This is a genomic window from Pseudomonas sp. AK106 (genome assembly GCF_053903055.1).
In genome coordinates this window covers 1,302,478-2,225,223 of record NZ_CP096426.1, presented here as the reverse complement: position 1 = coordinate 2,225,223, position 922,746 = coordinate 1,302,478, and the positions used below count along the sequence as shown (strand labels likewise).

Here is a 922,746-nt window from a genome sequence, read left to right as displayed (position 1 = left end):
CGTTCTTCTGCAAGCGATTGGCGAACATCTGCCCGCCCTCGCTCAGGCGCGGTTGCTCGATGACCGGCGCAGGGGCCGGCGTCGGCTTGATCGGGTTGCCATTCTTGTTGTACTGGCGCTCTTGGGGTTCGTCCGGCGCCTGATCGTAAGCGGCTTGCTCACGCTCGGCCTGACGCTGCTCCGGGGTGCGACGCTCGCCGGTGACGAACTGATCCGGCAGCACTTTGATCAACAACAGCTTGCACGGCAGTGCGCCGTTCCAGAACGCGTATTGCTTGTGGCTGCGAATGCCCATGCGCTTGCCCAGATCGGGCGCGCCGGTGAACACCGCCGCTTCCCAGTTCAGGCAGGCCTGACGCAGGCGCTCGCCGAGGTTCTGATAGAGGTACAACAGGCTCGCCTCGTCGCCAAGACGCTCGCCGTACGGCGGGTTGCAGATCACCAGACCGGTCTGGTTCTGGTCGGGACGCGGCTCGAACGTCGCCACTTCGCCCTGGTAGATCTTGATCCACTCGCTCAGGCCGGCGCGCTCGACGTTGTTGCGGCCTGGCTGAATCAGGCGCGGATCGGCTTCGTAACCACGAATCCACAGCGGCGGCTTGGCCAGGCCAGCTTGCGCACGTGCCTGCGCTTCGTCATGCAGCTTGCGCCAGATCGCCGGCACATGGCCGAGCCAGGCGGAGAAACCCCAGCGCTCGCGCTTGAGGTTGGGCGCGATGTCGGCGGCAATCATCGCCGCTTCGACCAGGAAGGTACCCACGCCGCACATCGGGTCAGCCAGCGCGCCGCCTTCAGCGGCAATGCGCGGCCAGCCCGAACGGATCAGGATCGCGGCCGCGAGGTTTTCCTTGAGCGGCGCGGCGCCCTGCTGCAGACGATAGCCGCGCTGGTGCAGGCTGTGGCCGGACAGGTCCAGGGACAGAATCGCTTCGCCCCGGTCCAGACGCAGGTGCACGCGCAGGTCCGGGTTGAGCTTGTCGACCGACGGGCGTACGCCGTCTGCCGTGCGCAGGCGGTCTACGATGCCGTCCTTGACCTTCAAGGCACCAAAATGGGTGTTGTCGATGCCCGAACCGTGACCGCTGAACTCCACGGCCAGCGTGCCTTCCGCTTCCAGATGGTCAGCCCACTCGATGTCGTGCACGCCGTGGTAGAGGTCCTCGGCGTCCTTCATCGGGAAACGCTTGAGCACCAGCAGCACCCGGTTGGCAAGCCGCGACCACAGGCACAGCCGGTAGGCAGTTTCCATGTCGGCGGTGCCGCGGATGGCGGAAGTGTGTTCGCGGGTTTCCTCGAGACCGAGGGCGGTGGCTTCCTCGGCCAGCAAGCCTTCGAGGCCTTTTGGGCAGGTGAGGAAAAGTTCGTAACGGTCCGACATGAGTATTCCAGAGCCTAAGGCTATAGCGGCCGGACAACGCATTGTCCGACCCGATTCCAACAAACGCCTTTCAAGGAGGACGCCTGCGCGGCACACAGTTTGTGCCTGTCCCTCGCACCGATACATTTCGAGTGCGACGGTCCGCCAGCACTTGAGCGCCGACGTTTTGATGCTAAAAAAACACTATTCAGCACGACAGCGGCTGCAATAAAAAGTCACATCGCTGACCCTTCGTCGTTTTTCCTCTGACCGTAAACCGCCAGTACTCTCAATTGCGAAACACTTGCACTGCGACCTGAAAGCCCCGTTTAGAAGGGGCCCCCGCAAAAAACACTGGTCAAACGAGTGATTGCTTATGGTCGTAATGCCTGAATGGTTACGTTCTTATGACAAAACGATCATTCACAGCGCATCTTTCATTGGTTAGAAATCACCCAAGGTCATCGCCGCAACGGCGATGGCATCAAGCCCGCGACGCCGGCAGCGGGCCGCTAACGGCAGAAGATTTTCTGCCGGACCTCAGCCTGAGGTCTCCAGGGACATTACAGTCAACAAACGAGGGCAATACCCTATGAGAAGACTTAAGCGTGATCCGATGGAAAGAGCATTTTCGCGCGGATACCAATATGGCGTATCCGGTAAATCCCGTGAGCTTTGCCCATTTACTCTACCGTCAGTGCGTCAAGCCTGGATCAATGGCTGGCGAGAAGGACGCGGCGACAACTGGGACGGTATGACCGGCACTGCGGGCATTCACAGACTCAACGAACTTCACGCGGTCGGCTGACGCAACCCTCACGTTACAGCCTGACCTAAAGCTTTTTCGACATTCTTGATCGCTTCACCATTACCACGCACGCCCCACCCGGGCGGCGGGCCAAGGCCCAAGAGGGGTTCCAGTCGGAACCCCTCTTTTCGTCTGGATGATCAGCGGGACATCGACGCGATCGCGTCCACCGACTGGCGAATCAACGCCGGCCCCTTGTAGATAAAGCCTGAATAAATCTGCACCAGACTCGCCCCTGCCGCGATCTTATCGGCCGCGTGCCTGCCTTCGGTAATGCCACCGGCGGCAATGATCGGCAAGCGCCCGCCCAGCTCACCGGCCAGCACCTTGACGATGTGCGTGCTCTGCTCGCGCACCGGCGCGCCCGACAGGCCGCCTGCCTCGTCGCCATGGGGCAACCCTTCGACGCCCTGACGGCTGAGGGTGGTGTTGGTCGCGATCACCGCGTCCATGCCCGACTCCAGCAGCGCACCGGCAACCAGCACGGTCTCTTCGTCGCTCATGTCCGGGGCAATCTTGATGGCGAGCGGCACGCGTTTGCCGTGGATCAGCGTCAGCGCTTCCTGACGCACCCGCAGGGCTTCGAGCAGTTGCTTGAGCGAATCGCCGAACTGCAGGCTGCGCAGGCCCGGCGTATTGGGCGAGCTGACGTTGACGGTGACGTAACTGGCGTGGGCGTACACTTTGTCCAGGCAGATGAGGTAATCATCCACGGCGCGCTCCACCGGCGTATCGGCGTTCTTGCCGATGTTGATGCCCAGTACGCCGTTGTACTGCGCGGCCTGCACCCGGCTGACCAGATTGTCGACGCCCAGGTTGTTGAAGCCCATGCGGTTGATGATGGCTTCGGCGTGGGGCAGACGGAAAATGCGCGGCTTCGGGTTGCCCGGTTGCGGGCGCGGCGTGACAGTGCCGACCTCGACGAAACCGAAGCCCAGCTGCGAGAAGCCGTCGATGGCCGCGCCGTTCTTGTCCAGCCCCGCCGCCAATCCGACCGGGTTGGGGAAGCGCAGGCCCATGACGGTCACCGGCAGCTGCATCGGCGCCTTGTTGAACAGGCCGTTGAGCCCCAGACGCCCGCCCGCTCCGATCAGGTCGATGGACAGATCGTGGGAAGCTTCGGGGGAGAGTTTGAACAGTAACTGGCGGGCCAGGTTATACATGGGCGGGGGCGGCTCGATTGCGGCTGGGATCAGCGGCGGATTATAAACGCCGGTGCAGGCGAAGCGCGAGGCATGTCGCGAACTTTGCTGACTGACCTGTTCGCCGCTGGCATATCGCTTGCTTTAAGTCCTGCATCGACTCGATCCAATGGCGGAGCGAGACACAGGACAATGACGTCGCTGTCGCCCCGGTTTCAATCGGGGCGAGGCGGCGTTTTTTTTGGACGACCGGCAGCGTTGAAAGGCGCGTCGGCCTCCACGCGGAATGGCACTCATGAATGACACGCTTACCCCCTCGCTGGCCTGGGTCAACGGCAGCGATGCACCGGAATTGGCCAGCGTCGACCTCGGCTTCATGGCGCTCACCGACAGCGCCTCGCTCATCGTCGCCGCGACCCAGGGCTTCGCCCAGCCCTATGGCCTGCACATCAATTTGCACCGGCAGTCATCGTGGGCCAACCTGCGCGACAAACTGGTCAGCGGCGAACTGCATGCCGCTCACAGCCTTTACGGGCTGGTCTACGCCGTGCAACTGGGGCTGGCCGGGCCGGCGAAGCACATGGCAGTACTGATGGGGCTGAACCAGAACGGTCAGAGCATCAACCTGTCGAGGGCGCTGCAGGACGCAGGTGTGACCACTCCTGATGCACTCGATCGACGCACGCACCAAAGCGACCCAAAACTCACGTTCGCCCAAACCTTCCCCACCGGCAACCACGCCCTGTGGCTGTATTACTGGCTCGCGAGCCAGGGCATTCACCCACTGCGCGACGTCGACAGCGTGGTGGTGCCGCCGCCGCAGATGGTCGAGCACCTGCAGGCCGGTCGCATCGACGGCTTTTGTGTCGGCGAGCCGTGGGGTGCCAGCGCCGTTCAGCAGAACCTGGGCTTCACCCTGGCGACGTCCCAGGCCATCTGGCCGGATCACCCGGAAAAGGTGCTGGGGTGCAGCCTGGAATTCGTCGAGCAATACCCCAACACGGCGCGCGCCCTGGTGATGGCCGTGCTTGAAGCCAGTCGCTTCATCGAAGAAAGCGCTGACAACCGCCGAAGCACCGCGCAGTTGCTCGGCGCCCCCGAGTACGTCAATGCACCCGTCGGCGCTATCGAATCGCGGCTACTGGGCGAGTACGACGACGGGCTCGGCAACCGGTGGCACGACCACCATGCCATCCGCTTCCATGATGAAGGCCGGGTCAACATGCCGTGGCTGTCTGACGGCATGTGGTTCATGACCCAGTTTCGCCGCTGGGGCTTGCTGCGCGAAGACCCGGATTACCTCGGCGTCGCCCGCACCGTCCAACAGCTTGGCCTGTACCGCGAGGCCGCCGAGGCACTGGGCATCGCCGTGCCGCCCTCGCCCATGCGCAGCAGCCAGTTGATCGACGGCAAGATGTGGGACGGCAGCGACCCGGCGTGTTATGCCCGCAGCTTCAAGCTGCACGCGCTGGCCGATGCCGCCCTCGCTCATGCCGATCGCTGAGGAGACGCCACCATGCTGCGAATCCTGCTGATCAATGACACCCCCAAAAAAGTCGGTCGCCTGAAAGCGGCGCTGACTGAAGCCGGTTTCGAGGTCATCGATGAATCCGGGCTGATCATCGACCTCCCCGCACGGGTTCAGGCCGTGCGACCGGACGTGATCCTCATCGACACCGAATCACCGGGGCGTGATGTGCTGGAGCAAGTGGTGCTGGTGACCCGGGATCTGCCGCGCCCGATCGTGATGTTCACCGACGAGCACGACCCCGGCGTGATGCGCCAGGCGATCAAGTCCGGGGTCAGCGCCTACATCGTCGAAGGCATTCACGCGCAACGCCTGCAGCCGATTCTGGACGTCGCCATGGCCCGCTTCGAAAGCGACCAGGACCTGCGCGCGCAACTGCACGCCCGCGATCAGCAATTGGCCGAACGCAAGCGCATCGAGACGGCGAAAGGCCTGTTGATGAAGATGAAGCAGTGCAACGAGGAAGAGGCCTACACCCTGATGCGACGCCAGGCCATGAGCCGGCAGCAGAAACTGATTCAGGTGGCGGAGCAGATCATTGCCATGAGCGAACTGTTGGGCTGAGCCCTTCCATGTCCGAACCGCGCGCGCTGATTTCATTCCGCCTGCATACCGGCGCACCTTTGGCCCATGTATTGCTAGTCACACCTCACAGGTAGCCAACGGCGGTTGCCCACTCACGACAAAGACGTCGCACCCCTTCGCGCAAGCGCACAGGGCTGCGGCGTTTTTTCGTTTTTGCCTTGAACACGTCGAGGCGGGTGGAGTGCCGGTCTGGTGCTTCGCCTGCATGACCTGACCCGTAGCGGTGCGAGCAACACCTCCACCGAACACGAATCCCTGCAGATGAGGTGTTAGATGAACACGAGTTTCTGGAAAGCCGGCCACAAACCGACATTGTTCGCAGCGTTTCTGTATTTCGACCTGAGCTTCATGGTCTGGTACCTGCTTGGCCCGATGGCCGTGCAGATTGCCGCCGACCTGCACCTGACCACCCAGCAACGCGGCCTGATGGTGGCGACGCCGATTCTCGCGGGTGCCGTGCTGCGCTTCATCATGGGCATGCTGGCCGATCAGTTATCGCCGAAAACCGCCGGAATCATCGGCCAGGTGATCGTCATCGCCGCGCTGCTCTGCGCCTGGCAACTGGGCATTCACAGCTATGAGCAGGCGCTGCTGCTCGGTGTGTTCCTCGGCATGGCGGGCGCGTCGTTCGCCGTGGCGCTGCCGCTGGCTTCGCAGTGGTACCCGCCGCAGCATCAGGGCAAAGCGATGGGCATCGCCGGCGCCGGCAACTCCGGTACCGTGTTCGCGGCACTGATCGCACCGGTGCTCGCCGCCAGCTTCGGCTGGAACAACGTGTTCGGCTTTGCCGTGGCGCCGCTGCTGCTGACCCTCATCGCGTTCTCGCTGATGGCAAAAAACGCTCCGGAACGCCCGAAAGCCAAATCCATGGCTGACTATTTCAAAGCCCTGGGCGACCGCGACAGCTGGTGGTTCATGTTCTTCTACAGCGTGACTTTTGGCGGCTTCATCGGCCTGGCCAGTGCCCTGCCCGGCTATTTCAACGATCAATACGGCCTGAGCCCGGTGACCGCGGGTTACTACACCGCCGCCTGCGTCTTCGGCGGCAGCATGATGCGCCCACTGGGCGGCGCACTCGCCGATCGCTTTGGCGGCATTCGAACGCTGTCCGGCATGTACGCCGTCGCGGCGATCTGCATCGCCGCCGTCGGTTTCAACCTGCCCAGCTCGTGGGCAGCGCTGGCACTCTTCGTCGCGGCCATGCTCGGCCTTGGTGCCGGCAACGGCGCGGTGTTCCAGCTCGTGCCGCAACGCTTTCGCAAAGAGATCGGCGTCATGACCGGCCTGATCGGCATGGCCGGCGGCATCGGTGGCTTCCTGCTCGCCGCCGGGCTTGGCGCCATCAAGCAGAACACCGGCGAGTACCAACTGGGCCTGTGGCTGTTTGCATTCCTGGGTGTGCTCGCCTGGTTCGGCCTGATGAACGTCAAGCGTCGTTGGAGAACCACCTGGGGTTCGGCCGCTGTCACCGCTGCCCGCGTTTAGATCGTGAGCGTCAATCAGCCGCTGACGCCGGTCGCGTCCACCACGAGCGGCTTGCAGCTGCGCGTTGCCGAATTCAGCGCGACCGGGCCGCGGGCGGAGAATCAGGACGCCATTCGCGTGGTGACTCCTGCTCCGACGCTGGCGGCCAGCAAGGGTTACCTGTTCGCCCTCGCCGACGGCGTCAGTCAATGTGCCGACGGCGGACTGGCGTCCCGGGCCACGCTGCAGGCGCTGGCCATGGATTACTACGCAACCCCGGAAACCTGGGGCATCGCCCAGGCCCTCGACCGCCTGCTGCTGGCGCACAATCGCTGGCTGCTGGCCAACGGCTTATTGACCACGCTGAGTGCGCTGGTCCTGCGCGGGCGCCGCTTCACCCTCGCCCACGTCGGCGACTGTCGCGTGTACCGCTGGCACACAGGGCAGCTCCAGCGCATCAGCCAGGACCACGTCTGGGAACAGCCGGACATGCAACACGTGCTGAAACGCGCGCTGGGTCTGGATCAATACGTGGTCATGGATTACCTCGACGGCGAACTGCGCCAGGGCGAGCGCCTGCTGCTGGTGAGCGACGGCGTGTGGGCAACGTTGGGCGATGAACGAATCGCCTCGATTCTCAACGAACAGGCCGATCTGGATACGGCAGTCCGAACGCTGATCAACGCCGCGCACCTGTCTGGCAGCGCCGATAACGCGAGCGCGTTGCTGATTCAGGTCGATCAGTTGGGCTCCGACAGCCTGGGCGAAACGCTGCTGCAACTTCAGCAATGGCCTGTCCCGCCCCTTCTCAAGGCAGGCCAGATGTTTGAAGGTTGGCAAGTCGAGACACGTTTGACCCACTCGCGACAGTCCCTTGTGTATCGCGTACGCGACAGCCAGCAGCAACATTGGTTATTGAAGACGCTGCCGCCTTCTCGCTTTGACGAGGCCGGCGCGGCGGAGGCTTTGCTGCTGGAGGAGTGGTTCTTGCGTCGCGTCGCGGGTCGCTTCTTTCCAGCCCTGCACCCCCTCGGCCAGCGCCAGCATCTGTACTACGTGATGCGTGAGTACTCCGGCCAGACCCTGGCTGAAATCTTCGATCAGGAAGGGCCAATGGCGCTGTCGCCGTGGCTGAGTCTGGCCCGGGAACTGATCGCTGCCGTCGGTCTGCTGCACCGGCGCAACATCATCCATCGAGACATCAAGCCTGAGAATCTGCTGCACGAGCAGGCGGGAGGTTTACGCATTCTGGATTTCGGGCTTGCCTACAGCCCGGGCCTATCAGTGGATCAAAGCGGCGATGTACCCGGCACCCCCAGCTTTATGGCCCCTGAAGCCTTCGACGGCGCAGAGCCAAGCCCAGACTTTGATCTGTATGCCGCCGGCGTCACGCTGTACTTCCTGCTGACCGGCCACTACCCCTACGGCGAGATCGAGCCTTTTCAGCGCCGCCGCTTCGGTAATCCGCTGCCCGTCAGCCGTTACCGACCGGATGTCCCCGAGTGGCTGGATCAGCATCTGCAGCGCGCCCTGCAAGCTGATCCGCAGAAGCGCTTCGAGACCGCAGAGCACTGGCTCGTGCACTTTCAACAGGGAGAGCTTTCGCCGCTGAATACACGTACGACACCACTGCTGGAGCGTGAGCCCCTTAAGGTCTGGCGCGCAGTGGCCTTGTTGTCGCTGCTGATCAATCTGGTTTTGTGGGTGTTGCTGGTCAAACGCTAGTGCGGATTTAGTCGTTTAAGTGGATCCGCTTAGAGGGATCCAGTGTGACCCCAGTCTCTTTGCTTAGACGGCCGGACAGCGAATCAGGGGGGACTGCGGGGTTAAATCGCAGGCAAAGAAAAACCCGGCCTGAGCCGGGTTTTTCGTGAAGCGAGGCTAATTACTTAGCTTGGGCTTCTACTTGTGCTTCTACGCGACGGTTTACAGCGCGGCCAGCGTCAGTTGCGTTGTCAGCAACTGGGCGGGATTCGCCGTAGCCAACCGAGTTTACGCGGTTAGCGCCAACACCGTACTGGTTAACCAGAACTTGCTTAACGGCGTTTGCACGACGCTCGGACAGCTTCTGGTTGTAAGCGTCAGGACCGACGGAGTCAGTGTGACCTTCAACAGTGGTGGTGGTCTGTGGGTACTGCTTCATGAAGTCAGCCAGGTTCTTGATGTCGCCGTAGCTGTTTGGCTTCACAACCGACTTGTTGAAGTCGAATTTAACGTCCAGCTCAACACGTACGACTTCAGCAACAGCTGGGCAGCCGTTAGCGTCAACAGTCACGTTTGCCGGGGTGTCCGGGCACTTGTCAACGTTGTCGCAGACGCCGTCGTTGTCGCTGTCGGAGCACACTTCAGCTACTGGAGCTGGTGCTGCTTCAACTTTCTTCGAACCGCCGCCAAAGTTCACACCGATACCGACGCTTGGCGCCCACTCGGTGTCGCCTTGGTCGATGTTGTACTGAGCTTCAACGCCAGCACGGGCATAGAAGTTGTCAGTGAAGTACAGCTTGGCACCGCCGCCGATGTTGGCGAAGGTGGAGCGGTTACGACCGTTGCTGCCGTTCTGATCGATGCTCTGATCGGAGAAACCAGCCGAAACGTATGGACGCAGCATGTCGCCCGGGTTGTTGAAGTGGTACAGAGCGTCCAGAGCGGTGTTCGCGCCCTTGATGTTCTGACCATTGTCGCTACGGACGTTGTGCACTTCGTCATAGCCCAGACGCAATTCAACGTCGTCGGTCAGGAAGTAGCCAACAGAACCGCCGAACAGGTTGCCGTCGTTTTTGAAGTTACGAGCGCTGTCGAACTGTTCTTTCTTGGCGAAGCCTTCGATTTCGACTGCGCCTTGGCCTTGAGCCAGAGCGCCGAACGAAGTTGCGGCAACAATAGTACCAATGGCCAAGCCCAAGGTGTTTTTCAGTTTCATCCGTTAAATCCCCATCTGGTGATTGTAAAGCAGTCCCCCTTAGCGAGAGACAACTCGTCGGCAAGTCTATCAGAACTTGCCTGCTCGTTAGAGATATTTGCACCGAGTTAAGTTTCGGTAACGCCTGCAAATTTCTCACGTAATTTATCAAGTGCCCGTTTGTAACGCATTTTCGTGGCACTCAGGCCCATGTGCATGATGTCTGCGATCTCCTGAAATTCCAGCTCTGCGACAAATCGTAGCACCAGAATTTCCCTGTCGATCGGGTTCACATGCACAAGCCAACGATCAAGCCCGCCCTTTTCTTCTGGTTTCGGCGTCTTTTCTTCCGACGCTTCCTCGAGGGGGTCAAGACTCAAAGCGTCCAGTAACCGACGCTTTCGCCGCTCCTTCCTGTACTGCGTGATGCATTCGTTGTACGTGATGCTGTAGAGCCAGGTTTTGAACTTCGATTTACCCTCGAAGTTTTTCAAGCCATACAACACCTTAAGCATCACTTCCTGACAGACATCATCAGCATCGCGATCGTTCCCCAGATACCGTGCGCAGACGTTAAAAAGTGTCCGCTGGTAACGACGCATCAGCTCTTCGTAGGCACGCGTCACATGAAACAGCTCGGCGTGCGAACGCGCAACCAGCTCCTCATCGGAGAGCTCGCGTGGGTCGTAGCGCAGAGAGGGCGTTTGAACGTTATTCAAAACAAGTCGTGCCGACAGTCGGGTAGATGTCCGCCGCGCCCGGGAATCGCCCGGGTTTTGCGGCGGCATACATTAGCAGATTCGCCGGCTCAACGGCTGCTCACTCGCTGCTCGAGTAGGACCCGGTTGGACATCGATACCAACTCGCCTTCCTCGGTCAGCAGGGTGGTCTTCACCGTGCCAATTTCTTCGATCTGCCCTTCGACCTCTCCAACGCGCACTTGTTGCCCTACCTGGTACAACTCACGTACATAAATTCCTGCCAGGATCTGGCTCGCGATCTCGCGACTTCCCAGCCCCATGGCCAGCGCAACGGCCAGACCAACGGTAATCAATCCGATAACGATCACATGGTTCAGCAGGTCGGTCTTGACCTCCAGCTGACTGATCGCCACCGAAATACTGATGATGATCACCAGCCACTGGGCGATTCGCCCCAGGCCAGCCGAGTAATCCAGGCCTACGCCTTCCGCAGCGCCGCGAACAATACCGTTGACTAACTGCGCGAGCAAGACCCCGACCAGCAGCACCAGCGCAGCGCCGAACACCTTCGGCAGGTACAGCGCCAGCATGTCCAGCGTCGCGGAAACCCGCTCCAGCCCCAGCGATTCTGCCGCCGACACCAGGAAAATCAAGAGCACGAACCAGTAAACGATCTTGCCGATCAGCGTCGATATCGGGACCTGAATACCCGCGCGGCTGATCAGCTTGGTCAACCCGGTGCCGCCCATCAGGCGATCCAGACCGAGCTTGGCCAACAACTTGGAAAGCAGGGTATCGAGCAGCTTTGCCACCACGAAACCCAGAAGCACCACGACCAGCGCGCCGAACAGATTCGGGATGAAGTTCGCGACTTTGGTCCACAACGCAGTCATTGCAGTAACCAGGCTCTGCGTCCAGAGATCCAATTCCATATTCAATCAGCCTTGTCTTGTACACGGGTCCCGGCAAACGCAGTACCGGTACCTTTCGCCTTGCGGCGGGAAACGGGTGAAACGTGGGCGGAGCCGTTATTCACGGCAATCATCAAAGCCTGCGTGCAACGACCCAGAAGACTGAACAGATCACCGGCGCCGACCTGACGGTTGGCGGTCTTCAACACTCGGCCCAGAACGGCATCATCGTCCCGGCTGCTGGACGAAGCGTTGAGCATGTCGCGCAGTGATTCTTCAAACGGGTCGTGCATAGGCACCTCACGCAATATCACTGAAAGACGCAGCCAATTCTGCTGGAGTCACACGACACTCGTGTGCGCCTTCCGTTTTTTTACACTCACACCCACCGCAATCGCTTGAACAACCACATTTGCCCCACCGCGACGGCCAGCATCAACAGGCAGGCGTACATAAATCCGTAGGGGTTTTCCGATCCCGGGATGCCTCCCACGTTGATACCCAACAAACCGGTCAGGAAGCTCATCGGCAGGAAGATGCCGGTGATGACTCCAAACCGATAGACGGTCCTGTTCATGCGCTCGTTGCGGCGTCTGTCTTCGGCCTCAAGCACAAGCCCCACGCGCTCTTTGGTCAGTTCCAGCTCTTCGAGATAGCGTGTCAGGCTGTTGTTCAACTCGTTCCAGTAATCGGCGTCATCCTCCACAAACCACGGCATCTTGCTGCGCGTCATCTGGGCGTAGATCTCCCGTTGCGGCGCCAGGAACCGTCGCAGCCCCGCCGCTCGCCGACGGATGTGCACCATGTTGCCGTGCTCGGGCAGATACCGTTCGTCGGCATCTATGCGCTCTTCCATGTCATCGACCAGTTCTGTGAGCTCGCCCACCACCGCTTGAACCTTGTCGGTGAGGAACTGAGCCAGATACAACAGCAATTCCGAGGCTGTTTTCGGGCCCTTGCCTTCATCCAATGACGCGATCAGTTCGTCGGTTGCCCGCAGCGAACGAAGGCGCAACGAGATAACGCGCTGGGCGGCGGCAAAAATACGCACCGACACCATGTCTTCGGGCTCGGCGCCAGGGTTCAGGTTGATCCCGCGCAGAAACAACAGCAATTCGTCGTCCGGCAAGGCCAGCAGCCGTGGCCGGGTGTTCTCTTCCAGCATCAGGTCACAGACAAACTCGCTGAGACCGCTGGTCTTGCGCAACCACGTCTGGGTCTGCGGATGGCTGCGGTCCCAGTGGAGCCACACACTTTCGTGGGGCTCCAATTGAAGGCCATCCAGTGCAGTGCGGGGGATTGAACGCGCCCCGCCCTTTCCGTCCAACACGAGGGCATGAACCAGCCCCCACTGCGCGTTTGTTTCGTCGAACATTCGTGTCCTTGCTGAGTGAATCGCTAACCGCGTAAAGAATAATCAGTCCGGCATTTTCAGTGCGCTGGGCGAGACGATGATGCCGTTGTTGTCGGCATAGATGAATTCGCCCGGCTTGAAGGTCACACCGCCGAAGCTCACCACCGTGTTCAGATCACCCAGGCCGCGCTTTTCAGTCTTGAGCGGGTGACTGGCCAATGCCTGCACACCCAGATCGGTCTGCGCGAGGACGTCGACGTCACGCACGCAGCCGAAAATCACCATGCCCTCCCAGCCGTTTTTCGCCGCCTTCTCCGCGATCATGTCGCCGAGCAGTGCGCAGCGCAGAGAGCCACCACCGTCCACGACCAGGACTTTGCCGTGCCCAGGCTGGTCAGCCTGCTCACGCACCTTCGAATTGTCTTCGAAGCACTTGAGCGTGACGATCTCGCCACCAAATGAATCACGGCCACCAAAATTGCTGAACATCGGCTCTACCACCTGAATCAGCTCAGGGTAGGCGTCGCACAAGTCCGGGGTGATGTAGTGCATGGGTAACTCCTGTCAGGAAAGCTCTGTGATGAGGGTAGACAGCCACTAGGATAGACGGCTACGAGAATAGACGGTCTGTTTGAACGACCGACGCTCCCCGCGCATTGCATCCTTATATAGCACCTCATGGCGCACAGAAAAATCTGACCAACGCGTCGCCACCTGCCGTTCGGCCCCGGTGTCGAAAATGGGTGCAGCTTAGCGCCAAGTCAGCGCCCAAGGAATGGGTGAAACCGCGACTATGACGGAGTTGCCATCATGTTCAGCGTTGATTCAGCCTTTGCCACCGGAACATGGCGATTCAGCCAGTCCGCCACGCGCGGCCACACCTGGGTTTGCGCGGCTTTGCTGACCAGCATCGGCACGTGGCCGAAGTCTTCGCTGAAGCCCTGTTCGCGGCCCAGGACGAGAAACGTCTTGTCGTCGCTGCCGAAGCGATCGAAGAGCTCGCGGCAGGCCCATTCCGGGTCCTGATGATCGCCAGCGCCAGCCACGCACAGCAGTGGGACCGTGACCTGTTGCAGCCCGACCCACCAGTCATCCTTCTTGTGGCCGAAGCTGCCGAACAGGCCGCGCCAGCGCATGTTCTCCAGAAGGACGCCCATGGGTTCGTCTTCCGGGCCACGCTTGAAACGCGGGCCCGAAACGTGCTCGAAGCGCTTGAGCAGCAGCCGTGCGACCCATTGCAGCGGCGGCACTTTGAGCGGCCAGTGGCTGCGGGTGACCTGACTGCCGAACAACGCCACCGACGCGGCGTCGTCCGTCGTCAGGTAGTGCCCGCCCAAAGCCGCAGCGAGGGTCGTGCCGCCCAGGGAATGGCCGATCCAGTGGGGCGCCTCGCCAGTCTGCTCGCGCACGAACCCGGCGATGGCCGGCAAGTCAAAGCGCGCATAGTCAGCGACGCCGTTGGATTTATACGCGCTGTTACGCGCCGACAGGCCATGCCCGCGCATTTCCGGAATCCACACATCGAACCCGGCACGGGCCAGATAAGCGCCCAGTCCGATGCCTTTGGGGGAGTACCAGAAGCGTCGATTGGAAAAGCTGCCGTGCAGCAGGACCACCGGCACGCCTCGGGCATCCGGGGCGGACACAAGACCCAGCCGGGTGACGGCGATTTCGACGGTGAAATCCGGGCTGTTGCCGGGCTTCAAACGGTAGACGTCCTCGGTCAGGTCGCCACGACGCTCGGCACTGATCAGGGCCACGGGGAAGAGATGACTGCTGCTTTGCATGGTGCTTTTGCTGGATGCTCTTGGTGGAGGGGGAACGGCGGTTGGGCGAGACAGCAAGTTGACGCTACCAGCGCGCTGAAAATCACCCACAAAAAAGGGCGGATTCGTTAAAAACCGCCCTCTCGGGAAACCGGCCCATGGAAACGGGCCGGCATCTTACTCGATCTGTATCAGGTTGGAGCGTCCTCTTCGGACAGGAAGAACCAGGTCTCCAGTACGGAATCAGGATTGAGGGACACGCTTTCGATGCCCTGCTCCATCAACCAGCGCGCGAGATCCGGGTGATCGGACGGGCCCTGGCCGCAAATGCCGATGTACTTACCGGCCTTGTTACAAGCCTGAATGGCGTAGGACAGCAGCTTCTTGACCGCAGGATTACGCTCGTCAAACAGGTGCGCGATGATCCCGGAGTCACGGTCCAGCCCCAGGGTCAGCTGGGTCAGGTCGTTGGAGCCGATGGAGAAGCCGTCGAAGAATTCGAGGAATTCATCGGCCATCAGGGCGTTGGACGGCAGCTCGCACATCATGATCACGCGCAGACCGTTCTCGCCACGGGCCAGACCGTTTTCGGCGAGCAGATCGATGACCTGACTCGCTTCGCCCAGGGTGCGCACGAACGGCACCATGATTTCGACGTTGGTCAGGCCCATCTCGTTGCGCACACGCTTGAGGGCACGGCACTCCAGCTCGAAACAGTCGCGGAAGTTTTCGCTGATGTAACGGGACGCGCCACGGAAGCCCAGCATCGGGTTTTCTTCTTCCGGCTCGTAAAGCTTGCCGCCGATGAGGTTCGCGTATTCGTTGGACTTGAAGTCCGAGAGGCGCACGATGACTTTCTTCGGCGAGAACGCCGCCGCCAGGGTGCTGATGCCTTCCACCAGCTTCTCGACGTAGAAACCGACCGGATCGTCGTAACCGGCGATGCGTTTGTCGACGCTTTCCTTGATGTCCTGAGGCAGGTTGGCGTAGTTCAGCAGCGCCTTGGGGTGCACGCCGATCATGCGATTGATGATGAATTCCAGACGCGCCAGGCCGATGCCGGCGTTGGGCAACTGGGCGAAATCAAAGGCGCGATCGGGGTTGCCGACGTTCATCATGATTTTGAACGGCAGGTCAGGCATGGCGTCGACGGAGTTCTGCTTGATGTCGAAGCCCAGCTCGCCCTCGAAGATGTAACCGGTGTCGCCCTCGGCGCAGGACACGGTGACGCCCTGACCTTCTTGCAACAGCTCGGTGGCGTTGCCGCAACCCACTACTGCCGGAATGCCCAGCTCGCGGGCGATGATCGCGGCGTGGCAGGTGCGCCCGCCGCGATTGGTGACGATGGCGCTGGCGCGCTTCATCACCGGTTCCCAGTCCGGGTCGGTCATGTCGGAGACCAGTACGTCGCCGGGCTGGACCTTGTCCATCTCGGACACGTCCTTGATGATCCGCACCTTGCCGGCGCCGATGCGCTGGCCGATGGCGCGGCCTTCCACCAGAACGGTGCCCTTCTCTTTCAGCAGATAGCGTTCCATGACATTGGACGAGCTGCGGCTTTTCACGGTCTCGGGACGCGCCTGCACGATGTACAGCTTGCCGTCGTCGCCGTCTTTGGCCCACTCAATGTCCATCGGGCACTGATAGTGTTTTTCGATGATCATCGCCTGGCGTGCCAGGTTGCTGACTTCCTCGTCGCTGAGGCAGAAACGCGCGCGATCGGCCAGGTCGACTTCGATGGTCTTGACCGACTTGCCGGCCTTGGCTTCTTCGCCGTAGATCATCTTGATCGCCTTGCTACCCAGGTTGCGGCGCAGGATCGCCGGGCGACCGGCTTCAAGGGTGTTTTTGTGAACGTAGAATTCGTCCGGGTTGACCGCGCCCTGAACGACGGTCTCGCCCAGGCCGTAGGCACCGGTGATGAAGACGACACCGCGGAAACCGGATTCGGTGTCCAGGGTGAACATGACGCCTGCGGTGCCGGTTTCAGAACGCACCATGCGCTGCACGCCAGCGGACAGCGCCACCAGCTTGTGGTCGAAACCCTGATGCACGCGGTAGGAAATGGCGCGGTCGTTGAACAGCGACGCGAAGACTTCTTTGGCCGCGCGGATCACGTTTTCCACCCCACGGATGTTCAGGAAGGTTTCCTGCTGACCGGCGAAGGAGGCGTCCGGCAAATCTTCTGCGGTGGCGGAGGAGCGCACGGCAACGGCGATGTCCGGGTTGCCCGCCGACAGCGCGGCGAAAGCGGTACGGATTTCGGCGTTAAGCTGCTCGGGGAATTCAGCCTCCATGATCCACTGACGGATTTTCGCGCCGGTTCTGGCCAGCTCGTTGACGTCGTCAACGTCCAGAGCGTCGAGGGCCTGATGGATCTGATCGTTCAGGCCACTCTGCTCGAGGAAATCACGGTAGGCCTGAGCGGTAGTGGCAAAGCCACCGGGAACGGACACGCCTGCGCCCGCCAGGTTGCTGATCATCTCGCCGAGGGATGCGTTCTTGCCCCCCACGTGCTCAACATCATGTTTGCCGAGCTTATCGAGGGAAACTACGTACTCTACCAAGGTGATCTCTCCACTAACCGGTTATTGTTGGGAACGCTTTTGGTGCGGGAATCGCGGCGATTGAAAACAGGTAGAATGCGGCCAGTCATGGCCCGCAAGCCGGCCTATCATATCCACAAATTGTCTTCAGCTTAAGGCCCCGGGGCGCAAATGAAACGATCCGCTTTTTTCATCTCCGATGGCACCGGCATCACCGCCGAAACCCTTGGCCAGAGTCTGCTAGCGCAATTTGAAAACATTACATTCAACAAGTTCACGCGGCCCTATATCGACAGCGTCGAGAAGGCGCGGGCCATGGTGCAGCAAATCAACAAGGCCGCCGAGAAGGACGAAGCCCGTCCGATCATTTTCGACACCATCGTCAATCAGGACATCCGCGAGATTCTCGCGACCTCAGACGGCTTCATGATCGACATCTTCTCGACCTTCCTCGCCCCGCTGGAGCTGGAGCTTAGTTCACACTCTTCGTACTCGGTGGGGAAATCCCACTCGATCGGGCACAACTCCAACTACATGGAGCGGATCGAGGCAGTGAACTTTGCGCTGGACAACGACGACGGCGCCAGAACCCATTACTACGACAAGGCCGACATCATCCTGGTGGGGGTGTCGCGCTGCGGCAAAACCCCGACCTGCCTGTACATGGCCATGCAATTCGGCATCCGTGCGGCCAATTACCCGCTGACCGAAGACGACATGGAGCGCCTGCAGCTGCCCCCTGCGCTGAAACTGCACCGGGACAAGCTGTTTGGCCTGACCATCGACCCCGACCGCCTGACCGCGATCCGCCACGAACGCAAGCCCAACAGCCGCTACGCCAGCTACGCCCAGTGCGAGTTCGAAGTGCGCGAAGTCGAGGGCCTGTTCCGCCGCGAAAACATCCCGCACATCAATTCCACGCATTTTTCGGTGGAGGAAATCTCGGCGAAGGTGCTGGTGGAGAAAGGCGTGGAGCGGCGGTTTAAGTAGCTGCGCAGCGGCAAGTTTGAAGCTGCAAGCTGCAAGTTGGCCGGAGCAGGCCATGCGCTCCGGTCAGAAGCTGTTGCCCGGCACTCGCACCCATCCTTCCATCAAGACCCGCGCGCTGCGGCTCATGATGGCTTTTTTGACTTGCCAGTCGCCGTCGACCAACACGGCTTCAGCGCCGACACGCAGGGTTCCGGAAGGATGGCCGAAGCGCACTGCACTGCGCTCGCCGCCGCCCGCTGCCAGATTGACCAGCGTTCCGGGAATCGCGGCTGCCGTGCCGATGGCCACTGCTGCGGTGCCCATCATCGCGTGGTGCAGCTTGCCCATGGACATGGCGCGCACCAACAGATCGGTGTCTGCGGTGGTGACCCGTTTGCCGCTGGAAGACAGGTAGTCCGCAGGCGCGGCCACGAACGCTACTTTGGGCGTGTGCTGACGCGTCGCTGCCTCCTCGACCGTGCCGATCAGCCCCATGCGCAAGGCGCCATAGGCCCGGATCGTTTCGAACATGCTCAGGGCCTTCGGATCGCTGTTTATTGCGTCTTGCAATTCGCTGCCGGTGTAGCCGATGTCCCGGGCGTTGACGAAAATCGTCGGGATGCCGGCATTGATCATCGTCGCCTTGAAGGTTCCCACACCCGGCACTTCAAGCTCGTCCACCAGATGGCCGGTGGGGAACATCGAGCCGCCTGCGCCCTCCTCGTCTGCGGCAGGGTCCATGAATGCCAGCTGCACTTCCGCCGCCGGAAAGGTCACGCCGTCGAGCTCGAAATCGCCGGTTTCCTGCACCGCGCCGTCGGTCATCGGCACGTGGGCGATGATGGTTTTGCCGATGTTGGCCTGCCAGATGCGCACCACCGCCACGCCGTTCCGGGGAATGCGCGCCGGGTCAACCAGACCGTTGCTGATTGCGAACGGGCCGACTGCCGCTGACAGATTGCCGCAATTGCCGCTCCAGTCGACGAAGGGCTTATCGATGGCCACTTGACCAAACAGGTAATCGACGTCGTGATCGGCTTTCTCGCTCTTTGACAGGATCACCGTTTTGCTGGTGCTCGACGTCGCGCCGCCCATGCCATCGATCTGCTTGGCGTAGGGGTCGGGGCTGCCGATCACCCGCAACAGCAAGGCATCACGGGCCGCGCCGGGGGTTTGCGCGGCTTCAGGCAGGTCGTCCCGGAGGAAAAACACGCCCTTGCTGGTGCCGCCGCGCATATACGTCGCGGGAATCTTGATCTGTGCGGTGGAAGCCATGGAACTGTTCCTTCTGATTCTTTCTTATATAGAGAGCAGAGCGCGCGTATAGAGAGCAGAGCGCGCGCCAGCTCAGGCGACGGCCGAAGATTCGAGGAAGTCCTGGGCGAAGCGTTGCAGCACGCCCCCGGCTTCGTAGATCAACACCTCTTCACCCGTGTCGAGGCGGCAGATCACCGGCACCTCCACACGCTCGCCATTCTTGCGCTGGATGATCAGCGTCAGCGTTGCGCCCGGCGTACGCGCGCCGATCACGTCGAAGGTTTCACTGCCGTCGATACCCAGGGTCAGGCGATTGGTGCCCGGCTTGAACTCCAGCGGCAGCACGCCCATGCCCACCAGATTGGTGCGATGGATACGCTCGAAGCCCTCAGCGACGATGACTTCAACGCCCGCCAGACGCACGCCCTTGGCGGCCCAGTCCCGGGACGAACCCTGACCGTAATCGGCGCCGGCAATGATGATCAGCGGCTGCTTGCGCGCCATGTAAGTTTCGATGGCCTCCCACATCCGCGTGACCTGGCCTTCCGGCTCGATCCGCGCGTAGGAACCCTGCTTGACCTTGCCGTTTTCCACCACCATTTCATTGAACAGCTTGGGGTTGGCGAACGTGGCGCGCTGGGCCGTCAGGTGATCGCCGCGATGGGTGGCGTAGGAGTTGAAGTCCTCTTCCGGCAGGCCCATTTTCTCCAGGTATTCGCCAGCGGCGCTGTCGAGCATGATCGCGTTGGAGGGCGACAGATGATCGGTGGTGATGTTGTCCGGCAGCACCGCCAGCGGACGCATGCCCCTGAGGGTTCGTTCGCCGGCCAGGGCGCCTTCCCAATACGGCGGGCGACGAATGTAGGTGCTCATCGGGCGCCAGTCGTACAACGGCGCGACTTTCGGGCCGGTGTCTTCGTGGATGGCGAACATCGGGATGTACACCTGACGGAACTGCTCCGGCTTGACCGAGGCCTTCACCACCTGGTCGATCTCGGCGTCGCTCGGCCAGAGGTCTTTCAGGTGGATTTCTTCGCCGTTGGGGCCGAGGCCCAGCACGTCTTTCTCGATATCGAAGCGGATTGTTCCGGCGATGGCGTAGGCCACCACCAGCGGCGGCGAGGCGAGAAACGCCTGCTTGGCGTAAGGGTGAATGCGCCCGTCGAAGTTGCGGTTGCCCGACAACACCGCCGTGGCGTACAGGTCGCGGTCGATGATTTCCTGCTGGATCACGGGATCCAGCGCGCCGGACATGCCGTTGCAGGTGGTGCAGGCGAACGCGACGATGCCGAAACCCAACTGCTCCAGCTCGCCGGTCAGCCCCGCTTCGTCGAGATACAACGCGACGGTTTTCGATCCGGGCGCGAGGGACGACTTGACCCAGGGTTTGCGGGTCAGTCCCAGGCGATTGGCGTTGCGCGCCAGCAGGCCTGCAGCGATGACGTTGCGCGGGTTGCTGGTGTTGGTGCAACTGGTGATGGCGGCGATGATCACCGCGCCGTCGGGCATTTCGCCCGGGGTTTCCTGCCACGGCGCCGCAATGCCTTTGGCGGCCAGATCGGCCGTCGCTACACGTGCATGGGGGTTGGACGGCCCGGCTATGTTGCGCACCACGCTGGACAGGTCGAAACGCAGCACGCGCTCATACTCGGCCGTGACCAGGCTGTCGGCCCAGAGCCCGGTGTGGCGGGCGAAGGTCTCGACCAGCTGCACTTGCTGGTCTTCGCGGCCGGTCAGCCTGAGGTAGTCAATGGTCTGTTGATCGATGCTGAACATGGCGGCGGTGGCGCCGTATTCGGGGGCCATGTTCGAGATGGTCGCGCGGTCGCCGAGGGTCAGCGCGCGGGCGCCCTCGCCGTAGAACTCCAGGTACGCGCCGACGACCTTTTGCTGACGCAGGTATTCGGTGAGCGCCAGCACCACGTCGGTGGCGGTAATGCCTGGCTGCGGACGGCCCGACAGTTCGACGCCGATGATGTCCGGCAGGCGCATCCACGAGGCGCGGCCGAGCATGACGTTCTCGGCTTCCAGGCCGCCGACGCCGATGGCGATGACGCCCAGCGCATCAACGTGAGGGGTGTGGCTGTCGGTGCCGACCAGCGTGTCCGGGAAGGCGACGCCGTTCAGCGTCTGGATCACCGGTGACATCCGCTCCAGATTGATCTGATGCATGATGCCGTTGCCCGGCGGGATCACTTCGACGTTCTTGAAGGCCTGCTTGGTCCAGTTGATGAAGTGGAAACGGTCTTCGTTGCGACGGTCTTCAATCGCCCGGTTCTTGCTGAAGGCATCCGGGTCGTAGCCCCCGCATTCGACCGCCAGCGAGTGGTCGACGATCAACTGCACGGGCACCACGGGATTGACCTGCGCGGGGTCGCCTCCCATGTCGGCGATGGCGTCGCGCAAGCCGGCCAGGTCAACCAGCGCGGTCTGGCCGAGGATGTCGTGGCAGACCACGCGCGCGGGAAACCATGGGAAATCGAGGTCGCGCTTGCGTTCGATCAGTTGTGTGAGCGAGGCCGTCAGCGTCGTCGGATGGCAACGGCGCACCAGGTTTTCGGCGAGCACGCGGGAGGTGTACGGCAGCGTGGCGTAGGCGCCGGGCTTGATCGCATCGACCGCCGCCTGGGCGTCGAAATAATCCAGCGCAGTGCCGGGCAGCGATTTGCGGTATTCAGTGTTCATCGTAAGGACTCGATCACGGAAAAGTTACGGGTGGAGAGCCCCGTGGAACTCTCCTTTGCCCATCAGCGCTGTTCGATAGGCACGAATTTGCGCTGTTCGACGCCGATGTATTCGGCGCTCGGTCGGATGATGCGGTTGTTGGCGCGCTGTTCGAACACGTGAGAGGCCCATCCGGTCAGGCGCGAGCAGACGAAGATCGGGGTGAACAGCTGGGTCGGGATGCCCATGAAGTGGTACGCCGAGGCGTGGTAGAAGTCAGCGTTGGGGAACAGCTTCTTTTGCTCCCACATGGTCTTGTCGATGGCTTCGGAAACCGGAAAGAGCACCGTGTCGCCCACCTCCTCCGCGAGCTTTTTCGACCAGCCCTTGATCACCTCGTTACGCGGGTCGTTGTCCTTATAGATCGCGTGGCCGAAGCCCATGATCTTGTCCTTGCGTTCGAGCATCGCCAAAGTGCCCTTCGTCGCTTCTTCGGCGGAGGCGAATTTCTGAATCATCTCCATCGCCGCTTCATTGGCGCCGCCGTGCAAAGGCCCGCGCAGGGTGCCGATGGCCGCGGTGATGCAGGAAAACAGGTCGGACAGGGTCGATGCGCAAACTCGCGCGGTAAAGGTTGAGGCGTTGAATTCGTGCTCGGCGTAGAGAATCAGCGACACGTCCATGACCTTGCGGTGCAGTTCGCTCGGCGCCTTGTCCAGCAGCAGCTTCAGGAAGTGCCCGGCGATCGACACCTCGTCAGTGACGCAGTCGATGCGCTTGCCCTCGTGGCTGAAGCGGTACCAGTAGCACATGATCGCCGGGAACGCGGCCAGCAGCCGGTCGGTGGAATCGAGCTGCTGGGCGAAGCTGGCTTCGGGCTTGAGATTGCCGAGCATCGAGCAGCCGGTGCGCATCACGTCCATGGGGTGGGTGTCGGCGGGAATGCGCTCCAGCACTTCTTTCAGCGCCTGGGGCAGGTCGCGCAGGCCCTGGAGTTTCTTCAGGTAGCCGTCGAGTTGCGCCTGGGTCGGCAGATCGCCGTGCAGCAGCAGGTACGCGACTTCTTCGAATCGGGCGTCGGCGGCGAGTTCACGCACGTCGTAGCCGCGGTAGGTCAATCCGGCGCCGGCCTGGCCGACGGTGGACAACGCGGTCTGCCCGGCCACCTGGCCTCGCAGGCCTGCGCCGCTCAATACTTTTGCTTCAGCCATTGCTGTCTCCAGTCTTGTAGTTGTGTGGGAATCGGCAATTCGTTTGCGGCTTTTCTACGATTTCTTCTGCGCAAACAGCGCATCAAGCTTCTGCTCGAACGCGTGGTAGTCAATGCGCTCGTACAACTCCATCCGCGTTTGCATGGTGTCGATGACGTTCTTCTGGGTGCCGTCGCGACGAATCGCCGTGTAGACGTTTTCCGCTGCTTTGTTCATTGCCCGGAACGCCGACAGCGGGTAGAGCACCAACGCCACTTCAGCGGACTTCAGCTCGTCGGTGGTGAACAGCGGCGTCGAGCCGAATTCGGTGATGTTGGCGAGGATGGGCGCCTTCACCCGGGAGGCAAACAGCTTGTACATCTCAAGCTCGGTGATCGCTTCCGGGAAGACCATGTCCGCACCCGCTTCGATGCACGCTGCGGCGCGGTCCAGTGCCGATTCCAGCCCTTCCACCGCCAGCGCATCGGTGCGCGCCATGATCACGAAACTGTCGTCGGTTCGCGCATCCACCGCCGCCTTGATGCGATCGACCATCTCCTGCTGCGAGACGATTTCCTTGCCGGGCCGGTGACCGCAGCGCTTGGCGCCGACCTGGTCTTCGATGTGCATCGCCGCCGCGCCGAACTTGATCATCGACTTGACCGTGCGCGCCACGTTGAACGCCGAGGCACCGAAACCGGTGTCGACGTCCACCAGCAGCGGCAGGTCGCAGACGTCGGTGATGCGGCGCACGTCGGTGAGGACGTCGTCCAGGCCGGTAATGCCGAGGTCCGGCACCCCCAGCGAACCCGCCGCCACACCGCCGCCGGACAGGTAAATCGCCTTGAAGCCGGCCCGTTGCGCCAGCAGCGCATGGTTGGCGTTGATCGTGCCGACCACTTGCAGCGGATGTTCACTGGCGACAGCGTCACGGAAGCGTTGGCCGGGAGTGGTGCTTGTGGTCATTGTTCACCTCGGGCAGTGGCAGCGTGAAAGCGCTGCTCAATATTGCGTTTGGACGCGGCAATGTGTCGGCGCATCAACAGCTCGGCCAGCTCACCGTCACGTTCGGCGATGGCATCGAGAATACGGTGGTGCTCGGCGAACGCCTGGCGCGGACGATTGGGCGTCGTCGAGAACTGGATGCGGTACATGCGCACCAGTTGGTAGAGGTCATCGCAGAGCATCTGGGTCAGCGTGCTGTTACGCGCGCCCTGAATGATCCGGTAATGAAAGTCGAAGTCGCCTTCCTGCTGGTAATAGCCGACGCCGGCCTGAAAGGCGCTGTCACGCTCATGGGTTTCCAGCACGCGGCGCAGTTCGTCGACCTTTTCAACGGTCATGCGCTCGGCGGCGAGGCGACAGGCCATGCCTTCAAGGGATTCGCGGATTTCATAGAGCTCGACCAGCTCGGCATGGCTCAGGGAAACCACGCGAGCGCCGACGTGGGGAACGCGCACCAACAGGCGCTGGCCTTCCAGCCGGTGGATGGCCTCGCGCAATGGCCCACGGCTGATGCCGTAGGTGCGCGCCAGCTCGGGCTCGGAGATCTTGCTGCCGGGGGCGATGTCGCCCTTGACGATGGCCGCCTGTATGCGGCGAAAGACGTTCTCGGACAGCGTCTCGGCATCGACCGGCGAAGCAGGGAGAATGTCTGCGGCATCCGACATTGTTGACACCTGAAGAGTGAATGCCAGTAAATCTAGCGAAACACGGCTATTACGTCAAAGCTAAATGGTTGATTGTCGACAATCGTCTAATGGCGACACGTTCTGGCGAAGTGTCTGACGGCACCTGTCCGCGCCGCCCCTCGGTCGCGCCACAAAAGCTTCATGCTAGAATGCAGGCCGCTCCAGCCCCCAAGGGGCAGCAAGCGGCTTTCGCAGGATCGGCACCCTTGGTCAAACCAAAACCCGATTTCGGCGTCAAAGCAGCTCTTTCACTTTTCATCGCGCCTGGACTTATGAGCCGCCACCCTCTTCTCTTCCTCTTATCCCTGTACCTGCCGGGCCTATTTCTGCCCGGGTTTTTTCTCCCCAGTCTGGCCTTAGCCGCTGAAAAGACCGTCTATGGCCTGAACGAATACGCGGAGCTTGCCGACATCGACCTGCAGGTTGCCGCCAAACTGGACACCGGCGCCAAAACCGCCTCCCTGAGCGCTCGAGACATCAAACGCTTCAAGCGCAATGGCGAATCCTGGGTGCGTTTTTACCTGGCCATCGACGATGCCCACGAACACCCCATCGAACGTCCCCTGGCCCGGGTCAGCAAGATCAAGCGCCGCGCCGGCGACATCGACGCCGATGACGACAAGAAGTACACCGCCCGCCCGGTCATCAGCCTGGATGTCTGCATGGGCGGGGCGCTGCGCACCATAGAAGTGAACTTGACCGACCGCAGCGCATTCCAATACCCGCTTTTGATTGGCTCCGAAGCCCTCAAGCACTTCGATGCGCTGGTTGATCCAAGCCTGAAATACGCAGCCGGCAAGCCTGCCTGCGTCACCGATGCTCAAACCGCAGAGTAACGACATGCGCTCTCTTACCCTCCATCTGAAAATCCTGATCGCGACCCTCGTCACGCTGGGCATCGCGATCACGGCTTACCAGATATTGGTGCTCGGCATTCCGGTGACCGAAGACGAAACCGACGATCTGTGGAACATCGACGCCAAGGTCGAGTTCGTCGCCAACCCCAAGGACACGGTCAAGGTGCAGATGTACGTGCCACCACTGTCCCGGGATTACATCAGCCTCAATGAAAGCTTCATCTCCAACAACTACGGCGTGAACGTCAATCGTGCCGACGGCAACCGCAAGGTCACCTGGTCCGCGCGCCGGGCCAACGGCAATCAGACGTTGTACTACCGGCTGGTGTTGACCAAGCGCTACAGCGGCGAGAAAGCCAAGATCAAAGGGCCGATCTTCCGCGACAGCATCGTTGTGGAAGGCCCGGAAAAAATCGCCGCCGACGCGCTGCTTGCGCCGATCCGGCAACATTCCGCCGACGTCGAAACCTTCGTCAGCGAAGCCATCAAGCGTGTCAACAATCTGAGCGACGACAACGTCAAGCTGCTGCTGGCCGGCGACACGTCGGTGCAGAACAAGGCGCGGATCACTGAAACCCTGCTGTCCATTGCCCACGTGCCGGTGGAGAAAGCCCATACCATTCGCCTGGTCGCCGATCAGCCGCAGTCACCCGAACTGTGGCTGCGCAGCTTCAATGGCAAGGACTGGCTGTATTTCAATCCGGAAACCGGTGAAGCGGGCCTGCCCCAGGACCGCCTGCTGTGGTGGATCGGCAACGACAACCTGATCTCCGTGGAGGGTGGCAAAAAAGCCACCGTGAGTTTCAGCCTGAACAACAGCGAGATGAACGCGATTCGTCTGGCCAAGCTGACCGATGAAAGCACCGACGCCGACTTCCTCGAATACTCGCTGTACAGCCTGCCGCTGCAAACCCAGCAGACCTTCATGATCATGGTGATGATCCCGATCGGCGTGCTGGTGATCCTGATCCTGCGCAACCTCGTAGGCCTGCAGACGCTGGGGACCTTCACCCCGGTGCTGATCGCGCTGGCGTTCCGCGAGACCCAGCTGGGCTTTGGCATCGTGCTGTTCACCATCATCACGGCGCTGGGCCTGTCCCTGCGCTCGTACCTCGAACACCTGAAGCTGCAAATGCTGCCGAGGCTGTCGGTGGTGCTGACCTTCGTCGTGGTGCTGATTGCCGCCATCAGCCTGTTCAGTCACAAGCTGGGCCTTGAGCGCGGGTTGTCGGTCGCGCTGTTCCCGATGGTGATTCTGACCATGACCATCGAACGCCTGTCGATCACCTGGGAAGAACGCGGCGGCGGCCATGCGATGAAGGTCGCCATTGGCACGCTGTTCGCGGCTTCCCTGGCGCACATCATCATGAGCATCCCGGAGTTCATCTACTTCGTGTTCACCTTCCCGGCCATCCTGCTGATCCTGGTGGGTTTCATGCTGGCGATGGGGCGTTATCGCGGTTATCGGCTGACCGAACTGGTCCGCTTCAAGGCCTTCCTCAAGGAAGACGCCGAGCGGGAAACCCATAAATGATCGGCTGGTGGAAAACCTGGAAGGCGCTGGAAGCCAAGGGGATCATGGGCATCAACCGGCGTAACGCCGACTACGTGCTCAAGTACAACAAGCGCAGCCTCTACCCCATCGTCGATGACAAGATCATCACCAAGGAGCGGGCGATCGCGGCGGGCATTCACGTGCCCGAGATGTACGGGATCATTTCCACCGAGAAGGAAATCGACAAGCTCGACACGATCATCGGCGGGCGCAGCGATTTCGTCATCAAGCCGGCCAAGGGTGCAGGCGGCGACGGCATTCTGGTCATCGCCGACCGATTCGAAGAGCGTTTCCGCACGATTTCCGGGCGCATCATCAGCCACGACGAAATCGAGCATCAGATTTCCAGCATTCTCACCGGGCTGTATTCCCTGGGCGGCCATCGCGATCGCGCGCTGATCGAATACCGGGTTACGCCAGACCAGATTTTCAAGAGCATCAGTTACGAGGGCGTCCCGGACATCCGCGTGATCGTGCTGATGGGTTACCCGGTGATGGCGATGCTGCGCCTGCCCACCCGGCAGTCCGGCGGCAAGGCCAACCTGCACCAGGGCGCCATCGGTGTCGGCGTCGATCTGGCGACCGGCCTGACGCTGCGCGGCACTTGGCTGAACAACATCATCAGCAAGCACCCCGACACCACCAATGCGGTGGATGGCGTGCAACTGCCGAACTGGGACGGTTTCATGAAGCTCGCGGCAGAGTGCTACGAGCTGTGCGGCCTGGGTTATATCGGCGTCGACATGGTGCTGGACCAGGATCGCGGGCCGCTGATTCTGGAGCTGAATGCGCGGCCGGGGCTGAACATCCAGATTGCCAATGACTGCGGGCTGACTCACCGGACCGTGGCGGTTGAAAAGCGGCTTGAAGAGCTGGCGGCGGACGGTGTTCAGGAGAGCCCGGAAGAGCGGGTCAAGTTTGCCCAGGGGTTGTTTGGGCACGTTTGAGTTATGTCGATTGATCAGGGTGGTCGGTGTTCGCCGATAAACTGATGGGGGATCACACCGGCCCCTTCCCGGCTGAAGCCGGTCCTACTAGGCACCGCACACATTCGTAGGACCGGCTTTAGCCGGGAAGGCGTCAGGCGGCACACCGCAAAATTCAGCCCAATATTCCCGCCCACAACCTCCTGCCAAATGAAGATTCACCCCATGCGGCATCCCGTCCCTAGAGAACATTCGCCCATCGCTGTATAGTTTTTTACATACCGAAACAATGAGCAACAGATGTCCCCTCCCAAGCTGTATTCCCCTCTGTTGCTCAGCCTCTTGGCATTGATCGTGACGGCAGCCTGCGCGCTGTTATTGGGTCGCTATCACATCTCAATCCACGAACTCAGCACGTTCATCGCAACGATGCTCGGCCTTAGCGACATGCCCGCCCAGCGCTATGACCTGCTTCACAGCCTGATCATCGAGGCGCGCCTGCCTCGGGTTATCGCAGCGGTTCTAGTGGGCGCCGGGCTTTCCGTCTCGGGCGCGGCGTATCAGGGCGTGTTCCGCAATCCGCTGGTGTCGCCGGGTTTGCTGGGGGTGTTGAGCGGTTGTGCGTTCGGCGCTGCGCTGGGGATCATCTGGCACCTGCCGCCTTTGGCCATTGCGCTGGTCGCCTGCATGACCGGGCTGATCGCCGTGCCGGTCGGTCTGGGCATCGCGCACATGTTCCACACCCCGTCGATCTTGCTGCTGGTGCTCGGCGGCATTGTCGCGAACGCCCTCTTCACCTCGCTGCTGTCCATCGCCCAATACATGGCCGATCCGGTGGATCAATTGCCGAGCATCGTCTATTGGCTGCTCGGCAGCCTCAGCGCCGTGGATGCTCAAGCACTGTGGATCATCGGCCCGATTCTGGCCGTGGCGATTGTGCTGTTGTGCCTGACGGGCCGCGCCATCGATGCGCTGTCCCTGAGTGATGACGAGGCCCTGAGCCTGGGCGTGCCGGTAGAGCAGATCCGTGGCGGCCTGATCGTGCTGACCACGCTGATCTGCGCACTCACTGTGAGTCTGGCGGGGATGGTCGGCTGGATCGGCTTGTTGATTCCGCATCTGGCGCGGCTGCTGGTCGGCCCCGGCAATGCGCGCTTGCTGCCCCTCAGCGCCTGCCTGGGCGGGATCTTCCTGCTGGCGGCCGACGGCGTCGCTCGCAGCGTGTCGGCGGGAGAGATCCCCCTCGGCATCATCACCGAACTGTTCGGCGCGATCGCCTTTGTGCTGGTGCTGCATCGCGTGCGCAAGGGTTGGCTATGAAGCGCTTGCAGGCCCGTCAACTGAGCTATCGAATCGGCGACCGCGTGATCCTCGATAACGTCTCGCTGGACATCGCTGCTGGCGACAACATCGCCCTCCTGGGGGCCAACGGCGCCGGAAAAAGCACCTTGATGAAACTGCTGCTGGGGTTGCTGACACCCCACGCCGGCGAGGTGCTGCTCGACGGCCAACCGATGCGCTCGATGAAGCGCCGCGCCGTCGCCCGGCAAATCGCCTACGTACCCCAGAGCCATGTGCCGAGCTTTCCGTTCAGCGTCGCCCACATCGTTGGGCAGGGGCGATTGCCCAGCGTGGGCCTGGGCCATGCACCGAGCCGCGACGACAAGACCTCTGTGCAGCAGGCCCTGACCGACCTGGGCATCCTTCAGTTAAGTGAACGGCCGTACACCGAGCTGTCCGGCGGCGAGCGTCAGTTGGTGCTGATCGCCCGGGCCATGGTCCAGCGCGCCAATACTATCATTCTTGATGAGCCGGTCACCGGCCTCGACTACGGCCATCAGCTGCGCCTGCTGGCCTTGCTCAAGCGCCTCGCCGCCCAAGGCATCAGCATTTTGTCCAGCACCCATCGCCCTGAACACGCTCTTGCCTCGGCCAATCGCGTCCTGGTCCTGCACGACGGCCGACTCATCGCCGACGGCGCCCCCCACGACGTCATCGACAGCGCCCTCATGGCGCGTCTTTACCAGGTCGCCGTCGAGCAGATCGACAGCAGCGGCCACCGCTTTTTCATTCCTTGCTGAGTGTTTGCATGACCCGATCCCTTTCCACGCGCCTGGCCTTCGCGCCACTCTTGTTCGGCGGCTTCGCCCAGGTCACCCTGGCCCAAGAAATGACCCTCGCGCCGCTGGACATCAGTGCCGAACAGTCGATTGCCGATCAGGCGCGGGAGAAGTCGGCGACCCTCGGCCCAATGGGTGAGCGCAGGCTGCTGGACACGCCCTACTCCATCAGCGTGCTGTCGTCGGACCTGATCGACAGCCAGCAGCTCAAAAGCTTCAAGGACATCATCCGCTACATGCCCTCCGTGCAGGCCGACGGCGCCCGGCCGCAGACCCGGGGTCTACAGGGCAGCGTGGTGCAGAACAGCCGGCTGGACGGCCTCAATGTGGTGTCGACCACCGATTACCCGGCCGAGCAACTGGGCGGCGTCGAAGTGCTGAGCGGGCTGTCGGGGTCGCTGTATGGCCCGGCGAACCCGGCCGGCACCTTCAACCTGCTGTCGAAACGCCCGACCGATTTCACCCGCAATCGGGTGACCGTCGGCGTGGGCACCGGGCTGACCTGGCTCAAGGCCGCTGACCTGAGCGGCCCGTTCGACCCGGACGGCAACATCAAATACCGCCTGAACGTGGCCGACGAACAAGGCCACAGTTATGCCCCGGGCAGCACGTTGCGCCGGCAGCTGGTCAGCCTCGCCACGGATTTCCAGATCAGTGACGACAGCGTCATCGAGACCAACGTCAGCCACTACAACTATCTATCCAAGGGCCTGCCCGGCAAGTTCGCCGTCGCCTCGGGCGTGACGCTGCCTCACGCGCCGGACCCGACCCGCAGCAACCTCGGGCAAAATTATTCCGGCGACAACAACACCACGGACACCGCCAGCGCGCATTTCAAGCATGACTTCGACGGCAACTGGAAACTCGACATCGGCGCGCTGCGGCAGATCGCCGACCGCGAGTCCACCGCGGTCACCAACACGCTGATCAACAATGCCGGCACCTATCGCAGCTCGGTGGCAAGCGCGACCGCCAGCCGCTTCACCATCAACAGCTATCTGGCCAACCTCAACGGCAGCGTCTACACCGCCGGCATTCGCCACGACCTGACCGTCGGTGTCACCGGTTTCGACTGGGACAACTACAACCCCGTGAACGGCGGCACGAAGACCTTGGGCAGCGCCTCATTAAGCAATCCGGTCGACTTCGACGAGCCTGACTTCCCCGACTTCACCGATCGCTACCACTCGGCCAACGCCCGCCAGCGTTCCTTCGTACTGGGCGACACCCTGACCTTCACGCCGAAATGGAGCCTGATGCTCAGCGGCAGCCAGAGCCGCTTGACCGCCGATAATTATTCTCAAGCAGGCGTCCACACGTCATCCCAAGACTCGGGCATCAGCACGGCGACCAGCGTGATGTACAAGCCGGTGGACGACCTGACGCTGTACCTGACTTACGCCGACAGCCTGCAACAGGGTGACAGTGCGGCGGCCGGCAGCAGCAACGCCGGGGCGATCCTGTCGCCGTACCGCAGCCGCATGTGGGAGCTGGGCGGCAAATGGGTCGCGCGCGGGGTCAACCTGTCGCTGGCAGCATTTCAGATCAAACGCCCCTTCGCCTACACCCAGCCTGATAACGTCTATGCCGTGGCGGGTGATCAGCGCAATCGCGGGCTAGAATTCCTCGCCGACGGTGATTTGACTCAAAATCTCAAGCTGTTCGGCGGCATCACCTGGCTGGACCCGAAGCTGCTGTCCACCGGCAACGACAGCACGGAAGACACGCGCATCGTCGGGCTGTCGCGGATGACGGCCAGTCTGCTGACCGAATACCGCATCGATCAGGTGCCGGGCCTCACCGTCAACCTCAACGCCCGTTATGCCAGCGCGCGCCCCACCGATGACAGCAACGATCACTGGGTGGGCAGCTACAAGACCTTCGACGCCGGCGCCAGCTACAGCACCCGGTTGATGAAACGCGACACGGTCTACCGCCTCGAAGTCACCAACCTGGCCAACGAACGCTACTGGACCAACATCGTCCCCGGCGGGCTGAACGGCTACACCGGTGCCGGGCAAGCCAGCGCAACCCCGGCCGCGCCGCGCATGGTGCAGGCGTCGATTCAGGTGGACCTGTGAGGCGGCGGCAGGGCGGCATGCGCCATTTGCTAAAAGGCTTGCTGAGCGGTGTGCTGCTCGCCGGCCTGAGTGCCTGCGCCTTCGCTGATCTGGGTGACGCTGGGCAGAACATTCAGGCCAGTCTGCTGAAACCCGGACAGGTGCAGGACGATAGCGGCCAACGTGTCAGCCTTCCCTGCGAACCCGCGCGTATCGCTGACGCCTGGTACGCCCATCACGTGCTGCTGATGACGCTCGGGGCCGGCTCGCGCATCGTTGCGACGGTCAACCATCCCGAAAGCCAACCGTGGATGTTCAAGATCCTGCCAACGCTGAACCAGGCCACGGCCATCGAAGGCACGGCGTTCAATGCCGAAACCTTGCTCGCCGAGCACGTCGATCTGGTGTTTACCGCCCTCGGCGACCGTCAGGCCATCGCCTATCGACAGCTGGGCCTGCCGGTCATGCAGATGGGCTACACCGACCTGGCCGGGTTGAAACGCTCGATGCTCAACACCGCTCAAGCCCTTGGCGGCACAGAACCCGGCGTTCGGGCCATTGCTTACAACAGGTTTCTGGATCAGCAATTGGCAGCAGTCAATCGCGTGGTCGCGGGTATCCCGGCGGAGCAGCGGCCCAAAGTGCTGCACATCGCCTCGGTCAATCCGCTGAAAGTGGACGGCGCCGACACGCTGATCGACGACTGGATCAAGCTCGCCGGAGCCCGCAATGCCGCGACCGGACTCAAGGGCAATCTGCAGATCGTGTCGGCTGAGCAGTTGCTGGCCTGGCAGCCGGATGTCGTCATTCTCGCGGCGAACGCAGGCCGGCTGGACCAAGCAGCGCAACCGCAACTGCTGAACCAGCTTGAGGCCGTGCGCAACGGGCGCGTCCTGCGCAACCCGGCAGGGGTGTTCCCGTGGGATCGGTACGGCACCGAAGTCGCGCTTCAGGTGGCGTGGGCGGCGCAGCAGTTGCATCCCGCTTTGTTCCCGGACGTGGACATGGCGGCACAGACGACGGACTTCTACCGGCGCTTTTTCGATTACCCGCTGACGCCGGAGGAGGCCCAACGAATTTTGCACGGTGAGCCGCCAGCGACTGCGCCTTCCCCCTAGGACTCGCCCTTGGGGAAGACTACAATCGCCGTCCTCGCGCACTGACTGATCCACGCCTCGCATGCCAACTTGCTCTGTACACCCACTGCCCTATTACGCCGACCCCAGCGGTTACTTCGCCCACGTGCGCGGTGCCCCGGGCGCCGTGCTGCTGGACAGCGGTCGCCCGACTGCGGACCGTGGCCGCTTCGATCTGATCAGCGCCTGGCCGCTGGAAACCCTGCAGCCGGTGGCGGACGAATCCGGTCCGGGCTTTCTCCAGCGCCTGCGTGAATCACTGGCCCGGCTCGGTGAAGCTGATCTGCCCGAGCACTGCGCGCTGCCATTCGCCGGTGGGTTGATCGGTTACCTGGCGTATGACTTCGGCCGTCTGTTCGAGCCCCTGCCCGATCAGGCTACCGATGACCTGCAGCTGCCCGCCGCGCGGTTGGGCCTCTACGCCTGGGCGCTGATCAGCGATCACCACGACCACACCAGCCAGCTGGTCTTTCACCCCGCCCTTGATCACGCCGAACGCCAGCGTCTGATCGCGCTGTTCGAGCAACCCGTGGCGCAACCGGCACCATCGTTCACGCTGACAGCGCCCTTCGCGCCGGACATCAATGCCGAGCAGTACCGGCAGGCCATCGAGCGGATTCACGCCTACATTCAGGCCGGCGACTGCTATCAGGTCAATTTCGCCCAGCGCTTTCGTGCGCAGTACCTCGGTGATCCGTGGGCGGCGTATCAAGCACTGCGGGTGGCCTGCCCCACGCCGTTCGCCGGGTATCTGGCCCTGCCAGAGGGGGATGCGGTGTTGAGCCTGTCGCCGGAGCGGTTCGTCAAAGTCAGTCAGCGTCAGGTCGAGACCCGGCCGATCAAAGGCACGCGGCCGAGAGGGCGAGATGCCGTTGAGGACGCCGCGTTTGCTCAGGAATTGCTCGCCAGCGACAAAGACCGCGCCGAGAACCTGATGATCGTCGACCTGCTGCGCAACGATCTGGGGCGAACCTGCCGGATCGGTTCAGTGAAGGTGCCGGAGCTGTTCAGTCTCGAGAGCTATCCCAACGTGCATCACCTGGTCAGCGCCGTCACCGGCGAACTGGCCGATGACAAAGACGCGCTGGACCTGATTGGCGGCAGCTTTCCCGGCGGCTCGATCACCGGCGCGCCGAAGATCCGCGCGATGCAGATCATCGACGAACTGGAGCCCAACCGTCGGGCCTTGTATTGCGGCTCGTTGATGTACCTGGACGTGCGCGGCAGCATGGACAGCTCCATCGCCATCCGCAGTCTGCTGGCAAAAGACGGCCAGGTTGCGTGTTGGGGCGGCGGTGGGATCGTCGCTGATTCGCAGTGGGAGGCGGAATATCAGGAGACCTTCACCAAGGTGCGGGTGCTGATGGAGACGCTGGAGGGGATGTGATCGGGACGGTGAACCTGTCCGTTTCGGGTGGCAGCCTTTAGGTGATGTATGGCGGGGAATGCAACCCTGTGGGAGTGACCGGGGTGGCAACCCGACAGGTTTGCCGCCCGCCAAAGCACCCGTGCTCTCCTCGCTTTCAGCCAAACGGCCCGACGTTTTTTGTTACCATCTGCGCCATTACGAGCGCTTAAGCGCCAGCCCTGATCAGGAAGCCGCCCAGATGAACCACCCTTTCGACGTCGACGACATCGCCGCCACCTTCGCCAGCAAATCCCCGTCCGACATCCTCAAGTTTGCCTTCCAGCACTTCGGCGACGACCTGTGGATTTCCTTCAGTGGCGCGGAAGACGTGGTGCTGGTGGACATGGCCTGGAAAATCAACAAGAACGTCAAAGTGTTCAGCCTGGACACCGGCCGGCTGCACCCGGAGACCTATCGCTTCATCGATCAGGTCCGCGAGCAGTACAAAATCGACATCGACATCGTCAGCCCGGACCGCGAAAAGCTCGAGCCGATGGTCAAGGAAAAGGGCTTGTTCAGCTTCTACCGCGACGGCCATGGCGAGTGCTGCGGGATCCGCAAGATCGAGCCGTTGCGCCGCAAGCTGTCCGGCGTTACCTCCTGGGCCACCGGTCAGCGTCGCGACCAGAGCCCGAGCACGCGCAACAACGTGGCGGTGGTGGAAATCGACAGCGCGTTCTCGACCCCGGAACGCACGCTGTACAAATTCAACCCGCTGGCCCAGATGAGCAGCGCTGACGTGTGGAATTACATCCGCATGCTCGAACTGCCGTTCAACAGCCTGCACGAGCGCGGGTTCATCAGCATCGGCTGCGAACCCTGCACGCGCCCGGTCCTGCCGAATCAGCACGAACGCGAAGGCCGCTGGTGGTGGGAAGAAGCGACACAGAAGGAATGCGGGCTGCATGCGGGAAATATGATCGCGAAGTCCTGAGAGCAGATCGCAACCTTGTAGGAGTGAGCTTGCTCGCGATGACGGTCTGGCACGCGCCATTCAGCGTCTGACCCGACGCATCGCGAGCAAGCTCACTCCTACAGGTTTTGCGCACGCCGCCTCTCAGTGCTCGGGCAGTTCAACCCCGGCAAACAGCTCTTCCAGTTCCTGCTTATTGTGGCACTGAATGGCTTTGGCCATGACCTCGCGGGTCAGGTGCGGGGCGAACTTCTCGATGAAGTCGCACATGAAACCGCGCAGAAAGGTGCCGCGGCGGAAACCGATCTTGGTTACGCTGGCTTCGAACAATTCGCTGGCGTCGAGCACCACCAGATCGCTGTCCAGCTTGGGGTCGACGGCCATTTTCGCGACGATGCCGACGCCTAATCCCAATCTTACGTACGTCTTGATCACGTCAGCGTCGGCGGCGGTGAATACCACTTTCGGCGTCAGCCCACGGTGGCTGAATGCTTCGTCCAGCTTGGAGCGGCCGGTGAACCCGAACACGTACGTCACGATGGGGTATTCGGCGAGAATTTCCAGGGTCAGCTTCGGCACTTTGGTCAGCGGGTGGCCCTGGGGCACGACCACGCAGCGGTTCCAGGTATAGCACGGCATCATCACCAGATCGCCGAACAACTCCAGCGCTTCCGTGGCGATGGCGAAATCGACCGTGCCGTCGGCGGCCATTTCGGCGATCTGCATCGGTGAGCCCTGATGCATGTGCAGCGCGACGTCCGGGTACTGCTTGATGAAATTGCTGATCACCGGCGGCAACGCGTAACGCGCCTGGGTGTGGGTGGTGGCGATGGACAGCGTGCCCTTTTTCTCGTTGGAGAATTCCTGGGCAATCTGCTTGATGCTTTCGACTTTGCGCAGGATCTCGCCGGCGGTCGTGATAATGCGCTCGCCTGCCGGGGTGACGCGGGTCAGGTGCTTGCCGCTGCGGGCGAAGACCTCGACGCCCAACTCGTCTTCCAGCAGGCGGATCTGCTTGCTGATGCCCGGCTGCGAGGTGTAGAGGCTTTGCGCGGTCGCTGAAACGTTGAGGTCGTGGTGCGCCACTTCCCAGATGTAGCGCAGTTGTTGAAGCTTCATATGTATCCCTCAAAGCCGGAAGACGCCACGGGCATCAGCGACGGTATATAACTGGATTATTGGTCAGGAAGGCAAAGCTAGAACTTTTTATCACTTTTATCCGGTAATGGCACGCAGCTTTTGACGCCCTTGGCACATTCCCGGAATGCGATCACCTCGGTGTGTGCCTGTGCAGCATCGGCACCATGTACACCGGCACGTCGGACAGTTGCAGGACTCGCGCCGCCGTCCGGCCAATCGGCGTATCCCCCTCCCCGCCGTGGCTGCGACTGCCCACCACAAGCAGGTCGACGCTGAGCAGGCGCGCCTGATCGAGTATCACATTGGATGGATCGCCTTGGACCACGCGAACGCTGCGAATCAGGGCAAGGTCCTCATGCCCCTCCCCCAGTTCTTCACGAAAGCTGTCCATGACCCGCGCCTCAATGCCATCGATCACCGTGTTGACGCCCTCACTGTGCAGCTCTTTGAGCACGTCGGCGGCAAGATAACTCTGCAACACGGACTCGGCAAACAGGCCCATGGGCTCCACCACATGCACAACGTGCAGCTCGGCATCGAAGGTCCGTGCCAGCACCAGCGCGTGCTGCAGGGTATACGGCGCATAAGCACCGAGGTCCGTGGCGTAGAGCATCGAGCGGATCATGGGACCCCCGGACAGCCTTTGAAGTGAAGACTTAATCAGCGTAGCAGCGCGCCGCGCACTCAGGCGGCCCGACTGCTGCTTTTCGGTCTAACGCCTCAAGGTTTTAGCTCGTTGCTGATGCCGTGGGGCACATGCCCGGTCGCCACCACTTCCCGCGCGCGCTCACAGTGGCCCGGCTGATCGTCGAAGAACACGTCCGCCGCGAAAGCTTCCAGAAACGCCGATTTGTCCAGGCCGCCGAGGAACAGCGACTCATCCAGACGAATGTCCCACTCGCGCAGTGTGCGGATGACCCGCTCGTGAGCCGGCGCCGAGCGCGCGGTGACCAGCGCCGTGCGAATCGGGCAGGACTCTTCGGGGAATTCGCGCTGCAGGGCGTTCAATGCCGCGAGAAAGGGTTTGAACGGCCCGCCGGGCAAGGGCCGTCGCGCCGCTTCGCGCTCATTGGCCTGAAACGCCTCAAGCCCTCCGGACTGATACACGCGCTCGGACTCATCGGAAAACAGCACGGCGTCACCGTCGAAGGCGATGCGCAGCTCGGCACTGGCCGCGCGACGGGCGCCACCAGAGAGAATGGTCGCGGCGGCGAAGCCGGCGTCCAGCGCGCTGCGCACGTCTTCGGCGTGGGTGGACAGGAACAGATGACTGCCGAAAGCGGCCAGATACGGAAACGGACTGCGCCCGCCGACGAACGCCGCGCGGGAAATGTCGAGGCCGTAATGCTGAATCGAATTGAATACGCGCAAGCCGGTGTCGGCACTGTTGCGCGAGACCAGCACCACTTCCACCCGGGACTGGTTCAGGCTGGCGTTCAGGCTGAGCAGTTTTTCCACCAGCCGGAACGCATCACCGGGCTCAAGGATTTCGTCCTCGTGGTCGATCTGGTACTGGCGATAGGCAGCGACGCCGCTGGCCATATAAACGTCATGGCTTTCCCGCAAATCAAACAGCGCCCGCGAGGAAATCGCCAGCACCAGCTTGCTCCCCGGGGTTTTTACGTTCAGCTGAGTGCTCATCAGTTTTCCTTAAAGCGGGAGGTGGGCAAGCGCACGGCATTGGCCGTCAACGATTGCCGCGATCAATAAACGCCAGCGCGTGATACAGGGCGCGCACCTTGGGCATGTCGCAGCCGGCGGCCAGCGCAGCCGCAAGGGGCCGGGCGTAGATGGCGTCAAGTTCCAGCGGGCGTTTTTCGGTGAAGTCGTGGTACATGCTCGGCCGGTAATCCGGCATCTGGCCAGTGACCTTGAGCAATTGCTCGGCGTAGCCCTCCGGCAGCACGTGCCCGCACGCTTCGGCGCCCTGCACCACTTCCGCCATCAAGCCCTGGATCAGCGCGCGACTGTCGGCGTCAGCCATCAGCGGCGTGGTGCTGGCGTTGAGCAGCACGGAAAGCCCGTTGTAGGGCACGTTCCACACCAGTTTCTGCCAGCGTGCTTTGTCGAGGTTGTCCATCGCCACGGAGTCAATGCCCGCCTGGTGAAACAGCGAAGCGCTCTGCTCGACCCAGTGCCCGCGCGTTGCCAAATCGGCCGGCCCGCTGTGGTAGCCGATGTTCACGGCACCAAAGGCCTGATGGGTGATCTGCCCCGGCCCTGTGCGATGCACGCAGACAAAACACAGGCCGCCCAATAGATGAAGGGAATCGGGCAGCTCTTCGCGCAATTGGTCCTCAACGCCCAACCCGTTTTGCAGCAGCAACACCTTGGCGTCTGGCGCCGAGGCTTGGACGATAGCGTTGGCCACCCCGCCGTTGCCGGTGGTCTTGGCGGCGACCAGCAGCCAGTCGCAGGGCGGCATGTCGGCCGCTGAGGCGTAGGCCTGGACATTTTCCAGCACCAACGGGCCGTGCACCTGACTGTCCACGTGCAGGCCGTTGCGGGCGACGGCCTCGAATTCGCTGCGCAGCAGAAAGTGCACATCGAAGCCGGCCCGGGCCAGCATCACACCATAGAAGCCGCCGATCGCACCGGTGCCGATGATGCCGATCCGGGGTTTGACTGCGCTTTCGCTCGCTGCACTTTCGCTCGCTGCTCTTTCGCTCATGGAAACTCCGCTTCAGGGTAATTCGTCTGGCGGCGTCGCCAGCGCGTGTGCCAGGCCCGTGACAATAGCGTCGGCTGACATCTGCGTGCGAAGGGCCCCGAAGAAGGCGCCGTCGCGTATCACAAACATCGTCGGCAGATGAAACACGCCGTAGCGCTCCACCGCGCCGCCGTTTTCTTCGGCATCGATCCAGCACAGCCGATCCAGCGGCAACGATTGCTCGGGCAAATGATGCCGGGCCCAGCGGCAACTGGAGCAGCCCAGGCTGGTGAAAATCAGCAGTGAGACGCCGGGCAGATTGAGAAGTTGCTGGTCGAGGTCGAAGTCCGTCAGTTGCAGTTGATCCACGCGCTTCTCCTCTGAATGATGTTCGGGTGACTGAAGGCCTTCGCCGCCTTTCGCAGGACGCGCTTTAGCCGGGAATAGCGGGGTATCAGTCGAGTCGGCTTTCGTCGGGAATATCCATCGTGCCATTCCTCAGTCCGAAACAGGTCAGACAATGCCGCAACCGTTGGACGAAAGCCACGTTTACCCATTGTCGAACCACCGGCTAACGCGCTAAGGTTCGGCTCCCCCGTTGCGCTCAATCATGCTCGGCTCCGCCGCACGGGGACGCTGGCGGCCAGCATCCGTGACCTGATGAGTAACACGATGGCTGATTTACCGATTGACGACCTCAACGTTGCCTCCAACGAGACACTGATCACCCCGGATCAGCTGAAACGCGAAATCCCGCTGACCGCCGCCGCCCAGGCCACTGTCAGCCAGGGCCGCGAAGTCATCCGCAACATCCTCGATGGCAAGGATCACCGCCTGTTCATCGTGATCGGGCCCTGCTCGATCCACGACCTCAAGGCCGCCCACGAATACGCCGATCGCCTGAAAGCGCTGGCGGCCGAGGTGTCCGACACTCTGTATCTGGTCATGCGCGTCTATTTCGAGAAGCCACGCACCACTGTCGGCTGGAAAGGCCTGATCAACGACCCGTATCTGGACGACTCCTTCAAGATTCAGGATGGCTTGCACATCGGCCGTCAGTTGCTGCGCGACCTGGCCGAAAAAGGCCTGCCGACCGCGACCGAAGCCCTCGACCCGATTTCGCCTCAGTACCTGCAGGACCTGATCAGTTGGTCGGCCATCGGCGCGCGCACCACCGAGTCCCAGACTCACCGGGAAATGGCCTCGGGCCTGTCTTCGGCAGTCGGCTTCAAGAACGGCACCGACGGCGGTCTGACCGTGGCCATCAACGCCCTGCAATCGGTGTCCAGCCCCCATCGCTTCCTCGGTATCAACCAGGAAGGCGGCGTGTCCATCGTCACCACCAAAGGCAACGCCTACGGTCACGTGGTATTGCGCGGCGGCAACGGCAAGCCCAACTACGATTCGGTCAGCGTTGCCCTGTGCGAACAGGCGCTGAACAAGGCGAAGATCAAGCCGAACATCATGGTTGATTGCAGCCACGCCAACTCCAACAAGGACCCGGCGTTGCAACCGCTGGTGATGGAAAACGTTGCCAACCAGATTCTCGAAGGCAACCAGTCGATCATCGGACTTATGGTCGAGAGCCACCTGAACTGGGGCTGCCAGGCCATTCCCAAAGACCTCGCCGACCTGCAATACGGCGTGTCCATCACCGATGCCTGCATCGATTGGGACAGCACCGAGAAAACCCTGCGCAGCATGCACGCCAAGCTCAAGGACGTACTGCCAACGCGCAAACGCGACTGACCGTACTGCAGAAACGACAACGCCGAGCACATGCTCGGCGTTTTACTGTGTGAAGCGCGGTTCGGTCAGATCTTCGCAGCCTGCCGCTGGTTGCGCTCCATGTAACGCTCCACATAGGAGCACGAAGGAATCACGGTGTAGCCGATCCGGTCGGCATAGTCGAGGGCCACCTTGGTCAAGGCTGCCGCTATCCCACGTCCGCGCAATTCGTTGGGAACGAACGTACGGTAGATATCCAGGGTCTCTTTACCCAGGTCCATGTACGTCAGATAGGCACGGTAGCCGTCGATATTGACTTCGAACTGGTGACCGGTCTCGTCATGGTGGATGGACAACGCCTCGCTCATCACTACTCCTCGCGGGTCTTGGAATTGGACCCTTACCTTATCGACATTTTCCCGGCGAAGGAACCTCTACAGGCAGTACGACCACTATTGGCTTCTGCAATAGGTCCTTCTGCAATAGAGCTGACTGCGCCACCCTGTGCCGTTTGGACACCGCGAAGAGCATCGCTGTTCTCAAACAATTTGAGCACAGGCGAATATAGGCGCCCCGAGCGAATGCGCTCAAGTGAATCAACTGTTAATTGCGTTGCCGCGCATCTGACTGCATGCCCCATGGAACCTGTTATCGACGACGAATGTCCATTGAGACGCCATGCCCGGACTCAAGTCACTTCAGGGCCATTTAAACGGCTCTCAAGGGTGCGCCTGCCACGATAATCGACTATATAAAAATGGTCGCCGATACGTGGATGGTAGTGGGAAATCGCCTGGGCCGGAGTCACCTGACTGACACCTGCGCCCTGGGGCTTTCTGCGTGCGAAGAAAAAGCGTGAGGAGTTCGACGGAACCCGTTCAAACCCAAGAATTTTCTGCAGATGTTGCGCGCGGTCCGTTTACTTACTACAAACAATGAGTAAGATGTACGCCGGTCGTTTTCTCACTCTCGAGAGATGACTAATTTGATAGAAGTCCTTTAAGGGGAACACGATGAACAACGTTCTGAAATTCTCTGCTCTGGCCCTGGCCGCAGTTCTGGCTACCGGTTGCAGCAGCGCATCCAAAGAAACCGAAGCTCGTCTGACTGCAACTGAAGACGCAGCCGCTCGTTCGCAAGCCCGTGCCGATGAAGCCTACCGCAAGGCTGATGAAGCTATGGCTGCTGCTCAAAAAGCTCAGCAAACTGCTGACGAAGCCAACGAGCGCGCTCTGCGTATGTTGGACAAGGCTAGCCGCAAGTAATAATCCCTCGGGATTATTGATAAGCCGACCCCTTAACGGGTCGGCTTTTTTTATTGCCCGGCGTTTGACGTCGCAGCGTTACTGCAGCGTCATTGGCGCTTCGCCCACCACGGGGGCCGCCGTGGTCGGCACGGCAATCTCGACCGGCATGCCGTCTTCGGCAGCCACTACGTCCCGCACTTCATCCCAATTGATCCGCAGGCTGTTGGCCAGGTCTTCGCGCTTGAGCAGTGCGTTGATCACGGCGGTGTGCTTGTCGACCACCGACGGCTTGCCGCTTTCGTCCAGCGGCGTGTGCGCTTCGAGGTAGACCTTGCCGCCGCTGACGCCGAACTTGTACGGCTCGCTCATGATGCGCACGGTGGTGCCCACCGGGACCATGTCCGCCATTTCCAGCACGTTGTTGTTGTACATGCGGAAGCAGCCGTGACTGGTGCGCATGCCGATGCCGAACTTCTTGTTCGAGCCATGGATCAGGTAGCCCGGCAGCCCGAGGCCGAATTTGAACGGGCCCAGGGGGTTGTCCGGCCCGGCCGGGACCACGTTGGGCAGGATATCGCCGTCGGCGGCGTGCTCGGCCTTGACCGACGCAGGCGGCGTCCAGGTCGGATTCGGTGTTTTGGCGGTGACCTTGGTGGTGGAGACCGGCGAACCCCAGCCTTCGCGACCGATACCCAGCGGGAAGGTGTACACCACGTTCCGGCCTTTCGGGTAGTAGTACAAACGGTACTCGGCGAGGTTGATGACGATGCCTTCCCGCGGACCCGGCGGCAGGATGAAACGCGTCGGCAGCACCACCTGGGTGCCTGCGCCCGGCAGCCAGGCATCGACGCCCGGGTTGGCGGCGATCATTTCCAGGTAACCCAGGTCGTAGCGCGTGGCCAGGTCGGCGAAAGTGTCTTCGTACTTGGCGGTCACGGTCTGCACCTGGCCGATGATGTCCTCACCGGGCGGCGGCAACGGAAACTCCAGGGCGGAGACGGGGCCGGCCGCGCACAGCGCAGCGAGCGACAGACAGCGGGCGAAAGCTGGAATGCGCGACAACATCCGGAGAATCCTTGGTAAACGGAAGGCTTGATTGTGCGCGATTGTACACGCACCCCTGCGCGTCCGGGAGTGTTCGCGTGGCCTTAAACGCCGGCTTCCAGTTCCGGCCAGATCGGGTGCCAGCCGCGCCGTTGCGCGTCGATGATCGCCCGGCACAGCGGGCACAGGCGCTCGTCCTGATAAACCGTCTGCTGCACTTCCGACCAGCGCGGCTGCGCCGGCAACAAGGTGCCGCACAACGTGCGGTCGGCGGAGCCTGCCAGTTCGAGCTGGCGAGCGACCAGATGCACAAGGATTTCCTGGCACGCGAACAGGTCGAGCTGTTCGTCAGGCTCGATCAGTTGATAGGCATAAAGGGACCAGGCAGGACGGCGCGGCATTGAGGGCTCCAGAGCGGGGGCGCCACATTAGCCGAAAGACCCCGTCCGGAAAAGGCCTGCAGGCCTTTAAATCAGCGGTTTTGGTCTGAGGGTCTGGAAACCGTACAACTGCCGTCGCGGCATCGGCGGTTGCCATCCGGATGAGGTAACCACGCCAGCTGGGGACGAAAGCGGCAGAACAACCGATAACCGAGGTTCAACAGGGGTCTCAACGGCCGCCATGACAGTGGCGCAGCCCAGGCACCAAGCCCGGCTGCACGCCAGCTCCAGAGCGTCGCATCCAGGCCCGTGACCCAGGTGCCATCGTCGAAACGGGCATGCAAAACAGACTGCATCTGCTCATGGGTGAATCCAAGAGCCGGTGCATCAAAGCCCTCTTCGCTCATGTCGACGAACAGCAGTCGCGCGGTTGTTGCGTCTGCGCCTGCCTCCGCGTTCGCGCAAGCGTGGGAACGCAGGAGTTTGATCTCCCGCGCGCAAAGCGGGCAGTCACCGTCGAAGTACAGCGTGAGTGGCCACTGCTCTTTCTTGTACATCCTTTGGGTCCTGTATAGGTTTGGGCCACCATAGGCGCAAACCTTCGTGCTGGCAATGAGCGGTCCCTCGCACTCGATGTTTGACCCCATCGCCGAATGCCTGATGTCTGCAGCCGCGACTAAAGCAAGGGTTTAAGGACCGGCCAGACGTTATCCAGCAAGTACGGCTGAGCCGGAACATTGGGGTGAATGCCGTCTTGCTGGGTCATGTCAGGCCGGCCGCCAACCCCTTCCAGCATGAACGGCACCAAAGACACGTTGGTCTCTTGGGCGACTTTCGGGTACACAGCGGCGAATGCTGTCGTGTAGCGCTCACCATAGTTCGGTGGGATTTTCATGCCCAGCAAGAGCACCTTGGCCCCCGCCGCCTTGGACTGCTCAACCATGTCGGTAAGGTTTTGTTGCAATTGCGCCGGCGGTTGCCCGCGCAGGCCGTCATTACCGCCCAGTTCGAGGATCACCAGATCCGGTTTGTGCTCGGCAAGCAGCGACGGCAGCCGCGCCTGGCCTCCTGCGCTGGTGTCGCCGCTGACCGACGCATTGACCACTTTTTCCTTGAAGCCTTCCTTCGCCAGACGCTGTTCCAGCAGACTGACCCAACCCAACCGGGTATCCAGGCCGAAAGCCGCGCTGATACTATCGCCAACGATCAGCACCGTGCCTGCCATCGCGCCCTGTGATACCAGCAGCAAACCCAGGCCAGCACTTAAAAACCACGCACGCATCGGATTCTCCATGAGCGAAAGTATTCTCAGTGCTCGGAACCTCAGCAAAGTGGTCCCAAGCACCGAAGGTGACTTGACCATCCTGCACGAACTCTCCCTGGAACTAAACAAGGGCGACACGCTGGCCATCGTCGGCGCGTCGGGCTCGGGCAAATCCACCCTCCTCGGCCTGCTGGCCGGTCTCGACCTGCCCAGCGCCGGTTCCGTCGTCCTCTCCGGTCGCAACCTCAGCGAGCTGGATGAAGATCAGCGCGCCCGGGTTCGCGCCGAACACGTGGGCTTTGTCTTCCAGTCCTTCCAGTTGCTCGACAGCCTGAACGCGCTGGAAAACGTCATGCTGCCCATGGAGCTTGAGGGCCGCAAAGACGCCCGCGATCAGGCCCGGCATCTGCTGAAGCGGGTCGGCCTGGGTCAGCGCCTGACCCACACACCACGGCAACTGTCGGGCGGCGAGCAGCAACGGGTCGCCATCGCCCGTGCGTTTGCAGCCGACCCCGACGTGCTGTTCGCCGATGAGCCCACCGGCAACCTGGACAGCCACACCGGCGAGCGCATCAGCGATCTGCTGTTCGAGCTGAATCAGGAGCGCAACACAACGCTGGTGCTGGTCACCCACGATGAGCGCCTGGCCCACCGTTGCCGGCGCCTGATCCGTCTGGAGGGTGGCCGACTGGTCGCCCCAATGGAGCCTTGATGGCACGCCTGCCTTTCTCACGCCTGCTCAGCCTCGCGGCGCGCCAGCTCATGCGCGATGCCCGCGCCGGCGAGCTGCGCGTGCTGTTCTTCGCACTGGTGGTGGCAGTTGCCGCCAGCACCGCCATCGGCTATTTCGGCGCACGCCTCAACAGCGCCATGCTGCTGCGCGCGACGGAGTTTCTCGGTGCTGACCTGATCCTCGGCGGCTCCACGCCGGCGGCACCTGCGCAGATCGATGCCGGCAACGCGCTGAAGCTGGATCACTCGCAGATCGTGATTTTCTCCAGCGTGGTGGCCACCGATAACGGCATCCAGCTGGCCAGCGTCAAGGCCGTCGATGGGGCGTACCCGTTGCGCGGCGAGCTGAAAAGCGCGCCTGCCCCCTACGAAGCGGAAACCGTTGGTGGTGAGCCCCAAGCCGGCGAAGCCTGGGCGGAAGCGCGGATCCTGGTGGCGCTCAACTTGAAAGTGGGCGACAGCATCGACGTCGGTTCCAAGACCTTGAAGCTGACCCGGGTGCTGACCTACGAGCCCGACCGCGCCGGTAACTTCTACAGCCTGACGCCCCGGGTGATGATCAACATGGCCGACCTTGAGGCCACCAAGGTCGTGCAGCCCGGCAGCCGCGTCAGTTATCGGGATCTGTGGCGCGGCACGCCCCAGGACCTCGCGGCTTACCGCAAGGCCGTCGAACCCGGGTTGGCGCCGAATCAGAAAATCGACGACGCCCGTGATGGCAATCAACAGATCGGCGGCGCGCTGGGCAAGGCCGAGCGTTACCTGAACATGGCCAGCCTGGTCGCGGTGCTGCTGGCCGGCGTGGCGGTGGCCTTGTCGGCGGCGCGTTTCGCGGCGCGGCGTTTCGATGCCAGTGCGCTGCTGCGTTGCCTGGGCCTGTCGCGCAATGAAGCACTGGTGCTGTTCGGTTTGCAGCTGGCGATGCTCGGCGTTGCGGCCAGTGCGGCAGGCGCCCTGCTCGGCTGGTTTGCCCAACTGGGCCTGTTTCATCTGCTGGAGAGCCTGCTGCCCGCCGCCGTGCCGCCGGGTGGCTGGCTGCCGGCAGTCGCCGGTATCGGCACCGGGCTCGTCGCCCTGGCCGGCTTTGCACTGCCGCCGCTGGCAGCGTTGGGTCGCGTGCCACCGCTGCGGGTATTGCGTCGGGACATGCTGCCGATCCCGGCCAGCACGTGGCTGGTCTATGGCGCGGCGCTGTTCGCGCTGGGCCTGATCATGTGGCGCTTGAGTCTGGACCTGGTGCTGACGTTCGCCCTGCTCGGCGGCGGTCTGATCGCGGCGCTGGTGCTCGGCGGTGTATTGCTGCTGGCCCTGAAAAGCCTGCGCCGCTTGCTGGCCGGGGCCTCGCTGCCGTGGCGCCTGGGTCTGGGTCAGCTGTTGCGCCACCCCATGGCCGCCGCCGGCCAGTCCCTGGCGTTCGGGCTGATTCTGCTGTCGATGGGACTGATTGCGCTGCTGCGCGGCGAGCTGCTCGACACCTGGCAGAACCAGCTGCCCAAGGATGCGCCGAACTACTTCGCGCTGAATATCCTGCCCAACGACAAGGATAATTTCGCTGAACGCATGGGGCGTCTGTCGACCCACAGCGCGCCGCTGTACCCGATGATTCCAGGGCGCCTGATGACCATCAATGGCGAGCCGGTGAGCAAGTTCGTCACCAAGGACTCCCGTGGCGAAAACGCCACCCAGCGCGACCTCAACCTGACGTGGGCGGCAACGCTGCCGGAAGGCAACAGCATCACCGCCGGGCAATGGTGGGCAAGCGATCAGCCGCCTGCGGAGGGCGTGGTCCCCGGCGTGTCGGTGGAAACCAAACTGGCCAACAGCCTGAACATGAAACTGGGCGACACCCTCAGTTTCGTGATCGGCGGTCTGACCCGCGAGGTCAAGGTCACCAGCCTGCGCGACATCAACTGGGACACCTTTCAGCCCAACTTCTTCATGATCTTCCAGCCCGGCACCCTCAAGGACGTGCCGGCCACGTACCTGACCAGTTTCTATCTGGCGCCGGGCAATGATCAGCAAATCGTCGAGCTGTCCCGGGCCTTCCCGGCCGTGACGATCCTGCAGGTGGAAGCGTTGCTGGAGCAGCTGCGCAGCATTCTCGATCAGGTGACGATGGCGGTGCAGTACGTGCTGCTGTTCGTGCTGGCGGCGGGGATGGCGGTGTTGTTCTCCGGCTTGCAGGCGACGCTCGATGAGCGGATTCGACAGGGCGCTCTGCTGCGGGCGCTGGGCGCCAACCGCGCGTTGCTGATCAAGGCCCGGCGCATCGAGTTCGGTCTGCTCGGGGCGGTCAGCGGTGTGCTGGCGGCGATTGGCTGTGAACTGGTGAGCTTTGCCCTCTACCGCTATGCCTTCAACCTGCAGTGGCATCCCCACGTCTGGCTGCTGGTGCTGCCACTGATCGGCGCCTTGCTGGTCGGCGGCGCAGGCGTGTTCGGCACACGGCGCGCGCTGAACGCCAGTCCCCTGCAAGTGCTGCGCGAGGGTTAGGAGCAGGATCTGACGGTGGTCGGCAATGCCCCGCCACCGTCTGCTCGAGAAGCCAGACCGGCCAGCGCAACGCTGCGGCTAGTTCAGGTATTCGATTTTAGTGATCCACCATTGCTTGCTGCCGGACGGAACCGGCACCGAGACTTCGTCGTCGACTTGTTTCTTCAGCAGCGCCCGGGCCATGGGCGAATCGATGGAGATGTAGTCCATACGGCCGTAGATCTCGTCATAACCGACGATGCGGAAACGCTTGCTCTCGCCCTCCTCGTCCTCGACCTCGACCCACGCGCCGAAGAACACCCGGCCTTCCTGCTCCGGCGAATAGGCAACCACGCGCATGTCTTCCAGACGTTTGCGCAGGTAGCGCACCCGCCGGTCGATCTCGCGCAGCAGCTTCTTGTTGTACTGATAATCGGCGTTCTCGCTGCGATCCCCCAGGGAAGCGGCCCACGCCACCTTTTGCGTGATGTCAGGGCGGTGCTCGCGCCAGAGGTAGTCGAGCTCTTTCTTGAGGGCGGCATGGCCCTCGACGGTGATTATTTTGGTGCTGATTTCACTCATTGACGCTGTCTCTGTGCGGCCAGGCCTGGGTCCGGCAGTGCTGGTCTGTGCCTGCCTGTCCTTGTCAGAACGAAGCCTACAGGGTTGGGCTGGCGGGCGGGTAAATCAAGGCGGCGCTCATTTGACCAGACGCTTTTCTTTGGAGGACCGATAGCCGAAGTAGGCGCTGTAGCATTTGCTGAAATGGCTCGGCGAGACAAACCCGCAGGCCACCAGCACCTCCACCTGGGTCAACTCGGTGTGCTGCAGCAGGCGCCGGGCCTCGGTGATGCGCAATTCCAGGTAATAGCGTTGCGGGGTGGTGCCCAACTGCTCCTGAAAGAGCCGCTCGATCTGTCGCCGCGAACGCCCGGCGTACACCGCCAGTTGCTCAAGCTCCAAGGGTTCTTCCAGGTTGGCGTCCATCAACTTGACCACTTCCTTGAGCGGTGCGCTGACTGTCATGTGCCGGCTTGGCTTGATCCGCCGATAGCGCGACTCCTCGAAAGACAGAATGTCCTCGATGCCTTCGATCAGGGCCTTGTCGTGCAGGGTCTTGATCCATTCCAGCGCCATGTGAAACGCCCCAGCAGGGCTGGCGGCGGTGAGGCGATCGCGGTCGATGACGAAGGCTTCGCTGGTCACCTCACTGACTTTGCAGATCTCCGCCAGGGCGGCGCGGTGCTCGGGGTGAATCGCGCACCGGTAGCCGTCGAGCAGGCCCGCTGCGCCAAGGAACCAGGCGCCATTCCACAGCCCGGCGAGGGTAATGCCATGCTCGGCAGCCGTGGTCAGCAGGTGAGACAGTCGCTCATCGGCCTTTAGCCCGGTGCGATAACCGCCACAGACCACCAGCAGGTCGAGGTCCTTCAGCGCCGAGACGTCGAGCCGCGCGTCGGGCCGAATGACGAGCCCCAGATCACTGATCACTTCGCCCTCGTGCAAGCCGAATGTCTGCGAGGTGAACAGTTCGGGGCGCAGAAGGTTGGCCGTGACGAATGTGTCCAGAGCCTGGGTGAAAGCCGGCAACGAGAAGTGTTCGAGCAGCAGGAAGCCGGTTCGGGTCTGGGCCGAGGGGGCAGGCTTGTTCTCATCCACGTAGCGAAGATTCTTGCCCTTCATGCCCCCGCTGAATTCTCGCCGCTCGATCAATGCCGCCTCGCTTTTGCGTCCTGCCCGGGGTGCCGATGGTTGCACCCGTTCGCTCCCCAAGGAGACTTCCTTGATCAACGACGGCCGGGTCTGCGCCATTCTAGCGGAACGGCGCCGGCGTTAAAGTTTTGTCGAGGTGGCCGATACACATCGGCCTGCGAAAAAAAGCCTGCCAGGGCTGACATTCGCCCAACCACCACCCTCCTTACCCACCAGGCTGCTTATGGCGCTCGACCCGACCACCCTGCTGACGATCACCATCGCCCTCGCTGCGGCGGCAGCGCTGTACCTGGCCGTGGAATGGCAGACGGTGCGGGGGCCTTCGTTGCTGTTCTGGAGCGCAGGATTCGCCACCATTTCGGTGGGCTCCACCCTGGCATTGCTGCGCAGCAGCGGCATTCTGGTGATTGGCATCTGGTTCGCCAACGGCTTGCTGGTCACCGCCCACTGGCTCTTCCTGCTGGGCGTTGCGCGGTTTACCGAAGCCCGGCTGTCCAAGGCCTGGTACCTGATCTTCGTCCTGTGGCTCGGGCTGTTGCTGCTGCCGGACCAGCCGTGGTGGTCAAAGGTGATGCTGGCCGCCAACTCGCTGTTGATCTCGCTGCTCATGGTCAAGGCCAGCGGGCTGCTGCGCCCCCACGGCAAGTCCCTGAGCGTCGGCGCGGTGCAGTTGCGCTATGTGCTGCTGGTCCACGGCCTGTTCTATTTTTCCAAGGCGGTCACAGCGGTGGTGCCTGGCACGCTGATCGATCTGGCGGCCTTTCGTGGCGAGATCATCCAGATTTCGCTGGTCGAAGGGACGATGGCGGTGATGCTGATCGCCCTGTCGATGACCGGCTCGGAGCGTCATCGCCGGGAAAAACGCATGGCCCGGCTGGCGGCGCGGGATCCGCTGACGGCGCTGTACAACCGCCGCGCGCTGGAAATGCGCGGGCAGCGTCTGCTGGAAAGTGTCTCGCAGGCTCGGCCGGCAGCGTTGCTGCTGATGGACGTCGACAATTTCAAACTTGTCAACGACCTCTACGGCCACAGCGCCGGCGACCGGCTGCTGGTCGCGCTCAGCGACATCATCCGTGCGGCCTTGCCCCAGGGGTCGCTGGCAGCGCGCTTGGGCGGTGACGAATTCGTGGTGTTGCTCAGTGACACGTCCAGCGAGCACTTGCTGGCCGTAGGGAGCACGCTGCGTGAGGCCTTTCACGCGACGGCCTCGGCAACCTTTTCCACGCCCCAGCCCGTGACGTTGAGCATCGGCGCCAGCCTGTTCAGCCAACCGCCGCCCAACCTGGCGGCGTTGATCGAGCGCAGCGATGCGGCCTTGTATGAATCGAAACGGGGTGGACGCAACCGCATTCAGCTGGTAGATCAGAGTGTCAACGGCAGCGATCCGCTGCCCACACAGTGAAGGCTCACCGAAGGAACACCGGCCATGCCCATGAGCAGCCCTCATCTGATCTACCGCGCCCCTGACCCTGACCCTGAAGATCTTGCCCGCCTGTTCGCCATCTACACCGATCCGCGGACCCAGTTGTTCAACCCTTCGGGGCCCATGACTGATGAGGCCCAGGCAGCCGCCATGCTGGGACGCTGGATCGAGCACTGGCAGGCGCACGGCTTCGGCTGGTGGGCGATTGCGCGCAAGGATGCGCCCGAACACATCATCGGCTTCGGCGGCATCGGGCTACATGATTTTATGGGCGAGCAGCGGGTCAATCTGGGCTATCGATTTGCCGTTGAGGCGTGGGGACGGGGGTTTGCCACGGAGATGGGCCTGGCCGCGCTGGAACACGGATTCTCGACGCTGAGGCTGGATGAGGTGCTGGGTTACGTGCGGCCGACCCACGCTGCATCGATCCGCGTGCTGGAGAAAATCGGCATGCAACGCTGCGGCGAGCTGGATGACGTACCCGGCCAGGCCCCAAGCCTGATGTTCAGAGCCGTTGCGGCGCGGTGAGGTTCAGTGAGAGGTCTGCAGTCCGCAACTGGCGTCGAGCTCATCCCAGGGGTGCGCGGATTCGCGGGCATAGCCGCACGTCGGCAAATGCACAAACGTCGCTTCCCGTTCTGCTTCGCTCTGCCGGGCCTTGCAGGTCCTGCACAACACAGTGTGGTCATTTAGCCGCCAGTGGCTGTTCCACCGGACGAGATCGTCGGTCACCATCTTACTTCCCCTCACCCTCACATACGTAACCAGTTGATTCAACTTGTCGCCGGAGGTTTCGCCCGCAAGGCCGCTGGCTGATCGGCGGTCGTTGTTTTTGCGGGTTCCGCGCAGGGATGGTATGCGTCGGGAGGCAAAACCAGAGGCCCAGGCCTGCGCCACGGGTCGTTTCGAGCTCGACCCGGGTTTACGCAACCTTTACCGATCCTAGACGTGGGTTTACACGGATCCGGTGTTTCATACGTCCATGGCGAACCCACTCTTTCGCCAAAGGAGACACCATGATGTCCAAGATGACCCAAGCCCTGATCCTGTCCGGTCTGCTCGCCAGCGCCGGTGCGGCGTCCGCCAGCGAACGCAACGTGATTGTGCCCGTCATCGCCGGAGCCGCCGTGGGTGCCGTACTGGCCGCGGTGATCAGTCAGTCCAGCCACGACCGACACGATCGCTATCAGGATTACCGCCCGCAACCGCGCTACGCGCCGCGTTATCAGCCGCAGTACCAGCAGGTTGTCTATGTGCCAGTGCGTGAGCGAGTCGAATATCGTCGCTTCGCGCCACCGCCGCCCCGTGGCTACTACGACGGCGGTTACCGCAGAGGTTTTGACCACGGTCGGGGCAATGACCGCTGGTAAGCGCTTGAGCGGCCGTTAATGTGGAACCGGTATTAGCCGGGAAAGCGTCGGATGTCACACTGCAAATCTCACGGTGTTCATGCAGGCCTCTTCCCGGTTGAAGCCGGTCCCACCAAGGGAGTTGCGTGCAGTCAATGGGACTGGCTGCGAACCTGAATGTGGGACCGGCTTTAGCCGGGAAGGCGGCCGCTGTCACACCGCAAACCCAGCGGTGTTCATGCGGGCCTCTTCCCGGCTGAAGCCGGTCCCACTAAGGGCATTGCGTGCAGTCAATGGGACTGGCTGCGAACCTGAATGTGGGACCGGCTTTAGCCGGGAAGGCCTCGGATGTCACACTGCAGATCTCACGGTGTTCATGCAGGCCTCTTCCCGGCTGAAGCCGGTCCCACTAGGGGAATTGCGTGCAGTCAATGGGACTGGCTGCGAACCTGAATGTGGGACCGGCTTTAGCCGGGAAGGCGTCGGATGTCGCACTGCAAATCTCACGGTGTTCATGCAGGCCTCTTCTCGGCTGAAGCCGGTCATACCAAGGCGTCGCGTGCAGTCAATGGGACTGGCTGCGAACCTGAATGTGGGACCGGCTTTAGCCGGGAAGGCGGCCGCTGTCACACCGCAAATTCAGCGGTGTTCACGCAGGCCTCTTCCCGGTTGAAGCCGGTCCCACCAAAGCGTCGCGTGCAGTCAACCGGCGCGCTTTCTCTGTCAAAACTGCTAACGTGTCCGCCCATCACTCGCCCATCGACGCAGGGACGGACATGTTCGAATTCATTTACCTGGCAATTCTCATCGGCATGGGCGGCACTGCGCTGCTGGATCTCTGGGCGTTGTTGCTGAAAGCGGTGCTGGGTTTGCCGACCCCGCCCTGGCACCTCGTCGGGCGCTGGTTTGCCGGGATGCCCAAGGGACAGTTCGCGCACCGCAATGGCATCGGTACTTCCCCTCCCGTCCCCAATGAACTGGCGATTGGCTGGTTCATGCATTACACCGTCGGTGTGCTGTTCGCCGCCGCGCTGTTATTCATCTGGGGCGTGCAATGGGCGCATGGGCCGACCTTCCTCCCGGCCCTGATCGTCGGGCTGGTCACCGTCGGCGCCGGCTGGTTCATCCTGCAGCCCGGCATGGGTGTCGGGGTCGCCTGCAACAAGGCACCGCAGCCGACCGTGGCGCGGCTGCAAAACGTGGTCGGGCACATAATCTTTGCCATTGGCATGTATGGCGCGGCGCGACTGGTCGGGTGATCAAGCGCGGTGTGAGGTCGCACCCGGCCAATCGCGGTGAACCTATCGACGCCGCTGCCGTTCTGAAACCTGAGGGCTGCATGATTATGAAGCCCGTTCCACTCGATCAATCAGGAGACCCCCATGACTCAAACGGCCTTGGTCGTCGGCGCCAGCGGCATCGTCGGCAGCGCAACCACTCAACTGTTGCTCGATAACGGTTGGCAGGTGGCCGCCCTTTCCCGCCGTCCCTCGCAAACGCCGGGCGTGATCCCCGTCGCAGCGGATCTGCAAGACCCGGCATCGGTCAAGCAGGCCCTCGCGGACCTCAAACCGAGCCACGTCTTCCTTACCACTTGGTCGCGTCAGGCGACCGAAGCCGAAAACATTCGCGTCAACGCGGCCATGGTGCGCAACGTGCTGGACGCCCTGAGCCCGGCGAAGAGCGTCAAACATGTCGCGCTGGTCACCGGTTTGAAGCATTACCTCGGCCCGTTCGAAGCTTACGGCAAAGGCACCCTGCCGCAGACGCCGTTCCGCGAATCCCAGGGCCGGCTGGACATCGAGAATTTCTATTACGCCCAGGAAGATGAAGTCTTCGCCGCCGCCAAGCGCGACGGTTTCACCTGGAGCGTGCACCGTCCGCACACCGTCACCGGCGTCGCGGTGGGCAATGCGATGAACATGGCGACCACCCTCGCGGTGTATGCGTCGATCTGCAAAGCGACCGGGCGCCCGTTCGTGTTCCCCGGCTCCCGCATGCAGTGGGACAGCCTCACCGACATGACCGACGCCCGGCAACTGGCCAAGCAGCAACTGTGGGCGGCGACCACGCCCGCTGCGGCGGACCAGGCGTTCAACATCACCAACGGCGACGTGTTTCGCTGGAAGTGGATGTGGGGGCAGATCGCCGAATACTTCGGCGTGCACCCTGCCGAATTCCCGGAGAAGGTTTCCCCACTGGAAGAGCAGATGGCAAACGATCAGGCCGCATGGGACGAACTGGTCCGCACTCACGGTCTGAAAGAAGCCGACATCACGCGCCTCATTTCGCCATGGCACACCGATGCCGACCTCGGCCGCCCGATCGAAGTGGTGACCGACATGTCGAAAAGCCGAGCCCTGGGCTTTAACGCGTTTCAAGCCAGCGACCAGGCGTTCTTTGACGTGTTCGATACGTTGCGGGCACAGCGCCTGATTCCGTAACGGCACCGATCACCGCCACAAAAAAACGCAGCGATGATGACCATCATCGCTGCGTTTTCGTATCCGGATCCCCTTGACAGCGAAGAAGCGAAGCTCACGCCTTTTCCAGCGCGTCCTCCTTGTGCATCGCCAGGTGGCCGGTCTTGTCACTCTTGACCTCGTACTGCGGCGCATCGGGTGAGGCATGGCGATGACGGCCCATGAACTCCACCTCCTTGGTATGCACCTTGGTCACTTTGCCGACGACGTGCCCGACTTCGGAATTCCAGCGCACGTGGTCACCGACCTTGAATGCATGAGCCATCGATTTTCTCCTTTAGTTCCAGAAGTCAGGGCTGCCAGAGGGTCTGGCTGCCTTCGAGTTTGCGGTCCAGAAAACTCGCCGCACTGATCAGCGCGAGGTGGCTGAGGGCTTGCGGCGTGTTGCCAAGATGGTGGCCGTGGGCGTCGAACTCCTCGGCATACAGACCCAGCGGGTTGGCGTAGCGCAGCAGTTGTTCAAACTCAAGATGCGCCTGCTCCACCCGCCCGGCGCGGGCCAGGCACTCGACGTACCAGAACGAACAGGCCACGAACGCGCCTTCCTCACCTTCAAGGCCATCCTGGTGGTCATCGTCATTGCGATAGCGGAACACCATGCCGTCGCGCACCAGCGTCCGTTCGATAGCCTCCAGGGTTTTCAGCCACTTGGGATCGCTGGCACCGACGAAGCGCACCAGCGGCATCAGCAGCATCGACGCGTCGAGGTTTTTGCTGCCCTTGTGCTGGACGAAATGGCCCAGGTCGGCGTCCCAGAAGTTGTCCCAGATGTCGTCATGGATGGCCTGGCGCGCCTTGTCCCAGCGATCGAAGGGTGCCGGCAGGGAACGTTTCAGCGACAGGCGAAGCGCGCGGTCCAGGGCGACCCAGCACATCAGCCGCGAATGCAGGAAATGCTGGTCGTCGCCACGCATCTCCCAGATCCCGACGTCCTTGCTGTTCCAGGTTTCGCACAACTCGTTCACCAGCCGGGTAACGTGCTTCCAGCCCTCGTGGGAAATGGCCTCACCGTATTTGTTGGCCAGGTACACCGCGTCAAGCAGCTCGCCGTAGATGTCCAGTTGCGTTTGCTTGTAGGCCTCGTTGCCGATGCGTACCGGAGATGCACCGCCGTAGCCGCTGAGGTGATCCAGTTCCTCTTCGGGCAATTCTTCGCGGCCGTCCAGTGCGTAGAGAATGCCGAGCTTGTTGGCGTCCTCGCAGCAATCGCCCATGCGGTCGCGGACCCAGTGCATGAAAGCGTTGGCCTCCTCGGTATACCCCAGGCGCATGAAGGCGTAGACGGTGAACGACGCGTCGCGGATCCAGGTGTAGCGGTAATCCCAGTTGCGCTCGCCGCCCTCTTCTTCCGGCAGGCCGAAGGTCGCCGCAGCGACGATACCGCCATGCTTGCGCGAGGTCAGCAGCTTGAGCGCCAGGGCCGAGCGGTTGACCATTTCACGCCAGCGACCGCGGTAGTTGGAGTGCCGGCTCCAGTGCTGCCAGTAGTTGACGGTGTTTTTCAGATCGCAATCGCAATTGGTCGCTTTGACCAGCGGATCGTCGGCACCGCCGAGCATGAACTCGACCACATCGCCCTGCTTCATCTCGAACTCTGCCACTGCGGCCTGGCCTTCGAGCATCAATCCGGTGGTCGCCGCCAGACGCATGGCAGGCTGGCCTTCGGCCTCAAAACGAATGTCCTCACCGTCCATCTGCGCGGTGGTGTCAGCCCGGCTGTAGTCATGGCGCACCCGGCAGAGCATGCGTACCGCGGCCTGGCCATGACGAACATGAATGCGGCGGATCAGGCGCGGCAGGCTGTCGACTTCGGACGCAATGGGCATCAGGTCAGTGACCTCGACGACCGCGTCCTTGGCGATCCAGCGTGTCATCAGCACGTTGGTTTGCGGCAGATACAGCTGCTGGCGACGGGCATCCGGCAAGATCGGCGCCAGCTGGAAAATCCCTGCGTCAGGGGTGTCCAGCAGCGCGGTGAAAATACTCGGGCTGTCGAAATCGGGCCAGCAGCAGAAGTCGATGCTGCCGGTGTCGGCCACCAGCGCGGCGCTGCGCATGTCGCCGATGATGCCGTGGTTTTCGATGGCGTTCTGGGGCTCTTGTTCATCGGGGATCGGAGAGTGTTCAGCCATTGTTGCGGAACTCCGGATAGAGGCTCATGCCACCGTCGATGAACAGCGTCGTGCCATGCACATAGTCGGACGCATCCGACGCCAGCCAGACAACGGCATTGGCGACATCATCGGCCTCGCCCACGCGACCGTAGGGGATCAGCTCCAGCAGTTTCTTCTCGGCGTCGCCACTGGTGGCCTTGGTGTTGATGGCCGTGCGAATCGCCCCAGGCGCAACGCTGTTGACGCGGATGCGCTGCTCGCCGACCTCTTGCGCAATGCTGCGCATCAACAGATCGACGCCGCCCTTAGAGGCGGCGTAGTTGACGTGGCCGGCCCAGGGGATGACCTGATGCACCGAACTCATGTGGATGATCTTGCCCCGGGCGCGGGACACCTCGGGGCGGATGTCCTGTTTGGCGAACTGCCGCACCGCAGCGCGGGCGCAGAGGAACTGGCCCGTGAGGTTAACGTTGATGACGGTGTTCCAGTCTTCGAGGGTCAGGTCGGCGAAGGCGGCATCCTTCTGCAGCCCGGAATTGGCGACGAGGATGTCCAGGCGGCCGAACGCCTTGAGGGTCTCGGCGAACAGTTTCTCCACGTCCTGCTCGTTGGACACGTCGGCGCCTATGGCGATGGCCTGGCCGCCGGCGTCGATGATTTCTTGCGCAAGCTTCTGCGCGGGTTCGGGCTGCGAGTGGTAGTTGACGACCACTGCCGCGCCTGACGCTGCGAGCCCTCTGGCCGCGCCAGCACCCAGTCCGGAACTGGCGCCAGTGACAAGGGCGACCTGGCCTTTCAAGGAAATCTGCATGGAATGTGGAGCCTCATGGTGAGCGTTTTAATGCTGACTCATGGGGTTCTGCTGAAGTTCATCGGGATGAGTACGCCCGTGGCGAAAACCCAGGAGCGGCCGGTATTGGCAGACAGAGCCTCGACGGTCACGCCGCAAAATCGAGGATGCGCACGCTGGCCTCTTCCCGGCTGAAGCCAGTCCTACAGGTGTATGTGTGCTTTCAGTAGGAACGGCTTCAGCCGGGAAGGCATCAGCAGCCATGCCGCAAAATCCAGTGCGCACACACTGGCCTCTTCCCGGCTGAAGCCGGTCCTACAATTCGCGGTCCAGCTGGTCCTACTGGGCGTACGCATACACCTGTAGGACTGGCTTCAGCCAAGAAGGCTGGACGCCGAACGACCGCGCTCCATAAACTGCGTCCATCTGTCGCAGACCTCTACAGCAGGGTGAAGAATGTCGGGTAACGGGGACGATGTATGAATCGCAATGAGCTGCGCAAGGCCGACATCAACCTGATGGTGGTGTTCGAAACCTTGATGCAAGAGCGTAACGTGACCCGCGCCGCCGAGAAGCTGTTCCTCGGCCAACCCACCATCAGCGCTGCCCTCAACCGCCTGCGTGCGCTGTTCAACGATCCCTTGTTCATTCGCGTCGGGCACCGCATGGAACCCACGGCGCGGGCCAACGAGATCATCAGTCACCTGTCGCCGGCGCTGGACGCGATGTCCGTGGCCCTGAGCCTCACGCGGGAATTCGATCCGGCCAGCAGCGACATGACCTTCCGCATCGGGCTGTCCGATGACGTCGAATACAGCCTGCTGCCGCCGATGCTGCGCGCGATCCGTGAAGAAGCGCCGGGCATCGTGCTGGTGATCAAGCAGGTCAATTTCTGGAATGTTTCGGAGCTGCTCATGTCCGGCGACATCACCGTTGGCGTCTGCCTGACCCGTGAACTGCCGGCCAATGCCAAGCGAAAAATGCTGCGCATCATGCGGCCGATGGTGGTGCGGGCCGATTCTTCGCCCGAGCCGATCACCCTGGATGAATACTGCACCCGGCCCCACGTCGTGGTTTCCCACGTGGCGAACATTTCAAGCTTTGCGGATGAGTGGCTGGCGGCGATCGGGCGCAAGCGCACCGCCGTGTTGTCGGTGCCGCAATACAGCACGTTGCCGGCGTTGATGGAGGGGACGGATCTGCTGTGCAACTTGCCGGATCACCTGACCCGTGCCATGGCCCGGACCGGTCTGCGCGGTGAGCCGCTGCCGTTCGTGACGCCGAATCTAGAGCTGTCGATGGTCTGGCTCAGCGTCATGGACACCGACCCCGCCGAACGATGGCTGCGCAGGCGGCTGGAGGCGTTCATGGGGGATTCAAGCGCTACCAGCTCTGCGCGGTAGCCCCTGACCCCTTCCCGGCTAAAGCCGGTCCCACAAAACACCCCGCGATCAACTGTAGGACCGGCTTCAGCCGGGAAGACGCCGGTTAATACACCACCAAATTTCCGGTGTAGCGGCCGACGCCTTCCCGGCTAAAGCCAGTCCTACGATGCGCGCGTGACTTAGTGGGACCGGCTTCAGCCGGGAAAGCGTCAGCGGTGACAGCACAAAATGATGGCGTTCACACCTTTCTCTTCCCGGCTAAAGCCGGTCCCACTAAAACCTTTTACAGCGCCAGCAATACCCTCAATCAGCCAAAACGACCGGTGATGTAATCCTCGGTCTGGGTCTTGGATGGCTTGGTGAAGATGGTGTCGGTGTCGCCGTGTTCGATCAGTTCGCCCATGAACATGAACGCGGTGTAGTCCGAGCAGCGCGCGGCCTGTTGCATGTTGTGGGTGACGATGATCACGGTGAACTGCTCTTTGAGCTCGGTGATCAGCTGTTCGATGCGACCGGTGGAGATCGGGTCGAGGGCTGAAGTCGGTTCGTCCAGCAGCAGCACTTGCGGGCGCAGCGCGATGGTGCGGGCGATGCACAGGCGCTGTTGCTGACCACCGGACAGGCTCTGGGCGCTCTGCTTGAGCTTGTCTTTCACTTCATCCCACAACGCCGCGCCGCGCAGGGCCTGCTCGACGCGCTCTTCCATCTCGCGACGAGACAGTTTCTCGTGGTGGCGCACCGCGTAGGCGATGTTGTCGTAGATCGACATCGGGAACGGCACCGGCTTCTGGAACACCATCCCGACATTGCTGCGCAGGCGGTTCATCGAGTAGCCCGGGGCGAGAATATTCTCACCGTTGAGCATCACTTCGCCTTTGGCTTCCTGCTTCGGGTACATCGAGTAAATGCGGTTGAACACGCGCAGCAGCGTGGACTTGCCGCAGCCGGACGGGCCGATGATCGCGGTGATGCGCTTCTCCGGGATGATCATGTCGACCGACTTCAGCGAACGCTGAGTGCCGTAGTAGAAATCGAGACCGCGTACCTGGATTTTGGTTTTTTCGTCGGCGAGGGAAAGGTTGTTCATCAGGACGCCCTATTGCGCAAAAGGAGAAGACGGGAACTGAGGCTCAGTACCAGCACAAACATGGTCATAATCAAGGCGCCGGCCCAGGCCAGGGAGTGCCAGTCATCGAACGGACTCATCGCGTACTGGAAGATCACCACAGGCACGCTTGCGATCGGTTTGAGCAGGTCACTGCTCCAGAACTGGTTGCCGAAGGCGGTGAACAGCAACGGCGCGGTTTCGCCGGTGATGCGCGCCAGCGCCAGCAGAATGCCGGTCACCACGCCGGCCTTGGCGGCACGCAGGACGATCTGCAGCGTCAGCTTCCATTGCGGCACACCCAGCGCCAACGCGGCTTCGCGCATGGTCGACGGTTGCAGCTGAAGCATTTCGTCGGTGGTGCGCACCACCACCGGGATCACCAGCAGAGCCAGGGCCAGAGCGCCGGCGATGGCGGAGAAACCCACCTGGTGGTTGGTCACGGCGCTGAGGGGCAGGATCACCGCGGTGTACACGAACAGACCGAGCACGATCGACGGCGCCGACAACAGAATGTCGTTGATGAAGCGCACCGCGTTGCCCAGCTTGGTGTTGCGGGCAAACTCTGCCAGCCAGATACCGGCCATCAAACCAATCGGCGTGCCGATCAGCAGGCCGATGCCGGACATCAGGATGCTGCCGTAGAAGGCGTTGGCCAGACCGCCGGACGAGCCCGGTGGCGGGGTCATTTCAGTGAACAGCCGCAGGTTCAGCGCTTCGAATCCGTTGACGATCGTGGTCAGCAGAATCCACACCAGCCACAATAGGCCGAAAGCCGTCGCGGCGCAACTCAGGACCATCGCGATCCTGTTCTTGATGGCGCGTGAGCGGTACAGGTTTTCGTTATCGGCCTTACTCATAGACCCTCCTTGCGCGACAGACGAGAGAGCATCAGACGGGCGATCGCCAGCACGATGAAGGTAACCACGAACAGCAGGAAGCCCAAGGCGATCAGTGCAGAACGGTGCAGGTCGGTGTAGGCCTCGCTGAACTCGTTGGCAATCACCGAAGCAATCGAGCTGCTCGGCATCATCAGCGATGCGGAGAACTGGTGCGCGTTACCCAATACGAAGGTCACCGCCATGGTTTCACCGAGCGCACGGCCCAGACCCAGGAACACACCGCCGACCACCGCCGAGCGGGTGTAAGGCAGGACGATGTCCCAGACCACTTCCCACGTCGTGCCGCCCAGGGCGTAAGCCGACTCTTTAAGGGCGATGGGCACGCTGCGGAACACTTCGGTCATGACCGAGGTGATGAACGGGATAATCATGATCGCCAGCACGATGCCGGCGGTGAGCATGCCGATGCCCAGGGGCGGGCCTTGAAACACCGGGCCGATCAGCGGCAGCGCGCCAAGGTTGTCGTTGATCCACGGGGCCATGTACTGGGCCATGAACGGGCCGAACACGAACAGGCCCCACATGCCGTAGATGATCGAAGGAATGCCCGCCAGCAGCTCCACCGCCGAAGCGATGGGCATGCGCAACCAGGGCGGTGCGACTTCAGTCAGAAAAACCGCGATGCCGAAGCTCACCGGAACGGCGATCAGCAGGGCGAGAAAGGAGGTGACCAGCGTGCCGTAGATCGGTACCAACGCGCCGAACTTGCCGTTGACCACGTCCCATTCGGTACTGGTAAGAAATTCGAAGCCAAACGTCTTGAATGCCAGGGCACCGCCCCAGAGTGTGGAGCCGGCGATACTCGCCAGCAACAGCAGCACCAACAGAGCCGCTCCCAGCATCGTGCGCCGAAACCAGGCGTCGTGTCGGTGATCGCGGGCCGCGCGTTTTTCGCTCTCGGATATTGCATCCGGAATCACAGCGGACATGTATTGGGTGTTATCAGTCATGGTAGGTCCACTCGCAAGGAAACCCTGCCATCGAGCGCTCGGTGGCAGGGGTAAGCCGGATTACGTCGAGTTACTTGGTGAACTCGGTTTTCCAGTAGTCTTCGATCTTGCTGACCAGCGATGCAGGCAGAGGTACGTATTCCAGTTTTTCAGCGGCGCTCTGACCTTTTTCCAGGGACCATTTGAAGAAGTCGAAAGCAGCCGCGCTTTTCTCGGCGTTCTTCGGTTGCTTGTACATGATGATCCAGGTGGTCGCGGTGATCGGCCATGCCGTCTTGCCCGGCGCGTTGGTCATGATCAGGTTGAAGTCTTTGGCGTTGGCCCAGTCGGCGGTGTCGGCCGCTGCGGCAAAGGCTTTGGCGTCAGGCTTGATGAACTCGCCAGCCGAGTTTTGCAGTTGGGTGAAAGCGATATCGCTCTTGGTGGCGTAGGAGTATTCAACGTAACCGATCGAGCCCTTGATCTGTTTTACGTAAGCCGCCACACCTTCGTTGCCCTTGCCGCCCACGCCCACTGGCCATTGAACGGCGGAGCCGGTGCCTGGACCGGATTTCCATGCGTCGCTGACTTTGGTCAGGTAGCTGGTGAAGTTGAAGGAAGTGCCCGAGCCGTCCGAACGGTGAACCACGGTGATGTTGGTTTCAGGCAGTTTCACGCCTCCGTTCAGTTTGACGATCTCAGGGTCGTTCCACTTGGTGATTTTGCCCTGGAAGATGTCGGCGAGGACCTGCCCGCTCAATTTCACGTCGTTGGCTTTCACGCCTTCGAGGTTGACGACCGGAACGATACCGCCGATCACGCTTGGGAATTGACCCAGACCGCCGGCCTTGAGGTCCTCCGCGGACATCGGGGCGTCGGACGCGCCGAAGTCAACGGTGGCAGCCTTGATCTGGGCGATACCGCCACCCGAACCGATCGACTGGTAGTTGACGCGATTGTCAGCAGTTTTGCTGTAGTCCTGCGACCACTGGGAGATAACCGGGAATACGAAACTCGAACCAGCGCCAGTCACATCAACGGCGTGTGCCATACCCGACAGGCACATCGAAGCCATCAGAAGCGACAGGCGTTTTTTAGTCAGCAGAATCACGGCAATACCTCAACAAGAGAATTTTGTGTGTGTGGTCACAGTTGAAGACCCGAGGCAGATTTAAAACCGGAAACATTTCTGTTTGATGACAGTCTTGAGACCGCGCGCAAAAACGGAGGCATCTGTCAGCCATTTCTTACAGCGTGTAAATCTGAAGCGCCCGGTTTTGCTGGCCGAGGCTGAAGTTGTCTAGCGGAGGGAATTTAATATCAATGCGCCATATGTCGGCGTGAGAGAAAGGCGTTTTTCGGCCATTGAGCGCGACATCGGCCGCAGCAGGACCGGCCTAAGACCAGCCCAGCGCCGTCATCGGGCGTGGGCAGAGACGACCGGTAGGCTGCGCACGGCCGATTCATCGAAGCAATGTGTATCGAGATTTTTCGGCCTGTCCCAATCCCTTCGAAAGCCAGCCTTTACATCGCTGCGGCAAGTCGCCCGATGTCCGCCATCAGCGCGTTGATCTGATCACCGTTGGCCTTGGAACCGGTGTAATAGGCCGTGACCAGCATGGGACCCCGCTCGCCGGGCCAGATGACGGCGACGTCGTTGCTGGCATTGTTGGCCCCGGAGCCGGTTTTATCGCCCACACGCCAACTGACAGGGACCCCGGCGCGCAGCTTCTTGTCCCCGGTCTGGTTGTTCACCAGCCACGCCGTCAGCTGATCCCGCGAGGCCGGCGTCAGCTTTTCACCCAGCACCAGCGTGTTCAGTGTCTGCAACATGGCGACGGGGGTGGTGGTGTCGCGCAGGTCGTCCGGCCGGTTTTCATTCAGTTCGGGCTCACGGCGGTCGAGGCGGGTCTGCGTGTCCCCCATTGACCGCAACCAGGCGGTCAACCCTTCGGGACCGCCCACGCTGTCGAGCAGCAGGTTGGCCGCGGTGTTGTCGCTCAGCGTCATCGCCGCCTCGCACAGCGAACCCACGCTCAGCCCCTGCCCGCCCGCATGCAGCTCGGTGGTCGGCGAATACGCCACCAGTTGCTCGGCGGAATAGACGATGCGCCGCGACAGGTCTTCGTGCTTTTGGTCGACCCGCGCCAGCACGCAGGCGGCGGCCAGGCATTTGAAGGTGCTGCACAGGGCAAAGCGTTCATCGCCGCGATGGATGATCAGGCGCTGGCTGGAGGTGTCCAGAATGGCGACACCCAGGCGGCCGCCGTGGCGACGTTCGAGTTCGGCAAGTTGCTGCGCAATGGCCAGGTCGGAAGACGGCCCGGCGCGACGCTCGGCAGCCAGTGAGGAAAGGCTCAACAACGTGGGCACGGCCAGCAACGACGCGCCGATGAGGGTTCTGCGGGTGATCAAGATGAACGTCCTTGTGAAGGGCAACGAGCGCCGCACGGATCATGGCACTCACCCCGATGGGATGAGTCGCCGGTGAGCCGCTGCGAACGGTGAGCAAACCGGCGCACATCATCCGACCAGACGCGGCTTCATTTCAACCGTTGGCAGCGCAAACGTCCTGTTTGCCCTACCGTTGCCATTATCGCGGCCGGTCGAATCCCGACACCGACCGCACCCACATGAACAGCCGCAGGGTCGCCGGGTTGTCGATGGGCTCGTGGTTTTCTGCAAGCTCGCCGGCCAGGGACACCAGCGACTGCGGCAACAACCAGGAAATCTCCTGCTCGGTGGCCTGATAGGGCATCGGGGTTTCATCGTTCTCGATCGCTGGCCATGGGTTCATCGCCGTCTCTCCCGCACACGCATGGGTGGTTACAGATCGAGCACCAACGGCCCTGAAGCCGGGACTGCGCAACAGATCAGCACGTGGTCCGCCACCGGCCTTTCAGCGGGCGGAACCGGGTAATGCACCTGGCCACTGACGAGCCGGGTCTTGCAGGTGCCACAGGATCCGCCGCGACAGCTGAATTCCGGGTTCAGCCCGCGGCTCTCGGCCAGTTCCAGCAAGCTACCACCACCGGGCTGCCAGCGCGCTTCCTTGGCAGAACGTTCGAACATCACCGGCACCGCTTCGGTGGCAGCGGGCGGTTGCTAAGGCGATCGCTTGGGAATCGCCGCTGCGCTTGAGGGCGGACGGGCCGAAGGTCTCGGCATGGATGCGCTCGTCGCGAATGTGCATCCCGCGCAGGCCGTTGTAGATTTCCTGGGTAAACGCGGCCGGCCCGCACACATAGAAATCGAAATCGTCGAACGGCAGCAGTGCCTTGAGCAGACCGAGGTCGATGCGGCCGGTCAGGTGAAAATCTTCACCCACACGCGCCGACGTTTCCGGCTGGCTCAGCACGCGGATCACGGTCAACTGATCGCCGGCCTTCGCAATGAGTGTGTCCACTTCTTCGCGAAACGCCAGGTCGACCAGACGACGGGCACTCTGGATGAACCAGGTCGCCCGCCCTCCCCGCACCCGTTTGCCTTCGTACATGACTTCTCGCAGCATCGACAGCATGGGCGTGACGCCAATGCCCGCACCCAGCAGCACCAACGGCCGGCGCTCTTGCGGGTCCACCACGAAACGGCCCTGGGGTGCCCGCGCCTCAAGCAGATCGCCGACCTTCACCTGATCATGCAGGTACGCCGAGGCGAGCCCGTCGCGCTTGACGCTGATGCGGAAAAATCCGTCGGACGGCGCGCTGGACAGGCTGTAGGTGCGAATTACCGGCGGCGTATGGCCTTCAAGCGCCAGGCGCAGCGGCAGGTGCTGACCGGCCTTGAACGCGGGCAACCCTGCGCCGTCGGCAGGCTCGAAATAGAACGAACGGATGCCGTCGCTTTCGTCCTCGATCCGCGTCACCCGCAGGGGCCGCCATTGATCGCGCAGGGCATCGGCCTGCAAACGGGCGGCGGTTTGCTGCCAGTTGCCGGTCATCAGGCTGTTTGGCGACCACCCCTGAAAGGCCCAGCGTGAGCGCAACGCCGCCGGCCGACGCACCACCTGTTCCACACGCACCTGCCAGAGCCGTTCGGCGCCCTGGAACGCCGCGATTTCCGGCCCTTCGAGCACCAACGTGACAGTGCCTGCCACTTGCAACAGCTCGCCGGTCTGGAAATCAACGAACAGCAGACCGGCCTTGGGATTGAGCTGGAAGTTGCCCAGCGTGTTGAAAAACAGGTTGCCGGCGAAGTCCGGAATGGTCAGCACATCGCCGTCCACCCGCACGAACCCGGTCTGGCCGCCACGGTGGGACACGTCCACCGATCGATGGGGCTGCGCGCCTTCAAGGTCGACATAGCTGGCGACGAAGAACGTGTCAGCACCACGAATGGTCGCGATGGCGGCGTCATCCAGCGCGGTCAATCGCTGCCCAGGGGGACGCTCCGCCACAGCTTTGAGCGGCACCTGCTTCAATGCCCGCAGCTGAATGTACTGCGGACAATTGCCATACGAGTGCTCGACGCTCACGGAAAAACCGTTTTCCCACACCTTACTGATGTGCCCGTTGAGGCGGTTGCGACGGCGGGTGTGCAGGTCGATACCGAGCATGCCCACCGCCGCCCCCGGCGCGAATCCGGCGCCGGCCGGGTCTTCGGCATCGAGGCGTCGGCTGATGTCCAGACGCCTGGCATCGGGGGATTGGATAAACCCTGACTGGGCGTCCAGCAGGGTTGCCCACGGCCAGCCTTCAGGGTCCACGGCGCCAATGATCAGGTACGGCAGGTGCTCGTAAAACTCACGGTGCTGATCGGGCATGTAGTCACGAATGACGCGCTTGCCCAAGGTTTCCATGCGCTCTGCAACGCCGACTTTGGCCTGCAGAGCGCGCTCGCCGGAATGCCATGGCGATGCCGTTTCAGTGCGAATCTCGTTCATGGCGCGAACTCCCTGGCATCACGGAGGGTTACTTGACCAGGCCTGCTGCCGTGCGCGGCATGGGCGTGAAGCCCGGCAGCTTCTCGATGCGCGCGAGCCATGCCTGCACGTTGCCGTAGTCGTCCAGCGAGACGTTGCCCTCCGGCGCGTGGGCGATGTAGCTGTAGGCGGCGACATCGGCGATGGTGGCGTGATCGGTGGCGAGAAAATCGCGGCCACTCAGGTGCTGATCGATGACCAAGAGCGTCTCGTGGGCCCGCTGTATCGTGTCCTGGGGATCGAAACCGGCACCGAACACGGTGATCAGACGCGCCCGCGCCGGGCCCAGATAAATCGCGCCGGAGGCGGCAGACAACCAGCGCTGCACCTGCGCCGCGCCCTCGGGATCATTCGGCAGCCAGCGGCCCGAGGGGTCGTACTTCTTCGCCAGGTACACCAGGATCGCCGTGGAATCGGCGACGATGACCCCGTTGTCGTCAATCACCGGCACTTGGCCGAAAGCGTTGATAGCGAGGAATTCCGGGTTCCGCTGCTCGCCCTTGGCCAGGTCGACGAACTGAATGTTCGGTGCAAGCCCCAGCAGCGACAACATCAACTCGGCGCGATGAGAATGGCCGGACAGCGGGAAGTGATAGAGCGTGATGGCGGTCATGGATGGGCTCCTGAGCAAGGTTCGACTCAGCGCGGGGCGGCGGTGCCGCCGTGGTTGTGTCGCGCTGGTGAAACCGATAGTGGGCCCGACCGCCGGATTGGGGAATCACCAGAATAGGCAATCCACTGTTTCACTGGGTGAAATGCTGAGGACGACATCGTGTTGCTGTGCCGGCGCGCGGGGCTGACCACCCTCTATAGGCGCCATTCAGAAACATCCCCGGCCTGCTGCGCGCAATTGCCCCGTTGATCGCGCACAGCCGGCCGGGGGAAACGGCCGAGGTTACTTCTACCTCACAAAGGGCTCACAGCCACTGCCGTGCCGTCAGCCACATTCCATAACCCACGGCCATCAGCGCCCAGGCCAGCAGCGGGTGAAACATCACCCGCCAGGCCAACGCCCGCGGCTCGAAACCGACGCCGTGGACGAACCCTCCGGCCACGCCCCACATGATCAGCATCAGCAGGCCGTGGGAATAATGGCCGTTGGCGTCAAGCATCGACGCGGGGTGAATCAGCAGCACCAGGCTCAGGGGCACGGCCATCAAGACGGACAATGTCCGGCCGACGGCGTGCCTGAAGGGCGCGTTCAGCGCTTCAGCGGTCACGGCCGCTCTCCAGCGCGTCGGCGTCGGATGACTCCAGCCACAGCGCGTTGATGATGCCGAAGCTGCAGGCCAGCAACACGCCGAGAATCCAGGCGAAATACCACATGATTGTCTCTCCTCTAAAACGCGGGTCAGTACAGGCCGTGGGGGTTGCGATCGATGTGCGCGGTGGTGACCTTGCCCCACATTTTGGCGTAGCACCACAGCGTGTAGCAGAGGATCAACGGCACGAAGATCGCCGCCGCGATCAGCATGATCATCAGGGTTTTATGGCTGGACACGGCGTCCCACACGGTCAGGCTCGACGCCGGGTCCAGGCTCGACGGCATGACGAACGGGAACAGCGCAAAGCCTGCCGTGCACAACGCGCCGACGATCGCCAGGCTGCTGCCGAGGAACGCCGTTCTGCCCTGCCCCGCACTGGCGCCGAGCAAGGCCAGCAAGCCACCGAAAATGCCCAGCAGCGGCGCGATCACCGTCAGCGGGTGCTGCTGATAATTCGCCATCCAGCCGTGGTTGCTGGCCGTCACGGTTTTCGCCAGCGGGTTGAGCGCAGCGCCCGCATCGAACGCCGAGGTGATCGCCAGGCCCTGAATGCCGCCCAGCAACAGCCACGCGCCGGCGCCGATGAACGACAGCAAAAACAACAGCGACAGCCACTGGGCCGCACGCCGGGAGCGTCGGGCAATGGCGCCTTCGGTGCGCATCATCAGCCAGCTGCCGCCGTGCAGGCCGAGCATGCTCAGGCTGACCACCCCGGCCAGCAAGCCGAACGGGCTCAGCAGTTGCCAGAAGTTGCCGTGATAACTGGAGCGCAATGTCTCGTCGAACTGGAACGGCACGCCCAGCAACAGGTTGCCGAACGCCACGCCGAAGACCAGCGACGGCACCACGCCACCGACGAACAGGCCCCAGTCCCAGCTCTGCCGCCAGCGGGTGTTTTCCAGTTTGCTGCGGTAGTCGAAACCCACCGGGCGCACGAACAGCGCAAACAGCACCAGCAGCAGCGCCCAGTACAAGCCCGAGAACGCAGCCGCGTACACCAGGGGCCAGGCCGCGAACAGCGCGCCGCCGGCGGTGATCAGCCAGACCTGATTGCCATCCCAGTGCGGGGCGATGGTGTTGATGACCACACGCCGCTCGGTGTCGCTGCGCCCGACGTAGGGCATCAGCATCGCTGCGCCCAAGTCGAAGCCATCGGTGAGGGCGAAGCCGATCAGCAGCACGCCGACCAGCACCCACCAGATCATTTTCAGTGTCTCGTAATCGAACATCGGGAATTCCTCAGGCCAGGGCCGGTTGTCTGGCGTCAGCAGCGTTGCCCTGCGCGCCTTGCTCGAAGTGGTAGCGACCGGTGTGCAGGCTGCTCGGGCCGAGTCGGGCGAACTTGATCATCAGGTACATCTCGATGATCAGCAGGACGGTGTAGAAGCCGACCAGCGCCACAATCGAACCGATCACATCCGCCGCCGACAGGGTCGAGGCCGAGAGGTGCACGGGCAGCACTTCACCGATGGACCAGGGCTGACGACCGTGCTCGGCGACCCACCAGCCGGTCTGGGTGGCAATCCACGGCAGCGGCAGGCTGAACACCGCCCACTTGAGCAGCCAGCGCTTGCGGGTCTCGTTCTTGCGCGCCGAGGCCCAGAAGGCACAGGCGAACAGCAGCAGCATGAGCATCCCGCTGAGCACCATCACGCGGAAGGTCCAGAAGATCGACGCCACCTGGGGGATCGAATCCAGCGCGGCCTGCTTGATCTGCTGCTCGTTGGCGTCGACGACCTTGTCGGTGTATTTCTTCAGCAACAGGCCGTAGCCGAGGTCTTTCTTCACCCCATTGAAGGCGTCGAGGGTCTGCTCACTCTTGTCGCCGCCGCGCAGCTGGCCGAGCAAGTCGTAGGCAGTCATGCCGTTACGGATGCGGCCTTCGTGTTCGCGGACCAGGTCCTTGATGCCGGTGACCTGTTTATCCACCGAGCGGGTGGCGATGATGCCCATCACGTAGGGAATCTTGACGGCGTAATCAGTGCGCTGCTCGGCCTGGTTGGGCAGGCCGAACAAGGTGAACGCCGCCGGAGCCGGTTCGGTGTCCCATTCGGCCTCGATGGCGGCCAGCTTGGTCTTCTGTACGTCGCCGATTTCGTAGCCGGATTCGTCACCCAGCACGATCACCGACAGGATCGAAGCCAGGCCGAATGCCGAGGCGATGGCGAACGAACGCCGGGCGAAGGCGATGTCGCGGCCCTTGAGCAAATACCAGCTGGAAATCGCCAGGACGAAGATCGCGCCGGTGACGTAGCCGGAGGCCACGGTGTGGACGAATTTGACCTGGGCGACGGGGTTGAACAGCAGGTCGCTGAAGCTGGTGAGTTCCATGCGCATGGTGGTGAAGTTGAACTCGGCGCCGACCGGGTTCTGCATCCAGCCGTTGGCGATGAGGATCCACAGCGCCGACAGGTTGGAGCCGATCGCCACCAGCCAGGTGACGCTCAGGTGCTGGACGCGGGTCAGGCGGTCCCAGCCGAAGAAGAACAGGCCGATGAAGGTCGATTCGAGGAAGAACGCCATCATGCCTTCGATGGCCAGTGGCGCGCCGAAGATGTCGCCGACGTAGTGGCTGTAGTAGGCCCAGTTGGTGCCGAACTGGAATTCCATGGTCAGGCCGGTGGTGACGCCGAGGGCGAAGTTGATGCCGAACAGTTTGCCCCAGAACTGGGTCATGTCTTTGTAGATCGGCTTGCCGGTCATGACGTAGACCGATTCCATGATGGCGAGCAGGAAGGTCATGCCGAGGGTCAGCGGGACGAACAGGAAGTGGTACAGCGCGGTCATCGCGAACTGCAGCCGGGAGAGGTCGACGACTGATTCCGATATCATTTTGGGTTTTTCTCAGAGGGTGCGGGTGGGGTGCTCAGCAGGTGCACGCCGGCTTGCACGCCGTCGTCCTTGACTTCGACCGGGGCGTCGAACCAGACGCTGCGGATGCCCATGAGCAGGACGAGTTTGATCAGGAGGATCAGACTGATGTCTTTGGCCAGGGGGTGTTTGAGGAAGTCGAAGGGGCCGGGCATGTTGAGGACTCGTCGGGGTGCGGGGTATTTTTCCTACAGGGCCTTGGTGCACCTTTGATCCAGGTCAAGGAAGCGCGTTTACTCCGGTGTGGCAGAACGCCACAGTCATTCAAAAGCATCTGCCTGGGGGCAGATTGTTTCGCCTTCGGCGAGTTACTTGGAAAAGCACCCCAAGTAACCAAGGGTGCTTGCTCTCGGTTGGGCCCTTCGTTCCTCAGGGTTCCCTCACTCCGACGACGCTCCGTGGGCCCGCGCCGAACGGACATCCATGTCCTGACGGCGCTCTCGCCGCATCCATGCGGCTCGGCCCACTCCGCGTCGTCTGCGTTCGGCCTGCACCCAAGTCGCGTTTGGCGGTGACTGGACCTTTTGTGTACGAAGATCAAAAGCAGATCAAAGGCAGATCAAAAGCTTCCCGGCTGAAGCCGGTCCTACGCACGCGACGCCCTGGTAGGACCGGCTTCAGCCGGGAAGAGGCCGTTCAGGGCAATGGGAATCGGGGGTTGGCGCGGGACTGCCAAGGGGACGGGACTGCCAAGGGGACTGATTTATTTACAGCGCTTCACCGTAAATTAATCTGTCCCCGACTCCCCGTGGCCAAAACCGGCCTGGGCCGACCACCGCCGGTAGGGCGAAGCAACTAAACCGACCGCCACCGCCTGCCCTGTTAGGATGAACGGCAGGATGCCGTCTCAAGTGGCGGATTATTCAGCCGATATTCCGGTGTGCAAGGCAGTCGGTGACGGTTGCGCCGGTGTGTTCACGGTCCGGAATCTGTCGCTTTTGCACCCCATGAGGTAGTTATCGATGACACTCCATTCGCTCATTCACACACTGGGCAGCGCACTCTGTGTGGCGCTGTTGCTGTGCGTGGGGTCTGGCGCGTCGGGGGCTGAATCGATTAACTCGAATGCGCCTCGGGTCGAGATCCATGTCGTGACCGAAGAGCTTGCGCCCTACAACATGACCCGCGATGGGGTGCTCACCGGTATGAGCACCGAGGTGGTTCGGGCGGTGCTGAAGGAGGTCAATGTGCAGGCCCCCATTCAGTCCATGCCCTGGGCGCGGGCTTACGATCTGGCGCTGCACAACCCCAACGTGCTGATCTACTCCATCACCCGCACCGCCGAGCGCGAGCGGTTGTTCAAGTGGGTCGGGACCATTGCCGCGTCGCGCTGGTTTCTGTATTCGTCCGCCCGCCATCCCTTCACGCTGCTGAGCCTGGACGACGCCCGGGGCTGGCAGACCGCAACCGTCAATGAAGACGTTGGCGAGCAGTACCTGATGGCGCGCAGATTCGAGATCGGTCATCAGCTGCAATCGAGCAACCGCTACGAATTCAATTACCAGAAACTGCAGACCGGCCACGTCGACCTGTGGATTTCCGACGAGCTCAACGCTTACTACCTGGCCCGGCAGGTCGGCGATGACCCCGCGCGGACCCTGGTGCAATCCCTGCGCATTAAAGAGCTGGAGGAAGCCGGCGGGTTCAACATGGCGTTCAGCGCCGGAACGCCCGACGCCACGGTGCAGCTGTTTCAGAAAGGCCTCGACACCCTTCGCGCCAATGGCACCTACGACGCCATCGTGCGCAAGTGGCAGTGAGCATGCAGAGCGAAACGCCTTCCGATCCACCCGGCGCACCACACCCGCCCCCGCGCAGCGGACAGCGCACCGGTTCGCTGGCGCGGCGTCTGGTGCTGGCGACGCTGGCGTTCTGCGTGCTGTTCACGGCGGCGACGGTGCTGGTGCGCACCTGGTTCGCCTGGAACACCAACCTGGCGAACATGAACGCCGAGCTGACCCTGATCGATCAGGTGTTCCAGGGCACGCTGTCCAAAGCTGTATGGGAAATGGATGATCAGGCGCTGCAAACCCAGATCGACAGCGTGGCCACGGCGGCGCCGGTGGGCCGGGTCCAGCTGAAAATCCTGCGGCCCGGCCGCGCCCCGGAAATTCTGGAGCGCCAGCACCCCGGCCACACCGGCTCGATCCGCGCCCCGACGCTGCATCGGCAGTTGACCATCGCGCCCTACCCCGGCGCCCGCGAAGTGGTCGGCGAGCTGACCATCGAAGGCGACGAAAGCCTGCTGTGGAAACGCCTGTGGAAAGAAGTCGCGGTCATCATGGTCACCCAGATCATCCAGTCTCTGGCGCTCGCCGGGCTGATCATGGGCATGTTCAACCGCTCGGTGACCCTGCACGTGCGGCGCATTGCCCGGCACCTCGAACACCTGACGCCCCTCAACCTGAAGACGCATCTGACCCTGGACCGTTGCGGCAAGGGGGGTGACGAACTCGACCTCCTCGAAGCGGGCGTCAATGACCTGCAGGACAAACTGGCCGCGCACCTGGAGCGTCAGGCCCATGACGAAATCGCCCTGGCCGCCAGCCGCGACCAACTCGCCGAACTGGTCGAGCAGCGCACCGCACAGCTCAAGGCCGCGAACACGCGACTGGAAGCCCTGACCCGCTTCGACCCGCTCACGGGCCTTGCCAACCGCCGCCATTTCGACGAGCTCAAGGAGCTGGAATTCAATCGCGCCTTGCGTCATCGCCACCCGCTTTCGGTGCTGATGTGCGACATCGATTTCTTCAAGCGTTACAACGACACCTACGGCCATGCCAGGGGCGATCAATGCCTGCGCGATGTGGCGCTGGCCATGAGCGCGCTGTTCTCGCGTTCCGGCGAACTGGTGGCGCGGCTCGGCGGTGAAGAATTCGCCGTGCTGCTGCCGGGCCAGGATGATCAACAGGCGCTGGCCTCGGCCGATCGCCTGCGCGGCCTGCTGGCCCGGCAACAACTGGTGCACAGCGCTTCACCGGTCTCGCCTTTCGTGACCCTGAGCATCGGCGTGGCCGAGCTCGATCCGGCGATCATGGAGCACTTCGATCAACTGCTGCAGAGTGCCGACCGGGCGCTGTACCGGGCGAAAAGCCAGGGCCGGGACCGCTGTGTGATCTGAACCGAGAGGGATGCCATGGGAAATAATCATTGTCAGCGCAGCGTTCTGGCCGCTTTCCTGATGCTGTTCGTGGGCCTGAACGCCAGCGCCACGACGCTGCAAGTGGTCACCGAAGACTCCTCGTACAGCGCACTTGAGGGCGACAAGGTGGTCGGGGTCGCCAGTGAAGTGGTCGAGATGACCCTCGCCAAGGCGGGCATCAGCGACTACCACATGGCGCTCTATCCCTGGGCGCGGGCCTATGACATCGCCCGGCTCGAAGCGAACGTGCTGATCTACCCGATGATTCGCAACAGCGCACGTGAGGCGCTGTTCAAGTGGGTCGGCGAGCTGGAACACGTCACACCGTCGTTTTACAAACTCCGCGAGCGCCGGGATGTGGTCGTCAACGCCCTGGAGGACGCCAGCCACTACACCGTCGGGGTCGTGCGTGACGATTCGCGGCAGCAGTACCTGGAGGGCAAGGGTTTCAACAGGATGGTGGTCTCGCCCAATAATCTGGACAACCTGCGCAAACTGATCAGCGGCCAGGTCGAGCTGATTCCCATGCCCGAGCGCGAAGCGCGGGAGCAGTGTGCCGATCTGCAGATCGCGTTCGAGGACCTTGAAAGCGTCTACACACTCGACGAACTGTCCAAAGGTCTGTACGTGGCCCTCAGCGCCAGCACGCCGGACGAAACGGTCCAGCGAATCGCCGCTGCATTTGCCCGGCTCAAGCAGGAAGGCACGGTCGACAAGGTGATCGCGGGGCAGTAGTTGCAGGCCACCGCGAGCGCATTACCGCCTGGGCAACCTGTATTCAGGCCCCGAAAGCCGCTGCCTCGGACATTTCACAAAGCCTTCACAATCGTTTTGGAAAACTCCGCGCGATCTGTCCCCGCCTCCCCCTTCCAGCAGCCATCGACTCGCGCTGCGGACGTCTCGGCACCCCGGATGGAGCGGCCTGGTGAACCCGCACACCCGGCACTGCGCGGCCCCTTATACGGAACTGAATTCGATGGTCAAACCGGTCACGTCCACCCGTCTGGTGATGCTGTTTTCCCTGTGTCTGGTGGTGTTTTACAACCTGGCGACTTGGCGCGCACTGGTTGATCTGGCGCAGCTGCAAGGCGTCAAAGCCATCGCGTTCTATGCCTCGTTTGCCTTCCTGTTGTGGGCCGCGATCACCCTGCTGCTGACGCCCTTCTCCTTCCGCCCGACGCTCAAACCGGTGCTCAGCCTGGTCGCGCTGTGCTCGGCCGCCGCCGCCTATTTCATGAACACCTACGGCATCAGCATCGACACGACGATGATGCAGAACGTGCTCGAAACCAATCCTGGCGAGGCCGAGGCCCTGTTGAGCGGCACGCTGCTTTTCTACCTGGGCCTGCTGGGCGTGCTGCCGATTGCACTGATCTGGTGGCTGCCGGTGACCTATCGCCCCGTGCTGCCCGGGCTGGTCAACAAGGTGCTGGTGTGCGTTGGCTGTGTGCTGGTGATCGCTGCCGCCGTCGGGCCCTTCTACTCGACCTACGCGCCGATCTTTCGCGATGAAGACAAGCTCACCCACTTCATCAATCCGACCAACTACCTCTACGCCATCGGCAAGCTGACCAAGCAGACCGTGGCCATCAAAGAGACCCTGAACATCCAGACCGTCGGCGCCGACGCCGCCCTCAGCCCGCAAGCGCAACAGCGGCCGAAAAAAAGCCTGATGATCTTCGTCGTCGGCGAAACGGCCCGGGCCGACCACTTCTCCCTCAACGGTTACGGGCGGGAAACCAACCCGGAACTGAAGCAGCAGGACATTCTCAATTTCACCCACGTGGCCTCGTGCGGCACCTCCACTGCCGTGTCAGTGCCGTGCCTGTTTTCGAAGTTTCCGCGCACCGATTACAGCGACAAGAAGGGCAAGACCTACGAGGGTCTGCTGGACATGCTTCAGCGCGCCGGCCTGAAGGTGCTGTGGCTGGACAACAACAGCGATTGCAAGGGCACCTGCCTGCGGGTGCCCCACAGTGACATTCCGAAAAACCAGCCGAGCCCGTTCTGCGACGGCCAGAACTGCCTCGACGAATCGCTGCTGGTGGGTTTGCAGGACTACATCGACTCGCTTCAGGGCAACGCCATCATCGTCCTCCACTCCGATGGCAGCCACGGTCCGGAATACTACGACCGCTACCCCAAAAGCCTTGAGCGCTTCACCCCCGTTTGCCACACCAATCAGCTGGGCAGTTGCACGTCCGACGAGCTGAAAAACGTCTACGACAACACCATTCTTTACACCGACCATTTCCTGTCGCAGACCATCGAGTTGCTCAAGCGCAATCAGGACAAGGTCGATGCGTCGATGATCTATGTCTCGGACCACGGTGAGTCACTCGGTGAAAACGGCATCTACCTGCACGCCGCGCCCTACGCCATCGCTCCGACGGCCCAGACCCACGTGCCGATGGTGATGTGGTTCGGCCACTCGACCCTGGAAGACGCCAGCGTCGATCGCAGCTGCCTGGCCGCCAAGCAAGACCAGCCGGACTTGAGCCATGACTACCTGTTTCATTCGGTGCTAGGCTTGCTCGGCGTCACCACCACCGAATACCAGCCGGCGCTGGACCTCTTTCACAGCTGCAAACGCGACAAGGGATGAGTTGAAATGACCTGCCAGAACCCGTTGAAACGTCTTGATCAACCGGTGTTCTGGCGGGACGCTCAGTTGCCTTTCATCGAGGCGCGGTCCATTGATGACGGCCGCAAGGTCTGCTATTCCCGTCACGCCCACGACGTGTTTTCCATCGGCGCAATCACCGCCGGGCAAAGCACCTATCTGCACGAGAAAACCACCCAGACCATCACCACCGGCACCGTTGTGGTGATGAACCCCGGCGAGGTCCACGCCTGCAACCCCATCGACGATCAGCCGTGGTCCTACCTGATGCTGTACGTCAACGCCCAGTGGCTGGGGGCGCTTCAGCGCGATTGCGGGGTCAGCAACGGCGGCGTGTTTCGAGGATATCCGGCCACCCATTGTCGTGACCCGCTGTTGTTCAACGGGCTGCTGGAGCTGCACCGGCGGCTGGTGGATGCGCAGCTGGACACGCTGGCAAAACAGGAGGCCGCTGTGAGGTTTTTCACCCTGGTCGAACAGCGCCTGGGCGGCTCGACATTGACGCCCAAACGGGCCAATCCCAAGGTCGAACGTGCGGCGCGTTACATTGATGCGCATTATCTGCAGCCGATCCGGCTGGAGGACTTGTGCGCGGTGGCGAATCTGTCGGAGGCCTACCTGATTCGTGCGTTCGAGCAGCATTACCACATGACCCCGCACGCCTGGCTGGTCAACCGGCGCATCCAGCACGGCCAGGCGCAATTGCGCAGCGGCGAGCCCATCGCCGACATCGCGCAGCAGAGCGGCTTTGCCGATCAGGCGCACTTTCAGCGGGCGTTCAAAAAGCATCTGGCGGCAACGCCGGGGCAGTACAAGCCCTGATCAGCGGTTGCTGCTCGCAAGGGAGGGTTCAGACGTAAAACAGCGACACCGCGCAGCCTGCCAACAGCGCCGCCATGCTGCGGTTGAACACGCGAATGCGCCGAGGACTGCGCAGATACGGACCGAGAAAGGCACCGGCGTAGGCCCAGCAGCCCACCGACAGGTAGCACACGACGAAGTAAATCAGCGCAAACAGACCGATCAGTCGCGCTTCGCCATCGGCCACGAATGCGCCCATCCCCGCCACCGCCGCCAGCCACGCTTTCGGGTTCAGCCACTGCATCGCCGCGCCATGGAAAAACGACGGCTCGCGGGTCGGTCTGGTGACGTCGAGGCGGCCGTCGTCCATCGCCAGCTTCCACGCCAGATAGAGCAGAAACGCCACCCCGGCCCAGCGAATGATGTCGGTCAGCATCGGGTAGCGCTGCAGCACTTCATGCAGGCCGAACCCGGTGAACATCAGCAGCACGACGAACCCCACCGTCGCGCCGAGCACGTGGCGCAAGCTGGGGATCAAGCCGAACTGCGCGCCCGAGCTGAGCGCCACGACATTCACCGGGCCCGGCGATATCGACGCCGCCAGCGCGAACGCCGCCATGGACATCATCAGGTTCATTGCACGTCTCCCACCTTATTGACTGTGGGTTGAGTGTACAAAGGGCGCACGAGCGGGCGATTGAACAAAACTGACCAATCGCTGACAGGCTGCTGGGGTCAGTCGTGGGCCTGGGACAACGGCCGCGCCACTTCTTCGAGGGATTTACCCTCGGAGGCCACGCCCCAGATCGCCTGCACCACGGCGGCCAGCACCATCAGCGCGGCGCCAATCAGGTAGCCGAAAAACACCGGGGCCCGCTCATGGGTGTCGATCAGCTCACCAAACAGCATTGGGCCGACGATGCCGCCCAGCGCCGTGCCGAACGCGTAAAACACGGCGATGGCCAGCGCGCGGATTTCCAGCGGAAAGGTTTCGGCGACGGTGAGATACGCCGAACTGGCCGCTGCCGAGGCAAAGAAGAAAATGATCATCCAGGCGATGGCCTGCTGCGTGACATCCAGAACGCCCTGCTGGAACAGATAGCCGCTAATGGTCAGCAGGACCCCGGACACGGCGTAGGTCAGGCTGATCATCACCCGCCGACCGACCACATCGAACAGCCGGCCCAGCAGCAAGGGCCCGCAGAAATTGCCCAACGCCAGCGGCAGCACGTACCAGCCGATCGAGGCCGAAGGCACTTGGTAGAACTCGGTGAGCACCAGCGCGTAGGTGAAGAAAATCGCGTTGTAGAAGAACGCCTGGGCGGTCAGCAACGTCAGGCCCACCAGGGCGCGGCGGCGGTAGGTGTTGAACAGCGTATGGAAAATCTCTTTCAGCGGCGTGTGGTCCCGTGCATGCAGACGCAGGGGCGGGCCCGTTGGCGCTGACAGGTCATGGCCCTGGCGACGCAGGCGTTCTTCGATGCCTTCCACGATCACCCTCGCCTCCTCGCCCTGGCCATGGATCAGCAACCAGCGCGGGCTTTCCGGCAGCCACAGGCGCATCAGCAGAATGATCAGGCCGAGCACCGCGCCGATGCCGAAACACAGGCGCCAGCCCATGTCCGCGCCGACCCACGGGGCGTCCAGCAGCACAATAGAGCCGACCGCGCCCAAGGCCGCGCCGATCCAGAAGGTGCCGTTGATGGTCAGGTCGACCCAGCCGCGAAACCGTGCGGGCGTGAATTCCTGGATGGTCGAGTTGATCGCCGTGTACTCGCCGCCGATGCCCATCCCGGTGAGAAAGCGGAACAGCAGGAAACTCCATAGGCTGAAGGAAAACGCCGTGGCGGCGGTGGCGGTGATGTACAGCGCGAGGGTGATGAAGAACAGCTTGCGCCGGCCCAGACGGTCGGTCAGCCAGCCAAAGAACAACGCCCCCAGCACCGCGCCGCAGATGTAGGCGCCGCCGGCCAGACCGATGTCAGCGTTGGTCAGGTGCAGGACGGGGCTGTCTTTCAACGCCCCGGACACCGAGCCCGCCAGCGTCACTTCGAGCCCGTCGAGCAGCCAGGTGATGCCCAGCGCGAAGACCAGCAACGTGTGAAAGCGCCCCCACGGCAGACGATCGAGCCGGGCCGGGAGATCCGTTTCGAACACCTCCCCTTTGCTGTCTGCCGCTCCTGCCTGCACGCCGCTGATCGCCATGACTCGTCCCCGTGGATCGGAAGTGATCTGTGGGTTCAGAGTTCGCGGGGGACGTGGGAGTTCAGCGGGGTGTTGCCCGATATCTTCGGCACGCCACCGAACCTGTGGGACCGAGCTTGCTCAGGAAGGGGCCGGAGCAGTCAGCTACTTTTTTCGGTGGGTGAGAGCAAGCCTTCGCGAGCAAGCTCGCTCCCACAGGATCGCGGCCGGCTCGGTGGCAGAGAGTGACAGAGCGAGTGGCAAAGCAGGGCAAAGGGGACCAGGGGCAAAGGGGACTGATTTATTTACAGCGCTTCATCGTAGATGAATCTGTCCCCGGCTGGACTCAACATTGAGGCCGCCGGTACTGGCGCCTTCCCGGCTGAAGCCGGTCCTACAGTCAATGCCAATCCTGCTGGATGCATGCGATGCCATCGTAGGACCGGCTTTAGCCGGGAAGGGGCCAGTGCGGGCGCTGACATTCGATCGGTACCAAGCGGCACACGCTAGATCTGCATCAACTGCTGGGCGTACGTGGCAAAGGGGACTGATTTATTTACAGCGCTTCATCGTAAATGAATCTGTCCCCGGCTGGACTCAACATTGAGGCCGCCGGTACTGGCGCCTTCCCGGCTGAAGCCGGTCCTACAGTCAATGCCAATCCTGCTGGATGCATGCGATGCCATCGTAGGAGCGGCTTTAGCCGGGAAGGGGCCAGTGCGGGCGCTGACATTCGATCGGTACCAAGCGGCACACGCTAGATCTGCATCAACTGCTGGGCGTAGGCGTGGAGGACCTCTCGCTGAATCATGAAGCTGGCGTATTTGCCCTCGCGCAGGGTGGCGATGAGGCCGGCGCGCTCGAGCTCTTTGGTGTGGTGGGAAACGGTAGCGGCGCTGACCGGATTGACCTTCAGCACCTCGGCGCAGGGCAGCGCCTGTTCGCTGTTGCCAATCTGAACCAGTATCCGGAAGCGGCGGCTGTCAGCCAGCGCCCGGGCTATCAATGCGATTTGCGACTCACTCAACGGAAACTGCTGTGCCGTGCTCTCGATCATCGTGACGCCTCAGTAAAAACCTCCTTGTCCAGAGATACTGCGGAATAAACCGACAGGCTAATGACGGTGGGCACTGGCGGTCAATACTATGGAGGCTCACGGCAAAAGATGGTTCAGCGCCGTGAGGATTCGCCTGCGAACAACCCGACGCTGCCCGCAGACCTGCGTAGCGTTTTCTGGCATCCTGCGCGCCCTTTTCCCCTGCGATCGACCGCCATGCCTGCACCCTCCGACCTCATCTACGGGCTTGAAGACCGGCCGCATTTCACCGCCGCGATCTTCGCGGCGTTGCAGCACGTGCTGGCCAGTTTCGTCGGCATCATCACCCCCACCCTCATCGTTGGCGGCGTGCTCGGGCTCGACAGCGAAGTGCCCTACCTGATCAGCATGGCGCTGTTCGTCTCCGGGCTGGGCACCTTTGTTCAGGCCAAACGCTTCGGCCCGATCGGCTCGGGGCTGCTGTGCCTGCAGGGCACCAGCTTCTCCTTCCTCAGCGTGATTCTCAGCGCCGGGTTTATGGTCAAGAGCCGCGGCGGCGGCACCGACGAAATTCTCTCGACGATCTTCGGCGTGTGCTTTTGCGCCGCGTTCGTCGAGGTGGTCCTCAGCCAGTTCATCGGCAAGTTGCGCAAGCTGATCACCCCGGTGGTCACCGGCACGATCATTACCTTGATGGGCCTGTCGTTATTGAAGGTGGCCATGACTGACATGGCCGGCGGCTTCGGCGCCAGCGACCTGGGCTCAGCGGCGAACATGGGCCTGGCCGGTCTGGTGCTGATCACCATCGTGGTGCTCAACCGGTTCAATATTCCGTTACTGCGCCTGAGCGCGATCATCATCGCCCTGACCTTGGGCTTCGCGGTCGCCTGGCTTATGGGTCGGGTGGATTTCGCGCAGATGCCTCAGGTGCCGGTGATGAGCCTTCCAGTGCCGTTCAAATACGGGTTTTCCTTCGACCTGCTGGCGTTCATCCCGATCGCGGTGATCTTTCTCGTGTCGCCGCTGGAGGCCGCCGGGGACCTCACCGCCAATTCGATGATTTCCCGGCAGCCGGTGAGCGGACCGGTGTACATCCGCCGGATCAAATCAGGGCTGCTGGCGGACGGCCTGAATTCGGCGCTGGCCGCGACCTTCAACAGCCTGCCCATGGTGACCTTCGCGCAGAACAACGGGGTTATTCAGCTGACCGGTGTGGCAAGCCGCTATGTGGCGTTTTTCATCGCCGGGATTCTGGTGCTCCTGGGCCTGTTTCCGATCATCGGCGCCGTGCTGCAACTGATGCCGAAGCCGGTGCTGGGTGGCGCGACCCTGATCATGTTCGGCACGGTCGCGGTGGCGGGGATCAAGATCCTGTCGGAGGCCGGCCTGCATCGGCGCAATATGCTGATCGTGGCGATTTCCCTGGGCATGGGCCTGGGCGTCGCTGCCGTGCCGGAAGTCTTGCGCGAGCTGCCCAAGGCGCTGCACAACATTTTCGAATCGCCCATCACCGTCGGCGCGTTCTGCGCGATCATCCTCAATATCTTCCTGCCGGAGGAGTACCAGGAGCCGGAGCTGACTGAGTTCGACCCGGAAGCCGCGACCTTGAAGGTGCTGCAGGACCCGCCCCCCGGCTCTCGCGCAGACCTTGGCGCAGAACCTGCCGGAGAACCTCTTGGGGCCCGCGAGGTCGCACAGTTGAATCGTCAGGACGTTTGAAGGGGCGTGTTGCGCCCCAGCTGCCTGCCACGGGAGTCACCGATGCCGCTACGCCCGATCCGCACCCTCCTCGCCGGCCTGGCCATGGTTCTGGCACTGAGTGCCTGCGCGCTGTTTCCCAACCGCGACCCGCTGAACATCAACGTGGTGGGCATCGATCCCCTGCCCGGCCAGGATCTGGAAATTCGCTTCGCCGTGAAGCTGCGCCTGCAGAACCCCAATGACACCGACATCCAGTACGACGGCGTGGCGCTGAATCTGGACGTCAACGGTCGCTTGCTGGCGTCTGGCGTCAGCGATCAGAAAGGTACGATCGGGCGGTTCTCCGAAGGCGTGCTGACGGTCCCGGTCACCGTTTCAGCCTTTGCCGCCTTGCGCCAGGCGGTGGGCCTCGCCGATCAGCAGGGCCTCGACAACCTGCCCTACGAACTGCACGGCAAGCTGGCTGGCGGGCTGTTCGGCACGATGCGCTTTGAGGACAGCGGCACGCTGAGCCTGCCGAAACCGGCCAGCGGCAGTTGGTGATGGCGGACTGCGTGACCGGCTTTACGCTTTTAGTGGGACCGGCTTTAGCCGGGAAGGCGTGAGGCACGACACCGCAAAAATCAGGCAAAAGTAACGTCGCCAGGACCGGCCTCTTCCCGGCTAAAGCCGGTCCTACAATGGGCGGGATCGAATGCCTCAGCCCCGCGCCGCTGCCACCTGACGATTGACCTCGGCGCGCACCATGTTGGCGTACTCCGGCGGCGACATGGCGTCGAGTTCGCCGCGCACCCACTCCGACCATTTGCCCTTGCGCTTGGCCCGCTCGCCCATCAGCCGGGCGGCGTCAGCCTTGGCCTTGCCCAGATTGCTCTGCCACAGATCGAACAGGCGAGACTTTTCGTCCTCGATGGCGGCGCGTTCCGGAAGGGTTTTGTTGGCCAGGTTGTAGCTCATGGTATGTACCTCGATGTGCAAAACGAAACGCATAAACGGAGCCGGTGGCCGGCTCGAAAAACGTCAGCATCTTACACCCGCGGACGGTGAATCCCGACCCCATTCGTTGTACTTTTTGGTCGCTGGCAGAATTGGGCTGCAACTTTTGGGGCGCTCAAAACTCCATTGCACACTGCTATAACCACTGAAAGGAAATTTGCCATGGCTCGTAAAACTGCTGCTCAGAACGCCGCTGTCGAACAGATCAAGGATCAAGCGTTCAGCGAACTGGCCGCCCTCATTGAAGAGTCCGACAAACTGCTCAAGGACAGCGCCTCGCTGGTTGGCGAAGAAGCCGACACCGTGCGCGCCCAATTGAGCCAGAAGCTCAAGCAGGCCATGGAATCGGTGGGCAGCGTGCGCGAACGCGCCAAGCCAGCCGTTGATGCCACCGAAAACTACATCGGCGGTCACCCATGGCAGACCGTGGCGATCTCGGCAGGCTTCGGTCTGGTGGTGGGTCTGCTGCTGGGCCGTCGTTGATGAGCGACGTTTGATTCTGTAGCCAGACTCGCTTTGGCCGGTGGCATCGCCTGATGCCACCGGCTTTACATCCTCAAGATCGAGGCGAGATCACTTCCAGCTGTGACAGGCGGTGGCCTTTGACCATCGCGGCATCGATCTCTGTCTTGGCCTTCTCGGCGTCTGCCTGAGACTCGAACGGCCCGATCATCACCACTTCCCTGCCATCGACCTTCACCACATAAGACGGGTAATGGTGCTCGACCAGCCAATAGGTCATGTCGCTCAGCGCTTCTTTCAAATGGACACGAATGGTCCATTGCGGCGAAGCCGGCGTCGGCGCTTCCGCGGTCGAATCAGTGCTCGGAACCTGGGCGGGCGTTGCGGGCTTGCCGCCATCACAACCCGCCAGCATCAACACCGCCACCATCATTGCCATCTTGCGCACGTCTGTCGCTCCTCGTTTGAAGTGGCGGGAGTCTACCACCGCAGGCGAGTGCGAGTTTAACGTCCAGCCGGTACACTGCTCGGCGACCGCCCTGAACGGGTCTTCAACCCTCACCGGTGACCGAGCCCCTGGAAGATTGCTGCCGGGCCCACAAATAACCGAACGCGATGATGGCACTGTGGTCAATCTCTCAAGTCTTTTCGCAGGCGCACCTTGATGACGTTCATTTCCGATAATGCCAGCCTGCGCCTCACCGACCGGGCATGGCTGCCCGCCCGCCCCACAGGCGCGCAATCGACAACAGCCGATCTATCGCGAACACGCCCATGAATTCCGCGACGCCCACGCCGATGACTGACATTTCTCACCGCCAGGCTCATGCCCCCGAGCAGCCGACCGCGCCAATGATCGCCGAGCCCCATGGCCACGGTGATCAGTGGATCATTTGCGAGCACTGCGACTCGGTCTATGAGTCCATGCCCCTGAACAAGGGCGAGGCAGCCTATTGCCTGCGCTGCGCCGCGATCCTGCGTCGCAGCCATCGGCTGACCCTCGAGCAACTGCTTGCCCTGAGCATTGCGGCCTGCATTCTGTTCATCTTCGCCAACGTATTCCCGGTCATCACCATCAGCATGCAGGGCCTGCACAACGAGGTAACGCTGTGGGGTTCGGTTCAGGCGCTGGCCCAGGGGCAGATCACGTTGATTGCGCTGGTGGCCGGGCTGGCCATCATTCTTGCCCCGGCACTGCAGATCGCCTTGTTGTTCTGGGTGCTGGCCCATGCCCATCGCGGCGAAATCGCCCCCGGCTTCAAAATGTGCATGCGCACCCTCGAACACCTGCGGCCCTGGAGCATGTTGGAGGTGTGCCTGCTGGGGATTCTGGTGGCCATCGTCAAACTGGCGGGCATGCTCGATGTGCACGCAGGCGTCGGCCTGTGGGCAATGGCGATGCTGATGGTGCTGATCCTGCTGATCGCCGGCAAGGACATCCGCCGCCTGTGGGATGAACTGGGAGTCCAACCTGAATGAACGGCATTCCCTACGCTCGGGAGTACAAGATCACCCTGTGCCACGTGTGCAGTTACGTCTGCGCGGAAGAGGCCCATGAATGCCCGCGCTGCAACTCGCCCGTGCATCGGCGCAAGCCCAACAGCCTGACGCGCACCTGGGCCTTTCTGATTGCCGGTCTGATCTTCTATATCCCGGCCAATCTGTTGCCGGTGATGTACACGACGATGCTGGGCAGCAGCAGCGAGAACACCATCATGAGCGGGGTGATCGAGTTCGCCGAAAGCGGCTCGTGGGACATCGCCATTCTGATTTTCATCGCCAGCGTGGTCGTGCCCTGTATCAAGTTTCTAGTACTGGGGCTGATGCTGGTGACCTGCCAGCGCCGCAGCACCTGGGCGATGCGCGAACGTTCGCGGCTGTTTCGTTTCATTGAGTTGATCGGCTACTGGTCCATGCTTGATGTGCTGGTGGTCGCGCTGGTGGCAGCCCTGGTTCAGTTTCGCGGGCTCAGCACCATCGAGCCGCGCCTTGGCATTCTGTTTTTTGGTTTGGTGGTGGTGATGACCATGCTTGCCGCCATGACGTTCGATCCCCGGCTAATCTGGGACGCAGAGGTTGAAGATGTCCGATAACACCCTACCCCCCTCCCCGCCGACTCGACCGCAAGTCAAAGCGCGCAAGATGCGCGTTTCGCTGGTCTGGCTGGTGCCGATCGTCGCGGCCCTGATCGGCCTGTCGATGGTGGTTCATGACTTCCTCAACGTCGGCCCCAAAGTGGTGGTGAGCTTTCTCACGGCAGAGGGCCTGGAAGCCAAGAAGACCCAGGTCAAGTACAAGAACGTGGTCATCGGCATCGTCACCGACATCGAACTCAGCGATGACCGCACCCACGTGCTGGCGAGCATCGACCTGAACCAGTCGGCCGCGCCGTTCACCCGCGCCGATACGCAGTACTGGGTGGTGCGTCCGCGCATTGGTGCCCACGGCGTCACCGGTGTCGACACGCTGTTGTCGGGGGCTTTCATCGGCGCCGACGCGGGCAGCTCGGAAGAAACCAAAAAGGACTTCACCGGTCTGGAAACCCCGCCCGCCGTGACCTTCGGTGAGAAAGGCAAACGCTTCATTCTGCACACCGACGACCTCGGCTCGCTGGACATCGGCTCGCCGGTGTACTTCCGCCGCATCCAGGTGGGCCAGGTCGTGGCCTACGAACTGGCGAAGGACGGCAAGGGCGTCGACGTCGAAATCTTCGTCGGCGCGCCCAATGATCAGTTCGTGCTCACCGACTCGCGCTTCTGGAACGCCAGCGGCGTGGACGTGACCCTCGGCGCCTCGGGCCTGAAAGTGTCGACCCAGTCCATGGCGTCGATCCTCTCCGGCGGTATCGCCTTCCGCGAACCCAAATACAGCCCCGACGCCAAGCCAGCCGACGGCAACGCCGAATTCAAACTGTTCGAAGACCAGACCACGGCACTGGCCCCGCCCGATGGCGAACCCAAATACATCCGCATGCGCTTCAACCAGTCGCTGCGCGGCCTGGTGGTCAATGCGCCGGTGGATTTCCTCGGCGTCAATATCGGCCGTGTGGTGTCGGTGGACCTCGACTATGACGCTGCCACGGGCACATTCCCCGGCATCGTCGGTGCAGTCATTTATCCCCAGCGCCTCGGTGCGGCCAATGACAAGCTCAAAGAGCAGGCAGGCGCTGGCGATGACGAAGAGCAGACCTCAAGGATTCTCGGGAAGTTCGTCGAACGCGGGCTGCGGGCGCAAGTGCGTACCGGCAACCTGTTGACCGGCCAGCTGTACGTCGCGATGGATTTCGATCCCAAGGCGGCGAAGATTTCCTACAACGCCAAGGCGCGGCCGCTGGAGATCCCGACGGTGCCCGGCAGCTTCGACAAACTGCAGGAGCAGTTGCAGGCGTTCGTCGACAAACTGGGCAAGATCCCCCTCGACGACCTGGCGAAGAATCTCAACGGCAGCCTGATCGAACTTCAGAAAACCATGAAGCAGGTCAACAGCGATGTGTTGCCGCAGATGCGCGGCGCGTTGCAGCAAGCGCAGAAAACCCTGGGTACGGCCAACGAAGCGTTGTCGGATGACTCGCCTGCGCGTCAGCAACTGGGTCAGGCCATGGACGAAGTCCAGCGCACGGCGCGCTCGGTCCGTGTGTTGACCGATTTCCTCAGCCGTCACCCTGAATCGCTGATTCGCGGTCGTACCGGCGATGCGGCGCCCGGCTCGTACAAAGGATCATCCTCTTCCCGTGAAATTGCTCCGGAGCCTGCTCAATGACCTTGCGTAACTCATTCCTCGCCCTGACCTGTGTGCTGGGTGTGACGGCCTGCTCCTCCACGCCGACCCACTATTACACGCTGATCGCGCCGGCCACTCCGACGCCTGCAAGTGTGGGTCAGACGCCGTTCCAGTTTGAAATGCAGGCGGTGCTCATGGCGGTTCAGGTCGATCAGCCGCCGCTGGTCATCCGCCAGGGCAACGGCAGCCTGGCGATTTTGGAGAATGAGCGTTGGGGCGCCCCATTGGGCGATGAGTTCCATGACGCCCTGACCGGGCAACTGGAGCGCCGCTTCGGCTCACGGGACTTGGCGGGCTTGCCCAAACAACGTGATCAGCCGGTGCTGTCGGTCCGGACCGACGTACGTCGCTTTGAATCGGTGCTGGATCAATATGCGCTGATCGATGTCGTCTGGAACCTGAGCCTGCGAGGCATCGGGGCCGAGCCCGGTACCCAGCGGCAAACCCTCACCTGCAGCAGCGTCATCAGGCAACCGGCGGGCATCGGCATGGAAAATCTGGTCATCGCGCACCAGAAAGCCGTGTCAACGCTGGCCGACACCATCGCCCGCACCGCCACGCAATGGGCGCGTCAACCCGACGCCCACTGCCCTTCCTGAGAGCATCGACGCCGGGGCTGCAGAGGCCCCGGCTGTTTACCGCCCTTCGCTCCCTCGCCCCCCCCCCCGCTCAGAACGCCGAACAGTCCACATAAAAGCACTTCATTCGGGCAGTTATCGTACAACTGTTTGAGAATAATCCTACAAACCGGTATGTTTGGATCCACATTCCAACCAGATGGTTGTATTGTCTGGCCCGGTATGAGTTGGTTAAACCTCATCAGCCGCACCCGTTTGCGTTGATCTGCTCATTCTCGCGCCGAGTCGATTCATGAATTCGCAATCAGCTGCTTAACGTCAGGGATCGTCAAATGGAGTTGATCGCATGAACGGCATAGGCCTGCGACTCAGGCAGGAACGCAACAGACTGAAGCTGTCACAGAGCGCATTGGGAGCGATTGGTGGCGTCGAGACGAACGCTCAGGGCAATTACGAGAACGGCACTCGATCACCCAAGGCCGATTATCTGCTTCGCATTGCGCAAGCCGGTGTCGACCTCAACTATGTCCTGAGCGGCAACCGATCTTCTGGGGACGTCATGAATATGGCGGCTGTGATTGATCCTGAGGGGAAGCCGGACGTCTATCCCCATCTGACCAAAGTCACCCACCAACTGCACCGTAACCTCTATGGCCTCATCGACGCCTCGTTGCAACTGACGCAACTCATTGAGGTGCGCAATCACGACGCCCGGTTCAACGAGGCCAAAGTGCAGCTGGAGACGATACGGGTTGAAGCGCAGTCGCTGGCCCAGGCGACGATGAAGTTGATCTTCGAGACCTCGAAGCTGGTGTAAGGCGGGTTCGTAGCAGGCTTGCGCTGTGTGGGGAGGGCCTCTTCCTACGCAGCGCACGCCTGAAAACTCCGAATCAGCGACGCTTCAACCGGTCGATGATCACCGCCAGCAGCAGGATCGTGCCGCGAATCACGTATTGGTAGAAGGTGTCGATGTTCTTCAGGTTCATGGCGTTCTCGATAATCGCCAGAATCAGCACCCCGGCGATGACATGGCGAATCATGCCGATGCCGCCACTGAGGGAAACCCCGCCCAGTACGCACGCGGAAATCACCGTCAGCTCGAAACCCTGGCCGATCATTGGCTGACCTGAGGTCATGCGCGAGGCCAGCACCACACCGGCCAGCGCACCAATCAAACCGTGCACGGCGAAGATGATGATCTTGGTCCGGTCGACGTGGACGCCTGCGAGCAACGCCGCTTCCTGGTTGCCGCCGATGGCCAGGGTATTGCGGCCGTAGGTGGTGTAGTTCAGCAGCCAGCCGAAGAATATAAAGCAGACGATGGTGATCAGAATCGGCACCGGCACACCGAACAGCTGACCGTTACCGAACACGAAGAAGGCCTCGTCGCCCACGCCCACGGCTTTACCGTTGGAGAAGATATAGGCCAGCCCCCGCACGATCTGCATGGTCGCCAGGGTGGTGATCAACGCATTGATGCGCAACTTCGCGATGACGATGCCGTTGATCAGCCCGACCAGCAAACCCATGGCCAGAGCAGCCGATACGCCGAGAAACACGCTGTCGGTGTCGCGAATGACGATCCCGGCAATGACCCCGGAGCATGCCAGCACCGAACCGACCGACAGGTCGAAATGCCCGGACGCCAGGCAGTAGAGCATGGTGCAGGCGGCGATGCCGACCGTGGAGATCGCCAGGCCCAGGCCGCGCATGTTCAGCGGCGACATGAAGTTGTCGATCAGCAGCGCACAGAGCACAAAAATGCCCAGGGCGGCCATGAGCATGGCCCAGTCGTCGACGAATCGACGCAAGTTCATGCCTTGGCGGGGAGCCGTCAGGCTGGATTCGGTAGACATACGCACCTCGTTCTTATTTTTCATAGCCAGTTTTGATAGCCAGGTTCAACCGCGCGTACGCGGCAATGCCAGTTGCAGAAGACGCTGTTCATTAGCCTCTTCCCGGGACAATTCGCCGGTGATGGCGCCTTCACTCATGACCAGAATGCGATCGGAAATGCCCATCACCTCCATCAGGTCGCTGGAGACCACGATGACCGCGATGCCATCGGCAGCCAGGTTATGGATGATCTGATAGATCTCGGATTTCGCGCCGATGTCGATGCCGCGGGTGGGCTCGTCCAGCAGCAGCACCTTCATTGGCATCGACAGCCAGCGGCCCAGAATGGCCTTCTGCTGATTGCCACCCGACAGGAACAACATCTGCTGCTCGGGCGAAGGCGTCTTGACGTTCATTGATTTGATCTGGTGCCGGGCGTTGTCACGCTCCCAGCGCCCCTGGATCAGGCAACCCAGGCTGAGGTGCCGAGGCCGCGCGCCGATGTTGATGTTCTCGGCGACACTGGAGAGCGGCACGATGCCTTCTTTCTTGCGGTCTTCCGGGCAAAGCAGAATGCCGGCGTCGATGGCGTCACGGGGTGAACGCAGGTTCAGCGGCTTGCCTTCCAGTTTCAAGGTCCCGGCCTGACTGCGCGTCAGCCCCGACAGCATGCGAAACATCTCGGTCCGACCGGCACCGACCAGGCCGAAAAAGCCGAGAATCTCGCCCTTCTCCACGGCAAAACTGGCGGGCTCCTGCAAGCCCGGACCCATCAGGCCGGTCACCCGCAGGCTCGGCCCCTGGTGCTGACGCGGCCGATAGTTATAGATGTCCTGAATATCGCGCCCGACCATGCAGGTCACCAGGCGGTCATGGTCCAGATCGGCCATGTCCTCGAAGGTGCGCACGAAGCGGCCGTCTTTGAACACGGTGACGGCGTCGCAGACGCGGAAGATTTCTTCCATGCGGTGGGAAACGTAAAGAATGACCCGGCCTTCATCACGCAGCCGGGTGATGATCGCCATCAGACGATCGATCTCCCGCGCCGACAGGCTGCTGGTGGGTTCGTCGAACGCGATGACGTGGGCATTGCGCGACATGGCCTTGGCGATTTCCACCAGTTGCCGTTGACCCAGGGACAGATCACCCAGGCGCGTGTTCGGGTCGATCTCGTCGGCCAGGCCTTTGAGCAGTTCCCGCGCGCGGCGGACCATCGCCCGACGGTTGATCATGCCCCAGCGATTGGGCATGTGACCAAGCAGCAGGTTTTCCGCCACCGACATTTCCGGGACCAGATGCAGTTCCTGATGAATCACCGCCACGCCGGCCGCGATGCTGTCGGCAGTGGATTTAAACGCCAGGTGCTGATCGCCGATCTGCAGATCGCCGCTGTTGGGCTGGTACGAGCCGCCGAGAATCTTCAGCAGCGTCGATTTACCCGCGCCGTTCTCGCCCATCAGCGCGTGAACGCTGCTTGGCCGAGCTTCGAAATTGATGTCCGACAGCGCCTTCACGCCGGGGAAGGTTTTACCGATCCCGTTGAAGCGCAGGCTGCCGCCGTGCTGGATCTGTTGCTGAACCGATGCCTGTTGCATGAACCACCTCCACCCCGCCCCACCCTTGTCGGGTGGAGCGAGGCCTCGCAGATATCCGCCTGATTGCCAGGCGTCCCGACTCGACTGCCGCGCTTACTTGTACAAACCGAGCGGGGTCAGCACGTCCTTGAAGTTGCCGCGATGAATCAGGGTCACGTCATCCATGGCGGTGTATTTAGGCGGTTCTTTGCCGGTGGTGACCCACTCGTACACCATCAGCGCAGTGTTATAGCCCTCTTTGTCAGGGCTTGGCAGCATCGACCCGTAGAAGCCGCTTTCCTTCTTCTTCAGTTCATCGATGGCGTCAGTGCCGTTGATGCCGATGCCGATCACGTTGGCTGGTTTGAAGCCAGCGCCCGCCGTGGCGCGCACGCCACCCAGAACGGTGTTGTCGTTCATGCCGCCGACAATGAGGTTTTTCGCCCCGCTTGGAAGCTTGGGCAGGGCAGCGCCGGTGGAATCCATGCTGCCCGGCACATCGAGGGTCTTCTGTGGTGCGAAGAGGATGTGATCCTCAGGCAGACCGGCTTTCTTCAACGCATCCACCGAACCGTCGGTGCGTTTCTTGCCGGTGTCCAGCTCGTTGTAGGTGTTGATGATCGCGTAGGTTTCTTTCCAGTCCCACTTGCGATTCTTCGCTTCGTCGGCCATGGCGGCGCCCTGTTTCTGGCCGACTTCGAACGCGGCCATGCCCAGGTACGGCACGTCTTCCATGAACTTGCCTTTGGCATCGACGAAACGGTCATCGACGGCCATGACTTTCAAGCCGTTGGCCTTGGCTTTGGCGACGATGGACGGGCCGAGGGAAACATCAGGCGGGCAGATGACAAACCCTTTGGCGCCGTTGGCGGCGAGGCTGTCGATGGCAGAGAGTGTTTTTTCACCGTCGGGAACGGCGATTTTGATGACTTCGAAACCGTGTTCTTTACCGGCCTTTTCGGCGAACTGCCATTCGGTCTGGAACCAGGGCTCTTCAGCCTGCTTGACCAGAAAACCAATCTTGACCTTTTCGGCGTCGGCGGCGGATGCACCGGCGCTCATGCCCAGAATGGCGGTGGCAACAGCAGCACAGCACAGGGAACGAATCCCGTGGCGACTCAACATAGCTAACTCCTTATTTTTATTGACTAGCTACAGCGTTCAGCAGTGAGTGTCGGGGCGGCATACAGCTGGAAACAGTGCAGGCCGCTCGACTGAAAACAGTCATATCATATTATCAATGAAGCCTATGTAACCGAGTGTCACACCCCTTGAGCACAGGGTTTGGATCATCCCGCGAACCGGTGTGAGGCCATGCCCTTGACGCCGATTTCCATCTGAATCACAGACCCGTCCAACTCCAGTGCGCCCTCCGCAGGCCGCGCGCTGGTCACAAATAAAGTGGTCATGTCGGGCCCGCCGAACACGCAGCTGGTCGGGTGACTGACCGGCAGCTCGACGATCCGGTCAACGCTGCCATCGGGGGCAAAGCGGATCAGGCAACCGCCATCCCAGCGGGCGTTCCAGACAAACCCGTCTTCGTCCATCGCCGAGCCATCGGGTGCGCCGCGAGCATGCTCATGGGCCCAGACTTCCCGCTCACCGAGGGAATGATCATCGTTGATCGGGTAGCGATAGATCACGCCGTCCAGGGTGTCGGCGGTCAGCACCGCTGAACCGTTTTCCGGCCAGACCAGGGTGTTGACGATGCCCTGACCCTGGACCAAAGGAGCGACCGAGCCATCGCCGTCGACGCGGTAAAGCCCGCCCGAGCGACGCTCGATAGGCAAGTCGCCGCCCTGCTCGTCCAGGTTGTTCTGCATCGTCCCCAGCCACAGTCTGCCGTGCCGGTCGCAACGGGCTTCATTGGCACGGTTGCCCGGCACCGGGTCGGCTGCGCACAGCAGAGAAACAACGGGCTGATGGAACGGGGAATCAAGGTCGAGACGATGGACGCCGCTGGCGAGGGTGACCAGTGCATCACCTTGCGTGGTGGGGATGAAGGCCGAAACCGGCTCGCTGAATTGCCAGTGGGACAGCGTGCCTGCATGCAGGCGCAACGCACGGAAGCCGGCGATATCGACCCAGTACAACGCCTGCTGGGCATGATCCCAGAACGGCCCTTCGGCCAATTTGAAACGCTGGTCACAGACCGGCAGCCACTTCATGAACAATTTCCTGCTTATTATTGTAGGTCCGTGAGCCACTCAAAAAGCTCACCTGTCGAACGTCAAACTGGCCTGTTCAAGACTCGCGCGCCAGCGGTTGTTCCCGTGAACGCGCAATCACTTCACCCGCGTTTTCAATCAGGCTCATGCAAGCCCAGACACCCCGCGCCGAATCCCGGTTGGCGATGGCATCCGCCAGATCCTTATGCAGCGGCAAGGTCCTGCCGAGCTCTCCGGGCACCCCCGACGACACTTCGAACGAGATCGCCAGCAAGGCGCCCAGTGCCGGTAACATCTGCTCGATGAACTGGTTATGACTGGCCGCCAGCACCGCTTCATGGAAACGTTGGTCCGCAGCGTTGTAATCACTCGGGTCCGCAACGCTGGCCGCAAGCCGCGCATAGGCCGCGTGAATCCCGGCAATCTGCTCCGGTGTCGCCCTTTCACAGGCCCAACGCACCGCCATCGGTTCTATGGCGCGCCTCAAATCCAGCAGGTCCAGCACAAAACTCTGGGGCAGGCCTTTGGCCGCCAACCAGCCCACCACTTGTGGGTCGAACAGATTCCAGCTGCGTACCGGCATGACCCGGGTACCCACTTTGGGCCCGACCTCCAGCAACCCTTTGGCCACCAGTGTTTTGATGGCTTCGCGAATCACCGTACGGCTGACCCCGAATTCTTCACCCAATGCCGCCTCAACCTTCAGCGACTGGCCCGGCGTTACATTGCCTTGAGCAATCCAGGCTCCCAGACGGTCTACCGTCGACGCGTGAAAACTGCTGCTCATTGATCCGCCCCTGTCTGCGTTGTGTCCCGCAAATCGAGGCTAATGATCATACGATTAGGAGTCAAACGCCTGTACAGACGGGCAATCCTGGGCTAGACCTTCCCGGGTCGTAACCGACACGGCCTTTCGCCAAATAGTATTACAATTTATTTTTAAAGCGAGTGCTTTTGATCTATAACTCGAAATATCAGGGCCGACCGGCTCAAATAGTATGACCAATCAGCCGTCGCTGCGCCTTCTTCGGTGGCGACGGGCTGCAGCATCCCGCGCAACAAGGGTGCTGCCCTGAGCGGGACCCGCGACAACGTCCACAGCAACATGCTCATAACTACCTCCCATAAGAAGAAAGGATCAACGCAATGAGAAAGACGCTCATACCTGCCCTAGGCCTGTCGCTGATGGCCGCCGCCCTGCAAGTGCACGCCGCCGGACTGACCACCGAACACGGTGCGTTCGGCAAACTCGCCGATGGCACCCCGGTCGAGAAATACACCCTGCGCAACAGCCAGGGCATGCAGGCGACCGTGATCACTTACGGCGGCACGCTGCAGTCGCTGCTGGTACCGGACAAGCACGGCAAGGCTGAGGACGTGGTCCTGGGCTTCGATGACGTGGACGGCTACGTCAACGGCACCGCGTTTTTCGGCGCCACCATCGGCCGCTTCGGCAATCGCCTGGCCGGCGGCAAGTTCTCCCTGGATGGCAAGAGCTATCAGGTGCCGCTGAACGACAAGACCAATTCCCTGCATGGCGGCCCGAAAGGCTTCGACAAGCAGATCTGGAAGGCAGAAGAGGTCAAGGACAAAGGCTCGGTCGGGGTCAAGCTGACCTATGTCTCCGTCGATGGCGAGATGGGTTTCCCCGGGACATTGAAAACCGAAGTCACCTACAGCCTGAACGACAAGAACGAGTTGCGCATTCAGTACCACGCCACAACTGACAAGCCGACCGTGCTCAACCTTACCAACCACAGCTACTTCAACCTGGCCGGCGCTGGCAACGGTGACATCCTCGACCAGGTGGCCGTGGTGCACGCAGCACGCTATACGCCGGTGAACGAGACGCTGATCCCGACGGGTGAGCTGGCGCCTGTGGCGGGCACACCGCTGGACTTCCTCAAGCCTGTCGCCTTCGGCAAGCGCATCCGTGAAGACAACGTGCAGCTCAAGTTCGCCGAAGCCACGCAGGGCGGCTACGACCACAACTGGGTGCTCGACACCAAGGGCAAGCTGTCGAATCTGGCAGCGGACGTGGTCGATCCGAAGTCCGGTCGCCGTTTGCAGCTCTTCACCACCGAGCCCGGCGTTCAGCTATACACGGGCAACTTCCTCGACGGCACCGTCAAAGGCAAAGGCGGCAAGATCTATCCGCACTGGGGCGCATTCACCCTGGAAACCCAGCACTACCCGGACTCGCCCAATCAGCCAGCCTTCCCTTCCACTCGCCTGGACCCGGGCAAGTCTTACACTCAGACCACTGTGTTCAAATTCCTGAACAAGTAACCATTTGAGTGTAAAAACGGTGCGGCAGGACGACTATCATCGTCGTCCCTGCCGCATCGCGTCCTGCTTCATGCCGCCATGGCGCCGCTGAAACCGCTCAACACCGGGGGTTTGCCATCCATTTGTGAGGGTGGCCGACGGTTCGCTCACCGTTCTGTACTAAAGCTAACCGTTTGGCTTAGAACGGTAATTTCGAGTGAATTTTCCCGGCGGTGACGACTCAGTTACAAAGAGAGTGACTGATAGGGAGGTTTGCAAGCGTGGCACAGTACAAGCATTTCAGAATCGATTATCTGCTGCACGGCAGTTACAAAAGCTTTTACATCAGCGCCGAAGCCATGGACAACGCATCGGCCTGGCACTGGGCCTCGGTGGATGCCGGGTTCGGTCAGATTCCAAAATACCGCTCGGACCGAGTCCCTAAAGTGACCAAGCCAAAAGCCGAGCAACTGGGTTTGACCGATGTTGAGTGGGCCGAGTCCTGATCAGCTGATCAGGACTTCTTACCCGCTAACCTGTTCGCTGAACCACCTGATTGCCCCCTACGGGAATCTGCCTTGGCAGGGCGTCATCGTCTTCGTCCTGCCGGGCATACCGTCGCCCCATCCCTCCCCCGCGTTAACCCGCTGAGTCCAGGCCTGATCCGAAGAGAATTCTGACGATTAACTCGCCCCATCGACGCCATTAGCAAACCTGATCATTAAACGACCATTGCAGCTAAAGCCTTGCAACTACAGGCTTACAGAAACTTATCCACAGAGATATTCACGCTTTCCGTGGACAACTTTTTCAACGAAATGGCGTTGACTTTATTGCCCTCTCCAGCCTAGCCAGCTTTCTAAAAAAAATCCTGTCCATCCCGACGACAGCCTGCTTCAAGCGGCGCTGAGTACCCTTGCCAGTGTGGCCTTGACCTTGCCAATCCCGTCGTGCAGCGCCTGCTCGATTTCCGCCATCGTAATGACCGCTGCCGACTTGCCGGCGGCCGGATTCACCACCAGCGCCAGGCAGGCGTATTCCAGTTCGAGCTCACGGGCCAGGGCCGCTTCCGGCATGCCGGTCATGCCAACGATGTCGCAGCCGTCACGCTCCAGACGCGCGATCTCGGCCACGGATTCCAGGCGCGGGCCCTGGGTGCAGGCGTACACGCCGAAGTCGCTATGGGCGCACCCTTCAGCGGCCAGTGCTGCAATCAGTCGAGCCCGCAGTGGCGCGCTGTAGGGAAAGCTGAAATCGATGTGGGTCACGTGCTCCAGGTCATCGGCAAAGAACGTATGTTCGCGACCGCTGGTGTAGTCCACCAGATCATGGGGCACGCAGAAATGGCCGGTGCCCATGTCGGGATGAATCCCGCCGACAGCATTGACTGCCAGAATCGCCTCGGCCCCGGCCTGCTTCAGGGCCCAGATGTTGGCGCGGTAGTTGACCTTGTGCGGCGGAAAGCGGTGCGGGTGCCCGTGACGCGCCAGAAACATCACCTCGCGGCCGGCGTATTCGCCCAGATGGATATCGCCCGACGGCGTGCCGTACGGGGTATTCACTGACAGGGACTGACGAATCGTCAGCCCGTCAAGCTGGGTCAGGCCGGTGCCGCCGATAATTGCGTAAACAGTCATGGGGATTCCTTATTCGATCAGTTGAGCAGCGCGCAGGGCACTCAGCGCCGCCAGCCAGCTGGGGTGCTGCCGGTATTCGGTGGACGCCATGCCCTGGCCGCGCATCCGGTCAAGTCGCGCCGCAGGAGGCGAGACTTTCATGCGCTGCGCCGCGCTCAACGCGAGCTCAGCCGCCGCCCGGTCGTTGCAGACCAATCCCATGTCACAGCCTGCGCCAAGCGCTGCCTCGATGCGGCTGGCAGCATCACCGACAACATGGGCGCCGGCCATCGACAGGTCATCGCTGAAGATCACGCCATCGAAGCCCAACTCGCCACGCAGGATGTCCTGCAGCCAGCGGCGGGAAAAGCCCGCCGGTTGCGAATCGACCTGGGGATAGATCACGTGGGCAGGCATGACTGCGGCCAGGTGTTTGCTCAAGCGCTGAAAGGGCACCAGGTCATTGGCGCGGATGGTTTCCAGACTGCGCTCGTCATGGGGGATGGCCACGTGAGAGTCAGCCTCGGCCCAGCCATGCCCGGGAAAATGCTTGCCCGTGGCGGCCATGCCCGCCGCGTTCATGCCACGGATAAAAGCGCCCGCCAGCATGGCAGCCCGCTCGGGGTCGCCTTCGAATGACCGGGTGCCGACCACCGCACTGCGTTGATAGTCCAGATCCAGCACCGGCGCAAAGCTGAGGTCCAGCCCCACCGCCAGCACTTCGGTTGCCATCAGCCAGCCGCAATGCTCGGCGAGGCTGTCGGCATCCGGATGAGCCGCAATGGCGCGCATCGGCGGCAGTCGCACAAACCCCTGGCGCAAGCGCTGCACCCGTCCGCCCTCTTGATCGACAGCGAGCAGCAATTCGGGACGAATGGCACGAATGGACGCGCAGAGTTCACGGACCTGCCGTGGACTTTCGATGTTGCGCGCGAAAATGATCAGGCCGCCCACTTCGGGCTGACGCAGAAACTGACGGTCTTCGGAGGTCAGCCAGGTACCGGCGACATCCACCATCAGGGAGCCTTGCAGGCCAGAACTCATAGGAAGATCCTTCAACTACCAATGCTCAGGCCGGCATGGTGAGGGATCGAAGGATGTGATGCAAATTCCGCCACTGCCAGCCGGTGACGGGCCTCAGACCTTGGCAGGCACCGGTGTCGGGGTTTTGGTCCGGGGGCGCAGTTGCGCGGTAAGCATGGCGTTGTCGGTGACGCCCGATTCGGCGCGCATGCCGGCCGCCAGAAACGGCACCATGAGGCGCATGACCTGCTCGATGGACGTGTTGACGCCGAAATCGGTCTCGGCGATGGCCCGCAGTGCTTTGATACCGGACATGCTGAACGCGGCAGCGCCCAGCATGAAGTGGACCCGCCAGAACAGCTCGATGGGGGGAATGCGCGGTGCGGCTTCATTGACCAGTAGCATGTAACGACGGAACACCTTGCCGTACATGTCTTCGAGGTAACGGCGCAAGTGGCCCTGGCTCTGACTGAACGCGAGGCCCAGCAGGCGCATGAAGATGGACAGGTCGTTGTTGCTGCGCGGCTGAACCACCAGCGCTTGTTCGACGAGGATTTCCAGCAACTCTTCAAGGGTGGGTTTGTGTTCAGGCTTGGCCTGACGGCGTTCCAGCTCGCGGTCGAGACTGACGCAGAACGGCCCGAGGAAGCGGGAGAATACCGCCTGGATCAGGGCCTTCTTTGAACCGAAGTGGTAGTTCACCGCTGCCAGATTGACTGACGCCTTGCTGGTGATGAGCCGCAACGAGGTTTCGGCAAAACCCTTCTCGGCAAACAGCTGCTCCGCTGCATCGAGAATTCGTTCAACTGTTTCCGACTGAGCCATGGTTCAACGCCTGACAAACACGTGTTTGAAACATACGTTTCATACACGGCACTGTCAACCCTGAGCGTCGCTTTCCGTCCAGTCAGTCACGGGCATTTAACCATACAAACCGGGGCCTGCAGCCATTCATGGCACGGGGCGATTACAGACGTCGCGAAAAGGATCATTGCCAAGACCCAAGCACTGTATATAATCCCAGTCACTGTATAAAAAGCCAGAGCGATGCACATGATCAAACTGACGTCACGCCAAGCCGAGATTCTGGACTTCATCAAGCGCTGCCTGGAAGACAACGGCTACCCGCCGACCCGCGCCGAGATCGCTCAGGAGCTGGGCTTCAAATCGCCCAACGCTGCCGAAGAGCACTTGAAAGCACTCGCGCGCAAAGGCGCCATCGAAATGACCCCGGGCGCTTCCCGCGGTATTCGCATTCCCGGCTTCGAAGCCAAACCCGATGACAGCGGCCTGCCGATCATTGGCCGCGTCGCAGCGGGTGCGCCGATCCTGGCCCAGCAACACATCGAAGAATCCCTCGCCATCAACCCGGCCTTCTTTCACCCGAGTGCAGATTACCTGCTGCGGGTACACGGGATGAGCATGAAAGACGTCGGCATTCTCGACGGCGACCTGCTGGCCGTCCACACCACCCGCGAAGCGCGCAACGGCCAGATCGTAGTGGCGCGAATCGGCGACGAAGTCACGGTCAAACGCTTCAAGCGTGAGGGCAACAAGGTCTGGCTGCTGGCCGAGAACGCCGACTTCGCACCGATCGAAGTGAATCTCAAAGATCAGGATCTTGTCATTGAAGGCTTGAGCGTCGGCGTGATACGTCGATAAGGAGAACGTAGATGCAGCTCCCACAGACACCGCAACAACATGCACAACTGCCACTGTTCGAAGCATTCATGGCGCCCGGCCTGCCCATGCTCGACGTCCCGCTGCTGCAGGTCCCGACGCTGGCAGAGATTGCCGAGTCGCCCTGGAGCAACGAGCCGGAAGTCTTCAGTGAACTGTCTTTGCGCGGCGCTGCCGGGAACTGCCTCAACTTGCTGGCGCCGATTCTGCGTGAGCTGAGCCAGGACACCAATGATCGCTGGCTGACGCTGGTGGCACCGCCTGCCAGTGTGACCCAGGCTTGGCTGCGTGACGCCGGTTTGAATCGGGAACGTATTATTCTGATGCACCCGCGAGGAACCCAGAGTGCGCTGGAACTGACCCGTGAAGTCCTGCGCTTGGGCCGCAGCCATACGGTGGTCAGCTGGATCAATCCGATCTCGGGCAATGCGCGCCAGCAACTGGCGAGCGCAGCACGTATCGGCGACGCGCAGAGCCTCAACATTCGGCTGGGCTGATCACGTCGGCAGCACTATTCAGGGTATTTAGAGCATGTAGGCGCTTCTTGAGGATCGAGAAGCGGGATAGCGTGTGAGCGACCGGCAGATTCCGAGGATCAATGCAGGACGCGCGGTCCGTCTTCATCCTTGGTCAACTCACCTTCGGCCAGCCGACCTGCCATCTGCACACCCACGCTGAGCATCGCCTTGGCGACTTCAACGTGTTGACCCTGCAAAAACGCCTTGGCGTCTTCGGAGAAATTCAGCGTGACGAGGGACCCTTCGTCTTCAGCGCGGCGCAGTTCGATGCGGCCGTCAGGCAGTTCAACAATTTCCAGAAACGAAGTTGGCATCAGAGCAGTTCTCCACGAAAGGCCGGCATTGTAACAGCCAGACGACTCAGCCCCTAGCCCATCGATCACTCCGTATCAGCACTCGCTCAGGCCTTCTCTGAACCGGATGGCCAGGCTTTTGATCTGCTGACGCCAGCTCTCCATCTCTTCCCGCGTCAATGGCTGCTCAGGCTCTTCTTCGGCGCCCACTGAAATGATCAAAGGCTGCGTGACATCGCCTTTCGGCTTTCGCGGCGCGCTGGGCGGCATAAACAGCGCACGGTACGAAGCCAGCAACTGCGCCAGCCACGTTTCGCGGTTGTGGGCGAGCTCGACCAATTCGCCCATTTCCGGAATGGCGATGGCTTCCAGTACCTTCGGTGACAGCAGGTCCTCTGCACGCGGCGTACTGGCCTGCGGCAGCCGGTAATAGCCGGCGATTTCATGGCACAGCCCCAGCAACGCACCATACAAATGAAAGATCGCGGACTCACGCTCGGCCTGCTCAAGCCCCTGGGCGTTCATGGCGCGACTATCTCTGGCCTTGGCCATCGCTTCCAGGGCGAGACCTGCAAAGAAAATCTTCTGATTGGTGCGGGTATAGAGTTCGTGAGCCATGACAGCGGCCTCTGTAGAGATGAGTGATTCGCAACGTGCCTGCGGCCGGTCAACCGCAGACAAAAAAATCCCTCGGAGCGCAAGAGCACGCCGAGGGATTCTTTTAACGCAAAGCGTCGGGGCTGACCAGTCGGATCGAGATCAAACGATCAACGCTTGTCCTCGACCTTCCACTTGCCGCCGTCGTAAAAAGCACGCCAGCCAGTAGGCTTGCCCTCCACTTCGGTCTGCACGTACTGCTCCTTGGATTTGCGGCTGTAGCGGATCACCGCCGGACGGCCATCGGGGTCCTTCTTCGGCGCTTCGCACAAGAAGTGATACTTCGGATCGATCTCATCCTTGTGCGGCGCAATTTCCATGACCAGGGGTGCACGGGTCTCGCGGTTTTTCGGGAACTGGCTGGCCGCCAGGAACAACCCGGAAGCACCGTCGCGCAGGATGTAGGTGTCGTCGACCTTGTCGCACTTGAGCTCCGGCATCTTCACCGGGTCCATCTTCGGCGGTGCGGCTTCACCGCTTTTCAGCAGCTTGCGGGTGTTCTTGCAGTTGGTGCAGCCGAAGAACTTGCCGAAACGGCCGGTCTTGAGCTGCATTTCGCCGCCGCACTTGTCGCACTCGACGCTCGGGCCCTCGTAGCCCTTGATGCGGTACGTGCCCTCTTCGATCTCGTAACCCGAGCAATCCGGGTTGTTGCCGCAGATGTGCAGCTTGTGCTTCTCATCTAGCAGGTACGCATCCATCGCGGTGCTGCAGATCGGGCAGCGATGCTTGCCACGCAGTACGCGAGATTCGGACTCACCCTCATCGTCGTCGGCGATTTCGTCGCCCGGCGTCAGGTTAACCGTGGCCTTGCAGCGCTCTTTCGGCGGCAGGCTGTAGCCCGAGCAACCGAGGAACACGCCGGTGGACGCGGTACGAATCTGCATCGGGCGGCCGCAGACCTTGCACGGGATGTCAGTCATCACCGGCTGATTGGCGCGCATGCCGCTGTCGGGTGCTTCGGCCACTTCGAGTTTCTTCTTGAAGTCACCGTAGAACTCGTCGAGGACGTTCTTCCAGTCGCGCTGCCCGTGGGCCACGTCGTCGAGGTTTTCTTCCATGCCGGCGGTGAAGCCGTAGTCCATCAGGTTCGAGAAGCTTTCGGACAAACGCTCGGTGACGATATCGCCCATCTTTTCCGAGTAGAAACGACGGTTGTGCAGGGCCACGTAACCACGGTCCTGAATCGTCGAAATGATCGCCGCATAGGTCGATGGACGACCGATGCCGCGTTTTTCCATTTCCTTGACCAGGCTCGCTTCCGAGTAACGCGCAGGCGGCTTGGTGAAATGCTGGCTCGGGTCGAGCTTGATCAGCTTCAGCTTGTCGCCCTGGGCCATGTCCGGCAGTACGTCATCATCGCCCGGCTTGCTCATTTGCGGCAGCACGCGGGTGTAGCCGTCGAACTTCAGGATGCGGCCCTTGGCGCGGAGCTCGAAATCGCCGGCCGCGACGCTGACAGTGGTCGACAGGTATTGCGCAGGCGGCATCTGGCAGGCCACGAACTGGCGCCAGATCAGCTCGTACAGACGCTCGGCGTCGCGCTCCATGCCGGTCAGCTTGCTCGGGTGCGTGTTGACGTCGGAGGGACGAATCGCTTCGTGAGCCTCTTGCGCGCCTTCCTTGCTGCTGTAGACGATCGGCGATTCCGGCAGGTACTTCTTGCCGAACTCGGTTTCGATGTAGGTGCGGGCCATGGCCACAGCGTCAGCCGACAGGTTGGTCGAGTCCGTACGCATGTAGGTGATGTAACCGGCTTCGTATAGACGCTGGGCCATCATCATGGTTTTCTTAACGCCGTAGCCCAGGCGGTTGCTCGCAGCCTGTTGCAGCGTGGACGTGATGAAGGGCGCCGACGGCTTGCTGCTGGTCGGTTTGTCCTCACGCTTGCTGATGCTGTAGGCCGAGGCCTTGAGCTTCTCCAGCGCCGCCATGGCGGTCGCTTCGTTCAACGGCTTGAAGGCTTCGCCTTTCTCGCGAGCGACTTCGAAGCGAACGTTGGCGCCCTTGGCGGTGCCGAGGTCTGCGTGGATCTCCCAGTACTCTTCCGGGTTGAACGCACGGATTTCACGCTCGCGCTCCACCACCAGTTTCACTGCCACGGACTGCACACGGCCGGCCGACAGACCGCGAGCGATCTTCTGCCACAGCAGCGGCGACACCATGTAACCGACGACGCGGTCGAGGAAACGGCGTGCCTGCTGCGCATTCACGCGGTCGATATCGAGCTCGCCCGGCTTCGAGAAGGCTTCCTGAATGGCTTTTTTGGTGATCTCGTTGAAGACCACACGCTTGTAGCGCGAATCGTCGCCGCCAATGGCTTCGCGCAGGTGCCAGGCAATGGCTTCCCCTTCGCGGTCCAAGTCCGTCGCGAGATAGATGGTGTCGGCGTCTTTGGCCAGGCGGCGCAATTCGTCGATCACCTTCTCTTTGCCGGGAAGGATTTCGTACTTGGCCTTCCAGCCGTGATCCGGATCGACACCCATGCGCGCCACGAGCTGGCGCTTGGCCTTTTCCTTGGGCGACAGGACGGGCGCTTCGGCCACGGCCTTGCCGCGCTTGGCAGCAGGCTCTTTGGAGGCGCTAGCCGAACCGCTGGTGGGCAGGTCTCGGATATGGCCGATACTCGACTTCACCACGTACTGGTTGCCCAGGTACTTGTTGATGGTCTTGGCCTTAGCCGGGGATTCCACAATGACCAGCGATTTGCCCATGGATCGGAAAATTCCTAATGCGAGAAAAAAGACGTCAGAGCCGTCGAGGCCCCGCTATATATAGTGGCTGAAAGGTGAGGTCAAGCAATGGCTGCTGCGAGGTCCCGCCTCAGGGCCGGGGAAAAAGATCCGGTTCGGCCTGGACCAAAGCAAAGCGCGGCACTTGCTCGCCGTCAACCTCAACTGACTGCAGAAACATGCTCAAAGGGCGTACCCACAGGCCGTATTCGCCGTACAGCGCCTGATAGCACACCACTTCTTCTTCGGTCTCCGAATGCCGCGCGACACCGATAACACGGTATTCAGGGCCTTTGTAGTGACGGTAGAGACCTGGCTGTAGCGGCATGCGGGGAACCTCGGGTGTGACAAGAAAAAAAATGGCGAAAATACATTTCCGGAAAAAAACAAAAGCCGGGGCACCAGGCCCCGGCTCGCACACTGACACCGTTTAGACGCGTTCGAATACGGTGGTGATGCCCTGACCCAGACCGATGCACATGGTGGCAACACCCAGGGTGCCGCCATTCTGCTTCATCACGTTGAGCAAAGTGCCGGAAATCCGCGCCCCCGAGCAACCGAACGGGTGACCCAAGGCGATGGCGCCGCCGTGCAGGTTAACCTTCTCGTCCATCTTGTCGAGCACTTTCAGATCTTTCAGCACCGGCAGGGCCTGCGCAGCGAACGCTTCGTTAAGCTCGAAGTAGTCGATATCGGCGATGCTCAGCCCGGCGCGCTTGAGCGCTTTCTGCGTTGCCGGAACCGGTCCGTAGCCCATGATTGCAGGGTCGACACCGGCCACTGCCATCGAGCGGATCACCGCCAGGGGCTGGATGCCGAGGTCCATGGCGCGCTGGCCGGACATCACGATCATGCACGACGCACCGTCGGTGATTTGTGACGAGGTGCCGGCCGTGACCGTACCGCCTTTCGGGTTGAACGCAGGCTTGAGGGCCGCCAGACTTTCCAGCGTCGTCTCCGGACGAATGGTCTCGTCGTAGTCGAACATCTTCAGGAAACCGTTCTCGTCGTAGCCCTGCATCGGGATGATTTCGTCCTTGAATTTCCCTTCCAGCGTGGCCTTCTGCGCCAGCCTGTGGGAACGCACACCGAACGCATCCTGCGCCTCACGGGTGATGCCGTGCATCTTGCCCAGCATTTCGGCGGTCAGGCCCATCATGCCCGAGGCTTTGGCGGCGTACAGCGACATGTGCGGGTTCGGGTCGACACCGTGCATCATGCCGACGTGGCCCATGTGCTCGACACCGCCGATGACGAAGACGTCACCGTTGTTGCTCATGATCGCCTGAGCCGCCGTGTGCAGCGCGCTCATGGAGGAACCGCACAGGCGGCTGACCGTCTGTGCTGCGGAGGTGTGCGGAATCTGGGTCATCAGCGACGCCATGCGCGCGATGTTCCAGCCCTGCTCCAGGGTCTGGTTGACGCAGCCCCAGATCACGTCCTCGACTTCCGCCGGGTCAACCTTGTTGTTGCGTTCCAGCAATTTGCTGATCAGGTGCGCCGACATGTCTTCGGCGCGGGTATTGCGGTGCATGCCACCCTTGGAGCGGCCCATCGGTGTGCGACCGAAGTCGACAATCACGACGTCTCTCGGATTCAAGCTCATATCTTCACCTGTTCGTTGGGCACTTAGCCGAAGAAGCGCTGGCCGGTCTTGGCCATTTCACGCAGCTTCGCAGTGGGGTGGTACAGAGCGCCCAGATCAGCGTATTGGTCAGCCAGGGCGACGAATTCAGCAACACCGATCGAGTCGATGTAGCGCAGCGCGCCACCGCGGAACGGAGGGAAGCCGATGCCGTAGATCAGGCCCATGTCGGCCTCGGCCGCTGTGTCGACGATGCCGTCTTCCAGGCAACGCACGGTTTCAAGGCAGAGCGGGATCATCATCCAGTTGATGATGTCTTCGTCGCTGACTTCACGCTGCTCGTAGATCACTGGCTTGAGCACTTCCAGCACGGAAGCGTCGACCACTTTCTTCGGTTTGCCCTGCTTGTCGGTCTCGTAGACGTAGAAGCCCTTGCCATTCTTCTGGCCCAGGCGATTGGCGTCGTACAAGGCGTCGACAGCGGTGCGGCGATCGTCCTTCATGCGGTCCGGGAAACCTTCAGCCATGACGTCGCGACCGTGGTGGCCGGTGTCGATGCCGACCACGTCCATCAGGTACGCCGGGCCCATTGGCCAGCCGAATTTTTCCATGACCTTGTCGATGCGCACGAAGTCGACACCGGCGCTGACCAGCTTGGCGAAACCGCCGAAGTACGGGAACAGGATGCGATTGACCAAAAAGCCCGGGCAGTCGTTGACCACGATCGGGTTCTTGCCCATTTTCTTGGCGTAGGCCACGGTGGTCGCCACGGCGACTTCGCTGGACTTCTCGCCACGGATGACTTCGACCAGCGGCATCATGTGCACCGGGTTGAAGAAGTGCATGCCGACGAAGTTTTCCGGACGCTTTAGGGCCTTGGCCAGCAAGCTGATGGAGATCGTCGAGGTGTTGGAAGCGAGAATGGTGTCTTCACCCACCTGCCCTTCCACTTCGGCCAGCACGGCTTGCTTGACCTTCGGATTCTCGACCACGGCTTCGACGACGAGGTCGACGGTGCCGAAATCGCCGTAGGACAGCGTAGGACGAATCGCGTTGAGCGCTTCGGCCATCTTCGCGGAGGTCAGACGGCCTTTTTCGACGCGCTTGCCCAGTAGCTTCGATGCTTCGCCCAGGCCCAGTGCGATGGCTTCTTCACGGATGTCCTTCATCAGGATCGGCGTGCCTTTGACCGCCGACTGATAGGCGATGCCGCCGCCCATGATGCCGGCGCCCAGTACGGCGGCCTGCTTCACGTCCTTGGCCACTTCGTCGTAGACCTTGGCTTTCTTTTTCAGCTCCTGATCGTTCAGGAACAGGCCGATCAGGCTCGCGGCGGCCGAGGTCTTGGCCATCTTCACGAAACCGGCCGCTTCCACTTCCAGCGCTTTGTCGCGACCGAAATTGGCGGCTTTCTGGATGGTCTTGATCGCTTCGACCGGAGCCGGGTAGTTCGGGCCGGCCTGGCCTGCCACGAAACCCTTGGCGGTTTCGAAGGCCATCATTTGCTCAATGGCGTTGAGCTTGAGCTTGTCCAGCTTCGGCTGACGCTTGGCCTTGAAGTCGAACTCGCCGGAGATGGCGCGTTTGATCAGGTCCAGAGCAGCTTCCTGCAGTTTGCCCGGGGCGACCACTGCATCGACGGCGCCCACTTTCAGTGCGTCTTCGGCGCTGTTGTCTTTGCCGGACGCGATCCACTCGACGGCGTTATCGACACCGATCAGACGTGGCAAACGGACTGTACCGCCGAAGCCCGGGTAGATGCCGAGTTTGACTTCTGGCAAGCCGACCTTGGCGGTGGCGGACATGACGCGGAAGTCTGCGGCCAGGCACATCTCCAGACCGCCGCCCAGCGCGATGCCGTTGATGGCCGCGAGGGTCGGTACGTTGAGGTCTTCGAAGGCGCTGAAAATCTTGTTGGCTTCGAGGTTGCCGGCGACGAGTTCAGCGTCCGGCAGCTTGAAGTTATCGACGAATTCGGTGATGTCGGCGCCGACGATGAACACGTCCTTGCCGCTGGTGACGATGACGCCCTTGATCGAGCTGTCGGCCTTGATGGCTTCGATGGCCTGACTGAGGTCGTTGAGGGTGAGACGATTGAACTTGTTGACGGACTCACCCTTGAGGTCGAACTGCAGTTCGACGATGCCACTTTCAAGAGCCTTAACCGTGATGGCTTTACCTTCGTAAATCATCAACTGATCTCCACGATATGGAAGCTGAACAATACGCATCAGACGCTGAGATCCGGCGCTATGCACGACGTTGCCGTCGAGGCGAAACACCAAACGCCAGTCACCCCGTCGACGCGATTCGAGCGTCTGTCAGAGCATTCCTACGGCAAACGCTCAATTCATACGCCCGTTTGATTTGGGTGTGGCTACCTTCTGCCATATTCCAGCAATTGTCAATTCAGCACACAGCGGGCAAAACAGGCAAATCGCAGGTAAAAAGCGCGCCTGATACGGGCCCATTCAAGGTAATGATTGCTTCAGTGACGGCAGCCGCTGATCAAGCGCTGGCGCGTGGAGAAGCTTGGCACGGAGGGAATAAAAAGCAGCACGGCAGCAGACAAATGCACCATTAAGGTCTACATTCAGCGCACTGCGAATCAAGACGGGTCATTTAAGCGTCGCCACCAAGCGATATGTGACCCCGGTCGCGGCATTGCACCGCACCGCACAGGAATTACGGCCTGCCTGGCCAACCCCGGCCCGATGTTGTTATCGGGCTTTTTAATGCCCGTGATTCGGGCATCGGGGGCGGATTACGCCAAGGCCTTCAGCACCGCTGCAATGTGCTGCAACACATCGGGTTCGCCACGTTCGGCCCAGTACAGGGCAATCAGCTGCTTGCCCGCTTCCACCTTGTAGACGTCTGCCGGCAGCGTCTTGAACTGCTCAAGCAGCCGCGGATCTTCACACGGCTCGCGCCACTGGTTAAGCCACACGCCCGGTTCCATCTGCCAGTACACCCAGACATCGGGCGCACGTGCGGTACGAGGCCGGTGATACTGCGGGCACGGGCTCGGCGGCTCGGTCGGCAACCAGTGCGGCCACTCCTGGGGGATCAACTGCATGGCCAGCCCCATTCGACGCGCCTGCATGCGCATGGCCATTCTGCCGCTCTGGGAGCGCGACGGGCGCAGCCAGACCATCGGACTTAAAACCACCGCAATGATTGACAGAACGATCCACACCGTCATATTTGTACGCCCCCCGCGGCGGCAAGCGGCGGGCGTACCACATCGGCGTGCCAGAGGCGCGTGAAAAGAGCCATAATCAAAACCATCGCAAACCTCAGAAGGAAAACCCCATGTCCTATGAACATATCCTGGTAGCCGTGGACCTCACTGAAGAGTGCGATCCGGTCATCAAAAAAGCCATGGCACTGGCGCTGGACGGCGGCTCGAAGCTTTCGCTGGTCCACATCGTCGAACCCATGGCCATGGCCTTCGGTGGCGATGTCCCCATGGACCTGTCGCAGCTGCAACAACAGCAGTTCGATCAGGCCAAGGAAAAGCTGGAAGCGCTGAAACGCAAATACCCTAACGTCAAAACCGGCGACAGCCATCTCACCTATGGCCAGCCGCGTCAGGAAATCCACAACCTGGCGAAGGAGCACCAGGTCGACCTGATCGTTGTAGGCAGCCACGGCCGACACGGTCTGTCGCTGCTGCTCGGTTCCACCGCCAATGACGTGCTGCACGGCGCACCGTGCGACGTACTGGCTGTGCGACTGGTCAAGCGCGTCGACTGATTCAGGCCCGCAAACAAAAGCCCGGTCCTTGAAAAAGGACCGGGCTTTTTTAGGGCCGCAGGTGACCGATCACTCGTCCAGCTCGGCCCAACGCTCAAGCAGCCCGTCCAGTTCGCCTTGGAGGCTTTCCAGCTGCGCCATCACGGCAGTGGTTTGCTCTGAAGGACGCTGATAGAAACCGGCCTCGGCCATCTCGGCAGTGAGCGCAGCCATTTGCGCTTCAACAGCGTCGATCTGCGCGGGCAGCGCTTCCAGCTCGCGTTGCAGCTTATAGCTGAGCTTCTTTTTCGCGACGGGCATTTCGGCCGCCGCGACGGGTGCTGCCTGAACCACGGCAGTGGCCAGCTCGGACTTGCCGGACTTGCTGTCGGTGACGCCCAGCAGACGCGGTGAGCCGCCCTGACGAATCCAGTCCTGATAGCCGCCAACGAACTCGCGGACCTTGCCCTCGCCTTCGAACACCAGGGTGCTGGTGACGACGTTATCGAGGAATGCCCGGTCGTGGCTGACCATCAGCACGGTGCCCTTGAAGGTCAGCAGCACTTCCTCAAGGAGCTCGAGGGTCTCGACGTCCAGGTCGTTGGTCGGTTCGTCGAGGACCAGCAAGTTGGCCGGTTTGCTGAACAGTTTGGCAAGCAGCAGACGCGCCCGCTCACCGCCCGACAATGCCTTGACTGGCGTCCGCGCCCGCTGCGGGCTGAACAGGAAATCGCCCAGGTAGCTGAGGACGTGACGGCTCTGGCCGTCGATGTCAATGAAGTCGCGCCCTTCGGCGACGTTATCGATCACGGTCTTTTCCAGATCGAGCTGGTGACGCAACTGGTCGAAGTAGGCGACGTCCAGACGGGTGCCGACTTCCACCTTGCCACTGGTGGGCTGGAGGTTGTCGAGCATCAGCTTGAGCAGCGTGGTCTTGCCGGTGCCGTTGGCGCCGAGCAGACCGATACGGTCTTCGCGCTGCAGGACCATGGAGAAGTCCTTGATCAGCATCGGGCCGCCCGGGTGAGCGAAGCTGACGTTGTCGAGCACCATCACCTGCTTGCCGGATTTGTCTGCCGTGTCGAGCTGAATGTTGGCTTTGCCGGTGCGTTCGCGGCGGTCGCTGCGCTCGACGCGCAATGCCTTCAGGGCGCGTACGCGGCCTTCGTTACGGGTACGACGGGCCTTGATGCCCTGGCGAATCCACACTTCTTCCTGGGCCAGACGCTTGTCGAACAGCGCGTTGGCGGTTTCTTCCGCCGCGAGCATGGCTTCCTTGTGCACCAGGAAGCTGGCGTAGTCGCCGTCCCAGTCGATCAGGCCGCCGCGGTCGAGCTCCAGAATGCGGGTCGCGAGGTTCTGCAGGAAGGACCGGTCGTGGGTGATGAACAACACCGCGCCCTGGAATTCCTTCAAGGCTTCTTCGAGCCAGGCAATCGCGCCGATGTCGAGGTGGTTGGTCGGTTCGTCGAGCATCAGCAGATCAGGCTCGGACACCAGCGCCTGGGCCAGCAACACGCGACGACGCCAGCCACCGGACAGTTCGGCGAGGGTCTTGTCGGCCGGCAGTTGCAGACGGCTGAGGGTGCTGTCCACCAACTGCTGCAGGCGCCAGCCGTCACGGGCTTCGAGGTCCGACTGCACGTGCATCAGCTTGTCGAGGTCTTCGGCAGTGACGATGTTCTGGCTCAGGTGGTGGTACTGAGCGAGCAGCTCGCCCACGCCGTCCAGGCCTTCGGCCACCACGTCAAACACGGTACGGCCGTCAGCGACCGGCAACTCCTGCGGGAGCTCGCCGATCTTCAGGCCGGGGGCGCGCCAGACATTGCCGTCGTCGGGCATCTGAATGCCTTTGACGAGCTTCAACATGCTGGACTTGCCCGTGCCGTTGCGGCCAATGATGCAGACCCGCTCACCACGGGCGATCTGCCAGGACACCTTGTCCAACAACGGCATGGCGCCGAACGCAAGGGACACATCGCTGAATTTGAGCAGGGTCATGAGCTTCTCCAAAAACCGGGCGCGCATTCTACCTGAGATAACCCGGCAGAGGGGCGGCTAATCGATGACAGGACGTCGTCCGGACCCGGTGGCCGGCCGATTGCAGGCCGGGTTTGTTTCCATCCATCACGACGGGCGAGGCAGCGCTTCAACCCGCGCGGGCAACAGGCTAAGCTAGCCGCACTTTTCACGATGCATCTGAACGGAAGTCTCATGCGCAGTCGTTTCTTCAGCCTTTTGTCCTGCCTGCTTCTGTCGGCCACCGCTGCCCAGTCCGTCCAAGCGGTCGATCTCACCACCCAGCGTCAGTATTACGATGAAGCCAAACGCGCTTTGGCCAAGGGCGACAGCGGCCCTTATCGCACCTATGCCGCCGCGCTGGCGGATTACCCCCTCGAGCCGTATCTGGCCTACGACGAACTCACCGCACGCCTGAACAGCGCGAGCGACGAGGAAGTCGAAAAGTTCTTCGCCGAGCATGGCGACCTGCCTCAAGCCAACTACATGAAGCTGCGCTGGCTGCGACTGCTGGCCTCGCGCGGTGACTGGCAGCCCTTCGTCAAGTATTACGACCCCAAGCTGAATTTCGTCGAACTCGACTGCCTGTACGGCTCCTATCAGCTCAGCCATAACCAGCGCTCGGAAGGCTATGCCAACGCCGAGAAGACCTGGATGACGGGCAAGACGCTGCCGGCAGCCTGCGACACGTTCTTCACCCAGTGGGCGGTCGAAGGGCAGCTGACCGAGCAGAAACGCTGGCAGCGTGCCAAGCTCGCCGCCCAGGGGCGCAACTACGCGCTGGCCAATCAACTGGTCAACAGCATGACCACCCTCGCGCCCCAAGGCCGTTTGCTGATCGCCGTGGCGCAGAAGCCGGAAATGGTCAACAACCAAGGCCAGTTCATGCCGGCCGACGAGGCCATGTCCGATGTGGTCGGGCTGGGCCTGCGTCGCCTCGCCAAGCAGGACCCGCAGCGGGCGATGGAGCTGCTCGACAGTTACGCGCCGGTGCTGCATTTCTCCCACGAAGAACAGGTGCAGATCGCCAAGGAGATCGGCCTGACCCTGGCCCGCAGTTACGACGGTCGCGCCCTTGAGGTCATGACCAAGTACGATCCGGACCTGCGCGACAACACCGTCACCGAATGGCGCTTGCGTCTGTTGCTGCGACTGGGCCGCTGGAGCGATGCATACGAGCTGACCCGTCGCCTGCCCCAGGACCTGGCGACCACCAACCGCTGGCGTTACTGGCAGGCCCGCTCCCTGGAGCTGGCCCAGCCCAACAGCCCACTGCTGCCGGGGCTGTACAAGGCGGTCGCAAAGGAGCGTGATTTCTACGGTTTCCTCGCCGCCGACCGCACCCAGACGCCGTACATGCTTAATAACAAGCCGTTGGCGATGAGTCAGGCGCTGATGACCAAGGTGCGCAACACCCCGGGTGTGCGCCGCGCGCTGGAGTTCTACGATCGCGGGCAGATCGTCGACGGTCGCCGCGAGTGGTACCACGTTACCCGTCGCTTCAGCCGTGACGAAATGGTTGCCCAGGCCAAACTGGCGTACGACATGCACTGGTACTTCCCGGCGATTCGCACCATCAGCCAGGCGCAGTACTGGGACGACCTCGACATTCGCTTCCCGATGGCCCACCGCGACACCCTGGTGCGTGAAGCGCAGGTTCGCGGGCTGCATTCAAGCTGGGTATTTGCGATCACGCGACAGGAAAGCGCGTTCATGGATGACGCCCGCTCCGGCGTCGGTGCCGCAGGCTTGATGCAACTGATGCCTGCGACCGCCAAAGAGACCGCACGCAAATTCAGCATTCCGCTGGCCTCGCCGGCGCAGGTGCTCGATCCGGACAAGAACATCCAGCTCGGCGCCGCGTACCTGAGCCAGGTCCATGCGCAGTTCAACGGCAACCGGGTGCTGGCTTCGGCGGCGTATAACGCGGGGCCGGGACGTGTCCGTCAGTGGTTGAGGGGCGCCAACCACCTGGCCTTCGACGTCTGGGTCGAGAGCATTCCGTTCGACGAGACCCGTCAGTACGTGCAGAACGTGCTGTCTTACGCGGTGATCTACGGCCAGAAGCTCAACTCGCCGCAGCCGCTGGTGGACTGGCATGAGCGGTTCTTTGATGATTTGTAAGGCCGCGCGGTCGTAGGACCGGCTTTAGCCGGGAAGACATCGGGCTGCACGGCGGAGATTCGCGGCGTGACTGCCGGCCTCTTCCCGGCTAAAGCCGGTCCTACAGTGCGAATCGAGTGCATTTTGTAGGACCGGCTTTATCCGGGAAAGCGTAAGAGCAAGCGCTCAACTACTCCAGCACCTCAACCTCCATCCCCACCTCGACCTGCCCCGGTCCATTACTCACCAGGTTCTGCCCAAACCAGATCTGACCCTCCCGCTCCCGATACGTCTTCAGCGTCGTCATCGGTTCGCGGTCGGCGCTACGTTCGCCGGTTGCCGGATCTATCGTCGTCAGAATGCAGCGCGAGCAGGGCTTTAACACCCGCAATTCAACGCCGCCAATTCGAATCCGCTTCCAGCCATCCTCCGCAAACGCCTCGGAGCCAGTGACAACCAGATTCGGGCGAAACCGCAGCATCTCCAGCGGGCGGCCGACCTTCTGCGATAAATCATCCAGCGAGGACTGGCCGATCAACAACAGCGGGAAACCGTCAGCAAACCCGACCTTGTCTTCGATCGCCCCGTAACCGGAAGGCAACCCGCGAGCGCGGGCCTTCGGCACATGCACCAGCCGTGTCGGCTTGCCCACCAGGGCACTGACCCAACGCGCCGCGTCTTCGCCCGCGTCCGGCACACGAAAACTATCGCGCCAGATCGTGATGCCGCGCAGATTGGCCTCTTCATCGGCTGGCACCGGCACATCCAGACTGCCCAGACCGGGGGCCGACAACGTCACGCCATCGCCCTGCCACAGCACCGACAGCTGCGACATCTGCGGCAGCACACGCTGGCTGTAAAAGCGCCCGGTGGCCTCATCCACCAGCATCCAGCGGCGATCACCACTCATGCCCAACTCATCGAAACTGGCCTGCTGCAACGGCTCGGCCATGCAGGATTTGAGGGGGTACCGATACAGTGCGCTGAGGTGAAACATGTACGCGTCCTTATGCCAGAGCGGAAAGCCACCACTCTATACGAGACGCCGGAAAACCAAGCGGTACAGATGCAAAAAAGCCCCTCCATACAGCAAGGGGCTTGAAACAGAACCGGATCAGTTGTCGAGCATGAGCCGCTCGCGGACCACATCGACCAGCTTGTCCGGCTGGAATTTGGAGAGGAAGTTATCGCAGCCGACCTTCTTGACCATGGACTCGTTGAAGCTGCCGGACAGCGAGGTATGCAGCACCACATAGAGGCCGCGCAGGCGGGGGTCGTTGCGGATTTCCGTGGTCAGGCGGTAGCCGTCCATTTCCGGCATCTCGGCGTCGGTAAACACCATAAGCAGCTTGTCGGTCATCACTTCGCCGGTGTCCGCCCAGCCCTTGAGCATGTTCAGGGCTTTCAACCCGTCACGGGCGACGTGCATTTTCACGCCGAGCTGACCCAAAGTGTCACGCAACTGCGAGAGCGCCACGTTGGAGTCGTCCACCAGCAGCACTTCGCGGCCAATGGCGCGGGTGAGGACCGGATCTTCCAGCTTGTCGCGGGAGACCTTGGCGCTGTACGGCACGATCTCGGCGAGGACTTTCTCCACGTCGATGATCTCCACCAACTGGTCATCGACCTTGCTGATGGCGGTCAGGTAGTGCTGACGCCCGGCGCTGGTCGGTGGTGGCAGGATCGCCTCCCAGTTCATGTTGACGATGCGGTCGACGCCGCCCACCAGAAAGGCCTGAACCGAGCGGTTGTATTCGGTCACGATGATCGTGCTCGAAGGGCCCGGCACCAACGGGCGCATGCCGATGGCCTGGGACAGGTCGATGACCGGCAGGGTCTGGCCGCGCAGGTTGACCACGCCGCACACGAACGGATGACGCTGGGGCATCAGCGTCAGCTTGGGCAGTTGCAGGACTTCCTGAACCTTGAATACGTTGATCGCGAACAACTGCCGGCCAGCCAGGCGGAACATGAGGATTTCCAGGCGGTTCTCACCTACCAGCTGTGTACGTTGGTCTACTGTGTCGAGAATGCCAGCCATCTGTTGCTCCTGGAGCAGGGTTCAAGTAAGTCCGCCTACCCTTTATCGGCAGCCCCATGACAGATCTTAATCGGAATAGAATGCGCATCGCGCAATTGATGTCACATTAACATCACAAAAGACCCGTCGACAGACCCGAGCGCTGGCAGACCGGCGAACGGCGTGGCTTTCAGACGCGCGGCCCGATGACGACCTGCTGCAGAGCGACACCGCGAGTAGGGGTAACCCTTAAGGGCAATCGGGGCGAACCCGATATTCGGCCTTCCCAATAGCCATTACTGTGACGCCCTTCTCGTAAATGAATGGAGTCAGGCATGCGGTTGCGCTCGCGGAAGTATCCCCCTCAGTGGCCGGCCGCCTTGCAACGGACCGTCCTCGCGAGCCCTGTGGGCAGATGATCGTCCGACGCGCTCATGCCGATTACCCCGCCCTGCCCGACCATTCGCAACAATCAGAAACGCCCTACAGACTTTCCAGTGCCTTCAACATTAACTTTGGACCACTCGCCCCACGCGACCTGACGTCGCCATTTGAGAAGAGTGGAGATTGCACATGCTGAACGGCAATGAATGGCAGCAGTTGCATGCAGAGTTTCTCAGCGATACCCAGACACTCATGTGCCGCGCCGATGAATGCCTCAGCCATCTGGAATTGATCAGCGATGATCGTGACGCGATGGAATGCCTGCTCACCACACTGCAACACATTGCCGGCGAGGCAGACACCCATGGTGTTGAAACCGTCTGTGGTTTCGCCCGCCAGTTGCGTTATCTCCTTTACTTCGCCCACGCTGCCGGGCAATTGCAGCCAAAGGCATTGCACACGCTAAAATGCTGCTTCGAGCTGATGGCCTGGCAGCTTGAGCTCATCGACCCCCAGACTGGATCGCTGGCGCTTGACGACTGCGAGCAGCGCGATTTGCTGGACGCATTCGCCTGCCAGTGCGGGGCCGGCACGCGGGCGCTCAACGTCGCCGTTAACCCGGGCTGGACGGTCAGTGGCGGGAAGTACGACGGGCTCGCACCCGAGCGTGCCGATCACCGTGAAGCGCCATGAATTGCTGCTGATAGCACCCATCGCACGCCCGTCCCGCACTTGAAAGGCTGGCTGAACGGACCCTCGGCGTTGTGATGGGTGTCAATCAGTGCTCAACCTCAGCCCTCAATAAAACCGACAATTAAGGTACTATCGGCGCGCTCGAAGGGACGCTTGAAGCAGCACTTTTTCGGTCCATTCGAACAGTCGTCTGGACGCGCTATACCCCTACACAGGAAGTTCAGCATTGGGTTGTTCGCAGTGCTCGTTCAAATGGCCTGACAGATCCGTCAGGTGTAGACATCCATTATCGATGGCTTCATTCGCTATGCATGGCAGCAGGAAATTACGTGGCGTTCATCGGATGAACCCCGGCAGCATGATTCGCTGGGCAGCCTTGCTCGGCCTGGCGACCACGGGCTGCAATGTGGTCGCGTATCTGGCGAGCGGCGCGCTGCCGCTGGGGTTGGCGCTTATCAACGGGCTGGCGTTTGCCGGCCTCTGCTACAGCCTGACCCGCCCGAACCGGACCATTCAGTTTCAGCCCAGGGAACTGGCCGAGCACATGCTGCAGGTTCAGGAAACCGAGCGGCATCGTCTGAGCCGCGAGCTGCACGATGACATCGGCCAGATGCTCACGGCGGCAAAAATGCAGAGTGACTGGCTTCAGCGCCGCGCTCCGCAGGCATTGCACGCGCAGTGCACAACGCTCATCAACACCCTCGATGAAACCCTGGCGAAGGTTCGCGACGTGTCCGCCATCCTCAACCCCCGCCAGTTGACCAGCCTGGGACTGGAAGCCAGCCTGCGCGCGCATTTGCTGCGCACGCTTTCGGCCACGTCCGTGCAGTGGAGCCTGGAATGCCAGCAGCGCCTGGACGGTATTCCCGAAGAAATCGCCGTGGCGGCCTTCCGGATTACCCAGGAGGCCGTCACCAACATGCTGCGCCACGCCCAGGCAAAAAACCTGCGCGTGCAACTGCAGCGTCGTCCGGAAGGGTTGTCGGTGAGCATTCGCGATGATGGCCTCGGGTTCGCCCCGGCGCTGAGCCCCGCTGGACAGGGACAGCGCGGTATGGCCGGCATGGCGGAGCGCGCGAGCCTGTTGGGCGGTGAATTGAGCGTCGCAAGCGAGCCCGGACAAGGCACCTCCATTCAGGCGTTGTTTCCGTGGGCGCCGCGTGTTCGCGGACGCGCCAATGGCAGCAAGCCGTGAGGGTCTGCAACGTACTGCTGGTGGATGATCACGCGCTGATCCGCGCCGGTGTTCGCGCGCTGGTGTCAGACATTCCGGGTTACGCAGTCATTGGTGAGGCCAGCGACGGCCATCAGTTGCTGGAAATGAGCCTGCAGCTGAAACCCGACATCATTTTGCTCGACATCTCCATGGGCGACAGCGACGGTCTGGAGGCCCTGCAACGCCTGCGCCGGACGCTTCCGCACAGCAGGGTGCTGATTCTGTCGATGCACACCGAGCCGTGCCTGATCATGGGCGCGCTGGCCAGCGGCGCCCACGGCTATCTTCTCAAGGATGCGACCGCCAGCGAGATCGAGCACGCGCTGAACGCCCTGCGCGATGGCGAACGCTACCTGAGCCCGGCCATCGCTCACACGGTCATCAGCCAGGCGCTGGTCAGCAGCCAAATCGCGCCTGCCGAACCCGCCGAGAACCACAACCTCACCGCGCGGCAGCTGGAAATCCTGCGGCTGGTCGTGCGGGGTACCTCCACCCGCGAGATCGCTGCCGGCCTCGGCCTGAGCGTCAAAACGGTGGAAACCCATCGCGCGCAAATCATGAAGCGGCTGCACATCTATGACGTGCCCGGGCTGGTGCTGTTCTGTGTGAGGGAGCGAATCATCAGCCTGGATGACTGACGGCGCCGGATGAGCACGCGGGCGCGGCTCATCCGACATTCCAAGGCTCAGGCCAGCTGTCGCGTCTGCCCCAGCAGCGGCGAATGCGACGGCAGGTGAACGCGCAACGCACCCGCTCGCGCCTCGAAACGGTTTGCTTCGCCGCTCAGGGGTTCGCCGTCGAGGTTGATATTCAGCCCCTGCGCCGACTTGAGCTCCACCCACGGCAGCCGCGCCCGAACGAACATGTTGTCGAGGCCCAGACCGCCTTCGAGCAGGCTCTTCAGGGTGCTCACCACCTCCTGGGGCGCTGGCAGAATGCTGATGTCCAGCAGCCCGTCATCGGCCAGGGCTTCCGGGCACAACGGATGGCCACCGCCCGCCTGACGACCGTTGCCGATCCCCAGCGCCAGCATCTCGCCCTTCCAGTGAAAGTCCGGGCCGTTGAATTCGCCGTAGGCGGCTTTCAACTCACTGAAGCGTGTGAGGCCGGTGAACAGATAGGCCGCACCGCCGAGGATCTTTTTCAGGTCTTCGGAGGTGTTGGCGGTGACCTGGCTGCCAAACCCGCCGGTGGCCATGTTGAGGAACATTTGCCCGCCCACGGCCCCCATGTCGACCGGGCGCGCCGGTACGTCCAGCAGGTCGAGGGCCTGATCGGGTTCCAGCGGCACGCCCGCCGAACGGGCGAAGTCGTTGGCGGTGCCCAGCGGCATGATCACCAGGCTGGCGTCGACTTCAGACAGCGCCAGCGCCTCCGCCACGTCCCGCAGCGTGCCATCGCCGCCACCGGCGATGATGTGCCGATGACCGGCCTCCAGCCCCTCACGTACCAGGCGCTGGGCATCCCCCGCTTCCCAGGTCACGCGCACGTCCAGTTCCCAGCCATGTTTGCGCTTGCGCTCCACCGCCTCGCGGACATCCTCGTTGAGCGCCTGCTTGCCGTGAAGAATCAGTAATGCCCTGCGCGCTGTCATATCCCTTCCTTCTACCTGTACGAATTGATGCGTGATGTGTTGACCGCGCCCGCTGCAAAAAAAGCCCGTGGGGGAAAAATCTTTTGAGCCAGTGTCCCGGATGAGAGACGTTTTAAATACCTCCGGACAGCCGTGAAATGGCAGGTCGAGAGCCCAGTGATGGCAAAAAGCCTTGCGCGGCAGGGACTTAGACAAGGCTGCTCCTCCTCTGCCCTGCGCCCCGATGCTGCCACTGCCACAGCCCTTACGGTCAGTGCCCCGCAAATAAGGGACGAGAGGCGTTAATTCTGCGTTACAGACCCTTGAAATGCATCGGAGGAAAGCGCTTAATCGACAAATAATTGGCTAATTTGACCGGCCCTGAATTAAAAGTCAGTAAATTGACTTTTAACCGATTGGCCTGGCATGCCGCCGAGTCATTGATTCACGGATCGAAAAGGCGAGAAACGACATGCAACTGATTCCCTGCATTATTGCTGGCGGCGCCGGCACCCGGCTGTGGCCTGTTTCACGGGAGGCGATGCCCAAACCCTTCATACGCCTGCCGGACGGCGAAAGCCTGCTGCAGAAGACGTTCAACCGCGCCAGCCAGCTGGACGGCGTTGGAAGCGTTCTCACCGTCACCAATCGGGATGTGTATTTCCGCACTGTCGATGACTATCGGCTGCTGAACAAGCACCAATTGGCGCTCGAGTTTCTGCTCGAGCCGTTCGGCCGCAACACTGCCCCTGCCATCGCTGCGGCGGCGCTGCACGTTCAGGCGCGCTACGGCGACGACGCGCAGCTGCTGATCCTGCCGGCTGACCAACTCATCAGTGACGTCGCCGCCTTCGAGACGGCCGTGCAAAGCGCACGCAAACTGGCCGACGAAGGCTGGCTGGTGACGTTCGGGCTGATTCCCTCCCGCGCAGAGACCGGTTTTGGTTACATCGAGAAAGGCCAGGCCCTCGGTGGCGAGGCCTACCAGGTCGCGCGCTTCGTCGAGAAACCCGACGCCGTCACTGCCCAGAACTATCTCGCAGGCGGTCTGCATTTGTGGAACGCCGGGATGTTCTGCATGCGCGTCGATGTGCTGCTGAACGAAATGGACACTCACGCGCCGGAAGTGCTGGCCGCCGTGCGCCATTGCCTGTCGCAGTGCAACACCAAGGAGGGCCGCAACGAGCTGCAGATCGAACTGGACAGCACGACCTTCGCCCAGGCACCGGACATTTCCATCGATTACGCGTTGATGGAGCGTTCGCAGAAGGTTGCGGTGGTGCCCTGCGAGATGGGCTGGAGCGATATCGGTTCGTGGCGCGCCATTCGCGAGCTGGCCCCGGCGGATGAAAACGGCAACCAGTGCAACGGCCAGGTGGTGCTGCACGACGTGACCAACTGCTACATCGACTCGAAAAAGCGCCTGGTGGGTGCGGTGGGTCTGGACAACCTGATCATCATCGACACGCCGGATGCTTTGTTGATCGCCGACGCCGATCGCAGTCAGGAGGTCAAGATCATCGCTCAGGAGCTCAAGCGTCAGGGTCATCCGGCGTATCTGTTGCACAACACCGTTACCCGGCCGTGGGGGACTTATACGGTGCTTGAGGAGGGCAAGCGCTTCAAGATCAAGCGCATCGTGGTGAAACCGCAGGCGTCTTTGTCGCTGCAGATGCATCACCACCGCAGTGAGCACTGGATTGTGGTCAGTGGCATGGCGCGCGTTACGAATGGCGAGAAGGAGTTCATGCTCGACACCAATGAGTCGACGTTCATTCAGCCCGGCCACACCCATCGTTTGGTCAATCCGGGGGTGATTGATCTGGTGATGATCGAGGTGCAGAGCGGGGAGTATCTGGGGGAAGACGATATTGTCCGGTTTACCGATGTGTATGGGCGGGTGCCTGAGGCTGCGAAAGCTTAGGCGTAGCCTCATTAGATCAAGATCAAGGGCGTCTGCCTGGGGGCAGACTGTTTCGCCTTCGGCGAGTTACTTTTAAAAAGCACTAAAAGTAACCAAAAGTGCCTGCTCTCGGTTGGGCCCGACTTCGTCGGGTTCCCTCACTCCGACGACGCTCCGTGGGCCCGCGCCGAACGGACATCCATGTCCTGACGGCGCTCTCGCGGCATCCATGCCGCTCGGCCCACTGCGCGTCGTCTGCGTTCGGCCTGCACCAAAGTCGCGATTGGTGTCGTCTGGGCATCATGTGTTTGAAGATCAAGATCAAAAGCAGATCAACAGCTTCCCGGCTGAAGCCGGTCCCACCACAGACCGCGCGCTCCCGTAGGACCGGCTTCAGCCGGGAAGCTTTTGATCTGCTTAAACGCGCCTTTGATCTTGATCTTCATACAAAAAAGGCTCAAACACCGCTAATCGCGACTTGGGTGCAGGCTGAACGCAGGTCTCGCGCAGTGGGCCGAGCCGCAGGGATGCGGCGAGAGCGCCGTCAGGACATGGATGTCCGTTCGGCGCGGGCCCACGGAGCGAGACCGGAGTGAAGGAACCCCGACGCAGGAGGGGCCCAACCAGGAGCAAGCACCCTTGGTTACTTGGGGTGCTTTTCCAAGTAACTCGCCGAAGGCGAAACCGAGGCCGTTAGGCCGACGCCCTTGATCTTTTTTACAGCGCCCCCGCGCCCTTGCCGCCCTTGACGTACTCAATAAACCTCATCACCGCCGGCGCCTTCTCGTGGCGTCGGTGGATCAGCGACAACGACGAGCTCGGCTGACAATCCTCAATCCGCCGATACACCACATTCGGCAAACGAATATGATCAACCACCGACTCCGGCACCACCGCCACCCCCTGCCCCAGACTCACCAACGCAATCACCGACACCAGCCCTCCCGGCTGCGGACCCAGCGTCGGCGCAAAACCGCCGTGGGCCGCCACCTCCAGCGTGCCGGAAATCTGCTCGGGGAGAATGAACGTCTCGTTCTGCAGATTCACCGCAGTGATGACCTTCAACTTGCCCAGCCACGAACTGTCCGGCAGCGCCAGGGCGAAACCCTCCGTCAGCAACTCCACGGCGCTCAAGGCATCCGGCAGCTGCATGGGAGAACGGATAAAACCCACGTCCAGCCGCCCCTCCTCGATCAGCCGCGGCAGCGTCGGCATCAGGTGCTCGTTGATGCTGAATTCAACCGCCCCATAGCGCTGCCGAAACTGACTGACGTGTTGCTGCAACACCCCGGAAAACACCGCTGAGGCGACGTAGCCCAACTCGATCCTGCCGGCCTCGCCACGGCCGGCGCGCTGGACGTTGTACTGCGCGGTCTCAAACTGCCGCACCGCAAGCTCCGCCTCGATCTGCAGCGCGCGCCCGGCCTCCGTCAGCCTCACCTCCCGCTGTTCCCGCAGAAACAGTCGGGTGCCCAAGGCATTTTCCAAGTCCTGAATCTGACGCGTCAGCGTCGGCGGCGCGATGCCCAACTGCTCGGCCGCGCGGGTGAAATGCCGATGGCGGGCGACCGCCAGAAAGTAGCGAAAATGGCGGATTTCCATGGAGCGTTACCTGGCAGGTAATGAAAACGCGAGGCGCGGGTAACAGAGCATAGGGCATATCCGCTTACTCTGTTGCGGCGAAGCACCACCCCGCCCCACTTCTTCACCACCCGCGTTAGTCCGCACCTAACAGCTTTCGGAGCGCCCGCCCATGTCTCGACCCAGCCCCCGCATGACCCTGCTCACGGCCTCCGGCGTGTGCGCGCTGATCGTGCTCGACACCAATATTGTCGCCGTGACCCTGCCGAGCATCGCGCGGGACCTGAATGCCGGGTTCGCCGACATCGAGTGGGTCGTCAGCGCCTACATGCTGGCCTTCGCCGCGCTGCTGCTGCCGGCGGGCAGTCTGGCCGATCGCTTTGGCCGCAAGCGCATGCTGATCACCGGGCTGGTGCTGTTCATTCTGGCCTCGCTGGGCTGCGGCGCGGCGCCGGACATTCTGTTCCTCGACATCGCCCGGGCGATCAAGGGCGTCGGCGCGGCGCTGCTGCTGACCTCGGCGCTGGCGACCATCGGCCACGTTTTCCACGATGAAGCCGAGCGCGCCAAAGCCTGGGCGTTCTGGGGCGCCTGCATGGGCGTGGCCATGACCGCCGCGCCCACGGTGGGCGGGCTGATCGCCGACCTGATTGGCTGGCGCTGGATTTTCTACCTGAACCTGCCGGTGGGGTTGGGCTTGCTGCTGATGGTGTTGCGTAACATCGAGGAGTCGCGCAACGAGCAGTCGGCGCGTCTCGATCCGTGGGGCAGCCTGTTTTTCAGCGCCAGCCTGCTGAGCCTGATCTGGGGCCTGATCGAAGCCAACCGAATCGGCTGGGACCACCCGCTCACGTCCATCCGTCTGGCAGCGGGGGCCGTGCTCCTCGTGCTGTTCGTCATCGCCGAGCGCCTGCAACGGCGGCCGATGGTCGATTTGCAGCTGTTCAACTACCCGCGCTTCATCGGCGCCCTGCTCGGGATGTTCGCATACGCCGGCTGCGCCCAGGTGATGATGACGTTGCTGCCGTTTTACCTGCAGAACGGCCTGGGCTTTAGCGCCATCGGCTCGGGACTGGGCATGCTGCCCTTCGCGATCACCATGTTGCTGCTGCCGCGCTTCGGGCCGACGCTGTCACGGCACCTGTCGCCGGCCGCCATGATGGCGCTGGGCCTGACCCTCGTCGGCATCGGCAACCTGCTGTGTGCCTGGGCTACAGGGATTGGCGGCTACCCGGCGTTCGCGGCGGCGATGGCGGTGACCGGTGCGGGCGCGGGCTTGCTCAATGGCGACACGCAGAAAAACATCATGGCCTGCGTGCCACGGGAACGCACCGGCATGGCGTCGGGGATGAGCACGACCATGCGTTTCAGCGCGATCATGCTGGCGATCGGCGTCTACGGCGCGCTGCTCGCCAGCCACACCCTCGGTTCGCTGAAAGACTCACTGGCGACTGTCGCGCCCCGTCTTCTCGATCAGGCCGAGCACATCGCCTCACGGGTGGTGGCCGGCGACATGCACGCCGCGCTGCAAACCATGGATGCCGGCGCGCGGGGCATGATTGAGCCGCTGGCCCGGGATGCCTTCGTCTCGGGCTTCGGCTCGGTGCTGTGGGTGGCAGGTCTGATCGCGCTGTTCGCGGCGGTGCTGGTGGGCACGTTGATGCGCAAACCGATTCCGCTGATGCACCTGAAAACCGCCTGATCGACGGAACCGATCAGGCCAGCGTCAACGGGCAGCGAGGGCCCACACCCGGGCGATATCCCGCGCGCGGTCTTGGAGCAACGTCGCCGCGTTGGCGCAGGCGAATTCCAGCGTCATCGGCCCGCTGGTCACCGCGAACGCGGCGCTGATGCCGTGGGCATAGAGGTCGGCGTAGCCCTCGCCCAGTGTCCCGGCCAGCACAATGACCGGCACGTTGTGGCGCTGCGCTACCCGCGCGACGCCGAACGGCGTTTTGCCGCGCAAGGTCTGGGCGTCGAAACGGCCTTCGCCAGTGATCACCAGGTCTGCACCCTCCAGCGCCTCGGCCAGCCCGGTCAGGTCGGCCACCACCTCCACACCGGGGCGGAACGACGCGTTCAAATAGGCCTTGGCCGCGAAGCCCATGCCGCCTGCTGCGCCGCTTCCCGGATATTCGCTCTCGTCGCGGCCCAGCGCCTGAGCCGAGTGCTCGGCGAAATGCCCCAGCGCTGCGTCCAGCGCCAGCACCTGTTCGGGCGACGCGCCCTTCTGCGGGCCGAATATGTGCGAGGCGCCTTGCATGCCGCAGAGGGGATTGTTGACGTCGGCGGCGACTTCGAACTGCACGCTGTTCAAGCGCGGGTCGAGCCCGGTCAGGTCGATTCGCGCCAGTTGCGCCAGGGCCAGACCACCGGCCGGTAGGGCCTGGTCGTCGTGATCAAGAAAGCGCGCGCCCAGCGCCGAGAGCATGCCAGTGCCGGCATCATTGGTCGCGCTGCCGCCGATGGCCAGAATCACCCGCTCGGCGCCGGCATCCAGAGCGGCCTTGATCAGCTCGCCGGTGCCGAATGTGCTGGTGGTGGTTGCGTCGCGCTGGTCCAGGCTCAGCAGTTGCAAACCGCTGGCCATGGCCATTTCGATGATCGCCGTGCGCGTTTCGGCCAGCCACCCCCACTGTGCCTGCACCGATTGAGTCAGCGGTCCGCTGACCTGATTGCTCATCCATTCACCGTCGCACGCCGCCAAGACCGCTTCGATGGTGCCCTCCCCGCCATCGGCCATCGGGCACTCGACCAGTTCTGCGTCTGGCCAGACATCCCTCAGCCCGCGGGCAATGGCTTGGGCGACACTCTGGGCGCTGAGGCTGTCTTTGAACGAGTCCGGGGCGATGACGATTTTCATATTGTTCTCCTTGTCTGAGGGCCGATCTTCGCACCGTGGGGCGACTTTACCGCCTTACGCATGCACAACAGGTGTCTCTCTCGGTTGTTCATACGAACAAAGCCGCGAAAGCCTCTTACCTGACCACCATCTGCGCGCCTGCCAGCTTAGGGGACTGATTTATTTACAGCGCTTCACCGTAAATCAATCTGTCCCCGCCCCCCAAAAGTCCCTCACCTGGCCACCATCTGCGCGCCGAGGTACAGGCGCAAGAGATCTTCGGTCCGGTAGGGATCACAACCGGTCAGTTCGGTGATTTTCTCAAGCCGGTAACGCAGGCTGTTGCGATGGATGCCCAGCGCGTCGGCGCAGGCCTGGCTTTCGCCGCTGTAATCGAACCAGGCGCGCAGGGTGTCGAGCAATTGCGGGTTGTCGAGCAGGCGCTGGATCGGCTCGGCGATGCCTTCGGCCAACCAGTCGTGGCGGTTGCGCCAAAACAGCAGCGCGACGCGATGGCTGCCCAGACGCAGGAGTTTGACGGCCGGCCGCAGGTGGCGTGCGTATTCGAGCAGGTCGCGGGCGGCGGTGCACGCGGCGCGCAGGGAGGGGAGGTCTGACGATGGCTCGACGGTCGCCATGCGCTGAACGGGCCAGCCCTGCTCGTCGAACAGCTCCAGCAACAAGGCGTCGTCACGGTCCTTGCCCAGCGCGCGGCACCAATAAATCAGACCCGGCTCGCACGGCAGGCACCAGCTGTTGGCGTAGCGCCCCGACAGCCACGCACTCATCGCAGCGGCATAGGTCGCGTCTTCAGGCAGTTCGAGCAACACGGCCTGGCGCGGCAACTGCGGCTGCAGACCCAACTGTTCAGCTTCGGCGACCAAGTGGGCAGCGCTGTCGCCGAGCAACAACCGCGACAGCAAGTCTTCACTGCGCTGATGCCGCCACTGCTGATCAGCCTGCTGACGTCGATGCTCCATGAGCATCTCGGCGGTCATCTTCACCAGTTCCGCGTAGACCCGCACCTCATCCGGCTCGCCGGTGATACCGAGCACGCCGATCAGTTTCTGATCCAGCATCAACGGCAGATTCACCCCCGGGCGCACGCCGTCGAGCTGCCGCGCCGTGTGCGAATCGATCTCCACCACGCGGCGGTTGGCGAGGACCAGTTGCGCCCCCTCATGCCGGGTGTACAACCGCTCCGCCTCGCCGCTGCCAATGATGATGCCCAGGTAATCCATGACATTGACGTTGCACGGCAAAATCGCCATCGCCCGGTCGACGATGTCCTGGGCGAGGGCGTGGTCAAGGGCGAACATGAGGGGTGGCTGCACAGCAAAGGGAATGAGGGTTCATACACATCAGGTCTTGTTTTTGTGGGTGGTGGGGAGTCTGCCTGAATTTTTCCAAGACTTCTCGCGCCAGTCCTGAGTGCATCGATATCCAACAGCGAGAGGCCGTGGCAGAGTGCGACCGTACCTTTATGGCCCTATCGAGTAATGCCTATTTATGTTGAGAACTGCCATCAAAAAGCTGCACCGTGTCACCCTCCTCCTCTGCGCCATGACCCTTCAGGCCTGCGCCTCCAGCGAGCCGCCTTTGGGGCAGGCGAGTTTTGCCGAGTATCGCCAGCAGACCATTGACTGGATGCAGGAGAACCGCACCTTTCAGACGACCGATCACCCTGCCGAGATCGAATGGAATGCGCCTCGGGAATGGCGACCCAAAGCGCCAGCCACACGGGGGATTCTGTTGGTCCATGGCTTGGGCGACTCGCCCTGGTCGTTCAATGACGTCGGCGAGGCGCTCGCCGCGCAGGGGTTTCTGGTGCGCACGGTTTTGCTGCCGGGGCATGGCAGCAAGCCGGCGGACATGCTGGGGGTGACGCTCAAGCAGTGGCAGCAGGTGGTGCGCGAGCAGACGCAGCTTCTTGAGCGGGAGGTGCCGACGGTGTATCTGGGCGGGTTTTCGACCGGGGCGAATCTGGTGCTGGATTACGCCTACGAGCACCCGAATATCGCTGGCCTGGTGCTGTTCTCTCCGGCCTTCAAACCTGCCAACACCTACGCCTGGGTTACTCAATACATCGGCTGGTTTCGCCCGTGGCTGGCGAAGCCGGATGATGGCGTGCGCCCGATGCAGACGCCGGTCCGCTACCTGAACGTGCCCACCAACGGGTTCGCCCAGTTCTATCGCAGCGCGCTGCTGGCGCAGAAGCATCTCGACAAAGGGGCCTACGACAAGCCGGTCTTCGTCGCCATCACCGAGCACGATTCGGTGCTGGACACCGGTTACGTGCTGGACACCTTCAACGCGCGCTTCATCCACCCCTTGAGCCGACTGATCTGGTACGGCAACGAACCGGCACCGGGGCAGAAAAACCCGAAGGTAGTGGTCCGCAACGACTTCCTGCCCGAATACCGCATCGCCCGGTTCTCGCACATGGGGCTGATGTTTTCCCCGGCAAATCCGCTGTATGGGGTAAATGGCACTCAGCGGATCTGCTGGAACGGCCAGTCATCCGCCGACATGCAAAAGTGCCTGAATGGCGAGCCGGTGTGGTATTCCGATTGGGGCTATCGAGAGCCAGGCAAGGTCTTCGCGCGGCTGACGTTCAATCCGTATTTCGAGTGGCAGTCGGGGGTGATGATGGAGGTGCTGGCGTACCCATAGTGGGACCGCGCACGCTTCGTAGGACCGGCTTCAGCCGGGAAAAGGCCGGTGTGAGCGCCACGAATTTTGCGGTGTGACGCCCGACGCTTTCCCGGCTAAAGCCAGTCCTACAGGATGACCGCGTTCAAACAGTGGGACCGGCTTCAGCCGGGAAGAGGCCGGTGTGAGCGCCACGAATTTTGCGGTGTGACGCCCGACGCTTTCCCGGCTAAAGCCAGTCCCACAGGATGACCGCGTTCACATAGTGGGACCGGCTTTAGCCGGGAAGAGGCTGGTGTGGGCGCCACGAATTTTGCGGTGTGACGCCCGACGCATTCCCGGCTAAAGCCAGTCCCACAGGATGACCGCGTTCACATAGTGGGACCGGCTTCAGCCGGGAAGAGGCCGGTGTGAGCGACACGAATTTTGCGGTGTGACGCCCGACGCATTCCCGGCTAAAGCCAGTCCTACAGGATGACCGCGTTCAAACAGTGGGACCGGCTTCAGCCGGGAAGAGGCCGGTGTGAACGCCACGAATTTCGCGGTGTGACGCCCGACGCTTTCCCGGCTAAAGCCAGTCCTACAGGACGACCGCGTTCACATAGTGGGACCGGCTTCAGCCGGGAAGAGGCCAGTGTGGGCGCCACGAATTTCGCGGTGTGACGCCCGACGCTTTCCCGGCTAAAGCCAGTCCCACTGTTTGACCGCGTTCAAACAGTGGGACCGGCTTCAGCCGGGAAGAGGCCGGTGTGAGCGCCACGAATTTTGCGGTGTGACGCCCGACGCTTTCCCGGCTAAAGCCAGTCCTACAGGACGACCGCGTTCAAACAGTGGGACCGGCTTTAGCCGGGAAGAGGCCGGTGTGAGCGCCACGAATTTTGCGGTGTGACGCCCGACGCTTTTCCGGCTAAAGCCAGTCCTACAGGACGACCGCATTCAAACAGTGGGACCGGCTTTAGCCGGGAAGAGGCCGGTGTGAGCGCCACACATTTCGAGCGATAAAGACCTTCACTCAACCGGCGCCAGCCGTTCTCGGCTGTTGCTCAGGTGCGTCCACATCGCGGCGCGGGCGGCGTCGGGGTCCTGGCGGCGGATGGCGGCGAGGATGGCTTCGTGTTCGAGGTTGGCCAGATACGCACTGTGGGTGAGGCTCGCGCCGGCCCGCTCGCTGGTGGCAATGCGGCTGCGGGGTATGACGGCGATGCCGAGGTTCTGCAGGATCTCCACGAAATAAGGATTGCCGGTCGCTTCGGCGATCAGCAGATGAAAGCGCCGGTCCGCTTCGACGCAGCTGTCCTCCTTGGCCAGCAGGTCCTGATAATCATCCAGCGCGGCGCGCATCGCCGTCAGCTGGGCCTGACTCCGGCGTTGCGCGGCCAGGGCGACGGCCTGGGTTTCCAGGCCCATGCGCAGCTCTATGATGTGCCGCACACTGAACGCCGTCTCCACCTTCAGGTGCAGCCCGCTCTGCTCCGAACGCGCCAGCACGTAGGTGCCTTTGCCCTGATGGGTCTCGACCAGCCCGGACGCCTGCAATTTGGAAATCGCCTCACGCACCACCGTGCGGCTTACGCCGTGCTCGCGGACAATCTCGCTCTCGGACGGCAGTTTCGCGCCGGGCGCAATGGTGCCCATCAAAATCCGCTGACTCAGGTCGGTGACCAGGTCCGTCGCCAGGCTGTGTTGGCGTCGCTTGGGTGGCAAGGGTCCGGTGCTGTTCAAAAAAGGTCGTCCTATAAGTATTGAAATAACGACGGCTGGCAACGCCTGCCGTCCACTTGTATTTTCCTGACACCCCAGGCTCGTCACTCGTATCAAACCACTCGCTGGAAACCCAGGGCGAAACGACCGGGGCCCTTGGAAACACAGCCACTCAGCACCCCATACCCACTCATCCAACTTGTCAGACAAGCGAGACTAGCCCGACGAAATACTTCCCGCAAGCCCCGCAAATACGGTTGCCAAGGCGATCATTACTTGTATGATGACTGGCAACAGGGCCTACACACCTTGTCACACACAACTTGCTTAATTACCCGCATAAAAATAATCAGTGGGAGTTACCAGAGTGAACACATCCTCATCACGGGCGGATGACGCCACCGATTCCGTCCTGCAATCGGCGGTCTCGAAAGTCAAACGACACATCCTGCCGCTGTTCGTCATCATGTTCATCGTCAACTACATCGACCGGGTCAACATCGGCTTCGTGCGTAGTCACATGGAACATGACCTGGGTATCGGCGCGGCCGCCTACGGCTTCGGTGCCGGCCTGTTCTTCATCGCGTATGCGATGTTTGAAGTCCCCTCCAACATCCTCCTGCAGAAAGTCGGCGCGCGCATCTGGCTGACCCGCATCATGCTGACCTGGGGCATCGTCGCGGCGTGCATGGCGTTCATCCAGACCGAAACCCACTTCTACATCCTGCGCTTCTTGCTGGGCGTGGCCGAAGCCGGGTTCTTCCCGGGCGTGATCTACTACTTCACGCGCTGGTTGCCCGGCGTCGAGCGTGGCAAGGCCATCGCCATCTTCCTCAGCGGCTCGGCCTTTGCGTCGGTGATCTCCGGCCCGCTCTCCGGCCTGCTGCTGCAGATCGACGCGCTGGGCTTCCACGGCTGGCAGTGGATGTACTTCATCGAAGGCATGTTCTCCGTCGGCCTGTGCTTCTTCGTCTGGTTCTGGCTCGACTCCAAACCCCACGACGCGAAATGGCTGACCGAGGCCGAGAAAGACGCCCTGGTCAACACCATCGACGCTGAACAGAAAGCTCGCGAAGCGGCCAACCCGGTCAAGCTGTCCATTGGCAAGCTGCTCAAAGACCCGCAGATCATCCTGTTCTGCCTGATGTACTTCTTCATCCAGCTGACGATCTACGCGGCGACGTTCTGGCTGCCGAGCATCATCAAGAAGATGGGCGATCTCACCGACTTCCAGGTCGGTCTGTTCAACTCGATCCCATGGTTCATCGCCATCGTCTGCATGTACGGTTTTGCCTCGCTGTCGGCCAAGTGGAAACACCAGCAGGCTTGGGTCGCCGTTGCCCTGTTGATCGCGGCGGCCGGAATGTTCATGTCGACCACGGGCGGTCCGGTGTTCGCCTTCGTCGCCATCTGCTTCGCCGCGATGGGCTTCAAATCGGCATCGTCGCTGTTCTGGCCGATCCCCCAGGGCTATCTGGATGCACGGATCGCCGCCGGCGTCATCGCGTTGATCAACTCGGTGGGCAACCTCGGCGGCTTCGTTGCGCCGACCACCTTCGGCATCCTTGAACAGCAGACCGGTTCGATCCAGGGCGGCCTTTATGGCCTGACCGTCACCTCGATCATCGCCGCCATTCTGGTGTTTACCGTGCGCACGACGCCCAAGCCCGGCGCGGTGCCGGTGGCCAAGGTCGACGTCACACCCAGCCACACTTGAGCCAAGCGCTTGGGCCCTGAGCTCTGAGCAATGAAGACCGTAAAGACAGCGCCCCCGCCGCGCTGGGTACTCACAAGGATTTAGACATGAACACACAGCATTCCGGCAGCACCCCCGTCATCACCGACATGCAGGTCATTCCGGTGGCCGGCCACGACGACATGCTGCTCAACCTCAGCGGCGCCCACGGTCCGTATTTCACCCGCAACATTGTCATCCTCAAGGACAACGCCGGCCACACCGGCGTGGGTGAAATCCCCGGCGGCGAGAAAATCCGCCAGACCCTCGAAGACGCCCGGTCCCTGGTGGTCGGCAGCAGCATCGGCAACTACCAGAAGATCCTCAACGACGTGCGCCGCAACTTCGCCGAGCGCGATGCCGGCGGTCGCGGCCTGCAGACCTTCGACCTGCGCATCACCATCCACGCGGTCACCGGCATTGAAGCTGCAGTGCTGGATCTGCTCGGTCAGCACCTTGAGGTGCCGGTCGCGGCGCTGCTCGGCGAGGGCCAGCAGCGTGACGAAGTGAAGATGCTCGGTTACCTGTTCTACGTCGGTGACCAGACGAAAACCAACCTGCCCTATCGCACCGAAGCCGACGCGGACAACGAGTGGTTTCGCGTCCGCCACGAAGAAGCCCTGACCCCGGAAGCCGTCGTGCGTCTGGCCGAGGCGGCTTATGCGCATTACGGTTTCGAGGACTTCAAGCTCAAGGGCGGCGTGCTCAGCGGCGATGCGGAAATCGAAGCGGTGACGGCGCTGGCCGAACGTTTTCCGAAAGCGCGCATCACCCTCGACCCGAACGGCGCCTGGTCACTGAAAGAAGCGGTGCGTCTGTGCCGCGATCAGCACAAGGTGCTGGCCTACGCCGAAGACCCCTGTGGCGCAGAGAACGGTTACTCGGGCCGGGAAGTGATGGCTGAATTCCGTCGCGCCACCGGCCTGCGTACCGCCACCAACATGATCGCCACCGACTGGCGCGAAATGGGCCATGCCATCCAGCTTCAATCAGTAGACATCCCGCTCGCCGACCCGCACTTCTGGACCATGCAGGGTTCGGTGCGCGTCGCGCAGATGTGCAACGAATGGGGCCTGACCTGGGGCTCGCACTCCAACAACCACTTCGATATCTCCTTGGCGATGTTCACCCACGCGGCCGCCGCTGCGCCGGGCAACATCACCGCCATCGACACCCACTGGATCTGGCAGGACGGCCAGCGCCTGACCAAGGCGCCGCTGCAGATCATCGGCGGCAACGTTCAGGTGCCGAAGAAGCCCGGGCTGGGGGTCGAGATCGACATGGACCAGGTGGCCAAGGCCCACGAGCTGTACAAAGGCATGGGCCTCGGCGCGCGGGATGACAGCGTGGCGATGCAGTTTCTGGTGCCCAACTGGACATTCAACAACAAGCAGCCTTGTCTGGTTCGCTGATTCAGTGATTTCAACCGGTCAACCTCCCACTGGACGGGCCGGTTAACAGATTCACCTAAACTGCCAAATGGCGACCGGCGCGTAACCCCTTGCGCGCCGTTTTTCTTCATCATCTGCTGTAGCGGCCGCGTGCTACTGTTCGCGCATCTCACTGCCGTGAATTCCTCTATGTCCCGCCTTGCCAAGACCCACCCCCGCCTGACCATCGCCACCCTTGTGGGCGTCGCTGCCGGTATCGCCAGCGCGTTCGTCGCCCCCGACATTTCAGTGATCAGCAAATGCCTGATCGGCTGGAACGTCGCCGGCTGGCTGTACATGGCGATGATCATGCGCCGCACCTTCAAATCCAGCGCGGAAGACGTGCGCCGGGTGGCCGAAATCGAGGACGAAAACGCCGGCGTGGTGCTGTTCGTCGTCTGCGTGGCGGCCATTGCCAGCCTGGCGGCGATCATCCTCGAGCTGGCCGGCATTCAGGACATGAAGGACGCCGATAAAGCGCTGCATTACGCCTTCACCGGCTTCACCATCCTCGGCTCCTGGCTGCTGATCGGCGTGGTCTTCAGCCTGCACTACGCCCGAGTGTTCTACACCTGGAACGGCGACAAGCCGGCGTTGCGCTTTGCCGATGGCGAAGAGAACCCGGACTACTGGGACTTTCTGTATTTCTCCTTCACCTTGTGCGTTGCGGTGCAGACCTCCGACGTCGGCGTCGCCACGCGCGGCCTGCGCAAAGTGGTGCTGGCGCAGTCGCTGATCGGGTTCGTGTTCAACACCTCGATTCTGGGGTTCTCGATCAACATCGCGGCGGGGTTGTTTAACTGACATTCAGCGCAGGTACCGGCACCTTCACGAGCAAGCTCACTCCCACACACGGACTTCCAGACCGCCCCGCGCAGGCGTACTGTGACCGCCACAAATCCAACATCGCTGCTGAACGAGGCCTCGCTCAATGACTCAGGATTCCGGGCTGAAGATTGCCGTACTCGACGACTGGCAATCGGTCGCCGAACACGTTGTGGACTGGACCGTATTGCAGCGGATCGGCGAGGTCAGTTTTCTCCATGACTACCCGGCGGATACCGACGCCATGGTCGCCCGCCTCAAGGACTTTCAGATCCTCTGCGTGATGCGCGAGCGCACGGTTTTCGATGACGCCCTGCTCAGTCAGCTGCCGAACCTTAAACTGCTGGTGACCGGCGGCATGCGCAACGCGGCGCTGGACCTCAAGGCCGCCGCGCGCCTGGGCATCACCGTGGTCGGCACCGACAGCTATAAGTACGCGGCGCCTGAACTGACCTGGGCGCTGATCATGGGCGTGACCCGCAACCTGGTCGACGAAGCCAATTCCCTGCGCGCGGGCGACTGGCAGATCGGCATCGGCAGCGACTTGTACGGCAGGACCTTGGGCATCGTCGGGCTGGGCAGCATCGGCCAGAAAATCGCCCGCTACGGCAAGGCTTTCGACATGAAGGTGATCGCCTGGAGCGAGAACCTCACCGCTGAACGGGCCGCCGAGCACGGCGTGACCTACGTCAGCAAGCAGGAACTGTTCGAGCAAGCGGACGTGGTCTCGGTGAACCTGGTGCTCAGCGAGCGCAGCCGCGGGCTGGTCGATGCCGATTCGCTAAACCGCATGAAGCCGACGGCGTATCTGGTGAACACCGCCCGCGGGCCGATCGTCGACGAGGACGCGCTGATCGAGGTGCTCAAACAGAATAAAATCGCCGGCGCCGCCCTGGACGTTTACAGCGTCGAGCCGCTGCCCGCCGATCACCCGTTTCGCACGTTGCCCAACGTCCTGGCCACACCCCACGTGGGCTACGTGACCGAGAACAACTACCGGATGTTTTTCAGCCAGATGATCGAGGGCATTCAGGCCTGGCACGCCGGCGCGCCGATCCGCGTGTTGGCCTGACCGCGAACCGACTCATTGCCCCAAGACTCACTGCATCAAGGACTCAGATGATGACCACGCCGCTTTTCCGATTGCCCTCCGACCCACGCGCCGCGTTGCTGGTGATCGACATGCAATATGACTTCATGCCCGGCGGCGCGCTGGCCGTGGCCGAAGGCGATGCACTGGTGCCGTTGATCAACCGCCTCGGCGCGCAGTTTCGCAACGTGGTCATGGCCCAGGACTGGCACCCGCGCGGGCATGTGTCGTTTGCGTCGAGCCACGCCGGGCGCGCGCCGTTTGACAGCATCACCCTGCCCTACGGCGCGCAAACGCTGTGGCCCGATCACTGCGTGCAAGGCAGCCACGGTGCCCGGTTGCACGCCGACCTGGACATCACCCACGCACAGTTGATCCTGCGCAAGGGCTGCAACGCCGGCATCGACAGCTATTCCGCGTTTGTCGAAGCCGACCGCACCACGCGCACCGGGCTGGCCGGCTACCTGAGCGAGCGTGGCATCGACAGCGTGTTCGTGGTCGGCCTCGCCCTGGATTTCTGCGTGGCCTGGACCGCGCTGGACGCCAGGACGGCGGGTTTCAACACCTGGGTGATCGCCGATGCGTGCAAGGCCATCGACCTGAACGGCTCGCTGGACCAGGCCTGGAAAGACATGGCCCTCGCGGGCGTCAACCGGATCGACAGTGCAGAGCTGACTGACTGACTGAATACATTGCCGACACTGGGAGCGTGACCGGGGTGGCGCTCCACTTTGCTCACGAAGAGGCCGGGACATTTAGCCACTTACTCTGTGGGCTGAAAGTAAGTCTTCGCGAGCAGGCTCGACTCCCACAGGATGGTGGACTGACTCAATATTTCGGCCCGTTCCTAGGACCTGTGGGAGTGAGCTTGCTCACGAAGAGGCCGGGTCATTCAGCCACTTTCTCTGTGGACTGAAAGTAAGTCTTCGCGCGCAAGCTCGACTCCCACAGGATGGTGGACTGACTCAATATTTCGGCCAGTTCCTAGGACCTGTGGGAGTGAGCTTGCTCACGAAGAGGCCGGGACATTCAGCCACTTACTCCGGCGGCTGAAAGTAAGTCTTCGCGAGCAAGCTCGACTCCCACAGGATGGTGGACTGACTCAATATTTCGGCCAGTTCCTAGGACCTATGGGAGTGAGCTTGATCACGAAGAGGTCGAGACATTTACCCACTTACTCTGGCGGCTGAAAGTAAGCCTTCGCGAGCAAGCTCGACTCCCACAGGATGGTGGACTAACTCAATATTTCGGCCAGTTCGTAGGACCTGTGGCAGTTTTTAACCCTCCCACATCGCAAAGCGCTTCAACCCTTCCCCCTCCATCCGGTAGCGCACCCACTCGTCCTGGGGCTCGGCGCCGATCGATTTATAGAAGTCGATCGCCGGCTGGTTCCAGTCCAGCACGCTCCATTCCAGACGGCCGCAGCCGCTGTCGTGGGCGATCCGGGCCAGATGGCGCAGCAGCTTCTTGCCCGCGCCGACACCCCGCTGCGCGGCCGACACGTACAGATCCTCAAGGTACAGGCCCTTGCGACCCAGCCAGGTGGAGTAGCTCAGGAAGTACACGGCGAAACCGATGGGCTGGCCATCCAGCAGACAGATCAGCGCCTTGGCCGGAGAGGCTTCGTCGAACAGACTGCGCTCGATGTCGGCGACACTGGCCTTGACCTCGTGCTCGGCTTTTTCGTAGATCGCAAGCTCGGTGATGAAGCCCAGAATGACGGCGGCGTCGGCACGGGTGGCGTCGCGAATGAGAAGGGTCAAAAGAGGTTCTCCCACATCAATGAAAAGGCTGCCGCCGTTGGCGAACGACGGGTAACGGATTGTGTCTCAAGCAGCAGCGCCGCGCAGCAAGCATGTGCAAGCGAACCGTCGCCTCCCGAGCACTCTTGAACCGAGCACTCTCCCAAAGAACACGTTTCAACGTGCACTGACACCCAAAGGATCGCCATGGAACACGAACCAGACGGCAAGACCCCCGGCCTGACGCCGGAAGAAGAACGCGACATCGACGAAAATCAGCCTCCCCGGGCCGCCGTCCTTCACGAAACCATCCGCATGCAGGGCGATCAGGAGCTGGAGCGCAACGTCGCTGCGCTGTTCTGGTCGGCCCTCGCGGCCGGGCTGACCATGGGCCTGTCCCTGATGGCGATGGGGTTGTTGAACTCGCGACTGCCCGATGCCGAAGGTTTCAAAGTCATTGCCAGCCTCGGCTACAGCGCAGGGTTTCTGGCGGTGATTCTTGCTCGTCAGCAACTGTTCACCGAAAACACCCTGACTGCCGTGTTGCCAGTGATGAGCAAACCGACGCTGAACAATGTCGTGCGTCTGTTGCGGCTGTGGACCGTGGTGCTGGTGGGCAACCTGTGCGGCACGTTGCTGGTGGCCTACGTCATGCTGCATCTGCCGATCTTCGACACCAAGACCGATCAGGCCTTCCTCGAAATCGGCCGCAAGGTGATGGAGAACGACACCTGGCAAATGTTCTCCAAAGGCATCATTTCCGGCTGGATGATCGCCACCATGGTATGGATGATCCCGTCCATGGAAAGCGCGAAGATCGGCATCATCGTGATGATCACCTACCTGATGGCGCTGGGGGATTTCACCCACATCGTCGTTGGCTCGGCTGAGGTGTCTTATCTGGTGTTCGCCGGCGAACTGCCGTGGAAGGATTTCTGGATGATCTTCGCCGGCCCGACACTGGCCGGTAACATCATCGGCGGCAGCTTCATTTTCGCCTTGATCAGCCATGCGCAGATCCGCAGCGAAGGCGAAACGCCGGACAAGAAAGGCAAAAAGAAAGCGCTGGACGAAAAGCTGAAGCAAGAGCTGGGTCAGCCCAAAGCAGAATCGGATCGCAAAGGCGCGTAAGGCAACTGTAGGAGTGACCGGGGTGGCGCTCCACCTTGCTCGCGAAGCGTCCGACCAGACAAAACATGGTCGCATGACGGAATGCATTCGCGAGCAAGCTCACTCCCACTAATCGACAGCACGATCAGAATTCTCCAGCGTGCCCCTCCCCTCGGCTAGCACCAAAAAGTCCCTCATGCCCTTCTTAAATTATTTTTAAGAAATCCCGACTACGTTTAAAGGCAAAATGCAGGCTTCTGTCCTCTCACGTGGCCCTGACCTCACATGACGCGAATTCTGACAATCGAAGACGATGCCGTCACCGCGAAGGAAATCGTTGCCGAACTGAGCAGCCACGGCCTGCAAGTGGACTGGGTCGACAACGGTCGCGAGGGCCTCGTCCGTGCGGTCAGCGGCGATTACGACCTGATCACCCTCGACCGCATGCTGCCGGAAGTCGACGGCCTGGCGATTGTCACCACCATGCGCGCCCTGGGCATTGCCACGCCCATTCTGATGATCAGCGCGCTGTCGGACGTCGATGAGCGGGTGCGAGGGCTGCGGGCCGGTGGCGATGATTACCTGTCCAAACCCTTCGCCTCCGATGAAATGGCCGCGCGCGTGGAAGTCCTGCTGCGCCGCAGTAATCCGGTGACCCAGGCCGAGACCATGCTCAAGGTCGCCGACCTCGAACTCAATCTCATCACCCGCGAAGCCAGCCGCGCCGGGCAGCCCCTTAACCTGCTGCCGACCGAATACAAGCTGCTGGAATTCCTGATGCGCAACAGCGGGCAGATCATCACCCGCATGATGATTTTCGAAGAAGTCTGGGGTTATCACTTCGACCCGGGCACCAACCTGATCGACGTGCACATCGGTCGCTTGCGCAAGAAAATCGATCCCCCTACCCTGACGCCGCTGATACGTACCGTTCGAGGCTCAGGTTATGTCATTGCCGAACCCGTCTAAGGGCTGGCGCTCCTCCAGCAGCCGGCTGCTGGCGCTGTACAGTTTCCTGTTTGTGGCCTGGAGCAGCATCCTCATGGGGGTGCTGTACTGGGAAGTCACCAGTTACCTCAACACCCTCGCTCGCCATTCGCTGATGCAGCGTCAGCAGTTGTTCTCGCGCTTTGAAGGCGCGCAGCTGGACGATGCGTTGCGCACCAGCGACAAATTCGACATGCGCTCGGTCGACGCCTACGGCCTGTTCGACAAGAACATGAAGCCCATCAGCGGCCCGATCCAGAGCATTCCCGACGGCCTCAAGCTGACCGGCGAAATCCAGGAACTGAACACCTGCATCGATTCCGACGACCCGGACCTGCCCAGCTCGGGCTGCGACGCCGTGGCAATCCATACGCTGGATGATCGCTGGCTGATTCTGGTGCGCGACAACGGTTCGCTGTTCGCTGTGACCACGCTGATCCTGCGCGCGCTGCTGTGGGGAATTTCGCTGACGATCATTCCGGGCATCGCCGGCTGGCACCTGCTGGGACGCCGGCCGCTCCAGCGCATCAGGGCAATCCAGGCCAGCGCCGAAGCGATCGTCACCGGCGACCTGGCCCGCCGCCTGCCGGTGTCTGACCGACGCGACGAACTGGACATGCTCGCCGACATCGTCAACGCCATGCTCGACCGCATCGAGCGCCTGATGAACGAGGTCAAGGGCGTCTGCGACAACATCGCCCACGACCTGCGCACCCCGCTCACCCGCCTGCGCGCGCAGCTGTACCGGATTCAGCAGCAGTCGCCGGAAGACTCGGCGCTGGGCGAGCAGATGGCCCAGGTGATCGCCGACGCCGACACGCTGATGGCGCGCTTTCGCGGATTGCTGCGGATTTCCGAACTGGAGGATCACCAGCGGCGTTCGGCTTTCGGTCAGCTGGACCCGCAGCCGTTGTTGCAGGAGCTGCACGATTTCTACCTGCCGCTGGCCGAAGAAGGCCGTGTCTCGTTGCAGCTGAAAGTCGCCGAGCACCTGCCGCCGATGGTGGGGGATCGGGCGTTGCTGTTCGAGGCGTTGTCGAACCTGCTGAGCAACTCGATCAAATTCACCCCGCCGGGCGGCCAAGTCCTGCTCATCGCCCGCGCCGAAGGTGACACCACGTTCATCGAAGTCCAGGACACCGGCCCCGGCATCCCCGACGCCGAACGCGAAGCGGTGTTCAAGCGCTTCTATCGCAGCGAAAACGGCAATCAGCAAAGCGGCTTTGGCTTGGGATTGTCCATCGTCGCCGCCATCGTCAACCTCCACGGCTTCAAACTGCGCATCGGCAGCAGCCCGTCCGGCGGCGCGAGCCTGGTGCTGGAATGCCGACGGGTGTTGGCGTTGGGGTAAAAAGACTGGGGCTGCAAGCTGCAAGCAAAACGACAAAGCCGCCTCGAGGGCGGCTTTGTTAATTGGGGGGCGGGGTTACATTTTCCGGGCTTGCTCGATGATCTTTTCCTGCCGCGCCCAGGCTTTCTCCATGACATCCAGATAAACCCGCTCCTTCTCCTCGAAGGTGGCGTTGCGGACGAAGTCGGAAAACGGCGTCGACTTCACTGTTTTGAGTTTTTGTGGAGTAGCCATTATTCGTACCTCCTGGAATTCAGCCTGCGTTCAAGCGATGCCCGATCATAGGTTTCGGGTATGTGGGTGTCAATTTGCTGGATGTTCTGCCGGTAAGACTTGGTAGAACCATCATGATTCTTGATAAAAACATCCACGGTCACTGCATGGCCAAACTCGTATTTCAAACGGTTCACCACCTCCCGAGCCGCAAAGTATTGATCCACGAACCCCTGCATAGGGATGTTCCGGCCCTCCACTTTCTCGCGCGCCTGAACGAACTCCCAGGCTCTCTCGGGGTTTTGATAGACATAGAGCACCAACACGAACCGACCCTGCTTGAGCGAGCGCCGGATGTTGAGTGAAACCGTGTCGAAATTCGATGCCGTGCCGTCCAGCAGAAACGATTGCTGCAGCCGCAACGCCTCATCGTGAACGGCAGACACCAAATCAGAAACCGCTCGTTGAAACAGAGAAGAATTACTTCCCGTGTAGCCGGGCAATTCGGCGCGATAGGTATCCGGGTCGATCCGCAGCACTGATCCGCCGAATCGGCCGAGAAACTCCAGGGATGCTTCGGTTTTACCAGCCCCGGGTGAGCCCGCCATAAACACCGATACAGGCGAATCCTCCGAAAGGTATATCGAAGGATCCGTCAGCCTCTTTGCAATCTCCTTCCGGTTCGCCTTGGCAAAAACAACAGCCTCTTCTGATATCCGTCGATCATCCGTATCCACAGTCACCCATCCTTTTATGAAGTCACGACAGTCCAGCGCCGCGCAGTATTCACGGGCGCTTCGACTGCGCCTATCCGACGTCACAAAACGAAACAGGATGCGCTGGCGAGCATTCACAGATGTGGATTCGGATGACGCGCCGTCTTCCCCATCACCCCGGCATACAGGTGAAATCCACGCTGTGCCCCAGGGATTTCCCTTTCGCATCTTCAAGTTTCACCCGGTATTCCTCGCCCAGGCTGGACTCCACCAGTTTGTAATGCTCGCCCGCCTGGAACTGGCTGAATTGGATACCGGTCTGGCAGTTCATCTCTCCGTTGTCGCCGCTGCGTTCGACGATCAGGTTGACGTCGAGGGTATGGGCGCCGGGTTTGACTTCGAAGAAGCGGCCGTCATTCAGCCGCTTGCCGTCCAGGTCCTCGGCCATCAGCACGTCGGCGGGCTGTTCCTGCAAGCTGATCCACGCCTCGCTCGGGTCGGCTTTTGGCATGGGACCGGCGCAGGCGGAGAGCAACGCGACCAGACTGAACATAGGAACCAGCAATAACGATTTGGCTTTCATGACACGACCTCGGCAGTTGAAAAAATCCCTGATGTGAAGGGTGGAATTTCGAGGGGCGCAGGGTGCGTGGGCCGCGGATGAACAACAAATGAATCCAGCATGAAAGCAACCTGCTCACCGCACTAACGTTTTGTTCATCTGGCTGAAAGCCGCGTGTTAGGTACGTCCACCAACACTGCGCCCATTCGAAATGGGAGGTTTACGGCATGCTCGGGCTGGTCAGGACTGCATTGCTAAAGCCGTACACGTTTATCGTGTTGGCGATTTTCATCTGCATCGTCGGGCCGATGGCGGCCCTTAAAACGCCCACCGATGTGTTTCCGGACATCGGCATTCCGGTGGTCGCGGTGGTCTGGCAATACGCCGGTCTGTCGCCGGACGCCATGGCCGGTCGGGTGATCTACACCTATGAGCGCTCGCTGAGCACGACGGTCAACGACATCGAACACATCGAGTCGCAGTCGCTGCCCGGCATGGGCATCGTCAAGATTTTCTTCCAGCCGGGCGTGGATATCCGCACCGCCAACGCGCAAGTGACCGCGGTCTCACAGACCGTGCTCAAGCAAATGCCGGCGGGCATCACGCCGCCGCTGATCCTCAACTACAGCGCCTCGACCGTGCCGATCCTGCAGATGGCCTTTTCCAGCCCAACGCTGTCGGAAGCGAAGATTCGCGACCTGGTGCAGAACAGCGTCCGCCTGCCCCTCAGCGCCGTGCCGGGGCTGGCGATGCCGACGCCCATGGGCGGCAAGCAGCGGCAGATCACCCTGGACCTCGACCCGCAGGCGCTGGCCGCCAAAGGCCTGTCCGCGCAAGACGTCGGCAACGCACTGGCCGCCGGCAACCAGATCATCCCGGTGGGCACGGCGAAGATGGGCAGCGACGAATACACTGTGCTGCTCAACAACAGCCCCAAGGCCATCGACGAACTCAATGACCTGCCGATCAAGACCGTCGACGGCGCGCTGATCACCATCGGCCAGGTGGCCCACGTGCGCGACGGTTCGCCGCCGCAGACCAACATCGTGCGCATTGATGGCCGCCGCGCCGTGCTGATGCCGGCACTGAAGAACGGCAACATCTCGACCCTGTCCATCGTCGACAACATCCGCAACATGCTGCCGCTGATCAACGAGACCCTGCCGCCCGCCCTGAAAACCTCGCTGCTGGGCGACGCCTCGGTGTTCGTCAAAGCGTCGGTGGGGAGTGTGGCCCGGGAAGGCATCATCGCCGCCTTGCTGACCAGCGTTATGATCCTGCTGTTCCTCGGCAGCTGGCGCTCGACGCTGATCATCGCCGCGTCGATTCCCCTGGCGGTGCTCTCGGCGATCGCGCTGCTTTCCGTGACCGGACAAACCCTGAACGTGATGACCCTCGGCGGCTTGGCGCTGGCGGTGGGGATTCTGGTGGACGACGCAACGGTGACCATCGAGAACATCAACTGGCACCTGGAGCAGGGCAAGGCGGTGAAGGACGCGATCATGGACGGCGCGCGACAGATCGTCGGCCCCGCCTTCGTGTCGCTGCTGTGCATCTGCATCGTCTTCGTGCCGATGTTCATGCTGCAAGGGATCGCCGGCTTCCTGTTCCGACCGATGGCGCTGGCGGTGATCTTCGCCATGGCCAGCTCGTTCCTGCTGTCGCGCACCCTGGTGCCGACCCTGGCGATGTTTCTGCTCAAACCCCACGTGCTGGAAACCGGCCCGGGCCATCACCCGGAAGACCCGTTCATCAATCACCACGAAGGCGATCAGCATGGCCGACAACGCAACCTGATCCTGCGCGGCGCGTTGAAGTTTCAGCAGGGTTTCGAGGCACGTTTCTCAGCGATTCGCGACACCTACCACGGCCTGCTGGGCCTGGCGCTGAAGCGGCACAAGTCATTCCTCATCGGCTTTCTCGCCTGCGTGCTCGCCAGTTTTGCGCTGCTGCCCAGCCTGGGCGAAGACTTCTTCCCGGCCACCGACGCCGGGGCGCTGTCGATGCATGTACGCCTGCCGCTGGGCACCCGCATCGAGGAAAGCGCGGCGGCCTTCGACCGCATCGAGCAGCGCATCCGCGAGATCATCCCGGCCGACGAACTGGACACGGTGATCGACAACATCGGCATCCCCCTGAGCGGCATCGACATGGCCTACAGCAGCAGCGGCACCATCGGACCGCAGGATGGCGACATTCAGGTCACCCTCAAGGCCGATCACGCGCCAACCGCCGATTACGTCAAACGCCTGCGCGAAGCCCTGCCGCAAAGCTTTCCCGGCAGCCAGTTCGCCTTCATGCCCGCCGACATCAGCAGCCAGATCCTCAACTTCGGCGCCCCGGCTCCGCTGGACCTGAAAATCTCCGGCCCCAACGGCGACGCCAACCGCGCCTACGCACTGGAACTGCAGCGCCGTTTGCAGCATGTGCCGGGCATCGCCGACCTGCGCATTCAGCAATCCACCGGTTACCCGTCGTTGCAGGTGAACGTCGATCGACTGCGGGCCAAGCAACTGGGGATCACCGAAAAAGACGTCACCACCAGCCTCGGCGCTTCCCTGGCCGGGACCTCCCAGGTGGCGCCGACGTACTGGCTGAACCCGAAAAACGGCGTCTCGTATTCGGTGGTCGCGGCGACACCGCAGTACCGTCTCGACAGCCTGCCGAGCCTCGAAGCCCTGCCGATTACCGGCAGCAACGGGCAGTCGCAGATTCTCGGCGGCCTGGCGACGATCAGCCGCGCCGACAGCCCGGCGGTGGTCACCCACTACAACATTCAGCCGACCCTGGACCTGTTCGCCAACGTGCAGGGCCGCGACCTCGGCGGCGTGGCGGCGGACATCCAGAAGGTCATCGACGAGACCGCGCACCTGCGGCCCAACGGCGCGACGGTCAGCCTGCACGGACAGATCGATGCGTTGCATGAAGCGTTCAGCGGTTTGAGCCTGGGCCTGCTCGGCGCGGTAGTGCTGATCTACTTGCTCATCGTGGTCAACTTTCAATCGTGGATCGATCCGTTCGTGATCATCACCGCCCTCCCCGCCGCGCTGGCCGGCATCGTCTGGATGCTGTTCCTCAGCGGCACGTCGCTGTCGGTACCGGCGCTAACCGGGGCGATCCTCTGCATGGGCGTGGCCACCGCCAACTCGATTCTGGTGGTGAGTTTCTGCCGCGAGCGCCTTGCCGAACACGGCGATGCCCTGCTCGCCGCGATGGAGGCTGGCTACACGCGCTTCCGCCCGGTGTGCATGACCGCGCTGGCGATGATCATCGGCATGCTGCCGCTGGCGATTTCCCAGGAACAGAACGCGCCGCTCGGCCGTGCGGTGATCGGCGGCCTGATCCTCGCCACCACTGCCACCCTGCTGTTCGTGCCGGTGGTCTTCAGCCTCGTCCACCGCCACTCAACACCCTTGCCTGCGAATGCCCTTGATGGAGAAACATCCCATGTCGTCTGAACACGCCCCTTCGCGCAAACGCCTGATGTTGCTCGGCATTGGCGGCCTGACTTTGGCGGCGCTGCTGGTCGCCAATGGCCTCGCCGCACGCACCCGCGAGGCACACGCCGTCGACGCCTGGACCGAGCGGCAATCGGTGCCCGTTGTCAGCGTTGTCGTGCCGACCCAAAGCGACCAAGGCAACACCCTGCGCCTGCCCGCGCGCCTCGAGGCCTGGAGCAATGCGGCGATCAACGCGCGGGTCAGCGGTTACCTGAAAGACTGGGACGCCGACATCGGCAGCCATGTGCAGGCCGGTCAGGTACTGGCCCACATCGACAGCCCCGAACTCGACCAGCAACTGGCTCAGGCCCGGGCGCGTCTGGCCCAGCAACACGCCAGCGCGCGCATCGCCCAGACCACGGCGGCACGCTGGCAGCACCTGCTGACCACCCATTCGGTGTCGCAACAGGAAGTGGATGAAAAAGTCTCCACCGCCGTCGCCGCCAATGCCGATGTGCAAGCGGCAAACGCCGACTATCAAAGGATCGTGGCGCTTGAGGATTACAAGACCATTCGCGCGCCATTCAGTGGCACTGTCACCACGCGCAACACCGACATCGGTCAGTTGATCAAAGCCGATGACGGCGGCGCCCGCCCGCTGTTCAGCCTCGCCGACACCCATCGCCTGCGGCTGTATGTGCCGATCCCGCAGAACTACGCCAGCGTGGTCCGCCCCGGCATGCAGGTTCAGCTAAGCGTGCCCGAGCATCCTGGTCAGACCTACAGGGCGACATTGCTGGGGGATTCCACGGCGGTGGATCCGCGCTCCGGCACCCTGCTGGCCCAGTTCATCGCCGACAACCCGGACGGCGCGCTGATGCCCGGCGACTACGCCGACGCCACGCTGCCGGTAAACAACGCCAGCGGCGGGCTGAGCATTCCGGCCAGCGCGCTGATCTTCCGCGCCAAAGGCACCCAGGTTGCCACCCTCGACCGCACCGGCCATGTGCACCTGCGCGACATCCACATCGCGATGGATCTGGGGGACCGGCTGATCATCGATCAAGGCCTCAAGCCGGCCGATCACGTCATCGATAACCCGCCCGATGCGCTGCGGGAGAACGATGCCGTGCAACTGGCGGACGCCGGAGGTAACCATGCGTACAAGGCTTGAAGCGCTGGCGCTGGCCGTCGCCGTGACGCTGCAGGGCTGTTCGCTCGCACCGGTTTATCAGGCGCCGGCGGTTCAACTGCCCGCGCATTTCGCCGAGGACGCCGGGCCCTGGCATCCGGCGCAGCCTGCCGATACGGTGCAAGCCCAGTGGTGGGAAGCGTTCGAGGACGCGCAACTGAATGACCTGCAACAACGGCTGCTCAATGCCAACCCGGATTTGACGGCCGCGCTGGCGCACTACGACGCCGCGCTGGCGTATGCGGCTCAGTTGCACGCGGGGCTGATGCCTCAGGTTAACGCCAGTCTGAACCCGATTCGCCAACGGCAGTCGGATCGACGACCACTGCGCAGCGGCACACAGCCCTCGATCTACAACAGCGACACCGCCGGGTTCAGCCTCAATTTCGACCCGGACCTGTGGGGCAAAATCCGCAACCAGGTGGCGGCCGGCGACGCCCAGGCCCAAGCCTCGGCGGACGATCTGGCGGTTGCGCGCCTGAGCCTGCAACGCCAGTTGGCGACGCTGTATGTGCAGGTGCGCGGGCTGGACGCGCAAAGCCGCATCCTGCAGACCTCGCTGGACGATTACACCCAGGCCCTGCAACTGACCCGCGATCGCTACGAGGGGAAGATCGCGTCGGCACTGGACCTGACCCGTGCGCAAAGCCAGCTCGCCGAGGCCCGGGCGCAGCTCGATGACGTCAACGCCCAGCGCGACCTCAGCGAACACGCCATCGCCGAACTGGTGGGCGCGATGCCCGGAGATGTTCATCTGGCCCAGAACGCGCAACCGCTGAAACTGCCCGGCATCCCCCACACTTTGCCCGGCAGCCTGCTGCAACAACGCCCCGACGTCGCCGCCGCAGAGCGCCGGGTGTTCGCCGCCAACGCCAACATCGGCGTGGCGAAAGCGGCGTGGTACCCGGACTTCAGCCTGACGGGCCTGCTCGGCGGGCAAACCCAGGGCAGCGGCAATCTGCTGGCGGCAGCCAATCGTTACTGGGCGCTGGGGCCGCTGGTCAACCTGCCGATTTTCGACGGCGGCCGCCGCAGCGCGAACGAGCGGCAAGCCAAGGCCGAATTCGAAGAAGCCGCCGCGCACTACCACAGCCAGGTGCTCAAGGCGGTGTGCGAGGTGGAAGACAATCTGGGTCAGCTGCGCGATCTGCAGCGTGAATCCGAAGACCAGCACGCCGCCGTCGACGCCGCACAAAGCGTCGAACAGATGGCGATGAGCAGCTATCAAGCCGGGGCCGCGAGTTACCTGGATGTAGTGACCGCGCAAACTGCGGCGCTTCAGGCACAACGGCGGTTGCAGGTGGTTGAGACCAGCAGATTGCAGGCCAGTGTCGGGCTGATGGCGGCGTTGGGTGGGGGGTGGAAAAGCGGGTGAGTTTGTCGGCGCCGGCGCTGATCTTCCCGCTGAAAGATCCCGGGACACGTGGGAGTGACCGGGGTGGCGCTCGATCCTGTTCACGAAGAGGCCGAGGCATTCAGCCACATTCTCTGCCGGCTGAAAGTAAGTCTTCGCGAGCAAGCTCGACTCCCACGGGATGGTGGTTCGGCTCGATATTTCGGCCAGTTCGGGGGACCTGTGGGAGTGAGCTTGCTCACGAAGGGGCCGGGGCATTCAACCACTTTCTCTGGCGGCTGAAAGTGAGCCTTCGCGAGCAAGCTCGACTCCCACGGGATGGTGGTTCGGCTCGACATTTCGGCCAGTTCGGGGACCTGTGGGAGTGAGCTTGCTCACGAAGGGGCCGGGGCATTCAACCACTTTCTCTGGCGGCTGAAAGTAAGTCTTCGCGAGCAAGCTCGACTCCCACGGGATGGTGGTTCGGCTCGATATTTCGGCCAGTTCGGGGGACCTGTGGGAGTGATCGCGGTGGAGGTCCACCTTGTTCACGAAGACTCATTGATGGGCAATGACTCAGGCAGATCATTGTTGATTCCTAATAAAAGCTTAAGAAACTCACTCCCGGACTCTCCGAACTCCACCCCTGAACCTGGCAACCCAAAGGAGTCCCATAGTGGATAATCTCCGACCCGGCTGACTAACCCTGCCCGGAGAGGATTGGCCACGATATAGCGGGCGAAGTGAATCAGATCATCCTTATGGCGTGCGGCTGCATCGTGATATCCAGGCTGCCACAGTCGCCCCTGATTGCCGGTGACCCTGTTCACCGCAATGGCGGTCTTCGACTTGATTCGCTGAACAATGCCCGCAAGAGAGCCATGATGAAGCTTCACTAACCAGTGAAAATGGTCAGGCATCACAACCCACGCCAGCGTTTTTTTCAAATCCGCACTCGTGCACCTCTCTCATTTCCTTTACGAGCAGCCGACCCACCCGCCAATCACTAAAATCATCTCTCATACGGTCAACCCGGGAGGTAACCAGATAGATCCTCCCCATTTCGGAATACCGCCCTATGCGCAAGCTGTGCGAACGCGCTTTCGTGACCATGCTGACTACCTCGACTGTGGATGCACAAACCACGGTAGCCGCTTCATGAGCCATGCCTGTGAGGGTGTATTTCACGCTATGTCCTGTTCATCCAACGCGGATGCACCCGGCCGCGCAAACAACAACGCCTCCACAAGGGAGGCGTTGGGTCTTACAGGTCGAGGGCTATGAAGCACGCACCTCAGGCAAGATCAAAGCGGTCCAGCTCCATCACTTTGGTCCACGCAGCGACGAAGTCCTCGACGAACTTCTGTTGCCCGTCCTCACTGGCGTACACCTCAGCCACGGCCCGCAACTGGGCGTGTGAACTGAACACCAGGTCGACGCGGGTGCCGGTCCATTTGACGGCGCCGGTGTTGCGGTCGCGGGCTTCGAACAGCTGGTCGCCACCCGACACGCCCTTCCACTCCACCCCCATGTCCAACAGATGCTTGAAGAAGTCGTTGGTGAGGACACCTGGCCTTTCGGTCAGGACACCGTGCTGGCTGTGGCCGGCATTGATGTCCAGCACGCGCAGGCCGCCGAGCAGGACGGTCATCTGCGGTGCCGTCAGGTTCAGCAATTGGGCCTTGTCCACCAGCAGTTTTTCCGCCGAAACGCGGTAATGGCCCTTGAGGTAATTGCGGAAACCATCGGCGATGGGCTCGAGGAAGCCAAAGGACTCGACGTCTGTCTGCTCTTGCGAAGCATCCGCACGCCCAGGGGTGAACTGCACGGTGACGTGATGACCGGCATTTTTCGCCGCCTGTTCGATACCGACGCTGCCGCCGAGAACGATCAGATCAGCCAGCGAAATCTGCTTGCCGCTGGACTGGGCGCTGTTGAACTCATCGCGGACACGCTCCAGTGCTTCCAGCACGACCACCAGATTGGCCGGCTGGTTGACCGCCCAGTCTTTCTGCGGGGCAAGACGGAGACGGCCGCCGTTGGCGCCACCACGTTTGTCGGAGCCACGGAAGGTGGACGCCGCCGCCCAGGCAGTGCCGACCAGTTGCGAAACCGACAGCCCGGACGCGATGATTTTTTCCTTCAGTGCGGCAATGTCGCTGGCGTCCACCAGCGGGTGGTTGACCTCCGGAATCGGGTCCTGCCAGAGCAGTTCTTCGCCTGGCATTTCCGGGCCGAGGTAACGGGCCAGTGGCCCCATGTCACGGTGGGTCAACTTGAACCAGGCGCGGGCGAACGCGTCGGCCAACTGGTCGGGGTTTTCCAGGAAGCGACGGGAGATCAGCTCGTAGGCAGGGTCCACGCGCAGGGCCAGGTCGGACGTCAGCATGCGCGGTTCCTGGCGCTTGGACGGGTCATGGGCATGAGGAATCCTGCCCGCGCCCTCGCCATTCTTCGGCCGCCACTGATGGGCGCCGGCCGGGCTCTTGGTCAGCTCCCACTCGAAGCCAAACAGGTTTTCCAGGTATTCGTTGCTCCAACGGGTCGGGGTCGAGGTCCAGGTCACTTCCAGACCACTGGTGATGGTGTCGCCGGCCTTGCCGGAGCCGAAACTGTTACGCCAGCCCAGGCCCTGTTCTTCAAGGCCTGCGGCTTCCGGCTCTGCCCCGACGTTGTCCGCCGGCCCGGCACCGTGGGTCTTGCCGAAGGCGTGGCCACCCGCGATCAAGGCAACGGTTTCCTCATCGTTCATGGCCATGCGGCCGAAGGTCTCGCGAATATCCCGCGCCGATGCGGCAGGGTCCGGCACGCCTTCCGGGCCTTCAGGGTTCACGTAGATCAGGCCCATCTGCACGGCCGCCAGCGGGTTTTCGAGATTGCGCTCACCGTTGGCGGTGCGGGTCTGTTCTTCGCTGTGATGCTCCGGCTCGGCAACCAGCGTGCCCTCGCCCGGCTGTTGCATGTCTTTGTGCGCGCCGTAACGGTCTTCACCGCCGAGCCAGGTGGTTTCGGCGCCCCAATACACGTCCTCGTCCGGTTCCCAGACATCGGCGCGCCCGCCGGAATAACCGAAGGTCTTGAAGCCCATGGATTCCAGCGCCACGTTACCGGTGAGCACGATCAGGTCGGCCCAGGAAATCTTGCTGCCGTATTTTTGCTTCACTGGCCAGATCAGGCGGCGTGCCTTGTCGAGGTTGACGTTGTCCGGCCAGCTGTTGAGCGGCGCAAACCGCTGCTGCCCGGCCCCTGCACCACCACGGCCGTCACCGGTGCGATAGGTCCCGGCACTGTGCCAGGCCATGCGAACGAACAGTGGACCGTAATGCCCGAAGTCGGCAGGCCACCAGTCCTGGGATTGCGTCATGACCTCAAGGAGGTCGCGTTTGACCGCGGCAAAATCGAGGCTCTTGAATGCTTTGGCGTAGTCGAAGCCCTCGCCCATCGGGTCAGTCAAGGAGGAGTGCTGATGAAGAATCTTGAGATTCAGCTGGTTCGGCCACCAGTCACGGTTTGTCGTCCCGCCTCCGGCTGCGTGGTTGAACGGGCATTTCGATTCAGTCGACATGGTCTAATCACCTTCTTGTTTACTTTTTACTTTTCAGCCATCTGCGAGACGGCTAACGCTAGCACTCGCACAAGACTAGCCGACTCGGGCCAATCGTCTAATAGGCAAATGTTTTGGCGACCATAGAGTGATTCTGTTAGCGGAGTATTTAACCCGGATGCTTGTATTTTCCGGCGCTTGGGCCTAACTGTACGTGGAGCATCACGTGCAGATTGCAGCATCAGGTGCAGAGCCGGCGTCGACCGGCGTTTTGATCACCGTGGCAACATCCAGGAGATTTTGGCATGGCCACCACCGCTTCACTGGCCCCGCTGTTCCGGCAATCAGTGGGCTTTGATCGCTTCAATGATTTTTTCGAATCTGCCCTGCACAGCGAAATCAACGCCAGCGGCCCCCCTCACAACGTCGAACGATACGGCACCGATCATTACCGAATCGTGATCGCCACGGCCGGGCTCGCCGCTGCCGACCTTGACCTGACCCTGGAAAGAAACGTCCTCACGGTTTGCGGGGGTGAGGCGCACACCGACGGCGGCGTGACCTACCTGCATCAAGGCATCGCCCACGGCCCGTTCCGGCTGGTCTTCCATCTGGCCGATCACATCGAGGTACAGGGTGCGACGTTCAAGAATGGTTTGCTGATCGTCTTCCTTCTGCGCGTCGAACCCCAAGGGGCCAAGGCGAGACGGATCAGTATCCACAGCCCGGGGGATGATCCCGACCGGCCGCACATCAGCCGGCCTTGATCACGTTGATATACCGCCTGATTTATCTGGATCAGGCTTGGATCAGCGCGAAATCAAACAGCACCCGGGGTGCCTCGATCAGCAGCGAGCGCATCAATTGGGCGGTGCAGCCCAGGGCCTGCAACTGCTCGACCACCGAGCCATAGCTCACCGCGTGTTCATGCTGAGTGTGCGGCCAGTCACTGCCCCAGACCAGCCGCTGCCTGCCGAACGCATCGATCAATAACGGCAGCGCGGCACGGGCGAAATCGAGGTTTTCCCGGGCGCTGCCTTCCAGCCGGTAAATGCCCGACACCTTCATCCACAGTTGACCGCTGCGGCCCATCTCCAGCATCTGGCGAAAGCCGGGCTGTTCGAGGCCCAGTCGGGCATCAGGCCGGCCGAAGTGGTCGATCACGATCTTCATCCCGAAGGGCATCAGCCCGGCCAGCAGCGCCGGCATATCGGCGACGTGGCGGTGCACTTCAACGTGCCAGCCGAAGGCTGCGATGTGCCCGAAAAACACCTGCCACTGCGGCTCGGAAAAGTCCGGCAGCGCCTTGCCCATCAGGTTCAGACGCACGCCGACGACGCCCAGCCTATCCATCTCGTCCAACGCGGCGCGGCTGATGTCACGCTCGACCACCACCACACCGCGCAGTTGACCCGGCGCCTGCTGAAGGGCGTCGAGCAAGTAGCGGTTATCGGTGCCGAGAAAACTCGGTTGCACCAGCACGCCATGGCTGAGGCCGTGCTGATCAAGTTGATGTCGGTACATCGCCAGCGTGGCGTCGTAGTCGGGTGAATAGCGTCGTGCCGATGCCAGGTCCAGCTTCCTGCTGAATATGTGTGCGTGACCGTCGATACCAAGGATGGACGGAGGAAGCGCGGAAAAAAGGTCGGACATGGATCTCATCTGTCAAAAGGTGCGCGACGCAACAGGCGGCGCGCGGAAGGAAAACTCAGGCGCGGGCGGTTTCGCTGCGTGTCTCTGCGGCGGCGCCGGCCATGGGGCTGGCTTCCAGGCTGCGACCGCGGGTTTCCGGCAGGCACAACGCGGCAATCACGGCGACGCCATAGGCGATCCCGGCGTCGATGCCGATGGCCGAACCCAGCGACATCGATTCGCTCATGTGGCCCACCAGAAACGGGAAGACCGATGACAGCACGCGGCCGAAGTTGTAGCAGAAGCCCACTCCTGCCCCGCGCACGTCAGCCGGATAAAGCTCGTTGAACAGCGCGCCGAGGCTGGCCGGGATGCCGGCGGCAAAGAAGCCCAGCGGGAAACCCAGGAACAGCATCTGCGTGTTGGTCAGCGGGAGGAATACGTAGCACTGCACGGTGATCACGCAGCACAGGGCGAACAGCACGATGTTCAGACGACGGCCGATGCGGTCGATGAGAAAGCCGCTGGCGATGCAGCCGCACCAGAACGCCACGATGATCACCGCCAGGTAGCCGCCGGAGTTGAGCACCGAGAGGTTGCGTTCGGTTTTCAGGAACGTCGGCAGCCAGGTCATCACCGCGTGGTATCCGCCGTGGGCGCCGAGGCCGAGCAATCCGCCCAGCAGCGTCACGCGGATCAGTTCCGGGCGGAAGATGCCGGCCAGTGACGTGAAAAAGCTCTGGGGGATGGCGTTGTCTTTTTGCAGGCGCTGGAAGCTGTCCGGCTCCTCGACGTTTCGCCGCACCCAGATGATCAGCAGCGACGGCAGCAGGCCGACCAGAAACATCACCCGCCAGGCCATGTCCTGAGGCACAAAAGAATAGATCAGGGTAAACACGCCGACGGCCAGGCCCCAGCCCACCGCCCAGGCGCTCTGCACGGTGCCCATGACCTTGCCGCGGTATTTCGGATCGATGGTCTCGGCCATCAATACGGCGCCTGCGGCCCACTCGCCACCGATGCCGAAGCCCTGCAACGCCTTGACGATCAGCAGCGAGCTGAAGCCGGTCACGAACGCCGACAGAAAGGTGAAGAACGAGAACCAGAGGATCATCCACTGCAGCGTGCGCACCCGGCCGTAGCGGTCGGACAGCGTGCCACCGACCCAGCCGCCGAGGGCCGAGGTGATCAGCGTCACGCCACTGATCAGGCCGGCGTCACCCTTGGTCAACGCGAAGGCGGCGATCAGCGCCGGGATCGCCAGGCCGAACATCTGGACTTCCAGGGCGTCCAGCGACCACCCGCCGAAGCAGGCCCAGAACGTTTTGCGCTCCCGACGGGTGACGTGGCGATACCAGTTGAACATGGTTTTTGTCCTTATGAGGGTGATGCGGCAGATGTTGTCGGGCCCGTTCTGAGTGACGGGCTTGAGTGCAGATTTCGCTTATCGACGGCGCGGCTCAGCGGATGTCGACGCGGTAGCGGAAGTGGCTGGCATGGCCGCGTGAACGGCGCCATTCCAGCGGCTCGCCGGCGTAGTTGCGCGCCAGACGCTCGATCACCACCACCGGGCTGTTGACCGGCACCTGCAGCAAACGGGCGTGGGTCTCGTTGATGGCTTCGGCGGTCAGGGTTTCTTCGGCGTAGGCCACCACCTGGCCGCATTGCTCTTCGTAGATCGGATAGAGCAGCGGGCCCTGGCGGCTGAGGTCGATTTCCAGCAGGGTCTGAAATTGCACCTGGGGCAGCCAGATTTCTTCGGCGAGCACGGGCTGAGCGTCGAGCAGCCGCAGGCGGATCAGGCGAATCACCGGCGCATCCAGCGGCAGACCGAGGGCCTGGGAAACGGCCGAGGGCGCGGTGACGGCTTCGATGGAGAGGATGCGGCTTTCGGGCATCTGGCGTTCGCCGGAAACGCTTTGAAAGCGGAAGAACCGGAACAGCGAGGACTGGAACTGTGGCCGGCGAATGAAGGTGCCCCGGCCCTGTTGGCGCTCGAGGATGTTTTCGTTGACCAGCATGTCGATGGCTTTGCGCACGGTCCCGGTGGACAGGCAGTACTCGCTGGACAGCGCAGCTTCGGTGGGGATGGCCTCGCCCGGACGCCAGCGGTTGTTGGCGATCTGTTCGGCGAGCTGGTCGCGCAGGCGTTGGTAAAGCGGCAAGCGGACATCGCTGGAGAGTCGGTTCATGGAGGCGCTTCGCTGTTGTAGTTATTTAGTCATCTATATGAATCTGCGCTGAGTATTGTCGCGTTGCAAATGGCCGTCAAGGGAGGGAATGGGGGTTGGCGGATGAATGGCGGCGTAGTGCGTTTTTGCTGGGTACGCAAAAACGGCAGAGGTCGGTCTGCCGTTAGGGTGGGGTGCAGCGGGGAGGATCGGGTGTGGGCAGATCCAGTGGCTCAATCAGGTGGGCGAGATGGTTGCCAGGGCACCGATCATGAGGGTCAGGGCGAGAAAGCCGAACAGGAAGATGGCGAGCTTGGCCATGGGGTCTCCAATGTGAGCAGGGGGTACAATGGATTCGAGCCGGGTGATAGCGTCCGGTCGGGCTCGATCGGTCGGCCGGGGTTGGAGTGATTTTGAGGGCTGACGCTGTTTCAGTACAGATTCAGGTACGGCTTATAAATACAGATCAGATGAGTCCGCACTCACGTCAAGATCAAGAGCATCTGCCTAACGGCAGATCGTTTCGCCTTCGGCGAGTTACTTTTAAAAAGCCCTAAAAGTAACCAAAAGTGCCTGCTTTCGGTTTGGCCCGACTTCGTCGGGTTCCCTCACTCCGACGACGCTCCGTGGGCCCGCGCCGAACGGACATCCATGTCCTGGCGGCGCGCTCGCGGCATCCATGCGGCTCGGCCCACTCCCCGTCGTCTGCGTTCGGCCTGCACCCAAGTCGCGATTGACGGTGTCTGGGCTGGCTGTGTAGGAAGATCAAGATCAAGAGCAGATCAAAAGCTTCCCGGCTAAAGCCGGTCCTACGGTCGGGGGTCTCCACCGCTTTCACTGAATGCACCCGCTGCTGTTAGTGGGACCGGCTTCAGCCGGGAAGAGGCCGGGATGAGCGTCACAAGATGTCCGATCGTTCCCGTGCTCCGCGTGGGAATGCATCCTGTGACGCTCCGCGTCACCCTGCGGCTGACATGACACCCCACCAATCGCGCTGCTACGCTCCCTGCCCTCTCTCCACTTCAGGCGCCAGCCATGCCCATCATCCGCCCCATGACCCTGGACGATTACGACGCCATCACCCAACTCATGCGTGACACGCCGGGTATCTCCTTGCGTGACGCCGACTCCCGCGAGTCCACCGAGCGCTATCTGCTGCGCAACCCCGGATTGAGCTTCGTCGCAGAGGAAGATTCGCGCATCTGCGGCTGTGTCATGTCGGGCCATGACGGTCGGCGCGGGTATTTGCAGCATTTGCTGGTGCTGCCTGAGTATCGGCGGCAGGGGATCGCGCAGGCACTGGTCGAGCGCTGCCTGGTCAGCCTGGAGGCGGAAGGCATTCACAAATGCCACATCGACGTGCTCAAGACCAACCCGGCGGCGGCAACCTATTGGGCGAATCAGGGCTGGCAGCTGCGGGTCGATATCCACCGCTTTTCCTTCACCCGTCCCGGCAATGAAAACGCCTGACGCCCTCTTGATACCTGATCAGAGCTGGCTCGCAGGCGCCACGGGTTGGCGTCTGGCGTAAACCATCAGGCCGCTGAGGAAGACCAGCCCGATGCCAAACATCGAGGCGGTGCCCGGGTAGTTGCCGAACAGCAGAATCCCGTAAGCCACTGCGAAGATGATTTGCAGGTAACCCAGCGGTGCAAGCACCGACGAGGACGCATAGCGATAGGACTTGGCCATCAGAAAATGCGCGCACAAACCCAGACCGCCGAGCACGAGCAACAAGCCCAGCTGCAGCCAATCGGGATCGGCCCAGTAGAACGGCACAATTGCGCTGAGGATCAGGGTGCAAAAAACGCCGACGTAAAAGCTGCACACCGACGGGCTGTCCGTCTCCCCCGCCAGTTGCGTGAGCAGTTGATAGAGCGCGAAGAACAGCGCGGTGGCCAGGGGGAACAGCATCCACAGGGAGAAGGCATCGCTGGCCGGGTTGATGATCACCAGCACGCCAATGAAGCCAAGCACCACCGAACCCCACTGCCAGCGATCCGCCTTGATGCCGAAGATCAGTGGCGACAGGATCGTAACGAATGCCGGTGCGAGGAACACCAGCGCCGTAGACTCGGCAATGGGGACGTGGGTCAGGCCGAACAGGAAAGACAGGCTGTCGGCGAGCAACACCACCGCCCGCAGCAGGTGCAGCCAGGGCCGTCGGGTGTGGAAGACTTTAGCGCCGCCGTTGCGCAGCAGCACGGTGGTCACCAGGGTCGAGTGAACGAGGTAGCGGGCCCACGCGACGAAGATCACCGGCAGGGAATAGATCAGCGTCTTGGAAATCGCGTCATGACTGGCGAACGTCAGCGCCACGCCCGCCATCAACCACATGCCGATGACTTGCCGGTGCGCGCCGTGATGGGGAGTCATTGCAAGGCCTGCCACGAAAATGATGCGCAGGAGTTAACCACAGAAGTCGGCCCAGGCGCCCCGCGCAATTTGCCTTGAGAGCGCCGCCCACTTTATCCAGGGCAATAAAAAACCCGCCTGAGCGGGTTCTTTTCTATCAACACCATTCCAACATCCTGTCAGCAGCCGTCCCGGCAAATGGTGGATCATCCATGACCTGAGAAGCACATCCAGCGCCTCCGTTGATGTGTTTAGATTGCGCTTGTCGCGGTTCGGTGTACAGGGAGACATTGCCCGATGACGTGTAAGCCTTTCGCCATAGCGCGTGTCCGGCGACCGCCGAACTTCCTGCAAGGCCCGGGTGAAGCGCCCCAGCGCAAGCCTCGCGACAAACACATGGCGTAGGCATAATGTGCGTCTCACGAATACGCCTGCCGACTTGAGCCTGCGTTGCACAGCCACGCCTCAGTCGGTTTCAAACCAGCCCGGCCCTGCCGCGCAACGGGAAGCGATATGCCAACGTTTATTCTGACACCTTGCCCTCCACTCCCCGGCTCATGGCCGTTACAGCCATGATCGAAGTCACCGAAGTCTCCATCGCGCAACTGCGCGCGGCCCTTGAAGCCGGCCAGACCACCGCCGTCGAGCTGGTCCAGGCCTACCTCGCCAGAATCGACGCCTACGACGGCGCCGACACCGCGCTCAACGCCGTGGTCGTGCGCAATTCCCAGGCCCTCGACGAGGCCCAGGCGTCCGACGACCGTCGCGCGCGAGGCGAAACCCTCGGGCCTCTCGACGGTATTCCCTACACCGCCAAAGACAGTTATCTGGTCAAACGCCTCACGGCCGCGTCGGGCAGCCCGGCGTTTGCCGAACTGGTCGCCCACCGCGACGCCTTCACCATCGAGCGACTGCGTGGCGCTGGCGCGATTTGTCTGGGCAAGACCAACATGCCGCCGATGGCCAATGGCGGCATGCAGCGTGGCGTGTATGGCCGCGCCGAAAGCCCCTACAACGCGGGCTTCCTGACGGCACCGTTTGCATCCGGATCGTCCAACGGCGCCGGCACTGCAACGGCGGCGAGTTTCGCGGCGTTCGGGCTCGCCGAAGAAACCTGGTCGAGCGGCCGTGGCCCTGCGTCGAACAACGGTTTGTGCGCCTACACGCCGTCTCGCGGGGTGATTTCGGTACGCGGCAACTGGCCCCTGACGCCGACCATGGACGTGGTCGTGCCCTTCGCCCGAACCATGGCCGACCTGCTTGAAGTACTGGACGTGGTGGTCGCCGAAGACCCGGACACCCGCGGCGACCTGTGGCGCTTGCAGCCGTGGGTGCCGATTCCCTCGGTCGACACCGTGCGCCCGGCGTCCTACGCCGAGCTCGCCGCCAGCCCGCAAACCCTGGCCGGAAAACGCTTCGGCGTGCCGCGCATGTACATCAATGCCGACCCCGAAGCCGGGACGTCCGAAGCACCAGGCATCGGCGGCCCCACCGGCCAGCGCATCATCACCCGCGCGTCGGTGATCGACCTCTGGGAACAGGCGCGCCAGGCACTCGCAGCCCAGGGCGCTGAAGTGATCGAGGTGGACTTCCCGCTGGTCTCCAATTGCGAAGGCGATCGTCCCGGCGCGCCGACGGTGTACAACCGCGGCATCGTCTCGAAGGCATTTCTGCACCACGAACTGTGGGACCTCACTGCCTGGGCCTTCGATGATTTCCTGCAAGCCAACGGCGACCCGAAGCTGAACCGCCTGGCCGACGTCAACGGCCCGCTGATCTTCCCCCATGACCCTGGCACCCTGCCCAACCGCGAGGGCGATCTTGCCGCGGGCATGGACGAGTACGTGAAGATGGCCGAGCGCGGCATCACGCCGTGGGAGCAGATCGACACACTGGCCGATGGCTTGCGCGGACTGGAACACACCCGGCGCATTGACCTCGAAGACTGGATGCAGAAGCTTGGGCTGGATGCGGTGCTGTTTCCGACCGTGGCCGACGTGGCGCCGGCCGATGCCGACGTCAACCCGGCCTCCGCCGACATCGCTTGGAGCAACGGCGTCTGGGTCGCTAACGGCAACCTCGCGATCCGCCACCTCGGCGTGCCCACCGTCACCGTGCCGATGGGCGTGATGGCCGACATTGGCATGCCCGTGGGCCTGACCTTTGCCGGCCGGGCTTACGACGATTCAGCCCTGCTGCGCATCGCTTCGGCCTTCGAATCCATCGGCAGCAAGCGCCAGATTCCACCGCGCACGCCGCCGCTGTCTTCCGCCCGTTAATCACCGTGTGGGTCGGGGCTTTCCGCCTCGATCCGTCACGCCAAAACTGACCCTCAGGAGATGTATTCAATGAGCAAGGCACCCTACGTCCCGCCTACCGTGTGGAAGCACGAAGCGCCCTCCGGCGGCCAGTTCGCCAGCATCAACCGCCCGACTGCAGGGCCGACCCATGAAAAGGTCCTGCCGGTCGGCAAACACCCGCTGCAGCTGTATTCACTGGCCACGCCCAACGGCGTCAAGGTGACGATCCTGCTGGAAGAGCTGCTCGCCCTTGGCCACAGCGGCGCCGAATACGACGCCTGGCTGATCCGAATCAATGAAGGGGATCAGTTCGGCAGCGGCTTCGTCGACATCAACCCCAATTCGAAAATCCCTGCGCTGCTGGATCGCAGCGTCGAGCCGGGCCTCCGCGTGTTCGAGTCCGGTTCGATCCTGCTGTATCTGGCGGAGAAATTTGGCGAGTTGCTGCCCAAGGACCTGGCCGGCCGCACCGAAACCCTGAACTGGCTGTTCTGGCAAATGGGCGCTGCGCCGTATCTGGGTGGCGGCTTCGGGCATTTCTATGTGTACGCGCCGGAGAAGTTCGAATACGCGATCGACCGCTTCACCATGGAGGCCAAGCGTCAGTTGGACGTGCTTGATCGCCGCCTCAGCGAAAGCGTTTACCTGGCCGGTGATAGCTACACCATCGCCGACATCGCCGTGTGGTCGTGGTACGGACAAGTGGTGCGCAACACCGTGTACGGCGCCGCCGAATTCCTTGCTGCTCACGAATACACCCACGTGCAGCGCTGGGCCGAAACCATTGCACAACGGCCAGCGGTCATTCGCGGAATGCGGGTCAACCGGACCTGGGGCGATGAAGCCACCCAAGTGCCGGAACGGCATGATGCGTCGGACCTGGATTGACGAAGATCCAGGCGGTGAGTGGCTGTTGAACCGGTCCCCTGCGAGCACCGCGTGCTCTTTGCAGGACCGGCTTCAGCCGGGAAAGCGTCGGTCGTCACGCTGCAAAATTGAGGGCGTTCACACCGGCCTCTTCCCGGCTAAAGCCAGTCCTACGAAGACACCGCATTCATCCAGATGCACCGCGTATGCTGGATGTAGGACCGGCTTCAGCCGGGAAGTCGTCGGTCGTCACGCTGCAAATCTGAGGGCATTCACACCGGCCTCTTCCCGGCTAAAGCCGGTCCCACGAGGACACCGCATCCATCCAGATGCACCGCGTAGGCTGGATGTAGGACCGGCTTCAGCCGGGAAAGTGTCGGTCGTCACGCTGCAAATCTGAGGGCGTTCACACCGGCCTCTTCCCGGCTAAAGCCGGTCCCACGAGGACACCGCATCCAGCCAGAGGCACCGCGTATGCTCGATGTAGGACCGGCTTCAGCCGGGAAGGCGTTGGTCGTCACGCTGCAAATCTGAGGGCGTTCACACCGCAAAATCGAGGGTGTTCACACCGGCCTCTTCCCGGCTAAAGCCGGTCCCACGAGGACACCGCATTCATCCAGATGCACCGCGTATGCTGGATGTAGGACCGGCTTCAGCCGGGAAGGCGTCGGTCGTCACGCTGCAAATCTGAGGGCGTTCACACCGGCCTCTTCCCGGCTAAAGCCAGTCCCACGAGGACACCGCATCCATCCAGATGCACCGCGTGCTCTGGGTAGGACCGGCTTCAGCCGGGAAGGCGTTGGTCGTCACGCTGCAAAATTGAGGGTGTTCACACCGGCCTCTTCCCGGCTAAAGCCAGTCCCACGAGGACATCGCATCCATCCAGATGCACCGCGTATGCTGGATGTAGGACCGGCTTCAGCCGGGAAGGCGTCGGTCGTCACGCTGCAAAATTGAGGGTGTTCACACCGGCCTCTTCCCAGCTAAAGCCGGTCCCACGAGGCCACCGCATTCATCCAGATACACCGCGTATGCTGGATGTAGGACCGGCTTCAGCCGGGAAGGCGTCGGTCGTCACGCTGCAAAATTGAGGGTGTTCACACCGGCCTCTTCCCGGCCAAAGCCAGTCCCACGAGGACACCGCATTCATCCAGATACACCGCGTATGCTGGATGTAGGACCGGCTTCAGCCGGGAAGGCGTCAGTCGTCACGCCGCAAAATTGAGGGTGTTCACACCGCAAAATCGAGGGTGTTCACACCGGCCTCTTCCCGGCCAAAGCCAGTCCCACGAGGACACCGCATTCATCCAGATACACCGCGTATGCTGGATGTAGGACCGGCTTCAGCCGGGAAGGCGTCGGTCGTCACCCCTCAAAATTGAGGGTGTTCACACCGGCCTCTTCCCGGCTAAAGCCGGTCCCACGAGGACACCGCATCCATCCAGATGCACCGCGGATGCTTGATGTAGGACCGGCTTCAGCCGGGAAGGCGTCGGTCGTCACAGCGCAAAATTGAGGGTGTTCACACCGCAAAATTGAGGGTGTTCACACCGGCCTCTTCCCGGCCAAAGCCGGTCCTACTGACAATAATGAATCAGGCGCCCTGGCCGTCGAGTTCGGCGAGCATGTCTGGCGGAATGACCAGCTCGGTGGCGCTTAGATTTTCGTGAAGATGCGCCACCGACGAGGTGCCCGGAATCAGCAGCAGGTTGGGCGCACGCTGCAGCAGCCACGCCAGGGCCACGCACATCGGCGAGGTGTCGAGGCGTGTGGCGACGTCCGACAGCGTCTGCGACTGCAAGGGTGTGAACCCGCCCAGCGGGAAGAACGGCACGTAGGCGATGCCCTGCTTGCCGAGTTCGGCGATCAACTGCTCGTCATCCCGGTGGGCCAGGTTGTAGTGGTTTTGCACGCAGACCACCTCGGCAATGCTCTGCGCTTCAGTGACCTGTTTCGCGCTGACGTTGCTCAGGCCCAGGTGCTGAATCAGCCCCTGACGCTGCAACTCGGCCAACGCACCGAACTGCTCTGCAATCGACTGCTCGTCCGGGGAATGCCCGGTGCCCCACGCCCTGAAGTTCACCACGTGCAACGCATCCACGCCGAGATTGCGCAGATTGTCGTGCACCGCGCTTACCAACTCCGACGGGCTGTTGGCAGCGTTCCATGAGGCGTTGGTGCCTCGCGACGCGCCGACCTTGGTGACGATCAGCAACTCGTCGCTATAAGGATGCAGGGCTTCGCGGATCAGGCGGTTAGTGACGTGAGGGCCATAGAAGTCGGCAGTGTCGATATGGTTGACCCCGGCCGCCAGCGCTTCACGTAACACGTCGATTGCAGCCGCGTGGTCTTTCGGCGGTCCGTAAACGCCCGGCCCGGCCAGTTGCATGGCACCGTAGCCCATGCGGTTGACGGTGCGACCGCCGAATGAAAACTGTCCTGCCTTGCTGGCCTGGCTCATGGGTAACGCCTCGTGATCAAGAATGTAGGACGACTATAGGCGTTGACCGATGCGCTGATAATCAGGTGCAATCGGCACGGGTTGTACGAGTGAGCGGACAATGGCAACAGACATTCAGGATTTGCTGGCCTTCGTGACCGTGGTCAACGCGGGCGGTTTTCGGGAAGGCGCACGGCTGAGTGGCAAGTCGGCATCCAGCCTCAGCGACGCGGTTCGACGCATGGAATCGAGGCTGGGCGTGCGCTTGCTCAACCGCACCACGCGCAGCGTCGTGCCCACGGAAGCCGGCGCGCGTCTGATGGAACGGATTGTCCCGGCGCTCGGGGAAGTCGAATCGGCGCTGGACGTGGTCAACGATTTCCGCGACCGCCCTTCCGGCACCCTGCGGCTTAACGTGCCGGTCAGCGCCGCCCGCCTGATACTCCCGGAGATCATCACCCCGTTTCTGCAAGCGCACCCGGACATCCGCATGGAAGTGATCACCGAGGAAAGCTTCGTCGACATGCTCGCCGCCGGCTGCGACGCGGGCATCCGCTACGACGACCGCCTGGAACAGGACATGATCGCCGTGCCCATCGGCCCGCGCGTTCAGCGTTTCGCGACGGCGGCCTCGCCGGCGTACCTCGACGCCCGGGGCCGGCCCGAGCATCCGCGTGATCTGTTGAACCACAGTTGCCTGCGCGGCAAATTCCCCAGCGGTTCTATTCCACTGTGGGAATACGAGCGTGACGGGGAAGAAGTTCGTGTCGACCCGACCGGCCCACTCACCGTGCGAATTGGCGGCGCAGTGGACCTCTCCGTGCAAACCGCCATCGACGGCCTGGGCATCGTTTCGTTGTTCGAAGACTGGTTGCGCCCCCATCTCGACAGCGGCGCACTGGAACCGGTACTCGAACCCTGGTGGCCGCGTTTCAGCGGGCCGTTTCTGTATTACCCCGGCCGGCGCTATGTGCCATCACCACTGAGAGCATTTCTGGACTTCATCCAGCGACGTGGGTAACCCTCATCGGCGCCAACGCGTAATGAGCCTTTAAATAAATAAGCGGCTGGAACACGTTCCTGGCGAACGATACAACGGAACGTTCCAGCTCAATAATCACGCAAAAAAAAAACGCTGCATTCAATGCAGCGTTTCTTTTATAGCGTTTGTAATTGAAGCCGCCAGGGCACTGGCGATTAACCATTTTGACGACCGTAGCCCATGATGGTGTAGTCAAGGCTGTGGGTCACGCCGGCGTGGTCAACATACACCATGGTGGATTGCACGGGGCCATCAACTTTCTGTGGGTCCTGAGCGTTTTTGATGCTGATCACTTTAGCGACGTCGATGCCTTTGTGACGGTTGTATTGTTCAACCTGGGTCGAGGGCTGCTGGTGGGTGGCCGGGCGTTCGCCGGCAGCGGCGAACACACTGACAAGGGACAGGGCGGCGAAGGTTAATACTTTCATGGTCATTCTCCAGAAGTGCATTCAGTCGTAATTAAGCAAAGCGCTTGTCGTTTGCTTCTGGGGCCATTCTGTTCGTGATCCGCGCCGATGATAAATACTTAAAATTGATAAAGCCCATCACCGCCATCGATGCGCATAGTTATTAGTTCAATTCCCGTAATAGTCCTTTGCATATTCCGTTACCCACAACTTTATGCGCCACTGATGTCCGCTTCGCCAACACCCTTTAGAGTGCGGCAGATCCTGGCGCTGCACTTTCCCGGAGCGCGTCATGTTGTCGCGGGTCATTTAACGGCGCCTGGGAAATATTTTTCCGCGCATTCAAACATTTCCAATGATGAACGTACTACCATTCATCCCCCTGACTCGTCTGACACCAAGATGTCCGGGCAGACCTCTATAAAGCGCTGGCCACTGGCACGGCGCTATTTTTAAAACAAACCGAAGCCTTGATGCCGCCTCACGACCCTGCTCGTGACGCAATGCGTCAACCGTGATGACCTTCTGAGGTTGCAATGCAGAAGTTGATGATTAACGGCCAGGAGCACGACCTGGATGTCGCCGACGACATGCCATTGTTGTGGGTCCTGCGCGACGTGATGGGCCTGACCGGCACCAAGTACGGCTGCGGCATCGCCCAGTGCGGCGTGTGCACCGTGCACCTGGACGGCCAGGCCATGCGCTCGTGCGTGCTGCCGGTCAGCGCCGTGGCGGGCCGCAAGGTCACGACCATCGAAGCCGTCGGCGAGCAGGCTGTGGGTCAGGCGGTACAGAAAGCCTGGCTGGACCATGAAGTCGTGCAATGCGGCTACTGCCAGCCGGGGCAGATCATGTCGGCCGTCGCGCTGTTGCAGGAACACCCCAAAGCCAACGACGAGCAGATCGTCAACGCCATGTCGGGCAACCTTTGCCGCTGCGCCACCTACACCCGCATTCGCGCCGCCATCAAAAGCGTCAGCCAGGCCTGAAGGAAGTCATCATGTCCGAATCACAATCATCTGCCGCGATGCTCTCGCGTCGTGGATTGCTCAAAGGCAGCGCGCTGCTGGGCGGGCTGGTCATTGGCACTTACCTGCCGGCGACCGTCACCCGCAGCTTCGCCGCCGACCTGGTCAAGGGCGCGGGCCTGGGCGACAACGCCGAGCAAGGCTATGGCGCTTTCGTGCGCATTGATCACAGCGGCGCCGTCACGCTGATTTCGCCGAAGATCGAAATGGGCCAGGGCGTGCAGACCGGCATCGCCATGATGGTCGCCGAAGAGCTCGAAGTGCCGTTGAGCCAGATCACCATCACCGAGGCCCCGCCCAATGCAGCGCTGTACACCGACGCGCTGTTGAGCTTCCAGGCCACCGGCGGTTCGACCTCCACCCGCTACAGTTGGGAGCCCCTGCGCAAGGCCGGCGCCAGCGCGCGCATCGTGCTGATCCAGGCCGCGGCGATGCGCTGGAAAGTCGCGCCGAGCCAGTGCCATGCCGAGAACGGCTGGGTCATCGGCCCGAACGGTCAAAGTGCCGGTTACGGCGAGCTGGTGGATGCCGCGGCGAAGTTACCGCTGCCAACCGACATCCCGCTCAAAGCCGTCAGCGAATTCAAACTGCTGGGCAAACCGGTCCAGCGACTGGATACGCCGAACAAGGTCAACGGCACGGCGAAATTCACCATCGACCTGCAAGTGCCGGGGATGCTGATTGCCTCCACCCTCACCTGCCCGGTTCACGGCGGCAAACTGCGCGGCGTGAAGAATGAAGACGCTGCGCGCAAGGTTCCCGGCGTGCGCGATATCGTACGCCTGGACAACGCGGTGGCGGTAACGGCGAGCAATTTCTGGTCCTGCCAGCAAGCGCTCAAAGCGCTGGACATCGACTGGGACCTCGGCCCCCACGCCGGTCTGGATTCCGCCCAGCTGGACAAATCGCTGTTCGACGCGAGCGCCGGCGACGGCGTGTTCGCGCATCAGTCCGGTGACATCGCCGGCGCGCTGAAAAACGCTTCCAGCCGCTTCGAAGCGATCTACGAGCAACCCTTCCTGTCCCACTCGCCGCTGGAGCCGATGACCTGCGTCGCCCATGTGCGCGCCGACGCGTGCGAGTTGTGGGTCGGCTGCCAGGCGCCGGGGATGGCCCAGGCAGGCGCCGCCAAAGTCTGCGGCATGCCGGTGGAAAAGGTGGTGATCCACAACCAGTTGATCGGCGGTGGTTTCGGCCGTCGTCTGGAGTCTGACTTCATCTTCCAGGCCGTGGACATCGCGCGCCAGCTGAGCTACCCGATCAAGCTGATCTGGAGCCGCGAAGAGGACATGACCCACGACCGTTATCGTCCGCACTACGTCGATCGCCTCAATGCGGCGCTGGACAAAGACCTGCGCCCGGTGGGCTGGGAGCATCGCATCGCCGGTGCTTCGGTGGTCGCCGCCTACATCGGCGCATTGCCGGCTGACGGCGTCGATGGCGATGCCGTCGAAGTGGCGAAGGACCCGATCTACACCCTGCCCAACCTGCAGGTGCGCTACATCCGTCACGACCCCGAGGTGATTCCGGTTTCGTGGTGGCGTGGCGTCGGACCGTTGCGCAGCACCTACGCCATCGAGTGCTTCATCGACGAGTTGGCCCATAACGCCAAGGTCGATCCGGTGAAATACCGCCTGGCGCTGATGCAGTCGCAACCCCGCGCTCAAGCGGTGCTGACCAAGGCCGCGCAACTGGTGGAGTGGGACAAGCCACTGCCTGCCGGTTCGGGCCGTGGCGTGGCGGTGACGGCGGTGTTCGGCAGCTTCGTCGCCACCATCGTCGAGCTGGAGAAGGAAGGTGAAAAAGGCCTGCGCATCAAACGGCTGGTGACGGTCATCGACTGCGGCTTTGCCACCAACCCGACCTCCGTGGCGTCGCAGATGGAAGGCGGCACGCTGTTCGGTCTGTCGGCCGCGCTGTTCAACGAAATCCTTGTCGAGAAGGGTCAAGTGCAGCAGACCAACTTCCACGAGTACCGGCAGATCCGCATGAGCGACGCGCCGCCGGTGGAGGTGCACATCGTCGAGAGCGTCGAGACCCCTGGCGGTGTCGGTGAAACCGGCGCAGTGCCCGCTGCGGCCGCGCTGGTTAACGCCGTGTACGCCGCGACCGGTGTGCGTGAGCGTCGTTTGCCGTTGAGCCGTTCTGGCTATTTCACTGTTTAAGGAGCGCGTCATGAACGTTTTCAACACTGCGCTCGGACTTGTGGCCGGTTTGCTGGCCAGCACCGTTTACGCGAGCGACACCCCGGCGATGAGCAAGGGCGAATACCTGACCCGCGCCGCTGATTGCGTGGCCTGCCACGTCGTGCCGGGCGGCAAGCCGTACGCCGGCGGGCTGGAATTCAAGTTGCCGTTTGGCAGCCTGTATTCGCCCAACATCACCCCGGACAAAGAGACCGGTATCGGCAACTGGACCGACGACGAGTTCGTCGACGCCCTGCAGAAAGGCGTGGGCAAGGACGGCAAGCATTACTACCCGGCCTTCCCTTATACCTCGTACACGCTGATGTCCCGGGAAGACATCCTGGCGATCAAGGGCTACCTGTTCAGCCTTGAGCCTGTGAAGCAGATGCCGCCAGAGAACAAGATTTCGTTCCCGTTCAATCAGCGCTGGGGAATGATGTTCTGGAACGCGATGTTCGCCGGCAACGAACGCTTCGTCCCGGACAGCAAGCAATCGCCTGAATGGAATCGCGGCGCGTACCTGGTGCAGGGCCCAGGCCACTGCGGCGAGTGCCACACCCCACGCAACCTCTTCCAGGCGATGAGCTCCGGCAATTCTTTGGCAGGTGCTGAACTGGGCAACTGGATGGCCTACAACATCAGCTCCGACGCCAAATACGGCATCGGCGCCTGGCCGGAAGACGCCATCGTCAGCTATCTGTCGAAGGGCTACGCGGCCGGTTTCGGCGGCGCGGGCGGCCCAATGGGTGACGCCGTCGAGCACAGCCTGCGCTACCTCGATCCGGCGGACCTGAAAGCAATCGCGGTGTACCTCAAGAGCACGCCGGCACGAAGCGAAGGCATCCCCCGCCCAAGCATGGTGATGAACGATGCCGCACTGCAAAAGGGTCTTGGTCAGAAGCTGTTCAACGACACCTGCGTGGCCTGCCACCAGATCGACGGCAGTGGCCGGCAGTCCCCGGCAGGCGGGTTGGCGGGCTTGAAAACCGCCAACGACCCCAAAGGCCGGAACGTGATGGCGACGTTGCTGGAAGGTCACACGCCAACGGCGGCACGGGTCGATCAGCGCATGCCTGATTTCGCCCGCAGTTACAGCGACGCTGAACTGGCCGCCGTGAGCACCTTCGTGCTGCGTCGGTTCGGTCAGAGCGACGGCGAGATCAAAGCCGAAGACGTCGCTAAAAATCGCGCCAGCGCGTTGCATTGATGGAGCGGCAGCGCGGCTGGCTCTCCTGTGAGTCAGCCGTGCTGCCGGGCCATTCGGCGGTTCAGCTCTTCAGCACCTGCGCCGCCACCGCCGCCTTGTCGATCACCGACTCGACGTTGACGATACGCCCCGCCGCAAACGTGTAGAACACGTTCTCCGTAAACTGCACCCTCCTCCCGTTCACCGGCACATCGAACAGCTCGCCCACCGGCGTGCAATCGAACGTCAGCCTTGCGGCGATGTGCGGTGGCTCTGCGATCAGCAGATCGATGACAAAACGCAGGTCAGGGATGGCGCGAAAATCCCGTTCCAGCATCTGCCGGTAGCCGGCCAGGCCTACGCGCTCGCCGTTGTACTGCACGTCCTCGCCGACGAAATCGCCCAAGGCAGCCCAATCCTGGCGATTGAGGCAGTCGATATAGCCGGTGTAAGCGTCCTTCAGTGTCTGGTTGTTCATCGTTTCTCCCGGTGTGGGTGGTTCGCATGAATGTTAGTACCCATGGATGCACGCGATGCTTAGCAGGACCGGCTTCAGCCGGGAAGAGGCCAGCGTGAACACCGTCAATTTTGCAGTGCGACGACTGACGCTTTCCCGGCTGAAGCCGGTTTCACTCGATGACTGCAGTGTGTGGTTGCCGTTGGCTGCATGTTTCAGGCCGACACTGCTAGTGTTATCCGCACTGACTTCATCAAGGCGCAATCATGTCCGTACATCCTTCTTTCTCCGGCGCAAAAGTCGCGATGCTGTGCAATGGCACGCTGCTCACCTATCAACGCGATGACAAACCCGAGATCCCCTGGCCGAACCTGTGGGACCTGCCCGGCGGCGGGCGTGAGGGCCAGGAGACGCCGGAAGAATGCGCCGTACGGGAGACGATGGAGGAATTCGGCATCGTCCTCGACCCCGCTACCTTCACTCACAAGCAGGTCTACCCGGGTCAGGGCGTCGACGGGCTCGACACCTGGTTCTTCGTCGCTGAAGTGGCCGAGGGTTTATTCGATCAGGTGGTGTTCGGCGATGAAGGCCAGCGCTGGCAAGTGATGGCGGTCGACGCGTTTCTCTCGATGGACAACGCTGTGGACCGCCTGCAACAGCGTCTGCGAGCGTTCATGGATCAGCAGCGCTGACAGGTTCAGCGCCTGAAGGCGCTCCGCGCGAGCCCCTCTGACAGAGACAAATTGACGCAGGCAATGCGTTTTTTTGCTATCGTCGCCGCAATTAACTAACCGGTTAATTACACGACGGATATGCCGTAAGCGATACGCCTGGCAGCCATCACGCTGTGAACCCTTGCCCTCAAATCACTTGATCGGTCGTCCCCGGCCCTTCTTCGCGTCAGCAGGAATGCCTCATGAATCACTCACCTTCTTCGGCAGCCGCCAGCCGCTGGCCCATTCGGGTCGTTGCGCTGGGCGTGCTGGTTTTCGGATTACTCTTCGCAGCGGGCGGCGGCTACCTCGTCACGCTGGGCGGCAGTGCGTATTTCCTGATGGCCGGCCTGGGCCTGATTGTCTCGGCCGTCCTGCTGTTCCGACGTCGCCTGTCAGGCGCGTGGCTGTTTGCAGCGGTGATGCTGCTGACGCTGATCTGGGCGCTGGTGGACGCCGGGTTGGTGTTCTGGCCGCTGGTTTCCCGGCTGTTTGCCCTCGGCGTGTTGAGCCTGCTGGTCGCGCTGATCTACCCTTCCCTGCGCAAGGCCAATGGCCACGCAGCCGGTCGCGGTGGTTATGTCGTTGGCGGCGTGCTGGCGCTGACGATCGTCGCCGGATCCTGGGGCATGTTTCAGCCCCATGCGTCAGTGTCGCCTACGGGGACTGGCCCGGGGCTGACCAAAGTCGATCCTGCCCACGCGCAAAAAGACTGGGCGCACTACGGCAACGATGAAGGCGGCAGCCGCTTCGCCGCGCTGGACCAGATCAACCGCGACAACGTCAGCAAGCTGGTGCCAGCCTGGACCTACCACACCGGCGACGTCGCCATCAGCGACGGCAATGGTGCCGAAGACCAGATGACCCCGTTGCAGGTCGGCGACAAGGTGTTTATCTGCACGCCGCACAACAACGTCATCGCGCTGGACGCCGACACCGGCAAGCAGCTGTGGAAGAACGACATCAACGCCAAGTCCGCCGTGTGGCAACGCTGCCGCGGGCTGGCTTATTTCGATGCCAGCGCCGCCATTGCGCCACCCACCGATGGCAGCACGCCTGCGGCGGCGGTCGCTGTGCCGGCTGGCGCCAACTGCCAGCGTCGTCTGCTCACCAACACCATCGACGCGCGCCTGATTGCCGTGGACGCCGACACCGGCGAGTTCTGCCAGGGCTTCGGCAACAATGGCCAGGTCGACCTCAAAGCCGGTCTGGGCAACGTGCCCGATTCCTACTATCAACTGTCATCGGCGCCGCTGATGGCCGGGACCACGGTGGTGGTTGGCGGTCGCGTGGCCGACAACGTGCAGGCCGATATGCCGGGCGGCGTGATCCGCGGCTTTGACGTGGTCACCGGGCAGATGCGCTGGGCGTTCGATCCGGGCAATCCCGAAGACAAACAGGCGCCTGCCGCCGACAAAACCTATGTGCGCAGCACGCCGAACAGCTGGGCACCGATGTCCTACGACCCGGCCATGAACACGCTGTTCCTGCCGATGGGCAGTTCGTCCACCGACATTTATGGCGTGAAACGCACCGAGCTTGACCACACCTATGGCGCCTCGGTGCTGGCACTGGACGCCACCACCGGCGTGCAGAAGTGGGTGTATCAGACGGTCCATAACGACCTGTGGGATTTCGACCTGCCGATGCAGCCGAGCCTGATCGACTTCGCCAAGCCTGACGGCAGCAAGGTGCCGGCGCTGGTCATTGGCACCAAGGCCGGGCAGATTTTCGTCCTCGATCGCCACACCGGCCAGCCGCTGACCGAGGTCAAGGAAGTCCCGGTCAAGGCGTCGAATATCCCCAACGAACCGTATTCGCCGACCCAGCCAAAATCCGTGGGCATGCCGCAGATCGGTGCGCAGACGCTGACCGAATCGGACATGTGGGGCGCCACACCGTTCGACCAGTTGCTGTGCCGGATCTCGTTCAAGAAGATGCGCTACGACGGCCTGTTCACCGCGCCGGGCACTGACATTTCGCTGAGTTTCCCGGGATCACTGGGCGGGATGAACTGGGGCAGCCTGTCGACCGATCCGGTTCACGGCTTCATCTTCGTCAATGACATGCGCCTGGGCCTGTGGATTCAGATGGTGCCGCAGCTGAAGGACGCCATCGCGGCGTCGGGCGGTGAGGCGTTGAATACCGGCATGGGCGCCGTCCCGCTGAAGGGCACGCCGTACGCCGTTAACAAGAACCGCTTCCTGTCGGTGGCGGGCATCCCGTGCCAGGCGCCGCCGTTCGGCACGTTGACCGCCATCGACATGAAGACTCAAAAGATCGCCTGGCAAGTGCCGGTCGGCACCGTTCAGGACACCGGCCCGATGGGCATCAAAATGCACCTGCCTTTGCCGATCGGCATGCCGACGCTGGGGGGCACGCTGTCGACCCAGGGCGGTCTGGTGTTCATCGCCGGCACCCAGGACTACTACCTGCGCGCGTTCAACAGCGCCAACGGCGAAGAAGCCTGGAAAGCCCGCTTGCCCGTGGGCAGCCAGGGCGGCCCGATGACGTATGAGTCGCCTAAGACCGGCAAGCAGTACATCGTCATCACCGCCGGCGGCGCCCGTCAGTCGAAGGATCGCGGTGATTACGTGATTGCCTACGCACTGCCTGACAGCAAGTAACCGCCCTCACAAAAAAAACCGCTGACGCCTTCAGGAGGGGCGCAGCGGTTTTTTGTTGCGTCAGGGGAAAGGCTCAGGCCGGATTCACCCAGTGGGACCGCGTGCAGTCTGTAGGACCGGCTTTAGCCGGGAAAGCGTCGGACTGCACATTGCGAAATTGAGGGTGATCAAACCGGCCTCTTCCCGGCTAAAGCCGGTCCCACTATCAAACCGCGTTAGGCTGGTAGGCAGCGATCAATTACTCGCCACTTCCGCCGTCTTCCCGGTGGTCACCAGCGCTTTGAGGGACACATCAAACTGCTTCAGGGCATTGACCTGCAGGTCGCGCTGCTGGTTGATCTGCGCGGCGATTTCCGGGGCGGCCTTGCCGTGGACCCACACCGAGCTCAGCTCCTGGGCGCCCAAGCCTTCAGCCTTGCCGATGTACTGCAGGTTCGAATCATAGAACGTGGCAATGAAGCGCGCTTCGACCTGAGAGTTACGCTGGGATACCAAGCGGCTGTAGGTGTCGAGCATCACCACCACGTCAGGCCGCGCCTGCATCAGCGCGTCAAGGTTGTCGTACACGGTCACTGAAGCAAACTGCTTCTGCAACGAACCTTTCAGCCAGTCCATCGCCAGCTTTGGATCGGAGCTGTTGACGAACGCCTCGCGAATGCGCGAATCCAGACCGCCATTCTTGACGCCCTTCAGCGCCACCGCGTGATAACGCTCAAGGTATTCGAGGGTGCCAACGGTGTTTTCGCTGTAGAGCACACCCACGCGTTGGGAAGACTGCAATGCCACACGGCTTTCAACCACCGGCAGCAAATGGCACGCCTCGGCATCCGCCGCCGAAACAGTGCCTGCCGCAACAGCAGAACCGGTAGCGACGAATCCGCTGGACAGCACGGCGACGAGGGTCAGCAGGGTTGAGATTTTCATCGCGTGGTGTCCTTTTAGAGCCAGTTCGGTATGGGGCCATCCTCCTCCCTTCCGGGAAAAAGAGAACTCGCCTACCGTGATGTTCACTATCGATTTCAAGAATGGTAGGCGCTTTGAGAAACACCGTTACCGATGCCTCAACAAAGCCCGCTGCCGCCCTCACCTTTCGCACTGTTCAATACACGTAGCGGCCGACTGCCCGACGCACTGCCTGCAACGCAACCCGCAACGCCTCAAGATCCACAGAACCCAACGCCAAGCGAATTCCGTGGGGGACGACGCTGGAGGTGGCGAAGGGTTCGGCAGTCGAAACCGCCACCTTGTTCGCCAGCAACTCCATGGCCACCTGGTCGGCCCTGGCGTCCTCAGGCAGTTGTACCCACAAAAAATAGGACGCCGGGTGACTGATGACGTTCAACCCGATTAACAGCGCCCGGGCGAGCGTCTGTCGGGTCCGCGCATCCAGGCGTTTTTCCGCCTCCAGACGCGCGACGGTGCCGTCTCCAATCCAGCCGCAGACCAGCGACGTCATCACCCCTGGGGTATTCCAGACCGTCGCCCGGATCGCACGCTCCATCGCCGAAACCCAGGGCAGCGGCGCAACCACGTAACCCACCCGCAGCCCGGTCGCGATGTTTTTCGAGAAACCCGAGACGTAGACGGTCAGCTCCGGTGCCAGGGCCTTCAACGGTGCGGGCGGGTCCTCGGCCAGGAACGCATACGCTGCGTCTTCGATCAACAGCACCCCATGGTGCCGAGCGATGCGCACCAAGTGTTCGCGCCACGGCAGGTCCATCACCCAGCCCATGGGGTTGTGCAGGGTCGGCATCGTGTAGACGGCCTTGATCCGCCTTCGCTGGCAGAGTGTTTCCAAGGCGTTCAGATCGGGGCCGTGATCGGTATGGGGGATCGCGAGCAATTCCAGCCGGAGGGCGTCGGCCACCACTTTGAACCCCGAATAGGTCAACGCATCCACCGCCACCACATCGCCCGGTTTGAGCAACGCCATCGCAATGACCGACAGGCCATGCTGCGCGCCACTGACGATCACCACCTCGTCGGCCTCGACGGCTAATCCCCGGGCAGCAAGGTGCCGCGCCATGCACGCGCGCTCATGGCTTCGGCCAGCGTGGGGCTGATAGCGCAGCAGCGCCTCCAGATCACCCGACAACGCCAGTTGGCGAAGGCCGTTGCGCAGCAGATCCGCCTGGCCCGGCAGCGTCGGGTAGTTGAAATTGAGGTCGAGGACGCCGGGCGTGCTGGTCTGTTGATCGACGCCATGGCTGAGCGGCAGGGCGATTTCCCGGACAAAGGTGCCGCGCCCGGTTTCGCCGCTCACCAGTCCCATGGCTTCCAGCTCGGCGTAGACCCGCGACGCCGTGACCAGCGCCAGGCCTTCAGCCGCCGCCAACTGACGATGGGTCGGCAGGCGCGTCCCGGGCGCCAGTTCACCGGCCGCAATCTGCGCAGCAAATCGGTCCACAAGGGTTTTGTAGCGGGCGCGGGGCATAGACGCTGTATCCATGACAATTCTTTGATTGCACTGATTCTGCCCCTTACGCTGCCTTGACGGCAATTGACCCGTTGGCAATTCAACCTCAATCAGCAATGGCGTCCTCACGCCTGCACCTCAGGAGTCCGAACCCCATGGAAATCTCTTCAATGGTCCAGCCCCTGGCGACAAAGCACTCCACTGCCGGATGGCTGAATGGCCTGATGGGCGTGATCATTTTCAGCGGTTCGTTGCCGGCCACGCGCATCGCCGTGCTGGAGTTCGCGCCGCTGTTTCTGACTGTCGCCAGAGCGTCGATTGCCGGCTTGGTCGCGGTCTGTCTGCTGCTGGTGTTGCGAGAGAAGCGCCCGCAGCGCAACCAACTGATGCCGCTATTCATCGTTGCCAGCGGCGTGGTGGTCGGCTTCCCGCTGCTCACCGCGCTGGCGTTGCAATACGTCACGTCGGCGCACTCCATCGTGTTTGTCGGCCTGTTGCCGTTGGCGACGGCTGTGTTCGCGGTGTTGCGTGGCGGCGAGCGTCCGCGTCCGGTGTTCTGGGTGTTCTCGTTGCTGGGCAGTGCGCTGGTAGTGGGGTTCGCCTGTGCCCAAGGGTTGTCGGCGTCGCCGGCGGGGGATCTGCTGATGCTGCTGGCGATTGTCGTCTGCGGCCTGGGTTACGCCGAAGGTGCCACGCTGTCCCGGACGCTCGGCGGCTGGCAGGTCATCTGCTGGGCGCTGGTGCTGGCGTTGCCGCTGATGCTGATGCTGATGCTGATGCTGACCCTGTTCAGCGCGCCGCCAGTCCTGGCCACCATCAGCGCACCGGCGTGGCTGAGTCTGGGCTACGTGTCGCTGTTCAGCATGCTGATCGGCTTCGTGTTCTGGTATCGCGGTCTCGCCCAGGGTGGCATCGCGGCGGTGGGACAGCTGCAGTTGCTGCAGCCCTTTTTTGGTCTGACGCTGGCCGCAACCCTTCTGCATGAACAGGTCAGCGTGGGCATGCTGGGAGTGACCGTCGGGGTTATCGCGTGCGTTGCCGGCGCGCGGCGGTTTTCACGCTAGCAGCAGGTCTCTCAGGACGGCTGAACAGTGCAGGCCTCACCCAACGTTTTTTAACCATCCCCAAAACGAAAAATGCCGGTGATCATCACCGGCATTCCCGTTCATTGCTAAGCCATCACTTGGCCTGACTGACGCGCCAGACCTTGTTGCCCACATCGTCCGCGACCAGCAATGCGCCCTGCTTGTCGAGGATCACGCCGACCGGACGGCCTTGTGCGTCGCCATCGGCGTTGAGGAAGCCGGTCAGGACGTCCACCGGCAGGCCCGCAGGTCGGCCATCCTTGAAGCCGACGAACACGACTTTGTAGCCGGCCTGCGGATTGCGGTTCCACGAGCCGTGCTCGCCGACAAAGACGCCGTCAGCAAATTTGGCCGGCATGCCGCGCGGGTCGGACCAGGTCAGGCCCAGCGGCGCGACGTGGGTGCCGAGGGCGTAATCCGGGGCGATGGCCTTGGCGACCATGTCCGGGCGCGGCGGCTGCAAACGGCTGTCGACGTGATTGCCGTAGTAGCTCCACGGCCAGCCGTAGAACGCGCCGTCTTTGACCGAGGTCAGGTAATCCGGCACCAGGTCGCTGCCGATTTCGTCACGTTCGTTGACCACTGTCCACAGCTCGTTGCTGCCCGGCTTCCACGCCAGCCCGTTGGGGTTGCGCAGACCGCTGGCGAACAGGCGTTTCTGCCCGGTCTTGACGTCCACTTCCCAGACCGCCGCACGTCCCTCTTCGGCTTCCAGACCGTTTTCGGCCACGTTGCTGTTCGAGCCAACGGTGACGTACAGCTTGGTGCCTTCGCGGTTGGCGATGATGTTCTTGGTCCAGTGGTGATTGATGCCCGCCGGCAGGTCAGTGACTTTCACCGGCGTGGCGGTGCTTTCAGTCTGGCCGTCGTTGTACGGGACCTTGACCACGGCGTCAGCGTTGGCGATGAACAGCTCGTTGCCCACCAGCACCATGCCGAATGGCGACGTCAGGCCGCTGATGAACACCTTCTTCATTTCGGCCCGGCCATCGCCGTCTGCATCGCGCAGGATGCTGATGCGGTTGGCGCTCTCGGCTTCGGCGCCGACCCGGCTCATGACGATCCCGGTAGCCGTGCGCTTGATCCATGCCATCACCCCCGGGCCGCCGTCCGTCGCGCCTTCAGGCTTCGGCGGCTTGTTGCTTTCGGCGACCAGGACGTCGCCGTTGGGCAGGCTGTACAGCCAGCGCGGGTGATCGAGGTTTTCGGCGAGTGCGCTGACGGTGAAGCCCTCGGCGGCCTTGGGCGTGTCGGTGCCCTTCCAGCCGACGGCCTTGGACACCTTGACGGTCGGAATCAGTGTGCTATTGGGCTCGGGCAGTTGCGGCTGCGCGCCTACGCCAGCCTGGAACGGCAGCTTGGCGGTTTCGCCACAGGCACTGAGCATCGCAGCAGTGGTCATCAGCAGTGCAAATCGGTGCATCGCAATCATCGTTCAACCTCGCGGCGGCCATCCATGGGCCCATTGTTTTGAGAAATCAAAGCGCTGACAAACAGGCAGCTTGGAGAAGCGCAGGCTTCGAGAGACATGACATAAGGCTGACAAGTATCGCCACGTCGACCGACAGCAAACAGCTCACGGGACGCAAATGACATTTGCCCTCAGGGCATCAATAAAACGACCCCGGCAGGGGCGTGAGGGTTCAATAATCTGCGCCGGCATCTCCCGTGCGGAGACCGAGGGGTTAGCCATGTTGGCCGATTTTAGATACGCTTCATGCCTATAACCCCCAGAGCCAGATCCGATGACCCGCCCAGAGTTTGCTTTGGATGTTGAGGCGATCCATGCGATCCCCGCCGTGCCCGTCATTCTGAGCATGGTCAAGCACATGACAGGCATGCGATTCGCGGCGATCGCCAGGGTCACGGAAAGCCACTGGGTGGCCTGCGCCGTCGATGACTCGATCAATTTCGGCCTCAAACCGGGCGGCGAGCTGGTGCTGGAATCAACCATCTGCCACGAGATCAGGCAGCATCACCAGCCAGTGGTGTTCGGCCATGCCAGCGCCGACCCGCACTTCGCCACCCATCACACGCCGCTCACCTATGGGCTGGAAAGCTACATTTCGATCCCCATCATCCTGCCCGACGACCGCTTCTTCGGGACGCTGTGCGCCATCGACTCAGTGCCTGCCGATCTGAGCGATCCTGCCATCGTCAAGACACTGACCCTCTTCGCGCAGTTGATTGCGATGAGTCTGGACACTCAGGGCCACCTGGACAGCGCCCGCGCCGAGCTGAACGACGCCAACGAAAACGGACGGTTGCGGGAGCAATTCATGGCGGTGCTGGGGCACGACCTGCGTACACCGTTGAGTGCGATTCGCATGAGCGCCGACCTGCTGGCGACCAAAACCGAGGACAAGCGCTCGCAGGGGCTGGTCGCTGCCATACGGCAGAGCTCGATCCGCATGGGCGCGCTGATCGAGAACGTGCTGGACTTCGCCAGGGGCCGCATGGGCGGAGGAATTCCGGTGAAGTGCCAGGCCACGGATGATCTTCCCGAGGTATTGAAAGCGACGGTGGACGAGATCCGCGCGTCGCACCCGCAGGCAACGTTCAACGAAGCCATCGACCTCAACGGGAGCGTCTACTGCGACCCGCTGCGCATCAGCCAGTTGTTGTCCAATCTGCTGGGCAACGCGGTGACCCATGGCTCACTCGCCTCGCCGATTGACCTGCACATCTGGCAGGAATCTGATCAGGTCATCATCTCCGTCATGAACCACGGCGCGCCCATTTCGCCACGGCTGATGCCGCTGCTGTTCGAGCCGTTCACCCGGTCCGAAGCGGGCGGGCGCGGCGAAGGCCTCGGTCTTGGGCTGTACATCGCGTCGCAGATCGCCAGCGCTCATCACGGTACTTTGACCGTGAGCTCATCGGCTCAGTTGGGCACCTGTTTCATTGCGCGCTTTCCTTACACGCAACCCGCTTGAGCGCCGACAGGTGATGTCGGCACCCCCGCGCCACAGCGTCGCGGGCACACTGATTTTCGCTATGACCCACTTTTCTGAAGCCCCCTTTTCTGAAGCCCACTTTCCTGAGGAGAGCACCTGACATGCTTCTGCACCAGTCCACATGGATCGAGATCGAACAGTTTCTCAAGCGCAGCCGCACAATTGTCGTGCCCATCGGTTCGAACGAACAACACGGTCCCACCGGCCTGCTCGGCACTGACTGGATGTGCCCGCAGATCATCGCCCACGAAGCGCAGAAGAGCGCCGATATCCTGATCGCGCCGACCTTCAACATTGGCATGGCGCAGCACCATCTGGGCTTTCCCGGGACGATCTCGCTGCGCCCCTCGACGTTCATCGCCGCCATCGGTGACTGGGCGCGCTCGCTGGCGGGTCACGGCTTTGAAAAAATCCTCTTCCTCAACGGCCACGGCGGCAACGTCGCGTCGATCGAGGCGGCGTTTTCCGAGCTGTACGCAGAAGCCAGTTTCGCCGGGCGCTCTGCCGGTTTCGCCCTGAAGCTGACCAACTGGTGGGACCTGGAGGGCGTCGGCGAACTCGCCCATCGGCAGTTTCCGGTGGGCCACGGCTCCCACGCGACGCCGTCCGAGATCGCGGTGACCCAGTGGGCCTATCCGGAGTCGATCAAGTCGGCGGACTACTCGCCGCAGATTGCCCCGACCGGTCCGATCCGCGAAGCAAAGGATTTTCGAGCGCGCTTCCCCGATGGCCGGATGGGCTCAGACCCTGCGTTGGCCACGCCGGAAAAAGGCGGAGAGCTGGTGGCGCTGGCGGCCAAGGGGCTGGTGCGCGCGGTTGATGCGTTCAGTCGCGAACCGGCGCTGCATTAACGTCACTGCGTTGACGGCCTGGCCGTGCGGCAATAGCGCGCGGGCGTTGAACTCGTCCGCCAAATGGCGGCCATAGTGGTATGCGCTTTTTCAAACGGTATGGGATCTGGGGCAGTCTGCAGCGCAACGACCTCGCCCGGTCCCCTTGGCTGACAGGTGATATGTGAATACGTTTATCCCACTGGACAAAGTTGAAGAAATCGATCTGCAGGATTACCACGAGGTCTGGCTGACCACGTCGGAAACCTGGCCACAGGACCCGGCGACGGTTCACCGCAAGTGCCTGTGGCGCCAGGATCGCGAGATGACCTCCGATGTGGAAATCGACGGCGTTTACTTTGAAAATCTACCGCACCTGTGGCTGCGTGTGGACGATCTCGATGACCAACAGGACATCGACCTCGTGATCGAGAAGCTCAAGGTACGCATTGCCGCACTGAATCTCAAAGGCGAGTTCTATCCTCCCGAGCTGCCGACTGCGGCGCCTCACAAGGACGAAGACGAAATCAAGAAAGACCTGCGCAGCTAATCCGCTTCACCCCCCCGCTTCTCCGAAGCGCGCCGTGGCTGATCTTCAGCACGGCGCCGTTTTTGTTTCTGCTGCACCCATTTCCGGTCAGTCCTACCCGGTGCACGCGCTGTATCAGTGGGACCGGCTTCAGCCGGGAAGAGGCCTGTGTGAACACTCTCAATTTTTGCAGCGTTGCATCCGACGCCTTCCCGGCTAAAGCCAGTCCTACAGGTGCACGCAGTCCGTCAGTGGGACCGGCTTCAGCCGGGAAGAGGCCTGTGTGAACGCCCTCAATTTTTGCAGTGTGGCATCCGACGCTTTCCCGGCTAAAGCCAGTCCTACAGGTGCACGCAGTCCGTCAGTGGGACCGGCTTCAGCCGGGAAGAGGCCTGTATGAACGCCCTTAATTTTTGCAGCGTGGCATCCGACGCCTTCCCGGCTAAAGCCAGTCCTACAGGTGCACGCCGTCCGTCAGTGGGACAGGCTTTAGCCGGGAAGAGGCCTGTGTGAACGCCATCAATTTTTGCAGCGTGGCATCCGACGCCTTCCCGGCTAAAGCCAGCCCTACAGGTGCACGCAGTCCGTCAGTGGGACCGGCTTCAGCCGGGAAAAGGCCTGTGTGAGCACCGCCCTTCTGAAGTCTGGGCTAGAATCGCCCGCTCAGATTATCAAGGAGTGAACCCTGTGCAGATGTCCCCGGCGATACCGCTGATTCGTATTTTTTCCGAAGCCAAGGCGAAAGAGTTCTACGTGGATTTTCTCGGCTTCAGCCTGGAGTGGGAGCACCGCTTTGAACCCGGCCTGCCGCTGTACGCCCAGGCCCGTCGCGACCAACTGGTCATCCACCTGACCGAGCACCATGGCGACGCGACGCCGGGCTCGACGATCTTTGTGCCGGTCAGCGACATCGACGAATTGCAGCGCGAACTGCTGGCGAAAAACTACGGCTATTCCCGCCCCGGCATTCAGGACCTCGACTGGGGCAAGGTCATGGACATCGCCGACCCGTTCGGCAACCGTCTGCGTTTCTGCGAGCGCTCGGAAGACTGACCACCGCCGTCACAGCCGGAAATACTGCCCGATCGCTCGACGCAGAAGGTCCACCGCGTCATCCCCGTGGGAAGCTGACGAGCGCACGACGATGATGTCGTGGTCGGCGATCGGCGGCAGGCCATCGAGGATGCGCATGCCGTCGGTGACCCGGGCGCGGTCGATCACGCTGATGCCCAGTCCTGCTTCGACACAAGCCTTGACCGCCTGATTGGACGAGCTCTCGAGCACGATGCGCATGGGGTGGCCGGCGCGCTTGAGCGACTCGACCATCGCTTGCCGGTACGAGCATTGCGCGGCATGCACGGCCAGCGGCAACGGGGTTGGTAAATCCCCCGATTGATGCGCGGCGCCGACCCACACCGGCGTGGTCGGCACCAGCAACTGATCGCCCGCGGCCAACTGGCCTTCCGGCTGGGCGATGACCGCCACCTGAAGCCGACCCCGCCGCACCTGATCGCGCAAGATGAAGCTGGGCGCGGTCTTCAGCTCCAGAACGATGTTCGGCCAGGCGGCGGTGAAAATCGGCAGCACGTCGCGAATCAGGTGCGTGGCGTATTCATCCGGCACGCCGAGGGTGATGCGCCCCGCCAGCTGCGTGCCCTGCAGCTCGGCCAGCACTTGATCGTGGGTGCTCAGCAGCGCGGCGGTGGAGGTCAGAAAACGCTTGCCCAGGGGCGTCAGCGACACCGACTGATTGTCGCGATTGAGCAGCCGCCCCCCCGCCACCGCTTCCAGCCGCTGCACGTGCACGCTGACCGCGGCCGGGCTTTTGTGCAGCTGTTCCGCCGCCGCGCTGAACTTGCCAATGCGCGCCACGGCGTGAAAGGTGCGGACCTGTTCGATATCCAGAATGGCACTCATGGTTCACTGATCCCGAAGCACTGCTGTCGTTTATTTTGATTTATTAGATTACGGCGGATGGGTACGTTGGGTCCATGAACACTTCAAACGAACTGACCAACGCGAGCCTTGCCCTTCCGTCCCCACGCCGGGCGATTCCCTTGCCGCTGCTCGAAGCCGGGCTGGTGATCATCTGGAGTTCGGGCTTCATTGGCGCGCGCTTCTCCATCGATTACGCGCCGGCCTCCCTGGTGGTGTTCTGGCGCTGCCTTCTGGTTACGCTGATTCTGTTGCCCTTCGTCGCCCGACAGCTGCGCCAGACACCGCCTGCGGTGCTGCTGAAAAACGCCGGCATCGGCCTGCTGGCCATGGCCGGTTATCTGTTCGGTGTGACCGAAGGCATTGCCCTGGGTGTGCCCGCCGGGCTGGCAGCGCTGTTCGCCGATCTGCTGCCAATCGGCATGGCTGTGCTGGCGGCCGTGGTGCTCCGCCAGCGATTGACCCGCGGCGTATGGATCGGATTGCTGATCGGTCTGGCGGGCGTGATGCTGGCGACCCACGACGCGCTGGCCTGGGGCAGCGCACCCCCATGGGCCTACGCCCTGCCCGTGCTGGGCATGCTGTCACTGGCGGTCGCCACGCTGTGGCAAAAACACTCCCCAGACCCGCAGGCGCTGGGCCTGATGCCCAACCTGTGGTTGCAGTGCTTCGTCTCGACCTTCGTGTTTGCCCTCGTTGCCGGACTGCACGGAAGTCTCGCGCCCGTGCCCAACGCAGGTTTCGCGATGAGTGTGCTGTGGACGTCGGTGTCGACGGTCGGCGGCTACGGCCTTTACTGGATGTGCCTGCGCCGGGCCACGCCGACGCGAGTCGCCAGTGTGCTTTACCTCAGTCCGCCACTGACGCTGCTGCTGGCCTGGGCCCTGTTCGACGAACCGCTGTCGTGGCTGATGGCCTTAGGCATGGTGGTCTCGGGGGTGGGCATTGATCTGGTGATACGCGGCGAGGCGCGAGAGGCTTCATGAATTGGCCGGTCCTGCGCATCGCTCATCACGCTATCGCGACAAATCAAAGCAACAGCTGGCTCGTGGTTGCCCATCAAATCAGCGACTCCAGCCCCCGCAGCAAACCTTTTAACGTCAGCGCAGCGCGCGCGGCAAGCAGCGTGCCGGCGACATAAGGCTGGGCACTGGAGCCAGCCTCGTGGCGGATGACCAGTCGCTCGCTTTCTGTCGCATGGATGCTTTCGACTGCGAGAACATAGGAAGGCAAATAGACGCTGTGCAATTGGACTGCATGACTGCCAGAACCGATTGGCACCCCCCTGCCCCCTACCAAGCCTTGCAATTTTTCGAGCGGGATCGTGGTGGGCGCCTGGCGCAGTGCGGAAAGTGCTTCTGCGAGCTCCCGACCGGTGCCCGTAGGGACGTCTTGTTTACGCGCGCTGGCGTACTCGACAACTTCTACGTCAGCCAGATAGCGCGCCGCTTCGAGCGCGAAGCGTTTCAACAGCGTGCCGCTGATGGAAAAGTTGCCCGCAGCGACCACACCAACACCGTGCTGCCGGGCCAAAGCATCCAACGCCTGGAGCTCGATTTCGTCGAGGCCACTGGTCCCGATCACAAGCGCTCTTCCCGCTCTGATGACAGCGGGCGCGTGAGTACGAACACCTTCGGTATTCGTGTAGTCGATGACCACATCCGATGGCAGGTTCAACGCTTCATCGAGCGTACCTACAATGGCAATACCGGTGGCGGGTAAGCCGAGAGCAGTACCCATGTCTTCACCGGCACGGCTGCGAGAGACGCCTGCGACTACCTCGACGCCAGGCGTTTTGATTGCTTTACGAAAAATAGCTTGCCCGACCCAACCAGTCACTCCAGCAATAACGATTTTCACAGGTCCATTCCTTTTTTTGCGCACGACACTTCTAAGGCTAGCCATGAGTCAGCATTCGGTTCCAGGCCGCTAAAGTGCCTGGGTCTTCATCGGCAACAATGGCGACGCACCGAAGATTAGAGCGCTGGTTAAGAACGAAAAAGCGCTGTAGCGTTTGAGCATCTGTAACCAGTGGTTAGGAATATGAATAAATTGCAGTCGATGCAGGTGCTGCTTGAGGTGGTAGACGCAGGCAACTTCAGTGCCGCTGCTCGCCGCCTGGGTTTGTCTGCGGTTATGGTGGGAAAGCACGTACGGCAGCTGGAGGAGTTACTCGGCATGCGATTGCTGGAACGAAGCACTCGCAGCCAACGCTTGACCCAGGCGGGCAAGGTGTATTGCGAGACAGCTCGCGGGGTACTCAACCAGATTAAACTGGCCGAAAACACCATTGAATCCATGCACGCGAATCCGCGAGGCATGATCCGCATCAGCGCGCCACACAGCGTGGGAGCCACATGGATTGCTCCGTTGGTTACCCGCTATCTACGCCTCTATCCCGCCGTGAAAATCGAACTCATTCTGAGCAACGCTTATGTGAACCTGATCGATGACCAATTTGACTTAGTCGTTCGGGTAGGGGCGCTGCCCGATTCAGAGCTGGTCGCACGCCGGCTTCCGCCCTACCAAATGGTGATCTGCGGAGCGCCGGACTACTTGTTGCAGCGGGGCACGCCGCAGTCCCCCCGCGACCTCGAGCGCCACTCGTGTCTTGGACACTTGTCTGTCTATGGCTGTATTCAATGGCCGTTACACAACGCTGACGGCTACTGCTGGACGGGAGATGGATGCTTTGCTTCCAACGACAGTCATGCTCTGCGTCAGGCCGCACTGGGCGGCGCAGGTCTGATACTGCAGCCCGAACTATCAGTGATCAATGATTTTTCCACCGGCCGTTTGGTGGAAGTGCTACGCGATCATCGCCCAACGCCGCTGCAGGTCCACCTGCTCTACCTCCCTGCGCGTAAAGAACACAAGGGATTTTCCAACTTGGTGGACTTCATTCTTGCCCAGACCCACAAGACCGGAAAATACGATTAGCGCCTCCCGGAAAAGCGATGGTCGTCCCGCGCTGAATCGATAGGGCCTGGCACTGACTTGCGGCGCCTGTAGCCCTGACGATCTTCAGGCCACCCAACGGCGCGTGACCTCCATGCGTTGGAATGCTGGGCCAATGCAGCCGTTTGTCACCCATAGCGTCGTTTTCGCCAAGACAACTGTCTCAAGGTGGGTGATACGAGTGTGCGCCGCACACCCCACCTTCTACTGGAGCGCATCCCCATGAAAATCGGCTTTTTGGGCCTCGGCAATATGGGTCAGGCCGTGGCTGGCAATCTGTTGAAAGGCGGTCATGAGCTGCTGGTCTGGAACCGTTCCCCCGAGGCCGCGCAGCCACTGGTCGAGCAAGGTGCCACGGCAGTAACCGAGCCTGCCCAGGCGTTCGCCGTCGACGTGGTGTTCAGCATGCTTGCTGACGACAAGGCCCTGCGCGCGGTGCTGCTGGATGCCGGTCTGCTCAAGCAGCTCAAGGGCCCGCTGATCCACATCAACATGGCGACCATTTCCGTGACCTTCGCCGACGAGCTGGCCGAGCTGCACGCCGCACAGGGCATCGACTACATCGCCGCGCCGGTGATGGGCCGGCCGAACATGGCCGCCGCAGCGAAGCTGAATATCATGGCTGCCGGCGCTGCCCAGGCCATCGACCGGGTGCAGCCGTTGTTCGACCTGATCGGCAGCAAGACCTGGCGGATGGGCGACAAACCTTCCAGCGCCAACGCGATGAAACTGGCCATGAATTTCATGCTGGTCTCGGCCATCGAGGCGATGAGTGAAGCGGCCGTGCTGGTCACTCGCCACGGTCTGAAATCCGCTGATCTGGTGGAGCTGGCGTCGGGGACGATCTTTCCCGGGCCGGTCTACGCCGGGTACGGCGCGCTGATCGGCGAACGCACGTACGAGCCGGCGGCATTCAAGGCAGTGCTGGGCCTTAAAGACGTGGATCTGGTCCTGGCCGCCGCCAGCCAGGTTTCAGTGCAGATGCCGAGCGCCGAGATGATCCGCGCCCACTTGCAGGATGCCATCGACCACGGCCGAGGCGAGATGGACCTGGCGGTGTTGGCCGAAGTGGCAGAGCGGCGCAATCCGCGCTGAGTGCTTTTTTGTTTGCCGTTGATGTGAGGGGCAGACGTCAGCTCATGGCCGGGCGACGTGGAGCCGGTGCAGGGTGATCTTGCGCACTTCCTGCTTGCTGATTTCGATGTGCCGCGTGAGCAACTGCTGGGCCTGCGCGGTCTGGCGACTGAGCACGGCGCCGAGAATCTGCCCATGCTCGTCGTAGGTCGCCTCAATGCGCGCCGCCTGGGTGAAATCCAGGCGGCGAATGATGCGGACCTTCTCGGTGATCTCCAGGTGCAGGCGCGCCATCTCGGTGTTGCCTGCCGCCTCCAGCAGCGCGCAATGGAAACGCTCGTCCAGCGCTGAGACCTGCTGGGCGTCTTGCAGGCGTTCGTAGGGGGTGACGAGCCAGGTGTGTTTCAGTTCATCGATGACCGGGTGTTGCTCCAGATCCAGCGCTTCAAGACGCGCCAGTGCCGCGCACTCCAGCACGATGCGCACGTCGTATAGCTCTTCGAAATAATTGAAATCGAACGCCCTCACCCGCCAACCGCTGCGGAAATACACCTCCAGATACCCCTCGCGCTCCAGCCGATACAGCGCCTGTCGCACCGGCGTGCGGCTGGCTTGCACGCGCTCGGCCACCTCGCCTTCGCTAAAGCGATCCCCGGGCAGCAGGCGAAACTCGAAGATGTCGTCCTTGAGCTGCTGATAGATCCGCTCGGCCATGTTGTCCGGGCGACGTTTGGGTGTCTGTGAAGGGATGATGGCCGGGGTGCTCCGTCGGGTGATCTTTGCGCCTGACGCGACGGTGTTTCGGGGCCGCGTCAGGCGTTGGGTCAGGCTTTTTTCAGGCTGCCGATGTACGCGCGCCAGCCACCGAACGAGGTGATGTCCAGCGCGCCGTCAATCGCCCAGGGTTCGCAGATGAAGCCCTTGACGCTGCGACCGTCCTTCAGCGTCAGGGTGCCGATGCCCAGCGGCGCAGGGATCTCGGCCACGAACTCGCCAAAGCGCGCCAGCGGGATGTCCCACAGTTCCACGATGATCGATGCACCGTTTGCGGATTTCACCAGCCCCGGTTTGGGCGGCACAGTGCCGGGCAAGGCGTAGAGCCGGTAGTCGCCTGCCGTGAGCGTCTGTTCGACGAGCACGGCGTCCCGACGGGTCAGCTGCGCGTTGAGCGGCATGCCGGTCAGGTGCGCGCCCACCACGGCAACCCGCACGCTGCCCCGCGGCGCAGTCGCTGGCGATGCCGTGGGCGAAGGAAGTGAGCGACCTGTGGCGCCCAGTGGCAAGCCGACGTTTTCCTGCCAGCGCTGGCCAAACCGGGCGAGCGCAGTGTCGTGCCAGGCCGGCGCAATCAGGGTGATACCGGAGGGCAAGCCATCGGCGCGTAGACCGGCAGGCAATGCCAGGGCCGAGAGGTCCGCCAGGTTGGTGAAGTTGGTATAGAAGCCGAACTGCGAGTTGTACAGCACCGGTTCGGCGGCCATTTCCGCCTGGGTGCGCAGGGTCGCGGACGTGGGCACGACCAAGGCGTCGAACCCGACCAGCGCGTCGTTGATCTGCCGGCTCAGCGTGGCCCGCAGGTATTCGGCGCGGTAGGCGTCACAGGCGCTGTACCCCAGGCCGCTTTCGACGATGCCACGCACCACCGGGTTGATGGCGTTGGGGTTGGTTTCCAGCATCGCGGTCAAGGCGACTGTGCGTTCGGCCACCCACGGGCCGTAATACAGCTGCTCGGCCAGGGCCTTGAACGGGGCGAAGTCGATGCGGGTGATCTCGGCGCCCATGTCGCTCAATCGGTGCAGCGCCTGTTCGAACACCGCCTGATTGTGCGTATCGCCGAAGAACTCCAGGGTGTCCGGCACGGCCAGCTTCATCGCCGCGCGAAAGCCCACCGGCGCCGTGCCCGGGTTGTGGCGGGAATAGGCGTCATCGCCATCAAAGCCTTCCGCCAGGCCGGCGACTTTCTGCGCGTCGTCTACGGTCAGCGCGAAGATGGAGACGCAGTCCACCGTCTTGCACGCCGGCACCAGCCCGGTGTTGGGCAAGCGGCCCTTGGTCGGTTTCAGGCCGACGATGTTGTTGAACCCGGCGGGCACCCGACCCGAGCCTGCGGTGTCGGTGCCCAACGAAAATGCCACCAGCCCCCGCGCCACCACCGACGCCGAGCCCGAGCTGGAGCCGCCGCTGACGTAATCCGGGTTGACGCTGTTGGGCACGGCGCCGTAAGGCGAGCGGGTGCCGACCAGGCCGGTGGCGAATTGGTCGAGGTTGGTCTTGCCCATCAAAATCGCCCCGGCGGCGCGCAGTCGGGCCAGCACCGTCGCGTCCTTGCTTGCGGTGTAGGCAAACTCCGGGCACGCCGCCGTCGTCGGCCACCCGGCGGCGTCAATATTGTCCTTGATCGCGAACGGCACGCCGTACAGCGGCAGCTGAGTGATGTCGCCGTTGACTGCAGCAAGACGCTCGGCGAGGGCTTCAAGCTGCTCGCTGATCTGCGCCTGACTGGCCCGGGCGATCCAGGCGGTGTCGGTTTGCGGGTAGGCGCTGGCGAACGACAGCAGCACGTCAGGCGACAACTGCCTAGTCTGGTAGGCCATCAGCCACTCGTTGATCGTCCAGCCGAAATGAGGGTGTTGGAGGTCATGCATGGGGGGTATCCATCTTGTATCCAAGTTTGGATTCAACGAAAGCAAAAGCCGGGCCACTGGGGTGGAAGGTCCGGATTGCTTGGGTGTAAGGCTATTTCGTATCGTTGGAAGCGCCAGCGCACGCCTCAAAAAAGCACACCGTGCAGGGTTTTGGTGCCGCCTCGCACGCCACGATCACATAGTGGGACCGGCTTCAGCCGGGAGGGCATCCGGCGTCACACCAAAAAGTGATGCGAACACGCTGGCCTCTTCCCGGCTAAAGCCAGTCCTACAAAAAGCATCGCGTGCATCCAGTAGGACCGGCTTCAGCCGGGAAGCTTTTGATCTGCTTTTGATCTTCCTACGAAGCAAGTCCAGACACCGCCAATCGCGACTTGGGTGCAGGCTGAACGCAGGTCTTGCGGAGTGGGCCGAGCGGCATGGATGCCGCGAGAGCCGCCCCCCGCCATGGATGGCGGATGGCGGCGGGCCCACGGAGCGAGACCGGAGTGAGGGGACTCCGACGCAGGAGGAGCCAAACCAGGAGCAAGCACCCTTGGTTACTTGGGGTGCTTTTCCAAGTAACTCGCCGAAGGCGAAACCGGAGGCCGTTAGGCCGACCATTGCAGCCGCACCGCGTATCCCGGGGACAGATTAATTTACGATGAAGCGCTGTAAATAAATCAGTCCCCTTCACCGAGTCCCCTTCACCGTCAGGCCAGGTATTTCCTGAACCAATCCAACGTCCGGTTCCACGCCAATGTTGCCGCAGCGTCGTCATAACGCGGTGTCGAATCGTTATGAAACCCGTGGTTGGCGCCTTTATAAATATGCGCCTCATACGTCTTCCCCGCCGCCTTCAACGCCGCCTCATACGCCGGCCAACCATCAGTGATCGGCTTGTCCAGCTCCGCGTAATGCAACAACAGCGGCGCCTTGATCCGGCTGACGTCTTCAGCCTTGGGCTGCCGGCCATAAAACGGCACCGCCGCCGCCAGCTCCGGATAAGCCACGGCAGCAGCATTTGAAACACCGCCGCCGTAACAAAACCCGGTAATCCCGACTTTCCCGGTGGACGCGTGATGGGCCATCAGCCATTCGATGCCGGCAAAGAAATCGTTCATCAGCTTCTCGGGATCAACCTTCTGCTGGAGCTCGCGGCCCTTGTCGTCATTGCCCGGATAGCCGCCGACCGATGACAAACCGTCAGGCGCCAACGCGATGAAACCGGCTTTCGCCACCCGCCGGGCGACGTCCTCGATGTAAGGATTCAGGCCGCGATTCTCATGCACCACCAGCACCGACGCGACCTTGCCGTCGGCTTTTGCCGGCCGCACCAGATACCCACGCACCTGGCCGTGACCTTTGGGCGACGGGTAGGAAATGTATTCAGCAATGATGTCAGGATCGGTGAATTCGACCTGCTCGGCGAGCGCGTAATTGGGGCTCAGCGACGCCAGAATGGTCGTCGCCGCAAGCCCGCCCACAGCGAACACGGCCGCGCGATCGAGAAACTCCCGGCGGTTGATCTTGCCGTGAACGTAATAGTCGTAGAGCTCAAGCAATTCCGGGGCGAAGTCTTTGGCGGTGAGACGGGTCATCTGTGCGCATCCTCATCGATTGTCCAACGGGCACAGGCCTAGAACCGAGCGCCTGAACGTGCCGCAGCGAGCCCTCAGTAAAGCAGTATTTCGCCAGCCTGTATCACGCCGCGACGTGACGGCACCCCACTTTCAAACGCTCCCTTTCCAACAGGCTCGATGTGGGCTAGCCTGAGCGGCGCAGTTGTACGACGACGTACAAAGCGACCTTTCTTCAGAAATGGCCGCTGCATGCCGCTTCCATCAACAATAAAAAAGGATGCACTCATGACCCGACTCAAACTGACCCTCGGCTTCTTGTGCCTGTTTTCAGGCTTCGTGGCCGCCGCCCCTTCTGCCGATGAAGAAGCCGTCGCCAAGGCCGTCGACAACATGACTCAGGCGATGCTGCACAAAGACATTGCCACCCTGGGCGCGCTGACTTCGGACAACGTCACCTACGGACACTCCAGCGGCAAGGTGCAGAACAAGGATGAATTCATTGCCGACATCGAAACCGGTCGCAGCGGCTTCAACACCCTGGAAATGAAAAACCAGACAATCAAAATGAACGGCGACACTGCCTTGGTGCGCAACCATTTCTCCGCTGAAGCCGTGAACAGTGGCAAGGTCGTCCCGACCGAGATCGAAAACTTTCAGGTCTGGCAGAAACAGAAAGGCCAGTGGCTGCTGATCGGACGCCAGGCGTTCAAATTCTGATGGCGTGACTTCAACGTCTGGGCCGACCGGGCGCCTGAGAGGGTCAGGCGCCGGTCGGCTACATGTCTGTTTTTACCGCCCGTTGAGCTACAACGCTTCCAACTCCTGCAACACCGCCAGCACATTGCGGGTCGAGCGCTCGACGCTTCCCGCACGATGCGCAATGCCCAACTCCCGCCACAACGCCGGCTGCAACGGACGCATGACAATGCGGCTTTCCGGCGGCGGCGTGGACGCCTCATGGGGCAGCAACGTCGCGCCATAGCCCGCCCCCACCAGACTCTTGATGGCGTCGTTGTAATTGAGCTGAATGCGCGGCGTCGGCTGCGGCCCCTCGCCGGCAAACCACTCCGCCACCTGACGGGACAGCCGGGTGGTGGCGTCGTTGAGAATCAGCGGCTGACCGGCAAGCCAGCTCGGCGTGATGACCGGCGGGCAATCCCAGCGCGCCGGCAGAAACGCCATCACCGGGTCGCGCCGCCACGACTGTATCGACAGGCCCTTGACCGGCGCCTGGGGCAACGCAATCACGCCAATGTCCAGGCTGCCGTCCGCGAGTTTTTGCAGGGTCTGCTGCGACGTCAGCACCGCGACCTGCACGTCGATGCCGGGGTGCAACTGCTCCAGGGTTTCCAGCGCCTGGGGCAGCAATTGCGCGATAACGCCGGTGGACGCCCCCAGTCGAACCCGCCCGGCCAGCCCTTTGACCTGACGCTCGACGTCTTCCAGCGCCTGTTCGGCGTCGGCCAATAGACGCCGCGCGCGCTCGATCAGCGTATCGCCGATGGCCGAAGGCTGAACCCGCCCACGGGTGCGCGAGAGCAACACGCCGCCCACCCGTTGCTCAAGATCGGCAATGTGCAGACTGACCGTCGGCGGCGCGAGATTCAGCACCCGCGCCGCTTCGGCAAACGAGCCGTGGTCGGCGATGGCCACCAGGGTGCGCAAACGATCCAGACTGATTTCCCGCACTGGCCCATCCTTCCTTCAGAAAAGATGAAGTGTACCGTCATCAAATTCAACTTTCGCTATCAACGATAGGGCTTGAAGATGTCAGTCATTGACGACCTTCAGCGGAACTTCAACCTCATGTCCACCCCCATTGTGTTCATCGACGGCGACCAAGGCACCACCGGCCTGCAGATTCACCAGCGCTTGCAAGGCCGCACTGAGCTGCACGTGGTCACCCTTCCAGCCGAGCATCGCAAGAATCCGGAAAGCCGCGCCGCCGCGATCAACGCGTGCGACATTGCCGTGCTGTGCCTGCCCGACGAGGCCGCCCGGGATGCGGCGGCGAGCGTTACGAATCCGGAGGTGCGGGTCATCGACGCCAGCTCTGCGCACCGCACCCACCCCGACTGGGTCTACGGTTTCGCGCAGATGAGTCACGCGCAGAAACAACGCATCGCCACCGCCCGCCGCGTCAGCAATCCGGGCTGCTACCCCACCGGGGCGATCGGTCTGTTGCGTCCGTTGCTGGAGGCGGGTCTACTGCCGCGCGACTACCCGATCAGCATCCATGCGGTGTCAGGCTATTCAGGCAAGGGCCGCGCCGGGGTCGATGAATTCGAAGGGCCGGACGCTGCCCAGGCGATCCCGTTTCAGATTTACGGCCTGAGCCTGGCGCATAAGCACGTCCCGGAAATCCAGCAGTACAGCGGGCTGAGCGAGCGGCCGGTGTTCATTCCGGCGTATGGCGCGTTTCGTCAGGGCATCGTGCTGACCGTCGCGCTGCAAACGCGCTTGCTGCCCCACGCCGTGACCGGCAAGACGCTGCATGCTGCGCTGGCTGAGCATTATCAAGGCAGCGGGTACGTCGAGGTGATGCCGATGGAGCAATCGCGCGCGCTGAGCGGGATTGATCCGCGCCAGCTCAACGACACGGATAACCTGCGGCTGATGGTGTTTGAAAACGAGGGCCACGTGTTGCTGGCCGCCGTGTTCGACAACCTGGGCAAGGGCGCGGCCGGGGCGGCGGTGCAGAACCTGGATTTGATGATTGCGGGTGGCTGAGGTGCCGTTAAGCCGCGTGGGTCATTGCCATCTGGCATCGACGCTGCCCAGTGCGCACGCCGGTAAATCCCAGTGGGTCGGCGTGCCGTCGATCTGCCCGGCGGGTTTGAGGCGCAGTGCCGGCCCCCAGGCGGTGTGCTCGATGGCGTCGGAATAATCCCTCGGATTCAACGGCGGCAGCGCTGCAGGCTGGGCCTCGGTTGGGACGAACGACATCAGCGATAACGCGGTGCGCGCCAGGGATGCCTGCACTTGCACGCCTTGTCCGGTGATACGTCGCTCGGTCAGGCCGCGCACCGCTGCCGCCGCCATCAAATACCCCGTGGCGTGATCCAGTGCCTGCACCGGCAGCGGCACGGGCCGGTCACCTCCCGCGGCGACCATGCCGGCGTCGGCGATGCCGCAACTCATCTGCACCAGGCTGTCGAAACCCCGTCGCTCCCGCCATGGGCCGGTCCAGCCGTAGGCGTTCAGCGAGACATCCACCAGACCGGGATTGAGCGCCCGACGGCGTTCAGCATCAAGGCCCAGCCGCGCGAGGGCATCGGCGCGGTAGCCGTGAACCATCACGTCCGCTTCGCTGATCAGGCCCTCCAGCACTGCGCGATCGGCAGGGTCGCGCAGGTCCAGCCGCGCGCAGCGTTTGCCCAGCACCACTTCGGGCACTGTGCCAGGCTCGTCCCAGCCAGGGGGATCGATGCGCAAGACCTCAGCGCCGAAACCGGCGAGAAACCGCGTCGCCACCGGGCCCGCCAGAATGCGCGTGAGGTCGAGCACGCGGATGCCGCGCAAGGGGCGTTCGCGTGGGGCGATACATTCAGGTCGCGCAGGTTTGGACTGATGCGGCCCACCCGGTCCCACTTGCGCTTCGGTGCGATGCAGCAAGGGTTCGGCAGCGACGGCACGGCCCTGGGGATGTTCGCGCCAGGCAAGCGCACTGCCCATCGCGGCGGCACAACCCTGGTTGCCCACTACCGCGCTTTCCAGCTCACTGGCCTTCCAGCGCAGCACCGCCTGACTCACCGCATCGCGCTCTGGGGCGGTGTTCAGCACGGCAAGCGCGGCCTGACGATGGTGCGGGGCGTTGGTGTGCAATCGAATCCAGCCATCCGCCGCGGGGTAATCCCCCGCCATCGCGTCCCACTGCGCCGGCAGCGACCAGCCTTGGGGCTGCAGAGACGTGGCGAACCAGAATGAGGCCAGGCGCCGGTCGACCGTGATCGCGGGCGCGGTGCCGTGGGCCTGATCGATCAGTTCGCCCACCGCCAGATGGGCGGCAGCGATGGCGGCGGTGGCGAAATCGGTGACCGGAAATGCCGAGACCAGCGCGCCTTCGCCGCTGATCTGAAGATGATCGAGATAGCGAGGCTCGCCACCGAGGGCCAGCCAGAATTCACGCAGGAAATGCGTGCAGGCAGTGTCGGAATGGGCAGTGGGCATAAAGCGGCGCTCTCGGAAGTGGTGAGAGCAGCCTAGCAAATGAATGTGGGAAGGGGCGTGAAGCTGGCGTATCTGCCGCTGGAGATGCAGCGGATGCAATGGCCTCTTCCCGGCTGAAGCCGGTCCTACTAAAAGCACCGCGTGCATCCAGTCAAACTGGCTGTGACCTAAAGTAGGACCGGCTTTAGCCGGGAAAGCGGTGTCTCTGCCGGTGGAGATTCAGCGGATGCACTGGCGCCTTCCCGGCTAAAGCCGGTCCTACTGACACCGCGCGTGCATTTCGTAGGACCGGCTTTAGCCGGGAAAGCGGTGTCTCTGCCGGTGCAGATTCAGCGGATGCACTGGCGCCTTCCCGGCTGAAGCCGGTCCCACTGACACCGCGCGCGCATGTTCGTAGGACCGGCTTTAGCCGGGAAAGCGGTGTCTCTGCCGGTGCAGATGCAGCGAATGTGATGGCCTCTTCCCGGCTGAAGCCGGTCCTACTGACACCTCGCGTGCATTGCAGTGGTCTAATTTCCCCGGACACCTCGATAAGTGGAAAATACATTTATCGAGGAGTTCTACATGACCAGAAAACGCAACAGGTTTGATGACAGCTACAAACTGGAAGTCGTAAAGATGGTCAGGGATCAGGGGCTGACCGTTCCGCAGGTTTGCCAGGACCAGAATCTCGGTGAGACGGCCGTACGACGGTGGATCCGCCAATACGACGCCGAGCAGTTGGGCCAGGCCGGGATAGGAAACCCGCTGACGGCTGAGCAACAGCGCATTCGGCAGCTGGAGCAGGAAAACCGGCAGCTCAAGATGGACAACGACATCCTAAAAAAGGCTACCGCCTTCTTTGCCCGCGAACTGAAGTGACGTATCGGCTTGTTCGGCAACTGCAACAGAAGGCTTATCCGGTGGCGCATGTCTGTCGTCTGCTGAACGTCAGTCGATCAGGTTTTTACGAGGCCCGTAAGCGTGCACAAGCACCTGTTCGGCTCAGTTGTCCCATTGTCGCGCAGCTCAAGGCATCGTTTGCCGTGAGCGACGGCTGCTCCGGCAGCCGCTCTTTAACCAAGGCTCTGCGGGCCAAGGGCATGGAAATAGGCCGCTATAAAGTCCGCCGCCTGATGCGAGCCCATGGTTTGCGCTCGGCGTGGAAACCTAAGTTTGTGCATACGACCGACAGCAAGCATGACCTGCCAATCGCTGAAAATGTGTTGAACCGTCAGTTTGAACCGCAGGCTGTGAATACCGCCTGGGTCGCCGACATTACCTACATAGGAACGCGCAGCGGCTGGCTCTATCTGGCCGTGGTGCTGGACTTGTTCTCGCGCAAGATCGTGGGTTGGGCGATGGCCCCAAACATGCCTGCAGAGCTGGTGTGCAGCGCGATGCAGATGGCCGTCGCGCAGCGTCAACCGCCGCCTGGCCTGATCGCTCACTCCGATCGCGGCAGCCAATATGCGAGCGCAATCTACAGATCGCTGCTGGCCAGGCACGGGATGCAGCAAAGCATGAGCCGTAAGGGCAACTGCTGGGACAATGCGGTGATGGAGCGCTTCTTCCTGAGCCTGAAAATGGAGCGGGTATGGCGGCGCAATTACGCCAACCATGGCGAAGCGGTACGCGACATCACTCAATATATCGTTGGGTATTACAACAACGAGCGGCTGCACTCAAAACTGGGGTATCTGCCACCGACCGTTTACGAACGGACGGTGGCCTTGAAACAACCTATCGAGGTGTCCGGAATTAGTTGACCACTACACATTTCGTAGGACCAGCTTTAGCCGGGAAAGCGGTGTCTCTGCCGGTGCAGATGCAGCGGATGCACTGGCCTATTCCCGGCTGAAGCCGGTCCTACTGACACCGCGTGCGCATTTCGTAGGACCGGCTTTAGCCGGGAAAGCGGTGTCTCTGCCGGTGTAGATTCAGCGGATGCACTGGCCTATTCCCGGCTGAAGCCGGTCCTACTGACACCGCGCGCGCATTTCGTAGGACCGGCTTTAGCCGGGAAAGCGGTGTCTCTGCCGGTGGAGATTCAGCGAATGCACTGGCCTCTTCCCGGCTGAAGCCGGTCCCACAAGACCCCGCAGTGCCTGAGACATTCACCCACCCAACAAAAAATTCCCCGGCCGGCTGCCCTCGCCCGTTTCCAAAACCGGCACTTGCGCGTCGTCCTTCAGGCTCACGCCGGACAATTGCCGGCGCCAGGCTTCGCGCATCAGGTACAGCAACTTGTGCGCCGCCATCGCGTAACTCATCCCCTCAAGGCGCACATTGGAAATGCAGTTGCGCGCAGCGTCGTTCAGGCCCACGCGCGGTGCGTAGGTGAAGTACAGACCGAGGCTGTCCGGTGAGCTGAGGCCTGGCCGTTCGCCGATCAGGATCACCACCATGCGCGCCTTGAGCAGTGCGCCGATTTCATCGGCAACGGCGACCCGGCCCTGTTCCACCAGCACCACCGGCGCCAGGCGCCAGCCTTGCGCTGCCGCCATTTCATCGATGCGCTCCAGCATCGCCGGGCTGTGACGTTGCACCGCCAGCGCAGACAAGCCGTCTGCGACCACCAGCGCCAAATCAAATCCTTCAGGATGCGCAGCCGCGTAATCCTTCAGTTGCTCAGCCGACGCCTCGGACAAGCGCCGCCCCAGATCAGGCCGTTGCAGGTACATATGGCGGTCGGTGGCGGAGCTTTGCACGGTCAGCGTTTCCCGGGACCGACCCGCCAATTGCTCAGCCAGCGCCCCGTGATCGAACGCCAGATGCACGGCATCGCGGGCCTGGGCGTGGGCGAACTGGAAATCCAGCTGCGCCGCTGTGGGCAGGCTGGTACCGGCATGCCCGAGGGCGATTCGCGCCGAGGTCAGCGAGCGCAACTGCTGCCAGGCATCGGCGTGTGCGGGTGATTTCTTGTCATCGCTCATGGCTCATGCCCTTGTCTGAACTGCTGATCAGCGACTAATTAAGTTGCGCCAGCGCCTTGCGAAACAGCGGCGGCACGCCCTGCCCCAGCCGCACGCCGCCGTCATCCTGGCGCAGGATGTCCATGCGCGTCAGCCATTCTTCGAACTCCGGCGCCGGGCGCAGACCGATAGTCTTACGTGCATACAAAGCGTCGTGAAACGAGGTGGTCTGGTAGTTGAGCATCACGTCGTCGGACCCCGGAATGCCCATGATGAAATTGATTCCCGCGACGCCGAGCAAGGTCAGCAGCACGTCCATGTCATCCTGATCGGCTTCGGCGTGGTTGGTGTAGCAGATGTCGCAACCCATGGGCACGCCGAGCAGCTTGCCGCAGAAATGATCTTCAAGCCCGGCGCGAATGATCTGCTTGCCGTTGTAGAGGTATTCCGGGCCGATGAAGCCGACCACGGTGTTGACCAGAAACGGGTTGAAATGCCGCGCGACGGCGTAGGCGCGGGCCTCGCAAGTCTGTTGATCGACGCCGTGGTGAGCGTTGGCCGACAAGGCGCTGCCCTGCCCGGTTTCGAAGTACATCAGGTTGTCGCCCAGAGGCCCGCGCTTCAGGCTCAGCCCAGCTTCGTAGCCCTCGCGAAGGATTTCCAGGCTGATGCCGAAACCGCTGTTGGCCGCTTCAGTGCCGGCGATGGACTGAAACACCAGGTCCAGCGGCACACCTTTTTCGATAGCGGCGACCGAGGACGTGACGTGGGTCAGCACGCAGGACTGGGTGGGAATCTCGTAATGACGAATGACGCCGTCGAGCATTTTCAGCAGTTCGCTGATGGCGCTGACGCTGTCGGTGGCCGGGTTGATGCCGATCATGGCGTCGCCGTTGCCGTACAGCAGACCGTCGAGCACGCTGGCGGCGATGCCGGCCGGGTCATCGGTGGGGTGATTGGGTTGCAGCCGGGTGGACATGCGCCCGCGCAGGCCGACGGTGTTGCGAAAGCGGGTGACGACACGAATCTTCTGTGACACCAGCACCAGATCCTGCACGCGCATGATCTTCGACACCGCTGCTGCCATCTCCGGGGTCAACCCCGGCGCCAGGGCCTTGAGGCTGGCTTCGGTGGCGTCGTCCCCCAGCAGCCAGTCGCGAAAGCCGCCGACCGTGAGGTGGCTGACCGGGGCGAAAGCCGCGCGGTCATGGCTGTCGACGACCAAGCGGGTGACTTCATCCTCTTCGTAGGGAATCAGCGCTTCGGTGAGGAACCGCTTGAGCGGCACGTCGGCCAGGGCCATTTGCGCCGCCGCGCGTTCGGCATCACTGCTGGCGGCCACTTCGGCCAGGAAGTCGCCGGAGCGCGCGGGGCTGGCCTTGGCCATGAGTTCCCGCAGGCTGTCGAAGCGCCAGACCATGCCACCGATGCTGTGGGAAAAGCTCATGCACACCTCTTCATTCGAACCGCGTGATTAACCGGTGACCGCGACCGACGCACTGCGCCCGCGCACCATTTTGCAGAACAGCGCGCCCACGGCCATCAGGCAGATGAATATGGCGCAGATCAGCAGGTTGAACCAGACCATGGCGACGAGGCACACCACCGCCAGTACCAGCGCGATGCCCGGCACGATCGGATAGCCCGGCGCGCGGAAGCTGCGCTCGAGGTTCGGTTCGCTGCGGCGCAGCTTGAACAGGCTGAGCATGCTGATGATGTACATCACGATAGCGCCAAACACCGACATGGTGATCATCGCCGCGGTCAGTGTCATGCCCTGCAGGTTGATCACGCCGTCACTGAGGATTGCGATGATGCCGATCACGCCGCCCGCGAGGATGGCGCGGTGTGGGGTCTGGAAGCGCGACAGTTTTGCCAGGCTCGGCGGCAAAAAGCCCGCCCGTGCCAGGGCGAAGAACTGCCGCGAGTAACCGAGGATGATGCCGTGGAAACTCGCCACCAGACCGAACAGGCCGATCCACACCAGCATGTGCATCCAGTTGGAGTTACCGCCGACTACCGCTTTCATCGCCTGTGGCAGCGGGTCATTGATGTTGGCCAGCGTACGCCAGTCGCCGACGCCGCCGGCGAAGATCATCACGCCGATCGCCAGCACCACCAGGGTCAGAATACCCGCCACGTAGGCACGCGGAATGGTGCGTTTGGGGTCTTTGGCTTCTTCTGCCGCCATGGCCGCGCCTTCGATGGCGAGGAAGAACCAGATGGCAAACGGGATCGCCGCGAACATGCCGCTGATGGCCGGCAGGCTGAAGGTGTCGGAACCGGCCCAGCCGCCCAGCACGAAGTTGCTGAAGCTGAAGCCCGGCGCGACAACGCCCATGAACACCAGCAGTTCGGCCACCGCCAGGATGGTGACCACCAGCTCGAAGGTCGCGGCGATGCTCACGCCCAGGATGTTCAGGGTCATGAACACGAAATACGCGCCGATGGCCGCCACCCTTGGGTCCAGGGACGGGTACTGCACGTTGAGGTAGGCGCCAATGGCCATGGCGATGGCCGGCGGGGCGAAGACGAATTCGATCAGTGTCGCAAGCCCCGCGATCATCCCGCCGGTGACGCCGAAGGCACGCAGGCTGTAGGCAAACGGGCCGCCCGCATTGGGAATCGCAGTGGTCAGCTCGGTGAAACTGAAGATGAAACAGGTGTACATCACCGCGACCATCAGCGTGGTCACCAGAAAGCCCAGCGTCCCGGCAGTGCCCCAGCCGTAGCTCCAGCCGAAGTATTCGCCGGAAATCACCAGGCCAACGGCCAGCCCCCACAAATGCAGGGTTCCCAAGGTGGGTTTGAGTTGTGAAGCAGTCATGAGCGTGTACCCCGGTAGCCAGGCGACGGTATTTGTCTGACATCGAGCATAGTCACAGCTGACGGGCGAAGGCTTGACCGTACGGCGCGCGGTTTGTCGTCTGCGGTCAAGTTTTGGGGGTATCTGCCGGGGGTGCGCCACGCTGGCGCGCGAAAATGGCCCGGTGCTTTATTGGGGGTCACGCTTGGCCTGTGTTGCTTGGCCAGCATGGCACCGGAGTTCCCAGATCCCTGGTCGCCGGATGAGTCGCCAGGTAGCACCGATACCCATGTAGGAGTGAGCTTGCTCGCGATGAGGTCGGTACATTCGCCGAGTATGCAGCAGCTGGAATGCAGTCTTCGCGAGCAAGGTGGAGCGCCACCCCGGTCACTCCCACGAAGTCGGTGACTGCAGCACGATCACGCATGCGGCTGATACAAGGTATGACATTTGCTTGCAGGGTCTGCACACCCACCGTCAGAGCCTTCACCCCCATGCTCCAGACCCTCGTCCCCGCCGCCGCATCGAACACGCCCGCCGCCAGCAATCGCGGCGTGCTGTCCGCTGCGGCCAACGGGCTCGATGGTTTTATCGTGCAGCACGGCGGTGATCTGGACCGGGTGTTCGGCCGCTCCGGCATCGACCCCGAGCAACTGCTGCACCCGACCCTGAGCCTGCCACTGACCAACTACTGCAAAGTGCTGGAAGAAGCCGCCAACCAGACCGGCTGCGACAATTTCGGCCTGCGTTACGGCCAGCAATTCCGTCCACAGGCGCTGGGTCTGCTGGGCTACATCGGCCTGTGCTCGGCGACGCTGGAAGACGCGCTGATCAACTTTTCCGCCGCCTTCCCCTTCCATCAACACAGCACCCTGATCGAACTGGTCGATCAAGGCGAGTGCTACCGTTTCGACTATCAGGTGCGCCATGGCGCGATCGCCGAACGCCGCCAGGACGCCGAACTGACCATGGGCATGGCGCTGAACCTGGTGCGCCACGTGCTCGGCCCGGACTGGGCACCTCGGCAGGTCGCCTTCGAACACGCCAAACCCCAAGGCTGGCACGAACACCGCGACGTCTTCCGCGCGGACGTGTGTTTCGGGCAGCGCTGCAATTCACTGCTGATTCCCAAGGGCGATGTCGTGGGCAAGGCCATGCCCGGCAGCGACCCAGTCTTGCTGATGCTGATCAAGGACGCGATCCGTCAACTGGGCGATACCGGCAGTGGCACAAGCAACGGCCACGAGGCCACGCTCCTCGACCGCGCCCGCCAGACCCTCCTAGCCACCCTGCACTTGGGCGAGCCGGCGCTGGACGAGATCGCCCTCACCCTCGGCCTGTCCGAATGGACCCTGCAGCGCAAACTGCGCGAACACGGCATCAGCTTCACGCAACTGGTCGACCAGATCCGTCAGGAGCTGGCACTGAACCACCTGAAACAGCAGAACCTCAGCATCACCCAACTCGCCTCGCTGCTCGGCTACTCGGAAACCAGCGCGTTCTCTCGGGCGTTCAAACGATGGTTTGGGGTGAGTCCGAAGCAGTGGCGGGGGGGTGATTGCCGGGTTTGAAACGCCGACGGCCGGCTTTCCTTGTTTTTCCAGACAGCACCGGTCATGTGGGAGTGACCGGGGTGGCGCTCCACCTTGCTCATGAAAGGGCCCAAACATTCAGCCACTTTCTCTGGTGACTGACAGGAAGCCTTCGCGAGCAAGCTCGGCTCCCACAGGTAAATCAGTTCCAGCGGGCAGCGCGGCGTCTGGATCAGAAGCGCGCTCTACTTACGCCCCAAATCCTGCAACCAGTCATTCATGTTCCCCGGCAGCAGGAGTTCGTGCCGGGCGCGGGAGCTGGCGGTGTAGAGCAGTGAACACACGCTGGCCAGTGAATGCGTCGAGCCTTCACGCGGTGGGCGCATGAGGTCGCGGGAGAGCAACACAGAGTCGAATTCCTGATTCTTCACGTCTTCGACTTTCGCCAGTTTGAGAATGGCGGCCGGGTCGTTGCAGAACCTTTGGGTGGTGTCGATGAAGTCCTGCAGCCGGTTGCCCTGGCCGAGCCACTCGTGCATCGCCTTGAATTCATGGCTGCCGCCCATGGCCGAGGCCAGCGCGTCCCAGTAGGCGAAGCGGAAGATCAGCCGGTGTTGCGGGCGCAGGTCTTCACGGTAGAGCAGGTCCAGGCCTTTGACGAACAGCGTGAGATTTTCAAGGGTGCGCGGCGGCATTTGAAAGCGCGCGCCGGCTTCGGTCAGGCGCTTGAACCAGGCAAACAAGCCCCATTCGTTGGCGACCAGAATCGTCGTGGGTTTTTCCGGAATCGGCATGACGCCGTGGCCAATGACCCGCGTCGGGTGCGGTGCGCGGCCCACGAAGCCTTCCTTGATGTCGCTGGGGTGCAACTGAATCATCGGGTTGAGCACGTCGGCCATTTGCTTGCCAGCGCGGATCGACTGGGTCATGAAACGCTGGCGAATGAAGCCGCCGTGGCGCGGGGTCTTGCCGCTGAGCTGCTGGAATTCGTCGCCCAACGTAATGACCGCCTGGGGACTGCGATCAAGGATCTGCACCATCGGCGCCGTCAGTTCGTGGCTTTCGTCGATGATGATGTGGCTGTAGTTCTCAGGGATCACTTCACTGGTCAGCGCCAGGAACTTGATCCGGTGGCTGTTGCGGATTGGCAGACGAATGTGCGGCGCCGACGGCCTGACCGTTTCGCGCCAGAGCAGGCGGCTGTATTCCAGCAGCAGGGCGATGTCCGCCTGACTCGCTGCGTGCCCCAGCGACGGCAAGTGCCGCGCTTCGATATTCGCCAGCGGCGAGAGGCTGAAACTGTGCACGGTGGCGCGACAGACCCGGGCCACGTCACGGGGCTGCAGCTTGCCCACGGCTTGCAGGTTCAGCCACTGCGCCACTTGCCGGTCATCGACCAGTGAACTGGCGCCGGTCCGCTGAATGTCGGTGTTGCGCCAGCCGCGCGCGGTCAAGTCGCGATTGAGCAGCAGGTTGGCCATGTGGCCAAACGTGCACGCGTTGATCCGCGCGTCGGGATTGGCCTGATGCACCCGCGCCTGAAGCGCGCTCACCTGGCCCGGAAAGGTCGCCATGAGCAGGGTCTTTTCCGGGACCAGGACCTCGAAGAACTTCGCCAGCAGATACGTCTTGCCCACCCCGGCGTAGGCCTGCAGATGGAACGACTCTTCGTTGCAGACCTTGAACTCGTCGAAGATCCGGCTCTGCTGATCGCTCAGGCGCAGGACATCGCCGGACGGCATCACGACCTCGCGGGTCAGGGGTTCGAGTTTGGCGCGATGGCGCAGGCCAAAGCCGAAGTCCCACTGCCCTTCCCCGTCGAGGTAATCCTGCTGCTCGATGTCAGCGTCTTCGAGCAGACTGACGCCGGCGACTTCAAGCACCGAGAGCCCTGCGGCCAAATGGTCGACTGTGAACCTGCCGCGCACCAGATCGGCAAAACGACCGCCCGCTTCTTCAACGGAAGCGGCCGCGCGCAGGACATCATCGAGCATGCGTTCGAGCTGTTCGACGGCGGTGTTTTGCGCGACCAGCGCCTTCAGATTGAGCAGCAGCATCAGCGCGGCGAGTTGCGGCCGGCCCGCCTCACTCAGGAAATCGTCCAGCGATTCGCCAGCGGCCAGGCCCTTGCACACCTCTTCGGTCAGGGGCAAAAACAACGACGGCGGGGGCGCGAAGGCAGCGGGTGATCTCATTGCGGGCGTCAGGTCCTGGGCGGCGCGTGGGCGCGGGCAGTCAAAAAGGAGCACAGCTTACTCCTGCCGCCCGATCACCGCCCACTTGCGTGTCGCCTTTACCGGCCAGCCTCAGTTGTCCCGCGGGCAGTTCTGGGCAACGGTTTCGTAGTTCAGGGTCTGCTGCTGTCCTTGGGAATCGAGGTAGCGCAGGTGGGCATTGACCACGCCGCATACCGGCGTCGAATCGACTTCGGTGGACAGGGCCTTGGCGATGTCCAGGTGATCGCCGTACATATAAGTGTGCGCTTGAGCAACGGGCTGGGCTTGTGCGGTGAGAGCGCTGAGGCTCAGGGCGGCAAACAGGGTGGCGATGCTGAGGTTCTTCCAGTTCATGATGTGCTCCGGTATTCAATGGGGTCATTCGGTTAGGGGTTCGAGGCGGTGTGCGTCTGTCGTCTCGATGGGTCCCATTGAACGCCCCGCAGGTATCTCGCTTGTGTCGCGAACGGCCGAAAAATCATCCTCACGTGTCAGAGCCCGCTGCAGATACACAGCGATACATTCGCGCCGAAAACCCGCCTTTTGCATGCGCATGTATGCCCGGCAGCGCCAGATACAGTGGAATACAAACGCCCGCAGGCAAGTCACGCGCGACTGGTTAAGATGCGCCACACATCAATGAACGCGGGAGCAGCGGCAATGGAGCACGTCGATCACATTCTGATTGTCGATGACGATCGCGAGATTCGGGAGCTGGTCGGCAACTACCTGAAGAAGAACGGCCTGCGCACCACGGTGGTGGCGGACGGCAGGCAGATGCGCGCGTTTCTGGAGTCGACGCCCGTCGACCTGATCGTGCTCGACATCATGATGCCCGGCGACGACGGCCTGCAGCTCTGCCGCGAGCTGCGCACCGGCAAGCACAAAACCACACCCGTGCTGATGCTCACCGCCCGCAGCGACGAAACCGACCGCATCATCGGCCTGGAAATGGGCGCCGACGACTACCTGGTGAAACCCTTCGCCGCCCGGGAACTGCTGGCGCGGATCAACGCCGTGCTGCGCCGCACCCGCATGCTGCCGCCGAACCTGATCGTCACCGAAGCCGGTCGTTTGCTGGCCTTCGGCAAATGGCAGCTGGACACCACCGCCCGCCACTTGCTCGACGCCCAGGGCACAGTGGTCACCCTCAGCGGCGCGGAATACCGCCTGCTGCGCACCTTCCTCGATCACCCTCAGCGTGTGTTGAGTCGCGATCAACTGCTGAACCTGACCCAGGGCCGCGACGCCGATCTGTTCGACCGCTCCATCGACTTGCTGGTCAGCCGTTTGCGTCAGCGCCTGGCCGACGACGCCCGCGACCCGGCCTACATCAAGACCGTGCGCAACGAGGGTTACGTCTTTACCTACGCCGTGGAAATTCTCGGGGATAGCCCATGAAGCTGAGCTTCGGATGGCCGCGGACCCTGGCGTCACGGCTTTCGCTGATTTTCCTGATCAGCCTGGTGCTGGCCCACGGGCTGTCGTTCGGCCTGCAATTTTATGAGCGCTACCAAAGCGCAATGACGCTGATGCTGGGCAATCTGGAACGGGACCTGAGCACCGCCGTGGCCGTTCTGGAACGCTTGCCCGCCGATGAGCGTCAGGCCTGGTTGCCACGGTTCGAGAGCCCCAATTGTCGCTACATCCTGGGTGCCGGAGAGACCGGCGCGCCGATGAATATGAGCACAGCGCCGATGTCCGTGCATTCCATGCAGCGCAGCCTCGGCCGTGATTACGCGCTGACGTTCACGGACATTCCCGACACCCGACTGCACTATCAAGCGCACCTGACGCTGAAAGACGGCAGCCCGCTGACAATTGACATGCACCCGCGCATCACGCCGCTGTCACCCTGGCTGCCGCTGCTGTTGATCGGCCAACTGGTGCTGCTGTTTGCCTGCACCTGGCTGGCCGTGCGCACGGCCATTCGCCCGCTGACGCGCCTGTCCCACGCTGTCGATAACCTGGACCCGAACGGCGAAGGCATTCGCCTGGATGAAAGCGGCCCGACCGAAGTGGCCTTCGCCGCCGTGGCGTTCAACACCATGCAGCAACGGATTTCGACCTACGTGAAGGAGCGCATGCAACTGCTGGCGGCAATCTCCCACGACCTGCAAACGCCGATCACCCGGATGAAACTGCGCGCCGAGTTCATGGACGATGGCGTCGAGAAAGACAAGCTCTGGAGCGACCTGAGCGAGATGCAGCACCTGGTGCAGGAAGGCGTGGCGTATGCGCGCAGCATGGACACATCCACCGAGACGGCGCGGCGTGTGGACATGGATTCATTCCTCGACAGCCTGGTGTTTGACTACCAGGACGTCGGCCGCGACGTGCAGTTGCACGGCAAAACCGGCGCCGTCATCGACACCCGCCCCCACGCCCTGCGCCGGGTGCTGGTCAACCTGACTGACAACGCGTTGAAGTTTGGCGGGGCGGCGGAGATTCAGGTCATTGCCCACGCCGACCAGAGCCTGTCGCTGCACGTGCTCGACCGCGGGCCGGGCATAGCCGAAGGGGAATTATCGGAAGTGCTGAAACCGTTTTACCGCGTGGAAAGCTCACGCAACCGCGACACCGGCGGTACCGGCCTGGGCCTGGCGATTGCACAGCAATTGACGATCGCGTTAGGGGGCACGTTGAGCCTGACCAACCGCGAAGGGGGTGGGTTGTGCGCGCAATTGAAACTGCCCGCGCGGATAGCGACGGGGGCGGTGAAGATCACGGATATTTAGAGGGTGGTGACGATGACCATCCCTGGTGGGACCGGCTTCAGCCGGGAAGAGGCTGGTGTGAGCGCTGAACATTCTGCAGTGTGACGGCTGACGCATTCCCGGCTAAAGCCGGTCCCACTGAAAGCACCGCGTGCAGTCAGCACGACCGGCTTCAGCCGGGATTGGACGCAGAGCGTCCGGGGCGGCGTTACCACGCGGAGCATGGGAATTACGGGAATCAAGGATGCGCATTATGCCCGACTAACTATTTGTCGAAAGATACAACCGTGATTTTTCCATTCTCAGGGTTCACGGAATAACTCACTCCATTCCAGTTGCCCGCAATAAGATCGTGGTTCTGGCCTATGTTGATATTCACATACGGCTTGTCTTCTTGAGTTCCATGGGGGCTTTCTTCTATCTGCCAGAGAACTTCGCCCTCATGGCTAATCCCATAAACATTTCTGTTGAAAATGACACCGGCTGGAGGTTCGACGCGAACGATGATTAGATCATGATAAGCAAGTGCCTCTTCTACGGGATGCGGAAGATTGAATGTTCGGTTGCCGATGGTAAGTTTTCCGTGGACTATCTCAAATGCAATGTTATTCATTGGCCAAGCCTTATGGTGTTTTTAAACGCGGAGGTGGGCAGTCGTTGAAGCAGCTCGTACTGCGTGGCGTTACCCATCCCACCAAAAACTGGATTCACCACTCCGGTCCTGATCCGGGTTCCGGCTGGAACAGATACTTCTGACATGAAGGTGGGGAGCTCAGGAAGCGCGAATTTAGACTTTATTTCCGCTGCTGTAAGCCCTTTTATGGCCTCTGATTTCATCATCCACGAGCGCGCCATATTCGTCTCTCCATGTACCCTTACATAGACGTCATCAACAGTGGATGTAAATTCTGTCACTCGGGTGCCAGGTCTATAAGGTGGCGACCAACCTTCAGGATACGTCGAGTTCACTTCAGCTGCGGAGCGAAACTCAATATCTGTTCTTTTCGCATACTTGCCAGGCGCAATGTTCTTTGATGGCTCGATATCCGGCTCTGCCACTTTCGCTGAAGGATTCGTCTCATCGACACGCAACTCGGGATTGGAAAGCATCTTTTGCTGATTTCGCTCAAGCCAAGCCGCCAGCTCTCTGTTAGGCATTCCGGCCCGCAAGCTTGCACTTCGTGTGGCGACGGTTTCCATGGTGTTGAGCACACCACCCACTATCCGCCCGCGATTGAGGTAACTGACGATAGCCGTGAAGAGAAGCAACACCAGTTGTTCCTGACCACTTGCGAGCTGCCGCGCTGCACGACCAAGGCGTTCGTCTATCATGGCTGCGGAACCACCTGTAGGATCTAACCCCGCTGGCGTTAAACCATCCTCGGCGCACCACGCCATAGTTACGCCTTCGTACAAGGCGATTACGCAAGGCATCAGTCCTCGGCAAAAGTATTCACTTATGGCTGCCAAGCCAAGAGCCATCAGGATTAGGTTGCCCACCTGCAAGCCAATGCTCCCACCAATCATGGCTCCGGGCGCCGCACCTGCACCAAACGCCACAGACCCTGCAATGCCGCCTGCAAGGGTCCCGACCGCGACGCTCCCACCCACAATCATTACGACTTCTCGAATTAACTGCATTAAGACCGGAAGAATCTTTTCAATTTCGATCGATGCCCACTTTCGCGTCAGGTCAGCATGAACAATTGGGTAGGACATGGCCACTGCGAGCCGTAAAGAGTCAATGTGGCTGCCGCCCGCGTAGCCGTAAGCCGTCGTAGCGGCACTGCCGATACGACGAGTGAATCCGTCCCAGCTATCGTTTGCGCTTTGCAAACCATGATCGATGCTCTGATTTATCTCGTTGAATCTATGATCGAGGTTTCGCTCCACGTCATCCCAACTTGGAACGTTTTTTAGAAGATCCATTTATTACCTCAGTCCTTTGCAAAGAGTGGTAGTTGCCTCCAATGCGGGTTTGAATTTACCGAAAGCCTACGCCTAAGCTAGAAAACCATTTAGCCGGAGACGTCGAATGCCTCAAGCCGCACCGATACCATAGTCATCACCCCGGGTGCATGCGGCAATTGCTCCATGCAGAGATCCTAGCCCTGCATAATGCTCCGCAGTTTAACAAGCTTTTCGAGAGATTCGAGTTTTGTGCCAAAACCGGCGCCGTCATCGACACCCGCCCCCACGCCCTGCGCCGGGTGCTGGTCAACCTGACTGACAACGCGTTGAAGTTTGGCGGGGCGGCGGAGATTCAGGTCATTGCCCACGCCGACCAGAGCCTGTCGCTGCACGTGCTCGACCGCGGGCCGGGCATAGCCGAAGGGGAATTATCGGAAGTGCTGAAACCGTTTTACCGCGTGGAAAGCTCACGCAACCGCGACACCGGCGGTACCGGCCTGGGCCTGGCGATTGCGCAGCAATTGACGATCGCGTTAGGGGGCACGTTGAGCCTGACCAACCGCGAAGGGGGTGGGTTGTGCGCGCAATTGAAACTGCCCGCGCGGATAGCGACGGGGGCGGTGAAGATCACGGATATTTAGAGGGTGGTGACGATGACCATCCCTGGTGGGACCGGCTTCAGCCGGGAAGAAGCTGGTGTGAGCGCTGAACATTCTGCAGTGTGACGGCTGACGCATTCCCGGCTAAAGCCGGTCCCACTGATAGCACCGCGTGCAGTCAGCACAACCAGCTTCGGCCGGGATTGGACGCAGAGCGTCCGGGGCGGCGTTACCACGCGGAGCATGGGAACGATCGGATTGTGGGTCCATCCGGCGAATGCGCCGTGATCGATGGCCTGTTCCCGGCTAAAGCCGGTCCTACAAAAATTGCGGTTGGCGCCGGCACCATTGGCACACCGCGCCCGCGTAGGACCGGCTTTAGCCGGGAAGGCGTCGGCCGCTGCACCGCAAAACTCGCAGCCTCACACGTCGATGTCCAGCAACGCCGCCCCCAGCGCCTTGCCGTGGGCATCGAGGGCCAGGGATCGTGTGACGCCGCCCTTCAAAATGCCCGGCAGCACAAAGTTCAGGGCATGCACCTTCGGCAGTTCATACCGAAGCACCCGAGAGGCATCGTCCCCCAGTAGCTCGGCGAAATGCGCAGCCACCCGCTCGACCGTCAGCGCCTGCAGCAACCGCGGATAGTCTTCCGCGTTGAACGCGATGACCGAAATATTCGAGGTATCGCCCTTGTCGCCGGTCCGGGAATGGGCCAGGTCGCGCAATTTCACGGCACTCACGATGCGTCCTCCAGATGAACCTGCGCCTTGACGGCATCCCGCGGCAAGAGCAGCGACGCCACTGCCACTACTTGCCGCACGCCCTTGGTCGCGCCGCCGCCGCCATACGGCCCGTTGGTGTAGAGGGTTTCCACTTCATTGCCGATGCGCACGGCCTCGGCTTTGTCTGCACAGCGAGCGGCGACTCGCAGGCGCACTTCCCATGGCTCGGCCGCTGCCCGCGAACCCAGCGCCGCACCGTGCAACGCGTCCACGCCGATCAGTTCGGCGCGCACGTCCTCAAAGACCACGCCGGTCAGCTGCAAACGCTCCAGCACCACGTCCCGCCCCAGTTGCGCACGGGCCAGCGCGCCGGGGCCGCCGTAGGAAATCTGCCCTTCGCCGATCCAGCCATCGAGATAGCCCACCGACACCTTCAGCGTCTCGGGTCGCGCACGGCCGTCGGCGCCTTCAGCCCGCACTTCGTTGGTGGCAACTGGATGGAACGACACACCGGAAAAATCCGCCGTCACGTCCGGGGTCAGGTACGCCGCCGGGTCGTGGACTTCATACATCATCTGCTCGGTGCAGGTGGCGGTGTCGATGCGCCCGCCGGAGCCCGCGACCTTGCTGATCACCGCCCTGCCCTCGGCGTCGACTTCCGCCAGGGGAAACCCGAGGCGCGCCAGATTCGGCACCTCTTTCACACCTGGATCAGCGAAGTAGCCGCCGGTGATCTGCCCGGCGCACTCCAGCAGATGGCCGATCAAGGTGCCGCGTCCCAGCCGCGTCCAGTCGTCTGCTGCCCAGCCGAACTCAAAGAGCTGCGGCGCGAGAAACAATGAAGGGTCCGCCACACGACCCGTAATCACCACATCGGCATCGGCCCTCAGCGCCTCGACAATTCCCTCGGCGCCCAGGTACGCATTCGCCGAGATCAACCGATCACCCAATGAAGCAATCGTCGCGCCGTTATCCAGTACCTGTTCAGGGCTCGCATTGAGCACAGCGAGCACGTCATCCCCCGTCACCGCCGCGACCTTCAGCCCGTGCAAACCCAGCTCAACCGCGATGCGCCGCACTTCCTGCGCCGCCGCCAACGGATTTGCCGCGCCCATGTTGCTGATCAGCCGCAGCCGGCGCTGCCCGGCCTCGCGTCCTCGGCCTACAAATGGCAGCACGCGACGCATGCGCTCGCTCAGCAGCGGGTCAAAACCGGCTTCGGGATCGCTGAGCCGCGCCTGTTGCGCCAGGGCAATGGTGCGCTCGGCCAGGCACTCGAAAACCAGATAATCCAGTTCGCCCTTCTCGGCCAGCTCGACCGCAGGCTCGATACGGTCACCGGAATAACCGGCCCCGGAGCCGATACGTAATGTCTTCATTTAAAACACTCCCAGCAGCAGTGCGGTCAGGGTCATCAGCACCGATGCGGCAAACAGAAACGGAATGGTGAAGCGCTGGTGGTCAGCCAGCTCGACCTTGCACAGGCCGACCAGCAGGAAGGTCGCCGGTGTCAGCGGGCTGACCGGGAAGCCGGTGGTGTGCACGCCCAGCAGCGACGCCTGGGCCACTTGCAGCGGGTCGACGCCGAGGGAGCGGCCGACTTCGGCGATCACCGGCATCACCCCGAAATAGAAGGAATCGGGATCGAACAGCAGGCTCAGCGGCATGGACAGGAAGCCCACCACCATCGGAATCAATTTGCCATGGCCGGCCGGAATCTGCGCCACCGCCACTTCGGCCATGGCCTTGAGCATGCCGGTGCCCTGCATGATCCCGGTGAACACCCCCGCCGCCAGAAGAATGCTGGCCATGGTCAGGGCCGTTTTTGCGTGGGCATCGATGCGCACGCGCTGGGCGTCGACGTTGGGGTAGTTGATGCACAGCGCCAGCACCGTGCCGACCATGAACATCACCACCGGATCGACCCAGCCGGAAATCATCACTGCCATCACCACGATGGTCAGCAGCAGGTTGAGCCAGAACAGACGCGGCCGGCGCAGCACCGCTTCCTGCTCGGTCAGCACCCGCTGCGGCACCACATCGATGTGCTCGGCGGTGGTTTGAAAACGGCCCAGCCCCAGGCGCTTTTCCTCACGACGCCCGAGCATCCAGGCGCAGAAGAAGACAAACGCCAGGCCGACGATCTGCACCGGAATCAGCGGCTGGAACAGCTCGGACACCGGCACGTGCAGTGCCGCCGACGAGCGCAGCACTGGGCCGGTCCACGGCAGGAAATTCACCCCCGCCGCCATCGCCGCGACGCAGGCCAGAATCCGCCGGTCGATGCCCAGCCGCGTGTACAGCGGCAGCATCGCCGGGATCGTCACCAGAAAGGTCACCGCGCCGGAACCGTCGAGGTGCACCAGCAACGCCAGCAGTGCGGTGCCAACGACAATCCGCGTAGGACGCGTGCCCACCGTGCGCAGGATGCGGTCGATGATCGGGTCGAGCATGCCGGCGTCGGTCATCACCCCGAAGAACAGAATGGCGAAGACGAACATGCCGACCACCGGGGCGACGTTCTTGATGCCGGTGATGATGAAGCCGCTGGTTTGCAGCCCGAATCCGCCGATCAGCGCGGCGATGATGGGCAAAGCAATCAGGGCGACCAGGGGCGAGAGGCGCTTGCTCATGACGGCGGCGAGCAGGCAGAGGATGGTAATGACACCGAGGGTGGCGAGCATGGTGTGATCCTTCGTCATCCCTGACCGGCGGGCGGCGGGACGAGCTGTTGTTGTTTTCATCGAGTATCGAAACGGGGGTAAGCTTTGTAAATTGAAATGTTCGGCGCCCTGCGTTCGGAAAAACCGAATCAACTGCCGTGACGAAACCGTGGAAAACAACGCCATGAAGAACTCGATCCAGCACATCCGCGCCTTTCTCACGGTTGCCCATACCGGCAGCTTTGCCAAAGCGGCGCTGGAGCTGAACCTGTCGCCGTCCGCGCTGACCGTGCAGATCCAGCAGCTGGAAGAATGGCTCGGCGTCGCCTTGCTGGAGCGCAGCCCGCGCCAGGTCAGCCTGACCGCTGCCGGCCAGAACAATCGCGGGCCCATGGAGAAACTGCTGCTGGACCTGGACAACATCGTCGGTGGCTCGCGGGATCTGGCGGCACTGCGCCGGGGCGTGGTGACCATCGCTGCCCTGCCCTCGATGTGTTCCGGCACGCTGCCGCCGCTGCTGAAGGCCTTCCGCGAGCAGTTTCCCGGTGTCGAAGTGCGCCTGCGTGATGTGGTGGCGCAACGGATCGATGCGCTGGTGCGCGAGGGCGAAGTGGATTTCGGGCTGGGGGTGCGGGCCCGCATGGGTCACGGCCTGGCGTTCGACGTGGTGATGGTGGACCGGCTGAGCCTGTTCGTGCCCGCAGATCATCCGCTGGCACGGGAGCGCTCGGTCACCCTGCAGGCGCTTGCTGGGCAGCCGATCATCCTCACCGGCCGCGACAGCAGCGTGCGCGAGCGGGTGGAACAGTTATTTGCCGAAGAAGGGCTTGTGCTGACGCCTGGGCTGGAAGCGAACTACATGTCGACGGTCATGGCGCTGGTGCGGCAGGGCCTGGGGATGACGCTGCTGCCGGAATCCGCCGACGAAGGCCGCGGCGATTTGGTGCAGGTCCGCATTGAGCATCCTGGGGTGTGTCGGGAGATAGGACTGATTACCCGAGCGGGGGTGAGCCTGAGCCCCGCCGCGCAGCGATTCGTCGAAACAATGAAAGCCGCCCTGTGAACGCCACCACCTCTTGCAGCCTGCCGCTCGCCCACCACCTGAACCCCACCTGAACACCTGCACAACAAGCAGGGTTTTGCAAAAAAACCAGTACACCCATTCAATAATGAGTATCATTATGTTACACAATGGCTGAATGCGAATGGCTACATGACGCATTCACGTCGCACACCCTATCAGATCTGCACCGGTGATAAATGCTCGTTCCTTTTTTGATCATGCTGCGCGAAGGGATTGAAGCCGCGCTTATCGTTGGCATCATTGCCAGTTACCTGAGACAGACCGGCCGTGGCGAGTGGATGCCCGCGGTGTGGATCGGCGTGTTTCTGGCCGTCGCCCTGGCGCTGTTCGTCGGCGGTGGCCTGGAAATGGTCAGTGCTGAATTCCCGCAAAAGCAGCAGGAACTGTTCGAAGGCATTGTCGGACTCGTAGCTGTGGTGATCCTCAGTTCAATGGTCGTGTGGATGCGCAAAGTCGCCCGCTCGGTCAAACATGACCTGCACCAGTCCCTGGACGCCGCGTTGGCCGGGTCGAGAAACCAGACCTACGCGCTGATCGGCATGGTGTTCTTCGCCGTCGCCCGCGAAAGCCTCGAAACCGTGTTCTTCCTGCTCGCCGTGTTCCAGCAGAGCGAAGGCATGTCCGGCCCGCTGGGTGCGCTGTTCGGCCTGATCATCGCGGTGTGCATCGGCGTCGGCATCTACAAAGGCAGCATGCGCCTGAACCTGAGCAAGTTCTTCCGCTACACCGGCCTGTTCATCCTCGTCGTCGCGGCGGGCATTCTCGCCAACTCCGTGCGCTCGCTGCACGAAGCCGGTGTCTGGAACCACTTCCAGGACGTGGTCTTCGACATCAGCGCGATCCTGCCGATGGACGGCCCGACCGGTTCGGTGCTGGCCGGCATGTTCGGTTATCAAGATGCGCCGACCGTCAGCGTGCTGGTGGCGTACCTGGCGTACCTGTTCTTTGCGCTGTTCCTGTTCTTCAAGCCTCAGGCGCGGGTGGTGAGTCTGCCTACCCGCCCGGCCCATGAACACGGCCACACTTCTTCAGTTACGAATTCAGTTACGAACAAATAAGGGCACTCATGAACTCCACTGCCAACGGCCTTCCTCCGAAGAAAGCCAAGCCCCCACGCGCCCTGCAGTTCGCCGTTGCAGGCTCGGTGATTCTGATGATCGCCGCGGGCGCCATGTTCTACTTCGCCTCCCAGGCCGCGCAGAAAAAGCGCATCGCCAACAGCGGCAATGAAACCGTCGTGACCATCAACGCGAAGAGCTGCGAGCCGAACTCGATCACCGTGCCGGCCGGCAAGAACGCCTTCCGCATCGTCAACGCCTCGGATCGCGCCGTGGAGTGGGAAATCCTCGACGGCGTGCTGGTGGTGGAAGAACGTGAAAACATCGTTCCGGGCCTGAGCCAGATCATCAACGCCAACCTGCAGCCAGGCGACTACGCGATTACCTGCGGCTTGCTGAGCAACCCGCGCGGCACCCTGCACGTGACGCCAACCGCTGAGTCGGACGCCGCCGCCAAAGCGCGGCCGTCGATGGTCGCCTTCATCGGCCCGCTGTCCGAATACCGCGTCTACTTGAGCACCCAGAGCAGCGCGCTGATCCGCGCAACGAACGATCTGCAACAAGCCATCGACAGCGGCGATCTGGCCCAGGCGCAAAAAGCCTACGCGCCGGCCCGTGCCGCCTATCAGCGTATCGCCCCTGCAGCCCAGCGCCTGTCCGAGCTGGACAACGCGATCAACGCCCGCGCCGACTACTACGAGAAACGCGAACAGGATCCAGGCTTCGGCGGCTTCCACCGCCTCGAATTCGGCCTGTTCTCGCAGAAATCCGTCGATGGCCTGACGCCGGTCGTGCAGAAGCTGCAAGCCGACATCGCCAGCCTGAAACAGCAACTGTTGGCCCAGAGCATCGCCCCGGAGCAACTGGCGAGCATGGTCGTGCGCAACATGCGCAGCATCGCCGAGGTCCGCAACAACGGCGAAGAAGAACGCTACAGCCACCTCGACGTGAACGGCTTTGCCGCCAACCTGGAAGGCACGCGCAAGGTCATCGACCTGCTGCGTCCGCTGCTGACCAAGACGTCCGGCGACGTGCTGAAAAAGATCGACACCGCGAGCACCGCACTGGATGACCAGCTGCTGATGCTCAAGACCGCCGACGGCTTCAAACCGTACGACCAGGTCAGCACCGAACAACGAAAACAAATAGCAGACAAGGCCAAGGCACTGGCCGACGCACTCGATGGAATCGATCCGGCCCTCGGCCTCTCAGGCCTGTGAGCGTGCCCGGGCGGGCGCCCCACGCGCCCGCCTGGCCTTGAAACCAGAGCGAAGACAGCATTCACATGAAAGACTCCGATTCAAAAAACGCGCCGATCTCTACTGACCGTCGCCGCGTCCTGCTGGGCCTTGGCGCTGCAGGCGCAGCGGTGGCCGGTGCCAGCCTGACCGGCAATGCGTTCGCCGCCACCGCGCCGGCGCAGGTCACCGAAGCACCGAAAAGCGAAAAGACCCAGGACCACAACGCGTTCCACGGTCAGCATCAAAGCGGCATCGTCAACCCGCGCCCTGCCGCCGGGATGATGGTCTCCTTCGACGTGCTGGCCCAGGACCGCGAAGACCTTGAGCGCATGTTCCGCACCTTGAATGAGCGGATCACGTTTCTCATGACCGGCGGGGCCGTGCCTCAGGTCGACCCGAAACTGCCACCGCTCGATTCCGGCATCCTCGGCCCGGTGGTCACGCCGGACAACCTGACCATCACCGTGTCAGTGGGTGACTCGCTGTTCGACGACCGCTTTGGTCTCGAACCCGTCAAGCCCAAGCGTTTGCAGCGCATGGTTGGTTTCCCCAACGACGCGCTGGAGGCCGAGTGCTGCCACGGCGACTTGAGCATTCAGTTCTGCTCGAACGCCCCGGACAGCAACATTCACGCCCTGCGCGACATCGTGAAAAACCTGCCGGACCTGCTGCTGGTGCGCTGGAAACAGGAAGGCACCGTGCCTGCCCAGGCCCCGCTGAAACCGGGCCAGGCCCCGGAAAGCGCGCGCAACTTCCTGGGTTTCCGCGACGGCTCGGCCAACCCGGATTCGAACAACCAGAAGACCATGAACGAGCTGGTCTGGGTGCAACCGGGCAGCGACGAACCGGCCTGGGCCGCCAATGGCAGCTATCAGGCGGTGCGCATCATCCGCAACTTCGTCGAGCGCTGGGACCGTACCCCGCTGCAGGAACAGGAAGCCATCTTCGGCCGGGTCAAAACCACCGGCGCGCCGATGGACGGCAAGACCGAAGCCGACGTCCCGAATTACCACAATGATCCGGCAGGCAAGATCACCAAGCTGGACTCACACATCCGCCTGGCGAACCCGCGCACGGCGGAGACCCAGCGCAACCTGATCCTGCGTCGCCCGTTCAACTACTCGAACGGCGTGAACAAGAACGGTCAGCTCGACATGGGCCTGCTGTTCATCTGCTATCAGGCGGATCTGGAGAAAGGCTTTATTACCGTGCAGACACGCCTCAACGGCGAGCCGCTGGAGGAGTACCTCAAGCCGATCGGCGGCGGTTATTTCTTCACCCTGCCGGGCGTGGTCGACAACAACGATTTCATCGGCCGGTCGCTGCTGGCCGCCTTTGCCCAGACAACAAAAACTGCCTGACACCCTTTACCTCACAGGAAGAGCCCTATGAAAAAGTCGCCTCTCGCGTTGTTGCTTACCTTTGGCGTATTGCAGACATCGATGTCCGCGTTCGCTGCCACCGCGCCGCTGGACCTGGTCACGCCGGTTTCGGACTACAAAATCTACGTGACTGAAAACGTCGACACCCTGGCTGCCGACACCCAGAAGTTCACCGACGCGATCAAGAAAGGCGACCTGGCAACGGCGAAGAAGCTGTTCCCGACCACGCGTCTGTCCTATGAGTCAATCGAGCCGATTGCCGAGCTGTTCAGCGACCTGGACGCGTCGATCGACTCCCGCGAGGACGATCACGAAAACGGCGTGAAGGCCGACGATTTCACCGGTTTCCACCGTCTGGAATATGCGTTGTTCTCGCAGAATTCGACCAAGGATCAGGGCGTGTTCGCGGACAAGCTGCTGGCTGACGTGAAAGAGCTGCAGTCGCGTATCGCGGACATGACGTTCCCGCCGGAGAAGGTGGTAGGCGGTGCGGCTGCGCTGATGGAAGAAGTGGCGGCGACGAAGCTGTCGGGCGAGGAAGATCGTTACAGCCACACTGATCTGTATGATTTCCAGGGCAACGTTGACGGGTCGAAGAAGATCGTCGATCTGTTCAAGCCGCAGCTGGAGCAGTCGGACAAGGCGTTCGTGGCGAAGGTGGAGAAGAACTTTGCGACCGTGGACAAGATCCTGGCGAAGTACAAGACCAAGGACGGTGGCTACGAGACGTACGATAAGGTGAAGGAGCAGGACCGCAAGGCGCTGGCAGGTCCGGTCAATACGCTGGCTGAAGATCTGTCGCAGATGCGCGGGAAATTGGGTTTGAACTGATTCCTCAGGTAATGAAGAGCCCGCTTGCCGAGAGATCGGCAGGCGGGCTTTTTTATGGGTGCGCCGTTTGTTGGATTGGAGCTCTATCCATTATTTGTGTTTGCTGAAGTTATGGTTCCGCCCTTACGGCGGGTCACTTTTGGCAAAAGCGCCCCAAAAGTAACCAAAAACGCTTTGCTCCCGGTTGGGCCCGACTTCGTCGGGTTCCTTCACTCCGGCCTCGCTCCGTGCGCCCGCGCCGAACGGGCATCCATGCCCTGACGGCGCTCTCGCCGCATCCATGCGGCTCGGCCCACTCCGCAAGACCTGCGTTCAGCCTGCACCCAAGTCGCGGTTGGCGGTGTTTGAGCCTTCTGCGTATGAAGATCAAAAGCAGATCAAGGGCTTCCCGGCTAAAGCCGGTCCTACGATGACCGCGGTGTTTGTAGGACTGGCTTTAGCCGGGAATGGACGCGGAGCGTCCTCAGATGCATACCCACGCAGAGCGTGGGCACGATCAGCAGGGTGAACGCGGTGCTTTCAGTGGGACCGGCTTTAGCCGGGAAGAGGCCAGCCCAGGCGCCAACAATTTTGCTGACCGCACCCCCTTCCTGTGGGAGCGAGCTTGCTCGCGAATGCTGCATTTCAAACACCAATTATTTGGCGGCTGTACCAATGCCTTCGCGAGCAAGCTCGCTCCCACAAGTCCCCAGTATCCTCAGACCGCAATCCGCCCTTGATCCGCTTTTGATCTGCTTTTGATCTTCATACGCAAAAAGCCCAGACACCGCAGAACGCGACTTGGGTGCAGGCCAAACGCAGACGACGCGCAGTGGGCCGAGCGGCATGGATGCCGCGAGAGCGCCGTCAGGACATGGATGTCCGTTCGGCGCGGGCCCACGGAGCGTCGTCGGAGTGAGGGAACCCGACGAAGTCGGGCCAAACCAGGAGCAGGCACCCTTGGTTACTTGGGGTGCTTTTCCAAGTAACTCGCCGAAGGCGAAACAGTCTGCCCCCAGGCAGACGCTCGTGATCTTGATCTTGATCTTGATCTTGATCTTGATCTTGCTTCAAAGATCTCAAGCCAGGCTAGATCCCGCTGAACCAGTTGTACCCCTGATCTTCCCAATACCCACCGGGATTCTCATTGCTCACCACAATCTCAACGATATGCTTCGGATTCTTGAACCCCAGCTTCGTCGGCACCCTCACCCGCAACGGATAACCATACTCCGGCGGTAGCGCCACCTCGGCGAAATCCAGCGCCAGCAGCGTCTGCGGATGCAACGCCGTCGGCATATCCAGACTCGAGTAATACCGATCCGCGCACTTGAACCCGACAAACTTCGCCGTCGTGTCCGCCCCCACATGCTCCAGGAACGTGCGCAACGGCACACCGCCCCACTGCCCGATCGCGCTCCAGCCCTCAACGCAAATCAACCGCGTGATATCACTGCGCTGAGGCAACTTGCGCAAACCCTCCAGCGTCCACGGCGCCTTGTCCCTCACCAGCCCCGACACACCCAGCTTCCAGTCCGCCGTGTCCAGCTCCGGAATATCGTCCTCGCTGTAAAACGCATTGAACGGGAACGGATTACGAACCTGATCCTTGGTGAACGTCGGCGCCAGCTTCTGCCCGCTGAACAACCAAGCCTGAACCCGATCGTTCCAGCGCGACATGCTCCACAGCACCTTATCCACCTGATCGCCGTCCTGCAGGTTGCAACCGGTGAGCATCGCCATCGCGCCCACGGTCAGGCCGCCTTTCAGGAAATGCCGACGCTGCAGGCTCTCCAGCTGGATCTGCTGGGCCGGCTCCAGTTTGATGCGCGCAATGGCGCGTTTCTTAGGCTCAATCATGCTCGACCTTCCCGCTCTCAATCCCACGCGTACCGCCGGTGATCATCGGCATCAGGGTTTTCGGCACCATCAGCACCAACGCCAGATGCACCACCACGAACGCGCCAATGAACGCCATCGCCGCAAAATGCACGTACCGGGCGAAGTCGTAGCCGCCGAACACGGCAGTCAATTCCTGCAACTGAATGGGCTTCCAGATCGCCAGCCCCGTCAGCACGATCAACACGCCGGCGGCCAGCACCAGCCAATACATCAGGCGCTGCACGGCGTTGTAGACGCCCTTCTCGTGCTTGAGTCGAAAACGCAGGGCATCGAGCATGTCGCGCTTGACGGCCTTGGGGGTGACCGGCAGGAAGTCGCGCTTGAAATGCCGGGTGAACAGGCCGTACAGCACGTAGATCAAGCCGTTGATCACCAACAGCCACATCACTGCGAAGTGCCACGCCAGCGCGCCGCCCAGCCAGCCGCCCAGGGTGAAATCCCGGGGGAACGTGAAGCTGAACAGCGGCGATGCGTTGTAAATGCCCCACCCGCTCATGAACATGCAGACCATGCCGAAGGCATTGATCCAGTGCGTCAGGCGGATGGGCCATGGATGAATTCTGGTTTTTTTCATGGTGCGAGACTCATCACGGATTCGGTGAAAGCGGCGCCGTGAGACGCCGCAACCCGCTTACATCGGCGGCTGGAAGCCGTCTTTGCCGACCGCGACACCGCGTGCGGTCTTGCCATCTTCGCCCGGGAACACGACGATTTTTGCGCCCTTGACCAGCTCATCGACCTTGCCCGACTGCACGTAGGCAATGGGCACGTCTTCCGGCACGACCAGCTGCTTCTCGCCGCCTTTGTAGCCGACGCTCAGGGTACGGCCGTTGGCCTTGCCGCTCAGCTTGCCGACGGTGCCATTGGTCATGGTGCCGGTGGTGCCGTCAGCGTTTTCCCAACCGTAGTGGCCTTCACCGCTGCCTTTCAGGCTCGGTTCGAACACCGTCACTTCCAGGGCCTTCAGCGTGCCGTCGGGCTGTGGGGTGGCGGCGGAGCCGATGAAGCTGTCCGCTTTGATCGACGCGATGTCGGTCTTGGAGACCAGACGGATGCCGGTCTTGTCGGTCAGGCCAATGCTCTGATGGGCGCCGGAACGGGTGGTGAAATTCAGGGTGTTGCTGTCGACGCTGTCGACCGTCCCGCGCAGTGGCTTGACCACCGGCATGTCACCGGCGGCCATGCCGGCGGCGGATGCCATGACGGCGGCGCTGAGCATCAGCATGCCGAACGTGGTGGTCAGGGCTGTCTTCATCTTCATCGGTGGATTCCTTCAGGCAGTTGGGGAAAGGTGAAGCTGAGGGTCATGTGTGTTGCATGACGGCCATCCTGTACCCGCAACCGGCACCCGACAATGACCGCCCGATTACATTTTTGTCATTCAAGCACACCAGCGTTGAGCGTGTCCGCCAGGGCGCAATCAATGACAAAAATGTAACCGACCGCGCGCCATCCGTTGGTTACACTCCACATCCGGCGCGGCCTGCAGCCCTTCGCGCCGCTTCTGTCCAATCTGATCACCCACCTGACAGCCCACGCCGGCGACGCTGCCAATGACGTGAAGCGAGCCTGACCGACGATGCACATTCTGCTTATCGAAGACGACACCAAGACTGGCGAGTACCTGAAGAAGGGCCTCACCGAGTCCGGTTACAAAGTCGACTGGACCCAGCACGGCACCGACGGCCTGCACATGGCCCTGGAGCACAGCTACGACCTGCTGGTGCTGGACGTCATGCTGCCGGGCATCGACGGCTGGCAGATCATTGAAATCCTGCGGGCGAAGCAGGACGTGCCGGTGCTGTTTCTCACCGCCCGCGATCAGTTGCAGGACCGCATCCGCGGCCTCGAACTAGGCGCCGACGATTACCTGGTCAAGCCGTTCTCGTTTACCGAACTGCTCCTGCGCATACGCACCATCCTGCGGCGAGGGGTGGTGCGCGAGGCCGATCATTTCCACCTCGCCGATCTTGAACTGGACCTGCTGCGCCGTCGGGTCACGCGCCAGCAACAGGTCATCACCCTGACCAACAAGGAATTCGCGCTGCTGCATCTGTTTCTGCGCCGCGAGGGCGACGTGCTGTCGAGGGCGCAGATCGCTTCGGAAGTCTGGGACATGAATTTCGACAGCGACACCAACGTCGTCGACGTGGCGATCAAGCGCCTGCGCAGCAAGGTCGACACGCCCTACCCGATCAAACTCATCCACACCGTGCGCGGCATCGGTTACGTCTGCGAGGTACGGCCATGCGAGCCCGACGCCAGCCATCCCTGACCCTGCGCGCGACCCTGGCGTTTTCGGTGGTGGCCATGCTCGCCGTCGCCAGCGCCGGCATGTACCTCTACGAGACCATGAAGGGCGCGGTGATGACCCGCAGTGACCATGCGGTGCTGGCGCGCCTGGATCACTTTCGCAAACTGCTGCAATACGACCTGACCCTGACCACGCTGCAAAGCAGCCCGCAGCTGTTCGAGAACATGCTCGACAGCGAAGACGACATTTTCATCATCGCCGAGCCGGGCAAGCCTGCGGTGATCATGGTCAATCCGCTGCATGCGCCGCTGCCGCCAATGCCGGTGGTGCCGGCCAACATGCCGCTGGGCGTGGCCGACATGCGCAGCGGCCTGCTGGAGTCCGGCGTGCCGATGCGCGCGGCGACGGTCGAAGCGGTGTCCGGCGGCAAGGTTGTGCACCTGACGGCCGCGCACATTGCGGTCAAGGAGATGGCCACCCTGGCGGGCTTCCGTAACCGCATCCTGCTCGCCGTTTCGCTCGCGTTTGTGCTGACGGCGTTGCTCGGATATGTGTTGCTGCGACGGGGTCTGCGGCCGTTGCGCAGAATGGCCAGCCATGCCGCAGCCATCACCCCGGCGCAATTGGACAGCCGCATGGACAACCGCGACACACCGGTAGAGCTGCAGCAACTGGGCGAGGCGTATAACGCGATGCTCGACCGGCTTGCCGATGGCTATCAGCGGCTGACGCAGTTTTCCGCCGACCTGGCCCATGAAATCCGCACGCCGGTGGGTTCGTTGATGGGGCATTGCCAGGTGGCCCTGCGGCAACCGCGCACCGAGGATGAGTACCAGGCGTTGCTGGCCTCGAACCTGGAGGAGCTGGAACGCATCTCGCGAATGGTCGAAAGCATCCTGTTCCTGGCGCGCGCCGATGAAGCCCAGGCCGCGCTCAATCGCCAGACGCTGGACCTGGCGGATGAAATGCAACGGGTCGCGGGCTATTTCGAAGGGTTGGCGGAAGAACGGGACATCGCCCTGCACACCGAAGGCGACGCTCGGATCGAGGCCGATCCGCTGCTGCTGCGAAGGGCCCTGAGCAATCTGGTGGCCAACGCGATTCGCTACGCCGACGAAGGCAGTGTGATTGACATTCGCGTAATCGAGAGCCGAGTGGTTGAGAACGGCAGGCAGTGCCGCATCGAAGTAGAGAACCAGGGCCCGACGCTGGACGGCGCCACCCTGGGCAAACTGTTTGACCGCTTCTATCGCGGCGACGCCTCACGGCACCAGAGCTCCGATTCCAACGGACTCGGCCTGGCGATCGTGGCCGCGATCATGCAGTTGCATGGCGGCGAAGTGTCGGTCAATCAGCCTGCGCCGGGGCGGATCTGTTTCGCACTGATGTTCCCGCGCCAGCCCGGAGCCTAGCTGCTGTAGCCCTCACGCCTTCTTGTCGTGGGTGGCCTGCAGTTTGTAGAACGTCGCCGCCCCGCCTTCGGTGGCATAGCCAGCGTTGTCCTGGGTGTACACGCCCGCCTTGAAATACAGCGGCTTGCCTTTCCAGGTCAGGTCCAGCTTGGCGCCCCACTGCATGTCGTAGGCATTGACGGTCAGGTTGCCGGCCTGGGTGAGGTGGATGGTGTAAGTGAAGCGTTGCTTGAGCAGCACGCCGGTTGCCACTTGAATGACTTCGGGCTCGGACGTCGGCGTCGCGCGATACTTCACCACGAGGTTGCCGGTCTTGGTTTTTTCCTTGTACTGGTATTCGAGCTTGAGCAGCGGCTCGGTACTGCCAAAGGCGTGGATCTGACCGATGACGATTTTGCCCGAAGAAGGCACTTGGTCCACGGTGAGCGCGGCACGCAGGAAGTTGTCCGCGTCAGAGTAGGTCCAGTTGTGAACCGCACCGTTGGCGTAGGTTTCACGCAGCTCCGTGCGGGGAAATTTGGCATTGTCAGTCCTTGACCCTGTAACCGGCGCCCAGAAGAACAGCGTGTCCCCTGAACGGAAGTAACCATCCTGGTAACCGCCGACGAGTTTCGGCGTGTCGATGGTGGCGGCTGCGATACCGACCGGTATAGAAAGATTCCAGATGGCGAGATCAATCATGGGTGCACTCATGGTGCGCGAGGCGCACAGCAAAGAAGGTGTCTGGAACAGGCCTGTCACTGCCGTTCCCGTCATCTTTGCTATCGGCTGAACCGTTTGATCTTTAGTCGCCCCCGGAGTCAAGAAACCGCCGAACCTGCAGAAGCAGCTCCCAAAAAAAGCACAGTGCCACTATTGAGGCAAAGTGGCTCATTGCCCTCATGTTTTGCCCAACCAGCGGAAACCGGGGAGAAGGGCTAATAATTTGGCGCCATTTTTTTGGAGGAGCGCTTAGACGACGCTCAGAAAATTAGTTCAGCCAGCGAGGATCCAGCCGACAGACGGTATCGGAAAATTCCTGCTTCGGGTCGTCCCGCCTTCCTACCCAGCGATCAGAGCCATCTGGCGCGCCCCATACTCTCTGTCAGACATCCGGCCAGACCGTCCTGCGACAATCCGCCCGGCGCCCCAGGACAGATTCCATTTGACGACCCCACAGTGTTACAAGATATTATTAGTTAGCAACCTAATAATGCAGCGCCTAATCATTCAGGCCCTAACCAAACCCCGTACCGTTCCAATGGCCTCTTCATGAACCCTGACACCCTGCAAATGCGCATCACCGGCGGCGTCGTCGCGGCCTCCCGGCAGTGGCGTCGTGTCTGCCAGACCACGCTGATCAACGTTGGCGTCACCGAAGCCTGCGCCGGCCCGTTGCTGATGATCGCGCGCCTGGGTGAAGGCGTGCGTCAGGTGACGGTGGCCCAGGCCTGCGGGCTGGAAAGCCCCTCACTGGTGCGCCTGCTCGATCAGCTGTGCAAGGCCGGACTGGTGCAGCGCACCGAAGACCCCACCGACCGCCGCGCCAAAGCCTTGAGCCTGACCGATCAGGGCCGGGCGTTGGCCAACGCCATCGAGGAGGAGCTGATCCGCCTGCGCCGCGACATCTTCAGCAACGTCGATCCCGCCGACCTGGAGGCGACGTTACGGGTGTTCAACGCCATCGCCCAAGCCACGCCAATGGCGCCGGAGTCGTCATCTTGAGCGGCAGGTTCAACGGCTTTTTCGACGGCGTACCGCCGGGTCGCGACTGGTTCTACGGCGTGCGCACGTTCGCGGCGTCGATGCTGGCGCTGTACATCGCGCTGATGATGGAACTGCCCCGCCCCTATTGGGCGATGGCAACGGTGTACATCGTTTCCAGCCCGTTCGTGGCGCCGACCAGTTCCAAGGCGCTGTACCGCGCCGCCGGCACGCTGCTCGGCGCCGCAGCGTCGGTGGTGCTGGTGCCGATGTTCGTGCAGACGCCGTTTTTGCTGGCCGTGGTCATCGCACTGTGGACCGGCACCCTGCTCTTCTTGTCCCTGCACTTGCGCACCGCCAACAGCTACGCGCTGATGCTGGCGGGTTACACCATGCCGCTGATTTCCTTCCCCGTGGTCGACAACCCCCAGGCGGTGTTCGACATCGCCGTCTCGCGCACCGAGGAAATCTTCCTCGGTATCGTCTGCGCCGCGGTGGTCGGCGCGATGTTCTGGCCGCGTCGGCTGGCGCCGGTGCTCGTCGACGCCATGGGCAAGTGGTTCAAGGACGCCTCGACCTACAGCGACCTGTTCCTCTCGCGCAGCGCCACGCCGGAAGCCGTCGGCGGCCTGCGCACGGCCATGGTCGGGACCTTCAACAGCCTGGAGCTGATGATCGGCCAGTTGCCCCACGAAGGCGCCCATCGCCAGACCGTGCGCAACGCCAAGGAACTGCGCGGACGGATGATTCATCTGCTGCCGGTCATCGACGCCCTGGACGATGCACTCTGGGCGCTGGAGCGGCGTTCGCCCGAGCACGTCGCCGACCTCGCCCCACTGTTGATCGAGTGCCGCGACTGGGTCGAGCAGACCGCAGAAGGTGCGCCGATCACGTATTGGAAAGCCCTGCACACCGAGCTTGATCGCCTGCAACCCACCCCTGCGCAGATTGACGATCGCCGGCACCTGCTGCTGTCGAACGCGCTTTATCGCCTGCGCGAGTGGATTGACCTGTGGCAGGACTGCCGCAGCCTGCAGCACGCCATCGAGACCGATGACCACTCGGCGTGGCGCGCGGTGTATCGCCATTGGCGGCTGGGGCGACTGTCGCCGTTTCTCGATCGCGGGATGATGCTGTATTCGGTGGCGACCTCGGTCAGCGCCATCATCGTCGCGTCGGTGCTGTGGATCTTGCTGGGCTGGCAGGATGGCGCGAGCGCGGTGGCGCTGGCGGCGGTGTCGTGCAGCTTCTTCGCGGCGATGGACGACCCGGCGCCGCAGATCTACCGCTTCTTCTTCTGGACCATGATGTCGGTGATCTTCGCCAGCCTCTATCTGTTCGTGGTGCTGCCCAACCTGCACGACTTCCCGATGCTGGTGCTGGCGTTTTCAGTGCCGTTCATCTGCGTCGGCACCCTGACCGTTCAGCCGAAGTTCTACCTCGGCACGCTGCTGACCATCGTCAACACTTCGTCCTTCATCAGCATCCAGAGCGCCTACGACGCCGACTTCGTCAACTTCGTCAATTCCAACCTGGCCGGGCCGGCGGGTCTGGCATTCGCCTTCGTCTGGACGCTGATCGTCAGGCCGTTCGGCACCGAAGTGGCGGCCAGGCGCCTGACCCGCTTCAGCTGGCGCGACATCGTCTCCCTCAGCGAAGACGCCACCCTGGCCGAGCACCGGCACATGGGCGTGCGCATGCTGGACCGGCTGATGCAGCACCTGCCGCGCCTGGCGATCACCGCGCAGGATTCCACCACTGCACTGCGCGAAGCGCGGGTTGCCCTGAACATGCTGGACTTGCTGGCCTACATGCCGCGGGTCGACCCGGCGCCGCGCCAATTGCTGCGCCAGGTCGCGACCGAAGTCGGTGCGCATTTCCGCGCCTGCCTGAAAGCCCGGGAGCGTTTGCCCGCCCCTAAAGGTCTGTTGATGACCATGGACCGCGCCCGCCGCGCGCTGGCGTTCAACGGCGAAGATGATGACGACGCGCGGCTGAATCTGCTGCACGCCCTCAGTGGCTTGCGCCTGGCGCTGCTGCCGGGTGTGGAGATCGTCGATGTGCTCGCCGAGCAGGAAGAACAACCGCCCTATGGCATCGATGGAGCGCCCTTATGATCGGTGATGTGGACATCAGCGGGATCTTCCTGCCGACCTTTCTGGTGCTGATGGGCATCGCTTACCTGATTTTTCTGGTGGTGCACGCCGTGTTGACGCGCGCCCGCTTCTACCGCCTGGTCTGGCACCGGGCTTTGTTCAACGTCGGTCTATACGCTCTGTTGCTCGGCGTCGTGGATACCCTAAGTCGATACCTGATGAAATGAAAAAACCTCTACTGACGCTGGGCCGCGTGGTCCTGACCCTGCTGGTTGTCACCCTCGCCGCGATCGTCGTGTGGCGCATGGTGATGTATTACATGTACGCGCCCTGGACCCGCGACGGGCACATCCGCGCCGACGTGATCCAGATCGCGCCGGACGTTTCGGGGCTGATCGAGAAGGTCGCGGTGAGTGACAACCAACTGGTCAAGAAAGGCCAGTTGCTGTTCACCATCGACCAGGACCGCTTCCGTCTCGCCTTGCGCCAGGCCCAGGCGACCGTGGCCGAGCGCAAGGAAACCTGGGAACAGGCCCAGCGCGAAAACCGGCGTAACCGCAGCCTCGGCAATCTGGTGGCCCGCGAGCAATTGGAAGAAAGCCAGTCCAGGGAAGCCCGCGCGTTGTCGGCTCTGAACGAAGCCCAAGTGGCGGTCGATTCGGCGCAACTGAACCTGGACCGCTCGGTGATCCGCAGCCCGGTGGACGGCTACCTCAACGACCGTGCGCCCCGCGACCGCGAATTCGTCAGCGCCGGGCGCCCGGTGTTGTCGGTGGTGGACAGCAACTCCTTCCACATCGACGGCTACTTTGAAGAAACCAAACTGGACGGGATTCACATCGGCTCCGGCGTAGACATCCGCGTGATCGGCGACAACGCCCGCCTGCGCGGCCATGTGGTGAGCATCGTCGCCGCCATCGAAGACCGCGACCGCAGCAGCGGCTCGAACCTGCTGCCCAACGTCAATCCGGCGTTCAGCTGGGTGCGTCTGGCCCAGCGGATTCCGGTGCGCATTGCCTTTGATGAAGTGCCGGCGGATTTCCGCATGATTGCCGGGCGCACGGCGACGGTATCGATCATCGATGACGCCCGCGCAGATACTCAGGGAAATGATCAAACCGTCCAGCCAGGAGCGCCCAAATGAAACACCGCGCACGCCTGCTGACCGTGGGCCTGGGCTTGCTGCTGTCGGCTTGCACCGTGGTCGGCCCGGATTACACGCTGCCCGAGAAAGCCGCCGTCAATCGCCCCGATCTGCACGGCGAGCTGGCCGGTTCGTCGACCAATGTGGTGTCGGCGCCGGTGCCGGCTGACTGGTGGCGGCTGTATCACGATCCGAAGCTTGATGAACTGGTGGGTCAGGCGCTGGTGTCGAGCACCGATTTGCGCGTCGCGGCGGCGAACCTGCAACGGGCGCGCTTTCAGATGAACGAAGCCGATGCGGCCGGCGGCTGGAGCGGCACGGCCAAAGCCGGTGCGCAGCGCTTGCAGGAGTCCGGCCAGGCCTATCTGCAGCCGGAGAAAGTACCGGTGGCGAACGTCGGCGATGTCGGCCTGACCACTTCGTATCAGTTCGACCTGTTCGGCGTGCTGCAGCGCGGGATCGAAGCGGCCCAGGCCAACGCTGACGCGACCCAGGCGGCGGCCGACACGGCACGCATCACGTTGGTGGCCGATGTGGTCCGCGCGTACACCCAAGTGTGCGCCGCCAACGAAGAACGCAACATCGCCCTGCACTCCCTGGACCTGCAGAAGCAGGGCCTGAGCCTGACCCAACGCCTGCGCGATGCCGGCCGTGGCGATGAAACCCAGGTGACGCGCTCGCAAACCCAGTTCCGCTCGCTGCGTGCTGACTTACCGCGTTATGAAGCGGCGCAGAAGTCGGCGTTGTATCGGTTGTCGATGCTCCTCGCCCGGCCGCTGAACCAGTTGCCGCAAGGAGTGGCGGAATGCGCCGAGCTGCCGCACATCGCTCAAGTCATGCCGGTGGGCGATGGCGCCGCGCTGCTCAAGCGTCGCCCCGATGTCCGTCAGGCAGAACGCCGCCTGGCGATGTCGACCGCGGCCATTGGTGTGGCGACCGGCGAGTTGTATCCGGACATCAGCATCGGCGCGACCGTAGGCACTGTGGGGATTCTCGATGAACTGGGCGATCCGTCGACCAATCGCTGGGGCTTTGGCGGGGTGATCAATTGGACCATCCCGTCCAATGGCGCCCGGGCGCGAATTCACATCGCCGAAGCGTCGAATCAGGTGGCGCTGGCGCGTTTTGATGGCGTGGTGCTGAACGCGATCCGCGAAGCCCAGACCGGGCTGTCGCAATACACCGCGCTGCTGGAACGCCGCGATGCGTTGGTTGAAACCGAGGAGTCGGCGCGCCAGGCTGCGGACCAGACCCATCGGTTCTTCCTGGCCGGCCGCGAATCCTTCCTCGCCGACCTGCAAGCCACCCGCACCTACACCGACGTCACCGCGCAACTGGCGGCGGCGAATACCCAAGTGGCAATGGGACAGATCGACCTGTTCCTGGCGCTGGGCGGGGGTTGGGAGAACGGGCATCAGTGAGTTCTCGCGGGTTGGCACGGACTGCTTTTTGTGGGACCGGCTTTAGCCGGGAAGGCGTCATGTGTCACACCGCGAGATTGTTGTCGCCTACACCGGCCTTTTCCCGGCTGAATCCGGTCCTACTGGGCTAGCAGGTCCCACTGACTGACCGCGTGTGTTGTGGGACCGGCTTTAGCCGGGAAGGCGTCATGTGTCACACCGCGAGATTGTTGTCGCCTACACCGGCCTCTTCCCGGCTGAAGCCGGTCCTACTGGGCTAGCAGGTCCCAATGACTGATCGCGTTCGTTGTAGGACTGGCTTTAGCCGGGAAGGCGTCATGTGTCACACCGCGAGATTGTTGTCGCCTACACCGGCCTCTTCCCGGCTGAAGCCGGGCCTGCTGGGCTAGCAGGTCCCACTGACTGACCGCGTTCACTGTAGGACTGGCTTTAGCCGGGAAGGTGTCGGTCGTCACACCGCAAAACTGATGTCGTTCACACTGGCCTCTTCCCGGCTGAAGCCGGTCCTACTGGGCTACCAGGTCCCACTGACTGATCGCGTTCGTTGTGGGACCGGCTTTAGCCGGGAAGGCGTCGGTGGTCACGCCGCGAAACTGATGTCGTTCACGCAGGCCTCTTCCCGGCTGAAGCCGGTCCTACTGGGCTAGCAGGTCCCACTGACTGACCGCGTTCGTTGTAGGACTGGCTTTAGCCGGGAAGGCGTCATCTGTCACGCCGCAAAACTGATGTCGTTCACGCAGGCCTCTTCCCGGCGGAAACCGGTCCTACAATAGACACGCAGTCCCGCTCACGTACTGCGCATTCGCTTGAAATTGAACCCCTGCCGGCCGGTACTGCCTGACTCTTAATCATTCAATCCTATCCGCCCGGAGGCACCCCCGATGCGCACGCTTGAACTGGCAGACAAAACCGTCCCCGTTATCGGTCAGGGCACCTGGCACATGGGTGAGGACCGCCATCAGTTCGAGGCGGAAGTCTCGGCGCTGCAACTGGGCATCGACCTCGGTCTGACACTGATCGACACCGCCGAGATGTACGGCGAAGGCGGCGCCGAGAAAGTCGTCGGCCAGGCCATCGCCGGGCGCCGCGACGAGGTCGTGCTGGTGAGCAAGGTCTACCCGCACAACGCCAGCCGCGCGGGCATTCCGGCGGCGTGCGAGCGCAGCCTCAAACGCATGAACACCGACTATATCGATCTGTATTTGCTGCACTGGCCCGGTCAGTATCCGCTGGAAGAAACCGTTGAAGCCTTCGAGCGTCTGCGTGAAGAGGGCAAGATCGGCCGTTGGGGCGTGTCCAATTTCGACGTGTCAGACCTGCTTGAGCTCGACGCGTTGGGCCTCGGCGGCGGGTGCGCCACCAACCAGGTGCTGTACAACCCGGAAGAGCGCGGCATCGAATACGACTTGCTGCCTTGGATGCAAACCGCCCGGATGCCGCTGATGGCGTACTGCCCGATCGGCCAGGCCGGCAACTTGCTGATGAACCCTGCCATCCTCGAAGTAGCCGAGCGCCACGACGCCACCCCGGCGCAGATCAGCCTGGCGTGGGTACTGCGTCAGGACGGCGTGATCGCCATTCCCAAGGCCGTCACTCCCCATCATCTGGAATTGAACGCTGCGGCGGTTGATATCGAGCTGTCCATCGAGGATGAATTGCTGATTGATACCTCATGGCCGGCGCCCTTGCGCAAGACGCGGCTGTCAATGGTCTGAACAAGATCGCTGCCGGACATAAACCGTCACAAAACTGTCAAAACCCCTTGCGATGATGCCGCTTTCGATCTCGTGCCCTGCGGGGCACTTCCCGTCTGCGAGCCTTCATGAATCAACGCATTGCCCATCACCAGGACTCGGATCTGTTTGGCTTGCTGTACGGGTTCCGCTTCCGTCCCGAGGAACCCGGCCGTGAGCTGGATTCGACGTCCGCGCTGGAGTGCCTCCGCCACCCGACCGAGCCCGACGAGTTCGTCTGGCTGCACCTGAACCTGACCCACGCCAGTTGCGAACGCTGGCTGAAAACCCACCTCGACCTGCCTGACGAATTCCTCGAAGCGCTGCACGAAGGCTCACGCTCCACGCGCATCGAACACGTCGACTCCGCCCTGCTCGCGGTGGTCAACGACGTGGTCTTCGACTTCAACCGCATCTCCACCGACATCGCCACATTGTGGGTGTGCGTGCGCAGCAACCTGATGATTTCCGCACGCCATCAGCCGCTGCGCTCGGTAGACCGGCTGCGCTCCTCGGTCAAACAAGGCGAAACCTTCCGCTCCCCCCTTGAACTGCTCGCCCACCTGCTGCGCGATCAGAGCGACGTGCTGAGTCAGTTCATGCGCAAGACCAGCCTCAGCGTCGACAAGATCGAAGACCAACTCCTCTCCCAACGCCTGAGCAACAACCGCTCGGAACTGGGCGCCATGCGTCGGGTGCTGGTGCGCCTGCAGCGGCTGCTGGCGCTGGAGCCCGGCTCGCTGATGCGCCTGCTGCATCGACCGCCGCAATGGCTGCTGGAAGACGACCTGCAAGAACTGCGGCAATCCACCGAAGAGTCGGCGCTGGTGATCAGCGACCTCACCGCCCTGGGCGAACGGATCAAACTGCTGCAGGAAGAAATCGCCGCCAACCTCAACGAACAAAGCAGCCGCACGCTGTTCACCCTCACCGTCGTGACCGTGCTAGCGCTGCCGATCAACATCGTCGCGGGTTTCTTCGGCATGAACGTCGGCGGCATCCCCCTGGCCAGCGATCCCCACGGGTTCTGGGTGCTGGTCGCGCTGGTGGCAACCTTTACGTTTATTGCGGGACGGTGGGCGTTTCGCAAGAGTCGGGATTATTGACGGCAGCATTATTGGCGCGCCCACTGGTCCCTAACCCCAGGAAATCCAGCCAAAACGTGACCCGTGTCGCATCTCTGTCACATTTTGTAATGATCATGGTCACCATCCCACCTCAACAGGATCGCGACCCATGGCAACCCCCTCACTGGCTCAACGCCCTCTGCAACAGGGGCCCGGACTGAGTGCCCAATTCGGGCGCAAGCCTGGCGTGCTGACGATGGTGATTTTCTGCGTCGTACTGGTATTGGGCCTGTTTTACACCGGCTACAGCCTCAAGCAGGACATGGACGATCTGGGTACCGTCGTGCTGACCTGGACGCCGTTCATTCTGCTCGGCGTGGCGCTGGTCATCGCGCTCGGCTTTGAGTTCGTCAACGGTTTCCACGACACCGCCAACGCCGTCGCCACCGTCATCTACACCCACTCCCTGCCGCCGAACTTCGCCGTGGTCTGGTCGGGAACGTTCAACTTCCTGGGTGTGCTGTTTTCCAGCGGCGCGGTGGCGTTCGGCATCATTGCCCTGCTCCCGGTCGAGCTGATCCTGCAAGTCGGCTCATCGGCGGGATACGCGATGATCTTCGCCCTGCTGATCGCGGCGATCCTGTGGAACCTCGGCACCTGGTGGCTGGGTCTGCCGGCCTCCTCCTCCCACACACTCATCGGCTCGATCATCGGCGTCGGTATCGCCAACGCCTTGATGCACGGCCGCGACGGCACCAGCGGCGTGGACTGGTCTCAGGCGACCAAAGTCGGTTATTCCCTGCTGCTCTCACCGCTGGTGGGCTTCACCTGCGCCGCGCTGTTGCTGATGGCGCTGCGCATGTTCGTGAAGAACCGCGCGCTGTACAAAGCGCCGGAAGGCAACAAGCCGCCACCGCTCTGGATTCGCGGCCTGCTGATCCTGACCTGCACCGGCGTCTCATTCGCCCACGGCTCAAACGACGGTCAGAAAGGCATGGGCCTGATCATGCTGATTCTGGTGGGCACGCTGCCGATGGCCTACGCGTTGAACCGCGCCATGCCGTCCGACCAGTCGGTGCAGTTCGCGGCGGTCGCCCAAGTCACCCAACAGGCCCTGAGCAAAGCGGCGCCCCTGCCCGCGCCGGCCGATTCCAGACAGACACTTTCCGTTTACATCCGCGACAAGCAGGCGACCCCTGAACTGGTCCCGGCGCTGGCCGTCATGGCCGGCAAGATCGGCGATCAGGTCGCCAGTTACGGGTCACTGGCCAAGGTGCCGGCCGAGGCCACCGCCAACGTGCGGAACGACATGTACCTGACCTCCGAAGCCATCCGCCTGATGGACAAAAACAAGGTCGGCAACTTCGACGGGGACACCCAGGCCAAGGTCGATACGTTCAAACAGCAGATTGATACCGCGACGCGCTTCATTCCGCTGTGGGTCAAGGTGGCGGTAGCGATCGCGCTGGGCCTGGGCACCATGGTGGGCTGGAAACGCATCGTGATCACCGTCGGTGAGAAAATCGGCAAGACTCACCTGACCTACGCCCAGGGCGCATCGGCGGAAGTCGTCGCGATGCTGACCATTGGTGCAGCGGACATGTATGGATTGCCGGTGTCGACCACCCACGTTCTGTCCTCCGGGGTGGCCGGCGCCATGGTCGCCAACGGCTCCGGCCTGCAGATGCGCACCCTGCGCAATCTGGCGATGGCATGGGTGCTGACCCTGCCTGCCGCGATCCTGTTGTCGGGCAGCCTGTACTGGCTGTTCACCCAGATTTTCTGATTTCGAAGAGTCTCCCGTACTCTCTTTCAGGCGCTTCGGCGCCTGTTTTTTTTGCGCGGTGCTTTTCAGTGGGACCGGCTTCAGTCGGGAAGAGGCCTGTGTCGACACCCTCAATCCTGCGGCGTGACGCCCGCCGCCCTCCCGGCTAAAGCCAGTCCCACAAAGCGCGCTCCTGCAGGTTTATTCGCCACTCAAGCATTCTTTTCCCTCTTGATAAGCAAGAAACAGGGCATATCACTAACGGTTATAAAAATATGGAATTCAGTTCTTTTACGGAATAAATCGGAGCCTTTATAACGGGTGCACTTGTCACAAGCCCACCGATTCCGCTCGAAGGATTTCTCATGGATGTTTTCTGGTTTCTACCGACACACGGCGACGGCCATTACTTGGGCACGACCAAGGGCGCGCGCCCGGTCACGCTCAATTACCTGAAGCAGGTCGCCCAGGCCGCCGATGATCTCGGTTACCACGGCGTGCTGATTCCGACCGGCCGTTCCTGCGAAGACTCCTGGGTGATCGCATCGGCCCTCGTGCCGTTGACCGAGCGTCTGCGTTACCTGGTGGCGATTCGTCCGGGGATCATTTCTCCGACCGTTTCCGCGCGCATGGCCGCGACCCTGGATCGCTTGTCCGGCGGACGCCTGCTGATCAACGTCGTAACCGGCGGAGACCCTGATGAGAACCGTGGCGATGGCAGCTTCCTCGATCACAGCGAACGTTACGAAGTCACCGACGAATTCCTGAAGATCTGGCGCCGCGTGTTGCAGGGCGAAGCCGTGGACTTCGAAGGCAAGCACCTGAGAGTGCAGAACGCCAAAGCCCTGTATCCGCCGATCCAGAAGCCCTATCCGCCGCTGTATTTTGGTGGTTCCTCCGAGGCAGCCCACGAACTGGCCGCCGAGCAGGTCGATGTGTATCTGACTTGGGGCGAACCCCCTGCCGCCGTCGCCGAGAAGCTGGCGGACGTGCGTGAACGCGCTGCGCGCAACGGCCGTACCGTCAAGTTCGGCATCCGTCTGCACGTGATCGTCCGCGAGACCAGCGAAGAAGCCTGGAAAGCCGCCGACACCCTGATCGAGCACATCAGCGACGACACCATCGCCGCCGCACAGAAATCTTTTTCCCGTTTCGACTCAGAAGGCCAGCGCCGCATGGCCGCATTGCACGACGGCCGTCGCGACAACCTGGAAATCGCCCCCAACCTGTGGGCCGGCGTCGGCCTGGTACGGGGCGGTGCGGGCACGGCGCTGGTGGGTAATCCGCAGGAAGTCGCCGAGCGGATCAAGGAATACGCGGACCTGGGCATCGAAAGCTTCATCTTCTCCGGCTACCCCCATCTGGAAGAAGCCTATCGCTTCGCCGAGCTGGTGTTCCCGCTGTTGCCCGAGCCGTATCGCAGCCTGGCAGGCCGCGGCATCACCAACCTCACCGGCCCGTTCGGCGAGATGATTGCCAACGACTTGCCACCGCAGAAGTAAGTTTCGCCGACCCCCTGGAAACACCCGTTTGCTGCGCAACCGCGCAGCGCGTGGGAAACGGTTGATCTGCCATCGCGACAACGGCCATCGCGACAAGGAGTCCTTCATGACAGCCAGCTTACCGTTCCAACCACAAGTGACCCCCATGCAGCTATTGACCCTACCGCCCTCGCCGGCCCTGGCGACTTCGATTCGTGCCACCGCGCAGGTGTTCGAAGACCCGAGATCCCAGGCGCTGCTGGCCCATATCGAACAAGTCGCGCCCAGCGATGCCAGCGTGCTGATCATCGGCGAAACCGGCACCGGCAAAGAGCTGGTGGCGCGTCACATTCACAACTTGAGCAGCCGTCGTCACCAGCCGTTCGTGGCGGTCAACTGCGGCGCGTTTTCGGAATCACTGGTGGAAGCGGAGCTGTTCGGCCAGGAAAAAGGCGCGTTCACCGGTGCCCTCACCGCCAAGGCCGGCTGGTTTGAAGAAGCCAACGGCGGCACGCTGTTTCTCGACGAAATCGGCGATCTGCCCCTGGCCATTCAGGTCAAGCTGCTGCGTGTCCTGCAGGAGCGCGAAGTGGTGCGGCTGGGCTCGCGCAAGAGCACGCCGATCAACGTGCGGGTGCTGGCCGCGACCAACGTGCAGCTGGAACGCGCGATCAACGCCGGGCACTTTCGCGAAGACCTGTTCTATCGCCTCAACGTCGTCAATCTGGAGCTGAGCACCCTGCGCGAACGGCCGGGCGACATCATGCCGCTGAGCCGGCACTTCATTGACGTCTACAGCCAGCGTCTGGGCTGCGGCCCGATCCAGATCAGCGCCGATGCCGAGCACAAGTTGCGGACCTACGGCTGGCCGGGGAATATTCGCGAGCTGGAAAACGTCATTCACCACACCCTGCTGATCTGCCGCAACGGCGTGATTCAGTCCAGCGATCTGCGCCTGTCGAACCTGCGCCTTGAGCGTCAGGAAGATTCTGCCCCCATCGTCGACAATTCAACCGAAGCGCTGCTGGCCAGGGCGTTCCAGCGGCTGTTCGAGGAGCAGGCCGGCGCGCTGCACGAAAAGGTCGAAGACGCCTTGTTGCGCGCGGCCTATCGCTTCAGCCACTGCAACCAGGTGCACACCGCGCAGTTGCTGGGGTTGAGCCGCAACGTAGTGCGTGCGCGGCTGATCAAGATCGGTGAACTGGCCGTCAACAAGCGCCGCCCCGGCGAGCAGACCCAGGGTGAACGGATGCTGCACTTGTCGGTGTGAGCCTACAGCGATGCAACCGTTGGGACTGCGCTCATCCCTGACGCGGTCCTACGATTTCCCCCGCCACTTCGTAAGCGTTGAAGATCATCGACGTCGCCCGGTGTTGACGAATCAACTCCCACAAATCCCCTTCGCCCTGCTCGGCATTTTCGAACGCGCGCTCGCAGTCGGTCTTCGACAGCCATTGCACGTGGCTCAGCACCCGCTGGCGGTCTTCACTGACCTGCACGCTGGCGCGGACAAAACCTGGGTAGGTGCAGGTGAATCGCTCGAAACGCTCGTTGAGCGCCCCGACCAGCCCGGCCTGATGGCGGGGGTCGACGGCGAACTCGACGAACTGACTAAAAGGGAGATGAGCGGCTGCTGGTGTCATGAACGTTCTCCACGGATGACGGTTGTTGCTGAACAGGATGCTGCGCAAACCGGCATGGCCCCATACGTTTCTTGCGCCGGGGCCCCACTTGCCAAGCCGGTCCGGCCAAGCGATGCTGCGCAGGATAAAACCTCCAGTTAACTGGAGGTCAAGCGTCGTTCGGCACACAGGAAGATTGCATGCTCACCCAGGACATCCCGCCCATCGCCCGCGAACTCACCGTCGGCCAGTTGTCCGCCCGCAGCGGCGTGGCCATCACCGCGCTGCGCTTTTACGAGGCCAAAGGCCTGATCAGCAGCCAGCGCAACGCCGGCAATCAGCGGCGCTACCCCCGGGATGTGCTGCGTCGGGTGGCGTTGATCAAAACTGCCCAGCGCCTGGGCATTCCGCTGGCGACCATTCAGACCGCGCTGCAAACCCTGCCCCAGGACCGCCCGCCCAGCCTTGACGACTGGACGCGGCTGTCCGAGCGCTGGAAAGCCGATCTGGATGAACGCATCAACCGTCTCACCGCCCTGCGCGACCAGCTCAGTGGCTGCATCGGTTGCGGCTGCCTGTCGATGGAGGCCTGCCCGCTGCGTAACTTCGGTGACAGCTTGAGCGAGCAAGGCGCCGGGCCGCGCCTGCTGGATCAGGATTGAAGGTGTTGCGGACTGACCCGGGTATCGGCAAGAGTCTGGTCGACCAGTGACAGATAATTGCGTCGTGGGGGACGCAATCTCCTGGTTATTCAGCTTGGCACGTTGCACACCGCCGCCAGTCGCGCCGCCAGCAGCCTGGCCTGCAACGCCACGTCGGTCACCGCGGTGCTTTCCCACCACAGCCCGCGCAAGGGCGGGCCCATGGCGTAGAGCCGCGCCGAAATCCGTCCTTCGGCGTCCATGACCGCACCACCCGCGTCGGCGGCAATGCCAAGCGCCAACGGCCCCGGCTGAATCAGGCCACGGGCCAGCAGATTGCGCGGCAAGGCCCGGTCAACCCGGCGCCAGTCGTATTGAATGCCGGTCGAGTTGATCAGCGCTGCGCCACTCTCCGTCGTGGCCATGTCCTGCCCGCGATAGCGAACGCTGATGGAAATCTGCCCGGCCTCGGCGCCCTCCACCCTGAGCAACGAGGCGGCGTGGATGTGCAGGCGCCCTTCGCCGATCAGCCGCTCCAGCAACTTCGCACTGGGCGGCGGCGAGCGGTGATGATGGCTTTCCCACCACGGCCGGACGTGGCGTACGAATTGGCGGCGCTGCAGGTCAGAGGCCTGACTCCACAGCCGTGGAATATGCACGCGCACAGTGTCGAGCGGCGCCTGCCAGTCGATGCCCTGCTCCGCCGCTTGCGCGCACTGCTCGCGCAAGGCCCTGACCAGTTGCCGGGTGCTGCGTATGTTCAGGTCGGCGGCGAGAAAGTCCGGCCATGTCGACGGTTGGCGGCGAACGTGGGGCAGCAGGCCGTGGCGGGAAAACACGTCAATGGGCCCACGGTGACCGGCTTGCTCAAGGGACACCACGGCGTCGACCATGGTCAGGCCCGAGCCGATGATCAGCACCCGGCCCTGGGGGTCGAGCTGGCCCATGGCATCGACATCCCATGGATCGACGGCAGCGGCGTTGAGGGCGTTTGAATCGCGCTGAGGCGTGCGCGCGGCGGCGAACATGCCCGTTGCCAATACGCCGAATCGGCCAGTCAGGTGTTCGCCGCTGGCGAGGGTCAGGCGCACGCCGGCTGCGTCAGTCTGCAGGTCGGTCACTTCGCCGCGCACGTGCTCGACGGTGGAACCATAGCGCTCGCCGACCACCCGTGCCTCGGCCAGACGCTGCTGAACGTACAGACCGAAAATCCCGCGGGGCGGAAACAGCTCGGCCACCGGCACGTGCTGCTGGTCAGACTCCGGCCAGCCTCCGGCAGCAATGTAGTCGGTCAGCCAGCGGGTGAGATCGTCGACGTCGTCCGGGTCGACGCTCATGCGTGCGGCGTTGCCGTTCAGCGTGTGGCCCGGCTCGGTGGCGCTGTAGGCCTCACCCCGGCCCAACTCGCTGCGTGACTCGGCGATGACGATGCGCCGTTGCCCCGGCAGGCGCAGCAGCTGCACCGCGAGCATGGTGCCGCTGAGGCCACCGCCGACGATGAGGATGTCGGCGTCAGGTCCATTGTGTTCAGCGCTCATTGCTTCCCCCTTCTCTTCGCCCCGCGGGCGCGCATGGCTGATTATGGACAGCGTGGCACCGGATTCAAACCGACGTCAGCCCTTGCGTTTCATGTCCAGCCGCCGCAGGTGGCAGGTCACTTCTTCGCGGTCGTGGTACAGCTGCTTGCAGCCGATGGCGACCTTGACGCCGCGCGCCTTGAAGCCGTCTTCGATGCGCTCCAGCAAGCGTCGCACTTCGGCGTAACGCTGCTTCATCGGCAACTTGAGGTTGACCACCGCCTCGCGGCACAAACCCTCGCCCAGCCAGGTTTCCAGCAGCGCGGCGTTGCGTGCGGGCTTTTCGACGATGTCGCAGACCATCCAGTCCACCGGCTGACGGGGCTTGAAGGTAAAGCCGTCGGCCATCAGGTGCTGCACCAGCCCGGTGTCCATCAGGCTTTCGGCCATCGGACCGTTATCAATGGCGGTGACCAGCATGCCGCGCCGCACCAGTTGGTAGGTCCAGCCCCCGGGCGCCGCGCCCAGGTCGACGCCGGTCATGTCGCCCGACAGGCGCTCGTCCCACTGATCCCGGGGGATGAAGTGGTGCCAGGCCTCTTCCAGCTTGAGGGTCGAGCGGCTGGGCGCTTCCCGGGGGAATTTCAGGCGCGGAATGCCCATGGGCCACATCGCCGAGTTGTTCGCGTCGGCCAGCCCAAGGAACACTTCGCGCCCGCTTTTGAACGTCAGCAGCAAACGCGGCAGGCTCGGGTTGTCGACCAGTTTGCCGGCCTTCTCAAGCGCCTTGCGCAATGGCGCCTCGAACTTGCGGCAGAACGTCGAAAGCTCCTTGCCGTCGTTGGTGTCGACCACTTCCAGCCACAGGCTGCCGCACGGCGCAAAGCCGGCCATGTGTTCGAGGATCACGCTGATGCGGTCGGTTTCCGGCAGCTGGACAAACACGCCACGGGCCCACTGCCGGGGGAAAATCAGCTCGCAGAACTTCAGGCTGTTCATCAGCCGCTCCGCGCCATCGGCCTCGGTGCAGATGAATTCGGCAAAGGCGGCGTCGGTCTTGGCCTTGGCGTAGCCGGACACCTCAAGGCGAGCGGCGTGCTCGCTGAGTTCCGAGCAGACCTCGCTTTCGAAGCCGGGGCGGCAATGCATGAAAAGGGTGTTCACGGGACGGTCTCCTCGCGCGCCACGAATCGAGTCGCGGCGCAAGCTGTACATGAGGATTAACCTCAATGACTCGAAAGCGGCGCATGATAGCCGAATCAGGAACCACTGGCTCAGCCGGTGGGTCCAGTACTACTCAACGATCATTTAAAGCCGCCAACCAGAGCGCTGCTGCAAGCCCTGTCTTACCGTCGATCGCCCGTCCGCGCGTGCTGCGCGGACCGTCAAGGAGTCAGTCATGCCCTCCCTCGATAGCCTGAAAAGCCTCAAAACCCTCGAAGTCAGCAACAAGACCTACCACTACTTCAGCCTCCCGGATGCCGCGCGCACGCTGGGCAATCTCGATAAACTGCCGATGTCGCTCAAGGTGCTGCTGGAAAACCTGCTGCGCTGGGAAGACAACCACACGGTGACCGGCGACGACCTCAAGGCCCTCGCCGACTGGCTGACCGAGCGCAAATCCCACCGGGAAATCCAGTACCGCCCCGCGCGCGTGCTGATGCAGGATTTCACCGGCGTGCCGGCCGTGGTTGACCTGGCCGCCATGCGCGCCGCCGTGGCCAAGGCCGGTGGCGATCCCCAGCGCATCAATCCGTTGTCGCCAGTGGATCTGGTCATCGATCACTCGGTCATGGTCGACCGCTTCGGCGACGACAAGGCCTTCGGCGAGAACGTCGACATCGAGATGCAGCGCAACGGCGAGCGTTACGCGTTTCTGCGCTGGGGCCAGAACGCGTTCGATAATTTCAGCGTAGTGCCGCCGGGCACCGGGATCTGCCATCAGGTCAACCTGGAATACCTTGGCCGCACCGTGTGGACCAAGGAAGAAGACGGCCGCACCTACGCCTTTCCGGACACGCTGGTCGGTACCGATTCCCACACCACAATGATCAACGGCCTCGGCGTACTTGGCTGGGGCGTCGGCGGCATCGAGGCGGAAGCGGCCATGCTCGGCCAACCCGTGTCGATGCTGATTCCGGAAGTCATCGGCTTCAAGCTCAGCGGCAAACTGCGCGAAGGCATCACCGCCACCGACCTGGTGCTGACCGTGACGCAAATGCTGCGCAAGAAAGGCGTAGTTGGTAAGTTCGTCGAATTCTATGGCGATGGCCTGGCGGACTTGCCGCTGGCGGACCGGGCCACCATTGCCAACATGGCCCCGGAATACGGCGCGACCTGCGGCTTTTTCCCGGTCGACGACGTCACCCTGGATTACCTGCGCCTGTCGGGCCGTCCGGACGAAACGGTGCAATTGGTCGAGGCCTACTGCAAGGCCCAGGGCCTGTGGCGTTTGCCCGGTCAGGAACCGGCGTTCACCGATGCGCTGGAGCTGGACATGGGCTCGGTGGTCGCGAGCCTCGCAGGGCCTAAACGTCCGCAAGACCGCGTCGCCCTTCCCGATGTGTCCAAGGCCTTCAGTGACTTCCTGGGCCTGGCAGTCAGCCCGAGCAAACACGAAGAAGGCCGACTGGAAAGCGAAGGCGGCGGCGGTGTCGCGGTGGGCAACGCCGCCCAGGTGGGCGAGGCTGAGTATGAATACAACGGCCAGACCTATCGCCTGAAAAACGGTGCAGTGGTTATCGCTGCCATCACCTCCTGCACCAACACGTCCAACCCGAGCGTGATGATGGCGGCCGGTCTGCTGGCGAAAAAGGCCGTGGAGAAAGGCCTGCAGCGCAAACCGTGGGTGAAGAGTTCGCTGGCGCCCGGCTCGAAGGTCGTGACCGATTACTACAACGCCGCCGGCCTGACCGAGTACCTCGATAAGTTGGGCTTCGACCTGGTGGGCTACGGCTGCACTACCTGCATTGGTAACTCCGGGCCGCTTCCTGACCCGATCGAAAAAGCCATTCAGCAGTCGGACCTGACCGTCGCGTCAGTGCTGTCAGGCAACCGAAACTTTGAAGGCCGCGTGCACCCGCTGGTAAAAACCAACTGGCTGGCCTCACCGCCGCTGGTGGTCGCTTACGCCTTGGCCGGCACCGTGCGCACCGACCTGAGCAGCGAACCCCTGGGCGAAGGCAGCGACGGCCAGCCGGTTTACCTCCGTGATATCTGGCCGACCCAGCAGGAGATCGCCGACGCGGTCATGAACGTCAGCACCGGCATGTTTCACAAGGAATACGCGGAGGTCTTCGCCGGCGACGAGCAGTGGCAGGCGATTGAGGTGCCCGAGGCGGCGACCTATGTCTGGCAGCCGGACTCGACCTACATTCAGCACCCGCCTTTCTTCGAGGAGGTCGCCGGGCCATTGCCGGTCATCGCCGACGTGCAGCAGGCTCGCGTGCTGGCGGTGCTGGGGGATTCGGTGACCACTGACCACATCTCGCCCGCCGGCAACATCAAACTGGACAGCCCGGCCGGGCGCTACCTGCGCAGCAAGGGCGTGGAGTACAAGGACTTCAACTCCTACGGCTCGCGGCGCGGCAACCATGAAGTGATGATGCGCGGCACCTTCGCCAACATCCGCATTCGCAACGAAATGCTCGGCGGCGAAGAAGGCGGCTACACGCTGCACGTGCCCACCGACGAGAAGCTGCCGATCTATGACGCGGCCATGCGTTACCAGGAAGAAGGCACGCCGCTGGTGGTCATTGCCGGTCAGGAATACGGCACGGGCTCCAGTCGCGACTGGGCGGCGAAAGGCACGAATCTGCTGGGCGTCAAAGCGGTGATTGCCGAGAGTTTCGAGCGTATCCACCGTTCAAACCTGGTCGGCATGGGCGTCCTGCCGCTGCAGTTCAGGGCGGGCGAAAGCCGTAAAACCCTGGGCCTGACCGGCAAGGAAGTGCTGAACATCACCGGGCTGACCGGTGCCACGCTGCAACCAGGCATGGGCCTGGCGGTGCAGATCACCCGCGAGGATGGTCAGCAGGACAACATCGACGTGCTGTGCCGGATCGATACCCTGAATGAAGTGGAATACTTCAAGGCGGGCGGGATTCTGCATTACGTGCTGCGGCAATTGATTGCGTCCTGAGGCGATGCCTGACTAAAGAATGATGGCGCTTGTCCGGGCCCCTTCCCGGCTGAAGCCGGTCCTACATTTGGGACTGGCTTTAGCCGGGAAGGCGTCGTCTGCCTCACCGCAAATTGCCAGTGTCCAAACCAAATCCGTCGTTATCAGAAACGCCCTACACAACCTCCGCCCTGCATCCCCGAAATAATCGGACCAACTCCACGTTTGATCCGACATACACCCGTGTTTAATCAACGTTAAAATCGCCAGCCTATTCCGACACTCAAGGTCGACTCCATGTCGGTGCAACGCTGGACTTCCCTCTTTCTGCTCTCTCTCGGCTACTGCCTGGCGCTGCTCTACGGCCAGCTCAGCGTGCCCGTGGTTATCACGTTCGGACTGCTGATCATGGCCGGCATCTGCGTCAGCCATTTCCAGCACCGCGCCGTGCGCCTATTCGGTCACGCCCTGTTCATCGCCATTGCAGCGGGGCTGGCCAGTCACTGGTTGCCCGGTTTCCTCAGCGCCAGAGCGATTGCCGGCGTGCGCCTCAGCCCCGAGGCCGCGCCGTATTCGATGTACCTGAACCTCGACAAGCCTCTCATCGGCTTCTGGATCGCCATCGCCTGCCCCTGGGTGTTTATCGCGTTGAGTCCCAAACGCTGGCTGGGCGTCACCAGCATCGCGCTGCCCGTCACCGCCGCCGCGTGTTTATCAACCGCGATGTTGATGGGCCTCGTCGGCTGGTCGCCCAAGTGGCCCGAGCAAACGGGCATCTGGGCGCTGAACAACCTGCTGCTGGTCGCGCTGACCGAGGAACTGCTGTTTCGCGGTTACCTGCAGGGCAGTTTGAAAAGATGGCTGCAACACTTCCCCTGCCACGACGCCCTCGCAATCGGGGCGGCATCTGCGCTGTTCGGCCTCGCGCACATCGGTGCCGGGTGGGAATGGGCGCTTGTGGCGGGCATCGCGGGCGTGGGTTATGGCGTTGCCTATCGACTGGGCGGTCTGCCCGCTGCCGTGCTCACCCACTTCGGCCTGAACCTGCTGCATTTCAGCGTGTTCACCTACCCGATGTTCGACCGGTAAACGCCTCCACGACACCCGACCTATGACGCAGTTCACAAAAGCTTAATATTTTTTCGCATCGGGCCGATAACCCTTCACAGCCTTCCTGGATCGAATAGCTCATGCGAAATAACCAGCCCATCACTCAACGCGAACGGACCTTCCCGGCGCAGCAACGGTTGATCTCTACCACCGATGCGCGCGGCGTCATCACCTATTGCAACGACGCCTTCATTGAAATAAGCGGTTTTTCTCAAGATGAACTGATCAAGTCGCCCCACAACACCGTGCGTCATCCGGACGTGCCGGCGGCGGTCTTCGAACACATGTGGGCCACGCTCAAGCAGGGCCTGCCGTGGATGGGGATCGTCAAGAATCGCTGCAAGAACGGCGACCACTATTGGGTCAACGCTTACGTCACGCCGGTCTTCGAGAACAAGCAGGTGGTGGGCTTCGAGTCCGTGCGCATCAAGCCAACCGCTGAACAGGTGCGCCGCGCCGAAGCACTCTACAAACGCCTTAACAGCGGCAAAAGTGCCGTGCCAAGCCGCGACAAATGGCTGCCGATGTTGCAGGACTGGCTGCCATTCATTCTGGTCAGCCAAGTGAGCTTTTTGATTGGTGTGTGGCTGAATTCCCATTGGGGCTTCCTGCTCGCCGCCGCGCTGTCGGTCCCCCTTGGCCTGCTGGGGCTGAGCTGGCAACAGCGTGGCCTCAAGCGCCTGCTGCGCCTGGCCGAGCAAACCACGTCAGACCCGCTGATCGCGCAGATGTACACCGACAGTCGCGGCGCACAGGCGCGGCTGGAAATGTCGATCCTCAGCCAGGAAGCGCGTCTCAAGACGTGCCTCACCCGCCTGCAGGACACCGCCGAACACCTCAACGCTCAGGCGCGTCAGTCCGACACCCTGGCCCAGGCCAGCTCCTCCGGCCTGGAACGTCAGCGCGTCGAAACCGAACAGGTCGCCACCGCCGTCAACCAGATGGCTGCGACCACCCAGGAAGTCGCCAATCACGTGCAGCGCACCGCTGACGCCACACAGCAGGCCAACGAGCTGACCCGTCGCGGCCGCGAGATCGCCAGTGACACCCGCGAAGCCATCCAGCGCTTGTCCACGTCGGTGGGCGAAACCGGCCTGACCGTGACTCAGCTGGCCAAGGACAGCAACGAAATCGGTGGCGTCGTCGATGTCATCAAAGGCATCGCCGATCAGACCAACCTGCTGGCCCTCAACGCCGCCATCGAAGCCGCTCGTGCGGGCGAAATGGGTCGTGGCTTTGCCGTCGTCGCCGATGAAGTCCGACAACTCGCCCAACGCACCACCGAATCCACCGGCCAGATCCACGCCCTCATCGCCAAGCTGCAACAGACGGCCACCAATGCGGTGCAGACCATGGACACAGGCCGGCGCCAGGCTGAAGAAGGTGTCGAGCAGGTCATGGAAGCCGACAGGGCGCTGGTGGGCATCAGCGACGCAGTGGCCAACATCACCGACATGACCACGCAGATCGCCGCTGCCACTGAGGAGCAAAGCTCGGTCGCAGAAGAGGTCAGCCGCAACATCAGCACCATCGCGCATCTGGCCGACCAAACCTCCGACGAAGCCCGTCGCTCAGCCGCGCTCAGTGCGGAACTGACCCACACAGCCAACACGCAATACTCATTGGTGGAACGCTTTAACCGCTGAGTGATTGACGGGTTAAACGAAGGCCCCGGCAGATTGCCTGCCGGGGCCTTTTTGTTTGTATCGGGGTTTAAGTAGGACATTTCTGAAAATCATTTGGGAGTGCGCTTTTTGGTTTGTAGCGGGGGGTTGGGTGTTGACAGGATTTGTAGAACTCTATTAGTTGATTATTGAAAGACGATAGATAGTTACCACCATTGGTGGGGTATTTGTTGATCTGGATAATTTAATCTTATGTGCACGCTTTCTGCGGATCGAAGCGGAGAGCTGTGCTTGATGGAGTTCTTTATGAATGAGCAATTTCCTCTCAGCGCCCCGTTTGCAACCACAGCAGATCCTATCGACGGACTTTTACAAACCGGAGATTTAACTCGAGACGTTCCCGTCGAGGTCATGATTTGGGAGGGTGCACGTCCAGGCTATCGTGTGCAATTGAGACTTGACGGGGATCTCATTGACACGCCGGTTGTAGTGGGCGACCAAAAGCCTGGCGATATAATGCAGCTTCAGCTAAGTCACAGCTTGTTGTGTCGAAGCGGCAGTTATTCCCTCAGTTATCAAGTCACAAATAATATTAATGGAGTAACTCGCGAATCTCCCGTCGCAGCACTCAAAATAGACCGCACAAAACCCGGCGCCACCCTCCTCGCCCCCCTTATCTTTCCCACCGCCACCCTCGGTGATCAACTCATTGGCCTCCTGCCAAGCTACGCCGGCATGGCACCCGGCGATGTCATCCAGACATTACTCAACGGCGTTGCAGGCCCGTCCCATAAGGTCGAGGCGGATGAGCTCACCCTCAGACCTGTCGAAATCGCGTTCAGCCGCGAACACCTGCAAGCCCATGCAGCCGAAACGGTGTCGGTCGAGTACTTCGTCACCGACCGGGCGGGCAACGTCTCCATCACCAGCCTCCCGACCCTGGTTTCAATTAAATTGTAACCGGTGTTCGCGCCATTCATCTGAATACCAAAAGTAACCACCTCCACGCTAATGCGTGGAGGTTTTGTCAACAAATTCGCCCCAAGAAAATAATTTAAATTATTTTTGGGCATCTCGATTCCACAGAACCTACATCTCCGTAGGAAGTGTCTGATGGACTACCAAAATTTTATAGACTACGCGCGATATATAATTATTTAAATCGCTCAAAAACCCCCTGAAAACGGCCGGACTCACACATTAAAGATCTATTCAACCGCGAATTTTTTTCAAAGAAGCCATGCAATCCCATGCACTTCGCTTGTTTGACAGTACTATTTTTCGAATCGATCATAGGCATGTGCAGCGCCGCAGTCCTACAAGCAAGCGCACAACACACAATCCTGTAATCCTCGCACTAGCGATCTGATCAAGGAGTTCCAATGGAAGATGAAACGGATATCCAGCCGTCACCCCACTCACAACCGATCGAGCCAGATAACAATAAAAAATTAACAGTACCAAACCCGAAAAATACCCGCAGGACCAAACGCAAACCACCCGGCAAGAGTTCAATCCCGCTCTACGAAGATCTGCAGGCGGTGCCGCCCGTGGCCAAGAGTGCGGCTGAACAGGCGATGGTCTACGCCGGCCAGCTTCAAAACGCCCCGGGATTTCCCTGGCATCACGAAATGAAGGACCCACCTCCGGCGCCTGTATTCGAAGCGCCTTTCATCACCGGTGCCGACCCCGAAGGCCCGACCGACGCCCAGTTGAACGTGGGCATCTACATCAACATCCCGCGCTCTCCGAAACTGTGGTTTGGGGATCACCTGAAGCTGCGCTGGGGCCACAACACGTTCTACACCACCGTCGGCAAGGTAGAAGGTCGCAAAGGCCCTCGCCTGGTTCAGTACCTCAACAATGAAACCCTCGCGGACTACGAGAGCGGGTGCGTCGAGGTGCGCTACGAAGTGGTGCGGCGCGCCAGGCTCGTGGGCATTTCGGAAACGCTCACCGTCAACCTGCCCCGCCTGAGGAAGCGACGCGGCAAAGGCTCGCCCCTTGGCCGTCCACCGCGACGGCGCCGGATGCAGCCCAAACCCTGAGCCCACGTAAAAAAGCCCCGACTGCATCGCTGCAGCCGGGGCTTTGGAACCGCGTTTCAATCAACTGACGCGAATGTCAGAACGCCAGACGCACCCCCACGTTCGCACCCCAAGGCTGCTCAACATGCTCACCCTTCATGTAATCGAAATCAGCGTGCACCTGGAGTCGCTCGGACAGCGACACCGAAACACCTGCACCCAATTCCGCGCGGGAGCCGAACAAGTCGTTGTCAAAACGCTGACCGTTCACGCTGACGTCATTACTGCGGGAGAACTCGTGGGCCATCGCCACTCGCGCGTACGGTTTAACAATGCCGCCGTCTTTCAGCCTGAAGCTGCGCCCCACGGTAGTGCCGACCTTGCCCAGCATCGACTGCGTCTGGTTGGTTCTGGCCTGCATGCCGTTGTCCAGCGCGTAGCTGCTGCCATCGATCCAGACGCTGGATACCTGCGCGAACGGCTCGACGAAATACTCATCGCCCAGCTTTATATGCTTGCCGACTTCCAGCGATCCACCCAATGCCTTGCTGCTGTAATCGCCTTTGGCTTTGGTGCCATCGCTCATCGCCACCTTGGACTCGTTATGGAACTGGTTCAGTTTCACCACGCCGTCCAGGTAATAACCGCCCTCCGACAACCACGTGCCATACGCGCCGACGTAGTAGCTGTCGACCTGACCCGACGTGCCTCGGCCGATGTCCAGATCCGACTTGCTGTATCCCCCCATCAAACCGAGCAACAGCTGACCGTTGCTCACGGGCACGGGCGCATCCGCACCGAACGACAGACCCTGCTGCTTCTGACTGTAATCAACGCCGGAATCCAGCGCCGCATTGAAACGACTGCCATAGGTACGCATCCAGCCGCCGCCCTGCCCTTGGCCGCGCACCTCCCCCATGCGACTGCGCAACGTCGTCAACTCGCTGTTCCATACCGTCGGTGCGGTATTGAACAACGCCAGCGCACTTTTCGTGGAAGGGCTGATCTCCTTGCCGGAGCCGACGATAAACCAGTCAGTGCCCTGGCGTTCGAGCTCGTAGGAATACACCCCAAGATCTGCCCGACCGCCCACCAGCCCGAACTCGGCATCCCCGCCTTCGGTGTGAACCACCCGAAGCGGGTCGAACTCGGCGGGGACGGCTTCAGTGCCGGTGTTCTGGATACGCAGTCGATGCTTGCCCGACGCCTCCCCATTCACGCTGAGCAGGTCGCCGGTGCCGTCGTCGAGGTTGATACGCATATCGAACAGCCCGGAGCCGGACAGCTTGCCCAGCGAAAGCGAATGAAAGCCGTCTCCGGTGAAGCCAACGCTGCCGCCGTCCAGCGCGAGCGAATTAACGCTGTTATCCGCCGCAAGCTGCCAGCGACCACTGGAATCGATGGTCACGGAATCGCCATTGACGATATTCCCGTTCAACTGCCCGTGATTGCGCAGCACCACGTTGAGGGTGCTGGTGTCGTCGGCGACGAAATCACCGGAGAGGGTGCTGTTGATCACTTTTACGTTGGCGGTACTTTCCTGATCCACGTCGACAAGGCGACCATTGCCCGCCTGCAGTACAGCATTATCGGTAATAATTATTTGGCCAATCGTCGTCTCTGTTTCAAAGATAGAACTCTTCGTTACCTTGATAGCAGAGCCCACAGTTGCCGAAACAGTGGAGCCATCGATTTGCACCCGATTATCTTGCTCGCTGAGACCGTGAGAGCCATTAATTATGCGGATCCCTGATTCGCTTCCTGATACATGGCTTCCTTCGCTGATCCGCGCGATTCCACCTGCGAGCTTCAACCCTGCATTACCCTCTTGATCGCTAAGTGTGCCGATCCCTGTTACCAAGGAGTTTGCCAAACGAATCTCACCCGTCGTCCCCACGGCGGCTCCAAAACCTACGCCAGTAACGCTACTGCTTTTGAGAGTCACAACTGATGGTGATACGAGATCAGAACCTGTGAGGTACAGACGTATCCCGATACCATCGGCGTTACTTACATCTGAATCCTGGATCAGGACTTCTCCAGAGTGGACGCCGATCCCATCACGCACAAAGCTGCGACTGACATTCAAAGTAGAGTTTTGGATCTCGACCCAGTCGATGGTCGAACCGTTTACTAAATTCAACTCGCCGCCGTTGATCACTCTGAAATTTCCAGCATTGGAAACACCATCAAGGGTATGAGGTACTCCGTCGACCTCATGCACCAGTATTTTTTTTCCATCAACGAGCTCAGTTTTGGTCCGACTCAATTCTACATCACTCCCCGCTGAGAGGCCGACAGTAAAGTCCAAGGTAGATTTAGCGAGCAAGAGTGGGGAAAAAAAGCCCACCGATAAGGCCAGCACATTCCGTTGAAACGTTACAGGCGTGATATTTATGAGTGACAGCATAGGACCTCCATTACATGAGGCCTAGATTCTGCGAGGCAATAAATCTTCAATGAAATAATTTGGATTTTTTTTGAAGTAGGAAATTTCCCAAACTTATGAAGTACCGGGACTACACACAAATAGGGCGTGGGCCGACCTGCATTGGTCGACGTCATCGATCCGATGCATGACCTGTGTTTCCGATGACGTACAAACGTCCTACAACGACCCCCAGCCCTACAGAAGATCAAAAAAAACGCGTTGACCTTCGATCCACATTTCTATTAGTTAAATAGCGAACTGGTTGATACCCAGTCCAACATTCATAAAAGACAGAGTCGCACTGTTTATACATCTAGAAACTAAAAGGAATCTTATGAACACCTCCCCACAATCGCCAATCATCATTAATCCTCGACAAGAGCGGGCACCTATTCCGTTGGATGCTCCCGACATCGCCGTTGCATTCCACGATCAAGATAATTTTGGTTTGATTCCCGTAAGTGAGTTAGGCGGCAACCTGATTCTGGATCTGAAAGTCTGGGAAGCCGCACGGCCAGGATTTACATATCAGCTCGTGTGGGATGGCGAACCCACGGGCCCTGAAAAAGTCATCGAGGATACAGACGTCCCGGGCAACCCCCTTACACTCGAAATCGCAGTGACGTTACTCATTGAGGGTGAGCACACCGCAGGGTATCGAGTATTCAACCCTGCGACAGAATATGAGAATTTCTCGGACCCTTTCCCGGTAGTGATTGATAAAACCGAGCCAGGCAAACCAGAGCTTTCAGCCATCCACTTCCCGGTGGAAGTTCAGAATGGACTGACCGCTGCAGAGCTTGCCCAACTGGGGGACCAAGTCGACGCTCATGTAGCGGGATACACGGGAATGGCCAAGCACGACCTGATACGGAGTATGTGGGCAGGCGTGGACGGACCCACAGCAGTTGTGAACGAAGACGACATGGGTTTAAACAAGGTGGTATTGCGCTTTTCGGGTGACTTCTTACGGGCCATTCCCCCCGGCGCCCAAGCAGTAACGTACGAGGTCATAGATCGGGCGGGAAACAGATCAAAATCTTCCATCCCTGTAGATATTTTGCTGCTACTGGAACAACTGCCTGAAAACTACCCGGCGCCTATTCCTGATCCAACCATTGGTGATGTCATTGAATATAGTGAAGCGCGAGCTGGCGTGAGGGTTGATATTCCCCGCTACCCAGGGGCTCAAGCCTTTGATCAAATCACCCTATTTTGGGGTGCGGAAAAACCCATGCTGCCGGTACAACTTCCACCAGAGAGTGAGGGTGAGGACATTGTCTTATCCGTCCGTGTACCCTACGAAACAATTGCACTTACACCCGTTGGAGACATCGCAATTAGTTATGAGGTCGCTCGACAGAACCAGCTCACCGGCTCATCGCTGAGCACTGAAGTTGAAGTGTTTCTGACCCTTCCGATTGCAGAGCCAGCAATTGCCCCAGTTGTCCAGGGAACGAGCCTGAACAACCCTGACAAAACTGATAACTTCATTGATGAAGATGACTACGAGCTCAATGCGCGCGCAATTGTCAAATGGGATCCGCAGTTCCGGATCAATGACGATATCAATCTATTTTGGGGTGAGCAGTCAAGACTGCAGTGGTATCAGATCAAAGAAGAAGATATCGCGGCAGGACGAGACTTGATTATCCCTGTTGCGAACTCAATTATGAGGGCACAGGGTACCGGCGCTGAGATTCCGGTTCGATATGCCGTTGTTCGCGCTGGTAACCCCAACGCCGTAATGTCTACCACGCAGCCGATCACTGTTCGCTCAAAGGAGGAACTGCCGGGCGGCACTGAAGGCATCGAAGGTCCTGCATTCAAACTTACCGCAGCGGGGCTTATCTCGCTTACCGTTGCGGCGAATGGAACAGATGGGCATATCGCTCCCTACGCAAACATTGCGGAGAATCAGAAACTTTTTTTCACTTTCCGAGGATTTGACGAAAGCAACAACCCTGTCGAAGCAGCGACCTTCACGGCGACGAGGGAACTGGACGATATTGACATTGTGAACGGCTATAGTTTTCATGTTCCATTCAATACGTTAAGAACCATCTGCGCTGGGTATTGCGAAGCCTACGTGCGGGTCGAACCAGCCCCTGGCAGCAATCAAAGCGCTGTTACATCTAAACTAACGCGAGTGCCAGTTGATATGAGAGAAGCAATCGAAACAACCTGCACCATCCGATTCGACTAACTATTAATCACCGCAGGGCAGCGCGAGCTGCCTTGCCCTCTTAACACCAATTAGGGAATAAAATATGAGTAATCAGAACATTAATGAACCCCGCGCGCCCATCCCCCTTGACTTGCCACAGGTACCTGCGGCTATTGACGATGGTCTGATACCGATCGAGCGCCTGGACTCGCCTCTCAACGTAAACTTTCCAGTCTGGGCAGCTGCGGTGCCTGGCCATACATATGAGTTAGTCTTCGATGGCAATAAAATTCCACCCCAGAAACCTATCGTTGGGGCCAACAAGCCAGGGGACATTCTTACTCTAGAGGTGCCTGTAGCGCTGTTGACCGAGGGCTCGCATCAAGTCTCATATCGCGTCTATAACCCGAATACTGACTTTGAGAACTTCTCCGGCACAACCCCCATCCAAATCGACCGAACCGCCCCAGGCGCACCACAACTCGCCCCCATCATCTTCCCCGACGTCATCCAGAACGGCCTGACCTCCTCCGAGCTGGAAGCCCTCAACAATATCCTCCCGGGCAAGATTGCAGGGTACAGCGGCATGGCCGCTGGCGACGAAATCCGCACCTATTGGGGTCCGCTGGAGGGGCCGATGGCCGTCGTTGATGCCAACGACATGGGCCTGAACCGGGTGATGGTGGACTTCACGCGTCCGTTCATGGAACAGGCGGACTGCCAGACGTCCGCGGTCACCTATACCGTCACCGACCGCGCGGGCAACGTGTCGATGGTCTCCGATCCGGTGATGATCCAGCTCGACCTGGGGATGCGCCAACCGCTACCGGCACCGGTCATCCGCGAAGCCAATAATCAGATCCTGGACCCGGCCGATGCGGTGAATGGCGCCACATTGGTGATCGATGCCACGGCTGATCTGCGCGAAGGCGAAACGGTCATTGCTCACTGGAACGGTCCGAAGGGCAACGATCGGCAAGAGAACATCATTTCGGCCGCTGAAGCCGGGCAGGCCCTGGCGCTGGTGTTCCCTAACAGCGTCGTCGCGGTCAATGACGGGCAAAACGTCGAGGTGTCATACACCGTGACGCGCGGCAGCGGCATCGTGCAGGAATCGGCCAAACTTGCGCTGAAGATCATGAGTGCTGCGCTGGAACTGCCCGCGCCAACGGTCGACACGGTCGGGCCAGACGGCGTTCTGCGTCCTTCACTGATTACCGGCTGGGACGCGATGGTGCGTGTCAGTTATCGCGGGATGGACCCTAGGGATCTGGTGCGAGTGCGCTGGGTCGGCGCACGCACGTTCGAGACCATGATGATGAATGTCGGCAGCATGACGGAACTGGTCTTTGGCGTGCCCAAAATGTTGATCGAGATGAGCATCGGCAGCACCGCGACCCTCAACTACATTGTGACGCGCAATGGCGTCGACATGGAGTCCGAGCCCCTGCAACTTCAGGTGCGCGAGGGCATGATGTTTGACACGTCTCCGGTGACCCTGGCCGGTAAGGTCTACCTGCTGCCCGCTTATCCGGATTTGCTGCCGGCATTCCCGAGTGGTACTACGGTCCATCGCATCGCCAGCGGCGGTAGCCCTCCTTATACCTATTCGACCAGCGATGCGAAGGTGGCCGTCGTAGCAGCGTCCGGCTGGACATCGGTGCGCGGTAACGGCGTGGCAACCATCACCGTCACCGATTCAGCAGGCGAACAGCAGAGTTACGACGTAACCGTCACCGGCGTCATCGAATGCCACGGCATCGGCTCCGGCAACCTGACTCAAATCTCCAACGCCGCGAACCGCATCGGCGGGCGCATCCCGAGCATCCATGAGCTGATCGAGATCTATAACGCCTATGGCAACCGCTGGCCGATGGGCAACGGCAACTATTGGTCCTCCACCGTTGCCAAGAACGTGTTCGGTGCGAAGTGGTACTACGTGAAGAACCTCAACACCGGCAAGGATTTCAAACTGCTGCACATCAATGGCAGCCTGGGCGTTGCAGTTCGCTGATTCGCCAGTTCGCTAATCTGTAATTCGCGCGAGCCTGCGAGCTTCACCACCTGGCCTCAACGAAATAAGCAGCACCCCCTTTCAAAGACGTCGTCGCCACCCGACGGCGTCTTATAAGTGTGCGGTGCCCACCCAGCCCCTAAAACCCATTCACGGAAATCTCGGAAAAATGCCGGCAAAACCACCCCTTCAACGACCGCAGGCAGCGGCGGCGCGCGGCACGTTCATCGCAACTGTCAACGGCCACCCTTTCATCACCCATAGCCTGAGTGCCATGGCGTGCCTGCGCCCGGGCCGGTCGGATCCGACCACGTGCCGAATCTGGAAGATCCTCGCCACCGGCACGGTTCGTCGGCACCGCACCATGATCGGCCTGTTCATCGACGAAACGGTGCAGCCCGGCAACCACAACCTGCTGCGCAACGATCAGATCACCGTTATCTATCACCTGACCCCCACGCGGATGGCGAAGATTTATCACTCGCGTGATCTGCAGCAAGGCAACCTGACGCTGCTGGGCTGCGATGCCGCATCCGGCGCACTGCACGGCAACTTCGAGTTTGCGGTCCCGACCAAGGACTTCCACGTGACCGACGGCCGGTTCGACCTGGTCTGTGACCTAAACGCTGAGGAGCATCCCGCTATCCGATCAGCCGACGCGCCATAAGCTCAGCGATTTCCTGCTTGCACGCCTCGACACTGAGGCCGGATGATTTCAACGGTTTGAGGTCATGGTTGGCCGTCGGCACCCAGTGCACGTCAATGGCCTTCGACAGCTCGTACGCTTCAACTGCCTCTCGATTGCCCAGCGCATCCCGTTCGCCCTGAATGATCAGCGTCGGCGTCTTCAGTTCCGCCAGGTGCGCGACCCGCGGCTTCTCGGGTTTACCTGCCCCGTAGAACGGGTAGCCCAGACAGAACAACCCATCGGCTTCCACGTCGTCAGCAATAACACTGGCCATGCGTCCGCCCATGGATTTGCCACCGATCGCCACTCGCCCGCTCACTCCCCCACGCACCGCGGCGTACACCCCGTGCCAGCACTCCAGCAATTTCGGCTGAGGATTGGGAGGTCGTCTGCGCCCGTCGATTCGGCGCTGGGCCATGTAGGGGAATTCAAAGCGCAGCACGCCAACACCCAAGGCCGCCAGACGCGTGGCGATGTCGTTCATGAAGTCGCTGTCCATCGGGGCGCCCGCGCCGTGGGCGAGAATCAGCGTCGATGGCGCGTCCGCCGCCGGGCCGGTCGGCGCATTCCAGACCCAGCCGTGCTCATGCGCCAGTTGCGCGCAATGATCGGCCGTTCGCTTCGCCGCCTGTTGTTTGCTCATGCCGCTCTCTTCTTTCAAAACATTGATCACCCACCGACTGAGGCGGGCACCACGGCCGCCATTATGCAGCAACGTCGGCGTACCATGACCCTGCGCGCCGATTGCCCTGTGCCGACAGCAAGGGTTCAGCTCCCAGGCGTTATTCTGGCGCGGCACTTCGGCAACGAGCACCGAATCCTGAGCGCCCCAACCTGCACACAACCGGGCGGTTTCATCGACGGAATATGCTTTTTGTCCGCTCCGGACGATCACCCGTGACGATCGCCGGCCTTTCTGCCAGCTCGGGCCAATTATTTCTGGGCAGAACAAAGTGCCAATGTCAGCGGCTTTTTGTATACAACTTCGTTGTATAAACGCTCTCTCGACGCACAGGAACAGCAGGCAGAGAACCGTTTCAGCTATCTCCGGAAATGGTTGATCGCCGCGTCCCGGCCAGGGCGCGGCAACTTCCCCTCGAGCGCGGCCAAGTGTCGCAGGTGCGGCGCCAAAGCCTTCCCTCCGCGATCATTCGCGTCTAAGCTGTGTCCGCACAGTGGACCGGCGACAGCTAGCCACAGGCCCAGCGACAAGATTGTGCCCGGCAACGCAACCCTCTTGCAGACAAGCAGCTTCAGCGCTGTTTTCACCCGCAGGGTTGTATCCAATCCCTCCCACTCACGCGCGCGATCCAGCTCGACCTGTCTTCCTTCCCCCAGGCCACTCAGCCAGAACCCTCCCACGCCTCGGCGACCGGGCGTCTGCGTGCACCGCGTCTATCGCTTCCTCGATCCCCAGCCACGCCACTGCGTGACGGGTGACGCGCGATCGAAGGTGCGGCTGTTACCACACTAATAAAATACACACCGTGGAACCTGACATGAGCACAGCACCCAGTCCGACTGCTTATAACTACAAGGTCGTCCGCCAGTTCGCCATCATGACGGTGGTCTGGGGCATCATCGGCATGGGCCTGGGCGTCTTCATCGCCTCCCAGCTGGTGTGGCCTGACCTGAATTTCGGTTTGCCGTGGACCACATTCGGTCGACTGCGCCCCCTGCACACCAACCTGGTGATCTTCGCGTTCGGCGGCTGTGCGCTGTTCGGCACCTCTTATTACGTGGTCCAGCGAACCTGTCAGACGCGGCTGATTTCCGACGGACTGGCGGCTTTTCATTTCTGGGGCTGGCAGGCGGTGATCATGGGCGCCATCGTCAGCCTGCCGATGGGTTACACCACCACCAAGGAATACGCCGAGCTCGAATGGCCGATTGCGATCCTGCTGACGGTTGTCTGGATCGCCTACGGCGCGGTGTTCTTCGGCACCATCGTCAAACGCAAAACCAAACACATTTATGTCGCCAACTGGTTCTATGGCGCGTTCATTGTGGTCACGGCGATGCTGCACATCGTCAACCACATCTCGCTGCCGGTGAGCCTCTTTAAATCCTATTCCGCCTATGCCGGCGCCACCGATGCCATGATCCAGTGGTGGTACGGGCACAACGCCGTCGGCTTTTTCCTCACCACCGGCTTTCTCGGGATGATGTATTACTTCGTGCCGAAACAGGCCGAACGCCCGATCTATTCCTATCGCCTGTCCATCGTGCATTTCTGGGCGCTGATCACCCTGTACATCTGGGCCGGCCCGCACCATCTGCACTACACCGCCCTGCCCGACTGGGCGCAATCGCTGGGAATGGTGATGTCGGTCATCCTGCTCGTGCCGAGCTGGGGCGGCATGATCAACGGCATGATGACCCTCTCGGGCGCATGGCATAAGTTGCGCACCGACCCGATTCTGCGCTTCCTCGTGCTGTCGCTGGCGTTCTACGGGATGTCGACGTTCGAGGGGCCGATGATGGCGATCAAGACCGTCAATGCGCTTTCTCACTACACCGACTGGACCATCGGCCACGTTCACTCGGGCGCGCTGGGCTGGGTGGCGATGATCACCATCGGCGCCGTCTACCACATGATCCCGAAACTCTATGGCCGTGCGCAGATGCACAGCGTCGCGCTGATCAACACGCACTTCTGGCTCGCCACTGTCGGCACCGTCCTCTACATCGCCGCGATGTGGGTCAACGGCATCACCCAGGGGCTGATGTGGCGGGCGATCAACGATGACGGCACCCTGACCTACTCGTTCGTCGAGGCCCTGCAGGCCAGTCATCCGGGGTACATCGTCCGCGCCTTGGGCGGCGCGATTTTCGCCAGCGGCATGCTGTTCATGGCCTACAACGTGTTCCGCACCATTCGCGCAGCGAACACGGAAGAAGCCGAAGCCGCCGCGCAGATTGCTGTCGTGGGGGCCCACTGATGATCAAGCACGAAGCACTGGAAAAGAACATCGGCCTGTTGTCGATCTTCATGGTCATCGCGGTGGCGATCGGCGGGCTGACGCAGATCGTCCCGCTGTTCTTTCAGGACGTCACCACCCTGCCCGTCGAAGGCATGAAGCCGCGCCCGGCGCTGGAGCTCGAAGGCCGCGACGTCTACATCGCCAACGGCTGCGTGGGTTGCCATTCGCAGATGATCCGGCCGTTCCGCGCCGAAACCGAGCGCTACGGGCATTACTCGGTGGCCGGTGAGAGCGTCTGGGATCACCCGTTTCTGTGGGGCTCCAAACGCACCGGGCCGGACCTGGCCCGGGTCGGCGGTCGCTACTCGGATGACTGGCACCGCGCTCATTTAAACAACCCGCGGGACCTGGTGCCGGAGTCGATCATGCCGGCCTACCCCTTCCTGGCGGACACCAAAATCGACGGCCAGCTGACCGGCAAGAAGATGGAAGTGCTGCGCAGCCTGGGCGTGCCGTACACCGATGCCGACATCGCAGGTGCAGCCGACGCGGTGAAGGGCAAGACCGAAATGGATGCGCTGGTGGCCTACCTCCAGGGCCTGGGCACCCTCATCAAGAGCAAACGGTGATCGCCATGGACATGGGAACGATTCGAGGCCTGGGCACCGTTGTGGTGATGGTCGCCTTCATCGGTCTGGCGTTGTGGGTGTTCAGCCCGCGGCGCAAAGCGGAATTCGACGATGCAACGCTGCTGCCGTTTGCCGATGACCCCGAGGCGATTGCGCAGGTCAGGCAGGCGCAGGACCAGCGCAAAGCGCAAGCACACTCGAAAGCCGAAAGGAGCCCAAAACCATGAGCACCTTCTGGAGCCTTTACGTCACGGTGCTGACCCTGGGCACGATCTTCGCGATGGGCTGGCTGCTGATCGCGACGCGCAAGGGCCAGCGCGCCGACACCACCGATGAAACCGTCGGCCACGCCTTCGACGGCATCGAGGAGTACGACAACCCGCTGCCCAAGTGGTGGTTCTGGCTGTTCATCGGCACGATCATCTTCGCCTTGGGTTATCTCGCGTTTTACCCAGGCCTGGGCAACTGGAAGGGCCTGTTGCCGGGCTATGACTACGCCGACAACGACAAGAAAATCCCGTTTTCCGACGGCGCCACCGGCTGGACCGGCGTGCACGAATGGGAAAAGGAAATGGTCCGCTCGGAGGCGCGCTACGGGCCGATCTACGCCAGATTCGCAGCGATGCCCATTGAAGACGTGGCCAAGGACCCACAAGCACTGAAGATGGGTGGACGGCTGTTCGCGTCGAATTGTTCGGTCTGCCACGGCTCCGACGCCAAGGGTGCCTACGGCTTCCCCAACCTGGCCGACGCCGACTGGCGCTGGGGCGGTGATGCGCAGAGCATCAAAACCTCCATCCTCAACGGCCGTCATGCGGTGATGCCGGCGTGGGGGGCGGTGATCGGCGATCAAGGCGTGCGCGACGTGTCGGCTTACGTTTTGACCCAACTGAACGGGCGTACACTGCCGGCTGATGCGAAAGCCGATCCGGTGGCAGGCTTGAAAATCTATGCCACTACTTGCGTTGCCTGCCACGGGCCGGAGGGCAGAGGCGTTGCCGCACTGGGTGCCCCGGACCTGGCCCACCCCGGCGCGTTCATCTACGGCGCCAGCTTTGCGCAGCTGCAACAGACCATCCAGTATGGCCGCCAGGGGCAAATGCCAGCCCAGGCGTTGTTGCAGGGCAACGACCGGGTGCACTTGCTGGCGGCGTACGTTTACAGCCTTTCCCACGGGGAAGAACCGGCGGCAAAGCCCGAGTGAAGGATATCGCCGTCGCACACGCTGATGATTCGGCCCGAAGGGCGTAGGACGCTGCCATGAGCAATCAGATTCCGCTGCACAACGTCACGCCGCCGACTGAAAAGGACGGCGACACCGTTGACCTGTATGCCTCGCGGGAGAAGATCTACACCCGCGCGTTCACCGGGGTGTTCCGCACGCTGCGCATGGGTGGCGGCGCGGTGTTGTTCCTGCTGTATTTCGGCACGGTCTGGCTCAACTGGGGCGCGCATCAGGCGGTGTGGTGGAACCTGCCGGAGCGCAAGTTCTACATCTTCGGCGCGACGTTCTGGCCGCAGGATTTCATTCTGCTCTCGGGCATCCTGATCGTCAGCGCGTTCGGGCTGTTCTTCATTACCGTGTTCGCCGGGCGCGTCTGGTGCGGTTACACCTGCCCGCAAAGCGTGTGGACGTGGGTGTTCATGTGGTGCGAAAAGGTCACCGAAGGCGACCGCCATCAGCGCATCAAACTCGACAAGGCGCCCATGGACGCCAACAAGTTCGCGCGCAAGTTCGCCAAGCACAGCCTCTGGCTGCTGATCGGGTTGGTCACCGGTCTGACTTTCGTCGGCTACTTCTCGCCCATCCGCCAACTGCTGCTGGATTTCTTCACCGGCCAGGCCGATGGCTGGTCGTATTTCTGGGTCGGTTTCTTCACCCTGGCCACCTACGCCAACGCCGGCTGGCTGCGGGAACAGGTGTGCATTCATATGTGCCCGTACGCGCGCTTTCAGAGCGTGATGTTCGACAAGGACACCCTGATCGTTTCCTACGACCCACGGCGCGGCGAGGCACGGGGTGCGCGCAAGAAGGAAACGGATTACAAGGCTGAAGGCCTCGGCGACTGCATCGATTGCACGATGTGCGTGCAGGTCTGCCCTACCGGCATCGACATCCGCGACGGCTTGCAGATCGAATGCATCGGTTGCGCGGCGTGCATCGATGCCTGCGACTCGATCATGGAGAAGATGGACTACCCGCGCGGCTTGATCAGTTACACCACCGAACACAACCTTTCCGGTCAGGTAACCCATACACTGCGGCCCCGGTTGATCGGCTACGCCGTCGTGCTGGTGGTGATGACCGGCGTGCTGACCAGTGCGTTTTTGATGCGTTCGCTGGTGGGTTTTGATGTGAGCAAGGACCGCATGCTGTATCGGGAAAACGCCGAGGGCCGGATCGAAAACGTCTACAGCCTGAAAGTCATGAACAAGGACCAGCTCGACCACACCTATGTGCTCGACGCCACAGGATTGCCGGACCTGAAGCTGCAAGGCCGTCGTGAGATAAAGGTGCCGGCGGGCGAGATCATCAGCCTGCCGGTGGAGCTGTCGGTCGCGCCCGAGCAACTGCCGTCGAGCAGCAACGACGTCAGTTTCGTCCTCAGGGACGTTGAGCAGAGCGACACTGAAGTCCACGCCAAGAGCCGTTTCCTCGGCCCGCCCATTCGCTGAGAGAGGTCGGAAATGACCCCAGTCACCGCAGCACGTCCCTGGCACCGGCATCTATGGCCGTGGATCATCATCGGCATTCTGGCCTGCTCGGTGGCGTTGACCCTGGCCATGGTCACCATCGCCGTCACCCACCCGGACAACCTGGTCACCGACAACTATTACGAGGCCGGCAAAGGCATCAATCGCTCACTCGATCGCGAGTTGCTGGGTCAGTCCCTGAACCTGCACGCCCGCGTGGCTCTCGACGAGCTCACCGGCGAAGTGGATGTGCAACTGAGCGGCACCAGCCAGCCGGAAACCCTGGTCCTGAACCTGATCTCCCCGACCCAGCCGGACAAAGACCGCAAAGTGGTGCTGGCGCGCACGCCGTCGCAGCCGGGGCGCTATGTCGGGCAGCTGGCCGACAGGGTCGAAGGCCGGCGTTTCGTCGAATTGCTGGGGGTGGAGAACGCCCGGACCTGGCGCCTGTTCGAGGAAGAACGGATCGTTCCCGGGCAATCACTGACCCTGGGCGACGAGCCGCTTCAGGGCGCTGGCGGGCATTGACGTGAAAGCGACTGAGGGAATTACCCTGCGGCCTTGCTACCACTGCACGCTACCGGTCCCGCCGCGCGGGCGCTTCGTGGCCTCGGTGCTGGGTGAGGCGCGGGAATTCTGCTGCCCCGGCTGTCAGGCCGTGGCCCACGCCATCGTTGCCGGCGGCCTGGAAAGCTACTACCTGCATCGCAGCGAAGCGTCGGTCAACCCGCAGGTGTTGCCCTCGCCGTCAGCCGACGAGCAAGCCCTCTTTGATCGTCCCGACGTGCAAGCGGCCTTTGTCCGCCATGACACCCCCTCTGGCGATGTCGCCAGCAATGTGGCTGAAACGACGCTGATGATCGAAGGCATCACCTGCGCGGCGTGCGGCTGGCTGATCGAGCGGCATCTGCGCAGGTTGCCCGCCGTGGTCGAAGCGCGGCTGAACCTGTCCAGTCACCGCTTGCACCTGCGCTGGCATGACCAGCCATTGCCTTTGAGCGAGGTCCTGTCCGAGCTGCGGGGCATCGGTTACGCCGCCCACCCTTATCAGGCGGATGCAGCCACCGAGCGCCTGGCCCTGGAAAACCGTCGCAGCCTGCGTCAACTGGGCGTCGCCGGGCTGCTGTGGTTTCAGGCGATGATGGCGACCATGGCGACCTGGCCCGAATTCAACATCGACCTCAGCCCGGAAATGCACACAATCCTGCGCTGGGTGGCGATGTTTCTGACGACGCCCATCGTGTTCTGCAGCTGCGCGCCGTTCTTCAAAGGGGCGTTGCGCGACCTGCGCGCCCGCCATCTGACCATGGACGTTTCGGTGTCGCTGGCGATTGGCGCGGCGTATCTGGCGGGCCTCTGGACAGCGGTCACCGGCGTTGGCGAATTGTATTTCGACGCCGTCGGCATGTTCGCGTTGTTCCTGCTTAGCGGCCGCTACCTCGAACGCCGCGCCCGGGAGCGCACCCGCTTAGCGACCGAGCAACTGGTCAATCTGCTGCCGGCGTCCTGTCTGCGGTTGAACGCGGACGGTCAGACCGAGCGCGTCTTGACTGATCAACTGCGCCTGCACGATCACGTGCTGGTACACCCCGGCGCGATGTTGCCGGCGGACGGCCGAATCATCGCGGGTTGCTCGAGCATCGACGAATCGCTGCTCACCGGGGAGTACCTGCCTCAGCCGCGCCAGGTGGGAGACGCCGTCACCGCCGGCACCGCCAATAGTGAAAGCGTGCTCACCGTGGAAGTGCTCGCGTTGGGCGATGACACCCGGCTCTCCGCCGTCGTCCGACTGCTGGAATGCGCACAATCGGAGAAGCCGCCCCTGGCGCAGATGGCGGACCGCGCGGCGCAGTGGTTTTTGCTGATTTCGCTGGTGCTGGCGGCGTGTGTCGGTGTGGTCTGGTGGCAGCTCGATGCCGGCCGCGCATTCTGGATCGTGCTGGCGATGCTGGTCGCCACTTGCCCGTGCGCCTTGTCGCTGGCGACCCCGACCGCGCTGACCGCCGCCACCGGCACGCTGCACAGGCTCGGGCTGCTGCTGACCCGAGGCCATGTGCTGGAGGGGCTGAACCGGATCGACACGGTGATCTTCGACAAGACCGGCACGCTGACCGAAGGGCGCCTGACGTTGAGGGCGGTTCGCAGCCTTGGCGCCCTGAGCAGTGACGACTGTTTGAGCCTGGCAGCGGCGCTGGAAAGTCGGTCTGAACACCCGATTGCCCGGGCGTTCGGCAAAACGCCGCTGACCGCTGAACGGGTGGTCGCGACGCCGGGCCTGGGCCTGGAAGGCGAGGTCAACGGGCGCCTCTTGCGCATCGGTCAGCCCGGGTTTGTCTGCGCCTTGAGTGGCGTCGCCGTGCCCTCCATGCCGGAGGAGCCCGGTCAGTGGTTGCTGCTGGGGGATGACACCCAAGCCCTCGCCTGGCTGGTGCTGGATGATCGGCTGCGGGACGACGCGGCAAGGCTGGTCACCGCGTGCAAACAGCGCGGCTGGCAGACGTTGTTGTTGTCCGGCGACAGTTCGCCCATGGTGTCCATTGTCGCGACTCTGTTGCAGATCGATGACGCCCGGGGCAGCCTGCGGCCGGATGACAAACTCGCCATTCTGCAAGGGCTGCGCGCCGAGGGCCGGACCCTTCTGGTGATCGGCGACGGGGTCAATGATGTGCCGATGCTGGCGGCGGCCGACATCAGCATCGCCATGGGCTCGGCCACCGATCTGGCCAAGACCAGCGCCGATGCGGTGCTGCTGTCGAATCGTCTGCACGTGTTGGTCGATGCGTTTGGCCTCGCTCGGCGCACGCGGCGGGTCATTCTGGAAAACCTGGCGTGGGCCGGGTTGTACAACGGGCTGGTGCTGCCCTTCGCGGCGCTGGGCTGGGTGACGCCGTTGTGGGCGGCGGCGGGAATGTCGGTGAGTTCGCTGGTGGTGGTGGTGAATGCGTTACGTCTGACGCGGATGAAGCCGCTTTCTGCAGAATCCATGGCTGCCCGTCAGACGGTGACCCCATGAACCCATGCCCCGATTCGGAGGCCCGATGCCTGCGCTCTACATCATGATTCCGGCGGCGCTGCTGATTGTGGTGGTGGCGATCTACGTCTTTTTCTGGGCAGTGGACAGCGGTCAGTACGACGACCTCGACGGCCCGGCCCACAGCATTCTGTTCGACGATCAGGATCCAGGGCACAAGGCTGGGGTGGATGAGGCGTCGGGGAAAGGCAGAGCGGACCATAAAGGGGATCTGACCCAGTGAGTCAGTTGGTTTATGCAGCGCGTTTGAGTAAGCCATCGCGAGCAAGCTCACTCCTACAGGGGTATGCGTTCTCCTGTAGGAGTGAGCTTGCTCGCGATGGCGTACTAACGCTCACCGGAAAGCTTTCGGATAGCGCCCATGCATGACCTCCTCCCCCAACTCCTCTCCGCCCTCGTGCTGGGCCTGCTCGGCGGCGGTCATTGCCTGGGCATGTGCGGCGGTCTGATGGGCGCGCTCACCTTTGCCATCCCCCCGGAGCAACGCGGAAGACGCCTGCGCCTGCTGGTGGCCTACAACGTCGGGCGTGTTTTCAGCTACGCCTGCGCAGGATTGCTGATCGGCATGCTCGGCTGGGCCGTCGCCAACAGCCCGGGGGCGATGCTGTTGCGGGTGATCGCGGGGTTGCTGATGATCACCATGGGCCTGTACCTGGCCGGATGGTGGAGCGGCCTGACCCGCATCGAAGGGCTGGGACGCGGGGTCTGGCGCTACCTGCAACCGCTGACCCGCCGCTTGATGCCGGTGTCGACGACGCCCCGGGCTTTACTGCTGGGCGCGGTGTGGGGCTGGCTGCCATGCGGGCTGGTTTACAGCACGCTGCTGTGGTCGGCGAGCCAGGGCGATGCGCTGCACAGCGCGATATTGATGTTCGCATTCGGCGTCGGCACCTGGCCGGTGCTGCTCGCCACGGGCCTGGCCGCCGAGCGCATCACCGCCCTGCTCCGTCGGCGCAGCGTGCGCGTGGCTGGCGGAGTGCTGGTGATTCTGTTCGGCCTGTGGACACTCCCCGGCCCCCATCAACAGTGGCTCATGGGTCACACGCATCACACGATGAATCATGAGATGAATCCCGCCATGGATCATGCAGGCATGGGCCACGAGTAACCCAGCCCCCATCCGTTGACCCAGATCAATGCCCTCAGCGGCGGCTTCCCTACACTTCCCGCACCGCCATCCTTATCGGGAACGCCCCCATGCTCGACGACCTTCGTTGGGATTCTGAACTCATCCGTCGCTACGATCTGGCAGGGCCGCGTTACACGTCCTACCCCACCGCCGTGCAATTTCATACGCAAGTTGGCGCCTTCGAGCTGCTACATGGGCTGCGAGACAGCCGCAAGGCGTCGCGACCGTTGTCGCTGTACGTGCACATCCCGTTCTGCGCCAACATTTGCTACTACTGCGCCTGCAACAAAGTCATCACCAAGGACCGCGGTCGCTCCCAGGTCTATCTGCAGCGGCTCGAACGCGAGATCAGCCTGATCGCCGCCCACGTCGATTACCGTCAGGTGGTGGAGCAATTGCACTTCGGCGGCGGCACGCCGACCTTTCTCAGTCACCTTGAACTGCGCCAGCTGATGGCCCATTTGCGCCAGCACTTCACCCTGCTGGATGACCACTCCGGTGACTACGGCATCGAAATCGATCCGCGCGAGGCGGACTGGTCGACCATGGGCCTGTTGCGCGAGCTGGGCTTCAACCGCGTCAGCCTCGGCGTCCAGGACCTTGATCCGCTGGTGCAGCGGGCAATCAACCGCCTGCAAAGCCTGGAAGAAACCCGCGCCATCGTCGAAGCTGCGCGCACCCTGCAGTTTCGTTCGGTGAACATCGACCTCATCTATGGCCTGCCGCTGCAGACACCAGAGGGTTTTGCCCACACCGTCGAGCAAGTCATCGCCCTGCAGCCCGACCGGCTGTCGGTGTTCAACTACGCCCACCTGCCCGAGCGCTTCATGCCCCAACGGCGCATCGACACCGCTCAGTTGCCCAGCCCGGAACAGAAGCTGGAGATGCTCCAGCGCACCATCGAGCAGCTGACGCGTGCAGGCTATCGCTACATCGGCATGGACCACTTTGCGCTGCCCGATGACGACCTCGCCATCGCTCAGGAAGAGGGCACGTTGCAGCGCAATTTTCAGGGCTACACCACCCATGGCCACTGCGACCTGATCGGCCTCGGTGTCTCGGCAATCAGCCAGATCGGCGAGCTGTATGCACAGAACACCGTCGACCTCACCGAGTACCAGACCCTGCTGGCCAGCGACCAACTGGCAACCAAACGCGGTCTGCTCTGCAACGAAGACGATCAGCTGCGGCGCACCATCATCAGCCAGCTGATCTGTCATTTCCGCCTGGATTTCGCCACCGTCGAAAACGCATTTGCCATCCACTTTCGGGAATATTTCCGCGAGCAGTGGCCGCAATTGCTGACCATGTCCACGGACGGGCTGATTCTGCTTGACCCGACCGGCATCACCGTCACGCCGGCAGGACGCCTGCTGGTGCGCTCGATCTGCATGGTGTTCGATGCGTATTTGGGCACGCAGTACCGTCAGCGCTATTCCCAGGTGATATAGGCCCGCGTGATATAGGCCCAGGTGATATAGGAATGTTCCGCCTGGCGCGGAGGAATGATTTCGGGCCAAGGAAGGCGCGTGGTAGTCGCAGGGCTGACCCTGAGTTACCCTTACGACTTATGTGTGTTTCTTCACAAGGAATTACCCGATGTCTGAGCCAGTCAAACTGCGTGCTCACACCCAGGCTCATTGCAAGGATTGCAGCCTGGCCCCGTTGTGCCTTCCGCTTTCATTGAACATGGAAGACATGGACGCACTGGACGAAATCGTCAAACGCGGCCGCCCCTTGAAGAAAGGCGATGTTCTGTTTCGTCAGGGCGACACCTTCGCTTCCGTCTACGCCGTCCGTTCCGGCGCGTTGAAAACCTTCAGCCTCAGCGACAGCGGCGAAGAACAACTCACCGGTTTTCACCTGCCCAGCGAACTGGTCGGGCTGTCGGGCATGGACGCCGAGGCGTATCCCGTCACGGCGCAGGCCCTGGAGACCACGTCGGTGTGCGAAATCCCCTTCGAACGGCTGGACGAATTGTCGGTGCAACTGCCGCAATTGCGTCGCCAGTTGATGCGGGTGATGAGCCGGGAAATCCGCGATGACCAACAAATGATGCTGCTGCTCTCGAAGAAAACCGCCGACGAGCGCATCGCCACGTTTCTGGTCAACCTCTCCGCCCGCTTCCGCGCCCGGGGTTTCTCCGCCAACCAGTTTCGCCTGAGCATGTCGCGCAACGAGATCGGCAACTACCTGGGTCTGGCGGTGGAAACCGTGTCCCGGGTGTTCACCCGCTTTCAGCAAAACGAGTTGATCGCCGCCGAGGGCAAGGAAATCCACATCCTTGACCCGATTCAGCTCTGCGCGCTGGCCGGGGGATCGCTGGAAAGCTGATGCATGATGGTCCGGGCGGGCTTAGACTGGCGTCTTTTGAGTCATGTCCTGCCCGAGATCCTTATGATTTTCGACGAAGTCAGCATCAAATCCCTCATCCGCCCTGTGGTGGACTTCCCCAAACCCGGCGTGATTTTCCGTGACATCACCCCGCTGTTCCAGTCACCCAAGGCCCTGCGCCTGGTCATCGACAGCTTCATCCAGCGTTACATCGACGCCGAGTTCACCCACGTCGGCGCCATGGACGCGCGCGGGTTTCTCATCGGTTCGATCGTCGCCTACGAACTGAACAAACCGCTGGTGCTGTTTCGCAAGCAAGGGAAGTTGCCGGCCGATGTGCTGGCCGAGGCCTATCAGACCGAATACGGCGAAGCGCTGCTGGAAGTCCACGCCGACAGCTTGTGCGACGGGGATTCAGTGGTGATGTTCGATGACCTGATCGCCACCGGCGGTACCCTGGTCGCCGCCGCCAACCTGATCCGCCGCATGGGCGCCAAGGTCCACGAAGCCGCTGCGATTATTGATTTGCCGGAGCTGGGCGGCTCACAACGCCTGCGCGACATGGAAATCCCGACGTTCTGCCTGACCCAGTTTGCGTTGACGGAGAAGTAAGGCCACGATCAAAGTCGATCGGTTCGCCGGATGTCTGTAGGACAGGCTTTAGCCGGGAACAGGCCAGTGAGGGCACCCTGGATTCGGGGTGTGACACCTGCCGCCTTCCCGGCTAAAGCCGGTCCTACACCCGAGTTCACTCCGACAGGTACTCAGCGCATTGAAGACGGAGAGACTCGTTACAACTGAATCGGCTTGCGCCCTGCAAACGAGTGCGCGAGCGTGCCGCCGTCGACCAGTTCCAGCTCGCCACCCAGCGGCACGCCGTGGGCAATGCGCGAGGTGACCAGGCCTTTGTTGGTCAGCAGTTGGGCGATGTAGTGCGCCGTCGCTTCGCCTTCGACCGTGGGGTTCGTGGCGAGGATGACTTCGGTGAACGAGCCCTGCTCTTCGATCCGTGCCACCAGCTGCGGAATGCCAATGGCTTCAGGCCCCAGACCGTCCAGCGGCGACAGATGCCCCTTGAGCACGAAGTAGCGCCCGCGGTAACCGGTCTGTTCCACCGCATAAACGTCCATCGGGCCCTCCACCACGCAGAGCAGCGTGTCGTCGCGCCGGACGTCCGAGCATTGCGGGCAGAGTTCTTCTTCGGTGAGGGTGCGGCATTGTTTGCAGTGCCCAACGCCTTCCATCGCCTGACTCAACGCCTGGGACAGACGCGAGCCACCACTGCGATCACGCTCCAGCAGCTGCAACGCCATGCGCTGGGCGGTTTTCTGACCGACGCCGGGCAGGATGCGCAGGGAGTCGATCAACTGGCGAATCAGGGGGCTGAAGCTCATTGGAGAAACGTCCGACAAAAACACGAGACGCGGTTTATACCCGCGCCTCCGATTACCGTCAAATCAGGGTCATGAGACCTTGACCACCAGCTTGCCGAAGTTCTTGCCGTCGAGCAGGCCAATGAATGCGTCCGGGGCATTCTCCAGGCCCTCCACTACGTCTTCGCGGAATTTCACCTTGCCGTCCTTCACCAGCGGAATCATGGCCTGCATGAATTCGTCCAGACGATCGTAATACTCTTCGTAGACGATGAAGCCCTGAATCTTCGCACGCTTGGTCAGCAGCGTGCGCATCAACAGCGGCAGCCGATTCGGCCCCTCTGGCTCACTCTGGGCGTTGTAATGGGCGATCAGCCCGCACAACGGCACCCGCGCACGCTCATTGAGCAGCGGTATGACCTTCTCCAGCACCTTGCCGCCGACCAGTTCGAAATAGATGTCGATGCCGTCCGGAACGGCCGCCTTCAGCTGCTCGGCGAAGTCCTCGCTGCGGTGATCGATGCAAGCGTCAAAACCCAGCTCATCGACCACGTAACGGCACTTGTCTTCGCCACCGGCAACGCCCACCACCCGCAGGCCATTGAGCTTGGCCACTTGACCCACCACCGAACCGACTGCCCCCGAAGCCGCCGCGACGACCAGGGTTTCGCCCGCTTTCGGATTGCCGATGTCCATCAAGCCCATGTAACCGGTGATGCCCGGCATACCGAGCACGCCGACCGCCATTGACGGGCTGGGCAGGTCCTTCGGCGCCATCAACAGATTGCTGCCATCAGAAATGCTGTGGGTCTGCCAGCCGGTCTGACCCACGACCAGATCGCCTTCCTTGAATGCCGGATTGCGCGACTGCTCGACCACGCTGACCGCGCCGCCCTCCATCACCGCGTCGATTTCCACCGGTGCCGCGTAGGACGGCGCGTCGCTCATGCGACCGCGCATGTAGGGGTCGAGGGACAGATAGAGCGTGCGCAGCTGCACCTGGCCGTCTTGCAAGTCAGGGAGTGCCTCGCGCTCGAGTCGGAAGTTTTCCGGGGTCGGCGCGCCTTGGGGACGGGACGCCAGGACGACACGTTGGTTGAGGATCAATTCTTGGGTCATCGAAATGGGCTCCATGATGAAGGGTTGCAAGGGTATAGAAAGCAGACCGTGGGCAGCCGGACGGGTTCGGTCGGATGTGGGCTCCCTATGGCGCGCTTCGTGCTGACGGCTTGCCGCCGTGCCCAAACGAAAATGCCAGGCACGAGGGCCTGGCATCTTGATGTCGCAACCGCCGTCCGATCAGAACGGCATTTTCATGCCCGGCGGCAGCTGCATGCCGGCGGTCATGCTAGCGGTCTTTTCCTGGCTGGCCGCTTCGATCTTGCGCACAGCGTCGTTGACGGCCGCAGCGATCAGGTCTTCCAGAATTTCCTTCTCTTCCTGCATCAGGCTGTCGTCCAGGCTGACGCGCTTGACGTCGTGACGCCCGGTCATGACCACGCTGACCAGACCGGCGCCAGACTGGCCTGTCACTTCAGCGTTGGCCAGTTCTTCCTGCATCTTGGCCATTTTTTCCTGCATTTGCTGAGCCTGCTTCATCAGGCCTGCCATGCCACCTTTCATCATGGGAGTTACTCCTCGGAAGTCATCGGATAGAAAGTCATTGAACAATTAGGGGCGCCCTATCAGCTTAGCGCCCCCGGGAATCATCGGGCGTGGACTTACGCCTGGGTCGGCGCATCCACCGGAACAATGGTGTCATCGCGAATCGACGCACCGAACTGCTGCATCATCTGCTGAATGAACGGATCGCTGTGGATCGCCGCCTCGGCCTGCTTCTGCCGATCGGCACGCCGACGCGCCGCTGCCTGAGCCGGGGTTTCCTGCTCGGGCTTGATCAGTTCGATACTCAGGTTGAGGGTGCGTTCATGGTATTGGTTCAGCGCGTCGTTCAGACGGCGCTGCTGCGTCGAGTTGAACAGCGCACTGTGGGCCGGATCAAGGTGCAGCAGCCAGTTGTCGCCCTCCACCGAAATCAGCGTGCAGTTGGCGGCGATGCTGCCGGTCATGCCGGAAATCGGCAGTTTCGGGAACAGCTCAAGCCAGTCTGCCGCAAGACCGGTGGCAGGCTTGGACGCCGGCAACAGTTCGGGCTCCTTCTCCACCGCTTCGACGGCTTCGTGGGCCAGGTCATCGAGATAAGCGAACGACGCAGGGTCGATGTCGATGTCCGGCTCGATGTAGTCGTCATCGGGCGGCGGCTCGTCGTCGCGCTCCATCGGCGCCGGCACGTAAGGTGCGGCATCGGGCACGTGCTCGATCATTTGCGGTGTCACCGCCTCGGCAGCGGCTTGCAGCTGTTCTGACGATGCGAGTTCGGGCGCGTCCGGCACAGGGCTCGCGGGGGCCGGTGCCGGCATTGGCGTCAGGTCCGGCTGCTCGGCGACGGTGTCGAGGACGGCCTCGGGCCTCTCGGCCACGGACGCGGGCTGTGGGGACGGCTCGTCCTCGGGTTCAGGCTCAGGCTCAGGCTCAGACTCAGGCTCAGACTTGGTCTCGTTCTCGGGCTCGGCGGCAGTGGCTGGCACCGCGGCGTTTGGCTCGTTCCACGGCAGATCGATCTCTGCCTCCGCTTTTGCCGCCACAGGCTCGGGCAAGGCGACAGGCGCCGGCGTGTCGATGACAGGCGCCGGGACAGTCTGGGGTCGGGATGCTGCGGATGCTGAACTCGCCACCGCTGTCCGGGAATCAACCGTGGCCGGGTTGATCCCCACTGACTTTAACGGCTGCGTCGGCGCGTTGTCGGCGTCTGCGGGCCGGAACGCCAGCATGCGCAGCAGCACCATCTCGAAACCGCCCCGTGGATCCGGCGCCAGCGGCAGATCGCGGCGACCGATCAGGCCCATCTGGTAGTAGAACTGCACGTCTTCGGCGGGCAACGCCTGGGCCAGGCCCAGCACGCGATCGCGATCGCCGTGGCCGTTATCGACCCCTTCAGGCAGCGCCTGGGCGATGGCGACCCGGTGCAATACGTTCAGAATCTCCGAGAGCACGCCGCTCCAGTCCGGCCCCTGTTCGGCCAGATGCCGCACGGCTTCAAGCAACGAACGGGCATCCCCCTCGATCAACGCGGCCAGCACGTCGAACACCTGGCCGTGATCCAGCGTGCCGAGCATGGCGCGCACGTCGGACGCCAACACTTTGCCTTCGCCGAAGGCGATCGCCTGGTCGGTAAGGCTCATGGCGTCACGCATCGAGCCATCGGCCGCGCGACCCAGCAGCCACAGCGCGTCGTCTTCGAACGGAACGTTTTCGACGCCAAGGACGTGGGTCAAGTGTTCAACCACACGCTCAGGCGTCATGTTTTTCAGGGAGAACTGCAGGCAGCGGGACAGAATGGTCGCCGGCAACTTCTGCGGGTCGGTGGTGGCGAGGATGAACTTGACGTAGGGCGGCGGCTCTTCCAGCGTCTTGAGCAAGGCGTTGAACGAGTGGCTGGAGAGCATGTGCACTTCGTCGATCAGGTAGACCTTGAAGCGACCGCGACTGGGCGCGTATTGCACGTTGTCGAGCAGCTCGCGGGTGTCTTCGACCTTGGTGCGGCTGGCGGCGTCGATCTCGATCAGGTCGACAAAACGGCCCTCGTCGATCTCGCGGCACACCGAACATTCGCCACACGGCGTTGACGTGATGCCGGTTTCACAGTTCAGGCACTTGGCGATAATCCGCGCGATGGTGGTCTTGCCGACCCCGCGCGTGCCCGTGAATAAATAGGCGTGGTGCAGGCGCTGGCTGTCCAGCGCGTTGATCAAGGCCTTGAGCACATGGGTCTGGCCGACCATTTCGCGGAACGAGCGCGGACGCCATTTACGTGCAAGAACCTGATAACTCATTGAAAACCGTCGCGACTGGGTTGCGGAAGACCGCCAATGCTAGCGGAGCAGGGGCAAAATTGCATCTGGTGTCCGACGCTTATCGCTTTATTATGGCTGGCCTGGCTCCGCAAGACGGCTCCGCGAGACGGTTCCCTCACAAGGTCCCACACCTGGATTCCGAAGACACAGCAGGCTTGAAACGTCGCACTGTTACTTCGAGGGATCCGGATGCGAGTGTGGGTGAGTGGCTTGGGACTTTCGAGTGCCTTGGGGTTATGGAGCGCGTCGGCGCTCGCAGACGGTCCGCCGTTGCGCTTCGCCGTGGCCGACAGTTGGTCGATGCCGCTGATGCAGGTGGGCCCCGACGGACCAGAGGCCGGGATTCTGTTCGACATCATGGAAAGCCTGGCCCGCCAGATCGGCCAGACCGCCCAGTACCGTGTGTACCCGCGGCTGCGTGTGCAGGCGGCCACCGAGCGCGGTGAAGTCGATGTGCGCTGTTACGCCGCGCAATCCTGGTTGCCGGACATGTCGGGGGACTACACCTGGAGCCTGCCGCTGCTGACCCAGCGCAACGTGCTGGTGGGCAGCGCCTACGACACCGCCCCCTTTGAGCTGAGCGCGATTCTCGGCGATCACATCGGTACGGTGCTGGGCTACGCCTACCCGGTGCTGGACCCGCTGTTCGCCACCCGCGATCTGATCCGCGAAGACGCGAGGTTGCAGGAGCAGGTTCTGCAAAAGCTCTCGGCCCACCGCTACCGATACGCCGTGGACACCCAGTGGTCGCTGGATTGGTACAACCGCGACCGGAAAGCCGACGAGAAACTCAGGGCCGTGTGGGTCATCGATGAGCAGCCGGTGGGCTGCGTCGCCCGCAACGACCCGAGCGTGCCGGCGCAACGCATCATGCGCACGCTGCTGAGGATGAAGATGTCCGGGGAGATCGAGCGGATTGTCGAGCGGTATCAGGTGCATTCGGGGAATCCGGCCGATCCCTATTGAGCCTGCGACGTTTTCCGATCGTGGGACTGGCGGCGACTTTCGATTGTGGGGCTGGCGCGATTGTAGGACTGGCTTTAGCCGGGAAAGCGTCATGTGACACACCGCAAGACTGATGGCGTTCCCACTGGCCTCGTCCGTGTAGGACCGGCTTTAGCCGGGAAGGCGTCATGCGTCACACCGCAAGACTGATGGCGTACACACTGGCCTCTTCCCGGCTAAAGCCGGTCCCACTAAGTAGATCGCGTGCATTGTAGGACCGGCTTTAGCCGGGAAGGCGTCATGGGGCACACCACAACTTTGATGTCACCCACCGCTGTAGCAATCCCGTCATATTCCCTCGCTAGGCTCCGGCGACACATGTTGTAACAACTCGACCTGCGAGCGCCCGCCATGAGCAAGAAACCGGAAGATCCAGCACAGGCTTCAGTCCCCCGGCCACAGGTGGATGACAGCCGCCGACGCTTCCTCGGTGGCGTGGCGGTGCTGGGCGCAGGCGCGACCCTGAGTGGCGTGGTGGGCGCTGCCGAATCAGGCGTTGAAGGCAAGCCTGCAACGGACGCCCTGCTGACCGGCTCGGCGCTGGACAAAGCGCTGCAGGACAACGTCAAGACCATCGTGGTCATCTACGGCGAGAACCGCAGCTTCAATAACCTGTTCGCCAACTTCCCCGGCGTCGAGCGTCCGCTTTCCGCCGTGAAAGCCGACCACTACCGCCAGCGCGACCGCGACGGCAAAGTCCTCGACACCCTGCCACAGTGCTGGGGTGGCGTCTGCCAGATCGGCCCGCAAAGCGTTGACGGCGTGACCTACGCCACAGGCGTGCAGTATCAGGAAAACCTGCCCAACGCGCCCTTCCCCCTCAAAGGCCCGAGCGGCGAGGACCTGCCACTCAGCGTCGTCACCCGGGACTTGTGGCACGTGTTTTACCAGAACCAGATGCAGATCAATGGCGGCAAGAACGACGCCTTCGTCGCTTGGGCGGATTCCGGCGGCCTGACCATGGGCTATTACGCCCAGACCCAATATTCCCTGCGCCTGTGGGACGTCGCCAAAGAATTCGTGCTCTGCGACAACTTCTTCCAGGGCGCTTTCGGCGGTTCGTTCCTCAACCACCAGTACCTGATCTCGGCCCGAGCGCCGTTCTACCCGGACGCGGCGAACTCCCCGGCCAAATCGCAGATCGCCGTGCTGGAAAGCAGCGACCCGCTGGATTATCGGCTCAAACCCCTGGAGAAGTCACCGGCCAGCGCCATGACCGGACCGCCACAATTCGGCCCGAGCGCGCTGACGCCGGACGGTTACGGCGTCAACACCATGGCCCCGCCCTACTGGCCGACCTGGCTGCGGGACAAGGAGAAACCGGACTATTCGCAGCCGGGGCTGGCCAACGTCCTGGTGCCGCAAACCCATGAACACATCGGCGACAAGCTGTCGAAAAAGAACGTCGACTGGGCCTGGTACGCCGGCGCTTGGCAGGTGACGCTGGATGAATACAAGGACTCGACCGGCATCCCGAAAATCCCGAATTTCCAGTACCACCATCAGCCGTTCAACTACTTCAAGCAGCAGGGCCCGGAGAACCCGGGCGAGCGCCACAAGCGTCTGCGTGACGGCGGACTGGGGGATGAGTCGAGCACCAATAAATTCCTGGCCGACGCCGAGGCGGGCAAGCTGCCCGCAGTGACCTTCTACAAACCCCAGGGCAACCTCAACATGCACGCCGGTTACGCCGACGTGGCGGCCGGCGACCGACACATCGACCGTACGATCAAGGTGCTGCGCAACAGCCCGCAGTGGAAGAACATGGTGATTGTGATCACGGTCGATGAAAACGGCGGCTGGTGGGACCACGTCGCGCCGCCCAAGGGCGACCGCTGGGGACCGGGCACGCGGGTGCCGGCGATCGTCATCTCACCCTTCGCGCGCAAAGGCACGGTCGACCACACGGTGTATGACACCGCCTCGATCCTGCGTCTGATTACACGGGTGCATGGTCTGGAGAAGCTGGACGGATTGACCGAGCGCGACAACGCCATGGCCGCACGGGGTCAGGCACCGATGGGTGACCTGAGCAACGCGCTGCAGTTTCCGGTGTAGACAGGCGCGCAACCATCGCGGGCAGGTGGGCTGATCTTATGGGTAATCAAGCCGCCTGCCGACCGCCGCGCTCGTTCGGCAAGCAGGCGGTCAACACCGCCAGCACCACCGCGACCCCCGCGATCACGCTGTACACGGCGACGAACGAACCACTCATGCTCGCCAGCAGCCCGGCGCAGTAATTGCCGAGCATGCCGCCGACGCCCTGCATGATGTTGGCGATGCCGAAGATGGTCACGGCCAGCGCCGCGCCCCTTGCCATCTTCGACACGTACGCCGGTATCAGTCCGAAGATCGGGTAGAACGCCACGGCAAACACAATGCCCGCCACCATCGGCCAGTAGCCGGTCGGCGTGATGACCAGAATCACCGCTGCCGTTGCCACGCAGACGTACACCATCAGCATCGCCCCACGCAGGCCGATGCGGTCCGACAACGCGCCGAGCGCCAGGCCGCTGAACATGCCGACGAAACCGATGCTGGCCCAGATCTGCGCGGTGTATTCGACGCCGAAATGCAGCTCCGTGCGCAAGTAGGACGACAGGTAGTTCTGAAACGGAAAGGTCGAGAAACCAATCAGAAAATTCATCGACCAGACCTTGTATACCCAGCCCTGCAGCGCCTCACGCAGCACGCCTTTGCCTGGCCCGCCCTCACTGGCGCTCTCATCGTTGCGCAGAAAGAGCCGCGCGCGTTTGAACACCAGCAACACGCCGACGACCAGCACGACCGTGATCAGCCCGACGATCCACCACACCGTGCGCCACTCGCCCTGGGGCGCATACAACGGCACCAGCAGGCTGTTGATGAACACGCCATAACTGGTGCCGCTCGACACCAGCCCCATGGCCATGCCGCGGTATTGATAGGGCACGGCGCGCGCGATCACGTCGACCATCGGCACGAACACCGTTGCCGCCGTGCCGGCCAGCACCGTCAGCAGCAGACCGATCAGCACCACATTCTGCGCCAGGGGCATGAGCAGCAAGGCCAGGGCGCACACCGCGCCCGATCCGAAGATCATCCAGCCGCCGCCAACACGAGGCGTCAGCCAGGCCGCCAAAAGGGCGCTGGCGAGAAACCCCGCCTGCCCCGCCGCGGTGATGGTGCCGACGTAAGCGATATCGAAGCCCAGGCTGGCGCGCATATCCGGCACCAGTTGGGCAAAAAGATAGATTCCGAAACCGTAAGTGGCGGCCACGAGTCCGGTGAGCAGCAGCACAATCAGTGCATTGACACGCATCGTCGGCATCCTTGCTGATGGCCGTCGCAGACGCGGCGGCGCAGGTCGACCCGTAGAATCACTTCTGGATCAAGCAACAGGCTAGCTGAGAACTCGAGGGTTACTGGCAGGGAAACGCGTTTTTCAACGCCGCGACCACCAACACTGATTCATTCAGATGCAGGCTCTCGGGGTGCGCCTGCAACGACTGCACAATAATGCGCATCGACTGGATCATCGGAATGCCACCTTCGGGCACGCACACCAGCCGGGGCAATCCGCCCGCTTCGTGGAACAGATCCAGGGTGTCCATCGTCCCTTGCAACACCCCGACGCAATGGCCGACACCGACGCCGTTCTGCGCCACACCGCCGCTCATGCTGTTGATCCCGTCCTGGCATTCGAGCAACAACTTGTTGCCGTCCGCCAGAGCGCCAGCGCTCACACAGAGCGCGAATAACGCCGACACGCCCGCGATTGATTTACCCATCAGCGTAGCCACAATTCCTTCACCGAATGGTCCGACGCCTTACGCACCACGAGACTGGCGCGCTCACGGGTCGGCAGGATGTTTTCCAGCAGATTGGGCCGGTTGATGTCGTGCCAGATCTTGCGCGCCGCGTCCGGGGATTTCTCCGGCGGCAGATCGGCCAGTTCGCGGAAGTAGGCGCCTCGCGCACGAAACGCGGTGCGTTGCAGCATCAGAAAGCGCTCGACGTACCAGCGCTCGATGTCGCCCTCTTCGGCGTCCAGATAGATTGAAAAATCGAAGAAGTCAGAGACGATGCTGCCGGGCTTCTGCCCGTCATTGCCCGCGGTCTGCAACACGTTCAACCCTTCAAAAATCAGGATGTCGGGCTGGCTGACCTTGAAGAACTGGTCCGGGACGATGTCGTAGCTGATGTGGGAATAGACCGGGGCGGTGATTTCCGGCGTGCCGGCCTTCAGGTCCGAGAGAAACTTGACCATGCGCTTGCGATCGTAGCTTTCCGGAAAGCCCTTGCGGTGCATGATGCCGTCGGCGACAAGCCGGGCATTGGGGTGCAAAAAGCCGTCGGTGGTGATCAGATCGACCCGGGGATGATCCGGCCAGCGCGCCATCAGCGCCTGCAACACCCGGGCGAAGGTGCTCTTGCCGACCGCGACGCTGCCTGCCACCGCGACGACATAGGTCTGTCGCTTGGCAGGGCGTCCGAGAAAGGTGTCCTTGATGCTGTCGAGATTGCGCGCGGCACTGACGTGCAGATTGATCAGGCGCGATAACGGCAGGTAGATGTTGGCAACATCCTCCAGCGAGATGTCCTCGTTCACGCCCCGCAATGCGGCGAGGTCCTCTTCGGACAACGTCAATGGCGTACTGGCGCGCAGCCCCGCCCACTCCGCGCTGCTCATTACCAGATAGTCATCAGGGGCCATCAATCGCGTTCCAGTCAGGTGTCCGTATCAACAATGGTGCGAAGACTATCGTATTGGTCCAAATGGAGGGCAGATTTATTTGAATCTGCCGGGGCGACTGGCTTACCTCGCTGACGGCATCTCTGCCAGATCCGCAGCCAGGGTTTCCAGCGTCGGCCGCATGATCAGAGGCGCCGGCGCACCTTCGGGCGCAGACAGGCCAAGACGGTTATGCCAAATCGTCGGCAGTCCCACCTTGGCCGTGCCGAACAGATCGTACGCCGAACCCGCGACGAACACGGCATGGCTGGCATCGACACCCACGGTGTCCAGCGCCAGACGATAAGGCGCGGGGTCGGGCTTATAAAAGCCGGCTTTCTCCGAGGTAATGACCACGTCGAACGGGATACCCAGCACGTCCGCCGCGATCCGGCCCAGGCGCTCCGAGCAGTTGGTGACGATACCCAGCTTGTAATGAGGCTTCAGGGATTCGAGGACCGACTGGGCTTCCGGCCAGGGCTGCAACTCTCCGAAGCGCCGATCGAGTTCTGCGGCGGCATGCTTGCCCAAGCCGACTTCCATCGCCGCCTCCTTGACCAGCGTGTCATAGGGGCGATAGCGGCCGCAGCCGTAGGTCGCCTTCAGATAGGCCATGCGCCAGGTCCGGCCCAGCTCCTCGGAACCGGCGACTGAATTCCACAGGGTCCAGGAGTCCAGCAAAGCGGTGAGCAGGTCGAAAAGTACGAGTTGGATGGGGGCTGTTGGGTGGAGGGGTAATGGGGTGGCGGTTGTCATTATTGTTATTCCTGAGCGGAGGGGTGGCGTGCGGAGGATGCCCGGCCAGTCAGCGTGATGGGCCTGTGGGTTTCTTCGCGATGGACTCCATTCTAGGCGGCGCATACGGCGATGAACCGCATGTGGCCTAACACTATGGTTCAGCGTTGGTTAATGATGGGATGGTCGACGCAGCCTTCAAAGTTTTCACGGCCGATGGAGTGCGCCATGGCAGCCTAGCTGTTTTCGTCCATGCACAGAGTTAGAAGCCAGATCCACATGACAGGCAACTGAACCCGTATCGGGCGCATGTCGACGCTTGCTTAATAGGCGCTTAATGCTGAGCTTAAAAGCGGTATATAAAGTCACCTCTGCCCTGGCGCCTCCTCCTCCTCCTCCTCCTCCTCCTCCTCCTCCTCCTCCTCCTCCTCCTCCTCCTCCTCCTCCTCCTCCGACCGTCTGCACTGGCAACGCACCTATGCGATTGCCAGCGGAGGCAGCATGTACTGAGCGTACAAAATCAGCTGTAGTGTGAAATGACACTCTTCAACTGGTCGGAGAAGCTATATATATCGTCGACCGAAGCTATTGCATGTCGGGTTTCATTTTTCTCACGATCAAAAATACCTATGTACTTTTGGCTCCGGTTGAAATGCAGCCGACATATGGGTTTCCGATTGTTGTCGTCGAGCAGGATGCCGAAGTAGCTTTGTGTATCACGATGCACAATACGTTTCGCGTCAACCACCGACCTGACGATTGCTTTCACGACATGGAAGCCTTCCAGCTCTTCAAGCGTGGTTTGCACACGATCGTCATCAGTCTCTTCCACCGATTCGCTTGGTGGATTGCTATCTACTGGCGCCATAGCAAAAGTCGGCTGGATCGGACCACTGATGGCGGACTTAAGCCGGTCATTGACTTGATCACCCAAGAACTGTGCGGCAGCCTTGCGAGTTAACACTGCGAATTGTTCACGAACTTTTTGCGTGATGATCCCTTCATAAACGCGGGCAGCGAAGAACTTCACAAACTCGTCGTCAGGTTTGGTGAACTGGGCGGCTATCTCCCTTTTTATCTGGCCGACGTACTTCAACTCCCCTGCCGCGCTGATAATGGAGTCGACGTCGAAAGCGGACTTGGTGAGCTTCTCCAACTCTGGCAACGCGTGTTCGTCCAGATCAAGCAGATCCAGCTCAAGAAAAGGCTTGTCGTCCATTTTATTCGGCGCATCGAGGTCGGTATAAAACCGATAGACCCGCCCATTGGTGAGTATGGAAATTCGCGCACTGGTGACGTGAAAATAGCGGAACAGCTGACTGGCATGATTGATATGAAGGGGTTCACCGATTTTTTTGCATTCGATCAGGATTTGAACCTCACCGTTTTTCATAATGGCGTAATCGATTTTCTCTCCCTTCTTCGTACCAACGTCGCAGATGTACTCTGGAACCACTTCAAGCGGATCAAATACATCGTATCCAAGCACCGAATTAATGAAAGGCATCACGAAGGCAGTCTTCGTGGCTTCCTCAGTCTGAATCGCTGCAGATTGCTGCTGGATTTTGGCCGATAACGCGTTGACTCTCGCTAGAAATTCCATATTTCGCTCCTTGCCCGGGACAATCAGAGTAGTAGCAACTTTCCATACCGGCAATTCGAAATGAGGGCGAAATTCTCAGAACCAGAAAGGTCTTGCACGTACGCTACCGCAATCCTATGGAGCACGATCGAGTAAGGGCTAAAGCACAATGCAAAACAAGCTAAAACGCTTAAGCCCGCATCACTTCAATTCATTTAGATAGAAAATCTAGCAGCCTTTGAGCAAGTCGGACTTAAGCCGTTTTGCGCTCACCCAAAACAAGATGAAAGAAAAATAGAAATATGAGAGGGCGCAATAACCAATACCGCGGACGGTCGCATAACGCGCGATGCAGTTGGATGTCATAAGCAGGGAGGTAAACGGGGACACTAGGTAGGGATTCGTTATGGAGGCAACCCCACCAGCCACACCCCGGCACACAATGTTCCCGCTGTGGCTGCTGCCTTCCGGCTCTGACCAGGTTCACGGGTAATCGTTGCGGGGGGACCGATGGGGTCACCATAACGACGCTCGCCAGTGGCGAGCCGCGCCATTGTACCGGTCTCGCGAGAAGTTACAACCTCTTGTTTCAGATTAAGATTTTGAGTGCCGTGAGCCCCTCGCCGCCTGCGCGATGCAGCGGCTGAGGCGCTGAATGCGGCACAATGGCGCCTGCCTTTTTCACCTCCCGCACGCAAGTGGCTGGCCCCTGCCCGGCCCCGCCAGGGCGCAAGACACAGGAACCACCGATGCATTTCGCGCTCACCCGCCATGAATCCCTCTCCCCCATACAACAGCGCCAGTTGCTGGAGATCGAGCTGCTCCCCGCGCAGACCCGCCACGTCGGCGACATTCATGGCGGTCTGCACACGCTGACCGCACGTCCCGTCGCCGACCGGCAGGGCTTCGTACTGCTGGTGGACGACATCCCCCGGGGCTTTTTCGTGCTCAAGCGCAGGTCGCTGTTGCCGGAGTGGGCGCGTGAGCACGCGAAGGTGACCACCACGCTGCACGCGTTGATGGTCGATGAACGCTTTCAAGGCCGTGGTCTTGGCAAGCAATGCCTGCGCGCGCTGCCAGCGTTGGCGCGGGATTTATGGCCAGACACTGCACAGTTGATGCTGGCGGTGGAGGCCGGCAATCAACCGGCGCGCCAGTTGTACCTGGCGCTGGGTTGGCAGGCGTTGCCCGAGCGCGATCCGGACCACGTCAGTGTCGAGCGGCTGATGCTGCTCGCACTGTAATCACTCAATGGGCCAGTGATCGCAACTGCCAGACTTTGCTGCAGCACTCGACGTTCATCCAGTGCTCGAGCGCGGTGACGGTCATGGGCCGCGCGACCAGGAAGCCCTGCACTTCGTGGCAACCCAGCTCGCAGAGGATTTCGTAGACGCCTTCGGTTTCGGCGCCTTCTGCAACGACGCGATAGCCCAGGCGCATCGCCAGATCAACGATGGCTTCCACCAGGCCGCGATCCTTGTCATTGCTGTCGATGTTTTCCACCAGCGATTTGTCCAGCTTGACCGTGGTGGCGGGCAATTGCCGCAGGTAGGTCCAGTTGCTGTAGCCGGTGCCGAAGTCATCGATGGCGATGTCGATGTTCAATGCGCGCAAGCGCTCCAGCTGCAGCCGGGTGACTTCAGGGTTGTCGCACAGGGCGCTTTCGGTGAATTCGAGCTCGAAGCCACTCGGGTCGAGACCGCTGACCGTCAATTGCTCGAACAGCGCATCGCTGAACGACGCGTTGGCCAGATCGATTGCCGAGACGTTCATCGCCACTTTGAAGGCATAGCCCTGCGCCTGCCAGAGCGCCGCCTGGGCAACGGCCTTTCTCAACACCCAAAGGCTGAGCGAGCGAATCAGGGCGGTCTTTTCCGCCAACGGGATGAATTCCGCCGGGCTGATCGGGCCCAGCACCGGGTGCTGCCAGCGCAACAGTGCTTCGACGGTCACGATACGGCCGGTGGCCACTTCAAGCCTTGGCTGATACACCAGCGACAGTTGATCCGGGCTGCGCACGGCTTCGGCCAGCGCCGCCAGCAGCAGAAAGGCCCGTTGCTGGGCAAAGTCCAGGTGCGGCTCGTACCAGCGCCAGCCCGTCGACTTGCCGCGGGCTTCGTCCGCCGCGCTGACCACCAGCCGAATCCAGTCGTGCTCATCACAGCGGTCCAGCCCCAACGGCAGCACGCCGATGCCGACGTCCATTTGAATGGGGATGTTGCGGCAGATCAGCGGCCGCCGAAAATGCTCGAGCAACTGCCGAAACAGCAGCTCGGCCTGCTCCGGCCGGGCGTTGCGGGTGATCAGCGCGATGCGCGTGGGGCTGACCTTGTACAACGCGGTGTCGTCAGGCAACTGGCTGCGGCAGTTTTCGATCATGCAGCGCACCAGTTCCTGGGCGAAGCTGTAGCCCAGCGCTTTGACGATGCTGTCGAGAAACGCTGGCGCGACCATGTCCAGCGCAACCAGCGCATATTTGCGCCGATCCGCCAAAGCGGCGAGGTCTTCTTGCAGGCGCAGACGGTTGAACAGACCGGTGGGCTGATCGACGTAGCTGGCATGGCGCAGGTTGTTGAGCCGCTTCATGACCAGCTGGCCATACATCTCCAGCATCGCCACGTCACGCGGGTCGAGTGGCGGCCGAGGCGTGCTGTCGATGATGCACAGCGTGCCCAGGGCCAGGCCGTCGGCGGTCACCAGCGGCACGCCGGCGTAGAAGCGGATGTGAGGCTCGCCAGTCACCAGCGGATTGTCGCTGAAGCGCGGATCGAGCATCGCGTCAGGGACCTGAAAGATTTCGGGGCTGAGGATGGTGTATGCGCAGAAGGCGATTTCGCGGGGCGTCTCGCGCTCGTCCAGGCCTGCCCGCGCGCGAAACCATTGGCGGTGCTCGCTGACGATGGAAACAAGGGCAATGGGGACCTCGAAATAGTGGGTCACCATCAAAATGATGTGGTCGAGCACGTCGTCCGCCGTCGCATCGATTAAACCCATGTGGGTAATGCGCGAAACCCGGGAACGCTCGTTTTGGGGAAATGGAGCACCAGTGGCCATAACTGAAGTCCCTTTAAGACCGCTTTGCCAATCGCCTTGCCAGTAGTGTCAAAACGATATGTACCGGGAAAATAGCACCCCTTTTTCCCCGTTGCAGGCATCGCGGACAAGCGGCGAAGTCCTTTCACCGCTTCGTACCCGTGCTTTTTAGCCCTCACTCACCTGAGTGAATCACTGCACCTGCAGCACCTCATCAGCCTTACCGCCAGCACCCTGTATGACCAGATGGATGAAATGCAGCTTGGTGATGACCGCCGGAGGCAACACGAACGGATAGAAATCCGCCTGACCCATGGCGCGGGACAATTCGTTGAGCATGCCCGCCAGCTCGATCCACGCATTGACGAACGAGAGAAACGCCGGACCGCCCGGATGCTGAGGGTCGTACAGGGTTTCCAGCGGGAACGGCTGGTAGTCGAGATCCATGTCACGGGCACTCATGCCCAGGCTCAGCGCGGTGTCGACAGCGTCCATCATGTGCAGGTAATGCGCCCAGGTTTCGGCCCAGTCTTCCCACGGGTGCATGGTCGCGTAGGCGCTGACAAAGCTCTGCTGCCAGTCGGCCGGCGCGCCATGCTGGTAGTGATGGTCAAGGGCGTCGGCGTAGCTGGCGCGGTCGTCGCCAAACAGGTTGCGGAAACCGTCCTGCCAGTAGGTGTCGGCGATCAGGCGATCCCAGTAGTAATGCCCCACTTCGTGACGGAAATGCCCGAGTAGCGTGCGGTAGGGTTCGTGCATCTGCACGCGAACCTTCTCACGAATGGCGTCGTCGGCTTCTTCGACGTTAAGGGTGATCAAGCCACTGGCATGGCCGGTGGTGGGCAGGTTGCCTTCCAGGTCGACGCCGAGGAATTCGAAGGCCAGGCCGCGTTCTTCGTCGACGCTTTTGGGGACGACGTGAAGGCCGAGGGTGATCAACTGTGCAACCAGCCGGCGCTTGGCGGTCTCGATCTTGCCCCAGCGCTCAGGGTTTTCCGGCACGGACAGGTCGGGGATGGTCTTATTGAGGCTGCAAGCGATGCAGAAGTCGCCGGCGTTCAGCGCCGGAAACATCCAATTGCAGGCGGCTGCCGTGTCGAGGTTGGCGCAACGGCGGTAGAGCCCGGCCTGGGGCTCGTCGGTGAGACGCCAGGTCTGCGCCTCGGGGCCCGGTTCCAGCGCGGCAATCTTGCTTTGCTCGGGGAGATAACCCAACGCCGCCGAGCAGGCCAGGCACTGGCTGTTGCGGAAAAACACCGACTGTCCGCAATGGCATTGCCAGACTTTGCTGTTGCGTTTGTTCTCACCGGCGAACGGCGCCGCGATCCGTGTGCTGAGTTGCTCGAAGAACTGGAACATGGCGATATCCTGATGGGGCTGCAAGCACTAGATCGTCAAGGGTGGCGGGGGTTCCGTGGGATTTTCTTACTCTTGGGTCCCGCTTATCGGCGGGACTACTTCACTCAGGTCCAGATCCGGGGACCCGCCTAACGGCGGGCATTTCGCCTTCGGCGAGTTACTTGGAAAAGTCGAAAGTCGCACCATCCCCAAGTAACCAAGGGTGCCTGCTCCTGGTTTGGCCCTTCGTTCCTCGGGGTTCCCTCACTCCGACGACGCTCCGTGGGCCCGCGCCGAACGGACATCCATGTCCTGACGGCGCTCTCGCGGCATCCATGCCGCTCGGCCCACTCCGCGTCGTCTGCGTTCGGCCTGCACCCAAGTCGCGATTGGCGGTGTCTGGGCTGGCTGTGTATGAAGATCAAGATCAAGTGCAGATCAAAGGCTTCCCGGCTGAAGCCGGTCCTACGGGTGCGCGTTGTTTCTGCTGATCGTTGATCGTTCCCACGCTCCGCGTGGTAACGCCGCCTCGGACGCTCCGCGTCCCTGCATGACGCGGAGCGTCTTGGGATGCATGCCCACGCGGAGCGTGGGAACGATCAGTTGCCGAACTGCGAAATTGATGGTGACTCAACCGGCCTCTTCCCGGCTGAAGCCGGTCCCACTAAAGGCAGCGCGTGCATTCTGCGAGAGTCGCGGCAGACCTCGACCGTAGGACCGGCTTTAGCCGGGAAGCCCTTGATCTGCTTTGAAAGCGCTTTTGATCTTCGTACACAAAAAGCCCAAACACTGCAGAACGCGACTTGGGTGCAGGCTGAACGCAGGTCTCGCGCAGTGGGCCGAGCCGCAGGGATGCGGCGAGAGCGCCGTCAGGACATGGATGTCCGTTCGGCGCGGGCCCACGGAGCGAGACCGGAGTGAGGGAACCCCGAGGAACGAGGGGCCCAACCAGGAGCACAAGCCCTTGGTTACTTGGGGCTTTATCAAGTAACTCGCCGAAGGCAAAACAGTCTGCCCCCAGGCAGACGCTCTTGATCTTAAGGACCTTGATCTCGATATTGATCTAGCCGACCTCAACGCCATGTTGCTTTAGAAACCTCACAAACGCCTCTTCGTCGAGCACCTTAAGCCCCAGCTCGTTGGCCTTGGTCAACTTCGACCCCGCCCCCGGCCCGGCCACCACCGTGTGGGTCTTCGCCGAGACCGAACCGGACACCTTCGCCCCCAGCCCCTCCAGCTTCTCCTTCGCCACATCCCGGCTCATCAACTCCAGCGAACCGGTCAAGACCCACGTCTGCCCGGCCAGCGGCAAACCCTCCACCACCTTTTTCTCGCTCTGCCAGTGCATGCCGAAATCCTTCAGCTGCTGCTCGATCGCCAACGCCCGCTGCGCATGCTCCGGGACATCGAAAAACGCCCGCACCGCCTGCGCCTGCTTCTCCGGCAGTGTCTGCCGCATATCCAGCCAGTCTGCCGAAACCACCGCCTCAAGGGTGCCGAACTTGTCCGCCAGTTTCTGCGCCGCACCCGGCCCTACCGACGGAATATTCAGCTTGTCCAGCATCCCGCCCAAGGTCGCACTGGCTGCGAACTCAGCGCCCAAGTCGCCCGTGTCCTGAAGCTCCATCTGGCATTCGCCGAGCAAGGCCCCGATCACGTTCTGGTTGTGCTCGTCCTCGAAGAAACTGTGAATCTCATGGGCGACTTCCAGACCCACGTCCGGCAGGTACGTCAGCACCTCCGGCAGCGCCACAATCACCCGATCCAGCGAACCCAGCGAGCGCGCCAATACCTTGGCCGTCTCCTCACCCACGTCTGGAATGCCCAGCGCATAGATGAAGCGCGCCAGCGTCGGCTGCTTGCTGTCGTCGATGGCCTTGAGCAGCTTCTTGCTGGAGATTTCGGCAAAACCCTCCAGATCGATGATCTGCTCGTACTTAAGTTTGTACAGGTCAGCGGGCGAACCGATGAGCTTCTCATCCACCAGCTGCTCGATGGTCTTGTCGCCCAGGCCTTCGATGTCCATAGCCCGACGGGACACGTAATGGATGATCGCCTGCTTGAGCTGCGCGCCACAGGCCAGACGGCCGACGCAACGGTAAACCGCGCCTTCGCTGATGGTTTCCTTGCCCTTGCTGCGCTTGATCAGTTGCGTGCGCTCGACCTGGGAGCCACACACCGGGCAGGTCTGCGGGATCTCGACGGCGCGCGCGTCTGTCGGGCGGCGCTCCTGCACCACCTGCACCACCTGGGGAATCACGTCCCCGGCGCGGCGGATGATCACCGTGTCGCCGATCATCAGGCCCAGACGCGCCACTTCGTCCATGTTGTGCAGCGTCGCGTTGGCGACCGTCACACCGGCGACTTTCACCGGCTTCAAACGGGCGACCGGCGTGACGGCGCCGGTGCGGCCGACCTGGAATTCCACGTCGAGCAGCTCGGTGAGTTCTTCCATGGCCGGGAATTTGTGGGCAATCGCCCAGCGCGGTTCGCGGGCGCGGAAACCCAGCTCGCGCTGGGCGGCAATGCTGTTCACCTTGAACACCACGCCGTCGATTTCGTACGGGAGCGTGAGACGTTTCTCGCCGATGTCGTGGTAGTACGTCAGGCAGTCTTCGATGCCGTGGGCGATTTTCATCTCGCGGCTGATCGGCATGCCCCACTCTTTCAGTTGCTGGAGGTTGCCGGTGTGGGTGTCGGCGATGTCGTGGGACACCTGGCCGATGCCGTAGCAGCAAAATTCCAGCGGGCGGTTGGCGGTGATTTTCGAATCCAGCTGGCGCAGGCTGCCGGCCGCCGCGTTGCGCGGGTTGGCGAAGGTCTTGCCACCCACTTCAAGCTGACTGGCGTTCAGACGCTCGAAGCCGGCCTTGGACATGAACACTTCGCCGCGCACTTCGAGGGTGTCCGGCCAGCCCTTGCCGTGCAGCTTCAGCGGGATGTTGCGCACGGTGCGCACATTGACGCTGATGTCTTCGCCGGTGGTGCCGTCGCCGCGGGTGGCACCACGCACCAGCGCGCCGTTCTGGTACAGCAGGCTGACCGCCAGGCCGTCGAGTTTCGGCTCGCAGCTGTATTCCACCTTCTTCGAAGCAGCCGGCAGGTCCAGCCCTTCGTTGACCCGACGATCGAACTCGAGCATGTCGGTTTCTTCGAAGGCGTTGCCGAGGCTCAGCATGGGGATTTCGTGGCGCACCTGGGTGAACGCCGACAGTGCCGCACTGCCCACCCGCTGGGTCGGCGAGTCAGGGGTCACCAGATGCGGGTTCTCCGCCTCCAGCGCCTTCAGCTCGTGGAACAGCCGGTCGTACTCGACGTCCGGGATGCTTGGCTCGTCGAGCACGTGATAGCGGTAATTGTGCTGATCCAGCTCAGCGCGCAGTTCAAGGATGCGGGTTTCGGCGGCTTTCATAAAAATAATCTCGAAATGCAAAAGAGCAGCCGAAGCTGCTCAATTGGTGATGCTTGAATCTGTGGGAGCGCCAATCAACGGCGCTGGGTCAGGGCGCGGCGTTCGAACTCGACGATGCGCTGACGGTAATGCTCGATGGTTTGCGCGGTCATGACGCTGCGCTGGTCATCTTTCAATTCACCGTTGAGCTCGTGGGCCAGCTTGCGAGCGGCGGCGACCATGACATCGAAGGCCTGCTTCGGATGACGCGGCCCTGGCAGACCCAGGAAGAAGCTGACGGCGCGGGTGCTGAAATGGTCGATATCGTCCAGATCGAACACGCCCGGCTTGACCGCATTGGCCATCGAGAACAGCACCTCGCCGTTGCCGGCCATGCTTTCGTGACGGTGGAAAATGTCCATTTCGCCAAAGCGCAGGCCGCTTTCCAGAATGTTCTGCAACAGCGCCGGACCTTTGAAGCCGCTTTCGTCCCGGGAGATCACGCTGATCACCAGCACTTCTTCCACCGGTGGCAGGTCCTTGTCTTCGGTGATGCGCTGGTTCGGCTTGTCGTCCGGGAAGTCGTCGTCGCGGGCACTGAACAGGTCAGGACCGGCGCTCAGGTTAAGGTCGCCCTGATGCGGCTCGTCCTTGCGCTTGCCCCGTCGCGGTTCACGTTCGGCGCGCTCCCGGGGCGCTGCACTCATCGTCGGCAGGTCATGCTCGTCGAGTTTCGGTTCTTTATGGGTGTCGAGGACGCGCGCAGGGCCCAGCACTTCGGCGGACGTTGGTTCGTCGTCGTCCGGCAGGTTGGATAAGTTGCGGTCCAGCCTGAATTTCAATTTGCCCTTGCCGCCGCGCATACGGCGCCAGCCGTCAAACAGAATACCGGCAATGACAATAATGCCGATGACGATCAGCCACTCTCGCAGACCGATTTCCATGTAGTCCCGTGCCTCTAATGAAATTCTGAAAATTAAGGGCGCAAACCCCTTTAAAACGTGGAGCCAACTCTATGTTCTGAATGGCCTTTTACCCACGCGAAATGGAAAAGTGGACATTAAGCTAGCACGACCAAAGGCAACTTTACACCGTCTGTTACATCTGGCAGGTCACAAGCATCTGTCACGCTGCGGCGGTGGTTCCTGTACTGGACGTCCGTGCGCCACTTTTCCCTGCAAATCTTCATGATCGCCACGCGATCAACTGCGCATCCTGCTATGACTCCACCAGCGCCATCGCCTCCTCTACGTCCACCGCCACCAGCCTTGAACAACCCGGTTCGTGCATGGTGACGCCCATCAACTGGTCAGCCATTTCCATGGCGATCTTGTTATGAGTGATGTAGATGAACTGCACCGTCTGGGACATCTCTTTGACCAACCGGGCGTAGCGCCCCACGTTGGCGTCGTCCAACGGCGCATCGACTTCGTCGAGCATGCAGAACGGCGCCGGGTTGAGTTTGAAGATGGCAAAAACCAGCGCCAGCGCGGTCAGGGCTTTCTCACCCCCGGACAGCAAATGGATCGTGCTGTTTTTCTTGCCGGGAGGACGCGCCATGATCGTCACCCCTGTATCGAGTAAATCTTCGCCCGTCAGTTCCAAGTAAGCGCTGCCGCCACCGAAAACTTTTGGAAAAAGTGCCTGAATTCCGCTATTTATCTGATCAAAGGTCTCTTTGAAACGGTTGCGGGTTTCCTTGTCGATTTTACGAATGACGCTTTCCAGCGTGTCCAGCGCTTCGACCAGATCGGCGTCCTGGGCGTCCAGATAGCGTTTGCGTTCGGACTGCTGCTGATACTCGTCGATGGCAGCGAGGTTGATGGCGCCAAGACGCTGAATCCGCGCGGCGATGCGTTCCAGCTCTTCTTCGGCGGCCTTCTCGTTGGCGTCGGCGGTCAGGGTCGCCAACACGCCGTCCAGGTCGTAGCCGTCTTCGTGCAGTTGCTCCTGAAGCGCCTTGCGCCTCACGGTCAGGGTCTGCCATTCCAGGCGCTGTTGCTCCAGTTGCCCACGCAACAGCGCCGATTGCTGCTCGGCCTGGTTGCGACGTTTCTCGGCTTCCCGCAGTTCGCGGTCGGCGTCTTCCAGGGCGTTCTTGGCGGTTCGCATCTCCTCGTCGACCACCATGCGCTTTTCCAGCAGCTCTTCGAGCTTCATGCGCAGTTCTTCCAGCGGCGCGGCGCCCTCCTCCAGATTCAGGCTCAGTTGCTCGCGCTTCTCGGTCAGGCGCTCGGACTGCATCTCCAGACGCTCCAGGGCCTGACGGGTGGAATCATGCTGCGCGCGCAGCGAACCCAGGCGCACAGCCAGCTGGTTGGCGTGATCCTTATGCTGGCGGGCTTCCTGACGCACCCGGTCCAGGCGCTCGCGCAGGCTGTCGCGCTGGGCCAGCAGCAGCTCGCGCTGTTCGGTGTCCAGCGCCATGCTGTCGAGGGCGTCCTGCAGTTGCAGGCGGGATTCGCCGAGGGTTTCCTGCTCCATGGCCCGCTGTTCGGCGAGCTCGGTCAATTCTTCATCGAGCCGCGTGCGGCGCAGTGTCAGTTGCTCGACCTTGGCTTTGGCAGCGGACAACTGCGCCTTGAGCTCGCTCTGCTGACGGGCTTCGTCCTGCAAGCGACGGCGCAATTGCTCGCGGTTGTCTTCCTGGGTGCGTTGCTGCTCGCGCTGAGTTAGCAATTGTTCATCTAGCGCGGCCAGGGTCGCCTCACGTTCGTCGCGCTCGGCTTCAAGGCGCTGCAATTCCTGACCCCGCGCCAGCACGCCGCTTTCGGCCTCGCTGGCGCGGCGCACGCGGAGAAAGTCCCTACCGACCCAATAGCCGTCGCGGCTGATCAGGCTTTCACCGGCGCCCAGTTGGCCGCGAAGCGCCAAGGCATCGTCGAGGGTTTCCACGGGTTTGACTTGGCCCAGCCAGTGGGCCAGATCGACCTGCGTATCGACTTTGTCCAGCAAACTGCCAGGTATGCGCGTGACATCAGCGCCGGGACTCACCAGGCGCAGGTCGCCCTGACTGAATCCGGCCAGATCGAGACCGGCGAAATCATCCACCAGCACCGCATTCAGGTCGGCGCCCAACACGGTTTCCACGGCCATTTCCCAGCCCGCCTCGACCCGCAGCCCTTCGGCCAGCCGCGGACGCTCGCTGAGCTGATGATCGCGCAGCCATTCGGCTGTGCCGGTGCCGGGATCGAGTGCCGCCTGTTGCAGCGCTTCCAGCGACGCAAGCCGGCCGTTCAAGCGTTGCAGATCGCCCTGGGCCTGTTGCTGCGCCTGGGTGGCCTGTTGTAGATCGACGCGCAGTTGCTCAAGGCGCTCGATCAGGTGTTCTTCTTCAGCGGTCAGTTCTTCGAAAGCCATTTCCCGCGCGGCGAGGTCTTCGCTGAGTTCGAGAATCGCGGCGTCTTCGGGGTCAGCCGCGAGCAATTGGCGCTCTTCACCCAAACGCCGTTGACGCTCGGCCAGGCGCTCCAGGCTGGTTTCCAGCTGCTGAATGCGCGACTGCTGCACTTCCGCCTGCCGCCGGGGTTCGGCGGACGTGAGATTGAAAGCGTCCCACTGCTCCTGCCAGCCGTGCATGGCGGTCTCGGCGTCTTCCAGCGCGGCGGCGGATTCTTCGGCGGCGGCGAGGGTGATTTCCTGCTCCGGCTCGAGCATTTCCAGCTCTTCGCCAAGGGTCGCCAGCAGTGTGCGGTCGTGGCCCAGGTGGGATTCGGTTTCCAGGCGCGCGCGCTCGGCTTCGCGCAGGTCGTCCTGCAACTGACGCAAGCGTTGCTGACCGTGCTGGATGCTCTGCTCTACCCGGGCAATGTCGCCGCCCACGGAATAGAAGCGCCCCTGCACGATATTGAATCGCTCGGACAGGTCGTGATGACCGTCGCGCAGGCGCTCGATGGCGGCGTCGGCGCTGCGCTGGTCAGCGACCAACGACTCGAAGCCGACCTCCTGATTGCCAATCACCGATTCGCGCTGGGCCACTTGCTCATTCAGCGCCTGCCAGCGCAACGCCGACAGTTGCGCCTTGAGCTGACGCTCTTCGGCTTTGTATTCCTGATACTTCTCGGCCGCCTGGGCCTGACGCTGCAGGCGCTCCAGCTGACGACCCAGTTCTTCGCGCAAATCGGTCAGGCGCGCGAGGTTTTCGTGGGTGCGGCGAATGCGGTTTTCGGTGTCGCGGCGGCGCTCCTTGTACTTGGAGATGCCGGCGGCTTCTTCGATGAAATTGCGCAGGTCTTCGGGCTTGGCTTCGATCAGCTTGGAGATCATGCCCTGCTCGATGATCGAGTAGCTGCGCGGGCCCAGGCCGGTACCGAGGAAGATGTCGGTGATGTCGCGGCGACGGCATTTGGTGCCGTTGAGGTAATAGCTGTTCTGGCTGTCGCGGGTCACTTTGCGGCGAATGGAGATTTCCGCGTAGCTGGCGTATTCGCCCACCAGGGTGCCGTCGGAGTTATCGAAAACCAGCTCGATGCTCGCCTGGCTCACCGGCTTGCGGCTGGTGGAGCCGTTGAAGATGACATCGGTCATCGACTCGCCGCGCAGGTTCTTGGCCGAGCTTTCGCCCATGACCCAGCGCACCGCGTCGATGATGTTGGATTTGCCGCATCCATTGGGACCGACCACGGCCGCCATGTTGCTGGGGAAGTTCACCGTCGTCGGGTCGACGAACGATTTGAACCCGGCCAGCCTGATGCACTTGAGGCGCATGAATCAGCTGGCCGCCAGGGCAGACAAAACCGATTGGCAGCTGCGCTCGGCGTAGCAGGTCAGCACGTCGCGGATGCGCGCCAGATCCCGCGCCACCACCGCTTCGAGCAACTGGCCGAACAGAGTCAGGTATTCGCTCATTTCCGCCTCGCGTTGATCCAGGGCGAGGAAATAGAAGCGGCTCATGGAGGGCTGCAGGTTCTCGACGGTCTCTTCCAGGTACGGGTTGTTGGCGAACGGATAGGCCGCGCGCATCACGTTGAAGCTCTCTTCGACGAAGCCTTTCACGTCCTGGCGCTCGCAACTGGCCATGAGCCGCTGCTGAATCTGCTGGAACGGCGCCAGATCGACCGGCTCCTTCCAGCTGCGCGCCACGGCCAGACCGAGCAGGATATACATCTCGCTCATCAAGGCGCAGAGGCTGGTGATGTTGTGCGGGGTCAGGACCGACACCTGCGCGCCACGACGGGGCAGGATCACGATCAGGTGGCGGCGTTCGAGAATCAGCAACGCCTCTCGCACCGAGCCCCGGCTCACGTTCAGCGCGGCCGTGACCTTCTGCTCCTGAATCCGCTCCCCTGGCTTGAGCTCGCCGCGGATGATGCGCTCGGCAAGGTGGTGAGCGATCTGCTCGGCGAGGCTGTCAGGTGCCTTGAACGTCATTTCTTACCTTCAACTTCTTGGGTCGCAAACAAGCGGCGGAGTGTATCGCACTGCAGGTCTGTGGCGCAGGGCCATACTGTGGAAACTGGCACGAATTAAGCAGAAACACGGATATGTTCTGCTCACGTGCACCCAGTCTTTAAACATCATGTTCACCTGAGTTATCGGCCATATTTCGAAATAATGAATTTCTTGACCTTTGAGTCAGAAATTAATTGACCCGATAGTCAGAGCTGATAGATTCATCGACATGTTCGATGACCCCTCCGCCGGCAGCTGTGACCAGTGCTTTTAAATGACAAGAACGAGGCGCGACCCGTGATCCAGTTTCTCCTGAACCAAGAGCTGAAAACCGAACAGGCTCTGGACCCCAATGTGACGGTGCTCAACTATCTGCGCGAGCATCTGCACAAGTCCGGCACCAAAGAAGGCTGCGCCAGCGGCGATTGCGGCGCGTGCACCGTGGTCGTTGGCGAGCTGACCACCGATGCGGCGGGCCGGGAGCAACTGAGTTATCGCAGCCTCAATTCCTGTCTGACCTTCGTGGCCTCGCTGCACGGCAAGCAACTGATCAGCGTTGAAGACCTCAAGCATCAGGGACGCTTGCATAGCGTTCAGCAGGCGATGGTCGACTGCCACGGCTCCCAGTGCGGTTTCTGCACGCCGGGCTTTGTCATGTCGCTGTTCGCGCTGCAAAAGAACAGCGCCGAATCCGCCTCCTCCGACACCAGGCACGCCCAGGCCCACGAAGCCTTGGCCGGAAACCTATGCCGTTGCACCGGCTATCGACCGATCCTCGCGGCGGCCGAGCAAAGCTGCAGCCAACCGCAGGCTGACCAGTTCGATGCCCTGAAAGCTCAGACCATCGCCCGCCTCAAGGCCATTGCGCCGACGCAAACCGGCGAGCTGAACAGCGGCGACAAGCGCTGCCTGGTGCCGCTGACCGTGGCGGATCTGGCCGAACTCTACGAGGCCAATCCCCAGGCCCGGCTCTTGGCCGGCGGCACCGACCTGGCCCTTGAAGTGACGCAATTCCATCGCCCGCTGCCGGTGATGATCTACGTCGGCAACGTCGCGGCGATGAAGAAGATCGAGCATTTCGAAGACCGCATCGAGATCGGCGCGGCCACGGCGCTCACCGATTGCTACGAAGCACTGAGCCGCGAGTACCCGGACTTCGGTGAATTGCTGCACCGTTTTGCATCGCTGCAGATCCGCAATCAGGGCACCCTCGGCGGCAACATCGGCAACGCGTCCCCGATTGGCGACTCGCCGCCCCTGCTCATCGCCCTGGGCGCGAAGATCGTGCTGCGCAAAGGCGAGCAGACCCGCACCCTGGCGCTGGAGGATTACTTCATCGATTACCGGGTGACGGTACGTCAGGAAAGCGAGTTCATCGAGCGCATCATCGTGCCCCGCGCCAACGCCCGACAGACGTTTCGCGCGTACAAGGTTTCCAAGCGGCTGGACGACGACATCTCGGCGGTCTGCGCAGCGTTCCGCGTGCACGTCGAGAACGGTGCCATCGTCGACGCCCGCGCGGCGTTTGGCGGCATGGCGGCGATCCCCAAACGCGCCGCCCATTGCGAAAAGGCACTGATCGGCCAGCCGTGGACGTCGGCCACCATCGAGCGTGCCTGCGCCGCACTGGCCGAAGATTTCACGCCGCTGACGGATTTCCGCGCGAGCAAGGAATACCGCCTGCTCAGCGCACAGAACCTGCTGCGTAAGTACTTCATCGAAGTGCAAACGCCCCACATCCAGACGCGGGTGACAGCTTATGTCTAACCATCATTCAGCCAAGTCCCAGGAAGAAATGGTCGCCCTGTTCCAACAGGACCTGACCACCGGCGTGGGCCGCAGCGTCAAGCACGACAGCGCCGACAAGCACGTCTCCGGCGAAGCGATCTACATCGACGACCGCCTCGAATTCCCCAATCAGCTGCACGTGTATGCACGGCTGTCCGACCGTGCCCACGCGCGCATCGTCCGCGTCGACGTGTCGCCCTGCTACGCCTTCGACGGCGTGCGCATCGCCATCACCCATGAAGACATTCCCGGCCTCAAGGACATCGGTCCGCTGCTGCCCGGCGATCCGTTGCTGGCCATCGACACGGTCGAGTTCGTCGGTCAGCCGGTCATTGCCGTGGCCGCCCGGGATCTGGAAACCGCACGCAAGGCGGCCATGGCCGCGATCATCGAATACGAAGACTTGGAGCCGGTGCTCGACGTCGTCCAGGCCTACCGCAACAAGCACTTCGTGCTCGACAGCCACACCCACCAGCGCGGTGATTCGTCGACGGCGCTGGCGTCCGCCACCCACCGGATTCAGGGCACGCTGCACATCGGCGGTCAGGAGCACTTCTACCTGGAGACGCAGATTTCGTCGGTGATGCCCACGGAAGACGGCGGCATGATCGTCTATTGCTCGACGCAGAACCCGACCGAGGTGCAAAAGCTCGTCGCCGAAGTGCTGGACGTGCCGATGAATAAGATCGTCGTCGACATGCGCCGTATGGGCGGCGGCTTCGGCGGCAAGGAAACCCAGGCCGCGAGCCCCGCGTGCCTGTGTGCGGTGGTTGCGCGCCTGACCGGTCAGCCGACCAAGATGCGCCTGCCCCGCGTGGAAGACATGATGATGACCGGCAAGCGGCACCCGTTTTACGTCGAGTACGACGTGGGGTTCGACGACGACGGACGCTTGCACGGGATTCAGCTTGAACTGGCGGGCAACTGCGGTTATTCGCCGGACCTGTCGGCGTCCATCGTCGACCGCGCGATGTTTCACGCCGACAATTCGTATTACCTGGGCGACGCCACGATCAACGGCCATCGCTGCAAGACCAACACCGCGTCGAATACCGCTTATCGTGGCTTCGGCGGCCCCCAGGGGATGGTCGCCATCGAGGAAGTCATGGACGTCATCGCCCGGCATCTGGGCAAGGACCCGCTGGCGGTGCGCAAGGCCAACTATTACGGCAAGACCGAGCGCAACGTCACCCATTACTACCAGACAGTCGAGCACAACATGCTCGAAGAAATGACTGCCGAACTGGAAGAAAGCAGTGACTACGCCGAGCGACGTAAAGCGATCACGGCCTACAACGCCCACAGCCCGATTCTGAAGAAAGGCCTGGCCCTGATTCCGGTGAAATTCGGCATTTCCTTCACTGCCAGCTTTCTCAACCAGGCCGGCGCGCTGATCCACATTTACACCGACGGCAGCATCCACCTCAATCACGGCGGCACCGAGATGGGCCAGGGTCTGAACGTCAAGGTGGCGCAGGTGGTGGCCGAGGTGTTTCAGGTCGACATCGACCGTGTGCAGATCACCGCGACGAATACCGACAAGGTGCCGAACACGTCGCCGACGGCCGCCTCCAGCGGCGCTGACTTGAACGGCAAGGCGGCGCAGAACGCTGCGGAAATCCTCAAGCAGCGGCTGGTGGAATTCGCAGCCAGGCATTACCAGTGCGATGAGTCGCGGGTCGAGTTTCGCAACGGTCATGTGCGCGTCGGCGAGCAGGTCATCAGCTTCGACACGCTGGCGCAGCAGGCGTGGATGGGCCAGGTGTCGCTGTCGAGCACGGGCTATTACAAGACGCCGAAGATTTTCTACGACCGCAGCCAGGCGCGCGGCCGGCCCTTCTATTACTTTGCTTTCGGCGCGGCCTGCACTGAGGTGCTGGTCGACACCCTGACCGGCGAATACAAAATGCTGCGCACGGACATTCTTCACGACGTCGGCGCCTCGCTGAACCCGGCCATCGACATCGGCCAGGTCGAGGGCGGCTACATTCAAGGGATGGGCTGGCTGACCACCGAGGAACTGGTCTGGAACGACAAGGGCAAGCTGATGACCAATGGCCCGGCGGGCTACAAGATTCCGGCCGTGGCCGACATGCCGGCGGACCTGCGGGTGAAGCTGGTGGAAAACCGCAAGAACCCCGAAGACACGGTGTTCCATTCCAAAGCCGTGGGCGAGCCGCCGTTCATGCTGGGCATCGCCGCGTGGTGCGCGATCAAGGACGCGGTGGCGAGCCTGGGCGATTACCGGCATCAACCGAAGATCGACGCGCCGGCGACCCCGGAACGGGTGTTGTGGGGGTGTGAGCAGATGCGGGCGTTGCGGGCTGCGGCGCCGGAAGCGGAAGGTGTCGCCCATGAGCTGGCGGGTTCGCCAGTTTGAACAGTGGTGGCTTGAGCCAACGCCTTCGCGAGCAAGGTGGAGCGCCACCCCGGTCGTTCCTACAGTCCAAATGCGAGCCTGTAGGAGTGAGCTTGCTCGCGATGAGGCCAGCACGGGCAATGACGATGTTTGATCTGCCAACCCGCCGATCAGGAGAAATCACATGAATAACTGGATCAGCGCCCTCGCCGATTTGCAGCAGCAGGGCGAGGCCTGCGTGCTGGTGACCATCATCGAGGAGCGGGGCTCGACGCCGCGCAATGCCGGCTCGAAAATGGTCGTCAGCGCCGGGCGGATCTTCGACACCATCGGCGGCGGTCACCTGGAATACAAGGCCATGGAAATTGCCCGGGAGATGCTCGCCAGCGGCAGCCAGCACACCCGCCTGGAGCGCTTCAGCCTTGGCGCCAGCCTGGGTCAGTGCTGCGGCGGGGTTAACGTGTTGCTGTTCGAACCCATGGGCCAGCCCCAGGCGCACATTGCCGTTTTCGGCGCCGGCCACGTCGGTCGGGCGCTGGTGCCGCTGCTGGCCAGCCTGCCCTGCCGCGTGCGCTGGATCGATTCCCGCGAGGCCGAATTTCCCGCGCACCTGCCAGAAGGCGTGACGCAGATCCTCTGCGAGGACGTCACCGAAGAAGTGGATAACCTCCCCGCTGGCAGCTATTGCATCGTCATGACCCACAATCATCAGCTGGACCTGGAACTCGCCGCTGCGATTCTCAAGCGTGGCGACTTCAGCTATTTCGGCCTGATCGGCTCGAAAACCAAGCGCGTGAAGTTCGAGCATCGCCTGCGGGATCGTGGTTTTGAGCCCGCAGTGCTGCAGCGGATGCGGTGCCCGATGGGCCTGACCGAGGTCAAAGGCAAGCTGCCCATGGAAATCGCCGTGTCCATCGCCGGCGAAGTGATCGCCACCTACAACGCTCATTTCGGCGAGCAAAGCACCACCGCCGAACCTGTCGCCAAGCTGCTGCCGGTGTCCCGCCGCAGCCAGGCCTAATGAATCCCGGAAGAATGATCAACTGACATGACCCCTGACATCCGCACCGCCCAAAAAGCCTACCGCGCCGCCATCATTCACAGCATCGCCGACCCTGCCGACGTAGCGGTGGAAGCGTCGTACGAATATTTCGAAGACGGCCTGATGGTGGTCGACAACGGCAAGATCATCGCCCTCGGCAATGCCGAAGACCTGTTGAAGACCCTCGCCGGCGACGTCGAAATCGTCAGCTATCAGGACGAGCTGATCACCGCCGGTTTCATCGACACCCATATCCATTTGCCGCAGACCGGCATGGTCGGGTCCTACGGCGAGCAGTTACTCGACTGGCTGAACACCTACGTCTTTCCCTGCGAGAAGCAGTTCGAAGACCCCGAGCATTCGGCGCAGGTGGCTGACATCTTTCTCAAGGAACTGCTGCGCAACGGCACCACCACGGCTCTGGTGTTCGGCAGTCGTCACAAGGAGTCGGTGGAGGCGCTGTTCAGTGCCGCCGAGAAGCTCAATCTGCGCCTGATCGCCGGCAAGGTGATGATGGACCGCAACGCGCCGGATTATCTGGTGGACACCGCTGAATCCAGCTACGTCGACAGCAAGGCGCTGATCGAGCGCTGGCATGGCAAGGGCCGTCTGCATTACGCCGTCACCCCGCGCTTCGCCCCGACCAGCACGCCCGAGCAATTGACCCTGGCCGGCCAGTTGCTGACCGAATACCCCGACCTGTACATGCAGACCCACATCAGTGAAAACCTGAAGGAAGTCGAGTGGGTCAAGGCGCTGTTCCCGGAGCGCAAGAACTACCTGGACGTGTACGACCATTTCAACCTGCTCGGCGAGCGCTCGATGTTCGCCCATGGCGTGCACCTGTGCGACCAAGAGTGTGAACGCCTGGCAGAAACCGGGTCAGCCATTGCCTTCTGCCCGACCTCCAACCTGTTCCTCGGCAGTGGGCTGTTCAACTTGCCGATGGCGGAAAAGCACAAGGTCAATGTAGGACTCGGGACAGACGTCGGCGCCGGGACGAGCTTCTCGCTGCTGCACACGCTGAACGAGGCGTACAAAGTCATGCAGCTGCAAGGCGCCAAACTGAGCCCGTTCAAATCGCTGTACCTGGCGACACTGGGCGGCGCACGGGCGCTGCGGCTTGACGACAAGATCGGCAATCTGCAGCCGGGCAGTGAAGCGGACTTCGTGGTACTGGACTACAACGCCACGCCGCTGCTGGCCTACCGCATGAGTCAGGCGACCAGCATCGAAGAGCGGTTGTTTGTGCTGATGACCCTGGGGGATGACCGGACCGTGAGCGAAACGTATTCGGCGGGGGCGTTGGTGCATAGGCGTTGAGGCGATTCCGCAAACGGTAGGAGCGCTAGCCCGCGAATGCAGTGTGTCAGCCGACGTTGATTTCGCAGGCCCGACGCTTCGCGACCGTCGTAACCTCCGATTGCTCCTACAGGAGATCTGCGCTCGACGCGGATTTGGATGACAGCTGGAAACTGTAGGAGTGAGCTTGCTCGCGAAGGCGTTTTGTCAGTCAGCCTGGATGAGGCTGACCCACCGCATTCGTGAGCAAGGTGGAGCGCCACCCCGGTCACTGTCACATTCAGACTGCGGTGCTGCGCCCTGCTTTTTTCTTCGGCAGCATCAGGTGGGAGAACACGGCGTGGAGGTCGTCGGAGGCGCTGTCTTCGTCGAGGTTGAGCTTGCTGTCGATGTGATCCATGTGGTGCATCATCAGGTTCACCGCCAGGGTCGCGTCGCGGGCTTCGATGGCGTCGATCAGTTGGGTGTGTTCATCGTATGAGCAGTGCGAGCGGTTGCCGCTTTCGTACTGCGCGATGATCAGCGAGGTCTGCGAGACCAGACTTCGCTGGAAGCTGATGAGCGGAGCGTTTTTCGCCGCTTCCGCCAGCTTCAGATGGAATTCCCCCGACAGACGAATCCCCGCCCCGCGATCCCCTTTGGAAAAACTGTCGCGCTCGTCGCTGACCATCTGGCGCAGCTCGCTGAGCTGTTCCGCCGTGGCGTGCTCGACCGCCAGTTCCGTGATCGCCTTCTCCACCAGACGCCGGGCAAAGAACACCTGTCGTGCCTCATCGACGCTCGGGCTGGCCACCACCGCCCCACGGTTAGGGCGCAACAACACCACCCCCTCGTGGGCCAGTCGCGAGAGTGCGCGACGAATGATGGTGCGGCTGACGCCGAAGATTTCACCCAGGGCTTCTTCACTCAGTTTGGTGCCGGGCGCCAGGCGCTGTTCGAGAATCGCCTCGAAAATGTGCGCGTAGACGATGTCGTCCTGGGTGCCGGTACGGCCGGATTTGGCCGTGCGTGAGTGTTTCTTGAGGGGTTGCAGCTGATCGTTCATGGGCACTCGTGGTAACAGAATCCGGCGCGGGGCCTTGCCGTGATCAGGGCGGGTACGACCACTGTTGGAGCAACCAATAGCAGATATCCCGGCAAAGTCACAGTAAAAGTAATGGCGCATTGTACACAGCCGGCAACGTCTGCACAGGCCCCGAAACGACGGGGCGTTATGCACACAATCCGCCAAATATCCCGAACAATATCGAAAACATTATTTGCATTATTTGTATACAAAAGCATAATCCCTCGTGCTTGTTTCTGACCTTTCAGTCAACAAATCGGCCTGACAGGTCCACCGCCTCCCGGAGCCCGCAACCGGCTTTGTCATAACAACAAAAACGTCCCGAGGATTTCACTGTGGAAAGTCGCAAAACCGAAGCCACGCCGCTGGATCTCACGCTGCCGCGCAAAGGCCTGCTTGAACGCCTCTTCAAACTGAGCCTGCACGGCACGACCGTCCGGACCGAGCTGCTGGCGGGGCTCACGACCTTCATCACCATGGCCTACATCATCTTCGTCAACCCCAACATCATGGCCGACGCCGGCATCGATCATGGCGCGGCGTTCGTCGCGACCTGCATCGCCGCGGCGCTGGGCTGCCTGCTGATGGGGCTGTACGCCAACTGGCCGGTGGGCCTGGCGCCGGGGATGGGCCTGAACGCGTTCTTCACCTACACCGTGGTCGGCACCATGGGTTACAGCTGGGAAACGGCCTTGGGCGCGGTGTTCGTCTCGGGCGTGATCTTCATGTTCCTGACGCTGTCGCGGATCCGCGAATGGCTGCTCAACAGCATCCCGGTCAGCCTGCGCTACGCCATGGGCGCCGGGGTCGGCCTGTTTCTCGGGCTGATCGGCCTGAAGACCGCCGGCATCGTGGTCGACAGCCCGGCGACGCTGATCAGGCTCGGCTCGTTGCGCGAACCCGGTCCGCTGCTCGCCGCCATCTGCTTTCTGATGATTGCCGTGCTCAGTTACCACCGGGTCTTCGGCGCGATCCTCATCAGCATCATCGCGGTGACGCTGGCCGGCTGGGGCCTGGGGCTGGTGCATTACAACGGCATCTTCTCCACCCCGCCGAGCCTGGCGCCGACCTGGATGGCCATGGACCTGGCGGGCGTGTTCAACGTCAGCATGATCAGCGTAGTGCTGGCGTTTCTGTTCGTGCACATGTTCGACACGGCCGGCACGCTCATGGGTGTGGCACAGCGCGCCGGTCTGGTCCGCGAAGACGGTCGCATCGAGAACCTCTCACGGGCCTTGAAGGCAGACAGCGCCTCCAGCGTGTTCGGCGCAATGGTCGGTGTGCCGCCAGTGACCAGCTACGTGGAGAGCGCCTCGGGCGTGGCGGCCGGGGGGCGGACGGGGCTGACCGCCGTGACCGTGGGCGTGCTGTTCGTGGCGGCGATGTTCTTCGCCCCGCTGGCTGGCATGATTCCCGCCTACGCGACGGCAGGGGCATTGATTTACGTGGCGATGCTGATGATGGGCGGCATGGCGCACATCGACTGGGACGAAGCCACCGACAGCATCCCCGCGATCGTCACGGCGATCATGATGCCGCTGACGTTCTCAGTCGCCGACGGCATCGCGCTGGGCTTCATCACTTACGTAGTGCTCAAGGCCGGCACCGGCAAACACAGGGAGATTTCGGTCAGCCTGTGGGCGCTGTGCGCGATCTTCATCGCCAAGTTTGTGTTTCTGTAAATCAATAGCCGGCGGCGGCGCCATTGCCACGCGGGTCGAAAGCGCCTTCAAAACTGCCATTGACCTGCCGCACCGCAGCCCCGGCATGCCCCATGGTTTCAGTGAAGGCCGCAAGCAACTCGACCTCGTGGCCACGGCGCTTGAGTTCATCGACAACGGACGCCGGGAAACGCGACTCCAGTTTCAGGGTGTCCGACGTATCACCCCAGGTCCGCCCCAGTAACCAGCGCGGCGCCGTCACCGCCTGCTGCAATGGCTGACCAAACACCGCGTAGCGGCTGAACACCGCCGCCTGCGTCTGCGGCTGACCGTCTCCACCCATGGTGCCGTAGACCATGGCGCGGCCATCCTTCAAGCGGGCCGCCGCAGGGTTGAGCGTGTGGAACGGCTTCTTGCCCGGCTTCAAGACCAACAGGTGCTCAGGATCGAGACTGAACGAGGCGCCGCGGTTCTGCCAGTTCAGGCCTGAGCCCTGCAACACCACGCCGCTGCCGAATTCGTGGTAAATGCTCTGAATGAACGAAACCGCCAGCCCGTCGTTATCGATCACACCCATCCAGATCGTGTCACCCGGCCCCTTGCCTTCACCCCAGGGCGCGGCTTGCTGCGGATCAATGCGCGCGGCCAGCGCTTGCAGATTGTCCGGCGCCAGGCAGCTCTGTGGGTCGATAGTCATGTGCTCGGGGTCCGTTATGTGACCATCGCGCAGCGCGAATGCGAGCTTGGTCGCCTCCACCAGGGTATGAATATGGTCTGCCTCGTCCGCGGCATGTGAGGCTAGACCTGCGTGATCGGAAATCCCCAGGATCAGCTGCGAAACCAGCCCCTGACTAGGGGGCGTCAGGTTGTAAACCGTGCCTGCGCTGTGGGTCAGCTCAAGGGGGCGCACACGCCTGGCCCGGTAGCCGGCCAGATCGGCGCGGGTCACCGGCGCGCCCAGTGCCTCCAGATCATGGGCGATGGAATCAGCAAGCGCCCCGCGATAGAAACTGTCGAGACCGTCGTCGGCCAAGGCTTGCAGCGTGTCCGCCAGACGCGGTTGCCGGAACAGACTGCCAGCTTGCGGTGCTGCGCCGTTCGGCAAAAATGTCTCTGCAAAACCCGGCACATGCTGCAGCTCAGCCTGCTTGGCAGAAGTGGCGACGTGTTGCGAGACGGTGGTGGGGATTCCAGACCGTGCATAGTGGATCGCGTCTTCGAGCAGGCGCGGCAAAGGAGTATGGCCACCCCGTTGCGCCGAAACGGCCAAGGCCTCCTGCCAGCCGCCTACGGTTCCCGCCACGGTCAGCGCCGCATCGACGCCACGGGTCGGGATCTTGCTCATGCCTTCGTAGCGGCTCAGGGTGGCCAGACTGCCAGCCGGACCGCTGGCGTCAATCGCCACCGGCTCGCCCTGAGCAGGCATGATGAGCCAGAAACCGTCGCCGCCCAGGCTGTTCATGTGTGGGTACACAACGGCGATCGTGGCGGCTGCCGCGACCATGGCCTCGATCGCGTTACCGCCCTCGCGCAATACTGCCAGCGCCGATTGGGCAGCGAGGCTGTGAGGTGCAACGGCAATGCCCCGAGCGGCCAGTGTGGTGTTCAACATGCGCAGATTCCTTGTTGTAAAAATTACAGAGCGTGTGCGGCAAGCCAGTTCATACGCATGCGTTTGAGCACGAAGAAGGCCAGCAGAGCGGTGACGATGTCAAAGCTGATGGCCACTGCGAATACCGGGTACCAGCTACTTGTGTACTGGTGCAGCAGCGCTGCAACCGGACCGCCAAACACCGCACCAATCCCCTGCGCCATGTACAGAAAACCGTAGTTGGTGGTGGCGTGGCGGGTGCCGAAGGTGTCGGTCAGGGTCGAAGGAAACAGCGAGAAGATTTCGCCCCAGCCCAAGAACACGACACCCGACAACAGCACGAACAGGACCGGATTATCACTGGTCAGCAACCACAGCGTCATGGCTACACCTTCAAACAGGAACGCGAACGCCATGGTGTTTTCACGGCCGAAACGGTCGGAAATCCAGCCGAACAATGGCCGGGTCAGGCCATTGCAGACCCGGTCGATGGTCAGGGCCAGTGGCAAGGCCGCCATGCCCATCACCATGACGGTGGTCATGCCGAAATCCTTGGCGAAGCTGGCCATCTGCGAAGTCACCATCAGACCGGACGTGGACATCATGGTGAACATGGCAAACATCAGCCAGAAGACGGGAGTCTTGAGCATCTCGCGGGGCGCGACATCAGAAACGGTCTGGGGCGTTTGCGCCACCGCCGCATCACGCAACAGTGCCGGTGGTTGACGCAAAAACCGCGACGCGGCAAGCCCGACCACCCCCAGCACCAGGCCGAACGTCATCATGGTCTGTTCCATGCCAGCACTTTGCAGACTGTTGCTGATAGGAAACGTGGTGAGCATTGCGCCCATTCCATAGCCTGCCGCCACAGCGCCTGCCGCAAAACCGCGACGGTCCGGGAACCAGCGCACCATCAGACCGACAATTCCCACGTAGACAATCCCGGTACCCAGGCCACCCACCACGCCATAACTCAAGTACAGCATGCTCAGAGAAGAAGCCTGACTGGCCAGCACCCAACTAAGGCCGGACAACGTGCAACCCAGACCGACCAGCAGGCGAATGCCAAAACGATCGACCAGATAGCCCTGCACGGGGGAAAAGAATGTCTGCAAAATAATCAACAGGGAAAAGGTGATTTGCACTTGCGCCAGCGAAACACCAAGTTTATTGGTCAGCGGGCCGGTAAACAGCGTCCAGACATATTGCGGACTGGAAATCGCCATCATGCACACAACACCGATGAAAAGTTGATACCAACGGGCGGTCGCAACAGGCGTACGTGCGCCTTCAATAATGTATTGATCACTGCTCATGGCATTAGGCTCGAAGGTGGGTTTATCGAGTCAAAGCAAAGAGCAAACGGCATGCCAGCTAATTAAATCGTCTCAACTTATCCGCCTATTAAAAACCAAACTTACGCCGGTCAAAACCTTTCGTCCGCGCCTCCGCCTTCCGGCTATTTATCCGAAATTCAATGTATATATAAGTCCAACTAAGTAATGAATGGAAAAGAACGTACGCGCCATGCGCAGGCTTGTCTATCGCTAAAGGGACGGCGTATATCGCCTAACGGACACGCGCAAAATTCGAGGTCAGCTTATCGCCCGACGTCGGTGCAGCGACGCACGCCGCGCACCAGGCTGACCCGATTTACAACGGCGGCAACGGTATTGCCGGGCATGAGAAGAGCGGTCCGAACCCGGCCGCCCTCTTCATTCATAGCGCGCCGGGAATAGATCCAGCCGCCTTTGCGAGCGCGAACTTCACGCCCGCTCGAATACGATCTCTTGAGCCCCTTCCCATAACGTCTTAACGCCCAGGGCGCGCAAGTTTTCCTTGCCTTGCACGATGGTCAGAAAGTGATTGCCCGCCAGTTGCCCCATTTTGCTGGCAAAGCAGCAAGAGCCGTAGGCCACGAGAATCTCGGTTTCGCTGTAGGGGCCGGGGTAGAAAAGAATGTCACCCACGGAAGGATGACTGGTGTGATTCTCGAAGCCGATGGGCTCCTCGCCCTTCAGAAGTTGATACTCACCCAATGGCACCCAGCATCCCTCGCCACTCCAACGCACGTGAATCAGCTTCTGACGATACGGCAGCAATGCGAGAAACGCCGAGACAGTTTCCGGGGCATCGGGGTGAGTTTCGGCGAGAAACTGATACCCGCCTGCGGTGATTTTAAGAGTGGTCATGCAGCATTGTCTCCTCAATAGGCATGGCGATGATCCGAGGCGCGGCGGCCCTAGCTCCCGCGATAGGTCGAATAACTATAAGGCGAGATCAGCAGTGGCACGTGATAGTGGTCCTGCGCCGCATCAATGCCGAAGCGCAGCACGACCACATCAAGAAACGCGGGGTCGGGCAGTTGAACGCCTTTGGCGCGGTAGTAATCACCTGCGTGGAATTGCAACTGGTAGACGCCTGAACGGTAATCATCGCCCTGCAACAATGGCGCGTCGCATCGACCGTCGGCGTTAGTGACGGCGTCGGCGACTTTCTCCAGCCGTTCGCCTTCAACCCGGTAAAGCACGATGTGAATGGAGCTGCCGGGGCAGCCGTGAGCGGCGTCCAATACGTGTGTGGTCAGTCGTCCCATGCTTGTCGGGGCCTCGCTTGAGAAGTGGAAAATCAGGCACGCGCACCAATTGAGGGCTCAGCGGGTGCGGGTGATGAACAATTAAGACACTTTGAGCTTAAATTGTACACAATAGATATCGTTCCATAGCCCGTTTTGCTTGTCGCGTCTGGATAACCCGTATTTCAGAGCCGAGTCAGGAAATTATTAGAGTTTTTGTAAAGATCCTGACCAATAAGGCAGGTTTCTTGCAGCACCAGCCTTCGTAAGAAAAGAAAAAACAGGCTTACAAAATGCGGACAAGGTTGTATACAATCTTTTCACCGCAACGGCAGTCCACTGCATCGTTCTTGCAATGTCAGACAGCCACAGCAACAGACAACACGCACAGAAGGAATCTCGCAGTGAGCGCCGACTACCCACGCGACCTGATCGGTTACGGCAGTAACCCGCCCCATCCCCACTGGCCAGGCAACGCCCGTATCGCGCTGTCGTTCGTGCTCAATTACGAGGAAGGCGGCGAGCGCAACATTCTGCATGGCGACAAGGAATCCGAGGCGTTCCTCTCTGAGATGGTCGCCGCGCAACCGCTGCAGGGCCAGCGCAACATGAGCATGGAATCGCTTTACGAATACGGCAGCCGCGCCGGCGTGTGGCGCGTGCTCAAGCTGTTCAGGCAATTCGACATCCCGCTGACCATTTTCGCGGTGGCCATGGCCGCCCAGCGTCACCCGGACGTGATCCGCGCCATGGTCGACGCCGGCCATGAGATCTGCAGCCACGGCTATCGCTGGATCGACTATCAGAACATGGACGAGGCCCAGGAACGCGAGCACATGCTCGAAGCCATCCGCATCCTCACCGAACTCACCGGCGAGCGTCCGCTGGGGTGGTACACCGGGCGCACCGGCCCGAACACCCGGCGGCTGGTGATGGAAGAAGGCGGCTTTCTCTACGACTGCGACACCTACGACGACGACCTGCCCTACTGGGAGCCGAATAACTCCACCGGCAAGCCGCATCTGGTGATCCCCTACACCCTGGACACCAACGACATGCGCTTCACCCAGGTGCAGGGTTTCAACAAGGGCGATGACTTCTTCGATTATCTGAAAGACGCTTTCGACGTGCTCTACGCCGAAGGGGTCGAAGCGCCGAAAATGCTTTCGATCGGCTTGCACTGCCGCTTGATTGGCCGCCCGGCCCGGCTGGCCGCGCTGCAGCGTTTTCTTAAGTACGTCAAAGGCCACGAGCAGGTCTGGTTCGCCCGTCGCGTGGAGATCGCGCGGCACTGGCACCAGGTTCACCCCTTCAACGGAGCTGCCGAATGAGCCGTTTTCAGACCCTGACGCCCTCTTCCTTCAGCCGCGAAGCCTTCGTCCAGACCTTCGCCGACATCTACGAACACTCGCCCTGGGTCGCCGAACAGGCCTATGACCGGGGCCATCTGCACGAACTCGATGATATCGAGACGCTGCATGCACGCATGAGCGACATCCTGTTGAGTGCTGATCATGCGGCGCAACTGGCGCTGATCAACGCTCACCCGGACCTTGCCGGCAAAGCCGCCGTGCAAGGCCAACTGACCGAAGCCAGTACCTCTGAACAGGCTGGCGCCGGTATCCACCAATGCACGGCCGAAGAGTTTCAGCGCTTCACCGAGCTGAACGACGCCTACAAAGCGACGTTTGCGTTCCCCTTCATCATGGCGGTGAAAGGCAGCAACCGGCATCAGATCCTCGCGGCCTTCGAGACGCGCATTCACAACACGGCAGACGCCGAGTTTGCCTGCGCCCTCGCCGAGATCAACAAGATCGCGATGTTCCGCCTGCAAGCCCTCTGACCGACCGTTCCCACGCCCCTTATCAAAGGCAGACAAAAAGAATGAAAGCTTACGCCGCACCCTTCGAGAAGTTCGTCAACCTGGCCGATGCGCGCCTGGGGACGAAGATCCTGTCCGTCACCGATGACTGGTTCGCCGACGCCAACCGCCTGTTCCAGCCGACCCCTGCGGTCTGGAAAGAAGGCGTGTTCGACGACAACGGCAAGTGGATGGACGGCTGGGAGTCGCGCCGCAAGCGCTTCGAAGGTTACGACAGTGCGGTGATCCGCCTGGGCGTCGCCGGTTCGATCAAAGGCGTGGACATCGACACGTCGTTCTTCACCGGTAACTACCCGCCATCGGCCTCCCTGGAAGCGTGCTTCCTGGCGTCGGGCGAGCCGGACGAGCACACCGTGTGGACCGAAGTGCTGCCGGCCGTGGAGCTCAAGGGCGACAGCCACCACTACCACGATATCGCGGACGCCAAGGCCTACAGCCACTTGCGTTTCAATATCTACCCGGACGGCGGCGTGGCGCGTCTGCGGGTGTACGGCGTGCCCCATCGGGACTGGTCGGCAGTGGGCGACAACGAGCAGATCGACCTGGTCGCGGCGCTGAATGGCGGCCGTGCCCTGGCCTGTTCCGACGAGCATTTCGGGCGCATGAGCAACATCCTCAACCCGGGCCGTGGCGTGAACATGGGCGACGGTTGGGAAACCGCACGGCGCCGCACCCCGGGCAATGACTGGGTGATCGTGGCGCTGGGGCATGCCGGTGAGGTCGAGCAGATCGTCGTCGACACCCTGCACTTCAAAGGCAACTACCCGGACAGCTGCTCGATTCAGGCGGCGTTCGTCAAAGGCGGCACCGACAGCCAGATCGAAACCCAGAGCCTGTTCTGGCGCGAACTGCTGCCGAGCCAGAAGCTGGAAATGCACGCCGAACACACGTTCGTCGAGCAGATCAGGGCGCTGGGACCGATTACCCATATCCGCCTGAACGTGTTCCCGGATGGCGGTGTGAGCCGGTTGCGGGTGCTGGGCAAGGTGGCGAGATAACACCTGACCCTGTGGGAGCGTGGCTTGTCCCGCGATCGGCGACGAAGTCGTCGCAATAGCGGCAACTGCGCTCTGTCTGATACACCGCGTGCGCCGGTCTTGCTGACGCTTCGCGCCAGATCGCGGGACAAGCCACGCTCCTACAAAAGATTGCGTAGACCAAAGACCACAGTGTTTTCATTTACGAATAACGAGAAAGAAGACCCCGCATGCGCACACTGATCATCGAGCCGTTGACCAAGGCAGCCTTCGCCCCGTTTGGCGATGTCATCGAAACCGACGGCAGCGATCATTTCATGATCAATAACGGCTCGACCATGCGCTTTCACCGTCTGGCCGAGGTTGAAACGGCCACGCCGGACGACAAGGCGATCATCAGCATCTTCCGCGCCGAGGCGCTGGACATGCCGTTGACCATCAGCATGCTGGAGCGCCATCCGCTGGGCAGCCAGGCCTTTATTCCGCTGCTCGGCCATCCTTTTCTGGTCGTGGTCGCGCCACTTGGCGATGCACCCGAACCCGAGTTGACCCGCGCCTTCATCACCAATGGCAGGCAGGGTGTTAATTACCATCGCGGCGTCTGGCACCACCCGGTGCTGACGATCGAAAAGCGGGATGACTTCCTGGTGGTTGATCGCAGTGGCAACGGCAATAACTGCGATGAGCATTTCTTCGAAGAGAGTCAGAAGATGGTTCTCGATCCCCAACTATAAGAAGGGTCTGACCACCCGCCAAGGGGTGGCAGGCAAAGGGTAAGACTGTGGCTGCACATCTGATGGAATGGCTGAATCTGGGCGTGCGCTGGATTCACATGATCGTCGGGATCGCCTGGATCGGCGCGTCCTTTTATTTCGTCTGGCTGGAGAACAACCTCAACCGTGCCAACCCCCGTGACGGTCTGTCGGGCGACCTCTGGGCGATTCACGGCGGCGGTATCTATCACCTGGAAAAGTACAAACTGGCCCCGCCGACCATGCCGGACGACCTGCACTGGTTCAAATGGGAAGCCTACTGGACCTGGATGTCGGGCGTTGCGCTGCTGTGCATCATGTTCTATGCCAACCCCACCCTTTACCTGCTGGCACCCGGCAGCACGCTGAGCGGCGGCGCAGGCATCGCCATCGGCGTCGGCTCATTGATCGCCAGCTGGACGATCTACGACATCCTCTGCGATTCGCCGCTGGGCAAGCGCCCTGTCCTGCTGGGCCTGGTGCTGTTCGTGCTGGTCATCGCGGCCTGCTTCGGCTTCAGCCAGGTGTTCAGCGGGCGAGCAGCTTACCTGCACACGGGTGCGATCATCGGCACGATCATGGTCGGCAACGTGCTGCGCATTATCATGCCGGCCCAGCGCGCGCTGGTCGCCGCCATCGCCGAGAACCGCACGCCGGATCCGTCGCTGCCCGCCAAAGGCCTGCTGCGTTCACGGCACAACAACTACTTCACCCTGCCGGTGCTGTTCATCATGATCAGCAACCACTTCCCGAGCACCTACGGCAGTCAGTACAACTGGCTGATCCTGGCCGGGATCGCGGTGTGTGCGGTGCTGGTCCGTCACTTTTTCAACACCCGCCACAACAGCCACAAATATGCCTGGGCCCTCCCGGTCGGCGCGTTGGGGATGATGTGTCTGGCGTACGTCACCGGCCCGGCGCAAACATTTCGCAGCCCGGACGTGGCGGCGAACATCCAGTACCAGCCGCTGCCGGGCACGGCCATCGGCGGTCATCGCGCCGACGAGCCGAAGCCCGAGGTCGCGCCAGCGCCTGTCGCCGCTGCGCCTGAAACTGCAACTGCGCCTGCGCCCGCTGCCACTGCCCCCGCTGCCGCGAAACCCGCGCAGGCCAGCAGCGGCGGTGTGGATTTCGAGAAAGTCCACAGCGTGATTCAGGAACGCTGCACCGTCTGCCACTCCGCCAAACCCACCAGCCCGCTGTTCAGCAGCGCGCCGGCCGGAATCATGTTCGACACGCCGCAACAGATCCAGCAACTCGCCCCGCGCATCCAGGCCCAGGCCGTGACCGCGCAGATCATGCCGCTGGGCAACATCACCCAGATGACCCAACAGGAACGTGACCTGCTGGGTCAATGGATTGATAAGGGGGCGCAGACGAACTAAGCAGCTGCAAGCTTCAAGCGGCAAGCCACAAGTCAGAAGCAGTACGCGATCGGCTTTAGCTTGAGGCTTGCCGCTTGAAGCTTGTCGCCTTCACCGATTCAAAGCTTCAACCCCAAAATAAGAACAAATGAGGTGTTGCATGTCCGAGTCAACTCACGCGCGCATCCCTGCCGCGCCGCCACGACAGCCCCTGCCCTTGCTGCAACTGATTCTGGTGGGCCTGCAACACGTCCTGTTGATGTACGGCGGTGCCGTTGCAGTGCCGCTGATCATCGGCCAGGCCGCCGGGCTTTCCCGGGAAGACATCGCCTTTCTGATCAACGCTGACCTGCTGGTCGCCGGCATTGCCACGTTGGTGCAATCGCTCGGCATCGGTCCGCTCGGCATCCGCATGCCGATCATGATGGGCGCCAGTTTCGCCGCTGTCGGCAGCATGGTGGCGATGGCCGGGATGAGCGGCGTCGGCCTGCCGGGGATCTTCGGCGCGACCATCGCGGCGGGCTTCTTCGGCATGCTGATCGCACCGTTCATGTCGAAAATCGTGCGCTTCTTCCCGCCGCTGGTGACCGGCACGGTGATCACCTCCATCGGCCTGTCGTTGTTCCCGGTGGCGGTCAACTGGGCCGGCGGCGGCAGCAAGGCGGTGAGCTTCGGCGCCCCGGTGTACCTCGGCGTCGCTGCGCTGGTGTTGTTGACCATCCTGCTGATCAACCGATTCATGCGCGGGTTCTGGGTGAACATCTCGGTGCTGATCGGCATGGGCCTGGGCTACATCCTCTCCGGCTTCATCGGCATGGTCGACCTCAGTGGACTGGGTCAGGCCGAATGGCTGAAAGTGGTCACGCCCCTGCACTTCGGCATGCCGCAATTCAGCCTCGCGCCGATCCTGTCGATGTGCCTGGTGGTGGTGATCATCTTTGTCGAATCCACGGGGATGTTCCTCGCCCTGGGCAAGATCACCGACCGCGACGTCACGCCCGGCATGCTGCGCCGGGGCCTGCTGTGCGATGCGGCCGCCTCTTTTCTTGCGGGCTTTCTCAACACCTTCACCCACTCCTCGTTTGCGCAGAACATCGGCCTGGTGCAGATGACCGGCGTACGCTGCCGCTCGGTGACCATTGTCGCGGGCGGGTTTCTCATCGTGCTCAGCCTGCTGCCGAAAGCGGCCTATCTGGTCGCCTCGATTCCGCCTGCCGTACTGGGCGGCGCGGCCATCGCGATGTTCGGCATGGTCGCCGCCACCGGGATCAAGATCCTCCAGGAAGCGGACATCTCCGATCGGCGCAACCAACTGCTGGTCGCGGTGAGCATCGGCATGGGCCTGATCCCGGTGGTGCGGCCGGAGTTCTTCAGCCAGCTGCCGCAGTGGATGGGCCCGATTACCCACAGCGGCATCGCCATGGCGACGCTGAGTGCCGTGCTATTGAACCTGCTGTTTAACGTGCTCGGCGGTGCCGATCGTGCGGTGATGGCCGGGCCGCTGCATCCACACTGAGGGGTTGCCCTGTTTTCGACGAGAGTGCGCTGTGACAGAGCACTTGAGCACCGCTGCGCGAGTCAGTATCCTCCGCCGCCGCTCGAATTCACTCCAATAACAACACCGCAACTGACCTGACTGGCCGGACAACTCTCCGATCAGCCCGTGCCTCTTCCAAACGGCATCGATAAAACGACCCATCGACTGTTCTTTAAACAGCCGGCGGGGCTTTTTCGTCTTTTTTCAAGGTGTTGGCTCAGCTCTTGCTATCAACTCGAAGCTGACCAAACAGACAACTTAGTAGATTAAAACCAAGGCGCCATAACAGAGCGTCAGTTCGCAAAAAACCACGACGTCAATCCAAGGGAGTATTTACATGAACCGCACGCTTTCCAGCCTGATGGCCGCCAGCAGCCTGCTTGCCGCGGCGCCGGCCATGTCGGGTGATCTGCTGCAGTGGCAGAGCAACAGCCTGACTTATCTCTACGGCAAGAACTTCGCCGTGAACCCTGAGAACCAGCAGACGTTCACCTACGAACATGCCGATGGCTGGAAATACGGCGATAACTTCGTCTTCCTCGATTACATCAACTACAACGGCAAAAAAGACGGCAGCCTGGGCAACGCCTCGACGTACGGGGAGATCTCCCCTCGCCTGTCCATGGGCAAGATCTTCGATCAGAAGTTTCAGCTGGGGCCGATCACTGACGTGTTGTTGGCGACGACGTACGAGTTTGGCGAAGGGGATGTCGAGTCGTACCTGATCGGCCCGGGTTTTGACTTGAAAGTGCCTGGCTTTGATTACTTCCAGCTGAACTTCTACAAGCGTTACACCGACGGCCACCGCGCCGGTTACGGTGCCTGGCAGATTACCCCGGTCTGGTCCTACACGATCCCGGTGGGCAAGTCCGACATTCTCATCGACGGTTTCATGGACTGGGTCGTGGACAACAAACAGTCCAACAGCAAAGGCGATTACCACTCCAACCTGCACTTCAACCCGCAGATCAAATACGACCTGGGCAAGGCGCTCAATCTTCCGGACCGGCAGTTGTATGTGGGCGTCGAGTACGACTACTGGAGCAACAAGTACGGCATCAACGACACGCGCTCTTTCGACACCGATCAGAACACCGCCAGTTTGCTGGTAAAAGTATTCTTCTAACGAAGCGTTGATCTGCTGCCGATCGATGGTCGACCGGCAAGATCCTTGTCGACCTGAGGCGCAGCGGATCAGACACCAAAGGTCTCTGATCCGCCACTTTCGGCCGCTCGAGCCCTGCTGACAGCACCCCCTCAGGAGTGCCCTTCCCACGGCAGCGGCTTGCCCGCTCGCACCCTCGCGTTGAGTGAGCGCAACAGGTCGAGGGGATCACGGTCCTTCATCGCATGACTCTGCTCGTCGACCCAGGTCATGACCTGCTGCCGGTCGAGCGTTGGCCGGCGGTGCAGGATTTCCACCAGCTGTCGCTCGCAATGCTGGGCATACGCAACGACGCTGGAAAACAATGGGCTGTTCATGCTGCCGACACCTCGCCACCGAATACGCGTTCAGCCTTGATAAGGCGCCCGTTCTGTTACTGCCCTTCTGCTACTGCTCCCGATGCAACCCGCCACACAATACCACCGGCACGCCGTCGCGCCAGTGACAAAGCCGGTGGACAAAGGGGTTGTAGTTGCACAGCAGTGGCAATGTTGAGCCTGCTGCGAGGCCGGTGCTAACATTCGCCACCGCCGAGCAGGCAAGGACATACCGGTTTATGAGCAGCATCCGCGAGCGCAACAAAGAACTGATCCTGCGCGCAGCCAGTGAAGAATTTGCCGATAAAGGATTCGCTGCCAGCAAGACCAGCGACATCGCCGCCAAGGCGGGTGTGCCCAAGCCCAACGTCTATTACTACTTCAAATCGAAGGACAACCTGTACCGAGAGGTGCTCGAAAGCATCATCGAGCCGATCATGCAGGCGTCGACGCCATTCAATCGTGAGGGGGTGCCGGCTGAAGTGCTGACAAGCTACATCCGCTCGAAGATCCGCATCTCCCGCGACCTGCCTTTCGCTTCCAAAGTGTTCGCCAGCGAGATCATGCACGGCGCGCCACATCTGACGCCCGAGCAGGTTGACCAGTTGAATGGTCAGGCCAGGCATAATATCGAGTGCATCCAGGGCTGGATCGATGACGGCCTGATCGCACCTGTCGACCCCCATCATCTGATGTTCAGCATCTGGGCGGCGACCCAGACCTACGCCGATTTCGACTGGCAGATCTCAACAGTGACGGGCAAAGCGACCCTGGACGACGCTGATTACGAAGCGGCCGCCCAGACCATCATCCGGCTGGTGCTCAAAGGGTGTGAGCCGGACCGCTGAGGGTCACAGGCTTTCGTGCTTGTCGTAGCCCAAGGCCTTGTTAACGCCTTGTAAAAGCTGGCCGAAACTCCATGGCTTGCGAATGAACACGACCGGGTGCACGACGCCAGAACTCTCGGGGGTCTCGTGACCTGACATGATCAGGATCGGGATGTGCGGATACTTGTTGCCCGACAGGTTCGCCAGATCGGCACCGTTCAACTGACCCGGCATGAGGATATCGGTGAGAAGGAGCGCCACGTCGTCGGAGTTGCTCTCGAGGTACGTCGCAGCCTCGTCGGCAGTCTCCAGCGCATAGGTCATAAAATCTTCGTCCTCGAGGATTTCGCAAACAAACTCGCGAATGATTTGCTCGTCCTCAACCACCAGAATGAGTCTCTTGTTCGGTACGTCTGCTGCCATTTGCGCCACATCCACAATAATTATTTCCCATGCCTGCCCGGCCGGCCCTGTCCTGGACTCGGGTGTAGTCCGTACTGTGAGCGGCGCGAGCGCAGGAAATTCCATCGGGAAGCAACATTTGGTCGAAACGCTGTACAGATTCGGTAAATGAATGGGTACAAAAGGGCGTTCGCCAAATCGCGGGCAATAAAAAACCCGCCGAAGCGGGTTTGTGCAACACCGTCCAACTTCCTGTTGGCCGCCAATGCCTGGCAACGGTCGATCATCCTTGATCCTGCAGCGGTCCGTTGCTGCAGTTGATGGATCCAATGTACCGCGCCGAAGTGTTTCAACCTAGAGCCAAGTTCCTCAGCTCGTGTAAGCCTTTCGCTATACCTGTATCGGATCTGACGCCAGGCGAAGGCATTTCTTACAGCTTATTTGGCTTTGATAACTACCATTGCAGATATATCCCTGCACCGCTCTCACGTTTGTCACAAACAAGCCGAGACGCTTAATGACACCGCGTCCTCTGTCTGTCGTTTGACGGTCATCGATCCGGTGTGCCGCAACCGGTTTGACTGGCGCGCTGCCCAGGACGCCAGCCCCATAAAAAGAACAAAGAAACGGAGTGACGATCATGAACATGCGCAATCTTTCCATCAGCCGGCGCCTGTGGTTGATTCTCATCGTCGCGGTGGTGATGTTGTTTACGCTGGCAGCGGCGATGCTCAAGCAGATCCATGACGATCTGTACGAAGCCAAAACCGTCAAGACCATGCACGTGGTGCAGACCGCCAGTGGCCTGCTTGATTACTACCATGGCCTGGAAACCGCCGGCACCCTGACCCGCGAGCAGGCGCAGCAGCAGGCCATGGATGCCGTTCGCGGGCTGCGCTATAACCAGACCGACTACTTCTGGATCAATGACCTGCGCCCGGTGATGATCATGCACCCGGCCAATCCCAAGCTGGTGGGCCAGGACCTGTCCGGCATCAAAGACCCGGACGGTTTCCAGGTCTTCAACGAGATGGTCACCCTGGCCAAGGCCAAAGGCGCGGGCATGGTCAACTATCGCTGGCCCAAGCCCGGCGCCACTGACGCAGTCGGCAAGACCTCCTACATCTCGCTGTTCGCGCCGTGGGGCTGGATCATCGGCTCAGGCGTTTACATCGATGACGTGCAGGGCGAGTTCTACAAGCAGGTGGTCAAGGCACTGTCGATCAGTGCCGGCATTTTTCTGGTCATGGCGCTGCTGTTGATTCTGATCGCACGCAGCATCGCCGGCCCGCTCAAGGCCACGGTCGAAGCGATGGCCAATATCGCCAGCGGCGAAAGCGACCTGACCCGCACCCTGGAAACCCAGGGCAACGACGAAGTCACGCAACTGGCCCGGCACTTCAATGCGTTCACCGCCAAACTGCGGCGGGTGGTCAGCGAGCTGCAGTCGTCTGCGGTCGGTCTCGGCCAGGCATCCAGTGAGCTGGGCAGCAATGCCATCCAGGCCCAGGAGCGCAGCCAGCAGCAGTCGTTGCAGATGGAGCAGGTGGCGACGGCGGTCAATGAGGTCACGTACGGCGTACAGGACGTGGCGAAGAATGCCGAGCACGCCGCCAGCGAGATGCGCAACGCCGAGTCCCAGGCGCAGCAGGGTCAGGCCAACATCGACAGCAGCCTGAAGCAGATCGGGCACCTGTCCGGCACCATCGATCAGGCTGTGGAAGTGATTCGCACGCTGGCCAGCGAAAGCACGCAGATCGGCGGGGTGCTGGAGGTGATCAGTTCGATCGCCGAGCAGACCAACCTGCTGGCGCTGAACGCCGCCATCGAAGCCGCACGCGCCGGTGATCAGGGCCGAGGCTTCGCCGTGGTCGCAGACGAAGTCCGCCTGCTGGCCCAGCGCACGCAGAAATCAACGGCGGAAATCCAGGCGATGATCGAGCGCCTGCAAGCCCATTCGGACGCTGCAGTGAAAGTGATCGCTGACAGCAGTCGTTCGTCGCAGCTGACCATCGAACAGGCCAACCTGGCCGGCCAGAGCCTGACGTCGATCAGCCAGGCACTGCGCAACCTCAACGGCCTCAACGCCTCGATCGCCAGCGCCACCCTTGAGCAATCCCACGTGGTGGAAGACATCAACCAGAACGTCACCCAGGCCGCACAACTCTCCCAGAGCACGGCGGTGGCGGCGGAACAGTCCAGCGCGGCGAGCAACCAGCTCAAGGGGTTGAGTGAGCAGTTGAATGGGTTGTTGAAGCAGTTTCGGGTTTAAGCGACTGACGCCTTCCCGGCTAAAGCCGGTCCTACAGGGGTCGTACTAGCCAGTGCCATCGGATGTACGCAATGCTCTGCGTAGGACTGGCTTTAGCCGGGAAGAGGCCCGTTTTGACGCCATCAGATGTGCGGTGCGGCGCCTCACAGGTTGCGCTCCTGAGCGCTTTGTCCCACGCTCTGCCGACCTTGCACGCGGAACGACCCCATGGACAGCAACATCAGCTGGCGCGAACAGCTACGCATCATCGTTTTTCAAAGTGACACCAAACCCGGCCGACGCTTCGACAAGATTCTGCTGGTGCTCATCCTCTGCAGCTTGCTCGTGGCGATCATCGACAGCATCGAGGCCGTGCACCGCAATTACGCCGCGCCATTGGCCTGGGTCGAGTGGACCTTCACCTTCATCTTCGCGGTCGAGTACCTGGTGCGCCTGTACTGCTCGCCCAAACCCCTCAAATACGCGTTCAGCTTCTACGGCCTGATCGACCTGCTGGCGATCGTGCCGGGCATTCTGGCGATCTATTACAGCGACGCGCAGTACCTGCTGATCGTGCGCGTGGTGCGCATGCTGCGGATCTTCCGGGTGCTCAAGCTCAGCCCGTATCTGAAACAAGCCAACTACCTGCTCGCCGCCCTGCGTGGCAGCAAACAGAAGATCATCGTGTTTCTCGCCACCGTGTCGACGCTGGTGACGGTGTTCGGCACCTTGATGTACGTCGTCGAAGGCCCGGAGCACGGCTTTACCAGCATTCCCAAGGGCATCTACTGGGCGATCGTCACCCTGACCACGGTGGGCTTTGGCGACATCGTGCCGAGAACACCGATCGGGCAGATCCTCTCGTCGCTGGTGATGATCACCGGTTACTCGATCATCGCCGTGCCGACCGGGATTTTCACCGCCGAACTGGCCAATGCCATGCGCGGCGATCAGCTGCAGCACGACTGCCCGGTCTGCGCCAAGAACGCCCATGAGCCTAACGCGGCGTTCTGTTCGCGCTGCGGCAATGCGCTGTTCCCCAAGCTCGGCGCGATCGCTGGACCGGCCAATGCAGAACCCGACATAAGCACATGAGTTTTTGATCTATTGGGGGGCTGGCGACTTTGGTTATAGTCGCCAGCCATTGGCCCTCTCGTCTGGTTCTAACAACGGCTCTTTCAAGAGCGAATCGATAAACGCCTCATGCTCAACGCCACAAGGAATCCACAGTGAAAAAGATCTTCGCCGCTTCCCTGCTCGCCGCAGGACTGGCGCTGGGCAGCGCTGCACAGGCCGCCGCGCCATCGCTGCTCAACGTGTCGTATGACGTGATGCGCGATTTCTACAAGGACTACAACGCCGCGTTCCAGAAGCACTGGAATGCAGAGCACCAAGAGACCCCGACGATTCAGATGTCCTTTGGCGGGTCGAGCAAACAGGCGCGTTCGGTGATCGACGGCCTGCCGGCCGATGTCATCACCATGAACATGGCCACTGACATCAACGCGCTGGCCGATAACGGCGAGCTCGTGCCCAAGGACTGGGTCACTCGCCTCCCGAACAACAGCGCGCCGTTTACCTCGGCCACGGTGTTCATCGTGCGCAAGGGCAACCCGAAGGCGTTGAAGGACTGGCCGGACCTGGTCAAGGAGGGCGTTGAAGTCGTGGTGCCCAACCCGAAAACCTCCGGCAACGGCCGCTACACCTACCTGTCGGCGTGGGGCTATACGCTGAAGAAGGGTGGCGATGAAACGGCGGCCAAGAAGTTCGTCGGCGAGTTGTTCAGCCATGTGCCCGTCCTCGACACCGGTGGCCGTGGCGCGACCACCACGTTCATGACCAACCACATCGGCGACGTGCTGGTGACCTTCGAAAACGAAGCGGAGATGATCGCCCGCGAATTTGGTCGCGATCAGTTCGAAGTGGTCTACCCGAGCGTCTCCGCTGAAGCTGAGCCGCCTGTGAGCGTGGTGGACAAGGTGGTCGACAAGAAAGGCACCCGCGCGGTGGCCGAGGAATACCTGAAGTACCTGTGGTCGCCAGAAGGCCAGGAAATCGCGGCCAACAATTACCTGCGCCCACGGGACCCGGCAGTGCTGGCCAAATACACCGACCGCTTCCCGAAAGTGGATTTCCTGTCAGTGGAAAAAACCTTCGGCGACTGGCGCACCGTGCAGAAGACCCACTTCAATGACGGTGGGGTGTTTGATCAGATCTACCCGGCCAAGTAAGGCCCCCGGCTTAGTACGCCAAGATCAAGAGCGTCTGCCTAGGGGCAGACCGTTTCGCCTTCGGCGAGTTACTTGATAAAGCCCCAAGTAACCAAGGGCTTTTGCTCCTGGTTGGGCCCCTCGTTCCTCGGGGTTCCTTCACTCCGGTCTTGCTCCGTGGGCCCGCGCCGAACGGACATCCATGTCCTGACGGCGCTCTCGCCGCATCCATGCGGCTCGGCCCACTGCGCAAAACCTGCGTTCAGCCTGCACCCAAGTCGCGATGGGTGTCGTCTGGGCGTTAGGTGTTTGAAGATCAAGATCAAAAACAGATCAAGGGCTTCCCGGCTGAAGCCGGTCCTACGAGTGCGCGGTGTTCCGGTGATCTTTGATCGTTCCCCCGCTCCGCGTGGGAATGCATCCCGTGACGCTCCGCGTCACCTCTCCAGGCCTAAATGCGGGTCGTCTGAGGGACGCGGAGCGTCCGGGGCGGCGTTACCACGCAGAGCGTGGGAACAATCAGAATTGATGGTGAGCAACCCGGCCTCTTCCCGGCTGAAGCCGGTCCCACTAACAGACCTCGCACGTCCGTAGGAGCGGCTTCAGCCAGGAAGCTTTTGATCTGCTTTTGATCTTCATACGCAAAAGGCTCAAACACCGCCAAACGCGACTTTGGTGCAGGCCGAGCGCAGACGACGCGCAGTGGGCCGAGCCGCATGGATGCGGCGAGAGCGCCGTCAGGACATGGATGTCCGTTCGGCGCGGGCCCACGGAGCGTCGTCGGAGTGAGGGTACTCCGACGAAGGAGGAGCCCAACCAGGAGCAAGCACCCTTGGTTACTTGGGGTGCTTTTCCAAGTAACTCGCCGAAGGCGAAACAGTCTGCCCCCAGGCAGACGCTCTTAATCTTGTCGCAGCAAGACTCAATTCCCGAACTGCTTACTCAACCCAGGCGGCACACCGCTGGCATCGGTCTCTTGCCACGGGCCACTTGGCGAAGTCGACCAGGTCCAGCCATCATTCCAGCGGTAGTACGTGCGCTGGCGATAGAACGTGTTCGGCACGTTATCCAGCACATGCACACCCAGACGCGCATCCCAGTGGCTGTTACCACCCGGCGGCGGCGCGAAGTGCGAAGACGTTTTCGGGCCGGGCGCAGGGATCGGCGTCGACGGCGGTGTCTGCGGCGCAGTGCGCGGGGTGCCGGGCTGCGGCGTTGGCGACGGACCAGGAACGGTCGGGATCGGTTCGGAACTCTGCGGCCCTGGATGCTGCACCGAACAGGCTGCGGTCAATCCCACCACCAGACTCAACAAGGCAAAACGGGCGACGCGATACATAAGGGCTCTCTACTCGCTGCGTTAACGGAGGTTACTGATCAGGGCTGTCGATGGTCAGGGTCTGCAGCGCCGTCACATTGCTCGGCAACGGCTGGCTGCGGCCGATCCATTCGCCCGCCGTGGGTTGACCGGCGCGGGACACCCGGGCCACGAGTTGGACTTCGGCGAAGTTCGACAGTTTCAGCTGCGGCATCATCGCGTCGGCGTCGCTCAGCTCGACCTCCACCGGCAAGTCGGCCACGGTCACGCGCTTGACCGCCAGCGGCGCCGGCGGGCCTGACACCGCGCGGGCGAACACAAACACCGTGTCGCCCGGCTGGACCTTGGCTTTCAACGCCGCAGACAGCGTGACACGCACCTTCATGCGTGCGGCCTGCACCGCCAACGGCTGGGTGTCTTCCAGCTTGCCGCCGCTTTGCACGAGCTTGTCTTTGGCACGTTTGATCCCGCCTTCCAGCGCCCCACGGGAGGGATCGTCCGGCGGCAACACGGCCAGCAAACGCGTCCAGTAACTGACTGCCTGATCAAACTGCTGGCTTTCAAACGCGTTGATGCCCATCAAGCCCAGGCTGGTGACTTCCTTGGGATTGAGCTTCAGCGCTTCTTCGGCAATCCCCTGAATCTGCGGGCTCCAGGCCTTGTTGCCAGCGAAATACAGCGCCTGGGCCCATTGCCCCAGCAGTTCGGGCTGACGGCCGGCCAGCTTGGCCGCGCGCTCGAACATCCGCGCGGCATCGGCCGGGCGATCCTGGGCCATGTAGGTCCGCGCAAGGAAGTACGCGCTCTCGGCGGAATCCGGCTGCGCCTTGACCGCACGCTCCAGCCGCTCGGTCATCTGCGCCAGCGAACCCGGCGGCTGGGAGAACTCTCGGGTCAGCTCGACCTTGTCCGATGCGCCGAAATGCAGATACAGGCCCAACGCCAATACCGGGACCAGAATCGCGGCGAGCAGCGGCAGCGGCTTGCCCAGGCGCGAAACCCGCTCGCCCTCCACGCCTTCGGTGTCGGCGAGCAATTCACGGGCAGCCTCGGCACGAACGCCGTCCAGTTGCGCCACCGAGAGCACGCCCTCCTCCTGCTGCGCTTGCAGCTCGGCGATGCGCTCCTGATACAAGGCGACGTTGAGGGCGGTGCGATCTTCTTCAGTTTGTACGCGGCGGCCGCGCACCACCGGGATCAGCAGAAAACTCAGGGCCACCAGCAACAGCAGGCCGGCGGCCATCCAGAAATCGATCATTCGCGGTTTTTATCCAGCAAGTGGGCGAGGCGCTGACGCTCCTCGTCGGAAAGCACATCGGCGTCTTCGCGGCCTGAGCGACGGCGGCGCACGACGATCACACCAATCAACACCGCGCCAACCGCCAGCAGCCCGGCCGGGCCGAACCAGAGGAGCCAGGTGTGGGCATTGAGCTCGGGCTTGTAGCGCACGAACTCGCCATAGCGATCGACCATGAAATCGATGATCTGCTGATTGCTCCGGCCTTCGCCGAGCATGCGGTAGATCTCTTTGCGCAGGTCTGCGGCGATGGGCGCATTGGAATCGGCGATGTCCTGATTCTGGCATTTCGGGCAGCGCAGCTCGCGAGTCAGCTCGGTATAGCGGGCACGCTCGGCGTCGTCCTTGAAGGTGTAGGCATCAATCGCCGCCTGAGCAACACCTGCAAAACCGAGCGCCAACACCGCAGCAGCAGCCCATCGCCGCACTCCCTTGAGGAGCAAGCCAGCAGACACACCGCCGAACCCCTGTGGGAGCGAGCTTGCTCGCGAAGAGGCCCGACCAGCCGGCACATCATCGCGCCTGATCATGGCTTACCCTCATCCACCAGCGCCTGATACTGGCCCGCCAGCTTCTCGCGCCAGACCGTCTCGTCGATCACGCCGACATGCTTGTAGCGAATGACACCCTTGGCATCGATCAAAAAGGTCTCCGGCGCGCCATACACACCCAGATTCAACCCCAGGCTGCCGGCCTCATCGTTGATGTTCAGCTGATACGGGTCGTGAAACGCCTTGAGCCACTTCTGCGCCTCGGCATTAACGTCCTTGTAGTTGACGCCGTAGATCACCACGCCCTGTTGCGCCAGCTTGGTCAGCACCGGGTGCTCGACGCGGCAGGCCACGCACCAGGTGCCCCAGACGTTAACCAGTGCCGGTTTGCCAAGCAGGTCGGCGCGGGTCAGCGGCTTGCCGTCCTGCACCGCGGGCAGGCTGAACTCAGGGAAGGGTTTGCCGATCAGCGCCGACGGCAGTTCCGATGGATCCAGATACAAACCCCGGTACAGCAACCCCGCCATGCCGAGGAACAACACCAGCGGCGCCAGCAACATCCAGCGTTTCATACCGCCGCTCCCGTCATGCCCAGTGCGTCGCGCACTTTCGCGCGGACTTTGACGCGATATCGTTTATCCAGCGCCGCCAGCACCCCGCCCAGCGCGGTGATCAACCCGCCAAACCAGATCCAGCGCACGAACGGCTTGACGTGGACACGCACCGCCCACGCGCCGTTTTCCAGCGGTTCGCCCAGCGCCACGTACAGATCGCGGGTGAAACCGGCGTCGATACCGGCCTCGGTCATCATCGAACGCTGCACGGTGTACAGGCGTTTTTTCCGGGTGCAGCACGGTGATTTCCTTGCCGTCTTCCAGCACGCGAAGGGTACCGCGATCGGAGGTGAAATTCGGGCCCTGATAATGCTGAGCGCCCTCGAACACAAACGTGTAGCCGCCCAGGTCCACCGATTCTCCGGGGGCCATGCGCAGGTCACGTTCCGCGCTGTTCTGGCTGGACAGCACCACGCCCAGCGCCAGCACCGCGATGCCGAGGTGCGCCACTTGCATGCCCCAGTAACTGCGGGTCAGCGAACGCATGCCTTTGAGCAGGCCTTTGTGCCGCGTCTTGTCGAACAGGTCGCGCACGCCGGCCAGCAGCACCCAGGCCGCGAGCAAACAGGTGGCAAGCACCGCCCAGTGGAAGTCGGCCATGGCAAACCCGGCGATCACCGCCAGCACCGCGCTGCCCACCAACACCGGCGCGAGCATGCCCATAAGCCATTTGACCGGCGTGTCCTTCCATCGCACCAGCACGCCCACCGCCATCACCGCCATGAGCAAGCCCATCAGCGGCACGAACAACGCGTTGAAATACGGCGGGCCGACCGACATCTTCGCCCCGCTCAGCGCATCCAGCACCAGCGGGTACAGGGTGCCGAGCAGAATCATCGACGCGGCCACCACCAGCACCAGGTTATTGCCCAGCAGCAAAGTTTCCCGCGACCACAGGCCAAAACCGACGTGGCTCTTCACCACTGGCGCGCGGAGAGCGAACAGGGTCAGTGAGCCGCCGACCACCATCAGCAGAAAGATCAGGATGAACACGCCACGGGCCGGGTCGGAGGCGAAGGCATGGACCGACGTCAGCACGCCGGAGCGCACCAGGAAGGTGCCCAGCAGGCTCAACGAAAACGCCGCAATGGCCAGGAGCACGGTCCAGCTTTTGAACACGCCGCGCTTTTCGGTGACCGCCAGGGAGTGAATCAGCGCCGTGCCCACCAGCCATGGCATGAACGAGGCGTTTTCCACCGGGTCCCAGAACCACCAGCCGCCCCAGCCCAATTCGTAATAGGCCCACCACGAACCCAGGGTGATGCCAACGCCGAGGAAGGCCCAGGCGACGATGGTCCACGGCCGCGACCACCGCGCCCACGCTGCATCAAGACGACCGCCAAGCAACGCGGCGATGGCGAAGGCAAACGCCACGGAAAAACCGACATAACCCATGTACAGCATCGGCGGGTGAACGATCAGGCCAATGTCTTGCAGCAACGGGTTGAGGTCGCGCCCGTCCTGGGGAATCTGCGGCAGGATGCGGCTGAACGGGTTGGAGGTGAGGATCAGAAACAGCAGAAAGCCGACGCTGATCATGCCCATCACGGCCAGGACACGGGCGAGCATGACCTGGGGCAATTGCCGGGAAAAGATCGACACGGCGAAGGTCCAGCCACCGAGGATCAGCGCCCAGAGCAGCAACGAGCCTTCGTGCGCCCCCCACACGGCGCTGAACTTGTAGTACCAGGGCAGCGCGCTGTTGGAGTTTTCGGCGACGTAGGCCACGGAAAAGTCATCAACCATGAACGCGTGGGTCAGGCAGCCAAAGGCAAACACCAGAAAGGCAAACTGCCCCCATGCGGCGGGCTGGGCGAGGCTCATCCACAGGCGGTCGCCGCGCCAGGCGCCCATCAGCGGCACGACGGCCTGCACGATGGCGAAGCACAGGGCCAAAATCATGGCCAAGTGGCCGAGTTCGGGAATCATCGTTTACCCCTGTTTGTCCGGGAGAGCGGCGGGCGTGGCGGCGGGTGCGGGCTGGCCGCTGTCTTTCAGCGCTTTCGCGACTTCCGGCGGCATGTATTTCTCGTCGTGTTTGGCCAGCACTTCATCGGCGACAACCACGCCGTCGGCATTGAGCTTGCCGAGGGCGACGATCCCCTGCCCTTCACGGAACAGGTCCGGCAGGATGCCGCGATAGGTGATGGGCACCGACTTGTTGAAATCGGTGACGGCAAACGTCACGTCCAGGGAATCCGGCGAGCGCTGCAGCGAGCCCTGGACCACCATGCCGCCGGCGCGAATCCGCGTGTCACGGGGCGCTTCGCCGCTGGCGATCTGAGTCGGGGTGTAGAACAGGTTGATGTTTTCCTTCAGCGCGCTGAGTGCAAGGCTGACCGCGATGCCGACCCCGGCGAGGATCGCCAGGATGATCAACAGGCGCTTTTTTCGCAGCGGATTCACGTAATGCTCTCCCGGCGCAGACGGCGCGCCTCTTGTTGCAGGTAACGCCGACGCGCGAAAACCGGTGCCAGGACATTGATCGCCAGCACGGTGAAACAGATGCCATAGGCCGACCAGACATACAGCCCGTGCTTGCCCATGGCGAGAAAATCACTGAAAGACTCGAAGCTCATCGTTCGGCTCCGTGGCGAGGGGACGTGGTGTGGCCAAGGTGCTTCGCTACGGCCTCTTTGACCCAACCGGCGCGGGCCTCGCGCTTGAGCACGTCCAGGCGCATGCGCATCAGCAGCACCGCCCCGAAGAAGCAGTAAAACCCCAGCACGGTGAACAGCAGGGGCAGCCACATTTCAGCGGGCATGGCGGGCTTTTCCGTCAGGCTGAAGGTCGCGCCCTGGTGCAGGGTGCTCCACCACTCCACCGAGTATTTGATGATCGGGATGTTGATCACGCCGACAATCGCCAGCACGGCGCAGGCTTTGGCGGCGCTGTCGCGGTTGGTGATCGCGTTGCCCAGCGCGATCAGGCCGAAATACAGAAACAGCAGAATCAGCATCGACGTCAGCCGCGCGTCCCAGACCCACCACGACCCCCACGTCGGCTTGCCCCAGATCGCGCCGGTCACCAGCGCCAGGGCAGTCATCCACGCACCGATGGGCGCCGCGCATTGCAGGGCGACGTCGGCCATTTTCATCTTCCAGACCAGCCCGACCACGCCGCACACCGCCATCATCACGTAGCAGGACTGGGCCAGCATCGCTGCCGGCACGTGGATATAGATAATGCGAAAACTGTTGCCTTGCTGATAGTCCGGGGGCGCGAACGCCAGGCCCCAGACCACGCCAATGCCGATCAACAGCGCCGCAGCGATGCTCAGCCACGGCAGCAGACGGCCGCTGATGCCGTAAAACCATTTGGGCGAACCGAGTTTGTGGAACCAGGCCCAACTCATGCCGCCTTTAGCCTTGGCGCTTGTGTTCATCACGCTGCCTTTTCATCACGGTGCTCTTTATAACGGTGCGTCTCAGCACGAGTTGCTGTCAGGGCAAGGCGCTTCTTATGGCTGAAGCGTCCGTGACCTGCCGACGGAAAAACTGTCCGCTCGGTCAGGGTGCGATTATTCGCCAACGCTGATCTTCAAACCAGCGGCAATTGCAAAGGGCGTCAGGGTTACCGCCAGTGCGGTGAGGCTGCCAAGCCAAAGCAGATAACCGGTCGCGGGCATGCCCTCAAGGGCAGCCTGCAAGGCGCCGCTGCCGAGAATCAGCACCGGGATGTACAGCGGCAGAATCAACAGCGCCAACAGCAGACCGCCGCGCTTGAGCCCTACCGTCAAGGCCGCGCCCACCGCGCCAAGCAGGCTCAACACCGGTGTGCCCAGCAACAGCGACAGCAGCAACACCGGCAAACACGCGGTGGGCAGGCCGAGCATCAGTGCCAGCAGCGGGGACAGCAGAACCAGTGCCAGCCCGGAAAACGCCCAGTGCGCCAGCACCTTCGCCAGCACCAGCAGCGCCAGCGGTTGCGACGACAGCACCCATTGTTCGAGGGAGCCGTCTTCGAAATCACTGCGGAACAGGCCGTCCAGTGACAGCAGCACGGACAACAGCGCGGCCACCCACACCAACCCCGGCGACAGCCGCTGCAGCAGTTGCGTGTCAGGGCCGACGGCCAGGGGAAACAGGGCGATGACGATGGCGAAGAACACCAGCGGGTTGAGCAGTTCGGCCGGGCGCCGAAACAGCAGGCGCGCTTCGCGGGCGATCAACAGGGTGAACACGTGACTCATGCCGCCCACTGCCCCAGGTCCAGCTCGCGATAACCAGAGGGGGTGCGACTCAGCGTGTGGTGAGTGGTCAGGACCACGGCGCCGCCCTTTTCACAGTGAGCGGCCAGGTGCGCTTCCAGTTGGGCGACACCCTGCTTGTCCAGCGCCGTGAAGGGCTCGTCAAGCATCCACAGGCCGGGGCCCGGCAAATACAGGCGGGCCAGTGCCACCCGACGGCGCTGGCCGGCCGACAAGGTATGGCACGGCACGTCTTCAAACCCGCGCAGGCCGACCGCTTCGAGGGCGCGCCAGATCTCGGCGGCCGCCACGGGGGTGTGCAGTGCGCAGAGCCAGGCGAGGTTCTCCAGGGGTGTGAGCACGTCTTTGATGCCGGCGGCGTGGCCGATCCACAGCAGGTGGCGGGTCAGTTCGCTACGCTGGCTGGCAAGGGGCTTGCCGTCGAGGAGCACATCGCCGGCGGTGGGCTGCATCAGTCCGCACAACAGGCGCAGCAGGCTGGTCTTGCCGCTGCCGTTGGGGCCGCTGATCTGCACCATGTCGCCCGCGCTCAGCCGCAATTCGAGATGCTCGAACAGCAGGCGCCAGTCACGCTCGCAAGTCAGCGCCACGGCTTCAAGAACGGGGATCGGCATCGGGACCTTCTTTTCGGTAGCAGCGGCACGGCGGTTCAAGTCGGGATCATGACGGCCGTTATACTGGTGCAGCTTAACGGTGGACCGCCGACGCAGTCGGTGCCGGATTATACATACCCGGGCCCGCCACCCAGAGCGCAAATTCACCGAGTCGGGATCTGATGACAGGCGATATACCCAATCTTTCTCCAGTAAACGTGGCCACGGCCTTGCTGCGCGCAGGTGTGCCGGCGGGCGAAGTGCTCAAGCTGATGGAGCCGCGCGAAGGGCTGTTGTCCTCAGGTCAGGTGGCCAGCGCTGAAGTGGTGAGCCTCAAGCAACTGGGGCAGGACTTTCAGCTCTTGCTCAAACTGACCATGGACAACGGCCGGCAAACCACCCTGCCCGTCAGCAGTTCGCTGCCGCTGACGCCGGGCACCAGCGTCAACGTCGCCCAGGGCTCGGCCGACACCCTGACCATCAGCGTGCAGGACCTGCAGAAAGCCGCCACCAACAGCCTGACCAGCATCGACACGCGGCAACTGCCCGCTGGCACGCTGCTGCAAGGCAAAGTGCTGACCACTCAGGTGGCGGCGCAGAATGTCGCGCAGTTGGCGGGGCAATCCCCCGGGCAATCGTCGGGCGGGGCGCAGCCGGCGAATTACCGCTCCATCGTCATCCTGCTCAACACGGCCCTGGCCGGCACCAGCCTGACCGTCGACAGCCCGCAGCCGTTGCGGGTCGGCAGTCTGCTCAGCGCCCAGGTGCAGAACAGTCAGGCGCTGAATTTCGTCGCCCTGCCCAATCGTCTGGATGAACTGGCCCTGGCGCAGCAGTTGTCGACACAACAAAGCCGGCAGGGCTCGCTGCAGGGCCTGATCACCGCCCTGCAGAACCTGCCGCCACCGGCCGATGGCGACAACCTTTCGCCGTCACTGCGGGCCAGCATCGAGCAACTGTTGGCCGATCTGCCGGACGTCCCGCAGATGACCACTGCCAAGGGCGTGGCCCAGGCGCTGAATGCCAGCGGCCTGTTCATGGAACCGCGTTTGCTGGCCGGGCAGAACCCGACGCTGGTGCCGGACATGAAAGCCAACCTGCTGCGCCTGATCACGCAAATTCTGCCGGGCCTGCCGGACAGCGTCAGTTACAGCGCTGCCGCCGCCGGCAACACCCTGGCGCGGGCGATGCCCAGCGTGTTGCGCAGCGCCTTCGGCACCTTGGGGCTGGTGGCGCCGCCGAGCGAAACGATCAACTTCCCATTACCACCGCGCACCCTCGGCCATCCGGAAAGCAAAGACGATCTGGAGATGCTGTTGAAACTGGCGGCGGGGGCGATATCGCGGCTGCAGAGCCATCAGTTGGGTGGCCTGAAGCAAACCCGGACCCATGCCGACGGCACCCAGGTGACCACCTGGCAGCTGGAGATCCCGATGCGCAACGCCCACGACATCGTGCCGTTGCAGGTCAAGGTTCAGCGCGAGGAGACGCCCGAGCGCGATGAGCATGCCGATACGCCGGCGCAGGAAGCCAGGGAGCGAGAAAAACTCTGGCGGCTGGAGTTGGCGTTTGATCTGGAGCCTCTCGGCCCGTTGCACGTGCAGGCGCAACTGATTGCCGGCAGCATCGCCAGCCAGTTATGGGCTGAACGCGAAGGCAGCGCCGAGTTGATTTCCAGCGAGCTGGGCAATCTGCGTGCGCGCCTGGTGGCATGCGGTCTGAACGTCAAGGAACTGGAATGCAATCGCGGCGTACCGCCCCAGGGGCCACGCGCCGTGCTCGAACAACGCTGGATCGACGAGAACGCCTGATGAGCAGACCCGAACAGACACCGCGTCAGGCCATTGCCCTCAGCTACGACGGCCACCAGGCCCCGACGCTGACGGCCAAGGGCGACGACACCCTGGCGGAAGCCATTCTGGCGATTGCCAGGGAGTACAAGGTGCCGATCTACGAAAACGCCGAACTGGTGAAAATGCTCGCCCGCCTGGAACTGGGCGACAGCATTCCTCAGGAGCTGTACCTGACCATCGCGGAAATCATCGCGTTTGCCTGGCACTTGAAAGGCAAGTTTCCGGTGGGCTTTGACCCGAATGCAGGGCCGGTGGAGCGGGATATCACCCCTCGGTGAAATATGCACGGCGCCTTAACGGACGCCTTCCCGGCTAAAGCCGGTCCCACTAAAAAACGCGTACCCGGCAGGACCGGCTTCAGCCGGGAAGACATCAGTCGCATCATCCGGAATTCGCGATTCCCGCCATTCAGGCGCCCCGATTGCCGCCATGCATCTTGGTCATCAGCTGCGCTTCGGCCTGGGTCAGGCCGCAGGATTGGGTGAGCTCGTCGATGCTGGCGCCCATCCCGACCAGGCGGGCGGCCTGGGCGAAGGACAGCGTGGAAGGATCGCGCTGCTCGAGGGCAGTGATCTTGTCCGGCAGCAGGGCGATGGTGGAACGCAACTCGTGCAGTTCCTCACCCATTTTCACCGTGCCACCCTGGTAATTTTCCAGGCGCCGGGCCAGCTCACGGATGCGCTGATCACGCAGCGAATCCGCTTCCAGCTGCTGCACGGCCAGCGTGCGCAAGCGTTTGGTGTGGGCCATGAACATCGCGACGCTCGCGACCCACAACACCGCCAGAAAAATGACCGCTACATCAAGAATCAATCAGATGTTCTCCAGCTCGGACCACTCTTCCTCGGACATCATCTTGTCCAGTTCCACGAGGATCAGCAGTTCGCCGTTCTTGTTGCACACGCCCTGGATGAATTTGGCGGATTCGTCGTTGCCCACGTTCGGCGCGGTTTCGACTTCCGACTGACGCAGGTAAACCACTTCAGCCACGCTATCGACCAGGATCCCGACCACTTGCTTGTCGGCCTCGATGATCACGATACGCGTGTTGTCGCTGACTTCAACCGGCGGCAGACCAAAGCGCTGACGGGTGTCGATGACAGTGACGACGTTGCCGCGCAGGTTGATGATCCCCAGCACGTAGCTTGGCGCGCCCGGGACCGGTGCGATCTCGGTGTAGCGCAGCACTTCCTGAACCTGCATCACGTTGATGCCATACGACTCATTGTCCAGGCGGAAGGTGACCCATTGCAGAATCGGATCTTCGGAACCCTGTGCTGACGACTTCTTCATACCCCTAACCCCTTGCGTGTTGTGCCGTGCGGTCGACGATTCGTACGCCGGCCTGTGTTTATGTGATGTGCGTGATGACTGATGCTATTTGCGCGTGTGCATGTGCTTGACCGCGCCACTGGCGATCAGCTCGGCCAGCTCGGAAACGTCCAGCAGCGCACACATGTGCTCGATCACCGTCCCGGCAAGCCAGGGCCGCTGACCACGGTGGGTGCGCCATTTGATTTCATTGGGGTCCAGGCGCAACGAGCGGCTGACCTGGTGCACGGCCAGCCCCCATTCATAGCCCTGAACCGAGATCACGTATTGCAGGCCCTGACGGAAATCGTCGCGGTACCGGTCCGGCATGATCCAGCGCGCGGTGTCCAATACCTTCAGGTTGCCCGCCTGGCTGGGCAGGATCCCGAGGAACCAGTCCGGCTGGCCGAACAGCGGCGTCAGATCATGGCCCGCCAGTGGGTAAATCGAACCCAGACACACCAGCGGCACCGCGAGGGTCAGACCGGCGACGTCGAACAGCAGGCATTCGAACGGCTCGGCAGCCCAGGCCGGGCGCTCATCGCCGGTGGGCGGAGGCGTCGGTGTGCGCTGGGCAGACAGATGCACGTCAACCACCGGCTCGACCAGGGCCACTGGTGGTTCTTCCACCACCCGGGCCTCAAGGGCCGGGCTCTCAACCGCAGGCTCGACCTCCGGCATGATGACCGGCGGCAGAATCACCGGTGGCATCACCACTGGCCGTTCCATCACCCGCGCGGCGGCCGGTTCAGGCTGAGCCGTATAGGCCAGCGACACCGGCGCAGGCCGGCTCATCGGAGCTGGCTGGGACGCCGGCAGCCCAGGGGGCAACGCGGCAGCCACAGCCGCCGCTACCGCGGAACGCATGCGTGCGTCATGGGCCTGCTCTTCGAGCACGGCCGCTTGAAATTCATCGACGGACTCGACGACCTGCAACTCCTCGGTCGCGTCAAACAGCAACGCGTCAAGGTAGTTCTGCAGCGCCAGTTGTGGTCGTGTAGCGATGTCCAGGGGGCGGTTCATACGGGAGCCCGAAAAGTAGTGATGCGATTGCCGCCTGAAACAGATATCGGCTGCATAGCCGATGGACTTGAGCGTGCAGACGCGCCGCTCGACAAATAATGATCAGCGGACACTCAGGCCACCTGCCCGACAAGCTGTTCGGTGAGCATGTGTTTGAGCAACGCGCGGTAGGCCAGCACGCCACGGCTCTTGTTGTCGAACTGCGAAGGCGTCACGCCGGCGCGGCTGGCATCGCGCAACCGCGTGTCGACCGGAATGAACGCATTCCAGACGTGGTCCGGATAACTGTCACGCAGCAGCTTGAGGGTGCTCATCGACGCCTGGGTGCGGCGGTCGAACAGCGTCGGGACGATGGTGTACGGCAGCGGCACCTTGCGCGAACGATTAATCATCGCCAGCGTATTGACCATCCGCTCCAGGCCCTTCACCGCCAGGAATTCAGTCTGCACCGGGATCGCCAGTTGCTGGCTCGCCGCCAGGGCGTTGACCATCAACACGCCGAGCAACGGCGGGCTGTCGATGATCGCGTAATCGAAGTCCTGCCACAGCTGCGCCAGACTCTTGGCAATCACCAGCCCCAGGCCGCTCTGCCCCGGCGACTGGCGCTCAAGGGTGGCCAGCGCGGTGCTCGACGGCAGCAGGGAAATACGTTTGTCACTGGTCGGCAGCAGCAGCTGGCCAGGCAACCCTTCAGGCACCACGCCCTTGTTGAGGAACAGGTCGAAGCTGCTGTGTTCCAGCGTATCGGGATCTTGCCCGAAATAGCTGGTCATCGAGCCATGGGGATCGAGATCCACCACGACCACGCGCTTGCCCGCCTCTGCCAGCAAGCCGGCTAAAGCGATGGAGGTGGTGGTCTTGCCGACCCCGCCTTTCTGATTGGCTACTGCCCAGACTCTCATGTACTCGTTTTCCCCCCGACCAAAGCGACGACCGGGTTTAAGGGGCAGATGACGAAGATTTGACGCCTTGCGGCGGCTTGGCCGGGACCGGTGCAGTTTGTGTGCCAGCACGGCGCAGCGCAGCATCCGGTTTTGCATTGGCCGTGGTGCCCGAGCCCGTGAGGCTGCGGCGCACGTCCAGGTTGCGCGAGATCACCAGCACCACGCGGCGGTTGCGCGCGCGGCCGTCAGCGGTGGCGTTGGAGGTCAGCGGCTGAAATTCGCCGTAACCGACCGAGGCCAGCCGCGCCGGGTTGATCCCGTCCATGGCCAGCATGCGCACGATGCTCGATGAACGCGCCGACGACAGCTCCCAGTTGGTCGGGAACTGCCCGGTGTTGATCGGCTGGTTATCGGTGAAGCCTTCGACGTGTACGGGGTTGTCGAACGGCTTGATGATTTTCGCGACCTTGTCGATCAGGTCGAACGCCTGGTTGCTCGGCATCGCGTCGCCGCTGCCGAACAGCAGACTGGAGTTGAGCTCGATCTCGATCCACAGCTCATTGCCACGCACGGTCATCTGCTTGGAAGCGATCAGGTCACCGAACGCCGCGTTGACGTCATCGGCAATCGATTTCAGCGGGTCGTCCGCAGCCTGACCCAGGGCGGCGTCGGTCTGGTCGCTGTCCTGAACCAGCGGGTCGGCGGGTCGTACGGTCTGCGGTTTCTGCTCGCCAATGGGGATCGGCCTGACACTGCGCTCAGGCTCATTGAAGACCCCGACCAGCGCCTCGGAGAGCACCTTGTATTTGCCTTCGTTCAGCGACGAGATGGAATACATGACCACGAAAAAAGCGAACAGCAAGGTGATGAAGTCCGCGTAGGACACCAGCCAGCGTTCGTGATTTTCGTGCTCTTCGTGGCGACGTCGGCGGGCCATCAGTCCATCACTCCATGAAGCCTTGCAGCTTCAGTTCGATCGAGCGCGGGTTCTCGCCTTCGGCAATCGAGAGCAGGCCTTCGAGGAGCATTTCGCGGTAGCGCGACTGGCGGATCGCCACGGCCTTGAGCTTGTTCGCCACCGGCAGAAGAAACAGGTTGGCAGACGCTACGCCATAAATGGTGGCAATAAACGCGACAGCGATACCGCTGCCCAGTTGATTGGGGTCGGCCAGGTTGCCCATCACATGGATCAGGCCCATGACGGCGCCGATGATGCCTATCGTGGGCGCATAGCCGCCCATGCTTTCGTAGACCTTCGCGGCCTGAATGTCGCGGCTTTCCTGGGTGATGAAGTCCACTTCCAGAATGCCGCGAATGGCCGCCGGTTCAGCGCCGTCGACCAGCAGTTGCAGGCCTTTGCGTGAATAGGCATCGGGCTCCGAGTCCGCCACGGCTTCGAGGCCCAGCAGGCCCTCTTTGCGCGCAGTGAGACTCCAGGACACGACGCGATCAATGCCGCCGGCCAGGTCGATGCGTGGCGGAAACAGAATCCAGATGAAGATCTGCATCGCCCGCTTGAACGCGCTCATGGGCGTCTGCACCAGGCAGGCCGCCAGCGTACCGCCAAGCACGATCAGCGCGGCCGGGCCGTTGAGCAAGGCGCCCAGATGCCCGCCTTCCAGGAAGTTGCCGCCAATGATCGCGACGAACGCCAGGATGATCCCTATGAGCGTCAAGACATCCATCAGCTGCAGGCCTCCACCAGGTGGCGCCCGATGTCGTCGAGGCTGTAAACGGCGTCGGCCAGTTCGGCTTTGACGATCGCCATGGGCATGCCGTAAATCACGCAGCTGGCTTCGTCCTGCGCCCAGATCTGGCTGCCGCTCTGCTTGAGCAGACGCGCGCCTTCACGGCCGTCAGCGCCCATCCCGGTGAGGACGACGGCGAGGACTTTGTCACTGTAGGATTTCGCCGCCGAGCCGAAGGTGATGTCGACGCACGGCTTGTAGTTCAGGCGCTCGTCGCCCGGCAGGATTTTCACCGCGCCGCGACCGTCGACCATCATCTGTTTGCCACCCGGGGCCAGCAGTGCCAGACCGGGACGCAGGAGGTCGCCGTCCTCGGCTTCCTTGACGCTGATGCGGCAGAGCTTGTCGAGGCGCTCGGCGAAGGCTTTGGTGAACGCGGCCGGCATGTGCTGGATCAGCACGATGGGCGCCGGGAAATTGGCCGGCAGTTGGGTCAGCACCCGCTGCAAGGCGACCGGGCCACCGGTGGACGTGCCGATCGCGACCAGTTTGTAGGCTTTGCGCTTGGGCGCAGCCGACGTCGGCGCGTGGTGATGGGACGCCGGTGCATGATGCTGCGGCGCTGGCGCGGCTGTACGCAGAGGCGCAGGGGCTGGCGCCGAACGTGACGGGCTCGGTGCGGCAGACGTGCTGCGCGGTGCCGGCGTTGAGGCGGAAGGTGCCGCTGCCGGCGCTGCGGCAGGCGTGCTGGTGTAACCACCGAAACGACGGTTGCTGCGGGAAATGCTGTGTACTTTCTCGCACAGCATCTGTTTGACCTTCTCTGGGTTGCGCGAGATGTCTTCGAAGTTTTTCGGCAGGAAATCCACGGCGCCAGCGTCCAGCGCATCGAGGGTGACTCGGGCGCCTTCGTGGGTCAGGGAGGAGAACATCAACACCGGGGTCGGGCAGCGCTGCATGATGTGACGGACCGCGGTAATGCCATCCATCATCGGCATTTCGTAGTCCATGGTGATCACGTCGGGCTTGAGGGCCAGGGCTTGTTCAATGGCTTCCTTGCCATTGGTGGCGGTACCGACCACCTGAATCGTGGGATCTGAAGAGAGAATTTCCGAAACACGACGTCGGAAAAAACCCGAGTCGTCCACGACGAGAACCTTGACTGCCATAAACACTCCAAAGAGCGCGCGCCACCCCTGAGGGTCGGCGCGCCCTGAATCACGTAGCTTGGGTCACATTGGCGATACGGGACAGGCCAGTGAGACCGGTTTTCGCGCTTAAAACAGGACCGGGTCTATTTGTAGGACCGGCTTTAGCCGGGAAAGCGTGAGATGTCACACCGCAAAATCCATGGTGTCCATACCGGCCCTTTCCCGGCTAAAGCCGGTCCTACTGAGAAGGCGTCGGGTTTCACACCACAAAATCGAGGGTGTTCACCCTGCCCTCTTCCCGGCTGAAGCCGGTCCTACAGAACATCGAAAGCCGCCTGCTTAAGCCGATCCTGCCTAACCAATCCGTCGTGCCGCGTAGCGCTTGAGCATGCTCGGGACATCGAGAATCAGTGCGATGCGACCGTCACCGGTGATGGTGGCGCCCGACATGCCCGGCGTACCTTGCAGCATCTTGCCCAGCGGCTTGATGACCACTTCTTCCTGGCCGACCAACTGATCCACCACGAAGCCGATGCGTTGCGTGCCGACCGACAGGATCACCACGTGACCTTCGCGCTGCTCCTCGTGAGCCGCCGAACTGACCAGCCAGCGCTTGAGGTAGAACAGTGGCAGCGCCTTGTCGCGGACGATGACCACCTCCTGACCGTCGACGACGTTGGTGGTCGACAGGTCCAGGTGGAAGATCTCGTTGACGTTGACCAGCGGGAACGCGAAGGCCTGATTGCCCAGCATGACCATCAGCGTCGGCATGATCGCCAGGGTCAGCGGGACCTTGATGACGATCTTCGAGCCCAAGCCCTTGGTCGAATGGATGTTGATCGAGCCGTTGAGCTGGGAGATCTTGGTTTTCACCACGTCCATGCCCACGCCACGCCCGGACACATCGGAAATCTCGGTCTTGGTCGAGAAGCCCGGTGCGAAGATCAGGTTGTAGCAGTCGGTGTCGCTGAGGCGATCCGCTGCGTCCTTGTCCATCACGCCACGCTTGACCGCGATCGCACGCAGGACCGCAGGGTCCATGCCTTTGCCGTCATCGGAAATCGACAGCAGGATGTGATCGCCTTCCTGTTCGGCCGAGAGAATCACACGACCGTTCCGGGCCTTGCCCGACGCCTCGCGCTCTTCAGGCGACTCGATACCGTGGTCGACCGCGTTGCGCACCAAGTGGACCAGCGGGTCGGCCAGGGCTTCGACGAGGTTTTTGTCCAGGTCGGTTTCTTCACCCACCAGTTCAAGGCTGATTTCTTTCTTCAACTGACGCGCCAGATCGCGAACCAGTCGCGGGAAGCGACCGAACACTTTCTTGATCGGCTGCATGCGGGTCTTCATGACCGCGGTCTGCAGGTCAGCAGTCACCACGTCCAGATTGGACACGGCCTTGGACATGGCTTCATCGGCGCTGTTGGCGCCCAGGCGCACCAGGCGGTTACGCACCAGCACCAGTTCACCGACCATGTTCATGATTTCGTCCAGCCGCGCGGTGTCGACGCGCACGGTGGTTTCGGCTTCAGCCGGCGGTTTTTCGCTGGCCGCCGGAGCAGCAGCACGCGCCGGAGCAGGCGCAGAGGCAGGCGTCGCTTTGGCCGGTGCCGCCGCAGCAGGCGTCGGTTTGGCGGGTTCGGCTTTGGCCACGGGCTCAGGCTTGTTGACCGGTGCAGCAGGCGCAGCCGGTGCCGCGGCGGCCACCGCAGGTTCGAACTTGCCTTTGCCGTGCAACTGGTCCAGCAGGTCTTCGAATTCGTTGTCGGTGATTTCGTCCGAGGCCGCCGCTTTCGACGGGGCCGCAGGTGCAACCGGCGCGGCAGGCGCAGCGGCAGCAGGAGCAGCATGAGCCGCGGCGTCAGGAGCAGCAGTACCAACGGCATCCGGCGAGAACGAGCCTTTGCCATGCAACTGATCCAGCAGCGACTCAAATTCGTCGTCAGTGATTTCGTCACTGGCCGGTGCGGCAGACGGCGTCACGGCCGCCGGCGGTTGCACGGCATCGACGGCGAACTGGCCTTTGCCATGCAACTGATCGAGGAGTGATTCGAATTCAGCGTCGGTGATTTCATCGCTGGCCGCAGCGCCCGCCGGTGTAGCGGGAGCCGCTGCGGCAGGTGCGGCTGCCGCAGGGGCAGAGGCAACCGGTGCAGGACCGCCCGCCGCTTGCGCCTTGACGGCGTTCAGCGAATCCAGAAGCTGTTCGAATTCAAGGTCGGTGATGTCTTCGGACGGCGCTTCAGCCACCGGCTCTTCGACCACCGGGGCTGCAGCCACTTCCTCTTGCGAAGCAGGCTCGGCCAGGCGAGCCAGCGCGGCCAGCAATTCAGGTGTGGCGGGGGTAACGCTGGAGCGCTCGCGCACTTGACCGAACATGCTGTTGACGGTGTCGAGTGCTTCAAGGACCACGTCCATGAGCTCCGAGTCGACGCGGCGTTCACCCTTGCGCAGGATGTCGAACACGTTCTCGGCGATATGACAGCATTCAACCAGCTCGTTGAGCTGGAGGAAGCCGGCGCCCCCTTTTACAGTGTGAAAACCGCGAAAAATTGCATTGAGCAGGTCCGCATCGTCCGGCCGGCTTTCCAGCTCGACCAACTGCTCTGACAACAGCTCGAGAATCTCGCCGGCCTCTACCAGAAAATCCTGAAGGATTTCTTCATCGGCGCCGAAGCTCATTGGGGGGTGCTCCTAAAATTAACCGTCAAACCGATCCGGAGGCTGCACTGACGGCCTGCGCGCATTGCTTTCGTCGAAGCATTGGCGCGCGGGTCCAGCAGCCACTTTCACAGAAAACCTGAAGACCGAGACAGAATGACCGAATCAGAATCCGAGGCTGGATAGCAGATCGTCAACATCATCCTGTCCGGATACAACGTCTTCACGTTTATCGGCATGAATCTGCGGACCTTCACCCTTGGAGTGAAGTTTTTCTTGTTCTTTTTGCTGACGGAACATTTCCTGGTCGTGCTCGATGCCCGCGAAGCGGTCCACCTGGCTCGCCATGAGCACCAGCTTGAGCAGATTGCGCTCGACTTCGGTGACCAGCGTGGTCACGCGCTTGATCACCTGACCGGTGAGGTCCTGGTAATCCTGAGCGAGCAGAATGTCGTTCAGGTGCGCGGAGACTTCGGTGGTCTCTTTCTCGCTGCGGGTCAGGAACACATCGACGCGGCGGGCCAGATCACGGAACTCTTCGGCGCTGATTTCGCGGCGCATGAAGCGTCCCCAATCGGCGCTCAACGCCTTGGCGTCGTCACTGAGCCCGTGCATCAACGGCGTGCTCTGCTCCACCAGGTCCATGGTCCGGTTGGCCGCGTTTTCGGTCAGCCTGACCACGTACGACAGCCGCTCGGTGGCGTCGGTGATCTGGGAGACCTCCTCGGCCTGGGGCATGTTCGGGTCGATCTGGAAGTTGACGATCGCGCTGTGCAGCTCGCGCGTCAGTTTGCCGACTTCCTGATACAGGCCGCGGTCGCGGGTCTGGTTAAGCTCATGGATCAGTTGCACGGCGTCGCCGAACTTGCCTTTTTCAAGGCTCGCGACCAGCTCTTGTGCGTGTTTCTTCAGGGTTGACTCAAAGTCACCCATTGTCGAATCTTTGGAATCCATAGCGCCCTCGCAGCGGACATCAGCTATTGACGCGCTCAAATATTTTTTCGATTTTTTCTTTGAGCACTTGCGCGGTGAACGGCTTCACCACGTAGCCGTTCACACCGGCCTGAGCGGCTTCGATGATCTGCTCGCGCTTGGCTTCGGCAGTCACCATCAGCACCGGCAGACTGCGCAGACGCTCGTCGGCACGCACCTGACGCAACAGGTCGATGCCGGACATGCCCGGCATGTTCCAGTCAGTGACGAGGAAGTCAAAAGCGCCGCTTTGCAGCATGGGCAATGCGGTGAGTCCGTCATCTGCTTCGGCCGTGTTGGTGAACCCAAGGTCACGCAACAGGTTTTTTATGATCCGCCGCATCGTTGAGAAGTCATCAACGATGAGGATTTTCATGTTCTTGTCCAATTCGACCTCCAAGCAGTCTTTAACGCGTTCAGCACCTGAACGCGCGTCCAATCAATACCGGCTGTGCCGAACATGAAAAAGGGATTTCAATCGACCGGAACGAGCGCAGCGAAACCGGATCATCTACGACCCGGTTCGACCGACTCCTGCCGTGTCTCTTTTGCTTCCCGCTCACGTCTTGCACAGCCGGTCTTACAAGCAAAACACGCAGGCCTCATGGCCTGCGCCTGATTCACGAACGTGCGCGCCACTCGCCAAGACGACCGCGCAACCGCGCCGCGCATTGACTGTGCAGCTGGCTGACACGCGATTCGCTGACCCCCAGGACCTCACCGATTTCCTTGAGGTTCAGCTCTTCGTCGTAGTACAGCGACAAGACCAGGCGTTCACGTTCGGGCAAGTTGGCGATCGCCTCGGCCAGCGCGGCCTGGAAGCGCTCGTCTTCCAGATCCCGCGACGGTTCGAGGGACTGGCTCGCGCCGTCCTCGTGCAGCCCTTCGTGTTCGCCGTCCTGCAACAGGTCGTCGAAACTGAACAGGCGGCTGCCCAGGGTATCGTTCAAAATCCCGTAGTAATCGTCGAGACTCAATTCAAGTTCGGCAGCAACCTCGTGATCTTTAGCGTCACGGCCGGTTTTTGCTTCGATTGCACGAATCGCGTCGCTGACCATGCGCGTGTTGCGGTGGACCGAGCGCGGTGCCCAGTCCCCCTTGCGCACTTCGTCGAGCATCGCGCCACGGATACGAATACCCGCGTACGTCTCGAAACTGGCCCCTTTGGTGGAGTCGTATTTGGTCGAGACTTCAAGCAAGCCAATCATGCCCGCCTGAATCAAATCCTCGACCTGCACACTGGCCGGCAGACGCGCCAGCAAGTGGTAGGCGATTCGTTTGACCAGCGGTGCATAACGCTCGATCAGCTCATACTGGGAGTCTTTGGACGATTTGCTGTACATGCGATAGCCACTTGCTGTCATGAGACGGGCCCTGCGCTGGTGTGATGCACGAGGCGTTCTACGAAAAATTCCAGGTGACCGCGCGGGTTCGCCGGCAGCGGCCAGGTGTCGACTTTCTGCGCGATGGCCTTGAACGCCAGGGCACATTTGGAACGCGGAAACGCTTCGTACACGGCGCGCTGTTTCTGCACGGCCTTGCGTACGCATTCGTCGTACGGCACGGCGCCTACATACTGCAGGGCCACGTCGAGAAAACGGTCGGTGACTTTCGTCAGCTTGGCGAAGAGGTTGCGCCCTTCCTGCGGGCTCTGGGCCATGTTGGCCAGGACGCGGAAGCGGTTCATGCCGTAATCGCGGTTGAGCAGTTTGATCAGGGCGTAGGCGTCGGTGATCGACGTGGGCTCGTCGCACACCACCAGCAGCACTTCCTGGGCGGCGCGGACAAAGCTCACGACCGACTCGCCGATGCCGGCGGCCGTATCAATGACCAGCACATCGAGGTTGTCGCCGATGTCACTGAAAGCCTGAATCAGCCCGGCATGCTGCGCCGGGGTCAGGTGGACCATGCTCTGGGTGCCCGATGCCGCCGGCACGATGCGTACGCCGCCCGGGCCCTGCAGCAGGACATCGCGCAGCTCGCACCGCCCTTCGATGACGTCAGCCAGGGTGCGCTTGGGGGTCAGACCCAACAATACGTCGACGTTGGCCAGACCCAGATCGGCGTCCAGCAGCATGACGCGACGTCCCAGCTCGGCCAGCGCCAGTGAAAGATTCACTGAAACGTTGGTCTTGCCTACGCCACCTTTGCCACCGGTCACCGCGATAACCTGTACGGGATGCATGCTGCCCATGTTAATTGTTTACCTTGTCTTGCTTAGACCTAAGCCACATGTCGGGCTGCACGTTCAGTGCCTGAACAATGCCTGGCAGACCATCGATGCAGGAAAATTCCACTGTCATTTCTCTACCTAGCCCGCACGCTTGCCGGTGCTGTGATAAAGATCCGCAAACATATCCGCCATCGCTTCCTCGCTAGGCTCTTCCTGCATCTGCACACTCACAGCCCGGCTCACCAATTGGTGCCGACGCGGCAAATGCAGATCATCCGGTATCCGTGGGCCATCCGTGAGATAGGCCACAGGCAGTTCGTGTGTCACGGCCAGGCTGAGCACTTCGCCGAGGCTGGCCGTTTCGTCGAGCTTGGTCAGGATGCACCCGGCCAGGCCGCAACGTTTGTAACTGTGATAAGCCGCTGACAACACCTGCTTCTGGCTGGTTGTTGCCAGCACCAGGTAGTTGCGCGCCTTGATGCCACGGCCGGCGAGGGTTTCCAGTTGCAGACGCAGTGCCGGATCGCTGGCTTGCAGGCCGGCGGTGTCGATCAACACCACGCGCTTGCGCAACAGCGGCTCCAGCGCCTGTGCCAGGGACTGGCCCGGGTCGACGTGGGTGACCGGTACATTGAGGATCCGGCCCAGGGTTTTAAGCTGTTCCTGAGCGCCAATGCGGAAACTGTCCATGCTCACCAGCGCGATATTTTGCGCGCCGTATTTCAACACATATCGGGCCGCCAGTTTAGCCAGCGTGGTGGTTTTACCCATGCCGGCAGGGCCGACCATGGCAATCACACCGCCCTCCTCCAGTGGCTCGATGTCCGGCGTGGCAATCATGCGGGCCAGATGGGCCAGCAGCATGCGCCAGGTGTGAGCCTGATCACCGGATTCCGGGACCATCGCCAAGAGATCGCGAGACAGTGGGCCGGAGAGACCAACGCGTTGCAGACGGCGCCACAGGTTGGCCTGCTGCGGACGGCTGCCTTGCAGCTGGTTCCAGGCCAGCGAGCCCAGCTGGACTTCCAGCAGTTCGCGCAGGCCGTTCAATTCGGAGCGCATCGCTTCGTAGGCACGGTCGCCGACGGCAGGCTCGGCGTTGCGTTCGGCACGCTCGGCGGCAACAGCGGCGTGGACCGACGGGCGAAACGGTTCTTCCAGGGTCGGTTCGATCTGCTTGCTGTCATCCATCGCCAGACCGACGAACAACTGGCGATTGGCGACAGTGTCCAGCTCGCTGCGGTGGGTCAGCTCCGCCTGGGCGGTGACGATGCGCGACTGAGTCTTGCGCAGCTCTTCTTCGAGTTCGATGTTCGGCACACGGGGGGCCAGCGCAGACAACTTGTAGTCCAGGGCCGCGGTCAGTTCCACGCCGCCGGCGATCCGCCGGTTCCCGATGATGGCGGCTTCAGCGCCCAGCTCATCGCGAACCAGTTTCATGGCTTGTCGCATATCGGCGGCGAAAAAACGCTTAACTTGCATGACTCACTACCTCAGCCGTTAGGCCCGACAGTCGCTACGATGGTGACTTGCTTATTGTCAGGAATTTCCTGGTAAGCCAAAACATGCATATTCGGTACAGCCAACCGTCCAAAGCGAGACAACATGGCGCGAACCGGACCTGCGACCAACAAAATAACCGGCTGCCCCTGCATCTCCTGACGCTGCGCCGCTTCGATCAACGAGCGCTGAAGTTTCTCAGCCATGCTCGGTTCGAGGAGAACGCCTTCTTCCTGACCCTGACCTGCCTTCTGCAGACTATTTAGCAATATCTGTTCCAACCTTGGTTCAAGGGTGATCACAGGCAGCTCCGGCTCAATGCCGACAATGCTTTGGACGATTGCGCGGGACAATCCGACCCGTACTGCAGCCACCAGCGCGGCGGTATCTTGACTACGCGCAGCGTTGTTGGCGATGGCCTCGGCGATGGAGCGGATGTCGCGAACCGGTACCTGTTCGGCGAGCAGCGCCTGCAGCACCTTCAGCAGGGCCGACAGCGACAGCACACCCGGGACCAGCTCTTCCGCCAGTTTTGGCGATCCCTTGGCCAGCAGGGTCATCAATTGCTGGACTTCCTCGTGGCCGATCAGTTCATGAGAGTGCTTGTAGAGAATCTGGTTCAAGTGGGTCGCCACCACGGTACTGGCGTCCACCACGGTGTAACCGAGGGATTGCGCCTGGGCGCGCTGGCTGATTTCGATCCACACGGCCTCCAGTCCAAACGCCGGGTCTTTGGCAGTGATGCCGTTGAGGCTGCCAAATACCTGGCCGGGGTTGATGGCCAGTTCGCGGTCGGGGTAGATCTCGGCTTCGGCCAGGGTCACGCCCATGAGCGTCAGGCGATAGGCGCTGGGCGCCAGGTCGAGGTTGTCGCGAATGTGCACGGTCGGCATGAGGAAGCCCAGCTCCTGGGAGAGCTTCTTGCGTACGCCCTTGATCCGCGCCAGCAATTGACCACCCTGGTTGCGGTCCACCAGCGGAATCAGGCGGTAACCGACTTCCAGGCCGATCATGTCGATCGGGGTGACGTCGTCCCAGCCCAGCTCCTTGGATTCCTGCGCACGGGTCGGCGATGGCAGCAGCTCTTGTTGACGCTTGACCTCCTGCACCGCCGCGAGCTTGACCTGGTTCTCTTTCTTCCACAGCAGGTAGGCGCCGCCGGCGGCGACCAGGCCGAGGCTGATGAAGGAGAAGTGCGGCATGCCCGGGACCAGGCCCATGACGATCATGATCCCGGCGGACACAGCGAGTGCCTTGTGGGAGGCGAACATCTGGCGGCCCACCAGCTTGCCCATTTCTTCCGAACCGGACGCACGGGTCACCATGATCGCGGCCGCAGTGGACAGCAGCAGTGATGGCAATTGCGCCACCAAACCGTCACCGATGGTCAGCAGCGCGTAGACCTTGCCGGCGTCGCCGAAGGTCATGCCGTGTTGCAGGATGCCCACCAGCATGCCGCCGATGAGGTTGATGAAGAGGATGAGCAGGCCGGCGATGGCGTCACCGCGGACGAATTTGCTGGCACCGTCCATGGAGCCGTAGAACTCGGCTTCCTGGGCGACTTCGAGGCGACGGCGTTTGGCTTCGGGCTGGTCGATGAGGCCGGCGTTGAGGTCGGCGTCGATGGCCATCTGTTTGCCGGGCATGGCGTCGAGGGTGAAGCGCGCGCTCACTTCGGAGATGCGCCCGGCACCTTTGGTGACGACGACGAAGTTGATGATCATGAGGATGGCGAAGACGACGATACCGACGACGTAGTTGCCGCCGATGACGACTTCACCAAACGCCTGAATGACTTTACCGGCGGCGGCGTGGCCGTCCTGGCCGTGGAGCATGACGACGCGGGTGGAGGCGACGTTGAGGGCCAGTCGCAGCAGGGTGGCGACGAGGAGGATGGTCGGGAATACGGAGAAGTCGAGGGGCCGCAGGGCGTAGATACAGACGAGCAGGACGACGATGGACAGGGCGATGTTGAAGGTGAAGAAGACGTCCAGGAGGAACGGCGGCATGGGCAGCATCATCATGGCGAGCATGACGAGGAGCAGTAGCGGTACGCCAAGTTGTCCACGGCCCAGGCCGATCAATCCGGTTCTGGCGTGGGAGATGAGTTGTGAGCGTTCCACCGATGGGCACCTGCGCGTTAAATCAATCTTTTGACGCCGAAGCGTTGTATCGGGGTTATTGCAAGAAGGGGTCCAACATTTGACAGTGGGTTGAAAATATCAGAGTGCCAGTATTCAGATCCGCGATTTCCGTCGGGTGCCGGATGAGTCAAGATCAAAGGCATCTGCCTAACGGCAGACATTTCGCCTTCGGCGAGTTACTTGGAAAAGCACCCCAAGTAACCAAAGGTGCTTGCTCCTGGTTGGGCCCCTCCGTCGTCGGGGTTCCTTCACTCCGGTCCCGCTCCGTGGGCCCGCCGCCATCCGCCATCCATGGCGGGGGGGCGGCTCTCGCCGCATCCATGCGGCTCGGCCTACTCCGCGAGACCTGCGTTCAGCCTGCACCCAAGTCGCGATGGGTGGTGTCTGGACTTTTTGTGCATGAAGATCAGAAGCGCGCTTACGCTTGGTAGGACCGGTTTTAGCCGGGAATAGGCCTGTGTGACCACCACCAATTTCACTGAATGCACGCGCTGCTTTTTGTGGGACCGGCTTTAGCCGGAAAGGCGTCAGGTGGGACACCGCAAGCCTGGCGTCCCGCACCCACGGCTGATCGCCTTGAGGGCGGCTCGAGGGGACTGGGGCGGCTCGAGGGGACTGATTTCTTTACAGCGCTTCACCGTAAATTAATCTGTCCCCGCCAAGCGCTTGTCCCCGCCAAACGCTAGATCACTTTCACGGCCCGCCCGATGAATTGAATCGGCCCGGTGGGCTTGCCGGTCGGGGAGCCGTTGGGGTTTTCGAGGGTGAGTTCGAAGAGTTGGTTGGGTTGCAGGGGCGGCAGTTTGCTTACGGGGACGGAAAGGGTCTGGCCGGGTTTGACCAGGCCCAGGGACACGGGGCCCTGCCAGCCGTCGGCTTTTGTCCAGAACTGGAGGGCTTTGTCGGCGGGGACTGGGGTGGCGCCGAGCGGTATCAGCTGGATTTCTTCCGGGTTGCTGGCCTGAATCACCCAGCCGGGGGCCTGATTCTGTGGGGCGACGAGGACGACGAGGTAGGTCGTGGGGTTTACCGGTGCTGTCCGGGTCACCAGCATTGTGGCCAGCAGCAGCGTGGCAAAAAGACCGGCGCCGGCAAGTCCGCGCCACACCGGCAGAAGACCCCACCATGAATGCGGTTTCACGGGAGGCGCTACGTCGGGGGCTCGGCGGTCGTGGCTGCTGACGCTGCGCGCGATTCGATCCCACAGTCGTGGGCTTGGGCTTTGCGGTTCGGCCAGCTCAGTCAAGGCCAGCAGGCGCCCTTCCCACGCGTCCACCGCTGCGCGCAAATCGGTGTCCGTGGCGAGGCGGCTCTGGACGTCGAGTCGTTGCTCGGCCGGCAGTGTGCCTAACACGTACTCGCTGGCCAGTGCGTCCAGCTCATTGGCGCTGTCTTTCGACGGATAACCTGTCATCCCATGCACTCCCGCAATGCCACCAGACTGCGTTTGATCCAGGCTTTCACCGTGCCCAGCGGCGCGCCCACTTTCTGCGAGATCTCCGAGTGCGAATAGCCGTCGACGTACGCATGAAGAATGCAGTTGCGACGCGCCGGTTCCAATTGTTCAAGGCATCCATAGACGCGCCCTGAGCGGGAGCGGTATTCAAAGGTGTCGACATCGGTTGTGACGTCCAATGCGGCGTCCGCCAGCAACGCGCTTTCGCTCTGCTCGCTGACCTGAATGATGTGCGCGTTATCACGCATGAAGTTCAGCGCCAGGTGCCGGGTCACGCTGAAGATCCAGCCACGGGCCGTGCCTCGCGCCGGGTCGAAACTGCCGGCGCGGGTCCAGATTTTGAGGAAGGCGTCGTGCACGATGTCCTCGGCCAGCGCGTCGCTGCGGACGATCCGCTTGGCGATGCCGAGCAGGCGTGCGCTTTCTTGCGTGTAGAGCTTGTGCAAGGCCTGCTGCTCACCTCGGGCGCAGGCCGCCAGACAGGCTTCGTAGTCAAAACAGTCTTCAGGTAAGGACAAAATGCTCAACCGCCAACGAAAAGAAATACCCCGACCCAGGGGCCGGGGTTGCGTCGGTGCAGCGTAGATGACTTTGTGCGCCAGCGACGCTGCATGACGTGGGACGTTGGTCTACTTGGCAGCCCAGAAAATATAGTCCGCCTGGTATTTCACGATTTCTTGCTTGCCCTTGGTCGCCATCGAGCACTCCATCTTCGGCGCGACACCGCCTTTGGTCGCCACTCGCTGGATGTAACTGACCTTGCTCATCGCGCCCTTGCCTTCTGCAGGGTTGGCTTTCACCAACTGATACGGAATGTCGCCAGTGCCGGCGGGGGCCACGGCGAGTTGCGTACCGGTGATCTTCGAACCGTCAGCGGCCTGCCAGGTCGCCGGTGGCCCGAAGTACGTGCCGACCTGCTTGCCGCTGCGATCATTCAACACCGCTTTCGGACCGACAAACGTCCATTCGGTCTGGCCGGCAGCGTTGGGCTTGTCGCGGCACTCATAGGTGATCTCGCCCACGCCCACCGTCTCCATCGCAATCTTGTGACCGTCCGGAACCTTCACCGCGTCCGGCAACGCCATCTGTGCGTACGCCGCCGGCGCCGTGGCCAGCAGGCAAGTGGCTGCCAATGAAACACCGAACGAACCCAGTAATTTTTTAGCGTTCATGCCATCTCTCCATTAGATAAACAGGTCAGCAGCCATCGCTACTTCTTGTACTACCCGGGGGAGAACGAACTGGATGCAGGGATTTGAAAAAAAATCTGCGCGGGGATCAGCGGGAGTACGGAGGAATGAGCAAAAGGGCATTGAGTCGATCAACATGGCGCCCGTCGCAAGGCCAGACCATGGACCCGGCGGACGGAACGAGAGTCCGCCGGGTACTGCAACGATCAGTTCAGCGGCTACGGCATCAGCACCGAGTCGACCACGTGAATGACGCCGTTGGACTGCATCACGTCAGCGATGCTGACCGCGCTTTTCCCGCCTTTGGCGTCCATCACCCACAGCTTGCCGTCATGGGGCATGACGGTGAGGGATTCGCCTTGTACGGTTTTCAGCACCACCTTGCCGCCGTTCATTTTGGCGTCCGCCATCAATTGTTTGGCGGTGTGGGTACCGGCGACAACGTGGTACGTCAGAATTTTGGTCAGGTCCGCTTTGTTCTCAGGTTTGACCAGCGTCTCCACCGCGCCTGCGGGCAGTTTGGCAAAGGCTTCATTGGTGGGGGCGAAGACGGTGAACGGGCCTTTGCTGTTGAGGGTGTCTACAAGACCTGCAGCTTTGACCGCCGTCACCAGGGTCGTGTGGTCCTTGGAGTTGACCGCATTTTCGACGATGGTCTTGCTCGGGTACATGGCGGCGCCACCGACCATGACGGTGTCGGCAGCAAAGACGGGCGATGCAGCGAGGCAGAGAGCGGCAAAGGAGGCAGCGGCAACGCGTTTGGCAAGGGTCAACATGGTAGTTCTCCCAGATTTTCAGGTCCTTCGGATGAAGGTGAGAGAGATACGAAGCCGGTGCCAAAACGGATGCATCACAGTGAAGATATTTTTCCCTGGGCGACGACCGGTCCGGTTGGCAGCCCGCTCGGTGACCCGTTCAACGGCTCCAGGGTGACGGCGAGCACCGCGCCACTGGCGAGCAGGTCTGCCAGTTGCGGCGGCACGCTCAATGTCGCGGAGGCATTGGCCGGCAGCACGCCCAGCGACCGAGGCTTGCCATCGGAGGCGATTACCCAGGCCTCAGCACTTTTGCCAGGCCAGTCGGCGTGGCCCGTGCTGACGAATAGCACGCCTCGCCGGTCGGGGTTGATCGCGGCGGCAAACAGCGTATTGCCGTCGCTCTGATCCAGACGCGCCAGCAGTGCCGGGCCCGGTGTGGGTTGAGGTCCGGAGACAGGTTGCTGAAGGGTCAGTACCGATGCCAGCAACCCGGCAGCCAGCGCGGCTGTCGTCCAACGCCAGAGCCCGAGGTTGTTCCACCAGCCCGACGCCCGTGACGGCGGACGACTGGCACTCCCAAACAGCTGCTGCTCAATCGCGCGCCAGGCGCCAATGGGAGGACTGGATGCCGGCAACTGGCTGAGCCACTCGGCGAAATGCGCCTGCCATTTCGCCATTGTGCGCTCATGGCGCGGGTCCAGCGCAATCATCGCCTCCACCCGCTCACGCCCTTCGCGGCCGAGCACGCCAAGCACGTACTCCGCGATCAGCAAGTCCGGGGTTTCGTCAGGGGGCACGGGATGCTCGTTCATAGGCCAAGGCACAAGCGCAGTCGAAGCAGCCCGCGACGAATCCAGCTTTTCATTGTTCCCAGCGCAATGCCGTGGCGCTCGGCCAGCTCGGCGTAAGAGCAGCCCTCAAAGAACGCGACGCGAATGTAGCGTTGCTGGGCTTCTTCGAGGGTGTCTAGACAGCGGTCCAGTTGACTGCCTTGTTGTTCGCGCTCAAGGGCCTCCGGGATTGCGTCGTGGGTGGACGATTCCGGAATGGTTTCAAGTGGGTCGTGAGGGCGATGGGCCCTGCGCCGGTCAATCGCCTTGTTGCGCGCCATCGTCCCAAGCCAGGTCATGGCGCTGGCGAGTTGCGGATCGAAGCGAGAGGCCTTCAGCCACGCCATGATGTACACCTCCTGAAGCACCTCTTCGGCCTCGGCCCGATTGCCGGCATAGTGCAGGCAGATGCCGAACAGTTTTGCCGATGTCGCGTGATACATCGCCTCGAACGCCAACCGATTGCCCCTGCCGCACGCCTGCATCAGAACATTCAAAGCCTCGGCGCTGGATTGAGCGTCAGTGAAATGCGCTGCATTCGGTCGAATGGTCAAGTGGAGAGGCCTTGAAAGGGACTGCGGTCACTCTAGACGGTTTTTGTTGGGGCTGTAATCCCCCGACTACGCGAGCGACCCTTAAGTACGGAGATCAAGAGCAGATCGAGGGCAGATCAGTCGCCAAGGACTTGTGGGAGTGAGCTTGCTCACGAAGGGGTTGGTACATCCACCGAATTTCTGGTGTTTGAAATGCAGCATTCGCGAGCAAGCTCGCTCCCACAGGGAGGGCGTCTGGTCAGCAAAATCGCCAGCGCCCCGACCGGCCCCTTCCCGGCTAAAGCCGGTCCGACTAAAAAGCAGAGCGTGCAATCAGCGGGATTGGCGATGACTGTAGGACCGGCTTCAGCCGGGAAGCTTGTGATGTGCTTTTGATCTTCATACACAAAAGGTTCAGTCACCGCCAATCGCGACTTGGGTGCAGGCTGAACGCAGGTCTCGCGCAGTGGGCCGAGCCGCAGGGATGCGGCGAGAGCGCCGTCAGGACATGGATGTCCGTTCGGCGCGGGCCCACGGAGCGAGACCGGAGTGAAGGAACCCTGAGGAACGAAGGGCCCAACCAGGAGCAAGCACCCTTGGTTACTTGGGGTGCCTTTCCAAGTAACTCGCCGAAGGCGAAATGTCTGCCGTTAGGCAGACCTCTCCCCGCCGCCCCGCGCAATCGGGGACAGATTAATTTACGGTGAAGCGCTGTAAATAAATCAGTCCCCTTTACGGTAGTCCCCTTTACGAATCACGCCTCAAATCCGGCGGAATCGGCAAATTATCCCTCAACGGATCAGGCCGCTTGCCACGCCCCGCCCGATACTGCCGAATCTGATACACATACGCCAACACCTGCGCCACCGCCAGATACAACCCCGCCGGAATCTCCTGATCCAACTCCGTGCTGTAATAAATCGACCGCGCCAGCGCCGGCGACTGCAACAACAAAATCTCATGCTGCGCCGCAATCTCCCGAATCTTCAGCGCCATGAAATCACTGCCCTTGGCCAACAGAATCGGCGCCCCGCCCCGCTCAGCGTCATATTTGAGCGCCACCGCATAATGCGTCGGGTTCGTGATAATCACATCCGCCTCCGGAATCGCCGCCATCATCCGCCGCTGCGACATATCCCGCTGCAACTGACGAATCCGCTGCTTGACCTCCGGCCGCCCCTCACTGTCCTTGTGCTCATCGCGCACCTCCTGCTTGGTCATCAGCAGCTTCTTGTGCGACTCCCACAACTGCACCGGCACATCGATCGCCGCGATGATCAACAGGCCCATCGCCATCCACAGCGTGCTCCAGCCCACCAACTGCAAACTGTGCACCACCGCCATCTCCACTGGCTCCTTGGAGATGGACACCAGGTCGGCCTTGTCCTTCATCAGCACCACCAGCGCCACCGCCAGCACAATCAAAAACTTCGCAAACGACTTCAACAGCTCAATCAGCGCCTTGGGCGAGAACATCCGCTTGATGCCGGCGGCCGGGTTCATGCGGCTGAACTTGGGTGCCAGGGAGCCGGCGGCAAACAGCCAGCCGCCGAGGGAAATGGGGCCGACGAACGCCGCCACGGTCAACGCCAGCAGAATCGGCTGCACCGACAGCAACGCGGCTTTGCCCGAAGCCATCAGCATGATCGCCATGCTGCGCTCGTCGAGAATCGCCTCGCGGGTGATGGTGAAATTGTCGCGCATCAGCTGCATCATCATTTCCGCCATGGAGCCGCCGAACGCCAGCAGCCCCGCCGCGCCCACAATCATCACCACAACCGTGTTCAGCTCCTTGGAGCGGGCGATCTCGCCCTTCTCCCGGGCGTCGCGTTTGCGTTTGTCCGTGGGGTCTTCTGTTTTGTCCTGACCACTCTCGCTTTCGGCCATGTCAGCGCGCCTTGACCAGGTCTCTGAGCAACTGCAGGGCGTCGACCGCCAGCGGTTGGTATTGATTGAGAATGTCGCCGAGGGTGATCCACAGAATCACCATGCCCAGCACCAGCGTCAGCGGAAAACCGATCGAGAAGATGTTCAGCTGTGGCGCCGCGCGGGTCATCACGCCCATGGCGATGTTCACCACCAACAGCGCCGCGATGGCCGGCAGCACCAGCACCAGTGCCGCGCCGAGCACCCAGCCCAGACGCATCACCAGCAGCCAGATGTCCGAGGTACTGATGCCCTGCCCCACCGGCAAGGTGGTGAAGCTCTCGATGAGGATTTCGAACACCACCAGGTGGGCATTCATGGCCAGGAACAACAGGGTCACGAGCATGGTGAGGAACTGCCCGATGGTCGCCACCGACACGCCGTTCACCGGGTCGACCATGGACGCGAAGCCCATGCCCATCTGAATCCCGATGATCTGCCCGGCGATGACGAATGCCTGGAAAAACAGCTGCAGCGACAGGCCCATGCCGGCGCCGATGAGGATCTGCTGCGCGATCAGCAGCAGCCCACTGAGGTCGAGGGCGTGCACGGCGGGCATGGGCGGCAGGCTCGGCGCGACAACGACCGTGATCGCCAGCGCGAAATACAGCCGAACCCGCTTGGGCACCAGCGTGGTGCCGATGATCGGCATGGTCATCAGCAGCGCGCCGATGCGAAACAGCGGCAGCATGAACGCCGCCACCCAGGTGCTGATCTGGGTGTCGGTCAACGCCAGCACAGGTTCCATCGAGGGGTCAGCCGATCACTTGGGGAATGCTGGTGTACAGATTGGTGATGTACTCCATGAAGGTGCGCACCATCCACGGGCCGACCACGATCAGCGTGACCAGCATGACCAACAGGCGTGGCAGAAAGCTCAAGGTCTGTTCGTTGATCTGCGTCGCGGCCTGGAACATCGAGACGATCAGGCCGACGATCAGGCTCGGCACCACCAGGATGGCGACCATGGTCGTGGTCAGCCACAGCGCTTCGCGAAACAGGTCGACAGCTACTTCCGGGGTCATGCTGCGCACTCCACGTCAGACGAATTCATACACCACCAAAGCTGCCGGCCAGGGTGCCGATGATCAGCGCCCAGCCATCCACCAGCACGAACAGCATGATTTTGAACGGCAGGGAAATGATCAGCGGCGACAGCATCATCATGCCCATCGCCATCAGGATGCTCGCCACCACCAGATCGATGATCAGGAACGGGATGAAGATCATGAAGCCGATCTGGAACGCGGTTTTCAATTCCGAGGTGACGAACGCCGGCACCAGAATCGTCAGCGGCGCCGCATCAGGGGTCGCGATGTCGGTGCGCTTGGACAGGCGCATGAACAGTTCAAGGTCGCTGGAGCGGGTCTGCGCCAGCATGAAATCCTTGATCGGCACTTCGGCCTTGGCCACGGCGTCCTGGGCGGTGAGTTTTTCCGCCAGGTACGGCTGCAGGGCATCGTTGTTCACCCGGTCGAACACCGGCGCCATGATGAACAGGGTCAGGAACAGCGCCATGCCGGTGAGGATCTGGTTGGACGGCGTCTGTTGCAGGCCGAGGGCCTGCCGCAGGATCGAGAAGACGATGATGATCCGCGTGAAGCTGGTCATCAGCATGACGAACGCCGGGATGAAGCTCAGCGCGGTCATGATCAGCAGGATCTGCAGGCTGACCGAATATTCCTGCTGGCCGTTGGCGCCGGTGCCCAGCGTGATGGCCGGGATCGACAACGGATCGGCGCCGAACGCCAGCGGCGCTGCAAGCAACAGCAGCAGCGTCAAAACAATGCGCATCAGTTCGTGTCCTTCTGATCCGTAGTACGTGTCGCGCCCGTCGTGCCTGGCGTACCTGCTTTCTTACCTGCGCCACCGAAAATATTCTTGCCTGTGCGTTGCCCCGCTCCGCCCTTGTTGCCCAGCGCTTCCAGCAGGCGCTTTGCGAATTCCGGCTGGACGCTTTGTGGGTCAGGCACGTCAACCGGCTCGTTCATCACGTGCAACGCAGTGATGCTCCCGGGGGAGACGCCGAGCAGAACCTGTTCGTTGCCGACCTGCACCAGCACCAGCCGATCGCGAGTCCCCAGGGCGCGGGAGCCCACCAGTTTGATCACCTGATTGCCCGCAGGCCCCGCGCGCTGCACCCGACGCATCAGCCAGGCCAGTACGAAGATCAGCCCGATCACCAGCAGCAGACCCAGCACCAACTGCAGCAGCTGCCCGCCGATCCCGCCGTTCAGGGTTCCGGCCACCGGCGCGGCGACCGCTGGCGTGGTGGTCGCCGCCGTCGTCGCTGTCGTCGCAGCAGGCGCGGCCGGCGTCGCCGGATCGGCCGCCATCACCGCCCAGGACAATGCCAGCAGCGGCAGGCTCGACAGGGTTCTGAACAGGCCGCGCACTTAACGCAGCTTCTTGATACGTTCGCTCGGGCTGATCACGTCGGTCAGACGGATGCCGAACTTTTCGTTCACCACAACCACTTCGCCGTGGGCGATCAGGGTGCCGTTGACCAGCACGTCCAGTGGCTCGCCGGCCAGACGGTCCAGCTCGATCACCGAGCCCTGGTTGAGCTGCAGTAGGTTGCGGATGTTGATGTCGGTGCTGCCCACTTCCATGGAAATCGACACCGGGATATCAAGGATCACGTCCAGGTTCGGGCCGTCCAGGCTGACCGAGCCGTTGCTTTTCGGCAGGCCGCCAAACTCTTCCATCGTCATGCGATTGGCGTTGTTGCCGGCGTCGGCCGCCAGCAGCGCGTCGATGTCCGCTTGCCCGTCCCCGGCCTCACCCAGTGCAGCCGCCCACTCGTCGGCAAGAGCCTGGTCGTCAGCGGAATTCATTTCGTTGTCATTAGCCATGGTTGTCCTCGGGGAACTGTGATTCGTTTACGCAGCGCATTCGTTTTGCCGGCGACGGAGGGTCACCGGCGTTCTATGGGTTCGACGACTTGCAGGGCGAGGTTGCCCTTGTGCGAACCCAGTTTGACCTTGAAGGACGGCACGCCGTTAGCGCGCATGACCAGGTGTTCCGGGAGATCGACCGGAATCACGTCGCCCGGCTGCATGTGCAGGATGTCGCGCAGTTTGAGCTGACGCGTGGCGACTGCGACGCGCAACGGCACCGACACGTCGAGCACGTCCTGCTTGAGCGCGTTGACCCAGCGTTCGTCCTGATCGTCGACATCCGACTGGAAACCGGCATCGAGCATTTCGCGCACCGGCTCGATCATCGAATACGGCATGGTCACGTGAAGATCGCCGCCACCGCCGTCCAGTTCGATATGGAACGTGGACACCACGATGGCTTCGCTCGGGCCGACGATGTTGGCCATGGCCGGGTTCACTTCCGAGTTGATGTACTCGAAGTTGACTTCCATGATCGCCTGCCAGGCTTCCTTCAAATCAATGAAGGCCTGATCCAGCACGATGCGCACCACGCGCAGCTCGGTCGGGGTGAATTCACGCCCTTCGATCTTGGCGTGACGGCCGTCGCCGCCAAAGAAGTTGTCCACCAGCTTGAACACCAGTTTGGCGTCGAGGATGAACAGCGCGGTGCCGCGCAGGGGTTTGATCTTGACCAGATTGAGACTGGTCGGTACGTACAGCGAATGCACGTATTCGCCGAACTTCATCACCTGCACGCCCCCCACGGCCACATCGGCCGAGCGACGCAGCAGGTTGAACATACTGATGCGGGTGTAACGGGCGAAACGCTCGTTGATCATTTCCAGGGTCGGCATGCGCCCGCGGACGATGCGATCCTGACTGGTCAGGTCGTAACTCTTTACGCTGCCGGGGTCGGCAACGCTATCGGTCTGTACCAGACCGTCGTCGACGCCATGCAACAGCGCGTCGATCTCATCCTGGGACAGCAGGTCTTGCACGGCCATGTCGTGGTCCTACTGCAGTACGTAGTTAGTGAAAAGTACCTGTTCGATCACGCTCTTGTTCAGCTCTTTCTGGCCCACTTCCTGGACCACGGCTGCCGCCTTCTGGCGCAGCATTTCCATGCCCACCGGCGTTGCGATGGTATCGAATGGCTGACCGGAGAACATCATCACCAGGTTATTACGGATGACCGGCATGTGCGCTTTCAACGCTTCGAGGTCGGCCTTGTCACGGGCCAGCAAGGTGATGCTGACCTGCATGTAGCGCTGGCGGCCATTGACGTTGTAGTTGACGACGAAGGGTGGCGTCAGCGGTTCGAAGATCGCCTCTTTTTTGGCATTCGCCGCTTCGGCAATGGCAGCTGCATCCGGCTTGCTCTCGGCCTTGTGCATGATGAACCAGGTCGCGCCTACCGAAACACCAACGGCCAGCAGCAGCCCCACCACAATGAGGATGATGACTTTCAACTTGCCCTTTTTTGCAGGGTCCGCCACTGCTGCGTCGTCACTCTTTGCCATGCCAATAATCCGTCACTATCCAAGGGGTTCGGTGTTGCGTGACAGAGGAAGAGCAAGGGTTGTGCCACATGGGCGGCTTCAAGCTGCAAGTAATGAGCGGCAAGCAACAGCAAAAAGCGGCAGCGCCCGAGAAACCGGGGTCTCCCACGCACTACCGCCTTTGATCTTGCCTTTACTTGCCGCTTGCCGCTAACCACTTGCCGCTACTGACAACGCCCAAGCGTTGGCAGGGCGTTTTCAAGCGTAGTAGTCGACCGCGCTGGACCCCACGACAGTCAGCGGTGCGTTGGCAGCGGCCGAAGCGGCATCCACCGGAGCTCCGTCGGCGATGAGGTCGCTGCCGCCGACACCGCTGCTGCGGTCACTGCCGCCGTTGCGTTGCCCGTCACCGCCCGACTGCTGTTGAGCCTGTTGCTGCCAGCCCTGGGACTGGTCGGAGACATTGACGTTGACCTGACCCATGCCCTGCTGAACGAAGGAATCACGCAGGCGCGACATCTGGCTTTCCAGCGCTTCGCGCACGCCGACATGGGCACTCATGAACGTGACCTGGGTCTGCTGGTCCGCCGCCATATTGACGCGGATGTCCAGACGGCCCAATTCAGCGGGCTCCAGCTGAATGTCCGCCTGCTTGAGGTTCTGGCTCGACAGGTACATCACGCGGTTGACCACGCCTTCGGTCCATCCCCCCTGATTCATCGCCAGTGGCTGATTGAGCAGTGGCGTGGCCGGGGCCGACGCCGAGGTGTTCTTCACCTGAGCGGCCTGGGACAAGGCCGCCAGTCGATCGGCAAAATTATCCATCCGCGTATCGCTGGTGGCGCCCTTCACGTCTTTCAGGCCGTCAGCCAGCAGGCCGCTGAATGCTTTGTCGCCGCCGCCTTCGGTGGTGCTCTTGTCCACGGGCTGGTCACCCAGCGCCGCCAGGTTATTGGCCAGCAGCTGCGAAGGATCTGCGTTCGGGTCTTGCTTGCCCCCGCCTTTGCCGTCGCCATGCACGCCGTTATTCTGCGCCGTCTGCTGCGCCTTGTTTTCCAGGGCGACTTGCACGGCGGTCAAGCCTTCCAGCGGATCGGCCGAGGGATCGAAATCGTCGCCGGCTGGGTCGGTCGCGTCGGTCGGCGCTTGCACCGCAGGAGGCGGCATCACGGGCAGCGCGGAGGCGAGAAGCGCCGGATCCACCACGGGCTCAACGGCAGGCGCGACGGCCACAGGCTCTTGAACCGCCGGCGTCACGGCCAGTGTCGGGTCAAGCACGGGATCGACCGAAGGCGCATCCGCCACCGTCGGATCCTGGCCGGTGTCGGAGGCGTCGTCCTTATCGTCGGCGTGGCCGTTGCCCGCGCCGGGCTCATCGTCCGCTTTGCCGTTCACCGGCTTGGCAGGCAACCCATTGCCGTTATCGGCAACGGTCTTGTCATCGGCGGCAGACGTATGGCTGACGGCGGGCTTGTCGTCCGCTGCCGAACTCTTGGCGCTTGCCGCTTTTGCCGTCGCGTTGTCCGCGCTGTGGGACTTGACCGGCGCCTGCTTGGCGAACACGTCAGAGAAGCTGGAAGTGTTGTGCTTGACGGGGTCCGGCGCCTTTGCCGCCGAGGTATTCCCGGCTTTCTGGACTTTGGCCGCTGTCAAAGCCGTCAGTAATGGGTTGTTGGCGAGGGCCATGTGAATCTCCGCAAGAGCGCAATTACACAGAGACAAAGCAAATGCCGGGCCAAGTGCGCCGACTGGTTGGATTAAAGGTGGGTCAGAGGTTGAAAGCCGGGTTGGGGATACCCGGCTCAGTGGCTGGCATGGCAGAGCTGCAGTTCGTCTTCGAAAATCTTCCTGACGGCGCAGAATTCCTCCTTGATCTCGGACACCAGCCGCCTTATCCGGGCGTCGTCCGCGGCCACCAACCCGCGCCCCTGTTCTTCCAGTTGCAGGCAGAGTTCGGACAAGTGCGTAGCGCCCATGTTGCCGGTGCTGCCTTTGAAGCTGTGGGCCATGAGGCCGAGGCGTTGCAGCGAGGCGGTGGAGGCGGCAGTGAAGGAAGGGTCACGCAACAGCAGGGTCATGTCGTTGACCCGATTGACGGAATCGGAAATGAACACCTGCAGCAGCGCCGGGTATTCCGCTTCCATCACGTCACGCAGCGTGCTGAGCACGTTGAAGTCCACAGGATTATTCGACACTTGTTCACTCCTTGATCAAGACGCGCGGATTATGCCAGACCCTCCCACGCAAATTCCACGCTGGCCGTCCGCCCCTCATCGGACCACTGGCAGCGGTCGCTGAGTTGCCGGACCAGCGCAAGGCCGCGCCCGGACAATTGGGTGACCGCAGGCGGCAGCGCCAGCACCCGATCGGAATCGAAACCCGCACCGCTGTCCTGCACCCGCACTGTCAGGCGACCGCCCTCGCCGTCCGGGACGATCTGGAAATCGATGCGGATAAAACCCTCCACCAGACAATCCAGGCGTTCGGCGCGCTGCTGGTAGTAAAGCCCAAAACCTGCGGCGTCGCGCTTCAACGCCGAGTCGAGCCCGAGCACGCCGTGTTCCAGCGCATTGCTGTACAGCTCCGACAGCACGATATACAGCTCGCTGCTCTGCATGCGCAAGCCATGGACTTCCTGCAGCAGTTGCAGCAGATAAGGCAGGGGATTGAAGCGCTTGAGCGTTGCCGCGCGGTACTCGAACGAAGCGCACCAATCCAGCGGACTGGAATCGCCGCTGTCGGTATAAATGACCGAGGGCGGGCCGAGCAAGTCAGGCTCGGTAAATGCCACCTCGACCATGCTCACGTCGTCCCGCGCCTGGCCGCGAAACCGCGCCAGGGCCCACTGCACTTCTTCGATCAGCAGCGCCGGGTTGCGATTGCTCACCAGCACATTTTGCAGACGCCGGGCGCCGAACAGCTCGCCGTCCTGACCGGTGCTGTCGACAACGCCGTCGGACAGGAGAAACACCCGATCCCCCGGCCCGAAGGGATACACCTGGGTGTTGTCGTCGAAACTGCCGGCGCTCAACACACCGAGGGGCACGTTCGCCGAAATCAGCGGCGTGTGCGGCCGGCCATCGCCATGCAGCAGGTAACCATCCGGCAGGCCGCCGTTCCACACCTCGACCAGTTGCTGCTTGAAGTTCAGGCACAGCAGCGCGGCGCAGCAGAACATGTCGACCGGCAGGATGCGTTTGAGCTTGGCGTTCATCTCCCGCAGGGTTTCGGGCAAACCGTACCCTTTGGCGGTCATGCCGTAGAACACCTCGGCCAAGGGCATGGCGCCTACCGCGGCGGGCAAGCCATGGCCGGTGAAATCCCCCAGCAGCAGGTGCATGTTGCCGGACGGCGACCACGCGGCCAGCAGCAGGTCGCCGTTGAACAGCGCGTAGGGCGATTGCAGGTAGCGGATGTTGCGCGAGCTCAGGCACCCGGAGTGGGCAATCTGATCAAACACGGCCTTGGCCACGCGCTGCTCGTTGAGCAGGTATTTATGGTGGCGGGTGATCAGGTCGCGCTGGTGCAGCACAGTTTCCTGCAACACGCGCAGGCGGTTCATGGCGTTGATCTTCGCCGCCAGCACCACTTGGTTGTAGGGCTTGGCAACGAAGTCGTCGCCGCCGGCGTCGAGGCATCGGGCGAGGTCTTCGCCTTCGGTCAGCGACGTCAGGAAGATGATCGGCACCAGCGCGTCACCCGCCAGCGTCTTGATCTGGCGCGCCGCTTCGAAACCGTCCATGACCGGCATCATCGCGTCCATCAGCACCAGTTGCGGCCGCCGACGCTCGAACAGCCCGACGGCTTCGGCGCCGTCACTGGCGGTCAGAACATCATGGCCCTGGCGGCTGACGATGGCGGACAGGAGCATCCGGTCGCTGACGTTGTCATCGGCGATGAGGACCGTCAGGCGATCGGAGGCAGACGAGATCATCAGGCGGTTATGACGATGTTGAAGAGTTTGGAGAAGTTGGAGATGTCGAGGATTTTCTTGACGTCGTTGTTGCAGTTGATCAGTTGGATATCGGCTCGTTCGCCGCCGGCGTGGTCACGCAGCAGCAGGAGCATGCCCAGCGCGGAGCTGTCGAGGTAGTGGGTGTCTTTCAGGTCGACCTTGTAGCGGCTGGCCTGTTTTTCTTTGGGTTCGTAGGCGCTCCGGAATTCTTGGTGCGTCGAAAAATCGAAGCGTCCTTTGATGGTGATGGTCAGTTCTTGGCCATCGGCGGAGCGTTCGGAGGTTACTGACATTGGCAAATTCCTTGTATGAAACAGCGCCAGACGCTTGAGTTTTAGCAGCCCTTGTGAGGCGTTGCAAATCGTTAGCTTTTACTTGGGTTTCAGGGGCTCTAGATCAAGAGCGTCTGCCTTGGGGGCAGACGGTTTCGCCTTCGGCGAGTTACTTGGAAAAGCACCCCAAGTAACCAAAGGTGCTTGCTCTCGGTTGGGCCCCTCCTTCGTCGGGGTTCCTTCACTCCGGTCTCGCTCCGTGGGCCCGCTGCCATCCGCCATCCATGGCGGGGGGCAGCTCTCGCCGCATCCATGCGGCTCGGCCCACTCCACGAGACCTCCGTTCAGCCTGCACCCAAGTCGCGATTGGCGGTGTTTGGGCTTTCTATGTACGAAAATCAAAAGCAGATCAAAAGCAGATCAAAAGCTTCCCGGCTAAAGCCGGTCCTACAGTCGGAGCCAAAATCAATCCCACGGGATGCATGTGATCCCTTTGTGGGACCGGCTTCAGCCGGGAAGAGGCCAGTCTGGTCGCCATCAATTTTGCAGCGTGCCTCCCGACGCCTTCCCGGCTAAAGCCGGTCCCACTATGTCATCGTCCTCGCCGTCGCCGTTGCTTTCGCTCTTCCTACACAAAAGGTCCAAACACCACAAAACGCGACTTGGGTGCAGGCCGAGCGCAGGTTTTGCGCAGTGGGCCGAGCCGCATGGATGCGGCGAGAGCGCCGTCAGGACATGGATGTCCGTTCGGCGCGGGCCCACGGAGCAAGACCGGAGCGAGGGAACCCGACGCAGGAGGGCCAAACCAGGAGCAAGCACTTTTGGTTACTTTTAGTGCTTTTTAAAAGTAACTCGCCGAAGGCGAAACAATCTGCCCCCAGGCAGATGCCCTTGATCTTGATCTTGATCTTGATCTTGATCTCAAGCCCTTAAAACTGCTCGGTCCTAGGGAGTCGCTGAACCAACTCATCCAGCAATTTCTGCTCGCGTTTATCTTCCAGCGCGCGCGCCTCATCGATATACCGCTGCACCAACTTACGCAGCCCCTCCACCCGCGCATACGCCTTCTGCCACTCTTCGCGCGCCTTGTTCAAATTATTCTGATGCCACGCCAGACTCTGACGCTGCTGCGCCACCGCCGTCTCCAACTGATTGAGAAAGCGCTGATAATTCATCAGCCACTGACCCGACACCCCATGGGCGCCCTTGTCGATCCACTGCTGCTGATAATCAGAACGAAATTTATCCAGCTCACCCAACTTGGTTTCAGCCAGCCGCACCTGCCCCTGAAAATGCCCCAGACGCTGGACGGCAGCCTTCTCGACCTTTTCGGCCATCTCGACCACCGGCGCCAGACGGCCTGCGCGACTCAGAGCCATGGCCGATTAACCGCCGGCCTGAGGATTGAAAATCTTCGCCAACTGCTCCTCACTGCTCTGCATGCTCTCGTTCTCCTGCAAGCCCTGGCGCAAATACTTCACCAACTGCGGCTGCAGCGAAATCGCCAGATCCGTCTCGCGGTCCCCGCCGGCCACGTACGCGCCGACACTGATCAAATCGCGGCTCTGCTGATAGCGCGACCACAACTGCTTGAAATACTGCGCCTGCACCATGTGCTGCGGATCGACCACAGACGGCATCACCCGGCTGATCGACGCTTCGATATCGATGGCCGGGTAATGGCCTTCTTCGGCCAGCCGCCGCGACAGCACAATGTGGCCGTCGAGCACGCCCCGGGCCGAGTCAGCGATCGGGTCCTGCTGGTCGTCGCCTTCGGACAAGACGGTGTAGAACGCGGTGATCGAGCCACCGCCCGCCTCGGCGTTACCGGCGCGCTCCACCAGCTTGGGCAGCTTGGCGAACACCGACGGTGGATACCCTTTGGTCGCAGGCGGCTCGCCGATGGCCAGGGCGATTTCCCGCTGGGCCTGGGCGAAACGCGTCAGCGAATCCATCAGCAACAGGACGTTCTTGCCCTTGTCGCGAAAATACTCGGCGATGCGCGTGCAATACATCGCGGCGCGCAGACGCATCAACGGCGCATCATCCGCCGGAGAGGCCACGACGACCGAACGCTTGAGGCCCTCCTCGCCCAGGCTGTGCTCGATGAATTCCTTCACCTCGCGGCCCCGTTCGCCGATCAGCCCGACGACGATGATGTCGGCCTCGGTGAAGCGGGTCATCATCCCCAGCAGCACACTCTTGCCCACGCCGGTACCGGCGAACAGGCCCAGACGCTGGCCGCGCCCGACCGTCAACAAACCGTTGATGCAGCGAATGCCCACGTCAAGCGGCTGGCTGATGGGGTTGCGCTTGAGCGGGTTAATGGTCGGGCCGTCCATCGGCACCCAGTCTTCGGCTTTCATCCCGCCCTTGCCGTCGAGAGGACGACCGGCGCCGTCGAGGACGCGGCCGAGCATGGTCATGCCCATCGGCAGACGGCCGGTGTCCGGCAGCGGCACGACGCGGGCGCCGGGCGCAATGCCGGAGACGCTGCCGACCGGCATCAGGAACACCTTGCTGCCGGCAAAGCCCATGACTTCGGCTTCAACTTCGACCGGATGATGACTGCCGTCGTTGATCACCATGCAACGGCTGCCCATGGCGGCGCGCAGGCCCTCGGCTTCGAGGGTCAGGCCGACCATGCGCAGCAGCCGTCCTTCGACGATCGGCTGCGTAGGCAGGGAGATCGCGTCAGGGTACGTGCTCAGGCGCTTGGCGAAACTGGTGCGTTCAAGGCGCATCGACAGCACCCAGTGGGTAAGTGGTTTTCTCGGCGCTCTGGAGCGCCTCTTCCAGTTCGATCGTCACATCGGGCGGCGCCGGGTGCAGGGCCTGCTCGTGGAGCTGGTCGAACATTTTGCCAAGGGCCTGACTGATTCGCGCCTCGACCGTGGCGTCGATGCGGCTGTGCTCACTCTCGACCCGGCAACCACCCGGCTGCAGCGTCTCGTCCTCGAGAATGCGCCAGGTTTCTTCGTGACGCTCGCGCATGGCCTTGACCAACGCGAAGTCCTGCGGATTGACCAGAATGCGCACGTTGGCCGCGCCCATCGGCAGCAGCCGCAAGGCTTCGCGCAGCACCGTGCCGATCTGGCTGGAGTCGGTTTTGAGCTCGCGCTGAATGACCTGGCGGACCACATGCTCGACCAGCGACACCATCGATTTCTCGATCTGCGCATCCTGATCGGCGATGGGTTCGAACAGATGCCCCATCAGGACTTCCATGCTGTCGAGCTTGGCCGCCAGCGCCACTTCCGCTTCCTGACGAACCTTGAGCTGAGTGCTGTGAAAACCCTCTTTTTCGCCGATGGCAAACCCCTCGTTGTAGGCGTCCTGACGGATGCTCTCCAACTCTTCCAGGGTCATCGGCTGGACTTCTTCCAGCGGTACTTCTTCGCTTTCTGCGAGCTCGGCTTCCTCGATAACCGGTTCCGGCTCGGGTGCTTCCACGTGCGGGTCGAAGCTGGGCAAGGCCCAGACGTCGATCCCGCGCAAATCCTGGGCGCGGATGAGCTCACTGGGTGGTGCTTTATCGGAGCTGGACATCAACGGCACCTACGCTTAAATCATTTCCTCGCCACCTTTGCCGCCAAGAACGATCTCCCCGGCCTCCGCCATACGACGGGCAATGGTGAGAATTTCTTTCTGGGCGCCTTCCACATCGCTGACGCGAACCGGGCCTTTGGCTTCCAGGTCGTCGCGCAGCAGTTCGGCGGCACGTTTGGACATGTTCTTGAAAATCTTTTCTTTGATGGCGTCGTCCGAGCCCTTCAGTGCCAGTACCAGCACATCGGAGGAGACTTCGCGCAGCAAGGCCTGAATCCCGCGGTCGTCGACGTCGGAGAGGTTGTTGAAGACAAACATGAGGTCTTCGATCTGCGTCGACAGGTCTTCGTCCACTTCGCGGATCGAATCCATGAGCTGGCCTTCGATCGAGCTGTCGAGGAAGTTCATGATATCCGCCGCACGCTTGATACCGCCCAGGGTAGTACGCGATGTGTTGGCGTTGCCCGAGAACTGCTTCTCGAGGATCTGGTTCAATTCTTTCAGCGCCGCCGGCTGCACGGTGTTCAACGACGACACGCGCAGGATGATGTCCAGGCGCACTTTGTGGTCGAAGTGGCTCAGCACTTCACCGGCCTGATCGGCGTCCAGGTAGGCGACGACGATGGCTTGAATCTGCGGGTGCTCGAAACGGATGACGTCGGCCACCGCGCGCGGTTCCATCCACTTCAGGCTGTCGAGACCGCTGGTGTTGCCGCCCAGCAGAATCCGGTCGATCAGGCCGTTGGCCTTGTCCTCGCCCAGTGCCTGGGTGAGCATCTTGCGGATGTAGCCGTCCGAGCCGATGCCGACACCGGTCTGATCGCCGACCACGTCGACGAACTCGCTCATCACCTGTTCGACCTGCTCGCGGTGCACATTGCGCATCTGCGCCATGGCCACGCCCACCCGTTGAACCTCTTTGGGTCCCATGTGACGCAAGACCTGCGCGGCGTCCGTCTCACCCAGGGTGAGGAGCAGAATCGCGGCCTTGTCCACGCGGGTCAATTTAAGTGCAGCAGCTCTATCACTCATCAGCGTTGATCCACTCTTTGACGACCTGGGCTACACGCGCCGGATCCTCGGCCACAAGGCTCTTGATTGCGTTGAGCTGTGCGTCATAACCCTCGGTAGGGCTCGGCAACAGAATACTTTGCGGACCGCCCAGACTGACGCGGTCGTTTGCCAATTCACCGTCCATCCCGACCATGCCGCCCAGCTCGGAGTCGCCGTCGAGGCGCTTGCCTTGCGGATTGGTGATGCCCTTGAGCACCGGACGGAGCACACCGAACACCAGCACCAGGATGAACAGCACGCCCATGGCCTGTTTGACGATGTCCCAGAACCACGACTGCGAGTAGAACGGAATATCCGGGATCACTTCGCCGCGATCGGTGGAGAAAGGCACGTTGATCACGCTGACGCTGTCGCCACGGCTGGCGTCGAAGCCGACGGCGTCCTGCACCAGACGGGTGAAGCGCGCCAGTTGCTCGGCGGTCCACGGCACCATGGTGGTTTCGCCATTGGCCGGGTTGACCTTAACCTGATCATCGACCACCACGGCGACCGACAGACGATTGACCTTGCCCTGCTGCTGCTTGGTGTGGCTGATGGAACGGTCGAGCTCGAAGTTCTTGGTCGACTGGTTACGCTTGTCCGCCGGGTACGGCGCCAGCATCGGCTGACCGGTGGCCGGGTCCATGATCTGTTGGCCGTTGGCGTCCAGCAGCGGTTGGCCCGGGGCGATGGCGCCTGCGGCTCCGGCAGCACCGGCGGCGGCGTTCTGTGGCGCCGTTGCCGGGCCTGGCGGCTGGTTGCTCAGCGCACCGGGTACGCCCCCTGAACCGCTGCTGCTGGAGCGCTGTTCGTTGACCGTCTGCTCACTGCGCAGCGCAGGCGTGTCCGGGTTGAAGCTTTCGGCGGTGGACTCGACGGCGCTGAAATCAACGTCTGCCGACACTTCTGCCTTGTAGCGGTCATTGCCCAGCACCGGCTGCAGAATGTTCTGCACACGCTGAGTCAGCATGCTTTCCATGCGGCGGGTGTAATCGAATTGCTTGCCGGCCATGGACAGCTCGGAGTTCTCGGCCTGATCGGAGAGCAGGTTGCCCTTCTGATCGACGACAGAAATCTGCGACTTGTTCAGTTCCGGGACGCTGGTGGCGACCAGGTTCATGATCGCCAGCACCTGACCCGGCTCCAGCGAACGACCGGCATACAGCTCAACCAGAATCGAAGCGCTGGGTTTGCGATCGTCACGCACGAACACCGAGCTCTTCGGAATCGCCAGGTGAACGCGAGCGCCCTTGACGTTGTTCAGGCTGGAGATGGTCCGCGCCAGTTCACCTTCGAGGCCACGACGGTAACGGGTGGCCTCCATGAACTGGCTGGTCCCCAGGCCTTGATCCTTGTCGAGGATTTCGAAACCGACGTTGCCGTCGGTCTGGGCGATACCGGCACCCGCCAGCTTGATGCGGGCACGGGACAGGTCCTCGGACTTCACCAGCAGCGCGCCGGAATTGGGCTCGACGGTGTAGGGAATGTCGGCCTGGGCCAACGTGTCCATGACCTGCTTGGTATCGACACCCGACAGGCTGCCATAGAGCGGCTTGTAATCGGGCTGCTGCGACCAAAGCACGACGGCAAAACCAATCGCCACGCTGGCAGCCAGACCGACCATGAGGCCGACCTGACGCAGCATGGTCATCTCGGAGAGATTTTGCAGGAAGGCCAGCCCGAACATTGGCGGCTTGCTTCCTGGCGCACCCGTTTTGGCGGGTACGTTATCGACGACGGCTTCGGCCATGACTTAAATCGTCCTCAAACCGGCATTTGCATGATGTCTTGGTACGCCTGAACCAGCTTGTTGCGTACCTGGGTCAGCGCCTGAAACGACACGCTGGCTTTCTGCGAGGAGATCATCACGTCGGTGAGGTCCACGCCGCTCTTGCCCATCTCGAAAGCGGTCGACAGCTGATTCGACGCCTGCTGGGTGTCGTTGACCTTGTTCACCGCCATGCCGAGCATGTCAGCGAAACTGCTCGCACCGGCCTGTTCTGGCGCTGCGATGGCCTTGGGCTGAGCCATGGCGTCCATCTGCATGGAGCGCATGTCCAACATCAAGCGATTAAATTCAACACCTTGGGTCATGACGTTTCTCTCAAAAGGGCCGCAAATTTTTGACACGGATTCAGCGGTTACCTAAGCATTAGCAACAAGGGTGCCAGACCAATAGCGGCGATATGCCACGTTTGATGAAAGTGTTCGGATGGGTATTTAAACGGACACGTAAACGAAGAGGCGCTTCACGCATTGACACCGCGCGATGCCCTATCAGACGCAGTCCCTGCGGGAGTGAGCTTGCTCACGAAGACGGCATCACACTCTCTGGAAAATCAGCGGGTTGTCGAATGTCTGTCGTCAGCTCCAGTCAGGCAGGCATGCATCTCACCGACACGCGCGCCTGCTCAGGATGCAAACAAAAAACCTTCGACATCCATCCCCGCATCACGCATCTGCGCCAGCTTGTAGCGCAACGTACGCGGGCTGATACCGAGGCGTTCGGCGGCCTCTTTGCGACGGCCACGCTCGGCACGAAGGGTGTCGATGATCATCTGGAACTCACGGCGACGCAGGTCTTCACCCAGGGCACCCGCCCCTTCCCCGCTGCTCGCCTCGGGCGACGCTTCCATGGCGCCAGTCGCAACTGGTACCACCTGAGGCGTCGGCGCGGCGGCGAAGGTTACCGGGCCGGCCAGGCAGAAATCCTCTGCCTGAATCACCCCGCCCTGCTGCAGGATCAGCGCCCGCTGCACGGCGTTATCCAGCTCGCGAACATTGCCCGGCCACGCATAGCTGACCAGACACGCCTGCGCCCCGGCCGACAGCCGCACCGGGGCATGCTTCATTTTATTGACGTGTTTGGCCAGCAGACGCTCGGCCAGCGGCAGAATGTCGGCGGGACGCTGGCGCAAGGATTGCCACGCAAGCGGGAACACCGAGAGACGGTAAAACAGGTCTTCGCGAAAGCGCCCTGCGGCCACTTCTCCCGCCAGATCGCGGTTGGTGGTCGCCAGCACGCGGATGTCCAGTTCGATGGGCTTGCGCGCACCGACCCGCTCCACTTCCCGCTCCTGCAACACACGCAACAGCTTGGCCTGCAGGCCCATGGGCATTTCGGAAATCTCGTCGAGGAGAATGGTGCCACCTTCGGCCTGCTCGAACTTGCCGGCCTGGGACGCAATGGCACCGGTAAACGAACCCTTCTCGTGGCCGAACAGCGTGGCTTCGAGCATGTTGTCCGGAATCGCCGCGCAGTTGATCGCGATGAAAGGCTTGCCGGCGCGGGGCGATTGCTCATGAATGAAACGCGCCAGCACTTCTTTACCGGTGCCGGACTCGCCTGAAATCAACACCGTCGAATCACTCTTCGCCACGCGGCTGGCAAGGCTGAGCAACTGCACGCTGGCAGGCTCGACCGCAATCGGACCCTCGCCATCGGCCGGGCCGAGGCGACCCAGTGCATGGCGAGCCACCAACGCCAGCAACGCCTTGGGCTCGAAGGGCTTGACCATGTAATCAGCCGCGCCCTGGCGCATCGCCTCCACGGCGCGGTCCACCGTGCCATGGGCCGTCATCAACAGCACCGGCAATTGGGGGTAGCGGCTGCGCAACTGGCCGAGCAATTGGTGACCGTCCATGCCAGGCATATTGACGTCACTGACCACCAGGCTGAACGACGAATCGGCAGCGGCAACCAACGCCTCTTCCGCCGACCCGACCGCCTGGTAGGCATGGCCGGCCAGCGCCAGGGTTTCGCCCAGCGCTTCACGCAGAGAAGGGTCGTCCTCGACCAGCAGCACCTTGATGCTCATGAGCGCTCACCTGAAGCAATCGTCAACGGACCGGCCTCACTGCCAGTGGACGGCTCATTCCCGGCCCCCGGAACCAGAGGCAGCGACACGATGGCGCAGGTGCCACGACCCGGACGCGAGCGGAACTCGACACGCCCCTGATGCGCCCGCGCCACCGCAGTGACAACGGCCAGACCCAGGCCGGTGCCGGTGGTTTTGGTGGTGAAGAAGGGCTCGCCGATGCGGGCCAGGGCCGCCGGCTCGATGCCGCTGCCACTGTCGCTGATACACAGACGCAGCGTATTGCCGCGGTTGTACGCATGAATCTTGATGCGGCGCCGCCCGTCACGCTGGCCGGCACTGGCCTGGACGGCATTTTCGATAAGGTTGAGCAGCGCGCCGACCAGCGTGTCGCGGTTGCACAACAATTCCCCCGCCGGGCTGTCGCACTGCCAGCGCACGGCCACGTCACGGACATGGGTCTGGGCGGCGGATTCTAGGGCAGCGACCAGCGCAGTCGGCGTCACCCGGTCAGTCAGCGGCAGCTCGCCACGGGCAAACACCAGCATGTCGCGGACCTGATGCTCGAGCTCATGCAGGCGCTCCTTGAGCCGGCCGGCGAAGCGCTGTTGGGTCTCGACGTTCAACGCCTGTTCGGCCAGATGGCTGGCGTAAATCATGGCGGCGGACAGCGGCGTGCGGATCTGATGGGCCAGTGATGCGACCATGCGCCCCAGGGACGACAAGCGCTCATGACGCGCCAGCTGACTTTGCAGATGACGGGTTTCGGTCAGGTCATTAAGCAGCACCAGCTGGCCCGGCTCGGCGTCCAGGGAACGGGTGGCAATGGACAGCCGGCGCCCGTCCTTCAGGGAGATTTCGTGGCCGTCGTCTTCGCGCGGGGCAAAGCAGCGGGCGATGACGTGGCGCCAGAGCATGCCGATCAACGGTTCGCCCAGCAGATCCAGCGCGGCAGGATTGGCCTCACGGACCATGCCGGTGCCGTCGATCACGATGACACCGCCGGGCAGCAGGTCGAGCAGGTTTTGAAGGCGGTTCGCCAGACGCTCTTTCTCGGCAAGCTCCTCCATGCGCTGGGCGCTGACCACGGCCAGCTCGCCCTTGAGCTCGGTGACCCGTGCTTCCAGCAGGCCGTAGGAATCGGTGAGCTGAGTCGACATCTGGCTGAACAGCGCGAAGGCCTGTTCAAGCCCTTGCCTGCTCGCCACTTCCGGGGACTGCTGCACTAACGAACCAATGGATGAACCGGGTTCGGAAGACATCTGAGCGGCCTGGGGCATAGTTGATCTCTCGGGTAGCGAACCGTCAGTAAACGGTATGTTCCCAGAGACATAGCAATCCTCGTGCCGAAAAAAAACCGCTGAGAAATCAGCGGTTTATTTTTGACGCGTCAAACGACAGTCAGTCGTCGACCTGCTCGTCGCCTTCGCGGCGGCTCATGCCGTACTTGCGCATTTTCTCCACCAGCGTGGTGCGGCGGATGCGCAGACGTTCGGCGGCGCGTGCCACGATCCCGTTGGCATCGTCCAGCGCCTGCTGGATCAAGCCCTGCTCCAGACCGCCGAGGTAGTCCTTCAAGTCCAGACCTTCAGGCGGCAGCAAGGCGCTGCTGGCGAAGTTCGGCGTATGGCCGTTGATGGCCACGCGCTCTTCCAGATCGCTGCGCAGGCTGTCGACCAGTTGCTCGTCTTCGTCGTCGACGTAGCGGAATTTTTTCGGCAGCTCCGAGACACCGATGACACCGTACGGGTGCATGATCGCCATGCGTTCGACGAGGTTGGCAAGCTCACGAACGTTGCCGGGCCAGCCGTGACGACACAGCGACATGATGGCGGCGGAGTTGAAGCGAATCGAACCGCGCTTCTCGTGTTCCATGCGCGAGATCAGCTCGTTCATCAGCAGCGGAATGTCTTCCACACGCTCACGAAGCGGCGCCATTTCGATCGGGAACACGTTGAGGCGGTAGTAGAGATCCTCGCGGAAACTGCCGATCACGATCATGTCTTCAAGATTTTTGTGCGTCGCGGCAATGATGCGCACATCAACGCTCTGGGTCTTGTTGCTGCCCACGCGCTCGAAGGTGCGCTCCTGCAGGACGCGCAGCAGCTTGACCTGCATCGGCAGCGGCATGTCGCCGATTTCATCAAGAAACAGCGTGCCGCCGTTGGCCAGTTCGAAGCGCCCTGCCCGGCTGGTGATGGCGCCGGTGAAAGCACCCTTCTCGTGGCCGAACAGTTCGCTTTCGAGCAACTCGGCCGGAATCGCGCCACAGTTGACGGGCACGAACGGCGCATCGCGGCGCTTGGAATGGTAATGCAGGTTACGGGCGACGACTTCCTTGCCGGTCCCGGACTCACCGAGGATCAGCACGCTGGCGTCGGTGTCGGCGACCTGCTGCATCATCTGGCGGACGTGCTGAATGGCACGGCTGGTGCCTACGAGGCTGCGGAAAAGATTGGGTTCGCGCTGACGCCCACGTTCACGGGCCTGGTCGTACATCTCGCGATAGACCTGGGCACGGTGCAGGGAATCCAGCAGTTTGCTGTAGCTGGGCGGCATCTCGACGGTGGAGAGGACCCGGCGACGCAGATCGTCCGCCAGTTCGGACGAGGAGTTCTCGCCCATCAGCAGGACCGGGAGAAACTCGTCCCACGCGGCCACGGTTTTGAGCAGGCCTTGAAGGCTGCCCGGGGCGTTCACGCTGCCGACCAGCACGCACAGCACTTCTCGGGTAGAGGTCAGCGAACCCACGACTTGCTGCCAGTCTGTGCTGGAGCAGGACAGGTTCTCATCACCCAGAAAATTCAGAATCACCGCCATGTCACGGCGGCGCTGGCTATCGTCATCGATCAGCAGGATTTTGATTTCACGCCACATGCAATAGCAACTTCCCTAGTCAACTCGATGCCCGATCACGGGCAAGCTTTGGCTTTTGTTTCGTCCGTTGAGACGTGTCAATCACCAGAAATTAGTGAACTTCACTAGTTAAGTCAAAAATCCGTACACAGTCAATTTTATGGCGTACATATTTTGGCTACCGACCAAGTGTCAACCGAACAGATGGTAAACCTTTGCCGCGCTTTTCGCTCGCTGGATCTGGGACATTTCGTCGACGATCGCCTGACGTTCGCCCACAGCGACGTCGATAAGCTTGCGATAGACGCCTAGCAGCTCTTCCAGATTTGTTCGCAACTCAGGCTCATCGTTGCTCGCCTGACTGATGACTTCATCGACGCAGGCCCGGCAGGCCATATCGAGCTGGCCGATTGCCTCCCAGTCACGCTGCTCGAGGGCATCGACCAAGGCTTCACGGGTTTCTTCGATTCGCTTGAGTGCAACGCTCATGGGGTTCTCCTTCAGAGCACGGGTTGCTGATCGCCGATCGCATCCCAGCCTTCCTTGACCGTGATCAGCAGGCCGCTGACTTCGTCGAGGATCTTCGGATCGGATTTGATGTTCGCTTCTGCCAGACGCTTCATCAGGTAGACGTAGAGGTTGTCGACGTGGGCCAGGGCTTCAGCCTGTTTTTCCATGTCCAAGCCTTCGCGCAGCCCACCGATGATTTCAATTGCCTTGCCAATCAACAGCCCTTTGGCGGGGATGTCCTTGCGCTCGATGGCGCCTTTGGCCTGGGCGATACGGTCCAGGCCGGCTTCCATCAGCATCTGCACCAGACGGTGTGGCGTGGCCACGGCGGTCTGGGCTTGTGAGTTGACCTTCTGATACTGCCGAAGGGCTGCCATACGGTTCATTGTCTTACCTCGCGCAACGAAGTTTCTATAGTGAGGGTATCGACACGGCCCAGGAAAACTTTAAGGCCAGATGCCAAAAACCCGGCACTGGGAGCCGGGTCTTGATCAAGTCGTCAACGGTCAGCCACTTTTCTGGGCATTGAGCGAGTCGAAGAACGAGGTGATGCTGGTGGAAGAGGCTTTCAGCTGCCCCACCAACAAGTCCATCGCGTTGTATTTGGCGGTCAGAGTGGCGGTCAACGTCGTCACCCGCAGGTCGAGGGCGGCCTGTTGGTTTGTCAGATCGGTCTGCTGCTTGTTGAGGCTGGTGGTGCGCGTGTCGAAAATACCGCCCGTCTGGGTGTAAGGCGTAATGGCAGCCTGCATCCGCGAGAGCAAGCCGTTGGTGCTGTCCGTGCCACTGAACAGTTGCTGCACGTCGCCCGCCAGGCCCTGGTCCATCGCCTTGCTAAACTTGGTGGCATCGAGGCTCAGCGTACCGTCGGATTGACCGGTGGTGATGCCCAGCTGCGAAAGCACGGAAAGGCCACCTGGGGCACCGGTCGTCACCAGCTGGTCGCGGATGGCCGAGAGGATCGAGCGCGGCATCGCATCGCCCGTCAACGCCGCAGCCGTCACGGTTGCGCCGGTGGTTTTGTCCGGGGTGTCGCTTACCGTCGCCTTGGTGACACTGGACACGGCTTTGACGACGGTGTTGTAAGCATCGACGAAGGTTTGCAGCGAGGCTTTCAGGCCATCGTTGTTCCCCGACACCGTCACAGTCGAAGCACCCAACCCCCCCACCAATGTCATGGAAACGCCGCCGAGGCTCTTGTCGATGGTGTTGCTGGCACTGGTGATGCTCAGGCCGTTGACGGTCAGACTGGCGTCTACCGCTTGCTTATCGATGTAGCCGGCGCTGGTGGTGCTTTTCGGGTCAAGCGCAGCGCCGGCAACAATGTTGAATTCACTGGACGTCGTGCTCGACGCCGTGATGTCCGTGCCTTTACCCGTCACCGTCGAGCTGAACACCAGGCGTGAACCATTGTCATCGGTGATGATGTTGGCGCTGATCTTCGAGGTCGCGCTTTGTGCGTTGATCTGCTTGGCCACCGACGCCAGCGTGGCACCGGTCGGGATGGTGATCTTGGTGTCAATGCCATTTTGAGTGAGGGTCAAATCGCCACTCGGAATAGCACTGGCGGACCCGCCGGAGAAAGAAGCGCTTGCGACACTGGAACTGGTGGCAAGGCCTATGACGTTGATGTTGTAAGTACCGGGCACGGCCGAGTTATCGGACGTTACGGTCAGCTTGGTCGCGTCGGAGGCTTTTGCCGCATAGCCGGCGAATGCAGGCGTGTCGGTTTTGCCAAGGTTGGTCAGGGCGGTCTGGAAGGCAGTCATCGCGCTTTGCAGCGTGCCGATGCCGGAAATTTTGGTGGTGACCAGTTTGGTCTGTGTTGTGATCTGGGTCTGCTTGGCCGACTTGTCGGAGTTGACCAGCGCGGTGACGATGTCACCGATTGCCAGGCCCGAGCCGAGGCCGGTTGCAGGTGTAATAGGACTAGCCATGTGAGTCTCCTTTCAGTTGTAGTCGGCATTTTGACGAGCACGCCACACCCAAGTGCCGCGTTCACGTTTCATGCCATTTAAACTTTCGCGTCGAACAACAGGCTGTTGGCGTTCTTCAGACTGTCGGCGAGCTTCAACGCTTCAGCAGACGGCAATTGCCGCACCACTTCACCTGTATCGGCGGCGATCACTTTCACCACCACTTTCCCCGACTTGTCGTCGATGGAAAACTCCAGGTTACGATGAACCGGCTGAAAGAACTTTTCCATTAGCTTGACGGCCGCTTCCAGTTCTTCTGGCTTCCTGTCTGGATCTGAGTCTTTACTTGTCGATGAGTCTGACGACGATGAAGCCGCCGGAGCAGGAACGACTTGAGGCGCCACGGCTGGCTTGTCAGCAACCACAGGCACCGCGGGCAACGACTGGATCATTGGATAAGACACATTCATCCTGTTACTTATGTCCATGTACACTCACCTCTCGAAAGTAAAAAGCGGGAGAGCACGCAAGCATACTCCCCCGCCAAAACTCTAGCCGTTATTACTGAAGCAGTTTCAGAACAGCGGATGGCAGCTGGTTAGCCTGGGCCAGAACAGAGGTGGAAGCTGATTGCAGAGTCTGTTGTTTGGTCAGGTTAGCGGTTTCAGCGGCGAAGTCGGTGTCTTGAATACGACCCAGTGCAGCAGTGGCGTTTTCGTTAACGTTTTGCAGGTTGGAAATGGTGCTGGTCAGACGGTTTTGCGAAGCACCCAGGCTCGAACGGGTGCTGTTGATCGTTGCCAGAGCCGCGTCGATTGCCGAAATAGCGGCGTCAACGTTGGTGTGGGCAGAGGTGTTGTCGCTGCCGCTGATCGAGCTGCTACCGCTCGAAACGCCCAGAGCCGAAGCAGTGAAGCTGCCGGTCAGGACCAGGTCGATGTGGTTCGAAGTACCGGTGTTGGAACCGACTTGCAGAGTCACGGTGCTAGCGGAACCGTCCAGCAGGTTCTTGCCGTTCAGGTTGGTGGACTGAGCGATACGGGTCAGTTCGTCAGACATCTGGCCGTATTCGGCGTTCAGCGAGTTACGGTCAGCAGTGCCGTTGGTGTCGTTTCGGGACTGAACAGCCAGTTCACGCATACGCTGCAGAATGTTGGTCGATTCTTGCAGAGCGCCTTCAGCGGTCTGAGCGATCGAGATACCGTCGTTGGCGTTCTTGATGGCAACAGTCTGGCCGCGGATTTGCGAAGTTTCGCGGGTTGCGATCTGCAGGCCGGCTGCGTCGTCTTTAGCGCTGTTGATTTTCAGACCGGAAGACAGACGAGTCATCGAAGTCGACAGTGCATCGGAAGCTTTGGACAGGTTCTTCTGAACAGCCAGGGAAGCTACGTTGGTGTTTACGCCTAAAGCCATGATGAATTCCTCGTGAGTTGTTTGCTGCGGCTATCCGGCCCTGGCAAGCGCCGGGTGTGGCCTAGAGAACCTACGTAATGTTTATCGTCGCGGTTGCCAGGAGCTTGAGGGCTTTTTCAAATTTATTTGCCACCAGAGCGCCACCCCCGCAGTTTGTTGTCCGGGGATACACAGCGTTTCGGCGCAACCCCGGGAAGCTTTAACCTCACCCGGCGATTTGTTAACCAGTTCTCAAAAAGACGGGCGCACCCTTCGGCGCGCCCGGGCTTTGGTTGGCTTTATCTATAGAGGCATGTGGGTTATTGCAGCAGCTTGAGGACGGCTGCCGGTAATTGGTTGGCTTGGGCCAGGACTGCCGTTGAGGCTTGCTGGAGGGTTTGTTGTTTAGTCATCTCCGCGGTTTCTGCAGCGAAGTCGACGTCTTCGATCTGGCCTCGGGACGCGGTGGCGTTCTTGGTCATGTTCTGAAGATTTTCCATGGCGCTCATCATGCGGTTCTGATTGGCGCCCAGATCGGCGCGGGCGGAGTTGATCTTGCCGATCGCGGCGTCAATGGCCTTGATGGTGTATTCGATGTTCTCGGTGCGGGCAGGTTTGTTGAGAGCCTCATCTGCTGACTTGGCATCGGCAAGTATTTTCTCGGCGTCAGTCACCGCCTTTTTGGCGGCGTTAAGGGTGTCGACATCGGCTTGCACAGGCGTCTGGATCCCTGCAAATGTCGCCTCGGCGGCAATGAGCCCGGTCTTCGCCGTCTCAATGTCATTCACCATCTGCGGCGTGACAGTGTTGACGATGTTGCGCGCACCTCTGCCGTCGATTGAGAGCGGCGTGTAATCACCTTTGACGATGGCCGCCGAGCCCGAATGTGTTGCAGTTGCAGCAACAGCCGCCCGATCTTCAGCCGCCACAAAGATTGACTCGGATGAGAAATCATCACCCAGGGTGAGACTGATTTTTTCAGTCGCCCCCACATTCGCACCAATCTGGAAACTCAGTTCCCCCGCACTTCCATCCAGTAAATTTAACTCAGCGCCGAACGTTGTACCTTTGGCAGTTCTGGACACTTCGGCCGTCAGCTTCAGAAACTCGGCATTCAAAGCATCCCTTTCTTTCGGACCTTTATCACCGTTGGCAGCTTGCACCGCGAGGTCGCGCATCCGCTGCAAGTTATTCAAAGACTGATCCAGCGCGCCTTCGGCCGTTTGAATAATAGATATAGCCGCCCCCGCATTACGTGTCGCGACAGTCATGCCACGTATTTGAGTTGTCAGCCGAGTAGCAAGCTGCAATCCAGCAGCATCATCCTTGGCGGTATTGATCCGCAGCCCTGAAGACAGGCGGGTCATTGCGATGCTCAATAAATCAGAAGACCTGTTCAAATTCCGCTGAACAGACAGCGATGCAATATTGGTATTTACGGTTAAAGCCATTTTGAATTCCTCGTTGATAGAAACGGAGGATTCTCTAATATCGGGGAAGTCCATTTCTCCCGGAGAACCTACAGTTCCGGTATCGACGATTTGCATAGTGGCTTTAACAACAAACCTGTCAGGCAGACTGCGCCATCACGACACATGAAGGGGAATAAATTGGCTAACGCATTAATTGGAATAGATATTAAAAAAACATAAAAAAACGGCCGCTGCGGGCCGCTTAATTCAGATCAAACTGAAACTAATGTAGGAGATTTCTCTAACTTCCCGACAATGGGAAAGTGTCAGACTTCAAGAAACTCAACTTCCAACCAGTCCGCTAACCCCAACCAATCCTGCCGCTCCTGGCACGCCAGAATCGCACTCAACACCCTCCCCCATTCAGCCTGTCTTTCGACAGAAGCTCCGTCCATCAGTGGCAGCGACCGATCAATCAGTTCGACCATTTGCAAGGCCCCTTCAATATCCCGGCCCAAGCGGAACAGCTTCGCGCATTCGCGGGCTTCTTCTACGACGTGTTCAGGCAGGGTCATGGCGCGGTCCAGTCAGGGTCGAAGTCGGCGCCGGCGATCAGCGCACCGTCGCGGCTGGTGTTGAGGAAGGTGACCTCGGGGTGGCGGGCGATGAAGCGTTCGAGTTCGATGAGGTAGCTGCGGAAATTGAGCTGCGTCTTGACCTTTTGGCCCCGCCCGTCGCGCACCCAGTGTTTGGCGATGCTCAGGGCAGGCCCCAGGTCGCCGTCCTGCCAGCCGGTGTGGGTCTTGCCGCCGGGGAAGGCGAAGTCGGCGCCGAACAGGGTGATCCGCGCGGCGCCCATTTTGACGGCGAGATCGACGGCGGGATGAATGACACTCCCGCCCACGTGCAACGTGGCTTTCGGGATTTCTTCGCGCAGCCGGGCATACAGCGGGCTGGTGGAATAACCCACGTAGCGCGGGCCTTGCCATGCCTCCAGCATTGCCGCGTCTTGGCCCGGCACATAGACCAGCGCGATGTGCGCCGAATCCTCGGTGGGGAGATGCCGGGGGGTGATGCGGTGGTCGATGCTCACCACCACGTCCGGCCTGATGCCTTGGTTGCGCAGGGGCACGTAGGCGGTGTCGACGCAGATAATCAGCGGCCGGTTGGCGCTGTTTGACGTGCTCAACAGGCGCGGCAAATGCTGTTGCAGACTTGGCCCCGTCGCGATGACGAACACGTCACACCCCGACTGCGTGGCAAACAACGCAGCGACATCGGTGTCCCGCTGCACAAGCGCCCTGCCCTGCTCCAGCAGGCGCGCGTTGTCGGGGGTGTCGGCGGCGAACGCCTGGTTGTTGAAGTCGACGTGCACTTCGCTGACCAGCCGATCGCGGATCCGCGCGCTGCTGTCGTCGGCCAGCACCAGTTCGGCCGGCAGTGCGAAGAATGGCAGCTGAATCTCGCTGCAGGCGTCGGCATAGGCGAGGCTCACGCGGGGGTCGGACAGCCAGTCATCCTGTTCCAGCAGTTGCAGCACCAGGGCAAACAACGCGCCGTTGAGGATGTGGACGTGCAGCGTTTGCAGGGAAGCGTCGGCCAGCAATACCCGCTGCAGATCGCCGAGGGCGGTGCCGTAAAGATGAACGACGGGGCTGTTGGCGCGGAGGCTTTGCGCCTGGGTTTGCGCTTCGGCGAGGCGATCATGGCGGCTGGTGAGCTGAATGCCGCCAATGCTGAGGGTCGATTGTCGGCCTTCGATCAACTGCGCGGGAATGGATTCGACGTTTTCGGCCCGCAACCGCTGGGCCTCGTCCGGCCAGCGCTGTTCGATCACGGCGAGGTTGTGCTGGAGAATCTCGCTCATGACGGCAATCCTTTTCCTGGGGGAAGTGCAGAAAGCAAAACGGCGACCTGAGTCATCAGCGTCGCCGTTGTGCAGGCTGGAGGCAGCCCGGTGATTCGCTGTCAGGGACGATAAAGGATCGCCGAGCCCCACGACAAGCCCACGCCGAAACCGCTGACCGCGATGCGCTTCCAGGTGGCGTTCATGACGTGTTTTTCCAGCAGCAGCGGAATGCTGGACGACACCGTGTTGCCGGTCTCGAGCATGTCCTTGACGAATTTCTCCGGCGACTTGCCGTCCTCGAACCGACGGGCGACCGCATCGACGATGGCCGCGCTGCCCTGGTGGATGCAGAACGCATCGACGTCGGAGGATTGCAGGCCGGAGTCTTCGAGCAATTCGTTGAGGTGCGAGGGCACTTTGACCAGCGCGAAGTTGAATACCTGACGCCCGTTCATGTAGAACGCGCCGTCGGTGGTCTTGAGGAACTCTGCGCCGGAGCCGTCGGTGCCGAACTTGGATTTACCCAGCTGCCATGGGGCGTCGTCGCTCATCCAGGTGGCGGTGGCGGCGTCGCCGAAGAGCATGGTGGTGTTGCGGTCTTCCGGGTCGACGATCTTCGAATACGGGTCGGCGGTGACCAGCAGGCCGTTTTTCAGGCCGGTCGCTTCCATGAAGCCTTTCAGCGCATAGATGCCGTAGACGTAGCCCGAGCAACCCAGGGAAATGTCGAACGCGGCGACGTGGGTCGGCAGGCCGAGTTTGTGTTGAACGATGGCGGCCGTGTGCGGCAGGCCTTCTTCGTCACCGTTTTGGGTGACGACGATCAGTGCGTCGATGGCGTCCCGCGAGAGACCGGGGTTGTTGGCGAACAGCTGGTTGACCGCTTCGACGCACAGGTCCGAGGTTTCCTGGGTGTCGTCTTTGCGCGGCAGAAAAGCAGAACCGATCTTGCCAAGGATGAAGTCTTCATCCTTTCCGAATTTGGCACCCTGGGCGTAATTGTCGACGCCGGCCGTGGGCACATAACTCGCTATGCTCTTGATGCCAATCATCATGGCTTCCCAATAAAAAACTGCTGAACATCACCCGGCGCGGTTAGGCGGGGCGTTGAAAATCCGGGGCTTGCGGCCTGAAAAAAAAGGCAACGTACAGGTCAGGGCGACACCAGAATCGCTCTGGAATCAGCCCGAGGACGTCACGGACCGCCAACACGATACAGTGAAGATGCCCGTTATGACCCACAGGTCACCAAAAGTTTTACAAGCTTTTAGCTGACCGACGGGTGCCGCGCAACATCAGATCGCTGCTCAGACAGGTGATTGACATGAAGATGTCACGGGAATGTGGCGTGTGGTCGAGCTTCGACGCGCTGTTTAGTAGGACCGGCTTCAGCCGGGAAGAGGCCCTGATGTGCACTCTCAATTTTGCGGTGTGACGAATGCCGTCTTCCCGGCTAAAGCCGGTCCTACGTTCGTGTTCACCGCGAATCTCACTGACTACACGTTTAGTAGGACCGGCTTTAGCCGGGAAGAGGCCTTTACGCACCCTCGATTTTGCGGTGTGGCGTATGCCGTCTTTCCGGCTAAAGCCGGTCCCACATTCGTGTTCACAGCGCAATTCCCAAGTGATGCCGGTCCAGCCTTCACTCAACCCACCACATCCCAACTCAACGCGGTCCCGCGGTTCAGTGCGTGTCGGGCTTTGCTCCCCAGCACGGCATCGATGTGTTTGGGCGCCAAACCGAGGCCAGGGCGGATGGCGCGGATGTTGTCCGGGCTGAAGGCCTCGCCCTCGGCGATGTCTCGCACCACGTACAACGAGCGGCGGTATTGCAGCGATTTCTGTTCGGCTTCGGTGGCGCCGTATTGCACGTGGCCCATGCCTTGCCACGCGCGTTCGGTTTCGATGACCAGGCTGGCCATTTCCGCCGGTTCCAGGGAGAAACTGGCGTCGACCCCGCCGTCGGCGCGGTCGAGGGTGAAGTGCTTTTCGATGACCGTCGCGCCCATGGCCACCGCCGCCACCGACACGCCGACGCCCATGGTGTGATCGGACAGGCCCACCTGGCAGTTGAACAACCCGGCCAGATGCGGAATCGTGCGCACGTGGCTGTTGGCCGGGGTCGCCGGGTAGGTGCTGGTGCATTTCAGCAGCACCAGATCCTTGCAGCCCGCCGCCCGCGCCGCGCGTACGCTTTCATCGAGCTCGGCGATGCTGGCCATGCCGGTGGAAATGATCATCGGCTTGCCGGTCGCCGCCACTTTGCGGATCAGCGGGATGTCGGTGTTTTCAAAGCTGGCGATCTTGTAGGCCGGCACGTCGAGGCTTTCGAGAAAGTCCACGGCGGACTCATCAAAGGGCGTGGAAAACGCCAGCAGCCCCAACTCTTTGGCCCGGGCGAAGATCGGCGCGTGCCACTCCCACGGCGTGTGCGCCTGTTCATACAGCGCATACAGCGACGTCCCGGCCCACAAACTGTTGGGGTCTTTGATGAAGAACTCGCCCTCGGCAATGTCCAGGGTCATGGTGTCGGCGGTGTAGGTTTGCAGTTTGAGGGCATGGGCGCCCGCCCTGGCCGCCGCCTCGACGATGCGCAACGCCTGATCCAGCGACTGATTATGGTTGCCGCTCATCTCGGCGATGATGAACGGCGGCGCGTCGGGGCCGATGGTTCGGGAACCGATCTTGAAAGAAGTCATCGTTGCTCACTCGTTGCAGTGACGTCGGTCGGCCCAAGGCCGGACGATAAAAATAGGAACGGGCAGCGGCTCATGCGCCCTGCCGCGTTACGGCGGTAGCTGGACTGTCTGGGTTGACCAGGGCCGCCAATGCATCAGCGATGCGCCGGGCACCACGGCCATCCACCAACAACCTCGACTGTTCGGCGAAGGACCGGCGTAAAGCGGCATCACCCCACAGCTGCCCGATCGCATCACGCAAACGCCCGGCCTCAAGCTGCACATGGGGCCCGAGGTACACATGCACACCGGCCTCGGCCAGCAATTGCGCATTGAGCTGCTGATTGTTCGCCACCGAAATACAGATGGTCGGCAACCCCAGCGCCGCGCGCTCCCAGGTGGTGCCGCCGCCGGCGCCGATAAACAGATCGGCCGCCTGCATCAGCGCGAAAAAATCACCGGTCAGCGTGTGCAAATGCCACTCAGGCCGAGAGGCTGCGAGATCGCCCATCGCCTCCCAGTGGGGGTTATGCAAACCGGCGACGAAATCCACCTGCAGATCATCAAAGCCTTGAAGCGCCAGCATCGTGGCGTACACCTGCCCGGCCGCATCGAAGCCACCGAAGTTGACCAGCACCCGTTCGACACGCGGCTTGATCGCGATGGGGTCGCACTGAAACTCGTCGCGCAGCAGGGCAAATCGCGGCCCCAGAAACGCCTGGCACTCACGGTCGATCCAGGGGGCGTAGGGCTGATTCAGCGCCTGCGCGCTGTAATTCTGGTCGAGCAACACTTCAACCGAATGGGGCCGGTTGGCCAAGTCGTCGATCGCCATCACTCGATCGGCGAGACCGCGCGCCGCCTTTTCCCAGCGTGCATCCAGGCCGTAATGATCAACGATCAGCCAGTCAAAGAGCGGCTCATCCTCAAGCTCTTCGGCCAGGGCAGACAGGTCCGCCTGCCAAGGCAACGCTGCTTCGATGTCCTGGTCTTCCTGCGCGCCATAGCGTGCCGGCAGGGCGTAGGCAACATAGCCCTGATCCGCCAGCCGCTGAAGCAGATGCCCCGGCAATTCGCGGCAGGCAAAGCGCACATCGGCGCCATCTGCACGCAGCGTGTTGGCGAGCGTGAGGCAGCGGGCGATGTGGCCGCTGCCGATGGTCACCGAGGCGTCGGCGCGGATCAGCACGCGCATCATTGCAGCTCCCCACCGGCCTTGAGCGCGGCGTACAGGTATTCCGCGCGCAACCAGTCTTCCGGGCTGTCGATGTCCTGCACCAGATGCCGGGGCAGAATCACCGGCAGGCTGAGCTCGGAAAACACCGTGTCGCCGCGCCGCCAGGCGTCGCTGCGGCCCCAGTAGAACTGGCCGGCGTCCTGATAGGCGACGGGCAGATCCTGAGAACGCACGCTGCGAAATTCCGGGTGCATCGCGCACAGGCTGCCGTCGCTGTCGATCAACAACGCACGCTGCACCGGGAAGCCGAAGCTGCACACCGAGAACGCATAGGATTTTGCCGCATCGGCTTCGAGTACTTCCAAGCCATGACGCAAATAACGCGCCTGCAACAGCGGCGCGGTGGCGTAGAGGCAGCAAGCGTAATCAAAGCGCCGATCAAGTGCGCAAAGCGCGTGTTGAATCACTGCCGCCGTGCCAGTGAAAGCGTCGGCCAGGTCCGCCGGGCGCATGAACGGCACGTCAGCGCCACAATCGCGGGCAACGTCAGCGATTTCTTCGTCGTCGGTGCTGACCACGATCTGATCAAACACCCCGCTCGCCCGCGCAGCACGAATGGAATACGCGATCATCGGCTCGCCGTTGAACAGCTTGATGTTCTTGCGCGGGATGCGCTGGCTGCCGCCCCGTGCGGGGATGATGGCGACGGCGCTCATGCTCGTGGGCCTGTCATGGGTTCGTCCGCATCAAGTGGCCGCCGGGCGCGTTTCGCCGAGCAAACGGTGAAGCTGTTCAACAACGTCATCCTGCTGCGCTTCGGTCATCGCCGGGTACAGCGGCAGGCTGATGGCTTGGGCGTAATAAGCCTCGGCTTCGGGGAAATCACCGGGGTTGAAACCCAGGACGCGGTAATAGGGCTGCAGATGGACCGGGATGTAGTGCACGTTCACGCCGATGCCTGCCCCGCGCAAACCTTCGAAGACTTGACGATGGCTCAGCGCAAGCAGGTCGGTCTGCAGGCGCACGACGTACAAGTGCCACGCAGAATCGGCCTCAGCCTGAAGGGTCGGCAAGGTCAGCGGCAGGTCGGCCAGCAGCGTCTGATAGCGCGCCACCAACTGCCGACGCCGGGCCAGAAAACCGTCGAGCTTGTTCAGCTGCGACAGCCCCAGTGCCGCCTGCATGTCGGTCATGCGGTAATTGAAGCCCAGCTCGACTTGCTGGTAATACCAGGGGCCGTGGCTGGGCTCGTCCATCTGCCCCGGGTCACGGGTCATGCCGTGGCTGCGCAGGCGGCGCAAATGTTCGGCCAGTTCAGGGCGATTGGTCAGCACCAGGCCGCCTTCGCCGGTGGTCACGATTTTGACCGGATGAAAGCTGAACACCGTCATGTCGGCGAATTCGCCGCAGCCCACCGGGCGCCCGGCATAGTGCGCGCCCACCGCGTGGGAGGCGTCTTCGATCACCACAAAACCGTAACGCCGGGCCAGTTCGCCGATGGCGCGCATGTCGCAGCTCTGGCCGGAAAACGCCACCGCCACCAGCACCTTGGGGAGCGTGCCGTTGGATGCCGCCACTTCAAGCTTGCGCGCGAGGGCGTCGGTGTCGAGGTTCCAGGTCAGGGGATCGATGTCGACAAAGTCCACATCGGCGCCGCAATAGCGCCCGCAATTGGCCGAGGCCAGAAACGTATTCGGGCTGGTCCACAGCCAGTCGCCCTGCCCCAGTCCCGCCGCCAGACAGGCAATGTGCAGCGCCGCCGTGGCGTTGCACACCGCCACCCCGAAACCGGCTTCACAGCGCTCGGCCATGGCCGCTTCGAAGCGTTCGAGGGTTGGGCCCTGGGTCAGCCAGTCCGACGTCAGCACCTCGACAACGGCGTCGATGTCGGCCTGATCAACGCTCTGCCTGCCGTACGGAATCATGGCTGAACGTCAGCGTGCAGCTCGCCGATCTGGCGGATCGACAGGAAGTCCGGGTTGGTGTCGGAGCGGTACTCGAACTCGTCGTGAACCGCTTTGCCCTGGGCGCCGGTGGCGTCGACGGCGAAGTCGGTGTCGACGTTGTTGAAGCGAATCGACGGCACGATGGTGTAGTGGTCGTCGAATTCCAGGGTCATGCGCGCGTCGTCCTGGGGCACCATCAGCTCGTGGAGTTTTTCCCCGGGACGGATGCCGACGATCTTGTGCGGCAGGTCGGGGGCCATGGCCTGGGCCAGATCGACGATGCGCACCGACGGAATCTTCGGCACGAACACTTCGCCGCCGTGCATGCGCTCGAAGCTCTGCATGACGAAATCCACGCCGTGGTCGAGGGTGATCCAGAAGCGCGTCATGCGCGAATCGGTGATCGGCAATTCAGCCGCCCCACCCGCCAGCAGCTTGTTGAAGAACGGCACGATGGAGCCCCGGGAGCCGGCCACGTTGCCGTATCGCACCACGGAAAAACGCGTCTGCTCCTCGCCGCCGATGTTGTTGGCGGCGACGAACAGTTTGTCCGACAGCAGCTTGGTGGCGCCGTACAGATTGATCGGGCTGGCGGCCTTGTCGGTCGACAGCGCCACGACCTTCTTCACGCCGTTGGCGATGGCCGCCGAGATGATGTTTTCGGCGCCATTGACGTTGGTGCGGATGAACTCGGTCGGGTTGTATTCCGCCGCCGGCACATGCTTGAGCGCCGCCGCGTGGACCACGTAATCGATGCCGCGCATGCCCTGCTGCAAGCGATCGGCATCGCGCACGTCGCCGAGGAAATAGCGCATGCAGGGCGCGTTGAATTCCTGCTGCATTTCGTACTGCTTGAGTTCATCGCGGGAGAACACCACCACGCGCCGGGGCTGATAACGCGCCAGCAGCGTGCGGATGAACATGCGGCCGAACGAGCCGGTCGCGCCTGAGATGAACACTGATTTGCCGTTGAACATGACGTAGTCCTTTAACCCGGAGGCCTTAAGCGAGCAGCTCGGCCCAACTGGAACCGTCGGCCTGAGCGAGGGTGAAGCCCTTGCCGGTCAGTTGCAGATTTTTGTTGTACGCCAGGTCGTGCGCAAACGCCCCGGACCATTTGTCTTGCAGCGCGGCCAGCGCCTGTGGCGCGTCGGGCAATGCGCCCGAATGCACGAACTGCACGTGAGGCGTCCACACCGTCAGGTACCCGGCCTGGGCCACCTTCAGGCACAGGTCCACATCGGCGAAGGCGTCGGCAAAATGCCCTTGATCCAGGCCGCCGACGTCATCGAACAGCGACGAGCGCACCATCAGGCAGGCGTCGGACACCGCCGAATAATTCTGATCCAGCAACAGTCGGCTCATGTAGCCCGCGGCGTCTTTCGCTTCGCCGATGAAGGCCGAACCCACACCGCCGTCCATGCCGAGGATCAAACCGGCCTGACTGACCGTGCCGTTGCGGTCGATCAACTTGGCGCCAACCACGCCGACTTCCGGGCGCATCGCCTGATTGAGCAAGGCGTCGATCCAGTTCGGGCTGATGACTTCACCGTGGGCCGAGAGCAGCGCCAGGTATTCGCCTGTGGCCTGTTCGCGCAGGGCGTTGACCCGCGCTGAATGACTCAACGGTTGATCCATGGCGATGACCCGCACGCGACCTTTGTGCTGGCGACCCAGCCATTCGCTGAGCTCCGCCGAGACACTGTGATCGTCCGCGATCAGCACTTCGTAATTCGCGTAGCGCGTGCGCAACAGGACACTCGCCAGGCAACGCTGCAGCACGGGCAGGTCGTCAACGCCATGGACGAGGATCGACACCAGCGGGCGCTGGATGTGGCGGTAGTCGATGCGCCAGGTACCCGGTGCTGCCGGACTGATCTGGGCCTTGAAGCCGCGATTGTTCAGGTGCCGGGTCAGCGCCAGGCGTTGCTGGGCGTTCTCTTCCAGCGGTTGCGCGTCGGTGACCAGCAGCGGCTCGTCCAGATGCGCCAGCCAGCCCATGCCGCCCTGCTCGATGATGCGCAGCAGGAGTTCGAATTCGGCAGCCTGGGCGAAGTCGGCGGAGTAACCGCCGGCCTCGACCAGCACGTCGCGGCGGACCAGCCAGTGGCGGGACATCAGCGTCGGGTTGCTCAGCAACAGGTCGAGGTTGAAGCCGGGGCGCATGACGTGGGTCAGCGCACCGCTGGCCTCACGTTGAACTTCATCGGCGAACACCGCGCGGCAGTCAGGCGCGGCCTGCAGTTCCAGCGAGGCGCGCAGCAGGCCGCCGGCGGTGAACGCATCACCGACTTCGGCCAGCATCAGCCAGTTGCAGGTGGATTGGCGGGCGATCTGATTGACCTTGTCGACCCAGTTGCTCTTGCTGACCTTGACGAAATGCAGGGTGTTTTGCGCGCTGGTCGCCGCCGGTGGCTCGCCGCTGGTGAACACCACGACCTTGAAGGTCTTGCAGTGGCCTTCGACCAGACTGTCCAGGGTGACCTGGAGTTTGTTCATGTCATCGTCGAGGTCCAGCAACAGAATGCCGAACTGCGGTCCGCCGCCGAGGCTGTCGATGCGGCTGAGGATGGCTTGTGCGTCGCTCGGGCTCGGCTGGCGTGCGTCGAGCCACTGCAACAGCTGACCCGATGGCATGTTGGCGAGGGTCACGCGATGGTCCTGGCGCTGGACCGAATTGAGGCGCTGCAACCAGCGCGACATTTCCAGCGCTTCTTCGGGGTCACCCTGGCGCGCCATGAGACCGGCGAGGGGCTCGACGATGTACGGGTTGAAGATGTTCAGGGCCATCGCTTCCCACATCCGGTTGGCGATGGTTTCGGGGTTGTCGTTGCCGTGGCTGCGCAGCAGCACTTCGTGCTGAACCCAGGTCCCTTCGAGCTGTTCCATCTGCAGCTTGCCGGCCGGCAGCGCGTGGATCAGAAACTCGATCTCGGTCAGGACGTCGAAGAAGGCCTGGTTGTAAAACGGCATTTCGACGAACTGACGGGGACCGAACTGGCGGTCTGCGGGTTTGAACACGTCGTTCCAGCGCGACAGCACGATGCTGGTCAGGCCCAGGGAACGCTGGTCTTCGAGACAGGCCTGCAGGGCGGCGTAGGCCTTTTTGACCTGCTCGGTGCCGTCGGCTGCATTCAGCTCACCGTGGGTGGTGGTCAGGGCTGCCAGAAAACTGGCGAATTCGTGGCGCTCGAGGACGGCTGACGGATCGCTGTCACTCAGCTTTTTCAGCATGTGAGTCGGGCGGTCGGAGAGCCGGTGGTTGAGCTCACGGACCACGTAGGGTATCGGCAGGGTCCGCGCCTTGGCGGCCGAGAGCAGGAAGTAGGCGTGACCGAACTCTTGCAGCTCGCCACTGACGCCTTGGGGCAGCGCGGCGAACCATTGTTGTAGCAGCGCCGTGCGGGTAACGGCGTAGAACGGCGGAATGTAGTGGTCCATGAAGCTCAGGACGCGCTCGCCGCTGTTGTCGGCGGCGAAGTCTTCCTGGCCCTTTTTGTCGCGGCGGAAGTACTCGACCTTGTCGCCGTGGGCCTGGTACATCAGGCAATAGCCGTGGCAGAGGCCGTAGTCCGGGTGGGTAGCCAGAAATTCCACCGACTGGGCCAGCGCGTCATGCATCAGAAAATCTTCGTCGCCCACGAACGCCATGAACGGCGTGGTCACTTGGGTCACGCCATGGGCGATCCTGCTCAGGACCCCGGTCTCGGCGAACTGCGGCACGTGGCGGTAATCCACCTGCGGGAACAGCGCGGCGACGTCGGCGGCTGACTGCTGCGAAGCATCCAGCACCAGCACGTGGGCCGACGAGGAGCTGTAGTACTGCAATGTCCGGCGCAGGAGTGCGGGCCGGTCATGGGTGAGGACCACAAGCGTCAGTTGGGCATCGAGCGGCATGGTGTTTCCCGGAGATGAATGAGGGTGCATTACGTTTTCCCTGTGATGCGGCCAAGCGTCAAAAAGATGATCAATGGCGATATCGGGGAGACGAAGCAGGAAGCACGCCAACTCTGGATGGCGGGACTGCGCGCAATGGGCAGGATGGGCTTTAGCCGGGAAGACGTCAGGCGTCACACCGCAGGATTGAGGGTGCGCCTACAGGCCCCTTCCCGGCTGAAGCCGGTCCCACTAAAGCAGCGTGTGCAGTCAGTGAGATTGGGGGGAACGCGGGTGTAGGACTGGCTCAAGCCGGGAAGACGTCAGGCGTCACACCGCAGGATTGAGGGTGCGCCTGCAGGCCTCTTCCCGGCTGAAGCCGGTCCCACTAAAGCAGCGTGTGCAGCCAGTGAGATTGGGGTGAACGCGGGTGTAGGACTGGCTTTAGCCGGGAAGACGTCATTCGTCACGCCGCGGGATTGAGGGTGCACATGCAGGCCCCTTCCCGGCTGAAGCCGGTCCTACATTCACGCCGCGTACCGTCAGTGGGATTGGGGTGAACGCGGGTAGGACCGGCTTTAGCCGGGAAGACGTCAGGCGTCACGCCGCAGGATTGAGGGTGCACATGCCGGCCTCTTCCCGGCTGAAGCCGGTCCTACATTCACGCCGCGTACCGTCAGTGGGATTGGGGTGAACGCGGGTAGGACCGGCTTTAGCCGGGAAGACGTCAGGCGTCACGCCGCAGGATTGAGGGTGCACATGCCGGCCTCTTCCCGGCTGAAGCCGGTCCTACATTCACGCCGCGTATCGTCAGTAGGACCGGCTTTAGCCGGGAAGACGTCATTCGTCACACCGCAGGGTTGAGGGTGCACATGCTCGCCTCTTCCCGGCTGAAGCCGGTCCCACTAAAACAGCGCGGCTAATCCGCCAGCCAGCCGTTGACCCAGTGCTGAAGGTTGTCGCCGCGCAGGACGTAGTCGCGCATGACCACTTCTTTCAGCTCATCGCCCATGCGGTAGCTGGCGTCGGGGTCGGCCAGGTGCATGCGGATCGCTTCGAGCCATTCGGCGGTGCTGTTGGTCATCACACGGGTACATGGCAGGTAGCCGTCGTAGGCCCGGGTGTCGGTGCAGATCACCGGGTAGCCGCAGGCGCCGTATTCCAGCAGGCGCAGGTTGCTCTTGCAGTCGTTGAAAATGTGGTGCTCCAGCGGCGCCAGCGCGAGGTCGAGGTTCAACGCCGCCAGTTTCGCCGGATAGGCCAGCAAGCCCACGGACGGATGGAACTCGTGCACGTACGGGCGCAACGACTCGGGGCACATGCCGAAGAACACCCACTCGACCTGATCGGCGAGCTCGCGCACGACCTCGGCGATGATCTCCAGATCCCCGGCATGGCTGGTCCCGCCGCCCCAACCGACCCGAGGCTTTTTCGAAGTGCGGCGCTGGCTGCGCAGGCCGGTCCAGAGTTGCGACGCCAGCATGTTCGGCACCACGCGGATGTCGTGGTGCATCCCCGACAGTGCATCGGCCAGCGTCACCGTCGAGACCACCACCCGATCACAGAGGCTGATCCCCAGACGCACCATCGCTTCCATGTTCGATGGCATGCTGCGCAGATGGCCGTTCTTTTTCGGCACGCTGATCACGTAGTCGTCCAGCTCGTAGATGCGGCGGGCGTTGGAGTACGCCTTGAGGCTGGCGACCTGATCGATGGAATTCTGGCTGTAGCGGCACTGCACAATGATCACGTCGGGCGACTGACGCTCCAGCTCGATGATCGACGGCAGGTCGTAGCTCATCCGCCCGCCGATTCGGCCGTCGGCCTCCAGTTCCAGAAACGGCTGGGACACGCGGTAGTGACCCACCGCCGTGCTGTTGACCGGGATCGCCAGCACATTGGGCAAACGTCGCGATGAATAAGGGTTCCAGCCTTTCTTCAGGCCGGGTTCCAGGCTGTAGAACGAACCGGTCAAGCGCAGGTTGGGGTTGTAGGCCGGGTCACGGGCGAGGATCGGCAGCCAGCGTTTGTAGAAGGCGTGTTGATCGTCGACCTGGGATTGTTTATCGCGGACCTGTTCCGCCGGTGTCGAGGCGCCGATCGCCAACACCGCACGGGGTGCCCAGACCACCAGATGACCGGACTCCCGCACGCGCAGGCAGAAATCCACTTCGCCCAGGCTGCCGCTGAACTCGTCGCCGTTCAGGCCGCCGAGCTGCTCGAACAAAGCGCGCCGCACCAGCAGACAGTGCCCGCCCACCGCGCTCAAGTCCTGGGCCGCCTGCAACCGCAGCAGATGACCGGGCGCGTGCAGTGGCTCGCCAAAAAACGCAGGGCCGGCCGGGCCGTGGTAACCCAGAATCAGCCCGGCCTGGAGAATGTAGCCTTCGGGGGTGAACAGCTTGGCGCCGACCACGCCCACTTCTTCGCGCCGCCCGTGATTGACCAGTTCGCCCAGCCACGCGGAGTCGGCGACCACCGCATACACACTGAGCATCAGCAAGTGCTCGCCCCGGGCATGGCCAGCGGCGAAGTTGCGCACGTCGGCGCCATTGCCCTGCCCTTCGTAATGCAGGACGCGCAGGGTGTCGCCACCGATCTGCTGCATGTCCGCCAGCCAGGACCGAGCCTCCGGCTGTTGACTGGCGCAGTCGACGATCAGCACTTCGAAATGATCGTAAGGGGTCTTCGACAGCAGCGACTCGACGCAGCGCTGCAACGCCGCCAACTGGTCCTGATGGACGATGATGATCGAGACGAGCGGACGCGCGTCACTCAGATATTCCACGTGATTGAGCCACTGCCCTTCCACCTCGTGCAGCTGATGAGCAATGCCCATGCGCTGCAGATGTGCGCGGAGCACCGGGGCGTTTTGCGCCATGACCTCATCCAGCGCCAGCCACGCCTGAAACGGGAACTGCGACTCGACCAGGATTTCCGAAACGTGCTGAACCACCACGCCGTGGGCTTCAGTCAGGCGCCAAATGGCGTCATGGGGCGCGAGTTCGCCGTAGGCCGAATCGAAACCGCCGAGCCTGACCAGCGCATCGATCTGAAACGCCAGAACGCGACCGACGTAGGGATAACTGCGCAGCAGGTCGAGGTTGAAGTCAGGCCGGAACACCGGCTCGGCCGATTCGCCTTCGTGCAACGCGCCTTCGTCGCCGTACAGGCACAGCACGTCAGGCGAGTGGGCCGCGCGTTCGGCAAGGATCAGCAACGCACAATCGGTCAGCCGATCCCCCGCCCGCAGCAGGTAACACCAGTCGCCGCGCTCAAGCTGGGGCAACAGGTCATTGAGTTGCGCCAGCCAGTCGGGCTGCAGCGGCAAGGTGAACACGCGGCCGTCGAGCACGGGCGTCTCGCAGGCGCTGGACAGCACCAGGGTCAGTTCGGCGGCATACAACTGTGCGTCGAGACTGCCAAGGGTCATGGCGACTCCGGCGGCACTGGCGTGTTCGTCGAGCACCACCGCCACCATCTTCGGCTGCGACGGCCAGGTGGCGACGTTATCCGCCACGCGCAGCCGATCGGCGCCAAACAGGGTGCGGAAGCTCAACCACTGCTGGTACAGCTCGGCAAAACTTTCGCTGTCGGTGCCGACCCGCCACGGCAAGGAGGCCTGTCGGTCACCGAGCATGCGGCTGAGGGGCAGCTCTTGCCAGACGCGAGGCTGCACCAGCGCCTCAGTCAGCGGCACAAAGCGCACCCAGCCATATTCGGGGGCGTCTTCGCCGGTCCGCGCCTTGAGCATCTTGCCCAGCCATTGCCGCTCGTCGCTGATCAGGTCCCTGACCCACTGCTGGCGGCTCAAACGGTCCGGGTGTAAACGTTCGGCGCTGAGGACATCGTTGAGCATGACCATGTTGCCACGCTTGAGCAGGCACACGTAGAGCACGAAATCCACCAGCGCGGTGAAGCCCTCGCCGACTTCCCTGAGCGCCGGCAGAATCACCTGCACGTCGCTGCGGCGCACCAGTGAGCTGCTGAATCCGCCGAGAAAGTTGGTGGGCGAGATATCGAACACCGAGAGCAGGTCGGCGCCGTAGAACACCGAACTGGACTCGGCGAGCGGCGCGTTCTCGATGCGCACCGGCAACTGAACGTCCTGGGGGTCGCAGAAATAACGCTGGGCCAGCACCAGGCTGACGTCGTCATGTTCCACCAGAATGCTCGCCTGACGCGCGACGGCCGCCGGAAACAGCCGATCGTCGTCGCAGAAGAACTTGATGAACTCACCCTGCGCTTCGTCCAGGCACACCAGCAGGTTGCCGACGAAGCCCTGACGCTTCGGGTTGCGCACATAACGCAGCGTGACCGGGCTTGAGTCGAGGTATTTTTCGACCGTGCGCCGGATCTCGTCGGTCGCGCTGTCGTCGCAGACCACCACTTCAAGGGGCCGATAGGTCTGGGCCAGGGCGTCCAGCAGGGCTCGCTGGAAAAAGCGCGGGTTGTAGGCGGGAATGACGAGGCTGACGAGGGGAGCTGAATTCACGGGCGGGACTCACGAGCGGCGCCGCACCCCGGGGAGAGGATCGGCATAACCGCTGACAATACGGTTGACGCTCAACGGTGGCGACACCTGTTGGTCAGGTGTCGCGCGCCGCTGGGCCGATTACAGCTTGCTGAACAGGTTCAGCGCGGACAGTTGGGTGAACACCAGCTGCGAGGCTTGCAGCATGGTTTTCTGCAGGGTCAGACGGGCGATGGCATCGACCGGGTCGGACGCGGTGATCGTGCCCGATTCGGTGGTGCCGTTGTCGATCATGGTCTGGTTGGTCACGCTCTGATCGGTCGCGGTCTTGGCCCGGGCACCGCCTTCGCTGGTGGCATTGATGATCTGCTCGGCCGCACTTTTCAGGTTGCCGATGGTGGAGGTCATCGTGGCCTGCAGTTTCTGCTGGGCAATCGGGTCGCCATCGACCTTGCCGTTGAGCGCCGTGATGACCTTGGACAAGGTGTTCAGCACGTTCTGGCTTTGCTGGGTCGAAGACTGCGCGGTGAACTGGTCACCTGCCGCCATCGCCGGCGGCGTGCCGCTGAAGGTGAACGTCACGCCGGAGGCCGTCGCCGTGTTACCGCTCAGCGTGCCGGTGGACACCGCTTTGCTGGTCGCCGGGTCATAGGGCGCTGCGTACAGATTGAAGTTGGTGGCATCCGTGAAGCGCACGACAGCGCCGCCCGACGGGAAGGTTTTGTCGAACGCGGCCTGATCGGTCACCACCGAGCTGGTGATCACATCGGTCGAGGTGTTGGCCGGCAGACGCGAGGTGCTCACGGTGCTGGGGGAAACACCCAGCTGGAAGGTGTGGTCCTTGACGGCCGCGTCGGCGGCGCTGGTGCTTGCGTACTGATCTTTGGTCAGGTTGATGTTCAGGTTCAGTTCCAGGCCCCGGAAGGTGATGGCCTGGTTCGCCGAATTGGTGGACGCAAACTTGCCCGCAGCCGACGCCTCACCTGTCACATCCTGGTTGTTCTTGTCCAGGATGGTATAGGCCGTGCTGCTGGTGAAGGAGATCTTGTAAGGCTGACCGGCGGTGAAACTGGTGTCGTAGGTGGCAGCATTGCTGACGCTGCCGCCGGACAACGAGATCACGCCGTCATCCGCGCCAGCGACCAGGGTCGTTGAGGTGCGCGTGGTGTTGGTCGCTTGTTCGAATGCATCCCAGCCGGTGGTGTTGCTGGCCATGGAGATGCCGGTGCCAACGGCCAGCAGGTTGCGCGTCTGGTCGCCCTGATAGCTGTAGGTGCCGTCGGAGCTGACGGCGTATGGCGCGGTGGTGCCCTTGGACCCGGAGAACAGGTAGGTGCCGTCGGCGTCCTGGCTGTTCATCAGGCCGAGAATCTGCCCCTGCAACTCCTTGAGCTCGGAGGCGTTGGCCTGGCGGTCCTTGTCGGTGAACGAGGTGTTCGCCGCCCCCAGTACCAGCTCTTGCGCGCGCTGAATCGCCGAGGTGATCGACGTCAAGGCCGTCTCGGTCTGCACGACGGTGGTATTGATCGTGTCGATGTTGGATTTGTACTGATTGAGCATCGTGCCCTGCTGCTGCAACTGCAGCACACGGCCCGCGCCGACCGGATCATCGCCGGCGGTGTTGAGCTTGACCTGGCTGGCCACTTCGTCACCGGTTTTGGTGACGTTGGCGTAACTGCGCGAGTAGTTCGTGGCGCTGGTTTCGTAAAACTGGGTCGTTGAGATACGCATGGATTACGATTCCTTAAAGACTGTTGATCAGCGTGCTGAAAATGGCTTGAGCGGCTTTGATGATCTGCGACGAAGCGGTGTAGTACTGCTGATACTTGACCAGGTTGGCGGCTTCTTCATCCAGCGAAACACCGGAAACGCTGTCGCGCGCACTCTTGGCCTGGGTAAGGACGGCGGTGGTGGCCGTCGAATCATTCTTGCCCTGCGCCGCCTTGCTGCCGACGGTGGTAATCATGTTGGCGTTGGCGCCGCTCAGGCTCATGCCCGTGCCATTGCCGGCTGCGCTGTCGAGGGTCTGTTTGGTCTGCAGGGTACCGACCGAGGTCGCGTTGCGGTTGTCCAGAGACCCGGCGCCGGTCATGGAGATGCTGTAGGTGTCGCCACTGTTGGCCGAGCCGGCGAGGGTCATGCCGAACTTGAACGACTGCGCGGTGCCCGACGAGTCGGTGTAGCCCACTTCCAGGCTGATGTCGTTGGACTGGCCTTGAACAATCGACCCCTTGATTGCATTGCCGGACTTGTCTTTGACCGCCGCGCCCTGCGCATCGACCAGCGAATAGGCTTGAGCACCGTTGGTGACATCGCCCATGAGCAAACGCATCGGCGTCGAGGCGGTGAGCGCGTTTCGCAGGTCGGCCGTCGCGGTCGGGTTGTAGATGTCGGCCTGGGTCGACAAGACAGGCTGGGTGAACGTGCCCGAGCCTTTGCTCACGATGGAGCTGCCGGTCAGCGGACTGGCAGAGGCGATGGCTTTCGGGTCGGTCATCACCACCTTGATACCGTCGGCACCGGTCTTGGTCGGGCTGATCTTGAAGCTGTCACCCTCGGTGGAGGTGCCATTGAATTTCAGCGAGAAGCCGTCGATGACCGGCGCAGTGGTGGCGCTGGTGTTGTACGAACCCATGTCCCTGCCGTCCGGCAGCCGCTTGACGCTGTACTGGCCGCTGGCATCGGTGAAGGTCACCTGATAATCGTTGGTCTGCAGCGCGCCGCTGTTGGCAATGGACACCGCGAAGTTGCCCGAGGACTGATCGTTGGTGGTGTTGGCAAGGCTGCGCTGGCTGGTCAGGCTCGGGTCATTGACGCTGATAAACAGGTTGCTGCCGAAGTTGCCGTTGGCGTCCACGCCCTGGTTGAGCTGGCTGTTGATCTGGTCGGAAGCGACCACCGCCAGACGGCCCAGCTCGCTGGCGGCCGGCTGCAGCACGTCGCTGCGATAACGCAGCAACCCGCCAAGCGAGCCACCGGTTACCACACTGGAGACATCAACTTCGTTGTTCTGATATTTCAGTTTCAGCGCATACACGCTGGGGTCGCTGTCACTGGGCACGGCGTTCAGGATATTGGCGGTGGTGCCGGTGACCAGCGGCTGGCCGGTGCCGATGTACACGTCATAGCTGCCGTTGTTTTCAACGACCTTGGCGCCGACCAGTTCATTGAGCTGACGTACCGCCTCGGTCCGCGAATCGAGCAGCGTGTTGGGCTGACCGCCGGAAGCCTGGGTCTCGGTGATCTGCTTGTTGAGGACGGCAATGGACGACGCCAGTGCATTCACCTGCCCTGTTGCCGTGGTCAGCTGGGTATTGATGCTGGCGTTCTGGTCCTTCATCTGCGCCGAGATGGTGTTGAACTGACCGGCCAACGCCGATGCACTGGTCAGAAATGTCGTGCGCGCAGCCGTGTCAGTCGGCCCGGACGCCAGAGCGCTCAGGTCAGTGAAGAACTTCGCCAGCACCGTGCTCACGCCGGTCGAGCTGTCGGACAGCATCGAGTCGAGCTTGCTGGCCTGGCTCAGGTACGCGGTGGCGTCGGCGTTGAGCGATGTGCTGGTCTGCAATTGGTTATCGAGGTAGCCGTTGTAGATGCGGCGCACGTCGGACAACGTCGTACCGGTGCCGATGAAACCGACGCCGATGTTCTGCTGAGCCCCGGCGGCGGTCATCACTTGCTGACGCGAGTAGCCCTGCGTGTCGACGTTGGCCGTGTTGTTGCCGATCGTCGTCAATGCTGCGCTGCTGGCGGTGAGTCCCGAAAGCCCGATTGAGATCAGTGACATGGTTCAAACCTTATAAAGTCGTGGAAGAGCCCGAGGCGGATGCGTAGGTCTGGTAACTCTTCATCTGTTTCGCTATCTGAGAAATCTTGCTGGCATAAGACGGGTCGGTTGCGTAGCCGGCCTTCTGCAGCTCTTTCACAAACTGTTCCGGGTTATCGGCGGATTTCAGGGTTTCTTGATAGCGATTGTTGTTCTGCAGGAAGCTCACCAGGTCGTGGAAGCTGCTGGCGTACGAGTCGTAGGCGCGGAAGTCCGCGGTTTCCTTGACCATCTGGCCGTCGCGGAACTCGCTGGTGATGGCGCGGGCTTCCGGCCCTTTCCAGCCGCCCTGGGCCTTGATGCCGAACAGGTTGTGGCTGCTGCCGCCATCGGACTGACGCATGATCGATTTGCCCCAGCCGGTTTCCAGCGCCGCCTGGGCCACCAGCACGCTCGGATCGACACCGATGCGCGCAGCGGCGTCCTTGGCCAGCGGCATCATCGTGGCGACGAAGTCATCACGGTTGGCGAATGCACTCTTGCCCGGCGCGAGCGGCGTCTGCACGCGGCTGCGCACATAAGCGTCGGCGTCGGCGGCGTACTGCGGCCCGACCGTCCAGTCGCCATTTTCCTTGGAACCTGCGCTTTTCGCGGCGGCCACGGCATTGGAGACGGCAATGCGGTTCTTCAGTGTGGTAGCGCTGGTGCTCGCGTCCTGGCCGGCGGCGGTGGCGGTGTTCGGGACGATGCCGGCCATGATGCGGTCGCTGAGTTTGCTCGGCAGCGACAGGCGACGGGAATTGAGCGCCGCCACGTCGCTATGCACGGTACCGTCGCCGGCCTCCGGCGCGGTCACCGAACGGGTGGCCCACAGCGGACGCTGGGCAATGCGCGTGGCCAGGCCGGCCTGTGCAGGCGCGTCGGCTTTGCCGTCGGCCTTCGCCTCCGTTTTGCCGCCGGCGACAAGCCCGGTGCTGGCCGGCGCGATGTCGGCGCCTTTGTTTTTCGACAGCTGACGCATGAGCACGTCCTGCAGACCAATACCGCCACCCTCGCGCGACATGCTCACCGACAGTTGCTGGTCGTACATGTCCTGATACTGCCGCGTCGCCGCGGTGTTCATCGGGTTGTCCTTGGCCAGCACTTCGTTGGCCGAACGCATGGCCTTGAGCATCTGGCTGACGAACAGCGACTCGAATTCCTGCGCGACTTTCTTGAGGTTGCCCTCGCTGTCGCGATCACCGGTTTTCATGGCAGTCAGACGGTTGAGGTCGGTATACGCCCCTGAATCACCTGAACCTGCCTTTGAGACAGTCGTGCCGCCGCTTGGAATGCTCATGAGTCTGCCTCTTAAATCACGATCAGGTCGGCTTGCAAAGCGCCAGCCTGTTTCAGTGCTTCGAGAATCGCCATCAAGTCGCCTGGCGCTGCGCCCACCTGGTTAACCGCTCGGACAATTTCATCCAGCGTGGTGCCCGGACCGAACTTGAACATCGGGTGCATTTCCTGCTGGGCGTTGATCTTCGAACGCGGGACCACAGCGGTCTGGCCGTTGGAGAACGCGCCCGGCTGGCTGACCACCGGATCTTCAGTGATGGTCACGGTCAGGCTGCCGTGGGTGACGGCTGCCGGCGAGACCTTGACGTTCTGGCCGATAACGATGGTGCCGGTCCGCGAGTTGATGATGACTTTGGCCGAGGTCTGGCCCGGATCGATTTCCAGGTTCTCCAGCACCGACAGGTAATCAACACGCTGGTTGGGGTCCAGCGGCGCGGTCACCCGCACAGAGCCGCCGTCCAGCGCTTGAGCAACGCCAGGGCCGAGCATGTCGTTGATCTTGTCGACGATGCGCTTGGCGGTGGTGAAGTCGTTGCGATTGAGGTTCAGGGTCAGCGAGTTGCCCTGGTTGAAGCCACTCGGCACGGCACGTTCAACCGATGCGCCGCCCGGGATACGACCGGAAGACGGCACGTTGACGGTGATCTTCGAACCGTCGCGACCTTCGGCATCAAAGCCGCCGACCACCAGGTTGCCCTGGGCCACGGCATAGACGTTGCCGTCGATACCCTTCATCGGGGTCATCAACAAGGCACCGCCGCGCAGGCTTTTCGAGTTACCGATGGACGACACGGTGATGTCGATCTGCTGACCCGGCTTGGCGAACGGCGGCAGGTCGGCGTACACGGCCACGGCCGCGACGTTTTTCAGCTGCACGGTGCCAGAACCTGACGGCACCTTGATGCCGAACTGCGAGAGCATGTTGTTGAAGGTCTGCAGGGTGAACGGCGTCTGGGTGGTCTGGTCACCCGTGCCGTTGAGCCCCACCACCAGACCGTAACCGATCAACTGGTTGGTCCGTACGCCGGAAATGCTGGCGATGTCCTTCAGGCGCTCGGCGTGGGCGCCCAGTGCGGTGGTGAACAGCAGCGCTGCCGCTATCAGTTGCTTGAACGTGATCATGGCTATCCCGCTATCAGAAAGGGAACAACGGGCTGAGGAAGAATCGGTCGAACCAGCCTGGCTGACTGGAATCGGCAAACGCGCCTGTACCGGAATAAGTGATGCGTGCATCGGCGATACGGGTCGACGACACGGTGTTGTCGGTGGCGATGTCGTCGGCGCGAATCAGGCCGGCGATGCGCACCAGTTCGTCACCGGTGTTCAGGGTCATCCACTTCTCGCCGCGCACCAGCAAAATGCCGTTGGGCATGACGTCAGCGACGGTCACGGTGATCGAGCCGGTCAGGCTGTTGCTCTGCGCGGCCTTGCCGTCGCCCTTGGTGGCGCGGTCGCCGGTGTAGCCGGCGTCCAGGCTGAGATTGCCGCCACCGACCGGGTTGTTGGTGCTGACGCCAGCGCCAAACAGCGAGGTCAGGCCAAGACTGGTTTTACTGGTCTTGCTGATCCCGGAGCTGGCGGCTTTGCTGGCGGCCATCTTCTCGGAGAGCGTGATGGTGATGATGTCGCCGACCCGATAAGCCTTGCGATCCCCATACAGGTTTTGCTCGAAACCGGCCTGATAAATCGATCCGTTGCTGGCCGCTGAAGGCAGCGGCGTGCGCGGCAACACCGGCGCGTAATAAGGGTCATTGGGTTTGGCCGCAGGCGCAACGCAGCCGGTCAGCAGCGCGATACCGCACACAGGAGCTGCCAACAGGGAAAGCCGCAATACAGAGAGCCGTTTCATGACACTTAAAACCTCGCGGTGTAGCAGGCGTTTTTCAGGCGCCCCTCGTAATTGATCAGGTGTTTCACAGCAGGACATCAGGCGTTTCAAGAGCGGCTTACAGGTTCTGGGTCACGTACTGGAGCATCGAGTCAGCGGTCGAGATCACTTTGGAGTTCATCTCGTAGGCACGCTGGGTGGTGATCATGTTCACCAGTTCTTCGACGGTGCTGACGTTGGAGTTTTCCAGGGTGTTCTGCTTGACCACGCCCAGACCGTTGAGGCCCGGAGTACCGACCTGCGGAGCGCCGCTGGAAGCGGTTTCCAGGTACAGGTTGCCGCCCTGGGATTGCAGGCCGGCCGGGTTGATGAAGTCGGCGGTCTGCACGTTGCCGATGATCTGTGGGGTCGCGGTGTTGGCCGAGGTGGTGATCGACACGGTGCCGTCTTCGCCAACGGTGAAGGTCTGCGAGTCTTGCGGCACGACGATCGCCGGCTCCAGTGCGTAGCCGTTGGCGGTCACGATCTGGCCGTTGCTGTCCAGGTGAAACGTACCGTCGCGGGTGTACGCCAAGGTGCCGTCAGGCTGACGGATCTGGAAGAAACCGCGGCCGTTGACCGCCATGTCCAGCGGCTGGTTGGTGGTCTGCAGGCTGCCGGCGGTGAAGTTTTTCTGGGTGCCGACGATGCGCACACCGGTACCCAGTTGCAGGCCCGATGGCAGCTCGCTGTCCTGAGTGGACTGGGCGCCTGGCTGACGCTTGATCTGGTAGAGCAAGTCCTGGAATTCCGCGCGGTCGCTTTTGAAACCGGTGGTCGAAACGTTGGCCAGGTTGTTGGAAATGGTCGTCAGGTTGGTGTCCTGGGCGGCCAGACCGGTTTTAGCAACATAGAGTGCCGGAAGCATGTTTGAATCTCCTCGAGCGCCTGTTTATCGGCGCAAGCTGTCAGTCATTAGCCCATTTGCAAGACGCGAGCCATCGACTCGTCATCCTGCTCGGCGGTCTTCATCATCTTGATGTGCAGTTCGAATTGGCGGGACAGCGCCAGCACCGAGGTCATCTCGTCAACGGCGTTTACGTTGCTGGCCTGCAGAAACCCGGACTCGACCTGCACGTCGGCATCGGCCTGGGCCGGCCTGCCGCTCTTGGTGTGCATGAGACCGTCAGGGCCTTTTTCCATGGTGGTCTGGTCGCCCTTGACCAGCTTGATGCGGTCAATCTGGGCCATGACCTGCGGGCTCTCACCCAGCGAACGAACGCTGATGGTGCCATCGGCGCCGATCTCGATCTGCTGCTGCGGAGGCACGGCAATCGGCCCGCTGTTGCCCATGACCGGCAAACCATTGCCATCACGCAACACGCCGAGGGCGTCGATGTTCATGCTGGAGGTGCGGGTGTAGGCTTCACCGCCGTCGGCTGTCTGCACCGCCATCCAGCCGTTGCCTTTGACGGCGACGTCCAGATCACGACCGGTGTCGACCATCGCGCCCTGGCTGAAGTCGGTCCCGGGACGTTCGCTCATGGCGTACGCCCGGGACGGGTTGACCTCGCCGAACACGGGCATTGAGCGCGCCTGCTCGAGGTCGCGCTGAAACCCGTTGGTCGAAACGTTCGCCAGGTTGTTGGCATGGGCCTTTTGGGCGATGGCGTTTTCCGACGCTCCGCTCATGGCCACGTATAGCAACTTGTCCACAGTCTTCCTCCTCCGACAGACGCTTGCCGCCTGTAGCTGTACTGAACAGGTCATAGCAATAATCGAACCAGTTTTTCAGCGGTGATACAAAGCGTTGATTCTTCAATGATTCCGGCCGGATTTGTCGGACTGGGATCCGGTTTGAGCCGCTGCGCGACAGCGGACCGCCGGTTTCCTGCAAATCGACGGCAGCGAGCGCCAGAAAACTCTCCATGGGGTGCGAAACTTGCAGCGTTTTGTGAATTCGCTTCAGTCACTACGGAAAACCGTCATGGGTCTGCGCACCGCCCTGCTCCTTACATTGATTGCCTGCTCGTTTGCCGCCTGGGCGGCGCCGGCACCTTATTTCCTCTGGCAAGGCGCCCACCGCACGGTCTGCGCCCAGACCAGTCCCGGCGAAGGCTGGACGCGGATCAGCGCCGCGTATGTGAAGTCGGATTGCTCGATTTGAGTTGTTTCGTTTGGACCGTGACGGACTGATCGTCTGACACGCCGCCTTCCCGGCTAAAGCCGGTCCTACGTTCGCGTTCACACGCAATCTCACAGACTGCGCACAGCTTTTGTAGGACCGGCTTCAGCCGGGAAGAGGCCGGCTGGGCTGCCGGGATTGATTGTGGGAGTGAGCTTGCTCGCGAAGGCGGTTTGTCTGTGATGAATCAACCGCCCGACACGCCGCCTTCCCGGCTAAAGCCGGTCCTACGTTAGCGTTCACACCCAATCTCACTGATTGCGCACAGCTTTTGTAGGACCGGCTTCAGCCGGGAAGAGGCCGGTGAGGCTGCCGAGGTTCATTCCAACATCGTGATTTTCGGCGGGCGCGCAATCAGGTCGCGCGTATCAACGTCTGCATCAGTTCCGCCTCCGTCGACAGGGTTTTCGAGTTCGCCTGATAAGCCGTCTGCGCCTGGATCAGCTCGACCAGTTCATTGGTCAACGTGACATTGGAGCCCTCCAGCGAGTGCCCGATGACACTGCCCAAGGTGCCGACACCCGGCATGTCGTAATTGGCGACGCCGGAGGCCAGGGTTTCGACCCAGCGGGTGTCGCTGACCGGCTGCAGCCCCTGATTGTTGGCGAAACTGGCGAGCATGACCTGGCCGACGTTGCGGTGCAGACCATTGCTGAACCCGATCATCAGCATGCCGCTCTTGTCGATCGTCAGCTGGGTGGCCTGCCCCGCTGCGTGGCCGTCGATGACGGGGTTGATGCTGCCCGTGGCGGCGTTGTGCTGACTGATCTTGTTGAAGTCCATGACAATCCCGTCGGCATTTCCAACCGCGCCGTTCGCGCCCCAACGCCCGCCCGGTTTGTTGCCGTCCAGCGGTTTGGCCGGCACCCAGCCTTCGAGGGTCAGGGTGTTGTTGGCGGCGGTCAGCCATTGACTGCCGATCAGCGATTGCAGCGAGCCGCCGGAGTCGAACAGCATGCTCGCCGTCGAGGGCGCCGTGCTGGTCGGGTCCTGCGGGTTGCGCCCGTCAATCAGCGTATGCATCTTCCAGCTGTTGCTGCCGTCTTTGACAAAATACTGGGTCATTTCGTGGCGCATGCCGAGGCTGTCGAACACGCCATAGGTGGACGCCTTGGTGTAGGTGGTGATGTCCGCAGGATTGAAGGTCGGCACGGGCCGCGGCATGAGCGGATCGGCCGGGTCGAGCACGGGCAGGCCGCCGCCCAGCAACGGCAGTGAGATCGGTCCTGGAGACGGCGCGGGGCTTGCGGTCCAGGTGCCGTTGACGTTCACCGCCGGGCGCCATGTCTGCAGGGACAACTCGGTGTCGGAAATCATCTTCACCGCCGCCGTCGGGCCGGTGAGCGAAAGCCTCCCCGCCGCAGACACCTGCAAACCGATCTCCAGCGGCGCGGTGCTGGTGGGGTCCAGCGGATTGACGCCGTCAACGAGAATGTACGACGTCCAGTTGTCGTCTTCAGTCTTGACGAAGTACTGCTTGAGCTCGTGATCCGTTGGCGGAACACCGGCGTCCTGAATCAGCCGCCCGGTAACCCGGGTGTAGGTGGTCGGGTCGCCAGGATCGAACCGCGGGAGGGCGCCAAGTGACGCCGACGCCGCGTTCAGGTTGAGGGTCTGCTCCATCTTGCCCGTGGCCTTGGGCGACATGTCGGCCGCGTCGATCTTCAGATCCGTACGAACGCCGCTGATCACCTCCCCGGCGTCTGTCACCCCGTAGCCTTGCAAGCGGCTGCCGTGGGCGTCGACGACAAAATTCTGCGCATCCTTGATGAACGCCCCGGACCGGCCGTAACTGATGGAACCGGCGTCACTCATGACAAAAAAACCGCTGCCCTGAATGCGCATGTCGAGCGCCCTGCCCTCGCTGGTGATGACCCCGCCGGGGGCAAAATTCTGCGAAACGTTGGCCACTTGCACCCCATCCCCCGAGGCCGTGCGGCTGCCACCGAGCATAGAGGAGGAATAGACCGCCGAGAATTCGGCGCGAGAGGATTTGAAACCGGAGGTGTGGACGTTGGCGATGTTGTTGCCGGCCACTTCCATGCGCTTGTGCGCCGCGTGCAAACCTGAAACCGCTGTGTTGAATGACATGAACACTCCCTGAGTCGTTGTTCAACGACACGCTCGTCAATGCATCGAGATCGCGGGCAAAGGAATGCAATCGAACGGGCCGCATAAACGGCGCCGCTCAATGGCATTTATTTGTCAGCGAACTTGATTCTCGCAAAGACGAAAGTAGGAAGTTTCCAGTTGTAGAGTGGGATGGCTCTCGATATTTCCGTCAAAAAAAAACCATAAAAAAAGCCCCTCAGAGAGGGGCTTCGTTGACCGTGTCCAGCGACCGTTATCAGGTCATCTGAATGATGGTCTGCATGATGGTGCTCTGGGTCGAAATGGTCTTGGCGTTTGCCTGGTAGTTGCTTTGCGCCTTGATCAGGTTGACCAGCTCACCGGTCAGGTCGACGTTGGATTCTTCCAGCGCCTGCCCGGTCAAGTAACCCAGCGTACCCGACTGTGGAGCGCCCGTGACCGGGATGCCCGACGAAGCCGATTCGCGCCAGTTGGTGCCGCCCGCCGGGGACAGGCCCTGAACGTTGGCGAAGTTGGTCAGCGACACCTGACCGATCACCTTGGACTGACCGTTGGTGTAGGTCGCGAACATGTTGCCGGTGGCGTCGATGTTCATGGCCGTGATCTGGCCGGTGGCGTAACCGTCCTGGGTCTTGCTGATCGCACCCGACACGGCGTTGGTCTGGGTGGTCGCCAGCATGTTGAGCTTGATCCCGCCCGCGTTCGCGGCCGCACCATTGCTCGCCCAGGTGGTGGTGCTGCCAACAGTTGTCTTGGCGGCCGGCACCCAGTTGTTGATGGAGAAAACACCGTCCGTACCAATGCTCACGTTGGGCGAGTTGGTGGTGTCCGGACTGCCGGTACCGCTGGTGATCAAGCCACCCGACGAATCGAAGGTCACTGCGGTCGCGTCAGCGGTAGTGGACGTTGGATCGTTGATGCTGCGGCCATCGACCAGGCTGTACATGGTCCAGGTATTGGTGCCCGTCTTCGCGAAATACTGGTCGAGGGTGTGCTGGTTACCCTGACTGTCGTACATCGGCGTGCTGTAGGTCGTGGTGTAGCTGCTGGTGTCCGACGGCGAAAATGTCGACACCGTCGGCACGGTCGACGAGGAGTTCAGGTTGGAGGCGACGGTAATCAAACTGGTGCTTTTCGGCGCCAGGTTCGACGAATCGACGCGCAGGTTGCTCAGCACGCCCGTGGCGACATTGCCCTGACCGTCAACGCTGTAGCCCTGCAGATTGTTGCCCGATTCGTTGACGATGTAGCCATCGGAATCGGTGTGAAATGCACCGGCGCGGGTGTAGAGCTTCTCGCCGTTGTTGCTCATCATGAAGAAGCCGTTGCCGTTGATCGCCAGGTCCAGGCTGCGACCGGTACCGGTGTTCAGCGTGCCCTGGGTGAACTGCTGAGAAACGGCGGCGGTGGTGACGCCACTGCCGGTATTGGTGCTACCGGAGGTGCCGCGAATCGATTGGGCGTACTGGTCAGCAAACTCCGCACGGGAAGATTTGAAACCGGTGGTCGCGACGTTGGCAATGTTGTTGCCGGTGACGTCCAGACTTTTGTTTGCGGCGTAGAGCCCACTAAGACCAACATTGAAAGACATGATTAACTCCTGCGCCGTCTAGTCGGCTCTAAATTCCGATTTGCTTGATTTTTGCCAGTGCCACCTGGGTGCCGCCGGCGAGGTTCAACGTCATGTCAGAGCCCGTTGTGCCCATGGTCACGCTGTTCACTGTCGCCGGCAGATAGGTGCTCAGCTGAGTGGCGGTGCCGTTGAGGCTGCCGTTGGCGACGAAACTGTAATTGCCCGCTGCCACCGCTGCGCCGCTGTCATCCGTGCCATCCCAGCTAAAGGAGGTGGTACCGGACGCTTGAGTGCCCAAGTCGATGGTGCGCACGACGTTGGTACCGGTGCTGTCGTAGACCTTCACCGTGGTGTCGGTGCTGGACGATGGCAGCACCACCGAACCTGTCATCGCCTTGCTGGTGTCGACGTAGGTCGAACCGGCGTCCACGGTCACCGAGCGGCCAACCAGCGACGAGGCCTGCAACGCCTGGGACGACTGATACATGGTGCTGATCGAGTCGACCGAGGTGCTCAGGTTCTGCATGGTTTCCAGGCTGCTGAACTGAGCCAGCTGGGCCACGAACTCGCTGTTGTCCTGAGGATCGAGCGGGTTCTGGTTCTGCATTTGCGTCACGAGCAATTGCAGGAATGAATCCTTACCCAGGGAACTTGAGCCGGTGAGGCTGCTGGTGTCGGTGCTGGATTTGGTGCTAGTGCCTGTGGTCCCGGGGGTCGTGCTTTGCAGCCCTTTGAGGAACGTCGAGGTAGCGTCTGTGCTTGAGACCGTCATGGATTTCGCCCTTTATCACTGACCCAGGGTCAGGACCTTCTGCATCATTGTTTTCGCGGTATTCATGATTTCCGCGTTGGTCTGGAACGAACGGCTGGCCGAGATCATGTCGGCCATCTCGTTGACGACGTTGACGTTCGGGTAATAGACGTAGCCGTTTTTGTCAGCCGAGGGGTGGTTTGGCTCGTAACGTGCTTCGAGGTTTGAGGCGTCTTCGATGATGCCGGAAACCTGTACGCCGGTGCCGGCCTGGCCCTGGTCTTCGAACAGCGAGGCGCTGCCGCCGGATTCCTGACCCTGGAAGACCGTGGCGAACACCGGATGGCGGGCGCGGTAGGTCTTGTCCATGCTGGAGGACACGGTTTCGGCGTTGGCGATGTTGCTGGCCACGGTGTTGAGACGAGTGTTCTGGGCACTCATGCCGCTACCGGCAATATTGAAAACACTGGACAGGGACATGGATTACTCTCCGCGCAGGGCTGCAACGAGCCCTTTGAATTTGCTGTTGAGCAAGGTGAAGCTGGCCTGAAAACCGATGGCGTTTTCGGCGTAGTTGGCATTTTCGACCTGGGAGTCGACGGTGTTCTGGTCCAGCGACGGCTGCGACGGGGTGCGGTAGAGCAGGCTGGCTTCGCCATCGCTCATGCCTTCGGCTTCGATGTGACGGCTGTTGGTCATGTCGAGGGCGAAGTGGCCGTTTTTGCTTTTGTCGCTTTCGGCGGCCAGGACTTTGGAGAAGTCAAGGTCACGGGCCTTGTAGTTGGGGGTGTCGGCGTTGGTGATGTTGTTGGCCAGCACTTCAGCACGCTGGGCGCGGAAGTTGAGCGCTTTTTCGTGGATGCCGAGGGCGTTTTCAAAACTGATGCTCATGTCGGGACCTTTGAGGGCTGACCAGATGTACGTGCAGGAGTTATAGCAAGGTGCGTGCCACTTGCTGAAAGTGCCGTTTTTAGCGGGCTGCAGGGGTGTTGGTGTTGGGGGATGACAGAAAAGCGGCAAGGGATTTCCGCTCGATGGGAGAAAAGCGGCAAGGGCGGTGCCGTTTTTTTGCCGTTACATGGGTCCGTGCTCGGCCCTGCTGACCGGTTAACAGCATCTGCCTAACGGCAGATATTTCGCCTTCGGCGAGTTACTTGGAAAAGCACCCCAAGTAACCAAGGGTGCTTGCTCCTGGTTAGGCCCCTCGTATCTCGGGGTTCCCTCACTCCGACGACGCTCCGTGGGCCCGCGCCGAACGGACATCCATGTCCTGACGGCGCTCTCGCGGCATCCATGCCGCTCGGCCCACTGCGCGTCGTCTGCGTTCGGCCTGCACCCAAGTCGCGATTGTCGTCGTCTGGGCTGGCTGTGCACGAAGATCAAGAGCAGATCAAAGGCTTCCCGGCTGAAGCCGGTCCTACTAATACACCGCGTGCTTTTAGTGGGACCGGCTTTAGCCGGGAAGACGTCAGAGGGCACGCCACGAGACTGATCGTTCCCTCGCTCCGCGTGGGAATGCCGCTCCGGACGCTCCGCGTCCCGCAGACGACGCACATTCAGGCCGTGGAAGTGACGCAGAGCGTCACGGGATGCATACCCACGCGGAGCGTGGGAACGATCAGATATCTCTGACACGGCGCGCACGTCGTAGGACCGGCTTTAGCCGGGAAGCTGTTGATCTGTTTTAAAGCGCTTTTGATCTTCTTACACAAAAGGCTCAAACACCGCAAAACGCGACTTGGGTGCAGGCTGAACGCAGGTCTCGCGCAGTGGGCCGAGCCGCAGGGATGCGGCGAGAGCGCCGTCAGGACATGGATGTCCGTTCGGCGCGGGCCCACGGAGCGAGACCGGAGTGAGGGTATTCCGACGGAGGAGGAACCCAACCAGGAGCAAGCACCCTTGGTTACTTGGGGTGCTTTTCCAAGTAACTCGCCGAAGGCGAAATATCTGCCGTTAGGCAGATGACCTACAGCGCCAACACAAAACAAAAAACCCCGCCTAAGCGGGGTTCTCATCAAATCAAAAGCGCAGCCAATCACTTGGCCTGATAAATAATCCCGGGACTGCACTGCACCATCTGATAGTGATCCGGCAACCCGTTCAACGCCTCAGACGCCCCAAGGAACAAATACCCCCCCGGCTTCAAAGTCGAATGAATGCGCAACAGAATGTCCTTCTTCACATCCGCCGAAAAATAAATGAGCACGTTCCGACAGAACACGATATCGAACTTGCCCAACGCCGCATAACTGTCCAACAAATTGAACGAACGGAACTCCACACGGCTCTTGATCGGCGCCTTCACCGTCCAGCGCCCTGGCGTCTTCTGATCGAAGAAACGCTGCAGACGGTCCGGCGACAAACCCCGGCCGATGGCCAGACTGTCGTACTCACCTGTCTTGCAATTGTTCAACATCAAACCCGACAAATCCGTCGCCACAATCTGCACACCCGACTTCAACTGCCCCGGGTTACTGCGCTCGAACTCATCAATCGACATCGACAGCGAATACGGTTCCTGCCCCGAAGAACAGGCCGCCGACCAGATGCGCAAACGCTGGTTGGGGCTGGCCTTCATCGCCTCAGGCAAGACCTTGTTCTTCAGCACCTCGAAGGGGTACGTATCGCGAAACCACAACGTCTCGTTGGTCGTCATCGCGTCGACCACCTGCTCGCGCAAGCCACTGCGCGGCTGGGTCTGGATACGCTGGATCAGCTCGCCCAACGACTTGATGGACTGCTGCTCCATCAACTTGTTGAGGCGGCTGGAGACCAGATACTGTTTATTTTCACCCAGCAAAATGCCACAGGCTTTTTCCAGGAATACCCGGAACTGATCAAAATCCAAATTACCTGTAGACATGCCGCCCCTCAAATCATGTGAACAGCAAGGAGGAAAATCCCTCCTCAGCTGATATCCGCCGCCTTGATACGATCCACTACCCTCGCCGCCAGATCATCCGGCCGGAACTTGGCCAGGAAATCATCAGCGCCGACCTTCTTGACCATCGCCTGGTTGAACACGCCCGACAGCGAGGTGTGCAACACGATATGCAGCTTCTGCATGCGCGGGTCGCTGCGAATCTCCGCAGTGAGGGTATAGCCATCCATCTCCGGCATTTCAATGTCGGAAATCATCATCAGGAATTCTTCTTCAGGCTTCTTGCCCTCTTCCACCAGTTTGCGCAGGTAATCGAGTGCCTGACGACCGTCATTCAACGCCGTGACTTCCACGCCGACGGTTTGCAGGCAACGCGTCACCTGTTTGCGCGCCACCGAGGAATCATCGACCGTCAACACGCGCAAGGACAACGCCTTGTGCTGCACCTCCGCCGTGACCACGCCGACCGAGATGTTCTCGGAGACCGGCGCCACTTCGGCGAGGATCTTCTCGACGTCGATGATCTCCACCAACTGATTGTCGAGACGCGTCACCGCCGTGAGGTAGTGATCGCGGCCCGTGCCCTTGGGCGGCGGATGAATGTCTTCCCAGTTCATGTTGACGATGCGTTCCACCGCATGCACCAGGAAGCCCTGAATCTTGGTGTTGTACTCCGTGATGATCACGAATGAATTGGCAATGTCAGACAGCGGCTTGCCGCCGGTCGCCAATGCCAGATCGAGGATCGGGATGGTCCCGCCACGAATGTTTGCCACTCCGCGCACAATCGGACTGGATTTGGGCATGTGGGTAAGTTTCGGGCACTGAAGCACCTCTTTTACCTTGAACACGTTGATCCCATACAACTGCTTGCCATCCAACCGGAACAGCAACAGTTCAAGGCGGTTCTGCCCTACCAGTTGAGTGCGCTGGTTTACTGAATCCATCACACCAGCCATGCACCACTCCTCCCAAAACGACCAATTGCGCTACCGGATCGGTAAGCGGCACGGGCCTTGCTATTTACTCATCATGAACACACAAACGACAGTATCCCGACGCCCGGCACCCGCAACCCGCAGCTTTCTCTGCGTGCTGGTCGCGCTGTGTCTGTTGTGTGCTGCCAGCCTGAGCCGCGCAGACAACATGACCCTGCCTGAAACACTTATCGGCGTGACCCAGGGCTTTCTTGAATTCACAGTTGAAGACTACATGTCGACCAACCAAACCGCCGGCCGCTACGAGATCGAAGTCAAGCAGCTGGATCCGCGTCTGCGTATGCCGCTGTGTGACAAGGATTTGACAGCATCACTGGAAAGCCCGGCCCAGCCCATCGGCCGCGTCACCGTGAAGATACGTTGCGAAGGCACCTCGCCGTGGACGGTGTTCGTGCCGGCCCAGGTCCATCTTTACCGCAATGTGGTCACGGCCGTGCGGCCAATGAAGCGCGACGCGATCGTGACTGAAAACGATGTGGCGCTGCGCGAACGTGACGTGAGCCTGCTGGGGCAAGGCTTCCTGGATTCAGTCGATCAGGCAGTCGGGCAGAAAGTTGTCCGACCAACGGTCATCGACCAGATCCTGACGCCCGTCCATCTCGACCAACCGCAAATGGTCCACAAGGGCGATCAGGTCGTCATCAGCGCGCGCAGCGGCTCAATGAGCGTGCGCATGCCGGGCGAGGCGTTGTCCGACGGCGGTTTCAACGAGCAAATACGGGTGAAGAACCTCAATTCGCAACGGGTGATCAAGGCCAACATCGTTGCGCCCGGGCAAGTTGAGGTTGCTATGTAACCCACATGTGAAGGTAAGACCTCTGGCGCTGCGCTTGCGCTTTTCCTACACTCGGAACCCCAGTGCTCCGCGCGACGTCCATTCGAGACTGTTTTCGCGCGAGCCCTAAAGTTATTCCGGGTATGGCCGAAACCAAGGCAAGCGTCCTAGAACCCAGAGGTTTTTCAATCATGGTCATCGACTTCAATCGTTTGAATAGCTCCACTCCCGTTGGCGGTACAACACGTACGGCCAGCACCAAGGAAGCCAGCAAAACCGAAGCTACGGCAGCGGTCAGCGGCACCTCGAGCGTGCCCGGCAGTGGTGAGGCAGTACATTTGAGCAGCGAAGCTCAACAGTTGCAGAAGATCAGTGATTCGTTGCGTGATCAGCCTGTCGTCAACAGCGCCCGTGTGGCTGAGTTGAAGCAGGCGGTCGCCGACGGCAGCTATAAGGTCGACAGCAATCGTGTTGCTAGCAAACTGCTTAACTTCGAAGCCCAGCGCTAGCCCCAGGTCTGCGCAGGGGCTTCTGGACGCTTAAACACCAGGGCATGCGATGCAAGACACTACATTGCTTCAACTGATCACGGACGACATTGCGCCAACCCGGCATCTGCTGGACATCCTGAAGGCCGAGTCAGTGGCGCTTCACGGGCGCAATATGGTCGAGATGGAACACATCCTGGCGCAGAAACAGGCGCTGGTGATCGTGCTCGAGCAGCATGGACGCCGACGTACCCAGCTGATGACCAGCCTGGGTCTGCCCGCCAATCGTGCGGGACTCGAAGAAGTGGCGAAACATTCGTCAGTGGGTGAAGCCCTGTTAACCGCAGGTGATGAACTCAGCACACTGATGAGTGAATGCCAGGCCGCCAACGAACAGAACGGCAGCCTTATCCAGCTCCAGCAACTCACCACGGCACAGCAGTTGAGGATTCTCAACGGCGGCGATACCCCGACGCTGTATGACAGCCGCGGTTCGACGTCGGGCAAGGCCAGGCCACGTCCGCTCAGCCAGGCGTAAGTTCTTGTATCAAGGTGCGCACCGTGATGGCAATATGCCGCACGCTGAACGCTGCCGTTATTTGCCTGGAGATGGATAGACCGTGAATGCCTCAAGCGCGGAAGATGTTCCGCAGCCCCCGAAGGTACTGACCACCCCGTTGGAAATCGCCGCCAATCTGCGGCTGCTGATGGAAAGTCATGACCCGTTGATCATCACGTTTCACGAGCGCACCCAGCGGTTTCAGAGCTACGTGATCGACGTCAATCGCGACACCAACGAGATGATTTTCGACGAGATGATCCCCCGTGACGGTGAGCGTTTCCTCGCCAGCGGTGAGCCCTTCCGGGTAGAAGGCTTTCACGACGGCGTGCGCATCGCCTGGGAAAGCAAAGACCAACTGACCGTCATTGCAGAGCCGCGCAGCTATCGCGGGCCTCTGCCTCAAGAAGTCGTTTATCACCAGCGCCGCAACGCGTTCCGCGCGGCGCTCAAGCTCGCGTCCCTGATCGATGTCGAGATCGGTGGCGACCGGCTTAAATTCCCGTTGCGCGGCAAGCTGCTGGATGTCTCCGCCACCGGCTGCAAGCTACGGTTTGAAGGCGATGTCTCGGAGCGCATGCAATTGGGTCAGGTCTATGAGCGGTTCATCGCTTCCCTGCCCTTCGGCAACATGACCACCCCGGTGGAACTGCGCCATCTGCACTTCGAAGAAAGAATCAACACTACATTCGCCGGTGTGCGCTTTCACAACATGAGTGGATTGGTGCAGCGCCAGGTCGAGCGTTTTGTGTATCAACTGCAGCGCGAAGCGCGACGCTTCGACAAAGACGACGATTTCTGACCGTTGTCGGTGGCTCGGCTGGCGTGTTTCAGGGCGTGCCGGCGGGTGAAGCAGGACCGTCCTCAGACGGGAATAGACGCTTGAGTACACCCTCAATTTTGCGGTGTAACGAAGGATGCCTTCCCGGCTAAAGCCAGTCCTACTGAGGGGACGCGGTGTGACAGTGGGACCGGCTCAGCCGGGAAGACGTCCTCGTGGCCACCCTCGGTTTTGCGGTGTCGCGGCGGTCTCGGGAGGGACCGCCCCCCCATCACAAAGGCCGATCCACCCCAACATCCCGACGCACCTCAACCGCCTCCTCCGGCCCAGCCGCATCAGGTTCAGCAGCCACTTCCTCATCCATAATCGCCACCGGCCGCACAACGCCCTCACCCGACGCCACAACCCGCTCCACCATCTCTGGCTGTACTTCTGCATCGGCCGCCGCATCCGGCGCAACCTCTGACGAAACCTCTGGCTCGGGCTCAACGTCCTGCATCTGATCCTGCACCACCTGTTCATCCACACGCGGGTCAAGGGCGACCACCAGCGGCGAGCTGGACATGCTGTCGGGCATTGCAATGTGGTGCAGCGGGGCGTCTTCGACCTGGTGCAGGTTGGTGACGGCTTTCGGACGGATACGCAGCACTAGCACCAGCGCCACGAAGCAGACAAAGGCATAGAGCATGTTGCTGCCGAACATCTTCATCAGCACGCCGGACACCAGCGGGCCGATACTCGCGCCGACGCCATAGGTCATCAGCAGCATGGCGGTCAGCGACACGCGCCGCTCGCCTTCGACGTGGTCGTTGGAAAACGCCACGGCCAACGGGTACAGCGAAAACTGCAGCAGGGATGCCAGGAAACCCACCGCCAGCAGCAGCTCCATCGGCACACTCGGGAGGATCGCCAGAGGCAGCGATGCCAGCACCAGCAAGCCGGCGACGCCACGGATCAGCCAGGCACGGTCATAGCGGTCCGAGAGTTTGCCCAGCGGGCCTTGCACGATAAGGCCCGCGCCGATGCAGCTGGCCATGAACAGACCGACATGCTCGGTGGACAGTCCCTGTTGCGCGGCATACAGCGGCGCCAGGCCGTAGAACGAGCCGATGATCATGCCGGCGCTCAACACCGTGGTCAGCGACTGCGGCACACGGCGCATGAAGAACAGCGGCTCCAGCGGTGCCGGGTGCATGGGCGCCGGGTGAATGCTGCGGGTCATTGCCACCGGCACCAGGCACAGCGCAAAGCACATCGCCACGAGCATCAGCAGTTCAGGGCCGAGCTGCGGGTGAATGACCAGAATCAGCTGGCCGAGCACTAGCCCCAGGTACGAGGCGATCATGTAAAGGCTGAACACGGTACCGCGCTGCTTGGGCGAGGCCTGCTCGTTGAGCCAGCTCTCGATGACCATGTACTGACACATCATGCCCAGGCCGACGATCATCCGCAGGAAGATCCACGCCGGGAGATAGTCGAACAGCCCGTGGCCCAGCACCGCGGCGCCGACGATACCGGCGCACGTGGCGTACGCACGGATGTGCCCGATCCGGCCGATCAGCCGGTGGCCGATCTTGCCGCCCAGGGCCAGACCGACATAGTTCGCCGCCATCAACGCACCGACCCACAGGCCATCGACCTGATCGGCGGCCAGACGCAAGGCAAGGTAGGTGCTGAGCAGGCCCGAGCCGATCAACATCATCAGCGAGGCAAAATACAGCGCTCGAAAGGACTTCCAGATTTGGCGCATAGCTTTCCAAAAGACGGAAACCCTCGATTTCAGAGGATTTCCGAACAGCGATTCTTAAGCCTGAGCGGCCAGAACGCGGCGCTCCCAGGGGGTGATTTCGTTGAAGAAGCTGGTCAGTTCCAGGGTCTTCGACGCGACGTAGCCTTCGATGAATTCGGCACCAAACAGTTCCTTGGCCAACGTGCTGCGAGTCAGACGTTCCAAGGCAGCGTGCAAGGTACATGGCAACGACAGATTATCGGGCACGACGAACTCACCTTGAATCGGTGGCGACGGTTCGAGCCTGTGCTCAATACCATGAAGCCCCGCAGCCAGACTGGCCGCAATGGCCAGATACGGGTTGGCGTCGGCGCCGGGCAGACGGTTCTCGACCCGACGGGCGACCGGTGCGCTGGCCGGAATGCGCAGGCCCGCCGCACGGTTGTCGTGGGACCAGCAAGCATTGTTCGGCGAAGCAAACGGATGGCACAGGCGCTGATAGGAATTGACGTTCGGCGCGAACAGCGCGGTGAAGTCGGCCATCGCCGCCTGCTGCCCACCGATGAAGTGATGGAACAGCTCGGTGGCCTCGCCCTGATCGTCGCTAAAGATGTTCCGGCCGGTGGCGGTCTCGACCACGCTCTGGTGGATGTGCATTGAGCTGCCGGGGGTGTGCGCCAGCGGCTTGGCCATGCACACCACGATCAAGCCGTGCTTGAGCGCGACCTCCTTGAGCATGTGCTTGAACAGGAACGTCTGGTCGGCCAGCAACAGCGGGTCGCCGTGCAGCAGATTGATCTCGAACTGGCTGACGCCCATCTCGTGCATGACGGTGTCGCGGGGCAGACCCAGCGCCGCCATGCAGGCATAGACCTCTTTGAAGAACGGCCTCAGGCCGTTGTTGGAAGTGATGCTGAACGCCGACTGGCCGTCTTCGCGACGACCGTCCAGACCGACCGGCGGCTGGAAGGGCTGGCTTGGATCGGAGTTGGGCGCGAAGACAAAGAATTCCAGTTCGGTCGCCACCACCGGTGACCAGCCATGGCAGGCATAGCGGGCAATCACCGATTTGAGCTGACCGCGGGTGGACAGCGGTGACGGCTGGCCGTCGAGTTCGTCGGCGTCGCAGATCGCCAGGGCGCGCGGCTCATCGCTCCACGGCAGACGATGGGTCTGCTGCGGGTCGGCGATCAGGGCCAGGTCGCCGTCGTCGCTGCCGTAGAATTTCGACGGCGGGTAGCCGCCCATGATGCACTGCAGCAGCACACCCCGCGCCAGCTGCAACCGACGGCCTTCGAGAAAGCCCTCGCCGGACATCACCTTCCCTCGTGGCACGCCGTTCAGATCCGGCGTGACGCATTCAATTTCATCAATGCCCATCAGTCGCTGCGCGAGTGAATGGTGGTCATCGCTGCTCATGACTCAAATCCTTTTTCGTGGGGCACGCCGCAGTGCGGCAAGGCGTACAAAATAAGCGTCGGGCGTTCGGAATATCAAGCGCATCTTTGCAGCACGGCGGGTTGGCCGGGTTCTTGCTTTTTCGGTGCCATAGCGCCGCAAACGCCATTTCGATGACGGCGAGCGTTCGACGACGCCAGCCAACACAGCGCGGGCGTTCCGCCGTGCGTCCACGAGCACAGCCCGCAGCGCGTCAGAGAGCACAGGAAGCTTATGAGTAAAACGATCCCGGTCACCCAGCCTTTGCTGCCGCCGCTGGAAGAGTTCATGCCTTATCTGCAGCAGATATGGGACAGCAAGCGCCTGACCAACGCAGGCCCGTTCCATGAAAAGCTGGAGAAGGACCTGGCTGCGTACCTGGGCGTCGATCATTTGTGCCTGTTTTCCAACGGCACACTGGCGCTGCTGACCGCATTGCAGGCCTTGCGCGTGACTGGCGAAGTCATCACCACGCCCTACTCGTTTGTCGCCACCGCCCATTCGCTGCTGTGGAACGGGCTCAAACCGGTGTTCGTCGACATCGCGCCGGGCACCTTCAACCTCGACCCAGACCGCATCGAAGAGGCCATCACCCCGGCAACCACCGCGATCATGCCGGTGCATTGCTATGGCATGCCGTGTGACGTCGACCGCATTCAGCAGATCGCCGACCGTTATGGCCTGAAGGTGATTTACGACGCCGCTCACGCCTTCGGTGTGCAGCACCAGGGGCAGAGCCTGTTGCGCAACGGCGACCTGTCGGTGCTCAGCTTCCACGCCACCAAAGTCTTCAACACCTTCGAAGGCGGCGCGATCATCTGCCCCGACGCGAAGACCAAAAAGCGCATCGATTACCTGAAGAACTTCGGTTTTGCCGATGAAGTGACCGTCGTCGCCCCCGGCATCAACGGCAAGATGAGCGAGATCAACGCCGCGTTCGGCCTGTTGCAGCTCAACTACATCGACGGCGCGCTGGAACGCAGAAAGCAGATCGACACGATGTACCGTGAAGCCCTGACGCAGATACCCGGCATCGATTTGCTCTGGAGCCCCGGCGAGCACCACAACTATTCCTACTTCCCGGTGCTGGTGAGCGACGCCTTCCCCATCAGCCGCGACGCCTTGTTCGAGCGCTTTCGCGAGCAGGACATTCTGGTCCGGCGCTATTTCTATCCGCTGATCTCGTCGTTCCCGATGTACCGCAGCCTGGAGTCGGCCAAACCGGACCGCCTGCAGGTGGCGAGCGATGTGTCGAATCGGGTTCTATGCCTGCCGATCTTCGATAGCCTGACCCCGAATGAATTCGCCCGCATTATCGCGATCATGCAGACGGTGCTGGCCGAGCACCGCTGAGCCGCGCCCACATTCACATCGCCGGTCCGCACCCATGAGCGCAAACCGGCGCCCGTCATCCGTCGCAAGGTAACCCGATGAGCGCTTCACGCCTGGTCAGCATCGTCATTCCCGCCTACAAACCCACGTACTTCGAGTTGGCGCTGCGCAGCGCATTTGCCCAGGACTACGATCAGCTGGAGATCGTGATCTGCGACGACTGTCGTGACGGCGGCATTCGCGCGCTGGTGGATCAGTTGACGCCGGAAAGCCCGTTCCCGATTCGTTATTTCTTCAACGAACAGTCACTGGGCGAAGCGCTGAACGTCGCACGCGGCATCAAGGAGGCGCGCGGCGCGTACATCAAGTTTCTCTACGATGACGACCTGCTGGAACCCGAGTGTGTCAGTGCGCTGGTCGAGCTGCTGCATGGCCATCCGGACATCACCCTCGCGGCGGCAACCCGTCGCCTGATCAACGAAAACGGCGAGTTCCTGCGGGAGAACATGCTGACGGTGTTCCCGTTCAAGGAAGACGTGGTCATCCACGGCCCGGAGCTGGTGGCCCTGCTGTCGGAACTGCCGTTGACGTTTATGGGCGAACCGAGTTCGGTGATGTGCCGGCGTGACAGCGCGCTCGCCTATGGCCAAGACCTGATGGCGCTCAAGGGTCTGCCGATCCACTGGCTTGGCGATATCACCCTGTACGTCAAACTGCTGCGTGAGGGCAATCTGGCGTTCATCAGCCGTCCGCTGTCGCGCTTTCGCATGACCGACACCCAGAGCAGCAGCATTGCGCGGGCCACGCCGCAGATCGCCAAAGAAGGTCACGCCAACTATTACCGCATCACCAAAGAGCTTGAGTGGCTTCGCCCGCTGGCCGACAACGGCGACGTCAAGGTCGCGCCGCTGCATGATCGGGAGAACTTCGTCCCCTTCAATCTGCGTGCCTGGTTCTTGCAGAAGTCGGCAACGGAGGTCCGCCACGACCAGATCCAGGAGTGGGCCTGGCAGCGTCGCCCCGCCGGGCCGCAGAAGCCGCACATCGTGCAGTACTTCCAGCAGCACAACGGCGCGCCGACCTTCGCGATCATCGTCTCAGATCTGCATAACCGCCAGCAGGCACTGGTCAAGACCCTGGTAAGTGTCGAGGCGGCCACCCGCGGCTGGATGCCGCCACGGGTGTTCGTGCTCTACGACGGCAGCCGCGAGACGCCGCAACAAGTGGCGGACAACCCGGCTGTGTATGTGCCGGTCACGGGGCGCAACTGCGCAGCGGCGCTCAACCGGCTGATGGATGAGCAAGGCTTCGACTGGTTTCTGATGCTCGATGCCGGCGCGACAGTCAATGTCGCCGGGCTGTTCAAAGCGGCGGTCAAAATCAGCGAAGGGCCGACCACCCGGGCCCTGTTCGCCGATGAAATTGCCCAGACCCAGGACGACACGTCGGAAGTCATGCTGCGGCCGGACTTCAGCCTCGATTACCTGCTCAGCTGCCCGGGGGTGACCAGCAAGCACTGGATCTTCAACCGCTACTCGGTCATTGATGCCGGGCGGTTCGATGCGCACTACCCCCAGGCGCTTGAACTGGACCTGATCCTGCGCCTGATCGAGCACGATGGCATGGGTGGCCTCGAACACATTGCCGAGCCCCTCGTCACCCATCGACCGCAAGCGCGGGAGTCGAACCTCGATGAAGCGCGAACGCTGCAGCGCCACTTGCTTGCCCGAGGCTATGAAAACGGCCAGGTGATCGAGACACGCCCTCGGCAGTACCAGATCAAGTACGGCCACGCGGGTCAGCCCAAGGTCTCGATCATCATTGCCACTCGGGACCAGATCCTGCTCCTGCAGCGTTGCGTCGAGAGCATTCTGGAGAAAACCACGTACCCGAATTACGAGATCCTCATCGTCGACAACGACAGCCAGACGTCTGAGGCCATTGACTGGCTGAACGGCGTCGCGGCCATGGGCCTGGAGCAGGTGCGGGTGTTGCGCCATCCGGGCGAATTCGACCGCTCGGCCCTCTACAACAGTGCGGCACGCGAGGCGACCGGCGATTACGTGTTGCTGCTCGACACCAGCACCGCGGTGTTGCACGGCGACTGGCTCGACAACCTGCTCAATCATGCGCAACGGCCCGAAGTCGGCATCGTCGGCGCAAAACTGCTGGCGCCGGACAACACGATCCGCCACGCGGGCCTGATCCTCGGCTTGCACGAGCCTGTCACCCCGATCTTCAGCGGCCAGAGCGGCGCCAGCGAGGGCTACATGCAGCGGCTGGCGGTGGATCAGAATTACAGCGCGGTCAGCGACGCCTGCCTGATGATCAGCCGGGCGCTGTTCGAAGCGGCGGACGGGCTGGATGGCGGTGAGCTGAACACCCGTTATCGCGGCGTCGACCTGTGCCTGCGGGTGAAGGAATCCGGGCGGTTGATTGTCTGGACGCCCCACGTGGTCCTGCTGCACGAGGCCGCGCAACTTCCAGAAGCGGTCCCGCCCGAAGCGCCAGACGACGAGGCCAGCGCTGCGCTGTACCGCAAATGGCTGAAGTACATCGCCCATGACCCTGCGTACAACGATAATTTTTCAGCCCGTGCCCAGGGCTTGCAGCTCGAAATCAATACGGCGTTGACCTGGCGGCCGCTGTCATGGCGGCCCTTGCCGATCGTGCTGTCCCACCTGAACGACCTCTGCCCGGCGAGCCAACGCCTGAACGGTGCGCTGGAAACGCTCGCTGACGCACTGCTGATCGAGCCTGTGTCCGTGCCTGACGTCCTGACCCTCGGCGAGTTCGCCCGCCTGCGCCCGGAAGCGGTGATCCTCCAATGCCCCTTGAGCGAAGCGTCCCTTGACGATATCCGCACAATCAAGGCGCACACCCAGGCGCTGCGCCTCTGCGACATGGATCAATACCCGCCGTCAGCCGAGCGATTGCCCGGCGCGCCTCTAGCCCAACAACTGCGTGACGGTCTTGAGACCAGCCTTGCACTGATGGACAAGGTGGTGGTGTCCAGCCCAGGGCTGGCCAATGAACTGAGCGCGCTGCATCCGCACATCGAGGTCATCGAAACCCGCTTGAGCGAACGCTGGCAGCGGGTGCAGTGCCATTCGCTGCCCCATGACAAGCCACGGGTCGGCTGGGTCGGCACGCAGGCGGAAGTAAACGATCTGGCGCTGATTGCGGACGTGATCGAAGCATTCGCCGACCGGGTCGAGTGGATCATCATGGGCCCGTGCCCGCAGGCCCTGCGCCCTTATGTTCATGAATGGCGCAGCCCGGTGGAAGGTGTCCTGTATCCCGGCGTGCTGGCGTGTCTGGACCTGGACGTCGCCCTGATTCCCGCTGACCACGATGTGTTTGGCGAACACAGAAGCTGCCGCCTGGCGCTGGAGTTCGGCGCCTGTGGCTATCCGGTCATCGCCACCGACGTGCAGGGCCTGCGCAACCACCTGCCGCTGACGCGGGTGCAAAACACAACGGCCGCCTGGACCGACGCCATCGACCAGCACCTCAACGATCTGGACGAATCAAAACGACTCGGGCAGGCCTTGAAACAACGCGTGATGAGTGACTGGACGATGGATGAGGCGTATCTGCAGCGCTGGCGCCAGGTGTTGCTGGACCGCTGAATAAAAAGGGCTCCTTCGTGGAGCCCTTTTTGTACCGGTGAACAGGCACTTTACGCGCTTGAGGGTGACCCATTCGCTCACCAGCGAATCACGCACCCACCCCACGAATACCCCACGCCGAAACCCACCGCCGTGATCACGCTGCCGGGTTGCACCTGGCCGTTCTTCAGCGCTTCTTTCAGCGCGATGGGAATGCTGCACGACACCGTGTTGCCGCAGTGCTTGAACTCGGTGATGAATTTCTCCGGCGGCAGCTTCAGCCGGCGGCGCAGGGCTTCGAGCATGAACTGGTTGGCCTGGTGAAAGACGAACAGGTCGGAATGCTCGACCGTGAATTGCTCGTCGAACAGGGAGGCGAACAACGCCGGGACCCGGGTCATGGAGAATTCGAAGATCGCCGGGCCGTTCATGTACAGGTCCGCGTCCGAACGGACATTGCCGCTGTCGTCTTCGTACTCGACGGGCATGTGTTCCACGTCGAACGGCCGGCGGGCAGCGCCCATGGGCACGATCAGGTTGTTCGCCCCGCCGCCGTCGCTGCCGTAACGAAAACGATCGAGGCAAGGCCCCTCCTCGTCCGACGCTTTGATCAACGTGGCGGCCGCCGCATCGCCGAACAGCGTACGCACGCTCTTGTCCCGGGGGTTGATGTAGCGGCTGTAGGTTTCGGCGGTGATCAGCAGCACGTTCTTGCACTGGCCGGATTCGATGAAACCTTTGGCAATGCCCAGCCCGTAGATGAATCCTGAACAGCCCTGATTGAAATCGAACGCGGCGCAGTGCTGCGGCAGTTGCAGGCGATGCTGCAGGATGCAGGCGGTGGCCGGGAGCATGTGATCGGGGCTTTGGGTGCAGTAGATCAGGCAGTCGATCTGCTCGCGCGGCGTGGCGCTGGTGGCGAAGAGTTTTTCGCAGGCGCGAAACGCGAGGTCCGAGGCGGTCTCGTCGTCGGCAACGATGTGCCGCTGACTGATGCCGGTCTTCTGGAAAATCTTGTCGACGTCCCACTCCGGAAACGCGTCGGCCAGCATCTGGTTGTCGAGCACGCGCTCAGGCAGTTCGTATTCGATCTCGGCAATTCGAGCGTAGGTAGGCATGTCGTTCTTATCCTGAGATGCACTTGGCCGGCACACCGAAAACCACGCTGCCGGGTTTGACCGCCCGCAGCACCACGCTGCCCGCGCCGACCACAGCCCCTTTGCCGACGCGCACCTTGGGCAGCACGGAGGCGCGCGAACCGAGGAACACTTCGTCTTCCAGCACCGCGCCGCCGGTCAGATCACAGTGCCCGCTGAGGGTCGAGAACTGGCCGATGACGGTGTCATGGCCGACGGTACACAGCGAGTTGATCGTGACGAAATCGCCAACGACCAGGTCCACCGACAACACTGAAAACGGGCACACCAGCACGCCCCGCCCGATGGTCACGTTCTCGCCGACGATCGCCGTGGGGTGAATCAGCGTGAAAAACGCCGCGCCCTTGGACAGCAGCTTTTCCACCACGTATTTCTTGTCAGCGGGCTTGCCGATGGCGCAGAGCAGCAGCTCATCGTCGGCCGGTTCGTAGGCGTCGATGGTCGAGATAATGTCGGCGTAATGACTGAAGCGATTGAGGGACAGGCTGCCATCATCGATGAAGCCGCCGATGACGTAATCCGGGTTGTGCTCGACCCAGTCCTTGAGCCAGGAATGGACCTCCCGGCCCAGACCGCCTGCGCCGACGATAATGAGTTTTGTGGTGTTCATTCGGCCAGGTAACCTCCATCGACAACCAGCGAAGTACCCGTGACCCAGCGCGCGGCCGGTGACAGCAGATAATTGACGGCGTAGGCCACGTCCAGCGGATGACCGAGCCCCAGCGGATGTTTGCGTTCGATGGCGGCCATGGCGTCTTCGCCGACCAGGCCTTCGAGCTTCTGCGCCATTTCGGTCTTGATCACGCCAGGTGCGATGGCGTTGACGCGGATGCCTTCCCGCGCCAGCTCAAGGGCGGCGGCGCGGACCATGGATTCGACCGCGCCCTTGCTCGCGCAGTAACCGATCAACGCGGGTTGAGCGACCTGAGCCATGACCGAGGACAGCATGACGATGCTCGACGGGTTGCGGCACACGCCTTTTTGCCGGAACGCCTTGATCAGGGAAAACCCGGACGTGACGTTGGTGGCAAAGATGGTTTCCCAGTGGTCCAGGCCCATGGCCCGAATCGGCAACGGTAATTGCACGCCCGCGGCATGCACCAGACCGTCGAACGGCGAGCCATTGCGGGACAGGCCTTTCAGCCAGGCGGACACATCGCCGCCACCCAGAAAATCGAACACCTCGACCGAGTGACCTTCGCCGTGCAGCTGGCTGAGGGTTTCCTCCAGGCGCTGAGTGTCACGGGCCACGGCGACGATGCGCGCGCCCTGCCGGCTCAGCCAGATGGCGACTTCACGGCCGATCCCGGAGGACGCGCCCGTGACCAGGATGGACATGCCGTCCAGTGAGAAAGGATTGCTCTGCACTTACGCCTCGCTACTGTCTGTGCCGACCAGGGTCAGCGGGCTGATCCACGTGTTGTCGAGATCGACGACGCACCCGGCCCACGAATACCCCACGCCGAAACCGGCGAGCAGGTGCTGGCCGTGCAGGGTCGATCCGCTGTCGGCCGTGGCCGCGTTGGCGCTGAGACTCAACGCCAGGGGAATCGACGCGCTGCTGGTGTTGCCGACGTTCTGCAGATTGAGCACGACCTTTTCCGCCGGCAATTTAGTCTTCTTCGCCAGGTGCTCCAGCATGAAGCGGTTGGCTTGGTGGAACACATAGTTGTCGATGGGGCGTTGCTGCTCCTCGGCGTGTTGTTCCAGCGTACGCACCAGCCCCGGCACGCGGGCCAGGGTGAAGGCGAAGATCTCGGTGCCGTTCATGTACAGGTCGAACGGCCCGCGCACGTTGTCTTCACGGGTGGAGCCATCGGCCCCCTTGCGGTCACGAAACCCGCCGCCGGGGACGATGAGGTTCTTCTCGCCACGGCCGTCGGTGCCGAGCACAAACGGTACGCCCGCAACAGTACTGTCGTGGTCGAGGAGCGTGGCGGAACCGGCATCGCCAAACAGCGCGGCCACCGAGCGATCGCCCGGCGCCACCAGTTTGCTGATGGTGTCGCCGACCAGCAGCAACACCCGTCGGCTGCCGCCACCGGCGATCATCGCCGAGGCCATCCATAACCCGTACACGTAACCGGAGCAGCCCATATTGACGTCGAACGCTGCGGTGGTCACCGGCAATCCAAGGCGCCGCTGCAAGGTGCAGGCGGTGGCCGGGAGCACGTAGTCCGGGGTCTGGGTGATGAAGATCAGCGTGTCGATGGACGACTTGTCGATGCCCATATCAGCCAACAGACGCTCGGCCGCCTCGACACACAGGTCCGAGGTGCACTGGTCCTGCACCACATGCCGGCGTTCGATGCCGGTGCTGGCCATGATCTTGGCGATGCTCTCGTCGCCGAAGCGCCCGGTCAGGTCCGCGACATCTGCCACGGCCTTGGGCAGCGCACAGGCGATGCCCCTGATTTTGACGTTGGCAATGCTGCGCACTGCGTCAGCGTTACTGCCCGTGACGCTACTCATACCCGTTCCTCGCCAACCGTTGTAGCGGCACCGGCCTGTCGTGCCCACTCCGCGCAGGACGCCCGAAAATGCAGAAGCTTGGCTTCCAGCGAGCTGTAATAACGCGGGGCATGCCAGGACCAGGTGTCGCCAGGAATTCTCTTGCAGATAGTGTGATCTTCTTCAAACACGGTCCGGTTGTTGTCGGCCGTGGAGGTCATGAACGTGGACACGATCTCGTCGTATCGCTCGGACGCGGCCCGCAGCGGGTACAGCTGGCTGGTGAACCAGGTCCGGTCGGGTTGGCCAGAAGGAAAGAAATTCTGCATCGACCACGAATAACCGTAGGTCGAGGACAGCATCGAAAACGGATACAGAAAAAGGCTCACGTACCCTGCGTAGGCCTCCCGAGGGGCGAAAAAGCGCGACAGGCTTTGCAGCCGTCGGGCGACTTTTTCATTCTCTACCGGGGCGTACCAGATGGAGTTCTCGCCGTAGAACACATTCTCGCCGATGCCCAGTTTCAGGGTCGCCAGGGTGTCCCGGTGCACGAGGGGGATGTGGTACGGCTCGAGGGCGTTTTCCAGGGAAATTGGCCAGTCGGCTTCGAAAACGTAGCGATTGAAGTCCGCAGGCTTGTTCAAATTCGGCGTTGTCTGCTCAAGCAGCGTGAAGATGTGCTGACCCAACTGGTCAAGCAGCGACGCCCGGGGCTCGATGGCAAAAAACACCAGCTCGCCGCAGGTCGCCAACTTGAAGAAGTTCAGGCTGGCGCTGCCGATGTCACAGCCGACAAAACGCTTGGCGTCCGGGATGCGCAGCTGTCCGGCGGCGTAGTTCCAGCCGTGGTAGGGACACAGGATCCGCTGCTGGCCGGCGTCTTCGGTGAAAAACCGCGTCCCTCGGTGGGGGCAGCGGTTGTCGAAGGCGATCAGATTGCCCGCATCGTTGAACACCACGACTTCGAAATCCAGCACGTTGAAGCGCACAAAATCCTTGTCGTCGGCCACCTGCGACTTCAGGCAAAGCGGATGCCAGTAGGCTTTCACCAGGTCCGGCGCGATCCGTTGTGAGGCTGTGCACGTCATGAGTCTGTCCAGAAAACGGGGGACACGCTTCAGGGCGCCACACCGAGGGCCGCATGGCGGCCCGGATGATGAAACGCTTACGCCTGGAAGCGCAGGATTCGGATACCGGGGGTTATTCCGAAACGAGCGTAATGACGTCCCGGACGGTTTCGCACTTGTTCAGGCGCGAAGCCGAAATGGTTTTCTCCAGGCGCTCGTCGACCAGGGCCATGAAGGTGACCAGGGCAATCGAATCCCAGTCCAGCGGCTGGTCAACCTTGAGGGTGCCCTCATCGGCTTCCATCGCTTCTTCGATCAGCGCGACGACTTGCTCTTCCAGTGCCACTGCTTGCTCTACCATCTCTCGCCACTCCACAGAACTTGATCGGACGCCTTCGCCGATGCGTGGTGGGACTGAAGCAAGTTCCGAACCAGAACCCGAAAAGCAGGTGGCGGAGCCCTGAATACAAGGGCTGCAGGCCATGTGAGTAAAAACGCGGAATTCAGGCGAGACAAAAAAACGGCGCGCTCGAGATCCGACCAGGCCGTTGAATTGACTGCGGCCAACGACGTAGGTCAGGCGTTCTGCGATCAATTGTGGGAGCGAGCTTGCTCGCGAAGACGCCGGTACACCCCGTCTATCTCCAGCGGCGAAATGCCGTCTTTGCAGGCCACTATTGTGGCCCGCGCTGGATCAGCGCCCACCGTCATTACTCTGCAGTTCTTTCGTCACCGATTGTCGCGCCACGCATGTGAAACACCAGCATCGTGCCTTCGATGTGGTACAGCTCCAGACTGCCAGCCAGCTCTTCCAGGTAGCGAGTCAGCTCCGGGAATTGTGGGTTACCGTAGTCGTGCCAGACGATGCAACTGCTGTCGCCGCCCAGCATCTTCAGCGAATTTTCGGTGTCGCGCTTGACGTACTCATACTCGTGGTTGGCATCGACGAAGATGAAGTCGAACTTGCCCGCGTAGGGCGACGGATCGAAGGCCATGGAGTCCTGCAGAATCTGCCGAACCATTGCCTTCTTCGGCGACTGATTGTACTTGCGGCTCGACAGCACGGCCTTTTCGGCAAGCAGTTTGTCATCGCCCTGGAACACGATACCGTCGGTGTCCGGCAGGTCCAGCGTGTAAATGCGTGGCTCGCTGTCGCCGTTGTCCGGCAGGTCTTCCAGCACCAATCGGGTGGTGCGCCCGTCGAAGGTGCCGAACTCGAAGACGAAGTCCGGGTTGATGGCGCGGACCAGCTTGAGCAGCATGACCGACTCAAATGCCGTCAGGCTGCCTGCGCCGTCGGCGGGGGGCATGAAGAATTTGACCTCTTCTTCCCGGCCGTCCTCGATGCTCAGCACACGGTAGGGCCGAATGTGCATCAGCGCTGAAGGGGCGTACGTCCGGGTCGCGAGACAGGTATCCATTTTCTCTCCTCAAGTCGGGTCTGGCGCTGAGCAATGCGCGGTGCGCAGAGGCCGATAAGCCTCGTCAGCTTTAACAATGTTCGGGGTCAATAACGACTGATCACGGCAACGCGCGAACCGTACGCCGCATTGAGTCATTCGGTGGTACCGCTCGCCCTGTGTACGGCGTCGGCCTTCAACTGCGCCAGTTCTTTCTCGTAGTTAACGATTTTCAGAATGCGCGAGTTAACGAAGTGGCGGGTGATGTCCTTCGGCGAAAAAAAGACATCGGTCTGCCATTCGCCGCAGATGAGTTCTTGCCCGGTAGGGTCGTCGGCCGGCTGAATAATCATGTCGGCCAAGATGCGATCAACCCCTGAAATGTTCGGTCCCGACTCATGCCACAGGCGACTGTCCATGATCACGAAATCGCCCGGCGCCAGTTCGGGGGTGACGGTCGGCCACTGCACATCGAAACTCGCTGGATTGATTTCACCGGCATCGCCGAGCGAGCCCAAGGCATGGGAGCCCACATGAAAAGTCATGCCGCCGTTGTCTTTGTTCACCGCACTGATTGCCACAAAAACGCTGCACTTGTTGCTATTGCCAGCGTGATAACAACTGTCCTGGTGCAGGAACACTTTGTTGGCACTCAGCGCGTCTTTGATGACAAAGCGATGGTTATACAACGCGATGTGCTCGCCCATGAGCGGTTTGAGCGTCGAGGCAAAAACCGGCTCGCGGTACATGTGCGCGAGGCCTTCAGGCAATTGTTCGTTGAGCGATACCGGGTTGGCGCGATTGACGTCCCGCCCCTTTTCCAGCACCTCCCTGTAAAAACGTTTCCACTCGTTCTGCCATGCATCAACCACGTCCCGGGGCACGGCATTACGCACCACAAAAACGCCCGTCTTGCGAAACACGTCAACGTCGAATGCCTCGGACGAGAGCCGGGGAATCAGCGCGTCGAGGGATTTCACGCTGTTGTGCACGGCGTTGTTCATATGAAGCGGAACGTCAGTTCGCTGTCTTTGGTTTCCTTGAACTTGTTGCAACGGGCAAGGACGTTATACCGAATCGGGAACAGTTCACGGTCCGGGGATTCAAGGATATCGATCTCGACGATATCGAAATCGCGCAGCAACGCATTCCAGCCATGTTCGGTGATGCGCCAGCAGTCCGGGCTCGGGCCATGGATGCGCCAGTTCAGCGGTGCGGAAATCAGCAAATAACCCTCGTGTTTGAGGATGCGGCGAATTTCCTTGATGGTGTCGAACGGGTTCAGCGTGTGCTCGATGACTTCCATACAGACGACGCAGTCATAGGCGCTGTCGGCAATGAATTCGTTCTTGCGGGTTATATCGCCAACAAGGGTCGGGCCATAAGTGTCAACGATGTCGAAGGTATCAACGGCAAACTGGGTGAAGCTTTCCCTGACCAGCGAACGTTCCTGGGGGCCGACTTCCAATAAACGTCCGGTCTGTTCGTGGAGCGACTCGGCGGTCTTCTTGACGAAGTGCTGCAGGTGATCACGGGCCAGCTGGAAGGTGTCGTTATCGAATTTCGAAGGTGTCGCCATGATAAGTCCCGCTGTCTGCCTGGGGCAGTGATTGGAAGATAACCGGCGTTAAGCAAAGACGCCTGTCTTTCGAGTATCGGCATGAATCCGACGATCATTAATCTACTCAAGCACGCTTTCCATCAGGCCTCAAGACCTATCACGCGAGCACAACTGGCCACCCCCACAGGGCCACTAATTGGCCAGTAACTTCGAGTTTCACGACGAAACCTGATGCCCATCCGTTGGCCGGGATATTGCTTCACCGGATGTTCATGCCCGAGGCGTCATTTTCATGACGGGTCGCTTGCGCCCCCCGTTCTCCTGTCAATGCGCCGATGTTCGAGGCACGTTTTTTAACTACCGGATACCCCCATGGATTCTCAACGACTGGTTAGCGTCGTCATCGCCGTCTGCCGCACCGAGTTTTTTGAAACCGCGCTGAGCAGCGTGATCGGGCAGACCCACGATGCCATTGAAATCGTGATCTGCGACGACGCCACCGACGGTCTGGCAGAAACCGTGACGGATCTGTACCGGGCGTCGGGCCAGTGGCCGATTCGCTACCTGCGCAACGAATCTCCACTGGGCGCTGACGCCTGTTTCAACCGCGCCGTTGCCGAAGCTTCCGGGCGGTACATCAAGTTCATGGCCGGTGACGCCGTGCTGGCGCCGGACTGCATTCAGCAGATGGTCGCGGCGCTGGAGGTCAATCCTCAGGCCTCACTGGTGGCGGCGCACCGCCAATGGTTGAACGCCGAGGGCGCGGCGCTGCAAGAGAATCTGGCGACCCGTTTTCGCGTCAGCGAGCCCACGGTATTCAACGGGCCTGACATCGTCGGGCTGCTGGGGGAGTTCACCTGCGATTTCATCGGTGAGTTGAGCGGCGTGCTGTGTCGCCGCGACGACCTGTTGGCGTTGGGCGCCGACCTGTTCGCCCTCAACGGCGAGTCCGTGGGTCCGCTGGGCAATCTGGCGCTGTACGCCACCTTATTGCACGACGCCGAACTGATCATGCTGCCCGCCACGCTGACGGGCACGCGCATCGCGCCGCAGCAGTTGACCCAGCAGGGCATCGAAATTGTTGGCACGGACAGCGATCATCTGCCCGCGTTTCACCGGCTGATCCGTGAAGCCGGGTGGGCCAGCACCTCGCTGGACAACGGCTGGGTCGGCGCCCGCCCGTTGTCGGCGACCCAGGGCTTTACCGATTTCAATCTGCTCGCGCAGTTGTCTGCGCCGTTGCCGCAACGGCTCAACCCGCAACAGGTCGAGGCCTGGCTCGGTCATCGCGTCCCGACGCCCGAACAGCGAACGCAGATCGACCGGCACCTGGCCGACGTCGGCGCGCCTTCGCTGTTGGTGGTGATCAAGGATTTTGGCGACGCCCCGGAGAAGGTTCAGCGCAGCCTCGACAGCCTCGCTTCCCACGGCGCCCTGCACGCCGCGATGAACGTGGTGGTGTTGACGGACGCGACCGTGCTCCCGACCCTCGCCCTCGGAGTTCGATTGAACACGGTGTCCATCGGCAACCGGAACACCGCCGCACTGCTCAACCAAGTGATTGAAGCCCAGCGTTTCGACTGGCTGATCGTGATCGACGCCGGCACCCAATTCACGCCATTCGGCCTGACTGCCAGCGCGCTGAAGCTGCTCGAGTCCCCTGACGCCCGTGCTGCCTTCGCCGACGAAATGCACCGGCGGCCTCGGGGTGGTCTGAGTTCGGCCATGCGCCCGGACTTCAACCTCGACTACCTGCTGAGCTACCCGCTGCTGACGGCGGGTCACTGGCTGTTCCGACGGGAGACGATTCTGGCCGTCGGCGGCTTCGACGAACGCTTCGCGGATGCTGCTGAATTCGACCTGATCTTGCGGTTGTATGAGCGTGAAGGCGCCGGGCAGATCATCCACATCAGCGAACCCCTGCTGGTCTGTGACCTGCCGGAAGCGGTGGACAATCCCGACGAAATCGCGACGCTGCAGCGCCATCTGCAGGTGCGCGGCTACCCCCAGGCGACCATCGAACACACCCTGCCCCGCCGCTACCACGTGCAGTACGGCCACACCGATCAACCGTTGGTGTCGATCATCGTCCCGACCAAGGATCAGCTGCCGTTTTTGCAGCGTTGCGTCGAAACCCTGCTGCACATCACCCGCTACCTGAATTACGAACTGCTTATCGTCGATAACAACAGCGAAACCCCCGAAGCCCTTGAATGGCTGGCGCGCATCGACGCCCTGGGCTCGGCGCAGGTGCGTGTGTTGCGTTACCCGCACCCGTTCAACTATTCCCGCATCAATAACGTCGCCGCGGCCCAGGCCAAGGGCGAGTACCTGGTGCTGCTGAACAACGACACCGCCATCGTCCACAGCCGTTGGCTCGATGAATTGCTCAATCACGCGCTCCGGCCTGAAGTCGGCGTGGTCGGCGCGAAGTTGCTGTTCCCCAACGGACGCATGCAGCATGCCGGCGTGCGCCTGGGCATGGACGGCCCGGCCGGTCATCAGCACATCGGTGAGCCCGCACACATTCAGGGCTACATGCAGCGCGTGCAGGTGGATCAGGATTTGAGCGCGGTGACGGCGGCGTGCCTGATGGTCCGCCGCTCGATCTACGAGGAGGTCGGCGGGCTGGATGAAGAGGCCTTCGTCGTGTCCTACAACGACGTCGATCTGTGCATGAAAGTTGGCGCCCTCGGCTACCTGAATGTCTGGACGCCCCATTCGGTATTGATTCACGAAGGCAGCGTCAGCCAGACCCACGTCGACACCGCCACCCAGCAGGCCAAGCGCAAGCGCTTCGTCGGCGAGCAACTGGCGATGTACCGCAAATGGCTACCGACCCTGGCGAACGACCCCGCCTTCAACACCAATCTGTCGTTCGACCTGCAATCGGTCGAGCTCGAACTCAACATGCCGCTGGTCTGGCGGCCAATGGCCTGGCGCCGTGACCCGGTGGTGCTGGCCTACCCTGAAGGCCTTTGGGCCTCGCCCCACGAACGAGTGATCGCGCCGTTCGAGACGCTGCACGCCACCGGATGGGTGGACGGCATGCTCAGCAGCCAGCCGCTGTCGATTCCTCAGGAAGGACGGCTCAAGCCGAATGTCGTGGTGTTTCAGGCCCGGCTGGACGCCGACCACCTGCAAACCATCGCCCGCGCCCAGCTGCTGCCGGATGCCTTCGTCGTGCTCGACATCAATGACCTGCAACTGGGCTCCCGGACGCCGGGCGAAGACCCGTTCGCCTTCGATGCCGAGTGCGTTGACCTGCTGCAGAAGAGCCTCCATCAGGCCCATCGCGTAATCGCTTCGACCCAAGTGCTCGCTGATATCGCCGGGGAGTTTCACGCGGACGTTCGATTGCTGCCTTCGCGCCTGTCGCCGCAGATCTGGGGCTACCTCGTCTCGCGCCGTGGAGTGGGTGGCAAGCCGAGGGTCGGTCTGGTCAGTGATCGCTGGCAGCCACAGGATCTGCATATGATCCTTGCCGTGGTCGAGGCGCTGGCAGAAGAGGTGGAGTGGATCGTGCTGGGCGATGACCAGGGCGTGCTGCGCCGCCATGCCCATGAATCCCATGACCGGCCGCCCGCCGAGCATTACGCCACAGCCGTCGCCGGACTGAACCTCGACCTGGCCCTGCTTCCCGCCGTGGATAACCCGTTTGGCGCCTGCAAGAACAACATCACCCTGCTGCAACTCGGCGCCTGCGGCGTGCCGGTGATCTGCAGCGACGTTCGCGCCTACGCGGGGGATTTGCCGGTGACGCGGGTGCCCAACACGCTGGAGGCCTGGGTGAACCTGGTTCGCGCCCACACGATGGATCTGGCCAGCGCGGCGCTGCTGGGCGACGACTTACGCAAACAAGTGCTTCGCGACTGGATGTTCGACGAAGAGGCTGTTCAGGCCTGGCGCGAGGCGTGGTTGCCCTGAGACCAAAGGCGCCTCATCAGTCCTTATTCATGGGTGATTGGCGGTGTGCTTTTTGCGGTAGCCGCCCGGACTCTCCCCCGTCCATTTCTTGAACGCCCGGTGAAACGCGCTGGGCTCCTGAAAACCCACCAAGGATGCGATCTCCACGACGCTCAGTTCGGTGTCGCGCAGCTTCTGCTGGGCGATGCCGCGGCGGACGTCGTCCTTGATCCCTTGAAACGCACAGCCCTCACGCTCCAGTCGACGGCGGAAGGTGGTGGCGCTGAGTTTCAGCTCATCGGCCATTTCCAGCAGCGTCGGCCAGTGCCCGTAATGGCTGTTGCGCAGGCGCTGATAGACCTGGGCCGCGAGCCCGCGCTGGTTGCGATAGCGAATGACCAGCCACTGCGGCGCGGTGCGCAAAAATGATTTGAGCGACGGCAACGACTGCACCACCGGCAGACGCAGATAGTGGCTGGAAAATTCGATCTCGGTGCGCGGCTCGCCAAAGCTCAGGTTGAACCCCCACAGCAGTGAGTCGTCGCTGAGGCGCTCACGGCGCTGGCGAAACTGCGCGCGGTCGATGCTGATGCGGCGCCCGCCGAGCCAGCACAACAGGCTGATCATCAGCAGCAGAAATGTCTCTTCACCGAAGCGCTGCCGGACCGGGTCCTCCGTGCTGGTGTCCACCGCGAGCACGGCGCGCGCGCCGCGAACGATGAGGCTGCCGCGAAAGTCGCGCAGGAAAAGACCGAAATTGCTCAGGCACTGGCGCAGGGCCTTCTCCAGAGTCGGTTCCTGAATCAGCCCCCGGCAGATCAGGGCGAAGCTGCCCAGGGGCATGCCGTGGGAATCGAGGCCGAAAAACTCGTCGCCCAGTTCCTTGATCTGAATGAGCCACAACGCCGCGAACGCACTGGCCGACACCCGCGCCGTGGGGTGGTCGAGCAGTGCCATGTCGATGTCTGCTGCTTGCAACACGGACTGCAAGCGCAGCGGCTGGTCGCGCAGCCCGTGGACGATCAACTGGACGAAGTAGATCGACACTGAATCCTTTTCCCGCATGACCGCCTTTCCCTTTTTGAATGGTGCACCACGGATCAGGCGCTGATGGTAAAGAACGCCAGCCCATCTGGACAGTTTCGGCATAGGCCCGTCCCGAACGCCGATCTAGACTTGCCCGCAGTCAGCACCGGCCGAAACGCCGTTTTTGCGGTGCTGCCCCATAATTCCAATACCTGTCAGGAGTCCCCATGAGCACACCCGAAGTTTTCGTCGTCAGCGCACTGCGTACCGCCATCGGTGGATTCGGCGGCTCCCTCAAGGAGGTCTCGCCCATTGAACTGGGCACTCAGGTCAGCCGCGCCGCACTGGCCAAATCGGGGATCGCACCGGAACACATCGGCCATGTGGTCATGGGCCACGTGATCCCGACTGAAGTGCGCGACGCCTATCTTTCCCGCGTCATCGCCCTGGAAGCGGGCTTGACCAAAGAAACCCCCGCCATGAACGTCAATCGCCTGTGCGGCTCAGGTTTGCAGGCCATCGTGTCGGCGGCGCAATCGCTGATGCTCGGCGACGCCCAGGCCGTGCTGGCCGGTGGCGCCGAATCCATGAGCCGGGGCGCCTACATCATGCCCCAGGCCCGTTGGGGTGCGCGCATGGGTAACGTGCAGGCGTACGACTACATGCTCGGCGCGTTGCACGATCCGTTCGCCAATATTCACATGGGCATCACCGCCGAGAACATCGCCGAGCATTACGGCATCACCCGCGCCGACCAGGACGCTCTGGCGCTGACCAGCCAGCAGCGCGCCGCCCACGCCATCGCCGAGGGCCGTTTCGAAAGCCAGATCGTCCCGATCGAGATCGCCACGCGCAAAGGCACCGTGACCTTCGCCCAGGACGAGCACGTGCGCGGCGACGTGACGGCCGAGCAGCTGGAGAAGATGAAAACTGCATTTAAGAAGGATGGCACCGTCACGGCCGGCAACGCCTCCGGCCTGAACGATGGCGCAGCGGCGCTGGTCATGGCCAATAACGACATGGTCCGCGAGCACGGTCTCAAGCCGATGGCGCGTCTGGTGGCCTATGCCCATGCCGGGGTTGATCCGTCGATGATGGGCCTGGGGCCAATTCCCGCCAGCCGCAAAGTGCTGGAGCGTGCCGGCCTGACGGTGGCGGATCTGGACGTGATCGAATCCAACGAAGCCTTCGCCGCCCAGGCCTGCGCCGTTGCCCGTGAGCTAGGCTTTGATCCGACCAAGGTCAACCCGAACGGCTCGGGCATTTCCCTCGGCCACCCGGTGGGCGCCACGGGCGCCATCATCGCCACCAAGGCGATCCACGAGCTGCACCGGATTCAGGGCCGCTACGCCTTGGTGACCATGTGCATCGGCGGCGGTCAGGGCATCGCCGTCATCTTCGAACGTGTGTAAGGAGGCTTGTCGATGAGCATGCAACACATCGCCGTGATCGGCGCCGGCACCATGGGCAACGGCATCGCTCAGGTGTGCGCGGTGGCGGGTTTCGACGTGACCCTGCTGGACATTTCCGACACCGCACTGGAGCGCGGCATGGCGACCGTGCGCAAGAATCTTGAACGGCAGGTGACCAAACAGACGGTGGCGGCCGATGTCGCCGAAGCGGCCCTACGACGCATCAGCGTCACCACGGACTACGGCCAGTTGAACGGCGCGCAGCTGGTGATCGAAGCGGCGACCGAGAATCTGGAGCTGAAGCTGCGCCTGCTCAAGCAGATCGCCAGCCATGTCGACCGCGAGTGCGTGATTGCGTCGAATACGTCGTCGCTGTCGATCACGCAACTGGCGGCCAGCGTAGAGCACCCGGATCGGTTCATCGGCCTGCACTTCTTCAACCCGGTGCCGATGATGAACCTGATCGAGGTCATTCGCGGTTTGCAGACGGCGGACACCACCCACATCGCGGCGATCAAGCTGGCCGAGCGGTTGAACAAGACCGCCATCACTGCCGGCAACCGGCCTGGGTTTGTGGTGAACCGGATTCTGGTGCCGATGATCAACGAGGCGATTCTGGTGCTGCAGGAAGGTCTGGCCACCGCCCAGGACATCGACGACGGCATGCGCCTGGGTTGCAACCAGCCCATCGGCCCGCTGGCGCTGGCTGACCTGATCGGGCTGGATACCTTGCTGGCGATTATTGAGGCGTTCCTCGAAGGCTTCAACGACAGCAAATACCGCCCTGCGCCGCTGCTCAAGGAAATGGTCGCGGCGGGGTATCTGGGCCGCAAGACCGGGCGTGGTTTTTTTGTTTATAACTGAGTGAACGCGGATGTGGGACAGCGTGCTTCTGGTAGGACGGGCTTTAGCCGGGAAAGCGTCGGTCGCCACACCGTAAATTTTGCGGTGACAACACCGACCTCTTCCCGGCTGAAGCCGGTCCTACTAGCACTGAAAGGGGACTGATTTATTTACAACGCTTCACCGTAAATTAATCTGTCCCCGATCCATAAATTTTGCGTGCGCAATACCGGCCTCCTCCCGGCAGAAGCCGTTCCTACCGGGGCACCGGGTGTGGTCAATGGGAAAACAACGAGTTCCCGACCTTGCCCGCCATCTTTTCCGGTCTGATCAGGAACCGGGCCAGCGCTGGCAACAGCCACAGGGCGCCGAACATGTTCCACAGCAGCATGAAGGTCAGCATCAGGCCCATGTCGGCCTGGAACTTGATGGCCGAGAAGATCCAGGTGCATACCCCGATCGCCAGGCAAAGGCCGGTGAACAACACCGCTTTGCCCGTGGATTTAAGCGTCTGGTAATACGCTTCCTGCAACGGCAGCCCCGCCCGCAGGAAACTCTCCAGTCGGCTGTAAATGTAAATCCCGTAATCGACCCCGATCCCCACCCCGAGCGCCACCACCGGCAGGGTCGCGACTTTCACGCCAATCCCCATGAACGCCATCAGCGCGTTACCCAGCACCGACGTCAGCACCAGCGGCAGGACGATGCACAGCGTCGCCGCCCATGAACGGAAGGTGATCATGCACATCACCGCCACGCACACGTACACCAGAATCAGAATGGTCAGCTCGGCCTGCTTGATGACCTCGTTGGTGGCCGCCTCGATCCCGGCGTTACCCGCCGCCAGCAGAAACTCCAGGCCATCCCTGTTGTTCTGTTGAGCAAACTCCTGCACCGCATGCACGGCCCGGTCCAGAGTTTCGGCCTTGTGGTCATTGAGGAAAATCAGCAACGGGGCCAGGGAACAGGTGTTGTTGTACAAGCCGTCAGCGCGGGAAATTGAGCTGTTGAGCACGTCCTTGTTGCGCGACAGCGACTCCCATTTCAAATTGCCCTCGTTCATCCCCTTGATGACCTGTTTGGACACAGTCACCAGCGAAATCGCCGATTGCACCCCCGGCGTGTTTTCCATCTTCCACGACAGCTCGTTCATGGCCGACAGCGTCTGATACGCCGAACACCCCTCGGGCGGCGTCTTGACCATCACCACCAGCACGTCGGAGCTGGTCGAGTAATTGTTGATGATGAAGCTGTTGTCCTGGTTGTAGCGCGAGTCTGGCCGCAGTTCCGGCGCGCCCTGATCGAGGTCGCCGATCTTCAGGTTATGGCCGTACCAGAGACCGCCGACCAGCGCGACAAGGGCCAACGTCACTGACACGCGGGCGACTTTTGGCGCGGCGAAGTTCGACAGCAGACGCCAGAACGGGTGCTCACGCACGGCATCCTCTTTACTGCGCACCACCGCTTTTTTGCTGATGCCAACGTAGGAAATCGCCACCGGCAGGAGGATCAAGTTGGTGAACACGATCACCGCCACGCCGATGGACGCGCCGATGGCCAGCTCGCGGATCACGCCGATGTCGATGATCAGCAACGTGATGAAGCCGACGGCGTCGGCGAGAATCGCGATCATCCCCGGCAGGAATAATTGGCGAAAGGTCCGGCGTGCTGCGGTAAGCGCACTGTCGGCATCGCTGGATTGCAGGGCGATGCCGTTGATCTTCTGCACGCCGTGGGAAATACCGATGGCGAAGATCAGAAAGGGCACCAGCATCGAGTAGGGATCAAGCCCGAAACCCACTACATGCATCAGGCCCAGCTGCCAGATCACCGCGATCAACGTGGTGCTCAACACCGCGATGGTGCTGCGGGCGCAGCGGGTGAACCACATCAGCAGGACCAGGGTGATCAGGAAGGCGATGCCGAAGAACATCACCACCATGATCAGCCCGTCGATCAGGTCGCCGACCTTCTTGGCGAAACCGACGATGTGAATCTCGACGTTGGGGTTCTGTGCTTCGTACTTGTCGCGAATCTTCTCTTCGAGCTGGTGGGAGAACTGACGGTAATCCAGCGGCAGCAGTTTGCTCTGGTCGTTGGGGTCCGGGTAGAACTCCTGCAGCGGCACATCGACGATGCTCGACTTGAAGTTGTTGGAGACCAGACGCCCGACCTGCCCGGACTTGAGGACGTTATTGCGCAGCTTGTCGAGGCTCTGTTGCGAACCGTCGTAGCTCTGCGGAATGACCTCGCCGCCGGCAAAGCCCTCCTCCGTCACCTCGGTCCAGCGCACGCTGGGGCTCCACAACGACTTGAGCCCGGAGCGGTCGACGCCGGAAATGTAGAAGACCTCGTCGTTGATCTGCCGCAGAGTCTCCATGTAGTCCCTGGAGAAGATGTCGCCCTGCTTGGCCTCCACCGAGATACGCACGGTGTTGCCCAGGTTCGCGAGGTCGTTGCGGTGTTCCATCATGTTCTGAACGAACGGATGCCCCAGCGGGATCATTTTTTCGAAGCTGGTGGACGGGCGCACCAGCGTCGCTTGCCAGAACAGGAAGACGCTGACCAGCAGGCAGATGCCGATCACCGTCTTGCGGTTGTTGAAAATCAGCTGTTCCAGGCGCGTCGGCCTGTCGTGAGGGTGTTGAAGGTTGCTCATGGAGACGTGTCCTCGCCTGCTTGTTCTTATTGTTGAGCGCCGTCAGCGCCCGTTGGCGAGGTGACGCGAACGCCGCCCTGTCCCACCAGAACCAGATTGCCTTTGTCGTCCTCTGCTACGCCCGACAAGGAAAGCCGGTCCGGGCGATTGGCAACCGTGAAGCTTTGGCCATCGTCCGTACTGCGCATGACGCTGCCGCCGTTGCCCACCAGCACGATGGAATGGTCGGGCATCAGCGAGGCATTGGCGATGCTGAACTCCAGCGGCCCGCGCTCACCCTGCAGCGGGACGGGCTCCCACGTGGTACCAAAATCGGTCGAACGAAACAGATTGCCGCGCAGGCCGTAAACCACGAGCGTGTTGGATTCAGCAGTGCCTACCGCGCCGAACAACGAGCCCTGGTAAGGGCCTTCAAGTTTCTCCCAGGTCTGGCCATCGTCCGGGGACCGAAACATGCTGCCCTGTTCACCGACCACGAACAGGCCCGCGGCCTTCACGTACGCAATGCCATTGAGGTGAAACTGGTCCTCGTTGTCCAGCCGGTCGCCGATGTCTTCCCAGTGCTGGCCGCCGTCGGTGGTTTCCAGCACCGCACCATAAGCACCGACGGCAATCCCGATGGTGAGGTCCTTGAACCAGACATCCAGCAGCGGTGCTTCGCGTTTGAGGTCTTCGAACTGTTTGGTCCAGGTGGCGCCGGCATCGCTGCTGGCGAGGATCTGCGCATCGTGGCCCACCGCCCAGCCGTGTTGCTCATCGACGAAATACACCGCCGTGAGCATCTGGCGCGTCGGCACTTTGGCCTGGGTCCAGGTTTTGCCCTGGTCGTCGGAATAGAGAATGTGGCCGCGATCCCCCACCGCCACCATGCGCTTGCCGGCATGGGTCACGTCCAGCAGCAGACTGCGGGAGGCTTTTGCGGATTCGAGGGCATAGACGGCGGAATCGCCAGCGCTAGCAGTGGCTTCAACGGGCGTGCTGTCAGCGGGCATGCCATTGGCGGGCGTGCCATCAGCGGCCAGGGCTGCGCCGCAGAAGATCGGAGAGATAAGGAGCGACAGAGCCGCATGGAGAGGCAGGCTCTTGAAAAGCGTCCGGGCGCTGGAATGGCCCCGAATGACCGCAAACCGAGTGCGCCGAATGACGGGCTCACGCATGGAGCTACCCCTTCCTTTATTTTTATTAGGTTCTTCTGGAGGCCATTTGAACCGCGCGGGCGCTCTAGCCTGCACGCGACGCTGGCTTACCGAAGCGAGCCCATCCTAGTCAGCTTTGGAAACGTATGACAATCGACATGACGTTATCTTTTGTTAAGCCACGGAGCCCTGATTGGCGCGTTATCACTGGGACTGATTGAGCTCACCTACTGCGCGTGGCGTAGCTGAGCCGTGGCCCCTCAATTCAGGCGTAAACCGTGCCGGGGATCTCGGCGCCAGCACGGTGTGGGGCATGGCTCAGAAGGCGTAGGTGAGCGCCAGGGTGGACATCGTCGTCCTGGCGGACTGACTCCCCGCGTCGCCCGCGATACGGAAGCGATCGCCGCTGTGAGTGTCCTTGATCAGCGTGCTGCCTTTCGCCTCGGCGTATACCTGATGATCCACACCCGCCCGTAACGAAAGCTGCGGACTCACGCGGTAACTGAGCGCAACCGCGAGGCTTTGCATACGGCCGTTGTTGCCATAATCGCCGTCATAGGTGACGCCGCTGACATGATGGCGGTCGTGATCTCGCGCCCGGACCCACTGGCTGTATTTGAACTTGCCTTCCAGCGTCCAGTTGCGGAACTGGTAGAGACCGACCAGCCCCAGGTAAGGCGTGTCGTAGGTCTGCTGATAGGAACTGCCTTTCTCCCCCGCCGGGAATTCACCCGACTCATCCCGAAACCCATCCTCTGAAGAGTAGGTATACCGCCCGCCTCTCGCCTGCCAGCCGAACTGGCTGCGCTGATAACCGAGCATCACGCCGAGGGCGAGAGCATCACGCTTGAGCGCCCAGGCGGTGGCGGCGAAATCGGCCTGCCAGGCTTTGCTGACCTGAGTGTCCGGGTGATCGGAGTAGTCACTCCAGCCGGCGTTCTCGTCATCCCAATCATAATCCTTCAGATGCCCGTCACCCTTCGCCACCCGCGTCCAGCCGTTCAGATCGAAGGATAGCCAGTTCACCGGCTGGTACTTCAAGCCCAGATGCAGCGTCGGCACCTGCTTCATGCTCCAGTTCAACTGGCTGAGCTTGCGACCGTTGTCAGCGTCGTACACCTTTTCCCGCGCCTGACCATTCAGCAGACCGACACCCAGGCTCACCCCAACCGCCCCCAACTGAAACTGCTCCTCGCGGGTTGTCTGCGACTCGGCCAACGCCTCGGTTGCGAACGCAGCCAGCCCCAGCCACAACAGCGTATTACTGCCCTTCATCACCCACTCCGCATTCTTCTTATTGGGAATTTTGTCCAGCGCCGCACGCCGCTGGACAAGGAGCGAAAGGATGAAGCGCCGCGAAGGAAATCTCTGCCGGGCGGTTCTGAAGGATTTGCGTGAAAGCTAAACGTTGGTGTTGGGAAATTGCCTACAAAACGGTTGAAGGTCTGTTTTATTAGTGACGCAACAACTTGCGTAACGGCACCCCATCCTTCAGCACCGGCGACTTGATGACGATGTAGCTGAAGTACTTCGAAATCCCGATGTTTTTGTCGAGCAGGCTTTCCACCACTTCCTGGTAGTGCTGGATGCTGCGGGTCATGAAGCGCACCAAGTAGTCGTACCCGCCGCTGATCAGGTGGCATTCTAGGACTTCGTCGACCAGGCGGATGTTGGATTCGAACTTGGCGAAGTCTTCGCGCTTGTGGTCGCTGAGGGTGATTTCGGTGAAGACGGTGACCGAGTCGGTGATCTTGGCCAGGTTCAGATGCGCTTTGTAGCTGGAGATATAACCCGCCGATTCCAGCCGCTTGACCCGTTGCAGGCACGGGCTGGCGGACAGGCCGACGGCATCGGCGAGGCTGACATTGGTCATCCGGCCGTCCTTTTGCAGTTCGACCAGGATGCTGATGTCGATCCGATCCAGTTTTACGAGCCCTTCCATCACGTACCTCTTGACTGCCGTTGTAAGACAATCTTCTAGCAAAATCAGCGCCGTAAAGACAGCTGATGCTGCGCCACCAAGTCGGCCATGCTGTTGATGCAGTACTCCGCCGCGCAGGGGGAAGGCTGACGTGCCCGGTGGCGGCCGATCAGGCAGCGGTCCAACGCGGCGTAAGGGTCGACCGATGGCCGGGTTACGTGCAGGACCGGTTGCACCTGATCACCCTGATCCGTGAGCCATTGCGGACCTTCGGCCAGGGAAATGAAATCTTCCGGTGCAATTCCCAGCCGCTCACAGAGCACGCCGCGATCCTCGGCATCGCGGTCGCCGCGCACCAGCAATCGATAGAATTTGCGCAGGTACAGCATCGCCCCGGGCGCGTCTTCGAACAACGACCAGTTGCCCGCCGAACGGGCGAAGCTCATGCCCTCCTCCCAACTGGCGTGCAGGCCCCACTTTTCCGCCAGTTGGCGATGGGCGAAACACAGCATGCCGCTGAAGCCCAGCTCGGCGAAGCGCGGATACAGGCTGGCGACGACCGCGTTGAATTCGGCCAGCACTTCGTCCCTGGCCGGTTGCCCGCCGCGGCTGTCGAGCAGCGGTTGCAGCGCGGCCCAGACGCCGGAATCGCGATCCACCAGCACTTCATCGCAATCGATCAGCAACGCTCTGTATTCAGTCAGCCCCAATTCTGTCAGCCCCATGTGGATCGAACCTCCTGGATGCATCTGGCCCGTTGCGGGCAAAGCGTCACTTCACATTCGAGTTCAAGACCCGTGCCAAGGCGGCGTCGAGGATCTGCACGGCTTCGTCGACCTGGGCTTCTGTCGTCACCAACGGCGCGAGGAAGCGCAGCACGTTGCGGTAAACGCCGCATTTGATGACCAGCAAGCCACCGGCGCGGGCTTCGTCGATCACCCGTGAGTTGAGGTCGGCATCCGGGGTGCGCGCCGCGTCATCCTTGATCAGTTCGATCGCCAGCATGAAACCGGTGCCGCGCACGTCGCCGATGCGCGGGTAACGCGCCTGCAGACCGATCAGGCCCCGGCGCAGGCGTTCGCCCAGGAGTTGGCTGCGCGCCAGCAGGTGTTCTTCCTCAAACGCATCGATCACCGCCAGCCCCGCCGCGCACGCCAGGGCGTTGCCGCCGTAGGTACCGCCGAGGCCGCCGGGCAGCGGCGCGTCCATGATGTGCGCCTTGCCGACCACGCCGGACAACGGCAAGCCACCGGCGAGGCTTTTGGCGACGGTGACCAGATCAGGCTGGATGCCAGCGTGCTGGTAGCCGAACCAGGTGCCGGTACGGCCAAAGCCGGTCTGGATTTCGTCGAGGATCAACACGATGCCGTGCTTGTCGGCCAACGCGCGCAGGGCCTGGAGAAACTCCGGCGGCGCGGTGAGGAAACCGCCGTCGCCCTGCACCGGTTCAATAAGGATTGCGGCGACGCGGTCCGGTGCCACCTGGGTGGCGAGCAATTCGTTCAGCGCGGTGATTGCGTCAACACTGCTAACGCCGCGATACGCGTTCGGGTACGGGGTATGGAACACCTCCGGCGCAAACGGTCCGAAGTTCTGTTTGTACGGCTGGCTCATGCCGGTGAGCGTGGTGCCGAGCAAAGTGCGCCCGTGGAAGCCACCCCGAAAGGCGATGACCGCCGAGCGATTGGTATGGGCACGGGCGATTTTCACGGCGTTTTCCACCGCTTCAGCGCCGGAGGTGAAGAACGCGGCCTTGTAGGCTTCCTGCCCGCCGATCATTTCGCAGAGGCGCTGTGCCAGGTCGAGGTAAGGCGTGTAGGCCGCCACCTGAAAGCAGGCGTGGGAGACTTTCTGCAGTTGCGCCTGCACGGCGGCGACCACTTTCGGGTGGTTATGGCCGATGTTGAGCACGCCGATGCCGCCGACGAAATCCAGGTAGCGCTTGCCGTCCACGTCCCACAATTCGGTGCCCTGGGCGCGGTCGATCACCAGCGGGTGCGCAGTGACCAGACCACGGGGCACGAATTGCTCGCGCTGACGGAGCAAATGAGGGGTTTCATCGACTTTGCTATTCATGGCATTTCCCATCGTGAGTCGGGCAACCCGGAGGCGGTTGCGATGCTGATCAGGTTACGGCGTGCGGGCAACGCACTTAGCCGAACTTGGCCCGTGAGAAATTCGGATCGACTGTTTTGGCCCCGCCTTTCAACAGATCCTGCGCCGGGCTTGGAGGATGATGTGGGCTAGCTCCCTACCCCTTCCCTTCAGCCTCCCTTTAGCAGGAGAAGCCCATGGCCTTGCTCTACAAAGCCGACCCCGCGCGCGCGCCACACTGGCAGAGACTCTTCGCCGAACATGCACCGGACATCGAATGGCGCGCCTGGCCGGACATCGGCAATCCCGAAGAGGTCGAGTACCTGGCGGCCTGGCAGGCGCCGGATGACCTGACGCAGTTGCTGCCGAATCTGAAGGTGCTGTTCGCGCTGTCGGCCGGGGTTGATCAGCTGGATCTGTCGCGCTTGCCGGCGGATCTGCCGGTGGTACGGCTGCTGGATCCGGGCATCACGCGGGGGATGTGTGAATACGCGACGTGGGCGGTGTTGAGTCTGCATCGGGATATGCTGCGGTATCGCGAGCAGCAGGCGGCACGCTGTTGGCAGGCCCATCTGTTGCAACCGGCGGAGAAACGCCGCGTGGGGGTGATGGGATTGGGCACCCAGGCGCAGCAGATTCTGGCGACGCTGGCGCCGTTCGGGTTTGCCTTGTCGGGTTGGGCGCGCAGTGTCCATGAGATTGAGGGGGTGGACTGTTTTGCGGGTCAGGCGCAGTTGTCGGCATTTTTGGGGCAGTGCGATATTTTGCTGTGCGTACTGCCGTTGACGGAGCAGACGGAGGGGATTCTGGACCGGAACCTGTTTGCGTTGCTGCCACGGGGCGCAGGGCTGATCAATATGGGGCGCGGCGGGCATCTTGTTGAGGAGGATTTGCTGGAGGCGCTGGAGAGTGGGCAGTTGGGGGGCGCTGTGCTGGATGTGTTGCAGGTGGAGCCGGCGGCGGCTGATCATCCGTTTTGGGAGCATCCGCAGGTGGTGTTAACGCCGCATGTGGCGGCGATGACGCAGCCGGCGAGTGCGTTTGGGGTGTTGCTGGAGAACATTCGGCGGTTTGAGCGGGGGGAGCGGATGGTGGGGCAGATTGATCGAAATCGGGGTTATTGAGATCTAGATCAAGATCAAAGGCGTCGGCCTAACGGCCTCGGGTTTCGCCTTCGGCGAGTTACTTGATAAAGCCCCAAGTAACCAAGGGCTTGTGCTCCTGGTTTGGCCCCTCGTCCCTCGGGGTTCCTTCACTCCGGTCTCGCTCCGTGGGCCCGCGCCGAACGGACATCCATGTCCTGACGGCGCTCTCGCGGCATCCATGCCGCTCGGCCCACTGCGCGAGACCTGCGTTCAGCCTGCACCAAAGTCGCGATTGGTGTCGTCTGGGCTATTTGCGTATGAAGATCAAAAGCAGATCAAAAGCAGATCAAGGGCTTCCCGGCTGAAGCCGGTCCTACAGGGATCGCCGCCGGTCCCACTCACGCTTATAGGGGACTGATTTATTTACAACGCTTCACCGTAAATTAATCTGTCCCCGGTCCGTTAGTGTGGCACCTGACGTCTTCCCGGCTAAAGCCGGTCCCACTGACACAGCGCATGCTTTTAGTGGGACCGGCTTTAGCCGGGAAGACGCCATTCCAGTCGCCAACAATTATGTGATGTTCAACACGACACCTTCTCTGGGAAAGCTAGCACCACTCACAGCGGAAACTGTCCGCCCCGCAACACCCCGTAACCCCCGTGCCGTTGACCACCCGTCGACCCGACCGCATCCTCCGCCGCCTCAAATTGGCAGGCATCAACAAGGTCATGTTCAAGGACGACAAAAAAGATCCCTTTGGGGACGACTCGATTTTCAAAGGTCTTCCCAACGGGGGCGCGTCGTGGGCAGCGTGGAATCCGCCTCCCGAACCCGTGCGGGTGCCCACTTCGATGCCAGAGCGCTGGCCGGCCCCGAAGGAGCGCACCGACAAGGTCTTCGCCAAATCCTGTACCGGGGAATGGTGCAGCACTGACGCAGGCACTGAGGTAGAGCCCGCCTCCAACTTCGGCGCGATCATGATGGCGGGCGCCATGCTCCTGCCCTCCGCCTCCGACGCTATTGCCGCCGCACTCGGCGCAGACATGGGACTGGGCCGCATGGCCGGCGGCGGCATCATGCAACGCAGCCACACGTGGCTGCTTCGCGGCGCAGGCGGCCCGGCGAGTTTGTTCATCGTCGGCATGCTCCCGGCGAAGATGGGTGACGGCACGCTGTACACCGACGACGAATTGCGCAAACTGACCCAGGCGACAACGCGGGTGCGCTTCCAGCTGCGTCGTGATGCAGAAGGCGAGTTGCAGATCTACGGCATCCATTCCAAAGCATCCGGCGACGACTCGGTCCGCACCGTGCAAGCCCGCTGGAACGCCGACAAAAGCGCGATGGAAGCCCATCTCGACGGCATCACCATCCTCATGACGCCCCGCCGGGGCCGACACGGGACGCTGGAACCGCTGGTCTACCCTGAAAACAGCGACGCGCGCTTAGGCACCATCCTCGTCCACCCGATCCCCGACGACACCGACAGCCAGCTCGAAGGACTCCCAGGCGACGACATCACTGCTGAAGACTGCATCCTCGTCTTCCCCGCTGACTCGGGGCTGAGGTCGATGTATGTGGTCTATGCGCGGCCGTTTAATGGGGATCATGGGTATCATCCGCCTCCGCTGGACCTCCCAGGCTTTCCAGACGCCAAAAAAGCAGACAGTAAAACAATGGTCCAGGGTGGTGGAGCGAAGCGACGACGCTGGAAAGATCCCAAAGGCCGAATATTTGAGTGGGATAGTCAGCACGGGACTGTCGAAATGTATGACAAACAAGGCAAGCACCTGGGGGAGTTTGATCCTCAGACCGGCGAGCGAACCAAGCCGGCCAAGCCCGGCCGTAAAATTGAAAAGTGAGAGTTCTATGTTCCTCTATATATTTGGATTTTTGCTCGACAGCACCGAAGACGACTCGCTGAAATTTGAAATGAAGATAGATCCGTCGTTGAATGACGAAATCGTAGCGCGGCTCGGCCATGCAAGCCTAAACGCGATGGCGGAAGGTGACTGGCCGCTGACAAACGAGCAGGTCACAATGCTGTCTTCAATCACGGGACGCCAACTTCCGACCGATCTGAAGCTCCTGATAGGCGTCGTAGCGTGAGCACAGCACGGGGCCAACCACCCTCTGGATAACTTAAATGATTGGTGAAGTCACCTCATATGGCATTCATGCTGATACAGGGCTTTTACCCTGAGCCGGACCCGGACAACTCGCTTCAGTACGAGAAGGTGGTACCGCAAGCACTCGAAACAAACGTGCTTGCCGCGATGGGCTGGACGACAAAATCAGACGTACCCCCGGGCATAACAGAGCTTAGCCAGGAGCAAGCAGTGATGGTGCTCAAAGCGTTAGATGAGCGAAAAAAGGCGCAATTGATTTACTGCATTGCGCTTTACAGAAATGAACCTGCCAGTTAGGCACTCAATGCGGGATTAATTTACGGTGCAGCGTTGTAAATAAATCAGTCCCCCTTAAGCCCACGCCAGGTCAAGATCTAAGGCGTCTGCCTAGGGGCAGACTGTTTCGCCTTCGGCGAGTTACTTGGAAAAGCACCCCAAGTAACCAAGGGTGCCTGCTCTCGGTTTGGCCCGACTTCGTCGGGTTCCCTCACTTCGACGACGCTCCGTGGGCCCGCGCCGAACGGACATCCATGTCCTGACGGCGCTCTCGCCGCATCCATGCGGCTCGGCCCACTGCGCGTCGTATACGTTCGGCCTGCACCAAAGTCGCGATTGGTGCCGTCTGGGCTATTTGCGTATGAAGATCAAAAGCAGATCAAGGGCTTCCCGGCTAAAGCCGGTCTTACGAGGATCGCCGCCGGTCCCACTGACACCGCGCATGCTTTTAGTAGGACCGGCTTTAGCCGGGAAGAGGCCCGCGCAATCGATATTAATTTCGCGGTGTGGCATCCGTCGCCTTCCCGGCTAAAGTTGGTCCCACAAACGTCAACAGCCAGTCCTGCAGAAACCCCGGCCCTAAACCAATCTCCCGGCAATCGCCGCCCCTACGTCTTGCGTCGACCCCTTCCCGCCCAAATCCGGGGTGATTGGCCCCTCTGCAATCACGTCTTCAATCGCCTGCAAGATCCCGTCGTGGGCCGCGCGGTAGCGGTCGTCGCCGTTGCCGAGGAAGTCCAGCATCAATGCGCCGGACCAGATCATCGCGATGGGGTTGGCGATGTTCTGCCCATAGATATCCGGCGCCGAGCCGTGCACCGGTTCGAACAACGAGGGGAAGCGGCGTTCCGGGTCGAGGTTGGCCGAGGGGGCTATGCCGATGGTGCCGGCGCACGCCGGGCCGAGGTCGGAGAGGATGTCGCCGAACAGGTTCGACGCCACCACCACGTCAAATCGGTCCGGCTGCAGCACGAAGCGTGCACACAAAATGTCGATGTGCTGCTTGTCCCACGTCACTTCGGGATAATTTGCCGCCATGAGTGCCGTGCGTTCGTCCCAGTACGGCATGCTGATGGAGATGCCATTGGATTTGGTCGCGGCCGTCAGCTTTTTACGCGGGCGGGTCTGGGCGAGTTCGAAGGCGAATTTGAGGATGCGGTCGACGCAACGGCGGGTGAATACCGATTCCTGCAGCACGAACTCGTGTTCGGTGCCTTCGAACATCTTACCGCCCACCGAGGAATATTCGCCCTCGGTGTTTTCCCGGATCACCACGAAGTCGATGTCCCCCGGTTGGCGCCCGGCCAGCGGACAGGGCACGCCGGGGAACAGGCGCACCGGGCGGATGTTCACGTATTGGTCGAAGTCACGGCGAAACTTGAGCAGCGAGCCCCACAGGGAAATGTGGTCCGGCACCTTGTCGGGCCAGCCCACGGCGCCGAAGTAGATCGCGTCATAGCCCTTAAGCTGTTCGAACCAGTCGTCGGGCATCATCTTCCCGTGGGCGAGGTAGTAGTCGCAGTGGGCCCAGTCGAGCACGTCGATGCTCAGGTTCAGTTCCCATTTCCTGGCCGCCTGTTCCAGGACCCGCAGCCCCTCCGGCAGGACTTCCTTGCCGATGCCGTCGCCCGCCATCGCGGCGATTCTGAATGCCTTGCTCATGGTGCGCCCCTCGGGATGAATCAGTTCAAGCCGCCGATGTGGAAGGCTTTGACTTCAAGGTACTCGTCCAGGCCGTACTTGCTGCCCTCGCGGCCGAGGCCCGATTGTTTGATGCCGCCGAAGGGCGCGACTTCCATCGAGATGATCCCGGTGTTGAGCCCGACCATGCCGAATTCCAGCGCCTCGCCGAAGCGCCACGAGCGTTTCAGGTCCTGGGTGAAATAGTAGGCGCCCAAACCGAACGGGGTGGCATTGGCCAGGGCCAGCGCTTCGGCTTCATCAGTAAAGCGCATCAACGGCGCCACCGGGCCGAAGGTTTCCTCATTGGCCAGCAGCATGTCGGCGTGGGCGTCAGCCAGAACCGTGGGTTGCACGAACTGGCTGTCGCCCGTGGGAATCCCGCCGCAGAGCAGTCTGGCGCCCTGACTCAAGGCATCGTCGATGTGCCGGGCCACCTTGGCGACCGCCGCCGGGTTGATCAGCGGGCCGATGGTCACCCCCTCTTCCAGGCCGTTGCCGACCTTAAGTTTGCCCACCTCTTCCACCAACCGCGCGGCGAAACGGTCGTAGATGCCCGCCTGCACCAGGATGCGGTTGGCGCACACACAGGTTTGCCCGGCGTTGCGAAACTTGCTGATCATCACACCGGCCACGGCCTGTTCCAGGTCGGCGTCGTCGAACACCACAAACGGCGCATTGCCGCCCAGCTCCAGGCTCAGGCGCTTGATGTGCTCGGCGCTCTGGCGCATCAGCAGGCGGCCGACGGCGGTGGAGCCGGTGAAGGAAATCTTGCGCACCGCCGGGTTGCCGGTGAGTTCTTCACCGATGCCGGCGGGCATTCCGGTGAGGACGTTGAACACGCCGGCCGGAATGCCGACGCGCTCGGCCAGCACCGCCAGGGCGAGGGCCGACAGCGGCGTGAGGTCCGACGGTTTGACGATGATCGGGCAGCCGGCGGCCAGGGCCGGCGCGCATTTGCGGGTGATCATCGCGTTGGGGAAATTCCACGGGGTGATCGCGGCGCAGACGCCCACGGGTTGCTTGAGGGTCAGCAGCCGGCGGTCGCCACTGGGGGCCGGCATGGTTTCGCCGTAGACCCGGCGCGCTTCTTCGGCGAACCATTTGACGAAGCCGGCGCCGTAGCGGATTTCGCCCTTGGCCTCGTTCAGCGGCTTGCCCTGCTCGCAGGTCATGATCAGCGCGAGGTCGTCGAGGTGGTCAATCATTGCCTGGAACCATCGCTCCAGCAGCGCCGCACGCTCTGCCGCCGGACGCGCGCGCCATGCGGGCCAGGCACGTTCGGCGGCGTCGATGGCGCGGCGCGTGTCGACGGCGTCCATGGCCGGCACCTGGGCCAGAAGATCGCCGGTGGCGGGGTCGCGGACGTCGAGGGTGGCGCCGCTGTCGGCGGCGATCCACTCACCGTTCACGTAGGCGCGTTCAGCCAGCAGGCCGGGGTCTTGCAAGCGATTCTTGAGCATGGTCGAGTCCTGATCCGAGACAGATTCCAGTCTAGGGATCTGCCTCGAACGAGGATGCCGAAAGCGCCTTCAAACCAGCGTGCCGTGCTGAAATTCACGTCAGGACGGCAGGCTCTGCTACGCCTTCAGCGAGCTCAGCAGCCCTTGCAGAAAGCGCTCGCCGGCGTCCATCTGGCTGACCTCGATAAACTCGTCCGGCTTGTGCGCCTGCTCGATGGAACCCGGGCCGCACACCACCACCGGCACGTCGAGGCGCTGCTTGAACAGACCGCCTTCGGTGCCGAAGGAGACCTTGGTCATGCCGGTGTCCGCCGCAGCGAATTGCTTGAGGAAGCTCACCGCTTCGACGGTCGGGTGGGTGTCTAGGCCGGGGTAGACGTTGATGGTTTCGATCTCGATGGCCGCGACGCTGGAAAACTTCTGCGCCTCACGCACGATCACTTCGGCGCGCTCGCGCATCTGCTCGATGAACTGCTCGAGGTTGTCGGCGGGCAGGTTGCGCACCTCGAAATCCAGGGTGCACAGGTTTGGCACGATGTTCAGCGCCTTGCCGCCGCTGATCTGCCCGACATGCACGGTGCTGTAGGGCACGTCGTAGTCGGTGTCCTGGGCGCCGTGTTGTTGCAGGTGTTGCTGGCTTTCACGCAGGGAGGCAATGAAGTCGCAGGCCACGTGAATGGCGTTGACCGAGCGCGGCGCCAGGGACGAATGCGCCTCCTGGCCCCGGCAATAGGTCCGGTAGGAGCCCTTGCCCTTGTGGCCCAGTACGAATTGCATGTTGGTCGGCTCGCCGATCACGCAGAGAAACGGCCGCACGGGCGCCAGGTGCAGCACGTCGAGCAAGCGCCGCACGCCGACACAACCGATCTCCTCATCGTGGGACAGGGCCAGTTGCAGCGGGCGGTTGAGTGGGCGGTTGGCTGAGTACTCTGCTGCGTCGAGCATGGCGTCGATGGCCAGCGCGATGAAGCCCTTCATGTCGCAGCTGCCACGGCCATAGATGCGCCCGTCCTGCACAGTGGCGGCGAAGGCCGGAAAGGTCCACGCCTGCCCCGCCGCCGGCACCACGTCGGTGTGCCCGGACAGCAACACGCCGGGCTGGTCTTTCGGCCCGGTGCTGGCAAACAGGTTGGCCTTCTTGCCACTCTCGTCCTTGACGATCAGCGACTCGATGCCCTTGCTCAGCAGCAGGTCGCGGACGTAGTCGATCAGGGCCATGTTGGACTCAGACGACACCGTTTCGAAGGCCATCAGCCGTTTCAGAATCTCGAGAACGCGGGGTTTCATGAGGCGTGGCTCCGTTGCGCAGCAGGAAAGGCAAAACGTCTGATGGAGAATGCCTCGATCGGGGTCGTGGTGCGACCGGTGTCGAGCAGTTCGGCCATCACGTCACCGACGCCGGGGCCCAGCTGGAAGCCGTGGCCGCAGAAACCGAAGGCGTAGAACAGGCCGTCGACGGTGCCGCTGGGGCCCATGATCGGCAGCGAATCCGGCAGGTAGCCTTCGATGCCGCTCCACACGCGGATGATGTTTAGATTGCCAACGCCCGGCAGCAGGCGGCGCATCTGTTCGGCCTGATTGAGGATGCTGCGCGGCTCGACAGCGGCGCGACGGTTGAGCATGTCCGGTTTGCTGCGAAAGCCGCCGCCGATGACGATATTGCCCCGAGGGATCTGGCGGAAGTAGATCACCTCTTCGGGAATTTTGGTGTACACGCCGATCACCGTCGGCAAGGCGTAGGGCACCGGCTCGGTGACCGCCATCTGCGGGCCATGGGTGTCCAGCGGCGCCGGTTCGCCAAACTGCGCCGAGAGTTTCTGGCCCCAGGCGCCAGCCGTGATCAACAGCTGCGCGGCATGAAACTGGCGGCCGTCGGTGGTGGTGACGTGAAAGTCACCGCCGACCTTCTCGACCTCGGCCACTTCCGTACGCTCTTCGATTTGCGCGCCCAGACGTCGGGCCGCGCGGGCAAAGGCTGGCGCAGCGAGACGTGGGTTGGCGTGGCCGTCGTGGGGAGCGTAAGAGCCGCCTTTGACGTCAGCGCCGAGAAAACCAAAGCGCTCGTGCAGCTCGGCGCCACGATAGATTTTCAGGTCCAGTTGCTCGGCTTCCGGCGCGGCGGCGTAGGCCTCCAGCTCGGCGATTTCGTCTTCGCGGTAACACACGCGCATGTGCCCGCTGGGGATGAATTCGAGGTCGTCGTCGATCAGTTCCGGCAGGCGTTTCCACAGCGCGTACGAGCGGTTGGCCAGGGCCAGTTGGCCGAGAAAACGCCCTTGCCGGCGCACGTTGCCGAAGTTGACGCCGCTGGCGTACTGGCCGATCTGGTCGCGCTCCAGCAGGATCACCGACTGCCCGCGCTGACGCAGAAAGAACGCCGTCGCTGAGCCCATCACGCCGCCACCGACAATCACCACATCTGCTTTTTGCACACTCATGGCGACACCTCCTCAATGAGCATCGACAACGGTTTGACCGGCGCCTGCCCGCGCTGGCGACCGACTTCCTGCACCTGCACGCCGGCTTCTGCGGCGATCACTTCGGCACCCGCTTGCGAGCAATAACGCCCCTGGCAGCGGCCCATGCCGACCCGGCTGAAAGCCTTGGCGCGGTTGACTTCACAGGCGCCCTTCTCGTTGACCGTGCGGCGCAATTCGCCGGCGGTGATCATCTCGCAGCGACAGACGATGGCGCTGTCGGGCAAGGCCTTGGCCTGCTCGGCGGGCCACGGAAATGCTTCGGCCAGGCCCAGACGAAACTGGTCCATCACCGTGAGCGCCTGTTGCTGTTCATCGCGCAGCCCGGCATTGAACGGCTGCTTGAGGTCTTCGAGCAGTGCCAAGGCCACTCGGCGCCCGGCGTGCTCGGCGGCATCGGCGCCACGAATCTTCGCACCGTCACCGGCGGCATAGACGCCGTTCACCGAGGTACGACCGGCCTCGTCCGTCGCCAGCCACCATTGGCTGGAGGCGTCATCGAAGGCCATGGCGCAACCGGCCAGATCACCGAGCTGGGTTTCCGGGCGCAAGTGATAACCCAGCGCGACGGCGTCGGCCTGCACGGTCACGGCCTTGCCACTACCGGTGGTGAAGCGCACGCCTGCCACGCCATTGGCGCCATCGCCCAGTACCTCTAACGGCTTGACGCCGAAATGCACGGGCACTTTCGCCCGGTACAGCTGCGCCAGAAATTTCATGCCAGTCCACAGCAACCCCGGCCGCGCCACGAGTTTGGGCATGGCCTTGAGGCGCAGGCTGAAGGGTGAGGTATCGAGGACCGCGGCCACTTCGGCGCCGGCTTTGACGTACTGGCTGGCGACCAGGTACAGCAAGGGCCCGCTGCCCATGAACACCACGCGATGGCCGATGGACACGGCCTGATTCTTTAACGCGATCTGCGCCCCGCCCAGGCTGTAGGTGCCTGCCAGTTGCCAGCCTTCGATGGGCATCAGGCGGTCGGTTGCGCCGGTGCAGAGGATCAGCGCGTCGTAGTCCAGCGTGCTGTGGCGGCCCTGATTGGCGCAGCACAACTGCCCCGGCGTGAGGTTCCAGACCAGGGTGTCGGGCCGGTAATCGATGGCGCCGCGCAGACGGTCGAAGGTCTGGTGCAGGTCCTTGGCCTTGTCGGCTTCGCTGCCATACAAAGTGCTGTAATCGCGGGTGAAACCGTCCGGCTGGCGGCGGTAGATCTGCCCGCCGTCGCGGCGGTTTTCGTCCACCAGAATCGGTTTGATGCCGGCCGCCAGCAAGGTTTCGGCGCAGCGCACGCCGGCCGGGCCCGCACCGACGATGACGACGCGATGGGTGCTCAGCTGTGCAGTGGCCATGTCGCCTCCGGTTGTGTGGTGACGATGTCCAGGCCGTCGCGGACTTCGTTGGAGCAGGCGCGCAGGCGTTCACCGCTGCGGGTCCAGACCCAGCAGTCCTGGCACGCGCCCATCAGACAGAAACCGGCGCGGCGGCCGCTGTCGAATTCCGACTGGCGCAGCGCGGTGCCCTGGGTCAGCAACGCCACCATCAGCGTGTCGCCCTGCAACGCTTCGACCGGCGCGCCATCCACGGTCAGGTTGACCGTCGGCCGGCCTTGTTCGGCCAGCCTCAAAAAACGCCCTTTCATGCATACGCTCCAAAGCTTGTGGGGGTAACGCCGCGCTGGGTCGCCAGCAGGTCGGCGCCGTCGCGGTGGCAGAGAATTTCGCTGCCGTTGTCCAGGGTGCGGCGGTTCGGCGCGGTGCGGTTGCACAGGCCGTCGACGCGCATCGGGCAGCGATTGAGAAAGGTGCACAGCTCCGGCAGGTTGGCCCGCTCACCTATCGGCGGCAGCTCGCCATGGCTGGCGCCGCAGGTTTCCAGCCAGCCCTGACGCAGTTCCGGCACCGAATGGATCAACAGGTCGGTGTAGGGATGGTACGGCGCTTCAGCAAAGGATTCGCGGCGGCCGGCGTGGACTTTGTGGCCGCTGTACATCACCACGATGTCGTCGCACAGCGCGCGCACGGTGGAGATGTCGTGGCTGATGAACAGGTAGGACACGCCCAGTTGCTGGCGCAGGTCGCGCAGCAGTTCGAGGATCGCCGCGCCGACCACGGTGTCGAGGGCCGAGGTCACTTCATCGCAGAGAATCAGGTCCGGCTTGGCTGCCAGTGCACGGGCCAGATTGACTCGCTGTTTCTGGCCGCCCGACAGTTCATTGGGTCGGCGATCAGCCATGTCTCGCGGCAGGCGCACCAGGTCGAGCAGCTCACCGATGCGCGCCTGCAACGCTGCGCCCTTGAGGCCGAAGTACATCTTCAGCGGACGGCTGAGGATGGTCGCCACGCTGTGCATCGGATTGAGCGCGGTGTCGGCGTTCTGGAAGACCATCTGAATCCGGCGAAACTGCTCCGGCGTGCGCTCGGACAGGCTCCCGCCCAAGGGCTGGCCGTTGAAGGTCAGGCCGCCGAGGGCCGGGGTCAGCAGCCCCGCCACCACCCGCGCCAGGGTGGATTTTCCCGAGCCGGACTCACCGATCACGCCAATCGCCTGGCCCCGCCGCACGGTGAGGTCGATGTCTTCCAGCACGCGGATCGCCGGCATGCCGTGCAGGTTTTTGTTGCCGTAGCCGGCGGTCAGGCCGCTGATGGTCAGCAGCGGCGCCTCTTCAGCAACGCCACAGGGCGGGCGAATCCGCGTGTCAGGACGCGCGGCGGCGAGCAGGCTGCGGGTGTATTCGTGGGCCGGTGCCTTGAGCAGCGGCGCGGTGGCGCTTCTTTCGAGAATTTGCCCGCCGTTGAGCACGACAATCTGGTCGGCCATTTGCGCGACCACGGCGAGGTCGTGGGACACGTAGACCGCCGTGGCGCCGCGCTCACGCACCACACGCTTGAACGCCCGAAGCACGTCGATCTGGGTGGTGACGTCCAGGGCGGTGGTCGGTTCGTCGAGCACCACCAGCAGCGGGTCGCTGATCAGTGCCATGGCGGCCATCACTCGTTGCAGTTGCCCGCCAGAGACCTGGTGCGGGTAGCGACGCCCGATGCGTTCCGGGTTCGGCAGGGCCAGGTCGCGGAACAGGCCGATGGCCTTGGCTTCCAGTTCGGCGCGGGTGCCGAGGCCATGGATCAACGGCCCTTCGACCACTTGGTCGAGAAGTTTTTTCGCCGGATTAAAGGCGGCCGCCGCGCTCTGGGCAACGTACGAAACGCGATTGCCGCGCAAACCCTGAAGCTGTGTTTCGTCAAGGGCGAGCATGTCGTGTTCGCCGACCTGCACCACGCCGCCGGACAAGCGGCAGCCCCGTCGCGCATACCCGAGCAAGGCCAGGGCGATCGTGGTCTTGCCGGAGCCGGACTCGCCGATCAGGGCCAGTACTTCGCCCTTCTCCAGGGCAAAACTCACGCCCTTGACGATCTCCACCTCGCTGCCCGGATCACCGGCCACCACGCGCAAGTCTTCGACGCGAATCAACTGGGTCATATCAATGGCCTCCTGCGCGTCGACCGCGTCGCGATGACAGGTAGTCGATCAGCAAATTGACGCCGATGGTCAGCGTGCCGATGGCCAGCGCCGGAATGATGATCGCCATCGCGCCCTGATTGAGGCCGCCGATGTTTTCCCGCACCAGCGAGCCAAGGTCGGCGTCCGGCGGCTGCACGCCGAGGCCCAGAAAACTCATGCCGCTGAGCAACAGCACGATGTAGCCGAAACGCAGGCCGAGGTCGGTCAGCACCGGGTTGAGCATGTTCGGCAGGATTTCCCGGCATGCCACGTACAGCTTGCCTTCGCCCCGGGTGCGCGCCACTTGCACGTATTCCAGCGCCTCGATATTGACCGCCATGCTGCGGGCCACACGGAACGAGCCGGGGATGTAACTGATCACCGCCGTGCAGATCAACAGCGTGACCGACGAGCCAAACGCCGAGACCATGATCAGCGCGAGCATCTTGCTCGGGATCGAAATGAACGCGTCCATGATCCGGCTGATGATTTCGTCCAGCCACTTGGGCGAAACCACCGACAGCAGCGCGCAGCCGGTGCCGAAGAAGCTGGCCAACAGCGCCGCCACCAGCGACAGGCCGACGGTGAAGCGCGCGCCCACCAGCACCCGGCTGAGCATGTCGCGGCCCAGGTAATCGGTGCCAAAGGGATGCGCCAGGCTGAAGCCTTCGAAGATGTTGTCGGAGATCACTTCGCCGACCGGGTGCGGCGCCAGCCATGGGCCGAACAGCGCCACCAGCAGCCAGATCACACAGACGGCAGCGCCGACCAGTCCGAGCCAGGACGGGTTGCCGGAGACCTTGGCCAGTGCCAGGGCCGAAGACGCAGGCCTGGATTTCGCAATGAGCGGGTTCATTGGTTTCTCAGCCTCGGGTTGGAGAGGATGGCGCAGAGGTCGGCGAGCAACACCAACGCCAGATAGGCCGCGCAGAACAGCATGGTGCAGGCTTGCACCAAGGCCATGTCGCGGTTGGTCACGGCATCCACCATCAGGCTGGCAATGCCGGGGTAGTTGAAGATGGTTTCGACGATCACCACCCCGCCGAGCAGGTACGACAGGCTCAGGGCGATGGCATTGGCAATCGGCCCGATCGCGTTGGGCAAGGCGTGGCGCAGCACGATGCGGATCGGACTGACGCCTTTGAGGCGGGCCATTTCCACGTACGGGCTGTCGAGTTGGTCGATGACGGCGGCGCGGGTCATGCGCGCCATCTGCGCGACGATCACGCAGCACAGGGTCATCACCGGTAACGCGTAGGTGCGCAGAAATTGCAGCGGTGAAGTGATGTCGGTGGCGTAGGACAGCGCCGACAGCCAACCGAGGTTGACCGCGAAAATCAGCACCGCCAGGGTCGCCACCAGAAACTCAGGCACCGCGACCATGGCCAGGGTGATGAAGCTCAGGCAGCTGTCGATGCGCCCGCCCCGCCCCATCGCCGAACCGATGCCGAGGATCAGCGCCAGCGGCACCGACACCAGCGCCGTGGCGGCCGCCAGCATCAGCGTGTTGGGCACCCGCCCCGCCATCAATTCACCCACCGGCATGGCGTTGGACACCGACTGGCCCATGTCGCCGGTCAGCAGGCTCGTCAACCAGTGCAGATAGCGCAACACGCCGGGTTGATCGAGCCCCAGTTTCAGGCGAAGCGCCGCCACCTGTTCAGGGGTGGCGAACTGGCCGAGGGATTGCTGCGCCGCGTCGCCCGGCAGCACGGCCGTGATCGCAAACACGACCATGGACACGATCAACAGGGTCACGACCCCGGCACCGAGGCGCCGGCAGATCAACCACAGCGTATGGCTATTCATTGCACTGCCTCCTCAAGCGTCCAGCCACACCTGCTCGGCGAACATGTAGCCCATGAAGCCGCCCAACGGGTTGGAGTCGTAGCCCTTGATGCGCTGGTCGACGCCGTCGATGTTGCTGATGAACACCGGCACGCCGATGCCACAGTGGTCATGGACCAGAGTCTGCATGTCGCCATACATCTTGGCGCGCTTGGCGTCGTCGGTTTCGCCCCGGGCCAGCATCAGCAACTGGTCGAACTGATCGTTCTGCCAGCCGGACTCGTTCCACGGCGCCTTGGACTGGAAGAACTGCGAAAACATCACGTCGGCGTTCGGTCGCGGGTTGATGTTGCCGAAGCTCAACGGGTGCTTCATCCAGTGGTTGGACCAGTAGCCGTCGCTCGGCAGGCGGTTGACGTCCAGCTTGAGCCCGGCCTGTTTCGCCGATTGCTGCAGCAGCACGGCGATGTCCACGGAACCTGTCGCGGCAGGCGACGCCATGACGGGCATGGTGATGCTTTCCATGCCGGCTTTCTTCAGCAGGAATTTGGCTTTTTCAGGGTCGTAGACCGTCTGCGGCAAGTCGGTGTTGAAGTAGCGTGAACCCGGCGCAATAGGGTGATCGTTGCCGACCACGGCGAAGCCACGGAAGACGGCGGACTTGACCTGTTCGCGGTCCAGCAGCAGTTTCATCGCCTGGGTGAATTCCGGGCTTTTGCCGGGGAGCTGGTCCTGGCGAATGATCAAGTCGGTGTAGTTACCCGACGGTGCGTCGACGACGCGGTGTTTCGGGCTGGCGGCAATGCGCGTGGTGGAGCGCGGGTTGACCTCGTTGATCATGTGCACGTCGCCCGACAACAGCGCGTTAACCCGCGACGGTTCGTCGGCGATGGCGATGAATTCGATCTCGTCGAGGTACGGCAGGCCCGGCTTCCAGTAGTTCTTGTTGCGCACCGCCACCGAACGCACACCCGGCTTGAACTCGCCGACGGTGAACGGACCGGTGCCGATGCCTTTGTTGAAGTCGGTGGTGCCCTCCGGAACGATCAGCAGGTGCGACACGGCGAGAATGGACGGCAGTTCGGCGTTCGCGGCGCTGAGGCGAATCTGCACTTCGTTCGGGCCGGTGGCCTTGATTTCGGCGAACTGTTCCATCAGCGGCATGACTTTGGAACCGGTCAGCGGGTCCTTGTGGCGGCTGAGGGAGAACACCACGTCGGCGGCGCTGAGGCTTTTGCCGTTGTGGAAGGTCACGTCCTTGCGCAGCGTAATGGTCCACAGCGTGGCGTCAACGTTGTCGATGCGCTCGGCCAGTTCCAGCTGCGGCACCAAGTGCTTATCAAAACGGGTCAGGCCGTTGTAGAACATGTAGTGACGGGCATAGTCGGTGGACAGCGCGCCCTTGGCCGGGTCGAGGGTGTCGGCGGTGGAACTCGACATGCCGGCCACACGAATCTTGCCGCCCGGCTTGCCTTTGCCGCCGGCGGTGGCTTCTTCGGCGAACAGTTTGCCGGCGCTGCCAAACAGGCTGCCCGCCCCCGCTGCGGCGACGCCGGCCAGGCCGAGCATCTGCAAGGCGTTGCGCCGCGACATGCCGCGATTGAGGCCTTCGAATACCCGCAGGCTGTCTGGGCCGGAGATAAGCTCGGGGGTGTCTTTGTGGTCAGTCATATCAAGGCTACCTGTCGATGATCGGGATATTCGAGTGCTCACGGATGTCCGGAGCGTCCTGGAAACGCAGACGACGGTGACGCTACAGCGGCGACTTAGTGCGGCTTCAGTGCAGATAGTCCTGCAAGCGGTAGTACGCGCCCACGAACGGCAAAAACCAGGGCTTGCCGAAGTGCCCGGGGATCGCCGGCCATTCCAGTTCACGCCACGGATTGGCCGCCGCGTTGCCGGCCATGACCTCGGCCATGACCTGGCCCATGTGCACGGACATCTGCACGCCATGGCCGCTGTAGCCCATGGAATGGAACACGCCGCCGTGCTGGCCGGCGCGGGGCAGACGGTCGGACGTCATGTCCACCAGGCCGCCCCAGCAGTAATCGATTTTCACGTTGGCCAACGCCGGGAACATGTTCAGCATCGCCGCCCGCAGCACCTTGCCGCTCTTGGCGTCGGACACGCCGTCGGACATGGCAAACCGTGCACGGCCGCCAAACAGCAGGCGGTTGTCCGGGGTCAGGCGGAAGTAATTGCCGATCATGCGGCTGGTCACGTACGCCCGATGCTGCGGCAATAACTCGTCGATCAGCGCTTGGGGCAAGACTTCCGTGGCGATGACAAAACTGCCCACCGGCACGATTCGCCGGCGATACCAGCCGAGGTCACCGTGCTGGCAAGCGCCGGTCGCCAGCAACACTTGCCCGGCGTGCAGCGAGCCCTTGGCGGTGTTGACCTGATAACCGCCGGCCTGGGGCTTCCAGTCCTTGACCGGGGTGTGTTCGTAGACCATTGCGCCGCTCCGGGCAGCCGCTTCCGCCAGGCCGACACCAAAGCGGCCGACGTGCATCTGCACGCCATTGCGCTGCAACAACGCACCATGGAATTGCGTCGAGTTGACCTCGGCACGGGTTTGCTCGGCATTCAGCAGCTCGACATCGGCGTCCACCTCCCGGCGGATGAGCTCGCAGGTGCGTGCCAGGCCTTCGTAATGCAGGGGTTTGGCCGCCAGCTTGAGCTTGCCGTTGCGCACCAGGTCGCAGGCAATCTTTTCCTGCTCGACCAGCGACACCACTGTTTGCACCGCGCGTTCATAGGCCTGGTAATAGGCACGCGCCTTGGCCGTACCGAGACTGGCGTGCAGACCGGCGTAGTCCTGCGCCACGCCGGTGTTGCACTGCCCGCCGTTGCGCCCCGAGGCTTCGCCGATCACGCGACCGGCGTCCAGCACGACCACGCTGGCACCCTTGAGCGCCAACGCTCGCGCTGCGGACAGGCCGGTGAACCCGCCGCCGATCACCGCCACGTCGACCTGACCGGGCAAGCCGCCGAGTTGGGCACCGGTGAAGGCCGGTGCGGTGTCGAGCCAATAGGATTCACTGCCCATCTTTAACCCCTTATGTCTTAACCGGCATGCCGCAGCGTTTGACTTACAGGCCCACCAGCGCCGGCAGCCCGCCGATGTCGGTGATCTGCTGGTACTCGAAGAACGCGTTCGCCGGCACTTCATGACCACGGGCCACGAACGCCTTGTGCTTGATCTTCATGTCGTGGGCCGACATCAGGTCGTAACGGAAGCTCGAAGACACATGCAAGATGTCTTCCGGGCCGCAGCCGAGGTTGTCAAGCATGAACTCGAACGCGGCCAGACGCGGCTTGTAGGCCTGGGCCTGTTCGGCGGTGAAGACCTTGTGGAACGGCGCGCCGAGCTTGTCGACGTTGGACATGATCTGGCTGTCGCTGGCGTTGGAGAAGATCACCAGGGGAATCTTGTCGGCGATCTTCGACAAACCCGCCGGCACGTCGGCATGGGGGCCCCAGGTCGGCACCGCGTCGTAATACAGCTGGCCTTCATCGCGGTACTCGACGCCCCAACGTTTGCAGGTTCGGGCCAGGGCAGTCTTGAGGATGACGTCATACGGCTGCCAGTCGCCCATGACTTGGTCGAGGCGATAGGCCGAAAAGTCTTTGACGAACTGGTCCATCTGTTCAGGCTTGACGCGGTCGGCGAAGAGCTCACGGGTCATGGTGCCCATGTGAAAGTTGGTGAGCGTGCCGTAGCAGTCGAACGTGATGAATTTGGGACGAAGAAAGCTCATGGAGTGCGGTCCTGAAGTCAGTTGAGTGTGGCAAGCGTTCGCGGCCCTGACGGCGCGGCGGCCTCGTTGCAGCACAGCTTCATTACATCACTGTGAAATCAGCATATGCCGTCTAAAACGCCCCGTGCTCAATACAAACCACCGTTTTGGTGGCTGGCCTCAGCAGAGTTTGCGGTGCGCGCCAGCCTTGGGCAGGACCAGTGTTTGTGCGCTTTTAGGGGGCTTTTGTGATGAGGAGGCTCAAGGATGCGGGGTTGAAGCGGCAGAAAGTATGGCGTGGGGATCTTGAGTGCACTGATCGTTCCCTCGCTCCGCGTGGGAACGATCATCGGGGCTGAAACGATAAAATCCACCCTTGGCATTTGCTGCCGCCCTCGCCCCGGATTTAAGTACGAAGTAGGGTCGCGTCCCTCGGCGCGGGACGAATCTGCCGAATATCCCGAGCCCTCTTGTCAGCCCTTTAATCAGGTGGGATACAGGGCGCCAGTGCCACTTGAATACTGCATAACGGAGCCTCGCCATGTCCGCCCTGCCACACCCTTCTTATACCTACCGCCCAATGACCGTGGCCGACCTGACCGCCGCCCATGACCTGTCGGTGCAACTGAAATGGCCCCATCGCCTGGACGACTGGGCGATGTTGCACCGGGTCAGCGACGGTTTCGTGGTCATGGATGGCAAACGTCTGATTGGCAGCGCCTTTGTCTGCCCTCAAGGTGATTTCGCCACCATCGGCCTGGTGATCGTCAGCAACGATTATCAGGGCCAGGGCATTGGTCGCCGCTTGATGGAGAGGGCCCTCGCCGCGTGCGAGCCGCGCACGCCGATCCTCGATGCCACCGTCGCCGGCAAGCCGTTGTATGCCAGCCAGGGTTTTGTTGAGTTTGGTCGGGTGCAGCAGCATCAGGGCCAAGCGCAGGTGCCGGCGCTTGATGAGCTCGCCGACGGCGAAATCTGCCGAGCCCTTGGCGCTGACGATCAGACCGCCCTGCTCAACCTCGCCAGGAGCGCCAGCGGCCTCGACCGCCGCGATGTGTTGCGTGACCTGCAAGTCGAGCACGCCGTGGGCATCGAACGTGACGGTCAGCTGCGCGGTTTCGCCCTGCTGCGGCCATTCGGGCGCGGGCGCTGCATCGGGCCGGTGGTGGCGGAAAACATCCAGCAGGCCAAACACCTGATCGCCGTCTTGCTGGCACAGGTGCCTGACACCTTTGTGCGCATCGACATCCCCGTGTCCTGCGGCCTGAGCGACTGGCTCGAAGCCGCGGGCCTGAAGAACGTCGACACCGTGGTGCAGATGGCGCTGGGCACCCCACCCGAGGCCAGCCAGGGCGTCCAACCTTTTGCGCTGATCACCCAGGCGATCGGCTGACTTTGCTGCGGAGCGTTAACCATGTCATCTCCCGGTATTTTGCTGTTGGCGCGCGCTGATGGCAGCGGCATTGCGACGTCTTTCAACACGGCGCCGTTGGGCGCGCTTGATCCCTTTGCCGAGGCACGACAGGTGGCGTGGCGCGGTGATGACGGGGTGTCGGCCGGGCTGGTGCGGTTCACCGGCGACGCGTTGATCGAGGACTTTCCCTACAGCGAGACGCTGGTGGTGCACGCCGGGCATGTGGTGTTGAGCAGCGCGGAGCAGACGCTGGAGTTGAGCGTCGGCGCGAGTGCGGTGATTGGCCGTGGCAGTCGGGTGGCGGTGCATGCGAGCAGTGGCAGTGAGTGGGCGTTTTGTGCGGTGGATGTGGAGAACGCCCCTGCGCGGCCCGGTTTGACGCTGTTGCCGGCGCATTTGTGGCTGGAGCCGTCTGCGACGCTGGAACCGCCGATTTTGATCGGGCCTGCGCCGCAGTGTCGGGCGTTGAGTCTGTTCGAGGATGAGGTGACGGCGCTGAAGGTGGGGATTTGGGATTCGACGCCTTATCAGCGCCATGGTCGTGCGCATCGGTTGCATGAATTGATGCATCTGTTGGAGGGGAGCGTGACGCTGGCCGATGATCAGAGGGGTGAGGTGACGATTCATCCGGGGGATACGGTGTTCGTGGTGAAGGGGGCGTTTTGTGCGTGGACGAGTACGGTTTACGTTCGCAAGGTCTATGCGGTGAAGTGACCTCGGCGGTCTTTGGAGCAAGATCAAGATCAAGATCAAGGGCGTCTGCCTAGGGGCAGACTGTTTCGCCTTCGGCGAGTTACTTGGAAAAGCACCCCAAGTAACCAAGGGTGCTTGCTCCTGGTTTGGCTCCTCCTGCGTCGGAGTACCCTCACTCCGACGACGCTCCGTGGGCCCGCGCCGAACGGACATCCATGTCCCGACGGCGCTCTCGCCGCATCCATGCGGCTCGGCCCACTGCGCGTCGTCTGCGTTCAGCCTGCACCCAAGTCGCGATTGGTGTCGTCTGGGCTTTTTGCGTATGAAGATCAAAAGCGCGCTTACGCTTGGTAGGACCGGCTTTAGCCGGGAAGCCTTTGATCTTGATCGTTCCCACGCTCTGCGTGGGAATGCATCCCATGACGCTCCGCGTCACCGCTCTGGCTGAAAGAACGCCCACTCATTGTTGACCGGCTTCAGCCGGGAAGAGGCCAGTCTGGACGCCATCAATTGTGCGGTGTAACGCCTGACGCCTTCCCGGCTGAAGCCGGTCCTACTGCGCGCGCAGTGTGTTTTGTGTGGGACCGGCTTTAGCCGGGAAGAGGCCAGTCCCAGCGCCGAGGATGTTGCGGCATGACGCCTGATCCCCGATCAAACCGACGCTCACACCTTCAACGCATCTTCCAGAAACGCCACCAACGCTTGCACCCTGGGGCTGCGGAGTTTGCGGGAGGGTACGAGGAGGTTGACGGGGGCGCTGTCGAAGTTCCAGTCGGCGAGGACGCGGACGAGGTTGCCGCTGGCGATGGCGTCGCTGACGTCCCATTGCGAGCGCAGCACCAGGCCCAGGCCTTGTTCGGCCCAGCGGCGGGCGACGCTGCCGTCGTTGGTGAGCAGGGCCGGTTCGACGCGCAGGGTTTTTCGGGCGGGGCCTTTGCGCAGGTGCCAGAGGGTGACGTCTTCGTCGTTTTCACGGATGCAGATGCAGCGATGGGCGCTGAGCTGGTCCGGCGCTGTCGGCTCGCCGTGTTCGTGCAGGTAGGCCGGGCTTGCGCACAGCCAGCGCTCGTTCGGTGAGAGTGGCCGTGCGGTCCAGAGGCTGTCGTTGAGGTGGCCGATGTGGATCACGGCGTCGCTGTCGTGCCGATCCGGCCAAGGGGTTTCGCGCAGGTCGAGGTGCAGGCACAGCCGCGGATGCAGCCGGATGAAGCGCGCCAGCAGCGGTGCCAGTCGCTGTCGTCCGAAACCGAAGGGCGCCGCCAGCCGCAGCGTGCCCACCAGTCTCTCGTCCTTTTGCCGGAAGGACTCGGGCAGCGCTTCGAGCTGCTCCAGCAACAGCGCGCTTTCCCGGGAGAAGCGTTCGCCATCGGCGGTCAGGCTCAGGCGGCGGGCGTCGCGGTTGGCCAGGGTCAGGCCGAGCAGGGTCTCCAGTTTCCGCAGGCGCATGGACAGCGCCGGCGGCGAAACATTGAGCGCTCTGGCTGCCGCACTCAGGGATTCGGCGCGGCTCAATGCGACCGCCAGGCGCAAGTCTTCGATGGAGATCATTCACTTATACTTAATGATTGATGAGACTGGATTGAACCACACCTTAACGACAGCTGAGTAGAGTCCACCCTGTCCCTCGCCACCCGAGTTCCGTCATGTCTACGCCGATTGCCTCTCTCGACACCCCCGCCGCGCTGGTCGATGTTCCGCGCATGCAGCGCAATATCCAGCGCATGCAGCAACGCATGGACAGCCTCGGCGTGCGCTTGCGTCCCCACGTCAAGACCAGTAAATGCCTGCCGGTGATTCAGGCGCAGATCGCTGCGGGTGCCAGCGGCGTGACGGTGTCCACCCTGAAGGAAGCCGAACACTGTTTTAACCAGGGCATTGGCGATGTGCTGTATGCGGTCGCCATCGCTCCGGGCAAATTATTCCAGGCGCTGGCGCTGCGGCGCGTCGGTTGCAACCTGAGCGTGCTGACCGACAGCGTCCAGGGCGCACAGGCCATCGTCGCCTTCGCCCGTGAGCACGACGAATCCAACCCCGTCTGGCCCGTCTGGATCGAGGTCGACTGTGACGGCCATCGCTCGGGCCTCGCCGCTGAAGACCCCGCGCTCATCGACGTCGCGCGCATCCTCACCGACGGCGGTCTGCAGCTGCGCGGCGTGATGACCCACGCCGGTTCCAGCTACGAACTCGACAACCCTGAAGCCCTGCAAGCCCTCGCCGAGCAGGAGCGCGCCCTCTGCGTCCGCGCCGCTCAACGCATCCGTGAAGCCGGGATCGACTGCCCGGACGTCAGCATCGGCTCCACGCCCACCGCGCTGTCAGCTCTACGCTTGGACGGCGTGACCGAGGTGCGTGCCGGCGTGTATGTGTTCTTCGATCTGGTCATGCACAACATCGGCGTCTGCCAGGCCGACGAGTTGGCCCTGAGCGTGCTGACCACGGTGATCGGCCATCAGCAGGACAAGGGCTGGATCATCACCGACGCCGGCTGGATGGCCATGAGTCGTGATCGCGGCACCCAGCGTCAGCGCCACGATTTCGGTTATGGCCAGGTGTGCACCGAAACGGGAGAATGGATCGATGGGGGGTTGGTTACCGGCGCCAATCAGGAGCACGGGATTATCACCTTGGGCGACGCCAGCCATGCCGACCTCGCCGCGCGCTTCCCTATCGGCAGCCGGCTGCGCATTCTGCCCAACCACGCCTGCGCCACCGGTGCGCAGTTTCCGGACTATCACGCCCTCGACGCGGACGGCGCGGTGCACACCTGGGGTCGTCTGCATGGCTGGTGATCTCGACATTATTCACACGGCCGACGCAGCAGCGCCGGGCGGGCACTATTCCCAGGCCGTGGCCTACGGAGGCGTGGTCTACGTGTCCGGGCAATTGCCGGTACGCGCCAATGGCGAGCACAGCGCCGACCAACCGTTCGAGGTGCAGGCCTCCATTGCCCTCGACAACCTGGTCGCGATCCTCCGGGAAGCGGGCCTGGGCCCAAGCGATTTGCTGAAAGTCACGGTCTACGTGGTGGGCATTGAACACTGGCCGGCCTTTGACCGACTCTACGCGCAGTACCTGGGCCAGCATCGGCCCGCCCGCGCCGTGGTGCCGGTCCCGGTTTTGCATCACGGTTACCTGATTGAAATCGAAGCGGTCGCCCGTGACCCACGGCACCGCGACCTGGAAGCCCGGGGCGTACAAGAGGAGTCTTCATGAACCCGCAAAAAAGCGATGTGCTGGTCATTGGCGGCGGCGTCATGGGCGCCTCGTCGACGTTTTTCCTGCAGCGGCGCGGCCGCTCGGTGACGCTGCTGGAGCGCGACCAGATCGGTCAGTACGCCAGCGGCGTGAACTTCGGCAATGTGCGGCGGCAAGGGCGCTATCTGGGCCAGCTCGAACTGGCGAACCGGTCGTGGGGTTTGTGGAAACGCTTGCCGGAGCTGATCGACGATGACCTGGAATTCATCCCCAGCGGGCACATGCGTGTGTGTTACCGCGAGGACGAAATCGCCGAGCTGGAGGCTTACGCCGCGGCCCCGGAAGCCGAGCAGCTGGACCTGAAAATCTATCGCGGCGCCGAGTTGCACACGCGATTTCCTTTTCTTGGCGCAGAGGTCAAGGGCGGTTCCTACGCGCCCCACGACGGTCACGCCAATCCGCGTCTGGCGGCACCCGCCTTTGCCCGCGCGGCCCGACGCCTCGGCGCACGCATCGAAGAACGCACCGAAGTCGCCGACGTGCAAAAAGTCGGCGGACAGTTCCACGTCACCACCACCGACGGGCAATTGTTCGTCGCCGAGCAGCTGTTGATCACCGCCGGCGCGTGGGCGACCAAGCTGTCTCAACAGTTCGATGAGCCCGTGCCCCTGGAGCCGAACGGCCCGCAGATGTCGGTGACGGAGCCTGTGCCCTACGCCTTGCCGACGGTGATCGGCGTGTTCACCAAGATCAAGGAAGAGGTGATCTACTTCCGGCAGATTCCCCGCGGCAACATCATCATCGGCGGCGGCGCCCGCTGCGCGCCGGACATGGTCAACCGTCGGGCATTTTTCAAGCCTGAAAGCCTGCTCAACCAGATGCGCCAGATGAAGCGGCTGGTGCCCGGCGCCGAGAAGCTCAACATCATCCGCACCTGGAGTGGCATCGAAAGCTACACGCCGGACTCGCTGCCGGTGATGGGCCCCAGCGGCATGGTCGACGGGCTGTTTTACGCCTTCGGCTTCTGCGGCCATGGCTTCCAGCTCGGCCCCGGTGTCGGCGACGTGATGGCCGAACTGATCAGCACCGGCAGCACCAGCACGTCCATCAGCCCCTTCGACATCCGCCGGTTTACTCAGCCATCACTCGTACCGCAATTGGCGACCAGCCTTCTCAGCACAGGAAAACTCATATGAGCGACGCCTACGTTTACCGCACGGCCAAAGCGGAGGATATGCCCGCCGCCCACGCGCTCTCGGTGCAGTTGAAGTGGCCCCATCGCGAGGAAGACTGGGCAATGGTGCAGCGCACGTCCGAGGGTTTTGTCGCTGAACACGAGGGTCAGTTGGTGGGCGTGGCGTTCGCCTGCCATCAGGGGGCTTATTCTTCCATCGGGTTGGTGATCGTCAGTGATCAGCACCAGAGCAAAGGCATTGGCCGCCAGTTGATGCACCTGTGCCTGGACGCCGCCGCGCCACGCACGCCGATCCTCAACGCCACTGAATCGGGGGCGCCGCTGTATGTGAGCATGGGTTTCGTCGAATACGCTCGGATTCAGCAGCATCAAGGCGTGCCGCACATGCCGCCGGTTCTGGCTGCGACGGGAGACGCGCTGTGTCGTGAGGTGACGCAGGCCGAATACCCGCAGGTGATTGAACTGGCCAATGTCGGCAGCGGGCTGGACCGCACGGCGGTGCTCGCCGATTTGCTGCCGACGGCGGAGTGCGTGGTGGGCGTTGAGGTGCAAGGGCAACTGAAGGGATGCGCCCTGCTCCGCCAGTTTGGTCGCGGGCATCTCATTGGGCCGGTGGTCGCGCAGGATCTGGCGCAGGCAAAACAGATGATCACGCACCTGCTGGGCCTGATTCCCGGCGCGTTTGTGCGCTTCGACATTTTGGCTGATTGCGGGCTGGTGGACTGGCTGGAGGGGATGGGACTGCCGTGCGTCGATCGCGCGCCTCGGATGGTGCTGGGCGAACCGCCGCGCTCACGGGATGGCATTGCCCAGTTCGCGATGGTGACCCAAGCGATTGGGTGAACGTTGCCAGGCACGCCGCGATGGGTAGGACCGGCTTCAGCCGGGAAAGCGTCAGGCGTCACGCCGCAAAATTGATGGCGCTCACACAGGCCTCTTCCCGGCTAAAGCCAGTCCTACAAAAACAGACCGCGTTCATGCCGCCAATCAAGCAGCGCACGCCAATCCCCTGTAGGACCGGCTTCAGCCGGGAAAGCGTCGGGCGTCACACCGCAAAATTGATGGCGTTCACACAGGCCTCGTCCCGGCTAAAGCCGGTCCTACAAAAACAGACCGCGTTCATGCCGCCAATCAAGCAGCGCACGCCAATCCCCTGTAGGACCGGCTTCAGCCGGGAAAGCGTCAGGCGCAACACCGCAAATTTGATGGCGTTCACACAGGCCTCTTCCCGGCTAAAGCCAGTCCTACAAAAACAGACCGCATGCATCCCGCCAATCATGCAGCGCACGCAATCCCCTGTAGGACCGGCTTCAGCCGGGAAAGCGTCAGGCGTCACGCCGCGAAATTGATGGCGCTCGCACTGGCCTCTTCCCGGCTAAAGCCAGTCCTACAAAAACAGACCGCATGCATCCCGCCAATCAGGCAGCGTACGCAATCCCCTGTAGGACCGGCTTCAGCCGGGAAAGCGTCAGCCGCCACGCCGCGAAATTGTGGGTGCTCATGCGGGCCTCTTCCCGGCTGAAGCCGGTCCTACAAAAACATATCGCGTGCATTCAGGGTATCCGGCACGACCTCGACTGTAGGACTGGCTTTAGCCGGGAAGACGTCAGGTGTCACACCGCAAAACGGATGGCGTGGACCCCGGCGGATTCAGCAGATTCTCCCTTGCAGACCGCAACAACGGCATCTTTTGCCTGGGCCGGTTTGTTAGCGTATCGAGACGTCAGGACTCGCTGTTCGCAGCCCTTATCACCGCTCCAGGGAGCTAGCTGGATGACCTCACACCCTTCAAACACCCACGGCATCGAGCTGCATAACGCCGGGCAGTTTTACATCAACGGCGAGTGGACTTCCCCCGCGATTCCGGCCCTTCTGCCCGTGGTCAATCCCGCCACTGAAGAGGTGGTCGCCGAGGTCGCGCGGGGGTCGGCGGAGGACGTTGATCGCGCCGTCGCGGCAGCCCGCGCTGCCTTCCCCGGCTGGTCAGCAACACCGGTCGTAGAACGCGCAGCGATCCTGAGCAAAATCCACGCATTGATCCTTGAGCGCAAAGAGCCCCTCGCCCAGGCCCTGTCGCTGGAAATGGGCGCCGCCATCAGTTTCTCCCGCGCCATGCAGGTGCCGCTGGCCGCCGAACACGTGCGGGTTGCCCGGGATCTGCTCTCCACCTACCCCTTCAGAACCGTTGAAGGCACCACCTCCATCGAGCGGGAAGCTATCGGCGTCTGCGGTCTGATCACCCCTTGGAACTGGCCGCTCTATCAGATCACTGCCAAAGTCGCGCCGGCCCTCGCCGCCGGATGCACCGTGGTCCTAAAACCCAGCGAGCTGTCCCCGTTAAGCGCCCTGCTGTTCGCCCAACTGGTCCACGACGCCGGCCTGCCCCCCGGCGTGTTCAATCTGGTCAACGGCAGCGGCGCGGACGTCGGTGCCGCCATCGCGGCCCACACCGACATTGACATGATTTCCATCACCGGCTCGAACCGTGCCGGCGCCCTCGTCGCACAAGCGGCGGCGGTCACGGTAAAACGCGTGACCCAGGAACTGGGCGGCAAGTCGCCGAACGTCATGCTGCCTGACGCCGACTTTGCCAAAGTCGTGCCCTTGGGGGTGATGTCGGCCTTGCGCAACGTCGGCCAGTCGTGCAGCGCGCCGACCCGAATGATCGTGCCCCGCGCCCGCCTCGCTGAAGTCGAAGCACTGGCGGCCGCCGCCGCCAACGCCTTGATCGTCGGTGACCCGCAATCCCCCGACACCCAACTCGGCCCGATTGCCAACGAAGCCCAATTCAGCCGCGTTCAAGCCATGATCGAAGCCGGCATCGGCGAAGGCGCGAAATTGCTGTGCGGCGGCCCGGGCCGTGTGCCGGGTTTTGAAAAAGGCTTCTACACCCGGCCAACGGTGTTCTCCGAAGTCGACTCGGCGATGCGCATCGCCCAGGAGGAAATCTTCGGCCCGGTGCTGTGCATCCTGGCCTATGACTCCATCGACGAAGCCGTGGCCATCGCCAACGACACGGTCTATGGGCTGGGCGCCCACGTGCAGGCGCAGGACTTCGAACTGGGCCGCGCCGTGGCTTCGCGCATCCGTGCCGGGCAAGTGCACCTGAACCATCCGGCGTGGGATCCCATGGCGCCCTTCGGCGGCTACAAGCGCTCGGGCAATGGCCGCGAGTACGGCGTGCAAGGGTTTGAAGAGTACCTGGAGACCAAGGCGATTATCGGCTTCAACGCCTGATCCGCGTTTGGTCGATTGAGCCTGCCAACCGCCCACAAACAGCGGCCATAAAAAAGGGCTGTCCGTGCAAACGGACAGCCCCTTTTAACATCAGCCCGATTTACGCCAGGCTTTTGCTCACCACTTCATACACGTCAGGCGACAGCGGACCGGAGGCGAGGATGCGCTCCAGTTCCGCTTTCATCAGCGCTTGGCGCGCGCTGTCGTATTTGCGCCAGCGGGTCAGCGGCGCCAGCTGGCGGGAGGCGATCTGCGGGTTGAAGCCGTTCAGCTCGATGACCAGATCGGCCAGGAAGCGATAGCCCGAACCGTCCGCCGCATGGAAGTTGATCAGGTTCTGCCCGGCAAAGGCGCCGATCAGGGCACGCACCTTGTTCGGGTTCTTCATGGTGAACGCCGGGTGCTGCATCAGCGCTTTCACACGCTCCAGCCCGCCCGGCAAGGTGCTGCCGGCCTGCACGCTGAACCACTGATCCATGACCAGCGCGTTGTCCTTGAAGTTCTCGGCAAACACTTCCAGCGCCTTGGCCTTCTCGGCCTCGAACGGCGAGTTCACCAGCACGGCCAGCGCGGTCAGGCGCTCGGTCATGTTGTCGGCGGTGTCGAACTGGTCGATGGCGGCGGCCAGGACTTCCGGCTTGCCGGTCTGCATCAGGTAAGACAGGGCGATGTTCTGCAGCGCACGGCGAGCGAAGTGCTCGGACGCTGCCACGTACGGCGTCTGCTTCGACAGCTCGCGATTGGTCTGGTAACGCTGCCACAGCGCGTCACTCAGGCTGTCGGCCAATTGCTGGCGGGCAAACTCCCGCGCGGCGTGGATGGCATCGACGTCAGCCACTTCGCTGATCTCGATCAGATACGCCTCGCCCGGCAGCGAGAGCATTTCCGCGACCATGGCCTGATCCAGGCTTTCGTCGGTGAGCACCGTGTGCAGCGCGGTGATCAGACGCTGATCCATGACCAGCGATTCGCCCTTCTGGTGCTGGGCGATCAGGTCCTGCAGCACTTGCACGGACAGTTGCTGACCGGCATCCCAGCGGTTGAAGCCATCGCTGTCGTGCTGCATCAGGAACATCAACTGATCGCGGTTGTACGGGAAGCTCAGTTTCACCGGCGCCGAGAACCCGCGCAGCAGCGACGGCAGCGGCTGTTCGTCGATGTCGATGAAGGTGAAGGTCTGCTCGGCTTCAGTCACCGAGAGCACGCGGGAGGTGTTCACCGCCGGTGCCTCGCCGTGCAGGCGCAGAGGGAGTTCCTGACCCTGGGCGTCCAGCAGACCCATGGCAACCGGGATCACGAACGGCAGCTTCTGATCGCCCGGCTGGCCCGGCGTGGTTGGCGTGCTCTGACGGAAGGTCAGGCTGTAGGTTTTCGCGGCAGCGTCGTAGGACTCGCTGACCGCCAGACGCGGCGTGCCGGCCTGGGAGTACCAGCGCTTGAACTGCGTGAAGTCGACACCGTTGGCGTCTTCCATGGCCTTGACGAAGTCGTCGCAGGTCACGGCCTGGCCGTCATGGCGCTCGAAGAACAGGTCGCTGCCCTTGCGGAATCCCTCCACGCCCAACAGCGTGTGGATCATGCCCACCACTTCCGCGCCCTTCTCGTACACGGTCAGTGTGTAGAAGTTGGAAATCTCGATGAAGCTGTCAGGGCGCACGGCGTGGGCCATGGGACCGGCGTCTTCGGCGAACTGGTGGGTGCGCAGGTAGGCGACGTCCTGGATGCGCTTGACCGTGGCCGAGTTCATGTCCGCCGAAAAGCCGGAATCACGGAACACCGTGAAGCCTTCCTTCAACGACAGCTGGAACCAGTCGCGGCAGGTGACGCGGTTGCCGGTCCAGTTGTGGAAATATTCGTGGGCGACGATGGCTTCGACGCGCTGGTGGGCGGCATCGGTCGCGGTTTCGGCGCGGGCCAGCACGGCGCTGGAGTTGAAGATGTTGAGGCCCTTGTTCTCCATGGCGCCCATGTTGAAGTCGTTGACGGCGACGATCATGAAGATGTCCAGATCGTATTCGCGGCCGTAGACCTCTTCGTCCCAGCGCATGGACTTCTTCAGGCTGTCCATGGCGTGCTGGCATTTGTCGACGTTTTCCGGCTCGACGAAGATGCGCAGCGTGACCTTGCGCTGGCTCATGGTGATGAAGGTGTCTTCGATGCACCACAAGTCACCGGCCACCAGCGCGAACAGGTAGGCCGGCTTCTTGAACGGGTCTTCCCACGTTGCCCAGTGACGCTGGGTGTCGTCGGAAGGGCCGGCGGCGATCAAATTGCCGTTGGACAGCAGGATCGGGAAGGCCTGCTTGTTGGCGCTGACGGTCGTGGTGAACGTGCTCATCACGTCCGGGCGGTCGAGGTAATAGGTGATCTTGCGGAAGCCCTCGGCCTCGCACTGGGTGCAGAACATGCCGCTGGATTTGTACAGGCCTTCCAGCGCGGTGTTGGTTTCCGGGTGGATCTTCACGGTGGTGTCGAGGGTGAAGGTCTTGGACGTCGGCTGCACGGTCAGGCTGTCGGAGGTCAGCTGGTAGCCGTTCTGTGACAGGTCGCCCTCGGACAGGTCGACATCCGCCAGCTTCACCGACAGTAGCTCAAGCTGCTGGCCGTCGAGTTCCAGCGGTGGCAAGGCCGCGCCTTGAGCGAGCGCGGCGCGTTCCGGGTTGCGGCGCATCACCAACTGCGCGTGGACCAGCGAGTGGTCGTCGAACAATTCGAACGTCAGGTGGGTCTCGTCAATGAGGTACTCAGGCGCCTGATAATCCTTCAGGTAAATCATTTTCGGCTGGTCGGTGCGCATGCTGTTGTCCCTTCTTCTGCTAATACGGGCTACTGATGCACGGCGAGTTGATACGCCGTGTATTTGCGAATATTGATCACGCCGGTGTCGAAGATCAGGTACTGCCCTTTGACGCCCAACAGGGTGCCTTCGGCGACCGGATTCTTGTCCAGGTTGAAGCTGACGATCTTGGTCGGATAGGCCTCTACCGGGTATCGGATCTCGATGGGCTCGACATCGTTCATCACCTGAATGGCCTGCAAGCCAAAGCGCATTTGCAGCGCGACCAGGCCTTCGGCGCAGGACTCGAACAGTTGCTGACGAATCGCCGCCAGATCAACCGCCGGTGCGTCGCCCTTGAGCAGCGCGCGCCAGTTGGTGCGGTCGGCCACCTGGCTGCGGAACAGATCTTCCACAAAGCCGGACTGCTGCCGGGTGGCGCAGCGCACGATCGGCAACGCCTGACTGGCGCCCTGGTCCAGCCAGCGCGTTGGCAGCTGGGTGGCGCGGGTGATGCCGACTTTGACCCCCGACGAGTTGGCCAGATAGACCACGTGATCGGTCATGCAGAACTGCTCGCCCCAGGCCGGATCGCGGCAGGTGCCATGCTCGTGATGGCAGCGCTCCGGGCTCATGATGCACAGGTCGCACTGCGCCAGCTTGAGCATGCACGGGTAGCAATAACCCTGGCTGTAGCTGGTTTTGGTGCGCTTGCCGCAATGGCTGCAATGAATCGCACCCAGAAACTCCAGGCGCACGGTCTTGCCGATCAGCGGGTTGACCGGGATCTGTGAATCACCCAGCCGGAACGCATATTCCACCCGCGAAGCCTCAAGCCGCGCGGACATTTTGTTGACGGAGCCTCTGCCGATTTCAATCAATGAATGGAGTCCGATTTGAACAGGATATTGGGTACCGGCGCCGACTTCGACGCGCACTCTTGCGGGCCCATGTAGCCGATGCGCTGGTCCTCGGGCACGTTGCGCACTTCCCAGGCAATCAACGCCTGCAGCGACAGCTCACGTTGTTCCTGGGTCAGCTTGCGGCCGTCGGACCATTTGCCGATTTCCACCGCCAGCTTCAGGCTTTCGTAGACGTCCGGGGTGATGTTTTCGATCATTTCGACAAAAGAGGACATTGGGTTCTCCCAGAATTAAGCGGGCGATTTTAATGTTTGCGGCGGGCCAGTGCACCGCCCACAAGACCTGTAGCACAACCGATGATCAGGCCGCCGACGTGGGCGCCGTTGGCGATTTCGCCAAACCCGAGCACACCAACGACACCGGACAGGCACACCACCAGCCAGATCAGCATCATCCCCAGCACACCGCGTGGTAAACGATACATGGGGTTGGGGGCGAGCAATTGAAAGATCCAGCAGTGACCGAGCAGGCCATACAGCACGCCGGACAGGCCGCCGAACAGGCTCGGGCCGCTCCAGAAATACTGGACGTAGTTGGAAAACGCGCTGAACGCCAGGGTCAGGCCGAGCAATTGCCAACCGCCCTGGCGCATTTCGATGCGTCGGCCCAGCTCCCAGAACCACAGCGCGTTCATCACCAGGTGCAGCAGGCCGAAGTGAATCAGCATTGGCGTGACAACGCGCCACCACTGCCCCGCTGCCAGGGACGTTTCCACCGGCAGAAAGCTGATGTACTCGCCGTTGACGCGGAAGTCGTTGAAGGTCAGTGAGCTCAGGGCCTCGAAGTTATCGCCGAGCAAGGTCACGCCGGCGACGATCAGGCACAGCAGCAAGATCACGCTGGTGACCGGGCTGTTGCGCACCTGGACCAGCGGACTCGGCCGGCTCACGGCCACCACCTCGCGTCCCGGCGGCAACTGCGCGGTCAGGTCGCCTTCGGGGTATTGCTGATACAGCTGGCGGACGTCATCGGCCAGTTGCGGCGCATCGGGCACCCACAGCACTTGCTCGCCGGCCTCTTCGCTGACCCGATGGGGCACGTTGAGGCGCCGCAGCAACTCGACGAAACCACTCAGGTCGGTTTGGAGGGGCAAACGCAATACAGCAACCGGACTCATTGACCCATCTCCGGTCGGGTAACGTCGACCCAGACGAACTTGTCCGGGTCAATCTGTGTTTCCTGATCCAGCCGGTAGGCGACCAGCTTGCCGTAGAGCACGGCGCTGTAGTCGAGGCAGGCCAGATTGGGGCGGATCGGCGCGGGAATGCCGCTGCGCCAGTAGTGACCGACGAACAACAGCGGTTCATCGGCGCCGTACCGCAGCAGCGCGTTTTTCTCGCTGGGGGACAGCGGCCGCCGCGCCACCGGCTCGGGCAGCGCGTCAGGCTGAAACACCACGTCGCCGTAGGTCTGCGGGTCGTCTTCCCAGAACTTGGTGCGGAACGAGCCGCGGGTCAGGCCGTCGCCACCGGTCAGGGTCATGCCGTGGGGCAGGCGCATGTCGGTGCCGCGCAGCAGACGATCAAACACGGCGCAGGCAAAACTACCGGGCTCCGCCGACGCCTGCACGAAGGCCTGGTCGATGCGACCGTCGCCGTGAACGCTGCGCAACGGCTCGATCAGGCTGGCATCCCAGCAAGCGTGCACCACGCGGAAGCGCTCGGCGTCGATGAACAGCGGCAATTGGTAAAACCATTTGAGGAAGTCGTTCCAGTCACCGGGATGCTGCTCGAACTGCGCGAGGGTTTCGCCCAGCAGACGGGCATGGCGCGGCGTGTGCTCGCGTACCCATTCATGGCCGCTCTCAGGCGGCGCCGGCGTGCTCCAGCCCAGCGCGTTGAATTCATGGTTGCCCATGATGCAGAACGCCTGGCCGGCTTCGACCATGTCACGGACGATGTGCAGCGCTTCGCGAATGCGAGGGCCGCGGTCGATGATGTCGCCGAGGAACACGGCGATGCGTTCAGAGTGGCGCCACACGCCGGCCTGAAAGCGGTAACCAAGGGTGTCGAGCAAGTGCTCAAGGGTCTGGGCACAACCATGCACGTCACCGATCAGATCGTAGCCACGCGCGGGATCGAGCATCAGTCGCTCCCGCCGCCAAGCCGACTGCCCCAACCGAGTTTGGTCCGGCAGACTTCGTAGTAGTTGTGGTCGAGGGGGTGAATGAGTCGCAGCTTCTGCGGCTTCTTTTTCACGGTCACGGTGTCACCCGGCGCGCAGGTGAAGTGGTTCTGGCCATCGCAGGAAACCTGTGGGTAGATCGTCATGTCCTTTGAGACAACGATTTTCAGCTCACTGTTTCCGTCGACGACAATCGGCCGGCCGGACAGCGTGTGCGGGTACATCGGCACGATGACAATGGCGTCGAGTTTGGGGTGCATGATCGGCCCGCCCGCCGACAGCGCGTAGGCTGTGGAGCCGGTGGGCGTGGCGACGATCAGACCGTCGGCCTTCTGGCTGCAGACGAACTGGCCGTCGATGTAGATTTCGAATTCGATCATCCGCGTGGATTTGCCGGGGTGCAGCACGACGTCGTTGAGGGCGTCGCCCTGTCCGATCGCTTCGCCGTGACGGCGCACTTCGGCCTGTAACAGGAAGCGGTTTTCCACCAGATAGTGGCCGTCGAGAACTTCGGCGACTTTGACTTCCAGCTCGTCGGGGCGGATGTCGGTCAGGAAGCCCAGGCTGCCGCGGTTGATGCCCAGCACCGGCACGTTGTGCTTGGCCAGCGCACGGGCGGCGCCGAGCAGGCTGCCGTCGCCGCCGACGACGATGACCATGTCGCAGACTTCACCGAGCATCTTGCGCGAAGAGGTCTGCAAACCATGCCCCGGCAAGACCTCGGCGATGGCGTCTTCGAGGATCACATGCAGGTGCCGCGATATCAGGAATTTCTTGAGTCGGCGAACGGTCTCCACCACCTGGGTACTGCCCAGGCGACCAATGATGCCGATATTTCGAAATTGCTCCATGGGGCTCCCGCAGGCTTGATGCGTGTAAAGAACGCGATTATGGGCGAAGGGGTCGGGGGCGGCAAATGGGCTCTTTAAGCGCACCCTTCAAGCAGCGCCTTTCAGGCATGCCTGAGCTGACCTGTCGCATCCGACGGCGACGATGAAGCGGTGGCTACAACCGCCCATCACCCGCTATTCTGCCTCGATGAATAACCCTTTCCCGACCCTGACCGCCCTGCCCCGTCAGCTGCGTACGCACACCGTACGTGACCTGGCGTGGGTAATCCTGTCGCCGCCCCTGCTGGCGGAAACCCAGTGGCCCCAGCGTCACCCGCTCAGCGGCAGCGACTGGGTGCAGCAGCCCGAAGCGCTTGAAGCTTTTTTAACGCAGCTGGACAGAGACGACACCGCCCTCAGCGACTGGCTGGCGAGCAGCTCGACGCGCCGGCTCGGTCTGTATTACGAGCGGCTCTGGCAATTCGCAATCCAGCACGCGCCCGGCGTCGAGCTGCTCGCGGCGAACCTGCCGATTCAGGGCGAAGGCCGCACGCTGGGCGAGCTGGACATGCTGCTGAGGGATAAGGATGGCGTTCACCATATTGAATTGGCGATCAAGCTGTACCTGGGGCAGCAGGATCAGGACGGCGAAAACCCGGCCCACTGGCTCGGCCCCGGCGCCCTCGACCGGCTGGATTTGAAGCTCGCCCACCTGAACCAGCATCAACTGCCCATGTCAGCGCGCCCCGAGAGCAGCGCCGTTCTTGCTGCGCGGGGCGTGGACACCTTCAGCGCTTCGCTCTGGCTGGGGGGTTATCTGTTTTATCCATGGCCCGGTGCGGGCGCGTCGCCACAAGGGGCACACCCTGAGCATCTGCGGGGAAAGTGGCTGCATCAAAAGGACTTGCCGGGCTACGCAGAAAACAGCCTGGACGGTCGCTGGCGATTGCTTCCGCGGCCTGCCTGGCTGGCGCCTTCGCGCTGCGACGAGGCATGGACACCCCGTGAGTTTCAGGACTGGCTGGAGGCCCTGGACCCGCTCGGGCCGGCGCAACTGCTGGTGCGCCTGACCCGCCATGCCGACGGCCACTGGCAAGAGGCCGAGCGGCTGTTTCTGGTGTCGGACCTGTGGCCGAACGTGCCAGACACGCGCCGCGTTATAGGCTCAGTCGCAGCACAAGCGCCGCGAGGGTGACCAACAGCACCGGCACGGTCAGCACGATGCCGACGCGGAAATAATAGCCCCAGCCGATGGTCACGCCCTTCTTCGCCAGCACATGCAGCCACAACAACGTCGCGAGGCTGCCGATCGGGGTGATTTTCGGGCCCAGGTCGCTGCCGATCACGTTGGCGTAGATCATCGCTTCCTGCAGCAAACCGTGGGCCTGACTGGCCTCGATGGACAACAGGCCGATCAGCACCGTCGGCAGGTTGTTCATCACCGACGACAGCAGCGCCGTCAGCACGCCCGTGCCCATGGCCGCGCCCCACAAACCATGTTCGGCGAAACGATCCAGCCAGGTCGCGAGGTAGTCGGTCAGGCCCTGATTGCGCAGGCCATACACCACCAAGTACATGCCCAGGGAGAAAATCACGATCTGCCACGGCGCGTCTTTCAGCACCTTCCGCGTGGAAATGCGGTGGCCTTTGGCGGCAATGCCCAACAGGATCACGGCGCACACAGCGGAGATCGCACTGATGGGAATTCCCAGCGGCTCCAGGGCGAAGCAGCCCACCAGCAAGATCCCCAGCACCCACCAACCGGTCATGAAGGTCGCGCGGTCCTTGATCGCCGAAGACGGCTCGTCCAGTTGCGAGGCGTCGAAGGTCTTCGGGATGTCGCGGCGAAAGAACAGCATCAGCACCGCCAGGGTGGCGGCAACGCTGACCAGATTCACCGGCACCATCACCGACGCGTAGCGGTTGAAGCCGATGCCGAAATAGTCGGCAGAGACGATGTTGACCAGGTTGGAGACCACCAGCGGCAGGCTCGCGGTGTCGGCGATGAACCCAGCCGCCATCACGAAAGCCAGGGTGGTCGCCGGCGAAAAACGCAGGGCCAGCAGCATCGACATCACGATCGGGGTGAGGATCAGCGCGGCGCCGTCATTGGCGAACAACGCCGACACCAACGCGCCGAGCAGCACGATAAACGCGAACAGCCGCCGGCCCTTGCCGTTGCCCCAACGCGCCACGTGCAGCGCGGCCCAGTTGAAAAACCCGGCCTCGTCGAGCAGCAGGCTGATGATGATCAGCGCAATGAACGTCCCGGTTGCGTTCCAGATAATGTGCCAGACCTGAGGGATGTCACTCAGGTGCACCACCCCGAAAAGCAGCGCGAGGACGGCGCCAAACGTTGCACTCCAGCCGACACCAAGGCCCTTGGGTTGCCATATCACCAGGGTGATGGTGACCAGAAAAATCGCGACGGCTATCAACATCTTTTTGAAGTTCTCGGAAGCAGGATGGCGAGGATGCCTAACAGCGGCAGGTAGGAACACAGCGTGTAGACATAGACGATGCCGTGAAGATCCGCGAGGTGACCCAATAAGGCTGCGCCGATGCCACCGAAGCCGAACATCAGGCCGAAAAAGATGCCAGCGATCATGCCGACGTTGCCCGGCACCAGTTCCTGGGCGTAGACGACGATGGCGGAGAACGCCGAGGCCAGAATGAAACCGATGATCACGCTGAGCACGCTGGTCCAAAACAAGTCAGCGTAAGGCAGCGCGATGGTAAACGGCGCCACGCCCAGAATAGAGAACCAGATTACCGCTTTACGGCCAATGCGATCGCCAATCGGCCCGCCGAAGAATGTGCCCGCCGCCACCGCCGCCAGGAACATGAACAAGTGCAGCTGGGAGCTGGCCACGGACAGCTGGAATTTGTCGATGAGGTAAAAGGTGAAGTAGCTGGTGAAGCTGGCCATGTAGAAATATTTGGAGAACACCAGCAGCGCCAGCACCACCAGCGCGCTGGTCACCCGACGTTTCGACAGCCCGTGGGTCGCTGCTTGCCCGGCCTTGATCTTGAACAGCGCCAGGTGCGCCTTGTACCAGCGGCTGATGGCGTAGAGCAGGCCCACGGAAAACAGCGCCACCAGCCCGAACCAGGCGATATGCCCCTGACCGAACGGAATGATGATCGCCGCCGCCAGCAGCGGTCCGATGGCCGACCCGCTGTTGCCGCCCACCTGGAAGCTCGACTGCGCCAGACCAAAGCGCCCGCCGGAGGCCAGCCGGGCGATGCGCGAGGCTTCAGGGTGAAAGGTCGACGAGCCAATGCCGATCAACCCTGCGGCGAGCAGGATCAACGGGAAGCTGCCTACGGTCGCGAGCATCATGACGCCGCCCAAAATGCACAACGAACCGACCGGCAGCACCAACGGATTGGGATGGCGATCGGTGTAATAACCGACCCAGGGCTGCAGCAGGGACGCCGTGACCTGAAACGTCAGCGTGATCAAGCCGACCTGGGTAAAGCTCAGGCCGTACGAGGCCTTCAGCATCGGGTAGATCGAAGGCAGGATCGACTGGATCAGGTCATTGAGCAGGTGCGCCAGGGCCACCGCACCAATGATGCGCATGACCAAGGGGCTTGATTGCGTAGATTGCGGGGCGGGAACGGGCTGGGTATCGGTCGCGGGCACGGTTGCAGGACTGGTAACGGCCATCGGGTTCATCCATCGAACGTTGATGCGCCGTGGGACTCGTTACAGAACATGTCAGCGGCACAAGGGGCCGCCAATGTGCCATTTTTTGGGGCGCCGCTGCCATATTTTGTTGCTGATTTGTCTGATGGGTGACGTAGTGTCAGGACACCTGAAGCTTTTGACACCACTCTCCTGTCAATCAAACGCAAACCCTGTGGGAGTGAGCTTGCTCACGAAGACGGCCTGCAATCCGCCCAACATCCAGCAGGCACACCGCCCCCTTGGCAAGCAAGGTGGAGCCCCCAGTCAAACCGCCGTCTGCAATCTCCCCCGCGCCGTCAACGAACCTTCCACCTCATGCAGCGATACTTTGGACGTCTCCGGCAAGGCCAGCCCTCCCGCCAGCGCCAGCAGCGCGATGACGATCAGGTAAAACGCCGGCGCCAGGTTGCTGCCCGTCGCGCCGATCAGCCAGGTCGCCATCAGCGGCGCCGTTCCGCCGAAGATTGTGTACGCGATGTTGTAGGTGATCGCCGAAGCGGTGTAACGGGTACGCGTGGGAAAGGTCTCCGACAACAAAGCCGCCGTCACCACACCGCACAGGACAGCGCCGATCGCCAGCAACATCACACCGACGATCGAGGCCACAAAAGAACCGGAACTGGCCATCAAAAACGACGGATACACCACCACGATCAGCAGGACGCAGGTGCTGAGCACCGTCTTGCGTCGCCCGACCTTGTCGGAAAACGCCCCGGCCACCGGACAGATCGCGGCGGCGAACAGCAAGGCAATCAACGACACCAGCAGCGCGGTCGCACGACTCAGTCCGCCAGCGACCTGCAAGTACGTCGCGAAGTAGGTGGTGAACATGTAGAACGACAGCGCCGTCAGCGACACGAACGCGCCGAGGCAGCAGATCGCCGCGCCGTGATTGCGCAGGGTTTCCTTGAGCGGCGAATGAGCCACCGCGTGTTCCTGCTTGACCGCCTGAAAGGCCGGTGTTTCGTCCAGTTTCCAGCGCAGGTACAGCCCGACCAGCCCCAACGGCGCGGCGATCAGGAACGGCAGCCGCCAGCCCCAACTGCCCATGGCTTCGGTGCTCAAAGAGGCCTCCAGCGCGTAGGCAATGATCGCCGCCGCCGCGAAGGCCGAAAAGGTCGACACCGGCACGAAACTGCCGTACCACGCCCGTTGCGTGCGTGGCGCGTGCTCCATCAAGTAGGCACACGCCCCCGCGTATTCTCCCCCGGCGGAGAAGCCCTGAGCGCAACGGATGAGGGTGAGCAAAACGGGTGCCATCACGCCGATTGCGGCGTAGGTCGGCAGCAGACCGATGATGGTCGTCGCCCCGGCCATCAACAGAATGGTGAACGCCAGCGTGCGCTTGCGGCCGATGCGGTCGCCCAGCATGCCGAAGAACACCCCGCCCAAGGGACGAAACGCGAAAGCCACGGCGAACACCGCGAAGGTTTTCAAGAGCGCGGCGCTGGCGTCGCCGCTGGGGAAGAACTGCTGGGCAATGGTCGTGGCCAGAAAGCCATACACCGCGAAGTCGAACCATTCGACGAAATTACCGATGGCGGCCGCCACGATGACTTTTCTCAGGGTGGCAGGATCAACCTGCTCAAGGACGGGAGTGGTCATGGAAACCTCGGCGCGCGTGGGAAAGATCCGATTATCGGCACAGCGCCCTGCCCGCCTGACTCCAGAAATGCCGCCGACGTACTCAGGACCGACCTGTCGGGGGTGTGGGCCGCAGGATTCGTGCCAGTGCCCGGATGCGCGCTCCGGCGTCAGGGATGTGCGGGCGCAGCATCGAAGGTTCGCTTGCCCTGCAGTCCGCCGGTGTGCAGGAAAATCAGCCGCGTGCCCTTGGCGATCCGGCCCGCGACCACCTCGTCATGCAGGGCAAGCAATGCCTTGCCGGTGTACAGCGGTTCGAGGGGGATACCGGCTTCGGCTTCGTGCCGTGCAATGAAATCCAGCAACGCGGGATCGGTCTTCGCGAAGCCGCCACGACTGGCGTCGAGCAAACGGTAACCCTGGGGCTTTTTGCGGTCTATCCCCACGTCCGAGCCTGTCGGTCGCGGACTCACTCTGCCCAAGGGCGCCACAGTCCCTGTGGGAGCGAGCTTGCTCGCGAAAGCTTCAACAATCCCCTCCACATTGCCCTCAACCCCATGAGCTTCGGGCACCGCCATCGCGCCAATCACCTCATGCTGGCCCGCCTCCGCCAGTGCCAATCCCGCCAGCGTTGTGCCGGTGCCACACGCCAGCCACCAGCAATCGTAATCCTCCCACCCCAAATCGCCGAGCTGGCTGCGCGCCTGTTCGACGATTTCAGCGCAGCCCAACGCGCCGTCTAGCCCGCCTCCGCCCTCGGGCACCGGAAACAGATGCGGATAACGCTCGCGCCACGGATCCCAGAAATCCGCGTCATGGCGCGCGCGATACCCGGCGTAACCCAGCCAGTGCAACTCCATGCCGAACGCCTGCAGATCCAGCACCGTCGGCGTCTCGACCGCATGCCCCCGCACCAGCCCGACCGTGGCAAAACCAAAGCGCTTGCCCGCCGCCGCCAGCGCATGCAGGTGATTGGAATGCGCGCCGCCCAGGCTGATAACACCCCGTGCACCGGCTCGCTCAGCCGCCGCCAGATGGTGCTTGAGCTTGAACCATTTATTGCCGCTGATCAGCGGATCGACAAGGTCCAGCCGCAGGATCGCCGCCTCCACGCCCGCTGCCTGGAGCCAGTCAAAATTGAGCGGTTGCAGCGGTGCGGGAGGCAGTGGTGAGGAGAGAGGGAACATGAAATCGATCGGGCAATGGACGGTTCGGGAGTCTAGCACTCGTCGGGCGGGGGTCTCGATTTGGGGGGGCTGTGTAGGGGGATTCTTGTTCTTCATTAGGACGCGTCCGGATCGTGTTTTCGCTATGGAATGACGCTTTGAAAAGCGTCATCTTCGCCCGCCTCAGCCCTCTCTCATGGACGAGTTGATCCGGTCTTCTTCGGACTGGTCAGGGGCGTTTTTCCTGCCAGGGACGCTCGCTCATGTTCAACGTATTGCCGCCTTTTTTCGATCACAGTCGCCATAAACTGGTTGTTTACAGCCTGCCTATCGCCCTCGACGTTTTAGCCTTTGAAGGTGAAGAACAGCTGAGCCGGCCGTTTCTTTATCGCGTGGAATTTACTTCGGTCGAGCAGGACATCGGCGCCGAGCAGATGCTGGGCAAGACAGTTCAATTCAGTCTGCATGCAGCTGCGCATACGTTGCCTGCTCCGATTCGCGGGTTGCCGGTCCCTCGTGTTGAAGCCTTGCGGACGCTGCATGGTGTGGTGACGGGTTTTAAACGGCTTTCCGGTTCGGCTGACGAGGCCCGGTACGAAATTACTTTGCAGCCGCGCCTGGCGTTGCTGGCCCGTGGGCGGCAGTTTCGGATTTATCAGCACCAGTCCGTGCCGCAGATTGTCGAGAGCATCCTGCGGACGCGGCATGATTTTGAGGGGCAGGATTTCTTGTTCTCGCTGGTGCGGGAGTATCCGAAGCGCGAGCAAGTGATGCAGTACGGCGAGAGTGATCTGGCGTTTATTTCGCGGCTGCTGGCTGAGGTGGGGATTTGGTATCGCTTTAGCAACGACGAGCGATTGGGGATCGCGGTCGTCGAGTTTCACGATGATCAGCGGCATTACGTTCGGCCGCGTGTGAGCTTGCCGTTTCGGCCGCAGTCGGGGTTGGGCAGCAGCGGCCAGGATGGGATTTGGGGGCTGCAGGTCAGTCATGAGGTGGTGGAAAAGAACGTTCACTTTCGGGCTTATCACCATCGGGATGCGAACGCATGGCTGGATGGGGATGTGGATCAGACGCGGGGTGACACCACAACTTATGGCGAGGCGTATCACTATGCCGAGCCCTACAGAGTGCTCGGCGACAAGCTGGATCAGGATGAGGATCTGCTGGGGGAAAGCGGGTTTTTCTATGGACGGTTGCGGCATGAGCGGTATCTCAATAACCAGACTCGGCTGACCGGAATTAGCAGCAGCGCTTCGTTGGGATTGGCGCAGGTGCTGGCGATTTCCGGTGGGGCGCCGCAGGCGTTTGAGCCGGGTGCTGTGATCACGCGATTGCATTTGCGTGCAGCGCGGGATCGAAGCTTTGAACTGAGTTTTGAGGCGATTCCGTATTCCGAAAGCGTGTGTTTTCGACCGCCTTTGCTGACAAAGCCTGCGATAGCCGGCACCGTTCCGGCCTGTGTCACCAGCTCGCTGGCCAATGATCCCTATAGCCACATCGACAGCGAAGGCCGCTACAAGGTCAGCTTTCTGTTCGACCGCGACAGCTGGAAACTGGGTGAGGAAAGCCTGTGGTTGCGCCTCGCCCGCCCCTATGCCGGGGATACCCACGGACTGCACCTGCCGCTGATCTGCGGGACCGAGGTGGCGATTGCCTTCGAGCAAGGCGACCCGGACCGGCCCTACATCGCCCATGCCCTGCATGACAGTAGACATCCTGACCATGTGACCCTGCTGCGCAGCGATTACAAACGCAACGTCCTGCGCACGCCCGCCAACAACAAGCTGCGCATGGAAGACGATCGCGGCAAGGAACACATCAAACTCAGCACCGAGCAGAGCGGCAAGAGCCAGCTCAACCTTGGGCATCTGGTCGACAACGATAAGGATAAGCGCGGCGAAGGGTTTGAGTTGCGCACGGATGGCTGGGGCGCGATTCGGGCGGGGCGCGGGCTGTTTATCAGTGCGGATGAACAGACCAAAGCTCACGGTCAGCAGCTCGACATGGACGCTGCGATCGACCAGCTTGAAACCGCGCTTTCCTTGGCCCGCACCATGGCCCAGGCCGCGCGAAGTGCGGGCGCTATCGCCGCAGACACCCGCAGCCATTCGCAACTAAACGACGCGCTGACTCACCTCACCGAACCCGGGCTTCTGCTGCACGCACCGGCCGGCATTGGAGTGGTCACCCCTGAAGCAATCTGCCTGTCCTCCGGTCGCGAAAGTGTCGCCATCACCTCGTCACGCTCAACCGACCTGAGCGCCGGACGCAATATCACCGGCACCGCCGAAGGTGCGATCAGCCTGTGTGCTGTGACCAAGGGGCTGCAACTCAAAGCGGTTCAGGGCGACGTTCAGCTTCACGCGCAAACCGGCGCGTTGCACTCACTGGCTAACAATGACATCAAGATCGAAAGCCTGGCTGGCCGGATCGAAATCAGCGCCCCGGAAGAGCTCCTCCTGAATTGCGGCGGCGCCTTCATCCGCATCAAAGATGGCGAGATCAAGCTGGGCGCGCCGGGGAACATCTATCACCGTGCCGTTTACGTGCTAAAGGGCGGTGCCACCACGCTGACCACCCCGGTGACGCCAATACCTTATGGCTATGGGGCAGGGTACACCCTGGTCGATGCGCAACAGGCCGCCGCCCGTTTCGTCCGTTACCGGATCACCACGCAGGCTGGCGAAGTGTTCAACGGCGTGACCGACAAGGACGGCAGAACCATGCCCGTCCACACGATGCTGCCCGGACGCGTGGCGATCGACTTTCCGCAACCCGAAGAATGGCTGAAGCCGCTCCCCACACCTGAACCTGAGGAGGAAGAAGAGGAAGAGGAAATCACCGAAGGCATCACCTTGCGAATCGGGTTGTTCTTTGACGGGACGGGAAATAACCAGAGCAATGCTGCGGCGACGGCGCAGTGCCGACGGCAGGATCTTGAGAGCTTTAGCAGCGAAGAGCTTGAAAGCATTGCGGCGACGTGCAAGCAGTACGGGTTTGGAGAGTTTGACGGTAGTGCGTTTAACAGCGCGCCTAATAACAGTTACGGGAATGCACCGAGCAATGTGGCGTATTTGTATAACTTGTATCCGGATAACACCGCAACACCAGTCGGTAAGGATTCAGAGATTGGTTATATCAGGGCGTACATCGAAGGCATCGGCACCCGTAGCGGCGGCGAGGATGACGTGCTGATCGGGCAAGCTCTCGGGCAAGGTGAAACGGGCGTGGTGGCGCGGGTCAAAGAGGCGCCTACGTTGATCGAAAGACAGTTAGAGCAGTTCCTCCAAATCAATCCCGGCACAGCTATTCGCACCGTTGAATTCGACGTCTTCGGTTTCAGCCGCGGAGCCGCGGCTGCACGGCATTGCGCTAACGAAGTCCTTAAGCCTCATCGTGGGGTATTCAGCGAGCTGCTTGTCGGGGGGCGCGCTAGTCTATTAAGAAGTCTCGACTCGGCCGCTGATGTATGCATCAATTTGGTCGGCCTGTTCGATTCCGTTGCAGCCATCTCAGACCCACTACATGGCGACTTCAGCCCAGGCAATGACATTAATCGTGGCGTCAATCTCTACCTGCCACCTGACTGCGCTCGGCAGGTTATCCACCTTCAAGCGCTCGACGAATATCGCGCCGACTTTTCTCTCAATAATGTTCACCACACGCACCTTCAGATAGGTCTGCCGGGCGCTCACTCCGATGTCGGCGGGGGCTATCTCCCACGCGCGCGAGAAAAGTTGTGGATGACGCAGCCCTGCATAGCCAGCGTTCCGACCGGTCAAAGGGTTGAATCCCACGCCGCCTGGGCCCGTGCAGAGGCGGACGCCAAGGCATTGCGCGAATCAGGCGTGGCGCGCGATGGCTACGTTGCGGTGAAAGCCTGGCCTGCAGCAACTAACCCTCGCGGCAAAGCTGAGCCGGTCATGCAGGACTACTGGATAACCGTAATCCTTGAACGCCCGGTGCATGGCGAACTGAGCCTGATTGCATTGCGTGTCATGCGTGAGCTGGGTGTGCGTCATGGAGTGCCATTTGACGTCATCACTGATACGGACAAACGCTTCAAGTTACCGGATGAACTCATGCCCATCGCCCAGCGGATTTTGCAGCAGGTAATGACCGACCGGCTCGTGCGACTTGACCCTGCGCAAGAGGCATTGCTCCGAGCACGTTACATCCACCTGTCCGCGCACTGGACCCCTGAGGGTCCCTTTCTATTGAGCAAACCGGCACCGCTCAAACGTCGCAACGTGCATCTCAACCGTCCGCAAAAAGGTTATCCAGAATGAAGCGCCTTATCTTCGCAATGGGGCTGCTTATTAGTCTGAGTGCTTGCGCAAGTGTACCAAGATTGCCGCCTGCCCCGAGGTTGCCATATCCAGCCTGGTACATAGGTTTCGCCGCCCCGAAGCACATGGAAGTCTGGGTTGAGAGCGTCGACGTACTGGACACGCGTCGACTCGCATTCTTTAGGGTGCACGGCGGGGTCGCAAGTTATACAGGGAAAGTCCAGGGCTGGCACCAAGGGGGAACAGGAGGCAAACCTATAAACAACGTTGACTTGCCAGAGCTGATCTTTTTGCGATGGCAGTCACTAGTAGAGCCGCAGGCTTACAAGATCAAAATACAGATACCACAGTGGGTGCGAGATGAGATGGTTCGTCCGGAACGAGCGTTTTGTCTGGTCCCAAATGATTGGAAGGACGACTACCGGAATGTCATAACCTTAGGCATGGCCCCAGCAGGGATCGTCAAAGTATGGGTTGGTGGGCCATGCCTGGGGTTCAAAGAAGTCGGCCGCTACCTAGCTAAAGTCGAGCCCCTCGGCCCCAACCAAGACGGAAAAGGGCTGTTTTACCGAGCACCAAATCCAGAAGCACAAGCCTGGATAGATCAGCACGGCATTCCCTATGGCAGTTGGTAACTCGGCCATGAGTGCTAACAAGGAGCATCACGGCACGCCACGGCTAGCGCACTTGCGGCTTTGTTCAAGGCTTCCATTTGTAGACCGGGTTTCCCAAATGAGGCGTCTGGTCTTTGCGGTCGGATTCCTGATCAGCTTGAGTGCCTGTGCAACGGGAGGGTCAGTACCCCCGCCCGTCAAGCTGCCCTATCCGGCGTGGTATGTAGGCTTCGCCGCGCCAAGGCACATGGAGGTGTGGGTAAAAAGCGTCGATGTGCTCGATCAGCGGGGATACGTTTTTTTTAACGTACATGCCGGAGTCGCCGGTTACACGCGAAAGCCCGAGGGTTGGCATAAAGGCACATCAGGCGGCAAACCCATCAACAACGTTGACTTACCAGACCAACTCCTTCTGCGTTGGCAGTCACTAGTGGAGCCTCAAGCTTACAAAATCACCATCCGGATACCGCAGTGGGTACGCGATGAAATGGTACGGCCAGAGCGGGTCTACTGCCGCGGCTCTAAAGAGTGGATAGAAGACTACCGATTCGCGATTACGTTGGGAATGGCGCCGGGAGGTATCGTTAAAGTGTGGGTTGGCGGGCCATGCCTGGGCTTCAAAGAAGTCGGCCGCTTTCAAGCCAAAATCGAACCCCGCGGCCCGTATCTAAACAATAAAGGGCTGTTCTACCGACCACCAAACCCAGCCGCCCAAGCCTGGATCGACCAGCACGGAATCCCCTACGGCAGCTGGTAATCCCCCTCAACCGCCAGAGTCCCCTCAGACCCTGGCAGCGCGCGATCCAACCCCGTCAAACCCACCCGCAACATCACCCGTCAGAAACCAGCTCCTTACAACCCCGCCGCCAACCGCGACCCCTGATCAATCGCCCGTTTGGCATCCAGTTCGGTCGCCACATCAGCCCCGCCAATCAGATGCACGCTCTGCCCCGCCGCCTTTAGCCCGTCATACAGTTCACGCAGCGGATCCTGCCCGGCGCAGATCACCACGTTGTCCACCGGCAGCAGTTTCTCCTCGCCGTCAGCCCCGATACGAATATGCAGACCCGCATCGTCGATCTTCAAATACTCCACGCTGTTGAGCATCTGCACCTGTTTGTTCTTGAGGCCCGTGCGATGAATCCAGCCCGTGGTCTTGCCCAAGCCGTCGCCGACTTTAGTGGCCTTGCGCTGCAGCAGGAACACCTGACGCGCCGGTGCATGGGGATGAGGCTTGATCCCGGCCACGCCACCCCGCGCTTGCAGCTGGGTGTCGATGCCCCACTCGTCCCAGAACGCGTCGCGATCCAGGCTGGTATAGACGCCCTGGTGGACGAGGTATTCCGACACGTCAAAGCCAATGCCGCCCGCGCCGATCACGGCGACGGACTTGCCCACCGGCTTGCGGCCGAGGATCACGTCGAGGTAGCTCAACACTTTGGGGTTGTCGACGCCGGGGATGGCGGGCGTGCGGGGCGCGATGCCGGTGGCCAGAATCACTTCGTCATAGCCCTTGCCAAGCAGGTCATCGACAGTGACGCGGGTGTTCAGGCGCAGGTCGACGCCGGTGGTTTGCAGCTTGCGGCCGAAGTAGCGCAGGGTTTCGAAGAACTCTTCCTTGCCCGGAATGCGCTTGGCGATGTTGAACTGCCCGCCGATTTCGCTGGCCGAGTCGAACAGCGTCACCTCATGCCCGCGCTGGGCCGCAACAGTCGCGGCAGCGAGGCCGGCAGGACCGGCGCCAATGACGGCGATTTTCCGGACCTGGGTGACCGGCAGGTAATTGAGCTCGGTTTCATGACAGGCGCGAGGGTTGACCAGGCAGCTGGTGAGCTTGCCGCCGAAGGTGTGGTCGAGGCACGCCTGGTTGCAGCCGATACAGGTGTTGATCTCGTCGCTGCGACCGGCCGCGGCCTTGTTGACGAATTCCGGGTCGGCGAGAAACGGGCGCGCCATGGAGACCATGTCGGCGTCGCCTTCGGCCAGCACCTGCTCGGCGACCTCGGGGGTGTTGATGCGGTTGGTGGTGATCAGCGGGATCGACACCGAGCCGCGCATTTTCGCGGTCACTTTGGCGAACGCCGCGCGCGGCACCTTGGTGGCGATGGTCGGAATGCGCGCTTCGTGCCAGCCAATGCCGGTGTTGATCAGCGTGGCGCCCGAACGCTCGATGGCCTGGGCCAGTTGCACCACTTCTTCCCAAGTGCTGCCACCCTCGATCAGGTCGAGCATCGACAGGCGATAAATGATGATGAAACTCGGGCCGACGGCTTCACGCACGCGGCGCACGATCTCCACCGGCAGGCGCATACGGTTTTCGTAGCTGCCGCCCCAACGGTCGGTGCGATGGTTGGTGTGGGCGACGAGAAACTGGTTAATGAAATAGCCTTCGGAGCCCATGATTTCGACGCCGTCGTACTCGGCGGTCTGAGCCAGGGTCGCGCAGGTGACGAAATCCTGAATCTGCTTCTCGATGCCCTCTTCGTCCAGTTCTTTGGGCTTGAAGGGGTTGATCGGCGCCTGGATCGCGCTCGGTGCCACCTGCTTGGGGCTGTAGGCGTAACGCCCGGCGTGGAGGATCTGCATGCAGATCTTGCCGCCTGCTTCGTGCACGGCTTTGGTGACAACCTGATGATTGGCCGCCTCTTCCGGCGTCGACAGCTTGGCCGCCCCCGAATACACCCCGCCTTCAGCGTTCGGGGCGATACCGCCGGTGACCATCAGGCCGACCCCGCCCCGTGCGCGCTCGGCGAAATACACCGCCATGCGCTCGAATCCGCCCGGCTTCTCTTCAAGCCCGGTATGCATGGAGCCCATCAGTGTGCGGTTGCGCAGCGTGGTGAAACCCAGGTCCAGGGGAGCGAGCAAGTGCGGGTAGTGGGGGGCGGCCATAAAAACTCCATCGAGCATCATCACGGGGTGCGGGCGCTCTGTGGCGCCCGTCGAATCAGTCAGGGCCTTGGACGAGCACCCGGTACATGACGCAAACAGTAAACAGCAGCCCGGCCATGCTCAATGACTGGAAGTGACAAATCAATGATCAAGCAGTGCACCACATCGTTCGTCGGGCCACCCTCCAGACTTGGATTTAGCCGCCGATAGCCACACGACGACCTTGCCGCACCGCCCCGATGGCTGAGCAATGTCCTTCTTCTCAACACCTCGGCAGGACGCAACTAATGAGCTGGATCAATGATGCAAAAATTTCAACCAAGTTGATCACAGGCTTCGTGCTGTGCGCATTCATCACCTTGGGAGTAGGCGTGCTCGGAAGCCGTGGCGTGTCCGACCTGTCGGAAAGCCTGAAACTGGTGTTCAGCAATAACCTGGTGTCCGTCGCAAAAACCGGCGAGGCCAGAACCAACGCCGTAGGGCAAAGCCGCGATCTGTATCGGTTATACACGGCCACTGCCGCCGGCATGCCCCAGGGCGTGAGGGACGAAGTGATTGCCTCAATGAACGCCAATCAGCAGCAGAGCGAAAAAGCGTTCGCCGAATACCGCAAGACCCCGCTCGCCGACGATGAGCGCGCGGCGGGCGATCAGATGGAAAAGGACTGGCCGATCTACCAGGCGCTGGTCCAGAAATACCTCGGCCTCATGAAGGCCGGCGACCTTGATAGCGGCCGCGCGTTGTTGTTCGGCGATCTTCAGACGGCCTACAACGTGGTGCTCGATGAGCTGACCCTCATAGTTAACTCCAATAACCGGCAGATTGGCGAAGGCGCCGAGGATGCCGCCCGCATGGAGTCCTCCGCCAAGACCGCGCTGTACATCGGCATCGGCATTGCCTTTCTGGCGGCGATTCTGCTGGGCATGTTCATCAGTCGTCTGATCAGCCGTCCTATTGCTTATGCGGTCGCTAGCGCGCGGAGCATCGCCGGCGGTGACCTGACGCAACCCGTCGTCAGCACCGGCCGCGATGAAGCCGGGCAATTGCTGACGGCGCTGGGCGAAATGCAGGGCAGCCTGAAAAGCACCATTCAGCAGATTGCCGATGCGTCCAATCAACTGGCCTCCGCCGCAGAAGAGCTGACCACCGTCAGCGATAACGGCAGCAGAGGGTTGGTCCGCCAGAACGACGAAATCCAGCAGGCCGCGACCGCCGTTACGGAAATGACTTCCGCTGTGGAAGAAGTGGCGCGCAACGCCGTGTCCACGTCCGACGCGTCCCGAACCACCAGCAAACAGGCCAGCGACGGTCGTGACCAGGCCCGTGGCGCGGTCGAAGCCATTAACAGCGCGACCACCGAAATCGCCACCTCGACCAACATGGTCCGCGACCTCGCCGTGCAGGTGCGGGACATCGGCAAGGTCCTAGACGTGATTCGCGGCATTGCCGAACAAACCAACCTGCTGGCCTTGAACGCCGCCATCGAAGCCGCCCGTGCCGGTGAACAGGGCCGAGGCTTTGCCGTGGTTGCCGACGAAGTCCGGGCCTTGGCTGCACGCACCCAGGCCTCAACCGGTGAAATCGAAGGCATGATCAACAGCGTCCAGGCCAGCGCCGATCAGGCGGTGGGGGCGATGGGCAAAAGTCAGGCGCTGGTGACCGACACCCAAGCGCTGGCCCAGGCAACGGGTCGCGCACTGGAGCAGATCGCCGACGGCATCGCCCAGATCAACGAACGCAACATGGTCATCGCCACCGCCTCTGAAGAGCAGGCGAATGTCGCGCGTGAGGTGGACCGCAATCTGGTGAACATCCAGGACCTGTCTACCCAGACGGCGGCCGGTGCGCACCAGACCAACGCATCGACCCAGGATCTTTCCCGCCTGGCCGTTTCGTTCAACACGCTGGTCAGCCGCTTCCGCCTGTAAAACGCATCGCCCGTGATGCCTGCAAATCGCAGGCATCGCGGTTGATCCATACAGCGCAGGCGGCCGCCGATGCCGCCTCGCTTGAACCCATTCGCCGAATGGCCGCTCTGGCCGTTGGCAAACCTTCTCCAAAGCAGCGTTTTGCCGTAGCCTTCCGGCAACGTCATCGCGCCCTCCGCGCTTTCTTCCCAGAGGCAGCTCTCCTTTCTTCATGCGCAAAGTTCTCGGCTCACTTACCGCTGCGGTGCTGGTGATTCTTCTCGTCAGCTACGGGCTGTGGACGGGCAAGCGTCATGTCGGGCATTACCTGACGGACCTGCGCATTCAGCTGGTGATCAACGACGGGCAACCCGGCGAACGCGGCAACCTGCTGGGCATTCAGCCCGAGTTGTTCCCTTCCGATTATTCGAGTGCCAAACGCCTGCATCGCAAGCTGGCGTCGTACCTGGTCCAGGCCCGCGACCATGGGCTGCTCAACGATAAAACCATTGTGGTGCTGCCCGAGCACATCGGCACCTGGTTGTTGGCGGTGGACGAAAAAGCCCAGTTCTACCAGGCCACCACCTTCGACGAGGCGATGAACTGGCTGGCGTTCAGTAATCCGTTGCTGTTCATCGACGCAGTGATTCACGCGCGGGGCAGCAGCCGCTTCGAGGACGCACGCCTGCGCATGAAGGCGCACAGCATGGCGCAGGATTATCAGAACGTGTTCGGCGGGCTGGCGAAGGAGTTCGGCGTGACGCTGGTGGCCGGCTCGATCGTGCTGCCCAGCCCGCACGTGGAAAACGGCGAACTGCACATCGGCCGCGGCGCGCTCTATAACAGCAGCCTGGTGTTCGGCCCCGACGGCCTGCCCTTGGGACAGCCCCAGCGTCAGTTGTTCCCGGGCTGGAACCAGCGGGGTTACATCCGTCCTGGCAAGGACGCGCCGCTCAACGTGATCGACACCCCGGCCGGCCGTTTGGCGACATTGATCGGCAGCGACAGCTGGTACCCCGACAATTACGCGCGACTCAACGCGAGCGGCGTCGAGCTGATTGCAGTACCGGCCTACGTCGCCGGCACGTACGGCTGGACGCAACCTTGGCGCAGCGACAAGCATGACGCGCTGGCGGCCCATTTGAATCTGGGGGCCAAACCGATCACCCAGGGTGAAGCCTGGCGCCGACTGGCCCTGACACCGGCCAGCACGGCGAAGGCCGGCGTCAGCGTGTTCATGGGCGGCCAGTTCTGGGACCAGGGCAGCGCCGGCCACAGTTTCGCCAGTCGCGGCGGGCAAAGCGTCGCCGAGCAGTCCATCAGCGCTGCCCCGAAAGGCGTTCGCCCCGGGCATGGCGCCCGCCTGATCAATCTGTGGTTGTAATCGATGACCTCCCCTCGTGTGCGTCTGGGCGATCTGTCCGTGGGGTTCGTCCACAGCCTCGCCGACGCTGTTCGCAACGAAGGCCAGGACCCGCAACCGCTGCTGCAGCAATACGGCCTGGATGCCGCACGACTCGGTGAGGCCGGCGCCCGGCTGTCGATCCCGCGCTACATGCGCCTGGGCCATGGGGCCATCGAGCTGACCGGCATGCCTGCCTTGGGCCTGCGGATGGGCCAATCCAGCCGTCTGAGCCACGCCGGTCTGGCGGGCATCACGGCTGCGCAGGCGCCGACCGTGCGCGAAGCGGCGCGCACGCTGATTCGTTTTGAACCGCTGTACGGCTCGAATTATCGCGGCCAGTCGAGCCTGCACGAAGACAGCGACGGCGCCTGGCTGCGCTTCTATTCCATCAGCCCGTACAACGGCTACAACCGCTTCGTGGTGGATTCGATCCTCAGCGGCTGGCTGCACCAGCTGTCGACGCTGAGCGGGACGACGCTGATAGCCGAACGTCTGGAGATCGAGTTCGACGCCCCCGCCTACGCCGCTGAATACGCCGCGCTCTGCGAGCAGCCGGTCGGTTTCGCGGCGGGCGTCAATCAGCTGCGCCTCAACCAGCGTCAGCTGGGCCTGCGCAACCCCGACCACGTGCCGAGTACCTGGCGGCATCTGCTGCAGGTGTGTGAACGGGAACTCGAACAACTCACCCGAACCCGCAGCCTGCGCGAGCGCATCACCCAATTGCTGGGGCCGTTGTTGAATGGGGGGCGGGAGCCGGATCTCGAAGAAGTGGCCGCGCGACTGAAGCTGCCGATCTGGACCCTGCGCCGCAAGCTGGCGGACGAGGGCACACAGTTCCGTGCGATCCTCAATGACACCCGGCGCGACCTCGCCATGACCTACATCCGGGACACCGAACTGGCCTTTGGCGAAATTGCCTACTTATTGGGATTTGCGTCAGCAGAAGCCTTTCAGCGGGCCTTCAAACGCTGGACCGAACAGACGCCCGGTGCGTTTCGTCGCAGCCAGCGCCAGTCGCTCTGACTGGCAGGCGTGGGTTTTCCTACAACTCGGTGGCGTCTTCTGCGGGTTCCAGCGGGTCCATCTCGTAGGCCTGGTATTCCAGCAGTTCTTCTTGGTACTCGTCCATTTTTGCGCCCTCGTGGCGGGTTCTTGTGATCGATGGGGTTCTTGTGTCGCTGAGTCATTCAGCTGCAGATTCACTGACTACGAACCCAACCCTAAAGTGCCCTCATGAACAAAAAATGAAGGCCCGTTGAACAGTAGACGCGCACGGATAAACGGCGACGGCCCAAGGGATTGTTAACCTTGCCTGGGTCTGGCATTTGTTTTTTCCTGACTGTCAGTTTTTGAGCGATGACGGCGTCGCCCACTTGACGACTGCGCCGTGTTCGCCATAGTCTCGACGCCATGAACGCATCCCAGCATTTCTTCGGCCCGATAATTATTACCGCCATTCCAGTCATGGCGGGTTAGCCGACGTTTGCACCCAACCCGCCCTAGAGGCGGGTTTTTTCTTTCTGTCTCCCGGGCCAAAAACCACATCAGGAGCCAGACATGATCATTCGCCCTTCCCTCGCCTGCTTCGCCGCCCGCCTGATCATCCCAAGCCTTCCGACGAGGCCCTCACGATGAGTCAGCCACCGGCCTACCCGCTCGTTCAGGGCGACCTGCTCAATCACTACGTTAAAAAGATCCTCAACTCCCGCGTGTACGACGTTGCCGTGGAAACCCCGCTGCACGCCGCTCGCCAGCTCTCCGAGCGCCTTGGCAACAACGTCCTCCTAAAGCGCGAGGACCTCCAGCCGGTGTACTCCTTCAAGATTCGTGGCGCGTACAACAAGCTGGCGCAGCTGAGCCCGGAAGAACTGGCGCGGGGCGTGGTGACGGCGTCGGCGGGCAACCATGCCCAAGGCCTGGCGCTGGCGGCGAAGACGTTGGGCGTGTCGGCCACCATCGTGATGCCGAAGACGACCCCCGAGATCAAGGTCGAAGGCGTGCGCTCCCGGGGCGGAAAGGTCGTACTGCACGGCGACTCGTTTCCCGAAGCGCTGGCGTATTCGCTGAAGCTGGTCGAGGAACATGGCTACGTCTACGTCCACCCCTACGACGACCCTGACACCATTGCCGGGCAAGGCACTGTGGCGATGGAAATCCTGAGCCAGCATCAGGGGCCACTGGACGCGATCTTTGTGCCGGTGGGTGGTGGCGGGTTGATTGCCGGCATTGCGGCCTACGTCAAATACCTGCGCCCGGAAATCAAGGTGATCGGCGTCGAGCCGGATGACTCGAACTGCCTGCAACAGGCCATGGCCTACGGCGAGCGCGTGGTGCTGCAACAGGTCGGGCTGTTTGCCGATGGCGTGGCGGTGGCGCAGATCGGGCAGTACACCTTCGACATCTGCAAGGATTACGTCGACGAAGTCATCACCGTCAGCACCGATGAAATCTGTGCGGCGATCAAGGACATCTACGACGACACCCGCTCGATCACCGAGCCCGCCGGCGCGCTGGGCGTGGCCGGGATCAAGAAGTACACCGAACAGTACGAAGTCGCCGGGCAGACGTTTGTCGCCATCGACTCTGGCGCCAACGTCAACTTCGACCGCCTGCGCCATGTGGCCGAGCGCGCTGAGCTGGGCGAAGGCCGCGAAGCAATCATTGCCGTGACCATCCCGGAACAGGCGGGCAGCTTCAAGGCCTTCTGCGAGGCCATCGGTAAGCGGCAGATCACCGAATTCAACTACCGCTACCACACCGACCGCGAGGCGCACATCTTCGTCGGCGTGCAGACCCACCCCGACACGGATCCCCGCAAAGCCCTGATCTCGAGCCTGACGGAACAGGGTTTTCCGGTCCTGGACCTGACCGACAACGAACTGGCCAAGCTGCATTTACGGCACATGGTCGGCGGGCATTCGGAGCGGGTCAGCGACGAGGTGGTGCTGCGCTTTGAATTCCCCGAGCGGCCGGGTGCGCTGTTCAACTTCCTGAACAAGCTCGGCGGGAAATGGAATATTTCGATGTTCCACTACCGCAACCACGGTGCGGCGGATGGCCGAGTGGTGGCGGGATTGGTGGTGCCGGAAGATGAGCGACATCTGGTGCCGCAGGCGCTGGCGGAAATCGGTTATCCGTATTGGGACGAAACCAGGAATCCGGCGTACAAACTGTTTTTGGGGTGATGCGGCTACGAATGACACCGAAGATCTGCAGGCCCAGCGCACCCTTGTGGGAGCGAGCTTGCTCGCGAAGAGTTCAGTACAGCCATTAAATCTCCAGTGGCTGAAATGACCTCTTCGTGAGCAAGGTGGAGCGCCACCCCGGTCACTCCCACAGCTTTTGCGTTTGCTGCACGTGCGATGTCAGCACGCGGGGCCTCTGCTGGGAATTAGCAGAATAACTCACTGCGCCGGCGTTGATTCTACCGCTGGCGCAGCGCTCGGCTCGGTGGTCGTTGCCGGCGCAGGCGTTGTGGCAGGCGCGGCCTCGGCAGGCGCCGCTGTTTCGGTTTTCAACGGTTCCGCCTCGGCAGGCGCAGGCATCGGCTCGCTGCTCTGCTCGGCAGCGGCCGCAGGTGGGGTCGCAGGGGTCGCCAGTGGCGCTGGTGCGACGGGCGTAGTGGGTGCAGGCGCCGCTGCAGCAGGTGCAGCGGCCGGCTTTTGCTCCGTCAACGCCGCCGGCTTGCCTGGCACCGGCTCAGGCATGCCCAGATCGGTTTTAGGCTTCTCTTCAATGTGTGCAGCCTTCTTTAATTCAGGCGGCAGGAAATTTTCCACCAGCGCGAAGAAGCGATCATAGAACTTGGGCGACGCCACGGTTTCACTGGCGACCTTGACCATCGAGTCGTCGGTCGAACCAATCGGCATCGAGACCGAGCCCAGCACGCCAACCCCCAGGCTGGCGGAGTTATTGACCTTCTTCAACGCATAGCGATCCTGCAGCGCATTGGCGAACATCGTGGTCCGTTTATCAGCACTGCCGTCCGGCGCACACACCACGTTGAAGCTGATCTCCATGTGGGTTTCGCCGGTTTGCTGAAAGCTCTTATGGCCGCTGATCACTTTCGGATCGCTGCTGGTAATGATGTAGCCCTGACTCAACAGCGCCCTTCGGGCCGCTTCGCAGGTGGCGGCATCCGAGACCGGGTAGCTGCGGGAGAATGTCCCGGCATCGTCGAAATTCTCATGCTCATAGACCGTCGGTTTCTTCGACGAGCAGCCTGCGGCAGCCAGCAGGGTGATGACCCAGCATGCGGTACGAAAGCTCAGTAATTTAGGCATCAAACATCCTGGGGCAATTGGTCGACTGAAAGTGGACCGGAGAAAACGCCGGTAAGTCTGCAACAAGCCTGCCATGGGATCAACGCAGAGTTTGCAACCGTGTGGATACATCGAAACGGCAACCGTGAACGGGGCCTGTACGCGTGGGCCTGTCAAGGCAGCGCAGGTTGCGCTGATCAGACTGCAACGGGGTCGGAAAAGTCGCCCCACCGGGGCTGGCGTCCATCAGTCGACGGCTGCAGGCCCGGCATGCCCTGCGCCTCAGACCTCGCCGTGCACCAGTTTCACCCCGAGGAACTCCAGCGCCCGCCAATAGCCGGGGTAGGTTTTGCCAACGCACTCCGGATCCTGAATCCGCACCCCTGCCACCTTCAGACCGGCCAGCGCGAAACACATGGCAATGCGGTGGTCGGAATGGGTATTGATCAGCGCGTGACTGCTGGTGCCCGCCAGACTCGGATCAGCGGCAACCAACAGATCATCGCCTTCTACCGAGGCCAGCCCGGCCCGAACCTGATTCAGACCATCGTGCAGCGCCTGTACGCGATCGCATTCCTTGACGCGCAGGTTGGCCAGGTCAACGAAGCGCACAGGCGTCTCGTTGAAGGCCGCCAGCACCGCCAGCGTAGGAATCGCGTCCTGCATCTGTGAGCCGTTTATGACCGCAGGCATCTTCGGAAACTGCGCGATCACTTCCATGGCCTTGGCGTCTGGCTGAGTGAACGCCTCCCCCGCCACGCCCAAGTCGATCTTGCCGCCGGTCAGCGCCTCGGCAGCCCACAGATAGGTCGCAGCCGAAGCATCGGGCTCGATCTGGTAATCGCAGGCGGTGTAGCCCGTCGGGGCAACGCGCCACAACGCGTCATCCAGCACCTCGACCTCAGCGCCGAACGCACGCATGCAGGCGATGGTCAGGTCGATGTAACCGCGCGCGCCGATTTCCTTGCCGGTCAGCGCCACTTCAATCGGTGCATCGCCACAGGCCGCCACCATCAACAGCGCGGAGACGTACTGACTGGACAGGCCGCCGTCGATTTCGAAGCGAGTGGCGGTAATCGAACCCGTCCCGCGCACCACGACCGGAGGGCAACCGGTGGCGCTTTCCGCGATCAGGCCGCCTTTGCGTAGCGCCTCCAGCAACGGGCCGATCGGGCGCTTCTGCATGTAGTGATCGCCGTCCAGCGTGACGCTGCCATTCACCGTGCCGACCGCCGCTGTCAGGAACCGCACCGCCGTGCCGGCATTGCCGAGGAACAGCGCGTCCTGGGGGACTTCAAGTTGCCCACTGCTGGTGACGACGAAGCTGGTGTCGTCCGGCTCTTCGATGGTCACGCCCATTTGCCGCAGGGCGTTGGACATATGGCGGGTGTCGTCGCTTTTCAGCGCGCCACGCAGGTGGCTGGTGCCCTTGGCGAGTGCAGCCAGAAGCAGCGCGCGGTTGGTGATGGACTTCGAGCCGGGCGGCGACACATGGCCCGTCAGCGGTACGCCCGGCGGGATGACAGTGATGGTTTGGTTCATGCCCATGGTCCAGCTCTCCAAATTCGAAATCAGGCACCGCACAGCGCCGCGTTAACAGCCGGCGATCATGGCATTTATCGCCGAGCTCTGCAGCATCCAGCGCGACAGGCGAAGCGTTCGCTAAATCGCAGGCACAAAAAAAGCGATCCAGGGATCGCTTTCTCTGTTGCTTCAAGGCGTTCAAGGGCCTCGAAGCGATGTATGGCGCAGCGGACGGGACTCGAACCCGCGACCCCCGGCGTGACAGGCCGGTATTCTAACCGACTGAACTACCGCTGCTTGTCGCACAGACTTTCATCTGCTTAACGCTGTTGAAACCGACCCTTGGGCCTGCTTCGTAAAACACTGAATGAAAACCTAGGCTTTCAATCTCGAACCGGGAAGACCCGATTCGGAAAATATGGCGCAGCGGACGGGACTCGAACCCGCGACCCCCGGCGTGACAGGCCGGTATTCTAACCGACTGAACTACCGCTGCGCATTGCGTGGACTTTCGTCCTGCTGAATCTCAGTATCCTTCAGCGTCTGGTGTTGCTGTGAAACACTCAACGATGGTGGGTGATGACGGGATCGAACCGCCGACCCTCTGCTTGTAAGGCAGATGCTCTCCCGGCTGAGCTAATCACCCTTGCTTCGCTGAGGCCGCGAAATTTACGCAGGTGATGAACCTAAGTCAATAGCCTGCTTGAAGTTTTTTTAAAAAGAGCCATTTTTCGCAGCAGGCACGAAGCTGCACATCGCAAACAAAAAAGCGAGCCCCAGGGCTCGCTTTCGTGTTCGGACACCCCGCTTACAAGGCAGCCAGACCCCGTGCGAGATCCGCTTGCAGGTCTGCGACGTCCTCCAGCCCTACCGCGACGCGGATCAGACTGTCACGAATGCCGGCCGCCTCACGCTCTTGCGGCGACAGCCGACCGTGGGAGGTGGTGCTCGGATGAGTAATAGTGGTCTTGGTATCGCCCAGGTTCGCGGTGATCGAGATCAATCGCGTGGCATCAATGAAACGCCATGCGCCGTCCTTGCCACCCTTCACCTCAAAACTCACCACCGCGCCGAACGCCGTCTGTTGACGCTTGGCCAATGCATGTTGCGGGTGACTCTCGAGACCGGAGTAATGCACCTTCTCGATGCCCTCCTGCTGTTCGAGCCACTGCGCCAGTTCCAGAGCGCTCTGGCAATGGGCACGCATGCGGATTTTCAGGGTTTCGAGCCCCTTGAGGAACAGCCAGGCGTTGAACGGGCTCAGGCTGGGGCCAGCAGTGCGCAGGAAGCCGACGACTTCTTTCATCAGCTCGCTACGACCGACCACCACGCCACCCATGGCGCGGCCTTGTCCGTCGATGAACTTGGTCGCCGAGTGCACGACCACGTCCGCCCCCATGCGCAGCGGTTGCTGCAGGGCCGGAGTGCAGAAGCAGTTATCGACCACCAGCAGCGTGCCCTTGGCGTGGGCGATTTCCGCCAGCCCGTTGATGTCGACCAGCTCCGCCAACGGGTTGGAAGGCGATTCGACAAACAGCATTTTGGTGTTCGGCTTGATCGCCGCGTCCCAGCCGGACAATTCGGCGAGGGGGACGTAATCGACCTCCACCCCGAAGCGTTTGAAATACTTTTCAAACAGGCTGATGGTCGAACCGAACACGCTCTTCGACACCAGCACGTGGTCGCCGGCGCTGCAGAAGCTCATCACCGTGGCGAGGATGGCGGACATCCCCGTGGAGGTCGCCACCGCCTGCTCGCCGCCTTCCAGCGCGGCCATGCGCTCTTCGAACGAGGCCACGGTCGGGTTGGTGTAGCGCGAATAGACGTTGCCGGGGATCTCACCGGCGAAGGTCGCGGCCGCCTCGGCTGCCGTGCGGAACACGTAGCTGGACGTGAAAAACAGTGGATCGCTGTGCTCGCGTTCCGGCGTGCGGTGCTGACCGGCACGTACCGCGAGGGTGTCGAAACCGACGCCCTCGAGATCGCTGTCCAGTCGACCGGCATCCCATTCCTGAGTCATGCCGCCTGCTCCTTGTCTGGATTAATTGTTGTACAGGTCGATGATCGCGCTCACCGCCTGAGTCTTGACCTTGGAGGCGTCGTTGCGCGCCTGCTCGATCTTGTTCAGGTAGTGCTCGTCGATGTCACCGGTCACGTACTTGCCGTCGAAGACCGAACAGTCGAAGTTGTCGATCTTGATCTTTTTGCTGCCACTCACCGCCTCGATCAGGTCGTTCAGGTCCTGATAGACCAGCCAGTCGGCACCGATGAGGTCGGCCACGTCCTGGGTGGAACGGTTGTGAGCGATCAGCTCGTGGGCACTCGGCATGTCGATGCCGTAGACGTTGGGGAAGCGCACAGCCGGGGCCGCGGAACAGAAATACACGTTCTTGGCGCCGGCTTCGCGGGCCATCTGGATGATCTGCTTGCACGTGGTGCCGCGAACGATGGAGTCATCCACCAGCATCACGTTCTTGCCACGGAATTCCAGCTCGATCGCGTTAAGCTTCTGGCGCACGGATTTCTTCCGCGCGGCCTGGCCCGGCATGATGAACGTGCGGCCGATGTAGCGGTTCTTGACGAAGCCTTCGCGGAATTTCACGCCCAGGTGGTTCGCCAGTTCCAGCGCCGCCGTACGGCTGGTGTCCGGAATCGGGATGACCACGTCGATGTCGTGATCAGGACGCTCGCGCAGGATCTTGTCGGCCAGCTTCTCGCCCATGCGCAGACGCGCCTTGTAGACCGAGATGCCGTCGATGATTGAATCAGGACGCGCCAGGTAGACGTGCTCGAAAATGCACGGGGCGTATTTCGGGTTGGTGGCGCACTGGCGGGTGTGCAGCTTGCCGTCTTCGGTGATGTACACCGCTTCGCCCGGGGCGAGGTCACGAATCAGGGTGAAGCCAAGCACGTCCAGGGAAACGCTTTCGGACGCGATCATGTACTCGACGCCTTCGTCGGTGTGACGCTGACCGAAGACGATCGGGCGGATGGCATCCGGGTCGCGGAAGCCGACAATGCCGTAACCGGTGATCATCGCCACGACCGCGTAACCGCCACGGCAACGCTTATGCACGTCAGTGACGGCCGCGAAGATGTCTTCTTCGGTCGGTTGCAACTTGCCGCGCACGGCCAGCTCGTGGGCGAACACGTTGAGCAGCACTTCGGAATCGGAATTGGTGTTGACGTGGCGCAGGTCGGATTCGTAAATCTCCTTGGCCAGTTGCTCGACGTTGGTCAGGTTGCCGTTATGCGCCAGGGTGATGCCGTAAGGCGAGTTGACGTAGAACGGCTGGGCTTCGGCCGACGTCGAGCTGCCCGCCGTTGGGTAACGTACGTGACCAATGCCCATGTGCCCGACCAGGCGCTGCATATGGCGCTGGTGGAACACGTCACGAACCAGACCGTTGTCCTTGCGTAGAAACAACCGGCCGTCATGGCTGGTCACGATACCGGCAGCGTCCTGGCCGCGGTGCTGGAGGACGGTGAGCGCGTCATAAAGCGCCTGATTGACGTTCGATTTGCCGACGATACCGACGATGCCACACATGCGACACAACCTCTACTTAGTGGAACTGGATTTACCGAGCACTTCCGGCGGCGTTGTAGGCGGCAGGAGGTGATCCTTGAACGGGATGTCAACAGGTACGCTGACTCCGCTGGCTAGCCACTTGCTGGACATCCCGAGAATCAGGTTTTTCGACCAGTCAGCGACCATGACAAATTGCGGGAGCAGCCTCGACTGCTGCCACCATTGATCCTGTTGCACCGGGCCCAGGCTCAACAGCCCGACCGCAACGACAACCAGCAAGGCTCCGCGCGCCGCGCCGAAGACCATGCCCAGAAAACGATCGGTCCCGGACAGCCCGGTGACGCGAATCAGTTCTCCAATCAGAAAGTTGACCATGGCGCCGACCAGCAGTGTGGCGACGAAAAGAATGGTGCAGCCCGCAATCACGCGCGCCGAAGGTGCTTCGATGTAGTTGACCAGATACTGGGCCAGCGATCCGCCAAACATCCAGGCGACGGCACCTGCGATGATCCACGTCAGCAAGGACAATGCTTCTTTGACGAAGCCGCGCTTGAGACTGATCAAAGCGGAGATGGCGACAATTGCAATGATCGCCCAGTCAACCGGAGTAAATGACACGTCGCAGCCTACAGACTGATAAGGCGGCGGATTTTAGCAGAGCACTCGCCTGCCGGTAAGCAGCGATTGCGGATGAAGGGCATTTAAGGCGAACTATTGGACTTTGTTGGGGATCGGCGGGGTTAAACCCGAAATCGATGACTGCAGATCGAGCCCCTTCCCGGCTGAAGCCGGTCCTACCAAGGGAAGGCGTCGGCCGGGGACGCTTACTTACGCTCCGGCTGGAAACGCACAACGATGCCTTTGATCTTCTGCTGTTTTTCCAGCGTGTCACGCAGACGATCAGCTTCGACGCGTTCGATCACCGGGCCGACGAAGACGCGGTTCACGCCATCGGAGGTGCGGATGTAGGCGTTGTAGCCCTGAGTGCGCAACGTCTTCTGCAGATTGTCGGCATTGGCGCGGTTGGAAAGGCTCGCCAGCTGTACCGCCCAGGTGACCGACAAACCATTGGCATCGACCCGGCTGGTCTCGGCTGCCGGTGTGACAGGCGCTGCCGCTTGAGCGGGTGCCGGCGTCGGTGCCGGAGCAGGCTTCGCGGGCGCGGTCTGAACGGGTTTCGGCGCAGCAGCCACAGGCTTGGAAGGCGCAGGGGCAATGGGCATGGACGGCGGCTGTTGACTGGTGCGCTGCTGAACGGGCTGGGCAGGACGCGCGGACTGAGCAGGCTGCGTCAGCTCGTCATCGCCTGGCACCGGCTCCTGCGGCAATGGCTGCTGTTCAGGCACGCTGACGGGTTCGACCTTGATCTGCGAGGTGGCCGGCGCTTGCGGCGCGGCAGGCGCATCGACCTGAACACGGCGGGCTTCGTCCTGACGCGAAAACAGCATCGGCAGAAAAATCACCGCGACGGCAATCAGCACCAATGCCCCAACCATCCGCTGTTTGTACGCTTTATCCAGCAAAGCCATGTGTCACTTCCTCCGTGACGCGCCAGCAAGCCATTCCAGGGCCTCGGCTACGCAGTAAAAAGACCCGAACAGAACAATCTCGTCGTCGGCTGTCGCGTGGGCGCACTGAGCTTCAAGTGCCAGCGCGATACTCGGGTGAGACGTCACGCGAGCGCCAAGGTTCTGCAACGCCTGTTCGATCTCTTGCGCCGGACGGCTGCGCGGCGTTGGCAGCGGTGCGACGGCCCAACTGCTGAACGTCTCGCTCAGTTCCGCCAGAACGCCCGGCAGGTCCTTGTCACTGAGCAAACCGAACACCGCCAGACGCTTGCCCGCCACCGGTCGCTGATTCAGGCGCTGGGCGAGAAACGTTGCTGCATGGGGGTTGTGGCCCACGTCCAGCAGCAGGCTTAGGGATTTCCCCTGCCAGTCGACGCTGCGACGGTCAAGGCGACCGGTGACGCGCGTATTGACGAGCGCATCGCGAAGGGTCGACCCATCCCACGGCAAATCCAGCCGCAGGTAAGCCTGCAGCGCCAGCGCGGCGTTCTGCATGGGGAGGTCGAGTAACGGCAGCGAATGCAGTTCGATTGTGCGGCCCTGTGCATCAGTGCCCGACCAGTCCCACCCCGTCGCGTTGATCTGCAGCTTGAAATCGCGACCGCGCAGCGACAGCGGACAATGCAGTGCCTGCGCTTTGTCGAGCAACGGCTGCGGCGGATCAAGATCGCCACACAGTGCAGGCCGTCCCTCACGGAATATCCCGGCCTTCTCGAAGGCCACGGTCTCACGGGTATTGCCGAGGAATTCCGCGTGGTCAACGCCAATGCTGGTGACCAGCGCCATGTCGGCGTCGATCAGATTGACCGTATCAAGCCGCCCGCCGAGACCGACTTCCAGCACGACCGCATCCAGCCCGGCCTGCTCGAAAAGCCAGAAGGCTGCCAGCGTGCCCATTTCGAAATAGGTCAGGGAAATGTCGCCGCGGCCGCGCTCGACCACCTCGAACGCCGCGCACAGCGCGGCGTCGGTGGCTTCGACGCCCAGCACCTGCACACGCTCGTTGTAGCGCAGCAGGTGCGGCGAGCTGTAAACGCCGACTTTCAGGCCCTGGGCCTGCAACAAGGAAGCAACGAATGCGCAGGTCGAGCCTTTGCCGTTGGTGCCGGTGACCGTGATCACTCTGGGCGCCGGCCGGGTCAGGCCCATCTGAGCTGCCACCTGCTGCGAACGCTCCAATCCCATATCGATGGCCGACGGGTGCAGGTGTTCCAGATAGCTGAGCCAGTCGCTCAACGAGCGTGCGGTCATAGGTTCGCCGGAACAGGCGGTACAACGATCGGCTCAACTGTCGGCGCCACGAATTTCGGCGTCGGCAGCCCCATCATCTGGGCCAATACGTTACCGAGACGCTGACGCAGTTCCTGACGGTGAATGATCATGTCGATCGCGCCGTGGTCGAGCAGGAATTCGCTGCGCTGGAAACCTTCCGGCAGCTTTTCGCGCACGGTCTGCTCAATGACGCGAGGGCCGGCGAAGCCGATCAGGGCCTTTGGCTCGGCGACAATGATGTCGCCCAGCATCGCTAGGCTGGCAGAAACACCGCCGTAGACCGGGTCGGTCAGCACGGAGATAAACGGCAGGCCCTCTTCACGAAGACGCGCCAGAACGGCCGAGGTCTTGGCCATCTGCATCAGCGAGATCAAGGCTTCCTGCATGCGCGCACCGCCGGATGCGGCGAAGCAGATCATCGGGCAGCGGTTTTCCAGCGCGTAGTTGGCAGCTTGCACGAAGCGCTCACCCACCACCGCACCCATCGAGCCGCCCATGAAGGAGAACTCGAATGCGCTGCACACCACCGGCATGCCCAGCAGGGTGCCGCTCATGGAAATCAGCGCGTCCTTTTCACCGGTCTGCTTCTGTGCCGCGACGAGGCGATCCTTGTACTTCTTGCCGTCGCGGAATTTCAGACGGTCCACCGGCTCCAGATCAACGCCGATCTCCTGACGGCCTTCGGCGTCCAGGAAGATATTCAGACGGGCGCGGGCGCCGATGCGCATGTGGTGGTTGCACTTCGGGCAGACGTCCAGGGTCTTTTCCAGCTCCGGGCGATACAGCACCGCTTCGCAGGACGGGCACTTGTGCCACAGACCTTCGGGCACCGAGCTCTTCTTGACCTCGGAACGCATGATCGAAGGGATCAGTTTGTCTACCAACCAGTTGCTCATGCTTTCTTTCTCCAGTACCGATGGCTCGAACGCGATGGCAATAGGTGCCATGCGCATGCCCTTAAACCAATGTCATGTAAGGTGCCGCGAAATGCCGTACAACGATCGGCGCGAAGCCTGACCTGCCGAGACAACACTCGCAAACACCCCTCTCAACTTCCATCACGAGACGCAAGACGTCTTCGCTCAATCAATTCGGCCACGCGCATCAGCGGATGGCAGGCTAGTGGACGGCGACCGTTGGTCCGCCGTCACATCCCAGCCGATGTTGCCGGGCAAACGCCCTAGGCGCCGTGTACTGCACTCATGAACGCACGGATCTTGTCGTGATCCTTCAGGCCTTTGGATTTCTCCACCCCGCCACTCACGTCCACGGCGTAGGGATGCACCTGCGCAATGGCCTGGGAAACGTTGGCCGAGGTCAGCCCGCCGGCGAGGATCACCGGCTTGCTCAAATGTTTTGGAATCAGCGCCCAGTCGAAGGTTTCCCCCGTCCCGCCCGGAATGCCGGCGACATAGGTGTCGAGGAGGATGCCGCAAGCGTTGGCGTAAGCATCGCAAGTGGCCGCGATGTCGTCGCCGGCCTGGACCCGCAGCGCTTTGATGTACGGGCGGCTATAGCCTTCGCACTGCTCCGGGGTTTCATCGCCGTGAAACTGAATGAGGTCGAGGGGAACGACGTCGAGCAGGGCTTTCAAGTCAGCGCGCTCTGCATTCACGAACAGGCCGACAGTGCTGACGAACGGCGGCAGCGCGGCAACGATTGCCTGGGCCTGCTCGACCGTCACGAAGCGCGGACTTGGGGGGTAAAACACCAGCCCGATGGCATCGGCTCCCGCGTCAACGGCGGCCAACGCGTCTTCTATGCAGGTAATCCCGCAGATCTTGCTGCGAACGGCTGACATGTAGTGGAGACCTCAAGCCTTGCGAAAGTCACGGATGGTAGCAAATGCAGTCACCCGCGTCAGCCGTCCAGTTCCGTGAAGCCGGTGAGAAAATGCGGGCCGATGTAGCGATCCGGTAACGGGAACTCGTCGCGGTATTCCACCTGAACCAGATACAGGCCGAAAGGATGAGCCGTCACACCGCCGGTGCGGCGGACCCGACTTTCCAGCACCTCCCTCGCCCACTCGATTGGCCGCTCCCCTGCCCCGATGGTCATCAGCACACCGGCAATGTTGCGCACCATGTGATGCAGAAAGGCATTGGCGCGGACATCAATGACGATCATCTTGCCGTGGCGGGTGACGCGCAAATGATGAAGCTGCTTGATCGGCGATTTGGCCTGGCATTGACCGGCACGGAACGCGCTGAAATCGTGGGTGCCGACCAGATACTCGGCCGCCAGCGCCATGCGTTCGGCATCCAGCGGGCGATGGTTCCAGGTGATTTCCTGGCCCAGGTGCGCCGGACGGATCTGATCGTTGTAGATCACATAGCGATAACGTCGGGCGATGGCCTTGAAGCGCGCGTGAAAATGCGCGGGCATGACCTTGGCCCAAGTCACGCTGATGTCATGGGGCAAATTGATATTGGCGCCCATGGTCCAGGCTTTCATGCTGCGCTCGGCCCGGGTGTCGAAGTGCACCACCTGACCGCACGCGTGCACACCGGCATCGGTGCGCCCTGCGCACATCAGCGACACCGGCGAATCCGCAACTTTCGACAGGGCGTTTTCCAGCGTTTCCTGGACGGTCAGCACACCGGTCAACTGGCGCTGCCAGCCGCTGTAGCGCGAGCCTTTGTATTCCACGCCCAGGGCGATTCTGGAAAAACCTTCGGCGGCCAGTTCGGCTGCCGCTGTTTCTGCCTCGGTGTCTGTAGTTGCCAAGAGCTTAAAGCCTGTCGATGTGCGCAAGGGCGGCCATTATACGGATCGAAAAAAAAGACGCCATCGGCAGCACCCACTGGTGAACCCGCACGCACGCGAAAAGCCGGAGGGCCCGGCCCGGAAACGCAAACGACCGCCGAAGCGGTCGTTTTTTTGCAGCGGTGTATACCGTCAGACGAGGCGCGACAGCATGTCCCGCGCCTCCGTCTTCTGGCCATCGTCACCTTCGGCCACCACCTCGTCGAGAATGTCGCGAGCGCCGTCGGCGTCACCCATCTCGATGTACGCCCGGGCCAGGTCCAGCTTGGTGGCCGCTTCATCGGTACCGGACAGGAAATCGAATTCCGGCTCGTCGTCCGCCAGCAGTGCGTCGTCTTCAGTGAAACGCGGCGACGCGTCGACCGTCTTGTCCAGCGCCGTGTCGAACGGCTTGGCAATCGGTGGCTGTTCCAGGCTCTGGGAGAGACGGTCCAGCTCGGCATTCACGTCGTCGATTTCGGACGCAAATGCCTCGGACGCTTGCTCGGTCTCCATCTCGTCCGCCAGGGAGAGGTCGAAATCGGCAGGCAACTCAATGTCGTCTTCCGGCCCCGGCTTGTCAGCGCCCAACGATGCAGGCTGTTCGAACGGGGGCAGATCACGCAGATCGTCCTCCATCCCCAGCAAATAATCGTCTTCGGCTTTCAACGCCGGCTGATCTTCCGCCAGGTTGAGGTCGAAATCGTCCAGGTCGGCGGGCTCAGCAGGGCCGGATGTCGCCTGTTGTTCGCGCAGAATCGCGTCGAAGTCCAGGTCATCAGACGCCGATCCGGCAAACGGCGCATCCAGGTCCAGATCGTCGAGGGCAGCGGTGTCCTGCGCCGCAGCGCGGGTCGGCGCAGCAGCAGGCGATTCGCTGTCCAGATCATCAAGGCTCAGGTCAAAGGCGTTGTCGAACTCTTCGTCCAACGGCACTTCGGTCACTGTTTCTGCCACCGGAGCAGGCTGCGCCGCGACTTCAGGTTCGTCGTGAAGCAGGTCCTCGACGTATTTTGCGTCCATTTCCGCCGCCAAAGCCGCTGTGGCCGCCACCCCTGCTACCGCCGCAGCTGCTGCTGCCATGGACGGATAGCGGGATTTCAGCTCTTCGACTTCAGCGTGGTTCTTTCCCGTGGCCACCAGTTGCCGCTCCTGCGCGACAAACCCGGATTTGTTGTCCTGCTCGGCATAGACCTCCATGAGCTTGAGGCGCAGATCGCTGCGCTGCGGCTCATGCTTGATGGCCTCTTCAAGAACGGCAGCAGCCTGATTGCTCCGGCCGTAGGCAATGTGGATTTCGGCCTGAACGAGCGCGTCAGCCGGGTGCTCGCGGACCGGCTCGGCGACGGTCGGCGCCGGCGGCGTCTTTGCGTTGGGCACCGGCGCCTCCAGGCCTTCAAAGCTGCTGGCAGGCATATCCATGTCGGACGCGAAGTCCGACTCTTCGGCCAACGCACGCGCCATCTGGCGATGCCGTTCGGCTTCGATCAGCGCATTGCGTCGGCGAGCCATCAGCAACAGAAGCAGCAGCAAGACCAACAGCGCGCCGCCACCGATCAGGCCCATGAGCATCGGGCTGGCGAGGATCTTGTCGAGGGCGCTGCGGTTGTCTTCATCGACCACCGGCTCAGTCGGTACGATCAGCGCTTGATCAGGCGTTGCACTGGTCACCGCCGCACCGTCAACCGGCAATGCGTCTTCGGGCGCGATTTCGTCAGGTGCCTTCCCGGCAACATCAGGCGCCGCTGCATTCGGCACCACCTGGGCCTGCATCGCCGGGTTGGCGGCGTTGTTGGGGTTGGTCACGCTGTTGGGGCTGACAGCGGGATTGGCAGGATTGGGGGCATCAATGGGCGGCGGAACCGCTGCGCCGGACGCCTGCATTTTCGCCAGCTGGTCATTCTTCAGCTGAATCAGGCGCTGCAGTTTGTCGACCTGGCTTTGCAGATCAGTCATGCGGCTCTTCAGCTCGGCATTGTCCCGACGCGTGGTGTCCAGGCTTTCCTGAGTAGTCGCCAGCTGGTTGCTGATGTCGGCGTTGTCGCTGGCTTTGCCTTTCGCTCCAGCCTTATTGGCAGAGACAAGGCTGAGGTTGTCCTTGGCGTCGATCTGTGACGGCGCTGCGCCCGCACGGTCGCGACGGGTGGCATCGACCTGACGGGCGCCGCTCGGCAGGCGTCGGCCTTCGCGCCAGGCACGATTCTGCTCGGCCACCTCGGCCACCGCGCGAGGCTGAGCCAGCGCCGTTGACTCCTGCGGCGACGGCAGACGCAACACCTGGCCTTTTTTCAGGCGGTTGATGTTGCCGGCAATAAACGCATCAGGGTTCAACGCCTGAATCGCCAGCATGGTCTGTTGCACAGTGCCGCCATTTTTCACGCGCGCGGCAATTTCCCAGAGCGTGTCGTTATTGGCGGTGGTGTATTGGGTGAACTTGGGTTCCGGGGCAGGCGCTGGAGTTGGCGTCGAAGGTGCAGCCGCTGGCGTCTCGGCGGCAGGTGCCGGGGCAGGTGCGACGCTCGGTGCGGTCGACGGCAATTGCGCGGCGGCCGCAGCGGCCTGTGGCGAGAATTTTGGCGGGTCCAGCAACAGGCTGTACTCGCGCAGCGCCCGGCCGTTGGGCCAGAGCACTTGAACGAGGAATTTTACGTAGGGATCGCGGATAGGCTTGGTGGAGGTAATGCGCAACACACTCTTGCCGCCGGGATTGACGACCGGGGTAAAGGTCAGGTCATCCAGAATCGCCACCCGGCCAACGCCGGCCTGAGCGAACTCCGCAGAGGTCGCCAGACTCGGCACCACCTGGGAGGCATTGAGGTCCTGCACTTCTGTCAGCTCGATTTCGGCCAACAACGGCTGATTCAGGGTCGACTTCACGGTCAGACCGCCGAGGCCGAGCGCTTGTGCCATTCCCGATGACAGCGCCGAAGCCGCAGCGATTGCTAAAACGAGTTTACGAACCTGAACCATAGCCCATCCCTTGTTTGAAATTTCCCCGGCAATCGCGAAGATAATGCCTGCTCGGGTGTAAGGCGTATCGACACGCCGCAGCTAGAATGATTCTTCGAATTGTGGGCAAGTATCTTTTACGCAACATCTTTTATCAACAACTCAGCCACCTGCACAGCGTTCAACGCTGCGCCCTTGCGCACATTGTCCAGCGTGACCCAGAAATTCAGCTCACAACCGTCGTCGACGCCCCCGCGTAAACGTCCTACATAAACAGCATCCTGTCCTACGGCGTCGCCCACCGGCGTCGGGTAATCACCGGGCTCAACCAGCTCGATGCCCTCGGCCGTTTCGAGCGCGGCGTTGACCGCCTTGATGTCGACCGGTTCGCGGGTCTGCACCGACACGCTCAGGCTGTCGCCGAAGAACACCGGCACCTGGATGCAACTCACACCGACCTTGATTAAAGGCAGCGAGAGCAACTCGCGCAACTCGCTGACCAAACGTTTTTCCAATGGCACATGACCTTCGGCGTCAGGCTTGCCCACTTGGGCCAGCACGTTGAACGCCATCTGCCGGTCAAACACCTTCGGCTCCAGCGGGCGAACATTGAGCAGCTCGGCGGTCTGCCGAGCCAGTTCGGTGACCCCTTCTCGGCCCATGCTCGACACCGCCAGGCACGCCGTCACGGTGATCCGCTCGAGGTTCAGCAGTGCGCGCAACGGCGTCAGCACCAGCGCAAGGGCGGCTGCGCTGGAACTCGGGCATGCCACCTGCTGCGGCTTGGCCAGATCAGCCAGGCGGGGGCCATTGACCTCGGGCACTACATTGGGTGCCTGCTCCACGGACAATCCGGCGGACAGGTCGATCACCACACACCCGGCGGCGGTGGCGCGCTCGGCATAGCTGCGGGTGACCGTGGCGCCTGCTGCAAAGAACGCGATCTTCGCCTTGCTGAAATCAAAGGCGTCAACTTCACGCACGCGGACGTTCTTGCCACGGTACGGCACCGAACTGCCGGCCGATTCGGCGCTGGCGAGCAGGTGCAAATCGCCAACCGGGAAGTCGCGCTCTTCGAGAATCTGGACGATGGTTTCGCCGACAGTACCGGTGGCGCCGATCACGGCGATATCAAAGGACTGACTCATGGAAAAACCTCAGGAAAAATCGGGGGGCGGCACTTTAACTGCCCTGTGGTAGTCAGGCAATTGGGCGCAAGCGGATAGCCAGTTTGACAGGGGCCGATCAGGGCTCGAGACCGATGGGGAAAAATTCGCCACCGCTCCACACCCCCAGCCAGCGCTGGCCGTCGATTTCCCGCACGACAGCCAGGTCAACCAGCTGATAGAAGACATTACGGTGGATCAGCGCTTCGAGGTTGTTGCGCACACGGATATAGGGCGCTGGCTCCTGGGTCTGCGGATCGAGGTCGATACGCAGCGGATGTTCAGCCCCCGCCTCTGCCACGTCTTCGACATTGGTGGTGAACCGCAACAACTGCGACTCCCCACTGCCTTCAACGTCCAGCAGCACCGCCACAAAAGGCGCGTCGTCGACCTTGATGCCAACCTTCTCGACTGGGGTAATCAGGAAATAATCGTCGCCGTCACGGCGAATGATGGTGGAAAACAGCCGAACCATCGGCTTGCGACCAATGGGCGTGCCCAGATAGAACCAGGTGCCATCACGGGCGATGCGCATGTCGATGTCACCGCAGAAATCCGGGTTCCACAAGTGCACAGGCGGCAAACCCTTGCCGCTCTTGGCAATCTGTGCCAACAGATCGTTGGCTTTGTCCTGCCCACTCATACGCCACTCCTCAGCGGGCTTCGACGCCCAGCAAACCCCGAGCGTAAGCTTCCATCGGGGGTCCTAGCAAATCCTCGGGCTTGGTGTCGTACAAAGTCAGCAGGCCACCACGGAGGTGAATGCGGGCCGAATCGATAAGGTAGCGGGTGTTGGTTTCGATCAGCATCAGCTGTATGACGCCGTTGTCGATGCCAAGACGGTCCACTGCTTCCTGATCCGACCACTCGTCAAACGTGCCGATGCGGTCATCAGCCTTGGCAAAACGGGTGTACAGCAGATAATGCGCACCGGCAGCCCGAGCCTCGGTCATCGCGTCATCCAGACCTTCCGGGGCGCGGGCGCGGCGGACCATCGGGAAGTATTCGATAAAACCGTTGAAGGCTTCTTCAGCCACGACATTGGGACGCGGGTAGGCGCTGCCCGGGGGAGCAAAGGCGCCTTGGGCGATATAGATGAACGAGTCAGGTTGCACGCGAAAGTTGTTCAACCGGCGGGTCGAACTGTGATCCAGCAGCCCGGCGTCACTGAGCTCATCGTGAGCGCCTTGTGCCAGATCGCTGACGTGCATACAGCCACTCAACGCCAGTAGAGCCAGCAGTAAAACCAGGCTACGCATGTTTATCTCCAAAGTCCGGCGACGGAAAACCGGCGAATGGCCGGTTAATGCAGCTTTTGCGCCATGTCGGACCTGGAGAAGGCTTAGCTCGCGGAATCGGGTTTACGTGGTGCGCTTTACTCAGCAGCGGGGTCGGGCTGAGCGTCGAGTTTGGTCTCGTGCCCATGATCGATATCCCGCTTGCGTTTGTTGCCCATGCGCACACCGATGTCCATCAGGAACTGGAAGAAACCTTCCTGATCTTCAAGGACATTGCTCCAGAACGGCGAGTGGTACAGCGCCACCGCGCCGTGCACCAGCGCCCAGGCGGCGCAGTAATGGAAGTACGGAGGGACGTCTTCGAGCTTGCCTTCGGAAATCCGTCCCTTGATCAGCAAGGTCAGGTGTTCGAAGTTCGAAGCGCGGATCTTGTGCAGCTCCTCGACCAGCTCCGGCACCTGATTGCCTTTTACGACTTTCTCTTCCAGGCGGTCGAACAGGCGATAGCGCTGGGGGTCGCGCATACGGAATTCAAAGTAGGCGCGGGACAGCGCTTCTTTGTCCTTGTCGACATCCGCCGAATGCAGCAGCTCGTTCAAATCCCGCTCGTAGTCGAGCATAAGGCGCAGATAAATCTCGGCCTTGGATTTGAAATGCTTGTAGATGGTGCCTTTGCCGATACCCACGGCGTCCGCGATCATCTCGACGGTGACGCTGTCTTCGCCCTGTTCGAGGAAAAGCTTGAGCGCGGTGTCGAGGATCTCCTGCTCACGGCGGCGAAACTCACGGACTTTACGAGGTTCTTTCTGCATAGGAGGGGACTGTGGATTCGGGAATCGGAAGCGGCACATTATGCCTATCCCGCAGCAGAATGCACGGATCATCCGACCTGTATCCGTTTTCTGACGGATTTAGCCGCCAGTACGCTAAAACGAAACGCAAAGTGCCCCACCAGTCTCTTTTTTGGCGGGATGGCCTGAGTGGTCAGAAATTCGGGACATCAGTGGGATTGCGGTATCAGCAGCGCGTCAGGTATTCCAAAACTGTTTAAAAATCGTACAGCGGTCGGCTGGACGCCTGCGGATTATAGCCAATACTTATATTCGCCAACGCAGCATCTCCCCCAAGTGCCAGCGTTGGCAAGGACACCAATGGATAGCGTGTCTTTGTTTTACTCCTAATGGTCTTAACCCGGATTCACCCCCCAGAACCCGGGTTTTTTTTGCCCGCGATTTGCGCAGCGCTCGGGGCCTGGCAAGCGGCGCTGTACACGGGGGATCAGCTTTTAACGCGCGCCAGCGGGAACAGCCGCTTGAAGTTTTCGCTGGTCTGCTCGGCAAAACGCTCGTACGTCTCGCCACGGAGCATCGCCAGAAACTCGGCCACTTCACGCACGTATTGCGGCAGGTTGGGCTTGCCCCGATACGGGATGGGCGCCAGGTACGGCGAGTCGGTCTCGACCAGCAGCCGATCGGCGGGCACTTTACTGGCGACGTCGCGCAGCGCGTCGGCGTTGCGGAAGGTGACGATACCGGACAGCGAGATATAGAACCCCAGATCCAGCGCGGCTTTGGCCATGTCCCAGTCTTCGGTGAAGCAATGCAACACGCCGGCTTGAGGCAACGCGGCCTCACGCAGCAGCGCCAGCGTGTCGGCCCGCGCGCCGCGAGTGTGGACGATCACCGGCTTGCCGGTCACGTTGGCCGCCTGCAAATGAAGCCGGAACGAGGCCTGTTGCAACTCGGCAGCCTCGGGTTCGTAGTGATAATCCAGACCGGTTTCGCCGATGGCCACGACGCGAGGATGATTCAGCTCGCCGAGCAGCCACTCCAGCGCAGGCGCTTCGCCGGGCTTGAGGTCCAGTGGATGGATGCCGACCGAGCAGTCGACGTCGTCGTAGCGGTCGGCCAGCGCTTTCACGGCACCGGCATTCTCGGCGCTGACGCCGATGCACAGAAAGTGCCCGACGCCCCGCTCTCTCGCCGCTTGCAGCGCGTTGTCGAGGGAGCCGTCGTGGGCGCTGAGGTCGAGGCGGTCAAGGTGGCAATGGGAATCTACAAGCATGGCGGCGGGGGCAACTTACATCGTATGGGTAGGACGGTCGGACTTAAGCGCTCCGGCCAGGTAATTTTCAATCATGTTGCGCGCGGTGTTGTCGCCGTCGTTGAACTGCACACCGACACCGGCGGCGCGGTTGCCCTGAGCGCCCTTCGGCGTGATCCAGGTGACCTTGCCCGCGACCGGAATCTTTTCAGGCTCGTCCATCAGGTTGAGCAACATGAACACTTCATCGCCCAGCTTGTAGCTTTTGCTGGTGGGAATGAACAGGCCGCCGTTCTTGATAAATGGCATGTATGCGGCGTACAGGACGGACTTGTCCTTGATGGTCAGGGACAGAATGCCGTTACGCGGACCTGGACTCGGTGGCACGCTCATCTCGTTTCCTCAGGCAATGCATGATGCCATGCAGAGGGCCAGTCTAACCTTGTCCGGTCAGGCCTGCCCACTGCACCAATAACGCTTCGAGCAACAGAACCCGGTTCAGGTTCGCTTTTGACATGACCTTCTGGCGCTGCAGCAGCACCCAGTCCTGAATCGCCAGCACATTGCGCTGGGACGATTTCTGCGCCAGATACTGCACGACCTTGCGCATGTCGGTCAGGCCCAGGCCCTCTTCGTCCTGGGTCAGTTGATAGCGCAGGATCAGGCTTGACCAGTCGCAGAACCAGTCAAACAGCAACAACAGCGGAATGTCTTTCCAGCCTTCGGCCAGTTGAGTCGGCGATTGCTGGCCCTTGAGCAGCTTTTTAACGCCCTCCACCACCAGCGCCCGCTGCTCATGCACACCCTGGGCGTGCAGCTTGACTGCGACCAACGGCGAACCTGCTGCGAGGGTCAGCAGATCGACACGCTCCTGCTCGTCGCAATCTGGCAGTGCATCGGCCAGCCAGGCGATGCTCATGGCGTCGCTGGGCAGCGGACACGCCTGTTGCACGCAGCGGCTCTTGACCGTGGGCAGCAGCCGGCTCGGCTGATGGCTGACCAGCAACAGAATAGTGTTGCCCGAAGGCTCTTCCAGACTTTTCAGCAGAGCGTTGGCGGCGTTGATGTTCATCGCCTCGACCGGCTCGATCAGCACCACCTTGCGCCCGCCCATCTGCGCGGTCTGCACCACGAAGCTGACCAGGTCGCGCACCTGATCGACCTTGATCGCCTTGTCGGCTTCTTCAGGCTCCAGCACGTAATGATCGGGGTGACTGCCGGCCACCAGCAGCGAGCAGGATTTGCATTGGCCGCACGCCTCAAGGCCTGTCGGGTGCTGGCACAACAGCAGGTACATCAAACGCTCGGCCAGCGCCCGCTTGCCGATGCCTGCCGGGCCGTGGAGCAGGTAGGCGTGAGCATGTTGCTTGCGGCCTGCCAGTTGCTGCCAAAGGCCGTGCTGCCAGGGATAAGCCTCAGCCATGCCGGCGAGCCGCCAGCAGAGCAATCAGTTCGGGAACCAGCCCATCAAGGGACGACTGGACTTCGGTCAGCGGCAGCGCCGCGTCCACCAGGCGATAACGCTCGGGGGCCGCGGCGGCGCGCGACAGGTAGGTGCTGCGCACGGCATCGAAGAACGCTCGGCCCTCCTGCTCGAAACGGTCCAGCTGACCACGGGCGGATGCGCGGGCCAGGCCTATCTCGATGGGCAGATCGAACACCAGGGTCAGATCCGGACGCAGCGCGCCCTGGACAAAATCTTCCAGCACGGCGATGCGCTCGATGGGCAGGCCTCGGCCGCCCCCCTGATACGCGTACGTGGCATCGGTGAATCGGTCGCAAAGCACCACGGCACCCCGCGCCAGCGCCGGGCGAATCAGGCCAGCGAGGTGTTGCGCACGGGCGGCGAACATCAGCAGCAGCTCGGTATCCACAAACATCTGCTCGTCGCCGGGCGTCAACAGCAGCTCGCGAATGCGCTCGGCCAATGGCGTACCGCCGGGCTCGCGGGTCAGGACCACATCAATGCCTTCACTGCGCAGGCGCTCGGCCAGGTACTCGCGGTTGGTGCTTTTGCCCGCGCCTTCGGGGCCTTCCAGGGTAATAAACAAACCGGTCACGGGCAGTCCTTGGTGAGATTCATGGCGAGCGTGCTCGCGGTTGTCATTGGCCGGGGTCACTGGCCGGGGTCGACGGAGCCTCAGCGTCCGTCTGCGGCTTCGGCGGTTGCTCGCTCGCGCCCGGCTCTGCGTCCCTGGGTTCTGCCGCTTTGGATTCTGTTGGCTGCACATCAGCAGGTTTCGGATCTGTGGGCTGCTGCTCGGACGCGGGCTTATCGACGGCGTCCACGGGCAGCGCCGGTGCAGCGACAGGCGCCGGGCTGGAGCGGTAGTCCGCGCGACGCTTGAGCTGGAACGCCTTCACCGCCGCGTTGTGCGCATCCAGATCGGCGGAGAATACGTGACTGCCGTCCCCTCTCGCCACGAAGTACAGGCTGTTGCCGGCCACCGGGTGCATCGCCGCATGGATCGCCTCACGCCCGACCATCGAGATCGGCGTTGGCGGCAAGCCGGAGATGACATAGGTGTTATACGGCGTAGGCTCTTTCAGCAACGCCCGGGTGATCTTGCCGTTGTACCGGTCGCCGAGGCCATAAATGACGGTCGGATCGGTCTGCAGCAACATGCCCTGTTGCAAACGACGCACGAACACGCCGGCAATCTGGCCGCGTTCCTGGGGAACACCGGTTTCCTTTTCCACCAGCGACGCCATGATCAGAGCCTGGTAAGGATCGGAGTACGGCACATCGGCAGCACGCTTCTCCCATTCCTCCTGAAGCACTTCATCCAGGCGGCTGTAGGCTTGTTTCAGCAACTCGACATCGGTCATGCCGCGCACGTAGCGATAGGTGTCCGGGAAAAACCGGCCTTCGGGAAAGACGTCCGGATGCCCCAGCTTCGCCATAAGCTCCGGGTCGCTGAGATCGCTCGCCGTTTGCTCCAGCTTGACCTGTTTAGCCAGCGCCGCGCGCACCTGACGGAAAGTCCAGCCCTCCACCAGGGTGACGCTGTACTGAACCACTTCGCCTTTTTGCCAGAGATCGAGCAGTGACTCGGCGTTCATGCCTGGCGCCATACGGTATTCGCCACTGTGCAGCGACTGACCCTGCAGATTGAAGCGCCAGTAAAGCCGCAGCCAGAATGCGTCCTTGATGACGCCGTCGGCCTGCAGCCGATTCAGCACGCCGGTGGGCGAAGAGCCCGAGGGCACATCCAGCAGTTTTTCCTGGGTCAGATTGAGGGGCTGCTGCAGCGCGCTGTTCTGCTCCCAATAAGCCAGTCCCAGCAATAGCCCTGCCAGAACCACACCTGTTTCCAGCAAGACGAGTAATTTTCGGATCACGAATCAGATATCCAGAAGCCCGCGAACAAGGTGTTGGAGTTTACGGGTCAGCGGCCCAACCGGCCAGTTCAGATGCTCGACGCCGCGCACCGGCCAGATGCCGTACACGCTGTTGCAGACAAACACCTCATCGGCCTTTTGCAGGTCGGACATTTGCAGCTCCAGCTCGCGGGCCGGCATGTTCTCGCGCTCCGCCAGCGCCAGAATCTCGGCCCGCATCACACCAGCCACGCCACAGCGGCGCAGGTCCGGCGTCAGCAACACCCCGCCCTTGACCATAAACAGATTGCTGTAGACCGCCTCGACGATCCGCCCCGACACGTCCCGCATCAGCCCTTCGGCGTACTCGGCACCTTGCCATTCCCCACGGGCCAGCACTTGCTCAAGGCGATTGAGGTGCTTGAGCCCGGCCAGCAGCGGCTGTTCGGCGAGGCGGGTCTGACAGGCGAACAGTTTGACGCCCTGCTCTGCATGGGCCTCGGGATACACCGGCAGCGCACTTGCCTGGAGGATGCGTCTTGGCTGTGCGTCCACAGCGGGTGCATAACCACGCACGCCGTCGCCACGGGTGACGATGAGTTTCATCACGCCTTCACCCAATTGAGCGGCGAAGCGGCAGCACTCCTCCTCGACCAATGCCAGATCGAGGTTCAACGCCAGGCGCTGAGCACCCAGTGCCAGACGCTGCAAATGACGCTGGAAGAGCAATGGCTGTCCGGCCTTTACAAGGACAGTCTCGAAGAGACCATCGCCGTACGCCAACCCCCGGTCCTTGACGGCCAGGGAGTCAGCTGAAAGGCCATCGATCCAGCTCACGGTCATTCGGCGTACCGGCGGAAGACCAGCGAGCCGTTGGTGCCACCGAAGCCGAAGGAGTTGGAGATCACCACGTCGATCGGCATTTTCCGCGGTTCGTGGGGAACGAAGTCCAGGTCGCAGCCTTCATCAGGCTCGTCGAGGTTGATCGTCGGTGGCGCGACCTGATCCTTGATCGCCAGCACACTGAAAATCGCTTCGATGGCCCCGGCGGCGCCCAACAGGTGGCCTGTCATCGACTTGGTCGAACTGACAGCCAGTTTGTAGGCGTGCTCGCCGAATACCTTCTTGATGGCGCTGACTTCGGCCAGATCGCCCGCAGGCGTGGAGGTGCCATGGGCGTTGATGTATTGCACGTCCTCGGGACGAATCTTGGCATCGCGCAGCGCGTTGGTGATGCAGCGCGCGGCACCGGCGCCGTCATCCGGCGGCGAGGTCATGTGAAACGCATCGCCGCTCATGCCAAAGCCGATCAGCTCGGCGTAGATGGTCGCGCCACGCGCTTTGGCGTGCTCGAGCTCTTCGAGGACCATGGCGCCAGCACCGTTGGACAGCACGAAGCCGTCGCGGCCCTTGTCCCAGGGACGGCTGGCGCGCGCCGGCTCATCGTTGCGGGTAGACAGCGCGCGCGAGGCGCCGAAGCCGCCCATTCCCAGGCCGCAGGCCGCCATTTCAGCGCCGCCGGCGATCATCACATCGGCTTCGTCGTACGCGATGTTGCGCGCGGCCATGCCGATGCAGTGCGTGCTCGTGGTGCAGGCGGTGGCGATGGCGTAGTTGGGGCCCTGTGCGCCGAGGTGGATCGACAGGAACCCGGAAATCATGTTGATGATCGACCCCGGTACGAAGAACGGGGAGATCTTGCCCGGCCCCTGCTCATGCATCAGCCGGCTGGTGTTCTCGATGTTGGTGAGGCCCCCGATGCCTGATCCCATCGCCACGCCGACGCGCTCGCGATTGGTGTCGTCGATCTTGATACCGGAGTTGCGCACGGCCTGAAAGCTGGCAGCCAGCCCGTACTGAATGAACAGATCGAGTCTGCGGGCCTCTTTGGCCGACAGGTATTCCTCGACATTGAATCCCTTGACCGAACCGCCAAAGCGGGTGGTGTATTGGGACAGGTCCGTGTGTTCGATAGGCCCAATGCCACTCTGGCCAGCCAGAATGCCTTGCCAGGTGCTCGGCACATCCGTGCCCAAAGGCGTCAGCATACCCATACCGGTGACCACGACGCGTCTACGCGACACAGGACTCTCCTTTCTTCTATTGATGAAACGCTGCCCTATTCAAAGAAAAAACCGCACGCCAGGGGCAGTGCGGTTTCTCCAGGACAGCAAACTACGATTACAAAATCTTACGCCTGGTGGGCAGTAACGTAATCGATAGCCGCTTGAACAGTGGTGATCTTCTCGGCTTCTTCGTCAGGGATTTCGGTCTCGAATTCCTCTTCCAGAGCCATTACCAGCTCAACGGTATCAAGGGAGTCGGCACCCAGGTCTTCAACGAAGGAAGCACTGTTGGTGACTTCCTCTTCCTTGACGCCAAGTTGTTCGGCAACGATTTTCTTGACGCGCTCTTCGATGGTGCTCATACCGTGTTTTAACTCCTAGTGGACAAATTCAGGCAGCTGGCCGATGGGTAAGTGTATAGAAGAGGTTTTGCGCATTTCAAGCTAAACGCAATTCCCGCTACGCCCGACAGCCTTCCGCCCCTTAAAAGATTTCAGCTTTATAACGGATTTTAGACAGCCCGTATGACATTTTTTCGATACGACCGGTCACATGTACATGCCGCCGTTAACGGGGATTGTAGCCCCGGTCACGTAGCCTGCACCTTCCGAGGCAAGAAAAGCGACAACATGCGCGATCTCTTCTGCCTGCCCCAGTCGGCCCAGAGGAATCTGGGCCGTCAGGGAATCACGTTGCGCTTCTGGCAGCTCGCGGGTCATGTCGGTGTCGATGAAACCCGGCGTCACCGAATTGACCGTCACTGCACGCGACCCTACTTCACGTGCCAGGGCACGGCTGAAGCCTTCCAGACCCGCCTTGGCGGCTGCGTAGTTTACTTGACCTGCGTTGCCCATGGCACCCACCACGGAGCCGATGCTGATGATCCGGCCCCAACGCGCCTTGGTCATCCCGCGCAGGACGCCCTTGGACAGGCGGAACAGACTGCTCAGGTTGGTGTTGATGACGTCGTGCCACTCGTCATCCTTCATGCGCATCATCAGGTTGTCACGGGTGATACCGGCGTTATTGACCAGGATCAACGGCGCGCCAACGCGTTCGGTGATCTGGGCGAGCGCGGCGGCAACGGATTCGTCGCTGCCCACGTCCAGCGCCAGACCGAAGCCTTCGATGCCGCTTTCCTTGAAATAAGCGGTGATTTTCTCGGCACCGGACTCGGAAGTCGCCGTGCCCACGACGATGGCGCCGTTACGACCCAGTTCAAGGGCGATCGCCCGGCCAATGCCGCGGCTCGCGCCGGTGACAAGTGCAACTTTACCCTGACTCATGCAGGCGTCTCCTAATCAGGCCAGCGCCGCACGAGCGGCGGCGAAGGCGTCTGGGGTATTGAGGTTTTGGGTGGCCACGCCATCGGCGCAACGCTTGTTCAATCCGGCGAGAACCTTGCCCGGGCCGCACTCGACCAGTTGCAGGGCGCCCTGGGCGGCCAGGGTCTGGATCGATTCGACCCAGCGCACTGGCTTGTAGAGCTGCTGCAGCAGATCGGCTTTCAGCGTACCGAGGTCGGACACGACACTCGCGGTGACGTTCTGCACCAGCGGGATCTGAGGCACCTGCCAGTCAATGGCAGCGATCGACCCGGCGAAGCGTTCCGCCGCCGGGCGCATCAGCTCGCAGTGCGAAGGCACGCTCACCGGCAACGGCAAGGCACGCTTGGCACCCTTGGCCTTGCAGATTTCTATGGCGCGCTCCACGGCGGCCTTGGCGCCGGCAATCACGACTTGTCCGGGCGAATTGAAATTCACCGCGCTGACCACCTCGCCCTGAGCCGCTTCGGCACAGGCAGCAATGACCACCGCATCGTCCAGGCCGAGAATGGCCGCCATGCCGCCCTGCCCCGCAGGCACGGCTTCCTGCATCAACTGACCCCGGCGCTCGACCAGCTTCACCCCATCGGCAAGGGTCAGGCTGCCGGCCGCGACCAGCGCGCTGTACTCACCCAGACTGTGCCCGGCGACATACGCAGGGCGCACGCCGCCTTCCGCCAGCCACAGACGCCACAAGGCAATCGATGCGGTGAGGATGGCAGGCTGGGTTTTATCGGTCTGGTTGAGGCTCTCTTCCGGGCCCTGCTGGGTCAGCGCCCAGAGGTCGTAGCCCAGAGCAGCGGAAGCTTCTTTGAACGTCTCCAGCACCAGCGGATGCTGCGCGCCCAGCTCGGCCAGCATGCCAAGGGACTGCGAGCCCTGGCCCGGAAAGACAAATGCGACGGAAGCAGACATTAACAAGCCCCTGATTATTCTCGTCAAAATGAGCGTCCGGCGGGCCGAACGCGAGGTAATTCAATGTGTTGCGGTGGACAGTTGGATGACCACGCGGTCACAGGCGTCACATTCTAGCCCAAGACTCGCACTGAAGCCCTAAAGCAGATCCTCAAGACGACCGCGCAAGCGCTGGGGCAGGTTTTCCTGAATCTCGATCAGTGCCCGCTGTATTGCGCTCTGGAAACCCTGGGCATCGGCCGAACCATGGCTCTTCACCACAATGCCCTGCAGCCCGAGAAAACTGGCACCGTTGTGACGCGCCGGGGCCAGGTCGGCCTTGAGCTGGCCGAGCACAGGCCTTGCCATCAACCCCACCAGCCGCGACAGCACGTTGCGACGAAACAGCCGCTCGATACGCTCGCCAATCATCAGCGCCAGTCCTTCGCTGGACTTCAGCAACACATTGCCGACGAAGCCGTCACAGACCACGACATCCGCTTCACCCCGATACAGGCCATCGCCTTCGACAAAACCGATGTAGTTCAGCGCCGGCGCAGCCTGCAACAGACCGGCAGCCAGCTTGACCTGCTGATTGCCCTTGATGTCTTCGGTGCCGACGTTCAGCAGTGCGACTCTGGGTCGCACCACGCCCAGCGCCTCGGCCGCCACCGAACCCATCACGGCAAACTGATAAAGATGCTCGGCCGTGCAATCAACGTTCGCACCCAGATCCAGCAATTGGCAATAACCGCCCCGGGTCGGCATCGCTGCCACCATGGCCGGGCGGTCGATGCCCGGCAAGGTTTTCAACACGAATCGGGACAGCGCCATCAAGGCACCGGTATTGCCTGCACTGACACAGGCATGGGCCTTGCCCTCGGCGAGAAGCCCCAACGCGACACGCATCGACGAATCAGGTTTGCCCCGCAAGGCCTGGGACGGACGCTCGTCCATGGTGATGATTTCACCGGCGTGCACAACGTGCAGGCGCGAGCGATCGACACCGGAGTGGCGTGCGATGAGGTCTTCAAGAAGGGAGGATTGACCAACAAGGGTCAGGTGTAGCGAGGGGGTAGCAAGCAGGCAGGCGACGCAGGCCTGAACAATGCTGCGGGGACCGAAGTCCCCGCCCATTGCGTCGATCGCGATGACCGGAGCAGACAAGAAATTACTCGTCAGCGCCCTTGTCGATCACTTTACGGCCACGGTATACGCCTTCTGGCGATACGTGGTGACGCAGGTGAACTTCACCGGTGGTTTTTTCTACAGACAGAGTGCTAGCCTCGAGAGCGTCGTGGGAACGACGCATGTCACGGGCAGAGCGGGATTTTTTGTTCTGCTGAACAGCCATAATTGATTAACTCCTAAACGTTTGGGTCACGCTTTAACTGCGCCAATACACTGAACGGGTTGGACCGCGTTACCTCGTCCTCGCTCGGCTCGGACTCGTTGAGGTCCGCCGGCGGCTGGCATTCTTTCGGATCATGAGTTGGAACAATGGGCAAGGCGAGCAGAAGCTCATCCTCGATCAAAGCCAGCAGATCCATGGGATCTTCGCCGAGTTCCAGCACGTCATAGCCTTTCGGCAACGACTGGGTGTTTGCACCCTCCTTCACCACCGCATAACTGCATTCGCTGTGGATTGGAAAGGTGACCAGCTCAAGACAACGCTGGCAAACCATTTTGACTTCGACGTCAATTGCACTGTGGATAACCACAGCGCGCTGCTCGTCTCGCTCAAAAACGAATTTCGCCTGCACCGTACCGAGATTGTCAGCAAGCGGGTCGCAGAGTCTCTCCAAATCAGCCAGCAGCATCTCTCCCTGAAGAGTAGTGCCACGATCAGCTAATTTGCGCGGGTCAACGTGAGGTGGAATCGGGTCATTCAACATAGGCGCAGCATTCTAGGGACGACCCTTGCGACTGTCAAAGGAAATTCAGGCCTGTTCGCAACCTGAGCCGCTGATTACACTCGACTTTCATGTTACGGAGACACCCATGCTGCCTCTACTCCTTGCTTCCAGCTCGCCCTACCGCCGCGAATTGCTGAATCGCCTGCGGTTGCCATTCGTCTGCGCGTCGCCCGACATCGATGAAAACCTTCGGCCAGACGAGCCGGCAATCGACCTCGTGATTCGCCTGGCACGCGAGAAAGCCATGGCACTCGCTGAGCAATTCCCCGACCACCTGATTATCGGTTCAGACCAGGTGGCCGTGCTAGGCGAGCAGATCCTCGGCAAGCCGCACACGTTCGACCGCGCGCTGGCACAGCTGAAGGCGAGCAGCGGCAACAGCGTCAGCTTCCTCACCGGCCTTGCGCTCTTCAACAGCCGTACGGGTGAGTGCCAGGTTGATTGCGTGCCTTTCACCGTGCACATGCGCCAGCTGGACGACGCCCGCATCAGCCGTTACCTCCACGCCGAGCAACCCTACGATTGCGCAGGCAGCTTCAAGGCCGAGGGACTGGGCGTCAGCCTTTTCCGCAGAACCGAAGGCCCGGATGCGACCAGTCTGATAGGCCTTCCTTTAATACGCCTGGTGGACATGCTGATGAACGAAGGCATCGAGCTGCCCTGACCTCGATAAAAAATAGATGCGAAAAGCCCGACCAATGGCCGGGCTTTTCATCACATCAACACTGTAGCGATCAGCGCAGGGACGGCCCTTTGAAGCCTGCCCACATCGCGATCTGCTCAGCGACGCTGGCGCCCATCTTTTTCGAGAAGCGATCGAATGGCGACTCTTTAACCGTGTAATCGACCATCTCTTTCTCGCCAATGATGTCGCGCGCCACATAGCTGGCACTGCCAAGACCATCGACCAGCCCCAGGCCGACTGCCTGCTCACCGGTCCAGACCAGGCCCGAGAACAGCTCCGGATGGTCTTTGTCTTTCAGGCGATCACCGCGACCCGCTTTTACGCTGGCGATGAACTGGTTGTGGGTGGTGTCCAGGACACCCTGCCAGAAAGCGGTCTCGTCAGGCTTCGGCGGCTGGAACGGGTCAAGGAAGGCCTTGTGCTCGCCCGAGGTGTAGGTACGACGGTCAACACCCAGCTTCTCCATCGTGCCGACAAAACCGAAACCGGCCGCCGTGACACCGATCGAGCCCACCAGACTGGCCTTGTCCGCGTAGATCTGGTCGGCGGCGCTGGCGATGTAATACGCACCAGACGCGCCGAGATCAGTGATCACCGCATATACCTTGATGTTCGGCTTCTGCGCACGCAGACGGCGGATTTCATCGTAGATGTAGCCGGACTGCACCGGACTGCCGCCCGGGCTGTTGATGCGCAGAATCACGCCCTTGGTTTTTTCGTCTTCGAACGCGGCCCGCAGGCTGCCAACGATATTGTCGGCACTGGCGGCCTCGGTGTCGGCGATCATGCCCTTCACTTCGATCAGCGCGGTGTGGCTGGTGCTGCGTGAAGCGCCCTTGCCGAAATCCATCAGCGGCGAGAACAACGCCAGCGCGCCGAACAGATAAAGAAAGGTCAGGGATTTGAAGAAAATCCCCCAGCGCCGCGACCGACGCTGCTCCTGCACGCTGGCGAGCAGGGTCTTTTCCAGCAGTTTCCAGCTCTTTGCATCCCCTGCGTCGTCGCGCTCTGGCGAAGACGGAGATTTCCATTCGTCCGACATAGATCAGTTACCCCAACAACGAAGTTTCAGCAGTCCGCGCACCCAACCAGGTGCGCAATTCGGAAAAGTGTTCGATCGCCAGACGCGGCCGGTATTGAAGCAGCGAGCCAAGCGCTTGCGCGCCATACCCAACCGCCACCGAATCCATCCCGGCGTTGCGCGCCATGAGCAGATCGAACGAAGCATCGCCAACCATCAGCGCCCTTTCGGGCCTGACGCCGCAATGCTGCAGGATTTCATTGAGCATCAGCGGATCGGGCTTGCTGGCCGTTTCGTCCGCTGCGCGCGTGGCGTCGAAGAAGTCGAGCCAGCCGTGGGCCTTGAGGACCCGATCCAGACCACGCCGGGCCTTGCCTGTGGCGACCGCGAGGCGATAGCCCTCGGCACGAAACACCTCCAGCGACTCACGCACCCCGTCGAACAGCTTCGAAGGCTCAACGTCCATGGCCATGTAACCGTCAGCGTAGTGCTGGCGGAAAACGATCAGGTCGCTGTCGGTGATGTCCGGGTACAGCGTGCGTATCGCCTCCGGCAAACCCAGTCCGATGATGCCCTTGATTGCGTCATCATCACGCACCGGACGACCGGCAAGGCGCGCGGCGGCCTGCATCGAATCGACGATACGACCGACGGAATCGGACAGTGTGCCGTCCCAGTCGAAGATCAGCAGTTCGTAATCAGGGCGCAAGCAGCAGTCGCTCCACGGTCTTGGCCCACATCTCGTCGACGGGCGCTTCGAGCTTCAGCTCGCCGCCATCGGGCAGCGGCACCGTCAGGGCATACGCATGCAGAAACAGGCGCTTGCCGCCGAGGTCACGGATTTCGCGACTGAAATCCTCGTCACCGTATTTGGGGTCACCGGCAATACAGTGGCCTGCATGCAAAGCGTGAACGCGAATCTGGTGGGTACGGCCAGTGATGGGCCGGGCTTCGACCATGGTGGCGAAGTCTCCGAAGCGACGCAGCACCTTGAACAGGGTCAGCGCCTCCTTGCCTTCATCATTGACCTCGACCATGCGCTCGCCAGAGCGAAGGTTGCTCTTGAGCAACGGCGCACGGACCTGCTTCTGGGCGGTCGGCCAGTTTCCGCGGACCAGCGCCATGTAGCGCTTGTCCACGCCGTCGCCGCGCAACTGCTCATGGAGGTGACGCAACATGCTGCGTTTCTTGGCGATCATCAGCAGCCCGGAGGTGTCACGGTCCAGACGGTGGACCAGCTCCAGCTCCTTGGCATCGGGCCGCAGCTGACGGAAGGCTTCGATAACGCCAAAACTCAAGCCGCTGCCGCCGTGAACCGCGATGCCAGCAGGCTTGTTGAGGACGATCAGGCCTTTGTCTTCGTGGACAATGGCGGCCTCGAGGCGCTGCAGCAGACCCTGGGCAACCGGCACAGGCTCGTCGCGCTCAGGCACGCGAACGGGTGGCACGCGCACGACATCGCCGGCCTGAAGCTTGTACTCGGGCTTGATCCGCCCCTTGTTCACACGCACTTCGCCCTTGCGCAAAATGCGGTAAATCAAGGTCTTGGGAACGCCCTTGAGGTACGTGATCAGAAAGTTATCGATGCGTTGACCGGCAAATTCCGGCGCAACCTCTACCAGCCGGACGCCGGGGGTTGGGGGGGTGAGATTTGTCATGGCGCAAATCATAACAATTTTTTATGGATTTGAAGCACTTAATGATTGCTGCTATAGTCGCGAACGCCGCCAAAAGCGGCCTGGACAGCGGACAAACGGTATGACAGCCGGCCCTGCCCAACGCAATTCACGAGGGCGCGAGGCCGTCCTACGGGGCTTTCGGTGACAACGGAAGATATGCAAGCGTAACGAGCGCAGGTGACATGAGGCCTGAAACAAGCCCGATCGCAGAGTGAGTCACTCGCCATCGAGGCCCACGTTCAAGGCCAGTTCACAAAGTGCAGTCGCTGGCAGTCGCACCGGGCGAATGCTTCGGAAACCACGCCTTATTTGAGCCATGACGCGCGAACTTCCCATGGAAGCTTGCGATAAATGCAACCCGCTGCGGATTCAGCGCGCGGCAGCACCCGAATTATCAGGGATACGTGTGGGGTGGAGACGCACAACCGTCGGACTGTGTAGCACAAGGCTTTATTCAAGACGCTTCATATCGTCCGCTACCGATGGTTGATTCCTCCTCCTGACAAAGCTTTTGCTGACAGGGTGTCATTTGTCACCACAGCAAGCAGGAACGTCGTCGCGACTCGGCCCCGCTGGCCGAACCTCGTTAGACACTGGAGTGTTCAAACACTCCTGACGTGCCCTGACACCGACCGTGAGAAGTCGTGTGTGCCGAACGCCGTTTCCGGCAGCCCGGAAACCGACGGTACTACATGAAAAGAATGCTGATTAACGCAACTCAACCCGAAGAGTTGCGTGTTGCGCTGGTAGACGGCCAGCGCCTCTACGACCTGGACATCGAATCCGGGGCCCGCGAACAGAAGAAGGCCAACATCTATAAAGGCCGGATCACGCGTATCGAACCCAGCCTTGAAGCCGCGTTTGTCGACTTCGGCTCCGAGCGTCACGGCTTTCTGCCGCTGAAAGAAATCTCCCGCGAATACTTCAAGAAGTCGCCTGAAGGCCGCGTCAACATCAAGGACGTCCTGAGCGAAGGCCAGGAAGTCATCGTTCAGGTCGAGAAAGAAGAACGTGGCAACAAGGGCGCAGCCCTGACCACGTTCATCAGCCTCGCAGGCCGTTACCTGGTCCTGATGCCGAACAACCCGCGCGCCGGCGGCATTTCCCGTCGTATCGAAGGCGAAGAGCGCAACGAACTGCGTGAAGCGCTGAACGGCCTGATCGCCCCTGCCGACATGGGTCTGATCGTTCGTACTGCCGGCCTTGGCCGCAGCAGCGAAGAAATGCAGTGGGACCTCGATTACCTGCTGCAGCTGTGGACCGCGATCAAAGAGGCTTCCCTCGACCGCTCCGCGCCGTTCCTGATCTATCAGGAAAGCAACGTCATCATCCGCGCCATCCGCGACTATCTGCGCCAGGATATCGGCGAAGTGCTGATCGACAGCGTCGAAGCCCAGGAAGAAGCGCTGACGTTCATCCGTCAGGTGATGCCGCAGTACGCCAGCAAAATCAAGCTCTACGAAGACAGCGTCCCGCTGTTCAACCGTTTCCAGATCGAAAGCCAGATCGAAACCGCGTTCCAGCGCGTCGTCGAACTGCCGTCCGGTGGGTCCATCGTCATCGATCCAACCGAAGCCCTGGTGTCCATCGACATCAACTCGGCGCGCGCCACCAAAGGCAGCGACATCGAAGAGACCGCCCTGCAGACCAACCTTGAAGCGGCTGAGGAAATCGCCCGTCAACTGCGTCTGCGTGACATCGGCGGCCTGATCGTCATCGACTTCATCGACATGACCCCGGCCAAGAACCAGCGCGCCGTGGAAGAAAAGGTCCGTGAAAGCCTGGAGGCCGATCGTGCCCGCGTTCAGGTCGGTCGCATCTCGCGCTTCGGCCTGCTGGAAATGTCCCGTCAGCGTCTGCGCCCCTCCCTGGGCGAGAGCAGCGGCATTGTCTGCCCGCGCTGCAACGGTACCGGCATCATCCGTGACGTTGAATCGCTGTCGCTGGCCATCCTGCGCCTGATCGAAGAAGAAGCGCTGAAGGACCGCACTGCCGAAGTGCGCGCTCAAGTGCCGATCCCGGTTGCTGCGTTCCTGCTCAACGAAAAGCGCAACTCGATCACCAAAATCGAACTGCGTACCCGCGCGCGCATCATCATTCTGCCGAACGATCATCTCGAAACTCCGCACTTCGAAGTGCAGCGTCTGCGTGATGACAGTCCGGAAGCGCACAGCCTGCAGACCAGCTATGAAATCGCTGCCGCTGCTGCTGAAGTGGAAGAAGTTGCACCGCCTGCCGCCGCTACCCGCACCCTGGTTCGCCAGGAAGCCGCAGTCAAAACCGCACCGGCCCGCGCCAACGCACCGGTTCCGGTTGAAGCCGCTGCGCCGGTTGCCGCTGCGCCTGCACCGGTCGCCCATGAGCCAAGCCTGTTCAAGGGTCTGGTGAAATCGCTGGTCAGCCTGTTCGCTTCCAAGGAAGAGCCTGCTCCTGCGCCTGCCGCCGTGGTCGAAAAACCGGCTGCCGAGCGCCCTGCGCGCAACGACGAGCGCCGTAACGGCCGTCAGCAGAGCCGCAGCCGTAACGGCCGTCGTGACGAAGAACGCAAGCCGCGTGAAGAACGTGCGCCGCGTGCCGATCGCGAAGAACGCGCACCCCGTGAAGAACGTTCCCCACGTGAGGAGCGCGCGCCTCGTGAAGAGCGTGCAGCGCGCGAGCCGCGTGAAGCCCGTGACGAAACCACTGCACCGCGCGAAGAGCGTGCAGCCCGTGCTCCTCGCGAAGAGCGTCAGCCACGTGCCGGGCGTGAAGACCGCAAGCCGCGTGAAGAGCGTGTGCGTGAACTGCGTGAGCCGATCGATGCAGCACCGGCTGTCAACCTGCCCCGCGAAGAACGCCCTGAGCGCGCCCCGCGTGAAGAGCGTCAGCCGCGTGCACCCCGTGAAGAGCGTCAACCACGGAACGAGCAGGCTGCAGTGGCTGCCGAAGACGAAACCCTGCTGACCACCGAAGAGCAACAGGATGACAACCAGGAGCACGCCGAAGGCGATCGCCCTCGTCGTCGTTCACGCGGTCAGCGTCGTCGCAGCAACCGTCGCGAGCGTCAACGTGATGCCAACGGTAATGAAATCGAAGGCAGCGAAGGCGTTGAGGGTTCGGAAGGTTCTGAAGCACTCCACGGCGAAGGCAGCGAGCCGGGTCATGAATCCCGTGACGAAGTGCACGCGAACGCTGACCGTGGCAACGTTGCCGCCAGTGCAAGCGTTGCTGCTGTAGCGGAGCGCGTCATCAGCGCCACCGCCGAAGCCGATGCCCACCGCCAGGCTGAACGTGCGAACACGCCCGTTGAAGCCAGCGCAACTGAAGCGGCACCTGTCGCTCAGGTCTCCGAAGCAGCGCCTGAAGCGCCGGTTGTCGAAACCCCTGCGCCTGAAGCCAAGCGTTCGGTGATGCCGGAAGTGGAAGTGGCAACCTTCGACGCCTCGTTGAGCCCGTTCGAGCGTCAGGTGAAAGCAGCCGCTGAAGCCGAGTCGACCGACGCGCCAGCCAGTGCCGAGATCCCGGTCGCTGTTGAAGCGCCAGCGGTTGTGGAAGCCCCTGCGTTTATGCCAACTCCTGCGCTGGAGCATGAGGCGGTTGAGGTAGCCGTCGCTGAGCCGGTTCACGTCGTTGAGCCTGTCAAAGCGGCTGAGCCTGTTCAGGCTGCCGAGCCTGCCAAGGCACCTGAGCTTGTTCAGATTACTGAACCGGCTCAGGCCGCAGAGCCAGAGCACGCCAAGGCGCCGGAAATCGAAGCGCCGAAAGCCGTCGAGCCCGTTGCTCAGCAGCCAGTGGTCGCTGAACCGGTCATTGCGCCAGCCGTCGAAGCAGCTGCTCAGACCGCGGCACCGGAGATCGTCGCCGCGCCAGTGGCGGTCGAACCTCCTCAGGCGCCGGTTGCAGAACCTGTCGCTGAAGAGGCGCCTGCGCTGCCGGTTGCCAGCAATGGCCGTGCACCGAACGATCCTCGTGAAGTGCGCCGCCGTCGTCTGGAAGCCGAGCGTCAGCAGAAAGAGGCGCAAGCCTCGGATGAGCCTAAACCGCTCGTTTAATCGGCCGTGACCAAATAGCCCCACCGGTGTGAGCAGGTGGGGCTTTTTTGTGCTTGACGGTCAGGACCGCGGCATGGAGGGCGGTTCGGCCGGGTTGAGATCACCGCGGTTGAAAGGTCAACACCGCAGGCACGTCCACATCCCATAACACACCCGGGTCGTCGACCTCGATTTCCTTGATGCGCGCACCCTGGAAAAGCCGCTTGGCGCCCTTCTCCCCGGCCAGTGCCATGAGCGCTGGCCCGAACGCACGACCAAAGGCGACGGGATGCCCATACCGTCCGGCATGGACCGGCACGCTGATGGCGTCGTCTTCCACCGAGCGGGCCACGCGTTCGAGTGTGTCAGCATGAATGAAGGGCATGTCGCCCAAGGCAATCAACCAGCCGCGATGGGCCGGCTCGGCGGAAACGGCAGCGGCGATGCTGTCGCCCATGCCGGGGGAATCCAGCACCACCACTTCATAGCCATGGCGCAGGCCCAACTCGGCCACACTGCAGTAATCGGCTCGGGTCAGCAGGACGGTTTTATCGGCAAGGGCGCTGACGTTGACCAGCACCTGCTCCAGCACCGAACGCTCCGTGCCGTCACGCCCGAGGCATTGCGCCAGCAGCTTGTTGCGGTGCTGACCGGCAACCGCTCGGTAGCGGCTGCCGAGACCCGCTGCCAGCACGATGGCACACAGGGTTTCACTCATGCTCAACCCTCACTGAGTACAGGCGAAGTGGCGCTCAGACCGGAAGACGACGCAGCCGGTCAATAAAGGTTGGGTTCCATTTCCAGCGCAACACCGAAGCGCTCCAGAATGTCCGCCTGAATCCGCTGCGCGAGGCCGAGCAACTGTCCGCCGGATGCTTCGCCATAGTTGACCAGCACCAGAGACTGCAACGCATGGACGCCGGCGTCGCCGTCACGAAAGCCTTTCCAGCCCGCCTGCTCGATCAACCAGCCGGCCGCCAGCTTTACCTGGCCATCGGCCTGAGGGTAGCCGACCACGCCAGGGTGCGTGAGTTTGATCACGGCAACCTGCTCAGCGGACACCAGCGGGTTCTTAAAGAAGCTCCCCGCATTGCCCAGCGTCGCGGGGTCCGGCAGTTTTTCGCTGCGAATGGCGCAGATCGCCCGGCTCACGTGCATCGGCGAAGGTTCTTTGATGCCCTGCTCTTCCAGCCGCTGCCGCACCGGACCGTAGTCCAGATGCAGACTCGCAGAATAGCTGAGCTTGAAGCGAACCCGCAGGATCAGCCAACGGTTTGGCTGACGCTTGAACAGGCTGTCTCGATAACCGAATTCGCAGTCAGCCAGGGTAAATTCCCGCAGCTCGCCGCTGTGTCGATCCATCGCGGTCAGGCTGTGGAAAACATCCTTGAGCTCAACGCCGTAAGCGCCGATGTTTTGCATCGGTGCAGCGCCGACGGTGCCGGGGATCAGGCTGAGGTTTTCCAGCCCGGCCAGCCCCTTGGCGAGGGTGTCCAGCACGAAAGGATGCCAGGGCTCGCCCGCCTCCGCTTCAACAATGGCGCCGCCGCAGTCCTCATGGGTGATGCGGATGCCACGGTTGGCCATGCGCAACACGAGGGCGTCGACATCACGGGTCAGCAGCAGGTTACTGCCACCGCCAATGACCATCAGCGGCACGTCGTGGCCAGACGAATACGCCAAGGCCTCGCGCACGTCGTCGTCGCTGAACGCCTCGGCAAAACGCCGGGCGCGCACCGCCACGCCGAACGTGTTGTAAGGCTTGAGTGGCACGTCGTGCTGCACATTCAGCGTCATGGGTGCATCCGCGAAAACAGTGGAAGAACGACCAGACCCATGCTCATCACACCTCCAGCAGACGACGAACGCGTTCCAGGTCTTCAGCGGTGTCGACGCCGGCCGGTGGCGCTTCAAGGGCGTCGGCCACATGGATGCGCACGCCATGCCAGAGCGCACGCAATTGCTCCAGGTTTTCGGTGTTTTCCAGCCAGCAAGGACCCCAGCTGACGAAATCGTGGAGGAACCCGGCGCGGTAGGCATAGATGCCGATGTGACGGCGGTACGGCACGCCTTCCGGCAGTACGTCGCGGGACTTCGCCAGCGCATCGCGAGCCCAGGGCAGCGGCGCGCGGCTGAAGGTCAGGGCCAGGCCGTTGAGGTCCGAGCAGACCTTGACCACGTTGGGATTGAACAGCGATGCCACGTCCTCGATCGGCTCGGCGAGGGTCGACATGCGCGCTTCAGGGTGTGCGGCGAGGTTGTCGGCAACCTGATCGATCACGGCCGGCGGGATCATCGGTTCATCGCCCTGAACGTTGACCACGATGGCGTCGTCGGCCAGACCCAGCTGGGCGGCGACTTCAGCCAGGCGATCGGTCCCGGAATTGTGGTCGTCGCGTGTCATCAGTACTTCGGCGCCGAACGCCTGGCAGGCCTCGACGATTCGCTGATCGTCAGTGGCAACCACGACACGCTCTGCGCTGCTTTTGCGCGCCTGTTCCCAGACGTGCTGGATCATCGGCTTGCCGGCGATGGTTTTCAGCGGCTTGCCCGGAAAGCGACTGGAGCCGTAGCGCGCCGGAATGACAACGGTAAACGCTGCGGTCATTTGTCCAGACGCTCGTCGGTGGTGAGGGTGCGCGCTTCGCTTTCCAGCATCACCGGGATGCCGTCGCGGATCGGGTAGGCAAGGCCGGCGCCTTTGCTGATCAGCTCGGTTTTGTCGGCGCTGAGCTTGAGCGGACCCTTGCAGATCGGGCAGGCAAGAATGTCGAGCAATTTGGTGTCCATAAGAGATCCTGAGCGAGTCATGGCAAAAGACGGGTTAACTGCGAATCAAACCAACTGACGAACGCCGGCGAAGGCACGGCTTCCACGGCCAGGTACCACCAGTCCGACGCAGCAAAGGACGCGCATTTGACGGCGTCCTTCTCGGTCATGACCACGGGCAATGCCGGGGTAAACGACAGGGCCTGGGCGCTGAACACGGCGTGGTCGGCGAACGCATGTGGAACAGGCCGCCAGTGTAGTCCTTCGAGGGTGTTGAAGAAACGTTGCGGATTACCGATACCGGCCACCGCGTGGACCTGCTGCCCCGGCGGGAAATGATCGACCGGCCGGCGTTCACCGCTGACCAGGTTGACCAGCGCCGAGGGCTTGAGCTGAAACCCGAAGCCGTCATCACGATCCACGCCCGCGCCGTTGTACAGCAGCGCATCCACGCTCTGCAGCCGCTCGACCGGTTCGCGCAGCGGGCCCGCCGGCAGGCAACGGCGATTGCCAAGGCCGCGGACGGCATCGATCAGCACCAGTTCGAGGTCGCGGTTCAGGCGATAGTGCTGCAGGCCGTCGTCCGAGAGAATGAGATCGAGGGGCTCTTCAGCCAGCAAGGCGCGCACGGCCTGCGAGCGGTCCGGGTCGATCATCAGCGGCACGCCAGTGCGATTGACGATCAGCAGCGGTTCATCGCCCGCGTGCGCAGCGGCCTGTTGCGGCAGCACGCGCCAAGGCAGGCTTGGCGGTTTAGCGCCGTAACCGCGACTGACCACACCGACGCGCAGCCCGCGGGCCCGGCAATGGTCGATCATCCACAGAATCAGCGGCGTCTTGCCGGTGCCGCCAATGGTGATATTGCCGACGACCACGACCGGAACAGGCGCTTTGTAAATGCTGCCCTGCCCGGCGAGAAAACGCGCGCGTTTGCGGTTCACCACGCGCCGGTACAGGCATTCGAGCGGGCGCAGCAGCACCAGCGCCGGATGGCCGTTGTACCAGGCGTCGAGCAGTCGGTCGGTGAATGCCATCAGTTAGCCGATGCGGCCTCAATCGTGGTCATGCGCAAATGAGCGAAACCGAGTTTGCCGGCGGCATCCATGGCGGTAATCACCGCCTGATGGGGGGTCTTGCCGTCAGCGCTGATCGACAGCGGCAGACTGGTGTCGCCCTCGGATTCCTTTTGCAGGGCATCGATGAGGGTTTCCAGCTTGCTGTCGCCCAGCAGCGTGTTGTTCACCGAATAAACGCCATCGGCGTTGATGGTGATGTCGAGGTGTTTTTTGTCGACGTCATCGGCTGAAGCGCCTGTCACCGCCTGGGGCAGGTCGACGCGCAGCTGAGTTTCCCGGGTGAACGTAGTGGTCACGACGAAGAACAGCAGCAGGATGAACACCACGTCGATCAGCGACACCAGATTGATGTCGATGGTCTCCCTGGGCTTGCGACGGCGGAATTTCACTTCTTCTTGCCCTCGCCACGCGCGGCAGCCTTGAGGTCCGGCTTGGCGTCGGTGAGGTCGACGTCACGATCGCCCTGCACGACTTCCACCAGCTTGATGGCTTCCTGTTCCATGCCGACCACCAGCTCATCGACGCGGCTTTGCAGATAGCGGTGAAAGAAGATGGCGGGAATCGCAACGGTCAGGCCCGAGGCCGTGCAGATCAGCGCCTTGGCAATACCGCCGGCGAGCATACCGGCGTTACCGGTCATGCCGCTGCTGGTGAACGAGCTGAAGATGTCGATCATGCCGAGCACCGTCCCCAGCAGACCCAGCAACGGCGCCATGGCAGCGATGGTGCCGAGTGTTGCCAGATAGCGTTCCAGCTCGTGAATGACCCGGGCCGCGGCTTCCTCGATGCACTCTTTCATGATCTCGCGACCATGGCGGGAATTGGCCAGACCGGCGGCGAGGATTTCACCCAGCGGCGAGTCGGCGCGCAGCTCCTTGAGCTTCTCGGCGCTCAGCTGTTTGTCCTGAATCCAGCGCCACACCTGACCGAGCAAATGCGGAGGCGTGATGCGGCTCGCGCGCAGGGTCCAGAGGCGTTCAATGATGATTCCGACGGCGGCAATGGAACTCAAAATGATCGGTAGCATCATCCAGCCACCTGATTTGACCAGCTCCCACACAGCGACCACCCCCTGAAAAAAAGTGGCGCCACTCTAACATAGCGTCAGCGCCTCGCCGAACGTGTCGATGAATAACCCTCCCTTTCAGTCACGCCAGAAGCGTCGTGTCCTGCGTTCAGCCCGGGCGTCTTCGTAGGCGCCCAGTTGCAAGGTGATGGCACCCAGCACGGCACTGTCGTGAACCTCCATGGCGGACCACGCGTAACGCGACATCACCAGCGGATGGGGATGACCGAACGCATTATTGCGGCCTCGGGAAATCAGCACACCGCGTGCACCCACCGCGCGCAGAAACGCCCGTGACGAAGAACTGCGGCTGCCGTGGTGAGGGGACTGAAGCCAGTGGGCGCTGACGTCGAAGCCGTCGTCGAGCATCGCGCGTTCTGCCGCCACGTCGATATCTCCGGTGAGCAACAGCCGCTCGCCATTGGCCTCGACGCTCAGCACGCAGGAGGCCTGGTTGCCTTCGGCGGCTTGCTCCCATATCCAGGTGGAGAAAATGACTTCATCCCACGCCCATGTTTCCCCGTTACGACAGGACTCGGCCGACAACTCGGCAGGCATGCGCCCTACGTCACCCGTCAGCACACGTGCAACCGGCAGGCCGTTGCGAACGGCGGCAGCACCACCGGCATGGTCGGAATCGGCATGACTGAGCAGCAGCGTATCAAGCTGTCTGATTCCGGCGCGCCGAATGGCCGGCAATACCACGCGCTCGCCGATATCGAAATCACCGAAGCGCGGCCCCGCGTCATACAGCAATGCGTGGTCGCGGGTACGCAGTAGAATGGCGAGGCCCTGCCCCACGTCCAGCTGCAGCACGTCGACTTGCCCGACGGGCACGGTTTTCTGCGGCGGGAAGAGGCACAGCAACAGCAGGGGCCAGCCCAACGGGCGCATCGGCAGGCCTTTGGGCAGCAACAGCAGCAAAGCGCCGAGCAGGCTCAGCGGCCAGACCCACATCGGCACCTGCGGACCTGTCCAGGCGGGAGCGAGACCGGCCATGAACGTCAGCCAGCGAAACAGCCCGTCCATTGCGCCGCCTGCCAGCCACAGCAGGCTTTCCCCCAGTGGCGGAATCGCCAGCAGCAGCGTACCGAGCAACGCCAGGGGCAAAATCAGCACGCTCACCCACGGCACCGCGAGCAGATTGACGACCGGGCCGCTCACGCTCACCGGCAGGCTCAGCGCCAGCAGCACCGGCAACAGGCCCAACGCGATCAGCCATTGTGCGCGGGTCCAGCTCTGCAACCAGCTCCACCGCCCGAGTCGCCCGCTGAAAATCAGCATCAAGATACCCACTGCCAGAAACGACAGCCAAAAGCCGGGGCGTAGCGTGATGAGCGGCTCGGCGATCAGCACCAGATTCAGCGCCAGCAACAGCGGCCACGTGGTGCCCAGATGACGGAAGCGCAGACGCCACAGCAGCACCAGACCCAGCATGATGACGGCCCGCTGGGCCGGCACTTCAAAGCCTGCCAGCACGCCGTACGCCAGCGCCCCCGCGAACGCCGCGATGCACGCCGAGGGCAGCCAGGGCAGAAACGGCGGCCATACGCCCCATCGAGCCAGTCCTGCGACGAGGCCGTAAAGCAAACCGGCGAGTAAGCCGATGTGCGTCCCGGAAATGACCAATAGGTGAACGGTGCCGGTGTCCTGCAGGACCTGCCAGTCGGCGGCGCTCAGTCCGGAATCGTCGCCCAACACCAGGGCGGCCAACCCGCCCTGTCGGCCCTGGGCATCCACACTGAGCAGGCGCTGGCGAATCCCGTCGCGCCAGTTGTCCCGCGCCGGCTCAAGCAGCTGGCCGTCCACCACGGTGCCGGTGGCGCCAATACGCTGGGCCAGCAGCCACGCCTGGTAATCAAACGCGCCGGGATTGACCAGCCCGCCCGGCCGCTTGAGTTTGACGGCCAGACGCCAGCGCTCGCCGCTGCTGATCGGCGGACCGCCGTACCAGCCAACGCGGATCTGCTCCGGCAGCCGCGCGCGCCGTGAAACCGGATCCTCCAGCTGAAACCGCACCACGCCGTCGAGGGTCTGGGGCAGGCCGACGACGCGTCCTTCCAGCCAAAGTGTCTGCCCGTCGAGGCGCTCGGCCAGCCGATCGTCCAGCGCGGACGAGGCCGACACACAGGCCCACGTCAGGCCGAACAGGTAAAACGCCAGGGGGTAGGTGCGAAACGGCAGCAGCATCAGCGCGACCACGGGCATCAGCAGCAGCAACCAGACCGGCGGTAATGCGGGCAAAAAACGCAACGTCAGCAATCCGAGTGCAAGCGCGAGCATCCCTGTGCGCATGGGCTTTCCTTGTCTGCGGGCGAAATCGACTTCCATGGCTTAGCTGATGCCCCGGCCCTCGCGTTTATTAATTGTCACAAAGTCTGAATTTGCGTTTGCGACTATCCGTGCATACTTCCCCGAATTTCCCGCCCACCTCGCCGGATTCCCGTATGCCACGCCACCTGATCAAGCGGTACATGCCCGATCCGAACAGCATCCGGGAACACAAATCCTTACGCTTTCTTGGCGCTCTTCTGCACGACCCCAACCTCTGGCACCTCAATCGACACTCCGTGGCGCGCGCAATGGGGATCGGGATGTTCGCCGCCTTGATGCCGATGCCGTTGCAGATGCTGCTGGCCGCTGTGCTGGCGATCTGGGTGCGTGCCAACATGCCGATCGCTGTCAGTCTCTGCTGGCTGACCAACCCGCTGACGATGCCGCCGGTGTTCTATTGCACCTATAAAATCGGCGCGCTGTTGATGGGCTTGCCGCCGCGGCATTTCCCGGACGAACTGAGTTGGGACTGGATCAGCGGACAGCTGTCGACCTTGTGGCAGCCGTTTTTGCTGGGATCGGTAGTGGCAGGGATTGTGCTGGGCGTGGCGGGGTATTTCGGGACGATGGCGTATTGGCGCTGGTGGGTCGGACGGCAGTGGCGGCGTCGCAAGGCTAAACGCCGATAGCAAGGACACAACAAAACATCTGGGAGTGAGCTTGCTCCCACATTGGAACTCACCATGTGGGAGTGAAATGCCCACTCCCACAGTATGCGGCGAGTTACTGACGCATCCCGCGTCCGCTCACCAGCAGCCGCGCGCAGCCCAGGTACAGCACGATGGTCGCGACGACCATGAACGCCAGGGCGATGCTGATCTTGATGTCCGACACACCGAGAATGCCGAAGCGGAAGGCGTTGACCATGTGCAGCACCGGGTTGGCCAGCGACACGGTCTGCCAGAACGGCGGCAGCAGGTTGATCGAGTAGAACACCCCGCCCAGATAGGTCAACGGCGTCAGCACAAAAGTCGGGATGATGGAAATATCATCGAAATTGCGCGCAAACACGGCGTTGATGAAGCCCAGCAGCGAGAAGATCGTCGCGGTCAGCAGCACCACAATGATCGTGATGCCCAGGTGGTGCACCTGCAGATCGGTGAAGAACATCGACAGCATGGTGACGATCACCCCCACCGCCAGCCCGCGCAGCACGCCGCCGATGGTGTAACCGATCAGGATGGTGTGGGGCGACACCGGCGAAACCATCAACTCTTCAACCGAACGTTGGAACTTGGCGCCGAAGAAGCTCGAGACCACATTGCCGTAGGAGTTGGTGATCACCGACATCATGATCAGCCCGGGCACGATGTACTGCATGTAGGTGAAGCCACCCATGTCGCCGATCTGCCGGCCGATCAGGTTGCCGAAGATCACGAAGTACAGAACCATGGTGATCGCCGGCGGCAGCAGGGTCTGCGGCCAGATCCGCATGAAGCGCCGGACCTCACGATAAACGATGGTGTTCAGGGCGATCAGGTTGGGGCGCAGCTCCGAGCTCATATCGCCACCTTCGCCAGATTCTTCTCGACCAGACCCACGAACAGCTCCTCAAGGCGATTGGTTTTATTGCGCAGGCTCAACACCTGAATGTTCTGCAGCGACAGCTGGCTAAACAGCGACGTGATGCCGATGGTCTTGTCGACCTGCACCTCAAGTGTCTGGTTATCCACCCGCTTCACCGGGTAGCCATTGAGCTGAGGCGCGGCCTGCAGCGGGTCGCGAAGGTCCAGCAGGAAGGTCTCGACGTGCAGCTTGTTGAGCAGCGTCTTCATGCTGGTGTTTTCGATGATCGTGCCGTGGTCGATGATGCCGATGTTGCGGCACAGCTGCTCAGCCTCCTCCAGGTAATGCGTAGTGAGGATGATGGTGATGCCCTTCTCGTTCAGCTCGGTGAGGAAAGTCCACATCGAACGGCGCAGCTCGATATCAACGCCCGCAGTAGGCTCGTCGAGGATCAACAGACGCGGCTCGTGGATCAACGCGCGAGCGATCATCAGACGGCGCTTCATGCCGCCGGACAACGAACGTGACGGCGAGTCGCGCTTGTCCCACAAACCCAGCTGGGTCAGGTACTGCTCGGCGCGTTCCTTGGCGATCTTCGGCGGAATGCCGTAGTAGCCCGCCTGGGTCACGACAATGTCGAAGGTCTTCTCGAACTGATTAAAATTGAATTCCTGCGGCACCACGCCGATCGAGCGCTTGAGCTGCGCCGGGTTGCGATCAAGGTCGTGGCCGAAGATGTTCACGGTGCCGCTGGTTTTGTTGACCAGCGTCGACATGATCCCGATGGTGGTGGATTTGCCGGCGCCATTGGGGCCGAGCAATGCGAAGAAATCACCCTCGGCGACGTCCAGATCAATGCCCTTGAGGGCCTGGAAACCGTTGCCGTAGGTCTTGGTTAGCTGCCGGATGGACAGAGCTGAACTCATGACTGAACACACACCAATAAAATGAAAAGGAAGATAAACGAATACGAACGTGCAGTTGCCGGGCCGATAGGGCCGATCACAGGGGGCGCTGACATTGACGGCGCCGCGCAGCTGGAATGTCAGGCGCAACACATCACTTCAAATGCAGTGGCCGCAATGTTGCGTCCCGATGCCGCCCAAGTACAGCGACATCGATTGATAGTCAGTATTAACTCGACACGGGCTGAACTCAGGTCAGCGCGGTCATGACGGCCTTTCGATACGCCGGACGCTGTTGCAAACGTTCGTACCAGGCTTTGAGGTGGGGCAGCTCGCGACGTTCAATCGGCATTTCGAACCAGGGATAAGCGAAGCAGCCGAGGGGGATGTCGCCCACGCCGAATTCATCGCCCGAAAGATACGGCTGATGCGCCAGGGCTGCATCAACGATGACCAGCAGGCGCTCGACTTCGGCTTTAGCCGCATTGATCTGCGTCCAGTCCTGCTGCTCGGCGGGGGTACGCAGTACGCCCCAGAAGACCGGACGGAAAGGACCGGCCAGCGTCGAGGTGGTCCAGTCCATCCATTTCTCAGCCTGGGCACGTAGCTTGGGGTTGCCGGGATACAGAGACGAGTCAGGCGCGTATTGCGCCGCCAGATAGCGAACGATGGTGTTGGATTCCCACAGCACGAACTCGCCGTCTTCGATCATCGGCACCACGCCGTTGGGGTTCTTCGCCAGGTACTCGGGCTGATCGTTGATACCGAAAGCGCCGCCGGCATTCAGCGACTCGTAATCGAGCCCCAGTTCCTCGGCGATCCACAATGCCTTGCGCACATTGGACGAGTTCTTGCGGCCCCAGATCTTCAACATGTTGTCATTCTCCGTGTGGTCAACGAGCGATGAGTGGCGTTTGCGGCGGGCCACAGTCTACTCCGGGATGCGGGTGTTCAAGCCACAACTTCCTGCGCATCGGCCAGCCCCCGAACTCCCTTGGTAGCACGGGGTCACTATCGATGCGCGGGCCAGAGCGGTCGACTGCGCAGCCGGTTGCGCTTATCGCGCCGTCATCATGGAGGGCTGTTTATGTTGTTGCTGTGGATCGTAGTATTGGTGGTTGGCGTGGCTTGGCTGGCACATCGCAGGGTTGCACCCTTCCCGGCCCTGGGCATCGTCGCGGTGTACCTGCTGGCAATGGGCGCGTTCAGCCATGCCCATGGCTGGATGGTCATTCCATGGGTGTTGTGGCTGGGCGTCGCGTTGCTGCTGGCGTTGCCGGGCCTGCGCCGCAAGCACTTCAGTGCGCCGATGTTCTCGTGGTTTCAGAAAGTGCTGCCGCCGATGTCCGCCACCGAACGCGACGCCATCGACGCCGGCACGGTGTGGTGGGATGGCGAGCTGTTCAGCGGCCGTCCGGACTGGAACACGCTGCTCAGCTATCCAAAGAGCAAACTGACCGACGAAGAGCAGGCCTTCCTTGACGGCCCGACCGAAGAACTCTGTGCCATGGTCAGCGACTGGGAAATCGGTCAGGCCATGGACCTGCCGCCGCAAGCCTGGGCGCATATAAAAGAACATGGCTTCTTCGCGCTGATCATTCCCAAGGAATACGGCGGCAAAGGCTTCTCGGCCTACGCCCACTCGCAAGTGGCGATGAAGCTGGCGACCCGCAGCGGCGATCTGGCCTCCACCGTGATGGTGCCCAATTCACTGGGCCCGGCAGAGCTCCTGCTGCATTACGGCACCGACGAGCAGCGGAATCACTACTTGCCACGCCTGGCCCGAGGCGACGAGATCCCGTGCTTCGCCCTGACCGGACCGCTGGCCGGCTCCGACGCAGGGGCGATGCCCGACACCGGGATCATCTGCAAGGGCCAGTGGGAAGGTGAGGAAGTCATCGGCCTGCGCCTGAACTGGGAAAAGCGCTACATCACCCTGGGCCCTGTCGCCACCCTGCTCGGCCTCGCCTTCAAGGCCTACGACCCTGAGCATCTGCTCGGTGACGAAACAGACCTGGGCATCAGCCTGGCGCTGATTCCAACCGACACCGCCGGTGTGGAAATCGGTCGTCGTCATGTGCCACTGGGCGCGGCGTTCATGAATGGCCCGAACTCGGGCAAGGATGTGTTCATTCCGCTGGAGTACCTGATCGGCGGCCAGGCCATGCTCGGCAAAGGCTGGATGATGCTGATGAATTGCCTGTCGGTCGGGCGTTCGATTTCTCTGCCTGCAGTCGGTACCGGCGCTGCGAAGTTCACCAGCCTGGTCACCGGCCAGTACACCCAGGTGCGCGAGCAGTTCAACGTACCGTTGGCAGCGTTCGAAGGGATTCAGGAATCCCTCGCGCGCATCGGCGGCAACGCCTGGCTGATGGACAGCGCGCGCATCCTGACTGCCAACGCGGTGGACCTGGGCGAGAAGCCTTCGGTGCTGTCGGCGATCCTCAAATACCACCTGACCGAGCGCGGCCGTGAGTGCATCACTCACGCGATGGATGTGCACGGCGGCAAGGGCATCATCATGGGCCCGAACAATTACCTGGGTCGCTCGTGGCAAGGCGCGCCGATCTTCATCACCGTGGAAGGCGCGAACATTCTGTCGCGCAACTTGATGATCTTTGGTCAGGGCGCCATTCGTTGCCATCCGTTCGTGCTGAAGGAAATGGCCCTCGCCGGTCGTCAGGATCATGACCGGGCGGTGGTGGAATTCGACGGCCTGCTGATGCAACACATTGGTTTCGCCGTGCGTAACGCGGCCAGTACGCTGGTGTTGAACCTGGGCCTTGGGCATTTCGAAAGCGTGCCGGGCGACCGGCTGAGTCAAGGTTATTTCCGCGCGCTGAACCGTCAGGCGGCGGCGTTCGCGATGCTGGCTGATCTGAGCATGATGCTGCTGGGCGGCGAGCTGAAACGCCGCGAGCGTCTGTCGGCGCGGCTGGGCGATGTGCTGAGCCACATGTACCTGGCGTCCGCCGCCCTCAAGCGTTACCACGATCTGGATTACCCTGAAGCGCTGGCGCCGCTGTTTTGCTGGTCCATGGAAGAAGCGCTGGGTGAGTCGGAGCGCGCGCTGGATGAGCTGCTGAGCAATTTCCCGAACCGCATTCTCGGTGGATTGCTGCGAGTGATCGTGTTCCCGTTCGGCCGTCGTCACAAAGGGCCTTCAGACAGGCTCGATGCCCAGGTCGCGGAAATCCTTGGCCGCGCCAAAGGCGATCCGGCGTTGGAATCAGTGCTTGCCGGTTGCTATCGCCCGACTGACGCAGAAGATCCGGTCGGCGCATTGCAGCACGCCAGCGACTTGCTCGGCGGCGCCAAGGCTATCCGCAGCAAACTGCATCACGCGGTGAAAAGCGGTCAGGTCAAGCCTGCGGGTGGTGAGCATCTGATCGATGCAGCCCTGAGCGCAGGTGTGTTGCAGGCGGCGGAAGCGGAAACGTTGCGCGCGGCAGAAACGGCGCGACGCAAGGTGATTGATGTGGATGATTTCGACAAGGAAGAGCTGGTCGCCACCGAAGGCAAAACACGCTAACCACGGCGTACCCTGTAGGCGTGAGCTTGCTCGCGATCGCGGCGTGTCAGCAACATACCGTTGGCTGACGCGCCGTCTTTCCCAGGCAAGCGAATCGCTTCCTGCAAATCGCAGCCCGCGACTTACGTCTACATACACCGCTCCGGCGAATTGTCCTACACTCCTTGGTAACAACAAGAAAAACCCAAGGGGACGCACCATGATTGACCAACGCCTGACCCATCGCTGCCTGCTCTCTGAAATTGCCTCGGGGGAAGATCTTTCCAGCGGTAAGCCGACACAAACCTTGCAAACCCTCCTGATGATGGGCTTCGTCACCCGTCTGCCAAGTCCCGACCGCACGTTTGCCCACCTGGCCCTCACTGAGGCAGGCCATCGGTATCTGGCCGGGTTGTGGCATTGAGATAGCCGCAGGCGGCGGGGGGATCTATACTCCCGCGCCTGTTTTTGTCTCTGAGGGCTTCATCATGGCCGACGCCAATCTCGACCACATCATGAATCAGCTGTTGCATTTGCGCGGCATCCTGGTCGCGCTGGGAGAGGCCGAGCAGGTCCCCGAGGAAAGTCATGCGCTGTTTCTGGAGCGTTACGATGAGTTGCTGACGCTGTTGCCGGCTGATCCGATCGAGAGTCAGTATCTGGGGCAGGATTTGTTGTGTCAGGTGATTCAGCGTTATCCGCAGATTGCTCATTTGGTGCCGCGGGATTTGTTGTGGTTTTTCGCCGGCGATTGTCTGCATTTCATGCCGAACGATGAGATTGATTTGTATACGGCGCTGGAGGAGCGTCGGTTTGAGGCGATGGAGAACGAGGAGCCGTTCGACTGGAATCAGGAGAAGCAGTTGTTGGCGATGTCGCAGTCTGAGTCCAAGCATTGATCTGATCTAGCATTGAGCATTGAGGGGACTGAAGCATTGAGGGGACTGATTTATTTACAGCGCTTCACCGTAAATTAATCTGTCCCCGGCCGTCATGCGGCGTGGCTTATGACGCCAAGATCAAAGGCGTCGGCCTAACGGCCTCTGTTTCGCCTTCGGCGAGTTACTTTTAAAAAGCACTAAAAGTAACCAAAAGTGCCTGCTCTCGGTTTGGCCCCTCGTTCCTCGGGGTTCCCTCACTCCGACGACGCTCCGTGGGCCCGCGCCGAACGGACATCCATGTCCTGACGGCGCTCTCGCCGCATCCATGCGGCTCGACCCACTGCGCATCGTCTGCGTTCGGCCTGCACCCAAGTCGCATTCTGCGGTGTCTGGGATATTTGTGTATGAAGATCAAAGCGTGGAGCAGATCAACGGCTTCCCGGCTAAAGCCGGTCCTAAAGAGAGCGTCGCCGGTCCTACTGACTACGGTCATTTTGTAGGACCGGCTTTAGCCGGGAAGAGGCCAGTGCGGGTGCCGCAAATTGATCGTTCCCACGCTCTGCGTGGGAATGCATCCCTTGACGCTCTGCGTCACTCTGAACCGGCAGCGATACTTCCACTTTATAAAAGATTCCCTGATCTTATCTTTCCGCTAAATGCATATTTTTTATAATTAGCTTAGCGCCAAATCGAATTTCACAGACCCTCCGCTTCCCCCTATGTTGCTGACTTGCTCCCGCGTGTCCTCTCGCGTCGGTTGGCCCATCAGTGCAAGGAGTTGTCATGAGCGTCGAGTTCATCGGTTATATCGCTACCCAGCCCGGATCGGAAATTCATCCCCGCAGCGGGCCGGCCGTTCAGCCTGAGTATGTGGAGAAAGTCGCCCGAGCCCACGAAGAGGCGGGGTTTGATCGGGCACTGGTCGCCTACCATTCCAACAGCCCGGACAGTGCGTTCGTGGCGTCTTATGCGGCGAATGTTACGCGTACGTTGAAATTTCTCGTGGCCCATCGTCCGGGCTTTATTTCCCCCACCGTCGCCGCTCGGCAATTCGCTACGCTGGATGTGTTCACTGGCGGTCGTATTGCGGTGCACATCATTACCGGCGGGGACGATCAGGAGCTGCGCGCTGACGGTAGTTTCATTGGCAAGGATGAGCGTTACGCCCGCACGGACGAGTACCTCGGCGTGGTGCGCCAGGAATGGACGGCCGACAAGCCGTTCGATCATCAGGGTGATTACTACCGGTTCGAGGGCGCTCATTCGTTGGTCAAGTCGCCGCAGCAGCCTCACATTCCGCTGTATTTCGGGGGTGCCTCTCAGGCTGCGCTGGAAGTCGCCGGTAAGCATGCCGATGTCTATGCCCTGTGGGGCGAGACCTACGAGCAAGTAAGAGACCTCGTCAAGCAAGTGCGGGCCGAAGCCGCAAAACACGGCCGGACAGTACGTTTCAGTTTGTCGTTACGGCCGATTCTGGCGGAGACGGAGGAAAAGGCCTGGGCGCGTGCGGACGATATTCTTGAGCGGGCGAAGGCGCTGGCCCAGGCGTCCGGATTCGAGCGACATGACCCGCCGAATGAAGGCTCGCGGCGTTTGCTGGAAGCAGCGGCCCAAGGTGCGCGTCTGGACAAACGCTTGTGGACCGGCATTGCCGGACTGCTCGGCGCGAAAGGCAACTCCACCTCGTTGGTGGGTACCGCAGAGCAAGTGGCCGAGGCGCTGCTGGATTATTACGACCTGGGGATCACGACGTTCCTGATTCGAGGTTTTGATCCGCTGGAAGATGCGGTCGATTACGGCAAAAAGCTGATCCCGCTGACGCGCGAACTGGTCGCCCGGCGCGAGCAGGAGAAGAACGAAAAGGTCGCGTGAACGGCGGCCGTGGCTCTCGATTCCCGCTAACGCCCCGCGTATTCAGCAGGCCCCGGTCTGCTGAATACGCGCCGGATAAGACGCCGCCCTATTGAACTGTCGTTGGGCAAACAGGTTACATAGGCGCAGGCTCGGCTGGATTGATGCCGACAATAGAAATCAGCGGTTCGTCCAGATAAAGGCCGTCATAGAGGACCGGAACGCTTGTGTGGTTGCCGCTCAGTGCAATCTGGAAGAAACGCCCGTCTGCATCGGCTTCAAAGGAGCGCAGGTAGGTCCTGTCCTGGTCTTCGTTGTAGTCGAGCTTCAAGGTGCCATTTCGTCCATCGCCCGTGCGGTCGAACCCCAGATCGAGAATGAACAGACGGTCTCCGCTTTCAAAGTCGGTGATAAGGTCCGAATGACTGACGTCCGCCGTGCGATAGCTGTCGGTCATGCGGTAATAAACGAAGTCATCAAGGCCGCTGCCACCGGTGAGTGTGTCCTTGCCCATGCCACCGGCCATGACGTCGTTACCAGCGCCCCCGTTTATGATGTCGTTGCCCTGAAAACCCACCATCTGATCATCGCCCACGCCGCCGGCCAAGACGTCATTGCCGCCGGTGCCGAGCACATCCATGTTATCGCGGGTCATCGTATTGACGATCTTGGGCCCGCTGGTGTTGCCGAAATCCACCGTGTCGCGATTCAGGTCCGCCCTGAGATTGCCGCTGAACAGGATTTCAAACTGATTGCCGTCAGCATCGGCTTCCAGCGACTTCAAGGCTGTCTGCGTACCTGCGCCATTGACCACAACCTTCAGAGTGCCATTGAAGCCATTGCCCAGGCCGCTGAACCCCAGGCTGGACAGATCCACGAGATCGCCCTCAGCTGCATTGAAATCAGTGACCAGATCCCGACCGGCAGTGTGCGCAGAACCTGTCGAAGTGCGGATGCTGTCGGACACGGAACTGAATACGAAGTCGTCGGCGCCGGTGCCGCCAGTCAGGGTATCGCCGCCGCCCCCGCCCACCAGACGATCATCGCCGGCCAGGCCAGACAAGGTATCGCGCCCCTCGTAGCCCATCAGGGTTTCTGCGCCAGCCGAGGTGCCGACAACGCTGTCGCCCGAATCGCTGCCGGCAATCAGGCGCTGGAAGTTGGCGTTGGTCAGGGTGTAATCGCCACTCAGGAGGAGTTCGAACCGGTTGCCGCTTTCATCGACATCGTAGCTTCTGAGGATCGTCCGATAATAGCCGTCATCTGTATTGCTGATGATCTGCACGGTTCCGTGTGTGCCGTCGCCAATGCCGGAAATGCCCAGCGCGGTCAGGTCCAGGCGATCGGCCTTATCGAAATAATCGATGTAATCGACATGCGAGCCGCTACTGTCGCTGATGGACGCATAGCGCAGTACGGCGTTTCCATAGGCGTAGAAACTGTCCGAACCAGCCCCGCCGATCAGTACGCTGTCACCTCGACCCTCGATGTAATCGTCGCCAGCACCGCCGTAGATAACATTGAGATCGAAGGAACTGAAAAATTCATCCTTACCCGCGGTGCCGTACCAGAAAACCTTTTGTTGATCTGCCATTGAAATGCTCCCTGAGCTGCCGCCAGAGTGGGCGGCAACAGCTGTGATAGGCAAAAGGGCAGTTGGTTCGCGGGCCAGCAGTGGCCAGTATCGACTTCCCGTGAGCAAAGGCTCTGCAGGCCTTCATAAGCTGCTTGAGCCCAGCGCAGTCGGCTCTTCATGGAGCTTGATGCGTACAGAGAAGCCGGTCGCTCCAAGCCAACCATGGCACCTCAAACAAAAAATGAACAACGCCCGGCGGGGCAGTCAATGACACGCACCGGGCGATTCACGTTCACACCACCTTCAGCACGATTTTGCCGACATGGTCACCCTGTTCCATTCGCTGATGCGCTTGTGCTGCGTCGGCGAGAGGAAAAATCCGGTCAATGATAGGCAGGCACTCGCCTTGCTTGATCAACGGCCAGACATTGGTATGTACGGCGCGAGCAATCTCGGCTTTTTCCTCCGCGCTACGCGAACGCATCATCGACCCTGTCACCGAGCCTTGCTTTTCCATCAACGCCAACAGATTGAAGTCCTTGACGGAGCTGCCGCCCAGAAAACCGATGACGACCAGTCGACCACGTCGTGCAAGTGACGCCACGTTGTTCTCGAAATAGCTCCCGCCCATGATGTCGAGAATCACGTCTACGCCCTTGTCCTGGGTTTGCCGGGCGATCTCATGAGCGAAGTCCACCTCGCGGTAATTGATCGCTTCGCCACCCAGTGCGCGGATCCGGTCGCACTTTTCCTGGCTGCCGGCCGTTGCAAAAGCCTTGATCCCCAAGGCCTTGCACAGCATGAGCGCAGTAGTGCCGATGCCGCTGGTGCCGCCATGGATCAACACGGTGCCGCCCTTTCGGGCCTGGCCCAGTTCGAACAGATTGGCCCATACGGTGAAGAATGTTTCCGGAATGGCGGCGGCCTGAATCATGTCCACGCCGTCCGGGACAGGTAGTGATTGGGTCGCTGCCACAACGCAGTATTCGGCATAACCACCGCCATTGGTCAGCGCACATACCTTGTCGCCCAGCTTGAAGTCGGCCACCTTTGCGCCAACCGCGACGACCTCACCGGCCACTTCCAGCCCGGGCACAGGCGTCATGCCGGGTTTCATCGGGTATTTGCCCGAACGCTGTATGACATCAGGACGATTGATGCCGGCGGCGTGAACCCGGATCAGCAACTCGTGATCACCCGGCGTTGGCACATCGGCCTGCATTATCTTCAATACTTCGGGGCCACCGGGTTCGGTGATCTCGATGTAGTTCATGCGGTTTGGCACATTCATGGGACACCTTTTGTTGACTAGGCTAATTGTTGAGAGAGCTAAAGACTCTGAAAGCTGAACGTCAAAGACATTCAGCCTTTTTAGCGGCCCATCGAATCAACCCTCGACGGTAAACCTCAGTCCGGCTTTCTCCGTCAGGCGCTTGAGCAGCGCTTCATTCAGCGCCGCCGCGGGCGTCCAGCAACCGCCTGGGGTCTCCTCACGTGTCACATCGAACGCCAGCGCCATCGCTGACTCGGCCAACATCTTGGATGTCGACAGGTAGCCAGGATCCTCATCGCAACTCACGGATGCCTTGAGCATCTGACCGTTTTCCAGTTCAGCGATGAACAGCACGTCATAAAAGCCCGCCTCAAGCTCCTTCTGTGTCGGCCCTTGCCCCGGTTGAGGATGACCGCCTTCATTAAAGGAGAAACCCGCCAGACCAGGCTCATCGTCGTCGCTCGGCTGCGCACTGAGCATCAGCATTTCGTCGTACTGAAAGGACGTGCCCCACAGGTGCCCTTCCAGCAAGTTCGTGCGATGCACCGCCTTGGAATTGATACCCGACATGATGAAAGGCCCGACCCAGGTCTGCGCCAGTTCATCCCGGTAGGGGGTCTGATCATCAGGTTGCTCGACGCCTATGAATCCTGGTGTGTAGGCAAATGGATCGGCCACCAGTTCACCGAGAGCAGGATCCTGCGCCGCCGCTGCAACCACAGCGTCGACACTCAGGAACGTGCCACCCGACAGCACGCCTTGCATCTTGCGCACCCGCCCCCTGATCCGAGGTGCGTAGCGAGCGAACTTCTTCATGACCTGCTGCTGGGTGAACCATACGCCGAGGTCGAACGGCACCGAATCGAAGCCACAGGAGAACACCAGTCGCGCGCCCGAGGCCTGGGCTTGGGCCTGATGGCTGCCGATCATCCGGGCAATCCAGGGGATCTCCCCGGAGAGGTCAACGTAGTCCGTCCCCGACTCGGCGCAGGCGGCCACCAGGTCAGAGCCATAGACCGAAAACGGCCCTGCGGTGGTAATCACCAACCGGGTCGTGGCGACCATGTCGCGCACGGACGCGCGGTCCCGGGCATCGGCCACGATCAGCGGCAGCGCTGCGGCGTTTGCCCAACTGTCCCGAATGGCTTCCAGCTTGCTCAAGCTGCGACCGGCAATTGCCCACTTAACAGGGCCGTCAACGCCGTATTGAGCGAAGAGGTATTCAGCGACCAGCCGACCGGTGTAACCCGTGGCGCCGAAAATGATCACATCGAATGTTTGTTTACTCATGGAAAAGATGATTCCTGAAAGCGCCGCGAAGCGAAGGCGACACTCTAGCCATCCTTCCTACAAATGATTAGATGGTATGGTTGGAATAGACCTATAACCGCAGAGCATTAATTGTGCGCGACACCGTAACCGATCTGGTGGCCCTCCTGCGGGTCGCCCGTGAAGGCAGTTTTACCAAAGCGGCGGCGCAGCTTGGCGTTTCCCAACCTGCGCTGAGCCGCACCATTACCAAACTGGAATCGCGCCTGGGCGTGCAACTCCTGACACGCAGTACCCGCAGCGTCGCGCCGACCGAAGCCGGGGCGCGCTTGATCGACCGCATCGGACCGCATTTTGACGGGATCGAGTCAGGGCTGAACGAGCTGAGCGAACTCAGCGGCACGCCGGCCGGCAGTCTGCGCATCACCTCTCTGGAGCACGCAACCCATCTGGTGCTTGCACCGGCTGCGCTGCAATTGATGACCGACTATCCAGGCATCAAGGTTGAGATCAACGACAGCTACGCCTTGGTGGACATCGTCGCCGAGCGCTTCGATGCCGGTATCCGCCTGGGCGCACAGCTGGCTCAGGACATGATCAGCCTGCCCATCGGCGGGGATTTTCGCATGGCCTTGGTGGCCGCCCCCGCCTATCTGGAACACCGCGCTAAACCACTGACGCCACAGGACCTGACCGAGCACGCCTGTATCAACCTGCGCCAGCCCACCTCGGGAGGATTGTGGGCTTGGCCTTTCGCCAAAAACGGGAGAGAAATCAAAGTACGCGCCGACGGGCATCTGGTGAGTAACAATATCTGCCTCATGCGTGATTTTGTCAGGGCGGGTGCCGGACTGGGCTACTTCCCGGAGCACCTGGTTGAGCAGGATCTGGCACAAGGTCGCCTGGTGCGGTTGCTGGAGGACTGGACTGAGACCGTCACCGGGTATCACCTCTACTACCCAAGCCGGCGCCAACACAAACCGGCTTTTCGTTTGCTTCTGGAAGCCCTGCGGGATCGGGCGGACCGCTGACTGTCTCCTTCAGGCCGAAACCGTCACAGCCCTCAAGCCGCATCCCGCTCCTGCTCCAGGGCTTGCGCCACCACACTACCGAAGGACGCCACCGGCGCCTGCAAGTTGCCGAGGAAGCGCGGGTAGATCAGCCACAGATCCATCACCGGCTTGAAATCCTTGAGCGGCATGACCGCCAGTGAATCGCGATGAACGCTGCGCTCCAGCAATGGACGCGGCACAAGACCCAGGCCCATGCCGTCGGCGACCAGCCCCAGTTGCAGCTCGGTGCCAAAGGTTTCCAGATTGACCTTCAGGCTCAACCCCTGGTCAGCCAGGGTGCGTTGCAGCCCGGCACGGAAACCGCAGCCGTCGGGGTTGAGCACCCAGCCCAGCGCGTAGCAGTCGGCCAGTTTCACCGGCTTTTTCGGCAGCACGCTCTTGGCGCAGACCACCACCAGCTCCATCTTGCCGATGGACTCGCCAACGATGCCTTCGGGGAATATCTTGCCCGCAGGGAACAGCGCCGCCGCTGCGTCCAGTTCGCCGTTCTCGATTTTGCCAATCAGGTGGCTGCCCCAACCGGTAATCACTTGGGCGCGCAGGTCGGGAAATTGGCCGCGCAGGTGTTTCAGCGCATCCAGCAGCACGACGTCGCCGATGGTTTGCGGCACGCCCAGTCTGAGCAATCCGGTGGGCGGCGTGTCGCTGGCAACGAGTTCGCGTAACGAGTCCATTTCCCGCAGGATCGCCAGGCATTTCTGATAGACCTGATTGCCCATTGCCGTGGGCTTGAGCGGCTTGGTATTACGGTCGAACAACTCGACGCCCAGTGCCTGCTCGAAATTCTGCACCCGGCGCGTGATGGCCGGCTGGGTCAGGTCCAGGGATTCAGCGGCATGGCTGATTGACTGGCAGCGAATGACCGCCACGAAAGCATCAATGTCATCAATTTTCATTCGGATCGCACATGGAATAAGGGAAATAAGATAGGCAAAAATCATAATCGCCACAGAAGGCTGTGGATAGCCTCTGTTTAGCCACAGAACGGCCAGCAACCTGTGAGTCAGTTATCAGCTACGTTTTGGTTATAACCTAATCATCAATGAATCGCATATTAGGCGGCTTAATTATGCTTATATTAAGCATTCTTCTGTGTCCGGAGCCGACATGACCCACATCCGACACCCTGAACGACTCAGGGCGTTTATCGGCGCGCTGGCCGAGCTGATCGACAGCCATCCGGGGGAAGGAGACCTGCTTTCCCGGGGTGGCAAGCTGCTGGGGCAACTGGTCCGTTATGACGACTGGCTGCCGGAAGAGTTCGCCACTCCCGATCCGCTGCGCTATCAACAGTTTCTGTTGCACGCCGACTCACGGCAGCGGTTTTCGGTCGTCAGCTTTGTGTGGGGACCGGGCCAGAGCACGCCGATTCACGACCACCGCGTCTGGGGCTTGATCGGCATGCTGCGCGGCGCTGAGTATTCCCAGGGGTTCGCCCGCAGCGCCGATGGCCGACTGGAACAGGAAGGCCTGGCGATCCGCCTGGAGCCCGGCCATGTCGAGGCCTTGTCGCCGCGCAGCAACGACATTCATCAGGTCAGGAATGCCTTCGACGATCAGGTGTCGGTCAGCATTCATGTCTACGGTGCCAACATTGGCGCCGTGAAGCGCGCCGTTTACCAGCCCGATGGCAGCGAAAAACTGTTCATCTCGGGTTATTCCAACGCCTTGCTCCCGAACATCTGGGATCTGTCCGAAGAGAACCAAGCCCAATGAGCCATAACACCCGTTCCTGCGCCGAGATCCGCCGCGCCCTGCTCGCCCATGAAGAAGTCGCGCTGGTCGATGTCCGCGAAGAAGCCCCTTTCGCTGAAGCTCATCCGCTGTTCGCCGCCAACATCCCGTTGTCGAAGCTGGAGCTGGAAGTGCTCGCGCGCATCCCCCGTCGCGACACCGCCGTGACGGTGTACGACAACGGCGAGGGTCTGGCCGAACGCGCCTTACAGCGCTTTCTGGGCCTGGGTTACAGCGACGTCAAGCTGCTTGAAGGCGGATTGCAGGGCTGGCGCGACGCCGGCGGCGAGGTGTTCATTGACGTCAATGTGCCGAGCAAGGCGTTTGGCGAACTGGTGGAGCACCATCGCCACACGCCGTCGCTGGCCGCCGAAGAGGTCAAGCAGTTGCTCGACGCCAAGGCCGACGTGGTGGTGCTGGATGCACGGCGGTTCGATGAATACCAGACCATGAGCATTCCGACCGGCGTCAGTGTGCCCGGCGCCGAACTGGTGCTGCGGGCGCGTGAGCTGGCCCCCGATCCGAATACCCGAATTATCGTCAACTGCGCCGGCCGTACGCGCAGCATCATTGGCACGCAGTCGCTGGTGAATGCAGGCCTGCCCAACCCGATTTCCGCCCTGCGCAATGGCACGATTGGCTGGCTGTTGGCCGGCCAGACCCTGGACCATGGGAAATCCCTGCGCTTCCCGCCGGTCAGTGATGCAACCCGGGAAGTCGCTCGGGCGGATGCGCGCAACGTGGCGGACAAAGCGCAAGTGAAACGCGCCAGCCGCGGGGACTTGCCGATCTGGCAGGCCGAGACGACTCGCACGACGTACCTGTTCGATGTGCGCACGCCGGAGGAATTCGAAGCCGGCCACGTGCCCGGTGCCCGTTCGACGCCGGGGGGCCAGCTGGTGCAGGAGACTGACCATTACGCGAGCGTGCGCGGCGCACGAATCGTGTTGCTGGATGACGACGGCGTGCGCGCCAATATGTCTGCTTCGTGGCTGGCGCAATTGGGCTGGGAGGTGTTCGTGGTGGACGATCTGGTTCCTGAGGATTTCAGCGAAAAAGGCGCCTGGAACGCGCCGAATCCACCCGCGCCCCAGGTTGAGGAGATCAGCGCTGAAACGTTGCGTGAGTGGCGCGAGGACGGTGGCGTGGTGGTGCTGGATTTCACTGCCAGCGCCCACTACGTCAAGCAGCATATTCCGGGGGCCTGGTGGACGCTGCGAGCCGACCTTGCCAGCGCGCTGCAGAACATCCCTGCCGCCGAGCGTTACGTGCTGACCTGTGGTAGCAGCAAACTCGCGCGCCTGGCGGTGTCCGAGGTCGAAGCGCTGACCGGCAAGCCGGTGTTTGTGCTGAAGGACGGCACTGCGAGTTGGGTGGCGGCGGGTTTCCAGCTTGAGCACGACGAGAGCCATCTGGCGTCTCCGCGTATTGATCGCTATCGCCGGCCTTATGAAGGCACCGATGCGCCGCGTGAGGCGATGCAGGCGTATCTGGACTGGGAGTATGGACTGGTCGAGCAATTGAGCCGCGACGGGACCCACGGGTTTTATGTGATCTGAGCCACGCTGCATTCCCTCCCCTTGTAGGAGTGAGCTTGCTGACGAAAACGGCGTTCCAGTCGCTGAAAATTCAGCAAGCACGCCCGCCAACTCACGGGCAACCGCTCCTGCAAAAAACGCATTGCCTCAATATATCTATGCAATGTTTTTATAGTGTCAAGCTAGATAATCACAAACGTACATAATTAGCTTATAACCAAAAGATACTTCTATTCCATTTCTTATCGGCATATGGTCAATCCCCTTGCCGACCCCTTCTCCAGGCGGAGGCAGAGAATCCTTTTTCATGCCTGGAGAGACGCACCATGTCCGCCCCTTTCACTCCCCTGCTCCGCGCCCGACACGTGATACTCGGCGCACTACTCGCATTATCATTGACCCAGACCACACAGGCCGCCGAGCCACTCCAGCCGCTGCTCGTCGCCAACCAGAAGTCCGCGCTGAAGGTGCTGCTGGAGGTGTCCGGCGAGCTGAAGGACGTACCCTACGAGATCAAGTTTTCCGAATTCCCCTCGGCGTCGCCATTAGGTGAAGCCCTGAACGCGGGGGCCGTCGACGTCGGCGCGCTGGGCGACGCGCCGTATGTCTTTGCGCTGGGCGCCGGTGCGGCGTTGAAGGTCATCAGCATTACCCACGTCAGTGGGCGCTACACGACTGCGCTGATTGTGCGCAACGACTCGCCGGTCCATTCGGTTGCGGACCTCAAAGGCAAGCGCATCGTCACCGGTCGCGGCTCCATTGGTCATTACCTGGCGATCCGCGCGCTGAACGAAGCCGGCCTGAAGACCAGCGACGTGAACTTCGTTTACCTGTTACCCAGCGAGTCGCGGCTGATCCTCGACAACGGCGACGCTGACGCCTGGGCCACGTGGGCGCCCTACACCACCGTCGCCACGCAGAACGGCGCGCGGATCCTGCCCAACGGGCCGGACCTGCTGACCAACCATTCCTATCTCGCCGCCACCAGCAAGGCCATCGCCGACAAGCGCGTGCAACTGGACGATTTCGTGGTGCGCCTCGACCGCGCCTACCGCTGGGCCAACGCCCATCCGGCCGAATACGCCGCCGCCCAGACCAAGGTCACCGGCCTGCCGTTGGCCGTGCATCTGGCCGTCAACCAGGACACGAAAATGGAACGCGTGAGCATCGATGACGGCGTCATCAAGGGCTTGCAGAATACGGCGGACATCTACCAGCGCGAAGGCATCCTCAACAAACACGTCGACGTGTCCCATGGCTTCGACCCGGATTTCAATGCCATCCGCCTGGCCGCCGAGCCATCAGCCGAGCAAGCTGCCAGTCAGAACAATCCCCAAGCTGCGCGCTAAGGGAGCGGGCTAATTTGGAAGCCTGTGGAATGTGCAGAACAAAATCGATTTGAGGCGCGTGTGCGTTGTAAATCCCGCACACACAAAAACGCCGCTCTGTTGAGCGGCGCTTTTGAGAATTTGGAGCGGGAAACGAGACTCGAACTCGCGACCCCGACCTTGGCAAGGTCGTGCTCTACCAACTGAGCTATTCCCGCAAATGGCGTCCCCTAGGGGACTCGAACCCCTGTTACCGCCGTGAAAGGGCGGTGTCCTAGGCCACTAGACGAAGGGGACACAGCCTGGAAACACCATGGTGTTGTGTTCCAGTTCCAGAAACACATCCGAAGACGCTTCCTGGTTTCACTCAACTTCGCCCGAAAGCAAAGCTGCTTAAAAATGGAGCGGGAAACGAGACTCGAACTCGCGACCCCGACCTTGGCAAGGTCGTGCTCTACCAACTGAGCTATTCCCGCAATGGCGTCCCCTAGGGGACTCGAACCCCTGTTACCGCCGTGAAAGGGCGGTGTCCTAGGCCACTAGACGAAGGGGACACGCTACAACATTCACTCCCTGCTACGCTCTGCTGTGTGCTTTACGCTGCAAGTGGCGCGCATTCTATGGATGGATATAGGGGTCGTCAACCCCTCAGTGAAAATATATTCAAATCAATGACTTCGCCCTCTATTTAGGCAAAGGACGGCCGATACACACGTGTCAGCCGCCATGGGCAATATCAGGCGGAGTGACAGGACCACCTTCCCGCGATAGTGGATAGCCACTACACTCGCGCAAATTACTTGATTGAGGCTTGTGCGGTGACACCACTCTTTATCACCTTCTTGGTTGTAGCAGGCATCGTGCTCCTCATTGCGGTGGGCTATCTGAATCATGTCGCAGAAGGCAAAAAGGTCGAGCGCGCGCGCAGCATGGTCGAGCTCAACGACCGGCTACGCCGCTGCAGCGAGCTGTCCGAAACCTTCCCCGGTCAGTTGATGACGCCGCAGTTGAAGCTGCTGCTGGTTCGGCTGGAGCTGAACGTGGTCAAGCGCCTGCTCGCTCTGGAAAAAAGGAACAACCCGAATCTTCAGGAGCGCCAGTCTGAACTGGAAGCCCTGGTAGCGCAGGGCGACGCGATCACCGTCAGCAACCCGCCCAGCCCGATTCAAACCGAAGCCAAGGCCAAGGACGTGCGCTTTCTGCTGGAAGCCATGCACGGCCAGGTGACGCGAGCGGCCCACGACGGTTTCCTGCAAACGTCCGAAGCCAAGCAATGGATTCGCGAGATCCGCAACTTGCTGGTGCTGCTGCACATCGAGTTTTTCAACAACCTGGGCCAGCACGCGATGAGTCAGGAACAGCCCGGTCAGGCGCGTCTGGCCTTCGAGCGTGGCGTTCAGTACCTGAAAAACCAGCCTCAACCCGCGCCGTGGAAAAGCCACTTGCAGGCCATGGAGCGGCAATTGGCCAAGGCGAACTCCATGGTGCTGGACACCATTGCACCGACCGAAGACGACAACAACGAGCTGACCGAAGGGTTGCGCGTCGTGGACGCCGAGGCAGAGTGGAAAAAGAAAGCCATCTACGACTGATGGCTCGACACCGACGCACCGCGCCAAGCGGTGCGTCGGGGCTTCACATCAGCAATCGGTCGAATTCAAGAAAATCGCCGCCAGCCGTTCAATCCCCGCCTGATCTTCCTCGTTAAAGCGCCCGACACTCGGGCTGTCCAGATCCAGAACCCCGATCAGCTGTCCATCCTTCACCAGTGGCACGACCAATTCGCTATTGGAAGCGCTGTCGCAGGCGATGTGGCCGGGAAACTCATGGACATCGACCACGCGCTGGGTTTCGCGGCTTTCTGCCGCCGTACCGCACACGCCCCTGCCGAACGGAATGCGCACGCAGGCGATCTGGCCCTGAAACGGACCCAGCACCAGCTCTTCGTTGCGGTTGAGGTAGAAGCCTGCCCAGTTCAGGTCGTCGAGCTGGGTATAAAGGAAGGCCGAGAACTGCGCGGCGTTGGCGATGAAGTCGCGCTCATCCGCCAGCAAGGATTCCAGTTGTGCAGCGAGCAGGCGGTAGCCATCAAGGCCCTCCCCTGCGGAATTCAAATCGATCATGCGTCTTGCTCCAGCATTTTCAAACCAACCCAGTAACGGGCGAACTGATACGCGCAACGGCCGTTGCGGTTGCCACGGCCGGTTGCCCAGCGCACGGCGTGAATCTCGAGCGCTTCATCGCGCTGCCATTTCAGGCCGGCCCTGGTCGCCAGCTCGCCGATCCAGTGCTCCACCACATCCAGAAAATGCTCCTGAGTGAACGGATAGAACGACAGCCAAAGGCCGAAGCGGTCGGACAGCGCGATCTTGTCTTCGACGGCTTCACTCGGGTGAATCTCGCCGTCGTCACCGCGCTGCCAGTGAGCGTTGTCGCTCTCCTTCTCAGGCACCAAATGCCGGCGGTTGGAGGTGGCGTACAGCAGGACATTGTCAGGCGCCTGTTCCAGCGAGCCATCGAGCACGCTCTTGAGCACCCGGTAGTCGCCTTCGCCGGATTCGAACGACAGGTCGTCGCAGAACAATACGAAACGCTGGGGTGACTTCTGCAGTTGCTCGACCACGCGCGGCAGATCGCCCAAGTGGTCGCGCTCGATCTCGATCAGGCGCAGACCGGCCTTCGCGTGCTCGGCCAGCAACGCCCGGACCAGCGACGACTTGCCCGTCCCACGTGAACCCCAGAGCAGCGCGTGGTTGGCGGGCAGGCCGTCGATGAACTGCTGCGTATTGCGGCCCAGTTGCTCACGCTGGCGGTCAACGCCGATGAGGTCGGACAGGCGCATGTCCAGCGTGACGTCCAGTGGCATCAGGTAACCGCCGCGACCTTCGTGGACCCAGCGCGCGGCCAGGGTCGTTTCCCAGTCCACGGGCTGCCGAACGGCAGGCAAGAGAGGTTCGAGACGCGCCAGTACCGACTCGGCGCGCTCCAGAAATGCGTTCAATCGAGAATCCACGGTTTCTCCTTGATTTAACGGGTTAACGCGTGGCCGCGATCAGCTATGCTTGCCACGCGACGGACACGAGAAGTGACAGTGCCTTTTATGGATATAGCGATCACCCACCGGCTGTCATTCAAACAGGCCCGTTTGACTGTGCTGATCGGCTTTCTATTGGGCACGCTGCTCAGTCTGTCTCAAATTGCGCTCGATTATGCCAGCGAAGACGCGTCCATCGATCGTGAAATTCGCTCCCTGCTGCAAATCAGTCATAACCCCGCCTCGCGCATTGCCTACAACCTGGATGCAGAACTCGCCCAGGAACTGACCCTCGGCCTGCTGCACTCCCCGGCCGTGGTCGGCGCGCGGCTAACCGATAACAACAACGTTCAGCTCGCTGCGGTATCACGGCCGCTGGCGAAAAGCGCCTACCGCATGGTCAGTGATTTTCTGTTCGGCGGGAGTCGGCAGTTCGAAGACGTGCTGCACCTGGACCATATCCCCGATGAGTCCATCGGCACCTTGCACCTGGACGTCGATACGTTCGCTTTCGGCAACCATTTTCTGCAGCGCGCCGGCATCACTCTGGTCAACGGCTTCGTGCGCAGCCTGGTGCTGGCCGGCCTGCTGCTGGCGCTGTTCTATTTCACGTTGACCAAACCGCTGACGGGCATGATCCGTGCGCTGTCGGAACGTGATCCGCGCAGCCCCGTTCAACCTCCGGTGCCCTGCCCACCCGGCCACGAAGATGACGAAATCGGCGTGTTGGTGGCGGTCACCAATCGGCAGTTCGAGAGCGTTGCCAGTGAGTTTGCGCAGCGGCGGGAGGCCGAAAACCGGCTGACCGATCACCTCAACGAGCTGGAAGACATCGTCTCCGCGCGCACCCAGCAGCTCGAATCCAGCAATGCCCGGCTCAGCCAGTCAAACGAAGAACTGCAGATTGCGCGCAGCACGGCGCTGGACATGGCCCACGCGCGCTCGGCGTTTCTCGCCCACATGAGCCATGAAATCCGCACGCCGCTCAACGGCTTGCTGGGCATGCTGGCGTTGTCCCTCGATGGCCCGCTCAGCGCAGAACAGCGACAGCAGCTGTCCATTGCCCACGACTCGGGCAAGGTGCTGGTCGAACTGCTGAATGACATTCTCGACCTGTCGAAATTCGACGCCGGCCAGGTTGAGCTCGAGCGCATTCCGTTCGACCTGGCCGCCTTGATCGAAGACACCGCCAGCCTGCTGTCGCAAAACGCGGCGCCGAACGTCGAGCTGACCTGCCTGATCGACCCGCGCTTTCCGGCGTCCGTGCTGGGTGACCCGACGCGGGTGCGGCAGATCGTCAGCAACCTGCTCTCCAACGCGCTCAAGTTCACCCGCGCCGGGCGTGTGGATGTGCGGCTGGGTCAGTATGGCGACCGCGTGCGCATCGAGGTGTGCGACACCGGCATCGGCATCGCCCAGGACGCCCAGGCGAAGATCTTTCAGCCATTTACTCAGGCCGAAGCCGCGATCACCCGGCAGTACGGCGGCACCGGCTTGGGCCTGACCCTGACCCATAACCTGACCGATGCCATGAACGGGCAATTGAGTATCGAATCCGCCGTGGGCGTCGGCAGCCGCTTCCGTGTGGACCTGCCGCTGCCGGCGCACACGCCGGCGCTGAAATGGCCAATGCTCAAGGGCAAAGTGCTGGTGGCCAGTGACGCGGACAGCGGGTTGCTGGAAATGCTCAGCCGGCTGCTGCCGGAATGGGGCGTGACCTGTCAGCCGCTGGCGGACGGCGCGGCGCCCGATGCCGGTGCGGACTTGCTGATCAGCGATTGCCCGCAATGCCTGGTGGCCATCCGAGAAGCGTGCACGGTGCCGGTCTTGCTGGTGACGGCGTACGGCAACTTCATGCCCGGCGAGCAGGTGGCGGCCCTGGCGCCGCTGCAACAGCAGGCGCGGCCACTCTCGCGCACTGTGTTGCATCAAAGCCTGGCGCGCATTCTGGACGCCGACGGTCAGGCAGGTATCCGCCAGGAACAGGGCGACCCTTCACCCACCCATCGGGCGCGTATCCTGCTGGTGGAGGACAACCCGGTGAATCAGCTGGTGGCGAAAGGCATGCTCGGCAAGCTGGGCTGCGATGTGGTCGTCAGCAGCAATGGCGCTGAAGCCCTGCAGCAGCTTGAGCAGGATCACTTCGATCTGGTGCTGATGGACTGCAATATGCCGGTGATGAACGGCTATGACGCGACGCGACGAATCCGGGAGAACGAGCGCTGGTCGGGTCTGCCGATCATCGCGCTGACGGCCAACGCGATGCCGGAAGAGCGTGAACACTGCAAGGCCGCGGGCATGAGCGACTACCTGGCCAAGCCTTTTCGTCGCGAGGAATTGATGGCGTTGCTGGATCAGTGGATCCCGGTAGAACAGCCGCATTAAACGCTGCGCCGATCAGCCGGCCGCTTGCTCCTTCAACAGCGCTTCGATGTCAGCCTTGATGTCTTCCGGCTTGGTCAGTGGGGCGTAACGTTTGACCAGCTTGCCGTCGCGGCCTACCAGAAACTTGGTGAAATTCCACTTGATGCCTTCCGAACCGAGCAAGCCCGGCGCGCGCTTCTTGAGCTGCACGAACAGCGGATGGGCATGGCTGCCGTTGACGTCGATCTTCTTGAACAGCGGAAAACTCACCCCGTAGTTCAGTTCGCAAAAGTCGGAAATCGAGCCTTCGTTGCCCGGCTCCTGCTTGCCGAACTGGTTGCACGGAAAGCCCAGCACCACAAGTCCGCGATCCTTGTAGCCCTGCCACAATTCCTCAAGGCCCTTGTATTGCGGCGTGAAACCGCACTTGCTGGCGGTATTCACCACCAGTAGCGCCCTGCCGCCGAAGTCAGCCAGGGTCTTTTGTTCGCCCTTGATCGTTTGCACCGGAATGTTCAGCAATTCGTCGCTCATGGCGATGCCTCGATTGAGTAAACCGCAACGCTAGCGCGCCAATGTCTGGCGCGCTATCCCATTGTTACCGGTGATAGGCCTGCATCAGGCGTTGCGTGGCACCAGGTCCAGGCACACGGAGTTGATGCAGTACCGCAAACCGGTGGGCGGCGGACCATCCGGAAACACGTGGCCGAGGTGAGCGTCGCACTTGCTGCAGACCACTTCGGTGCGAATCATGCCATGACTGACGTCGCGCACTTCGACCACTGCGCTGCCTTCCAGCGGGGCGTAGAAGCTCGGCCAGCCGCAGCCCGAATCGAACTTGGTCTTGGAGTCGAACAGCGGCTCGTTGCAGCAGATGCAGTGGTAAACGCCGTCGGTCTTGGTCTCGTTGTATTTGCCGCTGAATGGACGCTCCGTGCCCTTCAGCCGGCAGACGTTGTACTGCTCGGGATCGAGCATTGCTTTCCATTCTTCAAGGGTTTTATCCAGCTTAGCCACGGGTTGACCTCCGTAAATGAAAAAGCCCGATCTGTGTCTTTTCCACGGATCGGGTGGCACGTATGATTGCGCCTTCGTTGGACGCCAGTCTGTCACCCGCGTTTCTCGCGTACAAACCCATTTTGATGGCGTCATGCTCAGCGGTCCGCGCTTCTTCTTACAGCGGGCCGTCTCTTTTCGGGACCAATCACCATGCAGTTCAGCAAATCGAACAAGCTCGCCAACGTCTGCTACGACATTCGCGGGCCGGTGCTCAAGCACGCCAAGCGCCTGGAAGAGGAAGGCCATCGCATCCTCAAGCTGAACATTGGCAACCCGGCGCCGTTTGGTTTCGAGGCGCCGGACGAAATTCTGCAGGACGTCATCCGCAACCTGCCCATGGCCCAGGGCTACAGCGATTCCAAGGGCCTGTTCAGCGCGCGCAAGGCGGTGATGCAGTACTACCAGCAGAAGCAGGTCGAAGGTGTCGGCATCGAAGACATCTATCTGGGCAACGGCGTCTCGGAACTGATCGTGATGTCGATGCAGGCCCTGCTCAACAACGGCGACGAAGTGCTGGTTCCTGCGCCGGACTACCCGCTGTGGACCGCCGCCGTTGCGCTGTCCGGCGGCAACCCGGTGCATTATCTGTGCGACGAGCAGGCCAACTGGTGGCCTGATCTGGAGGACATGAAGGCCAAGATCACGCCGAACACCAAAGCGATGGTGATCATCAACCCGAACAACCCGACCGGCGCCGTTTATTCCCGCGAAGTGTTGCTGGGGATGCTGGAGATTGCCCGTCAGCACAATCTGGTGGTCTTCTCCGACGAAATCTACGACAAGATTCTCTACGACGACGCCGTGCATATCTGCACCGCCTCGCTGGCACCGGACCTGCTGTGCCTGACCTTCAACGGGCTGTCGAAATCCTATCGCGTGGCGGGCTTCCGTTCGGGCTGGATCGCGATTTCCGGGCCCAAGCACAACGCGGTCAGCTATATCGAAGGCATCGACATCCTGGCAAACATGCGTCTGTGCGCCAACGTGCCGAGCCAGCACGCGATCCAGACCGCGCTGGGTGGTTATCAGAGCATCAATGACCTGATCCTGCCGCCGGGCCGTCTGCTGGAGCAGCGCAACCGGACCTGGGAATTGCTCAATGATATTCCGGGCGTGAGCTGCGTGAAGCCGATGGGCGCGCTGTATGCCTTCCCGCGCATCGACCCGAAAGTCTGCCCGATCCACAACGACGAGAAGTTCGCGCTGGACCTGCTGCTGTCGGAAAAGCTGCTGATCGTTCAGGGCACCGCGTTCAACTGGCCGTGGCCGGACCACTTCCGCGTAGTGACGCTGCCGCGTGTGGATGATCTGGAGCAGGCCATTGGCCGGATCTGCAACTTTTTAAAGACCTACAAGCAGTAACGCAGCGTGCTGCAAGCGCCGGCTTTTGGATGAACGCTGGTGATGATTGACGACGATGTTGTCTGACTCACCGGGTTCGCCCCCAAGCCGGCTGCTGTTGTTCCGGGGGCCAGTCGCACCGCCCTCACCCTGTTGCCGATGAGGCTTTTCGCCAGCGCGACAGCAAACGACACAGTTTGAAATGATCGCCCGGTTGAATACACCCCGACATCACCTTATATACCCCCGCAGTACGTTACATATTCTTCCCGAGGAGAAACTCTTAACCATGATGCGCATTTTGCTGTTTTTGGCCACTAACCTTGCGGTCGTGCTGATTGCCAGCATCACCCTGAGCCTTTTTGGCTTCAACGGGTTCATGGCGGCCAACGGGGTTGATCTGAACCTCAATCAGCTGCTGATCTTCTGCGCTGTGTTCGGTTTCGCCGGTTCGCTGTTCTCGCTGTTCATCTCCAAGTGGATGGCGAAGATGAGCACAGGCACCGAGATCATCACCCAACCCCGCACCCGCCATGAGCAATGGCTGCTGCAGACCGTGGAACAACTGTCCCGCGATGCAGGCATCAAGATGCCGGAAGTGGGTATTTTCCCTGCCTACGAGGCCAATGCCTTTGCCACCGGCTGGAACAAGAACGACGCGCTGGTCGCGGTCAGCCAGGGACTGCTGGAGCGTTTTTCCCCCGATGAAGTGAAAGCAGTGCTGGCTCACGAGATCGGTCACGTTGCCAACGGCGACATGGTGACGCTGGCGCTGGTCCAGGGCGTGGTCAACACCTTCGTCATGTTCTTCGCCCGAATCATCGGCAACTTCGTCGACAAGGTGATCTTCAAGAACGAAGAAGGCCGTGGCATCGCGTTCTACATCGCGACCATCTTCGCTGAAATCGTGCTGGGCTTCCTCGCCAGCGCCATCGTCATGTGGTTCTCGCGCAAGCGTGAATACCGCGCCGACGACGCCGGTGCCCGCCTGGCCGGTACGGGCGCGATGATCAGCGCTCTGCAGCGTCTGCGTTCGGAACAGGGCGTTCCGGTGCAAATGCCCGAAAGCATGACGGCGTTCGGTATCAACGGTGGTTTGAAGCACGGCCTGGCCGGGCTGTTCATGAGCCACCCGCCGCTGGAAGAGCGCATCGAGGCGCTTCGTCGCCGCGGTTGATTGTGTAGAGGCTGCATCCAGAAAGGGCGACGTGAAGTCGCCCTTTTCTTTTGTGCTGGTTTCTTTGCGCTGCGCTATCGGCGATACAGTCGATACGCATATTCCATCAGGGACGTTGCCCCCGCCTGCTTGAACTTCAAGCCCTGCTCCAGCACGTCCAGATCCGCGACGCGTTTGACCCGCCAGTTCGGGGAGAGCAACTGCAGCACCTCGTCCTCATCCACCGAGAACGGCGGGCCGGCAATCAACGACTGATCGTAATCCAGCGTCACCAGCAAGCCGCAGGCATCGTTCGACAACAGATGATTGAGCTGTTTGACGTAACGCCAGCGCAGGTCCGGCGGCAGCGCGATCAGGGCGGCTCGGTCGTAGAATGCGGTGCAGTCGCCAACGTCTTCCGGCGTGAGGGCAAAGAAGTCGCCGCACCAGATCTCGCAGCCCTCCCCACGATAGACCTTGAGCGCGCCACGCTCTTCAATCGCGGGCTGCCAGCCGTTCTCGCTGAAGAAGCCGGCCACTGCTATCTCAGACAATTCCGCGCCCACCACGTGAAAACCCTGGTTGAGCAGCCAGACCATGTCGATGCTTTTGCCGCACAACGGTACCAGCACGCGCTCCCCTGGCGTGGCGGTGAGCTCTGGCCACAGGCGCAACAGGTGCGGATTCACAGACGCTTGATTGAAACCGATCTGATTGATCGCCCAGCGCTCATGCCAAAAACGCGGCTCCATAGACACTCCTGATATCCCGATCAAAACGGACGAAAACTTATATTAGATTTAGATGGATGCACTGCCCGATGATGCCACTCACCTTATACGCTCAGGACACTGCAAATGCTGCCTAGCCTGTTCATTTCCCACGGCTCGCCCATGCTTGCCCTCGAACCGGGCGAGAGCGGGCCGGCGCTCGCGCGTCTGGCCGCCTCCCTGTCGCGCCCCAAGGCCATCGTGATGGTCTCGGCGCACTGGGAAAGCAACGAGCTGCTGGTCAACGGCAATCCGCAGCCGGAGACCTGGCATGACTTCGGTGGCTTCCCCCCTGCACTCTTCGCCGTGCAGTACCCGGCGTCCGGCATGCCGGAGCTGACGCAGCGCGTGCTGGAGCTGCTGGCAGAGGCTGACCTGCCGGCGCGCATGAACACCGAGCGACCGTTCGACCATGGGGTTTGGGTGCCATTGTCGTTGATGTACCCGCGGGCGGACATTCCCATCGTGCAGGTTTCACTGCCCACGCGGATGGGCCCTGCCCTGCAGACACGCGTCGGGCAGGCGCTGAATCGGCTGCGTGAGGAAAACGTTCTGCTGATCGGCTCTGGCAGCATCACCCATAATTTGCGCGAGCTGGACTGGCAGGCGGGACCTGAGAGCATCACGCCCTGGGCCCTCGCATTCCGCGACTGGATGGTGGAAAAGCTCGAGGCGGACGACCTGGAAGCGCTGCACGACTATCGAAATCAGGCACCCAACGCCGCGCGCAACCACCCGACCGATGAACACCTGCTGCCGCTGTATTTTGCGCGGGCGGCGGGCGGGGAATTCAGCATCGAGCACCAGGGTTTCACCATGGGTGCGTTGGGGATGGACATCTATCGGTTTGGTTGAGGGGGCTGGTTTTGTCCCCGTGGAGCGGCTTCAGCCGGGAAGCGCACTTATAGGGGACCACTTATAGGGGACTGATTTATTTACAGCGCTTCATCGTAAATTAATCTGTCCCCGGTCAGTTGTGTGGCAACCGACGCCTTCCCGGCTGAAGCCGGTCCTACCCAACCAAAACCCACTCGGCCTGGTGCCTCCCCCCTCCGTCTATGGGATCGGCGCCAGAGACAAAACGGGGACAGATTAATTTACGGTGAAGCGTTGTAAATAAATCAGTCCCCTTCAAATACTGCGACCGATGAACACCTGCTGCCGCTGTATTTCGCGCGGGCGGCGGGCGGACAGTTCAGCATTGAGCATCAGGGCTTCACCATGGGTGCGTTGGGGATGGACATCTATCGGTTTGGTTGAGGGGGCTGGTTTTGTTCCCGTGGAGCGGCTTCAGCCGGGAAGCGCACTTATAGGGGACTGATTTATTTACAGCGCTTCATCGTAAATTAATCTGTCCCCGGTCAGTTGCGTGGCAACCGACGCCTTCCCGGCTGAAGCCGGTCCTACCCAACCAAAACCCACTCGGCCTCGTGCCTCCCCCCCTCCGTCTATGGGATCGGCGCCAGAGACAAAACGGGGACAGATTAATTTACAGTGAACCGTTGTAAATAAATCAGTCCCCTTCAAATAGTCATCCAAACGCAGTACTAGCCTCCAAATCCCACGCAAAAAAATCCCCGAACCAGTCGGGGATTTTTTATTCAGACGATCAGCTCAAGAGCAGATCAGTCCTCACGATAGCGACGCAGCTTCAACTGCTTGCCGGCAACGCGTGTGTCTTTCAGCTTGGCCAGCAGGCGCTCGAGACCGTCTTCCGGCAGTTCGACGAGGCTGAAGCTGTCACGCACCTGGATGCGACCGATTGCTTCACGAGCCAGACCACCTTCGTTGAGGATGGCGCCCAACAGGTTTTTCGCAGCGATGCCGTCACGGGCACCCAGCGCGGTACGGCAGCGAGCACGGCCTTCGGCCAACGGCACCGGGGCACGACGTTCGCGGTCGCCACGATCAGGACGGTCGCCAGCTGGACGCTCCGGACGATCACCACGTGGCGCGTTGTTCGGCACCAGTGGGCGTTCTTTCTCGATCGCGCCAAGGGTCAGCGCCTGACCGTTGGTGGCCTTGCGCAGCAGAGCAGCGGCCAGGGCACGCGGGGTGCAACCGATGTCGGCAGTCAGGCGGTCCAGCAGTTCGCCATGGCTTGCTTCGGCATCAGCGACCAGCGGCGACAGGCTGTTGGTCAGTTTCTTGATGCGGGCATCGAGAACGGCCTGGGAGTCCGGCAGGCGGACTTCGGCGATTTTCTGACCGGTCATGCGCTCGATCACTTGCAGCATGCGACGCTCACGCGGGGTGACCAGCAACAGGGCGCGACCTTCGCGACCGGCACGGCCAGTACGGCCGATACGGTGAACGTAGGCTTCCGGGTCGTACGGCATATCAACGTTGAACACGTGAGTGATGCGCGGAACGTCCAGACCACGGGCAGCAACGTCAGTCGCAACAACGATGTCCAGACGGCCATCCTTGAGGGAGTCGATGACGCGTTCACGCTGGTTCTGGGCGATGTCGCCGTTCAGCGCAGCAGCCTTGTAGCCTTTGGCTTCAAGGGCGCTGGCCAGATCCAGAGTGGCCTGTTTGGTGCGCACGAACATGATCAGGGCGTCGAAATCTTCGACTTCCAGCAGGCTCAGTACGGCAGAGGTCTTCTGGTCAGCGTGAACCAGCAGGTGAGCCTGCTCGATCGCGGTAACGGTCTGGGTCTTGCTCTGGATCTTGACGTGCTTCGGGTCTTTCAGGTGACGCTCGGCGATCGCGCGGATCGACTGCGGCAGGGTCGCCGAGAACAGCACGGTCTGACGGGTTTCAGGCATGGCCTTGAAGATGACTTCGAGGTCATCCATGAAGCCCAGCTTGAGCATTTCGTCGGCTTCGTCGAGAACCAGGTGGTTAACGGTGGCCAGGACTTTCTCGTCACGACGCAGGTGGTCACACAGACGACCCGGGGTGGCGACGACAATCTGAGCGCCGTTGCGAATGGCTTTCAGCTGTGGGCCCATCGGCGCGCCGCCGTAGACAGCCACAACGGTCACGCCCGGCATTTGCTTGGCGTAGGTTTCGAACGCGGTGGCCACTTGCAGGGCCAGCTCACGAGTCGGCGCGAGGATCAGCGCTTGCGGCTCGCGTTTCGCCGGGTCGATCAGGCTCAGGATGGGCAGAGCGAAGGCGGCGGTTTTACCGGTACCTGTCTGCGCCTGGCCGATCATGTCGTGACCGGCGAGGATGATTGGAATCGATTGCTGCTGGATGGCCGAAGGCTCTTCGTAGCCGGTGGCTACTACAGCTGCAACAATTGTCGGGTGAAGGTTGAGAGCGGCGAAGCCGCCGGTTTCCTGGGTCATGGGTCTGCCTCTGAGTGCATCCGCAAAGACCCATGCTTCAAAGCTGCGCGTGCCGTGTAAGACCCTAGAGTCACCCTGGCTGCTTTGTCGGCGGGGATTTGCGAAAACGTATTGATGAATGGATCGTCATGGGTGGTTCGTGACCGAACCGGTTCGAGAAGATGGCTTCGCGAACCCATACCGTGACGAGGGCCCTATGAAAGGCCGGCGCGCACTATACCGGAAATGCTGAAATAAGTGAGGATTTTTTTCGCGAATCAGCCCCTTGCGGCCAACTGTCACAGGCTTTGCGCAAAGCTGCGTCAGTGTCTACTTTTCATGTGCCCGGTATCGGTAGCGGGCAGAGCTTAAACGATTCACCCAGACAGTGCGACACCCCACCCTCCCTTTCTCCTCATCTGCAGGAAACAGCGACATGACCTCTTCGATTAAAGGCCACGTCAGCCGGGAACAGCGCGGCGCAATCATGCTCATCGGCCTGGACCGCGCCGCAAAACGCAACGCCTTCGACCTGGATATGCTCAACCAGCTGAGCCTGGCCTACGGGGAGTTCGAGCGTAACGACCAGGCGCGGGTCGCGGTGGTGTTTGCCCACGGCGACCATTTCACAGGCGGGCTCGATCTGGCCAAGGCCGGCCCGGCACTGAGAGAAGGCTGGACGCTCCCGCCCGGCGGTTACGATCCCTGGGGTCTGTCGGTCGGTCCGCGGGTCAGCAAGCCGGTGATCGTCGCGGCCCAGGGCTGGTGCCTGACCCTGGGCATCGAGCTGATGCTCGCCGCTGATATCAACCTGTGCGCGAGCAACGCCCGCTTCGCCCATCTGGAAGTGCAGCGCGGCATTTTCGCCTTTGGTGGCGCGACCCTGCGGCTGCACCAGATCGCGGGCTGGGGCAATGCCATGCGCTGGCTGCTGACGGGCGATGAATTCGACGCCCACGAAGCGTGCCGCATGGGCCTGGTGCAGGAGGTGATGGCCCCGGAAGACCTGCTGCCCTCGGCGTTGCGCCTGGCCCGGCACATCGCCGACCGGGCACCCCTGGGAGTCCGCATCACCCTGGAGTCCGCGCGTCAGGCTGTGCTCGAGGGTGAAAGCGTCGCGGCGAAGGCGTTGCCGGCGCTGGTCCGGCGGGTGCTCGACAGCGAAGACGCCAGGGAAGGCCTGCAGGCGATGATGGAAAAACGCACCCCGGTGTTCAAAGGCTGCTAATCAGAGTTTGCTGACAGAGCCGGCTGAACGGGGATGCTGATCACGTCGCAGGCCGCAGCGTCTTGATCAGCGGCAACAGCGAATAGCCCAGCTGCGGCGCGAGGCTTTCGGCGCGCTGGGTGAGGGCGTCAATGTCCAGCGTCTGATCGAGGTCAGCGGGGACGATAAGGATGACGTTGCCCTCCTTCACCGGCAGTTCCCAGTAATGCCGGTGATAAAGCCCGCGCAGCAGCGCCGCCCCAAGTGGTTTGCCATCGTCCGACGCCCACTGGTTGATGATCAGCCAGCCGCCGGGGTTGAGGCGCTGTTGGCATTTTTCGAGAAACCCCCAGGCCAGATGGCCCACGGCAGGGCCGGTGTCGGTGTAGAGATCGACGAAAATCAGGTCAGCGTCTTCGGCGGTCGGCAGCAGGTCGAGGGCGTCGCCGATGCGCACGTACAGCCGGGGATCGTCCTGCAGGCCCATGTATTCCATGGCCAGACGCGGCACATCGGGGCGCAGTTCGATGGCTTCGACGTCGTCGAGGGGGAGAAACTTCAGGCACGCCTGGGTCAGCGTGCCCGCGCCCAGCCCCATGAACAGCGCGCTTTCCGGGGCGGGATGGCACAGGGCGCCAATGAACATGGCGCGGGTGTAGTCGTATTCGAGCCAGGCCGGATCGGCCGTGAACGTGCAACTCTGTTCGATGGCGTCACCGAACTCCAGGAAGCGGTAATCGGCCACTTCAAGTACGCGGATTTTGCCGAATTCGTCGTGAACTTCGGCCAACACGTGCTCTACGCGTTCCTCGGTCATTGCTGTTCTCGTGCCCATGGTCAGAGTGATTCGGGATAGCGCCCGCAGGGATTAGCATCGCCGCGCTCAGCGATCGACGTAGCCGCGCACCGGGCCTGGCGTGCAAAAGGGAGCTGAAAGCGGCCCGCAAAGGCGCGGATTGTCGGCGAATCACGCCCCGCAGGTCACGCAAATTCTCGGAGCGAGCTGCTAACATGCCTGTCCGATCGCACTGACTTCGAGTTCAACATGAGCCAACCCTGGAGCCCCGACAGCTGGCGGAACTTGCCTATCCAGCAGCAACCTCAATACCCGGACGCCGAGCACGTTCGCCGTGTCGAACAGACCCTTGCCAGCTACCCGCCGCTGGTGTTTGCCGGGGAAGCACGCGAGCTGCGCCGACAGTTTGCCGAGGTCACCGAGGGCCGGGCGTTCCTGCTGCAGGGTGGCGATTGCGCGGAGAGCTTCTTCGAATTCTCGGCGGCGAAAATCCGCGACACCTTCAAGGTGCTGCTGCAAATGGCGATCGTCATGACGTTTGCAGCCGGTTGTCCGGTGGTCAAGGTCGGGCGCATGGCCGGGCAATTCGCCAAGCCGCGCTCGTCCAACGACGAGACGATAGATGGCGTGACCTTGCCGGCGTACCGCGGCGACATCGTCAACGGCATCGGCTTCGACGAGAAGAGCCGCGTGCCCGACCCTGATCGCCTGCTGCAGGCGTATCACCAGTCCACCGCGACCCTCAATCTGCTGCGCGCTTTCGCCCAGGGCGGTTTTGCCGACCTGCATCAAGTGCACAAGTGGAACCTGGATTTCATCGCCAACTCGGCGCTGTCGGACAAATACAGCCAGCTCGCCGATCGCATCGACGAGACCCTGGCCTTCATGCGCGCCTGCGGCATGGACACCTCGCCGCAATTGCGCGAAACCAGTTTCTTCACCGCCCACGAAGCGCTGCTGCTGAATTTCGAAGAAGCCTTCGTCCGTCGCGACAGCCTGACGAATGATTTCTACGATTGCTCGGCACACATGCTGTGGATCGGCGACCGCACACGGCAGCTGGACGGCGCCCATGTGGAATTCCTGCGCGGCGTGAAGAACCCGATCGGCGTCAAGGTCGGGCCGAGCATGAACACCGACGACCTGATCCGCCTGATCGACATCCTCAACCCGGACAACGACCCGGGACGCTTGAACCTGATTGCGCGCATGGGCGCCAACAAGGTCGGCGACCATTTGCCGGGGCTGATCCGTGCAGTGGAGCGCGAAGGCAAGAAGGTGCTGTGGAGTTCGGACCCGATGCATGGCAACACGATCAAGGCCAGCAGCGGTTACAAGACCCGCGACTTCGCCCAGATCCTTGCGGAAGTGAAGCAGTTCTTCCAGGTGCATCAGGCCGAAGGGACCTACGCCGGGGGCATCCACATCGAGATGACCGGACAGAACGTCACCGAATGCATCGGCGGCGCGCGTCCGATTACCGAAGATGGCTTGTCGGACCGTTACCACACCCATTGTGATCCGCGGATGAATGCCGATCAGTCGCTGGAGCTGGCGTTTTTGATCGCCGAGACGTTGAAGCAGGTGCGTCGGTAGGGGGGCTGCGTCTGACTGCCATGGCTCCTTCCCGGCTGAAGCCGGTCCTACTAACGGCGCACCGTTTTCTGTAGGACTGGCTTTAGCCAGGAAAGCGTCGGATGTCAGACCCTAGAATCTACATTTCATTACAGGTGATCGAAGCCGCTGGCCACAAACGCCTCCCGCAAGCGCGCCGCACTGGCGCGCTGGCAGTTGATCAGCACGTGCGGCAGTTCCAGCCACTTCGCCAGTTGCCACAGGTGCATCGCCAGGGCGTGCATGCCTTCGTCATCCAGTCCGGGTTGCTCTTCGTGAACCCCATGGACCGCCAGACGCCCTGCCGCCCGTTCAGCACGCAGGTCGATGCGCGCGGCGATGCGTTCGTTGTGCAGAAACGGCAGCACGTAATAGCCGTAAATCCGCTTGTGCGCGGGGGTGTAGATCTCCAGACGGTAGTGGAAATCGAACAGCCGCTCGGTCCGCGCCCGCTCCCAGATCAAGGAATCGAAAGGCGACAGCAACGCGCTGGCCGCCACCTTGCGCGGCGCCGTCAGGCCAGGAAGCGTATACGCCGGTTGCTTCCAGCCCTGCACCTGAACCCGCTGAACCGCGCCCTCCTCCACCAGCTCTGCCAACCCGCGCTTCGCCGGGGCCGGGTCCTGCCGGAAATAATCGCGCACGTCCTTTTCGGTAGCGACGCCCAGCGCTTTGACCGCATGCAGCAGCAAGCCGCGCTGTGCGTCGGATTCGCCAATATCGGGGTGACAGACGATCGCCGACGGCAGAACGCGCTCGGGCAAATCGTACAACCGCTCGAAACCGCGACGGCCGGCGACCGTGACCTCACCCGCTGCAAAGAGCCACTCCAGCGCATGCTTTTCGGCGCTCCAGTCCCACCACGGCCCGGCGCGATCCTGTCGGGTGCTGATGCTGCCCGCGCCCAACGCGCCCTGCTCGCGAACGGTCTGTAACACCCGGGCGATGGTGGTTTGCTGCTCGCGGCCGAACTTGGCCAGTTGCTGATAAATGCCCTCTCCCTGGGCCGCGCGCTGCATTCGCCAGCGCATCAGCGGGTACAGCTCTACCGGCAGCAACGACGCCTCGTGGCCCCAGTATTCGAACAGCTTGCGCTGCCGACCCTGGCCCCATGCTGCCTGTTCCAGCAACGTGCGCGGGTAAGGGCCGAGCCGGGAAAAGAGCGGCAAGTAGTGCGATCGCACCAGCGCGTTCACCGAATCGATCTGCAGCACGCCGAGCCGTTCGATCAGCTGTGTGACGTGGGCTGCCTTGATCGCCGCATGCGGCTGGCGACTGCTGAAGCCCTGGGCGGCCAGCGCCAGCCGGCGCGCGTGCTTGAGGGAAAGTGGCGGGTGGATCGGCAGTTCGGCGGGCATTGCAACCTCCAAGGCGGTGCCCAACGCTAACCGATCATCCGCTGCCCTGTCAGCGCTTCATCGGGTCATCCCAGAAAGGACGCTGCATTTCTTCGTAGACATCCGCCCGACTCAGGCCCAGATCCTTCAGCGCATCATCGCTCAGCATGGCCAGTTCGACGCGCTGCTGATGCAGCTTGCGCCAGCGAGCAACCTGCGCCACAAATCCTTTCCACCAATGTTTCAGCGCGAATGCCCGCGACAGAGGCTTTGCGACCAGTACATAACCTTTTTGACCTTTCATCGTCCTGCCCTCCAGTGGGGATGGGCAGATTCTCTCGCCGGGCCTAAGATCAATCCAACGAATGTTTCTTATGCACTGCATCTGGGAGATTGATGCATGACCACCTACCCGAGTATCGACAGCGAACTGCTGCGCACCTTTGTCGCGATCGCCGACGAGGGCGGTTACACCAAGGCGGGCGAGGTGGTGAATCGCACGCAGTCGGCCGTCAGCATGCAAATGAAACGGCTGGAGGAGGACGTGGTGCGGCGCCCGTTGTTTCTGAAAGACGGTCGCACCATCAGCTTCACGGCGGAAGGCCAGGTGCTGCTGGGCTACGCGCGGCGGATTCTGAAACTGCACAGCGAAGTGTTCAACACCCTGCGCGAGCCGCACATGGTCGGCACGGTGAAGATCGGCACGCCGGACGATTACGTGATGCGCTTTCTGCCGGGGATTTTGCAGCGTTTTGCCCAGGCCTATCCGCTGGTGCAGGTGGAAGTGCATTGCGAGTCTTCGTCGCAGTTGCTGCAACGCCAGGACCTGGACCTGAGCATTGTCACCCGCGAGCCCGGCAAGGAAATCGGCCAGATCCTGCGCCAGGAGCGGTTCGTCTGGGCCGTCGGCGCAGGCTTTTGCCCACAGGAGCAAACGCCGATGCCGCTGGCGATGTTCAACACCGACTGCTTTTGCCGGCAGTGGGCAATCAACGCGCTACAGGCGTCCGGCCGCGAGTTCCGGGTGGCCTACACCAGCGCGAGCCTGTCAGCGATCATGGCGGTGGTCAGCGCCGGGCTGGCGGTGACGGCACAGCTGCAAAGCCTGATCACCTCGGACCTCGAAGTGCTGGGGGAACAGCACGGGCTGCCGCAATTGCCGTCGGCGAGCATCGTGCTGCTGCGCAACCCCAACAACCCGTCGCCGATCACCGAGTGCCTGGCCGATCACATTGCCGAGGGGTTCAGGCTGTAAAAAGACTCAGGCTGTTAGATCACAGCTTGAAGCACAGCATGATCGCGCAGATCACCAGAAAGCCGCAGAACAGCGAGCGCAACGTACGCTCCGGCAAACTGTGCGCCAAGGCGACGCCCCAGCTGATGCTGGCCAGCCCGCCGATGGCCAGGGGAATGCCCATCAGCCAGTCGACGTGCCCGTGCAAGGCGTAAGTGGCCAGGGTAATCGTGGTGCTCGGCGCCGCCAGTGCCAGCGCCAGGCCCTGAGCCGCCACCTGCGTTGCGCCAAACAGGCCGGTCAGAATGGGTGTCGCGATCACCCCGCCGCCGACGCCGAACAGCCCGGCGGTGACGCCCGAGCCCACACCCAGCAGCCACAACCATCGGGTGTGGCGCAATTGGGCGCCTGCAGTGCCCTTGCGCCAGACCATCTGGATCAGGTTGAACAGCGTCAGCACGATGAGAAACCCGACGAAGCCCAGGCGCATGCTTTGCGGGTCAACGCGCACCGCCCACAGTGAGGTCAGCCAGGACATCGTGAAACTGGGCACGATGAGCGCCAGCGCATGGCGCACCGACACCCGATTGCGCTGGTTGTAACGCCACAGCGCCAGCAGCACGTTGGGCAGCACCATCAACAACGCCGTGCCCTGGGCCAGTTGCTGATCGAGCCCGAACAACACGCCCAGCGCGGGAATGGCGACCAGCCCGCCGCCAATGCCGAACAGTCCACCCAGTGTGCCCATGGCGGCGCCCAGCAGCAGGTACATCAATACGTCGACAATCACGGGCGTTCCTCTGATCCGATTTCAGCGCGCATGCTACGCAGTCAGCGCCGTCGAGGAAATCCGCGTTGACGATTCCAGGGTGTACCACCGATTCACAGCATTGTCGGCGCCTGCCGCCGATCGATAGAAAGCTACACGCCCAGCCATTACCGAAATTATCTGGTGCATTAAACATCTGGGTACTAAATTACCGACCACTACTGACCGAGCGAGGGACACCCATGAACGCCAACGAGCCATCCCAAAAGGCTGGCGCTGGCAGCTGCGACGCGCTGCTGCTGGACAACCAGCTGTGTTTCGCCCTGTACTCGACGTCGCTGATGATGACCAAGGTGTACAAGCCGCTGCTGCAGGCGCTGAACCTGACCTACCCGCAATACCTGGCGATGCTGGTGTTGTGGGAGCGCGACGGCCTGACCGTCGGAGAGGTGAGCACGCGCCTGCTGACCGATCCGGGCTCGCTGACGCCGCTGCTGAAACGACTGGAAGCCGAAGGCCTGATCCGCCGGACCCGCAGCAAGGAAGATGAACGCGTGGTGCTGCTGACCCTGACCGAGCAAGGCAAGGCGCTGCACAAAAAGGCGCAGAGCGTTCCGCAATGCATTCTGGCCGCCAGCGGCATTAACCTTGAACAGCTCAAGGCCCTGCAGAAAGACTTGCTCGCCCTGCGTGGAAATCTGCTCGAGAGCCTCTGATCGGCTGCCGTAATCGGCAATTCTCAAAATGCTCAAAATTTAATGTGCACACTAAGCAGTAGCGCAGTACTGCACATCAGTCTGCTGGCTTTGAACAAGCCGAAGCCCAGGCGCTGGTCGATGCAGCCCGCCAAGTGCCCTAACTCCAATGCCACGCGCGGCAACGTCAATGTCCGTCTGCACATGACTGTCTGACACTCGCTCACACGCACAGTGAAACCCCTGAACTCGCAAGAGTCAGGGGCTTTTTGCTGAGTACGAGTAGACACTTTCTGCAAGAAATGGACGACGCGCTTTTCATTTCTGTCCTACGTCATCGCAGGCAAGGCGCTTCGCTTTCCGGCTTTGATCCTGATCATCATTTCTGCCCGACCCGCTCAGTCACCCCGCATGGATTGGGACGGCCCTCTCAGAATGATCACGACTCAGGACATGGGCATGAATACCTCACTCGCTCCGATGTACACCAATGAAGCGACATCCGACCTTCTTCAGTCACTCGACAAGCCAACCTTTACCTCTGAGCAAATGGCTGGATTTCACGAAGACGCTGTGGCGGTCATTCGCAAAAACGAAGCCTATTGCCTGGCTCACCCACCCATCGGCATCTACCGGCTTGCCACTGAAGGCAGCCAGACGCGCAACGGCGGTGTTGTTCAAAAAACGCAGTCGACCATCACTTGCATCCTGGAGAACGGCGAGCAAGTGCGCTTAGCGCACAAGGGAGACTGCGTTCTTTATCCGGATGGTTCCACCGCCCACATCATCACAGGCGCAGGCCACAGCAATGGTCACGTCGCGTTGGTGGGGAGCCGCTTGTGCAACGGCGACGAGATCATCAACACGCCACAGCCCCACAGACCGTTCGTAGCCCGCCAGGGCGTCCCTTTGGCTGCCGACTTCCTGCCTGCCGTTGGCAGCGCTAACGCCGAATAACACCCCACTTGGTTCCATTGCGCGACCTGCCCATCAGGCTTTCGCGTGGATTCCCCACATCTCCACTCTTTCGCATGGACGCGACACCTGAACAGGGAACGAGCACTGATGGCTACCGGTTATTACATCCGACTGAACGACAAGACCAGCTGTGGCGGATTCGTCACGCAAGCAACCTCCCGCATGGTGTTGCACGGCATTGAACAGTCGCGAGAGGGCGACGCGGTGAAGTGCGGTGTCGACGGTAAAACGTATCGTATCAGCGGCGGAATTTCCCACATGACCAGTGACGGCATTCGCCTGGCCGGCACCCTGGACAGTGTCAGCGGTTGCCCCTGTAAAGCCCGGTTGGAGCCGTCGCTGTTCTGTGCCACCTACGAGAACGAGGAGAGTTCGGCGGCAGTAGCCGGCAGGCCTTTTTCCGCCTCTGGTTACAGGCAGGGTGCTGCCGTCGCAACTACGTCGATGCCACTCAGCGCACGTACTGCCAACGCGGAGATGGAGCAGGACCTCGAAGAAGAGGAAGAAGAAGTCGAGCAAGAGCAACTGATCACTCTGCGCCTTGGCGTGTTCTTTGATGGCACCGGGAACAACCAGGCCAACAGCGAAACGGTTGCAGGTTGCATGGCGCGGGATGTCGGGCTGGAAAATGAAGCCGAAGAAATTCAGAAGTTCTGTGCCGAGTTTGGCTATGGGATTGACGGGAGTGCGCCAGACAACAGCTTTGGGAATGACACCTCGAATGTGGCGCGGCTTTATGATTTGTACATGGACCAAGCCGGCGAGCGTATTGATTCAGCAGCTGATGAAGCTTCCATAGCGGTGTACATCGAAGGGATCGGAACCGTCAGCGGCGGAGATGACGATCTTTGGGGTCAAGCAACTGGGAGAGGAAAAAATGGAGTACTGGCTCGGGTTGAACAGAGTTCGCAGTCGGTTGTGGAGCGCTTGCTGAGATTTAACCGCAACAATCCAGAAGTAACTATTCGCCGTCTTGAGATCGATATATTCGGGTTCAGCCGCGGAGCCGCCGCCGCTCGTCATTTCGCCAATGACATGCGCAAAGGCGTCGAGAGCTTGCTTGCAAAAGCAGTGCCTACCAGTGCCTCAATATTCGTTGAAGGCTTCGGTTGGCGTGTCCAGCATGATGTCCATCTGAACTTCATCGGCCTCTTCGATACCGTGCCAGCCATTGTCACACCGTTAATGCTGGATTTCAGCCCCGGCAATGATCGCAACGGGGGACTCAACCTGGGACTTCCAACGGGTGCCGCCCGCAAAGTAGTGCAGTTAGTGGCGCGGGATGAGCATCGATTGAATTTCGCCCTGATCCGCACCGAGAACGATATCGTTCTGCCCGGCTCGCACTCAGACATTGGCGGCGGCTACCGGCCGCGTATGCGTGAACGGCTGCTGGTCGCGAAACCGGCGAGTAGCCGGGAACGAAAGACCACACCCAACGAACAGTCGCTTGCGTTTTCACAATCCATTCAAAGCGTCGGCCCTTTGGTCAGACGCTTGGTCGATCAGGGTCTTGAGGTGGATATACATTGCCGCTCCGAAGACGAAGAGCGCACCCAGGAAAATCAAATCCCCCTTCACAAGCAGGTTTACGTCATCACCACACTTGATCGTGAGGTGAAGGGAGATTTGTCGAAGATTTATTTGCGGGTGATGCGGGAGCTGGCAGTACAGCACGGCGCCCCGCTCGATGTGATCAACGAGCACGACCAGCGCCTGTCCTTGCCGACTGATCTCGCCACCATTTCAGCGAAGATTCTGGGTTATGCAACAGGCAGGAGAACAACGCTTGATCTAACCGCCGCTGAAGAGGACTTGTTGTTACTACGCTACATCCACCTTTCAGCCAGTTGGAACGCGGTGAAAGACAGGAATAGAACAAGCATCGAACCAATGTTCATCAATCGGCCAACTGATGACCATCAGCGGATTATTCATGGCAATCGGTAGGTTAAACGCGCTGCTTGGATGCGTATTGGCTCTAATCCTGAGCGGATGCAGCAGCGCTAATGACTATGGCGTAGAGCTGCCTTACGACGCATGGCGATTGGGCTTATTTGCTCCCAGCTACATGGAAGTCTGGATTGAGACAGCCGATGTCGTCGATGTCAAAGGGCGGTTATTCAAACGGGCCATGAGTGGCGTGGCGGGGATTCAGACGCCACCCAATCTCCGGGGAAATCCAAAAGGCTGGCCTAAACAACCGGGCGACGGAAAAGGTAAGCACGTCTGGCGCGCAGATGTGCCTCGTTTGATCTATGTCCGTTGGCAATCTTTGGCCGAGCCACAAACCTACGAGGCTTACATTGACATCCCGGAGCAAATTCAACGATCCATGCTTGAAGGCGGAAAAACCTATTGCGATGCAAGCAAGGTATGGATCGATGACTACCGCAAGAATCTGGTGGTAGGTCTCGCTCCCGGCGGTATTGTCAAAACCTGGCTCATGGGAGTTTGTATCGACGCGATTGAAGTCAGCCGCGTGCAGGGTCACATAGTCGAGAAAGGTCCTCATGAAGGCCATTCAAACGGTCATTACTATCGCCCTCCCAATGAGGCATCGCAGGCCTACATCGACAAGTTCGGCATCCCTTATGACTCTTGGTGAAGGCCGATCAGAAAACATCAACGTCCTGTTCGGATGCGTATTGGGCCTGATCCTGAGCGGATGCAGTAGCGCTAACGACTACGGGGTGGAGCTGCCTTATGACGCATGGCGACTGGGCTTCTTTGCTCCCAACTACATGGAAGTCTGGATTGAGACAGCCAATGTCGTCGATGTCAAAGGCCGGTTATTCAGACGGGCCATGAGTGGCGTGGCGGGGATCCAGACGCCACCCAATCTCCGGGGGAATCCAAAAGGCTGGCCTACACGACCGGGCGACGGAAAAGGTAAACACGTGTGGCGAGCGGATGTCCCTCGGCTGATTTATGTCCGCTGGCAATCGTTGGCAGAACCCCAAACCTATGAAGCCTACATTGATATCCCGGAGCAGATTCAGCAATCCATGCTTGAAGGGGGGAAAACCTATTGCGATACAAGCAAGGTATGGATCGATGACTACCGAAAGAATCTGGTGGTAGGTCTGGCTCCTGGTGGCGTTGTCAAAACCTGGCTCATGGGAGTTTGTATTGACGCAGTCGAAGTCAGTCGGGTGCAAGGCAAGGTGGTTGAAAAAGGACCTGACCAAGGGCGTACGAATGGCCGTTATGCCTTGGAGCTAGAACCAGAGTCGCGAGCATACATCGACAAGTTCGGCATCCCTTATGACTCTTGGTGAAGGCCGATCAAAAATCATCAACGTCCTGCTCGGATGCGGTTTGAGCCTGATCCTGAGCGGATCCAGTAGCGCTAACGACTATGGGGTAGAGCTGCCGTATGACGCATGGCGACCGGGCTCGCTGACGCCACTGCTGAAACGTCTGGAAGCCGAAGGCCTGATCCGCCGTACCCGCAGCAGGGAAGACGAGCGCGTGGTGCTGCTGACCCTGACCGAGCAAGGCAAGGCGCTGCACAAAAAGGCCCAGGGCGTTCCGCAATGCATTCTCGCCGCCAGCGGCATTAACCTTGAACAGCTCAAGGCCCTGCAGAAAGACCTGCTCGCCCTGCGTGGAAATCTGCTCGAGAGCCTCTGATCAGACCCCTTCATCGACTCACCTCAAAAATCTCGAAAATTTATCTTGCGCACTAAACATTGGCGCAGTACATTCCATCTCACTTGCTTAGCGCACAAAACTTTAGCGCCAAGCAGACCCTGATTCAGTTATCACCATCCAACCCATCAGCACGTGAGGAATTACCATGCAAGCGCTCTACACTGCAGTCGCAACCGCAACCGGTGGCCGTGATGGCCGCGCTGTTTCCGACAACAAAATTCTCGACGTCAAACTGGCCACCCCGAAAGAACTGGGCGGCGCTGGCGGCGAAGCCACCAACCCAGAGCAACTGTTCGCTGCCGGCTACTCGGCCTGCTTCATCGGCGCACTGAAATTCGTCGCCGGCCAGAGCAAGAAAACCATCCCGGCTGACGCGTCGATCACTGCCCACGTCGGCATCGGCCAGATCCCTGGCGGTTTCGGTCTGGACATCGACCTGCACATCAGCCTGCCGGGCCTTGAACACGCCGAAGCCCAGGCGCTTGTCGATGCAGCCCACCAGGTCTGCCCTTACTCCAACGCCACACGCGGCAACGTCGACGTTCGTCTGCACGTGACTGTGTAAAAACCTGGCGTAAGGCCTCGCCTCCAACCCTCGTCTGACCGGGAGAAGAACATGAACACGTTTGGCAAGATTCTGGCTGGCTCGCTCCTCGCACTGTCCATCGGCAACGCTTTTGCTGCGACCGATACGGGCGTCGAGCACAACACGCAGGCGTTTCTGGACGCGCTGAATTCGGGAAGCGGCAAGCCGATCGAACAGCTTTCGCCCAAAGATGCCCGCGCCGTCCTGACCGGTGCCCAAGCCGGGGTCAAGTTGACCCTGCCCAAGGCCGATGTCAGCCAGAAGACCATTTCGGTGGACGGCCAAGACATCAGCCTGACGATCGTTCGTCCGGCCGGCGTCAAAGGCACCTTGCCGGTGTTCATGTATTTCCACGGCGGCGGCTGGGTGCTCGGCGATTACCCGACCCACGAACGTCTGGTGCGGGATCTGGTCGAGGGTTCGGGGGCAGTGGCGGTGTTCGTCAACTACACCCCATCACCTGAAGCCCACTACCCGACGGCGATCAACCAGGCCTATGCGGCGACCAAATGGGTCGCCGAGCATGGCAAGGAAATCAACGTCGACGGCAAGCGTCTGGCGGTGGCGGGCAACAGCGTCGGGGGCAACATGGCGACGGTTGTCAGCCTGATGGCCAAAGACAAAGGCACGCCGGCCATCCGTTATCAGGTGCTGTTGTGGCCGGTGACTGACGCCAACTTCGATACCGGTTCGTACGATCAGTTTGCCGAGGGTCACTTCCTCACCCGCAACATGATGAAGTGGTTCTGGGACAACTACACCACCGACCCGAAACAGCGCGCCGAGATCTATGCCTCACCGCTGCGGGCCACGACCGAGCAGCTGAAAGGTCTGCCGCCTGCCCTGGTGCAAACCGCAGGGGCTGACGTGCTGCGCGACGAAGGTGAAGCCTACGCCCGCAAGCTGGACCAGGCCGGTGTGCCGGTCACGGCAGTTCGCTACAACGGCATGATCCACGATTACGGGCTGTTGAACGTGGTCAGCCAGGTCCCGGAAGTGCGCTCGGCCCTGCTGCAGGCTTCGCAAGAGCTGAAGCTTCATCTGAAGTAAAGGCAGTATAAAAACGGGTCGACCAGCAGTGGTCGGCCCGTTTTGCATTGCTGGATTTTGTCGTTTAGTCGCCCCCTGTCGCGCAGCAAAAAGGGGCCCTGTGGGAGATCATCCCTAAGGCCTTGGCCACATACTGATTCCGTGGGTGACACTGATCCCGTGTACAGCTGCGGCTGTCTTTGGATTTGCTCCTACGAGGTGAGCGTGTTTCGCAGCTCGCTTTCCTATCAGCCACAAAAAAGCCCGACTCGAGGGTCGGGCTTTCTCGTGTCCGGCGTTACATCACCGGCATTACAAAAACTGTGCTTATTTGGCACGGCCTTTGTAGGAACCGCCTTCGCGGGTGTCGATTTCGATCCTGTCACCGATTTCGATGAAGTCAGCCACCTGCAGCTCGGTGCCGTTGGCCAGTTTGGCCGGCTTCATGACCTTGCCCGAGGTGTCGCCACGAGCCGAACCTTCGGTGTAGTCGACGGTGCGCACGATGGTCGTCGGCAGCTCTACGGAAACCAGACGCTCTTCAAAGAAGATCGCTTCGCAGACGTCGGTCATGCCTTCTTCAACGAATGGCAGAACGGCTTCGATGTCTTCGGCGTTCAGCTCGTACATGGTGTAGTCGGTGGTGTCCATGAACGTGTAAGTGTCGCCGCTGATGAAAGACAGCGTGGCTTCTTTACGGTCCAGGATCACGTCGTCCAGCTTGTCGTCGGCGCTGTAGACGATTTCAGTCTTGTAGCCGGTCAGCAGGTTCTTCAGCTTGGTTTTCATGATCGCGCTGTTACGGCCCGACTTGGTGAATTCAGCTTTCTGAACCAGCCAAGGATCGTTTTCCAGCTTGATCACGGTACCGGGTTTAAGCTCTTTGCCAGTTTTCATTACGAGTATCCGAATTTGGATGAAAGATCTTTCTAAGCCCTGTACGAAAAGCCACTTTTCGTACAGGGCTTAATACAAGGCCGCGTATCATATCCAACTTTGGTAAAACCTTACCAGCGCAGTCGTCAGATCCTCCTGCAAGGCCTGTTCCAGACACCAGCGCCGGGCATGGGCGGCGAGTTCATCGGTGTGCTGCTCCAGCGCATTCCAGCCCTGAGTCATGGCTGTTCCGCCATTCCAGCTGCGCCAGACCTCGGTCAGCGCCTGCCCTGCAGCCTCCGACAACCCCCCCCGATACAGCTCCAGAAACGCATCGAGCTTGGCCCAGTGGGCGTCGTCATCCTGCTCATAGATGTGCCAGATCAGCGGCCGCCCCGCCCATTGCGCGCGGACGAAGGAGTCCTCGCCGCGCACCACGTTGAAATCACAGCACCACAACAGCGAATCGTAGTCTTGCTGATGCACGAACGGCAGCACCTGAATGGTCAGGGCATCGCGCGCATGCACGGCGCCCGCCGTCAATTCATCCACGCCCAACCAGCGCTGAACGTCGCCCAGAATGCGGCCCTCAGGCACCAGCAAATGGGTAGTGCAATCAGCCTGGGCCAGGCAATCCAGCCAGCTCCCGAGCCCGGCGTGTTCGTAGGCAAACAGTGACATCAGCCGCGCATCGGCGTGGGGCGCGATGTTCAGGCGCTGGAGGAAGGATTGTCGTGCGGCGGGATTGGCCTGGAACGTCTGGCGCTTTTCGATCAAGCCGGCTTCACGCAACAACCCGCCGGTCTTCGCGGTGAATCCGGGGAAAAAGAAGTACTTGCGCAGGCCCGAAGACTGGATCGACGGCAGGCCGTGGCAGCCCGACACCCAGTCTTCGGCACTCAGGTACTCGAGGTTGAACCACAGCGGCCGTTTCTCTGCCCCGAGCATGGCGTCGATGTAGTCCGGTGGCAGGCGACAGGCAAAGGCCTCGACCACGACGTGCGGCAGCTGCAACGGCTGCCAGGTCTTGGGCCATGCCGCTGGCCAGCGACAGACGATAACGCCATCCTGCATTTGCTGATCAGCCAGGGGATCGGCACCCGGGCACAGCCGGGCGAAGGCATTCAGGTCATCGATCCAGAGGCGAACCTGCAGGTCGTGTTCGGCGACCAGTTGTCGGGCCAGGCGAAAGGTCACGCCGACGTCGCCGAAATTATCGACAACGCTACAGAAAATATCCCAAGAGGCTTTCATCCGGGCTCCCTGAGGATGTTCAAAAAAACCGATTGTCCGTCATTGCGGCGCAGAATCGCCAGCCCCGGTCGTGCGACAATCGCCGCCACTGCTGGCCACATGCATACAAGTCTGGAGTCTGTCATGTACGTCAACCCACGCGAACTGTCCGTCACGCTGCGCCCGCTCAAGCTGATCCTGTCGATTGCCGCCGGCATCTGGCTGGGGGTTCTCGCTGTCCTGCTAAGCCTGTGGCTGATCTATAAACTGCTCCCCGCCGAGCAGACCCAGGCACTGAACAATGCCGCGGCGCAGATAACTGCCCCGCCCGCGGCCAGACCAAAACCCGAAACTGATAACCCGATGTTCGATCAGTACCGGCAGATTCTGCGCGACAGCGAAACGCGGCAGACCCAGGAGGCTGAGCAGGCGGAGCGGCAACGCAGCTTCAACGGCCCGAAATGCCAGTTCTGGATGCAGCAGAACCAGACCGCGCCCAGCGAGAAAAGCCGTGCGAGCGTCTATCAGTTCTGCGGTTGAATCCCTTTTTGTCGAGCCATTCCATGCCACCGAATACGCCATGCCCGTGAACAAGCAAACCGTCCTGCAGTGCATCGTCGAGAAACTGCAGGTCGACCTCGATGTGGCCGTGCGTGCCGCGCAAACGGCGTACGAAACCGCGACCCACGAAGAGAACATCGCCGAGAACAAGTACGACACGCTCGGGCTGGAGGCGTCCTATCTGGCGGCGGGTCAGGCGCGGCGTGTGGAAGAAATCCGCCAGTCGCTGAACCTCTGCCGCCATCTCGTGCTCAAGCCCTTCGATGAACAGCGCGGCATTCAGACCGGCGACCTCATTGCCCTTCAGGCAGGCAACGGCGCGCAACAGCGGTTGTTTCTCGCGCCTGACGCGGCGGGGCTGAAACTCACGGTCGAAGAGCAGGTGATTACGGTGATCACCGCACGTTCGCCACTGGGACAAAGCCTGCTTGGCAAGTTCGATGGCGATGAGGTGGAGGTGGTGGTGAACGGCAGCCGTCAATTGTTCGAGATCACGCAAATCCTGTGACCCACTGATCATTTGCAGGGTTGTAGCGTCCGAGTTTTTGTGGGTAAGGTGCGCAGTCGCACCACAAAGGGTGAACCCCGGAACACGGAGCCGGGGACACGGATTTAACCAAGGAGATATTTCATGACGAACGTCATCACTTTCCCTGACGCCCATGAACGTGATCGCCTCAAGTCCAGTGACCACCACGGGTTGAGATACCTGAACAAGAAAGAGCGACAACTGATCGACCGACTGCGCATGACCAGTCACGCTGGCCGCCAGTACGTTTACGACTACGCCAGCATCATGCAGCGTTCCAAACCGCTGTACCCCGAGCCGGTGGACTGACGCGGCGCAACCGGGACACGCGCCGGTTCAGCAGAGGTTCAGTACAACGCCAATGAGCGCGGGCCTATAGTGGGCAGGTGTTTCTGTCCTCAGGAAAGCATCATGCCCACTGCCACGCCCACGCCCGTCCCCTCGCCCGCCGAACCGAGCGCTGCCGCTGCGCCGGCAGATCATCTGCGCTTTCACAAACGCCACGCCCACCTGGCGCCGACCTTTGGCACCGATGCCTTCGCCCTCAAGGCCGAGGCGTTTGCGCGCTTTTTCGGCACGCCCACCTTTCTCGGCGCCCAGACGTTTCTGGTGGTGCTGTGGGTCGGCGCCAACCTGAGCGGGCTGGTGTCATTCGATCTCTACCCGTTCATCCTGCTCAATCTGGCGTTCAGCCTGCAATCGGCCTACGCCGCACCGCTCATTCTCCTCGCGCAAACACGACAGGCTGCCCGCGACAAGGCCAGCGCCGATGCCGACGCGCTCCACCGCGAGGCGTTGGCAACGGCTAATGAAGAACGCATGGCGCGAGCGGCGCAAAACACCGCACAGATGCTGGAACTGCTGGAACAAAACACCCGGCTCACCGAAATGACCAAAGTGCTGACCGAACGGGTGGAAGCGCTGACGGCGGACATGCACAAGCATTTCGTAAAACGCGATGGGCATGTCTGATCTGGAGCCGGTCGCAGAACCCTGTGGGAGTGACCGCCACAGGCCGTCCGAAATCACATCCCGTTGAACGATCACGATCAAGCGCTGCCCGAAACTTCATGGCATTCATGATCCCCCGTCAAAACTCCCGTGCCCGCGCTGTGGTTTTTCCCTGCCAGCCGGCGCGGGATACTGGGCGTCTGCTTCGTTAATCCCCTTCCCCCTTGAACTCTGGAGTTTTCCCATGACTGTTCCCGCATTTGGCCTCGGCACCTTCCGCCTGAAAGATCAGGTCGTCATCGACTCGGTCAGCAACGGCCTGGAGCTGGGCTATCGCGTCATCGACACCGCGCAGATCTACGGCAATGAAGCCGAGGTCGGTCAGGCCATCGAGCAAAGCGGCGTGTCCCGTGATGAGCTGTACATCACCACCAAGATCTGGACTGACAATTTCGCCGCCGACAAGCTGATTCCGAGCCTTAAGGAAAGCCTGGCCAAGCTGAAAACCGATCACGTCGACCTGACGCTGATCCATTGGCCGTCGCCGAAGGGCCAGGTGCCTGTCGCCGAATTCATGGGCGCACTGCTGGAAGCCAAGCAGCAAGGCCTGACCCGCGAGATCGGGATTTCCAACTTCACCGTGGCGCTGATGGGTGAAGCCATCGCTGCGGTCGGTGCCGAGAACATCGCCACCAACCAGATCGAACTGCACCCTTACCTGCAAAACCGTACCGTGGCTGCTTTCGCTCAACAGCACGGCATCAAGATTACGTCCTACATGACCCTGGCCTACGGCGAAGTGCTGAAAGACCCGGTGATCGAGCAGATCGCCCAGCGCCACAACGCGACGCCTGCGCAAGTGACCCTGGCGTGGGCCATGCAACTAGGCTACGCGGTGATTCCGTCGTCGACCAAACGCGCCAACCTGGAAAGCAACCTGAAAGCCGTCGACCTCACGCTGACCGAGGACGACATGGCGCAGATTGCGCAGCTGGACCGCGGCCATCGCCTGACCAGCCCGGCCAGCCTTGCGCCGCAGTGGGATTGATAAAGCGCTGATTCTGGCTTCGGCCAGAATCACCCCAATCAGCGCCCCCTAATAACGCACCCGAACCATAAACAGGCGCCCTGCCTGGACCCTCCCCCGAAATTGGTTCGCTTCCCGTCTGAACCAATCCCGCTCCTCCTCGCGAACCAGACTTCCGAACCTTTGCCAATTGGCCCGAAGCGGCGGGATCACGCCTGCCCTTGTGCCGGCCATCGGACCTTGCGGGTGAACCAATTTTCATTGGCATCGCTATTGCACTCCTCTTCTGCAGCCAGGCCCTGCTTCACGCAGCCCATGGCCTCCGGTTCACCCCCGTGACGAGAGACGCAGATGGACAGCATCGACACCGACGCAACCCACGACACTTCGTCAAAGATGGCCCTCGACGCGTTGCGCCAACTGGTCGCGCAGCAGGCGGCCTTCCCGCAACGGCCATTACCGACCGAGCGCGACCTGGCGGTGGATTTCGGCGTCAGTCGCCGGGCCATTCGCCGCGCGCTGGCGGTGCTCGAAGCCGAGGGGCACATCTGGCGGCGGCAGGGCAAAGGCACTTTCGTCGGCCCTACCCCGCCGAGCGCGGCCATGAGCTTTGCCAAGCTGTCGAGCCGGACCAATTTCAGCGAGGTCATGGAAGCGCGCATCTATCTGGAACCGGCGCTGGCGTCACTGGCCGCCCTGCGCGCCAGCGGCGAACAGATGGCGATCCTGCGCCGGCTCGCCGAGCGCACCACCCACCAGCAACATGCCAGCGAACCCGACGCCGAAGGCATCGAGCTGTGGGACAGCGCGCTGCATCGCGGGATCGCCGAAGCCGCCGGCAACCGCCTGATGCTCGATATCTTCGAAATGCTCGACGCCATTCGTCTTGACCCGGCCTGGCGCGACCTGCGCCAGCGCGCCCGCAACACCGATCGCCTGAGCACCTACAGCCACGACCACCACGACATCATCGGCGCCATCGAGAGCCGCGATCCGGCCAAGGCCGCCACCGCCATGCGCGGGCACCTGCGTGCGCTGCAACAGGCGCTCGATCACGTCATCCAGCAAGACCTCGAGGCCAGCGTATGAGTGCTTCACCCGCGAACACCCCATCGGTATTGAGCGTCAGCGACCTCACCGTGCGCTTCAAGGATGCCCCGGCCAATGTCGTCGACGGCGTGTCGTTCGCCATTCAGCCGGGCAAGACCCTGGCCATCGTCGGCGAGTCCGGCTGCGGCAAAAGCGTGACGTCCATGGCGTTGATGGGCTTGCTGCCCGACACCGCCACCGTCCAGGCCAGCGCCTCGAATCTGCTGGGCGAACCTTTGATCGGTATGTCCGACGAGCGCCTGCTGGACGTGCGCGGAAACCGCATGGCAATGATCTTTCAGGAGCCGATGACCTCGCTCAATCCGGTGTTCACCATTGGTGACCAGATCGCCGAGAGTGTGATTCGCCATCAGGGTCTGTCTGCCAGCGCCGCCCGCCAGCGCGCGCTGGAAATGCTGGAAAAGGTCCGCGTGCCCGATGCCCTTCAACGCCTCGACGCTTACCCCCACGAGCTGTCCGGCGGCATGCGTCAGCGCGCGATGATCGCTATGGCACTGGCCAACGACCCTGCGCTGATCATCGCCGACGAACCCACCACCGCCCTGGACGTGACCATTCAGGCGCAGATTCTTTCGCTGGTCGCCAGCCTCCAGGCCGAAACCGGCACCTCGATGATGCTCATCACCCACGACCTCGGCGTGGTCGCCGAAGTGGCCGACGAGGTCATCGTGATGTACGCCGGGCGCGTCGTCGAAAGCGGTTCGGTGAAGACCTTATTCGATGATCCGCAGCACCCTTACACCATCGGCCTGATGGGCTCGATGCCCTCGGTTGGCCCTCGCGAAGGGCGTTTGGCAACGATCAATGGCCGTGTGCCGACGCCGGCTGAAATGCCTACGGGCTGCCGCTTTGCCAGCCGTTGCCCGTTCGTCATCGCTGCCTGCCGGGAAGCCCGTCCGCCGTTGCAGGAAGTCTCCGCCGGGCATTTCGCCGCCTGCATTCGTGTGCCACTTGAACAGCATCTGGGAGTCAGCGCATGAGCCTGTCAGGCCCACACATCGTGAACAACGGGGTGGCTGAATCGGCGCTGGAAAAGCCGATTCTGGAAAGCATCGCGGTGAGCAAACACTTTCACAGCGAAGCCGGGTTGTTCCAGCGCAAGAAGCCACCCGTGCAGGCGGTCAATGAGGTTTCCCTGGCCGTGCGCCGGGGCGAAACCCTGGCGCTGGTGGGTGAGTCCGGCTCGGGTAAATCGACCCTGGGCCGGGTGCTGCTGAACCTGCTCAAGCCCACCGCTGGCGACGTCATTTATGAAGGCCGCAACCTGGGCAACCTGCCCGCCGACAAGCTGCGTCAGGTACGCCGCGATCTGCAGATCATTTTCCAGGACCCGTTCGCCTCGCTGAACCCGCGCATGAGCGTGGAATCGATCATCGGCGAGCCGATCTGGCTGCATCGCGACGACAGCCGCAGCGCGCGTCAGGACAAAGTCGCCGAGCTGCTGCGCACGGTGGGTCTGGCGCCGGAGCACGGCAGCCGCTTTCCCCACGAATTTTCCGGTGGTCAGCGTCAGCGCATCGGTATCGCCCGGGCGCTGGCCTCGGAACCACGGCTGATCCTCGGCGACGAACCGGTGTCGGCGCTCGACGTTTCGGTGCAGGCCCAGGTGGTGAATCTGCTGGAAGACCTCAAGCACCAGTTCGGCCTGACCCTGCTGATCGTCGCCCACGGCCTCGCGGTGATCTGCCACATGAGCGACCGTGTGGCGGTGATGTACCTCGGCGAGATCGTCGAACTGGCGCCGGTCAACGCGCTGTTCGAAACGCCGTTTCATCCTTACACGCAAGCGCTGATGGCCGCCGTGCCGGTCAGCCATCCCGATCTGCGCCGTCCGCGGCCGTTACTCGGCGGTGACATGCCAAGCCCGAGCAAGCCGCCGTCCGGTTGCCGCTTTCACACCCGTTGCCCCCACGCCAAGCCGCTGTGCCGCGAGGCGAAGCCGCTCTTCGAAAGCGTCGAGCCGGGGCGTCAGGTGGCCTGCCATTACTGGCGCGAAATCGCCAATGCCGGCGCCGGTTCGCTGATCGTGCCCACGCCCAGCGCCGCCTACAGCCAGCGCCTGAACCTGTTCAAAAGCCATCAAGCCCTTTCTCTGGAGAGTCAGCCATGAAATTCGCCCACCTGATGACAACCACGTTGTTGCTGCTCGCTGCGAATGCGGCTGTCGCCGAAACCACCCTGCGCATCGGCATTCAGGACGACCCTGACATGCTCGACCCACACCGCTCGCGTACCTACTCGGGGCGTCTGGTCTACACCGCGCTGTGCGACAAGCTGGTGGACGTCAATCCGGACCTGACCTACGCGCCGCAACTGGCCACCGCCTGGAACTGGAGCGAGGACGGCAAGACGCTGACCATGACCCTGCGCGACGGCGTGACCTTCCACGACGGCGAGGTGTTTGATGCCGCCGCCGTGAAGTTCAACCTCGACCGTGCGCGCACCCTGCCCGACTCCCTGCGCAAGAGTGAGCTGGCGTCGGTGGAAAGCGTTGAGGTGATCGACGCGAAAACCGTGGCGATCAAAGTCAAGCAGCCCGACGCGACGCTGATCTCGCAACTGTCCGACCGCGCCGGGATGATGCTCGCACCCAAGGCCTCGGCGACCGACGTGGCCTCCAAGCCGGTGTGTTCCGGGCCCTACAAATTCGTTCAGCGCGTGCAGCAGGACCGCATCGTGCTGGAGCGCTTCGACAACTACTGGAACAAGCAGGCGTACCACTTCGACAAGGTGATTTTCCTGCCGATTCCGGACACCTCGGTGCGCCTGGCAAACCTGCGTTCCGGCGACCTGGACATCATCGAACGCGTCGCGCCCACCGACGTGAAGACCGCCAAGGCCGACAGCCACGTGCAGGTGTTCAGCACGCCGGGCCTGGGCTACATGCAGCTGATGTACAACACCAACAACGGCGACAAAGCCAACACCCCGATGGGCAAGGACAAGCGCGTGCGCAAGGCCTTCGAGCTGGCGATCGACCGTGACGCGATCAATCAGGTGGTGTTCGAAGGCCTGTACGCGCCGAGCGCCCAGCCGTTCCCGAAAAACAGCCCGTATTACGACAAGGACTTGCCGCTCCCGACCCGTGACGTCGAAGCCAGCAAAAAACTGCTCGCGGAAGCCGGGGTCAAGACGCCCCTCGCCGTGGAGCTGAAAGTCGCCAACAACCCCATCGCCCAGCAGGTCGGCCAGATCATTCAGGCGATGGCCGAAGAGGCTGGCTTCAAGGTCAATCTGATCGCCACCGAATACGCCACGCTGCTCAGCGAGCAACAGGCCGGCAACTTCCAGATCGGCATGAGCGCCTGGTCGGGCCGCCCTGATCCGGATGGCGACATCCACCAGTTCGTGACCTGCAAGGGCGGCCAGAACGACGGGCATTTCTGTGACCCGAAACTCGACGAGCTGCTGAACAAGGCGCGCACCGTGAACGATCAGGCCCAGCGTCAGGCCATCTACTTCGAGGCCCTGCGCCTGCTCGCCGAAGACGTGCCGACCAGCTACCTGTACTTCGATCCGCGAATCATCGCCATGCGCAGCAACCTCACCGGTTTCGTGCCCAACCCCGATGGTTTGATTCGCTTGAACAACGTCGCTTTCAAATGACAGCGGCGCCCGTGGACAACCGCTTCGGCCGCGAGGATTCGTCATGCTGACATTCATCCTGCGACGCCTGCTCAGTGCCATTCCGACGCTGATCCTGGTTTCGCTGTTTGTCTTCACCCTGCAAAAGCTGCTGCCCGGTGATCCGGTGCAGGCCATGGCGGGTGAAGAGCGCGACCCGGCGGTGATGGAATACCTGCGCGAGAAATACCGGCTCAACGACCCGCTGCCGCTGCAGTATGTGCACTGGGTCGGCAATGTCCTGCAGGGCGACTTCGGCACCTCGTTGCGCACTGAGCAACCGGTGACCGTGCTGCTGGCCTCAAAGCTGCCGGTGACCATCGAACTGGCGGTGCTGGCGCTGATCATCGCGCTGGTGATCGGCATTCCGACGGGGGTGATCTCGGCGGTGCGCAAGGACACGTCGGTGGACTACGCGGCCAACGTGTTTGCCCTGTCGGGGATCTCGATTCCGCACTTCTGGCTGGGGATTCTGTTGATCATGATCTTCGCCGTGAAGCTGCAATGGCTGCCGGCCTCGGGCTTTGTGCCGCTGGGTGAAGACGTCGGGCAGAACCTGAAAACCCTGATCCTGCCGGCCTTCGTGCTGGGCGCCGGGCTGTCGGGCGTGCTGATGCGCCACACCCGCAGCGCGATGCTCGAAGTGCTGCGCGCCGACTACGTGCGCACGGCACGGGCCAAAGGTCTGTTCCCGCGCACGGTGATCTTGAAGCACGCCCTGCGCAACGCGCTGATGCCCATCGTCACGCTCACTACGCTGCTGTTCGGCGAATTGCTCGGCGGCGCGGTGCTGACCGAGCAGGTCTTCAGCATTCCCGGCTTCGGCAAAATGATTGTCGATGCCGTGTTCAACCGTGATTACGCCGTGGTGCAAGGCGTGGTGCTGTGCGTTGCGATCGGCTTTCTGCTGCTCAATCTGCTGGCAGACGTGCTCTATCGCCTGATCAATCCGCGTCTGAGGACTGCCTGATGACTTCGATTGCGACCCATCCTTCGGCGCCGCTGAACGCGCCCTCCCAGGCGCCGTTGAGAGAACCATTGCGACCGCGCACCCGCTCGCCGTTCGTGAAGAAATTCCTCGCCAACAAGGGCGCGGTGGTCGGCGCGGTGGTGCTGATCATCTTCATTCTCGCCGCGCTGCTGGCGCCGTGGATTGCGCCCCATGATCCGCTGAAAGCCAACTTCCTCGCCGTGCGCAAGGCGCCGTCGCTGATCTACTGGCTGGGCACCGACGAGCTAGGCCGCGACCTGTTCTCCCGCCTGCTCTGGGGTGCGCGCAGTTCGTTGCTGGCCGGTGGGGTTTCGGTGGCGATTGCCATGGTCATTGGCGTGCCGCTGGGCCTGTTGGCCGGTTACTTCGGCGGCAAGCTCGACGCGGTGATTTCACGCATCATGGAAGCGCTGCTGTCGTGTCCGTTTCTGGTGCTGGCGATTGCCCTGGGCGCGTTTCTCGGCCCGAGCCTGAGTAATGCGATGATTGCCATCGGGCTGTCGGCGATGCCGATTTTCTCGCGCCTGACCCGCGGTCAGGTGCTGGCGATCCGTCACGAAGATTACCTGGAAGGCGCCCGTGCCATCGGCCTGCCGGACCGCTGGATCATCCTGCGCTACGTGCTGCCGAACGTGCTCTCGCCGCTGGTGGTGCAAGCGACGCTGACCATCGCTTCGGCGATTCTGGCGGAAGCGAGCCTGTCGTTCCTTGGCCTGGGCCAGCAACCCCCCTCGCCGTCCTGGGGCTCGATGCTCAACACTGCGAAGAACTTCATGGAACAGGCGCCGTGGATGTCCATCGCCCCCGGCGTGGCGATCTACATTACGGTGCTGTGTTTCAACCTGCTGGGCGACGGGCTGCGTGATGCCCTCGATCCGAAAAGCTGACGGCGGTCGCGCTTAAACGCCGAAGCTGCGCCTCTATAACCGATCAACTGCCAAGAAGAGAACGACTGCATGTTCGATGATCTGGATTACAGCCAACCCTACGCGTCCGCCCGCTCGCCGGTGATGGGCAACAACATGGTCGCCTGCTCGCAACCGCTGGCCGCCCAGGCCGGGTTGGACATGTTGCGTCAGGGCGGCAACGCCGTTGATGCCGCGATCGCCGCCGCCATGGTGCTGACCGTGGTCGAACCCACCGGCTGCGGCATCGGCAGCGACGCCTTCGCCATTGTCTGGGACGGCAAGACGTTGCAGGGCCTCAACGCCTCGGGCCGCTCGCCGCAGGCCTGGACGCCGGAGCACTTTGCCGGTCAGCCGGAAATGCCCCAGCGCGGCTGGGCCTCGGTGACGGTGCCGGGCGCGGTATCGGCCTGGGTCGCGTTGTCCGAGCGCTACGGCAAGCTGCCCTTCGCCACCCTCGCCGCACCCGCCATCGGCTATGCGCGGGACGGCTATCAGGTGACGCCGATCATTGCCGAACTGTGGCGTCGCGGCGCCGCGTTGTTGAAGGATCAACCCGGCTTTGCCGAGTGCTTCCTGCAAGGCGGCAAAGCGCCGAGGGCCGGGGAGAAAGTCACGCTGAAAGATCACGCGAACACCCTGGAGCTGATTGCTGACACCAAGGGCGAGGCGTTCTATCGCGGCGCGCTGGCCGAAGCGATGATCACTCACGCCAACGCCAATGGCAGCGTCATGAGCCTTGAGGATCTGGCGAACCATCGGGTGGACTGGATCGATACTTTGTCGGTGCCGTACGCCGGCGCCGTGGTCCACGAGCTGCCGCCGAATGGTCAGGGCATCGCCACGCTGGCGGGTCTGGGCATCCTTGAAGCGCTGGGGGTGGGCGAGCAGCCGGTGGACAGCGTCGAGACCGTGCACCCGGTGCTGGAAGCGATGAAGCTGGCGCTGGCCGATCTCAACCAGCACGTCGCCGACAACGACCACATGCGCGTCGCCGCTGAACACATGCTGGACCCGGCCTACCTGCGCGACCGCGCGGCGTTGGTCGGCGAACAGGCAGAAGACCCGCTGCACGGCGCACCCAAGGCTGGCGGCACGGTGTACCTGTCGGCGGCGGACGAGAGCGGCATGATGGTCTCGTTCATCCAGTCGAACTACATGGGTTTTGGTTCCGGTGTGGTGGTGCCGGGCACGGGCATCAGCCTGCAGAATCGCGGCGCGGGTTTTACCCTGGACCCTGATCACGTCAACACCGTGGCACCGGGCAAGCGACCGTTTCACACCATCATTCCGGGCTTTGTGATGAACGCCGACGGCACGCCACTGATGTCGTTCGGCTTGATGGGCGGGCCGATGCAGGCGCAGGGGCATTTGCAGATGATGCTGCGCATCCTGCGCTACAAGCAGAACCCCCAGGCCGCCGCCGACGCGCCGCGCTGGCGTATTGAGTCCGGGCTGAAGGTCGCAGTGGAGCGCTCGTTTGATCCGCAGGTGATCGAAGCGCTGCGCGCCAAGGGCCACGACGTGGAAGTGGAAGACCCCAGCGGCGTGTTTGCCTTCGGCGGCGCGCAGATCATCCAGCGCACGGCCCATGGGTATGTGGGCGGGACCGATCCGAGGAAGGATGGGTTAGTGGCGGCGTATTGAGTCACCCGGCATTGTAGGACCGGCTTCAGCCGGGAAGAGACAGGTCCTGCTGAGCCACAATGTCTTGATCCACCGGGGACAGATTAATTTACGGTGAAGCGCTGTAAATAAATCAGTCCCCTCTACCGGCGGGTCCCACTAAAACGCGCGGCGTGCCATCTAAACCGCCTTCCCGGCTGAAGCCGGTCCTACGAGATACGCGGTGTTCGTAGGACCGGCTTTAGCCGGGAAGAGGCCGGTCCTGCTGAAGGGAGTGTTGAGCCCGATCCCCTGATTCAGCCAGACACCACCGCAACAATCCCCACCAGACTCAACACCATCACTGTGCAACCCAGCACTGCCACTTCACGCAATGGCGGCGGAATTCGCTCGTGGATAATGCCCCGGGCGCTTTTGCGGTAGCGCGCGTTGAGGCCGATCTGGATCAGGAGGCCCGCCATCAACGAAATAATGACCGGCAGCAGCGCCACCCACCCAAACGGCGGAATCCAGCGCAAAAACAGAATGCACACCCCGATCAACGTCAGCAGCGTGCGGCGCCAGGCCAGCAGTGTGCGTTCGGGCTGCAGACCGGGATCGTCGTGGCGCAATGGCGTCGACGGCACGGCATGACCGCGCCGGTTCACGACGCGCCGTAAATCAGAAAGACGATCAGCCCCGCCGCCACCAACGCGCCCCCCATCGACAGAATCGGCACCAGCACCGGCAACGGCAGCGGCTTGCGTTGACGCATCGCCCGTTCGACTTTCAGCCAGCGCACACAGGCACTGGCGCTCACCAGCAAGGCCAGCACCAGCAACGACAGCGCCACAGCCCGACGCAGGCCGGGGCTGAACACGTCACTGGTGAAGGCTTCGACCGCGATGCCGCCCGCCAGGAACGCCAATGCCGTGCGGATCCACGCAAGAAACGTGCGTTCATTGGCCAGGGTGAAGCGCGGGTCAGGCTCGCAGCCGCCGCCGAGCAGCGAAGCCGACAGGCGATCACGCTCCGGCGGCGTGACGGGGGCGCTTGCGGAAGGAGTGGCGGGAGGAATGACGTTGCCGGGCTCGGGGGAATTCATGTCGCACCGTGGTCGGGTAGATGCGACGGATCATACCGGTCATGCCGGGTAAAGGCCCGTGTCCACAGCGACATGGGGTTGCCTGTTGCCGCAACGTGCATAACCTGTAGGAGCGTGGCTTGCCCCGCGATCGGGGACGCAGTCCCCGTAAATCCTGGCAACGCGCTGTGTCTGGAAAAACGCGTTGGGCGGGCCACGACGGGTTCCCCGCCGATCGCGGGACAAGCCACGCTCCTACAGTCGGATTATCGGTTCGCCAGGTCCACCCACACTGCGCCATTGGGATACTGATAGCGCTCCAGCGTCTCGGCGTGCATTTCGATGCTGTACCCCGGCCGTTGCGGGGGCATGTAGCGGCCGCGGCGGATGACCACCGGATCGAGGAAATGCTCGTGCAGGTGATCGACGTATTCCAGCACGCGTTTGTCCAGGGAGCCGGACACGGCGATGTAATCGAACAGCGAGATGTTCTGCACGTATTCGCACAACCCGACCCCGCCACCGTGGGGGCATACCGGGATGTCGAACTTCGCGGCCATCAGCAACACGATCAGCACTTCGTTCAGCCCACCCAGCCGTGCCGCGTCGAGCTGGCAGAAATCCAGCGCGCCGGCCTGGAACATCTGCTTGAACATCACCCGGTTGTGGCAATGCTCGCCGGTGGCCACGCCAATCGGCGCGATGCGCTGGCGGATCGTCGCGTGACCGAGGATGTCGTCGGGGTGGGTCGGTTCTTCGATCCACCAGGGCTCGAACGCCGCCAGACGGCGCATGTTGCTGATCGACTGCTCGACGCTCCAGACCTGATTGGCGTCCATCATCAGGGTGCGTTCCCAGCCCAGTTCGTCCCGCAGGATCGCGGCGCGGCGCAGGTCTTCTTCGATGTCCGCACCGATCTTCTGCTTGATGTGGGTCCAGCCTTCGGCCACGGCTTCGCGGGCCAGCCGGCGCATTTTCTCTTCTGAATAACCCAGCCAGCCCGGCGCGGTGGTGTAGCCCGGATAGCCCTCCTCCCGCATCTGCGACTCGCGCTTCGCTTTGCCCGGCACTTGGCGGCGGAGCAGAGCGATGGCTTCTTCGGGGGTGATGGCGTCGGTGACGTAGCTGAAGTCCAGGCATTTCACCAACTGCTCGGGGGTCATGTCGGCCAGCAACTTCCAGACCGGCTTGCCCTCGACCTTGGCCCACAGGTCCCACACCGCATTGACCAGCGCGGCGGTGGCCAGATGGATCACGCCTTTTTCCGGCCCCAACCAGCGCAATTGGCTGTCGCCGGCCGTGATGGTGTGCCAGAACGCGCCCATGTCCGCAGTGATCGATTCCAGGCTCAGCCCCACCACGCAGGGCGCCAGGGAGTGAATCGCGGCGGCGCAGATCTCATTGCCCCGCCCGATGGTGAACGTCAGGCCGTGGCCTTCCAGCCCGTCCGGTGAATCGGTGTGCAGCACGACATAGGCAGCGGAATAGTCCGGCGCGCTGTTCATTGCGTCGGAGCCGTCGAGGGACAGGGAGGTGGGAAAGCGGATGTCGCGGACGGAAATGGACGTGATCTGCATGGTGGACTCTTGTTATGGGTAGCAAGATGGACGGGGGTGGGAGCGAGCTTGCTCGCGAAAGCGGCGTATCAGGCAAATTCGTAGCAGGTAAGACGCCTTCACGAGCAAGGTGGAACGCCACCCCGGTCACTCCCACAGGGACATGCGACTGTAGGACGGTTTGCGATACAGGCATAATCGCCAAATCCTAATCATCGATATCAAATCCGATATGTCAGATTCACCACCCTCCCCCGATCTGCCTGGCCCTTTCCCGACGCTGAAAATCTCCAGCCGGCAGATCGCGTTGCTCAACGCGTTGGGCGAACTGGGCAATCTGCGCAAAGCTGCCGCCGCCATTCACACCACCCAGCCCGCCGCCAGCCTCTTGTTGCAACAGCTGGAAGAGCGCCTTGGCGTGCAACTGTTCGAACGCTTGCCGCGCGGCATGCAGCCGACGTTGTTCGGTGAGGTGATGATTCGCTACGCCCAGGGCGCGCTGCATGAGTTCGAATACGCCGAAGCGCAGCTGGCCGAGCTGGCACGCGGGGCGACGGGGATGGTGCGCATCGGCACGGTGATGGGCACGGTGCCGACGCTGCTGACCCGCGGCGTGCTGGCGTTCAAGGCCGCGCACCCGAAAGTGCGCATCGCCCTGGAAGTCGGCACCAGCGATGAATTGATACCGGCACTGATTCGCGGCGATTTCGATGTGGTGCTGGGCCGGCTGCCCGATCAGCTCGACGGCCAGAGCCTCGATATTCAGCTGTTCGAACAGGGCGAACGCATGCGCATCATCGCCCGGCCGCAGCACCCTCTGGTGAACCACAGCAACCTGACCCTGACGGAGCTGGCGCCGCTGACCTGGATCCTTCACCCCATCGGCAGCCCCATGCGGCGCCAGGTTGAGAACGCATTGCAGGCAGCGCAATTGATTGAGCCCCTGGACATCATCGAAACCCGTTCGATTCTGGCGACCACCTCGATGCTGGAATCCTCGGACATGATCGCCGTGGTACCCAATGACGTCGCCCGGCACTACGCACGCTACGGCATGATCGCCATTCTGCCGGTGGAGTTGCCGTTGAGCATGGCCAATCTTGGCCTGATGACGTCGAAAGCCCGGCCGATGTCGGCAGCGGTGAAGGCACTGCTCGCTTTCCTGAGCTCACGTTTCTAAAGTCGAAGAGGGTCGGACGAATCGATAACCCCGCGTTATCGCTCAATCGAAACCTTTCATTGGGAAATTACCCACCGGCTTCATAGAGTGGCTGAAAATCGGCCAGCAACGTCCGCACTTACGGGGCGGCTGCTAGAGAGGTCGTGAATAACAATAACCGGCCAGCCACGGGGCCGACCCCGACGCAAGCCGTCGTCTCGCCCCGCTGATGCAGGCCGCCACCGTCATGAGAGGCCGCATGGAACTCATCGCCAAAACGCCTGCGTTCGACAGCAGCGCGCTGTTCATCCGCCTGAATCCCCTCGATAACGTGCTGATCGCTCGCCAGGCGCTCAACGAAGGCACGCACCTGGACGAAGAAAACGTCACCGTCTCGCAGCCGATTCCTTCCGGGCACAAGGTCGCGGCGGTTCGGGTCGAGCAGGGTCAGCCGCTGCGGCGTTACGGCCAGATCATCGGCTTCGCTTCACAGCCCATCGAAGCCGGGCAGCATGTGCATGTGCACAACGTCGAGATGGGCGACTTCTCCCGTGACTACGCCTTTGGCGTCGATGCCCACGAAACGCCGAAAACCGAAGCGTTCTTTCAGGGCATCGTGCGCGCCGACGGCCGTGTCGCGACGCGCAATTACATTGGCATTCTCACCTCGGTGAACTGCTCGGCCACCGTGGCCCGGGCCATCGCCGACCGTTTCCGCCGCGATATCTTCCCCGAGGCACTCGCGGACTACCCAAACATCGACGGCGTGGTCGCGCTGACCCACGGTTCGGGCTGCGCCATCGATTCCAAGGGCGAGGCCATCGACCTGCTGCGCCGGACCCTCGCGGGCTACGCCGTGCACCCGAACTTTGCGGCGGTGCTGGTGGTGGGCCTGGGCTGCGAGACCAACCAGATTCAGGACATGCTCGACAGTCAGGGCCTGAAAGCCAGTGACCAACTGCGCGCCTTCACCATTCAGGGCACCGGCGGCACGTCGAAGACCATCGCCAGCGGCATCGCCCAGGTGCAATCGCTGTTGCCCCAGGCCAACCGGGTCACCCGCGAGACCGTCAGCACCCGGCACCTGATCGTCGGCCTGCAATGCGGCGGCTCCGACGGCTACTCCGGCATCACCGCCAACCCGGCGCTGGGCAATGCGGTGGATCGGCTGGTGGCGGCGGGCGGCACGGCGATTCTGTCGGAGACCCCGGAGATTTACGGCGCCGAGCATTTGCTGACGCGGCGGGCGGCCAGTCAGGCCATCGGCGAAAAGCTCGTTCAGCGCATTCACTGGTGGGAAGACTACTGCCGGCGCATGAACGCCGAGCTGAACAACAACCCGTCCGCCGGGAACAAGGCCGGCGGGCTGACGACCATTCTGGAGAAGTCCCTGGGCGCGGTGGCCAAGGCCGGCTCGACCAACCTGATGGGCGTGTATGAATACGCTGAAGCCGTCCGCGCCCAAGGCCTGGTGTTCATGGACACACCGGGCTACGACCCGGTCTCTGCCACGGGGCAAGTGGCCGGCGGCGCCAACCTCATTGCCTTCACTACCGGGCGCGGTTCCGCCTACGGTTGCGCGCCGACGCCGTCGATCAAGCTTGCGACGAATAACCGCGTGTTCGAATTTCAGCAGGAAGACATGGACGTGAATTGCGGCGGCATCGCCGACGGCACGACGACAATCGAAGAACGCGGCGCATACGTGTTCCAGATGATGCTGGACATTGCCTCCGGCGCCCGCAGCAAAAGCGAACAACACGGTTATGGGCAAAACGAATTTGTGCCGTGGCACATCGGTGCGGTGACCTGACAGAACAGGCTGCCTTGGTAGGACCGGCTTCAGCCGGGAAGCTGTCTGGGTTTCAGTGGGACCGGCTTTAGCCGGGAAGCTTTTCCAGCGTCACACCGCAACATGGATGGTGCCCAAACCGGACCCTTCCCGGCTGAAGCCGGTCCCACAGGGGAAATGCGTCGCCTGCTGCACCGCGTTTTCCTGGTAGGACCGGCTTTAGCCGGGAAGCTTTTCAAGCCCTTACAACAATAAAAAAGGTGCGCAATGAAATCCCTAAAGACCTACCAGACGATCACCATCGTCTTCCTGATGCTGTTCGGGATCGTCAATTATCTGGACCGCAGCGCGCTGTCCATCGCCAACACGACGATTCAGAAAGACATGCTCATCAGCCCCTCCGAAATGGGCATTCTGTTGTCGGCGTTTTCGCTGGCTTATGCCTTTGCGCAGTTGCCGATGGGCATGATCATCGACAAGCTCGGCAGCAAGATCGCCTTGGGCGGCGCGCTGATGGTGTGGTCCCTCGCGCAGACGGCATCGGGCTTCGTCAACAGCTTCAGCGGCTTCTTCGCCCTGCGCGTACTGCTGGGGATCGGCGAAGCACCGATGTTTCCGTCAGCCGCCAAAACCCTCAACGAGTGGTTCGAGGAGCACGAGCGCGGCACCCCGACGGGCATCGTCTGGTCGGCGACCTGCATCGGGCCGTGCCTGGCGCCGCCGCTGCTGACGCTGTTCATGGTCAACTTCAGCTGGCGCGGGATGTTCATCATCACCGGTGTGCTCGGCATCGTCCTGTCGCTGTGCTGGCTGGTGTTCTACAAAAGCCGCGCGCAGTACCTGAAGGCGCTGGCGGCTGAGGGCCGTGAACCGGCCGTTCAGGTGGTTCAGGCCGATGCTGCGCCAAAGGCTTCGTTCTTCGCCGGCTGGCTGGACCTGTTCAAGCACCGCAGCACCTGGGGCACGTTCCTCGGTTTCATGGGCGTCATCTACATGCTCTGGTTGCACCTGACCTGGCTGCCCGGCTACTTCCAGAGAGAACACGGCCTTGACCCCTATCAAACCGCCTGGGTGGTGTCGTTCGCCTATGTATTCGGCGCGATTGGCACCATCGCCGCCGGACGCATCTGCGATCGGCTGGTCAAGCGCGGCGTCGGTGTGCTCAACAGCCGCAAATACACAGTGATCGGCGGGCTGGTGTTCGCTGCGGTCTTCACCCTGCCATTGACCTTCGTTACCGGCCTGAGCGGTTGCGTCGCCCTGCTCTGCCTGGCGCTGTTCGGCATCAACCTGTCCAGCGCCACGGCGTGGATGGTGGTCAACACCGTAGTCGACACCAAACGCGTGGCGTCACTGGGTTCTATCCAGAATTTCGGCGGCTACATCGCAGGCTCCATCGCGCCGATCGTCACCGGGTTCAGCGTGCAATATTCCGGCACCTTCGCCACGGCCTTTGCGGTCAGCGCCATCGTGGCGTTGCTCTCGGCGGTCGCCTACTTTTTGCTGCTCAAGGCGCCGATACCCGAACACACCAACACGGCGCAGAAGGACTGGCAGGCGAATCTGGATGAGGTGCAAGGGCGTCGGGTTTGATCGGTGCTCCTTCAGCGGATTCCCGGGACCTCGCACCCGGTCCCAGGAATGCTGCAGTAGCCCGCCGAACGCAACCCCGGTGTCAACATCAGCCAAACTCGCACACGGCTCTATAACCACGTCACGCCCACACCGCAGCACATCTCCCGCAGATGATTTATACGCCATAAATTTCCCTTCAAAATCCCGCACTTGTCCTACGCTGTGATTCAGACGGGTCGCTGTTGCGATGCTGCGTGTCCGAACGAGTGGATTGTTCGTCACAGTGGCGGGTCTGAAATCGTGACAGTCAGCGAGGGTGGGGTTTGAGACAGGTAGAAGGATCGGAGTTCGGCGTCAGAAACCGACGACTCAAACGCATGCCCGTGTTGTGGCTGGCGGGGCTGTTTACCTTGTTGGTGTGCATCTCCATCACGAGCATCACCGTCTGGCAATTGCGCCAGACGCGCATTCACGAGCTGGAGATCGCCAACACCAACGTCGCCAACCTTTCGCGCTCGATGGCGCAGCACGCCGATGACGCCTTCGATCAGGCGCACATTGCCGTGTCCGCGGTGGTCGAGCGGCTTTCATTCGACGGTTTCGGCGCCGCCAGCGGTTCGCGGATGCACGATTATCTGCGCGCCACTGCCGCCAGCGTCGAACAGCTCCAGGGCCTGTTCATCTACGACAAGGACGGCAACTGGGCGGCCACCTCCCTCAACCACATGCCGGCCGGCGCCAACAATGCCGACCGTGAGTATTTTCGGTTCCATCAATCCATCGCCAGCAACCTGCCCCACGTCGGTCCCGCCATCCAGAGCCGCACCACGGGTGACTGGATCATCCCGGTGTCGCGACGGGTGGACGATGAGATGGGCAACTTCGCCGGTGTGGTGCTGGCCACCGTCGAACTGAATTACTTCGAACGATTCTTCGAGCGCTTCGACATCGGCAAGCATGGCGTCATCACACTGACCATGGCCGACGGGACCGTGTTGGCACGACGTCCGCTCATTCAAAACGTGCGCGGTACCTCCATTGGCGACGGCGAATTGTTCCGCCTTTACGTCCGCGAACACTACGAAGGCACGGCGAACGTCGTCTCGATGCTCGACCACGAACAGCGCCTGTACGGCTACAAGAAACTGGACCGCTACCCGATGGTGGTGCTCGCCGGTCTGTCCCAGCGCGAAGTGCTCGACGAGTGGCGGCAATACGCCTGGCGCTCGCTGGCGATCATCATCTGCGTGGTGGTCGCCAACCTGCTGTTTGGCGTGTTGCTGTTCCAGCAGATCCGTTTCGGCCTCAACGCCGAATCACAGCTGCGCATTGCCAGCCACTCGCTGGAAAAGCTCGCGCTGCAGGACAGCCTGACCGGCCTGGCCAATCGTCGGCATTTTCAGGAGATTCTCGGTCTGGAGTTTCTCAACGGGCAGCCGAACTTGCATCCGCTGAGCCTGATCATGATCGACATCGATTTTTTCAAGAGCTACAACGACAACTACGGACACGTCGCGGGCGACAAATGCATCGTTGCCGTGGCCGAGTGCATTCGCAGCAACATCAATCGCACCGGCGACCTGGCGGTGCGTTACGGCGGGGAAGAAATGGCCGTTTTCCTGCCCTACAGCGATATGCAGGGCGCGGTGAGCCTGGCGGAGAAAATCCGGTTGGCCGTGCTCACTCGAGCCCTTGAACACCACGGCAACCCGATCGGCATCGTTAGCATCAGTCTGGGGGTGTATGGCTGTAAAGCGCAGGAATGCGAGACCCTGGAAGACTTCGTCAAACGGGCGGATGCGGCGCTGTACGCCGCCAAACACCAAGGTCGCAATCGCACTGTGGCCTGGCAGGAGACGAAGCTGCTCAGTGCGCTGCCCGCGCCGTAACCATCTGCGCGACCTTGCCGCGAAACAGCTCCAGACGGTCGGCCGGCGCGTCGTATTCAACCACCAGCGCGCCCACCTCCTCACACTGCGCGACCTGGTAATGCGCAATGCTGGAGAGCTTCTCGTTAATGACCGCCACCGCCACCTGACCGCTGCGCGCCACCACGGCGCGCTTGAACTCGGCGACGTCCATGTCGAACGCGGTCACGCCTTTCAGCGCGTCCAGCGCACAGGCGCCGAGAAAGCACAGATCGAAATTGAAGTGGGCCAGTTGCTGAATGGTGGTGAAGCCGTAGGTGCTACCGGCGACGGGACTCAAGCGCCCGCCCAGCAGAATCACCTCCACCGACGGCAGCTTCATCAGCTCGACCGCGATCAGCGGCGCGTTGGTGGTGACGGTCAACGGCATGTGAGGATCAAGGGCTTTGGCGATGGCCAGATTGGTCGAGCCGCCGTCGATAAACACGTGCTGCCCGGCGCTGATCAATCCCGCCGCCGCGATACCCAACTGACGCTTGCGCCCGGGCTCATGCTCGACACGCATGGCCAGCGGCCCGTCCGACGCCAACGAAATCGCCCCGCCGTACACGCGTTTGCACAATCCGGCAGCCGCCAGCGCGCCCAGATCACGACGAATGGAATGCTCGGACACATTGAATTCGGCCGCCAGGTCCGCGGCGATCACCCTACCGTGCACGGCCAGACGCTCGGAGATCAAACGCTGACGCTCGCCGGGAAATGCTTCAGGGTTGGCAGACATGAGGCCTCGGTAAAGGGCTGAATCGATCAGAAACGAGCAGGATCATGCGGCGACGCCATTGGCAAAGTCAATGTGGCGGCGATTTGAGAAGACCCAGCTGGGCAGTGGATCTAACTGCGGCCAGACCACCGCCTTCGTGAGCAAGCTCACTCCCACATGGCCAGTGCTCGCCGTCGGACATCGCGGTTGCCTGAATGAACGGCCGGCGCCTCCAGTCTCTCAACTTGCGCCAATTTCCAAGAAAACAGAACACCGTGCGGGAGCGAGCTTGCTCGCGAAGATGCCGGTACATTCGCCGGATTTTCAGCGATGAAATACCGTGTCCTTGAGCCATGGGACGCGCCATCCCGGTCACGCCCACACGATCAATGTTGGCTACCCGCAGTGCAGCTTCAGGAAGACGGACGATCTGCCCTCCGCCCCACTTGAAGCGTCACTGCAACAACGAATAAACCAATGCCGAAATCGAGATCAGCCCGATCACCACCACAAACACGTTCGACAGTTTGCCCGCATACCGGCGCATGGCCGGCACTTTGCGCACGGCGTACATCGGCATGAGGAACAGCAGTGCGGCAATGACCGGGCCGCCGAGGGTTTCGATCATCCCCAAAATGCTTGGGTTGAGCGTCGCCACCAGCCAGCAGACCACCAGCATGAAGCCTGCGGTCAGGCGATCGAGCAGACGTGGCGAAGGACGGCGGCCGGTCTTCATCACCAGACCTTTGAGGCCTTCACTGGCGCCGATGTAATGGCCCAGAAACGACTTGGTGATCGCGACGAACGCAATCAGCGGCGCGGCAAACGCGATGGTCGGGTTGCTGAAGTGGTTGGCCAGATAAGACAGGATCGACAGGTTCTGCGCCTTGGCTTCCGCCAGTTGCTCAGGCGCCAGGGTCAGCACGCAGCTGAAGACGAAGAACAGCACCATGACCACCATCAGCAGGTGGGCGCGGGCCAGGATTTGCGAGCTGCGCGGTTCGGCCTGCTCGCCGTATTGACGCTTCTGGTCGACGGCAAATGCCGAGATGATGGGCGAATGGTTGAACGAGAAGACCATCACCGGAATCGCCAGCCACAGGGTGTGCAGCAGCGACGAGGGTGCCGGAAAGCTGCTGGCCGTGGTCAGAATGCCGCCGTTCCAGTGCGGAATCAGAAACACCGCGAGGAACAGCAAAGCCACGATAAACGGGTACACCATCAGGCTCATGGCCTTGACGATGATCTGCTCACCGCAACGCACCACCGCCAGCAAGCCAAGGATCAGCACAAACGCCAGCAGCGCCCGGGGCGGCGGCTGCACATGGAGTTGGTGCTCCATGAAACTGCCCACGGTGTTGGTCAGCGCCACGCTGTAGATCAGCAGGATCGGAAACACGGCGAAGAAATACAGCAGCGTGATCAAGGCACCGGCTTTCCTGCCGAAATGCTGCTCGACCACTTCGGTGATGTCCGCGCCATCGCGCCCCGACAGCACGAAACGGGTCAGCCCGCGGTGCGCGTAGAAAGTCATCGGAAAGGCCAGCACGGCCAGAATCACCAGCGGCCAGAACCCGCCGATACCTGCGTTGATCGGCAGAAACAACGTGCCTGCGCCGATGGCGGTGCCGAACAGCCCGAGCATCCAGGTGGTGTCGTTGCGGTTCCAGGTCGTTACGCTCGCGGGGGCGGCGTCGACGGTGTGTTCGACGCTGTTGGCCTGATCATTCATCCGGTCGATTCTCCGTTGCCGGTGATAGCTACATGGTCAAAAGCGCGTCGAAAAACGTGGCAGTCGGCGCCCCTGACCGGTTCTCTACAGGGAAAGGGGCGCGATTGTCCGGGATTGGAGAGCAGAATCAAAGGCTTGTCGGACCAAAAGCGTGCGGAACCGGAGAATGAAAGTTTCAAACCGGCTTAACTTCCGGCGCAAATAAGTAACTCTTCTTACTTATCAAAGCGGAAACTTCCCACGCCGGATATGCAAAAATTAGTTCGCGAAACGAATTGTAAATCCACGGCAGTACACGTTTACTTCCTCCTGCACTAGGCTCTCGATCTACATTCAACCGCCCATGGAAGGCAACTCATGTTCAAGACTTTCGCTGTTATCACATTACTCACTGCCAGCTCGTTCGCCAGTGCAAACACTACCTCCGATCAATGCGCAACACTTGACAAGCAGCAGGCCGCAATGCTGTTCGACCGCTGGAATGACGCCCTGAAAACCGGCGATTCGAGCAAGGTGGCGGCGAACTACACCGCCGATGCCGTGCTGCTGCCCACCCTCTCCAACCAGCCCAGAACAGACCTTGCGGGCAAACTTGATTACTTCAATCACTTCCTTAAAAACAAACCGGTGGGCACTGTCGACAGCAGCACTGTGATGACAAGTTGCAATACCGCAATCGACACCGGCCTTTACACCTTTCGTTTTAACGACCACTCAAGCGTCAAAGCGCGTTACACCTTCACTTATGCACACGTGGATAACCAGTGGCTGATTACATCCCACCATTCCTCAGCCATGCCCGAGTAACGCACATTCAGTAAACAGCCGGCCTGACGTCCAACGCCAGGCCGACTCACATTTCAGACCCTTCCCACACATCACTCGCCTGCGACGTCGCGCCGCAACGGCATGATCAGCTCCACCCGCAAACCGTCCTGACGGCTGTCAAAGCGCAGCGAACACGCACAGCGTTGAACGATGGCCTGGACAATCGCCAGGCCCAGGCCAGCGCCGGGGCTTTTGCCGTTGCGCCAGAAGCGCTGGGTGAGCTTGTCCAGGTCCGGTTCGGGAATCCCCGGTCCATGGTCGCGAACGCGGAAATGCGCCTGCCCGTCGAAGGTTTCAACACTCAGTTCCACCTGCGCCGCGGCCTGGCTGTGGCGCAGCGCGTTGTCCAGCAGATTGCGCAGCGCGGCCACCGCCAGCGCCGCCGGCATCTGTACGGCGGCGCTGGACAACTGCGACGGCAGTATCAGGTCGATGCGCTGCTCGTCGCCGTGACTGGCGTCGTGAATGGCCAGCCGAGCGACCTGTTCGGCGTCGCACTGCACACCGTCATCAAACGACAGGCTGCCCTCGACCCGCGCCAACAGCAGCAGCTGTTCGAGGGTGCGGTGCATGCGATCGGCGCCCTCCTCCGCATGGGCCAGCGCTTTATCGCGTTTTTCGCCCTCGGTCATGCGCGCCACTTGCAGATGGGTTTTGATGGCAGTAAGCGGGCTGCGCAGTTCATGGGCGGCGTCGCCGGTCAGCCGACGCTCTCGCTCAAGGGTCTGGGCAATGCGCTGAAACAGCTGGTTCTGGCTGACCAGCAGCGGTTGCAACTCGCTGGGCAGGTTGGGCACGTCCAGCGGCTCGACCGAGTCGGCGCTGTGCCGATTCAAGGCATCGCGCATGCGGTTGAGCGGCGCCAGCCCCCGGCCGATGCCGAACCAGACCAGCGCCAGGCTGCCGAACAGAGCGACGAGCACCGGCACCGACGCCGCCAGCAGCACCGAGTGCCCCAGCACGTCGCGCTCGATCTGCCGGTCGGCGGTGCTCACCCGTACATTGCCATGCATCATCGTGTACACGCGCCAGTGGTCGCCGTTGATCATCTGGTCATGGAAGCCGCTGGCGTCGGCCTTCAGCGGTTCGCTCGGCGAGCTGTCGGTGCGCGCCAGCACCTGCCCGCGCAGGGAGCTCAACTGACACGCCATGCCGTTGGGCAACGCCGGATCGTCGGCCCGCAGCGAGCGGGTGTCGCTGCCGGTGGGCATCTGCATCTGCTCGAGCAGCCCGGCGACCATGCGCGCCGAGGCCTCAAGGCGTTGATCGAGGGACTGCATCATCTGCGTGCGCAAGTCGCGCAGCATCCACGCGGCCGCCAGCACCCAGATCAGAATGAACGCCGAGCCCAGAATCAGACTTAGCCGCGTGCGCAGGCTCATCATGGCGTGGGCTCCGAATCATGGCCGGCCGGGCCGAGGCGATAACCGAGCCCGCGGACGGTTTCGATAATGCGGCCGCCAAGCTTGCGCCGCAGGTGATGGATATGAACATTGAGGGCGTTGCTCTCGACCTCGTCGCCGAAGCCGTACACGCAGTCCTTCAACTGTTCGCCCGAAAGCACGCGACCGCTGTTGTTGAGCAACGCTTGCAGCAGGGCCTGTTCCCGGCGGGACAGATCGACCGGCTGATCGGCAAGGCGGGTTTCCCGGCTGCTCGGGTCATAGCTGAGCACGCCATGTTCGATCACATTGACGCTGCGCCCGGCCATGCGTCGCACCAGGGTGTGCAGGCGTGCGCTGAGTTCACGCAGGTCGAAGGGCTTGAGCAGGTAATCGTCCGCGCCGGCCTGCAAGCCGTCGACACGGTCGGTGACGGTATCGCGAGCGGTAAGAATCAGCACCGGGATTTCCACGCCCTGCTGGCGAATCTGGCGCAACAGCTTCAGGCCATCTTCATCGGGCAGGCCGAGGTCGAGGATCATCACGTCGAAATGTGCGGCCGACAGCATCGCCCGCGCCGATGAGGCCGTGGCCACGCGGTCCACTGTCAGGCCCTGGGCATCGAGGCCTGCGACGATGCCGCTGGCAATCAGGTCGTCGTCTTCACAAAGCAGTACGTGCATGGTCGGCCCCGAAAAAAAGGCGATTGAAGCGCAGAGGGATTAACGGCGGATTATGCACGAGCCGCCGCAGACACGACGCGCCGCACAGCGTTAATCGACTGTTAATCGCCACTGCGCAGGCTGCGCCCCATTCATAAGGATTGGAAGGTGAGCATGCGTAGGTTGTGGTTGATGATTCTGATGCTGATCCCGTTACTGGCGCAGGCAGTGCCCGGCGGGGATCCCTTCCCGGCGAAATCCGGTCCTTCACTCTTCAGCGAGAAGCCTGATTTTCTGTCGGCGAAGGACGCCTTCATTTTTACCTCGGAGCGAATGGCGTCCGGGCAAACCCGCCTGTACTGGCAGATTGCGGACGGTTATTACCTGTATCAGCAACGGCTCAAGTTCGACGGACTGAGCCAGGAACAGCAGCCCGGCCTGCCGACCGGCGAGGACCATCACGACGAGTATTTCGGCCAGCAGCAGGTCTATCGGCAGGCCCTTGAACTGACAATCCCGGCCTCGGCCAACGGTCAGATCAAAGTGAGCTGGCAGGGCTGCGCCGATGCCGGGTTGTGCTATCCACCGCAAAGCCAGCTCGTTGATGTCGGCAGCGGCAACGCGCAACCGGCCAGCACTGAAAAAGGCAACAACGTCGGCAATCAGGCAGAGGACGAGGCACTGGCGAGTGGCCTGGCGCAACGTTCCCTAGCCCTGAGCCTGCTGGCGTTTTTCGGGTTGGGTCTGCTGCTCGCGTTCACGCCGTGCTCACTGCCGATGCTGCCGATCCTGGCCGGCGTGGTGGTCGGCAGCGGCGCAAGACCCGCCCGGGGCTTAGCACTGGCCAGCGTTTACGTGCTAAGCATGGCGATGATCTACGCCGGGCTGGGCGTGGTCGCCGCGCTGTTGGGCAGCAACCTGCAATCGACCCTGCAACAGCCGTGGCTGCTGGGCAGTTTCGCGGTGCTGTTTGTGGTGCTGGCGCTGCCGATGTTCGGCTTCTTCGAGCTGCAGTTGCCGGGCTTCCTGCGCGATCGTCTGGAGAAGGCCGGGCGTCAGCGCCAAGGCGGCAGTCTGTTGGGCGCCTCTGCCCTCGGCGCGCTGTCGGGGCTGATGATCGGCCCGTGCATGACCGCCCCACTGGCCGGCGCGCTGCTGTATATCGCCCAGAGCGGCAATGCGCTGCACGGCGCGCTGGTGTTGTTCGTCATGGGCGTGGGCATGGGCCTGCCACTGTTGCTGCTGGTCACGCTCGGCACGCGCTTTCTGCCAAAACCGGGCGCCTGGATGAATCTGATAAAAGGCCTCTTCGGCTTCCTGTTGCTGGGCACCGCGCTGATCATGATTCGGCCGTTGCTCGCCGAGGTACTGTGGTTGGGGTTGTTCGGTGCATTGCTGATCATCTTTGCTTACAGCGCCATCGTGCAGACCCGGCCGTTGCAACGCGCCTCACGCCTCTGCGCACCCGTCGGTCTGCTCGTAGGCCTGTGGGGCCTGATGATGGTGATCGGCGCGGCGGCGGGCGGCGACGATCCCTGGCAGCCGCTCAAGGTCTACAGCGGGTCGAAATCATCCACCCCAAGCGCGGCCCATGACGCGTTCACCACGATCAAGGAAACGCAGGCCCTGGACCGGGAACTCGCCGCTGCAGCAGCCGCTGGGCAGTGGGTGCTGGTCGACTATTACGCTGACTGGTGCGTGTCCTGCAAAATCATGGAAAAGACCGTGTTCGCCAAAGCTGAAACCCTGCAGGCCTTGGACGGCGTGCGCCTGCTGCGCCTCGATGTCACGGCCGACAACGACGCCAGCCGGGCGCTGCTTGATCGTTTCAACGTGCCCGGGCCGCCGACGCTGGTGTGGATCGCACCGGACGGCAGCGAACGACGCGACCGGCGTATCACCGGCGAAGTGGGCCTCGACGGCTTTTTGCAGCACTGGCAAACCACCCGGGGGCGCGACTGATGCTGAGTTTTTCCGTGGGGCCGTTCGCCCTGTCGCTTAATCATTTGCTGCTGCTTGTTGCCCTGGCGCTGGCGACTTTGGTCGGCTGGATCAGTGGCCGCAAGCAGCGAATAAACCCGGAACGCGCCGTCTTCGGCCTGTTTATGTTCGGACTGCTGGTGGCGCGTCTGGCGTTCGTCGTGCGCTACTGGGCGCAGTATGAAAGCGACCTGCTGCGCATCGTCGATATCCGCGACGGCGGCTTCAGTGCCTGGCCCGGTGTTCTGGCAATTGTGGTCGGCGCCGCTGTCATCGCGTGGCGCCGACCGTTGCAGCGCAGGCCACTGGGATGGGGCGTCGCCAGCGGGTTACTGTTCTGGTGGCTGAGTAGTCTGGCCATTGAAAGCCTGCGTCGGGATGTCCCGCTGCCGGATCTGACGCTGCGCAACGGCGCCGGCGAGTCCGTGCAGCTGCGCGATTACACAGGCCGCAAACTGGTGATCAACCTGTGGGCGACGTGGTGCCCGCCGTGCCGCCGGGAAATGCCCGTGCTGCAAGCCGCGCAGCAGGCCAATCCCGACGTCGTATTTCTGTTCGTCAATCAGGGAGAAAGCCCCCGTGAAGTGGCGACGTTTCTCAGCAGCCAGGGTCTGCAACTGGACAACGTGCTGTTCGATGACAGCGGCGAACTGGGCCGCCGCGCCGGTTCAGCCGCCCTGCCCACCACGCTGTTTTACGGGATGAACGGCCGTCAACTGGACGGGCATCTGGGCGAACTGTCCAGCGCCAGCCTCACCCATTACCTGGACGGCTTCAGCCAGCCGCCGAGCGCTTCTTCACCGATGTCTTCACAGCCTTCGTCACCCCCTTCTTCGCAACAGAGGACCACCCCATGAACATCTTGCGCCCTGCGCTCATCGCTATCGCCGTTTCGCTCAGCCTGCCAGGCGCGCTGGCCCACGCCGAAGAACTGCCCGCCCCGATCAAGGCGCTGGAAGCCAAGGGCGCGACCATCAAAGGCAGCTTCGACGCGCCGGCAGGACTGAAGGGCTACGCCGCCGAGTACCAGAATCAGGGCATGGCGCTGTACCTGACCCCGGACGGCAAGCATGTGCTGGCCGGCAATCTGTTCAATGAAAAGGGCGAGGACCTGAGCACCGCGCCCCTGCAGAAGCTGGTCTATGGGCCGATGGCCGAGGCGATGTGGGGCCGCTTGGAAAACAGCACCTGGATCGCCGACGGCGCCAAGACTGCGCCGAAAATCATCTACCTGTTCAGCGACGCCAACTGCCCGTACTGCAACCTGTTCTGGGAGCAGGCGCGGCCTTGGGTCAAATCAGGGAAAGTGCAACTGCGCCACATCATGGTGGGCGTGATCCGCGAGGACAGCGCCGCCAAAGCCGCGAGCCTGCTGGCCGACGCGAACCCGGAACTGGCCCTGCAGAACCACGAGCAGGCGGGCAAAGCCAGCACGCTCAAGGCCATGCAGAACATCCCCAAAGACATCCAGGCCAAGCTCGACGCCAACATGAAACTGATGGAAGACATGGGCCTGTCCGCCACGCCGTCGATTTTCTACAAGGACGAGGCCGGGCACCTTCAGCAGCAACAAGGCGCACCCCGGCCTGAGGCGCTGGCGAAAATGATGGGGCCAAAATAGCCGGATATCCGCTGTCGTAAGCGGGTGGTGGTGGACGGGGCGCTCTGACCGGTGGCAGCTCGTGTTTCAACGCGGGTACTGCAACGGCCTGTCATCCGTGTAAAAATGTCGACCACCATTTCAAGAGCCACACTCGGGAGGCTCGCTCCATGCGTTACGCCGAAGATCACAAAGCCCAGACCCACCAGCGGATCCTTCAGGAAGCCGCCGCACGCTTTCGCCGTGACGGCATCGGCGCCACCGGTTTGCAGCCGTTGATGAAGGCATTGGGCCTGACCCACGGTGGTTTTTATGCCCACTTCAAATCCAAGGACGACCTGGTCGAGAAATCCCTGCGCTGCGCCGTCGACCAAATGCTCGCCTCAGTCGCCGAGAAACTGGCCGAAGACAACTCGACCCAGACGTTCATCGACCTGTACCTGTCGACCGCCCATCGCGATCACCCGGAAAAGGGCTGCCCGTTGCCGACCATGGCGTCCGAACTGGGCCAGCGCGGGCAACCGAGCGAGATCACCGACGAGTTGATCCACCGCATGCTCGCAACCCTTGATGCAGGCATGCCGGCCGATGGGCAGAGCAGCGACAAGAGCGTGATGCTGATGTCCGGGCTGGTGGGGGCGATGGTGCTGGCGCGCAGCGCAAAGGATCCTGCGCTGGCCGAGCGGATTCTGGAAACCACCCGCGATCAGCTCAAGCAACTGGTCGAGGGCTGACGCTCACTTCCCTGCCCTTTCTCGGCAGGGAAGCGTGACGTTTGTTTCACTGATGCCTCTCAGGGATGCCAGCGACGAAACAGCACGCTGGCGTTCACGCCCCCGAAGCCAAAACCGTTGGACAGCGCGTACTCGATGTTCATCGGGCGCGCCTTGCCGCGGACGATGTCGATGCCCACCGCCGCCTCGTCGGGGTTCTCCAGATTGAGGGTCATCGGCGCGATCTGATCGCGGATCGCCAACGCCGTGAAGATCGCCTCGATCCCGCCTGCTGCGCCGAGCAAATGCCCGGTGGCGGATTTGGTCGACGTCACCGCGACGCCATTCTGGTCACCAAACACCGTTTTGATCGCCGCCATTTCACCCTTGTCGCCCACCGGGGTGGACGTGGCGTGGGCGTTGACGTGCTGGACGTCGGCAGGCTGGATGCCCGCCTGACGGATCGCTGCCTGCATCGCTCGACGCGCGCCACTGCCATCCTCCGGCCCTGCAGTCAGATGATAAGCGTCCGCGCTGGTGCCGTAGCCGACCAGCTCGACGATGGGCGTTGCACCGCGGGCAAGTGCGTGCTCCAGGGTTTCGATAACGATGATCCCCGCGCCTTCGCCCATGACGAAGCCGTCGCGGTCACGGTCGAAGGGCCGCGAAGCGCGCGCAGGCGTGTCGTTGAAGCCATGGGAGAGCGCACGGGCGGCCGCAAAACCGCCCAGGGCGACGCGGTCGATACAGGCTTCGGCGCCACCGCAGATGGCCACGTCCGCCTCCCCGTTGCGAATCAGCCGCGCGGCATCGCCGATCGCCTGGACACCCGCTGCACATGCCGTCACCGGGGCGCCCAGCGGACCTTTGAAACCGTGCTGGATCGACACATGCCCGGCTGCCAGATTGACCAGAAACGACGGAATGGTGAACGGCGACAAGCGCCGCGGCCCGCGGCTGTCCGTAATGCGCACGGCCTCGGCGATGGCGCCGAATCCACCGACGCCGGCGCCGATGATGGTCGCGGTGCGTTCGCGCTCCTCTTCGGTGGACGGTGCCCAGCCCGCCTGCGTGACCGCCTGTTGCGCAGCGCCCAGGGCGAACAGGATGAAACGGTCCATCTTCTTCTGCTCTTTGGGCGGCGCCGCAGCGTCAGCATCGAACCCGGCTTCAGGGTCTTGCTCCAGGGTCGGCACCGGGCCGCCGACTTTGCCCGGCAAATCAGCCACCGTCCCCTCAGGCAACTGCACAATGCCGGAGCGGCCTTCGAGCAACCGCTTCCATACCGCTTCGACGCCGGAGCCCAATGGCGTTACCAGCCCCATACCCGTCACTACGATGCGACGCTCACTCATGGGTTCACCTTTTCCTCAGTTTTGGCAGTGGCCGGCACCCTTACGCGCCAGCCGTTTTGTAACGCTGCGCCGCGTGCTGCAGCGACAGATTCGGGCCCAGCGCCAGGCGTGCCTGGGTGAACGCCTGCCAGTGCGCGGCATCGGGCAGCGACGGAATGGTCACCCGCTCCTGCTGATCAAACCCGGTCAACGCGGCGTCGACCATTTCGTTGACGTCCATGACCATTTCCGGCGGGAAGGCGTTGATGTCCATGCCCGCGCGCTCCCAGATTTCAGTGCGTGTGGCACCAGGCATCACCGCCTGAACCTGCACGCCCCGTTCGCTCATCTCGGCGGCCAGCGATTGGGTCAGGCTCAACACATAGGCCTTGCTGGCCGTGTACACCGCGTTGAAGCGCTCCGGCAGCATGGGCACAACGGACGCGATATTGATGATCGCCCCGGTGCCGCGCGCCGCGAAACCGGCCGCTGCGGCTGATGCCAGATGGGTCAGCGCCACGATATTGAGTTGAATCAGGCGGTCCACCTCGCCCAAGTCCGATTCGGCGAGGGGCGTACTCAGTGCAACCCCGGCGTTGTTCACCAGCAAAGTGACCGATGCGTCCGAGCGCAAACGCTGCTCGAGGACGCTGACGTCGTCGGGCTGGGTCAGGTCGGCTTTCACCACCTCGACGTGGATCGAATGCTTGGCGCGCAGATCGGTCGCCAGTGCTTCCAGCCGCGCCTGGTCACGGGCCACCAGCACCAGATCAAATCCGCGCCGTGCCAGCCGGTCCGCGTAAGTGAAGCCAATGCCCGACGAGGCGCCGGTGATGACAGCTTTGCCTTGAGTCTGAGTAGTCATGAACGTTCTCCGTGGGAAGGTAAGCGTAGCGGCGGAGAGATATTACATCCGTAATTTAAAAAATAATATGTCAGTCGACATTTTTCATGTCGTGCGTGATTGGCCAGCCCTGGATTATTGCAGGCATAAAAAAGACCGATCAGTGATCGGCCTTTGCTCACAGGGTTTTAGTTGATCGACAGCTTGTCGCGGTTCTTGTCCAGCAGCGCTTTGCCGATGCCCTTCACTTCGAGCAACTCGTCCACCGCCGTGAAGCCGCCGTGTTCTTCACGGTAAGCGACGATGGCGTTGGCCTTCGCGGCGCCAATGCCGGACAGCTCTTTCTGAAGGGTTTCCGCACTCGCGCTGTTGAGATTGACCTTGGCGTCCTGCATGCCCGCCGGCGCGGACATGGCAGGTTTGCTGGCGTCCGGCGGGGTGGCGGCAGGGGCGGCAGTCACGGCGAGGGACGTACTCGCCAGCAGTGCGAAGATCAGAGAGGACAGGTAAGAAGTACGCATGAGTCATGCTCCATCGGCATCGTAAGTGGAAGCAGCATTCCTGAGCTGCTTCCCAAACCTAGCCGATGGCGGCAGTGCGTCAACGCAGGGATCGGTGACCGGATATGTCCTGTCTCGCAGGCCCCGTGCACAGCGGCCTTGCGCCCGTTTCAGCGATCATTTGGCTGAGTAAGAAAAGGTTTCCGGTGTGCGTGTACTCAGGGTTCCCGACGACGCTGCTGATGAATCCAGTCGACGATATCGCCCTCGGGCGCATAGCCACTGACGGTGTCCCCGAGGATCTGCCGCACGCGGGTGTAATCATCGTCGTCCAGCGCCTTGAGCAGCTGCGAAAGGCTTTGCTTGAAGACGTCCCACGTGAGGAAATCTTCCTGGGCGCTCATGATCATCGGGTGGCGAGTCGCTGCCACGTTGTTGCCGATCAGCAGCTCCTCATAGAGCTTCTCGCCAGGCCGCAGTCCGGTGAACTCGATGGCAATGTCGCCCTGGGGGTTGTGCTCCGAGCGGATGCTCAGGCCCGACAGATGCACCATCTTCTCGGCCAGCTCGATGATGCGCACCGGCTCGCCCATGTCGAGCACGAACACGTCGCCGCCCTGCCCCATGGAACCGGCCTGGATCACCAACTGCGCCGCTTCCGGAATGGTCATGAAGTAGCGGGTGATTTTCGGGTGCGTGACCGTCAGCGGCCCACCGGATTTGATCTGCTGATGGAACAGCGGGATCACCGAGCCGGACGACCCCAGCACATTGCCGAATCGCACCATGATGAATCGGGTCTTGTTGACCTGATGCACATTGGAGCGGTCGCCGAACATCACCGGCGCGGTTTCCCGGCTCAGTGCCTGCAACGTCAGCTCGGCCAGGCGCTTGGTGCTGCCCATCACATTGGTCGGGCGCACGGCCTTGTCGGTGGAGATCAACACGAAGTTAGCCACGCCGGCCTGCAGCGCGGCTTGGGCCGCATTCAGCGTACCGACCACGTTGTTGAGCACACCCTCAGCGATGTTGTGCTCGACCATCGGCACATGCTTGTAGGCCGCCGCGTGGTACACCGTATTGACCTGCCAGGTCTTCATCACGTCCAGCAACTTGGCGTGATTGCGAATCGAGCCCAGGATCGGCAGCAACTTGACCTTGAGCGACTCACGAGCCACGCGCCGCTCCAGTTCGGTGAGGATTGTGTACAGGTTGAATTCGCTGTGATCGAGCAGCAGCAGCGTGGTCGGCTTCAGCAGCAGGATCTGCCGGCACAGCTCCGAGCCGATCGAGCCCCCTGCCCCGGTCACCAGCACGCACTGGTTCTTGATGCAGTGTTCGAGCAGTTCTTCCTGGGCAGGTACGGCGTCGCGGCCAAGCAGGTCGGCAATGTCGACTTCCTGCAGATCGTCGACCTTCACCCGGCCGGCGGCCAGATCAGAGAAATTCGGCACGCTGCGAACATGCAGCGGGAAGCCTTCGAGGAAGCCGAGGATTTCCCGGCGGCGCGCACGGGCTGACGACGGAATCGCCAGCAGGATTTCCTGGGCGCCGGTCACATCGATCATCTGCTGAATGTGCTTGGGCTTGTAGACCTGCAGCCCGGAAATGACCCGGTTGGAGATCGAGTCGTCGTCATCGATAAACGCCACGGGACGCATCGACCGGCCCATGCGCAAGGCGGCAACCAGTTGATTACCTGCCGCGCCGGCGCCGTAAATGGCCACTTTGGGCAGGCCATCGTCACGGGTCGCGAACGGCACATGGCGAGCGGCAGAGAACCAGTCGCCGAGGAAGTACTGACGCATGGCCAGCCGCAGGCCACCGATCATCACCAGGCTCAGCCACCAGTAATTGAACATCACCGATCGTGGCACAACGTGCTGGTGGTTGCTGTAGAGGTAGACCACGACCCCGAGAATCAGGGCCGAAAGGCTGACGGCTTTGATGATCGCGATCAGCGCGTCGTTGCCGAAATAACGCATGACCGCGCGGTACATGCCGAACCGAATGAACAGCGGGATGGCCACCACGGGGGCGCTTGCGAACAGCCAGGTATGGATTTCCAGGGGATTGATGAGCTCGTCGATGCCCAGGCGAACGACGAACGCCATCCACAACGCGAACCAGATCAGACAGACGTCTGCGGCGACCTGCATGATCCGCTTGTGCCGGCGAGGCAGCGCCAGCAGCGAAGTGCGAATTTTCTCCATTGTCCCCTCAAGCACGCGTTCAAACTCCTTTCAGTCGACCCTTGCACCGGCCATTGATTCCTGTCCCGCAAGGGAATCGGATCAACAGCATCAGCGCCAATGTCCACGCTCAGCTTTTTTCAAGCGCCCCTGCCTTGAAGATGACTGCCAGGGCGAGCAATGGAGCGTAAGCAATGATCACGCCGAGTGCCCCGTCCAGCCCGAAACGGGTGACACCTACAGCGACCGGCAACAGCCAGCACAGATTGATTACACCGACTGCGGACGTCACGGGAAGGTGCTTGCCAAAACGGCGCGAGGCGAATTGATAAGCGTGACTTCTGTGCGCCTCATAGACCTTGTCGCCCCGAATGAGCCGACGGATGAGGGTTACGGTAGCGTCTACGATGAACACCCCGAGGAGGATAAGCCATACCCACAAGAACTGCGAGGAAATCCACGCGCCCTGCAGCGACAGACAACCGAGCATGATGCCGAGAAACCCGCTGCCGGCGTCGCCCATGAAGATCTTTGCCGGGGGGAAATTCCAGGCCAGAAAGCCCGCCACTGCGCACGCCAGCAGGACCGGCAGCCACACCAGCGTGGCGACACCGCTGAGGGCGTAGATGATCGCCGCACCGACGCAGACGCAGATCGCCTCGACGCTGGCAATGCCGTCGATCCCGTCCATGAAGTTGTACAGATTAAGCAGCCAGACCAGATAGAACGCCGCCAGCACGTTGACGATCAAGCCCGGGGCGAGGGTCATGCCGAACACGCTGACCGGCGGAAGACCTCCCAGCCAGAACAACGCCCACGCCGCGGCGAAGAAATGCCCCAACAACCGCCATCGCGCCGCGATGTGGCCGTGATCGTCGAGAAACCCCAGCGCCGCGATCACTGCGCCCGCGCCGAACATGGCCAGGAACGGATCGCGCCCTATCAGCCCTGCACAAAGCATCCAGACCAGTGCCACCAGGTAACTGATGACAATCGCCACACCGCCGCCCCGTGGCGTCGGGATCGTATGAGAGCTTCTACCGTTGGGAATATCGAGCAGGCTCTTGTGCAATGCATATCGTCGCAATACATGCGTCAGCGCAAACGACAACACCCCAACAGCAACCGCGACCCACCAATAATTCATGCTCGATCCGTAACCAGAAAATGCTCGACAGTCTTTTTCAGGCCGTCCTCTACCGACACCGGGGGCTGCCACTGCAACCGTTCGCGATTTTTGCTGATGTCCACCCGCAGCGAACCCAGCACCCGCTCGGCCGCCGATGTGCGACCCAACAGTGAGGCGCCGAGCATGATAAGGGATTCGGGGACGGGAATAAGCCAACCCGATGCACCAATGTGCGATTTGAGGCGGGCGGCCAGTTCGGTGGTCGACAGGTCGCGGCCGTCGCTGACCAGAAAGACCTGGTTCGCGGCGGCAGGATGATCGATGCAGACGCGGATCAGGTCGATCAAATTGTCCAGCGAGACCAGGCTGCGCGCATTGTTCACCGAACCGAGCGGCAACGGCACACCTTTGCGCAGGGTGCGCATCAGTTGCAGGAAGTTCGCCTTGACGCCGGGCCCATACACCAGCACCGGACGGATGATGACCACTTCCATCGCAGAGGTCTTTGCCAGCGCCAGAAGGCCCTGTTCTGCCTCGTGCTTGGAGATGGCGTAGGGATCGCTCGGATTGGGCGCGTCGTCCGGACGAAAGCACTGGCCCCGCGCAGTGGACTCGCCGTTGACCTTGATCGTGCTGATAAAGATGAAGCGCCGGACACCGGCTGCGGCGGCCTGCTCAGCGAGGTTCAGCGTGCCGAGGGTGTTGACCTCCCGGTACAGCGAAAGGGGGTCAGCCGCGGTGTCGTGCATGACATGCACCCGCGCTGCAGCATGAACGACCGTATCGACGTCGTGCAGCACTGCTCGCCGTGGGGTGTCGGCAGTCAGCCCGGCAACAGTGGCCGTCGTGACGTTTGCAGAAGAATGGGGCATCGCCCGTCGGCTGACCGCAACAATGTGCGTGTCAGGCAGGTGTGCAAGGTGGTCAACCAGCGCTGTTCCCAAAAATCCCGAACTGCCTGTTACCAGGATTTTTCTGGTCATATCCGATCCATGCACATAAGAATTCGTCGTCGATCATGACGGCCGCTGCGGGGCAGCGGCGCCATTGTAGACGATTGGCTCGCGGCCCTGCCATTCAGTCAGCAGGACCGCTTGCCAAGTGCATCACTTGCCGTTGATCAACGCTTCGATCTCTTTCACCTTGGCTTCGACCAGGGCTGGATCACGACGGCTCTCGACGTTCAGACGCAGCAACGGCTCGGTATTCGAACCGCGCAGGTTGAAACGCCACTCAGCGAACTCAAGGCTGATGCCGTCGGTTCTGTCGATGTTCGAGCAGGACGGCGTGTAGTGCTCCAGGATCTTGGCGATGATGGATTTGACGTCGTCGACCTTGTAGTTGATCTCGCCGCTGCACGGGTAGGCCGCCATGCGCTCATCGACCAGCTGCGAGAACTTCTTGCCGGACACCGACATCAGTGCAGCGACCAGCAGCCACGGGATCATGCCGCTGTCGCAATAGGCGAAATCGCGGAAGTAGTGGTGCGCACTCATTTCGCCGCCATACACGGCGTCTTCAAGACGCATGCGCTCCTTGATAAAGGCGTGGCCGGTTTTGCACAGCACCGGCGTGCCGCCCGCCTGCTCGACCTGATCAATGGTGTTCCAGGTCAGGCGCGGGTCGTGAATGATTTTCGAGCCCGGGTGTTGCTTGAGTAGCATTTCTGCCAGCAGGCCCACCAGGTAGTAGCCCTCGACGAAACGGCCCTGCTCGTCAAAGAAGAAGCAACGGTCGAAATCGCCGTCCCAGGCCAGACCCAGGTCGCAACCGTGCTTGAGCAGCGCGTCGCGGGTGATGCTGCGGTTTTCCGGCAGCAGCGGGTTCGGTACGCCATTAGGGAAGTTGCCATCCGGCTCGGCGTTGATGATGACCCACTCGAACGGCAGCTGGGAGCGGATCGCCTCCAGTGCAGGACCGACCGCGCCATTGCCCGGATCAGCGAGGATCTTCAGTGGACGAAGATCGGCGTCTTTGACGTAGGTCAGCAGGTGCTGAATGTAGGCCGTTTTGTCCGGCTTGGACTGAACGCTGCCGTGCTGGGCGGCAACCTGACCGAAATCGCCCGCATCGACACGCTGGCGAATGGCATCAAGGCCGGTGTCACCGCTGATAGGACGAGACGACTTTTGCACCAGCTTCATGCCGTTATAACCCTTCGGGTTATGACTGGCCGTGACCATCACGCCGCCGTCTGCTTCGTAATGGCTGGTGGCGAAATAGACTTCTTCGGTGCCGCACAGGCCGATGTCGATGACATCCGCGCCGGCTCCCTGGATGCCTTTGATCAACGCTTGAGCCAAGGCCGGGCTTTCAAGACGCATGTCTCGGCCCACGACGATATTTTTGGCACCCAGTTCGATAACCATGGACCGCCCGATGCGGTACGCGATGTCATCGTCAAGGTCATTAGGCACCTGACCACGGATGTCGTAGGCCTTGAAGCAGCGAGTCTGAAGAGCGGGATAGTCGGAATTCATGTGTAAAAACCTATGCGACGAAAAAACCCGAAGGTTCCTCTGTTCAGTAGAAGCAGCTCGAATGAAGAACTGCACGCAACCCTCGCGCCTGAAAGCTTGAGGCGTGGGTTAGGCATTGAAAAAGGGAATTAGTTATAGGTGCGCTTGTAATTATCTTCAACACAAGCGTTGAGGTGTCTGGCGCGCGGGGATTCTATCAGGGCAGGCGTGACGCTTTGGGCTTCCTGCGCAGACGCGCGACTGAAACCAACAGCGGGCCAATCAACATGCCCACCAGCAGTGCGAAGATCACCGGCACGGCAACAGGCAGCTCGGGCGCGTTCCAGCCAAAGAATACCAGTGCGACGGTTTGCTGGTTTTCCAGCACAAATACGAGAATCGCCGCTGCGATCAACAGGGCGATAACTAAAAAGATCAGACGCTTCACATTTCGCATGAGAACTCCTCAAAGAGCTATTGGAGCTCGTGCTCCTCTTCTTCGTTCACCCGGTCGCGGAGCTCTTTGCCTGGCTTGAAGTGAGGGACGAACTTGCCATCGAGGCTGACAGACTGGCCTGTCTTTGGATTGCGGCCTACGCGAGGCGCGCGATAATGCAGGGAAAAGCTGCCGAAGCCGCGTATTTCAATACGGTCGCCCGTCGCGAGGCACTGCGACATCTGCTCAAGCATGGTCTTGATGGCCAGCTCCACATCTTTGGATGAGAGCAGTCCTTGATGGGTGACAATTCGTTCGATCAACTCCGACTTCGTCATGTTTTTCCCTTTTTTTTCAAGCAGCTAGGTAAAGCGCTTTGAAGGTTTTAGCATGACCTGAAGCATTTGAACAGAGTATGTCCAGACTTAAATCAACCGAGCTTGAAGATCGTCAACAGGCACTGGCCGAACATGCCGCAAAAACACCCGCCCACAAAAAAGGGCGACCGAAGTCGCCCTTTTTCAATGGTCAGACAGAACTCAGTTCTGTTTTTCCATTTGAGCACGCAGCAGGTCACCCAGAGTGGTAGGACCAGTGCTTTCAGCGGTTTCAGGCTTGCTACGCAGGCTCTGAATCGCTTCTTTCTCGTCTTCAACGTCTTTCGACTTGATGGACAAGCTGATCACGCGGCTCTTGCGGTCAACGCTGATGATCTTGGCTTCGATCTCTTCGCCTTCTTTCAGAACGTTACGCGCATCTTCAACGCGGTCACGGCTGATTTCGGAGGCTTTGAGGGTCGCTTCGATGTCGTCGGCCAGAGTGATGATGGCGCCTTTGGCGTCAACTTCTTTAACGATACCGCGGACGATAGCGCCTTTGTCATTGACAGTGACGTACTCGGAGAACGGATCGCTTTCCAGCTGCTTGATGCCCAGCGAGATGCGCTCACGCTCTGGATCAACCGACAGGATCACGGTGTCAAGCTCGTCGCCCTTCTTGAAACGACGTACGGCTTCTTCGCCCACTTCGTTCCAGGAGATGTCGGACAGGTGAACCAGACCGTCGATGCCGCCGTCCAGACCAATGAAGATACCGAAATCGGTGATCGACTTGATGGTGCCGGAGATCTTGTCGCCCTTGTTGAACTGGCCAGAGAAATCTTCCCACGGGTTAGATTTGCACTGCTTGATGCCGAGGGAGATACGACGACGCTCTTCGTCGATGTCCAGAACCATGACTTCCACTTCGTCGCCAACCTGAACGACTTTAGACGGGTGGATGTTCTTGTTGGTCCAGTCCATTTCGGAAACGTGTACCAGGCCTTCCACGCCTTCTTCCAGCTCTGCGAAGCAGCCGTAGTCGGTCAGGTTGGTAACACGCGCGGTAACGCGAGTGCCTTCCGGGTAACGAGCCTTGATAGCAACCCATGGATCTTCACCCAGTTGCTTCAGACCCAGGGAAACACGATTGCGCTCGCGATCGTACTTCAGGACCTTTACATCGATCTCATCGCCAACGTTGACGATTTCCGATGGATGCTTGATGCGCTTCCAGGCCATGTCGGTGATGTGCAGCAGGCCATCGACGCCACCCAGATCGACGAATGCGCCGTAATCGGTGAGGTTCTTGACGATACCCTTGACCTGTTGGCCTTCCTGCAGCGATTCCAGCAGAGCTTCGCGCTCGGCGCTGTTTTCGGCTTCCAGGACACTGCGACGGGAAACGACAACGTTGTTGCGCTTCTGGTCCAGCTTGATGACCTTGAATTCCAGCTCTTTGCCTTCCAGGTGCGTGGTGTCGCGCACTGGACGGACGTCAACCAGAGAACCTGGCAGGAACGCACGGATGCCGTTAACGTCGACTGTGAAGCCGCCTTTAACCTTACCGTTGATAACGCCCTTGACCACTTCCTCAGCTGCGAAAGCCGCCTCCAGAACGATCCAGCACTCGGCACGCTTGGCTTTTTCGCGGGACAGCTTGGTTTCGCCAAAGCCGTCTTCGACCGCGTCCAGCGCAACGTGGACTTCATCGCCGATCTTGATGGTCAGCTCGCCAGCATCGTTGTGGAACTGCTCCAGCGGGATGAGGCCTTCGGACTTCAGACCAGCGTGAACGGTGACCCAACCAGCCTGGTAATCGATATCGACGATGATCGCGGTGATGATCGAACCGGCCTGAAGGTTAAGAGTCTTTAGGCTTTCTTCGAAAAGTTCAGCAAAGCTTTCGCTCATTTTAATTCCTGTTGATAAGGGCGAAGAATACGCCCATCTGCCACGCTCCAGACAACGTGGGTTTCGTTCATATGAAAGAAAGCCTGCGGGACTATGACTGGTCTCCCACATGGCTTTCTGGTCATCCGGCGAGATCGCGGAGTGCGACTTCACTCAGGATGCGTTCAAGCACCTGCTCGATGGACAATTCGGTGGAATCCAGCTGAATGGCGTCATGCGCCGGCTTGAGCGGGGCTACCGCTCGCTGGGTGTCACGCTCGTCGCGGACACGGATCTCATCTAGCAGACTCGGCAGACTAACATCGTCACCCTTTGCCTTCAACTGCAAATATCGCCGTCGGGCACGCTCGTCGACGCTGGCCGTCAGAAAAATCTTCAACGGCGCGCCGGGAAAGACCACCGTGCCCATGTCGCGGCCGTCGGCAATCAGGCCCGGAAACTCCTGAAACGCCCGCTGGCGCTGCAGCAGTGCTTCACGAACAGCGGGCAACGACGCCACCTGCGACGCGCCACTGCCGACATGCTCATTGCGGATGGCCGACGTCACGTCCTCCCCTTCGAGGATAATGCGCTGACCGTGGTCATCGGTCGCTGCCATGAACTGCACGTCCAGGTGCGCAGCCAGCAGTTTCAGTGCTTCTTCATTGGTCAGATCGACGCCATGGTTGACGGCCGCGAAGGCCAGCAGCCGATACAGCGCGCCGGAATCCAGCAGGGACCAGCCCAGACGTTTGGCCAGCTTGCCGGCCACCGTGCCCTTCCCGGAACCGCTGGGTCCGTCGATCGTAATGACCGGAGCTTGAACTTTCACGATTGCCCCTCTTGCGTTACACGAATACCCACCTGAGCACACAGCGTCAGGAAACTGGGAAATGAAGTCGCCACATTGGCGCAGTCCCGGATATGAATCGGGCTGGCCGCACGCAGCGACGCGATACTGAATGCCATGGCGATGCGGTGATCGCCCTGCGCGTTGATTTCACCACCGCCGAGGTTTCCACCATCAATAATGATGCCATCTGCGGTCGCTTCAACGTTTATGCCAAGCGTCGCCAGACCGTTGGCCATGGCGCGAAGGCGGTCTGATTCCTTGACGCGCAATGCCTGAGCGCCCTTGAGGACCGTTCGCCCTTCGGCGCAAGCGGCGGCAATCAAGAGCGCCGGGAGCTCGTCAGTGGCCAGCGGTATCAGGGCCAGCGGGATATCGATACCCCTGAGACGGGCATGGCGCACGTGCAGATCAGCCACCGGCTCACCGCCCGCATCGCGCGGGTTGTCCAGCGTGATGTCCGCGCCCATCAGGCGCAGGATATCGATGACGCCCGAGCGCGTCGGGTTCACACCCACCCCTTCGACGATCAAATCCGAGCCCTCGGCGATGGAGGCTGCCACCAGAAAGAACGCCGCCGAAGAAATATCGGCGGGCACTTCGATGCGGGCGGCCTTGAGCTCAACCCCTGACTGCAACGCGACTGTCGCGTCATGAGCGGAAACCGAATGACCCAACCCTTGCAGCATGCGCTCGGTGTGGTCCCGGGTCGGGGCTGGCTCGTGCACCATCGTTGTGCCATTTGCGTAGAGACCGGCGAGCAACAGCGCGGATTTCACCTGAGCGCTGGGCAATGGCATGTCGTAGCGGATGGCCTGAAGACCCTGCCCACCGCGAAGGGTCAGCGGCGGCCGGCCGTCTTCTGCGGTGTCGATCACGGCGCCCATCTGGCGCAACGGTTCGACGACACGGGTCATCGAATGCCGTGACAGCGAGGCATCGCCGGTCAGCACGCTGTCGAATCGCTGCCCGGCCAACAGGCCACAGAGCAGGCGCATCGACGTGCCCGAGTTACCGAGGTAAAGCGGCCCCGGCGCCGGTCGCAGCCCGTTGAGGCCGACGCCATGAATGGTCAGGCGACCGTGGTGTGGTCCCTCGATGACCACACCCAGGTCGCGGAATGCCTGCAACGTCGCCAGCGCGTCCTCACTCTCGAGAAAGCCTTCGACGACGCTGGTGCCCTGGGCCAGGGACCCGAGCATGATCGCGCGGTGTGAAATCGACTTGTCACCCGGCACGCGAACCTGTCCCCGGACAACGCCGCCAGGCTTCCCGATAAACTTCAGGTCGGCGCACGCGGCTTGTTCAACGTAGGCACGACGGGCAAGGATCTTGCCGAAATGCTCGCGTGCGACCCGGGCCCGGGTGAACACACCGAGCAACTGGTGGCCATCGCCTGCATCCACGGCATCGCGCAGCGCATCAAGGTCGCTGCGGAAGGTGTCGAGGGTGCGCAGCACCGCCTCGCGATTCGCCAGGAAGATGTCATGCCACATCACCGGATCACTGCCGGCGATGCGCGTGAAGTCGCGGAAGCCCCCCGCCGCATAGCGGAAGATGTCGAGGTTTTCGTTACGTTTGGCCAGCGAATCCACCAGGCCGAACGCCAGAAGGTGCGGCAAATGACTGGTCGCCGCCAGCACTTCATCGTGGCGCTCGACCTGCATGTGCTCGACGTCGGCGCCCAGTGCCGACCAGAGACGGTCAACCAGCGCCAGCGCCAATGGGTCGGTTTCGGCCAGTGGCGTGAGGATGACTTTGTGCCGCTTGAACAGCTCGGCGTTGGAGGCTTCCACTCCGCTCTGCTCGGAGCCGGCAATCGGGTGGCCGGGCACGAAGCGCGGCGGCATCACACCGAACGCTTCACGCGCGGCGCGGACCACATTGCCTTTGGCGCTACCGACGTCGGTCAGCACGGCATTGCCCAGGTCCAATCCAGCCAGTACGCCGAGGAGTTTTTCCATGGCCAGAATCGGCACGGCCAATTGAATGACGTCAGCCCCTACGCAGGCGGCAGCGAGAGTGTCTTCACAGCGATCGACCACGCCCAGCTCCACGGCCAGTGTGCGCGATTGCGGATCGAGATCGACGCCCACGACTTCGCGACACAGGCCACTCTCCTTCAAGCCCTTGGCGAACGACCCTCCGATCAGGCCGAGCCCGACCACCACCAGGCGGCCGATCATAGGCGCAGCGGGTTGCAGCGACGTGACATCAACCACGTGCCAGAACCTTGCTCAACGCCTCGATGAAACGACTGTTCTCGCTCGGCAAACCGATGCTCACCCGCAGGTGATTGGGCATGCCATAACCACCAATCGGGCGAACGATCACACCTTCACGCAGCAATCCTTCGTAAACCGAAGCGGCCTCGCGGCCCAGGTCTACGGCGATGAAGTTGGCTTTGGAGGGAATCCAGCTCAGGCCCATCTGACCAAGCCCCTCTTCCAACTGCTGCATGCCGGCTTCATTGAGCTGACGGCTTCGCGCAAGGTAGTCCACGTCGCCCAGCGCAGCGCAAGCGGCGGCCAGCGCGAGGCTGTTGACGTTGAACGGCTGACGCACGCGGTTCAGCACGTCGGCCACGACCGGCGAGGACAACCCATAGCCGACGCGCAACGACGCCAGGCCATAGGCCTTGGAAAACGTCCGCGACACCAGCAGGTTTGGATAGGCGCTCAGGAAGTTAAGCCCGTCAGGCAGCTCGGCGCTTTCGGCGTATTCGATGTAGGCCTCGTCCAGCACGACCAACACGTTGTCAGGCACCTGCGCGAGGAATTCCGCCAGCGCGCTTGGCCCGAACCAGGTCCCGGTGGGGTTGTTGGGGTTGGCGATGAAGACGACTCGGGTGTTGCTGTCGATGGCGGCGAGCATGGCCGGCAGGTCGTGACCCCACGCCTTTGCCCTGGCGACGTGAGCAGTCGCGCCCACGGCCTGGGTGACAATCGGATAGATGGCGAACGCGTGTTCACTGAACACCGCATTGAGTCCCGGCGCCAGATAGGCACGGGCGACGATTTCCAGAATGTCGTTGGAGCCGTTGCCCAGCGTCACTTGCTCGGGCTGCACGCCACAGGCTTGCGACAGCCGCTGCTTGAGCTCGAAACCGTTGCCGTCCGGGTAGCGGGTCAATTCCGCCAGCGCGTCGTTGATCGCCTGCAACGCCTTGGGGCTGGCGCCCATCGGGTTTTCATTGCTGGCCAGCTTGATGATGCGCGCCGGATCGATATCCAGTTCACGCGCCAGTTCGTCCACCGGTTTGCCGGGAACGTAAGGCGATAGTTTTTGCACGCCGGGCTGTGCCAGCGTGAGGAAGTCGCCGCTCATTTACCGCTTTACCTCTTCAGTGAAACCCGTAGGGCTACAAGTCCGGACGCAGGATCAAAGCACTGCCTTCGGATAGGAACCCAACACCTTGAGCGCCACGGCTTCCTGGCTGATCTGCTCGAGGACAGCCTTGATCAGCGGGTCGCGGTGGTGGCCGACGAAGTCGATGAAGAACACGTAGGTCCATTTCCCGCTTCGCGAGGGACGCGTTTCGATGCGCGTCAGGTCGATGCCGTTTTGGTGAAACGGCACCAGCAGTTCATGCAGCGCGCCCGGCTTGTTGCTCATCGACACAATGATCGACGTTTTGTCGTCACCGGTCGGCGGCACTTCCTGATTGCCGATCATAAGGAAACGCGTGGCGTTGTCCGGACGGTCTTCGATCTTCTCGGCAATCCGCGTCAGGCCGTAAAGGCCCGCCGCCATATCACCGGCGATCGCCGCCGAGTTCCACTCGCCCTTGACCCGCTTGGCCGCATCGGCGTTGCTGGCAACGGCGATGCGCTCGACGTTCGGGTAGTGCGCGTCCAGCCACTTGCGGCATTGCGCCAGGGACTGGGCGTGGGAATAGATGCGGCTGATGCTGTCAGTCTTGGTGCTTTCGCCCACCAGCAGATGATGGTGAATGCGCAGCTCGACTTCGCCACAGATCACCATGTCGTGCTCAAGGAAGCTGTCCAGCGTGTGGTTGACTGCACCTTCGGTGGAGTTCTCCACCGGGACGACACCGAAATTCACCGCACCGGCGGCCACTTCACGGAACACTTCATCGATCGCAGCCATCGGCTTGCTGATGACGGCGTGGCCGAAATGCTTCAGCGCGGCAGCCTGGGTGAACGTGCCCTCGGGACCCAGATAAGCGACCTTGAGCGGCTGCTCCAGCGCCAGGCACGAGGACATGATTTCGCGGAACAGCCGCGCCATCTCTTCATTGCTCAACGGGCCACGGTTGCGCTCCATGACACGTTTCAGGACCGCCGCTTCACGCTCAGGCCGGTAGAACACCGGCACCTCGCCCGATGGCAGGTCGGCCATCTTGACCCGGGCGACTTCCTGGGCGCAGCGGGCACGTTCGCTGATCAGCTCCAGAACCTTTTCGTCCAGGCTGTCGATGCGGACCCGCAGGGCCTTGAGTGCTTGTTCAGACATTAGCCGTGTTCCTTCTCGAACTCTGCCATGTACGCGGTCAGGGCGTTGACCGCACTGAGGTCGATGGCATTGTAGATGGACGCGCGCATGCCGCCGACCGAACGGTGGCCTTTGAGGTTGAGCAGGTTGCGCGCTTCGGCACCCGCGAGGAACGGCTTGTCCAGGCGATCATCGGCCAGACGGAACGGCACGTTCATCCACGAGCGGTCGGACGGGTTGATCGGGTTGCTGTACAGGCCGCTGGCATCGATGAAGTCGTACAGCGTGCGCTGCTTGAGCTCATTGCGCGTGGCCATCGCTTCGACACCGCCCTGCTCTTTCAGCCATTCGAAGACCAGACCGGACAGGTACCAGGCCAGCGTCGGCGGCGTGTTGTACATCGAGCCATTGTCGGCCGCGACCTTGTAGTTGAGCATCGTCGGGCACAGGGAACGCGCGCGACCCAGCAGGTCCTCGCGGATGATCGCCACGACGATGCCGCTCGGGCCGATGTTCTTCTGGGCGCCCGCGAAGATCATGCCGAAACGCGAAACGTCGAGGCGGCGCGAGAGGATGTCCGAAGACATGTCGGCGACCAGCGGCACGTCGCCGGTTTCCGGAATCCAGTTGAATTGCAGACCGCCAATGGTCTCGTTGGGCACGTAGTGAACGTAGGCCGCGTCTTTCGACAGCTTCCACTCGCTCTGGCCGGGAATGGCGAAATAATCGGCGGGCTTGGCGCTGGCGGCGACATTGATGTTGCCGTAACGCGATGCTTCTTCAATGGCTTTCTGCGACCAGATGCCGGTGTCGATGTAGTCGGCCGTGCCGTTTTCAGGCAGCAGGTTCAATGGAACCTGAGCGAATTGCTGGCTGCCGCCACCTTGAAGAAACAGCACTTTGTAATGGGAGGGGATGGACAGCAGATCGCGAAAATCCTGCTCCGCCTTGGTGGCGATGGAGACGAACTCGTCGCTGCGATGGCTCATTTCCATGACGGACAGGCCTTTGCCATGCCAGTCCAGGAGTTCGGCCTGGGCACGCAGCAGAACAGCTTCAGGGAGCGCGGCAGGACCTGCGCAGAAGTTAAAGGCTCGCTTGCTCATATCCACTCTCGTCGTGTCACTGAATTAATTTGGAACGGGTGAAGTGCGGGGAAATGCGGAAGGTTCTCGTTTCATTACGATCACCCGTTACCGAAACGGTTGACCGGCGCGTAGGGCATCGGTCAAAAAGGGGGGGCTGTCACCAGCCCCCCCTCTCGGCGTTACTCCTGCGGCTCTTCTTCGTCAGCCGCGGGATCCGCTTGCGCATCGTCAGCGGACTCGTCGGTGTCGACGGCGCCAATCACGTCAGCATCAACCTCTTCGCCTTCGAACGCTTCGCCGTCCAGCTCTTCGCCCTCGACTTCCGATGGCTCCTGGACGCGCTCCAGACCGACCAGTTTCTCGTCCTTGGCCAGCTTGATCAGGGTCACGCCCTGAGTATTGCGGCCCAGACTCGAAACTTCGCCAACACGGGTACGCACCAGCGTGCCCTGGTCGGAAATCAGCATGATCTCCTCGCCTTCCTGCACCTGAACGGCGCCGACCAGACGGCCGTTACGCTCGTTGCTGACCATGGCGATGACGCCCTGACCGCCGCGCTTGTACTCAGGGAATTCGGTGATCGCGGTGCGCTTGCCGTAGCCACGCTCGGAAGCGGTGAGGATCTGGCTGCCCTGCTCCGGGATCAGCATGGAAATCAGCTTCTGACCTTCCGGCAGACGCATGCCGCGCACACCGCGAGCCGTGCGGCCCATGGCGCGCACTTCGGATTCCTTGAAGCGGGTGACCTTGCCGCCGTCGGAGAACAGCATGATTTCCTGCTCGCCATCGGTAACCGCGGCCGAGATCAAAATGTCGCCTTCGTCCAGCTCCAGCGCAATCAGGCCGACGCTGCGTTGACGACTGAACGCCACCAGCGGGGTCTTCTTGACGGTGCCGTTGGCGGTCGACATGAAGATGAACGGCGCCTTCTTCTTGTCAGCAGCCTTGATGCGCGCCTTGCGCTCTTCTTCGGTCTCGTTGCTGTTTTCGAGGTCTTCGGCCTCGGCGTCCACGCCTTCGGCTTCTTCTTCGTCAGCACGCTTGCGCATGGCTTCGAGATCGACCGGCAGCATGGTGGTGATGTATTCGCCTTCGCTCAGCGGCAACAGGTTGACCAGCGGACGACCACGGGCAGCGCGGGACGCTTCCGGGATCTCGTAGGTCTTGAGCCAGTACACCTTGCCTTTGCTGGAGAACATCAGCAGCGTGGTGTGGCTGTTGGCGACCAGCAGGTGAGCGATGTAGTCCTCATCCTTGACGCCGGTGGCCGACTTGCCTTTGCCGCCGCGACGCTGGGCCTGATAGACGGCCAGCGGTTGAGTCTTGGCGTAGCCACCATGGGAGATGGTCACGACGCGCTCTTCTTCCGGGATCATGTCGCCGAGGGTCAGGTCCAGGCGCGCATCGAGGATCTCGGTGCGACGCACATCGCCGTATTCGGCGCGGATCAGCTCGAGCTCTTCGCGGATGACTTCCATCAGGCGCGTGGCGCTGTTGAGGATGCGCAGCAGCTCGCCGATCTGAGTCAGGATTTCCTGGTACTCGGTCAGCAGCTTCTCGTGTTCCAGACCGGTCAGGCGGTGCAGACGCAGCTCGAGGATGGCCTGGGCCTGTTCCGGCGACAGGAAATACTTGCCGTCTCGCATGCCGTACTGAGGGTCGAGGTTTTCCGGGCGGGACGATTCGGCGCCCGCCCGCTCGACCATCTCGACCACGGCGCTGGATTCCCACGGCGTGCTGATCAGCCCTTCTTTGGCTTCAGCCGGGGTCGGCGAGGCTTTGATGAGGGCGATGACCGGGTCGATGTTCGACAGGGCAACGGCCTGACCTTCAAGAATGTGACCACGCTCGCGGGCCTTGCGCAGTTCGAACACGGTACGGCGGGTAACGACTTCGCGACGGTGACGAATGAAGGCTTCCAGCAGGTCCTTGAGGTTCAGGATGCGTGGGCGGCCGTCGATCAGCGCAACGATGTTGATACCGAAGACGCTTTGCAGTTGGGTCTGGGCGTAGAGGTTGTTGAGGATGACCTCAGGCACTTCGCCGCGACGCAGCTCGATGACCACGCGCATGCCGTCCTTGTCGGACTCGTCGCGCAGTTCGGTGATGCCTTCAAGCTTCTTCTCTTTAACCAGCTCGGCGATCTTCTCGATCAGACGCGCCTTGTTCAGCTGGTACGGCAGCTCGGTGATGACGATCTGCTGGCGACCACCGACCTTGTCGATGTCTTCGACAATGGAGCGGGCGCGCATGTAAATGCGGCCACGGCCCGTCTTGTAGGCTTCGACGATGCCGGCACGACCGTTGATGATCGCGGCGGTCGGAAAGTCGGGGCCGGGGATGTACTGCATCAACTCGTCGACGGTGAGGTCGCCGTTGTCGATCAGCGCCAGGCAGCCGTCGATGACTTCACCGAGGTTGTGCGGCGGAATATTGGTCGCCATGCCCACAGCGATACCGCTGGAGCCGTTGACGAGCAGGTTGGGAATACGGGTCGGCATGACCGCAGGAATCTGTTCGGTGCCGTCGTAGTTCGGCACCCAGTCCACGGTTTCCTTGTGCAGGTCGGCCAACAGCTCGTGGGCCAGCTTGGTCATGCGCACTTCGGTGTATCGCATGGCGGCGGCGTTGTCGCCGTCCACCGAACCGAAGTTGCCCTGGCCGTCTACCAGTAGGTAGCGCAGGGAAAAGGGTTGGGCCATACGAACGATGGTGTCGTAGACCGCGGTGTCGCCATGCGGGTGGTACTTACCGATAACGTCACCGACCACACGGGCGGATTTCTTGTACGGCTTGTTCCAGTCGTTACCCAGTTCGCTCATCGCGAACAGTACCCGACGGTGCACGGGCTTCAAGCCGTCGCGCGCATCGGGGAGAGCACGTCCGACGATGACGCTCATCGCGTAGTCGAGGTAGGACTGCTTCAGCTCGTCTTCGATATTGACCGGGAGGATTTCTTTGGCCAGTTCGCCCATGAGAAGCCTGATTCCTTTTTCTGGTGAAACCGCGTTCAGCCATCCGGGATGAACGAGGCTTGCCGCTGCCGACGATTGTCAGGCAACGACTTACGACAAATCAGCGAGTTATGCCATGAATGTGCGCAGTCATAAGGGTCGCCATGCGCCCCTTTGGAAACCGCCGGATGGTACCACAATCGCCGTCAGGCACGAAGTGTTTGCAGGCGCCGCGAACAAGCCGTTTCGCCAGCAGACGCCTGAGAAGCGCTCACAGAGCCCGATAGCGCGTTTGACGACGAATGGCATTATCGGCTGCGCGGTGATCAATGCAGGCGTTTGCGGCACATCAGCAGGGCCATTTTTGCCGTATCCGGGCGTTCGACAATGCCCTTCTCGGTGACGATGGCGTCGATGAGATCAGCAGGTGTAACGTCGAACACCGGGTTGAACGCATCGACGTCGGCCCCCACGCGTTTGCCGCCAACCTCAAGCAATTCGCGGCCGTCGCGTTCTTCGATGGGGATGTCGTCGCCACTGGCCAGGTTCATGTCGATGGTCGAGCTCGGCGCCACGACCATGAAGCGCACGCCGTGGTGCATGGCCGCGACCGCCAGCTGGTAGGTGCCGATCTTGTTGGCGACGTCGCCGTTGGCGGTGATGCGGTCAGCGCCGACGATGACCCAAGTGATGCCTTTGGTTTTCATCAGGTGCGCGGCGGCGGAGTCGGCGTTGAGGGTGACCGGGATGCCCTCGTTGACCAATTCCCATGCGGTCAGGCGCGAGCCCTGCAGCCAGGGCCGGGTTTCGTCGGCGTAGACACGCTCGATCATGCCTTCCAGGTGTGCCGCGCGAATCACGCCGAGCGCCGTCCCGAAGCCGCCTGTGGCCAGCGCGCCGGTGTTGCAGTGGGTCAGCACGGTCTGCAGATTGCCCTGATGCTTGCGGATCAGCTCTGCCCCCAGTTGCGCCATGGTCAGGTTGGCTTCGCGGTCGCTCAAGTGAATGGCCACGGCTTCGGCTTCCATGGCCTTCAGGGGATCTTCATGATCCTTGAGGCGATACAGGCGCTCGCGCATGCGGTTCAGCGCCCAGAACAGGTTGACCGCCGTGGGCCGGGAATTGGCCAACAGGTCGAAGTCCTCCTCCAGAGCCATCTGCCAGTCACCGCCTTCGGCGAGCCGATCAACCACCGCCAGGACGATGCCGTAGGCCGCACTGATGCCAATCGCCGGCGCGCCGCGCACGACCATCGTGCGAATGGCTTCGGCTACGCCTTCAGCACTGGTGTAGGGATGCCAGGTTTCTTCGAAGGGCAAAACCCGCTGATCCAGCAGATACAACGTGCCGTCCCGCCAATCGATGGCCTTTACCTTCTCCGCAGCCAGTAATCGATCGCGCATTGCACACCCCACTTGATGAATTTTGAAAAGCTTGCCGCCACAGCGACGGTGCAAAGAAGCAAATCGCCAGCACCTTAAAAAGCCGCCGATTATAGCGAGCCGCCTGCGAAGACGCTCGGGTATACTTCGCCGTCCCCGTAATAAGCCATTGGATGCCCGCCCCATGCCCCATTCCGCTGCCCCGCTCGACCTGTTGTTGCTGCCGGACTGGCTGGTACCGGTCGAACCCGCCGGCGTTGTGTTGCAGCAGCACGGGATCGGCATTCGCGACGGCCTGATCGTTTATATCGGTCCGCGCGCCGAGGCCCTGCGCCAGCCGGCCATCGAGGTGCGCGAGTTGCCGGGCATGCTGCTCAGTCCCGGGCTGATCAACGCTCACGGCCATGCGGCGATGACCCTGTTCCGCGGGCTGGCGGACGACCTGCCGTTGATGACCTGGCTGCAGGATCATATCTGGCCGGCCGAGGCGAAGTGGGTCGACGAGGATTTCGTCCGCGACGGCACCGACCTCGCCATCGCTGAACAGTTGAAGGGCGGCATCACCTGCTTCTCCGACATGTATTTCTTCCCGAAGGTCGCGTGCGAGCGAGTGCACAACAGTGGCATTCGCGCACAGATCACCGTGCCGGTGCTGGACTTCCCGATACCCGGCGCGCGCAACAGCGACGAATCCCTGCACATCGGCATCGAGCTGTTCAACGATCTAGCCCACCACGACCGCATCAAGATCGCCATGGGGCCCCACGCGCCCTACACCGTCAGCGACGAGAACCTGGAGAAGATCCGGGTCATCGCCGATGAACTGGACGCGATGATCCAGATGCACGTCCACGAAACCGCCTTTGAAGTGCACGACGCCGTTCAGCAACGTCAGGAGCGCCCCCTTGCGCGGCTGCATCGCCTAGGGCTGCTGGGCCCGCGCTTTCAGGCGGTGCACATGACCCAGATCAGCGATGACGACCTGGCGATGCTGGTCGAGAGCAACTCCAGCGTCATCCACTGCCCCGAATCGAATCTGAAACTGGCCAGCGGCTTCTGCCCGGTCGAGCGCCTGTGGCAGGCCGGTGTCAACGTCGCCATCGGCACCGACGGCGCGGCCAGTAACAACGATCTGGACCTGCTCGGCGAAACCCGCACCGCCGCGCTGCTGGCAAAAGCCGTTGCCGGCTCGGCCACCGCGCTGGACGCCCACCGTGCACTGCGCATGGCCACGCTGAACGGCGCCCGCGCCCTGGGCATCGACGATCACACCGGCTCGCTGCAAATCGGCAAGGCCGCCGACATGGTCGCGTTCGACCTGTCAGGCCTTGCGCAACAGCCGGTCTACGATCCGGTGTCACAACTTATTTATGCAACGGGTCGCGATTGCGTGACGCACGTCTGGGTCGCTGGCAAGCCATTGCTGCAGGACAAACGCCTGACCCGCATGGACGAAGAAGCGCTGACCCGGACCGCCAAAGCCTGGGGCAACCGCATCGCGGCTGACAAAGCCTGACCCATTGAGCGCCGCCACGGTCAGATACCGTGCCCGGACACCGAATTCAAGTTTCAGAGGATCACACATGAGCAACGTCGACAACGCCGAAATCGCCAAATTCGAGGCCCTCGCCCATCGCTGGTGGGACCGCAACAGCGAGTTCAAGCCCCTTCACGACATCAATCCGCTGCGCGTGAACTGGATTGACGAACGGGTAAATCTCGCGGGCAAGAAGGTCCTCGACGTCGGCTGCGGCGGCGGCATTCTGAGTGAGGCCATGGCCTTGCGTGGCGCGACCGTGACCGGCATCGACATGGGCGAAGCGCCGCTGGCCGTGGCGCGACTGCACCAGCTGGAATCCGGCGTGAGCGTGGAATACCGGCAGATCACCGCCGAAGCGCTGGCCGAAGAAATGCCCGAGCAGTTCGATGCCGTGACCTGCCTGGAAATGCTGGAGCACGTGCCGGACCCGTCGTCGGTGATCCGTGCCTGCTACAAGATGGTCAAGCCGGGCGGTCAGGTGTTTTTCTCCACCATCAATCGCAACCCGAAGGCCTACCTGTTCGCCATTATCGGCGCCGAATACATCATGAACCTGCTGCCGCGCGGCACCCATGACTTCAAGAAATTCATCCGCCCTTCCGAACTGGGCGCGTGGAGCCGCGATGCCGGGCTGCAGGTCAAAGACATCACCGGTCTGACCTACAACCCGTTGACCAAGCACTACAAGCTGGCCTCGGACGTCGACGTCAATTACATGATCCAGACACTGCGGGGAGTCTGAGCCATGCGCTTGAGGGCAGTTCTCTTCGACATGGACGGCACGCTGCTCGACACCGCGCCGGACTTCATCGCGATCTGCCAGGCAATGCTGGCCGAACGCGGCTTACCGCCGGTGAACGACAAGCTGATCCGCGATGAGATATCCGGCGGTGCCAGGGCGATGGTCTCGGCGGCGTTCGCGATGCCCCCCGAGGCAGCGGAATTCGAGGCGCTGCGCCTGGAATTCCTGGCGCGCTATCAGACCGATTGCGCGGTGCACAGCAAACTGTTCGACGGCATGGCAGAATTGCTGGCCGACATCGAGAAAGCCAGACTGATCTGGGGCGTGGTGACCAACAAACCGGTTCGTTTCGCTCAACCGATCATGGAGCAACTGGCTTTGTCGGAGCGTTCCGCGGTGCTGATCTGCCCGGACCATGTGACCAAGAGCAAACCCGATCCGGAGCCGCTGCTGCTGGCCTGCAAGATGCTCGGTCTGGACCCGGCCAGTGTGCTGTTCGTGGGCGATGACCTGCGTGACATCGAATCCGGTCGCGACGCAGGCACCAAGACCGCCGCCGTGCGCTATGGCTACATCCATCCCCAGGACAACCCCGATCACTGGGGCGCGGACGTGGTGGTGAATCACCCGCTGGAGCTGCGCCGGGTCTTGGATGACGCGTTGTGCAGTTGCTGAGGCGACAGTCCGCAACCAAATCCTTCACTGCGCCCATTTAGACATTAGAAAGGAGCCGCCATGTTCAATTACTCCGCCCGCCCCGACCTGCTCAAGGGCCGGGTGATTCTGGTGACCGGGGCCGGCCGTGGCATCGGCGCCGCTGCGGCGAAAACCTATGCCGCCCACGGCGCGACGGTCTTGCTGCTGGGCCGGACCGAAGCGAATCTGAGCGCGCTGTATGACGAGATCGAGGCTGCCGGGCATCCGCAACCGGTGGTCGTCCCGTTCGATCTCGAGACTGCCCTGCCCCCTCAGTACGACGAGCTCGCCGCGATGATCGAAGCAGAGTTCGGCCGCCTGGACGGCGTGTTGCACAACGCCTCGATCATCGGGCCGCGCACGCCGGTCGAACAGCTCACCGGTGAGCAGTTCATGCAGGTGATGCACGTTAACGTCAACGCCACGTTCATGCTGACCACCGCCTTGCTGCCGTTGCTCAAGCTTTCGGGCGACGCGTCCATCGCGTTCACCTCCAGCAGCGTCGGGCGCAAAGGCCGCGCATACTGGGGCGCCTATGGCGTGTCTAAGTTCGCCACCGAAGGGCTGATGCAGACGCTGGCCGACGAGATCGATGGTCTTGGTTCGCTGCGCGCCAACAGCATCAATCCGGGCGCAACCCGCACCGACATGCGCGCACAGGCATACCCGGCGGAAGATCCGACCAACAACCCGACGCCGGAAGAGATCATGCCGGTGTACCTGTACCTGATGGGCCCGGACAGCATCGGCATCAACGGGCAGGCACTGGATGCCCAGACCCGCTGAACCGAGTGGTGCTGACGCGGTTGGCTCACCAAGGCGAGTGACTGCGCAGCGCCGCACTGCAACGCTCTTATCCGCTGAAGGGACGGGCGTAGACGTGACGGTCAGCCTCGGTTGCTCGACGCTGCCGCCGGGCGAATCGCCCGACAGCATGGTGCGACGTGAAGCTACGGCCCTGTACGCCGCCAGGCGCAAGGGCCGCCACCGCCTGGACATGGCGGGCTGAGGGATCAGGCGCGGGCGGGGATCCGGTGTTCACGGACCGAGCCGCTGCCTTCCTGAGATCGTTCCAGCGTCATGCACCGTTCCAGGAACAGGAACATGTACTCGTAGCTCTTGCAGACCGCCATTCGCAGGTCGCTCTGCAATTGCTCGCTGGGGTTGTTGCCGGCCAGGGTGCAGATGATTTCCAGCGCTTCCCAGGGGTGGGAATCGTCGTACTGCGCGTGCATCTTCAGCCACTTCATCGCCCGCTTTCGCGTGTCCGGCGGGAACATGTCCGCGTAGGTGTCCTGGGAACAGACAACGGCCGACCATTCACCGGTGGCGCCTTCGATGGCGTAGTTGGTCGCCGCGATGGCCACCACCAGCGAATCCGACGAACAGCTGTGCCAGCACCAGTGATTCAGGGCGTGAAGTTCCGACGGCACCCGCTGCGCCTGCAAGTCTTCCAGGCTCACCCCGTGGGCGGCGCTCCAGTTGACCCAGTAATCGGCGTGGTTGAGTTCGACCCGAATGTTGCGCATCAACCATCGTCGCGCCATGTCTTCACCCGGGTGTCGGGCGAATCGGGTTTTGGTCAGGTTATGCGCCATATAGACCGCGAACTGTTCGACGACCGGCCAGCCACCAATCAGGTACTGGCGCATGGTCTTAGAACTGAGCCGCCCGTCACGCATGCGTTGATAAAGTTCATGCCCTACCACCTTGGCCTTGGCGTCACTGCAATCTTCAATCAATTGCTGTGCCCAAGCGGGGTAACTGCTGGCATCCATCAGCGGACCGGTTCTAATGAACATATCGATCACTGTGTAGCTCCTTATATAAGTTGCTTAATGGTGTGTTCAGCGAAAAGTCCCGGGAGCGCTGAACAACAGTGGGGTCTGCCTCGCGGGCCGTGCGTGCAGACATTCACAGGTGAATAATTGCGGTCGCTCGATGACGTACCCCTGAGCGTAGTCCACACCGATTTCCAATAACGCCTGCTCTATCTGAGGGCTCTCGACGAACTCGGCGATCGTCTGTTTGCCCATTACGTGCCCGATATGGTTGATCACTTCTACCATCGCCCGGTTGACCGGATCGTCGAGCATATCCTTTACGAAACTCCCGTCAATCTTCAGAAAATCCACAGGCAAGTGCTTCAAGTAAGCGAATGACGACATGCCTGCACAGAAGTCATCCAGAGAGAAACGGCATCCCAGACCTTTAAGTTCATTGATGAACCGAATGGCGCTGCCCAGATTGGCGATCGCACTGGTTTCGGTGATTTCAAAACAGATAAGTTCAGGGGGGATTGCGTAGATCTGGAACTGCTGTCGCAAATACTCGAGGAAGGCTTCGTCGCCAATGCTGCTCCCGGACAGGTTGATCGCACACACGGCCATTGGCCCTTCGCGGTGTCCGGACTTGAGGCACTCGGCGATGATCATGAAGACGTGCTGCACGACCCAGCGGTCCAGGGTGGTCATCATGCCGTAGCGCTCGGCGGCGGGGATGAAACTGTCGGGCAGGATCATGCGCCCGGACTCGTCGCGCAGCCGCAGCAGAATCTCGATATGGCCGTGGCGTTGCTCGGCATTGCGACCCAGCGCTGCAATTTCCTGGGAATACAGGCAGAAGCGGTTCTCTTCGAGGGCCATGTGCAGGCGCTGAATCCAGGCCATCTCGCCGAAGCGGGTGGACAGATCAGAGTCATCATCGTGATAGACCTGAACCCGGTTGCGGCCTTTTTCCTTGGCCATGTAGCAGGCCATGTCGGCGGCGCGCAGCGACGTCTCAAGGGTGGTCGGGACGTCGTCGATGTGCACCAGACCAATGCTGACGGTGGTGACAAACGGCCGGCCTTTCCAGACAAAATGCAGGCTTTCCACGGTTTGGCGCAGGCTCTCGGCCACTCGCTCGGCGGCCTCCGGCGCGCAGTGTTCAAGGAGGATGCCGAACTCATCGCCGCCCAGACGTGCCAGCGTGTCGCCTTCGCGCACGCCCTGTTGCAGCAGCGTGCAAATGTGCCGCAGCAGTTCATCCCCCGCAGCGTGACCGCTGGTGTCGTTGACCAGCTTGAACTGATCGAGGTCCAGAAACATCAACGCATGCCGCGCCGGCTGTTCGGTCAGGCCGTTGAGGGCCAGCTCCAGGCGGTATTCGAACTCGCGGCGGTTGGTCAGACCGGTCAGCGCATCGTGGGTCGCCTGCCAGGACAAATTGGCGATGTACTGCCGCTCCTGGGTCATGTCATGCAACACCAGCACCGCGCCGCTGACTTTGCCTTCGGTGCGAATCGGCGAGCCGACTAGCGCGACCGAAACGGTGCTGCCGTCCAGGCGTTGAATCAGTCGTGAGCTTTCACTGCCGCCGCCCAGATTGCCGCTGAGCATGCGCTCGATCAGGGTCGAGGTGTCTTTCTGGTCATTCTCGTCGAGCAGGCTGAACAGCGCCGCCAGCGGCAGACCGGCTGCCTGCTCGTTCTTCCAGTGGGTCATGAGCTCGGCGGCGGGGTTCATGTAGACGATGGAGCCGTCGACATCGGTGGTGATGACGCCATCACCGATGGACTCCAGGGTAATCTGCGCGCGTTCTTTTTCCATCTGCAGCGCAATCGCAAAGCCGTGGCGCTGCTCCAGCAGTTTATGGGTGCGCAGCAGCGCGAGGATGATCAGGCACAGCGCGGTGGCGAGGTTGACCACCAGCAGAATCCGCAGGATGACCCGCGAGCCCTCGCCCAGCGCGTCGCTGAAGGCCATGGCCGCCGGCGTGACGCCTTCGTTGATAGCACTGATGCGCTGGCGCCAGCCCATGACTTCACTGTTGGTGACATTGCCTTCCTGAATCCGCGCGTGCATTTCGCGGGCGACTTCATCCAACTGCACCAGATAGTTGTCACCGACCTTCCACAGGTCGATGGCCTTCTCGAGATAGCTGAAGTGCTGAAAATTCAGGTAGAGCCAGATGATGCTCTGGGCATCGTCGGGATGGTTACCACCCTGCAGAATCCCCGCAGTAGCGCGCGCGATGTCGGGCACCGGCTGATCCATCGCCAGGCGCAAGTCATGCCCGCCCTGGGGAATGGCAATCGCTTTCTGATATTTCAGGTAATTGATGTCATCTCGACTGTTGGCGTAGAGATTCAGGTAATAAATGGCGTCCTTCTGGCCCTTCGACCACAGGCTCTCGCCGCCAATGTAGCTGCGGACCGCCGACATCATGTACAAGCTGACGCAGCCGAGCAGTGCCTGTAACAGCACGACGGCGATAAATGGCCAGACGATGCCCAGAAGACGAGGCTTCTCGAGAATCCGCTTTTGCTTCATGGTGTCCCTTTGATCAGCACTGCCAGATACTCATTCCCCCTTCACCAGGCAACCTTCCTGGAGCCTGAGGGACTTCGCTAATTTCCACGATGCAGCAGACAATCTCTCACATCTTTTACAAGACGTAACCAGCCATTTGAGTGCGGAGACGTAAATATGACGCTTTTCACATTTTCAGTGATTGCCATGGGAGAGCATAGCCCGAGGATTGACGTGGTCCAGTGGCGATACGCCATTTCAGTGTGGCGGCCCTAAAACCCGTCGCGCTGTTTCACACCTGCTGCAGGTGTCCGTAGAGCCTGGCGTACAGCCCGCCGTCTGCAATCAGTTGCTGGTGATCACCGTCTTCTGCGATCCGCCCGCCATCGAACACCAGTACACGGTCCGCCTGTTTCACCGCCGACAGTCGGTGGGCAATGATCAGCGTCGTGCGGCCACTGAGAAACCGGTTGAGCGCCTGGTGCAGGTTGTACTCGGTGGCGGCGTCCAGCGCAGAGGTGGCCTCGTCGAGAATCACCACCTTGGGATCGGCCAGCACCATGCGCGCAATGGCCAGCCTTTGGCGCTGGCCGCCGGACAACCGAACACCCGAGCGCCCGACCACGCTGTCCAGCCCCAGCGGCAGCGCGCGGATCGTCGCATCCATCTGGGCGATTTCCAGCGCCTGCCAACAGGCCCTGTCGTCCTGCTCCCGGCCCATCAACAGGTTGGCGCGGACGGTGTCGTTGAACAGCGCCGGATGCTGCAAGACCACGGCGACGTTCTCGCGCACGGTGTCCAGGCCGATCTCCTGCAAGCTTGAGCCACCAAACCGGATGAGACCGGATTTCGCGGTGTAGAGCCCGAGCAGCAACTGCACCAGGGTGCTTTTGCCACCGCCGCTGGCGCCGACGATCGCGACTTTTTCGCCGGGATTGATCGACAGGTCCAGCTGATCGAGGACCAACTCGTCGTTGTAGCCGAAGCTCAGCCCGCGGACGTCGATGCTCACCGTCTGCCGACCCGCGAACGGATTGCTGTGCCCCGGATACTGAGGCTCGTCCGCGCGGGCCAGCAGTTCGTTGATGCGCGTCAAAGCACCGCCCGCCGCGTAATAGGCGTACTGCAGATTCAGCAGTTGTTCGACCGGACCGATCATGAACCACAGGTAGCTGAACACCGCGAGCATGTGGCCGATGGACAGGTCGGAGAACAACACCGTGAGCATCGCGGCAGCGCGGAAAATGTCGATGCCGAATTGAAACAGCAGCCCGCTGGCCCGGCCCGACGCGTCGCTCTTCCACTGGGACGACACCGCGTAATCGCGCACTTCCCGGGCACGCAGGCCGAGCAATCCGAGGAAATAGCCCTGACGGTTACTGGCACGGATCTCCTGAATACCCTCGAGGGTTTCGGTCAGCGCCTGGGTGAAGCGTGAGGTGCTGTCGTTTTCCAGTTTCTTGAGGTGCTTGACGCGCTTGCCGAGCTTCACCGTGGCGAACACCACCAGCGGGTTGAACAGCAGGATCAGCAGCGCCAGTTGCCAGTGCATCCACATCAAGATCGCAGCGGTCCCAGTGAGGGTCAGCATCGCCACGAGAAACTTGCTCAGCGTCTCGCCGACGAATTTGTCCACGGTGTCCAGATCCGTCACCAGATGCGCGGTGACCGTGCCAGTGCCCAGGCTTTCGTATTCGCTCAGCGAGATCCGCTTGAGCCGCTCGATCAGGCGCGTGCGGATGCGATAGACGATGTCCTTGGCGAGCCCGGCGAACAAGCGCGACTGGATCACGTTGAACACCAGTGCCCCCAAACGCAGACACAGTGTCGCCACCAGCATCAGACCGATATAGCCGACGGGCTTTTGCAGGCTGTCCGGCAAAAACTGATTCATGAAGACGAGTGCCGAATTACCTTTGCCCAGCAGCACTTCATCGACCAGCAAGGGCAGCAGCAGCGGGATCGGCACCGAGCAGAGCACCGCCAGGACCGCGACGCCATTGGCCACCCACAGCGCCTTCTTGTGCTGCAGCGCGAGGCGCCTGATCTGCGCCCAGTTCAAGCGGTCAGCGACAGGAGGTTCATTAGCCGGTGCAGCGGGATGGCGATGTTCCAGATCAGGGACGTCAGGCACTGGCGTTGCGCTCCAGCCAGCGACCCAGCAAAGGCCCGAGGACCTCCAGGGGTTGATAGCCGTTAGTCAGCAGCGCCAGTTGGCCGTTGCGCTCGGCGAGCATCGTCGGGAAACCCGCGATGCCCAAGTCCTGAACCCAGGAAAAATCCGACGCGGTCGCCGTGTGCTGTTCGACGCTGTCGAAGGCTTCGGCGAACTCGATGCGCGGCAAACCGGCTTTTTCGGCGAGTTCGGCCAGCACCGAGCCGTGGGTCACGTCGCGACCGTGAAGGTAAAAGGCCTGCTGGATTTCTTTGACCAGCCGCCAGGCGACGTCCGGTGCCAGGCTGCGCGCCGCAACGATGGCCCGGCAGGCGGGCGCAGTGTCGTAGACGAAACCGTCGGGCAAGGCATCCTCGAAACGGAACGTCTGGCCCGTGGCCTCGTGCACCGCTTGCCAGTGTTCAAGAATGTAACGTTTGGTCGTCGGTTCCAGCGCCGCGCCACTGCCGGTGCGCAATCCGCCCACCACCAGATGCAACGGCACCCCCGCCGCTCCCGCCTGCTCGACCAATGCTTCGGCCACCGGAGAAAACCCCCAGCACCAGGAACACATCGGGTCCATCACGTACAGCAGGCGGGTGGACATGGTTCAGGCCTCGTTGCTTGGGGTTTCAGTCGCCTGGCCGTCGAGCGCACGGTAATTGCGACCGATAGGGTGCGGCTGATTGCGCGCCTTCGCCAGCTCGATCTGCTTTTGCCGGTCGATGGCGCTGCGGCGGGTTTTCTCGCTCAGCGAATCCCAGCAGTGCGGGCAACTGACGCCCGGCGAATAATGCTCGCTGGCACGGTCTTCTGCGCTGATCGGCGTGCGGCAGGCATGGCATTGATCGTAGTCGCCTTCGGTCAGGTCGTGGCGGACCGTGACGCGATTGTCGAACACGAAGCAGTCGCCCTGCCAGCGGGTTTCTTCCTCGGGCACTTCTTCCAGGTATTTGAGGATGCCGCCCTTGAGGTGATAGACCTCTTCAAAGCCTTCACCGAGCATGTAGCTGGACGCCTTTTCACAGCGAATGCCGCCGGTGCAGAACATCGCGACCTTCTTGTGCTTCGCTGGATCGAAGTGGGTTTTGATGTAGTCCGGAAATTCACGGAAGGACGTGGTCTTGGGGTCAATCGCGCCTTCGAAGGTGCCGATGGACACTTCGTAATCGTTGCGCGTGTCGATGAGCAGCACTTCAGGGTCGGCGATCAGCGCGTTCCAGTCCTTGGGATCGACGTAGGTGCCCACCGCCTTGTTCGGGTCGACGCCCGGGACGCCCAACGTCACGATCTCTTTCTTGAGCTTGACCTTGGTGCGGTAGAACGGCTGGTCGTCGCAGTACGATTCCTTGTGATCGATGTCGACCATGCGCGGATCGTTCTTCAGCCAGGCCATCAGGCCGTCGATGCCCTCGCGGCTGCCGGAGACCGTGCCGTTGATGCCTTCTTCGGCGATCAGCAAGGTGCCTTTGATGCCGTTGTCGACCATCGCCTGCAGCAGGGGCTCGCGCAGTGCGACGTAATCGGAAAGGGTGACGAATTTGTACAGCGCCGCAACGACGATGGGGGCGGTTTGGGTCATGTAGCGTCTCCAGGTGGTGACCCTCGCAAAGGGCCTACCGGGTGAATGATTCAGATGAACGCGTGCCGACCGGGCAACGCGGCGCGGATTCTATCAAGAATCGAACGTGGGCAGGCAGGCGGGTTGATCAATCGTCTCAATCACCCTGCTCATCTATCGTGAACATCGGCATCTGCCTCACAGACGCCTCAAAACCTGGGCACGAATGGTGGGTAGACCGGCCATCGATGCGGTGGTCTCGGAGGCAACCCTCGCGGATTCGACGACCGCAGAAACGAATTTCAACGCGGCGCTGGCACAGGCCTCGAAGCTGGCTGCAGATCTGACGTGAAGGGTGGTTAGCATGAGGCAGAAACAAACCTAACGAATGTTAGGTAGCCTATTGACGTCTACGGTTTTCGCGCCTAAGGTTTGCCTACCTAACAAACGCTAGGTGAACATTCTTCCACCACAGGACGGCGCCATGACAACCAAATTGCAGCTATTCACCTCTCCTTCGGCGTTTCCCAATCCCCAGCGACTGCGCCTGTTCATGCACGAAAAGGGCATCGCCGATCAGTTCGATGAAACCATCTATGACATGGCGCCCGGTGGCGAGCAACGCGGCTGGCGTCACCTCAACATGAACCCATGGGGAGAAACCCCTACGCTCCAGTTGGCGGATGGCAGCTATATTTCCGAAACACCGGCCATCGCCCGTTTTCTCGACCAGTCCTACCCAGGCCGCAAGATCATGGGCGAAAGCGCGCTGGAACAAGGCCTGGACAACATGTGGGATAACCGCATCTGGGTGCATATCCTGTATCGGATCGTCACGGCTTTTCACGTCTTGCACACCGGGCTCGGCTTCAAGCTGGAGCTGACGAAGAATGAGGCATGGGGTGAGCACTGCCGCAAGGAGGCACTGATGCACGCCGCCCTGGTGAATCGTCATCTGGCTGACGGTCGCGAGTGGCTGCTCGGCGGTGCCGAACCCACGTTTGCCGACATCACGCTGGCGACCGCGATTGCCTTCTCCAAATTCCCGGTGAACGCAACCCCGCTGGACGAGCGTTTCGAGCACCTGGACAGCTACTGGCAGCGCTGGCAGAAACGCCCGGCCTTCCAGGCCGCCTACGCTGATCGCAGCAGTGGCATACCGGAGCTGGATTCGCCTTCCGCGTGATACGTCCGTAGGGCAAGTCATGATCTGTGAGGACGGTTGCAGGGACTTTTGCTTTAAGATCGCCGGTTCCACTGCAACTCGTCCGACCCAGGAAAGGCACGACAATGAGCATCAACGCCCGCGAAGCCATACTTCTGGCCGCCCGAAACATTGCCCAGTCACAGGGTTACAACGGACTGAATTTTCGCGACCTGGCCCAAGCGGTTGGCATCAAGCCAGCCAGCATCTACTACCACTTCCCGAGCAAGGCTGACCTGGGCATTGCCGTTGCCAGGCGGTACTGGCAAGACGGTGCGGCGGCGCTGGAGACGCTTTCTGAGGAGACGCCGGATCCCGCTGAAGCACTGCGTCGTTTTCCAGAGATCTTTCGTCGCTCGCTGGAGGCCGGCAACCGGCTGTGTCTGGCCAGCTTCGTGGGAGCGGAAACCGATAATCTGCCCACGGCCATGGCCGAGGAGATTCAGGCTTTTGCTCAGGTGAATACAGACTGGCTGCGCCGACAGCTTGTCGCCGCCAACTGCTGCGAGGCAACCGACAGCGACGTCCGCGCGCGCGCCATTTTTTCCGCCGTCGCGGGGGCCCAGCTCATCGCAAGAAGCCGGTCAGACATCACGCTGTTCGATACGTTGATCGAGGCCTATCGCGCTTATGGCCCCTTACCGGCTTGATAGCCGCTTGACCCCCGAGGCCTGCAGCAAGGCCTGCTTCGGGGGGCAGGCGTCAGTCATGCCCACCCGCACAGGTCGGTGAAGACGGCGCCGAGCCGAGCTTCGCCCATTCCTCCGGTGTGTAGGTGTGCAGCGCCAGAGCGTGGAACTCACCCATCAGGCCACCGAGCAGGCCGTAGACCTTCTGGTGACGCTTGACCGCGTTGAGGCCGGCGAACTGCTCGCTGACCACCACCGCCTTGTAGTGAGTGTCCGTGCCGCGACTGTGCATGTGGCTTTCATTGAGCACCTGAAGGTACTCGGGCTGAAAGACCGTCAACGCGGATTCGATTCGCTGTTGCATGCTCATGTCAGGCTTCGCTTATGGCTTCTTGGCAGGAGCGGCCGGTGCAGCTGGCTTGGCGCCGGCCGGGGTCAGTTCCTTGGTCATGTCGGCAAGCAGCTTGTTGACCACAGGCACCGCGCTTTCCAGTTTGCTCTGGGTCAGCTGAAACGACTGCTGGCTGATCTGCGGCATCTTCGCCTGGACTTTCTGGCCCAGTGGCGACTGATAGAAGGCAACCAGGTCTTTCAGCTCGCTTTCGGTGAAATTCGAGGTGTACAGCTTGACCATGTCAGGCTGCAGTTTTGGCCAGCTGATCACCTGATCCAGCGCGGCGTTGGCCTTGCCCTGATAGGTTTCGAGAGTGGCTTGCTTGGACGCAGGTGCTTTGGTTTCAGCGAAGCGCTGAGCGAACATCTGCTGGACTTGCATGTAAACCGGCGCACCCAGTTGATCGGCGTGAGCCAGTTTGAGGAACGCTACAGCACTGGCTTCATGGCTGGCGGTATCGGCAAGAACCTGGCCGCTGGCACATACCAGAGCAACCGCAGCACAAATGGCACGAAGACGGGTCATCGAGTTTCCTTATCTAGCAGGCGAGGCAGAACCCCAAGGCCGGCCATTCTGCGCCCCTTTGCGCATTTCCCTCAACCCCCGACCCTACGAGCGGTTATCCCGCAGGCGTGACGCCCTCGCCCGCACGAAGGTTTAAGGCGACCGGCCCGGGCGTTTTGTCGCACACTGTGCGCACCTGTTCCGACCGCACAGCAGCCACGGGGAACCCACCGACTCCCCCGGTTACTAAACTGCGCCAATCGATCTTAAGGAGAGAGTCCAGTGAGCCGTACCGAAACCGACAGCATAGGTCCGATCGACGTCCCCGAAGACGCTTACTGGGGGGCACAGACGCAACGATCCCTGATCAACTTCGCCATTGGCCAGGAGCGCATGCCGCTGCCGGTATTGCACGCGCTGGCGCTGATCAAAAAAGCCGCGGCGCGGGTCAATAATCGCAACGGCGACCTGCCGGCCGATATTGCCAACCTGATCGAGCAGTCCGCTGACGAGGTGCTGCAAGGCCAGCTCGACGATCAGTTTCCCCTGGTGGTCTGGCAGACCGGCAGCGGCACCCAGAGCAACATGAACGTCAACGAAGTCATCGCCGGCCGTGCCAACGAACTGGCGGGTGGCGTTCGCGGCGGCAAATCGCCGGTTCACCCCAACGATCACGTCAATCGCTCGCAAAGCTCCAACGACTGCTTCCCCACCGCGATGCACATCGCGGCCGTGCAAGCGGTGAAAGAGCAACTGCTGCCGGCGATCGCCGAACTGTCCAACGGTCTGTCCGAGCAGTCCTCGCGGCACATGAAACTGGTGAAAACCGGCCGCACGCACATGATGGACGCCACGCCCATCACCTTCGGCCAGGAGCTCTCGGCCTACGTCGCCCAGCTCGATTACGCTGAAAAAAGCATCCGCGCCGCGTTGCCTGCGGTGTGCGAGCTGGCCCAGGGCGGCACCGCTGTCGGCACCGGCTTGAACTCGCCCCACGGATTCGCCGAGGCCGTTGCCGCCGAATTGTCCGCGCTGTCCGGCCTGCCCTTCGTCACCGCACCGAACAAGTTTGCCGCGCTGGCCGGCCATGAGCCCCTGACCGCCCTGTCCGGCGCGCTGAAAACCCTGGCCGTGACCCTGATGAAGATCGCCAACGACCTGCGCCTGATGGGTTCCGGCCCACGTGCGGGCCTGGCTGAAGTAAAGCTGCCGGCCAACGAACCGGGCAGCTCGATCATGCCGGGCAAGGTCAACCCGACCCAGTGCGAAGCGCTGTCGATGCTGGCGTGTCAGGTGATGGGCAACGACACCACGATCACCTTCGCCGCCAGTCAGGGCCACCTGCAGCTGAACGTGTTCAAGCCGGTGATCATCCACAACCTGTTGCAATCGATCCGCTTGCTGGGCGATGGCTGCCGCAACTTCAACGAGCACTGCATTGCCGGCATGGAACCGGATGCCGCCAAGATGGCCGAGCATCTGGAGCGCGGCCTGATGCTGGTGACCGCGCTGAACCCGCACATCGGCTACGACAAGTCGGCGCAGATCGCCAAGAAAGCCTACAGCGAAGGCTTGACCCTGCGCGAAGCGGCGCTGCAGTTGGGCTTCCTCACCGACGCCGAGTTCGACGCCTGGGTGCGCCCGGAAAAAATGCTCGAGGCCGGCAGCAATGGCTGAATCCATCAGCGGCGCCACGCCACTGGAGGGCTATGGCAAACGCATCCTGATGATCATCGGCACGCCGAAAAGCATCAGCCTCGGCCACGCGCTGGGCGAGGCGTATGCCCAGGGCGCGCGCAGCAAAGGTCATGTGGTACGGGTGCTGAAGCTCGACGAAATGGATTTCGACCCGGTGCTGCGCGGTGGCTATGAGTCCGCCCAGACCCTGGAACACGATCTGCTTGAAGCCCAGCGCGAGGTGCACTGGGCACAGCATCTGGTGTTTGTGTATCCGGTCTGGTGGGGCGGTTTGCCGAGCCTGCTCGGTGGATTCTTCGACCGGATATTCATGCCCGGCTTTGCCTTCAAGGCCCATGGCAGGCACCACCCTTCCAACGAGTTGCTGAAGGGCCGGACAGCGGAATTGCTGGTGACCATGGACACGCCGTCGCGGTATTTTCGCTGGGTCTTCAAGGCCCCTGCCCATCGGCAGATGGTCAGAACCATCCTTGAACTCTGTGGGATCAAGACCACACGCCTGACGGAGTTCTCGCCGGTGCGCACCTCTACCGAGGAGCAGCGTCAGCAGTGGATTCGTCAGGCCGAGGCGCTGGGGAAGCGCTAAATCAAGTGCCTGCACTTCGAAAAATGGGGAAGCGGGGGTGCAAGTTGATGGAACCGTTAAGACCGCTACTATTCAAATGCTCTGACTCACATTGTGGCGGCGCCTGTCGCCCATTCAGATCATTCGCGTACCAACCCAATGCCCGGAGAAGGCCATGTTAAGCAAGCGTGAACAAGATCCAGCCCCCACTGTTCGTTTTCGCAGCGACCGCGTTTCCCGTGTCAATGGCCTCTACTTCTTCAGCACCCGGGAAAACACCCTCGAAGGTCCGTTCATGAGCAAGGAAGACGCTGCACGGGAAACCGAGGTCTATGTCCGTCGCATGCAGGCGGCCAGCGCTTATCAGCCAAGCATGTCCTCCTCGCCCAACGGCTGACCGATCCCGCCTTTACGAATGATTACGGCGAAACGTCTCTTCGCCCATTGCCGCAATCTGTCCGTCGATCAGTGCATCGAACGGACGCAACAAGCCCTCGAATGATGTCTCCGGCTCCAGCGTGTTCAGCGCATGGACGATGGCCTCCAGCGTCGACAACGCGTCGGGCCCCGGCGCCTTGCGCAATCGATAGCGTGAAGGTGGCGCGTCCGTCAGCACGACCCTGGGCAACGCCGCCAGCAAGGGGTTGAGGTGCAGCAACTTGCGCGCCTTGCGCCAGGTCCCATCAGGCACGACGAGCAGCAAAGGCACTTCGTCGGCACTGCTGGCTGCCAGCGCCACGGCCTCCTCCCCCGGGAATAGCAGACACGCTCGATAACCGGGCCGGCTCAGCCATTGCGTCAGATCCTCGAACACCTCCCCCACGTGCAACTCCGCATTCTCAAGGCCCAGGGCTGCGAGGCGCGCCGTGTTGAGCGCGTGATTGACTTCGCTGGGATGCTGCAGGATCAATACCCGCGTCCGGCTGCCCAAAGCAGGTATGAGCGCACACAGGCAATGATCGGTCGGACGCAGGCAGCGTTCGCAGCGGGCACGGGACATCGTCGGTTTCCTACAGTGGATTGAGCTGCGCTTTAAGCAGATCACGAAAGGTCTGAATCAGCGGCTCACGGCTGCGCCCGCGGCGCAGGATCATTGAGAACGGCGCCTGATAGCCAAAGGTTGCCGGCAGCAAGACCCGCAGGTGCCCGGAATCCACCCACGATTGCGCGTAGTGCTCGGGCAAGTAACCGATGTAGGCGCCGGACAGCACCAGAATCAGCTGCGCTTCCATACTCTCGACGGTCGCGGCGCTGTGCTTGAAGCCGTGACGGGCGAGTTCGGCCTGGCTCCAGTAGCCGCGTCCGACCATGCGCTGTTGAGTGATGACGGGCTCGGGAATGCGCCGCTCGGCATACAGCGCGTGGCGATTGCTGCAATACAGCCAGTGCTGCTCGCGGTACAGCGGCTGATAGAGCAGGCCGTTCATGCGCGTGGAAAACGATCCGATCGCCAGGTCCAGCCGGTTGTCCAGCACGCCCAGCTGCAGTTCGTAGGGGCTCATCACCGCAAGGTGCAAATGCACGGCCGGATGCTCCGCACTGTAGGCGCCGATGACTTCCGCAAAGGGCAATGCGCGGTCACTGACCGTCGAGTCCAGCACGCCGAGATTGAGCGTGCCGCGCAGCTCGCCCTTGAGCGCAGCGGCGTAGAGCTCGAAGCCTTCCAGTTCGCCGAGCAGGCGCAGGGTTTCCTGATGAAACAGCTCGCCCTTGCTGGTCAGGCTGAACCCGCCACGCCCACGATGACAGAGCACGATGCCGAGCGCGGCTTCAAGCTGGCTCATGTAGGTGCTGATCGCCGAGGTCGACAGATTGAGTTCTTGCTGAGCGCTGGCAAAGCCCTGATGGCGCACGACACAGGCGAAGATGCGCAGCAATTTGAGGTCGGGAAGCGCGCTGGGCATGGGGTTTCCAGGATGGTTTTCCGCGCAGCTTACCCGATACTTCAGGAATATCTGAACTAAGTATTTCGCCTGACGGATTGTTCGCGGCGGGTCCGGTCAACAGAATCAGGGCCATGCCGGAAGCTTGCTTCCGCCCCTTTTGCTTACCACCGATGAGGCATTCCCGTGGACAAGATTTTCCATCAACCACTGGGCGGCAACGAAATGCCGCGCTTCGCCGGCATCGCCACCATGATGCGCTTGCCGCACCTGCAAACTGCAGCCGGGCTGGACGCGGCGTTCGTCGGCGTGCCGCTGGACATCGGTACGTCCCTGCGCGCCGGCACCCGCTTCGGCCCACGGGAAATCCGCGCCGAATCGGTGATGATTCGCCCTTACAACATGGCCACCGGCGCCGCCCCCTTTGACTCGCTTTCAGTGGCGGACATCGGCGACGTGGCGATCAACACGTTCAACCTGCTGGACGCCGTGCGCATCATCGAAGAGGCCTACGACGGTTTTCTCGAGCACGGCATCATCCCGCTGACCCTCGGCGGCGATCACACCATCACGCTGCCGATCCTGCGCGCCATGAAGAAGAAACACGGCAAGGTGGGGCTTGTGCACATCGACGCCCACGCGGACGTCAACGATCACATGTTCGGCGAGAAGATCGCCCACGGCACCACCTTCCGCCGAGCGGTGGAGGAAGGTCTTCTGGATTGCGATCGGGTGGTTCAGATTGGTCTGCGTGCCCAGGGATATACCGCCGAAGACTTCAACTGGAGCCGCAAGCAGGGGTTCCGCGTGGTCCAGGCCGAGGAGTGCTGGCACAAGTCGCTGGCGCCGCTGATGGCCGAAGTGCGCGAGAAGGTGGGCGGCGGTCCGGTGTACCTGAGTTTCGACATCGACGGCATTGACCCGGCCTGGGCGCCGGGCACGGGTACGCCAGAGATCGGCGGGCTGACTACCATTCAGGCCATCGAAATCATCCGTGGGTGCCAGGGGCTGGACCTGATCGGCTGCGACCTCGTCGAGGTCTCGCCGCCCTACGACACCACCGGCAACACCTCGTTGCTGGGCGCCAATCTGCTCTACGAAATGCTCTGCGTGCTGCCCGGCGTCGCACACCGCTGACAGACCACATTTGAACCGCCGGCCCCTTCCCTGCTAAAGCCGGCCCCACAATGGGTGTGCGCTGTGTCAATAAGGCCAGGCGCGCTGCTTTCTAGTGGGACCGGCTTCAGCCGGGAAGAGGCCTGTATGAGCACCCTCAATTTTGCGGCGTAGCGCCTGACGCCTTCCCGGCTGAAGCCGGTCCCACATGTGTGCGCGGCATCGGGCGCGCCGTTCTTTCATTGCTCGCCGTTACAAAAAATCCGCACACACCTGCCATTCGTGTCTCGCCAACTTGGGCTAGCCTTAGTCCGAGACCGCCGACGTTGCGCATCGCAGCGCAGGTTTTCAGGGTGGTTGCTCACTGGGCATTTCTGCCACAACCCTCTGTTTTTTGATGTTGGGGTGATTACCACTTGAATCAAAGCAGAGGCCTGCCATGAAGCGAAGCGAAGTCAGACAACATGTCATCGACACAATCGGAAAGATTCTGGTCGACAAAACCCTGATTCAGGAAGAAGAGGACGTGACGCTGAGCGCGCTTGAGCTGGATGAAGCCGACTTCAACGAATTTTTTTCACTTCTGCAAAGCGACTTTGGCGTTGTCCTTCCGAATCAGATCAAGGCCGATATAGCAGCTATGTCCGCGCATTCACCCTACGGACAACTGACGCTGCAGGGCCTGGTTGACCTGATTCTCGTCGAGAAGAAACGCAGAACTCACCACTGACGGGCAATCGGGATCGATTTGGAAAAGCAACTGAATCATGCGGGAGAGGTGACCGAACGGTCGGGGAAAACAGAGCGGGCTATCGGGCGATAGCGCCGCTTTTTTTACACGTGTTACCGGGCACTCAACGGCGTGGACGACGACGCTCATCATCGTTGCTGCGCACGGGAATGGGTTGCAGCTTTGGCTTTTCAATCAACCCGAGCGCGACGCCTACATCGTGAAGCCATTCTTGCAATTTGCTGTTCATATAACGCCCCCTTCAGGGAAATACTCGGCAGCCAATGTCCGAACTGCCTGGAGCAGATCATAGTGCTAAGGCGCACTTTACGCCTGCTACCGAGTGTCGCGGCAGGAATTTTTCGCCTTGCATGACGATGTGACACTGCAAATCGGTCATTCGAAGCCATCACGCGACAAACGGCAGGGCCGTCAACCTGCCACCACGGGCGTCATCACCGCGCATTCATGGGCCTGGCGACGTCTGGCCAGCAGATAGAAGACCCCACCCCCCAGGAAACATCCTGTAAACCATGCAAAGTTCGCCATCGGCTGCAATGCCGGGATGAAGGTGATGGCAATGCCTGCCAGGGTTGCCAGCAACAGCGCCTTCACCGCCGTGTAATTCACCCCGCCGGTGTACCAGTAGCGTCCGGTCGGCCCATCGTTGAACAGCGCGTCGACGTCGATCTGTTGCTTTTTGATCACGTAATAATCCACCAGCAAGATGCCGAACAACGGCCCGATGAACGCTGCCAGCACGTCCAGCGTGTAGTGGATAACGGCGGGGTTGTTGAACAGATTCCATGGTGTGATGAAGATGGACGCCACCGCCGCGATCATCCCGCCTGCGCGCCAGCTGATCTTGCTGGGGGCGACGTTGGCGAAGTCGAACGCCGGCGACACGAAGTTGGCGACGATGTTGATGCCGATCGTCGCGGTCACGAAAGCAAATGCGCCAAGAAGCACAGCGATGTCATTGTCGATGCGCGCCACCGTGGCGATCGGGTCATGCAACATCTCGCCGAACACCGGCAACGTTCCCGAAACGATGACGACGGTGACCAGCGAGAAGGCCAGAAAATTGATCGGCAGCCCCCAGAAATTGCCGCGCCGTACTTCAGACATGCTCCGGCAGTAGCGACTGAAGTCGCCAAAGTTGAGCGTAGGACCCGAGAAGTAGGACACCACCAGCGCCGTGGCCATGATCACTTGGGAAAACGCCTCCCAGCCGGTCAGCGATTTTTCGGAGAGGGTGAAACTGATGTTGGCCCAGCCTGCCTTCCAGACAATCCAGCCCGCCAGGATGAACATCACGGCGTAGACCACAGGGCCGGCCCAGTCGATGAAGCGGCGGATCGAGTCCATCCCGGTCCAGAACACAGCTGCCTGTACCACCCAGAGCGCCAGGAAGCCGAACCAGCCGAGGTAAGACAAACCTGCAAAGTGCGGCTCTGCGTAGACCGACATCTGTGGGAAGAAGCGCAGCACCACGATGATCAACGCGCTGGACGCCAGGTACGTTTGCACCCCGTACCACGCCACCGCGATCAGACCGCGAATCACCGCCGGAATATTCGCACCGAACACGCCGAAGGCCAGACGGCAGATCACCGGATAGGGCACGGCGGCCTGCTGACTCGGCCTGGCCAGCAGGTTGGCGATCACCTGAATAATGCAGATACCCGCCAGCAGCGCGATCAGCACCTGCCAGCTCGCCAGCCCGAGGGCAAAAAGGCTGGCCGCGAAGACGTAGCCGCCCACGCTGTGCACGTCACTCATCCAGAACGCGAAAATGTTGTACCAGGTCCATTTCTGCGGCACGGGGCCCAGGTCCTCGTTGTACAGCCGGGGGCTGTAGCCCTTCGGCAATGGCTCGGTCATCGCATTTCTCCCTCATAAGGACGAAGCGGCTCCCGGCATCACACGTGCACACACTGCGTACGGGAGCGCGTGTGGGTTGTATACGAAACAGGAGGCAGAATGCGTGCCATTGCCGAAGTGACGCGCTTGCAAGACGCCAAGACACCGGGTTTCGGCAGCCGATGAGGCCAAAATGTCAGATTTTCAAAGAGGGGCTTGCAGACGCCGCGCCTGCCCGCAGTGCACCGTGACCAAAGTCGGTGCATTTTTAACGGGCAGGAAATGGGCTGATGGATGAACGAGAACGTGTATACGATTAGCGCGGGCTTTGGTTCAACTTATAAGCCCTGGCCTCATCACCTCCCCTTCGATTAACGCCCGCAATCACTCCGGCAGCTGGGCCAGTCCATCCGGGTCGGTCATTGCCCGCTCCAGCAGATCCGCCGGCAGACTCTTGCTGGCCCGCGCGCCCAGCAGCTTGAGCTGTTCGCTGCGGCTGACCAGATTGCCGCGCCCCTCGACGAGCTTGTTGCGCGCGGCGCCGTAGGCCTTGTCCAGCTGCTGAAGGCGGTTGCCGACTTCGTCCAGGTCCTGGATGAACAGCACGAACTTGTCATAGAGCCACCCTGCCCGTTCGGCGATCTCCCGCGCATTCTGGCTCTGCCGCTCCTGCTTCCACAGGCTGTCGATGACCCGCAGCGTTGCCAGCAGCGTGGTCGGGCTGACAATCACGATATTGCGGTCGAACGCCTCCTGAAACATGTTCGGCTCGGCCTGCAACGCTGCAGAAAACGCCGCCTCGATCGGCACGAACAGCAAAACAAAATCGAGACTGTGCAGCCCCTCAAGGCGTTTGTAGTCCTTGCCGGACAGGCCTTTGACGTGATTGCGCAGGGACAGCACGTGCTGTTTCAGCGCCGCCTGGGAAATCACCTCATCGTCGGCTGACACGTACTGTTGATAGGCCGTCAGGCTGACCTTCGCGTCCACCACGACCTGCTTGTCGCCGGGCAGCATGATCAGAACGTCGGGCTGGAAGCGCTCGCCGTCGGGGCCTTTCAGGCTGACCTGAGTCTGATACTCCCGGCCCTTTTCAAGTCCGGCATGTTCGAGCACCCGCTCCAGAATCAATTCGCCCCAGTTGCCCTGGGTCTTCTGCCCCTTCAACGCACGGGTCAGGTTGTTGGCTTCGTCGCTCAGGCGCAGGTTGAGCTGCTGCAAGCGCTCCAGCTCCTTGCTCAGGGAGAAACGTTCGCGGGCTTCGTTCTGATAACTCTCTTCTACGCGCTTTTCGAACGACTGGATGCGTTCCTTGAGCGGGTTGAGCAACTGCCCCAACTGCTGCTGACTGGTTTCGGCAAAGCGCTGCTCGCGTTCATCGAAAATCTTGCCGGCCAGCTCCGCAAACTGCGCACGCAGCTCATCGCGGGAGCCTTGCAGGTCGGTGAGGCGCTGCTGGTGACTTTCCTGCTGTTCACGCAGCTCGGCGCCCAGCGAGGCGCACTGGGCGTCGAGTCGACGCAGTTCGGCTTCTCTGACGGCCCGTTCGCGCCCCCAGTCTTCCTGGGCCTCGCGCGCACCCTCATGCTGTTGGCGCAGCAATTCCACTTCCCGGCGCAGGGCCGCCAGGTCCGCCTGCTTGACCGCATTGGCTTGGGCAAGGTCGCTGATCTCGTCGCGACTGGCGTCGAGCTGGGCATTCAAGCCATCCTGGGCCATCTGCGCATTGCTCAAGCGCTCGTCGAGCAACGCGGTGTCCGCTTCCCGTTGCGCCAGACGCCGCTGCAACTGCCACGCCAGCCCCAACAAAGGCACCGCTGCCACCGCCAAACCCAGCAACAGGCTGGTTAACTCAAACACCATAAAATCCAGACTCCGACATTCATGCAGACCGCATTATGCGCAGAAGCAGGCTCGACGTCCGATCCGGGTAAATCAGTGCCTCGGAAAAAGAAAACCGCCAGCGGGTGCTTCAAGAGCGCCGCGATAGAGCCGGCGCTTGGGACAATCCACAGAACCTGTGGATAACTCAGTGGACAACACCCCTTAAGCTCTCGCAAACGCACGTAGAATGGGGCCTGCGTTCAAACTGACGATTTTTTCACCAGCGTAAAAAAACGATGGTTTTCATTGACTTAATAATTCGTTGCATTAAATCAAGCGCTTAGCGGCCGACGTGACAGTGACATGACAGATACCTTTCGCAATGTGCACAAGTTGATTTCGTCTGTTCATAAGCCCGTTTCGACAGCCCCCATCGCCAGTGGAAATTCTCGGGAATAAGGCACTGGGCCACCTTTTCTGCCCGATATGCTGTACGCTCTTTCGCCCGCTTTCCGGCATACGTCTGCCTTATTGCAAATCAGTGCTTGCTTTGCCCCAGCGACTCCATTAGCATCGCCGCCGTTAGTACCAAGCTGAAAGTCAATTCTGATCGAACAAATCCCCCAATCCCGGTTCGCCAACTGAGCGAACGGATTGAAAAAAGGGATCGATCACCTCGATGGTTTCCAGACATGAACTCACACGACCTGCCGTCAAAACGGAGGGGTGTGTAAAACATTCATGCTCTACCCAACCAGCCTGCAAATTGATCAGGATCTTCACCTCGAGCATCGAACCTTAGCTCTTGTTGTGTTGCCTGCCCTCCTAAGTACCTACCAGTCAGCCCCGCGCCACACTTTAAACGCGCTCAACTGGCTGCTTTTGTTCCAGACAGGTTCTGCGCCCTGCCCTTGACTCGCATTCGAGCATCGGTCCGCGTTTACTGGAACGTTTTAATTTTGCGCGCCTTTTATTGCGTGTCGATTCAGGAAACACCCATAACATGACTACCCATATCCAGACTCAAAACGCTATTCGTACACTGACCAACGCTTTTGCTCCAATGAACTGCCTGATCATGGCAGCACGCAAAGGCTGCTTCAGCTTCACCATCGTCAACGAGCACGGTATCGCCCGCCACAGCGAGCGTTTGTATCCGGATCAATACTCCAGCGACGCTCCGCTGCAGGCTGTGATCGACCGTACGCGTCAGGCCTTGGTTGCCTGATATGGCTGCCTGATATGGCTGCCTGACACCGTTGCCTGATACCGTCCGTCGGTTAATATCGCTGCATCGACAAGGCCTCACCCGATAACGGTGGGGCTTTTTTGTGTCTGTTTTACTTACATAAAAAGCGACAGCTGCAGTAATGAATACCGGTCAACGTGGTGACGCTGCGCGGGAACTGACCGTAAAACAGACCTTTACACCGCAAATATCACACTACACTTCAAGTCAGCGGCTCCGGTCGCTGCCGGTGGGCCCACTCCATCCCTGCTGCCAAGCGCCAGGGCCTGCCGACTCATCAACTCCCCGAGGGTGTTATGGGAATCGCCGCCAGTGAACTGTGTCGCTATGTCATCCGCCCGACACTCGTCTACCTCGGCCGACACAATCGAGCGGCCGAATCCCTGCTGCTGGGCGTCGCCGCCAGCCAGTCCGCGTTAGGCGCCGAGCTGGACAACCCACGCGGCCACGGGCTTTACAGCATCGCCGACACCCAGCACCGCCAGTTGTGGGATCACTACCTCGCCCGCGATCCGGACCTTGCCAGCCTGGTTCGAGGCCTGGCCAGCCAGCACGCGTTTCTCACCGGCCCCGATCTGGAACTGACCGTCAACCTGCGCTACTCGACCGCCATTGCCTGGTTGATGGTCGAAGCGAGCCATATGTCGCTGCCGGATGCCGATGATTCGCTGGCGATGGCGCGGATGTGGCGCGAGGTATTTCAACCCGGCGGTCAACTGCAGGATTTCACCCTGGCTTGGCAAACATGGGTCAGCCCCTTGTTTCAGCCCTCTACGGCCATTTCGTGACCGATCGGTATTCAACAAAAAACCTGCGAACTTTCCGGATTGTCCTACAAAAACCGCTCTAAATAGGCTGATTCGGGCTATGGCGCGGGGGCGGAAATATTGGTAATTTCCGCGCGGTGATCAACAAGGAGTTCTAACAATGAAAAAAACAATGATCAAATCCAGCCTCAGTCTCGCCATCACTCTTGCCTCCACCCAGATTTTTGCATCCGGCTTTGCCCTGAATGAGCAAAGCATCAGCGGCATGGGGACCGGTTTTGCGGGCCGTACCTCTTCTGTCGATGACGCCAGCATCGTGTACGGCAACCCGGCCGGCATGTCGCGCCTCAAGCGCGCTCAGGCGACCGTGGGGGTCGCCGCAATCGATGCCTCCACCGACATTACCGACACCAGCGGGCGCAGCACCGGCTCGAACAAAGGCGACATGGTGCCTTTCATCGCCGTACCGATGGGTTTCTACGTGAACCCGGTCGACGAGCACTGGGCGTTCGGCTTCGGTGTCTACGCGCCATTCGGCCTGGTCACCGACTATGAAGACAACTTCCAGGGCCGCAACTTCGGCAGCAAGAGCATCGTCAAGGTCGTGACCTTCCAGCCGACCGTCAGCTACGCCTTCAACGACAAGGTATCGATCGGTTTCGGTCCGACCATCAACCGTATTTCCGGCGCGCTGGAATCGGCACTCAATGTCAGCCCGCTGCTGGGCGCCCGTACCGGCGACGGCCGCGTGCAGGTCAAGGGCGATGACGTCGGCTACGGTTTCAACGCCGGTATCCTGGTGCAAGCCACCGATACCACCAGCGTTGGCCTGACCTACCACTCCAAAGTGACCTACAAGCTTGAAGGCCACACCGAAGTGACCCCGGGTGCAGGCGTGCCTTCGGCCATCCTGCCGGGCGGTCGCTATGACGCCAAGCTGAACATCGATACACCGGAAACCGTCGACTTCTCCGTCACTCAGAAAATGAACGACGCCTGGAAGCTGTACGCCGGTGCAACGTGGACGCGCTGGAGCCGTCTGGAAGACATCACTGTTCAAAACTCCGGCATTACGCCGGTGTCTCGTCGCGACGCTACTCAGTCTCTGGTCGGCACCATCAAGGAAGAGCAGAACTGGCACGACACCTGGGCCTACGCCGTGGGTACGTCGTATCAGTTGAACAAGCAGTGGGTGCTGCGTACCGGTCTGTCGTTCGACCAGTCGCCGACCAACAACGAAAACCGCTCGCCGCGCATCCCGACAGGCGATCGCACGATCTTCAGTCTGGGCGCCGGTTACAGCCCGACCGACGACATCACCATCGATGTGGCCTACTCCTACTTGCAGGAAGAGAAGGTCAAGGTCGCCGACGCGAACGCGCTGGGCCAAAGCTACAACGCCAAGTACGACAACAGCGCCAACGGTTTCGGCGTGGGCATGACATACCGCTTCTGATGCAGTGGGCGGGACAGGCCGATCACCTGTCCGCCCTACAGAAAACCCCGCAGCCAGCGATGGATGCGGGGTTTTTCGTTGTGGCCCGTCTGCTTTGCGTCAGCGCGTTTTTACGGTTTGGAGGCGATAGCCTTCTCGATGGCTGAAATCAGCTCGGGATCGTCCGGTGCGGTCTTGCTGGAGAAGCTGGCAACCACGTTGCCTTTGCGGTCGACCACGTATTTATAGAAGTTCCAGCTTGGCGCGCTGCTCTGCCTGGCAAGCACCTTGAACAGGTTGATGGCGTCGGCGCCACGCACCGGCTGCGGCTCGGTCATGGTGAAGGTCACGCCGTAGTTCACGTAGCAGACCTTGGCGGTTTCGTTAGCGTCTTTGGATTCCTGCAGAAAGTCATCAGAAGGCACGCCGAGGACTTCCAGCCCCTCGCTTTTGAAGCGCTGATTGAGGGCTTCAAGGCCTTTGAACTGCGGCGCGAAGCCACAGAAGCTTGCGGTGTTGACCACCAGCATCGGCTTTCCGGCGAACTGTTTGCACAGGTCGATCTCCTGTTTCGCCCGCAGCTTGGGCAGCTCGCCCTGCAGCAGTGGCGGGCAATCGGCGGCCGCGGTGGCGCCACTGAGGGCAAGCAGAAGCAAAGGCGCGTGAATCCAGCGAAGGGCCATGGTGACGTCCATTCATGAGCGGGCAGGAAAGGTGGAGCTGTCGCTACGCTACTCCGCCGCGCGATGTATGCCTAGCGCGCCACAGAAACGTGGCTATTAGCTGGCTTTTCGGTCGCCATGAACGCCCGCTGGATCGCCTGGGGCGGCTCGCCGAAGTTGCGCAGAAACGCCTGGCGCATCCTTTCTCGATCGCCGAAGCCGGTTTCCCGGGCCACCACTTCGATGGGGTGCCGACTGGTTTCCATCATCGCCCGCGCGACTTCCACCCGCAGGCATTCGATGGCTTTGGCCGGGGTTTGGCCGGTTTCCTCGCGAAACACCCGACTGAACTGGCGGGGGCTCAAGCGGGCAATGGCCGCCAGCGCGTCTATTGAAAGATCGCTTTTGAGGTTCTCGCGGGCATAGGCCAGCACCAGTTGCACACGATCGGACTTGGGGTCCAGCTCCAGTAACGTCGACAACTGGGAATGCTCGCTGCCGCGCCGCTGATAAATCACCAGCTTGCGCGCGACCTGCCGGGCGATGTCGGCGCCGAGGTCGTTCTCGACCATCGCCAGTGCGAGATCAAGCCCGGCGCTCATGCCCGCGCCGGTCCAGATCTGGCCGTCCACGGTGAACAGTTTGTCGTCCTCGACGCGAATGTTCGGGTAGCGCTTGCGAAACTCCGGGGCGTGAATCCAGTGCATGGTCGCGCGCTTGCCATCGAGCAGGCCCGCTTCGGCCAGCACAAACCCGCCTGTGCACAGCGACGCCACGCGACGCGATTGAGCCGACGCGGTGCGCACGAACTCAAGCAGGCTGGGGGTGGGCAATTGCAGGTCCATGTAGCCGCTGACAATGATGGTGTCGTAACCGTCGGGCTGCAATGGCGTGGTGTTGACCGAGAAGCCTTCGGACGACATGACCGCCCCGCCGCTTTCGGACACCAGATGAAAGGAATACGCCGCCTCGCCCTGCATCAGGTTCGCGCAGGTCAGCACGGAACCGACCGACAGACTGAGGGACTGAAATTGCGGGTACACCACCAGCGCAACGCTATGCATGACACCTCTCCGGTTGGTCCGGAACACCATGGATAAATCTTCGATTAGCTAGCGTAGCGGGTTTGTAGGAGCGTGGCTTGTCCCGCGATCTGGCGCGCAGCGGCAGCAAGTCTGCTTACGGACTTTCTGGCACACCGCCGCGCGGGATTTTGCTGCCGGTTCCCGGCAGATCGCGGGACAAGCCACGCTCCTACTCCTACTCCTACTCCGCACGCCGGCGGCAGGACACTGCATCAATCCCACATCAGCGCCAACGTCACCAGCACCAGGGTTTCGAGCAGTTCAAGCATCGCGCCGGCGGTGTCGCCGGTGCTGCCGCCCAGACGTTGCATCATCACCCGGCGCAGCCAGAAGAAACCGCCCGTGGAAACGACCAGCACCCACGCCGCCGCGCCGCCACCGATGAGCACGCAGACCACCGCCACCGCTGCCAGCACCTGCACCCCGACCTTGCGCGGCAGATGATCGGCCAGCGCCTGGCCCAGCCCGCCGGCGCGCACATATGGCGTGTTCAGAAACAGTGCCAGCATCGCCGCGCGGCCTATCACCGGCGCCAGCAGCAGGCCAATGCCCGTGTGCGCTTCAATCAACGCCAGCACAGCGCTGAATTTCAACAGTAACACCACCACCAGCGTCACCACCGCAATCGGGCCGCTGCGCGGGTCTTTCATAATGAGCAGCGTGCGTTCACGGTCGCCGAATCCACCGAGCCAGGCGTCCGCGCTGTCGGCCAGGCCGTCCAGGTGCAGCCCACCACTGAGCATCACCCACGCCGCCAGCAGCAGGGCGGCATGCAACAGGGTCGGCGCGCCGTCGAGCAGGTGATTCAGCGCCATCAACAGCACGCCGAACAGCAACCCCACCAGCGGGTAGAACAGCAGCGAACGTCCCGATTCCTGGGGCGTCGGCATGCCCGGCAGGCGAATCGGCAGACTGCTGAGGAACTGCAAGGCGATCCAGAACGGCAGCATTTAAACCTCCGTCAACTCACCGTCGGCCTGGACATCGAGGCCGAACATACAGCCGTGTGCCACCGTGACCTGCAGCAATTGCTCACGGGGCAGACCGCGGGCGCGGGCCAACAGCAGACGCATCACCCCGCCATGGCTGATCAGCAGAATGCGCTGTCCGTCATACGCCCGCTGCACCCGCTCAACGGCAGCCAACACGCGAGTGGCAAACGCCTCAACCGGCTCACCGTTGGGTGGCGTAAACCCGTACGGATCCTCCCAGAAGCGGCCCAACCCGGCAGCATCGGTTTCCATCAACTGCGCAGGGCTCTGCCCTTCCCAGTCACCGAAATGCAGTTCCTGAAGACCGGCTTCCAACTCCACGGGCAAGCCCAGTCGCTCGGCCAGCTCGTCGGCGAAGCGGGCGCAGCGTTGCAGCGGCGAGCTGACGATGCGGTCCCAGGGGCCACGATCAATCACCGCCGCGCGCATCTGCTGCCAGCCGGTGTCGGTCAGCGCATCGTCAATACTGCCGCGCAGGCCGCCGCCGAATTCGGTTTCGCCGTGGCGCAACAGGTCAAGATGCAAGGTCATGCCGGGCGGTCTGCCACGGCGGCTTCAGCGAAGGTCGCCATGCCGTTATGCAGCTCACAGGCCAGACGCAACAACGGCACCGCGAGCGCCGCGCCACTGCCTTCGCCCAGACGCAATCCCAAGTCCAGCAACGGCTCGGCCTGCAGCGCGTCCAGCACCAGACGATGGCCCGGCTCGGCGCCACGATGGCCGAAAAACAGCCACTCCCGGCACGACGGATTGATGCGCACCGCCACCAGCGCCGCCACGGAACAGATAAAGCCATCGACCAACACGACGATGCCCTCCTGCGCACAGGCCAGGTAGGCGCCGACCAGCGCCGCCACTTCAAACCCCCCGAGGGCGCGCAGACTGGCCAGGGCGTCACCGACGGCGTCGGCGTGCAGCCGCAGGGCCCCCTCGATCACCTGGGCCTTGTGGCTCACGCCCTCGGCATCCAGACCGGTGCCGGGGCCGACCAGCAAGGTGGCCGGACAATCGAGCAGCGCGCAGGCCAGCGCACTGGCGACGGTGGTGTTGCCGATGCCCATTTCGCCGCCGATGAACAGCTGAGTACCTGCGGCCTTGGCGCGCAACACGCTGTCGCGACCGCCTTCGAGGGCGGCGTGCAGTTGCGCCTCCGTCATCGCCGGGCCGTGGGCAAAATTTGCGGTGCCCGGGCCAAGATTGAGGTGGCGCACACCCGGCAGGTCCAGCGGCGCAACCGTGCCCAGATCGACCACGTCCAGCTGCGCGGACAGTTGCCGGGCCAGCACGCTGATGGCCGCGCCGCCCATGATGAAGTTGTGCAGCATCTGCCCGGTCACTGCCTGCGGGTACGCCGAAACCCCTTCCGCGACCACGCCGTGGTCACCAGCAAAAATCGCGATCCAGACCTCATCGACCTTCGGCTTCGGACGACCCTGCAGGCCGGCCAGTTGCACCGCGACGTGCTCCAGACGGCCCAGTGAGCCGGTCGGTTTGGTCAGTTGCTGCTGCCGGGCCATCGCGTCGTCGCGGCTGGCGTGATCGACGTCTCGGGCAGGCGCGAGCCACCAGGCGTTACTCATAGTGCGGGTCCTTTCAGGGTCATGGGCAGTCCGGCGACGGTAAACACCACGCGATGGCAGCGTTCGGCCAGCGCCTGATGCAGCCAGCCGGCTTCATCGACATAACGACGGGTCAGCTCACCGAGGGGCACGACGCCGAGCCCGGTTTCGTTGCTGACAAAAATGATCTCGCCCGGCCGTTCAGCCAGGCCATCGAGCAAGGCTTCACGCTCTTGAGCCAGGCGCTGCGGATCGTTCAGCATCAGCAGATTGGTCAGCCACAGGGTCAGGCAGTCCACCAACAGGCAGCGGCCCTCCCCGGCGTTTTCCCGGAGCACGCGGGCCAGTTCGACAGGTTCTTCGATCAGCCCCCACTCCGCCGGACGACGCTCGCGGTGCAAGGCGACGCGCTGGTTCATTTCGCCGTCGAGGGGCTGACTGGTAGCGATATAGATGACGTCGAGGCCGCTGTCGCTGGCGAGTTTTTCAGCCAGCCGACTTTTGCCGGAACGCGCACCGCCGAGGATCAATTGCAGCATCAGAGTTGCTCCAGGCCGCAGAGCTCACGCAGCAGTGTGCCGTCCAGGTGGGTTTCCACCAGATCGGCGAGGCGTTCGATGTCGCGCTCGCGCAAAGCGTGGTAATCGACCGACTGCACATTCTGCAGCCCCGCCCATCGCAGCAAGGCGCTGCTCGACGCCGGGTTCTCGAACAGACCGTGCAGGTAGGTGCCGAGCACTTGGCCATCAGGGCTGCACGCGCCATCGCAGCGGCCGTCGGCGAGCTGGACCAGTGGACGTTCCAGCGCCGCGCCGGTGGTCACGCCCGCATGAATCTCGTAGCCGATGACGTCGGCGTCTTCGAGGGTCAGGCGACCGCTGACGTTGCGCAGTTGCTTCTCTTCTTCCAGCACCGTGCTCAGGGCCAAGAGCCCCAGGCCCGGGCTTGACCCGGCAGCGCCTTCGAGCCCCAGCGGGTCATGCAACTGCTCGCCGAGCATTTGCAGGCCACCACAGATGCCCAGCACGTTGCCGCCGTAACGCAGGTGGCGGTTGATGGCGGTGTCCCAGCCATTGGCGCGCAGATACGCGAGATCGCTGCGAACGCTTTTCGAGCCGGGCAGGATGATCAGGTCAGCACCAGGAATCGTCTGCCCCGGCCCGACGAATTGCAGATTGACCTGGGGGTGCAGGCGCAGCGGGTCGAAGTCGGTGTGGTTACTGATGCGCGGCAACACCGGCACGATGACGTTGAGCACCTGCTCGGCCTTGTCGGCCTGACGCTGGTCGAGGCCGTCTTCGGCTTCCAGGTGCAGGTCCATCACGTAGGGCAGCACGCCGACCACCGGTTTGCCGGTGCGCTGTTCGAGCCAGTCGAGGCCGGGCTGAAGCAGCGCGATGTCGCCGCGAAAGCGATTGATGATGAAGCCTTTGATCCGCGCCTGTTCGCTGGGCGACAGCAATTCCAGGGTGCCGACCAGATGGGCAAACACCCCGCCGCGATTGATGTCCGCCACCAACAGCACCGGGCAATCCACCGCTTCGGCAAAGCCCATGTTGGCGATGTCGCCGGCACGCAGGTTGATCTCTGCCGGCGACCCGGCGCCTTCGACCATCACCACCGGCCAGCCTTCGCTGAGGCGACGATGGGAGGCGAGTACGGCCTGCATGGCGATGGCTTTGTAGTCGTGGTAGGCGACGGCGTTCATGGTGGTCACGGCGCGACCGTGGATGATCACTTGCGCGCCGGTGTCGCTGTTGGGTTTGAGCAGCACCGGGTTCATGTCGGTGTGGGGTTCGAGGCCGCAGGCCTGGGCTTGCACGGCCTGGGCGCGGCCGATCTCGCCGCCGTCGGCGGTCACTGCGCTGTTCAGCGCCATGTTCTGCGGCTTGAACGGCACGGTGCGCACGCCCTGACGGGTCAGCCAGCGGCACAGCGCCGTCACCAGCGTGCTTTTGCCGGCGTCGGAGGTGGTGCCCTGAACCATCAGGGTTTTGCCGAGTGTCATGGGCGCTCCCGGGAGAATTCGCTCAGCGCCTGCTCCAGACGCTGCCAATCCGCTTCTTCGCGGGGCAGGCCGAAACGCAGGCTGCTGTTGTGGGTGAAGATGCGCAGGAGGATGCCCCGCTGTGCGCAGAATTCGTAAAGCGCTTCCGCCAGCGGCGTGATCAACCACTGGAACAGCGCGCAACCGCCCTTGGGCGCGAAGCCGTGGCGATTGAGCACGTCCACCAGACGCTGGCTGGCCTGCTCGGTGCGCTGACGCTGGCGTTGATGGCCGGCGACATCGTTGAGACAGGCCTGACCGATGATCCGCGTCGGCCCGCTGACCGACCAGGGCCCGATCTGCCGCGCCATGACTTTGAGAAAGCGCGGCTCCGCCAGCACAAAACCCAGGCGCACACCGGCCAGGCCGAAAAACTTGCCGAACGAGCGCAGCACGATCAGGCCCGCGCGCTGGGTGTACGCCGCCAGGCTCAACTCCGGCGTATTGTCCATAAACGCTTCGTCCACCACCAGCCAAGCGCCGCGCTGGGACAGACGCGCGTGCCATTCCAGCAGGCGTTCGGGCGGCAGGCTCAGGCCGGTGGGGTTATTCGGGTTGACCACGACGAGCACATCGAGGGTGTCGATGAACCGCTCCACTTCGTGCTCCAGCACTTCGCGCACCAGAAAACCGGTGTTGCGCCAGGCCTCGGCGTGCTCGGCGTAGCACGGCGACAGCACGCCCACCTTGCCCGCCTGACGCAGACGCGGCAGCGCCTGGATCGCCGCTTGGGAACCGGCCACCGGCAGCACGTCCGTGGCGCCGTAGTAGCGACGGGCAGCGATTTCCAGGCCGTCATCGGTTTCCGGCAAACGCGCCCATGCCGCTTCGGGGATCGCAGGGATCGGCCACGACCACGGCGAAATCCCGCTGGACAGGTCGAGCCAGTCCGCCTCATCGATGCCGTATTTCAGGACTGCGCCACGCAATCGGCCGCCATGTTCAAGCATAAAATTCTGTCCCCAGACACAAGATCAGCAACCACAGCCACACGCCGCGCTGCACCAGTTGCCAACCGCGATCAATAGAGTCAGCGTCCGCCGGCACGCCTTCGCCCAAGGTCGCGCGCTCATGCAGTTCGCCGTGATAAATCGCCGGACCACCCAGTTCGACGCCCAACGCACCGGCACCGGCCGCCATCACCGGGCCTGCGTTCGGGCTGTCCCACTTCGGGGCCTGGGTGCGCCAGCAACGCAGGGCCAGTCGGGTGTTGCCCAGCAGCGCGTAGGTCAACGCCACCAAGCGCGCGGGAATGTAGTTAAGCAGGTCGTCGATTTTCGCCGCCGCCCAGCCGAAGCGTTCGAAGCGCTCGTTGCGATAGCCCCACATGGCGTCGAGGGTGTTGCTCAGGCGGTAGAGCACGACGCCCGGAGCGCCCAGCACGACGAACCAGAAAATCGCCGCAAACACTGCGTCGCTGCCGTTCTCGAGTACCGATTCCGTGGCCGCACGGGCCACTTCAGTGCTGTCCAGCTCGGAGGTCTGGCGACTGACCAGGTAACCGACCCGGCGGCGCGCCTCGTCCAGATTGTCGCTGCGCAACGCCTGGGCAACCGGCTCGACGTGCTCGCCCAGACTGCGCAGGCCCAACGCGCAGTAAAGCGCCAGTACGTCCACCAGCCAGCCAACGAACGGCAGCCAGCTGAGTAACGTGGCGATCAGGGTCAGCGGAATGACGGCGATGAACCATGCGCTCACGCCATGGCTGCGCCAGCCCCGGCCGGCGACGTTCAGGCGCTGTTCGATACGTTCGGCGAAACGGCCGAACGCCACCAGCGGGTGGTTCCGTTTTGGCTCGCCGAGCAGCGCGTCCAGCGCGACTCCGGCGACGCTCAATAACGCCACACTCATGCAATCACTCCCCATGTGTTCTCGTAGACCAGCTCTTGCAACGCGCGCGGCTGCGCCCAGCCTTCCATCACCAGCATCGGCGCCGGGTAGAATTCCTTCACAGGGCCCAGGCACAAAATCGCCAGGGGTTTCGAACCGGCTGGCATCTGCAGCAGATCGGCCAGGGCCTGGGGGTCGAACAGCGACACCCAACCCATGCCGAGGCCTTCGGCACGCGCCGCCAGCCAGAGGTTTTGAATGGCGCACGACAGCGAAGCCATGTCCATCTCCGGCAGGGTGCGGCGGCCGAAGATATGTTTGTCGCGGTCATCCATCAACGCGGCGACCAACACTTCGGCGCAATCGCTGATGCCCTCGACTTTCAGCTTCATGAAATCGTCAGACCGCTCGCCCAAAGCTTCAGCGGTGCGAACGCGCTCCTCCTCCACCTGCGCCTGAATCTGCGCGCGCAAGGCCGGGTCGGTGATGCGCAGAAAGCGCCACGGCTGCATCAGGCCAACGCTCGGTGCGTGGTGTGCGGCTTCGAGCAGACGGGCCAGCAACTCCGGCGCGACCGTGCCACCGCAGAAGTGGCGCATGTCGCGCCGTTCGGCAATGGCGCGGTAAACGGCAGCGCGTTCGGGGTCGGTGAAGGTGTGGTCAGTCATAGGAGCGGGCTCATGGCAAAAACAGCGCCGCCATCGCCTGGGGATTCGAGGGGAAGTAGAAGTGCACGTACGACGCAGTCATGCGCCCTTCCCGGTACACCGCTTCGGCACCGCGCCCGCCATTGGGGCTGAGGCCGCGGGCGATGGGGGTCAGTTCGGTGCTGGTCAGGGAATGGTGATAGGTGTGGCCACGCAGCGTGCCTTCCGGCAGCTCGACCGATTGCAGGGCCAGGGCTGCCAGACGCTTCTGCATCACGGCTTCACCCTTGAGCAAGCCCACCCCTTCGGCGCGCTGGCCGTCGACATCGGTCAAGGCATCGAGCAGGTACAACATGCCGCCGCATTCGGCGAGCAGGGGTTTGCCAGCGGCGTGGTGCGCACGAATCGCGGCGAGCATGCTGTGGTTTTCGGCCAGCGCCGTGTGATGCAATTCCGGGTAGCCGCCGGGTAGATACAGGCTGTCGGCGTCGGGTAATTCCCGGTCGCGGAGCGGCGAGAAGAACGACAGTTCGGCGCCCATCTCTCGTAGCAGGTCAAGGCTGGCACCATAGAAAAATGCGAACGCCTCGTCGTGGGCGATGGCGATTTTCACGCCGGTCAGCAACGGCTCGGCGGGAACGAAGTCGGGCGCGGTGAAGGTCACGGCCGGCGGCAACGTAGCGTCGCAGGTGCTGGCCAGCGCGTTGGCAGCAGTGTCGAGGCGCATGTCCAGATCATTCAGTTCACTGGCCTGAACCAGGCCGAGGTGCCGGCTGGGCAGCTCAATGCCGGTTTCACGGGACAGCGCGCCGTACCAGCGCAGGCCTTCGGTCAGGCTGCCTTCCAGCAACTGCGCGTGGCGCACGGTGCCGACGCGATTGGCCAGCACGCCGGCAAACGGCAGATCCGGCTGATACCGCGCCAGTCCCAGCGCCAGTGCGCCGAAGGTCTGGGCCATGGCCGTGCCGTCGATTACCCCGAGCACCGGCACGCCAAAACGCCGGGCCAGGTCCGCGCTGGACGGGGTGCCGTCGAACAAGCCCATGACGCCTTCGATGAGGATCAGGTCGGCCTCCGCGGCGGCTTCCCACAACAGGCGCCGACTTTCGTCCTCGCCGATCATCCACATGTCCAGCTGGTACACCGGATGGCCGCTGGCGCGCTCGAGGATCATCGGGTCGAGAAAGTCCGGCCCGCATTTGAACACGCGCACCTTGCGGCCCTGATTGCGATGCAAGCGGGCCAGTGCGGCGGTGACGGTGGTTTTGCCCTGACCGGATGCAGGGGCGGCGATCAATACTGCCGGGCAGTGCCGCGGTGGGCGCTCACTCACAGCTCGATGCCTTTCTGCGCCTTGATGCCGGACTGAAAGGCATGCTTGACCACGCCGATTTCGGACACGGTGTCGGATAGGTCGATCAATTCCTGCTTCGCCCCGCGACCGGTGACGATCACGTGCTGCATCGGCGGACGTGCCTGCAGGTCGCTCAGCACCTGCTCCAGGTCCAGATAGCCGTGCTTGAGGGCGATGTTCAGCTCATCGAGCACGACCATGCCGATGGAGGCGTCCTTGAGCATTTCACGGGTCACGGCCCAGGCGGATTCGGCGGCGGCAATGTCACGCTGGCGGTCCTGGGTTTCCCAGGTGAAGCCCTCGCCCATCACGTGGTAACGCACTTGTTCAGGGAAGCGGCGGAAGAACAGCTCTTCGCCGGTGCTGTGCCGGCCTTTAATGAACTGCACGACGCCGCACTGCATGCCGTGGCCCATGGCGCGGGCAAGCATGCCGAACGCCGAGCTGCTCTTGCCTTTGCCGTTACCGGTCAGGACCAGCAGCAACCCGCATTCATTGGGCGCGCTGGAAATGCGCTCGTCCATCACCGCCTTTTTGCGCAGCATGCGCGCCAGGTGGCGTTCGTCACGTTCGGGGGATTCGCTCATCTCAGCTCTCCGCTTGAGGGCAAGTGTGGCAAACGGAGGGCACAGGCAAAGACTGTCAGCAGGCACTGGGCAAAACCCGGCCTGCAGCAGAGCATCGCCCTCCGTGATGCTTTTCGATGGATCAGGCCGGTCTCCGGACTCACGAGTTGCCACAACCGTGGCAGGCCAGGCGCCTTCCCATGTTCAGCGAACACAGTGGCATTGTGCGTGGCTTTGACTCATCTACCGTTGCGGAGGCAGCGCCGGAATTGATCACACGAGCAATCGCACCGGCTTCCCTGTTTCACCCTGCGGACCTGACGGGTCCCGGGCACCTGAAACATGGCGCGAAGGTTAGAGGGTTGACTCGGGAGCGTCAATCGAACCGTAGGCAGACCGCCTCCGGCTAAACGGGATTTCACCCTGAAAGGCATACGTGCTCACCCAGCAACAGCGGATGAGCACATTGCTCAGGAAGTCGCTATTGCCTGGCGAGGTTCGATGGCTGGATGACGCGCTTGGCATTCAGCCAGGCCTTTTGCCAATACGGCTTGTCGAGACTGTCGAGTTTGACCGTGCCGCCAGTGGCCGGCGCGTGGACGAACCGCCCTTCCCCGACGTAGATGCCGGCGTGACTGACGTGGGAGCCGCCACTGGTGGCGAAGAACACCAGATCACCGGTCTGCAACTGACTGCGATCGATGTCAGGCCCGCGCAGGGTGATCATTTCCCGCGTCGACCGAGGCAGGGTGATGCCCGCGGCGTCGTGGTAGACGTAGCCGATCAGGCCACTGCAATCGAAACCCGAATCAGGCGTGTTGCCGCCCCAGCGATAGGGCGTGCCGACAAGGCCGATCGCGCGCAACAGGACGTCGTCGGCGAGCGGTGAAGAAAACTGGGGAGGAGCGGACACCACAGGCCGGTAGACGACCTTGCGTGGAGCGGGCGGTGGCGTGCTGGAACATGCGGCCAGCAGCACAGCCAGGGAGGCGACGATCAGGCGAACCGTTAACGACATAAACACGACAACCTGTGCGGGGTGCAGCTTACTTTGCCGAGAGCCGGGATTGCACGCAAGAGGGTCAGGCCCTTTGCGCGCCCGGAATTAACGGTGCTGGCGCTTGATTGTAGTCGAGGTCATCGCGGTGGTAGTTGCAGGTACCGTTGACGATGCCGTTACAGGTGCCATTGCCAGCGCGCGTTTGGCTTCGATGAATGTCTTGGCCCAATAGGCATCGTCGAGGCTGTCGACACGGACTCCGCCACTGCGACGACTGCTGGAGTGGATGAACTGATCATCGCCCAGATAGATGCCGGCATGGCTGACACGGCCGCGGCCGGCGGTGCTGAAGAACAGCAGATCGCCTGGCTTGAGGTCATTGCGCTTGATGAGGGGGGCATCGATATTGATCATTTCGCGGGAAGAACGCGGCAGGCTCATGCCCGCCTCTTCACGGAACAGATAACCGATGAAACCGCTGCAATCGAAACCGGAGGTGGTCGACGTACCGCCGAAGCGATAGCGAGTGCCTATCAAGGATTTGCCGCGTTCGAGGATGCTGTCAGCCAGAACCGGCAGGCGGTAAGGCTTGTTGTCGGCAAATTGAGCGAGTTCATCTTCGGTAGCGACTTCGTCATCCAGTACGGAGGATGCGTAATCAGCACGCTTGCTGGCGGATTGAGCGGTGGCAGAGTCCCGGAACTGGGGGTTTTGCGACTGTTGTTGCGACGTCGGCATCTGGGCCGCGCAGCCGAACAACAGCGTGACGAGTGCGAGAGGCACGAGGGGTGCGAAGCGGTTTAGCATGTGCACGACCGTGGCTGAAGTGTAAAGAAGCCGAGACTATGCCTTCAATCGTACCCATTTGCAAATTCAATCGAAACAAATGTGACTTACGATGTCGTCCATCACTTCTAAGGCTCTACACCTCAGAAACGCATCCATGTGCGCGGAATGATCGGTCGGCGAAGGGTTTATCTCGGCAGTAAAGCCGCCCGTCACCCGAGCGCGCAGCATGGGCTCATGAATGTACGGGAAGCTGGCAGTGGTTCCGATGCTGAGCACAGCGTCAAAACCTTTTGCCATCTCCTCCTGAAGCACATTCAATGCCAACTCCGGCAACATCTCCTGAAACAACACCACCGATGGCCTCAAAACGCCACTACAGCGGGGGCACAGCGGTGGCAGTGGTCGACTAAGGTGCTCGCTTAACTGCGGATCTACGGCGCCACAAGATTGACAGTACAGCGGCGCCAGCTGTCCGTGGATCTCGATCAACCGCTCTGGCGGACTGCCCGCCGCCCTGTGATAGCCGTCGACGTTTTGCGTCAATACCCAGCACTCCGGCTTGCGCCGCTGCAATTCAGCGATGGCGTAGTGCGCCGCATTGGGACGTCCGCCCAGGCAAGCGCTGCTCAATTGTGCGATGTACTTCCAGCACAGCGCCGGATCACGCCGCAACATCGGGCCGGACAAGGCCATTTCGATGGGCAGGCCGTCGTCGGTCTCGCCGTTGTACAAGCCACCGACGCCGCGATAGGTCGGCAACCCTGAATCCGCCGACAGGCCGGCACCGGTAATGATCAAAATCCGCGTGGCGTGGCGCAAGGCTGCTGCGGTTTGCAGGACCAGGGCCGGATCGACCACGGACTCGCTTACCAACCGAGGGTTTCTTTCAAGAAGGGAATGGTCAGCTTGCGCTGGGCCTGCAGCGATGCCTGATCGAGTTGCTCAAGCAAGTCGAACAGCGCGCTCATGCTGCGCTTGCCGCGGGTGAGGATGAAATGCCCCACCTCATCGGTGAGGTGCAGGCCCCGACGGGACGCGCGCAGTTGCAGAGCGCGGAGTTTTTCTTCGTCGGACAAGAGGCGCATCTGGAACACCAGCGCCATGGTCAGCCGGGATTTCAGGTCCGCCAGTTTGACCGGCAGCTCCCGGGGCGAGCATGAAGCGGCGATGAGCAAGCGTCGGCCGCTGTCGCGCAGGCGGTTGAACAGGTGGAACAACGCTTCTTCCCACTCGGGTTTGCCGACCACCGCTTGCAGGTCGTCGAGGCACACCAGCTCGTACTGCTCCAGATGATCGAACAGGCCGACACCTTGATCGAGAAGTTCGGCCATCGGCAGGTAAACCGCCGGCTCGCCCATCTGTTCGAAGCGCAGGCAGGCAGCCTGCAACAGATGCGTGCGCCCTACCCCGTTCTTGCCCCACAGGTAGATGAGGCTTTCTGTCCAGCCGGCCTCGGCTTCGCACAGCCGCTCGACATAGCCGAGTGCAGCGGCATTGGCGCCTGGATAGTAATTGATGAAGGTGGCGTCATCACGCAGACGCACACTCAGGGGCAGCTGAACTGGTTTCATGCTGGCTGAACGGTTCGTGACGAACCGCCAAGGGGCCTCTGTGAAAAGTGTGCAAAGTCTATACCCGCAGGGCTGGCCGCACAATGCGGCAGACCGCCAGCAAAATCAAAGGCTTGCGCAGGTCACTGGTATGACAGGGGATTACGGGACAATGCCGTGGAGGAAAGAGACGCGCGGTGAACACCGCGCGCCTTCACGAATCCTGATTCGCGGGAATCAGAGATCCAGGTCGTCCAGACCGCCGTAGATGTCCGAATCCTTGTACAGGTCATGAACATGGCGCACCAGGACCATGATCACCGCCGCCACCGGCAACGCCAGCAGGATACCGGTGAATCCGAACAGCTCGCCGCCCGCCAGAATCGCGAAGATCACCGCCACCGGGTGCAGGCCGATGCGGTCACCCACCAGCAGCGGCGTCAGCACCATGCCTTCCAGCGCCTGACCGACCATGAACACCGCGACGATGCCCAGCATCGGGTACAGGTCGCCGCCGAACTGGAAGAAACCGGCCAGAATCGCCGAGCCGATGCCGATGACGAAGCCCATGTACGGCACGATGGCCGCCAGACCGGCAATGACACCAATCAACAGCCCCAGTTCCAGCCCGACCAGCATCAGGCCGGCGGCGTAAATCACGCCCAGCGCGACCATCACCAGCAACTGGCCACGGATGAACGCACCCAGAACTTCATGGCATTCATCCGCCAGTGCGACGATTTTCTTCTCGCGATGACGCGGCAGCAGGCTGCGCACCTTCGCCATCATCACGTCCCAGTCACGCAGCAGGTAGAAACAGACCACCGGGATCAGCACCAGATTGGTCAGCCAGCCGATGAGCGCCAGGGTCGAGGTTGTGGCCTGGGACAGGACGATGCCGACGATGTCGCCGGTCTGACCCATGTGCTCCGAGATCGCCGCCTTGACCTTGTCGAACTTCCAGAACCCTTCTGCCAGCCCCAGTTTGGCCTGCGCCCACGGCATCGCGGTGTGCTGCAGCCAGTCGAGAATCTGCGGCGCCAGTTCGTACAGGCGATAAAGCTGCTTGGCCAGCATCGGCACCAGCACCAACAGCAGGCCCATGAAGATCAGGGTGAACAACAGAAACACCGTCACCACACTCATGGTGCGCGACAGCTTCAGCTTTTCCAGCCGGTCTGCCAGCGGATCGCCCATGTACGCCAGCAGCAGCGCCACCAGGAACGGGGTCAGAATCGAATGCAGCAGCCAGACGAACAAACAGACCAGGACAACCCCGCCCAGCCAGAACCAACGACGCGTATCAGTCATTACTGCCTCTTTCCCCAGGATGATGTGCTTCGTGCAACGTCGTTATGAACCTGTTCACCAACGGAAGTGCAATGCGCTGTCGGAAACAGCGGGCGGCTGCGGTGCCGCTGGCGTGCCGTCCGCGGAAACCGGCGCGGGATTGGCCGCAGAACTGTCCGGCGCACTGGCGATTTCACCCGCCGGCACTTCCTGCAGTTTCGCCAGCGCCAACTGGGAACGCAACTGATCGGGGCTGCCGCTGACATCGAAGGCGATACGGTCACCCTCGGCTGATTTCAGACGGCCTCCGAAGGGTTCGAGCAGGTGCAACAGCTGCGCGTAACGCTCAAGATTCATGCCCTGTACGTCCAGCACCATGCCCGTCGAAGCGCCCGGTTTGACCACAAAGCGTGGCGCCAGGCGCTGGCTCACCGCCAACAGCACCGCGTCGGCCATTTCCGCCGAGCTGGCGCCGCTGGCACTGCCCTGCTCCATCTTGTCACCCAGCCACAGGTGCCATTTGCCCTGCCACTGGCCGCCATTCTCCTGCGCGTGAACCGCCAGAATCGCATCCGAACCGTAGCGCTCGGAAGCCTCCTTGAGCGGGCCGACGTTGTTGCCGTCGAGGGTCTTGGCGTTGCCGATACCCTGCTCGCCCAGGTCCGCCAGTGGCAGACGCAGCGGCAGACCGCGGTGCTGAGCCGCGCGGCGCAAAGGCTCGGCGGAGGATTGGCCGTCGCCGACCAGGTTGGCGCCGTCAGTCGCGTCGTTCAGCCACCAGGCCATGATTACCGGACGGTTGGAACCCCACAACGACAGCCCGGCCTGCCGCAGCACGCGCTCGGTGCTCGACGGGTCGAAGTCGACCTGGAGGGTTTCCGGCGGGCCGGCGTCATAACCATACTGGCTGATGATTTGTTGAGGGTCCTTGCGCACGTCGGCAAGGCCACCGTTCTGCACGGCCTTGGGGTCGCCGGTCAAGCGGATGACCAGGGTTTCCAGCGCGGCCTGGGTGGCGCGGGTTTTTTCGTCAGGGGTCTGGCCGCTGACGGGCTCGCGCACCTGATAAAGAGTGTTCACCGTCTCGGCGAGCGCCGGCAGACTCATCAATGAGAGGCACCCTGCGAACAGGCAGTTTTTTAGGCGCATGAATGAAGGTGGACGCATGAAAGATTCCCGCTGGGTAAAAAGGCAACGCTATAAATAGCTGCATAAAGACGAATGACCCGACTCTGACCGCAGACGCGTCCGAATCGCTCACTCAGGCGCCAACGTTACACCGGATCCCTCTGTCGACGAACGGGTGCGGCGGGATAAACCGGGTTATTTTTTCTTCACCATTGTCCTGCCCGTCGGCCCAAGGATGGCCGCTTGCGCCCAACCCTGATAAAATCGCGCGCCTTCGCAGACCGGCGATGACACGGCCCCCGCGTCGTTGCCACTCGGTCGTTACCCCGAATCCCCCCCTTAAAGGCCTGGATCATGAGCAAGCAACCCTCCCTGAGCTACAAAGACGCCGGTGTTGACATCGACGCCGGTGAAGCGCTGGTCGAACGCATCAAGAGCGTCGCCAAGCGCACCAAGCGCCCGGAAGTGATGGGCGGGCTCGGGGGCTTCGGCGCTCTGTGCGAAATCCCGGCCGGCTACAAGCAGCCTGTTCTGGTGAGCGGCACCGACGGTGTCGGCACCAAGCTGCGCCTGGCACTGAATCTGAACAAACACGACACCATCGGCATCGACCTGGTCGCCATGTGCGTCAACGATCTGGTGGTCTGCGGCGCTGAACCGCTGTTCTTCCTCGACTACTACGCCACCGGCAAACTCAACGTCGACACCGCGGCTCAAGTGGTGACCGGCATCGGCACGGGCTGCGAACTGGCTGGCTGCTCGCTGGTCGGCGGCGAGACCGCTGAAATGCCCGGCATGTACGAAGGCGAAGACTACGACCTGGCCGGCTTCTGCGTCGGTGTCGTGGAGAAAGCTGACATCATCGACGGCTCGAAGGTGGCCGCCGGCGACGCACTGATCGCCCTGCCGTCTTCCGGTCCGCACTCCAACGGCTACTCGCTGATCCGCAAGATCATCGACGTGTCGGGTGCCGATATCGACACCATCCAGCTCGACGGCAAGCCGCTCACCGACCTGCTGATGGCGCCAACCCGCATTTACGTCAAGCAGCTGCTCAAGCTGATCAAAGACACCGGCGCGGTGAAAGCCATGGCCCACATCACCGGTGGCGGCCTGCTGGACAACATCCCGCGCGTGCTGCCAGAAGGCGCTCAGGCCATCGTCGACGTGGCCAGCTGGACCCGTCCGGCGGTCTTTGACTGGCTGCAGGAAAAAGGCAACGTCGATGAGCATGAAATGCACCGCGTGCTGAACTGCGGCGTCGGCATGGTCATCTGTGTCGCTCAGGAACACGTTGAAGTCTCGCTGAATGCCCTGCGTGAAGCCGGTGAGCAGCCGTGGGTCATCGGCCAGATCGGCACCGCTGCCCAAGGCGCTGCACAAGTCGAGCTGAAGAACGTCAAGGCTCATTAATGCCTGACATGCCCCAACCCTGTGATGTGGTGGTGCTGCTGTCCGGCACTGGCGGTAACCTGCAGGCAATGATCGACAGCTTTCAGGACAGCGCGAGCCCTGCGCGCATCCGTGCGGTGATTTCCAACCGCGCCGATGCCTTCGGGCTTGAGCGGGCCGCCCGTGCGGGAATCGACACCCGCGTGCTCGATCACACCGGCTACGAAGGTCGCGAGGCCTTCGATGCGGCGCTGATCGAGGCCATCGATTCGTTTCAGCCGTCGCTGGTGGTGCTCGCCGGATTCATGCGCATCCTCACGCCCGGGTTCGTCCGCCACTACCATGGCCGCCTGCTGAACATTCACCCTTCCCTGCTTCCGCGGTATAAAGGCCTGCACACCCATCAACGCGTGCTGGAGGCCGGCGATGCCGACCATGGCTGCAGCGTGCACTTTGTCACCGAGGAACTCGATGGGGGGCCTCTGGTCGTACAGGCAGTTGTTTCTGTAGAGTTGCACGACACGCCCGCCACGCTGGCACAGAGGGTACACGCCCAGGAACACTTGATTTATCCCCTGGCCATTCGCTGGTTCGCCGAAGGACGACTGACCCTCGACGAACACGGCGCCTCACTGGACGGCCAGCCCTTAGGGCCCAGCGGCCACTTGATCCGACATTAGGAGATATTATGCGTCGCGCTTTGCTCTTCGCTTTCGCTCTGTTCGCACTTCCCGCAGTCAACGCGGCAGACCTTCAACCTTTTTCCGCCAGCTACACCGCTGACTGGAAACAGCTGCCCATGAGCGGTGGCAGCGCCACCCGCAGCCTCGAGAAGAACGCCAACGGCACCTGGACCCTGAATTTCAAGGCATCGATGATGATCGCCAGCCTGACCGAAGTCAGCACGATCAAAGTCGACAAGGATCAACTGCTGCCGCAGACCTACCACTTCGAACGTGGCGGCCTGGGCAAGAGCAAAACGGTCGATCTGGTATTCGACTGGCCCACCAAATTCATCACCGGTTCGGACCGTGGCGACGCGGTGAAAATCCCGCTGAATGCCGGTGTCCTCGACAAGTCCACCTACCAGCTCGCGCTGCAGCATGACGTAGCGGCGGGCAAAAAGAGCATGTCGTACCAGGTCGTCGACGGTGACGAAATCGACACCTATGACTTCCGCGTGCTCGGCACTGAAAAGGTCGAGACCAAAGTCGGTTCGGTCGACGCCATCAAGGTCGAACGCGTGCGTGACCCGACGCAGAACAAGCGCATCACCGTGATGTGGTTCGCCAAGGACTACGACTACCTGCTGGTTCGCCTTCAACAGGTTGAAACCGACGGCAAGGAATACAACATCATGCTGCAGGACGGCACGGTGAACGGTAAGTCGGTCAAGGGCAGCTAATTCAGCCAGCTGATTCACGCCTACATCGAGCGCAATACGAAAACCCCGCCTTCATGGCGGGGTTTTTTTTGGCGTCGATCAGTGATTCAGGCCTACATGAAACATTCTTCATGGCCTTCAACCGAGTGTGACAAAACGCCGCACACCCTTCAGATACAAGCATTTAGCGCACTGTTACGGATTTGGTAAATAACTGTTGCCGGATGCGCGCGTTTACTTGGTCGGCCGCCGAAAACTATAAAGAAGGCCTGCGACGTCCTGCCGCAGATTTCCAAAAGTCAGGAGTTTGCACTATGACCGTAACTGTTACTGAACGCGACGACGCCCACATCTCCCACGAAAGCATCGCCGATGGCATCCAGATCTGGGATGTACGCCAACAGGACCAGCTGGTAGGGATGTTTCATTACGAATCGGACGCACAGCGTTACGCAGCAGAGCTTGCCGAGCAAGAAGCAAAGCTTGAGGCCAGTCATTCGTAATTTCGGAATCGCAGCAAAACAAAACCCGCCACGTGGCGGGTTTTGTTGTTTTAGCTGAGTGAGCGACGGGCGCTTACCACATCAGGTCATCCGGGATCTTATACGCAGCGTACGGATCGTCGCCATCCGGCTCTTCGGTCGGCGCGCTGAGCATGACGATACGGCGCGGATCGCGCTCCTGCACCTTGAGGGCGGCTTCGCGGGGGATCACCTCGTAGCTGCCGCCGTGGTGCACAATGGCCAGCGAGCCGTTGCTCAGTTTGCTGCGCATCAGGGCGTTGACGGACAGGCGCTTGACCTTCTTGTCATCGACGAAGTTGTAGTAGTCCTCGGTGGTCAGCTTCGGCAGGCGCGTGGCTTCGATCAGTTGCTTGACCTGTGCGGCACGGGCTTTCTGCTCGATTTTTTCCTGCTGCTGACGATTCAATTCCTGGTCACGTTTGGCTTTCTCGGCCATCGCTTCCTGGGCAGCGCGCTGGCTGGTGTCGTCCGCCACCGCCTGGCCCTTGTGCACCAGACGTTGCTCCTTCTGCTTGCTCTTGCTGGCCTGCTTCGCCTGTTTTTCATTGACCAGTCCGGCTTTCAGCAACTGGTCACGAAGGGAAATACCCGCCATCTGTCTTCTCTCTCTAAATAGTCAACTCAACCGCAGTTGGGCGTGATCTTTTCCTGACGCTTGGCTTCGCCCCAGAGCGCATCCATCTCTTCGAGGCTGCAATCTTCGATGGGGCGCCGGGTGTCGCGCAAGGCCTGTTCGATAAATCTGAAGCGCCGCTCGAATTTGGCATTGGCGGCGCGCAGGGCATTTTCCGGATCAACCTTGAGGTGGCGGGCCAGATTGACGGCGGCAAACAGCAGATCGCCGACTTCTTCGGTGATCCCCGCGCTGTCGCTGTCAGCCATGGCTTCGAGGACTTCGTCGAGCTCCTCACGGACGTTATCGACCACCGGCAAGGCGTCCGGCCAATCGAACCCGACCTGGGACGCGCGCTTCTGCAGCTTCGCCGCCCGCGACAGCGCCGGCAATACGCCCGGCACATCGTCCAGCAGGGACAGCTGCTCGGGTGCACTGGCCTTCTCGGCGCGTTCCTCGGCTTTGATCTGTTCCCAGCGGTGCTTGACCTGCTCTTCGCTGAGACGCGGGGTTTCCAGCGGCGCGTACAGATCGCCGGTCGGGAACACGTGGGGATGACGGCGAATCAGTTTGCGGGTGATACCGTCCACCACGCCATCGAACTCGAAGCGCCCTTCTTCCCGCGCCAGTTGGCAGTAGTACACCACTTGAAACAGCAGATCGCCCAGCTCACCGCGCAGGTCATCGAAATCGCCGCGCTCAATGGCGTCGGCCACTTCGTAGGCTTCTTCGAGGGTGTGCGGCACGATGCTCGCGTAATTCTGCTTCACGTCCCACGGGCAACCGAATTGCGGATCGCGCAGACGGGCCATGAGCGTGAGCAGGTCTTGGAGGCTATACATGAGGGATCCCTTTGGTCACAGCTTCAAGCGGCAAGCCACAAGCTTCAAGCCGTGCGCGTACAGCTTGCAGCTTGTGGCTTGCCGCTTGTAGCTTGCAGCTACGCCTCACGGCGTTCTGTTTCGCCGCGTTTCGATGATGTTCGGCAGTTGCGAGATGCGCCCCAGCAGCCGGCCCAGCGCGTCCAGGCCCGGGATCTCGATGGTCAGCGACATCAGCGCGGTGTTGTCTTCCTTGTTCGAGCGGGTGTTGACCGCCAGGACGTTGATGCGCTCGTTGAGCAGGATCTGCGAAACGTCGCGCAGCAGGCCCGACCGGTCGTAGGCACGGATGATGATGTCCACCGGGTAGGTGAGCACCGGCACCGGGCCCCAGCTGACCTGAATGATCCGCTCGGGTTCGCGCCCGCCCAGTTGCAGCACCGAGGCGCAGTCCTGACGGTGAATGCTCACGCCGCGGCCCTGGGTGATGTAACCGACGATCGCATCGCCCGGCAGCGGCTGGCAGCAGCCGGCCATCTGGGTCATCAGGTTGCCGACGCCCTGGATCTGAATGTCCCCGCGCTTGCCCGGTTTGTAGCCCGTGGCCTTGCGTGGAATCAGCTCCAGCTGCTCGTTGCCGCGTTCCGGCTCGACCAGTTGCTGAGCCAGATTGACCAACTGAGCAATGCGCAGGTCGCCGGCACCGAGGGCGGCGAACATGTCGTCGGCGATCTTCATGTTGGCCTTCTCGGCCAGCTTGTCGAAGTCCACCTGAGGCAGCGCCAGACGCGCCAGTTCGCGCTCCAGCAGCACCTTGCCGGCGGCGACGTTCTGGTCGCGCGCCTGCAGCTTGAACCAGTGCACGATCTTCGCCCTCGCCCGGGACGTGGTGATGTAACCCAGGTTCGAGTTCAGCCAGTCGCGGCTCGGCGTGCCGTGCTTGCTGGTGATGATCTCGACCTGCTCGCCGGTCTGCAGGCTGTAGTTGAGCGGGACGATGCGGCCGTTGATCTTGGCGCCACGGCAGTTGTGGCCGATTTCGGTGTGCACGCGGTAGGCGAAGTCCAGCGGCGTCGCGCCCTTGGGCAGGTCGATCGCGTGACCGTCCGGGGTGAACACGTAGACGCGGTCGGGCTCGATGTCGACGCGCAGCTGTTCCGCCAGCCCGCCGATATCACCCAGCTCCTCATGCCACTCGAGGACCTGACGCAGCCAGGAGATTTTCTCTTCGTAGTGATTGGAACCGGATTTGACGTCGGTGCCCTTGTACTTCCAGTGCGCGCAGACCCCCAGCTCGGCTTCTTCGTGCATGGCGTGGGTGCGGATCTGCACTTCCAGCACCTTGCCTTCCGGACCGATCACCGCCGTGTGCAGGGAGCGATAGCCGTTTTCCTTGGGGTTGGCGATGTAGTCGTCGAATTCCTTGGGAATGTGCCGCCACAGGGTGTGGACGATGCCGAGGGCGGTGTAGCAATCGCGCATCTCCGGCACCAGCACGCGAACGGCGCGCACGTCGTAGATCTGGCTGAACTCCAGACCTTTGCGCTGCATTTTTCGCCAGATCGAGTAGATGTGCTTGGCCCGGCCGCTGATGTCGGCCTTGACGCCGGTGGCCAGCAGCTCGTTCTCAAGCTGCGACATGACGTCGGTGATGAAGCGCTCGCGATCAAGGCGGCGTTCGTGCAGCAGTTTGGCGATCTGCTTGTACTGCTCGGGCTCCAGGTAACGGAAGGACAGGTCCTCCAGCTCCCATTTGATGTGACCGATGCCCAGCCGGTGGGCCAGGGGTGCGTAGATGTCGAAGACTTCCCGGGCGACGCGGTTGCGCTTCTCATCGTCGGTGTTCTTCACCGCACGGATGGCGCAGGTGCGTTCGGCCAGCTTGATCAGCGCGACGCGCACGTCGTCGACCATGGCCACCAGCATCTTGCGCAGGTTTTCGACCTGGGCCTGAGTGCCGAGCACCAGCGATTGCCGCGGGCTGAGACTGGCGCTGATGGCCGCCATGCGCAGCACGCCGTCGATGAGCTTGGTGACGGTGGGGCCGAAGCGCTGGTTGACGTCGGGCAGCGAGATCTTGCCTTCGCGCACGCCGCGGTAAATCACGGCGGCGACGAGTGAGTCCTGGTCGAGCTTGAGGTCGGCCAGGATTTCAGCGATTTCCAGGCCCGTCTGAAAACTCGACGTGCCCTCCGCCCAGAGGTTCTTGGCGGCGTTGTCCTGTTGCTCGGCGTGCCGGGCAAATTCACAGGCCTCTTTAAGGGCCTGTCGGTCCACTGCGAGGTCGACGCTGACCACGTGATCCAGCCACGCGTCGAGGTTGATACTGCCGTCTGTGTTGATCGGCTGGTGGGGTCTCACCTGTACCATGTTGCTTACCTTCCCTACGGCGCGATGAAATGCGCCATCAGTCGCCGGCCTTCTTGAGCGCGTGCGCCTTGCGGGCCATGCAAGGTCGTGTACGCGCGGGCCAGTCGGATTAAACGAGACTCCGTGTAAGGCATCGGCATTTCCTGAGCCGCCGCCTCACTTGCTCGCTTCAAATAACGCCATCGCCTCGACATGCGCTGTCTGCGGGAACATATCGAGGATTCCGGCACGTTTTAAACGGTAGCCCTGCTTGATCAATTCAACCGTGTCGCGCGCCAGCGTGGCCGGGTTGCACGACACATAAAGGACGCGTTGAGCGCCCAGCGACTTGAGCTTGCCCACTGTTTCGACCGCCCCGTCACGCGGCGGATCGAGCAGCACTGCGGCGAAACCTTCCGCCACCCAGGCCGCCTTGTCCAGTGGCTGCGACAGATCGGCCTGATAAAACGTCACGTTGCTTAAACCGTTGCCGGCGGCATTGGCCGTCGCCCGCTGAACCATGGCCTCGACGCCCTCCACAGCCACCACGTCGCGCGTTATTTGCGCCAGCGGTAGGGCGAAGTTACCAAGCCCGCAGAACAAGTCCAGCACTCGTTCGTCCTTGTCCGGCGCGAGCCAGGCCAGCGCCTGTTCGATCATCGCGGTGTTGACCTGAGCATTGACCTGCACGAAGTCGCCAGGGCGATAGGCCAGGGACAGATTCCACGGTTCCAGGCGGTAGCCCAGTTGCGCGGAAGGGTCGACCGGTTGCGGTTCGCCTTCGCCGTGCAACCACAGTTGCGCGTCATGGGTGTCGCAAAATGCCTTGAGGATTGTGAGATCGCTCTCAGGCAACGGCGCAGTGTGCCGCAGCAGCACGGCATTGGCCGAACCGCTGAACAGCTCGACATGTCCCAGCGCCTGAGGTTTGCTCAGACGGCGGAGCATGGGCGCCAACGCTGTCATGATCGGTTGCAAGGCCTGTACCAGCACCGGGCATTGTTCGATGGCGATGATGTCCTGACTCGCGGCGGCGCGGAATCCGACGTCCAGGCGTTTGGCGCGGACGTCCCAGCGCACGGCGACGCGGGCGCGGCGGCGGTAGGCGTATTCATCGCCGGTCAGGGGCGCGGCCCATTCCTGCGGCTCGACCCCGGCGATGCGGCTCAATTGCTCGGCAAGCATGCTCTGTTTCAGGGCGAGCTGTTCGGCGTGGGGCATGTGCTGGGTGCTGCAGCCGCCGCAACGGCCAAAATGCGGGCACGCGGCTGGCCGGCGCACAGGACTGGCCTGGAACACGCGCTCGGTGCGGGCTTCGACCACTTTGCCGTGGGCATTGAGCACGCGGGCCTCGACCTCTTCGCCGGCCAGACTGCCCATGACAAACCAGGTGCGGCCGTCGACGAAAGCGATGCCGCGACCGTCGTTGGCCAGCCGCTCGATGGTCAGGTGTTGTTTTTTACCGGTGGGGACCTGCGGGGCCCGGGTGCCGCCGCTGGGCTGGAAACGCAGGCCTGCATCACGCTTGGCCATCAGTTGGGCGCATCGTAGACGCCGGTCGACAGGTAACGGTCGCCGCGGTCACAAATGATCGCGACCATCACCGCGTTTTCGACTTCCTGCGACAGCCGCAGCATCCCGGCGACGGAGCCGCCCGACGACACGCCGCAGAAAATACCTTCTTCCCGTGCCAGACGACGCATGACATCCTCGGCTTCGGCTTGGCCCATGTCCAGAATCCGGTCAACGCGGTCGGCCTGATAAATACTCGGCAGGTATTGCTGAGGCCAGCGGCGAATGCCCGGAATCGACGCGCCATCCATAGGCTGGAGGCCGACGATCTGGATGTCCGGGTTCTGTTCCTTGAGGAAGCGCGAAGTGCCCATGATGGTGCCGGTGGTGCCCATGGAGCTGATGAAATGGGTGACGGTGCCGCCGGTCTGCCGCCAGATTTCCGGGCCGGTGCCGACGTAGTGCGCCTGGGGATTGTCGCCGTTGGCGAACTGGTCGAGCACTTTGCCGTGGCCTTCGGCCTGCATGCGCTCGGCCATGTCACGGGCGCCTTCCATGCCCTCTTCCTTGCTGACCAGAATCAGCTCGGCGCCATAAGCGGTCATGGCGGCCTTGCGCTCGGCGCTGGAATTGTCGGGCATGATGAGAATCATGCGGTAGCCCTTGATCGCCGCGGCCATGGCCAGGGCGATGCCGGTGTTGCCGGAGGTGGCTTCGATCAGGGTGTCGCCGGGGTGGATCTGCCCGCGCAGTTCGGCGCGGGTAATCATCGACAGCGCCGGGCGGTCCTTCACGGAACCGGCCGGGTTATTGCCTTCGAGCTTGAGCAGCAACGTGTTGCTGGTGTTCCCGGCCATGCGTTGCAGACGCACCAGCGGGGTGTTGCCGACGCAATCGGCGATGGTTTGATACTGCAGGGTCATGGCGTGTTCGCGATCCAGACGTGCGGGGGTCGCCTATCATACCGGCAATCGCCGCCAGCCCATATCACGCAAAGTGAGGGGGTTATCGCTGAATGGAATAAGGCGGATTGTTCCGCGCCGGCAACCGCATGATCATCCTCAAGCCCTGCCCGGTATTCTCGGCCCACAAGTCCCCGCCCTGCAGGCGCAGCGAGTTGCGCGCGATGCTCAGACCCAGGCCGAAACCACCGTCGCCCGGGCGTGCACCGTCGAGGCGGATGAACGGCGCGAAGATCCGCTCGAGATCGCCCTCGTCGATCCCGCCGCCTTGATCTTCGAGCCACAAAAGCCAGTCATCGCCCTCACGCCGACCGTCCAGGCGCACGATGCCCTCGGGCGGTGAGTGGCGGATGGCATTGCGCAGAATGTTTTCCAGCGCCTGGGCCAGGGTGTTGAGATGGCCACTGACCCAGCAATCGCTGTCCAGATCGCAGCGCAACTGACGGGACGGCCAGCAGGTTTCGAAACAGGCGTCATCCACCAGCATCTCCCACAGCGCCGCCACCTGAATGTCCTCACCGGGGAGTTTTTCGCGCTCCGTGTCGAGCCAGGCGAGTTGCAGGGTGTCGTCCACCAGCCGGCGCATGCCATCCACCTCCCGGCTCAGGCGCTCGCGCAGTTCGGGCAGGCTTTGCTCGCTGTCGCAGGCCACCCGCAGGCGACTCAGGGGCGTGCGCAGTTCGTGGGAAAGATCGCGCAATAACTGCTGCTGAACCTGCACCGTCGAGTGCAGGCGCGCGGCCATGTGGTCGAAGGCGCGGTTCAGCTCACCCAGTTCATCACGGCGCTCGGTCATTTGCGGCGACAGTCGGCTGGTCAGCCGATCGGCGCGCCATGCGTTGGCCTGTTCGCGCAATTGATTGAGCGGACGAATCAGCAGGCGATACAGCCCGACGCACAACAGCAGGGTGAACAGCGCGGGAATCAGCCCGTTGGTGAGGATCTGCCCGATCAGCGCATAACGGCCCGGCTTGAAGCGCTCCGGCAGTTCGATCACCAGACTGCCCGCGTCCGGGTTACCGGGAAACGGGATCTTCAGCCAGGGCACGGTTTTCTGCCGCGTGCTCATCGGCCAGTCGATGCCGCGCATGAAGGTCAGGCGTTGAAACTGCTCGCGGGTCAGCCGCGCGCTGCCGAGTGATTGCAAATCGCTGCCGATGACCCCGACCCAGCCGGGTTCCTGCTGACGGACCTGCTTCAGCCATTCGTCGACGCCGCGCGGGCCACCCCGGCTCCACTCCCGTTCGGCCTGCGCCGCATAGTCGTTCAGCACCTGATGGGCCTCGGCGTTGAGATAGGCGTTGCGGGTCTCGATGTAGCGGCCCCAATACCAGCTGAGCCAGATCATCAGCAGGCAGAAGCCGACCAGCAGGACCGCCAGTTTCCAGAACAGCGAATGCCGGCCGGGCAGCCGTTTGCGTGACTCAGGCATTCAACACCTCAAGCATCCGCCACCGCCGCCGTGAGGACGTAGCCTTTGCCCCAGACCGTGCGCAGCTGCCGCGCCTGATAGCCGACGGCGTTGAGCTTGCGACGAATCTGGCTGATGTGCATGTCCAGGCTGCGGTCATGCCGCGAGTAGCCGCGCTGCAAGACGTGCTGATAGAGGAAGGCTTTGCTGAGGACGTCTTCGGGATTGCGCCACAGGGTTTCCAGCAGACGGTATTCGCTGCCGGTCAATTGCGCCGGGGCGTCGGCGAAGAAGACGTCACAGCGCGCTTCGTCGAAGGTCAAACTGTCTTCATCGACTTTTTCGACGCTGGGCTCGGGCTCGATCGCCGTCAGGGCGTGGAAGCGACGTTCCAGGTCGACCCGGCGCAGGATCGCCTCGATGCGCACCCGCAGTTCATCGACGCTGAAGGGTTTGGGCAGGTAATCGTCGGCGCCGTTCTGGAAGCCGGTGATGCGGTCGGCCTCGGCGCCGAGGGCAGACATGAGGATGATCGGCATGCTGTGGCGGCGACGCAGATGGGTGAGGATGTCGAGGCCGTTCATGCCCGGCAGCAGGATGTCCATCACCACCACGTCGAACGGTTCGCGTTGCGCGCAGGCCAGCCCTTCGACGCCGTTCTGGCACCAGGTCACCTGAAACCCGCAGCGATCAAGCTGATCATGAACGAACGCACCGAGCACGACATCGTCCTCGATGGCGAGTATGTGGGGGCGGTGAATGCTGGCGGGAGTCATTGGCGTCTGCGATTGATTCTCAAGCAGCGGATTATTCAAGATTGCGCGCCATGGGGCAATGCCGGCCTGCCGGCGATGCGTTCTCCAATGGGAGCAACGTGCTTCGGTAGGACCGGGTTTAGCCGGGAAGAGGCCGGTTTGGGCACCAGCAAATTTTGCGGTGTGACCTCCAATACCTTTCCGGCTAAAGCCAGTCCTACGAGGGGAGTGTCCAGTTCCATCAGGTCGGCACGCGTCGGCGCACTGTGTGCACGAGGCGCAAATGACTACACTGCGCAGTGATCGAGCGCCACACGCTGCATTGGCGCGGCGGTTGCCTGAATTCATGCCGGGTTGTTGGAGAAGAAGTGTGCTGAGAAAAGTGGGCATCAAAGGCCGCGTCATGCTGCTGACTCTGCTGCCGGCGTGCCTGATGGCGGCGCTGCTGGGCGGGTATTTCACCTGGATGCAGCTCACCGAGTTGCAGACCCAGTTGCTCAAGCGTGGCGAGATGATTGCCAACGAGCTGGCGCCGCTGTCTGCCGCCGCGCTGGCCAGCGGTGACCAGGCCATGCTCGAACGCATCGCCGGCCAGGTGCTGGAGCAGGCCGACGTGCGCGCGGTGTCGTTCCTCAATGCCGAGCGGGGAATGCTGGCCCACGCCGGTCCCAGCATGATCAATCAGGCCCCCATCGGTAACAGCACGCACATGCTGCAGCGCTCGGAAAACGACGCGACCCGCTACCTGATGCCGGTGTTCGGGCGCAGTCGCCACCTGACCGGCGATGTGGTTCCCGCCGAAGCCGACCGCCTGCTCGGCTGGGTCGAGCTGGAGCTGTCCCACAACGGCACCCTGCTGCGCGGTTATCGCAGCCTGTTCGCCAGCCTCATCCTGATTGTCATCGGTCTCGGTCTGACCGCCATTCTGTCGCTGCGCATGAGCCGCACCATCAACGGCCCGATCACCCAGATCAAACACGTCGTCGCCCAGCTCAAGGACGGTAATCTGGAAGCGCGATTGCCGCCCATGGGCAGTTACGAGCTGGACGAACTGGGGTCGGGCATCAACCGCATGGCGGCGACGTTGCAGAACGCCCAGGAAGAATTGCAGCACAGCATCGAGCAGGCCACCGAAGACGTGCGCCAGAACCTGGAAACCATCGAGATCCAGAACATCGAGCTGGACCTGGCGCGCAAGGAAGCCCTGGAGGCCAGCCGGATCAAATCCGAGTTTCTGGCGAATATGAGCCATGAAATCCGCACGCCACTCAACGGCATCCTCGGCTTCACCCACCTGTTGCAGAAAAGCGAACTGACCCCGCGTCAGTACGATTACCTGGGCACCATCGAAAAATCCGCCGACAACCTGTTGAGCATCATCAACGAGATCCTGGATTTCTCGAAGATCGAGGCCGGCAAGCTGGTCCTCGACGCGATCCCGTTCAACCTGCGCGACCTGTTGCAGGACACCCTGACCATCCTCGCCCCCGCCGCCCACGCCAAACAGCTGGAGCTGGTGAGCCTGGTCTATCGCGACACGCCACTGTCGCTGGTGGGCGATCCGCTGCGCTTGCGGCAGATTCTGACCAACCTGGTCAGCAACGCGATCAAGTTCACCCGCGAGGGCACCATCGTTGCGCGGGCGATGCTGGAGGAGGAACACGACACCACCGTGCAGTTGCGCATCAGCGTGCAGGACACCGGCATCGGCCTGTCCAGCCAGGACGTGCGCGCGTTGTTCCAGGCGTTCAGCCAGGCGGACAATTCCCTGTCGCGGCATTCCGGCGGCACCGGTCTGGGGCTTGTGATTTCCAAGCGGCTGGTCGAGCAGATGGGCGGCGAGATCGGCGTCGAGAGCACGCCGGGGGAAGGTTCGGAGTTCTGGATCAGCCTGACGCTGCCGAAAACCCGCGACGACCTCGAAGACCTGCCCGCCCCGCCGCTGCTGGGCCGTCGAGTGGCGGTGCTGGAGCATCACGACCTGTCGCGTCAGGCGCTTGAGCACCAACTGGAAGACTGCGGTCTGCAGCCGATGGTCTTCAACAATCTGGAAAACCTCATCAACGGCGTGACGGTGGTGCACCAGACGCCCCACGCCATCGACATGGCCGTGCTCGGCGTTACCGCCCATGAACTGCCGCCCGAGCGCCTGCGCCAGCAGATCTGGGACCTGGAAAACCTCAACTGCAAAGTGCTGGTGCTGTGCCCGACCACCGAACAGGCGCTGTATCAGTTTTCCGTGCCCGACGCCTACAACCAGTTGCAGGCGAAACCTGCGTGTACGCGCAAACTGCGCCGCGCGCTGTCGGAGCTGATCCAGCCCAAGCAGTTGCGCAACGAGGTGCCGGAGCCGCTGTCGAGCCGGCCGCCGCGCATTCTGTGCGTCGACGACAACCCGGCGAATCTATTGCTGGTGCAGACCTTGCTCGAAGACATGGGTGCCAAGGTCAAGGCCGTCGACAGTGGTTATGCGGCGGTGCAAGCGGTGCAGGATGAACCCTTCGATCTGGTGCTGATGGACGTGCAGATGCCGGGCATGGATGGGCGTCAGGCCACCGAAGAAATTCGCAGCTGGGAGAGCGAGCGTCAGGCCACGTCGCTGCCTATTGTCGCCCTGACCGCCCACGCCATGGCCAACGAGAAGCGCGCGCTGTTGCAGAGCGGCATGGACGATTACCTGACCAAGCCGATCAGCGAGCGCCAACTGGCGCAGGTGGTGCTGAAGTGGACCGGGCTGGCGCTGCGCAATCAAGCGCCGGAGCGGCCGATCGAAATCGCTCAGGGCGGCATCAATCTGCAGGTCCTTGATCACGAAGAAGGGCTGCGGCTGGCGGCGGGCAAAGCCGATCTGGCGGCGGACATGCTGGCGATGCTGCTGGCCTCCCTCGCCACTGACCGCGAGGCCATCCTCACTGCACGCGAGGCCAGGGACAACGTCGCGCTGATCGAACGCGTCCACCGCCTCCACGGCGCCACCCGTTACTGCGGCGTCCCGCAATTGCGCGCGGCGTGCCAGCGCAGCGAGACCCTGCTGAAACAGGAATCGGCGGACAGCGACAAGGCCCTGGATGAACTGGAGAAGGCCATCAGCCGACTGGAAACCGAGGCGCGCGTGACGGCTTGATCCAGGTCACTGATTTTTGCTCTGTGATGGATAGGCTGCGGGGGTGGGTCAGGTCAAATGAAGGGCGTTGACAGGACGCCTTCGCGAGCAAGCTCACTCCCACAGGACCTTTGTTTGCTGCGACAGCCATACGTCAGGCCATTTAAGGAGCAACCATGCGCACGCTTGTTTACAGCAGCCAGACCTACGACCGCGAGAGTTTTCTTGGCGCGCAGGTCGCCCCGGAAATCGAGCTGCATTTCCAGCCCGCGCGGTTGACGCTGGACACGGTGGCGCTGGCCGATCAGTACGAGGTGGTCTGCGCGTTCATCAACGATGACCTGAGCGCACCGGTGCTGGAGCAACTGGCCGCAGGCGGCACCCGATTAATAGCCCTGCGCTCGGCCGGTTTCAATCACGTTGATCTCGCCGTCGCCAAGCGGCTGGGCCTCAGCGTCGTGCGGGTTCCGGCCTACTCGCCCCATGCCGTCGCCGAACATGCGGTGGCATTGATCCTCTCGCTGAACCGCCATCTGCACCGCGCCTACAACCGCACCCGCGACGGCGATTTCAGCCTGCACGGCCTGACCGGTTTCGATCTGGTGGGCAAGACCGTCGGCGTGGTCGGCACCGGCCAGATCGGGGCGACGTTCGCGCGGATCATGGCGGGCTTCGGCTGCCAATTGCTGGCCTACGATCCGTACCCCAACCCGCGGGTCGAAGCACTGGGCGCCCGTTATCTGCCCCTCGACGAACTGCTTGCCGAAGCGCAGATCATCAGCCTGCATTGCCCGCTCAACGATCACACCCGGCACCTGATCAACCCGGATTCGCTGTCGCGCATGCAGCGCGGCGCGATGCTGATCAATACCGGGCGCGGCGCACTGGTGAACACGCCGGCGCTGATCGAGGCGCTCAAGAGCGGCCAGTTGGGCTACCTCGGGCTGGACGTTTATGAAGAGGAAGCCCAGCTGTTTTTCGAGGACCGCTCGGATCTGCCACTGCAGGACGATGTGCTGGCCCGTCTGCTGACATTCCCCAATGTGGTGATCACCGCCCATCAGGCGTTTCTGACCAAAGAGGCCCTCGGCGCGATCGCCCGGACTACGCTGGATAACATCACCGGCTGGGCGGCGGGCAGCCCGCAGAATCTGGTGCAGTAAGCATGCGTGCTGCCGGTCGCGGGGTCGTTGGCCGCGAGAATTCATCCTCTAAAGTGTTAGCATGCGCGCCTATTTGGAGACCCCCATGGCCGAACACGATTTCCGTTACAGCATGCTCACCCCGCAACACACCCTGATCGAATGCCGCAGCCTCGCCGTCGGTCGTTATCAAGTGACCGGCAACGGCGGCTCGATCAAGCCCGACGACGTGCTGCTGGTCACCGTCAAAGGCAGCAAAGAGCTGTTCATGCGCCTGAACGTCGAAAAAGTCCGCCACCTGATCAATCCGACCGGTCAGTGGGTGGCCGTCGCCAACGGCCCGGCGTTCACCGAGCTGGCGATCCATCAGTGGAAGGTGAACTGCAACGACTGCGGCAAAGAGCGCGACATCGAATTCATGGTCGACGGCAAGGACGGCAAAAAAGCCCTCAAGCCTGCCGCCACCGCGCGCATCGAGGAGCTGGGCTGGAAGGTCGTCGGCGAAAACCACCTCTGCCCTGCCTGCGCGAAGAAAGCCGCATGAAACCGCTTCTGCTGACACTGTTGGCGGCCACCCTGCTGGCGGGATGCGCCACCGAATCCCCTGCCCTCAAGCAGGACCATGGTTACGTGCTGGAATGGATCGGTGAACGGCCGTTGATCGACAACAGCCACCTGACCATGACCCTCGGCAACGACGGCCGCGCCTACGGCAATGCCGGCTGCAATCACTGGTTCGCGTCATACCAGTTGCAGGGCGATGCCATCACATTCGGCCCGGTCGGCAGTACCCGCAAACTGTGCGCGCCGGCGCTGATGGAGCAGGAACACCGATTCCTTGAAGCGATGGGCAAGGTGCAGAGGTGGGATGTGTCGCCCATCGAGCAATTGCGGCTGTGGCCGGCGCAGGGCAAACCGTTGCGGTTTTGGCTGGAAGAGGACTGAATGCATTAGGCCACGGGCATCGCCATCCTTGCGCATATAGCCGGATGCCGCAGGCCGCTCATGCAGCCCGCGCTTTGGCCGATAGCCCTTACACCGTGTTCCCTCCCATTGATGCACGACTTGCCAGGCGTGCCCGAGAGTACGGATTGGACCCTTGGAGCCCACTTGATCAGTATTTTGTCATCGCGCCTTGAGCTGGTTCGACGCTTTGCCCGCACTCGGCGGAGCAAACCGGCTCGTTATGCGGGCGCACTTCTGATAGTGATGCTGTGCTGCGCGCTTCGTTCGCTGCTTCCCTTCACCGCCCTGCCCTACCTGTTTTTCATTCCCGGATTGATGTTCATCGGCTTCTGCTTCGGGGTCGGGCCATCCGCTTTTGGTTGCGTGCTTGCGGTTCTCACTGCGCAATATTTTTTCATCGGCGAAATCGGTTTCAACGACGGGTTTTCGACCTGGGCCAGCAGCGCGAGCTTCGCATTGGTGACCTTCGGCATGTCAGTCATCTGCGCATTGTTCCAGAAGAGCTTGAACGCGCTTTCCGATCTCAATGATCGTCTGGAGCTTGAGGTTGAGCGGCGCACCCTTGAGCGGGATGGCATCTGGAATGTCTCCCCCGACCTGATCTGCATGCTGTCCGAACGTGGCGAAGTCGTTGCGATGAATCCCTCCTGGCAAACCGAGACGGGACACGCCGAACATGCACTCAAAGACGGGGCATTTTTCAGCTTTATCTCTCCTTCGCAGTTGTCCGATGCCTTGCGCAGACTCAGCGAGCTGCCGGTCGCTGAGCTCGATAGCCAGGGCCCGCGCAGCAATGGGACGCCGTTGCACCTGAACTGGCGAATTGCACGTCGCGAGGGGCATTATTTCGCGGTGGCCCGAGACATCTCTCTTCAAAAAGAACGCGAGGAAGCGTTCGAAGAGGTCAGGTCGCAATTACAGCAAAGTCAGAAAATGGAAGCGGTCGGTCAGCTGACCGGCGGTCTGGCCCATGACTTCAACAACCTGCTGACAGTGATCACCAGCAGCCTGGACATGCTCGAACAACGCCTTGCCCAAGGCAGGCACGCCGAACTTCAACGATACGTGGGTCTGGCCCGCAATGCCTCCGATCGCGCCGCCTCCCTCACCCATCGTCTGTTGGCCTATGCAAGGCGCCAGACACTGGCAAGTACGGTCATCGATCCGGCCTTATTGGTTCAGGAAATGGAGGACCTGATCAGCAGAACGCTGACCCCTCGTATAGAGCTGGAGGTACTGGCGGCCAAGGACGCGGTGCTGTGCTTTTGCGACGCGCACCAGTTGGAAAACGCGCTACTGAACCTGTGCATCAATGCGCGCGACGCCATGCCGCAAGGTGGCCGGCTACAGATTGAGGTCACCGCTGTGCGCATCGAGCCGGCGCAAGCCACCGGGACGCTGAGCGCAGGTGGATATGCACGTTTCAGTGTCAGCGATACCGGCACAGGTATGCCGCGCAGCGTGCTCGATCGTGCATTCGATCCGTTCTTCACAACCAAGCCACTGGGTTCCGGCACTGGCCTGGGGCTTTCGATGGTCCACGGCTTTGCCCGACAATCATCCGGGGACGTCCAGATCGAGTCGCAGGTAGGTAAAGGCACGACGGTGAACCTGTTTCTGCCCTTGCATCAAGGTACGGCACCGGCTCCAGGGGTCGTCTTGCCAACGGCGGCCGAGGACAAGGCTCACACGCTGAGCGGGTCCATATTGGTGGTCGACGATGAGGACGCCATCCGCGATCTGATCAGTGAGACACTGTTGGACATGGGCTATCAGGTCGCCAGGGCGGCAACCGCTGCGCAGGCGCTACAGCAGCTAGAGCGACTGCCTGAGGTCAGCTTGCTCATCACCGATATCGGTCTGGCGGGCGGCATGAGTGGCGATGAATTAGCCGTAGCCGCGCTGGATGCGCGACCCACGCTCAAGGTCTTGTTCATCTCCGGTTTCGCCGAAAACAGCATCCCTGCGATCGCCTTGAAAAGCGGCCAGACTGAATTGCTGCTCAAGCCTTTCGCAATGAAACACCTCAAGACGCTGACCCAGCAATTACTGACGTCAGGCTGAACCCACTCACCTTTAGAGCCTGGGAGCAATCATCGGGTCGCCGGCAATGGCTGGAACTCGCCGCGCTCAAGGTTTTGCACCTTATTGCCCATGGCGTCTGTGGCATTGAGATCCGCGCCTTTGGCGGCCAGTGCGTCAAGCACATCCTTGCGATGGAACAGCGCCGCGTACATGGCCGCCGTTTGCCCCGCGTTATTGCGTTGATCGGGCGCGCAATTAGCGGCGACCAGTTGCCGAGCAATGCTGAGTTCGCCTTTGAAGATCGCCCCCATCAACGCTGTGTTGCCCCTGAGGTCTTTGGCGCAGGGATCAGCGCCAGCGTTGAGCAGTTGGGTGACGGCAGGTTGTTGGCCGTGGTAAGCGGCGAGAATCAGGGCGGTGTAGCCTTTTTCGTCCTGTACGTTCAGGTCGAATTTGGCATTGATGAATTCGTTGAGCATGTCTTGTCGGCCCTCTCGGGCGGCTTGAAAAAACAGCTCTTTCAGTTGCGTCTGGGTGTCGGCGGTGCTGCCGGTATCTGACGGCCCGGCGTGGACCACGCTCGCGGTCAGACACAGCAACAACGCGTAAAAGGTTCTGTGCATGTGTTGTCCTCCAAGAGGTGATGTCCTCAAAAGCCTCGGCCCGCTGTGCCAACGGGCCGAGGGGGTCGGTCAGTCCTTCAGTGCAGCGGCCAGCTGCTTGACCTTGGCCAGGTCGCCATTGGCAACCTTGGTCACGCCGGTGCCGTATTCCGGATCGGCCTTGTAGAGGTACGACAGCATGATGTTCTTGCTTTCGGTATCGGTGGTCGCCAGGGATTCACCAAAACTCTGAATCAGGTCCTTGCGGTCCTTCTCGCTGTAAGAACGATACAAATCGCCCGCCTGTTTGAAGTTTTGTTCCTTCTGAGTCTTGGCCTGTTGTGTGCTGCCGGTCAGTGGCAGTTGGCTGTAGCGCGCCTCTTCAGCCGCTGGACGCGGATTGAGTCGGCTTGGCTCGTAGTTCACGCCGGTAGTGGTATGACCGGTATTGAGCGCGCCGTCCTGGTTGCCGTTGTTGACCTTGACCCGTGGCGCGTTGATCGGGAGGCTCAGCACGTTAGTGCCCACGCGATAGAGCTGGGTGTCAGCGTAGGAAAATACCCGGCCTTGCAGCAGGCGGTCTTCCGAAGGCTCGATACCCGGCACAACGTTGGCGGGCGCCATGGCGACCTGCTCGGTTTCCTGGAAGTAGTTATCCACATTCTTGTTCAGGACCATCTGGCCGATTTTGCGCTCGGGAATATTGGGCCAGATTTTGGTGGCGTCCAGCGGGTCGAAGTCAAACTTCGCCAGGTCCTCAGGCTTGACCACCTGGACGTACAGGTCCCACTTCGGAAAGTCGCCCTTGTTGATGGCGGCAACCAGATCGTTGGTCAGGTGGCTGTAGTCCTTGGACTGCACTTCAGCGACCTGCTTGGGATCGAGGTTTTTCAGGCCTTGCAGGCTTTTCCAGTGGAACTTCACATAGTTGACTTCGCCCTTGGCGTTTACCAGTTTGTAGGCGTGCACGCCGTTGCCATCCATGGTGCGATAGCTGGCCGGTGTGCCTTCGTTGGAGTACAGCAACGTCAGCGTGCGGGTGGCTTCCGGGACGTGGGAGAAGAAGTCGAAACGTCGGGAGTCGTCATCCAGGTTGGTGCGCGGGTCAGGCTTGAAAGCGTGGACCATGTCCGGGAACTTGATCGCGTCACGGATGAAAAACGTCGGGAAGTTGTTACCGACCAGGTCCCAATTGCCGTCGGCGGTGTAGAACTTGGTGGCGAAGCCGCGGGGGTCACGCAGGGTTTCAGGGGAGTGGTTGCCGTGGACAACGGCTGAAAACCGTACGAACACCGGGGTGTGCTCGCCCTTGCTGAAGACCTTGGCTTTGCTCAGGTCGGAGGCGTCGTCGGAGGCAACGAATTCGCCATGCACGCCCGTACCGCGAGCATGCACGACACGCTCCGGAATGCGTTCACGATCAAAGCGCTGGAGCTTTTGCAGCAATTGCACATCTTGCAGAAGGACCGGGCCGTTGGGGCCGGCGGTTTGGGAGTTCTGGTTGTCGCCAACGGCGGCGCCGTTGTCGCGGGTCAGGGTGTCTGCGTACGCTGCAGAACTGACCATCAGGCTCGCGCCAATCAGGCTGGCGGCGATAGGGGATCGGGGTAAGTACATCTCGGTCTCTCTCTCTGTTTTTGGTTGTTCTGAGAGTAGAAGCCTACGGTCCGAGCCCGCCATTCCTGAATTGGTTCTGACTATGTCCTTGATAAATTAAAAAATGTTGACGTGCAGACGGTCCTGGTCGGTCCGCTCGGCACTGAATGGGTTGCGGTTCTGGCTGGAAGAGGACTGACTGCCTTAGCCCACGGGCATCGCCATTCTGCGCCGCAATAACTGCTTGCCCGCCCCCTGCCCTCTAAGCTCGACATAGTGATAAGTCGCGCTGGAAATCGTCACGACCACCGCCAGAATCAGCAACACCATCAGGTTATTCAGCCAAGCATGCCCGGTGTCCAGGTAGCGAATTTCACCCAGCATCGGCGCAGCGTCAAAGCCGGTTTTTTTCTGCACCACCATAAAGGCCAAAATAACAAAGAACAGTATGGCCAGATGGGTCAGGTAGATGGAGTAGGACAACCGTCCCAGACGTGCGAAGAATTCATACTTGAGCACGCGGGACAGCGCCCCGCCATCGAAGGCAAACACCACGATGGTCAGGCAGAACACTGCGCTGGCTGCCAATACCTTTTGCGACAACTCAGAGGTCAGCACCCACCAGATGGCGAGCGCTGCCAGGGCTTCCAGCACGCTGAGCACCCCAAAGCCAGGGGCAATCCAGCGTCTTGAGCAGGTGAAAAAGGCGTAGGCCAATGCCCCGGCAAAGAAACAGCCCACGCCTTTTTGCGCGTAGACGGTCAGGACATCGATCTGGCGGTAAAGCAGCGCAAATCCGCAAAGAGCGATGACGGCCCACAGCAGGTATCGCAGCGTGGAAGCCATCAACACAGTCGCGGCGAACAACATGTAGGTCCAGTACTCGATGCTGATGCTCCAGGACGCGGTGTTGAATGACAGGTTTTCCGTCAGGTGCGTCCAGCTTTGCACCAGCAGAAGATTGGGCAGGATCTGCGACGGCGCGTAGATGCCGGTAAAAGGCGTTTGATTGAAGGAAAAGCCACGCTTGTAGGCGGCGTACTTGAGGAATTCCAGGCCAATGAAGACCGCCAGCATGAACACGTGCAGGGGCAACAGGCGGAAGGTGCGCGAAATCAGGAAGTGACTGAAGTCCAGTTGACGCTTGCTGCCGTAGGCGTGCGCCATGACGAGACCGCTGAGAACAAAGAAGAACTCGACGAACAAGTCGGCATTGGCGAAGAAGGCCCACTCCGTGATGCTGCCGACAAGATGGGTGTGGTAAAGGACGACCGCTATTGCGCAGATACCGCGCAGGCTGTCCAGCGCGTGAAATCGTTTGACATCCTGCATGTAAACCCCCGATAAGTTGCCATCGCTCGAAAGCGCCTAAAGCAACCCGTCGGGGTTCGGTCGCGTACTACCTAAGGCAGAACCATAGTGCAGGGACGGTTTTGTGCAAGGAGCGGGGGTCGAAGACTTTTCTTGGCGAGGGGTAAGGGTTTGTTGCAGGCCCCCACCCAAGTCAGTCTTGTCTCGTCAGAGGCCAGCCTGGGCCGTCACCGATACCCCCGCGCCTGAATGTCGAAGAGGCCGGCATAGCGCCCGCCGCACGCCATCAGTTGCACGTGGGTGCCTTGCTCCAGAATCCGACCCTGATCCAGCACGATGATGTGGTCGGCGTTGCGCACGCTGGAGAATCGGTGAGAGATCAGCAGCGTCATGCGCCCCTTGGCGTACTCGCGGAAGTGCTCGAATACGGCAGCCTCGGCCGCTGCGTCGAGGGCGGCCGTCGGTTCGTCCAGAATCAGCAGATCGGCCCCGCGGCGCATGTAGGCCCGCGACAGCGCCAGCTTTTGCCATTGCCCGCCGGACAGTTCCTGCCCACCCACGAACCAGCGCCCCAGCTGCGTGTGATAGCCGTTGCTCAAGCGCTCGATGAATTCGGCGGCGATCCCTTGAGTGGCCGCTTCGCGCCAACGGTCCTGGTCATCGAAAGCGTCGACGTCACCCACCCCAAGGTTTTCGCCGACTGTCATCTGGTAGCGGATGTAGTCCTGAAAGATCACCCCGATGCGCTGGTGCAAAGCCTGTTCGTCCCAGTCCTGCAAATCGCTGCCGTCCAGCAGGATCCGGCCCTCGTCAGGGGTATAGAGCCGGGTGAGCAGCTTGATCAAGGTGGTTTTGCCCGAGCCGTTTTCGCCCACCAGGGCCAGGCTCATGCCGGGCGTCAGGTGCAGGCTGATGTCGCTGAGCGTGGCGTGCGCTGCACCCGGGTAGCGGAACCCCAGGCCCTCGCAGCGCAGGCCGTCGCCCGGGCGTGCACCGGCCTTGAGCGTGCCGCGTACAGGTGCCACCGGCACCCCGAGGTATTCGTAGAGGTCGGACAGGTACAGGCCATCCTCGTACAAACCGGCAATCGCGCTGAGGCTGGCAGTGATGGCGACCTGGCCTTGCTTGAACAGCACCAGGTACATCGTCATCTGGCCCAGTGTGGTCTGGCCGCGCACGGTGTCCAGTACCACCCAGGCGTAGGCCACGTAGAACGCGGCAGTGCCCAATAGCCCGAGGACAAAGCCCCAGACGTCGCGTCGCACGGTGAGCCGACGGTCTTCGGCGTACAGCCGCGTGAAGTTGTCGCGGTAGCGTTGCAGCAACAACGGCGCCATGCCGAACAGCTTGACCTCCTTGGTGTGCGACTCATGGGACAGCAGTGCTTCCAGGTAATTTTGATGGCGGGTTTCCGGGGCGCGACGTTGAAACAGGCGGAAGGCATTACCGGAAAAATGCGTCTCGGCGAAGAACACCGGCAGCGCACCGAACACCAGGATCAAGAGCGCCCAAGGGGAAAAATGCACCAGCAGCACCGCGAAGCTGACCAGCGAGATAAGGTTTTGCGTAAGCCCCAGGCCTTTTGTGACGAAGCCCAGTGGCCGGGCCGACGCATCCCGGCGCACGCGCACCAGCTTGTCGTAAAAGGCTGAGTCTTCGAACTGCAGCAGCGAAAGGGTCTGGGCCTTTTCCAGGATCATCAGGTTGACCTTCTGCCCCAACTGCACCCGCAGGAGCGCTTGTTGCATTGAAAGCGCCCGTTGCGCCGCGGCCAGCAACGCCAATACGCCCGCCTCGGCCAGCACGTAACGCAGGACAGGCCATACCGGCGCCTGGCTGCCACTGCCATGGATCTGCATCGCCTGAACCACCGCATCGACGATCCGCTGGCCGATCCAGGCGGCAAGCGCGGGTAAGATGCCGGCGATCAGCGTCGCCACGATCAAGCCGCTGAACAAGGGGCGGGAAGTCGCCCAGACCAGGCCGACCGCCCTGCCGCTCTGGGTTGAAAATGCAGTCAAACGATTGAACAACGACATTAAAGGCCCAGGCTCCGGGTTGTCAGTGACGGGTGATTGTACCGGCTAGTTCGGCACGTTCTGTCGATCTTGTTCATAGCTGTCCAGATGATCAGGGGCGATTCAGGCCTTGGATACAACAACACACCATTGAATTAGAGCGGTACAACCGGGCAAACACACCTAGACTACCGCTGTATCGGAAGCGGGAACCCGCAGACAGTGGCCCAGTCCAACTGCACGACAAACCAGCATGGGCTCATGACAGTGTTATCAACCGTTTTAGTGGTGGAAGACGACTGGCTCATCCGCAGTTTGATCCACGAAATTTTAGAGACGGAAGGCTTCGAGGTCGTAACAGCAGAGACAGGCGACGACGCCTGGGAATGGTTGTGCGAGACCTCAGGAGGGGCGGATCTCATCCTGTCTGATATTCATATGCCGGGGGGGCTGAGCGGTATCGGCCTGGCCAATCGGGTGCAAGCTCATTGGCCCCGCATCCCCGTGATCTTGTCCTCGGGGGGACGAGGGCAACAAATCCTGGAGTCTGGATATGCCCCACTGTTCATCCCCAAACCTTGGCACTCCCTCGACATAGGTACGATTTGTCGGCGCGCATTAGCCCTGGCCATAAACCGACAGTGATCCTGCCGATCCCAGGGCGTTTGCGTTGGAGAGTCTTTTTCCGAACCACTGCTTTTCAGACCTCAACCTGGTTCAAGGAACCAGGGGGTTGAATGAAGCGAGGGCTAGCGGGCAATCATGCCGGCTGCCTGCTCAGTGGCTTCAGTGGTGCGCGTTGCCAACTTGCGAACCTCGTCGGCAACCACTGCGAAGCCCCGACCCGCCTCCCCCGCACGTGCAGCCTCAATAGCCGCATTCAGGGCTAAAAGGTTGGTCTGGCTGGCGATGCTCTGGATCGTCCCCACGATTTGGGACAGTTGCTCGATATTGTGCTCAAGCGTCTGCTGATGCTTGACCTCTGTTTCCCTCAGAACTTCCTGCTCGTGCTGCAAGTTGACGTCCACAAGGGCACCGACTACGCGCACAGGCAGGCCGGCGGGGTCACGCCTGGTCTGGCCTCGCGCACGGAACCACCGATATTCGCCGCTTTTCATCCTCAGCCGGTACTCGATATCAAAGGGTGTCTTGCCTGATCGGTCATTCAGATGAGCCCCGAAAGCGCTGAGGCTTCTGTCCTTGTCATCCGGGTGCAACCTGGATGCCCAGCTGTCCAAGACATCTGGAAACTCCTCGACCGTTTCGAAGCCCAGCAACCGACGGAACTGGGGTGACCACCAGAACGGGTTTTTGGGATTTACAGGGTCTCCGGCAATGACCTCCATATCCCACAGCCCATCCGAGAGCATCTCCCGCGCCAGCTCGAATCTGGTGATGATGACGTCATGCTCCTGGTCCCGCTCCAGTTGGTCATGGATATCCCGGAGCGAGCCGGCGACACGGATGGGCGTGCCTCGCTCGTCGCGGAGTGTCTCACCCTGTGCGTGGAACCAACGATACGAACCGTCTTTCATGGCGAGCCGGTTATTGACTTTGTACGGGGTCATTCCGGACTTGTCGTTGAGATGACGAGCGAAGGCGTCGAGCGTTGCCTGCTTGTCCTGCGGATGGAGCCGATCCGCCCAACTGGCGAGCACATTCGGAAAATCCCTTTCGTCTTTGAAGCCCAGAAGGCTGCGGAATTGCTGCGACCACCAAAAGCGATTGCCGGGATTGACGGGGTCGCCGGCCACGACCTCCATGTCCCAAAGACCTTCACTGGATGCGCGATTGACGAGATCGAATCGGATCTCGTGCGCTGACGCGGAGGCTGCTGATTCGCGAAGCAACTCGCGGGCATCCTCAAGCTCCTTCTCGAGCAGGCCGATGCGGGATTGATATTGATCATGAGAGGACTGGATCAGGCGCCAGGCATCCAGGACCGCTGGACCTTCTTTGCACTGGGCGACCTCAGGATCGTTGCCGCTCATGATCGAGGCCAGCAATTGCTTCAGCGCGCGACGATCACGGCGAAGAAGGAAAAAATTGGACATGTTGTACACACTCGAAATGCGTGACGGGCCTCCTCCATGGCACCTTGCCATTCATATCGTCTTCAGCGACCAAAACTTTATCGGCCTGGCTGAATAAATGGCCGTCAACTCGCTGAAATTGTTCAGTAATAGGGGCCACGCTTGCGAGGTGTGTTTCAAACGAGCTGCGCGGAGGGAGCAACGGCCAGATCTGATATCCAGCCTTGGGGTGCCCCTGCTGACCAAGCCGCTTGCGGCGCTGGAAGCTACTCCCATCAGGCCGTGTCGGGGCAGATGATCACGCAGGAATGATCGAGATCTTGCCGTTTCGCTCGAGGATCGCGTACTTGATCTGCTCCACCCGCTCGAAGCCCTGCTCTATTCTGGCGGCCTCCAGGATGTCGTCCTCCTGGACACGGGCCTCGTGCATGCGATGGCGCAGGAACGCGCCGTTTTCAACGATGATCGTCGGCCCCCCATCGATCAGCTTGGCCAAGCGTTTGGAGCGCCGCTTGACGAGGGAAAGCCCGATGTCGATCACCATCAACGTCACAATCACCAGAATCGCATTGGTCACGGAGAAGTCATCGCCCAGCAGCGCTTGCTGGGTGGCTTCGCCAATGACCATCAGCAGCACAAAATCAAACGACGTCAGCTCGCCCAATGATCGTCGGCCAGAAATCTTGAAGAGCACCATCAGTGCAAGGTAAATCGCACCCGCGCGTAGTACGGCATCCATTGAGCACCTATGGGTAGATGAACTGAGTGAGGGGAATGTGGCCGCCGCCCACGACGCTGATCTGGCTTTTAAACAGCCCGATGCCGTCGCTGCGCCATGAAATGAAGAGCGTGACTTGACCACTCTTGTCGGTAGGGAACGTAAGACTCAAACCTTGGGGGCTGCCCACGGAGCGGACCGGCTGCGGCTGGATAGACTCGATGCTGAAGCCATCCAGCATGGGCTTGCTGATCGACAGCGTAATTTCTTTGCCCGGCTGCCCCGCGGCCTGAACGATCATCGGATTGGTCCCGCCGGCGCGGTGGAAACGCTCGTACTGCACCGTCAGGTCACCCTGCTCACTCACCGTTTCGAGCGAACTGAGCGGGCCTCTGGAAAACAAACCGAGCAATGTCAGGATGACAACCGCCGTCAGCACATACCAGCCCACCCTCTGGAACCGCCAGACTTTACGCTGCAGCGTAAGGTCCTCGGCTACGGGGTGTACACGGTCCTGCATTTCCTGCTCTAAGAGGCTCATACGCATCACTCGTCGGGACTAGCGATGTGACCGCTTCGGTCTTTGGGAAGTTCTGGTGGGGTAAGCGTGCGCTGCTGATTGCTTGGGGTGTTTGAGGCGGTGAGCTCGTCTTTGGAGTCGGCGGTTCGAACAGGCTAGGGGCTGCTTTGGGTCGACAGCAGCCCCTCACATAGGCAGCTATCGACCCAAAGCAGACGTCGAGCGCCCTAATTATGTTCTGCAGGAATTTAATTCCGATGCGTTCATGCCTAACGTTCAGTCGCGTTCACACCAAAAAACCGAAGAATGCATCCCCAGTTCATTGTAGCCATCGTACTGGTTAACCTATCGGCCCAACTTTACTGATGCACTACCCGGCCCATGCCCATGTCCATGCCAGCATGGAGTAGCAAACTAGACCGCGCCAACGCCAACAAGGGGTGTTCCGACACCCGACTGTGGATCTCACCTCGAGAGGACCTTACCGGGGTGGGACGAGACCTTTGCGAGCCTTCGCGATTCCTATCTTCGAATTAAAATACAAAGTGGTCGTATATTTTTGAAGGTTTATCTTATCTATCTATATTTTTAGGGGCAATTTTCGCGGTAATGTAAGCGTCTATCCATCCTCTCCATTGATCGTAAAAAGGTCCACTTTGCAGGCTGTAATTAATATCGAGCGCCGTTCCGTCCGAGTTAACCGATGCTGATGCTCCATTGGATGGCGAGTTATTTAAACTTTGATAGTCAATTTTCACGACGGACTGAAAAACGAAACCATCCGGAGCCTTTATAGTGTCGTGAAAATTCGTACTTGTCACATGAATGCCGTGTTTATCCAGCGTTTTTGAGTAGGGGAATATGCGAAGCTGAATCGATGGCGCTTGTTTGTTAGGCGTAACTTTCTCAAGAATAACTGGGACTGAGGCTGTAACATCGCGATCTATAGATTCACTAAACCCTGAAGGCATAACATCAACACTGCCTCCGTCATTGTTAATAAAAGCAGTTCCCGTAATTCCGGCATAGTCAAATGTGACACCTTCTACCGAAACTACACGATAACCTTCTGGTGGTCGGACTCTAGCATGCATCATTCTGATTTGTATTGCCATCGGGAGGGACCCTAAGATACCTCCAGCTGAAGCGAATGTATGTGTCTGCACTTCTACCGGGTTTTTCAGTACTGTTCTGAATTCAGGGTTTAGTAATTTATTACAATCAGGGTCGTAGCTAACCCCTAACAAACTTATCGCATTTTCCCCCAATATTTCAATAGCTCTAGCCATAGGGACTGCTAGCGTTGAAGATTTCATTCGTTCGCCATCTATTTCTCGCTCGCCTATTGCTATTCCGAAAACCATTCCTAGTTCGTTGAAAAGTGGCCCTCCGCTGTTGCCCTTGTTTATGGCGGCATCAATTATCAGATTAGACGTTGGCCCAGCTCCATTTGCCACTCTCCCATAGGAAGACGTCAAGGGCCGATCACCACCTTGATAACCTTGGATTTCAAATTCCGGTTTAGGTTTGCTTTTTTTATCGTAGCCATCGCAAAGACGTAAAAAAGGTTTTAACGTACCCTCATCTAGGGTTTTCAAAAGAGCTACATCGTAGGGGTATTGTTTTGCATAGATGACTTTAAGATTAAATGGTGGGTCTACCGCCCGTAGCTCATCACCAAATTTTTCCGGCAAGTAACCTTCAATTTGGAAGCCATCTTCATCAAAAATATCTTTGTCTGGAAAATTATGCCCCACTGATAATATTAGGCCGTCAGGTGAAACCATAAATCCAGTACCCCACTCGTCATGATCAATAGTGCCTTTTGCATTTGCCACCTTCAGTGTGCCGGATACGCGAATCCTAACAACAGATGACCACGCTTCACTGGAGATCTCTCCAAAAGCAGGTAAAATCGAGAGCGCTATGGCTACCGACAGAAAATGCCTAAGCATGGAGCTGTTCTTCTGTCCGGTAGGATAACAACTTAAGTATTGGCCCATCTTTTAACAGCGACTTGCGGCTAATAGTGTGCCGTACTGGAGTCCCTTCGAATTGATTCCCCCCTAAGACAAGAACTTTGCTTCCTTGGTCAGCCAGAAAGAAGCCGACATGCCCATGATTTGGAGATTTCACATTTTGAAAAACAACAATGTCACCGGGCCTGGGAGAATTAGTAGGTTCCCCCCAGTTTTTGAACGACAATGCACGCGCACTTTGGGTGCGATGACTGGCGCCAGCTGGAGGTGTCTTCCCTGTTTGGGAAGTCATTAGGCAATAGTTTATGAATGCGGCACACCACGCCGTTGTGTCGCCTCTAGGCTTCGATTGCGTTGCTTTGAAAAATTCGACGATTACTGGGTTCCAACGAACAGGCCAAGCGGTGGCGTATGGTCTGCGTTCCTCTCCAAAATTACCTTGGCCAACATTGTGAAAATACAGTGCAATCTCTATCGGAGTGCAGTTCTTAGGTATGTCGTTCAGTACTAACATAGCTAGTTTCACTTCTTGGGCTGTTGCTGGATCAGTGCCGAAAGGGGTGTAACTAGAAAGTTGGTCATTGTTTATAGATGGCTGGTCCTTAAACTTGCCCAAGCTTGACGGAATGATAGGTTCCTGAGTATCCGCTTGTGCTAGTGAAACCCAGTCGGGGTCAGTGGCGAAGCTGAATCGGGGGAGGATGGCGGCTAACGTGCTAGCGACAAGAACGTCACGTCTAGAAAGTGTCATGAGAGATCCCTCTGGTGCCGTGAAGGGGTGTGCATGGACCCAATACGGCTTGAATCGGGTATCTGATTTATTGGTATAGCAGAGGGTTCTTCAATTTGCTCACACGCGAGGGAGTCGGATACCCACAGCTGCCACGCAGCGATAGGGGCGGCAGAATAGCAGCGTTGTAGAAGGCCTTCATTTACACCGTTATTCGTCAGCTATATGAGGTCAGCGAGCAAAAGATGATCAGGCTGATCGGGTCGTAATTCTGATAAGCGGAGTTTCGAGCTGCACCACATGAAGGCGGCGCGGATAGGATGGGTGACAGACCGCTTTTGGCCGGTAGCGGACGCTGGTGCCAGGCCGCTATAGGCCGCCGGCGCACAACCCCACTCTAGCCTATTGGACTTAGTGTGGTTTCGTCCTCATTATGAAATCACAGGTTCACAGGACATAGGCTCCCGGCAACATAGGCGTCAGCAATCCGAATAAGCCATCGGGAAAGCAGGCAAAGAGAAGAGATTATGGAAATGTCAGACGTCAAGCTCGCCCGGGTAACGCGCGCCGATATCGACGAGCTCCTACACGCGAATCGGGAAAGCCGGGACTATCACGGCCGCTGGGTACAGCCGTTCATAACCGCTTCAGGCTTCGAGGAGTGGTACTCCGCTCAGACCACAGGCGCTAGCGTTGGGCTGCTGGCTCGCGATACCGAATCGGGTCACATCGTTGGAGTCACCAACCTGAGCCAGATTTTCTATAAAGGATTTCAGAACGCGTATCTCAGCTACTGGGGCATGGTCTCGTTTGCCGGGACGGGAAGAATGTCCCAGGCGGTAAAACTGACGACGCGGTACGCCTTTGAAGAGCTGGGTCTTCACCGTATCGAGGCCAATATTCAGCCTGAAAATGTGCGATCAATCGCGCTGGTCAAGCGCCTGGGATTTCGGAAAGAGGGGTTCTCCCCGAAATACCTTCAGATCGCCGGAGTCTGGTGCGATCACGAGCGCTGGGCGCTTCTGGCCGATGAGCGTTAATCAGCGAGCAATCCCGTTGTGAACCTAAGCTGACTTGATCTGCCTCAGCCCTTCCCCTTCAACTCCGCCAGCTTCTGCATCACCCCCGCCGCCGTCTGTTCGCCCATCAACTGCTCACGCACTTTGCCCTTGTCGTCGATGATGTAGGTCACCGGCAGGGCTTCGCTTTTCGGCAGGTCGTAGTGATCGGCCGGGTCCTGGGCCAGCACGGTGAAGGTGATGCCCAGCGCTTTGCTGGCGCTCTTCAGGTCTTCGCCCTGGAGGTTGTCGAAATTGACGCCGAACACACTGACGTTCTGCCCTTTGACCTGCTCGGACAACTTGTTCAGTTCGGGGATTTCAGTTCGGCACGGACCGCACCATTCAGCCCAGTAATTGACCACCAGCCAGTGTTTGTCGACGCGGCTGCTGGCGACTTTCTCGCCATTCTGGTCCGTGCCCAGATCCACGCCGCACCCGCTGAGCAACAGACTTCCAATCAGTGCTGCCGCCGCCGCCAATCGCCTTGCCATGATGCCGTTTCCTTCTAGGTGCTCTTTATTTCCAGCTGCACGCTGCGCCGATTGTGCATCGCTCGCCGCGTGTTACCGGTCGTTACCGTGACGCAGGTAGAATAGCCGCCACCTCAGGCAAGATGCGACCCGCAAATGACCGATCTCACGCTTTATCACAACCCGCGTTGCACCAAATCCCGTGGCACGCTGGAATTGCTTGAAGCCCGCGGCCTGACGCCGACCATCATTCACTACCTCGAGACCCCGCCCGATGCCGCGCAACTGCGCGAGCTGCTGGGCAAGCTCGGCATCGGTGCTCGCGGACTGCTGCGCACCGGTGAGGACGAGTACAAAACCCTGAACCTGGCCGACACCGGCCTGAGCGACGAGCAACTGATCGCCGCCATGGCGGCCCATCCCAAGTTGATCGAACGCCCCATTCTCGTCGTCGGCGACAAGGCTGTAATTGGTCGTCCGCCGGAAAACATTCTGGAGATCCTGCCATGACCGCGCCGTACATTCTGGTTCTGTTTTACAGCCGTAACGGCGCGACCGCGGAGATGGCGCGGCAGATCGCCCGTGGCGTCGAGATGACCGGCATGGAAGCGCGCCTGCGCACGGTGCCGGCGGTGTCTACCGACTGCGAAGCCGTGGCGCCGAGCATTCCGGAGGCCGGCGCGTTGTACGCCACACTGGATGATCTGAAAAACTGCGCGGGCCTGGCCCTGGGCAGCCCGACCCGCTTCGGGAATATGGCCGCGCCGCTGAAGTACTTTCTCGACGGCACCAGCAACCTGTGGCTGACCGGCGCACTGGTGGGCAAACCGGCCAGCGTGTTCACCTCCACCGCCAGCCTGCACGGCGGTCAGGAAACCACGTTGCTGTCGATGCTGCTGCCCCTGCTGCACCACGGCATGCTCATCAGCGGCCTGCCCTACAGCGAAGCGGCGCTGATTGAAACCCGTGGCGGCGGCACGCCTTATGGCGCCAGTCATCACGCCGGCGCCGACGGCAAGCGCGCGCTGGATGAGCACGAAACCACGCTGTGCCGTTCCCTAGGTCAGCGGCTGGCGAAAACCGCGCTGTTGCTCGATCCGCCCAAGGGCTAACAGCTCAAGGCATTGCTCGCGCGCGATTGCTGGAACCCCTTGCTCAAACCGGGTCAAAGCACAGAGCCCCTGCCGGGGTTCTGCGTCAGCACTCGGAATGCGCTACGCCAGCAATCGCGCACATGAATTTTGTTTTGGAGAGGGCATGCAAGAATACAAATGGCTCCATGAATACTGCCTCAACCGCTTTGGTTCCGTCGCCGCCCTCGAGGCGCATCTGCCGACCCCCGCCACGCCGAAAAAACTCAAAGCCCTCAGCGACGACCGGTATCTGTCGACCATGGCGCTGCGGGTGTTTCGTGCCGGCCTCAAGCACAGCCTGGTGGACGCCAAATGGCCGGCCTTCGAGCAGGCCTTCTTCGGCTTCGATCCGGAAAAGGTCACGCTGATGGGCGGTGATCACCTTGAACGCCTGATGCAGGACGCGCGGATCATCCGTCACCTGGGCAAGCTCAAGAGCGTGCCGCGCAATGCGCAGTTGATCCTGGACATCGCCCACGAACATGGCAGCTTCGGCAATTTCATCGCCGAATGGCCGGTGACCGATATCGTCGGGCTGTGGCGTTACCTGTTCAAACACGGCAATCAGATGGGCGGGCTGTCATCGCCGCGCTTCTTGCGGATGGTCGGCAAAGACACCTTCATTCCCAGCCATGACGTGGTCGCTGCGCTGAATGCGCAGAAGATCGTCGATCGCGTGCCCAGCAGCCAGCGTGATCAGGCGGCGGTGCAAGCGGCGTTCAACCAGTGGCATGCGGACAGCGGCCGGCCGATGTGCCAGCTGTCGATGATGCTGTCGTACACGGCAAACCATTGATCGTTTTGCCGGTGGAGTGAGCAGACACAGCGCGTAACAAATCGGACGTCGTATACAATATTCGGCATCCGCCCTTTTCGAGTCATCTGCGTGCCTTTTCTTCTTCCAGACGCCCCCAACCTCGGTGTCGCGCCCTCCGCGTCCGAGGTCATTGCCAAGTACCTGCGCGAGTCGATCATCTCCGGCCAGTTCGCCGAGGAAGAGCCGATCCGTCAGGACGACATCGCCCGGGTGTTCAACGTCAGCAAGATCCCCGTGCGTGAAGCGCTCAAGCGTCTGGAAGCCGAAGGGCTGGTGCAATTCCAGCGCAACAAGGGGGCCGTGGTCACGCGGATTTCCGAGCCGGAGCTGGCGCAGATCTTTGAAGTGCGGGTGCTGCTGGAGGTGCAAGCCATCCGCCTCGCCGTGCCGCGAATGACCGCTGCCCAGCTGGACCGGGCCCGGGCCATTTGTGACGAATTCATGCGCGACGACGACATCGGGCGTTGGGCCGAGCTGAACTGGGCGTTTCACACCTGTCTGTATGAAGCGGCGCAGCGGCCGTTTCTGCTGAACATGATTCGCTCGATCCACGACAAGGTTGAACGCTACCTGCGGGTGCAGATGAGCTTTGAAGAAGGCAAAGAGCGCGCCGACCTGGAACACCGAAAAATCCTCAAGGCCTGTGCCGATCGTGACGTGGACAAAGCGGCCGAACTGATCGAGCACCACATCATCGGCGTCTGCCGAACCCTCTACGCCCACCTGCCTCATGCCGTGCTCAGCGAGATCTGAACGAATCGTGGCTATGCCGATTTCGTCATTGGCGAGGGTGAAATCGGTCAAGACCCTGGACGTCGTTCGCGGCACCCTTGCCTCAATAGTGAAGTTGCTCCGCGCCGCGATCTGTAAACCGGTTGTACAGCGCTTTTTGTAGGACCGGATTTAGCCGGGAAGAGGCCAGCGCTAACACCACAAAACTTTTAGCGTCGCGACTGACCTCTTCCCGGCTGAAGCCGGTCCTACAAGGGATCGTCTTAGCCAGTTAGATCGGGGTGTACACAGGACTTTATGTAGGACCGGCTTTAGCCGGGAAGAGGCCAGTATGAACACCATGAATCTCGGGTGTGACGACCGACGCTTTCCCGGCTGAAGCCGGTCCTACAAGGGATCGTCGTAGCCAGTTACGTCGGGGTGTACGCAGCGCTTTTAGTGGGACCGGCTTTAGCCGGGAAGAGGCCAGTGTTAACACCACAAAGCTTGCGGCGTGACGACCGACGCCTTCCCGGCTGAAGCCGGTCCTACAGGGATCGTCGTCGCCCGTTACGTCGGGGTGTACGCAGCGCTTTTAGTGGGACCGGCTTTAGCCGGGAAGAGGCCAGCGTGAACACCATGAATCTCGGGTGTGACGACCGACGCTTTCCCGGCTGAAGCCGGTCCTACAAGGGATCGTCGTAGCCAGTTACGTCGGGGTGTATGCAGCGCTTTTAGTGGGACCGGCTTTAGCCGGGAAGAGGCCAGCGTGAACACCATGAATCTCGGGTGTGACGACCGACGCTTTCCCGGCTGAAGCCGGTCCTACAAGGGATCGTCGTAGCCAGTTACGTCGGGGTGTACGCAGCGCTTTTAGTGGGACCGGCTTTAGCCGGGAAGAGGCCAGCGTGAACACCATGAATCTCGGGTGTGACGACTGACGCCTTCCCGGCTGAAGCCGGTCCTACAAGGGACCGTCTTAGCCAGTTAGATCGGCGTGTACACAGGACTTTATGTAGGACCGGCTTTAGCCGGGAAGAGGCCAGCGTTAGCACCATAAATCTCGGGTGTGGCGACCGACGCCTTCCCGGCTGAAGCCGGTCCTACAAGTGACCGTGATCGCCAGTTCCATCGGGTGTACGCAATAGCCAGTTCCAGACTCAGTCCGACAGGGGAATACATGAAACGCATCCAGATCATCGATTCTCACACCGGCGGCGAGCCGACGCGGCTGGTGCTCGACGGGTTTCCCGATCTCGGGCGGGGCAGCATGGCCGAGCGGCGTCAGCGTCTGGCTGAGCAGTTCGATGACTGGCGCGCCGCCACCGTGCTCGAACCCCGCGGCAGCGATGTACTGGTCGGTGCGCTGTTGTGCGAGCCGGTGGATCCCGGGGCCTGCGCCGGGGTGATCTTTTTCAACAACAGCGGCTACCTGGGTATGTGCGGCCACGGCACCATCGGGCTGGTGGTGTCGCTGGCGCATCTGGGCAAGATCGGCCCCGGCGCGCACCGCATCGAAACCCCGGTCGGCACGGTTCAGGCCACGCTGCACGAAGACCGCTCCGTGAGCGTCGACAACGTGCCCTCCTACCGCTACCGCAAGGACTTCGTCGTGGAGGTGCCTGAACTGGGCAGCGTGACCGGCGACATCGCCTGGGGCGGCAACTGGTTCTTTCTGATCGCCGACCACGGCCTGAGCGTCGCCGCCGACAACCTCGACGCCCTCACCGACTACACCTGGAAAGTCCGGCAGGCGCTGGAAAACCAAGGCATTCGCGGTGAAGACGGCGGCGTCATCGACCACATCGAGCTGTTCGCCGACGACAATCACGCCGACAGCCGCAACTTCGTGCTCTGCCCCGGCAAAGCCTACGACCGCTCGCCCTGCGGCACCGGCACCAGCGCCAAACTGGCGTGCCTGGCAGCGGACGGCAAACTTCAGCCCGGTACGCTGTGGCAGCAGGCCAGCGTGATCGGCAGTCAATTTGAAGGCAGTTTCGTCTGGGAACACGGCGAGCGGCAGGCCGGCGACCGCATCGTGCCGACCATTCGCGGCCGTGCGTACATCAGCGCCGAAGCCACTTTGTTGCTGGACAACGAAGACCCATTCGCCTGGGGCATTCGCTCGTGACCGACGCCGCCACCCTGCAAGGCCAGGCCGCCGATGTGATCGTCATTGGCGGCGGCATCGTCGGCGCGGCGTGTGCGGACGAGCTGGCGTCTCAGGGTTTGCATGTGCTGGTGCTGGATTGTCAGCGCCCCGCCGCGACCGCTGCGGGTATGGGCCATCTGGTGGTGCTGGACCACAGCGCGGCCGAGCTGGCGCTGGGGGAATATTCGGTCAAGGCCTGGCGCGAGCTCGCGCCGCAGATGCCGGACGACTGCGCGATGCGCACCAACGGCACCCTGTGGCTGGCCTGCAATGAAGAAGAAATGGAAGAAGCCGAGCGCAAGCATGCGGCCCTGAGCGAATACGGTCTGGCGTGCGAGTTGCTGTCCGGCGCCGAACTGGCAAAGGCCGAACCGTCATTGCGATCCGGCCTGCTCGGGGCACTGAAGGTCAGCGGCGACGGCATTCTTTACGCGCCCAACGCCGCGCGCTGGTTGTTGCAGCGTCAGTCTTCGCGAGTGGTTCAGCGCCAGGCCGAAGTCGTGGAAGTTCAGGGCAACCGGGTCCGCCTCGCAACGGGAGAATGGCTGCAAGCCCCGGCAGTCGTGCTGGCCAGCGGCATCTATGCCCGCGAACTCTGTCCCGATTTACCGCTGCAAGCCAAGAAAGGCCACCTGCTGATCACCGACCGTTACCCCGCGCAGATCACCCATACGCTGGTTGAGTTGGGCTACGTCACCAGCGCCCACAAGGGCAACGGCCCGTCGGTGGCGTTCAATGTGCAGCAGCGCCCGACCGGCCAGCTGTTCATCGGCTCATCGCGGCAGTTCGACAACCACAACCCGGAGGTGGACGCGGCCATGCTCGGGCGGATGCTGCGTCGGGCGATGGATTTTCTCCCAGGCCTGGGCGAGATGAACGGCCTTCGCAGCTGGACCGGCTTTCGCTCCGCCAGCCCCGACGGTCAGCCGCTGATTGGCGAGCACCCGCATCAGCCCGGCCTGTGGCTGGCGGTCGGGCACGAAGGCCTCGGCGTTACCACTGCCACCGGCACCGCCCGCCTGCTCGCTGCGCAAATGCTGCGCACTCGACCGCCCCTCGACGTTGAACCCTACCTGCCGCAACGCTTTATCGGAGCCCGCGCCCATGCCTGAATTGAGCATCGATGGTCAGCCCTTTCGCTTCGCCCAAGGCACCACGGTGGCCGCCGCGCTGATGTCGAGCGGCGATCGTTGCAGCCGCACCTCGGTCACCGGCCAGCGGCGCGCGCCCTTGTGTGGCATGGGCATCTGTCAGGAATGCCGGGTGAGCATCGACGGCCTGCGCCGGCTGGCGTGTCAGACGATCTGCCGCGACGGCATGCGGGTCGAGACTCAGCCATGAGCATGAGCATGAGCATGACCGAGCATGTCGATCTGCTGATCATCGGCGCAGGTCCGGCGGGCATGGCGGCGGCCGTGGCGGCGGCGCCTCACGGGCGGAGCATCGCTTTGCTCGACGACAACCCGCTGCCAGGCGGGCAGATCTGGCGCGACGGCCCCAACGCTCAAGTGCCGAAACAGGCTCAGGATATGCGCACGCAGTTGCAGGGGTTCAGCAACGTTCGCCTGCACAGCGGCTGCAAGGTGGTCGCGCTGGCCGGGGCGAAGCGCTTGCTGCTGGAAGATGCCGAGCGGGGCTGGGTGTTGAGTTACGGCACACTGATTCTGTGCACCGGCGCGCGGGAGCGACTGCTGCCCTTCCCCGGCTGGACCCTGCCGGGCGTCACCGGCGCGGGCGGTTTGCAGGCGCTGATCAAAGGCGGGCTGGCGGTCGCTGACGAACGCATCGTGATTGCCGGAACCGGCCCGCTGTTGCTGGCCTCGTCGGCGACCGCGCAGAAGCACGGCGCCGAGGTCGTGCGCATTGCCGAGCAGGCGCCCTTGAGCGCTGTCGCCGGATTTGCTGCCGGGCTGTGGCGCTGGCCGAACAAGGCGATTCAGGCGATCACCCTGGCCAGCGCCGCCTATCGAACGTCGGCCCATGTGCTGGCGGCGCTGGGTACGGATCGGCTGGAAGGCGTGCGCGTTCAGGTCGGCGACAAGGTCGAAGAGCTGGCCTGCGAGCGTCTGGCCTGCGGTTTCAGTCTGGTGCCCAACACCGAGATCGCCCGCGCACTGGGCTGCACGCTGCGGGATCAGGCCATCGTGGTGGATGAGTGGCAGGCGACGGGTCTGGCCGATCACTTCGCAGCGGGGGAATGCACCGGTTTCGGCGGCAGCGAACGGGCGTTGGTAGAGGGGCGCATCGCCGGGCTGGTGGCGGTGGGTGATCGAAATAAGGCCCGAGGGTTGTGGGCTGAGCGACAGCGCTGGCAAGGTTTTGCGGATCGGTTGAACAAGGCCTTCAGCCTGAATCCGGCGCTGAAACATCTGGCGGCGCCGGACACGCTGGTCTGTCGCTGTGAGGACGTGCGTTACGCGGACCTGGCTGCACATGGCAGCTGGACCGGCGCCAAACTCGCCACCCGCTGCGGGATGGGCGCGTGTCAGGGGCGGATCTGTGCCACGGCGGCGCAGACCTTGTTCGGCTGGGAACCCCCCTTGTTGCGCCCGCCCTTCAGCCCGGCGCGGATCTCCACCCTCGCCTGTCTGGATGATATTTAAAGTGATTTAATATTTAATGATTTAAAGGGGACTGATTTATTTACAGCGCTTCACCGTAAATAAATCTGTCCCCGCAGATCAAATCTGTCCCCGCAGATCAGTCGCCCCCCGACTAGCCGCCGCATCCAACATCCCGCATCATCGATCCCATTCCCCACCCGGCCCTCCCGCCCGTGAACATGATCGACGTCCTCCTCACCAAGCCCTTGCACGACCTCGACCAACTGCTGGCCAGCCTGACGTTGGTCGCGCCGCTGTTCGATGCGATTCCCGGTGTGGTGTTCTTCGTCAAAGACGCCCACGCGCGTTATGCACTGGTCAACCAGACGCTGGTGCAGCGCTGCGGTTTCAAGGAAAAAAGCCAGATCGTCGGGCTGACCGCCGAGGAAGTGTTCCCCGCGCGCTTCGGGCCGTTGTATACCGCCCAGGACCGCCGGGTGCTGGCCGATGGCAGGCAACTCAGCGATCAGCTGGAGCTGCACCTTTATTACGGCAATCAGCCGATCTGGTGCCTGACTCACAAGATCGCCCTGCGCGATCAACACGGCGCGATCATCGGGCTGGCGGGAATCTCCCGGGACCTGCAAATCCTGCAGACGACCCATCCGGCGTATCAGAAACTGGTCGAGGTCGATGCGTACATCCGCGAACACTTCGCGCGGCCCATCACCCTTGAGCAACTGACGGCCATTGCCGGGCTCTCCATCGCCCAACTGGAGCGGCACTGCAAACGCATCTTCCAGCTGACGCCACGGCAGATGATTCACAAGGCGCGGCTGGGTGAAGCGTCGCGGTTGTTGCAGGAAGACCTGTCGATCACCGAAATCGCCCTGCGCTGCGGGTACACCGATCACAGCGCGTTTAGCCGCCAGTTCAAGGCGCTGACCGGAGCGTCGCCGAGTGAGTATCGGGATTCGCAAAGGCGCATCTGAATTCGCTGCTCCCCCTGGATGATCGCGGTATTTGTGTAGGACTGGCTTTAGCCGGGAAGGGGCCAGTGTGTCCGCTGTAGTTTTTGCAGTGTGGCGACCGGCGCTTTCCCGGCTGAAGCCGGTCCTACGTGAATTGCAGTGCCACCGGCTGATTGCGGTGCGGCGGAATGTGGCGACTACCGCACTGCAACGTGCATCAATGAAGCACGCTGCGGATTCTTGCTCCTTTATGTAACACCGTCCCGCGCTCCTGAGATACCCATCCGAACCCCGGCCCACTGATCCAGAGGCCTGCACGGCGTGCAGGCAAAACAGGCACGCTGCGTGCATATCAAATATCGTATACGAAATTACTTATCCGGCCGTTTCTCCCTTTGCACGCACCGAGGCTTCTATGAAAAATCAAGCTGTCGCCGTCGCCCTCCTCGCCGTCATGAGCTCATCCTTTATCAACACCGCGTTGGCCGACAAGCTCGATGACATCATCGACTCCGGCAAGCTGCGCTGCGCCGTGACCCTGGACTTCCCGCCGATGGGGTCCCGTGACGACAAGAACAACCCGGTCGGATTTGACGTCGATTACTGCAACGACCTGGCGAAGGTACTGGGCGTCACAGCCGAGGTGGTGGAAACACCCTTTCCGGACCGCATTCCTGCGCTGGTTTCAGGCCGCGCCGACGTGATCGTGGCGTCGACCTCGGACACCCTGGAGCGGGCGAAAACGGTGGCGATGACCATCCCCTATTTCGCCTTCCAGATGGTGGTACTCACCCGCGACGACGCCGGCATCAACAGCTATGACGACCTCAAGGGCAAGGATGTCGGCAACACCAGCGGCACGTTCGAAGCCATCGCGCTGGAGAAGGATCAAAAGAAATGGGGCAGTGGCAGTTTCCGCGCCTACCAGACCCAGAACGACACCATCCTCGCCGTCGCCCAGGGCCACATCAAAGCGTCCGTGGTGACCAACACCGTCGCCGCCGCCACGCTCAAATCCGGCAAGTACAAAGGCCTGAAGATCGCCGGCAATGCGCCCTACACCATCGACTACGTTTCCCTTGCGGCGAAGCGTAACGAGTACGGGCTGATTCATTACCTAAACCTGTTCGTGAACCAGCAAGTGCGGTCCGGGCGCTATGCCGAGCTGTATGAAAAGTGGGTGAGTGGCAAGCCGGTGGACCTGACCGTGCCGGGCGTCTATTACTGAGGGGAACGATCAGAGGGCGCGGACCGTGTAGGAGCGTGGCTTGTCCCGCGATCTGGCGCGAAGCGGCAGCAAGACCGTCGAACATGCTGATTCAGTGACGCCGCGGTTGTAGGTTTTACGACGACTGCGTCGCCGATCGCGGGACAAGCCACGCTCCTACAGGGCTACGCGTCCCGTCTGAATCATTCGCGGAACCTGAACCAGGAACCCATCAGCGTCACCCGCTAAAAGCGATTCACTCACTCAGGAGCCCACGATGTCTGAAGTCTCGTTGAACGGGCGCTGTCTCGTCGCCGGCAGCGCGCAAGGTGAATTACTGTACGCCGACGTGGGCCTGAGTTTCTGGGGCGGGGTCGAGCCGTTTACCGGTGAAGTGATCGACCGCCATCACCCCCTCAGCGGCCAGTTCATCAGCGGCCGTGTGCTGGCCATTCCCAGCGGGCGCGGTTCGTGCACCGGCAGCAGCGTGTTGCTGGAACTGATCCTCAACGGCCACGCGCCGGCCGCACTGGTCTTCGAACGCGTGGAAGACATCCTCACCCTCGGCGTGCTGATTGCCGAGCAGATGTTCGGCCATTCGATCCCGGTGATCAGCCTCGGCGAAGCGGGCTTTGCGGCCCTGCGGGACGTTGCTTTCGTGCGAGTGGAAGATGACCGCGTGAACGGCTTTGCCTGCCTGCCGCCACCACTCCCTCGCGATCAAAAAAGTCTGATACGTCAGCGCCCGATCACCCAGATTTCACTCACCGAAACCGACCAGGGTTTTCTCGACGGCGCTTACGGCAAAGCCGCGCAGGTGGCGATGGGCATCATCCTGCGCATGGCCGAGCTGCAGGGCGCGACGGAACTGCTGGACATCACCCAGGCGCACATCGACGGCTGCATCTACACCGGGCCGGCCAGCCTGCGGTTCGCCCGACAACTGGTGGCCTGGGGCGCCAAGGTCCGCGTGCCCACTACCCTCAATTCAATCTCCGTGGACAAGCGACGCTGGCGCGAACTGGGCGTTGATCCGGCCCTCGGCGAACCGGCCAGTCAGCTGGGCGATGCCTATCTGGAGATGGGCGCGCGGGTGAGTTTTACCTGCGCGCCGTACCTGCTGGACAGCGCGCCGGAGCTGGGCGAGCAGATCGTCTGGGCCGAGTCCAATGCGGTGGTGTACGCCAACAGCGTGATCGGCGCGCGCACCCTGAAGTACCCGGACTACCTCGACATCTGCATCGCCCTCACCGGCCGCGCGCCGAAGATCGGCTGCCACCTGACCCAGCAACGGCTGGCGACCCTGCGCATCGACGTCCCTGTCCTGGACGGCCTCGACGACAGTTTCTACCCGCTGCTCGGTTATCACGTCGGGCTGCTGTGCGGCGCCACGATCCCGGTGATCTGCGGCCTTGAGCACAAGGCGCCCACGCTGGATGACCTCAAGGCGTTCGGCGCGGCGTTCGCCACCACCTCCGCTGCGCCGATGTTTCATATCGCCGGCGTAACGCCCGAAGCCACCACTGCGGAACTGGCGCTGGGCGGGCAAGCGCCGGAACAAACCTTGAGCGTCAGCCCGGCGGATCTGCTGCACAGCTGGCGCGAGCTGAACAGCGCGCAAACGCCGCAAGTGGACGCCGTGACGCTGGGCAATCCGCATTTTTCCCTGAGCGAATGCGCAATGCTGGCGCACCTGTGTGGCAACCAGCGCAAGCATGACAACGTGGCAATCGTCGTGACCTGTGGCCGCGCTACCCTGGAGCGCGCGCAACGGGCCGGCTACGTCGACACGCTGGAAAACTTCGGCGTGCAGTTCGTCACCGACACCTGCTGGTGCATGCTCGGCGAGCCGGTCATCCCGCCGACCGCACGCAACCTGATGACCAACTCCGGCAAATACGCGCACTACGCCCCCGGACTGGTGGGGCGTCGCGTGCATTTCGCCAGCCTGGCCGAGTGCGTCGACAGCGCGATCACCGGTGTCGCCAGCGGGCGCCTGCCGGTCTGGCTGCAGGCCGCTGCCCTTGCCGACGATGCAGCCGAGGCCAGCCCCCATGTTTGACTACAACTTCCATTGGCGCGCGGCGTTCAAGGCGCTGCCCGACATGCTCAACGGCGCGTGGGTCACCTTCGAAACCGCCGCGCTGTCGATGATCCTCGGCGTCACCATCGCGCTGTTTCTGGTGTTCATGCGCCAAGGCAAAAACCGCCTGTTCCGGGGGTTCGCCGCCACCTGGATTTCCATCGCGCGCAACACGCCGTCGCTGTTCCAGGTGTACATCCTGTATTTCGGCCTGGGCTCGTTCGGCCTGCACATCAGCTCGTGGGCGGCGTTGCTGGCGGGCATCACCATCAATAACGCGGGCTATCTGGCGGAGAACTTTCGCGGCGGTCTGAAGGCCGTGCCCGACACGCAATTGCGCGCCGCCCGTTCGCTGGGCATGAGCGCGCCCCAGGCCTATCGGCTGATCGTCATTCCGCAGTTGCTGCGCATCGTTTTCTATCCGCTGACCAACCAGATGGTCTGGGCCGTGCTGATGACCTCGATGGGGGTGATCGTCGGCCTCAATAACGACCTCACCGGCGTGACCCAGGATTACAACGTCAAGACGTTCCGCACCTTCGAATTCTTCGCCATTGCGGCGGTGCTCTATTACCTGATCGCCAAGCTGATCGTGGTCGTTGCGCGGCTGCTGTCCTGGCGGCTGTTCCGGTACTGAGGAGATGGGCATGTTCGAGAGCACGTTCAGCTGGAACGACCTGCAATTCATGCTTCAGGGCGCCTGTGTCACGATTTTGCTGACCGTGGTGTCGATGTTCATCGGCACGCTGGCCGGGGTGGTCTGCGGCATGGCCCGCGCCCTGCTGCCGCGCAGCACGATCCCGCTGGCCTGGCTGCTGGACGTGTTTCGCAGCGTGCCGTTGCTGATCCAGTTCGTGCTGTTCAACGCGCTGAAAAGCATCGTCGGCCTGAACTGGAGCGCCTTCGCCGTCGCCTGCGTGGTGCTGGGCCTGTACGTCACCGCTTACTGCACGGAGATCGTGCGCAGCGGCGTGCTGTCGGTGCCGCTCAGCCTGCGCCGCGCCAGTCGTTCCCTGGGCCTGACGTACTGGCAGGACCTGCGCCAGATCGTCATGCCGATGGCCACCCGCGTGGCGTTTCCCGGCTGGATCAACCTGCTGCTGGGGGTGATGAAAGACACCGCGCTGGTGATGTGGATCGGCATCGTCGAACTGCTGCGCGCCTCGCAAACCATCGTCACGCGCATTCAGGAGCCGCTGTTGGTGCTGTGCATCGCCGGCCTGATTTATTACGTCATGAGTCTGGTGGTCGCTCGCCTGGGCGCCCGGCTGGAAACGAGGTGGCAGGAAAATGATTGAGATCGACAACGTGCACAAGTCATTCGGCGAGCTTGAGGTCATCAAGGGCGTGAGCCTGCAGGTGAACAAGGGCGAAGTGGTGTCGATCATCGGCGGTTCGGGCTCGGGCAAGTCGACCTTGCTGATGTGCATCAACGGCCTGGAATCGATCAAGAGCGGCAGCATTCGCGTCGACGGCACCGAGGTTCACGCCAGGGGCACGGACATCAACAAGCTGCGGCAGAAGATCGGCATTGTCTTCCAGCAGTGGAACGCGTTCCCCCATCTGACGGTGCTGGAAAACGTGATGCTCGCCCCGCGCACGGTGCTGGGCAAAAGCAAGGCCGAAGCCGAAGCGCTGGCGGTCAAGCAACTGACCCACGTCGGGCTGGGCGACAAGCTCAAGGTGTTTCCCGGCAAATTGTCGGGCGGTCAGCAACAGCGCATGGCGATTGCCCGGGCGCTGGCGATGTCGCCGGATTACATGCTGTTCGACGAGGCCACGTCGGCACTCGATCCGCAACTGGTGGGCGAGGTGCTGGACACCATGCGCATGCTGGCCGAGGACGGCATGACGATGATTCTGGTGACCCACGAAATCCGCTTCGCCCGGGACGTGTCGGACCGCGTGGCGTTTTTCCGCAACGGGCTGGTGCACGAGATCGGCACGCCGGATCAGGTGATCGGCAACCCGCAACGGCCGGAGACGGCGGATTTTTTGCGATCAATCAACTAGAGCCTGCTCAGGAGGGCCTTAGGTCATGCGCTCATCGAAAGTGATTCATGTGGTCAGTTGTCACGCCGAGGGTGAGGTGGGCGATGTGATTGTTGGCGGGGTTGCGCCGCCTCCCGGAGAGACGATCTGGGAGCAGTCGCGCTGGATCGAGAAGGACAACGTGCTACGCAATTTCATGCTCAATGAGCCCCGCGGCGGGGTGTTCCGCCACGTCAATCTGCTGGTGCCGCCCAAGCACCCGAAGGCGCAGATGGGCTGGATCATCATGGAGCCGGCCGACGTGCCGCCGATGTCCGGTTCCAATTCCCTGTGCGTGGCGACGGTGCTGCTGGACAGCGGGATTCTGCCGATGACCGAGCCGGAAACCCGGCTGATACTGGAGGCGCCGGGCGGCCTGATCGAGGCGATTGCCCAGTGCCGCGACGGCAAGGTGACGAGCGTCGAGGTGCACAACCACCCTTCTTTCGCCGATCAGCTGGACGTGTGGATCGAGGTGCCGGGGCTGGGTTCGGTTCAGGTCGATACCGCCTATGGCGGCGACAGTTTTGCCATCGTCGATTCGGTGAAGCTGGGCTTTTCGTTGACCGCCGATGAAGCCAAGGACCTGGTGGACACCGGCCTGAAAATCACCAAGGCGGCCAACGAGCAACTGGGTTTCAGCCACCCGTTGAACACGGACTGGAATCACATTTCCTTCTGCCAGATCGCCGCGCCGGTCAACTTTGACGGCGGCGTGGCCCATGCGGCGAACGCGGTGGTGATTCGCCCGGGCAAGATTGACCGCTCGCCGTGCGGCACCGGGTGTTCCGCGCGGCTGGCGGTGTTGCATGCGAAGGGTCAGTTGAAGGTGGGGGACCGGTTTATCGGACGTTCGATCATTGGCTCGGAGTTCCGCTGCAAGATCCAGAGCGAGACTGAAGTGGCCGGGCGCAAGGCGATCATCCCGAGCCTGTCCGGGCGGGCGTGGATCACCGGGACGCACCAGCACATGCTCGACCCGAGCGACCCGTGGCCGGAGGGCTACAAGCTGAGTGATACGTGGCCGGTGGGGTTGAAGCTGTAGATGCTGCGGCTGCTTTCAATAAATCGAAACCGATTTTTCTGAATGAATGCAAAACCGATTTTTTCTGAATGAATGCAAATCCTGTAGGAGTGAGCTTGCTCGCGAATGCGGTATGTCTGCGATGGATGTGGTGACTGACACTCCGCATTCGCGAGCAAGCTCACTCCTACAAGGGGTCGGGGACAGCCTGAAGCACCGCTAACGCAGAAAAAGAAGGGCGTCATACGCCCAAACCAGAACGTATACGAAATACCTTTACCCAATCAGGAGTCAATCATGAGCCAGTCCGTATTCTGGAGCGGGGTCTTCCCTGCCGTTACCACGCAATTCAACGACGATTTCTCCCTCAATCTGGAGGCGACCCATAAGGTCATTTCCAACCTGGTGCGCGATGGCGTGTCGGGGCTGGTGATCTGCGGGACTGTGGGGGAAAACACTTCATTGAGCGTCGCTGAAAAGATCAGCCTGGTGGAAGCGGCCAAAGACGCCTCGGCCGGGCGCGTACCGGTGATTTCGGGCATTGCCGAGTTCACTAGCGCCAACGCCAGTGCCGTCGCCAAAGAAGTGCAGAAAGCCGGCGCCGACGGGATCATGCTGATGCCGGCGCTGGTGTACTCGGCCAAGCCTTTCGAAACCGCCACGCACTTCCGCACCGTGGCCGCCGCCACCGACCTGCCGATGATGGTTTACAACAACCCGCCGATCTACAAGAACGACGTCACGCCGGACATCCTCATCTCCCTGGCGGACTGCGACACCATCGTGTGTTTCAAGGATTCATCGGGCAACACCAACCGCTTTATCGACGTGCGCAACGAAGTCGGTGATCGCTTCGTGCTGTTTGCCGGGCTCGATGATGTGTTGGTGGAGAGCGTTGCGGTGGGCGCGGTGGGCTGGGTGTCGGGGATGTCCAACGCCTTTCCGAAAGAGGGCGAGACGCTGTTCCGTCTGGCCAAGGCCGGGCGTTTTGCCGAGGCGATGGCGCTGTATGAGTGGTTCATGCCGCTGCTGCACCTGGACGCGCGTCCGGACCTGGTGCAGTGCATCAAGCTGTGCGAAGCGATCATGGAACGCGGCAGCGCCCTCACCCGCCCACCGCGGCTGGCGCTGCCGGACAGTGATCGGGAATATGTCGAGAGATTGATGAAGACCGCATTGGCGAACAAGCCGGTGTTGCCGGATGTGGGGTTGTAACCCGCGCTTTGATGGGGTGAACGAATACGTGAGCCCCGCACCATCTTCGGTAGGAGCGTGGCTTGTCCCGCGATCTGGCGCGAAGCGGCAGCAAACTGACAACTGCGGGGAGTCAGGTGCCCCGCGTTTGCAGGTTTCACGACGACTGCGTCGCCGATCGCGGGACAAGCCACGCTCCTACGGTTCTGCGGCGGATGAGCCTTCGCATTCGGCCTTACACATTCACCACATTCACAAACCGCGAGGCGGCGGTGTCGTCGATGCGCAGGTTGGTGAAATCGAACAGGTTGCGGTCCGCCAGTTGCGACGGCTGGACGTTCTGCAGGCTGCGGAAAATCATGTCGGAGCGGCCCGGGGTTTTGCGGTCCCATTCCTGCAGCATGTCCTTGACCACCTGACGCTGCAGGTTTTCCTGGGAGCCGCACAGGTTGCACGGGATGATCGGGAATTGCTTGATGTCCGAATAGGCCTGAATGTCCTTCTCGGCGCAGTAGGCCAGCGGACGAATCACCACGTTGCGGCCATCGTCGGCGCGCAGCTTGGGCGGCATGGCCTTGATGCTGCCCTGGAAAAACATGTTCAGGAAAAACGTCTCGACGATGTCGTCACGGTGGTGACCGAGGGCCATTTTGGTCGCGCCGATTTCATCCGCGAACGTATACAGCGTGCCGCGACGCAGGCGCGAACACAGCGAGCAGGTGGTCCGGCCCTCGGGGATCAATTCCTTGACCACCGAGTAGGTGTCTTTCTCGACGATGTGGTACTCGACGCCCAATTGCGCCAGGTACGCCGGCAGGACGTGCTCGGGGAAGCCTGGCTGCTTCTGGTCCATGTTCACCGCGACGATGTCGAAGTGGATCGGCGCGACTTTCTGCAAATGCATCAGCACATCCAGCAGCGTGTAACTGTCCTTGCCGCCGGACAGGCAGACCATCACCTTGTCGCCCTCTTCAATCATGTTGTAGTCGGCCACCGCTTCGCCCGCGAGCCGACGCAGACGCTTCTGCAGTTTGTTCTGATTGACTGAAAGGGTGCCCATGGTGCTGGTATCCGCTCGCTGTGGTGTGAAGTGACGTGGGGAAAGGGTCGGCATTTTACGCAAAAAGCCCGGACCGGGTAATGCCCGTTGCGGGTTCGATCGCGGTCGGTTTCGGAGGGTCTCTGATCGCTAACCGCTATTAGCCGCGTGTTTGAACACCTCAATCGCTCTAACGCATCCGGTTCTGGAGTGATCAGCTTTCTATACTGACCTGAGAGGTCCCAGCCATTTCCCTTGCTCGACTGAGACCTTGTCCTGACGGCATCTGGCGGTCAGGCGCTGCGTCGCAAGCGCTGACACACTTCACGGGAGTAACGGACATGATCCATCACGTCTTGGGGCTGTTTACCCACCCCGATCGGGAATGGCAACAGATACGTGGCGAAGGTGAAGAAACCATCGGCCATATGTACCTCACCCACACGCTGATACTGGCAGCGATCCCGGCGGTGTCGGCGTACATCGGCACGACGCAGGTGGGCTGGCAAATCGGCGACCGCGCGCCGGTCATGCTGACCAGCGACAGCGCAGTGTGGATGGCCCTGATGTCGTACATCGCCATGCTCGCCGGGGTCGGCATCATGGGCGGCTTCATCCACTGGATGGCGCGCACCTATGACGCGACGCCCAGCCTGGCGCGCTGCGTGGCCTTTGCGACCTACACGGCGACGCCGCTGTTCCTCGGCGGGCTGGCCGCGCTGTACCCGCACATGTGGGTGGGGATGATGGTCGGGCTGGCGGCGGTTTGCTACACGGTTTACCTGCTGTACGTCGGTTTGCCGGTGTTCATGGGCGTCCACCCCGACGAAGGCTTCATGTTCTCAAGCTCGGTGCTGGCGGTCGGGCTGGTGGTGTTGGTGGCGATCATGGCCTTTACGGTGGTGCTGTGGGGCGTCGGAGTCGGGCCGGAATTCACGAACTGATTCAGGGTGACCATTCGGCGCCTGGGGTTTTGGCGGTACATGAGCTTTGCGGCATACTCGCCTCCTCTGGAGACCGATGAAACATGCTCGAACCTCTCAACACCCGCGTCGAATCCTGCTACCAGCAAGCCGAAGACTTCTTCAAACGTCCCTTCAAACGTCCGGTGGTAAGCGTCAAGTTGCGCGGCCAGAAGGCCGGCGTAGCCCACCTGCACGAGAACATGCTGCGCTTCAATCCGCAGCTGTACCTCGAAAACAGCGAAGACTTTCTGCGCCAGACCGTCCCCCACGAGGTCGCGCACCTGGTGGCTCATCAACTGTTCGGCGACACCATCCAGCCCCATGGCGAGGAATGGCAGCTGATCATGCGCGGCGTCTACGAGCTGCCGCCGAACCGTTGCCACACCTACGAAATCCAGCGCCGCAGCGTGACCCGCTACATCTACCGCTGCCCGTGCCCGGAAAGTGATTTCCCGTTCACCGCCCAGCGCCACAAGCTGGTGCGCAAAGGCCGCCGATATCTGTGCAAGCGCTGCCGGGAGATTCTGGTGTTCAGCGGCGAGACGCGGGTGGAGTGATTGCCGCAGACCCATTGTGTGCGAGCTTGCTCGCGAAGGCTTTGGGTCAGTCGGCTCCCCCTTTGTCTGACCCACCGCATTCGTCAGCAAGCTGACTCCCACAGGTTTTGTGTCCGCGGAGTAGCCCGCAGCCAGCGCCCAAAAAAATACTCATAAAAAAACCTGTCCGAAGACAGGCTTTTTGAACAACCTTTACCGCTAACGCATCTTACGAACGCACAACAGGGGTAGGCGCGGTTTCAGCCACACCCAGGTCGTCGGTCGGCGCGGTGTTATCGATGGCACGACCGCCAGACGCCAGCTCGGCCTGCATCTGCGGAACGTCCAGCTCGCCGACCCACTTGGCGACCACCAGGGTTGCCACGGCGTTACCGCACAGGTTGGTCAGGGCGCGGGCTTCGGACATGAAGCGGTCGATGCCGAGGATCAGCGCCAGACCGGCCACCGGCAGATGGCCCACGGCGGACAGCGTCGCGGCCAGCACGATGAAGCCTGAACCGGTCACGCCTGCCGCACCTTTGGACGACAGCAGCAGCACCAGCAACAGGGTGACCTGATGGGTGATGTCCATGTGGGTGTTGGTGGCCTGAGCGATGAACACTGCGGCCATGGTCAGGTAGATCGAAGTACCGTCGAGGTTGAACGAGTAACCGGTCGGGATCACCAGACCGACGACGGATTTCTTCGCGCCCAGACGCTCCATCTTGATCAGCATGCGTGGCAGTGCCGACTCGGACGACGACGTACCCAGCACGATCAGCAGCTCTTCGCGGATGTACTTGATCAGCTTGAGGATGCTGAAGCCGTGAGCTTTGGCGATGGAGCCCAGCACCAGCAGCACGAACAGCAGGCAAGTGATGTAGAAGCACAGCATCAGCTGGCCCAGTTGCACCAGCGAGCTGACGCCGTAGGCACCGATGGTGAACGCCATGGCGCCCAGCGCACCGATCGGGGCAAGCTTCATGATCATGTTGATGATGTTGAACATGACGTGGGCGAAGCGATCGATGAAGTCCAGGATCGGCTTGCCGTACGCGCCCAGGCGATGCAGGGCGAAACCGAAGATCACCGAGAACATCAGCACTTGCAGGATGTCGCCGTTGGCGAATGCGCCGACGATGGTGTTCGGGATCACGTTGAGGATGAAGCCGACGATGCTCTGGTCTTTACCGGCGGTCACGTAGGCCGCGACTTTGGAAGCGTCGAGGGTGGACACGTCGATGTTCATGCCGGCGCCCGGCTGGACGACGTTGACCACGATCAGGCCGATGATCAGCGAGATGGTCGAGACGATTTCGAAGTAGAGCAGCGCGTAGCCGCCGGTCTTGCCCACGGATTTCATGCTCTGCATGCCAGCGATGCCGCTGACGACGGTGCAGAAGATGATCGGTGCAATGACCATTTTGATCAGTTTGATGAAACCGTCACCCAGCGGTTTGAGCGTTACGGCAGTTTCGGGGTACCAGTGGCCGAGGGCGATACCGACGATAATCGCGACGATCACCTGGGCGTAAAGGGATTTATAGATGGGCTGACGAGTCGTCATTGCAGTTTCCTCAAGAGCATCGAGCTGCAGCATTCCGGTTGCAGTGACGCCTAAAGTGCGAACCCTCCTGCTCGGAGGGATTTGTTTTTGTCGAGCTGCGCGCGGCAGACCTCTGCCCAGTGCTTTGCAGGCACCGTGCCAGTGTTGATAAATCGCAGGAGAGGCCCGGTTTCCGTGAACCGTCTGTTTAACGGTAGACCCGTACACCGGAAAGGGATGGCGGTTTTCCGCCGTTTGGCGGCAAATACCTCGCCACACTGGCGGGTATCCGCCTCGACGGGCGTGGGAACGCCTTGAGGTTAGATGGCGAACTGAATGCGGAAGGCCGCGCCGCCCAGTTCCGAATCGCCCAGGGTCAGCTGCGCGCCATAGCTTTCGATGATGTCCTTGACGACCGCCAGACCAATCCCCTGCCCCGGGTTTTGCGTGTCCAGCCGCTCACCGCGTTCGAGAATCCGTGCGCGCTGGCTTTCCGGAACGCCCGGGCCGTCGTCTTCGATGCACAACTCGTCGCCCATCATCGATGACCGCCAGCTCACGCGCACTTCGCCGAGGCAAAGGCGGTAGGCGTTTTCCAGCAGGTTGCCGAGCATCTCCAGCAAGGCGCCCTCTTCCATTTGCACCTGGCCGTTGTCCGGCAGGTCGAGGACCACGTTGACGCGCTTGTCGCGGTAGACCTTTTCCAGCGTGTTGCACAGGCTTTGCACCACCGGCCTGAGGGCCACGTGATAACGCACCAGCCCGCTTTTGCGCAGGCTGGCGCGTTGCAACTGATAGCTGATCTGCTGGCTCATGCGTTCGATCTGCGATTGCAGAATCCGCGCCTGCTCCAGGTCTTCCGGCCGTTTGGCAATCTGCTCGCTGACGCCCTGCAGCACGGCCAGCGGGGTTTTCAGGCTGTGGGCGAGATCGTCGAGGGAGTCGCGGTAACGAATGCGTTGCTCCCGTTCGCTACGCAACAGGCGGTTGAGCGAGTCGGTCAGGCGCAGCAGTTCGCTGGGGTGTTCTTCGCTGAGGCTTTCCCGCGAGCCGGCCTCGACCTGATCGAGTTCCTGACTCATGCCCCGCAGGGCGCGCAGTCCCCAGGTCAGCCCGCCCCACAGCAGAATCAACAGAACCAGCAGCGCGCCGCCGAAGCCCAGGTAGAGTTTCTGGCGCAGGCCGGAGATAGTTTCCTGGTATTCGCGCACCGGTTGCAGGGCGACGATGCTGAAAGCGGCGTTGCGGCCGCCGAGCAGTTTGATTTCGACGTCGTAGACGAAAAATTCTTCGCCGTTGGGTTGGCGGATCTTGGCGAATTCGTTGCCGCGGCCGTCGTAGCGTGGCTGGTAGTCGATGGCTTCGTCTTCGGTGGCCCGGGAGCGCCACACCAGTTTGCCGGCGCGGTTATAGATGTAGCCGAGCAAGCGGCTGTCGGGCAGGGCAAATTGTTCGCCGGGCAGTAACGACGGCATCAACAGGTGATCGTCTTCGACCCGGGCGGCGGAGATCAACGTGGTGACGTCGGACGCCAGGCGTTTTTCGATGGAGCTTTCCAGCGCCAGGCTGAAGGCGCTCTGCAGCGCCGGCAGCATCAGCAGCATGAAGATGACGGCCAAGGTCGCGGCGCCCAGCATCAGACGCAGGCGCAGCGAACGAATCATGTACAGCGCTCGGTGAACAGGTAGCCCAGGCCACGCACGGTGTCGATCGGTTTGAAGCCGGCGGGCCCTTCGAGTTTGCGCCGCAGACGGCCGACCAGCACTTCGATCACGTTCGGATCGCGCTCGTCGTCATCGGGGTACAGCTGCTCCATCAGGCGCTCCTTGGGCACCACTTGCTGGTGATGGCGCATGAGGTATTCGAGAATCCGGTATTCGTAGGCGGTCAGCGCCAGGGGCTGTTCGTCCAGGGACGCCTGCTTGCGGTTGAGGTCCAGGGTCAGCGGCCCGGCAACGATGGTCGCGTGGGTGAAACCGCTGGAGCGTCGCAGCAAGGCGTTGAGGCGCGCTTCGAGCTCTTCGAACTGGAAGGGCTTGACCACGTAGTCGTCGGCGCCGGCAGCCAGGCCTTCGACCTTGTCCTGCCAGTTGCCGCGCGCGGTCAGGATGAGGATCGGGAATGCCTTGTTCTGCACGCGCAGCTGGCGGATCAGGTCGAGACCGCCAACCCCGGGCAGGCCCAGGTCGATGACCGCCAGATCGTGGTTGAACTGGCCCGCCTGATACAACGCTTCCTCGGCGTTGCCCACCGCTTCGACGACGTGACCGCTTTCGGTCAGACGGGTCTGCAGGTGGTGACGCAGCAGGGCTTCATCTTCGACAACCAGCAATTTCATGACGCTCTCCCAGGCAAAGGCAACCCTCTTTTTTCAAGAGTCTCAACGACGCTGCCGAGCGCGTGCAGTGTGACGAGCCCGGCAGTGATTGTGCAATCCAGACACCGCTAAAAACAGGCTGGCGGCTTATAAACCGGCTTATAAAACGTGGTGGACAGGTAAATAGGTGTGCGGGCTCTCGCTCAGGCTCAACGAGGGCGGTTGCTGCGCTGTGCGGGCTGGTGCGCCGGTCTCGAACAGTCTAGACGTGCCCGGTGAAGACATCTGCACGCTGTAAAAGGCCGGAAGATTGCCCGTTTGAACGCTCACCCCATTGACGCGGGCGGTGAGATTTCCGTAGCCGGCGGCGTAGGGATCGTCCACAGGCTGCTGGCTGAAAGCCTGGCTCCAATTGCCGACCTGGCTGGTGGTGGCCAGACTGCGGCGCAGGCCGTTGAGGCGGTCGGCGCGTTCGGTGTTCTTGCCGAAGTCGGTGCGGGACAGGTCCGCGTTGCCATCAGCCGCTTGCGCCGCCGCGCTGCTGCCAAGGAACGCCAGCGCCAGAAAGAGCTTGTTGAACGTCAGCATGAGCAGGTCCTCCGGCGCCAGGCGCCTTGTTGGGTACGGTTTGGAGCATACCCAGCCAGCGCTGAACCCCTCCTGAACACGTACTGACCCACCGCATTCGTCAGCAAGCTGACTCCCACAGGTTCTGTGCCTGGCGCTGAATTCCCGGGCAGCGAAGATCTCTTGTGTCGGCCTAACGGCCTCGGGTTTTGCCTTCGGCGAGTTACTTGGAAAAGCACCCCAAGTAACCAAGGGTGCCTGCTCTTGGTTGGGCCCTTCGTTCCTCAGGGTTCCTTCACTCCGGTCTCGCTCCGTGGGCCCGCGCCGAACGGACATCCATGTCCTGACGGCGCTCTCGCCGCATCCATGCGGCTCGGCCCACTGCGCGAGACCTGCGTTCAGCCTGCACCCAAGTCGCGATTGGCGGTGTCTGAGCTTTCTGCGCATGAAGATCAAAAGCTTCCCGGCTGAAGCCGGTCCTACAGATCTACCGCGGCCACTGTAGGACTGGCTTTAGCCGGGAAGAGGCCGGTTTGATCAACACGCATTTCACTGAGTGCACGCGCTGCTCTTTGTGGGACCGGCTTCAGCCGGGAAGAGGCTAGCAGAGCGAGCTTGCTCGCGAAGACGATTTGCCTGCCCGCAAACCGGTTTTGCGCACGACGCCGCGGTTCCGGCAGAATGCCGGGCATGACTCGATCTCCGACACTGCCTGACTGTTGCCCCGCCCTCACCGCTCACTGGCCCTTGCCCCATGGGCTGGCGGATGTGGTGCTGGTGAGCAGTCGCTTCGATCCGCAAAAGCTCATCGACGGCGATTTTCAGCGCTGTCTCATCGAGCCGCCCGCCTCCATTCAGCGGTCGGTGGCCAAGCGGCAGACGGAGTTTCTCGCCGGTCGTTTGTGCGCGCGGGAGGCGATGCGCCGGCTGGACGGCCGCTCCCATGTCCCGCTGATCGGCGAAGACCGCGCGCCGGTCTGGCCTGAAGACGTCACCGGCTCGATCACCCACAGCACCGGCTGGGCCGCCGCGATCGTGGCGCGCAAATCAGACTGGCGCGGGCTGGGGCTGGACGTGGAACAGTTGATGAGCCACGAGCGCGCCGTGCGTCTGGCCGGAGAGGTTCTGACCCCGGCGGAAATGCAACGCCTGAATACCGGCCCCGAGCATGAAGCAGCCAAGCTCGTCACCCTGACCTTTTCCCTGAAAGAAAGCCTGTTCAAGGCGCTCTACCCCATCGTGCTCAAGCGCTTTTATTTCGAGGATGCCGAACTGCTGGAATGGTCAGACGAAGGCACCGCGCGGCTGCGGCTGAAGATTGATCTGTCGGAGGAATGGCACAACGGCAAGGAGCTGGACGCGCAGTTCAGCGTGCAGGATGGGCAGCTGTTGAGTCTGGTGGCGATTCGAGGCTGACGGCCGCGCCCACCGGACAATGCTCACACCGCCCCACCCATTCCACCCGATGACTCAAACAGCACGTGCGCCGCTGCCGAACCATCTGCCCTTCCTTTTCTATATAGCTAACGGCATTGAACAGCGGATTGCGCCGCCCATCCGGCCTCAGCCGTTCCCGCAACAGCCCATACCCTGCCGCAACTGAAACCTCGCTCGCCGCAGACAACTGCCGCAAGCAGGTTTCAAGATAATCTCCGGCGTTGCCCCACAGCACCGCCGTCGGCACATCGCCGTAGGCACTCAAGCGATCGATCACGTGCTGAAGATTCTCCAGCAGCGGCGCAAACCGCTCGAACGGATCGTCCGAAACCGCCACCGGCGTAACGGCCCCCTCAAACCTCACCCCATCCAGATAGCCACGTTCATGCAGGGCAAAACTCAGGCGATCCAGCCCCAGCGGCCACCCCAAGCCATAGGCCAGACTCGCCACCACCACCGGCGGGATCAGCTGCATGGCGTAGTACTTCATCCACTGCGAGACCAGCACCCGCAGCTGCTCCCTCAGCAACGCCGGCCCATACACCTTCAGCAGCAAGCGATCCAGAACCTCATCCTGCAACAGCTCGGTCAGCGGCAACACAGGCCGCGTTTCATAGACCACCACCGTGCGGAAAAACCCGGCCAGCGCACCGTCGAACATCATGCATCTCCCTGCTTACGCGGCCAGGCCAGGCTGAAACACGCGCCGCCCAAGGTATGGCTGCGCCCGATCAGCGCGCGCCCGCCGTGCCAATGAATGATGCGGCGCACGATCGACAATCCCAGCCCATGCCCGCCCGACGCCCGGGTGCGGCTGTCGTCCAGACGCATAAACGGCGTGAAGATCCGCTCCCAGGCACTTTCCGGCACGCCGGGTCCGTTATCGTCCACGTCGATGCGGCAGCGCGCTTCACTCAACTGATAGCCGATGCGCACCTCCGATTCGGCGTGGCGCATGGCGTTGCTCACCAGATTCTGCAGCGCACGGTGCAAGTATCGCGGCTCGGCCTCGACCCAATGGATCTCGCCGGACCCCGTACGGTGCAGCGCATCAACACACTCCCCGCGCCTGACACTGATATTCGGCCGCAGCGGCGCCAGTTCGGCAATCACCTGATCGATCAGGGCGTCGAGGTCGATGCGCTGGAAATTCAGGGTCGGCGCGCCCTGCTCCAGGCGCGCGTAGGTGAGCATCTCGTCCACCAGCTTGTCGAGGTCCTGGATATCGCTGTCCATGCCGACCATGTATTTTTGCCGCGCTTCCGGGGTCGTGGCGTCGTTGATCATTTCCAGCCCGAAACGCAACCGCGCCACCGGCGTACGTAGCTCATGGGACACCGCGCGCACCAGTTCGCGCTGGATCATCAGCGAACGCTGCAGGTGCTCGGCCATGCCGTTGAACGCCGACGCCAGCCGCCCGACCGAATCCGCGCCCGCCCCCGCACTTGCTACAGGCACGCGGGTTTCCAGGCTGCCCTGGGCGATCTGCGTGGCCGCCGCTTCCAGTCCGCGCAGACGATGCTCGAGCCGACGCACCAGCAAATAAACCACCAGACCGATCAGGCACAGACCGAGAAACGCGATCAGGATAAGCAGCTCCGGCGGATAGGGATTCATCTGGAACAGCGGTCCGATCTCCAGCACCCACGGGGTTTCGCCAACGCCAGACAGCACGCGGATCGAATCGCCGCCCTTGCCCAGCGCCATCACTGTGTCACCCTCGTCGATGCGCCGACGCTGGTCATCGTCCACATCCAGGTTCTCCAGACGGATCAGCTGCATGTCGAAGCCGAACCCCTTGCTCTGGCGCAACGCTTCCAGCCGCGCCGGCTGCTCATCGACGGGCAGACGTACCAGTTCGTCGAGCAACAGAAAGATGGTCGCGCGGGCCAGTTGCTCGCTGATCTGCCGCACCTCGCCGGTCAGGAGCAAGCCGCTGGACGGATTGCCTGACAGCCCAGGCTCGACCTCCCGAAACACTTGCGCGGCATGGGGTCCGGTCTGTTCGACCACCACCTGTCCGCGACTCAGCCGACTGCGTGCGCCGCCGTCCAGGTGCGCGTGCTCGGCGGTTTGCAGTGTCAGCGGAATGCCCAGCAGGCGCTCCCACACGGCGAGGGCGCGGGTGCGTTCAATGTCATCCATGCCGCGCAGGTTGTCGGCCATCAGCGTGAAGGTGCCGTGGGCCAATTGCTCGCGGTACTGATCGGCGCGCACGGCGTTGACCAGATGCAGGGTCAGCACGCCGAGCAATGCCACCAGCACCAGAACGCCGAGCATGCCGCCATAGATGCGCAGGAAGATGGAATTCATCGGTCAGCCGTCGCGCTTGGGGGATGGCAGTTGCGCGGCGGCGTGGGGCACGAACAGGTAACCCTTGTTGCGCACGGTCTTGATCAGGCGCGGGTGGTCGGGGTCGTCACCGATGCGCGGGCGGATTTTCGAGATGCGCACATCAATGGAGCGGTCCTGGCCGTCGTAGCCGACGCCGCGCAGGGCGGTGAAGATTTCTTCGCGAGAGAGGATGCGCCCGGCGTTGCTGACCAACAGCCACAGCAGGTCGAATTCGGCGCTGGTCAGCTCGACGCTCTGGTCGTTGAGCCAGGCTTCGCGCAGGGTGTTGTCCACCACCAGCGCGCCGAACTCTAGACGTTGCTGTGCCTGGACAGGGCTTTCGACGGTTTCGCTGCGCCTTAATAAGGCATGGATGCGCGCGAGCAGTACGCGGGGGTGCACCGGTTTGCCGACGTAATCGTCTGCGCCCATGTCCAGGCCCTGGATCTGGTCACAGTCGTCGGTGCGCGCAGTGAGCATCAAGATCGGGCCGTCATAGCGGCTGCGCACCTTGCGGCAGATGGTCAGGCCGTCCTCGCCGGGCAGCATGAGGTCGAGGATCACCAGATCCGGCTGCTCGTCGACGATTCGCCGGGCCGCCCGCGCGCCGTCTCCTTCGAGGCTCACGCGCAGGCCATTGTTTTCGAGGTAGTCGCGGGTGAGTTCGGCCAGCCGCTGGTCATCCTCGACGATCAGCACCTGCCAGGGTTGTGGCTGCACGGTGAGGCTCCTTGTTTTTTCTTATTAATAGTGCTTGCGCAACGGGCTTTTGCGATCGCGTTCACGCCCGCAAAATTCCCGAAAAAATGATTTCGGCCGCCGACAAAGCGCTCATCCCAGACGCCATGCGGCCTACACGGGATTTCGCCGTTTCACACACAAATTACACACAGCCTTATCCACAGGTCATGCGTTGCAGTAAGTGTCCGAAACGCATATCTTGTAGCCCTTCGACGGCGCAGACCCTACATGTGGGGTTTTAGCCTAAATCTCAAACACAAGTCAGGGCGCGATTTCAAGGTTTTTTTCTCGCGAATGACGTGTGTACGAAGGGCTGAATAACCCCCGAATCTACCGCTTTACCCCGCCCGCGCGAATGGCAGACCACCCAGCCTTGGGATCTGCGCGCAGCGGCACACGTGTTGCAACATCACACGCGCATTCTGCAACAGTTTTTGGGGTGACGGGCTTAAGTCCGGCACCCTTTTCGACTTCAACGCCAGGGAGGGTAAATCCGCCTTCCCATTCGTCTTGAAGTCATGGCCTGACATTTGTCAGTTCACTGCCGCAAGACGAAACGGTGGGCGCGTACTCCGCGTCCAAACAAACTTAAAGAACGTGGAGACACCCATGCAAACCGACACAACTCGCGAGAATCCGCAGGCCACCGCGCCGCAGACAGGTGCGACCCAGCAGGACCTGTCCGCCACCGCGCCGGGTCAGCTGCGTGTGATCAAGCGTAACGGCACCGTCGTTGCGTACACCGATGACAAGATCACCGTCGCCATCACCAAGGCCTTTCTCGCAGTTGAAGGCGGCACCGCTGCCGCTTCGTCGCGTATCCACGACACCGTTGCGCGCCTGACTGAACAGGTCTCCGCGACCTTCAAGCGCCGCATGCCGTCGGGCGGCACCATCCACATCGAAGAAATCCAGGATCAGGTCGAACTGGCGCTGATGCGCGCCGGCGAGCAGAAAGTTGCCCGCGACTACGTGATCTACCGCAACGAGCGCTCCAAGGAGCGTGCCGGTCGCAGCGCTGGCGAACCCCCCGTGCAAGCGCACCCGTCGATTCGCATCACCGCCAAAGACGGCAGCCTCGCGCCGCTGGACATGGGCCGCCTGAACACCATCGTCACTGAAGCGTGCGAAGGCCTGGCCGAGGTTGATGCCGACCTGATCCAGAGCGAAACCCTGAAGAACCTGTACGACGGCGTTGCCTTGACCGACGTCAACACCGCCCTGGTGATGACCGCGCGTACCCTGGTCGAGCGTGAGCCGAACTACTCGTTCGTCACCGCGCGCCTGCTGATGGACACCCTGCGTGCCGAAGGCCTGGGTTTCCTCGGTGTCGCCGAAAGCGCCACCCACCACGAAATGGTCGACCTGTACGCCAAGGCGCTGCCGGCTTACGTCGAGAAAGGCATCCAGTTCGAACTGCTGAACCCTGTGCTGGCCGAATTTGACCTGGAAAAACTGGGCAAGGCGATCAACCACGAGCGCGACCAGCAGTTCACCTATCTGGGCCTGCAAACCCTGTACGACCGTTACTTCATCCACAAGGACGGCATCCGTTTCGAACTGCCGCAGATCTTCTTCATGCGTGTGGCCATGGGCCTGGCGATCGAAGAGAAAGCCCGCGAAGACCGCGCCATCGAGTTCTACAACCTGTTGTCGTCCTTCGACTACATGGCCTCGACCCCGACACTGTTCAACGCCGGCACCCTCCGTCCACAGCTGTCGAGCTGCTACCTGACCACCGTTCCGGATGACCTGTCGGGCATTTACCACGCCATCCACGACAACGCCATGCTGTCCAAATTCGCAGGCGGTCTGGGCAACGACTGGACGCCGGTTCGCGCGCTGGGCTCTTACATCAAGGGCACCAACGGCAAATCCCAGGGCGTCGTGCCGTTCCTGAAAGTGGTCAACGACACGGCCGTGGCCGTGAACCAGGGCGGCAAGCGCAAAGGCGCTGTCTGTGCGTACCTGGAAACCTGGCACATGGACATCGAAGAGTTCATCGAGCTGCGCAAGAACACCGGTGATGATCGCCGTCGTACCCACGACATGAACACCGCCAACTGGATCCCTGACCTGTTCATGAAGCGTGTCTTCGACGACGGCAAGTGGACCCTGTTCTCGCCGTCCGAAGTGCCTGATCTGCACGACCTGACCGGTAAAGCCTTCGAAGAGCGCTACGAGTACTACGAAGCGCTGACCGAGTACCCGGGCAAGGTCAAGCTGTTCAAGACCATTCAGGCCAAAGACCTGTGGCGCAAAATGCTGTCCATGCTGTTCGAAACCGGCCACCCATGGCTGACCTTCAAGGACCCGTGCAACCTGCGTTCGCCGCAGCAGCACGTCGGCGTGGTTCACAGCTCGAACCTGTGCACCGAGATCACCCTGAACACCAACAAGGACGAGATCGCGGTCTGCAACCTGGGCTCGATCAACCTGCCGAACCACATCGTCGACGGCAAGCTGGACACCGACAAGCTCAAGCGCACCATCGACGTTGCCGTGCGCATGCTCGATAACGTGATCGACATCAACTACTACTCGGTGCCGCAAGCGAAGAACTCCAACTTCCGTCACCGTCCGGTCGGTCTGGGCATCATGGGCTTCCAGGACGCGCTGTACCTGCAGCACATTCCTTACGGTTCCGATGCCGCTGTCGAATTCGCCGACCGCTCGATGGAAGCCGTCAGCTACTACGCGATCCAGGCGTCCTGCGATCTGGCGGACGAGCGCGGTGCCTACGAGACGTTCCAGGGTTCGCTGTGGTCCAAAGGCATCCTGCCGCTGGATTCGCAACAGATCCTGATCGAGCAGCGTGGCCAGAAGTACATCGACGTCGACCTCAACGAATTCCTGGACTGGGCGCCTGTGCGTGCTCGCGTTCAGAAAGGCATTCGTAACTCGAACATCATGGCCATCGCACCGACCGCGACCATCGCCAACATCACCGGCGTGTCGCAGTCGATCGAACCGACTTACCAGAACCTGTACGTGAAATCGAACCTGTCGGGCGAATTCACCGTGATCAACCCGTACCTGGTTCGCGACCTGAAAGCCCGCGATCTGTGGGACCCGGTCATGATCAACGACCTGAAGTACTACGACGGTTCGGTGCAGCAGATCGAGCGCATCCCGCAGGAGTTGAAAGACCTCTACGCGACGGCCTTCGAAGTGGACACCAAGTGGATCGTTGACGCGGCCAGCCGTCGTCAGAAGTGGATCGACCAGGCCCAGTCGCTGAACCTGTACATCGCCGGCGCTTCGGGCAAGAAGCTGGACGTGACCTACCGCATGGCCTGGTACCGTGGTCTGAAAACCACTTACTACCTCCGTGCCCTGGCCGCGACCAGCACCGAGAAGTCGACCATCAACACCGGCAAGCTGAACGCCGTTTCCAGCGGTGGCCACGGCCCGGACGACTCGGCGATCACCGCCCCACGTCCAGCCGAAGCGGCTCCGGCCGGTCCAGCGCCAGTGCCGAAAGCCTGCGCGATCGACGAGCCGGACTGCGAAGCCTGCCAGTAAAACCCGCCGGTATGCGCGCCTCTCTGTAGGCGCGCTTGCCCGCGAACAGCTCGCTCAATTGTAGGAGTGAGCTTGCTCGCGAAGCGGTTCAAGCAACACCGCAACCCGGGAGCCCAAGCGCTCCCGGCCCTCGCTACCCCTCCCCGGTTTCAGCTACACTCCCCTCTTGCCAAGCCAGGAGAACGCCCCATGCCAGCTGCCTCGCTAGAGTCCAAAAAAGCCTACTGCGCCAAAACGCGCCGCTCCAACTACGCCGCCAGCCTGCGTCTGGAAGGTTACGAGAGCTCGCCCGCCGACTCCGAACGCCGCCTGCCCTCCCGGGAAGAGCTGCTCACCAGCTACCGCAAAAAACAGGCCTGATGGTCGACAAATACGGCGTCGGACAGGACCCTTACTGTCCGCCCGGCAGCACTGTGCTGCGCAACCGCCTCGACCTCACCGACGCAGAGACCCTGGCCCAAGCCGAGCGCGACCTGTCCGAAGTCGCCGCCGAAGCCATCGACTTCTCCCCTCCTCCCTACGACCTGCCCTACCTGCAAGCCATCCACCGCCAGCTGTTCGCCGATCTCTATGACTGGGCGGGCGAACTGCGCACCGTCGACATCTCCAAAGACCAGACCCACTTCTGCGTGACCCACCGCATCGAGCCCGAGGCCAACAAGCTGTTCAAGGCATTGGCCGACGCGAACTGGTTTCAGGATCTGGATCGGAGGCGCTTGATTGCGGTGAGTGCGGAGCTGTTTGGGGATCTGAACGTGGTTCATCCGTTTCGAGAGGGGAATGGGCGGGCGCAGCGGATTCTGTTTGAACACCTCATCGTGAATGCGGGGTTTGAGATCAGTTGGTGGCCGGTGGAAGCGGAGGAATGGATACGGGCGAACGTGGATGCGGTGGGGTGTGATTATGAGGGGTTGGTGCGGGTGTTTGAGCGGTGTGTTGGGGGGGCGATTGGGGCTGCGCCTGAATAAGCATCCCCCGTCTTCGGAGCGCAGATGCCGACACCATTTGTCAGGTCGGCGATGACTCCATTGAGCGCCTTATCGGAAGGTCCTCGGCCGAAGCTCACGTATCACGGGGCTCTCCAAGGTTGAGGTCGTTTATCGCACACTGACCTGCGTCACGAACGCGCTCACATGTCGAAATACTCATTCCCTCCAATACCATATCGTGTGTATTCTTACGCCACAGACCACAAGATAGGCGATTCAGAAGCATCGAATCGTTGACAGGTCAAGGACAATCCAGCACTGATTCGCCAACCCGAACAGCCGCTGAAATGATAGACAAAAGGGTCGCAGCAAAGACGTACGGAGCAAATTTCCGTATACTCGCGCCCCCCAATCAAGGACAACGCCATGACCACCTGCGCAGCCCAAGTCGACCAGAGTTTTATGGTCATCACTCGTCTGCCGTGTCAGCGTTCTGCTCCTCTCCCGGATGACGGCCCTCGCGCCTGACAGCCTTCACCGGAACCTCGAACACATAGATTTCAGAGAGACTTCTCTCGACCGCTGTATGGCGTGACCCGTGTCACAACAGCAGCAAACCGATTACTCAAATCCACAGGCCGCGTAAAACCGGTCCTCTAGCAGGAGCCTCCTCACCATGCTGAGCTGGGACGAATTCGACAAAGAAGACGCCGCTGAACCCGCCAAAGGCGCCAACGCCGGCCATGCTTCCGAAGCCGCGATGGACAAACTCGACAGCGCCGGTGGTGCTGCTGCTCTTGAAGCCCGCGCCGTCAGCGCAAACGACTCCGACGCCATTGCCCGCGCCAAAGCCGCGCTGGACAAGCTGGACGTCGCTGAAGGCCTTGCCGAACTCGAAGGCTCCGCCGCCCGCGTCGCGGTCGACGAAAAACGCATGATCAACTGCCGCGCCGACCTCAACCAACTCGTGCCTTTCAAGTACGACTGGGCCTGGCAGAAGTATCTGGACGGTTGCGCCAACCACTGGATGCCGCAAGAGGTCAACATGACCACGGACATCGCCCTCTGGAAAGACCCGGAAGGCCTGACCGACGACGAGCGCCGCATCGTCCTGCGCAACCTGGGCTTCTTCTCCACCGCCGACTCCCTGGTTGCCAACAACCTCGTGCTGGCCGTGTATCGCCTCATCACCAACCCTGAGTGCCGCCAGTACATCCTGCGCCAGGCGTTCGAGGAAGCGATCCACACCCACGCCTACCAGTACTGCATCGAATCGCTGGGCATGGACGAAGGCGAGATCTTCAACATGTACCACGAGATCCCGTCCGTCGCCAAAAAGGCAGCCTGGGGCCTCAAATACACCCGCTCGATCTCCGATCCGAAGTTCGAAACCGGCACCGTCGAAACCGACAAAGAACTGCTGCGCAACCTGATCGCCTACTACTGCGTCCTGGAAGGCATCTTCTTCTACTGCGGCTTCACCCAGATCCTCTCCATGGGTCGCCGCAACAAAATGACCGGCGTCGCAGAACAGTTCCAGTACATCCTGCGTGACGAGTCCATGCACCTGAACTTCGGCATCGACGTGATCAACCAGATCAAAATCGAAAACCCACACCTGTGGGACGCCGAAATGAAGGAAGAAGCAACCCAGATGATCCTGCAAGGGACCCAACTGGAAATCGAATACGCCCGCGACACCATGCCCCGCGGCGTACTGGGCATGAACGCAGCGATGATGGAGGACTACCTCAAGTTCATCGCCAACCGTCGTTTGAGCCAGATTGGGTTGAAGGAAGAGTACCCAGGGACGACCAACCCGTTCCCATGGATGAGCGAGATCATGGACTTGAAGAAAGAGAAGAACTTCTTTGAGACGCGGGTGATTGAGTATCAAACGGGTGGGGCGTTGAGCTGGGATTAAAGATTTAAATACACGACCTAGCATTTCGATTAAGGCCAAAAGCAATTGCTTTTGGCCTTTTTGCACTTCGGCGGTGCCCAAAAAACGCTGACAAATGAAATCTCTTTTAAGCTCACCCATCAAATGTGAACGAAAGATTTCTTCCTTTTACTAGAACAACGCTACCAAATAAATCTTCTTTCAATGAATAAATCTCATCCCTAAAGGAATAATACTCATCGCGTGAAAGATACACCTTCCCCAACATGTCTTCCTGAGCAGCGACAATCTGGTTCGCGGTCCATTTTGGAAGTTCTTCCTTGAGATAGTTAAGGAGCCTAGGCATCAATATTTTGGCTCGCTTGTCACATATAGCTTTAATTAATCTTGTTAAGACTCCTACCTCATTCGGATTTTTAATCAACACCACATCTAACTCACCTGATATCAGGCAATCTAGATAAGAGGGATCAGATATAATAACACCATCCTTGAATGAATATGCGACGGAATCCCAGTTAGTGATAGTTGTTCGGAGCAGACTCTCCCTTCCAATATATTTCACATTCGCATACTTAAAAGCCCAAGTTTCGCGAACCGGCCAAACGTCAACAGTCCACCCTCCAACCTCCAACCTATAACCGCCAAATTTATTTCTGACAACGTTCCACCTGCTGTCGGTGAAAAAACCTGACAAATCACTTGCAGGACAATCTACGACCAAATCAATATCAGAATTAAAACTCTTCGCCCCGAAAAGCGCGATATCTCGGAGCAGCCCGCCAAATACTAGAACCTCTCCTACGACAGAGAGGTGTTTTATGAGGCCCAATACATCAGCTCTCTTAGGAGAGTTGAAAAATCTTACAACTCTCTTTCTGAAGGTCTGATTATTATTTGCAATGTCGATCATAGAGAGGCTTTAGTTCGGAATGCAATGCAATTAAATAACTATCTGTCATACCTGAAATGGCATCAGCAAGCAATTGAGCCTCCTTATAACCTACAGACAGTGTGTTCTCTGGGTCAGAAAAAATTCGACGATAGCTTTCGGATATTCTGGAATACACGTATTTCCCAAAAGGAGTATCTGATTGAAATTTCTTATTTAACCTTCCATGTATACCTATCCAGAGCATATCCATAGTCTCTTCAATATAGTTATTACCTTTTAGCTCTAGCTCCAAAACACTTTTATGCTTGAACCCATACGCCATATCAAAATCTTTTAACACGCCGCAAAACTTAGCAGCATTTGTAACACTCATTATACCTTTATAAATTTGGCGCCCTTCTAAAAACAACTCAGAAACTTCCGAAAACTTTTCGACAACGGCTCTAACCATTGCAGTGATTGCATGGACTCTGAACATCTGCATCGAACAATCGTTTAGCTCTTGAGGACTCAAGCTGCCTTTCTCAAATTCAGAGCTATGAGCCTTCGCAGCGTCAATCACACCGGCAGCAACTTTATCGTCAGCGCATTCTTTTTCAAGATATCTAATCAAATCATAGTAGGATGCTAGACCTTTCTTGACCGTATCTTCAGCATCAAGCACCGAATAGGCGATATCGTCACATGCTTCCATGATATATGTTAACGGATGCCTAATACCTTCGGTAAGGCCAGTCTCCTCCCAAACTTCAGAAACTATTTTTTCCTCCGACTTAAAAAAACCCTGCTTCTTCCACTCTTTAGAATTTATGTTTTTGGTTGACACTGGATACTTGATAAGAGCGGCCAAGGTGGCGTAAGTCAAATTTAAACCAAACTGATCATTTAAAATCTGAAGCTTTGTAACAAGTCGGACGGTTTGGGCATTACCATCAAAATTCAAAAAATCAGATGAAGCATCACTATCTCCTGAAAACACTTTATCTTCATGTTTTAAAAACCAATGCCTGATCGCATGTTCACCCTGGTGCCCAAAGGGGGGATTTCCCAAATCATGCACTAGCCCAATAGCGGCAAGCAAGGCGGGAATGCTTCTTTGAATGAACTGTTCCGTCCCCGCTCCTTTAAAAATACTTGAGTACTCGTATACGAGCCGTAAGCCAATGCTTCTAGCTAACGTGGCGACTTCATGCGAATGTGTTAGCCTCGTTCGAACACTGTCATTTTTGTCAAGCGGGAAGACTTGGGTTTTATCAGCTAATCTTCTAGTAGGTGCAGAAAAAAGAATTCGATCATAGTCTCGCTCGATCTCAAATCGACCATTTGCTGTAGCCGAAGTATCCTTGTTTCTATGTTTATCTTTCCTACGTCCTTCATTAAGGAGCGTTTTCCAATTAAGCATATGACTTCCCTCTCATAAATAACTGAACCAATGATACTGGATAAGCAATCAAGCCGAAAAGCTTAGAATTCAAAAAGCGGTCATTTCAGTCAGCGATTATACTCCATCGCATGCGTCAGCACCGTACCGTCTTCGGCGTCGAGGTCAAAAGGCATCACCCACAATCTCAAGGTCTTCGAGTACTGAAAAACGGGCAATGTCGTTTGAAACGCTAGTATCTTGGGATAAATCAGTACGACATCCCCTTGCCCAAGGAGATATTTGTGTCCATAAGCAAAGAGTTGATAGAGATCAGATTGGCTGAGCCCGTAAGCCTGGCCATTAAGCCCCCCATTGAGCCGCTTCCACTTGACGTCCAGAACCCAGGTCTTGTCGCCCTGAGTAATCATCAAATCCGGCCTTAGCTGAAAGACCTTCCTTCCCTGATGCTCACAAAGGTATTCGCCTCTTCGCTCGACGTGCAGAGTCGCATCCGGCGGAAGGGAATCGCGAAGACACGCGGCCACATATCGCTCGAACAGCTTTTCCATAGGAAACAGCAGGCTCATGCCCTGCCAATCGCCAGAGATTGCTAGGGGCGTGGTTTGCTGAATGATCAATTCACACCATGGCTTTATTGGCTGGTAATGAGCCATAAGCCGATCGTTGCGCCACTGTTTGAAGTCTTGCTTGGTGTCACAGCTGGTGGGGATTTCCAGCAGCATTGAGCGTAGTTCGTGGGACAAGCGCCAGTTGCTTGGGTCTCTAGTCGACTTGCACACGATGTCCAAGGCGGTTTTTAACAAACGGTTCTCAGCTCGGTCAGGGTGGAACAGGTCATGCCGAATCTGAAAGTGATGCTGACGCCCAGGTGGCTGACGCATCTGGCGAGCGGTATTGAGTTGGCCTCGTAGGTAACGCTGTTCCTCCTCGACACGTTGGTAATCAAAACGCAGGCCGCGCTTGATCAAATGGTCGAGGGTTTGCAGAAAGCTGCTCATCACCCACTCCGTTAACGGGGTATCAAAGCGCTGCAATGCAGTGGCGCCGACTTCCCGCGTGGCCAGCTTTAACGATTTTTGGATCATCCGCCTCAGCAATGCGCGGCTTTGCTGAATACAATCTCCTTCCTCGAAATGCTTGGGGAGGATTTCGATACGAGTGCCGCAAGGCGTCTCCAGCACCCCAACGTAATTATCGAGCTTTAGCCATCGCCGATCCTCGACCTGTACCAACGCTGCGCCAGCTTTGCTAAAGCGCGAGCTCAATTCACACAGCCAGTCGAACGCTGAAGCCGAGACATGTGCCCTGTCCAAACTTGGGTTCGGAACAGGACTGGTAGTCAGCCGGGCATATTCTCTAACTGTCACATCGACCTTCACGCTGATTGTTCGCTCAGCGATTTGATGACTTTACGACCGAGCCTACGGGTGTTCAGCGGCGTTCCAGCGCTTGTCAGTGGCGAGATTTCGAGCATCAGAGCCAGATCGCGAAGTACAGGCTTTGAGGGTTTTACCAATGCACCGTTGCGTAGGACTTCAATTGTGCCTGAGTCCGATTGGCGCACTGTCAAATCGCCGGTCGTAGCTTCCATCGCTTTGTAACGCGGCTGAGCTGTTGCTTTGATTGTGTGATCAATGATGCCGAGGTAGGCATCGATATTTTTGAACGCCCCAGGATTTAGCTCCCAGCGTTCGCCGTGCTGACTGACCGTAATGCCGTCGCCAAACAGCTCGCTAATCTTCTGATCGGGCTGCAGCAGAAAACGATTTGTAGGCTCCTTACGATGATCGTTCAGCACCCACTGAATCCGCTGCCAATCCTCGAAGAAATATTCCTGAAGCAACGGGATGAGCTGTTCCCGAAAAATCCCCTCCAACCGATCCAAAGTAGGCTCTGATTTCAGCGGCAAGAAGTACGCGTGTCCTAAGCAATGATCGCGATCAAGCAGGACCGAAATGCGTTCATTCATCACGCCGAGGAGCTCATCGATGGGAAGGCCTTCAACCTCGACCTCATCCAGTAACTCTGGGTTGGGGGCTACCTCAATGAACGTGAAGCGTCGACGAAGGGCAATATCAAGTGCGGCCAACGAGCGGTCCGCGGTATTCATAGTCCCTATGAGGTGTACATCAGCCGGAACGCTGAAACGCTCCTTTGAGTAAGGCAATGTCACTTCCAATGCTTCCGGTGCGCCTGCTCGCTTAGAGGGCTCGATCAGAGTGATCAGCTCGCCGAAGATGCGAGAAATGTTGCCTCGGTTAATTTCATCAATGATGAGCACCCGTTTGCTATCTGAAGGTGTATCGGTCTCGCTTACCGGCGCCCCTTTCAGAACGCGTTCCACAAGCGCAGGCATGATGTTGTTGTAGCCGTTGACGAGGTTAGGTTCGAGTGTCGTCCCGACCGCAGCGAGCTTAGGAAATACCCGCTTCTCGGCAATATCCTCAAGCGTCAACTCACCCCGCCGTACATGCTCGGCCAGTTTTCGGAGCATGCTCATTCCGATTGGAAGCTCATTACCTTTTGGCTTTTTCAGCTCAAGCACATCCCCCGAGCAGTAGGTCACAACGTAACCGCCAATCTTCTCGCCCTTCCGAAATAGGGTTTTGCTCAACGGCCCCTGTGAACCCAAATCTGCGTTAAGCAGTTGGCTAAGCTTGGTTTTATCAATTGCAGCTTGCGCCAACTCATACAAAGTTCGCTGGGTAAACTTCACGTTTGTGAGCTGCTGGTAAGGCAAGGAAGGGCTATATGTACGGAGCCATTTGACAGGCCGGCATTGTGCGTAGTCGGCGTCGCGTTCCTCGGCAGAGAGACAACGATAATCGCCGGTGACCTCACCAATCGCTCGAAATTTGGTGTTCCCGTCGGTGATTACCAACAGGTCTCCCTTTCTCATCCGAACTACGAAATCCGTTACGGCTTTGACAGCGTAAGCACCGCTCTGCATCGGCTGCCCGGCCGCCGCAAAACGGTCAGCGACGTCCTCGCGGCTTTTGCATCCGGCGAAATCAATTCTGTCACCGTAACCTAGCAATGCGAAATTGGCTTCTATGCAGTCGTGATAGACGTAGGCGTCGCTCCCTTGGGTGTTGCCCAGTGACATCTTCCAGATTCTGGACTTGGAGATGTCGGCAGATGCGGACTCTTTGTGGGTCACGTTCGCGGTGGCTGGGGTGCTGCACAAGCTTTTGAATATTCCATCAATCACGTCGTAAGTAATATGGCCGTCTTCGTCGGTATCAGCCCGCAGTCCCTCCACAAAGTCTTCGTAGCTGAAGCTTTGGTGGAAGGTGACAAATTTAACGTGTTCGGCGGCGACCAGCGCATCAAAACGCGCCTTTAAGGCCTCCCTGTTGCCGCGATTAGATTGCAGGAACGCAGGATCAAGTATCTGCAATGCGGCTTCCACGGTCGCGTAGGTTTTCCCTGTGCCAGGAGGACCAAAGAAAATTTGATTGAGCGAAGCCATGGGAGAACATCCTTGTAGGAGAATTCCTCAATCTTTGTCCATATGGCCACTATCGGTAAAGCGCTAACGACTTTGATGCGGAAATAACTTCGTGATCACGCCTGCGGTTTTGGGTTTGCCGCCGCCTCGCGCCAGATCGCGGGACAAGCCACGCTCCTACAGCGGATGGTCTCAATCAAATCCTATAGCGTGGTTCCGGTTACTCACTTGCAAAGACAAGATCTACTCTCTATCGCAACGAGCTAACTAGCCGATACCCTGTTCTCAGCCGCACCGCATCGCGAGCAAGCTCACTCCTACACGTCCAGCAGCGCTCATCTAATCTCCATCACAACGGACTCAAGAAAAGACCACGGATATGGCCAAGAAAACCTCCAATCTAGAAGCCCTCATTTTCCTCGCCAGTAAGCTCCCTTGGTGGATCAGCGCTATGCTCGCCGTGGCGTTTGCAGTTTGGCTGCACTCGGTAGCCATTGCTCCGCTCCCAACAAACCTAGATCCGCGCCATTTCGACAAGATGATTTCCGCGTCGGCCTTTAGAGGCATGGCCTTGTTCGGACAGTTCTTTGTGCCGCTGATTTTTACCGCCGGCGCCATCGCCTCAATCATCGGTCGCCGCAAACGCCGTAATCTCCTCGAATCCGCCGTCACCACCAAAGGCAACCCACTGCTCAGCATCACCTGGCACGAGTTCGAATTACTGGTAGGCGAAGCCTTACGCCGACGCGGCTACGCAGTGCGAGAAACAGGCAAAAACGGCCCCGACGGCGGCATCGATCTGATCGCGCGCAAGGATGGCGAGAGGTACGTGGTGCAGTGCAAGCAATGGCGTTCGGTGCAGGTCGGTGTGCCGGTGGTGCGGGAGTTGTATGGCGCGATGGCGGCTGAGGGCGCTGTCGGCGGTTTCGTGGTCACCAGTGGGACGTTTACCAAACCAGCGAGGGATTTTGCAGAAGGCCGTAACGTGCAACTGGTCGATGGAACGGTGCTGAAGCAGTGGATCGCCGAGGCGAAGAAGACTGGTCCACGGCCAACTGTCGAGGTGGCGCCAGAGCGTGTCGAGCCAGCCATCGTTGAGCCGGAGGTGGTCGTCACGCCAAGTCCCGCTCCAGCTCCGATTCCCGTTCAAGCGCCCGCTCCAACCGCGACGCAACCCGTCATACGCGAAGCCGAGCCTGAACCTGTTGCACCCCTCTGCCCGCACTGCCGCAAAACCATGGTGATACGTGTCGCGAGAACCGGCGCCAACGCTGGCGGGAATTTCTGGGGTTGTGTGGCTTATCCGAAATGCCGTGGGATCCGGGCGATTTTCGCGCCGATGATGGTGAAGTAACGCCGCTTAATAGGACGTCAGCCCAAGCCCGACGTCCTCCCCGCAAAGCCTACGCCCACAGCCAACTAATCGACGACCGGCGTAACGCAGCACCAACAAGAGACCAACGAATAACCCCGCCTGGAAAACCCAGAAAGTTCCCGCCCCACCCCCTCCCCGCACATAACAATTTCGCTAATAAATAGTTACCCGGGTTTCATTTGCCCCCGCCGCCCTTCGTTCCTAAAGTGGCTTCACCCCATCGAACCCGCCCAGCGCAGGAACGATGGAAACCCACACCCAAGCCGGAGAACGTCAAACGCCTGATCAGCTTTTAGCATTTTGTTTCTGTCGTTCGCTGCGTCGTTGCTCCCGACGTGGTGCCTCCAAGCTCCAAACTTCAGCCGCTCCCCAGCGGCTTTTTTTTGCTCAGGATTTGCTGAATCCGCCCTGCCATCTGCGCCGTTTCAGCGACCGGCCGAGCATGCAGACGACCGCAACCGCCGACATGCAAAACATCACCCAGCAATCGCGCCACCTCCACCATGCCACCCGCCTCCATCCCCTGCCGGGTAATAAATTGCGTACCCAACCGCAACGCCTGATGCCCCGCACGGGAAGGATCAACACAAGTCCCAATCAGAATCCCCTGCGCCTGCAACGCGTGCATCACAGCGCGCGGATCAGCATCCAGTGACAGCGGCAGCAGCAATTGATGGGTGTGCACCTCGCTGTCATTAGCCCCTATGACAGGCAAACCCGCATCGACCAACGCGCGATGCAGCGCCGCGCTGTTGCTGACGATACTGGCGGCATATTCCCGGCCAGTGGCCTGGGCCTCGGTAAGGGTGACCGCCAGGGACGGCAGTCGGCCGGCGTCGTAGTTCGCGAGCAGGCGGGTGTCGAGCAGGTTGTGCAGCGCCGGTGCATCGTCCGGGTCACGTCCGAGCACCAGCCCTTGCGGCCGGCCGGGCAGGGTTTTGTAGGTGGAGCTGCTGATGAGGTCGACGCCCGCGTCAAGCGGGTTGGGGTACGTGCCGCCGGCGATCAGGCCGAGCACGTGGGATGCGTCGAACAGGGTTTTAGCGCCGACTGCGCGGGCCGCGCTGACCACCGGGGCGATGTCGTCGGCCTTGATCACGACGCTGCGGCCGAGCACGACGAGCCTGGGGCGGGTGTGCGTGATCATTTCCGCCGCACGCGCTGCGTCGAGCTGGCAGTTGCGGCGGTCGAACGGCAGGTCTTCAACGATGAGACCTGCCAATTCTGCGGTGCCGCCCCGGCGCTGGCTCAGGTGCCCGCCGTGCCCGGCAGCGGGTGCCAGCACCTTGTCGCCCGGTCGGCAGTAGGCGTGGAAGATGGCCAGGTTGGCCAGGGTGCAACTGGCTAACCGCACTTCGGCCCATGCTGCGCCGAACAGGGTCATGGCCGCCTGGCGGGTGAAGCTTTCAAGCTCACTGACCAGCTCGGTGTCCGGCTGTTCTTTGTGGCCGGTCGGGCCCATCGCCGGGTAGGCGCTGAGCGCAGGGTTGTACGCGGCGATGGCGCGGGCGCTGGGGAGGTTGGCGCCGGCATAGAGCATCAGGCGCTGGGTTTCCAGTTGCGGCAACCGGTCGGCACAAGCGGCGAGCAATGCATCGAGATCACGGGGCATGGTCGGCAACTCCCTTACTGACGAATTAACGACGAATGGAATCCGGGTGCTCGGACTCGTCCCTGACCAGCAGCATCAGGGCGTCGCGTTTTTCCAGCAGGTGGTGGCGCAGGATGCTGCTCAGGCGCTTGCCATCCCGGGCTTGTAGGGCCTCGATCATTTCTTCGTGGTCGTGCAGCGCGCGGTCCCATTTCGGGGCTTGATGATTGGAGAGAAAGCGTAATGCGTGGATGCGCCGGTTCAGCGACAGGTAGACCTGCCGCAGCGCCGAGTTGCGCGCGGCCAGGTTGATCAGGTCGTGGATGGCGCGGTTGCGCTGGTAGTAACCCGGCAAGTCGTTCTGGTTTTTGCTGACCACCATGGCGTAGTGCAGCGCTTTGATGTCTTCGATTTCCTGAGCGGTGATGCGCTCACAGGCCAGCTCTCCGGCGAAGGCTTCGATGCCGCTCATCAGTTCGAAGGTCTCGCGGATCTCCAGCTCCGACATGCGGGCAACGCTGGCGCCACGGTTGGGGTTGATTTCGATCAGCCCTTCCACGGCCAGGACCTTCAACGCTTCGCGCAACGGCGTGCGGGAGATGCCGAGGGTTTCGCACAGCTCGCGCTCGTTGAGTTTGGTGCCGGGTGCCAGCACGCCTTCGGTGATAAAGCCGCGCAGGTGATCGATGACGATGTCATGGAGGCGCTGGCGTTCGACCTTGGGAATGAGACGGGGCGCCGGTTGGTCGGATAGTTCGTCAAAATTTTGCATACAAAATCCTTATCGGACCCGCTCTGGCATCGAGTCCTTATTCGAAAATGCTCCAGTTCGCTGGGAAGATTAGCGTAATTAGGCCGTTTGACACAGCATCGCCCTGTGCTAGGTTAATTTTGAATTCAAAATACAAAACTATAAAAAACCAGGAGTCACCGATGCTGAAGCTCGATTTCCACCCTGCCGGTCGCCACTTCCTTCAGATTCCGGGGCCTAGTCCGGTTCCGGATCGCATCCTTCGCGCGATGAGTTACCCCACTATTGACCACCGCGGCCCGGAGTTCGGCGAGCTGGGGCTCAAGGTGCTGGAAGGCATCAAGCAGATCTTCAAAACCCTACATCCGGTGGTGATTTATCCGGCGTCGGGCACCGGTGCCTGGGAAGCGGCGCTGTGCAACACCCTGAGTTCGGGTGACGAAGTGTTGATGTTCGAGACCGGCCATTTCGCCACTCTCTGGCAGAAGATGGCACTGAGTCTAGGCCTCAGGCCGCAGTTCATCGGTCGGCCCGGCATTGAAGGCTGGCGCGGTGGCGTCGATGCGCAAATGATCGAAGACCACCTGCGCGCTGACGGCGGGCATCGCATCAAGGCCGTGTGCGTCGTGCACAACGAGACCAGCACCGGCGTGACCTCGGACATCGCGTCCGTGCGCAAGGCCATTGATGCGGCGGGCCACCCTGCCCTGCTGCTGGTAGACACCATCTCTGGCCTGGCCTCCGCCGATTATCGTCATGACGAATGGGGCGTGGACGTGACTGTCTCCGGCTCGCAGAAGGGCCTGATGCTTCCGCCGGGCATCAGCTTCAACGCCCTGTCGCCGAAAGCCATCGAGGCCAGCAAACGCGCCGGTTTGCCCCGCAGTTTCTGGGCGTGGGACGAGATCATCGAGATGAACAAGACCGGTTACTGGCCCTACACGCCGAACACCAACTTGCTCTACGGCTTGTCCGAAGCGCTGGACATGATCCTCGGCGAAGGCTTGGACAACGTGTTCATCCGTCACAACCGTCTGGCGAAGGCGTGCCGCACCGCGGTAACCGCCTGGGGCCTGGAAATCCAGTGCGCCGACCCGAGCGTTTACAGCCCCGTGCTCACCGGCGTGATGACGCCTGAAGGCATCGACGCCGACCAGCTGCGCAAGACCATTTACGAGCGCTTCGACATGTCCCTCGGCACCGGCCTGGGCAAGATGAAAGGCCGCATGTTCCGCATCGGTCACTTGGGCGACTGTAACGATCTGATGCTGATGGCCACCCTGACCGGCTGCGAAATGGGCCTGCAGATGGCCGGCGTAAAACTTCAGTCCAGCGGCGTGCTGGCCGCCATGGATTACCTGGGAGGGCAATCGGTGCCGCTGCGACGCGACTAATGCCACACCTGGCTGCGGCACGCCCGCAGCGTTTTTGACACATCTCACTATCCCGAATCATCGCGTTGTCAGCGAACACAATAAGAAACTGGAGATAGCACATGAAGTTTTTACGTCTGCGCCCCACCACGGTGGTGCTGTTCATGCTGTGCGCCATGTATTTCATTACCTACCTGGACCGCGTCAATGTCAGCACCGCCGCGGTCGGTTTCGGTAAAGAATTCAACCTGAGCAAAACCGAGATCGGCATCGTCTTCTCGGCCTTCGCGTACCCCTACCTCATCTTTCAAATCATCGGCGGCTGGGTCAGCGACCGATTCGGCGCCAAGCGCACGCTGGTGGTGTGCGGGCTGATCTGGGCCAGCGCCACGGTGTTGACCGGCCTGGCTGGCGGCTTTGTTTCGCTGATCGTCGCGCGGATCCTCCTCGGCCTCGGTGAGGGCGCTACGTTCCCCGCAGCCACGGCGGCAATGTCCCGCTGGATCCCCAAGGAAAAGCGCGGCTTCGCCCAAGGCATCACCCACGCCTTCGCCCGTCTCGGCAACGCATTGGCGCCGGCAGCGATGATCGCGGTGATGGCCACCTACGGCTGGCGTGAATCATTTTATGTCTGCGCGGCCACCAGCTTTGTCTGGGTCATCTTGTGGATGGCGGTGTTCACCGAGCACCCGAAAGACCACCCGCGCATCTCCAAGCAGGAACTGGACACCCTGCCGCCGCCAAAAGTGAAATCCAGCGTCGTGCTGCCATGGGGTCGCCTGTTCAAGCGCATGGCCCCGGTCACGATCGTTTACTTCTGCTACGGCTGGACGCTGTGGCTGCTGCTCAGTTGGGTGCCGATGTACTTCATGAACATGGGTCTGGATTTGAAGGGCACGGCGATTTTCGCGTCGACGGTGTTCTTCGGCGGCGTGGTCGGCGACACCCTGGGCGGCATCGTCAGTGACCGCATTTATGCGCGCACCAAGGACCTGAACAAGGCGCGCAGCCTGATGGTCGCCGTGTGCCTGGGCCTGACGCTGCTGTCGCTGGTGCCGTTGATGTTCACCAAGGACATGCACATTTCCCTGGCCTGCCTGGCGATCGGGTTTTTCTTCTCCGAGATGACGATCGGCCCGATGTGGGCGATTCCGATGGACATCGCGCCCGACCATTGCGGCACCGCCAGCGGCATGATGAACACCGGATCGGCCATGGCCGCCATCGTCAGCCCGGTGGCCGCCGGTCTGTTGATCGACAAATTCGGCAACTGGCAGCTGCCGTTTCTGGTCAGCATTATTCTGCTGGCGATTGGCGTCGTGCTGTCATTCCGCATGAAGCCGCAGAACAAGTTTGACTACGGACAGCCGGTTGCGCCGCTGACGCCGAGTGCGGAACCTGCTCCGGTGGTCAGTAAATAAAGCGACACCGGGAGCCGCCTTCGGGCGGTGCTTGACCCATAAAGCTTCAGCCCGGCACCTGCAATCGAGCCACTTCAATGGAGAACGCTTTTGGACACTGACACCCAACCTTCGCGCCTGGCGCAGCTGATCGTCGATGCGCAGAACAAGCATGACCTGTTGGGCGAGCTGGATTTCGAGCTGACCCCGTCCGAACGCGACGCGGCGTACCTCACGCAGCAGAAAATCCTGCGCTTGCGTGGGGTTGAAGCAGGCGGCTGGAAGATCGGTTCGAAGTCCACGGACGGGCCGATTCAGGGGTCGCCCCTGCCCCGCGACTGCCTGTTCCCGTCGACTGGCACACTGGACCGCAGCGTCTATCCGCCGGTGGGTCTGGAGCTGGAAATTGCCTTCCGCTTAAACCGCGACTTCAGCCCACGGGATGAGGCGTACAGCGACGAGGAGGTCATGGCCGGCATCGGCGAAATGGCGGCGTCCGTCGAGGTGGTTTCCAGCCGGTTTGCGGCGTGGCCCAAGATCGAGCCGCTGACGCAACTGGCCGATCTGCTTAACCACGGCGCCCTGGTGGTGGGTGATTTCGTACCCTACGACGGGTCGTTTCCCTTTGTTGCACCGACGCTGACCTTCACGGTGAATGGCGAGAGCATCGTGCCGTCAAAAGTCGGCAATCCGGCAGGCGACCCGCGCCGGCTATTGCCGTGGCTGGTCAACCATCACACCCTGAATGGACTGCCGTTGTCCAAGGACCTGGTGATCACGACGGGTTCATACACCGGCATGCACTTCGCCCAGGGCATGGCTGAGGTGTTGGGGCAGATCGAAGGGTTGCCGCCGGTTTCATTGACGCTGGCCTGACGCTTTACCTCGCTGCCATAAAAAAACCCGCCGAGCTGGCGGGTTCTTTTTGTATGCGACGGTTTTAGTCAGGGCGGCGAACGTACGAGCGGTAAACGGGCTGCCAGAAGTCTTTCTCGATGGCCGCTGACAGTTCATCTTCCGATTGCGGTGGCGCCACACTGTCGCGCTGGGCCACCATGCCGACGGCAAACGCGATGCGTTTGCTGACGGCCTGAACATCCCGAAGCGACGGCAACATCTGCCCTGCCGCTGCGCACTCAGCCAGCGCCTGGGCCGACGCCATCAGCATGCCGTCGGTGACGCGGGTCGCCTTGCTGGCGATGGCGCCGAGGCCGATACCGGGGAAGATGTAGGAGTTATTGCACTGCGCGATGGGAAAGGTTTTGCCCAGCACCTCAATGGGTAAAAACGGACTGCCCGTGGCCACCAACGCCTGCCCGTCGGTCCATTGCAGGATGTCCTTGGGGTGCGCTTCGATCTGCGAGGTCGGGTTGGACAGCGGCATGATGATCGGCTGCGGGCAATGGCTGTGCATGGTCTCGACGATCTGCTGGGTGAACAGTCCGGCCTTGCCCGACACGCCGATCAGCACGGTGGGTTTGGCGTTGCTGACCACCTCAAGCAGCGAGGGCCAGTGGGCGCTGAACGCCCAGTCGTTGAGGGAATCGCTGGAGTGGGCCAGGCGCTGTTGGAAATCGTAGAGGCCCGGCTGGCGATCGGTCAGCAGCCCTTTGCTGTTGAGCAGATACACCTGGCTGCGCGCCTGGTCTTCGGACAAGCCTTCAAGCTGCATGGCGGCGATGATCTGCTCGGCGATCCCACAACCCGCGGATCCGGCGCCGACAAAGGCGACGGTCTGATCGGACAAGCGCTGGCCCTTCATCTTGCAGGCGGCCAGCAAGGTGCCGACGGTGACGGCGGCAGTGCCTTGGATGTCATCGTTGAAGCAGCAGAGTTGATCGCGGAAGCGCGCGAGCAAGGGCATGGCATTGGTCAGCGCGAAGTCTTCGAACTGCAGAATGGCTTCCGGCCAACGGCGCTGCACGCCCTCCACGAATGCCTGCACGAAGGCATCATATTCAGCGCCGCGAACACGCTCCTGGCCACGGCCGAAGTACAGCGGATCCGCCAGCAGCGCCGGGTTGTTGGTGCCGACGTCGAGCACCACCGGCAGCGTGTAGGCCGGGCTGATGCCACCGCACGCCGTGTACAACGACAACTTGCCGATGGGGATGCCCATGCCGCCGACGCCCTGATCACCAAGGCCGAGAATGCGCTCGCAGTCGCTGACGACGATGACTTTGACGTTGTCTTTGGTGACGTTGTTGAGGATTTCGTCGATGCGGTCCTTGTCGGCGATGCTGATGAACAGGCCGCGATGGCTGCGGTAGATGCGGGAAAATTCCTGGCAGACCTTTCCCACGGTGGGGGTGTAGATGATCGGTAGCATCTCGTCGAGGTGGTCGTCGACGACGCGGTAGAAAAGTGTTTCGTTGGAGTCCTGGATCGAGCGCAGGAGGATGTGTTTGTCCAGGTCGGTCGCGCAGGCCTGGTACTGGTGATAGGCGCGGCTCGCCTGTTGTTCGATGGTTTCGACGCGTTCGGGGAGCAGGCCTTGCAGGGCCAGGGCTTCACGCTCGTCGAGGCTGAAGGCGGTGCCTTTGTTCAGCAGTGGAGTGCCCAACAACGTGGGACCGGCGAAAGGGACTTGCAAGGTGCGATCAGTGGCATGGGTCATGTCTGTCTCCTGTGCTTATTGTATTTTGAATTCAATGTACACCTTTGGCACGGAAAGCCAACCGTGGAGGGCGCTCACAATTCATCGGACCTGCATATGGCCTGGTAGGACCGCGATCATCCAGTAGGACCGGCTTTAGCCGGGAAAGCGTCGGGTGTCTCGCTGCAAATCTTGTGTTGTACATACCGGCCTCTTCCCGGCTGAAGCCGGTCCCACTAAACACCGCGTACCCCGTAGGACTGGCTTTAGCCGGGAAAGCGTCGGGTGTCACGCTGCAAATCTTGTGTTGTTTAGGGAAAGCGTCAGGCGTCGCGCTGCAAATCTTGTGTTGTACATCCTGGCCTCTTCCCGGCTGAAGCCGGTCCTACTAAACACCGCGTACACCCAGGAAACTGGCTCGCGCCGCATACCCTGTGGGACTGGCTTCAGCCGGGAAAGCGTCAGGCGTCTCGCTGCGAATCTTGTGTTGTACATACCGGCCTCTTCCCGGCTTAAGCCGGTCCTACTAAACACCGCGTACAGCCAGGAAACTGGCTCGCGCCGCATACCCTGTGGGACCGGCTTTAGCCGGGAAGGCGTCAGGCGTCGCGCTGCAAATCTTGTGTTGTACAGGGAAAGCGTCAGGCGTCTCGCTGCGAATCTTGTGTTGTACATACCGGCCTCTTCCCGGCTGAAGCCGTTCCTATTAGACACCGCGTACACCCAGGAAATTGGCTCACGCCGCATACCCTGTGGGACCGGCTTTAGCCGGGAAGGCGTCGGGTGTCACGCTGCAAATCTTGTGTTGTACATAACGGCCTCTTCCCGGCTGAAGCCGGTCCTACAGATACACTGCGATCATCCCGTAGGACTGGCATTAGCGAGTCCCGCTGACACCATCGCCCACATGACTATCAACCTGCCATCACCCTCAGGCAAAATGCCGGATCTTTGTAGGAATCATCCCCAGGAGTGGTCGGAATGCGCTTGTTCAGTTTAAGAACCCTGCTGGTCTGCACCGCTTTAGCCTCATGCCTGGGCATGGTCGGCGCGCAGGCGGCGTCCAAAACCAAACCCGCGCCGAAACCTTCTGGGCAAAAAGTCGCGATGCTCGGCGGCAAATTCGCCTTCACCCTGCCGAAGGACTATGTCAAAGGCCCGATGGAAGAGATCGACGCCAAGGCCAGGGCCGCGGGCGTGACCGGCTCGCTGTACATGAACAAGCCGGCCAAGCGCGTGGTGATCATCACCGAAGCGCCGTTGCCCAATGACCAGAAGGTCGGCGCCAACGACAAGCCAATCCTCGACGGCATCATCGCCGACACGCTGCAACAGCAGCAGTCCAGCTACAAGGACTTCAAAAAGCTGGGCGAGAAGAAGATCGTACGAAAAGGCCTCGGCATGCGTCAGCTTGATATCTCAGGCAGCGTAGACGGCGGCCGAGTGTTGAGTACGACGATTACGGCGGCCTACGGTAAACGCACGGCAATGGTCAACGTCATCTCCCTGGCGAAGGATGCCAAGGCCCACGCCGACGTGGTGAAGGGCGTGACCGGCGGGAAATGAGGAGTGCGGCTTTTTGGGCAGCGATTGCAGCCGAAAAAGCAGCGATTCCAGCCCCCCCGTCGTCAGATGCGGGTACACAACAACAGAGGCTGAGTTACTTGGGCAGCGTCAGTTCGCTCCCGCCCGGATGCGCCTTGATGACGCTGTAAGGCAGGACCGACCATTCCGGACCTTCACACGCGCGCGCAACACGTGCGAAAGACGGACCGAAAACGATGCCTTTTGCAGTGAAATACCACGACGGAAATTCCCAGACCGACGGGTCGGCGTAGTCGCAGTCGTCTTCGGTAGCAGGCTTCACCATGTCTGCAGGGTGCGCCGCTTTCAACTGGTCAACGAGCCAAGGGGCGAAGGCTTTGCTGCGGTAGTCGGAATACGTGTCGAAACTCGTGCCACCTTCCTCATCACGTTCGTAGTGAAACGGCGCGCCCTTGCCGACCCAAACCACATCTTCCAGCGTTAAGGCGTTACCCGTGCGGGCATCGAGGTTGAGCGGCGAGTCGCCAAAATCAGGGTGCGCGCCGCCGCAATCGTAATCGGTGAAGACGCTCAGGCTCACGATGCCGGGCGAAAGCAAGCGCGGCGTGACCGTCTGGGCAAAGTCGCCGCCGTTGCGACTCGCATTGAGCATGCACTGGTGATAGCTGACAACCTCTTGCCACAGGCGGGAGCGCAGCTGCTGATTGATTGGTGCAGCCTGCTCGGGCGAATAACCCGATGTGATTTCAAACATCGAGACGCCCGATTCCGGCTCGACCCACCACTGCAGCGAATGGCCCATAAACGTAGCTGTTTTATCCGACTTGAGCGGCAGGTGCGTGAGCCGCAGGTAGTCGTAAGCCGACTGCTTGTAGATGTCCTGCCAACCCGATTCGGCGGAAGCTTCTGGCGCGGTGACAGCGCGTTCGGCCAGTTGCACCTTGTAGGACTTGCCCTTGCTGCTCCAGTCCCCGGTCCAGCTCGCGTCCGGATTTTTATGAAGGACCAGCTTCGGCAACCTGGCCTCATCGTCGTAGCTCAGGCCTTCGGTCAGCGTCAGATCATTCCCTTTTGAGGTGCCGGACAGCGGCAGATCCTTGTGGTACTTCTCGTAGAAATAGCGACCCGTCACGTCTTCCGGGCTGGTGAGATCCAGCTCGACGACGATGGGCGATTTTCCCAGGGTGCCTGTCAGCACATGGACCGCATTCTCGGCGTGCAGCGTGAATGGCGCGACCAGCGCGGCGAGGCAGGTGATACGCAAAACGGAGAGAGAAACAGGCATCAGACGTCCCTTGTGATGATGCTAACGAGTGGGGCCAGTAATCTCCCGAATCGCGGAGCGTCTGGCAAGGGCCAGCCGTGATTTCTCAAAGCCTGACGGCGCCCTCACCGCTTGCCCTCAACCGCCATCCGCACCGCGAACCCGAACAACACCGTGCCCATCAGCCAGCGCTGCACCGCCGCCCAACCGGGCTTCTGGGTCAGAAGCATGGCGATGGAGCCCGCCGCCATAGCAACCATGGCGTTGACGCTCAGGCTGACCACAATCTGCGCGCTGCCCAGGATCAGCGACTGGCTGAGCACGCCAGTGCCGTCGCCGACGGTGATGAATTGCGGCAGCAGCGACAGGTAAAGCACCGCCACCTTGGGATTGAACAAGTTGGTCATCAGGCCCATCAGGAACAACTGCCGGTTGCTGTCCTTGGGCAAATCCTTCACTTGAAACGGCGAGCGACCGCCCGGTTTCACGGCCTGCCAGGCGAGGTACAGCAAATACACGGCACCGGCCATGCGCAGCGTGTCGTAGGCATAAGGAACTGCCATCACCAACCCGGTGATGCCGAACGCCGCGCACAGCATGTAGAAGATAAAGCCCACCGCCACGCCGCCGAGGGAGATCAGTCCCGCCTTGCGTCCTTGTGAGATGGATCGCGAAATGACGTAAATCATATTCGGCCCTGGTGTCAGCACCATGCCGAGGGCGATCAGGGAAAAAGCGATGAGGTTTGAGAGTTCGGGCATCAGAGGCTCCTGCCGGCGTGATCGAATGCATCCGGGCCGTGCCGAATGGCAGGCATATTTCAGCCAACCTCCGTAGAACCGTCTATACACAGATGGCCGGAAAACACGCCATGACAGACGGGGGCCGTCACTTATCCCAACGGCACCTGCACCCGCGCACCCTCCGACGGCGCACGGTGTAAATTATTTGTCCAATAGTGGCTAAATGCTCTTCCCAGTACCCCGTCGGCGGGGGACACTCGGAGCGTTGGTCGTGACCGATGTGGCTGTCGGGATGCTGCGTTATTACCCAGTAGAGCGCTATGAACACTCCGGTCCAAAAAGGTCTCTCCTACGCCAGACGCATGTACTTGCCGCGCAGCATCGGCCTGGGCATTGGGTTCTTCGCGGTGGCTGCAGCGCTGTACCCTTCTCACCCACCGACCTGGGTGTGGATCGCCATGATCGCCCACGGTTATGGCTGGCCGCACATGGCTTTTCTGCTCGCCAAGCGTTCACCTCAGCCTTATGCCGCCGAGCGCCGCAACCTGATCTACGACTCGCTGGGCGGCGGTTTCTGGGCGGGCGCCATGGGGATCAGCCCGCTTCCCACCGTGACGGTGCTGTCGATGATGGCGATGAATAACATCGCGGCCGGTGGTTTACGGCTGTTTATGTTGGGTTCGCTGGCGCAAATCGCGGGCGCCCTGGTGTCGTACAAGATTTTCCTGCCGGCGCTGTTCCCCCACGTCTCTCAGCTGCAGCTATTCGCCTGCCTACCCATGCTGGTGATCTACCCGATGGCCATCGGGCTGGTCTGTTATCAGGTCGCGGTGCAACTCTCGAAAAGCAAGAAGACGCTGGAAAAACTCAGCGCCACCGACAGCCTTACAGGGCTCATGAACCACGGCGCGTGGAAGGATCGACTGACGCTGGAGTTCGAGAAATGCCAGAAGCTCAACCGCCAGCACAGCGTGGCGCTGATTGACATCGACCACTTCAAGACCATCAACGACACCTACGGCCACATCACCGGCGACAACGTGCTCAAGCAACTGAGCAACGCGCTGTCCGCCAGCCTGCGACAGACCGATATGGCAGGCCGTTACGGCGGCGACGAGTTCTGCGTCATCTTCCCCGACACCACCCTGGCCCAGGCCACCGAAATACTCGAACGCCTGCGGCGTACGGTTCATGACCACGCCCACTCGGCCCTCCCCGATCTCAAGCTGAGCCTGAGCATCGGCGTCGCGGCCTACGGCGCGCACCAGACCGACGCCGCCATGTGGCTGCACGAAGCCGACATGGCGCTGTATGACGCAAAAAGCGCCGGGCGCAATCGTGTCACTCCGGCGCAGCCATCCAGCGACGTGCGCGCGCGCGAGGGTGCGGCGTTGGGGTGAGTCGGCAGCGTTGTTGATCTCTTGAAGACTCGCTATTCGCTGCAGGCCATGGCGTCGGTCGGTGCCTTAATCTGCTTGAGCAGCTCAAGAGGTGTCATTTGCGTCAGCAGGTTCTGCAGGCTGTCGCCCAGCATAAGCGGCCCGTACAACCCTTCTTCCCGATCCAGATGCGTTTGCTGCACCTCGCGGTAGGCCTCGGGGTAGATGCTTTTTTCGATCGGCAGCAGGCGGTCGTAATGTTCCAGCAAACCGTGGAAGACGATGCGCCGTTCGGTGACGCCGCGAGTGGTGGCGATCAGTTTGATGAAGAAATCCGAGTCGCTCTGGCGCATGGCTTCGTACGCGGCGTAACGCTCCGCCAGGGTGTACGCGCCGGTCTCGTCGAACACCACGCAACACAGGTCCTGACGCGAACGTGAGCCAAAGGGGTTGTTGGTCGCGCGCCGGCGATTGCTCTGCGCCAGCGCGAACGCTACCGCCCGTTCAGCTTCGTTCATCCGCTCCGCGCTGCCCAGGCTGGAAAGATCATCCAGCGCGGGGGCCTGACGCCCCAGTCGTTCGACCTCAGCGCTGAAGGTGGCAAACACCCCGTGGGGCCCGAGCCATTGCTTGTGCAGCTCGCTCAACTCGTCTCGGGACAGTTGGCTTTGCTCATCGACCAATTGCTGAAACGCGCTTGACGCGTCCACATTAAAGTCTGCATCGATGCACGGTTGCTTCAAGGGCTCAGACGTTGCGATTTGAAGGGTCATCGATTTCATCCTTATTATTGATCGTTATTGTGGGTGCATCATCGCGAACACTTCGTGGGGACACATCGAAGTGGCGAAAACAGGGTCATCACTCAAAAGACCACTTATTACGACGCCAGCGTCATCGCGGCAAAGCAAAGGCCGAAGACAGCTTTAAAAGTTCAGTGATTAAATCGGGTTAATTATGCACTTACCGCTCGACGGAACAATCCGTCAGATGTAGGGGTGGTGCCAGTTTTTTCTTGCGCGCTGCCGAAACGTGTAGAGCGATGAGCTGCGCCCGATTGCTGACTTCGTTCTTCCTGAGCAAGGCCGACACATGGTCGCGGGCCGTGTAATCACTGATCCCCAGCCGCTGGGCGATCGCTTTGTTGGTGTGCCCCTGAAGCACCAGCTGAAGGACTTCCTGCTCTCTGGGGGTGGTTTTTTTCAATGGTCTACGTTTGCGTTGTTCTTCTATCATTGGCCCTCAACAGTCTCCGCGACGTGCCGACCCTGGCGGTAACTCAGCCATGGCCGTAATAGTGTTCTTATTGATTTTTAAATCTCTAACGGTTAGAGAATGTGCACAGTCAAGCCCGGTTAATAACCGAACAATGATAAGTAAAGTTTCCTACAAATATTGGCGAAACATCCCCACTGAACCAGCAGACAATTGATCCACGCACGACCCAATGCAGAGCCATGTGGTTATATAACAGCGGGTGAGTTGTATAGACGGGGGACAATAAACGCTGCAAATGATAATTACAATCATCTGTTACAAATCAGCGGATCAATCTCGTTTGAAATGGCACGGATTTGAAATCCGCACCCTCATGTCGACAAGGGGCGCCATTGCGACGCCCGCTGCCCTGTCAGTTTCCAGCCTGTACCACCCGCGGATCATCGACCTGCATGCCCTTGCGCAGGCCAAAGAACATGGCCGTCACCAGACCGACCGCACCCATGATCACGCAGTAACCGACGCACACCCACGGGCTCCAGGGCATCAAGGCGATCAGCGCCAGCGGCGTGGTGCTTGCCCACAGGGCGTAGCTGATGTTGTAGGTCAATGAGATGCCGGAGACGCGAATGTTCGCCGGAAACAGTCCGACCATGACCGAAGGCACGACGCCGACAATGCCGCAGGCCAGCCCGGCCACCGCGTAAGCGAGGCTCAATGGCAGCCAGTGACTGACCAGACTTGCGTAGAGCACGCCGACGCCGACGGGCAGCAACAGGCTGTAAAGCACCACCCCGCGCCAGGCGCCGATTCGGTCGACCAGCATGCCGGCCAGCACGCAGCCGATATTGAGAAAGACGATACCCACGCTGCTGAGGGCGAACGTGTCGCTGGGGGCCATGCCGAAGCGCTGCTGCATCACCGTAGGCGTGATGACCACCAGCGTCACGACGGCGGACGTCAGCACGCAGGTCAGTAACGCAGCCGGCAGCAGAGATTGCCGATGTTCACGCAGGACGGCGCGCAGCGGCAGCTCAGTCATGCCCTCGCGCTGGGCGTGCATCGCCATGAACACCGGGGTTTCGCTGAGCCAGCGGCGCAGCCACACGCCGATAACGCCGAAGACCCCGCCCAGCAGAAACGGGATGCGCCAGGCGTAATCGAGAATTTCCGCGTGGCTGAAGACCTTCGCCAGCCAGGTCGCCGTCAGTGCACCGATGAGGTAGCCGAAGGTCAGCCCGGCCTGCAAAACGCCCAACGCATAACCGCGATGGCCCTTCGGTGCGTGCTCGGCGACGAACACCCAGGCGCTTGGCACTTCCCCGCCGACGGCTGCGCCCTGAAGGATGCGCAGCGCCAGCAGGATCAACGGGGCCCAGTAGCCGATGTCGGCATAGGTCGGCATCACACCGATCAGCAGACACGGCAGCGCCATCATCAGGATACTGAGGCTGAACACCCGCTTGCGACCCAGTTTGTCGGCGAAGTGCGCCATCAGAATCCCGCCCAGCGGGCGCGCCAGGTAGCCGGTGACAAAGATGCCGAAGCTTTGCAGCAGGCGCAGCCACTCGGGCATTTCCGGCGGAAAGAACAGCTGACTGAGCGTCAGCGCGAAAAATACGAAAATGATGAAATCGTAGATTTCCAGCGCCCCGCCCAGTGCCGCCAGACCCAGGGTTTTGTAGTCTCCCCGGCTGATGGGTTGTGGCCGTGGTCGAAGAATGGCTGTCATGAAAGACCCCAAATCACAGGTTGAAACGCACGCGGGTGCGACAAAGGCGCGCAGGATAACAAAGCTGACGGCCTGCGGGCGGATCGCTGACGGCTGACGCGTTTCAGCAGCTGATTTAAAAATTCACCGTCGCCGACACCCGCGCCGTACGCGGTGCGCCGAGGAACAGGTAATCGTCCCCCAGGTATTCGCCCGCGTCGCGCCAGTAGCGCTTGTCGAAGAGGTTATCCACGGTCAGGCGCAAGACCGTGTCGTAGCCCTCGATTTTCGTGCTGTAGCGACTGCCCGCGTTGAACACTGCGTAGTCATCGACTTTCACCGAGCCTTCGCGGTTGGCGTATTTGCTGGCGCTGTATTGCACGCCGCCAAGCAACGCCAGCCCCTGAATCGGCAGTGCGTAATCGGCTGACAGGCTCCCGCGGAATTTGGGCACGTTGATTGCCTGATGATCTTCGTAAGCCGCGGTGCCGCTGTCTTCAACCCGCGCGCGAATGGCCGCGACGCTGGCCGACATCTGCAACTGCGAGGTCACGTAACCATTGGCGCTCAGCTCGACGCCGGTGTTTTTCTGCTGGCCCTGCTGGACGAAGGTCAGGCTGCCGTCGTCGCTGGGTTTCGAATACTGATACGCCTGGCGGGTCTGGAATACGGCAGCGGTGAAGCTCATGCGGCGCCAGTCGTATTTGACCCCGGCTTCCAGTTGACGTGAGATCGTCGGCGCGAGGATTTCCCCGACATTGCTGTCGAACACCGATGCCGTGCCGCCCAGAGAAAGCCCTTTGCTGTAGCTCGTGTACAGCGAAACGTTGTCGATCGGCTTGTAGATGAGCGCGGCCTGGGGCAGAAAGATCGAGCGCTCGGTATGACGGTTGTCGCTGCCGTCCTCGTTGTAGGCCTTTTCATCGAGCTTCACCTCACGCCCGCCGATGACCGTCTGCCAATGCTCGTTGAAACGGATGCGGTCGGTGGCGAAGAGCCCGTACTGGCGGCTGTCCAGGCGCCGTTCGGTGTGGCCCACGGACAGGTCCGACGGCGCGAAGGTGTCTGGCGTCTCGTGGATATTGCCGGAGCCGACGTATTCGCTGAAATACGGCCGGGTGTCGACCGTGCGCCGGAACGCGCTGCTGCCGAAGGTCAGCTCATGCTTGAGCCAGCCGGTGTCGAACAGGCCGGTCATGGACGCTTCGACTTCATCGTTGCGTCGCGTGTCGTCCGGGCTGCGGAAATCGTAGATGTCGTAACCGCCGCTGGGCGTGAAGTGCCCGGTCAACGGCTCGGCAGGGCAGTCGCTCTGGTAATAGCAGCCGTAGGCGAAAGCGCTGTAATCGTCGATGACCACGCGGCTGCGTGAAGCGCTGAGGCTGGCTTTCCAGTCGTCGCTGAGGCGGTATTCGTAGCGGCCGTTCATGTTCAGCGAGTCGATGCCCACCGGGTTCGAGCCGTTTTGATAGCCCAGCAGTTTGCGCGGCGAAGCGTCGTGGGGCAGCGCGGTGCCGCCCAGCAGTTGATAGCCCGGCACCGAGCGCTGTTCTTTGGTCTGGTATTCGACGTCGAGCTGCAGGGTGGATTGGTCGTTGATGTTCCAGTCAAATGCGAGGGAGGCGAAATCCCGCTGACCATTGGCGTGCTCGACGTAGGAGCGGATGTCCTCGTGGGCAACGTTGGCGCGCAGGCCGAATTGCTTCTCGCTGCCGAACCAGCCGCCGACGTCCGTGGCGATGTAGCGCTCGCCGTGCTCGTTGGTCGAGACCGTCACCGAGCGCACGTCTTCCGGGCGTTTGGTCTGGTAATTGATCACGCCCGCCGGCTCCGACACGCCGCTCTGCAGGCCCGAGAGCCCCTTGAGCAGCTCGACCTGTTCCTTGTTTTCCAGCGCCACGTTCTGCTCGCCGGTGATGCTCCGCCCGTTGATGCGGTAGCTGTTGGCCGCGTTGAGCGAGAAACCGCGCACGACGAAATTCTCGTAATAGCCCACCGGTGCATAGCTGTCGCCCACCGACGCGTCGTTGCGCAAAACATCGCTGAGCAGCTTGGCCTGCTGGTCCTTCAGCCGCTCGGCGGTAAACACCGATATCGACGCCGGCGTGTCGCGCAGCGGCGCTTCACTGAAACCGCCAACCGACGCGCCACTCGCCTGATAAATCGACTCCTGCTCCCCCGTCACGCGCAGTGCATCCAGGGTCACCGGCTCGGCTTCCTGGGCCGCCAGCCATGGCGAAGCGAAAGCGATACTCAACGGCAACAGCCGACGGGTGAAGCCGGCAGCGGGACGGGACGAGGTGATCATCGGCGGTTGAATTCCTGGAGAGGGACAGTCGGGCAACGAGAAACACAGGCCAGTTCGGCGGCGCCTCTTTTACGTTCTGCGCGGAATTTTTACAACCGGGATTGGTGTGGAATTCGGTGTGCAGGTGACTTTTGTATGACCGGCTTCAGCCGGGAAGACTGCGGCACTGATGAGAGAGATGCGTCGAATTTACCGGCCGCTTCCCGGCTGAAGCCGGTCCTACAGTCCCTTTCTGGCCGACATAGCAATTTCGAATGAGACGAGCTTTTGTAGGACCGGCTTCAGCCGGGAAGACTGCGGCACTGATGAGAGAGATGCGTCGAATTTACCGGCCGCTTCCCGGCTGAAGCCGGTCCTACAGTCCCTTTCTGGCCGACATCGCGATGTTGAAGAACGAGCTTTTGTAGGACCGGCTTCAGCCGGGAAGACTGCGGCAGTGGCGAAGCAACTGCGTCGGATGTACCAGCCCCTTCCAGGCTTAAGGGGGTCCTACTAGATGCAGTTAATCAGGCGCTTGGGCGATAATTTCAAGGTAGGGCTATTGCTCCACCTTCAACCCGACCTTCAACAACTTCCCGTTGTCCTCGTCCGTCAGCACATACACGTACCCATCCGGCCCCTGTCGCACGTCGCGAATGCGGGACTTGAGCTCGCCGAGCAAACGCTCTTCGTGCACCACCTTGTCTTCCTTGAGCTCCAGACGGATCAGCTCCTCCGATGCCAGCGCGCCAATGAAGACGTTGTGGTCCCACGCCTTGAACGTGCTTGAGTCGTAGAACGCCATGCCGCTGATGCCTGGGGACTTCTCCCACACGTGGAAGGGGTTTTTCACGCCCTCCACTACCTTGCCCCTAGACTCGGAAATAGGCTCGCCGCTGTAGTCGATGCCGAAGGTCGAGATGGGCCAGCCATAATTGCCGGCGCGTTCGATGATGTTGATTTCGTCGCCTCCACGCGGGCCGTGCTCGTTGGTCCACAGCGTGCCGGTCCAGGGATTGAGTGCGGCGCCCTGTTGATTGCGGTGACCGTAGCTCCAGATTTCCGGCCGAACGTTTTTCTGGCCGACAAAGGGGTTGTCCTTGGGCACGGTGCCGTCGGGGTACAGGCGCACGACCTTGCCCTGAAGCTTGTCGAGGTCCTGAGCCGTGGCCCGTTCGTTGTTTTCGCCCAGGGCGATGAACATGTAGCCGTCGCGATCAAAGACAATGCGCGAGCCGAAGTGGTTGCCCACCGACAGTTTCGGCTGCTGCTGGAAAATACGCGTGAAGCCTTCCAGCTTGGTCATGTCCTCAGAGAGCCTTGCGCGCCCCGCCGCCGTACCGCCGGTTTTTCCGTCGCTCGCGGCCTCGGAGTATGTCAGGTACACCATGCGGTCCTTGGCGAAATCCGGAGACAGCTCGACGTCCAGCAAACCGCCCTGCCCTTGCACCCAGACCTTCGGCACGCCGGAGATCGGCGCCGACAGCTTGCCGTCAGGCATCACCCGACGCAGATTGCCCGTACGCTCGGTGACCAACATTCCTTGGGAGTTCGGCAGAAACGCCACCGCCCAGGGATGCTGCAACCCGCCGACGACCTCATCGACGGTCAGCGTGCCAGCCTCGCTCTGATAGGTCGCAGCAGTGGCCTGCACGGAGAGGCCCAATAATGCGGAGGCGCATAAGGTCGCCAGCAATGTCTTGCGGAGGGCGAGCTTGTAAAAAGGGGTGGCGCGCAACATAGGCGGTTCCTTCTGAAATGGAAGAGAGGCTGGCAGTGATTTCAGTTACTGCGGCGTTCGGTATCGCCGGAAGGCCGGGCGGGTTGCTGCCGGGTCGGATAACCGTTGCCGATGCCACCGTTTTCAAGGGTGGGCGGACGTGGCTGCGTCGGTCCGAGATTCGGGCCACCGACACGTGGCGCGATGGACTCGGTGCCCTGACCACTGTTGGGATTGGCACGGCGCACGGCGCCGTTATCGGGAACGTTGATCGAGCGGCTCGGGTAAGCGGCAGACGCCAGAAGCGGCGGCGAGTGCGCGGTGTGATCATCGGCCTGCGCCAGCCCGGCGGACAATAGTGCGCCGAGCAAGACGACGGCGAGGCGTCGCGGAAAACTGTTCATCATTTACCTTCTGTGGGATGGGTAACGATTCCGGTCTTTGATGGCGATCGAGCGCGTAGGTTCGCGCTGTCACGGTGGATGAGCAACGTGTAGGACCTTTCGCTTTGTAACAAGAATAGTCGCCGACCCGCCGGACCGTCCCATGCGCCGACAATTCGTCGTCCGCTGCACGATTCTTCCAGACCTGCCGTAAGCGGCGCGGTAACGTACTCAAGCTTGACCGCCTACCCAAACCCGCTACCCCTTCCGAGGCCCCGCGATGTCCGACCGCAACTGGATCGAGCTCAAGCAGGACGCCACGTCCGGCATCGAGACAGTGCGCGCGCATTTCGAGGGCCATGCCTACGATCCCCACTGGCACGACAGTTATCTGGTGGGCATCACCGAACAGGGTCTGCAGCAATTCAATTGCCGTCGGCAGCAGCACAACAGCACGCCGGGAAAAGTGTTCCTGCTCGAGCCGGGCGACATCCACGACGGCACGGCCCCGGAAGCGGGCGGCTTTACCTACCGCACGTTGTACCTGGACCCGCGCTGGCTGGACCGGGAGTTACGCGCGCAGTTTGAAGAAGCGCCGGACAACGCCCAGCTCAGCTTCGCGGCAACGCTGGCGGAAGACCCGCGCCTCGCCATCGCGACGGCCGACGCCTTCGAAGCGATGCACCACGACGAACTGCGCATCGTGCGCCAGACCGCACTGGACCACCTGCTGGCCAACCTGACCAGCCACTTGCGCTGGCGCACCTTGGTCGACCCCGATCCCCGCCTGCCGCTGGTGGCCCAGCGAGCGCGTGACTATCTGCACAGCCATTTGCAGCAGGACATTGGCCTGGACGATCTGGCGCAGGTGACCGGCGTCGATCGTTTCCGCCTGAGCCGCGCGTTCAAGGCCGCGTTCGGCCTGGCGCCCCATGCCTACCTGATCCAGCTGCGCCTGACCCGCGCCCGCCGTCTGCTGGCCCGGGGCGAGGCGCCTGTCAGCGTCGCGGCTGCCCTGGGTTTCGCGGATCAGAGCCATCTGGGCCGCTGGTTCCAGCGCGCCTATCGCATGACCCCGGCGGACTACCGCCGACGCTGCTCAATTGTTCCAGACTGACCGCCCACAGCGCGCCGATCATTGCTCCACGACCAATGACCGCCGAGTGGCCTTATGCAAACCCTCCTGCCCTTTCTGCTGTTCGCTTTCGTCGCGTCCATCACACCCGGCCCGACGAACATTCTGGTACTGACCAACAGCTCGCGCTACGGCCTGCTCCGCACGCTGCCGATTGTCCTAGGGGCCTGCGCCGGTGCGGCGTTGCTGGTGCTGATGGTCGGCACCGGGCTGGGCGATGTGCTGGCGCGTCATCGGCAAGTACAGACGCTCATGTCATGGGGCGGCATCGCCTGGATGACCTGGCTGGCGTGGCAGATTTTCAGCGCGCCCGCCGAAGCGATCGACCCGACGCAACGCCGCAGCGGCCCGACCCTGGGCCTGTGGGGCGCGGCGAGCCTGCAGTTGGTGAACCCGAAAACCTGGATGATGGCGCTGGCCGTGGTCAGCGTGTTCGCCGGCACCGACGCCGATCGCATGCTGCGGGTGATATGGCTGTCGCTGGCGTTCTTCCTGGTGTCGATCCCGTGCATGAGCGCCTGGGCCTGGCTGGGCGTCAGCGCCGCGACATTCTGCCGCTCGGCGCAGAGCATGAAGCGCTTCAATCAGGCGATGGCGGTGCTGTTGCTGGTATCGGCGTGGTTAACGTTGGTGGTGTGAAGGGTGAAAGGAACACTGGGTGTAGCTGATGGATCTGCTGATATGGGACTCGGCGGCACGCTTCGGTCATCGTCGATGCAACGGCGCGAATGTGCCTGCCGATGCACGAACCGTGGGAGCGAGCTTGCTCGCGAAGGCGGTCTGCCTGCGCTATCTCTCTCGCCTGCCCCACCGCATTCGTCAGCAAGCTGACTCCCACAGGTTCTGTACCTGACGCTGGAACACGGCCTCTTCGTGCAAGCTCACTCCCACCGAGACGGTGTTTGCTGCGTGACAGCGCGGCGAGACGACGACTTGAGTGGCCTCAAAGGCCCGGCAGACTTGCCGAGTTATTTGAGTCGAATATCAATCCCGTGGAAGTACCGCTGACTTACTCCCCAATGTCCTCATTCCACAGCTCGGGCTTGTCCGCGATGAACTGCTTCATCAGTCCGACGCACGTCTTGTCGTGCAGCACATTCACGTCCACGCCACGGGACTTGAGCAATTCCTCCTCACCCATGAACGTCTCGTGTTCGCCGACGATGATTTTGCGGATGCCGTACAGCAGGATCGCGCCACTGCACATCGCGCAGGGCGACAGGGTCGTGTAAAGCGTGGCTTCGCGATAAACGCGGGCGGGCTGGCGACCGGCGTTTTCGAAGGCGTCCATCTCGCCGTGCTTGATGGCGCTGCCTTCCTGGACGCGACGATTGTGGCCACGGCCGATGATCTTGCCGTCGTGGACGATGACCGAGCCGATCGGGATACCGCCTTCCTCCAGGCCCTTCTGCGCTTCATCAATGGCCGCTTGCATGAACGGGTCCATGGTCTCTCCTTTCCTTCGTGACGGGGATGATCGAAAAACGCTTCATAAAAACGCGCGCTCAAGGCTTGGCTTTTTTCAATGCGTTGTCCAGCGCGGTGGACACGTAAACCTTGAGCAGCTCGCTGGAGCGGTCCTTCATGTCAGCGCCAACATCGCGCTGCTTGTTGCGGAATGTGTTGGCGACGTCCGGCGCCGGGTCTGCGGCGTCCAGTGCCTTCAGCTCTTCAGGGCTGAAGGATGCGGCGTAGGCGGCCGCGAGGTTTCGGTCCCATTCCTGCTGATACTGCGGCTGCAGGCTTTGCAGTTCGTCCTGCACGATTTCCTGGGCCTTTGTACGGCCGACGGTCTCGACGATCGTGGCGAAGGTCACGGTATGGGACGCGACCTGATAACCCAGCCAGCCCAGGCTTTCGCCCAGATGCCGCTCCTGCACGAAGGTCAGCGCGGAATCCCCGGCCACGGGTGCGGGGGCGGTTTCGCCGGCCAATGCCACGCTCTGCAGGGCCATCACCCCCACTAAAGTCAGCCCGAGTGACGCCTTCATCATCGTCATTGCTGTCGATCTGCAATATCCCATGTCCTCTCCCGGCGACTTTTTATCGGTGATCAACGCTTTGATTGTCTGCTGGACGCTAACAGTTGAGGGGCGAGATATCCATCGGTGAGCGATCTCTGGCCGAACGATGCATACCTTGTGGGACCGGCTTTAGCCGGGATGAGGCCAGCGCGCACGCCGTGAGTTCTGCATTGAAACGCCTGACGCCTTCCCGGCTAAAGCCGGCCCTACGGGAATTGCGTATCTTGTGATTCTACTGCACGACCCAGCGCCCATTGCTGCGCGGTCATGCGGTAAATTCTCACGCCCTGTCGATGATACTGGCTGTGAACGAACCCGCCGAACCCGAGCTTCTGAATCACCTTCACCGACGCGAAATTGGCCGGTTGAACGATAGCGATCAGCGACGGCACCTGCAGTTCTTCAAAACCATAAGCCAGAGCGCTGCGCGCCGCTTCAGTGCCCAGGCCTTTCCCCCAGAACCCGGTGGCGAGCCGATAGCCGATCTCGATCTCGTCCTTCCCATCGAACCGCTCGGCATTGAGACCGCAGAAGCCGGCCAGGGTTGAGGTGGATTTTTCCACCACCGCCCACGGACCGAAGCCGCGCTCACGGTAGGAAATCCGGCACCAGTCGATGAACTCACCTGTCGCCTTTTCCGACAACACGCCCGCCACCGAATGACGCATTACCTCGGCATCGCCCAGAATCTGCGCCAGCGCCGGGGTGTCGTCAGGGGTGAGTTCGCGCAGGATCAGGCGTTCGGTATGAAGGGGAAGGCATAAAGGGTTCATGAAGCGTGACTCGTGCATGAACAGGGTTGCCTGTGGGACAAGCGGCAGCCCGCTTGCCCACAGCTTGAAGGGAAAGCGCTTACAGGCTGGCTTTCACCTTGCTGGCAACCTCAGCCGGTACCCAGGAAGACCAGACTTCCGGGTGATCCTTCAGGAAGCTTTTCGCCACAACGCTGGGCTCCTGGCGCTTCTCGCTCATCTCGCCCAAGGTCTTGTTCAACTGGTCGATGGGCAGGTCCACCTTCTCGAAGAAGCTCACCAGATCCGGGTACTGCTGACGGAACGGTTCCGACACGCCAATGGCCAGGTGCGCAGCGAGGGAGCTGGAGCCGATCGGGTTGGGATTGCTGGCGTCGGCGAGGGTTTTCCAGGCGGCTTCGTTGAATGGCGGCTCTTCCAGCTTGATCAGCTTGAAGCGACCCAGCAGCGGCGTCGGTGACCAGTAGTAGAACAACACCGGCTTGCCACGGCGGATCGAAGACGCGACTTCAGCATCCAGCGCCGCGCCCGACCCGGTGCGGAAGTTCACGTAGCTGTCGTTGAGCTTGTAGGCCTTGAGCTTCTGAGTGTTGACGATCTCTGACGTCCAGCCGGTCGGGCTGTTGAGAAAGCGGCCCTTGTCCGGGTATTCCGGGTCCTTGAACACGTCTTTGTATTTGGGCAGGTCCGACACCGATTTCAGGTCAGGGGCCAGCGGTTTGATGCCCCGCTCCGGGTCGCCCTTGATGACGAATTCCGGCACCCACCAGCCTTCGGTTGCGCCTTTGACGATGTTACCCAGACCGTGAACCTTGCCTTCGGCCTCCGCCTTGACCCACGCCGGGCTGCGTCCGGCCCATTCTTCGCCGATCACCTGAATGTCGTTCTTCGCCAGCGCCGCTTCCAGACTCACCGTGCTGCCGGGCAACTTATCGGTGGGATAGCCGTAGCCTTTTTCCACGATGGTGCGCAGGATTTCGGTGATCAGGCTGCCGCTCTCCCAGGTGATATCGCCGAAATGAATCGGCGCGGTTTTTTCTGCGCCGTACGCCGAGCCCGTCAGGGCAGCCAGTGCCAGCAGCGAGCCGCCCAGCAGTTTTTTGATTGGTGTCATGGATGTCTCTCGTCGCTCGGGGATGGGAGGAGCTCAATCGGTTTGGCACAGTTGGCCGGGCACAGCACACGCTTTATTCCAGACAAGCGCGGCGGCAACAGGTTTCAGCCTGATCCATGTAGTCGCTCACCGAACGCTGCGAAATGCCCAGCTGCGCGGCAATTTCAGAATAGGTCAGCCCGACGCGACGGGAGAGCACAAAGGTTGATTTGATCTTCGCAGGCAGGCGGTCAAGGCGGCGATCCAGACGGTCAAGGATTTGCAGCGTAGCGGCGTGGCTTTCTACAGATGCACAAGGAACAGCATCTTCCAGGGCCAATCCCGCCAGATAATCGCGCTCCTGATCACGCCGCCGCCAGCGCTCATACACCCGTCGCTGGGCAATGGTGGTCAGCAGCGCGCGTGGGTCGCGAATCGGCACAACGTTGGGCGAGGCCAATAGTTGCAGGAAGGTTTCGGACGCGACGTCTTCAGCGCTCTGCTCGGAGTCGAGCAGCCGACGCAGGCGCAGGCATAGCCACGAGTGGTGCTGCACAAACAGTTCGCCGAGGTATTGGCGATGCATCATATCGGCGCCAGCCATAAGACATCCCCTGCCCTGAAATTTTTATCATCGGGACTTTCCGAGTGGGCATGCTAGCAAGCGCGGTTATGCAGTAAAAATACTTAAAAGTGTTCTTTATAGACCATCGGGGAATAACTAGAGCGAAGCCAGGCCTTGTGATACCGCCTGCTGCCGGTAATCCAGCAACACCTGATAATCCTCCACGCTCGCAGACATTACCTCGCTGATCGCCAACACGTTGGCGACATCCGGGAGTTCAGTCAGCGCCTGATTCATTACCTCGCGGATGACATCACCCTCGGCGCCGAGGCGCGTGATGTACGGCAGGCACGGCCCCTCCGCCGTTCGAGCAATCACTTTCACGCCGGCGACCTCCTCGCTACCGTCGCGCGCCAAATAATCGAAGGTCACGCTGTCGATGGCGGCCAGATCGCCGTCACCCGCTTTGATCGCAGCGAGGCTGCTGCGGTGGCCGCCGGTGAGCGTCACATCAGCAAAGAACGCCCCGTTTTGTTGAAGCGGCGCCAGGGCGTGGCGGAACAGGTTCATGCCGGAATTGGAATCCCGTGAATTCAGCAGGCCATGACTGCCCCTGAATTCGACGAGTGCCTGACGCAGATCGTCCTCGCGGGCGATCAACAGGCTGCAGTGGTTGCCATTGGCGCTGTGGGGCAGCTGATAAACAGGCCGCCCGACCACCTGTACCTTGCCCTGCAATTCAGTCATCAGCGGATAACCGCAGGTTTGCGTCAGCAGCAACTGCGGCGACAGCCACAGCGCTTTCAGGTCCAGAGCCTGCGCATCGAGACGCTCCACGCCAAGGATTTCCACTGTTCGTTTCAGCCACTGCTCTTGCGCCTGCCGAATGCGCGGCGGCGCGACGTACATCAACAGTTCGGCGAAGCCTTGGGGCATGTTCGGTGTTCCTCATCAGACCTGGGGTTTCAGACATAGGGTTTCAAACATGGGGATGTTGCGGGCTGTCGATAGGATTGAAGCTGTGGCGACGAAAGAGTTCCGCGTAACCGGCCACCAGAAAACCGCCGCTGCGTGCCAGCCATTGCTCGCGCCGCGCCCGATACACGACGGGCATGTGATACCACGACAAGCCAGGCAAGTCGTGGTGGACGAGGTGCAGATTCAGATTCAGGAACAGCCAGGCCCACGGCCACGACGCCTCATTAATGACAGTGCGCTCCTGAGGTTGCACGCCAGGACGGTGCTCGTAATAGGAGCGAACCATCGACACCGCCAGCGCCGGCACGCTGCAAAAAATCAGGTAATGCAGGGCCGAGATCGCGGCGTAATGCTCGATGAATAGGAACATCAGCACCAGCAATCCACCATGGGTCGACCACATCGCCCAGGCCTGACGCTCGCCACGCAGCAATCGACGGGTTTCGCCGACGATCAGACTGCTCAGCGCCAACGGCACGCCAAACACCAGACGCCCGGGCGGGGTCTTGTCGAGCCAGCGCAGCGCACGCATCAGCATGCCGGTCTGCTTCCATTCCAACTGGCTTAGGTAGCGGCTTTCCGGGTCGCGACCGGGAACGGTGAGGTCTTCATCGCAGTGGTGCTGCATATGAGTGTCGCGATACAGCGTGTACGGGTACCAGACCGCGAATGGCGCGTAACCGAGCACCTTGTTCAGTCGCAACGAACGCGTCGGGTGGCCGTGCAGCACCTCATGTTGCACCGACATCCACAGCACCAGCATCGGGACCATCAACAGCGTGGTCGGCCAAACGCCCAGCTGCGGGCTGGCAACCAGCAACGTCGGCCAGCCTGCGAATACGCCGATCAGCAGTAACCAGGTCGGCCATTCCGTGCGGCCTGTAAAGCTTGCGCGCAGGCGCTTGATCTCTTCGCGCTGCGCGTCGTCCAGGTAGTGGGGCATTGCCGGTTCCTGCATTCGGGCTGATAACCGGTTGTGCAACGAGGCAGGAAAAACTTGTAGATCGATTGGTTATGACGGTAGAACGATGCGCTGAATCCACCCTCAAGCCGACGCCTGCCGCACATGCCCGACATCCAGTTTTCAACCCTTCCCGACGTGCAGCGCCCGTTGCTGGAGAAGTTCTACCGCGCCCATCGATCGTCCATGCGCGCCAGGGGCGAGGCGCAGGTGTGGGTGGCGCGCCAGCCGGGCATTATCGGCGCCCTGTGCCTGACGCCGGTCGCTGGCGGGCACTGGTTGACCGGGCTGTTTATCGCGCCAGCCGAGCGCGGGCGAGGTGTCGCGGCGGGCTTGATCGCGGCCGCGCTGACGTCGGTTGAAGGCAATGTCTGGTTGTGCTGTGAGCCTGAACTCGGCGGGTTCTATCAGCGACGCGGCTTCACGGGGGTTGAGGATCTGCCTCAGGAACTGGCCGCACGGCTGGCACGTTATCGACAGACCAAATCGTTGATCTCGCTTGTTCGATGTGCCGATTGATCGGCGGATGCTGCTGGCAGGCTTAGAACCTTTCCTGCGGTGGACCAAACCAAACGTGCCATCCGAGGCCCGGCCTCGCGTGCTAGCCTCGCCGGTCATTTCTCGATCAAGCAGGATGCACATGAACCCGGCGCTTATGGTTTTCTCTCTCGCGGCACTTTCGGCGACGGGCCTGGCAGCGGCGGCAACCGCTGCACCTGATTCCACCGTCAGCCACGAGCAGTTCGCGACCGTCCTCAGCGGCGACTGGCGCGTGCCGCAAAATACGGCCCGCGATCAATACCGTCACCCCGAGCAAACCCTGACATTTTTTGACCTGCGCCCTGATCAGACGATTATCGAAATCACGCCGGGCAACGGCTGGTACAGCGAACTGCTGGCGCCGCTGCTCAGAGATAATGGCCATTACGTGGCAGCCATCGTCGACCCTGCCACCAGCGATGACGCGAAAAAATCCGCCGACGGCCTGAAGCAGAAATACGCGGCCGACCCAGCGCATTACGGCAAGGTCGAGGTCGTGGCCTACGCGCCCCGGGTGCCGGTCTTCGGTAAGCCAGGCTCAGCCGACAGCGTGCTGACCTTCCGCAACGTGCACAACTGGGTCGACGCCGGCAACGAAGCGGCGACGTTCAAAGCGTTTTATGAGGTATTGAAAACGGGCGGGACGCTGGGCGTGGTCGACCACCGGGCCAAACCCGGCACCACGGCCAGGGACAACGCACAAAACGGATACCTGCCGACGGATTACGTAATCGAACTGGCGCAGAACGCGGGTTTCACACTGGCTGGCCAGAGCGAAATCAATGCCAACCCCAAGGACACCAAAGACTACCCCGACGGCGTCTGGACACTGCCGCCGGCGTTGGTCAAAGGTGAGCAGGACAAGTCGAAGTTTCTGGCGATCGGCGAGTCCGACCGCATGACGCTGCGGTTCATCAAGCCAGGGAAATAATATGAGCTGCAGAGAATCTCAGCCGAATGTGCTCGCCCTGATAACGCTGAACAACCTGTGGAAGCGAGGTTGTTTACGATGCCGCTGCGAAACCTGTGGGAGTGAGCTTGCTCACGAAAGCGCTCGCTCAGCCGCCGGATGTTTAGCGGATGTACCGGCCTCTTCGTGAGCAAGCTCACTCACACACAGGTACTCATCTGCCCCAGGATCTTGTTGAATCCCGAAGTCATCATTCGTCCGCGTTCGGGTCCATCCCCGGGAACAGCACTTCGATGAATCCAAAGCGGCTGAAGTCGGTAATGCGTGACGGATACAGACGGCCTATCAGGTGATCACACTCGTGCTGGACGACCCGCGCATGAAAACCGCGGGCTTCACGCTGAATGAGCTTGCCGTCCGGGTCGAAACCCTCGTAGCGGATGTGCTCGTAGCGATCGACCACGCCACGAAGGCCCGGCACCGACAGGCAGCCTTCCCAACCCTCTTCCAGGGTTTGCTCCAGCGGGGTGATCAGCGGATTGAGGAGGATGGTCTGAGGGACCGCCTCGGCATCCGGATAACGATCGCTGCTCTCGAAACCGAAGATCACCAACTGCAGGTCAATGCCGATCTGCGGCGCGGCCAAGCCGACACCGCCGACGCTTTCCATGGTTTCGAACATGTCCTCGATGAGTGTCTTCAGCTCACGGGAGCCGAACATCGACTCGGGGACAGGTGGCGCGATGCGCAGCAAGCGCTCGTCGCCCATTTTCAGAATTTCGCGAATCATTGCGGGCCCTCTGCAACGGGCAGAGGCGCCATCAGAGGGCGCCGTCTGCCTTGAGCGTTATCAGAACTTGTCGGTCTTCAGCACCGGCGGCGTTGGCGTGTAGTCATGGTCATGGGTGTGATCGCGGCCGAGACCCGAGACATGCTGCTTGAGGTGCACCGTATTAAAGTCGGCCGTACCATCGCGCTCGCCTTCTTCCTTCTCACCCTTCTCCTTGCCTTCGGCGGACATGTGCTCGATCACCGCGTTCATCTCAGCGCCCAGCAATAACACCGCCGCCGAAATGTAGAAATACAGCAGCAACACGATGATCGCACCGATGCTGCCGTACATCGCGTTGTAGTCGGCGAAGGTTTTGACGTAGTAGGCAAAGCCCAGCGACGCGACGATCCACACCACGACCGCGAGCACCGAGCCCGGGGTAATGAAGCGGAAGCTCTGCTTAACATCGGGCATGACGTAATACATGATCGCCACCGCGACCATCAGTAGGATGATGATCAGCGGCCAGCGCAGAACCGTCCACAGCGTGACGATGAAATCTTCCATGCCAATCTGCGCGGCGAGCCAGTTCATGACCACCGGGCCGGTGACCATCAGCGCGGCAACCGTGAGCAACATGCCGGCGATGCCGATGGTGTAGAACACCGACAGCGGGATGCGCTTCCAGGCCGGGCGCGCTTCGACCACGTCATACGCGGCGTTCATGGCGCTCATCATCAGCCGCACGCCAGCCGAGGCGGTCCATAGCGCGATGACGATACCGATCGACAGCAAACCGCCCTTGGACTGTTGCAACTGGTCAATGACCGGGTTGACCTGGTCAAGGGCCTGGGGCGGCAGGACCAGTTCCGATTGCAGTCGCAGCCAGCTGAAAAAGTCCGGCAGGTGCAGGAAGCCGATCAGGGCAATGAGGAAGAGCAGGAACGGGAACAGCGAAAACAGCATCTGGTAGGCCAGTGCCGAGGCGTAGGTCGACATCTCGTCATCGAGAAACTCTTTGACCGTTCTGACCAACACTGTCTTGATGCTGAGCTGGCGCAAGTCCGGGAATATCATGGCGTCTCCTTTCGCGACACAGATGTAGCCGAAGCACGATTATTGATTCAAGCGTATCTACAAGCGGTATGCATACGAGCGGGCAATGGCGTTGAAATTCCGTCAGTTACCCGAACGGGCTGGCTTTTTACAGGGTGCCCGGGGTGTTGGCTACATTTGATGTGTTTCAGGCGGTCGGTGACGCAAATGATAACGGCCATCAGAGGATGGCCGTTACGGTGTCGCAAATCAGGTCGCCTGGAGCCATTGGGCTCAGGGCGCAAGGGATTTAGACCTTGTCGACGCCTTTTTTCACAGCGTCTTTGGCTTCGCCAACAGTCTGTTGGGCTTCGCCCTTGATTTCTTGCGCTTTGCCTTCGGCACGCAGTTTGTCGTTGTCGGTCACTTTGCCGACGCCCTGCTTGACGTTGCCTACTGCTTCGTTAGCCATGCCTTTGACTTTATCGCCGGTGCTGCTCATAGGGTTCACTCCAGGGTGGAAATAGGATGTCATTAACTCGACACTAGAACTGACCGGAGCGGTGAATCAGAGGTTCAATTAATTCGCGACTGGATTGATTGGGCGTCGTAGGCTTGGGTTTTTAATGCGTCTGGGGGATATGTGGTTTGCTTAGGTCCTGCCTAACGGCAGAACGTTTTGCCTTCGGCGAGTTACTTGGAAAAGCACCCCAAGTAACCAAGGGTGCTTGCTCCTGGCTAGGTTCCTCCTCCGTCGGAATACCCTCACTCCGACGACGCTCCGTGGGCCCGCGCCGAACGGACATCCATGTCCTGACGGCGCTCTCGCCGCATCCATGCGGCTCGGCCCACTGCGCATCGTCTGCGTTCGGCCTGCGCCCAAGTCGCGTTTGGTGGTGTCTGGACTTTATGCGTACGAAGATCAAGAGCAGATCAAAAGCGCGCTAAGCAGATCAAGGGCTTCCCGGCTGAAGCCGGTCCTACAGCGGGCGGCACCGGTGCCACTGGCTGCGAGCGTTGCTTTTAGTAGGACCGGCTTTAGCCGGGAAGAGGCCCGTTCAGGCGCTGACATTTGATCGTTCCCACGCTCCGCGTGGGAATGCAGCCCGGGGCGCTCCGCGTCCCTGTCGAAGACCGCGAATCGCGCCGGCCAATTTTGCCTTTATGTTTCCCCGAGAACCCCGGAGAATGCGCGACCGAACCGGCGGCGCTCAGGGCGTCGGGCCAGGTTGACGAGACCGTGATCCAGGAATGTTATGAAACTCGATAAGCAGCAGGCCATTGCGCGCCGTAATGAACAGCTCGGCGGCGCCGTGCTCGGCACCAATAACACGCACTTCGCCGTGCTCGACCCCAAGCGCAATATCTGGTGGTTTGATTTGCCCATGAGCCGTCTGGCAGTGGGTCAGTACGAGTGGCTGCATCTGCTTCTGCACACGCCTAGCACGGATGAGTTGATTCACCTGAAGGTGACGACCAAGTTCCTGCGCGATCAGAAAGACGCGGTGGTGGTTCGCAATGAAGGCAAGCGCAAGTCCACCGTGAGCCTGGAGCTTTCGGCGGACAAGGATTCGTACTTGAAGGACATGCGCCCGAACGGCGCAAACCTGAGCTTCGCCAGTTTCGTACAGAAGTGATCTGGCAAGGCTAATCAGAAGGCCGCAGCGCCGATTATCCAGCGCTGCAGCCGAGTGTCACCTCAGACCAGTTCGATACGGTCGGCGTGAATGACGATCTGGCCCTGTTTGTACAGTGCGCCGATCGCTTTCTTGAAGTTGCCTTTGCTGACGCCGAACAGATTGCTGATGACCTGTGGATCGCTCTTGTCACTGACAGGCAGTACGCCGTTGTTGTCACGCAACTTGCCAAGGATTTGCGCGTTGAGGCTGCTGGCAAGCTGTTCACCCACCGGCTGCAGGCTCAGGCTGATGTTGCCGTCGCTGCGCACTTCCTTGATGAAGCCTTTTTCCTGTTTACCCGAACGCAGGAACTTGAACACCTCATTCTTGTGAATCAGGCCCCAGTGCTTGTTGTTGATGATCGCCTTGAAACCCATCGCGGTCTCTTCGGCGACCAGCAAGTCCACTTCCTGCCCGACTGAATAGTTCGCCGGCGCCTTGTCCAGATAGCGATCCAGACGCGTGGTCGCGGTGATGCGGCGGGTGTGTTTGTCGAGGTAGACATGCACCACGCAGTAATCACCGGCTTTCAGCGGCTGCTTTTCTTCCGAGTACGGCAGCAGCAGATCTTTGGGCAGCCCCCAATCCAGAAAGATGCCGATGCTGTTGACTTCAACCACTTTGAGGCTGGCAAATTCTCCCACCTGTACCTTGGGTTTTTCCGTGGTCGCGATTAACTTGTCATCGCTGTCCAGATAAATAAAGACGTTGAGCCAGTCTTCATCTTCGCTGGGAATATCTTTGGGGATATATCGATTGGGCAGCAGAATTTCGCCATCTTGTGCCCCGTCCAGATATAAACCGAAGTTGGTGTGTTTCACCACTTGCAAACTGTTGTAGCGCCCGACTAAAGCCATGTGCAGATACCCTCGTTACGTGGGCGGCATTCTACCCGAATTCCGGCGGGCGTTCCGGATTGGCCTCTGGCGTCGGCTGCCTGCCTTGAAAATCAACGGGTTGATGAACGTCGCCGCGCAGACGGTGCCGGGCTCAAGCCATTCGTCAGGTCGTTGAGTCTCGCAGCAGCCATGAAGGCTGGTCGAACACCACGGAACGCCCGATTGAACATCGCAATTAAAACAGTCAGTTAGCGGCTAATGTCGAAGAATATGTCTGCACCACCGCGCGAGCAACAGCTCTCCCCTCATCGGATAATACCCAAGCAATTTCCGGCCAATTCCGATAGGATGGCCGGCCGTATTAAATTTATATAGGTCAATTGCAGCCATGCGTGTAAAAGCATCCAACTCGAAAGCCAAGCCAGCTCCTGCCGTTGAGACCAGCGATTCGATCAACGCGCAAATTGCAGCTTTCTTGAAATCCGGTGGCGAGATCCAGCAGATCGCCAAAGGTGTCAGCGGCCAGACCTTCGGCCCATCCAAGCAGATCTCCCTCGGCAAAAAGTAAATTTTCTCCCGCCTCCGCGGTCGACATCCAGGCGCTTTGATCACAAGGCGCCAGGTCCATCGCTCCTCGCTGCACAAAGCTCTGCTTTACTCTCTTGTCACATGACGCACCGAGCTGCCTGTCAATGGCGCCGCGCATGATATGGCAACAGAACGGACGATGCCCTGAACTGCTGAAGTCTCTGCGGAAACCGATATGAACAAACGGATGATCATCGGCGCCCTGCTAAGCCTCGGGCTGACCGGTTGTGCGACCCACGGATGTGACACCTCGGTGGCGGGCAGCCCATGCCGCGCCGACTATCTGCTGTACCAGAACGACATGCTCCAGGCCAAGCTGCTGATCAACGAGCGCCGCGCTGAAAACGACGAGCTCGCCAGCGCCCTGCTGGAACGGGCGGCGCGCGAAGACACGTCGGGCGAGGCGGAGTTTTATCAAGCGATCCTGCTCTTGCGTCAGAACGCCAGCCCGAAACAGGTTGATGCCAAGCTCGATGACTCCGCCGACCGCAACTACCCGCTGGCCATCGCCCTGCAGGCGCAACGGGCCGGAACGGAGGATCAGGACAGGGCCCGCGCCTATCGCGCCAGGTACGAAAAACTGGATGTCGCCACAAGCGGTTATCCTTCTTTCCCCCAGGCGTTGATCGTCGTCAACCAGCTGATTTCCACCGCGAACTGATCGCAACGTTCAGACCATCTGCATCGAATCGACCAATGGTCGCGAGATATCGCCAATCGGCGGTATCCTTGCGACGCTCTAGATCGCGGTTCTTGTCGGGCCATTCGCCGTCAGCATAGATACCTTCGACCCACTCCTCCGAAACCTGAAAGGAGTGAAGCATGCCTTATGCTCGCTGTTTCAACCGTTGGACCGGTGCGGTGTTTGCCTGCGCCGCCTTCATGCATCACGCCGCCAGCGCTCAGGTCATCGAGCGGGAGCTGGGCGACTTCAGCCTTAAGCTCGGCACCACCCCCAGCCGTACCATGGCCCAGGGCCTGGTGACGCCGAGCGGTGCCGATTCCAAATTCCATGGCGGACTCGACCTGACCCACGAAAGCGGCTTCTACTTCGGGCAATGGTCACCCAGCACCGGGCTCGCGCCCGATACCTCGCTGGAAGTGGACTCCTACATGGGCTTCAAGAAGCCCTTCGACAAAACCCTCGGTTATGAGCTTGGCGTGATTCGCTACAGCTACCCGAACACCGACCAGCTCGACAGCCACGAGCTGTACGCCGGCTTCCGCATTTTCGACAGCCGTATCGGCACCGCCTTCAGCACTGACGCCGGTCGCCAGGACAGCACCCTGTTCCTCGACCTCGGCGACATGATTCCGCTGGGCCTGGACCTGCGCATGCAGTACGGCAACCACCAGCTCGACTCACCCACGATCATCGATGGCGGCGGTGTGGTCAATGCCTACAGCGACTGGTCCTTCAACGTATCGCGCCCGGTGCTGGGCATGGACATGAACCTGATGTACAGCGGTTCGAGCCTGACAGGCGCCGATTGCAGCGCCTACAGCGGGCACAACACGCAGTGCGAAAGCACCGTCACGCTGAAGGTCGTCCGCTCGTTTTTCTGATGGGTTGAACCGCTGTGACCTGACTTGCTCTATAACGGGGAGACGAACCGGCAAGGAGCTGTCATGGGCATTGTGTTGAAGACCTTTATTTCGCTGTGGCTGAGCCTGACGCTGCTGGCGGGGTGCAGTCAGATTGGTCTGACGTATCGACATCTGGACTTCATCATCCCTTGGTCGCTCAACGACTACCTGGACATGAATGCGTCGCAGAAGGACTGGCTCGATGAGCGCTTGAAAGAGCACTTGAGCTGGCACTGCACCACCCAGATTCCCGGTTACCTCGACTGGCTGGACCGTCTGCAAGGGATGGTCGAAAACAACCAGGTCAATCAAGAGCAGCTCAAAGCACGCACCGCCGAAGCGCGGCAGGCCATCGCTACCCTCTCCAAAGAAATCACGCCCTCGGCGGTCGAGCTGCTGCGTCAGCTGGACGATCAGCAAGTGGGCGAAATGCAGGCGGCGTTCGCCAAGGACCTGCGCAAGCATGAGAATGAGTTCGTCGACCAGCCGCTGGACAAGCAGATCAATGAACGCGCTCAACGCATGGAGAAACGTCTGACGCCGTGGATGGGCAAACTGAATGCCGCGCAGCAGGCGCGGGTGATGCAATGGTCGACCTCGCTGGGCGAGCAGAACCGGCTGTGGATCGACAACCGCGCGCACTGGCAGTCGCTGCTGCTCGCGGCGGTCAAACAGCGCAAGACCGGGGATTTCGATCAGAAAATTGCCAGCCTGCTGCAAGACCGTCAGACCTTCTGGACGCCCGAATACCGAGCAGCCTATGACCATACCGAGCAGGCAGCGATTTCTCTGATTGCGGACCTGATGGCGCAAAGTACGGGTGATCAACGGCAGAAGTTGCTGGCGAAGATCGCCGACGTGCGCAAGGACTTCACGGATTTAAGTTGCTACAAGAGCCTGAAAAAAGCGTCCTGATCAGGACGCTTTCGGGGTCAGGCGATTTGCGCCTTGGAGGCCACTTCGTCAAAAGTGGCCGGATCCAGCGCATCAGCCTGTTCATCCAGCACCTGACGCGGATGGTCATTGCCCGGAATGCTGCTGTCGATCATCGCAAGCAGGCTCGCGCCGTTTGCGGTAAGGGTAGCGCCTTCGCCACCCCCACCTGCACCGCTGGTGTGGGCGGCAATGAATCCACGTTCGAGCAACAGCGCTCTCAATTCTGCGGCATGGGTTTCTGATGCATCCTCGATTGCGACGCTGTTTTGTACGTGGTGCAGCAGACGCTCGATCAGGTCCCAGTCGTATCGTTTAGACATGTTTCAACCTCCAGTGGGCCAACAGGGCAATACCCGTGACGTCCGGTCATCGGGCTTGATGCTCAGTGGTTGTGACCCAGCGGCGGGCCAGCCGTTCAGCGGGCTGGCCGGGAGGCAGAAGGGGGTTATTCAGCGACTGGCGGACGCGTGACACGCTTTTTCAGCGGCGCCATCCCGTCCTGGCTGACCAAAGGCTCGGCCTTCGGACGATTTACCGACTTGCGTTTGGTCGGGCCCTTGGCGACGGCTTTCTTTTTGTCGCCCTTCTTGTCACCTTTGCCATCGGTTTTTTTCTTCTTCACGCCGACAGCCTTGCCCGATGCCTTGACCTTCTTCGGCCCGGTGTAAGTGCCTTTGACTTCCTTGATCGTACGGCGCTCGAACTTCTGCTTCAGGTAGCGCTCGATGCTGGACATCAGGTTCCAGTCACCGTGGGTGATCAGCGAGATCGCCAGCCCTTCGCCGCCGGCACGGCCAGTGCGGCCAATGCGGTGAACGTAGTCGTCGCCGGTGCGCGGCATGTCGAAGTTGATGACCATGTCCAGGCCGTCGACGTCCAGCCCACGGGCCGCGACATCGGTCGCCACCAGGATCTTCACGCCGCCCTGCTTCAGACGATCGATCGCCAGCTTGCGATCCTTCTGGTCTTTGTCGCCGTGCAGCACGAACGCCTTGTACTCGAGCGCCACGAGACGACCGTAGATGCGGTCGGCCATGGCGCGCGTGTTGGTGAAGATGATGGCTTTCTGGTAGGTCTCGTTGGCCAGCAGCCAGTTGAGGACCTGCTCTTTGTGTACGTTGTGGTCGGCGGTGATGATCTGCTGACGGGTGCCCGGAGCCAGTTCGCTGACACTGTTGACCTGCAGGTGCTGCGGGTCTTTCAGGACTTTGCCGATCATTTCGCGCAGGCCCGAACCACCGGTGGTGGCCGAGAACAGCATGGTCTGCTCACGATTGGCACACTCGCCGGCCAGACGCTCGACGTCTTCGGCAAAGCCCATGTCGAGCATGCGGTCGGCTTCGTCGAGAACCAGCAACTCAACCTGCTTGAGGTCGAGGTTGCCGGCGTTGAGTTGCTCCAGCAGGCGGCCCGGCGTGCCGATCAGGATGTCCGGGACCTTGCGCAGCATCGCGGCCTGGACCTTGAAGTCTTCGCCGCCGGTGATGAGGCCGGCCTTGATGAAGGTGAACTGAGAGAATCGCTCCACTTCCTTGAGCGTCTGCTGGGCCAGCTCGCGGGTCGGCAGCAGGATCACGGCGCGGATGTCGACGCGAACCTTGGCCGGGCCCATCAGGCGATTGAGCATCGGTAATACGAACGCGGCAGTCTTGCCGCTGCCGGTCTGCGCCGTCACCCGTAGATCGTGTCCTTCCAGCGCCAGCGGAATGGCCGCTGTTTGCACAGGCGTAGGCTCGACGAAATTGAGTTCGGCCACGGCTTTTAGCAGGCGTTCGTGCAGGGCGAATTGGGAGAACACGGGTGTTACCTCGGCGTAATACAAAAAAACAGTCGCATAGGGTACCGGTTTAAGCCGGATTCGCCGAGTCTCTTTAGCTCAAAGGGCCTATTTTGTTACCGGATTTGGCCTACCCTGCCCTCGCTTCCCTATCAATGCTCTAATCGCGCCCCCCATTTCTGATCAGGAGATCCAGCGCCCATGGACACCCACTCGCTTTGGCTACGCGCCCAGGAAATCTGGACGCTGCTGGAAAACCAGCCAATGCTGCGCACGATCACCGGATTGCTGTTACTGCTCGTCGCTGCTTTCGCCCTCGGGCGGCTGGCGCGGTGGGTGATCCTCTACGCCATGAAAGCCCTGAGTCGCCAGCCATCGCTGTTCTGGCTCAATGACTTCCTGCATAACAAAGTCTTCCACCGACTGGCCCAGGTCACGCCCTCGGTGGTCATTCAATTCGGGCTCAATCTGGTCCCGAACCTCAGCAATCCCGCCAATCATGTGCTCGGCAATATCGCGCTGGCGTTCACCATCCTCTTCCTCATGCTCACCGTCGGCGCGCTGCTCAACGCGTTGCTGGACATCTACGCGCGCACCGAACACGCCCGCACCCGCTCGATCAAGGGCTACGTGCAGCTGACGAAAATGATCCTTTATGTGTTCGCCGGGATCATCATCGTCGCCACGTTGATCGACCGATCGCCGTTGTTGCTGCTTTCCGGCCTCGGCGCGATGTCGGCGGTGATTCTGCTGGTCTATAAAGACACCCTGCTGTCCTTCGTTGCCAGCGTGCAGCTGACCAGCAACGACATGCTGCGCGTCGGCGACTGGATCGAAATGCCACAGGTCGGCGCTGATGGCGACGTGGTGGATATCACCCTGCACACCGTGAAAGTGCAGAATTTCGACAAGACCATCGTCTCGATCCCCACTTGGCGCCTGATGTCCGAGTCGTTCAAGAACTGGCGCGGCATGCAGCAGTCCGGCGGGCGCAGGATCAAGCGCAGCCTGTTCATCGACGCCAGCGGCGTGCGGTTCGTCTCCGATGAAGAAGAACAGAAGCTGACACAGGTTCGCTTGCTGACGGATTACATGGGCCGCAAAAAAGCCGAGCTCAGGGCGTGGAACGAGGCGCAAGGCAACGTCGCCGAAATGTCAGCCAATCGCCGCCGCATCACCAACATCGGCACGTTTCGCGCCTACGCGCTGGCGTATTTGAAAAGCCACGCCGACATCCACCCGGACATGACCTGCATGGTCCGCCAGATGGAAACCACGGCGCAGGGTGTGCCGCTGGAAATCTACTGCTTCACCCGCACCACCAGTTGGGGCGACTACGAGCGGATTCAGGGGGATATTTTCGATTACCTGCTGGCGGTGCTGCCGGAGTTTGGGCTGGGGGTTTATCAGCAGCCGAGTGGCGCGGATTTGCGGATGGGGTTGGCGGGAGGGCAGTCCGCAGTGGGTGGGTTCGCGTTGCCCAAGCGGCAGCAGTGAGTCACACGCAGCATTTGGTGATTAGTGGCTGAGCTTGCCAGTTTAAGAGGGAGAGGCTTTCAGTCGACGGCCTCTTTCTAAAATGTCCGGCCTTCACTGAAGGCGGATAGACGAACCTGTTTCGTTTCTCAAGCCAAACCCCATGTCTTCGGGCAGCAGTATTTTAGGAGGATAAATACTCTCGTAAATGTGGCGAATCCTATTCTGGTCATTGTTGAAGGCATGGCCGTTCTCCATGAAAATACTGTCGAACAAGCCTGCCGGGCTAGGCAGCGGAATGGTCCTGTTACCGGCAGTGTCACCGAACAGCAGGTCCTTGAATTCATTATCCTGATTTGAGGTCCAATTTTTAAGTAACTCGCCAGTGACGTCGTTCCAGATGGAGGCAGCGAAATAGGAGTTCAAGACTCCACTCATCAGCCATGTGAATAGACGCCCTCAACCGCTGATACTGGGCTTGAGTGATCAAAACTGTACGATAGATGTTTGGATGTCGATATTTTTCCAGATTCACATTCACTCCTCTACGAGAAGTCCTTATCCCAACGGCAATCCCCCAATCCCAAGTCCCGACTGTCCATCGTTCGCGCACATCAAGCGACTCGTAGCCAAGCCAGCTGTGACCGCGCAAGTTGGCCAGTAAAGGCGAAGAATTTTGTCCCTCAATGCTCGAATGCACCGTCAGTCTTCCGATCGTGCCAGGTTCGCGCATGGTATCGGACAACTCACGTGCCTCGATTAGTCCTGGCAAGATCACTAAAATCACCCAGCACCATTTACCCCAACGCATCTAGATAGACTCCCCCTGAGAAAGAGCCAGATCTTCGCACAGATTCTCATCCCTGAACGAACAATTAGGGACATGCGAGCATCCGGCAGCAACGCCAATCCAAGCGCCTCACAGGACGGCGAAAATATCAGCAGCGCGACGAGCCCGGGCACTAACTCCAGTGGTAGCGGTAAAGGTATTTGAATGCAACGCTATGAACTTAAGCTTCCCGCGGTCGCCGTTGACCATGAGTCTGATACAGCCTAAGTTCCGTACCGCCGAGCATCGCTCGTTCCCTTCGCTACCGTTAGAACATAAACCAACGTCTCACGACACTCGCTCAGCCCGTCGTTCTGGCTTGATGTCATAAATACCATAATTCAGTGTGTAGAAGCCAAGTCATTTAGTTAATTAAAAATGGGCAAAATCGAGAAAATGGTTTGGCTGCGCCGAGAAAACCAACGCAGCCGGGGCTAAGTTATTCTTGATTTATAAAAACATCTTTTGTTCTTTTTGTTACTTGATCGGCGATGAACTCGGATAGTTTTTCGTTAGAAGTTAGCTTGGTTGCACCGAGGCTATATTTTTTGATTATAAATTTCAACTCCTCCTTATTGAAGGTTGTGAGCTCTTTCTCGATTTCACTTTTTTTCTTTTCCTTAAATGAGTCGAAAATATTAAGATCTTCCACCTCTGCACGAATTATTTCTTTTTCTTTTTGCTCTCTTTGATTTTTTTCGTAAAACGGCCTTAACAAACCTAGAAGAATCTCCGGATTCTCTCCGATCGTATTGCCGATTTCGGATAGTACTTTTCCAAATATTTCTATGTCTTTCCTGCTTATATTCTTCATACCTTAAACCCCTACTCGCTCAAGAAATTCACCAGTGAGTGCTGTGATAATCCCCTTCGTTTCGTGGAAGTCCGATTTTCTTTTGGCTGTAGCAGATGTTATGAACGGCCTTGAGTCCACTGGTGCTTCAGCGACAGAAATTCTTTGAGGGAAATCATTTTCGAAAACGACCTCACTATAGTCGCCTGAGCGTAGCTCAGTCATGGTTGACTTGTGTAAATTCGTTCTATAGTCAACTTTCGTGAAAATAATTCCTGCCAATTCTATTTTGCAACTGTGCTTTCTTTTTTTGAAGGAGCTTATTCTGTTTAGTATCAAGCTTATACCAATCTTTGACAAAATATCCGGGACTGTTGGGACTATATAATAATCACTGATACTAATTCCGTTCAACGTGATTGCGCCAAGGTTTGGCGGACAGTCAATGAGTATGAAGTCGTAATCCCCCTTGATATTTTCAATTATATTACCTAGTACGTCGACGTGACTGACATATGCTTTGTTATCCATATCGGGTATATCATCTTGTATTTCCACTAGGTGTATGCTTGAAGGTAATAAGTCTAATCCTTCTATACCCCCGACATCATTGAGTATGGCGTCATCTATGTTGAATCTATTCTCACCTTTCAACATATCATTGAACATATGATATAACGTTTGTCCGCAATCATGCCGTTCTTGCCATTCCTCCTGGTCTATTAGCGATACAGTGGCGTTTGTTTGTGGATCAAGGTCAATTACTAGAACCTTGTAACCGTCCGAGGCAAGAGTTGCCGCAATATTTACAGTAGTAGTTGTTTTTCCAACACCACCTTTAAGGTTGATGAAACTTACTACTTTTGTCATGACCTAATCCTTGTGGTATGAATTTATTATGATTTTTTTTCGGTTTAGCAGGCGTTTATTCTGTCCGCACTCTCAACTCGCACAGACGCTACTATTTTGATGGCGTGGAGTCTAGATTTTTATGCGCGAAAATTTTTCGCTGCATTAGACAGAGCAAAAAACGATCAACACAGTTCCTAGTGTTCTGCCTCAGAAACAGCAATCCCATCTGAGCCACGCTTCCATAGTCAGCCACAGCGTGGAGTGGGGCCACTTATAGGAGTGCCGGGGCATGAGTAACGTGAATTACTGGTTCCTAGCGACTTGGTACAAGGGGCAAAAGCCCAGATTGCCGTGACCCGCTGCTTGAACCTAGGTCAGATCTTCGTCTAAAGCAGCTACCTGCCTAACACGTACGAAGTTGAAATGACCTTCAGTGATCAGTGCACGTTGCAAGATTGCAAGATCGAAGTGCTCTGTCGATCAATTTTGCAAAAAATGGACAATGGATAAAAAACCTAACCAGCTGATTTATATATTTTTTACATGTCCATTTGGGAGCTAAGTTCACACGTGCAGAATTTCGACAAGACCATCGTCTCGATCCCGACCTGGCGGTTGATGTACGAGTCGTTAAGATCTGGCGCGGGATGCGACAATCCGGTGGGCACAGGATCAAGCGCAGCCTGTTCATCGATGCTAGTGGCGTGCGGTTCGTGTCCGATGAAGAAGGATAGAAGCTAACCCAGGTGCGCCTGCTGACCGACTACATGGGCCGCAAAAAAGCCGAGCTCAAGGCGTGGAATGAAGCAGGACAACGTCGCCGAAATGTCGGCGAATCGCCGCCGCATCACCAACATCGGCACGTTTCGCGCCTACGCGCTCGCGTACCTGAAGAGCCACGTCGATATTACGCAGACATGACCTGCATGGTTCGCCAGATGGAAGCCACGGCCCACGGCGTGCCGCTGGAAATCTACTGTTTCACCCGCACGACCAGTTGGGGTGACTACGAGCGGATTCAGGGGGATATTTTTGATTATCTGCTGGCCGTACTGCCGGAGTTTGGGCGGGGGGTTTATCAACAGCCCAGTGGGGAGATGTACGGACCGGCTTGGCGAAGATGTCGTCGAAGGCGATTGACGAGCCAGCGTACAAGTCGTCCTAATGCATACAACCTACGCCCTCGGAGCCAATTTAGATGGACATAATGCGGTTCAACGATCTTTACCTCCGCCTGTACGGAGCCGACCTCCAGCGGGATGGTATTGCCTTGGTGAGCGAGTTTTACGCTCTATGGCTCGAAGCAGAAGCTTCAGGGATGGAGGCCGATACGCTCGTGAAGGAAGCAGACAACTGCCTCCGTCGGATAGCGTCTACTGATTTGTTTGTTTTTGCCGCTTGCGATTGGATCGGCAACAAGGGCCTACTCAGGCTGAGTAAGGCATTAGCCCATGAGGTCAGCGTCCATTACCTGCAACATTTTAAATTGCTGAGATTTGCACTTTCCGACGTCGCTGAGGAATGTGCCGCCAACGTTGCGCGAAGGTTGTGCGCATTGGACGTTCCTGTTGCCGTATCGCTCGGTTGGGCACTGAGCATGAACGAAGACTTGCCCCCTAGCCTTCAGATTTCGAGCACAACTGCCAAAGTCATGGACTTCTTGGCAGTCGAGCACCCGTCCACCTGCAAACAACTTCTGGAAGCAGAGTCTTCAACGTTCGCTCACTCGCCGCTTGCGCTGAACCTGACAGAAAGGCTTGCCATCGACGCCCGTGAGTTGGATGCCCTGCCCCACCTTGTCGAGTTGCAGATGTCATCTGAAATGCGCCGTAGCTTACGCTACCTTCGCCGGAGCGAGAATCGAGCGATGACTGAGCAGGCTCAGGGCCAGTCATTCCTGGCCGATCTGTTCATGACGTCAGAGCACTTTAAGTACTCCAACCAGGTGGCTTTGGAGTTCCAGCACGAACAAGAAACGGTTGAGACAATGATCCCCATGTCCACCCACGAAATGAGCGTTGACCTACCTCAGACCTTAGTCGCTGATCCGCTGCTCTACGGGCATATGGTAATGAGCCTGTGGAGGGGAATTGACGAATGAGTATCCAACTGGTTCTCTCGCACTATCTTTTGGGGCTTCGCGAACGCGATGAGCTGGATGCCCTCCTTCCGGATCTTCTTCAGGCGATGGGGCATTCGGTGCTCAGCCGTGCTCAGGTCGGCGTGAACCAGGGTGGCGTCGATGTCATGTCGACCAAGGAGAGTGCTCAAGGGGAAACGGAAGTTTTCCTCTTCGTCATCAAATTCGGGAATGTAAGCCGGAACGACTTCTACGGCACCCAGCAAGCGATCTTGCCCTCCATCCGCCAGGCGTCGACCGAGTACGTCCGGAATAGGTTGCCAGAACCTATGCGGGGCCTAAGGAAACGAATCGTCCTGATTTCAAATGGTGTCCTGAAGCAAGACGCGCAATTGGATTATTCCGCACTGTCCAAAGAGGTAACAGAATTCTCTCCCCTATGCTCGCTGGATTTTTGGGGCATTGATCAGTTGAGTCCGCTCATCGAGCAGTACCTCTTTGACGATGCGCTTCTGCTGGAAAAGGGAAAATCCGACTTGAGGGCGGCACTGGCCGGCTTGGAGGACACGCACGCTTCGTTCTCTAGGTTCGTTCGGTTCGTGGATGGCTGTATTAGCACAGTTGAGGATGACCAGGAGATATCCGAAAGCTCACGTAGAACTCGCTTCCATAAGCGAGCTGCTGCGGCAGCGATGGGATGGGCTGTACTGCTCGTCTGGGGCGAAAGCGAAGGCAACCAGAAACCAGGCGTTCTCGCGGGCGAGTACCTGTTGTTACGCCTATGGGGCGAATCGATCACCCTGGGTCTGCAGAACGACGCTCATTTCCTCAAACGCTTTGAAACGGTTGCTCAGCTACATTCGAATGCCTTGCTGCGGTACTACGAGCGTGTGCTGCCTTCACTCCTCAACCGAAGACGCATGCTTCGCTATCGCCCCGATCAGGTGCTCTACATCGATTTGATTTGCGATGAGGTTGGGCGATTGGGCACCACACTGCTGTTGCTTCAGGCTCTGGAGGCCGATAACGCAATGCTTTGGGCGATGCACGGGAACTTAGTGTCCCTCATCAACGTGCACAATGGCTGCTTGTCTCCGGTCTATGACGGGCAAGCGATTGACCTATCGCTGGCCATGGCGGCCATCGCCGCAATGGGTGATACCATAAGTACCCGACTAATGGTGCGCGAGTGCATTGATCGTTTTGACACGGCTCTGCACCAGAACAGGATCATGCCGGTAGATACCGATGACCTTGAAGATGCCATGCCCCTACTCTCCGGGATGGAAATCCAAAGGGGTAGATTCTTCAAAACCACGACTTTGGTGCCAATGCTGGGAACCATGGCCGCCCTAGTGGGAGATCAGGAAGGCCTTGATCAATTGTCAGCTGAGATTGTTCCAAATCTTGGAGGGGTGACCAAGGAAAGGTGGTTCCCCCAAAAAGCACTGCAGACTCTGACGGGTTCCGATGCCTATGTGAATGCCGTTGGCGTATCACGTGCCTTGGCTGGCTTCCGGCAGACCCCAGCGGAGGAGATTGAGGCATCTGTCAAAGTGCCGAGCCACGCCGCCTCACCCGAGGATTTCGATTGGCACAACACCCCTTGGGAAGTGCTGATTGCAATCTCGGCTAGGTTGCACCGCCATCCATTACCTACGTGGTACCTTGCTAAGCTAGCCGGGGTACAGCAGGCTCCTTGACTGTTTCGCGCCTAATGGACCCGACCTTCTTAGATGACGAAGGTCGGCGCTCCCGGTCTACATCCAACTCTCATTGGACATCGCATGCGACGATGACCGGGTAAGATTCCAAATTACAGCTTGCTCTGGAATGAAGCACCCTCATTAAAAAGCGTTATCAACAAAGGCGAAATTCGCAATCGTCCTCGATGACCTAGTGCCAAAACTAGCGCTACATGACTCGCTACATCAACAATGTTAAAAGGGAAATGTAGTATTTCTAGACAAAGCAGCTATTTTTTTTACATAATTCAGTCATTAGAAGTTGACACGCACCTAACCATGGCGAAAATATCTGACAGCAAGGGATCCGACAGAAATACCATTAAGTTTAATGACTTTTGCAAGAGCGATCGCACGACAGTTAAATAGTCCAAGAGAGAGATCTCCTCTTAGCTGTCAAAAAAGCACAAAAAACTGGTCTCGCGTAACTAAGCAGTCATTGACAGAATCAATATCCGTAGAGATAAACTATTAGCACACTCCGATAAAAATAACTTTCTTAACAGGGAGGAACTCGACGAAGACTATCCTTTAAACGTTAGCGAACCAATAGAACTCACAAGATATTTCCAAGGAGTAATTCTGATCATAGCTTCGACCTAAGTCAGAGCGGGCGGGTGTTTTACGACGATTATCTTTATTTCGCAGCAGATAGCCTGATCGATAAATTAATATATCCAGCCTCTTGAATGAACGGCCCGGAAGAGTAGAAGACCTTGAAGCGGAGTGGCTCCCTTGATTCGGGGGCTTGGACGACTATGGTATCTAGGCTGCCCCTACGTAACCGCGAAACCAAGCTGTCTTGTCGCCTCTATGCGCATGGCGAAGATCCCTTCGTCAAAGTTAACAGAACGTATCTTCCATTTTTCTGGTGGTTTCGCCGGAGTTCTCGGTTCAGGTATCGGTTCGCTGGTTGGTGCCTGCGGACTTGCAGGAGCCGTTGGAGCAGGGAGTGCAGCAGGGACTAACGGCGTCACCACGAATGGAGCCGTATAAACGAACGCGAAGACTGCAATCCCAAGCGCCGCAGCCCCAAGCATCGTCAGACCTTTGCAACTGACCCTGTAAAAGAAGCTCTCTGCCTGCTCAATAGGATCACCGACCATTTTCTGATATTCAGTTTCCGAGAGAAAGCGATACAGCTTCGACTGCCAATCCTGGCGCAACTGCCGCTGAATGCTTATGAATTTACGGCCCGACAGCACGTTCAGCGTGGTGTAGCCAAATGCAACCGACATCACGAGTGAAATTAGGAATGGGTTGATCTGCAGCGTGAGCCGCGCAACGATCAAGCCCAAGCCCACAGTCAGCGCTGTCGAGATCGCCGCGATCGCTTGGCGCGTTGCCTCTGTCGCCTTGGACGTTTCTTCAGTGACGGCTTTACGAAGGTCTCCCAGCGATTTGAGGGTGTCCTTTGTGATCTCTGATACCGCCATCTGGTAGGCGATCTTCCCGCAATCCAGCGCTGCAGCAAGATTCACCTTGAAGTACTGAAGTGCCTCTCCATCCGCCCTACCCGATCGAGCGATCTCAGCGGACAGCAGGATATGCTTCACTTCGGCTTCACGTGCGTTATCGAATACCCAAACTGCAGCATCCTGTACGACCTTGAAGTCATTCAGTGTGATCTTCGCCGCACCATTGATCGCTTCCGCGAGCGTCAGATTGAGCTTGGGCGGCCCCTTAAAACTGAGCTTGCTCCCGCTAGCGTCGATCTCGTTCGCAAAACAACGACTCAGGGCGTCAACGGCTTGGGTTGCCCAGACCATATGCAATGGGTCAGCCTCATCAAGCACATGGCCCTCTGCGAGCAACCAGTGACGCACGTCCTCAGGCACAGTCCGTACGTCACCTGACTCTTTCACCAAAAGCCGGGGCGACTTTGTCGCTTGAGATTCGACATAGGGCTCGTGCATGCCCCAGTCGCTATAAGCGCGAGCCCTGGTATTGAACGGCTTGAGGAGGCCTAGGACGTACCACCGTGATGCGGAATGACCGTTATCGAGAAAAGCTTTAAAACCCGCCTCTGTGGCCACGTACAAGGCCGCAGTCTCATCATGCTCCTGCGGAAGCGGTTTCAAGAGCTCGGCACGAAACGGCCCGAAAACCTCATCCCCCTCCTCGACCTCGGTTTCGCCCCCAGCGCTGTCGTACATGTCGATCGACCAGGAAGCCGTGGAGGCGGCCAGAGCGATTGATCGAGCAGCATCAGCAGACAGGTTAGACACGATGAGAGTGGCATTCCCCTCAGTGATCAGCGCCTGACCCTTATATGACAGGTCGTTAAGTAGGCTTGCCAGGCTTTGGTGTGACAACGCTGTCCTCCGTGACCCTGTCTGTATCCACGATTATTTGCTTCTTGCCCCCTTTCAGCTCCACCACCTTTACGTTCGGATTTTCCGCCCGGTCGGGGAACAGGATGGTGACGCCTTCGGTAGTGACGATTTTGCGCATGTAAGGCTGCCGTAGGATCTTGCGATCGGGCTCGAAGCTGAGCTCATGCAGCTTGCTCTTCTTAACGCGGGTGCGGGTTTCTTTCTCAAGACGACCGGCTATTTTTTCATCTTTTGGATGACCGGCCGCCAGCATTACCGCGTCAACAATTGCATCTTCATCAATAAGCTTGCGGGTGCCGAGGTTGGCTTGGGCTTTCTTCACGGCCTTGGCCACATCTTTGCCTGGTAGATATTCGATACAGGCCTGGAGCGCCGCCTTGAGCACCCTGCGGGTGAGCTCGCTCAGCTCTGTGTCCGAGACGTCCCGAGTCACCGACAAGAAGTCGGCGAAGTAATCGGCCAGATCGACACCATGCTTCGTACGGTCAGTGGCCGAAATATTTTTGTCCGCAGCACCCCTGATCACACGGACGAGCGCCGTTTTCTGGATGGCCTTCTTTTCGTCTACCAGGGCGTTCACGATCCGGCGCAGTGTATTCCCTGGAGCACCATGATTCTGCTCCAAGGCCAGCTTGTAGTCATACTTGATCAGGCTGTAAATCTTCACATTAGGGTCTTTAACCGACAGCTCGAACATCAACAAAACCCCATCAGCACTTCCGCCGACATGTGCTCGGTTAAAGCTTGCAGCCAGGCTCTGAGCACCATCAACGAATGAGGTAGCCCCGGTCGCAATGGCTTCAATCTCGTCTCGGGTAGTTGACACAGCCTTAAACATGAAGACCGGCGCAGCAGCCATATCCACAATTTTACCGATAAAGAATGCTTCCTCCTCCAAGGCGCGTTCCGGCTGAGACGCGAAGTTCTTGGTGCCCACCACGTGCAGGATCATTCGAGTGATCTTGAGTGAATCTATTTCTTCATCCGAAAAAAAACTCATGCGATCTCCATGTAAGCAGCCCCCTCCTACCCGGCACGAGGGACCACTCGCCTCGGCAGATACCTAGGCGGCAATAACGCATCGATCGCAGCCTTCCAAAGGCCGGTACCATCCCCGCAAACTTAGGATCGGGCGTGATGCAGTGATCGGAGCATATACGTAAAGACTGGCAAGCAGCCAGTACATTAGGCAGTGTTTCACTTGGGGTGGGTTCGCCAGGAACTGCACGAACGCTGGAGAGCATCCGGGGCTGAAGGGTGTCCATCCGGAGCGGGAAAAATTGACTGTAAGCTACCGCATTGAACGCCAGTGTATACGCGCTCGCGTACCAGAAGAGCCACGCCGACATTCACCCCGACATGACCTGCATGGACCGCCAGATGGAAACCACGGCCCAGGGCGTTCCGCCGGAAATCTACTGTTTTACCCGCACCACCAGTTGGGGGGACTACGAGCGGATTCAGGGGGATATCTTCGATTACCTGCTGGCCGTGCTGCCGGAGTTCGGGCTGGGGTTTATCAACGGCCGAGTGGGGCGGATTTACAGATGGGGCTGGAGAAGATGAAGCCAGACCGCCCTGCACTGGCGGAGTGAGCACCTGAAACCATCAAAACGGCAGCAAGCGAATGTGCTCGTCGCCCTCCCGAGAGCGTCATTGATTCACTTCCCGAATGTACGGAGCTTCTAATGACTACCGAAGACGCATATTCCCCGGCTGGCTTTGCGCCAACCATCCGACGCCATTCAGGCGTCCTGGAAATACCCGTACATTACATGCGTGGCGGGACGTCGACCGGCATCGTGGTCTGGGAGGCGCTTCTGCCGCAGGACGAGTCCTTGCGCGCTGAACTCATGCGACATTTGATGGGCGTCCCGCAGGCCGGTACCGAAAGAGGCAACCGCCAGATAACGGGGCTCGGACGTGGACCCGCGACCAGCAACAAGGTGTTCCTGATGGGGGCCGAGCAGACAGCGAGCGGGGTACGCCTGATCAGTACGCTCGCGCAACTGGCCGGCGACCATGCGGGTATCGATTGGAGCGTCAACTGCGGGAACATGTCCAGCGCCCTGCCCTTGTGGGCGATCGATGCCGGTTTGTGCCAACTGCCACGGGGTCAGACCTGCGAAATCGAGATAAAGAACACCAACACGGGCGTGCTGACCATTGCGCGAATGAAACGCGATGAACATGGCCGTTTCGCCACCGCTGAAATTCCTGGAGTGACGGGCGCCTTTCCTAGCGTCGATCTGTTCCTGCAGTCGCCTGTCGGCAACAAGACCGGGGCGCTGCTACCCACTGGCGCGGTGATGGATGTCATTGCAGGGCATGAGGTGTCGTGCGTCGATGTGGCGGTGCCAATGGTCATCGCTCAGGCAAGCAGCTTCGGCAAAACGGGCCAAGAATCCATCGCTGAACTTGAAGCCGACCTGCCCTTCATGGAAGCGCTGCGGGAGGTGTGGATTGAAGCGGGCTTGAAAATGCGTCTGCGCCGCAGGGACGGCGAATTGATGAGTCGTGCCGAAATCGAGCGCAGCGAAACCATTCCGAAAGTGTGCATCGTTGGCGCTCCTCGCAATGGGGGAAATATCGCGGTTCGTTACTTCACCCCCCAGACCGGGCATGCATCGATGGCCGTATCGGGCGGTTGCTGTCTGGCGGCAGCCTGCTTGATACCAGGCACTACCGCGCACCGGTTGGCGACGGGAATTGCTCCCTTGGGCACCGAGTTCGCCGATGTGGAGGTCAGTATCGAAAACCCCGCTGGGCGTTTGGACGCTACGGTGGTGGCTGCGCTGCAAGGCGGCGAAATCAACATAAGCAGCGCGGCCTACCGTCGGAGTGCACAGATCCTCATGCGAGGATATGTACCGCTTTACCGGGCCTCTGCCGAGCTCGACAGCGCGCTGACCGAGCGTATGCCATCCAATGATGTGCCGAGTGCCAGTTTGTTTAACGGAACTTGAATCCGAGCTACATTCAAATTCCCACTCAATTAACCAACCAACAAAAAGCCCGGCAATTGCCGGGCTTTTATTTTGAGTTTTATAACACCCAAGGCATTAACGATCACGCTGGTAGCTGGAACCGAACTCTTTGCGGTTTTCAGCAACGGTCACGGTGCCGGAAGTCTTAGTGGCGAAAGGCTTGACCGCCTCTTTGCTGGCGACTTTGCTGTCCAGAACGGTAGCGCTGGACGCGTCGACGATGGCGCGTTGGTTAATGTGCTGTGGGCTGGCGAATGCAGAACCCGTAGCCAGGATGGACAAGGCGAAACTGAAGGCGATGGACTTTTTCATGATGTAGATCTCCGCGTAATTGCTGGTAAGTGGTTTAAGTCGTTTCGTTGGGGCCAATCTATTCGGTTGGTCCCTACATGAAAAACCACCCATGAAGATATCTAACATCACCCTCGCTGATGTCGGTGCCGCAGGCGTCTAACCCGGCTGTTTCAGAGAACAGCCCGGCGTTGAACAACACCGCGGCGACTGATCCACACCGATGAAACAATCACAAGCCCGCCTAAAAACAGCTTGCCCAAGTCCTCATTCTGCCCCCAGATCAACAGATTGATCAGCAGCCCCACCGGCACATGCAGGTTATTCATCACTGCCAGTGTGGCGCCGTTGACCAGGCACGCACCTTTGTTCCACCAGTACATGCCGAGCGCGGTGGAACACAGGCCGAGGAACAGCAGCACCACCCACTGTTGAGGCGCATCCGGCAGATGCTGCGGGTTGCCGAACAGCAGAAACGCCGGCAACGCCACGGCCAGGGCGCCAAGGTAGAAATAACCGAAGCGGCGGTAGTGCGGCAGATCGCTGGGGTGGCGGGCGACCAAGTGTTTGTAGAGCACCTGGCCCGCCGCGTAAGTGAAGTTTGCTACCTGCAGCAACAGGAAGCCGCCGAGGAAATTCGGATCGACCCGGTCGTAACGGATGATCACCGCGCCGAGCACCGCGACCAACGCCGCCAGCAGGCCCCACGGATTGAAGCGCCGATTGAGGGCGTCCTCGATCAGCGTGACGTGGAGCGGCGTCAGGATGGTAAACAGCAGCACTTCCGGAACCGTCAGCACGCGAAAGCTCAGGTATAGGCAGACGTAGGTGACGCCGAACTGAAGCGCGCCGATCAACAGCATGCCGCGCATGAATGACGGCTCGACTCGACGCCAGCGCGTCAGCGGGATGAACACTAATCCGGCCAGGACAACCCGCAGCAGAACAGCGAAGTAGCTGTCGACGTGCCCGGCCATATAAACGCCGATCAGGCTGAAGGAAAACGCCTGAATCAGCGTCACGAAAAGTAGATAGCCCATGGTTGCCCCTTTTTTGAAGGCGGCGACCTTAGCGGGTTGGCCACGGCGTGTCTATTGAACAGGTCGGCTGGGCCACCGTTTGCGGCGATGCCTAACCCTAAAAGAAAAAACCCGATCAACCCGGCGCAGTCCTGCGGGTCGATCGGGCAATGCACTCAGGAGCGAACGAGTGCCAATGGAGTGTCGATGAACGCGAGCATCATCGGGCGGCGGGATTAACGGACGATTAAGAGACGTGTTGGATGTCACTCCAGCACGTGAGCGCCCATCACCCTGCCCTGTCAGCGGCCGCCGTCTCGATCAAAGAAGCCGACTATCGACCCGAACCCATCTAAGAATTTGTTTTATCGCCGAAGCCGAAGTACGCTCGGTCGACGCTGAGACGTGGGCTACAGAGGCTCGCAGCTCAGGGAGATGCGCAGCTTGACGATGTCGCGGGTGAACTTGGCGGTCACTTCGGTGCTGCTCTTCGGCGCGACCTGGACCCGGCGCGTGCGTGGGGCTTCCGGCCCGTTACGGAAGACCACGCTGCACTTGGCGGGGACGTCGCCAAAGTTATTCAGGGTGATGTTGCCGATGTCGTATGCGACGTCATGACTGTTGTAGTCGACCTGCACGCCCCTGATGTCTTTCTCGACGTCGATCGGGTAGGCGAACGCGCTCAGCGGCAGCATCGCCAGCAGCACACAACAGATTCTTTTCATGGGGCAGTCTCCATTCAGGGACCGCCAGCTTAGGACAACAGGAGCGAGAGATGAAAGCGCCCCGCGTGACCCTTGATCAATGGCGCACGCTGCAAGCCGTTGTCGACCATGGCGGCTTTGCTCAGGCCGCCGAAGCGCTGCACCGCTCGCAGTCGTCGGTGAGCTACACCGTCGCCAGAATGCAGGACCAGCTCGGCGTTCCGCTGTTGCGCATCGACGGCCGCAAAGCCGTGCTGACCGAGGCCGGTGAGGTATTGCTGCGGCGCTCGCGGCAGTTGGTGAAGAACGCCAGCCAGTTGGAAGACCTGGCCCACCACATGGAACAGGGCTGGGAGGCCGAGGTGCGTGTGGTGGTAGACGCCGCCTACCCGAACGCGCGACTGGTGCGGGCGCTGACAGCCTTCATGCCGCAGAGCCGCGGATGTCGGGTGCGGCTGCGTGAGGAAGTGCTGTCGGGAGTGGAGGAAGTGTTGCTGGAAGGTGTCGCCGATCTCGCCATCAGCGGATTCAGTATTCCGGGGTATCTGGGCAATGAGATGAGCAAGGTGGAGTTCGTCGCCGTCGCCCATCCCGGGCACCCGTTGCATCAGTTGCAACGTGAGCTGAATTTCCAGGACCTCGAAAGCCAGCTGCAGGTGGTGATTCGTGACTCCGGGCGCAATCAACCGCGGGACGTCGGCTGGCTCGGCGCCGAACAGCGCTGGACGGTCGGAAGCCTGGCCACTGCGGCTGCGTTCGTCAGCAGCGGTTTGGGCTTTGCCTGGCTGCCACGGCATATCATTGAGCGGGAGATTCAGGAGGGGGTGCTGAAGATTCTGCCGCTGGATAAAGGCGGCAGTCGGCATCCGACGTTTTATCTGTATTCCAGCAAGGACAAACCGCTCGGGCCTGCGACGCAGATCCTGATTGAGCTGATTCAGAGTTTTGATACCGCACCGCTGGATGCGCCCTTCCCGGCGCCGCAGCAGATGCTTTGAATAGGCTCTATCCGGGGACAGATTAATTTACGGTGAAGCGCTGTAAATAAATCAGTCCCCTCAGTCCCTGGTCAGTGGGACTGGCTTTAGCCGGGAAAGCGTCAGGCGTCACACTGCAAGACTGAGGGTGTTCACACTGGCCCCTTCCCGGCTGAAGCCGGTCCTACGAATGCACCGCATTACCCTGTGGGACCGGCTTTAGCCGGGAAAGCGTCAGAGATTACACCGCAGGATTGGGGGTGATTAAACCGGCCCCTTCCCGGCTAAAGCCGGTCCCGCTAAAGCAGGGCGCGCCACACGCCCACTGTCCAAATCCCGGCAAACGTGCTTCCCTTACGTCCTGTTTTTTCGCAGTCGACATCAATTTCAGGACTCTGCCCATGCTGAAGAAAATCGCCCTCTCCGCCGCTGCCGTGTTGTTCGCCGGCAATTTGATGGCCGCTCCGGCGCCTCACGTTGTGCTGACCACCAGCTTCGGCGATGTGGAAATCGAGCTGAACCAGGACAAGGCGCCCGTCAGCACCCAGAACTTCCTCAAGTACGTCGACAGCAGCTTCTACAACAACACCATTTTCCACCGTGTGATCCCGGGCTTCATGGCTCAGGGCGGCGGTTTTACGGCGCAGATGCAACAGAAGCCGACCAACGACCCGATCAAGAACGAAGCCGATAACGGCCTGCACAACGTGCGCGGCACCGTCGCCATGGCGCGGACCTCGGACGTGAATTCGGCCACCAGCCAGTTCTTCATCAACGTGAAGGACAACGCGATGCTCGACCACGGCGCCCGTGACTATGGCTACGCGGTATTCGGCAAAGTCGTCAAGGGCATGGACGTCGTTGACCAGATCGTCAATGCGCAAGCCGGCAACAAGGGCGGCATGCAGAACGTTCCCCTTGACCCGATCCTGATCAAGACGGCCAAGCGCGTGAACTAAGCCTGTCGCAAGCGTAAAAGCCGGGCGCCTGCCCGGCTTTTGCATTTTAAGGACAAGGCCCCTTGATTCAGCGTGAGCAATCGCGTTTCCATGTGGTCTGATCGGAAGACTGTCTCCGGGCTGCTCTCAAGCCGCTGTATCCAATCCCCATCCAAAGGAGAGCCCGCTCAAGCGTGGGCGTCATTGCCAATGCTCTATCGCCGTTTTGAACAGCTGATCGATATCTTCCGCGAAGCCCCTTCCGCCGCCCCGCCCAACACCGTCGCCTCGTTCTACCTGTATTACCTGCGTCAGGTATGGCCCAGCTTTGCCGCGCTGCTGGTGGTCGGACTGATCGGCGCGCTGATCGAAGTGTCGCTGTTCAGCTACCTCAGTCGCATCATTGATCTGGCCCAAGGCACGCCCAACCCGAATTTCTTCCGCGAACATGCGTTCGAGCTGACGTGGATGGTCATCGTCGCGCTGGTGCTGCGCCCGATCTTCGTTGCCCTGCATGACCTGCTGGTGCACCAGACCATCAGCCCCGGCATGACCAGCATGATCAACTGGCAGAACCACAGTTACGTGCTCAAGCAGAGCCTGAATTTCTTCCAGAACGACTTCGCCGGGCGCATCGCCCAACGCATCGTCCAGACCGGCAACGCGCTGCGTGATTCGGCGGTGCAGTCGGTGGACGCGTTGTGGCACGTGCTGATCTATTCGATCAGCGCGCTGGTGCTGTTCGCCGAAGCCGACTGGCGCCTGATGATTCCACTGCTGAGCTGGATCTTCGCGTTCATTCTGGCGCTGTGGTACTTCGTGCCTCGGGTGAAGGCTCGCTCGGTCATTTCCTCCGATGCGCGCTCCAAGCTGATGGGCCGCATCGTCGATGGCTACACCAACATCGCAACGCTCAAGCTGTTCGCGCACACCAACTCGGAGCAGCAGTACGCCCGCGAGGCCATCAGCGAACAAACAGAAAAGACCCAGCTGGCAGGTCGCGTGATCACTGAAATGGACACCGTGATCACCAGCCTCAACGGCATTCTGATTGTGACGACCACAGGCCTGGCATTGTGGCTGTGGACCCAGTCGTTGATATCCGTGGGCGCGATTGCGCTGGCGACCGGTCTGGCGATTCGGATCGTCAATATGTCCGGCTGGATCATGTGGGTGGTCAACGGCATTTTCGAAAACATCGGCATGGTGCAGGACGGTCTGCAGAGCATCGCGCAGCCGGTGGGCATCACCGACCGGGACGCTGCACCGAAGCTGGCGGTCAGCCGTGGCGAGGTGAAATTCGAAGACCTCAACTTCCAGTACGGCAAGGGCAAGGGCGTGATTCACGGCCTGAACCTGGATATCAAGCCGGGCGAGAAAATCGGGTTGATCGGGCCATCCGGCGCTGGTAAATCGACCTTGGTGAATCTGCTGCTTCGTCTGTATGACGTACAAGGCGGGCGGATCCTGATCGACGATCAGGACATTTCCCACGTCGCTCAGGAAAGCCTGCGTTCGCACATCGGCATGATCACCCAGGACACGTCGCTGCTGCACCGCTCCATCCGCGATAACTTGCTGTACGGAAAACCGGATGCGACCGACGCTGAATTGTGGGAAGCGATGCGCAAGGCCCGCGCCGACGAGTTCATCCCGTTGCTCACGGACTCCGAAGGCCGCACCGGGCTGGATGCCCATGTGGGCGAGCGCGGCGTGAAACTGTCCGGTGGTCAGCGTCAGCGCATCGCCATCACCCGCGTGCTGCTCAAGGACGCGCCGATCCTGATCATGGACGAAGCGACGTCAGCGCTCGATTCGGAAGTGGAAGCGGCGATTCAGGAGAGTCTGGAGACGCTGATGCAGGGCAAGACGGTGATTGCGATTGCCCACCGGCTGTCGACCATCGCGCGGATGGATCGCCTGATCGTCCTGGAAAACGGCGTGATTGCGGAAAGCGGGACCCATGGCGAACTGCTGGCCCACAAAGGCTTGTATGCGCGGCTGTGGACGCATCAGACGGGCGGGTTCGTCGGGGTGGATTGACCTGTCGCCGTCACTCAGTGGGAGCGACCCAGTCGCTCCCACTGTCTCCGCTACGCTGACACCCGCGATTCAACTACCCCTGCCGATACGGCAACGCCCCGCGCGCTTCTTCGGCGTACGCCAGAATCCCCGCCCGTTCCTGGGTCAGAAAATCCGCCACCGCCTCGCGCAATCCCGGGTGCGCCAGGTAATGCCATGAGTGGGTGATGACCGGCTCGAAGCCGCGGATCAATTTGTGCTCCCCTTGGGCGCCCGCGTCGAAGCGCTTGAAGCCGTGGGCGATCGCGTAATCCATGCCCTGATAGAAACACGTCTCGAAGTGCAATCGATCGAACTCGGCCAAACAGCCCCAGTAGCGACCGTAAAAACTGTCGCCGCCGACCAGGCTGAACGCCATCGCCACCGGGCGCGAACCCTGCCGCGCCAGCACCACACGAATCGCGTCGGGCATGCGCTCGGCAACCAGACTGAAGAACTCCCGCGTTAGGTAAGGCGTTTGCCCACGCACTTCGTAGGTATTGGAATAGCAGGCGTAGACGAAATCCCAATGCGCCTCGCTCAGTTCATGCCCTTCGAGCCAGTCGAAGTCAAAACCCTGCCCCGCCACTTGCTCGCGCTCCTTGCGCATTTGCTTACGCTTGCGTGAGCTCAAGGCGTCGAGAAAATCCTGAAAATCCCGATAGCCGCGGTTCTGCCAGTGGTACTGACAGCCAATGCGCTGCAGCCAGCCGGGTTGTTCGGCGAGCAACGCATCGGCTACCGGGTCGGTGAAGTTGACGTGAACGCTGGACAGCTCCTCGCCCTGGGCATAGCCCGGCAGGCAAGCGAGCAGTTCACGGCCGTCTTCGGGGGTCTTCGCCAACAGCCGGGGCCCGCTCACTGGACTGAACGGCACCGCCACCAGCAGCTTGGGGTAATAGGCCAGCCCGGCGCGACGACAGGCGTCCGCCCAGGCGTGATCGAACACGTACTCGCCATAAGAGTGCCACTTGCGGTACGCCGGCAGCGCAGCGATGAGTCGCTCACCCTCGTAGTGCAGCAAGTGCTCGGCGCGCCAGCCGGAACGCGGCCCGAGGCTGCCGCTGTCTTCCAGCGAACTGAGAAAGGCATGGCGCAAAAACGGTGAATCGCCAGGTATCAGGGCGTCCCACTGTTCAGGCGCAAGGTCAGAAAGCTTATCCAATCGGTGTAACGACATCCCACCACTCCAGGTCGCGCCAACGTGGGCGCAGTATCACCTATTCATCTGTTCTGCACATGAAATTACTCGCGGCACCGCTCTAGCCCGCAGGTCCAACGAAATTTTCACATGTCACCCACATGACATCACTTTGCCACCGTATCGTCATAAACGCTGGCAATACTGGCGCCAGTTTTTAGAGCCAGAGGTTCTAAGAACGCCAATTTTCTTCCGCCCGCCTTTGGTCGGCTGATCCCTGGATGATCCGGTCATCCCTTCTCAGTTACGGAGATTGATATGCGTCTTGCTTCCACGAAAACTGCGGCAGCCCTGTGTGGTGGTGTGCTGCTGGCCATGAGCGTTCCGGCCAGCGCCGCAGTCGACGCGAAACTGCTCGACATGCTCAAGGCCAACGGCTCGATTTCACCTGCCCAGTATGCCGAACTGCAAACCGAGCTGACCAAAGACCAGTTGGCTCAGCAACAGGCTCAGAAGGCCACGTCCGACCAGATCGCCGCCGCCACCACGGCCAAGTCCTCCGAGCTGTCTGCCTTCGAGCAGAAAGTGGCATGGGCAGCGAAGACTCAATTCAAAGGTGACGTTCGCGTTCGGCAAGAGACGGTCAAGATCGACGACCAGAACAACAGCCAGGACAAAAACCGTCAGCGTATCCGTGTGCGTCTCGGCGCCTACAGCGAGATCAACCCGCAAGTCAGCACCGGCATCCGTATCGCCACCGGTGGTGACAATAAGGCCAACTCCACCAACGTTGACCAGAACGACTACTTCACCAAGAAAGACCTGTGGCTGGATCAGGGCTTCATCGACTACCACCCGACCGCAATCCAGAACCTGCACGTCATCGGCGGCAAGATGGCTCAGCTATGGGTCAGCGAAGGCGACGTGATCTGGGACAACGACATCAACCCTGAAGGTCTGGCCGCCACTTACAGCCTGCCGATCAACAAGGGCTTCGAGCTGTTCGGCAGCGCCGGTACCTACACCCTCAAGGACAACATCAGCGGCGAAGGTACGCAGTTCAAGAACGACCTGCGCCTGAACGCGGCTCAGTTGGGTACGCGGATCGCCATCACCGACAACGTGAAGATGACGGTCGGCGGTTCGGTCTACAACTATGAAAACTCCAACGACTGTAATCCGGCGGCTGCCAGCACCAGCACAACGTTCTGTGGCTTGAGCATCAACGGCAACAACACCACTGACTTCCGCCTGTACGAAGGCTTCGGTCAACTGGACCTGACCGGCTTTGTCGTACCGGTCGGCCTGTACGGTCAGTACGTGGTCAACAGCGCCACCAACAGCGACGAAGACACCGCCTGGCTGGCGGGTGTAAAAACCAAGGTGTTCGGTTTCGGTCTGGACTACAACTACCGCGACACGCAGCGTAACGCTGTGGTGGGTGCTTTCACCGACTCCGATTTCGCCAACGGCACTACCGGTTCGCGCGGTCACAAGCTGGCCATTTCCTACGACATCGACAAGAACTTCGCCGTCGGCGCGACGTACTTCCTGACCAAAGCGGACTTCGCGACCTCTGCGCTGCCGCGTGATCAGGATGCCAACACGCTGCAGCTGGACGTACTGGCGAAGTTTTAAGAAAGACAGCTTCAAGCTGCACGTTACACGCTGAACGCTTGAAGCGGCGCGCTACTGCCGTTTGAAGCTGCTACAGACCTCAAGCCCGCCGTTGCCCTGTCGGATCCCCATCATCCGTTCCGACAGGGCAACGCCGGGCTTTTTTGTTGCGATGCCATACGCCGAACCTGTAGGAGCGTGGCTTGTCCCGCGATCGGCTGCGCAGCAGTCGTTAAACCTCGCCACGCCATTCTTGCTGACACACCGCATTCATTGTGTTGCTGCCGCTGCGCGCCAGATCGCGGGACAAGCCACGCTCCTACGTCATCAACCGCGGTCATGCCGCGCGCATCACTTCTTGCGCAAGATCACGCTACCAATCGAATACCCCGCGCCGAACGAGCTGAGTACGCCCAGCGCGCCGCTTGGCAGGTCGTCCTGGTGTTCGTGAAACGCGATCACCGAACCTGCGGAGCTGGTGTTGGCGTAGCGGTCGAGGATCACCGGCGCTTCTTCGACAGTGGCGTCGCGGCCCAGCAGTTTCTTCACGATCAGGTGGTTCATGCTCAGGTTGGCCTGATGCAGCCAGAACCGTTGCACGTCGCTGACGTTCAGCTGGTTCTCATCCAGGTGCGCGGCCACCAGTTCGGCGACCATCGGGCAGACGTCGCGGAACACCTTGCGGCCTTCCTGCACGAACAGCTTGTCCTGCTTGTCCTGCTTGCCTTGGCCCTCTTCCGCCGTGCGGTTGAGGAAACCGAAGTTGTTGCGGATGTTATTGGAGAACGTCGTCAGCAGCTTGGTGCCGACGATGTCGAACTGGTGCTGGGAGGTTGCCAGGTCAGCACGCTCGACCACCACCGCCGTGGCCGCGTCACCGAAGATGAAGTGGCTGTCACGGTCGCGGAAATTAAGGTGAGCGGTGCAGATCTCAGGGCTGATGACCAACAGCGCGCGGGCCTGGCCCAGCTTGACGCTGTTGCATGCGGTCTGGATGCCGAACGTGGCCGAGGAGCACGCCACGTTCATGTCAAAGCCGAAGCCCTCAACGCCCAGCGCCGCCTGGATTTCGATGGAGATCGCCGGATACGCGCGCTGTAGGTTGGAACAGGCGACGATCACGCCGTCGATGTCAGCGGGAGTCTTGCCGGCACGCTGCAGGGCCTGTTTGGCCGCGGCAACGCCCATCTCGCAGAGGATCGACCACTCGTCATTGGAACGCTCGGGCAGACGCGGCTTCATGCGCTGGGGGTCGAGAATGCCGTCCTTGTCCATCACGTAACGGCTTTTGATGCCGCTGGCTTTTTCGATGAACGCCGCGTTGGATTCCGTCAGTGCCTGAACCTCTCCCGCTTCGATCGCGGCGGCATTTTCGGCGTTGAACTGGGCAACGTAGGTGTTGAAAGACTGCACCAGCTCATCGTTGGAAATACTGTTGGCGGGGGTGAAAAGCCCGGTGCCACTGATCACGACTTCGTACACGGTCGTTCCTCTCGAGATAAAAGCAGCTCATTGACGGCAGCAGCTGAACAGCCAGCACAAGCGGGGGCGTTGGCGATCTGGGACGAAGGTCCCAATGCAACGGGGCAGCAACCCGCTTGGCGGACGACGGATGTTTTATGACGCTATGAAGTTTAGCCGCGAAGTTTGCCATAACGGCCGCCATTTCGCGCTATCGGGTAATGTAATCGGCACTGCGGGCCGAGGGGATCACCCCTCGACCTGAGTCCACTGCTTGTTCAGGCGCTTGTCCGAGATCGGCACTTTGGTGCCCAGTTGCTGCGCGAACAGCGACACGCGGTATTCCTCCAGCCACCAGCGATACACCACCAGCTCCGGGTCGCGCTTGCCTTCCTGGGCATGTTTGTCGGCGCGGGCCTGGTACTGCGCCCAGAGATTGCCCAGTTCGATGCTCCAGACCCTGTCCTTCTGCGCCTGGCTGCCGAGTTTCTCGAGGCGCATTTCGATGGCCTTGAGGTAACGCGGCAGTTCCTTGAGCCACACCGCCGGGGTTTCGCGGACGAAGCCCGGATACACCAGCTTGCTCAGCTGGCCTTTGATGTCGTTCAGCGCAACGGCCTGGGCCAGATCGATCTTGCCCTTGAAGCGCTTTTGCAGGCCATGCCACAGCTTGAGAATCTCCAGCGTCAGCCTTGCCAGCCGCTCCGCATGTTCGGTCAGACCGCCACGCTTGCGCTCGGCCAGTGACAGCAGGCCGGCGCCGTCTCGGGGCAACGTCGTTTCGCCCTCGAGAATGCAGCTGTCGAGACTCGCCAGCAGTATGTCTTCGATCAATGCATCGACCCGACCCAAGTCGCGGTACAGCAAGGCCAGCTCGGTCTGTCCCGGCAACTTGCTGCGCAAAAACTTGGTCGGCTCGGCCAGTTGCTGCAACAACAGCCGTTGCAGGGCTCGGCGGTGCTGGTATTCGGCCTCGGCCTGGGTGGAGAAACGCCCTTCTTTGACCGCGCCGCCCTCTTCCACCAGCGCCGGATACACCGTCATCGACAGCCCGGCGATGTTCTGCTGAGTCTTCTCGGCCACCTTTGCAAAGCCCTTGGCCTCGACCGGCTGCTGACCTTTCGCCGAGTGCGGCACTGCGAGTGCAGCCTGTCCGGCCTCGGCGAAACGGGCGGTCAGCTCATCCAGCTCACGGCCTTCACCGAGGAACTTGCCGTTGGCGTCGACCACTTCAAGGTTCATTTTCAGGTGGCTTTCCACCTGCTGCGCCGCTTCGGCCCAGGCTTCGTCGGTCACCCGCACGCCGGTCATGCGCAACAGCTCGCGGCCCAGTGCCTGGGGCAACGAGCCTTCGGCGAAGACCATCCGCTGCAATGCGGCTTTGACGAAGTCCGGCACCGGCACGAAATTCTTGCGCAGCGCCTTGGGCAGGTTGCGCACCAGCGCCACGCATTTGGTTTCCAGCAGCCCTGGCACCAGCCACTCCAGGCGCTCGGCCGGTAACGACAGCAACAGCGGCGCCGGCACCCGCAGGGTCACGCCGTCACGGGGGTGGTTGGGCTCGAAGTGATAGGTCAGCGACAGGGTCAGTTCGCCCAGGCGCAAAGTGTCCGGGTACTGATTGGCGGTGACTTCGCTGGCTTCACGGGCGAGCACATCTTCCTCGCGCATGATCAGCAACTGCGGGTTCTTCTGGCTCTCCATCCGGTACCAGGCGTCGAACGTCGCGGTCTGGTGAATCTCCGCCGGCAAGCGTTCGTCGTAATACCGATACAGGGTTTCTTCGTCGGCCAGGATGTCTCGGCGACGCGCCTTGGCTTCCAGTTCGTCGAGCTGCTCCAGCAATTTGGCATTGGCTGAGAGGCATTTGGCCCGGGACTGGATTTCACCGCGCACCAGCCCTTCGCGAATGAAGAACTCGCGGGACACCACCGGATCGATCGGCCCGAAATGCACGGGCCGACGCCCAACCACGATAAGGCCGAACAGGGTGATCTGCTCGAAGGCGACGACCTGGCCGCGCTTCTTTTCCCAATGGGGTTCAAAGTGGTTTTTCTTGATCAGGTGCCCGGCGAGGGGTTCGATCCAGTCCGGTTCGATCTTCGCCACCATGCGTGCATACAGCTTGGTGGTCTCGACCAGCTCGGCGGCCATGATCCATTGTGGCCGCTTGCGGCCCAGCCCCGAAGACGGATGCACCCAGAAACGCCGCTGACGCGCGCCCATGTAGTCGCCATCTTCAGTCTTCTGACCGATCTGGCTGAGCAGGCCCGAGAGCACCGCCTTGTGGAATTTCGGGAAATCGGCCGGCTCTTTATTGACCGTCAGTTGCAGGTCGCGACAGATCAGGCTCAATTGACGATGGGAGTCACGCCACTCGCGCAGGCGCAAGTAATTGAGGAAATTACGGCGGCACCAGTTACGCAGAGGGCTGGCGGTCAGGGCCTGGCGCTGTTCTTCGAAACCGCGCCATAGATTGACCAGCCCGGCGAAGTCGGAGTCCTGATCTTTCCACTGCGCGTGGGCTTGGTCGGCGGCCTGCTGACGCTCCGGCGGACGCTCGCGGGGGTCCTGAATCGACATGGCGCTGGCGACAATCAACACTTCCTGCAGGCTGCCCTGCTTCGCCGCTTCGAGCAACATGCGGCCCATGCGCGGGTCCACCGGCAGGCGTGCCAGTTGCCGGCCCATCGGCGTCAGGTTGTTCTCGCGATCGACCGCTGACAGCTCCTGCAACAGGTTGAAGCCGTCGCTGATCGCCTTGCCGTCCGGCGGCTCGATGAACGGGAAATCGGTGATCTGGCCCAGCCGCAGGTGGAGCATCTGCAGGATCACCGCCGCCAGGTTGGTGCGCAGAATCTCCGGATCGGTGAATTCAGGCCGGGAGAGGAAATCCTCCTCGCTGTACAGACGCACGCACAGGCCCGGCTCGACCCGACCGCAACGGCCCTTGCGCTGGTTGGCGCTGGCCTGGGAAATTGCTTCGATGGGCAGGCGCTGCACTTTGGCGCGGTAGCTGTAGCGGCTGATGCGCGCGGTGCCGGTGTCGATGACGTAGCGGATACCCGGCACGGTCAGCGAGGTTTCGGCGACGTTGGTCGCCAGTACCACGCGACGGCCCGGGTGAGACTGGAAAATTCGTTGCTGCTCGGCCGGCGACAGGCGCGCGTACAGCGGCAGGATTTCGGTGTGCTTGAGTTGAGCCTTGCGCAGCATCTCGGCGGCGTCACGGATTTCCCGCTCGCCGGGCAGAAACACCAGCACATCGCCGGGGGACTTGCGCTCGCTGCGTTCAAAGGCGGCCAGTTCGTCCAGCGTAGCGAGAATCGCCTGATCGACGGTCAGGTCTTCCTCGATGCTGTTGCCCTCTTCGTCCTGCTGGGCGGTCATCGGCCGGTACCAGGTCTCTACCGGGAAGGTCCGGCCCGAGACTTCGATGACCGGCGCCTTGTCGAAATGCTCCGAGAAGCGTTCGAGGTCGATGGTCGCCGAGGTGATGATGACTTTCAGGTCCGGGCGACGGGGCAGCAGGGTTTTCAGATAACCGAGCAGGAAGTCGATGTTCAGGCTGCGTTCGTGGGCTTCGTCGACGATGATCGTGTCGTAGCGCTCAAGAAAGCGGTCGTGCTGGGTTTCGGCGAGCAGGATGCCGTCGGTCATCAGCTTGATCAGGGTGTTTTCGTCGCTCTGGTCTTCGAAGCGCACCTGATAACCCACCAACCCGCCCAGCGGCGTGCCGACTTCTTCGGCGACCCGGCTGCCGACGCTCCGTGCTGCGATGCGACGTGGCTGGGTGTGGCCGATCAGTCCGTGCTGCCCGCGACCGATTTCCAGACAGATTTTCGGCAGCTGAGTGGTTTTGCCCGAGCCGGTTTCGCCGGCGATGATCAACACCTGATGTTCAAGGATCGCTTTCTTGATCTCGTCGCGCTTGGCGGCGATCGGCAGGTTTTCGTCGTAGCGCAGGGTCGGCACGCTTTGCGCGCGACTCAGCACACGGGCGCACGATGCCTGCACGCGCTCGACCCACTGCGCCAGCTTCGTCTCGTCCGGTTTCTTGCGCAGCTCATGCAATTGCCGGCGCAAGCGATGACGATCGCTGATCATCGCGTGGTCGAGATTTTTGAAGAGTTGGTCGATGGAGGTCGAATCGTCGGTCATCAGGGCGCGGAATCTTTCTATCTGAATGCAGGGCGCGGATTGTCGCAGATTTGGTGGGGTGGAGGCAGGTCTGTGGCGCAAAGGCATTCACGGGCAGGGTGTAAGGCCTCGCGCGCAATGTGGAGCGCCACCCCGGTCGCTCCCACGAGGTCGTGACGGCTTCCACATGGGGGGTTTGTGCCAAAAAATTAATGGCGGTCATGCGGGCCTCTTCCCGGCTGAAGCCGGTCCCACTAAGAGCAGCGCGTGCATCCAGTAAAATATGTGGCGATCACACCGGCCTCTTCCCGGCTGAAGCCGATCCTACAGTGGGTGCGCAGTAGGTCTGTGGGACCGGCTTTAGCCGGGAAGCTTGTGATCTGCTTTTGATCTTCGGACGCAAAAAGTCCAGTCACTGCCAAACGCGACTTGGGTGCAGGCTGAACGCAGGTTTCGCGGAGTGGGCCGAGCCGCATGGATGCGGCGAGAGCGCCGTCAGGACATGGATGTCCGTTCGGCGCGGGCCCACGGAGCAGGACCGGAGTGAAGGAACCCCGACGAAGTCGGGGCCCAACCAGGAGCAAAAGCCTTTGGTTACTTGGGGCTTTATCAAGTAACTCGCCGAAGGCGAAACCCGAGGCCGTTAGGCCGACCACGCTGCCGGGGTCTGTGGTTGTCAGGGCTGACTTACGCCGGCTTCTTAAGCGCCAGCTTTTTCAGTTCTTCGTCACGCAGTTCGCGGCGCAGGATCTTGCCAACGTTGGTGGTCGGCAGGGCGTCGCGGAATTCCACGCTGCGCGGCACTTTATAAGCCGTGACGTTGGCGCGCATGTGCTCCATGACTTGATCCTTACTCAGGGTCGTGCCCGGTTTGCACACCACGAACAGCTTGATCGCCTCGCCGGATTTCTCGTCCGGGATACCGATGGCCGCGCACTGCAAGACGCCGGGCAGGGTCGCCAGCACATCTTCCAGTTCGTTCGGGTACACGTTGAAACCGGAGACCAGAATCATGTCCTTCTTGCGATCAACGATGCGCATGTAGCCATCCGGCTGGATGATTGCGATGTCACCGGTCTTCAACCAACCGTCGGCATCGAGCATCTCGTCGGTGGCCGCCTGATTTTGCCAGTAGCCTTTCATCACCTGCGGACCCTTAATGCACAGCTCGCCCACTTCGCCGACCAGCAGCTCTTCGCCAGCGTCATTAATGGTCTTGCACAGGGTCGAAGGCACGGGAATGCCGATGGTGCCCATCTGGATCTTCTGGAACGGGTTGACCGACGCCACCGGGCTGGTCTCGGTCATGCCGTACCCTTCGCAGATCGAGCAGCCGGTCACCTCTTTCCAGCGCTCGGCCGCAGCGGTTTGCAGGGCCATGCCGCCCGAGAGGGTGAGTTTCAGCGAGGAGAAATCCAGGTGGCGGAAGTCGGCGTTATTGCACAGCGCGACGAACAGCGTGTTGAGCCCGACGAAGCCGGAAAACTTCCACTTCGACAGCTCTTTCACCATCGCCGACAAATCACGGGGGTTGCTGATCAGCACGTTGTGGTTGCCGCTCAGCATCATCGCCATGCAGTGAAAGGTGAACGCATAGATGTGGTACAGCGGCAACGGCGTGATCAGAATCTCCGTGCCTTCATTGAGGTTGGCCGCCATCAGCGCCCGGCATTGCAGCATGTTGGCGATCAGGTTGCGGTGGGTGAGCATCGCGCCCTTGGCCACGCCGGTGGTGCCGCCGGTGTATTGCAGCACCGCGACGTCGTCGCCGGTCGGCGAAACATCCCGCACCGGCTGACCGTGCCCCTTGGCCAGCACGTCGTTGAATTTGACCGCCTTGGGCAGGTGAAACGGCGGAACCATCTTCTTCACGTACTTGATGACGCTGTTGACCAGCAGGCGCTTGAGGGGCGGCAGCAGGTCGGCGACTTCGGTGACGATGATGTGCTTGACGCCGGTCTTGGGCACGACCTTCTCGGCCAGGTGCGCCATGTTCGCCAGGCAGACCAGCGCCTTGGCGCCGGAGTCGTTGAATTGGTGTTCCATTTCCCGCGCGGTGTACAGCGGGTTGGTGTTGACCACGATGAGCCCGGCACGAATGGCACCGAACACCGCGACCGGGTACTGCAGCACGTTGGGCAACTGCACGGCGATGCGATCGCCCGGTTGCAGGTCGGTGTGCTGTTGCAGATACGCCGCAAAGGCACCGGACAGCGCGTACATTTCGCCGTAGGTGAGGGTCTTGCCCAGGTTGCTGAACGCAGGTTTGTTGGCGAAACGCTCGCAGGACTGTTTCAATACGGCCTGTACGTTCGGATACTGATCCGGATCGATATCGGCAGCGATACCTGTCGGATATTTATCCTTCCAGAAGTTTTCGAGCATAAAAGCCGACTCCTCAGCAACAGCGTTTCTACACACCGCTTGATGCGATGATTTCTTGTGTTTGGAATATTGTAGTAACCGCTTTTTGTTGACCGTTGGCACAAAAAGCGGGGCGAGCGTATCAGCTTTGCCAAAGGCCGCCTAGAGCCAAAAGCGGGCTCTCCAGTCACATACCTGACTCTTGAATAGGCCACGGTCACGTTTAGAGCAATGAACCTAAATGTCGGAAATATCCTACGGTTATGTTCATTTATGCGGCCCCCTCAAACCCTGCAGCCAAACACCGGGCAAAAAAACGGCGTGATCATCACGCCGTTTTGTGCGGGTAAAGCTCAGGGGAAGGAAGCGATGCCGGATCAGGCGATATCCCGCAGCTCGCGCCGCAGGATTTTCCCCACAGGCGTCATCGGCAACGACTCACGCAGCACGATCTGCTTGGGAATCTTGTAGCCGGTGAAGTTCTCCTTGCAGTATGCCTTCAACTCCTCGCTGGTCAGCGTGGCATCCCTCGGCACCACGAACAGCTTCACAGCTTCGCCCGAACGGTCGTCCGGAACGCCGATCACCGCACAGTTCGCGACTTTCGGATGCCGCGAGACAACGTCTTCGATCTCGTTCGGGTAGACGTTGAAGCCCGAGACAATGATCAGGTCCTTCTTGCGGTCCACGATACGAATGAACCCGTCCGGGTCGATTACCGCAATGTCCCCGGTTTTCAGCCAGCCTTCGCTGTCCAGCACTTCGGCGGTGGCCTCTGGCTTGTTCCAGTAACCGAGCATGATCTGCGGCCCCTTGAGGCACAGCTCGCCGCGCTCACCCACAGGCAGCTCGGCACCGTCGTCGCTGATGACCTTCGCCGTGGTGCCCGGCACCGGCATGCCCACCGTCCCCAGCCTGGACTGAGTGCCATAGGGGTTGGCGGTGGCGACGGGAGAGGTTTCGGTCAGGCCATAGCCCTCGACGATCGGGCAGCCGGTCAATTGCAGCCAGCGCTCGGCGGTGGCTTTGACCAGCGCGGTGCCGCCGGAATTGGTCAGGCGCAACGTCGAGAAATCCAGATTCTTGAATTCGGGATGGTCCATCAGCGCCACGAACAGCGTGTTGAGGCCGAGCATTGCCGAGAACTTCCACTTCTTCAGCTCTTTGATGAAGCCGCCGATGTCCCGCGGGTTGGTGATCAGCAGGTTGTGATTGCCGCTGACCATCATGCACATGCAATTACAGGTGAACGCATAGATGTGATAAAGCGGCAGCGGCGCCACCATGATCTCGCTGCCCTGCTTGAAGATCGGCCGCCCGTCGGGCCCGTGCTGCTGCATGCAGGCATAGACCTGCTGCATGTTGGCGACCAGATTGCCGTGGGTCAGCATCGCGCCTTTCGGCGAACCGGTGGTGCCGCCGGTGTACTGCAGCACAGCGACGTCATCCAGCGCCATTGGCACCCGTTGCAGACGATCGCCCTTGCCCAGCTTGAGCACACGTTTGAACGGGATGGCTTGGGGCAAGTGGTACGCGGGCACCAGCTTCTTGACCTTTTCGACCACGGTGTTGATCAGCCAGCCTTTGGCCGCCGACTGCATGTCGCCCATCTTCACTTCGATGAGGTACTGAATATCGGTGTCCGCGAGCACTTCCTGCACGTTCTTGCCGAAGACGTTGAGATAGACCAGTGCGCGGGCGCCGGAATCCTTGAACTGGTGGCGCATCTCCCGGGCGGTGTACAGCGGATTGGTGTTGACGACGATCAGGCCGGCGCGCATGGCACCGAACACGGCGATGGGGTACTGGATGAGGTTGGGCATCTGCACGGCGATGCGGTCGCCGGGTTTGAGGTCAGTCTGCTGTTGCAGGTAACCGGCGAAGGCCGCCGATTGGCGCTCAAGCTCTGCGTAACTCAGGGTGACACCCATGTTGCTGTAGGCCGGCCGATCGGCGTACTGGCGGCAACTGCGCTCGAACACTTCGATCACCGATGTGTACGCCTGCAGGTCCACCTCAGAAAGAACGCCAGCGGGCCGCTTGTCGTTCCAGAATTCAGGTTGCATGTTGTTTTTATCCTCTTACCTGAGTGTACTGGCCCCGTGGTATTTAAACGGGCGTTTGCCGGACGTTAGCAGCTATGGCATAGAAGGCAAATAGTCGTCGCCACGTCATCACCGGTGTGAATCTTGCGGGTAACCAGCCTGCCATCCGGCTACCGCTATACACTCAAGCAAAGCGCTCGCCACTGCGTTTTTTGAGACAACTTTTTACAGGGGCCAGGAAAACGCGATGGAACACGAAGCTTTTTGGCTGGACGCTCAAGATCACAGTCGTCTCTATGTGCGGACCTGGAGGCCGATGGGCAATGCCCGGGCGGTGGTCATGCTTTCCCACGGGATGGCTGAGCACGGCGGGCGCTATGACAGACTCGGCGGGGCACTGATGCGGGCAGGCTTCGCCTTGTATGCCGCCGATCAGCGTGGCCACGGCCATTCGGCCTCCCATGGCACTGTGGGTCATTTCGCCGATCAGGACGGCTGGAACAAAGTGGTCGGCGACCTCGCCACGCTGAAAGCGTCGATTGCGGTGCGCCATCCGGGCGTGCCGGTGTTCCTGCTCGGTCACAGCATGGGCAGTTACATCGCCCAGGGGTATTTGCTGCACCACAGCGCCAGTGTGCAAGGGGCGATTCTCAGCGGCTCGAATTACCATCCGGTCGCCTTCTACCGCTCGGCGGCGCTGGTTGCTCGTTTTGAACGCTGGCGCCAAGGGCCGGCGGGTCGCAGCGCGTTGATCGAGCACCTGTCGTTCGGCTCGTTCAACAAACGATTCAAGCCCGTACGCACCTGCTATGACTGGCTCAACCGCGACCCGGCCGAGGTCGACGCGTACAGCCATGACCCGATGTGTGGCTTTCGCTGCACCAATCAGTTGTGGATGGACCTGCTTGGCGGCCTGCAACAGATCAGCAAGCGTTCGAACCTGGCGCAGATCGATTCCGGACTGCCAATCCTGATTATCGGTGGCGAATGTGATCCGGTGAGCGATGGCAAGCGTCTCACGCATCTGGCCGACGCTCTGAGCGGCACCGACCACCCGTTTGTTACGCTGAAGGTCTACCCGCAGGCGCGTCACGAGATTTTCCTGGAGATCAATCGTGAAGAGGTCACCCATGACCTGCTTGCCTGGCTTGAACAGGCGCTACAGCAGCCAAGGCCGCGCCGCAGCGAATGACCCCGGTGGTTCATCTTTCCCAACTGTCACAGGACACCCCATGACCCAAGTCACCAACACGCCGTACGAATCCCTTGAAGTCGGCCAGACCGCCAGCTACAGCAAAACCGTCGAGGAGCGTCACATCCAGCTGTTCGCCGAGATGTCCGGCGACCGCAACCCGGTGCACCTGGACGCTGAGTTCGCGGCCAAGAGCATGTTCAAGGATCGCATCGCCCACGGCATGTTCAGCGGCGCATTGATCAGCGCGGCAGTGGCCTGTGAACTGCCTGGCCCGGGCACTATTTACCTGGGTCAGCAGATGACCTTCCAGAAGCCGGTCAAGATCGGCGACACCCTGACCGTGCGCCTGGAGATCCTCGAGAAACTGCCGAAATTCCGCGTGCGCATCGCCACTCGCGTGTTCAATCAGAACGATGAACTGGTGGTGGATGGCGAGGCCGAGATCCTTGCGCCACGCAAGCTGCAGACCGTGACCCTGGCCGATCTGCCGCCCATCACCGTGGGTTGAGCCGCCGCCAGCATCCTCCCGGCGCAGCAATCAGCACGCACAACCACCGCGCAAAAAAAATGGGCAACCGAAGTTGCCCAAAATGCCTTGCGTGCTCTTTGTATAGAAAACTCAGCGTCTGCCGCGCCGGGGTGAGTCTTTCCAGATGAACAGTCCGACGCTTGAATAAATCACCATCATCAGCCCCACCGCCATGACGCCGGCTATCACTGCGTGGTCGAGAAACATGCGCGTGCCCTCTGCTTCAGCCTTTGACAGGCGCAGAGTAACCAGAGGGGTAGCGGGAGAAATTGACTCAGGTCAATGCCGGCGTGAATCGCAAACAGCAGCCGGCAGGCGGGGGACGAACGGGAGGCGGGGTCAGCGTTTTTTCGGTTTGCTCTTGGCTTTCTTCTTGCCCTTGCCCAGCGGCATGGCCTGTTCAAACGCGCTTCGGACTTCGTTCAGCCGTTTGTCATTGAGGTCGTGAACACGCTTGGCGCGTTCGGCACTCAGGTCTACCAGTTTGTCGTCATCGCTCATGGCGTATCGCTCGTGAATACCTGTTGCCGCCAATAATGCGCAATCGCAGCGGCGCTGACCAGCGCCTCAGACCTTCAGGTCGACCCACAGGCCCTGGCGTGGCTCGTCGTCGATGATCGGGACCACCGGCACAGTGTCGTCGGCATTGAGGAAATCCCCGGGAATGGCCGGGCCTTCTTGCAGATCGGGGTGACGGTCAGCCACGCGCCGGTCGCTGCGGCGGCGTTGATGGCGGCGTTGTTCTTCGCGCAGCAGCAATTCGGCCTGCTCGCGGTCACGTTCGCCCATGTCGATATTGGTTTCGCTCGAACTCTTTTGAATCGGCGTTACCGGCGGGATGTCCGGGGTGGGTTTGACCGGGTCCAGCTGCGAAGTCACGGGGGCCGCGCTCAATGGGATCAGCGGTGGCAGCATGGTAATGGTCTCCTGTTATCAAGCTGTCGGCTGCCGTTTCGTCGACTTGAGCCGATTCAAGCGCGAGTTTCGACTATGTTTTTCGCAGCAAGTGCCCGTTCAGCCACGCCCCCCACTATATCCGGGGGTTTTTACAATGTGGCTTTGGCCTGGGCGCCTTGTTCCGTTAACATAGTCGGCTTTTTCAAGGCGGGAGTCAGGCAGCATGTCGCAGCAGTATCAACCGGGGCAACGCTGGATTAGCGACAGCGAAGCCGAGCTGGGTTTGGGCACCGTTCTGGCACAGGACGGCCGCTTGTTGACCGTGCTCTATCCGGCCACTGGCGACACGCGCCAGTATGCTTTGCGCAATGCGCCGCTGACGCGGGTGCGCTTCTCGCCGGGTGACACCATCACCCACTTCGAAAACTGGAAGATGACCGTCCGCGAAGTCGACGACGTCGAAGGCCTGCTGGTCTACCACGGCCTCAACGCGCAGAACCAGCCGGTGACCCTGCCGGAAACCCAGCTGTCGAACTTCATCCAGTTCCGCCTGGCCACCGACCGCCTGTTTGCCGGGCAGATCGACCCCCTGCCGTGGTTCTCCCTGCGCTATCACACCCTCGAACACACCAGTCGCCAGCTGCAATCCTCGCTGTGGGGCCTGGGCGGCGTGCGTGCGCAACCGATCGCGCACCAGTTGCACATCGCCCGGGAGGTCGCTGACCGTATCGCGCCGCGGGTCTTGCTGGCGGACGAAGTGGGTCTGGGTAAAACCATCGAAGCCGGTCTGGTCATCCACCGCCAGTTGCTGTCGGGCCGCGCTAACCGGGTGCTGATCCTGGTGCCGGAAAACCTGCAGCACCAGTGGCTGGTCGAAATGCGCCGCCGCTTCAACCTGCAGGTCGCGCTGTTTGATGCCGAACGCTTCATCGAAAGCGATGCCAGCAATCCGTTCGAAGACACCCAGCTGGCGCTGGTGTCACTGGAATGGCTGGTTGAAGACGAGAAGGCCCAGGACGCTTTGTTTGCGGCGGGCTGGGACCTGCTGGTGGTCGATGAGGCTCATCACCTGGTCTGGCACGAAGAAAAGGCCAGCCGCGAATACTCGTTGGTCGAGCAACTGGCCGAAGTGATTCCCGGCGTCCTGCTGCTGACGGCAACCCCTGAGCAGCTCGGTCAGGACAGCCACTTTGCCCGTCTGCGCCTGCTGGACCCAAACCGTTTTCATGACCTGCACGCCTTCCGCGCCGAGAGCGAAAACTATCGTCCGGTAGCCGAGGCCGTTCAGGAGCTGCTGGACAAGGGCACGCTGTCGCCCAAGGCCAACGAGACCATCCGTGGTTTCCTCGGCGCCGAAGCCGAGGCGCTGCTGACCGCTGTTGCCGCCGGCGATGCCGAAGCCAGCGCCCGCCTGATCCGTGAACTGCTTGACCGTCACGGCACCGGCCGCGTGCTGTTCCGTAACACCCGCGCCGCCGTGCAAGGGTTCCCGGAGCGCAAACTGCACCCGTATCCCCTGCCCTGCCCGGCCGAATACCTCGAGCTGCCGATTGGCGAACACGCCGACCTGTACCCGGAAGTCAGCTTCCAGGCGATTGGCGAGAGCAGTGAAGAAGAACGCTGGTGGCGCTTCGATCCGCGGGTTGAATGGCTGATCGACACCCTGAAAATGCTCAAGCGCGTGAAGGTGCTGGTCATCTGCGCCCACGCCGAAACCGCGATGGACCTGGAAGACGCGCTGCGCGTGCGCTCCGGCATCCCGGCGACAGTCTTCCACGAAGGCATGAACATCCTGGAGCGTGACCGCGCGGCGGCCTACTTCGCCGACGAAGAGTTCGGCGCCCAAGTGCTGATCTGTTCGGAAATCGGCAGTGAAGGCCGCAACTTCCAGTTCTCCCATCATCTGGTGCTGTTCGATCTGCCCGCGCACCCGGACCTGCTGGAGCAGCGTATCGGTCGTCTGGACCGGATCGGCCAGAAGCACATCATCGAGCTGCACGTGCCGTACCTGGAAACCAGCCCGCAAGAGCGGCTGTTCCAGTGGTATCACGAAGCCCTCAACGCGTTCCTCAACACCTGCCCGACCGGCAATGCGCTGCAGCATACGTTCGGCCCGCGCCTGTTGCCGCAGCTCGATGGCGGTGACGAGGATGACTGGCAGGCCCTGGTGAACGAAGCCCGTACTGAGCGCGAGCGTCTGGAGAGTGAACTGCACACCGGCCGCGACCGCCTGCTGGAGCTCAATTCCGGCGGCGCGGGCGAAGGCGAAGCGCTGGTGGAAGCCATCCTTGAGCAGGACGATCAGTTCACCCTGCCGATCTACATGGAAACCCTGTTCGACGCGTTCGGCATCGACAGCGAAGACCACTCGGAGAATGCGCTGATCCTGCGGCCGAGCGAGAAGATGCTCGACGCCAGCTTCCCGCTGGGCGACGACGAAGGTGTGACCATCACCTACGACCGTAATCAGGCGCTGGCTCGCGAAGACATGCAGTTCATTACCTGGGAACACCCGATGGTGCAGGGCGGCATGGATCTGGTGCTGTCCGGCTCGATGGGCAACACCGCCGTGGCATTGATCAAGAACAAGGCGCTGAAACCTGGCACCGTGCTGCTGGAGTTGCTCTACGTCAGTGAAGTGGTCGCGCCGCGTTCGCTGCAGTTGGGCCGCTACCTGCCGCCGGCTGCACTGCGTTGCCTGCTGGATGGCAACGGCAACGACCTGTCGGGCCGTGTGTCTTTCACCACCCTGAACGGTCAGCTGGAAAGCGTGCCCCGGGCCAGCGCCAACAAGTTCATCCAGGCCCAGCGTGACGTGCTGAACCCGCAGATCAACGCCGCCGAAAGCAAGATCGCGCCCAAGCACGCTGAACGTGTGGCGGAAGCACAGCGACGTCTGGCGGCAGACACCGAAGAAGAACTGGCGCGTCTGACGGCCCTGCAAGCGGTCAACCCGACGGTCCGCGACAGCGAACTGGCGGCATTGCGTGAACAACGTGAGCAAGGCCTGGCCATGCTGGAAAAAGCCGCGCTGCGCCTGGAAGCGATTCGGGTGCTGGTGGCGGGATAAACGGGTTCGCCGCGAATCCGCGGCGAACGCAAAACCTGTAGGAGCGCGCTTGCCCGCGAAGAGGTCTGTACAGCCGCTAACTCCTCAGCGGTGATACCGTCTTGACGAGCAAGGTGGAGCGCCATCCCAGTCCCTCCTAAGGAGAAGGTTGCAGGTTCGAACCCCGCCTGGGACACCATATAGATCGGTGTTTCATAAGATTTTTGGCTTCGGTGTCTCTGACTGTGGGTGCAATGTGGGTGCGTTGATGCACGATACATTGCCAAAAATGAGATATGTTGTGTCACTGACTAGCTCACTTCTGGAGAAATTGACGCTCCGCTTTAATCATGTGTCTAGGTACTCTGCGATTCTCCCGTCATCTCTGCCCCGGCCCTCTCCATCCTCCGGATCTTTCGGGCCCTTTAACCCTTACCGCTCAAATCTTGGCTTTAGATAACCGGCGCGCTAGAACTGCTCGTTTTGCCTGATTTCCAGAATCGGCCGCCAGTGGCACAGGCCGACAATGGTAAGGCGCATGGTTTCATCCCGTTCAGGTGGCTTGGTTGGGCGTTGGGGCTTAGTTCGACGGCAGATTTCCGGGGACATTTTTACAAAAACGGGTGATCATTCGATGTTCTTGTAGATCAATCGATCTGAATCCACCCGGTGAATCTGGGAAGGTAGTGTCTGGATTTGGGGCGTTACAGCTGAAGGAATCGCAACCCGAGGGTCCGCTCAGAGTTGCAGTTTTTACAATGATGGAAGCGAATTATGACTACCTCGCGTGTATTGCTTGATGATCTGCCTACCCTTGATGACAAGCTTGACTGGGAGGGAGAGCTTGCTCGTATGAAGCATCGTGTCGAAAACTGCCCTACTCCTCATGTTCTAGGCATTCATGGTAATTGGGGAAGTGGTAAGACTAGTTTCATGCGGCAGCTCCAGCACAAGCTCGGAGGAGTAGCGGAGGAAGGCGGTTCTGTGGCTGAGAGCAGTATAAGCCAGCCGACTGAGGAGAATAATAAAGTCGTTACGATTTGGTTTGACGCATGGAGATACCAAAATGAAAGTAGCCCAATAGTTGCTCTTTTGCAAGAGATGCGTCGCCAATTCTCTCAAATGGTGCAAGTGAAGGAAAAATTCAAAAAATTTAGTACGGTAGCATTGCAATATACCCTGGATGGGCTTTCAAATCTAGGAAAGGTCATCGGAATTGAAGCTCTGCCTAGCGCAGAAAAAATACAAAAGTATGGCGAAGCTTGGGAAGCCAATAATTACCATCAAGTTTTGCAATCTGACTCTATTAGAAGCAACTTGCACAATACCATCATGGCGTTGCTTCCTGGTGATGAATCCACTAGAGTGATTGTATTTATTGATGATTTAGATCGTTGTAACCCCAAAGCGGCATTTAAGTTACTGGAAGGTCTCAAGATTTATCTTAACTTGCGTAATTGTGTTTTTGTACTTGGCATGAATGAAAATATCCTAATTGACGCAATACGCGAAGAAATTTCTGCACCTTCACAAGCAACGGCGGGGGAAATGTATCTACGTGCAAGTCATTACTTAGAAAAAATATGCACAGATATTTATAGACTACCACTTCCGGGTACCGGAGCAGCGTACTTCAGTAAGCTGTTGAGTAGTGTGGAGACACAGGAAAAGGTTGATGCTTTTAATCTGGCTGTTGGAGATACAGTGTGCCTGCCTCCTAATCCTCGTCGTCTAAAAGCATTAGCAAACCAATGGTCAAGGTTCGCAGGATGCGTCCCATTCCCCACCGGTGTGGAGGAACAGAAGATTTGGGTAGTACGAGTACTGGTTGCATCTTATATCCATCAGTTTCATAGAGATCTATGGGAGAGATGGCATTTTGATATTGATTTTTGGGGCGAATGTATCGCTTGGTGCTGCGGTGAGCGGAGTAACATAGTAGAAGGAAATGATCTGTCTCCAAAGTGGGCCTTGGCTTTAAAACTAACAAAGCGGAGTCAGGTTGGAGATGATCCTGCTGCTCCAGCTTGGTCTGTTCAATATCCGAACCCAGGAGATATAGATCTGTTTTGGATCGATGGATTAGTTAGAGAGTACCAAGATAATTTGCTACCGATTGATTTTAAACCCTTGTTAGAAGGGCGTCAGCACGCTACAGAGGTAACAGCATGACCTCACTAGTTTCCAAATTAAAACTCTGGGAAGAACCTTTGCTTAGAAAGTATTTGGGCGAAATTAGAAGAAAGTGCGGAGTTGTAGAGACTCTTGCTTTACCTTCGATGCGAGATCTTCCGACAATACAAATTGAAACGCTTTTTGTTCCTCCTTTGCTTTCCGAAACTGCGATAGAGGCAGATGCTCCCTCAGACAGTTGGCCAAGTGGAAGTGACCTACTTACGGCGTTACAAGATAATTCTCAGATTGTTGTACTGGGCGATCCAGGGGGAGGTAAGACAACTTTAAGTAACTGGTTGGCCTGGAGACTTACTTCGGGTGCAAATGCGCCTCTCCCACCAATTCTCGAAAATATGCTGCCCATTCCTTGCATATTAAGAGATATGCCACTTGATTGCTTTTCAGATGGTTGCGGAGTTGTAGAGCTAGCGGTGGCGGTTGCTAATAAGCTTTTGGGGGCGTCAGTTACAGAGGCTATAAAACCAAAGCTGAGTGAGTGGGTTAGAGCTGGGCAATATGTACTGATTTTAGACGGGGTAGATGAAATCCCGATACCGCGTCGAGGGACAGTAGCGAGTTGGATGCGTGAGGCTCATGTGCAGTCTGCATGCGTATTAGCGACTTCGCGAATAATTGGATATGAAGACTACCCAATTGATTCTTTTGTAATGGATTCTGTTGTCGAAAAGGCTGTGAACGACGATGGTGATCTGTCCCGTGAGTCAAAATCAAAGACTCTCTCTATCAAAAAGCGGCTAAAAGGCTATGGAATCAAATCCGCAGATGGGTCAGTAGACGTTATCGATACTTCGATCGCTCGTAGCTGGGCACAAATACGATACTTGATGCCTTTCGATCAAATCCGGATTTCGGATTTTGCAAGAAACTGGTACCGGCAGCGCTGTACGACAGATTTGGAGGCTAAGCAAAAGACGTCTGATCTGCTAGCAGCTCTTGCGCAATCCGAAGTCACGCTGAATCTAGCCAGAACCCCAAATTTGCTTAGTTTGATGGCAATTGTTCATAGAGAGCGAGCCCATTTGCCTGATGGCAAAGCGCTTTTATATGATGAAATTGTCAATGCTTACCTAAATACTATCGACAAACAGCGAAAAATTGGCCCAGATGACGTATTTGCCCATTATGGCTGGAAGGAAAGAAAGACTTGGCTCGCTCATGTTGCTTTCAAAATGCAGGTTGGGAGAGGCTGGAATTCCAGAGGGTCGGGGATTCTAGCTACTGAGAAAGAAGTATTATCTTGGTTAATCGAAGCTATGGAGGTTAGCGGCGTTCCTAAAAATCACCAGGTTGCAGCGGAATTTTTGAACTGGGTGGCGAGGCGCAGTGGGCTGCTATTACCTAGAGGTGAAGATCGTTACGCATTTGTACATCTAAGCTTCCAGGAATATTTTTGTGCTTGCTACCTGGAAACCTGCATTGTGCGCCCAGCCTTTGTGATGGACAACCTGCCAGATAATGCTCCTGTATCTAAAGGTTTACTCGCAAATTGGGCTAAAGCTCATTTTTGGACCGAAACTCTAATATTCTTATTTGAGTTGCTTTCGGCGGAGCATGATCCAGAGTGGGCCGAGAGCTTATTGAACATCGTCCATGATGAGGGCGGGGACACCTCCATCCTTTCTGCTCGGCTTATAAAAAATAAACATGTAAAGCTCTCAACTGCTCTTCATGATTCGCTAGCAGAAGGCTGCGCTCGGTGGGTCTTCAGTGCTTGGGAGACAGGATCGGGCATTGAGTCAGATGTCACCAGTACCCTGATAAACTCTGGCTACTGCGCGTTTTGCGCTGATTTTGAAGAAGAGGAGCGTGCTGTTTACGCTGCTAAAGGTGTTTCACTTAGTACATGGAGTAGAGATCTTTCTAAAGTCAGATTTTTAATAATTCTTGGAGGTTACCAGCTTTCGGAGACTGATCTTCAACAGATGATTAACTTGAAGGGGTTAATAGTTGAAGGAGGAAATGTAATCGATATTCGAAATCTTCGAGGACTCAAGAAGATAGAGATGATAAAAATTAGCGACGTGGTTGTATTGGGTGAAGAAAGCCTGCGGGAACACTCTGCTTTAAGGGATCTGCGCATTTCAGATGTTAATATTGAAGATCTTGGCTTTTTATCCTCTTTGAAAAAAATAACATATCTGGAGGTGAGTGAAGCACCTGCCACTGATATCTCCTCGGTAGCTAGTTGTAAGCAGATAAACTTTTTACTGCTTAAAGGCTTGGCAGTTACCAATCTTGAACCACTTAGATCATTAAAGAAAGTTGAAACCTTAATCTTGGGCGGAATACTGGCGACTGATATATCAAGTGTTTCTTCGATGAAGCTATTGGATTTTATTCAGATATATGATACGCCGATTGCGGATTTGTCGCCATTAAAGAAATGCCGCAACTTGGAGAATCTCGATCTAGAAAACGTGAGTGTTGAGGATCTTTCTCCACTTGCTGGACTTAAAAATCTTGAGGGGGTATTTTTAAGTGGACTACCTGTTCAGTCTTTGCTGCCTTTAGCGCTGATTCCAAATCTTAATTACTTGTATCTTAAAAACCTGCCAATGGTTGATCCTACTACTCTAGGCACCTGTATCGAATTGTCTTCATTCTCTTTTACGGATATGGATGTTAAAGATATTGATTTTGTGGCTGATCTGCCAAACCTCAGAATGTTAACGTTGGGGAATCTGCCTATTGAAGATATTTCATCGATAAGGTCGCTGAAAAAACTAACCTATATAGACTTGTACCATACTAATGTTAATGACGCATCTGTATTAGAGAACCTGCCATCATTAAGAAATGTTACCATTCCAAAGGATAGCGATTTGAATTTAGACTTTTTGCGCGGCAATGATCGTATATCGATAAGCTACCGCCCGGACCTTAGTGAGAGCTAACTGAGAATTATCTGGGTCTGCATGGGCCGATCTAAGGCCCAAGAGTCTCTAGTCGGGATTTTGTGTGTGCTCGGTATTTTTGCAGAGACGATAAGCTGGTGCTTATCGCCTCTGTCAAAAAAAAGCCATGGTACTTTTCGCATATTGCCTAAAATAATATGTCACCTTCCTTGCTTTCGGTGGAAAGTTTGTAAGCGATCCATAAACCCCACCGATTTCAAAGTGGGTGGGACGCTTAGCTAGGCGATGCCGGCGAGCAGTTCCACGGCAGTAGGGCTTCATAATCCTCAACCGAAGTCGCCATTGGTAGGCGCTCAAGTGCGTGGCGTAGCCATGCATAAGGCTCTTGGCCGTTGGCTTTGGCGGTCTCGACCAGGCTGTAAAGTTGAGCACTAGCCTTTGCGCCTTTTGGCGTGTCGCTGAACAACCAGTTCTTCCTTCCGACCACGAAGGGGCGGATCGCACGTTGTGGCGCATTATTGTCGATCGGCAGGTAGCCTTCCTCGACGTACCGTTTAAGCTTTTCCCAGTTATTTGCCAAGTAAGTCACTGCTTTGCCAAGTGCAGTCTGTCGTCACATAGGGCAGTGTTTTGCGCAACCACTCTCTGAGCTGCTCCATTACGTGGCAGCTCAAGTCCTGACGAGCTTTTTTGCGTAACTCATCACTCTTCTCTTTGTAAGCAGTCTCGATTCCGTACAACTTGCTGATCAGATTCAGCGCGATATCGGCGCGCCCCGTTTTGCCTTTGGGCTGCACTTTTTGTGCTTCAACAAACTTGCGACGAGCATGCGCCCAGCATCCTAAACGCTCGACACCGGCTTGCGCGCCCAGCGCGTTGTAACCCGCGTAATCGTCAGTCATCAGGTAGCCGCGATAACCTTCGAGCAGGCGCGACGGCACCTCCTGCGCTCGGCTGGTGGTATAGTCAAAAAGGATTACAGGCTTGTCGGGTGGGCCGCCGGTTTGCACCCACATCCAAGACTGACTACTCGGCCCTCCGTCAGGCTCTTTCAAAACCTGAACACGGGTTTCATCACAGTGAATAACACGGCTGGCCAGCAGGCTATCGCGCATAAGATTCAGCAATGGCTGGAAGTGCTCACCGCACTGAATTACCCAGCGGGCCAGGGTCTGACGCGGGATATCGATGCCGTGGCGTCCCAGTACTTTTTCAAAGCGATGAAGCGGCAGGCCGTCCACGTATTTAGTCGTCAGCAGCATCACCAGAACACTCGGGCTGGCCATGCATTTTTCAATCAATTGAGCCGGTTTGTCCGCAGTGACCGCTGCTGTTTCGCAGTCTCGACAACTGTAGACTTTACGAACATGTTTGATCACGCGGATCTGCATCGGCACGATTTCAAGTTGCTCGCTCACTTCCTCGCCAATCGCATGTTTGCGGCAGCCGCAGACGCACGTCAGCTCATGTTCGGGAAGTTCGTGGATGACTTCGATTCGTGGCAATTCGGCAGGGAGCGGCTTGCGTTTGCCACGCCGCTTGATGGGCGTGACCACCTCTTCTTCAGACTTTTCGCTGACAGGTTCAGCGATGCTTTCCGCTTCGTTGAAAAGGGCCAACTGCGGCGTGGCCGCATCGGCTGTTTGCTCGGACTTGCGACCAAACAGACGCTGGCGCAGTAGTGCGTTTTCTTCTTCGAGGAAACCAACCCGCGACTGCATCTTCGCAAGCATTTGCTTGAGCAATTTGGGATCGTCGGGGAGGTTTTCGGGCATGGAAATCATGCCCTGGATTATACCGAATCAAGCTACAATTCGCGGCGTCAAAACCTGATGAGGTCGGTTGCGCCAGAGATCAAAGCCGTCGAGCATCCAGTTGAGTTCCTGGACCGTCAGCACAATTGCCTCGTCGCTGACATCGGGCGATGTTTTGAAGCGCTCGGATTCCAGACGCTTGAGCCATCGGCAACTCAAATCACTCGATCCATCTCATCATCGCGATGAAAGGCGGTGAAACCCCGTCGACCACATAACTGGCTGCTATCTGCGCAGATAGTTTTTAGCAATGTACACCCGCCGACTTCTAGCCGGTTATTCATCATCTCGCCAGTAGGACGATCAATTGACTCTACTGCTACGGGAATGATAGGAAGATAAAGGACGGTTATGAAATAGGTATTTCCGTGCGTCCAAATGCGAGAGAATTATTGAGTTATGCGTTCTCATGAAAAAATATTGTACGGTTTTGTTATCAGATATCACCGGCAGTAAGACGCATAATCGCTTAATGTCCTTTGTGTTCTGACCTTAAATTGGCCCTCCCACCGGGGTCGCGTTTGCTGCAAGACAGGGCGGCTTATGGACGACGGGGGATATCCCTACGAATCACTTGTAATCCTTCAAACAACCGACGGCTGCCCCACCGGCTCATCCGCCACCATCCCATCGCGCATCCGCTGCGCATCGGCGCTGAAACATGTCGACGCCTTCACCAGAAACACCAACACGAAAAACAGCGCCACCGGTATCAGGTACATCGCATCGTGCAACCCCACCGCCTTGAACGGTTCGGTCATCTGTTCGACCTGCGCGGCGTACATGGCCGAGTGGGCGAAGTGGTCCGAAAGCAGCCCTACCACCACCGGCCCCAACCCGCCGCCCAGCAGATACAGACCGGCAAAAAACAGCGCCATGGCCGTGGCGCGGAGCCGGGGCTGCACCACGTCCTGAATGGCGGTGTAAACGCAGGTGTAGAAGTTATAAGAGAACAGCCAGCCGAGGCTGAACACCCCGACGAACACGCCGATCTCGATGCGCCCGGCGTGCAGCGCATAACCGGTACACAGCGTCGCGACCACCATGCTCAGGGCGGCAAACATCAGACGGCCGTTGCTCCAGCGCTGGTGCAGCTTGTCCGCCACCCAGCCGCCGACCGTCAGGCCGACGAGCCCGGTCACGCCGACGATCATGCCGGTCGCCATTGCCGCTTCCTGCAAAGGCAGCAAAAAGTAGCGCTGCAACATAGGCACCATGAACGAGTTGCACGCGTAGGTGGCAAAATTGAACGCCAAACCGGCGAGCACAAGCCAGCGGAAGGTAGGGATAGACAGCACGCGGCGGATCGGCCGTTCGATTTTCTCCTGGGAAATGGCCACGCTTTCAGCGGCGCCCCGGGCCGGTTCGCGAATGAAGAACATGAACACCGCCAGCACCAGCCCCGGCACCGCGGCGATGAAAAACGGCGCGCGCCAACTGCCGAACGCCTGGACCATCGCGCCGATGGTGAAGAACGCCAGCAGCAGCCCGAGTGGCAGGCCGAGCATGAAAATGCCCATGGCACGGGCCCGGCGGTGGGCCGGGAACAGGTCGCCGATCAACGAGTTGGCCGCAGGTGCATAACTGGCCTCGCCGATGCCCACCCCCATGCGCACCAGCAGAAACCCCCAGAAGCTGCCGACCAGACCGTTAACCGCTGTCAGCCCACTCCACACCGCAAGGCCCCAACCCATCAATTTGCGCCGCGAACCGTTGTCAGCCATGCGGCCCAACGGAAGCCCGGCCACGGCGTAAACCAGCGTGAAGGCGGTGCCGATGATGCCGAGTTGAAAGTCGCTCAGCGACCATTCCTTGCGGATGGGCTCGATGATGATCGCGGGAATCGTGCGGTCGAAGAAATTAAACAGGTTGGCCAGAAACAGCAGAAACAGAACGCGCCAAGCGTTCCTTGCCTGAGTTGAGTGGTCCATGGGGCGATCTCTTTCTTGTTTTAAGGCAAGGACGTCGGCGAGGGGACTGACCTTATTTACATCGCTTCACCGTAAATAAATCTGTCCCCGGTTTGTGATTCCTGATCTGTGTAGTCGCCCCTTTCTATCTTGTCTGCAAAGATTCGCCCCGCTGATACCTGACCATCTGGATAGATTGCGATTGACCCTCTCGATGACGTAGAACTCCCACCGCCCGATCAGTCAGTAGGTGAGCGATTTCGCTACCGGGGACACACGGGGAGTTACCGCCCTACCCACTTCGCCATCATTGGACGCACCCTTTTTGAGCACAGAAGCGCGTCACGCCCTTTCGTGGATCAGCACCCAGGGTGCAACGACCACGGCCCACAGCGTCGGATCGCGCTCCAAAAGATCCAGAGCCTTTGATTCAGAGACCTTGCCGACTTCTCCACTCGCTACCCATGCCGCCACTTGCGCCTCGCTGTTCTCGGCAAATGCCTGTGCCACGGCGATCAAATCCAGCGTCGGCTCGACCCACAACAGGGCACCCTTCGCAAAGAACGGTTGCAATTCTTTCCAGGTAATCGAAGCGGTTTCGCCAAGCAGTTTGGCATAGAGGGTGCTAGGTTCTTGCGTCATGGGTTTTCACCGTATTGGAAATCGGCGCAATGATAGCGCCGCCTTTCATACCGACAAACCCGGATTCAAGTGATTGATTGCAGAGAAGTTCGCGCAGGCCAACCGGTTCCTCGTCCGACAAGGCGGAACCACCAGCCTGATTGTGTATCTTTCTGTCGATTAAGCGACATCCGCAGGTTTTGTCCCTCGCAGCCAGCTATTCAAGCGCTCGACCGGCGCTCTAAACTGTTCCGGTACAGTTGCTGGGGGTGCGGCCTGGAGATTCAATCCGGTCCTGCCGCTTCGGCCGTCAGGATTATAAAAACTACAACGCAAGAGTGGAGCATCATGACTAAGGGTATTAATCAGATTTCCAAGCTGTTTGCCGCACTGGTTCTGGCGGGGGTTGCCAGTCACTCGTTCGCAGCTGACACGATCAAGATCGGCATCGCCGGCCCGAAAACCGGTGCTGTGGCCCAATACGGCGACATGCAGTTCAGCGGCGCCAAGATGGCCATCGACCAGATCAACGCCAAAGGCGGCGTCGACGGCAAGAAGCTTGAAGCGGTTGATTACGATGATGCCTGTGACCCGAAACAAGCGGTCGCCATCGCCAACAAAGTGGTCAACGACGGCGTCAAGTTCGTGGTCGGTCACCTCTGCTCCAGCTCCACTCAGCCAGCTTCGGACATCTACGAAGACGAAGGCATCATCATGGTGACCCCGGCGGCCACCAGCCCGGAAATCACCGCCCGCGGTTACAAAATGATCTTCCGCACCATCGGCCTGGACAGCGCCCAGGGCCCGGCCGCTGGCGAGTACATTTCCAAGCAGGTCAAGCCGAAGATCGTTGCGGTCATCCACGACAAACAGCAGTACGGTGAAGGCATCGCCACCGCCGTCAAGCAGACCCTGGAAAAAGACGGCGTGAAAGTCGCGCTGTTCGAAGGCATCAATGCCGGCGACAAGGACTTCTCCTCGCTGATCGCCAAGATGAAGCAAGCCAACGTTGACTTCGTCTACTACGGCGGCTACCACCCTGAACTGGGTCTGATCCTGCGTCAGGCACAGGAAAAAGGCCTGAAAGCCGGCTTCATGGGTCCGGAAGGCGTGGGCAACGCGTCCATCTCTCAGATCGCTCAGGACGCGTCCGAAGGTCTGCTGGTCACCCTGCCGAAATCCTTCGATCAGGACCCGGCCAACAATGAGCTGGTCGCCGCGTTCAAGGCGAAGAAAGAAGACCCGAGCGGTCCGTTCGTGTTCCCGGCCTACGCCGCTGTCGAGGTGATTGCCGACGCGATCAAGACCGCCAAGTCCGAAGACACCGCCAAAGTGGCAGCGGCCATCCACGCCGGTACGTTCAAGACCCCTACCGGCGATCTGTCGTTCGACGCCAAGGGTGACCTGAAAGACTTCAAATTCGTCGTTTACACCTGGCACAAAGATGGCACCAAGACTGAAGCCCCTGTGAAATAACGCAGCCTTCATGCTTACCCGAAGCCCACTGCAACCGCAGTGGGCTTTGTTTTAGCTGGGCAGCGAATTTCATAAGAATTCCGATCCCTGAACATCTTGAAACCGCACCAGTGAACCACTGGGCTCGTGCCGGACGCGGACGTAGATCACGACGCGCGAGCGGGAAAAAGACACCACCAGTGAAACACCAGGCAGGTTTTTAGGAGCACTCAGCAATGCCGATAGATCTCTATCACTTTCTTCAACAGCTGGTTAATGGGTTGACCATTGGCAGCACTTACGCCTTGATTGCCATTGGCTACACCATGGTTTACGGCATCATCGGCATGATCAACTTCGCCCACGGCGAGGTGTACATGATCGGGTCGTATGTGGCGTTTATCGCCCTGGCCGGTCTGACCATGCTTGGCCTGGACAGCCTGCCCCTGCTGATTACCGCAGCCTTCGTCGCCAGTATTGTGGTGACCAGCGCCTACGGTTACGCCATCGAGCGAGTGGCCTATCGCCCGCTGCGCGGCAGCAACCGCCTCATCCCCTTGATTTCCGCCATCGGCATGTCGATTTTCCTGCAGAACACCGTGCTGTTGTCGCAGGACTCGAAAGACAAATCGATCCCCAACCTCATTCCCGGCAACTTCGTTTTCGGCCCCGGCAGCACCCATGAAGTGGTGATCTCGTACATGCAGATCCTCATCTTCATCGTCACGCTGGTGGCCATGCTTGGTCTGACCTGGTTCATCTCCCGCTCTCGCCTGGGTCGCGCCTGCCGTGCCTGCGCCGAAGACATCAAGATGGCCAACCTGCTGGGGATCAACACCAACAACATCATCGCCCTGACCTTTGTCATCGGCGCGGCTTTGGCGGCGGTCGCTGCGGTCCTGCTGAGCATGCAGTACGGCGTGATCAACCCCAACGCCGGTTTCCTCGTCGGCATCAAAGCCTTCACCGCCGCGGTACTGGGCGGCATCGGCAGTATCCCGGGCGCGATGCTCGGCGGTCTGGTGCTGGGCATCGCCGAAGCCTTTGGCGCCGACATCTTCGGCGACCAGTACAAGGATGTGGTGGCGTTCGGTCTTCTCGTATTGGTGTTGTTGTTCCGGCCAACCGGCCTGCTCGGCCGTCCGGAGGTTGAAAAAGTATGACCAGGAATCTCAAATCGGCCCTCTTCAGCGCAGTGCTGGTGCTGGCCGTCGCTTACCCGATCCTCGGGCTCAAACTGGACATCGTCGGGATCAACCTCGCGGTGGTCGGCGCCAGCACCACCACCGTGCTGGTGATTTTCGCCGCCGCGTTTCTGATGTTCCTGCGCGTGCTGTTCAACGAACAGATCAGCGCCATGTGGCGTTCGCGTCCGCAGAAACAGCTGATGTCCGACAAGACCAGCAACTTTCTGACCCTGCCTTCGACCCAACGCTGGTTCCTCGGCGCGCTGGTAATCGCGGCACTGGTGTGGCCGTTCTTCGGTTCGCGCGGCGCAGTGGACATCGCGACCCTGATCCTGATCTACGTGATGCTTGGCCTGGGCCTGAACATCGTCGTCGGTCTGGCGGGTCTGCTTGACCTCGGCTACGTCGGCTTTTACGCCGTGGGCGCGTACACCTACGCCCTGCTGCAGCACTATTTCGGCTTCGGCTTCTGGATCTGTCTGCCACTGGCGGGGCTGGCGTCGGCGACTTTCGGCTTCCTGCTGGGCTTCCCGGTCCTGCGGCTGCGAGGTGACTATCTGGCCATCGTGACGCTGGGTTTTGGTGAAATCATTCGCCTGTTCCTGCGTAACCTGACCGACATCACCGGCGGCCCGAACGGCATCAGCAACATCGAAAAGCCAACGCTGTTCGGCCTGTCGTTCGAGCGCAAGGCAGCAGAAGGCATGCAGACGTTCCACGAATACTTCGGCCTGCAATACAACTCCATCAACAAGGTGATCTTCCTCTACCTGATCGCCCTGCTGCTGGCGCTATTGGCGCTGTTCGTGATCAACCGGTTGCTCCGCATGCCCATCGGCCGCGCCTGGGAAGCCTTGCGTGAAGACGAAATCGCCTGCCGCGCGCTGGGTCTGAATCCGACCATCATCAAGCTGTCGGCCTTCACCCTCGGCGCTGCATTCGCCGGTTTCGCCGGCAGTTTCTTCGCCGCGCGTCAGGGTCTGATCACGCCGGAGTCGTTCACCTTTCTGGAGTCGGCGATCATCCTCGCCATCGTGGTCCTGGGCGGCATGGGCTCGCAGCTGGGGGTGATTCTCGCCGCCGTCGTGATGATTCTGTTGCCTGAACTGCTTCGCGAATTCAGCGAATACCGGATGCTCGGCTTCGGCGCCCTGATGGTGCTGATGATGATCTGGCGTCCCCAGGGCTTCCTGCCGATGCAGCGTCCCGTCATGAAACTCAAGGGGGAGCGCTGATGAGCCGTCCACTTCTGCAAGCGTCCGGCTTGTGCATGCGCTTCGGCGGTTTGCTGGCCGTCAATGGCGTCGGTCTGACCGTCCACGAGAAACAGGTGGTGTCGATGATCGGCCCAAACGGCGCCGGCAAGACCACCGTGTTCAACTGCCTGACAGGCTTCTACAAACCCTCCTCCGGGACGATTCTGCTGGACGGCGAGCCGATCCAGGGCCTGGCCGGCCATGAGATCGCCCGTAAAGGCGTGGTGCGAACGTTCCAGAACGTGCGCCTGTTCAAGGAAATGACGGCGGTGGAAAACCTGCTGGTGGCCCAGCATCGCCACCTCAACACGAATTTCCTCTCTGGCCTGTTCAAGACCCCGGCGTATCGCAAGAGCGAGCGCGAGGCGATGGAGTACGCCGAGCATTGGCTGGAAGCGGTCGATCTGAAGGAATTCGCCAACCGTCCTGCCGGCACCCTGGCCTACGGTCAGCAACGCCGTCTGGAAATCGCCCGCTGCATGATGACGCGCCCGCGCATCCTGATGCTCGACGAGCCGGCAGCCGGTCTGAACCCGAAAGAAACCGAAGACCTGAAAGCGCTGATTGGCGTGTTGCGCAACGAGCACAACGCCACGGTGTTGTTGATCGAGCACGACATGAAGCTGGTCATGAGTATTTCCGACCATATCGTGGTGATCAATCAGGGCACGCCGCTGGCCGATGGCACACCCGAGCAGATCCGTGACAATCCTGAAGTGATCAAAGCCTATCTGGGGGAAGCGTAAATGCTGCAGTTCGATAACGTTTCCACGTTCTACGGCAAGATCCAGGCTTTGCACGGTGTCAGCATCGATGTGCAGCAGGGCGAGATTGTCACGCTGATCGGCGCCAATGGCGCGGGCAAGTCGACGCTGTTGATGACGCTGTGCGGTTCGCCGCGCGCACACAGTGGCAGCATCCGTTATATGGGTGAGGAGCTGGTGGGTCTGGAGTCGTCGGTGATCATGCGCAAGAGTATTGCGGTGGTGCCGGAGGGCCGTCGGGTGTTTGCGCGTCTGACGGTGGAGGAGAATCTGTCGATGGGCGGGTTCTTTACGGACAAGGCCGATTATCAGGTGCAGATGGATAAGGTGCTTGAGTTGTTTCCGCGCTTGAAGGAGCGGTTCAATCAGCGCGGCGGGACGATGTCGGGCGGCGAGCAGCAGATGCTGGCGATCGGGCGTGCGTTGATGAGTAAGCCGAAGTTGTTGTTGCTGGATGAGCCTTCGCTGGGTCTGGCGCCGATTATTATTCAGCAGATTTTCGAGATTGTTGAGCAGTTGCGGCGGGATGGGGTGACGGTGTTTCTGGTGGAGCAGAATGCGAATCAGGCGTTGAAGATCGCTGATCGTGCGTATGTTCTGGAGAATGGCCGGGTGGTGATGCAGGGGTCAGGGGCGGAGTTGTTGGTCGATCCGAAAGTGCGGGATGCTTATTTAGGCGGGTAAAGCAGGATCAAGGGCGTCTGCCTGGGGGCAGACTGTTTCGCCTTCGGCGAGTTACTTGGAAAAGCACCCCAAGTAACCAAGGGTGCTTGCTCTCGGTTGGGCCCGACTTCGTCGGGTTCCTTCACCCAAGTCGCGTTTGGTGGTGTCTGGTCAATCGCGTCCGAAGATCAAGATCAAAAGCTTCCCGGCTAAAGCCGGTCCTACAGGGGTACGCGGTGCCTTTGTAGGACTGGCTTTAGCCGGGAAGAGGCCAGTGGTTGCACCATCAATTTTGAATGTTAAAACCTGCCTGATCGCCCCGCGCTCGACCTGTTGATGATCGTTAATGCATCCCTTGACGCTCTGCGTCAGCTCTGTTGTCGCCCAAACAGCGAAGCCAGTTTTCGCGCCGTCAGAGCGTTTCCAGCACCGCAGTGCTGCGCTCGAACCATTCGGTCAGGTAGTCAGCCATGACCTTCACCCTTCTCGGCAGTCGTCCCTCAAAGGGATGGACCAGGTACAGCGATGAAACCGGCGTCTGGTAATCGCGCAGCAGCCAGTGCAGCCGCCCGGCTTTCAGTTCCTCATGCACCATATAGGACGGCAGGCGGGCGATGCCGGCGCCGACGAGGGCGGCTTTTTTCAGGAGGCCGTAGTGGTTGCTGGCGAAGGTGCCGCGGACGTTGACGCGGGTCAGTTCGTGTTTCTGGTGGTAAGCCCACGACTCACGGCCGCTGTGGTGGCTGTTGAGCAGGCATCGGTGCACGCGCAGTTCTTCCGGCGTTTGCGGGGTGCCATGTTTAGCAAGGTAGTCCGGGCTGGCGCAGGTCAGTTCCTGTAGCGACAGCAACGGCTTGGCCACCAGGCGTTCGTCAATGCCCACGCTGGAGCGTATGCCCAGATCAAAGCCATCACGGCGCATGTCGCGGAAGTGGTTGTTGAGGTCTAGCCCAACCTGCACATCGGGGTAGTTGTGGGCGAATTCGCTGAGCAGGCCTTCGAAAAAAGTTTCCCCCAATGACACCGGCACGGTCAGGCGCACGGTGCCGATCAGGCTTTCGCTCAGGTAGGCCATGGCGTCGCGGACGCGGTCGCGCTGGGCCAGCAGTGCGCGGGCCTCGGGCAGGAGAATGGCGCCCGCCGAGGTCAGGGTCAGGCTGCGGGTGGTGCGATGGAGCAGCGTCACGCCGAAGTTTTTTTCCAGTTTGCTGATGCGCTTGGACAGTTGGCTGGTACTGGTGTCCAGCCATTGCGCGGCCAGGGTGAAGCTGTTGGCCTCCACCAGCATCGCGAACGCGGCCAGGTCGTCCATTTCGCTCATGATTGTTTCCTTTCTGACAAACCGGGATTGCCGTTTAGCCCCTGTATCCGTGGGAAATGGCGACTCACACTGAGCGCCTGATCCATACCAGGGGAAACCGCATCATGAAAATTCTATTGATTGGCGCCAGCGGCACCATCGGCTCGGCGATCGAGAAAGAGTTGGCGCCACGCCACGAGGTCGTTCGCATCGGCAGAACCGGCGCAGACGAGCACGTCGATATTAGTGACAGCGACTCGATCCGCAAACTATTCGAACGGACGGGCCCTTTCGACGCATTGATTTGCGCGGCCGGCAATGTCACCTTCGCGCCGCTCGGCGAAATGACGGGCGATTCCTTCGCCCTGGGCCTGCGCGACAAGCTGATGGGTCAGGTCAATCTGTTGCTGATCGGCCGGGAATTCGCCAACGACGGCGCGTCCTTCACCTTCACCACCGGCATCACCAGCATCGAGCCGATTCGCACCGGGGCGTCTGCCAGCCTGGTCAACGGTGCCATCGACGCCTTCGTGCGCGCCGCCGCCATCGAGATGCCGCGCGGCATGCGCGTCAACTCGGTCAGCCCCAACGTGCTGGTCGCAGCCATGGACAGCTACGCGCCATACTTCCGCGGCTTCAAGCCTGTTCCGGCAGCAGATGTCGCACTGGCGTATGCAAAAAGTGTCGAAGGGCTACAAACCGGACAGACGTATCGCGTCGGTTAATCACCCCTTGTGATGAGCGAGCAGGCTGAGTAACGTGGCGGCACTTGTCTGGAGACCGTCCCATGTCCGCTGCTCGTTCCGCCCTGATGTTTGCCTTGTTGCCCCTGTTTGCCGGCTGCCAGTTGATGCCCCTGTCGTCGAATGACAGCAAGGTGTCGACGGCCGGCATGATCCGCATGCAGGGCACCCTCAGCGGTGACGGCGGCAAACTGTTCTTCGCTCCGTGCAATGAACAGCGCCGCTATGCAGTGACCGACAAGGGCAACACCGGCGTCCTGCAGGAAGCCGCTTCGGTGGTGGACAAGAACGGCAAAGCGTTCGCCGATGTTCGCGGCAACTTCGTCGCGAGCAAGGCCCAGGGCAGTGACGGTCAGGCTGACATTTATCAGCTCTACCGCGTCGAGCGCCCGAGCGGTGCCTGCGAGGACCCCAACTTCAAGCGCCTGACCATTCATGCCAGCGGCAACGGTCCGAAATGGAACCTGAACGCCAGCGGCAAGGGTCTGGTGCTTGAGCGCGAAGGCAAAGAGCCGTTCGCTGTGCCCTACATGGAAGAGCAGATGCCCGAGGGCCGCTTCAACCTGATCACCGACGCCAACAATCAACACGTCGAGCTCTACGTCGCGCCGCTGCGCTGTGTGGACCCGTCGAACGGCTCGGTCCAGCACCTGACCGCCGAACTGCGGGTCAATGGCCAGGTTCAGCGCGGTTGCGCGTACTTTGGCGCGATGCGTAACGATTGATGGAGTGGCGGATGTCGTCGCTCGGGCCACCGCTCCCTGCCCAATGTGGCTTATAATCGCGCGCTCTTGTAGTGCTGCCGGGCCGATCCTGCGGCCCGAAACCGGATCTTTCAATGTTACGAATCACCGAATTCAAACTGCCGCTGGACCATGCGGACGACGAACTGCGCCCCGCACTTCTGCAGCGCCTGGCCATCGGCAGCGACGAGCTTTTGGATTTCACCCTGTTCAAGCGCAGCTACGATGCGCGCAAGAAATCCACTGAGTTGCAGTTCATTTACACCGTCGACTTTCAGGTGCGCGACGAAGCCGCCCTGCTTCAGCGCATGAGCCACGACAAACACATCGGTCCGGCCCCGGACGTGAGTTACAAGATGGTCGGCCACGCCCCTGCCGAGCTGAACCAGCGTCCGCTGGTTGTCGGCTTCGGCCCGTGCGGGATCTTCGCCGGCCTGTTGCTGGCGCAGATGGGCTTCAAGCCGATCATTCTGGAGCGCGGCACGGAAGTTCGTCAGCGCACCAAGGACACGTGGGGCCTATGGCGCAAGAACGTGCTCAACCCGGAGTCCAACGTGCAGTTCGGCGAGGGCGGCGCGGGAACGTTTTCTGACGGCAAGCTCTATAGCCAGATCAAAGACCCTAAATTCATTGGCCGCAAGGTCTTGCACGAGTTCGTCAAAGCCGGCGCGCCGGAAGAAATTCTCTACGTCAGCAAGCCGCACATCGGTACCTTCCGGTTGACCGGCGTCGTCGAGAACATGCGTCATCAGATCGAAGCGCTGGGCGGCGAAGTGCGTTTCCAGCAGCGCGTCACCGATGTGCTGATCGAAGACGGCCAGATGCAGGGCATTGTGCTCGACAGCGGCGAGCGCATCGACTCCCGGCACGTGATTCTGGCGCTGGGCCATAGCGCCCGGGACACCTTCCGCATGCTCCACGGCCGCGGCGTGTTCATGGAGGCCAAGCCGTTTTCGGTCGGCTTCCGCATCGAGCACCCTCAGGGTTTGATCGACCGCGCGCGACTGGGCAAGCACGCCGGTCACCCGAAGCTTGGCGCTGCCGATTACAAGCTGGTGCACCACGCCAAGAACGGCCGTTCGGTGTACAGCTTCTGCATGTGCCCCGGCGGCACCGTAGTGGCAGCAACCTCGGAGCCCAACCGTGTCGTCACCAACGGCATGAGCCAGTACTCGCGCAACGAGCGCAACGCCAACTCCGGCATTGTCGTGGGCATCACGCCCGAGCAGGATTATCCGGGCAGCCCGCTGGCCGGCATCGAACTGCAGGAGCGTCTGGAGTCCCACGCCTACCTCATGGGCGGCGAAACCTACGAAGCCCCGGCGCAGCTGGTGGGTGATTTCATCGCGGGGAAAGCGTCAACGGCGCTGGGCACCGTTGAACCTTCCTACAAGCCGGGCGTAAAGCTGACCGACCTTGCCGACGCGCTACCCGCCTTCGCCATCGAAGCCATTCGTGAGGCGCTGCCCGCGTTCGAGAAGCAGATCAGAGGATTCTCGCAGCACGACGCGATCCTCACCGGCATCGAAACGCGCACCTCCTCGCCCCTGCGCATCACCCGTGGCGAAGACCTGCAAAGCCTGAACGTCAAGGGTCTGTTCCCGGCGGGCGAAGGCGCAGGCTATGCCGGCGGCATCCTGTCGGCCGGTGTCGACGGGATCCGCATCGCCGAAGCACTGGCCCGCGACATATTGGGCATTGCTGGCTAAGCCCAGCACTACCCTCCCCGCCAGCGCGTACTGAAATGCAAAACGCCCCGAATGATCGGGGCGTTTTCATGAGCGGGCATTAGACTCGGCTTCGGGCCAAGCAGCGCTTCAGGACGTGCATCGGCGTTTAGTGGCTGACGCGACTGGTACCGTTGACGGTCATGATGCGAACACGCTCGCCCACACGGAAGATCTCGTTTTCCTGAACTTCCTGCACATAGGCGCGCATGGTGCCGTCGTCTTCACGCACGGTGATCTCGACGCCTTGAGCACGGGTCAGGCCGCCTTCCGCCGCGGAGCCCAGCAGACCACCGGCGACCGCACCGATCACGGCCGTCACGATGCTGCCGCGACCGCCACCGATGGCACTGCCGCCCACGCCACCGACGATGGCACCGGCACCCGCGCCGATCGGAGTTTTGGTGCCTTCAATCTTCACCGGACGCAGCGATTCGATGGTACCCAGGCGTACGGTCTGCACCTGACGAGCTTCGTCGCGCGAGTACGAGTCGCCGGTGAGGCTTGAAGTACAGCCGCCCAGCATCAGCGCCATGGCGGTGAACGAAGCAACCAACAAAGCAGACTTGCGCATAACAGTTATCTCCATAGGAACAGGTAGCCATTAGACTCTGCGACGCCAATCGATGTCACGGCCCTGTACCGATAATTTACGTTTATTCAGGCGTGATACAGCAACACCCCGACGTCTACCTCAGTGGACGACAGCGCCGGAAATTGATTCAAAGAAAAGTGTGACAGAGACGCTGAAGCCGGCTGTTCAAAGACCGGCAATCAGGGCGCAAGGCGCTCGCGCTGCCACTCATCTTCAACTAAACGATAGTTCAGGCGGTCATGCAGGCGGCTTGGACGCCCCTGCCAGAATTCGATGCGATCGGGCACCAGACGATAGCCGCCCCAGTAATCGGGACAGTCAGGCTGGGCGTCCATGAAACGCGCCTCGGTGGCTTTGAGCAAGCCCTCGAGCGCTTCACGGTCGGCAATCACCCGGCTTTGAGGCGATGCCCAGGCACCGAGGCGGCTGCCGAGGGGGCGTACCTGAAAATAGGCGTCGGATTCTTCGTGGCTGACCTTGGCCACGCGGCCTTCAATGCGCACCTGACGTTCCAGCGTGGGCCAGAAAAACGTCATGGCGGCAAAAGGACGTGCATTCAACTGCTGGCCTTTGGCGCTCTCGTAGTTCGAAAAGAACGTGAATCCCTGAGCGTCCAGACCTTTGAGCAGCAGGACCCGACAGTGCGGGCGGCCGTCGGCGTCGACGGTCGCCAGCGTCATGGCGTTGGCCTCGACCGGCGCCTGTTCGGTTTCGACCGCTTCGTTGAACCAGCGATGAAACAGTGCGAAGGGTTCTTCCGGAGACTGGGCTTCGGTCAACCCTTCGCGGGCGTAGTTACGACGCATATCGGCCAGACGCTGGCTCATCACTGCCTTCCTTAATCGAGATCCGTGAACAGAACCCCGATCTTAACCTCAGTTGCCGGCTTGAGCATCCGGCGCAGGTTTTTTGGCCGCAGCTTTCGCAGGCGCTGCCTTGGCTTTCGCCGGTGCAGCTTTCTTCACAGGTGCTTTTTTGGCCGCAGGCGCTTTGGCTGCGGAAGCCTTGGTCGCCACAGCTTTCTTCACCGGTGCGGCCGATTTGGCAGGCGCCGCAGCCTTGGTCGGTGCAGCAACGGGTGCAGGGGCCGGCGCGTTGGCAGTTTGCACGGCCAGCAGGGTCGGTGCTGGCGGCAAGTTGTACTTGGCCATCTGGGCAACCATGGTGTCTTGCGGGGTGAGGATGATTTCCACACGACGGTTGAGTGCGCGACCCGGCACGCTATCGCTGGCTGCCCGGGGCATATCGGCGCCCATGCCACGCAGGCTCAGACGGTTACGCTGCAGGCCGCTGAGGCGGAAAATCGCCGCGACCGACTGTGCGCGCTGCTGGCTGATCTTGAGATCGGAATCGCTGGCGACATCGCTGTGGCCCAGCACCAGAACGGCGGCGCGCGGGTCGACTTCAACGATCTTGGCCATGCGGCTGATCGGGCCGAGATTGGTCGGCAGGAGCATTTCCGGGCGCTTCGGATTGAAGGTGCTGTCGACCGGCGCGGTCACCACGAGGATGTCGTCACGGCGCTCCAGCTGGAACTGGCTGTCCTTGATCGCTTCGCGGACTTTCGGCTCGTTCAGATCCAGCCAGGCCTGGGTCACTTTCGGGTCGACTTTGGGAACAGCAGGTGCGGCGTCTTTTTTGGCGTCGGTTGCACCGAACGGCCACCACCACTTGTTGGCGTCGCCGGCCTGGGCAACGGCCGGGGCTGCAGCCGGTTGAGTGGCGGCGATTTCCGGTTTCTTCTCGGTTTCGCCATGGTCAGAGCCGAACGGCCAGTACCAGCGCGTACCGGTTTCGGTCTGAGCTTTGGCCACTTGTGCAGCCGCCGGGCTTGGCGCCGGGGCTGCAGGAGCGGCATCGGCGCCCTTGCCTGAACCGAACGACCACCAGTGGTCATTGCTGGCCGACTGATCCTGAGGGGTTTGCGCACAGCCGGTGACGGCGAGGCAGATGGCGAATGCGAGACTTTTGTTAGCTGACATGGGTGACCCACATGAATAATTGATCAGAAAATGAACGAAGCAGCGCTCATATAACACGCATAAAGACTGTTTTGGAAAAAGAAACCGCCCTACGGCTCCGTTATTCAGATTTAACTGACAGTCGGTAGAACAAGCACTTAACGGCGATAGTTATTGCAAACACTCACCAAGCACGCGCACCAGTTGCTGCGCGCGCGGATCCATGAGCACGTAGGGACCGAGGGTGTTGGTCACAAACCCAAACGCCACATCGCGCTCGGGATCAGCGAAGCCGACCGAGCCGCCTGCGCCGGGATGGCCAAATGCCTTGGCGCCCAGCCCGAACGTGGCGTTAGGCACCGTCGGTTGATCGAGCATGCAGCCCAGACCGAAGCGGGTCTGGGTGAGCAGCGTCTTGTCCTGCCCAATGCTGTGCTCACGGGTCAGTTCGTTGAGCAGGTCGCCGTCCAGCAGACTGCCATCCAGCAAGCCGCTGTAAAAACCGGCCAGACTGCGTGCGTTGCCATGGCCATTGGCGGCAGGTTGCTGCATGCGCCGCCATTCCGGCTTGTTGGTGCTGGTCATGATCGACGGCGGGTTGGTGAACGCCCGCGCCGTCATGGAAGCAGGCTCGCGCATCGTGGTCTGCAACAGGCGCTGCGCGGACTCATCACCTACATTGCCCTTGCCCCTGGCAATGTGGGCGACACGATGAAATTCTTCATCGGCCAGCCCGACATGGAAATCCAGGCCCAAGGGCCGCGAAATACGCGCAGCGATGGACTCGCCCGGACCGCGCCCGTCAGCACGACGAATCATCTCGCCCACCAGCCAGCCATAAGTAATGGCGGCATAACCGTGGCCCTGCCCCGGCGTCCACCAGGGTTCCTCGGCAGCCAATACGCTCGTCATGGCCTGCCAGTCATAAAGCGCTTCGGCCGGCAATATTTCACGGATCGCCGGAAGCCCGGCCTGATGGCACAGCAACTGGCGCAGCGTGATGGATTGTTTGCCGTTGGCGGCGAACTCGGGCCAGAGACGCGCCACGGGCTCATCGAGATTCAGCTTGCCCTCGCCCACCAGCTGCAACGCCGTGACGGCAGTAAACGTTTTGGTGCAAGAGAAGAGATTGGCGAGGGTGTCGCTGTGCCAGACTTCGCCGCCATCCTTGTCTGCCGTGCCGGCCCAGAGATCCAGAACCGTCTCCCCGCCGATCTGCACGCACAGCGAAGCGCCACGCTCCTGCGGATCGTCGAACAGCGCGGCGAATGCCTCGCGAACGGCCTCAAACTGAAGCTCGAAATGGCCTTGAATCTTCACGGTCTGGCTCTCCGGTCGGGCTGCAAAAAAATGGCGCACATTGTTCCAGCGATTGGGCGCTTTGGGAACCGTCCGGTTAAGGGCGCTTGCCGATCACGTCCACGACCTGTCCGTTGGCCTTGCGCACCGCCTCGACGAAGCCCGAGTACGGCACGTCGGTGATACCTACCAGTCCGAGATGGCCGTTTTCACCGTCGAGCAATCGGCCGGTGACAGGCTGATCCAGGTACTGGAACCAGTGCACACCGACAATGGAAGGCTCGGCCAGCGCGCTCCTCAGGAAATTGGCATACGCCGGGCCGCGATCTTCTTCACGCGGCACTTCGAGCACCCCGCCCCAGAACGGCCCACGATCACGAGAGCCAAAGTGAAACTCACTGACCAGCACAGGCTTGTCGAGGACGTGCAGTTTTGCAAAGTCCACGCCGTCCTGGGGTTTGAGCGTATAGAAGTTGAAACTCAGCACGTCGCAGAACTTGGCGCAGGCTTCGACCGCCTCAGGGCTGGTGACGCCAAAGCGCCCGCCGAGCAGGAGATGGTTCGGCGCATGCCATTTGAGCGCGTCGGAAATGGTTTTGAAATAGGTCTCGGCGAACACACGCTGGAAATACCTGAAGTCGTTTTCGATCTCCGGGTGCTCTGCGCTGGGCAGCGGCGGCTCGAAGCCAGGGTCTTCCATCAACTCCCACGCTGCCAGGTGAATACCCCACGCCTTGGACAACCCCTCTTCGTTGCGGTACTTGTCGCGCAACTGCTTGAGGAAGGCACGCTTGGCCGGCACATCGGTGGTCAGCTTCAGCGTGCCGTAGGCCAATGCGTAGCGATCCTTCGGAGCGTTGCCCGGCGCAGCCCAGGCCAATTCGTTATCGGCGAAGTAACCGATCAGGTACGGGTCATCACGATGGTCGCGAGCAGCGATGGCGACGGCCCGCTCGGTGGCCATGGCAAAACGCGGATCGAACGGATCAGGCATGCCGCCCCACCAATCCAAGCCGGTGCTGATACTGACGTAGTCGCCAACGATGGACAGCGGCAGTGTGTAAGGCACGCGTTCCTTTTTACTGCTTTCGAGGTTTTGCAGCGCGGGCTCGCTCCAGTTGCCGACGGTGTTGAAACCCCAGGCCTGCAAGCGTTGCAAGGTGTGATCAACCCAGCGCTTGCGGTCGACGATCACCGGCTTGCATTCGACTGCAGGCGCAGATGTGGCGGGCTTTTCAGGCTGAGGCGCTGGCAAGGTCTGACCGTTAGCGCTGTCGCCAGTTGACGCGGTCGTTGCTGCTGGAGTGGCTGCAGTGTTGGCTGGCGTTTCGTCTTCGTCGTCCGCCGGATCAACAGGCTTGGAGACTTCAACGCACTTCGGCACGCCGTAGGTACGCTGCAGATTTGCACCATAGAAGTCGAACCAGCGGCCCTGATCGAACTGCCGGTTGCGGTTGGCACCCGTCTCGCGGTTGTCGTCGCCCTTGCCGTAGAACGCGGCGAGTGGATCGTCGCTGCCGGGCAGGCCGGTGAACATGGTTTCCCGACCCTCGACGTAGGTCTGGCTGTCGTCAGCGGAGATGGCATTCACGCCCAGGGAGTAGAAAGGATGGCCCTCTGGCGTCACCAGATACCAGCGCTCGTCGCGCTTCTCGGTGCGGAAAAAGCCCTTCGCTTCGAACGCCGGTCCGTTGAGCAAGCCGCCGTATTTATCGTGGGCCGGCCGGTCTTTCAGCCAGCTTTGCAACTGTTGCTGTTCCTTGCCCGCCAGTGTCTTGAGCTGCTCGTCGCTGGTGACCTTCTCCGGCCACTTGCCTCGGGTGAACTGACCGTAACCGTCGACCAGGTTGCCGTAGGCAGCGGTTAGCAGGGCATCGCCCTCTTGCACGCCGAACTTCTCGATCAAGACGGACTGGGCAACGTTGGGCTGAGACAACGACACGGTGACCGATGAAACCTCAGCGCTGTTCAGGTCACCTTGGGTGTTGGCCAGCAACACGCGCTGTCCCTCGTAAACCCACGGCATCGGCGGACCGGCGCGCATGCCCTGGGTCAGCGGCGAACTGGCCTTGAGCGGCAGCACCAGGGTCTGCGCCGGGCCGGCAGGCAGGTCGATGCGGCTGGTGAGGACTTTGCCGTCGCGGCTTTCGATCTGCACGTACACCGTCAATGCCCAGTCCATCGCGCTCTGCAGGCGCAAGGTCATGGCGCTGTCGTGGCTCCAGTCCCAGACGCCGGTCTGCGGGGTCAGTCGCAGACTGGGTTTGGCGACCGGATTGAAAACGACTCGGCGCAGCACTTCGCCTTCGGCCGTCTGTTCGGCGTTGGCCTGGGGAAACCCGGCATCTTGGGTGGTGACCTTCACCACGTCGGCGGGCCGGACGAAATTGAACAGCGTCTGCTGAACGTCAGGCGCGGCGTGGGCCATGCCCGCGCACAGCGTGGCAAGGATGGCGGACAGTGAACGGCGAATCATGTGATCTGAAGCTCCTTGATCATCTGAGGCCCGGAGCACAAGGGGTTGCGCGCATCAGGGCGGACCGAATCTAAGACCCGGTCATCCGTGTTTCATTTGCAACACGGGTTCAGGAAATTTCGCGCCGGAATGGCGGCAGTGCGTTGAGGATGGCTTTGCCGTAGCGCTGGGTCACGACCCGGCGATCCAGCAGCGTGATGATGCCGCGGTCCTGTTCGGTGCGCAGCAGACGACCGCAGGCCTGGATCAGGCGCAACGAGGCATCGGGAACAGCGATCTCCATGAACGGATTGCCACCCCGGGCTTCGATCCATTCGGCGAGCGCAGCTTCGACCGGATCATCCGGCACGGCGAAGGGAATCTTGGCGATCACTACGTGCTCGCAGTAGGCGCCCGGGAGGTCGACCCCTTCAGCGAAGCTGGCCAGACCGAACAGGACGCTTTCATCGCCACCGTCGACCCGCGCCTTGTGCTTGTTGAGGGTTTCCTGTTTGGACAGGTTGCCCTGGATGAACACCCGCTTGCGCCAGTCCCGCTCCAGCCCGTCGAACACTTCCTGCATCTGTTTGCGCGATGAGAACAGCACCAGCGTGCCTTTGGAGCCTTCGACCAGATTCGGCAGTTCGCGGATGATGGCGGCCGTATGTTCGGCCGCGTTGCGAGGGTCGGCTTTCAAGTCCGGCACGCGCAGCACGCCTGCGTCGGCATGGTGGAAGGGGCTCGGCACCACGGCGGTGACGGCGTCCTTCGGCAGCCCGGCACGCATGCGAAAACGGTCGAACTTGCCCAGCGCGGTCAGGGTGGCGGAGGTCACCAGCGCGCCGTAGGCAACGTTCCACAGGTTGCGGCGCAACATTTCGGCCGCCAGGATCGGGCTTGCGTTGACCTCGATGTCGAACAGCGAGCCGCTGTCGGCGAGGGTCAGCCAGCGCGCCATGGGCGGGCTGTTTTCCGGATCTTCAGCGGTGAAGGCGGTCCACAATTCCCAGTTGCCGTGGGCGCGGGCCAACAAGCTGCCGAACAGCGGGTACCACTCTTCCGCCTGATGGCTGGCGATGCCGATGTTGACCTCGCCGTCCATGCCTTCTTTAAGCAGCTCGGTCAGGCGCGTGAACAGGTCGTCGAGCCGGGCGAAGCCTTTTTTCAGCTCGATGCCCATCTCGCGCATGTGTTCGGGGACCACGCCGCCGACGAAGCGATGCCGCGGACGCTCGCGGCCTTCCATGTCTTCGCCTTGCTTGAAGTCGGCAAGCTGCTCGCAGGCCGTGAACATAAACTGCTGCTGGGTCTTGATCTCCCGCGCCAGCTCGGGCACCTGCTCGATCAGCTTGCCCAGGTCGCCCGGCAGCGGGTGCTGGGCCAGCAATTTGGTGAGGTTCTTGGCGGTTTGCTCCAGCCAGTCGGCGGTGGAGCGCAGGCGACTGAAATGAGCGAAGTGACCGATCGCCTTGTCTGGCAGGTGATGGCCTTCGTCGAATACGTATAGGGTGTCGCGGGGATCGGGCAGGACCGCACCGCCTCCCAGCGCCAGGTCAGCGAGGACCATGTCGTGGTTGGTGACGATGACGTCGACTTTGCCCATGCCCTCGCGGGCTTTGTAAAAGGCGCACTGCTGGAAGTTCGGGCAATGGCGGTTGGTGCACTGACTGTGATCGGTGGTCAGCCGCGCCCAGTCCTGGTCGGCCAGTTCCTGGGGCCAGCTGTCTCGATCGCCGTCCCATTTGTTGCCGGCGAGTTTTTCGATCATGGTGGTGAAGAGCTTCTGGCTGGCTTCATCCACTTCGATCTTGAAGCCTTCTTCTTCGAACAGCTGTGCGGTCGCGCTCTGGGCGTCGCCTTCCTGCAGCAGCATGTCGAGCTTGGACAGGCACATGTAGCGGCCACGGCCCTTGGCCAGCGCGAACGTGAAGTTCAAGCCGCTGTTGCGCATCAGGTCGGGCAGGTCTTTGTAGACGATCTGCTCCTGCAGGGCGACAGTCGCGGTGGCAATGACCAGGCGCTTGCCGGCAGCCTTGGCAGTCGGAATGGCTGCGATGGCGTAGGCAACGGTTTTGCCGGTGCCGGTCCCCGCCTCGACCGCCACCACGGCGGGATCACCCGAACGGCGGCCTTCTTCGTCGGTGTCGACGTCGCCCAGCACCTTCGCCACTTCAGCGATCATCAGGCGCTGGCCGTAACGAGGCTTGAGGCTCTTGGCTTCGAGGAAACGCGAGTAGGCGCCCTGAATCTGGGATTTGAGTTCGGTGCTGATCATGGGCTGGGTCGTTGGCTCGGCGTCACGGGTGCTGAATGAAAACACGAAAACCGCTGGATATATCTTCAGTAGTCGCAGCGGGCGGCTATCATACCGCGCTAATTCTTTCTGCGCAGATCGGAGTTCTCGATGTCACCTGTAGCCTTTGTCTACGCCTTGCATGTGCTGGCAGCGATTGTGTGGGTAGGAGGAATGTTTTTCGCCTGGATGATTCTTCGACCGGCGGTCATCGCCGCCCTTGAGGGCCCGGCCCGGCTAAAGCTGTGGCTGCAGGTGTTGCCGCGTTTCTTCGTGTGGGTCTGGTGCGCGGTGATCATGCTGCCGGTGACCGGCATTGGCATGATCAACATGAATTTCAGCGGCTTTCAGACCGCGCCCCGCTATGTGCAGGTGATGATGGGCCTGTATGTGGTGATGGTGGCGTTGTTTCTGCGCGTTTCGACGCTGAACCTGCCGCAGTTGCGCAAGGCTGTGCTCGCCGAACAATGGGCGGATGGCGCGGCCGCGATGACCGGCATTCGGCGTCTGGTGGGGATCAATCTGATGATAGGGGTGGCCGTTGTGGCGATCGCTGCCATCAGGCCAATGTTCTGATGTGTGGGGAAGAACCTGCTCCCGAAAGACTGGTACACCCGCCAGGCATTCAGCGGTTTAGATACCGTCTTCGTGAGCAAGCTCACTCCCACAACGCTTATAAGTTGCGAACCACGATAGCGCCCGCCGGCCCTGCTGCACCGGACTGACCCTTGTCGCCGTTCTTGCCGGACTTGGCGCCGTCAGCGCGATAGACCACGCAGCCTTTGGACGCGCCGCCTTTGCCGCCGCGACCGCCGTCGCCGCCAATGCCACCGGCACCGCCTTGTACGTTAACCTTGATGCGCTCATTGCCGAAAGTCGCTGGCAGCTCTAGACGAACGAGCGCACCGGGCGCGCCGTCACGGCCGTTGCCGCCATTGTCGCCGTCGATCCCGCGACTGGCGGAACCCCACGTGCAGCCCGGATCGATGCCGTTGCCGCCATCGAGGCCGATGTAACCGGGCGAGCCTGCGCCGCCGCGGGCGTCGACGTAGAGCTGGTCGGCGTTGAGTTGTTCGATCCGCAGGTTGAGGTTACGGCCTGGGGTCGGCGGTTTTTCGAAGGTGCCCGGGGCGCCCCGCGCGGTGATTTCCGCGCCGCCGCCGAGGTCGCCCTGTTTGACTTGCAGGCTGAATGCCTCGGCGCTCGGGACGATGGCGATGCGTGATTCATGGCCCATGACAAGTTGGCCGACTTTGACTTCGGTGAGGCCGGCCGGGATCAGGAGGGTGCCGTAGTCGGCCACTTCGAGTCGGTCCAGTTGCAATACGCTGGTTTTGGACGGCAGGCGCATGAGCGAGTGGGTTTCGACGGAGATGGTCTGGGCCATGATCCAGGGGCTGCTCAGGGCGGACAGCAGGCCTGCCGTCATCAGCATCGCGTTACGCATGGTGTACCTCCGCCAGTGGGCGTTTGAATGTGTTCAGGTGGAATAGGCCGAAGAGCAGAATCTTGAGGCGATCGCGCCAGGGATGGGGGCGGCCGCGCAGGCTGGCGTTGTAGCTGATCAGTTCGATGAGGTGGACGAGCAGCAAGAGGCCGCCGGCCAGTTTGAACAACAGGTCGAAGGGGTGTGGCATGGCGATGGTCAGGCTGGTGATTATCAGTAGCCAGAATGCTGTTGTCAGTACTTTCCCTGTTCCCCAAATCACACTCATGTGGTGCCTCTGCTGTTTTTGGTTTTGTGCGGTGAAAACGGTTTGCGCACAGTACGGGGAGGCGCGGGACTATGCCAGAGGCAGGTTTCAAAAGTTGCTCGCGTTCACAGGCATGGATTCGGTGAATATCCGTTATTTGTGTTTGCCGGGATTATGGTTCCGCCCTTACGGCGGGTCACTTTTTCCAAGAGCCGAAAAAGTAACCAAAAAGGCCCTGCTCCTGGTTTGGCCCCTCGTGCCTCGGGGTTCCTTCACTCCGACGACGCTCCGTGGGCCCGCGCCGAACGGACATCCATGTCCTGACGGCGCTCTCGCGGCATCCATGCCGCTCGGCCCACTCCGCGTCGTCTGCGTTCAGCCTGCACCCAAGTCGCGATTGGTGGTGACTGGGCTTTTTGTGTACGAAGATCAAAAGCAACGGCAACGGCAACGGCAAAGGCTTTCCGGCTGAAGCCGGTCCTACGAAAAGCAGCGCGTGCAGTCCGTGGGACCGATGTCGTCCCATGTAGGACCGGCTTTAGCCGGGAAGGGGCCCGTCTGGACAATGGTTTTCTTGAATAGGAAGCCGAATTCAAGAAATAGAAAAGCCCCGGGTTTCCAGGCCGGGGCTTCCTCTATGGCTTCAACCTTGTCTCAGCGGTTGATTTTGATCTCGACGCGGCGGTTCAGGGCTCGGCCGTCGGCGGTTTTGTTGTCGGCCACTGGGCGGGCTTCGCCGTCACCTTCGACGGACACGAACGAGGCACGCGGGATGCCGGCACTGACGAGGTAGTCGGTCACCGATTGCGCGCGTTTTTGCGACAGTTTCTGGTTGTAGGCGTCGCTACCCACGCTGTCGGTGTGGCCGCTGACGTGGAGTTGCACGTTCGGCGCTTCGGTTTTGAGTTTGGTCGCAACCATGTCCAGTTGCTGTTTGTCACCCGGTGTCAGGGTGGCTTTGTTGAACTCGAAGTGCACGTCACGGATGGTGATGATTTCTTCTTTCGGCAGCACCACCGGCGCGGCCATCGGTTCAGGGGCCGGTGTCACGATCGGGCAACCGGTGGCATCGACCGGGGTGCCTTTCGGTGTGTTCGGGCATTTGTCCATGCTGTTGAGGACGCCGTCTCCGTCATCATCGCCGTCCCCGTGGGTCCAGCAATATGCGCCTGCCATGACGCCCACCGCAGCACCGAAGCCTGCCGCCACCGACGCGCTCTGGAAGGCGCCGATCGCAGCGCCACTCAGCGCGCCCCCGGCCGCACACAGAGGCCAGTCGGTCTTTTGCAAACCCGCACATCCCGTCAATACACTGGTCACCAGAATCAGAGGTAACGCTGTCCGAATCATGCTCATACGTTTCTTCTCCTTTGGTATCGGCTAAAACCGACTGAAATGCAGTAAAGACGCGTGTGGGGCCGTTCGCCACCCGGATGACGGGGGTTTTACCGGATTTCACCGCACAACTCGGGCTCTTCTGTGGAGAACAGCCTTCCGCCTTCACTCCGTACGCATCGTTGTAATGCGAAATGAAAGCCTGCAAGCACTAGGCCATTGAAGTTCAGCACGCTAACCTTGCCCGCCTGAACGAGGATCTCCAATGACCGACCCCTTCTCCAGCCGCACGCCGCAACAGGCCTTGGCCGCCCTGCTCGACCTCTATGCGCCGAAGCGTTTGCTGCTGGTTGGCGCCGAGACTTTTCCGGCGTTGCAGGCCTTTCAAGAAGCGCATCCGCAGACCGAGCTGGCCCACGCGGGGCCAGGTCTCTTACCCGCCGACCTGGCCGGACAGCGCTTCGATCTGGCGCTGGTGGTGGACTGCCTTGAACACATGCCCAAACGTACGGGCCTGGAGTTGTTGGGCGGCATCCGCAACCTCAATGCCAGCCGCATTGCCGTGCTGGCGGATCTTGATGCCTGCGGTTGGCAGTCCACGGATTTCTACTCGCTGGCACTGCAGGCCAGTGAACGGTTTTCCCGGGATGAACAAGTGCTCACGCTGTTCACCTACGATCTGCGCGAATACAAACAGGTGCCGGACTGGCTGAACGCGAAGTTCTGGGCCAATCCGGAGAATTACGGCAAGTACTGGTGGTGAGAAACGCATCATGAGCAGCGCAATATGCCCTTGCGGCAGCGGCAATCTTCTCGACGGTTGCTGCGGTCGCTATCACGCCGGTCAGCCCGCGCCGTGCGCCGAAGCGCTGATGCGTTCCCGCTACAGCGCTTATGTGCTGGGGTTGGTGGATTATTTGCTGGACACCACATTGCCGGCGCAACAGGCCGGGCTGGACCGTGACGCGATCAGCCAGTGGAGCGCCCGGAGCACCTGGCTGGGTCTGGAAGTCGAGGGTGCGGAGTTGATCGGCGGTCAGCCTGAACATGCATTCGTGACCTTCACCGCCCGCTGGCACGATGCCGACGGCGAGCATTGTCACCGCGAGCGCTCGGCGTTCGTGCAGCATGACAGACGCTGGTATTTCATCGACCCGACAGTGTCGATCAAAGCCGGTCGTAACGACGCCTGCCCTTGCGGCAGTCAGCAGAAATTCAAGAAGTGCTGTCCGGCTTATCTCACCTGACCTTTCAGCGACGCCAGTCACCACTCAGCGACAGGCAGTCCTCAGGCCAGCCTGATGTGGGAAACGTCCGGCACCAGCGCGTGCTCAACCGGCTTGTCCTGACCCAGATCAGCGCCGGCCGGTGCCAGGCTCAAGCCGGACAGGTCAAGCTGCGGCGCACGCGCCGGCATCTTCGGATCCTGCACGTCCTGGCCCGGTTCGGAGAGCGAGAAGTCCGGCGCCTCGACGTCCACAAATGCAGCCATGTACACATCGCGCGGCTTGACGCTGGCTTTGCGCGGCGGGGTGGCGTCGTTGGGCGGCGTCAGGCTTGACGCCTTGCGCGTCCAGGTCGGCTCGTCCGGCGGCGGCGCCAGTTCAACTTCTTCCACCTCGACCAGACCCGGCGCCTCAACGACCGGCACCATCGACACAACCTGGGCCATGGCCCCGGCGCGTTCGAGGGTCGAGCGGTACTTTTCGGCGGCGGCCTCATCGAGGTTGTTTTTCAGCACCAGCCGACGGCCGGAGAACAGCAACGCGATGCGCTGAGCGTCCGCCTGGAACAGCTTTGCCAGGTTGGCCTTGACCAGATCCGGCTGCGCGCCGGGCACCAGTTGGCCGGAAAATACGATTTCGTAGTGCTGCATGGTCAATACTCCTTCGACACATGGCGCGAGTATGGCGCAGGCTGTAGAGAACGGCGAGTCACGTGAAGTGGCGGTCAGACCGGGCATAAAAGGGAGCGACCCATGATGTTTGCAGCACACGTCCTCAGAATCGCAGGCCTCTTCGCGCTCCTGGCGCTGTCGGGCTGCTCGACCTGGATAACCGGCGGCTTCGAAGACCCCGACGTCAAGCTGCTGAAGGTGGAAGTGGTCAAGGCCAAGTTGCTGCGTCAGGACTTCAAGCTGCGCTTTCGGGTCGACAACCCCAATGACTCCAGCCTGTTGGTCCGCGGCCTGCGCTACAAAATCCTGCTCAACGACATGTTGCTCAGCGAAGGCGTCTACAGCGACTGGTTCATCGTCAAAGCCAACAGCCACAAAAACTTTTCCGTGCCGATCCGCACCAATCTGTGGGAACACCTCAAGGACATCTCCAAGGTGCTCGGCAAAGCCAATCAGCCGGTGCATTACCGGTTGGAAGGCAAGCTCAAGACCGGATTTTTATTCGGACACAGCGTGCGCATCGGGCGCAATGGCGACATAATCCCCGGCGATTTGATTCCGGAGTAACCCCATGAACCAGCAAGCCCACGTGCACGGCCCCGATTGTGACCACGATCACGACCATCACGATCACCACCATGACCACGGCCACGTGCACGGCCCGCATTGCGGCCACGCGCCTCAAGAGCCGGTCCGCAACACGCTCAAGGACGTCGGCCGCAACGACCCTTGCCCTTGCGGCAGCGAGAAAAAATTCAAGAAGTGCCACGGCGCCTAACGCTCTCGGATGCTTCCACGGCCTGAATCTTCAGGCCGTTTTTATTTGTGTGATCGACGCCCGAAGGGGTAAAAGAGCTCAAGCCTTAATGGCAGTCGTGATGACTTCACCTGGAGCGCGCAATGATCGATCTGCACTACTGGACCACCCCCAACGGCCACAAAGTCTCGATTTTCCTCGAAGAAGCGGGCCTGCCGTACAAAATTTTCCCGGTCAACATCGGCGCGAACGAGCAGTTCGAAGCCGATTTTCTGAAGATTTCCCCCAACAACAAGATCCCGGCCATCGTCGACCACGAACCTGCTGACGGCGGCGAACCGCTGAGCCTGTTCGAGTCCGGCGCGATCCTGCTGTACCTGGCCGAGAAGACCGGCCGGTTCATTGCAACGGACCTGCGCGGCCGCGAGGAAACCCTGCAGTGGCTGTTCTGGCAAATGGGTGGCCTGGGCCCGATGGCCGGTCAGAATCACCATTTCAACCGGTTCGCCAAAGAGAAGATTCCCTACGCGATCAAGCGTTACGTCGATGAAACCGCGCGCTTGTATGGCGTGTTGAACGAGCGTCTGGCCGATCGCAGCTATGTGGCGGGCGAGGACTACGGCATCGCGGACATGGCGATCTATCCGTGGATCGTGCCCCACACGTTTCAGGAGCAGAACCTGGATGACTTCCCGCACCTGAAGCGTTGGTTCGAGACGGTCGCCCATCGCGATGCAGTGAAGCGGGCCTATGCGCTGGCCGACAAGATCAATCCGCCGAAGCCATGAACGGACAGACGCCGCCTTCACCGTGGAGCGAAAATCGCGAAAATAAACTCCCTCCCCCGGCTTGCGTGGCGCTCGCCTGCTCTCTAACGTAGCGCCTTTTCTACGCACACCCCCCGCAGGAGCTTCATCATGGCCTCGCCAGCCCTTTCAACTCTGAAAACGCGCATGAGCGCGGCCGCTGCCATGATCGGACTTCTGAGCCTGGCCGGTTGCCAGCTGGGGGGTGAAGACCGCGACAGCCTGCCGCCTGCCAGCGGGGTGTTTGCCATTAAAGGGCTGGCGCAAAACGTCTCGATTCGCCGCAACAACCTGGGCATGCCGCTGATTGAGAGCAGCACGTTCCATGACGCGCTGTTCACCCTCGGCTACGTTCACGCGACCGACCGCATCACCCAGATGATGCAAATGCGCTTGCTCGCCCAAGGCCGGCTGTCGGAAATCGCAGGGCCGGGCGCCCTCGACCTCGACCGCATGATGCGCGCCGCCAACCTCAAGCAGACTGCCGGCCAGCTGTATGCCGCCTCCTCGCCGCGCCTGAAACGCTTCTTCGAGGTGTACGCGCGGGGCGTCAACGCCTACTTGTTCCGCTATCGCGACAAGCTGCCGGCTGACCTCGCCGATTCGGGTTACAAGCCTGAATACTGGAAGCCGGAAGACTCGGCGCTGATTTTCAGCCTGCTCAACTTCAGCCTGTCGGTGAACCTGCAGGAGGAGATTTCCTCCCTGGTGCTGGCGCAGAAAGTCGGGCAAGACAAGCTGGCCTGGCTGCTGCCGACCTATCCCGACGAGGAGTTGCCCTTTGCTGAAGCCGACAAGCTCAAGGGCCTGAATCTGGGCAGCCAGCTGGCGGGCCTGAGCGATCTGGACAAAGCGGCGCTGCAGCTTTCCGACCTCAACCTGCTGGGGGTTTCGGCGTCGAATAACTGGGTGATCTCACCGCAACGCGCGCGCGCTGGCAAAAGTCTGCTGGCCAATGACAGTCAACTGGCGCCGACTGTGCCGTCGATGTGGAATTTCGTGCAGATCCGCTCGCCGAAATACCAGGCCGCCGGCGCGACCGTTGCGGGATTGCCGCTGGTCTTGTCCGGCTTCAACGGCAAACTGGCCTGGGGCATGGGCCCGGCAATGGGCGACAACCAGGACCTGTTCCTGGAGAAGCTCAAGCGCGAAAACAACCGCCTGATGGTGATGGCCGACGGCAAATGGGTCGCGGCAGGCGCCCATGAGGAAACCTACTTCGTCAAAGGCCAGAGCCCGGTGCGCGAGCCCGCGTACGAAACACGCCATGGTCCACTGCTCAACGCAAGTTCTGCGCAGTTGGCCAGCGGCCTGGGCATCGCCCTGCAGACGCCCGATGCCAGAGACGACAAAACCCTCGATGCCCTCTTCGACCTGACCCGTGCGCCGAACGTGCAGCGGGCCTTCGACACCACTCGGGAAATCCGTGCCATCACCCTGAACATGGTGTTCGCCGATGCGTCGAACACCGGCTGGCAGGTGACCGGCAAATACCCGAACCGGCGCGACGGGCTCGGCCTGATTCCTTCGCCGGGCTGGGACGGCCGGTTCGACTGGGACGGCTATGCCGACGCGATGCTGCATCCGTACGATCAGGATTCGCAACAGGGCTGGATCGCCACCGCCAATCAACGCACGGTGCCGAAAGGCTATGGCATGCAGCTCTCCAATTCCTGGGATTATCCGGAGCGCGCCGAACGCATCGCCGAACTGGCCAACGCCGGCAAGCAGGACACGCGCAGCACCGTCGCCATGCAATACGACCAGACCACGACCTTCGCCGCCAAACTGAAGAAAATGTTCTCCGCGCCGGGCATGTCCGCGCCTTTGAAACAGGCCATTGACGCCCTGCCCGCGCCAGAGCGCGACAAAGCCCGTGATGCGTTGACCCGCCTGATGGCGTTCGACGGCCGACTGTCGCCGGGTTCGGCGGATGCGGCGATTTACGAATTGTTCCTGCAAGAGAGTGCCCGCCAGACTTTCCTCGACGAACTCGGCCCGGAAACCAGCCCTGCCTGGAAAGCGCTGGTGCAAAGCGCGGACCTGTCCTACTCGCCCCAGGCCGATCACCTATTGGGCCGCGAAGACAGTCCGTATTGGGACGACGTGAAAACGCCGCAAAAAGAAGACAAACCCGCCATCCTCGCCCGCAGCCTGGCCGCTGCGATCACCGTCGGCGAAGCTCAACTCGGCGCCGATGACAAAGCCTGGCAGTGGGGCAAGTTGCACCAGATCACTTGGACCGCCCAAAGCGCCCAACTCAGCGCGGCGCTGGGGGGCAACAAGGCAAACGTGATCAAAGGCCCGATCGCCACCGGCGGCGACCACACCACCCTCAACGCGTCGGGCTTCCACTGGGGCCAGGACTTCAACGCCGCCGTCGTCCCGGCCATGCGCATCATCGTCGACTTCGCCCAGCAGGAACCGATGATGGCGCAAAACGCCGCGGGCCAATCCGGCAACCCCGCCAGCCCGTACAACGCCAACGGCATCGACCCCTGGATGAAAGGCCTCTACATGTCAGTGCCGATGCAACCGGAAAACTTCGAAAAAGCCTACGGCAAACAACGCCTGACGCTGACGCCCGGGAAGTAAATGGCCGAGCCATCCGGGATGACGCGGAGCGTCCCGGGATGCATTCCCACGCAGAGCGTGGGAACGATCAGTGTCAAGGCGCAAAAATAGACGTCGCTCAACCCGGCCCCTTCCCGGCTGAAGCCGGTCCTACCAAGAAATCGCATGCATCCAGTGAGATTGGCGCCGACTGTAGGACCGGCTTCAGCCGGGAAGCCGTTGATCTGCATCTGCCTTTGATCTGCTTTTGATCTTCATACGCAAAAGGCTCAAACAACGCCAATCGCGACTTTGGTGCAGGCTGAACGCAGGTCTCGCGGAGTGGGCCGAGCGGCATGGATGCCGCGAGAGCCGCCCCCCGCCATGGATGGCGGATGGCGGCGGGCCCACGGAGCGAGACCGGAGTGAAGGAACCCTGAGGAACGAAGGGCCAAACCGAGAGCAAGCACCCTTGGCTGCTCTTTAGAACAGAGAGGGGGGTGCTTTTCCAAGTAACTCGGCGAAGCCGAAACAGTCGAGCCGTTAGGCCGACGCTCTTGATCTTGATCTAGCGTCAAAACCCCGAACTTCTGCGCCCCGCCACCGCTCTACCTGACAAGTCCCCAAACCCGGTTAACCCATGGATCTCGTCATTGCCCGCCCCGAAGGCCTCTACTGCCCGCCCGGTGATTTCTACATCGATCCATGGCGCCCGGTCGAACGCTCCGTCATCACCCACGCCCACGGCGACCACGCCCGCACAGGCAACGAACACTACCTCGCCGCCGCGCCCGGCGAAGGCATACTGCGCTCCCGACTGGGCCAGGACATCAACCTCCAGACCCTCGCCTATGGCGAAAGCATCACCCACCACGGCGTCAAACTCAGCCTCCACCCGGCCGGCCACGTCCTCGGCTCCGCCCAGGTCCGCCTCGAATACCAGGGCGAAGTCTGGGTGGCCTCAGGGGACTACAAAGTCGAACCCGACGGCACCTGCGAACCCTTCGAACCCGTGCGCTGCCACACCTTCATCACCGAATCCACCTTCGGCCTGCCGATCTACCGATGGCAACCCCAGGCGGAAATCTTCGCCGGGGTCAACGAATGGTGGCGCGCCAATGCCGCCGCCGGCAAAGCCAGCGTCCTGTTCGCGTACTCATTTGGCAAAGCCCAACGCATCCTCCACGGCATCGACCCCAGCATAGGCCCGATCCTCGTCCACGGCGCCGTCGAACCGTTGAACCGCGTCTACCGCGAAGCCGGCGTGCGCATCCCCGAAACCCACTACGCCGGCGACTTCAAAAAAACCGACCCCGCGTTGCGCAGCGCCCTGATCGTCGCGCCACCCTCCGCCGGCGGCAGCACCTGGATGCGCCGCTTTGGCGAATTCAGCGACGCCTTCGCCAGCGGCTGGATGATGCTGCGCGGCACCCGACGCCGGCGCGGCGTCGACCGAGGCTTTGCCCTCTCCGACCACGCCGACTGGCCCGGCTTGCTCTGGGCCATCGAAAACACCGGCGCTGAGCGAGTGATGGTCACCCACGGTTCAGTGGCCGTGCTGGTGCGCTACCTGCGCGAACTGGGCCTCGACGCCCAAGGCTTCAGCACCGAATACGGCGACGAAGAAGACGACGCAGCGGCCAAGACCGAATCTGCACCCGGCCCCGAATCGACAGGCGAGGCCTCCTCATGAAGGCCTTCGCCGAACTCTATTCGGACCTCGACGCCACCACCTCCAGCAACGCCAAGCTGGCGGCCATGCAAGCCTACTTCAGCAACGCCGCCCCCGAAGACGCCGCGTGGGCGGTGTACTTCCTGGCCGGCGGACGCCCACGGCAACTGGTGCCGACGCGCATGTTGCGTGAGCAGGCACTCTTATTGTCCGGCTTGCCGGAATGGCTGTTCGAGGAGAGCTATCAGGCGGTCGGCGATTTGGCGGAAACCCTGTCGCTGTTGCTACCCAAAGCCGAGCACAGCTCCGAAGAAGGCCTGGCCAGCTGGATGGAAAACCATCTGCTGCCCCTGCGTGGTCTGCCTCCGGAAGAGTTGCTCGAGCGTCTGCCGACGTTCTGGTCGCAACTGGACCCGCAAAGCCTGATGGTCTGCCTGAAGCTGATCACCGGCAGTTTCCGCGTCGGTGTTTCGAAGCTGCTGGTGACACGGGCCCTCGCGGCCTTGGCTGATATCGACAGCAAGCGCGTGGCCCAGCGACTGGTGGGTTACACCGATCTCTCCCATCGCCCCAGCGCCGAGGGCTACCTCAAGCTCATCGCCGAAGAATCGGCCGACGAACACGCGCAACGCGGTGGCCAGCCCTACCCGTTCTTCCTCGCCCACGCGCTGCAGCAGCCGGTCGATCAGTTCGAGAATCTGCTGGGCGCCGCGGAAAACTGGCAGGTGGAATGGAAGTGGGACGGCATTCGCGCCCAGGTGGTCAAGCGCGAAGGTCGGCTGTGGATCTGGTCGCGGGGCGAAGAACTGGTCACGGATCGCTTCCCTGAACTGCACACCCTGGCTCAGTGCCTGCCCGACGGCACCGTCATCGATGGCGAGATTGTCGTCTGGAAAGCCGCGACGCCGGAGAATCCGGAGAGCGGCGAGTTCGCGCTGGACACCCCTGCGCCCGGCACACCTGGCGAAGCGACGCCGTCGGTACAACCCTTCGCTCTGCTGCAGCAGCGGATCGGCCGCAAAACCCTGGGCAAGAAGATTCTGGAAGACGTGCCGGTCGTCGTGCTGGCTTACGACCTGCTGGAATGGGAAGGCCACGACTGGCGCAGTCGCCCGCAACATGAGCGCCGCACGCAGATGGAAAAAGTCATCGCCAGCGCCCAGAGCCCGGTATTGATGCCGTCCCCCGTGCTGACCGGCACTGACTGGCTCGACCTTGGCCGGCAGCGCGAGGCGTCCCGCAGTCTCGGTGTGGAAGGCATGATGCTCAAGGCACGGGACTCGATGTACGGCGTCGGGCGCACCAAGGACATGGGCGTCTGGTGGAAATGGAAGATGGACCCGTTCAGCGTCGACGCGGTGCTGATCTACGCCCAACGCGGTCACGGCCGCCGCGCCAGCCTGTACAGCGACTACACCTTTGCGGTCTGGGACGGCCCGCCGGAATCCAGCGAACGGACGCTGGTGCCCTTCGCCAAAGCGTATTCGGGGCTGACCGACGAAGAGATGCGCAAAGTCGATGCAATCATCCGCAAGACCACCGTCGACAAATTCGGCCCGGTGCGAAGTGTTACCCCGACCCTGGTGTTCGAGCTGGGCTTCGAAGGCATCGCCCTGTCGAAACGGCACAAAAGCGGCATCGCGGTGAGGTTTCCCAGGATGCTCCGCTGGCGCCTGGACAAGCCCGTTGCCGAAGCCGACAGCCTGGCGACGCTGCAGGACCTGCTGGCCTGAGCACCGTCGCGGTGCGCGGGCCTGGCTTCGGTCCGCGTCGAATGCGCTGAAATGGGGCGCGCTGAAAAACGCACCCTCTCAGCGACAAGCCCCGCCAGGCGTTTCGAATCTCCCCTCCATCACAACAAGCGCCGCTGGTGACCCCAAAGGCTGCAACTTTTTCGCCCACTCTCAACGGGATACGGCTACTCTGCCGATGCCTGCGGGGCCTCAAAAAAAGACAAAAGATGGCGCTAAGTCATCATTGCGACAACTCCGTACATTTAAAACGCGCGTTCGTTTCTTTGGTTCGGAAATTGCTGTCTATTTGCGGTCTGGCTTTTGCCGGTAGCAAGCCTTCGCGTGTTCCCAACGCTCAATTTGGTTTTAAGGACTGAACGATGAAAAAAGCATGGCTGACCCTTTCCGCTCTCGCCATCTGTCTGGCCGCCGGTAACGCAATGGCCAAGGAGTACAAGGAGCTGCGTTTCGGCGTCGATCCTTCCTACGCGCCCTTCGAATCCAAAGCCGCCGATGGCAGCCTGGTAGGCTTCGATATCGATCTGGGCAACGCGATTTGTGCTGAATTGAAGGTCAAGTGCAAGTGGGTCGAAAGCGACTTCGACGGCATGATCCCAGGTCTCAAAGCCAACAAGTTCGACGGCGTGATCTCCTCCATGACCGTGACCCCGGCCCGCGAGAAAGTCATCGACTTCTCCAGCGAACTGTTCTCCGGCCCTACCTCACTGGTCTACAAAAAAGGCTCCGGCCTGAGTGCTGACACGGCCTCGCTCAAAGGCAAAACCGTGGGTTACGAGCAAGGCACCATCCAGGAAGCCTACGCCAAGGCCGTTCTGGACAAGGCTGGCGTGAAAACCCAGGCCTACGCCAACCAGGATCAGGTCTATGCCGACCTCGTTTCGGGTCGTCTGGATGCCTCGGTTCAAGACATGCTGCAAGCCGAACTGGGCTTCCTGAAATCGCCACAAGGCGGTGACTATGAAGTCAGCAAGCCTATCGACGATCCCCTGCTGCCAGCCAAAACCGCAGTCGGCATCTCGAAAGGTAACAAGGACCTGAAAGCACTGTTGGACAAGGGTATCAAAGCGTTACACGACGACGGCAAGTACGCCGAGATCCAGAAGAAGCACTTCGGCGATCTGAATCTGTACAGCGGTAAATAAGCAAACAGACGCCCGTTGATTTCAGCCAGAATCCGTCGCTGAAGTTCACGGGCGTTTTTATTGACTGTATAGGTTGCACATGTTCGAAACTCTCCTGCAAAACCTGGGACTGTCAGCATTCAGCCTGAAAGGCTTCGGCCCGCTGTTGCTGCAAGGCACCTGGATGACCGTCAAATTATCGGTAATGTCGCTGCTGCTGGCCATTGTGCTCGGCCTGCTGGGCGCCAGTGCCAAACTGTCAAAAGCCGCCGTGCTGCGCGTTCCTGCCCAGATCTACACCACGTTGATCCGTGGCGTACCGGACCTGGTACTGATGCTGCTGATCTTCTACAGCCTGCAAACCTGGCTGACCACGCTCACCAATGCGATGGAATGGGATTACATCGAGATCGACCCTTTCTCTGCCGGCGTCATCACGCTGGGCTTCATCTATGGCGCGTACTTCACCGAGACCTTCCGCGGCGCGATTCTCGCCGTACCGCGCGGTCAGGTCGAAGCCGCCACGGCCTATGGGCTCAGCCGTTCGCAACGGTTTCGCATGGTGGTATTCCCGCAGATGATGCGCTTCGCCCTGCCCGGCATCGGCAACAACTGGCAAGTGGTGCTCAAGGCCACCGCGCTGGTGTCGATCATCGGTCTGGCCGACTTGGTCAAAGCCGCCCAGGACGCGGGTAAAAGCACCTATCAGCTGTTCTACTTCCTGGTAATCGCCGCACTGATCTATCTGGTCATCACCAGCGTGTCCAACTTCGCCCTGCGCTGGGCCGAACGGCGTTATGCCGCCGGCAGCCGGGAGGCTCAACGATGATCGAGTTGCTGCAAGAATACTGGCGCGCCTTCCTTTATACGGACGGCCAGAACATCACCGGCCTGGCCATGACGATGTGGCTGCTCAGTGCCTCCATCGCCATTGGCTTCATCGTTTCGATTCCGCTGTCCATCGCCCGCGTATCGCGCAATCCCCTGGTGCGCTGGCCGGTGCAGTTCTACACCTACCTCTTCCGTGGAACGCCGCTGTATATCCAGTTGCTGATTTGCTACACCGGCATCTACAGCATCGCCGCCGTACGGGAGCAGCCGATGCTAGGCGCGTTCTTCCGTGACGCGATGAACTGCACGATCCTCGCCTTCGCTTTGAACACTTGCGCCTACACCACGGAGATCTTCGCCGGTGCGATTCGCAGCATGAACCACGGCGAAGTCGAGGCGGCCAAGGCTTACGGCCTGACCGGCTGGCGCTTGTACACCTACGTCATCATGCCGTCGGCACTGCGCCGTTCGCTGCCTTATTACAGCAACGAAGTGATCCTGATGCTGCACTCGACCACCGTGGCTTTCACCGCCACCGTGCCGGACATCCTCAAGGTCGCGCGGGACGCCAACTCGGCCACCTTCCTGACGTTCCAGTCGTTCGGTATTGCGGCGCTGATCTACCTCACGGTCACGTTCATTCTGGTAGGCCTGTTCCGATTGGCTGAACGCCGCTGGCTGGCCTTCCTCGGCCCGACTCACTAGGAACCCTGCATGCGACACCAGACCCATGATCTGCTGGCCCCGGTGCCTGGCACCGCGCGGCAGATCCATAGCTTTCACTACGGCCCGGAACACGGCGCCTGCAAGGTTTACATCCAGTCGTCCCTGCACGCCGACGAGCTGCCGGGCATGCTGGTGTCCTGGTACTTGAAGCAACGGCTGGCCGAGCTCGAAAACGCCGGCCAGTTGCTCGGCGAAGTGGTGGTCGTTCCGGTGGCCAACCCCGTCGGGCTGGAGCAGATCCTGATGGACATGCCGCTGGGCCGTTACGAGCTTGAAAGCGGACAGAACTTCAACCGCCGCTTCGTCGACCTCGGTCAGCAGGTGGGCGATGAAGTCGAAGCGCTGCTGACGGATGATTCCCGGCACAACGTCGCACTGATTCGCAAAACCTTGCTGGGCGCACTGAATAACTGCGTCGGCAGCACCCAACTGGAGTCCCAGCGCCTGACGCTGCAGCGCCTGGCCTGTGACGCTGATGTGGTGCTGGACCTGCATTGCGATTTCGAATCCGTCGAGCACTTGTACACCACGCCTGAGGCCTGGCCCCAGGTCGAAGCGCTGTCGCGTTATCTCGGCGCACAGGCAAGCCTGCTGGCCACCGACTCCGGCGGACAGTCGTTCGATGAATGCTTCACGCTGGTCTGGTGGCAACTGCAGCAGCGCTTTGCCAAGCGCTTCCCGATTCCTATGGGCAGCTTTTCCGTCACCCTGGAGTTGCGCGGCCAGGGCGATGTCAATCACGCCCTCGCCAGCCGCGACTGTCAGGCGATCATCAGCTACCTGATGCACCACGGCGCCATTGCCGGCGAGCCGGTTGCGCCACCCGAACTGCTGTACCCGGCGACCCCGCTGGCGGGGGTCGAACCGGTTGCCACGCCTGTCGGTGGTCTGCTGGTGTTCTGCACACTGCCCGGCGAATACGTCGAGGCGGGGCAATTGATCGCTGAGGTCATCGATCCGATCAGCGACGCAGTGACCCCGATCCACACGGCCAACGCTGGCCTTATGTACGCCCGCTCATTGCGACGCATGGCGACCGCAGGCATGGTCATCGCCCATGTCGCTGGTACCGAAGCCTACCGCAGCGGCTACTTACTTTCTCCTTGAGGACTGCCCTTCATGTACAAACTGACCATCGATGGCCTGCATAAAAGCTACGGTGACCACGAGGTGCTCAAAGGGGTGTCGCTGAAGGCTAGCGTCGGCGACGTAATTTGTCTGATCGGCGCCAGCGGCTCGGGCAAGAGCACGTTCCTGCGCTGCATCAATTTTCTCGAGCAACCCAATGACGGCGCCATGAGCCTGGACGGCCAGCCCGTGCGCATGGTCAGCGACACCGGCGGCATGCGCGTCGCCGACCCGGCCGAGCTGCAGCGGATTCGCACGCGACTGGCCATGGTGTTCCAGCACTTCAACCTGTGGAGCCACATGACGGTGCTGGAAAACATCACCATGGCGCCGCGCCGGGTGTTGGGCGTGTCGAAAGCCGAAGCCGAGGCCCGTGCGCACAAATACCTGGACAAGGTCGGCCTGCCCGCGCGCGTCGCCGATCAGTACCCGGCGTTTCTGTCCGGTGGCCAACAGCAGCGCGTGGCCATCGCCCGCGCCCTGGCGATGGAACCGGAAATCATGCTGTTCGACGAGCCTACCTCAGCGCTCGACCCTGAACTGGTCGGCGAAGTATTGAAGGTGATTCAGGGCCTCGCTGAAGAGGGCCGGACCATGATTCTGGTGACCCACGAAATGGGCTTCGCCCGCAAGGTCGCCAATCAGGTTGTGTTCCTGCACCAGGGCCAGATCGAAGAGATGGGCCACCCGGACGACGTGCTGGGCAGCCCGAAGAGCGAGCGCTTGCAGCAGTTTCTGAGTGGAAATTTGAAATAGTCACTTGCTGTAGAGATACGGGGCTGACACCCCACTCTGGTTCAGCGCACGCGTAACCTGTGGGAGCGAGCTTGCTCGCGAAGGCATTCTGTCAGTCAGCTTCCTTGCTGCTGACCCACCGCATTCGCGAGCAAGCTCGCTCCCACAGGATTTGTCCTCACAGTCGACAACGCGGTCCAAGGGAAAAAACGAGTCACTCAAACCAATCCAAACGGACATCCCATCAAACTATTCCACGCTCTGAGCGGTCTCTGACTTAACCCCTTCCCAGAGCCTGCGCATGCCAAAAGCCGTCAATTTCGCCAAGCGCTGGTTTGCAGAGCGAGGCTGGAAACCCTTCCCCTTCCAGAAAGAAGTCTGGGCCGCCGTCGCTCGCGGCGAGTCGGGTTTGCTGCACGCCAGCACCGGCGCGGGCAAGACCTACTCGGTGTGGTTCGCCGCCCTCAACCAGTTCGCCCGGCCTGCACCCGAATCGACCGAGATGAAGCCGCGCAAGCGCAAACCCGTTGCCGCTCCCCTGAGCGTGCTGTGGATCACGCCCATGCGCGCCCTCGCCGCCGACACCGCCCGCGCACTGGAAGGCCCGCTGCAGGATTTGCAGATCCCGTGGAGTGTTGGCCTGCGCACCGGCGACACCAGCAGCAGCGAGCGCGCCAAACAGGGTCGGCGCCTGCCCTCCGCGCTTATCACCACGCCGGAGAGCCTGACGCTGCTGCTGACCCGCGCCGATGCCCAGGCGACGATGTCGACGCTGAAGATGGTCGTGGTCGATGAATGGCACGAGCTGATCGGCAACAAGCGCGGCATTCAGCTGCAACTGGCGCTGGCCCGGCTGCGCCAGTGGAATCCTGAACTGGTCATCTGGGGCCTTTCCGCGACCCTCGGCAATCAAGCCCACGCGCAACAGGTGCTGGTGGGCGACCACGGCACCACCGTCCATGGCAAAGTGGTCAAAAAATTGATCGTCGACACGTTGTTGCCGCCCTCCATCGAACGCTTCCCCTGGGCCGGACATATGGGGCTGCGCATGCTGCCGCAGGTGCTGGCCGAGGTGGACAGCAGTTCCAGTTGCCTACTGTTCACCAACACCCGGGCACAGTCGGAAGTCTGGTATCAAGCGCTGCTGGAAGCCCGCCCGGACTGGGCCGGGTTGATCGCGCTGCACCACGGCTCGCTGTCCCGTGAGGTCCGCGACTGGGTTGAACGTGCGCTGAAAGAAGGCCACCTGAAAGCTGTGGTCTGCACCTCCAGTCTCGATTTAGGCGTGGATTTTCTGCCAGTCGAGCGCGTACTGCAAATCGGTTCGGCCAAGGGCGTCGCGCGGCTGATGCAGCGTGCGGGACGCTCGGGCCACGCGCCGGGCCGTCCGTCACGGGTCACGCTGGTGCCGACCCATAGCCTGGAGCTGGTAGAAGCCGCCGCTGCCCGCGACGCCGTCAACGCGCGTCTGATCGAACCCCGGGAATCACCCTACAAACCGCTGGATGTCCTCGTGCAACATCTGGTGAGTATGGCCCTCGGTGGCGGCTTTATGCCCGACGCGCTACTGGCCGAAGTTCGCACCGCCTGGGCCTATCGCGACCTCACCGACGAGGAGTGGGAGTGGGCTTTGGCTTTCGTGCGCTACGGCGGCCTGTCACTGACGGCCTACCCTGATTATCGACGCGTCGAGCCTGACGAAGACGGCATCTGGCGCGTCCCCGATGCCCGCCTGGCCCGCCGCCACCGCATGAGCGTGGGCACCATCGTGAGTGAAGCCAGCATCAACGTGAAGTACTGGAGCAAGGGCGGCGGAGGTGGATCCCTCGGCAGCGTCGAAGAGGGCTTCATCGCTCGCTTGAAACCCGGAGACGGGTTTCTGTTCAGCGGTCGCCTGCTGGAACTGGTGCGCGTGGAGAACATGACCGCGTACGTGAAAAAGGCTACGGGCAAAAAAGCCGCCGTCCCACGCTGGAATGGCGGACGGATGCCGCTCTCCAACGAACTGGCAGACGCCGTTGTCGAAAAATTCGATGCCGCTGCCCGGGGCGATTTCAGCAGCCCCGAGATGCACATCGTCAGCCCGCTGCTTGAAGTGCAGCGGCAATGGTCAGCCTTGCCACGCAAGGACACGCTGCTGGCGGAAGTCTTGAAGTCCCGCGAAGGCTGGCATCTGTTTCTTTATCCCTTCGCCGGGCGCCATGTGCACCTGGGGCTGGCGAGCCTGCTGGCGTGGCGACTGAGCCGCGACACGCCACTGACCTTCTCCATCGCCGTGAACGACTACGGCTTCGAGCTGCTCAGCGCCACCCCGATCGACTGGAACGAGCGCCTGACGACCCAGCTGTTTTCCGAAGACGAGCTGCTGGCCGATATCATTGCCAGCCTGAACGCCGGCGAACTGGCGCTGCGCCGTTTCCGCGAAATTGCCCGCATCGCCGGGCTGGTGTTCTCCGGCTACCCCGGCGCGCCGAAGAGCAACCGACAGCTCCAGGCGTCGAGCGGATTGTTCTTCGAAGTATTCAAACAGTACGACGCCGGCAACCTGCTGCTGACGCAAGCTCAAGAGGAAGTGTTGCGGCAGGAGCTGGACGTGGCCCGTCTCGAACAAACCCTGAGCCGTATCAACAACCGAACCCTGGATTTGCACGTGATCAAACGCCCCACCCCGATGGCCTTCCCGCTGCTGGTAGAACGCATGCGCGAAAGCCTCAGCACCGAAAAACTCTCCGACCGTATCGCACGGATGGTCAGCGATCTCGAGAAAGCCGCCGGGCCTGAGGTCATGACGTGAGGCCGTATCTGTCGATTCAGCTGGCAGGTGCGGAGTTGTGGTTACTGGCGGACAAAGCGATTTACTACCCGGCCGAGCGGGCGCTGTTGATCGCCGACGCGCACTTTGGCAAGGCGGCGGCCTACCGACGGTTGGGTCAGCCAGTGCCCCACGGCACCACCGACGATAACCTTCAGCGCCTGGATGCACTGCTGGCGAGCTATGACTGCGACCAGTTGATCTTTCTGGGGGACTTTTTGCACGCCCCGGAATCCCACGCGGCCGGCACGCTGTCGGCCATTCAGGCATGGCGCGACAAGCATGAGGGTCTGGCGATCACTCTGATTCGGGGTAACCATGACAAGCGTGCCGGCGACCCACCCCCGGAATTGCGCATGGACATCGTCGAGGAACCGATGTTCATGGGGCCGTATGCGCTTCAGCACGAGCCTGACCCGCACCCTGACTTCCACGTCCTGGCGGGCCATGTGCACCCGGCCTACCGGCTGTACGGACGAGGACGACAGCGCTTGCGGTTGCCGTGTTTCTACGTATTGCCACGCGTGAGTCTGCTGCCGGCGTTCGGCGCGTTTACAGGCGGCATGAACATCGACCGGGCGGAAAACAGCAGGGTTTACGTGGTGGGGGATGGGGCGGTATGGGAGGCGGTTTGAACACCGAGCCGAACAATCGACGAGGTACGTCTTGATTAATTACCGGGTCGCACCTAGTGGGCGCGACTGAATTGGCAGAAGACAGGAGGTTCCCGCCGATGCCCAGGCAACGGCGGGAGCTGAATCAAGCGACCGGTGCAGGCGGTGGCTCGTCCGGAATGGTCGGCACGCCTGGCTCTAAGGGTTGCTCAAAGTCCGGGGTGTCAGGATTAGGCTGCCCGGGAATACCCCCGGCGACCATGTTATTGAGGTGTGGATGCGCTAACAGCGACCAAGCCAGCAACCCAACCTGATTGGGACTCGGGTCGGTTTCATTGCTGCTGGTGTTGATGTGTCTCTTCATAGGGCACTCCTGAGCGTTGGCCCCACCCGCATGGTGCGGATGGGAACAGTTCAGTCAATAGAGTGCGAATTCCGAGACAAATTCAGTAACGGGCTGACAAATGGCGTGATCACGTGCGGGGCAGCGTTACACCGCGTTGGCCTTGGTACTTGCCACCACGGTCCTTGTAGGACACTTCACACTCTTCGTCGGACTCCAGGAACAGCATCTGGGCAACGCCTTCGTTGGCGTAGATCTTCGCCGGCAGCGTGGTGGTGTTGGAGAATTCCAGGGTCACGTGGCCTTCCCATTCCGGCTCGAGGGGCGTGACGTTGACGATGATGCCGCAGCGCGCGTAGGTGCTCTTGCCGAGGCAAATGGTCAGAACATTGCGAGGAATACGGAAATATTCGACGGTGCGTGCCAGCGCAAACGAGTTCGGCGGGATGATGCAAACGTCGCTTTTGATGTCTACAAAACTTTTTTCATCGAAATTCTTAGGGTCGACGGTGGCCGAATTGATGTTGGTGAACACCTTGAATTCGTCGGCGCAACGCACGTCGTAGCCATAGCTGGAGACACCGAAAGAGATCACCCGATCAGCGCCTTCGCCGCGCACCTGACGCTCCACGAACGGCTCGATCATGCCGTGTTCCTGCGCCATGCGGCGAATCCACTTGTCCGATTTGATGCTCATGGCGGTGTCCTGAATAGCGAGGTGAAAAAGATGTCCGGCATCTTACCGGTCGAACGCCCCGGGTTCAAAGATTGCGCGCCGTGCGCATTAAGGTCGTTGAGCCACCTCAAGAAAAAATCTCCGACAGACCCTTTGCACATTCCGGAAAAAGGGGTAAGGTGGCCCCACTGTGTTGCTTGTGTCACTGAGAATATCTACACGATGTTGAATTTCGATCCAACCATCTCCAAGAATTTTTCCTGCTCTTTGCACTCAGTCTCGGCCAGGGCATTTCCTGAGTCGCAGTTAACTTTGTCCAAGGAGATACACCATGTCTAATCGCCAAACTGGTACCGTTAAGTGGTTCAACGATGAAAAAGGCTTCGGCTTCATCACTCCACAATCCGGTGACGACCTGTTCGTTCACTTCAAAGCTATCCAATCTGACGGCTTCAAAAGCCTGAAAGAAGGCCAACAGGTCTCTTTCATCGCTACCCGCGGTCAGAAAGGCATGCAAGCTGAAGAAGTTCAAGTTATCTAACTTGTACTGATTCGCTTAAAAGACCCCGCCCTCAAAAGCGGGGTTTTTTTACGCCTGCATAAAGGCTACTGCTGCACATCCCCTCTGCCCCCTACCTCGCCTCTTGCTAACGCGACATGCCGATCGTCCGGCACATCGCGCCTCCAGCTTTCAGCTTCAGCGGATCAGTCGTCGCTCACAGAGATGTTCGGCATCTGCGCACTCGCAGCTTCCTGCAACACAATACGCGCGCCGACATGACGCGCCAGCTCCTGGTACACCATCGCAATCTGGCTCTCCGGCTCGGCAATCGCCGTCGGCTTGCCGCCATCGGCCTGCTCTCGAATCAACATGGACAGCGGCAGCGAGGCCAGCAGCTCGACGCCATATTGCGTCGCCAGCTTTTCCCCTCCGCCTTCGCCAAACAGATGCTCGGCATGGCCGCAGTTCGAACAGATATGCACGGCCATGTTCTCGACGACACCCAGCACCGGGATATTGACCTTGCGGAACATCTCCACGCCTTTCTTCGCGTCCAGCAATGCAAGGTCCTGCGGGGTCGTGACGATCACTGCGCCCGCGACCGGCACTTTCTGCGCGAGGGTCAGCTGGATATCACCGGTGCCTGGCGGCATATCGATGACCAGGTAATCCAGATCATTCCAGGCGGTCTGGGTCACCAGTTGTAACAGTGCACCCGACACCATCGGCCCTCGCCAGACCATCGGCGTGTTGTCGTCGGTCAGAAACGCCATGGACATCACTTCGATGCCGTGGGCTTCGATTGGTACGAACCACTTCTGATCCTTGATCTTCGGACGGGTGCCTTCGGCGATGCCGAACATGACGCCCTGGCTCGGGCCGTAGATATCGGCGTCAAGAATGCCGACGCGCGCGCCTTCTCGGGACAGCGCCAACGCCAGGTTCGCCGCCGTCGTTGATTTACCGACGCCGCCTTTGCCGGACGCAACGGCCACAATGTTCTTCACATTGGCCAGGCCGGGGATCTGGCCGAGGGCTTTGTGGGGATGAATGACCGAGGCGATCCGGACACTGGCCGAGGCGACCCCATCCAGCCCTTCAATCGCCATCTGCAGCATCTGTGCCCAGCCGTTCTGGAACAGCGCGGCGGCGTAACCCAGTTCCAGCTGGACACTCACGCGGTCGCCTTCGATCTCAATGGCGCGGACACACCCGGCGCTGACCGGGTCCTGATTCAAGTAAGGATCGGTGTACTGGCGAAGGACGGCTTCCACCGTTGCGCGATTGACAGCGCTCATGGGTGACTCCCTATAAAGACTGACTAAAACAGGCGGCCATCCTACCTTGTATGCCCGATAAAGAACGCAACGACGTTTCCTTTCAAGCGCATCGGCAGATTCCGACATGCAGCGCGGGATGAAAAAAAACGCTCAGGCCTTTATAGTGGCCGACCTCCGTTTCACTTCAAGTAGCCGAGCCCAATGTCCGAGCCACGCAAGATTCTCGTCACCAGCGCCCTGCCCTATGCCAATGGTTCCATTCACCTTGGCCACATGCTCGAGTACATCCAGACCGACATGTGGGTGCGCTTTCAAAAGCACCGTGGCAACCAGTGCATTTACGTGTGTGCGGACGACGCCCATGGTTCGGCCATCATGCTGCGCGCCGAGAAAGAAGGCATTACGCCCGAGCAGTTGATCGCCAACGTGCAGGCCGAGCACAGCGCCGACTTCGCTGACTTCCTGGTGGATTTCGACAACTTCCACTCCACCCACGCTGATGAAAACCGTGAGCTGTCGAGCGAGATCTACAAACGCCTTCGCGACGCCGGCCACATCGCCACGCGCTCCGTGACGCAATATTTCGACCCGGAAAAAAAGATGTTCCTGGCCGACCGCTTCATCAAAGGCACCTGCCCGAAATGCGGCACTGAAGACCAGTACGGCGACAACTGTGAAAAGTGCGGCGCCACCTACGCCCCGACTGACCTGAAAGATCCGAAGTCGGCGATTTCCGGTGCAACCCCGGTGCTCCGGGACTCCAAGCACTTTTTCTTCGACCTGCCGGCATTCGACGCCATGCTCAAGAGCTGGACGCGAAGCGGGACGTTGCAGGACGCCGTCGCCAACAAGATCGCCGAATGGCTCGATTCCGGCCTGCAGCAGTGGGACATCTCCCGCGATGCGCCGTATTTCGGCTTCGAGATCCCCGACGAGCCGGGCAAGTATTTCTACGTGTGGCTGGATGCTCCCATCGGCTACATGGCGAGTTTCAAGAACCTCTGCGCACGTCGCCCGGAACTGGACTTCGATGCCTTCTGGCGCAAGGATTCGACGACCGAGCTTTACCACTTCATTGGCAAAGACATCGTCAACTTCCATGCGCTGTTCTGGCCAGCGATGCTCGAAGGTTCGGGATTCCGCAAGCCTACCGGCATCAACGTGCACGGCTACCTGACCGTCAATGGCCAGAAGATGTCGAAATCCCGCGGCACTTTCATCAAGGCGCGTACGTACCTTGAGCACCTGTCGCCGGAGTACCTGCGTTACTACTACGCCGCCAAGCTGGGCCGTGGCGTCGACGATCTTGACCTGAACCTTGAGGACTTCGTGCAGAAGGTCAACTCTGACCTGATCGGCAAGGTGGTTAACATCGCCAGTCGTTGCGCGGGCTTCATTCAGAAAGGCAACGCAGGTTTGCTGGTGACGGGCAACGCAGAGCCCGAGCTGACCGACGCTTTTCATGCCGCAGCGCCAAGCATTGCCGATGCCTACGAGGCACGTGACTTTGCCCGTGCAATGCGCGAAATCATGGCCCTGGCCGACCGCGCCAACGCCTGGATTGCAGACAAGGCGCCCTGGTCGCTGGCCAAGCAGGAAGGCAAGCAGGACGAGGTCCAGGCGATCTGCGCACTGGGCATCAATCTGTTCCGTCAGTTGGTGATCTTCCTCAAGCCTGTATTGCCGAATCTGGCCGCAGACGCCGAGCAATTCCTCAACGTTGCGCCACTGACCTGGGATGACCACCAGACGCTGTTGAGCAATCATCAGCTCAACCCGTTCCAGCCCCTGATGACCCGCATCGACCCTGTAAAAGTGGAAGCCATGACCGACGCATCGAAAGAAGACCTGGCCGCCAGCGCCACTGACACTGGTGCGGCACCACAGGGCAATGGCGAACTGACGAAAGACCCGCTCTCCCCGGAGATCGACTTTGATGCGTTCGCGGCGATAGACCTGCGGGTCGCGCTGATCGAAAAAGCCGAGCACGTCGAAGGCGCCGACAAGCTGCTGCGCCTGACGCTGGATATCGGCGACGAGAAGCGCAACGTCTTCTCCGGCATCAAGAGCGCTTACCCGAACCCGGCAGAGCTGGAGGGTCGGTTGACCATGATGATCGCCAACCTGAAGCCTCGGAAAATGCGCTTCGGTATCTCCGAAGGGATGGTGATGGCAGCGGGTCCTGGCGGTGAAGAGATTTACCTGCTGAGCCCTGACAGCGGCGCCAAGCCCGGTCAGCGCATCAAGTAACCCGCCCCGAACCGCCACATTCTGCACATTATCGACGGCCCGCTCGGGTCGTCGATCGGGTCCAAGCATGAGTCTGATTCAGCGCATCGACGCCTTGCTGCCACAAACCCAGTGTGGGAAATGCGGCCATCCGGGCTGCCAGCCCTACGCTGAAGGCATTGCGGCCGGCGAAGCCATCAATAAATGTCCACCCGGTGGCGACGAGACCATCGCGGCACTGGCTCGACTGCTGAACGTGCCAGTCCTGCAACTGGACATCGAACGCGGTAGCGCGCCGGCGCAGGTTGCGTTTATTCGCGAGGCCGAGTGCATCGGCTGCGCCAAATGCATTCAGGCCTGCCCGGTGGATGCGATCGTCGGCGCTGCCAAGCTGATGCACACCGTCATCGTTGAGGAATGCACCGGCTGTGACCTGTGCGTTGCCCCCTGCCCGGTCGACTGCATCGACATGCTGCCGCTGCCGATGACCACGATTCCTTTCATTGGCGACTGTGCAATGGACGACGCCCAGCGGTCGGTCAGGGCCGTCAAACGCAGTCGCGCACGGCAACGCTTTGATGCGCGCTCCGCTCGCCTGCAGCGCGATGAGCAGCGACGGCAGGCCGAACGCCAGGCTCGCCAGCCGCGGACTGTCACACCTGCCGTTCCCCAGCCAGACCCGGCGCAAGCCGCGCTGGCCCGAATTCGCTCAAGACCTTCAGCGGGTGGCGATGCGGCGTTGAAACAGGCACGCGCCCAGGTCGCTATGAGCAGAGCACAATTGCTGAAGTCGCTGAAAGCCTTTGGTCACCCGCCCATTGCCGAACAAGCCGCACAACTCGTGCAGTTGCAGCGCGGCCTCGACGAGGCAGAGCACGCGCTCGCCCAATTGCAGGACCCGACGCCCTCGGCACCGTCTTCTCAGGAAACGCCTACCCCATGAACGCCGCCAAACGCCTTGAGATCTTTCGTCGTTTGCACGAAGACAACCCCGATCCTAAAACGGAACTGGCCTACTCCACACCGTTCGAGCTCCTGATCGCCGTGATTCTCTCGGCACAGGCGACCGATGTCAGCGTCAACAAGGCCACGGCGCGTCTATATCCCGTGGCCAATACGCCTGAGGCGATTTACGCGTTGGGCGTCGAGGGTTTGTCTGCCTATATCAGGACCATCGGCCTGTACAACAGCAAGGCGCGAAACGTGATCGAGACGTGTCGCCTGCTGGTTGAACTGCACGGAGGGGAAGTGCCGCAAACCCGAGAGGCCCTCGAAGCCCTCCCCGGCGTGGGCCGCAAGACCGCGAACGTGGTCCTGAACACCGCATTCCGCCAGTTGGCAATGGCGGTCGATACGCACATCTTCCGCGTCAGCAACCGTACCGGCATCGCGCCCGGGAAGAATGTCGTGGAAGTTGAAAACAAGCTGATGAAGTTCGTGCCGAGGGGTTACCTCATGGATGCGCACCACTGGCTGATCCTTCACGGCCGCTACGTGTGCATTGCGCGCAAGCCTCGGTGTGGCAGCTGCCGGATCGAGGACTTGTGCGAGTACAAGGCAAAGACCTCTGACGATTGAACGATAGCGTCCCGAGGCTTTGATCGATTAAAAAAATCTTTTTTACCCGCGCGGGGTTTGTCGCTATAAGGAGCGCCAACGACTGTTCACGCCTGAGGCTGAATCATGAGCGATGAAAAAGACACCATCGAAGTGGACGACGACTTCGTCATCGAAGAGCCGGAAGAAGTCCTGCCCGTACCGGTAGAGACCGCCAAGACCAACCTCAGCAAGCGCCGCACCATCGATAACCTGCTGGAAGAGCGCCGTCTGCAACGGCAGCTTGCAGACTACGATTTCGATTTCTGATCGCTCCTTGAAACGCTCTGCCTGAAGGCCTCTCCCTCGAGAGGCTTGGGCAGAATACAGGGTCTGAAAACGCCGCCTTGAAGCACCGTTGTTCCTCGGCCATCAAACGAGGCCGTTACGTTGGGCGAGCTCGATAAGGTCAACCAGCGAGTGCGCATTGAGTTTGAGCAACAGACGCGTCTTGTACGTGCTGACAGTCTTGTTGCTCAGGAACATGCCGTCAGCGATTTCCTTGTTGGTCTTGCCGCGGGCCAACTGCTGCAACACCATCATTTCCCTACCCGACAGTCGATCCACCATCTCCGCCTCACTGGCATTGCCGAGACTGGAGCGCACCGTGTGCAGCGCCTGATTGGGGAAGTAACTGTAACCGGACAACACCGCCTTGATGGCGCTGAGCAATTCGGTCAAATCCTGCTGTTTGCAGACATACCCCGCCGCCCCCGCCTGCATGCAGCGCATTGAAAAATGCCCGGGCGCCTGGGAGGTCAGGATCAGCACTTTGAAGGCCAGCGTCATCGCCGACAATCGGGCGATGACCTCCAGACCATCCAGCTTGGGGATACCGATGTCCAGAATGACAATGTCCGGCAAGTGCTCGCGCGCCAGTTGTAACGCATCCACGCCGTTATCCGTCTCGGCAATGACTTCGTAGCCATGACGTTCCATCAACATGCGTACGGCGAGCCTAATGACAGGGTGATCATCCACGATCAACACTTTATTCATGAGCAGTCCATTCTTCGCTGTTCGAATTTTCAGAGCCCGCACAATAGCTTAGTCGTTTAGTGCTTTGCATGGCGCTCCTCCCTGCAGACCAGCAGGCAAAGACCTTTCTCACTCAACCAACAGAAAAATCCTACAAAACCTGCCCTATCCGCTCTATTTTTTACGATGTTCAATCCCGTCTCAGTACGTGACCGCATAATTCCCAAGACCGCAAGTGGTAATTTTTGAATCCTGACTTCCCTAAGCTTTTCTGCCTATATGACTGCAGGTTGATAGCTCGGTTTGTCCTAAGGTTGATCCACGATTTGGTTGCTCCGCCGACCGGTTTGGATGTGCGAAAGCCAGGGCCATCCGTGACGCCCGGAAAAATGAGATTCCTCTTTAAAACACGGCTTCTGGCCACCGGGTGACAGCCCGTTCACCACGAGTGTTATGACTTCAGCATATGCCCATCTTACCGGGCCGCCAGCAAACAAAAATCATAAAATATTGCAGGCCCGGCGAGGCGTCGGCGACCGCACACACTTGGTTAACTTACACACGCGGGTTCGACGAGTTTCATTACATATAAATACTCGAAAGAGCCTACAACGGGTTCAGAAATGTCTGAACAGCCCGAATCAACTTTCAACTATTCTTACCCGGGACGTGGGCACGGAGCAGCCTGGAAAGTTACAGCGCTTAACCACCTCCAAACCCTGCGACTCAATTCAATAACGACTGGATCACATCACCCGCTTTTAAAAAAAGGGGCTCGCCCGCCTTCCACGTAATACTATTCGACACATAACATCCAGCACCCTCACGTCATTCCAGAAAAATACTACATAACTAACGGACTATTATTACCGCCAAGAACTTCACCCAATGGCGTTAAAAAACAAACCGCCCATTTTTTGGCTTTTTACTTGCCAAACCTATTACCAGTCGTTACTTTTTGATGAGCGAATGGTTCAACCCACTGTTAGTTAGTGGCTCTTATCACAATACAAGATTATTGCGCATATAAAGGCGGGGGCTTCTTTTGCCAGCGGTCCGTGCGCAGGCCACTCTTCGGCATGAATAAAGCATTCAGTGTTTAAACGTTCTTAAGCGTGAACGTCCCGACAGTGCAGGCTGTTTAGTTGATATGTTCAAAGGAACCTACCATGACCAAGAAAATTAAATACCCCATCGGCGCAAGCAGCGACCCTCTCAAGCTGGCGGAAGCGGTAGAGCGCTACGTTTCCCAAGGCGGCGTTATTAACGTCATTGCAGAAGGAGAGTCGCGGGAGACCGAATCGTCCCGGCAAACCCGGGACGCCGATCCGGAAGCGGAGCTGTGCACCAAGGTCGATCTGCTCAAGGGGCTAGTGGCCAAAGGAGCAGGGGTCGCGGCGCTGCAATACTCGCTGCGCATGAACCAGAAGGACATCAAGCGCCTGGCCAGCGAGAACGGCCTGAAGATCCGCTATTGCCAGCCTGTTCGCCGATCACGCACGTCCCGGCAAAGAGAGCCGGTAACCCTGGACGACGCCATTGCCGGACACGCCATGCATTACTCGGCGCTGGGCTACACCGTTCCTGAAATCGCTCAACTACTGGGCGTCGGGGTACGCGATATCCGGGACATTGGCAAAGCCTATCGTTTTGAGTTTCGAACAACTTCGCAGGGGGATACGGCTGAGAAAACCGCTGGCGAGGAGACAGATTTGCCAACATGACGAATGAGATAACGCACAGCGAGAGCACGTCTTCTAGCGCCTGTAAAACGAGGCAATAACCGGCCAGCGTGGGGGCGGAAAGAGTGTCGAATGAATGGCCAGCGGCACAGGGAGGACAGATGTAATGAGTGCAGCCCTGAGCAGGGCTGCACATCAATCACGACAGCGATCAGAACAACTTGCGGCCCTTGTTCGCTGCAATGCGCATGCGCAATGCGTTGAGCTTGATGAAGCCCGCCGCATCTGCCTGGTTGTACGCGCCGCCGTCTTCTTCAAACGTCGCGATGTTCGCATCGAACAGCGACTCGTCGGACTTGCGACCGGTCACGATCACGTTGCCCTTATAAAGCTTCAGGCGCACGACACCATTCACGTGGGCCTGCGACGCATCGATCATCTGTTGCAGCATAAGACGCTCAGGGCTCCACCAGTAGCCGGTGTAAATCAGGCTGGCGTACTTGGGCATCAGCTCATCTTTGAGGTGAGCGACTTCGCGGTCCAGGGTGATCGACTCGATCGCACGGTGACCACGCAGCATGATGGTGCCGCCCGGGGTCTCGTAGCATCCGCGGGACTTCATGCCGACGTAGCGGTTCTCGACGATGTCCAGCCGACCAATGCCGTGCTCGCCGCCGATGCGGTTCAAGGTGGCAAGGACGGTGGCCGGGGTCATTTCAACACCGTCCAGCGCCACGATGTCGCCGTTGCGATAGGTCAGCTCCAGATACTGCGGCTTGTCCGGTGCGTTTTCCGGCGACACTGTCCACCGCCACATGTCTTCTTCGTGTTCGGTCCAGGTGTCTTCCAGCACGCCGCCTTCATAGGAGATGTGCAGCAGGTTGGCGTCCATCGAGTACGGGGATTTTTTCTTACCGTGGCGCTCGATCGGGATCGCGTGCTTCTCGGCGTAGTCCATGAGCTTCTCGCGGGACAGCAGGTCCCACTCACGCCATGGCGCGATCACTTTCACGCCAGGCTTGAGCGCATAGGCGCCCAATTCGAAACGAACCTGGTCGTTGCCCTTGCCGGTAGCGCCGTGGGAAATGGCGTCAGCGCCGGTTTCGTTGGCGATTTCGATGAGTCGTTTGGCGATCAGGGGACGTGCGATGGAAGTACCCAACAGGTACTCGCCTTCATAGACGGTATTGGCGCGAAACATCGGGAACACGAAATCACGCACGAACTCTTCGCGCAGGTCATCGATGTAGATTTCTTTGACGCCCATGGCTTGCGCCTTGGCGCGTGCTGGCTCGACTTCTTCGCCCTGACCCAGGTCAGCGGTGAAGGTCACCACCTCGCAGTTGTACGTATCTTGCAGCCACTTGAGGATTACCGAAGTATCCAGGCCACCGGAATACGCGAGAACTACCTTGTTTACGTCCGCCATGCCATCACTCCAACGCGTTGTACGGAAAACCGACGAGTTTACCGTTCACGCGCGGGAATTTACAGTGTCGCGACAGCTTCTGACGACAAAGCGACAGATTCTGTCAGTCAGACGACTTCGCTGCCCGTCGTCAAGAGGCCTTGGCGGGGGCCGCGCTTGCCGCTGTGGCGGGCGCAGCGCCTGGGGTTGGCGTGGCGGCAGGTGCTGGCAGTGGGGCCGGCGTCGGCGCAGGTGCAGCGGATTGCGTCACGGCCGGGGTCTGCTGCGCCACACGCTCCAGGTGAATGTTCACCCGGCGGTTGCGCGCGCGATTGGCGTTGTTGGTGTTGGGCGCCAGCGGGTACTGCTCGCCGTGGAAGCGCAGGGTGATCTGTTCTTCCGGAATGCCCTGGGCCTTGAGGTAGTCCATGACGGACAGCGCACGACGCCGCGACAGGTCGCGGTTGGTCAACCGGTTGCCGCTGTTGTCGGAATGGCCGTCGAGTTCAACATGGTTGACCGTCGGATCAACCTTCATATAAGCCAGCACAGTGTCCAGCTTGCGCCTGGCCGTAGCGTCCAGCTCGATGCCGCCACCCGGGAAACCGATCTCGGACTGCCGCACTTGCTCGAAATTCATCGGCAACAGCTTCGCGGTACAGACCTGGAAGTCACCATAGGCTTTGCTGAATTTGACCGGCAACAGCCTGACTTCCATCGCGCCGCCGCCATCTCGCAGGGTGTGACGAATCATCGGGCTGCGACCTTCCATCAAACCCGCGATCAGCCGCGTGGCCTGGGCCTGGTTGGTATTGAAAGGAATCTCGCCGTTGCCGACTTTCACTGCGCCAAGATTGAGATCTCCGCGACCCGGCTGCCACGGCGCCGCCGCGGCAATCAACGTGGCCGAGCCGGACGAAAGGCTGTAGCCATTTGCCTTCAGCCGAAACGTCGGTTGCTCGCCCGCGCGTCGCACGAATTCGCCCGCACCGAAATCGGCGATCGGTTGAGTCAGTCTGCACTCGAACTGGTCGCCTTCCACCTTCCACTCAATATTCTCCAGACGCGTCTGGAAGGTGAGCGCCACGGCCGGCAGGCTGGCAAACGCGCTGAGCAGGGCTAGATATCGCTGGCGCACGGGAGGCTCCACTAAATTCACGTGTAACAAGATTTATGACTTACACGTGGCTATCGGTAACTTCCCGCAAAACTTGATAGCGAGTGCCTGGAGGAGTCTTTTCCGGTAGCATTCCCAGCGAGTTTGACCCGCCTGGAATCCCCAATGTCCGAACGCCTGACCCTCCTGCGCCCCGACGACTGGCATATCCATCTTCGAGATGGCGCTGTTTTGCCCCACACCGTCGCCGACGTAGCGCGCACCTTTGGCCGCGCGATCATCATGCCGAACCTCGTGCCCCCGGTACGCAACGCGGAGCAAGCGGACGCCTATCGTCAGCGCATCCTCGCTGCACGTCCACAAGGCAGCCGCTTCGAGCCGCTCATGGTGCTTTACCTCACTGACCTGACGCAGCCCGAAGAGATTCGCGCCGCGAAGGCCAGTGGCTTCGTGTATGCCGCCAAGTTGTACCCGGCAGGCGCGACGACCAATTCCGATTCGGGTGTCACCAGCGTCGACAAGATCTTCCCGGTGCTCGAGGCGATGGCTGAGGTGGGCTTGCCGCTGCTCATCCACGGCGAAGTGACCCGCGGCGACATCGACGTGTTCGACCGTGAAAAGATTTTCATAGACGAGCACATGCGACGTGTCGTCGAGCGTTTTCCGACGCTGAAAGTGGTGTTCGAACACATCACCACCGCCGACGCCGTGCAGTTCGTCAATGAAGCTTCGGCCAATGTGGGCGCGACCATCACTGCCCACCATTTGCTGTACAACCGCAACCATATGCTGGTCGGCGGCATTCGCCCTCACTTCTATTGCCTGCCGATTCTCAAGCGCAACACCCACCAGGTTGCCCTGCTCGATGCCGCCACCAGCGGCAGCAGCAAGTTCTTCCTCGGTACGGACTCCGCGCCCCACGCGCAGCACGCGAAAGAAGCGGCGTGCGGTTGTGCCGGCTGCTACACCGCATTCGCCGCCATCGAGCTTTACGCCGAGGCGTTCGAATCACGCAACGCGCTGGACAAGCTGGAAGGCTTCGCCAGTTTGCACGGCCCGGCGTTCTATGGCCTGCCGGCCAACACCGACACCATTACCCTGGTTCGTGACGAGTGGACGGCCCCCGCCAGCCTGCCGTTTGGCGAGCTTTCTGTTATCCCGCTGCGCGCCGGTGAAAAACTGCGCTGGCGCCTGCTGGAGGAACACGCGTGAGTGAAGATCATTACGAAGACGAGCAAGAAGGCTCCGGTGGCGGCACTGGCTCCCGGCACCCGATGGCTGCCCGTTTTCGCGGTTACCTGCCCGTTGTGGTTGACGTAGAAACTGGCGGGTTCAATTGCGCCACTGATGCGTTGCTGGAGATCGCCGCCACCACCATCGGCATGGACGACAAAGGCTTTGTCTTCCCGGACCACACCTATTTCTTCCGCGTCGAACCGTTCGAGGGCGCCAACGTGGAAGCCGCGGCGCTGGAGTTCACCGGCATCAAGCTGGATCACCCGCTGCGCATGGCCGTGAGTGAAGAGACCGCGCTGACTGACATCTTCCGCGGCATCCGCAAGGCGCTGAAAGCCAACGGCTGCAAGCGTGCGATCCTGGTCGGCCACAACGCCAGTTTCGACCTGGGCTTTCTCAACGCAGCGGTCGCGCGGCTGGACATGAAGCGCAATCCGTTTCACCCGTTCTCCAGCTTCGACACCGCGACGCTGGCGGGCCTTGCGTACGGCCAGACTGTCCTGGCCAAAGCCTGCCAGTCGGCGGACATCGATTTCGACGGTCGCGAGGCCCACTCGGCCCGTTACGACACCGAGAAGACTGCCGAGCTGTTCTGCGGCATCGTCAACCGCTGGAAAGAAATGGGCGGCTGGCACGACTTCGACAACTGAGTCGATGCCGTTGCGCAATAAACGAACCGGCCCAAGTGGCCGGTTTTTTTATGGGTGGGGATCGGCAGGCAGTGATCGGCTCAAAATCCGTCAGCGCCCCGACTGGCCCCTTCCCGGCTAAAGCCGGTCCCACTAAAAGCAGGGCGTGCATTCAGCGAGATCGGCGGCGCCCCCCTGTAGGACCGGCTTCAGCCGGGAAGCTCTTGATCTGCTTCTGATCTGCTTCTGATCTGCTTCTGATCTGCCTTTGATCTTCATACGCAAAAAGCCCAGACACCGCAGAACGCGACTTGGGTGCAGGCTGAACGCAGGTTTCGCGGAGTGGGCCGAGCGGCATGGATGCCGCGAGAGCCGCCCCCCGCCATGGATGGCGGATGGCGGCGGGCCCACGGAGCGAGACCGGAGTGAAGGTATTCCGACGAAGGAGGAACCCAACCAGGAGCAGGGCCTTTTTGGTTACTTTTTCGGCTCTTGGAAAAAGTGACCCGCCGTAAGGGCGGAACCGTAATCAGCACCACCGCCGATAATGGATATACACACAACCCTCACAAGCGATCATGCCTATCGCCGCAGCCGACCACTCATCGGTAGCCACGCGAAGAAGCCTGAGTAGTTTTGACAAGCATTCTCATTAACATTAGTATCCCTCGCATTGAGCCAATCACTCAGCGACGGTTTCTTATATGTATGTCTGCCTCTGCCAAGGTGTTACCGACGGACAAATCCGTGAAGCAATCATGGAAGGATGCTGCAGCTACCGTGACGTCCGCGAGACCCTCGGTGTCGCCAGCAAGTGTGGGAAATGTGCCTGCCTGGCCAAGGAAGTGGTGCGTGAAACCCTGACCGAGCTCCAAACCAGCCACGCCGCCCTCGCCTATCCTGCAGAATTTTCAGCTGCCTGAATAATCGCATTCAAACAAAACCGGACACTGTCCGGTTTTTTTATGCCTTTAATTCAATCGCTTAGCGACAAGATGCGGAACACAAACATTCTTATTCCTATTTATTTTCACTTATTATTCAATAACTTAGGTTTGACAGAGTTATAGAGGGGGCTCAGACTTGCCGCCTGTATTACCTATACCTTCGACAGGACCCGATCATGAAAGGCGACATCACAGTCATCCAGCATCTCAACAAGATCCTCGGTAACGAGCTGGTCGCGATCAATCAGTACTTCCTGCATGCGCGCATGTACGAAGACTGGGGCCTGAACAAGTTGGGCAAACACGAGTACCACGAATCCATCGACGAGATGAAACACGCTGACAAACTGATCAAGCGCATCCTGTTTCTGGAAGGCCTCCCGAACCTGCAAGACCTGGGCAAGATCCTCATCGGCGAACACACCAAGGAAATGCTGGAGTGTGACCTGCGCATCGAGCGCAAGGGCCACGCCGATCTGAAAGCCGCCATCGCCCACTGCGAAACCGTCGGTGACTTCGGCAGCCGCGAGATGCTGGAAGACATTCTGGAATCGGAAGAAGAACACATCGACTGGCTGGAAACCCAGCTGGGCCTGATCGACAAGGTCGGCATCGAGAACTACCTGCAGTCTCAGATGGGCGAAGAGGGCTGATTCTCGTCCCTGACACCGCCCAATAAAAAGCCCCGCTTCTCGGCAGAGAGCGGGGCTTTTTTACGACTGCCGAAATCAGGCAGTGGCGTTTTTCGCAACAGCGGCTTTCACCAGTTCCTGCAGCGAACCGTCAGCCTGCATTTCAGTGATGATGTCGCTACCGCCGACCAGCTCACCACCGACCCACAGCTGCGGGAACGTTGGCCAGTTGGCGTACTTCGGCAGGTTGGCGCGGATTTCCGGGTTCTGCAGGATATCGACGTACGCGAACTTTTCGCCACACGCCATCAGTGCCTGAGAAGCCTTGGCCGAAAAGCCACACTGCGGGGCATTCGGAGCACCTTTCATGTAGAGCAGAACGGTGTTGCTGGCAATCTGGTCTTTGATCGTTTCGATAATATCCATGGAGCACCTCGGCTAAACTTTACGACTGTATGTGTCGACACGGTGGCGCATTCTAAACGATTCCCGAGCATAACGCTCGGTCTTGGCCTTGACCGCCCCCATGACCGTCATGCCGCCGCAACCGTAACCGGCACCCCGTTCAGCACGGCGTTCCCGGAAATGCCATCCAGCGCACGCTCGTCAGTCAGGTCATTCGCGCTTTCACCTGGCTGAGCCGTCGCGATGTCCATTCTCACGCCCGGACGACCGTGGCCCCAGCCGTGGGGCAGGCTTACGACGCCGGGCATCATCTCGATGCTGCCCATCACTTCTACCTCAATGACGCCTACCCGCGAACTGACCCTGACCCGCTGTCCGTCCATCAACCCTCGGCTGAGCAAGTCGTCGGGGTGCATCAACAACTGATGCCGCGGCTTGCCTTTCACCAGACGATGGAAGTTGTGCATCCATGAATTATTGCTGCGGACGTGGCGCCGACCGATGAGCATCAGGCCACCGGCCTGGGGCGCAGGCTCCCCGGCAAAACGGGCCAGGTCAGCGAGAATCACGGGCGGGGCGGCCTGTACCCGCTGGTTGACGGTTTTAAGACGCTTGGCGAGGTTGGGCTTGAGCGGCCCCAGGTCCAGGCCGTGGGGGTACTGCGCGAGTGTCTCCAGCGACAATTTGAGCGGCGAAGCATCACCATACAGCCCGGCCCGCAGACCGCGATCGACCATCTGCGCAGGCGGCATCGTCGGTTTCAATTCGCGCCCGGTTTTCAGTGCGAACGCCTGGGCGAGGCCGACGAAGATTTCCCAGTCGTGCAGCGCACCCTCGGGCTTGGCAAGAATCGCACGGTTGAATCGGGTGACGTTGCGCACGGCGAACATGTTGAACGTGGTGTCGTAGTGGTCATTTTCCAGCGCAGACGTCGACGGCAGGATGAGGTCCGCGTGCCGTGTGGTTTCGTTGATGTACAAATCGACGCTGACCATGAACTCCAGCCCTTCGAGCGCGGTGTCAAGCTGACGGCCGTTCGGTGTCGACAACACCGGGTTGCCCGCCACGGTAATCAGCGCCTTGATCTGGCCCTCCCCCGGGGTCAGCATTTCCTCGGCCAGCGCAGAGACCGGCAGCTCGCCGCCGTATTCCGGCAGTTGCGAAACGCGGCTCTGCCAGCGGTTGAAGCTGCCGCCGGAGGTCGACGCCACCAGATCCAGCGCCGGCTCGGTGCACAGCGCACCGCCTGGCCGATCGAGATTGCCGGTGACCAGGTTGATCAGTTGTACCAGCCAGTGGCACAGCGTGCCGAACGCCTGGGTGGAAATGCCCATGCGCCCGTAGCACACGCCGCGTTCGGCGGCGGCGAAGTCCCGTGCGAGCTGCCTGATCTGCTCGGCAGGCACGCCGCATCGAGGGCTCATGGCGTCGGCGGTCATCTCGCTGACGGCCGCGCGGACGTCCTCCAGGCCATCCACGGCAAGATGGCTGTCGCGGGTCAGGCCTTCTGCAAACAAGGTGTGCAACAAGCCGAACAGAAACGCCGCATCCCCGCCCGGGCGGATAAACAGGTGCTGGTCGGCTATTGCTGCGGTTTCGCTGCGGCGCGGATCGACCACAACGACTTTGCCGCCGCGGGCCTGGATCGCCTTCAGACGCTTCTCGACGTCGGGCACGGTCATGATGCTGCCGTTGGACGCCAGCGGATTACCGCCGAGGATGAGCATGAAATCGGTGTGGTCAATGTCGGCGATGGGCAGCAGCAGGCCGTGGCCGTACATCAAATGACTGGTCAGGTGGTGTGGCAACTGGTCCACGGAGGTTGCGGAGTAGCGGTTACGGGTTTTCAGCAGCCCGAGAAAATAATTGCTGTGGGTCATCAGCCCATAGTTATGCACGCTGGGGTTGCCCTGATAGACCGCCACCGCGTTTTGCCCATGACGCGCCTGAATGCCGGCCAGGCGCTCGGCGATCAGATCAAACGCGGCCTGCCACTCGATCGGCTGCCAGTCGTTGCCGATACGCTGCATGGGCTGCCGGAGCCGATCGGGGTCATTCTGGATGTCTTGCAGCGCGACGGCTTTGGGGCAGATATGCCCGCGACTGAAGGTGTCCTGCGCATCGCCCTTGATCGAGGTGATCAGGGTGCTGGCATCGTCCTGCAGGGTGGTTTCGAGGGTGAGGCCGCAAATCGCCTCGCACAGGTGACAGGCACGGTGGTGGAGAGTCTTGGTCATCGCCAGTCTCGAGTTTTTATAGGGCGATCAAGCGATCGCGGATACAAAACTATGGGACCTGTCCGGGAGATGCGCCAGAAATGTCAGTGCCGTGAATCGGGCGGCATCAGGCGAGCCGATAGCTCACCCGATGAAGAACACGCGACTCAGGAAGCGGTGCCACCGATGGGCGTGACCACCTTGCGCTGCATCTGCACCTCATGAACCGTTTCGATCTGTTCCTGAGACACCTGAATGCCGGTGAGTTCGCCGATCAGCCGCCAGTGTTCGTCGAGTCCGGCGCTGATGGTTGCCATGCGATCGATCATCCGGCGCCCCGCAGAACGGGTCACTTCGTCTTCGCTGCGCATCAGTTCGAACGACATCGACGTCATGGACGCCGTGAGGTGCGTAAGGGTTCGAGCCGTAAGCCCGAGTAGTTCCGTCAGTTGTTGCTCTTTTGAATCCATTCCCCACCTCTTTTGGAGGACATAAGCCGCCTTTATAACCCACGCCGATGGTTTAGGAAACGTCCGGGTCTCCGCGGCGTGAAGCATGTCGCATAAGGCTGCACAGTGGTTTGCGACTGTTACGAATCAGACAGTAATCGCGGCGACGCCAAAGAGCGTTACAAGCGAGCTGTCTGATCAGGACTAATGCGATGGCGAATGGCCTGCGCAGAAACATGACTGTAGCACTTCGTTACATGAAAAGCGTCCTGCGAACGCCGCTTTCAGGCTACCGAACGTCCGACGACGATTTTCCGTCACGGCGGGCCTTGGCATCAGGCGACATTTTCTTATACCCTCGCGCCTTCCCTATTCGTCGCCCCGTGCGGCTTTCGCCGCAGGTCTCGCCCGTTTTTCCGAAAAACCCGGCTTTGAGGATCTGCGGTCTGTTGCAGACAAGGTAGTTAATGATGAGCGCAAGGCACTTTCTCTCGATGATGGACTACACCCCCGCTGAGCTGGTCGGGGTGATTCGTCGCGGCGTTGAGCTGAAGGACCTGCGAAATCGAGGCGTGCTCTTCGAGCCATTGAAGGGCCGCATCCTGGCAATGATCTTCGAAAAATCCTCGACCCGGACCCGTGTCTCGTTCGAAGCCGGGATGATCCAGCTGGGCGGCCAGGCCATCTTCCTCTCCCCTCGGGACACCCAGCTGGGCCGTGGCGAGCCGATTGCCGATGGCGCACGGGTCATGTCGCGGATGGTCGATGCGGTGATGATCCGCACCTTCGCCCACAGCAACCTCACCGAATTCGCCGCCCATTCCCGCGTACCGGTGATCAACGGCCTGTCCGATGACCTTCACCCCTGCCAGTTGCTGGCCGACATGCAAACGTTCCTCGAACACCGCGGCTCCATTCAGGGCAAGACCGTGGCGTGGATCGGCGATGGCAACAACATGTGCAACAGCTATATAGAAGCCGCGATTCAGTTCGACTTTCAGTTGCGTGTTGCGTGTCCGGAAGGCTACGAACCCAGCGCGCATTACCTGGCTCTGGCGGGCGATCGCGTGACATTGATCCGCGATCCCCACGAAGCGGTGAAAGGCGCGCACCTGGTCTCAACCGATGTGTGGACGTCCATGGGTCAGGAAGAAGAAGCCGCCAAGCGTCTGGCCCTGTTCAAACCTTTCCAGGTCACTCGCGAGATGCTCGACCGCGCTGCTGACGATGTGATTTTCATGCACTGCCTGCCGGCGCACCGTGGTGAAGAGATCAGCGAGGACCTGCTGGATGACCCGCGCTCGGTGGCGTGGGATCAGGCGGAGAACCGGCTGCATGCGCAAAAAGCCCTGCTGGAATTCCTCGTCGCTCCTGCCTTCGCTGCCCCATGAGTCAGCCCCTGCTGCTGACGCTGCATGACCTCGCCTGCGGTTATCAGGACCAACGCGTGGTGCAGCACCTCAATCTGCACCTGAACGCCGGCGACATCGGTTGCCTGTTGGGTTCCTCCGGCTGCGGCAAGACCACTACCTTGCGCGCCATCGCCGGTTTCGAACCGGTGCACAAGGGCGAGATCACCCTGGCGGGTAACGTCATTTCCCGACCCGGGTTTACCCTGGCCCCGGAGAAGCGCCGGATCGGCATGGTGTTTCAGGACTATGCCCTGTTCCCCCACCTCACCGTGGCCGACAACATCGCCTTCGGCATCCGCAATCATCCGCGCCAGAAGCAGGTGGTTCAGGAAATGCTGGAGCTGGTCAATCTCGGCGCGCTGGGCACGCGTCATCCCCATGAGCTTTCCGGTGGACAGCAGCAGCGTGTGGCGCTGGCCCGCGCACTTGCCCCTGAGCCGCAGTTGCTGCTGCTCGATGAACCGTTTTCGAACCTGGATGGCGAGTTGCGACGGCGCCTGAGCCATGAGGTGCGCGACATTCTCAAGGCCCGGGGCACCAGCGCGATTCTGGTGACCCACGACCAGGAAGAGGCTTTTGCCGTAAGCGACCACGTCGGCGTGTTCAAAGACGGGCGGCTGGAGCAGTGGGATACGCCCTACAACCTCTATCACGAGCCGGCGACGCCTTATGTCGCCAGTTTCGTCGGTCAGGGTTATTTCATTCGCGGGCAACTGATCGATGCCGAATCGGTGCAGACCGAGTTGGGTGTGCTGCGCGGCAATCGCGCCTATGCCGGCGCGCCAGGCACTCCGATGGATGTCCTGCTGCGCCCTGATGACATTGTTTATGCGCCCGACGGCCCGATAAAGGCCCGCGTGGCGAGCCTGAATTTTCAGGGCGCGGCGACCCTGTACCGCCTGCAGTTGCCGACGGGCACGCAACTGGAGGCGTTGTTCCCCAGCCATGTGGATCTGCGCGCCGGTGATCAGGTCGGCTTCACGGTGTCAGCCGAGCATCTGGTGCTGTTTCCGGCCTCGGGCAGCGTGCCGGTGCATCGGAGCGTTCCGGTGCATCGGGACGTGGTGATCTGAGGGCCTGTCGTTCTCGACCAGGCACTTTCAGCCCGATATCGACTAACTCAGTATCAACGCGCCGCTGGCGACCAGCGTCGCGTGCCCGCCGATTTTCACGCGCTCCCCCTCAAGCCGGCAGAACAGCTCCCCTCCCCGCGTCGACGCCTGATAGCCCGTCAGGCTGAACTTGTTCAGCCGGGCCGACCAGTAGGGAATCAGGCTGCAGTGCGTCGAGCCCGTGACCGGGTCTTCATTGATGCCGATGCCCGGCGCAAAGTAGCGCGACACAAAATCGTAGCGCTCGCCGTCACCTTTTGCGGTCACGATCACGCCGGGCCACGGCAAACGCGCGAGGGCGGCGAAGTCAGGCTTGCAATCGCGAACGGCCTGCTCGGACTCCAGCACCACCAGCAATTCCGCAGCGCTCAGCACGTCGACGACGGCAACCCCAAGGGCGCGTTCGATTTCCACCGTCACACCCTGCTCGGCGGGCGGCATGGACGGAAAGTCCAGGACCAGCCGATTGCCCTCGCGGCTCACGCTCAACTCGCCGGATTTGCCAGTGAAGTGGATAACCTCGGCCTTCTCGCCGTATTTCTCGAACAGCACGAAGGCGCTGGCCAGGGTCGCATGTCCGCACAACGGCACTTCATGGGTCGGTGTGAACCAGCGTATGTGCCAGCCCGGTGCTTCACGGACCAAAAACGCGGTCTCCGACAGATTGTGCTCTGAGGCAATCTGCTGCATCAATTGATCGGAAAGCCAGGCGTCCAGGCGGTAGACCATTGCCGGGTTGCCTGAGAACGGGCGGTCGGTGAAGGCGTCGACCTGATGGAATTCAAGCTTCATGGAAGGCATCCCCGAGTAAAGAAACGCGGCAACCCGTTCCGGGCGCTGCGGGTCTGCGGTCAGTGTCACCGCATGAAAGAGTCTGGCATTTCCGGTAAACCCGGCGAATCATTCCCGGCCGATCCGGGCAAAGCTCGCACCGGTGTGTTGTGCAAGTACGGCGGCGGGCAGTTCGACTTCGAGCCCTCGTCGACCGGCGCTGACAAAAATCGTCGCGAACGGTTGAGCGGACTCATCAATGAAGGTGCGCAGCCTTTTCTTCTGCCCCAGCGGGCTGATCCCGCCCAGTAGATAGCCGGTGGCACGCTGGGCGGCGGCCGGGTCAGCCATTTCGGCCTTCTTGGCGCCGGCGGCATGGGCCAGGGCCTTCAGGTCCAGCGAGCCCACCACCGGAACGACCGCCACCAGCAGCTCGCCTTTTTCGGTGCTGGCCAGCAGCGTCTTGAACACCTGAGCGGGGGCCAGATCGAGCTTTTCTGCCGCTTCCAGGCCATACGATGCGGCCTTGGGATCATGCTCGTAACTGTGGACGCGATGTTCGGCGCGAACCTTTTTCAGTAAATCCAATGCAGGGGTCATGCAGTGCTCCAGACAACCAGACACTTTATTGTTTGCTGCCGATACTTTAGGCCATTGGTTATCGAAATGCCTGCATTCGAGAAGGACTTATCCACTAATATCGGCGTCTTGGAACATTCATCGATAAGGTTCGCTTTCGACCTTTGACAAGGTTCGTTTACGTCTATATTTTTTCGAATACGAATATCTCGCTTGCTTCCTTGACGCCATCCCGGTATTCAGTGCGCAAAGGCACTGAGCACTGGCAACACAACGGACGGCCGTTTCCGGAAACTCGCTACATCACCAGGCATTCACCATGACCGACACCGAAAATAAGAATTACATCATCGCTCTGGATCAAGGCACCACCAGCTCCCGCGCCATCATTTTTGACCGCGACGCCAATGTGGTCAGCAGCGCCCAGAGTGAGTTCGTTCAGCATTACCCCCAGCCTGGCTGGGTCGAGCACGATCCGATGGAGATCTTCGCGACCCAGACCGCGTGCATGACCAAGGTCCTGGCCCAGGCGAATCTGCATCACAACCAGATCGCCGCGATCGGTATCACCAACCAGCGCGAAACCACGGTGGTCTGGGAAAAGGACACCGGTCGGCCGATCTACAACGCCGTGGTCTGGCAATGCCGCCGCAGCACCGAGATCTGCCAGCAACTCAAGCGTGACGGTCTGGAAGACTACATCCGCGACACCACCGGTCTGGTCATCGATCCCTACTTTTCCGGCAGCAAACTGAAGTGGATTCTCGATCACGTTGAGGGCAGCCGTGAGCGCGCCCGCCGTGGCGAGTTGCTGTTCGGCACCGTCGACAGCTGGCTGATCTGGAAATTTACCGGCGGCAAGGTGCACGTCACTGACTACACCAACGCCTCGCGCACGATGATGTTCAACATCCATACGCTGGAATGGGATCAGCGCATGCTCGACGTGCTCGACGTGCCCCGGGAAATGTTGCCGGAGGTCAAGTCGTCATCAGAAGTCTATGGCCACAGCAAAAGCGGCATCCCCATCGCCGGGATCGCCGGGGATCAGCAATCGGCGTTGTTCGGCCAGATGTGCGTCGAGCCGGGTCAGGCGAAGAACACCTACGGCACCGGCTGCTTCCTGCTGATGAACACGGGCAAGAAAGCCGTCAAATCCAATCACGGTCTGTTGACCACCATCGGCTGCGGTCCGCGCGGTGAAGTGGCATACGCACTGGAGGGCGCGGTGTTCAACGGCGGCTCCACCGTGCAGTGGCTGCGCGACGAGCTGAAAATCGTCAACGACTCCATGGACACCGAATACTTCGCCACCAAAGTGAAGAACAGCAATGGCGTCTATCTGGTGCCTGCGTTCACCGGTCTGGGCGCGCCCTACTGGGACCCGTATGCACGGGGCGCCTTGTTCGGCCTGACCCGTGGCGTGAAGGTCGATCACATCATTCGGGCCGCGCTGGAGTCCATCGCCTACCAGACCCGCGATGTGCTCGACGCCATGCAACAGGATGCCGGCGAGCCGCTCAAGGCCCTTCGCGTTGACGGCGGCGCAGTGGCGAACAACTTCCTCATGCAGTTCCAGGCCGACATTCTCGGCACGCCGGTGGAGCGCCCGAAAATGCGCGAAACCACCGCGTTGGGCGCGGCCTATCTGGCAGGTCTCGCGATCGGATTCTGGAGCGGGCTCGACGAGCTGAGGGGCAAAGCGGTCATCGAGCGCAAGTTCGAGCCGCAATGCGATGACGCCGAGAAGGAAAAACTCTACGCCGGCTGGCGCAAGGCGGTGGACCGCACGCGCGACTGGGAACCCCACGAAGAGGTCGAATAAGCGCGATCCCGGACGGGGCGTCAGAGGCATTTTTTCCGGCTGACAGGTAATGGCTGCCTGCGGCATCATGGGCGCCCGTGCCCGAAGGATAAAAAATGAATCTGCCACCCCGTCAACAGCAGATCCTCGAGCTGGTCCGCGAGCGCGGCTACGTCAGCATTGAGGAAATGGCGCAGCTGTTCGTCGTGACCCCGCAAACCATCCGCCGCGACATCAATCAGCTCGCGGAAATGAATCTCCTGCGTCGCTACCACGGCGGCGCGGCCTACGATTCCAGCATCGAAAACACTGCCTACGCCATGCGCGCCGATCAGATGCGCGATGAGAAGCAGCGCATCGCCGAGGCCATCGCCGCACAGATCCCGGATCACGCGTCGCTGTTCATCAACATCGGCACCACCACCGAATCCATTGCCCGCGCGCTGCTCAACCATAACCACCTGAAGATCATCACCAACAACCTGCACGTGGCGTCGATTCTCAGCGGCAAAGACGACTTCGAAGTGCTGCTGGCCGGCGGCAATGTGCGCCGCGATGGCGGCGTGGTCGGCCAGGCGAGCGTGGATTTCATCACGCAGTTCAAGGTCGATTTTGCGCTGGTGGGCATCAGCGGTATCGACGAGGACGGCAGCCTGCTGGATTTCGACTATCAGGAAGTGCGCGTTTCCCAGGCGATCATCGCCAACGCGCGTCAGGTGATTCTGGCAGCGGACTCCAGCAAGTTCGGCCGCAACGCGATGGTTCGCCTGGGACCGATCACGTTGATCGACTGCCTGGTGACGGACCAGACGCCCGTGCCAGCGCTGTCGCAACTGCTGACCCTGAACAAGATTCGGCTGGAAGTGGTTTAACCCCGATCCATGAGCGAGCGCGATTCCGGCGCTCGCCTCACCTCCGATGTTCGCTTTTGTTCCTTTCCCTTTTCTCTGATCAGTATTTTCAATGAATACTGAGTGGCTGTGTTCGCCTTATTGCGCTACTATTTTCGGAAATGAACATAAATGTTCGAATTCGCCCTCCCAGTAGCGCAACATTCGAACGCGATCGAACACTCAGGAGGCCCCGATGGCCCAGTCCAGTTTGCCGACCCCACCCCTTTCCGAGGTCTACGACGTTGCCGTGATCGGTGGTGGCATCAATGGTGTCGGCATCGCGGCAGACGCATCGGGCCGGGGCCTTTCAGTCTTTCTCTGCGAGAAGGACGACCTCGCCAGCCACACCTCTTCGGCCAGCAGCAAGCTGATCCACGGTGGCCTACGTTACCTTGAGCATTACGAATTCCGTCTGGTTCGCGAAGCGCTGGCCGAACGTGAAGTGCTCCTGGAAAAAGCACCGCACATCGTCAAGCCGATGCGCTTCGTATTGCCCCACCGTCCGCACCTGCGCCCCGCGTGGATGATCCGCGCCGGGCTGTTCCTGTATGACCACCTTGGCAAACGCGAGAAGCTGGCAGGCTCGAAAAGCATTCGCTTTGGCGCCAACAGCCCATTGAACAGCTCGATTACCAAAGGCTTCGAATACTCAGATTGCTGGGTTGACGATGCACGTCTGGTCGTCCTCAACGCCATGGCCGCCCGTGAAAAAGGCGCGCACATCCATACCCAGACCCGCTGCCTGGGCGCCCATCGCAGCGGCGGCGTGTGGCACATGAACATGGAGCGTGCGGATGGCAGTCAGTTTTCCATTCGCGCCAAAGCCTTGGTGAATGCGGCGGGTCCATGGGTTGCCAAGTTCATTCGTGAAGATCTGAAGCTCGAATCGCAGTACGGCATTCGCCTGATTCAGGGCAGCCACTTGATCGTGCCGAAACTGTACGAAGGTGAAAACGCCTTCATTCTGCAGAACGAAGATCAGCGCATCGTGTTCGCCATTCCGTACCTGGAACGCTTCACCATCATTGGTACGACGGACCGCGAATATTCTGACGACCCGGGCAAAGTAGCGATCACCGAAGGCGAGACCGATTACCTGCTGAAGATCGTGAATGATCACTTCAAGAAGCAACTCAGCCGCGCCGACATTCTGAGCACGTGGTCAGGCGTGCGGCCGCTGTGCAATGACGAGTCGGACAACCCGTCGGCGATCACCCGCGACTACACCCTTTCGCTGTCGGGCAGCGCCCAAGAGGCGCCGATCCTGTCCGTGTTCGGCGGCAAGCTGACGACCTACCGCAAACTGGCGGAGTCGGCGATGCAGCAACTGGCGCCGTTCTTCCCGCAGATGAAGCCAAGCTGGACCGCGAAAGCCAGCCTCCCGGGCGGTGAGAGCATGACCACGCCTCAGGCACTGGCCGCCGAGCTGCAGCAGCGTTGTGCATGGCTGCCGGCCGAAATCGCCAAGCGCTGGGCCATTACCTATGGCTCACGCAGCTGGCGCATCGTGGAGGGCGTTCAGACGCTGGGCGAAATGGGCGAACACTTGGGCGGCGGTCTGTACAGCCGCGAAGTGGACTACCTGTGCAGTGAGGAATGGGCGACCAAGGCCCAGGACATTCTGTGGCGCCGGACCAAGCTGGGTCTGTTCACCACCGACGAAGAGCATCAGAAGGTTCAGGCGTACCTGGGCAACGAGGCACGCAGCAACGGGGCCGTTGAGCGTATTGAATGGCCCGTGTCGGCGCCAAAGATTCACGCATAATCTGCCAGATCCAATTCCCGGCTGAAGCCGGTCCCATGGAATCACCGCGATTCTGTTGGACCGGCTTTAGCCGGGAAAGCGTCAGACAGCACACCGCAAAACCATCTGCCTCAACACGCCCCACCCCGCCGCTATCATTCGGATTCCCGAACATCTCGCCCCACCCGATTCGGAATCCCGGACGGCCGATCCGCCTCGCCCACTTCCCTCCTCCATAAATAGCCAACACTTTCATACCCTTAGCTTCGGTCACCTCTCTGGCATGACTCATGCTCTACACTCTTGCACGATTGCTTCGATGTAGCGTGTCGCCTGACTGGGCCGCCGTTGAAGCGCTCTGAAACGATAGGGCCGTCCAACACCGGCCCAATAAAAAAAACAATGTCGAGGAAAAACAGATGCGCATCGTTCCCCAACTCCTGGGCGCAGCCATTGCTGCCGCTCTGATCACCACCCCCGTTTTCGCCGCCGAACTCACCGGCACGCTTAAAAAAATCAAAGAGTCCGGCACCATCACCCTCGGTCACCGCGACTCCTCCATTCCTTTTTCCTATATCGCTGATGCTTCCGGCGTGCCAGTGGGTTACTCCGCTGACATCCAGCTGAAGATCGTCGAAGCGATCAAGAAAGACCTGGACATGCCTGATCTGAAGGTCAAGTACAACCTGGTCACTTCCCAGACCCGCATCCCGCTGGTCCAGAACGGCACCGTCGACGTCGAATGTGGTTCGACCACCAACAACGCCGAGCGCGCCCAGCAAGTCGACTTCTCCGTCGGCATTTTCGAAATCGGCACGCGTCTGCTGAGCAAAGCTGACTCGTCCTACAAAGACTTCAATGACCTCAAGGGCAAGAACGTCGTGACCACGGCGGGCACCACGTCCGAGCGCCTCCTCAAGGCGATGAACGCTGACAAACAGATGGGCATGAACGTGATTTCGGCCAAGGACCACGGCGAGTCGTTCCAGATGCTGGAATCGGGCCGCGCCGTTGCCTTCATGATGGACGACGCCCTGCTTGCAGGCGAAATGGCCAAGGCCAAGAAGCCGACCGACTGGGCCGTTACCGGCACCCCTCAGTCCTACGAAATCTACGGTTGCATGGTTCGCAAGGAAGACCCTGCGTTCAAGAAAGCCGTCGACGACGCCATCGTTGCGACCTACAAATCGGGCGAGATCAACAAGATCTACGACAAGTGGTTCACCCAGCCGATTCCACCAAAAGGCCTGAACCTGATGTTCCCGATGAGCGAACAGCTCAAAGCGCTGATCGCCAACCCGAACGACAAGCCGGCGCCGGACAAGAAGGCCTGAGTCCTTCGCTCCGCCATTCTGACAACGTGAAAAGCCTGACTTCCGGAGACGCCCTGCGTTTCCGGAAGCCGCTACCTGGCGCGTGCGTGCATAACGATCGATAAGAGGGGAGACCCTGATGAACTACAACTGGGACTGGGGCGTGTTCTTCAAGTCCACGGGCGTCGGCAGCGAGACCTATCTGGACTGGTACATCACCGGGCTGGGCTGGACCATCGCCATTGCCGTTGCTGCCTGGATCATTGCGTTGCTGCTGGGCTCGGTGCTCGGGGTGATGCGCACGGTGCCCAACCGCATCGTTTCTTCAATTGCCGCGATTTACGTGGAAATTTTCCGTAACGTGCCACTGCTGGTGCAGCTGTTCATCTGGTACTTCCTCGTGCCGGATCTGCTGCCTGAGAACCTGCAGGAGTGGTACAAGCAAGACCTTAACCCGACGACTTCAGCGTTCCTGAGTGTTGTCGTGTGCCTCGGACTGTTCACCGCCGCACGTGTGTGCGAGCAAGTGCGCACCGGTATTCAGGCGCTGCCGGTGGGGCAGGAATCCGCTGCGCGCGCCATGGGTTTCAAGCTGCCGCAGATCTACTGGAACGTGCTGCTGCCCCAGGCGTACCGGATCATCATTCCGCCGCTCACCTCCGAATTCCTCAACGTGTTCAAGAACTCGTCCGTGGCGTCGCTGATCGGCCTGATGGAGTTGCTCGCGCAGACCAAACAGACCGCCGAGTTTTCCGCGAACCTGTTCGAAGCCTTCACCCTGGCGACGCTGATTTACTTCACCCTGAACATGAGCCTGATGCTGCTCATGCGCCTGGTCGAGAAGAAAGTAGCGGTGCCAGGCCTGATCTCCGTGGGAGGTAAATAATGGACTTCTCTGGAGTGATGCCTGCGATTCCGGGCATGTGGAACGGCATGCTCATGACCTTGCAGTTGATGGTCATGGGCATCGTGGGCGGCATCATCATCGGCACGATTCTGGCGCTGATGCGGTTGTCGTCGAACAAGCTGGCGTCACGTCTTGCCGGCGCCTACGTCAACTACTTCCGCTCGATCCCGCTGCTGCTGGTCATCACCTGGTTCTACCTGGCGGTGCCGTTCGTGCTGCGCTGGATCACCGGCGAAGACACGCCGATCGGCGCGTTCACCTCCTGCGTCGTGGCGTTCATGATGTTCGAGGCGGCCTACTTCTGTGAAATCGTGCGGGCCGGCGTGCAGTCGATTTCCCGCGGCCAGATGGGCGCCGCTCAGGCGCTGGGCATGACCTACGGCCAGATGATGCGCCTGATCATCCTGCCCCAGGCGTTCCGCAAGATGACCCCGCTGCTGTTGCAGCAGAGCATCATCCTGTTTCAGGACACCTCGCTGGTCTACACGGTCGGCCTGGTCGACTTCCTCAACTCGGCACGCTCCAGCGGCGACATCATCGGGCGCTCCAACGAGTTCCTGATTGTCGCCGGTCTGGTGTACTTCACGATCAGCTTCGCCGCGTCGCGCCTGGTCAAGTTCATGCAAAAAAGGTTAGCCGTATGATTTCCATCAAAAATATCAACAAGTGGTATGGGGACTTCCAGGTGCTGACCGATTGCAGCACGGAGGTCAAAAAAGGTGAAGTGATTGTGGTCTGCGGCCCGTCGGGCTCGGGCAAGTCCACGCTGATCAAATGCGTCAATGCGCTGGAGCCGTTTCAGAAAGGCGACATCGTGGTCGATGGCACCTCGATCGCCGACCCGAAAACCAATCTGCCGAAACTGCGTTCGCGCGTCGGCATGGTGTTCCAGCATTTCGAGCTGTTTCCGCACCTGACCATCACCGAAAACCTGACCATCGCGCAGATCAAGGTGCTGGGTCGCAGCAAGGAAGAGGCCACCAAAAAAGGCCTGCAACTGCTCGAACGTGTCGGCCTGTCGGACCATGCCCACAAACATCCGGGGCAACTGTCGGGCGGCCAGCAACAACGTGTGGCAATTGCCCGCGCGCTGGCCATGGACCCGGTGGTGATGCTGTTCGACGAACCGACCTCCGCGCTCGACCCGGAGATGGTCAACGAAGTGCTCGACGTGATGGTGCAACTGGCCCATGAAGGCATGACCATGATGTGCGTGACCCACGAAATGGGCTTCGCCCGCAAAGTGGCGGATCGGGTGATCTTCATGGACAAGGGCCAGATCGTCGAAGACTGCGAGAAGGAAGAGTTCTTCGGCGACGTCAACGCGCGCTCCGAGCGGGCTCAGCAATTCCTCAACAAAATCCTGCAGCACTAAAAAGCATTAGCCCTTCGAGGGCGTAAAAACCGCCGGCCGCCCGTTCATCCCTGATGAAACGGGCGGCTGGCCGGTCCAGGACGACTGTGATGAAATGCGACCCCCCTCTCTACCGCGCCGCGCCGCCATCACTCGCCGTGAAACCCCGACTGATTCGCCATCTGTTCGTGCCACCGCTGATCATCCTGCTGATGATTGCGCTGGGCTACGTCACGTATTTGTACAGCGAGAAGAATGCCATCAAGGCGTTGGGTGAAAACGGTCAGCGTCAGCTGGAGCTGCACGCGCGCACCGTCGAGAGCGAGATCAACAAGTACAATTACCTGCCCAGCGTGCTGGAGCTGGAATCCAATGTTTCCGACCTGCTCAACCATCCGTCTGCGGAGTTGCGTTCCAAGGTCAACGATTACCTCGAAGGCCTGAACCGGCGCAGCCGCAGTCGGGCCATCTATGTGCTGGACACCACCGGCCGGGTGCTGGCGACCAGCAACTGGCGCGACGCCGACAGTTACCTCGGCGAGGACTTGTCTTTCCGCGCCTATTATCAGGACGCGATTCGCGGTTTGCCGGGGCGCTTCTACGGCATCGGCAGCACCACCGGCGAGCCCGGTTATTACCTGGCCCACGGGCTGGAAGAGAAAGGCAAAATCATCGGCGTCGCGGTGATCAAGGTCCGGCTTGAAGCGCTGGAAGAGCGCTGGCAGCGCGCGCGCCTGGAAGCGTTTGTCAGCGACGAGAACGGCATCATCATCCTCTCCAGCGATCCGGCGCGACGGCTGAAATCAGTCCGCCCGCTGACCGCCGAGATCAAGGAGCGGCTGGCGCGCAGCCTGCAATATTACTGGTGGCCGCTCAACGAGCTGGTGCCGCTGGAACGTGAATCGATTGCCGACGGAGTCGAGAAGCTGACCTTTCCCGCCAACACCAGCGTCGATCATGAGCACACGGTGGTGAGTTATCTGGCGCAGACCCGCGAACTGGCTGACACGCCTTGGCACCTGACCCTGCTGACACCACTGGAAGACTTGCGCCGGGAAGCCGCCAATCAGGGAATGCTGGTCGCCGTCGCCTGCGCGCTGGTGGCGTTTCTGCTGATTGCCTGGAACGAGCGGCGCAAGGTGATTTCCACCCGCCTCGCCGCCCGAGAAGCGCTGGAGCAGGCGAACAACGAGCTGGAACGGCGCATCACCGACCGCACCGCTGACCTGCGCGCCAGCAACGAACGCCTGAAGGGCCAGATCCGTGAACGTCGCCAGGCCGAAGAGACCCTGCGCCAGGCCCAGGATGAATTGATCCAGGCCGGCAAACTCGCGGCCATCGGCCAGATGTCCACCAGCATCGCCCATGAACTGAATCAGCCACTGGCGGCGCTGCGCACGTTGTCAGGCAACACCGTTCGGTTCCTCGAACGGGGCGCGCTGGACACGGCGAGTGCGAACCTGCGCACCATCAACGATCTGGTGGACCGCATGGGCCGTATCACCGCCAGCCTGCGCGCCTTCGCCCGGCGCGGGGAAGATAAAGGTCAGGCGTCCCTGGGCAAGGCAGTCGAGGCTGCATTGCAATTGCTCGCGGCGCGTCTGGACAATGCGTCACTGGCGCTGCATCAGCAGATCGACGATGTCGAACTGGCGATTGATCAGACCCGGCTTGAGCAGATTCTGGTCAACCTGATCGGCAACGCGCTGGACGCCATGCAGGCGCAGCCGCTGCCGACTCTGTGGCTGGAAGGTGACGTGTTCGAGGGCCGCTATCGGTTGCGTGTGCGGGACAACGGCCACGGCATCGACGCCGAAGCGCGCAAGCATTTGTTCGAACCCTTCTTTACCACCAAGCCTGGTGAGCAGGGCCTCGGGTTGGGTTTGACGCTGTCCGCCAGCCTTGCCACGGCGGCCGGCGGCACACTCAACGCTGAGCACCCGGCCGAGGGCGGCACGATGTTTGTGCTGGTGTTGCCGCTGGTTGACCCCGGGGCGGCGGGTGTATGAGAGACCCGTGCATCCCCAGTCTCGGTGCGACAGTTCATGTGGGAGTGAGCTTGCTCACGAAGACGGCATCCCAGCCGCTGAAGATTCAGCGGTGTGGTGATGTTTGATGAAAGCGAGTCTGCTCGCGAAAGCACCCGGGCAGCGACCCTGTTCGAAAACCTGACACACCGCTTCGCGGGCAAGCACTGGAATACACCATGAACACTGATCTGACGGTCCTCATTGTCGAAGACGACCCGCATGTCCTGCTCGGCTGCCAACAGGCGCTGGCGCTGGAAGACATTCACAGCCAGGGCGTGGGCAGCGCCGAAGAAGCGCTGGCGTTGATCAGTGAGAATTTCGCCGGCATCGTCATCAGTGACATTCGCCTGCCGGGCATCGACGGGCTTGAGCTGCTCAAGCGCCTGAAAGAGCGCGATCGAACCCTGCCCGTGGTGCTGATCACCGGTCACGGCGACGTGTCGATGGCCGTCGGTGCGATGCGCGATGGCGCCTACGACTTCATGGAAAAGCCCTTCTCCCCCGAGCGGCTGGTCGAGGTCGCCCGCCGCGCGCTGGAGCAACGCGGGCTGGCCCGGGAAGTCTGGTCATTGCGTCGGCAACTGGCCGAGCGCGATTCTCTGGAAGGCAAGATCATTGGCCGCTCCCAGGCGATGCAAACCCTGCGCGCACTGATCGCCAACGTCGCGGACACCTCGGCCAACGTGCTGATCGAAGGCGAGACCGGCACCGGGAAGGAACTGGTTGCCCGTTGCCTCCATGACTTCAGCCGCCGCCACGACCATCAGTTCGTTGCACTGAACTGCGGCGGCCTGCCGGAAAGCCTGTTCGAGAGCGAAATCTTCGGCCACGAGGCCAACGCGTTCACCGGCGCCGGCAAACGCCGCATCGGCAAGATCGAACACGCCCACGACGGCACGCTGTTTCTCGATGAAGTGGAAAGCATGCCGATCAACCTGCAGATCAAACTGCTGCGGGTATTGCAGGAGCGCACGCTGGAGCGACTGGGTTCAAACCAGAGCGTGGCGGTGGATTGCCGGGTGATCGCGGCGACCAAGTCGGAGCTCAACGCGCTGAGCAAAGCGGGCCAGTTTCGCAGCGACCTGTATTACCGGCTCAACGTGGTGACCCTCGAACTCCCGCCCCTGCGCGAGCGCCGTGAAGACATCCTGCAGTTGTTCGAACATTTTCTGCAGCAGTCGTCACTGCGCTTCGACCGCGAGGCGCCGCAGTTGGACGCAAAGACCCGCTCGGCGCTGCTGGCCCACGACTGGCCGGGCAATGTGCGCGAGCTGCGCAACGTCGCCGAGCGGTACGCATTGGGCCTGCCAGCATTCAAGACCGCCGGTGCCGAAGTCGCCACCCAGAGCCTGGATTTCGCCGAAGCCGTGGAAGCATTCGAGAAGAACCTGTTGGGTGAGGCGCTGCAGCGCAGCGGCGGGAATCTCAGCCAGGCCAGCCAGGAACTGGGTATGGCCAAGACCACGCTGTTCGACAAAGTGAAGAAATACGGGTTGGGGTGAGCAAGTTCGCTGTTTGATTCTGGCCGCAGACCGTAGGAGCGTGGCTTGTCCCGCGATCGACTGCGCAGCAGTCGTAAACCGGACGACTCGGTCCTTCCTGAGGAACGCAGTCAGCGGATTGGCTGCCGCTTCGCGCCAGATCGCGGGACAAGCCACGCTCCTACAGGTCATGCGATGGCGGGGGTCATCAGGGTGCCAGGGGAAATTCGCTGCTGCCGACTAACTCATCCACCTCTGCCGCCGTCGGCGCAGTCGCCGGGCCCCAGCGGGTGACAGCGATGGCTGCGGCCGCATTGGCCCGCAATGCCGCCTCCGGTGCTGAAAGCCCCGACGCCAGCCCGGCCAGCAACACGCCCGCATGGGCATCGCCGGCGCCGTTGGTGTCGATGGCCGTTACCGGGAAGCCGCGCACGTGTCGGGTCTCGGAACCCTGACGGATCCAGCAGCCATTCGCTCCGTCGCGCACCACCATCAAGGCATCCTTGCGCAGCCAGTGCGCCAGCCTGTCCAAGGCCCCATCGATCGTCTCGCACCCGGTGAAGCGCAGCGCTTCTTCGGCATTGCTCGTCCACAGCGTGATCAATGGCAACACCGCCTGCATCCCGGACGCCTCCGGCGAATCGATCAGCGGACCCGGATCGAACACCACGCCCGCCCCCGCCGGCAAGCGCGCGAGCCAGTCCAGCAGCGTCGACACCTTGCCTTCGTGCAGCAAGCTGTAGCCGCTGACGAACACGTAATCCTCAGGCTGTACATCGACGCCACCCAGATCGTCAGCCGACAAACCACCCTCGGCACCGACGTAGGAAATGAACGAGCGCTCGGCGGAAGGCTCGATGAGCGCCACCGACAGGCCAGTGTCCTGACCCATCGACGCCGCCGCCGCGATGTCGATGCCTTCTGCCGCCATGGCCTGCCGCGCCAGATCGCCGAAACGCCCCGCACCGTGGCGACCGAGGTAGAGCGTTGGCATGCCACTGCGTCGTGCGGCGGCCATCACGTTGAATCCCCCGCCGGTTTCGAAGGCCGCCGAGCGGGCGAGCACATCGCCGCCGGAGCGAGGCAAGGCGTCCAGCGCCATGACCAGATCGACCACGACCTGGCCGGTGTAGAGCAATCTAGCGGGCATGAACAACCTCATCGGCAACAACGCGACGGTCACGGGCGCCGCCCAGCAAAGCATACACACCGCCCGCGACCACGAAGGTCACGATCCAGCCCAGCCCGTTATGGCCGAACCACGAGTCGGACAGCAAACCTTTGAATATCACGTTCTCCGGCGTGGTCGCGACGGTGGTGAAACTGTACCCAAGCACGATGGCCAGAACCCACGCACCCAGCGCACGCCACTCGATACCGCCGCGATACCAGTAAGCACTGCGCGGCGAGACGTCCATCAAGTCAGCGGGGGAATAGTAATGGCGATGCATCAGGTCGACGACGAAGATCCCGACCCACGCGGTGATTGGCACGGCTAGCATCGAAATGAACGTGATGAACGGGCCGTAGAAACTGTCGGCGATCAGCATGAAGTAAATCGAGCCGGCGAAGATCGCCACGATGTCGACAATCACTGCGTGCACGCGCTTGATCCTCAGGCCCAGCGTCAGCGTGGTCAGGCCCGCCGAGTACACCGACAGATTGTTGGAGAGCAGCAGCCCGCCGAACGCCGTGATCAGGTACGGCACGGCCATCCAGGTCGGCAGCAGTTCGCGGATCGCGATGATCGGATCGGTGGCCGACGCCAGGTGGTCATTGCCCACCGACAGCAGCCCGCCCAGGGTGATCAGCAACACCAATGGAATGCCTGCGCCGAAAGCGGCCGAGGCCACCAGCCGCGTGGCCTTGACGCTGCGATGCTGATAGCGCGACATGTCGGCGCCCGCGTTGGCCCAGCCGATGCCCGTGCCGGCCGCCATGGTGCCGATGCCGATGATCATCGCGCTCACCGGTGCAGGCGCGGCGTTGAACACGGCCGCCCAGTCGATGTGCGCGATCAGGAACCCGCCGACGATGACGTTCAAAGCGCCAAAGATGTACGTCGCCCATTTCTGAATGACCAGCAGCGTGGCGTGGCCGAGCCCGGAAACGGTCAGCGTCATCAGCACGAAAATGGCGATGAACACCAGGGTCAGGCCCGGCGCACTTTTAGCTTCCACCGGCGTGGCGAAGAGAATCGAGCACAGCGACAGCAGTACGAAAGCGGCGGTCGTGGTGTTCACCGTCTCCCAGCCCAGGCGCGACATCAGCGAGACGATGGTAGGGCCGATATTACCGCGCACCCCGAAAATCGCCCGCGACAGCGTCAGACTCGGTGCCCTGCCCCGTCGGCCGGCAATGGAGATGACCCCCACGACAGCAAACGAACCGGCCGCGCCGAGGATCGCCACGATGATCGCCTGCCCGATCGACAGCCCGCGAAAGGCCACGAGCGTTGCCCCCAGCGGCAAACCGAGGATGCTGATGTTGGCCGCAAACCACACCCAGAAAAGCTGCAACGGGTGGCCGTTGCATTCGTTCTCCGGGACTGGTTCGATGCCGCGTGTTTCAAGCTGACCTGCGCCTTGAGCGGCGTTGGATGTCGTCATGTG

General features: G+C 61.3%; 803 protein-coding genes, 7 tRNA genes, 1 other RNA gene, 16 pseudogenes and 1 riboswitch (1 of these 828 only partly in view). Of the genes and pseudogenes, 349 read left to right on the top strand and 478 right to left on the bottom strand.

Annotated elements, in window-relative coordinates; translation table 11 throughout:
• Positions 1-1,378, bottom strand: partial view of a bifunctional 23S rRNA (guanine(2069)-N(7))-methyltransferase RlmK/23S rRNA (guanine(2445)-N(2))-methyltransferase RlmL gene (rlmKL, locus tag M1E04_RS10075; protein ID WP_456292874.1) — the 5' portion only. It extends 893 nt beyond the left edge of the window; only the first 1,378 of its 2,271 coding nucleotides appear in the window; the start codon lies at positions 1,376-1,378; the stop codon falls past the left edge of the window.
• 571 nt (positions 1,379-1,949) lie between these two features.
• Between rlmKL and rmf the strand changes: the two genes are divergently transcribed.
• Entirely contained in the window at positions 1,950-2,165 is a 216-nt protein-coding gene (gene rmf, locus M1E04_RS10070; protein WP_074887169.1) for a ribosome modulation factor, read from the top strand.
• A gap of 140 nt (positions 2,166-2,305) precedes the next feature.
• On the opposite strand, the gene M1E04_RS10065 is transcribed toward rmf, so the two are convergent.
• Positions 2,306-3,328 carry a quinone-dependent dihydroorotate dehydrogenase gene (locus M1E04_RS10065; RefSeq protein WP_296307238.1) on the bottom strand — a complete coding sequence of 341 codons (1,023 nt, stop codon included), beginning with the start codon at positions 3,326-3,328 and terminating at the stop codon, positions 2,306-2,308.
• Between the two features lie 274 nt (positions 3,329-3,602).
• Here M1E04_RS10065 and M1E04_RS10060 point away from each other — a divergent pair, with 274 nt between their 5' ends.
• From M1E04_RS10060 to M1E04_RS10045, 4 genes are all read left to right on the top strand, one after another.
• Positions 3,603-4,811 (top strand): CmpA/NrtA family ABC transporter substrate-binding protein, encoded by a 1,209-nt coding sequence (locus M1E04_RS10060; protein ID WP_296307236.1) that lies wholly within the window; start codon positions 3,603-3,605, stop codon positions 4,809-4,811.
• 12 nt (positions 4,812-4,823) lie between these two features.
• Positions 4,824-5,399 (top strand): ANTAR domain-containing response regulator, encoded by a 576-nt coding sequence (locus M1E04_RS10055; RefSeq protein ID WP_037011032.1) that lies wholly within the window; start codon positions 4,824-4,826, stop codon positions 5,397-5,399.
• Between the two features lie 294 nt (positions 5,400-5,693).
• Positions 5,694-6,905 carry a nitrate/nitrite transporter gene (locus M1E04_RS10050; RefSeq protein WP_192130242.1) on the top strand — a complete coding sequence of 404 codons (1,212 nt, stop codon included), beginning with the start codon at positions 5,694-5,696 and terminating at the stop codon, positions 6,903-6,905.
• Between the two features lie 51 nt (positions 6,906-6,956).
• Positions 6,957-8,609 carry a protein kinase domain-containing protein gene (locus M1E04_RS10045; protein ID WP_456293173.1) on the top strand — a complete coding sequence of 551 codons (1,653 nt, stop codon included), beginning with the start codon at positions 6,957-6,959 and terminating at the stop codon, positions 8,607-8,609.
• A gap of 160 nt (positions 8,610-8,769) precedes the next feature.
• Here M1E04_RS10045 and M1E04_RS10040 read toward each other — a convergent pair whose 3' ends face one another.
• The 8 genes from M1E04_RS10040 to ppsA all read right to left on the bottom strand — a co-directional run bounded on the left by M1E04_RS10040 (position 8,770) and on the right by ppsA (position 17,082).
• Positions 8,770-9,804, bottom strand: coding sequence for an OmpA family protein (locus tag M1E04_RS10040; protein ID WP_065988496.1), 1,035 nt, complete (start codon positions 9,802-9,804; stop codon positions 8,770-8,772).
• A gap of 107 nt (positions 9,805-9,911) precedes the next feature.
• Positions 9,912-10,502: an RNA polymerase sigma factor SigX gene (gene sigX, locus M1E04_RS10035; protein ID WP_065988497.1), complete on the bottom strand. Its 591-nt coding sequence runs from the start codon at positions 10,500-10,502 to the stop codon at positions 9,912-9,914.
• Between the two features lie 89 nt (positions 10,503-10,591).
• Positions 10,592-11,416 (bottom strand): mechanosensitive ion channel family protein, encoded by an 825-nt coding sequence (locus M1E04_RS10030; RefSeq protein ID WP_065988498.1) that lies wholly within the window; start codon positions 11,414-11,416, stop codon positions 10,592-10,594.
• Positions 11,417-11,418: 2 nt separating this feature from the next.
• On the bottom strand, positions 11,419-11,688 hold the full coding sequence (locus M1E04_RS10025; protein WP_410928831.1) for a CrfX protein: 270 nt from the start codon (positions 11,686-11,688) through the stop codon (positions 11,419-11,421).
• Positions 11,689-11,774: 86 nt separating this feature from the next.
• Positions 11,775-12,770, bottom strand: coding sequence for a zinc transporter ZntB (locus tag M1E04_RS10020; protein WP_065988500.1), 996 nt, complete (start codon positions 12,768-12,770; stop codon positions 11,775-11,777).
• A 42-nt stretch (positions 12,771-12,812) separates the two neighbouring features.
• Complete coding sequence (rraA, locus tag M1E04_RS10015; RefSeq protein ID WP_065988501.1) at positions 12,813-13,301, bottom strand: ribonuclease E activity regulator RraA; 489 nt, start codon at positions 13,299-13,301, stop codon at positions 12,813-12,815.
• Between the two features lie 239 nt (positions 13,302-13,540).
• Positions 13,541-14,536 (bottom strand): alpha/beta fold hydrolase, encoded by a 996-nt coding sequence (locus M1E04_RS10010; RefSeq protein WP_456292873.1) that lies wholly within the window; start codon positions 14,534-14,536, stop codon positions 13,541-13,543.
• 170 nt (positions 14,537-14,706) lie between these two features.
• Positions 14,707-17,082, bottom strand: coding sequence for a phosphoenolpyruvate synthase (gene ppsA, locus M1E04_RS10005; RefSeq protein ID WP_456292872.1), 2,376 nt, complete (start codon positions 17,080-17,082; stop codon positions 14,707-14,709).
• 150 nt (positions 17,083-17,232) lie between these two features.
• On the opposite strand from ppsA, the gene ppsR reads away from it, so the two are divergent.
• Positions 17,233-18,051, top strand: a complete 819-nt coding sequence (gene ppsR / locus M1E04_RS10000; RefSeq protein WP_065988504.1) for a posphoenolpyruvate synthetase regulatory kinase/phosphorylase PpsR — start codon at positions 17,233-17,235, stop codon at positions 18,049-18,051.
• A 63-nt stretch (positions 18,052-18,114) separates the two neighbouring features.
• On the opposite strand, the gene prpF is transcribed toward ppsR, so the two are convergent.
• The 5 genes from prpF to M1E04_RS09975 all read right to left on the bottom strand — a co-directional run bounded on the left by prpF (position 18,115) and on the right by M1E04_RS09975 (position 24,811).
• On the bottom strand, positions 18,115-19,305 hold the full coding sequence (prpF, locus tag M1E04_RS09995) for a 2-methylaconitate cis-trans isomerase PrpF (RefSeq protein WP_456292871.1): 1,191 nt from the start codon (positions 19,303-19,305) through the stop codon (positions 18,115-18,117).
• A 72-nt stretch (positions 19,306-19,377) separates the two neighbouring features.
• Positions 19,378-21,972, bottom strand: coding sequence for a Fe/S-dependent 2-methylisocitrate dehydratase AcnD (gene acnD, locus M1E04_RS09990; protein ID WP_456292870.1), 2,595 nt, complete (start codon positions 21,970-21,972; stop codon positions 19,378-19,380).
• A 62-nt stretch (positions 21,973-22,034) separates the two neighbouring features.
• A complete protein-coding gene (gene prpC / locus M1E04_RS09985) occupies positions 22,035-23,162 on the bottom strand; it encodes a bifunctional 2-methylcitrate synthase/citrate synthase (protein WP_456292869.1) in 1,128 nt (375 codons plus the stop codon).
• A gap of 54 nt (positions 23,163-23,216) precedes the next feature.
• Positions 23,217-24,107 carry a methylisocitrate lyase gene (gene prpB / locus M1E04_RS09980; RefSeq protein WP_192130233.1) on the bottom strand — a complete coding sequence of 297 codons (891 nt, stop codon included), beginning with the start codon at positions 24,105-24,107 and terminating at the stop codon, positions 23,217-23,219.
• Positions 24,104-24,811, bottom strand: a complete 708-nt coding sequence (locus M1E04_RS09975; protein ID WP_456292868.1) for a GntR family transcriptional regulator — start codon at positions 24,809-24,811, stop codon at positions 24,104-24,106. Before M1E04_RS09975 ends, prpB begins: the two co-directional genes overlap by 4 nt.
• Before the next feature lie 293 nt (positions 24,812-25,104).
• Here M1E04_RS09975 and rloA point away from each other — a divergent pair, with 293 nt between their 5' ends.
• From rloA to M1E04_RS09930, 9 genes are all read left to right on the top strand, one after another.
• Complete coding sequence (gene rloA, locus M1E04_RS09970) at positions 25,105-25,668, top strand: retropepsin-like aspartic peptidase RloA (RefSeq protein WP_296308985.1); 564 nt, start codon at positions 25,105-25,107, stop codon at positions 25,666-25,668.
• Between the two features lie 4 nt (positions 25,669-25,672).
• The gene (rloB, locus tag M1E04_RS09965; RefSeq protein ID WP_065988742.1) at positions 25,673-27,223 is read left to right on the top strand and encodes an osmotic stress tolerance membrane protein RloB; all 1,551 of its coding nucleotides are present in this window, start codon (positions 25,673-25,675) and stop codon (positions 27,221-27,223) included.
• Complete coding sequence (locus M1E04_RS09960; RefSeq protein WP_167355790.1) at positions 27,223-28,191, top strand: alpha-L-glutamate ligase-like protein; 969 nt, start codon at positions 27,223-27,225, stop codon at positions 28,189-28,191. The genes rloB and M1E04_RS09960 overlap by 1 nt, the downstream gene beginning before the upstream one ends.
• A 279-nt stretch (positions 28,192-28,470) precedes the next feature.
• A complete protein-coding gene (locus tag M1E04_RS09955) occupies positions 28,471-29,490 on the top strand; it encodes a FecCD family ABC transporter permease (protein ID WP_456292867.1) in 1,020 nt (339 codons plus the stop codon).
• A complete protein-coding gene (locus M1E04_RS09950) occupies positions 29,487-30,251 on the top strand; it encodes an ABC transporter ATP-binding protein (protein ID WP_456292866.1) in 765 nt (254 codons plus the stop codon). Before M1E04_RS09955 ends, M1E04_RS09950 begins: the two co-directional genes overlap by 4 nt.
• Positions 30,252-30,259: 8 nt before the next feature.
• Positions 30,260-32,371 carry a TonB-dependent receptor gene (locus M1E04_RS09945; protein ID WP_456292865.1) on the top strand — a complete coding sequence of 704 codons (2,112 nt, stop codon included), beginning with the start codon at positions 30,260-30,262 and terminating at the stop codon, positions 32,369-32,371.
• A gap of 17 nt (positions 32,372-32,388) precedes the next feature.
• Positions 32,389-33,468 (top strand): ABC transporter substrate-binding protein, encoded by a 1,080-nt coding sequence (locus M1E04_RS09940; protein ID WP_455912851.1) that lies wholly within the window; start codon positions 32,389-32,391, stop codon positions 33,466-33,468.
• Positions 33,469-33,529: 61 nt separating this feature from the next.
• The gene (pabB, locus tag M1E04_RS09935; protein WP_456292864.1) at positions 33,530-34,873 is read left to right on the top strand and encodes an aminodeoxychorismate synthase component I; all 1,344 of its coding nucleotides are present in this window, start codon (positions 33,530-33,532) and stop codon (positions 34,871-34,873) included.
• A gap of 220 nt (positions 34,874-35,093) precedes the next feature.
• Complete coding sequence (locus M1E04_RS09930) at positions 35,094-35,828, top strand: phosphoadenylyl-sulfate reductase (protein WP_456292863.1); 735 nt, start codon at positions 35,094-35,096, stop codon at positions 35,826-35,828.
• A gap of 123 nt (positions 35,829-35,951) precedes the next feature.
• On the opposite strand, the gene cysB is transcribed toward M1E04_RS09930, so the two are convergent.
• The 5 genes from cysB to M1E04_RS09905 all read right to left on the bottom strand — a co-directional run bounded on the left by cysB (position 35,952) and on the right by M1E04_RS09905 (position 39,966).
• On the bottom strand, positions 35,952-36,926 hold the full coding sequence (cysB, locus tag M1E04_RS09925) for an HTH-type transcriptional regulator CysB (protein ID WP_456292862.1): 975 nt from the start codon (positions 36,924-36,926) through the stop codon (positions 35,952-35,954).
• Positions 36,927-37,077: 151 nt separating this feature from the next.
• Positions 37,078-37,572, bottom strand: coding sequence for a universal stress protein (locus tag M1E04_RS09920; protein ID WP_065988517.1), 495 nt, complete (start codon positions 37,570-37,572; stop codon positions 37,078-37,080).
• Positions 37,573-37,667: 95 nt separating this feature from the next.
• The gene (locus M1E04_RS09915) at positions 37,668-38,588 is read right to left on the bottom strand and encodes a 5'-nucleotidase (RefSeq protein ID WP_074892511.1); all 921 of its coding nucleotides are present in this window, start codon (positions 38,586-38,588) and stop codon (positions 37,668-37,670) included.
• A 46-nt stretch (positions 38,589-38,634) separates the two neighbouring features.
• Positions 38,635-39,618, bottom strand: coding sequence for a putative 2-dehydropantoate 2-reductase (locus M1E04_RS09910; protein ID WP_456292861.1), 984 nt, complete (start codon positions 39,616-39,618; stop codon positions 38,635-38,637).
• 12 nt (positions 39,619-39,630) lie between these two features.
• Positions 39,631-39,966 carry a YbbN family protein gene (locus M1E04_RS09905; protein WP_244160342.1) on the bottom strand — a complete coding sequence of 112 codons (336 nt, stop codon included), beginning with the start codon at positions 39,964-39,966 and terminating at the stop codon, positions 39,631-39,633.
• A 303-nt stretch (positions 39,967-40,269) separates the two neighbouring features.
• Here M1E04_RS09905 and M1E04_RS09900 point away from each other — a divergent pair, with 303 nt between their 5' ends.
• Positions 40,270-41,346, top strand: coding sequence for a 3-deoxy-7-phosphoheptulonate synthase (locus M1E04_RS09900; protein ID WP_065988520.1), 1,077 nt, complete (start codon positions 40,270-40,272; stop codon positions 41,344-41,346).
• A gap of 65 nt (positions 41,347-41,411) precedes the next feature.
• Here the strand turns inward: M1E04_RS09900 and M1E04_RS09895 are convergent, their stop codons facing one another.
• Positions 41,412-41,693 (bottom strand): GNAT family N-acetyltransferase, encoded by a 282-nt coding sequence (locus tag M1E04_RS09895; protein ID WP_065988521.1) that lies wholly within the window; start codon positions 41,691-41,693, stop codon positions 41,412-41,414.
• A 645-nt stretch (positions 41,694-42,338) separates the two neighbouring features.
• Between M1E04_RS09895 and M1E04_RS09890 the strand changes: the two genes are divergently transcribed.
• A complete protein-coding gene (locus M1E04_RS09890; protein WP_065988522.1) occupies positions 42,339-42,590 on the top strand; it encodes an Lpp/OprI family alanine-zipper lipoprotein in 252 nt (83 codons plus the stop codon).
• A 78-nt stretch (positions 42,591-42,668) separates the two neighbouring features.
• On the opposite strand, the gene M1E04_RS09885 is transcribed toward M1E04_RS09890, so the two are convergent.
• The 4 genes from M1E04_RS09885 to M1E04_RS09870 form a co-directional block, all read right to left on the bottom strand.
• Positions 42,669-43,637, bottom strand: a complete 969-nt coding sequence (locus M1E04_RS09885; RefSeq protein ID WP_456292860.1) for a L,D-transpeptidase family protein — start codon at positions 43,635-43,637, stop codon at positions 42,669-42,671.
• A gap of 83 nt (positions 43,638-43,720) precedes the next feature.
• The gene (locus M1E04_RS09880) at positions 43,721-44,017 is read right to left on the bottom strand and encodes a hypothetical protein (RefSeq protein WP_065988524.1); all 297 of its coding nucleotides are present in this window, start codon (positions 44,015-44,017) and stop codon (positions 43,721-43,723) included.
• A 71-nt stretch (positions 44,018-44,088) separates the two neighbouring features.
• A complete protein-coding gene (locus M1E04_RS09875) occupies positions 44,089-44,553 on the bottom strand; it encodes a thiol-disulfide oxidoreductase DCC family protein (protein ID WP_456292859.1) in 465 nt (154 codons plus the stop codon).
• A 119-nt stretch (positions 44,554-44,672) separates the two neighbouring features.
• Positions 44,673-45,278, bottom strand: a complete 606-nt coding sequence (locus M1E04_RS09870) for an arylesterase (protein ID WP_456292858.1) — start codon at positions 45,276-45,278, stop codon at positions 44,673-44,675.
• A gap of 10 nt (positions 45,279-45,288) precedes the next feature.
• Between M1E04_RS09870 and M1E04_RS09865 the strand changes: the two genes are divergently transcribed.
• Positions 45,289-45,972, top strand: coding sequence for an ABC transporter ATP-binding protein (locus M1E04_RS09865; protein ID WP_456292857.1), 684 nt, complete (start codon positions 45,289-45,291; stop codon positions 45,970-45,972).
• Positions 45,972-48,485 (top strand): ABC transporter permease, encoded by a 2,514-nt coding sequence (locus tag M1E04_RS09860; protein WP_456292856.1) that lies wholly within the window; start codon positions 45,972-45,974, stop codon positions 48,483-48,485. Before M1E04_RS09865 ends, M1E04_RS09860 begins: the two co-directional genes overlap by 1 nt.
• A gap of 78 nt (positions 48,486-48,563) precedes the next feature.
• On the opposite strand, the gene greB is transcribed toward M1E04_RS09860, so the two are convergent.
• Positions 48,564-49,037, bottom strand: coding sequence for a transcription elongation factor GreB (gene greB, locus M1E04_RS09855; protein ID WP_065988745.1), 474 nt, complete (start codon positions 49,035-49,037; stop codon positions 48,564-48,566).
• A 126-nt stretch (positions 49,038-49,163) separates the two neighbouring features.
• The gene (locus M1E04_RS09850; protein ID WP_456293172.1) at positions 49,164-50,147 is read right to left on the bottom strand and encodes a GlxA family transcriptional regulator; all 984 of its coding nucleotides are present in this window, start codon (positions 50,145-50,147) and stop codon (positions 49,164-49,166) included.
• Positions 50,148-50,400: 253 nt separating this feature from the next.
• Here M1E04_RS09850 and M1E04_RS09845 point away from each other — a divergent pair, with 253 nt between their 5' ends.
• The 5 genes from M1E04_RS09845 to M1E04_RS09825 all read left to right on the top strand — a co-directional run bounded on the left by M1E04_RS09845 (position 50,401) and on the right by M1E04_RS09825 (position 55,393).
• Positions 50,401-51,579, top strand: coding sequence for a GGDEF domain-containing protein (locus tag M1E04_RS09845; RefSeq protein WP_192130211.1), 1,179 nt, complete (start codon positions 50,401-50,403; stop codon positions 51,577-51,579).
• 24 nt (positions 51,580-51,603) lie between these two features.
• A complete protein-coding gene (locus M1E04_RS09840) occupies positions 51,604-52,128 on the top strand; it encodes a GNAT family N-acetyltransferase (protein ID WP_456292855.1) in 525 nt (174 codons plus the stop codon).
• Positions 52,129-52,616: 488 nt separating this feature from the next.
• Positions 52,617-52,970 (top strand): hypothetical protein, encoded by a 354-nt coding sequence (locus M1E04_RS09835; RefSeq protein WP_456292854.1) that lies wholly within the window; start codon positions 52,617-52,619, stop codon positions 52,968-52,970.
• A gap of 755 nt (positions 52,971-53,725) precedes the next feature.
• Positions 53,726-54,208, top strand: coding sequence for a DUF2938 family protein (locus M1E04_RS09830; RefSeq protein WP_369319673.1), 483 nt, complete (start codon positions 53,726-53,728; stop codon positions 54,206-54,208).
• 123 nt (positions 54,209-54,331) lie between these two features.
• Positions 54,332-55,393 carry an SDR family oxidoreductase gene (locus M1E04_RS09825; RefSeq protein ID WP_065988533.1) on the top strand — a complete coding sequence of 354 codons (1,062 nt, stop codon included), beginning with the start codon at positions 54,332-54,334 and terminating at the stop codon, positions 55,391-55,393.
• Positions 55,394-55,487: 94 nt separating this feature from the next.
• Here M1E04_RS09825 and M1E04_RS09820 read toward each other — a convergent pair whose 3' ends face one another.
• Genes M1E04_RS09820 through M1E04_RS09810 form a run of 3 tightly spaced genes read right to left on the bottom strand, consistent with a single transcriptional unit; the run spans position 55,488 to position 58,357 of the window.
• A complete protein-coding gene (locus M1E04_RS09820; protein WP_296314297.1) occupies positions 55,488-55,697 on the bottom strand; it encodes a hypervirulence associated TUDOR domain-containing protein in 210 nt (69 codons plus the stop codon).
• Positions 55,698-55,722: 25 nt separating this feature from the next.
• Positions 55,723-57,564: a glycoside hydrolase family 15 protein gene (locus tag M1E04_RS09815; protein WP_192130205.1), complete on the bottom strand. Its 1,842-nt coding sequence runs from the start codon at positions 57,562-57,564 to the stop codon at positions 55,723-55,725.
• Positions 57,557-58,357: a glucose 1-dehydrogenase gene (locus M1E04_RS09810; RefSeq protein ID WP_065988535.1), complete on the bottom strand. Its 801-nt coding sequence runs from the start codon at positions 58,355-58,357 to the stop codon at positions 57,557-57,559. Before M1E04_RS09810 ends, M1E04_RS09815 begins: the two co-directional genes overlap by 8 nt.
• Before the next feature lie 458 nt (positions 58,358-58,815).
• On the opposite strand from M1E04_RS09810, the gene M1E04_RS09805 reads away from it, so the two are divergent.
• Positions 58,816-59,739: a LysR substrate-binding domain-containing protein gene (locus M1E04_RS09805; RefSeq protein ID WP_456292853.1), complete on the top strand. Its 924-nt coding sequence runs from the start codon at positions 58,816-58,818 to the stop codon at positions 59,737-59,739.
• Positions 59,740-60,028: 289 nt separating this feature from the next.
• Here M1E04_RS09805 and pstB read toward each other — a convergent pair whose 3' ends face one another.
• The 13 genes and pseudogenes from pstB to cydP all read right to left on the bottom strand — a co-directional run bounded on the left by pstB (position 60,029) and on the right by cydP (position 71,869).
• Positions 60,029-60,808 (bottom strand): phosphate ABC transporter ATP-binding protein PstB, encoded by a 780-nt coding sequence (gene pstB / locus M1E04_RS09800; protein ID WP_065988537.1) that lies wholly within the window; start codon positions 60,806-60,808, stop codon positions 60,029-60,031.
• Complete coding sequence (gene pstA, locus M1E04_RS09795) at positions 60,808-61,686, bottom strand: phosphate ABC transporter permease PstA (protein ID WP_065988538.1); 879 nt, start codon at positions 61,684-61,686, stop codon at positions 60,808-60,810. Before pstA ends, pstB begins: the two co-directional genes overlap by 1 nt.
• On the bottom strand, positions 61,683-62,678 hold the full coding sequence (gene pstC, locus M1E04_RS09790; protein WP_065988539.1) for a phosphate ABC transporter permease subunit PstC: 996 nt from the start codon (positions 62,676-62,678) through the stop codon (positions 61,683-61,685). Before pstC ends, pstA begins: the two co-directional genes overlap by 4 nt.
• Before the next feature lie 70 nt (positions 62,679-62,748).
• The gene (pstS, locus tag M1E04_RS09785) at positions 62,749-63,768 is read right to left on the bottom strand and encodes a phosphate ABC transporter substrate-binding protein PstS (protein ID WP_456292852.1); all 1,020 of its coding nucleotides are present in this window, start codon (positions 63,766-63,768) and stop codon (positions 62,749-62,751) included.
• A 413-nt stretch (positions 63,769-64,181) separates the two neighbouring features.
• Positions 64,182-65,072 carry a class A beta-lactamase gene (bla, locus tag M1E04_RS09780; protein ID WP_456292851.1) on the bottom strand — a complete coding sequence of 297 codons (891 nt, stop codon included), beginning with the start codon at positions 65,070-65,072 and terminating at the stop codon, positions 64,182-64,184.
• A gap of 178 nt (positions 65,073-65,250) precedes the next feature.
• Positions 65,251-65,454, bottom strand: coding sequence for a hypothetical protein (locus M1E04_RS09775; protein ID WP_456292850.1), 204 nt, complete (start codon positions 65,452-65,454; stop codon positions 65,251-65,253).
• A 29-nt stretch (positions 65,455-65,483) separates the two neighbouring features.
• Positions 65,484-67,539: pseudogene (locus tag M1E04_RS09770) on the bottom strand (2Fe-2S iron-sulfur cluster-binding protein).
• Between the two features lie 28 nt (positions 67,540-67,567).
• Positions 67,568-68,191, bottom strand: coding sequence for a glutathione S-transferase family protein (locus tag M1E04_RS09765; RefSeq protein WP_456292849.1), 624 nt, complete (start codon positions 68,189-68,191; stop codon positions 67,568-67,570).
• A gap of 304 nt (positions 68,192-68,495) precedes the next feature.
• Complete coding sequence (locus M1E04_RS09760; RefSeq protein ID WP_296308818.1) at positions 68,496-68,798, bottom strand: cyd operon YbgE family protein; 303 nt, start codon at positions 68,796-68,798, stop codon at positions 68,496-68,498.
• Entirely contained in the window at positions 68,788-68,904 is a 117-nt protein-coding gene (gene cydX / locus M1E04_RS09755; RefSeq protein WP_296308816.1) for a cytochrome bd-I oxidase subunit CydX, read from the bottom strand. Before cydX ends, M1E04_RS09760 begins: the two co-directional genes overlap by 11 nt.
• Positions 68,905-68,929: 25 nt before the next feature.
• On the bottom strand, positions 68,930-70,072 hold the full coding sequence (gene cydB / locus M1E04_RS09750) for a cytochrome d ubiquinol oxidase subunit II (RefSeq protein ID WP_369319675.1): 1,143 nt from the start codon (positions 70,070-70,072) through the stop codon (positions 68,930-68,932).
• A 10-nt stretch (positions 70,073-70,082) separates the two neighbouring features.
• Positions 70,083-71,675 (bottom strand): cytochrome ubiquinol oxidase subunit I, encoded by a 1,593-nt coding sequence (locus M1E04_RS09745; protein ID WP_065988548.1) that lies wholly within the window; start codon positions 71,673-71,675, stop codon positions 70,083-70,085.
• Positions 71,672-71,869 (bottom strand): cytochrome oxidase putative small subunit CydP, encoded by a 198-nt coding sequence (cydP, locus tag M1E04_RS09740; protein ID WP_456292848.1) that lies wholly within the window; start codon positions 71,867-71,869, stop codon positions 71,672-71,674. Before cydP ends, M1E04_RS09745 begins: the two co-directional genes overlap by 4 nt.
• An 807-nt stretch (positions 71,870-72,676) precedes the next feature.
• Here cydP and M1E04_RS09735 point away from each other — a divergent pair.
• From M1E04_RS09735 to M1E04_RS09715, 5 genes are all read left to right on the top strand, one after another.
• Positions 72,677-73,474 (top strand): substrate-binding periplasmic protein, encoded by a 798-nt coding sequence (locus tag M1E04_RS09735; RefSeq protein ID WP_456292847.1) that lies wholly within the window; start codon positions 72,677-72,679, stop codon positions 73,472-73,474.
• 2 nt (positions 73,475-73,476) lie between these two features.
• Complete coding sequence (locus M1E04_RS09730; protein ID WP_456292846.1) at positions 73,477-74,835, top strand: diguanylate cyclase domain-containing protein; 1,359 nt, start codon at positions 73,477-73,479, stop codon at positions 74,833-74,835.
• A 15-nt stretch (positions 74,836-74,850) separates the two neighbouring features.
• A complete protein-coding gene (locus M1E04_RS09725; protein WP_065988551.1) occupies positions 74,851-75,591 on the top strand; it encodes a substrate-binding periplasmic protein in 741 nt (246 codons plus the stop codon).
• A gap of 241 nt (positions 75,592-75,832) precedes the next feature.
• The gene (locus tag M1E04_RS09720) at positions 75,833-77,461 is read left to right on the top strand and encodes a phosphoethanolamine transferase (RefSeq protein WP_192130504.1); all 1,629 of its coding nucleotides are present in this window, start codon (positions 75,833-75,835) and stop codon (positions 77,459-77,461) included.
• A 6-nt stretch (positions 77,462-77,467) separates the two neighbouring features.
• Complete coding sequence (locus M1E04_RS09715) at positions 77,468-78,301, top strand: AraC family transcriptional regulator (protein ID WP_192130196.1); 834 nt, start codon at positions 77,468-77,470, stop codon at positions 78,299-78,301.
• Positions 78,302-78,329: 28 nt separating this feature from the next.
• On the opposite strand, the gene M1E04_RS09710 is transcribed toward M1E04_RS09715, so the two are convergent.
• The 3 genes from M1E04_RS09710 to M1E04_RS09700 all read right to left on the bottom strand — a co-directional run bounded on the left by M1E04_RS09710 (position 78,330) and on the right by M1E04_RS09700 (position 81,521).
• Complete coding sequence (locus M1E04_RS09710) at positions 78,330-78,917, bottom strand: LysE family translocator (protein ID WP_065988553.1); 588 nt, start codon at positions 78,915-78,917, stop codon at positions 78,330-78,332.
• A gap of 98 nt (positions 78,918-79,015) precedes the next feature.
• Positions 79,016-80,485 carry an MFS transporter gene (locus M1E04_RS09705; RefSeq protein ID WP_410934032.1) on the bottom strand — a complete coding sequence of 490 codons (1,470 nt, stop codon included), beginning with the start codon at positions 80,483-80,485 and terminating at the stop codon, positions 79,016-79,018.
• Between the two features lie 736 nt (positions 80,486-81,221).
• Positions 81,222-81,521, bottom strand: coding sequence for an ArsR/SmtB family transcription factor (locus tag M1E04_RS09700; RefSeq protein WP_065988555.1), 300 nt, complete (start codon positions 81,519-81,521; stop codon positions 81,222-81,224).
• A gap of 216 nt (positions 81,522-81,737) precedes the next feature.
• On the opposite strand from M1E04_RS09700, the gene M1E04_RS09695 reads away from it, so the two are divergent.
• Both M1E04_RS09695 and M1E04_RS09690 read left to right on the top strand, forming a co-directional pair.
• Positions 81,738-83,219, top strand: a complete 1,482-nt coding sequence (locus M1E04_RS09695; RefSeq protein WP_296306938.1) for a nucleobase:cation symporter-2 family protein — start codon at positions 81,738-81,740, stop codon at positions 83,217-83,219.
• Positions 83,220-83,261: 42 nt separating this feature from the next.
• Positions 83,262-83,744 (top strand): LEA type 2 family protein, encoded by a 483-nt coding sequence (locus M1E04_RS09690; protein ID WP_456292845.1) that lies wholly within the window; start codon positions 83,262-83,264, stop codon positions 83,742-83,744.
• Positions 83,745-83,900: 156 nt separating this feature from the next.
• Here the strand turns inward: M1E04_RS09690 and M1E04_RS09685 are convergent, their stop codons facing one another.
• A complete protein-coding gene (locus M1E04_RS09685; RefSeq protein ID WP_065988751.1) occupies positions 83,901-84,158 on the bottom strand; it encodes a hypothetical protein in 258 nt (85 codons plus the stop codon).
• Between the two features lie 201 nt (positions 84,159-84,359).
• Between M1E04_RS09685 and M1E04_RS09680 the strand changes: the two genes are divergently transcribed.
• Positions 84,360-84,680, top strand: a complete 321-nt coding sequence (locus M1E04_RS09680; RefSeq protein ID WP_065988557.1) for a DUF883 family protein — start codon at positions 84,360-84,362, stop codon at positions 84,678-84,680.
• A 73-nt stretch (positions 84,681-84,753) separates the two neighbouring features.
• On the opposite strand, the gene M1E04_RS09675 is transcribed toward M1E04_RS09680, so the two are convergent.
• On the bottom strand, positions 84,754-85,107 hold the full coding sequence (locus M1E04_RS09675) for an SPOR domain-containing protein (protein WP_065988558.1): 354 nt from the start codon (positions 85,105-85,107) through the stop codon (positions 84,754-84,756).
• A gap of 404 nt (positions 85,108-85,511) precedes the next feature.
• On the opposite strand from M1E04_RS09675, the gene M1E04_RS09670 reads away from it, so the two are divergent.
• The 5 genes from M1E04_RS09670 (at position 85,512) to M1E04_RS09650 (ending at position 89,834) form a co-directional block, all read left to right on the top strand.
• On the top strand, positions 85,512-86,138 hold the full coding sequence (locus M1E04_RS09670; protein WP_456293171.1) for a paraquat-inducible protein A: 627 nt from the start codon (positions 85,512-85,514) through the stop codon (positions 86,136-86,138).
• On the top strand, positions 86,135-86,752 hold the full coding sequence (locus tag M1E04_RS09665; RefSeq protein ID WP_065988559.1) for a paraquat-inducible protein A: 618 nt from the start codon (positions 86,135-86,137) through the stop codon (positions 86,750-86,752). The genes M1E04_RS09670 and M1E04_RS09665 overlap by 4 nt, the downstream gene beginning before the upstream one ends.
• Positions 86,742-88,418 carry a PqiB family protein gene (locus M1E04_RS09660; RefSeq protein WP_065988560.1) on the top strand — a complete coding sequence of 559 codons (1,677 nt, stop codon included), beginning with the start codon at positions 86,742-86,744 and terminating at the stop codon, positions 88,416-88,418. The genes M1E04_RS09665 and M1E04_RS09660 overlap by 11 nt, the downstream gene beginning before the upstream one ends.
• Positions 88,415-89,038 carry a PqiC family protein gene (locus tag M1E04_RS09655; RefSeq protein ID WP_192130190.1) on the top strand — a complete coding sequence of 208 codons (624 nt, stop codon included), beginning with the start codon at positions 88,415-88,417 and terminating at the stop codon, positions 89,036-89,038. The genes M1E04_RS09660 and M1E04_RS09655 overlap by 4 nt, the downstream gene beginning before the upstream one ends.
• Positions 89,039-89,363: 325 nt before the next feature.
• Positions 89,364-89,834, top strand: coding sequence for a helix-turn-helix domain-containing protein (locus M1E04_RS09650; RefSeq protein WP_192130189.1), 471 nt, complete (start codon positions 89,364-89,366; stop codon positions 89,832-89,834).
• Positions 89,835-89,907: 73 nt separating this feature from the next.
• On the opposite strand, the gene araH is transcribed toward M1E04_RS09650, so the two are convergent.
• The 5 genes from araH to M1E04_RS09625 form a co-directional block, all read right to left on the bottom strand.
• On the bottom strand, positions 89,908-90,873 hold the full coding sequence (gene araH, locus M1E04_RS09645) for an L-arabinose ABC transporter permease AraH (RefSeq protein ID WP_065988753.1): 966 nt from the start codon (positions 90,871-90,873) through the stop codon (positions 89,908-89,910).
• Positions 90,874-90,918: 45 nt separating this feature from the next.
• Entirely contained in the window at positions 90,919-92,448 is a 1,530-nt protein-coding gene (gene araG / locus M1E04_RS09640; RefSeq protein ID WP_456292844.1) for an L-arabinose ABC transporter ATP-binding protein AraG, read from the bottom strand.
• Positions 92,449-92,541: 93 nt separating this feature from the next.
• Positions 92,542-93,552 carry a substrate-binding domain-containing protein gene (locus M1E04_RS09635; protein ID WP_456292843.1) on the bottom strand — a complete coding sequence of 337 codons (1,011 nt, stop codon included), beginning with the start codon at positions 93,550-93,552 and terminating at the stop codon, positions 92,542-92,544.
• A gap of 164 nt (positions 93,553-93,716) precedes the next feature.
• A complete protein-coding gene (locus M1E04_RS09630) occupies positions 93,717-94,595 on the bottom strand; it encodes an SMP-30/gluconolactonase/LRE family protein (protein ID WP_192130187.1) in 879 nt (292 codons plus the stop codon).
• Positions 94,596-94,671: 76 nt separating this feature from the next.
• The gene (locus M1E04_RS09625; protein ID WP_192130186.1) at positions 94,672-95,382 is read right to left on the bottom strand and encodes a FadR/GntR family transcriptional regulator; all 711 of its coding nucleotides are present in this window, start codon (positions 95,380-95,382) and stop codon (positions 94,672-94,674) included.
• A 359-nt stretch (positions 95,383-95,741) separates the two neighbouring features.
• Here M1E04_RS09625 and M1E04_RS09620 point away from each other — a divergent pair, with 359 nt between their 5' ends.
• On the top strand, positions 95,742-96,884 hold the full coding sequence (locus M1E04_RS09620; RefSeq protein WP_192130185.1) for an aldose epimerase family protein: 1,143 nt from the start codon (positions 95,742-95,744) through the stop codon (positions 96,882-96,884).
• Positions 96,885-97,144: 260 nt separating this feature from the next.
• Positions 97,145-97,369: a DUF6555 family protein gene (locus M1E04_RS09615; RefSeq protein WP_037011182.1), complete on the top strand. Its 225-nt coding sequence runs from the start codon at positions 97,145-97,147 to the stop codon at positions 97,367-97,369.
• A 390-nt stretch (positions 97,370-97,759) separates the two neighbouring features.
• On the opposite strand, the gene M1E04_RS09610 is transcribed toward M1E04_RS09615, so the two are convergent.
• The 3 genes from M1E04_RS09610 to M1E04_RS09600 all read right to left on the bottom strand — a co-directional run bounded on the left by M1E04_RS09610 (position 97,760) and on the right by M1E04_RS09600 (position 100,327).
• Positions 97,760-98,500 carry an S-methyl-5'-thioinosine phosphorylase gene (locus M1E04_RS09610; RefSeq protein WP_065988568.1) on the bottom strand — a complete coding sequence of 247 codons (741 nt, stop codon included), beginning with the start codon at positions 98,498-98,500 and terminating at the stop codon, positions 97,760-97,762.
• A 9-nt stretch (positions 98,501-98,509) separates the two neighbouring features.
• Positions 98,510-99,511, bottom strand: a complete 1,002-nt coding sequence (nagZ, locus tag M1E04_RS09605; RefSeq protein ID WP_192130502.1) for a beta-N-acetylhexosaminidase — start codon at positions 99,509-99,511, stop codon at positions 98,510-98,512.
• A gap of 105 nt (positions 99,512-99,616) precedes the next feature.
• Positions 99,617-100,327, bottom strand: a complete 711-nt coding sequence (locus M1E04_RS09600) for a TetR/AcrR family transcriptional regulator (protein WP_065988570.1) — start codon at positions 100,325-100,327, stop codon at positions 99,617-99,619.
• 228 nt (positions 100,328-100,555) lie between these two features.
• Here M1E04_RS09600 and lexA point away from each other — a divergent pair, with 228 nt between their 5' ends.
• Entirely contained in the window at positions 100,556-101,164 is a 609-nt protein-coding gene (gene lexA, locus M1E04_RS09595) for a transcriptional repressor LexA (protein WP_065988571.1), read from the top strand.
• Between the two features lie 11 nt (positions 101,165-101,175).
• On the top strand, positions 101,176-101,679 hold the full coding sequence (sulA, locus tag M1E04_RS09590) for an SOS-induced cell division inhibitor SulA (RefSeq protein ID WP_065988572.1): 504 nt from the start codon (positions 101,176-101,178) through the stop codon (positions 101,677-101,679).
• A 98-nt stretch (positions 101,680-101,777) separates the two neighbouring features.
• On the opposite strand, the gene M1E04_RS09585 is transcribed toward sulA, so the two are convergent.
• The 7 genes from M1E04_RS09585 to M1E04_RS09555 all read right to left on the bottom strand — a co-directional run bounded on the left by M1E04_RS09585 (position 101,778) and on the right by M1E04_RS09555 (position 110,169).
• Positions 101,778-102,014, bottom strand: a complete 237-nt coding sequence (locus tag M1E04_RS09585) for a hypothetical protein (RefSeq protein WP_065988573.1) — start codon at positions 102,012-102,014, stop codon at positions 101,778-101,780.
• Positions 102,015-102,089: 75 nt separating this feature from the next.
• A complete protein-coding gene (locus M1E04_RS09580) occupies positions 102,090-102,611 on the bottom strand; it encodes a DUF6586 family protein (protein WP_065988574.1) in 522 nt (173 codons plus the stop codon).
• 149 nt (positions 102,612-102,760) lie between these two features.
• Complete coding sequence (gene topA, locus M1E04_RS09575) at positions 102,761-105,364, bottom strand: type I DNA topoisomerase (protein ID WP_065988575.1); 2,604 nt, start codon at positions 105,362-105,364, stop codon at positions 102,761-102,763.
• A 109-nt stretch (positions 105,365-105,473) separates the two neighbouring features.
• A complete protein-coding gene (locus M1E04_RS09570; protein ID WP_065988576.1) occupies positions 105,474-105,710 on the bottom strand; it encodes a DUF1653 domain-containing protein in 237 nt (78 codons plus the stop codon).
• 102 nt (positions 105,711-105,812) lie between these two features.
• Positions 105,813-106,988, bottom strand: a complete 1,176-nt coding sequence (gene fadA / locus M1E04_RS09565) for an acetyl-CoA C-acyltransferase FadA (RefSeq protein ID WP_192130182.1) — start codon at positions 106,986-106,988, stop codon at positions 105,813-105,815.
• Between the two features lie 23 nt (positions 106,989-107,011).
• Positions 107,012-109,159 (bottom strand): fatty acid oxidation complex subunit alpha FadB, encoded by a 2,148-nt coding sequence (gene fadB, locus M1E04_RS09560; protein WP_192130181.1) that lies wholly within the window; start codon positions 109,157-109,159, stop codon positions 107,012-107,014.
• Positions 109,160-109,731: 572 nt separating this feature from the next.
• Positions 109,732-110,169, bottom strand: coding sequence for a hypothetical protein (locus tag M1E04_RS09555; protein ID WP_456292842.1), 438 nt, complete (start codon positions 110,167-110,169; stop codon positions 109,732-109,734).
• 110 nt (positions 110,170-110,279) lie between these two features.
• On the opposite strand from M1E04_RS09555, the gene M1E04_RS09550 reads away from it, so the two are divergent.
• Complete coding sequence (locus M1E04_RS09550) at positions 110,280-110,723, top strand: universal stress protein (RefSeq protein WP_456292841.1); 444 nt, start codon at positions 110,280-110,282, stop codon at positions 110,721-110,723.
• 69 nt (positions 110,724-110,792) lie between these two features.
• On the opposite strand, the gene M1E04_RS09545 is transcribed toward M1E04_RS09550, so the two are convergent.
• On the bottom strand, positions 110,793-112,703 hold the full coding sequence (locus tag M1E04_RS09545; RefSeq protein ID WP_456292840.1) for an ATP-binding cassette domain-containing protein: 1,911 nt from the start codon (positions 112,701-112,703) through the stop codon (positions 110,793-110,795).
• A gap of 213 nt (positions 112,704-112,916) precedes the next feature.
• On the opposite strand from M1E04_RS09545, the gene M1E04_RS09540 reads away from it, so the two are divergent.
• Positions 112,917-114,845, top strand: coding sequence for a transglycosylase SLT domain-containing protein (locus M1E04_RS09540; RefSeq protein WP_192130176.1), 1,929 nt, complete (start codon positions 112,917-112,919; stop codon positions 114,843-114,845).
• Between the two features lie 169 nt (positions 114,846-115,014).
• Here the strand turns inward: M1E04_RS09540 and M1E04_RS09535 are convergent, their stop codons facing one another.
• On the bottom strand, positions 115,015-115,821 hold the full coding sequence (locus tag M1E04_RS09535; protein ID WP_065988583.1) for an MOSC domain-containing protein: 807 nt from the start codon (positions 115,819-115,821) through the stop codon (positions 115,015-115,017).
• Positions 115,822-115,938: 117 nt separating this feature from the next.
• A complete protein-coding gene (locus M1E04_RS09530; protein WP_065988584.1) occupies positions 115,939-116,865 on the bottom strand; it encodes a chemotaxis protein CheV in 927 nt (308 codons plus the stop codon).
• A gap of 552 nt (positions 116,866-117,417) precedes the next feature.
• Here M1E04_RS09530 and M1E04_RS09525 point away from each other — a divergent pair.
• The 3 genes from M1E04_RS09525 to M1E04_RS09515 all read left to right on the top strand — a co-directional run bounded on the left by M1E04_RS09525 (position 117,418) and on the right by M1E04_RS09515 (position 119,775).
• The gene (locus M1E04_RS09525) at positions 117,418-117,921 is read left to right on the top strand and encodes a hypothetical protein (RefSeq protein ID WP_192130174.1); all 504 of its coding nucleotides are present in this window, start codon (positions 117,418-117,420) and stop codon (positions 117,919-117,921) included.
• 358 nt (positions 117,922-118,279) lie between these two features.
• A complete protein-coding gene (locus M1E04_RS09520; RefSeq protein WP_369319699.1) occupies positions 118,280-119,116 on the top strand; it encodes a sensor histidine kinase in 837 nt (278 codons plus the stop codon).
• On the top strand, positions 119,113-119,775 hold the full coding sequence (locus M1E04_RS09515; RefSeq protein ID WP_192130172.1) for a response regulator: 663 nt from the start codon (positions 119,113-119,115) through the stop codon (positions 119,773-119,775). Before M1E04_RS09520 ends, M1E04_RS09515 begins: the two co-directional genes overlap by 4 nt.
• Before the next feature lie 47 nt (positions 119,776-119,822).
• Here M1E04_RS09515 and yegS read toward each other — a convergent pair whose 3' ends face one another.
• Positions 119,823-120,731 (bottom strand): lipid kinase YegS, encoded by a 909-nt coding sequence (gene yegS / locus M1E04_RS09510; protein ID WP_065988588.1) that lies wholly within the window; start codon positions 120,729-120,731, stop codon positions 119,823-119,825.
• A 451-nt stretch (positions 120,732-121,182) separates the two neighbouring features.
• Here yegS and M1E04_RS09505 point away from each other — a divergent pair, with 451 nt between their 5' ends.
• The gene (locus M1E04_RS09505; protein WP_456292839.1) at positions 121,183-122,634 is read left to right on the top strand and encodes a mannose-1-phosphate guanylyltransferase/mannose-6-phosphate isomerase; all 1,452 of its coding nucleotides are present in this window, start codon (positions 121,183-121,185) and stop codon (positions 122,632-122,634) included.
• 696 nt (positions 122,635-123,330) lie between these two features.
• Here the strand turns inward: M1E04_RS09505 and M1E04_RS09500 are convergent.
• Complete coding sequence (locus M1E04_RS09500) at positions 123,331-124,215, bottom strand: LysR family transcriptional regulator (RefSeq protein WP_369320101.1); 885 nt, start codon at positions 124,213-124,215, stop codon at positions 123,331-123,333.
• 151 nt (positions 124,216-124,366) lie between these two features.
• Here M1E04_RS09500 and M1E04_RS09495 point away from each other — a divergent pair, with 151 nt between their 5' ends.
• Positions 124,367-125,896: an MFS transporter gene (locus M1E04_RS09495; RefSeq protein WP_456292838.1), complete on the top strand. Its 1,530-nt coding sequence runs from the start codon at positions 124,367-124,369 to the stop codon at positions 125,894-125,896.
• 24 nt (positions 125,897-125,920) lie between these two features.
• On the opposite strand, the gene M1E04_RS09490 is transcribed toward M1E04_RS09495, so the two are convergent.
• Together M1E04_RS09490 and M1E04_RS09485 are read right to left on the bottom strand one after the other, a co-directional pair.
• Complete coding sequence (locus M1E04_RS09490; protein ID WP_456292837.1) at positions 125,921-127,057, bottom strand: glycerate kinase; 1,137 nt, start codon at positions 127,055-127,057, stop codon at positions 125,921-125,923.
• 212 nt (positions 127,058-127,269) lie between these two features.
• Positions 127,270-128,355 (bottom strand): CdaR family transcriptional regulator, encoded by a 1,086-nt coding sequence (locus tag M1E04_RS09485; RefSeq protein WP_456292836.1) that lies wholly within the window; start codon positions 128,353-128,355, stop codon positions 127,270-127,272.
• 190 nt (positions 128,356-128,545) lie between these two features.
• Between M1E04_RS09485 and M1E04_RS09480 the strand changes: the two genes are divergently transcribed.
• Positions 128,546-129,709 carry an alpha/beta fold hydrolase gene (locus M1E04_RS09480; RefSeq protein WP_456292835.1) on the top strand — a complete coding sequence of 388 codons (1,164 nt, stop codon included), beginning with the start codon at positions 128,546-128,548 and terminating at the stop codon, positions 129,707-129,709.
• A gap of 987 nt (positions 129,710-130,696) precedes the next feature.
• Here M1E04_RS09480 and M1E04_RS09475 read toward each other — a convergent pair.
• Positions 130,697-131,410, bottom strand: a complete 714-nt coding sequence (locus tag M1E04_RS09475; RefSeq protein ID WP_065988595.1) for a FadR/GntR family transcriptional regulator — start codon at positions 131,408-131,410, stop codon at positions 130,697-130,699.
• A gap of 346 nt (positions 131,411-131,756) precedes the next feature.
• Here M1E04_RS09475 and M1E04_RS09470 point away from each other — a divergent pair, with 346 nt between their 5' ends.
• From M1E04_RS09470 to pncA, 5 genes are all read left to right on the top strand, one after another.
• Positions 131,757-133,106 carry an MFS transporter gene (locus M1E04_RS09470; RefSeq protein ID WP_065988596.1) on the top strand — a complete coding sequence of 450 codons (1,350 nt, stop codon included), beginning with the start codon at positions 131,757-131,759 and terminating at the stop codon, positions 133,104-133,106.
• Positions 133,107-133,192: 86 nt separating this feature from the next.
• Entirely contained in the window at positions 133,193-134,536 is a 1,344-nt protein-coding gene (gene gudD / locus M1E04_RS09465; protein WP_456292834.1) for a glucarate dehydratase, read from the top strand.
• 168 nt (positions 134,537-134,704) lie between these two features.
• Positions 134,705-135,358 (top strand): DUF1345 domain-containing protein, encoded by a 654-nt coding sequence (locus M1E04_RS09460; protein ID WP_065988598.1) that lies wholly within the window; start codon positions 134,705-134,707, stop codon positions 135,356-135,358.
• A 127-nt stretch (positions 135,359-135,485) separates the two neighbouring features.
• Entirely contained in the window at positions 135,486-136,451 is a 966-nt protein-coding gene (locus tag M1E04_RS09455) for a D-2-hydroxyacid dehydrogenase family protein (RefSeq protein ID WP_455915055.1), read from the top strand.
• 50 nt (positions 136,452-136,501) lie between these two features.
• Positions 136,502-137,152: a bifunctional nicotinamidase/pyrazinamidase gene (pncA, locus tag M1E04_RS09450; protein WP_456292833.1), complete on the top strand. Its 651-nt coding sequence runs from the start codon at positions 136,502-136,504 to the stop codon at positions 137,150-137,152.
• Positions 137,153-137,746: 594 nt separating this feature from the next.
• On the opposite strand, the gene M1E04_RS09445 is transcribed toward pncA, so the two are convergent.
• Positions 137,747-138,232 (bottom strand): GNAT family N-acetyltransferase, encoded by a 486-nt coding sequence (locus M1E04_RS09445; protein ID WP_369320093.1) that lies wholly within the window; start codon positions 138,230-138,232, stop codon positions 137,747-137,749.
• Positions 138,233-138,418: 186 nt separating this feature from the next.
• On the opposite strand from M1E04_RS09445, the gene M1E04_RS09440 reads away from it, so the two are divergent.
• The 3 genes from M1E04_RS09440 (at position 138,419) to M1E04_RS09430 (ending at position 141,659) form a co-directional block, all read left to right on the top strand.
• Positions 138,419-139,342: a formate/nitrite transporter family protein gene (locus M1E04_RS09440; protein ID WP_065988602.1), complete on the top strand. Its 924-nt coding sequence runs from the start codon at positions 138,419-138,421 to the stop codon at positions 139,340-139,342.
• Between the two features lie 264 nt (positions 139,343-139,606).
• On the top strand, positions 139,607-140,290 hold the full coding sequence (locus M1E04_RS09435) for a response regulator transcription factor (protein WP_065988603.1): 684 nt from the start codon (positions 139,607-139,609) through the stop codon (positions 140,288-140,290).
• The gene (locus M1E04_RS09430) at positions 140,268-141,659 is read left to right on the top strand and encodes an ATP-binding protein (RefSeq protein WP_456292832.1); all 1,392 of its coding nucleotides are present in this window, start codon (positions 140,268-140,270) and stop codon (positions 141,657-141,659) included. Before M1E04_RS09435 ends, M1E04_RS09430 begins: the two co-directional genes overlap by 23 nt.
• Before the next feature lie 75 nt (positions 141,660-141,734).
• On the opposite strand, the gene M1E04_RS09425 is transcribed toward M1E04_RS09430, so the two are convergent.
• From M1E04_RS09425 to M1E04_RS09415, 3 genes are all read right to left on the bottom strand, one after another.
• The gene (locus tag M1E04_RS09425) at positions 141,735-141,893 is read right to left on the bottom strand and encodes a hypothetical protein (protein WP_167355789.1); all 159 of its coding nucleotides are present in this window, start codon (positions 141,891-141,893) and stop codon (positions 141,735-141,737) included.
• Complete coding sequence (locus M1E04_RS09420; protein WP_456292831.1) at positions 141,893-142,609, bottom strand: zeta toxin family protein; 717 nt, start codon at positions 142,607-142,609, stop codon at positions 141,893-141,895. Before M1E04_RS09420 ends, M1E04_RS09425 begins: the two co-directional genes overlap by 1 nt.
• A gap of 151 nt (positions 142,610-142,760) precedes the next feature.
• A complete protein-coding gene (locus M1E04_RS09415) occupies positions 142,761-143,171 on the bottom strand; it encodes a PA0061/PA0062 family lipoprotein (RefSeq protein ID WP_065988606.1) in 411 nt (136 codons plus the stop codon).
• 206 nt (positions 143,172-143,377) lie between these two features.
• On the opposite strand from M1E04_RS09415, the gene M1E04_RS09410 reads away from it, so the two are divergent.
• Genes M1E04_RS09410 through M1E04_RS09400 form a run of 3 tightly spaced genes read left to right on the top strand, consistent with a single transcriptional unit; the run spans position 143,378 to position 149,157 of the window.
• Complete coding sequence (locus M1E04_RS09410; protein ID WP_456292830.1) at positions 143,378-146,608, top strand: efflux RND transporter permease subunit; 3,231 nt, start codon at positions 143,378-143,380, stop codon at positions 146,606-146,608.
• Positions 146,598-147,764 carry an efflux RND transporter periplasmic adaptor subunit gene (locus M1E04_RS09405; RefSeq protein WP_456292829.1) on the top strand — a complete coding sequence of 389 codons (1,167 nt, stop codon included), beginning with the start codon at positions 146,598-146,600 and terminating at the stop codon, positions 147,762-147,764. The genes M1E04_RS09410 and M1E04_RS09405 overlap by 11 nt, the downstream gene beginning before the upstream one ends.
• Positions 147,748-149,157: an efflux transporter outer membrane subunit gene (locus tag M1E04_RS09400; RefSeq protein ID WP_456292828.1), complete on the top strand. Its 1,410-nt coding sequence runs from the start codon at positions 147,748-147,750 to the stop codon at positions 149,155-149,157. The genes M1E04_RS09405 and M1E04_RS09400 overlap by 17 nt, the downstream gene beginning before the upstream one ends.
• A 623-nt stretch (positions 149,158-149,780) precedes the next feature.
• Here M1E04_RS09400 and M1E04_RS09395 read toward each other — a convergent pair.
• A pseudogene (locus M1E04_RS09395) lies at positions 149,781-150,228 on the bottom strand (REP-associated tyrosine transposase); the annotation flags it as partial.
• Between the two features lie 181 nt (positions 150,229-150,409).
• Positions 150,410-152,680, bottom strand: coding sequence for a catalase/peroxidase HPI (gene katG, locus M1E04_RS09390; protein WP_456292827.1), 2,271 nt, complete (start codon positions 152,678-152,680; stop codon positions 150,410-150,412).
• 284 nt (positions 152,681-152,964) lie between these two features.
• Between katG and M1E04_RS09385 the strand changes: the two genes are divergently transcribed.
• Entirely contained in the window at positions 152,965-153,426 is a 462-nt protein-coding gene (locus M1E04_RS09385) for an Hsp20 family protein (RefSeq protein WP_065988612.1), read from the top strand.
• A gap of 31 nt (positions 153,427-153,457) precedes the next feature.
• Here the strand turns inward: M1E04_RS09385 and M1E04_RS09380 are convergent, their stop codons facing one another.
• The 3 genes from M1E04_RS09380 to M1E04_RS09370 form a co-directional block, all read right to left on the bottom strand.
• Positions 153,458-154,312 carry an amidohydrolase family protein gene (locus M1E04_RS09380; protein WP_456292826.1) on the bottom strand — a complete coding sequence of 285 codons (855 nt, stop codon included), beginning with the start codon at positions 154,310-154,312 and terminating at the stop codon, positions 153,458-153,460.
• Between the two features lie 55 nt (positions 154,313-154,367).
• Positions 154,368-155,657: an MFS transporter gene (locus M1E04_RS09375; RefSeq protein ID WP_456292825.1), complete on the bottom strand. Its 1,290-nt coding sequence runs from the start codon at positions 155,655-155,657 to the stop codon at positions 154,368-154,370.
• Between the two features lie 94 nt (positions 155,658-155,751).
• A complete protein-coding gene (locus M1E04_RS09370) occupies positions 155,752-156,483 on the bottom strand; it encodes a GntR family transcriptional regulator (protein ID WP_456292824.1) in 732 nt (243 codons plus the stop codon).
• A gap of 1,014 nt (positions 156,484-157,497) precedes the next feature.
• On the opposite strand from M1E04_RS09370, the gene M1E04_RS09365 reads away from it, so the two are divergent.
• Positions 157,498-157,932 (top strand): GNAT family N-acetyltransferase, encoded by a 435-nt coding sequence (locus M1E04_RS09365; RefSeq protein WP_456292823.1) that lies wholly within the window; start codon positions 157,498-157,500, stop codon positions 157,930-157,932.
• Positions 157,933-157,950: 18 nt separating this feature from the next.
• Here the strand turns inward: M1E04_RS09365 and M1E04_RS09360 are convergent, their stop codons facing one another.
• Entirely contained in the window at positions 157,951-158,838 is an 888-nt protein-coding gene (locus tag M1E04_RS09360; protein ID WP_410930645.1) for a DMT family transporter, read from the bottom strand.
• Positions 158,839-159,389: 551 nt separating this feature from the next.
• Here M1E04_RS09360 and M1E04_RS09355 point away from each other — a divergent pair.
• Together M1E04_RS09355 and yghU are read left to right on the top strand one after the other, a co-directional pair.
• Positions 159,390-161,096 (top strand): amidase, encoded by a 1,707-nt coding sequence (locus tag M1E04_RS09355; RefSeq protein ID WP_456292822.1) that lies wholly within the window; start codon positions 159,390-159,392, stop codon positions 161,094-161,096.
• A 69-nt stretch (positions 161,097-161,165) separates the two neighbouring features.
• Positions 161,166-162,005, top strand: a complete 840-nt coding sequence (gene yghU / locus M1E04_RS09350) for a glutathione-dependent disulfide-bond oxidoreductase (protein ID WP_296312413.1) — start codon at positions 161,166-161,168, stop codon at positions 162,003-162,005.
• Between the two features lie 1,573 nt (positions 162,006-163,578).
• Here yghU and M1E04_RS09345 read toward each other — a convergent pair.
• A complete protein-coding gene (locus tag M1E04_RS09345; protein ID WP_456292821.1) occupies positions 163,579-164,445 on the bottom strand; it encodes an aldo/keto reductase family oxidoreductase in 867 nt (288 codons plus the stop codon).
• A gap of 100 nt (positions 164,446-164,545) precedes the next feature.
• Between M1E04_RS09345 and M1E04_RS09340 the strand changes: the two genes are divergently transcribed.
• Positions 164,546-165,445: a LysR family transcriptional regulator gene (locus tag M1E04_RS09340; protein WP_456292820.1), complete on the top strand. Its 900-nt coding sequence runs from the start codon at positions 164,546-164,548 to the stop codon at positions 165,443-165,445.
• Between the two features lie 176 nt (positions 165,446-165,621).
• On the opposite strand, the gene M1E04_RS09335 is transcribed toward M1E04_RS09340, so the two are convergent.
• Entirely contained in the window at positions 165,622-165,894 is a 273-nt protein-coding gene (locus M1E04_RS09335) for a DUF2790 domain-containing protein (protein ID WP_065988622.1), read from the bottom strand.
• A gap of 515 nt (positions 165,895-166,409) precedes the next feature.
• Here M1E04_RS09335 and M1E04_RS09330 point away from each other — a divergent pair.
• The 3 genes from M1E04_RS09330 to M1E04_RS09320 are packed head-to-tail and all read left to right on the top strand — an operon-like array spanning position 166,410 to position 170,294.
• Entirely contained in the window at positions 166,410-166,862 is a 453-nt protein-coding gene (locus M1E04_RS09330) for a (2Fe-2S)-binding protein (RefSeq protein ID WP_456292819.1), read from the top strand.
• A gap of 11 nt (positions 166,863-166,873) precedes the next feature.
• Positions 166,874-169,066 (top strand): molybdopterin cofactor-binding domain-containing protein, encoded by a 2,193-nt coding sequence (locus tag M1E04_RS09325; RefSeq protein ID WP_456292818.1) that lies wholly within the window; start codon positions 166,874-166,876, stop codon positions 169,064-169,066.
• Positions 169,067-169,076: 10 nt separating this feature from the next.
• Entirely contained in the window at positions 169,077-170,294 is a 1,218-nt protein-coding gene (locus M1E04_RS09320; RefSeq protein WP_456292817.1) for a c-type cytochrome, read from the top strand.
• A gap of 61 nt (positions 170,295-170,355) precedes the next feature.
• Here M1E04_RS09320 and M1E04_RS09315 read toward each other — a convergent pair whose 3' ends face one another.
• Positions 170,356-170,751, bottom strand: a complete 396-nt coding sequence (locus M1E04_RS09315) for an ester cyclase (RefSeq protein WP_456292816.1) — start codon at positions 170,749-170,751, stop codon at positions 170,356-170,358.
• A gap of 245 nt (positions 170,752-170,996) precedes the next feature.
• Between M1E04_RS09315 and M1E04_RS09310 the strand changes: the two genes are divergently transcribed.
• Together M1E04_RS09310 and M1E04_RS09305 are read left to right on the top strand one after the other, a co-directional pair.
• Positions 170,997-171,422 (top strand): NUDIX hydrolase, encoded by a 426-nt coding sequence (locus M1E04_RS09310; protein WP_456292815.1) that lies wholly within the window; start codon positions 170,997-170,999, stop codon positions 171,420-171,422.
• Between the two features lie 224 nt (positions 171,423-171,646).
• Positions 171,647-174,070 (top strand): glucose/quinate/shikimate family membrane-bound PQQ-dependent dehydrogenase, encoded by a 2,424-nt coding sequence (locus M1E04_RS09305; RefSeq protein ID WP_456292814.1) that lies wholly within the window; start codon positions 171,647-171,649, stop codon positions 174,068-174,070.
• A gap of 234 nt (positions 174,071-174,304) precedes the next feature.
• Here the strand turns inward: M1E04_RS09305 and M1E04_RS09300 are convergent, their stop codons facing one another.
• Entirely contained in the window at positions 174,305-174,994 is a 690-nt protein-coding gene (locus M1E04_RS09300; RefSeq protein WP_296308444.1) for an ATPase, read from the bottom strand.
• Positions 174,995-175,169: 175 nt separating this feature from the next.
• Entirely contained in the window at positions 175,170-176,504 is a 1,335-nt protein-coding gene (locus M1E04_RS09295; protein WP_456293170.1) for an aminotransferase-like domain-containing protein, read from the bottom strand.
• Between the two features lie 137 nt (positions 176,505-176,641).
• Between M1E04_RS09295 and M1E04_RS09290 the strand changes: the two genes are divergently transcribed.
• The gene (locus M1E04_RS09290) at positions 176,642-177,550 is read left to right on the top strand and encodes a DMT family transporter (RefSeq protein ID WP_456292813.1); all 909 of its coding nucleotides are present in this window, start codon (positions 176,642-176,644) and stop codon (positions 177,548-177,550) included.
• 115 nt (positions 177,551-177,665) lie between these two features.
• Here M1E04_RS09290 and M1E04_RS09285 read toward each other — a convergent pair whose 3' ends face one another.
• On the bottom strand, positions 177,666-179,003 hold the full coding sequence (locus M1E04_RS09285; protein ID WP_065988633.1) for a PQQ-dependent sugar dehydrogenase: 1,338 nt from the start codon (positions 179,001-179,003) through the stop codon (positions 177,666-177,668).
• A gap of 313 nt (positions 179,004-179,316) precedes the next feature.
• Between M1E04_RS09285 and M1E04_RS09280 the strand changes: the two genes are divergently transcribed.
• From M1E04_RS09280 to M1E04_RS09265, 4 genes are all read left to right on the top strand, one after another.
• On the top strand, positions 179,317-180,507 hold the full coding sequence (locus M1E04_RS09280) for a GAF domain-containing sensor histidine kinase (protein ID WP_456292812.1): 1,191 nt from the start codon (positions 179,317-179,319) through the stop codon (positions 180,505-180,507).
• A gap of 122 nt (positions 180,508-180,629) precedes the next feature.
• A complete protein-coding gene (locus tag M1E04_RS09275; RefSeq protein WP_192130134.1) occupies positions 180,630-181,379 on the top strand; it encodes a creatininase family protein in 750 nt (249 codons plus the stop codon).
• A gap of 163 nt (positions 181,380-181,542) precedes the next feature.
• Positions 181,543-181,908, top strand: coding sequence for a hypothetical protein (locus tag M1E04_RS09270; protein WP_065988636.1), 366 nt, complete (start codon positions 181,543-181,545; stop codon positions 181,906-181,908).
• A gap of 633 nt (positions 181,909-182,541) precedes the next feature.
• Complete coding sequence (locus M1E04_RS09265; RefSeq protein ID WP_456293169.1) at positions 182,542-182,940, top strand: glyoxalase superfamily protein; 399 nt, start codon at positions 182,542-182,544, stop codon at positions 182,938-182,940.
• A gap of 9 nt (positions 182,941-182,949) precedes the next feature.
• Here the strand turns inward: M1E04_RS09265 and M1E04_RS09260 are convergent, their stop codons facing one another.
• Entirely contained in the window at positions 182,950-183,804 is an 855-nt protein-coding gene (locus M1E04_RS09260; protein ID WP_456292811.1) for a LysR family transcriptional regulator, read from the bottom strand.
• A gap of 74 nt (positions 183,805-183,878) precedes the next feature.
• Here M1E04_RS09260 and M1E04_RS09255 point away from each other — a divergent pair, with 74 nt between their 5' ends.
• A complete protein-coding gene (locus tag M1E04_RS09255) occupies positions 183,879-184,808 on the top strand; it encodes a DMT family transporter (protein WP_456292810.1) in 930 nt (309 codons plus the stop codon).
• 73 nt (positions 184,809-184,881) lie between these two features.
• Here the strand turns inward: M1E04_RS09255 and dapB are convergent, their stop codons facing one another.
• The gene (gene dapB / locus M1E04_RS09250) at positions 184,882-185,682 is read right to left on the bottom strand and encodes a 4-hydroxy-tetrahydrodipicolinate reductase (RefSeq protein WP_456292809.1); all 801 of its coding nucleotides are present in this window, start codon (positions 185,680-185,682) and stop codon (positions 184,882-184,884) included.
• A 183-nt stretch (positions 185,683-185,865) separates the two neighbouring features.
• On the opposite strand from dapB, the gene M1E04_RS09245 reads away from it, so the two are divergent.
• Positions 185,866-186,762 carry a LysR family transcriptional regulator gene (locus tag M1E04_RS09245; RefSeq protein WP_456292808.1) on the top strand — a complete coding sequence of 299 codons (897 nt, stop codon included), beginning with the start codon at positions 185,866-185,868 and terminating at the stop codon, positions 186,760-186,762.
• A 240-nt stretch (positions 186,763-187,002) separates the two neighbouring features.
• Positions 187,003-187,875: an NAD(P)-dependent oxidoreductase gene (locus tag M1E04_RS09240; RefSeq protein ID WP_456292807.1), complete on the top strand. Its 873-nt coding sequence runs from the start codon at positions 187,003-187,005 to the stop codon at positions 187,873-187,875.
• Between the two features lie 42 nt (positions 187,876-187,917).
• Here M1E04_RS09240 and M1E04_RS09235 read toward each other — a convergent pair whose 3' ends face one another.
• The 3 genes from M1E04_RS09235 to yghX form a co-directional block, all read right to left on the bottom strand.
• On the bottom strand, positions 187,918-188,568 hold the full coding sequence (locus tag M1E04_RS09235) for a GntR family transcriptional regulator (protein WP_456292806.1): 651 nt from the start codon (positions 188,566-188,568) through the stop codon (positions 187,918-187,920).
• A gap of 110 nt (positions 188,569-188,678) precedes the next feature.
• Positions 188,679-190,499: an allophanate hydrolase gene (gene atzF / locus M1E04_RS09230; protein WP_456292805.1), complete on the bottom strand. Its 1,821-nt coding sequence runs from the start codon at positions 190,497-190,499 to the stop codon at positions 188,679-188,681.
• A 692-nt stretch (positions 190,500-191,191) separates the two neighbouring features.
• A complete protein-coding gene (gene yghX / locus M1E04_RS09225; protein ID WP_456292804.1) occupies positions 191,192-192,079 on the bottom strand; it encodes a YghX family hydrolase in 888 nt (295 codons plus the stop codon).
• 267 nt (positions 192,080-192,346) lie between these two features.
• Here yghX and M1E04_RS09220 point away from each other — a divergent pair, with 267 nt between their 5' ends.
• Entirely contained in the window at positions 192,347-192,778 is a 432-nt protein-coding gene (locus M1E04_RS09220; protein ID WP_456292803.1) for a nuclear transport factor 2 family protein, read from the top strand.
• An 87-nt stretch (positions 192,779-192,865) separates the two neighbouring features.
• On the opposite strand, the gene M1E04_RS09215 is transcribed toward M1E04_RS09220, so the two are convergent.
• Positions 192,866-193,750, bottom strand: coding sequence for a LysR family transcriptional regulator (locus M1E04_RS09215; protein WP_296313157.1), 885 nt, complete (start codon positions 193,748-193,750; stop codon positions 192,866-192,868).
• Positions 193,751-193,867: 117 nt separating this feature from the next.
• Between M1E04_RS09215 and argC the strand changes: the two genes are divergently transcribed.
• Complete coding sequence (gene argC / locus M1E04_RS09210) at positions 193,868-194,791, top strand: N-acetyl-gamma-glutamyl-phosphate reductase (protein ID WP_456292802.1); 924 nt, start codon at positions 193,868-193,870, stop codon at positions 194,789-194,791.
• A 21-nt stretch (positions 194,792-194,812) separates the two neighbouring features.
• Here argC and M1E04_RS09205 read toward each other — a convergent pair whose 3' ends face one another.
• Positions 194,813-196,231: a CoA transferase gene (locus M1E04_RS09205; RefSeq protein WP_456292801.1), complete on the bottom strand. Its 1,419-nt coding sequence runs from the start codon at positions 196,229-196,231 to the stop codon at positions 194,813-194,815.
• A 564-nt stretch (positions 196,232-196,795) separates the two neighbouring features.
• On the opposite strand from M1E04_RS09205, the gene M1E04_RS09200 reads away from it, so the two are divergent.
• Positions 196,796-197,979, top strand: a protein-coding gene (locus tag M1E04_RS09200) for an IS3 family transposase (protein WP_456291595.1) whose coding sequence is annotated in 2 segments (ribosomal slippage) — positions 196,796-197,060 and positions 197,060-197,979 — 1,185 coding nt in all. Because the reading frame shifts where the segments join, the coding sequence is not laid out codon by codon here.
• Positions 197,980-198,327: 348 nt separating this feature from the next.
• On the opposite strand, the gene eutC is transcribed toward M1E04_RS09200, so the two are convergent.
• Genes eutC through eat form a run of 3 tightly spaced genes read right to left on the bottom strand, consistent with a single transcriptional unit; the run spans position 198,328 to position 201,952 of the window.
• Complete coding sequence (gene eutC, locus M1E04_RS09195; protein ID WP_456292800.1) at positions 198,328-199,146, bottom strand: ethanolamine ammonia-lyase subunit EutC; 819 nt, start codon at positions 199,144-199,146, stop codon at positions 198,328-198,330.
• Positions 199,147-199,180: 34 nt separating this feature from the next.
• On the bottom strand, positions 199,181-200,572 hold the full coding sequence (locus M1E04_RS09190) for an ethanolamine ammonia-lyase subunit EutB (RefSeq protein WP_456292799.1): 1,392 nt from the start codon (positions 200,570-200,572) through the stop codon (positions 199,181-199,183).
• A 27-nt stretch (positions 200,573-200,599) separates the two neighbouring features.
• Positions 200,600-201,952 carry an ethanolamine permease gene (eat, locus tag M1E04_RS09185; protein ID WP_065988650.1) on the bottom strand — a complete coding sequence of 451 codons (1,353 nt, stop codon included), beginning with the start codon at positions 201,950-201,952 and terminating at the stop codon, positions 200,600-200,602.
• Positions 201,953-202,425: 473 nt separating this feature from the next.
• Between eat and qhpR the strand changes: the two genes are divergently transcribed.
• Complete coding sequence (gene qhpR, locus M1E04_RS09180; RefSeq protein WP_410933976.1) at positions 202,426-203,502, top strand: AraC-like transcriptional regulator QhpR; 1,077 nt, start codon at positions 202,426-202,428, stop codon at positions 203,500-203,502.
• A 206-nt stretch (positions 203,503-203,708) separates the two neighbouring features.
• Here qhpR and M1E04_RS09175 read toward each other — a convergent pair whose 3' ends face one another.
• Both M1E04_RS09175 and M1E04_RS09170 read right to left on the bottom strand, forming a co-directional pair.
• Positions 203,709-205,658 (bottom strand): AAA family ATPase, encoded by a 1,950-nt coding sequence (locus tag M1E04_RS09175; protein ID WP_456292798.1) that lies wholly within the window; start codon positions 205,656-205,658, stop codon positions 203,709-203,711.
• Between the two features lie 111 nt (positions 205,659-205,769).
• The gene (locus tag M1E04_RS09170; RefSeq protein WP_296315340.1) at positions 205,770-206,033 is read right to left on the bottom strand and encodes a DUF2790 domain-containing protein; all 264 of its coding nucleotides are present in this window, start codon (positions 206,031-206,033) and stop codon (positions 205,770-205,772) included.
• A gap of 306 nt (positions 206,034-206,339) precedes the next feature.
• Here M1E04_RS09170 and M1E04_RS09165 point away from each other — a divergent pair, with 306 nt between their 5' ends.
• Complete coding sequence (locus M1E04_RS09165) at positions 206,340-207,080, top strand: response regulator (protein ID WP_065988653.1); 741 nt, start codon at positions 206,340-206,342, stop codon at positions 207,078-207,080.
• Positions 207,077-208,417, top strand: a complete 1,341-nt coding sequence (locus M1E04_RS09160) for an ATP-binding protein (protein WP_192130116.1) — start codon at positions 207,077-207,079, stop codon at positions 208,415-208,417. The genes M1E04_RS09165 and M1E04_RS09160 overlap by 4 nt, the downstream gene beginning before the upstream one ends.
• A gap of 244 nt (positions 208,418-208,661) precedes the next feature.
• Here the strand turns inward: M1E04_RS09160 and M1E04_RS09155 are convergent, their stop codons facing one another.
• On the bottom strand, positions 208,662-209,009 hold the full coding sequence (locus M1E04_RS09155) for a hypothetical protein (RefSeq protein WP_410930713.1): 348 nt from the start codon (positions 209,007-209,009) through the stop codon (positions 208,662-208,664).
• Positions 209,006-210,325, bottom strand: a complete 1,320-nt coding sequence (locus M1E04_RS09150) for a DUF6861 domain-containing protein (protein ID WP_192130115.1) — start codon at positions 210,323-210,325, stop codon at positions 209,006-209,008. The genes M1E04_RS09155 and M1E04_RS09150 overlap by 4 nt, the downstream gene beginning before the upstream one ends.
• Before the next feature lie 224 nt (positions 210,326-210,549).
• Between M1E04_RS09150 and M1E04_RS09145 the strand changes: the two are divergent.
• Positions 210,550-210,948, top strand: a pseudogene (locus M1E04_RS09145) (ATP-binding protein); the annotation flags it as partial.
• A gap of 380 nt (positions 210,949-211,328) precedes the next feature.
• Here M1E04_RS09145 and M1E04_RS09140 read toward each other — a convergent pair.
• The 3 genes from M1E04_RS09140 to M1E04_RS09130 are packed head-to-tail and all read right to left on the bottom strand — an operon-like array spanning position 211,329 to position 214,477.
• Positions 211,329-211,646: an AtuA-related protein gene (locus tag M1E04_RS09140; protein ID WP_296315748.1), complete on the bottom strand. Its 318-nt coding sequence runs from the start codon at positions 211,644-211,646 to the stop codon at positions 211,329-211,331.
• Positions 211,643-213,007, bottom strand: a complete 1,365-nt coding sequence (locus M1E04_RS09135) for an acyclic terpene utilization AtuA family protein (protein ID WP_456292797.1) — start codon at positions 213,005-213,007, stop codon at positions 211,643-211,645. Before M1E04_RS09135 ends, M1E04_RS09140 begins: the two co-directional genes overlap by 4 nt.
• Positions 213,008-214,477, bottom strand: coding sequence for a CitMHS family transporter (locus M1E04_RS09130; RefSeq protein WP_456292796.1), 1,470 nt, complete (start codon positions 214,475-214,477; stop codon positions 213,008-213,010). It abuts the gene before it with no gap.
• Between M1E04_RS09130 and M1E04_RS09125 the strand changes: the two genes are divergently transcribed.
• From M1E04_RS09125 to efeO (M1E04_RS09105), 5 genes are all read left to right on the top strand, one after another.
• Complete coding sequence (locus M1E04_RS09125) at positions 214,476-215,354, top strand: LysR family transcriptional regulator (RefSeq protein WP_192130110.1); 879 nt, start codon at positions 214,476-214,478, stop codon at positions 215,352-215,354. The two genes, M1E04_RS09130 and M1E04_RS09125, sit on opposite strands and share 2 nt — an antisense overlap.
• Before the next feature lie 197 nt (positions 215,355-215,551).
• Positions 215,552-216,433 carry an iron uptake transporter permease EfeU gene (gene efeU / locus M1E04_RS09120; protein WP_192130109.1) on the top strand — a complete coding sequence of 294 codons (882 nt, stop codon included), beginning with the start codon at positions 215,552-215,554 and terminating at the stop codon, positions 216,431-216,433.
• Positions 216,434-216,441: 8 nt separating this feature from the next.
• Positions 216,442-217,653 (top strand): iron uptake system protein EfeO, encoded by a 1,212-nt coding sequence (efeO, locus tag M1E04_RS09115; protein WP_065988660.1) that lies wholly within the window; start codon positions 216,442-216,444, stop codon positions 217,651-217,653.
• 65 nt (positions 217,654-217,718) lie between these two features.
• Positions 217,719-219,035, top strand: coding sequence for an iron uptake transporter deferrochelatase/peroxidase subunit (gene efeB / locus M1E04_RS09110; RefSeq protein ID WP_456292795.1), 1,317 nt, complete (start codon positions 217,719-217,721; stop codon positions 219,033-219,035).
• Positions 219,036-219,062: 27 nt separating this feature from the next.
• Positions 219,063-219,887 (top strand): iron uptake system protein EfeO, encoded by an 825-nt coding sequence (efeO, locus tag M1E04_RS09105; RefSeq protein WP_192130107.1) that lies wholly within the window; start codon positions 219,063-219,065, stop codon positions 219,885-219,887.
• A gap of 1,068 nt (positions 219,888-220,955) precedes the next feature.
• Here efeO (M1E04_RS09105) and M1E04_RS09100 read toward each other — a convergent pair.
• From M1E04_RS09100 to M1E04_RS09090, 3 genes are read right to left on the bottom strand one after another with little or no spacing between them, the layout of a single operon-like run.
• Entirely contained in the window at positions 220,956-221,726 is a 771-nt protein-coding gene (locus M1E04_RS09100) for a molybdopterin-dependent oxidoreductase (protein WP_122622695.1), read from the bottom strand.
• The gene (locus tag M1E04_RS09095; protein WP_192130106.1) at positions 221,719-222,342 is read right to left on the bottom strand and encodes a cytochrome b/b6 domain-containing protein; all 624 of its coding nucleotides are present in this window, start codon (positions 222,340-222,342) and stop codon (positions 221,719-221,721) included. Before M1E04_RS09095 ends, M1E04_RS09100 begins: the two co-directional genes overlap by 8 nt.
• Before the next feature lie 57 nt (positions 222,343-222,399).
• The gene (locus tag M1E04_RS09090) at positions 222,400-223,023 is read right to left on the bottom strand and encodes a hypothetical protein (RefSeq protein WP_192130497.1); all 624 of its coding nucleotides are present in this window, start codon (positions 223,021-223,023) and stop codon (positions 222,400-222,402) included.
• Between the two features lie 324 nt (positions 223,024-223,347).
• Here M1E04_RS09090 and M1E04_RS09085 point away from each other — a divergent pair, with 324 nt between their 5' ends.
• Together M1E04_RS09085 and M1E04_RS09080 are read left to right on the top strand one after the other, a co-directional pair.
• Positions 223,348-224,043, top strand: coding sequence for a heavy metal response regulator transcription factor (locus M1E04_RS09085; protein ID WP_065988665.1), 696 nt, complete (start codon positions 223,348-223,350; stop codon positions 224,041-224,043).
• Positions 224,016-225,434: a heavy metal sensor histidine kinase gene (locus M1E04_RS09080; RefSeq protein ID WP_192130105.1), complete on the top strand. Its 1,419-nt coding sequence runs from the start codon at positions 224,016-224,018 to the stop codon at positions 225,432-225,434. Before M1E04_RS09085 ends, M1E04_RS09080 begins: the two co-directional genes overlap by 28 nt.
• Positions 225,435-225,446: 12 nt before the next feature.
• Here the strand turns inward: M1E04_RS09080 and M1E04_RS09075 are convergent, their stop codons facing one another.
• Positions 225,447-226,115, bottom strand: a complete 669-nt coding sequence (locus tag M1E04_RS09075) for a polysaccharide lyase family 7 protein (RefSeq protein WP_065988667.1) — start codon at positions 226,113-226,115, stop codon at positions 225,447-225,449.
• A 570-nt stretch (positions 226,116-226,685) separates the two neighbouring features.
• Here M1E04_RS09075 and M1E04_RS09070 point away from each other — a divergent pair.
• The 10 genes from M1E04_RS09070 (at position 226,686) to M1E04_RS09025 (ending at position 239,094) form a co-directional block, all read left to right on the top strand.
• Entirely contained in the window at positions 226,686-227,138 is a 453-nt protein-coding gene (locus tag M1E04_RS09070; RefSeq protein ID WP_065988668.1) for a MarR family winged helix-turn-helix transcriptional regulator, read from the top strand.
• Positions 227,139-227,218: 80 nt separating this feature from the next.
• Entirely contained in the window at positions 227,219-229,234 is a 2,016-nt protein-coding gene (locus tag M1E04_RS09065) for an FUSC family protein (protein ID WP_456293168.1), read from the top strand.
• On the top strand, positions 229,231-229,440 hold the full coding sequence (locus tag M1E04_RS09060) for a DUF1656 domain-containing protein (RefSeq protein WP_065988670.1): 210 nt from the start codon (positions 229,231-229,233) through the stop codon (positions 229,438-229,440). Before M1E04_RS09065 ends, M1E04_RS09060 begins: the two co-directional genes overlap by 4 nt.
• Positions 229,437-230,357, top strand: coding sequence for an efflux RND transporter periplasmic adaptor subunit (locus M1E04_RS09055; RefSeq protein ID WP_192130102.1), 921 nt, complete (start codon positions 229,437-229,439; stop codon positions 230,355-230,357). The genes M1E04_RS09060 and M1E04_RS09055 overlap by 4 nt, the downstream gene beginning before the upstream one ends.
• Positions 230,354-231,778: an efflux transporter outer membrane subunit gene (locus M1E04_RS09050; RefSeq protein WP_456292794.1), complete on the top strand. Its 1,425-nt coding sequence runs from the start codon at positions 230,354-230,356 to the stop codon at positions 231,776-231,778. Before M1E04_RS09055 ends, M1E04_RS09050 begins: the two co-directional genes overlap by 4 nt.
• Positions 231,779-232,659: 881 nt before the next feature.
• On the top strand, positions 232,660-233,493 hold the full coding sequence (locus M1E04_RS09045; RefSeq protein WP_456292793.1) for an aldo/keto reductase: 834 nt from the start codon (positions 232,660-232,662) through the stop codon (positions 233,491-233,493).
• Positions 233,494-233,600: 107 nt separating this feature from the next.
• Complete coding sequence (locus M1E04_RS09040; protein ID WP_456292792.1) at positions 233,601-234,617, top strand: transporter; 1,017 nt, start codon at positions 233,601-233,603, stop codon at positions 234,615-234,617.
• A 130-nt stretch (positions 234,618-234,747) separates the two neighbouring features.
• Entirely contained in the window at positions 234,748-236,364 is a 1,617-nt protein-coding gene (locus M1E04_RS09035; RefSeq protein ID WP_456292791.1) for an inorganic phosphate transporter, read from the top strand.
• Between the two features lie 344 nt (positions 236,365-236,708).
• Positions 236,709-237,845 carry an FMNH2-dependent alkanesulfonate monooxygenase gene (gene ssuD / locus M1E04_RS09030; RefSeq protein ID WP_065988676.1) on the top strand — a complete coding sequence of 379 codons (1,137 nt, stop codon included), beginning with the start codon at positions 236,709-236,711 and terminating at the stop codon, positions 237,843-237,845.
• Between the two features lie 145 nt (positions 237,846-237,990).
• Positions 237,991-239,094, top strand: a complete 1,104-nt coding sequence (locus M1E04_RS09025; RefSeq protein WP_456293167.1) for a sigma-54 interaction domain-containing protein — start codon at positions 237,991-237,993, stop codon at positions 239,092-239,094.
• Positions 239,095-239,125: 31 nt separating this feature from the next.
• Here M1E04_RS09025 and M1E04_RS09020 read toward each other — a convergent pair whose 3' ends face one another.
• Positions 239,126-239,467, bottom strand: coding sequence for an antibiotic biosynthesis monooxygenase (locus M1E04_RS09020; protein ID WP_296313023.1), 342 nt, complete (start codon positions 239,465-239,467; stop codon positions 239,126-239,128).
• A gap of 179 nt (positions 239,468-239,646) precedes the next feature.
• Between M1E04_RS09020 and soxR the strand changes: the two genes are divergently transcribed.
• Positions 239,647-240,108 (top strand): redox-sensitive transcriptional activator SoxR, encoded by a 462-nt coding sequence (gene soxR, locus M1E04_RS09015; protein WP_065988678.1) that lies wholly within the window; start codon positions 239,647-239,649, stop codon positions 240,106-240,108.
• A gap of 89 nt (positions 240,109-240,197) precedes the next feature.
• Here the strand turns inward: soxR and M1E04_RS09010 are convergent, their stop codons facing one another.
• Together M1E04_RS09010 and rlmM are read right to left on the bottom strand one after the other, a co-directional pair.
• Entirely contained in the window at positions 240,198-241,625 is a 1,428-nt protein-coding gene (locus M1E04_RS09010; RefSeq protein WP_456292790.1) for an FAD/NAD(P)-binding protein, read from the bottom strand.
• Positions 241,626-241,700: 75 nt separating this feature from the next.
• Complete coding sequence (gene rlmM, locus M1E04_RS09005; protein ID WP_192130096.1) at positions 241,701-242,768, bottom strand: 23S rRNA (cytidine(2498)-2'-O)-methyltransferase RlmM; 1,068 nt, start codon at positions 242,766-242,768, stop codon at positions 241,701-241,703.
• A gap of 235 nt (positions 242,769-243,003) precedes the next feature.
• Between rlmM and acnA the strand changes: the two genes are divergently transcribed.
• The 5 genes from acnA (at position 243,004) to M1E04_RS08980 (ending at position 250,507) form a co-directional block, all read left to right on the top strand.
• Entirely contained in the window at positions 243,004-245,745 is a 2,742-nt protein-coding gene (gene acnA, locus M1E04_RS09000; protein WP_065988680.1) for an aconitate hydratase AcnA, read from the top strand.
• Between the two features lie 276 nt (positions 245,746-246,021).
• Positions 246,022-246,813, top strand: a complete 792-nt coding sequence (locus M1E04_RS08995) for a CPBP family intramembrane glutamic endopeptidase (protein WP_456292789.1) — start codon at positions 246,022-246,024, stop codon at positions 246,811-246,813.
• 101 nt (positions 246,814-246,914) lie between these two features.
• The gene (locus M1E04_RS08990) at positions 246,915-248,480 is read left to right on the top strand and encodes a methyl-accepting chemotaxis protein (RefSeq protein WP_369319277.1); all 1,566 of its coding nucleotides are present in this window, start codon (positions 246,915-246,917) and stop codon (positions 248,478-248,480) included.
• A 285-nt stretch (positions 248,481-248,765) separates the two neighbouring features.
• Positions 248,766-249,419 carry a hypothetical protein gene (locus M1E04_RS08985; protein ID WP_296308298.1) on the top strand — a complete coding sequence of 218 codons (654 nt, stop codon included), beginning with the start codon at positions 248,766-248,768 and terminating at the stop codon, positions 249,417-249,419.
• 422 nt (positions 249,420-249,841) lie between these two features.
• Entirely contained in the window at positions 249,842-250,507 is a 666-nt protein-coding gene (locus M1E04_RS08980; RefSeq protein ID WP_065988684.1) for a hypothetical protein, read from the top strand.
• Positions 250,508-250,583: 76 nt separating this feature from the next.
• Here M1E04_RS08980 and M1E04_RS08975 read toward each other — a convergent pair whose 3' ends face one another.
• A complete protein-coding gene (locus tag M1E04_RS08975; protein WP_456292788.1) occupies positions 250,584-252,896 on the bottom strand; it encodes an autotransporter outer membrane beta-barrel domain-containing protein in 2,313 nt (770 codons plus the stop codon).
• A gap of 355 nt (positions 252,897-253,251) precedes the next feature.
• Between M1E04_RS08975 and M1E04_RS08970 the strand changes: the two genes are divergently transcribed.
• The 3 genes from M1E04_RS08970 (at position 253,252) to M1E04_RS08960 (ending at position 257,765) form a co-directional block, all read left to right on the top strand.
• Positions 253,252-255,123, top strand: coding sequence for a hypothetical protein (locus M1E04_RS08970; RefSeq protein WP_192130090.1), 1,872 nt, complete (start codon positions 253,252-253,254; stop codon positions 255,121-255,123).
• 325 nt (positions 255,124-255,448) lie between these two features.
• A complete protein-coding gene (locus tag M1E04_RS08965; protein WP_456292787.1) occupies positions 255,449-257,098 on the top strand; it encodes a hypothetical protein in 1,650 nt (549 codons plus the stop codon).
• A gap of 169 nt (positions 257,099-257,267) precedes the next feature.
• Positions 257,268-257,765, top strand: coding sequence for a hypothetical protein (locus M1E04_RS08960; protein ID WP_369319282.1), 498 nt, complete (start codon positions 257,268-257,270; stop codon positions 257,763-257,765).
• On the opposite strand, the gene M1E04_RS08955 is transcribed toward M1E04_RS08960, so the two are convergent.
• On the bottom strand, positions 257,740-258,429 hold the full coding sequence (locus M1E04_RS08955) for an alpha/beta family hydrolase (RefSeq protein ID WP_456292786.1): 690 nt from the start codon (positions 258,427-258,429) through the stop codon (positions 257,740-257,742). The genes M1E04_RS08960 and M1E04_RS08955 overlap by 26 nt on opposite strands.
• Positions 258,430-259,285: 856 nt before the next feature.
• On the opposite strand from M1E04_RS08955, the gene ccoN reads away from it, so the two are divergent.
• From ccoN to M1E04_RS08895, 12 genes are all read left to right on the top strand, one after another.
• A complete protein-coding gene (ccoN, locus tag M1E04_RS08950; protein ID WP_456292785.1) occupies positions 259,286-260,728 on the top strand; it encodes a cytochrome-c oxidase, cbb3-type subunit I in 1,443 nt (480 codons plus the stop codon).
• The gene (gene ccoO, locus M1E04_RS08945; protein ID WP_369319284.1) at positions 260,728-261,339 is read left to right on the top strand and encodes a cytochrome-c oxidase, cbb3-type subunit II; all 612 of its coding nucleotides are present in this window, start codon (positions 260,728-260,730) and stop codon (positions 261,337-261,339) included. The genes ccoN and ccoO overlap by 1 nt, the downstream gene beginning before the upstream one ends.
• Before the next feature lie 5 nt (positions 261,340-261,344).
• On the top strand, positions 261,345-261,566 hold the full coding sequence (locus tag M1E04_RS08940; protein WP_192130494.1) for a cbb3-type cytochrome oxidase subunit 3: 222 nt from the start codon (positions 261,345-261,347) through the stop codon (positions 261,564-261,566).
• The gene (gene ccoP, locus M1E04_RS08935; RefSeq protein WP_296308316.1) at positions 261,563-262,543 is read left to right on the top strand and encodes a cytochrome-c oxidase, cbb3-type subunit III; all 981 of its coding nucleotides are present in this window, start codon (positions 261,563-261,565) and stop codon (positions 262,541-262,543) included. The genes M1E04_RS08940 and ccoP overlap by 4 nt, the downstream gene beginning before the upstream one ends.
• Positions 262,544-262,599: 56 nt before the next feature.
• Positions 262,600-264,015 (top strand): cytochrome c oxidase accessory protein CcoG, encoded by a 1,416-nt coding sequence (gene ccoG / locus M1E04_RS08930; protein ID WP_296308318.1) that lies wholly within the window; start codon positions 262,600-262,602, stop codon positions 264,013-264,015.
• 12 nt (positions 264,016-264,027) lie between these two features.
• Positions 264,028-264,561 carry a FixH family protein gene (locus M1E04_RS08925; protein ID WP_296308319.1) on the top strand — a complete coding sequence of 178 codons (534 nt, stop codon included), beginning with the start codon at positions 264,028-264,030 and terminating at the stop codon, positions 264,559-264,561.
• Between the two features lie 19 nt (positions 264,562-264,580).
• Positions 264,581-267,046 carry a heavy metal translocating P-type ATPase gene (locus M1E04_RS08920; RefSeq protein ID WP_456293166.1) on the top strand — a complete coding sequence of 822 codons (2,466 nt, stop codon included), beginning with the start codon at positions 264,581-264,583 and terminating at the stop codon, positions 267,044-267,046.
• 25 nt (positions 267,047-267,071) lie between these two features.
• A complete protein-coding gene (gene ccoS / locus M1E04_RS08915) occupies positions 267,072-267,287 on the top strand; it encodes a cbb3-type cytochrome oxidase assembly protein CcoS (protein ID WP_296316103.1) in 216 nt (71 codons plus the stop codon).
• Between the two features lie 138 nt (positions 267,288-267,425).
• A complete protein-coding gene (locus M1E04_RS08910; RefSeq protein ID WP_456292784.1) occupies positions 267,426-268,172 on the top strand; it encodes a sulfite exporter TauE/SafE family protein in 747 nt (248 codons plus the stop codon).
• An 89-nt stretch (positions 268,173-268,261) separates the two neighbouring features.
• Entirely contained in the window at positions 268,262-269,644 is a 1,383-nt protein-coding gene (gene hemN, locus M1E04_RS08905) for an oxygen-independent coproporphyrinogen III oxidase (protein ID WP_456292783.1), read from the top strand.
• Between the two features lie 148 nt (positions 269,645-269,792).
• Positions 269,793-270,527, top strand: coding sequence for a fumarate/nitrate reduction transcriptional regulator Fnr (gene fnr / locus M1E04_RS08900; RefSeq protein WP_065988695.1), 735 nt, complete (start codon positions 269,793-269,795; stop codon positions 270,525-270,527).
• Between the two features lie 63 nt (positions 270,528-270,590).
• Entirely contained in the window at positions 270,591-271,139 is a 549-nt protein-coding gene (locus M1E04_RS08895) for an adenine phosphoribosyltransferase (RefSeq protein WP_065988696.1), read from the top strand.
• 179 nt (positions 271,140-271,318) lie between these two features.
• Here the strand turns inward: M1E04_RS08895 and recR are convergent, their stop codons facing one another.
• From recR to dnaX, 4 genes are all read right to left on the bottom strand, one after another.
• Positions 271,319-271,921, bottom strand: coding sequence for a recombination mediator RecR (gene recR, locus M1E04_RS08890; protein WP_065988697.1), 603 nt, complete (start codon positions 271,919-271,921; stop codon positions 271,319-271,321).
• Positions 271,922-271,990: 69 nt separating this feature from the next.
• Complete coding sequence (locus M1E04_RS08885) at positions 271,991-273,019, bottom strand: NADP-dependent oxidoreductase (protein ID WP_369319290.1); 1,029 nt, start codon at positions 273,017-273,019, stop codon at positions 271,991-271,993.
• 180 nt (positions 273,020-273,199) lie between these two features.
• Positions 273,200-273,526, bottom strand: a complete 327-nt coding sequence (locus tag M1E04_RS08880) for a YbaB/EbfC family nucleoid-associated protein (RefSeq protein ID WP_065988699.1) — start codon at positions 273,524-273,526, stop codon at positions 273,200-273,202.
• Between the two features lie 95 nt (positions 273,527-273,621).
• Complete coding sequence (gene dnaX, locus M1E04_RS08875; protein ID WP_456292782.1) at positions 273,622-275,793, bottom strand: DNA polymerase III subunit gamma/tau; 2,172 nt, start codon at positions 275,791-275,793, stop codon at positions 273,622-273,624.
• Between the two features lie 231 nt (positions 275,794-276,024).
• Here dnaX and M1E04_RS08870 point away from each other — a divergent pair, with 231 nt between their 5' ends.
• Together M1E04_RS08870 and acpA are read left to right on the top strand one after the other, a co-directional pair.
• Complete coding sequence (locus tag M1E04_RS08870) at positions 276,025-276,780, top strand: substrate-binding periplasmic protein (RefSeq protein WP_456292781.1); 756 nt, start codon at positions 276,025-276,027, stop codon at positions 276,778-276,780.
• Positions 276,781-277,170: 390 nt separating this feature from the next.
• Positions 277,171-278,877: an acid phosphatase gene (gene acpA / locus M1E04_RS08865; protein WP_456292780.1), complete on the top strand. Its 1,707-nt coding sequence runs from the start codon at positions 277,171-277,173 to the stop codon at positions 278,875-278,877.
• A 46-nt stretch (positions 278,878-278,923) separates the two neighbouring features.
• Here acpA and M1E04_RS08860 read toward each other — a convergent pair whose 3' ends face one another.
• The 6 genes from M1E04_RS08860 to ffs all read right to left on the bottom strand — a co-directional run bounded on the left by M1E04_RS08860 (position 278,924) and on the right by ffs (position 284,363).
• Positions 278,924-280,120: an MFS transporter gene (locus M1E04_RS08860; protein ID WP_456292779.1), complete on the bottom strand. Its 1,197-nt coding sequence runs from the start codon at positions 280,118-280,120 to the stop codon at positions 278,924-278,926.
• 100 nt (positions 280,121-280,220) lie between these two features.
• Positions 280,221-280,589 carry a Rap1a/Tai family immunity protein gene (locus tag M1E04_RS08855; RefSeq protein ID WP_456292778.1) on the bottom strand — a complete coding sequence of 123 codons (369 nt, stop codon included), beginning with the start codon at positions 280,587-280,589 and terminating at the stop codon, positions 280,221-280,223.
• Entirely contained in the window at positions 280,589-281,515 is a 927-nt protein-coding gene (coaA, locus tag M1E04_RS08850) for a type I pantothenate kinase (protein WP_065988705.1), read from the bottom strand. The genes M1E04_RS08855 and coaA overlap by 1 nt, the downstream gene beginning before the upstream one ends.
• A 102-nt stretch (positions 281,516-281,617) precedes the next feature.
• Positions 281,618-282,289, bottom strand: a complete 672-nt coding sequence (locus M1E04_RS08845) for an HAD-IA family hydrolase (protein WP_456292777.1) — start codon at positions 282,287-282,289, stop codon at positions 281,618-281,620.
• 499 nt (positions 282,290-282,788) lie between these two features.
• On the bottom strand, positions 282,789-283,871 hold the full coding sequence (locus M1E04_RS08840) for a type I restriction endonuclease (RefSeq protein WP_456292776.1): 1,083 nt from the start codon (positions 283,869-283,871) through the stop codon (positions 282,789-282,791).
• Positions 283,872-284,266: 395 nt separating this feature from the next.
• Positions 284,267-284,363: signal recognition particle sRNA small type (gene ffs, locus M1E04_RS08835), an RNA gene on the bottom strand.
• A gap of 236 nt (positions 284,364-284,599) precedes the next feature.
• Here ffs and M1E04_RS08830 point away from each other — a divergent pair.
• Positions 284,600-285,094 carry a GNAT family N-acetyltransferase gene (locus tag M1E04_RS08830; RefSeq protein ID WP_456292775.1) on the top strand — a complete coding sequence of 165 codons (495 nt, stop codon included), beginning with the start codon at positions 284,600-284,602 and terminating at the stop codon, positions 285,092-285,094.
• A gap of 4 nt (positions 285,095-285,098) precedes the next feature.
• Here M1E04_RS08830 and M1E04_RS08825 read toward each other — a convergent pair whose 3' ends face one another.
• The 6 genes from M1E04_RS08825 to M1E04_RS08800 all read right to left on the bottom strand — a co-directional run bounded on the left by M1E04_RS08825 (position 285,099) and on the right by M1E04_RS08800 (position 296,982).
• Entirely contained in the window at positions 285,099-286,904 is a 1,806-nt protein-coding gene (locus M1E04_RS08825; protein ID WP_192130073.1) for a putative bifunctional diguanylate cyclase/phosphodiesterase, read from the bottom strand.
• A 171-nt stretch (positions 286,905-287,075) separates the two neighbouring features.
• The gene (locus M1E04_RS08820) at positions 287,076-288,242 is read right to left on the bottom strand and encodes a zinc-binding metallopeptidase family protein (RefSeq protein ID WP_192130072.1); all 1,167 of its coding nucleotides are present in this window, start codon (positions 288,240-288,242) and stop codon (positions 287,076-287,078) included.
• Positions 288,243-289,284: 1,042 nt separating this feature from the next.
• On the bottom strand, positions 289,285-291,633 hold the full coding sequence (ligA, locus tag M1E04_RS08815) for an NAD-dependent DNA ligase LigA (protein WP_456292774.1): 2,349 nt from the start codon (positions 291,631-291,633) through the stop codon (positions 289,285-289,287).
• 74 nt (positions 291,634-291,707) lie between these two features.
• A complete protein-coding gene (gene zipA, locus M1E04_RS08810; RefSeq protein WP_065988711.1) occupies positions 291,708-292,556 on the bottom strand; it encodes a cell division protein ZipA in 849 nt (282 codons plus the stop codon).
• Between the two features lie 274 nt (positions 292,557-292,830).
• Positions 292,831-296,319 (bottom strand): chromosome segregation protein SMC, encoded by a 3,489-nt coding sequence (gene smc, locus M1E04_RS08805; protein ID WP_456292773.1) that lies wholly within the window; start codon positions 296,317-296,319, stop codon positions 292,831-292,833.
• Between the two features lie 3 nt (positions 296,320-296,322).
• Positions 296,323-296,982: a GntR family transcriptional regulator gene (locus tag M1E04_RS08800; RefSeq protein WP_065988713.1), complete on the bottom strand. Its 660-nt coding sequence runs from the start codon at positions 296,980-296,982 to the stop codon at positions 296,323-296,325.
• Between the two features lie 318 nt (positions 296,983-297,300).
• Here M1E04_RS08800 and xdhA point away from each other — a divergent pair, with 318 nt between their 5' ends.
• The 4 genes from xdhA to guaD all read left to right on the top strand — a co-directional run bounded on the left by xdhA (position 297,301) and on the right by guaD (position 303,515).
• The gene (gene xdhA / locus M1E04_RS08795) at positions 297,301-298,770 is read left to right on the top strand and encodes a xanthine dehydrogenase small subunit (protein WP_369319299.1); all 1,470 of its coding nucleotides are present in this window, start codon (positions 297,301-297,303) and stop codon (positions 298,768-298,770) included.
• Positions 298,763-301,171: a xanthine dehydrogenase molybdopterin binding subunit gene (gene xdhB, locus M1E04_RS08790; protein WP_456292772.1), complete on the top strand. Its 2,409-nt coding sequence runs from the start codon at positions 298,763-298,765 to the stop codon at positions 301,169-301,171. The genes xdhA and xdhB overlap by 8 nt, the downstream gene beginning before the upstream one ends.
• Positions 301,172-301,334: 163 nt before the next feature.
• Positions 301,335-302,171 carry a xanthine dehydrogenase accessory protein XdhC gene (gene xdhC, locus M1E04_RS08785; RefSeq protein ID WP_456292771.1) on the top strand — a complete coding sequence of 279 codons (837 nt, stop codon included), beginning with the start codon at positions 301,335-301,337 and terminating at the stop codon, positions 302,169-302,171.
• Positions 302,172-302,198: 27 nt separating this feature from the next.
• Positions 302,199-303,515: a guanine deaminase gene (gene guaD, locus M1E04_RS08780; protein ID WP_456292770.1), complete on the top strand. Its 1,317-nt coding sequence runs from the start codon at positions 302,199-302,201 to the stop codon at positions 303,513-303,515.
• Between the two features lie 259 nt (positions 303,516-303,774).
• Here the strand turns inward: guaD and M1E04_RS08775 are convergent, their stop codons facing one another.
• A complete protein-coding gene (locus M1E04_RS08775; RefSeq protein WP_065988718.1) occupies positions 303,775-304,539 on the bottom strand; it encodes a GntR family transcriptional regulator in 765 nt (254 codons plus the stop codon).
• Between the two features lie 356 nt (positions 304,540-304,895).
• On the opposite strand from M1E04_RS08775, the gene M1E04_RS08770 reads away from it, so the two are divergent.
• On the top strand, positions 304,896-306,242 hold the full coding sequence (locus M1E04_RS08770; protein ID WP_456292769.1) for an NCS2 family permease: 1,347 nt from the start codon (positions 304,896-304,898) through the stop codon (positions 306,240-306,242).
• Position 306,243: 1 nt separating this feature from the next.
• Here M1E04_RS08770 and M1E04_RS08765 read toward each other — a convergent pair whose 3' ends face one another.
• The 4 genes from M1E04_RS08765 to uraH all read right to left on the bottom strand — a co-directional run bounded on the left by M1E04_RS08765 (position 306,244) and on the right by uraH (position 310,408).
• Positions 306,244-307,833 (bottom strand): gamma-glutamyltransferase family protein, encoded by a 1,590-nt coding sequence (locus M1E04_RS08765; protein WP_456292768.1) that lies wholly within the window; start codon positions 307,831-307,833, stop codon positions 306,244-306,246.
• A gap of 23 nt (positions 307,834-307,856) precedes the next feature.
• A complete protein-coding gene (oxlT, locus tag M1E04_RS08760; RefSeq protein ID WP_369319304.1) occupies positions 307,857-309,128 on the bottom strand; it encodes an oxalate/formate MFS antiporter in 1,272 nt (423 codons plus the stop codon).
• Positions 309,129-309,578: 450 nt separating this feature from the next.
• Positions 309,579-310,004 (bottom strand): DUF3830 family protein, encoded by a 426-nt coding sequence (locus tag M1E04_RS08755; RefSeq protein WP_065988722.1) that lies wholly within the window; start codon positions 310,002-310,004, stop codon positions 309,579-309,581.
• Between the two features lie 50 nt (positions 310,005-310,054).
• Positions 310,055-310,408, bottom strand: a complete 354-nt coding sequence (gene uraH, locus M1E04_RS08750) for a hydroxyisourate hydrolase (protein WP_065988723.1) — start codon at positions 310,406-310,408, stop codon at positions 310,055-310,057.
• Between the two features lie 383 nt (positions 310,409-310,791).
• On the opposite strand from uraH, the gene puuE reads away from it, so the two are divergent.
• The 7 genes from puuE (at position 310,792) to M1E04_RS08715 (ending at position 318,025) form a co-directional block, all read left to right on the top strand.
• Complete coding sequence (gene puuE, locus M1E04_RS08745) at positions 310,792-311,718, top strand: allantoinase PuuE (protein ID WP_410928799.1); 927 nt, start codon at positions 310,792-310,794, stop codon at positions 311,716-311,718.
• Positions 311,715-312,230, top strand: coding sequence for a 2-oxo-4-hydroxy-4-carboxy-5-ureidoimidazoline decarboxylase (uraD, locus tag M1E04_RS08740; protein ID WP_192130058.1), 516 nt, complete (start codon positions 311,715-311,717; stop codon positions 312,228-312,230). Before puuE ends, uraD begins: the two co-directional genes overlap by 4 nt.
• Positions 312,231-312,271: 41 nt before the next feature.
• Positions 312,272-313,267: an allantoicase gene (gene alc / locus M1E04_RS08735; RefSeq protein ID WP_456292767.1), complete on the top strand. Its 996-nt coding sequence runs from the start codon at positions 312,272-312,274 to the stop codon at positions 313,265-313,267.
• A 209-nt stretch (positions 313,268-313,476) separates the two neighbouring features.
• A complete protein-coding gene (locus M1E04_RS08730; RefSeq protein WP_122622636.1) occupies positions 313,477-313,980 on the top strand; it encodes an ureidoglycolate lyase in 504 nt (167 codons plus the stop codon).
• A gap of 47 nt (positions 313,981-314,027) precedes the next feature.
• On the top strand, positions 314,028-315,383 hold the full coding sequence (locus M1E04_RS08725; protein WP_456292766.1) for a urate hydroxylase PuuD: 1,356 nt from the start codon (positions 314,028-314,030) through the stop codon (positions 315,381-315,383).
• Positions 315,384-315,522: 139 nt separating this feature from the next.
• Positions 315,523-316,878 (top strand): nucleobase:cation symporter-2 family protein, encoded by a 1,356-nt coding sequence (locus M1E04_RS08720; RefSeq protein ID WP_456292765.1) that lies wholly within the window; start codon positions 315,523-315,525, stop codon positions 316,876-316,878.
• 358 nt (positions 316,879-317,236) lie between these two features.
• The gene (locus M1E04_RS08715) at positions 317,237-318,025 is read left to right on the top strand and encodes a hypothetical protein (RefSeq protein ID WP_296309577.1); all 789 of its coding nucleotides are present in this window, start codon (positions 317,237-317,239) and stop codon (positions 318,023-318,025) included.
• Between the two features lie 131 nt (positions 318,026-318,156).
• Here the strand turns inward: M1E04_RS08715 and M1E04_RS08710 are convergent, their stop codons facing one another.
• Positions 318,157-318,381, bottom strand: a complete 225-nt coding sequence (locus tag M1E04_RS08710; protein ID WP_065988731.1) for a hypothetical protein — start codon at positions 318,379-318,381, stop codon at positions 318,157-318,159.
• 239 nt (positions 318,382-318,620) lie between these two features.
• On the opposite strand from M1E04_RS08710, the gene M1E04_RS08705 reads away from it, so the two are divergent.
• On the top strand, positions 318,621-319,229 hold the full coding sequence (locus M1E04_RS08705; RefSeq protein ID WP_065988732.1) for a TetR/AcrR family transcriptional regulator: 609 nt from the start codon (positions 318,621-318,623) through the stop codon (positions 319,227-319,229).
• A gap of 3 nt (positions 319,230-319,232) precedes the next feature.
• On the opposite strand, the gene M1E04_RS08700 is transcribed toward M1E04_RS08705, so the two are convergent.
• The gene (locus M1E04_RS08700; protein WP_065988733.1) at positions 319,233-319,631 is read right to left on the bottom strand and encodes a response regulator; all 399 of its coding nucleotides are present in this window, start codon (positions 319,629-319,631) and stop codon (positions 319,233-319,235) included.
• A gap of 619 nt (positions 319,632-320,250) precedes the next feature.
• Here M1E04_RS08700 and M1E04_RS08695 point away from each other — a divergent pair.
• The 3 genes from M1E04_RS08695 to M1E04_RS08685 all read left to right on the top strand — a co-directional run bounded on the left by M1E04_RS08695 (position 320,251) and on the right by M1E04_RS08685 (position 324,092).
• On the top strand, positions 320,251-321,882 hold the full coding sequence (locus M1E04_RS08695) for a methyl-accepting chemotaxis protein (RefSeq protein WP_456292764.1): 1,632 nt from the start codon (positions 320,251-320,253) through the stop codon (positions 321,880-321,882).
• Positions 321,883-322,089: 207 nt separating this feature from the next.
• Complete coding sequence (locus tag M1E04_RS08690) at positions 322,090-322,956, top strand: ion transporter (protein WP_065988735.1); 867 nt, start codon at positions 322,090-322,092, stop codon at positions 322,954-322,956.
• 134 nt (positions 322,957-323,090) lie between these two features.
• Positions 323,091-324,092, top strand: coding sequence for a sulfate ABC transporter substrate-binding protein (locus M1E04_RS08685; RefSeq protein WP_456292763.1), 1,002 nt, complete (start codon positions 323,091-323,093; stop codon positions 324,090-324,092).
• Between the two features lie 901 nt (positions 324,093-324,993).
• Here the strand turns inward: M1E04_RS08685 and M1E04_RS08680 are convergent.
• From M1E04_RS08680 to ccmA, 10 genes and pseudogenes are all read right to left on the bottom strand, one after another.
• Positions 324,994-325,410 (bottom strand): hypothetical protein, encoded by a 417-nt coding sequence (locus tag M1E04_RS08680; protein WP_456292762.1) that lies wholly within the window; start codon positions 325,408-325,410, stop codon positions 324,994-324,996.
• Positions 325,411-325,441: 31 nt separating this feature from the next.
• Positions 325,442-326,647 (bottom strand): c-type cytochrome biogenesis protein CcmI, encoded by a 1,206-nt coding sequence (gene ccmI / locus M1E04_RS08675; protein WP_456292761.1) that lies wholly within the window; start codon positions 326,645-326,647, stop codon positions 325,442-325,444.
• The gene (locus tag M1E04_RS08670) at positions 326,644-327,114 is read right to left on the bottom strand and encodes a cytochrome c-type biogenesis protein (protein WP_065987328.1); all 471 of its coding nucleotides are present in this window, start codon (positions 327,112-327,114) and stop codon (positions 326,644-326,646) included. Before M1E04_RS08670 ends, ccmI begins: the two co-directional genes overlap by 4 nt.
• 98 nt (positions 327,115-327,212) lie before the next feature.
• The gene (locus tag M1E04_RS08665) at positions 327,213-327,749 is read right to left on the bottom strand and encodes a DsbE family thiol:disulfide interchange protein (protein ID WP_192130047.1); all 537 of its coding nucleotides are present in this window, start codon (positions 327,747-327,749) and stop codon (positions 327,213-327,215) included.
• A pseudogene (locus M1E04_RS08660) lies at positions 327,746-329,720 on the bottom strand (heme lyase CcmF/NrfE family subunit). The gene M1E04_RS08665 and the pseudogene M1E04_RS08660 overlap by 4 nt, the downstream one beginning before the upstream one ends.
• A gap of 3 nt (positions 329,721-329,723) precedes the next feature.
• Complete coding sequence (gene ccmE, locus M1E04_RS08655; protein WP_369319317.1) at positions 329,724-330,197, bottom strand: cytochrome c maturation protein CcmE; 474 nt, start codon at positions 330,195-330,197, stop codon at positions 329,724-329,726.
• A complete protein-coding gene (ccmD, locus tag M1E04_RS08650) occupies positions 330,194-330,370 on the bottom strand; it encodes a heme exporter protein CcmD (protein WP_065987324.1) in 177 nt (58 codons plus the stop codon). The genes ccmE and ccmD overlap by 4 nt, the downstream gene beginning before the upstream one ends.
• Positions 330,367-331,146, bottom strand: coding sequence for a heme ABC transporter permease (locus M1E04_RS08645; protein ID WP_456293165.1), 780 nt, complete (start codon positions 331,144-331,146; stop codon positions 330,367-330,369). The genes ccmD and M1E04_RS08645 overlap by 4 nt, the downstream gene beginning before the upstream one ends.
• Positions 331,147-331,311: 165 nt before the next feature.
• A complete protein-coding gene (gene ccmB, locus M1E04_RS08640) occupies positions 331,312-331,983 on the bottom strand; it encodes a heme exporter protein CcmB (RefSeq protein WP_122536817.1) in 672 nt (223 codons plus the stop codon).
• Complete coding sequence (ccmA, locus tag M1E04_RS08635) at positions 331,980-332,615, bottom strand: cytochrome c biogenesis heme-transporting ATPase CcmA (protein ID WP_192130044.1); 636 nt, start codon at positions 332,613-332,615, stop codon at positions 331,980-331,982. Before ccmA ends, ccmB begins: the two co-directional genes overlap by 4 nt.
• Positions 332,616-332,776: 161 nt before the next feature.
• Here ccmA and fliK point away from each other — a divergent pair, with 161 nt between their 5' ends.
• Together fliK and M1E04_RS08625 are read left to right on the top strand one after the other, a co-directional pair.
• Positions 332,777-334,405: a flagellar hook-length control protein FliK gene (gene fliK, locus M1E04_RS08630; RefSeq protein ID WP_456292760.1), complete on the top strand. Its 1,629-nt coding sequence runs from the start codon at positions 332,777-332,779 to the stop codon at positions 334,403-334,405.
• Positions 334,405-334,725: an EscU/YscU/HrcU family type III secretion system export apparatus switch protein gene (locus tag M1E04_RS08625; RefSeq protein WP_065987321.1), complete on the top strand. Its 321-nt coding sequence runs from the start codon at positions 334,405-334,407 to the stop codon at positions 334,723-334,725. Before fliK ends, M1E04_RS08625 begins: the two co-directional genes overlap by 1 nt.
• 130 nt (positions 334,726-334,855) lie before the next feature.
• Here the strand turns inward: M1E04_RS08625 and M1E04_RS08620 are convergent, their stop codons facing one another.
• The 64 genes and pseudogenes from M1E04_RS08620 to M1E04_RS08305 form a co-directional block, all read right to left on the bottom strand.
• Entirely contained in the window at positions 334,856-335,260 is a 405-nt protein-coding gene (locus M1E04_RS08620; protein WP_456292759.1) for a DUF2802 domain-containing protein, read from the bottom strand.
• Positions 335,261-335,740, bottom strand: a complete 480-nt coding sequence (locus M1E04_RS08615; protein ID WP_065987319.1) for a chemotaxis protein CheW — start codon at positions 335,738-335,740, stop codon at positions 335,261-335,263. It lies immediately after the preceding gene.
• 84 nt (positions 335,741-335,824) lie between these two features.
• Positions 335,825-336,781: a CheW domain-containing protein gene (locus M1E04_RS08610; RefSeq protein ID WP_369319320.1), complete on the bottom strand. Its 957-nt coding sequence runs from the start codon at positions 336,779-336,781 to the stop codon at positions 335,825-335,827.
• A 113-nt stretch (positions 336,782-336,894) separates the two neighbouring features.
• Entirely contained in the window at positions 336,895-337,683 is a 789-nt protein-coding gene (locus tag M1E04_RS08605) for a ParA family protein (protein WP_065987317.1), read from the bottom strand.
• 37 nt (positions 337,684-337,720) lie between these two features.
• The gene (motD, locus tag M1E04_RS08600; protein WP_065987316.1) at positions 337,721-338,602 is read right to left on the bottom strand and encodes a flagellar motor protein MotD; all 882 of its coding nucleotides are present in this window, start codon (positions 338,600-338,602) and stop codon (positions 337,721-337,723) included.
• A gap of 7 nt (positions 338,603-338,609) precedes the next feature.
• Positions 338,610-339,350 carry a flagellar motor protein gene (locus M1E04_RS08595; protein ID WP_065987315.1) on the bottom strand — a complete coding sequence of 247 codons (741 nt, stop codon included), beginning with the start codon at positions 339,348-339,350 and terminating at the stop codon, positions 338,610-338,612.
• Entirely contained in the window at positions 339,350-340,522 is a 1,173-nt protein-coding gene (locus tag M1E04_RS08590; RefSeq protein ID WP_456292758.1) for a protein-glutamate methylesterase/protein-glutamine glutaminase, read from the bottom strand. Before M1E04_RS08590 ends, M1E04_RS08595 begins: the two co-directional genes overlap by 1 nt.
• Positions 340,523-340,858: 336 nt before the next feature.
• A complete protein-coding gene (locus tag M1E04_RS08585; RefSeq protein WP_456292757.1) occupies positions 340,859-343,186 on the bottom strand; it encodes a chemotaxis protein CheA in 2,328 nt (775 codons plus the stop codon).
• A 144-nt stretch (positions 343,187-343,330) separates the two neighbouring features.
• Complete coding sequence (locus M1E04_RS08580) at positions 343,331-344,119, bottom strand: protein phosphatase CheZ (protein WP_065987312.1); 789 nt, start codon at positions 344,117-344,119, stop codon at positions 343,331-343,333.
• Between the two features lie 19 nt (positions 344,120-344,138).
• Positions 344,139-344,513 carry a chemotaxis response regulator CheY gene (locus M1E04_RS08575; protein WP_172612850.1) on the bottom strand — a complete coding sequence of 125 codons (375 nt, stop codon included), beginning with the start codon at positions 344,511-344,513 and terminating at the stop codon, positions 344,139-344,141.
• 244 nt (positions 344,514-344,757) lie between these two features.
• On the bottom strand, positions 344,758-345,501 hold the full coding sequence (gene fliA / locus M1E04_RS08570; RefSeq protein WP_065987311.1) for an RNA polymerase sigma factor FliA: 744 nt from the start codon (positions 345,499-345,501) through the stop codon (positions 344,758-344,760).
• A complete protein-coding gene (gene fleN / locus M1E04_RS08565) occupies positions 345,498-346,331 on the bottom strand; it encodes a flagellar synthesis regulator FleN (protein WP_037011520.1) in 834 nt (277 codons plus the stop codon). Before fleN ends, fliA begins: the two co-directional genes overlap by 4 nt.
• A 117-nt stretch (positions 346,332-346,448) precedes the next feature.
• The gene (gene flhF, locus M1E04_RS08560) at positions 346,449-347,792 is read right to left on the bottom strand and encodes a flagellar biosynthesis protein FlhF (protein WP_065987310.1); all 1,344 of its coding nucleotides are present in this window, start codon (positions 347,790-347,792) and stop codon (positions 346,449-346,451) included.
• Positions 347,793-347,803: 11 nt separating this feature from the next.
• Entirely contained in the window at positions 347,804-349,933 is a 2,130-nt protein-coding gene (flhA, locus tag M1E04_RS08555; protein WP_065987309.1) for a flagellar biosynthesis protein FlhA, read from the bottom strand.
• Positions 349,934-350,636: 703 nt separating this feature from the next.
• On the bottom strand, positions 350,637-351,368 hold the full coding sequence (locus M1E04_RS08550) for an anti-sigma factor (RefSeq protein WP_456292756.1): 732 nt from the start codon (positions 351,366-351,368) through the stop codon (positions 350,637-350,639).
• Positions 351,365-351,928 carry a sigma-70 family RNA polymerase sigma factor gene (locus tag M1E04_RS08545; protein ID WP_369319322.1) on the bottom strand — a complete coding sequence of 188 codons (564 nt, stop codon included), beginning with the start codon at positions 351,926-351,928 and terminating at the stop codon, positions 351,365-351,367. The genes M1E04_RS08550 and M1E04_RS08545 overlap by 4 nt, the downstream gene beginning before the upstream one ends.
• Before the next feature lie 111 nt (positions 351,929-352,039).
• Complete coding sequence (locus M1E04_RS08540; RefSeq protein WP_369319323.1) at positions 352,040-352,582, bottom strand: DUF3455 domain-containing protein; 543 nt, start codon at positions 352,580-352,582, stop codon at positions 352,040-352,042.
• A gap of 236 nt (positions 352,583-352,818) precedes the next feature.
• Positions 352,819-353,376: a fasciclin domain-containing protein gene (locus tag M1E04_RS08535; protein WP_192130037.1), complete on the bottom strand. Its 558-nt coding sequence runs from the start codon at positions 353,374-353,376 to the stop codon at positions 352,819-352,821.
• A 74-nt stretch (positions 353,377-353,450) separates the two neighbouring features.
• The gene (locus M1E04_RS08530; protein ID WP_192130036.1) at positions 353,451-354,155 is read right to left on the bottom strand and encodes an anti-sigma factor domain-containing protein; all 705 of its coding nucleotides are present in this window, start codon (positions 354,153-354,155) and stop codon (positions 353,451-353,453) included.
• Positions 354,156-354,166: 11 nt separating this feature from the next.
• The gene (locus tag M1E04_RS08525; RefSeq protein ID WP_197985812.1) at positions 354,167-354,742 is read right to left on the bottom strand and encodes a sigma-70 family RNA polymerase sigma factor; all 576 of its coding nucleotides are present in this window, start codon (positions 354,740-354,742) and stop codon (positions 354,167-354,169) included.
• A gap of 726 nt (positions 354,743-355,468) precedes the next feature.
• Complete coding sequence (flhB, locus tag M1E04_RS08520) at positions 355,469-356,608, bottom strand: flagellar biosynthesis protein FlhB (protein WP_065987306.1); 1,140 nt, start codon at positions 356,606-356,608, stop codon at positions 355,469-355,471.
• A 1-nt stretch (position 356,609) separates the two neighbouring features.
• Complete coding sequence (gene fliR, locus M1E04_RS08515; RefSeq protein ID WP_065987305.1) at positions 356,610-357,395, bottom strand: flagellar biosynthetic protein FliR; 786 nt, start codon at positions 357,393-357,395, stop codon at positions 356,610-356,612.
• Between the two features lie 7 nt (positions 357,396-357,402).
• Positions 357,403-357,672 (bottom strand): flagellar biosynthesis protein FliQ, encoded by a 270-nt coding sequence (gene fliQ / locus M1E04_RS08510; RefSeq protein WP_065987304.1) that lies wholly within the window; start codon positions 357,670-357,672, stop codon positions 357,403-357,405.
• A gap of 25 nt (positions 357,673-357,697) precedes the next feature.
• Entirely contained in the window at positions 357,698-358,441 is a 744-nt protein-coding gene (fliP, locus tag M1E04_RS08505; protein ID WP_065987303.1) for a flagellar type III secretion system pore protein FliP, read from the bottom strand.
• 119 nt (positions 358,442-358,560) lie between these two features.
• A pseudogene (gene fliO, locus M1E04_RS08500) lies at positions 358,561-359,043 on the bottom strand (flagellar biosynthetic protein FliO); the annotation flags it as partial.
• Positions 359,044-359,502: a flagellar motor switch protein FliN gene (gene fliN, locus M1E04_RS08495; RefSeq protein ID WP_410933902.1), complete on the bottom strand. Its 459-nt coding sequence runs from the start codon at positions 359,500-359,502 to the stop codon at positions 359,044-359,046. It abuts the pseudogene before it with no gap.
• 62 nt (positions 359,503-359,564) lie between these two features.
• Positions 359,565-360,533: a flagellar motor switch protein FliM gene (fliM, locus tag M1E04_RS08490; RefSeq protein ID WP_065987300.1), complete on the bottom strand. Its 969-nt coding sequence runs from the start codon at positions 360,531-360,533 to the stop codon at positions 359,565-359,567.
• A 9-nt stretch (positions 360,534-360,542) separates the two neighbouring features.
• Positions 360,543-361,049 carry a flagellar basal body-associated protein FliL gene (gene fliL / locus M1E04_RS08485; RefSeq protein ID WP_192130034.1) on the bottom strand — a complete coding sequence of 169 codons (507 nt, stop codon included), beginning with the start codon at positions 361,047-361,049 and terminating at the stop codon, positions 360,543-360,545.
• Between the two features lie 237 nt (positions 361,050-361,286).
• Positions 361,287-362,714, bottom strand: a complete 1,428-nt coding sequence (locus M1E04_RS08480) for a flagellar hook-length control protein FliK (RefSeq protein WP_456292755.1) — start codon at positions 362,712-362,714, stop codon at positions 361,287-361,289.
• A 116-nt stretch (positions 362,715-362,830) separates the two neighbouring features.
• The gene (locus M1E04_RS08475; protein ID WP_369319327.1) at positions 362,831-363,223 is read right to left on the bottom strand and encodes an Hpt domain-containing protein; all 393 of its coding nucleotides are present in this window, start codon (positions 363,221-363,223) and stop codon (positions 362,831-362,833) included.
• 29 nt (positions 363,224-363,252) lie between these two features.
• Complete coding sequence (locus M1E04_RS08470; RefSeq protein ID WP_065987297.1) at positions 363,253-364,962, bottom strand: ATP-binding SpoIIE family protein phosphatase; 1,710 nt, start codon at positions 364,960-364,962, stop codon at positions 363,253-363,255.
• Positions 364,962-365,276: an STAS domain-containing protein gene (locus tag M1E04_RS08465; RefSeq protein ID WP_369319328.1), complete on the bottom strand. Its 315-nt coding sequence runs from the start codon at positions 365,274-365,276 to the stop codon at positions 364,962-364,964. The genes M1E04_RS08470 and M1E04_RS08465 overlap by 1 nt, the downstream gene beginning before the upstream one ends.
• Before the next feature lie 908 nt (positions 365,277-366,184).
• Complete coding sequence (gene fliJ, locus M1E04_RS08460; RefSeq protein ID WP_065987295.1) at positions 366,185-366,634, bottom strand: flagellar export protein FliJ; 450 nt, start codon at positions 366,632-366,634, stop codon at positions 366,185-366,187.
• Positions 366,635-366,640: 6 nt separating this feature from the next.
• Entirely contained in the window at positions 366,641-367,999 is a 1,359-nt protein-coding gene (gene fliI / locus M1E04_RS08455) for a flagellar protein export ATPase FliI (RefSeq protein WP_065987294.1), read from the bottom strand.
• Positions 367,989-368,804, bottom strand: a complete 816-nt coding sequence (gene fliH, locus M1E04_RS08450; protein WP_065987293.1) for a flagellar assembly protein FliH — start codon at positions 368,802-368,804, stop codon at positions 367,989-367,991. The genes fliI and fliH overlap by 11 nt, the downstream gene beginning before the upstream one ends.
• Before the next feature lie 15 nt (positions 368,805-368,819).
• The gene (gene fliG / locus M1E04_RS08445; protein WP_065987292.1) at positions 368,820-369,836 is read right to left on the bottom strand and encodes a flagellar motor switch protein FliG; all 1,017 of its coding nucleotides are present in this window, start codon (positions 369,834-369,836) and stop codon (positions 368,820-368,822) included.
• Positions 369,829-371,607: a flagellar basal-body MS-ring/collar protein FliF gene (gene fliF / locus M1E04_RS08440; RefSeq protein ID WP_065987291.1), complete on the bottom strand. Its 1,779-nt coding sequence runs from the start codon at positions 371,605-371,607 to the stop codon at positions 369,829-369,831. The genes fliG and fliF overlap by 8 nt, the downstream gene beginning before the upstream one ends.
• 14 nt (positions 371,608-371,621) lie before the next feature.
• Positions 371,622-371,951, bottom strand: a complete 330-nt coding sequence (fliE, locus tag M1E04_RS08435; RefSeq protein WP_065987290.1) for a flagellar hook-basal body complex protein FliE — start codon at positions 371,949-371,951, stop codon at positions 371,622-371,624.
• Between the two features lie 317 nt (positions 371,952-372,268).
• Positions 372,269-373,675, bottom strand: a complete 1,407-nt coding sequence (locus M1E04_RS08430) for a sigma-54-dependent transcriptional regulator (RefSeq protein WP_456292754.1) — start codon at positions 373,673-373,675, stop codon at positions 372,269-372,271.
• Positions 373,672-374,937 (bottom strand): sensor histidine kinase, encoded by a 1,266-nt coding sequence (locus tag M1E04_RS08425; protein ID WP_456292753.1) that lies wholly within the window; start codon positions 374,935-374,937, stop codon positions 373,672-373,674. Before M1E04_RS08425 ends, M1E04_RS08430 begins: the two co-directional genes overlap by 4 nt.
• A gap of 139 nt (positions 374,938-375,076) precedes the next feature.
• Positions 375,077-376,552 (bottom strand): sigma-54 dependent transcriptional regulator, encoded by a 1,476-nt coding sequence (locus M1E04_RS08420; RefSeq protein ID WP_065987287.1) that lies wholly within the window; start codon positions 376,550-376,552, stop codon positions 375,077-375,079.
• Positions 376,553-376,723: 171 nt separating this feature from the next.
• The gene (gene fliT, locus M1E04_RS08415) at positions 376,724-377,020 is read right to left on the bottom strand and encodes a flagellar protein FliT (RefSeq protein WP_065987286.1); all 297 of its coding nucleotides are present in this window, start codon (positions 377,018-377,020) and stop codon (positions 376,724-376,726) included.
• Between the two features lie 11 nt (positions 377,021-377,031).
• Positions 377,032-377,427, bottom strand: a complete 396-nt coding sequence (fliS, locus tag M1E04_RS08410) for a flagellar export chaperone FliS (RefSeq protein ID WP_296309079.1) — start codon at positions 377,425-377,427, stop codon at positions 377,032-377,034.
• A gap of 120 nt (positions 377,428-377,547) precedes the next feature.
• Positions 377,548-378,978 carry a flagellar filament capping protein FliD gene (fliD, locus tag M1E04_RS08405; RefSeq protein ID WP_369319332.1) on the bottom strand — a complete coding sequence of 477 codons (1,431 nt, stop codon included), beginning with the start codon at positions 378,976-378,978 and terminating at the stop codon, positions 377,548-377,550.
• 77 nt (positions 378,979-379,055) lie between these two features.
• Positions 379,056-379,445, bottom strand: coding sequence for a flagellar protein FlaG (locus M1E04_RS08400; RefSeq protein ID WP_282371595.1), 390 nt, complete (start codon positions 379,443-379,445; stop codon positions 379,056-379,058).
• Positions 379,446-379,518: 73 nt separating this feature from the next.
• Positions 379,519-380,370 carry a flagellin domain-containing protein gene (locus M1E04_RS08395; protein ID WP_282371597.1) on the bottom strand — a complete coding sequence of 284 codons (852 nt, stop codon included), beginning with the start codon at positions 380,368-380,370 and terminating at the stop codon, positions 379,519-379,521.
• A 299-nt stretch (positions 380,371-380,669) separates the two neighbouring features.
• Positions 380,670-381,896, bottom strand: a complete 1,227-nt coding sequence (locus tag M1E04_RS08390; RefSeq protein WP_456292752.1) for a flagellin N-terminal helical domain-containing protein — start codon at positions 381,894-381,896, stop codon at positions 380,670-380,672.
• A 191-nt stretch (positions 381,897-382,087) separates the two neighbouring features.
• Positions 382,088-382,336 carry a hypothetical protein gene (locus tag M1E04_RS08385; RefSeq protein ID WP_456292751.1) on the bottom strand — a complete coding sequence of 83 codons (249 nt, stop codon included), beginning with the start codon at positions 382,334-382,336 and terminating at the stop codon, positions 382,088-382,090.
• Positions 382,333-383,628 (bottom strand): motility associated factor glycosyltransferase family protein, encoded by a 1,296-nt coding sequence (locus M1E04_RS08380; RefSeq protein WP_456292750.1) that lies wholly within the window; start codon positions 383,626-383,628, stop codon positions 382,333-382,335. The genes M1E04_RS08385 and M1E04_RS08380 overlap by 4 nt, the downstream gene beginning before the upstream one ends.
• 101 nt (positions 383,629-383,729) lie before the next feature.
• The gene (locus M1E04_RS08375) at positions 383,730-384,662 is read right to left on the bottom strand and encodes a ketoacyl-ACP synthase III (RefSeq protein WP_192130025.1); all 933 of its coding nucleotides are present in this window, start codon (positions 384,660-384,662) and stop codon (positions 383,730-383,732) included.
• 594 nt (positions 384,663-385,256) lie between these two features.
• A complete protein-coding gene (gene pseI / locus M1E04_RS08370; protein ID WP_456292749.1) occupies positions 385,257-386,309 on the bottom strand; it encodes a pseudaminic acid synthase in 1,053 nt (350 codons plus the stop codon).
• 70 nt (positions 386,310-386,379) lie between these two features.
• Positions 386,380-387,486 carry a UDP-2,4-diacetamido-2,4,6-trideoxy-beta-L-altropyranose hydrolase gene (gene pseG / locus M1E04_RS08365; RefSeq protein WP_456292748.1) on the bottom strand — a complete coding sequence of 369 codons (1,107 nt, stop codon included), beginning with the start codon at positions 387,484-387,486 and terminating at the stop codon, positions 386,380-386,382.
• Positions 387,483-388,181 carry a pseudaminic acid cytidylyltransferase gene (gene pseF / locus M1E04_RS08360; protein WP_192130023.1) on the bottom strand — a complete coding sequence of 233 codons (699 nt, stop codon included), beginning with the start codon at positions 388,179-388,181 and terminating at the stop codon, positions 387,483-387,485. The genes pseG and pseF overlap by 4 nt, the downstream gene beginning before the upstream one ends.
• Positions 388,182-388,211: 30 nt before the next feature.
• Positions 388,212-389,390: a UDP-4-amino-4,6-dideoxy-N-acetyl-beta-L-altrosamine transaminase gene (gene pseC, locus M1E04_RS08355; RefSeq protein WP_192130022.1), complete on the bottom strand. Its 1,179-nt coding sequence runs from the start codon at positions 389,388-389,390 to the stop codon at positions 388,212-388,214.
• A complete protein-coding gene (gene pseB / locus M1E04_RS08350; RefSeq protein WP_192130021.1) occupies positions 389,387-390,388 on the bottom strand; it encodes a UDP-N-acetylglucosamine 4,6-dehydratase (inverting) in 1,002 nt (333 codons plus the stop codon). The genes pseC and pseB overlap by 4 nt, the downstream gene beginning before the upstream one ends.
• Before the next feature lie 25 nt (positions 390,389-390,413).
• A complete protein-coding gene (locus M1E04_RS08345; protein WP_456292747.1) occupies positions 390,414-393,308 on the bottom strand; it encodes a glycosyltransferase family 2 protein in 2,895 nt (964 codons plus the stop codon).
• 898 nt (positions 393,309-394,206) lie between these two features.
• Positions 394,207-397,782 (bottom strand): glycosyltransferase, encoded by a 3,576-nt coding sequence (locus tag M1E04_RS08340; protein WP_456292746.1) that lies wholly within the window; start codon positions 397,780-397,782, stop codon positions 394,207-394,209.
• Between the two features lie 120 nt (positions 397,783-397,902).
• Complete coding sequence (locus tag M1E04_RS08335) at positions 397,903-399,492, bottom strand: flagellar hook-associated protein 3 (RefSeq protein ID WP_065987271.1); 1,590 nt, start codon at positions 399,490-399,492, stop codon at positions 397,903-397,905.
• A 13-nt stretch (positions 399,493-399,505) separates the two neighbouring features.
• Positions 399,506-401,548 carry a flagellar hook-associated protein FlgK gene (gene flgK, locus M1E04_RS08330; RefSeq protein ID WP_456292745.1) on the bottom strand — a complete coding sequence of 681 codons (2,043 nt, stop codon included), beginning with the start codon at positions 401,546-401,548 and terminating at the stop codon, positions 399,506-399,508.
• Between the two features lie 10 nt (positions 401,549-401,558).
• Positions 401,559-402,866, bottom strand: a complete 1,308-nt coding sequence (gene flgJ / locus M1E04_RS08325; protein ID WP_296308964.1) for a flagellar assembly peptidoglycan hydrolase FlgJ — start codon at positions 402,864-402,866, stop codon at positions 401,559-401,561.
• An 11-nt stretch (positions 402,867-402,877) separates the two neighbouring features.
• Positions 402,878-403,987 (bottom strand): flagellar basal body P-ring protein FlgI, encoded by a 1,110-nt coding sequence (locus M1E04_RS08320; protein WP_065987268.1) that lies wholly within the window; start codon positions 403,985-403,987, stop codon positions 402,878-402,880.
• A 13-nt stretch (positions 403,988-404,000) separates the two neighbouring features.
• Positions 404,001-404,714, bottom strand: coding sequence for a flagellar basal body L-ring protein FlgH (gene flgH / locus M1E04_RS08315; RefSeq protein WP_065987267.1), 714 nt, complete (start codon positions 404,712-404,714; stop codon positions 404,001-404,003).
• A 97-nt stretch (positions 404,715-404,811) separates the two neighbouring features.
• Positions 404,812-405,600 (bottom strand): flagellar basal-body rod protein FlgG, encoded by a 789-nt coding sequence (gene flgG, locus M1E04_RS08310; RefSeq protein ID WP_065987266.1) that lies wholly within the window; start codon positions 405,598-405,600, stop codon positions 404,812-404,814.
• A gap of 47 nt (positions 405,601-405,647) precedes the next feature.
• Positions 405,648-406,388 carry a flagellar basal body rod protein FlgF gene (locus tag M1E04_RS08305; RefSeq protein WP_065987265.1) on the bottom strand — a complete coding sequence of 247 codons (741 nt, stop codon included), beginning with the start codon at positions 406,386-406,388 and terminating at the stop codon, positions 405,648-405,650.
• Between the two features lie 271 nt (positions 406,389-406,659).
• On the opposite strand from M1E04_RS08305, the gene M1E04_RS08300 reads away from it, so the two are divergent.
• On the top strand, positions 406,660-406,839 hold the full coding sequence (locus M1E04_RS08300) for a hypothetical protein (RefSeq protein WP_065987264.1): 180 nt from the start codon (positions 406,660-406,662) through the stop codon (positions 406,837-406,839).
• A 372-nt stretch (positions 406,840-407,211) separates the two neighbouring features.
• Here M1E04_RS08300 and M1E04_RS08295 read toward each other — a convergent pair whose 3' ends face one another.
• The 7 genes from M1E04_RS08295 to M1E04_RS08265 form a co-directional block, all read right to left on the bottom strand.
• Positions 407,212-408,948, bottom strand: coding sequence for a flagellar hook protein FlgE (locus tag M1E04_RS08295; RefSeq protein ID WP_456292744.1), 1,737 nt, complete (start codon positions 408,946-408,948; stop codon positions 407,212-407,214).
• 256 nt (positions 408,949-409,204) lie between these two features.
• Positions 409,205-410,539: a flagellar hook protein FlgE gene (flgE, locus tag M1E04_RS08290; protein ID WP_065987262.1), complete on the bottom strand. Its 1,335-nt coding sequence runs from the start codon at positions 410,537-410,539 to the stop codon at positions 409,205-409,207.
• A gap of 28 nt (positions 410,540-410,567) precedes the next feature.
• The gene (locus tag M1E04_RS08285; protein WP_065987261.1) at positions 410,568-411,293 is read right to left on the bottom strand and encodes a flagellar hook assembly protein FlgD; all 726 of its coding nucleotides are present in this window, start codon (positions 411,291-411,293) and stop codon (positions 410,568-410,570) included.
• A gap of 15 nt (positions 411,294-411,308) precedes the next feature.
• Complete coding sequence (gene flgC, locus M1E04_RS08280) at positions 411,309-411,752, bottom strand: flagellar basal body rod protein FlgC (RefSeq protein ID WP_065987260.1); 444 nt, start codon at positions 411,750-411,752, stop codon at positions 411,309-411,311.
• A gap of 3 nt (positions 411,753-411,755) precedes the next feature.
• Positions 411,756-412,163, bottom strand: a complete 408-nt coding sequence (gene flgB / locus M1E04_RS08275; protein ID WP_065987259.1) for a flagellar basal body rod protein FlgB — start codon at positions 412,161-412,163, stop codon at positions 411,756-411,758.
• A 1,144-nt stretch (positions 412,164-413,307) separates the two neighbouring features.
• The gene (cheR, locus tag M1E04_RS08270) at positions 413,308-414,135 is read right to left on the bottom strand and encodes a protein-glutamate O-methyltransferase CheR (protein ID WP_065987257.1); all 828 of its coding nucleotides are present in this window, start codon (positions 414,133-414,135) and stop codon (positions 413,308-413,310) included.
• Positions 414,136-414,179: 44 nt separating this feature from the next.
• Positions 414,180-415,112 carry a chemotaxis protein CheV gene (locus M1E04_RS08265; protein ID WP_065987256.1) on the bottom strand — a complete coding sequence of 311 codons (933 nt, stop codon included), beginning with the start codon at positions 415,110-415,112 and terminating at the stop codon, positions 414,180-414,182.
• Between the two features lie 73 nt (positions 415,113-415,185).
• On the opposite strand from M1E04_RS08265, the gene flgA reads away from it, so the two are divergent.
• From flgA to M1E04_RS08245, 4 genes are all read left to right on the top strand, one after another.
• Entirely contained in the window at positions 415,186-415,947 is a 762-nt protein-coding gene (gene flgA, locus M1E04_RS08260; protein WP_192130015.1) for a flagellar basal body P-ring formation chaperone FlgA, read from the top strand.
• A gap of 170 nt (positions 415,948-416,117) precedes the next feature.
• Positions 416,118-416,435, top strand: a complete 318-nt coding sequence (flgM, locus tag M1E04_RS08255) for a flagellar biosynthesis anti-sigma factor FlgM (RefSeq protein WP_065987255.1) — start codon at positions 416,118-416,120, stop codon at positions 416,433-416,435.
• A gap of 49 nt (positions 416,436-416,484) precedes the next feature.
• The gene (locus M1E04_RS08250; protein WP_065987254.1) at positions 416,485-416,952 is read left to right on the top strand and encodes a flagella synthesis protein FlgN; all 468 of its coding nucleotides are present in this window, start codon (positions 416,485-416,487) and stop codon (positions 416,950-416,952) included.
• An 82-nt stretch (positions 416,953-417,034) separates the two neighbouring features.
• Positions 417,035-417,775, top strand: a complete 741-nt coding sequence (locus tag M1E04_RS08245; RefSeq protein WP_141695117.1) for a flagellar brake protein — start codon at positions 417,035-417,037, stop codon at positions 417,773-417,775.
• 250 nt (positions 417,776-418,025) lie between these two features.
• Here the strand turns inward: M1E04_RS08245 and M1E04_RS08240 are convergent, their stop codons facing one another.
• Both M1E04_RS08240 and M1E04_RS08235 read right to left on the bottom strand, forming a co-directional pair.
• Positions 418,026-419,504, bottom strand: coding sequence for an MFS transporter (locus M1E04_RS08240; protein ID WP_192130014.1), 1,479 nt, complete (start codon positions 419,502-419,504; stop codon positions 418,026-418,028).
• Between the two features lie 54 nt (positions 419,505-419,558).
• Positions 419,559-420,800: a glutamine synthetase family protein gene (locus M1E04_RS08235; RefSeq protein ID WP_456293164.1), complete on the bottom strand. Its 1,242-nt coding sequence runs from the start codon at positions 420,798-420,800 to the stop codon at positions 419,559-419,561.
• Between the two features lie 354 nt (positions 420,801-421,154).
• Here M1E04_RS08235 and vioA point away from each other — a divergent pair, with 354 nt between their 5' ends.
• Together vioA and M1E04_RS08225 are read left to right on the top strand one after the other, a co-directional pair.
• Positions 421,155-422,273, top strand: coding sequence for a dTDP-4-amino-4,6-dideoxy-D-glucose aminotransferase VioA (vioA, locus tag M1E04_RS08230; RefSeq protein ID WP_369318572.1), 1,119 nt, complete (start codon positions 421,155-421,157; stop codon positions 422,271-422,273).
• Positions 422,274-422,350: 77 nt separating this feature from the next.
• Entirely contained in the window at positions 422,351-425,884 is a 3,534-nt protein-coding gene (locus tag M1E04_RS08225) for a glycosyltransferase (RefSeq protein ID WP_456292743.1), read from the top strand.
• Between the two features lie 77 nt (positions 425,885-425,961).
• Here the strand turns inward: M1E04_RS08225 and M1E04_RS08220 are convergent, their stop codons facing one another.
• The 9 genes from M1E04_RS08220 to M1E04_RS08180 all read right to left on the bottom strand — a co-directional run bounded on the left by M1E04_RS08220 (position 425,962) and on the right by M1E04_RS08180 (position 433,517).
• Positions 425,962-426,981: a ketoacyl-ACP synthase III gene (locus M1E04_RS08220; protein WP_456292742.1), complete on the bottom strand. Its 1,020-nt coding sequence runs from the start codon at positions 426,979-426,981 to the stop codon at positions 425,962-425,964.
• Between the two features lie 7 nt (positions 426,982-426,988).
• The gene (locus M1E04_RS08215; protein ID WP_410933872.1) at positions 426,989-427,630 is read right to left on the bottom strand and encodes an acetyltransferase; all 642 of its coding nucleotides are present in this window, start codon (positions 427,628-427,630) and stop codon (positions 426,989-426,991) included.
• A complete protein-coding gene (locus M1E04_RS08210) occupies positions 427,627-428,388 on the bottom strand; it encodes an SDR family NAD(P)-dependent oxidoreductase (RefSeq protein WP_296311675.1) in 762 nt (253 codons plus the stop codon). The genes M1E04_RS08215 and M1E04_RS08210 overlap by 4 nt, the downstream gene beginning before the upstream one ends.
• Complete coding sequence (locus M1E04_RS08205) at positions 428,389-429,492, bottom strand: 3-oxoacyl-ACP synthase III family protein (RefSeq protein WP_456292741.1); 1,104 nt, start codon at positions 429,490-429,492, stop codon at positions 428,389-428,391.
• The gene (locus tag M1E04_RS08200) at positions 429,489-430,559 is read right to left on the bottom strand and encodes an aromatic ring-hydroxylating oxygenase subunit alpha (RefSeq protein ID WP_296311666.1); all 1,071 of its coding nucleotides are present in this window, start codon (positions 430,557-430,559) and stop codon (positions 429,489-429,491) included. The genes M1E04_RS08205 and M1E04_RS08200 overlap by 4 nt, the downstream gene beginning before the upstream one ends.
• A 112-nt stretch (positions 430,560-430,671) precedes the next feature.
• Positions 430,672-430,899 (bottom strand): acyl carrier protein, encoded by a 228-nt coding sequence (locus M1E04_RS08195; RefSeq protein WP_237254702.1) that lies wholly within the window; start codon positions 430,897-430,899, stop codon positions 430,672-430,674.
• Between the two features lie 349 nt (positions 430,900-431,248).
• On the bottom strand, positions 431,249-431,959 hold the full coding sequence (locus M1E04_RS08190) for a class I SAM-dependent methyltransferase (protein ID WP_296311657.1): 711 nt from the start codon (positions 431,957-431,959) through the stop codon (positions 431,249-431,251).
• A gap of 134 nt (positions 431,960-432,093) precedes the next feature.
• On the bottom strand, positions 432,094-432,942 hold the full coding sequence (locus M1E04_RS08185) for a phytanoyl-CoA dioxygenase family protein (RefSeq protein ID WP_456292740.1): 849 nt from the start codon (positions 432,940-432,942) through the stop codon (positions 432,094-432,096).
• Positions 432,939-433,517 carry a class I SAM-dependent methyltransferase gene (locus tag M1E04_RS08180; protein ID WP_065987244.1) on the bottom strand — a complete coding sequence of 193 codons (579 nt, stop codon included), beginning with the start codon at positions 433,515-433,517 and terminating at the stop codon, positions 432,939-432,941. The genes M1E04_RS08185 and M1E04_RS08180 overlap by 4 nt, the downstream gene beginning before the upstream one ends.
• 354 nt (positions 433,518-433,871) lie before the next feature.
• Between M1E04_RS08180 and M1E04_RS08175 the strand changes: the two genes are divergently transcribed.
• Entirely contained in the window at positions 433,872-437,426 is a 3,555-nt protein-coding gene (locus M1E04_RS08175) for a glycosyltransferase family 2 protein (RefSeq protein ID WP_456292739.1), read from the top strand.
• A 27-nt stretch (positions 437,427-437,453) separates the two neighbouring features.
• On the opposite strand, the gene M1E04_RS08170 is transcribed toward M1E04_RS08175, so the two are convergent.
• Positions 437,454-438,470 carry an AraC family transcriptional regulator gene (locus M1E04_RS08170; RefSeq protein WP_192130004.1) on the bottom strand — a complete coding sequence of 339 codons (1,017 nt, stop codon included), beginning with the start codon at positions 438,468-438,470 and terminating at the stop codon, positions 437,454-437,456.
• Between the two features lie 188 nt (positions 438,471-438,658).
• Here M1E04_RS08170 and M1E04_RS08165 point away from each other — a divergent pair, with 188 nt between their 5' ends.
• Both M1E04_RS08165 and M1E04_RS08160 read left to right on the top strand, forming a co-directional pair.
• Positions 438,659-439,843 carry an acetyl-CoA C-acyltransferase family protein gene (locus tag M1E04_RS08165; protein ID WP_456292738.1) on the top strand — a complete coding sequence of 395 codons (1,185 nt, stop codon included), beginning with the start codon at positions 438,659-438,661 and terminating at the stop codon, positions 439,841-439,843.
• A gap of 12 nt (positions 439,844-439,855) precedes the next feature.
• Positions 439,856-440,707 carry a 3-hydroxybutyryl-CoA dehydrogenase gene (locus M1E04_RS08160; protein ID WP_456292737.1) on the top strand — a complete coding sequence of 284 codons (852 nt, stop codon included), beginning with the start codon at positions 439,856-439,858 and terminating at the stop codon, positions 440,705-440,707.
• A 256-nt stretch (positions 440,708-440,963) separates the two neighbouring features.
• Here M1E04_RS08160 and M1E04_RS08155 read toward each other — a convergent pair whose 3' ends face one another.
• The 6 genes from M1E04_RS08155 to gabT all read right to left on the bottom strand — a co-directional run bounded on the left by M1E04_RS08155 (position 440,964) and on the right by gabT (position 448,478).
• Entirely contained in the window at positions 440,964-443,345 is a 2,382-nt protein-coding gene (locus tag M1E04_RS08155) for an efflux RND transporter permease subunit (protein WP_456292736.1), read from the bottom strand.
• A gap of 26 nt (positions 443,346-443,371) precedes the next feature.
• Entirely contained in the window at positions 443,372-444,502 is a 1,131-nt protein-coding gene (locus M1E04_RS08150) for a WD40/YVTN/BNR-like repeat-containing protein (RefSeq protein WP_456292735.1), read from the bottom strand.
• Positions 444,503-444,799: 297 nt separating this feature from the next.
• Complete coding sequence (locus M1E04_RS08145; RefSeq protein ID WP_192129999.1) at positions 444,800-445,756, bottom strand: omptin family outer membrane protease; 957 nt, start codon at positions 445,754-445,756, stop codon at positions 444,800-444,802.
• A gap of 178 nt (positions 445,757-445,934) precedes the next feature.
• On the bottom strand, positions 445,935-446,423 hold the full coding sequence (locus M1E04_RS08140) for an Lrp/AsnC family transcriptional regulator (protein ID WP_003174918.1): 489 nt from the start codon (positions 446,421-446,423) through the stop codon (positions 445,935-445,937).
• Positions 446,424-446,467: 44 nt separating this feature from the next.
• Complete coding sequence (locus tag M1E04_RS08135) at positions 446,468-447,112, bottom strand: tautomerase family protein (RefSeq protein WP_065987331.1); 645 nt, start codon at positions 447,110-447,112, stop codon at positions 446,468-446,470.
• 61 nt (positions 447,113-447,173) lie between these two features.
• The gene (gabT, locus tag M1E04_RS08130; RefSeq protein WP_456292734.1) at positions 447,174-448,478 is read right to left on the bottom strand and encodes a 4-aminobutyrate--2-oxoglutarate transaminase; all 1,305 of its coding nucleotides are present in this window, start codon (positions 448,476-448,478) and stop codon (positions 447,174-447,176) included.
• Positions 448,479-448,693: 215 nt separating this feature from the next.
• On the opposite strand from gabT, the gene M1E04_RS08125 reads away from it, so the two are divergent.
• From M1E04_RS08125 to M1E04_RS08110, 4 genes are all read left to right on the top strand, one after another.
• Positions 448,694-449,620: a 2-hydroxyacid dehydrogenase gene (locus tag M1E04_RS08125; RefSeq protein WP_456292733.1), complete on the top strand. Its 927-nt coding sequence runs from the start codon at positions 448,694-448,696 to the stop codon at positions 449,618-449,620.
• Between the two features lie 621 nt (positions 449,621-450,241).
• Positions 450,242-451,444 (top strand): colicin E3/pyocin S6 family cytotoxin, encoded by a 1,203-nt coding sequence (locus M1E04_RS08120; protein WP_456292732.1) that lies wholly within the window; start codon positions 450,242-450,244, stop codon positions 451,442-451,444.
• A gap of 7 nt (positions 451,445-451,451) precedes the next feature.
• Positions 451,452-451,691: a pyocin S6 family toxin immunity protein gene (locus tag M1E04_RS08115; protein WP_065987231.1), complete on the top strand. Its 240-nt coding sequence runs from the start codon at positions 451,452-451,454 to the stop codon at positions 451,689-451,691.
• A gap of 59 nt (positions 451,692-451,750) precedes the next feature.
• Entirely contained in the window at positions 451,751-452,008 is a 258-nt protein-coding gene (locus M1E04_RS08110) for a pyocin S6 family toxin immunity protein (RefSeq protein WP_192129995.1), read from the top strand.
• 558 nt (positions 452,009-452,566) lie between these two features.
• On the opposite strand, the gene M1E04_RS08105 is transcribed toward M1E04_RS08110, so the two are convergent.
• The 12 genes from M1E04_RS08105 to M1E04_RS08050 all read right to left on the bottom strand — a co-directional run bounded on the left by M1E04_RS08105 (position 452,567) and on the right by M1E04_RS08050 (position 466,657).
• Positions 452,567-453,649 carry a tartrate dehydrogenase gene (locus M1E04_RS08105; RefSeq protein ID WP_456292731.1) on the bottom strand — a complete coding sequence of 361 codons (1,083 nt, stop codon included), beginning with the start codon at positions 453,647-453,649 and terminating at the stop codon, positions 452,567-452,569.
• Between the two features lie 20 nt (positions 453,650-453,669).
• Complete coding sequence (locus M1E04_RS08100) at positions 453,670-455,130, bottom strand: NAD-dependent succinate-semialdehyde dehydrogenase (protein WP_456292730.1); 1,461 nt, start codon at positions 455,128-455,130, stop codon at positions 453,670-453,672.
• Positions 455,131-455,247: 117 nt separating this feature from the next.
• The gene (gene argE, locus M1E04_RS08095; protein ID WP_456292729.1) at positions 455,248-456,417 is read right to left on the bottom strand and encodes an acetylornithine deacetylase; all 1,170 of its coding nucleotides are present in this window, start codon (positions 456,415-456,417) and stop codon (positions 455,248-455,250) included.
• Entirely contained in the window at positions 456,414-457,568 is a 1,155-nt protein-coding gene (locus tag M1E04_RS08090; RefSeq protein WP_456292728.1) for an NAD(P)/FAD-dependent oxidoreductase, read from the bottom strand. Before M1E04_RS08090 ends, argE begins: the two co-directional genes overlap by 4 nt.
• The gene (locus tag M1E04_RS08085) at positions 457,565-458,956 is read right to left on the bottom strand and encodes an FAD-dependent oxidoreductase (protein WP_456292727.1); all 1,392 of its coding nucleotides are present in this window, start codon (positions 458,954-458,956) and stop codon (positions 457,565-457,567) included. The genes M1E04_RS08090 and M1E04_RS08085 overlap by 4 nt, the downstream gene beginning before the upstream one ends.
• On the bottom strand, positions 458,938-459,246 hold the full coding sequence (locus M1E04_RS08080; RefSeq protein WP_065987223.1) for a (2Fe-2S)-binding protein: 309 nt from the start codon (positions 459,244-459,246) through the stop codon (positions 458,938-458,940). Before M1E04_RS08080 ends, M1E04_RS08085 begins: the two co-directional genes overlap by 19 nt.
• The gene (locus tag M1E04_RS08075; protein ID WP_456292726.1) at positions 459,243-461,084 is read right to left on the bottom strand and encodes an ABC transporter ATP-binding protein; all 1,842 of its coding nucleotides are present in this window, start codon (positions 461,082-461,084) and stop codon (positions 459,243-459,245) included. Before M1E04_RS08075 ends, M1E04_RS08080 begins: the two co-directional genes overlap by 4 nt.
• A gap of 1 nt (position 461,085) precedes the next feature.
• Positions 461,086-461,961 carry an ABC transporter permease gene (locus M1E04_RS08070; RefSeq protein WP_065987221.1) on the bottom strand — a complete coding sequence of 292 codons (876 nt, stop codon included), beginning with the start codon at positions 461,959-461,961 and terminating at the stop codon, positions 461,086-461,088.
• Positions 461,958-462,914, bottom strand: coding sequence for an ABC transporter permease (locus tag M1E04_RS08065; protein ID WP_410933854.1), 957 nt, complete (start codon positions 462,912-462,914; stop codon positions 461,958-461,960). The genes M1E04_RS08070 and M1E04_RS08065 overlap by 4 nt, the downstream gene beginning before the upstream one ends.
• A gap of 12 nt (positions 462,915-462,926) precedes the next feature.
• Complete coding sequence (locus M1E04_RS08060) at positions 462,927-464,564, bottom strand: ABC transporter substrate-binding protein (RefSeq protein WP_065987219.1); 1,638 nt, start codon at positions 464,562-464,564, stop codon at positions 462,927-462,929.
• A 106-nt stretch (positions 464,565-464,670) separates the two neighbouring features.
• Positions 464,671-465,945 (bottom strand): NAD(P)/FAD-dependent oxidoreductase, encoded by a 1,275-nt coding sequence (locus M1E04_RS08055; protein ID WP_192135804.1) that lies wholly within the window; start codon positions 465,943-465,945, stop codon positions 464,671-464,673.
• A gap of 43 nt (positions 465,946-465,988) precedes the next feature.
• Positions 465,989-466,657: a haloacid dehalogenase type II gene (locus M1E04_RS08050; RefSeq protein ID WP_037011693.1), complete on the bottom strand. Its 669-nt coding sequence runs from the start codon at positions 466,655-466,657 to the stop codon at positions 465,989-465,991.
• A gap of 520 nt (positions 466,658-467,177) precedes the next feature.
• Between M1E04_RS08050 and M1E04_RS08045 the strand changes: the two genes are divergently transcribed.
• Positions 467,178-468,029, top strand: a complete 852-nt coding sequence (locus M1E04_RS08045; protein ID WP_456292725.1) for a GNAT family N-acetyltransferase — start codon at positions 467,178-467,180, stop codon at positions 468,027-468,029.
• Between the two features lie 21 nt (positions 468,030-468,050).
• Positions 468,051-468,764, top strand: a complete 714-nt coding sequence (locus M1E04_RS08040; RefSeq protein WP_456292724.1) for a cupin domain-containing protein — start codon at positions 468,051-468,053, stop codon at positions 468,762-468,764.
• A gap of 642 nt (positions 468,765-469,406) precedes the next feature.
• On the opposite strand, the gene M1E04_RS08035 is transcribed toward M1E04_RS08040, so the two are convergent.
• The gene (locus M1E04_RS08035) at positions 469,407-470,291 is read right to left on the bottom strand and encodes a LysR family transcriptional regulator (protein ID WP_192135798.1); all 885 of its coding nucleotides are present in this window, start codon (positions 470,289-470,291) and stop codon (positions 469,407-469,409) included.
• Positions 470,292-470,386: 95 nt separating this feature from the next.
• On the opposite strand from M1E04_RS08035, the gene M1E04_RS08030 reads away from it, so the two are divergent.
• From M1E04_RS08030 to M1E04_RS08015, 4 genes are read left to right on the top strand one after another with little or no spacing between them, the layout of a single operon-like run.
• Positions 470,387-471,532 (top strand): DSD1 family PLP-dependent enzyme, encoded by a 1,146-nt coding sequence (locus M1E04_RS08030; RefSeq protein WP_456292723.1) that lies wholly within the window; start codon positions 470,387-470,389, stop codon positions 471,530-471,532.
• Positions 471,522-471,956, top strand: a complete 435-nt coding sequence (locus tag M1E04_RS08025; protein ID WP_369318592.1) for a RidA family protein — start codon at positions 471,522-471,524, stop codon at positions 471,954-471,956. Before M1E04_RS08030 ends, M1E04_RS08025 begins: the two co-directional genes overlap by 11 nt.
• Positions 471,953-473,134, top strand: coding sequence for an NAD(P)/FAD-dependent oxidoreductase (locus M1E04_RS08020; RefSeq protein ID WP_065986151.1), 1,182 nt, complete (start codon positions 471,953-471,955; stop codon positions 473,132-473,134). Before M1E04_RS08025 ends, M1E04_RS08020 begins: the two co-directional genes overlap by 4 nt.
• Entirely contained in the window at positions 473,131-473,976 is an 846-nt protein-coding gene (locus M1E04_RS08015; RefSeq protein WP_456292722.1) for a GNAT family N-acetyltransferase, read from the top strand. The genes M1E04_RS08020 and M1E04_RS08015 overlap by 4 nt, the downstream gene beginning before the upstream one ends.
• A gap of 202 nt (positions 473,977-474,178) precedes the next feature.
• On the opposite strand, the gene M1E04_RS08010 is transcribed toward M1E04_RS08015, so the two are convergent.
• Positions 474,179-474,349, bottom strand: coding sequence for a hypothetical protein (locus M1E04_RS08010; RefSeq protein WP_456292721.1), 171 nt, complete (start codon positions 474,347-474,349; stop codon positions 474,179-474,181).
• A 557-nt stretch (positions 474,350-474,906) separates the two neighbouring features.
• Here M1E04_RS08010 and M1E04_RS08005 point away from each other — a divergent pair.
• Positions 474,907-476,370, top strand: coding sequence for an aldehyde dehydrogenase family protein (locus M1E04_RS08005; protein ID WP_456292720.1), 1,464 nt, complete (start codon positions 474,907-474,909; stop codon positions 476,368-476,370).
• 100 nt (positions 476,371-476,470) lie between these two features.
• Here the strand turns inward: M1E04_RS08005 and pepN are convergent, their stop codons facing one another.
• The 6 genes from pepN to M1E04_RS07975 are packed head-to-tail and all read right to left on the bottom strand — an operon-like array spanning position 476,471 to position 483,044.
• Entirely contained in the window at positions 476,471-479,167 is a 2,697-nt protein-coding gene (gene pepN, locus M1E04_RS08000) for an aminopeptidase N (protein ID WP_456292719.1), read from the bottom strand.
• A 29-nt stretch (positions 479,168-479,196) separates the two neighbouring features.
• Positions 479,197-480,027 (bottom strand): DUF2797 domain-containing protein, encoded by an 831-nt coding sequence (locus M1E04_RS07995; protein ID WP_192135784.1) that lies wholly within the window; start codon positions 480,025-480,027, stop codon positions 479,197-479,199.
• On the bottom strand, positions 480,024-480,284 hold the full coding sequence (locus tag M1E04_RS07990) for a YeaC family protein (RefSeq protein ID WP_074888021.1): 261 nt from the start codon (positions 480,282-480,284) through the stop codon (positions 480,024-480,026). Before M1E04_RS07990 ends, M1E04_RS07995 begins: the two co-directional genes overlap by 4 nt.
• 29 nt (positions 480,285-480,313) lie before the next feature.
• Positions 480,314-481,186: a rhomboid family intramembrane serine protease gene (locus M1E04_RS07985; RefSeq protein ID WP_456292718.1), complete on the bottom strand. Its 873-nt coding sequence runs from the start codon at positions 481,184-481,186 to the stop codon at positions 480,314-480,316.
• The gene (locus tag M1E04_RS07980; protein WP_456292717.1) at positions 481,183-482,154 is read right to left on the bottom strand and encodes a metallophosphoesterase; all 972 of its coding nucleotides are present in this window, start codon (positions 482,152-482,154) and stop codon (positions 481,183-481,185) included. The genes M1E04_RS07985 and M1E04_RS07980 overlap by 4 nt, the downstream gene beginning before the upstream one ends.
• Positions 482,154-483,044: an NAD(+) kinase gene (locus M1E04_RS07975; RefSeq protein WP_037011709.1), complete on the bottom strand. Its 891-nt coding sequence runs from the start codon at positions 483,042-483,044 to the stop codon at positions 482,154-482,156. The genes M1E04_RS07980 and M1E04_RS07975 overlap by 1 nt, the downstream gene beginning before the upstream one ends.
• 187 nt (positions 483,045-483,231) lie before the next feature.
• Here M1E04_RS07975 and M1E04_RS07970 point away from each other — a divergent pair, with 187 nt between their 5' ends.
• A complete protein-coding gene (locus M1E04_RS07970) occupies positions 483,232-484,218 on the top strand; it encodes a DUF1853 family protein (protein ID WP_456292716.1) in 987 nt (328 codons plus the stop codon).
• On the opposite strand, the gene M1E04_RS07965 is transcribed toward M1E04_RS07970, so the two are convergent.
• The 4 genes from M1E04_RS07965 to M1E04_RS07950 form a co-directional block, all read right to left on the bottom strand.
• Positions 484,181-485,464, bottom strand: a complete 1,284-nt coding sequence (locus M1E04_RS07965) for an arsenical efflux pump membrane protein ArsB (RefSeq protein WP_192135770.1) — start codon at positions 485,462-485,464, stop codon at positions 484,181-484,183. The two genes, M1E04_RS07970 and M1E04_RS07965, sit on opposite strands and share 38 nt — an antisense overlap.
• Positions 485,458-486,696: an MFS transporter gene (locus tag M1E04_RS07960; RefSeq protein ID WP_456292715.1), complete on the bottom strand. Its 1,239-nt coding sequence runs from the start codon at positions 486,694-486,696 to the stop codon at positions 485,458-485,460. Before M1E04_RS07960 ends, M1E04_RS07965 begins: the two co-directional genes overlap by 7 nt.
• A 285-nt stretch (positions 486,697-486,981) precedes the next feature.
• A complete protein-coding gene (locus tag M1E04_RS07955) occupies positions 486,982-488,322 on the bottom strand; it encodes an MFS transporter (RefSeq protein WP_456292714.1) in 1,341 nt (446 codons plus the stop codon).
• Positions 488,323-488,471: 149 nt separating this feature from the next.
• A complete protein-coding gene (locus tag M1E04_RS07950; RefSeq protein WP_456292713.1) occupies positions 488,472-489,488 on the bottom strand; it encodes a 1-aminocyclopropane-1-carboxylate deaminase/D-cysteine desulfhydrase in 1,017 nt (338 codons plus the stop codon).
• Positions 489,489-489,730: 242 nt separating this feature from the next.
• Here M1E04_RS07950 and M1E04_RS07945 point away from each other — a divergent pair.
• From M1E04_RS07945 to M1E04_RS07930, 4 genes and pseudogenes are all read left to right on the top strand, one after another.
• A pseudogene (locus M1E04_RS07945) lies at positions 489,731-491,983 on the top strand (type VI secretion system Vgr family protein); the annotation flags it as partial.
• 210 nt (positions 491,984-492,193) lie between these two features.
• Complete coding sequence (locus tag M1E04_RS07940; RefSeq protein WP_456293163.1) at positions 492,194-493,759, top strand: T6SS phospholipase effector Tle1-like catalytic domain-containing protein; 1,566 nt, start codon at positions 492,194-492,196, stop codon at positions 493,757-493,759.
• Complete coding sequence (locus tag M1E04_RS07935; RefSeq protein ID WP_455914861.1) at positions 493,756-494,394, top strand: DUF2931 family protein; 639 nt, start codon at positions 493,756-493,758, stop codon at positions 494,392-494,394. Before M1E04_RS07940 ends, M1E04_RS07935 begins: the two co-directional genes overlap by 4 nt.
• 97 nt (positions 494,395-494,491) lie before the next feature.
• The gene (locus M1E04_RS07930) at positions 494,492-495,130 is read left to right on the top strand and encodes a DUF2931 family protein (protein ID WP_456292712.1); all 639 of its coding nucleotides are present in this window, start codon (positions 494,492-494,494) and stop codon (positions 495,128-495,130) included.
• A 95-nt stretch (positions 495,131-495,225) separates the two neighbouring features.
• Here M1E04_RS07930 and M1E04_RS07925 read toward each other — a convergent pair whose 3' ends face one another.
• Entirely contained in the window at positions 495,226-497,265 is a 2,040-nt protein-coding gene (locus M1E04_RS07925; protein WP_456292711.1) for an oxidoreductase, read from the bottom strand.
• Between the two features lie 287 nt (positions 497,266-497,552).
• Here M1E04_RS07925 and M1E04_RS07920 point away from each other — a divergent pair, with 287 nt between their 5' ends.
• The 4 genes from M1E04_RS07920 (at position 497,553) to ilvA (ending at position 503,762) form a co-directional block, all read left to right on the top strand.
• Positions 497,553-499,193, top strand: coding sequence for a methyl-accepting chemotaxis protein (locus M1E04_RS07920; RefSeq protein WP_192135752.1), 1,641 nt, complete (start codon positions 497,553-497,555; stop codon positions 499,191-499,193).
• A gap of 211 nt (positions 499,194-499,404) precedes the next feature.
• Entirely contained in the window at positions 499,405-500,556 is a 1,152-nt protein-coding gene (locus M1E04_RS07915) for a carbon-nitrogen hydrolase family protein (RefSeq protein WP_296310953.1), read from the top strand.
• Positions 500,557-500,559: 3 nt separating this feature from the next.
• Positions 500,560-501,600, top strand: coding sequence for an AraC family transcriptional regulator (locus M1E04_RS07910; RefSeq protein ID WP_456292710.1), 1,041 nt, complete (start codon positions 500,560-500,562; stop codon positions 501,598-501,600).
• Positions 501,601-502,247: 647 nt separating this feature from the next.
• Complete coding sequence (ilvA, locus tag M1E04_RS07905; protein WP_456293162.1) at positions 502,248-503,762, top strand: threonine ammonia-lyase, biosynthetic; 1,515 nt, start codon at positions 502,248-502,250, stop codon at positions 503,760-503,762.
• A gap of 219 nt (positions 503,763-503,981) precedes the next feature.
• Here ilvA and M1E04_RS07900 read toward each other — a convergent pair whose 3' ends face one another.
• The 31 genes and pseudogenes from M1E04_RS07900 to M1E04_RS07750 form a co-directional block, all read right to left on the bottom strand.
• On the bottom strand, positions 503,982-504,860 hold the full coding sequence (locus M1E04_RS07900) for a DUF2242 domain-containing protein (protein ID WP_065986406.1): 879 nt from the start codon (positions 504,858-504,860) through the stop codon (positions 503,982-503,984).
• 261 nt (positions 504,861-505,121) lie between these two features.
• Entirely contained in the window at positions 505,122-506,387 is a 1,266-nt protein-coding gene (locus tag M1E04_RS07895) for a 3-phosphoshikimate 1-carboxyvinyltransferase (protein WP_455914858.1), read from the bottom strand.
• Between the two features lie 196 nt (positions 506,388-506,583).
• Positions 506,584-506,660 (bottom strand) — tRNA-Asp (locus M1E04_RS07890).
• Between the two features lie 122 nt (positions 506,661-506,782).
• Positions 506,783-506,859 (bottom strand) — tRNA-Asp (locus tag M1E04_RS07885).
• 74 nt (positions 506,860-506,933) lie between these two features.
• Positions 506,934-507,009: transfer RNA gene (locus tag M1E04_RS07880), tRNA-Val, on the bottom strand.
• 162 nt (positions 507,010-507,171) lie between these two features.
• The gene (locus M1E04_RS07875; protein WP_065986404.1) at positions 507,172-508,383 is read right to left on the bottom strand and encodes an O-succinylhomoserine sulfhydrylase; all 1,212 of its coding nucleotides are present in this window, start codon (positions 508,381-508,383) and stop codon (positions 507,172-507,174) included.
• 21 nt (positions 508,384-508,404) lie between these two features.
• Positions 508,405-509,913 (bottom strand): amidophosphoribosyltransferase, encoded by a 1,509-nt coding sequence (gene purF / locus M1E04_RS07870; protein ID WP_065986403.1) that lies wholly within the window; start codon positions 509,911-509,913, stop codon positions 508,405-508,407.
• Positions 509,914-509,925: 12 nt separating this feature from the next.
• A complete protein-coding gene (locus tag M1E04_RS07865) occupies positions 509,926-510,513 on the bottom strand; it encodes a CvpA family protein (RefSeq protein ID WP_065986402.1) in 588 nt (195 codons plus the stop codon).
• A 206-nt stretch (positions 510,514-510,719) separates the two neighbouring features.
• Positions 510,720-511,424 (bottom strand): SPOR domain-containing protein, encoded by a 705-nt coding sequence (locus M1E04_RS07860; protein WP_192136088.1) that lies wholly within the window; start codon positions 511,422-511,424, stop codon positions 510,720-510,722.
• Positions 511,408-512,714 (bottom strand): annotated as a pseudogene (gene folC, locus M1E04_RS07855) (bifunctional tetrahydrofolate synthase/dihydrofolate synthase). Before folC ends, M1E04_RS07860 begins: the two are co-directional and overlap by 17 nt.
• The gene (gene accD, locus M1E04_RS07850) at positions 512,711-513,631 is read right to left on the bottom strand and encodes an acetyl-CoA carboxylase, carboxyltransferase subunit beta (protein ID WP_065986414.1); all 921 of its coding nucleotides are present in this window, start codon (positions 513,629-513,631) and stop codon (positions 512,711-512,713) included. Before accD ends, folC begins: the two are co-directional and overlap by 4 nt.
• A 284-nt stretch (positions 513,632-513,915) precedes the next feature.
• Positions 513,916-514,536, bottom strand: coding sequence for a phosphoribosylanthranilate isomerase (locus M1E04_RS07845; protein WP_192136084.1), 621 nt, complete (start codon positions 514,534-514,536; stop codon positions 513,916-513,918).
• A gap of 59 nt (positions 514,537-514,595) precedes the next feature.
• Entirely contained in the window at positions 514,596-515,420 is an 825-nt protein-coding gene (gene truA / locus M1E04_RS07840) for a tRNA pseudouridine(38-40) synthase TruA (RefSeq protein ID WP_456293161.1), read from the bottom strand.
• A gap of 213 nt (positions 515,421-515,633) precedes the next feature.
• A complete protein-coding gene (locus tag M1E04_RS07835; protein WP_456292709.1) occupies positions 515,634-518,450 on the bottom strand; it encodes a FimV/HubP family polar landmark protein in 2,817 nt (938 codons plus the stop codon).
• A 116-nt stretch (positions 518,451-518,566) separates the two neighbouring features.
• Complete coding sequence (locus M1E04_RS07830) at positions 518,567-519,577, bottom strand: aspartate-semialdehyde dehydrogenase (RefSeq protein ID WP_456292708.1); 1,011 nt, start codon at positions 519,575-519,577, stop codon at positions 518,567-518,569.
• Positions 519,578-519,674: 97 nt separating this feature from the next.
• Positions 519,675-520,238, bottom strand: coding sequence for a DUF1285 domain-containing protein (locus tag M1E04_RS07825; RefSeq protein WP_456292707.1), 564 nt, complete (start codon positions 520,236-520,238; stop codon positions 519,675-519,677).
• 10 nt (positions 520,239-520,248) lie between these two features.
• Complete coding sequence (locus M1E04_RS07820) at positions 520,249-520,854, bottom strand: DUF4823 domain-containing protein (protein ID WP_065986396.1); 606 nt, start codon at positions 520,852-520,854, stop codon at positions 520,249-520,251.
• Positions 520,855-520,970: 116 nt separating this feature from the next.
• Entirely contained in the window at positions 520,971-521,645 is a 675-nt protein-coding gene (locus tag M1E04_RS07815) for a TetR/AcrR family transcriptional regulator (protein WP_456292706.1), read from the bottom strand.
• A 466-nt stretch (positions 521,646-522,111) separates the two neighbouring features.
• The gene (locus M1E04_RS07810) at positions 522,112-522,897 is read right to left on the bottom strand and encodes a TatD family hydrolase (protein ID WP_065986394.1); all 786 of its coding nucleotides are present in this window, start codon (positions 522,895-522,897) and stop codon (positions 522,112-522,114) included.
• Positions 522,898-522,912: 15 nt separating this feature from the next.
• Positions 522,913-523,269, bottom strand: a complete 357-nt coding sequence (locus M1E04_RS07805) for a PilZ domain-containing protein (protein WP_065986393.1) — start codon at positions 523,267-523,269, stop codon at positions 522,913-522,915.
• Between the two features lie 43 nt (positions 523,270-523,312).
• Positions 523,313-524,299: a DNA polymerase III subunit delta' gene (locus M1E04_RS07800; protein ID WP_456292705.1), complete on the bottom strand. Its 987-nt coding sequence runs from the start codon at positions 524,297-524,299 to the stop codon at positions 523,313-523,315.
• Positions 524,292-524,936, bottom strand: coding sequence for a dTMP kinase (gene tmk / locus M1E04_RS07795; RefSeq protein WP_192136068.1), 645 nt, complete (start codon positions 524,934-524,936; stop codon positions 524,292-524,294). Before tmk ends, M1E04_RS07800 begins: the two co-directional genes overlap by 8 nt.
• 43 nt (positions 524,937-524,979) lie before the next feature.
• Positions 524,980-526,218, bottom strand: coding sequence for an endolytic transglycosylase MltG (gene mltG / locus M1E04_RS07790; protein ID WP_296309491.1), 1,239 nt, complete (start codon positions 526,216-526,218; stop codon positions 524,980-524,982).
• 3 nt (positions 526,219-526,221) lie between these two features.
• The gene (pabC, locus tag M1E04_RS07785; RefSeq protein WP_192136064.1) at positions 526,222-527,040 is read right to left on the bottom strand and encodes an aminodeoxychorismate lyase; all 819 of its coding nucleotides are present in this window, start codon (positions 527,038-527,040) and stop codon (positions 526,222-526,224) included.
• Complete coding sequence (gene fabF / locus M1E04_RS07780; protein WP_065993132.1) at positions 527,037-528,281, bottom strand: beta-ketoacyl-ACP synthase II; 1,245 nt, start codon at positions 528,279-528,281, stop codon at positions 527,037-527,039. The genes pabC and fabF (M1E04_RS07780) overlap by 4 nt, the downstream gene beginning before the upstream one ends.
• 107 nt (positions 528,282-528,388) lie before the next feature.
• On the bottom strand, positions 528,389-528,625 hold the full coding sequence (gene acpP, locus M1E04_RS07775; protein ID WP_016973676.1) for an acyl carrier protein: 237 nt from the start codon (positions 528,623-528,625) through the stop codon (positions 528,389-528,391).
• 186 nt (positions 528,626-528,811) lie between these two features.
• Positions 528,812-529,549, bottom strand: coding sequence for a 3-oxoacyl-ACP reductase FabG (gene fabG, locus M1E04_RS07770; protein ID WP_065993130.1), 738 nt, complete (start codon positions 529,547-529,549; stop codon positions 528,812-528,814).
• A 15-nt stretch (positions 529,550-529,564) separates the two neighbouring features.
• Positions 529,565-530,503 carry an ACP S-malonyltransferase gene (gene fabD, locus M1E04_RS07765; RefSeq protein ID WP_456292704.1) on the bottom strand — a complete coding sequence of 313 codons (939 nt, stop codon included), beginning with the start codon at positions 530,501-530,503 and terminating at the stop codon, positions 529,565-529,567.
• Positions 530,504-530,641: 138 nt separating this feature from the next.
• Complete coding sequence (gene plsX / locus M1E04_RS07760) at positions 530,642-531,649, bottom strand: phosphate acyltransferase PlsX (RefSeq protein WP_456292703.1); 1,008 nt, start codon at positions 531,647-531,649, stop codon at positions 530,642-530,644.
• Between the two features lie 4 nt (positions 531,650-531,653).
• Positions 531,654-531,836: a 50S ribosomal protein L32 gene (rpmF, locus tag M1E04_RS07755; RefSeq protein ID WP_003179396.1), complete on the bottom strand. Its 183-nt coding sequence runs from the start codon at positions 531,834-531,836 to the stop codon at positions 531,654-531,656.
• A 13-nt stretch (positions 531,837-531,849) separates the two neighbouring features.
• Positions 531,850-532,377: a YceD family protein gene (locus M1E04_RS07750; protein ID WP_065993122.1), complete on the bottom strand. Its 528-nt coding sequence runs from the start codon at positions 532,375-532,377 to the stop codon at positions 531,850-531,852.
• Positions 532,378-532,483: 106 nt separating this feature from the next.
• On the opposite strand from M1E04_RS07750, the gene M1E04_RS07745 reads away from it, so the two are divergent.
• Positions 532,484-533,062, top strand: coding sequence for a Maf family protein (locus tag M1E04_RS07745; protein ID WP_456292702.1), 579 nt, complete (start codon positions 532,484-532,486; stop codon positions 533,060-533,062).
• Between the two features lie 70 nt (positions 533,063-533,132).
• Here the strand turns inward: M1E04_RS07745 and sppA are convergent, their stop codons facing one another.
• The 3 genes from sppA to rluC are packed head-to-tail and all read right to left on the bottom strand — an operon-like array spanning position 533,133 to position 535,762.
• A complete protein-coding gene (gene sppA, locus M1E04_RS07740; RefSeq protein ID WP_065993120.1) occupies positions 533,133-534,125 on the bottom strand; it encodes a signal peptide peptidase SppA in 993 nt (330 codons plus the stop codon).
• Positions 534,126-534,132: 7 nt separating this feature from the next.
• Positions 534,133-534,813: an HAD-IIIA family hydrolase gene (locus M1E04_RS07735; RefSeq protein WP_065993119.1), complete on the bottom strand. Its 681-nt coding sequence runs from the start codon at positions 534,811-534,813 to the stop codon at positions 534,133-534,135.
• Complete coding sequence (gene rluC / locus M1E04_RS07730; RefSeq protein ID WP_065993118.1) at positions 534,803-535,762, bottom strand: 23S rRNA pseudouridine(955/2504/2580) synthase RluC; 960 nt, start codon at positions 535,760-535,762, stop codon at positions 534,803-534,805. Before rluC ends, M1E04_RS07735 begins: the two co-directional genes overlap by 11 nt.
• A gap of 713 nt (positions 535,763-536,475) precedes the next feature.
• Between rluC and rne the strand changes: the two genes are divergently transcribed.
• Positions 536,476-539,814, top strand: coding sequence for a ribonuclease E (gene rne, locus M1E04_RS07725; protein WP_456292701.1), 3,339 nt, complete (start codon positions 536,476-536,478; stop codon positions 539,812-539,814).
• 100 nt (positions 539,815-539,914) lie between these two features.
• Here the strand turns inward: rne and M1E04_RS07720 are convergent, their stop codons facing one another.
• The 8 genes from M1E04_RS07720 to M1E04_RS07685 all read right to left on the bottom strand — a co-directional run bounded on the left by M1E04_RS07720 (position 539,915) and on the right by M1E04_RS07685 (position 546,999).
• On the bottom strand, positions 539,915-540,511 hold the full coding sequence (locus M1E04_RS07720; RefSeq protein WP_192133665.1) for a nucleotidyltransferase family protein: 597 nt from the start codon (positions 540,509-540,511) through the stop codon (positions 539,915-539,917).
• A 59-nt stretch (positions 540,512-540,570) separates the two neighbouring features.
• On the bottom strand, positions 540,571-541,590 hold the full coding sequence (murB, locus tag M1E04_RS07715; protein ID WP_192133668.1) for a UDP-N-acetylmuramate dehydrogenase: 1,020 nt from the start codon (positions 541,588-541,590) through the stop codon (positions 540,571-540,573).
• A 46-nt stretch (positions 541,591-541,636) separates the two neighbouring features.
• Positions 541,637-542,401, bottom strand: coding sequence for a 3-deoxy-manno-octulosonate cytidylyltransferase (gene kdsB, locus M1E04_RS07710; protein ID WP_192133670.1), 765 nt, complete (start codon positions 542,399-542,401; stop codon positions 541,637-541,639).
• Positions 542,398-542,583 carry a Trm112 family protein gene (locus M1E04_RS07705; RefSeq protein WP_003174668.1) on the bottom strand — a complete coding sequence of 62 codons (186 nt, stop codon included), beginning with the start codon at positions 542,581-542,583 and terminating at the stop codon, positions 542,398-542,400. Before M1E04_RS07705 ends, kdsB begins: the two co-directional genes overlap by 4 nt.
• A gap of 17 nt (positions 542,584-542,600) precedes the next feature.
• A complete protein-coding gene (lpxK, locus tag M1E04_RS07700; protein WP_296309463.1) occupies positions 542,601-543,596 on the bottom strand; it encodes a tetraacyldisaccharide 4'-kinase in 996 nt (331 codons plus the stop codon).
• Positions 543,596-544,027, bottom strand: coding sequence for a biopolymer transporter ExbD (locus M1E04_RS07695; RefSeq protein ID WP_192133673.1), 432 nt, complete (start codon positions 544,025-544,027; stop codon positions 543,596-543,598). Before M1E04_RS07695 ends, lpxK begins: the two co-directional genes overlap by 1 nt.
• Positions 544,024-544,698 carry a MotA/TolQ/ExbB proton channel family protein gene (locus tag M1E04_RS07690; RefSeq protein WP_192133675.1) on the bottom strand — a complete coding sequence of 225 codons (675 nt, stop codon included), beginning with the start codon at positions 544,696-544,698 and terminating at the stop codon, positions 544,024-544,026. The genes M1E04_RS07695 and M1E04_RS07690 overlap by 4 nt, the downstream gene beginning before the upstream one ends.
• 84 nt (positions 544,699-544,782) lie before the next feature.
• The gene (locus M1E04_RS07685; RefSeq protein WP_456292700.1) at positions 544,783-546,999 is read right to left on the bottom strand and encodes a DNA internalization-related competence protein ComEC/Rec2; all 2,217 of its coding nucleotides are present in this window, start codon (positions 546,997-546,999) and stop codon (positions 544,783-544,785) included.
• Positions 547,000-547,151: 152 nt separating this feature from the next.
• Here M1E04_RS07685 and M1E04_RS07680 point away from each other — a divergent pair, with 152 nt between their 5' ends.
• The gene (locus tag M1E04_RS07680; protein ID WP_456292699.1) at positions 547,152-547,667 is read left to right on the top strand and encodes a DUF2062 domain-containing protein; all 516 of its coding nucleotides are present in this window, start codon (positions 547,152-547,154) and stop codon (positions 547,665-547,667) included.
• 94 nt (positions 547,668-547,761) lie between these two features.
• On the opposite strand, the gene M1E04_RS07675 is transcribed toward M1E04_RS07680, so the two are convergent.
• The 3 genes from M1E04_RS07675 to M1E04_RS07665 all read right to left on the bottom strand — a co-directional run bounded on the left by M1E04_RS07675 (position 547,762) and on the right by M1E04_RS07665 (position 550,323).
• Positions 547,762-548,541: an ABC transporter permease gene (locus M1E04_RS07675; RefSeq protein WP_065993104.1), complete on the bottom strand. Its 780-nt coding sequence runs from the start codon at positions 548,539-548,541 to the stop codon at positions 547,762-547,764.
• Positions 548,538-549,470 (bottom strand): ABC transporter ATP-binding protein, encoded by a 933-nt coding sequence (locus M1E04_RS07670; RefSeq protein ID WP_065993102.1) that lies wholly within the window; start codon positions 549,468-549,470, stop codon positions 548,538-548,540. The genes M1E04_RS07675 and M1E04_RS07670 overlap by 4 nt, the downstream gene beginning before the upstream one ends.
• A 229-nt stretch (positions 549,471-549,699) precedes the next feature.
• On the bottom strand, positions 549,700-550,323 hold the full coding sequence (locus tag M1E04_RS07665) for a glutathione S-transferase family protein (RefSeq protein WP_456292698.1): 624 nt from the start codon (positions 550,321-550,323) through the stop codon (positions 549,700-549,702).
• Positions 550,324-550,536: 213 nt separating this feature from the next.
• On the opposite strand from M1E04_RS07665, the gene M1E04_RS07660 reads away from it, so the two are divergent.
• From M1E04_RS07660 to M1E04_RS07645, 4 genes are all read left to right on the top strand, one after another.
• On the top strand, positions 550,537-552,981 hold the full coding sequence (locus tag M1E04_RS07660; protein ID WP_456292697.1) for an acyl-CoA dehydrogenase: 2,445 nt from the start codon (positions 550,537-550,539) through the stop codon (positions 552,979-552,981).
• A gap of 199 nt (positions 552,982-553,180) precedes the next feature.
• On the top strand, positions 553,181-553,384 hold the full coding sequence (locus tag M1E04_RS07655) for a helix-turn-helix domain-containing protein (RefSeq protein WP_074888180.1): 204 nt from the start codon (positions 553,181-553,183) through the stop codon (positions 553,382-553,384).
• 64 nt (positions 553,385-553,448) lie between these two features.
• A complete protein-coding gene (locus tag M1E04_RS07650) occupies positions 553,449-553,859 on the top strand; it encodes a PA2817 family protein (RefSeq protein ID WP_456292696.1) in 411 nt (136 codons plus the stop codon).
• Between the two features lie 765 nt (positions 553,860-554,624).
• On the top strand, positions 554,625-555,713 hold the full coding sequence (locus tag M1E04_RS07645; protein WP_456292695.1) for an LLM class flavin-dependent oxidoreductase: 1,089 nt from the start codon (positions 554,625-554,627) through the stop codon (positions 555,711-555,713).
• A gap of 115 nt (positions 555,714-555,828) precedes the next feature.
• On the opposite strand, the gene M1E04_RS07640 is transcribed toward M1E04_RS07645, so the two are convergent.
• From M1E04_RS07640 to M1E04_RS07630, 3 genes are all read right to left on the bottom strand, one after another.
• The gene (locus M1E04_RS07640) at positions 555,829-557,286 is read right to left on the bottom strand and encodes a M10 family metallopeptidase C-terminal domain-containing protein (protein ID WP_456292694.1); all 1,458 of its coding nucleotides are present in this window, start codon (positions 557,284-557,286) and stop codon (positions 555,829-555,831) included.
• Positions 557,287-557,560: 274 nt separating this feature from the next.
• Positions 557,561-558,559 carry an NAD(P)H-quinone oxidoreductase gene (locus M1E04_RS07635; RefSeq protein WP_456292693.1) on the bottom strand — a complete coding sequence of 333 codons (999 nt, stop codon included), beginning with the start codon at positions 558,557-558,559 and terminating at the stop codon, positions 557,561-557,563.
• A gap of 96 nt (positions 558,560-558,655) precedes the next feature.
• Positions 558,656-559,831, bottom strand: a complete 1,176-nt coding sequence (locus M1E04_RS07630) for a saccharopine dehydrogenase family protein (RefSeq protein WP_456292692.1) — start codon at positions 559,829-559,831, stop codon at positions 558,656-558,658.
• Between the two features lie 110 nt (positions 559,832-559,941).
• On the opposite strand from M1E04_RS07630, the gene M1E04_RS07625 reads away from it, so the two are divergent.
• Positions 559,942-560,841, top strand: a complete 900-nt coding sequence (locus M1E04_RS07625) for a LysR family transcriptional regulator (RefSeq protein ID WP_456293160.1) — start codon at positions 559,942-559,944, stop codon at positions 560,839-560,841.
• Between the two features lie 32 nt (positions 560,842-560,873).
• On the opposite strand, the gene M1E04_RS07620 is transcribed toward M1E04_RS07625, so the two are convergent.
• Entirely contained in the window at positions 560,874-561,779 is a 906-nt protein-coding gene (locus M1E04_RS07620) for a LysR family transcriptional regulator (protein ID WP_456292691.1), read from the bottom strand.
• A 211-nt stretch (positions 561,780-561,990) separates the two neighbouring features.
• Between M1E04_RS07620 and M1E04_RS07615 the strand changes: the two genes are divergently transcribed.
• From M1E04_RS07615 to M1E04_RS07605, 3 genes are all read left to right on the top strand, one after another.
• Entirely contained in the window at positions 561,991-562,599 is a 609-nt protein-coding gene (locus M1E04_RS07615; RefSeq protein ID WP_456292690.1) for a cysteine dioxygenase, read from the top strand.
• Entirely contained in the window at positions 562,596-564,176 is a 1,581-nt protein-coding gene (locus M1E04_RS07610; protein WP_456292689.1) for a rhodanese-related sulfurtransferase, read from the top strand. The genes M1E04_RS07615 and M1E04_RS07610 overlap by 4 nt, the downstream gene beginning before the upstream one ends.
• A 305-nt stretch (positions 564,177-564,481) precedes the next feature.
• Complete coding sequence (locus M1E04_RS07605) at positions 564,482-565,504, top strand: ABC transporter substrate-binding protein (RefSeq protein WP_456292688.1); 1,023 nt, start codon at positions 564,482-564,484, stop codon at positions 565,502-565,504.
• 121 nt (positions 565,505-565,625) lie between these two features.
• Here the strand turns inward: M1E04_RS07605 and M1E04_RS07600 are convergent.
• The 4 genes from M1E04_RS07600 to M1E04_RS07585 all read right to left on the bottom strand — a co-directional run bounded on the left by M1E04_RS07600 (position 565,626) and on the right by M1E04_RS07585 (position 566,037).
• A tRNA-Gly gene (locus M1E04_RS07600) sits at positions 565,626-565,701 on the bottom strand.
• 3 nt (positions 565,702-565,704) lie between these two features.
• Positions 565,705-565,780: transfer RNA gene (locus tag M1E04_RS07595), tRNA-Glu, on the bottom strand.
• Between the two features lie 103 nt (positions 565,781-565,883).
• Positions 565,884-565,959, bottom strand: a tRNA-Gly gene (locus M1E04_RS07590).
• 2 nt (positions 565,960-565,961) lie between these two features.
• Positions 565,962-566,037, bottom strand: a tRNA-Glu gene (locus M1E04_RS07585).
• 264 nt (positions 566,038-566,301) lie between these two features.
• Between M1E04_RS07585 and M1E04_RS07580 the strand changes: the two genes are divergently transcribed.
• Complete coding sequence (locus M1E04_RS07580) at positions 566,302-567,075, top strand: hypothetical protein (RefSeq protein WP_456292687.1); 774 nt, start codon at positions 566,302-566,304, stop codon at positions 567,073-567,075.
• 48 nt (positions 567,076-567,123) lie between these two features.
• Here M1E04_RS07580 and M1E04_RS07575 read toward each other — a convergent pair whose 3' ends face one another.
• Together M1E04_RS07575 and M1E04_RS07570 are read right to left on the bottom strand one after the other, a co-directional pair.
• Entirely contained in the window at positions 567,124-567,606 is a 483-nt protein-coding gene (locus M1E04_RS07575) for a GAF domain-containing protein (protein WP_456292686.1), read from the bottom strand.
• On the bottom strand, positions 567,603-568,496 hold the full coding sequence (locus M1E04_RS07570) for an ATP-binding protein (RefSeq protein WP_456292685.1): 894 nt from the start codon (positions 568,494-568,496) through the stop codon (positions 567,603-567,605). Before M1E04_RS07570 ends, M1E04_RS07575 begins: the two co-directional genes overlap by 4 nt.
• Before the next feature lie 87 nt (positions 568,497-568,583).
• Between M1E04_RS07570 and M1E04_RS07565 the strand changes: the two genes are divergently transcribed.
• Positions 568,584-570,902, top strand: coding sequence for a response regulator (locus tag M1E04_RS07565; protein ID WP_456292684.1), 2,319 nt, complete (start codon positions 568,584-568,586; stop codon positions 570,900-570,902).
• A gap of 12 nt (positions 570,903-570,914) precedes the next feature.
• Here M1E04_RS07565 and M1E04_RS07560 read toward each other — a convergent pair whose 3' ends face one another.
• The gene (locus M1E04_RS07560) at positions 570,915-571,415 is read right to left on the bottom strand and encodes a glutathione peroxidase (protein ID WP_192133707.1); all 501 of its coding nucleotides are present in this window, start codon (positions 571,413-571,415) and stop codon (positions 570,915-570,917) included.
• A gap of 84 nt (positions 571,416-571,499) precedes the next feature.
• Entirely contained in the window at positions 571,500-571,898 is a 399-nt protein-coding gene (gene msrB, locus M1E04_RS07555) for a peptide-methionine (R)-S-oxide reductase MsrB (protein WP_296310297.1), read from the bottom strand.
• 192 nt (positions 571,899-572,090) lie between these two features.
• On the opposite strand from msrB, the gene M1E04_RS07550 reads away from it, so the two are divergent.
• Both M1E04_RS07550 and htpX read left to right on the top strand, forming a co-directional pair.
• Positions 572,091-573,302, top strand: coding sequence for a pyridoxal phosphate-dependent aminotransferase (locus tag M1E04_RS07550; RefSeq protein ID WP_456292683.1), 1,212 nt, complete (start codon positions 572,091-572,093; stop codon positions 573,300-573,302).
• A 268-nt stretch (positions 573,303-573,570) separates the two neighbouring features.
• Positions 573,571-574,458, top strand: a complete 888-nt coding sequence (gene htpX / locus M1E04_RS07545) for a protease HtpX (protein WP_037011815.1) — start codon at positions 573,571-573,573, stop codon at positions 574,456-574,458.
• 74 nt (positions 574,459-574,532) lie between these two features.
• Here the strand turns inward: htpX and M1E04_RS07540 are convergent, their stop codons facing one another.
• On the bottom strand, positions 574,533-575,189 hold the full coding sequence (locus tag M1E04_RS07540; protein WP_456292682.1) for a thiopurine S-methyltransferase: 657 nt from the start codon (positions 575,187-575,189) through the stop codon (positions 574,533-574,535).
• A gap of 105 nt (positions 575,190-575,294) precedes the next feature.
• On the opposite strand from M1E04_RS07540, the gene M1E04_RS07535 reads away from it, so the two are divergent.
• Positions 575,295-576,062 (top strand): DODA-type extradiol aromatic ring-opening family dioxygenase, encoded by a 768-nt coding sequence (locus M1E04_RS07535; protein ID WP_456292681.1) that lies wholly within the window; start codon positions 575,295-575,297, stop codon positions 576,060-576,062.
• 288 nt (positions 576,063-576,350) lie between these two features.
• Positions 576,351-576,467: pseudogene (locus M1E04_RS07530) on the top strand (dioxygenase); the annotation flags it as partial.
• Between the two features lie 365 nt (positions 576,468-576,832).
• Here M1E04_RS07530 and M1E04_RS07525 read toward each other — a convergent pair.
• The gene (locus M1E04_RS07525; RefSeq protein ID WP_065993064.1) at positions 576,833-578,509 is read right to left on the bottom strand and encodes a DEAD/DEAH box helicase; all 1,677 of its coding nucleotides are present in this window, start codon (positions 578,507-578,509) and stop codon (positions 576,833-576,835) included.
• A 415-nt stretch (positions 578,510-578,924) separates the two neighbouring features.
• Here M1E04_RS07525 and M1E04_RS07520 point away from each other — a divergent pair, with 415 nt between their 5' ends.
• Positions 578,925-579,716: a crotonase/enoyl-CoA hydratase family protein gene (locus M1E04_RS07520; RefSeq protein WP_456292680.1), complete on the top strand. Its 792-nt coding sequence runs from the start codon at positions 578,925-578,927 to the stop codon at positions 579,714-579,716.
• Positions 579,717-579,756: 40 nt separating this feature from the next.
• Here M1E04_RS07520 and M1E04_RS07515 read toward each other — a convergent pair whose 3' ends face one another.
• Entirely contained in the window at positions 579,757-580,512 is a 756-nt protein-coding gene (locus tag M1E04_RS07515; RefSeq protein ID WP_065993059.1) for a spermidine synthase, read from the bottom strand.
• Positions 580,513-580,740: 228 nt separating this feature from the next.
• Here M1E04_RS07515 and M1E04_RS07510 point away from each other — a divergent pair, with 228 nt between their 5' ends.
• Entirely contained in the window at positions 580,741-582,087 is a 1,347-nt protein-coding gene (locus M1E04_RS07510; protein ID WP_065993057.1) for a class II 3-deoxy-7-phosphoheptulonate synthase, read from the top strand.
• Between the two features lie 128 nt (positions 582,088-582,215).
• Here the strand turns inward: M1E04_RS07510 and M1E04_RS07505 are convergent, their stop codons facing one another.
• A complete protein-coding gene (locus tag M1E04_RS07505) occupies positions 582,216-583,463 on the bottom strand; it encodes a winged helix-turn-helix domain-containing protein (protein WP_456292679.1) in 1,248 nt (415 codons plus the stop codon).
• A 49-nt stretch (positions 583,464-583,512) separates the two neighbouring features.
• On the bottom strand, positions 583,513-583,746 hold the full coding sequence (locus M1E04_RS07500; RefSeq protein ID WP_244657006.1) for a DUF1127 domain-containing protein: 234 nt from the start codon (positions 583,744-583,746) through the stop codon (positions 583,513-583,515).
• 96 nt (positions 583,747-583,842) lie between these two features.
• Between M1E04_RS07500 and M1E04_RS07495 the strand changes: the two genes are divergently transcribed.
• Positions 583,843-584,697, top strand: coding sequence for a LysR substrate-binding domain-containing protein (locus tag M1E04_RS07495; RefSeq protein ID WP_065993052.1), 855 nt, complete (start codon positions 583,843-583,845; stop codon positions 584,695-584,697).
• Between the two features lie 19 nt (positions 584,698-584,716).
• On the opposite strand, the gene M1E04_RS07490 is transcribed toward M1E04_RS07495, so the two are convergent.
• Positions 584,717-585,448: a sulfite exporter TauE/SafE family protein gene (locus tag M1E04_RS07490; protein WP_456293159.1), complete on the bottom strand. Its 732-nt coding sequence runs from the start codon at positions 585,446-585,448 to the stop codon at positions 584,717-584,719.
• Positions 585,449-585,687: 239 nt separating this feature from the next.
• Between M1E04_RS07490 and M1E04_RS07485 the strand changes: the two genes are divergently transcribed.
• The 9 genes and pseudogenes from M1E04_RS07485 (at position 585,688) to M1E04_RS07445 (ending at position 592,411) form a co-directional block, all read left to right on the top strand.
• Entirely contained in the window at positions 585,688-586,161 is a 474-nt protein-coding gene (locus M1E04_RS07485; protein WP_456292678.1) for a MarR family winged helix-turn-helix transcriptional regulator, read from the top strand.
• Between the two features lie 86 nt (positions 586,162-586,247).
• Positions 586,248-586,356 (top strand): annotated as a pseudogene (locus tag M1E04_RS07480) (organic hydroperoxide resistance protein); the annotation flags it as partial.
• A 243-nt stretch (positions 586,357-586,599) separates the two neighbouring features.
• The gene (locus M1E04_RS07475) at positions 586,600-587,097 is read left to right on the top strand and encodes a hypothetical protein (RefSeq protein WP_456292677.1); all 498 of its coding nucleotides are present in this window, start codon (positions 586,600-586,602) and stop codon (positions 587,095-587,097) included.
• 108 nt (positions 587,098-587,205) lie between these two features.
• On the top strand, positions 587,206-589,068 hold the full coding sequence (locus M1E04_RS07470; protein WP_456292676.1) for a PAAR domain-containing protein: 1,863 nt from the start codon (positions 587,206-587,208) through the stop codon (positions 589,066-589,068).
• Positions 589,034-589,726 carry a DUF2931 family protein gene (locus M1E04_RS07465; RefSeq protein ID WP_456292675.1) on the top strand — a complete coding sequence of 231 codons (693 nt, stop codon included), beginning with the start codon at positions 589,034-589,036 and terminating at the stop codon, positions 589,724-589,726. Before M1E04_RS07470 ends, M1E04_RS07465 begins: the two co-directional genes overlap by 35 nt.
• Positions 589,713-590,399 (top strand): DUF2931 family protein, encoded by a 687-nt coding sequence (locus tag M1E04_RS07460; RefSeq protein WP_192133733.1) that lies wholly within the window; start codon positions 589,713-589,715, stop codon positions 590,397-590,399. The genes M1E04_RS07465 and M1E04_RS07460 overlap by 14 nt, the downstream gene beginning before the upstream one ends.
• On the top strand, positions 590,386-590,754 hold the full coding sequence (locus tag M1E04_RS07455) for a MarR family winged helix-turn-helix transcriptional regulator (protein WP_456292674.1): 369 nt from the start codon (positions 590,386-590,388) through the stop codon (positions 590,752-590,754). Before M1E04_RS07460 ends, M1E04_RS07455 begins: the two co-directional genes overlap by 14 nt.
• A 166-nt stretch (positions 590,755-590,920) precedes the next feature.
• Positions 590,921-591,340, top strand: a complete 420-nt coding sequence (locus M1E04_RS07450; protein WP_455914318.1) for an organic hydroperoxide resistance protein — start codon at positions 590,921-590,923, stop codon at positions 591,338-591,340.
• A gap of 51 nt (positions 591,341-591,391) precedes the next feature.
• Positions 591,392-592,411 carry an alpha/beta hydrolase gene (locus tag M1E04_RS07445; RefSeq protein ID WP_192133735.1) on the top strand — a complete coding sequence of 340 codons (1,020 nt, stop codon included), beginning with the start codon at positions 591,392-591,394 and terminating at the stop codon, positions 592,409-592,411.
• A 306-nt stretch (positions 592,412-592,717) separates the two neighbouring features.
• Here M1E04_RS07445 and M1E04_RS07440 read toward each other — a convergent pair whose 3' ends face one another.
• Both M1E04_RS07440 and earP read right to left on the bottom strand, forming a co-directional pair.
• On the bottom strand, positions 592,718-593,287 hold the full coding sequence (locus tag M1E04_RS07440) for an elongation factor P (RefSeq protein WP_456292673.1): 570 nt from the start codon (positions 593,285-593,287) through the stop codon (positions 592,718-592,720).
• A gap of 87 nt (positions 593,288-593,374) precedes the next feature.
• Positions 593,375-594,520 carry an elongation factor P maturation arginine rhamnosyltransferase EarP gene (gene earP, locus M1E04_RS07435; RefSeq protein WP_456292672.1) on the bottom strand — a complete coding sequence of 382 codons (1,146 nt, stop codon included), beginning with the start codon at positions 594,518-594,520 and terminating at the stop codon, positions 593,375-593,377.
• Between the two features lie 123 nt (positions 594,521-594,643).
• Between earP and M1E04_RS07430 the strand changes: the two genes are divergently transcribed.
• The 12 genes from M1E04_RS07430 to M1E04_RS07375 all read left to right on the top strand — a co-directional run bounded on the left by M1E04_RS07430 (position 594,644) and on the right by M1E04_RS07375 (position 605,844).
• Positions 594,644-595,039 (top strand): hypothetical protein, encoded by a 396-nt coding sequence (locus tag M1E04_RS07430; RefSeq protein ID WP_065993046.1) that lies wholly within the window; start codon positions 594,644-594,646, stop codon positions 595,037-595,039.
• 46 nt (positions 595,040-595,085) lie between these two features.
• The gene (locus M1E04_RS07425) at positions 595,086-595,568 is read left to right on the top strand and encodes a GreA/GreB family elongation factor (protein WP_456293158.1); all 483 of its coding nucleotides are present in this window, start codon (positions 595,086-595,088) and stop codon (positions 595,566-595,568) included.
• A 123-nt stretch (positions 595,569-595,691) separates the two neighbouring features.
• Entirely contained in the window at positions 595,692-595,898 is a 207-nt protein-coding gene (locus M1E04_RS07420; protein WP_065993044.1) for a hypothetical protein, read from the top strand.
• A 102-nt stretch (positions 595,899-596,000) separates the two neighbouring features.
• Positions 596,001-596,561: a DUF1003 domain-containing protein gene (locus M1E04_RS07415; protein WP_065993039.1), complete on the top strand. Its 561-nt coding sequence runs from the start codon at positions 596,001-596,003 to the stop codon at positions 596,559-596,561.
• A gap of 223 nt (positions 596,562-596,784) precedes the next feature.
• Entirely contained in the window at positions 596,785-597,588 is an 804-nt protein-coding gene (dkgB, locus tag M1E04_RS07410) for a 2,5-didehydrogluconate reductase DkgB (RefSeq protein WP_410935612.1), read from the top strand.
• 330 nt (positions 597,589-597,918) lie between these two features.
• Positions 597,919-598,656 carry a FadR/GntR family transcriptional regulator gene (locus M1E04_RS07405; RefSeq protein WP_065993032.1) on the top strand — a complete coding sequence of 246 codons (738 nt, stop codon included), beginning with the start codon at positions 597,919-597,921 and terminating at the stop codon, positions 598,654-598,656.
• Positions 598,653-599,657, top strand: a complete 1,005-nt coding sequence (locus M1E04_RS07400; protein WP_192133746.1) for an ABC transporter ATP-binding protein — start codon at positions 598,653-598,655, stop codon at positions 599,655-599,657. Before M1E04_RS07405 ends, M1E04_RS07400 begins: the two co-directional genes overlap by 4 nt.
• Entirely contained in the window at positions 599,654-600,787 is a 1,134-nt protein-coding gene (locus M1E04_RS07395; protein ID WP_456292671.1) for an ABC transporter ATP-binding protein, read from the top strand. The genes M1E04_RS07400 and M1E04_RS07395 overlap by 4 nt, the downstream gene beginning before the upstream one ends.
• Positions 600,784-602,283: an ABC transporter substrate-binding protein gene (locus tag M1E04_RS07390; RefSeq protein ID WP_456292670.1), complete on the top strand. Its 1,500-nt coding sequence runs from the start codon at positions 600,784-600,786 to the stop codon at positions 602,281-602,283. Before M1E04_RS07395 ends, M1E04_RS07390 begins: the two co-directional genes overlap by 4 nt.
• 43 nt (positions 602,284-602,326) lie before the next feature.
• Entirely contained in the window at positions 602,327-603,271 is a 945-nt protein-coding gene (locus M1E04_RS07385; RefSeq protein ID WP_456292669.1) for an ABC transporter permease, read from the top strand.
• Positions 603,271-604,179, top strand: a complete 909-nt coding sequence (locus M1E04_RS07380) for an ABC transporter permease (protein ID WP_243842309.1) — start codon at positions 603,271-603,273, stop codon at positions 604,177-604,179. The genes M1E04_RS07385 and M1E04_RS07380 overlap by 1 nt, the downstream gene beginning before the upstream one ends.
• Positions 604,180-604,248: 69 nt before the next feature.
• Positions 604,249-605,844 carry a gamma-glutamyltransferase family protein gene (locus M1E04_RS07375; protein ID WP_456292668.1) on the top strand — a complete coding sequence of 532 codons (1,596 nt, stop codon included), beginning with the start codon at positions 604,249-604,251 and terminating at the stop codon, positions 605,842-605,844.
• Between the two features lie 275 nt (positions 605,845-606,119).
• Here the strand turns inward: M1E04_RS07375 and M1E04_RS07370 are convergent, their stop codons facing one another.
• The 3 genes from M1E04_RS07370 to M1E04_RS07360 all read right to left on the bottom strand — a co-directional run bounded on the left by M1E04_RS07370 (position 606,120) and on the right by M1E04_RS07360 (position 608,463).
• Positions 606,120-606,470, bottom strand: a complete 351-nt coding sequence (locus M1E04_RS07370; RefSeq protein WP_456292667.1) for a DUF202 domain-containing protein — start codon at positions 606,468-606,470, stop codon at positions 606,120-606,122.
• Positions 606,467-606,907, bottom strand: a complete 441-nt coding sequence (locus M1E04_RS07365) for a YidH family protein (RefSeq protein WP_456292666.1) — start codon at positions 606,905-606,907, stop codon at positions 606,467-606,469. Before M1E04_RS07365 ends, M1E04_RS07370 begins: the two co-directional genes overlap by 4 nt.
• Positions 606,908-607,152: 245 nt before the next feature.
• Positions 607,153-608,463: an L-fuconate dehydratase gene (locus M1E04_RS07360; RefSeq protein ID WP_456292665.1), complete on the bottom strand. Its 1,311-nt coding sequence runs from the start codon at positions 608,461-608,463 to the stop codon at positions 607,153-607,155.
• 211 nt (positions 608,464-608,674) lie between these two features.
• Between M1E04_RS07360 and M1E04_RS07355 the strand changes: the two genes are divergently transcribed.
• The 4 genes from M1E04_RS07355 to M1E04_RS07340 all read left to right on the top strand — a co-directional run bounded on the left by M1E04_RS07355 (position 608,675) and on the right by M1E04_RS07340 (position 614,857).
• Positions 608,675-609,622, top strand: a complete 948-nt coding sequence (locus M1E04_RS07355) for a LysR family transcriptional regulator (protein WP_456292664.1) — start codon at positions 608,675-608,677, stop codon at positions 609,620-609,622.
• Positions 609,623-609,860: 238 nt separating this feature from the next.
• Positions 609,861-611,414: a UxaA family hydrolase gene (locus tag M1E04_RS07350; RefSeq protein ID WP_456292663.1), complete on the top strand. Its 1,554-nt coding sequence runs from the start codon at positions 609,861-609,863 to the stop codon at positions 611,412-611,414.
• A gap of 246 nt (positions 611,415-611,660) precedes the next feature.
• Complete coding sequence (locus M1E04_RS07345; RefSeq protein WP_456292662.1) at positions 611,661-612,986, top strand: MFS transporter; 1,326 nt, start codon at positions 611,661-611,663, stop codon at positions 612,984-612,986.
• 359 nt (positions 612,987-613,345) lie between these two features.
• Positions 613,346-614,857 carry a sensor domain-containing diguanylate cyclase gene (locus M1E04_RS07340; protein WP_456292661.1) on the top strand — a complete coding sequence of 504 codons (1,512 nt, stop codon included), beginning with the start codon at positions 613,346-613,348 and terminating at the stop codon, positions 614,855-614,857.
• Here the strand turns inward: M1E04_RS07340 and M1E04_RS07335 are convergent.
• Both M1E04_RS07335 and M1E04_RS07330 read right to left on the bottom strand, forming a co-directional pair.
• On the bottom strand, positions 614,835-615,617 hold the full coding sequence (locus M1E04_RS07335) for a DeoR/GlpR family DNA-binding transcription regulator (RefSeq protein WP_192133764.1): 783 nt from the start codon (positions 615,615-615,617) through the stop codon (positions 614,835-614,837). The two genes, M1E04_RS07340 and M1E04_RS07335, sit on opposite strands and share 23 nt — an antisense overlap.
• A gap of 433 nt (positions 615,618-616,050) precedes the next feature.
• Positions 616,051-617,328 (bottom strand): serine/threonine transporter, encoded by a 1,278-nt coding sequence (locus tag M1E04_RS07330; RefSeq protein WP_065993011.1) that lies wholly within the window; start codon positions 617,326-617,328, stop codon positions 616,051-616,053.
• A 357-nt stretch (positions 617,329-617,685) separates the two neighbouring features.
• Here M1E04_RS07330 and M1E04_RS07325 point away from each other — a divergent pair, with 357 nt between their 5' ends.
• Entirely contained in the window at positions 617,686-618,135 is a 450-nt protein-coding gene (locus M1E04_RS07325) for an SgcJ/EcaC family oxidoreductase (protein WP_456292660.1), read from the top strand.
• A gap of 71 nt (positions 618,136-618,206) precedes the next feature.
• Here M1E04_RS07325 and M1E04_RS07320 read toward each other — a convergent pair whose 3' ends face one another.
• On the bottom strand, positions 618,207-619,541 hold the full coding sequence (locus M1E04_RS07320) for an ATP-binding protein (protein WP_456292659.1): 1,335 nt from the start codon (positions 619,539-619,541) through the stop codon (positions 618,207-618,209).
• A complete protein-coding gene (locus M1E04_RS07315) occupies positions 619,538-620,221 on the bottom strand; it encodes a response regulator (protein ID WP_456292658.1) in 684 nt (227 codons plus the stop codon). Before M1E04_RS07315 ends, M1E04_RS07320 begins: the two co-directional genes overlap by 4 nt.
• Before the next feature lie 153 nt (positions 620,222-620,374).
• Here M1E04_RS07315 and dsbD point away from each other — a divergent pair, with 153 nt between their 5' ends.
• From dsbD to M1E04_RS07295, 4 genes are all read left to right on the top strand, one after another.
• Entirely contained in the window at positions 620,375-622,162 is a 1,788-nt protein-coding gene (gene dsbD, locus M1E04_RS07310; protein WP_456292657.1) for a protein-disulfide reductase DsbD, read from the top strand.
• The gene (locus tag M1E04_RS07305) at positions 622,162-623,037 is read left to right on the top strand and encodes a prolipoprotein diacylglyceryl transferase family protein (protein ID WP_456292656.1); all 876 of its coding nucleotides are present in this window, start codon (positions 622,162-622,164) and stop codon (positions 623,035-623,037) included. Before dsbD ends, M1E04_RS07305 begins: the two co-directional genes overlap by 1 nt.
• Complete coding sequence (gene dsbG, locus M1E04_RS07300; RefSeq protein WP_456292655.1) at positions 623,034-623,801, top strand: thiol:disulfide interchange protein DsbG; 768 nt, start codon at positions 623,034-623,036, stop codon at positions 623,799-623,801. The genes M1E04_RS07305 and dsbG overlap by 4 nt, the downstream gene beginning before the upstream one ends.
• Before the next feature lie 149 nt (positions 623,802-623,950).
• Positions 623,951-624,514: a TetR/AcrR family transcriptional regulator gene (locus M1E04_RS07295; protein WP_456292654.1), complete on the top strand. Its 564-nt coding sequence runs from the start codon at positions 623,951-623,953 to the stop codon at positions 624,512-624,514.
• A gap of 59 nt (positions 624,515-624,573) precedes the next feature.
• Here M1E04_RS07295 and fabF (M1E04_RS07290) read toward each other — a convergent pair whose 3' ends face one another.
• From fabF (M1E04_RS07290) to mtnA, 17 genes are all read right to left on the bottom strand, one after another.
• Entirely contained in the window at positions 624,574-625,848 is a 1,275-nt protein-coding gene (gene fabF / locus M1E04_RS07290) for a beta-ketoacyl-ACP synthase II (protein WP_369318651.1), read from the bottom strand.
• A gap of 40 nt (positions 625,849-625,888) precedes the next feature.
• Positions 625,889-626,692 carry an SDR family NAD(P)-dependent oxidoreductase gene (locus tag M1E04_RS07285; RefSeq protein ID WP_456292653.1) on the bottom strand — a complete coding sequence of 268 codons (804 nt, stop codon included), beginning with the start codon at positions 626,690-626,692 and terminating at the stop codon, positions 625,889-625,891.
• 167 nt (positions 626,693-626,859) lie between these two features.
• Positions 626,860-627,192, bottom strand: coding sequence for a ComEA family DNA-binding protein (locus M1E04_RS07280; RefSeq protein WP_296313596.1), 333 nt, complete (start codon positions 627,190-627,192; stop codon positions 626,860-626,862).
• A gap of 197 nt (positions 627,193-627,389) precedes the next feature.
• The gene (locus M1E04_RS07275; protein WP_065992994.1) at positions 627,390-629,384 is read right to left on the bottom strand and encodes a polysaccharide biosynthesis protein; all 1,995 of its coding nucleotides are present in this window, start codon (positions 629,382-629,384) and stop codon (positions 627,390-627,392) included.
• 109 nt (positions 629,385-629,493) lie between these two features.
• On the bottom strand, positions 629,494-630,510 hold the full coding sequence (locus M1E04_RS07270; protein ID WP_456292652.1) for an MraY family glycosyltransferase: 1,017 nt from the start codon (positions 630,508-630,510) through the stop codon (positions 629,494-629,496).
• Positions 630,507-631,475, bottom strand: a complete 969-nt coding sequence (locus tag M1E04_RS07265; protein WP_369318654.1) for a UDP-glucose 4-epimerase family protein — start codon at positions 631,473-631,475, stop codon at positions 630,507-630,509. Before M1E04_RS07265 ends, M1E04_RS07270 begins: the two co-directional genes overlap by 4 nt.
• Positions 631,476-631,598: 123 nt before the next feature.
• Entirely contained in the window at positions 631,599-632,972 is a 1,374-nt protein-coding gene (locus M1E04_RS07260; RefSeq protein ID WP_456292651.1) for a phosphomannomutase, read from the bottom strand.
• Between the two features lie 196 nt (positions 632,973-633,168).
• Entirely contained in the window at positions 633,169-633,408 is a 240-nt protein-coding gene (locus M1E04_RS07255; RefSeq protein ID WP_192133788.1) for a LapA family protein, read from the bottom strand.
• A gap of 17 nt (positions 633,409-633,425) precedes the next feature.
• Positions 633,426-633,725, bottom strand: coding sequence for an integration host factor subunit beta (gene ihfB, locus M1E04_RS07250; protein WP_037011901.1), 300 nt, complete (start codon positions 633,723-633,725; stop codon positions 633,426-633,428).
• 201 nt (positions 633,726-633,926) lie between these two features.
• On the bottom strand, positions 633,927-635,618 hold the full coding sequence (gene rpsA / locus M1E04_RS07245) for a 30S ribosomal protein S1 (RefSeq protein WP_065992985.1): 1,692 nt from the start codon (positions 635,616-635,618) through the stop codon (positions 633,927-633,929).
• A gap of 121 nt (positions 635,619-635,739) precedes the next feature.
• Entirely contained in the window at positions 635,740-636,429 is a 690-nt protein-coding gene (gene cmk, locus M1E04_RS07240; RefSeq protein WP_065992981.1) for a (d)CMP kinase, read from the bottom strand.
• Positions 636,426-638,633: a bifunctional prephenate dehydrogenase/3-phosphoshikimate 1-carboxyvinyltransferase gene (locus M1E04_RS07235; RefSeq protein ID WP_456293157.1), complete on the bottom strand. Its 2,208-nt coding sequence runs from the start codon at positions 638,631-638,633 to the stop codon at positions 636,426-636,428. Before M1E04_RS07235 ends, cmk begins: the two co-directional genes overlap by 4 nt.
• Before the next feature lie 28 nt (positions 638,634-638,661).
• Entirely contained in the window at positions 638,662-639,774 is a 1,113-nt protein-coding gene (gene hisC, locus M1E04_RS07230) for a histidinol-phosphate transaminase (RefSeq protein WP_456292650.1), read from the bottom strand.
• 54 nt (positions 639,775-639,828) lie between these two features.
• On the bottom strand, positions 639,829-640,923 hold the full coding sequence (gene pheA, locus M1E04_RS07225; protein ID WP_456292649.1) for a prephenate dehydratase: 1,095 nt from the start codon (positions 640,921-640,923) through the stop codon (positions 639,829-639,831).
• Positions 640,923-642,008 (bottom strand): 3-phosphoserine/phosphohydroxythreonine transaminase, encoded by a 1,086-nt coding sequence (gene serC / locus M1E04_RS07220; protein ID WP_065992975.1) that lies wholly within the window; start codon positions 642,006-642,008, stop codon positions 640,923-640,925. The genes pheA and serC overlap by 1 nt, the downstream gene beginning before the upstream one ends.
• Before the next feature lie 161 nt (positions 642,009-642,169).
• Entirely contained in the window at positions 642,170-644,965 is a 2,796-nt protein-coding gene (gene gyrA / locus M1E04_RS07215; RefSeq protein WP_296306400.1) for a DNA gyrase subunit A, read from the bottom strand.
• A 305-nt stretch (positions 644,966-645,270) separates the two neighbouring features.
• Positions 645,271-646,347 carry an S-methyl-5-thioribose-1-phosphate isomerase gene (gene mtnA / locus M1E04_RS07210; protein WP_192133795.1) on the bottom strand — a complete coding sequence of 359 codons (1,077 nt, stop codon included), beginning with the start codon at positions 646,345-646,347 and terminating at the stop codon, positions 645,271-645,273.
• A 163-nt stretch (positions 646,348-646,510) separates the two neighbouring features.
• On the opposite strand from mtnA, the gene M1E04_RS07205 reads away from it, so the two are divergent.
• The 4 genes from M1E04_RS07205 (at position 646,511) to M1E04_RS07190 (ending at position 650,090) form a co-directional block, all read left to right on the top strand.
• A complete protein-coding gene (locus tag M1E04_RS07205) occupies positions 646,511-647,842 on the top strand; it encodes a TRZ/ATZ family hydrolase (protein ID WP_065992970.1) in 1,332 nt (443 codons plus the stop codon).
• A 67-nt stretch (positions 647,843-647,909) separates the two neighbouring features.
• Complete coding sequence (gene ubiG, locus M1E04_RS07200) at positions 647,910-648,608, top strand: bifunctional 2-polyprenyl-6-hydroxyphenol methylase/3-demethylubiquinol 3-O-methyltransferase UbiG (protein ID WP_456292648.1); 699 nt, start codon at positions 647,910-647,912, stop codon at positions 648,606-648,608.
• A 3-nt stretch (positions 648,609-648,611) separates the two neighbouring features.
• Positions 648,612-649,283: an N-acetylmuramic acid 6-phosphate phosphatase MupP gene (gene mupP / locus M1E04_RS07195; protein ID WP_065992967.1), complete on the top strand. Its 672-nt coding sequence runs from the start codon at positions 648,612-648,614 to the stop codon at positions 649,281-649,283.
• A 60-nt stretch (positions 649,284-649,343) separates the two neighbouring features.
• The gene (locus M1E04_RS07190; RefSeq protein ID WP_065992965.1) at positions 649,344-650,090 is read left to right on the top strand and encodes a YciK family oxidoreductase; all 747 of its coding nucleotides are present in this window, start codon (positions 649,344-649,346) and stop codon (positions 650,088-650,090) included.
• A gap of 227 nt (positions 650,091-650,317) precedes the next feature.
• Here M1E04_RS07190 and M1E04_RS07185 read toward each other — a convergent pair whose 3' ends face one another.
• From M1E04_RS07185 to trhO, 5 genes are all read right to left on the bottom strand, one after another.
• Positions 650,318-651,115: a TenA family transcriptional regulator gene (locus M1E04_RS07185; protein WP_065992963.1), complete on the bottom strand. Its 798-nt coding sequence runs from the start codon at positions 651,113-651,115 to the stop codon at positions 650,318-650,320.
• A 36-nt stretch (positions 651,116-651,151) separates the two neighbouring features.
• Positions 651,152-653,617 carry an EAL domain-containing protein gene (locus tag M1E04_RS07180; RefSeq protein ID WP_410935636.1) on the bottom strand — a complete coding sequence of 822 codons (2,466 nt, stop codon included), beginning with the start codon at positions 653,615-653,617 and terminating at the stop codon, positions 651,152-651,154.
• A gap of 271 nt (positions 653,618-653,888) precedes the next feature.
• Positions 653,889-655,712 (bottom strand): ABC transporter ATP-binding protein, encoded by a 1,824-nt coding sequence (locus tag M1E04_RS07175; protein ID WP_065993245.1) that lies wholly within the window; start codon positions 655,710-655,712, stop codon positions 653,889-653,891.
• Positions 655,713-655,722: 10 nt separating this feature from the next.
• Positions 655,723-656,358: a DsbA family protein gene (locus M1E04_RS07170; RefSeq protein WP_192133815.1), complete on the bottom strand. Its 636-nt coding sequence runs from the start codon at positions 656,356-656,358 to the stop codon at positions 655,723-655,725.
• A 3-nt stretch (positions 656,359-656,361) separates the two neighbouring features.
• Positions 656,362-657,333, bottom strand: coding sequence for an oxygen-dependent tRNA uridine(34) hydroxylase TrhO (gene trhO / locus M1E04_RS07165; protein WP_296306414.1), 972 nt, complete (start codon positions 657,331-657,333; stop codon positions 656,362-656,364).
• Between the two features lie 187 nt (positions 657,334-657,520).
• Between trhO and M1E04_RS07160 the strand changes: the two are divergent.
• From M1E04_RS07160 to M1E04_RS07150, 3 genes and pseudogenes are all read left to right on the top strand, one after another.
• Positions 657,521-657,664: pseudogene (locus M1E04_RS07160) on the top strand (FMN-dependent NADH-azoreductase); the annotation flags it as partial.
• A gap of 132 nt (positions 657,665-657,796) precedes the next feature.
• Entirely contained in the window at positions 657,797-658,498 is a 702-nt protein-coding gene (locus M1E04_RS07155; protein ID WP_296306417.1) for a glutathione S-transferase family protein, read from the top strand.
• Positions 658,499-658,602: 104 nt separating this feature from the next.
• Positions 658,603-659,166: a TetR/AcrR family transcriptional regulator gene (locus M1E04_RS07150; RefSeq protein ID WP_065992951.1), complete on the top strand. Its 564-nt coding sequence runs from the start codon at positions 658,603-658,605 to the stop codon at positions 659,164-659,166.
• A gap of 52 nt (positions 659,167-659,218) precedes the next feature.
• On the opposite strand, the gene M1E04_RS07145 is transcribed toward M1E04_RS07150, so the two are convergent.
• Together M1E04_RS07145 and M1E04_RS07140 are read right to left on the bottom strand one after the other, a co-directional pair.
• Positions 659,219-659,515 (bottom strand): BolA family protein, encoded by a 297-nt coding sequence (locus M1E04_RS07145; RefSeq protein ID WP_122535665.1) that lies wholly within the window; start codon positions 659,513-659,515, stop codon positions 659,219-659,221.
• Between the two features lie 12 nt (positions 659,516-659,527).
• Positions 659,528-660,064: a DUF2059 domain-containing protein gene (locus tag M1E04_RS07140; protein ID WP_065992947.1), complete on the bottom strand. Its 537-nt coding sequence runs from the start codon at positions 660,062-660,064 to the stop codon at positions 659,528-659,530.
• A gap of 261 nt (positions 660,065-660,325) precedes the next feature.
• On the opposite strand from M1E04_RS07140, the gene M1E04_RS07135 reads away from it, so the two are divergent.
• From M1E04_RS07135 to M1E04_RS07125, 3 genes are all read left to right on the top strand, one after another.
• Positions 660,326-661,720 carry a class II fumarate hydratase gene (locus tag M1E04_RS07135; RefSeq protein WP_456292647.1) on the top strand — a complete coding sequence of 465 codons (1,395 nt, stop codon included), beginning with the start codon at positions 660,326-660,328 and terminating at the stop codon, positions 661,718-661,720.
• A complete protein-coding gene (locus M1E04_RS07130) occupies positions 661,713-662,327 on the top strand; it encodes an NAD(P)H-dependent oxidoreductase (RefSeq protein ID WP_456292646.1) in 615 nt (204 codons plus the stop codon). Before M1E04_RS07135 ends, M1E04_RS07130 begins: the two co-directional genes overlap by 8 nt.
• A gap of 154 nt (positions 662,328-662,481) precedes the next feature.
• Positions 662,482-662,703 (top strand): DUF6316 family protein, encoded by a 222-nt coding sequence (locus M1E04_RS07125; RefSeq protein WP_456292645.1) that lies wholly within the window; start codon positions 662,482-662,484, stop codon positions 662,701-662,703.
• A 12-nt stretch (positions 662,704-662,715) separates the two neighbouring features.
• Here the strand turns inward: M1E04_RS07125 and M1E04_RS07120 are convergent, their stop codons facing one another.
• Together M1E04_RS07120 and M1E04_RS07115 are read right to left on the bottom strand one after the other, a co-directional pair.
• Positions 662,716-663,306 (bottom strand): tRNA-uridine aminocarboxypropyltransferase, encoded by a 591-nt coding sequence (locus M1E04_RS07120; protein WP_456292644.1) that lies wholly within the window; start codon positions 663,304-663,306, stop codon positions 662,716-662,718.
• Between the two features lie 10 nt (positions 663,307-663,316).
• Complete coding sequence (locus M1E04_RS07115) at positions 663,317-664,210, bottom strand: LysR family transcriptional regulator (protein WP_065992937.1); 894 nt, start codon at positions 664,208-664,210, stop codon at positions 663,317-663,319.
• A gap of 165 nt (positions 664,211-664,375) precedes the next feature.
• Between M1E04_RS07115 and speB the strand changes: the two genes are divergently transcribed.
• Complete coding sequence (gene speB / locus M1E04_RS07110; protein ID WP_065992936.1) at positions 664,376-665,326, top strand: agmatinase; 951 nt, start codon at positions 664,376-664,378, stop codon at positions 665,324-665,326.
• A gap of 418 nt (positions 665,327-665,744) precedes the next feature.
• Entirely contained in the window at positions 665,745-666,035 is a 291-nt protein-coding gene (locus tag M1E04_RS07105; RefSeq protein ID WP_456292643.1) for a hypothetical protein, read from the top strand.
• Positions 666,036-666,159: 124 nt separating this feature from the next.
• Here M1E04_RS07105 and M1E04_RS07100 read toward each other — a convergent pair whose 3' ends face one another.
• The 4 genes from M1E04_RS07100 to M1E04_RS07085 form a co-directional block, all read right to left on the bottom strand.
• Positions 666,160-666,285 carry a PA1414 family protein gene (locus M1E04_RS07100; protein ID WP_122535674.1) on the bottom strand — a complete coding sequence of 42 codons (126 nt, stop codon included), beginning with the start codon at positions 666,283-666,285 and terminating at the stop codon, positions 666,160-666,162.
• A 182-nt stretch (positions 666,286-666,467) separates the two neighbouring features.
• A complete protein-coding gene (locus M1E04_RS07095) occupies positions 666,468-667,919 on the bottom strand; it encodes an NCS1 family nucleobase:cation symporter-1 (protein ID WP_410928647.1) in 1,452 nt (483 codons plus the stop codon).
• Between the two features lie 363 nt (positions 667,920-668,282).
• Positions 668,283-669,647: a DNA recombination protein RmuC gene (gene rmuC, locus M1E04_RS07090; protein WP_167355836.1), complete on the bottom strand. Its 1,365-nt coding sequence runs from the start codon at positions 669,645-669,647 to the stop codon at positions 668,283-668,285.
• A gap of 675 nt (positions 669,648-670,322) precedes the next feature.
• Positions 670,323-670,514 carry a hypothetical protein gene (locus M1E04_RS07085; protein WP_192133833.1) on the bottom strand — a complete coding sequence of 64 codons (192 nt, stop codon included), beginning with the start codon at positions 670,512-670,514 and terminating at the stop codon, positions 670,323-670,325.
• Between the two features lie 211 nt (positions 670,515-670,725).
• On the opposite strand from M1E04_RS07085, the gene M1E04_RS07080 reads away from it, so the two are divergent.
• From M1E04_RS07080 to M1E04_RS07070, 3 genes are all read left to right on the top strand, one after another.
• Positions 670,726-670,950 carry a hypothetical protein gene (locus M1E04_RS07080; protein ID WP_065992924.1) on the top strand — a complete coding sequence of 75 codons (225 nt, stop codon included), beginning with the start codon at positions 670,726-670,728 and terminating at the stop codon, positions 670,948-670,950.
• Positions 670,951-671,267: 317 nt separating this feature from the next.
• Entirely contained in the window at positions 671,268-671,759 is a 492-nt protein-coding gene (locus tag M1E04_RS07075) for a hypothetical protein (protein WP_456292642.1), read from the top strand.
• Between the two features lie 139 nt (positions 671,760-671,898).
• Positions 671,899-673,194: an OmpP1/FadL family transporter gene (locus tag M1E04_RS07070; protein WP_065992919.1), complete on the top strand. Its 1,296-nt coding sequence runs from the start codon at positions 671,899-671,901 to the stop codon at positions 673,192-673,194.
• A 110-nt stretch (positions 673,195-673,304) separates the two neighbouring features.
• On the opposite strand, the gene M1E04_RS07065 is transcribed toward M1E04_RS07070, so the two are convergent.
• The 18 genes from M1E04_RS07065 to M1E04_RS06980 form a co-directional block, all read right to left on the bottom strand.
• Positions 673,305-673,856 (bottom strand): glutathione peroxidase, encoded by a 552-nt coding sequence (locus M1E04_RS07065; RefSeq protein WP_369318668.1) that lies wholly within the window; start codon positions 673,854-673,856, stop codon positions 673,305-673,307.
• 71 nt (positions 673,857-673,927) lie between these two features.
• On the bottom strand, positions 673,928-674,899 hold the full coding sequence (locus M1E04_RS07060) for a GlxA family transcriptional regulator (protein WP_456292641.1): 972 nt from the start codon (positions 674,897-674,899) through the stop codon (positions 673,928-673,930).
• A 233-nt stretch (positions 674,900-675,132) separates the two neighbouring features.
• The gene (locus M1E04_RS07055; RefSeq protein WP_065992911.1) at positions 675,133-675,870 is read right to left on the bottom strand and encodes an adenosylcobinamide-GDP ribazoletransferase; all 738 of its coding nucleotides are present in this window, start codon (positions 675,868-675,870) and stop codon (positions 675,133-675,135) included.
• Entirely contained in the window at positions 675,871-676,443 is a 573-nt protein-coding gene (gene cobC, locus M1E04_RS07050; protein ID WP_192133842.1) for an alpha-ribazole phosphatase family protein, read from the bottom strand.
• Positions 676,440-677,492, bottom strand: coding sequence for a nicotinate-nucleotide--dimethylbenzimidazole phosphoribosyltransferase (gene cobT, locus M1E04_RS07045; RefSeq protein WP_065992907.1), 1,053 nt, complete (start codon positions 677,490-677,492; stop codon positions 676,440-676,442). Before cobT ends, cobC begins: the two co-directional genes overlap by 4 nt.
• On the bottom strand, positions 677,489-678,010 hold the full coding sequence (cobU, locus tag M1E04_RS07040) for a bifunctional adenosylcobinamide kinase/adenosylcobinamide-phosphate guanylyltransferase (protein ID WP_456292640.1): 522 nt from the start codon (positions 678,008-678,010) through the stop codon (positions 677,489-677,491). The genes cobT and cobU overlap by 4 nt, the downstream gene beginning before the upstream one ends.
• The gene (locus M1E04_RS07035; RefSeq protein ID WP_456292639.1) at positions 678,010-679,479 is read right to left on the bottom strand and encodes a cobyric acid synthase; all 1,470 of its coding nucleotides are present in this window, start codon (positions 679,477-679,479) and stop codon (positions 678,010-678,012) included. Before M1E04_RS07035 ends, cobU begins: the two co-directional genes overlap by 1 nt.
• Positions 679,476-680,468, bottom strand: a complete 993-nt coding sequence (cobD, locus tag M1E04_RS07030) for a threonine-phosphate decarboxylase CobD (protein WP_456292638.1) — start codon at positions 680,466-680,468, stop codon at positions 679,476-679,478. The genes M1E04_RS07035 and cobD overlap by 4 nt, the downstream gene beginning before the upstream one ends.
• A complete protein-coding gene (cbiB, locus tag M1E04_RS07025) occupies positions 680,461-681,369 on the bottom strand; it encodes an adenosylcobinamide-phosphate synthase CbiB (protein WP_296310169.1) in 909 nt (302 codons plus the stop codon). Before cbiB ends, cobD begins: the two co-directional genes overlap by 8 nt.
• On the bottom strand, positions 681,366-682,016 hold the full coding sequence (gene bluB, locus M1E04_RS07020; RefSeq protein WP_192133851.1) for a 5,6-dimethylbenzimidazole synthase: 651 nt from the start codon (positions 682,014-682,016) through the stop codon (positions 681,366-681,368). The genes cbiB and bluB overlap by 4 nt, the downstream gene beginning before the upstream one ends.
• Before the next feature lie 10 nt (positions 682,017-682,026).
• Positions 682,027-683,328, bottom strand: coding sequence for a cobyrinate a,c-diamide synthase (locus M1E04_RS07015; protein ID WP_192133853.1), 1,302 nt, complete (start codon positions 683,326-683,328; stop codon positions 682,027-682,029).
• Positions 683,325-683,936 (bottom strand): cob(I)yrinic acid a,c-diamide adenosyltransferase, encoded by a 612-nt coding sequence (gene cobO / locus M1E04_RS07010; protein ID WP_192133855.1) that lies wholly within the window; start codon positions 683,934-683,936, stop codon positions 683,325-683,327. The genes M1E04_RS07015 and cobO overlap by 4 nt, the downstream gene beginning before the upstream one ends.
• A gap of 107 nt (positions 683,937-684,043) precedes the next feature.
• Positions 684,044-684,269, bottom strand: a riboswitch (cobalamin riboswitch).
• A 127-nt stretch (positions 684,270-684,396) separates the two neighbouring features.
• Complete coding sequence (locus tag M1E04_RS07005; protein WP_065992892.1) at positions 684,397-684,933, bottom strand: C40 family peptidase; 537 nt, start codon at positions 684,931-684,933, stop codon at positions 684,397-684,399.
• An 87-nt stretch (positions 684,934-685,020) separates the two neighbouring features.
• Positions 685,021-685,722: a C40 family peptidase gene (locus tag M1E04_RS07000; protein ID WP_456292637.1), complete on the bottom strand. Its 702-nt coding sequence runs from the start codon at positions 685,720-685,722 to the stop codon at positions 685,021-685,023.
• Positions 685,723-685,788: 66 nt separating this feature from the next.
• Positions 685,789-686,562, bottom strand: coding sequence for an NAD-dependent deacylase (locus tag M1E04_RS06995; RefSeq protein WP_456292636.1), 774 nt, complete (start codon positions 686,560-686,562; stop codon positions 685,789-685,791).
• An 8-nt stretch (positions 686,563-686,570) separates the two neighbouring features.
• Positions 686,571-687,275: a DnaA regulatory inactivator Hda gene (hda, locus tag M1E04_RS06990; RefSeq protein ID WP_037011979.1), complete on the bottom strand. Its 705-nt coding sequence runs from the start codon at positions 687,273-687,275 to the stop codon at positions 686,571-686,573.
• Between the two features lie 216 nt (positions 687,276-687,491).
• Entirely contained in the window at positions 687,492-688,565 is a 1,074-nt protein-coding gene (locus M1E04_RS06985) for an AI-2E family transporter (protein WP_065992883.1), read from the bottom strand.
• A 54-nt stretch (positions 688,566-688,619) separates the two neighbouring features.
• Complete coding sequence (locus M1E04_RS06980; RefSeq protein WP_456293156.1) at positions 688,620-689,693, bottom strand: DUF2066 domain-containing protein; 1,074 nt, start codon at positions 689,691-689,693, stop codon at positions 688,620-688,622.
• Between the two features lie 333 nt (positions 689,694-690,026).
• Between M1E04_RS06980 and purM the strand changes: the two genes are divergently transcribed.
• From purM to M1E04_RS06960, 4 genes are all read left to right on the top strand, one after another.
• Positions 690,027-691,085, top strand: coding sequence for a phosphoribosylformylglycinamidine cyclo-ligase (gene purM / locus M1E04_RS06975; protein WP_456292635.1), 1,059 nt, complete (start codon positions 690,027-690,029; stop codon positions 691,083-691,085).
• Between the two features lie 8 nt (positions 691,086-691,093).
• Complete coding sequence (purN, locus tag M1E04_RS06970) at positions 691,094-691,744, top strand: phosphoribosylglycinamide formyltransferase (protein ID WP_296307256.1); 651 nt, start codon at positions 691,094-691,096, stop codon at positions 691,742-691,744.
• 8 nt (positions 691,745-691,752) lie between these two features.
• A complete protein-coding gene (locus tag M1E04_RS06965) occupies positions 691,753-692,469 on the top strand; it encodes a DUF3108 domain-containing protein (RefSeq protein WP_065992876.1) in 717 nt (238 codons plus the stop codon).
• A 293-nt stretch (positions 692,470-692,762) separates the two neighbouring features.
• Positions 692,763-692,951, top strand: a complete 189-nt coding sequence (locus M1E04_RS06960; RefSeq protein ID WP_065992874.1) for a hypothetical protein — start codon at positions 692,763-692,765, stop codon at positions 692,949-692,951.
• Positions 692,952-693,024: 73 nt separating this feature from the next.
• Here the strand turns inward: M1E04_RS06960 and M1E04_RS06955 are convergent, their stop codons facing one another.
• The 7 genes from M1E04_RS06955 to M1E04_RS06925 all read right to left on the bottom strand — a co-directional run bounded on the left by M1E04_RS06955 (position 693,025) and on the right by M1E04_RS06925 (position 701,416).
• Positions 693,025-693,567 (bottom strand): DUF2058 domain-containing protein, encoded by a 543-nt coding sequence (locus tag M1E04_RS06955; protein WP_065992872.1) that lies wholly within the window; start codon positions 693,565-693,567, stop codon positions 693,025-693,027.
• A gap of 26 nt (positions 693,568-693,593) precedes the next feature.
• Entirely contained in the window at positions 693,594-694,427 is an 834-nt protein-coding gene (gene mazG / locus M1E04_RS06950; protein WP_456292634.1) for a nucleoside triphosphate pyrophosphohydrolase, read from the bottom strand.
• Positions 694,428-694,532: 105 nt separating this feature from the next.
• Complete coding sequence (gene relA, locus M1E04_RS06945; RefSeq protein ID WP_065992867.1) at positions 694,533-696,776, bottom strand: GTP diphosphokinase; 2,244 nt, start codon at positions 696,774-696,776, stop codon at positions 694,533-694,535.
• 156 nt (positions 696,777-696,932) lie between these two features.
• Positions 696,933-698,288: a 23S rRNA (uracil(1939)-C(5))-methyltransferase RlmD gene (gene rlmD, locus M1E04_RS06940; protein ID WP_456292633.1), complete on the bottom strand. Its 1,356-nt coding sequence runs from the start codon at positions 698,286-698,288 to the stop codon at positions 696,933-696,935.
• Positions 698,288-699,190: a cysteine synthase CysM gene (gene cysM, locus M1E04_RS06935; RefSeq protein ID WP_192133866.1), complete on the bottom strand. Its 903-nt coding sequence runs from the start codon at positions 699,188-699,190 to the stop codon at positions 698,288-698,290. Before cysM ends, rlmD begins: the two co-directional genes overlap by 1 nt.
• Positions 699,191-699,272: 82 nt before the next feature.
• A complete protein-coding gene (locus tag M1E04_RS06930) occupies positions 699,273-700,661 on the bottom strand; it encodes a histidine kinase sensor domain-containing protein (protein ID WP_456292632.1) in 1,389 nt (462 codons plus the stop codon).
• An 8-nt stretch (positions 700,662-700,669) separates the two neighbouring features.
• Positions 700,670-701,416, bottom strand: coding sequence for a response regulator transcription factor (locus M1E04_RS06925; RefSeq protein WP_456293155.1), 747 nt, complete (start codon positions 701,414-701,416; stop codon positions 700,670-700,672).
• 349 nt (positions 701,417-701,765) lie between these two features.
• On the opposite strand from M1E04_RS06925, the gene M1E04_RS06920 reads away from it, so the two are divergent.
• From M1E04_RS06920 to M1E04_RS06900, 5 genes are all read left to right on the top strand, one after another.
• On the top strand, positions 701,766-704,519 hold the full coding sequence (locus tag M1E04_RS06920) for a response regulator (protein ID WP_065992855.1): 2,754 nt from the start codon (positions 701,766-701,768) through the stop codon (positions 704,517-704,519).
• Positions 704,520-704,674: 155 nt separating this feature from the next.
• Positions 704,675-705,661: a 2-hydroxyacid dehydrogenase gene (locus M1E04_RS06915; RefSeq protein WP_456292631.1), complete on the top strand. Its 987-nt coding sequence runs from the start codon at positions 704,675-704,677 to the stop codon at positions 705,659-705,661.
• A gap of 85 nt (positions 705,662-705,746) precedes the next feature.
• Positions 705,747-706,184 carry a hypothetical protein gene (locus tag M1E04_RS06910; protein WP_065992852.1) on the top strand — a complete coding sequence of 146 codons (438 nt, stop codon included), beginning with the start codon at positions 705,747-705,749 and terminating at the stop codon, positions 706,182-706,184.
• Positions 706,181-706,585 (top strand): META domain-containing protein, encoded by a 405-nt coding sequence (locus tag M1E04_RS06905; protein WP_296309909.1) that lies wholly within the window; start codon positions 706,181-706,183, stop codon positions 706,583-706,585. The genes M1E04_RS06910 and M1E04_RS06905 overlap by 4 nt, the downstream gene beginning before the upstream one ends.
• A 60-nt stretch (positions 706,586-706,645) precedes the next feature.
• Positions 706,646-708,670 (top strand): ATP-binding protein, encoded by a 2,025-nt coding sequence (locus M1E04_RS06900; protein ID WP_456292630.1) that lies wholly within the window; start codon positions 706,646-706,648, stop codon positions 708,668-708,670.
• Between the two features lie 29 nt (positions 708,671-708,699).
• On the opposite strand, the gene M1E04_RS06895 is transcribed toward M1E04_RS06900, so the two are convergent.
• From M1E04_RS06895 to M1E04_RS06880, 4 genes are all read right to left on the bottom strand, one after another.
• On the bottom strand, positions 708,700-709,254 hold the full coding sequence (locus M1E04_RS06895) for an ankyrin repeat domain-containing protein (RefSeq protein WP_369318681.1): 555 nt from the start codon (positions 709,252-709,254) through the stop codon (positions 708,700-708,702).
• Between the two features lie 69 nt (positions 709,255-709,323).
• Positions 709,324-710,799, bottom strand: coding sequence for a catalase KatB (gene katB / locus M1E04_RS06890; RefSeq protein WP_065993239.1), 1,476 nt, complete (start codon positions 710,797-710,799; stop codon positions 709,324-709,326).
• Between the two features lie 234 nt (positions 710,800-711,033).
• A complete protein-coding gene (locus M1E04_RS06885; RefSeq protein ID WP_456292629.1) occupies positions 711,034-712,161 on the bottom strand; it encodes an acyltransferase family protein in 1,128 nt (375 codons plus the stop codon).
• A gap of 206 nt (positions 712,162-712,367) precedes the next feature.
• Positions 712,368-714,179, bottom strand: coding sequence for an ABC transporter ATP-binding protein (locus M1E04_RS06880; RefSeq protein ID WP_456292628.1), 1,812 nt, complete (start codon positions 714,177-714,179; stop codon positions 712,368-712,370).
• Between the two features lie 201 nt (positions 714,180-714,380).
• Here M1E04_RS06880 and M1E04_RS06875 point away from each other — a divergent pair, with 201 nt between their 5' ends.
• On the top strand, positions 714,381-714,803 hold the full coding sequence (locus M1E04_RS06875) for a response regulator (protein WP_083233264.1): 423 nt from the start codon (positions 714,381-714,383) through the stop codon (positions 714,801-714,803).
• A gap of 137 nt (positions 714,804-714,940) precedes the next feature.
• On the opposite strand, the pseudogene M1E04_RS06870 reads toward M1E04_RS06875, so the two are convergent.
• The 6 genes and pseudogenes from M1E04_RS06870 to M1E04_RS06845 all read right to left on the bottom strand — a co-directional run.
• Positions 714,941-715,120 (bottom strand): annotated as a pseudogene (locus M1E04_RS06870) (methyl-accepting chemotaxis protein); the annotation flags it as partial.
• A 129-nt stretch (positions 715,121-715,249) separates the two neighbouring features.
• Positions 715,250-715,921: pseudogene (locus M1E04_RS06865) on the bottom strand (PAS domain-containing protein); the annotation flags it as partial.
• A 568-nt stretch (positions 715,922-716,489) separates the two neighbouring features.
• A complete protein-coding gene (locus M1E04_RS06860) occupies positions 716,490-716,930 on the bottom strand; it encodes a DUF421 domain-containing protein (RefSeq protein WP_065992844.1) in 441 nt (146 codons plus the stop codon).
• A 7-nt stretch (positions 716,931-716,937) separates the two neighbouring features.
• Complete coding sequence (locus M1E04_RS06855; RefSeq protein WP_456292627.1) at positions 716,938-717,450, bottom strand: hypothetical protein; 513 nt, start codon at positions 717,448-717,450, stop codon at positions 716,938-716,940.
• A gap of 551 nt (positions 717,451-718,001) precedes the next feature.
• Positions 718,002-719,384 carry a S1 family peptidase gene (locus M1E04_RS06850; RefSeq protein WP_192133892.1) on the bottom strand — a complete coding sequence of 461 codons (1,383 nt, stop codon included), beginning with the start codon at positions 719,382-719,384 and terminating at the stop codon, positions 718,002-718,004.
• Positions 719,377-719,700: a CHAP domain-containing protein gene (locus tag M1E04_RS06845; RefSeq protein ID WP_456293154.1), complete on the bottom strand. Its 324-nt coding sequence runs from the start codon at positions 719,698-719,700 to the stop codon at positions 719,377-719,379. The genes M1E04_RS06850 and M1E04_RS06845 overlap by 8 nt, the downstream gene beginning before the upstream one ends.
• Positions 719,701-720,665: 965 nt before the next feature.
• On the opposite strand from M1E04_RS06845, the gene M1E04_RS06840 reads away from it, so the two are divergent.
• Complete coding sequence (locus tag M1E04_RS06840; protein ID WP_369318687.1) at positions 720,666-721,178, top strand: GNAT family N-acetyltransferase; 513 nt, start codon at positions 720,666-720,668, stop codon at positions 721,176-721,178.
• Between the two features lie 44 nt (positions 721,179-721,222).
• On the opposite strand, the gene M1E04_RS06835 is transcribed toward M1E04_RS06840, so the two are convergent.
• Positions 721,223-721,690, bottom strand: coding sequence for a TlpA family protein disulfide reductase (locus M1E04_RS06835; protein WP_192133896.1), 468 nt, complete (start codon positions 721,688-721,690; stop codon positions 721,223-721,225).
• A 135-nt stretch (positions 721,691-721,825) separates the two neighbouring features.
• On the opposite strand from M1E04_RS06835, the gene arsC reads away from it, so the two are divergent.
• From arsC to M1E04_RS06755, 16 genes are all read left to right on the top strand, one after another.
• Positions 721,826-722,179, top strand: coding sequence for an arsenate reductase (glutaredoxin) (gene arsC / locus M1E04_RS06830; RefSeq protein WP_065992834.1), 354 nt, complete (start codon positions 721,826-721,828; stop codon positions 722,177-722,179).
• On the top strand, positions 722,176-722,781 hold the full coding sequence (wrbA, locus tag M1E04_RS06825) for an NAD(P)H:quinone oxidoreductase (RefSeq protein WP_065992832.1): 606 nt from the start codon (positions 722,176-722,178) through the stop codon (positions 722,779-722,781). Before arsC ends, wrbA begins: the two co-directional genes overlap by 4 nt.
• Before the next feature lie 145 nt (positions 722,782-722,926).
• Positions 722,927-723,598 carry a DNA-3-methyladenine glycosylase I gene (locus M1E04_RS06820; protein ID WP_456292626.1) on the top strand — a complete coding sequence of 224 codons (672 nt, stop codon included), beginning with the start codon at positions 722,927-722,929 and terminating at the stop codon, positions 723,596-723,598.
• Between the two features lie 90 nt (positions 723,599-723,688).
• Positions 723,689-724,372, top strand: coding sequence for a GntR family transcriptional regulator (locus M1E04_RS06815; RefSeq protein WP_456292625.1), 684 nt, complete (start codon positions 723,689-723,691; stop codon positions 724,370-724,372).
• Positions 724,373-725,510: 1,138 nt separating this feature from the next.
• Complete coding sequence (locus tag M1E04_RS06810) at positions 725,511-726,461, top strand: 4-hydroxyproline epimerase (protein ID WP_456292624.1); 951 nt, start codon at positions 725,511-725,513, stop codon at positions 726,459-726,461.
• Positions 726,458-727,594 (top strand): NAD(P)/FAD-dependent oxidoreductase, encoded by a 1,137-nt coding sequence (locus M1E04_RS06805; RefSeq protein WP_456292623.1) that lies wholly within the window; start codon positions 726,458-726,460, stop codon positions 727,592-727,594. Before M1E04_RS06810 ends, M1E04_RS06805 begins: the two co-directional genes overlap by 4 nt.
• Entirely contained in the window at positions 727,587-727,823 is a 237-nt protein-coding gene (locus M1E04_RS06800; protein WP_296313407.1) for a (2Fe-2S)-binding protein, read from the top strand. Before M1E04_RS06805 ends, M1E04_RS06800 begins: the two co-directional genes overlap by 8 nt.
• A gap of 14 nt (positions 727,824-727,837) precedes the next feature.
• A complete protein-coding gene (locus M1E04_RS06795) occupies positions 727,838-729,085 on the top strand; it encodes an FAD-dependent oxidoreductase (RefSeq protein ID WP_456293153.1) in 1,248 nt (415 codons plus the stop codon).
• 179 nt (positions 729,086-729,264) lie between these two features.
• A complete protein-coding gene (locus M1E04_RS06790) occupies positions 729,265-730,017 on the top strand; it encodes a helix-turn-helix domain-containing protein (protein WP_456292622.1) in 753 nt (250 codons plus the stop codon).
• Positions 730,018-730,411: 394 nt separating this feature from the next.
• Positions 730,412-731,224 (top strand): ABC transporter substrate-binding protein, encoded by an 813-nt coding sequence (locus M1E04_RS06785; RefSeq protein ID WP_065992820.1) that lies wholly within the window; start codon positions 730,412-730,414, stop codon positions 731,222-731,224.
• Positions 731,225-731,480: 256 nt separating this feature from the next.
• Positions 731,481-733,265 carry a cis-3-hydroxy-L-proline dehydratase gene (gene lhpI / locus M1E04_RS06780; RefSeq protein ID WP_456292621.1) on the top strand — a complete coding sequence of 595 codons (1,785 nt, stop codon included), beginning with the start codon at positions 731,481-731,483 and terminating at the stop codon, positions 733,263-733,265.
• Entirely contained in the window at positions 733,258-733,923 is a 666-nt protein-coding gene (locus M1E04_RS06775; RefSeq protein ID WP_037012083.1) for an amino acid ABC transporter permease, read from the top strand. The genes lhpI and M1E04_RS06775 overlap by 8 nt, the downstream gene beginning before the upstream one ends.
• Positions 733,924-733,933: 10 nt before the next feature.
• A complete protein-coding gene (locus tag M1E04_RS06770; RefSeq protein WP_456292620.1) occupies positions 733,934-734,584 on the top strand; it encodes an amino acid ABC transporter permease in 651 nt (216 codons plus the stop codon).
• Positions 734,577-735,299 carry an amino acid ABC transporter ATP-binding protein gene (locus tag M1E04_RS06765; RefSeq protein ID WP_065992809.1) on the top strand — a complete coding sequence of 241 codons (723 nt, stop codon included), beginning with the start codon at positions 734,577-734,579 and terminating at the stop codon, positions 735,297-735,299. Before M1E04_RS06770 ends, M1E04_RS06765 begins: the two co-directional genes overlap by 8 nt.
• Positions 735,300-735,324: 25 nt before the next feature.
• Positions 735,325-736,362, top strand: coding sequence for a trans-3-hydroxy-L-proline dehydratase (locus M1E04_RS06760; protein ID WP_456292619.1), 1,038 nt, complete (start codon positions 735,325-735,327; stop codon positions 736,360-736,362).
• Between the two features lie 276 nt (positions 736,363-736,638).
• The gene (locus M1E04_RS06755) at positions 736,639-737,556 is read left to right on the top strand and encodes a dihydrodipicolinate synthase family protein (protein ID WP_456292618.1); all 918 of its coding nucleotides are present in this window, start codon (positions 736,639-736,641) and stop codon (positions 737,554-737,556) included.
• A 214-nt stretch (positions 737,557-737,770) separates the two neighbouring features.
• Here M1E04_RS06755 and ttcA read toward each other — a convergent pair whose 3' ends face one another.
• A complete protein-coding gene (ttcA, locus tag M1E04_RS06750) occupies positions 737,771-738,595 on the bottom strand; it encodes a tRNA 2-thiocytidine(32) synthetase TtcA (protein ID WP_065992805.1) in 825 nt (274 codons plus the stop codon).
• Between the two features lie 320 nt (positions 738,596-738,915).
• Here ttcA and M1E04_RS06745 point away from each other — a divergent pair, with 320 nt between their 5' ends.
• A complete protein-coding gene (locus M1E04_RS06745; RefSeq protein WP_456292617.1) occupies positions 738,916-739,518 on the top strand; it encodes a Yip1 family protein in 603 nt (200 codons plus the stop codon).
• Between the two features lie 83 nt (positions 739,519-739,601).
• The gene (locus M1E04_RS06740; RefSeq protein ID WP_265388771.1) at positions 739,602-740,096 is read left to right on the top strand and encodes a SprT family zinc-dependent metalloprotease; all 495 of its coding nucleotides are present in this window, start codon (positions 739,602-739,604) and stop codon (positions 740,094-740,096) included.
• A 208-nt stretch (positions 740,097-740,304) separates the two neighbouring features.
• On the opposite strand, the gene M1E04_RS06735 is transcribed toward M1E04_RS06740, so the two are convergent.
• From M1E04_RS06735 to M1E04_RS06720, 4 genes are all read right to left on the bottom strand, one after another.
• Entirely contained in the window at positions 740,305-741,642 is a 1,338-nt protein-coding gene (locus M1E04_RS06735; RefSeq protein WP_192133922.1) for a dicarboxylate/amino acid:cation symporter, read from the bottom strand.
• Positions 741,643-741,941: 299 nt separating this feature from the next.
• Complete coding sequence (locus M1E04_RS06730) at positions 741,942-743,285, bottom strand: ATP-binding protein (RefSeq protein WP_065992797.1); 1,344 nt, start codon at positions 743,283-743,285, stop codon at positions 741,942-741,944.
• Complete coding sequence (locus M1E04_RS06725) at positions 743,282-743,959, bottom strand: response regulator transcription factor (protein WP_192133924.1); 678 nt, start codon at positions 743,957-743,959, stop codon at positions 743,282-743,284. Before M1E04_RS06725 ends, M1E04_RS06730 begins: the two co-directional genes overlap by 4 nt.
• Positions 743,960-744,097: 138 nt before the next feature.
• Positions 744,098-744,526 (bottom strand): hypothetical protein, encoded by a 429-nt coding sequence (locus tag M1E04_RS06720; RefSeq protein ID WP_192133925.1) that lies wholly within the window; start codon positions 744,524-744,526, stop codon positions 744,098-744,100.
• A 669-nt stretch (positions 744,527-745,195) separates the two neighbouring features.
• Here M1E04_RS06720 and M1E04_RS06715 point away from each other — a divergent pair.
• On the top strand, positions 745,196-745,921 hold the full coding sequence (locus M1E04_RS06715; RefSeq protein ID WP_456292616.1) for a 4'-phosphopantetheinyl transferase family protein: 726 nt from the start codon (positions 745,196-745,198) through the stop codon (positions 745,919-745,921).
• Here the strand turns inward: M1E04_RS06715 and fhuF are convergent.
• From fhuF to M1E04_RS06700, 3 genes are read right to left on the bottom strand one after another with little or no spacing between them, the layout of a single operon-like run.
• Positions 745,872-746,606, bottom strand: coding sequence for a siderophore-iron reductase FhuF (fhuF, locus tag M1E04_RS06710; RefSeq protein ID WP_456292615.1), 735 nt, complete (start codon positions 746,604-746,606; stop codon positions 745,872-745,874). The two genes, M1E04_RS06715 and fhuF, sit on opposite strands and share 50 nt — an antisense overlap.
• The gene (locus M1E04_RS06705; protein WP_456292614.1) at positions 746,603-748,255 is read right to left on the bottom strand and encodes an ATP-binding protein; all 1,653 of its coding nucleotides are present in this window, start codon (positions 748,253-748,255) and stop codon (positions 746,603-746,605) included. Before M1E04_RS06705 ends, fhuF begins: the two co-directional genes overlap by 4 nt.
• Positions 748,256-748,258: 3 nt before the next feature.
• A complete protein-coding gene (locus M1E04_RS06700) occupies positions 748,259-748,996 on the bottom strand; it encodes a response regulator (RefSeq protein WP_456292613.1) in 738 nt (245 codons plus the stop codon).
• Positions 748,997-749,626: 630 nt separating this feature from the next.
• On the opposite strand from M1E04_RS06700, the gene M1E04_RS06695 reads away from it, so the two are divergent.
• From M1E04_RS06695 to M1E04_RS06680, 4 genes are all read left to right on the top strand, one after another.
• On the top strand, positions 749,627-752,542 hold the full coding sequence (locus tag M1E04_RS06695) for a ribonucleoside-diphosphate reductase subunit alpha (protein ID WP_456292612.1): 2,916 nt from the start codon (positions 749,627-749,629) through the stop codon (positions 752,540-752,542).
• Positions 752,543-752,731: 189 nt separating this feature from the next.
• On the top strand, positions 752,732-752,902 hold the full coding sequence (locus M1E04_RS06690) for a YhfG family protein (protein ID WP_122535490.1): 171 nt from the start codon (positions 752,732-752,734) through the stop codon (positions 752,900-752,902).
• Positions 752,902-753,510 (top strand): putative adenosine monophosphate-protein transferase Fic, encoded by a 609-nt coding sequence (locus M1E04_RS06685; protein ID WP_456292611.1) that lies wholly within the window; start codon positions 752,902-752,904, stop codon positions 753,508-753,510. Before M1E04_RS06690 ends, M1E04_RS06685 begins: the two co-directional genes overlap by 1 nt.
• A gap of 637 nt (positions 753,511-754,147) precedes the next feature.
• Complete coding sequence (locus M1E04_RS06680; protein WP_037012114.1) at positions 754,148-755,395, top strand: ribonucleotide-diphosphate reductase subunit beta; 1,248 nt, start codon at positions 754,148-754,150, stop codon at positions 755,393-755,395.
• 112 nt (positions 755,396-755,507) lie between these two features.
• Here M1E04_RS06680 and M1E04_RS06675 read toward each other — a convergent pair whose 3' ends face one another.
• The 4 genes from M1E04_RS06675 to M1E04_RS06660 form a co-directional block, all read right to left on the bottom strand.
• The gene (locus M1E04_RS06675) at positions 755,508-756,287 is read right to left on the bottom strand and encodes a hypothetical protein (protein WP_456292610.1); all 780 of its coding nucleotides are present in this window, start codon (positions 756,285-756,287) and stop codon (positions 755,508-755,510) included.
• Positions 756,268-757,671 (bottom strand): dGTP triphosphohydrolase, encoded by a 1,404-nt coding sequence (dgt, locus tag M1E04_RS06670; RefSeq protein ID WP_456292609.1) that lies wholly within the window; start codon positions 757,669-757,671, stop codon positions 756,268-756,270. Before dgt ends, M1E04_RS06675 begins: the two co-directional genes overlap by 20 nt.
• Positions 757,672-757,760: 89 nt before the next feature.
• Positions 757,761-759,032 (bottom strand): McrC family protein, encoded by a 1,272-nt coding sequence (locus tag M1E04_RS06665; RefSeq protein WP_456292608.1) that lies wholly within the window; start codon positions 759,030-759,032, stop codon positions 757,761-757,763.
• Positions 759,029-761,125, bottom strand: coding sequence for an AAA family ATPase (locus M1E04_RS06660; protein WP_456292607.1), 2,097 nt, complete (start codon positions 761,123-761,125; stop codon positions 759,029-759,031). Before M1E04_RS06660 ends, M1E04_RS06665 begins: the two co-directional genes overlap by 4 nt.
• Positions 761,126-761,483: 358 nt before the next feature.
• Here M1E04_RS06660 and M1E04_RS06655 point away from each other — a divergent pair, with 358 nt between their 5' ends.
• On the top strand, positions 761,484-762,458 hold the full coding sequence (locus M1E04_RS06655) for a restriction endonuclease (RefSeq protein ID WP_456292606.1): 975 nt from the start codon (positions 761,484-761,486) through the stop codon (positions 762,456-762,458).
• Between the two features lie 379 nt (positions 762,459-762,837).
• Here M1E04_RS06655 and M1E04_RS06650 read toward each other — a convergent pair whose 3' ends face one another.
• Both M1E04_RS06650 and M1E04_RS06645 read right to left on the bottom strand, forming a co-directional pair.
• A complete protein-coding gene (locus tag M1E04_RS06650; protein WP_456292605.1) occupies positions 762,838-764,091 on the bottom strand; it encodes a glycine hydroxymethyltransferase in 1,254 nt (417 codons plus the stop codon).
• 25 nt (positions 764,092-764,116) lie between these two features.
• The gene (locus M1E04_RS06645; RefSeq protein ID WP_065992768.1) at positions 764,117-764,842 is read right to left on the bottom strand and encodes a GntR family transcriptional regulator; all 726 of its coding nucleotides are present in this window, start codon (positions 764,840-764,842) and stop codon (positions 764,117-764,119) included.
• 161 nt (positions 764,843-765,003) lie between these two features.
• Here M1E04_RS06645 and M1E04_RS06640 point away from each other — a divergent pair, with 161 nt between their 5' ends.
• The 3 genes from M1E04_RS06640 (at position 765,004) to M1E04_RS06630 (ending at position 768,470) form a co-directional block, all read left to right on the top strand.
• Entirely contained in the window at positions 765,004-766,215 is a 1,212-nt protein-coding gene (locus tag M1E04_RS06640; RefSeq protein WP_456292604.1) for a pyridoxal-phosphate-dependent aminotransferase family protein, read from the top strand.
• 101 nt (positions 766,216-766,316) lie between these two features.
• Positions 766,317-767,615: an MFS transporter gene (locus M1E04_RS06635; protein ID WP_456292603.1), complete on the top strand. Its 1,299-nt coding sequence runs from the start codon at positions 766,317-766,319 to the stop codon at positions 767,613-767,615.
• 90 nt (positions 767,616-767,705) lie between these two features.
• Positions 767,706-768,470 carry a 2-keto-4-pentenoate hydratase gene (locus M1E04_RS06630; protein WP_456292602.1) on the top strand — a complete coding sequence of 255 codons (765 nt, stop codon included), beginning with the start codon at positions 767,706-767,708 and terminating at the stop codon, positions 768,468-768,470.
• A 64-nt stretch (positions 768,471-768,534) separates the two neighbouring features.
• Here the strand turns inward: M1E04_RS06630 and M1E04_RS06625 are convergent, their stop codons facing one another.
• The gene (locus M1E04_RS06625; protein WP_456292601.1) at positions 768,535-770,211 is read right to left on the bottom strand and encodes an NAD-dependent malic enzyme; all 1,677 of its coding nucleotides are present in this window, start codon (positions 770,209-770,211) and stop codon (positions 768,535-768,537) included.
• A gap of 960 nt (positions 770,212-771,171) precedes the next feature.
• Between M1E04_RS06625 and M1E04_RS06620 the strand changes: the two genes are divergently transcribed.
• On the top strand, positions 771,172-771,756 hold the full coding sequence (locus tag M1E04_RS06620; protein WP_369319747.1) for a DcrB/PsbP domain-containing protein: 585 nt from the start codon (positions 771,172-771,174) through the stop codon (positions 771,754-771,756).
• Positions 771,757-771,850: 94 nt separating this feature from the next.
• Here the strand turns inward: M1E04_RS06620 and M1E04_RS06615 are convergent, their stop codons facing one another.
• Together M1E04_RS06615 and M1E04_RS06610 are read right to left on the bottom strand one after the other, a co-directional pair.
• The gene (locus M1E04_RS06615) at positions 771,851-773,020 is read right to left on the bottom strand and encodes a hypothetical protein (protein ID WP_456292600.1); all 1,170 of its coding nucleotides are present in this window, start codon (positions 773,018-773,020) and stop codon (positions 771,851-771,853) included.
• Positions 773,021-773,124: 104 nt separating this feature from the next.
• Complete coding sequence (locus tag M1E04_RS06610) at positions 773,125-773,760, bottom strand: LysE family translocator (RefSeq protein ID WP_456292599.1); 636 nt, start codon at positions 773,758-773,760, stop codon at positions 773,125-773,127.
• 302 nt (positions 773,761-774,062) lie between these two features.
• Here M1E04_RS06610 and M1E04_RS06605 point away from each other — a divergent pair, with 302 nt between their 5' ends.
• Positions 774,063-775,142 (top strand): diguanylate cyclase, encoded by a 1,080-nt coding sequence (locus M1E04_RS06605; RefSeq protein ID WP_456292598.1) that lies wholly within the window; start codon positions 774,063-774,065, stop codon positions 775,140-775,142.
• A 32-nt stretch (positions 775,143-775,174) separates the two neighbouring features.
• On the opposite strand, the gene M1E04_RS06600 is transcribed toward M1E04_RS06605, so the two are convergent.
• The 6 genes from M1E04_RS06600 to M1E04_RS06575 all read right to left on the bottom strand — a co-directional run bounded on the left by M1E04_RS06600 (position 775,175) and on the right by M1E04_RS06575 (position 782,461).
• Complete coding sequence (locus M1E04_RS06600; protein WP_456292597.1) at positions 775,175-775,894, bottom strand: hypothetical protein; 720 nt, start codon at positions 775,892-775,894, stop codon at positions 775,175-775,177.
• Between the two features lie 190 nt (positions 775,895-776,084).
• The gene (locus tag M1E04_RS06595) at positions 776,085-776,357 is read right to left on the bottom strand and encodes a LuxR C-terminal-related transcriptional regulator (protein ID WP_065992746.1); all 273 of its coding nucleotides are present in this window, start codon (positions 776,355-776,357) and stop codon (positions 776,085-776,087) included.
• A gap of 394 nt (positions 776,358-776,751) precedes the next feature.
• On the bottom strand, positions 776,752-778,071 hold the full coding sequence (locus tag M1E04_RS06590) for an MFS transporter (RefSeq protein WP_456292596.1): 1,320 nt from the start codon (positions 778,069-778,071) through the stop codon (positions 776,752-776,754).
• A 115-nt stretch (positions 778,072-778,186) separates the two neighbouring features.
• Positions 778,187-780,358: a TonB-dependent siderophore receptor gene (locus tag M1E04_RS06585; protein WP_456292595.1), complete on the bottom strand. Its 2,172-nt coding sequence runs from the start codon at positions 780,356-780,358 to the stop codon at positions 778,187-778,189.
• Between the two features lie 538 nt (positions 780,359-780,896).
• Entirely contained in the window at positions 780,897-782,078 is a 1,182-nt protein-coding gene (locus M1E04_RS06580) for a PQQ-dependent sugar dehydrogenase (RefSeq protein WP_456292594.1), read from the bottom strand.
• A 41-nt stretch (positions 782,079-782,119) separates the two neighbouring features.
• Entirely contained in the window at positions 782,120-782,461 is a 342-nt protein-coding gene (locus M1E04_RS06575; protein ID WP_456292593.1) for a hypothetical protein, read from the bottom strand.
• A 259-nt stretch (positions 782,462-782,720) separates the two neighbouring features.
• On the opposite strand from M1E04_RS06575, the gene M1E04_RS06570 reads away from it, so the two are divergent.
• Together M1E04_RS06570 and M1E04_RS06565 are read left to right on the top strand one after the other, a co-directional pair.
• Positions 782,721-783,557: an AraC family ligand binding domain-containing protein gene (locus tag M1E04_RS06570; RefSeq protein ID WP_456292592.1), complete on the top strand. Its 837-nt coding sequence runs from the start codon at positions 782,721-782,723 to the stop codon at positions 783,555-783,557.
• 54 nt (positions 783,558-783,611) lie between these two features.
• Positions 783,612-784,214 (top strand): LysE family translocator, encoded by a 603-nt coding sequence (locus M1E04_RS06565; protein WP_065992724.1) that lies wholly within the window; start codon positions 783,612-783,614, stop codon positions 784,212-784,214.
• 370 nt (positions 784,215-784,584) lie between these two features.
• On the opposite strand, the gene M1E04_RS06560 is transcribed toward M1E04_RS06565, so the two are convergent.
• From M1E04_RS06560 to M1E04_RS06530, 7 genes are all read right to left on the bottom strand, one after another.
• Complete coding sequence (locus tag M1E04_RS06560; RefSeq protein ID WP_456292591.1) at positions 784,585-785,022, bottom strand: nucleoside deaminase; 438 nt, start codon at positions 785,020-785,022, stop codon at positions 784,585-784,587.
• Between the two features lie 58 nt (positions 785,023-785,080).
• Positions 785,081-785,575, bottom strand: coding sequence for a hypothetical protein (locus M1E04_RS06555; protein WP_456292590.1), 495 nt, complete (start codon positions 785,573-785,575; stop codon positions 785,081-785,083).
• A gap of 230 nt (positions 785,576-785,805) precedes the next feature.
• Positions 785,806-786,372, bottom strand: a complete 567-nt coding sequence (locus M1E04_RS06550; protein ID WP_456292589.1) for a GNAT family N-acetyltransferase — start codon at positions 786,370-786,372, stop codon at positions 785,806-785,808.
• Positions 786,373-786,451: 79 nt separating this feature from the next.
• A complete protein-coding gene (locus M1E04_RS06545) occupies positions 786,452-787,465 on the bottom strand; it encodes an ABC transporter substrate-binding protein (RefSeq protein ID WP_456292588.1) in 1,014 nt (337 codons plus the stop codon).
• A gap of 73 nt (positions 787,466-787,538) precedes the next feature.
• A complete protein-coding gene (locus M1E04_RS06540) occupies positions 787,539-788,048 on the bottom strand; it encodes a sigma-70 family RNA polymerase sigma factor (RefSeq protein WP_456292587.1) in 510 nt (169 codons plus the stop codon).
• A gap of 117 nt (positions 788,049-788,165) precedes the next feature.
• Entirely contained in the window at positions 788,166-788,945 is a 780-nt protein-coding gene (locus M1E04_RS06535; RefSeq protein WP_456292586.1) for a phosphate/phosphite/phosphonate ABC transporter substrate-binding protein, read from the bottom strand.
• A 43-nt stretch (positions 788,946-788,988) separates the two neighbouring features.
• Positions 788,989-789,930, bottom strand: a complete 942-nt coding sequence (locus tag M1E04_RS06530; RefSeq protein ID WP_456292585.1) for a fatty acid desaturase — start codon at positions 789,928-789,930, stop codon at positions 788,989-788,991.
• Positions 789,931-790,053: 123 nt separating this feature from the next.
• Between M1E04_RS06530 and M1E04_RS06525 the strand changes: the two genes are divergently transcribed.
• Together M1E04_RS06525 and M1E04_RS06520 are read left to right on the top strand one after the other, a co-directional pair.
• Complete coding sequence (locus tag M1E04_RS06525; RefSeq protein WP_456292584.1) at positions 790,054-790,467, top strand: GNAT family N-acetyltransferase; 414 nt, start codon at positions 790,054-790,056, stop codon at positions 790,465-790,467.
• Between the two features lie 136 nt (positions 790,468-790,603).
• Positions 790,604-791,419 (top strand): class I SAM-dependent methyltransferase, encoded by an 816-nt coding sequence (locus M1E04_RS06520; RefSeq protein WP_456293152.1) that lies wholly within the window; start codon positions 790,604-790,606, stop codon positions 791,417-791,419.
• 229 nt (positions 791,420-791,648) lie between these two features.
• Here the strand turns inward: M1E04_RS06520 and def are convergent, their stop codons facing one another.
• From def to M1E04_RS06505, 3 genes are all read right to left on the bottom strand, one after another.
• Positions 791,649-792,188 (bottom strand): peptide deformylase, encoded by a 540-nt coding sequence (gene def, locus M1E04_RS06515; protein WP_065992704.1) that lies wholly within the window; start codon positions 792,186-792,188, stop codon positions 791,649-791,651.
• 60 nt (positions 792,189-792,248) lie between these two features.
• Positions 792,249-793,247, bottom strand: a complete 999-nt coding sequence (locus M1E04_RS06510; protein WP_065992702.1) for a YihY/virulence factor BrkB family protein — start codon at positions 793,245-793,247, stop codon at positions 792,249-792,251.
• A gap of 268 nt (positions 793,248-793,515) precedes the next feature.
• Positions 793,516-793,707 (bottom strand): CsbD family protein, encoded by a 192-nt coding sequence (locus tag M1E04_RS06505; RefSeq protein WP_065992700.1) that lies wholly within the window; start codon positions 793,705-793,707, stop codon positions 793,516-793,518.
• 754 nt (positions 793,708-794,461) lie between these two features.
• On the opposite strand from M1E04_RS06505, the gene M1E04_RS06500 reads away from it, so the two are divergent.
• Entirely contained in the window at positions 794,462-794,842 is a 381-nt protein-coding gene (locus M1E04_RS06500) for a hypothetical protein (RefSeq protein ID WP_065992698.1), read from the top strand.
• Positions 794,843-794,904: 62 nt separating this feature from the next.
• Here M1E04_RS06500 and M1E04_RS06495 read toward each other — a convergent pair whose 3' ends face one another.
• Positions 794,905-795,741 (bottom strand): CvfB family protein, encoded by an 837-nt coding sequence (locus M1E04_RS06495; protein ID WP_122622291.1) that lies wholly within the window; start codon positions 795,739-795,741, stop codon positions 794,905-794,907.
• Positions 795,742-796,111: 370 nt separating this feature from the next.
• On the opposite strand from M1E04_RS06495, the gene M1E04_RS06490 reads away from it, so the two are divergent.
• From M1E04_RS06490 to M1E04_RS06475, 4 genes are all read left to right on the top strand, one after another.
• Positions 796,112-796,291, top strand: coding sequence for a hypothetical protein (locus M1E04_RS06490; protein ID WP_037012170.1), 180 nt, complete (start codon positions 796,112-796,114; stop codon positions 796,289-796,291).
• A gap of 195 nt (positions 796,292-796,486) precedes the next feature.
• Complete coding sequence (locus tag M1E04_RS06485; RefSeq protein WP_456292583.1) at positions 796,487-796,972, top strand: hypothetical protein; 486 nt, start codon at positions 796,487-796,489, stop codon at positions 796,970-796,972.
• 161 nt (positions 796,973-797,133) lie between these two features.
• Positions 797,134-797,877, top strand: coding sequence for a TorF family putative porin (locus M1E04_RS06480; protein WP_083233260.1), 744 nt, complete (start codon positions 797,134-797,136; stop codon positions 797,875-797,877).
• Between the two features lie 63 nt (positions 797,878-797,940).
• A complete protein-coding gene (locus M1E04_RS06475) occupies positions 797,941-798,813 on the top strand; it encodes a DUF6279 family lipoprotein (RefSeq protein WP_456292582.1) in 873 nt (290 codons plus the stop codon).
• Between the two features lie 17 nt (positions 798,814-798,830).
• Here M1E04_RS06475 and M1E04_RS06470 read toward each other — a convergent pair whose 3' ends face one another.
• Positions 798,831-799,154, bottom strand: a complete 324-nt coding sequence (locus M1E04_RS06470; protein ID WP_410934726.1) for a hypothetical protein — start codon at positions 799,152-799,154, stop codon at positions 798,831-798,833.
• Positions 799,155-799,279: 125 nt separating this feature from the next.
• Positions 799,280-800,632 carry a DEAD/DEAH box helicase gene (locus M1E04_RS06465; RefSeq protein ID WP_192134008.1) on the bottom strand — a complete coding sequence of 451 codons (1,353 nt, stop codon included), beginning with the start codon at positions 800,630-800,632 and terminating at the stop codon, positions 799,280-799,282.
• A 180-nt stretch (positions 800,633-800,812) separates the two neighbouring features.
• On the opposite strand from M1E04_RS06465, the gene M1E04_RS06460 reads away from it, so the two are divergent.
• On the top strand, positions 800,813-802,108 hold the full coding sequence (locus M1E04_RS06460) for a mechanosensitive ion channel family protein (RefSeq protein WP_456292581.1): 1,296 nt from the start codon (positions 800,813-800,815) through the stop codon (positions 802,106-802,108).
• 93 nt (positions 802,109-802,201) lie between these two features.
• On the opposite strand, the gene M1E04_RS06455 is transcribed toward M1E04_RS06460, so the two are convergent.
• From M1E04_RS06455 to M1E04_RS06445, 3 genes are all read right to left on the bottom strand, one after another.
• Complete coding sequence (locus M1E04_RS06455; RefSeq protein WP_456292580.1) at positions 802,202-802,513, bottom strand: hypothetical protein; 312 nt, start codon at positions 802,511-802,513, stop codon at positions 802,202-802,204.
• Positions 802,514-803,355: 842 nt separating this feature from the next.
• Positions 803,356-803,730 (bottom strand): hypothetical protein, encoded by a 375-nt coding sequence (locus tag M1E04_RS06450; protein WP_456292579.1) that lies wholly within the window; start codon positions 803,728-803,730, stop codon positions 803,356-803,358.
• Positions 803,731-803,733: 3 nt separating this feature from the next.
• Positions 803,734-804,579 (bottom strand): ParA family protein, encoded by an 846-nt coding sequence (locus tag M1E04_RS06445; RefSeq protein ID WP_456292578.1) that lies wholly within the window; start codon positions 804,577-804,579, stop codon positions 803,734-803,736.
• Between the two features lie 552 nt (positions 804,580-805,131).
• Here M1E04_RS06445 and M1E04_RS06440 point away from each other — a divergent pair.
• The 3 genes and pseudogenes from M1E04_RS06440 to M1E04_RS06430 form a co-directional block, all read left to right on the top strand.
• Positions 805,132-805,769, top strand: a pseudogene (locus tag M1E04_RS06440) (hypothetical protein); the annotation flags it as partial.
• A complete protein-coding gene (locus M1E04_RS06435) occupies positions 805,769-806,662 on the top strand; it encodes a hypothetical protein (protein WP_456292577.1) in 894 nt (297 codons plus the stop codon). The pseudogene M1E04_RS06440 and the gene M1E04_RS06435, both read left to right, overlap by 1 nt.
• On the top strand, positions 806,659-808,344 hold the full coding sequence (locus M1E04_RS06430) for a hypothetical protein (RefSeq protein ID WP_456292576.1): 1,686 nt from the start codon (positions 806,659-806,661) through the stop codon (positions 808,342-808,344). The genes M1E04_RS06435 and M1E04_RS06430 overlap by 4 nt, the downstream gene beginning before the upstream one ends.
• Before the next feature lie 818 nt (positions 808,345-809,162).
• Here M1E04_RS06430 and M1E04_RS06425 read toward each other — a convergent pair.
• Positions 809,163-810,701: a hypothetical protein gene (locus tag M1E04_RS06425; protein WP_456292575.1), complete on the bottom strand. Its 1,539-nt coding sequence runs from the start codon at positions 810,699-810,701 to the stop codon at positions 809,163-809,165.
• The gene (locus tag M1E04_RS06420; RefSeq protein WP_456292574.1) at positions 810,670-811,722 is read right to left on the bottom strand and encodes a hypothetical protein; all 1,053 of its coding nucleotides are present in this window, start codon (positions 811,720-811,722) and stop codon (positions 810,670-810,672) included. Before M1E04_RS06420 ends, M1E04_RS06425 begins: the two co-directional genes overlap by 32 nt.
• Before the next feature lie 314 nt (positions 811,723-812,036).
• On the opposite strand from M1E04_RS06420, the pseudogene M1E04_RS06415 reads away from it, so the two are divergent.
• A pseudogene (locus M1E04_RS06415) lies at positions 812,037-812,317 on the top strand (mechanosensitive ion channel family protein); the annotation flags it as partial.
• 93 nt (positions 812,318-812,410) lie between these two features.
• A complete protein-coding gene (locus M1E04_RS06410; protein ID WP_456292573.1) occupies positions 812,411-813,688 on the top strand; it encodes a PrpF domain-containing protein in 1,278 nt (425 codons plus the stop codon).
• A gap of 96 nt (positions 813,689-813,784) precedes the next feature.
• On the opposite strand, the gene M1E04_RS06405 is transcribed toward M1E04_RS06410, so the two are convergent.
• The 3 genes from M1E04_RS06405 to M1E04_RS06395 all read right to left on the bottom strand — a co-directional run bounded on the left by M1E04_RS06405 (position 813,785) and on the right by M1E04_RS06395 (position 815,744).
• Positions 813,785-814,021: a hypothetical protein gene (locus M1E04_RS06405; protein WP_456292572.1), complete on the bottom strand. Its 237-nt coding sequence runs from the start codon at positions 814,019-814,021 to the stop codon at positions 813,785-813,787.
• 152 nt (positions 814,022-814,173) lie between these two features.
• Positions 814,174-815,040: a carboxylate/amino acid/amine transporter gene (locus tag M1E04_RS06400; RefSeq protein WP_456292571.1), complete on the bottom strand. Its 867-nt coding sequence runs from the start codon at positions 815,038-815,040 to the stop codon at positions 814,174-814,176.
• 389 nt (positions 815,041-815,429) lie between these two features.
• Positions 815,430-815,744, bottom strand: a complete 315-nt coding sequence (locus M1E04_RS06395) for a 3-phosphoglycerate kinase (RefSeq protein WP_192134018.1) — start codon at positions 815,742-815,744, stop codon at positions 815,430-815,432.
• A 50-nt stretch (positions 815,745-815,794) separates the two neighbouring features.
• Here M1E04_RS06395 and M1E04_RS06390 point away from each other — a divergent pair, with 50 nt between their 5' ends.
• The 3 genes from M1E04_RS06390 to M1E04_RS06380 all read left to right on the top strand — a co-directional run bounded on the left by M1E04_RS06390 (position 815,795) and on the right by M1E04_RS06380 (position 819,681).
• Positions 815,795-816,721, top strand: a complete 927-nt coding sequence (locus M1E04_RS06390) for a LysR family transcriptional regulator (RefSeq protein WP_296307600.1) — start codon at positions 815,795-815,797, stop codon at positions 816,719-816,721.
• A 380-nt stretch (positions 816,722-817,101) separates the two neighbouring features.
• Positions 817,102-817,659 carry a peptidylprolyl isomerase gene (locus M1E04_RS06385; RefSeq protein WP_065992670.1) on the top strand — a complete coding sequence of 186 codons (558 nt, stop codon included), beginning with the start codon at positions 817,102-817,104 and terminating at the stop codon, positions 817,657-817,659.
• Between the two features lie 189 nt (positions 817,660-817,848).
• Positions 817,849-819,681, top strand: coding sequence for an ABC transporter ATP-binding protein (locus M1E04_RS06380; RefSeq protein ID WP_192134023.1), 1,833 nt, complete (start codon positions 817,849-817,851; stop codon positions 819,679-819,681).
• A gap of 73 nt (positions 819,682-819,754) precedes the next feature.
• Here M1E04_RS06380 and M1E04_RS06375 read toward each other — a convergent pair whose 3' ends face one another.
• Complete coding sequence (locus tag M1E04_RS06375; protein WP_296314106.1) at positions 819,755-820,879, bottom strand: GNAT family N-acetyltransferase; 1,125 nt, start codon at positions 820,877-820,879, stop codon at positions 819,755-819,757.
• 279 nt (positions 820,880-821,158) lie between these two features.
• Between M1E04_RS06375 and M1E04_RS06370 the strand changes: the two genes are divergently transcribed.
• Entirely contained in the window at positions 821,159-822,478 is a 1,320-nt protein-coding gene (locus M1E04_RS06370) for a putative porin (RefSeq protein ID WP_456292570.1), read from the top strand.
• A gap of 330 nt (positions 822,479-822,808) precedes the next feature.
• Here the strand turns inward: M1E04_RS06370 and M1E04_RS06365 are convergent, their stop codons facing one another.
• From M1E04_RS06365 to fadD2, 4 genes are all read right to left on the bottom strand, one after another.
• Positions 822,809-823,939 carry a beta-ketoacyl-ACP synthase III gene (locus M1E04_RS06365; protein WP_456292569.1) on the bottom strand — a complete coding sequence of 377 codons (1,131 nt, stop codon included), beginning with the start codon at positions 823,937-823,939 and terminating at the stop codon, positions 822,809-822,811.
• A gap of 228 nt (positions 823,940-824,167) precedes the next feature.
• The gene (hrpA, locus tag M1E04_RS06360; protein ID WP_456292568.1) at positions 824,168-828,079 is read right to left on the bottom strand and encodes an ATP-dependent RNA helicase HrpA; all 3,912 of its coding nucleotides are present in this window, start codon (positions 828,077-828,079) and stop codon (positions 824,168-824,170) included.
• Between the two features lie 666 nt (positions 828,080-828,745).
• Positions 828,746-830,443: a long-chain-fatty-acid--CoA ligase FadD1 gene (fadD1, locus tag M1E04_RS06355; RefSeq protein WP_456292567.1), complete on the bottom strand. Its 1,698-nt coding sequence runs from the start codon at positions 830,441-830,443 to the stop codon at positions 828,746-828,748.
• Between the two features lie 356 nt (positions 830,444-830,799).
• Positions 830,800-832,488, bottom strand: a complete 1,689-nt coding sequence (gene fadD2 / locus M1E04_RS06350; protein WP_192134033.1) for a long-chain-fatty-acid--CoA ligase FadD2 — start codon at positions 832,486-832,488, stop codon at positions 830,800-830,802.
• A 226-nt stretch (positions 832,489-832,714) separates the two neighbouring features.
• On the opposite strand from fadD2, the gene M1E04_RS06345 reads away from it, so the two are divergent.
• Positions 832,715-833,659 carry an alpha/beta hydrolase gene (locus M1E04_RS06345; RefSeq protein WP_456292566.1) on the top strand — a complete coding sequence of 315 codons (945 nt, stop codon included), beginning with the start codon at positions 832,715-832,717 and terminating at the stop codon, positions 833,657-833,659.
• A gap of 40 nt (positions 833,660-833,699) precedes the next feature.
• Entirely contained in the window at positions 833,700-834,170 is a 471-nt protein-coding gene (locus M1E04_RS06340; RefSeq protein ID WP_065992646.1) for a MaoC family dehydratase, read from the top strand.
• A 111-nt stretch (positions 834,171-834,281) separates the two neighbouring features.
• Here M1E04_RS06340 and ccoM read toward each other — a convergent pair whose 3' ends face one another.
• The 3 genes from ccoM to M1E04_RS06325 all read right to left on the bottom strand — a co-directional run bounded on the left by ccoM (position 834,282) and on the right by M1E04_RS06325 (position 835,106).
• Positions 834,282-834,398: a cytochrome c oxidase subunit CcoM gene (gene ccoM / locus M1E04_RS06335; protein WP_296310393.1), complete on the bottom strand. Its 117-nt coding sequence runs from the start codon at positions 834,396-834,398 to the stop codon at positions 834,282-834,284.
• Between the two features lie 132 nt (positions 834,399-834,530).
• Entirely contained in the window at positions 834,531-834,692 is a 162-nt protein-coding gene (locus tag M1E04_RS06330) for a hypothetical protein (protein ID WP_167355831.1), read from the bottom strand.
• Positions 834,693-834,758: 66 nt separating this feature from the next.
• On the bottom strand, positions 834,759-835,106 hold the full coding sequence (locus M1E04_RS06325; protein WP_065992645.1) for an aspartate-semialdehyde dehydrogenase: 348 nt from the start codon (positions 835,104-835,106) through the stop codon (positions 834,759-834,761).
• Positions 835,107-835,311: 205 nt separating this feature from the next.
• Here M1E04_RS06325 and rapA point away from each other — a divergent pair, with 205 nt between their 5' ends.
• From rapA to M1E04_RS06310, 3 genes are all read left to right on the top strand, one after another.
• Positions 835,312-838,158: an RNA polymerase-associated protein RapA gene (gene rapA / locus M1E04_RS06320; RefSeq protein ID WP_456292565.1), complete on the top strand. Its 2,847-nt coding sequence runs from the start codon at positions 835,312-835,314 to the stop codon at positions 838,156-838,158.
• Between the two features lie 753 nt (positions 838,159-838,911).
• Entirely contained in the window at positions 838,912-840,309 is a 1,398-nt protein-coding gene (locus M1E04_RS06315; protein ID WP_456292564.1) for a KAP family P-loop NTPase fold protein, read from the top strand.
• Positions 840,306-843,227, top strand: a complete 2,922-nt coding sequence (locus tag M1E04_RS06310) for a hypothetical protein (protein ID WP_456292563.1) — start codon at positions 840,306-840,308, stop codon at positions 843,225-843,227. Before M1E04_RS06315 ends, M1E04_RS06310 begins: the two co-directional genes overlap by 4 nt.
• A gap of 235 nt (positions 843,228-843,462) precedes the next feature.
• Here the strand turns inward: M1E04_RS06310 and tnpC are convergent.
• The 4 genes and pseudogenes from tnpC to M1E04_RS06290 all read right to left on the bottom strand — a co-directional run bounded on the left by tnpC (position 843,463) and on the right by M1E04_RS06290 (position 847,554).
• A pseudogene (gene tnpC, locus M1E04_RS06305) lies at positions 843,463-844,972 on the bottom strand (IS66 family transposase).
• 18 nt (positions 844,973-844,990) lie between these two features.
• Positions 844,991-845,161, bottom strand: coding sequence for an IS66 family insertion sequence element accessory protein TnpB (gene tnpB / locus M1E04_RS06300; RefSeq protein ID WP_456292562.1), 171 nt, complete (start codon positions 845,159-845,161; stop codon positions 844,991-844,993).
• Positions 845,162-845,586: 425 nt separating this feature from the next.
• On the bottom strand, positions 845,587-846,933 hold the full coding sequence (locus tag M1E04_RS06295) for a spinster family MFS transporter (protein WP_456292561.1): 1,347 nt from the start codon (positions 846,931-846,933) through the stop codon (positions 845,587-845,589).
• A gap of 321 nt (positions 846,934-847,254) precedes the next feature.
• Positions 847,255-847,554: a DUF2288 domain-containing protein gene (locus M1E04_RS06290; protein ID WP_065992641.1), complete on the bottom strand. Its 300-nt coding sequence runs from the start codon at positions 847,552-847,554 to the stop codon at positions 847,255-847,257.
• A 327-nt stretch (positions 847,555-847,881) separates the two neighbouring features.
• Between M1E04_RS06290 and M1E04_RS06285 the strand changes: the two genes are divergently transcribed.
• The 5 genes from M1E04_RS06285 to M1E04_RS06265 all read left to right on the top strand — a co-directional run bounded on the left by M1E04_RS06285 (position 847,882) and on the right by M1E04_RS06265 (position 852,879).
• A complete protein-coding gene (locus tag M1E04_RS06285; RefSeq protein ID WP_065992639.1) occupies positions 847,882-849,009 on the top strand; it encodes a branched-chain amino acid ABC transporter substrate-binding protein in 1,128 nt (375 codons plus the stop codon).
• A 215-nt stretch (positions 849,010-849,224) separates the two neighbouring features.
• Positions 849,225-850,151: a high-affinity branched-chain amino acid ABC transporter permease LivH gene (livH, locus tag M1E04_RS06280; protein ID WP_065992637.1), complete on the top strand. Its 927-nt coding sequence runs from the start codon at positions 849,225-849,227 to the stop codon at positions 850,149-850,151.
• The gene (locus M1E04_RS06275) at positions 850,148-851,410 is read left to right on the top strand and encodes a high-affinity branched-chain amino acid ABC transporter permease LivM (protein ID WP_065992632.1); all 1,263 of its coding nucleotides are present in this window, start codon (positions 850,148-850,150) and stop codon (positions 851,408-851,410) included. The genes livH and M1E04_RS06275 overlap by 4 nt, the downstream gene beginning before the upstream one ends.
• The gene (gene livG, locus M1E04_RS06270) at positions 851,410-852,177 is read left to right on the top strand and encodes a high-affinity branched-chain amino acid ABC transporter ATP-binding protein LivG (RefSeq protein ID WP_065992627.1); all 768 of its coding nucleotides are present in this window, start codon (positions 851,410-851,412) and stop codon (positions 852,175-852,177) included. Before M1E04_RS06275 ends, livG begins: the two co-directional genes overlap by 1 nt.
• Positions 852,178-852,879: an ABC transporter ATP-binding protein gene (locus M1E04_RS06265; protein WP_065992624.1), complete on the top strand. Its 702-nt coding sequence runs from the start codon at positions 852,178-852,180 to the stop codon at positions 852,877-852,879.
• Between the two features lie 391 nt (positions 852,880-853,270).
• Here M1E04_RS06265 and M1E04_RS06260 read toward each other — a convergent pair whose 3' ends face one another.
• A complete protein-coding gene (locus tag M1E04_RS06260; RefSeq protein ID WP_369319777.1) occupies positions 853,271-854,179 on the bottom strand; it encodes a LysR family transcriptional regulator in 909 nt (302 codons plus the stop codon).
• 104 nt (positions 854,180-854,283) lie between these two features.
• Between M1E04_RS06260 and M1E04_RS06255 the strand changes: the two genes are divergently transcribed.
• The 3 genes from M1E04_RS06255 to M1E04_RS06245 all read left to right on the top strand — a co-directional run bounded on the left by M1E04_RS06255 (position 854,284) and on the right by M1E04_RS06245 (position 857,353).
• Positions 854,284-854,883, top strand: a complete 600-nt coding sequence (locus M1E04_RS06255; protein WP_369319778.1) for a short chain dehydrogenase — start codon at positions 854,284-854,286, stop codon at positions 854,881-854,883.
• A 62-nt stretch (positions 854,884-854,945) separates the two neighbouring features.
• Entirely contained in the window at positions 854,946-855,626 is a 681-nt protein-coding gene (locus M1E04_RS06250) for a hypothetical protein (protein ID WP_065992615.1), read from the top strand.
• 113 nt (positions 855,627-855,739) lie between these two features.
• Positions 855,740-857,353 (top strand): NAD(P)/FAD-dependent oxidoreductase, encoded by a 1,614-nt coding sequence (locus M1E04_RS06245; RefSeq protein WP_369319779.1) that lies wholly within the window; start codon positions 855,740-855,742, stop codon positions 857,351-857,353.
• Between the two features lie 127 nt (positions 857,354-857,480).
• Here M1E04_RS06245 and M1E04_RS06240 read toward each other — a convergent pair whose 3' ends face one another.
• The 6 genes from M1E04_RS06240 to dinG form a co-directional block, all read right to left on the bottom strand.
• The gene (locus M1E04_RS06240) at positions 857,481-857,945 is read right to left on the bottom strand and encodes an outer membrane lipoprotein (RefSeq protein WP_192135087.1); all 465 of its coding nucleotides are present in this window, start codon (positions 857,943-857,945) and stop codon (positions 857,481-857,483) included.
• 200 nt (positions 857,946-858,145) lie between these two features.
• Positions 858,146-858,793: a pyridoxamine 5'-phosphate oxidase gene (gene pdxH, locus M1E04_RS06235; RefSeq protein ID WP_410930536.1), complete on the bottom strand. Its 648-nt coding sequence runs from the start codon at positions 858,791-858,793 to the stop codon at positions 858,146-858,148.
• Positions 858,794-858,841: 48 nt separating this feature from the next.
• Complete coding sequence (locus M1E04_RS06230) at positions 858,842-859,948, bottom strand: OmpA family protein (protein WP_456292560.1); 1,107 nt, start codon at positions 859,946-859,948, stop codon at positions 858,842-858,844.
• Between the two features lie 150 nt (positions 859,949-860,098).
• Complete coding sequence (locus tag M1E04_RS06225; protein WP_456292559.1) at positions 860,099-861,247, bottom strand: serine hydrolase domain-containing protein; 1,149 nt, start codon at positions 861,245-861,247, stop codon at positions 860,099-860,101.
• A gap of 76 nt (positions 861,248-861,323) precedes the next feature.
• On the bottom strand, positions 861,324-863,702 hold the full coding sequence (locus M1E04_RS06220) for a beta-agarase (protein WP_456292558.1): 2,379 nt from the start codon (positions 863,700-863,702) through the stop codon (positions 861,324-861,326).
• Between the two features lie 109 nt (positions 863,703-863,811).
• Positions 863,812-865,956, bottom strand: a complete 2,145-nt coding sequence (gene dinG, locus M1E04_RS06215; RefSeq protein ID WP_065992603.1) for an ATP-dependent DNA helicase DinG — start codon at positions 865,954-865,956, stop codon at positions 863,812-863,814.
• A 129-nt stretch (positions 865,957-866,085) separates the two neighbouring features.
• Between dinG and M1E04_RS06210 the strand changes: the two genes are divergently transcribed.
• Positions 866,086-866,550, top strand: a complete 465-nt coding sequence (locus tag M1E04_RS06210) for a CopD family protein (RefSeq protein WP_456292557.1) — start codon at positions 866,086-866,088, stop codon at positions 866,548-866,550.
• Positions 866,551-866,647: 97 nt separating this feature from the next.
• On the opposite strand, the gene M1E04_RS06205 is transcribed toward M1E04_RS06210, so the two are convergent.
• The 3 genes from M1E04_RS06205 to M1E04_RS06195 all read right to left on the bottom strand — a co-directional run bounded on the left by M1E04_RS06205 (position 866,648) and on the right by M1E04_RS06195 (position 869,024).
• Positions 866,648-867,421: a collagen-like protein gene (locus M1E04_RS06205; RefSeq protein WP_410930541.1), complete on the bottom strand. Its 774-nt coding sequence runs from the start codon at positions 867,419-867,421 to the stop codon at positions 866,648-866,650.
• Positions 867,414-867,689, bottom strand: coding sequence for a DUF1145 domain-containing protein (locus tag M1E04_RS06200; RefSeq protein ID WP_065992598.1), 276 nt, complete (start codon positions 867,687-867,689; stop codon positions 867,414-867,416). Before M1E04_RS06200 ends, M1E04_RS06205 begins: the two co-directional genes overlap by 8 nt.
• Positions 867,690-868,322: 633 nt before the next feature.
• Complete coding sequence (locus M1E04_RS06195; protein WP_065992595.1) at positions 868,323-869,024, bottom strand: OmpA family protein; 702 nt, start codon at positions 869,022-869,024, stop codon at positions 868,323-868,325.
• A 244-nt stretch (positions 869,025-869,268) separates the two neighbouring features.
• Here M1E04_RS06195 and M1E04_RS06190 point away from each other — a divergent pair, with 244 nt between their 5' ends.
• Together M1E04_RS06190 and M1E04_RS06185 are read left to right on the top strand one after the other, a co-directional pair.
• Complete coding sequence (locus tag M1E04_RS06190) at positions 869,269-869,766, top strand: DUF6231 family protein (RefSeq protein WP_296311734.1); 498 nt, start codon at positions 869,269-869,271, stop codon at positions 869,764-869,766.
• 10 nt (positions 869,767-869,776) lie between these two features.
• On the top strand, positions 869,777-870,250 hold the full coding sequence (locus M1E04_RS06185; RefSeq protein WP_456292556.1) for a YchJ family protein: 474 nt from the start codon (positions 869,777-869,779) through the stop codon (positions 870,248-870,250).
• Between the two features lie 41 nt (positions 870,251-870,291).
• Here M1E04_RS06185 and M1E04_RS06180 read toward each other — a convergent pair whose 3' ends face one another.
• Entirely contained in the window at positions 870,292-870,879 is a 588-nt protein-coding gene (locus M1E04_RS06180; protein ID WP_456292555.1) for a hypothetical protein, read from the bottom strand.
• Positions 870,880-870,981: 102 nt separating this feature from the next.
• On the opposite strand from M1E04_RS06180, the gene M1E04_RS06175 reads away from it, so the two are divergent.
• From M1E04_RS06175 to pdeM, 13 genes are all read left to right on the top strand, one after another.
• Positions 870,982-871,467: an LEA type 2 family protein gene (locus M1E04_RS06175; protein ID WP_065992587.1), complete on the top strand. Its 486-nt coding sequence runs from the start codon at positions 870,982-870,984 to the stop codon at positions 871,465-871,467.
• Positions 871,468-871,471: 4 nt separating this feature from the next.
• Positions 871,472-871,678, top strand: a complete 207-nt coding sequence (locus tag M1E04_RS06170; RefSeq protein WP_065992586.1) for an SEC-C metal-binding domain-containing protein — start codon at positions 871,472-871,474, stop codon at positions 871,676-871,678.
• A gap of 122 nt (positions 871,679-871,800) precedes the next feature.
• Entirely contained in the window at positions 871,801-872,445 is a 645-nt protein-coding gene (locus M1E04_RS06165; RefSeq protein ID WP_410934752.1) for a glutathione binding-like protein, read from the top strand.
• Between the two features lie 129 nt (positions 872,446-872,574).
• Positions 872,575-875,058 (top strand): penicillin acylase family protein, encoded by a 2,484-nt coding sequence (locus M1E04_RS06160; RefSeq protein ID WP_456292554.1) that lies wholly within the window; start codon positions 872,575-872,577, stop codon positions 875,056-875,058.
• A 598-nt stretch (positions 875,059-875,656) separates the two neighbouring features.
• A complete protein-coding gene (locus M1E04_RS06155; RefSeq protein ID WP_410928581.1) occupies positions 875,657-876,709 on the top strand; it encodes a ligase-associated DNA damage response exonuclease in 1,053 nt (350 codons plus the stop codon).
• Entirely contained in the window at positions 876,706-878,421 is a 1,716-nt protein-coding gene (locus M1E04_RS06150) for an ATP-dependent DNA ligase (RefSeq protein ID WP_410928580.1), read from the top strand. The genes M1E04_RS06155 and M1E04_RS06150 overlap by 4 nt, the downstream gene beginning before the upstream one ends.
• Before the next feature lie 380 nt (positions 878,422-878,801).
• Positions 878,802-879,584, top strand: a complete 783-nt coding sequence (locus tag M1E04_RS06145) for a transporter substrate-binding domain-containing protein (protein ID WP_065992580.1) — start codon at positions 878,802-878,804, stop codon at positions 879,582-879,584.
• 79 nt (positions 879,585-879,663) lie between these two features.
• Positions 879,664-880,392 carry an ABC transporter permease gene (locus tag M1E04_RS06140; RefSeq protein ID WP_065992578.1) on the top strand — a complete coding sequence of 243 codons (729 nt, stop codon included), beginning with the start codon at positions 879,664-879,666 and terminating at the stop codon, positions 880,390-880,392.
• On the top strand, positions 880,389-881,099 hold the full coding sequence (locus M1E04_RS06135; RefSeq protein ID WP_065992577.1) for an ABC transporter permease: 711 nt from the start codon (positions 880,389-880,391) through the stop codon (positions 881,097-881,099). The genes M1E04_RS06140 and M1E04_RS06135 overlap by 4 nt, the downstream gene beginning before the upstream one ends.
• Positions 881,100-881,108: 9 nt before the next feature.
• Complete coding sequence (locus M1E04_RS06130; RefSeq protein ID WP_456292553.1) at positions 881,109-882,227, top strand: succinylglutamate desuccinylase/aspartoacylase family protein; 1,119 nt, start codon at positions 881,109-881,111, stop codon at positions 882,225-882,227.
• Between the two features lie 12 nt (positions 882,228-882,239).
• Positions 882,240-883,004, top strand: coding sequence for an ABC transporter ATP-binding protein (locus M1E04_RS06125; protein ID WP_172609421.1), 765 nt, complete (start codon positions 882,240-882,242; stop codon positions 883,002-883,004).
• 280 nt (positions 883,005-883,284) lie between these two features.
• Complete coding sequence (locus M1E04_RS06120) at positions 883,285-885,777, top strand: ligase-associated DNA damage response DEXH box helicase (protein ID WP_369318367.1); 2,493 nt, start codon at positions 883,285-883,287, stop codon at positions 885,775-885,777.
• The gene (gene pdeM, locus M1E04_RS06115) at positions 885,774-886,430 is read left to right on the top strand and encodes a ligase-associated DNA damage response endonuclease PdeM (RefSeq protein ID WP_296310242.1); all 657 of its coding nucleotides are present in this window, start codon (positions 885,774-885,776) and stop codon (positions 886,428-886,430) included. Before M1E04_RS06120 ends, pdeM begins: the two co-directional genes overlap by 4 nt.
• A 124-nt stretch (positions 886,431-886,554) precedes the next feature.
• Here the strand turns inward: pdeM and M1E04_RS06110 are convergent, their stop codons facing one another.
• Positions 886,555-886,773: a hypothetical protein gene (locus M1E04_RS06110; protein WP_065992572.1), complete on the bottom strand. Its 219-nt coding sequence runs from the start codon at positions 886,771-886,773 to the stop codon at positions 886,555-886,557.
• 109 nt (positions 886,774-886,882) lie between these two features.
• A complete protein-coding gene (gene dcd, locus M1E04_RS06105; protein WP_002554836.1) occupies positions 886,883-887,449 on the bottom strand; it encodes a dCTP deaminase in 567 nt (188 codons plus the stop codon).
• Between the two features lie 310 nt (positions 887,450-887,759).
• On the opposite strand from dcd, the gene M1E04_RS06100 reads away from it, so the two are divergent.
• Positions 887,760-887,969: a cold-shock protein gene (locus M1E04_RS06100; RefSeq protein WP_002554837.1), complete on the top strand. Its 210-nt coding sequence runs from the start codon at positions 887,760-887,762 to the stop codon at positions 887,967-887,969.
• 164 nt (positions 887,970-888,133) lie between these two features.
• On the opposite strand, the gene apbC is transcribed toward M1E04_RS06100, so the two are convergent.
• The gene (apbC, locus tag M1E04_RS06095) at positions 888,134-889,228 is read right to left on the bottom strand and encodes an iron-sulfur cluster carrier protein ApbC (RefSeq protein ID WP_456292552.1); all 1,095 of its coding nucleotides are present in this window, start codon (positions 889,226-889,228) and stop codon (positions 888,134-888,136) included.
• 183 nt (positions 889,229-889,411) lie between these two features.
• Here apbC and metG point away from each other — a divergent pair, with 183 nt between their 5' ends.
• From metG to M1E04_RS06075, 4 genes and pseudogenes are all read left to right on the top strand, one after another.
• The gene (gene metG, locus M1E04_RS06090; protein WP_456292551.1) at positions 889,412-891,460 is read left to right on the top strand and encodes a methionine--tRNA ligase; all 2,049 of its coding nucleotides are present in this window, start codon (positions 889,412-889,414) and stop codon (positions 891,458-891,460) included.
• A 67-nt stretch (positions 891,461-891,527) separates the two neighbouring features.
• A pseudogene (gene rsxB, locus M1E04_RS06085) lies at positions 891,528-892,358 on the top strand (electron transport complex subunit RsxB); the annotation flags it as partial.
• A 20-nt stretch (positions 892,359-892,378) separates the two neighbouring features.
• Positions 892,379-893,017, top strand: a complete 639-nt coding sequence (gene nth, locus M1E04_RS06080; protein WP_065992564.1) for an endonuclease III — start codon at positions 892,379-892,381, stop codon at positions 893,015-893,017.
• A gap of 105 nt (positions 893,018-893,122) precedes the next feature.
• Positions 893,123-893,305: a PA3496 family putative envelope integrity protein gene (locus M1E04_RS06075; RefSeq protein WP_065992563.1), complete on the top strand. Its 183-nt coding sequence runs from the start codon at positions 893,123-893,125 to the stop codon at positions 893,303-893,305.
• Positions 893,306-893,407: 102 nt separating this feature from the next.
• Here M1E04_RS06075 and M1E04_RS06070 read toward each other — a convergent pair whose 3' ends face one another.
• Positions 893,408-894,034 carry a response regulator transcription factor gene (locus tag M1E04_RS06070; protein WP_037012286.1) on the bottom strand — a complete coding sequence of 209 codons (627 nt, stop codon included), beginning with the start codon at positions 894,032-894,034 and terminating at the stop codon, positions 893,408-893,410.
• A gap of 1,148 nt (positions 894,035-895,182) precedes the next feature.
• On the opposite strand from M1E04_RS06070, the gene M1E04_RS06065 reads away from it, so the two are divergent.
• The gene (locus M1E04_RS06065; RefSeq protein ID WP_065992562.1) at positions 895,183-895,737 is read left to right on the top strand and encodes a hypothetical protein; all 555 of its coding nucleotides are present in this window, start codon (positions 895,183-895,185) and stop codon (positions 895,735-895,737) included.
• A gap of 169 nt (positions 895,738-895,906) precedes the next feature.
• Here the strand turns inward: M1E04_RS06065 and M1E04_RS06060 are convergent, their stop codons facing one another.
• Complete coding sequence (locus tag M1E04_RS06060) at positions 895,907-897,124, bottom strand: argininosuccinate synthase (protein WP_065992560.1); 1,218 nt, start codon at positions 897,122-897,124, stop codon at positions 895,907-895,909.
• A gap of 130 nt (positions 897,125-897,254) precedes the next feature.
• A complete protein-coding gene (locus M1E04_RS06055) occupies positions 897,255-898,241 on the bottom strand; it encodes a flagellar protein MotY (RefSeq protein ID WP_456292550.1) in 987 nt (328 codons plus the stop codon).
• Between the two features lie 144 nt (positions 898,242-898,385).
• On the opposite strand from M1E04_RS06055, the gene pyrC reads away from it, so the two are divergent.
• The 4 genes from pyrC (at position 898,386) to bfr (ending at position 901,685) form a co-directional block, all read left to right on the top strand.
• Entirely contained in the window at positions 898,386-899,432 is a 1,047-nt protein-coding gene (gene pyrC, locus M1E04_RS06050; RefSeq protein WP_369307195.1) for a dihydroorotase, read from the top strand.
• Positions 899,429-900,106: a ribonuclease T gene (gene rnt / locus M1E04_RS06045; RefSeq protein ID WP_456292549.1), complete on the top strand. Its 678-nt coding sequence runs from the start codon at positions 899,429-899,431 to the stop codon at positions 900,104-900,106. The genes pyrC and rnt overlap by 4 nt, the downstream gene beginning before the upstream one ends.
• A 683-nt stretch (positions 900,107-900,789) precedes the next feature.
• Positions 900,790-901,008 (top strand): bacterioferritin-associated ferredoxin, encoded by a 219-nt coding sequence (locus M1E04_RS06040; protein ID WP_065992556.1) that lies wholly within the window; start codon positions 900,790-900,792, stop codon positions 901,006-901,008.
• A 200-nt stretch (positions 901,009-901,208) separates the two neighbouring features.
• On the top strand, positions 901,209-901,685 hold the full coding sequence (gene bfr, locus M1E04_RS06035) for a bacterioferritin (RefSeq protein ID WP_037012292.1): 477 nt from the start codon (positions 901,209-901,211) through the stop codon (positions 901,683-901,685).
• Between the two features lie 75 nt (positions 901,686-901,760).
• Here the strand turns inward: bfr and grxD are convergent, their stop codons facing one another.
• The 3 genes from grxD to M1E04_RS06020 all read right to left on the bottom strand — a co-directional run bounded on the left by grxD (position 901,761) and on the right by M1E04_RS06020 (position 904,755).
• Entirely contained in the window at positions 901,761-902,090 is a 330-nt protein-coding gene (gene grxD / locus M1E04_RS06030) for a Grx4 family monothiol glutaredoxin (protein WP_074888979.1), read from the bottom strand.
• Positions 902,091-902,197: 107 nt separating this feature from the next.
• Positions 902,198-904,306 (bottom strand): molybdopterin oxidoreductase family protein, encoded by a 2,109-nt coding sequence (locus M1E04_RS06025; RefSeq protein ID WP_456292548.1) that lies wholly within the window; start codon positions 904,304-904,306, stop codon positions 902,198-902,200.
• 146 nt (positions 904,307-904,452) lie between these two features.
• Positions 904,453-904,755 (bottom strand): hypothetical protein, encoded by a 303-nt coding sequence (locus M1E04_RS06020; protein ID WP_074888973.1) that lies wholly within the window; start codon positions 904,753-904,755, stop codon positions 904,453-904,455.
• Between the two features lie 449 nt (positions 904,756-905,204).
• On the opposite strand from M1E04_RS06020, the gene argF reads away from it, so the two are divergent.
• Positions 905,205-906,125 carry an ornithine carbamoyltransferase gene (argF, locus tag M1E04_RS06015; RefSeq protein WP_065992546.1) on the top strand — a complete coding sequence of 307 codons (921 nt, stop codon included), beginning with the start codon at positions 905,205-905,207 and terminating at the stop codon, positions 906,123-906,125.
• Complete coding sequence (locus tag M1E04_RS06010; protein WP_192135144.1) at positions 906,122-907,219, top strand: ABC transporter ATP-binding protein; 1,098 nt, start codon at positions 906,122-906,124, stop codon at positions 907,217-907,219. The genes argF and M1E04_RS06010 overlap by 4 nt, the downstream gene beginning before the upstream one ends.
• Positions 907,220-907,261: 42 nt before the next feature.
• On the opposite strand, the gene M1E04_RS06005 is transcribed toward M1E04_RS06010, so the two are convergent.
• Positions 907,262-908,050 (bottom strand): PhzF family phenazine biosynthesis protein, encoded by a 789-nt coding sequence (locus tag M1E04_RS06005; RefSeq protein WP_065992544.1) that lies wholly within the window; start codon positions 908,048-908,050, stop codon positions 907,262-907,264.
• A gap of 108 nt (positions 908,051-908,158) precedes the next feature.
• Entirely contained in the window at positions 908,159-908,629 is a 471-nt protein-coding gene (ybaK, locus tag M1E04_RS06000; RefSeq protein WP_192171592.1) for a Cys-tRNA(Pro) deacylase, read from the bottom strand.
• 298 nt (positions 908,630-908,927) lie between these two features.
• On the opposite strand from ybaK, the gene glpK reads away from it, so the two are divergent.
• From glpK to aauR, 9 genes are all read left to right on the top strand, one after another.
• On the top strand, positions 908,928-910,433 hold the full coding sequence (gene glpK / locus M1E04_RS05995) for a glycerol kinase GlpK (protein ID WP_065992541.1): 1,506 nt from the start codon (positions 908,928-908,930) through the stop codon (positions 910,431-910,433).
• A gap of 95 nt (positions 910,434-910,528) precedes the next feature.
• Positions 910,529-911,284: a DeoR/GlpR family transcriptional regulator gene (locus M1E04_RS05990; protein WP_369318373.1), complete on the top strand. Its 756-nt coding sequence runs from the start codon at positions 910,529-910,531 to the stop codon at positions 911,282-911,284.
• A 214-nt stretch (positions 911,285-911,498) separates the two neighbouring features.
• The gene (gene glpD / locus M1E04_RS05985; protein ID WP_369318374.1) at positions 911,499-913,070 is read left to right on the top strand and encodes a glycerol-3-phosphate dehydrogenase; all 1,572 of its coding nucleotides are present in this window, start codon (positions 911,499-911,501) and stop codon (positions 913,068-913,070) included.
• 398 nt (positions 913,071-913,468) lie between these two features.
• On the top strand, positions 913,469-914,383 hold the full coding sequence (locus M1E04_RS05980; protein WP_192135156.1) for a glutamate/aspartate ABC transporter substrate-binding protein: 915 nt from the start codon (positions 913,469-913,471) through the stop codon (positions 914,381-914,383).
• A gap of 118 nt (positions 914,384-914,501) precedes the next feature.
• Positions 914,502-915,248, top strand: a complete 747-nt coding sequence (locus tag M1E04_RS05975; RefSeq protein ID WP_065992535.1) for an amino acid ABC transporter permease — start codon at positions 914,502-914,504, stop codon at positions 915,246-915,248.
• Positions 915,245-915,913, top strand: a complete 669-nt coding sequence (locus M1E04_RS05970) for an amino acid ABC transporter permease (RefSeq protein WP_456293151.1) — start codon at positions 915,245-915,247, stop codon at positions 915,911-915,913. Before M1E04_RS05975 ends, M1E04_RS05970 begins: the two co-directional genes overlap by 4 nt.
• Positions 915,910-916,644 carry an amino acid ABC transporter ATP-binding protein gene (locus M1E04_RS05965; RefSeq protein ID WP_065992531.1) on the top strand — a complete coding sequence of 245 codons (735 nt, stop codon included), beginning with the start codon at positions 915,910-915,912 and terminating at the stop codon, positions 916,642-916,644. The genes M1E04_RS05970 and M1E04_RS05965 overlap by 4 nt, the downstream gene beginning before the upstream one ends.
• 89 nt (positions 916,645-916,733) lie before the next feature.
• Positions 916,734-918,632: a two-component sensor histidine kinase AauS gene (gene aauS / locus M1E04_RS05960; RefSeq protein ID WP_456292547.1), complete on the top strand. Its 1,899-nt coding sequence runs from the start codon at positions 916,734-916,736 to the stop codon at positions 918,630-918,632.
• Positions 918,633-918,877: 245 nt separating this feature from the next.
• Positions 918,878-920,155 (top strand): two-component response regulator AauR, encoded by a 1,278-nt coding sequence (aauR, locus tag M1E04_RS05955; protein ID WP_244657054.1) that lies wholly within the window; start codon positions 918,878-918,880, stop codon positions 920,153-920,155.
• A gap of 187 nt (positions 920,156-920,342) precedes the next feature.
• On the opposite strand, the gene M1E04_RS05950 is transcribed toward aauR, so the two are convergent.
• Together M1E04_RS05950 and M1E04_RS05945 are read right to left on the bottom strand one after the other, a co-directional pair.
• Positions 920,343-921,284, bottom strand: coding sequence for a PfkB family carbohydrate kinase (locus M1E04_RS05950; RefSeq protein ID WP_456292546.1), 942 nt, complete (start codon positions 921,282-921,284; stop codon positions 920,343-920,345).
• Positions 921,274-922,743 carry a purine-cytosine permease family protein gene (locus M1E04_RS05945; protein WP_456292545.1) on the bottom strand — a complete coding sequence of 490 codons (1,470 nt, stop codon included), beginning with the start codon at positions 922,741-922,743 and terminating at the stop codon, positions 921,274-921,276. Before M1E04_RS05945 ends, M1E04_RS05950 begins: the two co-directional genes overlap by 11 nt.
• Positions 922,744-922,746: the final 3 nt, after the last annotated feature.

What these genes read in the sequence shown, in the direction of transcription:
- rmf (WP_074887169.1), top strand. Translation starts at nt 1,950, where the DNA reads ATGAGAAGACTTAAGCGTGATCCGATGGAAAGAGCATTTTCGCGCGGA.
- M1E04_RS10065 (WP_296307238.1), bottom strand. Translation starts at nt 3,328, where the DNA reads ATGTATAACCTGGCCCGCCAGTTACTGTTCAAACTCTCCCCCGAAGCT.
- M1E04_RS10060 (WP_296307236.1), top strand. Translation starts at nt 3,603, where the DNA reads ATGAATGACACGCTTACCCCCTCGCTGGCCTGGGTCAACGGCAGCGAT.
- M1E04_RS10055 (WP_037011032.1), top strand. Translation starts at nt 4,824, where the DNA reads ATGCTGCGAATCCTGCTGATCAATGACACCCCCAAAAAAGTCGGTCGC.
- M1E04_RS10050 (WP_192130242.1), top strand. Translation starts at nt 5,694, where the DNA reads ATGAACACGAGTTTCTGGAAAGCCGGCCACAAACCGACATTGTTCGCA.
- M1E04_RS10040 (WP_065988496.1), bottom strand. Translation starts at nt 9,804, where the DNA reads ATGAAACTGAAAAACACCTTGGGCTTGGCCATTGGTACTATTGTTGCC.
- M1E04_RS10030 (WP_065988498.1), bottom strand. Translation starts at nt 11,416, where the DNA reads ATGGAATTGGATCTCTGGACGCAGAGCCTGGTTACTGCAATGACTGCG.
- M1E04_RS10025 (WP_410928831.1), bottom strand. Translation starts at nt 11,688, where the DNA reads ATGCACGACCCGTTTGAAGAATCACTGCGCGACATGCTCAACGCTTCG.
- M1E04_RS10020 (WP_065988500.1), bottom strand. Translation starts at nt 12,770, where the DNA reads ATGTTCGACGAAACAAACGCGCAGTGGGGGCTGGTTCATGCCCTCGTG.
- rraA (WP_065988501.1), bottom strand. Translation starts at nt 13,301, where the DNA reads ATGCACTACATCACCCCGGACTTGTGCGACGCCTACCCTGAGCTGATT.
- M1E04_RS10010 (WP_456292873.1), bottom strand. Translation starts at nt 14,536, where the DNA reads ATGCAAAGCAGCAGTCATCTCTTCCCCGTGGCCCTGATCAGTGCCGAG.
- ppsR (WP_065988504.1), top strand. Translation starts at nt 17,233, where the DNA reads ATGAAACGATCCGCTTTTTTCATCTCCGATGGCACCGGCATCACCGCC.
- prpF (WP_456292871.1), bottom strand. Translation starts at nt 19,305, where the DNA reads ATGGCTTCCACCGCACAGATCAAGATTCCCGCGACGTATATGCGCGGC.
- acnD (WP_456292870.1), bottom strand. Translation starts at nt 21,972, where the DNA reads ATGAACACTGAATACCGCAAATCGCTGCCCGGCACTGCGCTGGATTAT.
- prpC (WP_456292869.1), bottom strand. Translation starts at nt 23,162, where the DNA reads ATGGCTGAAGCAAAAGTATTGAGCGGCGCAGGCCTGCGAGGCCAGGTG.
- prpB (WP_192130233.1), bottom strand. Translation starts at nt 24,107, where the DNA reads ATGACCACAAGCACCACTCCCGGCCAACGCTTCCGTGACGCTGTCGCC.
- M1E04_RS09975 (WP_456292868.1), bottom strand. Translation starts at nt 24,811, where the DNA reads ATGTCGGATGCCGCAGACATTCTCCCTGCTTCGCCGGTCGATGCCGAG.
- rloA (WP_296308985.1), top strand. Translation starts at nt 25,105, where the DNA reads ATGAGCCGCCACCCTCTTCTCTTCCTCTTATCCCTGTACCTGCCGGGC.
- rloB (WP_065988742.1), top strand. Translation starts at nt 25,673, where the DNA reads ATGCGCTCTCTTACCCTCCATCTGAAAATCCTGATCGCGACCCTCGTC.
- M1E04_RS09955 (WP_456292867.1), top strand. Translation starts at nt 28,471, where the DNA reads ATGTCCCCTCCCAAGCTGTATTCCCCTCTGTTGCTCAGCCTCTTGGCA.
- M1E04_RS09950 (WP_456292866.1), top strand. Translation starts at nt 29,487, where the DNA reads ATGAAGCGCTTGCAGGCCCGTCAACTGAGCTATCGAATCGGCGACCGC.
- M1E04_RS09945 (WP_456292865.1), top strand. Translation starts at nt 30,260, where the DNA reads ATGACCCGATCCCTTTCCACGCGCCTGGCCTTCGCGCCACTCTTGTTC.
- M1E04_RS09940 (WP_455912851.1), top strand. Translation starts at nt 32,389, where the DNA reads ATGCGCCATTTGCTAAAAGGCTTGCTGAGCGGTGTGCTGCTCGCCGGC.
- pabB (WP_456292864.1), top strand. Translation starts at nt 33,530, where the DNA reads ATGCCAACTTGCTCTGTACACCCACTGCCCTATTACGCCGACCCCAGC.
- M1E04_RS09930 (WP_456292863.1), top strand. Translation starts at nt 35,094, where the DNA reads ATGAACCACCCTTTCGACGTCGACGACATCGCCGCCACCTTCGCCAGC.
- cysB (WP_456292862.1), bottom strand. Translation starts at nt 36,926, where the DNA reads ATGAAGCTTCAACAACTGCGCTACATCTGGGAAGTGGCGCACCACGAC.
- M1E04_RS09920 (WP_065988517.1), bottom strand. Translation starts at nt 37,572, where the DNA reads ATGATCCGCTCGATGCTCTACGCCACGGACCTCGGTGCTTATGCGCCG.
- M1E04_RS09915 (WP_074892511.1), bottom strand. Translation starts at nt 38,588, where the DNA reads ATGAGCACTCAGCTGAACGTAAAAACCCCGGGGAGCAAGCTGGTGCTG.
- M1E04_RS09910 (WP_456292861.1), bottom strand. Translation starts at nt 39,618, where the DNA reads ATGAGCGAAAGAGCAGCGAGCGAAAGTGCAGCGAGCGAAAGCGCAGTC.
- M1E04_RS09900 (WP_065988520.1), top strand. Translation starts at nt 40,270, where the DNA reads ATGGCTGATTTACCGATTGACGACCTCAACGTTGCCTCCAACGAGACA.
- M1E04_RS09895 (WP_065988521.1), bottom strand. Translation starts at nt 41,693, where the DNA reads ATGAGCGAGGCGTTGTCCATCCACCATGACGAGACCGGTCACCAGTTC.
- M1E04_RS09890 (WP_065988522.1), top strand. Translation starts at nt 42,339, where the DNA reads ATGAACAACGTTCTGAAATTCTCTGCTCTGGCCCTGGCCGCAGTTCTG.
- M1E04_RS09885 (WP_456292860.1), bottom strand. Translation starts at nt 43,637, where the DNA reads ATGTTGTCGCGCATTCCAGCTTTCGCCCGCTGTCTGTCGCTCGCTGCG.
- M1E04_RS09880 (WP_065988524.1), bottom strand. Translation starts at nt 44,017, where the DNA reads ATGCCGCGCCGTCCTGCCTGGTCCCTTTATGCCTATCAACTGATCGAG.
- M1E04_RS09875 (WP_456292859.1), bottom strand. Translation starts at nt 44,553, where the DNA reads ATGTACAAGAAAGAGCAGTGGCCACTCACGCTGTACTTCGACGGTGAC.
- M1E04_RS09870 (WP_456292858.1), bottom strand. Translation starts at nt 45,278, where the DNA reads ATGCGTGCGTGGTTTTTAAGTGCTGGCCTGGGTTTGCTGCTGGTATCA.
- M1E04_RS09865 (WP_456292857.1), top strand. Translation starts at nt 45,289, where the DNA reads ATGAGCGAAAGTATTCTCAGTGCTCGGAACCTCAGCAAAGTGGTCCCA.
- M1E04_RS09860 (WP_456292856.1), top strand. Translation starts at nt 45,972, where the DNA reads ATGGCACGCCTGCCTTTCTCACGCCTGCTCAGCCTCGCGGCGCGCCAG.
- M1E04_RS09850 (WP_456293172.1), bottom strand. Translation starts at nt 50,147, where the DNA reads ATGAAGGGCAAGAATCTTCGCTACGTGGATGAGAACAAGCCTGCCCCC.
- M1E04_RS09845 (WP_192130211.1), top strand. Translation starts at nt 50,401, where the DNA reads ATGGCGCTCGACCCGACCACCCTGCTGACGATCACCATCGCCCTCGCT.
- M1E04_RS09840 (WP_456292855.1), top strand. Translation starts at nt 51,604, where the DNA reads ATGCCCATGAGCAGCCCTCATCTGATCTACCGCGCCCCTGACCCTGAC.
- M1E04_RS09835 (WP_456292854.1), top strand. Translation starts at nt 52,617, where the DNA reads ATGATGTCCAAGATGACCCAAGCCCTGATCCTGTCCGGTCTGCTCGCC.
- M1E04_RS09830 (WP_369319673.1), top strand. Translation starts at nt 53,726, where the DNA reads ATGTTCGAATTCATTTACCTGGCAATTCTCATCGGCATGGGCGGCACT.
- M1E04_RS09825 (WP_065988533.1), top strand. Translation starts at nt 54,332, where the DNA reads ATGACTCAAACGGCCTTGGTCGTCGGCGCCAGCGGCATCGTCGGCAGC.
- M1E04_RS09820 (WP_296314297.1), bottom strand. Translation starts at nt 55,697, where the DNA reads ATGGCTCATGCATTCAAGGTCGGTGACCACGTGCGCTGGAATTCCGAA.
- M1E04_RS09815 (WP_192130205.1), bottom strand. Translation starts at nt 57,564, where the DNA reads ATGGCTGAACACTCTCCGATCCCCGATGAACAAGAGCCCCAGAACGCC.
- M1E04_RS09810 (WP_065988535.1), bottom strand. Translation starts at nt 58,357, where the DNA reads ATGCAGATTTCCTTGAAAGGCCAGGTCGCCCTTGTCACTGGCGCCAGT.
- M1E04_RS09805 (WP_456292853.1), top strand. Translation starts at nt 58,816, where the DNA reads ATGAATCGCAATGAGCTGCGCAAGGCCGACATCAACCTGATGGTGGTG.
- pstB (WP_065988537.1), bottom strand. Translation starts at nt 60,808, where the DNA reads ATGAACAACCTTTCCCTCGCCGACGAAAAAACCAAAATCCAGGTACGC.
- pstA (WP_065988538.1), bottom strand. Translation starts at nt 61,686, where the DNA reads ATGAGTAAGGCCGATAACGAAAACCTGTACCGCTCACGCGCCATCAAG.
- pstC (WP_065988539.1), bottom strand. Translation starts at nt 62,678, where the DNA reads ATGACTGATAACACCCAATACATGTCCGCTGTGATTCCGGATGCAATA.
- M1E04_RS09775 (WP_456292850.1), bottom strand. Translation starts at nt 65,454, where the DNA reads ATGAACCCATGGCCAGCGATCGAGAACGATGAAACCCCGATGCCCTAT.
- M1E04_RS09765 (WP_456292849.1), bottom strand. Translation starts at nt 68,191, where the DNA reads ATGACCGCCATCACGCTCTATCACTTCCCGCTGTCCGGCCATTCTCAT.
- cydX (WP_296308816.1), bottom strand. Translation starts at nt 68,904, where the DNA reads ATGTGGTATTTCGCCTGGATTCTCGGCGTGTTGCTGGCCTGCAGCTTC.
- cydB (WP_369319675.1), bottom strand. Translation starts at nt 70,072, where the DNA reads ATGTTCGATTACGAGACACTGAAAATGATCTGGTGGGTGCTGGTCGGC.
- M1E04_RS09745 (WP_065988548.1), bottom strand. Translation starts at nt 71,675, where the DNA reads ATGATATCGGAATCAGTCGTCGACCTCTCCCGGCTGCAGTTCGCGATG.
- cydP (WP_456292848.1), bottom strand. Translation starts at nt 71,869, where the DNA reads ATGCCCGGCCCCTTCGACTTCCTCAAACACCCCCTGGCCAAAGACATC.
- M1E04_RS09735 (WP_456292847.1), top strand. Translation starts at nt 72,677, where the DNA reads ATGACACTCCATTCGCTCATTCACACACTGGGCAGCGCACTCTGTGTG.
- M1E04_RS09730 (WP_456292846.1), top strand. Translation starts at nt 73,477, where the DNA reads ATGCAGAGCGAAACGCCTTCCGATCCACCCGGCGCACCACACCCGCCC.
- M1E04_RS09725 (WP_065988551.1), top strand. Translation starts at nt 74,851, where the DNA reads ATGGGAAATAATCATTGTCAGCGCAGCGTTCTGGCCGCTTTCCTGATG.
- M1E04_RS09720 (WP_192130504.1), top strand. Translation starts at nt 75,833, where the DNA reads ATGGTCAAACCGGTCACGTCCACCCGTCTGGTGATGCTGTTTTCCCTG.
- M1E04_RS09715 (WP_192130196.1), top strand. Translation starts at nt 77,468, where the DNA reads ATGACCTGCCAGAACCCGTTGAAACGTCTTGATCAACCGGTGTTCTGG.
- M1E04_RS09710 (WP_065988553.1), bottom strand. Translation starts at nt 78,917, where the DNA reads ATGAACCTGATGATGTCCATGGCGGCGTTCGCGCTGGCGGCGTCGATA.
- M1E04_RS09705 (WP_410934032.1), bottom strand. Translation starts at nt 80,485, where the DNA reads ATGGCGATCAGCGGCGTGCAGGCAGGAGCGGCAGACAGCAAAGGGGAG.
- M1E04_RS09700 (WP_065988555.1), bottom strand. Translation starts at nt 81,521, where the DNA reads ATGATCGAGAGCACGGCACAGCAGTTTCCGTTGAGTGAGTCGCAAATC.
- M1E04_RS09695 (WP_296306938.1), top strand. Translation starts at nt 81,738, where the DNA reads ATGCCTGCACCCTCCGACCTCATCTACGGGCTTGAAGACCGGCCGCAT.
- M1E04_RS09690 (WP_456292845.1), top strand. Translation starts at nt 83,262, where the DNA reads ATGCCGCTACGCCCGATCCGCACCCTCCTCGCCGGCCTGGCCATGGTT.
- M1E04_RS09685 (WP_065988751.1), bottom strand. Translation starts at nt 84,158, where the DNA reads ATGAGCTACAACCTGGCCAACAAAACCCTTCCGGAACGCGCCGCCATC.
- M1E04_RS09680 (WP_065988557.1), top strand. Translation starts at nt 84,360, where the DNA reads ATGGCTCGTAAAACTGCTGCTCAGAACGCCGCTGTCGAACAGATCAAG.
- M1E04_RS09670 (WP_456293171.1), top strand. Translation starts at nt 85,512, where the DNA reads ATGATCGCCGAGCCCCATGGCCACGGTGATCAGTGGATCATTTGCGAG.
- M1E04_RS09665 (WP_065988559.1), top strand. Translation starts at nt 86,135, where the DNA reads ATGAACGGCATTCCCTACGCTCGGGAGTACAAGATCACCCTGTGCCAC.
- M1E04_RS09660 (WP_065988560.1), top strand. Translation starts at nt 86,742, where the DNA reads ATGTCCGATAACACCCTACCCCCCTCCCCGCCGACTCGACCGCAAGTC.
- M1E04_RS09655 (WP_192130190.1), top strand. Translation starts at nt 88,415, where the DNA reads ATGACCTTGCGTAACTCATTCCTCGCCCTGACCTGTGTGCTGGGTGTG.
- M1E04_RS09650 (WP_192130189.1), top strand. Translation starts at nt 89,364, where the DNA reads ATGAACGGCATAGGCCTGCGACTCAGGCAGGAACGCAACAGACTGAAG.
- araH (WP_065988753.1), bottom strand. Translation starts at nt 90,873, where the DNA reads ATGTCTACCGAATCCAGCCTGACGGCTCCCCGCCAAGGCATGAACTTG.
- araG (WP_456292844.1), bottom strand. Translation starts at nt 92,448, where the DNA reads ATGCAACAGGCATCGGTTCAGCAACAGATCCAGCACGGCGGCAGCCTG.
- M1E04_RS09635 (WP_456292843.1), bottom strand. Translation starts at nt 93,552, where the DNA reads ATGTTGAGTCGCCACGGGATTCGTTCCCTGTGCTGTGCTGCTGTTGCC.
- M1E04_RS09630 (WP_192130187.1), bottom strand. Translation starts at nt 94,595, where the DNA reads ATGAAGTGGCTGCCGGTCTGTGACCAGCGTTTCAAATTGGCCGAAGGG.
- M1E04_RS09625 (WP_192130186.1), bottom strand. Translation starts at nt 95,382, where the DNA reads ATGAGCAGCAGTTTTCACGCGTCGACGGTAGACCGTCTGGGAGCCTGG.
- M1E04_RS09620 (WP_192130185.1), top strand. Translation starts at nt 95,742, where the DNA reads ATGAGAAAGACGCTCATACCTGCCCTAGGCCTGTCGCTGATGGCCGCC.
- M1E04_RS09610 (WP_065988568.1), bottom strand. Translation starts at nt 98,500, where the DNA reads ATGACTGTTTACGCAATTATCGGCGGCACCGGCCTGACCCAGCTTGAC.
- M1E04_RS09600 (WP_065988570.1), bottom strand. Translation starts at nt 100,327, where the DNA reads ATGGCTCAGTCGGAAACAGTTGAACGAATTCTCGATGCAGCGGAGCAG.
- lexA (WP_065988571.1), top strand. Translation starts at nt 100,556, where the DNA reads ATGATCAAACTGACGTCACGCCAAGCCGAGATTCTGGACTTCATCAAG.
- sulA (WP_065988572.1), top strand. Translation starts at nt 101,176, where the DNA reads ATGCAGCTCCCACAGACACCGCAACAACATGCACAACTGCCACTGTTC.
- M1E04_RS09585 (WP_065988573.1), bottom strand. Translation starts at nt 102,014, where the DNA reads ATGCCAACTTCGTTTCTGGAAATTGTTGAACTGCCTGACGGCCGCATC.
- M1E04_RS09580 (WP_065988574.1), bottom strand. Translation starts at nt 102,611, where the DNA reads ATGGCTCACGAACTCTATACCCGCACCAATCAGAAGATTTTCTTTGCA.
- topA (WP_065988575.1), bottom strand. Translation starts at nt 105,364, where the DNA reads ATGGGCAAATCGCTGGTCATTGTGGAATCCCCGGCTAAGGCCAAGACC.
- M1E04_RS09570 (WP_065988576.1), bottom strand. Translation starts at nt 105,710, where the DNA reads ATGCCGCTACAGCCAGGTCTCTACCGTCACTACAAAGGCCCTGAATAC.
- fadA (WP_192130182.1), bottom strand. Translation starts at nt 106,988, where the DNA reads ATGAGCTTGAATCCGAGAGACGTCGTGATTGTCGACTTCGGTCGCACA.
- fadB (WP_192130181.1), bottom strand. Translation starts at nt 109,159, where the DNA reads ATGATTTACGAAGGTAAAGCCATCACGGTTAAGGCTCTTGAAAGTGGC.
- M1E04_RS09555 (WP_456292842.1), bottom strand. Translation starts at nt 110,169, where the DNA reads ATGACGGTGTGGATCGTTCTGTCAATCATTGCGGTGGTTTTAAGTCCG.
- M1E04_RS09550 (WP_456292841.1), top strand. Translation starts at nt 110,280, where the DNA reads ATGTCCTATGAACATATCCTGGTAGCCGTGGACCTCACTGAAGAGTGC.
- M1E04_RS09545 (WP_456292840.1), bottom strand. Translation starts at nt 112,703, where the DNA reads ATGACCCTGCTCAAATTCAGCGATGTGTCCCTTGCGTTCGGCGCCATG.
- M1E04_RS09540 (WP_192130176.1), top strand. Translation starts at nt 112,917, where the DNA reads ATGCGCAGTCGTTTCTTCAGCCTTTTGTCCTGCCTGCTTCTGTCGGCC.
- M1E04_RS09535 (WP_065988583.1), bottom strand. Translation starts at nt 115,821, where the DNA reads ATGTTTCACCTCAGCGCACTGTATCGGTACCCCCTCAAATCCTGCATG.
- M1E04_RS09530 (WP_065988584.1), bottom strand. Translation starts at nt 116,865, where the DNA reads ATGGCTGGCATTCTCGACACAGTAGACCAACGTACACAGCTGGTAGGT.
- M1E04_RS09525 (WP_192130174.1), top strand. Translation starts at nt 117,418, where the DNA reads ATGCTGAACGGCAATGAATGGCAGCAGTTGCATGCAGAGTTTCTCAGC.
- M1E04_RS09520 (WP_369319699.1), top strand. Translation starts at nt 118,280, where the DNA reads ATGATTCGCTGGGCAGCCTTGCTCGGCCTGGCGACCACGGGCTGCAAT.
- yegS (WP_065988588.1), bottom strand. Translation starts at nt 120,731, where the DNA reads ATGACAGCGCGCAGGGCATTACTGATTCTTCACGGCAAGCAGGCGCTC.
- M1E04_RS09505 (WP_456292839.1), top strand. Translation starts at nt 121,183, where the DNA reads ATGCAACTGATTCCCTGCATTATTGCTGGCGGCGCCGGCACCCGGCTG.
- M1E04_RS09500 (WP_369320101.1), bottom strand. Translation starts at nt 124,215, where the DNA reads ATGGAAATCCGCCATTTTCGCTACTTTCTGGCGGTCGCCCGCCATCGG.
- M1E04_RS09495 (WP_456292838.1), top strand. Translation starts at nt 124,367, where the DNA reads ATGTCTCGACCCAGCCCCCGCATGACCCTGCTCACGGCCTCCGGCGTG.
- M1E04_RS09490 (WP_456292837.1), bottom strand. Translation starts at nt 127,057, where the DNA reads ATGAAAATCGTCATCGCCCCGGACTCGTTCAAAGACAGCCTCAGCGCC.
- M1E04_RS09485 (WP_456292836.1), bottom strand. Translation starts at nt 128,355, where the DNA reads ATGTTCGCCCTTGACCACGCCCTCGCCCAGGACATCGTCGACCGGGCG.
- M1E04_RS09480 (WP_456292835.1), top strand. Translation starts at nt 128,546, where the DNA reads ATGTTGAGAACTGCCATCAAAAAGCTGCACCGTGTCACCCTCCTCCTC.
- gudD (WP_456292834.1), top strand. Translation starts at nt 133,193, where the DNA reads ATGAACACACAGCATTCCGGCAGCACCCCCGTCATCACCGACATGCAG.
- M1E04_RS09460 (WP_065988598.1), top strand. Translation starts at nt 134,705, where the DNA reads ATGTCCCGCCTTGCCAAGACCCACCCCCGCCTGACCATCGCCACCCTT.
- M1E04_RS09455 (WP_455915055.1), top strand. Translation starts at nt 135,486, where the DNA reads ATGACTCAGGATTCCGGGCTGAAGATTGCCGTACTCGACGACTGGCAA.
- pncA (WP_456292833.1), top strand. Translation starts at nt 136,502, where the DNA reads ATGACCACGCCGCTTTTCCGATTGCCCTCCGACCCACGCGCCGCGTTG.
- M1E04_RS09440 (WP_065988602.1), top strand. Translation starts at nt 138,419, where the DNA reads ATGGAACACGAACCAGACGGCAAGACCCCCGGCCTGACGCCGGAAGAA.
- M1E04_RS09435 (WP_065988603.1), top strand. Translation starts at nt 139,607, where the DNA reads ATGACGCGAATTCTGACAATCGAAGACGATGCCGTCACCGCGAAGGAA.
- M1E04_RS09430 (WP_456292832.1), top strand. Translation starts at nt 140,268, where the DNA reads ATGTCATTGCCGAACCCGTCTAAGGGCTGGCGCTCCTCCAGCAGCCGG.
- M1E04_RS09425 (WP_167355789.1), bottom strand. Translation starts at nt 141,893, where the DNA reads ATGGCTACTCCACAAAAACTCAAAACAGTGAAGTCGACGCCGTTTTCC.
- M1E04_RS09415 (WP_065988606.1), bottom strand. Translation starts at nt 143,171, where the DNA reads ATGAAAGCCAAATCGTTATTGCTGGTTCCTATGTTCAGTCTGGTCGCG.
- M1E04_RS09410 (WP_456292830.1), top strand. Translation starts at nt 143,378, where the DNA reads ATGCTCGGGCTGGTCAGGACTGCATTGCTAAAGCCGTACACGTTTATC.
- M1E04_RS09405 (WP_456292829.1), top strand. Translation starts at nt 146,598, where the DNA reads ATGTCGTCTGAACACGCCCCTTCGCGCAAACGCCTGATGTTGCTCGGC.
- M1E04_RS09400 (WP_456292828.1), top strand. Translation starts at nt 147,748, where the DNA reads ATGCGTACAAGGCTTGAAGCGCTGGCGCTGGCCGTCGCCGTGACGCTG.
- katG (WP_456292827.1), bottom strand. Translation starts at nt 152,680, where the DNA reads ATGTCGACTGAATCGAAATGCCCGTTCAACCACGCAGCCGGAGGCGGG.
- M1E04_RS09385 (WP_065988612.1), top strand. Translation starts at nt 152,965, where the DNA reads ATGGCCACCACCGCTTCACTGGCCCCGCTGTTCCGGCAATCAGTGGGC.
- M1E04_RS09380 (WP_456292826.1), bottom strand. Translation starts at nt 154,312, where the DNA reads ATGTCCGACCTTTTTTCCGCGCTTCCTCCGTCCATCCTTGGTATCGAC.
- M1E04_RS09375 (WP_456292825.1), bottom strand. Translation starts at nt 155,657, where the DNA reads ATGTTCAACTGGTATCGCCACGTCACCCGTCGGGAGCGCAAAACGTTC.
- M1E04_RS09370 (WP_456292824.1), bottom strand. Translation starts at nt 156,483, where the DNA reads ATGAACCGACTCTCCAGCGATGTCCGCTTGCCGCTTTACCAACGCCTG.
- M1E04_RS09365 (WP_456292823.1), top strand. Translation starts at nt 157,498, where the DNA reads ATGCCCATCATCCGCCCCATGACCCTGGACGATTACGACGCCATCACC.
- M1E04_RS09360 (WP_410930645.1), bottom strand. Translation starts at nt 158,838, where the DNA reads ATGACTCCCCATCACGGCGCGCACCGGCAAGTCATCGGCATGTGGTTG.
- M1E04_RS09355 (WP_456292822.1), top strand. Translation starts at nt 159,390, where the DNA reads ATGATCGAAGTCACCGAAGTCTCCATCGCGCAACTGCGCGCGGCCCTT.
- yghU (WP_296312413.1), top strand. Translation starts at nt 161,166, where the DNA reads ATGAGCAAGGCACCCTACGTCCCGCCTACCGTGTGGAAGCACGAAGCG.
- M1E04_RS09345 (WP_456292821.1), bottom strand. Translation starts at nt 164,445, where the DNA reads ATGAGCCAGGCCAGCAAGGCAGGACAGTTTTCATTCGGCGGTCGCACC.
- M1E04_RS09340 (WP_456292820.1), top strand. Translation starts at nt 164,546, where the DNA reads ATGGCAACAGACATTCAGGATTTGCTGGCCTTCGTGACCGTGGTCAAC.
- M1E04_RS09335 (WP_065988622.1), bottom strand. Translation starts at nt 165,894, where the DNA reads ATGAAAGTATTAACCTTCGCCGCCCTGTCCCTTGTCAGTGTGTTCGCC.
- M1E04_RS09330 (WP_456292819.1), top strand. Translation starts at nt 166,410, where the DNA reads ATGCAGAAGTTGATGATTAACGGCCAGGAGCACGACCTGGATGTCGCC.
- M1E04_RS09325 (WP_456292818.1), top strand. Translation starts at nt 166,874, where the DNA reads ATGTCCGAATCACAATCATCTGCCGCGATGCTCTCGCGTCGTGGATTG.
- M1E04_RS09320 (WP_456292817.1), top strand. Translation starts at nt 169,077, where the DNA reads ATGAACGTTTTCAACACTGCGCTCGGACTTGTGGCCGGTTTGCTGGCC.
- M1E04_RS09315 (WP_456292816.1), bottom strand. Translation starts at nt 170,751, where the DNA reads ATGAACAACCAGACACTGAAGGACGCTTACACCGGCTATATCGACTGC.
- M1E04_RS09310 (WP_456292815.1), top strand. Translation starts at nt 170,997, where the DNA reads ATGTCCGTACATCCTTCTTTCTCCGGCGCAAAAGTCGCGATGCTGTGC.
- M1E04_RS09305 (WP_456292814.1), top strand. Translation starts at nt 171,647, where the DNA reads ATGAATCACTCACCTTCTTCGGCAGCCGCCAGCCGCTGGCCCATTCGG.
- M1E04_RS09300 (WP_296308444.1), bottom strand. Translation starts at nt 174,994, where the DNA reads ATGAAAATCTCAACCCTGCTGACCCTCGTCGCCGTGCTGTCCAGCGGA.
- M1E04_RS09295 (WP_456293170.1), bottom strand. Translation starts at nt 176,504, where the DNA reads ATGCCCCGCGCCCGCTACAAAACCCTTGTGGACCGATTTGCTGCGCAG.
- M1E04_RS09290 (WP_456292813.1), top strand. Translation starts at nt 176,642, where the DNA reads ATGGAAATCTCTTCAATGGTCCAGCCCCTGGCGACAAAGCACTCCACT.
- M1E04_RS09285 (WP_065988633.1), bottom strand. Translation starts at nt 179,003, where the DNA reads ATGATTGCGATGCACCGATTTGCACTGCTGATGACCACTGCTGCGATG.
- M1E04_RS09280 (WP_456292812.1), top strand. Translation starts at nt 179,317, where the DNA reads ATGACCCGCCCAGAGTTTGCTTTGGATGTTGAGGCGATCCATGCGATC.
- M1E04_RS09275 (WP_192130134.1), top strand. Translation starts at nt 180,630, where the DNA reads ATGCTTCTGCACCAGTCCACATGGATCGAGATCGAACAGTTTCTCAAG.
- M1E04_RS09260 (WP_456292811.1), bottom strand. Translation starts at nt 183,804, where the DNA reads ATGAGTGCCATTCTGGATATCGAACAGGTCCGCACCTTTCACGCCGTG.
- M1E04_RS09255 (WP_456292810.1), top strand. Translation starts at nt 183,879, where the DNA reads ATGAACACTTCAAACGAACTGACCAACGCGAGCCTTGCCCTTCCGTCC.
- M1E04_RS09245 (WP_456292808.1), top strand. Translation starts at nt 185,866, where the DNA reads ATGAATAAATTGCAGTCGATGCAGGTGCTGCTTGAGGTGGTAGACGCA.
- M1E04_RS09240 (WP_456292807.1), top strand. Translation starts at nt 187,003, where the DNA reads ATGAAAATCGGCTTTTTGGGCCTCGGCAATATGGGTCAGGCCGTGGCT.
- M1E04_RS09235 (WP_456292806.1), bottom strand. Translation starts at nt 188,568, where the DNA reads ATGGCCGAGCGGATCTATCAGCAGCTCAAGGACGACATCTTCGAGTTT.
- atzF (WP_456292805.1), bottom strand. Translation starts at nt 190,499, where the DNA reads ATGCATGACCTCCAACACCCTCATTTCGGCTGGACGATCAACGAGTGG.
- yghX (WP_456292804.1), bottom strand. Translation starts at nt 192,079, where the DNA reads ATGACCCGTCTCACCGCCAAAGACTTCGCCCCGGAATTGCTTGAGCTC.
- M1E04_RS09220 (WP_456292803.1), top strand. Translation starts at nt 192,347, where the DNA reads ATGACCCGACTCAAACTGACCCTCGGCTTCTTGTGCCTGTTTTCAGGC.
- argC (WP_456292802.1), top strand. Translation starts at nt 193,868, where the DNA reads ATGTCCACCCCCATTGTGTTCATCGACGGCGACCAAGGCACCACCGGC.
- M1E04_RS09205 (WP_456292801.1), bottom strand. Translation starts at nt 196,231, where the DNA reads ATGCCCACTGCCCATTCCGACACTGCCTGCACGCATTTCCTGCGTGAA.
- eutC (WP_456292800.1), bottom strand. Translation starts at nt 199,146, where the DNA reads ATGAGCGATGACAAGAAATCACCCGCACACGCCGATGCCTGGCAGCAG.
- M1E04_RS09190 (WP_456292799.1), bottom strand. Translation starts at nt 200,572, where the DNA reads ATGAGCTTTTCCCACAGCATCGGTGGCATGGTCTGGCGCTTCGACAGC.
- eat (WP_065988650.1), bottom strand. Translation starts at nt 201,952, where the DNA reads ATGACTGCTTCACAACTCAAACCCACCTTGGGAACCCTGCATTTGTGG.
- qhpR (WP_410933976.1), top strand. Translation starts at nt 202,426, where the DNA reads ATGCTCCAGACCCTCGTCCCCGCCGCCGCATCGAACACGCCCGCCGCC.
- M1E04_RS09175 (WP_456292798.1), bottom strand. Translation starts at nt 205,658, where the DNA reads ATGAGATCACCCGCTGCCTTCGCGCCCCCGCCGTCGTTGTTTTTGCCC.
- M1E04_RS09170 (WP_296315340.1), bottom strand. Translation starts at nt 206,033, where the DNA reads ATGAACTGGAAGAACCTCAGCATCGCCACCCTGTTTGCCGCCCTGAGC.
- M1E04_RS09165 (WP_065988653.1), top strand. Translation starts at nt 206,340, where the DNA reads ATGGAGCACGTCGATCACATTCTGATTGTCGATGACGATCGCGAGATT.
- M1E04_RS09160 (WP_192130116.1), top strand. Translation starts at nt 207,077, where the DNA reads ATGAAGCTGAGCTTCGGATGGCCGCGGACCCTGGCGTCACGGCTTTCG.
- M1E04_RS09155 (WP_410930713.1), bottom strand. Translation starts at nt 209,009, where the DNA reads ATGAATAACATTGCATTTGAGATAGTCCACGGAAAACTTACCATCGGC.
- M1E04_RS09150 (WP_192130115.1), bottom strand. Translation starts at nt 210,325, where the DNA reads ATGGATCTTCTAAAAAACGTTCCAAGTTGGGATGACGTGGAGCGAAAC.
- M1E04_RS09135 (WP_456292797.1), bottom strand. Translation starts at nt 213,007, where the DNA reads ATGAAGACATTACGTATCGGCTCCGGGGCCGGTTATTCCGGTGACCGT.
- M1E04_RS09125 (WP_192130110.1), top strand. Translation starts at nt 214,476, where the DNA reads ATGAAGAACTCGATCCAGCACATCCGCGCCTTTCTCACGGTTGCCCAT.
- M1E04_RS09130 (WP_456292796.1), bottom strand. Translation starts at nt 214,477, where the DNA reads ATGGCGTTGTTTTCCACGGTTTCGTCACGGCAGTTGATTCGGTTTTTC.
- efeU (WP_192130109.1), top strand. Translation starts at nt 215,552, where the DNA reads ATGCTCGTTCCTTTTTTGATCATGCTGCGCGAAGGGATTGAAGCCGCG.
- efeO (WP_065988660.1), top strand. Translation starts at nt 216,442, where the DNA reads ATGAACTCCACTGCCAACGGCCTTCCTCCGAAGAAAGCCAAGCCCCCA.
- efeB (WP_456292795.1), top strand. Translation starts at nt 217,719, where the DNA reads ATGAAAGACTCCGATTCAAAAAACGCGCCGATCTCTACTGACCGTCGC.
- efeO (WP_192130107.1), top strand. Translation starts at nt 219,063, where the DNA reads ATGAAAAAGTCGCCTCTCGCGTTGTTGCTTACCTTTGGCGTATTGCAG.
- M1E04_RS09100 (WP_122622695.1), bottom strand. Translation starts at nt 221,726, where the DNA reads ATGATTGAGCCTAAGAAACGCGCCATTGCGCGCATCAAACTGGAGCCG.
- M1E04_RS09095 (WP_192130106.1), bottom strand. Translation starts at nt 222,342, where the DNA reads ATGAAAAAAACCAGAATTCATCCATGGCCCATCCGCCTGACGCACTGG.
- M1E04_RS09090 (WP_192130497.1), bottom strand. Translation starts at nt 223,023, where the DNA reads ATGAAGACAGCCCTGACCACCACGTTCGGCATGCTGATGCTCAGCGCC.
- M1E04_RS09085 (WP_065988665.1), top strand. Translation starts at nt 223,348, where the DNA reads ATGCACATTCTGCTTATCGAAGACGACACCAAGACTGGCGAGTACCTG.
- M1E04_RS09080 (WP_192130105.1), top strand. Translation starts at nt 224,016, where the DNA reads ATGCGAGCCCGACGCCAGCCATCCCTGACCCTGCGCGCGACCCTGGCG.
- M1E04_RS09075 (WP_065988667.1), bottom strand. Translation starts at nt 226,115, where the DNA reads ATGATTGATCTCGCCATCTGGAATCTTTCTATACCGGTCGGTATCGCA.
- M1E04_RS09070 (WP_065988668.1), top strand. Translation starts at nt 226,686, where the DNA reads ATGAACCCTGACACCCTGCAAATGCGCATCACCGGCGGCGTCGTCGCG.
- M1E04_RS09065 (WP_456293168.1), top strand. Translation starts at nt 227,219, where the DNA reads ATGCTGGCGCTGTACATCGCGCTGATGATGGAACTGCCCCGCCCCTAT.
- M1E04_RS09060 (WP_065988670.1), top strand. Translation starts at nt 229,231, where the DNA reads ATGATCGGTGATGTGGACATCAGCGGGATCTTCCTGCCGACCTTTCTG.
- M1E04_RS09055 (WP_192130102.1), top strand. Translation starts at nt 229,437, where the DNA reads ATGAAAAAACCTCTACTGACGCTGGGCCGCGTGGTCCTGACCCTGCTG.
- M1E04_RS09050 (WP_456292794.1), top strand. Translation starts at nt 230,354, where the DNA reads ATGAAACACCGCGCACGCCTGCTGACCGTGGGCCTGGGCTTGCTGCTG.
- M1E04_RS09045 (WP_456292793.1), top strand. Translation starts at nt 232,660, where the DNA reads ATGCGCACGCTTGAACTGGCAGACAAAACCGTCCCCGTTATCGGTCAG.
- M1E04_RS09040 (WP_456292792.1), top strand. Translation starts at nt 233,601, where the DNA reads ATGAATCAACGCATTGCCCATCACCAGGACTCGGATCTGTTTGGCTTG.
- M1E04_RS09035 (WP_456292791.1), top strand. Translation starts at nt 234,748, where the DNA reads ATGGCAACCCCCTCACTGGCTCAACGCCCTCTGCAACAGGGGCCCGGA.
- ssuD (WP_065988676.1), top strand. Translation starts at nt 236,709, where the DNA reads ATGGATGTTTTCTGGTTTCTACCGACACACGGCGACGGCCATTACTTG.
- M1E04_RS09025 (WP_456293167.1), top strand. Translation starts at nt 237,991, where the DNA reads ATGCAGCTATTGACCCTACCGCCCTCGCCGGCCCTGGCGACTTCGATT.
- M1E04_RS09020 (WP_296313023.1), bottom strand. Translation starts at nt 239,467, where the DNA reads ATGACACCAGCAGCCGCTCATCTCCCTTTTAGTCAGTTCGTCGAGTTC.
- soxR (WP_065988678.1), top strand. Translation starts at nt 239,647, where the DNA reads ATGCTCACCCAGGACATCCCGCCCATCGCCCGCGAACTCACCGTCGGC.
- M1E04_RS09010 (WP_456292790.1), bottom strand. Translation starts at nt 241,625, where the DNA reads ATGAGCGCTGAACACAATGGACCTGACGCCGACATCCTCATCGTCGGC.
- acnA (WP_065988680.1), top strand. Translation starts at nt 243,004, where the DNA reads ATGCCCTCCCTCGATAGCCTGAAAAGCCTCAAAACCCTCGAAGTCAGC.
- M1E04_RS08995 (WP_456292789.1), top strand. Translation starts at nt 246,022, where the DNA reads ATGTCGGTGCAACGCTGGACTTCCCTCTTTCTGCTCTCTCTCGGCTAC.
- M1E04_RS08990 (WP_369319277.1), top strand. Translation starts at nt 246,915, where the DNA reads ATGCGAAATAACCAGCCCATCACTCAACGCGAACGGACCTTCCCGGCG.
- M1E04_RS08985 (WP_296308298.1), top strand. Translation starts at nt 248,766, where the DNA reads ATGAATGAGCAATTTCCTCTCAGCGCCCCGTTTGCAACCACAGCAGAT.
- M1E04_RS08980 (WP_065988684.1), top strand. Translation starts at nt 249,842, where the DNA reads ATGGAAGATGAAACGGATATCCAGCCGTCACCCCACTCACAACCGATC.
- M1E04_RS08975 (WP_456292788.1), bottom strand. Translation starts at nt 252,896, where the DNA reads ATGCTGTCACTCATAAATATCACGCCTGTAACGTTTCAACGGAATGTG.
- M1E04_RS08970 (WP_192130090.1), top strand. Translation starts at nt 253,252, where the DNA reads ATGAACACCTCCCCACAATCGCCAATCATCATTAATCCTCGACAAGAG.
- M1E04_RS08960 (WP_369319282.1), top strand. Translation starts at nt 257,268, where the DNA reads ATGCCGGCAAAACCACCCCTTCAACGACCGCAGGCAGCGGCGGCGCGC.
- M1E04_RS08955 (WP_456292786.1), bottom strand. Translation starts at nt 258,429, where the DNA reads ATGAGCAAACAACAGGCGGCGAAGCGAACGGCCGATCATTGCGCGCAA.
- ccoN (WP_456292785.1), top strand. Translation starts at nt 259,286, where the DNA reads ATGAGCACAGCACCCAGTCCGACTGCTTATAACTACAAGGTCGTCCGC.
- ccoO (WP_369319284.1), top strand. Translation starts at nt 260,728, where the DNA reads ATGATCAAGCACGAAGCACTGGAAAAGAACATCGGCCTGTTGTCGATC.
- M1E04_RS08940 (WP_192130494.1), top strand. Translation starts at nt 261,345, where the DNA reads ATGGACATGGGAACGATTCGAGGCCTGGGCACCGTTGTGGTGATGGTC.
- ccoP (WP_296308316.1), top strand. Translation starts at nt 261,563, where the DNA reads ATGAGCACCTTCTGGAGCCTTTACGTCACGGTGCTGACCCTGGGCACG.
- ccoG (WP_296308318.1), top strand. Translation starts at nt 262,600, where the DNA reads ATGAGCAATCAGATTCCGCTGCACAACGTCACGCCGCCGACTGAAAAG.
- M1E04_RS08925 (WP_296308319.1), top strand. Translation starts at nt 264,028, where the DNA reads ATGACCCCAGTCACCGCAGCACGTCCCTGGCACCGGCATCTATGGCCG.
- ccoS (WP_296316103.1), top strand. Translation starts at nt 267,072, where the DNA reads ATGCCTGCGCTCTACATCATGATTCCGGCGGCGCTGCTGATTGTGGTG.
- M1E04_RS08910 (WP_456292784.1), top strand. Translation starts at nt 267,426, where the DNA reads ATGCATGACCTCCTCCCCCAACTCCTCTCCGCCCTCGTGCTGGGCCTG.
- hemN (WP_456292783.1), top strand. Translation starts at nt 268,262, where the DNA reads ATGCTCGACGACCTTCGTTGGGATTCTGAACTCATCCGTCGCTACGAT.
- fnr (WP_065988695.1), top strand. Translation starts at nt 269,793, where the DNA reads ATGTCTGAGCCAGTCAAACTGCGTGCTCACACCCAGGCTCATTGCAAG.
- M1E04_RS08895 (WP_065988696.1), top strand. Translation starts at nt 270,591, where the DNA reads ATGATTTTCGACGAAGTCAGCATCAAATCCCTCATCCGCCCTGTGGTG.
- recR (WP_065988697.1), bottom strand. Translation starts at nt 271,921, where the DNA reads ATGAGCTTCAGCCCCCTGATTCGCCAGTTGATCGACTCCCTGCGCATC.
- M1E04_RS08885 (WP_369319290.1), bottom strand. Translation starts at nt 273,019, where the DNA reads ATGACCCAAGAATTGATCCTCAACCAACGTGTCGTCCTGGCGTCCCGT.
- M1E04_RS08880 (WP_065988699.1), bottom strand. Translation starts at nt 273,526, where the DNA reads ATGATGAAAGGTGGCATGGCAGGCCTGATGAAGCAGGCTCAGCAAATG.
- dnaX (WP_456292782.1), bottom strand. Translation starts at nt 275,793, where the DNA reads ATGAGTTATCAGGTTCTTGCACGTAAATGGCGTCCGCGCTCGTTCCGC.
- acpA (WP_456292780.1), top strand. Translation starts at nt 277,171, where the DNA reads ATGAGCAAGAAACCGGAAGATCCAGCACAGGCTTCAGTCCCCCGGCCA.
- M1E04_RS08860 (WP_456292779.1), bottom strand. Translation starts at nt 280,120, where the DNA reads ATGCGTGTCAATGCACTGATTGTGCTGCTGCTCACCGGACTCGTGGCC.
- M1E04_RS08855 (WP_456292778.1), bottom strand. Translation starts at nt 280,589, where the DNA reads ATGGGTAAATCAATCGCGGGCGTGTCGGCGTTATTCGCGCTCTGTGTG.
- coaA (WP_065988705.1), bottom strand. Translation starts at nt 281,515, where the DNA reads ATGGCCCCTGATGACTATCTGGTAATGAGCAGCGCGGAGTGGGCGGGG.
- M1E04_RS08845 (WP_456292777.1), bottom strand. Translation starts at nt 282,289, where the DNA reads ATGACAACCGCCACCCCATTACCCCTCCACCCAACAGCCCCCATCCAA.
- M1E04_RS08840 (WP_456292776.1), bottom strand. Translation starts at nt 283,871, where the DNA reads ATGGAATTTCTAGCGAGAGTCAACGCGTTATCGGCCAAAATCCAGCAG.
- M1E04_RS08830 (WP_456292775.1), top strand. Translation starts at nt 284,600, where the DNA reads ATGCATTTCGCGCTCACCCGCCATGAATCCCTCTCCCCCATACAACAG.
- M1E04_RS08825 (WP_192130073.1), bottom strand. Translation starts at nt 286,904, where the DNA reads ATGGCCACTGGTGCTCCATTTCCCCAAAACGAGCGTTCCCGGGTTTCG.
- M1E04_RS08820 (WP_192130072.1), bottom strand. Translation starts at nt 288,242, where the DNA reads ATGTTCCAGTTCTTCGAGCAACTCAGCACACGGATCGCGGCGCCGTTC.
- ligA (WP_456292774.1), bottom strand. Translation starts at nt 291,633, where the DNA reads ATGAAAGCCGCCGAAACCCGCATCCTTGAACTGCGCGCTGAGCTGGAT.
- zipA (WP_065988711.1), bottom strand. Translation starts at nt 292,556, where the DNA reads ATGGAAATCGGTCTGCGAGAGTGGCTGATCGTCATCGGCATTATTGTC.
- smc (WP_456292773.1), bottom strand. Translation starts at nt 296,319, where the DNA reads ATGCGCCTCAAGTGCATCAGGCTGGCCGGGTTCAAATCGTTCGTCGAC.
- M1E04_RS08800 (WP_065988713.1), bottom strand. Translation starts at nt 296,982, where the DNA reads ATGACGTTCAAGGCACCTGACAGCCTCGCCGAGCAGATCGCTCACCAC.
- xdhB (WP_456292772.1), top strand. Translation starts at nt 298,763, where the DNA reads ATGTCTAACCATCATTCAGCCAAGTCCCAGGAAGAAATGGTCGCCCTG.
- xdhC (WP_456292771.1), top strand. Translation starts at nt 301,335, where the DNA reads ATGAATAACTGGATCAGCGCCCTCGCCGATTTGCAGCAGCAGGGCGAG.
- guaD (WP_456292770.1), top strand. Translation starts at nt 302,199, where the DNA reads ATGACCCCTGACATCCGCACCGCCCAAAAAGCCTACCGCGCCGCCATC.
- M1E04_RS08775 (WP_065988718.1), bottom strand. Translation starts at nt 304,539, where the DNA reads ATGAACGATCAGCTGCAACCCCTCAAGAAACACTCACGCACGGCCAAA.
- M1E04_RS08765 (WP_456292768.1), bottom strand. Translation starts at nt 307,833, where the DNA reads ATGTTGAACACCACACTGGCCGCTCGGGGCATTGCCGTTGCACCTCAC.
- oxlT (WP_369319304.1), bottom strand. Translation starts at nt 309,128, where the DNA reads ATGAGCAGTGATCAATACATTATTGAAGGCGCACGTACGCCTGTTGCG.
- M1E04_RS08755 (WP_065988722.1), bottom strand. Translation starts at nt 310,004, where the DNA reads ATGACCACTCTTAAAATCACCGCAGGCGGGTATCAGTTTCTCGCCGAA.
- uraH (WP_065988723.1), bottom strand. Translation starts at nt 310,408, where the DNA reads ATGGGACGACTGACCACACACGTATTGGACGCCGCTCACGGCTGCCCC.
- uraD (WP_192130058.1), top strand. Translation starts at nt 311,715, where the DNA reads ATGAGCCGTTTTCAGACCCTGACGCCCTCTTCCTTCAGCCGCGAAGCC.
- alc (WP_456292767.1), top strand. Translation starts at nt 312,272, where the DNA reads ATGAAAGCTTACGCCGCACCCTTCGAGAAGTTCGTCAACCTGGCCGAT.
- M1E04_RS08730 (WP_122622636.1), top strand. Translation starts at nt 313,477, where the DNA reads ATGCGCACACTGATCATCGAGCCGTTGACCAAGGCAGCCTTCGCCCCG.
- M1E04_RS08720 (WP_456292765.1), top strand. Translation starts at nt 315,523, where the DNA reads ATGTCCGAGTCAACTCACGCGCGCATCCCTGCCGCGCCGCCACGACAG.
- M1E04_RS08715 (WP_296309577.1), top strand. Translation starts at nt 317,237, where the DNA reads ATGAACCGCACGCTTTCCAGCCTGATGGCCGCCAGCAGCCTGCTTGCC.
- M1E04_RS08710 (WP_065988731.1), bottom strand. Translation starts at nt 318,381, where the DNA reads ATGAACAGCCCATTGTTTTCCAGCGTCGTTGCGTATGCCCAGCATTGC.
- M1E04_RS08705 (WP_065988732.1), top strand. Translation starts at nt 318,621, where the DNA reads ATGAGCAGCATCCGCGAGCGCAACAAAGAACTGATCCTGCGCGCAGCC.
- M1E04_RS08700 (WP_065988733.1), bottom strand. Translation starts at nt 319,631, where the DNA reads ATGGCAGCAGACGTACCGAACAAGAGACTCATTCTGGTGGTTGAGGAC.
- M1E04_RS08695 (WP_456292764.1), top strand. Translation starts at nt 320,251, where the DNA reads ATGAACATGCGCAATCTTTCCATCAGCCGGCGCCTGTGGTTGATTCTC.
- M1E04_RS08690 (WP_065988735.1), top strand. Translation starts at nt 322,090, where the DNA reads ATGGACAGCAACATCAGCTGGCGCGAACAGCTACGCATCATCGTTTTT.
- M1E04_RS08680 (WP_456292762.1), bottom strand. Translation starts at nt 325,410, where the DNA reads ATGTATCGCGTCGCCCGTTTTGCCTTGTTGAGTCTGGTGGTGGGATTG.
- ccmI (WP_456292761.1), bottom strand. Translation starts at nt 326,647, where the DNA reads ATGATCGATTTCTGGATGGCCGCCGGCCTGCTGTTGCTGGTGGCCCTG.
- M1E04_RS08665 (WP_192130047.1), bottom strand. Translation starts at nt 327,749, where the DNA reads ATGAAACGCTGGATGTTGCTGGCGCCGCTGGTGTTGTTCCTCGGCATG.
- ccmD (WP_065987324.1), bottom strand. Translation starts at nt 330,370, where the DNA reads ATGAGCTTCGAGTCTTTCAGTGATTTTCTCGCCATGGGCAAGCACGGG.
- M1E04_RS08645 (WP_456293165.1), bottom strand. Translation starts at nt 331,146, where the DNA reads ATGAGTTGGGCCTGGTTCCACAAACTCGGTTCGCCCAAATGGTTTTAC.
- ccmB (WP_122536817.1), bottom strand. Translation starts at nt 331,983, where the DNA reads ATGAGTCACGTGTTCACCCTGTTGATCGCCCGCGAAGCGCGCCTGCTG.
- ccmA (WP_192130044.1), bottom strand. Translation starts at nt 332,615, where the DNA reads ATGCCGATCCCCGTTCTTGAAGCCGTGGCGCTGACTTGCGAGCGTGAC.
- fliK (WP_456292760.1), top strand. Translation starts at nt 332,777, where the DNA reads ATGACAGGCGATATACCCAATCTTTCTCCAGTAAACGTGGCCACGGCC.
- M1E04_RS08625 (WP_065987321.1), top strand. Translation starts at nt 334,405, where the DNA reads ATGAGCAGACCCGAACAGACACCGCGTCAGGCCATTGCCCTCAGCTAC.
- M1E04_RS08615 (WP_065987319.1), bottom strand. Translation starts at nt 335,740, where the DNA reads ATGAAGAAGTCGTCAGCACAGGGTTCCGAAGATCCGATTCTGCAATGG.
- M1E04_RS08610 (WP_369319320.1), bottom strand. Translation starts at nt 336,781, where the DNA reads ATGAACCGCCCCCTGGACATCGCTACACGACCACAACTGGCGCTGCAG.
- M1E04_RS08605 (WP_065987317.1), bottom strand. Translation starts at nt 337,683, where the DNA reads ATGAGAGTCTGGGCAGTAGCCAATCAGAAAGGCGGGGTCGGCAAGACC.
- motD (WP_065987316.1), bottom strand. Translation starts at nt 338,602, where the DNA reads ATGGCCCGCCGACGTCGCCACGAAGAGCACGAAAATCACGAACGCTGG.
- M1E04_RS08595 (WP_065987315.1), bottom strand. Translation starts at nt 339,350, where the DNA reads ATGGATGTCTTGACGCTCATAGGGATCATCCTGGCGTTCGTCGCGATC.
- M1E04_RS08590 (WP_456292758.1), bottom strand. Translation starts at nt 340,522, where the DNA reads ATGGCAGTCAAGGTTCTCGTCGTGGACGACTCGGGTTTTTTCCGACGT.
- M1E04_RS08585 (WP_456292757.1), bottom strand. Translation starts at nt 343,186, where the DNA reads ATGAGCTTCGGCGCCGATGAAGAAATCCTTCAGGATTTTCTGGTAGAG.
- M1E04_RS08580 (WP_065987312.1), bottom strand. Translation starts at nt 344,119, where the DNA reads ATGGATTCCAAAGATTCGACAATGGGTGACTTTGAGTCAACCCTGAAG.
- M1E04_RS08575 (WP_172612850.1), bottom strand. Translation starts at nt 344,513, where the DNA reads ATGAAAATCCTCATCGTTGATGACTTCTCAACGATGCGGCGGATCATA.
- fliA (WP_065987311.1), bottom strand. Translation starts at nt 345,501, where the DNA reads ATGACAGCAAGTGGCTATCGCATGTACAGCAAATCGTCCAAAGACTCC.
- fleN (WP_037011520.1), bottom strand. Translation starts at nt 346,331, where the DNA reads ATGGGCAGCATGCATCCCGTACAGGTTATCGCGGTGACCGGTGGCAAA.
- flhF (WP_065987310.1), bottom strand. Translation starts at nt 347,792, where the DNA reads ATGCAAGTTAAGCGTTTTTTCGCCGCCGATATGCGACAAGCCATGAAA.
- M1E04_RS08550 (WP_456292756.1), bottom strand. Translation starts at nt 351,368, where the DNA reads ATGACAGGTTATCCGTCGAAAGACAGCGCCAATGAGCTGGACGCACTG.
- M1E04_RS08540 (WP_369319323.1), bottom strand. Translation starts at nt 352,582, where the DNA reads ATGAACGCTAAAAAATTACTGGGTTCGTTCGGTGTTTCATTGGCAGCC.
- M1E04_RS08535 (WP_192130037.1), bottom strand. Translation starts at nt 353,376, where the DNA reads ATGTTGACCCTTGCCAAACGCGTTGCCGCTGCCTCCTTTGCCGCTCTC.
- flhB (WP_065987306.1), bottom strand. Translation starts at nt 356,608, where the DNA reads ATGGCCGAAAGCGAGAGTGGTCAGGACAAAACAGAAGACCCCACGGAC.
- fliR (WP_065987305.1), bottom strand. Translation starts at nt 357,395, where the DNA reads ATGGAACCTGTGCTGGCGTTGACCGACACCCAGATCAGCACCTGGGTG.
- fliQ (WP_065987304.1), bottom strand. Translation starts at nt 357,672, where the DNA reads ATGACCCCGGAAGTAGCTGTCGACCTGTTTCGCGAAGCGCTGTGGCTG.
- fliP (WP_065987303.1), bottom strand. Translation starts at nt 358,441, where the DNA reads ATGCGCATTGTTTTGACGCTGCTGCTGTTGCTTGCAGCGCCGCTGGCG.
- fliN (WP_410933902.1), bottom strand. Translation starts at nt 359,502, where the DNA reads ATGGCTAATGACAACGAAATGAATTCCGCTGACGACCAGGCTCTTGCC.
- fliM (WP_065987300.1), bottom strand. Translation starts at nt 360,533, where the DNA reads ATGGCCGTGCAAGACCTGCTGTCCCAGGATGAGATCGACGCGCTGTTG.
- fliL (WP_192130034.1), bottom strand. Translation starts at nt 361,049, where the DNA reads ATGGCAAAGAGTGACGACGCAGCAGTGGCGGACCCTGCAAAAAAGGGC.
- M1E04_RS08480 (WP_456292755.1), bottom strand. Translation starts at nt 362,714, where the DNA reads ATGGCCCTCGCCAACAACCCATTACTGACGGCTTTGACAGCGGCCAAA.
- M1E04_RS08470 (WP_065987297.1), bottom strand. Translation starts at nt 364,962, where the DNA reads ATGATCTCGTCTGCCTCCGATCGCCTGACGGTCCTCATCGCCGATGAC.
- M1E04_RS08465 (WP_369319328.1), bottom strand. Translation starts at nt 365,276, where the DNA reads ATGTCAGTAACCTCCGAACGCTCCGCCGATGGCCAAGAACTGACCATC.
- fliJ (WP_065987295.1), bottom strand. Translation starts at nt 366,634, where the DNA reads ATGGCTCTGAGTCGCGCAGGCCGTCTGGCGCCGGTGGTCGAGATGGCC.
- fliI (WP_065987294.1), bottom strand. Translation starts at nt 367,999, where the DNA reads ATGCGCCTTGAACGCACCAGTTTCGCCAAGCGCCTGAGCACGTACCCT.
- fliH (WP_065987293.1), bottom strand. Translation starts at nt 368,804, where the DNA reads ATGTCCAGCTCCGATAAAGCACCACCCAGTGAGCTCATCCGCGCCCAG.
- fliG (WP_065987292.1), bottom strand. Translation starts at nt 369,836, where the DNA reads ATGAGTGATAGAGCTGCTGCACTTAAATTGACCCGCGTGGACAAGGCC.
- fliF (WP_065987291.1), bottom strand. Translation starts at nt 371,607, where the DNA reads ATGGCCGAAGCCGTCGTCGATAACGTACCCGCCAAAACGGGTGCGCCA.
- fliE (WP_065987290.1), bottom strand. Translation starts at nt 371,951, where the DNA reads ATGACCCAAGGTGTTGAATTTAATCGCTTGATGTTGGACATGCGCTCC.
- M1E04_RS08430 (WP_456292754.1), bottom strand. Translation starts at nt 373,675, where the DNA reads ATGAGCATCAAGGTGCTGCTGGTCGAGGACGACCCTTCTCTGCGTGAA.
- M1E04_RS08425 (WP_456292753.1), bottom strand. Translation starts at nt 374,937, where the DNA reads ATGTCTTCCGAACCCGGTTCATCCATTGGTTCGTTAGTGCAGCAGTCC.
- M1E04_RS08420 (WP_065987287.1), bottom strand. Translation starts at nt 376,552, where the DNA reads ATGTGGCGTGAAATCAAAATCCTGCTGATCGATGACGATAGCCAGCGC.
- fliT (WP_065987286.1), bottom strand. Translation starts at nt 377,020, where the DNA reads ATGAGCGTTGCACTCAAGCGAATCGAAGAAACCCGTGAAGCCTTGGTC.
- fliS (WP_296309079.1), bottom strand. Translation starts at nt 377,427, where the DNA reads ATGAACCGTATGGCAGCCCTTCGGCAGTATCAGAAGGTCAACTCACAA.
- fliD (WP_369319332.1), bottom strand. Translation starts at nt 378,978, where the DNA reads ATGGCTAGTCCTATTACACCTGCAACCGGCCTCGGCTCGGGCCTGGCA.
- M1E04_RS08400 (WP_282371595.1), bottom strand. Translation starts at nt 379,445, where the DNA reads ATGGACATAAGTAACAGGATGAATGTGTCTTATCCAATGATCCAGTCG.
- M1E04_RS08395 (WP_282371597.1), bottom strand. Translation starts at nt 380,370, where the DNA reads ATGGCTTTAGGCGTAAACACCAACGTAGCTTCCCTGGCTGTTCAGAAG.
- M1E04_RS08390 (WP_456292752.1), bottom strand. Translation starts at nt 381,896, where the DNA reads ATGCAAATCGTCGATACCGGAACTGTAGGTTCTCCGGGAGAAATGGAC.
- M1E04_RS08385 (WP_456292751.1), bottom strand. Translation starts at nt 382,336, where the DNA reads ATGACCCTGCCTGAACACGTCGTAGAAGAAGCCCGCGAATGCGCGAAG.
- M1E04_RS08380 (WP_456292750.1), bottom strand. Translation starts at nt 383,628, where the DNA reads ATGAGCGAGATTCTCCAGCACAACCTCGCCGTGATCGAACAGCGCTGG.
- M1E04_RS08375 (WP_192130025.1), bottom strand. Translation starts at nt 384,662, where the DNA reads ATGATTGGCATCAAGAGCATAGCGAGTTATGTGCCCACGGCCGGCGTC.
- pseI (WP_456292749.1), bottom strand. Translation starts at nt 386,309, where the DNA reads ATGACTTCTTTCAAGATCGGTTCCCGAACCATCGGCCCCGACGCGCCG.
- pseG (WP_456292748.1), bottom strand. Translation starts at nt 387,486, where the DNA reads ATGATGCGCGTGCTGATCCGCGCCGACGCCTCGGTGACCATCGGCAGC.
- pseF (WP_192130023.1), bottom strand. Translation starts at nt 388,181, where the DNA reads ATGAGCGCCGTCGCCATCATCCCCGCACGGGGCGGCAGCCAGCGCATC.
- pseC (WP_192130022.1), bottom strand. Translation starts at nt 389,390, where the DNA reads ATGATTCCGTACGGCAGGCAGAGCGTTGATCAGGCCGACATCGACGCC.
- pseB (WP_192130021.1), bottom strand. Translation starts at nt 390,388, where the DNA reads ATGTTCAACGGCAAATCAGTGTTCATCTCAGGCGCGACCGGCTCGTTC.
- M1E04_RS08345 (WP_456292747.1), bottom strand. Translation starts at nt 393,308, where the DNA reads ATGCCGCTCGATGCCCAACTGACGCTTGTGGTCCTCACCCATGACCGG.
- M1E04_RS08335 (WP_065987271.1), bottom strand. Translation starts at nt 399,492, where the DNA reads ATGCGTATCTCAACGACCCAGTTTTACGAAACCAGCGCCACGAACTAC.
- flgK (WP_456292745.1), bottom strand. Translation starts at nt 401,548, where the DNA reads ATGTCACTGATCTCAATCGGGCTTTCGGGACTCACCGCCAGCAGCGCA.
- flgJ (WP_296308964.1), bottom strand. Translation starts at nt 402,866, where the DNA reads ATGAGCATTCCAAGCGGCGGCACGACTGTCTCAAAGGCAGGTTCAGGT.
- M1E04_RS08320 (WP_065987268.1), bottom strand. Translation starts at nt 403,987, where the DNA reads ATGATCACGTTCAAGCAACTGATAGCGGCAGCGCTGCTGTTCACCACC.
- flgH (WP_065987267.1), bottom strand. Translation starts at nt 404,714, where the DNA reads ATGAAACGGCTCTCTGTATTGCGGCTTTCCCTGTTGGCAGCTCCTGTG.
- flgG (WP_065987266.1), bottom strand. Translation starts at nt 405,600, where the DNA reads ATGCTTCCGGCACTCTATGTTGCTAAAACCGGTCTGGCCGCCCAGGAC.
- M1E04_RS08300 (WP_065987264.1), top strand. Translation starts at nt 406,660, where the DNA reads ATGGGTCTGCGCACCGCCCTGCTCCTTACATTGATTGCCTGCTCGTTT.
- M1E04_RS08295 (WP_456292744.1), bottom strand. Translation starts at nt 408,948, where the DNA reads ATGTCATTCAACACAGCGGTTTCAGGTTTGCACGCGGCGCACAAGCGC.
- flgE (WP_065987262.1), bottom strand. Translation starts at nt 410,539, where the DNA reads ATGTCTTTCAATGTTGGTCTTAGTGGGCTCTACGCCGCAAACAAAAGT.
- M1E04_RS08285 (WP_065987261.1), bottom strand. Translation starts at nt 411,293, where the DNA reads ATGACGGTCTCAAGCACAGACGCTACCTCGACGTTCCTCAAAGGGCTG.
- flgC (WP_065987260.1), bottom strand. Translation starts at nt 411,752, where the DNA reads ATGTCCCTGTCCAGTGTTTTCAATATTGCCGGTAGCGGCATGAGTGCC.
- flgB (WP_065987259.1), bottom strand. Translation starts at nt 412,163, where the DNA reads ATGAGCATCAGTTTTGAAAACGCCCTCGGCATCCACGAAAAAGCGCTC.
- cheR (WP_065987257.1), bottom strand. Translation starts at nt 414,135, where the DNA reads ATGTCTACAGGTAATTTGGATTTTGATCAGTTCCGGGTATTCCTGGAA.
- M1E04_RS08265 (WP_065987256.1), bottom strand. Translation starts at nt 415,112, where the DNA reads ATGGCTGGTGTGATGGATTCAGTAAACCAGCGCACTCAACTGGTAGGG.
- flgA (WP_192130015.1), top strand. Translation starts at nt 415,186, where the DNA reads ATGAACACACAAACGACAGTATCCCGACGCCCGGCACCCGCAACCCGC.
- flgM (WP_065987255.1), top strand. Translation starts at nt 416,118, where the DNA reads ATGGTCATCGACTTCAATCGTTTGAATAGCTCCACTCCCGTTGGCGGT.
- M1E04_RS08250 (WP_065987254.1), top strand. Translation starts at nt 416,485, where the DNA reads ATGCAAGACACTACATTGCTTCAACTGATCACGGACGACATTGCGCCA.
- M1E04_RS08240 (WP_192130014.1), bottom strand. Translation starts at nt 419,504, where the DNA reads ATGCGCCAAATCTGGAAGTCCTTTCGAGCGCTGTATTTTGCCTCGCTG.
- M1E04_RS08235 (WP_456293164.1), bottom strand. Translation starts at nt 420,800, where the DNA reads ATGTCCGGCGAGGGCTTTCTCGAAGGCCGTCGGTTGCAGCTGGCGCGG.
- vioA (WP_369318572.1), top strand. Translation starts at nt 421,155, where the DNA reads ATGAGTAAAACGATCCCGGTCACCCAGCCTTTGCTGCCGCCGCTGGAA.
- M1E04_RS08225 (WP_456292743.1), top strand. Translation starts at nt 422,351, where the DNA reads ATGAGCGCTTCACGCCTGGTCAGCATCGTCATTCCCGCCTACAAACCC.
- M1E04_RS08220 (WP_456292742.1), bottom strand. Translation starts at nt 426,981, where the DNA reads ATGCCTACCTACGCTCGAATTGCCGAGATCGAATACGAACTGCCTGAG.
- M1E04_RS08215 (WP_410933872.1), bottom strand. Translation starts at nt 427,630, where the DNA reads ATGAACACCACAAAACTCATTATCGTCGGCGCAGGCGGTCTGGGCCGG.
- M1E04_RS08205 (WP_456292741.1), bottom strand. Translation starts at nt 429,492, where the DNA reads ATGAGTAGCGTCACGGGCAGTAACGCTGACGCAGTGCGCAGCATTGCC.
- M1E04_RS08200 (WP_296311666.1), bottom strand. Translation starts at nt 430,559, where the DNA reads ATGACGTGCACAGCCTCACAACGGATCGCGCCGGACCTGGTGAAAGCC.
- M1E04_RS08195 (WP_237254702.1), bottom strand. Translation starts at nt 430,899, where the DNA reads ATGGTAGAGCAAGCAGTGGCACTGGAAGAGCAAGTCGTCGCGCTGATC.
- M1E04_RS08190 (WP_296311657.1), bottom strand. Translation starts at nt 431,959, where the DNA reads ATGGATACCTGTCTCGCGACCCGGACGTACGCCCCTTCAGCGCTGATG.
- M1E04_RS08185 (WP_456292740.1), bottom strand. Translation starts at nt 432,942, where the DNA reads ATGAACAACGCCGTGCACAACAGCGTGAAATCCCTCGACGCGCTGATT.
- M1E04_RS08180 (WP_065987244.1), bottom strand. Translation starts at nt 433,517, where the DNA reads ATGGCGACACCTTCGAAATTCGATAACGACACCTTCCAGCTGGCCCGT.
- M1E04_RS08175 (WP_456292739.1), top strand. Translation starts at nt 433,872, where the DNA reads ATGGATTCTCAACGACTGGTTAGCGTCGTCATCGCCGTCTGCCGCACC.
- M1E04_RS08170 (WP_192130004.1), bottom strand. Translation starts at nt 438,470, where the DNA reads ATGCGGGAAAAGGATTCAGTGTCGATCTACTTCGTCCAGTTGATCGTC.
- M1E04_RS08165 (WP_456292738.1), top strand. Translation starts at nt 438,659, where the DNA reads ATGAGCACACCCGAAGTTTTCGTCGTCAGCGCACTGCGTACCGCCATC.
- M1E04_RS08160 (WP_456292737.1), top strand. Translation starts at nt 439,856, where the DNA reads ATGAGCATGCAACACATCGCCGTGATCGGCGCCGGCACCATGGGCAAC.
- M1E04_RS08155 (WP_456292736.1), bottom strand. Translation starts at nt 443,345, where the DNA reads ATGAGCAACCTTCAACACCCTCACGACAGGCCGACGCGCCTGGAACAG.
- M1E04_RS08150 (WP_456292735.1), bottom strand. Translation starts at nt 444,502, where the DNA reads ATGCGTGAGCCCGTCATTCGGCGCACTCGGTTTGCGGTCATTCGGGGC.
- M1E04_RS08145 (WP_192129999.1), bottom strand. Translation starts at nt 445,756, where the DNA reads ATGAAGGGCAGTAATACGCTGTTGTGGCTGGGGCTGGCTGCGTTCGCA.
- M1E04_RS08140 (WP_003174918.1), bottom strand. Translation starts at nt 446,423, where the DNA reads ATGGAAGGGCTCGTAAAACTGGATCGGATCGACATCAGCATCCTGGTC.
- gabT (WP_456292734.1), bottom strand. Translation starts at nt 448,478, where the DNA reads ATGAATAGCAAAGTCGATGAAACCCCTCATTTGCTCCGTCAGCGCGAG.
- M1E04_RS08125 (WP_456292733.1), top strand. Translation starts at nt 448,694, where the DNA reads ATGGCCTTGCTCTACAAAGCCGACCCCGCGCGCGCGCCACACTGGCAG.
- M1E04_RS08115 (WP_065987231.1), top strand. Translation starts at nt 451,452, where the DNA reads ATGTTCCTCTATATATTTGGATTTTTGCTCGACAGCACCGAAGACGAC.
- M1E04_RS08110 (WP_192129995.1), top strand. Translation starts at nt 451,751, where the DNA reads ATGGCATTCATGCTGATACAGGGCTTTTACCCTGAGCCGGACCCGGAC.
- M1E04_RS08105 (WP_456292731.1), bottom strand. Translation starts at nt 453,649, where the DNA reads ATGAGCAAGGCATTCAGAATCGCCGCGATGGCGGGCGACGGCATCGGC.
- M1E04_RS08100 (WP_456292730.1), bottom strand. Translation starts at nt 455,130, where the DNA reads ATGCTCAAGAATCGCTTGCAAGACCCCGGCCTGCTGGCTGAACGCGCC.
- argE (WP_456292729.1), bottom strand. Translation starts at nt 456,417, where the DNA reads ATGAAACCCCGCGTTCTCGAGATTCTGAAACGGCTGATGGCCTTCGAA.
- M1E04_RS08090 (WP_456292728.1), bottom strand. Translation starts at nt 457,568, where the DNA reads ATGAGTGTGCAAAAAGCAGATGTGGTGATTGTCGGTGGCGGCGTGATG.
- M1E04_RS08085 (WP_456292727.1), bottom strand. Translation starts at nt 458,956, where the DNA reads ATGGCCACTGCACAGCTGAGCACCCATCGCGTCGTCATCGTCGGTGCG.
- M1E04_RS08080 (WP_065987223.1), bottom strand. Translation starts at nt 459,246, where the DNA reads ATGAAAGGGCGTTTTTTGAGGCTGGCCGAACAAGGCCGGCCGACGGTC.
- M1E04_RS08075 (WP_456292726.1), bottom strand. Translation starts at nt 461,084, where the DNA reads ATGACCCAGTTGATTCGCGTCGAAGACTTGCGCGTGGTGGCCGGTGAT.
- M1E04_RS08070 (WP_065987221.1), bottom strand. Translation starts at nt 461,961, where the DNA reads ATGAACCCGCTCATTGCGAAATCCAGGCCTGCGTCTTCGGCCCTGGCA.
- M1E04_RS08065 (WP_410933854.1), bottom strand. Translation starts at nt 462,914, where the DNA reads ATGAATAGCCATACGCTGTGGTTGATCTGCCGGCGCCTCGGTGCCGGG.
- M1E04_RS08060 (WP_065987219.1), bottom strand. Translation starts at nt 464,564, where the DNA reads ATGACTGACCACAAAGACACCCCCGAGCTTATCTCCGGCCCAGACAGC.
- M1E04_RS08055 (WP_192135804.1), bottom strand. Translation starts at nt 465,945, where the DNA reads ATGGGCAGTGAATCCTATTGGCTCGACACCGCACCGGCCTTCACCGGT.
- M1E04_RS08050 (WP_037011693.1), bottom strand. Translation starts at nt 466,657, where the DNA reads ATGAGCTTTCTTCGTCCCAAATTCATCACGTTCGACTGCTACGGCACG.
- M1E04_RS08045 (WP_456292725.1), top strand. Translation starts at nt 467,178, where the DNA reads ATGTCCGCCCTGCCACACCCTTCTTATACCTACCGCCCAATGACCGTG.
- M1E04_RS08040 (WP_456292724.1), top strand. Translation starts at nt 468,051, where the DNA reads ATGTCATCTCCCGGTATTTTGCTGTTGGCGCGCGCTGATGGCAGCGGC.
- M1E04_RS08035 (WP_192135798.1), bottom strand. Translation starts at nt 470,291, where the DNA reads ATGATCTCCATCGAAGACTTGCGCCTGGCGGTCGCATTGAGCCGCGCC.
- M1E04_RS08030 (WP_456292723.1), top strand. Translation starts at nt 470,387, where the DNA reads ATGTCTACGCCGATTGCCTCTCTCGACACCCCCGCCGCGCTGGTCGAT.
- M1E04_RS08025 (WP_369318592.1), top strand. Translation starts at nt 471,522, where the DNA reads ATGGCTGGTGATCTCGACATTATTCACACGGCCGACGCAGCAGCGCCG.
- M1E04_RS08020 (WP_065986151.1), top strand. Translation starts at nt 471,953, where the DNA reads ATGAACCCGCAAAAAAGCGATGTGCTGGTCATTGGCGGCGGCGTCATG.
- M1E04_RS08015 (WP_456292722.1), top strand. Translation starts at nt 473,131, where the DNA reads ATGAGCGACGCCTACGTTTACCGCACGGCCAAAGCGGAGGATATGCCC.
- M1E04_RS08005 (WP_456292720.1), top strand. Translation starts at nt 474,907, where the DNA reads ATGACCTCACACCCTTCAAACACCCACGGCATCGAGCTGCATAACGCC.
- pepN (WP_456292719.1), bottom strand. Translation starts at nt 479,167, where the DNA reads ATGCGCACCGACCAGCCGAAAATGATTTACCTGAAGGATTATCAGGCG.
- M1E04_RS07990 (WP_074888021.1), bottom strand. Translation starts at nt 480,284, where the DNA reads ATGTCCTCTTTTGTCGAAATGATCGAAAACATCACCCCGGACGTCTAC.
- M1E04_RS07985 (WP_456292718.1), bottom strand. Translation starts at nt 481,186, where the DNA reads ATGAGTCCGGTTGCTGTATTGCGTTTGCCCCTCCAAACCGACCTGAGT.
- M1E04_RS07980 (WP_456292717.1), bottom strand. Translation starts at nt 482,154, where the DNA reads ATGCTCGATCCCGCGCGTGGCTACGATCTGATCGGTGACGTGCATGGT.
- M1E04_RS07975 (WP_037011709.1), bottom strand. Translation starts at nt 483,044, where the DNA reads ATGGAGCAATTTCGAAATATCGGCATCATTGGTCGCCTGGGCAGTACC.
- M1E04_RS07970 (WP_456292716.1), top strand. Translation starts at nt 483,232, where the DNA reads ATGAATAACCCTTTCCCGACCCTGACCGCCCTGCCCCGTCAGCTGCGT.
- M1E04_RS07965 (WP_192135770.1), bottom strand. Translation starts at nt 485,464, where the DNA reads ATGTTGATAGCCGTCGCGATTTTTCTGGTCACCATCACCCTGGTGATA.
- M1E04_RS07960 (WP_456292715.1), bottom strand. Translation starts at nt 486,696, where the DNA reads ATGGCCGTTACCAGTCCTGCAACCGTGCCCGCGACCGATACCCAGCCC.
- M1E04_RS07955 (WP_456292714.1), bottom strand. Translation starts at nt 488,322, where the DNA reads ATGACCACTCCCGTCCTTGAGCAGGTTGATCCTGCCACCCTGAGAAAA.
- M1E04_RS07950 (WP_456292713.1), bottom strand. Translation starts at nt 489,488, where the DNA reads ATGTTCCCTCTCTCCTCACCACTGCCTCCCGCACCGCTGCAACCGCTC.
- M1E04_RS07940 (WP_456293163.1), top strand. Translation starts at nt 492,194, where the DNA reads ATGCCCGTCCACACGATGCTGCCCGGACGCGTGGCGATCGACTTTCCG.
- M1E04_RS07935 (WP_455914861.1), top strand. Translation starts at nt 493,756, where the DNA reads ATGAAGCGCCTTATCTTCGCAATGGGGCTGCTTATTAGTCTGAGTGCT.
- M1E04_RS07930 (WP_456292712.1), top strand. Translation starts at nt 494,492, where the DNA reads ATGAGGCGTCTGGTCTTTGCGGTCGGATTCCTGATCAGCTTGAGTGCC.
- M1E04_RS07925 (WP_456292711.1), bottom strand. Translation starts at nt 497,265, where the DNA reads ATGGCCGCCCCCCACTACCCGCACTTGCTCGCTCCCCTGGACCTGGGT.
- M1E04_RS07920 (WP_192135752.1), top strand. Translation starts at nt 497,553, where the DNA reads ATGAGCTGGATCAATGATGCAAAAATTTCAACCAAGTTGATCACAGGC.
- M1E04_RS07915 (WP_296310953.1), top strand. Translation starts at nt 499,405, where the DNA reads ATGCGCAAAGTTCTCGGCTCACTTACCGCTGCGGTGCTGGTGATTCTT.
- M1E04_RS07910 (WP_456292710.1), top strand. Translation starts at nt 500,560, where the DNA reads ATGACCTCCCCTCGTGTGCGTCTGGGCGATCTGTCCGTGGGGTTCGTC.
- M1E04_RS07900 (WP_065986406.1), bottom strand. Translation starts at nt 504,860, where the DNA reads ATGCCTAAATTACTGAGCTTTCGTACCGCATGCTGGGTCATCACCCTG.
- M1E04_RS07895 (WP_455914858.1), bottom strand. Translation starts at nt 506,387, where the DNA reads ATGGGCATGAACCAAACCATCACTGTCATCCCGCCGGGCGTACCGCTG.
- M1E04_RS07875 (WP_065986404.1), bottom strand. Translation starts at nt 508,383, where the DNA reads ATGACTCAGGAATGGGATGCCGGTCGACTGGACAGCGATCTCGAGGGC.
- purF (WP_065986403.1), bottom strand. Translation starts at nt 509,913, where the DNA reads ATGTGTGGCATCGTCGGTATCGTCGGCAAATCGAACGTCAATCAGGCG.
- M1E04_RS07860 (WP_192136088.1), bottom strand. Translation starts at nt 511,424, where the DNA reads ATGGCTTTGCTGGATAAAGCGTACAAACAGCGGATGGTTGGGGCATTG.
- accD (WP_065986414.1), bottom strand. Translation starts at nt 513,631, where the DNA reads ATGAGCAACTGGTTGGTAGACAAACTGATCCCTTCGATCATGCGTTCC.
- M1E04_RS07845 (WP_192136084.1), bottom strand. Translation starts at nt 514,536, where the DNA reads ATGTCAGCCGTTCGCAGCAAGATCTGCGGGATTACCTGCATAGAAGAC.
- M1E04_RS07835 (WP_456292709.1), bottom strand. Translation starts at nt 518,450, where the DNA reads ATGGTTCAGGTTCGTAAACTCGTTTTAGCAATCGCTGCGGCTTCGGCG.
- M1E04_RS07830 (WP_456292708.1), bottom strand. Translation starts at nt 519,577, where the DNA reads ATGAGTCAGTCCTTTGATATCGCCGTGATCGGCGCCACCGGTACTGTC.
- M1E04_RS07825 (WP_456292707.1), bottom strand. Translation starts at nt 520,238, where the DNA reads ATGAGTGGGCAGGACAAAGCCAACGATCTGTTGGCACAGATTGCCAAG.
- M1E04_RS07820 (WP_065986396.1), bottom strand. Translation starts at nt 520,854, where the DNA reads ATGCGTAGCCTGGTTTTACTGCTGGCTCTACTGGCGTTGAGTGGCTGT.
- M1E04_RS07815 (WP_456292706.1), bottom strand. Translation starts at nt 521,645, where the DNA reads ATGCAGAAAGAACCTCGTAAAGTCCGTGAGTTTCGCCGCCGTGAGCAG.
- M1E04_RS07810 (WP_065986394.1), bottom strand. Translation starts at nt 522,897, where the DNA reads ATGCTTGTAGATTCCCATTGCCACCTTGACCGCCTCGACCTCAGCGCC.
- M1E04_RS07805 (WP_065986393.1), bottom strand. Translation starts at nt 523,269, where the DNA reads ATGAGCGTGCCACCGAGTCCAGGTCCGCGTAACGGCATTCTGTCCCTG.
- M1E04_RS07800 (WP_456292705.1), bottom strand. Translation starts at nt 524,299, where the DNA reads ATGGCTGAGGCTTATCCCTGGCAGCACGGCCTTTGGCAGCAACTGGCA.
- pabC (WP_192136064.1), bottom strand. Translation starts at nt 527,040, where the DNA reads ATGACCGTGAGCTGGATCGATGGCCTTTCAGCTGACTCCCTGGCCGTC.
- acpP (WP_016973676.1), bottom strand. Translation starts at nt 528,625, where the DNA reads ATGAGCACCATCGAAGAGCGCGTCAAGAAAATCGTTGCCGAACAACTT.
- fabG (WP_065993130.1), bottom strand. Translation starts at nt 529,549, where the DNA reads ATGAGTCAGGGTAAAGTTGCACTTGTCACCGGCGCGAGCCGCGGCATT.
- fabD (WP_456292704.1), bottom strand. Translation starts at nt 530,503, where the DNA reads ATGTCTGCTTCCGTCGCATTTGTCTTTCCGGGCCAGGGCTCGCAGTCC.
- rpmF (WP_003179396.1), bottom strand. Translation starts at nt 531,836, where the DNA reads ATGGCTGTTCAGCAGAACAAAAAATCCCGCTCTGCCCGTGACATGCGT.
- M1E04_RS07750 (WP_065993122.1), bottom strand. Translation starts at nt 532,377, where the DNA reads ATGTTGAATGACCCGATTCCACCTCACGTTGACCCGCGCAAATTAGCT.
- M1E04_RS07745 (WP_456292702.1), top strand. Translation starts at nt 532,484, where the DNA reads ATGCTGCCTCTACTCCTTGCTTCCAGCTCGCCCTACCGCCGCGAATTG.
- sppA (WP_065993120.1), bottom strand. Translation starts at nt 534,125, where the DNA reads ATGTCGGACGAATGGAAATCTCCGTCTTCGCCAGAGCGCGACGACGCA.
- rluC (WP_065993118.1), bottom strand. Translation starts at nt 535,762, where the DNA reads ATGACAAATCTCACCCCCCCAACCCCCGGCGTCCGGCTGGTAGAGGTT.
- rne (WP_456292701.1), top strand. Translation starts at nt 536,476, where the DNA reads ATGAAAAGAATGCTGATTAACGCAACTCAACCCGAAGAGTTGCGTGTT.
- M1E04_RS07720 (WP_192133665.1), bottom strand. Translation starts at nt 540,511, where the DNA reads ATGAGTGAAACCCTGTGTGCCATCGTGCTGGCAGCGGGTCTCGGCAGC.
- murB (WP_192133668.1), bottom strand. Translation starts at nt 541,590, where the DNA reads ATGACGCTGAATGTGCAGCACGACGTGCCACTCAAGCCTTACAACACG.
- kdsB (WP_192133670.1), bottom strand. Translation starts at nt 542,401, where the DNA reads ATGACCGCAGCGTTTACCGTTGTCATTCCGGCGCGCTACGGCTCCAGT.
- M1E04_RS07705 (WP_003174668.1), bottom strand. Translation starts at nt 542,583, where the DNA reads ATGGACACCAAATTGCTCGACATTCTTGCCTGCCCGATCTGCAAGGGT.
- lpxK (WP_296309463.1), bottom strand. Translation starts at nt 543,596, where the DNA reads ATGGCATTCACCGACCGACTGCTCGACGCCTGGTACAACGGCCATCCG.
- M1E04_RS07685 (WP_456292700.1), bottom strand. Translation starts at nt 546,999, where the DNA reads ATGCGCACAGGGATGCTCGCGCTTGCACTCGGATTGCTGACGTTGCGT.
- M1E04_RS07680 (WP_456292699.1), top strand. Translation starts at nt 547,152, where the DNA reads ATGCCACGCCACCTGATCAAGCGGTACATGCCCGATCCGAACAGCATC.
- M1E04_RS07675 (WP_065993104.1), bottom strand. Translation starts at nt 548,541, where the DNA reads ATGAGCTCGGAGCTGCGCCCCAACCTGATCGCCCTGAACACCATCGTT.
- M1E04_RS07670 (WP_065993102.1), bottom strand. Translation starts at nt 549,470, where the DNA reads ATGAGTTCAGCTCTGTCCATCCGGCAGCTAACCAAGACCTACGGCAAC.
- M1E04_RS07665 (WP_456292698.1), bottom strand. Translation starts at nt 550,323, where the DNA reads ATGTTGAAGATCTGGGGCCGCAAGAACTCGTCCAATGTGCGCAAGGCA.
- M1E04_RS07660 (WP_456292697.1), top strand. Translation starts at nt 550,537, where the DNA reads ATGTTGTTGCTGTGGATCGTAGTATTGGTGGTTGGCGTGGCTTGGCTG.
- M1E04_RS07655 (WP_074888180.1), top strand. Translation starts at nt 553,181, where the DNA reads ATGATTGACCAACGCCTGACCCATCGCTGCCTGCTCTCTGAAATTGCC.
- M1E04_RS07650 (WP_456292696.1), top strand. Translation starts at nt 553,449, where the DNA reads ATGGCCGACGCCAATCTCGACCACATCATGAATCAGCTGTTGCATTTG.
- M1E04_RS07645 (WP_456292695.1), top strand. Translation starts at nt 554,625, where the DNA reads ATGAGCGTCGAGTTCATCGGTTATATCGCTACCCAGCCCGGATCGGAA.
- M1E04_RS07640 (WP_456292694.1), bottom strand. Translation starts at nt 557,286, where the DNA reads ATGGCAGATCAACAAAAGGTTTTCTGGTACGGCACCGCGGGTAAGGAT.
- M1E04_RS07635 (WP_456292693.1), bottom strand. Translation starts at nt 558,559, where the DNA reads ATGAATGTGCCAAACCGCATGAACTACATCGAGATCACCGAACCCGGT.
- M1E04_RS07630 (WP_456292692.1), bottom strand. Translation starts at nt 559,831, where the DNA reads ATGAGTAAACAAACATTCGATGTGATCATTTTCGGCGCCACGGGTTAC.
- M1E04_RS07620 (WP_456292691.1), bottom strand. Translation starts at nt 561,779, where the DNA reads ATGAAAATTGATGACATTGATGCTTTCGTGGCGGTCATTCGCTGCCAG.
- M1E04_RS07615 (WP_456292690.1), top strand. Translation starts at nt 561,991, where the DNA reads ATGACCCACATCCGACACCCTGAACGACTCAGGGCGTTTATCGGCGCG.
- M1E04_RS07610 (WP_456292689.1), top strand. Translation starts at nt 562,596, where the DNA reads ATGAGCCATAACACCCGTTCCTGCGCCGAGATCCGCCGCGCCCTGCTC.
- M1E04_RS07605 (WP_456292688.1), top strand. Translation starts at nt 564,482, where the DNA reads ATGTCCGCCCCTTTCACTCCCCTGCTCCGCGCCCGACACGTGATACTC.
- M1E04_RS07575 (WP_456292686.1), bottom strand. Translation starts at nt 567,606, where the DNA reads ATGATCGATTTGAATTCCGCAGGGGAGGGCCTTGATGGCTACCGCCTG.
- M1E04_RS07565 (WP_456292684.1), top strand. Translation starts at nt 568,584, where the DNA reads ATGGATATAGCGATCACCCACCGGCTGTCATTCAAACAGGCCCGTTTG.
- M1E04_RS07560 (WP_192133707.1), bottom strand. Translation starts at nt 571,415, where the DNA reads ATGAGCGACGAATTGCTGAACATTCCGGTGCAAACGATCAAGGGCGAA.
- M1E04_RS07550 (WP_456292683.1), top strand. Translation starts at nt 572,091, where the DNA reads ATGCAGTTCAGCAAATCGAACAAGCTCGCCAACGTCTGCTACGACATT.
- htpX (WP_037011815.1), top strand. Translation starts at nt 573,571, where the DNA reads ATGATGCGCATTTTGCTGTTTTTGGCCACTAACCTTGCGGTCGTGCTG.
- M1E04_RS07540 (WP_456292682.1), bottom strand. Translation starts at nt 575,189, where the DNA reads ATGGAGCCGCGTTTTTGGCATGAGCGCTGGGCGATCAATCAGATCGGT.
- M1E04_RS07535 (WP_456292681.1), top strand. Translation starts at nt 575,295, where the DNA reads ATGCTGCCTAGCCTGTTCATTTCCCACGGCTCGCCCATGCTTGCCCTC.
- M1E04_RS07525 (WP_065993064.1), bottom strand. Translation starts at nt 578,509, where the DNA reads ATGACCCAGGAAACCGGCGGCTTCGCCGCTCTCAACCTTCACCCGACA.
- M1E04_RS07520 (WP_456292680.1), top strand. Translation starts at nt 578,925, where the DNA reads ATGACCTCTTCGATTAAAGGCCACGTCAGCCGGGAACAGCGCGGCGCA.
- M1E04_RS07515 (WP_065993059.1), bottom strand. Translation starts at nt 580,512, where the DNA reads ATGACCGAGGAACGCGTAGAGCACGTGTTGGCCGAAGTTCACGACGAA.
- M1E04_RS07510 (WP_065993057.1), top strand. Translation starts at nt 580,741, where the DNA reads ATGAGCCAACCCTGGAGCCCCGACAGCTGGCGGAACTTGCCTATCCAG.
- M1E04_RS07505 (WP_456292679.1), bottom strand. Translation starts at nt 583,463, where the DNA reads ATGCCCGCCGAACTGCCGATCCACCCGCCACTTTCCCTCAAGCACGCG.
- M1E04_RS07500 (WP_244657006.1), bottom strand. Translation starts at nt 583,746, where the DNA reads ATGAAAGGTCAAAAAGGTTATGTACTGGTCGCAAAGCCTCTGTCGCGG.
- M1E04_RS07495 (WP_065993052.1), top strand. Translation starts at nt 583,843, where the DNA reads ATGACCACCTACCCGAGTATCGACAGCGAACTGCTGCGCACCTTTGTC.
- M1E04_RS07490 (WP_456293159.1), bottom strand. Translation starts at nt 585,448, where the DNA reads ATGTACCTGCTGCTGGGCGCCGCCATGGGCACACTGGGTGGACTGTTC.
- M1E04_RS07485 (WP_456292678.1), top strand. Translation starts at nt 585,688, where the DNA reads ATGAACGCCAACGAGCCATCCCAAAAGGCTGGCGCTGGCAGCTGCGAC.
- M1E04_RS07475 (WP_456292677.1), top strand. Translation starts at nt 586,600, where the DNA reads ATGAATACCTCACTCGCTCCGATGTACACCAATGAAGCGACATCCGAC.
- M1E04_RS07470 (WP_456292676.1), top strand. Translation starts at nt 587,206, where the DNA reads ATGGCTACCGGTTATTACATCCGACTGAACGACAAGACCAGCTGTGGC.
- M1E04_RS07465 (WP_456292675.1), top strand. Translation starts at nt 589,034, where the DNA reads ATGACCATCAGCGGATTATTCATGGCAATCGGTAGGTTAAACGCGCTG.
- M1E04_RS07460 (WP_192133733.1), top strand. Translation starts at nt 589,713, where the DNA reads ATGACTCTTGGTGAAGGCCGATCAGAAAACATCAACGTCCTGTTCGGA.
- M1E04_RS07455 (WP_456292674.1), top strand. Translation starts at nt 590,386, where the DNA reads ATGACTCTTGGTGAAGGCCGATCAAAAATCATCAACGTCCTGCTCGGA.
- M1E04_RS07450 (WP_455914318.1), top strand. Translation starts at nt 590,921, where the DNA reads ATGCAAGCGCTCTACACTGCAGTCGCAACCGCAACCGGTGGCCGTGAT.
- M1E04_RS07445 (WP_192133735.1), top strand. Translation starts at nt 591,392, where the DNA reads ATGAACACGTTTGGCAAGATTCTGGCTGGCTCGCTCCTCGCACTGTCC.
- M1E04_RS07440 (WP_456292673.1), bottom strand. Translation starts at nt 593,287, where the DNA reads ATGAAAACTGGCAAAGAGCTTAAACCCGGTACCGTGATCAAGCTGGAA.
- earP (WP_456292672.1), bottom strand. Translation starts at nt 594,520, where the DNA reads ATGAAAGCCTCTTGGGATATTTTCTGTAGCGTTGTCGATAATTTCGGC.
- M1E04_RS07430 (WP_065993046.1), top strand. Translation starts at nt 594,644, where the DNA reads ATGTACGTCAACCCACGCGAACTGTCCGTCACGCTGCGCCCGCTCAAG.
- M1E04_RS07420 (WP_065993044.1), top strand. Translation starts at nt 595,692, where the DNA reads ATGACGAACGTCATCACTTTCCCTGACGCCCATGAACGTGATCGCCTC.
- M1E04_RS07415 (WP_065993039.1), top strand. Translation starts at nt 596,001, where the DNA reads ATGCCCACTGCCACGCCCACGCCCGTCCCCTCGCCCGCCGAACCGAGC.
- dkgB (WP_410935612.1), top strand. Translation starts at nt 596,785, where the DNA reads ATGACTGTTCCCGCATTTGGCCTCGGCACCTTCCGCCTGAAAGATCAG.
- M1E04_RS07405 (WP_065993032.1), top strand. Translation starts at nt 597,919, where the DNA reads ATGGACAGCATCGACACCGACGCAACCCACGACACTTCGTCAAAGATG.
- M1E04_RS07400 (WP_192133746.1), top strand. Translation starts at nt 598,653, where the DNA reads ATGAGTGCTTCACCCGCGAACACCCCATCGGTATTGAGCGTCAGCGAC.
- M1E04_RS07395 (WP_456292671.1), top strand. Translation starts at nt 599,654, where the DNA reads ATGAGCCTGTCAGGCCCACACATCGTGAACAACGGGGTGGCTGAATCG.
- M1E04_RS07390 (WP_456292670.1), top strand. Translation starts at nt 600,784, where the DNA reads ATGAAATTCGCCCACCTGATGACAACCACGTTGTTGCTGCTCGCTGCG.
- M1E04_RS07385 (WP_456292669.1), top strand. Translation starts at nt 602,327, where the DNA reads ATGCTGACATTCATCCTGCGACGCCTGCTCAGTGCCATTCCGACGCTG.
- M1E04_RS07380 (WP_243842309.1), top strand. Translation starts at nt 603,271, where the DNA reads ATGACTTCGATTGCGACCCATCCTTCGGCGCCGCTGAACGCGCCCTCC.
- M1E04_RS07375 (WP_456292668.1), top strand. Translation starts at nt 604,249, where the DNA reads ATGTTCGATGATCTGGATTACAGCCAACCCTACGCGTCCGCCCGCTCG.
- M1E04_RS07365 (WP_456292666.1), bottom strand. Translation starts at nt 606,907, where the DNA reads ATGAATTCCCCCGAGCCCGGCAACGTCATTCCTCCCGCCACTCCTTCC.
- M1E04_RS07360 (WP_456292665.1), bottom strand. Translation starts at nt 608,463, where the DNA reads ATGCAGATCACGTCCATTTCCGTCCGCGACATCCGCTTTCCCACCTCC.
- M1E04_RS07355 (WP_456292664.1), top strand. Translation starts at nt 608,675, where the DNA reads ATGTCAGATTCACCACCCTCCCCCGATCTGCCTGGCCCTTTCCCGACG.
- M1E04_RS07350 (WP_456292663.1), top strand. Translation starts at nt 609,861, where the DNA reads ATGGAACTCATCGCCAAAACGCCTGCGTTCGACAGCAGCGCGCTGTTC.
- M1E04_RS07345 (WP_456292662.1), top strand. Translation starts at nt 611,661, where the DNA reads ATGAAATCCCTAAAGACCTACCAGACGATCACCATCGTCTTCCTGATG.
- M1E04_RS07340 (WP_456292661.1), top strand. Translation starts at nt 613,346, where the DNA reads ATGCCCGTGTTGTGGCTGGCGGGGCTGTTTACCTTGTTGGTGTGCATC.
- M1E04_RS07335 (WP_192133764.1), bottom strand. Translation starts at nt 615,617, where the DNA reads ATGTCTGCCAACCCTGAAGCATTTCCCGGCGAGCGTCAGCGTTTGATC.
- M1E04_RS07330 (WP_065993011.1), bottom strand. Translation starts at nt 617,328, where the DNA reads ATGAATGATCAGGCCAACAGCGTCGAACACACCGTCGACGCCGCCCCC.
- M1E04_RS07325 (WP_456292660.1), top strand. Translation starts at nt 617,686, where the DNA reads ATGTTCAAGACTTTCGCTGTTATCACATTACTCACTGCCAGCTCGTTC.
- M1E04_RS07320 (WP_456292659.1), bottom strand. Translation starts at nt 619,541, where the DNA reads ATGATGAGCCTGCGCACGCGGCTAAGTCTGATTCTGGGCTCGGCGTTC.
- M1E04_RS07315 (WP_456292658.1), bottom strand. Translation starts at nt 620,221, where the DNA reads ATGCACGTACTGCTTTGTGAAGACGACGACCTGATTGCCAGCGGCATC.
- dsbD (WP_456292657.1), top strand. Translation starts at nt 620,375, where the DNA reads ATGCGTAGGTTGTGGTTGATGATTCTGATGCTGATCCCGTTACTGGCG.
- M1E04_RS07305 (WP_456292656.1), top strand. Translation starts at nt 622,162, where the DNA reads ATGCTGAGTTTTTCCGTGGGGCCGTTCGCCCTGTCGCTTAATCATTTG.
- dsbG (WP_456292655.1), top strand. Translation starts at nt 623,034, where the DNA reads ATGAACATCTTGCGCCCTGCGCTCATCGCTATCGCCGTTTCGCTCAGC.
- M1E04_RS07295 (WP_456292654.1), top strand. Translation starts at nt 623,951, where the DNA reads ATGCGTTACGCCGAAGATCACAAAGCCCAGACCCACCAGCGGATCCTT.
- fabF (WP_369318651.1), bottom strand. Translation starts at nt 625,848, where the DNA reads ATGAGTGAGCGTCGCATCGTAGTGACGGGTATGGGGCTGGTAACGCCA.
- M1E04_RS07285 (WP_456292653.1), bottom strand. Translation starts at nt 626,692, where the DNA reads ATGACTACTCAGACTCAAGGCAAAGCTGTCATCACCGGCGCCTCGTCG.
- M1E04_RS07280 (WP_296313596.1), bottom strand. Translation starts at nt 627,192, where the DNA reads ATGCGTACTTCTTACCTGTCCTCTCTGATCTTCGCACTGCTGGCGAGT.
- M1E04_RS07275 (WP_065992994.1), bottom strand. Translation starts at nt 629,384, where the DNA reads ATGGAGAAAATTCGCACTTCGCTGCTGGCGCTGCCTCGCCGGCACAAG.
- M1E04_RS07270 (WP_456292652.1), bottom strand. Translation starts at nt 630,510, where the DNA reads ATGAATTATTGGTGGGTCGCGGTTGCTGTTGGGGTGTTGTCGTTTGCG.
- M1E04_RS07265 (WP_369318654.1), bottom strand. Translation starts at nt 631,475, where the DNA reads ATGACCAGAAAAATCCTGGTAACAGGCAGTTCGGGATTTTTGGGAACA.
- M1E04_RS07260 (WP_456292651.1), bottom strand. Translation starts at nt 632,972, where the DNA reads ATGAATTCCGACTATCCCGCTCTTCAGACTCGCTGCTTCAAGGCCTAC.
- M1E04_RS07255 (WP_192133788.1), bottom strand. Translation starts at nt 633,408, where the DNA reads ATGCGAAATGTGAAGCGTCTGATCTTTTTAGTTATCGCCCTGTTGATC.
- ihfB (WP_037011901.1), bottom strand. Translation starts at nt 633,725, where the DNA reads ATGACGAAGTCGGAGTTGATCGAACGAATTGTCACCCATCAAGGACTG.
- rpsA (WP_065992985.1), bottom strand. Translation starts at nt 635,618, where the DNA reads ATGAGCGAAAGCTTTGCTGAACTTTTCGAAGAAAGCCTAAAGACTCTT.
- M1E04_RS07235 (WP_456293157.1), bottom strand. Translation starts at nt 638,633, where the DNA reads ATGATCGGCCGCCTGGTGGTGGTCGGGCTCGGCCTGATCGGAGGGTCG.
- hisC (WP_456292650.1), bottom strand. Translation starts at nt 639,774, where the DNA reads ATGAGCGGCGACTTCCTCACGCTGGCACAGCCCGGCGTGCAAAAACTA.
- pheA (WP_456292649.1), bottom strand. Translation starts at nt 640,923, where the DNA reads ATGTCTGAACAAGCACTCAAGGCCCTGCGGGTCCGCATCGACAGCCTG.
- serC (WP_065992975.1), bottom strand. Translation starts at nt 642,008, where the DNA reads ATGAGCAAGCGAGCCTTTAACTTCTGCGCAGGTCCTGCCGCGCTCCCT.
- gyrA (WP_296306400.1), bottom strand. Translation starts at nt 644,965, where the DNA reads ATGGGCGAACTGGCCAAAGAAATCCTCCCGGTCAATATCGAAGACGAG.
- mtnA (WP_192133795.1), bottom strand. Translation starts at nt 646,347, where the DNA reads ATGCGCGATCGATTACTGGCTGCGGAGAAGGTAAAGGCCATCGATTGG.
- M1E04_RS07205 (WP_065992970.1), top strand. Translation starts at nt 646,511, where the DNA reads ATGCCCCATTCCGCTGCCCCGCTCGACCTGTTGTTGCTGCCGGACTGG.
- ubiG (WP_456292648.1), top strand. Translation starts at nt 647,910, where the DNA reads ATGAGCAACGTCGACAACGCCGAAATCGCCAAATTCGAGGCCCTCGCC.
- mupP (WP_065992967.1), top strand. Translation starts at nt 648,612, where the DNA reads ATGCGCTTGAGGGCAGTTCTCTTCGACATGGACGGCACGCTGCTCGAC.
- M1E04_RS07190 (WP_065992965.1), top strand. Translation starts at nt 649,344, where the DNA reads ATGTTCAATTACTCCGCCCGCCCCGACCTGCTCAAGGGCCGGGTGATT.
- M1E04_RS07180 (WP_410935636.1), bottom strand. Translation starts at nt 653,617, where the DNA reads ATGAAGCAAAAGCGGATTCTCGAGAAGCCTCGTCTTCTGGGCATCGTC.
- M1E04_RS07170 (WP_192133815.1), bottom strand. Translation starts at nt 656,358, where the DNA reads ATGTCCACCCGCCTGCTGTACGTGATGGACCCGATGTGTTCCTGGTGC.
- trhO (WP_296306414.1), bottom strand. Translation starts at nt 657,333, where the DNA reads ATGACCCAAACCGCCCCCATCGTCGTTGCGGCGCTGTACAAATTCGTC.
- M1E04_RS07155 (WP_296306417.1), top strand. Translation starts at nt 657,797, where the DNA reads ATGACAACCAAATTGCAGCTATTCACCTCTCCTTCGGCGTTTCCCAAT.
- M1E04_RS07150 (WP_065992951.1), top strand. Translation starts at nt 658,603, where the DNA reads ATGAGCATCAACGCCCGCGAAGCCATACTTCTGGCCGCCCGAAACATT.
- M1E04_RS07145 (WP_122535665.1), bottom strand. Translation starts at nt 659,515, where the DNA reads ATGAGCATGCAACAGCGAATCGAATCCGCGTTGACGGTCTTTCAGCCC.
- M1E04_RS07140 (WP_065992947.1), bottom strand. Translation starts at nt 660,064, where the DNA reads ATGACCCGTCTTCGTGCCATTTGTGCTGCGGTTGCTCTGGTATGTGCC.
- M1E04_RS07130 (WP_456292646.1), top strand. Translation starts at nt 661,713, where the DNA reads ATGGCTGAATCCATCAGCGGCGCCACGCCACTGGAGGGCTATGGCAAA.
- M1E04_RS07125 (WP_456292645.1), top strand. Translation starts at nt 662,482, where the DNA reads ATGTTAAGCAAGCGTGAACAAGATCCAGCCCCCACTGTTCGTTTTCGC.
- M1E04_RS07120 (WP_456292644.1), bottom strand. Translation starts at nt 663,306, where the DNA reads ATGTCCCGTGCCCGCTGCGAACGCTGCCTGCGTCCGACCGATCATTGC.
- M1E04_RS07115 (WP_065992937.1), bottom strand. Translation starts at nt 664,210, where the DNA reads ATGCCCAGCGCGCTTCCCGACCTCAAATTGCTGCGCATCTTCGCCTGT.
- M1E04_RS07105 (WP_456292643.1), top strand. Translation starts at nt 665,745, where the DNA reads ATGAAGCGAAGCGAAGTCAGACAACATGTCATCGACACAATCGGAAAG.
- M1E04_RS07100 (WP_122535674.1), bottom strand. Translation starts at nt 666,285, where the DNA reads ATGAACAGCAAATTGCAAGAATGGCTTCACGATGTAGGCGTCGCGCTC.
- M1E04_RS07095 (WP_410928647.1), bottom strand. Translation starts at nt 667,919, where the DNA reads ATGACCGAGCCATTGCCGAAGGGCTACAGCCCCCGGCTGTACAACGAG.
- M1E04_RS07085 (WP_192133833.1), bottom strand. Translation starts at nt 670,514, where the DNA reads ATGCTCGAGGTGAAGATCCTGATCAATTTGCAGGCTGGTTGGGTAGAG.
- M1E04_RS07080 (WP_065992924.1), top strand. Translation starts at nt 670,726, where the DNA reads ATGACTACCCATATCCAGACTCAAAACGCTATTCGTACACTGACCAAC.
- M1E04_RS07075 (WP_456292642.1), top strand. Translation starts at nt 671,268, where the DNA reads ATGGGAATCGCCGCCAGTGAACTGTGTCGCTATGTCATCCGCCCGACA.
- M1E04_RS07070 (WP_065992919.1), top strand. Translation starts at nt 671,899, where the DNA reads ATGAAAAAAACAATGATCAAATCCAGCCTCAGTCTCGCCATCACTCTT.
- M1E04_RS07065 (WP_369318668.1), bottom strand. Translation starts at nt 673,856, where the DNA reads ATGGCCCTTCGCTGGATTCACGCGCCTTTGCTTCTGCTTGCCCTCAGT.
- M1E04_RS07060 (WP_456292641.1), bottom strand. Translation starts at nt 674,899, where the DNA reads ATGCATAGCGTTGCGCTGGTGGTGTACCCGCAATTTCAGTCCCTCAGT.
- M1E04_RS07055 (WP_065992911.1), bottom strand. Translation starts at nt 675,870, where the DNA reads ATGCTGCCGTTCTGGATCGCCTTGCAGTTCCTCAGCAGTCTGCCGATT.
- cobC (WP_192133842.1), bottom strand. Translation starts at nt 676,443, where the DNA reads ATGACCTTGCATCTTGACCTGTTGCGCCACGGCGAAACCGAATTCGGC.
- cobT (WP_065992907.1), bottom strand. Translation starts at nt 677,492, where the DNA reads ATGAGTAACGCCTGGTGGCTCGCGCCTGCCCGAGACGTCGATCACGCC.
- cobU (WP_456292640.1), bottom strand. Translation starts at nt 678,010, where the DNA reads ATGCTGCAATTGATCCTCGGCGGTGCGCGTTCCGGCAAAAGTCGGCTG.
- M1E04_RS07035 (WP_456292639.1), bottom strand. Translation starts at nt 679,479, where the DNA reads ATGACACTCGGCAAAACCCTGATGGTTCAGGGCACCACCTCCGACGCC.
- cobD (WP_456292638.1), bottom strand. Translation starts at nt 680,468, where the DNA reads ATGCTTGAACATGGCGGCCGATTGCGTGGCGCAGTCCTGAAATACGGC.
- cbiB (WP_296310169.1), bottom strand. Translation starts at nt 681,369, where the DNA reads ATGAGTGTGGCGTTATTGAGCGTCGCCGGAGTCGCGCTGGACGCGCTG.
- bluB (WP_192133851.1), bottom strand. Translation starts at nt 682,016, where the DNA reads ATGACTGACCACACCTTCACCGACCCCGAACGCGCTGCCGTTTACCGC.
- cobO (WP_192133855.1), bottom strand. Translation starts at nt 683,936, where the DNA reads ATGAGCGAATCCCCCGAACGTGACGAACGCCACCTGGCGCGCATGCTG.
- M1E04_RS07005 (WP_065992892.1), bottom strand. Translation starts at nt 684,933, where the DNA reads ATGTCGTTAACGGTTCGCCTGATCGTCGCCTCCCTGGCTGTGCTGCTG.
- M1E04_RS07000 (WP_456292637.1), bottom strand. Translation starts at nt 685,722, where the DNA reads ATGCTAAACCGCTTCGCACCCCTCGTGCCTCTCGCACTCGTCACGCTG.
- hda (WP_037011979.1), bottom strand. Translation starts at nt 687,275, where the DNA reads ATGAAACCAGTTCAGCTGCCCCTGAGTGTGCGTCTGCGTGATGACGCC.
- M1E04_RS06985 (WP_065992883.1), bottom strand. Translation starts at nt 688,565, where the DNA reads ATGACTGATACGCGTCGTTGGTTCTGGCTGGGCGGGGTTGTCCTGGTC.
- M1E04_RS06980 (WP_456293156.1), bottom strand. Translation starts at nt 689,693, where the DNA reads ATGCGCCTAAAAAACTGCCTGTTCGCAGGGTGCCTCTCATTGATGAGT.
- purM (WP_456292635.1), top strand. Translation starts at nt 690,027, where the DNA reads ATGAGCAAGCAACCCTCCCTGAGCTACAAAGACGCCGGTGTTGACATC.
- purN (WP_296307256.1), top strand. Translation starts at nt 691,094, where the DNA reads ATGCCCCAACCCTGTGATGTGGTGGTGCTGCTGTCCGGCACTGGCGGT.
- M1E04_RS06965 (WP_065992876.1), top strand. Translation starts at nt 691,753, where the DNA reads ATGCGTCGCGCTTTGCTCTTCGCTTTCGCTCTGTTCGCACTTCCCGCA.
- M1E04_RS06960 (WP_065992874.1), top strand. Translation starts at nt 692,763, where the DNA reads ATGACCGTAACTGTTACTGAACGCGACGACGCCCACATCTCCCACGAA.
- M1E04_RS06955 (WP_065992872.1), bottom strand. Translation starts at nt 693,567, where the DNA reads ATGGCGGGTATTTCCCTTCGTGACCAGTTGCTGAAAGCCGGACTGGTC.
- mazG (WP_456292634.1), bottom strand. Translation starts at nt 694,427, where the DNA reads ATGTATAGCCTCCAAGACCTGCTCACGCTCATGGCCCGTCTGCGCGAT.
- relA (WP_065992867.1), bottom strand. Translation starts at nt 696,776, where the DNA reads ATGGTACAGGTGAGACCCCACCAGCCGATCAACACAGACGGCAGTATC.
- rlmD (WP_456292633.1), bottom strand. Translation starts at nt 698,288, where the DNA reads ATGGCCAAGCGTGATGCAGGCCTGCGTTTCCAGCCCAGCGGCGGCACC.
- cysM (WP_192133866.1), bottom strand. Translation starts at nt 699,190, where the DNA reads ATGACCCTGCAGTATCAAACCATCGCCGATTGCGTCGGCAACACCCCG.
- M1E04_RS06930 (WP_456292632.1), bottom strand. Translation starts at nt 700,661, where the DNA reads ATGCCTGAGTCACGCAAACGGCTGCCCGGCCGGCATTCGCTGTTCTGG.
- M1E04_RS06925 (WP_456293155.1), bottom strand. Translation starts at nt 701,416, where the DNA reads ATGACTCCCGCCAGCATTCACCGCCCCCACATACTCGCCATCGAGGAC.
- M1E04_RS06915 (WP_456292631.1), top strand. Translation starts at nt 704,675, where the DNA reads ATGCGCACGCTTGTTTACAGCAGCCAGACCTACGACCGCGAGAGTTTT.
- M1E04_RS06910 (WP_065992852.1), top strand. Translation starts at nt 705,747, where the DNA reads ATGGCCGAACACGATTTCCGTTACAGCATGCTCACCCCGCAACACACC.
- M1E04_RS06905 (WP_296309909.1), top strand. Translation starts at nt 706,181, where the DNA reads ATGAAACCGCTTCTGCTGACACTGTTGGCGGCCACCCTGCTGGCGGGA.
- M1E04_RS06900 (WP_456292630.1), top strand. Translation starts at nt 706,646, where the DNA reads ATGCAGCCCGCGCTTTGGCCGATAGCCCTTACACCGTGTTCCCTCCCA.
- M1E04_RS06895 (WP_369318681.1), bottom strand. Translation starts at nt 709,254, where the DNA reads ATGCACAGAACCTTTTACGCGTTGTTGCTGTGTCTGACCGCGAGCGTG.
- katB (WP_065993239.1), bottom strand. Translation starts at nt 710,799, where the DNA reads ATGGTCAGTTCTGCAGCGTACGCAGACACCCTGACCCGCGACAACGGC.
- M1E04_RS06885 (WP_456292629.1), bottom strand. Translation starts at nt 712,161, where the DNA reads ATGCAGGATGTCAAACGATTTCACGCGCTGGACAGCCTGCGCGGTATC.
- M1E04_RS06880 (WP_456292628.1), bottom strand. Translation starts at nt 714,179, where the DNA reads ATGTCGTTGTTCAATCGTTTGACTGCATTTTCAACCCAGAGCGGCAGG.
- M1E04_RS06860 (WP_065992844.1), bottom strand. Translation starts at nt 716,930, where the DNA reads ATGGATGCCGTACTACGCGCGGGTGCGATTTACCTTGCACTGATGGTG.
- M1E04_RS06855 (WP_456292627.1), bottom strand. Translation starts at nt 717,450, where the DNA reads ATGAGCCTCTTAGAGCAGGAAATGCAGGACCGTGTACACCCCGTAGCC.
- M1E04_RS06850 (WP_192133892.1), bottom strand. Translation starts at nt 719,384, where the DNA reads ATGCTTAGGCATTTTCTGTCGGTAGCCATAGCGCTCTCGATTTTACCT.
- M1E04_RS06845 (WP_456293154.1), bottom strand. Translation starts at nt 719,700, where the DNA reads ATGACTTCCCAAACAGGGAAGACACCTCCAGCTGGCGCCAGTCATCGC.
- M1E04_RS06840 (WP_369318687.1), top strand. Translation starts at nt 720,666, where the DNA reads ATGGAAATGTCAGACGTCAAGCTCGCCCGGGTAACGCGCGCCGATATC.
- M1E04_RS06835 (WP_192133896.1), bottom strand. Translation starts at nt 721,690, where the DNA reads ATGGCAAGGCGATTGGCGGCGGCGGCAGCACTGATTGGAAGTCTGTTG.
- arsC (WP_065992834.1), top strand. Translation starts at nt 721,826, where the DNA reads ATGACCGATCTCACGCTTTATCACAACCCGCGTTGCACCAAATCCCGT.
- wrbA (WP_065992832.1), top strand. Translation starts at nt 722,176, where the DNA reads ATGACCGCGCCGTACATTCTGGTTCTGTTTTACAGCCGTAACGGCGCG.
- M1E04_RS06820 (WP_456292626.1), top strand. Translation starts at nt 722,927, where the DNA reads ATGCAAGAATACAAATGGCTCCATGAATACTGCCTCAACCGCTTTGGT.
- M1E04_RS06810 (WP_456292624.1), top strand. Translation starts at nt 725,511, where the DNA reads ATGAAACGCATCCAGATCATCGATTCTCACACCGGCGGCGAGCCGACG.
- M1E04_RS06800 (WP_296313407.1), top strand. Translation starts at nt 727,587, where the DNA reads ATGCCTGAATTGAGCATCGATGGTCAGCCCTTTCGCTTCGCCCAAGGC.
- M1E04_RS06795 (WP_456293153.1), top strand. Translation starts at nt 727,838, where the DNA reads ATGACCGAGCATGTCGATCTGCTGATCATCGGCGCAGGTCCGGCGGGC.
- M1E04_RS06790 (WP_456292622.1), top strand. Translation starts at nt 729,265, where the DNA reads ATGATCGACGTCCTCCTCACCAAGCCCTTGCACGACCTCGACCAACTG.
- M1E04_RS06785 (WP_065992820.1), top strand. Translation starts at nt 730,412, where the DNA reads ATGAAAAATCAAGCTGTCGCCGTCGCCCTCCTCGCCGTCATGAGCTCA.
- lhpI (WP_456292621.1), top strand. Translation starts at nt 731,481, where the DNA reads ATGTCTGAAGTCTCGTTGAACGGGCGCTGTCTCGTCGCCGGCAGCGCG.
- M1E04_RS06775 (WP_037012083.1), top strand. Translation starts at nt 733,258, where the DNA reads ATGTTTGACTACAACTTCCATTGGCGCGCGGCGTTCAAGGCGCTGCCC.
- M1E04_RS06770 (WP_456292620.1), top strand. Translation starts at nt 733,934, where the DNA reads ATGTTCGAGAGCACGTTCAGCTGGAACGACCTGCAATTCATGCTTCAG.
- M1E04_RS06765 (WP_065992809.1), top strand. Translation starts at nt 734,577, where the DNA reads ATGATTGAGATCGACAACGTGCACAAGTCATTCGGCGAGCTTGAGGTC.
- M1E04_RS06760 (WP_456292619.1), top strand. Translation starts at nt 735,325, where the DNA reads ATGCGCTCATCGAAAGTGATTCATGTGGTCAGTTGTCACGCCGAGGGT.
- M1E04_RS06755 (WP_456292618.1), top strand. Translation starts at nt 736,639, where the DNA reads ATGAGCCAGTCCGTATTCTGGAGCGGGGTCTTCCCTGCCGTTACCACG.
- ttcA (WP_065992805.1), bottom strand. Translation starts at nt 738,595, where the DNA reads ATGGGCACCCTTTCAGTCAATCAGAACAAACTGCAGAAGCGTCTGCGT.
- M1E04_RS06745 (WP_456292617.1), top strand. Translation starts at nt 738,916, where the DNA reads ATGATCCATCACGTCTTGGGGCTGTTTACCCACCCCGATCGGGAATGG.
- M1E04_RS06740 (WP_265388771.1), top strand. Translation starts at nt 739,602, where the DNA reads ATGCTCGAACCTCTCAACACCCGCGTCGAATCCTGCTACCAGCAAGCC.
- M1E04_RS06735 (WP_192133922.1), bottom strand. Translation starts at nt 741,642, where the DNA reads ATGACGACTCGTCAGCCCATCTATAAATCCCTTTACGCCCAGGTGATC.
- M1E04_RS06730 (WP_065992797.1), bottom strand. Translation starts at nt 743,285, where the DNA reads ATGATTCGTTCGCTGCGCCTGCGTCTGATGCTGGGCGCCGCGACCTTG.
- M1E04_RS06725 (WP_192133924.1), bottom strand. Translation starts at nt 743,959, where the DNA reads ATGAAATTGCTGGTTGTCGAAGATGAAGCCCTGCTGCGTCACCACCTG.
- M1E04_RS06720 (WP_192133925.1), bottom strand. Translation starts at nt 744,526, where the DNA reads ATGCTGACGTTCAACAAGCTCTTTCTGGCGCTGGCGTTCCTTGGCAGC.
- M1E04_RS06715 (WP_456292616.1), top strand. Translation starts at nt 745,196, where the DNA reads ATGACTCGATCTCCGACACTGCCTGACTGTTGCCCCGCCCTCACCGCT.
- fhuF (WP_456292615.1), bottom strand. Translation starts at nt 746,606, where the DNA reads ATGATGTTCGACGGTGCGCTGGCCGGGTTTTTCCGCACGGTGGTGGTC.
- M1E04_RS06705 (WP_456292614.1), bottom strand. Translation starts at nt 748,255, where the DNA reads ATGAATTCCATCTTCCTGCGCATCTATGGCGGCATGCTCGGCGTTCTG.
- M1E04_RS06695 (WP_456292612.1), top strand. Translation starts at nt 749,627, where the DNA reads ATGCAAACCGACACAACTCGCGAGAATCCGCAGGCCACCGCGCCGCAG.
- M1E04_RS06690 (WP_122535490.1), top strand. Translation starts at nt 752,732, where the DNA reads ATGCCAGCTGCCTCGCTAGAGTCCAAAAAAGCCTACTGCGCCAAAACG.
- M1E04_RS06685 (WP_456292611.1), top strand. Translation starts at nt 752,902, where the DNA reads ATGGTCGACAAATACGGCGTCGGACAGGACCCTTACTGTCCGCCCGGC.
- M1E04_RS06680 (WP_037012114.1), top strand. Translation starts at nt 754,148, where the DNA reads ATGCTGAGCTGGGACGAATTCGACAAAGAAGACGCCGCTGAACCCGCC.
- M1E04_RS06675 (WP_456292610.1), bottom strand. Translation starts at nt 756,287, where the DNA reads ATGATCGACATTGCAAATAATAATCAGACCTTCAGAAAGAGAGTTGTA.
- dgt (WP_456292609.1), bottom strand. Translation starts at nt 757,671, where the DNA reads ATGCTTAATTGGAAAACGCTCCTTAATGAAGGACGTAGGAAAGATAAA.
- M1E04_RS06660 (WP_456292607.1), bottom strand. Translation starts at nt 761,125, where the DNA reads ATGGCTTCGCTCAATCAAATTTTCTTTGGTCCTCCTGGCACAGGGAAA.
- M1E04_RS06655 (WP_456292606.1), top strand. Translation starts at nt 761,484, where the DNA reads ATGGCCAAGAAAACCTCCAATCTAGAAGCCCTCATTTTCCTCGCCAGT.
- M1E04_RS06650 (WP_456292605.1), bottom strand. Translation starts at nt 764,091, where the DNA reads ATGCCCCGTGATCTCGATGCATTGCTCGCCGCTTGTGCCGACCGGTTG.
- M1E04_RS06645 (WP_065992768.1), bottom strand. Translation starts at nt 764,842, where the DNA reads ATGCAAAATTTTGACGAACTATCCGACCAACCGGCGCCCCGTCTCATT.
- M1E04_RS06640 (WP_456292604.1), top strand. Translation starts at nt 765,004, where the DNA reads ATGCTGAAGCTCGATTTCCACCCTGCCGGTCGCCACTTCCTTCAGATT.
- M1E04_RS06635 (WP_456292603.1), top strand. Translation starts at nt 766,317, where the DNA reads ATGAAGTTTTTACGTCTGCGCCCCACCACGGTGGTGCTGTTCATGCTG.
- M1E04_RS06625 (WP_456292601.1), bottom strand. Translation starts at nt 770,211, where the DNA reads ATGACCCATGCCACTGATCGCACCTTGCAAGTCCCTTTCGCCGGTCCC.
- M1E04_RS06620 (WP_369319747.1), top strand. Translation starts at nt 771,172, where the DNA reads ATGCGCTTGTTCAGTTTAAGAACCCTGCTGGTCTGCACCGCTTTAGCC.
- M1E04_RS06615 (WP_456292600.1), bottom strand. Translation starts at nt 773,020, where the DNA reads ATGCCTGTTTCTCTCTCCGTTTTGCGTATCACCTGCCTCGCCGCGCTG.
- M1E04_RS06610 (WP_456292599.1), bottom strand. Translation starts at nt 773,760, where the DNA reads ATGCCCGAACTCTCAAACCTCATCGCTTTTTCCCTGATCGCCCTCGGC.
- M1E04_RS06605 (WP_456292598.1), top strand. Translation starts at nt 774,063, where the DNA reads ATGAACACTCCGGTCCAAAAAGGTCTCTCCTACGCCAGACGCATGTAC.
- M1E04_RS06600 (WP_456292597.1), bottom strand. Translation starts at nt 775,894, where the DNA reads ATGACCCTTCAAATCGCAACGTCTGAGCCCTTGAAGCAACCGTGCATC.
- M1E04_RS06595 (WP_065992746.1), bottom strand. Translation starts at nt 776,357, where the DNA reads ATGATAGAAGAACAACGCAAACGTAGACCATTGAAAAAAACCACCCCC.
- M1E04_RS06590 (WP_456292596.1), bottom strand. Translation starts at nt 778,071, where the DNA reads ATGACAGCCATTCTTCGACCACGGCCACAACCCATCAGCCGGGGAGAC.
- M1E04_RS06585 (WP_456292595.1), bottom strand. Translation starts at nt 780,358, where the DNA reads ATGATCACCTCGTCCCGTCCCGCTGCCGGCTTCACCCGTCGGCTGTTG.
- M1E04_RS06580 (WP_456292594.1), bottom strand. Translation starts at nt 782,078, where the DNA reads ATGTTGCGCGCCACCCCTTTTTACAAGCTCGCCCTCCGCAAGACATTG.
- M1E04_RS06575 (WP_456292593.1), bottom strand. Translation starts at nt 782,461, where the DNA reads ATGAACAGTTTTCCGCGACGCCTCGCCGTCGTCTTGCTCGGCGCACTA.
- M1E04_RS06570 (WP_456292592.1), top strand. Translation starts at nt 782,721, where the DNA reads ATGTCCGACCGCAACTGGATCGAGCTCAAGCAGGACGCCACGTCCGGC.
- M1E04_RS06565 (WP_065992724.1), top strand. Translation starts at nt 783,612, where the DNA reads ATGCAAACCCTCCTGCCCTTTCTGCTGTTCGCTTTCGTCGCGTCCATC.
- M1E04_RS06560 (WP_456292591.1), bottom strand. Translation starts at nt 785,022, where the DNA reads ATGGACCCGTTCATGCAAGCGGCCATTGATGAAGCGCAGAAGGGCCTG.
- M1E04_RS06555 (WP_456292590.1), bottom strand. Translation starts at nt 785,575, where the DNA reads ATGACGATGATGAAGGCGTCACTCGGGCTGACTTTAGTGGGGGTGATG.
- M1E04_RS06550 (WP_456292589.1), bottom strand. Translation starts at nt 786,372, where the DNA reads ATGAACCCTTTATGCCTTCCCCTTCATACCGAACGCCTGATCCTGCGC.
- M1E04_RS06545 (WP_456292588.1), bottom strand. Translation starts at nt 787,465, where the DNA reads ATGACACCAATCAAAAAACTGCTGGGCGGCTCGCTGCTGGCACTGGCT.
- M1E04_RS06540 (WP_456292587.1), bottom strand. Translation starts at nt 788,048, where the DNA reads ATGGCTGGCGCCGATATGATGCATCGCCAATACCTCGGCGAACTGTTT.
- M1E04_RS06535 (WP_456292586.1), bottom strand. Translation starts at nt 788,945, where the DNA reads ATGCCCCAAGGCTTCGCCGAACTGTTGATGTACGTCGCGCCGCCGCGC.
- M1E04_RS06530 (WP_456292585.1), bottom strand. Translation starts at nt 789,930, where the DNA reads ATGCCCCACTACCTGGACGACGCGCAGCGCGAAGAGATCAAGCGCCTG.
- M1E04_RS06525 (WP_456292584.1), top strand. Translation starts at nt 790,054, where the DNA reads ATGCCCGACATCCAGTTTTCAACCCTTCCCGACGTGCAGCGCCCGTTG.
- M1E04_RS06520 (WP_456293152.1), top strand. Translation starts at nt 790,604, where the DNA reads ATGGTTTTCTCTCTCGCGGCACTTTCGGCGACGGGCCTGGCAGCGGCG.
- def (WP_065992704.1), bottom strand. Translation starts at nt 792,188, where the DNA reads ATGATTCGCGAAATTCTGAAAATGGGCGACGAGCGCTTGCTGCGCATC.
- M1E04_RS06510 (WP_065992702.1), bottom strand. Translation starts at nt 793,247, where the DNA reads ATGATATTCCCGGACTTGCGCCAGCTCAGCATCAAGACAGTGTTGGTC.
- M1E04_RS06505 (WP_065992700.1), bottom strand. Translation starts at nt 793,707, where the DNA reads ATGAGCAGCACCGGCGATAAAGTCAAAGGCATGGCTAACGAAGCAGTA.
- M1E04_RS06500 (WP_065992698.1), top strand. Translation starts at nt 794,462, where the DNA reads ATGAAACTCGATAAGCAGCAGGCCATTGCGCGCCGTAATGAACAGCTC.
- M1E04_RS06495 (WP_122622291.1), bottom strand. Translation starts at nt 795,741, where the DNA reads ATGGCTTTAGTCGGGCGCTACAACAGTTTGCAAGTGGTGAAACACACC.
- M1E04_RS06490 (WP_037012170.1), top strand. Translation starts at nt 796,112, where the DNA reads ATGCGTGTAAAAGCATCCAACTCGAAAGCCAAGCCAGCTCCTGCCGTT.
- M1E04_RS06485 (WP_456292583.1), top strand. Translation starts at nt 796,487, where the DNA reads ATGAACAAACGGATGATCATCGGCGCCCTGCTAAGCCTCGGGCTGACC.
- M1E04_RS06480 (WP_083233260.1), top strand. Translation starts at nt 797,134, where the DNA reads ATGCCTTATGCTCGCTGTTTCAACCGTTGGACCGGTGCGGTGTTTGCC.
- M1E04_RS06475 (WP_456292582.1), top strand. Translation starts at nt 797,941, where the DNA reads ATGGGCATTGTGTTGAAGACCTTTATTTCGCTGTGGCTGAGCCTGACG.
- M1E04_RS06470 (WP_410934726.1), bottom strand. Translation starts at nt 799,154, where the DNA reads ATGTCTAAACGATACGACTGGGACCTGATCGAGCGTCTGCTGCACCAC.
- M1E04_RS06460 (WP_456292581.1), top strand. Translation starts at nt 800,813, where the DNA reads ATGGACACCCACTCGCTTTGGCTACGCGCCCAGGAAATCTGGACGCTG.
- M1E04_RS06450 (WP_456292579.1), bottom strand. Translation starts at nt 803,730, where the DNA reads ATGAAGAATATAAGCAGGAAAGACATAGAAATATTTGGAAAAGTACTA.
- M1E04_RS06445 (WP_456292578.1), bottom strand. Translation starts at nt 804,579, where the DNA reads ATGACAAAAGTAGTAAGTTTCATCAACCTTAAAGGTGGTGTTGGAAAA.
- M1E04_RS06435 (WP_456292577.1), top strand. Translation starts at nt 805,769, where the DNA reads ATGCGGTTCAACGATCTTTACCTCCGCCTGTACGGAGCCGACCTCCAG.
- M1E04_RS06430 (WP_456292576.1), top strand. Translation starts at nt 806,659, where the DNA reads ATGAGTATCCAACTGGTTCTCTCGCACTATCTTTTGGGGCTTCGCGAA.
- M1E04_RS06420 (WP_456292574.1), bottom strand. Translation starts at nt 811,722, where the DNA reads ATGAGTTTTTTTTCGGATGAAGAAATAGATTCACTCAAGATCACTCGA.
- M1E04_RS06410 (WP_456292573.1), top strand. Translation starts at nt 812,411, where the DNA reads ATGACTACCGAAGACGCATATTCCCCGGCTGGCTTTGCGCCAACCATC.
- M1E04_RS06405 (WP_456292572.1), bottom strand. Translation starts at nt 814,021, where the DNA reads ATGAAAAAGTCCATCGCCTTCAGTTTCGCCTTGTCCATCCTGGCTACG.
- M1E04_RS06400 (WP_456292571.1), bottom strand. Translation starts at nt 815,040, where the DNA reads ATGGGCTATCTACTTTTCGTGACGCTGATTCAGGCGTTTTCCTTCAGC.
- M1E04_RS06395 (WP_192134018.1), bottom strand. Translation starts at nt 815,744, where the DNA reads ATGAAAAGAATCTGTTGTGTGCTGCTGGCGATGCTGCCGCTGAGCGCG.
- M1E04_RS06390 (WP_296307600.1), top strand. Translation starts at nt 815,795, where the DNA reads ATGAAAGCGCCCCGCGTGACCCTTGATCAATGGCGCACGCTGCAAGCC.
- M1E04_RS06385 (WP_065992670.1), top strand. Translation starts at nt 817,102, where the DNA reads ATGCTGAAGAAAATCGCCCTCTCCGCCGCTGCCGTGTTGTTCGCCGGC.
- M1E04_RS06380 (WP_192134023.1), top strand. Translation starts at nt 817,849, where the DNA reads ATGCTCTATCGCCGTTTTGAACAGCTGATCGATATCTTCCGCGAAGCC.
- M1E04_RS06375 (WP_296314106.1), bottom strand. Translation starts at nt 820,879, where the DNA reads ATGTCGTTACACCGATTGGATAAGCTTTCTGACCTTGCGCCTGAACAG.
- M1E04_RS06370 (WP_456292570.1), top strand. Translation starts at nt 821,159, where the DNA reads ATGCGTCTTGCTTCCACGAAAACTGCGGCAGCCCTGTGTGGTGGTGTG.
- hrpA (WP_456292568.1), bottom strand. Translation starts at nt 828,079, where the DNA reads ATGACCGACGATTCGACCTCCATCGACCAACTCTTCAAAAATCTCGAC.
- fadD1 (WP_456292567.1), bottom strand. Translation starts at nt 830,443, where the DNA reads ATGCTCGAAAACTTCTGGAAGGATAAATATCCGACAGGTATCGCTGCC.
- fadD2 (WP_192134033.1), bottom strand. Translation starts at nt 832,488, where the DNA reads ATGCAACCTGAATTCTGGAACGACAAGCGGCCCGCTGGCGTTCTTTCT.
- M1E04_RS06345 (WP_456292566.1), top strand. Translation starts at nt 832,715, where the DNA reads ATGGAACACGAAGCTTTTTGGCTGGACGCTCAAGATCACAGTCGTCTC.
- M1E04_RS06340 (WP_065992646.1), top strand. Translation starts at nt 833,700, where the DNA reads ATGACCCAAGTCACCAACACGCCGTACGAATCCCTTGAAGTCGGCCAG.
- ccoM (WP_296310393.1), bottom strand. Translation starts at nt 834,398, where the DNA reads ATGTTTCTCGACCACGCAGTGATAGCCGGCGTCATGGCGGTGGGGCTG.
- M1E04_RS06330 (WP_167355831.1), bottom strand. Translation starts at nt 834,692, where the DNA reads ATGAGCGATGACGACAAACTGGTAGACCTGAGTGCCGAACGCGCCAAG.
- M1E04_RS06325 (WP_065992645.1), bottom strand. Translation starts at nt 835,106, where the DNA reads ATGCTGCCACCGCTGATCCCATTGAGCGCGGCCCCCGTGACTTCGCAG.
- rapA (WP_456292565.1), top strand. Translation starts at nt 835,312, where the DNA reads ATGTCGCAGCAGTATCAACCGGGGCAACGCTGGATTAGCGACAGCGAA.
- M1E04_RS06315 (WP_456292564.1), top strand. Translation starts at nt 838,912, where the DNA reads ATGACTACCTCGCGTGTATTGCTTGATGATCTGCCTACCCTTGATGAC.
- M1E04_RS06310 (WP_456292563.1), top strand. Translation starts at nt 840,306, where the DNA reads ATGACCTCACTAGTTTCCAAATTAAAACTCTGGGAAGAACCTTTGCTT.
- M1E04_RS06295 (WP_456292561.1), bottom strand. Translation starts at nt 846,933, where the DNA reads ATGGACCACTCAACTCAGGCAAGGAACGCTTGGCGCGTTCTGTTTCTG.
- M1E04_RS06290 (WP_065992641.1), bottom strand. Translation starts at nt 847,554, where the DNA reads ATGACGCAAGAACCTAGCACCCTCTATGCCAAACTGCTTGGCGAAACC.
- M1E04_RS06285 (WP_065992639.1), top strand. Translation starts at nt 847,882, where the DNA reads ATGACTAAGGGTATTAATCAGATTTCCAAGCTGTTTGCCGCACTGGTT.
- livH (WP_065992637.1), top strand. Translation starts at nt 849,225, where the DNA reads ATGCCGATAGATCTCTATCACTTTCTTCAACAGCTGGTTAATGGGTTG.
- M1E04_RS06275 (WP_065992632.1), top strand. Translation starts at nt 850,148, where the DNA reads ATGACCAGGAATCTCAAATCGGCCCTCTTCAGCGCAGTGCTGGTGCTG.
- livG (WP_065992627.1), top strand. Translation starts at nt 851,410, where the DNA reads ATGAGCCGTCCACTTCTGCAAGCGTCCGGCTTGTGCATGCGCTTCGGC.
- M1E04_RS06265 (WP_065992624.1), top strand. Translation starts at nt 852,178, where the DNA reads ATGCTGCAGTTCGATAACGTTTCCACGTTCTACGGCAAGATCCAGGCT.
- M1E04_RS06260 (WP_369319777.1), bottom strand. Translation starts at nt 854,179, where the DNA reads ATGAGCGAAATGGACGACCTGGCCGCGTTCGCGATGCTGGTGGAGGCC.
- M1E04_RS06255 (WP_369319778.1), top strand. Translation starts at nt 854,284, where the DNA reads ATGAAAATTCTATTGATTGGCGCCAGCGGCACCATCGGCTCGGCGATC.
- M1E04_RS06250 (WP_065992615.1), top strand. Translation starts at nt 854,946, where the DNA reads ATGTCCGCTGCTCGTTCCGCCCTGATGTTTGCCTTGTTGCCCCTGTTT.
- M1E04_RS06245 (WP_369319779.1), top strand. Translation starts at nt 855,740, where the DNA reads ATGTTACGAATCACCGAATTCAAACTGCCGCTGGACCATGCGGACGAC.
- M1E04_RS06240 (WP_192135087.1), bottom strand. Translation starts at nt 857,945, where the DNA reads ATGCGCAAGTCTGCTTTGTTGGTTGCTTCGTTCACCGCCATGGCGCTG.
- pdxH (WP_410930536.1), bottom strand. Translation starts at nt 858,793, where the DNA reads ATGAGCCAGCGTCTGGCCGATATGCGTCGTAACTACGCCCGCGAAGGG.
- M1E04_RS06230 (WP_456292560.1), bottom strand. Translation starts at nt 859,948, where the DNA reads ATGTCAGCTAACAAAAGTCTCGCATTCGCCATCTGCCTCGCCGTCACC.
- M1E04_RS06220 (WP_456292558.1), bottom strand. Translation starts at nt 863,702, where the DNA reads ATGATTCGCCGTTCACTGTCCGCCATCCTTGCCACGCTGTGCGCGGGC.
- dinG (WP_065992603.1), bottom strand. Translation starts at nt 865,956, where the DNA reads ATGATCAGCACCGAACTCAAATCCCAGATTCAGGGCGCCTACTCGCGT.
- M1E04_RS06210 (WP_456292557.1), top strand. Translation starts at nt 866,086, where the DNA reads ATGTCACCTGTAGCCTTTGTCTACGCCTTGCATGTGCTGGCAGCGATT.
- M1E04_RS06205 (WP_410930541.1), bottom strand. Translation starts at nt 867,421, where the DNA reads ATGCGTAACGCGATGCTGATGACGGCAGGCCTGCTGTCCGCCCTGAGC.
- M1E04_RS06200 (WP_065992598.1), bottom strand. Translation starts at nt 867,689, where the DNA reads ATGAGTGTGATTTGGGGAACAGGGAAAGTACTGACAACAGCATTCTGG.
- M1E04_RS06195 (WP_065992595.1), bottom strand. Translation starts at nt 869,024, where the DNA reads ATGAGCATGATTCGGACAGCGTTACCTCTGATTCTGGTGACCAGTGTA.
- M1E04_RS06190 (WP_296311734.1), top strand. Translation starts at nt 869,269, where the DNA reads ATGACCGACCCCTTCTCCAGCCGCACGCCGCAACAGGCCTTGGCCGCC.
- M1E04_RS06185 (WP_456292556.1), top strand. Translation starts at nt 869,777, where the DNA reads ATGAGCAGCGCAATATGCCCTTGCGGCAGCGGCAATCTTCTCGACGGT.
- M1E04_RS06180 (WP_456292555.1), bottom strand. Translation starts at nt 870,879, where the DNA reads ATGCAGCACTACGAAATCGTATTTTCCGGCCAACTGGTGCCCGGCGCG.
- M1E04_RS06175 (WP_065992587.1), top strand. Translation starts at nt 870,982, where the DNA reads ATGATGTTTGCAGCACACGTCCTCAGAATCGCAGGCCTCTTCGCGCTC.
- M1E04_RS06170 (WP_065992586.1), top strand. Translation starts at nt 871,472, where the DNA reads ATGAACCAGCAAGCCCACGTGCACGGCCCCGATTGTGACCACGATCAC.
- M1E04_RS06165 (WP_410934752.1), top strand. Translation starts at nt 871,801, where the DNA reads ATGATCGATCTGCACTACTGGACCACCCCCAACGGCCACAAAGTCTCG.
- M1E04_RS06160 (WP_456292554.1), top strand. Translation starts at nt 872,575, where the DNA reads ATGGCCTCGCCAGCCCTTTCAACTCTGAAAACGCGCATGAGCGCGGCC.
- M1E04_RS06155 (WP_410928581.1), top strand. Translation starts at nt 875,657, where the DNA reads ATGGATCTCGTCATTGCCCGCCCCGAAGGCCTCTACTGCCCGCCCGGT.
- M1E04_RS06150 (WP_410928580.1), top strand. Translation starts at nt 876,706, where the DNA reads ATGAAGGCCTTCGCCGAACTCTATTCGGACCTCGACGCCACCACCTCC.
- M1E04_RS06145 (WP_065992580.1), top strand. Translation starts at nt 878,802, where the DNA reads ATGAAAAAAGCATGGCTGACCCTTTCCGCTCTCGCCATCTGTCTGGCC.
- M1E04_RS06140 (WP_065992578.1), top strand. Translation starts at nt 879,664, where the DNA reads ATGTTCGAAACTCTCCTGCAAAACCTGGGACTGTCAGCATTCAGCCTG.
- M1E04_RS06135 (WP_065992577.1), top strand. Translation starts at nt 880,389, where the DNA reads ATGATCGAGTTGCTGCAAGAATACTGGCGCGCCTTCCTTTATACGGAC.
- M1E04_RS06130 (WP_456292553.1), top strand. Translation starts at nt 881,109, where the DNA reads ATGCGACACCAGACCCATGATCTGCTGGCCCCGGTGCCTGGCACCGCG.
- M1E04_RS06125 (WP_172609421.1), top strand. Translation starts at nt 882,240, where the DNA reads ATGTACAAACTGACCATCGATGGCCTGCATAAAAGCTACGGTGACCAC.
- M1E04_RS06120 (WP_369318367.1), top strand. Translation starts at nt 883,285, where the DNA reads ATGCCAAAAGCCGTCAATTTCGCCAAGCGCTGGTTTGCAGAGCGAGGC.
- M1E04_RS06110 (WP_065992572.1), bottom strand. Translation starts at nt 886,773, where the DNA reads ATGAAGAGACACATCAACACCAGCAGCAATGAAACCGACCCGAGTCCC.
- dcd (WP_002554836.1), bottom strand. Translation starts at nt 887,449, where the DNA reads ATGAGCATCAAATCGGACAAGTGGATTCGCCGCATGGCGCAGGAACAC.
- M1E04_RS06100 (WP_002554837.1), top strand. Translation starts at nt 887,760, where the DNA reads ATGTCTAATCGCCAAACTGGTACCGTTAAGTGGTTCAACGATGAAAAA.
- apbC (WP_456292552.1), bottom strand. Translation starts at nt 889,228, where the DNA reads ATGAGCGCTGTCAATCGCGCAACGGTGGAAGCCGTCCTTCGCCAGTAC.
- metG (WP_456292551.1), top strand. Translation starts at nt 889,412, where the DNA reads ATGTCCGAGCCACGCAAGATTCTCGTCACCAGCGCCCTGCCCTATGCC.
- nth (WP_065992564.1), top strand. Translation starts at nt 892,379, where the DNA reads ATGAACGCCGCCAAACGCCTTGAGATCTTTCGTCGTTTGCACGAAGAC.
- M1E04_RS06075 (WP_065992563.1), top strand. Translation starts at nt 893,123, where the DNA reads ATGAGCGATGAAAAAGACACCATCGAAGTGGACGACGACTTCGTCATC.
- M1E04_RS06070 (WP_037012286.1), bottom strand. Translation starts at nt 894,034, where the DNA reads ATGAATAAAGTGTTGATCGTGGATGATCACCCTGTCATTAGGCTCGCC.
- M1E04_RS06065 (WP_065992562.1), top strand. Translation starts at nt 895,183, where the DNA reads ATGACCAAGAAAATTAAATACCCCATCGGCGCAAGCAGCGACCCTCTC.
- M1E04_RS06060 (WP_065992560.1), bottom strand. Translation starts at nt 897,124, where the DNA reads ATGGCGGACGTAAACAAGGTAGTTCTCGCGTATTCCGGTGGCCTGGAT.
- pyrC (WP_369307195.1), top strand. Translation starts at nt 898,386, where the DNA reads ATGTCCGAACGCCTGACCCTCCTGCGCCCCGACGACTGGCATATCCAT.
- M1E04_RS06040 (WP_065992556.1), top strand. Translation starts at nt 900,790, where the DNA reads ATGTATGTCTGCCTCTGCCAAGGTGTTACCGACGGACAAATCCGTGAA.
- bfr (WP_037012292.1), top strand. Translation starts at nt 901,209, where the DNA reads ATGAAAGGCGACATCACAGTCATCCAGCATCTCAACAAGATCCTCGGT.
- grxD (WP_074888979.1), bottom strand. Translation starts at nt 902,090, where the DNA reads ATGGATATTATCGAAACGATCAAAGACCAGATTGCCAGCAACACCGTT.
- M1E04_RS06025 (WP_456292548.1), bottom strand. Translation starts at nt 904,306, where the DNA reads ATGACCAAGACTCTCCACCACCGTGCCTGTCACCTGTGCGAGGCGATT.
- M1E04_RS06020 (WP_074888973.1), bottom strand. Translation starts at nt 904,755, where the DNA reads ATGGATTCAAAAGAGCAACAACTGACGGAACTACTCGGGCTTACGGCT.
- argF (WP_065992546.1), top strand. Translation starts at nt 905,205, where the DNA reads ATGAGCGCAAGGCACTTTCTCTCGATGATGGACTACACCCCCGCTGAG.
- M1E04_RS06010 (WP_192135144.1), top strand. Translation starts at nt 906,122, where the DNA reads ATGAGTCAGCCCCTGCTGCTGACGCTGCATGACCTCGCCTGCGGTTAT.
- M1E04_RS06005 (WP_065992544.1), bottom strand. Translation starts at nt 908,050, where the DNA reads ATGAAGCTTGAATTCCATCAGGTCGACGCCTTCACCGACCGCCCGTTC.
- ybaK (WP_192171592.1), bottom strand. Translation starts at nt 908,629, where the DNA reads ATGACCCCTGCATTGGATTTACTGAAAAAGGTTCGCGCCGAACATCGC.
- glpK (WP_065992541.1), top strand. Translation starts at nt 908,928, where the DNA reads ATGACCGACACCGAAAATAAGAATTACATCATCGCTCTGGATCAAGGC.
- M1E04_RS05990 (WP_369318373.1), top strand. Translation starts at nt 910,529, where the DNA reads ATGAATCTGCCACCCCGTCAACAGCAGATCCTCGAGCTGGTCCGCGAG.
- glpD (WP_369318374.1), top strand. Translation starts at nt 911,499, where the DNA reads ATGGCCCAGTCCAGTTTGCCGACCCCACCCCTTTCCGAGGTCTACGAC.
- M1E04_RS05980 (WP_192135156.1), top strand. Translation starts at nt 913,469, where the DNA reads ATGCGCATCGTTCCCCAACTCCTGGGCGCAGCCATTGCTGCCGCTCTG.
- M1E04_RS05975 (WP_065992535.1), top strand. Translation starts at nt 914,502, where the DNA reads ATGAACTACAACTGGGACTGGGGCGTGTTCTTCAAGTCCACGGGCGTC.
- M1E04_RS05965 (WP_065992531.1), top strand. Translation starts at nt 915,910, where the DNA reads ATGATTTCCATCAAAAATATCAACAAGTGGTATGGGGACTTCCAGGTG.
- aauS (WP_456292547.1), top strand. Translation starts at nt 916,734, where the DNA reads ATGAAATGCGACCCCCCTCTCTACCGCGCCGCGCCGCCATCACTCGCC.
- M1E04_RS05950 (WP_456292546.1), bottom strand. Translation starts at nt 921,284, where the DNA reads ATGCCCGCTAGATTGCTCTACACCGGCCAGGTCGTGGTCGATCTGGTC.
- M1E04_RS05945 (WP_456292545.1), bottom strand. Translation starts at nt 922,743, where the DNA reads ATGACGACATCCAACGCCGCTCAAGGCGCAGGTCAGCTTGAAACACGC.